General features: G+C 71.5%; 804 protein-coding genes, 22 tRNA genes, 3 rRNA genes, 1 other RNA gene, 5 pseudogenes and 5 riboswitches (1 of these 840 cut by a window edge). Of the genes and pseudogenes, 292 read left to right on the top strand and 543 right to left on the bottom strand.

The genetic code is table 11. The features are described from left to right. On the bottom strand, nt 1-463 hold the 5' portion of the coding sequence (locus DSM26151_RS07195; protein WP_234661716.1) for a DUF3043 domain-containing protein. It extends 122 nt beyond the left edge of the window; only the first 463 of its 585 coding nucleotides appear in the window; the start codon lies at nt 461-463; its stop codon lies beyond the left edge, outside the window. A 40-nt stretch (nt 464-503) separates the two neighbouring features. On the opposite strand from DSM26151_RS07195, the gene DSM26151_RS07200 reads away from it, so the two are divergent. The 5 genes from DSM26151_RS07200 to DSM26151_RS07220 all read left to right on the top strand — a co-directional run bounded on the left by DSM26151_RS07200 (nt 504) and on the right by DSM26151_RS07220 (nt 5,667). Then, complete coding sequence (locus tag DSM26151_RS07200; protein ID WP_234661717.1) at nt 504-1,973, top strand: dipeptidase; 1,470 nt, start codon at nt 504-506, stop codon at nt 1,971-1,973. Nucleotides 1,974-2,060: 87 nt separating this feature from the next. Next, nucleotides 2,061-2,411 carry an iron-sulfur cluster insertion protein ErpA gene (gene erpA, locus DSM26151_RS07205; protein ID WP_234661718.1) on the top strand — a complete coding sequence of 117 codons (351 nt, stop codon included), beginning with the start codon at nt 2,061-2,063 and terminating at the stop codon, nt 2,409-2,411. Between the two features lie 197 nt (nt 2,412-2,608). Next, a complete protein-coding gene (gene ctaC / locus DSM26151_RS07210; protein WP_234661719.1) occupies nt 2,609-3,511 on the top strand; it encodes an aa3-type cytochrome oxidase subunit II in 903 nt (300 codons plus the stop codon). Next, nucleotides 3,508-5,244 carry an aa3-type cytochrome oxidase subunit I gene (ctaD, locus tag DSM26151_RS07215; RefSeq protein WP_234661720.1) on the top strand — a complete coding sequence of 579 codons (1,737 nt, stop codon included), beginning with the start codon at nt 3,508-3,510 and terminating at the stop codon, nt 5,242-5,244. The genes ctaC and ctaD overlap by 4 nt, the downstream gene beginning before the upstream one ends. Continuing rightward, entirely contained in the window at nt 5,245-5,667 is a 423-nt protein-coding gene (locus tag DSM26151_RS07220) for a cytochrome c oxidase subunit 4 (protein WP_234661721.1), read from the top strand. A 53-nt stretch (nt 5,668-5,720) separates the two neighbouring features. On the opposite strand, the gene DSM26151_RS07225 is transcribed toward DSM26151_RS07220, so the two are convergent. The 6 genes from DSM26151_RS07225 to ctaE are packed head-to-tail and all read right to left on the bottom strand — an operon-like array spanning nt 5,721 to nt 11,483. Further along, nucleotides 5,721-6,374 (bottom strand): methyltransferase domain-containing protein, encoded by a 654-nt coding sequence (locus DSM26151_RS07225; RefSeq protein ID WP_234661722.1) that lies wholly within the window; start codon nt 6,372-6,374, stop codon nt 5,721-5,723. Between the two features lie 57 nt (nt 6,375-6,431). Continuing rightward, on the bottom strand, nt 6,432-7,280 hold the full coding sequence (locus DSM26151_RS07230; RefSeq protein WP_234661723.1) for a methyltransferase domain-containing protein: 849 nt from the start codon (nt 7,278-7,280) through the stop codon (nt 6,432-6,434). A gap of 32 nt (nt 7,281-7,312) precedes the next feature. Beyond that, on the bottom strand, nt 7,313-8,929 hold the full coding sequence (gene qcrB / locus DSM26151_RS07235; RefSeq protein WP_407651037.1) for a cytochrome bc1 complex cytochrome b subunit: 1,617 nt from the start codon (nt 8,927-8,929) through the stop codon (nt 7,313-7,315). Beyond that, nucleotides 8,914-9,993, bottom strand: a complete 1,080-nt coding sequence (gene qcrA, locus DSM26151_RS07240; protein ID WP_234661725.1) for a cytochrome bc1 complex Rieske iron-sulfur subunit — start codon at nt 9,991-9,993, stop codon at nt 8,914-8,916. The genes qcrB and qcrA overlap by 16 nt, the downstream gene beginning before the upstream one ends. A gap of 32 nt (nt 9,994-10,025) precedes the next feature. Beyond that, nucleotides 10,026-10,817: a cytochrome bc1 complex diheme cytochrome c subunit gene (gene qcrC, locus DSM26151_RS07245; RefSeq protein WP_234661726.1), complete on the bottom strand. Its 792-nt coding sequence runs from the start codon at nt 10,815-10,817 to the stop codon at nt 10,026-10,028. Between the two features lie 51 nt (nt 10,818-10,868). Further along, nucleotides 10,869-11,483 carry an aa3-type cytochrome oxidase subunit III gene (ctaE, locus tag DSM26151_RS07250; RefSeq protein ID WP_234661727.1) on the bottom strand — a complete coding sequence of 205 codons (615 nt, stop codon included), beginning with the start codon at nt 11,481-11,483 and terminating at the stop codon, nt 10,869-10,871. A gap of 154 nt (nt 11,484-11,637) precedes the next feature. On the opposite strand from ctaE, the gene trpD reads away from it, so the two are divergent. Beyond that, nucleotides 11,638-12,690 (top strand): anthranilate phosphoribosyltransferase, encoded by a 1,053-nt coding sequence (trpD, locus tag DSM26151_RS07255; protein ID WP_234661728.1) that lies wholly within the window; start codon nt 11,638-11,640, stop codon nt 12,688-12,690. 71 nt (nt 12,691-12,761) lie between these two features. Here trpD and glpK read toward each other — a convergent pair whose 3' ends face one another. Both glpK and DSM26151_RS07265 read right to left on the bottom strand, forming a co-directional pair. Continuing rightward, entirely contained in the window at nt 12,762-14,318 is a 1,557-nt protein-coding gene (glpK, locus tag DSM26151_RS07260; RefSeq protein ID WP_234661729.1) for a glycerol kinase GlpK, read from the bottom strand. Between the two features lie 117 nt (nt 14,319-14,435). Then, complete coding sequence (locus DSM26151_RS07265; RefSeq protein WP_234661791.1) at nt 14,436-15,161, bottom strand: MIP/aquaporin family protein; 726 nt, start codon at nt 15,159-15,161, stop codon at nt 14,436-14,438. 265 nt (nt 15,162-15,426) lie between these two features. Here DSM26151_RS07265 and dhaK point away from each other — a divergent pair, with 265 nt between their 5' ends. From dhaK to DSM26151_RS07290, 5 genes are all read left to right on the top strand, one after another. After that, entirely contained in the window at nt 15,427-16,428 is a 1,002-nt protein-coding gene (gene dhaK / locus DSM26151_RS07270) for a dihydroxyacetone kinase subunit DhaK (protein WP_234661730.1), read from the top strand. Nucleotides 16,429-16,437: 9 nt separating this feature from the next. After that, nucleotides 16,438-17,085, top strand: a complete 648-nt coding sequence (dhaL, locus tag DSM26151_RS07275; RefSeq protein WP_234661731.1) for a dihydroxyacetone kinase subunit DhaL — start codon at nt 16,438-16,440, stop codon at nt 17,083-17,085. Between the two features lies 1 nt (nt 17,086). Further along, nucleotides 17,087-17,806 carry a dihydroxyacetone kinase phosphoryl donor subunit DhaM gene (gene dhaM / locus DSM26151_RS07280; protein ID WP_234661829.1) on the top strand — a complete coding sequence of 240 codons (720 nt, stop codon included), beginning with the start codon at nt 17,087-17,089 and terminating at the stop codon, nt 17,804-17,806. Between the two features lie 66 nt (nt 17,807-17,872). Then, nucleotides 17,873-18,202 (top strand): hypothetical protein, encoded by a 330-nt coding sequence (locus tag DSM26151_RS07285; RefSeq protein WP_234661732.1) that lies wholly within the window; start codon nt 17,873-17,875, stop codon nt 18,200-18,202. Nucleotides 18,203-18,341: 139 nt separating this feature from the next. Further along, nucleotides 18,342-18,818, top strand: a complete 477-nt coding sequence (locus DSM26151_RS07290) for a GNAT family N-acetyltransferase (protein ID WP_234661733.1) — start codon at nt 18,342-18,344, stop codon at nt 18,816-18,818. A gap of 47 nt (nt 18,819-18,865) precedes the next feature. Here DSM26151_RS07290 and DSM26151_RS07295 read toward each other — a convergent pair whose 3' ends face one another. Continuing rightward, nucleotides 18,866-19,381 (bottom strand): hypothetical protein, encoded by a 516-nt coding sequence (locus DSM26151_RS07295; RefSeq protein WP_234661734.1) that lies wholly within the window; start codon nt 19,379-19,381, stop codon nt 18,866-18,868. 179 nt (nt 19,382-19,560) lie between these two features. On the opposite strand from DSM26151_RS07295, the gene DSM26151_RS15190 reads away from it, so the two are divergent. Then, entirely contained in the window at nt 19,561-20,043 is a 483-nt protein-coding gene (locus DSM26151_RS15190) for a DUF4262 domain-containing protein (RefSeq protein ID WP_407651025.1), read from the top strand. On the opposite strand, the gene DSM26151_RS07300 is transcribed toward DSM26151_RS15190, so the two are convergent. The 7 genes from DSM26151_RS07300 to DSM26151_RS07330 form a co-directional block, all read right to left on the bottom strand. After that, nucleotides 20,033-21,097 carry a hypothetical protein gene (locus tag DSM26151_RS07300; protein ID WP_234661735.1) on the bottom strand — a complete coding sequence of 355 codons (1,065 nt, stop codon included), beginning with the start codon at nt 21,095-21,097 and terminating at the stop codon, nt 20,033-20,035. The two genes, DSM26151_RS15190 and DSM26151_RS07300, sit on opposite strands and share 11 nt — an antisense overlap. A gap of 415 nt (nt 21,098-21,512) precedes the next feature. Next, complete coding sequence (locus DSM26151_RS07305) at nt 21,513-21,857, bottom strand: helix-turn-helix domain-containing protein (RefSeq protein ID WP_234661736.1); 345 nt, start codon at nt 21,855-21,857, stop codon at nt 21,513-21,515. Beyond that, a complete protein-coding gene (locus tag DSM26151_RS07310; RefSeq protein WP_234661737.1) occupies nt 21,854-22,978 on the bottom strand; it encodes a tyrosine-type recombinase/integrase in 1,125 nt (374 codons plus the stop codon). The genes DSM26151_RS07305 and DSM26151_RS07310 overlap by 4 nt, the downstream gene beginning before the upstream one ends. Nucleotides 22,979-23,314: 336 nt before the next feature. Continuing rightward, on the bottom strand, nt 23,315-23,752 hold the full coding sequence (locus DSM26151_RS07315) for an iron chaperone (protein ID WP_234661738.1): 438 nt from the start codon (nt 23,750-23,752) through the stop codon (nt 23,315-23,317). Between the two features lie 142 nt (nt 23,753-23,894). Further along, a complete protein-coding gene (locus DSM26151_RS07320) occupies nt 23,895-26,288 on the bottom strand; it encodes an ATP-binding cassette domain-containing protein (RefSeq protein ID WP_234661830.1) in 2,394 nt (797 codons plus the stop codon). An 84-nt stretch (nt 26,289-26,372) separates the two neighbouring features. Further along, on the bottom strand, nt 26,373-26,783 hold the full coding sequence (locus DSM26151_RS07325) for a VOC family protein (protein WP_234661739.1): 411 nt from the start codon (nt 26,781-26,783) through the stop codon (nt 26,373-26,375). Between the two features lie 10 nt (nt 26,784-26,793). Further along, nucleotides 26,794-27,237 (bottom strand): helix-turn-helix domain-containing protein, encoded by a 444-nt coding sequence (locus DSM26151_RS07330; RefSeq protein ID WP_234661740.1) that lies wholly within the window; start codon nt 27,235-27,237, stop codon nt 26,794-26,796. A gap of 159 nt (nt 27,238-27,396) precedes the next feature. On the opposite strand from DSM26151_RS07330, the gene DSM26151_RS07335 reads away from it, so the two are divergent. Further along, a complete protein-coding gene (locus tag DSM26151_RS07335) occupies nt 27,397-28,005 on the top strand; it encodes an HdeD family acid-resistance protein (protein ID WP_234661741.1) in 609 nt (202 codons plus the stop codon). A gap of 92 nt (nt 28,006-28,097) precedes the next feature. Here DSM26151_RS07335 and DSM26151_RS07340 read toward each other — a convergent pair whose 3' ends face one another. Next, nucleotides 28,098-28,865 carry an SDR family oxidoreductase gene (locus tag DSM26151_RS07340; protein WP_234661742.1) on the bottom strand — a complete coding sequence of 256 codons (768 nt, stop codon included), beginning with the start codon at nt 28,863-28,865 and terminating at the stop codon, nt 28,098-28,100. Between the two features lie 130 nt (nt 28,866-28,995). Here DSM26151_RS07340 and DSM26151_RS07345 point away from each other — a divergent pair, with 130 nt between their 5' ends. From DSM26151_RS07345 to DSM26151_RS07360, 4 genes are all read left to right on the top strand, one after another. Then, the gene (locus tag DSM26151_RS07345; protein WP_234661743.1) at nt 28,996-29,469 is read left to right on the top strand and encodes an NfeD family protein; all 474 of its coding nucleotides are present in this window, start codon (nt 28,996-28,998) and stop codon (nt 29,467-29,469) included. Then, on the top strand, nt 29,466-30,413 hold the full coding sequence (locus DSM26151_RS07350; RefSeq protein ID WP_234661744.1) for an SPFH domain-containing protein: 948 nt from the start codon (nt 29,466-29,468) through the stop codon (nt 30,411-30,413). Before DSM26151_RS07345 ends, DSM26151_RS07350 begins: the two co-directional genes overlap by 4 nt. A 4-nt stretch (nt 30,414-30,417) precedes the next feature. Beyond that, a complete protein-coding gene (locus DSM26151_RS07355; protein ID WP_234661745.1) occupies nt 30,418-31,170 on the top strand; it encodes a glycerophosphodiester phosphodiesterase in 753 nt (250 codons plus the stop codon). 85 nt (nt 31,171-31,255) lie between these two features. Beyond that, nucleotides 31,256-31,621 (top strand): RNA polymerase-binding protein RbpA, encoded by a 366-nt coding sequence (locus tag DSM26151_RS07360; RefSeq protein ID WP_234661746.1) that lies wholly within the window; start codon nt 31,256-31,258, stop codon nt 31,619-31,621. Here the strand turns inward: DSM26151_RS07360 and lnt are convergent. The 9 genes from lnt to DSM26151_RS07405 all read right to left on the bottom strand — a co-directional run bounded on the left by lnt (nt 31,618) and on the right by DSM26151_RS07405 (nt 41,563). Continuing rightward, a complete protein-coding gene (gene lnt, locus DSM26151_RS07365) occupies nt 31,618-33,237 on the bottom strand; it encodes an apolipoprotein N-acyltransferase (RefSeq protein ID WP_234661747.1) in 1,620 nt (539 codons plus the stop codon). The two genes, DSM26151_RS07360 and lnt, sit on opposite strands and share 4 nt — an antisense overlap. Continuing rightward, a complete protein-coding gene (locus tag DSM26151_RS07370) occupies nt 33,234-35,663 on the bottom strand; it encodes a DEAD/DEAH box helicase (protein WP_234661748.1) in 2,430 nt (809 codons plus the stop codon). Before DSM26151_RS07370 ends, lnt begins: the two co-directional genes overlap by 4 nt. Before the next feature lie 12 nt (nt 35,664-35,675). Further along, nucleotides 35,676-36,440 carry a twin-arginine translocase subunit TatC gene (gene tatC, locus DSM26151_RS07375; RefSeq protein WP_234661831.1) on the bottom strand — a complete coding sequence of 255 codons (765 nt, stop codon included), beginning with the start codon at nt 36,438-36,440 and terminating at the stop codon, nt 35,676-35,678. A gap of 50 nt (nt 36,441-36,490) precedes the next feature. Beyond that, nucleotides 36,491-36,772 carry a twin-arginine translocase TatA/TatE family subunit gene (gene tatA / locus DSM26151_RS07380; RefSeq protein WP_234661749.1) on the bottom strand — a complete coding sequence of 94 codons (282 nt, stop codon included), beginning with the start codon at nt 36,770-36,772 and terminating at the stop codon, nt 36,491-36,493. Nucleotides 36,773-36,836: 64 nt separating this feature from the next. Then, a complete protein-coding gene (locus DSM26151_RS07385) occupies nt 36,837-37,856 on the bottom strand; it encodes a helix-turn-helix transcriptional regulator (protein ID WP_234661750.1) in 1,020 nt (339 codons plus the stop codon). After that, complete coding sequence (locus DSM26151_RS07390) at nt 37,853-38,872, bottom strand: helix-turn-helix transcriptional regulator (protein WP_234661751.1); 1,020 nt, start codon at nt 38,870-38,872, stop codon at nt 37,853-37,855. The genes DSM26151_RS07385 and DSM26151_RS07390 overlap by 4 nt, the downstream gene beginning before the upstream one ends. Before the next feature lie 48 nt (nt 38,873-38,920). Continuing rightward, a complete protein-coding gene (locus DSM26151_RS07395) occupies nt 38,921-39,862 on the bottom strand; it encodes an FKBP-type peptidyl-prolyl cis-trans isomerase (RefSeq protein WP_234661752.1) in 942 nt (313 codons plus the stop codon). Nucleotides 39,863-39,902: 40 nt separating this feature from the next. Continuing rightward, nucleotides 39,903-40,928: a tRNA (adenine-N1)-methyltransferase gene (locus DSM26151_RS07400; RefSeq protein ID WP_234661753.1), complete on the bottom strand. Its 1,026-nt coding sequence runs from the start codon at nt 40,926-40,928 to the stop codon at nt 39,903-39,905. Continuing rightward, on the bottom strand, nt 40,925-41,563 hold the full coding sequence (locus tag DSM26151_RS07405) for an HAD family hydrolase (protein ID WP_234661832.1): 639 nt from the start codon (nt 41,561-41,563) through the stop codon (nt 40,925-40,927). Before DSM26151_RS07405 ends, DSM26151_RS07400 begins: the two co-directional genes overlap by 4 nt. Nucleotides 41,564-41,676: 113 nt before the next feature. On the opposite strand from DSM26151_RS07405, the gene DSM26151_RS07410 reads away from it, so the two are divergent. Next, the gene (locus tag DSM26151_RS07410) at nt 41,677-42,597 is read left to right on the top strand and encodes a PAC2 family protein (RefSeq protein ID WP_234661754.1); all 921 of its coding nucleotides are present in this window, start codon (nt 41,677-41,679) and stop codon (nt 42,595-42,597) included. 28 nt (nt 42,598-42,625) lie between these two features. On the opposite strand, the gene DSM26151_RS07415 is transcribed toward DSM26151_RS07410, so the two are convergent. Together DSM26151_RS07415 and DSM26151_RS07420 are read right to left on the bottom strand one after the other, a co-directional pair. After that, entirely contained in the window at nt 42,626-43,447 is an 822-nt protein-coding gene (locus DSM26151_RS07415; protein ID WP_234661755.1) for an undecaprenyl-diphosphate phosphatase, read from the bottom strand. Between the two features lie 59 nt (nt 43,448-43,506). Further along, nucleotides 43,507-44,856, bottom strand: a complete 1,350-nt coding sequence (locus DSM26151_RS07420) for a M20/M25/M40 family metallo-hydrolase (protein ID WP_234661756.1) — start codon at nt 44,854-44,856, stop codon at nt 43,507-43,509. Between the two features lie 203 nt (nt 44,857-45,059). Here DSM26151_RS07420 and DSM26151_RS07425 point away from each other — a divergent pair. The 6 genes from DSM26151_RS07425 (at nt 45,060) to DSM26151_RS07450 (ending at nt 53,328) form a co-directional block, all read left to right on the top strand. Next, nucleotides 45,060-45,143, top strand: a tRNA-Leu gene (locus DSM26151_RS07425). Nucleotides 45,144-45,330: 187 nt separating this feature from the next. Next, nucleotides 45,331-46,065: a hypothetical protein gene (locus DSM26151_RS07430; RefSeq protein ID WP_234661757.1), complete on the top strand. Its 735-nt coding sequence runs from the start codon at nt 45,331-45,333 to the stop codon at nt 46,063-46,065. Next, nucleotides 46,062-47,624, top strand: a complete 1,563-nt coding sequence (locus DSM26151_RS07435) for a DNA polymerase Y family protein (RefSeq protein WP_234661758.1) — start codon at nt 46,062-46,064, stop codon at nt 47,622-47,624. Before DSM26151_RS07430 ends, DSM26151_RS07435 begins: the two co-directional genes overlap by 4 nt. Before the next feature lie 29 nt (nt 47,625-47,653). Beyond that, nucleotides 47,654-51,145, top strand: coding sequence for an error-prone DNA polymerase (locus DSM26151_RS07440; RefSeq protein ID WP_234661759.1), 3,492 nt, complete (start codon nt 47,654-47,656; stop codon nt 51,143-51,145). A 90-nt stretch (nt 51,146-51,235) separates the two neighbouring features. Further along, complete coding sequence (locus DSM26151_RS07445; protein ID WP_234661760.1) at nt 51,236-52,402, top strand: MFS transporter; 1,167 nt, start codon at nt 51,236-51,238, stop codon at nt 52,400-52,402. Nucleotides 52,403-52,455: 53 nt separating this feature from the next. Next, a complete protein-coding gene (locus DSM26151_RS07450; RefSeq protein WP_234661761.1) occupies nt 52,456-53,328 on the top strand; it encodes a DUF3097 domain-containing protein in 873 nt (290 codons plus the stop codon). A gap of 35 nt (nt 53,329-53,363) precedes the next feature. Here the strand turns inward: DSM26151_RS07450 and DSM26151_RS07455 are convergent, their stop codons facing one another. Both DSM26151_RS07455 and DSM26151_RS07460 read right to left on the bottom strand, forming a co-directional pair. Then, nucleotides 53,364-54,458, bottom strand: a complete 1,095-nt coding sequence (locus tag DSM26151_RS07455; RefSeq protein ID WP_234661762.1) for a VIT1/CCC1 transporter family protein — start codon at nt 54,456-54,458, stop codon at nt 53,364-53,366. A gap of 181 nt (nt 54,459-54,639) precedes the next feature. Further along, the gene (locus tag DSM26151_RS07460; RefSeq protein WP_234661763.1) at nt 54,640-55,116 is read right to left on the bottom strand and encodes an Lrp/AsnC family transcriptional regulator; all 477 of its coding nucleotides are present in this window, start codon (nt 55,114-55,116) and stop codon (nt 54,640-54,642) included. Between the two features lie 108 nt (nt 55,117-55,224). On the opposite strand from DSM26151_RS07460, the gene DSM26151_RS07465 reads away from it, so the two are divergent. Then, entirely contained in the window at nt 55,225-56,463 is a 1,239-nt protein-coding gene (locus DSM26151_RS07465; RefSeq protein WP_234661764.1) for a trans-sulfuration enzyme family protein, read from the top strand. Nucleotides 56,464-56,518: 55 nt separating this feature from the next. On the opposite strand, the gene DSM26151_RS07470 is transcribed toward DSM26151_RS07465, so the two are convergent. Together DSM26151_RS07470 and DSM26151_RS07475 are read right to left on the bottom strand one after the other, a co-directional pair. After that, complete coding sequence (locus DSM26151_RS07470) at nt 56,519-58,345, bottom strand: DEAD/DEAH box helicase (protein ID WP_234661765.1); 1,827 nt, start codon at nt 58,343-58,345, stop codon at nt 56,519-56,521. Nucleotides 58,346-58,425: 80 nt separating this feature from the next. Then, the gene (locus tag DSM26151_RS07475; RefSeq protein ID WP_234661766.1) at nt 58,426-60,126 is read right to left on the bottom strand and encodes a DUF389 domain-containing protein; all 1,701 of its coding nucleotides are present in this window, start codon (nt 60,124-60,126) and stop codon (nt 58,426-58,428) included. Nucleotides 60,127-60,222: 96 nt separating this feature from the next. Here DSM26151_RS07475 and DSM26151_RS07480 point away from each other — a divergent pair, with 96 nt between their 5' ends. Beyond that, nucleotides 60,223-61,023, top strand: coding sequence for an SGNH/GDSL hydrolase family protein (locus tag DSM26151_RS07480; protein ID WP_234661767.1), 801 nt, complete (start codon nt 60,223-60,225; stop codon nt 61,021-61,023). A gap of 7 nt (nt 61,024-61,030) precedes the next feature. Here DSM26151_RS07480 and DSM26151_RS07485 read toward each other — a convergent pair whose 3' ends face one another. Both DSM26151_RS07485 and DSM26151_RS07490 read right to left on the bottom strand, forming a co-directional pair. Continuing rightward, the gene (locus tag DSM26151_RS07485) at nt 61,031-62,359 is read right to left on the bottom strand and encodes a D-alanyl-D-alanine carboxypeptidase family protein (protein WP_234661768.1); all 1,329 of its coding nucleotides are present in this window, start codon (nt 62,357-62,359) and stop codon (nt 61,031-61,033) included. 14 nt (nt 62,360-62,373) lie between these two features. Further along, complete coding sequence (locus DSM26151_RS07490; RefSeq protein WP_234661769.1) at nt 62,374-63,180, bottom strand: TrmH family RNA methyltransferase; 807 nt, start codon at nt 63,178-63,180, stop codon at nt 62,374-62,376. A gap of 187 nt (nt 63,181-63,367) precedes the next feature. Between DSM26151_RS07490 and DSM26151_RS07495 the strand changes: the two genes are divergently transcribed. Continuing rightward, a complete protein-coding gene (locus tag DSM26151_RS07495; protein ID WP_234661833.1) occupies nt 63,368-64,147 on the top strand; it encodes a Sir2 family NAD-dependent protein deacetylase in 780 nt (259 codons plus the stop codon). Next, nucleotides 64,144-64,743, top strand: coding sequence for a histidine phosphatase family protein (locus tag DSM26151_RS07500; RefSeq protein ID WP_234661770.1), 600 nt, complete (start codon nt 64,144-64,146; stop codon nt 64,741-64,743). The genes DSM26151_RS07495 and DSM26151_RS07500 overlap by 4 nt, the downstream gene beginning before the upstream one ends. 48 nt (nt 64,744-64,791) lie before the next feature. Here the strand turns inward: DSM26151_RS07500 and DSM26151_RS07505 are convergent, their stop codons facing one another. Together DSM26151_RS07505 and DSM26151_RS07510 are read right to left on the bottom strand one after the other, a co-directional pair. Continuing rightward, complete coding sequence (locus DSM26151_RS07505) at nt 64,792-65,889, bottom strand: glycosyltransferase family 4 protein (protein WP_234661771.1); 1,098 nt, start codon at nt 65,887-65,889, stop codon at nt 64,792-64,794. After that, entirely contained in the window at nt 65,886-66,794 is a 909-nt protein-coding gene (locus DSM26151_RS07510) for an alpha/beta fold hydrolase (RefSeq protein WP_234658968.1), read from the bottom strand. The genes DSM26151_RS07505 and DSM26151_RS07510 overlap by 4 nt, the downstream gene beginning before the upstream one ends. A 61-nt stretch (nt 66,795-66,855) precedes the next feature. Here DSM26151_RS07510 and DSM26151_RS07515 point away from each other — a divergent pair, with 61 nt between their 5' ends. Together DSM26151_RS07515 and DSM26151_RS07520 are read left to right on the top strand one after the other, a co-directional pair. Beyond that, complete coding sequence (locus DSM26151_RS07515) at nt 66,856-67,557, top strand: exonuclease domain-containing protein (RefSeq protein WP_234658969.1); 702 nt, start codon at nt 66,856-66,858, stop codon at nt 67,555-67,557. A gap of 83 nt (nt 67,558-67,640) precedes the next feature. Next, a complete protein-coding gene (locus tag DSM26151_RS07520; RefSeq protein WP_234658970.1) occupies nt 67,641-68,129 on the top strand; it encodes a hypothetical protein in 489 nt (162 codons plus the stop codon). Nucleotides 68,130-68,222: 93 nt separating this feature from the next. Here DSM26151_RS07520 and DSM26151_RS07525 read toward each other — a convergent pair whose 3' ends face one another. The 3 genes from DSM26151_RS07525 to glgA all read right to left on the bottom strand — a co-directional run bounded on the left by DSM26151_RS07525 (nt 68,223) and on the right by glgA (nt 70,610). Next, nucleotides 68,223-68,471: a type B 50S ribosomal protein L31 gene (locus DSM26151_RS07525; protein WP_234658971.1), complete on the bottom strand. Its 249-nt coding sequence runs from the start codon at nt 68,469-68,471 to the stop codon at nt 68,223-68,225. A gap of 108 nt (nt 68,472-68,579) precedes the next feature. Continuing rightward, a complete protein-coding gene (locus DSM26151_RS07530; protein WP_234658972.1) occupies nt 68,580-69,368 on the bottom strand; it encodes an ABC transporter ATP-binding protein in 789 nt (262 codons plus the stop codon). A gap of 51 nt (nt 69,369-69,419) precedes the next feature. Further along, nucleotides 69,420-70,610: a glycogen synthase gene (gene glgA / locus DSM26151_RS07535; RefSeq protein WP_234658973.1), complete on the bottom strand. Its 1,191-nt coding sequence runs from the start codon at nt 70,608-70,610 to the stop codon at nt 69,420-69,422. Between the two features lie 79 nt (nt 70,611-70,689). Here glgA and DSM26151_RS07540 point away from each other — a divergent pair, with 79 nt between their 5' ends. Together DSM26151_RS07540 and serB are read left to right on the top strand one after the other, a co-directional pair. Further along, nucleotides 70,690-71,937: a glucose-1-phosphate adenylyltransferase gene (locus DSM26151_RS07540; protein ID WP_234658974.1), complete on the top strand. Its 1,248-nt coding sequence runs from the start codon at nt 70,690-70,692 to the stop codon at nt 71,935-71,937. Then, entirely contained in the window at nt 71,934-72,596 is a 663-nt protein-coding gene (gene serB, locus DSM26151_RS07545) for a phosphoserine phosphatase SerB (RefSeq protein WP_234658975.1), read from the top strand. The genes DSM26151_RS07540 and serB overlap by 4 nt, the downstream gene beginning before the upstream one ends. A gap of 11 nt (nt 72,597-72,607) precedes the next feature. Here serB and DSM26151_RS07550 read toward each other — a convergent pair whose 3' ends face one another. Further along, nucleotides 72,608-73,318 (bottom strand): beta-ketoacyl-ACP reductase, encoded by a 711-nt coding sequence (locus tag DSM26151_RS07550; protein ID WP_234658976.1) that lies wholly within the window; start codon nt 73,316-73,318, stop codon nt 72,608-72,610. 159 nt (nt 73,319-73,477) lie between these two features. On the opposite strand from DSM26151_RS07550, the gene DSM26151_RS07555 reads away from it, so the two are divergent. From DSM26151_RS07555 to DSM26151_RS07565, 3 genes are read left to right on the top strand one after another with little or no spacing between them, the layout of a single operon-like run. After that, entirely contained in the window at nt 73,478-73,879 is a 402-nt protein-coding gene (locus tag DSM26151_RS07555; RefSeq protein ID WP_234658977.1) for a DUF3099 domain-containing protein, read from the top strand. Beyond that, nucleotides 73,876-74,115, top strand: a complete 240-nt coding sequence (locus tag DSM26151_RS07560; RefSeq protein WP_407650921.1) for a hypothetical protein — start codon at nt 73,876-73,878, stop codon at nt 74,113-74,115. Before DSM26151_RS07555 ends, DSM26151_RS07560 begins: the two co-directional genes overlap by 4 nt. Further along, the gene (locus DSM26151_RS07565; RefSeq protein WP_234658978.1) at nt 74,112-74,978 is read left to right on the top strand and encodes an SURF1 family cytochrome oxidase biogenesis protein; all 867 of its coding nucleotides are present in this window, start codon (nt 74,112-74,114) and stop codon (nt 74,976-74,978) included. Before DSM26151_RS07560 ends, DSM26151_RS07565 begins: the two co-directional genes overlap by 4 nt. 63 nt (nt 74,979-75,041) lie before the next feature. On the opposite strand, the gene DSM26151_RS07570 is transcribed toward DSM26151_RS07565, so the two are convergent. Then, nucleotides 75,042-75,410, bottom strand: a complete 369-nt coding sequence (locus tag DSM26151_RS07570) for a DUF2200 domain-containing protein (protein ID WP_234658979.1) — start codon at nt 75,408-75,410, stop codon at nt 75,042-75,044. A 90-nt stretch (nt 75,411-75,500) separates the two neighbouring features. On the opposite strand from DSM26151_RS07570, the gene DSM26151_RS07575 reads away from it, so the two are divergent. Next, nucleotides 75,501-76,208, top strand: a complete 708-nt coding sequence (locus tag DSM26151_RS07575) for a 4a-hydroxytetrahydrobiopterin dehydratase (protein WP_234658980.1) — start codon at nt 75,501-75,503, stop codon at nt 76,206-76,208. Nucleotides 76,209-76,249: 41 nt separating this feature from the next. Here DSM26151_RS07575 and DSM26151_RS07580 read toward each other — a convergent pair whose 3' ends face one another. Together DSM26151_RS07580 and DSM26151_RS07585 are read right to left on the bottom strand one after the other, a co-directional pair. Continuing rightward, nucleotides 76,250-76,822 (bottom strand): dihydrofolate reductase family protein, encoded by a 573-nt coding sequence (locus tag DSM26151_RS07580; RefSeq protein WP_234658981.1) that lies wholly within the window; start codon nt 76,820-76,822, stop codon nt 76,250-76,252. Between the two features lie 75 nt (nt 76,823-76,897). Beyond that, on the bottom strand, nt 76,898-78,496 hold the full coding sequence (locus DSM26151_RS07585; protein WP_234658982.1) for an ABC-F family ATP-binding cassette domain-containing protein: 1,599 nt from the start codon (nt 78,494-78,496) through the stop codon (nt 76,898-76,900). 112 nt (nt 78,497-78,608) lie between these two features. On the opposite strand from DSM26151_RS07585, the gene DSM26151_RS07590 reads away from it, so the two are divergent. Continuing rightward, nucleotides 78,609-79,733 (top strand): winged helix DNA-binding domain-containing protein, encoded by a 1,125-nt coding sequence (locus DSM26151_RS07590; protein WP_234658983.1) that lies wholly within the window; start codon nt 78,609-78,611, stop codon nt 79,731-79,733. A gap of 64 nt (nt 79,734-79,797) precedes the next feature. On the opposite strand, the gene DSM26151_RS07595 is transcribed toward DSM26151_RS07590, so the two are convergent. The 3 genes from DSM26151_RS07595 to DSM26151_RS07605 form a co-directional block, all read right to left on the bottom strand. Further along, nucleotides 79,798-80,364, bottom strand: a complete 567-nt coding sequence (locus DSM26151_RS07595; protein WP_234658984.1) for a YceI family protein — start codon at nt 80,362-80,364, stop codon at nt 79,798-79,800. A 74-nt stretch (nt 80,365-80,438) separates the two neighbouring features. Continuing rightward, on the bottom strand, nt 80,439-81,644 hold the full coding sequence (locus tag DSM26151_RS07600) for a glycoside hydrolase family 3 N-terminal domain-containing protein (protein WP_234658985.1): 1,206 nt from the start codon (nt 81,642-81,644) through the stop codon (nt 80,439-80,441). Nucleotides 81,645-81,685: 41 nt separating this feature from the next. After that, nucleotides 81,686-81,955, bottom strand: a complete 270-nt coding sequence (locus tag DSM26151_RS07605) for a hypothetical protein (RefSeq protein WP_234658986.1) — start codon at nt 81,953-81,955, stop codon at nt 81,686-81,688. Between the two features lie 62 nt (nt 81,956-82,017). Here DSM26151_RS07605 and DSM26151_RS07610 point away from each other — a divergent pair, with 62 nt between their 5' ends. From DSM26151_RS07610 to DSM26151_RS07630, 5 genes are all read left to right on the top strand, one after another. Then, complete coding sequence (locus tag DSM26151_RS07610) at nt 82,018-82,845, top strand: oxygenase MpaB family protein (protein ID WP_234658987.1); 828 nt, start codon at nt 82,018-82,020, stop codon at nt 82,843-82,845. Beyond that, nucleotides 82,842-83,336, top strand: a complete 495-nt coding sequence (locus DSM26151_RS07615; RefSeq protein WP_234658988.1) for an Lrp/AsnC family transcriptional regulator — start codon at nt 82,842-82,844, stop codon at nt 83,334-83,336. The genes DSM26151_RS07610 and DSM26151_RS07615 overlap by 4 nt, the downstream gene beginning before the upstream one ends. Before the next feature lie 109 nt (nt 83,337-83,445). Beyond that, the gene (gene pdhA / locus DSM26151_RS07620; protein ID WP_234658989.1) at nt 83,446-84,579 is read left to right on the top strand and encodes a pyruvate dehydrogenase (acetyl-transferring) E1 component subunit alpha; all 1,134 of its coding nucleotides are present in this window, start codon (nt 83,446-83,448) and stop codon (nt 84,577-84,579) included. After that, nucleotides 84,576-85,604 carry an alpha-ketoacid dehydrogenase subunit beta gene (locus DSM26151_RS07625; RefSeq protein WP_234658990.1) on the top strand — a complete coding sequence of 343 codons (1,029 nt, stop codon included), beginning with the start codon at nt 84,576-84,578 and terminating at the stop codon, nt 85,602-85,604. The genes pdhA and DSM26151_RS07625 overlap by 4 nt, the downstream gene beginning before the upstream one ends. Next, nucleotides 85,601-87,151 (top strand): dihydrolipoamide acetyltransferase family protein, encoded by a 1,551-nt coding sequence (locus DSM26151_RS07630; protein WP_234658991.1) that lies wholly within the window; start codon nt 85,601-85,603, stop codon nt 87,149-87,151. Before DSM26151_RS07625 ends, DSM26151_RS07630 begins: the two co-directional genes overlap by 4 nt. Before the next feature lie 114 nt (nt 87,152-87,265). Here the strand turns inward: DSM26151_RS07630 and DSM26151_RS07635 are convergent, their stop codons facing one another. Continuing rightward, nucleotides 87,266-87,805 carry a hypothetical protein gene (locus DSM26151_RS07635; RefSeq protein ID WP_234658992.1) on the bottom strand — a complete coding sequence of 180 codons (540 nt, stop codon included), beginning with the start codon at nt 87,803-87,805 and terminating at the stop codon, nt 87,266-87,268. 119 nt (nt 87,806-87,924) lie between these two features. On the opposite strand from DSM26151_RS07635, the gene DSM26151_RS07640 reads away from it, so the two are divergent. Together DSM26151_RS07640 and DSM26151_RS07645 are read left to right on the top strand one after the other, a co-directional pair. Then, nucleotides 87,925-88,140, top strand: a complete 216-nt coding sequence (locus DSM26151_RS07640; protein ID WP_234658993.1) for a hypothetical protein — start codon at nt 87,925-87,927, stop codon at nt 88,138-88,140. 191 nt (nt 88,141-88,331) lie between these two features. Continuing rightward, nucleotides 88,332-88,571: a hypothetical protein gene (locus DSM26151_RS07645; RefSeq protein WP_234658994.1), complete on the top strand. Its 240-nt coding sequence runs from the start codon at nt 88,332-88,334 to the stop codon at nt 88,569-88,571. A 52-nt stretch (nt 88,572-88,623) separates the two neighbouring features. On the opposite strand, the gene DSM26151_RS07650 is transcribed toward DSM26151_RS07645, so the two are convergent. From DSM26151_RS07650 to DSM26151_RS07660, 3 genes are all read right to left on the bottom strand, one after another. After that, the gene (locus DSM26151_RS07650) at nt 88,624-89,916 is read right to left on the bottom strand and encodes an IS256 family transposase (protein WP_407650922.1); all 1,293 of its coding nucleotides are present in this window, start codon (nt 89,914-89,916) and stop codon (nt 88,624-88,626) included. Nucleotides 89,917-89,969: 53 nt separating this feature from the next. Further along, nucleotides 89,970-90,338, bottom strand: a complete 369-nt coding sequence (locus DSM26151_RS07655) for a hypothetical protein (protein ID WP_234658996.1) — start codon at nt 90,336-90,338, stop codon at nt 89,970-89,972. A gap of 389 nt (nt 90,339-90,727) precedes the next feature. Continuing rightward, a complete protein-coding gene (locus DSM26151_RS07660; protein ID WP_234658997.1) occupies nt 90,728-91,396 on the bottom strand; it encodes a hypothetical protein in 669 nt (222 codons plus the stop codon). A 302-nt stretch (nt 91,397-91,698) separates the two neighbouring features. Here DSM26151_RS07660 and DSM26151_RS07665 point away from each other — a divergent pair. Further along, nucleotides 91,699-92,078: pseudogene (locus DSM26151_RS07665) on the top strand (transposase); the annotation flags it as partial. A 341-nt stretch (nt 92,079-92,419) separates the two neighbouring features. Next, the gene (locus tag DSM26151_RS07670) at nt 92,420-92,845 is read left to right on the top strand and encodes a hypothetical protein (protein ID WP_234658998.1); all 426 of its coding nucleotides are present in this window, start codon (nt 92,420-92,422) and stop codon (nt 92,843-92,845) included. 587 nt (nt 92,846-93,432) lie between these two features. On the opposite strand, the pseudogene DSM26151_RS07675 reads toward DSM26151_RS07670, so the two are convergent. Continuing rightward, nucleotides 93,433-93,786, bottom strand: a pseudogene (locus tag DSM26151_RS07675) (integrase core domain-containing protein); the annotation flags it as partial. A gap of 326 nt (nt 93,787-94,112) precedes the next feature. Next, entirely contained in the window at nt 94,113-94,676 is a 564-nt protein-coding gene (locus DSM26151_RS15195; RefSeq protein ID WP_350227263.1) for a suppressor of fused domain protein, read from the bottom strand. 581 nt (nt 94,677-95,257) lie between these two features. Here DSM26151_RS15195 and DSM26151_RS07680 point away from each other — a divergent pair. Further along, entirely contained in the window at nt 95,258-95,926 is a 669-nt protein-coding gene (locus tag DSM26151_RS07680) for an integrase core domain-containing protein (protein WP_234658999.1), read from the top strand. 217 nt (nt 95,927-96,143) lie between these two features. Here DSM26151_RS07680 and DSM26151_RS07685 read toward each other — a convergent pair whose 3' ends face one another. From DSM26151_RS07685 to DSM26151_RS07700, 4 genes are all read right to left on the bottom strand, one after another. Continuing rightward, nucleotides 96,144-102,602, bottom strand: a complete 6,459-nt coding sequence (locus DSM26151_RS07685) for an RHS repeat-associated core domain-containing protein (RefSeq protein ID WP_234659000.1) — start codon at nt 102,600-102,602, stop codon at nt 96,144-96,146. Between the two features lie 41 nt (nt 102,603-102,643). Next, on the bottom strand, nt 102,644-105,667 hold the full coding sequence (locus DSM26151_RS07690; protein ID WP_234659001.1) for a LamG domain-containing protein: 3,024 nt from the start codon (nt 105,665-105,667) through the stop codon (nt 102,644-102,646). Nucleotides 105,668-106,742: 1,075 nt separating this feature from the next. Continuing rightward, complete coding sequence (locus tag DSM26151_RS07695; RefSeq protein WP_234659002.1) at nt 106,743-107,054, bottom strand: hypothetical protein; 312 nt, start codon at nt 107,052-107,054, stop codon at nt 106,743-106,745. Between the two features lie 715 nt (nt 107,055-107,769). Then, nucleotides 107,770-109,017, bottom strand: coding sequence for an IS256 family transposase (locus DSM26151_RS07700; protein WP_234659003.1), 1,248 nt, complete (start codon nt 109,015-109,017; stop codon nt 107,770-107,772). 85 nt (nt 109,018-109,102) lie between these two features. Here DSM26151_RS07700 and istA point away from each other — a divergent pair, with 85 nt between their 5' ends. Together istA and istB are read left to right on the top strand one after the other, a co-directional pair. After that, nucleotides 109,103-110,317 (top strand): IS21 family transposase, encoded by a 1,215-nt coding sequence (istA, locus tag DSM26151_RS07705; protein WP_326491042.1) that lies wholly within the window; start codon nt 109,103-109,105, stop codon nt 110,315-110,317. After that, nucleotides 110,317-111,102 (top strand): IS21-like element helper ATPase IstB, encoded by a 786-nt coding sequence (gene istB, locus DSM26151_RS07710; RefSeq protein ID WP_234659004.1) that lies wholly within the window; start codon nt 110,317-110,319, stop codon nt 111,100-111,102. The genes istA and istB overlap by 1 nt, the downstream gene beginning before the upstream one ends. 249 nt (nt 111,103-111,351) lie before the next feature. On the opposite strand, the gene DSM26151_RS07715 is transcribed toward istB, so the two are convergent. The 3 genes from DSM26151_RS07715 to DSM26151_RS07725 form a co-directional block, all read right to left on the bottom strand. Next, complete coding sequence (locus tag DSM26151_RS07715) at nt 111,352-111,822, bottom strand: polymorphic toxin-type HINT domain-containing protein (RefSeq protein WP_234659005.1); 471 nt, start codon at nt 111,820-111,822, stop codon at nt 111,352-111,354. A 67-nt stretch (nt 111,823-111,889) separates the two neighbouring features. Continuing rightward, nucleotides 111,890-112,378 (bottom strand): hypothetical protein, encoded by a 489-nt coding sequence (locus tag DSM26151_RS07720; RefSeq protein WP_234659006.1) that lies wholly within the window; start codon nt 112,376-112,378, stop codon nt 111,890-111,892. After that, complete coding sequence (locus tag DSM26151_RS07725; protein WP_234659007.1) at nt 112,375-113,652, bottom strand: polymorphic toxin-type HINT domain-containing protein; 1,278 nt, start codon at nt 113,650-113,652, stop codon at nt 112,375-112,377. Before DSM26151_RS07725 ends, DSM26151_RS07720 begins: the two co-directional genes overlap by 4 nt. Before the next feature lie 101 nt (nt 113,653-113,753). On the opposite strand from DSM26151_RS07725, the gene DSM26151_RS07730 reads away from it, so the two are divergent. Beyond that, nucleotides 113,754-114,995 (top strand): IS256 family transposase, encoded by a 1,242-nt coding sequence (locus DSM26151_RS07730; protein WP_234661835.1) that lies wholly within the window; start codon nt 113,754-113,756, stop codon nt 114,993-114,995. A 275-nt stretch (nt 114,996-115,270) separates the two neighbouring features. Here the strand turns inward: DSM26151_RS07730 and DSM26151_RS07735 are convergent. The 6 genes from DSM26151_RS07735 to DSM26151_RS07760 form a co-directional block, all read right to left on the bottom strand. After that, nucleotides 115,271-115,346: transfer RNA gene (locus DSM26151_RS07735), tRNA-Ala, on the bottom strand. 79 nt (nt 115,347-115,425) lie between these two features. Next, on the bottom strand, nt 115,426-115,839 hold the full coding sequence (gene rsfS, locus DSM26151_RS07740) for a ribosome silencing factor (protein ID WP_234659008.1): 414 nt from the start codon (nt 115,837-115,839) through the stop codon (nt 115,426-115,428). Nucleotides 115,840-115,888: 49 nt separating this feature from the next. After that, the gene (locus DSM26151_RS07745) at nt 115,889-116,596 is read right to left on the bottom strand and encodes a hypothetical protein (protein ID WP_234659009.1); all 708 of its coding nucleotides are present in this window, start codon (nt 116,594-116,596) and stop codon (nt 115,889-115,891) included. Nucleotides 116,597-117,171: 575 nt separating this feature from the next. Further along, nucleotides 117,172-117,771, bottom strand: a complete 600-nt coding sequence (nadD, locus tag DSM26151_RS07750) for a nicotinate-nucleotide adenylyltransferase (RefSeq protein ID WP_407650923.1) — start codon at nt 117,769-117,771, stop codon at nt 117,172-117,174. Nucleotides 117,772-117,790: 19 nt separating this feature from the next. Beyond that, on the bottom strand, nt 117,791-118,012 hold the full coding sequence (locus DSM26151_RS07755; protein ID WP_234659010.1) for a hypothetical protein: 222 nt from the start codon (nt 118,010-118,012) through the stop codon (nt 117,791-117,793). A 66-nt stretch (nt 118,013-118,078) separates the two neighbouring features. Continuing rightward, nucleotides 118,079-119,359, bottom strand: coding sequence for a glutamate-5-semialdehyde dehydrogenase (locus tag DSM26151_RS07760; protein WP_234659011.1), 1,281 nt, complete (start codon nt 119,357-119,359; stop codon nt 118,079-118,081). Between the two features lie 107 nt (nt 119,360-119,466). Between DSM26151_RS07760 and DSM26151_RS07765 the strand changes: the two genes are divergently transcribed. From DSM26151_RS07765 to DSM26151_RS07780, 4 genes are all read left to right on the top strand, one after another. After that, nucleotides 119,467-120,729: a sensor histidine kinase gene (locus tag DSM26151_RS07765; protein ID WP_234659012.1), complete on the top strand. Its 1,263-nt coding sequence runs from the start codon at nt 119,467-119,469 to the stop codon at nt 120,727-120,729. Continuing rightward, nucleotides 120,726-121,499, top strand: a complete 774-nt coding sequence (locus tag DSM26151_RS07770; protein ID WP_234659013.1) for a response regulator — start codon at nt 120,726-120,728, stop codon at nt 121,497-121,499. Before DSM26151_RS07765 ends, DSM26151_RS07770 begins: the two co-directional genes overlap by 4 nt. A 99-nt stretch (nt 121,500-121,598) precedes the next feature. After that, nucleotides 121,599-122,483, top strand: coding sequence for an ABC transporter ATP-binding protein (locus DSM26151_RS07775; RefSeq protein WP_234659014.1), 885 nt, complete (start codon nt 121,599-121,601; stop codon nt 122,481-122,483). After that, the gene (locus DSM26151_RS07780; protein WP_234659015.1) at nt 122,480-123,619 is read left to right on the top strand and encodes an ABC transporter permease; all 1,140 of its coding nucleotides are present in this window, start codon (nt 122,480-122,482) and stop codon (nt 123,617-123,619) included. The genes DSM26151_RS07775 and DSM26151_RS07780 overlap by 4 nt, the downstream gene beginning before the upstream one ends. Before the next feature lie 39 nt (nt 123,620-123,658). Here DSM26151_RS07780 and proB read toward each other — a convergent pair whose 3' ends face one another. The 4 genes from proB to rplU all read right to left on the bottom strand — a co-directional run bounded on the left by proB (nt 123,659) and on the right by rplU (nt 126,644). After that, nucleotides 123,659-124,444, bottom strand: coding sequence for a glutamate 5-kinase (gene proB / locus DSM26151_RS07785; protein ID WP_234659016.1), 786 nt, complete (start codon nt 124,442-124,444; stop codon nt 123,659-123,661). After that, the gene (gene obgE, locus DSM26151_RS07790; RefSeq protein ID WP_234659017.1) at nt 124,441-125,985 is read right to left on the bottom strand and encodes a GTPase ObgE; all 1,545 of its coding nucleotides are present in this window, start codon (nt 125,983-125,985) and stop codon (nt 124,441-124,443) included. Before obgE ends, proB begins: the two co-directional genes overlap by 4 nt. Nucleotides 125,986-126,056: 71 nt before the next feature. Next, nucleotides 126,057-126,314: a 50S ribosomal protein L27 gene (rpmA, locus tag DSM26151_RS07795; protein WP_234659018.1), complete on the bottom strand. Its 258-nt coding sequence runs from the start codon at nt 126,312-126,314 to the stop codon at nt 126,057-126,059. Nucleotides 126,315-126,335: 21 nt separating this feature from the next. Beyond that, nucleotides 126,336-126,644, bottom strand: a complete 309-nt coding sequence (gene rplU / locus DSM26151_RS07800) for a 50S ribosomal protein L21 (protein WP_136706928.1) — start codon at nt 126,642-126,644, stop codon at nt 126,336-126,338. Nucleotides 126,645-126,884: 240 nt separating this feature from the next. On the opposite strand from rplU, the gene DSM26151_RS07805 reads away from it, so the two are divergent. After that, on the top strand, nt 126,885-127,163 hold the full coding sequence (locus tag DSM26151_RS07805) for a DUF4031 domain-containing protein (protein WP_234659019.1): 279 nt from the start codon (nt 126,885-126,887) through the stop codon (nt 127,161-127,163). On the opposite strand, the gene DSM26151_RS07810 is transcribed toward DSM26151_RS07805, so the two are convergent. After that, complete coding sequence (locus tag DSM26151_RS07810; RefSeq protein WP_234659020.1) at nt 127,152-129,896, bottom strand: Rne/Rng family ribonuclease; 2,745 nt, start codon at nt 129,894-129,896, stop codon at nt 127,152-127,154. The two genes, DSM26151_RS07805 and DSM26151_RS07810, sit on opposite strands and share 12 nt — an antisense overlap. Nucleotides 129,897-130,168: 272 nt before the next feature. Between DSM26151_RS07810 and DSM26151_RS07815 the strand changes: the two genes are divergently transcribed. After that, nucleotides 130,169-130,795, top strand: a complete 627-nt coding sequence (locus DSM26151_RS07815) for a vitamin K epoxide reductase family protein (RefSeq protein WP_234659021.1) — start codon at nt 130,169-130,171, stop codon at nt 130,793-130,795. 63 nt (nt 130,796-130,858) lie between these two features. Here the strand turns inward: DSM26151_RS07815 and ndk are convergent, their stop codons facing one another. The 5 genes from ndk to DSM26151_RS07840 form a co-directional block, all read right to left on the bottom strand. Then, complete coding sequence (gene ndk, locus DSM26151_RS07820; protein WP_234659022.1) at nt 130,859-131,281, bottom strand: nucleoside-diphosphate kinase; 423 nt, start codon at nt 131,279-131,281, stop codon at nt 130,859-130,861. Beyond that, complete coding sequence (locus DSM26151_RS07825) at nt 131,278-131,754, bottom strand: DUF4233 domain-containing protein (RefSeq protein WP_234659023.1); 477 nt, start codon at nt 131,752-131,754, stop codon at nt 131,278-131,280. Before DSM26151_RS07825 ends, ndk begins: the two co-directional genes overlap by 4 nt. Then, nucleotides 131,751-133,124, bottom strand: a complete 1,374-nt coding sequence (locus tag DSM26151_RS07830) for a bifunctional folylpolyglutamate synthase/dihydrofolate synthase (RefSeq protein ID WP_234659024.1) — start codon at nt 133,122-133,124, stop codon at nt 131,751-131,753. Before DSM26151_RS07830 ends, DSM26151_RS07825 begins: the two co-directional genes overlap by 4 nt. Next, entirely contained in the window at nt 133,121-136,462 is a 3,342-nt protein-coding gene (ileS, locus tag DSM26151_RS07835) for an isoleucine--tRNA ligase (RefSeq protein WP_234659025.1), read from the bottom strand. Before ileS ends, DSM26151_RS07830 begins: the two co-directional genes overlap by 4 nt. Nucleotides 136,463-136,759: 297 nt before the next feature. Then, nucleotides 136,760-137,110, bottom strand: a complete 351-nt coding sequence (locus DSM26151_RS07840) for a GntR family transcriptional regulator (protein ID WP_234659026.1) — start codon at nt 137,108-137,110, stop codon at nt 136,760-136,762. A 91-nt stretch (nt 137,111-137,201) separates the two neighbouring features. Between DSM26151_RS07840 and DSM26151_RS07845 the strand changes: the two genes are divergently transcribed. The 4 genes from DSM26151_RS07845 to DSM26151_RS07860 all read left to right on the top strand — a co-directional run bounded on the left by DSM26151_RS07845 (nt 137,202) and on the right by DSM26151_RS07860 (nt 141,975). Next, complete coding sequence (locus DSM26151_RS07845; protein ID WP_234659027.1) at nt 137,202-138,542, top strand: MFS transporter; 1,341 nt, start codon at nt 137,202-137,204, stop codon at nt 138,540-138,542. Between the two features lie 174 nt (nt 138,543-138,716). Beyond that, a complete protein-coding gene (gene valS / locus DSM26151_RS07850) occupies nt 138,717-141,311 on the top strand; it encodes a valine--tRNA ligase (protein ID WP_234659028.1) in 2,595 nt (864 codons plus the stop codon). Next, nucleotides 141,308-141,754: a GNAT family N-acetyltransferase gene (locus tag DSM26151_RS07855; RefSeq protein ID WP_234659029.1), complete on the top strand. Its 447-nt coding sequence runs from the start codon at nt 141,308-141,310 to the stop codon at nt 141,752-141,754. Before valS ends, DSM26151_RS07855 begins: the two co-directional genes overlap by 4 nt. Further along, nucleotides 141,754-141,975 (top strand): hypothetical protein, encoded by a 222-nt coding sequence (locus tag DSM26151_RS07860; protein WP_234659030.1) that lies wholly within the window; start codon nt 141,754-141,756, stop codon nt 141,973-141,975. Before DSM26151_RS07855 ends, DSM26151_RS07860 begins: the two co-directional genes overlap by 1 nt. A gap of 89 nt (nt 141,976-142,064) precedes the next feature. On the opposite strand, the gene DSM26151_RS07865 is transcribed toward DSM26151_RS07860, so the two are convergent. The 5 genes from DSM26151_RS07865 to sufB form a co-directional block, all read right to left on the bottom strand. Beyond that, nucleotides 142,065-142,394 carry a metal-sulfur cluster assembly factor gene (locus DSM26151_RS07865; protein ID WP_234659031.1) on the bottom strand — a complete coding sequence of 110 codons (330 nt, stop codon included), beginning with the start codon at nt 142,392-142,394 and terminating at the stop codon, nt 142,065-142,067. A 20-nt stretch (nt 142,395-142,414) separates the two neighbouring features. Next, the gene (gene sufC, locus DSM26151_RS07870; protein ID WP_234659032.1) at nt 142,415-143,182 is read right to left on the bottom strand and encodes a Fe-S cluster assembly ATPase SufC; all 768 of its coding nucleotides are present in this window, start codon (nt 143,180-143,182) and stop codon (nt 142,415-142,417) included. 66 nt (nt 143,183-143,248) lie between these two features. Beyond that, on the bottom strand, nt 143,249-143,575 hold the full coding sequence (locus DSM26151_RS07875; protein WP_234659033.1) for a non-heme iron oxygenase ferredoxin subunit: 327 nt from the start codon (nt 143,573-143,575) through the stop codon (nt 143,249-143,251). Nucleotide 143,576: 1 nt separating this feature from the next. Continuing rightward, nucleotides 143,577-144,746 carry a Fe-S cluster assembly protein SufD gene (sufD, locus tag DSM26151_RS07880; protein WP_234659034.1) on the bottom strand — a complete coding sequence of 390 codons (1,170 nt, stop codon included), beginning with the start codon at nt 144,744-144,746 and terminating at the stop codon, nt 143,577-143,579. Nucleotides 144,747-144,761: 15 nt separating this feature from the next. Next, nucleotides 144,762-146,180: a Fe-S cluster assembly protein SufB gene (sufB, locus tag DSM26151_RS07885; RefSeq protein WP_234659035.1), complete on the bottom strand. Its 1,419-nt coding sequence runs from the start codon at nt 146,178-146,180 to the stop codon at nt 144,762-144,764. 240 nt (nt 146,181-146,420) lie between these two features. On the opposite strand from sufB, the gene DSM26151_RS07890 reads away from it, so the two are divergent. Then, complete coding sequence (locus tag DSM26151_RS07890) at nt 146,421-147,359, top strand: COX15/CtaA family protein (RefSeq protein ID WP_234659036.1); 939 nt, start codon at nt 146,421-146,423, stop codon at nt 147,357-147,359. A 33-nt stretch (nt 147,360-147,392) separates the two neighbouring features. Here DSM26151_RS07890 and DSM26151_RS07895 read toward each other — a convergent pair whose 3' ends face one another. After that, nucleotides 147,393-148,313 carry a heme o synthase gene (locus DSM26151_RS07895; protein WP_234659037.1) on the bottom strand — a complete coding sequence of 307 codons (921 nt, stop codon included), beginning with the start codon at nt 148,311-148,313 and terminating at the stop codon, nt 147,393-147,395. 285 nt (nt 148,314-148,598) lie between these two features. Here DSM26151_RS07895 and tkt point away from each other — a divergent pair, with 285 nt between their 5' ends. The 5 genes from tkt to pgl all read left to right on the top strand — a co-directional run bounded on the left by tkt (nt 148,599) and on the right by pgl (nt 155,172). After that, nucleotides 148,599-150,695, top strand: a complete 2,097-nt coding sequence (gene tkt, locus DSM26151_RS07900; RefSeq protein ID WP_234659038.1) for a transketolase — start codon at nt 148,599-148,601, stop codon at nt 150,693-150,695. Nucleotides 150,696-150,717: 22 nt separating this feature from the next. Beyond that, nucleotides 150,718-151,827, top strand: a complete 1,110-nt coding sequence (gene tal / locus DSM26151_RS07905) for a transaldolase (protein WP_234659039.1) — start codon at nt 150,718-150,720, stop codon at nt 151,825-151,827. A 71-nt stretch (nt 151,828-151,898) separates the two neighbouring features. Further along, a complete protein-coding gene (gene zwf, locus DSM26151_RS07910) occupies nt 151,899-153,440 on the top strand; it encodes a glucose-6-phosphate dehydrogenase (protein WP_234659040.1) in 1,542 nt (513 codons plus the stop codon). Beyond that, nucleotides 153,437-154,405, top strand: a complete 969-nt coding sequence (locus DSM26151_RS07915; RefSeq protein WP_234659041.1) for a glucose-6-phosphate dehydrogenase assembly protein OpcA — start codon at nt 153,437-153,439, stop codon at nt 154,403-154,405. The genes zwf and DSM26151_RS07915 overlap by 4 nt, the downstream gene beginning before the upstream one ends. After that, nucleotides 154,402-155,172 carry a 6-phosphogluconolactonase gene (pgl, locus tag DSM26151_RS07920; RefSeq protein WP_234659042.1) on the top strand — a complete coding sequence of 257 codons (771 nt, stop codon included), beginning with the start codon at nt 154,402-154,404 and terminating at the stop codon, nt 155,170-155,172. Before DSM26151_RS07915 ends, pgl begins: the two co-directional genes overlap by 4 nt. A gap of 87 nt (nt 155,173-155,259) precedes the next feature. Here pgl and DSM26151_RS07925 read toward each other — a convergent pair whose 3' ends face one another. The 16 genes from DSM26151_RS07925 to DSM26151_RS08000 all read right to left on the bottom strand — a co-directional run bounded on the left by DSM26151_RS07925 (nt 155,260) and on the right by DSM26151_RS08000 (nt 176,425). Next, nucleotides 155,260-155,574, bottom strand: coding sequence for an RNA polymerase-binding protein RbpA (locus DSM26151_RS07925; protein WP_407651038.1), 315 nt, complete (start codon nt 155,572-155,574; stop codon nt 155,260-155,262). A gap of 67 nt (nt 155,575-155,641) precedes the next feature. Then, complete coding sequence (secG, locus tag DSM26151_RS07930) at nt 155,642-155,893, bottom strand: preprotein translocase subunit SecG (RefSeq protein WP_234659044.1); 252 nt, start codon at nt 155,891-155,893, stop codon at nt 155,642-155,644. Between the two features lie 123 nt (nt 155,894-156,016). Beyond that, the gene (tpiA, locus tag DSM26151_RS07935; protein ID WP_234659045.1) at nt 156,017-156,805 is read right to left on the bottom strand and encodes a triose-phosphate isomerase; all 789 of its coding nucleotides are present in this window, start codon (nt 156,803-156,805) and stop codon (nt 156,017-156,019) included. Then, a complete protein-coding gene (locus DSM26151_RS07940; protein WP_234659046.1) occupies nt 156,796-158,010 on the bottom strand; it encodes a phosphoglycerate kinase in 1,215 nt (404 codons plus the stop codon). Before DSM26151_RS07940 ends, tpiA begins: the two co-directional genes overlap by 10 nt. A 58-nt stretch (nt 158,011-158,068) precedes the next feature. Continuing rightward, entirely contained in the window at nt 158,069-159,073 is a 1,005-nt protein-coding gene (gene gap, locus DSM26151_RS07945; RefSeq protein WP_234659047.1) for a type I glyceraldehyde-3-phosphate dehydrogenase, read from the bottom strand. 93 nt (nt 159,074-159,166) lie between these two features. Continuing rightward, nucleotides 159,167-159,793 carry a superoxide dismutase gene (locus DSM26151_RS07950; RefSeq protein ID WP_234659048.1) on the bottom strand — a complete coding sequence of 209 codons (627 nt, stop codon included), beginning with the start codon at nt 159,791-159,793 and terminating at the stop codon, nt 159,167-159,169. 127 nt (nt 159,794-159,920) lie between these two features. Beyond that, on the bottom strand, nt 159,921-160,901 hold the full coding sequence (gene whiA / locus DSM26151_RS07955) for a DNA-binding protein WhiA (RefSeq protein ID WP_234659049.1): 981 nt from the start codon (nt 160,899-160,901) through the stop codon (nt 159,921-159,923). 43 nt (nt 160,902-160,944) lie between these two features. Next, nucleotides 160,945-161,817 (bottom strand): RNase adapter RapZ, encoded by an 873-nt coding sequence (gene rapZ / locus DSM26151_RS07960; RefSeq protein ID WP_234659050.1) that lies wholly within the window; start codon nt 161,815-161,817, stop codon nt 160,945-160,947. 40 nt (nt 161,818-161,857) lie between these two features. Continuing rightward, nucleotides 161,858-163,783 carry an excinuclease ABC subunit UvrC gene (uvrC, locus tag DSM26151_RS07965; RefSeq protein WP_234659051.1) on the bottom strand — a complete coding sequence of 642 codons (1,926 nt, stop codon included), beginning with the start codon at nt 163,781-163,783 and terminating at the stop codon, nt 161,858-161,860. 2 nt (nt 163,784-163,785) lie between these two features. Further along, entirely contained in the window at nt 163,786-166,677 is a 2,892-nt protein-coding gene (gene uvrA / locus DSM26151_RS07970) for an excinuclease ABC subunit UvrA (protein ID WP_234659052.1), read from the bottom strand. A gap of 102 nt (nt 166,678-166,779) precedes the next feature. Continuing rightward, nucleotides 166,780-168,840 carry an excinuclease ABC subunit UvrB gene (uvrB, locus tag DSM26151_RS07975; protein WP_234659053.1) on the bottom strand — a complete coding sequence of 687 codons (2,061 nt, stop codon included), beginning with the start codon at nt 168,838-168,840 and terminating at the stop codon, nt 166,780-166,782. Nucleotides 168,841-168,939: 99 nt separating this feature from the next. Further along, complete coding sequence (coaE, locus tag DSM26151_RS07980) at nt 168,940-169,569, bottom strand: dephospho-CoA kinase (RefSeq protein ID WP_234659054.1); 630 nt, start codon at nt 169,567-169,569, stop codon at nt 168,940-168,942. A 109-nt stretch (nt 169,570-169,678) separates the two neighbouring features. Beyond that, complete coding sequence (gene rpsA / locus DSM26151_RS07985) at nt 169,679-171,121, bottom strand: 30S ribosomal protein S1 (RefSeq protein WP_234659055.1); 1,443 nt, start codon at nt 171,119-171,121, stop codon at nt 169,679-169,681. A gap of 140 nt (nt 171,122-171,261) precedes the next feature. After that, nucleotides 171,262-172,926 (bottom strand): DUF885 domain-containing protein, encoded by a 1,665-nt coding sequence (locus DSM26151_RS07990; RefSeq protein WP_234659056.1) that lies wholly within the window; start codon nt 172,924-172,926, stop codon nt 171,262-171,264. Between the two features lie 60 nt (nt 172,927-172,986). Beyond that, a complete protein-coding gene (gene polA / locus DSM26151_RS07995; protein ID WP_234659057.1) occupies nt 172,987-175,674 on the bottom strand; it encodes a DNA polymerase I in 2,688 nt (895 codons plus the stop codon). A 142-nt stretch (nt 175,675-175,816) separates the two neighbouring features. Further along, the gene (locus tag DSM26151_RS08000) at nt 175,817-176,425 is read right to left on the bottom strand and encodes an ANTAR domain-containing response regulator (RefSeq protein ID WP_234659058.1); all 609 of its coding nucleotides are present in this window, start codon (nt 176,423-176,425) and stop codon (nt 175,817-175,819) included. Nucleotides 176,426-176,465: 40 nt separating this feature from the next. Between DSM26151_RS08000 and DSM26151_RS08005 the strand changes: the two genes are divergently transcribed. Further along, a tRNA-Leu gene (locus tag DSM26151_RS08005) sits at nt 176,466-176,548 on the top strand. A 103-nt stretch (nt 176,549-176,651) separates the two neighbouring features. Here the strand turns inward: DSM26151_RS08005 and pyk are convergent. The 29 genes from pyk to pyrR form a co-directional block, all read right to left on the bottom strand. Beyond that, a complete protein-coding gene (gene pyk / locus DSM26151_RS08010; protein ID WP_234659059.1) occupies nt 176,652-178,067 on the bottom strand; it encodes a pyruvate kinase in 1,416 nt (471 codons plus the stop codon). 69 nt (nt 178,068-178,136) lie between these two features. Next, nucleotides 178,137-179,594, bottom strand: a complete 1,458-nt coding sequence (locus DSM26151_RS08015) for a glutamate synthase subunit beta (protein ID WP_234659060.1) — start codon at nt 179,592-179,594, stop codon at nt 178,137-178,139. Then, on the bottom strand, nt 179,587-184,107 hold the full coding sequence (gltB, locus tag DSM26151_RS08020) for a glutamate synthase large subunit (RefSeq protein WP_234661837.1): 4,521 nt from the start codon (nt 184,105-184,107) through the stop codon (nt 179,587-179,589). Before gltB ends, DSM26151_RS08015 begins: the two co-directional genes overlap by 8 nt. Nucleotides 184,108-184,273: 166 nt before the next feature. After that, nucleotides 184,274-185,260, bottom strand: coding sequence for a prolipoprotein diacylglyceryl transferase (lgt, locus tag DSM26151_RS08025; protein WP_234659061.1), 987 nt, complete (start codon nt 185,258-185,260; stop codon nt 184,274-184,276). 65 nt (nt 185,261-185,325) lie between these two features. Then, nucleotides 185,326-186,111: a tryptophan synthase subunit alpha gene (gene trpA / locus DSM26151_RS08030; protein WP_234659062.1), complete on the bottom strand. Its 786-nt coding sequence runs from the start codon at nt 186,109-186,111 to the stop codon at nt 185,326-185,328. Beyond that, a complete protein-coding gene (trpB, locus tag DSM26151_RS08035; protein WP_234659063.1) occupies nt 186,108-187,313 on the bottom strand; it encodes a tryptophan synthase subunit beta in 1,206 nt (401 codons plus the stop codon). The genes trpA and trpB overlap by 4 nt, the downstream gene beginning before the upstream one ends. 1 nt (nt 187,314) lies before the next feature. After that, a complete protein-coding gene (gene trpC / locus DSM26151_RS08040; protein ID WP_234659064.1) occupies nt 187,315-188,085 on the bottom strand; it encodes an indole-3-glycerol phosphate synthase TrpC in 771 nt (256 codons plus the stop codon). Between the two features lie 3 nt (nt 188,086-188,088). Next, a complete protein-coding gene (locus DSM26151_RS08045) occupies nt 188,089-188,319 on the bottom strand; it encodes a DUF6704 family protein (RefSeq protein WP_234659065.1) in 231 nt (76 codons plus the stop codon). Nucleotides 188,320-188,364: 45 nt separating this feature from the next. Then, a complete protein-coding gene (locus tag DSM26151_RS08050; RefSeq protein WP_234661838.1) occupies nt 188,365-188,982 on the bottom strand; it encodes a Trp biosynthesis-associated membrane protein in 618 nt (205 codons plus the stop codon). A gap of 2 nt (nt 188,983-188,984) precedes the next feature. Continuing rightward, a complete protein-coding gene (locus DSM26151_RS08055; protein ID WP_234659066.1) occupies nt 188,985-190,526 on the bottom strand; it encodes an anthranilate synthase component I in 1,542 nt (513 codons plus the stop codon). Continuing rightward, nucleotides 190,523-190,936 (bottom strand): phosphoribosyl-AMP cyclohydrolase, encoded by a 414-nt coding sequence (gene hisI, locus DSM26151_RS08060; protein WP_234659067.1) that lies wholly within the window; start codon nt 190,934-190,936, stop codon nt 190,523-190,525. The genes DSM26151_RS08055 and hisI overlap by 4 nt, the downstream gene beginning before the upstream one ends. Beyond that, nucleotides 190,933-191,694, bottom strand: coding sequence for an imidazole glycerol phosphate synthase subunit HisF (hisF, locus tag DSM26151_RS08065; RefSeq protein ID WP_234659068.1), 762 nt, complete (start codon nt 191,692-191,694; stop codon nt 190,933-190,935). The genes hisI and hisF overlap by 4 nt, the downstream gene beginning before the upstream one ends. A gap of 11 nt (nt 191,695-191,705) precedes the next feature. Next, the gene (gene hisG, locus DSM26151_RS08070; protein WP_234661839.1) at nt 191,706-192,545 is read right to left on the bottom strand and encodes an ATP phosphoribosyltransferase; all 840 of its coding nucleotides are present in this window, start codon (nt 192,543-192,545) and stop codon (nt 191,706-191,708) included. 46 nt (nt 192,546-192,591) lie between these two features. After that, a complete protein-coding gene (locus DSM26151_RS08075; RefSeq protein ID WP_234659069.1) occupies nt 192,592-192,855 on the bottom strand; it encodes a phosphoribosyl-ATP diphosphatase in 264 nt (87 codons plus the stop codon). Continuing rightward, nucleotides 192,852-193,547, bottom strand: a complete 696-nt coding sequence (rpe, locus tag DSM26151_RS08080; RefSeq protein WP_234659070.1) for a ribulose-phosphate 3-epimerase — start codon at nt 193,545-193,547, stop codon at nt 192,852-192,854. The genes DSM26151_RS08075 and rpe overlap by 4 nt, the downstream gene beginning before the upstream one ends. A gap of 29 nt (nt 193,548-193,576) precedes the next feature. Continuing rightward, entirely contained in the window at nt 193,577-195,028 is a 1,452-nt protein-coding gene (locus DSM26151_RS08085) for an RsmB/NOP family class I SAM-dependent RNA methyltransferase (RefSeq protein WP_234659071.1), read from the bottom strand. After that, nucleotides 195,025-195,954, bottom strand: coding sequence for a methionyl-tRNA formyltransferase (gene fmt, locus DSM26151_RS08090; RefSeq protein WP_234659072.1), 930 nt, complete (start codon nt 195,952-195,954; stop codon nt 195,025-195,027). The genes DSM26151_RS08085 and fmt overlap by 4 nt, the downstream gene beginning before the upstream one ends. A gap of 17 nt (nt 195,955-195,971) precedes the next feature. After that, nucleotides 195,972-197,924 (bottom strand): primosomal protein N' family DNA-binding protein, encoded by a 1,953-nt coding sequence (locus tag DSM26151_RS08095; RefSeq protein ID WP_234659073.1) that lies wholly within the window; start codon nt 197,922-197,924, stop codon nt 195,972-195,974. Nucleotides 197,925-197,944: 20 nt separating this feature from the next. After that, nucleotides 197,945-199,138 carry a methionine adenosyltransferase gene (gene metK / locus DSM26151_RS08100; protein WP_234659074.1) on the bottom strand — a complete coding sequence of 398 codons (1,194 nt, stop codon included), beginning with the start codon at nt 199,136-199,138 and terminating at the stop codon, nt 197,945-197,947. Continuing rightward, nucleotides 199,135-200,418 (bottom strand): bifunctional phosphopantothenoylcysteine decarboxylase/phosphopantothenate--cysteine ligase CoaBC, encoded by a 1,284-nt coding sequence (coaBC, locus tag DSM26151_RS08105; protein ID WP_407650924.1) that lies wholly within the window; start codon nt 200,416-200,418, stop codon nt 199,135-199,137. Before coaBC ends, metK begins: the two co-directional genes overlap by 4 nt. Before the next feature lie 13 nt (nt 200,419-200,431). Next, entirely contained in the window at nt 200,432-200,689 is a 258-nt protein-coding gene (gene rpoZ / locus DSM26151_RS08110) for a DNA-directed RNA polymerase subunit omega (RefSeq protein ID WP_234659075.1), read from the bottom strand. Continuing rightward, the gene (gmk, locus tag DSM26151_RS08115) at nt 200,682-201,665 is read right to left on the bottom strand and encodes a guanylate kinase (RefSeq protein ID WP_234659076.1); all 984 of its coding nucleotides are present in this window, start codon (nt 201,663-201,665) and stop codon (nt 200,682-200,684) included. The genes rpoZ and gmk overlap by 8 nt, the downstream gene beginning before the upstream one ends. Next, on the bottom strand, nt 201,658-202,533 hold the full coding sequence (gene pyrF, locus DSM26151_RS08120; RefSeq protein ID WP_234659077.1) for an orotidine-5'-phosphate decarboxylase: 876 nt from the start codon (nt 202,531-202,533) through the stop codon (nt 201,658-201,660). Before pyrF ends, gmk begins: the two co-directional genes overlap by 8 nt. Further along, nucleotides 202,530-205,823, bottom strand: a complete 3,294-nt coding sequence (gene carB / locus DSM26151_RS08125) for a carbamoyl-phosphate synthase large subunit (protein ID WP_234659078.1) — start codon at nt 205,821-205,823, stop codon at nt 202,530-202,532. Before carB ends, pyrF begins: the two co-directional genes overlap by 4 nt. Next, nucleotides 205,823-207,028 carry a glutamine-hydrolyzing carbamoyl-phosphate synthase small subunit gene (gene carA, locus DSM26151_RS08130; RefSeq protein ID WP_234659079.1) on the bottom strand — a complete coding sequence of 402 codons (1,206 nt, stop codon included), beginning with the start codon at nt 207,026-207,028 and terminating at the stop codon, nt 205,823-205,825. Before carA ends, carB begins: the two co-directional genes overlap by 1 nt. Next, a complete protein-coding gene (locus DSM26151_RS08135; RefSeq protein ID WP_234659080.1) occupies nt 207,021-207,581 on the bottom strand; it encodes a PH-like domain-containing protein in 561 nt (186 codons plus the stop codon). The genes carA and DSM26151_RS08135 overlap by 8 nt, the downstream gene beginning before the upstream one ends. Then, nucleotides 207,574-208,917: a dihydroorotase gene (locus DSM26151_RS08140; protein WP_234659081.1), complete on the bottom strand. Its 1,344-nt coding sequence runs from the start codon at nt 208,915-208,917 to the stop codon at nt 207,574-207,576. The genes DSM26151_RS08135 and DSM26151_RS08140 overlap by 8 nt, the downstream gene beginning before the upstream one ends. Beyond that, the gene (locus DSM26151_RS08145) at nt 208,914-209,867 is read right to left on the bottom strand and encodes an aspartate carbamoyltransferase catalytic subunit (protein ID WP_234659082.1); all 954 of its coding nucleotides are present in this window, start codon (nt 209,865-209,867) and stop codon (nt 208,914-208,916) included. The genes DSM26151_RS08140 and DSM26151_RS08145 overlap by 4 nt, the downstream gene beginning before the upstream one ends. Then, nucleotides 209,864-210,403 (bottom strand): bifunctional pyr operon transcriptional regulator/uracil phosphoribosyltransferase PyrR, encoded by a 540-nt coding sequence (gene pyrR / locus DSM26151_RS08150; protein WP_234659083.1) that lies wholly within the window; start codon nt 210,401-210,403, stop codon nt 209,864-209,866. The genes DSM26151_RS08145 and pyrR overlap by 4 nt, the downstream gene beginning before the upstream one ends. A 951-nt stretch (nt 210,404-211,354) precedes the next feature. Here pyrR and DSM26151_RS08155 point away from each other — a divergent pair. Further along, the gene (locus DSM26151_RS08155) at nt 211,355-212,227 is read left to right on the top strand and encodes an SDR family oxidoreductase (protein WP_234659084.1); all 873 of its coding nucleotides are present in this window, start codon (nt 211,355-211,357) and stop codon (nt 212,225-212,227) included. Between the two features lie 67 nt (nt 212,228-212,294). Here the strand turns inward: DSM26151_RS08155 and DSM26151_RS08160 are convergent, their stop codons facing one another. Continuing rightward, nucleotides 212,295-212,822 carry a DoxX family protein gene (locus DSM26151_RS08160; RefSeq protein WP_234659085.1) on the bottom strand — a complete coding sequence of 176 codons (528 nt, stop codon included), beginning with the start codon at nt 212,820-212,822 and terminating at the stop codon, nt 212,295-212,297. A gap of 261 nt (nt 212,823-213,083) precedes the next feature. Between DSM26151_RS08160 and DSM26151_RS08165 the strand changes: the two genes are divergently transcribed. Continuing rightward, nucleotides 213,084-214,376, top strand: coding sequence for a glycosyltransferase (locus DSM26151_RS08165; RefSeq protein ID WP_234659086.1), 1,293 nt, complete (start codon nt 213,084-213,086; stop codon nt 214,374-214,376). Nucleotides 214,377-214,406: 30 nt separating this feature from the next. Here DSM26151_RS08165 and nusB read toward each other — a convergent pair whose 3' ends face one another. The 13 genes from nusB to DSM26151_RS08230 form a co-directional block, all read right to left on the bottom strand. Further along, nucleotides 214,407-214,820: a transcription antitermination factor NusB gene (nusB, locus tag DSM26151_RS08170; protein ID WP_234659087.1), complete on the bottom strand. Its 414-nt coding sequence runs from the start codon at nt 214,818-214,820 to the stop codon at nt 214,407-214,409. After that, nucleotides 214,820-215,383, bottom strand: coding sequence for an elongation factor P (gene efp, locus DSM26151_RS08175; RefSeq protein WP_234659088.1), 564 nt, complete (start codon nt 215,381-215,383; stop codon nt 214,820-214,822). The genes nusB and efp overlap by 1 nt, the downstream gene beginning before the upstream one ends. A gap of 76 nt (nt 215,384-215,459) precedes the next feature. Continuing rightward, nucleotides 215,460-215,900, bottom strand: coding sequence for a type II 3-dehydroquinate dehydratase (locus DSM26151_RS08180; protein ID WP_234659089.1), 441 nt, complete (start codon nt 215,898-215,900; stop codon nt 215,460-215,462). 16 nt (nt 215,901-215,916) lie between these two features. Then, on the bottom strand, nt 215,917-216,999 hold the full coding sequence (aroB, locus tag DSM26151_RS08185; RefSeq protein WP_234659090.1) for a 3-dehydroquinate synthase: 1,083 nt from the start codon (nt 216,997-216,999) through the stop codon (nt 215,917-215,919). Next, complete coding sequence (locus DSM26151_RS08190; protein WP_234659091.1) at nt 216,996-217,538, bottom strand: shikimate kinase; 543 nt, start codon at nt 217,536-217,538, stop codon at nt 216,996-216,998. The genes aroB and DSM26151_RS08190 overlap by 4 nt, the downstream gene beginning before the upstream one ends. Beyond that, the gene (gene aroC, locus DSM26151_RS08195; RefSeq protein WP_234659092.1) at nt 217,531-218,742 is read right to left on the bottom strand and encodes a chorismate synthase; all 1,212 of its coding nucleotides are present in this window, start codon (nt 218,740-218,742) and stop codon (nt 217,531-217,533) included. The genes DSM26151_RS08190 and aroC overlap by 8 nt, the downstream gene beginning before the upstream one ends. A gap of 24 nt (nt 218,743-218,766) precedes the next feature. Beyond that, entirely contained in the window at nt 218,767-219,657 is an 891-nt protein-coding gene (locus tag DSM26151_RS08200; protein ID WP_234659093.1) for a shikimate dehydrogenase, read from the bottom strand. Then, nucleotides 219,654-221,285 (bottom strand): endolytic transglycosylase MltG, encoded by a 1,632-nt coding sequence (mltG, locus tag DSM26151_RS08205; protein ID WP_234659094.1) that lies wholly within the window; start codon nt 221,283-221,285, stop codon nt 219,654-219,656. The genes DSM26151_RS08200 and mltG overlap by 4 nt, the downstream gene beginning before the upstream one ends. Next, nucleotides 221,282-221,761: a Holliday junction resolvase RuvX gene (gene ruvX, locus DSM26151_RS08210; RefSeq protein WP_234659095.1), complete on the bottom strand. Its 480-nt coding sequence runs from the start codon at nt 221,759-221,761 to the stop codon at nt 221,282-221,284. The genes mltG and ruvX overlap by 4 nt, the downstream gene beginning before the upstream one ends. 2 nt (nt 221,762-221,763) lie before the next feature. Beyond that, on the bottom strand, nt 221,764-224,421 hold the full coding sequence (gene alaS, locus DSM26151_RS08215; RefSeq protein ID WP_234659096.1) for an alanine--tRNA ligase: 2,658 nt from the start codon (nt 224,419-224,421) through the stop codon (nt 221,764-221,766). A 66-nt stretch (nt 224,422-224,487) separates the two neighbouring features. Beyond that, nucleotides 224,488-224,676 (bottom strand): hypothetical protein, encoded by a 189-nt coding sequence (locus tag DSM26151_RS08220; RefSeq protein ID WP_234659097.1) that lies wholly within the window; start codon nt 224,674-224,676, stop codon nt 224,488-224,490. Between the two features lie 139 nt (nt 224,677-224,815). Then, nucleotides 224,816-225,439 (bottom strand): 30S ribosomal protein S4, encoded by a 624-nt coding sequence (gene rpsD, locus DSM26151_RS08225; protein ID WP_234659098.1) that lies wholly within the window; start codon nt 225,437-225,439, stop codon nt 224,816-224,818. A gap of 184 nt (nt 225,440-225,623) precedes the next feature. Continuing rightward, nucleotides 225,624-226,982 carry a replication-associated recombination protein A gene (locus DSM26151_RS08230; RefSeq protein ID WP_234659099.1) on the bottom strand — a complete coding sequence of 453 codons (1,359 nt, stop codon included), beginning with the start codon at nt 226,980-226,982 and terminating at the stop codon, nt 225,624-225,626. 115 nt (nt 226,983-227,097) lie between these two features. On the opposite strand from DSM26151_RS08230, the gene DSM26151_RS08235 reads away from it, so the two are divergent. The 3 genes from DSM26151_RS08235 (at nt 227,098) to DSM26151_RS08245 (ending at nt 229,887) form a co-directional block, all read left to right on the top strand. Next, a complete protein-coding gene (locus tag DSM26151_RS08235; RefSeq protein ID WP_234659100.1) occupies nt 227,098-227,862 on the top strand; it encodes a peptidylprolyl isomerase in 765 nt (254 codons plus the stop codon). A gap of 109 nt (nt 227,863-227,971) precedes the next feature. Next, complete coding sequence (locus DSM26151_RS08240) at nt 227,972-229,204, top strand: DUF349 domain-containing protein (protein WP_234659101.1); 1,233 nt, start codon at nt 227,972-227,974, stop codon at nt 229,202-229,204. A gap of 125 nt (nt 229,205-229,329) precedes the next feature. Continuing rightward, entirely contained in the window at nt 229,330-229,887 is a 558-nt protein-coding gene (locus tag DSM26151_RS08245) for a hypothetical protein (RefSeq protein WP_234659102.1), read from the top strand. Here DSM26151_RS08245 and DSM26151_RS08250 read toward each other — a convergent pair. From DSM26151_RS08250 to pdxS, 11 genes are all read right to left on the bottom strand, one after another. After that, on the bottom strand, nt 229,874-232,129 hold the full coding sequence (locus DSM26151_RS08250) for a RelA/SpoT family protein (protein WP_234659103.1): 2,256 nt from the start codon (nt 232,127-232,129) through the stop codon (nt 229,874-229,876). The two genes, DSM26151_RS08245 and DSM26151_RS08250, sit on opposite strands and share 14 nt — an antisense overlap. A gap of 77 nt (nt 232,130-232,206) precedes the next feature. Then, nucleotides 232,207-233,220: a protein translocase subunit SecF gene (gene secF / locus DSM26151_RS08255; RefSeq protein WP_234659104.1), complete on the bottom strand. Its 1,014-nt coding sequence runs from the start codon at nt 233,218-233,220 to the stop codon at nt 232,207-232,209. Continuing rightward, nucleotides 233,220-234,956: a protein translocase subunit SecD gene (secD, locus tag DSM26151_RS08260; RefSeq protein WP_234659105.1), complete on the bottom strand. Its 1,737-nt coding sequence runs from the start codon at nt 234,954-234,956 to the stop codon at nt 233,220-233,222. Before secD ends, secF begins: the two co-directional genes overlap by 1 nt. Before the next feature lie 62 nt (nt 234,957-235,018). Beyond that, nucleotides 235,019-235,390 (bottom strand): preprotein translocase subunit YajC, encoded by a 372-nt coding sequence (gene yajC / locus DSM26151_RS08265; protein ID WP_234659106.1) that lies wholly within the window; start codon nt 235,388-235,390, stop codon nt 235,019-235,021. Between the two features lie 70 nt (nt 235,391-235,460). Beyond that, entirely contained in the window at nt 235,461-236,498 is a 1,038-nt protein-coding gene (gene ruvB, locus DSM26151_RS08270) for a Holliday junction branch migration DNA helicase RuvB (RefSeq protein ID WP_234659107.1), read from the bottom strand. Then, the gene (ruvA, locus tag DSM26151_RS08275; RefSeq protein WP_234659108.1) at nt 236,495-237,115 is read right to left on the bottom strand and encodes a Holliday junction branch migration protein RuvA; all 621 of its coding nucleotides are present in this window, start codon (nt 237,113-237,115) and stop codon (nt 236,495-236,497) included. Before ruvA ends, ruvB begins: the two co-directional genes overlap by 4 nt. Beyond that, nucleotides 237,112-237,735 (bottom strand): crossover junction endodeoxyribonuclease RuvC, encoded by a 624-nt coding sequence (gene ruvC, locus DSM26151_RS08280; protein ID WP_234659109.1) that lies wholly within the window; start codon nt 237,733-237,735, stop codon nt 237,112-237,114. Before ruvC ends, ruvA begins: the two co-directional genes overlap by 4 nt. A 5-nt stretch (nt 237,736-237,740) precedes the next feature. Continuing rightward, nucleotides 237,741-238,502: a YebC/PmpR family DNA-binding transcriptional regulator gene (locus DSM26151_RS08285; protein WP_234659110.1), complete on the bottom strand. Its 762-nt coding sequence runs from the start codon at nt 238,500-238,502 to the stop codon at nt 237,741-237,743. Nucleotides 238,503-238,616: 114 nt separating this feature from the next. Continuing rightward, nucleotides 238,617-239,330, bottom strand: coding sequence for a hemerythrin domain-containing protein (locus DSM26151_RS08290; protein WP_234659111.1), 714 nt, complete (start codon nt 239,328-239,330; stop codon nt 238,617-238,619). Between the two features lie 57 nt (nt 239,331-239,387). Next, nucleotides 239,388-240,023, bottom strand: coding sequence for a pyridoxal 5'-phosphate synthase glutaminase subunit PdxT (gene pdxT / locus DSM26151_RS08295; RefSeq protein WP_234659112.1), 636 nt, complete (start codon nt 240,021-240,023; stop codon nt 239,388-239,390). Next, the gene (pdxS, locus tag DSM26151_RS08300; protein WP_234659113.1) at nt 240,017-240,907 is read right to left on the bottom strand and encodes a pyridoxal 5'-phosphate synthase lyase subunit PdxS; all 891 of its coding nucleotides are present in this window, start codon (nt 240,905-240,907) and stop codon (nt 240,017-240,019) included. The genes pdxT and pdxS overlap by 7 nt, the downstream gene beginning before the upstream one ends. 123 nt (nt 240,908-241,030) lie before the next feature. Here pdxS and DSM26151_RS08305 point away from each other — a divergent pair, with 123 nt between their 5' ends. Next, nucleotides 241,031-242,383 carry an aminotransferase class I/II-fold pyridoxal phosphate-dependent enzyme gene (locus DSM26151_RS08305; RefSeq protein WP_234659114.1) on the top strand — a complete coding sequence of 451 codons (1,353 nt, stop codon included), beginning with the start codon at nt 241,031-241,033 and terminating at the stop codon, nt 242,381-242,383. Then, nucleotides 242,380-243,231: a pyridoxal kinase PdxY gene (gene pdxY, locus DSM26151_RS08310; RefSeq protein WP_234659115.1), complete on the top strand. Its 852-nt coding sequence runs from the start codon at nt 242,380-242,382 to the stop codon at nt 243,229-243,231. The genes DSM26151_RS08305 and pdxY overlap by 4 nt, the downstream gene beginning before the upstream one ends. Nucleotides 243,232-243,238: 7 nt before the next feature. Here pdxY and DSM26151_RS08315 read toward each other — a convergent pair whose 3' ends face one another. The 5 genes from DSM26151_RS08315 to DSM26151_RS08335 form a co-directional block, all read right to left on the bottom strand. After that, nucleotides 243,239-243,802, bottom strand: a complete 564-nt coding sequence (locus DSM26151_RS08315; protein WP_234659116.1) for an HIT family protein — start codon at nt 243,800-243,802, stop codon at nt 243,239-243,241. Further along, the gene (thrS, locus tag DSM26151_RS08320; protein ID WP_234661841.1) at nt 243,799-245,697 is read right to left on the bottom strand and encodes a threonine--tRNA ligase; all 1,899 of its coding nucleotides are present in this window, start codon (nt 245,695-245,697) and stop codon (nt 243,799-243,801) included. The genes DSM26151_RS08315 and thrS overlap by 4 nt, the downstream gene beginning before the upstream one ends. A gap of 186 nt (nt 245,698-245,883) precedes the next feature. Further along, nucleotides 245,884-245,958: transfer RNA gene (locus tag DSM26151_RS08325), tRNA-Val, on the bottom strand. A 32-nt stretch (nt 245,959-245,990) separates the two neighbouring features. After that, a tRNA-Cys gene (locus DSM26151_RS08330) sits at nt 245,991-246,061 on the bottom strand. A 51-nt stretch (nt 246,062-246,112) separates the two neighbouring features. After that, nucleotides 246,113-246,185: transfer RNA gene (locus DSM26151_RS08335), tRNA-Gly, on the bottom strand. A 207-nt stretch (nt 246,186-246,392) separates the two neighbouring features. On the opposite strand from DSM26151_RS08335, the gene DSM26151_RS08340 reads away from it, so the two are divergent. Beyond that, nucleotides 246,393-246,468: transfer RNA gene (locus DSM26151_RS08340), tRNA-Val, on the top strand. Between the two features lie 193 nt (nt 246,469-246,661). Here DSM26151_RS08340 and DSM26151_RS08345 read toward each other — a convergent pair. The 3 genes from DSM26151_RS08345 to zapE form a co-directional block, all read right to left on the bottom strand. Next, complete coding sequence (locus DSM26151_RS08345) at nt 246,662-247,231, bottom strand: type II toxin-antitoxin system PemK/MazF family toxin (protein WP_234659117.1); 570 nt, start codon at nt 247,229-247,231, stop codon at nt 246,662-246,664. A 43-nt stretch (nt 247,232-247,274) separates the two neighbouring features. Next, nucleotides 247,275-248,495, bottom strand: coding sequence for an ammonium transporter (locus tag DSM26151_RS08350; protein WP_234659118.1), 1,221 nt, complete (start codon nt 248,493-248,495; stop codon nt 247,275-247,277). A 262-nt stretch (nt 248,496-248,757) separates the two neighbouring features. After that, nucleotides 248,758-249,813, bottom strand: a complete 1,056-nt coding sequence (gene zapE, locus DSM26151_RS08355) for a cell division protein ZapE (RefSeq protein WP_234659119.1) — start codon at nt 249,811-249,813, stop codon at nt 248,758-248,760. 142 nt (nt 249,814-249,955) lie between these two features. On the opposite strand from zapE, the gene DSM26151_RS08360 reads away from it, so the two are divergent. Then, the gene (locus DSM26151_RS08360) at nt 249,956-250,855 is read left to right on the top strand and encodes a sulfurtransferase (protein ID WP_234659120.1); all 900 of its coding nucleotides are present in this window, start codon (nt 249,956-249,958) and stop codon (nt 250,853-250,855) included. A 41-nt stretch (nt 250,856-250,896) separates the two neighbouring features. Beyond that, complete coding sequence (locus DSM26151_RS08365; protein ID WP_234659121.1) at nt 250,897-251,337, top strand: SufE family protein; 441 nt, start codon at nt 250,897-250,899, stop codon at nt 251,335-251,337. 18 nt (nt 251,338-251,355) lie between these two features. Here DSM26151_RS08365 and DSM26151_RS08370 read toward each other — a convergent pair whose 3' ends face one another. Then, nucleotides 251,356-252,537 carry an alpha/beta hydrolase family protein gene (locus DSM26151_RS08370; protein ID WP_234659122.1) on the bottom strand — a complete coding sequence of 394 codons (1,182 nt, stop codon included), beginning with the start codon at nt 252,535-252,537 and terminating at the stop codon, nt 251,356-251,358. An 89-nt stretch (nt 252,538-252,626) separates the two neighbouring features. Between DSM26151_RS08370 and DSM26151_RS08375 the strand changes: the two genes are divergently transcribed. From DSM26151_RS08375 to DSM26151_RS08390, 4 genes are all read left to right on the top strand, one after another. Further along, on the top strand, nt 252,627-253,217 hold the full coding sequence (locus DSM26151_RS08375; RefSeq protein ID WP_234659123.1) for a DUF3000 domain-containing protein: 591 nt from the start codon (nt 252,627-252,629) through the stop codon (nt 253,215-253,217). Next, nucleotides 253,210-254,406: a ribonuclease D gene (locus tag DSM26151_RS08380; RefSeq protein WP_234659124.1), complete on the top strand. Its 1,197-nt coding sequence runs from the start codon at nt 253,210-253,212 to the stop codon at nt 254,404-254,406. Before DSM26151_RS08375 ends, DSM26151_RS08380 begins: the two co-directional genes overlap by 8 nt. A gap of 78 nt (nt 254,407-254,484) precedes the next feature. Continuing rightward, nucleotides 254,485-255,693 carry a thiolase family protein gene (locus tag DSM26151_RS08385; protein ID WP_234659125.1) on the top strand — a complete coding sequence of 403 codons (1,209 nt, stop codon included), beginning with the start codon at nt 254,485-254,487 and terminating at the stop codon, nt 255,691-255,693. A gap of 10 nt (nt 255,694-255,703) precedes the next feature. Beyond that, complete coding sequence (locus DSM26151_RS08390; RefSeq protein WP_234659126.1) at nt 255,704-257,842, top strand: 3-hydroxyacyl-CoA dehydrogenase NAD-binding domain-containing protein; 2,139 nt, start codon at nt 255,704-255,706, stop codon at nt 257,840-257,842. Between the two features lie 91 nt (nt 257,843-257,933). Here DSM26151_RS08390 and dxs read toward each other — a convergent pair whose 3' ends face one another. From dxs to dut, 5 genes are all read right to left on the bottom strand, one after another. Then, on the bottom strand, nt 257,934-259,877 hold the full coding sequence (gene dxs / locus DSM26151_RS08395; RefSeq protein WP_234659127.1) for a 1-deoxy-D-xylulose-5-phosphate synthase: 1,944 nt from the start codon (nt 259,875-259,877) through the stop codon (nt 257,934-257,936). A 135-nt stretch (nt 259,878-260,012) separates the two neighbouring features. Next, on the bottom strand, nt 260,013-262,841 hold the full coding sequence (locus tag DSM26151_RS08400; RefSeq protein ID WP_234659128.1) for an aconitate hydratase: 2,829 nt from the start codon (nt 262,839-262,841) through the stop codon (nt 260,013-260,015). 156 nt (nt 262,842-262,997) lie between these two features. Next, nucleotides 262,998-263,756 carry a DUF3159 domain-containing protein gene (locus DSM26151_RS08405; RefSeq protein WP_234659129.1) on the bottom strand — a complete coding sequence of 253 codons (759 nt, stop codon included), beginning with the start codon at nt 263,754-263,756 and terminating at the stop codon, nt 262,998-263,000. Further along, the gene (locus DSM26151_RS08410; protein WP_234659130.1) at nt 263,753-264,373 is read right to left on the bottom strand and encodes a DUF3710 domain-containing protein; all 621 of its coding nucleotides are present in this window, start codon (nt 264,371-264,373) and stop codon (nt 263,753-263,755) included. Before DSM26151_RS08410 ends, DSM26151_RS08405 begins: the two co-directional genes overlap by 4 nt. After that, entirely contained in the window at nt 264,370-264,828 is a 459-nt protein-coding gene (gene dut, locus DSM26151_RS08415; RefSeq protein ID WP_234659131.1) for a dUTP diphosphatase, read from the bottom strand. The genes DSM26151_RS08410 and dut overlap by 4 nt, the downstream gene beginning before the upstream one ends. Nucleotides 264,829-264,866: 38 nt before the next feature. On the opposite strand from dut, the gene DSM26151_RS08420 reads away from it, so the two are divergent. After that, entirely contained in the window at nt 264,867-265,331 is a 465-nt protein-coding gene (locus DSM26151_RS08420; RefSeq protein WP_234659132.1) for a DUF3093 domain-containing protein, read from the top strand. On the opposite strand, the gene DSM26151_RS08425 is transcribed toward DSM26151_RS08420, so the two are convergent. After that, nucleotides 265,328-265,621 (bottom strand): DUF4193 domain-containing protein, encoded by a 294-nt coding sequence (locus tag DSM26151_RS08425; RefSeq protein WP_234659133.1) that lies wholly within the window; start codon nt 265,619-265,621, stop codon nt 265,328-265,330. The two genes, DSM26151_RS08420 and DSM26151_RS08425, sit on opposite strands and share 4 nt — an antisense overlap. 195 nt (nt 265,622-265,816) lie before the next feature. Here DSM26151_RS08425 and sepH point away from each other — a divergent pair, with 195 nt between their 5' ends. Further along, nucleotides 265,817-266,917: a septation protein SepH gene (gene sepH / locus DSM26151_RS08430; protein WP_234659134.1), complete on the top strand. Its 1,101-nt coding sequence runs from the start codon at nt 265,817-265,819 to the stop codon at nt 266,915-266,917. An 82-nt stretch (nt 266,918-266,999) separates the two neighbouring features. Here the strand turns inward: sepH and clpX are convergent, their stop codons facing one another. The 6 genes from clpX to DSM26151_RS08460 form a co-directional block, all read right to left on the bottom strand. Continuing rightward, complete coding sequence (gene clpX / locus DSM26151_RS08435; RefSeq protein ID WP_234659135.1) at nt 267,000-268,277, bottom strand: ATP-dependent Clp protease ATP-binding subunit ClpX; 1,278 nt, start codon at nt 268,275-268,277, stop codon at nt 267,000-267,002. A 135-nt stretch (nt 268,278-268,412) separates the two neighbouring features. Continuing rightward, a complete protein-coding gene (locus tag DSM26151_RS08440; RefSeq protein ID WP_234659136.1) occupies nt 268,413-269,096 on the bottom strand; it encodes an ATP-dependent Clp protease proteolytic subunit in 684 nt (227 codons plus the stop codon). Between the two features lie 17 nt (nt 269,097-269,113). Further along, entirely contained in the window at nt 269,114-269,698 is a 585-nt protein-coding gene (locus DSM26151_RS08445; protein WP_234659137.1) for an ATP-dependent Clp protease proteolytic subunit, read from the bottom strand. A 105-nt stretch (nt 269,699-269,803) separates the two neighbouring features. Beyond that, nucleotides 269,804-270,316 carry a tetratricopeptide repeat protein gene (locus DSM26151_RS08450; protein ID WP_234659138.1) on the bottom strand — a complete coding sequence of 171 codons (513 nt, stop codon included), beginning with the start codon at nt 270,314-270,316 and terminating at the stop codon, nt 269,804-269,806. 96 nt (nt 270,317-270,412) lie between these two features. Further along, complete coding sequence (tig, locus tag DSM26151_RS08455) at nt 270,413-271,873, bottom strand: trigger factor (protein ID WP_234659139.1); 1,461 nt, start codon at nt 271,871-271,873, stop codon at nt 270,413-270,415. A gap of 52 nt (nt 271,874-271,925) precedes the next feature. Then, nucleotides 271,926-271,999: transfer RNA gene (locus tag DSM26151_RS08460), tRNA-Pro, on the bottom strand. Between the two features lie 209 nt (nt 272,000-272,208). On the opposite strand from DSM26151_RS08460, the gene DSM26151_RS08465 reads away from it, so the two are divergent. From DSM26151_RS08465 to DSM26151_RS08485, 5 genes are all read left to right on the top strand, one after another. After that, nucleotides 272,209-275,874, top strand: coding sequence for an SCO7613 C-terminal domain-containing membrane protein (locus DSM26151_RS08465; protein WP_234659140.1), 3,666 nt, complete (start codon nt 272,209-272,211; stop codon nt 275,872-275,874). Nucleotides 275,875-275,984: 110 nt separating this feature from the next. Next, nucleotides 275,985-276,058, top strand: a tRNA-Gly gene (locus DSM26151_RS08470). Between the two features lie 69 nt (nt 276,059-276,127). Continuing rightward, nucleotides 276,128-277,048 (top strand): alpha/beta fold hydrolase, encoded by a 921-nt coding sequence (locus tag DSM26151_RS08475; RefSeq protein ID WP_234659141.1) that lies wholly within the window; start codon nt 276,128-276,130, stop codon nt 277,046-277,048. Nucleotides 277,049-277,157: 109 nt separating this feature from the next. Beyond that, nucleotides 277,158-277,661, top strand: a complete 504-nt coding sequence (locus DSM26151_RS08480) for a Dps family protein (protein ID WP_234659142.1) — start codon at nt 277,158-277,160, stop codon at nt 277,659-277,661. 72 nt (nt 277,662-277,733) lie between these two features. Next, nucleotides 277,734-278,444 (top strand): hypothetical protein, encoded by a 711-nt coding sequence (locus tag DSM26151_RS08485; protein ID WP_234659143.1) that lies wholly within the window; start codon nt 277,734-277,736, stop codon nt 278,442-278,444. 25 nt (nt 278,445-278,469) lie between these two features. On the opposite strand, the gene DSM26151_RS08490 is transcribed toward DSM26151_RS08485, so the two are convergent. From DSM26151_RS08490 to DSM26151_RS08510, 5 genes are all read right to left on the bottom strand, one after another. Next, complete coding sequence (locus DSM26151_RS08490) at nt 278,470-279,081, bottom strand: LuxR C-terminal-related transcriptional regulator (protein WP_234661842.1); 612 nt, start codon at nt 279,079-279,081, stop codon at nt 278,470-278,472. 53 nt (nt 279,082-279,134) lie between these two features. Further along, nucleotides 279,135-280,550: a sensor histidine kinase gene (locus tag DSM26151_RS08495; protein WP_234659144.1), complete on the bottom strand. Its 1,416-nt coding sequence runs from the start codon at nt 280,548-280,550 to the stop codon at nt 279,135-279,137. A gap of 207 nt (nt 280,551-280,757) precedes the next feature. Beyond that, nucleotides 280,758-282,284 (bottom strand): amidohydrolase, encoded by a 1,527-nt coding sequence (locus DSM26151_RS08500; protein ID WP_234659145.1) that lies wholly within the window; start codon nt 282,282-282,284, stop codon nt 280,758-280,760. A 67-nt stretch (nt 282,285-282,351) separates the two neighbouring features. Beyond that, entirely contained in the window at nt 282,352-283,356 is a 1,005-nt protein-coding gene (locus DSM26151_RS08505; RefSeq protein WP_234659146.1) for an Fpg/Nei family DNA glycosylase, read from the bottom strand. 3 nt (nt 283,357-283,359) lie between these two features. Further along, nucleotides 283,360-283,887 carry a ribose-5-phosphate isomerase gene (locus DSM26151_RS08510; RefSeq protein ID WP_234659147.1) on the bottom strand — a complete coding sequence of 176 codons (528 nt, stop codon included), beginning with the start codon at nt 283,885-283,887 and terminating at the stop codon, nt 283,360-283,362. Between the two features lie 121 nt (nt 283,888-284,008). On the opposite strand from DSM26151_RS08510, the gene pepN (DSM26151_RS08515) reads away from it, so the two are divergent. The 5 genes from pepN (DSM26151_RS08515) to DSM26151_RS08535 are packed head-to-tail and all read left to right on the top strand — an operon-like array spanning nt 284,009 to nt 292,373. Further along, the gene (gene pepN / locus DSM26151_RS08515; RefSeq protein ID WP_234659148.1) at nt 284,009-286,561 is read left to right on the top strand and encodes an aminopeptidase N; all 2,553 of its coding nucleotides are present in this window, start codon (nt 284,009-284,011) and stop codon (nt 286,559-286,561) included. Then, nucleotides 286,561-289,134: an aminopeptidase N gene (pepN, locus tag DSM26151_RS08520; protein WP_234659149.1), complete on the top strand. Its 2,574-nt coding sequence runs from the start codon at nt 286,561-286,563 to the stop codon at nt 289,132-289,134. The genes pepN (DSM26151_RS08515) and pepN (DSM26151_RS08520) overlap by 1 nt, the downstream gene beginning before the upstream one ends. 13 nt (nt 289,135-289,147) lie before the next feature. Next, nucleotides 289,148-290,275, top strand: a complete 1,128-nt coding sequence (locus tag DSM26151_RS08525; RefSeq protein ID WP_234659150.1) for a mechanosensitive ion channel family protein — start codon at nt 289,148-289,150, stop codon at nt 290,273-290,275. Between the two features lie 14 nt (nt 290,276-290,289). After that, nucleotides 290,290-290,673: a globin gene (locus DSM26151_RS08530; protein ID WP_234661843.1), complete on the top strand. Its 384-nt coding sequence runs from the start codon at nt 290,290-290,292 to the stop codon at nt 290,671-290,673. A 26-nt stretch (nt 290,674-290,699) separates the two neighbouring features. After that, on the top strand, nt 290,700-292,373 hold the full coding sequence (locus tag DSM26151_RS08535) for an FAD-binding dehydrogenase (RefSeq protein WP_234659151.1): 1,674 nt from the start codon (nt 290,700-290,702) through the stop codon (nt 292,371-292,373). Between the two features lie 52 nt (nt 292,374-292,425). Here DSM26151_RS08535 and DSM26151_RS08540 read toward each other — a convergent pair whose 3' ends face one another. Continuing rightward, nucleotides 292,426-293,106 carry a hypothetical protein gene (locus tag DSM26151_RS08540; RefSeq protein WP_234659152.1) on the bottom strand — a complete coding sequence of 227 codons (681 nt, stop codon included), beginning with the start codon at nt 293,104-293,106 and terminating at the stop codon, nt 292,426-292,428. A gap of 93 nt (nt 293,107-293,199) precedes the next feature. Between DSM26151_RS08540 and DSM26151_RS08545 the strand changes: the two genes are divergently transcribed. The 3 genes from DSM26151_RS08545 (at nt 293,200) to DSM26151_RS08555 (ending at nt 295,162) form a co-directional block, all read left to right on the top strand. Then, on the top strand, nt 293,200-294,096 hold the full coding sequence (locus DSM26151_RS08545; RefSeq protein ID WP_234659153.1) for an acyl-CoA thioesterase: 897 nt from the start codon (nt 293,200-293,202) through the stop codon (nt 294,094-294,096). Between the two features lie 86 nt (nt 294,097-294,182). After that, nucleotides 294,183-294,653 (top strand): QcrA and Rieske domain-containing protein, encoded by a 471-nt coding sequence (locus DSM26151_RS08550; protein ID WP_234659154.1) that lies wholly within the window; start codon nt 294,183-294,185, stop codon nt 294,651-294,653. Then, a complete protein-coding gene (locus DSM26151_RS08555; protein WP_234659155.1) occupies nt 294,650-295,162 on the top strand; it encodes a hypothetical protein in 513 nt (170 codons plus the stop codon). The genes DSM26151_RS08550 and DSM26151_RS08555 overlap by 4 nt, the downstream gene beginning before the upstream one ends. Before the next feature lie 10 nt (nt 295,163-295,172). Here DSM26151_RS08555 and DSM26151_RS08560 read toward each other — a convergent pair whose 3' ends face one another. The 5 genes from DSM26151_RS08560 to msrA all read right to left on the bottom strand — a co-directional run bounded on the left by DSM26151_RS08560 (nt 295,173) and on the right by msrA (nt 299,383). Further along, nucleotides 295,173-295,652 (bottom strand): acyl-CoA thioesterase, encoded by a 480-nt coding sequence (locus DSM26151_RS08560; RefSeq protein ID WP_234659156.1) that lies wholly within the window; start codon nt 295,650-295,652, stop codon nt 295,173-295,175. A gap of 2 nt (nt 295,653-295,654) precedes the next feature. Continuing rightward, complete coding sequence (ettA, locus tag DSM26151_RS08565) at nt 295,655-297,337, bottom strand: energy-dependent translational throttle protein EttA (RefSeq protein ID WP_234659157.1); 1,683 nt, start codon at nt 297,335-297,337, stop codon at nt 295,655-295,657. Nucleotides 297,338-297,445: 108 nt separating this feature from the next. Further along, nucleotides 297,446-297,946, bottom strand: coding sequence for a DUF6993 domain-containing protein (locus DSM26151_RS08570; protein ID WP_234661844.1), 501 nt, complete (start codon nt 297,944-297,946; stop codon nt 297,446-297,448). A 73-nt stretch (nt 297,947-298,019) separates the two neighbouring features. Then, nucleotides 298,020-298,679, bottom strand: a complete 660-nt coding sequence (locus tag DSM26151_RS08575; RefSeq protein WP_234659158.1) for a single-stranded DNA-binding protein — start codon at nt 298,677-298,679, stop codon at nt 298,020-298,022. A 179-nt stretch (nt 298,680-298,858) separates the two neighbouring features. Then, nucleotides 298,859-299,383: a peptide-methionine (S)-S-oxide reductase MsrA gene (msrA, locus tag DSM26151_RS08580; RefSeq protein ID WP_234659159.1), complete on the bottom strand. Its 525-nt coding sequence runs from the start codon at nt 299,381-299,383 to the stop codon at nt 298,859-298,861. Nucleotides 299,384-299,401: 18 nt separating this feature from the next. On the opposite strand from msrA, the gene DSM26151_RS08585 reads away from it, so the two are divergent. Together DSM26151_RS08585 and DSM26151_RS08590 are read left to right on the top strand one after the other, a co-directional pair. Further along, entirely contained in the window at nt 299,402-300,409 is a 1,008-nt protein-coding gene (locus DSM26151_RS08585) for an aldo/keto reductase (protein WP_234659160.1), read from the top strand. Between the two features lie 123 nt (nt 300,410-300,532). Continuing rightward, complete coding sequence (locus DSM26151_RS08590) at nt 300,533-301,231, top strand: cation:proton antiporter (protein ID WP_234659161.1); 699 nt, start codon at nt 300,533-300,535, stop codon at nt 301,229-301,231. Nucleotides 301,232-301,240: 9 nt separating this feature from the next. On the opposite strand, the gene nadE is transcribed toward DSM26151_RS08590, so the two are convergent. Beyond that, the gene (gene nadE / locus DSM26151_RS08595; protein WP_234659162.1) at nt 301,241-302,065 is read right to left on the bottom strand and encodes an ammonia-dependent NAD(+) synthetase; all 825 of its coding nucleotides are present in this window, start codon (nt 302,063-302,065) and stop codon (nt 301,241-301,243) included. Between the two features lie 223 nt (nt 302,066-302,288). Between nadE and DSM26151_RS08600 the strand changes: the two genes are divergently transcribed. Continuing rightward, a complete protein-coding gene (locus DSM26151_RS08600) occupies nt 302,289-303,398 on the top strand; it encodes a cation:proton antiporter (RefSeq protein ID WP_234661845.1) in 1,110 nt (369 codons plus the stop codon). On the opposite strand, the gene DSM26151_RS08605 is transcribed toward DSM26151_RS08600, so the two are convergent. Then, nucleotides 303,360-303,432 (bottom strand) — tRNA-Arg (locus DSM26151_RS08605). The two genes, DSM26151_RS08600 and DSM26151_RS08605, sit on opposite strands and share 39 nt — an antisense overlap. A gap of 106 nt (nt 303,433-303,538) precedes the next feature. On the opposite strand from DSM26151_RS08605, the gene orn reads away from it, so the two are divergent. The 4 genes from orn (at nt 303,539) to DSM26151_RS08625 (ending at nt 305,983) form a co-directional block, all read left to right on the top strand. Further along, on the top strand, nt 303,539-304,189 hold the full coding sequence (orn, locus tag DSM26151_RS08610; RefSeq protein ID WP_234659163.1) for an oligoribonuclease: 651 nt from the start codon (nt 303,539-303,541) through the stop codon (nt 304,187-304,189). 40 nt (nt 304,190-304,229) lie between these two features. After that, a tRNA-His gene (locus DSM26151_RS08615) sits at nt 304,230-304,305 on the top strand. Nucleotides 304,306-304,329: 24 nt separating this feature from the next. Continuing rightward, the gene (locus DSM26151_RS08620) at nt 304,330-304,677 is read left to right on the top strand and encodes a metallopeptidase family protein (RefSeq protein ID WP_234659164.1); all 348 of its coding nucleotides are present in this window, start codon (nt 304,330-304,332) and stop codon (nt 304,675-304,677) included. A 61-nt stretch (nt 304,678-304,738) separates the two neighbouring features. Then, nucleotides 304,739-305,983: a class A beta-lactamase-related serine hydrolase gene (locus DSM26151_RS08625; protein WP_234659165.1), complete on the top strand. Its 1,245-nt coding sequence runs from the start codon at nt 304,739-304,741 to the stop codon at nt 305,981-305,983. Between the two features lie 13 nt (nt 305,984-305,996). Here the strand turns inward: DSM26151_RS08625 and DSM26151_RS08630 are convergent, their stop codons facing one another. From DSM26151_RS08630 to DSM26151_RS08690, 13 genes are all read right to left on the bottom strand, one after another. Then, entirely contained in the window at nt 305,997-306,245 is a 249-nt protein-coding gene (locus DSM26151_RS08630) for a hypothetical protein (protein ID WP_234659166.1), read from the bottom strand. A gap of 113 nt (nt 306,246-306,358) precedes the next feature. Beyond that, nucleotides 306,359-306,916 carry a nucleoside/nucleotide kinase family protein gene (locus DSM26151_RS08635; RefSeq protein WP_234659167.1) on the bottom strand — a complete coding sequence of 186 codons (558 nt, stop codon included), beginning with the start codon at nt 306,914-306,916 and terminating at the stop codon, nt 306,359-306,361. After that, nucleotides 306,913-307,710, bottom strand: a complete 798-nt coding sequence (locus DSM26151_RS08640) for an energy-coupling factor transporter transmembrane component T family protein (RefSeq protein ID WP_326491013.1) — start codon at nt 307,708-307,710, stop codon at nt 306,913-306,915. The genes DSM26151_RS08635 and DSM26151_RS08640 overlap by 4 nt, the downstream gene beginning before the upstream one ends. Further along, complete coding sequence (locus tag DSM26151_RS08645) at nt 307,707-309,215, bottom strand: ABC transporter ATP-binding protein (protein WP_234661847.1); 1,509 nt, start codon at nt 309,213-309,215, stop codon at nt 307,707-307,709. The genes DSM26151_RS08640 and DSM26151_RS08645 overlap by 4 nt, the downstream gene beginning before the upstream one ends. A gap of 15 nt (nt 309,216-309,230) precedes the next feature. Further along, nucleotides 309,231-309,881: an ECF transporter S component gene (locus tag DSM26151_RS08650; protein ID WP_234659168.1), complete on the bottom strand. Its 651-nt coding sequence runs from the start codon at nt 309,879-309,881 to the stop codon at nt 309,231-309,233. 38 nt (nt 309,882-309,919) lie between these two features. Beyond that, a riboswitch (TPP riboswitch) is annotated at nt 309,920-310,029 on the bottom strand. Nucleotides 310,030-310,088: 59 nt separating this feature from the next. Beyond that, on the bottom strand, nt 310,089-310,421 hold the full coding sequence (locus tag DSM26151_RS08655; protein ID WP_234659169.1) for a hypothetical protein: 333 nt from the start codon (nt 310,419-310,421) through the stop codon (nt 310,089-310,091). Between the two features lie 84 nt (nt 310,422-310,505). Further along, complete coding sequence (locus tag DSM26151_RS08660; RefSeq protein ID WP_234659170.1) at nt 310,506-311,810, bottom strand: DNA polymerase IV; 1,305 nt, start codon at nt 311,808-311,810, stop codon at nt 310,506-310,508. A gap of 40 nt (nt 311,811-311,850) precedes the next feature. Continuing rightward, nucleotides 311,851-312,504 (bottom strand): hypothetical protein, encoded by a 654-nt coding sequence (locus DSM26151_RS08665; RefSeq protein WP_234659171.1) that lies wholly within the window; start codon nt 312,502-312,504, stop codon nt 311,851-311,853. 118 nt (nt 312,505-312,622) lie between these two features. Continuing rightward, on the bottom strand, nt 312,623-314,140 hold the full coding sequence (gatB, locus tag DSM26151_RS08670) for an Asp-tRNA(Asn)/Glu-tRNA(Gln) amidotransferase subunit GatB (protein ID WP_234659172.1): 1,518 nt from the start codon (nt 314,138-314,140) through the stop codon (nt 312,623-312,625). After that, nucleotides 314,140-315,669, bottom strand: a complete 1,530-nt coding sequence (gene gatA, locus DSM26151_RS08675; protein WP_234659173.1) for an Asp-tRNA(Asn)/Glu-tRNA(Gln) amidotransferase subunit GatA — start codon at nt 315,667-315,669, stop codon at nt 314,140-314,142. The genes gatB and gatA overlap by 1 nt, the downstream gene beginning before the upstream one ends. Beyond that, a complete protein-coding gene (gene gatC / locus DSM26151_RS08680; RefSeq protein WP_234659174.1) occupies nt 315,666-315,965 on the bottom strand; it encodes an Asp-tRNA(Asn)/Glu-tRNA(Gln) amidotransferase subunit GatC in 300 nt (99 codons plus the stop codon). The genes gatA and gatC overlap by 4 nt, the downstream gene beginning before the upstream one ends. 72 nt (nt 315,966-316,037) lie before the next feature. Next, nucleotides 316,038-318,350 (bottom strand): NAD-dependent DNA ligase LigA, encoded by a 2,313-nt coding sequence (gene ligA / locus DSM26151_RS08685; protein WP_234661848.1) that lies wholly within the window; start codon nt 318,348-318,350, stop codon nt 316,038-316,040. Between the two features lie 389 nt (nt 318,351-318,739). Next, nucleotides 318,740-318,982: a restriction endonuclease gene (locus DSM26151_RS08690; RefSeq protein ID WP_234659175.1), complete on the bottom strand. Its 243-nt coding sequence runs from the start codon at nt 318,980-318,982 to the stop codon at nt 318,740-318,742. A gap of 52 nt (nt 318,983-319,034) precedes the next feature. Here DSM26151_RS08690 and DSM26151_RS08695 point away from each other — a divergent pair, with 52 nt between their 5' ends. Further along, entirely contained in the window at nt 319,035-319,355 is a 321-nt protein-coding gene (locus DSM26151_RS08695) for a nucleotidyltransferase family protein (protein ID WP_234659176.1), read from the top strand. After that, a complete protein-coding gene (locus tag DSM26151_RS08700; RefSeq protein ID WP_234659177.1) occupies nt 319,352-319,690 on the top strand; it encodes a HepT-like ribonuclease domain-containing protein in 339 nt (112 codons plus the stop codon). The genes DSM26151_RS08695 and DSM26151_RS08700 overlap by 4 nt, the downstream gene beginning before the upstream one ends. A 46-nt stretch (nt 319,691-319,736) precedes the next feature. Here the strand turns inward: DSM26151_RS08700 and DSM26151_RS08705 are convergent, their stop codons facing one another. The 3 genes from DSM26151_RS08705 to DSM26151_RS08715 all read right to left on the bottom strand — a co-directional run bounded on the left by DSM26151_RS08705 (nt 319,737) and on the right by DSM26151_RS08715 (nt 324,597). Continuing rightward, nucleotides 319,737-320,918 (bottom strand): Fic family protein, encoded by a 1,182-nt coding sequence (locus tag DSM26151_RS08705; RefSeq protein WP_234659178.1) that lies wholly within the window; start codon nt 320,916-320,918, stop codon nt 319,737-319,739. Nucleotides 320,919-321,193: 275 nt separating this feature from the next. Then, on the bottom strand, nt 321,194-322,333 hold the full coding sequence (gene mnmA, locus DSM26151_RS08710) for a tRNA 2-thiouridine(34) synthase MnmA (protein WP_234659179.1): 1,140 nt from the start codon (nt 322,331-322,333) through the stop codon (nt 321,194-321,196). A 1,028-nt stretch (nt 322,334-323,361) separates the two neighbouring features. Then, nucleotides 323,362-324,597 (bottom strand): cysteine desulfurase family protein, encoded by a 1,236-nt coding sequence (locus DSM26151_RS08715; RefSeq protein ID WP_234659180.1) that lies wholly within the window; start codon nt 324,595-324,597, stop codon nt 323,362-323,364. A 50-nt stretch (nt 324,598-324,647) separates the two neighbouring features. On the opposite strand from DSM26151_RS08715, the gene glgX reads away from it, so the two are divergent. From glgX to glgB, 5 genes are all read left to right on the top strand, one after another. After that, on the top strand, nt 324,648-326,789 hold the full coding sequence (gene glgX / locus DSM26151_RS08720) for a glycogen debranching protein GlgX (protein ID WP_234659181.1): 2,142 nt from the start codon (nt 324,648-324,650) through the stop codon (nt 326,787-326,789). Nucleotides 326,790-326,808: 19 nt separating this feature from the next. Then, nucleotides 326,809-327,306 (top strand): Cys-tRNA(Pro) deacylase, encoded by a 498-nt coding sequence (gene ybaK, locus DSM26151_RS08725; protein WP_234659182.1) that lies wholly within the window; start codon nt 326,809-326,811, stop codon nt 327,304-327,306. Nucleotides 327,307-327,524: 218 nt separating this feature from the next. Continuing rightward, nucleotides 327,525-327,929: an MmcQ/YjbR family DNA-binding protein gene (locus tag DSM26151_RS08730; protein ID WP_234659183.1), complete on the top strand. Its 405-nt coding sequence runs from the start codon at nt 327,525-327,527 to the stop codon at nt 327,927-327,929. Nucleotides 327,930-328,334: 405 nt separating this feature from the next. Then, complete coding sequence (locus DSM26151_RS08735) at nt 328,335-330,362, top strand: maltotransferase domain-containing protein (protein WP_407650925.1); 2,028 nt, start codon at nt 328,335-328,337, stop codon at nt 330,360-330,362. Continuing rightward, the gene (gene glgB / locus DSM26151_RS08740; protein WP_234659184.1) at nt 330,359-332,575 is read left to right on the top strand and encodes a 1,4-alpha-glucan branching protein GlgB; all 2,217 of its coding nucleotides are present in this window, start codon (nt 330,359-330,361) and stop codon (nt 332,573-332,575) included. The genes DSM26151_RS08735 and glgB overlap by 4 nt, the downstream gene beginning before the upstream one ends. A 73-nt stretch (nt 332,576-332,648) precedes the next feature. On the opposite strand, the gene DSM26151_RS08745 is transcribed toward glgB, so the two are convergent. Beyond that, nucleotides 332,649-333,602 carry a tetratricopeptide repeat protein gene (locus tag DSM26151_RS08745; RefSeq protein ID WP_234659185.1) on the bottom strand — a complete coding sequence of 318 codons (954 nt, stop codon included), beginning with the start codon at nt 333,600-333,602 and terminating at the stop codon, nt 332,649-332,651. Further along, entirely contained in the window at nt 333,599-335,470 is a 1,872-nt protein-coding gene (locus tag DSM26151_RS08750; RefSeq protein WP_234659186.1) for a hypothetical protein, read from the bottom strand. Before DSM26151_RS08750 ends, DSM26151_RS08745 begins: the two co-directional genes overlap by 4 nt. 197 nt (nt 335,471-335,667) lie before the next feature. Here DSM26151_RS08750 and DSM26151_RS08755 point away from each other — a divergent pair, with 197 nt between their 5' ends. Next, entirely contained in the window at nt 335,668-337,275 is a 1,608-nt protein-coding gene (locus DSM26151_RS08755) for a DivIVA domain-containing protein (protein ID WP_234659187.1), read from the top strand. 23 nt (nt 337,276-337,298) lie between these two features. Continuing rightward, on the top strand, nt 337,299-338,363 hold the full coding sequence (locus DSM26151_RS08760) for an AI-2E family transporter (RefSeq protein WP_234659188.1): 1,065 nt from the start codon (nt 337,299-337,301) through the stop codon (nt 338,361-338,363). Nucleotides 338,364-338,384: 21 nt separating this feature from the next. Here the strand turns inward: DSM26151_RS08760 and DSM26151_RS08765 are convergent, their stop codons facing one another. From DSM26151_RS08765 to rpsB, 9 genes are all read right to left on the bottom strand, one after another. Next, complete coding sequence (locus DSM26151_RS08765) at nt 338,385-339,116, bottom strand: alpha/beta hydrolase (RefSeq protein ID WP_234661850.1); 732 nt, start codon at nt 339,114-339,116, stop codon at nt 338,385-338,387. A gap of 11 nt (nt 339,117-339,127) precedes the next feature. Next, nucleotides 339,128-339,436, bottom strand: a complete 309-nt coding sequence (locus tag DSM26151_RS08770) for a hypothetical protein (RefSeq protein WP_234659189.1) — start codon at nt 339,434-339,436, stop codon at nt 339,128-339,130. Nucleotides 339,437-339,498: 62 nt separating this feature from the next. Further along, entirely contained in the window at nt 339,499-340,287 is a 789-nt protein-coding gene (locus DSM26151_RS08775) for an aggregation-promoting factor C-terminal-like domain-containing protein (RefSeq protein WP_326491014.1), read from the bottom strand. Beyond that, nucleotides 340,284-340,838, bottom strand: coding sequence for a DivIVA domain-containing protein (locus DSM26151_RS08780; protein WP_234659190.1), 555 nt, complete (start codon nt 340,836-340,838; stop codon nt 340,284-340,286). The genes DSM26151_RS08775 and DSM26151_RS08780 overlap by 4 nt, the downstream gene beginning before the upstream one ends. A 40-nt stretch (nt 340,839-340,878) precedes the next feature. After that, nucleotides 340,879-341,862, bottom strand: coding sequence for a phosphatidate cytidylyltransferase (locus tag DSM26151_RS08785; protein WP_234659191.1), 984 nt, complete (start codon nt 341,860-341,862; stop codon nt 340,879-340,881). An 8-nt stretch (nt 341,863-341,870) separates the two neighbouring features. Further along, nucleotides 341,871-342,425: a ribosome recycling factor gene (frr, locus tag DSM26151_RS08790; RefSeq protein ID WP_234659192.1), complete on the bottom strand. Its 555-nt coding sequence runs from the start codon at nt 342,423-342,425 to the stop codon at nt 341,871-341,873. A gap of 30 nt (nt 342,426-342,455) precedes the next feature. Then, on the bottom strand, nt 342,456-343,187 hold the full coding sequence (gene pyrH, locus DSM26151_RS08795; protein ID WP_234659193.1) for a UMP kinase: 732 nt from the start codon (nt 343,185-343,187) through the stop codon (nt 342,456-342,458). Nucleotides 343,188-343,342: 155 nt separating this feature from the next. Further along, complete coding sequence (gene tsf, locus DSM26151_RS08800; RefSeq protein ID WP_234659194.1) at nt 343,343-344,173, bottom strand: translation elongation factor Ts; 831 nt, start codon at nt 344,171-344,173, stop codon at nt 343,343-343,345. 48 nt (nt 344,174-344,221) lie between these two features. Next, nucleotides 344,222-345,109 (bottom strand): 30S ribosomal protein S2, encoded by an 888-nt coding sequence (gene rpsB, locus DSM26151_RS08805; RefSeq protein ID WP_234659195.1) that lies wholly within the window; start codon nt 345,107-345,109, stop codon nt 344,222-344,224. 281 nt (nt 345,110-345,390) lie between these two features. On the opposite strand from rpsB, the gene DSM26151_RS08810 reads away from it, so the two are divergent. After that, the gene (locus DSM26151_RS08810) at nt 345,391-345,984 is read left to right on the top strand and encodes a murein hydrolase activator EnvC family protein (RefSeq protein ID WP_234659196.1); all 594 of its coding nucleotides are present in this window, start codon (nt 345,391-345,393) and stop codon (nt 345,982-345,984) included. Between the two features lie 12 nt (nt 345,985-345,996). On the opposite strand, the gene DSM26151_RS08815 is transcribed toward DSM26151_RS08810, so the two are convergent. From DSM26151_RS08815 to DSM26151_RS08860, 10 genes are all read right to left on the bottom strand, one after another. Continuing rightward, on the bottom strand, nt 345,997-346,986 hold the full coding sequence (locus tag DSM26151_RS08815) for a tyrosine recombinase XerC (RefSeq protein WP_234659197.1): 990 nt from the start codon (nt 346,984-346,986) through the stop codon (nt 345,997-345,999). After that, a complete protein-coding gene (locus tag DSM26151_RS08820; protein WP_234659198.1) occupies nt 346,979-347,899 on the bottom strand; it encodes a phosphodiesterase in 921 nt (306 codons plus the stop codon). The genes DSM26151_RS08815 and DSM26151_RS08820 overlap by 8 nt, the downstream gene beginning before the upstream one ends. Nucleotides 347,900-347,948: 49 nt before the next feature. Next, nucleotides 347,949-349,205, bottom strand: coding sequence for a DNA-processing protein DprA (gene dprA / locus DSM26151_RS08825; protein ID WP_234659199.1), 1,257 nt, complete (start codon nt 349,203-349,205; stop codon nt 347,949-347,951). Further along, nucleotides 349,202-350,764 (bottom strand): YifB family Mg chelatase-like AAA ATPase, encoded by a 1,563-nt coding sequence (locus tag DSM26151_RS08830; RefSeq protein ID WP_234659200.1) that lies wholly within the window; start codon nt 350,762-350,764, stop codon nt 349,202-349,204. The genes dprA and DSM26151_RS08830 overlap by 4 nt, the downstream gene beginning before the upstream one ends. After that, nucleotides 350,764-351,120, bottom strand: a complete 357-nt coding sequence (locus DSM26151_RS08835) for a YraN family protein (protein WP_234659201.1) — start codon at nt 351,118-351,120, stop codon at nt 350,764-350,766. Before DSM26151_RS08835 ends, DSM26151_RS08830 begins: the two co-directional genes overlap by 1 nt. 136 nt (nt 351,121-351,256) lie before the next feature. Continuing rightward, complete coding sequence (locus DSM26151_RS08840) at nt 351,257-351,580, bottom strand: DUF2469 family protein (protein ID WP_155052215.1); 324 nt, start codon at nt 351,578-351,580, stop codon at nt 351,257-351,259. 6 nt (nt 351,581-351,586) lie between these two features. Then, nucleotides 351,587-352,273, bottom strand: a complete 687-nt coding sequence (locus DSM26151_RS08845; RefSeq protein ID WP_234659202.1) for a ribonuclease HII — start codon at nt 352,271-352,273, stop codon at nt 351,587-351,589. 1 nt (nt 352,274) lies between these two features. Continuing rightward, on the bottom strand, nt 352,275-353,021 hold the full coding sequence (gene lepB / locus DSM26151_RS08850; protein WP_234659203.1) for a signal peptidase I: 747 nt from the start codon (nt 353,019-353,021) through the stop codon (nt 352,275-352,277). 80 nt (nt 353,022-353,101) lie between these two features. Beyond that, the gene (rplS, locus tag DSM26151_RS08855) at nt 353,102-353,449 is read right to left on the bottom strand and encodes a 50S ribosomal protein L19 (RefSeq protein ID WP_234659204.1); all 348 of its coding nucleotides are present in this window, start codon (nt 353,447-353,449) and stop codon (nt 353,102-353,104) included. A gap of 202 nt (nt 353,450-353,651) precedes the next feature. Next, nucleotides 353,652-354,173: a hypothetical protein gene (locus DSM26151_RS08860; protein WP_234659205.1), complete on the bottom strand. Its 522-nt coding sequence runs from the start codon at nt 354,171-354,173 to the stop codon at nt 353,652-353,654. Nucleotides 354,174-354,247: 74 nt separating this feature from the next. Between DSM26151_RS08860 and map the strand changes: the two genes are divergently transcribed. Beyond that, on the top strand, nt 354,248-355,015 hold the full coding sequence (gene map / locus DSM26151_RS08865) for a type I methionyl aminopeptidase (RefSeq protein WP_234659206.1): 768 nt from the start codon (nt 354,248-354,250) through the stop codon (nt 355,013-355,015). 5 nt (nt 355,016-355,020) lie between these two features. On the opposite strand, the gene nirD is transcribed toward map, so the two are convergent. Next, nucleotides 355,021-355,371: a nitrite reductase small subunit NirD gene (gene nirD / locus DSM26151_RS08870; protein ID WP_234659207.1), complete on the bottom strand. Its 351-nt coding sequence runs from the start codon at nt 355,369-355,371 to the stop codon at nt 355,021-355,023. Between the two features lie 229 nt (nt 355,372-355,600). Here nirD and nirB point away from each other — a divergent pair, with 229 nt between their 5' ends. The 6 genes from nirB to DSM26151_RS08900 all read left to right on the top strand — a co-directional run bounded on the left by nirB (nt 355,601) and on the right by DSM26151_RS08900 (nt 365,619). Next, nucleotides 355,601-358,237 carry a nitrite reductase large subunit NirB gene (nirB, locus tag DSM26151_RS08875; RefSeq protein WP_234659208.1) on the top strand — a complete coding sequence of 879 codons (2,637 nt, stop codon included), beginning with the start codon at nt 355,601-355,603 and terminating at the stop codon, nt 358,235-358,237. Continuing rightward, nucleotides 358,234-359,028 carry a uroporphyrinogen-III C-methyltransferase gene (gene cobA, locus DSM26151_RS08880; protein WP_234659209.1) on the top strand — a complete coding sequence of 265 codons (795 nt, stop codon included), beginning with the start codon at nt 358,234-358,236 and terminating at the stop codon, nt 359,026-359,028. The genes nirB and cobA overlap by 4 nt, the downstream gene beginning before the upstream one ends. Next, nucleotides 359,025-360,155, top strand: a complete 1,131-nt coding sequence (locus DSM26151_RS08885; RefSeq protein WP_234659210.1) for a uroporphyrinogen-III synthase — start codon at nt 359,025-359,027, stop codon at nt 360,153-360,155. Before cobA ends, DSM26151_RS08885 begins: the two co-directional genes overlap by 4 nt. Nucleotides 360,156-360,294: 139 nt before the next feature. Further along, nucleotides 360,295-361,725, top strand: coding sequence for an MFS transporter (locus DSM26151_RS08890; protein ID WP_234659211.1), 1,431 nt, complete (start codon nt 360,295-360,297; stop codon nt 361,723-361,725). A gap of 94 nt (nt 361,726-361,819) precedes the next feature. Beyond that, nucleotides 361,820-363,943 (top strand): molybdopterin oxidoreductase family protein, encoded by a 2,124-nt coding sequence (locus DSM26151_RS08895; RefSeq protein WP_234659212.1) that lies wholly within the window; start codon nt 361,820-361,822, stop codon nt 363,941-363,943. Next, a complete protein-coding gene (locus DSM26151_RS08900; RefSeq protein WP_234659213.1) occupies nt 363,940-365,619 on the top strand; it encodes an NAD(P)/FAD-dependent oxidoreductase in 1,680 nt (559 codons plus the stop codon). The genes DSM26151_RS08895 and DSM26151_RS08900 overlap by 4 nt, the downstream gene beginning before the upstream one ends. Before the next feature lie 55 nt (nt 365,620-365,674). Here DSM26151_RS08900 and DSM26151_RS08905 read toward each other — a convergent pair whose 3' ends face one another. From DSM26151_RS08905 to DSM26151_RS08935, 7 genes are all read right to left on the bottom strand, one after another. Beyond that, nucleotides 365,675-366,367: a sirohydrochlorin chelatase gene (locus DSM26151_RS08905; protein WP_234659214.1), complete on the bottom strand. Its 693-nt coding sequence runs from the start codon at nt 366,365-366,367 to the stop codon at nt 365,675-365,677. 174 nt (nt 366,368-366,541) lie between these two features. Next, a complete protein-coding gene (trmD, locus tag DSM26151_RS08910; RefSeq protein ID WP_234659215.1) occupies nt 366,542-367,282 on the bottom strand; it encodes a tRNA (guanosine(37)-N1)-methyltransferase TrmD in 741 nt (246 codons plus the stop codon). 8 nt (nt 367,283-367,290) lie between these two features. Continuing rightward, entirely contained in the window at nt 367,291-367,833 is a 543-nt protein-coding gene (gene rimM / locus DSM26151_RS08915; protein ID WP_234659216.1) for a ribosome maturation factor RimM, read from the bottom strand. Nucleotide 367,834: 1 nt separating this feature from the next. Continuing rightward, entirely contained in the window at nt 367,835-368,071 is a 237-nt protein-coding gene (locus DSM26151_RS08920; RefSeq protein WP_234659217.1) for an RNA-binding protein, read from the bottom strand. A gap of 3 nt (nt 368,072-368,074) precedes the next feature. Beyond that, the gene (gene rpsP / locus DSM26151_RS08925) at nt 368,075-368,488 is read right to left on the bottom strand and encodes a 30S ribosomal protein S16 (protein WP_234659218.1); all 414 of its coding nucleotides are present in this window, start codon (nt 368,486-368,488) and stop codon (nt 368,075-368,077) included. Nucleotides 368,489-368,648: 160 nt separating this feature from the next. Continuing rightward, entirely contained in the window at nt 368,649-370,130 is a 1,482-nt protein-coding gene (locus tag DSM26151_RS08930; protein ID WP_234659219.1) for an aminopeptidase P family protein, read from the bottom strand. Then, nucleotides 370,127-370,327 carry a hypothetical protein gene (locus tag DSM26151_RS08935; RefSeq protein WP_234659220.1) on the bottom strand — a complete coding sequence of 67 codons (201 nt, stop codon included), beginning with the start codon at nt 370,325-370,327 and terminating at the stop codon, nt 370,127-370,129. The genes DSM26151_RS08930 and DSM26151_RS08935 overlap by 4 nt, the downstream gene beginning before the upstream one ends. Nucleotides 370,328-370,447: 120 nt before the next feature. Between DSM26151_RS08935 and DSM26151_RS08940 the strand changes: the two genes are divergently transcribed. Then, on the top strand, nt 370,448-371,386 hold the full coding sequence (locus tag DSM26151_RS08940; protein WP_234659221.1) for an ornithine cyclodeaminase family protein: 939 nt from the start codon (nt 370,448-370,450) through the stop codon (nt 371,384-371,386). Next, the gene (locus tag DSM26151_RS08945) at nt 371,386-372,369 is read left to right on the top strand and encodes a proline racemase family protein (RefSeq protein WP_234661852.1); all 984 of its coding nucleotides are present in this window, start codon (nt 371,386-371,388) and stop codon (nt 372,367-372,369) included. Before DSM26151_RS08940 ends, DSM26151_RS08945 begins: the two co-directional genes overlap by 1 nt. 78 nt (nt 372,370-372,447) lie before the next feature. On the opposite strand, the gene DSM26151_RS08950 is transcribed toward DSM26151_RS08945, so the two are convergent. The 7 genes from DSM26151_RS08950 to DSM26151_RS08980 all read right to left on the bottom strand — a co-directional run bounded on the left by DSM26151_RS08950 (nt 372,448) and on the right by DSM26151_RS08980 (nt 379,602). Then, complete coding sequence (locus DSM26151_RS08950) at nt 372,448-373,941, bottom strand: aldehyde dehydrogenase family protein (protein ID WP_234659222.1); 1,494 nt, start codon at nt 373,939-373,941, stop codon at nt 372,448-372,450. Between the two features lie 49 nt (nt 373,942-373,990). Beyond that, on the bottom strand, nt 373,991-374,992 hold the full coding sequence (locus DSM26151_RS08955) for a proline racemase family protein (protein ID WP_234659223.1): 1,002 nt from the start codon (nt 374,990-374,992) through the stop codon (nt 373,991-373,993). Next, nucleotides 374,992-375,924 (bottom strand): dihydrodipicolinate synthase family protein, encoded by a 933-nt coding sequence (locus DSM26151_RS08960; RefSeq protein ID WP_234659224.1) that lies wholly within the window; start codon nt 375,922-375,924, stop codon nt 374,992-374,994. Before DSM26151_RS08960 ends, DSM26151_RS08955 begins: the two co-directional genes overlap by 1 nt. A 108-nt stretch (nt 375,925-376,032) precedes the next feature. Further along, on the bottom strand, nt 376,033-377,412 hold the full coding sequence (locus DSM26151_RS08965) for an FAD-dependent oxidoreductase (RefSeq protein ID WP_234659225.1): 1,380 nt from the start codon (nt 377,410-377,412) through the stop codon (nt 376,033-376,035). Further along, nucleotides 377,409-377,666 carry a (2Fe-2S)-binding protein gene (locus DSM26151_RS08970; RefSeq protein ID WP_234659226.1) on the bottom strand — a complete coding sequence of 86 codons (258 nt, stop codon included), beginning with the start codon at nt 377,664-377,666 and terminating at the stop codon, nt 377,409-377,411. Before DSM26151_RS08970 ends, DSM26151_RS08965 begins: the two co-directional genes overlap by 4 nt. Continuing rightward, nucleotides 377,663-378,844, bottom strand: a complete 1,182-nt coding sequence (locus tag DSM26151_RS08975) for an NAD(P)/FAD-dependent oxidoreductase (RefSeq protein ID WP_234659227.1) — start codon at nt 378,842-378,844, stop codon at nt 377,663-377,665. Before DSM26151_RS08975 ends, DSM26151_RS08970 begins: the two co-directional genes overlap by 4 nt. Nucleotides 378,845-378,936: 92 nt before the next feature. Continuing rightward, a complete protein-coding gene (locus DSM26151_RS08980) occupies nt 378,937-379,602 on the bottom strand; it encodes a GntR family transcriptional regulator (protein ID WP_234659228.1) in 666 nt (221 codons plus the stop codon). A 149-nt stretch (nt 379,603-379,751) separates the two neighbouring features. Between DSM26151_RS08980 and DSM26151_RS08985 the strand changes: the two genes are divergently transcribed. Next, complete coding sequence (locus DSM26151_RS08985) at nt 379,752-380,897, top strand: glutamate--cysteine ligase (RefSeq protein ID WP_234659229.1); 1,146 nt, start codon at nt 379,752-379,754, stop codon at nt 380,895-380,897. A gap of 34 nt (nt 380,898-380,931) precedes the next feature. Here the strand turns inward: DSM26151_RS08985 and ffh are convergent, their stop codons facing one another. The 3 genes from ffh to ftsY are packed head-to-tail and all read right to left on the bottom strand — an operon-like array spanning nt 380,932 to nt 383,914. Then, nucleotides 380,932-382,506, bottom strand: coding sequence for a signal recognition particle protein (ffh, locus tag DSM26151_RS08990; RefSeq protein WP_234659230.1), 1,575 nt, complete (start codon nt 382,504-382,506; stop codon nt 380,932-380,934). Nucleotides 382,507-382,533: 27 nt separating this feature from the next. After that, complete coding sequence (locus DSM26151_RS08995) at nt 382,534-383,022, bottom strand: DUF2004 domain-containing protein (protein WP_234659231.1); 489 nt, start codon at nt 383,020-383,022, stop codon at nt 382,534-382,536. Between the two features lie 16 nt (nt 383,023-383,038). Continuing rightward, the gene (gene ftsY, locus DSM26151_RS09000) at nt 383,039-383,914 is read right to left on the bottom strand and encodes a signal recognition particle-docking protein FtsY (RefSeq protein WP_234659232.1); all 876 of its coding nucleotides are present in this window, start codon (nt 383,912-383,914) and stop codon (nt 383,039-383,041) included. 158 nt (nt 383,915-384,072) lie between these two features. Here ftsY and DSM26151_RS09005 point away from each other — a divergent pair, with 158 nt between their 5' ends. Both DSM26151_RS09005 and DSM26151_RS09010 read left to right on the top strand, forming a co-directional pair. Continuing rightward, nucleotides 384,073-385,059 (top strand): TIGR03885 family FMN-dependent LLM class oxidoreductase, encoded by a 987-nt coding sequence (locus DSM26151_RS09005; protein ID WP_234659233.1) that lies wholly within the window; start codon nt 384,073-384,075, stop codon nt 385,057-385,059. Between the two features lie 5 nt (nt 385,060-385,064). Next, entirely contained in the window at nt 385,065-386,729 is a 1,665-nt protein-coding gene (locus DSM26151_RS09010) for an alpha-amylase family protein (protein WP_234659234.1), read from the top strand. 30 nt (nt 386,730-386,759) lie between these two features. On the opposite strand, the gene smc is transcribed toward DSM26151_RS09010, so the two are convergent. Beyond that, nucleotides 386,760-390,281, bottom strand: coding sequence for a chromosome segregation protein SMC (smc, locus tag DSM26151_RS09015; protein ID WP_234659235.1), 3,522 nt, complete (start codon nt 390,279-390,281; stop codon nt 386,760-386,762). Between the two features lie 194 nt (nt 390,282-390,475). On the opposite strand from smc, the gene DSM26151_RS09020 reads away from it, so the two are divergent. Together DSM26151_RS09020 and DSM26151_RS09025 are read left to right on the top strand one after the other, a co-directional pair. Further along, nucleotides 390,476-391,546 carry a GNAT family N-acetyltransferase gene (locus DSM26151_RS09020; RefSeq protein WP_234659236.1) on the top strand — a complete coding sequence of 357 codons (1,071 nt, stop codon included), beginning with the start codon at nt 390,476-390,478 and terminating at the stop codon, nt 391,544-391,546. After that, a complete protein-coding gene (locus DSM26151_RS09025) occupies nt 391,543-392,646 on the top strand; it encodes a GNAT family N-acetyltransferase (protein ID WP_234659237.1) in 1,104 nt (367 codons plus the stop codon). Before DSM26151_RS09020 ends, DSM26151_RS09025 begins: the two co-directional genes overlap by 4 nt. Here the strand turns inward: DSM26151_RS09025 and mutM are convergent. Genes mutM through DSM26151_RS09075 form a run of 10 tightly spaced genes read right to left on the bottom strand, consistent with a single transcriptional unit; the run spans nt 392,588 to nt 403,417 of the window. Further along, nucleotides 392,588-393,586 (bottom strand): bifunctional DNA-formamidopyrimidine glycosylase/DNA-(apurinic or apyrimidinic site) lyase, encoded by a 999-nt coding sequence (gene mutM / locus DSM26151_RS09030; RefSeq protein ID WP_234659238.1) that lies wholly within the window; start codon nt 393,584-393,586, stop codon nt 392,588-392,590. The genes DSM26151_RS09025 and mutM overlap by 59 nt on opposite strands. Before the next feature lies 1 nt (nt 393,587). Further along, nucleotides 393,588-394,298, bottom strand: coding sequence for a ribonuclease III (gene rnc / locus DSM26151_RS09035; protein ID WP_234659239.1), 711 nt, complete (start codon nt 394,296-394,298; stop codon nt 393,588-393,590). A 28-nt stretch (nt 394,299-394,326) separates the two neighbouring features. Then, complete coding sequence (rpmF, locus tag DSM26151_RS09040) at nt 394,327-394,530, bottom strand: 50S ribosomal protein L32 (RefSeq protein WP_092669520.1); 204 nt, start codon at nt 394,528-394,530, stop codon at nt 394,327-394,329. A gap of 9 nt (nt 394,531-394,539) precedes the next feature. After that, nucleotides 394,540-395,106, bottom strand: coding sequence for a YceD family protein (locus DSM26151_RS09045; protein ID WP_234659240.1), 567 nt, complete (start codon nt 395,104-395,106; stop codon nt 394,540-394,542). Nucleotides 395,107-395,117: 11 nt separating this feature from the next. Next, a complete protein-coding gene (locus tag DSM26151_RS09050) occupies nt 395,118-397,502 on the bottom strand; it encodes a transglutaminase family protein (protein WP_234659241.1) in 2,385 nt (794 codons plus the stop codon). Then, entirely contained in the window at nt 397,495-398,865 is a 1,371-nt protein-coding gene (locus DSM26151_RS09055; RefSeq protein ID WP_234659242.1) for a DUF58 domain-containing protein, read from the bottom strand. Before DSM26151_RS09055 ends, DSM26151_RS09050 begins: the two co-directional genes overlap by 8 nt. A 6-nt stretch (nt 398,866-398,871) precedes the next feature. Next, nucleotides 398,872-399,846: an AAA family ATPase gene (locus tag DSM26151_RS09060; RefSeq protein WP_234661853.1), complete on the bottom strand. Its 975-nt coding sequence runs from the start codon at nt 399,844-399,846 to the stop codon at nt 398,872-398,874. A 32-nt stretch (nt 399,847-399,878) separates the two neighbouring features. Beyond that, nucleotides 399,879-400,370 (bottom strand): pantetheine-phosphate adenylyltransferase, encoded by a 492-nt coding sequence (coaD, locus tag DSM26151_RS09065; protein ID WP_234659243.1) that lies wholly within the window; start codon nt 400,368-400,370, stop codon nt 399,879-399,881. A gap of 51 nt (nt 400,371-400,421) precedes the next feature. After that, nucleotides 400,422-402,608: an ATP-dependent DNA helicase RecG gene (locus tag DSM26151_RS09070; protein WP_234659244.1), complete on the bottom strand. Its 2,187-nt coding sequence runs from the start codon at nt 402,606-402,608 to the stop codon at nt 400,422-400,424. Then, entirely contained in the window at nt 402,605-403,417 is an 813-nt protein-coding gene (locus tag DSM26151_RS09075; RefSeq protein ID WP_234659245.1) for a tetratricopeptide repeat protein, read from the bottom strand. The genes DSM26151_RS09070 and DSM26151_RS09075 overlap by 4 nt, the downstream gene beginning before the upstream one ends. Nucleotides 403,418-403,466: 49 nt before the next feature. On the opposite strand from DSM26151_RS09075, the gene rsmD reads away from it, so the two are divergent. Then, nucleotides 403,467-404,069 carry a 16S rRNA (guanine(966)-N(2))-methyltransferase RsmD gene (rsmD, locus tag DSM26151_RS09080; RefSeq protein ID WP_234659246.1) on the top strand — a complete coding sequence of 201 codons (603 nt, stop codon included), beginning with the start codon at nt 403,467-403,469 and terminating at the stop codon, nt 404,067-404,069. Here the strand turns inward: rsmD and thiL are convergent. Beyond that, the gene (gene thiL / locus DSM26151_RS09085; protein ID WP_234659247.1) at nt 404,039-405,058 is read right to left on the bottom strand and encodes a thiamine-phosphate kinase; all 1,020 of its coding nucleotides are present in this window, start codon (nt 405,056-405,058) and stop codon (nt 404,039-404,041) included. The genes rsmD and thiL overlap by 31 nt on opposite strands. 25 nt (nt 405,059-405,083) lie before the next feature. On the opposite strand from thiL, the gene DSM26151_RS09090 reads away from it, so the two are divergent. Next, nucleotides 405,084-405,596: a DUF3515 family protein gene (locus tag DSM26151_RS09090; RefSeq protein WP_234659248.1), complete on the top strand. Its 513-nt coding sequence runs from the start codon at nt 405,084-405,086 to the stop codon at nt 405,594-405,596. Nucleotides 405,597-405,647: 51 nt separating this feature from the next. Here the strand turns inward: DSM26151_RS09090 and DSM26151_RS09095 are convergent, their stop codons facing one another. From DSM26151_RS09095 to DSM26151_RS09180, 18 genes are all read right to left on the bottom strand, one after another. Further along, the gene (locus DSM26151_RS09095) at nt 405,648-406,748 is read right to left on the bottom strand and encodes a D-alanine--D-alanine ligase family protein (RefSeq protein WP_234659249.1); all 1,101 of its coding nucleotides are present in this window, start codon (nt 406,746-406,748) and stop codon (nt 405,648-405,650) included. Next, a complete protein-coding gene (locus tag DSM26151_RS09100) occupies nt 406,648-407,781 on the bottom strand; it encodes an NAD(P)H-dependent glycerol-3-phosphate dehydrogenase (protein ID WP_234659250.1) in 1,134 nt (377 codons plus the stop codon). The genes DSM26151_RS09095 and DSM26151_RS09100 overlap by 101 nt, the downstream gene beginning before the upstream one ends. Then, nucleotides 407,774-408,553: a lysophospholipid acyltransferase family protein gene (locus DSM26151_RS09105; protein WP_234659251.1), complete on the bottom strand. Its 780-nt coding sequence runs from the start codon at nt 408,551-408,553 to the stop codon at nt 407,774-407,776. The genes DSM26151_RS09100 and DSM26151_RS09105 overlap by 8 nt, the downstream gene beginning before the upstream one ends. A 7-nt stretch (nt 408,554-408,560) precedes the next feature. Continuing rightward, nucleotides 408,561-409,931, bottom strand: a complete 1,371-nt coding sequence (gene murA, locus DSM26151_RS09110; protein ID WP_234659252.1) for a UDP-N-acetylglucosamine 1-carboxyvinyltransferase — start codon at nt 409,929-409,931, stop codon at nt 408,561-408,563. Continuing rightward, entirely contained in the window at nt 409,932-410,549 is a 618-nt protein-coding gene (leuD, locus tag DSM26151_RS09115; protein WP_234659253.1) for a 3-isopropylmalate dehydratase small subunit, read from the bottom strand. Between the two features lie 2 nt (nt 410,550-410,551). Then, entirely contained in the window at nt 410,552-412,054 is a 1,503-nt protein-coding gene (gene leuC / locus DSM26151_RS09120; RefSeq protein WP_234659254.1) for a 3-isopropylmalate dehydratase large subunit, read from the bottom strand. 188 nt (nt 412,055-412,242) lie between these two features. Next, nucleotides 412,243-412,833 carry an FHA domain-containing protein gene (locus DSM26151_RS09125; RefSeq protein ID WP_234659255.1) on the bottom strand — a complete coding sequence of 197 codons (591 nt, stop codon included), beginning with the start codon at nt 412,831-412,833 and terminating at the stop codon, nt 412,243-412,245. A gap of 9 nt (nt 412,834-412,842) precedes the next feature. After that, nucleotides 412,843-415,134, bottom strand: coding sequence for a transglutaminase-like domain-containing protein (locus DSM26151_RS09130; RefSeq protein ID WP_234659256.1), 2,292 nt, complete (start codon nt 415,132-415,134; stop codon nt 412,843-412,845). Continuing rightward, nucleotides 415,131-416,282, bottom strand: a complete 1,152-nt coding sequence (locus tag DSM26151_RS09135; protein ID WP_234659257.1) for a DUF58 domain-containing protein — start codon at nt 416,280-416,282, stop codon at nt 415,131-415,133. The genes DSM26151_RS09130 and DSM26151_RS09135 overlap by 4 nt, the downstream gene beginning before the upstream one ends. A gap of 143 nt (nt 416,283-416,425) precedes the next feature. Then, nucleotides 416,426-417,394, bottom strand: coding sequence for an AAA family ATPase (locus tag DSM26151_RS09140; protein WP_234659258.1), 969 nt, complete (start codon nt 417,392-417,394; stop codon nt 416,426-416,428). A gap of 52 nt (nt 417,395-417,446) precedes the next feature. Beyond that, a complete protein-coding gene (locus DSM26151_RS09145; RefSeq protein WP_234659259.1) occupies nt 417,447-422,819 on the bottom strand; it encodes an Ig-like domain-containing protein in 5,373 nt (1,790 codons plus the stop codon). A gap of 141 nt (nt 422,820-422,960) precedes the next feature. After that, complete coding sequence (locus DSM26151_RS09150; protein ID WP_234659260.1) at nt 422,961-423,677, bottom strand: FHA domain-containing protein; 717 nt, start codon at nt 423,675-423,677, stop codon at nt 422,961-422,963. Continuing rightward, nucleotides 423,674-425,332: a serine/threonine-protein kinase gene (locus DSM26151_RS09155; protein WP_234659261.1), complete on the bottom strand. Its 1,659-nt coding sequence runs from the start codon at nt 425,330-425,332 to the stop codon at nt 423,674-423,676. Before DSM26151_RS09155 ends, DSM26151_RS09150 begins: the two co-directional genes overlap by 4 nt. Further along, on the bottom strand, nt 425,332-426,606 hold the full coding sequence (locus DSM26151_RS09160; protein WP_234659262.1) for an FHA domain-containing protein: 1,275 nt from the start codon (nt 426,604-426,606) through the stop codon (nt 425,332-425,334). Before DSM26151_RS09160 ends, DSM26151_RS09155 begins: the two co-directional genes overlap by 1 nt. Next, complete coding sequence (locus tag DSM26151_RS09165; RefSeq protein WP_234659263.1) at nt 426,587-427,477, bottom strand: PP2C family protein-serine/threonine phosphatase; 891 nt, start codon at nt 427,475-427,477, stop codon at nt 426,587-426,589. The genes DSM26151_RS09160 and DSM26151_RS09165 overlap by 20 nt, the downstream gene beginning before the upstream one ends. Before the next feature lie 114 nt (nt 427,478-427,591). After that, entirely contained in the window at nt 427,592-428,647 is a 1,056-nt protein-coding gene (locus DSM26151_RS09170) for a TerC family protein (protein WP_234659264.1), read from the bottom strand. Nucleotides 428,648-428,867: 220 nt separating this feature from the next. Further along, nucleotides 428,868-428,943, bottom strand: a tRNA-Glu gene (locus DSM26151_RS09175). A 78-nt stretch (nt 428,944-429,021) separates the two neighbouring features. Beyond that, entirely contained in the window at nt 429,022-429,924 is a 903-nt protein-coding gene (locus DSM26151_RS09180; RefSeq protein ID WP_234659265.1) for a diacylglycerol/lipid kinase family protein, read from the bottom strand. Nucleotides 429,925-429,985: 61 nt separating this feature from the next. Between DSM26151_RS09180 and DSM26151_RS09185 the strand changes: the two genes are divergently transcribed. Continuing rightward, a complete protein-coding gene (locus DSM26151_RS09185; RefSeq protein ID WP_234659266.1) occupies nt 429,986-430,630 on the top strand; it encodes an MBL fold metallo-hydrolase in 645 nt (214 codons plus the stop codon). A gap of 53 nt (nt 430,631-430,683) precedes the next feature. Here DSM26151_RS09185 and DSM26151_RS09190 read toward each other — a convergent pair whose 3' ends face one another. The 6 genes from DSM26151_RS09190 to DSM26151_RS09215 form a co-directional block, all read right to left on the bottom strand. Beyond that, nucleotides 430,684-433,026 (bottom strand): transglycosylase domain-containing protein, encoded by a 2,343-nt coding sequence (locus DSM26151_RS09190; RefSeq protein ID WP_234659267.1) that lies wholly within the window; start codon nt 433,024-433,026, stop codon nt 430,684-430,686. An 80-nt stretch (nt 433,027-433,106) separates the two neighbouring features. Beyond that, entirely contained in the window at nt 433,107-434,270 is a 1,164-nt protein-coding gene (locus DSM26151_RS09195; RefSeq protein WP_234659268.1) for a hypothetical protein, read from the bottom strand. Between the two features lie 222 nt (nt 434,271-434,492). Then, nucleotides 434,493-435,533, bottom strand: a complete 1,041-nt coding sequence (rhaS, locus tag DSM26151_RS09200; protein ID WP_234659269.1) for a rhamnose ABC transporter substrate-binding protein — start codon at nt 435,531-435,533, stop codon at nt 434,493-434,495. Between the two features lie 57 nt (nt 435,534-435,590). Next, nucleotides 435,591-436,664, bottom strand: coding sequence for an ABC transporter permease (locus tag DSM26151_RS09205; RefSeq protein ID WP_234659270.1), 1,074 nt, complete (start codon nt 436,662-436,664; stop codon nt 435,591-435,593). Continuing rightward, entirely contained in the window at nt 436,661-437,710 is a 1,050-nt protein-coding gene (locus DSM26151_RS09210) for an ABC transporter permease (protein ID WP_234659271.1), read from the bottom strand. Before DSM26151_RS09210 ends, DSM26151_RS09205 begins: the two co-directional genes overlap by 4 nt. After that, on the bottom strand, nt 437,707-439,290 hold the full coding sequence (locus DSM26151_RS09215; RefSeq protein ID WP_407650926.1) for a sugar ABC transporter ATP-binding protein: 1,584 nt from the start codon (nt 439,288-439,290) through the stop codon (nt 437,707-437,709). The genes DSM26151_RS09210 and DSM26151_RS09215 overlap by 4 nt, the downstream gene beginning before the upstream one ends. Before the next feature lie 76 nt (nt 439,291-439,366). On the opposite strand from DSM26151_RS09215, the gene DSM26151_RS09220 reads away from it, so the two are divergent. Continuing rightward, nucleotides 439,367-440,383, top strand: a complete 1,017-nt coding sequence (locus DSM26151_RS09220; protein WP_234659272.1) for a LacI family DNA-binding transcriptional regulator — start codon at nt 439,367-439,369, stop codon at nt 440,381-440,383. A 105-nt stretch (nt 440,384-440,488) separates the two neighbouring features. Here DSM26151_RS09220 and DSM26151_RS09225 read toward each other — a convergent pair whose 3' ends face one another. After that, entirely contained in the window at nt 440,489-441,529 is a 1,041-nt protein-coding gene (locus DSM26151_RS09225) for an alpha/beta hydrolase (protein ID WP_234659273.1), read from the bottom strand. A 155-nt stretch (nt 441,530-441,684) separates the two neighbouring features. Between DSM26151_RS09225 and DSM26151_RS09230 the strand changes: the two genes are divergently transcribed. Both DSM26151_RS09230 and DSM26151_RS09235 read left to right on the top strand, forming a co-directional pair. Continuing rightward, a complete protein-coding gene (locus DSM26151_RS09230) occupies nt 441,685-442,749 on the top strand; it encodes an AraC family transcriptional regulator (RefSeq protein ID WP_407650927.1) in 1,065 nt (354 codons plus the stop codon). A 422-nt stretch (nt 442,750-443,171) separates the two neighbouring features. Beyond that, nucleotides 443,172-444,421 (top strand): annotated as a pseudogene (locus DSM26151_RS09235) (IS256 family transposase). Here DSM26151_RS09235 and DSM26151_RS09240 read toward each other — a convergent pair. The 8 genes from DSM26151_RS09240 to DSM26151_RS09275 all read right to left on the bottom strand — a co-directional run bounded on the left by DSM26151_RS09240 (nt 444,418) and on the right by DSM26151_RS09275 (nt 450,668). After that, the gene (locus DSM26151_RS09240) at nt 444,418-445,002 is read right to left on the bottom strand and encodes a DUF6880 family protein (protein WP_234659275.1); all 585 of its coding nucleotides are present in this window, start codon (nt 445,000-445,002) and stop codon (nt 444,418-444,420) included. The pseudogene DSM26151_RS09235 and the gene DSM26151_RS09240 overlap by 4 nt on opposite strands. A 226-nt stretch (nt 445,003-445,228) precedes the next feature. After that, nucleotides 445,229-446,128, bottom strand: coding sequence for a Fic family protein (locus DSM26151_RS09245; RefSeq protein ID WP_234659276.1), 900 nt, complete (start codon nt 446,126-446,128; stop codon nt 445,229-445,231). A gap of 3 nt (nt 446,129-446,131) precedes the next feature. Continuing rightward, a complete protein-coding gene (locus DSM26151_RS09250) occupies nt 446,132-446,953 on the bottom strand; it encodes a helix-turn-helix domain-containing protein (protein ID WP_234659277.1) in 822 nt (273 codons plus the stop codon). 339 nt (nt 446,954-447,292) lie between these two features. Then, on the bottom strand, nt 447,293-447,541 hold the full coding sequence (locus tag DSM26151_RS09255) for a hypothetical protein (protein ID WP_234659278.1): 249 nt from the start codon (nt 447,539-447,541) through the stop codon (nt 447,293-447,295). Continuing rightward, entirely contained in the window at nt 447,534-447,731 is a 198-nt protein-coding gene (locus tag DSM26151_RS09260) for a helix-turn-helix transcriptional regulator (protein ID WP_234659279.1), read from the bottom strand. Before DSM26151_RS09260 ends, DSM26151_RS09255 begins: the two co-directional genes overlap by 8 nt. Before the next feature lie 195 nt (nt 447,732-447,926). After that, nucleotides 447,927-447,998: transfer RNA gene (locus DSM26151_RS09265), tRNA-Gln, on the bottom strand. Nucleotides 447,999-448,129: 131 nt separating this feature from the next. Beyond that, entirely contained in the window at nt 448,130-449,644 is a 1,515-nt protein-coding gene (gene gltX, locus DSM26151_RS09270) for a glutamate--tRNA ligase (RefSeq protein WP_234659280.1), read from the bottom strand. Next, nucleotides 449,637-450,668 carry a LysR family transcriptional regulator gene (locus tag DSM26151_RS09275; protein WP_234659281.1) on the bottom strand — a complete coding sequence of 344 codons (1,032 nt, stop codon included), beginning with the start codon at nt 450,666-450,668 and terminating at the stop codon, nt 449,637-449,639. Before DSM26151_RS09275 ends, gltX begins: the two co-directional genes overlap by 8 nt. 81 nt (nt 450,669-450,749) lie before the next feature. Between DSM26151_RS09275 and DSM26151_RS09280 the strand changes: the two genes are divergently transcribed. Beyond that, a complete protein-coding gene (locus tag DSM26151_RS09280) occupies nt 450,750-451,826 on the top strand; it encodes an aminotransferase class V-fold PLP-dependent enzyme (protein ID WP_234659282.1) in 1,077 nt (358 codons plus the stop codon). Nucleotides 451,827-451,854: 28 nt separating this feature from the next. Here the strand turns inward: DSM26151_RS09280 and DSM26151_RS09285 are convergent, their stop codons facing one another. Beyond that, a complete protein-coding gene (locus DSM26151_RS09285; RefSeq protein WP_234659283.1) occupies nt 451,855-452,541 on the bottom strand; it encodes a helix-turn-helix domain-containing protein in 687 nt (228 codons plus the stop codon). Next, the gene (locus DSM26151_RS09290) at nt 452,522-452,983 is read right to left on the bottom strand and encodes a group III truncated hemoglobin (protein ID WP_234659284.1); all 462 of its coding nucleotides are present in this window, start codon (nt 452,981-452,983) and stop codon (nt 452,522-452,524) included. Before DSM26151_RS09290 ends, DSM26151_RS09285 begins: the two co-directional genes overlap by 20 nt. A 61-nt stretch (nt 452,984-453,044) precedes the next feature. Here DSM26151_RS09290 and DSM26151_RS09295 point away from each other — a divergent pair, with 61 nt between their 5' ends. After that, entirely contained in the window at nt 453,045-453,383 is a 339-nt protein-coding gene (locus DSM26151_RS09295; protein ID WP_234659285.1) for a cupin domain-containing protein, read from the top strand. Nucleotides 453,384-453,499: 116 nt separating this feature from the next. On the opposite strand, the gene DSM26151_RS09300 is transcribed toward DSM26151_RS09295, so the two are convergent. From DSM26151_RS09300 to DSM26151_RS09310, 3 genes are read right to left on the bottom strand one after another with little or no spacing between them, the layout of a single operon-like run. Next, entirely contained in the window at nt 453,500-454,279 is a 780-nt protein-coding gene (locus tag DSM26151_RS09300) for a fumarylacetoacetate hydrolase family protein (RefSeq protein ID WP_234659286.1), read from the bottom strand. Further along, on the bottom strand, nt 454,276-455,394 hold the full coding sequence (locus DSM26151_RS09305) for a branched-chain amino acid aminotransferase (protein WP_234659287.1): 1,119 nt from the start codon (nt 455,392-455,394) through the stop codon (nt 454,276-454,278). Before DSM26151_RS09305 ends, DSM26151_RS09300 begins: the two co-directional genes overlap by 4 nt. Nucleotides 455,395-455,419: 25 nt before the next feature. Next, on the bottom strand, nt 455,420-456,490 hold the full coding sequence (locus DSM26151_RS09310; protein ID WP_234659288.1) for a 3-isopropylmalate dehydrogenase: 1,071 nt from the start codon (nt 456,488-456,490) through the stop codon (nt 455,420-455,422). A 136-nt stretch (nt 456,491-456,626) separates the two neighbouring features. On the opposite strand from DSM26151_RS09310, the gene DSM26151_RS09315 reads away from it, so the two are divergent. Further along, the gene (locus DSM26151_RS09315; RefSeq protein WP_234659289.1) at nt 456,627-456,890 is read left to right on the top strand and encodes a DUF6458 family protein; all 264 of its coding nucleotides are present in this window, start codon (nt 456,627-456,629) and stop codon (nt 456,888-456,890) included. A 45-nt stretch (nt 456,891-456,935) separates the two neighbouring features. Here DSM26151_RS09315 and DSM26151_RS09320 read toward each other — a convergent pair whose 3' ends face one another. Further along, nucleotides 456,936-458,543 (bottom strand): MFS transporter, encoded by a 1,608-nt coding sequence (locus DSM26151_RS09320; RefSeq protein ID WP_234659290.1) that lies wholly within the window; start codon nt 458,541-458,543, stop codon nt 456,936-456,938. 79 nt (nt 458,544-458,622) lie between these two features. Here DSM26151_RS09320 and DSM26151_RS09325 point away from each other — a divergent pair, with 79 nt between their 5' ends. Continuing rightward, nucleotides 458,623-459,186, top strand: coding sequence for a TetR/AcrR family transcriptional regulator (locus tag DSM26151_RS09325; RefSeq protein WP_234659291.1), 564 nt, complete (start codon nt 458,623-458,625; stop codon nt 459,184-459,186). 70 nt (nt 459,187-459,256) lie between these two features. On the opposite strand, the gene serA is transcribed toward DSM26151_RS09325, so the two are convergent. The 4 genes from serA to DSM26151_RS09345 all read right to left on the bottom strand — a co-directional run bounded on the left by serA (nt 459,257) and on the right by DSM26151_RS09345 (nt 462,189). After that, nucleotides 459,257-460,846, bottom strand: a complete 1,590-nt coding sequence (gene serA, locus DSM26151_RS09330) for a phosphoglycerate dehydrogenase (RefSeq protein ID WP_234659292.1) — start codon at nt 460,844-460,846, stop codon at nt 459,257-459,259. A gap of 155 nt (nt 460,847-461,001) precedes the next feature. Further along, on the bottom strand, nt 461,002-461,364 hold the full coding sequence (locus DSM26151_RS09335) for a bacitracin resistance protein (protein WP_234659293.1): 363 nt from the start codon (nt 461,362-461,364) through the stop codon (nt 461,002-461,004). After that, nucleotides 461,361-461,831: a hypothetical protein gene (locus DSM26151_RS09340; RefSeq protein ID WP_234659294.1), complete on the bottom strand. Its 471-nt coding sequence runs from the start codon at nt 461,829-461,831 to the stop codon at nt 461,361-461,363. Before DSM26151_RS09340 ends, DSM26151_RS09335 begins: the two co-directional genes overlap by 4 nt. 37 nt (nt 461,832-461,868) lie before the next feature. Then, nucleotides 461,869-462,189, bottom strand: a complete 321-nt coding sequence (locus tag DSM26151_RS09345) for a hypothetical protein (protein WP_234659295.1) — start codon at nt 462,187-462,189, stop codon at nt 461,869-461,871. Nucleotides 462,190-462,302: 113 nt separating this feature from the next. Between DSM26151_RS09345 and DSM26151_RS15200 the strand changes: the two are divergent. Together DSM26151_RS15200 and DSM26151_RS09355 are read left to right on the top strand one after the other, a co-directional pair. Then, nucleotides 462,303-464,033, top strand: a pseudogene (locus DSM26151_RS15200) (nSTAND1 domain-containing NTPase); the annotation flags it as partial. Between the two features lie 598 nt (nt 464,034-464,631). After that, on the top strand, nt 464,632-465,576 hold the full coding sequence (locus DSM26151_RS09355; protein ID WP_234659297.1) for a hypothetical protein: 945 nt from the start codon (nt 464,632-464,634) through the stop codon (nt 465,574-465,576). A gap of 6 nt (nt 465,577-465,582) precedes the next feature. On the opposite strand, the gene DSM26151_RS09360 is transcribed toward DSM26151_RS09355, so the two are convergent. From DSM26151_RS09360 to DSM26151_RS09390, 7 genes are all read right to left on the bottom strand, one after another. Next, nucleotides 465,583-465,819: a hypothetical protein gene (locus DSM26151_RS09360; RefSeq protein ID WP_234659298.1), complete on the bottom strand. Its 237-nt coding sequence runs from the start codon at nt 465,817-465,819 to the stop codon at nt 465,583-465,585. A 138-nt stretch (nt 465,820-465,957) separates the two neighbouring features. After that, nucleotides 465,958-466,695 carry a copper homeostasis protein CutC gene (locus DSM26151_RS09365; RefSeq protein ID WP_234659299.1) on the bottom strand — a complete coding sequence of 246 codons (738 nt, stop codon included), beginning with the start codon at nt 466,693-466,695 and terminating at the stop codon, nt 465,958-465,960. Between the two features lie 93 nt (nt 466,696-466,788). Next, nucleotides 466,789-467,817: a ketol-acid reductoisomerase gene (gene ilvC, locus DSM26151_RS09370; RefSeq protein WP_234659300.1), complete on the bottom strand. Its 1,029-nt coding sequence runs from the start codon at nt 467,815-467,817 to the stop codon at nt 466,789-466,791. Between the two features lie 69 nt (nt 467,818-467,886). Further along, nucleotides 467,887-468,396, bottom strand: a complete 510-nt coding sequence (ilvN, locus tag DSM26151_RS09375; protein ID WP_234659301.1) for an acetolactate synthase small subunit — start codon at nt 468,394-468,396, stop codon at nt 467,887-467,889. A 1-nt stretch (nt 468,397) separates the two neighbouring features. After that, complete coding sequence (locus DSM26151_RS09380) at nt 468,398-470,140, bottom strand: acetolactate synthase large subunit (protein WP_234661855.1); 1,743 nt, start codon at nt 470,138-470,140, stop codon at nt 468,398-468,400. Between the two features lie 113 nt (nt 470,141-470,253). After that, the gene (gene ilvD / locus DSM26151_RS09385) at nt 470,254-471,948 is read right to left on the bottom strand and encodes a dihydroxy-acid dehydratase (protein WP_234659302.1); all 1,695 of its coding nucleotides are present in this window, start codon (nt 471,946-471,948) and stop codon (nt 470,254-470,256) included. Between the two features lie 105 nt (nt 471,949-472,053). Beyond that, entirely contained in the window at nt 472,054-474,225 is a 2,172-nt protein-coding gene (locus DSM26151_RS09390; protein WP_234661856.1) for a bifunctional alpha,alpha-trehalose-phosphate synthase (UDP-forming)/trehalose-phosphatase, read from the bottom strand. Nucleotides 474,226-474,370: 145 nt separating this feature from the next. On the opposite strand from DSM26151_RS09390, the gene DSM26151_RS09395 reads away from it, so the two are divergent. Next, complete coding sequence (locus DSM26151_RS09395) at nt 474,371-475,225, top strand: sugar phosphate isomerase/epimerase family protein (protein WP_234659303.1); 855 nt, start codon at nt 474,371-474,373, stop codon at nt 475,223-475,225. A 58-nt stretch (nt 475,226-475,283) separates the two neighbouring features. On the opposite strand, the gene DSM26151_RS09400 is transcribed toward DSM26151_RS09395, so the two are convergent. From DSM26151_RS09400 to DSM26151_RS09410, 3 genes are read right to left on the bottom strand one after another with little or no spacing between them, the layout of a single operon-like run. Beyond that, complete coding sequence (locus DSM26151_RS09400) at nt 475,284-477,524, bottom strand: YhgE/Pip domain-containing protein (protein WP_234659304.1); 2,241 nt, start codon at nt 477,522-477,524, stop codon at nt 475,284-475,286. Beyond that, nucleotides 477,521-480,409: an MMPL family transporter gene (locus DSM26151_RS09405; RefSeq protein ID WP_234659305.1), complete on the bottom strand. Its 2,889-nt coding sequence runs from the start codon at nt 480,407-480,409 to the stop codon at nt 477,521-477,523. Before DSM26151_RS09405 ends, DSM26151_RS09400 begins: the two co-directional genes overlap by 4 nt. An 11-nt stretch (nt 480,410-480,420) precedes the next feature. After that, on the bottom strand, nt 480,421-481,014 hold the full coding sequence (locus tag DSM26151_RS09410; protein WP_234659306.1) for a TetR/AcrR family transcriptional regulator: 594 nt from the start codon (nt 481,012-481,014) through the stop codon (nt 480,421-480,423). Nucleotides 481,015-481,156: 142 nt separating this feature from the next. On the opposite strand from DSM26151_RS09410, the gene DSM26151_RS09415 reads away from it, so the two are divergent. From DSM26151_RS09415 to DSM26151_RS09445, 7 genes are all read left to right on the top strand, one after another. After that, complete coding sequence (locus DSM26151_RS09415) at nt 481,157-481,345, top strand: hypothetical protein (protein ID WP_234659307.1); 189 nt, start codon at nt 481,157-481,159, stop codon at nt 481,343-481,345. A 118-nt stretch (nt 481,346-481,463) separates the two neighbouring features. Then, the gene (locus DSM26151_RS09420) at nt 481,464-481,907 is read left to right on the top strand and encodes a hypothetical protein (RefSeq protein ID WP_234659308.1); all 444 of its coding nucleotides are present in this window, start codon (nt 481,464-481,466) and stop codon (nt 481,905-481,907) included. Between the two features lie 160 nt (nt 481,908-482,067). Continuing rightward, a complete protein-coding gene (locus DSM26151_RS09425) occupies nt 482,068-482,745 on the top strand; it encodes a biotin transporter BioY (protein ID WP_234659309.1) in 678 nt (225 codons plus the stop codon). After that, nucleotides 482,742-483,983, top strand: coding sequence for an AMP-binding enzyme (locus DSM26151_RS09430; RefSeq protein WP_234659310.1), 1,242 nt, complete (start codon nt 482,742-482,744; stop codon nt 483,981-483,983). The genes DSM26151_RS09425 and DSM26151_RS09430 overlap by 4 nt, the downstream gene beginning before the upstream one ends. Continuing rightward, nucleotides 483,980-485,152 carry a thiolase family protein gene (locus DSM26151_RS09435; RefSeq protein WP_234659311.1) on the top strand — a complete coding sequence of 391 codons (1,173 nt, stop codon included), beginning with the start codon at nt 483,980-483,982 and terminating at the stop codon, nt 485,150-485,152. The genes DSM26151_RS09430 and DSM26151_RS09435 overlap by 4 nt, the downstream gene beginning before the upstream one ends. Continuing rightward, nucleotides 485,149-485,829: an energy-coupling factor ABC transporter ATP-binding protein gene (locus tag DSM26151_RS09440; RefSeq protein ID WP_234659312.1), complete on the top strand. Its 681-nt coding sequence runs from the start codon at nt 485,149-485,151 to the stop codon at nt 485,827-485,829. The genes DSM26151_RS09435 and DSM26151_RS09440 overlap by 4 nt, the downstream gene beginning before the upstream one ends. Before the next feature lie 7 nt (nt 485,830-485,836). Then, nucleotides 485,837-486,430, top strand: coding sequence for an energy-coupling factor transporter transmembrane component T family protein (locus DSM26151_RS09445; protein WP_234659313.1), 594 nt, complete (start codon nt 485,837-485,839; stop codon nt 486,428-486,430). 263 nt (nt 486,431-486,693) lie between these two features. On the opposite strand, the gene DSM26151_RS09450 is transcribed toward DSM26151_RS09445, so the two are convergent. Together DSM26151_RS09450 and DSM26151_RS09455 are read right to left on the bottom strand one after the other, a co-directional pair. Next, entirely contained in the window at nt 486,694-487,041 is a 348-nt protein-coding gene (locus tag DSM26151_RS09450; protein ID WP_234659314.1) for a hypothetical protein, read from the bottom strand. Nucleotides 487,042-487,329: 288 nt separating this feature from the next. Continuing rightward, nucleotides 487,330-487,405 (bottom strand) — tRNA-Lys (locus DSM26151_RS09455). Between the two features lie 153 nt (nt 487,406-487,558). Between DSM26151_RS09455 and DSM26151_RS09460 the strand changes: the two genes are divergently transcribed. From DSM26151_RS09460 to DSM26151_RS09470, 3 genes are all read left to right on the top strand, one after another. Next, entirely contained in the window at nt 487,559-488,347 is a 789-nt protein-coding gene (locus tag DSM26151_RS09460; RefSeq protein WP_234659315.1) for an inositol monophosphatase family protein, read from the top strand. After that, complete coding sequence (locus tag DSM26151_RS09465) at nt 488,344-489,279, top strand: LLM class F420-dependent oxidoreductase (RefSeq protein ID WP_234659316.1); 936 nt, start codon at nt 488,344-488,346, stop codon at nt 489,277-489,279. Before DSM26151_RS09460 ends, DSM26151_RS09465 begins: the two co-directional genes overlap by 4 nt. Nucleotides 489,280-489,392: 113 nt before the next feature. After that, nucleotides 489,393-489,650 (top strand): hypothetical protein, encoded by a 258-nt coding sequence (locus DSM26151_RS09470; protein WP_234659317.1) that lies wholly within the window; start codon nt 489,393-489,395, stop codon nt 489,648-489,650. A gap of 70 nt (nt 489,651-489,720) precedes the next feature. On the opposite strand, the gene ssrA is transcribed toward DSM26151_RS09470, so the two are convergent. Then, nucleotides 489,721-490,089: a transfer-messenger RNA gene (gene ssrA, locus DSM26151_RS09475) on the bottom strand. Nucleotides 490,090-490,287: 198 nt separating this feature from the next. Here ssrA and DSM26151_RS09480 point away from each other — a divergent pair. After that, nucleotides 490,288-490,947, top strand: coding sequence for an SIMPL domain-containing protein (locus DSM26151_RS09480; protein ID WP_234659318.1), 660 nt, complete (start codon nt 490,288-490,290; stop codon nt 490,945-490,947). A gap of 11 nt (nt 490,948-490,958) precedes the next feature. Here the strand turns inward: DSM26151_RS09480 and DSM26151_RS09485 are convergent, their stop codons facing one another. The 5 genes from DSM26151_RS09485 to prfB form a co-directional block, all read right to left on the bottom strand. Then, complete coding sequence (locus tag DSM26151_RS09485; RefSeq protein ID WP_234659319.1) at nt 490,959-491,696, bottom strand: tyrosine-protein phosphatase; 738 nt, start codon at nt 491,694-491,696, stop codon at nt 490,959-490,961. A 41-nt stretch (nt 491,697-491,737) separates the two neighbouring features. Then, on the bottom strand, nt 491,738-492,214 hold the full coding sequence (smpB, locus tag DSM26151_RS09490; RefSeq protein WP_234659320.1) for an SsrA-binding protein SmpB: 477 nt from the start codon (nt 492,212-492,214) through the stop codon (nt 491,738-491,740). 114 nt (nt 492,215-492,328) lie between these two features. Further along, on the bottom strand, nt 492,329-493,240 hold the full coding sequence (gene ftsX, locus DSM26151_RS09495) for a permease-like cell division protein FtsX (RefSeq protein WP_234659321.1): 912 nt from the start codon (nt 493,238-493,240) through the stop codon (nt 492,329-492,331). Beyond that, nucleotides 493,237-494,508: a cell division ATP-binding protein FtsE gene (gene ftsE / locus DSM26151_RS09500; RefSeq protein ID WP_234659322.1), complete on the bottom strand. Its 1,272-nt coding sequence runs from the start codon at nt 494,506-494,508 to the stop codon at nt 493,237-493,239. Before ftsE ends, ftsX begins: the two co-directional genes overlap by 4 nt. A 64-nt stretch (nt 494,509-494,572) precedes the next feature. Further along, on the bottom strand, nt 494,573-495,682 hold the full coding sequence (gene prfB / locus DSM26151_RS09505; RefSeq protein ID WP_234659323.1) for a peptide chain release factor 2: 1,110 nt from the start codon (nt 495,680-495,682) through the stop codon (nt 494,573-494,575). A 48-nt stretch (nt 495,683-495,730) separates the two neighbouring features. Between prfB and DSM26151_RS09510 the strand changes: the two genes are divergently transcribed. After that, the gene (locus tag DSM26151_RS09510; RefSeq protein WP_234659324.1) at nt 495,731-497,074 is read left to right on the top strand and encodes an MFS transporter; all 1,344 of its coding nucleotides are present in this window, start codon (nt 495,731-495,733) and stop codon (nt 497,072-497,074) included. A 218-nt stretch (nt 497,075-497,292) separates the two neighbouring features. Then, nucleotides 497,293-500,394, top strand: coding sequence for a M14 family metallopeptidase (locus tag DSM26151_RS09515; RefSeq protein WP_234659325.1), 3,102 nt, complete (start codon nt 497,293-497,295; stop codon nt 500,392-500,394). 120 nt (nt 500,395-500,514) lie between these two features. Here the strand turns inward: DSM26151_RS09515 and DSM26151_RS09520 are convergent, their stop codons facing one another. The 10 genes from DSM26151_RS09520 to DSM26151_RS09565 all read right to left on the bottom strand — a co-directional run bounded on the left by DSM26151_RS09520 (nt 500,515) and on the right by DSM26151_RS09565 (nt 510,104). Then, nucleotides 500,515-500,994, bottom strand: a complete 480-nt coding sequence (locus DSM26151_RS09520; RefSeq protein ID WP_234659326.1) for a pilus assembly protein TadG-related protein — start codon at nt 500,992-500,994, stop codon at nt 500,515-500,517. Next, nucleotides 500,991-501,476, bottom strand: a complete 486-nt coding sequence (locus DSM26151_RS09525; protein WP_234659327.1) for a TadE family protein — start codon at nt 501,474-501,476, stop codon at nt 500,991-500,993. The genes DSM26151_RS09520 and DSM26151_RS09525 overlap by 4 nt, the downstream gene beginning before the upstream one ends. Next, a complete protein-coding gene (locus DSM26151_RS09530) occupies nt 501,451-501,780 on the bottom strand; it encodes a TadE/TadG family type IV pilus assembly protein (RefSeq protein WP_326491015.1) in 330 nt (109 codons plus the stop codon). The genes DSM26151_RS09525 and DSM26151_RS09530 overlap by 26 nt, the downstream gene beginning before the upstream one ends. 53 nt (nt 501,781-501,833) lie before the next feature. Further along, nucleotides 501,834-502,001, bottom strand: coding sequence for a hypothetical protein (locus DSM26151_RS09535; RefSeq protein WP_407650928.1), 168 nt, complete (start codon nt 501,999-502,001; stop codon nt 501,834-501,836). A gap of 84 nt (nt 502,002-502,085) precedes the next feature. Then, nucleotides 502,086-503,033, bottom strand: coding sequence for a type II secretion system F family protein (locus tag DSM26151_RS09540; RefSeq protein WP_234659329.1), 948 nt, complete (start codon nt 503,031-503,033; stop codon nt 502,086-502,088). Beyond that, a complete protein-coding gene (locus tag DSM26151_RS09545; protein WP_234659330.1) occupies nt 503,021-503,884 on the bottom strand; it encodes a type II secretion system F family protein in 864 nt (287 codons plus the stop codon). Before DSM26151_RS09545 ends, DSM26151_RS09540 begins: the two co-directional genes overlap by 13 nt. Then, on the bottom strand, nt 503,881-505,116 hold the full coding sequence (locus tag DSM26151_RS09550; RefSeq protein ID WP_234659331.1) for a CpaF family protein: 1,236 nt from the start codon (nt 505,114-505,116) through the stop codon (nt 503,881-503,883). The genes DSM26151_RS09545 and DSM26151_RS09550 overlap by 4 nt, the downstream gene beginning before the upstream one ends. 105 nt (nt 505,117-505,221) lie before the next feature. Then, on the bottom strand, nt 505,222-506,136 hold the full coding sequence (locus DSM26151_RS09555; RefSeq protein WP_234659332.1) for a transposase: 915 nt from the start codon (nt 506,134-506,136) through the stop codon (nt 505,222-505,224). Between the two features lie 63 nt (nt 506,137-506,199). Next, nucleotides 506,200-507,861, bottom strand: coding sequence for an FAD-dependent oxidoreductase (locus DSM26151_RS09560; protein ID WP_234659333.1), 1,662 nt, complete (start codon nt 507,859-507,861; stop codon nt 506,200-506,202). A 2-nt stretch (nt 507,862-507,863) separates the two neighbouring features. Beyond that, the gene (locus DSM26151_RS09565; RefSeq protein WP_234659334.1) at nt 507,864-510,104 is read right to left on the bottom strand and encodes a PAS domain S-box protein; all 2,241 of its coding nucleotides are present in this window, start codon (nt 510,102-510,104) and stop codon (nt 507,864-507,866) included. A gap of 204 nt (nt 510,105-510,308) precedes the next feature. Between DSM26151_RS09565 and DSM26151_RS09570 the strand changes: the two genes are divergently transcribed. From DSM26151_RS09570 to DSM26151_RS09580, 3 genes are all read left to right on the top strand, one after another. Then, a complete protein-coding gene (locus DSM26151_RS09570) occupies nt 510,309-510,950 on the top strand; it encodes a hypothetical protein (RefSeq protein WP_234659335.1) in 642 nt (213 codons plus the stop codon). 15 nt (nt 510,951-510,965) lie between these two features. Beyond that, a tRNA-Leu gene (locus DSM26151_RS09575) sits at nt 510,966-511,047 on the top strand. 139 nt (nt 511,048-511,186) lie between these two features. Continuing rightward, a complete protein-coding gene (locus tag DSM26151_RS09580; RefSeq protein WP_234661858.1) occupies nt 511,187-512,002 on the top strand; it encodes a DedA family protein in 816 nt (271 codons plus the stop codon). 36 nt (nt 512,003-512,038) lie between these two features. Here DSM26151_RS09580 and DSM26151_RS09585 read toward each other — a convergent pair whose 3' ends face one another. After that, nucleotides 512,039-513,169, bottom strand: coding sequence for a helix-turn-helix transcriptional regulator (locus DSM26151_RS09585; protein ID WP_234659336.1), 1,131 nt, complete (start codon nt 513,167-513,169; stop codon nt 512,039-512,041). Nucleotides 513,170-513,425: 256 nt separating this feature from the next. Between DSM26151_RS09585 and DSM26151_RS09590 the strand changes: the two genes are divergently transcribed. Further along, complete coding sequence (locus tag DSM26151_RS09590; RefSeq protein WP_234659337.1) at nt 513,426-514,799, top strand: FAD-binding oxidoreductase; 1,374 nt, start codon at nt 513,426-513,428, stop codon at nt 514,797-514,799. A gap of 120 nt (nt 514,800-514,919) precedes the next feature. On the opposite strand, the gene DSM26151_RS09595 is transcribed toward DSM26151_RS09590, so the two are convergent. The 4 genes from DSM26151_RS09595 to murI all read right to left on the bottom strand — a co-directional run bounded on the left by DSM26151_RS09595 (nt 514,920) and on the right by murI (nt 518,215). After that, on the bottom strand, nt 514,920-515,849 hold the full coding sequence (locus DSM26151_RS09595) for a cation diffusion facilitator family transporter (RefSeq protein ID WP_234659338.1): 930 nt from the start codon (nt 515,847-515,849) through the stop codon (nt 514,920-514,922). Between the two features lie 82 nt (nt 515,850-515,931). Beyond that, a complete protein-coding gene (locus DSM26151_RS09600) occupies nt 515,932-516,552 on the bottom strand; it encodes a non-canonical purine NTP pyrophosphatase (RefSeq protein WP_234659339.1) in 621 nt (206 codons plus the stop codon). Nucleotides 516,553-516,563: 11 nt separating this feature from the next. Further along, nucleotides 516,564-517,322: a ribonuclease PH gene (gene rph / locus DSM26151_RS09605; protein WP_326491016.1), complete on the bottom strand. Its 759-nt coding sequence runs from the start codon at nt 517,320-517,322 to the stop codon at nt 516,564-516,566. Beyond that, nucleotides 517,319-518,215 (bottom strand): glutamate racemase, encoded by an 897-nt coding sequence (gene murI / locus DSM26151_RS09610; RefSeq protein WP_234659340.1) that lies wholly within the window; start codon nt 518,213-518,215, stop codon nt 517,319-517,321. Before murI ends, rph begins: the two co-directional genes overlap by 4 nt. A gap of 89 nt (nt 518,216-518,304) precedes the next feature. On the opposite strand from murI, the gene DSM26151_RS09615 reads away from it, so the two are divergent. Continuing rightward, on the top strand, nt 518,305-519,624 hold the full coding sequence (locus DSM26151_RS09615; RefSeq protein ID WP_234659341.1) for a nicotinate phosphoribosyltransferase: 1,320 nt from the start codon (nt 518,305-518,307) through the stop codon (nt 519,622-519,624). A gap of 11 nt (nt 519,625-519,635) precedes the next feature. Here the strand turns inward: DSM26151_RS09615 and DSM26151_RS09620 are convergent, their stop codons facing one another. The 3 genes from DSM26151_RS09620 to DSM26151_RS09630 are packed head-to-tail and all read right to left on the bottom strand — an operon-like array spanning nt 519,636 to nt 523,489. After that, on the bottom strand, nt 519,636-519,923 hold the full coding sequence (locus DSM26151_RS09620; RefSeq protein ID WP_234659342.1) for a DUF3039 domain-containing protein: 288 nt from the start codon (nt 519,921-519,923) through the stop codon (nt 519,636-519,638). Between the two features lie 21 nt (nt 519,924-519,944). Then, nucleotides 519,945-521,519 (bottom strand): hypothetical protein, encoded by a 1,575-nt coding sequence (locus tag DSM26151_RS09625; RefSeq protein WP_234659343.1) that lies wholly within the window; start codon nt 521,517-521,519, stop codon nt 519,945-519,947. After that, nucleotides 521,495-523,489 (bottom strand): ABC transporter ATP-binding protein, encoded by a 1,995-nt coding sequence (locus DSM26151_RS09630; RefSeq protein ID WP_234659344.1) that lies wholly within the window; start codon nt 523,487-523,489, stop codon nt 521,495-521,497. Before DSM26151_RS09630 ends, DSM26151_RS09625 begins: the two co-directional genes overlap by 25 nt. Before the next feature lie 277 nt (nt 523,490-523,766). Between DSM26151_RS09630 and DSM26151_RS09635 the strand changes: the two genes are divergently transcribed. The 4 genes from DSM26151_RS09635 (at nt 523,767) to DSM26151_RS09650 (ending at nt 527,143) form a co-directional block, all read left to right on the top strand. Continuing rightward, on the top strand, nt 523,767-524,459 hold the full coding sequence (locus DSM26151_RS09635) for a phosphocholine cytidylyltransferase family protein (RefSeq protein WP_234659345.1): 693 nt from the start codon (nt 523,767-523,769) through the stop codon (nt 524,457-524,459). 115 nt (nt 524,460-524,574) lie between these two features. Then, complete coding sequence (locus DSM26151_RS09640; protein WP_234659346.1) at nt 524,575-525,372, top strand: ABC transporter permease; 798 nt, start codon at nt 524,575-524,577, stop codon at nt 525,370-525,372. After that, the gene (locus DSM26151_RS09645; RefSeq protein WP_234659347.1) at nt 525,372-526,109 is read left to right on the top strand and encodes an ABC transporter ATP-binding protein; all 738 of its coding nucleotides are present in this window, start codon (nt 525,372-525,374) and stop codon (nt 526,107-526,109) included. Before DSM26151_RS09640 ends, DSM26151_RS09645 begins: the two co-directional genes overlap by 1 nt. A gap of 65 nt (nt 526,110-526,174) precedes the next feature. Continuing rightward, nucleotides 526,175-527,143 carry a hypothetical protein gene (locus DSM26151_RS09650; protein WP_234659348.1) on the top strand — a complete coding sequence of 323 codons (969 nt, stop codon included), beginning with the start codon at nt 526,175-526,177 and terminating at the stop codon, nt 527,141-527,143. A 73-nt stretch (nt 527,144-527,216) separates the two neighbouring features. On the opposite strand, the gene DSM26151_RS09655 is transcribed toward DSM26151_RS09650, so the two are convergent. The 5 genes from DSM26151_RS09655 to DSM26151_RS09675 all read right to left on the bottom strand — a co-directional run bounded on the left by DSM26151_RS09655 (nt 527,217) and on the right by DSM26151_RS09675 (nt 533,182). Beyond that, complete coding sequence (locus tag DSM26151_RS09655; protein ID WP_234659349.1) at nt 527,217-528,521, bottom strand: CDP-glycerol glycerophosphotransferase family protein; 1,305 nt, start codon at nt 528,519-528,521, stop codon at nt 527,217-527,219. A 41-nt stretch (nt 528,522-528,562) separates the two neighbouring features. Then, entirely contained in the window at nt 528,563-529,408 is an 846-nt protein-coding gene (locus DSM26151_RS09660; RefSeq protein ID WP_234661860.1) for a glycosyltransferase family 2 protein, read from the bottom strand. Nucleotides 529,409-529,469: 61 nt separating this feature from the next. Further along, nucleotides 529,470-530,282 (bottom strand): CDP-alcohol phosphatidyltransferase family protein, encoded by an 813-nt coding sequence (locus tag DSM26151_RS09665; protein ID WP_234659350.1) that lies wholly within the window; start codon nt 530,280-530,282, stop codon nt 529,470-529,472. Between the two features lie 2 nt (nt 530,283-530,284). After that, the gene (locus tag DSM26151_RS09670; RefSeq protein ID WP_234659351.1) at nt 530,285-531,340 is read right to left on the bottom strand and encodes a glycosyltransferase family 2 protein; all 1,056 of its coding nucleotides are present in this window, start codon (nt 531,338-531,340) and stop codon (nt 530,285-530,287) included. Between the two features lie 162 nt (nt 531,341-531,502). Continuing rightward, complete coding sequence (locus tag DSM26151_RS09675; protein WP_234659352.1) at nt 531,503-533,182, bottom strand: S1C family serine protease; 1,680 nt, start codon at nt 533,180-533,182, stop codon at nt 531,503-531,505. A gap of 164 nt (nt 533,183-533,346) precedes the next feature. Between DSM26151_RS09675 and DSM26151_RS09680 the strand changes: the two genes are divergently transcribed. Next, on the top strand, nt 533,347-534,585 hold the full coding sequence (locus DSM26151_RS09680; RefSeq protein ID WP_234661861.1) for an aminotransferase class I/II-fold pyridoxal phosphate-dependent enzyme: 1,239 nt from the start codon (nt 533,347-533,349) through the stop codon (nt 534,583-534,585). Here the strand turns inward: DSM26151_RS09680 and DSM26151_RS09685 are convergent. Then, on the bottom strand, nt 534,566-535,396 hold the full coding sequence (locus DSM26151_RS09685) for a carbon-nitrogen hydrolase family protein (RefSeq protein ID WP_234659353.1): 831 nt from the start codon (nt 535,394-535,396) through the stop codon (nt 534,566-534,568). The two genes, DSM26151_RS09680 and DSM26151_RS09685, sit on opposite strands and share 20 nt — an antisense overlap. A gap of 33 nt (nt 535,397-535,429) precedes the next feature. Next, nucleotides 535,430-535,795 carry a DoxX family protein gene (locus DSM26151_RS09690; RefSeq protein ID WP_234659354.1) on the bottom strand — a complete coding sequence of 122 codons (366 nt, stop codon included), beginning with the start codon at nt 535,793-535,795 and terminating at the stop codon, nt 535,430-535,432. A 103-nt stretch (nt 535,796-535,898) separates the two neighbouring features. Here DSM26151_RS09690 and DSM26151_RS09695 point away from each other — a divergent pair, with 103 nt between their 5' ends. The 3 genes from DSM26151_RS09695 (at nt 535,899) to DSM26151_RS09705 (ending at nt 537,643) form a co-directional block, all read left to right on the top strand. After that, nucleotides 535,899-536,309, top strand: a complete 411-nt coding sequence (locus tag DSM26151_RS09695; protein ID WP_234659355.1) for a winged helix-turn-helix transcriptional regulator — start codon at nt 535,899-535,901, stop codon at nt 536,307-536,309. Nucleotides 536,310-536,370: 61 nt separating this feature from the next. Further along, on the top strand, nt 536,371-536,649 hold the full coding sequence (locus DSM26151_RS09700; protein ID WP_234659356.1) for a hypothetical protein: 279 nt from the start codon (nt 536,371-536,373) through the stop codon (nt 536,647-536,649). Nucleotides 536,650-536,842: 193 nt separating this feature from the next. After that, on the top strand, nt 536,843-537,643 hold the full coding sequence (locus DSM26151_RS09705; protein WP_234659357.1) for a hypothetical protein: 801 nt from the start codon (nt 536,843-536,845) through the stop codon (nt 537,641-537,643). An 89-nt stretch (nt 537,644-537,732) separates the two neighbouring features. On the opposite strand, the gene DSM26151_RS09710 is transcribed toward DSM26151_RS09705, so the two are convergent. The 3 genes from DSM26151_RS09710 to DSM26151_RS09720 form a co-directional block, all read right to left on the bottom strand. Beyond that, nucleotides 537,733-537,806 (bottom strand) — tRNA-Met (locus tag DSM26151_RS09710). A gap of 179 nt (nt 537,807-537,985) precedes the next feature. Beyond that, complete coding sequence (locus tag DSM26151_RS09715) at nt 537,986-540,940, bottom strand: UPF0182 family membrane protein (protein WP_407650929.1); 2,955 nt, start codon at nt 540,938-540,940, stop codon at nt 537,986-537,988. A gap of 98 nt (nt 540,941-541,038) precedes the next feature. Next, the gene (locus tag DSM26151_RS09720) at nt 541,039-542,166 is read right to left on the bottom strand and encodes a YlbL family protein (protein ID WP_234659359.1); all 1,128 of its coding nucleotides are present in this window, start codon (nt 542,164-542,166) and stop codon (nt 541,039-541,041) included. Nucleotides 542,167-542,328: 162 nt separating this feature from the next. Between DSM26151_RS09720 and DSM26151_RS09725 the strand changes: the two genes are divergently transcribed. Beyond that, the gene (locus DSM26151_RS09725) at nt 542,329-543,789 is read left to right on the top strand and encodes a zinc-dependent metalloprotease (protein WP_407650930.1); all 1,461 of its coding nucleotides are present in this window, start codon (nt 542,329-542,331) and stop codon (nt 543,787-543,789) included. An 836-nt stretch (nt 543,790-544,625) separates the two neighbouring features. On the opposite strand, the gene DSM26151_RS09730 is transcribed toward DSM26151_RS09725, so the two are convergent. Next, nucleotides 544,626-546,407, bottom strand: coding sequence for an ATP-dependent helicase (locus tag DSM26151_RS09730; protein WP_234659360.1), 1,782 nt, complete (start codon nt 546,405-546,407; stop codon nt 544,626-544,628). Beyond that, nucleotides 546,392-547,405: an NAD(+) diphosphatase gene (gene nudC / locus DSM26151_RS09735; protein ID WP_234659361.1), complete on the bottom strand. Its 1,014-nt coding sequence runs from the start codon at nt 547,403-547,405 to the stop codon at nt 546,392-546,394. Before nudC ends, DSM26151_RS09730 begins: the two co-directional genes overlap by 16 nt. A gap of 82 nt (nt 547,406-547,487) precedes the next feature. On the opposite strand from nudC, the gene DSM26151_RS09740 reads away from it, so the two are divergent. Beyond that, entirely contained in the window at nt 547,488-548,741 is a 1,254-nt protein-coding gene (locus DSM26151_RS09740) for a phosphotransferase (RefSeq protein WP_234659362.1), read from the top strand. A gap of 79 nt (nt 548,742-548,820) precedes the next feature. Here DSM26151_RS09740 and DSM26151_RS09745 read toward each other — a convergent pair whose 3' ends face one another. Beyond that, entirely contained in the window at nt 548,821-552,165 is a 3,345-nt protein-coding gene (locus tag DSM26151_RS09745) for an ATP-dependent DNA helicase (protein ID WP_234659363.1), read from the bottom strand. After that, nucleotides 552,162-555,281: a UrvD/REP family ATP-dependent DNA helicase gene (locus DSM26151_RS09750; RefSeq protein ID WP_234659364.1), complete on the bottom strand. Its 3,120-nt coding sequence runs from the start codon at nt 555,279-555,281 to the stop codon at nt 552,162-552,164. Before DSM26151_RS09750 ends, DSM26151_RS09745 begins: the two co-directional genes overlap by 4 nt. A gap of 94 nt (nt 555,282-555,375) precedes the next feature. Between DSM26151_RS09750 and DSM26151_RS09755 the strand changes: the two genes are divergently transcribed. Together DSM26151_RS09755 and DSM26151_RS09760 are read left to right on the top strand one after the other, a co-directional pair. Beyond that, nucleotides 555,376-555,600, top strand: coding sequence for a DUF3107 domain-containing protein (locus DSM26151_RS09755; protein WP_234659365.1), 225 nt, complete (start codon nt 555,376-555,378; stop codon nt 555,598-555,600). Then, on the top strand, nt 555,600-555,905 hold the full coding sequence (locus tag DSM26151_RS09760; RefSeq protein ID WP_234659366.1) for a hypothetical protein: 306 nt from the start codon (nt 555,600-555,602) through the stop codon (nt 555,903-555,905). Before DSM26151_RS09755 ends, DSM26151_RS09760 begins: the two co-directional genes overlap by 1 nt. 55 nt (nt 555,906-555,960) lie before the next feature. Here DSM26151_RS09760 and DSM26151_RS09765 read toward each other — a convergent pair whose 3' ends face one another. After that, nucleotides 555,961-556,671 carry a ferritin-like fold-containing protein gene (locus DSM26151_RS09765; protein WP_234659367.1) on the bottom strand — a complete coding sequence of 237 codons (711 nt, stop codon included), beginning with the start codon at nt 556,669-556,671 and terminating at the stop codon, nt 555,961-555,963. Between the two features lie 133 nt (nt 556,672-556,804). On the opposite strand from DSM26151_RS09765, the gene DSM26151_RS09770 reads away from it, so the two are divergent. After that, nucleotides 556,805-558,295, top strand: coding sequence for a DEAD/DEAH box helicase (locus DSM26151_RS09770; RefSeq protein ID WP_234659368.1), 1,491 nt, complete (start codon nt 556,805-556,807; stop codon nt 558,293-558,295). 6 nt (nt 558,296-558,301) lie between these two features. On the opposite strand, the gene DSM26151_RS09775 is transcribed toward DSM26151_RS09770, so the two are convergent. Then, nucleotides 558,302-559,168, bottom strand: coding sequence for a PHP domain-containing protein (locus DSM26151_RS09775; RefSeq protein ID WP_234659369.1), 867 nt, complete (start codon nt 559,166-559,168; stop codon nt 558,302-558,304). Nucleotides 559,169-559,297: 129 nt separating this feature from the next. Here DSM26151_RS09775 and DSM26151_RS09780 point away from each other — a divergent pair, with 129 nt between their 5' ends. After that, entirely contained in the window at nt 559,298-560,317 is a 1,020-nt protein-coding gene (locus DSM26151_RS09780) for an endonuclease/exonuclease/phosphatase family protein (protein WP_234659370.1), read from the top strand. A 52-nt stretch (nt 560,318-560,369) separates the two neighbouring features. Continuing rightward, complete coding sequence (locus tag DSM26151_RS09785; RefSeq protein WP_234659371.1) at nt 560,370-561,947, top strand: aminopeptidase P family protein; 1,578 nt, start codon at nt 560,370-560,372, stop codon at nt 561,945-561,947. Nucleotides 561,948-562,302: 355 nt separating this feature from the next. Here the strand turns inward: DSM26151_RS09785 and DSM26151_RS09790 are convergent, their stop codons facing one another. Beyond that, the gene (locus DSM26151_RS09790) at nt 562,303-562,632 is read right to left on the bottom strand and encodes a hypothetical protein (protein ID WP_234659372.1); all 330 of its coding nucleotides are present in this window, start codon (nt 562,630-562,632) and stop codon (nt 562,303-562,305) included. Between the two features lie 299 nt (nt 562,633-562,931). Beyond that, nucleotides 562,932-563,240: pseudogene (locus DSM26151_RS15155) on the bottom strand (general stress protein); the annotation flags it as partial. On the opposite strand from DSM26151_RS15155, the gene DSM26151_RS09795 reads away from it, so the two are divergent. The 4 genes from DSM26151_RS09795 to DSM26151_RS09810 are packed head-to-tail and all read left to right on the top strand — an operon-like array spanning nt 563,230 to nt 567,176. After that, nucleotides 563,230-564,561, top strand: a complete 1,332-nt coding sequence (locus DSM26151_RS09795; RefSeq protein ID WP_234659373.1) for a magnesium transporter MgtE N-terminal domain-containing protein — start codon at nt 563,230-563,232, stop codon at nt 564,559-564,561. The pseudogene DSM26151_RS15155 and the gene DSM26151_RS09795 sit on opposite strands and share 11 nt — an antisense overlap. Next, entirely contained in the window at nt 564,548-565,072 is a 525-nt protein-coding gene (locus DSM26151_RS09800) for a DUF1003 domain-containing protein (protein WP_234659374.1), read from the top strand. The genes DSM26151_RS09795 and DSM26151_RS09800 overlap by 14 nt, the downstream gene beginning before the upstream one ends. Then, nucleotides 565,059-566,225, top strand: coding sequence for an Mrp/NBP35 family ATP-binding protein (locus DSM26151_RS09805; protein WP_234659375.1), 1,167 nt, complete (start codon nt 565,059-565,061; stop codon nt 566,223-566,225). Before DSM26151_RS09800 ends, DSM26151_RS09805 begins: the two co-directional genes overlap by 14 nt. Nucleotides 566,226-566,270: 45 nt before the next feature. Continuing rightward, nucleotides 566,271-567,176: a hypothetical protein gene (locus DSM26151_RS09810; protein ID WP_234659376.1), complete on the top strand. Its 906-nt coding sequence runs from the start codon at nt 566,271-566,273 to the stop codon at nt 567,174-567,176. 19 nt (nt 567,177-567,195) lie between these two features. On the opposite strand, the gene DSM26151_RS09815 is transcribed toward DSM26151_RS09810, so the two are convergent. Together DSM26151_RS09815 and DSM26151_RS09820 are read right to left on the bottom strand one after the other, a co-directional pair. Further along, nucleotides 567,196-568,728, bottom strand: coding sequence for a pyridoxal phosphate-dependent decarboxylase family protein (locus DSM26151_RS09815; protein WP_234659377.1), 1,533 nt, complete (start codon nt 568,726-568,728; stop codon nt 567,196-567,198). After that, a complete protein-coding gene (locus DSM26151_RS09820) occupies nt 568,725-570,095 on the bottom strand; it encodes an MFS transporter (RefSeq protein WP_234659378.1) in 1,371 nt (456 codons plus the stop codon). Before DSM26151_RS09820 ends, DSM26151_RS09815 begins: the two co-directional genes overlap by 4 nt. Before the next feature lie 92 nt (nt 570,096-570,187). On the opposite strand from DSM26151_RS09820, the gene DSM26151_RS09825 reads away from it, so the two are divergent. Then, on the top strand, nt 570,188-571,753 hold the full coding sequence (locus DSM26151_RS09825) for a succinic semialdehyde dehydrogenase (RefSeq protein WP_234659379.1): 1,566 nt from the start codon (nt 570,188-570,190) through the stop codon (nt 571,751-571,753). 52 nt (nt 571,754-571,805) lie between these two features. On the opposite strand, the gene DSM26151_RS09830 is transcribed toward DSM26151_RS09825, so the two are convergent. Further along, nucleotides 571,806-572,195: a twin-arginine translocase TatA/TatE family subunit gene (locus DSM26151_RS09830; RefSeq protein WP_234659380.1), complete on the bottom strand. Its 390-nt coding sequence runs from the start codon at nt 572,193-572,195 to the stop codon at nt 571,806-571,808. A gap of 91 nt (nt 572,196-572,286) precedes the next feature. Between DSM26151_RS09830 and DSM26151_RS09835 the strand changes: the two genes are divergently transcribed. After that, nucleotides 572,287-572,919 carry an O-methyltransferase gene (locus tag DSM26151_RS09835; RefSeq protein ID WP_234659381.1) on the top strand — a complete coding sequence of 211 codons (633 nt, stop codon included), beginning with the start codon at nt 572,287-572,289 and terminating at the stop codon, nt 572,917-572,919. Here DSM26151_RS09835 and DSM26151_RS09840 read toward each other — a convergent pair whose 3' ends face one another. The 3 genes from DSM26151_RS09840 to dapE form a co-directional block, all read right to left on the bottom strand. After that, nucleotides 572,920-573,093, bottom strand: a complete 174-nt coding sequence (locus tag DSM26151_RS09840; protein ID WP_019179788.1) for a DUF3117 domain-containing protein — start codon at nt 573,091-573,093, stop codon at nt 572,920-572,922. It lies immediately after the preceding gene. A 114-nt stretch (nt 573,094-573,207) separates the two neighbouring features. Beyond that, nucleotides 573,208-574,458 carry a hypothetical protein gene (locus tag DSM26151_RS09845; RefSeq protein WP_234659382.1) on the bottom strand — a complete coding sequence of 417 codons (1,251 nt, stop codon included), beginning with the start codon at nt 574,456-574,458 and terminating at the stop codon, nt 573,208-573,210. Then, on the bottom strand, nt 574,413-575,516 hold the full coding sequence (gene dapE / locus DSM26151_RS09850; protein ID WP_234659383.1) for a succinyl-diaminopimelate desuccinylase: 1,104 nt from the start codon (nt 575,514-575,516) through the stop codon (nt 574,413-574,415). The genes DSM26151_RS09845 and dapE overlap by 46 nt, the downstream gene beginning before the upstream one ends. 307 nt (nt 575,517-575,823) lie before the next feature. Here dapE and dapD point away from each other — a divergent pair, with 307 nt between their 5' ends. Further along, on the top strand, nt 575,824-576,783 hold the full coding sequence (gene dapD / locus DSM26151_RS09855; RefSeq protein ID WP_234659384.1) for a 2,3,4,5-tetrahydropyridine-2,6-dicarboxylate N-succinyltransferase: 960 nt from the start codon (nt 575,824-575,826) through the stop codon (nt 576,781-576,783). Between the two features lie 113 nt (nt 576,784-576,896). After that, on the top strand, nt 576,897-579,575 hold the full coding sequence (locus tag DSM26151_RS09860; protein ID WP_234659385.1) for a penicillin acylase family protein: 2,679 nt from the start codon (nt 576,897-576,899) through the stop codon (nt 579,573-579,575). A 49-nt stretch (nt 579,576-579,624) separates the two neighbouring features. On the opposite strand, the gene DSM26151_RS09865 is transcribed toward DSM26151_RS09860, so the two are convergent. Beyond that, nucleotides 579,625-580,056, bottom strand: a complete 432-nt coding sequence (locus tag DSM26151_RS09865) for an Lrp/AsnC family transcriptional regulator (protein WP_234659386.1) — start codon at nt 580,054-580,056, stop codon at nt 579,625-579,627. 124 nt (nt 580,057-580,180) lie between these two features. On the opposite strand from DSM26151_RS09865, the gene DSM26151_RS09870 reads away from it, so the two are divergent. Both DSM26151_RS09870 and ctlX read left to right on the top strand, forming a co-directional pair. Further along, entirely contained in the window at nt 580,181-581,209 is a 1,029-nt protein-coding gene (locus DSM26151_RS09870; protein ID WP_286329150.1) for an ornithine cyclodeaminase, read from the top strand. A gap of 3 nt (nt 581,210-581,212) precedes the next feature. After that, complete coding sequence (gene ctlX / locus DSM26151_RS09875; protein ID WP_234659387.1) at nt 581,213-582,208, top strand: citrulline utilization hydrolase CtlX; 996 nt, start codon at nt 581,213-581,215, stop codon at nt 582,206-582,208. A gap of 66 nt (nt 582,209-582,274) precedes the next feature. Here ctlX and DSM26151_RS09880 read toward each other — a convergent pair whose 3' ends face one another. From DSM26151_RS09880 to DSM26151_RS09900, 5 genes are all read right to left on the bottom strand, one after another. Beyond that, on the bottom strand, nt 582,275-583,582 hold the full coding sequence (locus DSM26151_RS09880) for a citrate synthase (protein WP_234659388.1): 1,308 nt from the start codon (nt 583,580-583,582) through the stop codon (nt 582,275-582,277). A 166-nt stretch (nt 583,583-583,748) separates the two neighbouring features. Next, nucleotides 583,749-584,864 carry a succinyldiaminopimelate transaminase gene (dapC, locus tag DSM26151_RS09885; RefSeq protein WP_326491017.1) on the bottom strand — a complete coding sequence of 372 codons (1,116 nt, stop codon included), beginning with the start codon at nt 584,862-584,864 and terminating at the stop codon, nt 583,749-583,751. A gap of 2 nt (nt 584,865-584,866) precedes the next feature. Continuing rightward, on the bottom strand, nt 584,867-585,187 hold the full coding sequence (fdxA, locus tag DSM26151_RS09890) for a ferredoxin (RefSeq protein WP_129235541.1): 321 nt from the start codon (nt 585,185-585,187) through the stop codon (nt 584,867-584,869). Between the two features lie 39 nt (nt 585,188-585,226). Continuing rightward, nucleotides 585,227-585,628 (bottom strand): DUF6113 family protein, encoded by a 402-nt coding sequence (locus DSM26151_RS09895; RefSeq protein WP_234659389.1) that lies wholly within the window; start codon nt 585,626-585,628, stop codon nt 585,227-585,229. After that, nucleotides 585,625-586,071: a hypothetical protein gene (locus tag DSM26151_RS09900; protein ID WP_234659390.1), complete on the bottom strand. Its 447-nt coding sequence runs from the start codon at nt 586,069-586,071 to the stop codon at nt 585,625-585,627. The genes DSM26151_RS09895 and DSM26151_RS09900 overlap by 4 nt, the downstream gene beginning before the upstream one ends. A 151-nt stretch (nt 586,072-586,222) precedes the next feature. Here DSM26151_RS09900 and DSM26151_RS09905 point away from each other — a divergent pair, with 151 nt between their 5' ends. Continuing rightward, on the top strand, nt 586,223-587,035 hold the full coding sequence (locus DSM26151_RS09905; protein ID WP_234659391.1) for an enoyl-CoA hydratase/isomerase family protein: 813 nt from the start codon (nt 586,223-586,225) through the stop codon (nt 587,033-587,035). Nucleotides 587,036-587,041: 6 nt separating this feature from the next. Here the strand turns inward: DSM26151_RS09905 and DSM26151_RS09910 are convergent, their stop codons facing one another. The 6 genes from DSM26151_RS09910 to DSM26151_RS09935 form a co-directional block, all read right to left on the bottom strand. Next, on the bottom strand, nt 587,042-587,896 hold the full coding sequence (locus tag DSM26151_RS09910; RefSeq protein WP_234659392.1) for a M23 family metallopeptidase: 855 nt from the start codon (nt 587,894-587,896) through the stop codon (nt 587,042-587,044). Between the two features lie 190 nt (nt 587,897-588,086). After that, nucleotides 588,087-589,991, bottom strand: coding sequence for a translational GTPase TypA (typA, locus tag DSM26151_RS09915; protein ID WP_234659393.1), 1,905 nt, complete (start codon nt 589,989-589,991; stop codon nt 588,087-588,089). A gap of 250 nt (nt 589,992-590,241) precedes the next feature. Next, nucleotides 590,242-592,005: a dipeptide ABC transporter ATP-binding protein gene (locus tag DSM26151_RS09920; protein ID WP_234659394.1), complete on the bottom strand. Its 1,764-nt coding sequence runs from the start codon at nt 592,003-592,005 to the stop codon at nt 590,242-590,244. Continuing rightward, nucleotides 592,002-592,955, bottom strand: a complete 954-nt coding sequence (locus DSM26151_RS09925) for an ABC transporter permease (RefSeq protein WP_234659395.1) — start codon at nt 592,953-592,955, stop codon at nt 592,002-592,004. The genes DSM26151_RS09920 and DSM26151_RS09925 overlap by 4 nt, the downstream gene beginning before the upstream one ends. Next, the gene (locus tag DSM26151_RS09930; protein ID WP_234659396.1) at nt 592,945-593,874 is read right to left on the bottom strand and encodes an ABC transporter permease; all 930 of its coding nucleotides are present in this window, start codon (nt 593,872-593,874) and stop codon (nt 592,945-592,947) included. Before DSM26151_RS09930 ends, DSM26151_RS09925 begins: the two co-directional genes overlap by 11 nt. Before the next feature lie 183 nt (nt 593,875-594,057). Continuing rightward, the gene (locus DSM26151_RS09935) at nt 594,058-595,677 is read right to left on the bottom strand and encodes a peptide ABC transporter substrate-binding protein (protein WP_234659397.1); all 1,620 of its coding nucleotides are present in this window, start codon (nt 595,675-595,677) and stop codon (nt 594,058-594,060) included. 213 nt (nt 595,678-595,890) lie between these two features. On the opposite strand from DSM26151_RS09935, the gene DSM26151_RS09940 reads away from it, so the two are divergent. Then, complete coding sequence (locus tag DSM26151_RS09940; RefSeq protein ID WP_234659398.1) at nt 595,891-596,658, top strand: CPBP family intramembrane glutamic endopeptidase; 768 nt, start codon at nt 595,891-595,893, stop codon at nt 596,656-596,658. On the opposite strand, the gene DSM26151_RS09945 is transcribed toward DSM26151_RS09940, so the two are convergent. Beyond that, nucleotides 596,604-597,092 carry a hypothetical protein gene (locus DSM26151_RS09945; RefSeq protein ID WP_234659399.1) on the bottom strand — a complete coding sequence of 163 codons (489 nt, stop codon included), beginning with the start codon at nt 597,090-597,092 and terminating at the stop codon, nt 596,604-596,606. The two genes, DSM26151_RS09940 and DSM26151_RS09945, sit on opposite strands and share 55 nt — an antisense overlap. 138 nt (nt 597,093-597,230) lie before the next feature. Between DSM26151_RS09945 and DSM26151_RS09950 the strand changes: the two genes are divergently transcribed. Further along, on the top strand, nt 597,231-597,422 hold the full coding sequence (locus DSM26151_RS09950) for a hypothetical protein (RefSeq protein ID WP_234659400.1): 192 nt from the start codon (nt 597,231-597,233) through the stop codon (nt 597,420-597,422). A 35-nt stretch (nt 597,423-597,457) separates the two neighbouring features. Here the strand turns inward: DSM26151_RS09950 and gcvP are convergent, their stop codons facing one another. The 5 genes from gcvP to DSM26151_RS09975 all read right to left on the bottom strand — a co-directional run bounded on the left by gcvP (nt 597,458) and on the right by DSM26151_RS09975 (nt 604,673). Then, complete coding sequence (gcvP, locus tag DSM26151_RS09955) at nt 597,458-600,349, bottom strand: aminomethyl-transferring glycine dehydrogenase (RefSeq protein ID WP_286329145.1); 2,892 nt, start codon at nt 600,347-600,349, stop codon at nt 597,458-597,460. Nucleotides 600,350-600,368: 19 nt separating this feature from the next. Continuing rightward, the gene (gene gcvH / locus DSM26151_RS09960; RefSeq protein WP_234659401.1) at nt 600,369-600,740 is read right to left on the bottom strand and encodes a glycine cleavage system protein GcvH; all 372 of its coding nucleotides are present in this window, start codon (nt 600,738-600,740) and stop codon (nt 600,369-600,371) included. A gap of 42 nt (nt 600,741-600,782) precedes the next feature. Beyond that, on the bottom strand, nt 600,783-601,973 hold the full coding sequence (gene gcvT / locus DSM26151_RS09965) for a glycine cleavage system aminomethyltransferase GcvT (RefSeq protein WP_234659402.1): 1,191 nt from the start codon (nt 601,971-601,973) through the stop codon (nt 600,783-600,785). Nucleotides 601,974-602,020: 47 nt separating this feature from the next. Further along, nucleotides 602,021-602,122, bottom strand: a riboswitch (glycine riboswitch). Next, a riboswitch (glycine riboswitch) is annotated at nt 602,123-602,225 on the bottom strand. It lies immediately after the preceding riboswitch. 48 nt (nt 602,226-602,273) lie between these two features. Then, nucleotides 602,274-604,187: a multicopper oxidase family protein gene (locus DSM26151_RS09970; protein ID WP_234659403.1), complete on the bottom strand. Its 1,914-nt coding sequence runs from the start codon at nt 604,185-604,187 to the stop codon at nt 602,274-602,276. Between the two features lie 9 nt (nt 604,188-604,196). Then, nucleotides 604,197-604,673, bottom strand: coding sequence for a DUF6220 domain-containing protein (locus tag DSM26151_RS09975; protein ID WP_234659404.1), 477 nt, complete (start codon nt 604,671-604,673; stop codon nt 604,197-604,199). A gap of 200 nt (nt 604,674-604,873) precedes the next feature. On the opposite strand from DSM26151_RS09975, the gene DSM26151_RS09980 reads away from it, so the two are divergent. From DSM26151_RS09980 to DSM26151_RS10005, 6 genes are all read left to right on the top strand, one after another. After that, entirely contained in the window at nt 604,874-605,665 is a 792-nt protein-coding gene (locus DSM26151_RS09980) for an NUDIX hydrolase (protein ID WP_234659405.1), read from the top strand. Continuing rightward, the gene (nadA, locus tag DSM26151_RS09985; RefSeq protein ID WP_234659406.1) at nt 605,662-607,059 is read left to right on the top strand and encodes a quinolinate synthase NadA; all 1,398 of its coding nucleotides are present in this window, start codon (nt 605,662-605,664) and stop codon (nt 607,057-607,059) included. The genes DSM26151_RS09980 and nadA overlap by 4 nt, the downstream gene beginning before the upstream one ends. A gap of 1 nt (nt 607,060) precedes the next feature. Continuing rightward, a complete protein-coding gene (gene nadB / locus DSM26151_RS09990) occupies nt 607,061-608,569 on the top strand; it encodes an L-aspartate oxidase (protein WP_234659407.1) in 1,509 nt (502 codons plus the stop codon). Beyond that, on the top strand, nt 608,569-609,447 hold the full coding sequence (gene nadC / locus DSM26151_RS09995; RefSeq protein WP_234659408.1) for a carboxylating nicotinate-nucleotide diphosphorylase: 879 nt from the start codon (nt 608,569-608,571) through the stop codon (nt 609,445-609,447). The genes nadB and nadC overlap by 1 nt, the downstream gene beginning before the upstream one ends. Then, entirely contained in the window at nt 609,444-610,586 is a 1,143-nt protein-coding gene (locus DSM26151_RS10000; RefSeq protein ID WP_234659409.1) for a cysteine desulfurase family protein, read from the top strand. Before nadC ends, DSM26151_RS10000 begins: the two co-directional genes overlap by 4 nt. A 127-nt stretch (nt 610,587-610,713) precedes the next feature. After that, a complete protein-coding gene (locus DSM26151_RS10005; RefSeq protein ID WP_234659410.1) occupies nt 610,714-612,258 on the top strand; it encodes an MDR family MFS transporter in 1,545 nt (514 codons plus the stop codon). A 44-nt stretch (nt 612,259-612,302) separates the two neighbouring features. On the opposite strand, the gene DSM26151_RS10010 is transcribed toward DSM26151_RS10005, so the two are convergent. The 3 genes from DSM26151_RS10010 to DSM26151_RS10020 form a co-directional block, all read right to left on the bottom strand. Continuing rightward, nucleotides 612,303-613,961 carry a VWA domain-containing protein gene (locus DSM26151_RS10010; protein WP_234659411.1) on the bottom strand — a complete coding sequence of 553 codons (1,659 nt, stop codon included), beginning with the start codon at nt 613,959-613,961 and terminating at the stop codon, nt 612,303-612,305. A 132-nt stretch (nt 613,962-614,093) separates the two neighbouring features. Continuing rightward, a complete protein-coding gene (locus DSM26151_RS10015; protein ID WP_234659412.1) occupies nt 614,094-614,981 on the bottom strand; it encodes an Fpg/Nei family DNA glycosylase in 888 nt (295 codons plus the stop codon). Nucleotides 614,982-615,020: 39 nt separating this feature from the next. Then, entirely contained in the window at nt 615,021-615,455 is a 435-nt protein-coding gene (locus DSM26151_RS10020; protein ID WP_234659413.1) for a MarR family winged helix-turn-helix transcriptional regulator, read from the bottom strand. A 32-nt stretch (nt 615,456-615,487) separates the two neighbouring features. On the opposite strand from DSM26151_RS10020, the gene DSM26151_RS10025 reads away from it, so the two are divergent. Next, nucleotides 615,488-615,730, top strand: a complete 243-nt coding sequence (locus DSM26151_RS10025; protein ID WP_234659414.1) for a hypothetical protein — start codon at nt 615,488-615,490, stop codon at nt 615,728-615,730. 64 nt (nt 615,731-615,794) lie between these two features. Further along, a complete protein-coding gene (locus DSM26151_RS10030) occupies nt 615,795-616,364 on the top strand; it encodes a 1-acyl-sn-glycerol-3-phosphate acyltransferase (RefSeq protein WP_234659415.1) in 570 nt (189 codons plus the stop codon). 24 nt (nt 616,365-616,388) lie between these two features. Here the strand turns inward: DSM26151_RS10030 and DSM26151_RS10035 are convergent, their stop codons facing one another. The 4 genes from DSM26151_RS10035 to DSM26151_RS10050 form a co-directional block, all read right to left on the bottom strand. Further along, a complete protein-coding gene (locus DSM26151_RS10035) occupies nt 616,389-617,693 on the bottom strand; it encodes a hypothetical protein (protein ID WP_234659416.1) in 1,305 nt (434 codons plus the stop codon). A 65-nt stretch (nt 617,694-617,758) separates the two neighbouring features. After that, a complete protein-coding gene (locus tag DSM26151_RS10040) occupies nt 617,759-618,349 on the bottom strand; it encodes an RNA polymerase sigma factor (protein WP_234659417.1) in 591 nt (196 codons plus the stop codon). 257 nt (nt 618,350-618,606) lie between these two features. Next, complete coding sequence (locus DSM26151_RS10045; RefSeq protein ID WP_234659418.1) at nt 618,607-619,428, bottom strand: GNAT family N-acetyltransferase; 822 nt, start codon at nt 619,426-619,428, stop codon at nt 618,607-618,609. Further along, nucleotides 619,425-620,003 carry a dienelactone hydrolase family protein gene (locus DSM26151_RS10050; RefSeq protein ID WP_234659419.1) on the bottom strand — a complete coding sequence of 193 codons (579 nt, stop codon included), beginning with the start codon at nt 620,001-620,003 and terminating at the stop codon, nt 619,425-619,427. The genes DSM26151_RS10045 and DSM26151_RS10050 overlap by 4 nt, the downstream gene beginning before the upstream one ends. Nucleotides 620,004-620,131: 128 nt before the next feature. Here DSM26151_RS10050 and DSM26151_RS10055 point away from each other — a divergent pair, with 128 nt between their 5' ends. Beyond that, nucleotides 620,132-620,938: a patatin-like phospholipase family protein gene (locus tag DSM26151_RS10055; RefSeq protein WP_234659420.1), complete on the top strand. Its 807-nt coding sequence runs from the start codon at nt 620,132-620,134 to the stop codon at nt 620,936-620,938. Here the strand turns inward: DSM26151_RS10055 and ychF are convergent. After that, nucleotides 620,890-621,963, bottom strand: a complete 1,074-nt coding sequence (gene ychF, locus DSM26151_RS10060; RefSeq protein ID WP_234659421.1) for a redox-regulated ATPase YchF — start codon at nt 621,961-621,963, stop codon at nt 620,890-620,892. The two genes, DSM26151_RS10055 and ychF, sit on opposite strands and share 49 nt — an antisense overlap. 167 nt (nt 621,964-622,130) lie before the next feature. Between ychF and DSM26151_RS10065 the strand changes: the two genes are divergently transcribed. The 3 genes from DSM26151_RS10065 to DSM26151_RS10075 all read left to right on the top strand — a co-directional run bounded on the left by DSM26151_RS10065 (nt 622,131) and on the right by DSM26151_RS10075 (nt 627,982). Then, nucleotides 622,131-624,329 (top strand): DUF7363 domain-containing protein, encoded by a 2,199-nt coding sequence (locus DSM26151_RS10065; protein ID WP_234659422.1) that lies wholly within the window; start codon nt 622,131-622,133, stop codon nt 624,327-624,329. Nucleotides 624,330-624,371: 42 nt separating this feature from the next. Continuing rightward, entirely contained in the window at nt 624,372-626,606 is a 2,235-nt protein-coding gene (locus DSM26151_RS10070; protein ID WP_234659423.1) for a caspase family protein, read from the top strand. A gap of 140 nt (nt 626,607-626,746) precedes the next feature. After that, nucleotides 626,747-627,982, top strand: a complete 1,236-nt coding sequence (locus DSM26151_RS10075; protein WP_234659424.1) for a DUF7363 domain-containing protein — start codon at nt 626,747-626,749, stop codon at nt 627,980-627,982. A 48-nt stretch (nt 627,983-628,030) separates the two neighbouring features. Here DSM26151_RS10075 and DSM26151_RS10080 read toward each other — a convergent pair whose 3' ends face one another. Continuing rightward, the gene (locus DSM26151_RS10080; RefSeq protein WP_234659425.1) at nt 628,031-628,777 is read right to left on the bottom strand and encodes a class I SAM-dependent methyltransferase; all 747 of its coding nucleotides are present in this window, start codon (nt 628,775-628,777) and stop codon (nt 628,031-628,033) included. 73 nt (nt 628,778-628,850) lie between these two features. Here DSM26151_RS10080 and DSM26151_RS10085 point away from each other — a divergent pair, with 73 nt between their 5' ends. After that, a complete protein-coding gene (locus DSM26151_RS10085; RefSeq protein ID WP_234659426.1) occupies nt 628,851-629,468 on the top strand; it encodes an exonuclease domain-containing protein in 618 nt (205 codons plus the stop codon). A 66-nt stretch (nt 629,469-629,534) separates the two neighbouring features. Beyond that, entirely contained in the window at nt 629,535-631,010 is a 1,476-nt protein-coding gene (locus DSM26151_RS10090) for a DNA recombination protein RmuC (RefSeq protein ID WP_234659427.1), read from the top strand. Between the two features lie 23 nt (nt 631,011-631,033). Here the strand turns inward: DSM26151_RS10090 and DSM26151_RS10095 are convergent, their stop codons facing one another. The 3 genes from DSM26151_RS10095 to glpX form a co-directional block, all read right to left on the bottom strand. Then, a complete protein-coding gene (locus DSM26151_RS10095; protein WP_234659428.1) occupies nt 631,034-632,401 on the bottom strand; it encodes an MFS transporter in 1,368 nt (455 codons plus the stop codon). A 57-nt stretch (nt 632,402-632,458) separates the two neighbouring features. Next, nucleotides 632,459-633,523, bottom strand: a complete 1,065-nt coding sequence (locus DSM26151_RS10100; protein WP_234659429.1) for a DMT family transporter — start codon at nt 633,521-633,523, stop codon at nt 632,459-632,461. A gap of 104 nt (nt 633,524-633,627) precedes the next feature. Continuing rightward, complete coding sequence (gene glpX / locus DSM26151_RS10105; RefSeq protein ID WP_234659430.1) at nt 633,628-634,629, bottom strand: class II fructose-bisphosphatase; 1,002 nt, start codon at nt 634,627-634,629, stop codon at nt 633,628-633,630. Nucleotides 634,630-634,862: 233 nt separating this feature from the next. Between glpX and fbaA the strand changes: the two genes are divergently transcribed. After that, entirely contained in the window at nt 634,863-635,894 is a 1,032-nt protein-coding gene (gene fbaA, locus DSM26151_RS10110) for a class II fructose-bisphosphate aldolase (RefSeq protein ID WP_234659431.1), read from the top strand. Between the two features lie 8 nt (nt 635,895-635,902). Then, on the top strand, nt 635,903-636,526 hold the full coding sequence (locus DSM26151_RS10115) for a DUF6264 family protein (protein ID WP_234659432.1): 624 nt from the start codon (nt 635,903-635,905) through the stop codon (nt 636,524-636,526). A 70-nt stretch (nt 636,527-636,596) separates the two neighbouring features. On the opposite strand, the gene DSM26151_RS10120 is transcribed toward DSM26151_RS10115, so the two are convergent. Further along, entirely contained in the window at nt 636,597-637,628 is a 1,032-nt protein-coding gene (locus DSM26151_RS10120; protein ID WP_234661866.1) for a 4-hydroxy-3-methylbut-2-enyl diphosphate reductase, read from the bottom strand. An 85-nt stretch (nt 637,629-637,713) separates the two neighbouring features. Here DSM26151_RS10120 and xseA point away from each other — a divergent pair, with 85 nt between their 5' ends. The 5 genes from xseA to DSM26151_RS10145 all read left to right on the top strand — a co-directional run bounded on the left by xseA (nt 637,714) and on the right by DSM26151_RS10145 (nt 641,977). After that, a complete protein-coding gene (gene xseA / locus DSM26151_RS10125; protein WP_234659433.1) occupies nt 637,714-638,937 on the top strand; it encodes an exodeoxyribonuclease VII large subunit in 1,224 nt (407 codons plus the stop codon). Nucleotide 638,938: 1 nt separating this feature from the next. Then, complete coding sequence (locus DSM26151_RS10130; protein ID WP_234659434.1) at nt 638,939-639,202, top strand: exodeoxyribonuclease VII small subunit; 264 nt, start codon at nt 638,939-638,941, stop codon at nt 639,200-639,202. Beyond that, complete coding sequence (locus tag DSM26151_RS10135; RefSeq protein ID WP_234659435.1) at nt 639,202-639,843, top strand: DUF4245 domain-containing protein; 642 nt, start codon at nt 639,202-639,204, stop codon at nt 639,841-639,843. The genes DSM26151_RS10130 and DSM26151_RS10135 overlap by 1 nt, the downstream gene beginning before the upstream one ends. An 11-nt stretch (nt 639,844-639,854) precedes the next feature. Further along, on the top strand, nt 639,855-640,508 hold the full coding sequence (locus DSM26151_RS10140) for a carbonic anhydrase (protein WP_234659436.1): 654 nt from the start codon (nt 639,855-639,857) through the stop codon (nt 640,506-640,508). Between the two features lie 98 nt (nt 640,509-640,606). Continuing rightward, on the top strand, nt 640,607-641,977 hold the full coding sequence (locus DSM26151_RS10145) for a class II fumarate hydratase (protein WP_234661867.1): 1,371 nt from the start codon (nt 640,607-640,609) through the stop codon (nt 641,975-641,977). A 185-nt stretch (nt 641,978-642,162) separates the two neighbouring features. On the opposite strand, the gene DSM26151_RS10150 is transcribed toward DSM26151_RS10145, so the two are convergent. From DSM26151_RS10150 to DSM26151_RS10170, 5 genes are all read right to left on the bottom strand, one after another. Continuing rightward, a complete protein-coding gene (locus tag DSM26151_RS10150) occupies nt 642,163-643,095 on the bottom strand; it encodes a hypothetical protein (protein ID WP_234659437.1) in 933 nt (310 codons plus the stop codon). A 4-nt stretch (nt 643,096-643,099) separates the two neighbouring features. Further along, nucleotides 643,100-643,738, bottom strand: coding sequence for a class I SAM-dependent methyltransferase (locus tag DSM26151_RS10155; protein ID WP_234659438.1), 639 nt, complete (start codon nt 643,736-643,738; stop codon nt 643,100-643,102). 2 nt (nt 643,739-643,740) lie between these two features. Next, a complete protein-coding gene (locus DSM26151_RS10160) occupies nt 643,741-645,111 on the bottom strand; it encodes a PhoH family protein (protein WP_407651040.1) in 1,371 nt (456 codons plus the stop codon). A gap of 209 nt (nt 645,112-645,320) precedes the next feature. Then, nucleotides 645,321-646,433 (bottom strand): aminotransferase class V-fold PLP-dependent enzyme, encoded by a 1,113-nt coding sequence (locus DSM26151_RS10165; protein ID WP_234661868.1) that lies wholly within the window; start codon nt 646,431-646,433, stop codon nt 645,321-645,323. A gap of 68 nt (nt 646,434-646,501) precedes the next feature. After that, entirely contained in the window at nt 646,502-647,287 is a 786-nt protein-coding gene (locus DSM26151_RS10170) for an isoprenyl transferase (protein WP_234659440.1), read from the bottom strand. Between the two features lie 72 nt (nt 647,288-647,359). Between DSM26151_RS10170 and trhA the strand changes: the two genes are divergently transcribed. Next, nucleotides 647,360-648,157: a PAQR family membrane homeostasis protein TrhA gene (trhA, locus tag DSM26151_RS10175; protein ID WP_234659441.1), complete on the top strand. Its 798-nt coding sequence runs from the start codon at nt 647,360-647,362 to the stop codon at nt 648,155-648,157. 23 nt (nt 648,158-648,180) lie between these two features. Here trhA and DSM26151_RS10180 read toward each other — a convergent pair whose 3' ends face one another. Then, nucleotides 648,181-648,519, bottom strand: coding sequence for a hypothetical protein (locus tag DSM26151_RS10180; protein WP_234659442.1), 339 nt, complete (start codon nt 648,517-648,519; stop codon nt 648,181-648,183). A 111-nt stretch (nt 648,520-648,630) separates the two neighbouring features. Here DSM26151_RS10180 and DSM26151_RS10185 point away from each other — a divergent pair, with 111 nt between their 5' ends. Both DSM26151_RS10185 and greA read left to right on the top strand, forming a co-directional pair. After that, entirely contained in the window at nt 648,631-649,119 is a 489-nt protein-coding gene (locus tag DSM26151_RS10185) for a DUF4307 domain-containing protein (protein WP_234659443.1), read from the top strand. 60 nt (nt 649,120-649,179) lie between these two features. Continuing rightward, on the top strand, nt 649,180-649,671 hold the full coding sequence (gene greA, locus DSM26151_RS10190; protein ID WP_234659444.1) for a transcription elongation factor GreA: 492 nt from the start codon (nt 649,180-649,182) through the stop codon (nt 649,669-649,671). Between the two features lie 87 nt (nt 649,672-649,758). Here greA and ilvA read toward each other — a convergent pair whose 3' ends face one another. Beyond that, entirely contained in the window at nt 649,759-651,051 is a 1,293-nt protein-coding gene (ilvA, locus tag DSM26151_RS10195; protein ID WP_234659445.1) for a threonine ammonia-lyase, read from the bottom strand. Between the two features lies 1 nt (nt 651,052). Continuing rightward, nucleotides 651,053-652,270: an AI-2E family transporter gene (locus DSM26151_RS10200; RefSeq protein WP_234659446.1), complete on the bottom strand. Its 1,218-nt coding sequence runs from the start codon at nt 652,268-652,270 to the stop codon at nt 651,053-651,055. Between the two features lie 71 nt (nt 652,271-652,341). Between DSM26151_RS10200 and DSM26151_RS10205 the strand changes: the two genes are divergently transcribed. After that, a complete protein-coding gene (locus DSM26151_RS10205; protein WP_234659447.1) occupies nt 652,342-653,556 on the top strand; it encodes a winged helix-turn-helix domain-containing protein in 1,215 nt (404 codons plus the stop codon). Nucleotides 653,557-653,619: 63 nt separating this feature from the next. On the opposite strand, the gene DSM26151_RS10210 is transcribed toward DSM26151_RS10205, so the two are convergent. The 5 genes from DSM26151_RS10210 to DSM26151_RS10230 form a co-directional block, all read right to left on the bottom strand. Continuing rightward, complete coding sequence (locus DSM26151_RS10210) at nt 653,620-654,492, bottom strand: M48 family metalloprotease (protein ID WP_234659448.1); 873 nt, start codon at nt 654,490-654,492, stop codon at nt 653,620-653,622. 3 nt (nt 654,493-654,495) lie between these two features. Next, entirely contained in the window at nt 654,496-655,062 is a 567-nt protein-coding gene (locus tag DSM26151_RS10215) for a LemA family protein (RefSeq protein WP_234659449.1), read from the bottom strand. 120 nt (nt 655,063-655,182) lie between these two features. Continuing rightward, nucleotides 655,183-656,547 (bottom strand): D-arabinono-1,4-lactone oxidase, encoded by a 1,365-nt coding sequence (locus DSM26151_RS10220; protein WP_234659450.1) that lies wholly within the window; start codon nt 656,545-656,547, stop codon nt 655,183-655,185. Beyond that, complete coding sequence (locus DSM26151_RS10225) at nt 656,544-657,809, bottom strand: alanine racemase (RefSeq protein ID WP_234659451.1); 1,266 nt, start codon at nt 657,807-657,809, stop codon at nt 656,544-656,546. Before DSM26151_RS10225 ends, DSM26151_RS10220 begins: the two co-directional genes overlap by 4 nt. After that, nucleotides 657,806-658,402, bottom strand: coding sequence for a TetR/AcrR family transcriptional regulator (locus DSM26151_RS10230; protein ID WP_234659452.1), 597 nt, complete (start codon nt 658,400-658,402; stop codon nt 657,806-657,808). The genes DSM26151_RS10225 and DSM26151_RS10230 overlap by 4 nt, the downstream gene beginning before the upstream one ends. 112 nt (nt 658,403-658,514) lie before the next feature. Here DSM26151_RS10230 and DSM26151_RS10235 point away from each other — a divergent pair, with 112 nt between their 5' ends. Then, nucleotides 658,515-659,441 carry a Ppx/GppA phosphatase family protein gene (locus DSM26151_RS10235; RefSeq protein WP_234659453.1) on the top strand — a complete coding sequence of 309 codons (927 nt, stop codon included), beginning with the start codon at nt 658,515-658,517 and terminating at the stop codon, nt 659,439-659,441. A 23-nt stretch (nt 659,442-659,464) separates the two neighbouring features. On the opposite strand, the gene DSM26151_RS10240 is transcribed toward DSM26151_RS10235, so the two are convergent. From DSM26151_RS10240 to DSM26151_RS10280, 9 genes are all read right to left on the bottom strand, one after another. Beyond that, nucleotides 659,465-659,538 (bottom strand) — tRNA-Leu (locus DSM26151_RS10240). 45 nt (nt 659,539-659,583) lie between these two features. Next, a complete protein-coding gene (locus DSM26151_RS10245; protein WP_234659454.1) occupies nt 659,584-661,029 on the bottom strand; it encodes an NAD(P)/FAD-dependent oxidoreductase in 1,446 nt (481 codons plus the stop codon). Nucleotides 661,030-661,067: 38 nt separating this feature from the next. Continuing rightward, nucleotides 661,068-662,375, bottom strand: coding sequence for a S8 family serine peptidase (locus DSM26151_RS10250; protein ID WP_234659455.1), 1,308 nt, complete (start codon nt 662,373-662,375; stop codon nt 661,068-661,070). Beyond that, complete coding sequence (locus DSM26151_RS10255) at nt 662,372-662,905, bottom strand: DUF501 domain-containing protein (RefSeq protein ID WP_234659456.1); 534 nt, start codon at nt 662,903-662,905, stop codon at nt 662,372-662,374. Before DSM26151_RS10255 ends, DSM26151_RS10250 begins: the two co-directional genes overlap by 4 nt. Beyond that, complete coding sequence (locus tag DSM26151_RS10260; RefSeq protein ID WP_234659457.1) at nt 662,902-663,453, bottom strand: FtsB family cell division protein; 552 nt, start codon at nt 663,451-663,453, stop codon at nt 662,902-662,904. Before DSM26151_RS10260 ends, DSM26151_RS10255 begins: the two co-directional genes overlap by 4 nt. Before the next feature lie 90 nt (nt 663,454-663,543). Further along, on the bottom strand, nt 663,544-664,824 hold the full coding sequence (gene eno / locus DSM26151_RS10265; protein WP_234659458.1) for a phosphopyruvate hydratase: 1,281 nt from the start codon (nt 664,822-664,824) through the stop codon (nt 663,544-663,546). 118 nt (nt 664,825-664,942) lie between these two features. Next, on the bottom strand, nt 664,943-666,208 hold the full coding sequence (hisS, locus tag DSM26151_RS10270) for a histidine--tRNA ligase (protein ID WP_234659459.1): 1,266 nt from the start codon (nt 666,206-666,208) through the stop codon (nt 664,943-664,945). 307 nt (nt 666,209-666,515) lie between these two features. Then, the gene (locus tag DSM26151_RS10275) at nt 666,516-667,211 is read right to left on the bottom strand and encodes a MazG family protein (protein WP_234659460.1); all 696 of its coding nucleotides are present in this window, start codon (nt 667,209-667,211) and stop codon (nt 666,516-666,518) included. 47 nt (nt 667,212-667,258) lie between these two features. After that, nucleotides 667,259-667,909, bottom strand: coding sequence for a LysE family transporter (locus DSM26151_RS10280; protein WP_234659461.1), 651 nt, complete (start codon nt 667,907-667,909; stop codon nt 667,259-667,261). Between the two features lie 160 nt (nt 667,910-668,069). Here DSM26151_RS10280 and nhaA point away from each other — a divergent pair, with 160 nt between their 5' ends. Next, nucleotides 668,070-669,272: a Na+/H+ antiporter NhaA gene (nhaA, locus tag DSM26151_RS10285; protein WP_234659462.1), complete on the top strand. Its 1,203-nt coding sequence runs from the start codon at nt 668,070-668,072 to the stop codon at nt 669,270-669,272. A 28-nt stretch (nt 669,273-669,300) separates the two neighbouring features. On the opposite strand, the gene mfd is transcribed toward nhaA, so the two are convergent. Beyond that, nucleotides 669,301-672,957 (bottom strand): transcription-repair coupling factor, encoded by a 3,657-nt coding sequence (mfd, locus tag DSM26151_RS10290; protein ID WP_234659463.1) that lies wholly within the window; start codon nt 672,955-672,957, stop codon nt 669,301-669,303. Between the two features lie 158 nt (nt 672,958-673,115). On the opposite strand from mfd, the gene DSM26151_RS10295 reads away from it, so the two are divergent. Continuing rightward, nucleotides 673,116-673,814, top strand: a complete 699-nt coding sequence (locus DSM26151_RS10295) for a ribonuclease H family protein (protein ID WP_234659464.1) — start codon at nt 673,116-673,118, stop codon at nt 673,812-673,814. Here DSM26151_RS10295 and DSM26151_RS10300 read toward each other — a convergent pair. From DSM26151_RS10300 to DSM26151_RS10315, 4 genes are all read right to left on the bottom strand, one after another. After that, nucleotides 673,780-675,102, bottom strand: a complete 1,323-nt coding sequence (locus DSM26151_RS10300) for an MFS transporter (RefSeq protein WP_234659465.1) — start codon at nt 675,100-675,102, stop codon at nt 673,780-673,782. The genes DSM26151_RS10295 and DSM26151_RS10300 overlap by 35 nt on opposite strands. Further along, a complete protein-coding gene (locus DSM26151_RS10305) occupies nt 675,092-676,555 on the bottom strand; it encodes a DUF1254 domain-containing protein (RefSeq protein ID WP_234659466.1) in 1,464 nt (487 codons plus the stop codon). Before DSM26151_RS10305 ends, DSM26151_RS10300 begins: the two co-directional genes overlap by 11 nt. A gap of 127 nt (nt 676,556-676,682) precedes the next feature. Further along, nucleotides 676,683-677,312, bottom strand: coding sequence for an aminoacyl-tRNA hydrolase (gene pth / locus DSM26151_RS10310; RefSeq protein WP_407650931.1), 630 nt, complete (start codon nt 677,310-677,312; stop codon nt 676,683-676,685). A gap of 106 nt (nt 677,313-677,418) precedes the next feature. Further along, nucleotides 677,419-678,054, bottom strand: a complete 636-nt coding sequence (locus DSM26151_RS10315) for a 50S ribosomal protein L25/general stress protein Ctc (protein WP_234659467.1) — start codon at nt 678,052-678,054, stop codon at nt 677,419-677,421. 280 nt (nt 678,055-678,334) lie between these two features. On the opposite strand from DSM26151_RS10315, the gene DSM26151_RS10320 reads away from it, so the two are divergent. From DSM26151_RS10320 to DSM26151_RS10340, 5 genes are all read left to right on the top strand, one after another. Beyond that, complete coding sequence (locus tag DSM26151_RS10320; protein ID WP_234659468.1) at nt 678,335-679,069, top strand: FadR/GntR family transcriptional regulator; 735 nt, start codon at nt 678,335-678,337, stop codon at nt 679,067-679,069. 119 nt (nt 679,070-679,188) lie between these two features. After that, on the top strand, nt 679,189-680,661 hold the full coding sequence (gene gndA, locus DSM26151_RS10325) for an NADP-dependent phosphogluconate dehydrogenase (protein WP_234659469.1): 1,473 nt from the start codon (nt 679,189-679,191) through the stop codon (nt 680,659-680,661). A 36-nt stretch (nt 680,662-680,697) separates the two neighbouring features. Next, nucleotides 680,698-681,054, top strand: coding sequence for a YidH family protein (locus DSM26151_RS10330; RefSeq protein ID WP_234659470.1), 357 nt, complete (start codon nt 680,698-680,700; stop codon nt 681,052-681,054). Beyond that, the gene (locus DSM26151_RS10335; RefSeq protein WP_234659471.1) at nt 681,051-681,398 is read left to right on the top strand and encodes a DUF202 domain-containing protein; all 348 of its coding nucleotides are present in this window, start codon (nt 681,051-681,053) and stop codon (nt 681,396-681,398) included. Before DSM26151_RS10330 ends, DSM26151_RS10335 begins: the two co-directional genes overlap by 4 nt. Further along, the gene (locus tag DSM26151_RS10340) at nt 681,395-681,778 is read left to right on the top strand and encodes a hypothetical protein (protein ID WP_234659472.1); all 384 of its coding nucleotides are present in this window, start codon (nt 681,395-681,397) and stop codon (nt 681,776-681,778) included. The genes DSM26151_RS10335 and DSM26151_RS10340 overlap by 4 nt, the downstream gene beginning before the upstream one ends. A gap of 4 nt (nt 681,779-681,782) precedes the next feature. Here the strand turns inward: DSM26151_RS10340 and DSM26151_RS10345 are convergent, their stop codons facing one another. The 4 genes from DSM26151_RS10345 to DSM26151_RS10360 form a co-directional block, all read right to left on the bottom strand. Beyond that, nucleotides 681,783-683,483 carry a long-chain-fatty-acid--CoA ligase gene (locus tag DSM26151_RS10345; protein ID WP_234659473.1) on the bottom strand — a complete coding sequence of 567 codons (1,701 nt, stop codon included), beginning with the start codon at nt 683,481-683,483 and terminating at the stop codon, nt 681,783-681,785. Next, the gene (locus tag DSM26151_RS10350) at nt 683,483-684,460 is read right to left on the bottom strand and encodes a ribose-phosphate diphosphokinase (protein ID WP_234659474.1); all 978 of its coding nucleotides are present in this window, start codon (nt 684,458-684,460) and stop codon (nt 683,483-683,485) included. Before DSM26151_RS10350 ends, DSM26151_RS10345 begins: the two co-directional genes overlap by 1 nt. 32 nt (nt 684,461-684,492) lie before the next feature. After that, nucleotides 684,493-685,938, bottom strand: a complete 1,446-nt coding sequence (glmU, locus tag DSM26151_RS10355) for a bifunctional UDP-N-acetylglucosamine diphosphorylase/glucosamine-1-phosphate N-acetyltransferase GlmU (protein WP_234659475.1) — start codon at nt 685,936-685,938, stop codon at nt 684,493-684,495. A gap of 1 nt (nt 685,939) precedes the next feature. Then, a tRNA-Gln gene (locus tag DSM26151_RS10360) sits at nt 685,940-686,011 on the bottom strand. Between the two features lie 153 nt (nt 686,012-686,164). Between DSM26151_RS10360 and DSM26151_RS10365 the strand changes: the two genes are divergently transcribed. After that, nucleotides 686,165-686,659: a MarR family winged helix-turn-helix transcriptional regulator gene (locus DSM26151_RS10365; RefSeq protein ID WP_234659476.1), complete on the top strand. Its 495-nt coding sequence runs from the start codon at nt 686,165-686,167 to the stop codon at nt 686,657-686,659. Between the two features lie 15 nt (nt 686,660-686,674). On the opposite strand, the gene DSM26151_RS10370 is transcribed toward DSM26151_RS10365, so the two are convergent. The 11 genes from DSM26151_RS10370 to rsmI form a co-directional block, all read right to left on the bottom strand. Continuing rightward, nucleotides 686,675-687,334: a methionine ABC transporter permease gene (locus DSM26151_RS10370; RefSeq protein ID WP_234659477.1), complete on the bottom strand. Its 660-nt coding sequence runs from the start codon at nt 687,332-687,334 to the stop codon at nt 686,675-686,677. Then, nucleotides 687,334-688,362, bottom strand: coding sequence for a methionine ABC transporter ATP-binding protein (locus tag DSM26151_RS10375; RefSeq protein WP_234659478.1), 1,029 nt, complete (start codon nt 688,360-688,362; stop codon nt 687,334-687,336). Before DSM26151_RS10375 ends, DSM26151_RS10370 begins: the two co-directional genes overlap by 1 nt. Before the next feature lie 92 nt (nt 688,363-688,454). Further along, the gene (locus DSM26151_RS10380; protein ID WP_234659479.1) at nt 688,455-689,345 is read right to left on the bottom strand and encodes a MetQ/NlpA family ABC transporter substrate-binding protein; all 891 of its coding nucleotides are present in this window, start codon (nt 689,343-689,345) and stop codon (nt 688,455-688,457) included. Nucleotides 689,346-689,532: 187 nt separating this feature from the next. Next, entirely contained in the window at nt 689,533-691,410 is a 1,878-nt protein-coding gene (locus DSM26151_RS10385; protein ID WP_234659480.1) for an ABC-F family ATP-binding cassette domain-containing protein, read from the bottom strand. A gap of 178 nt (nt 691,411-691,588) precedes the next feature. Then, nucleotides 691,589-692,476: a hypothetical protein gene (locus tag DSM26151_RS10390; RefSeq protein WP_234659481.1), complete on the bottom strand. Its 888-nt coding sequence runs from the start codon at nt 692,474-692,476 to the stop codon at nt 691,589-691,591. 262 nt (nt 692,477-692,738) lie between these two features. Continuing rightward, nucleotides 692,739-693,698: a 4-(cytidine 5'-diphospho)-2-C-methyl-D-erythritol kinase gene (locus DSM26151_RS10395; RefSeq protein ID WP_234659482.1), complete on the bottom strand. Its 960-nt coding sequence runs from the start codon at nt 693,696-693,698 to the stop codon at nt 692,739-692,741. A 9-nt stretch (nt 693,699-693,707) separates the two neighbouring features. Further along, nucleotides 693,708-694,613, bottom strand: a complete 906-nt coding sequence (gene rsmA, locus DSM26151_RS10400; protein ID WP_407650932.1) for a 16S rRNA (adenine(1518)-N(6)/adenine(1519)-N(6))-dimethyltransferase RsmA — start codon at nt 694,611-694,613, stop codon at nt 693,708-693,710. Between the two features lie 67 nt (nt 694,614-694,680). Further along, entirely contained in the window at nt 694,681-695,583 is a 903-nt protein-coding gene (locus tag DSM26151_RS10405) for a TatD family hydrolase (RefSeq protein ID WP_234659483.1), read from the bottom strand. Beyond that, on the bottom strand, nt 695,580-697,145 hold the full coding sequence (gene metG / locus DSM26151_RS10410) for a methionine--tRNA ligase (protein ID WP_234659484.1): 1,566 nt from the start codon (nt 697,143-697,145) through the stop codon (nt 695,580-695,582). The genes DSM26151_RS10405 and metG overlap by 4 nt, the downstream gene beginning before the upstream one ends. Nucleotides 697,146-697,222: 77 nt before the next feature. Further along, nucleotides 697,223-698,374: an NADP-dependent oxidoreductase gene (locus DSM26151_RS10415; protein ID WP_234659485.1), complete on the bottom strand. Its 1,152-nt coding sequence runs from the start codon at nt 698,372-698,374 to the stop codon at nt 697,223-697,225. Nucleotides 698,375-698,534: 160 nt separating this feature from the next. Next, on the bottom strand, nt 698,535-699,362 hold the full coding sequence (gene rsmI / locus DSM26151_RS10420) for a 16S rRNA (cytidine(1402)-2'-O)-methyltransferase (RefSeq protein ID WP_234659486.1): 828 nt from the start codon (nt 699,360-699,362) through the stop codon (nt 698,535-698,537). 52 nt (nt 699,363-699,414) lie between these two features. Here rsmI and DSM26151_RS10425 point away from each other — a divergent pair, with 52 nt between their 5' ends. Continuing rightward, nucleotides 699,415-701,019 (top strand): dolichyl-phosphate-mannose--protein mannosyltransferase, encoded by a 1,605-nt coding sequence (locus tag DSM26151_RS10425; protein WP_234659487.1) that lies wholly within the window; start codon nt 699,415-699,417, stop codon nt 701,017-701,019. Beyond that, on the top strand, nt 701,016-702,011 hold the full coding sequence (locus tag DSM26151_RS10430) for a YeiH family protein (RefSeq protein ID WP_234659488.1): 996 nt from the start codon (nt 701,016-701,018) through the stop codon (nt 702,009-702,011). The genes DSM26151_RS10425 and DSM26151_RS10430 overlap by 4 nt, the downstream gene beginning before the upstream one ends. An 88-nt stretch (nt 702,012-702,099) precedes the next feature. Here DSM26151_RS10430 and DSM26151_RS10435 read toward each other — a convergent pair whose 3' ends face one another. From DSM26151_RS10435 to DSM26151_RS10450, 4 genes are read right to left on the bottom strand one after another with little or no spacing between them, the layout of a single operon-like run. Beyond that, on the bottom strand, nt 702,100-703,131 hold the full coding sequence (locus DSM26151_RS10435; RefSeq protein ID WP_234659489.1) for an NAD(P)-dependent alcohol dehydrogenase: 1,032 nt from the start codon (nt 703,129-703,131) through the stop codon (nt 702,100-702,102). Then, nucleotides 703,131-704,129, bottom strand: coding sequence for an NAD(P)-dependent alcohol dehydrogenase (locus DSM26151_RS10440; RefSeq protein ID WP_234659490.1), 999 nt, complete (start codon nt 704,127-704,129; stop codon nt 703,131-703,133). The genes DSM26151_RS10435 and DSM26151_RS10440 overlap by 1 nt, the downstream gene beginning before the upstream one ends. After that, nucleotides 704,126-704,359 (bottom strand): helix-turn-helix transcriptional regulator, encoded by a 234-nt coding sequence (locus tag DSM26151_RS10445; RefSeq protein ID WP_234659491.1) that lies wholly within the window; start codon nt 704,357-704,359, stop codon nt 704,126-704,128. The genes DSM26151_RS10440 and DSM26151_RS10445 overlap by 4 nt, the downstream gene beginning before the upstream one ends. Further along, complete coding sequence (locus DSM26151_RS10450; RefSeq protein WP_234659492.1) at nt 704,353-704,784, bottom strand: hypothetical protein; 432 nt, start codon at nt 704,782-704,784, stop codon at nt 704,353-704,355. Before DSM26151_RS10450 ends, DSM26151_RS10445 begins: the two co-directional genes overlap by 7 nt. 466 nt (nt 704,785-705,250) lie before the next feature. After that, nucleotides 705,251-705,316: riboswitch (guanidine-III (ykkC-III) riboswitch) on the top strand. 16 nt (nt 705,317-705,332) lie between these two features. Here DSM26151_RS10450 and DSM26151_RS10455 point away from each other — a divergent pair. Continuing rightward, nucleotides 705,333-705,662 carry a DMT family transporter gene (locus DSM26151_RS10455; RefSeq protein ID WP_234659493.1) on the top strand — a complete coding sequence of 110 codons (330 nt, stop codon included), beginning with the start codon at nt 705,333-705,335 and terminating at the stop codon, nt 705,660-705,662. An 11-nt stretch (nt 705,663-705,673) separates the two neighbouring features. On the opposite strand, the gene DSM26151_RS10460 is transcribed toward DSM26151_RS10455, so the two are convergent. Together DSM26151_RS10460 and DSM26151_RS10465 are read right to left on the bottom strand one after the other, a co-directional pair. Continuing rightward, nucleotides 705,674-706,849, bottom strand: a complete 1,176-nt coding sequence (locus DSM26151_RS10460) for an FAD-dependent oxidoreductase (protein ID WP_234659494.1) — start codon at nt 706,847-706,849, stop codon at nt 705,674-705,676. Next, nucleotides 706,846-707,163, bottom strand: coding sequence for an antibiotic biosynthesis monooxygenase family protein (locus DSM26151_RS10465; RefSeq protein WP_234659495.1), 318 nt, complete (start codon nt 707,161-707,163; stop codon nt 706,846-706,848). The genes DSM26151_RS10460 and DSM26151_RS10465 overlap by 4 nt, the downstream gene beginning before the upstream one ends. A gap of 97 nt (nt 707,164-707,260) precedes the next feature. Here DSM26151_RS10465 and DSM26151_RS10470 point away from each other — a divergent pair, with 97 nt between their 5' ends. The 3 genes from DSM26151_RS10470 (at nt 707,261) to DSM26151_RS10480 (ending at nt 709,899) form a co-directional block, all read left to right on the top strand. Continuing rightward, on the top strand, nt 707,261-707,833 hold the full coding sequence (locus tag DSM26151_RS10470) for a cysteine hydrolase family protein (RefSeq protein ID WP_234659496.1): 573 nt from the start codon (nt 707,261-707,263) through the stop codon (nt 707,831-707,833). A gap of 90 nt (nt 707,834-707,923) precedes the next feature. Then, nucleotides 707,924-709,243: an O-acetylhomoserine aminocarboxypropyltransferase/cysteine synthase family protein gene (locus DSM26151_RS10475; protein ID WP_234659497.1), complete on the top strand. Its 1,320-nt coding sequence runs from the start codon at nt 707,924-707,926 to the stop codon at nt 709,241-709,243. After that, a complete protein-coding gene (locus DSM26151_RS10480; RefSeq protein ID WP_407650933.1) occupies nt 709,240-709,899 on the top strand; it encodes a CoA-binding protein in 660 nt (219 codons plus the stop codon). Before DSM26151_RS10475 ends, DSM26151_RS10480 begins: the two co-directional genes overlap by 4 nt. Nucleotides 709,900-709,950: 51 nt before the next feature. Here the strand turns inward: DSM26151_RS10480 and DSM26151_RS10485 are convergent, their stop codons facing one another. Next, entirely contained in the window at nt 709,951-710,514 is a 564-nt protein-coding gene (locus DSM26151_RS10485) for a GNAT family N-acetyltransferase (protein WP_234659498.1), read from the bottom strand. Nucleotides 710,515-710,673: 159 nt separating this feature from the next. Between DSM26151_RS10485 and DSM26151_RS10490 the strand changes: the two genes are divergently transcribed. Both DSM26151_RS10490 and DSM26151_RS10495 read left to right on the top strand, forming a co-directional pair. Further along, nucleotides 710,674-712,047 (top strand): L-serine ammonia-lyase, encoded by a 1,374-nt coding sequence (locus DSM26151_RS10490; RefSeq protein WP_234659499.1) that lies wholly within the window; start codon nt 710,674-710,676, stop codon nt 712,045-712,047. A 74-nt stretch (nt 712,048-712,121) separates the two neighbouring features. Continuing rightward, nucleotides 712,122-712,313, top strand: a complete 192-nt coding sequence (locus DSM26151_RS10495) for a hypothetical protein (RefSeq protein WP_234659500.1) — start codon at nt 712,122-712,124, stop codon at nt 712,311-712,313. A 21-nt stretch (nt 712,314-712,334) separates the two neighbouring features. On the opposite strand, the gene DSM26151_RS10500 is transcribed toward DSM26151_RS10495, so the two are convergent. From DSM26151_RS10500 to DSM26151_RS10515, 4 genes are all read right to left on the bottom strand, one after another. Beyond that, nucleotides 712,335-712,820 (bottom strand): rhodanese-like domain-containing protein, encoded by a 486-nt coding sequence (locus tag DSM26151_RS10500; RefSeq protein ID WP_234659501.1) that lies wholly within the window; start codon nt 712,818-712,820, stop codon nt 712,335-712,337. Between the two features lie 85 nt (nt 712,821-712,905). Then, on the bottom strand, nt 712,906-714,189 hold the full coding sequence (locus DSM26151_RS10505; protein WP_234659502.1) for a M18 family aminopeptidase: 1,284 nt from the start codon (nt 714,187-714,189) through the stop codon (nt 712,906-712,908). 35 nt (nt 714,190-714,224) lie between these two features. Then, a complete protein-coding gene (locus DSM26151_RS10510; RefSeq protein WP_234659503.1) occupies nt 714,225-715,157 on the bottom strand; it encodes a J domain-containing protein in 933 nt (310 codons plus the stop codon). An 84-nt stretch (nt 715,158-715,241) separates the two neighbouring features. Further along, the gene (locus DSM26151_RS10515) at nt 715,242-716,837 is read right to left on the bottom strand and encodes a DUF7059 domain-containing protein (protein WP_234661872.1); all 1,596 of its coding nucleotides are present in this window, start codon (nt 716,835-716,837) and stop codon (nt 715,242-715,244) included. A 160-nt stretch (nt 716,838-716,997) separates the two neighbouring features. On the opposite strand from DSM26151_RS10515, the gene DSM26151_RS10520 reads away from it, so the two are divergent. Further along, a complete protein-coding gene (locus tag DSM26151_RS10520) occupies nt 716,998-717,330 on the top strand; it encodes a hypothetical protein (protein ID WP_234659504.1) in 333 nt (110 codons plus the stop codon). Nucleotides 717,331-717,337: 7 nt separating this feature from the next. On the opposite strand, the gene pnuC is transcribed toward DSM26151_RS10520, so the two are convergent. The 7 genes from pnuC to DSM26151_RS10555 all read right to left on the bottom strand — a co-directional run bounded on the left by pnuC (nt 717,338) and on the right by DSM26151_RS10555 (nt 727,361). After that, the gene (pnuC, locus tag DSM26151_RS10525; RefSeq protein WP_234659505.1) at nt 717,338-717,994 is read right to left on the bottom strand and encodes a nicotinamide riboside transporter PnuC; all 657 of its coding nucleotides are present in this window, start codon (nt 717,992-717,994) and stop codon (nt 717,338-717,340) included. Next, the gene (locus DSM26151_RS10530; protein WP_234659506.1) at nt 717,991-718,428 is read right to left on the bottom strand and encodes a DUF3054 domain-containing protein; all 438 of its coding nucleotides are present in this window, start codon (nt 718,426-718,428) and stop codon (nt 717,991-717,993) included. Before DSM26151_RS10530 ends, pnuC begins: the two co-directional genes overlap by 4 nt. 44 nt (nt 718,429-718,472) lie before the next feature. Further along, nucleotides 718,473-720,380, bottom strand: a complete 1,908-nt coding sequence (locus tag DSM26151_RS10535; protein ID WP_234659507.1) for a thioredoxin domain-containing protein — start codon at nt 720,378-720,380, stop codon at nt 718,473-718,475. A 121-nt stretch (nt 720,381-720,501) separates the two neighbouring features. Then, nucleotides 720,502-720,618, bottom strand: a 5S ribosomal RNA gene (gene rrf / locus DSM26151_RS10540). 232 nt (nt 720,619-720,850) lie between these two features. After that, nucleotides 720,851-723,955 (bottom strand): 23S ribosomal RNA (locus tag DSM26151_RS10545). Between the two features lie 450 nt (nt 723,956-724,405). Beyond that, a 16S ribosomal RNA gene (locus DSM26151_RS10550) occupies nt 724,406-725,932 on the bottom strand. Together the 16S, 23S and 5S rRNA genes form the textbook arrangement of a ribosomal RNA operon. 583 nt (nt 725,933-726,515) lie before the next feature. Then, nucleotides 726,516-727,361, bottom strand: coding sequence for an aldo/keto reductase (locus tag DSM26151_RS10555; protein WP_234659508.1), 846 nt, complete (start codon nt 727,359-727,361; stop codon nt 726,516-726,518). 141 nt (nt 727,362-727,502) lie between these two features. On the opposite strand from DSM26151_RS10555, the gene hrpA reads away from it, so the two are divergent. Next, nucleotides 727,503-731,498, top strand: coding sequence for an ATP-dependent RNA helicase HrpA (gene hrpA, locus DSM26151_RS10560; protein WP_234659509.1), 3,996 nt, complete (start codon nt 727,503-727,505; stop codon nt 731,496-731,498). 63 nt (nt 731,499-731,561) lie between these two features. Here the strand turns inward: hrpA and DSM26151_RS10565 are convergent, their stop codons facing one another. After that, nucleotides 731,562-732,125 (bottom strand): YbhB/YbcL family Raf kinase inhibitor-like protein, encoded by a 564-nt coding sequence (locus tag DSM26151_RS10565; RefSeq protein WP_234659510.1) that lies wholly within the window; start codon nt 732,123-732,125, stop codon nt 731,562-731,564. Nucleotides 732,126-732,170: 45 nt separating this feature from the next. Here DSM26151_RS10565 and DSM26151_RS10570 point away from each other — a divergent pair, with 45 nt between their 5' ends. From DSM26151_RS10570 to DSM26151_RS10610, 9 genes are all read left to right on the top strand, one after another. Next, the gene (locus DSM26151_RS10570; RefSeq protein WP_234659511.1) at nt 732,171-732,755 is read left to right on the top strand and encodes a TetR/AcrR family transcriptional regulator; all 585 of its coding nucleotides are present in this window, start codon (nt 732,171-732,173) and stop codon (nt 732,753-732,755) included. Nucleotides 732,756-732,806: 51 nt separating this feature from the next. Next, entirely contained in the window at nt 732,807-734,015 is a 1,209-nt protein-coding gene (locus tag DSM26151_RS10575) for an MFS transporter (protein ID WP_234659512.1), read from the top strand. Nucleotides 734,016-734,040: 25 nt separating this feature from the next. Beyond that, nucleotides 734,041-734,871 carry an aldo/keto reductase gene (locus DSM26151_RS10580; protein WP_234659513.1) on the top strand — a complete coding sequence of 277 codons (831 nt, stop codon included), beginning with the start codon at nt 734,041-734,043 and terminating at the stop codon, nt 734,869-734,871. 413 nt (nt 734,872-735,284) lie between these two features. Then, nucleotides 735,285-736,280, top strand: a complete 996-nt coding sequence (locus DSM26151_RS10585; protein WP_234659514.1) for a DUF4349 domain-containing protein — start codon at nt 735,285-735,287, stop codon at nt 736,278-736,280. 9 nt (nt 736,281-736,289) lie between these two features. Next, entirely contained in the window at nt 736,290-737,474 is a 1,185-nt protein-coding gene (locus DSM26151_RS10590) for an acyl-CoA dehydrogenase family protein (RefSeq protein WP_234659515.1), read from the top strand. A gap of 66 nt (nt 737,475-737,540) precedes the next feature. Beyond that, nucleotides 737,541-737,720 (top strand): hypothetical protein, encoded by a 180-nt coding sequence (locus DSM26151_RS10595; RefSeq protein WP_234659516.1) that lies wholly within the window; start codon nt 737,541-737,543, stop codon nt 737,718-737,720. Then, a complete protein-coding gene (locus DSM26151_RS10600; RefSeq protein WP_234659517.1) occupies nt 737,720-738,592 on the top strand; it encodes an alanyl-tRNA editing protein in 873 nt (290 codons plus the stop codon). Before DSM26151_RS10595 ends, DSM26151_RS10600 begins: the two co-directional genes overlap by 1 nt. Nucleotides 738,593-738,659: 67 nt before the next feature. Further along, on the top strand, nt 738,660-739,154 hold the full coding sequence (locus DSM26151_RS10605; protein ID WP_234659518.1) for a cation:proton antiporter regulatory subunit: 495 nt from the start codon (nt 738,660-738,662) through the stop codon (nt 739,152-739,154). 13 nt (nt 739,155-739,167) lie between these two features. Next, the gene (locus DSM26151_RS10610) at nt 739,168-740,367 is read left to right on the top strand and encodes a cation:proton antiporter (RefSeq protein ID WP_234659519.1); all 1,200 of its coding nucleotides are present in this window, start codon (nt 739,168-739,170) and stop codon (nt 740,365-740,367) included. A 41-nt stretch (nt 740,368-740,408) separates the two neighbouring features. Here DSM26151_RS10610 and DSM26151_RS10615 read toward each other — a convergent pair whose 3' ends face one another. The 18 genes from DSM26151_RS10615 to DSM26151_RS10700 form a co-directional block, all read right to left on the bottom strand. After that, the gene (locus DSM26151_RS10615) at nt 740,409-741,338 is read right to left on the bottom strand and encodes an aldose epimerase family protein (RefSeq protein WP_407650934.1); all 930 of its coding nucleotides are present in this window, start codon (nt 741,336-741,338) and stop codon (nt 740,409-740,411) included. Next, nucleotides 741,338-744,184, bottom strand: coding sequence for an alpha-mannosidase (locus DSM26151_RS10620; protein WP_326491018.1), 2,847 nt, complete (start codon nt 744,182-744,184; stop codon nt 741,338-741,340). The genes DSM26151_RS10615 and DSM26151_RS10620 overlap by 1 nt, the downstream gene beginning before the upstream one ends. Before the next feature lie 304 nt (nt 744,185-744,488). Then, nucleotides 744,489-745,973, bottom strand: coding sequence for an ABC transporter substrate-binding protein (locus tag DSM26151_RS10625; RefSeq protein WP_234661873.1), 1,485 nt, complete (start codon nt 745,971-745,973; stop codon nt 744,489-744,491). Nucleotides 745,974-746,102: 129 nt separating this feature from the next. After that, nucleotides 746,103-749,240 carry an alpha-mannosidase gene (locus DSM26151_RS10630; protein WP_234659522.1) on the bottom strand — a complete coding sequence of 1,046 codons (3,138 nt, stop codon included), beginning with the start codon at nt 749,238-749,240 and terminating at the stop codon, nt 746,103-746,105. 73 nt (nt 749,241-749,313) lie between these two features. Beyond that, nucleotides 749,314-750,522, bottom strand: a complete 1,209-nt coding sequence (manD, locus tag DSM26151_RS10635; RefSeq protein ID WP_234659523.1) for a D-mannonate dehydratase ManD — start codon at nt 750,520-750,522, stop codon at nt 749,314-749,316. Continuing rightward, complete coding sequence (locus DSM26151_RS10640) at nt 750,519-751,943, bottom strand: sulfatase family protein (RefSeq protein WP_234659524.1); 1,425 nt, start codon at nt 751,941-751,943, stop codon at nt 750,519-750,521. Before DSM26151_RS10640 ends, manD begins: the two co-directional genes overlap by 4 nt. After that, nucleotides 751,940-752,998 carry an SGNH/GDSL hydrolase family protein gene (locus DSM26151_RS10645; RefSeq protein ID WP_326491019.1) on the bottom strand — a complete coding sequence of 353 codons (1,059 nt, stop codon included), beginning with the start codon at nt 752,996-752,998 and terminating at the stop codon, nt 751,940-751,942. The genes DSM26151_RS10640 and DSM26151_RS10645 overlap by 4 nt, the downstream gene beginning before the upstream one ends. Nucleotides 752,999-753,016: 18 nt before the next feature. After that, entirely contained in the window at nt 753,017-754,969 is a 1,953-nt protein-coding gene (locus DSM26151_RS10650; RefSeq protein ID WP_234659526.1) for a glycosyl hydrolase, read from the bottom strand. A 60-nt stretch (nt 754,970-755,029) separates the two neighbouring features. Then, nucleotides 755,030-755,929: an NAD-dependent epimerase/dehydratase family protein gene (locus tag DSM26151_RS10655; RefSeq protein ID WP_234659527.1), complete on the bottom strand. Its 900-nt coding sequence runs from the start codon at nt 755,927-755,929 to the stop codon at nt 755,030-755,032. A gap of 2 nt (nt 755,930-755,931) precedes the next feature. Then, entirely contained in the window at nt 755,932-757,242 is a 1,311-nt protein-coding gene (locus DSM26151_RS10660) for a sulfatase family protein (protein ID WP_234659528.1), read from the bottom strand. Further along, nucleotides 757,239-758,495 (bottom strand): alpha,alpha-trehalase, encoded by a 1,257-nt coding sequence (locus DSM26151_RS10665; protein ID WP_234659529.1) that lies wholly within the window; start codon nt 758,493-758,495, stop codon nt 757,239-757,241. Before DSM26151_RS10665 ends, DSM26151_RS10660 begins: the two co-directional genes overlap by 4 nt. Before the next feature lie 2 nt (nt 758,496-758,497). Continuing rightward, the gene (locus DSM26151_RS10670; RefSeq protein ID WP_234659530.1) at nt 758,498-759,997 is read right to left on the bottom strand and encodes a sulfatase family protein; all 1,500 of its coding nucleotides are present in this window, start codon (nt 759,995-759,997) and stop codon (nt 758,498-758,500) included. A gap of 4 nt (nt 759,998-760,001) precedes the next feature. Continuing rightward, complete coding sequence (locus DSM26151_RS10675; RefSeq protein ID WP_234659531.1) at nt 760,002-760,805, bottom strand: carbohydrate ABC transporter permease; 804 nt, start codon at nt 760,803-760,805, stop codon at nt 760,002-760,004. A 98-nt stretch (nt 760,806-760,903) separates the two neighbouring features. Next, nucleotides 760,904-761,917 (bottom strand): carbohydrate ABC transporter permease, encoded by a 1,014-nt coding sequence (locus DSM26151_RS10680; RefSeq protein WP_234659532.1) that lies wholly within the window; start codon nt 761,915-761,917, stop codon nt 760,904-760,906. 230 nt (nt 761,918-762,147) lie between these two features. Further along, nucleotides 762,148-764,772 (bottom strand): alpha-L-rhamnosidase, encoded by a 2,625-nt coding sequence (locus tag DSM26151_RS10685; RefSeq protein ID WP_234659533.1) that lies wholly within the window; start codon nt 764,770-764,772, stop codon nt 762,148-762,150. 47 nt (nt 764,773-764,819) lie between these two features. Then, nucleotides 764,820-765,752, bottom strand: coding sequence for a LacI family DNA-binding transcriptional regulator (locus DSM26151_RS10690; protein WP_234659534.1), 933 nt, complete (start codon nt 765,750-765,752; stop codon nt 764,820-764,822). 145 nt (nt 765,753-765,897) lie between these two features. Beyond that, entirely contained in the window at nt 765,898-767,046 is a 1,149-nt protein-coding gene (locus tag DSM26151_RS10695; RefSeq protein ID WP_234659535.1) for a Gfo/Idh/MocA family protein, read from the bottom strand. Next, nucleotides 767,043-767,888, bottom strand: a complete 846-nt coding sequence (locus DSM26151_RS10700) for a class I fructose-bisphosphate aldolase (RefSeq protein WP_234659536.1) — start codon at nt 767,886-767,888, stop codon at nt 767,043-767,045. The genes DSM26151_RS10695 and DSM26151_RS10700 overlap by 4 nt, the downstream gene beginning before the upstream one ends. Before the next feature lie 131 nt (nt 767,889-768,019). On the opposite strand from DSM26151_RS10700, the gene DSM26151_RS10705 reads away from it, so the two are divergent. The 3 genes from DSM26151_RS10705 to DSM26151_RS10715 are packed head-to-tail and all read left to right on the top strand — an operon-like array spanning nt 768,020 to nt 772,925. After that, the gene (locus DSM26151_RS10705; RefSeq protein ID WP_234659537.1) at nt 768,020-769,096 is read left to right on the top strand and encodes a carbohydrate kinase family protein; all 1,077 of its coding nucleotides are present in this window, start codon (nt 768,020-768,022) and stop codon (nt 769,094-769,096) included. Then, complete coding sequence (locus DSM26151_RS10710) at nt 769,093-770,109, top strand: class I mannose-6-phosphate isomerase (RefSeq protein ID WP_234659538.1); 1,017 nt, start codon at nt 769,093-769,095, stop codon at nt 770,107-770,109. Before DSM26151_RS10705 ends, DSM26151_RS10710 begins: the two co-directional genes overlap by 4 nt. Next, nucleotides 770,106-772,925: an FAD-binding and (Fe-S)-binding domain-containing protein gene (locus tag DSM26151_RS10715; protein ID WP_234659539.1), complete on the top strand. Its 2,820-nt coding sequence runs from the start codon at nt 770,106-770,108 to the stop codon at nt 772,923-772,925. Before DSM26151_RS10710 ends, DSM26151_RS10715 begins: the two co-directional genes overlap by 4 nt. A 25-nt stretch (nt 772,926-772,950) precedes the next feature. Here DSM26151_RS10715 and DSM26151_RS10720 read toward each other — a convergent pair whose 3' ends face one another. After that, nucleotides 772,951-774,027, bottom strand: coding sequence for an LLM class flavin-dependent oxidoreductase (locus DSM26151_RS10720; protein ID WP_234659540.1), 1,077 nt, complete (start codon nt 774,025-774,027; stop codon nt 772,951-772,953). Between the two features lie 192 nt (nt 774,028-774,219). Here DSM26151_RS10720 and DSM26151_RS10725 point away from each other — a divergent pair, with 192 nt between their 5' ends. After that, nucleotides 774,220-774,873, top strand: coding sequence for an NADPH-dependent F420 reductase (locus DSM26151_RS10725; protein ID WP_234659541.1), 654 nt, complete (start codon nt 774,220-774,222; stop codon nt 774,871-774,873). 84 nt (nt 774,874-774,957) lie between these two features. Here the strand turns inward: DSM26151_RS10725 and DSM26151_RS10730 are convergent, their stop codons facing one another. The 6 genes from DSM26151_RS10730 to galU all read right to left on the bottom strand — a co-directional run bounded on the left by DSM26151_RS10730 (nt 774,958) and on the right by galU (nt 780,180). Further along, entirely contained in the window at nt 774,958-776,472 is a 1,515-nt protein-coding gene (locus DSM26151_RS10730) for an MFS transporter (protein ID WP_234659542.1), read from the bottom strand. A gap of 10 nt (nt 776,473-776,482) precedes the next feature. Next, nucleotides 776,483-777,178, bottom strand: coding sequence for a pyridoxamine 5'-phosphate oxidase (pdxH, locus tag DSM26151_RS10735; protein WP_234659543.1), 696 nt, complete (start codon nt 777,176-777,178; stop codon nt 776,483-776,485). Nucleotides 777,179-777,354: 176 nt separating this feature from the next. Further along, nucleotides 777,355-777,430 (bottom strand) — tRNA-Ala (locus tag DSM26151_RS10740). 51 nt (nt 777,431-777,481) lie between these two features. Continuing rightward, nucleotides 777,482-778,564, bottom strand: coding sequence for a hypothetical protein (locus DSM26151_RS10745; protein ID WP_234659544.1), 1,083 nt, complete (start codon nt 778,562-778,564; stop codon nt 777,482-777,484). Between the two features lie 52 nt (nt 778,565-778,616). After that, nucleotides 778,617-779,279 carry a GNAT family N-acetyltransferase gene (locus DSM26151_RS10750; protein WP_234659545.1) on the bottom strand — a complete coding sequence of 221 codons (663 nt, stop codon included), beginning with the start codon at nt 779,277-779,279 and terminating at the stop codon, nt 778,617-778,619. A gap of 1 nt (nt 779,280) precedes the next feature. Continuing rightward, nucleotides 779,281-780,180 (bottom strand): UTP--glucose-1-phosphate uridylyltransferase GalU, encoded by a 900-nt coding sequence (gene galU, locus DSM26151_RS10755; protein ID WP_234659546.1) that lies wholly within the window; start codon nt 780,178-780,180, stop codon nt 779,281-779,283. Nucleotides 780,181-780,241: 61 nt separating this feature from the next. On the opposite strand from galU, the gene DSM26151_RS10760 reads away from it, so the two are divergent. The 3 genes from DSM26151_RS10760 to mscL are packed head-to-tail and all read left to right on the top strand — an operon-like array spanning nt 780,242 to nt 781,724. Further along, nucleotides 780,242-780,820: a 5-formyltetrahydrofolate cyclo-ligase gene (locus tag DSM26151_RS10760; protein ID WP_234659547.1), complete on the top strand. Its 579-nt coding sequence runs from the start codon at nt 780,242-780,244 to the stop codon at nt 780,818-780,820. A gap of 43 nt (nt 780,821-780,863) precedes the next feature. Continuing rightward, nucleotides 780,864-781,223 carry an FmdB family zinc ribbon protein gene (locus tag DSM26151_RS10765; RefSeq protein ID WP_234659548.1) on the top strand — a complete coding sequence of 120 codons (360 nt, stop codon included), beginning with the start codon at nt 780,864-780,866 and terminating at the stop codon, nt 781,221-781,223. Nucleotides 781,224-781,259: 36 nt separating this feature from the next. Next, complete coding sequence (mscL, locus tag DSM26151_RS10770) at nt 781,260-781,724, top strand: large conductance mechanosensitive channel protein MscL (RefSeq protein ID WP_234659549.1); 465 nt, start codon at nt 781,260-781,262, stop codon at nt 781,722-781,724. 309 nt (nt 781,725-782,033) lie between these two features. Here the strand turns inward: mscL and DSM26151_RS10775 are convergent, their stop codons facing one another. After that, nucleotides 782,034-785,807, bottom strand: a complete 3,774-nt coding sequence (locus DSM26151_RS10775; RefSeq protein ID WP_234659550.1) for an AAA family ATPase — start codon at nt 785,805-785,807, stop codon at nt 782,034-782,036. A 129-nt stretch (nt 785,808-785,936) separates the two neighbouring features. Between DSM26151_RS10775 and DSM26151_RS10780 the strand changes: the two genes are divergently transcribed. Beyond that, nucleotides 785,937-786,245 carry a rhodanese-like domain-containing protein gene (locus DSM26151_RS10780; RefSeq protein ID WP_234659551.1) on the top strand — a complete coding sequence of 103 codons (309 nt, stop codon included), beginning with the start codon at nt 785,937-785,939 and terminating at the stop codon, nt 786,243-786,245. Next, the gene (locus DSM26151_RS10785) at nt 786,242-786,544 is read left to right on the top strand and encodes a metal-sensitive transcriptional regulator (RefSeq protein ID WP_234659552.1); all 303 of its coding nucleotides are present in this window, start codon (nt 786,242-786,244) and stop codon (nt 786,542-786,544) included. The genes DSM26151_RS10780 and DSM26151_RS10785 overlap by 4 nt, the downstream gene beginning before the upstream one ends. An 87-nt stretch (nt 786,545-786,631) precedes the next feature. Here the strand turns inward: DSM26151_RS10785 and ald are convergent, their stop codons facing one another. Beyond that, complete coding sequence (gene ald / locus DSM26151_RS10790) at nt 786,632-787,732, bottom strand: alanine dehydrogenase (protein WP_234659553.1); 1,101 nt, start codon at nt 787,730-787,732, stop codon at nt 786,632-786,634. Nucleotides 787,733-787,862: 130 nt separating this feature from the next. On the opposite strand from ald, the gene DSM26151_RS10795 reads away from it, so the two are divergent. Then, nucleotides 787,863-788,366 carry an Lrp/AsnC family transcriptional regulator gene (locus DSM26151_RS10795; protein ID WP_234659554.1) on the top strand — a complete coding sequence of 168 codons (504 nt, stop codon included), beginning with the start codon at nt 787,863-787,865 and terminating at the stop codon, nt 788,364-788,366. On the opposite strand, the gene DSM26151_RS10800 is transcribed toward DSM26151_RS10795, so the two are convergent. The 7 genes from DSM26151_RS10800 to DSM26151_RS10830 form a co-directional block, all read right to left on the bottom strand. Continuing rightward, complete coding sequence (locus tag DSM26151_RS10800) at nt 788,363-789,427, bottom strand: ATP-dependent DNA ligase (protein WP_234659555.1); 1,065 nt, start codon at nt 789,425-789,427, stop codon at nt 788,363-788,365. The genes DSM26151_RS10795 and DSM26151_RS10800 overlap by 4 nt on opposite strands. Before the next feature lie 15 nt (nt 789,428-789,442). After that, entirely contained in the window at nt 789,443-791,131 is a 1,689-nt protein-coding gene (gene pgi / locus DSM26151_RS10805; protein ID WP_234661874.1) for a glucose-6-phosphate isomerase, read from the bottom strand. 46 nt (nt 791,132-791,177) lie between these two features. Then, nucleotides 791,178-791,249 (bottom strand) — tRNA-Arg (locus DSM26151_RS10810). 313 nt (nt 791,250-791,562) lie between these two features. Beyond that, nucleotides 791,563-792,582 carry a CHAP domain-containing protein gene (locus DSM26151_RS10815; protein ID WP_234659556.1) on the bottom strand — a complete coding sequence of 340 codons (1,020 nt, stop codon included), beginning with the start codon at nt 792,580-792,582 and terminating at the stop codon, nt 791,563-791,565. Nucleotides 792,583-792,934: 352 nt separating this feature from the next. After that, entirely contained in the window at nt 792,935-793,432 is a 498-nt protein-coding gene (locus DSM26151_RS10820) for an HNH endonuclease (RefSeq protein ID WP_234659557.1), read from the bottom strand. Nucleotides 793,433-793,769: 337 nt separating this feature from the next. After that, nucleotides 793,770-794,639: a C40 family peptidase gene (locus DSM26151_RS10825; protein WP_234659558.1), complete on the bottom strand. Its 870-nt coding sequence runs from the start codon at nt 794,637-794,639 to the stop codon at nt 793,770-793,772. A 218-nt stretch (nt 794,640-794,857) separates the two neighbouring features. Then, on the bottom strand, nt 794,858-795,550 hold the full coding sequence (locus DSM26151_RS10830; RefSeq protein WP_234659559.1) for a metal-dependent transcriptional regulator: 693 nt from the start codon (nt 795,548-795,550) through the stop codon (nt 794,858-794,860). A 152-nt stretch (nt 795,551-795,702) separates the two neighbouring features. Between DSM26151_RS10830 and serC the strand changes: the two genes are divergently transcribed. Together serC and DSM26151_RS10840 are read left to right on the top strand one after the other, a co-directional pair. Then, a complete protein-coding gene (gene serC, locus DSM26151_RS10835) occupies nt 795,703-796,818 on the top strand; it encodes a phosphoserine transaminase (protein ID WP_234659560.1) in 1,116 nt (371 codons plus the stop codon). A gap of 10 nt (nt 796,819-796,828) precedes the next feature. After that, nucleotides 796,829-797,089: a DUF2530 domain-containing protein gene (locus DSM26151_RS10840; RefSeq protein ID WP_234659561.1), complete on the top strand. Its 261-nt coding sequence runs from the start codon at nt 796,829-796,831 to the stop codon at nt 797,087-797,089. Between the two features lie 7 nt (nt 797,090-797,096). On the opposite strand, the gene DSM26151_RS10845 is transcribed toward DSM26151_RS10840, so the two are convergent. Together DSM26151_RS10845 and DSM26151_RS10850 are read right to left on the bottom strand one after the other, a co-directional pair. Beyond that, on the bottom strand, nt 797,097-797,768 hold the full coding sequence (locus DSM26151_RS10845; protein ID WP_234659562.1) for a DUF3027 domain-containing protein: 672 nt from the start codon (nt 797,766-797,768) through the stop codon (nt 797,097-797,099). Further along, nucleotides 797,761-798,141, bottom strand: a complete 381-nt coding sequence (locus DSM26151_RS10850; RefSeq protein ID WP_234659563.1) for a cold-shock protein — start codon at nt 798,139-798,141, stop codon at nt 797,761-797,763. The genes DSM26151_RS10845 and DSM26151_RS10850 overlap by 8 nt, the downstream gene beginning before the upstream one ends. Before the next feature lie 105 nt (nt 798,142-798,246). On the opposite strand from DSM26151_RS10850, the gene DSM26151_RS10855 reads away from it, so the two are divergent. From DSM26151_RS10855 to DSM26151_RS10865, 3 genes are read left to right on the top strand one after another with little or no spacing between them, the layout of a single operon-like run. Then, nucleotides 798,247-798,525 carry a hypothetical protein gene (locus DSM26151_RS10855; RefSeq protein ID WP_234659564.1) on the top strand — a complete coding sequence of 93 codons (279 nt, stop codon included), beginning with the start codon at nt 798,247-798,249 and terminating at the stop codon, nt 798,523-798,525. Nucleotides 798,526-798,527: 2 nt separating this feature from the next. Then, entirely contained in the window at nt 798,528-800,399 is a 1,872-nt protein-coding gene (locus tag DSM26151_RS10860) for a helicase-associated domain-containing protein (RefSeq protein ID WP_234659565.1), read from the top strand. A 53-nt stretch (nt 800,400-800,452) separates the two neighbouring features. Then, the gene (locus tag DSM26151_RS10865; protein ID WP_234659566.1) at nt 800,453-802,096 is read left to right on the top strand and encodes a DNA repair helicase XPB; all 1,644 of its coding nucleotides are present in this window, start codon (nt 800,453-800,455) and stop codon (nt 802,094-802,096) included. Nucleotides 802,097-802,216: 120 nt separating this feature from the next. Here the strand turns inward: DSM26151_RS10865 and DSM26151_RS10870 are convergent, their stop codons facing one another. Continuing rightward, nucleotides 802,217-802,933, bottom strand: a complete 717-nt coding sequence (locus tag DSM26151_RS10870) for a pyrimidine reductase family protein (RefSeq protein WP_234659567.1) — start codon at nt 802,931-802,933, stop codon at nt 802,217-802,219. Further along, the gene (gene folP, locus DSM26151_RS10875) at nt 802,930-803,850 is read right to left on the bottom strand and encodes a dihydropteroate synthase (RefSeq protein ID WP_407650947.1); all 921 of its coding nucleotides are present in this window, start codon (nt 803,848-803,850) and stop codon (nt 802,930-802,932) included. The genes DSM26151_RS10870 and folP overlap by 4 nt, the downstream gene beginning before the upstream one ends. A gap of 209 nt (nt 803,851-804,059) precedes the next feature. On the opposite strand from folP, the gene DSM26151_RS10880 reads away from it, so the two are divergent. From DSM26151_RS10880 to DSM26151_RS10890, 3 genes are all read left to right on the top strand, one after another. Next, nucleotides 804,060-804,749: a response regulator transcription factor gene (locus DSM26151_RS10880; protein ID WP_155053295.1), complete on the top strand. Its 690-nt coding sequence runs from the start codon at nt 804,060-804,062 to the stop codon at nt 804,747-804,749. A gap of 41 nt (nt 804,750-804,790) precedes the next feature. Beyond that, nucleotides 804,791-806,674, top strand: a complete 1,884-nt coding sequence (locus DSM26151_RS10885) for a sensor histidine kinase (protein ID WP_234659568.1) — start codon at nt 804,791-804,793, stop codon at nt 806,672-806,674. Nucleotides 806,675-806,819: 145 nt separating this feature from the next. Beyond that, nucleotides 806,820-807,110, top strand: a complete 291-nt coding sequence (locus tag DSM26151_RS10890; protein ID WP_234659569.1) for a WXG100 family type VII secretion target — start codon at nt 806,820-806,822, stop codon at nt 807,108-807,110. 114 nt (nt 807,111-807,224) lie between these two features. Here the strand turns inward: DSM26151_RS10890 and groL are convergent, their stop codons facing one another. The 4 genes from groL to DSM26151_RS10910 form a co-directional block, all read right to left on the bottom strand. After that, the gene (groL, locus tag DSM26151_RS10895; protein ID WP_234659570.1) at nt 807,225-808,844 is read right to left on the bottom strand and encodes a chaperonin GroEL; all 1,620 of its coding nucleotides are present in this window, start codon (nt 808,842-808,844) and stop codon (nt 807,225-807,227) included. A gap of 186 nt (nt 808,845-809,030) precedes the next feature. Further along, nucleotides 809,031-809,234 carry a cold-shock protein gene (locus tag DSM26151_RS10900; RefSeq protein WP_234659571.1) on the bottom strand — a complete coding sequence of 68 codons (204 nt, stop codon included), beginning with the start codon at nt 809,232-809,234 and terminating at the stop codon, nt 809,031-809,033. A 208-nt stretch (nt 809,235-809,442) separates the two neighbouring features. Further along, on the bottom strand, nt 809,443-809,982 hold the full coding sequence (locus tag DSM26151_RS10905) for a LytR C-terminal domain-containing protein (protein ID WP_234659572.1): 540 nt from the start codon (nt 809,980-809,982) through the stop codon (nt 809,443-809,445). 27 nt (nt 809,983-810,009) lie between these two features. Then, nucleotides 810,010-810,279, bottom strand: a complete 270-nt coding sequence (locus DSM26151_RS10910) for a DUF3263 domain-containing protein (protein WP_234659573.1) — start codon at nt 810,277-810,279, stop codon at nt 810,010-810,012. Nucleotides 810,280-810,472: 193 nt separating this feature from the next. Here DSM26151_RS10910 and msrB point away from each other — a divergent pair, with 193 nt between their 5' ends. Next, entirely contained in the window at nt 810,473-810,874 is a 402-nt protein-coding gene (gene msrB, locus DSM26151_RS10915; protein ID WP_234659574.1) for a peptide-methionine (R)-S-oxide reductase MsrB, read from the top strand. Next, nucleotides 810,871-811,443, top strand: coding sequence for a nitroreductase family protein (locus DSM26151_RS10920; RefSeq protein ID WP_234659575.1), 573 nt, complete (start codon nt 810,871-810,873; stop codon nt 811,441-811,443). Before msrB ends, DSM26151_RS10920 begins: the two co-directional genes overlap by 4 nt. Nucleotides 811,444-811,449: 6 nt before the next feature. Here the strand turns inward: DSM26151_RS10920 and DSM26151_RS10925 are convergent, their stop codons facing one another. The 3 genes from DSM26151_RS10925 to DSM26151_RS10935 form a co-directional block, all read right to left on the bottom strand. Beyond that, complete coding sequence (locus tag DSM26151_RS10925; RefSeq protein WP_234659576.1) at nt 811,450-812,541, bottom strand: DMT family transporter; 1,092 nt, start codon at nt 812,539-812,541, stop codon at nt 811,450-811,452. Nucleotides 812,542-812,543: 2 nt separating this feature from the next. Next, nucleotides 812,544-812,616 (bottom strand) — tRNA-Thr (locus tag DSM26151_RS10930). Nucleotides 812,617-812,705: 89 nt separating this feature from the next. Beyond that, on the bottom strand, nt 812,706-813,629 hold the full coding sequence (locus DSM26151_RS10935; RefSeq protein ID WP_234659577.1) for a DsbA family protein: 924 nt from the start codon (nt 813,627-813,629) through the stop codon (nt 812,706-812,708). 188 nt (nt 813,630-813,817) lie between these two features. Here DSM26151_RS10935 and DSM26151_RS10940 point away from each other — a divergent pair, with 188 nt between their 5' ends. Both DSM26151_RS10940 and DSM26151_RS10945 read left to right on the top strand, forming a co-directional pair. After that, nucleotides 813,818-814,918, top strand: a complete 1,101-nt coding sequence (locus DSM26151_RS10940) for an ABC transporter ATP-binding protein (protein WP_234659578.1) — start codon at nt 813,818-813,820, stop codon at nt 814,916-814,918. Nucleotides 814,919-814,992: 74 nt separating this feature from the next. Further along, a complete protein-coding gene (locus DSM26151_RS10945) occupies nt 814,993-816,309 on the top strand; it encodes a DUF4032 domain-containing protein (protein ID WP_234659579.1) in 1,317 nt (438 codons plus the stop codon). Between the two features lie 21 nt (nt 816,310-816,330). On the opposite strand, the gene rlmB is transcribed toward DSM26151_RS10945, so the two are convergent. Continuing rightward, complete coding sequence (gene rlmB / locus DSM26151_RS10950; protein ID WP_234659580.1) at nt 816,331-817,347, bottom strand: 23S rRNA (guanosine(2251)-2'-O)-methyltransferase RlmB; 1,017 nt, start codon at nt 817,345-817,347, stop codon at nt 816,331-816,333. Further along, the gene (gene cysS / locus DSM26151_RS10955; protein WP_234659581.1) at nt 817,344-818,768 is read right to left on the bottom strand and encodes a cysteine--tRNA ligase; all 1,425 of its coding nucleotides are present in this window, start codon (nt 818,766-818,768) and stop codon (nt 817,344-817,346) included. Before cysS ends, rlmB begins: the two co-directional genes overlap by 4 nt. A gap of 138 nt (nt 818,769-818,906) precedes the next feature. Between cysS and DSM26151_RS10960 the strand changes: the two genes are divergently transcribed. Genes DSM26151_RS10960 through DSM26151_RS10970 form a run of 3 tightly spaced genes read left to right on the top strand, consistent with a single transcriptional unit; the run spans nt 818,907 to nt 822,228 of the window. Next, nucleotides 818,907-819,497 carry a hypothetical protein gene (locus DSM26151_RS10960; protein WP_234659582.1) on the top strand — a complete coding sequence of 197 codons (591 nt, stop codon included), beginning with the start codon at nt 818,907-818,909 and terminating at the stop codon, nt 819,495-819,497. 32 nt (nt 819,498-819,529) lie between these two features. Next, on the top strand, nt 819,530-821,578 hold the full coding sequence (locus DSM26151_RS10965; RefSeq protein ID WP_234659583.1) for a sensor histidine kinase: 2,049 nt from the start codon (nt 819,530-819,532) through the stop codon (nt 821,576-821,578). Further along, complete coding sequence (locus DSM26151_RS10970; RefSeq protein ID WP_234659584.1) at nt 821,575-822,228, top strand: response regulator; 654 nt, start codon at nt 821,575-821,577, stop codon at nt 822,226-822,228. The genes DSM26151_RS10965 and DSM26151_RS10970 overlap by 4 nt, the downstream gene beginning before the upstream one ends. A 29-nt stretch (nt 822,229-822,257) precedes the next feature. On the opposite strand, the gene ispD is transcribed toward DSM26151_RS10970, so the two are convergent. Both ispD and DSM26151_RS10980 read right to left on the bottom strand, forming a co-directional pair. Continuing rightward, on the bottom strand, nt 822,258-823,547 hold the full coding sequence (ispD, locus tag DSM26151_RS10975) for a 2-C-methyl-D-erythritol 4-phosphate cytidylyltransferase (RefSeq protein ID WP_407650954.1): 1,290 nt from the start codon (nt 823,545-823,547) through the stop codon (nt 822,258-822,260). Nucleotides 823,548-823,632: 85 nt separating this feature from the next. Further along, a complete protein-coding gene (locus DSM26151_RS10980; protein WP_067948714.1) occupies nt 823,633-824,115 on the bottom strand; it encodes a CarD family transcriptional regulator in 483 nt (160 codons plus the stop codon). Between the two features lie 161 nt (nt 824,116-824,276). Here DSM26151_RS10980 and DSM26151_RS10985 point away from each other — a divergent pair, with 161 nt between their 5' ends. Then, nucleotides 824,277-824,738 carry a DNA modification methylase gene (locus DSM26151_RS10985; protein ID WP_234659586.1) on the top strand — a complete coding sequence of 154 codons (462 nt, stop codon included), beginning with the start codon at nt 824,277-824,279 and terminating at the stop codon, nt 824,736-824,738. 73 nt (nt 824,739-824,811) lie between these two features. Here the strand turns inward: DSM26151_RS10985 and DSM26151_RS10990 are convergent, their stop codons facing one another. Together DSM26151_RS10990 and DSM26151_RS10995 are read right to left on the bottom strand one after the other, a co-directional pair. Then, on the bottom strand, nt 824,812-825,492 hold the full coding sequence (locus DSM26151_RS10990) for a response regulator transcription factor (protein WP_234659587.1): 681 nt from the start codon (nt 825,490-825,492) through the stop codon (nt 824,812-824,814). Continuing rightward, a complete protein-coding gene (locus tag DSM26151_RS10995) occupies nt 825,489-826,736 on the bottom strand; it encodes a sensor histidine kinase (protein ID WP_234659588.1) in 1,248 nt (415 codons plus the stop codon). Before DSM26151_RS10995 ends, DSM26151_RS10990 begins: the two co-directional genes overlap by 4 nt. A 189-nt stretch (nt 826,737-826,925) precedes the next feature. Between DSM26151_RS10995 and phoU the strand changes: the two genes are divergently transcribed. Next, nucleotides 826,926-827,579: a phosphate signaling complex protein PhoU gene (phoU, locus tag DSM26151_RS11000; RefSeq protein WP_234659589.1), complete on the top strand. Its 654-nt coding sequence runs from the start codon at nt 826,926-826,928 to the stop codon at nt 827,577-827,579. Between the two features lie 69 nt (nt 827,580-827,648). On the opposite strand, the gene DSM26151_RS11005 is transcribed toward phoU, so the two are convergent. After that, a complete protein-coding gene (locus DSM26151_RS11005) occupies nt 827,649-828,395 on the bottom strand; it encodes a phosphoglyceromutase (RefSeq protein WP_234659590.1) in 747 nt (248 codons plus the stop codon). 46 nt (nt 828,396-828,441) lie between these two features. On the opposite strand from DSM26151_RS11005, the gene DSM26151_RS11010 reads away from it, so the two are divergent. Continuing rightward, the gene (locus DSM26151_RS11010) at nt 828,442-829,260 is read left to right on the top strand and encodes a methyltransferase domain-containing protein (protein WP_234659591.1); all 819 of its coding nucleotides are present in this window, start codon (nt 828,442-828,444) and stop codon (nt 829,258-829,260) included. A gap of 23 nt (nt 829,261-829,283) precedes the next feature. Here DSM26151_RS11010 and ygfZ read toward each other — a convergent pair whose 3' ends face one another. The 3 genes from ygfZ to DSM26151_RS11025 form a co-directional block, all read right to left on the bottom strand. Next, nucleotides 829,284-830,432, bottom strand: coding sequence for a CAF17-like 4Fe-4S cluster assembly/insertion protein YgfZ (gene ygfZ / locus DSM26151_RS11015; protein WP_234659592.1), 1,149 nt, complete (start codon nt 830,430-830,432; stop codon nt 829,284-829,286). Next, the gene (locus DSM26151_RS11020) at nt 830,432-831,040 is read right to left on the bottom strand and encodes a nitrobindin family protein (RefSeq protein WP_234659593.1); all 609 of its coding nucleotides are present in this window, start codon (nt 831,038-831,040) and stop codon (nt 830,432-830,434) included. Before DSM26151_RS11020 ends, ygfZ begins: the two co-directional genes overlap by 1 nt. 140 nt (nt 831,041-831,180) lie before the next feature. Then, a complete protein-coding gene (locus tag DSM26151_RS11025) occupies nt 831,181-831,519 on the bottom strand; it encodes a hypothetical protein (protein ID WP_234659594.1) in 339 nt (112 codons plus the stop codon). A 63-nt stretch (nt 831,520-831,582) separates the two neighbouring features. Between DSM26151_RS11025 and DSM26151_RS11030 the strand changes: the two genes are divergently transcribed. From DSM26151_RS11030 to pstB, 7 genes are all read left to right on the top strand, one after another. Then, nucleotides 831,583-832,272, top strand: a complete 690-nt coding sequence (locus DSM26151_RS11030; RefSeq protein WP_234659595.1) for a response regulator transcription factor — start codon at nt 831,583-831,585, stop codon at nt 832,270-832,272. A 45-nt stretch (nt 832,273-832,317) separates the two neighbouring features. Next, nucleotides 832,318-834,516, top strand: coding sequence for an RNA degradosome polyphosphate kinase (locus DSM26151_RS11035; protein WP_234659596.1), 2,199 nt, complete (start codon nt 832,318-832,320; stop codon nt 834,514-834,516). Nucleotides 834,517-834,518: 2 nt separating this feature from the next. Beyond that, a complete protein-coding gene (locus DSM26151_RS11040; RefSeq protein ID WP_234661876.1) occupies nt 834,519-835,457 on the top strand; it encodes an NUDIX hydrolase in 939 nt (312 codons plus the stop codon). A 157-nt stretch (nt 835,458-835,614) separates the two neighbouring features. Further along, nucleotides 835,615-836,706: a phosphate ABC transporter substrate-binding protein PstS gene (locus tag DSM26151_RS11045; protein WP_407650959.1), complete on the top strand. Its 1,092-nt coding sequence runs from the start codon at nt 835,615-835,617 to the stop codon at nt 836,704-836,706. 84 nt (nt 836,707-836,790) lie between these two features. Next, on the top strand, nt 836,791-837,729 hold the full coding sequence (gene pstC, locus DSM26151_RS11050) for a phosphate ABC transporter permease subunit PstC (protein WP_234659597.1): 939 nt from the start codon (nt 836,791-836,793) through the stop codon (nt 837,727-837,729). Next, nucleotides 837,729-838,829: a phosphate ABC transporter permease PstA gene (gene pstA / locus DSM26151_RS11055; RefSeq protein ID WP_234659598.1), complete on the top strand. Its 1,101-nt coding sequence runs from the start codon at nt 837,729-837,731 to the stop codon at nt 838,827-838,829. Before pstC ends, pstA begins: the two co-directional genes overlap by 1 nt. Before the next feature lie 28 nt (nt 838,830-838,857). Beyond that, nucleotides 838,858-839,637, top strand: coding sequence for a phosphate ABC transporter ATP-binding protein PstB (pstB, locus tag DSM26151_RS11060; RefSeq protein ID WP_234659599.1), 780 nt, complete (start codon nt 838,858-838,860; stop codon nt 839,635-839,637). Between the two features lie 99 nt (nt 839,638-839,736). Here pstB and DSM26151_RS11065 read toward each other — a convergent pair whose 3' ends face one another. Together DSM26151_RS11065 and DSM26151_RS11070 are read right to left on the bottom strand one after the other, a co-directional pair. Continuing rightward, entirely contained in the window at nt 839,737-840,624 is an 888-nt protein-coding gene (locus DSM26151_RS11065; RefSeq protein ID WP_234659600.1) for an aminodeoxychorismate lyase, read from the bottom strand. Between the two features lie 153 nt (nt 840,625-840,777). Continuing rightward, the gene (locus DSM26151_RS11070) at nt 840,778-841,416 is read right to left on the bottom strand and encodes a DNA-directed RNA polymerase subunit beta (protein ID WP_234659601.1); all 639 of its coding nucleotides are present in this window, start codon (nt 841,414-841,416) and stop codon (nt 840,778-840,780) included. 102 nt (nt 841,417-841,518) lie between these two features. On the opposite strand from DSM26151_RS11070, the gene DSM26151_RS11075 reads away from it, so the two are divergent. Continuing rightward, nucleotides 841,519-841,591: transfer RNA gene (locus DSM26151_RS11075), tRNA-Lys, on the top strand. 12 nt (nt 841,592-841,603) lie between these two features. On the opposite strand, the gene DSM26151_RS11080 is transcribed toward DSM26151_RS11075, so the two are convergent. From DSM26151_RS11080 to DSM26151_RS11100, 5 genes are all read right to left on the bottom strand, one after another. Then, nucleotides 841,604-843,058 carry a phytoene desaturase family protein gene (locus tag DSM26151_RS11080; RefSeq protein ID WP_234659602.1) on the bottom strand — a complete coding sequence of 485 codons (1,455 nt, stop codon included), beginning with the start codon at nt 843,056-843,058 and terminating at the stop codon, nt 841,604-841,606. 286 nt (nt 843,059-843,344) lie between these two features. Then, complete coding sequence (locus tag DSM26151_RS11085) at nt 843,345-844,394, bottom strand: LLM class F420-dependent oxidoreductase (RefSeq protein ID WP_234659603.1); 1,050 nt, start codon at nt 844,392-844,394, stop codon at nt 843,345-843,347. A gap of 73 nt (nt 844,395-844,467) precedes the next feature. Then, a complete protein-coding gene (locus tag DSM26151_RS11090) occupies nt 844,468-845,289 on the bottom strand; it encodes an anti-sigma factor (protein ID WP_234659604.1) in 822 nt (273 codons plus the stop codon). After that, nucleotides 845,286-845,876 (bottom strand): ECF RNA polymerase sigma factor SigK, encoded by a 591-nt coding sequence (sigK, locus tag DSM26151_RS11095; RefSeq protein ID WP_407651041.1) that lies wholly within the window; start codon nt 845,874-845,876, stop codon nt 845,286-845,288. Before sigK ends, DSM26151_RS11090 begins: the two co-directional genes overlap by 4 nt. A 148-nt stretch (nt 845,877-846,024) precedes the next feature. Next, nucleotides 846,025-846,711 (bottom strand): DedA family protein, encoded by a 687-nt coding sequence (locus DSM26151_RS11100; protein WP_407650960.1) that lies wholly within the window; start codon nt 846,709-846,711, stop codon nt 846,025-846,027. 194 nt (nt 846,712-846,905) lie between these two features. Here DSM26151_RS11100 and DSM26151_RS11105 point away from each other — a divergent pair, with 194 nt between their 5' ends. Then, nucleotides 846,906-848,084, top strand: a complete 1,179-nt coding sequence (locus tag DSM26151_RS11105) for a MarP family serine protease (RefSeq protein ID WP_234659606.1) — start codon at nt 846,906-846,908, stop codon at nt 848,082-848,084. Between the two features lie 3 nt (nt 848,085-848,087). Here the strand turns inward: DSM26151_RS11105 and DSM26151_RS11110 are convergent, their stop codons facing one another. Both DSM26151_RS11110 and DSM26151_RS11115 read right to left on the bottom strand, forming a co-directional pair. Beyond that, nucleotides 848,088-849,014, bottom strand: a complete 927-nt coding sequence (locus tag DSM26151_RS11110) for an aldose 1-epimerase family protein (RefSeq protein ID WP_234659607.1) — start codon at nt 849,012-849,014, stop codon at nt 848,088-848,090. A 10-nt stretch (nt 849,015-849,024) separates the two neighbouring features. After that, entirely contained in the window at nt 849,025-849,918 is an 894-nt protein-coding gene (locus DSM26151_RS11115; protein ID WP_234659608.1) for a DeoR/GlpR family DNA-binding transcription regulator, read from the bottom strand. An 82-nt stretch (nt 849,919-850,000) separates the two neighbouring features. Here DSM26151_RS11115 and galT point away from each other — a divergent pair, with 82 nt between their 5' ends. Both galT and galK read left to right on the top strand, forming a co-directional pair. Then, complete coding sequence (galT, locus tag DSM26151_RS11120) at nt 850,001-851,152, top strand: galactose-1-phosphate uridylyltransferase (RefSeq protein ID WP_234659609.1); 1,152 nt, start codon at nt 850,001-850,003, stop codon at nt 851,150-851,152. Continuing rightward, complete coding sequence (gene galK / locus DSM26151_RS11125; protein WP_234659610.1) at nt 851,149-852,309, top strand: galactokinase; 1,161 nt, start codon at nt 851,149-851,151, stop codon at nt 852,307-852,309. Before galT ends, galK begins: the two co-directional genes overlap by 4 nt. A 63-nt stretch (nt 852,310-852,372) precedes the next feature. Here galK and DSM26151_RS11130 read toward each other — a convergent pair whose 3' ends face one another. Further along, nucleotides 852,373-852,900, bottom strand: a complete 528-nt coding sequence (locus tag DSM26151_RS11130; RefSeq protein WP_234659611.1) for a YbaK/EbsC family protein — start codon at nt 852,898-852,900, stop codon at nt 852,373-852,375. 70 nt (nt 852,901-852,970) lie between these two features. Here DSM26151_RS11130 and DSM26151_RS11135 point away from each other — a divergent pair, with 70 nt between their 5' ends. Further along, the gene (locus tag DSM26151_RS11135; RefSeq protein WP_234659612.1) at nt 852,971-854,296 is read left to right on the top strand and encodes an APC family permease; all 1,326 of its coding nucleotides are present in this window, start codon (nt 852,971-852,973) and stop codon (nt 854,294-854,296) included. 9 nt (nt 854,297-854,305) lie between these two features. Beyond that, nucleotides 854,306-854,842: a gamma carbonic anhydrase family protein gene (locus DSM26151_RS11140; protein WP_234659613.1), complete on the top strand. Its 537-nt coding sequence runs from the start codon at nt 854,306-854,308 to the stop codon at nt 854,840-854,842. 15 nt (nt 854,843-854,857) lie between these two features. Here DSM26151_RS11140 and DSM26151_RS11145 read toward each other — a convergent pair whose 3' ends face one another. From DSM26151_RS11145 to DSM26151_RS11155, 3 genes are read right to left on the bottom strand one after another with little or no spacing between them, the layout of a single operon-like run. Further along, entirely contained in the window at nt 854,858-856,180 is a 1,323-nt protein-coding gene (locus DSM26151_RS11145) for a DUF6716 putative glycosyltransferase (RefSeq protein ID WP_234659614.1), read from the bottom strand. After that, the gene (locus tag DSM26151_RS11150) at nt 856,177-857,049 is read right to left on the bottom strand and encodes an N-acetylneuraminate synthase family protein (protein ID WP_234659615.1); all 873 of its coding nucleotides are present in this window, start codon (nt 857,047-857,049) and stop codon (nt 856,177-856,179) included. The genes DSM26151_RS11145 and DSM26151_RS11150 overlap by 4 nt, the downstream gene beginning before the upstream one ends. Nucleotides 857,050-857,075: 26 nt before the next feature. Then, nucleotides 857,076-858,569 carry an acylneuraminate cytidylyltransferase gene (locus tag DSM26151_RS11155; protein WP_234659616.1) on the bottom strand — a complete coding sequence of 498 codons (1,494 nt, stop codon included), beginning with the start codon at nt 858,567-858,569 and terminating at the stop codon, nt 857,076-857,078. Between the two features lie 107 nt (nt 858,570-858,676). Here DSM26151_RS11155 and DSM26151_RS11160 point away from each other — a divergent pair, with 107 nt between their 5' ends. Then, nucleotides 858,677-859,342 (top strand): hypothetical protein, encoded by a 666-nt coding sequence (locus DSM26151_RS11160; protein WP_234659617.1) that lies wholly within the window; start codon nt 858,677-858,679, stop codon nt 859,340-859,342. Next, entirely contained in the window at nt 859,339-860,133 is a 795-nt protein-coding gene (locus DSM26151_RS11165) for a hypothetical protein (protein ID WP_234659618.1), read from the top strand. Before DSM26151_RS11160 ends, DSM26151_RS11165 begins: the two co-directional genes overlap by 4 nt. A 201-nt stretch (nt 860,134-860,334) precedes the next feature. Here DSM26151_RS11165 and DSM26151_RS11170 read toward each other — a convergent pair whose 3' ends face one another. Both DSM26151_RS11170 and glyA read right to left on the bottom strand, forming a co-directional pair. Then, on the bottom strand, nt 860,335-861,222 hold the full coding sequence (locus DSM26151_RS11170) for a bifunctional methylenetetrahydrofolate dehydrogenase/methenyltetrahydrofolate cyclohydrolase (RefSeq protein WP_234659619.1): 888 nt from the start codon (nt 861,220-861,222) through the stop codon (nt 860,335-860,337). Between the two features lie 149 nt (nt 861,223-861,371). Further along, nucleotides 861,372-862,646 (bottom strand): serine hydroxymethyltransferase, encoded by a 1,275-nt coding sequence (glyA, locus tag DSM26151_RS11175; RefSeq protein WP_234659620.1) that lies wholly within the window; start codon nt 862,644-862,646, stop codon nt 861,372-861,374. Between the two features lie 67 nt (nt 862,647-862,713). Then, nucleotides 862,714-862,794: riboswitch (ZMP/ZTP riboswitch) on the bottom strand. Between the two features lie 149 nt (nt 862,795-862,943). Here glyA and DSM26151_RS11180 point away from each other — a divergent pair. The 3 genes from DSM26151_RS11180 (at nt 862,944) to DSM26151_RS11190 (ending at nt 867,696) form a co-directional block, all read left to right on the top strand. Continuing rightward, the gene (locus DSM26151_RS11180) at nt 862,944-864,620 is read left to right on the top strand and encodes a family 20 glycosylhydrolase (RefSeq protein WP_234659621.1); all 1,677 of its coding nucleotides are present in this window, start codon (nt 862,944-862,946) and stop codon (nt 864,618-864,620) included. Between the two features lie 74 nt (nt 864,621-864,694). After that, a complete protein-coding gene (gene nagA / locus DSM26151_RS11185) occupies nt 864,695-865,864 on the top strand; it encodes an N-acetylglucosamine-6-phosphate deacetylase (protein WP_234659622.1) in 1,170 nt (389 codons plus the stop codon). A 326-nt stretch (nt 865,865-866,190) separates the two neighbouring features. Continuing rightward, nucleotides 866,191-867,696, top strand: coding sequence for a sigma-70 family RNA polymerase sigma factor (locus DSM26151_RS11190; protein WP_234659623.1), 1,506 nt, complete (start codon nt 866,191-866,193; stop codon nt 867,694-867,696). A gap of 27 nt (nt 867,697-867,723) precedes the next feature. Here the strand turns inward: DSM26151_RS11190 and DSM26151_RS11195 are convergent, their stop codons facing one another. Then, a complete protein-coding gene (locus tag DSM26151_RS11195) occupies nt 867,724-868,974 on the bottom strand; it encodes an MFS transporter (RefSeq protein WP_234659624.1) in 1,251 nt (416 codons plus the stop codon). Nucleotides 868,975-869,127: 153 nt separating this feature from the next. Between DSM26151_RS11195 and purU the strand changes: the two genes are divergently transcribed. Then, nucleotides 869,128-870,006: a formyltetrahydrofolate deformylase gene (gene purU / locus DSM26151_RS11200; protein ID WP_234659625.1), complete on the top strand. Its 879-nt coding sequence runs from the start codon at nt 869,128-869,130 to the stop codon at nt 870,004-870,006. 16 nt (nt 870,007-870,022) lie between these two features. On the opposite strand, the gene DSM26151_RS11205 is transcribed toward purU, so the two are convergent. Both DSM26151_RS11205 and DSM26151_RS11210 read right to left on the bottom strand, forming a co-directional pair. Continuing rightward, entirely contained in the window at nt 870,023-870,388 is a 366-nt protein-coding gene (locus DSM26151_RS11205) for a YrdB family protein (protein ID WP_234659626.1), read from the bottom strand. 93 nt (nt 870,389-870,481) lie between these two features. Next, nucleotides 870,482-871,702, bottom strand: coding sequence for an ABC transporter permease (locus DSM26151_RS11210; RefSeq protein WP_234659627.1), 1,221 nt, complete (start codon nt 871,700-871,702; stop codon nt 870,482-870,484). A gap of 83 nt (nt 871,703-871,785) precedes the next feature. On the opposite strand from DSM26151_RS11210, the gene DSM26151_RS11215 reads away from it, so the two are divergent. Then, the gene (locus DSM26151_RS11215; RefSeq protein WP_234659628.1) at nt 871,786-872,379 is read left to right on the top strand and encodes a TetR/AcrR family transcriptional regulator; all 594 of its coding nucleotides are present in this window, start codon (nt 871,786-871,788) and stop codon (nt 872,377-872,379) included. A 3-nt stretch (nt 872,380-872,382) separates the two neighbouring features. On the opposite strand, the gene nagB is transcribed toward DSM26151_RS11215, so the two are convergent. The 9 genes from nagB to DSM26151_RS11260 form a co-directional block, all read right to left on the bottom strand. Continuing rightward, nucleotides 872,383-873,168, bottom strand: coding sequence for a glucosamine-6-phosphate deaminase (nagB, locus tag DSM26151_RS11220; protein ID WP_234659629.1), 786 nt, complete (start codon nt 873,166-873,168; stop codon nt 872,383-872,385). Further along, nucleotides 873,153-874,091, bottom strand: a complete 939-nt coding sequence (locus tag DSM26151_RS11225) for an ROK family protein (RefSeq protein WP_234659630.1) — start codon at nt 874,089-874,091, stop codon at nt 873,153-873,155. Before DSM26151_RS11225 ends, nagB begins: the two co-directional genes overlap by 16 nt. Beyond that, the gene (locus DSM26151_RS11230; protein ID WP_234659631.1) at nt 874,088-875,632 is read right to left on the bottom strand and encodes a glycoside hydrolase family 3 protein; all 1,545 of its coding nucleotides are present in this window, start codon (nt 875,630-875,632) and stop codon (nt 874,088-874,090) included. Before DSM26151_RS11230 ends, DSM26151_RS11225 begins: the two co-directional genes overlap by 4 nt. Beyond that, nucleotides 875,629-876,534 (bottom strand): carbohydrate ABC transporter permease, encoded by a 906-nt coding sequence (locus DSM26151_RS11235; RefSeq protein WP_407650968.1) that lies wholly within the window; start codon nt 876,532-876,534, stop codon nt 875,629-875,631. Before DSM26151_RS11235 ends, DSM26151_RS11230 begins: the two co-directional genes overlap by 4 nt. Then, nucleotides 876,531-877,526 carry a carbohydrate ABC transporter permease gene (locus DSM26151_RS11240; protein WP_234659632.1) on the bottom strand — a complete coding sequence of 332 codons (996 nt, stop codon included), beginning with the start codon at nt 877,524-877,526 and terminating at the stop codon, nt 876,531-876,533. The genes DSM26151_RS11235 and DSM26151_RS11240 overlap by 4 nt, the downstream gene beginning before the upstream one ends. Nucleotides 877,527-877,686: 160 nt before the next feature. Next, on the bottom strand, nt 877,687-878,952 hold the full coding sequence (locus DSM26151_RS11245) for an extracellular solute-binding protein (RefSeq protein ID WP_234659633.1): 1,266 nt from the start codon (nt 878,950-878,952) through the stop codon (nt 877,687-877,689). A gap of 68 nt (nt 878,953-879,020) precedes the next feature. Next, complete coding sequence (locus DSM26151_RS11250) at nt 879,021-880,154, bottom strand: ROK family transcriptional regulator (protein WP_234661880.1); 1,134 nt, start codon at nt 880,152-880,154, stop codon at nt 879,021-879,023. A gap of 329 nt (nt 880,155-880,483) precedes the next feature. After that, complete coding sequence (locus DSM26151_RS11255) at nt 880,484-882,361, bottom strand: heavy metal translocating P-type ATPase (protein ID WP_234659634.1); 1,878 nt, start codon at nt 882,359-882,361, stop codon at nt 880,484-880,486. Between the two features lie 125 nt (nt 882,362-882,486). Next, nucleotides 882,487-883,704: an NADP-dependent isocitrate dehydrogenase gene (locus tag DSM26151_RS11260; RefSeq protein WP_234659635.1), complete on the bottom strand. Its 1,218-nt coding sequence runs from the start codon at nt 883,702-883,704 to the stop codon at nt 882,487-882,489. Nucleotides 883,705-883,905: 201 nt separating this feature from the next. Here DSM26151_RS11260 and DSM26151_RS11265 point away from each other — a divergent pair, with 201 nt between their 5' ends. Both DSM26151_RS11265 and DSM26151_RS11270 read left to right on the top strand, forming a co-directional pair. Continuing rightward, nucleotides 883,906-884,364: a GNAT family N-acetyltransferase gene (locus tag DSM26151_RS11265; protein ID WP_234659636.1), complete on the top strand. Its 459-nt coding sequence runs from the start codon at nt 883,906-883,908 to the stop codon at nt 884,362-884,364. Nucleotides 884,365-884,419: 55 nt separating this feature from the next. After that, nucleotides 884,420-884,734: an MGMT family protein gene (locus DSM26151_RS11270; RefSeq protein WP_234659637.1), complete on the top strand. Its 315-nt coding sequence runs from the start codon at nt 884,420-884,422 to the stop codon at nt 884,732-884,734. Here DSM26151_RS11270 and DSM26151_RS11275 read toward each other — a convergent pair. Together DSM26151_RS11275 and DSM26151_RS11280 are read right to left on the bottom strand one after the other, a co-directional pair. Continuing rightward, entirely contained in the window at nt 884,714-886,558 is a 1,845-nt protein-coding gene (locus DSM26151_RS11275) for a sensor histidine kinase (RefSeq protein WP_234661881.1), read from the bottom strand. The two genes, DSM26151_RS11270 and DSM26151_RS11275, sit on opposite strands and share 21 nt — an antisense overlap. 16 nt (nt 886,559-886,574) lie before the next feature. Next, complete coding sequence (locus DSM26151_RS11280; protein WP_234659638.1) at nt 886,575-887,246, bottom strand: response regulator; 672 nt, start codon at nt 887,244-887,246, stop codon at nt 886,575-886,577. Between the two features lie 219 nt (nt 887,247-887,465). On the opposite strand from DSM26151_RS11280, the gene DSM26151_RS11285 reads away from it, so the two are divergent. After that, nucleotides 887,466-891,173 carry a DUF3376 domain-containing protein gene (locus DSM26151_RS11285; RefSeq protein WP_234659639.1) on the top strand — a complete coding sequence of 1,236 codons (3,708 nt, stop codon included), beginning with the start codon at nt 887,466-887,468 and terminating at the stop codon, nt 891,171-891,173. A 167-nt stretch (nt 891,174-891,340) separates the two neighbouring features. Here the strand turns inward: DSM26151_RS11285 and DSM26151_RS11290 are convergent, their stop codons facing one another. Beyond that, nucleotides 891,341-893,149 (bottom strand): ABC transporter ATP-binding protein, encoded by a 1,809-nt coding sequence (locus tag DSM26151_RS11290; RefSeq protein ID WP_234659640.1) that lies wholly within the window; start codon nt 893,147-893,149, stop codon nt 891,341-891,343. Further along, nucleotides 893,146-894,951, bottom strand: a complete 1,806-nt coding sequence (locus tag DSM26151_RS11295; protein ID WP_234661882.1) for an ABC transporter ATP-binding protein — start codon at nt 894,949-894,951, stop codon at nt 893,146-893,148. The genes DSM26151_RS11290 and DSM26151_RS11295 overlap by 4 nt, the downstream gene beginning before the upstream one ends. A gap of 632 nt (nt 894,952-895,583) precedes the next feature. Between DSM26151_RS11295 and DSM26151_RS11300 the strand changes: the two genes are divergently transcribed. Further along, a complete protein-coding gene (locus DSM26151_RS11300) occupies nt 895,584-896,069 on the top strand; it encodes a hypothetical protein (protein ID WP_234659641.1) in 486 nt (161 codons plus the stop codon). 546 nt (nt 896,070-896,615) lie between these two features. Further along, complete coding sequence (locus DSM26151_RS11305) at nt 896,616-898,481, top strand: hypothetical protein (RefSeq protein ID WP_234659642.1); 1,866 nt, start codon at nt 896,616-896,618, stop codon at nt 898,479-898,481. Nucleotides 898,482-900,423: 1,942 nt separating this feature from the next. On the opposite strand, the gene DSM26151_RS11310 is transcribed toward DSM26151_RS11305, so the two are convergent. The 9 genes from DSM26151_RS11310 to DSM26151_RS11350 form a co-directional block, all read right to left on the bottom strand. After that, on the bottom strand, nt 900,424-902,559 hold the full coding sequence (locus tag DSM26151_RS11310; RefSeq protein ID WP_234659643.1) for a right-handed parallel beta-helix repeat-containing protein: 2,136 nt from the start codon (nt 902,557-902,559) through the stop codon (nt 900,424-900,426). Nucleotides 902,560-902,561: 2 nt separating this feature from the next. After that, complete coding sequence (locus DSM26151_RS11315; protein ID WP_234659644.1) at nt 902,562-903,389, bottom strand: carbohydrate ABC transporter permease; 828 nt, start codon at nt 903,387-903,389, stop codon at nt 902,562-902,564. After that, entirely contained in the window at nt 903,389-904,336 is a 948-nt protein-coding gene (locus DSM26151_RS11320) for a carbohydrate ABC transporter permease (RefSeq protein ID WP_234659645.1), read from the bottom strand. The genes DSM26151_RS11315 and DSM26151_RS11320 overlap by 1 nt, the downstream gene beginning before the upstream one ends. Before the next feature lies 1 nt (nt 904,337). Continuing rightward, nucleotides 904,338-905,591: an ABC transporter substrate-binding protein gene (locus tag DSM26151_RS11325; protein WP_234659646.1), complete on the bottom strand. Its 1,254-nt coding sequence runs from the start codon at nt 905,589-905,591 to the stop codon at nt 904,338-904,340. Nucleotides 905,592-905,827: 236 nt separating this feature from the next. Then, entirely contained in the window at nt 905,828-907,084 is a 1,257-nt protein-coding gene (gene ddaH / locus DSM26151_RS15160; RefSeq protein ID WP_286329068.1) for a dimethylargininase, read from the bottom strand. Between the two features lie 62 nt (nt 907,085-907,146). Then, on the bottom strand, nt 907,147-908,244 hold the full coding sequence (locus DSM26151_RS11335) for a Glu/Leu/Phe/Val dehydrogenase dimerization domain-containing protein (protein ID WP_234659647.1): 1,098 nt from the start codon (nt 908,242-908,244) through the stop codon (nt 907,147-907,149). Nucleotides 908,245-908,344: 100 nt separating this feature from the next. Then, complete coding sequence (gene purH, locus DSM26151_RS11340) at nt 908,345-909,955, bottom strand: bifunctional phosphoribosylaminoimidazolecarboxamide formyltransferase/IMP cyclohydrolase (protein ID WP_234659648.1); 1,611 nt, start codon at nt 909,953-909,955, stop codon at nt 908,345-908,347. After that, the gene (gene purN / locus DSM26151_RS11345; protein WP_234659649.1) at nt 909,952-910,545 is read right to left on the bottom strand and encodes a phosphoribosylglycinamide formyltransferase; all 594 of its coding nucleotides are present in this window, start codon (nt 910,543-910,545) and stop codon (nt 909,952-909,954) included. Before purN ends, purH begins: the two co-directional genes overlap by 4 nt. 25 nt (nt 910,546-910,570) lie before the next feature. After that, a complete protein-coding gene (locus tag DSM26151_RS11350; protein ID WP_234659650.1) occupies nt 910,571-912,133 on the bottom strand; it encodes an APC family permease in 1,563 nt (520 codons plus the stop codon). Between the last annotated feature and the right edge of the window lie 106 nt (nt 912,134-912,239).

Below are 912,239 nucleotides of genomic sequence, written 5' to 3' on the forward strand. Positions count from 1 at the left end.
CGAGCTTGCGCCGCAGGGTGATGCCGAGGATGATCACGTCGATCACCGCGATGAGGAAGAAGCCCCAGAGCGTGAAGATGCCGATCGTCTGGACCTCGTAGCTCGGAACGAAGGTGAGCACGATCACGGCGAACATCACGGGGATGAGGATCTCGCCGACGCTGAAGCGCGCGTCGACGTAGTCGCGCACGTACTTCTTCTGCGGGCCGCGGTCGCGCATCGGGAGGTAGCGTTCCTCGCCGGCGGCCATGCCGATGCGTGCGCGCTCACGAGCCTCGGCCGCCTTCGCGCGGGCCTGCTTCGCGGCCTCCTTGCGGTCGTTCGGCACGAGCGGGCGCCGGTTCGCGGCTTCGCGCTCGGCGCGGGTCGGCGTCGGTGCGCCCTTGCCGACCTTCGGCGTCGCGGCGACGTCGTCGGCCTCGGGGGCAGGGCTGGGGGAGTCGGTGCTGGGGTGCTTGGCCACGGGGAAGTCCTCGTCGATCGGTTCTCTTAAGATTACCCGCATGAGCGAGACCCGCCCCGACCCGTCTACCGTCCCGTACGCCTCCGACCCCTCGGTCGACCAGCACGACACCGTCGAACGACTGCGTGCGGCCGTCGAAGCCGGATTCCCGGAGACCGTCGCCGACCTCACCGACCTCGTCCGGATCCCGTCGGTCTCCTGGGCCGCATTCGACCCCGAGCACGTCGCCCGCAGCGCGGAGGCGGTCGCGGAGCTCGTGCGGGGCCTCGGCGTCTTCGACGTCGTCGACATCCGTCGGGCATCGATCGGATCGGACGGAGAGCTCGGCCAGCCGGCGGTGGTCGCCCGGCGCGAGTCCCGCAACGGCCGCCCGACGGTTCTGCTCTACGCACACCACGACGTCCAGCCGCCCGGCGACGACGCCGACTGGGATTCGGCCCCGTTCGAGCCGACCCTGCGCGGCGACCGCCTGTACGGCCGCGGCGCGGCCGACGACAAGGCCGGGGTCATGGCCCACGTCGCCGCCGTCCGCGCACTCGTCGACGTGCTGGGCGACGACCTCGATCTCGGCATCGCGCTCTTCATCGAGGGCGAGGAGGAGTTCGGCTCGCGCTCGTTCGCGAACTTCCTGCGCGAGCAGCGCGACCTGCTCGAGGCCGACGCGATCGTCGTCGCGGACTCGAACAACTGGGACGTGCACACGCCGGCGCTCACGGTCGCGCTGCGCGGGAACGTGACCTTCCGCCTGACCGTCTCCACCCTCGAGCACGCCTCGCACTCGGGCATGTTCGGGGGAGCGGTGCCCGACGCGATGCTCGCCGCCATCCGCCTGCTCGCGACCCTCCACGACGAGGACGGGGCCGTCGCGGTCGACGGGCTCACCTCGACCGACCTCGACACGCCCCCGTACGACGAGGAGCAGCTGCGTTCTGAGGCCGGGCTGATCGACGGGGTGTCGCCCATCGGGCGCGGGAGCATCCTCTCGCGGATCTGGGCGCAGCCCTCCATCACCGTCACCGGCATCGACGCGCCCAGCGTCGCGAACGCATCGAACACGCTGATCCCGCGGGTCTCGGTGCGCGTGAGCGCGCGGGTCGCGCCCGGGCAGGATGCCGCGGCCGCGCTCCAGGCACTCCGGGCCCACCTGCTCGCCCACGCGCCGTTCGGCGCCAGGATCGAGCTCGACGACATCGACACGGGCCAGCCGTTCCTCGTCGACACGAGCGGTTGGGCGGTGGCGGACGCCAAGCGCGCCATGGCCGATGCGTGGGGCAGTGAACCCGTCGACATCGGGGTGGGCGGGTCGATCCCGTTCATCGCGGAGCTCGTCGAGGAGTTCCCCTCGGCCCAGATCCTCGTCACGGGCGTGGAGGACCCCGACTCGCGGGCGCACAGCCCGAACGAGTCCCTGCACCTCGGCGTGTTCCGCCGGGCGATCCTCGCCGAGGCGGCGTTGCTCGCCCGCCTCCAGGCGCGCACGCGCGCGCCGCAGGGCGGCAGCGGTGCGTGACTCGACGCGTGGCGAACGGATGCCGCTTCCGGGCGAATCCCCATGCGAGGCGGGTATCATCGGGCTGACCGACCTTCGAGGAGTGAGATGAGCGACACGATCACCGACGCCACCCACGGCGTGAAGCTGAGCGATCCGGCGGCCGACAAGGTCCGCAACCTCCTCTCGCAGGAGGGTCGCGACGACCTGCGCCTGCGCGTGGCGGTGCAGCCCGGCGGGTGCTCGGGCCTGATCTACCAGCTGTACTTCGACGAGCGACTGCTCGACGGCGATGCCGTCGTCGACTTCGAGGGCGTCGAGGTCGTCGTCGACAAGATGAGCGTGCCCTACCTCGACGGGTCGACCATCGACTTCGAGGACTCCATCCAGAAGCAGGGCTTCACGATCGACAACCCCAACGCCCAGGGCAGCTGCGCGTGCGGTGATTCGTTCCACTGATCCGCCGTTCCACGCGAAGAGGGAGACCGCCGAGGCGGTCTCCCTCTTCGCGTTTTCGGCCGTCGGAGGCCGGATCGCGGGCGGATTCGGTCAAACGCACCCGCAGGGTGCACGAGACGGGTGCCGAGTCGGAGTAGGCTAGGTGCGATCAATGCGCTTCGCTGAGAAGCGTCTTCGAATCTCCCGAAAGGTCACCGGTGCGTCACAATCGCCGTCTCCGATGGGCTGCTGTTCCGATCGCAGCGACGCTCAGTCTCGTCCTCGCCGGATGCACGCAGGCTCAGCTGAACGGATTCCTTCCCGGCTTCATCGAGGGCGAGCCGCCCGCGACGAACCACACCGAGCGGATCTCGGGGCTGTGGGTCACGTCCTGGATCGTGCTGCTGGTCGTCGGCATCGTGACCTGGGGCCTGACCATCTGGGCCGTCATCGCGTACCGGCGTCGCAAGGGCCAGACCGGCCTTCCGGTGCAGCTGCGCTACAACATGCCGATCGAGGTGTTCTACACCGTCATCCCGCTGATCCTCGTGCTGGGCTTCTTCGCCTTCACCGCACGCGACCAGCAGGCGATCGAGGCGCGCTTCGCCGAGGACGACATCGACGTGAAGATCGAGGCGATCGCCAAGCAGTGGGCGTGGGACTTCAACTACGTGAATGAAGACGTCTACACGGCGGGCATCCAGGCCCAGCTCGACGAGGAGGGCCCTGCGGGCTCCGTCAAGCAGGACGAACTGCCCACGCTGGTGCTGCCCGTCGGCGCCAACGTCGAGGTCGCGCTCGAGTCGCGTGACGTCATCCACTCCTTCTGGGTCGTCGACTTCCTCTACAAGAAGGACATGTTCCCCGGCAAGACGAACTACATGTCCTTCGTCCCCGAGCGCGAAGGCACCTACGTGGGCAAGTGCGCCGAGCTCTGCGGCGAGTACCACTCGCTCATGCTCTTCAACGTCGAGGTCGTCTCGCAGGGCGAGTACGACGACTACATCGACTCGCTCCGCGTCGCGGGCAACGAGGGGCAGCTCTCGACCGAGTACGACCGGAACCAGAACCTGCCCGGAACGGGCGCGCCCGAACTGAAAGAGGAGCACGAAGGCGAATGACCACCACCACCGCACCGGCTCGCCCCGCGGGGTCCTCGCAGCCGTTCGGCGCCGCGAAGGTCGAACGCAAGGGCAACGTCCTCGTCAAGTGGCTCACGTCCACCGACCACAAGGTCATCGGGTACCTCTACCTGATCACCTCGTTCATCTACTTCTGCATCGGCGGCGTGATGGCCCTCATCATCCGCGCACAGCTCTTCGAGCCCGGCCTGGAGATCATCCAGACGCGTGAGCAGTACAACCAGCTGTTCACGATGCACGGCACGATCATGCTGCTCATGTTCGCGACGCCGCTGTTCGCCGGCTTCGCCAACGTGCTCATGCCCCTGCAGATCGGCGCCCCCGACGTCGCCTTCCCGCGCCTGAACGCGTTCGCCTACTGGGCCTTCAACTTCGGCTCGCTCATGGCGGTGGCCGGATTCTTCACCCCCCAGGGTGCGGCTTCGTTCGGGTGGTTCGCCTATCAGCCACTCGCCTCGACCACGTTCTCGCCGGGCGTCGGCGGCAACCTCTGGATGCTGGGCCTCGGCCTGTCCGGTTTCGGCACGATCCTCGGTGCGGTGAACTTCATCACCACGATCGTCACGATGCGCGCGCCCGGCATGACCATGTTCCGGATGCCCATCTTCACCTGGAACACGCTCGTCACCTCGATCCTCGTCCTGATGGCCTTCCCGGTCCTGGCCGCCGCGATCCTCGCCGCTGCTGCAGACCGCGTCTTCGGTGCGCATATCTACGACCCGGAGAACGGTGGCGTCATCCTGTGGCAGCACCTGTTCTGGTTCTTCGGCCATCCGGAGGTCTACATCATCGCGCTGCCGTTCTTCGGCATCGTCTCCGAGATCTTCCCCGTGTTCAGCCGGAAGCCGATCTTCGGGTACAAGACGCTCGTCTACGCGACGATCGCGATCGCAGCCCTGTCGGTGACCGTCTGGGCCCACCACATGTACGTCACCGGGTCGGTCCTCCTGCCATGGTTCGCGCTCATGACGATGCTCATCGCGGTCCCGACCGGAGTGAAGATCTTCAACTGGGTCGGCACGATGTGGCGAGGGTCGATCACGTTCGAGACGCCGCTGATCTGGTCGCTCGGCTTCCTCATCACGTTCGTCTTCGGTGGTCTGACCGGCGTGATCCTCGCGTCGCCGCCCCTCGACTTCCACGTCTCCGACACGTACTTCGTCGTGGCCCACTTCCACTACGTGGTCTTCGGCACGGTCGTCTTCGCGATGTTCGCCGGCTTCTACTTCTGGTGGCCGAAGTGGACGGGCAAGCTGCTCAACGAGACCCTCGGCAAGTGGCACTTCTGGCTGCTGTTCATCGGCTTCCACACGACCTTCCTGGTGCAGCACTGGCTCGGTGTCGTGGTCATGCCGCGCCGGTACTACTCGTACCTGCCCGAGGACAACATCACCTGGATGAACCAGCTCTCGACCATCGGCGCCTTCATCCTCGCCGTGTCGCTGATCCCGTTCTTCCTGAACGTGTACATCACGGCGCGCCGCGCGCCGAAGGTCACCGTGAACGACCCGTGGGGGTACGGAGGATCGCTCGAGTGGGCGACCAGCTGCCCGCCGCCGCGACACAACTTCACGTCGATCCCGCGCATCCGCTCCGAGCGGCCCGCGTTCGACCTGAACCACCCGGAGGCCGGCATCCCGGTCGGCATCGGCCCGGTGAAGGACGCCCCCAACGCACCCGTCATCGACGCCGAGACCAAGGAAGTCAAGTAGATGCGCGCGAATGTCATCCTGTTCTGGGTTCTGACCGGCTTCTTTGCCCTCTCGGCAGCGGTCTACATCTTCTGGACGGCGATCGACCAGAACGAGCCCGGGGTCGAGTGGGTGGGCCTGGTGGCCATCTCGCTCAGCGGCGTGCTGAGCGCGTTCATCGCCTTCTACCTCGGCCGCGTCCACAAGGAGCAGGGCGGCGAGCTCCCGGAGGACCGCCTCGACGCCAACATCGACGACGGTGATGCAGAGCTCGGGTTCTTCAGCCCGTGGAGCTGGTGGCCGATCATGCTCGCCGGTTCCGCCGCGCTCGTGTTCCTCGGCCTCGCCGTCGGGTTCTGGATCTCGTTCCTCGCGCTGGGGCCCGCGCTCATCAGCCTCGTCGGCTGGGTGTACGAGTACTACCGAGGCAACTTCGCCCGCTGATCTCCGACGATCGGTACGGTGCCCCGGCGCGATGCGCCGGGGCACCGCCGTCTTCACCCCCTGACGGCCGCGACCACGCGCCAGGGTCCGGCTCGCTCGACCGAGCGCATCTCGAGGCCCGACCGACGGAGCACGTCGTACATCCGATCCGGAGCGTGGATGAACCCGCGGTACTCCTGCCGCCGGAGGCGCATCATCAGGTTGACCGTCGCCGTCGACGCTCGTGCCGGCCAACTGTTCGGTGGATGGCTGAAGACGAGCGAGCGCCGCGCGTGCGCGGCGGAGGCGCGGAGCAGCGACTCTGCGTTCGGGTAGCAGCACACGACCCGGTGCAGGATCACGTGATCGGCCTCGTCGACTTCGGAGCCGTCCGAGGCCAGATCCACGCCGACGATGCGTCGCGTTCGCTCCGCGAGTCCCTCGGCGGCGGCCAGGTCGCGGGCGACCGCTTCGTACGCGCCGGAGAGTTCCAGGTTGGTCGTGCTCGTGCCGCCACGGCGGAGCAGCTCCAACTGGAGCTCGCCGATCCCGCCGCCGATCTCGAGCACGGTCGCCCCATCGATGCCCGCTTCGACGACGGCGTCGACGATTCGGCGCTCAGGCGAGGTGAGGCCGCGGCGCCGATACCGCTTGGCGAGAGCGCGTGCGAACCGGTCGCCGAACACCTGCTCGTAGCGCGTCTGACCGCGCGGGCAGCAGTCGTCCATGAACTCAAGTATGCGCGCGCCCCCACGTCGGCGACAGCATGACGCGGAAACGGAACCTCAACGGCTGGGGAGTACGAACGTCAGGACATCGACCGAGACGGTCACGACCAGGTGATCGCCCGCGCTCGAAGAGGAGCTCGCCCCGGTGAGCGCCGCGGCATGGTGCGCGGACGGTCCCATCGCCGCGAACTTCGTGCGGAGAGCGTCGTCGACCTCGCAGCGCGAGCGGACGTGGTCTGCCGATGCGGGCTCGAATCCGGCGACGCGAAGCTGATCAGTGACGGCGGCGGCCTTGTCCGGAGGGATGTCGAGCAGCGTGCCCTCGGACCGGAGCTCGCCGAGGTGGTCCGCTCGAGGAACGACGACGATCGCGCGGCCGCCCGGCCGGAGGATTCGCGCGAACTCGCCGGGATTGCGGGGCGCGAACACGTTCAGGATGACATCCGCCGACTCGTCACGCAGTGGGAGTGGTTGCCAGATGTCGAGCACGACAGGGCTGCCCGACGGCACGGCACGAGCCGCCGCGCGGACGGCGTCGGGTGAACGGTCGCCCAGGAGGAAGGCCGTGCCTGGCAGGGCCCTATCGAGTCGAGCCGCGTAGAAGCCCGTACCGCAACCGAGGTCGGCGACGCGGAGTGGGCGGTCGGCGTGCACACCGGAGGCGGCTGCGACGACGGCGTCCGCGATCCGGTCGAACACGCCCGACTGCAGCACCGTGTCCCTGGCGGCGAGCATGGCGCGATCGTCGCCGAGGGTGCGCGGTGCTCTCGGGGGCAACAACGTCAGGAAGCCGTACTTCGAGCGATCGAACCGGTGGCCGCTCGAACAGCCGTACACGCGGTCATCGACGCCGGCGAGGGCCGAGAAGCAGTTCGGGCACCGAAGCCAGGTCGAATCGATCGACATGGTCCGGTGCCCGAACTGAGGTGACGCGTGGATCAGTGGTGCTGCGAGTGGGAGGCCTCGAGCTCGCCCTTCGTGACCGGCGCGATGCGGTCCTCGAAGAACCAGCGCGACATGCCAGCTCGAAGCTTCTGGCCGACCGTGATCTTGCCGCGCGCGTTCGGGCGCAGCATGAGCGGTTCGTACGACTCGTAGCTGACCAGGTGCCAACGCTCGTACTCGTCGAGCGGCTGGTGCACCTCGATGAACTCGCCACCGGGGAGCTTGACGATGCGGCCGGACTCGTAGCCGTGCAGCACGATCTCGCGGTCCTTCTTCTGCAGCGCGATGCAGACGCGCTTGGCGACGAAGTAGGCGACGATCGGCCCGAAGATGAGCAGCGCCTGGAGGGAGTGGATCACGCCCTCCATCGTCAGCATGAAGTGCGTCGCGATGAGGTCCGAGCTCGCCGCGGCCCACAGGACCGCGTAGAAGGTGACCCCCGCAGCGCCGATCGCGGTACGGGTCGGAGCGTTGCGCGGACGGTCCGCGATGTGGTGCTCGCGCTTGTCGCCGGTGACCCACGCCTCGATGAACGGGTAGATGAAGACCAGCAGGATGAACCCGCCGAGCACCGCCATCGGGGCGAGGATGTTGAACGACCACGTGCGGTCGAACAGCACGAACTCCCAGCCCGGGGGCACGAGTCGCAGGGCACCGTCGGCGAAGCCGATGTACCAGTCGGGCTGCGTTCCTGCGGAGACGGGCGACGGGTCGTACGGGCCGTAGTTCCAGATCGGGTTGATCGTGAACAGCGCCGAGATGAGGGCGAGGACACCGAAGACCAGGAAGAAGAATCCGCCGGCCTTGGCCGCGTAGATCGGCAGGATGGGCGGGCCGACCGCGTTCTGCTGGGTCCGGCCGGGGGCCGCGTACTGCGTGTGCTTGTGCACGACCACGAACATGAGGTGGAGGGCGATGAGGGCGAGCAGGATCACGGGCAGCAGCAGGATGTGCAGCGTGTACAGGCGCCCCACGATCGCGGTGCCCGGGAACTCGCCACCGAAGAGCAGGAACGAGGTCCACGTTCCGATCAGCGGCAGGCCCTTGATCATGCCGTCGATGATGCGCAGGCCGTTGCCCGAGAGCAGGTCGTCGGGAAGCGAGTAGCCGGTGAAGCCCTCACCCATCGCGAGGATGAACATCACGAAGCCGATGACCCAGTTCAGCTCACGAGGCTTGCGGAACGCGCCCGTGAAGAAGATGCGCAGCATGTGCAGGCCGATCGCGGCGACGAACATGAGCGCGGCCCAGTGGTGCATCTGCCGGACGAAGAGTCCGCCACGGAGGTCGAACGAGATGTCGAGCGTCGACGCCATGGCGGCGGACATCTCGACGCCCTTGAGGGGCACGTACGACCCCTCGTACTCGATCTCGACCATCGACGCCTGGAAGAAGAACGTCAGGAACGTGCCGGTGATCAGGATGACGAGGAAGCTGAACAGCGCGACCTCGCCGAGCAGGAACGACCAGTGGTCGGGGAAGGCCTTGCGGCCGAGTTCCTTGACGAACGTCGAGACGCTCGTGCGCTCATCGATGTAGTTCGACGCTGCCGCGGTGAATGTTCTGCGCTGCGGCGTGCGCGTGGCTGCGGTGCTCAATGACGCTCCCAGAAGCTCGGACCCACGGGTTCGGTGAAGTCGCTCTGCGCGACGAGGTAACCCTCGTCATCGACGGCGATCGGCAGCTGCGGCAGCGGCCGGGCGGCCGGTCCGAAGATGACCTCGCAGTGGTTGGCCACGTCGAACTGCGACTGGTGGCACGGGCAGAGCAGGTGGTGCGTGTGCTGCTCGTAGAGGGCGACCGGGCAGCCGACGTGGGTGCAGATCTTGGAGTACGCGACGATGCCGTCGTACGACCAGGATTCGCGATCCGGGAGCTCGTTGAGCTCGTCGGGGTTGAGGCGCATGAGGAGCACGGCGGCCTTGGCCTTCTCTTCGAGGCGCCCGTGGTGCATCTCGCTCAGGCCCTCGGGGATGACGTGGAAGGCGCTGCCGATCGTGACGTCGGAGGCCTTGATGGGCACGCCGGACGGGTCGATCGTGAGTCGCGTGCCCTTCTTCCACATGGTGTGGCTGAGCAGTTCGACCGGGTTGATGTCCTGCGGCGCGAGTCCGCGGAACAGCACGACCGCGGGAATCGGGAAGACGAGCAGCGCACCGATGAGGCTGTTGCGGATCGCGGAGCGCCGGGTGAAGCCCGACTCGCGGTCGGCATCCTGGAAGACCTTGACGGCGCCCTCACGCGACGCGACGTTGCCGCCGACCTTGTGGCGCTCGTCCGCGATCTCGACGTCGGTCATGACGGCCTTCGCCCAGTGCACCGCGCCGAAGCCGATACCGAGCAGCGCCAGCGCCGACCCGAGGCCGATGAACAGGTTGTTCAGGCGGACATCGCCGACGTTGTTCGACTCCATCGGGAAGAGCATGTACGCAGCGATCGCCCAGATGCTGCCGAGGATCGACAGGTAGAAGAGCGTGTACACCGTACGCTGCGCACGCTTCTCCTTCTTCGGGTCCTCGTCCGTGACCCGCGGACGGTGCGGCGGGAAGCCGGGGTTCTCGAACGCGTCCGCCTGGATCAGGGCGGTGCCCGTCTCGAGGGCGGGAACGGTCTCGGCGTGCGACGAGTCGGCAGCGGCGAGTTCCGTGCTGCCGCTGTGGTCGTCCTGTGCCATGGTTCTCCTTCTTCGCTTCTTCGGTGCGGGCCCTAGTTGGACTTCGCCGTGATCCACACGGTGATCGCGACGATGGCGCCGAGACCGAAGATCCAGATGAACAGGCCTTCCGAGACCGGTCCGAGCGAGCCGAGCTCGAACCCGCCGGGCGAGCGGTTGTCCTGGACGTACTGCAGGTAGGTGATGATGTCGCGCTTGTCTTCCGGCGAGATGTTCAGGTCGTTGAAGACCGGCATGTTCTGCGGGCCGGTGACCATGGCCTCGTAGATATGCACGCCCGAGACGTCGGACAGCGGGGGAGCGTACTTGCCCTCGGTGAGGGCGCCGCCGGCACCCGCGACGTTGTGGCACATCGCGCAGTTGATGCGGAAGAGCTCGGCGCCGTTCGCGGCATCGCCGCCGCCGTTGACGAGGCTGTCGGCGGGGATGTCGGGGCCGGGGCCGAGGGAGGCGACGTAGTAGGCAAGCTGCTTGATCTGCTCATCCGTGAACTGCACGGGCTTCTGCTCCGCCTGGGGCCCCTGCATCTGCATGGGCATGCGCCCCGTGCCGACCTGGAAGTCGACGGATGCGGCGCCGACGCCGATCAGGCTCGGCCCCTCTGCGGTGCCCGAGGCGTCGAGCCCGTGGCAGGTGGCGCAGTTCGCCTGGAAGAGCTTCTTGCCCTCCTCGATGGTCGCCTGCGAAGTGGGGGCGGCCTCGGCCTGGGCGGTCGTGGTGCTGAAGGCGGCGTAGGCGCCTCCGGTGAAGACGAGGCCGAGCGCGAGCAGCGCGGCGGTGGCGAGCGGATGCCGGCGGCCGGAGCGTCGCTTCGAGCGGTTCATTGATCTCTTCCTGTTCACGGGCATGGCAGTTCGGGTGGCTCCTGACTCGGTCTACTTGAGCACGTAGATGACGAGGAAGAGGCCGATCCAGACCACGTCGACGAAGTGCCAGTAGTAGGACACGACGATCGCGCTGGTGGCTTCCTTGTGACCGAAGTTCTTGACGGCGTAGACGCGGCCGATGACGAGGAGGAACGCGATGAGGCCGCCGGTGACGTGCAGCGCGTGGAAGCCGGTCGTCAGGTAGAACGCGGAACCGTACGCGTTCGAGTCGAGCGCGATGCCCTCGGAGACGAGGGCGGCGTACTCGTACGCCTGGCCGGCGACGAAGATCGCACCCATGACGAAGGTCACGAAGAACCACTCGACCATGCCCCAGTCACGCAGCTTCCAGCTCGTGCGGTAGGGCTGCATGCGTTCGGCCGCGAACACGCCGAACTGGCAGGTGAACGACGACGCCACGAGGATCAGGGTGTTGCCGAGTGCGAACGGGACGTTGAGCCGGCCGGCTTCGAACTCCCACAATTCGGGGGACGTCGACCGAAGCGTGAAGTAGATCGCGAAGAGGCCGGCGAAGAACATGACCTCGCTGCCAAGCCACACGATGGTACCGACCGCGACGGTGTTCGGCCGCTTGATCGCAGGCGCGCCCGTCTGAAACGTCATTGAGGTGCTCGTCACGCTCCCATTATGGCTGATTCGGCGGCGCGGTTTCGCCCGCCACGGGTCGATCCGATGGAGATTCCCACAATCGAGCCTGCGACGAGCCTGTCGGGCACCCGTGAATCCGCCGCGAATCCGCGCGGATAGGATCGATCGCATGCCCACCGAGCACACCTGGCCCGATCTCCTGAACACGCTCCTCGCGGGCGACGACCTCAGCGTGTCGGATGCCGCGTGGTGCATGGAACAGGTCATGACGGGCTCGGCGACCGACGCGCAGCTCGCCGCCTTCCTCATCGCGCTGCGCCTGAAGGGCGAGACCGTCGACGAGATCGTCGGCTTCCGGGATGCCATCCTCGAGCACGCCGTCGACCTCCCGGTCGACTCGATGGCGCTCGACATCGTCGGCACCGGCGGCGACCGCTTCGGGACCGTGAACGTCTCGACGATGGCATCCGTCGTCGCGGCTGCGGCCGGCGTTCCGGTCGTCAAGCACGGCAATCGCGCGGCGAGTTCGTCATCCGGTTCCTCGGACGTGCTCGGCGCCCTCGGCATCGATCTCGGACTGCCCGCCCGTCGCGTGGCCGAAGTGCTCGACGAGACCGGCATCACGTTCGCCTTCGCCGGGGCCTTCCACCCGGGGTTCAGACACGCCGGTCCCATCCGCGCCCAGCTCGGCGTCCCGACCGTCTTCAACTTCCTCGGGCCGCTGTGCAACCCGGCCCGGCCCGAGGCATCCGCTGTCGGCGTCGCCCAGCTCGATCGCGTTCCGCTCATCGTCGGCGTGTTCCAGACCCGCGGTGCCACGGCGCTCGTGTTCCGGGGCGATGACGGACTCGACGAACTCACCACGACCGGTCACAGCCACATCTGGGAGGTCTCGCGAGGCACGGTCAAGGAACACGACCTCGACCCGCGCGACCTCGGGATCCCGCGCGCGGCGATCGAGCAACTGCGGGGCGGCGACTCGGCATACAACGCCGCCATCGTGCGCGAGGTGCTCGGCGGCGCCCGCGGGGCCGTCCGCGACATCGTCGTGCTGAACGCGGCGGCCGGCCTCGTCTCCTATGAGCTGGCGGGCGATCCGAGCCAGTTCCAGCGCACGATCCTGGAACGGTTCCACGAGAAGATGGCGATCGCCGAGGGGGCGATCGACAGCGGCGCGGCCGCCCGCAAGCTCGAGGACTGGGTGAGCGCGACCCGGCGTTGAAGCGCCGGGTCGCGGCATCCGCTCATGACGATGGGGCCCCGCGGTGCGGAGCCCCATCGCCTGAGGAGTGATCACTTCACGTCGTCGTCGACCCAGTCGAGCGTCTTCGTGACCGCCTTCTTCCAGAGGCGGAGCTGACGCTCGCGCTCGTCGGCATCCATCGACGGTTCCCAGCGCCGGTCCTCCTGCCAGTTGGCGCGCAGGTCGTCGAGGCTCGACCAGAACCCGACGGCGAGACCCGCCGCGTAGGCCGCGCCGAGCGCGGTCGTCTCGGCGACGACCGGGCGCACGACCGGCACGCCGAGGATGTCGGCCTGGAACTGCATGAGCGTGTTGTTGGCGATCATCCCGCCGTCGACCTTCAGCTCGGTGAGCTCGACGCCCGAGTCGGCATTGACGGCATCGAGCACCTCGCGCGTCTGGAACGCCGTCGCCTCGAGCGCCGCTCGCGCGATGTGCCCCTTGTTCACGTATCGGGTCAGGCCCACGAGGGCACCGCGTGCGTCCGGACGCCAGTACGGGGCGAAGAGCCCCGAGAACGCCGGCACGAAGTACGCGCCGCCGTTGTCCTCGACGGACTTCGCGAGCTCCTCGATCTCGGGTGCGCTCGAGATGAGGCCGAGGTTGTCGCGGAGCCACTGGATGAGCGACCCGGTGACCGCGATGGATCCCTCGAGCGCGTAGTGCGCCGGCTGGTCGCCGAGCTTGTACCCGAGCGTGGTGAGCAGCCCGTTCTTCGAGTGGACGATCTCGGTGTCCGTGTTGAAGATCAGGAAGTTGCCCGTGCCGTAGGTGTTCTTCGACTCGCCGCTGTCGAACGCGGCCTGGCCGAACGTGGCCGCCTGCTGGTCGCCGAGGATGCCGGCGACCGGAACCTCGCGGAGCAGGCTCGAGGATTCGACCGTTCCGTACACCTCGGAGGACGACTTGATCTCCGGCATCATCGAGCGCGGCACCCCGAACTCCTCGAGGATGTCGTCGCGCCAGGACAGGGTCTCGAGGTCCATGAAGAGGGTGCGGCTGGCGTTGGTGACATCCGTCGCGTGCACGCCGCCGTCGACGCCGCCCGTGAGGTTCCACAGCACCCAGCAGTCGGTGGTGCCGAAGATGAGGTCGCCGGCCTCGGCCTTCTCGCGCGCGCCCTCGACGTTCTCGAGGATCCAGACGATCTTCGTGCCCGAGAAGTAGGTCGCGAGGGGAAGCCCGACGATGTGCTTGAAGCGGTCGACACCGACCGGCACGTCGAGGTTCTCGCGCGCGAAGCGCTCGACCCCTCCCTCGTCGGCGAGGCGGTCGACGATCGGCTGCGTGCGGGTGTCCTGCCAGACGATCGCGTTGTAGACCGGCTCGCCGGTCGTGCGATCCCAGACCACGGCGGTCTCGCGCTGGTTCGTGATGCCGACCGCGGCGATGTCGTGGCGGGTGAGGTCGGCCTTGCCGAGTGCCTGGCCGATCACCTCGCGGGTGTTGTGCCAGATCTCCATCGGGTCGTGTTCGACCCAGCCGGCCTTGGGGAAGATCTGCTCGTGTTCGAGCTGCCCGGTCGAGACGATCGTCCCGTGCTTGTCGAAGATGATCGCGCGGGTGCTGGTGGTTCCCTGGTCGATCGCCAGGATGTAGTCGGCCATGGCCGGTCCGTCCTCTCTGTTGCACTGGTGGAACGAGTCCGCCCGCTCGCGTCGGCGCGCTGAGCGCGGCGCCGCGGACGATCGAGGGGCCGGTCGCGGGACCGGCCCCTCGGTTGATCAGCCCAGGACGGGCAGCGCGGCGAGGGCCGCCCATCCGGCGAGCACGCCGCCGATGAGCGGGCCGACGACCGGGACCCACGAGTAGGACCAGTCGCTGGAGCCCTTGCCCTGGATGGGCAGGATGGCGTGCGCGATGCGCGGGCCGAGGTCGCGGGCCGGGTTGATCGCGTACCCGGTCGGACCACCCAGGGACGCGCCGATACCGATGACCAGCAGCGCCACGGGCAGCGCGCCGAGTGCGGCAAGGCCCGACGCGTCGCCGTTGCGGCCGAACCCGATCACGACGAAGACCAGCACGAACGTGCCGATGATCTCGGTCACGAGGTTCCAGCCGTAGGAGCGGATGGCGGGGCCGGTCGAGAACACGCCGAGCTTGTTGGCGGGCTCGGGCTCGCCGTCGAAGTGCTGCTTGTAGCCGAGCCAGACGATGATCGCGCCGAGGAAGGCGCCGATCATCTGCGCGCCGATGAAGGTGAGCACCGAGACCGCGTCCACCGGGACGGTCGTCCCGAACGCCGGGTTGCCGAACTCGGTGGCACCGTTGGCGACGAGGCCGACCGTGACGGCCGGGTTGATGTGCGCGCCCGACGCGTAGGCCACGACGACACCGGAGAAGACCGCGAGGCCCCAGCCGATGTTGACCATGAGGAAGCCGCCGTTGAAGCCCTTCGTCTTGGCCAGGGCGACGTTCGCCACGACTCCGCAACCCAGGAGCACCAGCATCGCGGTGCCCACGAGTTCGGAGAGGAACAGCACTCCGAGATTGTCCACGTTGACTTCCATCCTTTCGCCGTGCCCGGGGGCCGCGCCCCAGGGCGGATCAGCGCCCACCCTACTCGGGCCGCGAAGCGGTACGGAAGGGCGCGCGGCAAATCGTCGATGGCCCTTTCATCCCCGTGCTCGGCGGGGGTAGCTTGGCGGGAGTGCCGCGCTCCCGTCGACGGCGACGGGGCCGAGGGTGGCGGCCGAGGGGAAGGGACGTTCTGTCGTGAAGAAGATCATCAACGATCCGAAGCGCGTGGTCGACGAGTCGGTTGCGGGGTTCGGACTCGCGCACGCCGACCTGGTCCGGGTCGAGACCGATCCCATCCACGTGGTGCGCGGCGACGCGCCCGTCGCGGGCAAGGTCGGGCTGGTGTCGGGCGGCGGGAGCGGGCACGAGCCCCTGCACGCCGGTTTCGTCGGGCCGGGCATGCTCGACGCGGCGGTCCCGGGCGCGGTCTTCACCTCGCCCACGCCAGACCCGATCCTCGCGGCGACGAAAGCCGTGGACGGCGGCAAGGGCGTGCTCCACATCGTGAAGAACTACACCGGCGACGTCCTGAACTTCGAGACCGCTGCGGACCTCGCAGCGGCCGACGGCATCGAGGTCCGCGCCGTGGTGACCAACGACGACGTCGCCGTCAAGGACTCGCTCTACACCGCAGGACGGCGAGGCGTGGGCGGGACGGTGCTGGTCGAGAAGATCGCCGGCGCCGCGGCCGAGCGGGGCGACTCGTTGGAGCAGGTCGCCGAGGTCGCCGAACGCGTGAATGCGAACGTGCGTTCGATGGGCATGGCGTTGACGCCGTGCACGGTTCCCCACGCCGGCGAGCCGAGCTTCACGCTCGCGGAGGACGAGGTCGAGATCGGCATCGGCATCCACGGCGAGCCGGGGCGCGAGCGGATCAAGCTCGAGCCGGCCGACGCGATCGTCGACCGGTTGCTCGAGCCGATCGTGGAGGACCTCCCGTTCTCGTCGGGCGACCGGGTGCTGCTGTTCGTCAACGGCATGGGGGGCACCCCGCAGATCGAGCTGTACATCGCCTACCGACGCGCGGCCGAGTCGCTCGCCGAGCAGGGCATCCGCGTCGAGCGCTCCCTCGTGGGCAACTACATCACCTCCCTCGAGATGCAGGGGTTCTCGATCACGCTGCTGAAGCTGGACGACGACATGCTCGAACTGTGGGACGCACCCGTGCACACCGCCGCCCTGCGGTGGGGACGGTAGGCGATCGCGGTGGGACTGGACATCACCTGGGCGGTGGACTGGGTCAGACGCGGCGCCGAGACGCTCGCCGAGCACCGGGTCGAGCTCATCACGCTCGACCGTGAGATCGGCGACGGCGACCATGGAGAGAACATGGACCGCGGCTTCCAGGCCGTGCTCCCGAAGCTCGACGACCTGCCTGCGGGCTCGGCGCCCTCGGACGTGCTGAAGCTCGTCGCGACGACGCTGATCTCCACGGTCGGCGGCGCCGCCGGGCCACTGTACGGGACGGCGTTCCTGAAGGGATCCATGGCGGTCGCCGGCGAGTCGTCCCTGGACGCGGCCGGCGTGGCGGCGATGCTCGAGGCGGCGCGCGACGGCATCGTCTCGCGCGGCAAGGCCGAGAGCGGCGACAAGACGATGGTCGACGCGTGGACTCCGGCGGTCGATGCCGCGAGGTCCGCGGCCGATGGCGGCGCGAGCGCCGCCGAGACTCTGCGTGCCGCAGCGGATGCCGCCGCGACCGGTGCAGCTGCGACGGAACCGCTCGTCGCGCGCAAGGGTCGTGCCAGCTACCTGGGGGAGCGGTCGGCCGGCCATCGCGACCCCGGTGCGCAGTCGACCGTGTACCTGCTCGAGGCCGCGGCCGTAGCAGCGGCGAACGGGACCAGTGCCTGAGATGGGTGCGGGTGCGCTCGTCGGTGTCGTCGTCGTCTCGCACTCGGACCTGATCGCACGCGGCGTCGTCGAGCTCGCACGGCAGATGGCGGCGAACGTGCGGATCGAGGCTGCCGGGGGTACGGACGACGGGCGCATCGGCACGAGCTTCGATCGGGTCTCCGCGGCGATCGTCGCCGCAGAGACCGGCGCGGGCGCGGTCGTGTTGTGCGACCTCGGCTCGGCGATCCTGACCGCGGAGACCGCACTGGACTTCCTCGACGACGACCGGAGGCCGCGAGTGCGGATCGCGGACGCACCGCTCGTCGAGGGCGCGGTTGCGGCATCCGTCGCCGCGGAGTCGGGCGGTGACCTGGACACGGTCGTCCGGGCGGCGCAGAGCGCAGGCGGCGGCGCGGACGACTCCGGTGAGCCGGTCCCGGTCGAGGAGGCGGCATCCGCTCCTCTCGGTGCCGGCGGGGGATCCTCGCCGAAGCGCAGCGTGACGCTCGTGAACGCGGACGGCCTGCACGCCAGGCCGGCTGCGGCGTTCGTGAAGCTCGCGAGCACCTTCCCGCAGCGGGTCACGGTCAACGGGATCGACGCGAAGAGCCTGCTCTCGATCATGGCGCTCGGCGTGGTCGCGGGTGACACGATCGAGATCGCATCGGACGACCCTTCGGGCGCCGAGGCGGTGGATGCGCTCGCGGAGCTCGCGGAATCGGGCTTCGGCGAGCACTGACCGGCGCCGGCCTGACCCGGAGCTCCTGCTCGCGCGCGCGAGCGACCGAGGAGTACCATCGGCGGCATGGCACGCGATGAGGCGGGTCACGACGACGGGAACGCATTCACCCGGTTCTTCGACCGGGTGGACCGGGCGCTGACGCCCGCGTTCGAGTCGCCGCGGATGGCCCCGGAAGAGCCCGACGACCGCAGTCAGTCGGGGGAGAAGCCGTGTCCGCTCTGCGGGCACCCGATGTTCGAGCACCGGATCGACGAGTCGACCTCGAATGTGCTGCTCGAATGCCCGACCGATGAACGATTGCCCGAACCGGCCGCGACGGCGCCGCTGAACGAATTCGGCATGCCGGCGAGCGAGGAGCGTCTGGCGAAGCTCAAGCGCAACGACCACGCCTGACGACGACTCCCGACGGGTCGTCGGCGACGCCCGGGAACCGGGTGCACCGTGAAGCTGCTTCTCGAGGCATCCGCTTCATGATGCGGGGGAGTGGTCGCGGTGCTCGCCGTGCTCACTGAGGGCGTGCGAGCATGGCAGCATGCAGCGGGTGGACGTGCGGCCGATGACGGCGGGCGAGTTCGAGGAATGGCAGACGGAGATCGCCGAGGCGTATGCCGTCGAGCAGGTCGAAGCAGGTCGCTGGGGCCCGGACGGCGCGGTCGAGCGTGCTCGCGATGAGAATGCGAGGCTGCTTCCGGACGGGCCGCTCACCGAGCGCATGCTCGTCCTGCGGGGCGTCGACGTCGACGGCGCGCCGATCGGGCGCGCGTGGGTGGGCCTGGACCACCCACGGGGCGCACCGGGCATCGCCTTCCTGTACGACATCGAGGTCATCGCGTCGCGGCGGGGGCGCGGGCTCGGCCGAGCGCTGCTGAACGCGGTCGAGGAGGCGGCGCGACGAGCCGGCGCCTCGGCCCTCGAGCTGAACGTCTTCGGCAGGAACACCGCCGCGGTCGGCCTGTACGAGAGCGCCGGGTACGTCGTGGTCACGCAGCAGATGCGGAAGTCGCTGTGATCGCCGCTCCGGCGCTCACTCGCTTCCGGGTGACCTCCGAAGACGAGCTACACGTACATCGAGGGATGCGCTCGGAAGTCGACGCGGCTCGCGGCCTCGAGCACGATCGCGGCGCGTGCGGCCTCGTCGCGAGCGCGCTCGGTCGATTCGGCGTCGCGTTCGCGTTGCTGTCGGTCGGCCTCCGCGCCCACCTCGAGGAGGATCTCGCCGATCAGGGCCGCCAGGCCGGCGGTGAGTTCGGCGAGGTTGGTGTGTCCGATGACGAGGCGTCGGTCGACTGCCTCGAGCGTCGCCTGCGCATACCCTGAATCGTGGAGCCGCGACGCCACGGCGGGGGCCGCCAGCAGGCGCAGCTCGGCCGACGACGGGCGGCGCGTGAAGACCGCGGAGACGTCGTAGCGCTCAGGCTCCTCCATGGTGCCGATCGTCGGCGGGAGTTCGCCCACCAGCACATGCGTGACACCGAGGTCGGTGCGAGCGGGCTGCGGAACCTCGTCCATCGGCGCTCGTGTGCGGGAGGCGCTGAGGTCGCCTTCCGCCTGGCTTTCCTGAGTGTGCTTCATCTCCGGAGTATGGTCGCCGAACATGTGCGCACTCACAGGTGGGGAGGGGGCGTGAACGGGGCATCCCGGTCACCGACTGGATACGGCGCTTATCAAGTCGGGGTCTATTCGAGCTCGAGGAGCCGCCGTTCTCCGTTGTTGCCGTCCGCGGATCCAAGACCTCGGGTAGCTTTAGCCCCGTGCAATCTCAGGACCCCGTCGACCGGCCATATCAGCAGCTGCTCGGATTGATCACTCAGTACGGTTGGGCCATTCGGCACGTCGGTAGTGCTGGCACGGCGCCAGGGTTCTCGTACACGGTCGGTCTGACTGCGATGGGGCACCCCGAATTCGTGATGACTGGAATGCCGTTTGAGGCTTCGCAGGGATTCTTGAACCTGCTGGGCGCCGATGTACGTGACGGGAAGCGTTACGCGGCCGGCACTGTCGTCTGGGATCTCACCGAGCCTCCGGCGCCGATCGCCATCATTGCAGTGAGTGAAACGACCGGGTTGACAGCGATCGATGAGGTCTATGGTCGCGTAGACGCTCTCCAGGCGATCTGGTCTGATTCGACGGGACACCTTCCGTGGGATGAGGGATACCGAAACCCGCCCGATACGCAGCCGCTGCTTGGACCACTTCCTGTGTGGCGGCTCGGGCGCCCGGGCCCTAGTTCCTAGGAGTCGTGCGGCTGATGAGCGGATACGTTGCCATCTGAGTGCCGGCTCGAGCTGCGTGTGCAGCCATCGTGTTGAGGCCGTAGCCAAGCATTGAGGAAAGCGTGCTGATGTCGAGCTCCTTCGTGAGGTCGTTCAACGTTGCGTTTCTGCTGGCTTGGGGTCGGATGCCGAAGATCGTGAAGCGGTTCCAGAGCGAGTTGGCCTGGATGTGCCGGCCTGGCTGCGTGGACGGAAACAGCCAGACCGACGCGTCGGTTGACGATCGGGTTCCTTGATGATTCGCGGCGAGGTACTCGCTGAAGAGAGGGAGAAGCGGCTCAGGGACCGGGGCAAGTAGGGGGCCAAGCTCGATGGTCATGCCGTTCGGTGTATGAGCAATGGCGTCGCGCTTCAGAGTGGCGATGCGCCCGATCTCGGTGCCGTAGAGCAGGAAGATCAGAGCGGCGACCCGAGTGGAAAGCTTGACGGTGTCGGCTTCGATCACGGTGCGCAGTGCGTTCATTCGCTCGGTTGGGGTCGACAGGGGAGTGGTCATGGCTTCACGCTTTGGGGCGTGCAGCGGCTTTCGACGCCCGATCAATTTACGGTTGAGCAGGAAGTTCCGGACGACGGTGCGTGTCGTGGGGCCTTCTGACCAGTAGAGGTCGATGTGTTCCTGAGTGAGGTATTCGATCTGCGCGTGCTGAGACTCCTCAAGCCAGACCATGAACTTCCCGGCCTCGGTGATCTCCTGCTTCGCCGTGCGTGTGGCGTAATCCATGTTGGGTGGAGGGTCGTTTCGAAGTCGACGAAGGTGATGCCATCGGCCGAACTGTTCGAGGGGTTGCTGGATATGTGGCCTGCCTGCGAACGACTCGAGTCTTCGGTCGAGCCAGATCTCGAAGCGAGCGAGGTACTGATCACCGCGACCAGGCATGATGCGGTGGTGAACCAAAAGCTCGCGCAGGTGTTCGACCGCCCGCGAGTCCGGGATCGCGTCAAAGGCGGCGTGATCGAGTGAGAGGGAACGAGTGCCGATGGCTTCAAGGAGTTCCCTAGCCTGCTTGCCGCCCATCCACGTGACAATGCTCTGCGGTCGCTGGACCGATGAGAGTTCACGGATGAGTCGATGTAGCCGCAGGTCGGGTGGATCGTTGGGGCGAAGCACTGTGGTTAGATCCTCGACGACGACGCATCGCGCGCATGCGCCCTTCCGGATGCGTTCACCTTCGCGTCCACACCGATCACAGAGCAGGTTGGTGGTGATGCCGGCGCAGTCGCGGCAGATGAGTTCCTGGGAAGGAGACCTGCCGGGCAGGAGCCGTTGGTCTCCGCAATGGGCGCAGGTCCCGTAGGCGTTCGCCGCGCGAACGAAACAGGCGCCACAGACCGTCCCGTCTGGCCAGCGCACGCGGATCTTGCGGACGTCTTGGCCGCAACGGTCGCAGTGTGCCTCGCCCGATGTTCGGGGCCGACCGCGGCCGCGAAGCTCAGGCATCGTTGTCGGGGCGGATTCGCGCTCTCACTGGCCTGTAGGCCTCGATGAGCGGCACTTCAGCGGCACTGCCGACGGCCTTCCGAGGGTATTGTGCGCGTACATCAGTCGCCGTGTAAGTGACCAGCTCGTTGACCTCGACGCGGAAGATATCCGCGAGCGCAACGAGCACCTTGAAAGCGATCCGTTCTGGATCCTGGGCAACGATGCGGTAGATCTGTGATTCCGACAGAGTGATGCCACGCTCTCGGAGTGGTTCGACGAGGTCGCGACTGTTGCGCATCCCCATCCGAGCCATCAGCTCCCGGGTGTGCCACTCGTAGTGAATCTGACGCTTCATCGTGAACTCTCCTTTGGATCCGCTCGGGGGAGTCGCGCCCCACTTCGTTCGACCGTCTCCGTGAGCACCCTGTTCATCTCTCTGGTGCGATAGTCGGGGGAGAGCCGCGTGTAGATACCCGTGGTCGACGCATGCTCGTGGCCGAGTTGCAGTTGCACGAAGCTCGTATCGAATCCGTGCTCTCCCTGAAGATCCGTGGCGTATGACCGTCTGAGTGAGTGGATGTCGAGCCCCGGTGGGAACCCGAGCTCGTCAACGAGGGAACGGAATCGCTTCCGGAGGTAGCCCTTGTCGACCATGCGCCCGGTGTCCGTTGGGAACAGGGGAGCGGCTCTGCCAACGCCAAAGCGCGGCAGTCCCACCCGTATCCAGTGGTCGAGAAGCTCGACCGACCAGTCGAAAATCGTAAGCACGGTGCGCTGCTTCGGTGGCGCTCCCTTCATCGCTTTCCCGACCCGTACTCGTAGGACGCCCCAATCGCCATAGGCCGGCATCCGCGCATTGCGTGAGAAATCCGGGAGGATGAGGTTCCTTGCCTCGTTGTGTCGCAGCCCCCACGCATAGAGCGTCTTGAACATCACGGCGTCGCGCCAAGCTGCGAGAGCCCCTTTCCTGCCCGCGGAAAGAATGCGCTCCGGTTCGAGATCCGCAAGGTCGAAGAACTCCTGCAGCTCGAGCGGGCTGAATGGCCGCTTCTCGCCATCGGGGGACTCGTCGGAGTGCTTCGCCTTGTTGAACTCGGTTACCACCTGAGTGAAGACCGTCCCGAACCATTGGCCGCAACGCTCGTTCCAGTCATAGTTCGGGTCGCCAGCGAACTCCAGGAACAGCTTGACGTCCGACTGGTAGGCACGCACGGTGTTGTGAGCACGATTCTCGACACCGCGCAGGTGCCCGAAGAAGTCGTCAGCATCCGAGGGAAGCCACTCCCATGGGTGGCTGCCAGCGAACGACGCCATCCGTTCGACCGATCGGATTCGGCGTTGGATCGTCACCAACCCGAAGTTGCGAGCAAGCTGTTGACGCTTCCACGCAGTCAGAATCTCGTTCAGGAACGTGTCAGCGTCCATCGCAGGGCGAGCGCTGGGAAGCCAACTGACGTTGCCGATCTGATCGCGCACGGACGCTCCTTTCGTCTGCAAATCTTGCAGACAAAGCGCAAATTCTGCAAGAGCCGGTGAGATATCCGCAGATCAAACGGCGAATTCACCCTTCAACCCGGCACCACGACGCAGCCACGGCCTTCGAGCGAAGCGCTGCTGCAAAATCCCTGATCAACCCCGCGAAGGGTGCGGGATGGCGGTCGCGTATCACGGGAGGGCTATTGGCAGAATCCGCGAATAGTCACCCTACGTTCGGACATAATGTGCATTATCGGCGTGCGGTGGAAGCCGGGGCCGGACCGCTGCCGACGCCTCGGCGAACGGTCCGACCGATCGCCGAGGCGCGCAGGGTCGTCACCCGACGGCGCGGGTGACGAGCTCCACGATCCGCTGCTCGGTCGCTGCAGACAGCCCGGTGATGGCATACGAGGTCGCCCACATCTCGCCGTCGTCGAGCTGAGCCGTGTCCTGGAATCCGAGCGTGGCGTACCGTCCGTTGAACTTCTCCGCGGACTGGAAGAACAGCAGCACCTTGCCGCCCTTGGCGTAGGCGGGCATGCCGTACCAGGTCTTCGGCTCGAGCTCGGGTGCGTGCTCGTTCACGAGCGCGTGGACGCGTTCGGCGATCTCGCGATCCGAGTCCTGCATCTCTGCGACCTTCTCGAGCAGATCGTCGAGCCCGTTCTTCTTCTTGCCGCGCCGCACCTCCTTCGCGCGCTCCTTCATCGCGGCGCGCTCATCTGCGGTGAAGCCCTCGCCGTCCTGTTCGCGTGAACGCGTGCGCTCAGCCATGGTGTTGTTCCTCTCGTTCGTTCTGTTCGGAGTGCGTGGTCGTGTCCGGCGTGACGGGCAGGTCGCGCAAGTACACGACTCCCCCGGACTCGTATGCGGAATGCAGGCACATGACCTCTCCCTTCGATACCGGTGGGGGGTATCAGGCGCCGACGTACTCGGCGAGGTGCTCCCCCGTGAGCGTCGCTCGGCTCGCGACGAGATCGGCCGGCGTGCCCTCGAACACGATCCGACCGCCGTCGTGGCCGGCTCCCGGGCCGAGGTCGATGATCCAGTCGGCGTGCGCCATGACCGCCTGGTGGTGTTCGATGACGATGACCGTCTTCCCCGAATCGACGAGCCCGTCGAGCAGTCTCAGGAGGTTGTCGACGTCCGCCAGGTGCAGGCCCGTCGTCGGCTCGTCGAGCACGTACACGTCGCCGGCCTCGCCCATCGCGATCGCCAGTTTGACGCGTTGCCGCTCGCCGCCCGACAGTGTCGACAGAGGTTGCCCGAGGCTCAGGTAGCCGAGCCCGACGTCTTCGAGCCGGCCGAGGATCTTCGCTGCCGCGGGGATCCTCGCCTCGCCCGACGAGAAGAACTCGCGAGCCCGTGAGACGGGAAGGTCGAGCACCTCGGTGATGTCCAGTCCCCCGAGCGTGTACTGCAGCACCCCGGACTGGAAGCGCTTGCCGCCGCAGTCCTCGCACGGGGTCTCGATCGTGTCCATGAAGCCCAGCTCGGTGATGATGACCCCGGAGCCCTTGCAGGTCGGGCACGCCCCCTCGGAGTTCGCGCTGAAGAACGCGGGCTTGACCCCGTTCGCCTTCGCGAACGCCTTCCGGATCGGGTCGAGCAGGCCGGTGTAGGTCGCCGGACTGCTGCGCCGCGAGCCCTTGATCGCGCCCTGGTCGATCGACACGATCCCCTCGCGCGGCGAGACCGACCCGTGGATCAGGGAACTCTTGCCCGATCCCGCGACGCCCGTCACGACCGTGAGCACCCCGAGCGGGACGTCGACGTCCACGCCCTGCAGGTTGTTCTCCTCGGCGCCGCGCACCTCGATCGCTCCGGTCGCGCGCCGCACCGACGACTTGATCGCCGCGCGGTCCTCGAGGTGCCGCCCGGTGACCGTGCCGCTCGCCTTGAGTCCGTCGACGGTTCCCTCGAAGCCGATCTCTCCCCCGCCGACGCCCGCGCCCGGGCCGAGGTCGACGACGTGGTCGGCGATGGCGATGGTCTCCGGCTTGTGCTCGACGACCAGTACGGTGTTGCCCTTGTCGCGCAGCTGCAGCAGCAGCGTGTTCATGCGCTGGATGTCGTGCGGGTGGAGGCCGATCGTGGGCTCGTCGAAGACATAGGTGACATCCGTCAGCGACGACCCGAGGTGGCGGAGCATCTTGATGCGCTGGGCCTCGCCGCCCGACAGGGTTCCCGACGGCCGCTCGAGGCTCAGGTACCCGAGTCCGAGCGTGACGAACGCGTCGAGGTTGGCGCTCAGCGCCTCGAGGAGCGGCCCCGCATCCGGCAGGTCGAGCCCCCGCACCCACTCGGCGAGGTCGGTGACCTGCATGCGGCACGCGTCGGCGATGCTGACCCCCGCGATCTTCGACGAGCGCGCGGCCTCGGTCAGCCGCGTGCCGTCGCACTCGGGGCAGCGGGCGAAGGTCGCGACTCGCTCGACGAACGCGCGGATGTGGGGCTGGAGCGCGTCGAGGTCCTTCGAGAGCATCGACTTCGTGATCTTGGGGATCAGGCCCTCGTAGGTCAGGTTGATGCCCTTGACCTTGACCTTCGTCGGCTCGTTGTAGAGCAGCGCGTGCCGTTCCTTCTCGGTGAACTCGGCGACGGGCTTGTCGGGGTCGTAGAACCCGGATTCGGCGAAGCCGCGCACCATCCACCCGTCGGCCGTGTAGCCGGGCACCATGATCGCACCGGCGTTCAGCGACCTGCTCTCGTCGACGATCTGCGACAGGTCGAGCTCGGACACCGAACCGCGCCCCTCGCATCGCGGGCACATGCCGCCGAGGTAGACGGCGTTGCGGACGATCGTCTTGTCGCCGGTCGCCGAGGTCATGACGCCGCTCGCCTGCTGCGTGGGGATGTTGAACGAGAACGCCGTCGGGCCGCCGATGTGCGGCTCGCCGAGCTTGCTGAAGAGGATCCGCAGCATCGCGTTCGCATCGGTGACCGTGCCGACGGTCGAGCGCGGGTTCGCGCCGAGGCGCTCCTGGTCGACGAGGATCGCGGTCGTGAGCCCCTCGAGCACGTCGACGTCGGGGCGCGGCACCGACGGCATGAACCCCTGCACGAACGCGCTGTAGGTCTCGTCGATGAGCCGACGCGACTCGGCGGCGATCGTGTCGAACACGAGCGAGCTCTTGCCGGAACCGGACACGCCCGTGAACACGGTCAGCCGGCGCTTCGGCAGGTCGACCGAGACGTCCTTGAGGTTGTTCTCCCGGGCGCCGCGCACCCGGATCAGGTCGTGGGCGTCGGCGGCCGGCGCGGCCGCGACGGGTCGAGCGGATGCCGCGGACACGGCGTTTCCTGTCATGGTCATGGTGCCTCCAAGGCGGTCGAATTCGATCCAATCACCACGACGCGCGCACCGCACCACGACGCTGCGCGCGTGCGGGGATCAGCCCGCCTGCTGAATCCGGATCAGGTTGCCCGCCGGGTCGCGGAAGGCGCAGTCCCTGAGTCCGTACGGCTGGTCGACCGGCTCCTGCACGACCTCGGCGCCCTTCGCCTCGAGGTCCGCGAACGTCGCGTCGAGGTCGCTCGAGGCCAGGTTGACCCCGAAGTAGCTGCCCTTGGCGATGATCTCGAGCAGTGCCGCACGATCCTCGTCGGTGATGCCCGGGCCCACCCCCGGCGGGTGGAGGACGACGGCGGTATCCGGTTGCCCGGCCGGGCCGACCGTGATCCAGCGCATGCCCTCGTACCCGACGTCGTTGCGGACCTCGAAGCCGAGCAGGTCGCGGTAGAAGGCGAGGGATGCCTCGGGGTCGAGGTGCGGAAGGAAGCTGGAGTGGATGGTGATGGTCATGCCGGCAACGCTATTGGCGGCCGCCGACCTGCGCTTCTCGATTCCTGATCGGTTTGGTGACCTGCTTGGCCACGCAGGGGATCATGCCGATCGTGGCACCGGCGAACCGTTCCCGGTACACGCTCGGCGGGACGCCGACGAGTTCGGTGAAGCGCGTGCTGAAGGTGCCGAGCGAGGAGGACCCGACGTCGAAGCACACGTCGGTGACGCTCAGGTCGCCACGCCGGAGCAGCGCCATCGCGCGTTCGATCCGACGCGTCATGAGGTACGAGTAGGGCGACTCGCCGAACGCCTCGCGAAACCGCCGGCTCAGGTGCCCGGAGGACATGCCCGCGCCGCGTGCGAGTGCCTCGACGTCGAGCGGCTGCGCGAACTCGCGGTCGATCCGGTCCCGCACCCGCCGCAGGATCGCGAGGTCGCGCAGGCGTTGCTCGTCGGGTGAGTGGCGTTCCACCTGCGCATGCTCGCACGCGCGGCACGCCGACGTCCAGCGCGCCCGACCCGGTCCCGGAGGCTGGGGCGACACGCGGGAGCCACGGGCGGCGCGCGAAGGTCACCCGGGAATAGCCTGAGCGTGACGCGCGCCGCCCCGTGCGCGCCGGAAGGAGCCGGTATGTCCACCCCTCAACCGAACCGGATGATGGCGATGTTCGCGTTCGATTCGTCCCAGCTGACGAAGTCCGCGGTCAACTCGATCCGCATCGCCCTCGGCGTGACCGGGTTCATCGCCCTCATCGTCGGGGTGTTCATGACGTTCTGGGCTCGCGAGTCCGCGGTCGTCCTGACGTTCATGCTGGCGATCTACTTCGTCATCGCGGGCCTGGCGTACCTCGGCATCGGCCTGTTCTCGAAGGGCCTGTCGGGCGGCGCGAGGGCGCTGGACATCGTCCTCGGCGTCGTCTTCGTGGTCGGCTCGATCATCATGTTCGCCAACCCGACCGAGAGCGCGGTCGTGCTCGGCATCTTCCTCGGCGTGCTGGTCGGCATCCTGTGGATCATCGAGGGCGTGGTGGCGCTCGCGCAGTCGGGCAACTCGTCGTCCAAGGGCTGGAGCATCTTCTTCGGCATCCTGAGCCTCGTCGCCGGCGTCGTGCTGTTGTTCTCCCCGCTGTGGGGCGCGGTGATCCTGTTCATCGTGACCGGCATCTCGCTCATCATCCTCGGCATCGTCCAGATCGTGCGCGCCTTCACCTTCGGCCGCGGCATGGTGCTCTCCGACTGAGAACGGATGCCTCGGCATCCGTCGCAGGCGAACGCGAGGAGGGCGGGACCGGTGATCCGGTCCCGCCCTCCTCGTTCGTTCGGGTGGCGGCCTCAGGCCTCGGGTGCGAATCCCGAGGTGTCGCCCACGTAGCGCGTGTGGTCGGCGGGCACCGGGTCCACGGCCGCCCGGGCGACCTCGGCGGCGAACTCGGAGACGTTGTAGAGCCGCCCGGCGTCCTCCTTGCGGGCTGCGATCGCGCCGGGGTTCGCGCGCTCGAGCAGCGTCGCGGTGATCGTGCCCTCGATCATGTCGCCCGACACGACGACGAACTCGACGCCCCGCTCCCCCAGCTCGGGGAGCTTCGCACGCAGCGCATCCTCGCCGGCGCGCTTGGAGAGCGCGACGGGCTCGTACTCGGGCATGGTCGGCGTCGTCCGGATGAAGTGCGCCTGGTGGCTCGTCACGAAGACGATGCGCGCCCCCTCGGCGAGGTGCGGCAGGGCGTTGTCGACGACGTTGACCTGCGCGTCGCGGTTCAGGCGCATCGCGTAGTCCTCGCCCATGCCGGTCTCCATGCCGCCTGAGGCGTTCAGCACCAGCAGGTCGACCGGACCGAACTCGGCGACGGCGCGCTCGAACATGGCCTGCACGTCGGAGGCATCCGTCAGGTCCGCACCGGCGGCGATCGCCCGCCCGCCGCCCGCGACGATCTCGTTCACGATCTTCTCGGCGCGCGGCGCCTTGCTGCGGTAGTTCACGACGGCGGCGGCGCCGGCCTCTGCCAGGTAGCGCACGGTGTCGGCGCCGATGCCCCGTGACGACCCGGTCACGAGGGCGACGCGGCCTGCGAGGGATCCGGGTGCGAGCGGGTTGGTCACGATCAGGGCTCCTCGGTACGCGGGTGTGTGCGCGCACACGCCGGGCGCGCCGCACCGAGACTACCAAGTCCCCCGCGGGTCGGCCGTCGCTGCTAGGTTGACTGCGGGGAACGGCACTGAAGGAGACGATGTGGATGTCTTGACCCAGTACGCGTGGATCGCCTGGCTGGTCCTCATCCTCGTGTTCGCCACGATCGAGGTGTTCACCCTCGAGATGACCTTCCTGATGCTCGCGCTCGGCAGCGTGGCCGGACTCCTGTCGGGCCTCACCGGGATCCCCTGGTGGGCGCAGTTCATCATCGCCGCGGTCGTCGCGCTCCTGCTGATCCTGACCCTCCGCCCACCGCTGCTCAGGCGGTTGCAGCGCGGAGCCGACCCCACGAAGAGCAACATCGACGCGCTGATCGGCGCGTCGGGTACCGTCGTCCGCACGGTCGGGCACGCGGGCGGTCAGGTGCGCCTGCAGAACGGCGACGTCTGGACTGCACGACTGTCGCCCGTGACCGAGCAGGCGGATGTCGCCGTGGGCGAGCCCGTGCTCGTCACCGGCATCGACGGGGCGACGGCGGTCGTCGTCCCGATGGAGAGGAGCACGCAGGAGTGAACGAGATCGGGCCCATCATCGCCGTGATCGTCGTCGTCGCGATCGCGATCTTCGCGATCGTGGTCATCGCGAAGTCGATTCGGATCGTGCCGCAGGCGTACTCGGGCGTCGTCGAGCGCCTCGGCAAGTACCACAAGACCCTCACGCCCGGCCTGAACATCCTCGTGCCGTTCATCGATCGGCTGCTCCCGCTCGTCGACATGCGCGAGCAGGTCGTCTCGTTCCCGCCGCAGCCGGTGATCACCGAGGACAACCTGGTCGTCTCGATCGACACGGTCGTCTACTTCCAGGTCACGGATGCGCGTGCCGCGACCTACGAGATCAACAACTACCTCGGAGCGGTCGAGCAGTTGACCACGACCACCCTCCGAAACGTCGTCGGCGGACTGAACCTCGAAGAGGCGCTCACGAGCCGCGACAACATCAACGGCCAGCTCCGGATCGTCCTCGACGAGGCGACCGGCAAGTGGGGCATCCGCGTCTCCCGAGTCGAACTGAAGGCGATCGACCCGCCCCTCTCGATCCAGGACTCGATGGAGAAGCAGATGCGCGCCGAGCGCGACCGCCGCGCCGCGATCCTCACGGCGGAGGGCACCAAGCAGTCCGCGATCCTCGAGGCCGAGGGGTCCCGCCAGGCCGAGATCCTGCGCGCCGAGGGTGACGCGAAGGCCGCGGTGCTCAGGGCCCAGGGCGAGGCCGAGGCGATCCTCACGGTGTTCGACGCGATCCACAAGGGCGACCCCGACCCGAAGCTGCTCGGCTACCAGTACCTGCAGATGCTCCCCCAGCTCGCCGAGGGCGCGTCGAACAAGCTGTGGATCATCCCGAGCGAACTCACCGAGGCACTCAAGGGCATCGGCCGCGCCTTCACGCCCGACGCGGGCGCCGCGCCGCAGGCGCCCGGGGCGGCGTCACCGGGGTCCCGCCCCGGCCCGCTCGGCTGAACGAGTGGGCGCCGGCTGGTTCGAGCCGCCCGCGCCGCGCGTCCTCGCACACCGAGGGCTGGCGCTCGAGGCACCCGAGAACACGCTCGCCGCGTTCGAGGCCGCGATTCGCGCCGGCGCCCGCTACCTCGAGACCGACATCCACGCCAGCGCCGACGGCGCCGCGGTGCTCGCGCACGACCCGACCCTGCGCCGGGTCGCGCACCGGCCCGAGGCGGTCGGCGAGCTCGACCTGGCCGAGCTCAGGCGCGTCGACCTCGGCGGCGGGCACGGCTTCGGCACGCTCGACGAACTGCTCCACGCCTTCCCCGGGTCGCGCCTGAACATCGACGTGAAGTCCGATGCCGCGATCAGCGCGACCGTCCGGGCCGTGCGCCGGGCGGATGCCGTCGATCGCGTGCTGCTCACCGCCTTCTCCGACCGGCGTCGCCGGGCGCTCGCGTCGGCGCTGCCCGGGGTCGCGACCTCGGCCGGGCGGGCATCCGTGCTGCGCGCGAGCGCGGCATCCGTCGCCCGGAGCTCCGCCGGCCTGCGCCGCGGCGTCGCCGGCGCCTCCGCGCTGCAGATCCCCGAACGCGTCGGACGAGCGCGCCTGCTCTCCCGCGGGCTGCTCGACACCGCGCACCGTGCGGGTCTCGAGGTGCACGTGTGGACGGTCAACGACCCGGACGACATGCGCCGACTGCTCGGCCTCGGCGTCGACGGCATCGTGACCGATCGCGCCGACCTCGCGATGCGGGTCGTCTCGGAAAGCTGAGAGTTCCCCGGCGAAACATCAGCCCACGGAAAGGTGGCGCCCAGCTTGATCGTCTATACCTGATGAGGATCGAGAGGAGTACGCCATGGCGGACCGGAGCCTACGAGGCATGCGAATCGGCGCACAGAGCCTGCAGAGTGAGGATGGCGTCGTCTTCGCTGATCGAGCCGAGTACACCTACCAGTGCGAGACGTGCGGCCGCGAGACGGTCATGACGTTCTCGACCGAGGCCGAGCTTCCCGAGACCTGGGAGTGCCGCCACTGCGGCAACTCCGCGGTGCTGCTCGTCGACTCCAAGCCGGTCGAGGTGGACCGTTCGGGTGAGAAGGTCGCCCGGACGCATTGGGACATGCTGCTCGAGCGCCGGACGCGCGCCGAGCTCGAGGAGATCCTCGAGGAGCGGCTGCAGATCCTGCGCGCCCGTCGCGGCCAGCAGAAGATCGGCGCCTAGCCGGCAGACCGAACCCCTTCAGCGCGCCCGGTCGCGGACTCCGTCCGCCGCCGGGCGTTCCGCTGCGCCAGCAGGCCCGCGAGCGCGAGTCCGCCGAGCGATCCGATCACGAGGACGAGCGGCACGGCGGCGCCCAGCACGACGGAGGGCGTCAGTCCCGAACGGAGTTCGACGTCGGTGACCATCGAGCCGGGCTCGTAGGCGGGCAGCGAATCGATCGTGCGCCCCGTCGGATCGATGACCTGGCTCGTTCCGACCGTCGAGATGTTCACGACCGAGCGCCCCGTCTCGATTGCGCGCAGGCGCGCGATCGCGAGCTGCTGCTCGTTCTCGTCGGTGCCGCGGAAGTCGGCGTTGTTCGTCTGGAACATGTACACCTCGGCCCCGTCGCGGGCGCCCTCCCAGATCAGGCCGTCGTAGATCACGTCGAAGCAGATCGCGAGACCGGTCACCGCGTCGCCGAGATCGAACACCGGCGCCTGCGTTCCCGGCGAGTACTCGCGCTGCACGAGGCCGATCAGGTCGGGCACGATCAGGTTGTAGAACCAGCGGTCGGGGATGTACTCGCCGAACGGCACCGGGTTGCGCTTGGCGTAGGCCTGGGTCGCGCCCTCCCCCGCCTCCCAGACGAGGGAGGCGTTGTAGAAGCGGTCGCCGTCGACCGTGACGGTGTTCAGGACGACGGGAGCGTCCAGCTGCTCGGAGAGCCCGTCGAAGATCCGCGCGACCTCGGGGCTGCGCGTCGGGTCGATGTCGGACCCGCCCTCGGGCCACAGCAGGACGTCGACGTCCGACTCGTCGAGCACGGGTGCGGTCGCCTCGAGTTGGGCGCGCAGCACGTCGCCCTGCGCCCGTTCGTCGAAGTAGCCCGAGGGCCCGTCGCCCTGCACGCTCGCGACCCGCAGATCGCCGGACGGCGTGGTCGGGAACGCCGGGAGGACGACGGCGAGCACGACGAGCGAGGCGACGGGCACGGCGGTGCGCAGGTCGCGCCATCCGCTCGCCCGCACCCATTCGACGGCCCCGGCCGTGATCGCGACCATGATGAACCCGAGGCCGGTCGAACCGACCCATGAGACGACCTGCGCGAACGGGCTCTCGGACTGGCTGAGCGCCGCACGCCCCCACGGGAAGCCGCCGTAGGGCAGCGAACCCGTGACGCTCTCGCGCACGATCCAGAGGCCGGCGACCAGCAGCGGCACCACCAGCAGGTTCATCCACCGGCCGCTTCCGGCCGCGGCCGTCCAGCGGTAGGCGAGCGTGATGAGCATCGCACCGCCTGCGACGAACAGGGCCTGCAGGATCGACAGCGCCAACCACGGGATCGGGCCCAGGTAGAGCGCGGTCCATGACACGTGCGAGAGGTAGAAGGCCAGGCCGAACGCGAGTCCGACGTGGAAGGAGGAGAGCATCGACCTGCCGACGAGCGGCACGATCGCCATCGCGATGCCGACGAACGCGAGCGGCCAGGCGCTCGCACCCGGGAAGCCGAGGTCGTAGACGAACCCGCCGAGCGCCGAGACGATGAGCGCCGCCCAGAGCGGCAGGAGCGGCCTCGAGGCGGCCCGAGCGGATGCCGCGGCCGGCGTGGTGCCGACCGTCGCCGAGCCGCTCATGCGGCCGCTCCGTACGCGACGACGCCGCGACGCACCGCATCGATCGCCGCCCGTGCGGTCGCGCCGAGTTCGGCGTCGGCCACGATCGAGATCTGGTCGAGCAGGTCGATCACCTGCTTCGAGAGGCGCACGAAGTCGCCGGCCGCGAGCTCGGTGTCGGCCAGCACCTGCCCCAGCCCGACCCCCCGAGCCCACGCGTGCATCGCGTTCGCGAGCGCCGGCGACGGCTGCTCGGTTCCGGGGAGCCGATGGTCGCGCTCGACGTCGTCGAGTTCACTCCACGCATCGGTCGTGCGCTCGAACGCGGTGCGGAACCCGCCCTTCGGCATGCGGAACTCGATGCCCCGGTCGTCGCGCCGCGGCTCGTACACGAGGGCTGCGGCCATCGCCGCGATCGACGGGACGTCCAGTCCGTCCCAGAGCCCGCGGCGGAGGGATTCGGCGACGAGCAGGTCGCGGTCGCCGTAGATCCGCTTGAGGGTGCGTCCGGCCGCGGTCGGCACGAGCTCGCCGTCCTCGCGGCGCTCGAGGTAGCCGAGCTGCGACAGGACGTCGGCGACCCGGTCGAAGCGCTTCGCCACCTGGCCGGTGCGGGTGCGGATCTGCCTGGAGAGGTCGTCGTGCTCGCGCTTCAGGCGCCACCAGCGTTCGGCCCAGCGCGCGTGCTGCTCGCGTTCGGCGCAGCCGTGGCAGGCGTGGGCGCGGAGGCGCTTGCGTTCGGCGACGAGGTCGCGCTGCATCCGCTCGCGTTGCGCGTGAGTGGGGTTGCCCTTGGCGCCCTGGCGTTCCAGGTCGCCGATGCGCCGACGGATGGCGGCGTACTCGGCGAAGTCGCCGAGGTGGCAGCGCATGGCCTCCTCGAAGCCCGCCATCGAACCCTCCTGCTTGCGCAGGGTCCGGGCGAGGTCCACGACGGCGCGGTCCGCCTGGAACTGCGCGAACGAGAGCTCGAGCACCTGGCGGGTGCGGTCGCGGCCGAACTGGTCGACGAGGTTGACGGCCATGTTGTAGGTCGGCGTGAAGCTCGAGTTCAGCGGGTAGCTGCGCCGGGACGCGAGCGAGGCCACCGCCTCGGGGTCGAGCCCGTCGACCCATTGGATGACCGAGTGCCCCTCGACGTCGATCCCGCGTCGCCCGGCACGTCCGGTGAGCTGCGTGTACTCCCCCGGCGTGATGGGCACGCGCGCCTCGCCGTTGAACTTCTCGAGCTTCTCGAGCACGACCGAGCGCGCAGGCATGTTCACGCCGAGCGCGAGCGTCTCCGTCGCGAAGACGACCTTGAGGAGCCTGCGCTGGAAGAGCTCCTCCACGATCTCCTTGAACGCCGGCAGCATCCCCGCGTGGTGCGCGGCGACGCCGCGCTGCAGTCCCTCGACCCACTCCCAGTAGCCGAGCACCGCGAGGTCGTCGTCGCGGAGCATCCGGGACCGTTCCTCCACGATCGCCCGGATCTCGGCGCGCTCGTCGGTGTCGGTGAGACGGATGCCGCTGCGCAGCACCTGACGGACGGCCTGGTCGCAGCCGGCCCGCGAGAAGATGAAGAAGATCGCCGGCAGCAGGTGCTTGCCGCTGAGCAGTTCGACGACCGCGGAGCGCTCCATGCGCCCCTCGCCGGGAGCGGGCCGGTGGTACCTGCCGCGGTCGCCGCCCCTCCGACCGCGCTGGGAACGCGCCCGGATCGACCGGCCGCCGGTTCGCGCGAGCCGCTGGAGCTCGGGGTTCACCCGATGCGTCGCCGCCTGGCCCGACGAGTCGAACAGGTCGAGCAGCTTCGTCCCGACCAGCACGTGCTGTTCGAGCGGCACCGGTCGCTGCTCGGACACGACGACGTCGGTGTCGCCCCGCACGGCCTGGAGCCAGTCGCCGAACTCCTCGGCGTTCGAGACCGTCGCGCTCAGCGAGACGAGCCGAACGTGCTCGGGGAGGTGGATGATGACCTCTTCCCAGACGGCCCCGCGGAACCGGTCGGCGAGGTAGTGCACCTCGTCCATGACCACGTAGGCGAGGCGGTCGAGCAGCGGCGACTCGGCGTACAGCATGTTCCGCAGCACCTCGGTCGTCATGACGACGATGCGTGCGCCCGAGTTGATGTTGGTGTCGCCCGTGAGCAGGCCCACCTGGTCGGCGCCCCACGTGTCGGCGAACTCCTGGAACTTCTGGTTCGACAGCGCCTTGATCGGCGTCGTGTAGAAGACCTTCGCGCCGGACGAGTGCATCGCCAGGTGCACGGCGAACTCGGCGACCGCCGTCTTCCCCGCTCCGGTCGGAGCCGCGACGAGCACGCTGCGGCCGTCGTCGAGCGCAGCACAGGCCGCGCGCTGGAACGGGTCGAGGTCGAAGGAGAGCGTCGCCGCGAACTCCTGCAGCCTGGGCTGGCGTCGCTGCTGCCGGGACTGCGCGTAGCGCTCGGCCGGCGAGGGGCTCATCACCCCTCCAGCCTAGACAGGCTCGCCGAACTCCAGCTGCGCGCGCTTGGCCACCCGGCGGTCGTGCAGGGCGGCGATCCCGTAGGCCGCGAAGTACAGGCCGATCATCGGGATCGCGAGCATGAACATCGACACCACGTCGGCTGACGGCGTCGCGAACGCCGTGAACAGCACGATCACGAGGATCGCGATGCGCCAGGACTTGATGATCGCCGCCGCGCTCAGGATGCCGGCGAAGTTGAGCAGCACGATGAACACCGGCACGACGAACGCGATGCCGATCGCGACGACCAGCTTCAGCACGAAGTCGATGTACTCCTTCGCCGTGAGCAGGGTCTCAGCCCCCTCGGGCACGAAGCTCGTCATGAGCTTGACGATGTTCGGCAGCACGAACCACCCGGCGGCGCACCCGGCGAAGAACAGCGGGATCGCCGTCGCGAAGAACGCGAAGGTGTACTTGCGCTCCTTCGTGTTCAGCCCGGGCACGAGGAACGCGAAGATCTGGTACAGCCACACGGGCGCCGAGATCACGATGCCGAGCGTGAACGCGATCTGCAGGCGGAGGTCGAATGCGCTCGAGATGGTCGGGAAGATGATGCCCGCGCTCACGGCATCCTCGCCCTGCTGGGCCTCGACCACGCGGTTGACCGGCTCCTGGATCGCATCCCAGACGAACAGGTCCGTCAGGATCCAGCCGCCGACCATGCCGACGACGATCGCGATCGCCGAGATGAACAGGCGCTTCCGCAGTTCGACCAGATGCGCGCCGAGCGACATCCGCCTCTCGCGGTTCTTCTCCCCGCGATCCTTCACCGCGGTCATGCGGCTCAGGCGCTCGGGCCGGAGTCCGCGCGCTTCGGCTGATCGACCTGGGCGGGCGCCGGCGTCGCCGCCTGCGGGTTCGAGGCGGCCGGGGCCTCAGGGGTGGTGCCGGCCGTGGCGTCCTTGGCATCCGCGTCGTCGCCGTCGGAACGGACCTCGCTCTTGAGGATCTTCATCGACTGGCCCAGGCTCCGCGCGAGTGCGGGAAGCTTCGGCGCACCGAAGAGCAGCAGGATCACCAGGAGGATGATCAGTGCGTGCCAACCGGAGAAGGCGTTTCCAAACATAGGTTCTCGTCCAATTCTGGCGGGATGGTCCGGTCAGTCTACCGGGTCGGTCGACCGGGAGTCCTCACGCCTCGGAATCGATCGGATCACGATCGTCGGAGGTGCCGGGATACGCCGCCAGGCCCGCCGTCGCCCAGGCCGCCACCGCCTCCCGCGCGATGTCGGGCGCGATCACGGTTACCAGGCCTGGCAGGCCCGCGACCAACCGCTTGAGGCCGTGCACGTGCGCGAGACGGAGCGTGACCCGAAGTCGACCGCCGACCTCGGTCGCGGTCGAGTCGGCGAGGTAGTCGGCCAGGAGCGGCAGGCTCTCCGGCGCGACATCCACCACGACCTCGAGGTCGTCCGGCGACGCCTGGAACAGGGTCTCCGGGATCGTCCTGCCGGAGTGGTCGGCGACCGCACCGTCGGTCACGCGCAGACCGCTCATGCGGTCGATGCGGAAGTTGCGCACGTCGTCGCGCAGGTGGTCGTACGCCTGCATGTACCAGTCGGCCCCGAGCGAGGTGATCCGCAACGGGTCGACGAGCCGGCGCCGGTGCTCGCCCCGCGCGTTCAGGTAGTCGAACTCGAGCTGCCGACCGGATGCCACGGCCCGCCGCACCTCGGCCAGGGTCGCGTCGGCGGCCTCCTCGGCGATCGCGAGCCGGCTCGGCTCGGCCGACGCACCGGCCCGCAGCTTCGCCGTCAGCGCCGCCAGAGCCGTGCTCCCCGCGTTCTCGGGCAGTGCCGAGAGGTACTGCAACCCCGCGATGAGCGCCGCCGCCTCGCGTGCCGAGAGCCGCGGGGCGTCGTCGATCGCGACGTGATGGACGATGACGATGACGTCGTCGTCCTCGAAGGAGTCCCAGTCGATGTCGAACAGGTCGTTCGGCTGGTAGGTCCCCGTCGCGCCCGGAAGCCCCGACGTCGCGATGAGCTTCACCGCGTCGCGGATCTCGGTCGCTCCGACCCCGAAGTGCGCCGCGGCCTCCGAGACCTCGACGACGCGCTGGTCGAGCAGGTACGGCACCAGCGAGAGCAGGAAGACGAGCCGGTCCGGGGCCCGGAGCGCCGGCGTACGCCTGGCGGGCTTCGGACTCATGCCGCTCCCCCCGCCCGGTGCGCCGCCGCGACGGCGGCGAGACGGACCCGCACCGCGCCGCGCAGGGAATCCGGTGCGAGCACGCGCACCTCCGGACCGTACGAGGCGAGCTCGTCCGCGAACACCGCCTCGTCGGTGTAGTGCAGCCGGATCACCCCGGCATCCTCGTCGGCCTGCACGGCGCGCTTGCCCAGGCGCACCTCGGCGTCCGAGCCGGCGCTCACGGCCAGATCGGCCGCATTCGAGAGCCGCAGCGCCTGCAGGTCGGCGAGCGCGCGGTCCTGGACGTCGGCGGGCGGCGCATCGAACGAGGGTCCCGCGAGCAGGCGGACGTCGCCGACGATGCGCGAGAGCAGGAAGGTCCGCGGCGCGTCGGCGTCGACGTCGCGGCCGTGCAGATGCCAGCGCCCCTCGTGCAGGACGACCGCGTGCGGCTCGACCGTGCGCGATCGGGGCGCGTGCTCGCCGGGCTTGAGGTAGTGGAAGCGGACGCGCTGGCGCCGGTCGAGCGCCTGCCGCATCGGTTCGAAGGCGGCATCCCGCACTCGCAGGCGCGGCGCGTAGCCGATCACGGGCTCCCTCGGTTCGATGCCGAGCGAGCGGAGCTTGGTGAGGGCGCGCTGCGAATCGGCCGAGAGCGACGCCTCGCGCCAGACCTCGGCCGCCAGGCCGAGCAGCGCCAGTTCGTCGGGCGTGAAGCGCACATCCACCGGCAGGTCGTACTGGCCCTTGGGGATGCGGTACCGCAGCGCCTGGTTGTCACCCGGGCGATCCGGGGACTCGACCGTCTCGAGCGGGATGCCGAGGTCGCGGATCTCGTCCTTGTCGCGCTCGAACTGCCGCTCGAGGTTCGCGTTGCCGCCGTGCGGGTCGTACCGTTCGGCGTACCCGCGCACGGTCGAGAGGATCTCCGCCTTCAACAGGCCGTGCTCGGTCGCGAGCAACGCGAGCACGAGGCTGAACAGTCGATCCTCGACCGGGATCCGAGTCTCCCCCGAGGGCTTGGATGACGCCACGTCAGCGATCATACTGAAGCGCCGAGCGGCGACGCCGCAGCGGTCGGGTCACGCGACGCCGAGGATGTCGATCACGAAGAACAGCGTCGAGCCGGCGGGAATGCTGCCCTGGGCGGTGTCGCCGTAGCCGTCCTCGGGCGTCACCACGACGCCCACCTGGGAGCCGACCTGCTGGCCGATGAGCGCCTTCGAGAAGCCCGGGATCACCTGGGAACCCTCGCCCTCGCTCACGACGAACGAGGCCGGCGCACCGCTCTCCCAACTCGAGTCGAACACGGAGTTGTCGTCCCACAGCACACCCGTGTAGTGGACGACGACGTTGTCGCCGTCCTCGACGGTCTGCCCGTTGCCCTGCTTGATGACCTCGACCTGCGTGGTCTCGAACGGCGGGTTGTCCGGAACCGTGATGCCGGGGCGACCGTCGGGCGCGGTCACGACCGCCGGGAAGCCGTCGCGCGTGATGCGCGGCGACCCGTTCGCCTTCGGCAGGAACGCCTGGTGCACGTCGAAGATCACGACGATCCCGTCCTCGCCGCCCAGCCCGATCGCCGCGTTGCCCTCTTCGCCCCACAGGTCGGCGGGCGGCACGGCCACGGCCACGCGCGAGCCCTCGCTCGCGCAGCTCAGGCCCTTGACCAGGCCGGGCAGCGTGCCGTCGTTCAGCACGACCGGGACGGCCGGCTCGTCGCCGAAACCGGTCGACTGCAACTGCTCCCCCGTGGTCGCGTTGTACACCGCGAGCCCGACGAGCGCCTGCTGGCCCTCGCCCAGGGTCTCGCCGTCACCCTCGACGATCTCGGTGCACTGCGTCTCCTGGGGGCGCAGCGGCGTCGGGAACTCCGCGCGGGGCGCGTCGCCGAAGTCGCCCCTGACCTCGATGAGGTCGGAGGACGCGCCCGGCTCGGCCTGCGGTTCCGGCGTCGCGGTGCAGCCCGTCAGGGCGAGTGCGACGAGCGTCGCGGTGGCGGTGAGTGCGATCGGGAGGCGCACGGATCCTCGTTTCGTCTCGTGTGGAACGGGCGGGGACAGCCTAGTCGGCGTCGGCGGGGTCGGCGTCGCGATCACTGCCGGGGTCGGCGTCGTCGGCCCGCGAACGGCGGGCCGCGGCATCCGCTGCCCGAGCGCGCTTGCGCAGGACCTTGTCGCTGACGTTGCGCTCACCGAGCGCCCCGGGCGTCCAGGCCTCGACATCCTCGTCGCTGAACTCGGTCTTCGCCGGGCGCCGCTTGAGTTCGGGGAGCTCGGTGTCCGGCGCGAGCCTGCGCGCCGTGATCAGGAAGCCCGTGTGCGCGATCATCCGGTGGTCTGGCCGGACCGCGAGACCCTGCACGTGCCATCCGCGCACCATCGTCTCGTTCGCGACCGGGTCGGTGTACCACCCGGTCGCCCGGATCGCCTCGGCGACGCGGGAGAGCTGCGTCGCGGTCGCGACGTAGCAGAGCACCACGCCGCCGGGCTTCAGCGCGGTCGAGACCGCGTCGATGCACTCCCAGGGCGCCAGCATGTCGAGGACGACGCGGTCGACGGATGCCGCCTCGGCCCGCTCGGGCAGGGTGTCGGCGAGGTCGCCGAGCGTGATCGACCAGTTCGCCGGGTCGGAGCCGTGGAAGGTCGCGACGTTGCCGCGGGCGACGTCGGCGAACTCCTCGCGCCGCTCGAACGACATGAGCCGGCCCTCGGGGCCGATCGCCCGCAGCAGCCACAACGACAGGGCGCCCGACCCGACGCCGGCCTCGACGACCGTCGCGCCCGGGAAGACATCGGCCTGCGCGAGGATCTGCGCGGCGTCCTTCGGGTAGACGATCGCCGCGCCCCGCGGCATCGACATCACGAAGTCGGCGAGCAGCGGTCGCAGCGCGAGGTACTCGATGCCGACCGCGTTCGCCACGACCGAGCCGTCGGGAAGGCCGATCAGGTCGTCGTGCGCGATCGTGCCCTTGTGCGAGTGGAAGACCTTGCCCGATTCGAGCGTGATCGTGTGCATCCGGCCCTTCGGGCCGGTCAGCTGCACGCGGTCGCCGACCCGGAAGAGCCCGCTCGCCTCGCCGCGGCTCACGCGCCGACCCGCTTGCCGTCGAGGAGCGCGACGAGGTCGTCGAGGGTTCGACCCTCGAGGGTCGGCCAGACCGCATCCGCACGATCCGCGGGGATCGGGATCATGTGCGGCACCCCGATCGCGACCGCGCCGGCGCTCGTGGCCGAGGCCAGGCCCGTCGGGGAGTCCTCGATCGCGATGCACTCGGCGATGTCGACCCCGAGCCGCCCGGCGGCGGCGAGGTACGGCTCGGGATGGGGCTTGGGAGCGGCGACCTCGTCGCCCGTCACGAGTTCGTCGAACGCGGCGAACGCGATCGCGCCGACGACGTCCTCGGCCATCGAGCGGATCGACATCGTCACGAGCGCCGTCGGGACGCCCGCGTCGCGGACCTGACGCAGCAGCTCCTGCGCGCCGGGCTGCCATGGCACCCCGTGCTGCGCGAGTTGCTCGCGCACGCGCTCGGTCAGTCGATGGACGATCGCGTCGGCCGGGAGGTCGACCCCGGCGCCCCGGAACACCTCGGCGGCGTCCCAGAGGCCCATGCCGACCATCCGGAGGGCGTCCTCGTGGGTCCAGGTTCCGCCGAACTCGTTGACGAGCTCGATCTCGGCCTGCATCCAGTAGGGCTCGGTGTCGACGATGGTGCCGTCCATGTCCCAGAGGACGGCGGCGGGGAGGCGCTTGGTCACAACCGGAGATTCTACGGGCACGGCCTATTGTTGAGGTGAGTCCGGACCTCCCGGGCTCGGGAAGCGGGGCGGACCGAGTGCAGCAGCCGACCGGGTTCGAGGGCGGGCGACTCCTCGTCGTGGCGTTCGAAGGGTGGAACGACGCCGGCGAAGCCGCCACCGGGGCCGCGAGACTGCTCGTCGAACGGCTCGGACTCGTCGAGATCGCCGCGGTCGACCCCGAGCTCTACTTCGACTACCAGTTCACCCGCCCCACCGTCGAGGCCGGACCGGACGGGATCCGCAGCATCTCCTGGCCCGGCGCGGCGATCCTCGGCCCCGGCGCAGGCGGACGAGCCGCGCCCGACGAGGACGAGGTGGTGACCGGCCCAGGCGCCGACACGCTCCACGTTCTGCTCGGCGCGGAACCCGCCCGGACCTGGAAGGGGTTCGCAGCCGAACTCGTCGATGCCGCGCTCGCAGCCGACATCGAGGGCGTCGTGCTGCTCGGCGCCATGCTCGCCGATGCGCCGCACACCCGGCCCCTGGCCGTGTTCGCCTCGAGCGAGAACCCCGAGGTGCGCGCCGCACTCGGGGTCGAGCGCTCCACCTACGAGGGCCCCGTCGGCATCCTCAGCATCATCGCCGACCAGGCCGAACGCGCCGGCATCCCGACCGTCTCGCTCTGGGCCTCGGTCCCCCACTACGTCCACAACGCGCCCTCGCCGAAGGCCGTGCTCGCGCTGCTCGGCAAGGTCGAGGAGCTCACCGGGCTGAGCATCCCCCGCGGCACGCTCGAGGCCGAGGCGAACGCGTGGGAGGCCAACGTCGACGCGCTCGCGGCCGACGACGACGAGATGGCCGGGTACATCGCCCAGCTCGAACAGGCACGCGACGCGGCCGACTCGCCCGAGGCATCCGGCGAGGCGATCGCGCAGGAGTTCGAACGCTACCTCCGTCGTCGGGGCGACCAGCCGGGCGGCGGGGGCGGCACGTGGCGGCCCCGCGACGGCGCCTGACGCGGCATCCGCTGTCGCCTGCTCGACGTCAGAGCGGCTCGATCACCCCGGCGCCGAGCAGCACGAACACCGCCACGCCGAGCGCGATGCGGTAGATCACGAACGGCAGGAAGCTGTGGCGTGAGATCCATTTCATGAAGAACGCGATGACCAGGATCGCGACGCCGAACGCGACCGCCGTCGCGACGGCGGTCTCCAGGCCGTTGTACACGCTCGGCTCGCCCCAGCTCTTGAACAGCTGGTAGAAGCCCGAACCGAACACGGCCGGAATCGCGAGCAGGAACGCATATCGAGCGGCGGCGGCGCGTTCGTACCCGAGCAGCAGCCCCATGGTGATCGTGCCGCCCGAGCGCGAGACCCCGGGGACGAGCGAGAGCGACTGCGCGAGGCCGAACCAGATGCCGTGCGGGTAGGTCAGGTCGCCGAGCTTGCGGCGCTTCGCGCCGGCCCAGTCAGCCAGCCCCAGCACGATGCCGAACAGGATGAGCATCGTCGCCGTGATGTACAGCGAACGGAACACGGTCTCGATGTACTCCTGGAGCAGCAGTCCGAGCACCACGATCGGGATCGAACCGATGATGATCAGCCACCCCATGCGCGCGTCGGGGTCGTTGCGTGGCACACGGCCGAAGAGCGACCCGAACCAGTGCGAGATGATCCGCACGATGTCCCGCCAGAAGAAGACGACCACCGCGGCCTCGGTCCCGATCTGCGTGATCGCGGTGAACGCCGCGCCGGGGTCGGCCGCGGTGGGCAGGAACTCCCCGAGGATGCGCAGGTGCGCGCTCGAAGAGATCGGCAGGAACTCGGTGAGTCCCTGCACGAGGCCGAGGATGATGGCTTCGAACACGGGTGGGTCGCCTTACCGCCCCCACGGATGAGGGCATCGGAGCGTCGTCGGGAAGGGCGTCAGTACGACAGGAGGAGGTCCTTCAGAACCTGCCTCCCGAAGACTAGCCCGTCCAGCGGGACCCGTTCGTCGACGCCGTGGAACATCGCCGGGAAGTCGAGGGTGTCCGGAAGGCGGAGCGGCGCGAACCCGTAGCCCGAGATCCCGAGTCGCGACAGCGCCTTGTTGTCGGTGCCGCCGCTCAGCAGGTACGGGAAGACCGCGGCGTCCGGGTCGTGGGTGCGCAGCGCGCCCGTGACCGCGTCGACCAGCGGACCGTGCGTCGGGGCCTCGAGGCCGACATCCCGATGCACGACCTCGATCTCGACGTCCGGGCCCGCCATCTCGGCGATCTCGGCGAGGACCGCGTCCTCCTCGCCCGGGAGGGTCCGGATGTCGATGAGGGCCTCCGCACGGTCGGGGATGACGTTGTGCTTGTACCCGCCGAGCAGCTGGGTCGGGTTCGACGTCGTGCGCAGCGTCGCCGTGATGAACCCGGAGGCCGAACCGGTCGCGAGCGCGAGCTCGTCGGGTGAGACCTGCTCCGGATCGACCCCGAGTGCGCCCGCCACCGCGGCGAGCAGCTCGCGCGTCGTGTCGGTCAGCCGCACGGGCCACTCCCTGCGACCGATGCGCGCGACCGCCTCGGCGAGCTTGGTCACCGCGTTGTCGTGGATGAGCCGCGATCCGTGCGCGGCCGTGCCGCGCGCGATCAGGCGCACCCACAGCAGCGCCTTCTCGCCGGTCTGCAGCAGGTAGGCGCGCTTGCCGCCGACCGTCACCGAGTATCCGCCGACCTCGCTGATCGCCTCGGTCGCGCCCGCGAACAGCTCCGGATGCTCGTCGACGAGCCAGCTCGCGCCGAAGAGGCCCCCGGCCTCCTCGTCGGCGAAGAAGCCGAGCACGAGTTCGCGCTCGGGCAGGCGCCCCTCGGCGAGGATGTCGCCGACCGCGGTGAGGATCATGGCGTCCATGTCCTTCATGTCGACCGCTCCGCGCCCCCACAGCATGCCGTCGCGGATCTCACCCGCGAACGGGTCGACGCTCCAGTTGCGCGGATCCGCCGGAACGACGTCGAGGTGACCGTGCAGGACCAGCGCCGGCTTGTCGGGGTTTGCACCGGGCACGCGGGCGACGACGTTGGCGCGCGTGGGGGCGGACTCGAGCACGACCGGGTCGAGCCCCATGCGGCGCAGGTGCGCCTCGACGTACTCCGCGGCCTCGCGCTCGCCGTTCGAGCGGCCCTCGCCGTGGTTCGTCGTGTCGAAGCGGATCAGGTCGCGCGCGATGGCGACGGTCTCGTCGAGGGCTTCGGTCGCGCGGTGCTCGCCGGTCGCGTGGGCGTCGCGGGCAGGGGTGGTCTCGGACATGCGCTCCACGCTAGCGCCCGGCGGCTCGGGTCGTCGTGCGGATCGTCCGTGACCGCCGTCGAGATCGTGCGGAATCCACTTTCCGGGGTGTGACCTGCGGCTGCGTCCCGGCGGGCATCCGCACGGTCTCCCCGTGGTCTGGAGGCCCCGGAAACCGTGCTAATGTCTTCTACGGCCGCTGAGCGATCAGAGGCCGAGACAACGCGCGGGTGGCGGAAATGGCAGACGCGCTAGCTTGAGGTGCTAGTGCCCTAACGGGCGTGGGGGTTCAAGTCCCCCCTCGCGCACGCGTTGTGAGAAAGGCCGGATCTTCGGATCCGGCCTTTCGTCGTTTCCGGAGGGTGCTGTTCCGGGCCGTGCCGCGGGAGCCCGCATCGTCATCCGGTCGACGACCGAGTGCGCCTGCCCTGCTGAGCGGCGGACGCGTGGCATCCGCCGCTTGCGGGATTCGAACATATCTTCGAATATTGAGAGGTGAAGACCGCACCTGCCCCGACCGCTCCCGCGGCGCACCTCGAGCGGGTCGAGCAGTTGCAGGCCCGCATCCGCGGGATGCAGGCCACCCGGCTCGACAGCCGGGCCGTGCCCACGCACCCGGCGCTCGCCTCGGTGCTGCCGGGCGGTGCCTTGCGCGAGGGTGCGGTCGTGCGGGTCGAGGGGTCGGCGTCGCTGCTCATGGCCGCGCTCGCGGGGCCGTCGCAGAGCGGGCGCTGGGTCGCGGTGGCCGGCTTCCCCGAGTTCGGCGTCGAAGCGGCGGCCCGGTTCGGCATCGACCTGGAACGGCTCGTGCTGGTGCCCCATCCGGGCCGGCAGTGGCTGAGCGTCGCCGCGGCGCTCGCCGATGTGATCCCCGTGGTCGCGGTGCGCCCAGCGGGCGCGCTCGCACCCGCCGAGGCGGCCCGGTTCGCGGCCCGGTTGCGTCAGCGCGGCACCCTGCTCCTCGTCGACGGGCCGTGGCCGGGCAGCGATGCGCGGCTCGGACTCGAGCGCAGCGACTGGACCGGGCTCGAGCGCGGCCACGGGCACCTCGTCGAGCGCGAGGTCGTCGTGCGGGTGACCGGTCGCGGCGAGGTCGGGCGGGGAAGCCTGCGCCGGCTCCGCCTGCCCGCGCGCGATGCGCAGGTCGCGGTCGCGGACGCCGTGGCATCCACCGGCGCGGATGCCACGGGCATCGTGCACCGGCCCGACTTCACCGCGAGGGCCTCATGAGCGGGGCCGTTCGCAGCATCGTGCTCTGGTGCCCGGACTGGCCCGTGCTCGCCGCGTGCCGCGACGCCGGGCTCGACCCGGGTGCGCCGGTCGCCCTGACCGAGGCCGGGCAGGTGCATTCGTGCTCGGCGGCGGCTCGGCGCGACGGGGTCGCACGCGGGCTGAGGCTGCGCGAGGCGCAGTACCGCTCCCCCGCGCTCGAGGTCCTGCCGTACGACGCCGCGCTCGATCACCGCGCGTTCGAGCCGGTCGTGCGCGGCATCGAGGCGATCGTGCCCGGCGTGCAGGTCGTGCGGCCGGGCACGCTCGCGATGCGGGCGCGCGGGCCGGCGCGGTACTACGGCGACGAGGATGCCGCGGCGCGCGCGCTGCTCGCGGCGGTCGCCGAGCACGGCATCGCGGGGGCCTGCGTGGGCGTCGCCGACGGGCCGTTCGCCGCGGAGCAGGCGGCGCGCGCGGCGGGCGCGCATCCGGATTCGGCCGGGCGACGGGTGCTGGCGGTGCCACCGGAGGGGTCGGCGGGGTTCCTGGCCCCGTTGCCGGTCTCGCTCGTCGTCGACGCGCGCACGACGACGTTGCTGCATCGGCTGGGCGTGCGCACGCTCGGCGGGTTCGCGGCGCTCCCGGAGGAGGACGTCCGGCGGAGGTTCGGGGCGGCCGGCGCGTTCGCGCACGACCGCGCCGCGGGTCGCGAACGCTCCCGGGTGGCTCCGCGCACCCCGCCGCCCGACTTCGAGGTCGAGCAGCACTTCGAGCCTCCGCTCGAGCGGATCGACCAGCTCGCGTTCGCGTTCCGGGTGCGCGCCGAGGAGTTCATCGAGCGGATGCGGGCGAAGCGACTCGTGTGCACCGGCATCCGGGTCGAGCTCGACGACGACCGCGGGGGCCATTCGAGTCGCAGTTGGCTGCACCCGCACTGGTTCACGCCGGCCGATGTCGTCGATCGGGTCCGTTGGCAGTTGCAGGGTGCGGGGCCGGCCGATGCCGGGCTCGAGGCGCCCATCGTGCGGCTGCGGATCGTGCCCGAGCGGGTGGATTCCACGGGCAACCACGAGGAGGGGCTGTGGGGCGGCGGCCCCGACGAGCGCGTGCACCACGGGCTCACGCGCGTGCAGAGCATGCTCGGGCACGAGGGCGTGCTCACGGCCGCGGTCGGCGGCGGGCGCATGCTCGCAGACCGCCAGGTGCTCGTGCCGTGGGGCGACCGCCCGCCCGAGGGCGCCGCGGCCGAGGCTCCCTGGCCGGGAAGCCTGCCCGCGCTCGCTCCGGCGAGCGTGTTCCGGGAACGGCCCGCGGTGGCGTTGACGGATGCCGCGGGCGCCTCGGTCGCGGTCGATGCGCGCGGCACGATCTCGTCGCCGCCCGCGTCGTTCGCGGTCGCCGGTGCGGTGCCCGCGCCGGTGCGAGCGTGGGCGGGTCCGTGGCCGGTCGTGGAGCGGTGGTGGGATCCGGTGCGCGCCCGACGGGTGCACCGGTTCCAGGTGGTCGATCACGAGGGGTGCGCGTGGCTGCTGGTCCGCGATGCCGAGGGCTGGTGGGCCGAGGCGAGGTACGACTGATGCGCGGGGCGAACAGGGGGTGATGCGCGGTGGGGTGGAACAATCCCGAGATCCCGTGGAGCGAGCTCGAGCGGCGGCTCTCCGATCGGCAGCGGCCGGGCGGGTCGGGCGGCGGGGCGGACGCGCCGCGCAGCCCGGGCGGCGGGCGCGGTGACGGCGGCGACGCCCCGGGGTGGAGTCGGAAGCGGCATCCGTATCGCCCTCCAGAGGGCGAGGACGGGCGGGACGGGCCGGCGCGACCGCTCGGTCCGGCCGTCCCGTACGCCGAACTGCACGCGCACTCGACGTTCAGCTTCCTCGACGGCGCGTCGGGGCCCGAGCGCCTCGTCGAGGAGGCGCACCGCCTGGGGCTCACCGGGCTGGCGATCACCGACCACGACGGGTTCTACGGCATCGTGCGGTTCGCCGAGGCGGCCGAGGCGTACCCCGAGCTCGAGACGGTGTACGGCGCCGAGCTCTCGTTCGGCCTCAGCCGGCCGCAGATGGGTGCGGCCGACCCCGAGGGCGATCACCTGCTCGTCCTCGCGGCGCGCGAGGAGGGCTACCACCGACTCGCTGCGGCGATCACCGCGGGCCAGCTCGCCGGCGGTGAGAAGGGGCGCCCGGTTTACGACCTCGACGACCTCGGCGCGCGCGCGGGCGGCCAGTGGGTGGTCTCGACCGGGTGCCGCAAGGGTGCGGTGCGCCGGGCGCTCGCGGGCGAGGGCGGGGCGGATGCCGCGTGGCGCGAGCTCGACCGGCTCGTCGCGGTGTTCGGCCGAGACCAGATCGTCGTCGAACTCACCGACCACGGCGACCCGCACGACCAGGTGCGCAACGACGTGCTCGCCGAGCTCGCGGCCCGCGCGCGCGTGCCCGCGCTCGCGACGAACGCGGTGCACTACGCGACGCCCGACGAGCATCGTCTCGCGGCGGCGCTCGCCGCCGTGCGGGCGCGGCGCAGCCTCGACGAACTCGACGGCTGGCTGCCCGCGTCCGACGGGCGGCACCTGCGTTCGGGTGCGGAGATGCTGGCGCGGTTCGCGCGCCATCCGGGTGCCGTCGCCCAGTCGGCGACGCTCGCCCGCGACCTGTCCTTCCGGCTCCGGAGCGCCCGGCCGAGGCTGCCGAAGCTCGACGTGCCCGATGGGCACACGCCCATGTCGTGGCTGCGCGAACTGGTGCGACGTGGTGCCGAGCTGCGCTACCCGGGGGTTCCGGGTCACGTGCGCGACCGGCTCGCGAAGGAGCTCGACGTGATCGAGCAGAAGGACTTCCCCGGCTACTTCCTCATCGTGCACGATCTCGTGCAGGAGGCGCGCCGTCGCGGCATCCTCTGCCAGGGTCGCGGATCGGCGGCGAACTCGGCGGTCTGCTACGTGCTGGAGATCACCGGGGTCGACTCGATCTTCTACGGGCTGCCGTTCGAGCGCTTCCTGTCGTCGCTGCGCGACGAGGAGCCCGACATCGACGTCGACTTCGACTCCGATCGGCGTGAGGAGATCATCCAGTACGTCTACGGCAAGTACGGGCGGATGAACGCCGCGCAGGTCGCGAACGTCATCAGCTACCGCCCGAAGGGCGCGGTGCGCGACATGGCGAAGGCGCTCGGCTACTCGACCGGGCAGCAGGATGCGTGGTCGCGGCAGGTCGAGCGCTGGGGTTCGGTGGTCGAATCCGACGAGCACGACATCCCGGGGCCGGTGGTCGAGCTGGCCGAGCAGCTGCTGACGTTCCCGCGGCACCTCGGCATCCACTCGGGCGGCATGGTGCTCACCGATCGGCCGGTCGGCGAGGTGTGCCCCATCGAGCACGCGCGCATGGAGCAGCGCACGGTGCTGCAGTGGGACAAGGACGACTGCGCCTGGATGGGCCTGGTCAAGTTCGACCTGCTCGGGCTCGGCATGCTCGCGGCGCTGCAGTACACGTTCGACCTCGTGCGCGAGCACACCGGCGAGCAGTGGGAACTCGCGACGATCCCGAAGGAGGAGGGGGCCGTCTACGACATGCTGTGCCGGGCGGATTCGATCGGGGTGTTCCAGGTCGAGTCGCGCGCGCAGATGGGCACGCTCCCCCGCCTGCAGCCCCGGTGCTTCTACGACCTCGTGGTCGAGATCGCGCTCATCCGTCCGGGCCCCGTGCAGGGCGGAGCCGTGCACCCCTACATCCGGCGCCGCACGGGCGAGGAACAGGTGACCTACCTGCACCCCAAGCTCGAACCGGTGCTGCGGCGCACGCTCGGGGTTCCGCTGTTCCAGGAGCAGCTCATGCAGATGGCCGTCGCGGTCGGCGACTGCGACGCGGCCGACGCCGACCTGCTGCGCCGGGCGATGGGCTCCAAGCGGGGCGTGGAGAAGATCGAGCGGCTGCGCGCGAAGCTGTTCGACGGTATGGCACGCAACGGCATCGAAGCGGATGTCGCCGAGTCGATCTACGCCAAGATCGAGGCGTTCGCGAACTTCGGGTTCGCCGAGAGCCACGCGATCAGCTTCGGACTGCTGGTCTATGCGAGTTCGTGGTTGAAGCTGCACTACCCGGCGGCGTTCCTCGCGGCGCTGTTGCGAGCGCAGCCGATGGGGTTCTACTCGCCGCACACGCTCACCGCCGACGCGCGCCGGCACGGCGTCGAACTGCGCCGCCCCGACCTGGCGCGCTCGGGTGTGCACGCGGGGCTCGAGGCGTCGGAGCCCGCCGACACGGCAGCGGATGCCGCGACCGGCGCCCGTGGCATCCGCTCGCCCACCGGCATGCCCGGCTGCGCCGGCCCGCAACCGCCCGTCGGCCGGTTCGATCGCGACGCGCCCGACCGCTCGGCGGAGCACCGCCGCGACGGCGCGTTCGCGGTGCGCCTGGGCCTGGCCGACGTGACCTCGATCGGTACCGCGGTCGCCGAGCGCATCGTCGCCGAACGCGACGCGCACGGCCCGTACCGCGACATGGCCGACCTGTCCCGGCGGGCCGACCTCGATGCGACGCAGCTCGAGGCGCTCGCCGCGGCCGGGGCGTTCGAGTGCTTCGAACTGCGCCCGCGGCAGGCGCTGTGGCTCGCGGGCGAGGCCGCGCAGGATCGCGCCGACTACCTTCCCGGTTCGGTCGTCGTCGTGCAGCCGCCGTTGCTGCCGATGCTCAACGACGCCGAGCAGGTCGTGTACGACCTCTGGGCAACGGGCATCTCGCCCGACGACCACCCGATCCGGCATGTGCGGGGCCGGCTCGACGCGCGCGGGGTGGTGCGCATCGACCGATTGCCCGGCACGGAGTCGGGCCGTCGCATCGAGGTCGGCGGGGTCGTCACGCACCGGCAACGGCCGGCGACCGCGAGCGGGATCACGTTCATGAACCTCGAGGACGAGTCGGGAACGCTCAACGTGATCGCGAGCGTCGGGGTCTGGACGAGGTACCGTCGCATCGCTCGCGAGGCCCCGGCGATGGTCGTCCGCGGCATCCTCGAACGTTCGCGCGAGGGCGTCGTGAACCTCGTCGCGGACCGGTTCGAACCGCTCACCGTGTCGACCTCGAACCGGTCACGGGACTTCCGCTGAGGGGCCCGGCGCCCTGCGGATCCGCCCGTCGGGGCGTACGCTGGACTCGCCCGGACGTGCGGAGCGCTGCGCCGCAAGGGGGTGTGCATCGTGACCGGAGACGCGCGCGAACCGCTCTTCACGCGCGCGTTCATCGCACTCGGCGTCGCGGAGCTGGCCTATTTCTCGGCGGCCGGGCTCGCGCTGTTCGCGCTGCCGCTCTACGTGACCGGCCCGGTCGGCGGGAACGAAGCGGCCGCGGGACTCTCAGTGGGCGTGTTCGCCGTCTCGGCGCTCGTGCTGCGCCCGTTCGCGGGGCGCGCGACCGACCGGTACGGGCGGCGCCCGTTGCTGCTCGGCGGGGCGATCGTCGCCGCGCTCTGCCTGCTCCTGCTGGCGGTGACCGACGACCTGTGGGTGATCATCGCGCTGCGGCTGGGCGCGGGGGTCGCCGAGGCGGCGTTCTTCGTCGCCGGGTTCGCTGCCCTCGCGGATCTCGCTCCGCCGTCGCGGATGGGCGAGGCGCTGTCGTACAACTCGCTCGGACTGTACCTGGGGATCGCGCTCGGCCCCGTGCTCGGTCAGGTGCTGTACGACCTCGCGGGGTTCCGTGCGGCCTGGTTGGGCGGTGCCGTGCTCGCAACGGTCGCCGCCGGCCTGTCGGTGATCGTCGGCGAGACCCGGACGACGCGCCCGATCCGTGGCGCTCCGTTGCGCATCGTGCACCGGCCGGCGATCGCCCCGTCCATCGGGTTCCTCACGTCGCTGGTCGCCGTCGGCGGATTCGTGGCGTTCGCGACGCTGTACGCCGATCGGGTCGGGTTCGCCGCCCCGAGCACCGCCCTGGTCACGTACGGCGTGATCGTCGTCGTGTGCCGTGTCGCGTTCGCACGGGTGGTGGACCGCGTGCGCCCGCTGCCGCTCGCGGTCGGCGCGCTCGTCACGATCGGCGCGGGCCTCCTCGTCGCGGCGGCCTGGCAGGACCGGTGGGGGCTCATCGCCGGCGTCGCGGTCATGGCCGTCGGCATCACGTTCAGCACGCCGGCGTTCTTCGCCGCCGTCTTCGCGACGGCGGCGCCCGAGGAGCGCGGCATCGCCTCGGGGACCGCGAGCGCTGCGGTCGACCTCGGCCTCGGGATCGGTCCGATCCTGCTCGGGTTCGTCGCGGCGCCGTTCGGCATCCCGTGGGCGTTCGCGCTCGCCGCGGGGATCGCGTTCGCGGGTGCGGCATGGACCGGCGGCCTCGTGCGCCGGTCGGCTCGGGCGGCGCCCGCGTAGCGCGTCGGCCGTGTCGTGCCGGATCGGGCGGCGCGGTTCGCTAGCCTCGTCCGGTGCCTGCTGCGAACCGCGACCCGTTCGGACCCGACCGCTACGGCGAGGATGTCCTCGCCGGCGACTGGCGAGCGGTGGGCCGGCGCGCGACCCCGGAGGTCCCGGCGATTCGGGACCTCGTCGTCGAACTCGCCGACGACGGGTACTGCGGCGCCGTGGTCCGGGTCGAGAAGCAGTTGGTGACCCTCGAGGATCGGCACGGCCGGACGCGCGTGTTCCCGCTCGGCCACGGGTTCCTCGTCGACGGCGAGCCGGTGCGGCTCGTGGCGCCGGTGGCCGCCGCGCCGCAGGGTCGTGTGCGCACCGCGTCGGGCTCGTTCGCGGTGGAGCCGGGGCGCCCGGCGAGGGTCGCGCTGCCGAGCCGCATCTTCGTCGAGGGCCGGCACGATGCCGAGCTCGTCGAGAAGGTCTGGGGCGCCGACCTGCGCGTCGAGGGGGTCGTCGTCGAGTACCTCGAGGGCGTCGACGATCTGGCCGCGATCCTCGACGGGTTCGGGCCGGGGCCGGGCCGCCGCGTGGGGGTGCTGGTCGATCACCTGGTCGCGGGCTCGAAGGAGCAGCGCATCGCGGAGGCCGTCATGCGCGGGCGCCACCGCGGGCACGTCCTCGTCGTGGGTCATCCGTACGTCGACGTGTGGCAGGCGGTGAAGCCTGCCCGGCTCGGTCGTGAGGCGTGGCCCGTGGTCCCGCGCGGGACTTCATGGAAGCACGGGGTGTGCGCCGCGTTCGGGTGGCCGCACGCCGACCAGGCCGACATCGCGCGTGCGTGGCAGCGCATCCTCGGCCGCGTCCGCGGGTACGGCGATCTCGAGCCCGCACTGCTCGGGCGGGTCGAGGAGCTGATCGACTTCGTGACCACCCCGGCGGGCTGAACGGCGCCGCGGCCGACCCCGTCGCGCTGCGCGCGTCAGCCGATCGTCGTTCCGAACGCGAGCCCGAGCCCGTAGGTCACGGCGGCCGCGCCCAGCCCGATCGCGAGTTGGCGCAGCGCCCGCTTCAGGGGCGAGGCGCCGGAGAGGATGCCGACGGTCGCGCCCGTGAGCAGCAGTGCCAGGCTCACGAGGACGGTCGCGGTCGCGATCGCTGCGATGCCGGTCATACCGAGGATCCAGGGCAGCACCGGGATGAGTGCGCCGGAGGCGAAGAACAGGAAGCTCGACACGGCGGCGCTCATGCCCGTGCCGACGGCTTCGTCGTCGTGCTCGACCGTGCCCATCGCGTCGGTCGGCGACTGGACGCGTTCAGCGGCCTGGACGCGAGCGAGCACGAGGGCGGCATGCTCGACGGCGTCCTGTTCGCCCATGCCCCGAGCCCGGTAGACCAGCGCGAGTTCGTTGGCATCGAGGTCGAGGTCGCCGAGCGCCTCGCGGGCGGTCGGGTCGGGGGCGGACGCCTCGAGCAGTTCGCGTTGCGATCGCACCGAGACGTACTCGCCCGCGCCCATCGACAGGGCTCCGGCGAGCAGGCCCGCGATGCCGGTGAACAGGACGACCGGTGCGGGGACGCCCGTGGCGCCGATGCCGAGCACGAGGGCGAGGTTGGAGACGAGTCCGTCGTTGGCACCGAACACCGCGGCGCGGAAGGTCCCGGCGAGCCGGCGTCGCCCGCGTGCCGCGAGACCGCGGACGACCTCGCCGTGGATGCGTTCGTCGGCGGCCATCGCGGGTGTGGCGTCGGGATCGGTCGAGTAGGGCGATCGCGCCTCGGCGCGCTGCGCGAGCGCGAGGACGAAGATCGAACCGAAGGTGCGGGCGAGGCCGGCGAGCATGCGGGTGCGGAGGTCGGCCCGTGGGATGCGGTGCTCGTCGTCGCCGAGCAGTCGCAACCAGTGCGCCTCATGGCGGCCTTCGGCAGCGGCCAGGGCGAGCAGGATCTCGCGCTCCTCGCCGTCGCGGCGTGCCGCGAGTTCGCGGTACACGGCGGCTTCGGCGCGTTCGTCGGCGAGGTAGCGACGCCACCTTGCGCGGTCGGCGGGGCTCGCCTGGGGGTCAGGGGCGGTCATGCTGGGTGCTCCGTCCGGTCGCGGGTGCCGCGGCGCGGACGGCGCACGACACCCGCCTCATCACGATCGGGCCCGATCGGGCCGTGCGAAAGGCTAGCGGTGCCCGGCCGACCTCGCCCTGCGACGTGACCGGATTGGCAGCATTTCGGAATCCCGAACGGGCCCGAGACGGATCCCCCGCTCAGCCGACGAGCTTCTGCCAGCCGTCGCCCTCGGCGTGCTCGAAGATGAGGTTGGTCTCGGTGTGCGAGACGGCAGGGTGGCCGGTGAGGTGGGCCAGCACGAACTGCCGCAGCTCCTCCGAGTCGCGGGCGGCCACGTGCAGCAGGTAGTCCTCGGCTCCGGCCATGTGGAACACGCTGAGCACGCCGGGCAGGTGCGGGACGGCGTTGCGGAACGCGTCGATCTCCTTGCGGTCGTGCTTGACGAGCCGGACCGCGATGAGGGCCTGGAGCGAGACGCCGACGGAGGAGAGGTCGACGTCGACCCGATAGCCGCGGACGGTGCCGAGACTCTGAAGCCGGCGCAGCCGCAACGAGACCGTGGATTCTGCGACGCCGACTTCCGCCGCGAGCGCGGCGCCCGATGCGCGGGCGTTGGCCGAGAGCGCGGTGAGCAGCGCGCGGTCGACCCGGTCGAGTTCGGGCTTCTGCGCCATGGTGGGGTTCCCTTCGCCGTACTTCGCAGTTTCTCCGAGGATTCTCTCGACAGGTGAACAACCTGCGCAAGATCCCCGAACAGCTTGCAGATTCTGTAGCCTGCTCGCATGTTGACACCGTCGTCCAACCTCGAGACCCGCGCCGTCCACTCAGGGATGACGGGGGTGCGCGAGCAGGGCTCCCATGTGCCTGCCATCGATCTTTCCACGACGAATCCGCTCGGCGACGTCGAGAACGGGGGGCTCTCCTACGAAGAGCTCGCAACCGGCGGGCGCCTCACCGAGGGTCGGTCGGCCGTCTACCAGCGACTCTGGCAGCCGGGCGTCGCCCGCTTCGAGACCGCCCTGGCCGATCTGGAGGGCGCATCGGACGCCGTCGCGTTCGCGAGCGGCATGGCGGCCCTGTCGGCGGTGCTCATCGCGGCGACGACCGCTGGCACGCCGCACGTCGTCGCGGTCCGCCCGCTCTACGGCGGCACCGACCACGTCCTGGAGAGCGGGCTGCTCGGAACGAGCGTGACCTGGACCGACGTCGCCGGCGTCGCCGCGGCGATCCGGCCCGACACCGGGCTCGTCGTCGTCGAGACCCCGGCGAACCCGACCCTCGAGCTCGTCGACATCCGCTCGGTGGCCGATGCGGCGGGGCGGGTGCCGCTGCTCGTCGACAACACCTTCGCGACGCCGGTCCTGCAGCGGCCGATCGAGCACGGCGCGACCCTCGTGCTCCACAGCGCGACGAAGTACCTCGGCGGTCACGGCGACGCGATGGGCGGCGTCGTGGCCGGACCGGCCGAGTGGGTCGAACGGCTGCGTCGGGTGCGCGCGCTGACGGGGGGCCTGCTGCACCCCATGGGGGCCTACCTGCTCCACCGCGGCATCCGCACCCTGCCGATCCGGGTGCGTGCGCAGCAGCAGACCGCCGCCGAGCTCGCGACGCGGCTTCAGGCGCACCCCGCGGTCGAGCGCGTGCGCTACCCGGGGCTTCCGGGCCAGGACCCGCAGGGCCTGCTCGGCCGGCAGCTCGAGGGCCCCGGATCGATCATCGCGCTCGAACTCGGCGGCGGCTTCGACGCCGCCTGCCGGTTCACCGAGGCGTGCTCGCTCGTGACCCACGCGGTCTCGCTCGGCGGGGTGGACTCGCTCGTGCAGCACCCCGCGTCGCTCACGCACCGACCCGTGGCTGCAGAGGCGAAGCCCGACGGCAACCTCGTGCGCCTCTCGATCGGGCTCGAGCACGTCGACGACCTCGCCGCCGACCTCCTCGCAGCCCTCGACGCGGCGTGGGAGACCGACGCTGCGGCCGGTGCCTACGCGACGAGCCGGACGCCCGGCCCCATGGGTTCGTAGCGGATGCCGGCGGACGCCACGCCGGCGTCCGCCGCCCGCGACCGGATCGAGCGCATCAACGACCCGAGAGCCGCCGGCGAAGCCGTTCGATGCGCGCCTGCAACTGCGTGACCGTCGCCTGGGCGACCTCAGGTCCCCCGCACGCGCGCCGCAGCTCGGCGTGCACCATCGAGTGCGCCTGACCGTTCTGGCGCGCGTAGAGCCCGACGAGGCTGTTCAGCAGTGCACGCTGCTCCTTCAGCGTCCGGTAGAGCGCGACCGGCTCCGCGGCATCCGCCTCGGACTCGCCCTCCCCGCCGCCCGCGGCCGCGTGCTTCCGGCGGTCGGCCGCGCGCCGAGCCTGACGCGCCTGCCTGTGGCGCAGCAGCTCGGAGACCTGCTCGGGCTCGAGCAGCCCCGGGATGCCGATGAAGTCGAGCTCCTCGTCGCTGCCCGGCTCGGCGAAGGTGCCGAATTCGGCGCCGTCGAAGACGACGCGGTCGAAGTTCGCATCCGATCCGAGCGCCTGCCAGGTGAACTCGTCCTGCAGTTCGTCCGAGGCCGAGTCCTCCCGGTTGGCCGACTCGAGCAGGCCGTCCTCGAGGCCGGGGTCGTCGACGTCGCCCGAGCGGCGGTCGAGCGCGTGGTCGCGCTGCTTCTCGAGCTCGCCCGCGAGCGCCATCAGCACGGGCACGTTCGGCAGGAACACCGACGCGATCTCACCGCGCCTGCGGGCTCGCACGAAACGCCCGATCGCCTGGGCGAAGAACAGCGGCGTCGAGGAACTCGTCGCGTACACGCCGACCGCCAGGCGCGGCACGTCGACGCCCTCGGACACCATCCGGACCGCGACCATCCACCGGCTCGTGCCGTTCGAGAACTCCTCGATCCGGCCCGACGCCTCCTTCTCGTCGGAGAGCACGACCGTGACCTTCTCACCGCAGATGGCCTCGAGGATCTCGGCGTAGGCGCGCGCCACCGACTGGTCGGTCGCGATCACGAGCCCACCGGCATCCGGGATCGCGTGCCGCACCTCGCTCAGGCGCCGGTCCGCGGCCTGGAGGACCGCGGGGATCCACTCCCCCGACGGCTCCAGCGCCGTGCGCCACGCGGCCGAGTGGATGTCCTTCGTCGCGTCCTCGCCGAGCCGGGCCTCCATCTCGTCGCCGGCCTTGGTGCGCCAGCGCATGCTGCCCGCGTAGACCATGAACAGCACCGGGCGCACCACGCCGTCCCGGAGGGCACGGCCGTACCCGTAGTCGTAGTCGGTGCGCGACACGCGCACGCCCTCGGCGTCGGGGGCGTAGTCGACGAACGGGATCGGCGCGGTGTCGCTGCGGAACGGGGTCCCGGTCAACGACAGGCGCCGCGTCGCGGGTTCGAACGCCTCGCGGATCGCCTCGCCCCACGAGAGGGCGTCGCCGCCGTGGTGCACCTCGTCGAGGATCACGAGGCTGCGCCCCGAGACGGTCAGCTCGCGGTGCAGCGCGGGTCGCACGGCGACCTGCGCGTAGGTCACGGCGACGCCGTGGTAGTGCCTGGCCGCGCGGCCGTGCGCGTTGCGGAAACCCGGGTCCAGACGGATGCCGACGCGAGCCGCGGCATCCGCCCACTGGCGCTTCAGGTGATCCGTCGGCGCGACCACCGTGACCCGATCGATGCTGCGCCGGGCGAACAGCTCGGCAGCGAGCCGAAGTGCGAACGTCGTCTTGCCTGCACCCGGGGTCGCCGCGGCCAGGAAGTCGCGCGGCTCGTTCACGAAGTACTGCTCGAGCGCTTCGGCCTGCCACGCACGCAGCTTCGACGCCGTACCCCACGCAGCACGTTCGGGGAACGAGGGTGAGAGGTGCTCGGCGGCCGAGGTGCCCGGCAGATGGGTGCCGGAGGGGGTCGCTGTACTCACTCTGCAGCACTGTAGTCGAGGCCGCCGACGCCGGGTCGCGCCACGGCCCGTGCTCTACCGGCTCGACCGGGGCACGCCCGTCATCCGCCCGACGGGATGACGACGACCTCGACGGGCACCACCGTGAGCGCCAGGCGGACCTGGTCCTCCAGCTCGTCCTGGAGCGCCTCGTGGAGGACGCTCGGCCGGGGCGGGTCGCCAGGGCCGGTTATCGTCACCCGCACTTCGGTGCCGTCGACCTTCACCGACGTGACGGTGAAGTCGCTGTCCTCGCCGAGCCAGTCCTCGACCGTCTGCTGCGCGTCGCGCTCGCGCGTCTCTGCGAGCAGGAGCCCTTCCGAGGTCAGCGTGAGCGGAAGCAGGATGATGCCGGCGAGCGCGACGAACGGGGCGACGGTCTGGAGGATCTGTCGCGGGCGGTTCCGCAGCGCATAGGGACGTGCGAAGCCGGTGAGGACGAACGTCCCGGCCGCCGCGAGCACGATCGCGACGAAGTTCGTGAGGAACAACAGGGACGCACCCCCGGCCTCATCGAACCGGCCGGCGTCGAGGCTCACCCCGACGACGGCGAGCGGGGGAACCAGCGCGACCGCGATCGCGACGCCGGCGATGCCGCTCGCCACACGCGCATTGACCGTGGCGAAGGCACCCGCCGCTCCGGCCGCGAGGGCGATGAGCAGGTCGATGGTGTTGGGCGAGACGCGCGAGACGATCTGCGAGTTGGTCGCGAAGGAGACGGCGACCGGCGACCAGGCGGCGATGCCCATGGCGAGCGTGATCGAGACCGCGGCACCGGCCGCGACGAGGACCCCTGATTCGAGGGCCCGCCGGCCCCAGCCGTTGACGAGCGCCGCGGACAGGCCGAGGATCGGCGTCATGAGGGGCGCGACGAGCATCGCCCCGATGACGACGGCCGTCGAGTCGGCCAGCACCGCGAACGTCGCGATCGCGACCGACAGCACGAGCATGACCCACCACGTCCCGAGCTTCGTGAGCCGCTGAGGTCGTTCGAAGTAGAGCCCGTTCGCCTGTTCGGCGCGGACCTTGCGCCCGATGTCGGAGCCTTCGATCCAGTCCCACAGCACGGCCGAGATGGATGCCGTCGCCGGGTCGAGGCCGGTCCGAACCGGACCGCCGGCACCGTCCGCCGCGCGCGCGTCGCGCGCGGCGTGCGCGCTGCGGCGAAGGCACCACGAGATGAGGATGAGGCCCACGATCAATGCGGCGATGGCCGCCGTGACGATGACCGTCGAGGCGATGGATGCCGGCACCGCGAACGCCAGGACGCCCGCGACGACCGCGAGCGCGCCACCGGCGATCGCGGGAAGCGGGTCGTGCTCGCGCCTCCTGAGGACCGCGGACACGATCGCGACGATGCCGCGGATGCCGACGTAGATCCCGATGAGTCCGGTCGCGAGCGTCAGGGTGAGCTCGCCGGAACCGGCGTAGGCGAGCAATCCCGCCGCCACCGCGAGCCCGAGGACCGCGAGCCCGCGGAGCCCCGCGAGCACCCGGTTGATGCGGCGACCGAACCACCGCCTGCCCGACGCGGTGTAGACGAGATCGAGCAGCCCGCTGCCGGCGAGGAACGCGATGAGCGTTCCGACCACGAGCGTCGTCGTCGCGTCCGGGAGGAGCAGGACGACCGTTCCACCCACGATGCACGCCAGCCCACGCAGCCCGACGGCGTTCGACACGGCCGCGACGGCCGCACGGAACTGGCCCCTCAGACGGATGTTCGCGTCGGGATCGACCACCTCGGTCGCGTCGTCCGGTTCCACTTCGCCTCCGCTCGCTGTCGGCTCAGCATATTGCCGCACAGGTGCGCGCGGACGCGGCGGGGCCGCGGCGGCCCCGGGCGTGTGCAGAATGGTGGGATGGTCACCCAGCAGCACCCATGGTCGCGGTTCGTCGCCATCGGCGACTCGTTCACGGAGGGCATCGGCGACCCCGAGCCCGGCGTGCCGGGCGGGCACCGCGGCTGGGCGGACCGCGTCGCCGAGGTGCTCTCGCGCGGCAGCGACGACTTCGCCTACGCCAACCTCGCGATCCGGGGCAGGCTCATCCAGCAGATCATCGACGAGCAGATCGAGCCGGCGGTCGAACTCCGGCCCGACCTGATCACGATCTCCGCGGGCGGGAACGACGTCATCCGTCCGCGGACCGACCCGGACGAGATCTCCGCGCGATTCGAGTACGCGATCGAACGGCTCGCCCGCGACCGCGCCACGATCGTGATCTTCACCGGCGTCGACGTCGGCTTCTCCCCCGTGTTCCGCGGCATCCGCGGCAAGGTCGCGGTGTACAACGAGAACCTCCGCGCGATCGCGCAGAAGCACGACTGCATCGTGGCCGACCAGTGGGCGCTCACCGAGATCCAGGACCAGCGGTTCTGGGCTGCCGATCGCCTGCACCTGAACGCGCTCGGCCACCACGAGGTCGCGCGGATGGTCCTCCGCGCGCTCAACGTCGAGAACGATCTCGAGCCCATGAAGCCCGAACCCCTGCCGGAACGCTCCTGGCGCACGGCGCGCACGGAGGACCTCTCGTGGGCGCGCGAGTACCTCGTCCCGTGGGTGATCCGCCGGATCCGCCATCAGTCGTCGGGCGACTTCGTCACGGCCAAGCGACCGGATGCCGGACCCTACGACGCACCGCGGGCGACGCCGGCGGACTGACCGGTGCTCAGCCGGACGGCGTCGGCCTCGGGCTCGGCTGCACCGCCGCCGCACCCTCGTCGAGCCCTCCCGGATTCGTCAGTCGCCACCACGTGCCCGGATCATCGAGCGAGGCATCCAGTTCGAGCGGAACCGTGACGACCTCGCCGCCGGCCGTGACCGTCGCCGTGCCGACCTCGTCGCCGGCATCGGCCAGGTGGAGCGGGTCCGCCTCGACCGCGACGTCGACCGCGGTGTCCGACCAGACGAGCACGCTCACGCCCTCCGTCGCGCGCGCGGTCGCGGTCTGCCCCCACGGCGTGGCGTAGGCGGCGAGCGGACGGCCGGACTCGAGTGCGTCCACCGTCCGGAACCCGGGGCCGATCGAGTCGACGAGCGCGGCGACGGCGCCGCGCACCGCGGCGTGGGTCTCACCGCCCAGGACGACGCCGACGAGCGTGACCTGCTCGTCGTCGACGGCGACGTCTGCCGAGAACAGCAGGTTCGCGGCGTCATCCGTGGTTCCGGTCTTGATGCCGTCCACGCCGTGCGTGCCGAGCAGGCCGTTGGTGTTCTCGATCGTCCCGAGCTCGGGGATCTCCACGGACTGCGTCGCGACGATGTCGGCGAGCACCGGATCCCGGAGCGCGATTCCGCCGAGCCGCACGAGGTCGGCCGCGGTGCTGACGTTCGCGAGCGACAGCCCGCTGGAGTCGGCGATGCGGGTCTGCGCGAGCCCCTGCTCGGCGAGCCACGCGTTCGCCCGATCGACGTACGCGTCGACGGAGCCGAACGCCCAGTTCGCCAGCGAGATGCTGTAGTTGTTGCCGGAGGGCAGCATCATCGCCTCGAGGCTCTCCACGAGCGAGAGCGACGAGCCCGCGACGACCGGGGCCACCGAGCCGTTCTGCGCGACCATGTCCCAGTAGATGTCGACGTCGGCACCGGTGTACGCGATCTCGGGGCCCGCCTCGCCCTCCCCCACCGGATGCTCCTGCAGCACCAGCAGCGCCGTGACGACCTTCGCGATGCTCGCCATCGGCATGGGCGTGTCCTCGCCCCCCGCCGCCATGAAGCCGTCGAATCCGGTCGCCCCGACCGCCCACGTGCCGAACCCGGGCTCGACGACGACCGTCGCCTCGGCGGCGATCGGCTCCGGATCGTCGATGGCGGGCACCGCGAACGGGACGGGCGCGCCGAGTGCGCGATCGGCGTACACGCCGGCTCCGACGAGCAGCCCGAGCACGACCGCGAGGGCGCCGAACACGACGATCCGGCGTCGCCGGTACACGGCCTTCGAGGGGCGATGCGAGGGTGCGGGCGGCGCGTTCGGTGCCGGTTCCGTGGTGCGTGACATCCGTTGCAGGATACTCACCCGGCCTCGGCCAGCGCGTACAGCGCCACGGCTGCGGCTGCCGCCACGTTGAGGGAGTCGACGCCGTGCGCCATCGGGATGGTCACGGTCGCGTCGGCGGCCTCGAGCGCCTGGCGCGAGAGCCCGTCGCCCTCGGCGCCGAGCACGAACGCGAGCCGCTCGGGCGGGGCTGCGGCCAGGTCGCGCAACGCAACGGCGTCGTCGGCGAGCGCGAGGGCGGCGACGTGGAATCCGTGCCGGGTGAGCAGGTCTCGGGCGGACCGCCACTCGGGAAGGCGGGTCCAGGGCACCTGGAACACGGTCCCCATGCTCACGCGCACGCTGCGGCGGTAGAGGGGGTCGGCGCAGCGCGGCGTGACGAGCACGGCGTCCGCCCCGAGCGCGGCGACGGACCGGATGATCGCGCCGACGTTGGTGTGGTCGACGATGTCCTCGAGGATGATGACCCGGCGGGCGCTCGCCAGCAGCACCCCGGGGTCGGGCAGCTCGGGGCGTTCGAAGGCGGCGAGCGCCCCGCGGTGCACGCGGTAGCCCGTGATCGCCTCGAGGCCGGCGGCGTCGGCGAGGTGCACGGGGATGTCGAACGGAGCCAGGTGCGGTTCGAGGTCGGTGAGCCACTTCGCCTCCATGAGCACCGACCGGGGCGTGTACCCGGCCGCGATGGCGCGCCGGATGACCTTCGCGGACTCGGCGATGAAGATGCCGCGTTCGGGTTCGCTGATGCTGCGCAGGGCGACGTCGGTGAGGCGGGCGTAGTCCGCGACGGCGTCGGATGCCGCGTCGGTGACGTGTTCGATGCGCATGTGGCCTTCCGGTCGATGCGGGCGGTCGTGGAAACACGACGGAAAACCCGCACGTCTAGAATCGCACCACCGTCGGAGGGAGACGTACGTGGTCACGGGGATCGAGGTGCCGGCGAGGCCGGATGCGGCGTCGGGCGGGCAGCCCGACGACCGCCCGCACGTGCTGCTCGACGCGGCGCTCGACCTGATGCGCGGCGCCCGCGTCGCCGTCCTGACCGGCGCCGGGGTGAGCACCGACTCGGGGATCCCCGACTATCGCGGCGAGGGTGCGCCGGCACGGACCCCGATGACGGTGCAGACGTTCCTCGCGTCCGAGGGGGCGCGCCGCCGGTACTGGGCGGGCAGCCACCTGGGGTGGCGCAGCTTCGGCGCAGCGCGGCCGAACGACGGGCATCGGGCGCTTGCCGGCCTCGAGGCGGCCGGGGTCGTCTCGGGCGTGGTGACGCAGAACGTCGACGGCCTGCACCGCCGGGCCGGCAGCACGCACGTGGTCGAACTGCACGGCGCCTCCGACCGGGTCGTGTGCCTGTCGTGCGGCCAGGTGTTCGCACGGCAGTCGGTCGCGGACCGGCTCGCGGAACTGAACCCGCAGGTCGACCTCGACGTCGCGATCCGGCTGGCACCCGACGGCGACGTGGCGGTCGAGGACGTCGACGCCATGGTCATCCCGTCGTGCACCGTGTGCGGGGGGATCCTGAAGCCCGACGTCGTGTTCTTCGGCGAGTTCGTGCCGACGCCGGTGTACCGGCAGGCTGCGGCGCTCGTGCAGGGAGCGGACGTGCTGCTCGTCGCGGGGTCGTCGCTCGCGGTGAACTCCGGGATCCGGCTGCTCGAGATCGCGCGACGTCGCCGCACGCCGATCGTGATCGTGAACCGCGGCGTGACGAAGGGCGACGCGCGCGCGACCCTGAAGCTCGATGCGGGGGCGACTCCGACGCTCGTCGCGATGGCGAGGGCGCTCGCGTGAGCACGGCCACGACGGTCGTGCTCGTGCGCCACGGAGAGACCGACTGGAATCGCGAGGGGCGCATCCAGGGTTCGACCGACATCCCGATGAACGACGTCGGCCGCGTGCAGGCGCACGAGGCCGCGCTGCGGCTGGCCGGCGCGGGCCCGTGGGGCGCGGTCGTGACGAGCCCGCTCGCGCGGGCGTCGGAGACGGCGGCGATCATCGCCAGCGCGCTGGAGCTGCCCGGGCCCGACGTGCTCGAGGGCATCCAGGAGCGCCGGCACGGCGTCCTCGAGGGCCTCACGGTCGCCGAACGCCGGCGGATGCAGTCCGAGGCCGTTCCCGTCGCCGGGCTCGAGCCGCGCGCCGCGGTCATCGGGCGGGCCGTCCCCGCCATGCAGCGCCTCTCGGTCGCGCATCGCGGCGGTGCGGTGGTCGCGGTCACGCACGGCGGGGTGATCCAGTCCGTGCTGCTGCACGTGCTCGGCAGGGGTGCGCTGCCGAGCGGGTCGGTCGCGAACGGGTCGTTGCACCGGTTCCGGGTGGCCGAGGGGTTGCTCGATCTCGAGGACTCGGACGCGCTGCCGTTCGCGGAGCCCACGGCGTCGGCGTGACCGGCGCCCGACTCGACGGGCGCGCCGGAGCGCGGCGCCGACCGCCGCTCAGTGGCGTCGAGCGTGCGCGGCTCGCCCGCCGGTCCCGCCGACCTCGAGCAGGAGCTCGAGCAGCTTCTCGGCCGAGGCCGACCACGTGAACCGTTCGGCTGCGGCGACGGATGCCGCGGAGCGGCGCTCCCACTCCCCCGGGGCGTCGAGGCCCGTGATCGCCCGTGCCGCGGCATCCGCTTCACCCGCCGGGAAGTACACGGCGGCGTCGCCGCCGATCTCCCGGAAGATGGGGATGTCGGTGACCACCACGGGGGTGCCCAGTCGCATCGCCTCGACGAGCGGGATGCCGAAGCCCTCCGCCCGGGACGCGGTCACGAGCGCCGTCGCCCCCTCGAGGATCGCGGCGTACTCATCGTCGGTCGCGCCGTCGTGGAACACCAGGCGCGCCTCGGGGGCGAGCCGGGTCAGGCGCTGCCGTTCCTCGTCGCCGATGCGGCTCATGAGGTGCAGTTCGTGGTCGGGCAGGCTCGCGACGGCGCGCACGAGCGTGTCGACGCCCTTGTACGGCATGAACGAGCCCATGTAGACGAGGCGGCCGCCGGTCGGGCGCTGCCGTGGCAGGTCGGGCGTGCCGAGTGCGTCGGCAGCGTTCGGCACGACCGTGAGCGGCCGCTTCGTGAGGTGGTGCCGGCGGATCAGGCCCGCGGTGGTCTCGGAGACGGTCACGACCGCATCGGCGCGGTTCAGCAGCATCCGCTGCGGCCACCAGGCGAGGTGGTAGAGCCGCCAGAGCCCGCGCACGAACGCCGGCAGGTCGCGCGGCGGAGTGCGGTTCTCGTAGTAGATGAGGTCGTGCAGGGTGAGGACGAGACCGTACGTGCGGCCCCACGAGCCCATGGTCTGCATGGGCGAGAACACCACGTCGGGCGCGAGCTTGCGGACCTGCCTGGCGACCCACGGTTCCCGGACGCTCGTGGGCGGGCTCACGAGCTCCCAGGGCAGGGCGGGCAGGTTCGCCAACTGGCGGTGGTCGCTGATCAGCATCGTGAGCGGATGCCGCTTCGCGAGTTCGTCGACCAGGCCCGCGGTGAACCGGCTGATGCCGTCGTGCTGGCCGACCCGGACGTACCGGCAGTCGACGAGGATCCTCACGCCCGCTCCCCCTCGACGAACACGCGGATGGCCGCGGCCGCCTGCCCGGGGGTCTCGTAGTGGATGAGGTGGCCGACGCCCGGGATCACAGCCAGGGTCGCGTCGGCGAACATGGGCTGGAGCCGGCGCTGGGCTGCGAGCGGCGTGACGTCGTCCTGTTCGGCGACGACGAGGAGCACGGGCGCGGTGATCGCGGGCGCGTACTCGCGCACGTCATGCGAGACGGATGCCTCGAACGCCTCGAGCACCGCATCGCGGTCGTCGAACGCGGAGAAGTACCGGTCGTGCTGGTCGTGGATGAACCTGCGCAGCTCCCGGTCGCGGGTCTTGGCCATCGTGACCGACATGAGCCGGACGATCGCGCTGTTGCGCAGGAGGCCGAAGCCGGCCCGCTCGGGCAGGGCCGCAGCGGCGCGGTAGTACCAGATCGCGAGCCGGGTCATGATCGCCCGCGGGCCCTCGAGCGCCGGCGCACCGATCGGGTTGACGAGGATCAGCCGATCGGGTGCGAGACCGGATGCCACGGCGGCGCTGGCCACGATCGAGCCGAACGAGTGCCCGAGCAGGCTCCAGCCGCGGCCGCCGCCCGTCTGCCCCGTCGCGCCGCAGGCCTGCACGAACTCGGCGAGCCAGGCCGCGTACGCCTCGATGCCGTGTGCCGCATCGGCGAAGGTCGACGATGCGCCGAAGCCGGGCAGGTCGGGGATGACGACCCGGTACCCGGGCAGTTTCGCGACGATCGGCTCGAGGCCGTGGTGGTCGCCGCGGAAGCCGTGCACGGCCACGACGAGCTCGCCGTCGGCCGGGCCGTACTCCCACCAGGAGGTCTCGGCGCCGTGCACCCGGGCGCGATGCTCGCGGACTGGGATCCGCGCGAGGTCGAGGGCGTACGGCGAGGCGATCATCGCTGCAATCCTACGGCGCGGCGGCCGAGCGCTGTCGTCGGCCGCCGATACCGTGACCGGCATGGAGCACTCCCCCGACGCATCCTGGGCCGACACCCTCGCGGTCTTCGACCTCGAGACCACCGGCATCGACATCGACACGTGCCGCATCGTCACCGCGCACGTCGGCGTCATCGGCGTCGATGGCGCCGTGCTCGAGCAACGCGAGTGGATCGTCGACCCCGGCGTCGAGATCCCCACGGCTGCGACGCTCATCCACGGCGTGACCACCGAGCGGGCCCGGCTCGAGGGCGCACCCGCCGCACAGGCGGTCGCCGAGATCATCGCCGCACTGCGCGCGGCCGCCGACCGCGGGCTGCCGATCGTGGCGTACAACGCCGCGTACGACCTGTCGGTGCTGCACCGTGAGGCCGAACGGTACGGCCACGAGGCGTTCCGCGGTCCGGCGCACGTCGTCGACCCCTACGTGATCGACCGCGCCGTCGACCGGTACCGGCGCGGCAAGCGCACCCTGACCGCCGCATGCGAGCACTACGGGGTCGAGTTGACGGATGCGCACGACGCCGGAGCCGACGCGATCGCCGCGGGCCGGGTGGCGCAGGCGATCGTCCGCGCGAATCCCGATCTCGCCGGCATCGCCGTCGGCGACCTGCACCGACGCCAGGTCGGGTGGTCGCGCGAGCAGGCCGAGAGCTACCAGGAGTGGCGGCGCGGCAACGGCGAACCCGAGTTCACCGCGTCGGGCGCCTGGCCCCTGCGCTGACCGCGCCCGCAGGTCGAGCCGCGCGCCCAGGGTCGGGCCGGAAGACCATCGCGGCGCGGCGCGGTCCGTGCGATCCTGTGCGCATGGCCGCGCACGGGACGGAACGCACTCCGACCGACGCACTCGTCGAGGCGAGCGCGCTGTGGATCCTCGGGGATGCGCCGCCCGGGTTCCTCATCGACGCGGCCGTCGAGGCGAGCGTCGCGGGACTCGACGTGCCGTCGCTGCACGAGCTCGCCGGCATGTCGGACGCCGATTCGCCCTGGGTGCTGCGCGAAGCGCTGGGCCGCGCGTTCGACGAGCTCGGCGTCGCGATGCCCGAGGTGACCTCGCCGGTGACGGTCGCACTCGCACTGCGCGAACTCGCGACCCAGTTCCTCCACGAGCGGATCTCGGTGCGCGAGCTCGTCGACCGTGCGAGGTCGGTCCTCGACGAGGGGCCGGGCGACGGCGAGGCCGCTCGCCGGCTGCTCGAGGTCGCCGACGACCTCGACGCCGGCCGGGTCAGCGCGCACGACGCGCAGACGGCGGCACTCGATTGGGCCGTGGGGCTCACCCGATCGCGGTCGTGACGACGCGGGGGCGATGGGCGCGGGAGACGACGGACGCGGGGACGACGACGGGGCGGCCGACCGTGGTCGACCGCCCCGAAGGCAACGCGTGGGTCAGGCGCCGAAGCCCTTGAAGCGCTTGTTGAACTTCTCGACGCGGCCGGCGGAGTCCATGATGCGCTGCTTGCCCGTGTAGAACGGGTGCGACGCCGACGAGATCTCGACGTCGATGACCGGGTAGGTCGCACCGTCGAGCTCGATGGTCTTGTCGCTGGTGACCGTCGAGCGGGTGAGGAACGTCTCGCCCGAGGCGAGGTCGCGGAAGACGACTGCGTTGTACTCGGGGTGGATGTCGGTCTTCATGAGAATCCTTGCTTGATCGGATGTTGGGGTCGCCCCGCCGCGAGGGCAGGGAAGCGTGTCGGCCTTTGGCCAAAACACGATTTTAGCAGAGACGCGTGTCTCGGTGGGTCACCGGGCGGCGCGTGCCGTGAAGCGGCCGTCGCGCTCCGCGAGCTCGATCGGCATGCCGAACGTCTCGCTCAGCGTCTCCGACGTCAGCGCCTCGGCGATCGGGCCGGCGGAACGGATCCCGCCGTCGGCCAGCAGCATCGCGTGGGTGAAGCCCGGCGGGATCTCCTCAACGTGGTGGGTCACCATCACGATGGCCGGCGAGGCCGGCGACGACGCGTACCCGCCGAGCAGCGCGACCAGTTCCTCGCGCGCCCCGAGGTCGAGGCTCGCGGCCGGCTCGTCGAGCAGCAGCAACTCCGGGTCGGTCATGACCGAGCGCGCGATCTGCACCCGCTTCTGCTCGCCGTCCGAGAGACTGCCGAAGCGGCGCTCGGCGAATCCGTCGAGTCCCCACTCCTTCAGCACGCGCTGCGCACGACGGTCGTCGATGGTCTCGTACTCCTCGTTCCATCGACCGGTCACCGAGTAGGCCGCGGTGATGACCGTGTCGAGGACCGACTCGTTGCGCGGGATCTGCCGGGCCATCGCGGTCGACGCGAACCCGATCATCGGGCGCAGCTCGAAGACGTCGACCTTGCCGAGCGGCTCCTGGAGCACCTCGGCCGTGCCGCGAGTGGGGTGCATGGCCGCGGCCGCGATCTGCAGCAGCGTCGTCTTGCCCGCACCGTTCGGTCCGAGGATCACCCAGCGCTGGTCGGCGTCGACGCTCCAGTCGATCCCGTCGAGGATCGTGTTGCCGTCGCGAACGACCGACACAGACTGGAACCGCAGAACCGTAGACGCCATGCAAACCATGCTAGTGGGACGGATGGCGCGCTCCCGCGCAGCCCCGAGCCGTCACGCTTCGGACAGAACTCGGGCGTACAGGTCGCGTGTGCGCTGGGCGATCGCCCCCCACGCGAAGTGCTGCTCGGCGCGGATCCTGCCCGCGGCTCCCATCGCCCGGGCCCGGTCGGGGTCGGCGACCACGCGCGCGAGCGCGTCGGCGAGGTCGGCGACGAACCGGTCGGGATCCAGCGGCGTCCCGGTGCCGTCGTCGCGCTGCTCGATCGGGACGAGCACGCCCGTGACGCCGTCCTCCACGACCTCGGGGATCCCGCCGGTCTCCGTGCCGACGACGGCGGCGCCGCACGCCATGGCCTCGAGGTTCACGATGCCGAGCGGTTCGTACACCGAGGGGCAGACGAAGCACGTCGCCGCCGTCAGCAGGGCCGTCAGCTCGACGCGCGGCAGGTGGCGGTCGATCCAGACGACGCCGCGACGGGTCCCGGCGAGTTCGGCGACGAGCCCCGAGACCTCCGCCATGATCTCGGGCGTGTCGGGCGCCCCCGCGCACAGCACGAGCTGGACCCCGTCCGGCAGGGAGCGCGCCGCGCGCAACAGGAATGGCAGCCCCTTCTGCCGGGTGATGCGGCCGACGAACACGATCGACGGCAGGTCGGGGTCCACGCCGAGCGATCGCACCAGGTCGGCGTCGCTGCTCGGCCGCCACGATTCGAGGTCGATGCCGTTGTGGACGACCTCGACCCGGCTCGGGTCGAGCGCCGGGTAGGACCGCAGGATGTCGCGGCGCATGCCCTCGCTCACCGCGACGACCGCATCGGCGTCCTCGAACGCGGTCCGCTCGACCCAGCTCGAGACCCGGTATCCGCCCCCGAGCTGCTCGGCCTTCCACGGCCGCAACGGTTCGAGGCTGTGCGCGGTCAGCACGTGCGGCATCCCGTGCAGGCGCTTCGCGGTGAACCCCGCGAAGTTGGCGTACCACGTGTGCGAGTGCACCAGGTCGGCGCCCTCGGCGTCCTGTGCCATGAGCAGGTCGACGCCCATGGTCGACAGCGCCGCGTTCGCGCCCGTGAAATCGGCCGGGGTCGCGTACGCGCGGGTGCCCGGCTCGTCGCGCGGAGCACCGAAGCAGCGCACCCGCACGTCCAGGTCGTCGCGGAGCGCCCGGACCAGTTCGGCGACGTGGACGCCGGCGCCGCCGTAGATCTCGGGCGGGTACTCGCGGGTGAGCAGGTCGACGCGCATGCGGGCAACGTTAGCCCGTTGCGGGGATCCGCCGTCAATCGTCCGCCCTCCGCGGCATCCGTCTGGCTACGCTGGTCGCATGGCCTCTCGGAAGATCTTCGGCATCGTGCTCGCCGGCGGCGAGGGCAAGCGCCTCATGCCCCTCACCGAGGACCGGGCCAAGCCCGCGGTCCCGTTCGGCGGACAGTACCGACTCGTCGACTTCGCCATCTCGAACCTGGTGAACTCCGGTCTTCGCCAGATCGTCGTCCTCACCCAGTACAAGTCCCACAGCCTCGACCGGCACGTGTCCCAGACGTGGCGGCTCGACGGCCTCCTCGGCTCGTACGTGGCATCCGTTCCCGCCCAGCAGCGGCTCGGCAAGCGCTGGTTCTCCGGGTCCGCCGACGCGATCCTGCAGAGCCTCAACCTCATCTACGACGAGCAGCCCGACATCATCGTCGTCGTCGGCGCCGACCACGTGTACCGCATGGACTTCAGCCAGATGATCCAGGCGCACATCGACTCGGGCGCCGAGGCCACGGTCGCGGCGATCCGTCAGCCGATCGGCCTCGCCGACCAGTTCGGCGTCATCGAGGTCGACCCTGCCTCACCCGAGCGCATCCACCGCTTCCTCGAGAAGCCGAGCGACCCGGTCGGCCTTCCCGACTCGCCCGGCGAGGTGCTCGCCTCGATGGGCAACTACGTCTTCAACGCCGATGCCCTCATCGACGCCGTGCTCCGCGACGGCGAGCGCACCGATTCCAGCCACGACATGGGCGGCGACATCATCCCCGCCTTCGTCGCGCAGGGCGCCGCCGGCGTCTACGACCTCAAGGGCAACGACGTGCCCGGCTCCACCGACCGCGACCGGTACTACTGGCGCGACGTGGGAACCATCGACTCCTTCTTCGAAGCCCACCAGGATCTGATCTCGGTCATGCCGATCTTCAACCTCTACAACCGGGAGTGGCCGATCTTCAGCCAGCAGGTGAACTCTCCGCCCGCGAAGTTCACGCGCGACGCGCGCGGATCCCTCGGCACCGTCATCGACTCGATCGTCTCGCTCGGGTCGGTGATCTCGGGCGCGCACGTGGAGCGCAGCGTGCTCGGACCGTGGGCGGCCGTCGGCTCGGGCGCGAACGTGTCCGACTCGATCCTGTTCGACCGGGCGCGCATCGAGGCGGGCGCGACCGTGCGGCGTTCCATCCTCGACAAGGAGGTCGTCGTCGAGCCGGGCGCGCGCATCGGGGTCGACCGCGCGGAGGACCTCGCGCGCGGCTTCGTCGTGACCGACAGCGGCATCACGGTCGTCGGCAAGGGCTCCACCGTCCGGAAGAACGCGTGAGCGCCGCCGCCCCGGGCCGCCGCGGCGGCCCGCTCGTGGTGCTCGACGCGGACTCGACGCTGATCCGCGAGGAGGCGATCGAACTGCTCGCCGAGGCCGCGGGCAGCCTCGAGCACGTCGCTGCGGTGACCGAGCGCGCGATGCGCGGCGAACTCGACTTCGCCGCGAGCCTGCGTGAACGCGTCGCGACGCTGGCCGGCCTGCCGGTCGCCGAGGTGCTCGCCGCCCGCGACCGGCTCACACCGACGCCCGGCGTCCACGAACTCATCGACGGGGTGCACGCCGCCGGCGGGTTCGTCGGCGTCGTCAGCGGCGGATTCCACGAGCTGCTCGACCCGCTCGCCGATCGGCTCGGGCTCGACTTCTGCCGTGCGAACCGGCTCGAGGTCGCCGGCGACCGGCTCACCGGTCGCGTGCTCGGCGACATCGTCGACGCGGAGACCAAGCGTCGGAGCCTCGAGGAGTGGGCGGCGGCATCCGGCACGCCGCTGTCGCGCACGATCGCGGTCGGCGACGGCGCGAACGACCTGCGGATGCTCGAGCGCGCCGCGATCGGCGTCGCGTTCTGCGCGAAGCCAGTCGTCCGCGCGCAGGCGGATGTCGCGATCGACCGGGTCGACCTCAGCGGCGTGCTCGCGCTCGCCGGGCTGCGCGGCTGACCCGCTCGGGGTCAGTGCCCCATGCCGAGGCCGCCGTCGACGGGGATGACCGCGCCGGCGATGTACCCGGCATCCTCGCCGGCGAGCCAGGTGACCACGCGCGCCACCTCGGTGGGGGTGGCGAAGCGGCCCGCGGGGATGCTCTTCCTGTACTCGGCCTGCTGCGCCTCGGGCAGGGCGTCGGTCATGTCGGTCTCGATGAACCCGGGCGCGACGACGTTCGCGGTGATGTTCCGGGCGCCGAGTTCGCGCGTGAGCGAGCGGGCCATGCCGACCAGCCCCGCCTTGGACGCCGAGTAGTTGACCTGACCGGCCGAGCCGTACAGGCCGACGACGCTCGAGATGAGCACGACCCGGCCGAAGCGGGCCTTCAGCATGCCCTTCGACGCGCGCTTGACGACCCGGAACGCACCCGTGAGGTTCGTGTCGACGACGCTCGTGAACTCGTCCTCGCTCATGCGCAGGAGGAGCGTGTCGCGCGTGATGCCCGCGTTGGCGACGACGACCTCGACGGGGCCGAGCTGGGCCTCGATCTCGGTGAACGCACGATCGACCGACTCGGAGTCGGTGACGTCGGCACGGACGGTGAGCGTTCCTGCGGGGCCCTCGCCCGACCGGGCGGTCACGGCGACGCGGTGTCCCTGCCGGGCGAACTCCTCGGCGATCGCGTAGCCGATCCCGCGGTTGCCTCCGGTCACCAGCACGGTGCGGCTCGTCGTCATGGCGGGGCTCCATCTCGTTCGGGGAAGGTCGGGAGAGGTCGAGGATGCTCGTCGGCCGGAAGGCCCGTAACAGCATAGAGGTTGACGGTTCCCGGCATCCGTCGGCACCGGACGGACGTACTCTTGATATGAGGAGCGTCGACGTCCACGACGGCCACCATGAAGCACCAGCACCCGCAGTCGATCACGTCGCTGCCGCCGTCGCCCGAGGCGGAGCGGCACGCGCGCATGGTCAAGTACACGGTCATGATGTCGATCCGCGTCGCGTGCATCGTCGCGCTGCTGTTCGTGCAGGGCTGGTGGCTGCTCGTCTTCGCACTCGGCGCCGTGTTCCTCCCGTACTTCGCGGTCGTGGTCGCGAACGTCGCGACCTCCCGCGGCGGAGCGGCGCCCGAGCGACCCGGCGGCCTCGTGCCGCTGCCGCGCGCCGACGGCGGCACGGACTGGGTCGAGGCCGACGCGGCCGAACCCGGTCGGCCGGAGGCATCCGCTGCACCCGACGAGGCGAACGGCGCCGACGCGCACGACGAGCGCACGGACGATCGGGAGGAACGCCGGTGATCGGCCTGTCCTCCGCCGCCCCGCAGGGCGGCTGCTCACGAGCGGGGTGCCGCGAGGCCGCGACCTGGCGCGTCGACTGGCGCAATCCGCGCATCCACGCCGAGGACCGCGTGAAGACCTGGCTCGCGTGCGACGAGCACGTCGAGTTCCTGCGCGACTTCCTGTCGTCGCGCTCGTTCCCCGTGCGTGTCACGGCGTTCGAGCAGGCGGATGCCGCGGGCGGGGGTCCCTCGTGAACCGGTGGCGCTTCCTGGCCTCGCCTCGCTGGGCGGGGTACCTCGTGCTGGTGATCGTCTTCGCGATCGTGTGCTCGGCACTCGGGACCTGGCAGTTGAACCGGCGCGCCGAGGCGCGCGCCGAGGTCGCGAGGATCGACGCGAACTACGACGCAGCGCCCGTCCCCCTCGATGAGGCGCTGCCCGATCCGGGCGCCTTCGACATCGACCAGCGTTGGAAGGTCGTGGAGGCCACGGGCGAGTACCTGCCCGGCGAGGAGGTCGTCGTCCGCAACCGCCCGAACCAGGGCACCACGGGTTTCGAGGTCATCACCCCGCTTCGGCTCGAGGACGGCACGGTCTTCATGGTCGATCGCGGATGGATCCCGCAGGACCAGGAGGGTCGGCCGTCGCAGTTCGCGGCGCCGCCGTCCGGTGCGGTCGAGATCACCGCGCGGTTGAAGGCGGGCGAGGTGACGATCGCGGGCCGCACCACGTCGGGCTCCGAGATGGCGACGGTCGACCTCGGCGAGCTGGCCGATCGCGTGGGCGAGCCCGCCTACACGGGCGCGTACGGCATCCTCATCCAGGAGGGGGCCGCGGCGAGCGAGCCGCCGGTCGCCCTGCCCAGACCGGTCCGCGACGAGGGCCCGCACCTGTCGTACGCCCTGCAGTGGTTCGTGTTCGCGCTGCTCGCCTTCATCGCGCTCGGCTGGTTCGCCAACCAGGAACGCAAGGTGCTCGAAGCGGATGCCGCGGAGCGAAGCGCGGCGGGCGCGGGCGCCGATCCGCCCGGCCGGGCTGCGAAGCGCCCGCCCGGGCGGGCGCGCAGCCGCACCGATGCGGACGCCGATGTCGAGGACGAGATCCTCGACCGGCGGTAGACGCGCGGCGTGATTCCTGTGCACGCATCATCGTGATGAAGGTTCATCATGCGGCGACCGGCGCTAGGCGGTCGCCACCTGGGACCCGCGGAGGATCGAGGTCATCTTCTTCCCACGTGCGACCTCGTCGACGAGCTTGTCCATGTAGCGGATCTGCTGCATGAGCGGGTCCTCGATCTCCTCGACCCGCAGACCGCAGATCACTCCCGTGATGAGCGAGGCGTTCGGGTTGATCGCGGGGGCGTCGGCGAAGAACGCCTCGAGGGTGCGCCCGTCGGCGATCGCCTCGGCGAGGCCGGCCTCGTCGTAGCCGGTGAGCCAGGTGATGACCTGGTCGAGCTCGGCCCGGGTGTGGTCCTTCCGCTCGAGCTTGGTCAGGTACAGCGGATAGATGCTGCCGAAGCTCATTCCGTAGATCCGGTGGCCGGCCATGTGCTCCTCCTCGGCTGGACGCTGGTCGTTCCCGAGTCCAGACTACGTGGCACGCGACGGCCGCGCGCTTCGCGAGTAGGGTCTGCGAGCATGGACATGCTGAAGGGCGCCGAGATCGCCCGGGCCGACCTGACCGACTGGCGCAAGCTCGCCCAGGGACTGCATGCCCGCTACCGGGTCGACGACTTCGGCAGCGCCGTGCGGTTCGTCGCTGCGGTGGGTGCAGCGGGCGACGAGTGCGGACATCACCCCAGCGTGTCGATCGGGCGAGACCACGTCGACCTCGAGCTGGTCAGCGACGACGCCGTCTACCGCGCCGCCGATGGCACCGAGCACATCGTCGAGTGGGTCACCCGGCAGGATGTCGACCTTGCACGGCGGATCACCGCGATCGCAGCGGACCACCGCCTCGTCCCCGACCCATCCGCGGTCAGCGTCATCGAACTGGGCCTCGACACCGCCCGTTCGGCGACCATCGCGCCGGTGTGGGCCGCGTTGATGACGGGGAACGCCGAGTCCCAGGGGCACGGCTCCCCCAGCGACGAGATCCGGGACGCGACCGGGCGGGTACCGAACCTCTGGTTCGGCGATGCGGACGAGCATGCGCTCCCGCGGCAGCGGTTCCACGTCGAGGTCTACGTGGCGCCCGAGGCGGCCGAGCAGCGGATCGCCGCCGCCGTCGCCGCCGGCGGGACGATCGTCGACGACAGCGAGGCGCCGTCGCTCACGGTGATCGCCGACCAGGACGGCAACACGGGGGTGATCTGCGTCGACGCATCGGCCGCTCCCGAGCGCTGACGCGCCTCGCGAGCCGCGAGCCGCGAGCCGCGAGGACGTCGCTACCTCGCGTCCTCCCCCGCGGGCCGGAGGCGCAGCGCGACCGCTCCCGATCGGAACTCCCGGCGATCCACGAGTTCGAGTCGGATGCGCTCGCGCAGCCCGGCGAGCAACGTGGGCCCGTGCCCGGCGAGCACCGGCTGCACGACGAACAGGTACTCGTCGATCAATCCGAGATCCGCCAACGCGAGGGGCAACGTCACGCCGCCCACGAACAGCTGCTCCCCCGATTCCTGCTTGAGCCGCCGGACCGCCGGACCCAGGTCGCCTCGCACCGGCTCGGCGTTCCAATCGACCGCGTTCAGCGTGTTCGACACGACGTACTTCTTCGTGCGGTCGATGGTCTCGGCGAACGGGATCTCCCACTCCCGCATCCAGTCCGGCCAAATGCCCGAGGCAGGCCGCCGCCACGCTTCCTGCATCATCTCGTAGGTCGTCCGCCCGAACAGCAGGGCGTCGGCGCGTTCCATCTCAGCGGTCCAGAAGCGCATCGACTCCTCGTCGGGCGGAAGTCCCGCCTCGTGATGGACGCAGCCGTCGAGCGTGACGTTGATCGAGTATCGAAGCGGCTTCATCTCATCGCCTCCCCCGGTGGCTGCCGCGCGTGCGGGCTGTGATCTGCACAGCCTACGGTCGGGCGCGCCCGCTCGCTACGCGAGCTCGATGAGCTCCTGGTACTCGCGGCTCCAGTGGTCTTCCACGCCGTCGGGCATGATGAGCACGCGCTCGGGGTTCAGCGACTCGACCGCGCCGGGGTCGTGGGAGACGAGCACGACGGCGCCCTCGTAGTGCGCGAGCGCGTCGAGGATCTCGGCGCGGCTGGCCGGGTCGAGGTTGTTCGTCGGTTCGTCGAGGAGCAGCACGTTCGCGCCCGACACGACGATCGTCGCGAGCGCGAGTCGCGTCTTCTCACCGCCGGAGAGCACGCCGGCGGGCTTGTGCACGTCGTCGCCGGTGAACAGGAACGACCCGAGCACCTTGCGCGCCTCGGTCTCGGTGAGGTTCGGCGAGGCGCTGACCATGTTCTGCAGAACCGTGCGCGACACGTCGAGCGTCTCGTGCTCCTGCGCGTAGTAGCCGATGCGCAGGCCGTGTCCGGCGTCGACGACGCCCGTGTCGGGCCGGTCCACCCCCGCGAGGATGCGGAGCAGCGTGGTCTTGCCGGCGCCGTTCAGGCCGATGATGACGACCTTCGAGCCGCGGTCGATCGCGAGGTCGACGGCCGTGAAGATCTCGAGCGAGCCGTAGCTCTTGGACAGGTCGGCCGCGGTCAGCGGGGTGCGGCCGCAGGGCGCGGGCGTCGGGAAGCGGAGCTTGGCGACGCGGTCGACGGCCCGCACCTCCTCGAGCCCGGCGAGCAGCTTCTCGGCGCGTGCGACCATCTGGTGCGCCGCGGCGGCCTTGGATGCCTTCGCGCCGAACTTCGCGGCCTGCGCCTGGAGCACGCTCGCCTTCTTCTCGGCGTTCGCGCGCTCCTTCTTGCGGCGCTCCTCGTCGGCGGCGCGCTGGCGCAGGTAGTGCTTCCAGCCCATGTTGTAGATGTCGATGGCCGACCGGTTCGCGTCGAGGTAGAAGACGCGGTTGACGACCTCGCCGACGAGTTCGACGTCGTGGCTGATCACGATGACCCCGCCGCGGTAGCCCTTGAGGAACTCGCGCAACCACACGACCGAGTCGGCGTCGAGGTGGTTCGTGGGCTCGTCGAGGATCATCGTGTCGGCGTCGGAGAACAGGATGCGCGCGAGTTCGATGCGGCGTCGCTGGCCGCCGGAGAGGGTCTTGAGCGGCTGGTCGAGGATCCGATCCGGCAGGTTGAGGTTCGACGCGATCGACGCGGCCTCGGCCTCGGCGGCGTACCCGCCGAGCGCGGTGAACCGGTCGGTGAGCGTGCCGAACCGCTTCATGGCCTTCTCGGCGACGGCGGGGTCGGCGGATCCCATCTGTTCGGACGCCTCGCGCATGCCGACCACGATCGAGCCGAGCCCGCGGGCGTCGAGGATCCGGGTGCGCGCGAGCATGTCGGGGTCGCCCGAGCGGGGGTCCTGCGGCAGGTAGCCGATCTCGCCCGTGCGGTCGATGCGACCGTCGGTGGGCTGGGTCTCGCCCGCGAGCGTCTTGGTGAGCGTGGTCTTGCCGGCGCCGTTGCGGCCGACGAGGCCGATCTTGTCGCCCGCGGTGACGCGGAACTCGACGCCCTCCATGAGCAGGCGCGCGCCGACGCGGATCTCCAGGTCTTTGACGGCGAGCACGATGACCTCCGGGTCTGCGGGGTGCGGGGATGCGTGCCGAGCGGCACAGCCTGCCAGTCTACCGAAGGCAGAGCGGATGCCGCGTGTCGGCGGTCCACGCCAGACTGAGGCCATGGCATCCGCTTCGATCGCATCGCCCGCGCGCGCTCGCGCGGTGCGCCTGCAGTCGCACGGCCTCCGCACGCTCGCCGACGATGCCGCCGCCGTCGTCGAGCGTCTCGGCGCCGTCCAGGCGCAGGATCTCGGTGCGGCCAAGTGGGCGATCGGCTCGCGCATGTCGGCGCCGAGCCCCGAGGCGGTCGACGCCGCGCTCGCGGGGCGGCGCGTCATCCGCTCCTGGCCCATGCGGGGCACCCTGCACATCCTGCCGACGCGGCTGCTGCGCTCGACCCTGGTGCTCACGTCGACGCGGGTCCACGCGTCTGCGCGGCGGCGGCGCGACCAGCTCGGGCTCGGCGAGGCCGAGTACCGCGCCGCGCGGCGCACCATCGAGGGTGCGCTCGCCGGCGGCCGCTCGGCGACGCGAGAAGAGCTGGCAGAGGGGTGGGCGGCCGCGGGCATCGAGCAGACCGCGGGTCGCACCTACCACCTCATCTGGTGGCTCGCGCTCGACGGGGTGCTCTGCGGCGGCCCGGTCGACGGTCGCGTGCAGCACTTCGCGCTGCTCGACGAGTGGGCACCTTCGGGGCCCGACGAGCCCGTTTCCGCCGAGGCGTCGCTCGCCGAGCTCGTCACGGCCTACGTGAGGGGCCACGGCCCGGCGTCGCTCGCCGACTTCGCGTGGTGGTCGGGCCTGACGATGCGTGACGCGCGCACCGCACGTGCGGCTGCCGGCGCGCGTCTCGAGCTCTTCGACGGCGGCCGCGACACCCCGGAGCGGTTCATCGCTGCCGGAACGCTCGACGCCGGCTCCGCCCGACCGTCGGGCGCGTTCGCGCTCGCCGGGTTCGACGAGTACTTCCTCGGCTACGCCGACCGGTCGCTCGTCTGCGAGCCGCGATTCGCCGAGCGGGTCGTCCCCGGCCGCAACGGCGTGTTCCAGCCCGTGCTCGTGCTCGACGGGCGCGTCGTCGGAACCTGGGCGCGCGCCGGCACCGCGGCCAGGCCGCGGGCCGAGCTGCGCTGGTTCGAACCGGCGAGTGCGACCGCGGCCGGGCGGTTCACGCGCCCGATCGAGTCATGGGCGCGGTTCCATGGACTGGGCCTCCAGGGGATCGACTCGGTGCTCCCCGACTAGCCGGAACCCCGCGTGCCGGTCGAACGGCCGCTCGCGGCTTGCTCGACCGGCCGGGGCGACGGGCTCAGTCCTGGACGAGCTGCGCCTGCAGTTCGAGCGTGATCGTGACCTTCTCGCCGACGAGCAGGCCGCCGGTCTCGAGCGCGACGTTCCACACGAGGCCGAAGTCCTCGCGGTCGATGACGGTCTTCGCGGTCGCGCCGCCCTTGACGTTGCCGTACGGGTCGGTGCCGAATCCGCCGAACTCGAAGTCGAACGTCACGGGCTTGGTGACCCCGCGGATGGTCAGGTCGCCGTCGACCTTGAAGTCGCCGTCCTCGACGCGGACGCCGGTCGATGCGAAGTCGATGGTGGGGTACTCCTCGGCGAGGAAGAAGTCGTTCGTGCGCAGGTGCGCGTCGCGGTTCGGCTCGTTCGTGTTGATCGAGGCGACCTCGGCGGTCGCGGTCACCTTCGAGTCGAGCGGGTCCTCACCGGTGACGAACGTGGCGTCGAACCGCTCGAAGGTGCCCTTGACCTTGCTGATCATGAGGTGGCGGACGCTGAATCCGACCTCGCTGTGGGTGGGGTCGATCGTCCAGGTTCCGGCGCGGTAGCCGGGGATCTCGATGGCGGTCGCAGTGGTGGTCATTCGGTCGTACTCCTGATCGTTGCGTTCGCGGCCGGCACGGCCACGTTCTATGCGAACGCATCGAGGATGGGGTTCTATTCCCCGCCGTCGCCTTCCCCGGCGACCTCGGCGAGTTCGCGACGCAGCTCCAGCACCCGCGTCGCCGCGTCATCGAGCCGCGCGGCCGGGATCCGCCCGGACTCGACGGCGCCCGCGATCGAGGCCGCCAGGCCGTCCACGCTGATGCCGAACTCAGACGGATCGGCCGGGAGCACGTACAGCAGCAGGTCGCCGCCCGCCGCGACCGCTCGGATCGCGTTCTCCCCGGGATCGCGGTACTCGGCGAGCCCGTTGTGCTGCAGCATGAGCATGTCGTCGGTCACGACGACGCCGTCGAACCCGAGCTCGTCGCGCAGGATGCGATGCCACTCCGCAGACAGCGACGCGGGCGCGGCATCCACCGCCGGGTAGGCCAGGTGCCCGGTCATCACGAGTTCGACCTCCGCCTCGGCCGCCGCTCGGAACGGCGCCGCTGGGCCCGCCCGCCAGTCGTCGATCCCGAGCGGCGCCGACGGCACCGATACGTGCGAATCGCCGGGAGCCGCGCCGTGGCCGGGGAAGTGCTTCACGGTGCTCGCGACGAGTCCGCGCTCGCCCTCGACCGCCGCCGCGACCCGCTCGGCGGCGGACACGGGCTCGGTGCCGAGCACGCGGTCGTAGATGAACGACCCGGGATCGTCCGTGACGTCGGCCACGATCCCGAAGTTGACGTTGACCCCGGATGCCGCGAGGACGCCGGCGCGCGAGGCGAACGCCTCGCGGGTCGCAGCCGGCGGCTGCCCCACGAGGTCCCACGGCGCGGGCGCCGGGTCCCAGTCGATGCGGCTGACGATGCCGCCCTCCTGGTCGATGCCGATGAGCGTCGCGGCCTCCGGGTCGGCCTGCAGCGCAGCGGTGAGCTCGCCGAGCGCCGCGGCATCCGCTGGAATGTTGTCGCCCATGAGGATGACCCCGGCCACGCCCTGGTCGATGAGCTCGCGCATCGCACCGGGATCGGTTCCCGGCGCGTGGAGCATGAGCAGCGACGCCGCCTTCTGCTCGACGCTCATCTCGGCGACCCGTTCGGCGGCCCACTCCGCCGGGGTCGAGGCCGTCGGAGACGGTGCGGGCGACGGGCTCGGGGCGCGCTGCGTCGTCTCGGTCGGCGCGACCGCGCTGCCCGGCGAACCGCAGCCGGCCAGGAGCGCCGACGTGCCGACGAGCGCGAGCACGGTCACAGCCGTACGGAGGATGCGACGCATCCGGCGAGTCTACGCGGCCCGGCTTCGGCAGGCCCCTCGGCCTACCAGATGACGCCCCCGCCGATCGAGATGCCGCCCCAGGTGAGCGCGATGAAGATCGCGGCGAACACGACCGGTGCGATGCCCTTGCCGCTGCGCGCGAGCCCCTTCAGCAGGGCGATCACCGCGAGCACGGCGGCGATGATCGACAGGCCGCCGCCGACGATGAGCCCGATGAACAGCGGGATGGGCATGAGCAGGAGCCCGGCCAGCGCGACCCAGAATGCGGCCCAGGCGGTCGGATTGGAGCGGCTCTCGGCGGAAGAAGTCATCCTCTATTATCCCGCGCGCCGCCCGCCTTCGGCCGACGGCCCGCAGCGTGGAGACTGGTGTGGTGACCATTGCCGACGCCGGAGCCGACCACGCGACCCTGCGGGCCCACGCCGCGGATGCCACCCTCATGGCCGGTGGGGCCGCCGCGATCCTCCTGCAACTGGCCGACCCTCGTGTGGCGGCCGGCGTGGGCAGGCACAGCCGATTCCGCGAGCGGCCCCTGGACCGACTGGTCGCGACGCACGCCTACCTCACCGCGCTCGTGTTCGGCGACGAGCGCGACATCCGTCACGTCACGCGCGTGGTCGACGCGCGCCACGCGAACGTCCGCTCGGATGGCGAACCCGCCTACGACGCGATGGATCCCGATGCGCAGCGCTGGGTGGCGGCGACCCTGCTCGCGGTCGCCCTCGAGCTCGAGGAGCGTCTGAGCGGAGCTCCCCTCGACGGATCGACGGCCGACGCGCTCGTGCGCGGGTACGCACCGATCGCGGCGCGACTGCAGGGCGGACCCGCCGGCTGGCCCGGGACCCGCGACGCGTTCGACGCGTGGTGGGCCGAACGCGTCGCGGGTCTCGTCGTCGGAGACGAGGCCCGGGCGATCGCTCGCGACCTCCTCGCCGGGACCGGCCTGCCCCGGGCCCTCGTGCCGCTCATGGCGCCCGTCCGACTCATCACGGCGGCGCTGCTGCCACCCGGGCTGCGTGCGGCGTACGGGTTCCGATGGACGCCCCGCGCCGAACGCACCGCGCATGCCTGGCTGGGCGCACTCCGGGTCCTGCGGGTCGTCCTCCCGGCACGCGTTCGCGCGATCCCGACGCGGATCTCCCTTCGTCGGCTGCGGCGGCCCAGCCGCTACTCTGGGAGGGACCCGCGAGGACGAGGATGACCCAGAACGCACCGCATCACGGCGAACCGCTCGATGCCATCGACCGGCGCATCGTCGCCGAGCTCAGCCGCGACGGCCGTCTCTCGGTGCGCACCCTCGCCGAGCGCGTGCACGTCTCGCGGACCGCGGCGCACAATCGCGTCATCTCGCTGCAGCAGCGCGGGGTCATCACCGGGTTCGGGGCGCAGATCGACCGGAAGTCGATCGGACTGAATATCTCCGCCCTCGTGGTGGTCCGGATCGGCGACGTCTCGTGGGAGGCGATCGCGGCCAAGCTCGCCACCCTCCCCTTCGTCGAGAAGGTCCAGGCAGTCTCGGGCGACATCGACATCATCCTCACCGTGAGCGCACCCGACCACGAGCAGCTCAGCCAGGCGATCCTGCGCGACATCCACGACATGCCCGGCGTCGTCTCCACTCGATCGCACCTGATCCTCGAAGAACTCGACGGCCGGCCCCCCGCGCAGTCGCTGGACATCTGGCGCGCCTGACCCCGCCTTCGCGGGACGAACGGTTCGACTTTCCGCCGCCGCGAGCCGTTCGTTCACGGTTGACTCGGACTCCCAGCGGGGTGCCGTCAGACTGACGCACCATGGCCACATGAGCCTCAATGTCGAGCATCACGACACCCGCGTCCTACCCTCCGAGAAACCCCTCCGGTTGCTCGACAACGCCGGGCACGCCCTGCACGGGCGCGAGACCGGCGGCTTCGAGCTGCCGCCCATCGACACGCTGCTCGAGCTGTACCGGCGCATGGTCGTCGCCCGCCGCTTCGACGTCCAGGTCACCGCACTGACCAAGCAGGGCCGGCTCGCGACGTATCCGTCCGCGTACGGACAGGAGGCGTGCGAGATCGGCGTCGTCTCGGCGATCACGCCCGACGACTGGTTCTTCCCGACCTACCGCGACAGCATCGCGCTGCTCACCCGCGGGCTCGCGCCGGGCGAGATCCTCCAGTCCTTCCGCGGCGACTGGCACAACGGCTGGGACCAGCACGAGCACCGCACCGCCGCGATGGCGACCCCGCTCGCGACCCAGGCCCTGCACGCCGTGGGGCTCGCCCACGCAGCCCGCCTCCGGCAGGACCCGATCGTGACCCTCACCTTCCTCGGCGACGGCGCGACGAGCGAGGGCGACGCGCACGAGGCGTTCAACTTCGCCGCCGTGTGGCAGACCCCGACCGTGTTCCTCGTGCAGAACAACCAGTTCGCGATCAGCACGCCGCTCGCGCGTCAGACGCACGCGACGACGCTGGCAGACAAGGGCGTCGGGTACGGCATGCCCGGCTACCACGTCGACGGCAACGACATCGCCGCGATGCACGCCGTCGCGACCGCAGCCGTCGAACGTGCCCGCGTGGGCGGCGGACCCACGCTCATCGAGGGCGTGACGTACCGGATCGAACCGCACACGAACTCCGACGACCCCACGCGCTACCGGCAGTCGCGCGACGTCGAGCACTGGAAGCGGCGCGACCCGATCGAGCGCCTCGAGAAGTACCTCGTCTCCGAGGGGGCCCTCACCGACGACATCCGCGCCGAGATCACCGAGACCGGCGAGGAGCTCGCCGCGCGCACCCGCGACGCGATGAGCGAGGCGCCCGAGCTCGACCCGCTCGAACTCTTCGATCACGTCTACGCCCGCCCGCGCACGGCGCTCGTCGAGCAGCGCGCCGCCCTCGAGACCGAGCTCGCGACGCACGCCGCTGCCGCGACGGAGGTGGCCGCCCGATGAGCACGACCGCCACCGAACGTGCCGCGCAGGACGCGGCATCCGCCCCCACGCCCCTGACCATGGCGGGCGCGCTCAACGCCGCGCTCGCCGACGCGATGGCCGAAGACGACCGCGTCGTCGTCTACGGCGAGGACGTCGGCCCCCTCGGCGGCGTGTTCCGCGTGACCGACGGGCTGCAGGCCCGCTTCGGCGAGGATCGCGTCTGGGACTCCCCCCTCGCGGAGGCCGGCATCGTCGGCACCGCGGTGGGCATGGCCATGTACGGCCTGCGGCCCGTCGTCGAGATGCAGTTCGACGCGTTCAGCTACCCCGCGTTCGAGCAGATCGTCTCGCACGTGGCGAAGATGCGGAACCGCACGAAGGGCCGCGTGAGCCTGCCGATGGTGATCCGCATCCCCTGCGCGGGGGCGATCGGCGGCGTCGAGCACCACTCCGACTCGTCGGAGGCGTACTGGGCTTCGACGCCGGGCCTGACGGTCGTGATGCCGTCGAACCCCGCCGATGCGTACTCGATGCTGCGCGAGGCGATCGACAGCGACGACCCGGTCGTGTTCATGGAGCCCAAGAGCCGGTACTGGTCGAAGGCCGATCTGGCCCTGCCGGTGCAGACGGCGCCCATGGATCGCGCCCAGGTCGTGCGCGAGGGAACGGATGTCACCCTCATCGGGTACGGCCCGACCGTCCGGACGGCGTTGGATGCCGCCGCTGCCGCGGAGGCCGAGGGCCTCTCGATCGAGGTCGTCGACCTGCGGAGCCTGTCGCCGTTCGACGACGAGACCGTCGGCGCGTCGCTGCGCAAGACCTCGCGCGCCGCCGTGATCCACGAGGCCGCCCAGTTCGGCGGATACGGCGCCGAGGTCGCCGCACGCCTGACCGAGCGCAACTTCTTCCACCTCGCCGCGCCGATCCTGCGGATCACGGGATACGACATCCCGTACCCGTCGCCGAAACTCGAGGAGCACTACCTGCCGACGCCGGACCGCGTGCTCGAAGCGCTCGCGTCGTGGGAATGGGACCTCGCATGAGCGCGCGCGAGTTCATCCTGCCCGACCTCGGCGAGGGCCTCACCGAGGCCGAGGTCGTCGCCTGGCTCGTCGCCCCCGGCGATGAGGTCGCCGTCGACCAGCCCGTCGTCGAACTCGAGTCGGCCAAGTCGGTCGTGCAGTTGCCGACGCCGTTCGCGGGCGTCGTCGAGTCGCTCGGCGGCGAGGTGGGCCAGACCCTGCACGCCGGCCAGGTGCTCATGCGCCTGACCCCGGTCGGTGCGGCAGCGGATGCCACGGCTCCCGCGAGCTCTTCCGAGGCCGCTGCTGCGGCCGCTGCGCACCCCGCGACCGAGTCCGCATCCAAGCCCGTGGCCGCCGAGCCGGGCATCGCCGTGCCGACGGAGGCCGCCGGCGAGGAGTCCGGCGCCGTCCTGATCGGATACGGCACCCGGGCGAGTTCGGCGACGGCGCGTGCGGCGTCGGCGCCGTCGCGTTTCGGCGCTCGACGCTCGTCGGGGTCCGACGCGTCGGGCGGGTCGGCGCCGCGCACGGCCGAGAGTGCAGCTCCCGAGCCCGCGGGCGGTGCCGAACCGTCGCGCCCGGCCGGGGCCGCAGAGGATCCGGCGGTTGCTGAGGCCCACGCCGCGCACACCCTCGAGGAAGGCCGGCACTCCCCCGTGATCTCGCCGATCGTGCGCCGGCTCGCTCGCGAGCACGGGTTCGACGCGAGCGAACTCCTCGGATCGGGGCCCGACGGCCTGGTCACCCGAGCCGACGTCGAGGCGTTCATCGGCGAGCTCGAAGACGCACGCGCCGGGCGGACCGCGCCGTCAGCGGCACTCGCGGGCGCGGCACCGTCGACACCCGCCGCGCCGGCGACACCGGCGAGTCGGGCCGGCGAGCACCGGGTGGCGCTCGACCGCATCCAGCGCGCCGCAGCCGCCCACTTCACGCGGTCGCGGCGCGAGATCCCCGAGGCGACGGTGTGGATGGACGTCGACGCGACCGCGCTCCTCGCGGCGCGCCGGGAGCTGAACTCGGCCACGGGGGAACGGTTCGGGGTCACCGCGCTCGTCGCCCGGTTCGTGGTCGCCGGGCTCCGGAGGCATCCGTCGCTCAATGCCAGTTTCGACGCCGACCGGAACGAACTCGTGTTCCACGACGGCATCACCCTCGGCCTGGCCGCGCAGACCCCGAGGGGCCTGCTGGTCCCGGTCGTGCACGGGGCCGAGCGGATGTCGCTGCGCGAGCTGCGCGACGCCGTGCAGGCCCGCACCGAGCAGGCCGCCACCGGTGCGTTCCCTCCGGACGCGTTGTCGGGGGGCACCTTCACGCTGAACAACTACGGCACGCTCGGCGTCGACGGTTCGGCGGCGATCATCAACCACCCGGAGGCGGCGATGCTCGGCATCGGGCGCCTCGTCGAGCGACCGTGGGTGGTCGACGGCGCCCTCGCGGTGCGGACGGTGACCGAGCTGACGATCTCGTTCGACCATCGCGTGTGCGACGGGGCGGAGGCTGCCGCGTTCCTCACCTTCGTCGCCGGCTGCATCGAGCGGCCGATCTCACTGCTCGCCGATCTCTGACCGGGATCGGCGCCGGGGGCCCGGCTCCGGAACCGGCGAAGGCGCATCCGCAACGGATGCGCCTTCGTTGTTCCGGGTTCGGACCGGTATCGAGGTGGTCCGAGGTGGTTCGGCCTAGAAGTAGTCGTCGGGGGTTCCGGCGGCGCGCTCGACGTCACGGGTCGCGACGCCCGCCGCGGCGAGCTTCGCAACGGCCACGCGCAAGCCCGATTCCATCTGCGCTGCCCACGCGTCGGATTCGCGGGCGTTCATCTCCGCCGCGCGGGCGCGGGCGTCGGCGGCCTCCGCGGCGCGACGGGCATCGGCGACCTGCCGCAGCGCCAGCGAGATGCCGTAGTAGGCGGCGACCATCGTCGCGATCGGTGCGGAGACGATCGCGAGCGCCGCGATCCCGGACGCGTCCGGGCTGAACGCGACGACGAGTGCGAACGCGAGGAACAGCGCCACGATCGCGGCGAGCACCACGAGCATGAACCGCAGGTCGCGACCCCAGCCCGCTCGCTTGCCTCCGGCCGCCGTCGGCTCGGAGTCCGCGGTCGTGCCGACCGCGCGTTCCTCCGGAGCGCCGAAGGAGGCTTGGCCGAATCCGGCCGCCCCGGCCGACGGGTCGTCGCTGATCAGCGGTTCGGCAGTTCGTACGTTGGAATCGCTCATGCGCGGTGCCCCCAGAAGTCGCGTGTCCCCCAATTGTGGGCCGCACGCGGTGGGCGGTCAAGCGTGCCGGCGGCCTGTCCCCCGGTGTCGATGTCGGTGGGTCATGAGACTCTCTCGACATGGGAATCGTCGAACTGCTCCAGGCACGAGAGCTCGCCGCCGGCGACACGCTCGTCAGCGCGAGCGGCGGCTCCTACGAGGTTACGAAGGTCTCCCGCGTCGGCCGCGGCATCCGCGTGCAGTACCTGACCGAGGCCGGCCGTGCCGGCCGCTTCACGGCCGCACCCGAGTCGGTGATCCGTGCGCGACGTGCACCTGGCGCGCACGCCGCGTGAACTGAAGCGACGGGTACCGGAGCGACCCGCTCGTGCTCGTGCTCGCTCCCGCGCAGTGCGGCACGCCCGGCCCCCAGCAAGTCGCTGAGTCGCACGCTCCGTGGGAAGGCAGCGCCGCGGCCACCACCCCTCGCATCTGACTCCCACCCGGGTGCCTGAGCCGCTCAGGACGCTCGGGTCCACCTGTCGGCGTGTCGCACCCCGACACGCCGCCGGCGCGCGAAGTCGTCCTGATTCGCGATGTCGTGCAGACGACCTTCAAGCGGGACGATCCGCCCGCGCTCAAGGGGAATGGACGTCACTCGGTGATGCCGACCGTCAGTGGGAACCGGATGTGGATGCCTGTGGAAAGCCGTCCGCCGAAACGGGAAGAGCCCGAAAAAGGCCTCAAAGGCCTTACACAGGCCCCTCAGCAACGAGAAAACCCCTGAGAATCTTGGGGTCTGTCCGCGTTTTTGTGTAAATGGTCATCGGCTCGGTTGTTTAGTTGAGTCCTAGGCGGTCGCCGTAGGTCATGGCCAGCACGTTCAGGATGCCTTTCCAGCCGGCGGTTTCGCCAGTCGGGTTCGCACGGTTGTGCTGTCGTTGCCTTGCGGCGAGGTAGAGCACTTTGAGCGCGGCCTGCTCGTTCGGGAAGTGCCCGCGCCGACGCACGGCCTGCCGGAACCTGGCGTTGAGCGACTCGATCGCGTTGGTCGTGTACACGATCCGGCGCAGCTCGAGCGGGAACTCCAGGAACGGGGTGAACTCGCCCCAGGAGCGCCGCCACATCTCGACCATCGCCGGGTACTGCCCGGTCCACTCGTCGGCGAACTCGTCGAACCGGGCCTCGGCCGCCGCGATCGTGGGGGCGTGGTAGATCTCCTTGATCTCGGCCGCGAGCCGTTTCCAGTGCTTCTTCGACGCGAACCGCAGACTGTTGCGGACCAAATGCACCACGCAGGTCTGCACCGCCGCTTGCGGCCAGGTCGCCCGAATCGATTCCGGCAGCCCTTTCAGGCCGTCGCAGCAGACGATGATCACGTCCTGGATGCCGCGGTTGCGCAGCTCGGTGAGCATGTTCATCCACTGCTTCGCACCCTCCCCGCCGGACGGGCCGACCCACATGCCCAGCACGTCCCGGTGCCCGTCCAGGTCGATGCCCATCGCGACGTACACCGGCCGGTTCCCGACCGTGCCGGAGCGGATCTTCAGCATGATCGCGTCGATCAGCACCACCGGGTACACCGGCTCGAGCGGGCGTGCCTGCCACTCCGCCATCTCGTCCACGATCCGGTCCGTGACCGTGGACACCAGATCCCGCGACACGTCATCGCCGTACAGGTCGGCCAGGTGCGCGGCGATATCGCCGGTGGTCATGCCCTTGGCGTAGAGCGAGAGCACGTTCTGATCGAACCCGTCCAGACGCCGCTGATGCTTCGGCACGATCCGTGGCTCGAACGTGCCGCCCCGATCCCGCGGCACCTGCACCGTGACCTCGCCGATCTCGGTCCGCACCGTCTTCGGACTCGACCCGTTCCGGCTGTTCCCGCTGCCGCGCCCGTCGACGGCGTACCGGTCGTAGCCGAGATGATCGGCCAGCTCAGCCTCCAACGCGGACTGCAGCACCTGCCGGGTCAACCCGGTCAGCAGCCCATTCGGACCGGTCAGCTCGATGCCCTGATTCGTCGCCGTCGCGACCAACTGCTCCGCCAGAGCCGACAGATCGACATCAGCCTCGACGAGCTCACCGGTCCGCGGATTCACCTGCGTGATCCGCTGCAACTCCTTACCCATGCGCGATTCTCCTCACGCCGCAGCCTCACACCGCGGCCATCACGCCGAGCCATTTACACAAAGTTCCCGACAGACCCGCCCGCGGAATCCTTGCTCTTGACATACAAGGTGACCGCGTTCGATGTTGATGGGTCGAACGACACCTCATAGGTCGCGCCCTTGGCCACGGAGACCGTCGTCATCGTTGCGGGATCGCCGAACGAGTAGCTGTACTGCACCACATCCGACGACCCGGCCGGGCCCAGGATGAACCTCCCCATCAACCCGACACCGCCGGCTAGGACATCCTGCGGGTAGACGGCCTCTATGCCCGTCCCCGACGTGACCGGCGTCACCGTCGGCGCCGCAGGAATGCTCGTGTCCACCGTGAACTCGCACGACGAACCCCAACCCGACCAGTACTGCCCGTCGGTGGAGGTCACACGCCAGAAATACGACTTCCCGTTGGACAGCTTTCCCGATGACGGGATGCACCCTGGTGCGCGCGCACGTGTTTGGTTGTGGATGCCAGCAATTGTAAGGCGGGGCGGGCCGATCGGGGGGAGCCGTCGTGGCCGCTCGTTGCCGTCAGATGCAGGTGTTTGTGGACGAAAAGAGCCCCAAAATGGCCGCAGGGGCGGCGACCCCTGGCCGGGAAACCGGTAGGAACGAAACCCAGACCGAATTAGTCGTTCCCGATCTGGCGAACGACGACTCCCGGCGCCGGGCGATCGCCGCAACGTCCTCACAGAACGTCATGTACGGCTTCGACACTACGGCCGTCCCCCCAGCAGCGACCCAAGCCGCCGAAGATCTGGAGTCACCTAAACCTTCAGCAGTCCCCATCGGCAGAGGGAGTCCGCCGACGCTGCGTGTCCCAACCGGCCGGCTCAACGAGTTCGGGTGACAGTTGCGTAACCGTAATCCGCGCGTCGTAGCAGTCATCGGCTGTCAAGTGCCGGACGTCGAACGTCCGTTGGGGATAGGACGCTCGAAGCCGTGCAACCCAAGTTTGAACCAAGACGTCGGCAAGTGCCGCCTCGGCTCTCCTTTCAAGCTCACGATCATCCCCGGCTCCGCCAAAGAGGTAGGGGAGCTCGAATACATTGAAGCTGTCGACGCTCTCTTTCCACGAACGAACAAACGGACTCGAATCACTCGACGGCGAAGTAAGCCTTTCGATCGTGTCACGTCGGTCATTGCCCCACACGGAGACGAACACTGCTCCGCCAAACTCGAAAAGGTCAGGCCAATACAGGGATCCGTACAGCAACGCGTGCACGGGCGTTCCAATATTCCAGCGGTAGTCCGCGGGGACCGCTCCATCGACCCACGGAAATGCCACGCGCAGGATCTCGTCTCGCTCGTCGTCTGAAACCATGTCAGTCGAGCCCTTCAAGATATCCTCGTGGGATCTCCATAGGCACTTCGTGCCCTGGAAGTGCTTTTCCTCGACCCGTCGGATACCAGAGTGGCGGATGCATCCCAGAGTGAGGTCCACCGGTGCCACGGAATCGCGGCCCCTTCTGCCATCCCGTCGGGTTGAGTTCATTCATCAGGAACGTTTGATATCGAGTCACAACACCTTCCGCACTCATTTCGAACACGGTGTGATCCCCGGTGGCCGTCACGTCGCGCGCCAAATCCTGGGCGCGACCACGTGGCGGAGTCGGTCCTGCGGAGCAGTTGTGGACCAGCACCGGCGTTTCACCAGCGATTACATAGTAGGTGTGGGTGGCGCTTGACCCCTGATCTTGGACACGCTGATTCCAGCACGGCGCTGGGGAAGCGAGAATACAAGGGATGGCAAGGAAGAACTACACGGACGAGTTCCGGCAGCGGGCGGTGGATCTGTACGAGTCCACGCCCGGTGCGACGTTGAAGGGCATCGCGGCGGACCTGGGGATCTCCCGCGGCGCGTTGCGGGAGTGGGTCGAGAAGCACGGCTCCGGGACGACGACCGCCAGCGTGGCGACTTCGCCCGCGGCGGGTCGGGTGGAGTCGCAGGCGGCGAAGATCATCCGGCTGGAGGCCGAGAACGTGAGGCTGGAAGCGGAGCGGGTCAAGCTCGAGACGGAGCGGGACATCCTCCGTCAGGCGGCGAAGTATTTCGCCGGGGAGACGAACTGGTGAACCGCTTCCAGTTCGTCGAGGACCACAAGGACGCCTACGGCGTGAAGCGAACGACGGCCACGTGCAGGACGAGGCGAATCCGTCTGGCTGACTGTGTTCGATACGACCAGCGCGCGAGAGACGTGGACCGACGACTTCGGTCCGGCCTATGACGACTCCGGCACCGCTCTGATCGGCCCCGGCCGTTGGGTCCTCGCCGGGAACGACTTCGATCACGTTAAGGAACTCGCCAAGGGGCTGAGCGCTCCACTGGCGTCGACCTGAGGCAAGCGCTGGCATCCGTGCCTCGACCGATCCCTGTCTGCGACGGAGGCGTGCCGCTCACTAGCATGAGCTGCACGTCGGTAACCACATGTCGTCGACGTGCCGGACGAGGACGCGGGGGTCAGCGATGCAGGTCAACGAAGTCTCCGAGACTTCCAGCCGTCACGCGAGCAGTCGCGCTGGCTTGGCCGTCGATGCCGTCGTCGGCCTGGCGTCCGGCGTGATCCTGCTCGTGCTCGTTTCGCTCCTCGCGTCATTGAGTCTGGGCGCCGCCGTGCCCCAGGTTGAGCTGAGGATGTCGGTTGGGGTCGCTCTCTCGGTCGTGACTGTCGCGGCATGTGCAGCTGGATGGGCTCGGCCGCGTGCGTCGATCTCGGCCGGCGCGACGCTGATCTTCGTCGGGCTGTTCGGTCAACTCCTCGGCACGTCCGCCATGGGGGCTGACGGCGGCCTGTGGCCGATACTGCAGTTCGGGTTGCAGACCTTCTTGGTACCCGTCTTGGGCGCGGCGCTGGTGACTCTGGGAGGCATCAGTCTCCGCCACCACCGCTGACCCAGATCACCGGAGCCAGTCCAGCCCAACGGATGCCGCACCCCGACGCCCCAACGATCCTTCAGCGCGGCGGGAACGAAGCGAGTTCCTCAGCCCATTCCCGAGCGGCAGCGTGGAGTTCCTGTCGACTGACGGGAATGGGCAGCACAAACTGATTCTCGCCGGCCCACTGTTCCCACGGCTCCCACGGCGGTCGCGCCTGTGATGTATCAAGACATCGGTGACGGTTCTGCGTCAGGACATCGGTGACAGTTCGTGTGTCAGGACATCGGTGACACTGGGATGCTCTTCGGTCGTCGGCCGCGGGGTCTGCCGTTGCCGACGTACTTGACGCCGGGCGCCGGCCTGGTGTGCTCGATGAGGATCGTGCCGTCGAGATCGGCGACGATGATCGCGTCGCCGTCTTCGATGACGATCACGTCGTCGCCGGCGCGTTGCCCGTCGATCATGTACGTCACCCTGTGGAGTCGGATGCTGCCGTTCTCGCGGAGCTTGATGACGCGCAGAGTGTCCTCGGTCGGCACGGTGCGGACGGGTGCCTCGGCCGGCAACGTCCGCGATCTGGGCCGGTCGGGCTTGGGGCGTGGCGGGTCGGCCTTCGGTGTCGCCAGCCACGCGGCTTCCGGAGTCACTCGGCCGGGCAGTCCCTGGTGCGGGCGTTCGGTGTTGTAGATCAGGTCGAACGCGTCGACCTGCGACTGCAGCTGCTCGAGCGAGTCCGCCAACGGCTGCTTGTCGAGGTACCGGAACAGGGTCTGGTGGAAGCGTTCGTTCTTGCCCTGCGTGGTCGGCTTGTACGGCTTGCCGGTGATCGCCTCGACCCCGAGCCGGGACACATGCGCGACGAGCTGCCCGACGTACCCGCGACGGCCGGGGTTGAGCGCGGACCCGTTGTCGCTGAGCAGCCGCTGCGGGACCCCGTGCGCGGCGATGCCCTTATCGAGCAGCCGGATGGCGAGACGGACACGAGGATCGACGGGCGCAGACGGCGGCATCCACCAATCTGGGCCACCGAAGTGTCACCACCAAGACCCCCGGAACCGTCACCGATGTCCTGATGCGGAAACGTCACCGAAGTCCTGAGACATCACAGACCGGCCGACCGCTGGGCCGCCAAGCCGGTAGGAACGAAAGTCCGGGGAAATCAAGGACGAAACCCAGGCGAAATCACCGCCTCCTCGATGCCGATGCCGATGCCGGCGTCGAGCACCCTCGCCCATCATTCCGCTACTGTTCCGTTTTCAACGGTCGACGACACCGGAGTCCTCTACAGCGCGGGTTCAGATCTACGGTCCGGGTCCCAGAACGGAGTCTCGGCTCCTTCCCAACGCCGCATCAGCGCCTCCGCACCGTGCGCGACCTTGAATCTGCGCTCTGATTCGAAGATAGGAATCGCCTGAAGAAACTCTACGTGCACGCCGCCGGGTAGCTCCAACGCCGGCAGAATCTCTCCAGTCTGGCGCAGAACTAGGAACGAGCTCATGTTGGCCCCCGGCCATAGTGGGCGGTCGGACGCGACCGTGTGACCATGATCGACCAGCTCGTTCTCTGAGCTGGCGAAAAGGCCGAGAGCTGCTAGGGGTGACCCGACGTCATCTCTACCGGGTCGCAGACCAACGAAGTATTCGACTCTGTGCCCGGGGTTGGCCTGCGGCATATCTTCAGCGCTTGCCCCGAGAGTTGCATATAGCACGACACCTAGGCCGTTCGACGCGGCATCCCACTTCAGGATCGCGATCTGGGGTCTGCTGCCATTGTCAAAGTCGGCCCGCCGCGACGGCTCACCCCATCGGGCAAGATACGCATCGTAGACGAGGTCAACAGTATTCATCTACGGTCCTCCATTTGGCCCCCAAACGCCTGACGGCCAGGTAGGAGGCCACCACTGACCTTCCGCGGAGCCGATTTCTCGAGCGCCCTTGGTGACATTGCACCGCTGGCAAGCTCCGATCTTCCTGTTCATCGAGTTCCATCCATACTTGAACAGCGGAACGAAAGTCAGGCCGATTCAATTCGAAGGCCGAATCAACTAATGCGCCAGACCAGATCCACCGTTAATCTGACAGACCCACGGGCAACTGCCGCTATGTCCAGACGTCAACATCGGCGCACCACACACGGGCGCAGTCGCGATCACCACGGCACGAGCGCAGGTCAGCGAGAATCGGATGTGGATGCCTGTGGCATCCTCCAGCACGGCACGAAAAAGGCCCCAAAAGAGCCGCAGGAAAGCGCTCCCCAACACGAAAACCCCTGAGAATCATCGATTCATCAGGGGTTTTGTGGATCTGAGGGGACTCGAACCCCTGACCCCCTGACGGTGTGCACCGTGGCGGGCGCGCACGTATTTGGTTGTGGATGCCAGCAAGTATAAGGAAGAGCGGGGCGAGCGGCTGGGGTCGTGGTAAGCCGATGGATGCCGTCGTTCGCAGTTGTTTGGGAACGAAAAGAGCCGCAAAAAGGCCGCAGGGCCGGTCGACTGCGCCGCAATCGCCGCGACGCTCGACGGGCTGCGACGACCCCTCTGAACCTGGGGTCTACACGTCGATCGCGTTCACCGACCGGCTCGTCGACGAGGGCATCGACCCGTCCGTCGGGTCCGTCGGCGACGCGTACGACAACTCCCTCGCGGAGTCCCAGATCGGGCTCTACAAGTCCGAGCTCATCCATCACGAGGGCCCGTGGAGCGACGTTGACCAGGTCGAAGCCGCGACCGCGGGATTGGTGCAGTGGCTCAACACCGACCGCACCCATGGCTCGATCGACGACCTCACGCCGCTCGAGCTCGAACAGCTCGACTACGCTCGCACCGAACCCTCGAACGAGCGGGCTGACACCAGCAAACCCCTCTCCGGACACGCCGGGGACTCAGAACGCTTTCAGGGCGTTCAGCTGGGCCAACCGAGTTCCCGGCGTAACCGCTGGAGCAGATCGGCCTCGTCGCCGCCTTCGTCAAGCTTCTCCGTCGTGACGGCTGAACCGTCGGCCGCGAACGTACGGCGAAGGATCCGAATTCCGTACTCGTACCGGGATTCTTCGGCCAACATCCCGTCGGGGCGAAATTCCCTTACAACGCCGTGAAGTGCGCCCTGGACGAACTCTGACTCGCCCTTTAAGGTACCCGAGGGGTACCAGTCGCGCGCCACACCCTCCTGGACCCCGTCTCGATACGTGATCTCGGATCGTCCGAGGACAGGTGACTCTTCGAAGGCAGTACCTGTAAACGGCAAGCCATCGAGAGTACACACCAGGTCCGCGTCGAAATCGAGGTCTGAGTCCGGCACGAGTGGCCCGTTGTTCATTGGATCAGATCCTCCGCACCATTCAGGATGCCCGAGCAGTTCGGACACATCATTATCTGGCTGCCCTGCTGAGCGCCTCGGAGACGCACACTATAAAGCACAAAGTCAGAGATCGTTGATCCGGGCCGTGCGTATAGGCCTTGATTGATCGCGTTGATCTCGCTGTGTGTACCTGGGATGCCCTTGCCCGCCGCCGGCGGGCCTGGGAATGCGTCGAGCGCAGCCTTCAACTCCCCGTGCAGTGGCGATGGAACGCCTGTGTTCTGACCGAAGAATATCGCGCCGGATGTACGATCCATAGCCCCCGAAAGAACTGGGCCGCGCTGGCGGATCGACTGGGAAGCGACAACACGAGCAGCTTCATTGTCCACGGCCGAGACCAAGCGTGCAGCATCCGCTGCCTTCGCTCCCTTGCCGATCATTGCACCCCACCCGAGGAATGGCACCATGCCGCCGAAGCTGAGGCCTGCGGAGACATAGTCACCTTCGGCGAGATACCAGAGGCCATTCAGGCCGTCTGCGACTTCGCCGGCGCCGGGGACGAGCCCTGCCACGTCCAGGGCGCCATGCGCCATCTCCCTCAAGTTGCTGAGGTCGGGGGTGTACTTGCATGTGCCGCTGCTGACGCAGGGGTTCGGTGGGGTGACTGCCGGTACGACCTCCTTCTTGAGGCCTCGCATGGATTTGTAGGCGTTGGTGACCCGCGCCTGATCGGCAGCGTTCGCTTCCTTCTGCCGCTCCCGCTCGATCCAGTACGTAGGACGGTGGTAGCCAGAGCTAGACCCGACATCCGTGACTCGCAAGCCCGACGGATCCGCGCGACTGACCGGGCTGCCGTTGGCGTACCCGTACGCGTTCCGCTGCTGCGGGTCATTCAGGTCGATAATCGGGTCGACACTGATGAACGCCCCGGTCGCCTCGTCGTAGAAGCGGGCGCCGATCTGGGTGAGCCCGGTCGTCGCGTCGCGCGTCTTGCCGAGGAATTGGCTGTCGCCTGGGATGGCACCGGCGGTCGGGTTGCCACGGGTGGCGCCGAAGGGGTCGGTGTAGAGCCGGTTGATCGCAGTGCGGGCGGGGTGGCCTCCATTGGGGATTGCGGCGATGGGAGTGCCGTGGTGGTCGGTGATGATCGAGGCGACGCCATCGCCGAGGCCGCGGTCGGTGCGGATCGCGACGAGTTTCCCGGCGAAGGAGTAGTACCGGGTCGCGGACACGTCCCCATCGGTGTCGATGTGGATTTCCTGGCCGCTGGCGTAGATGGTGGTGCCGTTGGCGTCGGTGCGGATGATCCGGTTCCCGTCGGCGTCGTACAGGTTGGACGTGTCCCCCGCGGTGACGAGTTCGCCTTCAGCGTCCCACGTGTATCCGGTCGTGACCCCGCCGGCCTGAACGCTGGCCCGGTTCCCTGCGGCGTCGTAGGTGTAGGTGGTGGGGACGCCGGCGGTGGTGGCGGTGGTGACCGCGTGCGGTCCGGCGTTCCCGGCGCCGTGCCCGTAGGTGGTGGTGGTCTGGGTGCCGTCAGCGGTGGTGGTGGTCTGTTTGGTGCGGTTGCCGAGGACGTCGTAGCTGTAGTTCGTCCAGTACGGTGCCGCCCCACCCATCGCCCCAGCGGTCGGGGCCTGGTCGCAGTCGCCATTGCCGGCGGTCCACGCGGATTGCATCCGGGCCAGGCCGTCGTAGCTGAAGCACTGGTTGTCCTGGAACTCCGCCCCGGACAGTGCAGTGTTCGTGGGGGTGTCGGTGATGCTGGTGACGTTCCCGGACGGGTCGTACCCGTAGGTGAGCTCGAGGTCGGTGCCGTTGATGCGTTCACGGTCCAGCCGGATGCTCGAGAGTCGTTTCGTGCCATCCTCGTACCCGTACGACGCGACCGCGCCGTAGGTGTTGCCGAGATCGGTCAGCAACGGGCGGCCGTCCGCGGCGAATCGGGAAGCCGCGACGTAGACACCCCACCCGAACCCGCCACTCATCCATGACGGCATCGAAGACGCGGCGTCATAGGTGGTGGTCACGGTCTCCGCGCCGAGGATCGCCTTCCCGCTGCTGTCGGTCACGGCCGGGTAGCTGATCCTGGTCGCCTGACCGTCGACGGTGTAGTCGATCGTGCTGCTCAGGGTGCGGGTCTGCAGGTTGGTGAAGGCCCCGGTGTCGGGCAGTTCGAGCGAGGTCTGGGTGGGTCGGTACGCGGCATCCCAGTCATCGGTGCGGGTGACGTACGCCTGCCCGTCCACGTACCGGGTCGCCGAGGTGAGGACGCCCTGGTAGACGGTGTCGTATTCCCATTCGGCGCGGATGGTGCCGGTGGGTGAGCTGTCGCGGACGGTCGTGGTGCGGCCGAGCGCGTCGTAGGTGTACCCCAGGGTCTGGTCGTTGCCGTTAGTGCGGGTGAGCACCCGGCCGAGCACGTCATAGGTGGTGGACGAGGTGCCCGCGTCGGGGTCGGTCGCGGTGACCTGCCGGCCAGCCCAGTCGTACCCGTACGACCATGTGTTGCCTTCGTGGTCGGTCATCCCGGTCAACCGGCCGGCCGCGTCGTACGCGTAGCTCGTGGTCGTGGCCGGCAGCGCGGTCACGAGCTCCGGGGTGGTCGCGGTGGTGTCGGTGTCGGGGTCGCGGGCGTACTGGGTGAGCGTGGTGGTACGGCCGCGGGCGTCGACCGTGGTCGAGGTCGGGGTTGCACCCATGGGCGGGATCTGCAGGGTGGTCGCACCGTCGTAGACGGTGCTGGTGCGCCATTGCTCGTTGGCAGGGTCGGAATCGGTGTGGATCCAGAAGATCTGCGCGGTCTGCCGTCCTGCAGCGTCGTAGGTGAATGTGGTGTGCCCGGAGGTGTCGGCCGGCGGGGTTTCCGGGGCCTGGGTGGATGCGCCCTGTACCCACCAGGGTTCGGTCTGCTTCTCGACACGGCCGGCGGAGTCGTACCAGGTGTGCGCGACCATCCGGCCCTGCCCGCCGGCCTGGTCCCCGGTGCCACGGCCGTCCTGCTGGGTCTGGAACGGGCGCAGCAGTGCGTCGTAGAGCACCGCGCTGGCGTGCTGGCGTTTCCCGTCGGCGCTGATCGTCTTGGTGACGACCGCGTTCAGCCCGTTCGGTTGCACCGTGTACTCGTACGCAACGGATGGGAACTGGGCGTTCAGGTGCTGCGGGTACACGACCGCGGTGAGTCGGCCGAGCGCGTCGTAGGTGCCGGTTGTGGTGCGATCGTTCGCGTCGGTCGCCGCGACCGGGACACCCAGGATCGGGTCGAGCCGGGTGGTCGTGGCGTGCCCGAGCGGGTTCGTCGTGGTCGTCTGCTCGAGCAACCCGCCGGTGGAGTGATCGTAGCCGGTGGTCGTGGTCTGGCCGGCGGCATCCGTGGCGTCGATCGCGCGACCGCGGGTGTCGTACGTGACCGTCGACGCCTGAATGTATCCGTCGCCGTCCTCGGGGTCGAGGGTCTCGACCGTGACCGGCCGACCGGCCGTGTCGTAGCTCAGCTTGGACGCGGACACGACGTCCGCGGGCCGGTTCGGTTGTTCGTCGCACGCCGTCGCTACCGTCTCGACGGCGGCGGGCAGGGCGACCAGGTGCTTGCCGGCCAGCCCGCTGTCGGTCTCGTGCGCGTACGTGGTTCTGGTGCAGAGGTTGTCGGACGCCGTGGCGGTGTCGCCGCGGTCGTCGACCGTAGTGGGTTGGTTGAACGTGTTGAACGTCGTCGTCGACCGGGTTCGATGCGCCCGCGTGCCGGCTGCGTCGTAGGTCGCGGCGTTGACGGTCTGCGACGGGATGCGGGTGGCGGTGAACCCGTTGCTGGTCGCGCTGGTCGCGACCGTGACAGGGTCGCCGAACGTGGTCACCGTCTCGGACACCTTCGTGGCGCCGTTCATCACGGTGCTGGCGAACACCTCACCGGCGAACCGGTTGTGGTCCGTGACGGTCCCGACCTCGGGGATCGGGGCGGTCAGGGTGCCGCCTGCGCCACGGTAGTAGGTGGTGACCGTGCGGGTCTGCTCGGTGTCGACGGCGCCGCTGATGGTGGTGATCTGCTTCGCGCCGCGGAACTCGGAGAACGTCTTGTCCTCGTCCTTGATCAGCGGGCTGTCGGGCTTGACCCACTTCCACGCCGCCTGGCTGTAGTCGTACGTCGTCGTCACCGGGGCGGAACCGGTGATCAGTTCCGGGGTGGACGGGTCGAGGTCGGTGTGACCTTCGACGACGCTGTCGATGACGTACTTGTAGAAGTAGTCCGTGCGGGGATCCGATGCCGGGGGCGTCCATTTCACCGGGTAGCACAGGTCGGTGTTGGTCGCCGGGTCCGCGGTCAGCCCGTCCACGCAGCGGGTGGTGTAGTTCACGGTGATCCGGCCGCCGGACTCGGTGCGCACCGAGGACACCCGCTGCCGCCACAGCTCGTCCACGAGCGTGCCGGTGGGTTGGACCCGGTTCTTCAGCGCGGTGTAGTCGAACCGCACCGCCGGGAGGGTGACATCGGTGCGGGAGCCGCCGTTGCCGGTGTGCGTGACGGTGTCCAGGCGCAGCATGATGCCCACCGAGTTCACCAGGTCGTCGCCGTCGCCCTGCGGCACGAACCGCTGCCCGAACGCCCACGAGTCCACCGGCTGGTACCCGGACCCGGTGCTGGCGTAGGTGGTGATCTTCGCCAGCCGGGTGCGGTTGAAGAAGGTCGGCGCGTACGTCGTGCACCCGGTGCCGGCCTGGCAGATCAGGTCGATCGGGGTGTCTGGCCAATGGTTGACGGTGGTCGAGGACTGAGTCGTGGTGCACCACGAGTTCGGCACCGTGAGGTCGGTGATGCACCTCGGCAGATTCGTGAACTGCACTTTCGCGGGCGCGTCCGTGACGCCGTCGTCGGCGTGGATGCCGTACTCGATGCGGTCCAGGTATCCGCCGGACACGTACGACACGGCCGTGTCGCCGTAGAACGGCCGGTACTGGTTGGTCTCCTTCACGTAGAAGTAGGAGGCCGTGTTCCCGGACGGGTCGATGACCCGGTCAAGGTTCCACCGCCACACCTGCGCCCGGGACGAGTCTTTGAACGCGGCGGCGTGGCCGGGTTCCCCGGAGTGGTTGCCGTAGACCGGCACCGTCCACGCCGAGTTGGTGTCGGCGTGCCGGCCGAAGAAGTACTGGGTGCCATCCGTGGTGGTGACCTTCCAGTACTCCCCCGCAGCCCCGCCGCTGCCGACCAGGTCCACCCTGGTGCCGTCATCCCGGCGCGGATGCCACGTCTTCGTGGTCTTGTCCTTGACCAGTTCGGTGCCGGTCCCGTTCAAGGACAGCGTCGCGTTCTCCACACCCCAGCACAGGTCCGGTGCGGACAGGTCGATATTGTTCGCCCCCGAGGTTTCATCGTCCGCGCAGGACGTGTAGGTGCGTTCGATGAAACTCGCGCCGATATCGAAGCCCTCACCCAGCAGTCCGGACTGGTTATTCGTCGACGGGATCCGACCATCCGACACGGCCGAGGAATACGACACCCCGAGCTCAGGGGCAGGGCCCGCCGGAACCTGCGGCACCCGCATCGGATACGACCACGTGAACGCCCCGGTCGCCCCCGACGCACCCCACGTCGATGAGGCCGCCAACCCGGTCGCCGACCAATCCCCCACCGGGCCGGCCACACCCGCGGTCAGCGCCAACGACCCGCCCGAAGAACCGGTCGAACCGGTGCTGGTCGCGACGGTCGTGGCGACCATCGCTGAGGTCAGCATCGCGGGCGCCGCGCCGCCTTCCGTGCTGGCCGGGTTGACCGGGACCGTCACGGACACGGTCTCCGCGGCCTCGTCATGCGAGCTCGGCACCGGGACCGGACGGCACTCCGGTTCGGCCTGCTGCGCCGCATCACAGTTCGGGATCCACACGGCTTGCACCCGCGACGCCCAGTCACCGCCGGCGATGCCGGCGAACGCGTCATAGGACACCTGCACCTGCACGGACTGCTCGACCGGTGCCGGGACTTCGGACGCGTCGGACACCTCGAGCAGCACCCCGGTGATGCCTTCCGCTGCGGCGGTGGCGGGGTCGAGCACGCTCACCGTCGCCCGGTCAGGCGACGCGGAACCCTCGACCGGGGCGATCGTCAACGACAGCCCGCCAACCTCGACCGGAACCCCCGGTTCGGCGGGCGCGCTCTGCCCGGCCGCGGGCAGGTCAACGGTCGTCGATGCCGGCGAGGGCAGATCAGCCGGCATCGACAGCGGCACCAACGCCTCCTCCGCCGTCTCGGCCGCACCGGTCAAGGGGACCGACTCGGCCGGAGCGTCACCCGGCAGGGCGGCGGCCGCGGCCGCGAGGTTCTCCGCGCGTGATTCATCGATCACGCCGCTCTCGGCCGCCCGCGCCACCCCCGACCAGGCGACACCGAGCATGCCCGGATCGACACCGAGCAGCACCACCAGCCCAGCACCGACCGTCAACATCACCCGCTCACGCACGCGCACCCCGTTCGAGCTCATCCACCCACTCCTGACACGCCCCGACCGGCGCTGGCCCGGCATCACTGCTCACTCACCGTCGGGTCGACCGCGTTGAACGCCGCCGCACCCTGCCCGAAGTCCTCAGCCTCCGCGCCCTGGCACAACCTGCGCACCTTCGACGCATCGACGATCTGACCAGAGAACAGGCGCACATTATCGACCTGCCCCGGCCACCAATCAGTCCCGGCACCCGCGGACTGGCCGCGACCAACGGCGAACCCGCCCGGCGCCTGCCACGCCGACCCACCCCGCGTCACCGCGGCACCCGGGAACGGTTCACCAGTCGCCATCCGGTCCGGTGTACCGACCTCGCACACCCACAACCGCAGAGTCTTCGCCGTCGCGTCGTGCTCACCGACCAGGTGCACCCACTCCCCGGCCCGCACCGCGACGCCGGACGTCGCATAACGCACCGTCGAACTGCTGGTCGTGTCCGGCATCCCGAACGCCCAACACTCCGCCCCGTTGCCGTCGCAGTCAGCCCGGTACCCCAGACCGAACCCGGACTGGGCTAGACCGTCCTGCGACAACGCCGTGTAGTCGCCCTGCCCGGCCTTCGTCTCATCGAGCAGGACATGCGCGGACACCGTGAACGACTCCCGGGTATCCAGCACCGGGCCCTCGCTGAGCGCGGCATCCCCGGCCCCGTCGAACGCGAGCGCCCAGTCATCCTCCCGCGACCCGAACAGCTGGTGGGGGCCCTCCACCCAGCCGGGGTCACCAGCAAGCGTCAACGAACCGGCCCCCTTCGGACCCGTATCCGCCGCGGACTGCCCCGCCCCTTCGTCGAGCTTCCAGATCACATCCTCCACTGGGGACGCAACCTTGATCCGGTACTCACGCTGCGGCGAACTGTTGCCCGCGGAATCCTTGCTCTTGGCATACAAGGTGACCGCGTTCGATGTTGATGGGTCGAACGACACCTCATAGGTCGCGCCCTTGGCCACGGAGACCGTCGTCATCGTTGCGGGATCGCCGAACGAGTAGCTGTACTGCACCACATCCGACGACCCGGCCGGGCCCAGGATGAACCTCCCCATCAACCCGACACCGCCGGCCAGGACATCCTGCGGGTAGACCGCCTCTATGCCCGTCCCCGACGTCCCCGACGTGACCGGCGTCACCGTCGGCGCCGCAGGAATGCTCGTGTCCACCGTGAACTCGCACGACGAACCCCAACCCGACCAGTACTGCCCGTCGGTGGAGGTCACACGCCAGAAATACGACTTCCCGTTGGACAGCTTCCCCGATGCCACCCGTGCGTAGGCTCGGGTTCCCGAGGTCTGCCCGGCCATGGTGGTGCTGTTCCACACCTCGGTCTCGGTGGTGCCCGACTTCGTATACACCTGGAAATGCGGTTGCACGCTGCCACCATCAGGATCACTCACGATCGCGGACAACCGCGGCGTGACCGTGTTGACCAACGCCTTGGACGACCCGGTCCCGCAGGTCGTGATCGCCGGGTCCGCATACTGCATCGAGGACGGCTTGTTCGGCGGCCGGTTGTACACGATCGTCAACGTCGCGTCATGCCGGAACCGCTTCCACCCGGCCATCGTCGACTCATCCCGCGCCTTCAACGCCAACACCAGGCTCGACCAGTCGTTGTCCGCCACACTCCGCGCCGCCTTCAGCGCATCGAACGTGCGGAACCCGCGATTCAGACACGTCGCGTTGTGGGCCTCGGTCCTCGAGCTGATCAGGTTCGAACTGCCCATCCCCCACGTCGACCACGTCGTCGACGCCGAGATCCCGCCCACCATATGCAGGTCCGTCGTCGTGGCCGTGCACGAGTACGAATGCACCCCGTTGACGTTGAACCCCGCACTGATCACGTTCGAGCCCACCAACGGCGTGATCGCCGACAGCCCGGTGAACTCCCAGATCAACCGCTGCGTGAACTGGGTGTTGCACGAGGACACCGAGCTGCAGTACCCGTCGCCCTCGCCCTGCATCGTGGAGGAGATATCGCCCCACTTGTACAACGTGCCCGTGTACCCGCCCGTACGGACTGCGACCCACTCCGACGCACCCTTGCCCGAGATCGACGGGTCGACATACACCGGCCACACCGTGTCCGGACTGGTCAGCATCGCCTGATCCGGGGTGATCACGATCCGCGACCCCACCACGGTCGTGTCCATCATCCGGATCCGGTCACCATCCACCGGCGCGGCGACCCGATTCCCGGCACTGACCTCGGTCACCGTGTCCGGCAACACCGTCGAACCACCCGCCGAATCCCACATCACCGGCGGCGCCGCCACGAAATGCACCTCGTCGGCGTCATCCAGCACCAGCACGCTGCCCTGCTCCTCAGGAACCAACCGCAACCCGTCGGACACCTCGGTCGAGAACACCAGATCACCCGGACCGCCCGGGAACCCGTCCGGGCGGGCCCCGTCGACCAACGCCTGGAACCGGGCCGCAGCCGCCGGATCGGCAAGCTCGACCACCGGCAGAAATCCCGTGCCATCCACGTTCACCGACACCACCAGGCGGACCCCGTCGGCCAACCGGTAGCTCACCTGCGTGCCATCGACCTCCGGGACCGGCAGCTCGGTCGGGAACCACACATCGATCCGCTTCCCATCACGCTCGATCGAGCCCAACGGGGCACCCTGACCGGCCGTGCCGCCGGCATTCAACTCGATCGGATACACCGGCGCCGCAACCTGCAGCGTGCCCTCCCCCGGCGTCCCCACGATCGAGGTATCCACATCCGACCACTCGCCGGACGCGTTCGTCCGCGACGGCATGCTCGAGATCTCCAGCCGCGTATTGCCATCCGGCAACGCCCACGACGTCTCCCACGGGGTTCGCACCCCGGTCACCTCGACCTCGACATCACACGCGCGCGCCTTCGCGCCGGCGCCATCGAAGGACGCCTCCTCCAGCTCCGTGCAATCGAACTGCTCCGCAGCCGACTCACCCGAACCCGTCAACCCCGGCACGACGAGGGCGATCGTCGCAACCAAGGCGATCACCACGACGGCCGCCACCGGAACGAGAACGCGCCACCGCGCGACCAGCCACGAACCCACCAGCACCCTCCGAACGCACCACAATGTGCGCCTGCGCGACGCAGACGCGGAACCACGCGCAGCGTCATGAACACGACCAAAAAGGGCGGCCGCGGAATGTTCGGGTCGATGACACGTGACTGTCGAGACAGAAGCTATCGGTCAGCCGCTGCCCAGTGCCTGCCCCCCAAACAGGGCACATGAATAACTCGGCTAGAGAGCCGCCGACGGCAAGAACCTCAACCTGAGCAGGCCATTTCGCGCGGCCAACGACCACTCCGACGGCGCGAAAACGCTGGCCTCGCGCGTAACGAACTGATCACGACGCGCAGACCGCAACATGAGCCACTGCCATCCGCTCGACCCTCGGCAAGGATGGCGAGCGTCCCGCCGACCGGCGGCCTCCCCCCACGAGAGCACGTCTCAGAGCGAAGCGGGTCAACCCCGGATGACGCCCGGACGCCTCGCGCCGATCAACTGACGGACGCCCCACGAGACCGGGACACCACCACTTCCTCCGCCGCCGCCGGAAGGCCTGCGTGGCCGCCACCCTCACGCCGGCCGCGAGTGCGACCTGGATGTGGATGGCTGCGGCATCCCGCCGCCGGACGTCGAAAAGAGCCCCAAAAGAGCCACAGGAAAGCGCTCACCAAACACAAGAGCCCTGAGAATCATCGATTCATCAGGGGTTTTGTGGATCTGAGGGGACTCGAACCCCTGACCCCCTGACGGTGTGCACCGTGGCGGGCGCGCACGTGTTTGGTTGTGGATCCCAGCAAGTATAAGGAAGAGCGGGGCGAGCGGTCGGGGTGGTGGTGGCCGATGGATGCCGTCGTTCGCGGTTGCTTGGGGACGAAAAGAGCCGCAAAAAGGCCGCACCGCCGGGCGACCGCTGGACCGACAAACCAGTAGGAACGAAACCCCGGCCGAATCAGTAGGCGGCCGAGCCGGATGCGGAGGCGGGCGGCGCTGCCGACGCAGGTACAGCCGCCGCTCCGATGAAGGCCGCGACGGCCCAGCGACGGCCACGTGCAGGACGAGGCGAATCCGCCAGCCGACAGTGGCGGCCATCGACGATCGCCCGACAGCGGCATCCTCAGGCACCGGTAGGTCCGCCTGGTTCGGTGATTTCGCCGACGCCGATGCAGAGGGGCCCGCGCACCACCAAGAACTGTGTTCCCGACCTGACGTAGTCCCCGAGGGGTTGAGGGAGCAGCGCCTCGACCTCGCAGAGCTCGGGCCGAGCGGCCTCATGGGGACTGATCCGCGCTGTGGCCGTACCGGAGGCGCTGAAGAGCTCATGGCGAGCAACGTCGGCAAACACGATCGACGCTTTGAGGATCGGGAACGTGTCCCAATCCGGCGGCGAGAGCTGCCCGACGGAAATCCACTCGATCTGGGCCGTCATGCGCCTTTGCGTCAATGCGTTCATCGCACCACCGAGATCCCGTTCATCGCCTGGTTAAGGCGTCCAAGTTGGGCGGAGTCCAAGATCCAGGCGGGTCCGATGCCGTCCCAGCGAGACTCGAACATCGCGCCGTCGAGTGCGGAGGTCGGTACCCCAAAAGAGCCGCAGGAAAGCGTTCCCCAACGCAAAAACCCCTGAGAATCATCGATTCATCAGGGGTTTTGTGGATCTGAGGGGACTCGAACCCCTGACCCCCTGACGGGATGCACCCTGGCGGGCGCGCACGTGTTTGGTTGTGGATGCCAGTAGGTATAAGGAAGAGCGGGGCGAGCGGTCGGTGTGGTGGTGGCCGATGGATGCCGTCGTTCGTGGATGCCTGGGGACGAAAAGAGCCGCAAAAAGGCCGCACGGCAGGTCGACCGCGCCGCCGTCCCCGCGACGCTCAACGGGCTTCGACGACCCTTGAACCTGGGGTATACACGTCGATCGCTTTCACCGACCGGCTTGTCGACGAGGGCTGTCGACGACGCGTGAATACTGACCCTGTGGCGACGGGTGAATGTTGACCCCTCCGAACATCCTTGGAGGGTGATTTCAGTGGAAGATTGGGCGGAGATCCGCCGACTGCATAGGGCCGAGAAGATGCCGATCAAGGCGATCAGCCGGGGTCAAGTCCCTGGTAGTGGTGTAGCGCGGTCTCCTTCGATGTGGATGGTTAGGCGCTGAGTTCGAGGACGGTGTCGGGGTTCACCTCGCTTCCGGTGTCGGGGACGAGGGTGAGGCGGCTTCTGGCGAGGATGTCCAAGCCGAGGTAGCGGCGGCCTTCGGCCCATTCGTCGGTCTGCTCGGCGAGGACGGCTCCGACGAGGCGGATGATCGCGTCGCGGTTCGGGAAGATTCCGACGCTGTCGGTGCGGCGGCGGATCTCACGGTTGAGCCGCTCGTTGGGATTGTTTGACCAGATCTGCGCCCAGAGCCCTTCGGGGAACCCGGTGAAGGCGAGGATGTCGGCGCGTGCGGCATCGAGGTGCTCGAACGCGTCGGGGAGCTTGCCGTCGACGTAGTCCAGGAGCCGATCGAACTGGGCGTGCACGGCATCGGCGTCGGGTTGGTCGTAGACCGAGTGCAGCATCGCCTTGACCGCCGGCCACATGCTCTTCGGGGTCGCGGACATCAGGTTCGCGGCGTAGTGGGTGCGACACCTCTGCCAGGTCGCGCCGGGCAGGTTCGCCGCGATCGCTTCGACCAGGCCGGCGTGCGCGTCGGAGGTGACCAGTCGCACGCCCGTCAGGCCGCGCGCGACGAGGTCGGCGAAGAAGCTGTTCCACGCCGCACCGGTCTCACTGGTCGCGACGCGGAGCCCGAGGACCTCACGCCGCCCATCGGCGTTCACGCCGGTCGCGACCATGACGACGGCGTTGATCACCCGGCCGCCTTCACGGACCTTCATCGTCAGCGCGTCCGCGGCGACGAACGTGAACGGGCCCGCCTGATCGAGCGGGCGGTGCCGGAACTGCTCGACATGCTCGTCGAGCTCCGCCGCCATCCGGGACACCTGCGACTTGGACAGCGAGTGGATCCCGAGGGTCTTGACGAGCTTGTCCATCCGGCGGGTGCTGACGCCGGCGAGGTAGCAATCCGCGACGACGGTGATCATCGCCGACTCGGCCCGCTTGCGCCGCTCGAGCAACCACTCCGGGAAGTACGTGCCCGCCCGAAGCTTCGGGATCTGCACGTCGATCGTGCCGACCCGGGTGTCCAGGTCGCGGTGCCGGTACCCGTTGCGCTGCGTCGTGCGGGTGGGGCTGGGTTTGCCCCACTCAGCGCCGACCACGGCATCCGCGTCGGCGGACAGGAGCGCGTTGATCATCGTCTGCAGCAGTTGCCGCATCAGATCCGGTGAGGCATCGGCCAGGGCTTCACCGAGCAGGCCGGCAGGGTCGAGAATGTGAGGTGCGGTCATCGTGTTGATTCCGTTCGAGTGGGTTGTAGGAGATTCCTCGAAGGATCACACGGTGACCGCGCTCACGTCAGTAGCGACGAGCCCGATCACCGCGCTACACCACTATGCGGGACTCAACTTCAGCCGGCATCTCGGTGTGGCGCGGAATACGGTGCGGGCGGCGTTGGCGTCGGACGGCCCGCCGGTGTATCGACGGGCGCCTCGTGGTTCGCTGGTCGACGCGGTCGAGCCGGAGGTTCGGAAGCTGCTGCGGCTGGACGCGAGGATGCCGGCGACGGTGATCGCGGAACGGATTGGGTGGGAGCACTCGATCACGATCCTGAAGGACCGGCTCAGGATGATTCGGCCCGAGTACGTCGGGGTGGATCCGGCGGACCGGATCGTGCACGAGCCGGGGCAGGCGGCGCAGATGGACTTGTGGTTCCCGGAGCCGCGGATCCCGGTCGGGTTCGGGCAGGCGGCGATGCTGCCGGTGCTGGTGATGACGTTGACGTTCTCGAGGTTCCTGTCCGCGGTGATGCTTCCGTCGCGTCAGGCGGGCGACTTGCTGGCGGGCATGTGGCAGCTGATCTCGCAGGTCGGGGCGGTGTCCAAGACGCTGGTCTGGGACCGTGAGTCCGCGATCGGTGGGAAGGGGAAGGTGACCGCCGCGGCGGCCTCGTTCGCCGGGACCCTCGCGACCCGGGTGGTGTTGGCACCTCCTCGGGATCCGGAGTTCAAGGGGATGACCGAACGCAACAACGGCTACCTTGAGACCTCGTTCCTGCCCGGCCGGTCCTTCACCTCCCCGGCGGACTTCAACGCGCAGCTTCAGGGTTGGCTGCCGCGCGCGAACGTGCGGACGGTGCGCTCCCTCGGCGGCCGTCCGGTCGATGCGCTCGAGCGGGACGTCGCGGCGATGACCGGGTTGCCGCCGCATCCGCCGATGACGGGCCTGCACACCCGGGTCAGGCTCGGCCGGGACTACTACCTCCGCGTCGATGGGAACGACTACTCCGTCGACCCGAGAGTGATCGGCAGGCTCGTGGATGTCACCGCGACCCTGACCCAGGTGATCGTGGTCTGCGACGGCGCGACAGTCGCCGATCACGAACGGGCCTGGGCGACCGGTTCGGTCGTGACCGATCCCGGCCATGTGCAGATCGCGAAGGGGCTGCGGTCGCAGTTCGCGGCCACGAAACGCGACCGGGAACGCGCGGCGCTGGTATCGCCGGAGCGGCGGGTGATGTTCCGTGACACTGCTGATTACGACGTGCTGTTCGGAGTCGACTTCGACCCGAGCACCGGGGAGGTGCGCTGATGGGCGCCGCGACGGACACGGCCGCGACGATGGGGTACCTGGCCCGGGCGTTGAAGGCACCCACGATCGGGCGGGTCTGGGAACCACTGGCCGCCACAGCACGCGACGAGGGCTGGTCGCACGAGCAGTACCTCGCCGCGGTGTTGTCCCGCCAGGTCGCCGACCGGGAAGCCAACGGCACCAGCCTGCGGATCAGCGGAGCCCACTTCCCGGCCGTCAAGACACTCGAGGACTTCAACGTCGACCACCAGCCATCGCTACGCCGGGACGTGCTCGCGCACCTGGCGACCACGACCTGGATCCCCAAGGCCGAGAACGTGGTCCTGCTCGGCCCGCCCGGCGTCGGCAAGACCCACCTCGGCATCGCGCTCGGGATCAAGGCCTGCCACGCCGGCTACCCGGTCGCGTTCGACACCGCGACCGGATGGGCATCCCGGCTGCAGGCCGCGCACCGTGAGAACCGGCTCGAGCATGAACTGAAACGACTCCGCCGGTACCGACTGCTGATCATCGACGAGGTCGGCTACCTGCCCTTCGACGCGGACGCGGCGAACCTGTTCTTCCAACTCGTCGCGGCCCGCTACGAGCAGGGCTCGATCCTGGTCACCAGCAACATGCCCTTCGGCCGGTGGGGTGAGATCTTCAGCGATGACATCGTCGCGGCCGCGATGATCGACCGTCTCGTGCACCACGCCGAGGTCCTCACCCTCGCCGGCGACTCCTACCGCACCCGCTCACGACGCGAGCTCCTCAAGACCCCGCCCACCACAGGCGCGGACCAGTAACACCAACCCCGAGGGGTCAACTTTCAAACGACGAAAAGGGGTCAAAGTTCAGCCGACGTTGACAAGGGCATCGATCCGTCCATCGGGTCCGTCGGCGACGCGTACGACAACTCCCTCGCGGAGTCCCAGATCGGGCTGTACAAGTCCGAGCTGATCGATCACGAGGGCTCGTAGCGCGACGTCGACCGGGTCGATGCCGGCACCGCCGGGTGGGTGCAGTGATTCAACGCTGACCGCCCGCACCAGCAATCACTCTCCGGACACGCCGGGGGGATTCACTGCGCAGTTGTGGACAAGGACGGCGTCCGCCCCAATGGCGACGTAGTAGGTGTGGGTGTCGGCGACCGTGAGGTTGTGGACGGTTTGTTCGCGGTGGTCGTGCTGGACGGCGGTGACTTGGACGAGGATGCCGGCCGAGGTGGACAGCCAGTCACCGGGTAGGAGGTCGCCTGCGTCGACCCATTCGCCGACTTCGGGTACCCAGAACGGGTGTCCGTCGGTCGCGACGATCGTACCGGCGTCGTGCCCTTCGTGGTCGGCGATGGTGATCGTGGTGAGGTCCTCCTCGCCTTCCCCCGAGGCTCGTCGCGCGGGATGGCGGATGAGCCGCCGGACGGCGTGGAAGCTGTGCTCGCAGGCCGGGATCCTCTCGTGAGGCCAGGACGCACTCGGCGGGTTGACGCCGATCGAGTTCGAGACGAAGCTAACCGAGCCGCACACCCTCGCGGCCTAAACCCAACCTGTCACCGATCCGTTCCTCACGCCCCCGCAATGTCTCAATTAGCGACTATGAACCGATGATGCGGCAGACAGTCAACTCGTCATCGAATGTGCATTCGAACAGTGTCGCGTCTTCAACCGCAAGCACCTTGAATTCAGGAAAGGAATCCAAAATCTCGGCAAGATGCCCGATCGCTAGAGCCTTATCAATGCTCACGGTTGGAACGACCCGACTATCCCAGAAGATCACCAGGCGTCCAGACACGTTCGCATGGCTCGCAATGGCAGCCGTGAGAGATTCGCGATCGACCTGACCGCGCTCCAATATCAGAGCAGCATTCACTTCCTCCCAAACGATTTCCCCACGCGAACTTCGCGGGAACTTGCGCACGGTCGCGGACTCAATTTCATTGCTTTCCGCTTCGCTCAGGAGGGTGATTGCGTCGTTGGCGCTCCCCCAGCCAATGGGTCGGTCTGAACCAGCGGGATTCACTGTCGATCGAACCATGAACCGGGGCAGCAGGTCTGGGCGGCTGCCGTAAGACGCGCTGCTCAAGAGTTGCCCCCCAATATTCGAACGAAGTCAGCTTCGGATCCTTCCCATGGAACGGCCCACTTTTGCGCAGCGGCACCCTTCCCTACCTGCACATTAATGTGCGGGCCCTTCGCGGGATCGAAATCAAGCCGGAAGGATTTCCAGACACCATCGACCCTAGTCGTGAATCCAGTCACACGACCAAAAGTGGAGGTCGCCGACTCAAGGCTACCGACGTGTGGGTGGCGCGTTGCTGGGTTGATCTCACCGAGCAAGTCAAGAGCCGTATTCCTCGCAGCCTCGAAGGACTTGGACGGAACGAGCACGGCTTCCCCGCAGTTGTGGACGAGGACCGCATCCGCCCCAATGGCGACGTAGTAGGTGTGGGTGTCGGCGACGGTGAGGTTGTGGACGGTTTGTTCGCGGTGGTCGTGCTGGACGGCGGTGACTTGGACGAGCGTGCCGGCCGCGGTTTGCATCCAGTCACCTGATAGCAGGTCGCTTGCGTCGACCCATGCACCGGCCGCGGGCACCCAGAACGGGTGGCCGTCGGTCGCGACAAGGGAGCCCGTTTCGTGCCCATCGTGGTCGGCGATGGTGATCGTGGTGAGGTCCTTCTCCCCTTCGCCGGTGATCAGCGCGGTGACGGCTCGCGGCCCGGTTTCCCGGGTTTCGGGGTCGGTCGCGAGGACTTCGTCGCCGAGTTGCACGTCTTCGATCGGTTGCGTGGTGCCGTCCGCCATGAGCACGGCAGTGCCGGGTACGAAGCTGTTCACCACGCACGAGACCGCCTTTGCCGCTGCACGCGCTGCGGGGCTCGCGGCGGAGGCCGCGAGCCTTGACGCTGCCACACCCACGCCTGCACCGGCGAATCCGCCGACCGCGCCGAAGACGCCGCCCATGAGCGTGTCTGCACCGAGTGCACCCCAGCTGAATTGCTGAGTGCGGGTGACTTGGGTCTTCCACAGGTTCGTGATCGCACCGCCCACGGCGCCACCTGCGGCGCCGCCCGCGACGACGCAGCCAACGCTGCCGACACCACCGGTGGCTGCGAGACATCCGGCCGTCACGCCAATCCCGACGATCGTGCCGGCGACGAATCCCGCAATCTCGGCCTGGTTCTCATCGACCCACCGCATCGCACCAGACCACCAGTCCGTCACGGCCGGTTTCACGGTCTTCGGCGGTGACGCCTGAACGGTCCCGTTCGCCGTGGAAGTGAACGATTTGCCCTTCACATCGGCGTAATCGGTGGCGCCAAGCGCGAGGAGCCCGGACGGGTCGGACGACGTCACCGGGCTGTTCCCGGCATAGGCGTACGCGGGGACTGTCAGAGAAACGGTGGATCTGGGTTCTGGCCTGACCGAAAGGTGAGGCAGTGAGTCAGACAGTCGAGATGATCGATCCCGTGACGGGAGAGATCATCGATCAGCAGGAAATCGCGGAGCAGTTGCTCGCGCAGGCGAGGGAGCAGGGCGTGAGCCTGGTCGGCCCGGACGGGCTGTTGGCCGGGTTGACGAAGACAGTGCTGGAGACCGCGCTCGAGGCGGAGATGACCGAGCACCTCGGGTACGAGAAGCACGGATCCGGGTCTGGCGAGAACGCACGCAACGGCACGAGGTCGAAGACGGTGCTGACCGAGGTCGGCCCGGTCCAGATCGAAGTGCCCAGGGACCGGGACGGGTCGTTCACGCCGGCGATCGTGCGTAAGCGTCAGCGCCGGCTGGACGGGATCGATGAGATCGTGCTCTCGTTGACCGCACGCGGTCTGACGACGGGTGAGGTCGCCGCGCACTTCGCCGACGTGTACGGCGCGTCGGTGGCGAAGGACACGATCTCGAAGATCACGGACAAGGTGATCGAGGAGATGACGGAGTGGTCCAACCGGCCGCTGGATCGGTTCTACCCGGTGGTCTTCATCGATGCGCTGGTCGTGAAGGTCCGGGACGGGCAGGTGCGGAACAAGCCGTTCTACATCGCGATCGGCGTCAGTGTGAACGGGGAGCGTGACATCCTCGGGATCTGGGCCGGCGCTGACGGCGGCGGCGAGGGCGCGAAGTTCTGGCTCGGTGTGCTGACCGAGATCAAGAACCGGGGTGCCGAGGACGTCGGCATCGTGGTGTGCGACGGGCTGAAGGGCCTGCCGGAATCGATCACGACGTGCTGGACCGAAGCGACCGTGCAGACGTGCGTGATCCATCTGATCCGCAACACGTTCCGGTACGCGTCGCGGGCGCACTGGGAGGAGCTCGCCCGCGACCTGCGTCCGGTGTACACCGCGTCGACAGTGGACGCGGCGTGGGCGAGGTTCGAGGAGTTCGAGCAGAAGTGGGACCGGTACCCCGCGATCGGCAAGCTCTGGCGCAACGCGTGGACCGAGTTCATCCCGTTCCTGGACTGGGACCTCGAGATCCGCAAGGTGATCTGCACGACGAACGCGATCGAGTCGCTCAACGCCCGCTACCGGCGAGCCGTCCGAGCGCGCGGGCACTTCCCGAACGACGCCGCCGCGCTGAAGTGTCTCTACCTCGTCACCCGGTCGCTTGACCCGACGGGCAAGGGCAGGGCACGCTGGATCACCAGGTGGAAGCCCGCACTGAACGCCTTCGCGATCGCATTCGAAGGCCGAATCAACTAATGCGCCAGACCAGATCCACCGTTAATCTGACAGACCCGGACGCCTCGCGCCGATCAACTGACGGACGCCCCACGAGACCGGGACACCACCACTTCCTCCGCCGCCGCCGCCGGAAGGCCTGCGTGGCCGCCACCCTCACGCCGGCCGCGAGTGCGACCTGGATGTGGATGGCTGCGGCATCCCGCCGCCGGACGTCGAAAAGAGCCCCAAAAGAGCCACAGGAAAGCGCTCCCCAACACGAGAACCCCTGAGAATCATCGATTCATCAGGGGTTTTGGTGGATCTGAGGGGACTCGAACCCCTGACCCCCTGCATGCCATGCAGGTGCGCTACCAGCTGCGCCACAGACCCATTCGGTGTGATCTGCCCCCTTCGGGGCAACGAGATCAGCTTACAACAGCCCGCTGGCCGAAGCGAAATCGAGGTGAACTCACCGGTCCGAGGGCAGTCCGGCACTGCCTGTGGCGCTCGACCCGTCGCGCTCGACTAGGGGCGCCACCGGAATCGCGGGGCAATCCCGCCAAAGGCGCTCCAAGCCGTAGTACATGCGCTCCTCGGTGTGGAACACGTGCACCACGAGGTCGCCGAAGTCGAGGAGCGCCCACCGGCCACCGTCGCGGCCCTCTCGACGCAGGACTTCCTGGCCCTCCTCCCGGACGGCCTCTACGACCGCGTCGGCGATCGCGACCACGTTCCGTTCGGCCGAACCGCTCACGAGCAGGAACACGTCGGCGAACGGGAGCGGCTCGGACACGTCGATCGCGACGAGGTCCTCTCCGGCCTTCGCGTCGGCCGCGCGTGCGGCGACGGCCAGCAGACGTCGTGCGTTCTCGGATGCGGTCATGGCCTCGACTTCCCGGAGGTACGCCTGAACGCCCCTCGCATCTCCACGTTCAGAACAGTCCCGCCATCGCGCCCACGATGAGCGTCGCGACGACGCCGAGCGCCAGCACGCCCGCGGTGACCGCGAGGACGAGCGGCACGTTCATGCCCTCCTTCGACGGCGGCGCCATCATCGCCTTGCTCGGCTGTTGCGTGCTGATCGCACGCGTCGCGGAGACCGGCGCCACGCCGGGGCCCGCGACATCCTCGACCGATGAGTCGAACAGCCGATCCACGTCGCTCGAGTCGATCTGGCTCGGGTGCACGCCGGTCGCCCCGTAGCTTCGCGGCAACTCGATCGAGCCTGTGCTGATGATTTCGCCGGTCCCGGGGAAGGACTGCCCGAGGGCACCGTGATCCGGAAGGGCGGGCAGGATCAACGCGTTGGTCGTCGTCGGCACACCGCGGGGCGAACCGCCTCGGGAGAGCAATTGGTCGTACGGCTCGGACCGGTCGTCGGGCAGGTCGAGCTGCGTCGTCCAGTGGCCGACGGGCTTGGATGCCGCCACCGGCTCATCGAGCCCGGCGTCGACCGTCGTGTGCGGCGCGGCAGCGCGGACGGGCGCCGACTGGTGCGGCGCACGCGGTTGAGGCGTCGAAGGTGGCCGCGATGCGTCGGGCCGACCCGGCCGGCCGGCCGCCGAGTCCGGCACGCCCGCTCGGGTGTCGGCATCGGCACCGCCGGCCTCGAGGCCGTCGCCGGCGTGTGCTTCGAGCATCGCGCGCAGCTCACGGCGCGTCAGGGTCCGCTCGGGAGTGGTCTGAGGTGCGGGCGCGCTGCGCGGCGGGCCCTGGGGTGGACGCGCGGGGGCCATCGGCTGGGCCGGACGCGGGGCGACCTGCTGCGGGGGCTGAGGGCGCGACGCCCCCGGAGCTCCGCCGGGGTGAGGGGGCGCGCCGGCAGGGCGCTGCTGCGGGTGCCCGGCCGCCGGTGCGGGGCGGCCGCCGACCGGCGCGCTGCGGGGCGGCGAAGGACGCACGTCCGGTGCTCCGGGCTGCTGCCCCCATTCCTGGGGACGCGGCGCCTGCGGCGCGCCGCCGGGTGCCGGGCGCGCACCCTGGACCGGATGCGCCGGTCGTGCGCCCGCGGCGCGCGGATCCGGCGCGGGGGGTGCCTGCGGCATCCGCTGCTGCTGCGGAACTGCGGGAGGACGCTGCGGGCCGGGGCCGGGGCCGGCGGGCGGCGCCTGGCCGCCCTGCCCGGGTGCCGCCGAACCGGCCGCACGCTCCTGCTCACGGAGTCGCTCGCGCTCGCGCAGCTCACGACGCGTGAGCTGCGGTTCGTTCGACGACGTCATTCGACACTCCGATACAGGTGGTGCTTGGAGATGTGCTGCACGACCCCATCAGGCACCAAGTACCACACCGGTGATCCCCGGTGCACGCGATCCCGGCAATCCGTCGATGAGATCGCGAGCGCCGGGACCTCCAGCAAGCTTACGTCCTGCTCGGGAAGACCCGAAACGGACAGCACATGTCCCGGACGACTCACAGCGACGAAGTGGGCGAGCGCCCAGAGCTCCTCGACGTCCTTCCACGAGAGGATCTGCGCGATCGCGTCGGCCCCGGAGATGAAGAAGAGGTCCGCATCCGGGCGCTCCCGACGGATGTCGCGGAGCGTGTCGATCGTGTACGTCGGCTTGCGCCGATCGATGTCGACCCGGCTCACCGTGAACCTCGGATTCGACGCCGTCGCGATCACGGTCATCAGGTATCGATGCTCGGCGGGCGTCACGACGTCTTTGTAGTACGGCGTCCCCGTCGGCACGAAGACGACCTCGTCGAGGTCGAACTCGTTCGCGACCTCGCTCGCCGCGACGAGGTGCCCGTGGTGGATGGGATCGAACGTGCCGCCCATCACGCCCAACCGGGGGCGTCGCGATTCCGAAGCCATGATCGGATCGGTCGTCGGGTCAGTGACCGCCGTGCTCGCCCCCGGCGTGACGGGCCGCGTACGCCTCGGCCTTCGCGCGGTGCCGGTTCGCGACGTCGCGGTACGAGAAGGTCACGAAGCCGAGCACCGCGAAGACGCCCAGGGTGATGACGCCGAACCAGATCGGGTCGAACGCGAGTTCCCTCGCATGCACGGTCTCGGTCAGGACCAGGCTCGTCTGCACTGCGGTCGCGAGGCTCATCGGCCGTTCCTCCAGGTTGTTTCGGTGACGCTCAGGACAGTGTATCGGTCGGGCGGAGCCGGGGCGTCAGGCACGCACGTGGCCCGCGCCGCGCACGATCCACTTCGTGCTCGTGAGCTCCGGCAGGCCCATCGGGCCGCGCGCGTGCAGCTTCTGCGTCGAGATGCCGACCTCCGCGCCGAAGCCGAACTCCGCGCCGTCGGTGAAACGCGTCGACGCGTTGACCATGACCGCGGCGGCATCCACCTCGGCGAGGAACCGCTCCGCGTTGGCGAGGTCGTTGGTCACGATGGATTCGGTGTGCTTCGTCGAGTAGCGCCGGATGTGCACGAGCGCGTCGTCGAACGAGTCGACGACGGCGACGTTCAGGTCGAGGCTCATGTGCTCGATCCCCCAGTCCTCCTCGGTCGTCGGAAGCGCGGTCGGGTGCAGCGCCCGGACCCGCTCGTCGCCGTGGAGGGTCACCCCGGATGCCTCGAGCCTCGCGAGCACCGGCGGGAGCAACCGATCCGCGGCCTCGGCGTGCACGAGCAGGGTCTCGAGCGCGTTGCAGACGCTCGGCCGCTGGACCTTCGCGTTGTGCGCGATCTCGACCGCCCAGTCCTCTCGCGCACTCGCATCGAGGAACAGGTGCACCACTCCCGCGCCGGTCTCGATCACGGGCACCGTGGCCTCGTCGACGACCGCCCGGATGAGCGCGGCGCTGCCGCGCGGGATCAGGACGTCCACGTGATCGCGGGCCCGCATGAGGTGGCGCGCGCCGTCGCGGCCGAAGTCGTCGACCGTCTGCACGGCGTCGCCCGGGAGGCCGGTGCTCCCGATCGCCTCGCGCAGCACGTCGACGAGCACCGCGTTGGTGTGCTCGGCCGCGGTGCCGCCGCGCAGCGCGACCGCGTTGCCGCTCTTCAGCGCGAGCGCCGCGATGTCGACCGTCACGTTCGGACGCGCCTCGTAGATGGCGCCGACCACGCCGAGGGGCACGCGAACCTGCTCGATGCGCACCCCGTTCGGCAGGGTCCGTCCGCTCACCGTTCCGCCGACCGGGTCGTCGAGCTGCACGACGTCGAGCACGGCATCGGCGATCGCGTCGATCCGGGCGGCGTCCAGCTTCAAGCGGTCGAGAAGGCCGGTGCCCAGGCCCGAGACGCGGCCGGCCTCGAGGTCGAGCGCGTTCGCCGCGACGATCTCACCGGTACGCGCGCGCAGCAGGCGGGCGATGGCCGCGAGCGCGGCGTCCTTCTCGGCCGTCGTCGCACGCGCGAGACGCCGCGAGGCCTCCTTCGCGGCGGCCAGGCGCGCGTCGAGCACCTCGGAGAGATCGGCGGGAGCGGTGCGGACGTCGGTCATGGATCCAGCCTACCGAGGCGGTGCAGGGCGGATGCCGCGTGTGACGAGGGTTCGGCATCCCCCGCTGGGTGGATGCCGGGCCGGCCGCAGCGCCCTACCGTGGAGGGATGTCCGAAACCTCCGCAGCCTCCCAGCGGCGGCCCGCGGTGACGCGCGGCGAGCTGCTCGCCGACGCCTGGCTCGCCGCGGGGCTGCTCGTCGCGGCGCTGCTCAGCGCGGCCCTCGGCGCGATCGCCGGAGTCTACGACGACGAGTCGCCCGCGCTCGCGTGGTCGATGCTCTACGCCGCGGGAGTCACGCTGCCGCTCGCGGTGCGCCGCCGATCCCCGGAATGGGTGGCGGTCACCGTCGCCGTCGTGTACTTCGCGGGCGTGACCGCGCGCATCCCCGACATGTACGTCGGCAGCATCGCGGTGTTCATCGGGCTGTACACCGTCGGCGCCTGGGTGAGCCGGCGGCACCGGGCGATGCTCGTGCGGGTCGGCATCATCCTCGGGATGTTCGCCTGGCTCACCGTCACGACCTTCCAGGCTGCGATCGACCCCGACCTCGAAGGCGTCTCCCGCGAGGGCGCGTTCTCCCCGTTCGTCGCCCTCATGCTCATGCAGTTCCTCTTCAACATCGCCTACTTCGGCGGCGCCTACTACCTCGGCGATCGCGCCTACGCCGCGGCACTCGAACGCTCGGCCCTCGAGCAGCGCACCGCCGAACTCGAGCGCGAACGCGAACTGACCGCTGCGCAGGCCGTCGCGCTCGATCGGGTGCGGATCGCGCGCGAGCTGCACGACGTGGTGGCACACCACGTCTCGGCGATGGGAGTCCAGGCCGGGGCCGCACGCGCGGTCCTGGACCGCGACCCCGACTCCGCACGATCCGCACTGCACGCGGTCGAATCCGAGGCGCGCACCGCGCTCGCCGAACTCCGCAACCTGCTCGAGACGCTCCGCACTCCCGGCGGCGACACGGGCGAGGCCTCGACCCTGACGCTCGACGGGCTCGGCGACCTCGCAGCACACGCCCGCACCAACGGACTTCCGACCACGCTCCACGTGTTCGGGGAGCCCGTGCCCGTGCCCGAGACCGTTCAGGTGAACCTCTATCGGATCGCCCAGGAGGCGCTCACCAACGCACGACGTCACGGCGGCCCCGATGCGGCCGCCGACGTCCGCCTCCGATACGGCGATGACGAGATCGAACTCGAGATCTCCAACGCCGGGCGCGTGACCCCGTCGGTCCGTCCGGGTCTCGGGCTCGTCGGCATGCGCGAACGCGCCATCGCGTCCGGCGGCTCCCTCGAGGCCGGTCCACGCGCACGGGGCGGCTACCTGGTCCGCGCCCGCGTCCCCGTCGCATCGGAGGTCCTCGCATGACGCCGCTCGGCACACCCGGGTCCACGCATTCGAACAGAGCCGACCGCCCCGACATCCGCGTCCTGCTCGTCGACGACCACGCCGTCATGCGCGCCGGGTTCCGGATGATCCTCGAGTCCGCCGACGGAGTCACGGTGGCCGGCGAGGCAGCCACCGGAGCGGAGGCGATCGCAGCGGCATCCGCTCTGCACCCCGACGTGATCTGCATGGACGTGCAGATGCCGGGCATGGACGGCATCGAGGCGACCCGCCGGATCGTGTCCGACCCCTCCCTCGACCCGGCGGTGGTCATCGTGACGACCTTCGACCGGGACGACTACCTGTTCGAAGCGCTCTCCGCCGGCGCCACCGGCTTCCTGCTGAAGAACGCCGGACCCGAGGAACTGGTCAACGCGGTTCGGGTGGCCGCCGCGGGCGACGCCCTGCTCGCACCGGAGGTCACCAGGCGGGTGATCGAGCGGTTCGCCGCGACCGCCGCGCCCGGCCCGGGGCCGGGCGAGCCCGCCTCCGCGCCCGGACGCGCCCCGGCGGCGGACGCGCCCCCCGGCCCGCGCGAGGTGAAGCCGACCCCGGTGCATCCCGAGTTGACCGAGCGCGAGAGCGAGGTGCTGCGGCTGGTCGCGCAAGCGCTCAGCAACGCCGAGATCGCCCGCCGGCTCTTCATCGGCGAGGCGACCGTCAAGACGCACGTGTCGAACATCCTGCAGAAGCTCGGCGCACGCGACCGCGTCGCCGCCGTCGTGTACGCGCATCGGCACGGACTGGCCTGAGCCGCCGGGATCACCGTCGCTCCCCCGGCGGGCGGACACCGCCCGATACCCCCCTCAGGGCGGATGCCGCGGCCGCGCGGCATCCGTAGCGTTGCCCGCATGCTGCAACTCGACTCGATCACCAAGACGTACGGGGACCGCCGCGCACTCGACGAGGTCACCTTCGACGTCCGGCCCGGACGCCTGACGGGCTTCGTCGGCGGCAACGGCGCCGGGAAGACCACGACGATGCGCATCATCCTCGGCGTGCTCGCCAGGGACTCCGGGACGGTCGTGCTCGACGGCGCCGAGCCGACGTCCGCCGACCGCCGCCTCTTCGGGTACATGCCCGAGGAACGCGGGCTCTACCCGAAGATGAACGTGCTCGACCACATCGTCTACCTGGCGCGCCTCCACGGGTTCTCCAAAGCGGATGCCACGGCCCGGGCCCGCACCCTGCTCGACCAGCTCGGACTCGGCGAGCGGCTCGGCGACCGGGTCGAGACGCTGTCGCTCGGCAATCAGCAGCGCGCGCAGATCGCCGCAGCACTCGTGCACGACCCGCAGGTGCTGATCCTCGACGAACCCTTCTCGGGGTTGGACCCGATCGCCGTCGAGGTGGTCGCGGGGGTCCTGCAGCAGCGGGCGGCGAGCGGAGTGTCCGTGCTGTTCTCCTCGCACCAGCTCGACGTCGTCGAACGGCTCTGCGACGACCTCGTCATCATCGCGGGCGGCCGGATCCGCGCGGCCGGGTCCCGCCCCGCCCTCCAGGCCCAGTACACGGGCCGCCGCTACGAACTGGTCTCGGCGAGCGATGCGGGCTGGCTGCGCGCCGAACCGGGCGTCGACGTCGTCGAGTTCGACGGCGGCTACGCCGTGTTCGACGTCGACGACGACCCGACCGCGCAGCGCGTACTCCGCCGTGCCGTCGAACTGGGCGATGTCGCGAGCTTCGCCCCGCAGCATCCATCGCTCGCACAGATCTTCACGGAGGTCATCCGATGAACGCCGTCTCGACCGGACCCGCACCCGCTCGCACGGTCCGCTCCGGCCCGACTCCCCCGTCGACCGCGCAGAGCGTCTGGCTCGTCGCAGAGCGCGAGATCGAGTCGAAGCTGCGCAGCAAGAGCTTCGTGGTCTCGACCGTGATCCTCTTCCTCGGCGCGCTCGCGCTCGTCATCTGGGGCGGCGTGAGCGCCGAGGACGAGTCGTTCGGCGCCCCGTCCGTCGCGGTCGCGGCAGACGCGGCCGACCTCGTCCCGGCGGTCCCGGGCGTCGAGCCCGAATCGGCGGCCGATGCGGCCGCAGCCGAGGAGCTCGTCCGCACCGGCGCGGTCGACGCCGCGATCATCGTGGACGGGTCCTCACCCACGGGCTTCGCGGTGCTCGCGAAGTCGGACGTGTCGAGCCGGCTGCTCGTCGAGCTCTCGGCGTCGCCGACCGTGGTGCTGCTCGATCCCGACGGGGCCGACGACGACCTGCGCATGCTCATCGCCCTCGGCTTCGGGATCGTGTTCCTCATGGCCGCGTCGCTCTTCGGCGGCACGATCGCGCAGAGCGTCGTCGAGGAGAAGCAGACACGGGTCGTCGAACTGCTCATCTCGGCGATCCCGGTCCGGGCGCTCCTGGCCGGCAAGGTCGTGGGCAACACCGTCCTCGCGATGGGTCAGATACTGGTGCTCGCCTCGATCGCGGTCGTCGGGCTCGCGGCGACCGGCCAGACCGGCCTCCTTCAGGGCCTCGGATCGCCGATCGCGTGGTTCGCGGTGTTCTTCCTGTTCGGGTTCGTCCTGCTCGCAGCGCTGTTCGCCGCGGCCGCCGCGATGGTCTCGCGCCAGGAGGACATCGGTGCGACCACGACGCCGCTGACGATGCTGGTCATGGCGCCGTACTTCCTCGTGATCTTCTTCAACGACGACCCGATCGTGCTGGGCGTGATGTCGTACGTTCCGTTCTCGGCGCCGGTCGGGATGCCGATGCGGATGTTCCTCGGCGAGGCGCAGTGGTGGGAGCCGCTGATCTCGCTCGCGATCCTCATCGCGACCTGCGTCGCGGCGATCCTCGTCGGAGCACGGATCTACGAGAACTCGCTGCTGCGGATGGGTGCGCGCGTGCGGCTCCGCGAGGCGCTCGGCGGCTGAAGCCGCGACGGCGCGGCGGCGCGCCGCCGCTCGGGCGGCTCAGCGGGCGGCCGGCTGGAACCAGGTTCCGACCGGTTCGCCCGCGAGCGCCTCGGCCACGAGCGACGTGGCGGTCACGAGCACGCCGGTGCCGGATGCCGCGGCGATCCGTGCAGCGGAGACCTTGGTCTCGGCGCCGCCCGTGCCGACGCCCGCGCGGCCGATCGAGCCGATCTCGACCCCGGCCAGTTCGTCGCCGAACGGCACGTGCCCGATCCGTTCGGCACCCTCGAGGTGCGGCGGCTTCGTGTAGAGCGCGTCGACGTCGGAGAGGAGCACGAGCAGGTCGGCGTCCGTGAGCTCGGCGACCATCGCCGCGAGGCGGTCGTTGTCGCCGAACCGGATCTCGTGGGTCGCGACCGTGTCGTTCTCGTTCACGATGGGCAGGATGCGCAGGCCCAGGAGTCGCTCCATCGCACGCTGGGCGTTCAGGCGGTGGGTGTCGTTCTCGAGGTCGCCCGCGGTCAGGAGCACCTGCCCTGCGACGATGCCGAAACGCCGGAGCGATTCCTGGTAGCGGTAGATCAGGATGTTCTGGCCGACGGATGCCGCCGCCTGCTGCGTCGCGAGGTCGTCGGGTCGCGCGTCGAGCCGGAGGTAGGGCATGCCGGTCGCGATCGCGCCGGAGGAGACGAGGACGACCTCGGCGCCGCGAGCGTGCGCGCCGGCGAGGGCGTCGACGAGCGGGGCGATCTGGCCGACGTTCTCACCCGAGATGGACGAGGAGCCGACCTTGACGACGATCCGGCGCGCCGAGGCGACACCTGCCCGGGTCAACCCGGTCATGCCCGATCCTCGTCCTCGCCCTTGCCTTCGGTCTCGTCCTCGCCGCCGCCAGTCCAGATCCCGGCTTCGCGTTCGCGTTCGAGCTCGGCCCGCGCCTCGGCCTTGGCGTCCATGCGGTCGTGGTAGTCGCTGCGCCGCTCGGCACGCGTCGCCCGGCGGCGCTCGTCGAGGCGATCGTCGAGACCGCGGGGCGACGAGATCAGCTCGGCCGTCGAGGTGAGCGTCGGTTCCCAGTCGAAGACGACGCCGGCGCCCGGCCCGATGACGACGGTCGACCCCGCGACGGCTCCCGCGCGCACGAGCTGGTCCTCGACGCCGAGGCGCGCGAGCCGGTCGGCGAGGTAGCCGACGGCCTCGTCGTTCTGGAAGTCGGTCTGCGCGACCCAGCGCTCCGGCTTGGCGCCGAGCACGCGGTAGATGGTGCCGTAGCTGCCGCCCTCGGGGCGGACGGTGAAGTCGGCGCCCCTCGCGGCCTTGGGCCGCAGCACGATCCGCGGTGCGGCGGGGGCGACGGCCGCCTCGGCGCGGGCCCGGTCGACGACCTCGCCGAGCGCGAATCCGAGCGAGCGCAGACCCTCGTGGCTGACGGTCGAGATCTCGAACACGCGGTAGCCGCGCGACTCGAGCTCGGGCCGGACGAACTCGGCCAGCTCGCGCGCTTCGGGCACGTCGACCTTGTTCAGGGCGACGAGCTGGGGTCGCTCGAGCAGCGGCGTCTGGCCCTCGGGCACCTCGTAGGCGCGGAGCTCGGCGAGGATCACCTCGAGGTCGCTGATCGGGTCGCGGCCGGGTTCGAGCGTCGCGCAGTCGAGCACGTGCAGCAGCGCCGAGCAGCGCTCGACGTGACGGAGGAACTCCAGGCCGAGGCCCTTGCCCTCGCTGGCGCCCTCGATGAGGCCGGGGACGTCGGCGACGGTGTACCGGTGGTCGCCGGACTGGACGACGCCGAGGTTCGGGTGCAGCGTGGTGAACGGGTAGTCGGCGATCTTGGGTCGGGCGGCCGACATCGCGGCGATGAGGCTCGACTTGCCCGCCGAGGGGAAGCCGACGAGCGCCACGTCGGCGATCGTCTTGATCTCGAGGGAGACCTCGCCCTCGAAGCCCGGCGTGCCGAGCAGTGCGAAGCCGGGGGCCTTCCGCTTCGGCGAGGACAGTGCCGCATTGCCCAGTCCGCCGTGACCGCCCTCGGCGACGACGAACCGCATGCCCGGCTCGGTGAGGTCGGCCAGTTCCGTGCCGTCCTCGTCCTTCACGACGGTCCCGACGGGCACCGGCAGCTCGAGCACCGCGCCCGCGGCGCCCGAACGGTTGTCGCCCTGGCCGGGCTGGCCGTTCTCGGAGGTGCGGTGCGGTCGCCCGTGGTAGGACAGCAGCGTGGTGACCTGCGGGTCTGCGACGAGGACGATGTCGCCGCCGTCGCCGCCGTTGCCGCCGTCCGGCCCCGCGAGCGGCTTGAACTTCTCGCGCCGGACCGACACGCAGCCGTGGCCGCCGTGGCCAGCACGGACGAACAGCCGCACCTGGTCGACGAAACTCACCATCGCCGCATCACTCCTTCTTGGAAAACACGTGAGGGCGAGCCGAAGCCCGCCCTCACGAAACCGATCGATGCTTACGCGTCGACCGTGACGATGTTCACGACCTTGCGGCCGCCCTTGTTGCCGAACTCGACCGCGCCCGCCTCGAGGGCGAACAGCGTGTCGTCGCCGCCACGACCCACACCCGCACCGGGGTGGAAGTGCGTGCCGCGCTGGCGGACGAGGATCTCGCCCGCCGAGACGACCTGGCCACCGAAGCGCTTCACGCCGAGGCGCTTCGCGTTCGAGTCACGACCGTTGCGAGTGGAGCTCGCACCCTTCTTGTGTGCCATTCTGCCTGTCTCCTCTGGCCGTTACTTGATGCCGGTGACCTTGACGCGCGTGAGCTCCTGACGGTGGCCCTGGCGCTTCTTGTAGCCGGTCTTGTTCTTGAACTTCTGGATCACGATCTTCGGACCGCGCAGGTCGTTCAGGACCTCGGCCGTGACCGTGACCTTGGCGAGCGACTTCGCGTCGGAGGTGATCTTGTCGCCGTCCACGAGGAGGACGGGCGTGAGCTGGACGTTGCCGTCCTTGTCGGCCTTGATCCGATCCATCGTGACGATGGTGCCGACCTCGACCTTCTCCTGCCGGCCACCGGCGCGCACTACTGCGTAAACCACTTCTCGTACCTATCTCCGGGGAGCCTCGCGGCTCCGTCAACTTGATGGGATGTCACTGCGCGGAAGACCCCAGCGGGAGAGAGGGTCGTCACTGCCAGAAAACTGTGCGTGCCGTCCGGGATAAGCGGTGGCACCAACGGTCGAGTTTACCGGATGCCCAGAACTCGGTCAAACGCGCGGCGCCCGCGTGTCGGCCGGCGCCGAACGGATGCCGCCGCGGCGTCGACGTACACTCGGCGCATGGCCGTCCTCATCGACCCGCCGCTGTGGCCAAGGCACGGCACCGTGTGGTCGCACCTGGTCAGCGACACCTCGATCGAGGAGCTCGTCGCGTTCGCCGACCGGGAGGGCATCCCCCGGCGCGGCTTCGACCTCGACCACTACGACGTGCCCGCCGAACGCTACGACGAACTCGTCGCGGCCGGCGCCCAACCCGTCCCGGCGCGCGACCTCGTCCGACGCCTCGCGGCGAGCGGTCTGCGGGTCACGCCCCGGGAGCGGCGACGCCTACGAGGCTGAGTCCGAGCCGTCCTCGTCGGGACGGGTGATGACCGGGGGTTCGCCGGCCGGGCTGAGCGCCGCCGTCGACACGCGACGGCTCCGCGAACGCGAGCGCCCCTCGCCGGGGGCCTTCGGCGCGGGGAGCGCGTCGAGCACCGAGCCGAGCAGCGCCTCGGGGTCCTCCTGCACGCGCACCCGGGACTCCGGACGTGCCGGCGGCTCGGGGAGCTCGATGAGCGGAGCCTGCGTCGGCGACTCGCCCCGGGCCGGGGCGGTCGTGGAGGCCTCGGTCGCGGCGGACGGCTCGGCGGACGTCGCCGGCTCGGGCTGGGCACCGCGCTCGCCTTCGGCGTTCGCCGAGGATCCGGACCCCCGTGACGCACGGCGACGACCGCGACGCCCCGACCGGGGCTGGTCGCCGTCGCGACGCGGAGCTGCGGCATCCGCCGCCTGCCCCTCGCCCGCTGCGCCGGCCGCGGCCTCGGCAGCGCCCTCGGCACCGGCCTCGGCCGCAGGGCGCGCCTCGGTGTGCGAGACCGTCGACGCCGCGATCTGGGCGAGGGCGTTCTTGACGTCCTCGGTGATCGCGTGCGTGCCCTGGTGCGCCTTGTCGGTCGCCGGCTGCTGCGGCTGGCCGCCGCCGTTGCCGCCACCACCGCGATTGCGTCGGCGCTCGACCTGCTGCTGGGGTGCGCGGTGCTTCGCGACGGGCTCGTGGTGCACGATGATGCCGCGACCCGCGCAGACCTCGCACGGCTCGCTGAACGTCTCGAGCAGCCCGAGGCCGAGCTTCTTCCGGGTCATCTGCACGAGGCCGAGCGAGGTGACCTCGGCCACCTGGTGCTTCGTGCGGTCACGGGAGAGGCACTCGACCAGACGCCGCAGGACGAGGTCGCGGTTGGACTCCAGCACCATGTCGATGAAGTCGACGACGATGATGCCGCCGATGTCGCGCAGACGCAGCTGGCGCACGATCTCTTCCGCCGCCTCGAGGTTGTTCTTGGTGACGGTCTCCTCCAGGTTGCCGCCGGATCCGACGAACTTGCCCGTGTTGACGTCGACGACGGTCATCGCCTCGGTGCGATCGATGATGAGCGAACCGCCCGACGGCAGCCAGACCTTGCGCTCGAGGGCCTTGTCGATCTGCTCGGTGATCCGGAACTCGTCGAACGCGTCGCGCTCGCCCGCGTACGCCTCGACGCGCTCGAGGAGGTCGGGCGCGACCTGGCCGAGGTACTTCTCGATCGTGCGGCGCGCGTCGTCGCCGGCGATGATCATCTTCTGGAAGTCCTCGTTGAAGACGTCGCGGACGATCTTGATGAGCAGGTCGGGCTCGGAGTGCAGCAGGGCGGGCGCCTGGACCTTCTCGACGGTCTCCGAGATGTCCTTCCACTGGGAGATGAGGCGGGTGACGTCGCGCGTGAGCTGCTCCTCGGTGGCGCCCTCGGCCGCGGTCCGGACGATGACGCCCTGGTTCTCGGGGAGCACCTCCTTCAGGATCTTCTTCAGCCGCGCGCGCTCGGTGTCGGGGAGCTTGCGGCTGATGCCGTTCATCGACCCGTTCGGCACGTACACGAGGTATCGCCCCGGGAGCGAGATCTGGCTCGTCAGGCGCGCGCCCTTGTGGCCGACCGGATCCTTCGTGACCTGCACCAGCACGCGGTCGCCGGGCTTCAGCGCCAGCTCGATGCGACGCGGCTGGTTCTTCTCGCCGTTCTCGGCCGCCGCCTCCCAGTCGACCTCGCCCGAGTAGAGCACCGCGTTGCGGCCGCGGCCGATGTCGACGAACGCGGCCTCCATCGACGGCAGCACGTTCTGCACGCGACCGAGGTAGACGTTGCCGATGAGCGACGCGTCCTGGTTGCGGGCGACGTAGTGCTCGACGAGCACGTCGTCTTCCAGCACGCCGATCTGGATGCGGCCGCCCTTCTGGCGGACGACCATCTGCCGGTCGACCGACTCGCGGCGGGCGAGGAACTCGGCCTCGGTGATCACCGCACGACGACGGCCGGCGTCGCGACCGTCGCGACGGCGCTGCTTCTTGGCCTCGAGCCGGGTCGAGCCCTTGACCTTCTGCGGCTCGGTGATGAGCTCGGGTTCACGGGGCTTGCGGACCTTGACCACGGTGTTCGCCGGGTCGTCGCCCTGCGAGCGCGACTCCTCGCCGCTGCGGCGACGGGACCGGCGACGCACGCTCGACGCGTCGCGCTCGTCCTGTTCGCGATCGGACCGGTCGCGATCGGACCGGTCGCGGTCGGACCGGTCGCCCGACCGCTCGCCGCGTTCGGATCGCTCCGGCCGGTCGGGCTGCTCGAACACCGGCGGCGCGTGGAAGATCAACGACGTCGTCGAGAGGGCCGACGGGATCGGCGAGGCCGTCGCGGTGGGCTCGGCCGCGTCGGCCTGCCCGCCTTCCGAGGGCTCGGAGCCGGCCTGCGGCTCGGCGCCCTCCTCGGGCGGCGATGCGAGAGCGGATGCCGCTTCGCCGGCCTGCTCGGATGTGCTGCCCGCACCGGCGGCATCGACCGCCGCCGCAGTCGTCGGCGCCGTCACCTCCGCATCGACGGGACGTTCCCCGGTCGACGACACGTTCGGCGCGGCATCCGTCACGTCAGGGGTCTCTGGGGCGGCCTGCTCCACCTGGGGCACGACCTGTGCTCGGCGCGTCCTGCGTGCGCCGAAGAGCCCGCCTCGACGGCGGGGGGCCTCTGCATCGGGTGCGTTCGGCGGTGTTCCGTTCTCTTCCACCATCTCTGGTGCACTCCTACACCGGGATCGGCGGCCGCGCCACCATCCCCGTACTCCTCGGAGTGGCCCTGCGCGTCTCGCGCCTGACCACCAATCCTTCTCCACTGCGCCCGGCGGGTGCCGGTGACGCCAAATCTCGCGGTTCCCCCGCGGGTGGGATGCGGTGCATCCTCGAAGCCTTCGTCGGCGTCGCACCGGGCGCGGCCCGGGCGACTGCCTTCGATTATCGCACGGTCTCCGCGCCTGCCGGTGACCCGCCGTGCCAGAATCGGGACATGCCCGACTCCCCTCGCGCGGCGCGCCCCGTCGCGTTCGCCGTGTTCCTCGTCGTCGCGGGCGGCCTGGGCCTGCTCGCCGCGTTCGAACTGTCGGTCGAGAAGGTGCTCACACTGGCCGATCCCGCGCACGTGCCGAACTGCAACGTCGGCGTGCTGGTCGGATGCAGCACGAACCTCGCATCGTGGCAGGGCAGCGTCTTCGGATTCCCGAACCCGTTCGTCGGGCTGATGGCCTGGCCGGTCGTCATCACCATCGGGGTGGCCCTGCTCGCCGGTGCACGATTCCCGCGCTGGTTCTGGATCGGGCTGAACGCGGGAGTCCTCGGCGCGATCGTGTTCGTCGGCTGGCTGATCTTCCAGAGCATCTACGTGCTCGACGTGCTCTGCCCCTGGTGCATGATGACCTGGGCCGTCACGATCCCGACGTTCTTCGCCGTCACCTTCCGCAACCTCCGCGAGGGCGTGTACGGCGCGAACCCCGGAGCGCGACGAGTCGGCACGATCGGCATGGACTGGATCATCGTGGTGAGCGCCGTCGCCTACGCGATCGTCATCGTGCTGGCCCAGGCCCAGATGAACGCGATCCCCCGAGTCCTGATCGATCTCCGGAACCTGGTCGGCTGACCGCCGGGTCGAGCAGCCGCGGCGCGGCTGCTCGACCGACGGGAAGCCCGCGCGCCGTCTCGTTCAGGCGAACCAGAGGGCGAGCTCTCGCTCGGCCGATTCCACGGAGTCGGAGCCGTGCACGAGGTTCTGCTGGACCTTCAGCCCCCAGTCGCGCCCGAAGTCGCCGCGGATCGTGCCGGGCAGCGCGGTCGTCGGGTCGGTCGCACCCGCGAGCACGCGGAAGCCCTCGATCACCCGGTTGCCCGCGACGCGCATGGCGACCACGGGGCCCGACTCCATGAACTCGAGCAGCGGCTCGTAGAAGGGCTTGCCCTCGTGCTCGGCGTAGTGCTCCGCGAGCAGGTCGCGGCTCGGCTGCAGCATGCGGATGTCGACGAGGGAGTACCCCTTCGCCTCGATGCGCCTCAGGATCTCGCCGCTGAGGTTGCGTGCGACCCCGTCGGGCTTGACGAGGACGAGGGTCTCTTCGATGGCGGTGGTCATGCGGATTCCTTTCCAGGTTCGGTCGGGCCGGCGGCAGCCGCCCGGTCACGGTCGATTCGGCCGCCGACGATCATGCAGTACGCCCACATTCCGCCGAACAGCGCCGCGACGACGAACATCGCGGGATTGAGCAGGCCCGAGGCGAGGAGCAGCACCTGCACGGCCCAGCCCAGCACGAACGCCCACTCGAAGCGCAGCAGCGGAATGGTGACGATGAGCGCCAGGATCACCACGCCGCCCGCGGCGAGGGGCGCCCATGTCGGCAGGCCGAACACCGTGCCGTCCTCGCGCGAGAGCCCCCAGATGACGAGGGCGGCGAGGAAGACGACGATGATCTCGAAGGTGAGCACGATCGAACCGAGGCTCTCGCGCGTGGAGCGCGGTCGGCGGTGCCGGCTCACGGGCGCGGCATCCGCTTCGGCTTCGCGGGCGTCGCCCGCATCGGGGCCGTCGGGCATCGGCGCGTCGGTCATCGTTCGGTCCACTCCCGGTCGGTCGCGATCGCGAGCGCGTCGGCGACGAGCGTGATCGACCCCGTGACGACGACCCCGCGTCGGTCAGCCCGCGACGCCCACTCCCGCGCGTCGTCGAGCGCGTCGTCGAGCCGGGATGCGATGTCGACGCGGTCGGCTCCGACGACGGCGGCGACCCGGGGCGCGAGCTGGTCCGCCTCGATCGCGCGGTCCGACTCGGACCGGGTGACCAGGAACCGGGCGCCCGTGGGCTCGAGGGCCCGGACGATGCCCTCGACGTCCTTGTCGGCGAGGACGCCGAGCACGACCACGAGTTCGTCGAAGTCGAACACCTCGCCGAGCGCCTGCGCGAGCGCGCCGGCGCCGTGCGGGTTGTGCGCCGCATCGACCAGCACGGTCGGGTCGGTCGAGACCAGCTGCAGGCGGCCGGGCGAGCTGACCGCGGCGAATCCCGACTCGAGGACGTCGTCGGCCAGCCGCACCTGCCGCCCGAGGAATGCCTCGACCGCGGCGATGGCGACGGCCGCGTTCTCGGCCTGATGGCGCCCGTGCAGCGGCACGGGGAGGTCGCGGTACTCCCCCGCGAGTCCGCGGACCGACACGAGCTGGCCGCCGACGGCGACGCGCGAGTCGAGCACGGCGAACGCGCCGCCCTCGACGGCTAGGCTCGCCTCGTTGCGCTCGGCGGCCTCGCTCAGCACGGTCAGCGCGGCCGGGTCCTGGAAGGCGGTCACGACTTCGGCGCCGGGCTTGATGATGCCCGACTTCGTCCGGGCGATCTCGGCGACCGTGCGCCCCAGGCGCTGCTCGTGATCGATCGCGATGGGGGTGATCACCGCGACCTGGCCGTCGGCGACGTTCGTCGAGTCCCACTCGCCGCCCATGCCGACCTCGAGGACGACGACGTCGACGGGCGCGTCGGCGAACGCCGCGAACGCGAGCACCGTGAGCGCCTCGAAGTACGTGAGCGCCTCCTCGTCGGCGCTGCGCAGCTCGTCGTCGACGATGGACACGACGGGTGCGATCTCCTCCCAGATCCGGGCGACGGCCTCGTCGGCGATCGGCTCGCCGTCGATGCGGATCCGCTCGGTGAACCGCACGAGGTGCGGGCTCGTGAGCAGTCCCGTGCGGAGCCCCTGTGCGCGGAGGATCGACTCGATCATCCGGCTCGTCGAGGTCTTGCCGTTGGTTCCGGTGAGGTGGATGACGGGTGCCGCGCGATGCGGGTCGCCGAGCAGTTCCACGGCCCGCCGGGTCGCGTCGAGCCGCGGCTGCGGCGCCGACTCGCCGACGCGCGCGAGCAGGTCGGCGTACACGGCGTCGGCCGCGTCGCGCTCCTCCGGGGTCGAGTCGGGGATCACGTCGGTCATCGTGCCTCCTCCGCGAGTTTCGCGACGGAGACGAGGAGCTTCGACCCGTCGCCGACCTTGTGGGCGCCGTCGCCGTCGACCTCGCCGACCGTCACCAGCAGCTCGGGCGCGAGCGTCTCGCGGCCGATGAGGTCGCGGTGCGCCTCGGCGGCCGCTGCGCCGGCGGCGTCGAGCGTGAGGTCGAGGCGGATGCGATCGCCGACCTCCAGCCCGGCCGCCTTGCGCGACTCCTGCACGGCGCGCACGATGTCTCGCGCGAGGCCCTCGGCCTCGAGTTCGGGGGTCGTGCGCACGTCGAGGATCGCGAATCCGCCGTCGGCGAGGAGGCCGAGCGCACTGCCGCCCTCGGCGCCGCCGCTCGCCTCGAGCACGAGGTCGTACTCGCCCGGCTCGAGCGCGATGCCGCCGGCCACGACCGTCTCGCCGTCGAGCGACCAGTCGCCGCCGCGCGCGGCCTGGATGGCCTGCTGCACCTGCTTGCCGAGTCGCGGCCCGGCGGCGCGGGCGTTGACCGTGAGTCGCTTGGTCACGCCGTAGGACGCGGCGCTCGAGTCGTCGAGCTCGACCAGGTCGACGCGCTTGACGTTGAGCTCGTCGCGCAGGATCGCCTCGAACGGCGCGAGGCTCGCGGCATCCGTCGTGACGACCGTGAGCGACGCGAGCGGCAGGCGCACGCGGCGACCCGCCTGCTTGCGGAGCGCGAGCACCGCCCCGGTCACCTCGCGCACGGCGTCCATCGCGGCGACGAGCTCGGGATCGGCCGGGAACTCGTCGGCGACCGGCCAGTCGGCCAGGTGCACGCTCCGACCGCCGGTGAGTCCGCGCCAGACCTTCTCGGTCACGAGCGGCAGCATCGGGGCGGCCAGGCGCGTGAGGGTCTCGAGCACCGTGTACAGCGTGTCGAACGCCTCGGTGCCGGTCGAGGACGCGCCCGAACCGCCTTCGCCCACGCCCTGCCAGAACCGGTCGCGCGAGCGGCGCACGTACCAGTTCGTGAGCACGTCGCCGAAGTCGCGGAGCTTCTGCGACGCGAGCGTCGTGTCGAAGTCCTCGTAGTCGTCCGTGACGGCCTCGACGAGGTCGCGGAGCTTGGCCAGCAGGTACCGGTCGAGCACGTCGGTCGACGCGGTCGAGCGGGATGCCTCGTAGCCGCCCTCGCGTGCCGTGTTCGCGTACAGCGAGAAGAAGTACCAGGTGCTCCAGAGCGGCAGCATGAGCTGGCGCACGCCCTCGCGGATGCCCTCCTCGGTCACCACGAGGTTGCCGCCGCGCAGCACCGGGCTCGACATGAGGAACCAGCGCATCGCGTCGGAGCCGTCGCGCTCGAACACCTCGGAGACGTCCGGGTAGTTGCGCAGCGACTTCGACATCTTCTGCCCGTCGCTGCCGAGCACGATGCCGTGGCTCACGACGTTCTCGAACGCCGGCCGGTCGAAGAGCGCGGTCGCGAGCACGTGCATGACGTAGAACCAGCCGCGGGTCTGCCCGATGTACTCGACGATGAAGTCGGCCGGGTTGTGGGTGTCGAACCAGTCCTGGTTCTCGAACGGGTAGTGCACCTGCGCGAACGGCATCGACCCGGAGTCGAACCAGACGTCGAACACGTCGCTGATCCGGCGCATGGTCGACTTCCCGGTCGGGTCGTCGGGGTTCGGCCGGGTGAGCTCGTCGATGTACGGGCGGTGCAGGTCGGGCTCGCCCTCGGGGTTGGTCGGCACGCGGCCGAAGTCGCGCTCGAGCTCTTCGAAGGAGCCGTACACGTCGACGCGCGGGTACTCGGGGTCGTCGCTCTTCCACACCGGGATCGGCGAGCCGAAGTAGCGGTTGCGGCTGATCGACCAGTCCCGGGCGTTGCCGACCCACTTGCCGAACTGCCCGTACTTGACGTTCTCCGGCACCCAGGTGATGTCGTCGTTGAGCTCGCTCATGCGGTCCCGGAACTCGGGAACGCGCACGAACCAGCTCGAGACCGCCTTGTAGATGAGCGGGTTCCGGCAGCGCCAGCAGTGCGGGTACGAGTGCTCGTAGCTCGCCTGGCGGAGCAGGCGCCCCTCGGCCTTCAGCAGCTGCGTGAGCGGCTTGTTCGCGTCGGACCACAGCAACCCCGCGACATCCGTCACCTCGGGGAGGAATCGGCCGGAGTCGTCGACCGAGATCACGACAGGGATGCCGTTCGCCTCGCCGATCCGCTGGTCCTCCTCGCCGTAGGCGGGCGCCTGGTGGACGATGCCCGTGCCGTCCTCGGTAGTGACGTAGTCGGCGACGAGCACGCGCCAGGCCCGCTCGAGGCCGTACTTCTCGACGTCGGCGTAGTAGTCGAAGAGGCGGTCGTACGTCACGCCGTCGAGCTCTGCGCCCTGCACCGTTCGCGAGACCGCGGCCCGCGCCTCGTCGGCCGATTCGTAGCCGAGCTCCTTGGCGTAGTCGCCCACGAGGTCGAGCGCGAGCAGGTACTCGGCGCCGAGCACCTCGGTGTCGTCGGTGCCGCCGGGTGCGTGCTCGCGGAGCACCGTGGCATCCGGCGTGCCGTTCGGACCGGCGGGCACGACCGCGTAGGTGATCTCGGGGCCGACCGCGAGCGCGAAGTTCGTCGGCAGGGTCCAGGGCGTGGTCGTCCAGGCGAGTGCCCGCACCGCGGTGAGGCCGAGCGCCTCGGCCTTCGCGCCGGTCAAGGGGAAGGTGACCGTGACGGTCTGGTCCTGACGCGGCTTGTAGACGTCGTCGTCCATGCGGAGCTCGTGGTTCGACAGCGGCGTCTGGTCGCGCCAGCAGTAGGGCAGCACGCGGTGGCCCTCGTACGCGAGGCCCTTCTCGTGCAGGGTCTTGAACGCCCAGAGCACCGACTCCATGAACGTCGCGTCGAGCGTCTTGTAGTCGTTCTCGAAGTCGACCCAGCGCGCCTGCCTCGTGACGTAGTCCTGCCACTCCTCGGTGTAGCGGAGCACGGCGTCGCGCGCGGCGCGGTTGAACGCCGCAATGCCCATCTCCTCGATCTGCACCTTGTCGGTGATGCCGAGCTGGCGCTCGGCCTCGAGCTCGGCGGGCAGGCCGTGCGTGTCCCAGCCGAACCGGCGGTGCACCTGCTTGCCGCGCATCGTCTGGAACCGCGGGAAGACGTCCTTCGCGTAGCCGGTGAGGAGGTGCCCGTAGTGCGGCAGGCCGTTCGCGAACGGCGGGCCGTCGTAGAACACCCACTCCTCGGCGCCCTCGCGCTGGTCGATCGACGCCTGGAACGTGCCGTCGGCCTTCCAGTGCGCGAGCATCTCCTGCTCGATCGCCGGGAAGGACGGCGACGGCGTGACGGACTGCTGCTCGGGGTCCTGGCCCTTGGGGTACAACGCTCGCTCCTGCTGGATCTCGCCGGTTCACGAGGACGGCCGGCTCGTCGAGCCCCACCGCGGTACCACCCCGCTTGCCCCGGCGATGCCGGAACCTCTCGTTCGTCAGCTGTGACGGGCTGGACCCGTTCGGTTCTAGTGACGGGCGGATGCCGGGGCACCCGTTCCGCGTTCTTCCGAAGACTCCCCGGTGATGGCCGGTTCGATGTCGTTGCCGTCAATGCTACCGCGCGGTCCGGCCGCGGCGCGCGCCCGCCGCGGCCACCCGCGGCGCCGCGGTCGGCGCACCCCGCCGTGCTACCGCCACGCCTCGCGGACGAGCGCGAGCAGCGCCTCGCGATCGACGCCGTTCAGCCGGGCCTCGTCGACGAGGTCGTGGATGGCGCCGGCGAGCGCCGTGTGGTGGCCGAGCCGCTTCGCGACCGTCGCGCCCCGGCCCGGGTGCAGTTCGATGAACCCCTCGTCGCGGAGCAGTCGGTACGCGCGGAGGGCGGTGTTGACGTTCACCCCGAGCTGATCGGCGAGCCGGCGGGCGGGCGGCAGGCGCTCGCCGAACCCGATCCGCCCGTCGACGACCGCGGCGCGCACGGCGTCGGCGAGACGTTCGAAGATCGGGCCCGGTGCGGTGGGGTCGAGACGGATGCGCACCCGCATCAGGGTAGCAGTTGCGATAGATCTGCTAGTTCAATCGTCGGAACTCGCTTGTCGCGGCATCCGCCCGCTGTCAGGATGTCTCCCCGTGACCACCGAAGCCCCATCCCCCGCTTCCCTGCCCCCCGCCTCGTCGCCGGTCCGGCGCGTCGCCTGGGCGTCGATGATCGGCACCTCGCTCGAGTCATTCGACTTCTACGTCTTCGCCTACTTCAGCGCGTACTTCATCGGCCCGCTGTTCTTCGACCCGCTCGGGCAGTTCGGCGGCACGCTCGCCGCGTTCGCCACCATCGGCGTCGCCTTCGTGGTCCGCCCGCTCGGCGCCGTGATCTTCGGCCACATGGGCGACCGCCTCGGCCGCCGCGCGACGCTCCTCTGGACGATCGGCATCATGGGCGTCGCGACGGGTCTCATCGGCCTGCTGCCGACCTACGCGCAGGCCGGATGGCTCGGCGCCGTGCTGCTCGTGCTGCTCCGCGTCGCACAGGGCCTGTCGCTCGGCGGCGAATGGGGCGGCTCGATCCTGCTCGCGACCGAGCACTCGAGCCCGGTCAAGCGCGCGTTCTACGCCGCCGTGCCGCAGCTCGGCTCCCCCGTCGGGTCGATCCTCTCCGCGGTCGTCTTCATCGTGATGACCCTCGCGCTGCCCGCCGAGGAACTCGCGGCGTGGGGCTGGCGCATCCCGTTCCTCCTCGCGATCCCGCTGCTCGCGGTCTCGCTCTACCTGCGCCTCACGATCGACGAGACGCCCGTCTTCAAGGCCGTCGTCGCGGAGCAGCGACGCGACCGCGTGCCGTTCGCGACCATGTTCCGTGCGCAGCCCACCGCGCTGGTCATCGCGTTCGGCGCGGCCCTCCTCGGCATCGGCTCGTACTCGCTGATGAACACCTACACGATCAACTACGGCGTCGGGACGCTCGGGTTCAGCTTCCAGGACCTGCTCGTGGCGACCACGATCGGAGGGCTGCTGCAGCTGATCACGATCCCCCTGTTCGGCTGGTGGGCGACGCGCATCGGCTCGGCGAGGGTCGTCGCGTACGGCGCACTCGGCACGCTGCTCATCACCTTCCCGATGTACTGGCTGCTGCAGTTCTCGAGCTTCCCGGTGCTCGTCGGCACGATGATCGTGGGCGGCATCCTGCCGACCATGTCGTGGGCGGCGCTCGGCGGACTCATGAACGACCTGTTCGCCGACCACTACCGCTACTCGGCACTCTCGGTCGCCTACGCGGTGGCGGCTGCCGTCAGCGGCTTCATCCCGCTCGTCACCGCGCTCATCGGCGAGGCGACCGCCTACGTGTGGTGGCACCCCGGCGTCGTGCTCGCGCTGCTGTCGGCGATCACGCTCGCCGCCGCCTGGGCGGCGGCACGCATGCGACCTGCGCCGATCTCCGAGGACGGCCGCGAGGTCGAGCCGGCGCGCGTCTGAGCACGAGCGGATGCCGCGGCTCGCGCCGTGGCATCCGCTCTCGGGCATCGGGGCCGCCGCAGCGGTCACGATCCGGCCGGTGAGGATGGAATCCGCGGTCTGGCGGTACGCTGGACTGTCTCATATTCAGGCACCCCAACGGACTCGGTGCCGCACATACCGAACCGGAGCATCATGACCGACACCGCGCGCATTCCCGACAAGCCGGCACTCGAGGGCCTCGAGACCAAGTGGGGCGGCGTCTGGGAGACCGAGGGCACCTACCGGTTCCAGCGCGAGGGCGCGACCCGCGAGGCGATCTACTCGATCGACACCCCGCCGCCGACCGCCTCCGGTTCCCTCCACATCGGCCACGTCTTCTCGTACACGCACACCGACGTCGTCGCGCGCTTCCAGCGCATGCGGGGCAAGTGCGTCTTCTACCCGATGGGCTGGGACGACAACGGGCTGCCCACCGAGCGTCGCGTGCAGAACTACTACGGCGTGCGCTGCGACCCGACCCTGCCCTACGAGCCCGACTTCACCCCGCCGTTCGAGGGCGGCGAGGGCAAGAGCATCAAGGCCGCCGACCAGAAGCCGATCAGCCGCCGCAACTTCATCGAACTGTGCGAGCGCCTCACCGTCGAGGACGAGCAGCAGTTCGAGGCGCTCTGGCGCCAGCTCGGCCTGTCGGTCGACTGGACGCAGACCTACCGCACGATCGCCGACGAGGCGCTGTTCACCTCGCAGCTCGCATTCGTGCGCAACGTGGAGCGGGGCGAGGCGTACCAGGCGCTCGCACCGACCCTGTGGGACGTCACCTTCCGCACCGCGGTCGCGCAGGCCGAGCTCGAGGACCGCGAGCAGCCCGGCCACTACCACCGGATCGCGTTCGCGCGCCCCGACGGCGGCCACGTCGAGATCGAGACGAGCCGGCCCGAGCTGATTCCGGCGTGCGTGGCACTCGTGGCGCACCCCGACGACGAGCGCTACCAGCCGCTCTTCGGCACGACCGTGACCACTCCCGTGTTCGGCGTCGAGGTGCCCGTCGTGGCGCACCACCTCGCGCAGAAGGACAAGGGCACCGGCATCGCGATGATCTGCACCTTCGGCGACGTGACCGACGTCGTCTGGTGGCGCGAACTCGACCTGCCCAACCGCGCGATCATCGGCTTCGACGGCCGCGTCATCGCCGACGCGCCCGACGCGATCAGCTCCGAGGCCGGCCGCGAGGCGTACGCGAAGCTCGCCGGCAAGACGGCCTTCTCGGCCAAGCAGGCGGTGGTCGAGCTCCTCCGCGAGTCCGGCGACCTCCTCGCCGACCCGAAGGCGATCACGCACCCCGTGAAGTTCTTCGAGAAGGGCGACCGCCCGCTCGAGATCGTCTCGACCCGCCAGTGGTACATCGTGAACGGTGCGCGCGACGCGGCGCTCAAGGAGCGCCTGCTCGAGCGCGGCCGCCAGATCGGCTGGCACCCCGACTTCATGCGCGTGCGCTACGAGAACTGGGTCGGCGGGCTGTCGGGCGACTGGCTCGTCTCGCGCCAGCGGTTCTTCGGCGTGCCGATCCCGGTCTGGTACCCGATCGACGCCGCCGGCGATCCGGTCTTTGACGAGCCCATCGTCGCCACGCTCGACATGCTGCCCGTCGACCCATCCTCGACCGCGGCACCCGGGTACGACGAGTCGCAGCGCGGGCAGGCGGGCGGCTTCGTCGGCGAGCACGACGTGATGGACACCTGGGCGACCTCGTCGCTCACGCCGCAGCTCGCGGGCGGCTGGGAGCGCGACCCCGAGCTGTACGACCTCGTCTTCCCGTACTCGCTGCGCCCGCAGGGCCAGGACATCATCCGCACGTGGCTGTTCTCCACGGCGCTCCGCGCCGAGCTCGAGCACGGCGTCGCCCCATGGTCGAACGCGGCCATCTCGGGCTTCATCGTCGACCCCGACCGCAAGAAGATGTCGAAGTCGAAGGGCAACGTCGTGACGCCCGCCGGGCTCCTCGACCAGCACGGCGCCGACGCCGTACGCTACTGGGCGGCATCCTCGCGCCTCGGCACCGACGCGGCCTTCGACCCGCAGAACCCGACCCAGGTCAAGATCGGCCGTCGTCTCGCGATCAAGGTCCTGAACGCCGCGAAGTTCATCCTCGGCTTCGAGGGTGCGGCGGATGCCCCGGTGACCGTGCCCGTCGATCGCAGCATGCTGGCCGGGCTCGCGACCGTCGTCGAGCAGGCGACGCGCGCGCTCGAGTCGTACGACCACGCGCGGGCCCTCGAGGTGTCCGAGACGTTCTTCTGGACGTTCTGCGACGACTACCTCGAGCTGGTCAAGGAGCGCGCCTACGGCAAGGCGAGCCCCGAACAGGCCTCGGCCGTCGCCGCGCTGAAGACCGCGCTCAGCGTCATCCTGCGCCTCTTCGCGCCCGTGATCCCGTACGCCGCCGAGGAGGCGTGGAGCTGGTCGAACGACGCATCGGTGCACGTGGCCGCATGGCCCGCCGTCGACGAGCTCGCCGCACGCGGCGAGGCCGGCGTCGAACTGCTCGAGCTCGCGAGCCTCGCGCTCACCGGCATCCGTCGCGCGAAGACCGATGCGAAGGCCTCGCAGAAGACGCCGGTCGCCAGCGCCGTGATCGCGGCGCCCGAAGCCGCGGCGAACCTCCTCGCATCAGCAGAGGCGGACCTGCGCGCGGTCGGGCGGATCGCGGACCTCCGGTTCGAGCCCGGCGACGAGCTTGCGGTGCGCGACGTCGTGCTGGAGAGTGTGCCCGAGGAGGCCCGATCGTGAACGTGACCGTGCGCGAGGCCGCAGAGGGCGACTTCTTCGGCTGGCTCCCCCTGTTCGAGACGCACTGCGCGAACCGCGGCGGACGACTCGACGACGCCAAGGCGCTGATCGTGTGGAGCTGGGCTCAGGATCCGGCGCACGCACTGCGCGCCGGACTCGCGGTCGACGGGGCCGGTGCGCCGGTCGGACTGGTGCACTTCCATGTCGAGCCGCGCACCATCGACGCGAGCATCGCGCTCGTGATCGACGACCTGTACGTGCAGGAGGGCGCGCAGGGCACCGGTGTCGAAGACCTCCTGCTCGCCTACGTGCGCGAGTCCGCGACGGGCGCGCACGCGACGCGCATCGTGTGGTCGCACGCGCCCGACGAGGCGGACGCGCTCAGCAGCGCCGAGGCGGGGGCACGGCGACGTGACGCGGTCGTCTTCGAGGCGGACCTCTGATGCAACTCGGCACGAGATGGCCCTTCGGCACGCAGCCGCCCCGTTCGGTGCCGATGCAGATCAGGCCGGGCATCGCCGCGGCCGAGGCCGACACGGTCGACGGCGCAGGCCGCACCTGGACGCTCACCTGGCTCGAAGGCCGCCCGATCGCGGAGCTGGACGACGGCACGACCGTGACGGTCGAACCCTCACCCGGCGCCGACGCGGACGACGACTGGTGAGCCCGGCGTCGCACTCGGACTGAGCACCGCACCCGGATGCGCCGATGGGAGGCTCCGGCGGAGCCTCCCATCGTGCGTTCGTCAGGGGATCAGATCGCGAAGCCGAGCGCGCGCATCATGTCGCGCCCGTCGTCGGTGATCCGTTCGGGACCCCACGGCGGCATCCAGACCCAGTTGATGCGGAACCGCTCGACGGTGCCGTCGAGTGCCTCGGCGGTCTGCTCTTCGATCACGTCGGTGAGCGGGCAGCCGGCGCTCGTGAGGGTCATGTTGACCACCAGCGCATCGTTCTCGTCGTCCCAGTTCAGGTCATAGATGAGTCCGAGGTCGACGATGTTGACCCCGAGCTCGGGGTCGACGACGTCCTTCAGCGCTTCGCTGATCTCGTCGAAGCGCTCGGGTGCGAGGGAGCTGACCATGTCTACCAGCCTACGCCCGTCTACTGCGTCGCCGACTCGGCGACGTGGTAGCGGTCGTAGCCCTCCTCCTCGAGGCGATCCGCGAGCTCGGGCCCGCCCTGCTCGGCGATCTTGCCCGCGACGAACACGTGCACGAAGTCGGGCTTGATGTAGCGGAGGATGCGCGTGTAGTGGGTGATCAGCAGGATGCCGAGGTCGGTGTTGGCGTGCGCGCGGTTGACCCCCTCCGAGACCACCTTGAGCGCGTCGACGTCGAGGCCGGAGTCGGTCTCGTCGAGCACGGCGAACTTGGGCTTGAGCAGCTCGAGCTGGAGGATCTCGTTGCGCTTCTTCTCGCCGCCCGAGAAGCCCTCGTTGACGTTGCGCTCCGCGAACGCCGAGTCCATGCGCAGGTTCGACATCGACTCGCGGACGTCCTTCACCCAGCCCCGGATCGAGGGCGCCTCGCCGTCGATCGCGGTCTTCGCGGTGCGGAGGAAGTTCGTGACCGTCACGCCGGGGATCTCGACCGGGTACTGCATGGCGAGGAACATGCCGGCGCGGGCACGCTCGTCGACCGACATCTCGAGGACGTTCTCGCCGTCGAGGAGGATCTCGCCCTCGACGACGGTGTACTTCGGGTGGCCGGCGATCGTATAGGCGAGCGTGGACTTGCCGGAGCCGTTCGGCCCCATGATGGCGTGGATCTCGCCCTTGCGGATGGTCAGGTCGACGCCGCGGAGGATCTCGCGGGTGCCCTGGTCGGTCTCGACGTTGACGTGCAGGTTCTTGATCTCGAGCACGGACATGGTGATCAGGTGGTCTCTTTCGTCGTTCGGCCCGCAGGCGGGCCTGAGGTCAGGTGAAATCGGGGGTCAGACGGCGATCGTCACGGCGGGGTCGATGAACACTCCCCCGTCGACGATCTCGATCGCGTAGACCGGGACTGGTTCGTAGGCGGGAAGCGTGAGCGGCTTGCCCGTCGTCAGGGAGAACTTGGACCCGTGGGCCCAGCACTCGAGCGTGTCGTCCTCGACGAATCCCTCGGAGAGGGAGATGTCGCCGTGCGTGCAGGTGTCGCCGATCGCGAAGATCTCTCCGGCCGCGTCCTTGACGACGGCGATGGGCACGCCGTCGAGCACGACCTTGCGGGCCTCGTTGACGGCGAGGTCGTCGACCCCGAACACGCGCGTGGATGCCACGTCAGCTCCCCTGGAGTTCTGCTTCGAGCGCCAGCGCGAGGCGCCCCTCGAGTTCGGCGTCGCCGATCTGCTGGACGATCTCCGCGAGGAAGCCGTGGACGACGAGCCGTCGGGCCTCGTCCTCCGGGATGCCGCGGGCCTGGAGGTAGAACAGCTGCTCGTCGTCGAAGCGGCCCGTCGCCGAGGCGTGGCCAGCTCCCTCGATGTCGCCGGTCTCGATCTCGAGGTTCGGGACCGAGTCCGCTCGCGTCCCGTCGGTGAGGACGAGGTTCCGGTTCTGCTCGTAGCTGTCGGTGCCGGTCGCCGCGTTGCCGATGAGCACGTCGCCGATCCAGACGCTGCGCGCACCCTCGCCCTGGAGCGCGCCCTTGTAGGTCACGCGGGAGCGGGTGTGCGGGGCGTCGTGGTGCACGAAGACCTGCTGCTCGAGGTGCTGCCCGGCGTCGGAGAAGTACATGCCGTACGCCTCGATGTCGCCGCCCTGCTCGGCCAGGTGCGTCGACGGGTTGACCCGGACGACCTTCCCGCCGAGCGAGACGACGATGTGCTTGAGCTTGGCGTCGCGGCCGATGCGCGCGAAGTGGCTCGCGAGGTGGACCGACTCGTCGGACCACTCCTGCAGCGAGACGACGGTGAGGTTTGCGCCCTCGCCGACGACGATCTCGACGTTCTCGGTCAGCCGGGCGTCGCCCGTGCCGCGCAGGACGACCATTCCGCGGCTGTTCGGGGCGGCCTCGATGACGGTGTGTGCGCCACGGGGCGCGACGCCGACCGCGGGCCGGGTGATCGTGACGGTCTTGGCCTCCTCGCCGGCGACCTCGACGAGCAGCGCCTCGTCGAATGCCGACCAGGCCGCTGCCGACGCGCGATCCTCCGGCGTGCCGGCGCGCCCGATGCGGGCGTCGTCGCGCGGGATCCAGGTGGTGGCGACGCCGTCGGCCGAGGTCTGCTCGACCGCGACGCGCGAGCCGTCGAGCTCACCCGAGGTGAGGTCGGCGAACGCCGCGACCGGGGAGTACTTCCACTCGTGCTCGCGGCCCGTGATCGGCGCGAACTCGGAGACATCCGTCGAACGGAATCGCTCGGAGCGCGTCTGGACCGGGACGACGGAGCCGTCGGAGTGGGGGCGGAATCCGTGCTGGTCCGCGGTGGGCATGGCGGTGCTCTGCATCGTCGTGCTCATAGGTCAGCCGACCGATCCTTCCATGCCCATCTCGATGAGCTTGTTGAGTTCCATGGCGTACTCCATCGGGAGTTCGCGCGCGATCGGCTCGATGAAGCCGCGCACGATCATCGCCATCGCCTCGTCCTCCTCGATGCCGCGCGACATGAGGTAGAAGAGCTGCTCCTCGCTGACCTTCGAGACGGTCGCCTCGTGACCGAGGTGCACGTCGTCGACCCGGATGTCGATCGCCGGGTACGTGTCGGAACGGGAGATCGTGTCTACCAGCAACGCGTCGCAGCGGACGGTGTTGGCCGAGTGGTGCGCGTTCGCGTCGACGCGGATCTCGCCGCGGTACCCGGCTCGGCCGCCGCCTCGGGCGATCGACTTCGAGACGATCGACGACTGCGTGTACGGCGCCATGTGGATCATCTTCGCGCCGGCGTCCTGGTGCTGGCCGGGGCCTGCGAAGGCGACGGAGAGGGTCTCGCCCTTGGCGTGCTCGCCCATGAGGAAGATGGACGGGTACTTCATCGTGACCTTGGACCCGATGTTGCCGTCGATCCACTCCATGGTGGCGCCCTCGTGGGCGACGGCGCGCTTGGTGACGAGGTTGTAGACGTTGTTCGACCAGTTCTGGATCGTCGTGTACCGCACGCGGGCGTTCTTCTTCACGATGATCTCGACGACGGCCGAGTGCAGCGAGTCGGACTTGTAGATCGGGGCGGTGCAGCCCTCGATGTAGTGCACGTAGCTGTCTTCGTCGGCGATGATCAGGGTCCGCTCGAACTGGCCCATGTTCTCGGTGTTGATCCGGAAGTACGCCTGCAGCGGGATCTCGACGTGCACGCCCTTCGGGACGTAGACGAACGATCCGCCCGACCAGACGGCCGTGTTGAGCGCGGCGAACTTGTTGTCGCCGGCCGGGATGACGGTGCCGAAGTACTCCTCGAAGATCTCGGGGTGCTCCTTGAGCGCCGTGTCGGTGTCGAGGAAGATGACGCCCTGCTCCTCCAGGTCCTCGCGGATCTGGTGGTACACGACTTCGGACTCGTACTGCGCGGCGACCCCGGCGACGAGGCGCTGGCGCTCGGCCTCGGGGATGCCGAGGCGCTCGTAGGTGTTGCGGATGTCCTCGGGGAGGTCCTCCCAGGTCTGCGCCTGCTTCTCGGTGGACCGGACGAAGTACTTGATGTTCTCGAAGTCGATCTCCGACAGGTCGGCGCCCCACGAGGGCATCGGCTTGCGGTCGAACAGCTGGAGCGCGCGAAGGCGACGCTGCAGCATCCACTCGGGTTCGCTCTTCAGCTGCGAGATGTCCGCCACCACTTGGGGTGACAGGCCGCGGCGAGCGGATGCTCCGGCCACGTCGGAGTCGGCCCAGCCGAACTCGTACGTGCCGAGCCCTTCCAACTCGGGGCGGTCGATCAGTACGTCCGTCATGCTCTCCCTCTTCTCCTCCCGGCACCGGCTATCAGGCCGGCCCACCCCCGCCGCCCGGTCGAGGTGCCGCTCGGGAAGGGTGATGTGCGGGTGGCTACGTCGCGAACCTACAATGTCTGATGCGCCGCCGCAGACTGCGCGCGGAACCGCATCAACCCATCAAGTCTACAGGGTCGACCGGCGCGAGGGCCCGGACTCCCAGTGCCCTCCCACCGGCGATCCGGATCAGGAACGACGAGCGTGAACCGCCTCATCGCGTGGCTGCCCGACCGAATCGACCGCCGGGTGCGCATCGCCGCCTGGGTGTCCTTCGTCCTCAACGTCGTCATCATCGGCACGGGCGGGGCCGTCCGCCTCACCGGCTCCGGACTCGGCTGCAGCGACTGGCCGGTCTGCGTGCCGGGATCGCTCGTCCCGACGCCCGAGATGGGCATCCACGGCGTGATCGAGTTCGGCAATCGCACGATCAGCGGCCCCGTGCTGCTGGCCGCGATCGCGGTGGTGCTGTTCGTGTGGCGCATCCGGCGCGAGCGCCGGGACCTGTTCGTGCCCGCCGTCCTCGTACTGGTGCTGGTGATCGTCCAGGCGCTCGTCGGGGCGTTCGTCGTGTGGCAGGAGCTCGCGGCGACCCTGGTCGGCTTCCACTACACCGTGTCGGTCGTGATCGTCTGCATCACGGCCGCGTTCCTCGCGCGCATGGTCGAACCCGCCGGAGCCCGCGAGCTCGCGGTTCCGAGGGCGTTCGCGGTCCTGACCCGGATCACCGGAGTCGTCCTGGCCGTCACCGTCGTCGTCGGCGTCATGACGACGGCGTCCGGTCCGCACTCCGGCGACGCGAACGTGGTCCGGACCGGGGTCGACGCGGAACTGCTCGCGCACGTCCACGCATGGCCCGGGTACGTGCTCGCGGCCCTGCTCGCGACGCTCGTGGGCTGGGCCGCCCTGAAGCGACTGCGTCCGCTGCGCTGGCTGCTCGCGCTGCTCGCGGTGACGCTCGTGCAGGTCGCCGTGGGCGTCTACCAGGCCCGCAGCGGCCTCCCGCCGCTCGCGGTCGGCGTGCACATGATCCTCGCGGCCCTCGCGGCCGCGACCATGACCGTCGTCGTCCTGCGAATCAAGCGGCCCGTGACGACGGATGCCGCGCCCGACGCCGCGGCAGCGGCGGCATCCGCTCGCTGACGCCCGACCCGCCGGAACGTCGGCGGGCGCCGGTCAGAACGGCAGCAGCGGGTCGATGCCGACGGCGAGGAAGACCAGCGACAGGTACACGATCGAGCCGTGGAACACGCGCATGGGCGAGACCTCGACGCCCCGGACGGCCAGCGCGTACAGCTTGTGGCATTCGATGATGAACCAGGCGCCCGAGACGAGCGCGACGCTCGAGTACAGCAGCCCCATGTTCGCGATCGGAATGAGCAGGAGGGTCGCCGCGACCGTCGCCCACGCGTAGAGGATGACCTGCAGGCCGACCTGGGCACGACCCTGCACGACCGCGAGCATCGGCACTCCGGCGGCCGCGTAGTCCTCGCGGTACTTCATCGAAAGCGGCCAGTAGTGGGGCGGCGTCCAGAGGAAGATGATCAGGAACAGGATGAACGGGGCCCAGTCGAGGCTCTCCGTGACCGCGGCCCAGCCGATGAGGACGGGCATGCAGCCGGCGATGCCGCCCCAGACGATGTTCTGGGCGGTGCGGCGCTTGAGGATCAGGCTGTAGAAGACGACGTAGAGCAGGATCGCGGCCAGCGAGAGCAGTGCGGCGAGCCAGTTCGTGAACACCCAGAGCCAGGCGATGGATGCCGCGCCGAGCGCCCATGCGAACACGAGCGCCTCGCGGTCGGTGAGTTCGCCGGTCACGAGCGGGCGACCCTTCGTGCGCTGCATGACCCGGTCGATGTCGCGATCGATGTAGCAGTTGAACGCGCCCGCGGAGCCCGCGCTCATCGCCCCGCCGACGAGCGTCGCGACGATCAGCCAGAGGCTCGGCAGCCCGTCGGCGGCGAGGATCATCGTGGGCGCGGTGACCACGAGCAGCAACTCGATCACCCGGGGCTTGGTGAGGGCGATGTACGCCGAGAGCTTCCGGCGTACGCCGGTCGTCGCTCGAGCGTCACGGATGGTCGGCGCGGCCTGCATTCTTCCCTCTTCCGGGCGCACGCCGACGGTGCGGTGGCGCGCGCATCCGCATCGATTCTAGGGCATCGACCGAGCGATCCCGGTTCGCGTCAAGGCCCGTCACGGACTCCGCCCCACTCCATATACTGAGGTCAGCGCGCCCGGTGCGCTGATTCGACGTGCAACTCCACCTGACGCATGTTCGGAGCGGTCCCGGGCTCCACCGCGCCGTCGCGTTTCCCGGCGGGTCGGAGGGCCGAATGGAGTGGCCCCGGACGCCGTCACTACCGGAAGGAACAGCAACCCGTGGCATCTCTGCACTGGGACCCCATCGACGACCGCGCGGTCGACACCGCGCGCGTGCTCGCCGCCGACGCCGTGGAGAAGGTCGGCAACGGCCACCCCGGCACCGCGATGAGCCTCGCGCCCGTCGCCTATCTCCTGTACCAGAAGGTCATGCGCCGCGACCCCGCGGACCACGACTGGCTCGGCCGGGACCGATTCATCCTCTCGGCGGGCCACAGCTCGCTCACCCAGTACGTCCAGCTCTACCTGGCCGGCGACGGGCTCGAGCTCGACGACCTGAAGTCGCTGCGCACGTGGGGTTCGAAGACCCCCGGGCACCCCGAGTACGGGCACACCGCCGGCGTCGAGATCACGACCGGACCGCTCGGCCAGGGCCTCGCCTCGGCCGTGGGATTCGCCTACGCGGCACGATACGAGCGCGGGCTCTTCGACCCCGAGGCCCCGGCGGGCGAGAGCCCCTTCGATCACTTCGTGTACGTCATCGCGAGCGACGGCGACCTTCAGGAGGGCGTCACGAGCGAGGCCTCCTCGCTCGCGGGCCACCAGCAGCTCGGCAACCTCGTCGTCATCTACGACTCGAACCAGATCTCGATCGAGGACGACACCGACATCGCCTTCACCGAGGACGTCGCCGCGCGCTACGAGGCCTACGGATGGCACGTGCAGACGGTCGACTGGAAGAAGTCCGGCGAGTACGTGGAAGACGTCGCCGAGCTGAACGACGCCGTCGTCGCCGCGAAGGCGGAGACCGGCAAGCCGTCGATCATCATCCTCAGGACGATCATCGGCTGGCCGGCGCCCAAGAAGCAGAACACGGGCAAGATCCACGGTTCCGCACTCGGCGCAGACGAACTCGCCGCCACGAAGGAGGTGCTCGGCTTCGACCCCGAGCAGCACTTCGTCGTCGCGGATGACGTGATCTCGCACACCCGCGACAACGCACGCGGACGCGCCGGCGAGGCGCGCCGCGCCTGGGATGCCGCGTACGACGCATGGGCGAGCGCGAACCCGGAGCGCAAGGCGCTGCTGGACCGGCTCGAGGCGGGCGAACTGCCCGAGGGGATCGAGTCCGCACTCCCGGTGTTCGACGCCGGCACCGACCTGTCCACGCGAGCGGCGTCCGGCAAGGTCATCAACGCCCTCGCGGCGCACCTGCCCGAGCTCTGGGGCGGATCGGCCGACCTGGCGGAGTCGAACCTCACCACGATCAACGGCGCTGCGTCCTTCATCCCGTCCGAGTGGTCGACGCACGAGTTCTCGGGCGACCGGTACGGACGAGTGCTGCACTTCGGCATCCGCGAGCACGCCATGGGGTCGATCCTCAACGGCATCGTGCTGCACGGCCCGACGCGCGCCTTCGGCGGGACCTTCCTGATCTTCAGCGACTACATGCGCCCGGCCGTCCGACTCGCCGCGCTCATGGAGATCCCGTCGATCTTCGTCTGGACCCACGACTCCGTCGCGCTCGGCGAGGACGGGCCGACCCACCAGCCGATCGAGCAGCTGAGCTCGCTGCGTGCGATCCCCAACCTCTCGGTCGTGCGCCCCGGTGACGCGAACGAGACCGCCTACGCGTGGCTCGAGATCCTGAAGCGACGCGGCGGACCGGCGGGCATCGCCCTGACCCGTCAGAACATCCCGGTGTTCGAACGCGGCGACGGCGAGGCAGCCGGCGACACCCTCGCATCCGCGAGCAACGTCGCGAAGGGCGCCTACGTGCTGGCCGAAGCGCCTTCGGGTGCACCCGAGGTGATCCTCATCGCCACGGGCTCCGAGGTGCAGGTCGCCCTCGCCGCACGCGAGCAGCTCGCGACCGAGGGCATCGGAGCGCGCGTCGTCTCGGCGCCCAGCCTGGAGTGGTTCGAGGAGCAGGATGCCGCGTACCGCGAGTCGGTGCTTCCGGCCTCCGTCACCGCGCGCGTCAGCGTCGAGGCCGGCCTCGCACTGAGCTGGCACCGCTACCTCGGCACCCGCGGCCGCGCCGTGTCGATCGAGCACTTCGGCGCTTCCGCCGACTACAAGACCCTCTTCCGCGAGTTCGGCATCACCCACGAGCACGTCGTCGCCGCCGCGAAGGAATCGCTCGCGTCGAACTGACCGGGCAGAAGGAGACCACATCATGAGCACCTCCCCCACCACCGCCCTCTCCGAAGCGGGCGTCAGCATCTGGCTCGACGACCTCTCGCGCGGACGCATCGTCTCGGGCGACCTGGAGCGCCTCATCGCCGAACGCGATGTCGTGGGCGTCACGACCAACCCGACGATCTTCGCGGGCGCCCTCAGCAACGGCGACGTCTACCGCGAGCAGGTCGCGACGCTCGCCGCCGACGGCGCGGACGTCGACCGCGCGGTCTTCGAGATCACCACCGACGACGTGCGCGACGCGGCCGACCACTTCCGGCCCGTGTTCGACCGGAGCGGCGGGTACGACGGCCGGGTCTCGATCGAGGTCTCCCCCGACCTCGCCCACGACACCGAGGCCACGATCGCCGAGGCGCACCGGCTCTGGGATCGCGTCGACCGTCCGAACGTGATGATCAAGATCCCCGCCACGCGCGAGGGCCTGCCCGCCATCACCGCGGCGATCGCGGCGGGGATCAGCGTCAACGTCACGCTCATCTTCAGCCTCGACCGCTACCGCGAGGTCATCGACGCGTACCTCGCCGGACTCGAGCAGGCGCGCGCCGCCGGCATCGACCTGGCCACGATCCACTCGGTCGCGTCGTTCTTCGTCTCGCGCGTCGACACCGAGATCGACAAGCGGCTCGAGGCGATCGGCACGGCCGAGGCACTCGCGCTGAAGAGCCGCGCCGGCGTCGCGAACGCGCGACTGGCGTACGAGCTCTACCTCCAGGAGTTCGGCGGGGAGCGCGCGAGCGCGCTGCTCGACGCCGGCGCGAACCGCCAGCGCCCGCTGTGGGCCTCGACCGGCGTCAAGGACCCCGCGCTGCCCGACACGCTGTACGTGACCGAACTCGTGGCGAAGGGCGTCGTGAACACGATGCCCGAGAAGACGCTCGAGGCGACCTACGACCACGGCGTCGTCGAGGGCGACACCGTGTCCGGCGCGTTCGCCGAGGCCGGCCGCGTGCTCGACGCGCTCGACGGCGTCGGCGTCGACTACGACGACGTCACGGCGCTCCTCGAGCGCGAGGGCGTGGACAAGTTCGTGGTCTCGTGGGGCGAACTGCTCGAGACCGTGCGCGGCGCGCTCGAGGCGGCCCGGTGAGGATCCGCATCCGCGTGAGCGGCCGATCGGGTGCTGCGGTCCGCCGCGTCATCGACTGATCTGGAGTCCACATGCATCCGGTAGAGATCACCGCGACGCACAACCCGTTGCGGTCGCCGAAGGACTACCGTCTCAACCGCATCGCCGGCCCGTCGAGCCTCATCATCTTCGGCGTGACCGGGGACCTGTCGCGCAAGAAGCTGATGCCCGCCGTGTACGACCTCGCGAACCGCGGGCTCCTGCCGCCGGGGTTCGCGCTCGTCGGCTTCGCGCGCCGCGACTGGGAGGACGAGGACTTCGCCCAGATCGTCCACGACTCGGTCCGGGAGCACGCCCGGACCGAGTTCCGGGAGGACGTCTGGGAGCAGCTCTCGCGCGGCATCCGCTTCATCCAGGGGACCTTCGACGACGACGACGCGTTCGCGCGCCTGCGCGACACGGTCGACACGCTCGACCGCGAGCGCGGGACGATGGGCAACCACGCGTTCTACCTCTCGATCCCGCCGAAGTCCTTCCCTCAGGTGACCGAGCAGCTCAAGCGTTCGGGGCTGACCGAGCAGAAGCCGGGACAGTGGCGACGCGTCGTCATCGAGAAGCCGTTCGGGTCCGACCTGCAGTCGGCGATCGAGCTCAACGACGTGGTCGCGTCGGTCTTCCCACCGGACTCGGTGTTCCGGATCGACCACTACCTCGGCAAGGAGACCGTCCAGAACATCCTGGCGCTCCGGTTCGCGAACCAGCTGTACGAGCCGATCTGGAACGCCAACCACGTCGACCACGTGCAGATCACCATGGCCGAGGACATCGGCGTCGGCGGACGCGCGGGGTACTACGACGGCATCGGCGCGGCGCGCGACGTCATCCAGAACCACCTGCTGCAGTTGTTGGCGCTCACCGCGATGGAGGAACCCATCTCGTTCGACGCGGCCGACCTCCGCGCCGAGAAGGAGAAGATCCTGCGCGCGGTGGAGCTGCCCGACGACCTGTCGACCGCGACGGCCCGCGGGCAGTACTCGGGCGGATGGCAGGGGGGCGAGAAGGTCGTCGGCTTCCTCGACGAGGACGGCATGAACCCCTCGTCGACGACCGAGACGTTCGCCGCGATGAAACTGCTCATCGGCACGCGCAGGTGGGCGGGTGTCCCGTTCTACCTCCGGGCGGGCAAGCGGCTGGGCCGTCGGGTGACGGAGATCGCCGTCGTCTTCAAGCGCGCGCCGCAGCAGGTCTTCGCCGACAGCCAGACCGCCCAGCTCGGGCAGAACGCGCTGGTCATCCGCGTCCAGCCCGACGAGGGCGTGACGATCCGCTTCGGCTCGAAGGTCCCGGGCGCGGGCATGCAGGTGCGCGACGTGACGATGGACTTCGGGTACGGCCACGCCTTCACCGAGGCCAGCCCCGAGGCCTACGAGCGGCTGATCCTCGACGTGCTCCTCGGCGACCCCCCGCTCTTCCCGCGCCAGGAGGAGGTCGAGCTGTCCTGGAAGATCCTCGACCCGATCGAGCGGTACTGGTCGACGCAGGGTCGGCCCGAGCAGTACAAGCCCGGTTCGTGGGGGCCCGCGTGCGCCGACGAACTGCTCGCCCGCGACGGCCGCACCTGGAGGCGCCCATGATCGTCGAACTTCCCGACACGACGACCAGCCACATCTCGAAGTCGCTCGTCAAGATCCGCGAGGAGGGCGGCGCCGTCGCCCTCGGACGCGTGCTGACGCTCATCATCGCCACCTCGCGCGACGGCGAGGAGGAGGCGATCGAGGCCGCCAACGACGCCTCCCGCGAGCACCCCATGCGCGTCATCGTGCTCTCGACCGAGACCGATGAAGCGGATGCCGGTGCGAGCCGTCTCGACGCCGAGATCCGTGTCGGCGGCGACGCGGGCGCGAGCGAGGTCATCATCCTCCGCGCGCGCGGCGATGCCGCCGAAGACGAGCAGAGCCTCGTGATGGGCCTGCTGCTGCCCGATGCCCCGGTGGTCGTCTGGTGGCCGGGGCTCGCCCCGGAGGTGCCCGGCGACTCGCCGCTCGGACGCATCGCGCAGCGCCGGATCACGGACGCCTCCACGCAGCCCGACCCGCAGGCCGCCCTCGACCACCTCGCGGCGAGCTACCGGCCGGGCGACGCGGACTTCGCCTGGACGAGGCTCACGCTCTGGCGCGCGCAGCTCGCGGCCGTGCTCGACCAGCCGCCGTACGAACCCGTCACGGCCGTGCAGGTCACCGGCGCGATCGACTCGCCGTCGACCACGCTGCTCGCCGCGTGGCTGACGATGCAGCTCGGAGCGGCGACCGTGTGCACGCTGACGGGGCTCGAGCAGGGTTCGCACGGCATCCACGGGGTGCATCTCAGCCGAGCACCCGGCACGATCGAGCTCGTCCGCGACGTGCCGGGCGTCGCGACCCTCAGGCAGCCCGAGCAGCCCATCCACGACGTGGCGCTCCCCCGCCGCAGCCTCCGCGACTGCCTCGCCGACGAGCTGCGCCGACTCGACCCCGACGAGCTGTACGGCGAGGTCATCACCCGAGGGCTCCGCCTGTTGGCGGATCAGCGTTCGCACCACCACGAAGGAGCAACCGAATGACCAACGATCGCCGTGTGCTCGTGCACCCCGACAAGGGCGCGCTCGCAGGTTCCGTCGCCGCGAGGTTCATGACGAAGCTGCTCGACCTGCTCGACGCCCAGGAGACGGTGCACGTCGTGCTGACCGGCGGCTCGATGGGGGGCGCGGTGCTCTCCTCCGTCCGCGACTCGCCGGCGCACGCGAGCATCGACTGGTCGCGGGTCCACTTCTGGTGGGGCGACGAGCGGTGGGTTCCCGAGGGGCACGAGGAGCGCAACGACCGTCAGTCGCGCGAGGCGCTCCTGGACTCGCTCGGCCTCGACGCCGGCAACATCCATCCCTTCCCGGCATCCGACTCGGGCCTCACGCTCGACGCTGCGGCCGACGCCTACACCGCGGAGCTCGCACGATACGGCAGCGACGGGCTGCCGTACCCTGTCTTCGACATCGTCTTCCTCGGAGTCGGCCCGGACGGACACATCGCCTCCCTGTTCCCGCACCGTTCGGGGATCCAGGTGGTCGACCGACCCGTCATCGCGGTGCGCGACTCGCCCAAGCCCCCGGCGGAGCGGCTGAGCCTGACGCGGCCCGTCATCAATGCGGCTCAGCGCGTCTGGATGGTGCTCGCGGGTTCCGACAAGGCTTCGGCGCTCGGCCTCGCGCTCGCCGGCGCGAGTCGCGACGAGGTGCCCGTCGCGGGGATCAAGGGCCGTCGGCGCACGGTCTTCTTCGTCGACCGGGATGCCGCGGCAGAGGTGCCCGAGGCGCTCATCGCCCGTGACTACTGAACCACGGGGCAGACGGCCCCGATGCACGACGAAGCGGGCCGCCCCGGAGGGCGGCCCGTTTCATCGTTCGGTGCTCGTCGGGAGCGTTCAGTCCTCGGTCGCCGTGCCCCGACGCGCGCGCAGCTGCTGCAGCGCCTCGTCGAGCAGGGCCTCCGCCTCCTCCTCGGTACGCCGTTCCTTCACGTACGCGAGGTGCGTCTTGTAGGGCTCGGCCTTCGCGACCGCGGGCGGATTCTCCCGATCCCGACCGGCGGGCAGGCCCGTCGACGGGCTGTCGATGACGTCGGGGATCTCCTCGTCCGGGAGACTCGCGGCGAAGTACCGGACCGTCTCGTTCCCCTGGGCGTCCCAGTAGCTCACCGCGACGCGGTCGGCGTGGAAGCCCCGGTCCTGCTCGCCCATCGGGCCCGAACCGACCCGCGATCCGCGGATCGCACTGTTGCCTGAAACCACGTTGCCTTCGCCTCCGTCAGATGCCGGCGTCGAACTTGGTGATGAGCCCGAGCACGACGATGCACGAGACCCACACGAGTCCGAGGATGATCGTGATGCGGTTGAGGTTGCGCTCGGCCACACCCGACGCACCGAGGCTGGAGGTCATGCCGCCGCCGAACATGTCGGACAGACCGCCGCCGCGGCCCTTGTGCAACAGGATCAGGAGGGTGAGCAGGATGCTCGTGAGGCCGAGCAGCACCTGCAGGACGACCTGGAGAATCTCCACGGTGAAACCTTTCCGGGCACGACCGGGGATGTCGTTGCCGCTGAACGAGTATAGCCGTCGCGCCCTCCGGCCCGTGGCGGTGAGGGCCCCGGGCCGGTGGCGCGACGCGCTCGGGCCTGGCGGTCAGGCCCCCACGTGCTTCTTGAACCGGACGATGCTCGAGAACTCGTCGAGGTCGAGGCTCGCGCCGCCGACGAGCGCGCCGTCGACGTCGGGCTCTCGCATGAACGCGGCGATGTTCGCCGCCTTCACGGAGCCGCCGTACAGGATCCGAGTGGCCGCGGCGAGGTCGTCGCCCGCGATCTCGCGGAGCACCTCGCGCAGGGCGCCCGCGACCTGCTGGGCCTGCTCGGGCGTCGCCGCCTGCCCGGAGCCGATCGCCCAGACCGGCTCGTAGGCGACGACGAGCCCCTTGGAGACATCCGCCCCCTCGAGCGCAGCCCGCAGCTGGGCGACCGGGACGGCGCTCGCGCCGTGCTGCTCGAGGTCTTCAGCGGTCTCGCCGACGCAGAGCACCGGCACGAGGCCGTGCCGGTGGGCGGCCGCGACCTTGTCGCGAACGACCTCGTCGGTCTCGGCGTGCATGGTGCGACGTTCCGAGTGGCCGATGATGACGTACGCGCAGTCGAGCCGGGCCAGGAACGCCCCCGAGACCTCCCCCGTGTACGCGCCCGAGTCCTTCGCCGAGAGGTCCTGTGCGCCGTACCTCACGGGCAGGTCGTCGGCGGAGACCAGCGTCTGCACCGACCGCAGGTCGGTGAAGGGCGGGAAGACCGCGACCTCGGCGTCCGCGAAGTCGTGCTTCGCGTCGGAGAGGCTCCACGCGAGCTTCTGCACGAACGCGATCGCCTGCAGGTGGTCGAGGTTCATCTTCCAGTTGCCGGCGATGAACGGGGTGCGGGTCACTGCCATCCGAGGACCTCCAGTCCGGGGAGTTTCTTGCCTTCGAGGAATTCCAGGCTCGCCCCGCCGCCGGTCGAGATGTGACCGAAGGCGGCTTCGTCGAACCCGAGCTGTCGGACCGCGGCCGCCGAGTCGCCGCCGCCGACGACGCTCAGGCCGTCGACGTCGATGAGCGCGGATGCCACGGTGCGGGTCCCGTCGGCGAAGGGTGCGAGCTCGAACACGCCCATGGGCCCGTTCCAGAACACGGTCTTCGCATCGCGGATGCGTGCGGCGAACGCCGCGGCGGTGTCGGGGCCGATGTCGAGGCCCAGGCCGGAGGCTCCGAACGGGGTCTGCTCGATCGCATCCGCCGCGGCGACCACGTGTTCGGCATCGGCCGAGAAGGACGCCGCGACCACGACGTCGGTGGGCAGCACGATGTCGACGCCGCGCTCGGCGGCATCAGCGAGGTAGCGCTCGACGGTGCCGATCTGATCGGCCTCGAGGAGGCTCGATCCGACGGCGTGCCCCTGCGCAGCGAGGAAGGTGAACAGCATCCCGCCCCCGATGAGCAGCGCGTCGACCCGCGGGAGCAGGTGCTCGATGACGCCGAGCTTGTCGGACACCTTCGATCCGCCGAGCACGACCACGTACGGCCGCTCGGGCTTCTCGGTGAGCCGGTCGAGCACCTCGAGCTCGTCGGCGATGAGCAGGCCCGCGGCGCTCGGACGCAGCTGCGCGAGCTCGTAGACGCTCGCCTGCTTCCGGTGGACCACCCCGAAGCCGTCGGAGACGACCGAGTCGGTGAACTCGGCGAGCTGCCCCGCGAACGCTGTGCGCTCGGCCTCGTTCTTGCTCGTCTCCCCCGGGTTGAAGCGGAGGTTCTCGAGGACGAGGATCTCGCCGTCGTCGAGCGCGGCGACCTTGGCGGCGGCATCCGCCCCCACGGTGTCGGTCGCGAACGCGACCGGCACGTCGACGAGCTCGCCCAGCCGCGTCGCGGCCGGCTCGAGGCTGTACTTCGGGTCCGGGGCGCCCTCGGGGCGGCCCAGGTGCGAGATCACGATGACCTTCGCACCCTCGCGGACGAGCCGGGTGAGCGTCGGCACCGACGCGCGCACGCGCCCGTCGTCGGTGATCTCGCCGTCCTTCAGCGGAACGTTCAGGTCGCATCGGACGATGACACGGGTACCGGCGAGCGGGCCCAGGGAATCGATGGTTCTGAGGGTCACGTGGTCTCTCTCACAGGCGTGCGGATTCCCGCACGAGCGGTTGCGTGGCGGTGCGGTTCTAGAGTCGCTCGGCGACGTACGCGGTCAGGTCGACGAGTCGGTTCGAGTAGCCCCACTCGTTGTCGTACCAGGCGGACAGCTTCACCTGGTTTCCGATGACCCGGACGAGGCCCGCGTCGAAGATCGACGAGTGCGGGTCGGTCACGATGTCGCTCGAGACGATCGGGTCCTCGGTGTACTTGAGGATGCCGCGCAGGGGGCCCTCGGCGGCCCGCCGATAGGCGGCCTTGACCTCGTCGACGGTGACCGTGCGCGATGCGGTGACCGTGAGGTCGGTGATGGAGCCCGTGGGGACGGGGACGCGCAGGGCGAAGCCGTCGAGCTTTCCGACGAGCCCGGGGAGCACGAGGCCGATGGCCTTCGCCGCACCCGTCGAGGTCGGCACGATGTTGATCGCCGCGGCCCGCGCACGGCGGAGGTCGCGATGCGGGCCGTCCTGGAGGTTCTGGTCGGCGGTGTACGCGTGGACGGTCGTCATGAGGCCGTGCTCGATGCCGAACTCGTCGTCGAAGACCTTGGCGAGGGGTGCGAGGCAGTTCGTCGTGCACGACGCGTTCGAGATGATGTGGTGGCGCGCGGGATCGTAGGAGTCCTCGTTCACGCCCATCACGAAGGTCGCGTCCTCATCGGTGGCGGGTGCGGAGATGAGCACCTTCTTCGCGCCGGCCTCGAGGTGCTTGCGGGCGTCGGCCGCCTTGGTGAAGAACCCGGTGGACTCGATGACGATGTCGACGCCGAGCTCGCCCCAGGGCAGGTTCGCCGGGTCGCGTTCCGAGAACGCGCGGATCGCACGGCCGTCGACGATGAGGTGCTCGTCGTCGTGCTCCACGCTCGCGTCGAGCCGGCCGGTGACCGAGTCGTAGGTGAGCAGGTGGGCGAGGGTCCTGTTGTCGGTGAGGTCGTTGACGGCGACGATCTCGAGGTCGGCGCCCTGCGCGAGTGCGGCACGGAGGTAGTTGCGGCCGATTCGGCCGAAGCCGTTGATGCCGATCTTGACGGACACTGGATTCTCCCTGTCGTCATGGCGCGAGCGCGCCAACGGGGTGGTGGTGACCGGACGGCGATGTCCCCGGGCGGTGCCCGGGGACACCATCCGCTATGACAGTAGCAGCAGGCCCGAAGTGCGCTCCGTGGCCGCCTGGAAGCGCTGCTGGACGTTCGCCCAGTCGACGATGTTCCAGAACGCCTTGACGTAGTCGGCGCGCACATTGCGGTAGTCGAGGTAGTAGGCGTGCTCCCACACGTCGAGCATGAGCAGCGGCACGACGCCCGCAGGCATGTTGGCCTGCTGGTCGAAGAACTGCAGGACGATCAGGCGCTGCCCGATCGAGTCCCACGCGAGCACGGACCAACCGGAACCCTGCACGCCGAGCGCGGTCGCGGTGAAGTGCGCCTGGAACTTCTCGAACGAGCCGAAGTGGTCGGCGATCGCCGCCGCGAGCTCACCGGTGGGCGCGTCGCCGCCGTCCGGAGACATGTTCGTCCAGAAGATCGAGTGGTTGACGTGGCCGCCAAGGTTGAACGCGAGGTCCTTCTCGAGCTTGTTCACGTTCGCCAGGTCGCCGGAGTCGCGCGCCTCGGCGAGCTGCGCGAGCGCCGTGTTCGCACCCGTCACGTAGGCCTGGTGGTGCTTCGAGTGATGCAGCTCCATGATCGTGCCGCTGATCGACGGTTCGAGCGCCGAGTAGTCGTACGGCAGGTCGGGGAGGGTGTAGTCAGCCATTGCTTCTCCTTCTCAGCGGCCGGGTCGACCGGACGTCTGCCCGGCGGACCGCGGCCTGTTCGATCCTATGCCCGTGCGAGGGGCGGATGTCGGGGCTGCATCGGGATCGCCCGGCAGCCCTCGAGGCTCAGACGTCGTCGAGGTCCGCGGGCAGGTTCGCCTCGGTGCCCGGGATCCCGAGCTCCGCGGCCCGTTTGTCGGCCATCGCGAGCAGACGCCGGATGCGCCCCGCCACGGCATCCTTGGTCAGCGGCGGGTCCGCGTGGTGGCCGAGCTCGTCGAGGCTCGCGTCACGGTGCGCGAGCCGCAGGTCGCCGGCGTAGCGGAGGTGATCGGGGATCTCCTCCCCGAGGATCTCCATCGCGCGCTCGACCCTCGCGCACGCCGCGACCGCGGCCTGCGCCGACCGGCGGAGGTTGGCGTCGTCGAAGTTGACGAGGCGGTTCGCCGTCGCGCGGACCTCGCGCCGCTGACGCATCTCCTCCCAGTTGCGCACGGTGTCGCTCGCACCCATGAGCGCGAGCATGGCGCTGATCGCCTCGCCGTCGCGGACGACGACGCGGTGCACGCCCCGCACCTCGCGGGCCTTGGCCGCGACGCCGAGCCGACCGGCGGCGCCGACGAGCGCCATGGCCGTCTCACCGCCGGGGCACGTGATCTCGAGGGCCGCGGAGCGCCCCGGGTCGGTGAGGCTTCCGCGCGCCAGGAACGCGCCGCGCCAGACGGCGGCGACCTCGTCGCGCGACCCGGTCGTGAGCTTGTTCGGGAGCCCGCGGACCGGTCGACGGCGGGCGTCGAGCAGGCCCGTCTGGCGGGCGAGCGTCTCGCCGCCGTCGAGCACGCGCACGAGGTACTGGTTCGTGCGGCGGAGTCCGGACGCACCGATCACCGAGACGTCCGGGCGCACCCCGTACAGTTCGCCGAGGTCGCGGGTCACGCGGCGCGCGATGCCCGGGGCGTCGAGTTCGGCCTCGATCGCGATGCGGCCCGAGATGATGTGGAGTCCACCGGCGAATCGGAGCACGGACGCCAGTTCCGCGGCGCGCACCGAGGTCCTCGTGACCTCGATCTTCGCCAGCTCCTCTTTCACCTCAGCCGTCAGGGCCACGTGGTCGTCCTCTCTGTCGTGCGGTGGCGCTCGACGCGCCGGTTCATTCCCTGCCCAGGTCGCGGTGCTTCACGCTGACCGCGAGGCCGGGGATCGTTCCGAGTCTCGCCGCGAGTTCGCGGACGAGTGCGACCGATCGGTGCTTGCCCCCGGTGCAGCCGATCGCGATCGTCGCGTGTCGCTTGCTCTCGCGCTGGTAGCCGTCGAGCACGGGCCGCAGCGCCGCCAGGTAGGCGTCGAGGAACTCGCCGGCGCCGAGCTGTTCGAGCACGTAGTCGCTCACCCGGGCGTCCTCGCCCGTGAGCGCACGGAGGTCGGGATCCCAGAACGGGTTGGGCAGGAAGCGCGCGTCGGCGACGAGGTCGGCGTCGGGCGGGAGACCGTACTTGAAGCCGAAGCTCTGGACCGTCACCCGGATGCCGGCGCGCCCCTGCTCGGCGAAGGTCTCGGTGACGAGGTTCGCGAGCTGGTGGATGTTCAGGCCGGAGGTGTCGACGAGGATGTCGCTCGACTCGCGGACCGCGGCCAACCGGTTCCGCTCGGCGGCGATGCCGTCGAGCAGGGTGCCGTCCCCCTGCAGCGGATGGGGGCGCCGGACCGAGTCGAAGCGGCGCACGAGCACGGCGTCGTCCGCGTCGAGGAAGACGACGCGCACGTCGACCTTGTCCCTCAGGGACTCGACCATCTGCTGGAGCTCGGAGAAGAACTCGCCGCCGCGGATGTCGACCACGGCCGCGATGCGCGGCAGCGACTCCCCCGCGTGCTGGGCGAGCTCGACGAGTGGCCGGAGCATCTGCGGCGGCAGGTTGTCGACGACGTACCAGCCCAGGTCTTCGAGCGCGTCGGCCGCGGTCGATCGTCCGGCCCCCGACATCCCCGTGACGATGAGCATCTCCTGACGGTCGCCGTCGGTCATGCGTTCGGCGCTCCTTCCTGCAGTCCCCCGAGCGTCCAGCCTAGTCGTCGACCGGTCGGCCCGTTCCCTCCAGGTGCCGCCTGATGGCCGCCGCGAGGGTCGGCCCGACGCCGGGGACCTCGCCGATGGCCGCTTCGTCGGCCTGGCGCAGGCGCGCGACCGATCCGAAGTGCTTGAGCAGGGCCTTCACGCGCGCGGGCCCGAGGCCCGGCACCTCGGAGAGGACCGTGGCGATGTCGCGCTTCCGACGTTGCCGTTGGTGGGTGATGGCGAATCGGTGCGCCTCGTCGCGGATCCGCTGGAACAGGAAGAGGGCATCGCTGTTGCGCGGCAGGATGACCGGGAAGTCGGAGTCCGGGGTCCAGATCTCCTCCAGCCGCTTCGCGATGCCGCAGAGGTACACGCCCTGCACGCCCGCCTCGCGCAGTGCGCGCTCGGCGGCCGCGACCTGCGGTCGTCCGCCGTCGACGACGAGGAGGTTCGGGCGATAGGCGAACTTCGAGCGGCGGGCGGATGACACGACCTCGCCCTCCGCCGTGACGTCGAGGTCCGACGCGGCATCCGCCTCGGCCGGATGCCCGGCCGCCTCGCCCAGGTGGGCGAGACGACGGGTCAGGACCTGGTGGATCGAATCGGTGTCGTCGCTCGAGCTCGGAATCGTGAAGCGCCGGTACTCGTCCTTCCGAGGGAGGCCGTCTTCGAAGACCACCATCGAGGCGACGATGTTCGTGCCGCTGAGGTGCGACACGTCGAAGCACTCGATGCGCAGGGGCGCGTCGGCCATGCCGAGCGACTCCTGGATGTCTTCCAGCGCGCGCGATCGCGCGGTGAAGTCGGCGCTCCGGCGCGTCTTGTACAGCATGAGCGTCTGCCGTGCGTTCTGGGTGGCGGTCTCGAGCAGCGCGGCCTTGTCGCCGCGCCTGGCCGCTCGGAGGCGCACCTTCCGGCCTCCGCGGTCGGCGAGCCACCCCTCGAGCGCCTCCGCGTCGTCCGGCAGCGCCGGGACGACGACCTCGGCCGGCGGGCGGAGGTCTGCACCGTACGCGTGCTGGACGACCGAGTCGACGAGGTCGCCGAGGGTCATGTCGAGCTCGGTGTCGACGGTCCAGGAGTGCACGCCGCGGACCCGCCCGCCGCGGACCGTGAACAGGTGCACGGCGGCCGCCAGTTCGTCGTGGTCGATGCCGAACACGTCGACGTCGACATGCTCGCGCAGCACGACCGCGCTCTTCTCGAAGAAGGACTCGGCGGCCTGGAGTTCGTCGCGGCGGCGAGCTGCGGTCTCGTAGTCCTGCACGGCGGCGGCCGCGCGCATCTGCTGCTCGAGGACGGTCACGATCCGTCGGTCCTGGTTCTGCATGAACGCGACGAACCGCGCCACGTTCGCACGGTGCTCCTCGACCGTGACGGCGCCGGAGCAGGGACCGAAGCAGCGGCCGATCTGGCCTGCGAAGCAGGGCTTGCCGGACTGCATGGCGCGCTTGTAGTCGGAATCCTTGCAGGTGCGGATGGGGAACAGCTTCAACAGCAGGTCGAGCGTCTCGTTGACCGCCCAGACCTTCGGATACGGACCGAAGTACTTGGCCCCGGGGATCCCGCGCCGCCGGGTGACGATGGCGCGCGGGGCCTCGTCGGCGAGGGTGACCGCCAGGTACGGGTAGGACTTGTCGTCGCGGTACTTGACGTTGAACGGCGGGTCGAACTCCTTGATCCAGGTGTACTCGAGCTGGAGGGCCTCGATGTCGTTGCCGACGACGGTCCATTCGACGGATGCGGCGGTCGTGACCATCCGCCGTGTGCGCTCGTGCAGGGTGTGCAGCGGTGCGAAGTAGTTCGACAGGCGCGCCCGGAGGCTCTTCGCCTTGCCGACGTACAGCACCCGATGGTCCGCATCGCGGAACCGGTAGACGCCGGGATCCGTCGGGATCTCGCCCGGGCGCGGCCGATAGGCAACCGTCGCCGCCATGCTCACCCGGCCGCGGCGGCCGGCAGCGCGGCCGCGTCGAAGATCTCGCGCAGGAACGTGCCCGTGTGGCTCTCGTGGATGCGGGCCACCTCTTCGGGAGTGCCCGTGGCGACGACCTGCCCGCCCCCGGAGCCGCCCTCGGGGCCGAGGTCGACGATCCAGTCGGCGGACTTGATCACGTCGAGGCTGTGTTCGATCACGATGACCGTGTTGCCCTTGTCGACGAGCTTGCCGAGCACCTTGAGGAGCTTCCGGACGTCCTCGAAGTGGAGTCCGGTGGTCGGTTCGTCGAGCACGTAGATGCTGCGCCCGTTCGATCGACGCTGGAGTTCGGTCGCGAGCTTGACCCGCTGCGCCTCGCCGCCCGAGAGGGTCGTCGCGCTCTGGCCGAGCTGGACGTACCCCAGGCCGACGTCGACCAGTGTCTTCAGGTACCGGTGGATCGCCGAGATGGGTTCGAAGAACTCGGCCGCCTCGCTGATCGGCATCTCGAGCACCTCGGCGATGTTCTTGCCCTTGTAGTGCACCTGAAGCGTCTCGCGGTTGTACCGCTGACCGCCGCAGACCTCGCACGCCACGTAGACGTCGGGGAGGAAGTTCATCTCGATCTTGATCGTGCCGTCACCGGAGCAGGCCTCGCAGCGGCCGCCCTTGACGTTGAAGCTGAATCGACCGGGGAGGTAGCCGCGGGCCTTCGCCTCGGCCGTCTCGGAGAAGAGCGTTCGGATCCGGTCGAACACCCCGGTGTAGGTCGCCGGGTTGGAGCGCGGTGTGCGCCCGATGGGCGCCTGGTCGACGTGGACCACCTTGTCGAGGTGGTCGAGGCCCGTCACGCGGCGGTGCTTGCCCGGCACCTTGCGCGCCCCGTTGAGCTTGTTCGCGAGCACCCGGTAGAGGATGTCGTTGACGAGCGAGGACTTGCCCGACCCGCTCACGCCGGTCACCGCGGTCAACGTGCCGAGCGGGAAGGCGACGTCGACGCCCCGCAGGTTGTTGGCCTGCGCGCCTTCGACGCGGACCATGCGATCGGGGTCGATCGGTCGGCGCGACGTCGGGATCGCGATCTCCTTGCGACCCGCGAGGTAGTCGCCGGTCAGCGACGCGGTGTTGTTCATGAGGTCGACGTAGCTGCCGCTGTGCACGACGGTGCCGCCGTGGACGCCCGCACCTGGGCCGATGTCGACGATCCAGTCGGCGGTCCGGATCGTGTCCTCGTCGTGTTCGACGACGATGAGCGTGTTGCCGAGGTCGCGCAGCGCGACGAGCGTGTCGATGAGACGCCGGTTGTCGCGCTGGTGGAGTCCGATGCTCGGCTCGTCGAGGACGTAGAGGACGCCCGTGAGCCCCGACCCGATCTGCGTCGCGAGGCGGATCCGCTGCGCCTCGCCCCCGGAGAGGGTCCCGGCCGCGCGCGCCAGGTCGAGGTAGCTGAGGCCGACCCGGATCAGGAAGTCCAGCCGCAGCTTGATCTCGCGCAGGACCTGCGCGCCGATCGCCTGCTCGCGGTCGGTCAGCTCGAGGCGGTCCATGAAGGCGCGGGCATCGTGCAGGCTCAGCCGGCAGACGTCGGCGATCGACGCGTCGTGGACGAGCACCGCGAGCACCTCGGGCTTGAGCCGGTCGCCGCGGCACACCGGGCACGGGACCTCGCGGAGGTACTCCGCCCAGCGGGCCCGCTGGACGTCGGTCTCGGCCTGCAGGTACTGCCGCTCGATGTACGGCACGACGCCCTCGAAGCCCGACGTGTAGCTCATCTCGCGCCCGTACCGGTTGCGCCAGCGCACCCGGACCTCGAAGTTGTCGCCGCGCAGCACCGCGCTGCGGACGGACTCGTCGAGGTCTTCCCACGCCGTGTCGAGCGAGAACCCGAGGTCGCGCGCGAGGCCGTCGAGCAGTTTCTCGTAGTAGTTGTAGAGGCTCTTGCCCTGGGAGGTCCACGGCAGGATGACGCCCTCGGCGATGCTGAGCGAGGGGTCCCCGAGCAGCAGGTCCTCGTCGACCGACATCCGCGTTCCGAGACCCGAGCACTGCGGGCACGCCCCGAACGGCGCGTTGAACGAGAAGGTGCGCGGCTCGACCTCGGTCAGCGCGATGGGGTGCTGGTTCGGGCAGCTGAGCTTCTCGGAGAAGGTCTGCCACGCCGCGTCGCCCTCGAGGTCGACGTAGTTGATCTGGGCGAGACCGTCGGTGAGCCTGAGCGCGGTCTCGAGCGAGTCCGTGAGCCGCCCGAGGATGTCATCGGATGCCACGAGCCGGTCGATCACCACCGAGATGTCGTGCTTGACCTGCTTCTTGAGCTTCGGCGGCTCGTCGAGCCGGATCAGTTCGCCGTCGACGACCGCTCGCGAGTACCCCTGACCCGAGAGCTCGCGGAACAGGTCGACGAACTCGCCCTTCTTCTTCGACACGACCGGGCTCAGCACCTGGAAGCGGGTGCCGGCCTCGAGCTCCATGAGCCGGTCGGCGATCTGCTGCACGGTCTGGCGCTGGATCTTCTCACCGCACTCGGGGCAGTGCGGCACGCCGATGCGAGCCCAGAGGAGCCGCATGTAGTCGTAGATCTCGGTGATCGTGCCGACGGTCGAGCGCGGGTTGCGGTTGGTCGACTTCTGGTCGATCGACACGGCCGGGCTCAACCCCTCGATGAAGTCGACGTCGGGGCGATCGACCTGGCCGAGGAACTGCCGCGCGTAGGCCGACAGCGACTCGACGTACCGACGCTGCCCCTCGGCGAAGATCGTGTCGAACGCGAGCGAGGACTTGCCCGAGCCGGACAGGCCGGTGAAGACCACCATGGCGTCGCGAGGGATCTCGACGTCGACGTTGCGCAGGTTGTGGACGCGTGCCCCGCGGACACTCAGGCGCGAATGGGCATCGAGACGTGAAACTGGCACCCTCCGAGTCTACGAACCACCTCCGACACTGCCGGCTCGCACACGAGCGCTCTCAGCGAACACACGTTCGAAGACCGGCCGGATCGCAGGTGCGGGCTCCGCTCAGCCGAGGTGACCGGCCTTCTCCATCTGGCGTAGTTCGCGCTTGAGCTCGGAAACCTCGTCGCGCAGTCGTGCCGCGAGCTCGAACTTCAGCTCGCCCGCAGCCTCGAGCATCTGCTCGTTGAGGTCGCGGATCAGCTCCTCGAGGTCGTTCGCACCGGATGCCGCGATGCCCTCGCGCCGCGGGACCGGAGAACCGGCCTTGACGTCGCGGCCGGCGAGGAGGGCGGCCGTATCGGCCTCCTCGCGCGCCAGGACCTCGGTGATGTCGGCGATCCGCTTGCGCAACGGGGCCGGGTCGATGCCGTTCACACGGTTGTACTCGACCTGCTTCTCGCGCCGTCGCGTCGTCTCGTCGATCGCCGACCGCATGGAGTCGGTCATGACGTCGGCGTACATGTGCACCTGACCCGAGACGTTGCGCGCGGCACGGCCGATCGTCTGGATGAGCGAGGTCGACGAGCGCAGGAACCCCTCCTTGTCGGCGTCGAGGATGGCGACGAGCGAGACCTCGGGGAGGTCGAGCCCCTCGCGCAGCAGGTTGATGCCGACCAGGACGTCGTAGACACCGGCACGCAGCTCGGTCAGCAGTTCGACGCGGCGGAGCGTGTCGACGTCGGAGTGGAGGTACCGCACCCGGACCCCGGCCTCGGTGAGGAAGTCGGTGAGCTCCTCCGCCATCCGCTTGGTCAGGGTCGTCACGAGCACGCGCTCGTCGCGCTCCGCGCGCAGTCGGATCTCCTCGAGCAGGTCGTCGATCTGGCCCTTCGTCGGCTTGACCACGATCTCGGGGTCGACGAGACCGGTCGGGCGGATGATCTGCTCGACGATGCCGTCGGCGATGCCGAGTTCGTACTTGCCGGGCGTCGCCGACAGGTACACGGTCTGCCCGACGCGATCCTTGAACTCGTCGAACTTCAGGGGCCGGTTGTCGAGCGCGCTGGGCAACCGGAACCCGTGGTCGACGAGCGTGCGCTTGCGGGACGCGTCGCCCTCGTACATGGCGCCGATCTGCGGCACCGTGACGTGGGACTCGTCGATCACGACGAGGAAGTCGTCCGGGAAGTAGTCGAGCAGGCAGTGCGGCGCCTCGCCCGCTGCGCGACCGTCGATGTGTCGCGAGTAGTTCTCGATGCCCGAGCAGAACCCGATCTGCTCCATCATCTCGAGGTCGAACGTCGTCCGCATCCGCAGTCGCTGCGCCTCGAGCAGCTTGCCCTCGCGCTCGAGTTCCTGAAGCCGTTCGTCGAGCTCGTCGCGGATCGTGCCGATCGCGCGCTGCATGACATCGACGCTCGCGACATAGTGCGACGCCGGGAACACCGGGACCGCGTCGAGCTTCGCGATCACCGAACCGGTCAGGGGGTGGAGGCTGTGCAGCGACTCGATCTCGTCGCCGAACATCTCGATGCGGATCGCGTGCTCCTCGTAGACCGGGATGATCTCGATCGTGTCGCCGCGAACCCGGAACGTGCCTCGCGAGAACGCCACGTCGTTGCGGGAGTACTGCATCGACACGAACTTCCGGATCAGCCAGTCGCGGTCCACGCGCTGGCCGACCTGGAGCGGCATCATCGCATTCAGGTACTCCTCGGGAGTGCCGAGGCCGTAGATGCACGACACCGTCGAGACCACGACGACGTCTCGCCTGCTGAGGAGCGAGTTGGTCGTCGAATGCCGGAGCCGCTCGACCTCGGCGTTGATCGACGAGTCTTTCTCGATGAAGGTGTCGGTCTGCGGGACGTACGCCTCGGGCTGGTAGTAGTCGTAGTACGAGACGAAGTACTCGACCGCGTTGTGCGGCATGAGCTCGCGGAACTCGTTCGCGAGCTGCGCCGCGAGGGTCTTGTTGTGGGCGAGCACGAGCGTCGGACGCTGCACCTGCTCGACGAGCCACGCCGTCGTCGCCGACTTGCCCGTCCCGGTCGCACCGAGCAGCACCACGTCGGTCTCACCCGCGTTGATGCGCGCGGCGAGGTCGGCGATCGCCTGCGGCTGATCGCCGCTCGGCGAGTACTCGCTGACGACCTCGAACGGGCGCACGGAACGCGTCGACTGCATGCACGCAAGTCTAGGTTCCACCGCCGACACCGCGGCCGGGTGCGATGTCGACGCCGGGTCCGGCGCAGGCGGTACCGGGGTGCGCGCGCCGCGGCCGCGTCATCCGCTCGGCTGCGCCCGCTTCGCCCGCCGCGCGCGATCGACGTCCACCCACAGCGCGTCCGCCTGGCTCATGGTGTGGGCGATGGTCCCGCCCGTGTCGATGACCACGTCCGCGACCGCGCGCCGCTCCTCGTCGCCGATCTGCGCGTCGACGCGCGCCTCGGCGTGGATGGGGTCGAGGCCGCGCTCCTCGACGAGGCGCGAGACCTGGGCGCGCTTGGGCGCGCTCGTGACGACAACGAGGTCGAACGGATGGTCCACCTGCGCCTCGACGAGCAGCGGAACGTCGTACACCACGACGGCGTCGGGGTCCTCGGCATCCGCTTCGGCGATCAGGCGACCCGAGAGTTCGCGGACCGCCGGGTGCACGATGGCGTTCAGCCGTGCGCGCGCATCCTCGTCGTGGAAGACGAGGTCGCCGAGGCGCTGTCGGTCGAGCGTGCCGTCGGCACGGAGCATGCCTTCGCCGAACTCGGCGGCGATCGCCCGCAGGCACGCGCTTCCCGGTTCGACGACGCGACGCGCGAGCTGGTCGGCGTCGAGATGGATGGCGCCGTGCTCGACGAGCCTGCGCGCGACGGTGGACTTGCCCGACGCGATGCCGCCGGTGAGGCCGATCAGATACACATCGACAGCCTATTGCGTCGCCGGGCGCCGATGCCGCCCGGAACGCCGGAAGGCCGGCCCCAGCGGGACCGGCCTTCCGTTGTTCGAGCAGCCTGCGGCTGCTCGGCGATCAGTTGCTCGAGAGCTTCTCGCGCAGCGCCGCGAGCGACGCGTCGTCGGCGAGGGTGCCGGACCCGGCCGAGTCGCTCGAGAACGACGAACCCGTGAACGAGTCGTCTTCCGCCTGGGCCGCGATCGTGGCCGCGACCTGCTTCTTGTGCGCCTCCCAGCGAGCCTGCGCGGCAGCGTACTCCTGCTCCCACGCCTCGCGCGCGGACTCGAAGCCCTCGCGCCACTCGTTGGTCTCCGGGTCGAAGCCCTCCGGGTACTTGTAGTTGCCCTGCTCGTCGTACTCGGTGAGCATGCCGTAGAGCGCCGGGTCGAACTCGGTGCCCTCGGGGTCGACGCCGTCGTTCGCCTGCTTGAGCGACAGCGAGATGCGACGACGCTCGAGGTCGATGTCGATGACCTTGACGAAGACCTCTTCGCCCACCGAGACGACCTGCTCGGCCAGCTCGACGTGGCGACCCGACAGCTCCGAGATGTGCACGAGGCCCTCGATGCCGTCTGCGACGCGGACGAACGCACCGAACGGCACCAGCTTGGTGACCTTGCCCGGGGTGACCTGGCCGATCGCGTGCGTGCGCGCGAAGACCTGCCACGGGTCCTCCTGCGTCGCCTTGAGCGACAGCGAGACGCGCTCGCGGTCGAGCTCGACGGAGAGCACCTCGACGGTGACCTCCTGGCCGACCTCGACGACCTCGGACGCGTGCTCGATGTGCTTCCAGGAGAGCTCCGAGACGTGGACGAGACCGTCGACGCCACCGAGGTCGACGAACGCACCGAAGTTGACGATCGACGAGATGACGCCCTTGCGGATCTGGCCCGGGTGGAGGTTCTGGAGGAAGGTCGAACGCGACTCCGACTGGGTCTGCTCGAGGAGGGCACGGCGCGACAGGACCACGTTGTTGCGGTTCTTGTCGAGTTCGAGGATCTTGGCCTCGAGCTCCTGGCCGAGGTACGGCGTGAGGTCGCGGACGCGGCGGAGCTCGATGAGCGATGCGGGCAGGAAGCCGCGCAGGCCGATGTCGACGATGAGGCCGCCCTTGACGACCTCGATGACCTGGCCGGTGACGACGCCGTCGTTCTCCTTGATCTTCTCCACGTCGCCCCAAGCGCGCTCGTACTGCGCGCGCTTCTTGGACAGGATCAGACGGCCTTCCTTGTCCTCCTTCTGGAGAACGAGGGCCTCGACGGTGTCGCCGACCTCGACGACCTCGCTGGGGTCGACGTCGTGCTTGATGGAGAGTTCGCGCGAGGGGATGACGCCCTCGGTCTTGTAGCCGACGTCGAGGAGGACCTCGTCGCGGTCGATCTTCACGACGGTGCCCTCGATGAGGTCGCCGTCGTTGAAGAACTTGAGGGTCTTCTCGACCGCGGCGAGGAAGTCGTCAGCAGAACCGATGTCGTTGATCGCGACCTGCTTGGGTGCCTTGGTCGTTACGGTGGTCATGTAGTGGATGCTCCGAATGGACAATATCGGGCCCGACGCGGTGAGTGTTTCTTGGATTGGTCCGCGACGGGCAGGCGGACAGGATTGTCACACGAGTGACGCTCCATCGTAGCGGGATGCGGGAGCCCCCGGCAACCCGGTCAGCAACCCATCGCCGAGCGCAGCGTGTCGAGCCCCACCCCGCCCAGCCCGAGCGCCCGCGAGTGGAACGAGCGGATGTCGAAGCCGGCGCCCTCGCGCCGGCGCACCTCGTCGCGCAGCTGCTCCCAGATCCGCTGGCCCACCTTGTACGACGGCGCCTGCCCCGGCCAGCCGAGGTAGCGGTGCACCTCGAACCGCACGAACTCCGCGGGCATGTTCACGTTCCGGCCGAGGAACTCGAACGCGTACTCCCCCGTCCAGGTGCCCGCGCCGTCGGGGCGCGGCTTGCCCAGGTGCACGCCGAGGTCGAGCACGACGCGCGCCGCGCGCAGGCGCTGGCCGTCGAGCATCCCGAGCCGGTCGGCGGGGTCGTCGAGGTAGCCGAGTTCCTCCATGAGCCGCTCGGCGTAGAGGGCCCAGCCTTCGGCGTGGCCCGACGTGCCGGCGAGCTGTCGTCGCCACGTGTTGAGCGTGCCGCGGTTCACGACCGCCTGCCCGATCTGCAGGTGGTGCCCCGGAACGCCCTCGTGGTACACCGTCGTCTTCTCGCGCCACGTGTCGAACTCGGTGACCCCCTCCGGCACCGACCACCACATCCGGCCCGGCCGCGAGAAGTCGTCGCTCGGACCCGTGTAGTAGATCCCGCCCTCCTGGGTCGGCGCGATGAGGCATTCGAGCGTGCGGATCTCCTCCGGGATGTCGAACTGGGTGGCGCCCAACTCGGCCACCGCCAGGTCACTGGTCTCCTGCATCCATGCGCGAAGGGCGTCCGTGCCACGGAGCTTGCGCGACGGGTCGCGTTCGAGGTGCGCGACCGCCTCCTCCACGCTCGCTCCCGGAAGGATCTCGTTCGCGATCGACTGCTGCTCGGCGACCATGCGCGCGAGTTCCTCGAGTCCCCACTCGTACGTCTCGTCGAGGTCGACGACCGCGCCCAGGAAGCGCCTGGAGGCCAGCGCGTAGCGCTCCCGTCCGACCGCGTCCTCCGGGCCCGCCGCAGGCGCGAGCTCGCCGTCGAGGAACTCCGCGAGCCGTGCGTACGCGGATGCCGCGGCCGCCGCGCCGTCGTCGAGGTCACGTCGGAGCGCGTCTCCAGCCGTGCCCTCGGCACCAGCTGCGAACGAGGCGAAGAAGCCGTCCGCTCGAGCCTGGCGGCGCGCCTGCTCGGCGACCTCGCGGACCTGCCGGATCGCGGGAACGGTGCCGGCACGGATGCCCGCGCGGAGCGTGGCGAGGTAGCCGTCGATCGCGTCCGGGACGCCCCGGAGGCGCGTCGCGATGCGAGCCCACGCCTCCTCGTCGCCCGTCGGCATGAGATCGAACACCTCCCGGATCTCCTGCGGCGGGCTCGCGATGACGTTGAGGTCGCGCAGGTGGAGATCCGCAGCATCCGATTCGAGCGCCAGCTCCAGCTCGCTCCCGAGGTCGTCGACCGTGATCTCGTCGACGTCGTCGGCGGCCACCGCACTGCGGAGCTCCGCGAGCGTCGCCCGCGTCGCCGCGACGCGGGCCGCATGGCCCTCGGGTGAGAAGTCCGGAAGCCGGTGGTCCTGGTCCGTTCGCCCGAGATGCGTGCCGAGCGTCGGCTGCAGTTCGACGATGGTGTCGACCCAGGCTTCGGCGATGCGGTCGACGTCGGTCGGGGTGCGATCTGCGATGGTCATGCGTTCCTCTTCCATTCCCGGACGAGCGGATGCCGCGGCAGCACGCCACGGCATCGTCGCTCAGTGCGCGGCATCCTCCCAGTCACGACCACGCCCGACCTGGACGTCGAGCGGGACGAGCAGCTCTGCGGCATGCGACATCCGGTCGTGGACGACGGCCTCGAGCTCGTCGCCCTCGTCGCCCGCGACCTCGAAGATGAGCTCGTCGTGCACCTGCATGAGCATGCGCGAGCGCAGGCCGCGCTCCCGCAGTTCGCGCTCCACTCCGATCATCGCGAACTTCATGATGTCGGCGGCCGATCCCTGGATCGGCGCGTTGAGCGCCGCGCGCTCGGCGTTCTCGCGCAGCACGCGGTTCGGGCTGTTCAGGTCGGGGAACGGCCGGCGGCGGCCGAAGATCGTCTCCGTGTACCCGTCGAGCTTGGCCTGCGCGACGACCCCGCGGAGGTAGTCGCGGACCGCGCCGAACCGCTCGAAGTAGTCCTTCATGAGCTTGGTCGCCTCGGCCCGGTCGATGCGCAACTGCTTGGACAGGCCGAACGCGCTGAGTCCGTAGGCCAGGCCGTACGACATGGCCTTGACCTTGGTCCGCATGAGGGGCGTGACCTCCCCCGGATCGACGTCGAAGATGCGCGCACCGACGAACCGGTGCAGGTCTTCGCCGGAGTGGAACGCCTCGATGAGGCCGGGGTCCTCGGACAGGTGCGCCATGATGCGCATCTCGATCTGCGAGTAGTCGGCCGTCAGCAGCTCGCCGAACTCGGCGCCGTGGGTGAACGCGGCACGGATGCGCCGCCCCTCCTCGGTCCGGACCGGGATGTTCTGCAGGTTCGGGTCCGTCGAGGAGATGCGTCCCGTCGTCGTGCCGACTTGGACGTAGCTCGTGTGCACTCGCCCGTCGGATTGGATCGACTTGTCGAGCGTCTCGACGATCTGACGGAGCTTCGTCGCATCGCGGTGCTCGAGCAGGAGTCCGAGGAACGGGTGGGGATTGGTCTCCTGGAGGTCGGCGAGGGCGCCCGCATCGGTCGAGTAGCCGGTCTTCGTGGCGCGCGTCTTCGGCATGCCGAGCTGGTCGAAGAGCACCTCCTGGAGCTGCTTGGGCGAGCCGAGGTTCACCTCTCGCCCGATCTCGGCGTACGCCGACGCGGCGAGCCCTGCGGCCCGCTCCCCCAGTTGGGCAGAGAGGGCTGCGAGTCGCTCATGATCGACCGTGACCCCGCGCAGTTCCATCTCGGCGAGCACGCCGACGATCGGGATCTCGATGTCCGCGAGCACGCGACGCGACCCCTCCGACAGCGCGGCGAGCAGCACCGGCGCGACGCGGAGCGAGTACCAGGCGAACTCCGGCGCGCCGGCCGTGCCGTCAGCGTCCGGGACGAGCTGCGACGGATCGGCCATCGGGACATCCTCGCCGAGGTATCGCGAGACGAGGTCGACCAGGTCCTTCTCCTGGAGGCTCGGCCGCACGAGCCACCCGGCGATGAGCGTATCGACCTCGAGGCCGGAGAAGTCGAGGCCGGATCGACGCATCGCCTTGAGCTGGGGCTTCGCGTCGGTCATGACCTTGGGCGCCTCGCTCGCGAGCCAGGCCTCGAACGGCGCGAGGGCCTCGTCGCCGGCCGCCCACTCGAGTCGCACGCTCTCGGTCGTGCTCGCGACCCCGGCGCCGATGACCCGCCCGTCGAGGACCTCGATGCTGAGCCCGAGTCCGGCCGGCTCCGCGGCGGTCGCGCGGGCGAGCCATTCCGCGAGCGCCTCGCCGCGCAGCGACTGCGGCACCGGCGCGACCACGGTCGGCTCGGTCTCGGCCGACAGGGCCGCCGTGCCGTCCGAGGTCAGCCCGTTCGCCTCGGTGGCCATCTTGGTGACCCGCTCGAGCAGGGTCTTGAACTCGAGCCGGTCGAAGATCTCGCGCACGGCCGCCTCATCCATGGGCTGCGCGGCCAGGTCGGGAAGCTCGACCTCGAGCTCAAGATCGCGGACGAGCCGATTGAGCCGTCGGTTGCGGACCGCGTTCTCGCGCTCGCGACGCAGGTTCTCGCCCACGACGCCCTTGATCTCGTCGATGTGCTCGAGGATGCCGTCCAGGCTGCCGTACAGGCCCAGCCACTTCACCGCGGTCTTCTCGCCGACCTTCGTGATGCCGGGCAGGTTGTCGCTCGTCTCGCCGACGAGGGCCGCGATCTCGGGGTACTGCTCGGGGCGGACGCCGTACTTCTCGATGACGGCGTCCGTGTCGTAGCGCTTGAGCTGCGACACGCCCTGCACGTTCGGGTACAGCAGCGTGATGTCGTCGTCGACGAGCTGGATCGTGTCGCGATCGCCCGAGACCACCAGCACGTCGAACCCGTCGGCGGCGCCGCGGGTCGCGAGCGTCGCGAGGATGTCATCGGCCTCGAAGTCGGGCTTGGTCAGCACCGTGATGCGCATCGCCCGCAGCGCCTCCTGCAGGAGCGGGATCTGGCCCTTGAACTCGGGCGGGGTCGCGCTGCGGTTCGCCTTGTACTCGGCGTACTCGCGGGTCCGGAAGGACTCGCGCGACGTGTCGAACGCGACGGCGAGGTGCGTCGGGCGCTCGTTCCGCAGCAGCATCAGCAGCATCGACAGGAAGCCGTGGATGGCGTTCGTGTGCTGGCCGTCGCGGGTGCTGAAGCTGTCGACCGGGAGCGCATAGAAGGCGCGGTAGGCCAGCGAGTGGCCGTCGACGACGAGCAGGGTGGGCTTCACGGGGGTGGGGTCCGGCACCCGACAAGACTACAAGCGGGCACCGACACCGCCCGTCGCGCCCGGGGCCGCCATCGCTCGCCCCCGAAGACGACGGATGCCGCGACGAACCGGGTCGTCGCGGCATCCGTCATCGGGCTCGTCGCCCGGCGGGAACAGGGGGTCAGGACTTCTTCGGAGCGAGCTGCTCGATGATCGCCTGGGAGACGTCGCGCATCGTCAGCCGACGGTCCATCGAGGCCTTCTGGATCCAGCGGAACGCATCGGGCTCGGACAGCCCCATCTTCTCGTTCAGCAGGCCCTTCGCACGGTCCACGAGCTTGCGGGTCTCGAAGCGCTCGACGAGGTCGCCGACCTCGGCCTCGAGCGCGATGATCTGCGCGTGGCGGGCGAGCGCGATCTCGATCGCGGGGAGCAGGTCGTTGGGGGTGAACGGCTTGACCACGTAGGCGAGCGCGCCGGCTTCGCTGGCGCGCTCGACGAGTTCCTTCTGGCTGAACGCGGTCAGGAGCACGACCGGGGCGATGTGCCCCTTGGAGAGTCGCTCCGCTGCCGAGATGCCGTCGAGCTGGGGCATCTTCACGTCCATGATGACCAGGTCGGGGCGCAGCTCGGTCGCGAGCTGCACCGCCGTCTCGCCGTCGCCGGCCTCGCCGACCACCTCGAAGCCGTTGTCGCGCAGGGTCTCGACGATGTCGAGGCGGATGAGCGACTCGTCCTCCGCGACGACGACGCGTCGCGGTGCCGGCTGGGTGTCTTCGGTGTCTGTCACGCAGAAGAGCCTACGGTATTCTTCTGCCTTGGGCCGTCAGGCCGGTGTGGCGGAATGGCAGACGCGGAGCACTCAAAATGCTTTGCCCGAAAGGGCGTGTGGGTTCGACCCCCACCACCGGCACCGAGGGGAACGGGCGCAGCGGCATCCGCCCCGCACGCCGAAATCCCACGATGCGGACGCCGAAGGGCCCGGCCGCCGCAGCGACCGGGCCCTTCGTGTCGGATCAGAGCACCTCGCCCACGATGTGCACGCGCACGTCGTTGGTGGTGCCGGGGATGCCGGGAGGCGAACCCGAGATGATGACGACCTTCTCGCCCGGAGCGGCCTTGCCCGTCTTCTCGAGCACGTCGTCGACCTGGCCGACCATCTGGTCGGTGTGGGTCACCCGCTCCACGACGAACGACTCGACGCCCCAGTAGAGCGCCATACGGCGCCGGATCGCCGGGTCCGGCGTGAACGCCAGGATCGGGATGACGCTGCGGATGCGCGCCATCCGTCGCACCGACTCGCCCGTCTCGGTGAACACGCACAGGTACTTCGCCTCGACGAAGTCCGCGACCTCGACCGCGGCGAGCGTGATCGCGCCCGACTGCGTGCGCGGCTTGGTGCCGAGCGGGTCGATGCGGTCCAGGCCGTGCTTCTCGGTCGACTCGACGATCCGCGCCATCGTCTGGACGGTCTGCACCGGGTACTCGCCCACGCTCGTCTCGCCCGAGAGCATGACCGCGTCCGCGCCGTCGAGGATCGCGTTCGCGACATCCGAGGTCTCGGCGCGCGTCGGCACCGGCGCGTGCGTCATCGACTCGAGCATCTGCGTCGCGACGATGACCGGCTTGGCGAGTCGCCGTGCGATCTCGACCGCGCGCTTCTGCACGATCGGCACCGCCTCGAGGGGGAGCTCGACGCCGAGGTCGCCGCGGGCGACCATGATGCCGTCGAAGGCCTCGATGATCTCCTCGAGCGCATCGACCGCCTGCGGCTTCTCGATCTTCGCGATGACGGGGAGCCTGCGTCCCTCCTCGGCCATGATCTCGTGCACGCGCTCGATGTCGGAGGCGTTGCGCACGAACGAGAGTGCGATGACATCCGCTCCGAGCTGGATCGCCCAGCGCAGGTCGGCCTCGTCCTTCTCGGAGAGTGCCGGAACGTTGACCGCGACACCGGGAAGGTTGATGCCCTTGTTGTTCGACACCGGGCCCGCGACGACGACCCTGGTCGTGACCACGGTGCCATCGGACTCGACGACCTCGACGCGGACCTTGCCGTCGTCGATGAGGAGGAAGTCGCCGGGCCGGACGTCCTGCGGCAGGCCCTTGAACGTCGTGCCGACGAGCTCCTTCGTGCCGGCCACGTCCTCGGTGGTGATCTTGAAGACGTCGCCCTCGGCGAGTTCGTGCGGGCCGTCGGCGAACTTGCCGAGGCGGATCTTCGGCCCCTGCAGGTCGACGAGCACCGCCACGGCCTTGCCGGAGTCGTTCGCGGCCTTCCGCACGTTCTGATAGACGCCCTCGTGGACGTCGTAGCTGCCGTGGCTGAGGTTCATCCGCGCCACGTTCACGCCCGCATCGACGATCGCGCGGATCTGCTCATAGCTCGATGTCGCCGGCCCGAGGGTGGCGACGATCTTCGCTCTTCTCATGTGTTCTGTGCTCCAGGGGTTACGCGCCGAGGCGCTGGATCAGATTCGACGGGCGCCGACCGGCGCCGGTCACACGGCGAAGGCTCGCGCCGTCGCAGGGATCGGGCTCGGCAGCTGCGTCGCACCTTCAAGGTACCGGTCGACGGATGCCGCCGCAGCGCGCCCTTCGGCGATCGCCCACACGATGAGCGACTGCCCGCGACCGGCGTCGCCGGCGATGAACACGCCCGGCTCCTCGGTCGCGTAGTCGGCGCCGCGCGCGAGATTGCCGCGCTCGGTCGCCACGAGTCCGAGCTGCTCCGAGGCAGCCTCGGTCTCGGGCCCGGTGAAGCCGAGCGCGAGCAGCACGAGATCCGCGGGGATCTCGCGCTCCGTTCCCGCCTTCGGAACCCGGCGTCCGTCGAGGTACTCGGTCTCCGCGACGCGGATCGCCCGGACCTCGCCCGCGTCGTTCGAGAGGAACTCGACCGTCGAGGCGAGGTACTGCCGCTGACCGCCCTCCTCGTGGGCGCTCTGCACCTCGAACAGCGTCGGGTGCATCGGCCACGGCTGATCGGACGAACGCGCGGTGCCCGGCTGCTTGCCGATCGCGAGGTTCGTCACCGACAGGGCTCCCTGCCGGTGCGCGGTGCCGATGCAGTCCGCACCCGTGTCACCACCGCCGAGGACGACGACGTGCTTGCCCTCCGCGCTGATCTGGTCGAACACGTCGTCGCCGGCGACCGCCCGGTTCGACTGCACCAGGTAGTCCATCGCGAAGTGCACGCCGGGGAGGTCGCGACCCGGGATCGGCAGGTCCCGCGGCACGATCGCGCCGGTCGCCACGACGACCGCGTCGAATCGGCGACGCAGTTCGTCCCACGACAGGTCGACGCCGATCTCGACCCCGGCACGGAACCTCGTGCCCTCGGCGGTCATCTGCGCCAGGCGCTGCTCGAGGTGGCGCTTCTCCATCTTGAAGTCCGGGATCCCGTACCGGAGCAGGCCGCCGATGCGGTCGTCGCGCTCGTAGACCGCGACCGTGTGGCCGGCGCGCGTGAGCTGCTGCGCCGCCGCGAGACCCGCGGGGCCCGACCCGACGACCGCGACCGTCTTGCCCGTGAGGCGCCCGGGAGGCTGGGGCTGGACCCAGCCGCTCCCGAACGCCTGGTCGATGATCGAGACCTCGACCTGCTTGATCGTCACCGCCGGCTGGTTGATGCCGAGCACGCACGAGGACTCGCACGGCGCGGGGCACAGGCGACCGGTGAACTCCGGGAAGTTGTTCGTGGCGTGCAGCCGCTCGATCGCGGCACGGCCCTCGCCCCGCCACATCAGGTCGTTCCACTCGGGGATCAGGTTGCCCAGCGGGCACCCCTGGTGGCAGAACGGCACGCCGCAGTCCATGCAGCGCCCCGCCTGGCGCCGCAGCTGAGCGGAATCGCCCGGCTCGTACACCTCTTTCCAGTCCATGATCCGCACCGGCACGGGGCGACGCTTCGGAAGCTCCCGCTCGGTGACCTTCAGAAAGCCCTTCGGGTCAGCCACCCGTCACCTCCAGAATTCTCGACCACACCACGTCGCCGTCGGGGTCGAGGCCCTCGTCGACGGCGGACTGGCGGGTGCGGAGCACCGCGGCGTAGTCGCGCGGAAGCACCTTGGTGAAGCGGGCGAACGCGGCATCCCCGTCGACGAGGAGGGCCGCGGCGACCGCGGAATCGGTGTGCTCGACATGCTGTTCGAGCAGGTCGCGGACGATCTCGTGATCGGCGCTGCCGAGCTCGTGGAGCTCGATCTCGCCGGACGCGAGCGCCTCGCGATTGACCTTCGCCTCGGCGAGGTCGAGCACGTACGCCGTCCCGCCGGACATCCCGGCGCCGAGGTTGCGCCCGGTCGCGCCGAGGATGAGTGCGAGCCCGCCGGTCATGTACTCGAGCGCGTGGTCGCCGACGCCCTCCACGACCGCGGTCGCGCCCGAGTTCCGGACGAGGAAGCGCTCACCGACGATGCCGCGGATGAACATGCTCCCCTGCGTCGCGCCGTACCCGATGACGTTGCCGGCGATGACGTTGCGCTCGGCGGCGAAGCCGGCCTCCCGCGAGGGCCGGACGATGATCTGGCCCCCCGAGAGCCCCTTGCCGACGTAGTCGTTGGAGTCGCCCTCGAGGCGCAGGCGGATGCCGCTCGGCAGGAACGCACCGAACGACTGCCCCGCGCTGCCGGTCAGCGTCACGTCGATCGACCCCGCGGGCAGTCCCTGGGCGCCGTGGCGAAGGGTCACGTGGTGGCCGAGCATCGTGCCGACGGCGCGCTCGGTGTTCTTCACCGGCAGCTCGACCTCGACCCGGCCGCCGTCCGCGAGGACCTCCGACGCGCGGCGGATCAGTTCGTTGTCGAAGTGCGACTCGAGCTCGTGGTCCTGGGCGCGCGAGTTGCGGCGCGCCTCCGACTCGGAGAAGTCGGGGCCGACGAGCACGGGCGTGAGGTCGAGGCCGGAGGCCTTCCAGTGCTGGAGCGCCCGATCGACATCGAGCAGCTCGCGTCGGCCGATGATCTCGTCGAGCGTGCGGTACCCGAGCTCGGCGAGGTACTCGCGGACCTCCTGGGCGATGAACTCGAAGAAGTTCACGACGAACTCCGGCTTGCCCGTGAACCGCTTGCGCAGTTCCGGGTTCTGGGTCGCCACGCCGACCGGGCACGTGTCGAGGTGGCAGACGCGCATCATGACGCAGCCCTCGACGACGAGCGGTGCCGTCGCGAAGCCGAACTCCTCGGCACCGAGCAGCGCCCCGATGACGACGTCCCGTCCGGTCTTGAGCTGGCCGTCGACCTGCACCACGACCCGGTCGCGCATGCCGTTCAGCATGAGGGTCTGCTGCGTCTCGGCGAGACCGAGCTCCCACGGCGTTCCGGCGTGCTTGAGCGAGTTGAGCGGGCTTGCGCCCGTGCCGCCGTCGTGTCCCGAGACGAGGATCACGTCGGCGAGGGCCTTCGCGGTGCCGGCCGCGACCGCGCCGATGCCCGACTGGCTCACCAGCTTGACGTGGATCCGCGCACCCGGGTTGGCGCGCTTGAGGTCGAAGATGAGCTGCTTGAGGTCTTCGATCGAGTAGATGTCGTGGTGCGGGGGCGGCGAGATCAGCCCGACGCCGGCCGTCGCGTGACGGGTCCGCGCGACCCAGGGGTAGACCTTCGTCGGCGGCAGCTGGCCGCCCTCACCGGGCTTGGCGCCCTGCGCGAGCTTGATCTGGATGTCGTCGGCGTGCGTGAGGTACATGCTCGTCACGCCGAACCGTCCGGACGCGACCTGCTTGATCGCGCTGCGCCGCTCCGGGTCGAGCAGGCGGTCGAGGTCTTCGCCGCCCTCACCGGTGTTCGACTTCGCTCCGAGGCGGTTCATCGCGATCGCGAGGGTCTCGTGCGCCTCCTTCGAGATCGAGCCGTAGCTCATCGCGCCCGTCGAGAACCGCTTCACGATCGACTCGACCGACTCGACCTCCTCGATCGGGACCGGCCTCCGCATGCCCGTGCGGAGCGCGAACATGCCGCGCAGCGTCATGAGCTCCTCGGCCTGCGAGTCCACGAGCGAGGTGTACTCGCGGAACACGTCGTAGCGACGGTTGCGCGTGGAGTGCTGGAGCCGGAAGACCGTCTCGGGGTTGAACAGGTGCGGCGAGCCGTCGCGACGCCACTGGTACTCGCCGCCGGTCTGCAGCCGTTCATGCGCCCGCACCGCGGCATCCGCCGGGTAGGCCACCTCGTGCCGCGAGCGGTTCTCGTCGGCGATCACCTCGAGCCCGACGCCGCCGAGCTTCGAGGTCGTCCCGGTGAAGTACTCGTCGATGAACCCCTGCGCGAGCCCGACCGCCTCGAACGCCTGCGCGCCGGCGTAGGACGCGATCGTCGAGATGCCCATCTTCGACATGATCTTCAGCACGCCCTTGCCGAGCGCGGAGATGACGTTGCGCACCGCCGACTCGGGCGTCACGCCCGTGAGGACGCCGGAGCGCACGAGATCCTCGCACGTCTCCATCGCCAGGTAGGGGTTGACGGCCGACGCGCCGTACCCGACCAGGAGCGCCACGTGGTGCACCTCGCGGACGTCGCCGGCCTCGACGACCAGGCCGACCTTCATGCGCGTCTCGGAGCGGATCAGGTGGTGGTGCACCGCCGAGAGCATCAGCAGCGACGGGATCGGAGCGAGGTCCTTGGTGGTGTCGCGGTCGCTCAGCACGATGAAGGACGCGCCCTCGGCGATCGCCTCGTCGACCTCGCCGCAGAGCTCCTCGATGCGTGCCCTCAGACCCTCGGAGCCCTCGTCGACGCGGTACAGCCCCCGCAGCGTGCGGGTTGCCCGGTCGCCGTTCGGCGCGGTCATGTGCACGATCTTCGCGAGCTGGTCGTTGTCGATCACCGGGAAGTCGAGCGAGACCTGGCGGGCGTGCTCGGGGCCGGCCGCGAGCAGGTTCCGCTCGGGGCCGAGGGAGGTCGCCAGCGACGTGACGACCTGTTCTCGGATCGAGTCGAGCGGCGGGTTGGTGACCTGCGCGAACTGCTGCGTGAAGTAGTCGAAGAGCAGGCGTGGGCGCTGCGAGAGCACCGCGACCGGCGTGTCGGAGCCCATCGCCCCGAGGGGCTCCTGCCCGGTGCGCGCCATCGGCGCGAGGAGGATCTTGACCTCCTCCTCGGTGTAGCCGAAGGTCCGCTGCCGGCGGTTGACGGATGCCGGCGGGTGCACGATGTGCTCGCGCTCCGGCAGGTCCGAGAGCCTGATCCGGCTCTCGTCGAGCCAGTCGCCCCAGGGCGCGGATGCCGCGAGCTCGGACTTGATCTCGTCGTCCTCGATGAGCCGGCCCGCCTCGGTGTCGACGAGGAACATGCGCCCGGGCTGCAGGCGGCCCTTGCGCACGACCCGGCGCTGCGGCAGGTCGATGACGCCGATCTCGCTCGCGAGGACGACCAGGCCGTCATCGGTCACGAGGTACCGGCCCGGGCGCAGCCCGTTGCGGTCGAGCGTCGCGCCGACGAGCGAGCCGTCGGTGAAGGTGATCGCCGCGGGGCCGTCCCAGGGCTCCATGAGCATCGAGTGGTAGTCGTAGAAGGCGCGGCGCGCGGGGTCGATCTCGGCCTGCTTCTCCCACGCCTCGGGGACCATCATCATGACGGCGTGCGGCAGGCTGCGGCCCGCGAGCGTGAGCAGTTCCACGACCTCGTCGAAGGATGCCGAGTCGCTCGCGCCGGGCGTGACGACCGGCATGAGCGGGTCGAGGTCGCCGAGCAGCTCCGACTCGAGCTGCGACTGCCGGGCGCGCATCCAGTTGCGATTGCCCTGCACCGTGTTGATCTCGCCGTTGTGGGCGATCATGCGGAACGGCTGCGCGAGCGGCCACGACGGGAACGTGTTGGTGGAGTACCGCGAGTGCACGATGGCGAGCTTGGATGCGAACCGCTCGTCCGAGAGGTCGGGGTAGAACGGCTCGAGCTGGAGCGTCGTGACCATTCCCTTGTAGACGAGGGTTCGAGCCGAGAGCGACGCGAAGTACAGCTCGAGCTCGCGCTCGGCGCGCTTGCGCAGGCGGAAGGTGAGCCGGTCGAGCGCGATGCCCGAGATCGGCGCCCCCTCGGGCTCCGCGCTCGCGCGGACGAAGAGCTGCTGGATGGCGGGCATCGCCGCGCGGGCGAGCGTGCCGAGTTCGCCGGGGCGGACCGGAACCTCGCGCCAGCCGATGACGTCCAGGCCCTCCTGGCTCGCGATGCGCTGCAGGTCCTGCTTGACCCGGCTCCGCGCGGTCGGATCGACCGGGAGGAACGCGTTGCCGACGGCGTAGGCGCCGGCCTGCGGGAGCGGGAAGTCGACGACCGCGCGCAGGAACGCGTCGGGGACCTGCGTGTTGATGCCCGCACCGTCGCCCGTGCCGGCGTCGGAGCCGACCGCGCCGCGGTGCTCGAGGTTGCGCAGCGCGTCGAGCGCGGCCGTGATGATGTCGTGGCCTGCGGTTCCGCGGAGGGTGGCGACCATCGCGAGGCCGCATGCGTCCTTCTCGTCGGCGGGGTCGTACATGCCCTGGGCGGGCGGTACGAGTCCAAACCTGGCGTGGGGTGGGGGAAGCGACACGTTGGACCGTCCTCGGTATCTCGATGGCAACGGGGACGACGTCGGCCCACGATGGAGGATTCGCGGCGCGAGGTGCGGCGCAGCGGCGGAGAACTCGGAAGTGGCGTGGCCCCTACTGGGCTGAACGGCTCGAGCTTGTGGCAGCCGGCTCGCCGGGGTCGTTCTCACCCTCGACGCGTTCGTCGAGAGAGTCGGAGTCGGACTCGGTGTGGTCCGAGTCTACCTCAGCATCGGCGGGCGACCATTCACGGCCCGGGCGATACACGCTCGTCTCCTGGCCGGTGTGCCGGCGCGACTGGACGACGATGACGATGATGCCGATCAGGATCGCGAGGAACGAGGCCCAGACGTTGGATCGGATGCCGAGGAACATCTCGCTCGGGTCGACGCGGATGGTCTCGAACACGGCGCGTCCGGCTCCGTACCAGATCAGGTAGACGCCGAACAGCTTGCCCCAACGCAGGCGGAAGGCGCGCTCGAGGGCGAGCAGCACGACGACGCCGAGCAGGTTCCACACGATCTCGTAGAGGAACGTCGGGTGGAAGAGGGTGCCCGGCTCGAGCCCGGCGGGGAACGCCGGGTTGTCGGACTCGATCTCGAGCCCCCAGGGCAGGTCGGTCGGCCAGCCGAAGAGCTCGTGGTTGAACCAGTTGCCGAGACGCCCGATCGCCTGTGCGGCGAGCAGTCCCGGCGCGAGCGCGTCCGCGAACGACCAGAACCGCAGCCCCGTGAGGCGGCAGGCGATGATGACGCCGATCGCACCGCCGATGAGCGAGCCGTAGATGGCGTTGCCGCCCTCCCAGATCGCGAAGACCCGCCACCACTCCTGGCCGGCGAAGTAGTCGTCCGGGTGCGTGACCACGTGGTAGAGCCGAGCGCCGATGATGCCCAGCGGGACCGCCCAGAGCACGACGTCCAGCACGATCCCCGGCTCCGCGCCACGCTTGGTGAGCCGGCGCGAGGTCATGATCGTCGCGACGATGATGCCGACCAGGATGCACAGCGCGTACATCTGGATGTTCAGCGTCAGGCCGAACAGGGGGATCTCGAGCGTACGCCACGCCGGGTCGGGACTCGGGATGCTGAGCGGTGCGATCACGCCGGGCTCTGCCTTTCGTCGATGCTGCGGGACACGCCGTGAGCGGCGGCCTCGTCGAGACTACTTCACACTCGGGCGGTGCCGCGCGCGAGTTGCGCCGCGAGCGCGCCGACGGCGTCGACGCCGCCCTCCGAGAGCGCCTTCACGAGCGCCGAGCCGACGATCGCGCCCTCGGCGTACTCGAGCACCTCGGCCACCTGCTCGGGCGTCGAGATGCCGACGCCGACGCAACCGGCCTCGGCCCCGGCCTCGTGCAGCCGGTCGATGACCGTCCGGGCGGCGCGATCGACGTCGCTGCGCGCACCGGTGATGCCCATCGTCGAGACCGCGTAGACGAAGCCACGGCTGGCCTCGGCGGCCTGCCGCATCCGAGCGTCGGACGAGGTCGGCGCCGCGAGGAACACACGGTCGAGGCCCGTGCGCTCGGATGCCGCGAGCCAGTCGGCAGCCTCGTCGGGGATCAGGTCGGGCGTGATGAGCCCGGCTCCCCCGGCAGCTGCGAGGTCGTCGGCGAATCGGTCGACGCCGTACTGCACGACCGGGTTCCAGTAGGTCATGAGCAGCACCGGGGCATCGACGCGCTCCGTGACGCGTCGGACCGCCTCGAACGCATGCGCGATGCGGAATCCGCCCGCGAGCGCCTGCTGGGTCGCGGCCTGGATGACCGCGCCGTCCATCACGGGGTCGGAATAGGGCAGCCCGAGTTCGAGGACGTCGACGCCGTTCTCCACGAGGGCCACGGCCGCATCGACGCTCTCGTCGAGCGTCGGGAATCCGACCGGCAGGTAGCCGATGAGCGCGCCCGCGGCATCCTGGTTGCGACGACGGATGACGGGACCGACGTTCCTCACTGCTCGCCTCCGTCGTAGAGCCCGAAGTACCGGGCTGCGGTGTCCATGTCCTTGTCGCCGCGGCCCGAGAGGTTCACGAGGATCGTGGCGTCGGATCCGAGTTCGTTGCCCAGCTCGACCGCACCCGCGAGGGCGTGGGCGGACTCGATCGCGGGGATGATCCCCTCAGTGCGCGTGAGCAGGCGCAGGGCCTGCATGGCGGCGTCGTCGGTCACCGGCCGGTACTGCGCGCGGCCGATCGCCGCGAGCCACGAGTGCTCGGGGCCGACGCCCGGGTAGTCGAGCCCGGCCGAGATCGAGTGCGACTCGATCGTCTGGCCGTCCTCGTCCTGGAGCAGGTAGCTGCGCGCGCCGTGCAGCACGCCGGGCCGGCCCTTGGTGATCGTCGCCGCGTGACGGGGCGTGTCGACGCCCTCGCCGCCGGCCTCGAAGCCGAACAGCGCCACGTCGGTGTCGTCGAGGAACGCGTGGAAGATACCGATCGCATTCGACCCGCCGCCGACGCACGCCGCGACCGCGGTCGGGAGCGCCCCGGTGAGTTCGAGGACCTGCTCCCGAGCCTCCTCGCCGATGATCTTCTGGAAGTCGCGCACCATCTCGGGGAACGGGTGCGGACCGGCCACGGTCCCGAAGATGTAGTTGGTCGTCTCGACGTTCGTGACCCAGTCGCGCATCGCGTCGTTGATGGCGTCCTTGAGGGTGCGCGAGCCGGTCTTGACCGCGATGACCTCGGCGCCGAGCAGTCGCATGCGCGCGACGTTCAGCGCCTGCCGCTCGGTGTCGACCTCGCCCATGTAGATCGTGCATTCGAGTCCGAACAGGGCTGCCGCGGTCGCGGTCGCGACCCCGTGCTGACCGGCGCCGGTCTCCGCGATGACGCGGCGCTTGCCGATGCGCCGGGTCAGCAGCGCCTGCCCGAGCACGTTGTTGATCTTGTGCGAGCCGGTGTGGTTCAGGTCCTCCCGCTTGAGCAGGATCCGCGCCCCGCCCGCGTGGGCGCCGAACCTGGGCGCCTCGGTGAGGATCGAGGGCCGCCCGGTGTAGGTGCGCCCGAGCTCGCGCAATTCGTCGCCGAACGCACGATCGAGCTTCGCGAGGTCGTACGCCTCGGAGAGCTCGTCGAGCGCGGCGACGAGCGACTCGGGCACGAACCGCCCGCCGAACTCGCCGAAGTAGGGACCGGTCCGGGCACGAAGCGCCATGTCACACCGCCAGGAATGCAGAGAGATTCGAGATGGGGTCGCCCGTGACGAGCGCCTCTCCCACGAGCACCGCGTCGGCTCCGGCCGAGCGGTAGTGAGCGACATCCGCCGCTGAGAGCACGGCCGACTCGGCGACCCTGATCGCGCCCTCGGGGAAGCGATCGGCGATCCGGCCGAACAGGTCGCGGTCGAGTTCGAACGTCGTGAGGTCGCGCGCGTTCACGCCGATGAGCTTCGCGCCGAGCTGCGCGGCGCGGTCGAGCTCGTCGGCCGAGTGCGTCTCGACGAGTGCCGTCATGCCGAGTTCGGTGATGAGCCCGTGCAGTTCGGCGAGCGTGGCGTCGTCGAGCGCCGCGACGATGAGGAGCACGAGATCCGCGCCGGCCGCGCGCGCCTCGAAGACCTGGTAGGCGCTCGCGATGAAGTCCTTGCGGAGCACCGGCACCGAGACCGCCTGGCGCACGGACTCGAGGTCCTCGAGCGATCCGCCGAACTTCCGGCCCTCGGTCAGCACGCTGATCGCGCTCGCACCGCCGAGTTCGTAGGTGCGCGCGAGCGCCGCCGGGTCCGAGATCGCCGCGAGCGATCCGCGCGACGGGCTCGACCGCTTGATCTCGGCGATGACCTTGATCCGGTCCGCGGGCGCGAGCGCGCGCAGCGCGTCGAGCGCGGCGGGGCGAGCGAGCGCGGCGGCCTCGACGTCGGCCATCGAGCGGACGGCTCGACGTGCCTCGGCGTCGGCGACGGCGTTCGCGGTGAGCTCAGCCAGCACGCGTCAGTGCGCCTTGGGCGCGACCTTGTCGCCGTCCACGCCGTAGCCCGCCTTCGCGAGGGCCCAACCGACGAGGAGGCCGACCACGAGCAGCCCGGCCGAGCCCCACACCAGCCACTGCACGTCGAAGAAGAACGCGACGGTGCCGATGGCGACCGCGATGAGCATGATCACCACGGCCGTCCATGCCGCGGGCGAGTGTCCGTGGCCGGGGTCAACGTGCTCAGTGCTCATGGTGCTCCTTCTGTGCGGGGTCGGGGAAGAGTCTAGCGGGTGGGATCAGGCCGGGTCGTGCGTCGGGTCGTCGCCGCGACTGAGGTCGTCCCAGTCGTCCACGGCACGGTCCGACACGCCCGCCGCGCCGCCCCGACCGTCGGCCGCGAGCCGGACGCCGCCGTGGCGGCGGGAGGCGGGCCACGAGCGCGCGGTGACCAGGGCCCAGACGGCGGCGAGCACCACGATCGCGCCGCCCGCCACGGCCACGGCCGGCCACGCGCTCGCATTCGCCTGCGCGACGAGCTCCGCCGTGGGGTCGCCGCCGGCGACCCCGGTCGCCTCGGCGACCGATGCCGAGACCGCAGCGATCGGATCGGCGATCGCGACTGACGCCGCGAGCACGATGCATCCGCCGAGGACCGCCCCGAGCAGTCCCAGGACCACCCGGATCAACGGTCCGGCGATCGTCAGTGCGCCGCCGAGCGCGAGGCCCGCGAGCGCGAGCGCCGACAGGGCGGGCGCCGCGACCTGGCCGGTCACCGACAGGCTGGTGCCGGCCGCGCTCGTCGCGCCGGATGCGAGCACCACCTCGAACCACGGCTGGCTCCAGGCGAGCAGTGCGAGGCCCGAACCCAGCAGGATGCCGACGATCGAGGCGAGCTTCACGCGCCCGGCCCGCATGCTCACGCCGACCCCACGCGGCGCATCGCGTTGGCGACCGCGACGGCGCGCAGCGGCGCGGCCGCCTTGTTCACCGACTCCTGGAACTCCGACTCCGGGTCGGAGTCCGCGACGAGCCCGCCGCCGGCCTGCACGCGTGCGATCCCGCCGACGATGGTCGCGGTGCGGATCGCGATGGCGAGGTCGGCGTCGCCGCCGAATCCGAAGTAGCCGACCACTCCCCCGTACACGCCACGCTGGGCCGGCTCGAGTTCGTCGATGATCTCGAGGGCGCGCGGCTTCGGCGCGCCCGAGAGCGTGCCGGCCGGGAAGGTGGCCCGGAACACGTCGACCGCGTTCGCCCCCGCCGCGAGGTCGCCCTCGACGGATGACACGAGGTGCATGATGTGGCTGAACCGTTCGACGCGCATGAACTCGGTCACCTCGACGCTGCCGGCCGTGCAGACCTTCGCGAGGTCGTTGCGGGCGAGGTCGACGAGCATCAGGTGCTCGGCCTGCTCCTTCGGATCGGCGACGAGCTCCGCCTCGAGGTCGGCGTCGTCCTCGGGCGTCTCGCCGCGCGGCTTCGAACCGGCGATCGGGTGCGTGTACACGCGACCGTCCTCGACCTTGACGAGCGCCTCCGGCGAGGAGCCGACGATCCAGTACGGTTCGCCGGCGAGGTCCTCGAGGTGCAGCAGGTACATGTACGGGCTCGGGTTGAGGCTGCGGAGCACCCGGTACACGTCGATCGGGTGGGCCGTGGCATCCTGCTCGAACCGCTGCGAGACCACGACCTGGAAGATGTCGCCCTCGCGGATGTACGCCTTCGACCGCTCGACCGCCGCGAGGAAGTCGGCCTTCTCGGTGCGGTGGCGCGGCTCCGGCGCGCGCGCGAGGTCGATCTCGGCGAGGTGCGCCTCGGCCGGTCCGGCGAGGGCGGCCTGCAGGCGGTCCAGACGCGACTGCGCGTCGGCCCAGAGCTCCTCGGCGGGCTCGCCGAGGTCGTTCAGCACGGATGCCACGAGCTGCACGGTGCCCGTGCGGTGATCGATCACGACGAGCTCGGACACGAAGGCGAACGCCTGCCCGGGCACGTCGAAGTCCGCCGGCGGCCGGTTCGGCAGGCGTTCGATCTGCCGGATCGCCTCCCAGCCGATGAACCCGACCAGGCCGCCGGTCAGCGGCGGTGCGCCGGGCACGTCCTCGGTCGCCCACCGGCGGTACATCGCCTCGAGCGCCGCGAGCGGCGCGAGGCCCTCCGAGGCGTCGCCGAGTGCGCGCTCGCGCGGCATGCCGTAGTCGAGCCACTCGACCCGGCCGTCGCGGTCGGTGAGGACGCCGTAGGATCCTGCGCCGACGAACGAGTAGCGCGACCAGATCCCGCCCTGCTCGGCGGATTCGAGCAGGAACGTGCCGGGCCGACCGCCCGCGAGCTTGCGGTAGATGCCCACGGGCGTCTCGCCGTCGGCGAAGAGCTCGCGGACGACGGGGACCACGCGGCGGTCGGCGAGCAGGTCGCCGAACTCGTCGAACCGGGTCGTCGCGCCTCGGGCTGCCGTCATCGTGCTCCTCCGTCCGGGGCGTCTGCGTTCGTCGACCCGTCCTCGGGCTCGCCGGCCACGACGTCGAGCGGGTCGCCGTCGAAGCAGGTCCGGGTGCCGGTGTGGCAGGCGACGCCGACCTGCTCGACGCGCACCAGCAGGGTGTCGGCGTCGCAGTCGAGCGCCGCGGAACGGACGTACTGCGCGTGCCCCGAGGTGTCGCCCTTGCGCCAGTACTCCTGCCGAGAACGCGACCAGAACGTCACGCGTCCCTCGGTGAGGGTCCGGCGCATCGCCTCCCGGTCCATCCAGCCGAGCATGAGCACGTCGCCCGTGTCCCACTGCTGGATGACCGCCGGCAGCAACCCGTTCGCGTCGAACCGGGCGCGTGCGAGCGCGCCCTCGGTCCGTTCGTGGCCGTTCCCCGTCATCGGACGGTCCTCCCGTCGGAGGCGAGCGCCTGCTTGACCTCGCCGATGGTCAGTTCGCCGTTGTGGAAGACGGATGCCGCGAGCACGGCGTCCGCACCGGCTGCGACGGCGGGCGCGAAGTGATCGAGCGCGCCCGCTCCGCCGGACGCGACGACCGGCACGCTCGAGAGTTCGTGCATGAGCGCGACCAGCTCGAGGTCGAACCCGGCCTTGGTGCCGTCGGCGTCGATGGAGTTGACGAGCAGTTCGCCGGCGCCAAGTTCGATGGCCCGGCGCGCCCATGCGAGCGCGTCGAGGTCGGTCTCGGTGCGGCCGCCGTGGGTCGTGACGACGAAGCCGGACTCGGTGCGACCGGACCGCTTGACGTCGAGCGAGAGCACGCACACCTGAGCGCCGAACCGGTCCGCGATCTCGCCGATGAGCGCGGGCCGGGCGATCGCCGCGCTGTTCACGCCGATCTTGTCGGCGCCGTGCCCGAGCAGGCGTGCGACGTCGTCGGTCGAGCGGATGCCGCCCCCGACGGTCAGCGGGATGAAGACCTGTTCGGCGACCCGACGCACCATGTCGTAGGTGGTGGACCGGTCGTCGACGGTGGCCGTGACGTCGAGGAAGGTCAGTTCGTCGGCGCCCTGCGCCGCGTAGCGCCCGGCGAGTTCGACGGGGTCGCCGGCGTCGCGCAGGTTCAGGAAGTTGACGCCCTTGACGACGCGGCCTGCTGCGACGTCGAGGCACGGGATGACGCGGACCGCGAGGGACATGCGCGTTCCCCTCAGAGCCGCGCGGCGTGGATCGCGCTGACCAGGATCGCGCGTGCGCCGAGCGCGTAGAGCTCGTCCATGACGTGGTTCATGTCGGTGCGGCGGATCATGACCCGCACGGCCGCCCAGTCCTTGTCGTGCAGCGGTGACACGGTCGGGGACTCGAACCCGGGCGCCGCGGCGGTCGCCGCCTCGAGCGCGCTCACGGGCACGTCGTAGTCGAGCATGACGTACTGGCGCGCGACGAGGACCCCGCTCAGGCGGCGCACGAGCGTCGCGGTACCGGTTCGCTCGTTGCCCGAGCCGATCAGGACTGCCTCGGACTCGAGGATGACGGGCCCGAAGATCTCGAGCCCGGCGGTGCGCAGCGTCGAGCCCGTCGAGACGACGTCGGCGACCGCGTCGGCGACGCCCAGCCGCACCGCGGATTCGACGGCGCCGTCGAGCTTGACGAGCTTCGCGGTGACGCCGTGGCCCGCGAGGAAGTCGCCCACGAGGCCGGGGTAGCTCGTCGCGACGCGCACGCCCTCGAGGTCGGCGAGGTCGCCGTGCTCGCCGGGCGGACCGGCGAAGCGGAACGTCGAGCCGCCGAATCCGAGGGGTGCGATCTCGCCCGCGTCGCTGCCGGAGTCGAGCAGCAGGTCGCGCCCGGTGATGCCGACGTCGAGCGCGCCCGAGCCGACGTAGGTCGCGATGTCGCGGGGGCGGAGGTAGAAGAACTCGACCCCGTTGCGGGGGTCGGCGACGACGAGCTCGCGCGAGTCGCGACGGCCGGTGTACCCGGCCTCGAAGAGCATCTGCGCGGCGGTCTCGGAGAGCGAGCCCTTGTTGGGCACGGCGATTCGGAGCATTCCCTGGCTTTCGTGTCGACGGAACTGATCTGCGGTCATGGCGCGATCAGAGATGTCGGTACACGTCGGCCGGTGCGAGGCCCTTCGCGAGCATCAGCACCTGCAGGTGGTAGAGCAGCTGCGAGATCTCCTCGGCGGTCGCCTCTTCGCTCTGGTACTCGGCGGCCATCCAGACCTCGGCGGCCTCCTCGACGATCTTCTTCCCGATGGCGTGCACGCCCGCGTCGAGCTGCCGGACCGTGCCGCTGCCCTCGGGGCGGGTGCGGGCTTTGTCCTCGAGCTCGACGAAGAGTTCGTCGAAGGTCTTCACGCGTCCAGACTACCGGTGCCGCCGACGTGGCCATGCCGGTGTGACAGCACCGCGGCCCGGAGCTCCTCGATGCGATCCGCGGGGTCGCCGCCGTTGTACACGGCCGACCCGGCGACGAACGTGTCGGCGCCCGCCTCGGCGGCGATGCCGATCGTTTCGGCGGTGATCCCGCCGTCGACCTGCAACCACACGTCCAGTCCGGCGGCCTCGACGGCATCGGCCACCCGACGCAGCTTCGGCATCGTCTCGTGGATGAAGCTCTGCCCGCCGAAGCCGGGCTCGACCGTCATGATGAGGACCTGGTCGAACTCGGGCAGCAGGTCGAGGTAGGGCGTGGCATCCGTTCCCGGCTTCAGCGCGATGCCCGCGCGCGCGCCGATCTCGCGGAGCCGGCGCGCCAACGCGACCGGCTCGTTCGCAGCCTCGGCGTGGAAGGTGACCGAGGCCGCCCCGGCCTCGGCGTAGCCGGGCGCCCAGCGGTCGGGGTCGTCGATCATGAGGTGCACGTCGAGCGGGATCGGGGACACCTGCTGCAGACGCTGCACCATCGGCAGGCCGAAGGTGAGGTTCGGGACGAAGTGGTTGTCCATGATGTCGACGTGCACGAGGTCGGCCGTGCCGATGCGTGCGAGCTCGCGCTCGAGGTTCGCGAAATCGGCCGAGAGGATGCTCGGGTTGATGCGGGTCGCCATGCGGCCAACCCTATCGGCGGCGCGCGGGCTCACCCCTTGCGGACGAGCGCGATGAACATCGCATCCGTGCCGTGACGGTGCGGCCAGAGCTGCACCGTCCGGTCGTCGCCGGCGAGATCGAGCGGATGCCGCGCCACGCGCTGCACGACCGATGCGGTGTCGAGCACCTCGGCGGCGTCGCCCCAGCGTTCGAGCGCCCGGCCGAGGACCGCGTGCGTCTCGGCGGTGTGCGGCGAACAGGTGACGTAGGCGAGCACGCCTCCCGGGGCGAGCGCCGCGAACGCGGCGTCCGCCAGTTCGCCCTGCAGGCGGGCGAGTTCGGCGACGTCCGACGGAGACTTGCGCCAGCGCGACTCGGGGCGACGGCGGAGCGCGCCGAGCCCGGTGCACGGGGCGTCGAGCAGGATCCGGTCGAATCCGCCCTCGGCGTCCATCGCCGCGGGATCGAGGTCGCGGCCGTCGCCGACGTGGACGGGGACCTCCATCGGCACCGGGGCCACCGCGCGTCGGACCAGGTCGGCGCGTGCGGGCACCGCCTCGTTCGCCACGAGCTGCGCACCGCCCTCGAGCGCCTCGGCGGCGAGCAGGGCGGTCTTGCCTCCGGGACCCGAGCACAGATCGAGCCACCGCTCACCCGGCCGGACCGGAAGCACCCGGCTGAGCGCGAGCGCCGCCAGTTGCGAGCCCTCGTCCTGGACGCGCACCCGGCCGTCCATGCGGCCGACGAGCCCGATCGGGTCCTCGGCGGTGAACCCGGTCGGCGAGTACGCGTCGGCATCGCCCAGCGTTCCGGGATCGGGCGCGAGGGACGGCAGTGCGACCAGGTTGACCCGCGGCGAGGCGTTGTCCGCCTCGAGCAGGGCGGCCAGCTCGTCGCCGCGGCCCTCGCGCTCGAGCGCCGAGCGCAGCGCTCGGACGATCCAGACCGGGTGGGCGTGCACGAGCGCGAGCGCCTCGTCGGGCGACCCGGCGCCGGCGGCGATCTCGTCGAGCCAGTCCGCGAGCTCGCGGCGCGACACCGCCCGGAGCACCGCGTTGACGAACCCCGCCGCCGCGGGTGCGACGCGTCGCGCGAGCGCGACCTGTTCGTTGACGGCCGCATGCGTCGGGACGCGCGTGCCGAGCAGTTGGTGGGCTCCCAGACGCAGGACGTCGAGCACGGGCGGGTCGATCGCCTCGACCGGGCGCCCCGACGCTCGCGCGATGATCGCGTCGTACCGGCCGAGCAGTCGAAGCGTGCCGTAGGCGAGCTCGGTCGCGAGCCCGGCGTCGGCCGGCGAGAGGCGCGCCCGTTCGATGCGCGCAGGAAGCAGCAGGTTCGCGTACGCGTCGGACTCGCGCACCGCGGTCAGCACGTCGTACGCGACGGTGCGCGCGGCCGACACGCGGTCCTGCCGGGCGCGGGTCTCGGCCCCTCCTCGACGCGCACCGCCGGGCCGACGGGCGTCGCGCCGGTGGGGGCCGTTGCGCTCGCCGCTCATCGCGCCTCCGCCCGGTCCACGCCGAGGCCCCGCCACCAGTCGGCGGCGCCCATGGCGGTGCGGCCCGAGGGCTGCACCCGCCGAAGCTCCATCGCGCCGTCGGCCGTGCCCGCGAACACGCGCCGGCGATCCATGCGCAGCTCGCCCGGTTCGAGCGTCGGCGCCCCCGGGTCGGCCGGCACCGCGGCGAGGACCTTCAGCCGGACGCCGTCGACCTCGGTGTGCGCGCCCGGCTCGGGCGTCACGCCGCGCAGGCGCGCGTCGACCTCGGCGGTGGTCCGGCTCCAGTCGAGGCGCCCGTCCTCGATCCCGAGCTTGGGCGCGAAGCTCGGCTCGCCGAGCTGGGGGGTCGCCGTCGCGGTGCCCGACGCGATCGCATCGACGACGCCGAGCACGAGGTCCGCCTCGCTCGCGGCCAGGGAGTCGAGCGCCGCGCCGGCGGTCTCGCCCGGCGCGACGGGCCGCGACCGCAGGGCGTACACGTCGCCGGCGTCGAGTTCCGGCACCAGCCGGAACACGCTCGCACCCAGCTCGGCATCGCCCGCGATGAGCGCACGCTGCACCGGCGCCGCGCCTCGCCACGCGGGCAGGGCCGAGAAGTGCAGGTTGATCCAGCCGTGCTCCGGCAGCGAGAGCAACGGCTCGCGCACGAGACCGCCGTACGCCACGACCACCCCGAGGTCCGGCCGGAGGGCCGAGATCCGCGCGGTCGCGTCGGCATCGAGCCGCGCAGCCTCGACCACCGGGATGCCGAGTCGCTCCGCCGCGTCCGCGACCGGCGACGGGGTGAGCACGCGCTTGCGCCCCATCGGCGCGGGCGGTCGCGTGACCGCGGCGACGACCTCGTGGCCGGAAGCCGCGAGGGCGTCGAGGGTGGGCACGGCGACGGCGGGGGTTCCCGCGAACACGATCCGGAGTTGGGGCACGCTCCATTCTCCCAAGGTCACGGCAGTTCCGGGTCGTCCATGCGCACGCGCACGACCGCGCGCCCGGCCCGACGCCCGCCGACCGGCCGCCGGCGTTCCGTCGCGGCGCGGATCGCCTCGGCCTTCAGCCGCTGCGCGACCTCGGCCCCGACCGAATAGCCGAACCTGACGACCGCGCGGTCGAGACCCTCCCCCGCCGGGGTCGGTCCGAGCACGTCGACGCCCGGCGCCTCCCGGATGCGCTCGAGCGCGGCCCCGAGCCGCTCCGGGGTCGACACCACCGAGGCCATCCGCACCGCAGGAGGGAAGCGCAGCGCGCGACGCGTCTCGAGTTCCTCAGCCGCCCAGTCCGCCTGCCGCCAGGTGGCGAGCGCACCCCCGACCGCGCCGCCCACGCCGACGAGGAACACCGGGGCTCCCGGCGCGGCGAGGGCCGCGGCGTTCGACCACCACCGCAGGCAGTCCTCGGCGACGCGCAGGCTCTCGCGCAGCAGCATCCGCTCGCCGTCGAGCAACAGCACCGCACGGTACCCGCCGTCGGCGACCGGCTCCGCACCTCGCGTCGCGACGACGAGCCCGGACTCCGGGCCGACCCGCTGGATCGGCCGCTCGCCGTCGGACACGACGACCCGCGTGCGCGGGAACGCCCGGCCGAGCTCCTCGGCCGTGCGGCTCGCCCCGACGACCGCGGCGCGCATGGCCGTCGCCTCGCAGACCGGACACCGCCACCCGGCCGCCGACGTGCCGCACAGTGCGCACGATGCCGGCCCTCCGCTCCGCGGCACCACCAGCGCACCGCCGCACGCCGCGCAGCGCGCCGGCTCCCGGCATCGATCGCAGACGAGCATCGGGGTGTGACCCGGGCGTGCCACCTGCACGAGCACCGGGCCCGCGGACACCGCCTCCTGGGCCTCGCGCCACGCCGCCGACGGGATGCGGGCGCCGCCGCTGTCGGGCGCGGCCTGCTGCTCGGTGAGCACGACCCGCGGTCGCGACCCGCGCCGCAGCGGCACCTCGTGCACCCAGCCCAGCCCGACCAGGCGCTGGACCTCGACGCTGCGGCTGTGCCCGAGGAACACCATCGCGGCACCCGACTGCTCCTGGCGGATGAGCGCCGCGTCGCGGCTGTGGACGCCCGGCGCCAGGGGCTCGGCGTGCGAACCGTCGCCGTCGTCGACGACCACGATGAGGCCCAGGCGCGCAGCCGGCGCGTAGACCGTCGAACGACTGCCGATCACGATGCGGGCATGGTCGCCCATCGCCTCGAGGAAGGCCCGGAATCGTGCCGGACCGGTCTGCCTCGCGTCGGTGCGGAGGATCCGGCGGGCGTCGACGACCTCGGCCAGGGCGGCCTCGAGCTGCTCCTGGTCGCGGTAGTCGGGCACGGCGACGATGCTCGACCGGTCGTGCGCGAGCGCGTGCGCGGCCGCCTGCGCGACCGTGCGCGCCCAGGCGCCGACCCACGTGCCCGAACCGAGCTGCACCGGTCGCGCGTCGGCGGCGAGCACCATCCGCTCGCCCGCCGCGATGCCGCGTTCGACGCGCCCGGGCTCGTACCCCTCGACCGCGGGCGCCGCGGCGGGCAGCGGACCGGGATCGGCCTCGGCGTTCCGCCACGCCTGCTCGGCCCGGACGTAGCGTGACGGGATCGCCAGGCGAAGGATGTCGCTCGCATTGCCCGCCGCGCGATCGGCCGCGGCCCGCGCGAGCCGCCACACGTCGGGCGCGAGCACCGGCACGTCGGAGACCACGTCGACGACGTCGCTGAGATCGCCCCGGAACTCCGACCGTTCGACGCGCTCGATCACCCAGCCGGTCGCGATCCGCCCGCCCGCACGCAGCGGCACGCGAACCCGCACACCGGGCGCGGCGGCTGCGTCGAGCGCCTCCGGCACCCGGTAGTCGAAGTGCTGGTCGAGTTGCGGCAGCGGTGAATCGACGAGGATCCGCGCGACGGGCAGCCCGCTCACCTCAGCGCCCGCACGCCACGTCAGAGCCCGGCGGCCGCGCGGAGGTCGTCGACGCGGTCGAGCCGCTCCCAGGTGAAGTCGGGCTCCTCACGGCCGAAGTGCCCGTAGGCGGCCGTCTTGGCGTAGATCGGGCGCAGCAGGTCGAGGTCGCGGATGATCGCGGCCGGACGCAGGTCGAACACCTCGCGGATCGCCTCGGTGATGCGCTCCTCCGGCAGGTGACCGGTGCCGAACGTCTCGACGTACAGGCCCACCGGCGCCGCCGCGCCGATCGCGTACGCGACCTGCAGCTCGAGCCGGTCGGCCAGCCCCGCTGCGACGGCGTTCTTCGCGACCCAGCGCATGGCGTACGCCGCCGAGCGGTCGACCTTCGAGGGGTCCTTGCCGCTGAACGCGCCACCGCCGTGGCGGCTCGCGCCGCCGTAGGTGTCGATGATGACCTTCCGGCCCGTGAGGCCGGCATCGCCCTGCGGGCCGCCGATCTCGAACCGGCCGGTGGGGTTGATGAGCACGTTCAGCTCGGGCCGGACGAGCTCGACCCGATCGAGCACGGGGCGGATCACGAGTTCCTCGACCTCGGCGCGCAGCTGCTCGGTCGAGACGCTCGGCGCATGCTGCGTCGAGAGCACGACCGTCTCGATCGTGCGGGCGGTCTGGCCCTCGTAGCCCACGGTGACCTGCGTCTTGCCGTCGGGACGGAGGTAGTCGAGCTCGCCCGTCTTGCGCACCTCGGTGAGTCGTTCGGCGAGCCGGTGCGCGACCCAGATCGGCACGGGCATGAGCTCGGGCGTCTCGCGGACCGCGTAGCCGAACATGATGCCCTGGTCGCCGGCGCCCTGCCGGTCGAGCTCGTCGTGGCTCGAGCCCTCGCGGGTCTCGAACGCGTCGTCGACGCCCTGCGCGATGTCGGGCGACTGCCCGCCGATCGAGACCGAGACGCCGCACGACCGGCCGTCGAACCACACGTCGGACGAGTCGTAGCCGATCGAGGTGATGCGCTCGCGCACGATCGCCGGGATCTCGACGTACGCCTCGGTCGAGACCTCGCCTGCGACGTGGACGAGCCCCGTCGTCACGAGCGTCTCGACGGCGACCCGCGATCGCGGGTCCTCCGCGAGCAGCGCGTCGAGGATCGAATCGGAGATCTGGTCGCAGATCTTGTCGGGGTGCCCCTCGGTGACGGACTCGGAGGTGAACTGGCGCAGTGCGCTCATGCGGTTGGCGTGTCCTTCGTGGTGGGTCCGGTACCGGGCGCGAGCCGCTCGGCGATGAGATCGAGGATGACACGGGCCACCGACGTCTTCGCACCGGCGGCCTCGGCCGCGACCCGATCGTGCGCGTCGATGACCGTGACCGTGTTGTCGTCGGCCGTGAACCCGTGGCTCCAGCCGACGCGGTTGACGACGAGCAGGTCGGCGCCCTTCGCGCGGCGCTTGGCCCGTCCGAGCTCGAGCAGCCGCTCCGGGTCGGACTCGGTCTCCGCCGCGAAGCCCACGAGCAGGGTGCCGTCGTGCTCCGAGGCACCGAGCTCGGCGAGGATGTCGGGGTTGCGCACGAGGTCGATCGACATCCGCTCCTGGCCGTCGACCTTCTTGATCTTCGCGTCGCTCACGTCGGCGGGGCGGAAGTCGGCGACCGCCGCGGCCATCACGACCGCGTCGGCCTGCTCGGCCGCCGCGAGCACGGCGGCCCGCAGTTCGAGGGCCGTCGAGACCCGCTCGACGCGGCATCCGCCCGGTGCGTCGACCTCGAGGTTCGCGGCGATGAGCGTGACCTCGGCCCCGCGCGCGGCTGCGGCCTCGGCGATCGCGACGCCCTGCTTTCCGCTGGAGCGGTTGCCGAGGAAGCGGACCGGGTCGAGCGGCTCGCGCGTACCGCCGGCGGTCACGACGATGCGCACCCCGTCGAGATCCGAAGCGGATGCCGCGGCGCGCGCCTCAGGCGCACCGACGTCGAGCCCGTGGCGGGCCGCGACCTCGAGCGCGGCGCGCACGATGACCTCGGGCTCCTCGAGTCGTCCGGGCCCGGAATCGGAACCCGTCAACTGACCGACCGCGGGCCCGACGACCGTCACCCCGCGCTCGCGGAGCGTCGCGATGTTCGCCTGCGTGGCCGGGTGGCGCCACATCTCGGTGTGCATGGCCGGGGCGACGACGACGGGCGCCTCGCTCGCGAGGAGCGTGTTGCCGAGCAGGTCGTCAGCGAGCCCGGTGGCGAGCTTCGCGATCGAGTTCGCGGTGGCCGGTGCGATGACGATGAGATCCGCGGCCTGGCCGATCGCCACGTGGCGGACCTCAGCGACGCCCTCGAACAGGTCGACGTGAACCGGGTTGCGCGAGATCGCCTCGAGGGTCGGGCGCCCGACGAACCGCAGGGCCGACTCGGTGGGCACGACGTGCACGTCGTGCCCGGCGAGCACGAGGGATCGCACCACCGACACGGCCTTGTACGCCGCGATGCCGCCGGTGATGCCGACGACGATGTTCAGCGGCATCCGCGCCTGCCGGCTACTCGCCGATCGGGCGGAGGCGCAGCTTGTCCTCGTTGATCTCGTGGAGCGCGACCGAGAGCGGCTTGTCGTCGATCGACGAGTCGACGAGCGGTCCGACGTTGTCGAACAGGCTGCCCTCGTGGAGGTCTGCGTAGTAGTCGTTGATCTGGCGCGCGCGCTTGGACGCGAAGATGACCAACTGGTACTTCGAGTCGACCTTCGACAGCAGGTCGTCGATGGGCGGGTCGATGATGCCGGACTGCTTCTCAGCCATGGGACTCCTTCGGGACGGGCGCACCCTCGGTGCGCGGAAGATCGTGGCGCGGGGCAGGCTGACGCCGACCCCGTCGCGGCCGCATCAAGTCTACGACCTTTTGCGCAGCGTCGCGGACCTCGTGGTTCACGACCTGGTGATCGAACTCGTCCACCGCGGCCAACTCGACCTTCGCGGTCTCGAGCCGGCGCTGCTGCTCAGCGGGACTCTCGGTGCCGCGGCCGACGAGGCGCCGCACGAGTTCCTCCCAGGTCGGCGGCAGCAGGAAGACCAGCGTCGCCTCGGGCATCGCACGGCGCACCGAGCGCGCGCCCTGGATGTCGATCTCGAGCAGCACGCCGTTGCCCGCGGCGATCGCCTCCTCGACGGGTCCACGCGGCGTCCCGTAGCGATGGGCGTTGTGCACGGTCGCCCACTCGAGCAACTGGCCGCCCTCGACCATCCGGTCGAACTCCTCGTCGGAGACGAAGTAGTAGTGCTCGCCGTCGACCTCGCCGGGGCGCGGGGCGCGGGTCGTCGCCGAGACCGAGAGCTTCACGTCGGGGTGGTGCTCGCGGATGTAGCCCGCGACCGTGCCCTTGCCGACGGCCGTCGGCCCGGCGAGGACCACGAGCCGATCCCCCACCCCGCCGTGGTCTGCGATCCACTCGGCCGTGAACTCGCGCAGCCGACGGCGTTGCAGCCGGCCGAGTCCGCCCAGCCGCTTCGATGCCGCGATCTGCAGGTCGGCCATGATCCGCGAGCACTTGGTCTGCCCGATCGCGGGGATCGAGGTCAGGAACTCCGTGACGCGCAGGCGCCCCTCGACGCCCTCGGGCTCGTCGTACGCGACCCGGAGCACGTCGAGCGGGCTGCGCAGGCCGGTCGCCACCTCGTGCTTGACCGCCGCGCGGGCACGCCGGGCGGCGACGGCCGCGCGCGACGCGGCGACGCGGTCGACCTCGGGCGGGGCGGATGCCGCGGAGCGATCAGACATCGAGCGCTCCCACCTCGTCGGCCCGCCGCGCGATCGCGTCGGCGATGCCGTCGGGACCGGCGGCGAGCAGACCCCGGCTGTCGGTCAGGATCGCGCCCGGAGCCAGCGACCCGAGCCTGGCCGGGACGTCGCGGAGCTCACCGCCCTGGAAGCCGATCCCGGGCACCAGCACGGGCACGCGCGGACGCGAATCGGAGGAGACGTCGATGCCGAACTCCTCGGGCACGATCGTCGCGCCGAGCACCACGCCCACCGAGCCGAACGCGCGCTCGTCGGCGCCGTCGCGTCCCCGGTTCCACGCGTCGACACCCGACACGATCGCGCCGGCGACCGAGGCGCCCTCGCGGCTCGAGCCCTGCAGCACCGCCTGCTGGATGGCCGCCGCCTCGGGGTTCGACGTCGCCGCGACGACGAACAGGCCCGCACCCGCGGACTCCGCCTGGCGCATGACGCCCTCGATCGAGCCGAGCCCCTGGTAGGCGTAGATCGTCATCGCGTCGGCCGCGAGCGGCGAGGACGGCGAGAGCCACGCCTGGCCGTACGCCTCGACCGTCGAGCCGATGTCGCCTCGCTTGACGTCGGCGATCACGAGCAGCCCGGCCTCGCGCGCGAGTCCCAGCACGCGCTCGAGCGCGGCATACCCGGCCGAACCGTGGCGTTCGAAGAACGACACCTGGGGCTTGACGATCCCGACCCGGCCGGCCGCGGCATCCACGACCCGCAGGCCGAACTCGCGCACGCCCGCGCCCGAGTCGGGAAGGCGCCACTCGTCGAGCAGCCACGCATGCGGGTCGATGCCCACGCACAGCCGCCCGCGGGCGGCGAACGCCGCCTCGAGCCGGTCGCCGAACGCGGTGACGGTCGTCACGCGACCACCTCTCCGGCACGGCGACGGGCGTACTCCTGCAGGCTCGTCACCTCGAAGCCGCCGTCGTTCACGTCGAGCGACGCGACCGCGGCCGACAGCTCGGCGATCGTCGTGAACAGCGGGATGTCGGCCGCGACCGCCGCGGCCCGGATCTCGTAGCCGTCGGCGCGCGCCGAACGGCCGCTCGGCGTGTTCACGACGACGTCGATCTCGCCGCGGTGGATGAGCTCGACGACCGAGGTCGCGTCCTCGCCCTCCTTCTCGCTGAACTTCAGCACGACGTCGGCCGCGATGCCGTTGCGCCGCAGCACCTCGGCCGTGCCCTCGGTCGCCACGAGGTCGTAGCCGAGCTGCTGCATGCGGAGCACCGGGAGGATGATCGCGCGCTTGTCGCGGTCGGAGACCGACACGAACACGCGGCCCGAGAGCGGCATGCCGCCGTACGCGGCGAGCTGGCTCTTGGCGAAGGCGCGCGGGAAGTCGCGATCGATGCCCATGACCTCGCCGGTCGAGCGCATCTCCGGGCCGAGCACGGAGTCGACCATGATGCCCTCGCGCGTGCGGAAGCGGTGGAACGGCAGCACGGCCTCCTTGACGGCGACCGGCGCGTCGAGCGGCACCTTCGAGCCGTCGACCTCGGGCAGCATCCCCTCGGCGACGAGGTCGCGGATCGCGTCGCCGACCATGATGCGCGACGCGGCCTTGGCGAGCGGGATGCCGAGCGCCTTCGACACGAACGGCACCGTGCGGCTCGCGCGCGGGTTGGCCTCGAGCACGTAGAGCACGCCCGCGCCGATCGCGAACTGCACGTTCAGCAGGCCCTTCACGCCGACGCCCTCGGCGATCGCGCGCGTGGCCTCGCGCACCCGATCGACCTCGGCACGACCGAGCGTGACCGGCGGGAGCGTGCAGCTCGAGTCGCCGGAGTGGATGCCGGCCTCCTCGATGTGCTCCATGACGCCGCCGACGTAGAGCTCGGTGCCGTCGTAGAGTGCGTCGACGTCGATCTCGATCGCGTCGTCGAGGAAGCGGTCGACGAGCAGCGGATGGGTCGGACCGACGATGCCCTGGTCGGCGATGCGCGCGAAGTAGTCGACGAGCGACGGCGTGTCGTACACGATCTCCATGCCGCGGCCGCCGAGCACGAAGCTGGGGCGCACGAGCACCGGGTAGCCGATCTCCTCGGCGATCTGGACGGCGCCCGCGAGCTCGGTCGCGGTGCCGTTGCGCGGAGCGAGCAGCCCAGCGGCGTCGAGGATGGCCGCGAACCGGCCGCGCTCCTCGGCGAGGTCGATCGCCTCGGGCGTGGTGCCGAGGATCGGCACCCCCGCGGCCTCGAGGCCCTTCGCGAGCCCGAGCGCGGTCTGGCCGCCGAGCTGCACCACGACGCCGACGAGTTCGCCCGACTGCGACTCGGCGTGGATCACCTCGAGCACGTCCTCGAGCGTGAGCGGCTCGAAGTAGAGCCGGTCGCTCGTGTCGTAGTCGGTCGAGACCGTCTCGGGGTTGCAGTTGATCATGATCGTCTCGTAGCCGGCGTCCGACAGCGCGAACGACGCGTGCACGCACGAGTAGTCGAACTCGACGCCCTGGCCGATGCGGTTCGGGCCCGAGCCGAGGATGACGACCTTGCGGCGGTCGCTCGGCGCGACCTCGGTCTCGAAGTCGTAGCTCGAGTAGTGGTAGGGCGTGAGTGCGGGGAACTCGCCGGCGCACGTGTCGACCGTCTTGAAGACCGGGCGGATGCCGAGGATGTGCCGGACCTCACGCGCGTCGGCTTCGCCGAAGCCGCGCAGCTGGCCGATCTGCGCGTCGGAGAACCCGTGGTCCTTCGCGAGGAGGATCGTGTCGGTGTCGAGCGCCTCGGCACCCGCGATCCGCTCGGCGACCTCGTTGATCAGGACGATCTGGTCGAGGAACCACGGGTCGATCTTCGTCGCCTCGAAGGCCTGCTCGATCGTCGCGCCCTTCCGGAGCGCCTGCTGGACGAGCACGATACGGCCGTCGGTGGGCACGGAGGCCGCCTCGAGCAGGTCGTCGACCGTGCGCGCCTCGTCGCCCCAGTGGAAGCTCGATCCGCGCTTCTCGAGCGAACGCAGCGCCTTCTGCAGCGCGGTCGAGAAGTTGCGGCCGATGGCCATGGCCTCGCCGACCGACTTCATGGTGGTCGTCAGCGTCGGGTCGGCGGCCGGGAACTTCTCGAACGCGAACCGCGGGACCTTGACCACGACGTAGTCGAGGGTCGGCTCGAAGCTCGCGGGCGTCACCTTGGTGATGTCGTTCGGGATCTCGTCGAGGCGGTAGCCGATGGCGAGCTTCGCGGCGATCTTCGCGATCGGGAAGCCCGTGGCCTTCGACGCGAGCGCCGACGAGCGAGAGACGCGCGGGTTCATCTCGATGACGATGATGCGGCCGTCCGCCGGGTCGACGGCGAACTGGATGTTGCAGCCGCCCGTGTCCACGCCCACGGCGCGGATGATGTCGATGCCGATGTCGCGGAGCTTCTGGTACTCGCGGTCGGTGAGCGTCAGCGCGGGCGCGACCGTGATCGAGTCGCCCGTGTGCACGCCGACCGGGTCGACGTTCTCGATCGAGCAGACCACGACGGTGTTGTCGTGCGTGTCGCGCATGAGCTCGAGCTCGTACTCCTTCCAGCCGAGGATGGACTCCTCGAGGAGCACCTCGGTGGTCGGCGAATCGTGCAGGCCCTGGGTCACGATGCGGACCAGGTCCTCCTCGGTGTAGGCGAAACCCGAACCGAGTCCGCCCATGGTGAAGGACGGGCGGACCACGAGCGGGTAGCCGAGGTCGAGGGCGAACTCCTTGGCCTGCTCGAGGGTCGTCGCGACATGCGAGCGCGCGACATCCGCCCCGGCCTCGATGACGAGGTCCTTGAAGAGCTGACGGTCCTCGCCCTTTCGGATCGCATCGACCTTCGCCCCGATGAGCTCGACGCCGTGCTTGTCGAGGATCCCCGCGTCGTGCAGGGCGATGGCCGCGTTCAGCGCGGTCTGGCCGCCGAGCGTCGGCAGCACGGCATCCGGCTTCTCCTTGACGATGATCGACTCGATCACCTCGGGGGTGATCGGCTCGACGTAGGTCGCGTCGGCGAAGTCGGGGTCGGTCATGATCGTCGCCGGGTTGGGGTTCACGAGGATGACCCGGACGCCCTCCGCCCGGAGGACCCGGCACGCCTGGGTGCCGGAGTAGTCGAACTCGGCGGCCTGTCCGATGACGATCGGGCCCGACCCGATGACCAGGACGCTGTTGATGTCGTCGCGCTTGGGCATTACTCGCCGGCCTCCTGGGTGCGGTCGTTCTGCTTCGCGGCGATGACCATGTCGCGGAAGCGGTCGAAGAGGTAGTTCGCGTCGTGCGGGCCGGCCGCCGATTCGGGGTGGTACTGCACGGAGAACGCGGGGATGTCGAGGCAGTTCAGGCCCTCGACGACGTCGTCGTTGAGTCCGACGTGGCTGACCTCGACGCGGCCGAAGCCCACGCTGGACTCGCTGATCGCGTCGGTCGGAGCCGCGACCGCGAAACCGTGGTTGTGCGCCGTGATCTCGACGCGGCCGGTCGCGCGGTCGAGCACCGGCTGGTTGATGCCGCGGTGGCCGAACGGAAGCTTGTAGGTGTCGAAGCCGAGCGCTCGACCGAGCAGCTGGTTGCCGAAGCAGATGCCGAAGTACGGCACGCCGGCGCGCAGCGCCGAGCGGAGCAGTTCGACATGGCGGTCGGAGGCGCTCGGGTCGCCGGGCCCGTTGGAGAAGAACAGGGCGTCGGGCTCGAGTGCGAGCACGTCCTCGGCCGTCACGGTCTGCGGGAGCACGTGCACGTCGAACCCCCGGTCGGCGAGGTAGCCCAGCGTCGACGTCTTCACGCCGAGGTCGAGCACCGCGACCGAGCCGACGCGCTCGGCGGTCGCCGGGAGCGTGTACGGCTCGGCGGTCGAGACCGCACCCGAGAGGTTCCGGCCGGCCATCTGCTCGCCCTCGCGCACGAGGTCGAGCTGTTCGCCGGGCGAGAGGAACGCGTCCTCGCCGGAGAACACCCCCGACCGCATCGCACCTGAGGAGCGGATGCGCCGCGTCACCGCGCGCGTGTCGATGCCGCTGATGCCCACGATGCCTGCGGCCGCGAGGTCGTCGTCGAGGCTGCGCTGCGAACGGAAGTTCGACACGACCCTCGAGGGGTCGCGCACGACGAAGCCCGCGACCCAGATCCGCGCGGACTCCATGTCGTCGTCGTTCATGCCGGTGTTGCCGATGTGCGGCGCGGTCATGAGCACGATCTGGCCCGCGTAGGACGGGTCGGTCAGGGTCTCCTGGTATCCGGTCATGCCGGTGGCGAAGACGGCTTCGCCGAGCGTGCGCCCGCGGGCGCCGTAGGCGCGCCCCTCGTACCGCGTGCCGTCCTCGAGGACGAGCACGGCTCGATCGAGGTCGATGGTCGCCACTGCGGCCTGCTCATCGACCGTGTTCGGGGTCTCAGTCATCCGAGGCCTCGCTTCCTGCTTCTGCGTTCGGGTGCGGCGCCTCGGGCGCCGCGGCGATCTCGTTCAGGGCGGTGATGAGCCGGGCGGAATCGCCCGGGTATCGGCACCGCAGGTAGCTGTCGACGCGGGTCGGGGTCTCGGGCTCCGACCGGTCGTCGACGTTCCAGGTGAGGGCGACGAGGCCCTCGGGCTCGACCCCGCGATCGATCGCGTAGGTCGCCGTCCCGGCTCCCACGATCTCCTCAGCGGGGATGTAGCTCGACCGCTCCCCCGCGATGCGCAGGAGCACGCCGGATGCGTGCACCTCGACGCGGGCGGCGCCGCGGAAGGCGAGCCCCTCGACCGCGAGCCGCTCGAGCGGCTCGCCCTCGGGGGTCGTCGCCACGTAGAGGGTCTCGACCTCGAGCACCGCGGGCGCGAGGACCGACGGCGCCGGGTAGGCGGCCAGCGTCTCGTCTCGGACGGTGCGCCGACGCCACGAGCGCAGCATGAGCCAGATCGCCCCGCCGACGAGCGCGACGGCGACGACGATCCCGATCCACCGGTTATCCACGGGCGACCTCCTCGGTACGAGCGGATGCCGCCGCCACCTCGTCCGCGGGCCGGACCGCGCCGTCGAGCACGGTGGGCACGCCCCGGTGGAACGTCGCGACGACTCGGCCGGGCAGCGTGCGGCCGAGGTAGGGCGAGTTCACACTGCGGCCCGCGAGCCGCTCGACGCCGAACGCCGACGAGGCGGCCGGGTCGACGAGCGTCAGCTCGGCCGCCGAGCCCGCCGCGACGGGCTCGCCGTGGCCGGCGATGCGACCGATGCGCGCGGGCGTCGTCGAGAGCACCCGCGCGATGCCGGCCCAGTCCATCCGGCCGGGGTCGACCATCGTCTGCTGGACGACGGAGAGCGCCGACTCGAGGCCGACCATGCCGTTCGCCGCGGCATCCCACTCGCCCTCCTTCGCCTCGACGGGGTGCGGCGCATGGTCGGTCGCGACGATGTCGATGGTGCCGTCGGCGAGCGCGTCGCGCAGCGCGCGGACGTCCTCCTCGCGGCGCAGCGGCGGGTTGACCTTGAACCGGGGGTCGTAGCCCGAGATGAGGTCCTCGGTGAGCAGCAGGTGGTGCGGCGTGACCTCGGCGGTCACGTCGATGCCGCGCGCCTTGGCCCAGCGGATGACCTCGACCGAGCCGGCGGTCGAGACGTGGCACACGTGCAGCCGCGATCCGACGTGCTCGGCCAGGAGCACGTCGCGCGCGATGATCGACTCCTCGGCCACCGCGGGCCACCCGGCCAGGCCGAGCTCGCCCGACAGCGCGCCCTCGTTCATCTGCGCGCCCTGCGTGAGCCGCGGCTCCTGGGCGTGCTGGGCGATGACGCCGTCGAACGCCTTCACGTACTCGAGCGCACGGCGCATGAGCAGCGGGTCGTGGACGCAGAACCCGTCGTCGCTGAAGACGCGCACGCGAGCGCGGGACGCCGCCATCGCACCGAGCTCGGCGAGTCGCTCGCCCGCGAGGCCGACGGTCACGGCGCCGATCGGCTGCACGGTCGCGTAGCCCGCGGCCTCGCCGAGCGCGAGTTCCTGCTCGACCACCCCGGCGGTGTCGGCCACGGGGAACGTGTTCGCCATCGCGAAGACCGCCGTGAACCCGCCGGCCGCTGCGGCCTGCGTGCCCGTGAGCACCGTCTCGCTCTGCTCGTAGCCGGGCTCGCGCAGGTGGGTGTGCAGGTCGACCAGGCCGGGCAGGGCGACGAGCCCGTCGGCGTCGATCACGGTCGCGCCCGAGGCATCCGCCGCAGCGCCGACCTCGGCGATGCGCCCGTCGGCGAGGAGGATGTCGGCGCGCTCGCCCGAGGGCAGGGTCGCACCTCGGATCAGGTGGCGATCGCTCATCGGGCCTCACCCCGCTCGCCGGACAGCAACAGGTAGAGGGCGGCCATTCTCACAGATACTCCGTTCGCAACCTGCTCGCGCACCGTGGACTGCGGGGAGTCGGCGGCGCGAGCGGCGATCTCGAGCCCGCGATTCATGGGGCCCGGATGCATCACCATCGTACTTGCGGGCAGCTGGGCGAACCTCGCGTCGTCCAGCCCCCAGGTGCGCGCGTACTCCCGACTGTTCGGGAAGAACGCGCCGTGCATGCGCTCCGCCTGGATGCGGAGCATCATGACCACGTCCGGTGCGCCCGCGAGCGCACGGTCGAGGTCGTACTCGAGGTTCGCCGGCCAGCCGGTCACGTCGACCGGGACCAGCGTCGGCGGCGCGACGAGGGTCACCTCGGCGCCGAGCGTCTCGAGCAGCCAGACGTTCGAGCGGGCGACGCGCGAGTGCAGGATGTCGCCGACGATGACGACCGAGACTCCGTCGAGGTCGCGCCCGCGGGATGCGGTGCCGTGCAGGCGGCGCCGCATCGTGAACGCATCCAGCAGCGCCTGCGTGGGGTGCTCGTGCGTGCCGTCGCCGGCGTTGAGGACGCCGGCGTCGATCCATCCGCTCGTCGCGAGCGTGAAGGGCGCGCCCGATGCGTGATGGCGGATGACGACGCCGTCGGCGCCCATCGCGTGGAGGGTCTGCGCGGTGTCCTTCAGGCTCTCGCCCTTCGAGACGCTCGACCCCTTGGCGCTGAAGTTGATGACGTCGGCCGAGAGCCGCTTCGCGGCGGCCTCGAACGAGATGCGCGTGCGCGTCGAGTCCTCGAAGAAGAGGTTGACCACGGTCTTGCCGCGCAGCGTCGGCAGCTTCTTGACCTCGCGGTCCTGGACGGCCGCCATGTCCTCGGCCACGTCGAGCAGGCCGATGGCGTCCTCGCGCGAGAGGTCGCGGGTGCTGAGCAGGTGAATCACGCGTCGCCGCCCTCGATCGTGACGGCGTCTTCGCCGTCGGTCTCGACGAGTCGCACGTTGATGCGCTCGCGCGTCGAGCTGGGCAGGTTCTTGCCGACGTAGTCGGCCCGGATCGGGAACTCGCGGTGGCCGCGGTCGACGAGCACCGCGAGGCGCACGGCCCGAGCACGGCCGAGGTCGGCGAGGGCATCGAACGCGGCGCGGATGGTGCGGCCCGAGTAGAGCACGTCGTCGACGAGCACCACGACGCGGCCGTCGACGACGTCGCCCGGCACCTCGGTCGGGTGGGTCGCGCGCACCGGGTTCCGGCCCAGGTCGTCGCGGTACATGGTCACGTCGAGCGCGCCGGCGGGCACGTCGGTGCCGGCGATCCGGGAGACGGTCCGGGCGAGTCGTTCGGCCAGCGCCACGCCGCGCGTGGGGATGCCGAGGAGGATGAGGTCGTCGGCGCCGCGATTGGCTTCGAGGATCTCGTGTGCGATGCGGGTCAGCGCCCGCTCGAGGTCAGCTTGCTGCAGCACTGTGCGCACAGCCATGCGGACTCCCTTCTCCGCCTCACGGGACGGGCTTCAAGGATGTCGGTCGATCGATCCTACCAGCCGCTCTCGTGGGCACGCGGCACCATCGGGCTGCATGCGTTGCCGAGCCCGGCGGATGCCGCGGGCGGCACGTTGCCGCGGCATCCGCTCGTACGGGTGGGTGGGTCCGTGCTCCTGCCGACGCCGCAGCGCTCGTCAGCGCCATCAGGGGCCGACCGCCTGGCGAATCGATCTGGGACGACGACTCGGTGAACGCGTGACGGCGCCACCTGTCAGGTACGGCGAGCGTAGTGTTCGCGCATGGCGGGGTAGTACTGCTCGAGGGTTCGCCTTCCCAGCGCCCGATCCATCGCTCGAGTCGTTCGGATTCGGTCATCGCGGCCCAGACCGCGTCGATCGGAGCTCGGAAGCGGCGCACGAGGCGAACTTCCGGGCCGAGCGGACCCTGCGTGGTGGACCCGGTGGGCGTCGGCGACGTCTGCTCGGTCATGCGATCTCCTGTCCTCGGTGCGGTTGTGCTGCCGTGTCGCGGGTGGTTCGCCGAACCTCGAGGTCGAGAGCGGCGAACGCCTCGCTGGGAATCGGGGGCTGCTCGAGCACGTCGAGGAACCGCCTCACCGCTTAGTTGCGCTTTGTGAAGCCCGCGTGACCCTACCGAGTGATACCGTCCGCGCCTGGTGATACCGGTGCATCGGCATCACTCGGCGCGACCGGTATCACTCGACGGAGGGTCTGCTCGGAGCGCGATCGCCGAGTTCAGGAGCAGGATGACGAGGAACAGGACGAGTCCGAACGCCCCGCACGTGGCCCGGCCCACCAGATGAGACCGGCGGCAGGCGTGCCCGCAGCTGTGCACGGCGCCGAGCGGATATCATCTTCGCCATGCAATGCAGTTGAGCCGCGACATCACATTCCCCCGCCGCCTCGGCATCGAAGAAGGGCTCACTCTTGCACCCCGGATCTCCCCTCCATGGCCAGACCGCGCTTGTCACCGGCGTCTCCCGACGCCGAGGCATCGGATATGCGGTCGCCACCAAGCTCGCCTCCCTCGGCGCCCACGTCGTGGTGCACCACTACCGACCACACGATCTCGACCAGCCGTGGGGCGGCGACGACCTCGATGCGGTGCGTGACGGCATCCGGCGACACCTCGTCGACGGTGCGACCATGGCTGACGAGAGCGCGGACCTGGCCGACCCCGACGCCGTCCCCCGGATCATCGATGCCGCGACCGGGGTCACCGGGAAGCTCGACATCCTCGTCTGCAACCACGCACGGAGCGGTGGCGACGGAAGCATCCTGGACATGACGCCAGATCGCCTCGACGGGCACTGGGATGTGAATGCGCGCGCGACGCTCCTCCTGACTGCGGAGTTCGCGCGGCGCAAGGCGCACGGTGGATCCGCGAACGAGAGGCGGCCCGGCGAGCGGATCGACGGCGGCAAGCCCCACCCGCAGCCCCGGGGACGTGTGTTCTGGATGACCTCCGGTCAGGTGAACGGCCCCATGCGCGGTGAGGTCGCCTACGCGGCGAGCAAGGCGGCTCTGGCCGGCATCACCGCCACCGTCGCCGCGGAGCTGATCGAGCTCGGCATCATCCTCAACACGATCAACCCGGGGCCCGTGAACACCGGCTACATGGATCCCGACAGCACCGACCGGCCGCTCGGCGAACTCGAGGCGCATCTGGCCGCAACGCCGTTCGGACGCTACGGTGCGCCCGACGACCCGGCCGAACTGATCGGCTGGCTCGCGACAGCCGAGGGCGCCTGGATCGTCGGCCAGGTACTCACGAGCGACGGTGGATTCAGCCTCGGCTGATCGGCGGGTGCTGCGCACAGGGGCGGGATCCGGCCGAAGCCGGATCCCGCCCCTGTGCGCGCGGCGATCAGCGCGCTGCGCGCGAGCCGCGCAGCACCTTCGATGCCACGACGAGCGCCGCGGCGATGAGCACGACGTTCTTCGCGACGTACTGTCCGAGCAGCGTCGGCCCCGCGTCGGCGAGCAGTTCCCCGGGGAAGAACACCACGGGCGAGAGGATGCCGACGAAGGCGACGGCGAGCATCACGAGCCCGAGCCGGGCGAAGACGCCGGAGATGAGCGCCAGGCCGGCGACGGTCTCGATCACCGCCGTCAGGATCATCGCGAACTGGCCGCCGACGAGTCCGAACGTCAGCGCACCCCACGTGGCCTGCACGAGCGGTTCGAGCGGGCTCGCCCCGGGGAAGAACTTCAGCACGCCGAACACGACGAAGACCGCGCCCAGCGCGATGCGCAGCGCGGGGATGCTCCAGCGCTCGAGCAGGGCCTTGAGCGCCGCCTCGGCGCTCGCGAATCGATCGGCGAGCGCGATGCGGCGGCTCGCCGCAGGTCGGGGTCCGGCGTGCGGGAGGCCGTGCGCGGAGATCGTGGACATGTCGGGTGCTCCTTCCAGAGCGGTGAGATTTCGGTGCGGATGCCGCGGGGTGCGGCACCGTCCCGAGTGAACGCCCGCCGCAGCGCGGCCGGATCAGGGCGTGCGCGGGAACCCACGGAGGGTTCTCCCCGCTTCCTCGCGCGGGTGCGCACCGGCCCCGACTCGGTGCACACCCGAGCGTCACCCCCGTCCGGGGGACGCGTCCGGCCTTTCCGTCGTCCGGCGCTGGCGGCCCGACCGCGCTCCGTGCTGGAATGCCGCATGGCCGATGTGATGATCGCCGTGATGCCCTTCGTCGGGCACGTCGCACCGCTCGCCGCCGTCGCCGCGGCGTTCCGCGACGACGGGCACTCGGTGCGCGTCTACACCGGGAGCGCGCACGCGGACCGGTTCGCCGCGCTCGGCGCCGACGTCGTCCCGTGGACCCGCGCACCCGACTTCGACGAGAACGACCTCGCCGCGACCTTCCCCGAACTGCGCGGCCGCAAGGGGCCGCGGCAGATGCTCGCCAACGTCCGGGAGCTCTTCATCGGCACGGGCGCCGCGCAGGGCGACGACCTCGTCGCCGCCCACCGCGAACGGCCATGGGACGTCATCGTGGCCGACGGCCTGAGCCTCGGCGCGCACCTGGCCGCCGAGCGGACCGGCACGCCGTGGGTCACCGTGAGCATCGTGCCGCTCGCGATCCGCACCCCCGAACTGCCACCGCCGTCACTCGGCCTGCGTCCCGCGCGCGGACCGCTCGGCCGCGCGCGGGATCGCACGCTGCACGCCGTCCTCGGCATCGCCACACGGAGCATGCAGCAGACGTACGACGCGCAGCGCGCGGCATCCGGTCTCGGGGTCGGGACGCCGTTCGAGAACGCCTTCTACTCCCCCGACCTCGTCTGCGCGTCCGGCGTGCCGGAACTGGAGTACCCGCGGACCAGCTGGCCCATGCCCCTCGAATTCGTGGGAGCGCTCACGCCGTCGGGCGGGATCCGCCCCGGCCACCCGCCCGTCTGGTGGCCCGACCTGCCCGCGGATCGCCCGATCGTGCACGTCACGCAGGGCACCCTGAACGTCGACCCCGACGACCTGCTCCGACCGGCGCTCGCCGCGCTCGGTCGACAGCCCGTCTCGATCGTCGCGGCGACCGGTCGAGCCGACGCACCGGAACTGCCGTTCCCCGTCCCCCCGAACGCCTACGTCGCAGGCCTGCTCGACTACCGGGAGCTCCTCCCCCGGGTCGGGGCGATGATCACCAACGGCGGGTGGGGCGGCGTGCTCGCCGCGCTCACCCACGGCGTCCCGCTCATCGTTGCGGGCGGCGACCTCGACAAACCGGAGATCGCCGCGCGCATCGACTGGGCCGGTGCGGGCATCGACCTCCGGACGGGAACACCGAAGCCGCGGGCGATCCTGGAGGCGTGGCGGCGACTCGACGCCGACCCGTCCTACGCGGAGCGGGCGGCGGAGATCGGCCGGAGCCTGCGCGGGCACGACGGCCCGCGCGAAGTCGTCGCGCACACCCTCGACCTCGTCGCCCGGCGGGGCGGTGCCCGCACGGCCTGAACCCCGTCCGCGGGCGGACCGGCCCGGAGGTCAGCCCCGCGCGTGCGAGACGGCCGCGAGCAGACCGTTCACGAATCCGGCCGAATCATCCGTCGAGAGTACGGTCGCGGCCTCCACGGCCTCCGAGATCGCGACCGGGTCGGGCACCTCGTCGTTGTAGACGATCTCCCAGACGCCGATGCGCAGCAGTGCACGGTCGACCGCGGGCATCCGCTCGATCGTCCATCCCCGCGAGTGCGTCGTGATGAGCTCGTCGATCTCCTCGAGGTGATCGACGATGCCGTCGACGATCTCGCGGGCGTACAACCACGAGGCCTGGCGCTCGGGCTCGTTGACCGCCCGCTCGGCCTCGGCCGCGAGCAGACGCTCGACGGGGACCTGCCGCATGTCGGCCGCGTAGAGCAGGTCGAGGGCGCGCTTGCGCGCCTTCGTACGGGCGCTCACTAGTCGTTCACGCGGCCCAGGTACTCGCCCGAGCGCGTGTCGACCTTGACCTTGGTACCCGTCTCGAGGAAGAGCGGCACCTGGATCTCGTACCCGGTCTCGACGGTCGCGGCCTTCGTGCCACCCGTGGAGCGGTCGCCCTGGAGGCCCGGCTCGGTGTACGTGATCTCGAGCACGACCGAGGCGGGCAGGTCGACGTAGAGGGGGTTGCCGTTGTTCAGCGCGATCGTGACCGACTGGTTCTCGAGCATGAAGTGCTTGGCGTCGCCGACGACCGCAGCCTGGACCGTGATCTGGTCGTAGTCGGTGGTGTCCATGAACACGAAGCCGTCGCCGTCGCTGTACAGGTAGGTGAAGTCGCGGCGGTCGACGTTCTCGATGTCGATCTTCGTCCCGGCGTTGTAGGTCTTGTCGACGACCTTGCCCGAGACGACGTTCTTCAGCTTCGTGCGCACGAAGGCTCCGCCCTTGCCGGGCTTGACGTGCTGGAACTCGACGACGCTCCAGAGCTGGCCGTCGATGTTCAGGACGACGCCGTTCTTGATGTCAGCGGTGGATGCCATGGAAGTGCTTTCCGTTCGATTCGGGGAAGTCGGCGGGCACGCCCGAGCAGCGTGCGACTGATCGAGTGTAGTCGACTCAGCCGTGCGATCGCAGGAGCCAGTCGATCGCGAGCCGGTACGAGTCGGACCCGAATCCCGCGATGACCCCCGTCGCGACACCCGAGATGACGCTGGTGTGCCGGAAGGCCTCCCGCGTGTGCGGGTTCGACAGGTGGACCTCGACGAGCGGCACGCCCGCGGTCTTCAACTGCGCGGCCGCGTCGCGCAGCGCGTAGCTGTAGTGCGTGAACGCCGCCGGATTCAGCACCACCGGCATCCGCCGGTCGACGGCCTCGTGGATCCACCCGATCAGCTCGGCCTCGTCATCGGTCTGCCGCAGGTCGACCTCGACGCCGTCCGGAACGGATGCCGCGAGGCTCGCGCCGATGTCGGGGAGCGTCTCCGAGCCGTAGACCTCCGGCTCGCGGGTGCCGAGTCGGCCCAGGTTCGGTCCGTTCAGGACGAGGATCGTGGTCATGACCGAAGCCTAACGATCAGGACGCGATCTCCTGGTACGCGGCGAACAGCAGCGACTGGTCCGGGGCGAGCATGACGGTCGGCTTGGCGAGATCGTCGAGCACGATGAACCTCAGCTGCCCGGCTCGCGACTTCTTGTCGCGCTGCATGGTCGCGAGCAGCGTGTTCCAGCGACCGGCCGGGTACGACGTCGGCAGGCTGAGCAGGTCGAGGACGCGCTTGTGCCGGTCGGCGACCTCGTCGGAGAGCCGGCCGGAGAGCCGTCCGAGTTCGGCCGCGAAGGCCATGCCGACCGCGACGGCCGCGCCGTGCCGCCACTGGTAGCGCTCGGCGTGCTCGACCGCGTGCCCGAGCGTGTGCCCGTAGTTCAGGATCTCGCGCAGCCCGGCCTCGCGGAAGTCCTTGCTCACGACCTCGGCCTTCATCCGGATCGCGAGTTCGACCACACGCCGGAACTCGGGCGCGGACGGGTCGGTCGCGGCATCCGGATCGGCCTCGATGACGTCGAGGATCTCGGGGTAGCGGATGAACCCGGCCTTCACGATCTCGGCGAACCCGGCGAGGATCTCGTTCTTCGGCAGGGTCGCCAGGAGGTCGAGGTCGCACAGCACTTCGGCGGGCGCGTGGAAGACGCCGACGAGGTTCTTGCCCTCGTTGGTGTTGATGCCCGTCTTGCCGCCGATCGCGGCGTCGACCATCCCGAGCACCGTCGTCGGGATGGTGACCAGGCGCACGCCCCGCAACCAGGTCGCCGCGACGAACCCCGCCAGGTCGGTGATCGCGCCGCCGCCGAACCCGACCACGACGTCGGTGCGCGTGAAATCGGCCTGGCCGAGGATCTGCCAGCAGAACGCGGCGACCTCGACCCGCTTGGCCTGTTCGGCGTCGGGCACCTCCGCGAGGAGCACCTCGAAGCGATCCGCGAGCGACTCGCGCAGCTCGGCCGCACGCGCACCCATCGTCGGCGGGTGCACCACGAGCACCTTCCGCGCCGCCGAACCGATCGCGTCGGCGAGCCCGTCCACGACGCCGCGCCCGATGCGCACGTCGTACCCGTCCTCGTCGCCGACCCGGATCACGGTCGCCTCGTGCTCGCTCATGCGCGTCCTCCAGCCCACTCGGTGATCTGGGCGACGATCCGCGCGACCGAGCGACGCGAGGTGTCGATGGTGAGGTCGGCGACCTCGTCGTACAGGGGGCGACGTTCGTCGCGGATGCGGGTCCAGCGCTCGAGCCCGCCGGCCGCGAGCAACGGCCGCGACCCGCCCACGAGCCGCGGTGCGACCGCCTCGGGCGTGACGTCGAGTCGGACCACCGCGAGCCGGCCGAGGTCGGCGCGCGTGGCGGCGTCGAGGATCGCGCCGCCGCCCAGTGAGATCACGGCCTCCTCGCGGAGCGCCTCCGCGACGACCTCGCGCTCGGCGACGCGGAAGTACGCCTCGCCCTCGCGCTCGAAGATCTCGTCGATGGGCCCATGGCGTCGCGCGATCCGCTGGTCGGTGTCGATGAACGGCACCCCGAGGGATGCCGCCAGCCGGGCCCCCACGCGCGACTTGCCCGCGCCCATCGGGCCGACGAGCACGATCGGCAGCGGCACGGGCCGGGCCGGGCCGTCGGCCCCAGCCGGGAGGTCAGACACGGGCGCGGCCGTCGGCGACCTCGCTCGCGAGCGCGTCGGGGATCGCCGCCAGGTACGCCTCGAGGTTGCGGCGCGTCTCGGCGACCGAGTCGCCGCCGAACTTCTCGAGCACGGCGTTGGCGAGCACGAGCGCGACCATGGCCTCGGCGACGACGCCCGCGGCGGGCACCGCGCACACGTCGGAACGCTGGTGGTGCGCCGGCGCGGGCTCGCCCGTCGCGACGTCGATCGTCGGCAGCGCGTGCGGCACGGTCGCGATCGGCTTCATGCCCGCGCGGACCCGGAGCACCGTTCCCGTCGACATGCCGCCCTCGGTGCCGCCCGCGCGGTCGCTCGCACGCACGATGCGCCCGTCGGCGAGGTGCAGTTCGTCGTGGGCGGCCGAGCCGCGGCGGCGGGTCGTCTCGAACCCGTCGCCGACCTCGACGCCCTTGATGGCCTGGATGCCCATGAGCGCCGCGGCCAGCTGCGCGTCGAGTCGGCGGTCCCAGTGCACGTGCGATCCGAGCCCCGGCGGCAGGCCGTAGGCGAGCACCTCGACGATGCCGCCGACCGTGTCGCCCTCCTTGTGCGTCGCATCGACCTCGGCCACCATGCGGGCGCTCGTGTCGGCGTCGAAGCAGCGCAACGGGTCGGCGTCGAGCCGGTCGACATCCGACGGCAGCGGGAGTTCGGCCCCCTCGGGAACCCTGACGGGACCGATCGCGACCGTGTGCGAGACGAGCCGGATGCCGAGTTCGGCGAGGAACGACCGGGCGACCGCGCCGAGCGCGACGCGGGCCGCCGTCTCGCGCGCGCTCGCGCGCTCGAGCACGGGCCGCGCCTCGTCGAAGCCGTACTTCTGCATGCCGACCAGGTCGGCGTGCCCGGGGCGGGGCCGCGTGAGCGGCGCGCCCCGCCCGCGGCCGAGATCCTCGCCCTCGACGGGCTCGACGCTCATCACCTGCTGCCACTTCGGCCATTCGGTGTTCCCGATGCGCAGTGCGACGGGGCCGCCGAGGGTGAGCCCGTGGCGCACGCCCCCGGAGACGGCCAGTTCGTCCTGTTCGAACTTCATGCGGGCGCCGCGGCCGTAGCCGAGCTTCCGGCGCGCCAGATCGGCACGGAGGTCGTCGAGCGAGACGGGGATGCCTGCGGGGAGGCCTTCGAGGATCGCGACGAGTTCGGGACCGTGCGATTCCCCGGCGGTGAGCCATCGGAGCATGACCACCATCCTCCCACAGCGCGCTCAGACGCTTCGGCGCATGACGCCGAGCACGCCCCCCTCGTCGGGCAGCGGCGCGAAGGGATCGCCCGCGACGAAGATCCGCACCTGCAGCAGCGCCTGGTGCAACAGCATGCCGAGGCCGTGCACGGCCCGCCCGCCCGCGGCCGACCATCCGGCGCCGAGCGCCGTCGGCCACGGATCGTAGGCGACGTCGAAGAGCAGCGCGTCGCGCACGAGGGCCGCCGACGGCGCGACTCCGAGGTCGGCTCCGCCGGGCACCGTGCTGATCACGAGCGGGGCGGATGCCGCGTCCGCGAGTTCCGCGATCGTGCGCACCCGCACGACGAGTCCGATGCGCGACCCGAGATCGGCGACCGCTGCAGCCCGAGCGGGCTCGCGGACGTGCACGTCGACCTCCGCCGCGCCGAGCTCGGCCATCGCGACGATCGCAGACCCCGCCGTGGCACCGCCGCCGACGAGAACTCCGCGATGGATCCGGTCGATCCCCTCCTCGCCGAGCGCGCGCACGATGCCCTCGACGTCGGTGTTGAACCCGTGCAGGGCGCCGTCCGCGGTCAATCGCACGGTGTTCGCGGCGCCCGTGAGGGCGGCCAGCCGGTCGACGTGATCGAGTCGGCCGAGCACCTCCTGCTTCAACGGCATCGTGAGCGAGAGTCCGCGCCACGCGGCATCCGGGTCGACCCGCACCCGGTCGAGGAACCCGCCGAGCTCGCCCGACGCGACCTCGATCGCGTCGTAGCGCCAGTCGAGTCCGAGCCGCGCGTACGCGGCGCGGTGCAGGGCCGGGCTCTTGGAGTGCGCGATGGGCGATCCGAGCACGGCCAGCCGCACGGGAGGCCCTCCCGCTCGCCGCTCGGCGGTCGCGTTCGGCTCGGCGCCGGGCATCGTCATCCGTTCTCGTCGAGGTACCGCAGGAACTGCTCCACCGCGGCCTCGTGTTCCTCGAGCGTCGCGGAGAACACGGTCTCACCGGTCTCGAGGTTCACGGTCACGAAGTACAGCCAGGGCCCGTCCGCGGGGTTCATCGCCGCGGCGATGGTCACATCGCCGGGGTTGCCGATCGGCCCCGGGGGCAGGCCCGGGTGCACGTAGGTGTTGTAGCGGTTGCCGGCATCCGCTCGTTCGGCATCCGTCGTGGTCACGACGGTGTCGTCGCCGGTGCCGTAGTGCACGGTCGAGTCGAACTGGAGCAGCTGCGACGGGAACTGCTCGGGGTCGAGTCGATTGCGGATGACGCGCGAGACCTTGTACGCGTCGGCCTCGGAACCCGCCTCCCGCTCGATGAGCGAGGCGACGACGACCGTCTCCCAGCGGTTCTCGGGGGCGACGCCGGCCGCGTCGAGCGCCTGGAACGAGCGGTCGACGAGGGTCTGGACCACCTCCTGCGCGGTGACGTCGGGGCCGAAGGTGTAGGTCGCCGGGAAGAGGAATCCCTCGACGGTGGTCGCCTGCTCGGGGAGGCCGAGCGCCTGCGGGTCGGCAGCCGCCGCCTGCAGCTCCTCGAGCGGGATGCCGGTGGCCGTCGACGCGGCCGCGAGCGCGTCCCGCGCCCACAGTCCCTCCTGGATCACGAACGTGTTCTCGAGCTTGTTCTCGGGGTCGAGCAGGGCGTCGAGCGCGGCCTCCGAGCTCATCTGGTTGGCCATCCGGTAGGCGCCGGGGTAGAACGTCGGTTGGGGCGAGCGACCGGTGACCTCGTCGATGAAGGCCTCGGCCGAGGCGACCACGTCCTGTTCCTCGAGGTTGGCGGCGATGGTCTCGCCCCCGTCGCCGTCCTCGATCATGAAGACGACCTCGCCGGTGCCCGAACCCGAGTAGTCCTCCGGGGGCTGGAAGCGCTCGACGAGCGAGGTGATCGGTCCCTGCAGGAAGAACGCGGCGCCGGCGATCAGGCCGCCGAGCACGAGCAGGGCGATGAGGCACCCCCAGGCGCCGCGTCGACGCCGGCCGGGCTCGCGCTCGCGCTCCTCGAGTTCCCACGAGGACGTCGCCCGACGGTCGGCGCGCGACGGCCGCGCGTCGTCGGACTCCAACCCCGCGAAGGGGTCTGCGGCGAGCGGATCGGTGGCAGCGACGATCCCGGTGCGGGCCGGGAGCGGGGCGGACTCCGGTGCAGGCCGGCGGCCGGCGGCATCCGCTGCATCGTACGGCGATCCTGCAGCGGCGTGCTGGCCGTGCGGCCGGTCGGCCGCATCGGCATGCGGCGGAGTCGGCCGGGTCGTCGAGCCGGCCGGGTGATGACGCGGGTGGGCGTGGTCGGGCTCGTCCACCGGGCGGGGCGGATGCTCCCCCGCGCGCCCGGCCCGCTCCTCCGCGGCCCGGCGCTGCTCGAGTTCCCTGAGCTCGCGTCGGGTGCGCGGGGCGCGCTGCGCCTCCGGGAGGCCGGTGTCGGTCGACGGCCGGGGCGGCGGCACGGGGGCGCCGGGAGGCGCGCTCCCGCTGAGCAGGTCGTCCCAGTGCTGCTCGGATGCGGGGGGCTGACCGTGGCCGCGCTGCCGGTCGGGGGGAGGTTGGGTCACGAGGGTCGGGGGCCTTCCTCGGTGGGTATCGTGCGTCCGGGGGCGATGCCCGATGCCCGTTCGGCATCGATGGCGTGTTGCAGAATGATAACGGCTGCGGCCTGATCGATCACGGGCCGCTGCTTGCGGGCCGACTTCCCGGCCGCCCGCAGGGCATGTTGCGCACTCACCGTCGAAAGCCGTTCGTCGACGAGGCGCACCGCGACGCCGTGGCCGGCGATTCGTCCGGCGAACTCCACCGCATCGGCCGTCGAGGCCGTCGCGGTCCCCGACAACGACAGCGGATGCCCGACGACCAGTTCGGTCGCCTCGTACTCGGCGGCGAGCTCGAGCAGACGACGGATGTCGGCATCCTCGCCGTCGACGCTGCGCCGCACGGTCTCGACGGGCACGGCGAGGATCGCCGACGGGTCGCATCGCGCGACGCCGATCCGGGCGCGGCCCACGTCGATGCCCAGTCGCGCACCGGGCCGCACGATCAGGCTCCCGTTGCGGCGCGGGCCGCCTGCAGGGCGGCCGGGATCGCCGACAGGTCGGTCCCGCCGCCCTGCGCGAGGTCGGGCTTGCCGCCGCCTCCGCCGCCGAGTGCCGAAGCCATCGCCTTGGCGATCGTGCCCGCGTTCGCGCCCGCTTCCCTGGCCGCCGGCGAGGTCGCCGCGATCGCGAGCGGCTTGCCGCCGACCTCGCCGACGAGCGCGACGACGGATGCCGCGTCGCCGAGCCGTGCCCTGATCGCGCTCGCGAGCGAACGGAGTTCGTCGCCGGATCCGAGCACGCCGGTCGCCTCTGCGACCACGAGCAGGTCGCCGACGCGCTCGGCCCTGCCGGCCAGGTCGGGCACCCGGTCGTTCAGCGCCTTCGCCTCGTAGGCCGCGATCTTCTTCTCGGCCGCCTTGAGGCTCGACACGAGGTCGCCGATCCGATCGACGAGCAGTTCGGGTCGCGTCTTGAGCGTGCCGGTGAGTTCCTGCACGAGGGCGCGCTCCGCGGCGAACCGGCGGAACGCATCCTGCCCGACGAGCGACTCCACGCGCCGGTTCGACGCACCCACCGAGGACTCGCCGACGATGTTGATCATCCCCACCTCGGCGCTGCGTGCGACGTGGGTGCCCGCGCACAGCTCGCGCGACCAGGGGCCGCCGATGTCGACGACGCGCACGACGTCGCCGTACTTCTCGCCGAACAACGCCATCGCGCCGAGCGCCTTGGCCTCGTCGATCGGCATCTCGCGGGTGACGACCTCGAGGTTCTCGCGCACGGCACCGTTCGCCACGTCCTCGATCTCGCTCCGGGTCTCGGGCGAGAGGGGCTGGTTCCAGCCGTAGTCGAGACGCAGGTACCCGGCCTTGTTGAACGAACCGGACTGGTGCGCCTGCGGGCCGAGCACCTGGCGGAGCGCGGCGTGCACGAGGTGGGTTCCCGAGTGGGCCTGGGTCGCCCCGCGCCGGTAGTCCTCGTCGACGATGCTCGTCGCGGGCATGCCGACCCCGACCTCGCCGCTGGTGACCTTGACCGTGTGGCTGATCAGGCCCTTGACCGGCTTCTGCACGTCGAGGACCTCGAGTTCGAAGCCGTCGCCGACGATGCGCCCCCGGTCCGGAGCCTGCCCGCCGGACTCGGCGTACAGCGACGTCTCGGCGAGGATCACCTCGGCGGTCCGGCCCGCGATGGCCGACGCGGCGGGCCGGCCGTCGACGAGGATGCCGAGCACGCGCGAGTCGGTCAGGAGGTCGGTGTAGCCGGTGAAGACGGTCTCGCCGTGCGCTCGGAACTCGGAGTACACCGACAGGTCGGCGAGGACCTTCTTCTTCGACTTCGCGTCGGCCTTCGCCCGCGACCGCTGGTCGGCCATGAGGGCGTCGAAGGCCTTCCGGTCGACCGCGAGCCCGGCCTCGTCGGCCATCTCGAGCGTGAGTTCGATCGGGAACCCGTAGGTGTCGTGGAGCAGGAACGCCGTGTCGCCCGCGAGACGGTCGGAGCCGTCGGCCCTGGTCTTCGCGACCGCGCTGTCGAGGATGCCGGTGCCCGCCTCGAGCGTGCGCAGGAAGGTCGCCTCCTCGCCGAGCGCGAGCTGCTCGATCTGGGCGTATCCGGCCTCGACCTCGGGGTACGCGGCCTTCATCGCGTCGCGCGACGCGGCGAACAGCTCGCGGAACGTGGGGCCCTCGACGCCCAGCAGGCGCATCGCCCGGATGGAGCGTCGGAGCAGGCGTCGGAGGATGTAGCCGCGGCCCTCGTTCGACGGGGTCACGCCGTCGCTCATGAGCATGAGCGAGGATCGGATGTGGTCGGCGATGACGCGCATCCGCACGTCGTCCTCGTGGTCGGCGCCGTAGCGTCGCCCGGACAGCCGCGCTGCGGCGTCGAGCACCGGCCGCACCTGGTCGATCTCGTACATGTTGTCGACGCCCTGCTTGAGGAACGCCACCCGCTCGAGGCCCATGCCGGTGTCGATGTTCTTCTTCGGCAGTTCCTTCACGATCGTGAAGTCGACCTTCGACCTCACATCGGCGATGAGGTACTGCATGAACACGAGGTTCCAGATCTCGACGTAGCGGTCGTCATCGGTCGCGGGACCGCCGTCGATCCCGTACTCGGGACCCCGGTCGAAGAAGATCTCGGAGCACGGACCGGCCGGACCGGGCTGGCCGGTGTGCCAGAAATTCGTGTCCTTGCCGAGCCCCTGGATGCGCTCGTCGGGCAGGCCCGCGACGCGGCGCCAGATCTCGCGTGCCTCGTCGTCGTCCTCGTAGACGGTGACCCAGAGGTCGTCGGGATCGAATCCGTAGCCGCCCTCGGCCTCGGGCGTCGTCAGGAGCTCCCACGCGAACGCGATCGCACCGTCCTTGAAGTAGTCGCCGAAGGAGAAGTTGCCGTTCATCTGGAAGAACGTGCCGTGGCGAGGGGTCTTGCCGACCTCTTCGATGTCGTTGGTCCGGATGCACTTCTGCACGCTCGTCGCGCGCGAGTACGGAGCGGGGACCACGCCGGTCAGGTACGGAACGAACGGCACCATGCCCGCGACCGTGAACAGCAGCGACGGGTCGTCGGACACGAGCGAGGCCGACGGCACGACCGTGTGGCCGCGAGCGGCGAAGTAGTCGAGCCAACGCTGGCGGATCTCGGCAGTCTGCATGGTTCCGTTCTGGTTCTCGGGAATGGTGGAGCGCCGCCGAGGCGGCGGACATCGCGTTCTGGACGGTTACCGGTCTTCGGAGGCGCGCAGTTCGGCCTCTCGGGCGTGGTAGCCGTCGGCCACGGCACGGCCGAAGGCTCGCGCCTTGGCATCGACGCCGGCGAAGAACTCGCGGCCCTGCGTCGTGCGGTTGACCTGGTGCGCGACCGCGAACCCGGCTGCGACGCCGACGGTGAACCACAGGATGCTCTTCACGTCTCACTCCTCGATGGGTCGTGCTCGCGCGGTGCGGTGCGCACGCGTCCACTCAGTCTAGGGCGTGAGACGGATGCCGCGACGAGACGACGAACGGGGCCGCGGCGAACCGCGACCCCGTTCGGGAGAGCCCGTGCTGCTAGCGAGCCGCGTAGTACTCGACGACGAGCTGCACGTCACAGGTGACGGGCACCTCGGCGCGCTTCGGACGACGCACGAGCGTGGCGTGGAGCTTGTCGAGCTCGACCTCGAGGTAGCCCGGGGTCTTGGGGAGCACGTCGACGTGGCCGCCGGCCGCAGCGACCTGGAAGGGCTCGGTGCCCTCGGAGCGCTGCTTGACGCCGATGACCTGGCCGGCCTTCACGCGGAACGACGGACGGTCGACGAGCTTGCCGTCGACGGTGATGTGGCGGTGCACGACGAACTGGCGGGCCTGCGAGATGGTGCGGGCGAAGCCGGCGCGGAGCACGAGCGCGTCGAGGCGCATCTCGAGCAGCTCGACCAGGTTCTCACCGGTCAGGCCGTCGGTGCGGCGGGCCTCGTTGAACGCGATGCGCAGCTGCTTCTCGCGGATGCCGTACTGCGCGCGCAGGCGCTGCTTCTCGCGGAGACGGACCGCGTAGTCGGAGTCCTGCTTGCGCTTGGTGCGGCCGTGCTCGCCGGGAGCGTACGGACGCTTCTCCATGTACTTGGCGGCCTTCGGGGTGAGGGCGACGCCGAGCGCGCGGGAGAGGCGGGTCTTGCTTCGAGACTGGTTGGTCACGATGTCCTTTCGGAGGATTCTCAAACGGTGTGGTTCCGGGCGCGTGCAGCGCCGGAAAGACGATGTTCAGAGGGGTTCGCCACGGGGCGACCGGCTACAGGTCGCATCCCTTCGCCGTGGAGACCGCGCAGCCGCACGCGAGAATCCAGCTTCAGGCCAGCGACAATCCTAGCATGTGGCGCGGTCAGCCCCGTTCGCCGCGCACGATCCTGCGGAGCTTCGCGAGCCGCGAGCCGACGTCGCGTTCGTTGCCGTGCTCGGTGGGCGTGTAGTAGACGGCGCCGCGCAGCGGATCCGGCAGGTACTGCTGGCCCACGACGCCGATCGGATCGTCGTGGGGATAGACGTACCCCTTGCCGTGGCCGAGTCGCTTCGCGCCGGGATAGTGGGCATCGCGCAGGTGCTTCGGCACGCGCCCCGCCCGCCCGGCACGGACATCCGCCAGCGCCGCGTCGATGCCGAGGTAGGCGGCGTTCGACTTCGGCGCCGTCGCCAGGTGCACGACCGCCTGCGCGAGCGGGATCCGGCCCTCGGGCATGCCGATGAACTGCACCGCATCCGCGGCCGCGACGGCGACGCCGAGCGCGGTCGGGTCCGCCATCCCGATGTCCTCCGAGGCGAGGACGATGATCCGCCGGGCGATGAACCGCGGATCCTCCCCCGCCTCGATCATGCGTGCGAGGTAGTGCAGCGCCGCATCGACGTCGCTGCCGCGGACCGACTTGATGAACGCCGAGATCACGTCGTAGTGCTCGTCGCCGTCGCGGTCGTATCGCAGGAGCGCCCGGTCGACCGCGCGGGCGACGACCTCCGGCGTGACGACCGGCGCGGGCGCGGCATCCGCCCCACCGGCATCTGCCGCCTCGCTCAGCGCGGAGGTCGACGCCGCTTCGAGCGCCGTGAGCGCCCGCCTGGCGTCGCCCGAGGCGAGGCGCACGATGGCAGCCCGGGCCTCGGGGGCCAGCTCGACGCGGCCGCCGAGGCCGCGCGGGTCGTCGACCGCGCGGTCGACGAGCATCGCGAGGTCGTCGTCGTCGAGCGTCTCGAGCGTCAGCAGGAGCGAGCGCGACAGCAGCGGCGAGATGACCGAGAACGACGGGTTCTCGGTCGTCGCGGCCACGAGGATCACCCAGCCGTTCTCGACGCCCGGGAGCAGCGCATCCTGTTGGGCCTTCGTGAAGCGGTGGATCTCGTCGAGGAAGAGGACCGTCGAGACGCCGTAGAGGTCGCGATCGGCCCGCGCCGCCTCCATGACCTGGCGGACGTCGCGAACGCCGGCGGTCACGGCCGAGAGCTCGACGAACCTGCGGCCGGAGGATCGGGCGATCGCCTGGGCGAGCGTCGTCTTGCCCGTGCCCGGCGGCCCCCACAGGATGACCGAGACCGCACCCGACTCACCCGTGCGATCGGCGGCGAGTGCGACCAGCGGCGACCCCGGCCCGAGGAGGTGCCGCTGCCCCGCGACCTCGTCGAGGCTCCGCGGACGCATCCGGACCGCAAGCGGGGTCGCGCCGGCGCGCAGTCCCGCAGCCGTGTCCACCATGACGACCAGCGTAATCGGGCCGGCCGACACGCCCGCCGCCGGCAGTCGGGCAGGATTGGCTCGGGCGGTCCCGGGTTGCGTAGGCTCTCCCAGCAGGATCCCCCGAAGGAGCAGCGTGGCATCGAACGACCGTCAGGCGCGCGAGGAGCGCTCGCGCCTGCGCACCTACCAGGCCCGACAGGAAGTGCACCGCCGCGCCGAGCGCCGCCGCACTCGCGACAACATCGTCGCCGGCGTCGTGCTCGTCGTCGTCCTCGCGCTCGCCACCGGCGCCCAGCTCGTCTACTTCGACGGCGGGCCGGGCACTCCCGAGCCCGTCCCGACCGCGACCCCGACGCCGACCCCGGAGGCAGAGGCACCCTCACCCGAGCTTGCGGAGGACCGCGCCTGGGTCGGCGCCCTGACGCTGAACGACACGGTGCTCTCGCTCGAGCTCGACGGGCAGGCCGCACCGCAGGCCGTGGCCAGCACGGTCACGCTCGCGCAGGAGGGCTTCTACGACGGCGTCGCATGCCACCGCCTGACCACCGAGGGGATCTTCGTCCTGCAGTGCGGCGATCCGAACGGGGACGGCAGCGGCGGGCCCGGATACTCGTACGGCCCGATCGAGAACGCGCCGGCCGACGACGTCTACCCGGCGGGCACCATCGCCATGGCCCGGCAGCTCGGTGCCCCCGAGAGCCAGGGCAGCCAGTTCTTCATCGTCTACGAGGACTCGACCATCCCGTCGGATGCCGCCGGGGGCTACACCGTCATCGGTCGGGTCACCTCCGGCCTGGAGGACCTGCGCTCGACGATCACCGACCAGGGCGCCGCCGACGGCGCCCCCGACGGCGCTCCCGTGCGCCCCGTGAGCATCACGGAGTTCATCGTCGAGTGAGGCCGTGCGCCCCGGATCCGGCGCACGCGTCGGCGACACGCGGGTGCAATAGGCTTGATGCCGTCCAACCGCCGCGCCTGCGGCAGCCGATCGATGACAGGGTGATTCCGTGACCGATTCAGCACAGCAACCGTGGGGCCGCGTCGACGAGACGGGCACCGTCTTCGTGCGGACCAGCGAGGGCGAGCGCGAAGTCGGGCAGTACCCCGACGCGACGCCTGAAGAGGCCCTGGCCTACTTCGAGCGCAAGTACGCCGACCTCGCCGGTGCGGTCGGCCTGCTCGAGCAGCGAGTTCGGCGAGGCGCTCCCGCAGCGGATGTCGCGAAGGCGGTCTCCACGCTGCAGGCGACGGTTGCCGATGCCCATGCCGTCGGCGACCTCGAGTCGCTCTCCCGCCGCCTCGAGGCGCTGTCGGGCACGACGCAGGAGCTGACCGCCCAGCAGCAGGCCGAGGCGAAGGAGGCGCTCGCGGGCGCCATCGCCGAGCGCACGCGCATCGTCGAAGAGGCCGAGGCCCTGGCGGCCCAGGACCCGGCGAAGACGCAGTGGAAGCAGACCTCAGCCGCGCTCGACGCCCTGTTCGCTGCGTGGCAGAAGCACCAGCAGGAGGGCCCCCGCCTGCCGAAGGGCGAGGCGAACGAACTCTGGAAGCGGTTCCGCGCCGCCCGTTCCACGATCGAACAGCACCGCAAGGCGTTCTTCGCCGACCTCGACGCGCAGCACCGCGACGTGCGTCAGCGCAAGCAGCGCCTCATCGAGCGCGCCGAGGCGCTGGCGCCCCGCGGCGGCGACGGCGTGCACGAGTACCGGGCGCTCCTCGACGAGTGGAAGCAGGCCGGCCGCGCCGGCAAGAAGCTCGACGACGCGCTGTGGGCGAAGTTCAAGGCCGCGGGCGACGTGCTGTTCCAGGCCAAGGCCGAGATCGACGCGAAGGACGACGAGGAGTACCGCGCGAACCTCGAGCAGAAGCTCGCGTTGCTCGACGAGGCCGACGTGCTCCTGAAGGAGAAGGACTCGCGCACCGCTCGCGGCGCCCTCAACGGCATCCAGCGACGGTGGGATGAGATCGGCCGGGTCCCCCGCGACCAGGTGCGCACGGTCGAGGACCGGCTGCGCAAGGTCGAGAACCACGTGCGGGCCCTCGAAGACGAGCGGTGGGAACGGGACGACCCCGAGAAGAAGGCCCGGTCCGAGGGCATGCTCGGCCAGCTCCAGGATGCGATCGCGAAGCTCGAGTCCGAACTGGCCGATGCCGAGGCCTCGGGCGATGCGAAGGCCGCAGCGACTGCGCGCGAAGCCCTCGAGGCACGGCGTGCCTGGCTCAAGGCCGTCGGCGGCTGACGCCGCCGGAGCGCACGGATTCGAGCTCCGGCCGACTCCCCCTCGTCGAGAGCGGTCGGCCGGATCCATCCACAGGTCTGCGGGTGCCGGCGCGCGCACGCGAGCGGATGCCGCAGCATGGGCACGTGACCCGACTGCGTTCCGTCCTCGACACCGATGACCTGCCCCTCGCCGAACTCTGCGCAGCGCGCATCGACGGCGAGGTGATGCGACTGGGCGAGGCGTGGTGCCCCGTGGACGAACCCGACCTGCCCTCGCTCCGCGCGGCAGCCGTCGCGACGAACGTCCCGGCCACGGCGATCCTCGAGCGCCGCAGCGCCGCCTGGGTGCACGGTGCGCTGCCCTCCCCGCCCGTGGTCTCGGAGTGTTGCGTCCCCCACAGCGAACGCGTGTCGGTGCGTGCCCTCCGGCAGTCCGTCCACCTTCGCGAGGTCGCGATCGAGCCCGACGAGGTCGTCATCGTCGGGCCGATCCGCTGCACGACCGTCGAGCGGACCATCCACGACCTCGTCCGCGACCCGATTTCGGGCTCCGACGCCATCGCGATCGTGGCGGCACTGATCGAGCTCGACCCGGCTGCCGGGCACCGCGCACGCTCCCGAATCGAGGGCGCGCACCGGATGCCGCACAAGGGCGCGGCGCTCGAACGCCTCGACGCGGCTGCCGGGCTCAGCCGTCGCTGACGCGGTAGACGTCGTAGACGGCGTCGATGCGACGAACGGCGTTGAGCACCCGATCCAGGTGGGTGGTGTCCCCCATCTCGAAGACGAACCGGCTGATCGCGAGCCGATCGGTCGAGGTCGAGACATTGGCGGAGAGGATGTTCACGTGGTGCTCGCTGAGCACCCGGGTCACGTCCGAGAGCAGCCCGGAGCGGTCGAGTGCCTCGATCTGGATCTGGACGAGGAACACGCTCTTCGAGCTCGGCGCCCACTCCACGTCGATCATGCGGTCGGGCTCACGCAGCAGCGACTGCACGTTGTGACACGACGCCTGGTGCACCGAGACGCCGGAGCCTCGCGTCACGAACCCGATGATGTCGTCGCCCGGAACGGGGGTGCAGCAGCGGGCGATCTTCACGAGGATGTCGGGTGCGCCGCGCACGAGGACGCCTGAATCGCTCGTCCGCGGCAGCGGGCGCGACCGGACCGGGATCGCCGGAAGGTCGGGCTCGTCATCGTCGTCGTCGTCGCGGACGAGGGCGACGACCTTCTCGATGACCGACTGCGTCGAGACGTGGCCTTCGCCGACCGCGGCGTACAGCGCGGAGACGTCCTCGTACCGCAGCTGCGCCGCCACCTCGGCGAACGACTCCTGGCTCATGAGCTTCTGCAGCGGCAGGTTCTGCTTGCGCATCGCCCGCGCGATCGCGTCCCGGCCGTGCTCGATGGCCTCGTCGCGTCGTTCCTTGGTGAACCACTGCCGGATCTTGCTGCGCGCTCGCGGACTCTTGACGAAGTTCAGCCAGTCCTGGCTGGGGCCGGAATCCGGGTTCTTCGACGTGAAGACCTCGACGACGTCTCCGCTGGTGAGCTCCGTCTCGAGCGGGACGAGCCGACCGTTGACCTTCGAGCCCATGGTGCGGTGCCCCACCTCGGTGTGCACCGCGTACGCGAAGTCGACGGGAGTCGCTCCGGCGGGAAGCCCGATCACCCGGCCCTTCGGGGTGAAGACGTAGACCTCCTTGGCTCCGATCTCGAACCGGAGCGAATCGAGGAACTCGCCGGGGTCGGTGGTCTCGGCCTGCCAGTCAGAGATGTGCGCGAGCCACGCCATGTCGGCGTCGCTGCGGCCGCCGGTGGGATCCGCCCGGCCGGAGGCCACGCGCTCCTTGTACTTCCAGTGTGCTGCGACACCGTACTCGGCACGTTGGTGCATGTCATGGGTGCGGATCTGGATCTCGACCGGGCGGCCCTTCGGGCCGATCACGGTCGTGTGCAACGACTGGTAGAGGTTGAACTTCGGGGTCGCGATGTAGTCCTTGAACCGCCCGGGCACCGGCGTCCACCTCGCGTGGATCGAACCGAGCACGGCGTAGCAGTCGCGCACCGAGTTGACGAGGACGCGGATGCCGACGAGATCGTGGATGTCGTCGAAGTCGCGCCCGCGCACGATCATCTTCTGGTAGATCGAGTAGAACTGCTTCGGCCGGCCGACGACCTTGCCGCGGATCCTGCTCGCCTTCAGGTCGTCGGCGACCAGGTCGATCACCGACTGCACGTACTCCTCGCGTTGCGGGGTGCGCTGCTTGACGAGGCTCTCGATCTCGGCGTAGAGCTTCGGGTACAGCACCGCGAACGAGAGGTCCTCGAGTTCCCACTTGATGGTCTGGATACCCAGTCGGTGCGCGAGCGGGGCGTAGATCTCGAGCGTCTCGGTGGCCTTCCGGGCCGCGGACTCGGCGGGCACGAACCCCCAGGTCCGGGCGTTGTGCAGCCGGTCGGCGAGCTTGATGATGAGCACGCGGATGTCCTTGGACATCGCGACGATCATCTTGCGAACGGTCTCGGCCTGCGTCGAGTCGCCGTACTTGACCTTGTCGAGCTTGGTGACCCCGTCGACGAGCATCGCGATCTCGTCGCCGAAGTCGCCGCGCAACTGGTCGAGCGTGTACGAGGTGTCTTCGACCGTGTCGTGCAGGAGGGCTGCCGCGACCGCCTTCGAGCCGATGCCGAGGTCGGCGAGGATCTGGGCGACGGCGATCGGGTGGGTGATGTACGGCTCGCCGCTGCGGCGCTTCTGGCCCTCATGCGCGCGTTCGGCGACCGTGTACGCGCGTTCGATGACCGTCAGGTCGGCCTTCGGGTGGTGCATGCGCACGGTGCGCATGACGCCGTCGACGGCGCCGGCGGGCAGCGCCTTGGAGAAGATCCGAGGCACGAGGCGCCGCAATGACGCCGTCGAGTTGATCCCGGTATCGGTCATGACCCCCGCACCTCCAGACCTCAATTATCACCGCTCGCGGAGCGCTCCGATGACGACGAGACCTGGAGGTGCACCGATCAGCCGACCGTGACGGCTTCGGCGGCGGACCCGCCGGCCCGCTCGCGCTCCTTGAGCACCTTCTGATCGTGCCGCTTGATCGCCGGTTCGCCCTCGCGGAGCTGCGAGTAGAGCGGCGCGGCGATGAACACCGTCGACCAGGTTCCCACGATGATGCCGATGAGCAGCGCGAGCGAGATGTCGCGCAACGTGTCGGCGCCGAGGACACCCGCACCGATGAAGAGGATCGCAGCGACCGGGAGCGCAGCCACCACGCTCGTGTTGATCGAACGCACGAGCGTCTGGTTCACGGCGAGGTTGACCGCCTCCGGGAAGGTGCGCCTCGACTCCTCGCCCTCCTCGGAGGTGTTCTCGCGGATCTTGTCGAAGACCACGACGGTGTCGTAGAGCGAATAGCTGAGGATCGTGAGGATGCCGATCATCGCCGCGGGCGTCACCTCGAACCCGACGGCGGCATAGACGCCCGCCGTGACGATGAGGTCGCCGAGCAGCGACAGGATCGCGGCGAGCGACATCTTCCAGGTCCTGAAGTACAGGGCCATCACGATGGCGGCGAGCAGGAGGAACACGAGCAGGCCGAGCAATGCCTGCCTGGTGACATCCGCGCCCCAGGTCGCTCCGATGAAGGACGAGGTGACCTCGCTCTCGGGGACCCCGTACGCGTCGGCCAGGGCGGTCGTGAGCTCGCGCGACTCGGCCTGCTCCAGCTGATCGGTCTGGACCCGGACGCCGTCCTCGCCCACGATGGTCACGCGCGCGACGGCGTCGGGAGCGACCTCGGCCACGGCGTCGACGGCCGGCTGCTGGATCGCGTTCTCCACGCCCGAGATCTGGAACTGCGACCCGCCGCGGAACTCGATGCCGAAGTTGAACCCTCGGGCGAAGGGCATCAGCAGCGACAGGATGATCAGCACGGCGGCGATCGTGTACCACTTGCGGCGGCCGCCGACGAAGTTGAACGAGCGCTTGCCCGTGTAGAGGTCGTTGCCGAACGTCGTCAGTCGGTTGGCCATCAGGACTCCTTGCCTTCGCCGGCGCCCACGGTGGCTTCGGCCTGCGCTGCCTTGCGTTCCGCGATCGTCTGGCGCTTCTGCGCCTCACGCGAGCTCGAGGCGATCTTCTTCGAGGACGCCGCGACGGGCTTGCGGAACTCCGCACGTCCGCGGTAGACGGCGCCCAGCGCCTGCGGGTCGAGGCCCGACCAGGGGTGACCGCTGGAGTAGAAGCGCGTCTGCGCGAGCAGCTGCAGCATCGGGTGGGTGAAGAGGATCACGACGATGACGTCGATCACGGTCGTGAGACCGAGCGTGAACGCGAAGCCCCGGACGCTGCCGACCGCGAGGATGAACAGCACCACCGCCGCGAGCAGGTTCATGCCCTTCGAGGACAGGATGGTGCGCAGTGCGCGCTTCCAGCCGGCCTCGACGGCCCCCACGAGCGCGCGTCCGTCGCGCAGTTCGTCGCGGACGCGTTCGAAGTAGACGATGAACGAGTCCGCGGTGAAGCCGATCGCGACGATCAGACCGGCGATGCCCGCGAGCGAGAGGCGGTAGCCCTCGCGCCACGACAGGATCGTGATCGTCAGGTAGGTGACGATGCCCACGATCACGAGCGACGCGATCGTCACCGATCCGAGCGCCCGGTATTGGAACAGCGTGTAGATGACCACGAGGATCAGGCCGATGAGGCCGGCGATGAGGCCGGACTGCAGCTGCGAGGTACCGAGCGTGGCCGAGATCGTCTCTGACGACTGCACCTCGAAGCTGATCGGCAGCGCGCCGAACTTGAGCTGGTCCGCGAGCGCCTTCGAGCTCTCCTGGTCGAACCCGCCGGAGATCTGGGGCCGGCCGTCGGTGATGACGGCGTTCATCTGCGGCGCGGAGAGCACCGCGCCGTCGAGGACGAAGGCGAACTGGTCGCGCGGTGTCTGGCCGTTCATCGCGAACAGCCGCTGGCTGACCTCGGAGAACGCCTCGGTGCCGCGGTCGTTGAAGACGATGTTCACGACCCACTGGCCGGTGACGCCGCCGGTCTGGGTCTGGACCATGCCGTTGGTCGCGTCGACGATGTCCTCGCCGCTGACCTCGACCGGCCCGAGCAGGTACTTGATCGTCCGGGAGCTGTCGCACGTGACGAGCGGCTCGTCGGACGGCGCGACGTTCGCCTCGGTGTCGTCGAGGGTGGAGCAGTCGAAGGTGTCGAACTCCTCCTGCAGCGCCGGGGTCACCCAGTTCGGATCGCTCGCGTCCGTCGGCTCGACCGTCGGCGTCGCAGCGGGCTCGTCGGCCTCGCCGTCGACGGGCTCGTCGCTCGGCGTGATCGCCTGGTTCGTCGCGGCGTCGGCCAGGAGGACCGGGCGCAGTTCGAGCTTCGCCGACGACTCGATGCGGTTGCGCGTCTGCTCGTCGAGCTCGCCCGGGATCGCGACGACGATGTTCTCACCGCCCTGCGTGTTGATCTCGGCCTCGGAGACGCCCGACGCGTCGACGCGCTGGCGGATGATGGACACCGCCTGGGTGAGCTGCTCCTGGGTGACCGTCTCACCCTCCGCGAGCTGCGGCGCGAGGATGATCTGCGTGCCGCCCTCGAGGTCGAGGGCGAGCTTGGGAGTCCAGGATCCGTCACCCCAGATCACGCCTGCGGCGTTGATGCCGAACAGCGCGACGATGAGCACGCCGAGCCAGGTGAGGGATCGCACGGCCTTCCGGACGGGCGTCGGTCGCGAGGACCGCTTCGTTGGTGCAGCCACGGATTGTGCCTTCTCTGCAGGGAGCCCGGGCGTCATCGCCCGGGCAGAGCGTGTGGGGGCTTCTAGTCGTCCGACTTCTTGGCGTCGGGCTTCTCGTCGCTCGGAACGTCGTCGACTCGCTCGCCGAACTCCGGCTCGCCCTCAGTCGTCTCGGCTGCGACCTCGTCGGAGACGACCGGGTCGACGACACGGGCGATCGTCTGGCGGTGCAGGCTGAGCACCGTGCCCGGGTTCGCCTCGAGCTCCACCTGGTTCTCGTCTTCGTCGATCGAGAGGATGGTGCCGTAGAGGCCGAAGTTCGTCATGACCTTCGCTCCGGGCACGACCTTCGACTGGAGGTCCCGCATCTCCGCCTGGCGCTTGCGCGAGTTGCGGAACATGAAGAAGATCAGCACCGCCAGGACGGCGAGCATGATGAGAGTCAGCGGATCCATGAAATGGGAAACCTTCCGGTGTGCGCGCAGCGCACGAGATCAGGGGTGGGGTGGCCGGAGCCTCCAAGGATTATAGGTCATCCAGCGGCAACGCCGCCGCGACCTCCTCGGACTCGCGGGTCAGGCCGAAGTGCCGCCATGCGGTCTGGGTCGCCATCCGCCCGCGGGGCGTCCGCGTGATCAGCCCGATGCGCACCAGGAACGGCTCGACGACCGCCTCGATCGTCTCGGCCTCTTCACCGACCGAAACGGCCAGGGTGTTCAGCCCGACCGGCCCGCCCCCGAACCTCGTGAGGATCGTCATCATGACCGCGCGGTCGAGCCGGTCGAGCCCCAACGGGTCGACGTCGTAGAGCTCGAGCGCCGCTCGGACCGCCTCGATGTCGGCGCGATCGGTGTGCACGAGTGCGTAGTCGCGGACGCGTCGCAGCAGGCGGTTCGCGATGCGCGGGGTGCCGCGGCAGCGACCCGCGATCTCGGCGATCGCCGGCCGGTCGATGTCGAGCCCGAGCATCACCGCGGCGCGCCCGAGCACCTGCTCGAGCTCGCGCTCGTCGTAGAACTCGAGGTGGGCGGTGAACCCGAACCGGTCGCGCAGGGGGTTCGGCAGCAGCCCGGCGCGCGTCGTCGCGCCGACGAGCGTGAACGGGGCGAGGTCGAGCGGCACCGAGGTCGCCCCGGCGCCCTTGCCGACCATGATGTCGATCCGGAAGTCCTCCATCGCGAGGTACAGCATCTCCTCCGCGGAGCGGGCCATGCGGTGGATCTCGTCGATGAACAGCACCTCGCCCGGGACCAGCGACGAGAGGATGGCCGCCAGGTCGCCCGCGTGCTGGACCGCCGGGCCGCTCGACATGCGCAGCGGCCGACCGCCCTCGTGGGCGACGATCATCGCGAGCGTGGTCTTGCCGAGGCCGGGCGGGCCTGCGAGGAGGATGTGGTCCGGGGTCCGCTGCTGCATGGCGGCAGCCGCCAGCAGCAGCTGCAGCTGACCGCGCACCCGGGTCTGACCGACGAACTCGTCGAGACTTCGGGGGCGGAGGGCGCCCTCGAACGCGAGCTCGGCCTCCGAGGCGAGTTCGGGATCGGTGAGGTCGCGCTCGCTCATCGGACGCGCGCCCCCTGCTGGGCGGGACCGAGCCGGGCGAGCGTGAGCCGCAGCAGCACCGGAACACTGGACGACGCAGCCTCGCCTGAGGCCTCGAGCGTCTGCGCGATCGCCTCGCCCGCGAGCCTCTCGGACCACCCGAGCCCGGTCAACGCCGCGAGCACGTCGTCTGCGACGCCACCGGTCGCCACGCCCGCGCCCGGAGCGCTGGCGACGGGCGCGACCACCTTGCCCGCGAGCGACACCGTGATGAGCTTCGCCGTCTTCGGCCCGATGCCGCTCACACGCCGGAAGGCGGCGTCGTCGTCGGCCTCGACCGCACGCGCGACATCGGTGGGCGACATCGCGGAGAGCACGCCGAGTGCGGATTTCGGCCCCACGCCGGTCACCCCGATGAGCAGGGCGAAGACCTCGAGCTCGTCGCGCGAGGCGAACCCGAACAGGGTCAGCGAGTCTTCACGCACGACCAGGTTCGTGTGCACGTGCACCTCGTCGCCCTCGCGGCACGCGAGCACGAACGCCGGCGTCGCGTTGACGAGGTAGCCGATGCCGGAGACCTCGACGACGAGGGAACTGCCGGAGGCGTTGAGCACGCGACCGCGGAGGGAGGAGATCACTCCCTCACCCTACGGGCCGCCCCCGACACCGAAGCCGCACGTTCCGCGGCGAGCCATGCACGCTGCGCGGGCGTCATGCCCGCGGCATCCGCGCCGCGACCGGCCGCACCCGCGCCCGACGCGTCGGCGATCGCTGCCCCGGCCGCTCCCCCGGTCCGCCAGGCGTGGCAGATCGCGAGGGCGAGCGCGTCCGCGGCATCCGCCGGCTTCGGCACCACCTCGAGTCCGAGGATGCGGGCGACCATCGCTCCGACCTGCTTCTTGTCGGCGCGCCCGTAACCCGTGATCGCGGCCTTGACCTCGCTGGGGGTGTGCAGCGCGACGGGCAGCGCGCGCCGCGCGGCGATCAGCATCGCCACACCCGAGATCTGCGCGGTGCCCATGATCGTCGAGACGTCGCTGCGCGCGAACACCCGCTCGAGCGCGACCGCGTTCGGCCGGTGTTCCTCGAGGATCGCCTCCAGGCCGTCCGCGATGCGAGCCAGTCGCGACGGCGTGTCGAGGTCGGCGGGCGAGCGCAGGACGACGACGTCGACGAGCTTCGCAGAGCGGTCGGATGCGACGTCGACGACGCCGACGCCGCAGCGGGTCAGCCCGGGGTCGATGCCGAGGACCCGCACGGCCGCTACTCCGAGTCCGCCTCGAGCTCGGCCTGCACCTCGGCGGTGAGGTCGAAGTTGCTGTAGACGTTCTGCACGTCGTCGCTGTCCTCCAGCGCGTCGATGAGGCGGAACACCTTCTTCGCCGTGTCGGCGTCGATCTCGACCTTGAGGTTCGGCACGAACTCGATGTCGGCGGACTCGTAGTCGAGCCCGGCCTCCTGCAGCGCCTTCCGGACCTCGACGAGCGCCGAGGCGTCGGTGACGACCTCGAAGCCCTGCGCGTGCGGTTCGACCTCTTCGGCTCCGGCCTCGAGGGCGGCCATCATGACGTCGTCCTCGGTCGTGCCGTCGCCCGTGACGACGATGACGCCCTTGCGCGTGAAGTTGTAGGCGACCGAACCCGGGTCGGCGAGCGTGCCGCCGTTGCGGCTGAGACCGGTGCGCACCTCGGCGGCCGCGCGGTTCTTGTTGTCGGTGAGCACCTCGATCATGAGTGCGACGCCGTTCGGGCCGTACGCCTCGTAGGTGATGTTCTGGTACTCGACGGCCTCGCCGCCGATGCCCGCCCCGCGCTTGATCGCCCGGTCGATGTTGTCGTTCGGGACGGAGGTCTTCTTGGCCTTCTGCACGGCGTCGTACAGCGTGGGGTTGCCGTTCAGGTCGGCGCCGCCGAGCTTGGCCGCGACCTCGATGTTCTTGATGAGCTTGGCGAACGACTTCGCGCGCCGCGCGTCGATGACGGCCTTCTTGTGCTTGGTCGTCGCCCACTTGGAATGCCCGGACATGCTGCTCCCGAATCGGTTCACCTCGGCGGGTGCGCCCGCCGACACGACATTCTAGAACAGCCCCGCCGACGGGCCGGGGACCGGCGGGCCCGAGCGGATGCCGGGGCGCGCGGTTCACACGAGCGCCGGCATCCCCTCGGGGAACACCGCGTGCTGCCACGCGACGTACTTGCGACGCATGAGCAGCGCCCAGAGCAACCGGATCGGCGCGGGAAAGCTCCGCTTGAACCATGCGGCGCGTTCGGCCTCGGGCACCGCCTCGATCATGAGGCCGAGCTGGATCGGCATCTCCTCCTTGGGGAAGTCCTCGCGGCCGTGCTCGCCGAGCGCATCCCACTCGCGCTGGCTCATCACCTCGGCCGCGACCGGGACGATGTCCGACTCCTCGCGCCCGAGGTGCACGCCGAGCGTGTGCCCGATCTCGTCGAGTGCCGCGGCCAGGTTCGCCGCGGCATCCGTCGTCGCACCCTCGCGCCACTCGGCGGCCAGACCCGGCACCCGGTCGAGCATCGTCGCGATGCGGGCGTGCTGCTCGCGCATGAGTTCGACGGTGACCGCGCACGCGGGCCTGCGGGCCTCGATCGGGTCCCAGAGCAGGGCGTCCTCGCCCTCGTGGTGGACGTGCAGCCCGAGCGTGAGCAGTTCCACCGCCCCCGACACGGTCGCGGCGCGCTCGACGTCGCCGTCGTCGACGCCGCGGACGATCGTCGGGAACTCGCGGAACCCCCACCGGAAGATCCGATGGACGAGGTAGATGTCCGAGACGTCGCAGCCCGGGGTCTCTCCCTCGGGCAGCGCGCCCGACGTGCTCGGCAGTCGTGTGGTCATGACGCGAGGCAACCGCGCACGCGGCCACGCGGCATCCGTGCCAGCACTGAGGAATGCTCAGGCGATGCGGGCCCGGACCTTCCCGAGGAAGTACTCGTGGAACCGGTGGTCCCCGAGGATCTCCGGGTGGAAGCTCGTTCCGATGAGGCCGTCCTGCTCGACCGCGACGACGCGCCCGTCGGCCAGCGCCGCGAGCGGTCTCGCACGCGGACCCACGGACTCGACGACGGGGCCGCGGATGAAGGCCGCTCGCACCGGGGGCTCCCCCAGCACGGGAACGTCGAGGTCGACCTCGAACGACTGGTTCTGCGATCCGAACGCGTTGCGGCGCACGACGATGTCGAGGCCGCCGAAGGTCTGCTGCCCGTCGATCGCGTCGTGCAGCGTGTCGGCGAGCATGATCAGGCCCGCGCACGTCCCGTAGACGGGAAGCCCCTCCGCGATGCGGCGCCGCAGCGGGTCGGCGACGCCGAACGCGCGCGAGAGCTTGTCCATGACGGTCGACTCCCCGCCGGGGATCACGAGGCCGTCGATGGCGTCGACCTCCTCGGGTCGTCGCACGAGCACGATGCGCGCCCCGAGTCCGGCGAGCACGCGCGCGTGCTCACGGAAGTCGCCCTGCAGGGCGAGGACGCCGACGGTGGGCCCGGCAGCGTCGCTCGCCCCCAACGACTCGGTGCGGAGGGTCACCATCCGCGCTCGGCGAGGCGGTGCGGCGCGGGCAGGTCGCCGACGTTGATGCCGACCATGGCCTCGCCGAGCCCGCGCGAGACCTCGGCGACGACCTTCGGGTCGTCGTGGAAGGTGGTGGCCTTGACGATCGCGGCCGCGCGCTGCTCGGGGTTGCCCGACTTGAAGATGCCCGATCCGACGAAGACGCCGTCGGCTCCGAGCTGCATCATCATCGCGGCATCCGCCGGGGTGGCCACGCCGCCGGCCGTGAAGAGCACGACGGGGAGCTTGCCGGTCTCTGCGACCTCGAGCACGAGGTCGTAGGGCGCCTGGAGTTCCTTCGCGGCGACGTAGAGCTCGTCGCGCGTCATCGACTTCAGCTGGTTGATCTCGGAGGTGATCTTGCGGATGTGCTTTGTCGCCTCGGAGACGTCGCCCGTGCCGGCCTCGCCCTTGGAGCGGATCATCGCGGCACCCTCGTTGATGCGACGCAGCGCCTCGCCGAGGTCGGTCGCACCGCAGACGAAGGGCGTCGTGAAGCCCCACTTGTCGATGTGGTTGACGTAGTCGGCCGGCGAGAGCACCTCGGACTCGTCGATGTAGTCGACCTCGAGCGCCTGGAGCACCTGGGCCTCGACGAAGTGGCCGATGCGGGCCTTGGCCATGACCGGGATCGAGACCTCGGCGATGATCGCCTCGATCAGGTCGGGGTCGCTCATGCGCGCGACGCCGCCCTGGGCGCGGATGTCGGCGGGGACGCGCTCGAGCGCCATGACGGCGACCGCGCCGGCGTCCTCGGCGATGCGGGCCTGCTCGGGCGTGACGACGTCCATGATGACGCCGCCCTTCAGCATTTCGGCGAGGCCGCGCTTGACGCGGCTGGAACCGATCTCGGCAGAGCTCATCGGGTGTTCCCTTCAACGGATGACGCGGTCTCGCGCAGCACGGCAAGTCAAGACGTTTGCTTGACCTAGGCCAAAAGATAGCATGGTCCGGAACCTAGACTCGTCCCTGCGATGGAACATGACATGACCCTCCAGATCACCGGCCGATCGGCGTCCGACATCGCCGCAAGCGTGCGCGCGCTCATCGAGCGCGGCGCGCTCGGCCCCGGCGACCCGCTCCCCTCGGTGCGCGCGCTCGCCGACGACCTCGGCGTCAACCGCAACACGGCCGTCGCCGCCTACGGGCAACTCACCGCGGCGGGCATCGTCGTCACGAAGGGCCGGGGCGGCACCCACGTCGCCGACCGGGCCGCCGTCGCCCAGGAGGGGTTCGCCGCCGACAGCGTGCTCCGCGACGTCGCGACCGGGAACCCCGACCCCGACCGCATCCCGGACCCCGTCGCAGCGCTCGCCCGCATGGCCGGCCGGCCCGTGCTCTACGGCGAACCCGTGATCGACCCCGGACTCGAGCGGTGGGCCCGGGCGTGGATGTCCGAGGGACTCGCCCCCCGCGACATCCGCCTCACCATCACCAGCGGGGCCGGCGACGCCGTCGAACGGCTGCTCGCCCAGGCGCTCGTGCGCGACGACGCCGTCGCGCTCGAGGACCCGTGCTTCCTCACGAGCATCCACACGGTGCGCGTGGGCGGGTATCGGGCCGTCCCCGTCCCGGTCGACGACGAGGGCATGACCGTCGAGGGCCTCCGCACCGCGCTCGAACAGGGCGTGCGCGCAGTGGTGTGCACCCCGCGCGCGCAGAACCCGACCGGCGCGAGCCTGACCGAGCAGCGCGCGGCCGAGCTGCGCGAGGTGCTCCGCGCACACCCCTACGTGCTCGTCATCGAGGACGACCACTTCTCGATGCTCTCTCGCAGCCCGTTCCGCTCGATCATCGGCCCCGACCACCGGCGCTGGGCGCTCGTGCGTTCGGTGTCGAAGTTCCTCGGGCCCGACATGTGCCTGGCCGTCACCGCATCCGACCCCGACACGGCCGACCGGCTCGCGATGCGCCTCACGCCCGGCACGACCTGGGTGAGCCACCTCCTGCAGCGGCTCACGCTCGCGCTCGTGACCGACCCCGAGGTCGCGTCGCGCATCGAGGCCGCGGGCGCACACTACGCCGCCCGCAACGACGCGTTCGCCGCGCGCCTGACCGCGCTCGGCGTGCCGGCCGCAGCCGGCGACGGGCTCAACCTCTGGGTCGCGCTGCCCGTGCCCGCCCGCGACGTCTCGGAGCAGCTCATGCGACGCGGCTGGCTCGCCCGTGCCGGCGACGAGTTCGCGCTCGCCGACGCACCGGCCGCACGGCGACTGCGGCTCACCGTCCACGACCTCGCCGACGCCGACGCAGATCGGCTCGCGGCCGACATCGCGTCGGCCGTGCGCGCCGCGGGTGGACGGCTCGTCCCGGCCGGGAATGGCATGATCGACGGGTGAAGGTCCTCTCGATCCAGTCCGCCGTCGCGTACGGCCACGTCGGCAACTCCGCGGCCGTGTTCCCCCTCCAGCGCATCGGCGTCGAGGTCATGCCGGTGTACACGGTGAACTTCTCCAACCACACCGGGTACGGCGCGTGGCGCGGCCCGCTCATCGCGCCCGCCGACGTCGCCGAGGTGATCTCCGGCATCGAGGATCGCGGCGCGTTCCCGACGATCGACGTGATCCTCTCCGGCTACCAGGGCAGCGAGGGCATCGCCGACGTCATCCTCGACGCGGTCGCCCGAATCAAGGCCGCGAACCCCGCCGCGATCTACTCGTGCGACCCGGTCATGGGCAATGCGAAGAGCGGATGCTTCGTGGCGCCGGCCATCCCGGTCCTCCTCCGCGACCGCGTGGTCCCGGCCGCCGACCTCATCACGCCGAACCAGTTCGAGCTCGGCTACCTCACTGGCACCGAGCCGGCCTCGCTCGAGTCGACGCTCGAGTCGGTCGACCTCGCCCGCGCCTCCGGGCCGCGGACGGTACTCGTCACGAGCGTCGAGCGCCCCGACCGCGAGGAGGGCACGATCGAGATGCTCGCCGTCGACGACCGCGGCGCCTGGATCGTGCAGACTCCCCTGCTGCCGATGAAGGCGAACGGCTCAGGGGATGTCACGGCCGCCCTGTTCACGGCCCACTACCGCCGAACCGGCGACGCGGCCGGCGCGCTTGCGAAGACGGCGTCGAGCGTGTTCGACCTGCTGACGAACACCCACGAGTCGGGCGAACGCGAACTGCGGCTCGTCGAGTCGCAGGAGTCGTACGCGAACCCCGCGATGCAGTTCGAGGTCCGTCAGGTCCGCTGAGCGCGCCTCAGCGCGGCCAGGCCCCAGCGATCTCGTCCCGCACCTCGCCGAGCAGGCGCGGCAGCGCCTTCGTGCCGGCGATGATCGGGAAGAAGTTCGAGTCGAGCGCCCACCGCGGCACGATGTGCTGGTGCAGGTGCTCGGCGATGCCGGCACCGGCGATCCGGCCCTGGTTCATGCCGATGTTGAACCCGTCGCAGCGCGAGACCTGCTTGACGGTGCGCATCGCGATCTGCGTGAGCTCGCCGATCTCGGCGACCTCCTCTGCGCTCGCCTCGTCGTAGGTCGCGATGTGCCGGTACGGGCACACGAGCAGGTGACCGCTGTTGTACGGGTACAGGTTCAGCAGCACGTACGCGTGCTCGCCGCGAGCGACGATGAGCGACTGCTCGTCGTCGAGTTCGGGCGCACGACAGAACGGGCACGAGTGCTCGTCGGGCTGCTGCCCGTGCTGGATGTAGACCAGGCGGTGCGGGGTCCAGAGCCGCTGGAAGGCGTCCGGGACTCCGGCGAGGTCGGCCGCGGCATCCGTCTGCACGCCGTCGAACTCGTCGGGCTGGTACGCGGTCATGCGAAGAGGTCGTCCCGGGTGGTGATCTGGCGACGGTCGCCGATCGCCTCGAGGATCCGCTGCTCGGCATCGGCGATCGGCACGCCGTTCTCCTGCGTGCCGTCGCGGAAGCGGAAGCTCACGGTCTCGCCCGCGCGGTCGTTCTCACCCGCGATGAGCTGGATCGGCACCTTCTGCGTGGTGTGGGTGCGGATCTTCTTCTGCATGCGGTCGTCGCTCGTGTCGAGCTCGGTGCGAACCCCGGCACCGGAGAGCTGGGTGAGGATGCCGCCGAGGTAGGGCGCGTACTCGTCGGCGACGGGGATGCCGACGACCTGCACGGGCGCGAGCCACAGCGGGAACGCCCCGGCGTAGTGCTCGGTGAGCACGCCGAAGAACCGTTCGATCGACCCGAACTTCGCCGAGTGGATCATGACCGGCCGCTGGTGCGTGCCGTCGGCCGCCGTGTACTCGAGCCCGAACCCCTCGGGCTGGTTGAAGTCGTACTGGATGGTCGACATCTGCCAGGTGCGGCCGATCGCGTCGCGCGCCTGCACCGAGATCTTCGGGCCGTAGAACGCCGCCCCGCCCGGGTCCATCACGAGCTCGAGCCCGGAGGCCTCGGCGACCTCGCGCAGCACGTTCGTCGCGGCCTCCCACTGCTCGTCGGTGCCCTTGAACTTCTCGGAGTCGGCGTCACGCGTCGACAGCTCGAGGTAGTAGTCGTCGAGACCGAAGTCGCGCAGGAGTCCGAGCACGAAGTTCAGGAGGTGCTCGATCTCGGCGGGCGCCTGCTCGGGCGTGACGTAGCTGTGCGAGTCGTCCTGGGTCAGGCCCCGCACGCGGGTGAGGCCCTGCACCACACCGGACTTCTCGTAGCGGTACACGGTGCCGAACTCGAAGAACCGCAACGGCAGCTCGCGGTATGAACGCCCGCGGGAACGGTAGATGAGGTTCTGCATCGGGCAGTTCATCGCCTTGAGGTAGTACTCGCTGTTCTCGAGCTCCATCGGCGGGAACATGGTGTCCTTGTAGTACGGCAGGTGGCCGGACAGCTCGAAGACGTGCGCCTTCGTGATGTGCGGCGTGGAGACGTACTGGAAGCCCTCTTCGATGTGGCGCCGGCGGACGTAGTCCTCCATCTCGCGCTTGATCACACCGCCCTTGGGGTGGAACACCGGGAGGCCAGAGCCGATCTCGTCGGGGAAGCTGAACAGGTCGAGCTCGGCGCCGAGCTTGCGGTGGTCGCGGCGCTGCGCCTCCTCGAGGCGGTGCTGGTAGGCGCGAAGTTCGTCTTTGGTGGGCCACGCGGTGCCGTAGATGCGCTGCAGCTGCGGGTTCTTCTCGGAGCCGCGCCAGTACGCCGCGGCGACGCGCATGAGCGCCCAGCCGTTGCCGATCATGCGGGTGCTGGGCAGGTGCGGGCCGCGGCAGAGGTCCTTCCAGGCGACCTCGCCGGTCTTGGGGTCGACGTTGTCGTAGATCGTCAGTTCGCCGCCGCCGACCTCGACGTTCTCGTTGTCGTCGCCGGACGCCGCCGAGCCCTTGAGCCCGATGAGCTCGAGCTTGTACGGCTCGTCGGCCAGTTCGACGCGGGCCTCGTCGTCGCTCGTGACCCGGCGCACGAATCGCTGGCCCGAACGGATGATGCGGGCCATCTCCTTGTCGAGGACCTTGAGGTCTTCGGGGGTGAACGGTTCGGCCACGTCGAAGTCGTAGTAGAACCCGTCCGTCACGGGCGGGCCGATGCCGAGCCTGGCCTCGGGGTTGATCTTCTGCACGGCCTGGGCGAGCACGTGGGCAGTCGAGTGGCGCAGGATCGCAAGCCCGTCGGGCGAGTCGATCGTGACCGGCTCGACGACGTCGGTGCCCGTCACCGTCGTCGCGAGGTCTTTCAGCTCGCCGTTGACGCGCATCGCGACAACGGAACGATCGGTGAAGAGCTCGAAGCCGTCGGCCAAGTGGATCCACTCCCATGCAGTCTCAGGTGCAACCCCTCAACTGTAGTCGCGAGCGGATGCCGCGGCGCGCGCGGGAGTCCACGCCCTGGCCCGTGCGCACGGAGACGACGAAGGCCCCGGCTGCTGCCGGGGCCTTCGTGCTGGTGGGCGATACTGGGATCGAACCAGTGACCTCTTCCGTGTCAGGGAAGCGCGCTACCGCTGCGCCAATCGCCCGGGTTGTGAGTCGAGCCCTGGGGCTCTGCTCGAGGTGGATACGGGATTCGAACCCGTGTATACGGCTTTGCAGGCCGCTGCCTCGCCTCTCGGCCAATCCACCGTTGCTTGGGTTCACCACCAAAGACAAACCGGCTTGCGCCGGCTTGGTCTGAGCGGATGACGAGACTCGAACTCGCGACCCTCACCTTGGCAAGGTGATGCGCTACCAACTGCGCCACATCCGCGTTGCTCGCATTTCTGCGTGCAGGAAGACAATAACCGATCCGGTGAACGAATGACAAACCGAGCGGACCGCCCGCACCGTTCGGGCCGATCACGCTGGCAATCCGGGCATGCACGCCGGGCGTGTCGACGCCGGTCGATGTGCATTCGCCCTCCCGCGTGGGCTACTATCGATCCGCGGCCGTCACGCGGTCGCGAAACCCGCACGCGGGCGATTGGCGCAGCTGGTAGCGCGCTTCCTTCACACGGAAGAGGTCGTCGGTTCGAGCCCGGCATCGCCCACCATCACGAACGCCCCCGGAACGATCCCGGGGGCGTTCGTCGTTCCCGGGCGGCCGGCGCGCTGCGCCATCCCATCGCATCGGAATCCGCTTCCGGCATCCGAACCCGCCCGGAGCGGGATTCGAACGCCGGAAGCGGATTCCGAGCGACGAGCAGGCTCCAGATCGACGAGCGGATGCCGCTGGCGAACGGAGCGTCAGCCCCAGCCGTAGCGCTCGGCGAGGGCCTCGACGAGCCGACGGTACCGCGCGGCATCCAGGGTCGCCGCCTCGCGACGCATCCCGTCGGCGTGCACCTTGAAGACCCGGTCGATCTTCGCCCAGCTCGGCCTGCCCTGTCCGTCCCATGCGCCGGTGCCGAGCTCGACCGCGTCGCGGCCCTGCGGCCTGCTCGTGAGCTGCACGGCGAGGAAGCTCTCCCGCTCCCCCGCTGCGACGATCACGACGGGGCGGTCCTTGCCCCGCCCGTCGCGCTCCTCGTAGGGCACCCAGGTCCAGACGACCTCGCCCGGGTCCGGCTCGCCGTCTCGCTCGGGCGCGTACGAGAAGCGCACGGCGCGGATCCGCGAAGGCTCGAGCTCGACCGTCGCGGTCGGCCCCGATCGGCCCGGCGATTCCCCACCGGCGTCCGTGCGCGGCCCGGTCGCGGCATCCGCCGATGAAGTGGATGGGCGCCCCGTGCGGGTGGAGGCCTCCCGCCGACCGGGCCGCGCGAGCGAACGGATGGCACGCCCGAGGGCGGTGAGGAAGCGGCTGGCGTCAGGCACACCGGCACACTACCCTCACCGCCCTCGCGGTGATCGAAGCGGATCAGACGACCTCGAGCTTGTAGCCCTCCTCGCCGTGCACGACGGTGTCGATGCCCGCGAGCTCGTCCTCGTTCTTGACGCGGAAGCCGATGGTCTTCTCGATCGCGAGGCCCAGCACGAACGCGACCACGAAGGAGTACACGAGCACGCCGACCGCGGCGATGGTCTGGACCGCCAGCTGGCCGAGGTCGCCGCCGGTGAACAGGCCCGTGCCGATCGCGAAGAAGCCGAGGTACAGCGTGCCGATCAGGCCGCCGACGAGGTGGATGCCGACGACGTCGAGCGAGTCGTCGAAGCCGAGCTTGAACTTCAGCTCGATCGCGAGGGCGCAGACGGCGCCGGCGACCGCACCCAGCAGGAGCGCCCAGCCGGGCTCGAGGTTGGCGCACGCCGGGGTGATCGCGACCAGGCCCGCGACGGCGCCCGATGCCGCGCCGACCGACGTCGGCTTGCCGTCCTTGAACTTCTCCACGACGAGCCAGCCGAGGATCGCCGCAGCGGTCGCGCCGAGCGTGTTGAGGACGATGAGGCCCGCACCCTCGAGTCCGTTGAGGAACTCCGCGCCGGCGTTGAAGCCGAACCAGCCGAACCACAGCACCGCGGCGCCGAGCAGCGTGAGGGGCACGTTGTGGGGCTTGTCCATGCCCTTCTGGAACCCGACGCGCTTGCCGAGCACGAGCGCCAGGGCGAGGGCCGCCGCGCCGGCGTTGATGTGGACGGCGGTGCCGCCCGCGTAGTCGATGACGCCCGGAAGCCCGAGCGACTCACCGAGGCCCAGGATCCATCCTCCGCCCCAGACCCACGCCGCGACCGGGAAGTACACCAGCGTCGCCCAGACGCCGGCGAAGATCATCCACGCGCCGAACTTGGCGCGGTCGGCGATCGCGCCCGAGATCAGCGCGACCGTGATGATCGCGAACGTCGCGCCGAAGGCGACGCCGATCAGGTCGGTGTTCGCGGTCTCGCCGGTCGCGAGCGAACCGAGCGCGAAGTCCGAGAACGGGTTGCCTGCGAAGTCCCAGGTGCCGCCGACGGCGCTCATGTTGAAGCCGTACAGCACCCAGAGGACGCTGATCAGCCCCATCGCGCCGAAGCTCATCATCATCATGCTGACGACGCTCTTGGCCTTCACCAGACCGCCGTAGAAGAACGCCACGCCCGGCGTCATGAACAGCACGAGCGCGGTCGCCGTGATGGCCCACGCAATGCTTCCCGTATCCATAGTCTTTCCTCACACGTCGTGATCTGCAGGGGGCGTACCTGGATGGATCGGCGACGGGCGTCGGTCTCGGGGTACGCAGGATCAGACTGGTGCGGCCACGTTTCGACGACGGGGGCTGCCGCGTTTCCGGACGGTTACGGAAACGGCGTGCGTGTAACGAGCATGTTTCGGGGCGCCGAGACGAACCGGCGAATCCGCTTCGAGGGCGATGCACGCCGGCACGGGCCTCGGTCGCGGGCGCGGCCGCGCCGGGGCGGTGCGCTCAGTCGTGCGGCGGCAGCTCGCCGGTCGTGAGCGCGATCATTCGCGACATCGAGCGCTGGTACTTCTTGCGGTAGCCGCCCGAGAGCATGTCGCCGCCGAACACCCGGTCGAGCGGCACGCCGCCGGCGAGGATCGGCACCTCCGCGTCGTAGACCCGGTCGATGAAGGCGACCAGGCGCAGCGCGGCGTTCTGGTCGGTCAGTTCGCGCACGCCCGTGAGCGCGATGAACTCGATGCCGTCGATGAGCTTGATGTACTTCGACGGGTGCACGGTCGACAGGTGCGCCATGAGGGCGTCGAACGAGTCGATCGAGACGCGATGACCGCGCGATGCCAGAGCGGATGCCGCGTGCGCGACCGCCTCGTCGTCGGTGAGCGCCTCGGCGTGCCCCTCGGTGTCGCGGCGGCGGTAGTCGAGCCCGTCGATGCGCAGGGTCTCGAAGTTCGACGACAGCGCGTGGATCTCCCGGAGGAAGTCGGCCGCCGCGAACCGGCCCTCGCCGAGTGCGTTCGGCGGGGTGTTGCTCGTGGCGGCGACGCGCGTGCCGCCTGCCATGAGCTCGCCGAGGAAGCGCGTCATCAGCATCGTGTCGCCCGGGTCGTCGAGTTCGAATTCGTCGATGCAGACGAGCCGCGCGCCGCGCAGCAGTTCGACGGCCGGCCGGTACCCGAGCGCACCGACGAGCGCGGTGTACTCGATGAACGTCCCGAAGTACTTGGGTCCGTGCGCGACGTGCCAGAGCGAGGCGAGCAGGTGGGTCTTGCCGACGCCGAACCCGCCGTCGAGGTAGACGCCGGGCAGTTCGATGCGTGCGGGCCGCTTGCGCGAGAAGAACCCGCCGGGGCGCTGGGCGGCGCGCCACGCGCCCGCGAAGGTCTTGAGACGATCGAGCGCGGCCTGCTGCGACGGGAAGTCGGGGTCGGGGCGATAGGACTCGAACGACGCCGCGGCGAACTGCGGCGGCGGCACGAGCTCCGAGGCGATCTCCGCGCCCGTGATGCTCGGGTCGCGGTCGACGAGATGCTCGAGAGCGGATGCCGCGGCAGAGGTCATGGGCGTTGGGCTCCTGTTGCACCTGGTGACGCGCGCGGTGACTCCGACCGCACCGACGCGTAGATTCGTTGGTGGACGGGTCACCAGCCTAGTCCGCCGACCGAACCCGCTTCGCCCGCCCGGGCGACCACAGGAGGCCCGCATGTCCGTCGAGTTCGATCCCGCCGCAGAGTTCGCCGACTACGCCCATCCGGAGCGCCTCGTCACGACGCAGTGGCTCGCCGATCGGCTCGGAACCCCCGGGCTCGTCGTCGTCGAGTCCGACGAGGACGTCCTGCTCTACGAGACCGGCCACATCCCCGGTGCCGTCAAGGTCGACTGGCACACCGAGCTGAACGACCCCGTCGTGCGCGACTACCTCAGCGGCGAGCAGTTCGCCGCGCTCCTCGGCGGCAAGGGCATCGCGCGCGAGGACACCGTCGTGATCTACGGCGACAAGAACAACTGGTGGGCGGCGTACGCCCTCTGGGTGTTCGCGCTGTTCGGCCACGAGGACGTGCGCCTGCTCGACGGCGGGCGCGACAAGTGGATCGCCGAAGGCCGGCCGATCACGACCGACCCGGCCGACCGGGAGCCCGTCGAGTACCCGGTCGTCGAACGCGAGGACGGCGGCATCCGTGCCTTCAAGGAGGACGTCCTCGCCCACTTCGGCAACCCGCTCATCGACGTCCGCTCGCCCGAGGAGTACACGGGCGAGCGCACCCACATGCCCGCCTACCCCGATGAGGGCGCCCTCCGCGGCGGCCACATCCCGACCGCGGCATCCGTTCCCTGGGCGCGCGCCGCCGCGGAGGACGGCACGTTCCGGCGCCGGGCCGAACTCGAGGCCATCTACCTCGACGAGGTCGGGCTCGCCGCGGGCGACGACATCATCGCGTACTGCCGCATCGGCGAGCGTTCGAGCCACACCTGGTTCGTGCTGACGCACCTGCTCGGCTTCGAGGGCGTGCGCAACTACGACGGGTCGTGGACGGAGTGGGGCAGCGCGGTGCGCGTTCCCATCGCCACGGGCCCCGAGCGGGGCGAGGCGCCCGGGCGGTAGGACGCCGCCGGACGCCCGGCGGCGGGTGGGAGAATGGACCGATGGATGCCACGACCCTCCCCCCGGCGCTCGCGGAGACGCGCGCGGACTTCCTCGCGCTCGGCGTGAAGGATCGCCTGACGCTCCTGCTCGACTTCTCGAACGAGCTCCCGGAACTGCCGGAGCGGTACCGGGACCACCCGGACCTGCTCGAACGGGTCGTGGAGTGCCAGTCGCCGGTGTACATCTTCATCGAGGTCGACGACTCCGGCCTCGTGCACCTGCACGCGACCGCGCCGGCCGAATCGCCCACGACGCGCGGATTCGCCTCGATCCTCGCGCAGGGCCTCGACGGGCTCGCGCCCGACGAGGTCATGGCGATCCCCGACGACTACCCGCAGTCGCTCGGCCTGGGCGAGGCCGTCTCGCCGCTGCGGGTGCGCGGCATGTCGGGCATGCTCGCCCGTGCGAAGCGACAGCTGGCCGAGCGGATGGCGGCCTGACGCCGGTGACGCGGCGCGTCAGCGCTCGGCGAGCCAGTCGCGGATGAGGCGCGTCCAGCGCTCGGGGTCCTGATTCCACTGCTTCGTGTGGCTGGCACGCTCGAACACCTCGAACCTGACGAGGTCGGGCCGCACCTCTGCGAGGCGACGCGACCCGTCGATCGGGACGAAGCCGTCGTCCTCGCTGTGCATGAGCAGGATCGGCACCTCGAGCTCGTCGGCCCGCGCGACCGCGTCCAGCGACTCCAGGTCGATCGGCGCGGCGAGCCCCGTGAGCGATCCGGCGATCGGCGCGCTGAGCACGCGTGCGACGGCTCCGCCGAGCTCGGCGGGCAGGCCGAGCGCTCGGCCCTGGAAGCGCAGGATGTCGGGCCAGTCGACCGCGGGCGACTCGAGGATGACGCCGGCGAGCCGCTCGCGGACCTCCGCGGCGCGCAGCACCGCCTGCAGCACGATCGCACCGCCCATCGACCAGCCCATGAGCACGATCCGACGCGCACCGCGCTCGCGCGCGAAACGGACGGCGGCGACCACGTCCTCCCACTCGGTGCCGCCGAGTCCGTAGCGTCGATCCTCGCTGTGGGGTGCGTCGCCGTCGTTCCGGTACGACACGACGAGGCTCGACCAGCCCGCATCCCGTGCCGGGGCGACCGCCCGCAGCGCCTCGGCCCGGCGCGCGCCCCTGCCGTGGACGCCGATCACCCAGTCGGCAGACGGCGAGCCCGAGGCATCCGCACCCGGCACGAACCAGGCCGGGGCCGGCCCGAGCGGCGTCGGGACGGCGACGTTCTCGTAGTCGCCCGCGACCTCCCACGGCCCCAGGTGGAACCATCCGCTGATGCGACCGCGATGCGCCCGCTCGAGCCGGCCGAAGTCCACGCCCTCGAGCACGCGACGGACCCGGTGGCCGTCGTCGTCCAGCACGTCGCCGATCCGCGCGTACCCCGAATCCCGCTCGAACCACAGCCCGTACCGGCCCGGCATCCGGATCTCATCGGTGCCCGAGAGCACGACCTCGCCCGCGACCAGGTCGACGCGCTCGATGCGGACGTCGTCTTCGCGTGGCGGCTCGGGCGTCACCACCCGCCGCGCGAACACGACCGCGGTCGCCGCCGCCGCCGCGAGGAACGCGAACCCGACGACCGCGATCCCCCCGAGCACCGCGCCGACCGGTCCGACCGCTCGTTCGAGCCGTGACATCCTGCCTCCTGGTTCCCTCGTCGCGTCGAGGGCGCCCTCGTGCGGCGCGCCGCCGCCGGCCCCCGTGACCGAGACTCTAGTCTGCGAACGTGTCCGACTCGGCGCCCCCTCCTCCCCCAGAGTTCGCCGCAGCACTCGAGTCGCTGCGAGCCGCGACCCCGCGCTCCGAACTGCGCGTGTCGGAGATCAGCGCGCCCGCTTCACTGGCGCCCTGGTCCGTCGCGCTCGCGGCCGATCTCGCGCCCGGCCGCCATGCCGAGGACTCCGACCTCGGGACCGGGCGATTCATCCTCCTCTACGACCCCGACGAGCCCGAGCCCTGGGGCGGGCGGTTCCGCGTCGTCTGCTTCGCCCAGGCGCCGCTCGAGACCGACATCGGCATCGACCCGTTCCTCGCGGACGTGGCGTGGTCCTGGCTCACCGATGCGCTCGACTCCCACGGCGCCGCGTACGTGGCGGCGTCGGGAACGGTGACCAAGATCCTCTCGACGGGATACGGCGAACTCGCGCGGCAGGGCGACGGGGCCGAGCTCGAGCTCCGCGCATCATGGACCCCGCTCGACGCCGCGATCGCACCGCATGTGGAAGGGTGGAGTGAACTGCTGTGCATGCTGGCCGGCCTGCCTCCTGGCTCGGAGGGGGTGACGGCCCTTCCCACTCGGAGGAGGAGACGTGGCTGACGTTTTCCACGTGATCGACTCCCGCAACGCCTACGACGATGCCGTCGCGGCGCTCGCGGGCGGCGTCGGCCCGGTCGCCGTCGACGCGGAGCGGGCGAGCGGGTTCCGGTACTCGCAGCGCGCCTACCTGATCCAGGTGTTCCGGCGCGAGGCCGGCACGTTCCTGTTCGACCCCACCGGAATCGACGACTTCACGAGCCTCCACGACGCGATCCGCGACGAGGAATGGGTCCTGCACGCGGCGAGCCAGGACCTCGCGTGCCTGCGCGAGGTCGGGCTCGACCCGGTCGGGATCTTCGACACGGAACTCGCGGCTCGCCTGCTCGGGATGCCGCGCGTCGGGCTCGCGACCGTGGTCGAGGAACTGCTCGGCATCCGCCTGGCGAAGGAGCACTCCGCGGCCGACTGGTCGACGCGGCCACTGCCCCAGTCGTGGTTGAAGTACGCCGCACTCGACGTCGAGCTCCTCGTCGACGTGCGCGACCGGCTTGCGGAACGCCTCGACGAGGCGGGCAAGGCCGAGATCGCCCGACAGGAGTTCGAGGCGACCGTGCACCGTGAGGCCAAGCCTCCCGCGGCAGAGCCGTGGCGGCGCCTGAGCGGCATCCACGCCCTGCGTTCGCCCCGCAACCTCTCCGTCGCGCGTGCGCTCTGGCAGGCGCGCGACGCCCTGGCGGCCGAGACGGATGTCGCGCCCGGACGCCTCGTGCCCGATGCGTCGCTGCTCGCGGTCGCGAAGGCGCTGCCCGAGTCCAAGCGCGCACTCGCGGACCTCAAGGCGTTCAACGGCCGCGCGAGCCGCACCGAACTCGATCGCTGGTGGGCGGCCATCGAAGCCGCGCGGACGGCCGATCCGCCCGCGACGCGGGTGCCGAGCGATGCTCCTCCGCCGCCACGCGCGTGGGCTGCGCGCAATCCGGAGGCCGACGCGCGACTGCGCCTCGCGAAGGCCTCGGTCGTCGAGGCGGCCGAGGCGTTGGGCATGCCGGTCGAGAACCTGCTCACGCCCGACCACCTGCGCCGGCTCGCGTGGACTCCGCCGGAGGAGGACGGGCCCGACGCGATCGGGCAGGCGCTCCTCGATCTCGGGGCACGGGCGTGGCAGGTTGAGGCAACCTCACAGAGAATCGCCGTGGCGTTTGTACAGGCGACACAATCGCTCGAAGACGCCGCGCACGAGCATTCGTAGGAACCGGCAACCGATTCCGGGGGTCGCGAGCGGCGTTCCTAGGATCGGGGAATCCTCCATTCGAAAGGGAGCTGCAGCGTGGCTGAACGAGCTGACGTCGTGTTCGTCGATGGGGTCCGTACCCCCTTCGGCAAGGCCGGCGACAAGGGAATGTACTGGAACACCCGGGCCGACGACCTGGTGGTGAAGGCGATCGTCGGACTCCTCGAGCGCAACCCGAACGCGCCGAAGGACCAGATCGACGACGTGGCCATCGCGGCCACGACGCAGACGGGCGACCAGGGACTCACGATCGGCCGGAGCGCCGCGATCCTCGCGGGCCTGCCGAAATCGGTCCCCGGGTTCGCGATCGACCGCATGTGCGCGGGCGCCATGACCTCCGTTGCGATGCTCGCCGGATCCATCGGGTACGGCCAGTACCGCCTCGCGATCGGCGGCGGCGTCGAGCACATGGGCCACCACCCGATGGGCTCGGGCGTCGACCCCAACCCGCGCTTCGTGGCCGAGAAGATGGTCTCCGAGGACGCCCTCGTCATGGGTGCGACCGCCGAGCGCATCCACGACCGCTTCCCGCACCTGACCAAGGAGCGCGCCGACCGGTACGCCCTCGGCAGCCAGCAGAAGACGGCTGCCGCATACGAGGCGGGCAAGATCCAGCAGGACCTGGTCCCGGTCGCGATCCGCAGCGGTGAGGGCTGGGGGCTCGCGACCCGCGACGAGGTCATGCGCCCCGAGACGACGATGGAGGGCCTCGCAGGCCTCAAGACCCCGTTCCGTCCGCACGGCCGCGTGACCGCGGGCAACGCCTCGGGCCTGAACGACGGCGCGACCGCGGCGCTCCTCGCCAGCGGCGACGCCGCGAAGGAGTTCGGCCTGAACGTGAAGATGAAGCTCGTCAGCTACGCCTTCGCGGGCGTCGACCCGGCCATCATGGGCATCGGCCCGGTGCCGGCGACCGAGAAGTCGCTGCGCATCGCCGGCCTGACGATGGACGACATCGGCCTGCTCGAGGTCAACGAGGCGTTCGCCGTTCAGGTGCTGTCGCTCCTCGACCACTACGGCATCGAAGACGACGACCCCCGCGTGAACCCGTGGGGCGGGGCGATCGCGGTCGGCCACCCGCTGGCCTCGTCGGGCGTGCGACTGATGAACCAGCTCGCGAGCCAGTTCGCCGAGCGCCCCGACGTGCGCTACGGCCTCACGACCATGTGCGTCGGCCTCGGCCAGGGCGGCACGATGATCTGGGAGAACCCGAACTACTCGCGCAAGGCTGCGAAGAAGGCCTGAGGAAGCGACGATGACCGACTACACGAAGATCGATTTCACCGAACTCGCGGGCATGTTCGACGACGAGGTCGTCACGCACTCCTACGTGCGCGACGTCCCGCTCTCCGACGGCCGCACGCTCGCGCTCGTCACGCTCGACAACGGGCGCGACCACACGCGACCGAACACCCTCGGCCCCAACACGCTGCTCGAGTACGCCGCGACGCTCGACGCGCTCACGGCGAGGGCCGCCGCGGGCGAGATCCACGCGGTGGCGGTGACGGGCAAGCCCTTCATCCTCGCCGCGGGCGCCGATCTCTCGAAGGTGTCGCTGCTGCCCAGCCGCGAAGCCGCCCTGCGCATCGCCCAGCTCGGCCACCACGCACTCGGCAAGCTCGCGAGCGTGGGCGTGCCGTCGTTCGCGTTCATCAACGGACTCGCCCTCGGCGGCGGCGTCGAGATCGGCCTGCACGCCGACTACCGCACGGTCGACGCGTCGCTGCCGGCACTCGCGCTGCCCGAGGTCTTCCTCGGCATGATCCCCGGCTGGGGCGGCGCGACCCTCCTGCCGAACCTCATCGGCATCGAGAACGCGCTGAAGATCGTCGTCGAGAACCCGCTCAAGCAGAACCGGACCATCAAGGCGCCCGACGTGCTCGAGCTCGGCATCGCCGACGTGATGTTCCCGTCGGTGAACTACCTCGAGGACTCGATCCGCTGGGCCGACGACGTGATCTCCGGTCGTGTGAAGGTCAAGCGCCCGAACGAGCCCGGCAAGGTCGAGCGCCTCGTCAAGTGGGATGCCGCGATCGGCATCGCGAAGAAGATGCTGCAGAGCCGCATCGGCACCGTGCCGAAGTCGCCGTACGCGGCCCTCGACCTGCTCAAGGCCGCCAAGTCGGGAACACGCGAGGAGGGCTTCGCGCGCGAGGACGAGATGCTCGCCGACCTCGTCTCGGGCGACCAGTTCCATGCCTCGATGTACTCGTTCAACCTCGTGCAGAAACGCGCCAAGCGCCCGGCCGGTGCGCCCGACAAGGCGCTCGCGAAGAAGGTCACCAAGGTCGGCGTCCTCGGTGCCGGGTACATGGCCAGTCAGTTCGCACTGCTCTTCGTGCGCCGGCTGCAGGTCCCGGTGATCATCACCGACCTCGACCAGGAACGCGTCGACAAGGGCGTGGCGTACATCGCCGGCGAGATCGACGCGCTGCACGGCAAGGGCCGCATCTCGTCCGACGAGGCCAACCGGCTCAAGGCACTCGTGCGCGGCACGACCGACAAGGCCGAGTTCGCCGACTGCGACTGGGTCATCGAGGCCGTCTTCGAGGAGCTCGCCATCAAGCAGGACGTCTTCGCCGAGATCGAGAAGATCGTCTCGCCCGAGGCCGTCCTCGCGACGAACACCTCTTCGCTCTCGGTCGAGCAGATCGGCGCGAAGCTCGCGAACCCCGAGCGCGTGGTGGGCTTCCACTTCTTCACGCCCGTCGCGGTCATGCCGCTCATCGAGGTCGTGAAGACCACGAAGACGGATGACGCGACGCTCTCGACCGCCATGGTGACGGCCGCGAAGCTGAAGAAGAACGCGGTGATCACGGCCGACACCCCCGGCTTCGTGGTCAACCGCCTGCTCGCGGTGCTCCTGGGCGAGGCGATGCGCGCGGTCGACGAGGGCACCTCGTTCGAGACCGTCGACCAGGCCATGGCGCCGCTCGGCCTCCCGATGTCGCCGTCGGCGCTGCTCGACCTCGTCGGGCTCAAGGTCGGCGCGCACGTGCTGGACACCCACCACGCGGCGTTCCCCGACCGCTTCTACCGTTCGGAGAACCTGCACGCGCTGGCCGACCACGGCACGCTGCTCGAGAAGGACGACAAGGGCAAGGTCAAGGGCTTCGACAAGGGCGCCCTGAAGATCGTGGCCGGCGGCACGAACCCGTCGAGCCCCGACGAGATCCTCACCCGCCTCCAGGACGGGCTGGCGCGCGAGACCAGGCTCATGCTCGACGGCGAGGTCGTCGCCGCAGCCGAGGACATCGACCTCTGCATGATCCTCGGCGCGGGCTTCCCGTTCCAGATGGGCGGGCTGACGCCGTACCTCGACCGAGTCGGTGCCTCGGAGCGCGTCTTCGGCGCCACCTTCCACGACCCGCGGGTCGAGGGCGTCGAGGGCTGATCCCCCGCTGCACGCCGAACGGCCCCCGACGCGATGTCGGGGGCCGTTCGTCTGTCCCGGGAAGCGGGGCGCTCGCGCGAAGCGCTCCTCGTCAGACGCGGGGGTGCGCGCCGGTGTCGGTCGAGAGGGGTGCGCCGGCGTTCCGAGCATGCGGCAGCTTGCTTCCGAGCACCATCGCCGTGACGTCCCGCGCGATGTGCTGCGGGGTCATGCCGACCCGCTCGAGGATGTCGCCGCGCGATCCGTGGTCGAGGAACTCGTCGGGCAGGCCGATCTCGGTCACCGCGGTGTCGACCCCGGCCTCCCGGAGGTCCTGGCGGATCCGCGTCCCGATGCCGCCGACGCGGACGCCGTCCTCGATGCTCACCACGATGCGGTAGTCGCCGGCGAGCGACACGAGGCTCTCCGGCACGGGAACGACCCAGCGGGGGTCCACCACGGTGGCACCGATCCCCTGTGCCTCGAGCCGGCGAGCGACCTCGAGCCCGATCCCCGCCATCGGGCCGACCGTGACGAGCAGGACGTCGCGGCGCTCGGACTCGACGAGCACGTCGACCCCGTCGTCGAGTCGGCGAACCGCGTCGTACTCGGTCCCGACGGCGCCCTTGGGGAAGCGGAGCACGGTCGGGCCGTCGGAGATCGCGACCGCCTCCCCGAGCTCCTCCGCCAGGCGGACGGAGTCGCGAGGAGCAGCGATGCGGATCCCGGGGACGACCTGCAGGATGGAGAGGTCCCAGACGCCGTGGTGGCTCGGACCGTCCGGTCCGGTCACGCCCGCCCGGTCGAGCACGAAGGTGACGCCCGCATCGTGCAGGGCGACGTCCATGAGCAACTGGTCGAACGCGCGGTTCATGAAGGTCGCATAGACCGCGACCACCGGGTGGAGTCCGCCGAACGCGAGTCCGGCCGCGCTCGTCACCGCGTGCTGCTCGGCGATGCCGACGTCGAACACCCGCTCGGGGAACCGCTCCGCCATGCGGTGCAGCCCCGTCGGCCTGAGCATCGCCGCAGTGATGCCCACGATCCGCTCGTCGCGCTCCGCCAGGCTCACCAGTTCGTCGGCGAAGACGCCCGTCCACGACGGGGCCGATGCGATCTCGAGCGATTCGCCCGTCTCCGGGTCGATCTGGCCGACGGCGTGGAACTGGTCGGCGGCATCACGACGTGCCGGCTCGTACCCCCGGCCCTTCTCGGTGATCGTGTGCACGATGACCGGGGCGCCGTAGTCCTTCGCCTGACGGAGCGCCTCCTCGAGCGCTCGCTCGTCGTGGCCGTCGATCGGGCCGATGTACTTGATGTCGAGGTTCGAGTAGAGCGCCTCGTTCCCGGAGACCCGGCTGAGGAACCCGTGCAGACCCCCGCGCACGCCGCGGTAGATCGCACGTCCGGGCGAGCCGAGCCGATCGAACGCGCTCCGGCTCTTCAGGTGCAGCGAACGGTACGACTGCTTGGTGCGCACGGAGTTGAGGAATCGAGCCATGCCGCCGATCGTCGGGGCGTACGACCTGCCGTTGTCGTTGACGACCACCACGAGGTTGCGGGTGTTGTCGTCGGAGATGTTGTTCAGCGCCTCCCACGTCATGCCGCCCGTCAACGCCCCGTCTCCGACGACGGCCACGACGTGCCGGTCGCCCTGCCCCGTCATCTCGAACGCCTTCGAGATCCCGTCCGCCCAGGAGAGCGAGCTCGACGCATGAGAACTCTCGACCACGTCGTGCTCGGACTCGGATCGCTGCGGATAGCCTGCGAGTCCGCCGGTCTGGCGAAGGGTGGAGAAGTCCTGGCGCCCCGTCAGGAGCTTGTGGACGTAGGACTGGTGACCCGTGTCGAAGATGATCGGGTCGCGCGGCGAGTCGAACACCCGGTGGATGGCGATGGTCAGTTCGACGACACCGAGGTTCGGCCCGAGGTGCCCGCCGGTCTTGGACACGTCCGCGACGAGGAACTCGCGGATCTCCCGGGCCAGCTCCACGACCTGCTCCTCCGAGAGCCTGTCGAGGTCCCGCGGTCCGCGGATCGTGTCGAGCAGCGTCATCCGTCGTGCCTCCGGGTGTCGGGCGCCATGCGCCCATCGTGAACGTTTCGAGTGTACGCCGGGCGGGCTGGGAACCCCCGGCAGGCCGAGGGGGCGGCGAGCCGAAGCCCGCCGCCCCCACCGTGTGCGCTGCGGTCAGACCAGGCTGCGCAGCACGTACTGCAGGATTCCGCCGTTGCGGTAGTAGTCGGCCTCACCAGGCGTGTCGATGCGGACGACCGCGTCGAACTCGACCGTCTGCTTGCCCTCCGCCGAGAACTCGCTGGGCTCGGCGACGACCCGGACGGTCTTCGGCGTGACGCCCTCGTTGAGCTGCTCGAGACCCGTGATCGACACGATCTCGGTGCCGTCGAGTCCCATGGACTTCCAGCTCTCGCCGGCCGGGAACTGCAGGGGCACGACGCCCATGCCGATGAGGTTCGAACGGTGGATCCGCTCGAAGCTCTCGGTGATGACCGCCCTGACGCCGAGCAGGCTGGTGCCCTTCGCCGCCCAGTCGCGCGACGAACCGGAACCGTACTCCTTGCCGCCGAAGACGACGAGCGGGGTGCCCTGGGCCTGGTAGTTCGTGCACGCGTCGTAGATGAACGACTGCGGGCCGCCGTCCTGCGTGAAGTCGCGCGTGAACCCGCCCTCGATGATCTGGCCGTCGTTGACCGCGGCGACGAGCTCGTTCTTGAGCCGGATGTTCGCGAACGTGCCGCGGATCATGACCTCGTGGTTGCCGCGCCGCGAGCCGTAGGAGTTGAAGTCGCGCTGCCCGACGCCGTGCTCGGTGAGGTACTGGGCCGCGGGCGTGCCGGCCTTGATGTTGCCGGCGGGGCTGATGTGGTCGGTCGTGACCGAGTCGCCGAGCGTCGCCATGACCCGCGCGCCGCTGATGTCGGAGACCGGGGTGAGCTCCATCGACATGCCGTCGAAGTACGGGGCCTTGCGCACGTAGGTCGAGGCGTCGTCCCACTCGAAGATCGGGCCGGTCGGCGTCGGCAGGTTCTTCCAGCGCTCGTCGCCGTCGAAGACGGTCGCGTACTGCTTGATGAACTGCTCGCGCGAGATCGAGGAGTCGATGATCTCCTGGACCTCTTCGGGCGCGGGCCAGATGTCGTGCAGGAACACCTCGGCGCCGTCCGATCCCGTGCCCAGCGGGTCCTTCTCGAAGTCGAAGTTCATCGAGCCGGCGAGGGCGTACGCCACCACGAGGGGCGGCGATGCCAGGTAGTTCATCTTCACATCGGGGCTGATCCGGCCCTCGAAGTTGCGGTTGCCCGAGAGCACCGCCGTGACGGCGAGGTCGTTCTCGTTGATGGCGGCGGAGACCTCTTCGATGAGCGGCCCGGAGTTGCCGATGCAGATCGTGCAGCCGTACCCGACGGTGAAGAAGCCGAGGCCCTCGAGCGCCTTGTCGAGACCGGACTTCTCGTAGTAGTCGGTGACGACCTTCGAGCCCGGGCCGAGGGTGGTCTTGACCCAGGGCTTGGACGTCAGGCCCTTGTCGAGCGCCTTCTTGGCGAGCAGGCCCGCTGCGATCATGACCGAGGGGTTCGACGTGTTCGTGCACGAGGTGATGGCCGCGAGCGCGACCGAGCCGTGGTTCAGCGTGTACGAGGCCCCGTCGGCCGTGGTCACCGCGGTCGGCCTGGAGACCGAGTGCGGCGCGTGCGAGTGGTGGTGGTGCTCGTGGTGGTTGTGCTCGTCCTCGGGCGTGAACCCGGGCGGGTCGGATGCCGGGAACGACTCGGAGATCGTCAGGTCGACCAGGTCGTGGTCGGCGTCGGCGTAGTTGGTGAGGTCGGCGTTGAACTGCTCCTTGGCCTCGGACAGCAGGATGCGGTCCTGAGGACGCTTCGGGCCGGCGATCGAGGGCACGACCGTGGACAGGTCGAGTTCGAGGTACTCGCTGTACTCGGGCTCGCTGGCAGCGTCGTGCCAGAGCGACTGCGCCTTGGCGTACTGCTCGACGAGGGCGACGGCCTGCTCGTCGCGACCGGTCAGGCGCAGGTAGTCGAGCGTGACGTCGTCGATGGGGAAGATCGCGGCGGTCGAGCCGAACTCGGGGCTCATGTTGCCGATGGTCGCGCGGTTCGCGAGCGGCACCGATGCGACGCCGGCGCCGTAGAACTCGACGAACTTGCCGACGACTCCGTGCTTGCGCAGCATGTCGGTGATCGTGAGGACGACGTCGGTCGCGGTGACGCCTGCGGGGATCTCGCCGCTCAGCTTGAAGCCGACGACACGCGGGATGAGCATCGAGACGGGCTGGCCGAGCATCGCGGCCTCGGCCTCGATGCCGCCGACGCCCCAGCCGAGGACGCCGAGCCCGTTGACCATCGTGGTGTGGGAGTCGGTTCCCACGCACGTGTCGGGGTAGGCGCGAAGGACGCCGTCGACCTGGCGGTCGTAGATGACCTTGGCCAGGTGCTCGATGTTGACCTGGTGGACGATGCCCGTGCCGGGCGGGACGACCTTGAAGTCGTCGAACGCGGTCTGACCCCAGCGGAGGAACTGGTAGCGCTCGCCGTTGCGCTCGTACTCGATCTCGACGTTGCGCTCGAGCGCGTTCTCGGTGCCGAACAGGTCGGCGATGACCGAGTGGTCGATGACCATCTCGGCGGGCGAGAGCGGGTTGATCCGCTTCGGGTCGCCGCCGAGGGCCGTGACGGCCTCGCGCATGGTGGCCAGGTCGACGATGCAGGGCACGCCGGTGAAGTCCTGCATGACCACGCGCGCAGGGGTGAACTGGATCTCGGTGTCGGGCTCGGCCGCCGGGTTCCACGAGCCGAGCGCCTCGATCTGCTCCTTGGTGACGTTCGCGCCATCCTCGGTGCGGAGCAGGTTCTCGAGGAGGACCTTCAGGCTGAACGGGAGCTTCTCGGAGCCGGCGACCGTGTCGATCCGGTAGATCTCGTAGGCCTGCTCTCCGACCTGGAGCGTGTCCTTCGCCCCGAAACTGTTCACTGCAGACACGGTGTCCTCTCCTTCACGGATGCCTCGCGCAGAGCGCGCGAGCTTCCAACTTCTCTGTCGAGCAGGGGGCGATTCCAGCAAGGGTAACCTAAGCGCCTCGCCTGCCGACATGCTCCGCCGGGACGCGGAATTTATCTTGATGTCGAGATAACTGTATCACTCGGCGGCAGGCTTCGCCGGGTACACGACGCGCACGACGAGCCACGAGAACACGAGCAGCAGCGCATACAGCGGAACGCCCATGAGCAACCGGGTCGCGCCGAGCGCCTCGACGTTGCCCGCGAAGTAGAACGGCACCTGCACCGCGAGGCGTGCGACGAACATGCCGAGCCACACGAACGTGAGCAGCTGCATCGCGCGATACTTGCGCCGCTCGCCGCGCCAGGCGGTGCCGTCTCCCATCAGGAAGCCGACGATCAGTCCGACCAGCGGCCACCGCACCAGCAGCGAGACGACGATGGCGACGGCGTACACGGCGTTCGTGTAGAAGCCGATGACGTAGTTGTCCTCGGCGCGTCCCGTCCAGAGCGACAGGGCGGCGGACGCCCCGACGCCGATGAGCCCCGCGATCGCCTGGGTCGGCTGGCTTCGCGCGACGAGCCTGGCGACCGTGAACAGCACGGCGAGCCCGACGGATGCGCCGAGCGCCCAGACCAGTTCGCGCGTGAACGTGAACCCGACCAGGAAGACCAGGCCGGGCAGGATCGCCTCGGCGAGTCCGCGGATGCCGCCGAGCGCGCCGATCAGGTCGGATGGCGTCAGCGTCTCGTCGCGTGCGATCCGGCCGAGGCCGGACTTCTCCGCGGCGGCCGCCATCTGTCGGCCGAACTCGCCCGCGGCGGCATCCGCTTCGGGTTCGTCGCCCGCTTCGGTGCCCGCCGCCGGATCCAGGTCCGCGGAATCGTCCCGGCTCACGCGGGCTGACCACCCGTCGACGAGGCCGGCATGCGCAGCGGGATCAGGTCGCGCGGCGGCATGGGGGTGTTTCCGCGCACGACGACGATCGAGCGGAAGAGGTCCTCGACCTTGGCGGCGGCGACCGGGTCTGCCGCAGCCTCGCCGGCGATCACGCCACGGAGGAACCAGCGCGGGCCGTCGACGCCGATGAACCGGGCCAGGCGCATCTGGCCCGCCTGCCCCTCGGCCGTGGTCACCGGGATCTGCGCGAGCAGTTCGGGACCGAACGTTCCCTCACGGACCTGGGTCGTGCCGCCCTGTCGCGCGATCTGGTCGGCGATCTGGTCGCGGATCTCGTGCCACAGGCCGCTGGATCGCGGGGCCGCGAAAGGCTGGACCTGCAGCGTCGACTTGGCGTAGTCGAGGCCCACCGCCACGACCCGCTTCGTGTTCTCCTCGACCTCGAGGCGCAGGTGGAGCCCGTCGCGCGGCAGCACCTTGACGCCGCCGAGGTCGACGTATGGGCGGACCGGGTTGGCCTCCGACTCGTCGAGCGGGCCGTTGGTGGCCCGGTCCTCGGGCGCGGACTTGGGGTGGTCGATCGGCACGTCGCCGACGTTCTCGATGTCGCTCACGCGTGTGCTCCTTGGTGGTTCGCCCCGAACCCGGTCGATCCGAATCCGCCTTCTCCGCGAAGGCTGCCGGGCAGCTTCTCGACTTCGACGAACCGCGCGCGAGAGACCGGCATCACGACGAGCTGGGCGATCCGGTCGCCCTCCTCGACGCGATACGCCTCGCGGGCGTCCGTGTTCAGCAGTGCGACCTTGATCTCGCCGCGGTAGCCCGCGTCGACCGTCCCCGGGGCGTTGACGATCGTCAGGCCGTGCCTGAACGCCAGACCGGAACGCGGGACGACGAAGGCGACGAACCCGTCGGGCAGCGCGATGGCGACGCCCGTGCCCACGGTCGCCCGTTCACCGGGCTCGAGGAGGACGGACTCGGAGGCGTGGAGGTCGGCACCCGCGTCGCCCGGATGGGCGTACGCCGGGATGCGCTCGGCCGTGATCAGCACATCGACGGAATCGGTCACCGTTCGAGGGTAGTGCAGAAGTCTGGTCTGATAGTCCCATGCCCGACTACCGCGAACGGCTCTGGCCGACGCCCTGGATCTACCTCTCCAGCCTCCTGCTCGTTCCCGCCAGCATCCTGGTGCTGGCCCCGGTCTCGCTGCCCGCGGGCATCGCGACCGGGGTGCTGCTGTATCTCGCGGTGGCCGGCACGCTCACCCTGACCGCGCCGGTCATCGAGGTGCGCGACGGGCGATTCCGGGCTGGTCGCGCCGAGATCCCGCTCGACGTGACCGGCGAGGCGGTGCCCGCCGAGGGCGAGGCCGCGCGCGCCGAGCGCGGCACGCGACTGGACGCCCGCGCGTTCCTGGTGATCAGGGGCTGGATCGCCGACGTCGTGCGCGTGCCGGTGGCGGATGCCGCCGACCCGGCGCCGTACTGGCTCGTGTCGACGCGGCATCCACGAGAACTGGCCGCCGCGATCAATCGATCGCGACGGCCACATACGGGGAGCGGGCCGGCCTAGGCGGCGCACTCCAGGCAGATCGGACCGAGCTTGGACTCGTGGTCGATCTGCGAGCGGTGCTTCACGAGGAAGCAGTTCGCGCAGGTGAACTCGTCAGCCTGCGGCGGGAGGACGACGACGTCGAGTTCGACGTCGGACAGGTCGGCGCCCGCGAGATCGAAGCTGCCCGGGTTGTCGGCGTCCTCGGCGTCGACATTGCCCGACATCTTGTCGGGCACGCGCTCCTTGATGGCCTCGATCGACTCCGAGTCGTCGTCGGTCTTCCGCGGCGCGTCGTAATCCGTTGCCATTCCCATCCTTTATTTCCGTGGCCGTGGTTTCGGCGGGCATAGTCTGCACGAAATCACGTGCGTAAGCAAACCACTCCCCGCGGGTCGAAACCGGTGGAATGCACAACTGACGGCGCGCCCGGGGTATTCCCAGCCGGCGCACGCCGGGCGTGGCATCCTAGGGCGGAGATCAAGGGCAGGGAAGGGCGTCTCGCCATGCAGGAACTCAAGGTGATCGGTGTCGAGAGCGGCGCCCTCATCGCGGCCTCCGACGACGGCGCGCGATTCCGGATCGAGATCGACGAGGTGCTGCAGTCCCGCATCCGGCAGGCGACCCCCGAGGCGCAGACCGGGCCGAAGCTGTCGCCGCGCGAGGTGCAGACGCACATCCGGTCGGGCCTGTCCGCCGAGGAGGTCGCCGAACTGACCGGCGCATCGGTCGAGTACATCCGTCGCTTCGAAGGTCCCGTGATCGCCGAGCGCGAACACATGGTCACCTCGGCACTCGCCGTCCCGGTGAACGCGGCGGAGCACACCGAGGGCGACGAACCCGCGTCGTTCGGCACGGTCCTGCGCGAGCGACTGGCCAAGCTGGGCGCCCAGGGCGAACGCTGGGCGAGTTGGAAGGACGACGAGCGCGGCTGGATGGTCAAGCTCGAGTTCACCGCCGACGGCATCGACCACGACGCACGCTGGTCCTTCGAGCCGCGCAAGCAGGCGCTCCACCCGCAGAACACGGATGCCACGACGCTCTCCTCGCACGGTGAGGTCCGCGGCGGCATGATCCCGCGCCTCCGGGCCGTCTCCCCCTCGGAGGAGGACGGCACGCGCTTCGACAGCGGAGCGTTCACGTTCGAACCCTCGGACTCCGCCGACCAGGACACGGCACCGCAGCCCGATCTCGCCGCAGCGCGCCAGCCCGCGCAGGCGCCGACGTCGAGTCCGGCCGTCGCGCGTGCGGCGATCAAGCGCGCCGACGAGCCCGCACCGCCGACCGGCGAGACCGCCGACCTGCTCGAGGCGCTTCGCCGCCGGCGCGGCGAACGCGAGATCGGTCCGGTGAACCCGACGATCTCCGTGCCCTCCCCGCTCGCGCCCGGCGCACCTGACGCGGCGGCACCCACCGAACGCACCGAGCGTCCCGAGGCGGATGCCGCGGCCGACGACGAGCACGAGCGTTCGGGCGCTGCGGCACGCGCGCTCTGGGGCGGCGGACGGTCCGCATCGCAGGCCGGCAAGTCGAAGAAGGGCCGCGCTGCGATGCCCAGCTGGGACGAGATCGTGTTCGGCGCTCGCAGCGACGACGACCTGGCGTAGCCGAACGGCGCGGTGAGCTCCGGGCGCCGGGCTCAGGAGTCCGACGAGCGCTGCGGTCGGGTCGCGGACGGCGGCGGCGCGGTCAGGCGGACTTCTCGGTGCGGCGCGGCTTGGCCGGAACGATGGTGGGCGCGGCGTTGTCGACGACCGTCTCCTTCGTGACCACGACCCGAGCGACGCCCGTGCTCGACGGAACCTCGAACATGATGGGCCCGAGGACCTCTTCCATGATCGCGCGGAGTCCGCGCGCGCCGGTCTGACGCAGCACCGCGAGGTCGGCGATCGCCTCGAGCGCCGCGTGATCGAAGTCGAGTTGCACGCCGTCGAGCTCGAACATGCGCTGGTACTGCTTGACCAGGGCGTTCTTCGGCACGGTGAGGATCTCCATGAGCGCCTCCTGGTCGAGCGGCGTGACCGTCGCGACGACCGGCAGTCGACCGATGAATTCGGGGATCAGGCCGAACTTGTGCAGGTCTTCGGGGAGCACCTCGCTGAACAGTTCCGCTTCGTCCTGCTTGGAGTGCAGGGGTGCCCCGAAGCCGATGCCGCGCTTGCCCGCGCGCGAGGAGATGATGTCCTCCAGGCCGGCGAAGGCGCCGGCGACGATGAACAGCACGTTCGTCGTGTCGATCTGGATGAACTCCTGGTGCGGATGCTTCCGGCCGCCCTGCGGCGGGACCGACGCGACGGTGCCCTCGAGGATCTTCAGCAGCGCCTGCTGCACGCCCTCGCCGGAGACGTCGCGAGTGATCGAGGGGTTCTCGGCCTTGCGCGCGATCTTGTCGACCTCGTCGATGTAGATGATGCCCGTCTCGGCGCGCTTGACGTCGTAGTCGGCGGCCTGGATGAGCTTGAGGAGGATGTTCTCGACGTCTTCGCCCACGTAGCCGGCCTCGGTGAGCGCCGTGGCATCCGCCACCGCGAACGGCACGTTCAGCTGCTTCGCCAGGGTCTGGGCGAGGTAGGTCTTGCCGCAGCCGGTCGGACCGATGAGCAGGATGTTGGACTTCGCGATCTCGATGTCGTCGTGTGCGCGATCGGCGGGGGTGATCTCGGTCCGGGCCCGCACGCGCTTGTAGTGGTTGTAGACCGCGACCGCGAGCGCACGCTTGGCGGCCTCCTGGCCGATGACGTACTCCTCGAGGAACGAGAAGATCTCCTTCGGCTTGGGCAGTTCGAACTCGCCGGCCTCGGATTCGCCCGCCTCGGCGAGACGCTCCTCGATGATCTCGTTGCAGAGCTCGACGCACTCGTCGCAGATGTACACGCCGGGTCCGGCGATGAGCTGCTGCACCTGCTTCTGACTCTTTCCGCAGAAGGAGCACTTCAACAGGTCAGCACTCTCCCCGATGCGCGCCATCGCTTCCTCCCTCGTACCGAGTGTTCTCCGAGCCTAGCCCGATGGGGCCGCCGCGTGGCCGCCCGCCACGGGTTTGGCGGAAACGGAACGAACGAGGGGCGGATGCCGTCATCCGCCCCTCGCCCGCTCGCCTATCTAGCGGTTGACCGCCGGCAGCGTCTTGCGCGACGAGAGCACCTGGTCGATGAGGCCGTATGCGAGCGCCTCGTCGGCGGACAGGATCTTGTCGCGGTCGATGTCGGTGTGGACCTGCTCCTGGGTCCGGGTGGAGTGCTTGGACAGCGTCTCCTCCAGCCAGGTCCGCATGCGCAGGATCTCGGCCGCCTGGATCTCGATGTCGGAGGCCTGGCCGTGGCCGGCCTCGCCCATCGCCGGCTGGTGGATGAGCACGCGCGCGTTCGGCAGCGCGAGACGTCGACCCGGGGTCCCGGCCGCGGCGATCACGGCGGCCGCCGAGGCCGCCTGGCCGAGGACGACGGTCTGGATCTGCGGACGGATGTACTGCATCGTGTCGTAGATCGCGGTCATCGCCGTGAAGGAGCCGCCGGGCGAGTTGATGTACATCATGATGTCGCGGTCGGGGTCCATCGACTCGAGCACGAGCAGCTGCGCCATGATGTCGTCGGCCGACGCGTCGTCGACCTGCACGCCGAGGAAGATGATGCGGTCCTCGAAGAGCTTCGCGTACGGGTCCTGTCGCTTGTAGCCGTACGCCGTGCGCTCTTCGAAGCTCGGCAGGATGTACCGCGAGCCGGGGGCCTGCCGGCCCGAGAAGGCGGTGCCGCCGAAGGAGGGGCCACCGAGGGCAGGTACTGTCATTCGCTCGTTCTCTCTTCCTACGCGTTGGTCCCGCCGCCGCCGGCGACGTCGAGCGCCGACTCGCGGATGTGGTCGACGAAGCCGTACTCGAGCGCCTCCTGCGCCGTGAACCAGCGGTCGCGGTCGCCGTCGGCGTTGATCTGCTCGACGGTCTTGCCGGTCTGCGCCGCGGTGATCTCGGCGAGGCGCTTCTTCATGTCGAGGATGAGCTGCGCCTGGGTCTGGATGTCGCTCGCGGTGCCGCCGAAGCCGCCGTGGGGCTGGTGCAGCAGCACACGCGCGTTCGGCGTGATGTACCGCTTGCCCTTCGTGCCGGCCGTGAGCAGGAGCTGCCCCATCGAGGCCGCCATGCCGATGCCGACCGTGACGATGTCGTTCGGGACGAACTGCATGGTGTCGTAGATCGCCATGCCCGCCGTGATCGAGCCACCGGGCGAGTTGATGTAGAGGTAGATGTCCTTCTTCGGGTCCTCGGCGGCGAGGAGCAGCAGCTTCGCGGCGATCTCGTTCGCGTTGTCGTCACGCACCTCGGAGCCGAGCCAGATGATGCGGTCCTTCAGCAGTCGATCGAACACACTGGGCTGCAGTGTCGGTTCGGCCATGGATTTCGCTCCGTTCCGTTGCTTCGTTGTGTCGAATCTATCCGGTGCGACCGACGTGAATCGGGCTGTTCGCCGTCGGCGGATGCCGCGCCGTGACGAGGGCCTTCAGACGCCGGCGTCCGGCTCCTCGCCGGCCTTCGGCCGAGCGGGCAGTTCGCGTGCGTAGGCGTCGACCGAGCGGCGGTACTGCGTCAGGTGCGGTGCGAGCGCGACGAGGGCGACGGATGCCGCGGCATCCGCTCTCCCCGCCGACGCCAATGCGAGCGCGCGGAACGCCGCGATCGCATCCACGAGGTCGCCGGGCTCGTCGGACACCGCGTCGAGGAGGGCCAGCGCCTCCTCCGGCCGTCCGAGGTTGCGAACGGTCGAGGCGAGCTGGATGTGCGCCTCGATGCGTGCCCGCCCGTCGAGCCCGAGGTCGAGGGCGCGCCGGTATCGCGGCTCCGCGTCCGATTCGAGCCCGGCGGAGTCCCGCGCACCGGCCGCCTCGAACCATCCACGCGGGTCGTCAGGGGGCAGCTCGGAGACCAGCGCGTCGATGCCGGCGAGGACCTGCTCCTCCCCCAGCTCGGATGCCGCAGCCCAGACCGCGTCGATGCGCTCCTGCCAGTCGATCATGACTTCCTCTCGTTCCTGGGTCGCGGGCCCGGCCCGCAGACGACGGACGGGGCCGGGCATGCGCCCGGCCCCGTCCGCTGCGGTGTGCTCGACGACCTACTCGGCGTCGGCCTTCTTCGCGGCGCGCTTGCGCGCGGGCTTCTTCTCCTCGACCGGCGCCTCCGCGTCGGCCTCGGCCGGTGCGTCGGCGGCGGCCTTCTTCGCGGCGCGCTTGCGCGCCGGCTTCTGCTCGGCGGGCTCCTCGGCGGCGGGGTCCTCGTCGGCCTCCGACGACTCGTCGGCGACCGCGGTGAACTCAGACAGGTCGACGGCGCCGCCGGCGGCATCCTTCACCGTGACCTTGCCGAGCGCGATCGCCAGCGCCTTGTTGCGCGCGACCTCGCCGACCATCGCGGGGATCTGGCCGTTCTGGCTCAGGACCTGCACGAACTCGTTCGGGTCCATGCCGTACTGCGCAGCGCCCTGGACGAGGTACTGCGTGAGCTCCTCCTGGCCGACCTGGACCTTCTCCGCCTCGGCGATCGCGTCGAGCACGATCTGCGTCTTGAAGGCCTTGGTGCTCGCCTCGGTGACCTCGGCGCGGTGCTCGTCGTCCTCGAGGCGACCCTCGGAGTCGAGGTGGCGGTGCACCTCGTCCTCGATGACGCTGTCGGCGACGGGGACCTCGACGAGCTCGAGGAGCCTGTCCACGAGCAGGTCGCGGGCCTGGCTGCCCTGGCCGAACGACTTGTTCTTCGCGATCTGGTCCTTCAGGCTCGCGGTGAGTTCGTCGAGCGTGTCGAACTCGCTCGCGATCTGCGCGAAGTCGTCGTTCGCCTCGGGGAGTTCGCGCTCCTTGACCGCGGTGACGGTCACGGTGATCTCCGCGGTCTCGCCCTCGTGCTCGCCGCCGAGCAGCTTCGACGCGAACGTCGTGGTCTCGCCAGCGGTGAGGGAATCGAGCGCGTCGTCGATGCCCTCGAGCAGCTCGCCGGAGCCGAGCTCGTAGGACACGCCGCTGGCGGTGTCGACCTCTGCGCCGTCGATCGTCGCCACGAGGTCGATCGTGGCGAAGTCACCCGACGTGGCCGGGCGGTCGACCGTGACGAGCGTGCCGAAACGCGTGCGCAGACGCTCGAGCTCTTCGGTGATCTCGTCGTCGGAGACCTCGACCGCGTCGACCGTCAGCTCGAGGCCCGCGTACTCGGGCAGCTCGATCTCGGGACGCACGTCGACCTCGATCGAGAGCAGCAGGTCGCCCGAGAAGTCCTTCTCGTTCGGCCACTCCACGATGTCGGCCGCCGGGCGGCCGAGCGGGCGCAGTTCGTGCTCGGTCACCGCGGCGCGGTAGAAGCCGTCGAGCCCCTCGTTGACCGCATGCTCCAGGACGGCGGCCTTGCCGACCCGCTGGTCGATGACCGGCGCGGGGACCTTGCCCTTGCGGAAGCCGGGAACGTTGATCTGCTCGGCGATGTGCTCGTAGGCGTGGGCGATACTGGGCTTGAGCTCGTCCGGCGTCACCGAGATGGTGAGCTTGGCGCGAGTCGGGCTCAGCTTCTCAACCGAAGTGGTCGGCATGGGGAAGACTCTCCTGTTTGGTGGAAGTACGTGGTCGAGCCGATGCGACTCGTCGGGGCGACAGGATTCGAACCTGCGACTTCCCGCTCCCAAAGCGGGCGCTCTACCAAGCTGAGCTACGCCCCGAGTCGCCGGCTTGACTCGCCGGTCCGACGCGTCGGCACGCCGAAGCAGGCCGAAGCGCGGAATGGACCCGGGAAAGTCTACTGCACGCGCCGTCGTACGCCCGATGCCGCCTCGACCGCGTCGGCGCGACCCGTCCGCACGCGGTGTGGAGAGCGGGGCCGGTGCGAATGCAGGGCGCTCGGCCGTCGCGTGCGTGCCAGAGTGTGCGCATGACCGACTCGACGCGCTCCCCCGCGCCCGATCTGCGTCGCTGGCCGAGCGACCCCGCCCAGCTCGCCGACACGACGCTCTGCCCCTCCTGCTTCGCAGGCCTGCGCGGCGCGCGATGCGACGTGTGCGGGCTCCGACTCGACGTCGCGGCCGCTGCGGAACTGCTCGGTGCGGGCCTGCGCGTGCGGGATGCCGAGATCGAGCGGCAGACGATCATCACGAGGATGCGTGCGGAGCAGGTCGCACGCGCGGCGGCGGGCGGCACCGCGGCGGGCGGCCCGGCGGGCGGCCCGGCCCTTCCGTCCCCGGTCCCCGCCCCGACCGCTGCCGCCCCCGACCGGGCCGCAGCTGCCGCCCCGGCGGAGACCGCGACCTCGCCGGTCGCAGCCCCTCGACGGTCCGGGGTGCAGGTGCTGCTGCTCACCCTCGGCGTCGTGCTGCTCTCGGTCGCGGCGATGGTGTTCCTCTTCTTCGCCTTCGTCGTCGCAGACCTCGAGGTGCGCTCCCTCATCGTCGCCGCGGCCAGCGTCGTCGTCCTCGGCGTCGCCTGGTTGCTCCGCGCTCGCCGTCTCCCGGGAACGGCCGAGGGCGTGTCGGCGGTCGGCGCGGTGCTCCTCGTGCTCGACGCCTGGATCATCAGGGCGAACGGCCTGTTCGGTGCCGATCACATCGACGGTGCCGCGTATTGGGGCGGCGCATTGCTCGTGGTCGCCGCCGTGCTCGCCGCCGCGGGTGTCGTGGGCCGCCTGCGGGTCCCGCGCGTCGCTGCGGCGGCACTGGCCCCGGCGGGGGTGTTCGTCGGCGGATTCGGACTCGTGCCCGATGGTGGGACCGCGACGGGGCTGTGGCTCGGCGGGATGGCGACGGCGCTCCTCGCCGCGGCCTCGCGTGTGATCCGCCTCCCGGCCGAGCAGGCGATCGTGCGGTCCCTCGGGTTCGCGGGCGGAGGGCTCGCCGTGATCGGCGCGGCCTGGGCCCTGCCCGACGTCGACGGCGGCACGCTCTGGTCGTTCCTCGCGGTCACCGCCGTGTGGACGATCGTGCTCGTCGCGATGCCGGACTCGGCTGCCGGTCCGCGCGGCTGGCGCACGGCGGCCTCGGTCGTGGTCGGTCTCAGCCTTCCGCTCGCACTCGTCCTCGGCATCGCCGTGGATGCGGGGCCCGTGACGTCCGTGTGGCTGGCGCCCGGGCTGGCGGCGCTCGTCGCCGTCGGGGCGGCCGCGCTCACGCGGGTCGGGGCCGCCCGGCGCGACGCGGCGCCGGCCCTCCTCGCCGCATCGATGGTCGCCGGCATCTCGACCCTGCCGGCACTCGTGAGCACGCTGGTCGGGCTCGGCGACCTCTTCTCCGACGTGGCGGGGCCGTGGTCGCGCCCCGCGAACGCGACCGTGGCCCGCGGCGTCCCCGGCGAGCCCGCGGCCGCCGTGCTGGCGCTCGCGATCACCGCCACGGCCGTGTTCGCCGTGCTCGCGCTGACCCGCCGACTGCGGCGCTTCGCGGCATCCGTCGTCGCCCTGGTCGTGGCGACCGCGTTCGCCGCCGCCGTGCTGATGCCGACGCTCCTCACCGCGATGATCGGCCTGATCGTCGTCGCCGCCGCGTCGCTCGGAGCGGCCGCGGCCGGTCTCGCGCGGCGGCTCCGGGGCGCAGGCGCAGTGCTGGCCGCGGGCGGGATCCCCGCAGCGGCGCTCGCCTGGCTGTTCGCACATGCATCTACCGGGCTGTGGTGGTGGGTCGTGCCGTCCGTCCTCGTCCTGGCGATCGCAGGGCGCGTCGTCGCGAACCGGATCTGGCGGACGGCGGCGGCAGCGCGCATGCTCCACCTGATCGCCGCGTCCCTCATCGCGCTGCTCGCGGCGCTCGCGTTCCCCGGCTGGGCGCGGGCCGTGGGCCTTCCCTCGGTCGCGCCGTGGAACGATCCCGCATTCCTCGTCGCACTCCTGGCGGCCATGGCGCTCGGCGTGCTCGCGCTCGCGCGCCAGCTGCCGGTGGACGACCGGCTCGCCCTCGGCGCCACGCTGTTCGCAGGCGCGATGCTCGGGTCGACCTGGCTCGTGCTCTCCCCGCCCCCCGCCTGGGGCTGGGTGCCTGCGGCCGCCCTCGCCCTCGTCGGACTCGTGTGGGCGAGATCCGGCAACCGAGCCGTGAGTTCGCTGTTCGCCGCGGGAACGCCGCTCGCGACCGTCTTCGCGGGAGCCGGGGTGGCGGCCGGACTCGAGGGCGGGAGCATCGCGATCGGCATGGCTGCTGCGTCGCTCGTCGCCGCCGTGGTCGCCCACGTGGCGCTGCCGCGGGATCAGATCGTCCGACGCGTCTGGTGCTCGGCCACGGCGATCCTCGTCACCGTCACCACCGTCATCGCACTCGCCGGTCCCGTGCCCTCCGAAGCGGTGTGGCTCGTGCTGCTCCTGCTCGCACCCGCTCCGCTGATCCTCGCTGCGCTGTTCGGGGATCCGATCGGTGGGCCGTCCGTCGTGGCCAACGGCTCCTGGGGCTCGCTCGTGCTCGGCGTCGGGAGCATGTGGGCGTGGTTCGGCGACCGCGGTGCGTCCGACGTCGAGGCCTACACCCTCCCGCTCGCGATCGGACTGTGGGTCGCGGCCGGCCTCGTCCTCTGGCGGCGCCCGGCGACCGACACCACGGCCGCCGGGCGGACGACCCTCCTGGCCGCCGGCGCCGCGGTGGCCGTGCTACCGAGCCTGGCCACCGCGGGCGACTCGGAGCTGCGCACGCTCGTCCTCGTCGCGATCGGAGCCGTGCTCGTGATCGCGGGAAGCTTCGTGCCCGAGCTCGTACGCGGGATTCCCGTCAGGATGCTCGTCGTGGCGACCGGCTGGGTCGCCGCCACCGGCGCCGCCCTCCTCCGCGGGTCGACGATCGCGACGGGCGGCACGAGCGGGCTTCCGATCGAGTTCTGGCCCGTCCTGGCTCTCGCGGTCGGGGTGGTCGCGACCGTGCTCTGGGCACGTGACCGGGCGGTGCCCGAGCGTGCGGCCGAGATTACGCTCGCCGTCTCGGTCACGCTGGCCGCCGTCCCGACGGCGCTCGCGATCGCCGACGGTCGGAACGCCGGGCTTCGCGCGGCCGTGCTCCTCGGGTGCCTCGCCGTCGTGCACGTCGTCGGCACGGCGACCCGGACGCGGCCCTTCTCGGGCCCTGCGCTCACCTGGACGAGCCTCGCCGCAGCCGTCGTCGCCGGCGGCTTCGCGCTCGTCTCGGGTGCGGTCGACCCCTTCGACCTCGTCACCGTTCCGATCGGCGCGGCGCTCGTCGCCGCCGGGGCCGTTCACCTGCACCGATCGCCCGGCGCGAGGAGCTGGCCCACGCTCGGCCCGGGACTCGCGGTGCTGCTGCTGCCCGCGCTGCTGGCCGACTGGACCGACCCGGTCCTGTGGCGACTGGTCGCGCTCGGGGTCGCGGCGGTCGCGGCGGTCGTCACCGGAGCGGTGCTCCGGCTCCAGGCGCCGCTTCTGCTCGGCGGCGCCGTGCTGTTCGTGCACGCCATCGCCCAGCTCTGGCCGTGGATCACGCTGCTCTACGAGGCCGTGTGGTGGTGGCTGTGGCTCGGGATCGCCGGTGCCCTGCTCATCGCGATCGCCGCGACCTACGAGCGCCAGGTCAGGCTCGCCCGCGGACTGGGTCGGACGATCGCATCGCTGCGATGAGTGGTGCAGCCGGCGTTTCAACCGGCCCTCCCGGACTCACCGGCTTCGACCGTGCGCGGAGACGTGCCCGGCGCCGTGTACGATGATCGGGTGCCCGCTCGCGGGCGCTCGGGGATGTAGCTCAATGGTAGAGCCTCAGTCTTCCAAACTGATGGTGCGGGTTCGATTCCCGTCATCCCCTCCAAAGAACGCCGCGAGAGTATCGTCATCGTCAGGCCGTCATCCCCGGGCGACGGTGACGAAGGAGAGCGTCATGGCGTCGCACCCATCACCGCACGTCGCAGATCAGAGCGCCAAGCACCGAGCCAGGATGCACCCGCGGCGCCCCCAGTCGTGGCTCGCCGAACGGTGGACGAGCGTCGACGGGATCGACGTGTTCTATCGCGAGTCCGAGCAACCTCCCGACGCCCCCGTCATGATGCACGTCCACGGCTTCGGACTCTCCGGGCGCTATCTCCTGCCGACGGCGGAACGCCTCGGCGCCGACTTCCACACGCTCGTCCCCGACCTGCCCGGATTCGGGCGGAGCGGTCGCGCGCGCAACGCGCTGGACGTGCCCGACCTCGCCCACGCGGCCGCACGGTTCCTCGACGATCGCGGGATCGAGAAGGTCACGCTCGTCGGCAACTCGATGGGGTGCCCGGTCATCTGCGAGTTCGCCCACCATTTCCCCGAGCGACTCGAACGCGCGGTGCTGGTCTCCCCCGCCGGCGGCCGGCACAACCAACCGCTGGCGAGAGCGGTCGGGCAGCTCAGTCGCGACGGGACGCGCGAACCCGCCCGCATGATCGGGGTCGCGGCACCCGACTATGTGCGGTTCGGCGTGCCGAGCACGTTCCGGATGTTCCGTGCCCTCACCGGGTATCCATCACTCGAGCGACTCCTGGCGCTGCGGATACCGACGCTCGTGGTCGTGGGCGACCGTGACCCGCTGCTGCCGCCGCCCGAGCGGGTCCGTCGAGTCGCGGCGATGACCGACAACCACGTGCTCCTCGTCAAGATCGAGGGCGCAGCCCACGCGATCAACTTCAGCCACCCGGGTGAACTCGCGCACGTGATCCGCTCGTTCATGGCCGACCGCGCGATCGTCGACGATCCCGACTCGCCCGGTCGGGCAGCGGTCACGGAGATCCATCGCGGCACGAGGCATCCCCGGCCGTCGGCAGACCTGTGAGTGCCGGTCCGGGGGACGAACCCCCTGCGAGTCCGCGGGGAATCCGGCGACACCGGGACGCGTTGGCCCTACCGTGGCATCCGTAAGGGAACGAGTGGAAGGGGACCACATGACCGACTCGAAGACCGCACCGAAGCCCAAGGCGCCGATGAGCGGGGCCGACCCCGAGGTCGCCTCGGGCGTCTCCCAGTTCTTCACGCCGCTCGTGCACGAGCTCACCGTGCTGGCGATCAACGGCAAGCAGGCGCACTGGAACGTGCGAGGCCGCGACTTCCTCGAGGTGCACGAGTTCCTCGACACCGTCGTCGACCACGCGCAGGAGTGGGCCGACCTCGCCGCGGAGCGTGTCGTCGCGCTCGGACTTCCGATCGACGCACGCCTCGCGACGATCGCGTCGAAGTCCGAAGCGGCGAACCCGAAGGCGGGATTCAAGCAGTCCGAAGACACGATCGCCGACGTGGTCGCGCAGATCGACGTCGTCACCGCGCGCGTCAACGCCGCGATCGAGGGGCTCGAGGAACTCGACCCGGCGAGCCAGGACGTGGCGATCGCGATCCGCCAGGGCCTCGACAAGGACCGCTGGTTCCTCGCCGCGCACGTCAGCGTGAGCTGACGCCGATGGGCTGAGCTCCGAAACGCCCCGCAGGCGGCTGCGGCGGCGCGGGCCCGGGTGCAGAATACCGACATGGCGGATGCATCCGGGCCCGGGCCGTCCCCGACGCCCGGGGACGACGGCCATCCGGCCGCCGGACTGACCGACGCGCAGAAGTCGCTGCGCGCGCAGATGCTCGCCACCGAGCACTGGAGCCTCCTGGCCTCGCGGAGCACGACGCAGAGCGAGGTGCTGACGCGCATCGCGATCTTCCTGACGCTCGTCTCGGCAGGACTCGTGACGCTCGGCGTGCTCGGCAACGCCACCCAGTTCCGGGGATGGTTCGGCGTCGCGGCGCTTGGGGTCCTGCTGCTGCTCGTGCTCCTCGGGCTGATCACCCAGCAGCGCACCACGAACGCGTCCCTCGACGACCTGATGTACGTCGTCGCGATGAACCGCCTGCGGGGCGCGTACCTCGATCTCGATCCCGGGCTGGCGCCGTACCTCATCTCATCGGCGGACGACGACCAGGCGGGCAGTGAGCGCACCTACTACGCGTTCGGTGCGCGCCGCGGCCAGATCCTCGCGAGTTCCGCGATGATCATCTCCGTGGTCGAGGGCGCGGTGGTGGGGCTCTTCGCCGGGGGCGTCGTCCTGGCCGTCGGTGGGGCGATCTGGTTGGCGATCACCGTCGGCGCAGCGGCCTGCGTGGGATCGATCGTCGCGTCGATGTTCATCGGCTACCGCGGCTACCGGAACCTGTTCGAGCTGCACGAACCGCTGCGGACCACGAGACGCGGGTGACCGCTCGCCGCCGGTGCTCGACGCGCTAACGCCGCATCCAGGCCAGCACGGCCAGCACGCGGCGGTGATCGGTACCGGAGCCTTCGAGCCCGAGCTTCTGGAAGATCGACGTCACGTTCTTCTCGACCGCGCCCACGCCGATGAAGAGCTGCGCGGCGATGCCCGCGTTGGTGCGCCCCTCCGCCATGAGCTCGAGCACCTCGCGCTCGCGCGGCGTGAGCGACGCGAGCGGGTCGCCGCGGCGGGCGAGCAGCTCGCGCACCACCTGCGGGTCGAGCACCGTGCCACCGTCGCGGATGCGCAGCACCGCATCCTGCAGGTCGTCGAGCGACGCGACCCGGTCCTTGAGCAGGTAGCCCATCCCGCCGTCGGCCGACGACAGCAGTTCCTGGGCGTAGGTCCCCTCGACGTACTGGCTGAGCAGGAGCACCCCGGTGCCCGGGCGCCGTCGTCGCAGTTCGATCGCGGCACGCACGCCCTCGTCGCGGAACGTCGGCGGCATGCGCACGTCGAGCACCGCGACATCCGGTGCCGTCGACCCGAGGTCGCCGAGGAGGGCCTCGGCGTCGCCGTACGCGCCGACGGTCTCGAAGCCCGCCTCGTCGAAGAGGCGCACGAGTCCCTCGCGGAGGAGCATCGAGTCCTCGGCGAGGACGACGCGGATCGGCCGGTCGGGCGCTGGGATCTGGCTCACGCGCCCACCCTATCGACGGGCGCGGCCGGGAAGTGCGCGCCGATCACGGTCGGCCCGCCGGCGGGGCTGTCCACGAGCAGCACCCCGCCGAGTCCCCGGACGCGCTCGTCGAGACCCGACAGCCCGTGGCCTGGCACGCTCACCGCGCCGCCGTGCCCGTTGTCGGTCACCCAGAGGTCGAGCCAGTGCCCGGTCGCCCCGGTGTCGCGGTCGGCGAGCCGGAGTCGGATGGCGCTCGCACCCGAGTGCTTGGCTGCGTTGGTCAGCAGTTCGGCGGCGATGAAGTACGCGTTGCGTTCGATCGCGGCCGGCAGCGCGGCATCCGCGGGGAGCAGCCATTCGAGCTCGACCGGAACCGGGCTCCGCGCGGCGAGGGACTCGAGGGCGCTGGCGAGCCCTCGGTCCTGCAGCAGCGGCGGCGCGAAGCCGCGGGAGAGCGCCCGGAGCTCGTCGAGGGTGTCGCGGGCCTGGTCGCGGGCCTCGGCGAGCAGGTCCTTCGCCGCCGCGGGGTCGGCGTCGAGCCTGCGTTCGATGGCGGCGAGGTCCATCTGCAGGCGCACGAGGCGCTGCTGAGGGCCGTCGTGGATGTCGCGCTCGAGGCGCCGCAGGGCGGCGTCCTCGGCCTGCACCGCGGCGCCGCGCGACGCGGACAGGTGCCGCACCTGGCGTTCGAGCGCCTCGGACCGCCACGCGCCGAGCATCCCGCGCCCGATGCCGTCGTGCATCCGGGTCAGTCCCGCGGTGATGAGCGGGAGCGTGAGCGCGAACACGGCGCCGAGGGCGAACTGCGCGATGACCTCGATCGCGAGGGGGTCGAGGCCGACGGCAGCGGACCCGCCCGGCCAGACTCCGTCGAGGACCCGGTCGGCCGGCCAGACGTCGCGCGAACCCTGCGGGAGGAAGATCGCCCAGATCCAGTAGGTGAGCCCGCCGAGCGCGATCGAGAGCCAGACCACGGTGACCGTCCAGCTGAACAGGGCGACGATCGGCGCGACCACCATGCCGTGCAGGAGGTACAGCCAGTAGTGGCCGTCCACGAACGGGGCGAAGAAGGCGCGCCACGGTCCGTCGCCGCCGGGCGCCGCGGCATCCCATCGCGGCCGGCGGATGCCGGGTCGGCCCGTCCAGCCCAGGCGCACGAGCTCGAAGGTTCCGAAGCCGCGCGCAGTGTAGAGCGACGCCACGATGATGACGAGGCCGACGACCACGACGAGCAGGCTCACGCCCGTCGAGAAGAGCGTCACGAGCGTGACGAAGGCGACGAGCGCGACGGGGAATCCGAGCAGCAGGTACCCGAGTTCGCGGGGCACGCCGGCCCAGAGGCGACCGTAGCCGCGGCGGCGCGGCCCGGCATCCGTCGTCGATGCCGGCGCGCCCGCCTCGGGCGCCGCGGGGTCGGTGAGCGTGGTCATGGTCGTTCGTCTCCTCGGTCATCGTCGCACGCCGAGCGGGGCGACGACGGCGGGCGGGCCCGGCCGGGTCGACCGGGCGGCCCGGTGCATCATGCTTCGAGCCTCGCCCGCGACGCGTGGTTCCCCCAGCCGACCGCCACCCGGATCGCCACGGGGGTTCACCCCCGTGGCGCGGGCGCGGACCGACGACGCGTGCCAGCGCCGGCCTCAGAGGGCGTCGTGCGTCACGCGTCCGCCGAGCAGCGTGAGCGCGACCGGCATCCGCCTGAGGTCGTCGGCGGATGCCGCGAGCGGATCACGTCCGACGACGGCCAGGTCGGCGACCATGCCCGGCCGCACCCGGGCGCCAGCCCCGTCGGTCGAGGCGGCGAGCGCGATGCGCGCGTCGATGGACTGCTCGGGATGCCACGGCTCGCGGCCCTCGCGGGAGCGCCCGACGGCCGCGGCGATGGCGATCCACGGGTCGAGCGGCGCGACGGGCGCGTCGGAGCCGAGGGCGAGCTCGACGCCGGCGGCGGCGAGGTCGCGGAGCATGAAGGCGCGATCGGTGCGTCCGGCCCAGTAGAGGTCGGCGACGTCGCGGTCGTCCATGGCGTGCTCGGGCTGGACGCTCGCGACGATACCGAGCGCGGCGAACCGGGCGAGGTCGTCGCGGCGGAGCAGTTGCGCGTGCTCGATCGACGCTCGGCCGTGCCATCCGCCGGGTTGCACCGCCTCCATGGCGTCGAGCGCGCGCTCGTTCGCCCGATCGCCGATCGCGTGCACGGCGGGGGCGAGGCCGATCCGATCGGCGTGCCGCAGATGCGGGACGAGCTCGTCGAAGGGCACGTTCACGAGGCCGTGCGGGTGCTCGTCGGCCGCGAGTCCGGGGTACGGGTCCACGCACCAGGCCGTGCGGGTGTTGAGTGAGCCGTCGGTGATGACCTTGTACGGTCCGACGCGGACGAGACCGCCCGTGCCCGCCACCTCGTCGCCCGTACGGAGGCCCTCGGCCTCGGCACGGGCGAGGTCGCGCGTGTAGACGCCGAAGCGGACGCGGAGCGCGTCGGCCCCGCCCGCCGCCCGCCGCGCCCAGTCGTCGCGGTTCCAGCGCATCTCGAGGTCGACGACGCCGACGACGCCGCGCGCGGCGGCCGCTCGCGACGCCTCGTCGACCCAGGCGTCGAGCACGCCATCGGCGAGGTCGTCGAGTTCGCGGACGAGACGGAAGCAGTCGTCCTCGCGCAGGATGCCGCTCTCCCCCGCGGCCTCGGCGAGTCCGTGCCGTCGCGCTGCCGCGCGGTTCACCCAGCAGGAGTGCAGGTCGGCCGAGACGAGCACGACCGGCACGTCGCCCGAGACCGCGTCGAGCGTCGCGATCGTCGGCGCATCGGGCCACAGTCCGTCGCGGTACCCGAAGCCGACGACCTCGTCGGCTCCCCCGGTGACGGATGCCGCGACCAGCGTCGCAGCCTCGGCCGCCGACCCGGCCGCACCGAGGTCGAGCCGGCGCGACACCATCGCCCACTGCGACAGGTGCACGTGGCGGTCCCAGAGGCCCGGGACGACCCAGCCTCCGTCGAGCTCGACCCGGCGGGCGCCGGTCGCGGGCGCGACCGACCCCGTCGGCACGACGGCGCGCACGGCTCCGCCGTCGAGGTGGAGGTCGACCGGGAATGACTGCCCGGGAAGGCGCCCGCCGGCGAGCACGAGCGCGTCCGCCGAGCGGTGCGCCGAGGCCTCCGCCCCGATCATGCGCGTTCCCTCGATCCGGGCAGGCTCGCACGCGGCCCGCATGCCGGGTTCAGACTCATCTCCGCTCCTATGCCTGGCAGTTCGGGCACCAGTACAGCTTCCGGGCACCCATCTCCTCGAGGGCGATGTTCGTGCCGCACACGCGGCATGGAAGCCCCTCGCGCTTGTACACCCAGTGCCGATCGTCGCGGTTCGCCATGGCGGCCCGCCAGGCCTCGCCCGCGAGGCCGTCCATCGTCATCATCTGCCCGGTCTCGACACCGACGCGAAGCAGGCGCGCCCAGTCGTGCCACAGCTCCCGGACGGTCTCCTCGGGCACGAGCCGGCCCGGGGTGTGCGGGTTCAGGCGGGCACGGAAGAGCAGTTCCGCGCGGTACACGTTGCCGATGCCGGCGACCACGTTCTGGTCCATGAGCAGCAGCCCGATCGGCGTCGGCTTCCGTCGGACGACGCTCGTGAAGCGCTCCTCGGCATCGGGCCCGTCGTCGAGGAGCGGGTCGGGACCGAGCCGGCCGACCACCCGCTCGACCTGCGCCGGGTCGAGCACCTCGCACGCGGTCGGTCCGCGGAGGTCGGCGACGACCGTGTCGGTGAGCAGGCGCACCCGCACCTGCCCGATCGGCTCGGGCGGGAACGTCTCGAGCGCAGCGCCCTCCTTCTCGGACTCGGACATGCGCAGCCTCGTGCGCCGGGGCGCGCCGATCGACGCGACGGAGTTCTCGCCCGCGGCGTCGAACACGACCGCGTCGGGGTTCGGGCCGTCGAGGAACGTGCCCCGCTGGTTCGTCTGCCCCATGCGCCCGTTGGCCGATGCGATCGTCGCGTCGAGTCGGATGTCGCCCGCGAAGTCCCACGCGCCGTACATCCCCAGGTGCACGCGCAGCCACCGCCCGCCCTCGAAGCCGAGGAACATCTGCTTGCCGACGGCACGGGCATCGACCATCCGCCTGCCGTCGAGGTCGGCCGCGCCCTCGGCGAACCGGCCCTGCGGGCTCGACGCCCGCACGAGGCGGCCGACGAAGTTGCGTTCGAACTGGCGCGTGATGCGGTGGACGGAGTGGCCCTCGGGCACCGGCTACTCCGCGGGCGAGCCGACGATGCGACCGGTCGAGGCGTCGACGTCGACGGCCTTGCCCGCGATGTCGCCCGTGGTCTCGTACTCGGCGAGCTGGCCGATGCGGCGGACGTGCCGCTCGTCGCCGGAGAACGGCTCGGCGATGAACGCGTCGATGTAGCGGATCGCCTCTTCGACGGTGTGCTGGCGCGCGCCGATCGAGATGACGTTGGCGTCGTTGTGCTGCCGGGCGAGGATCGCGGTGTCCATGCTCCACACGAGCGCGGCGCGGATGCCGGCGACCTTGTTCGCGGCGATCTGCTCGCCGTTGCCCGACCCGCCGAAGACGATGCCGAGCGTCTTCACGCCCGCGGCCCGGTCGCGCGCCACGGCGAGCGCGGCGTTGATGCAGAAGGCCGGGTAGTCGTCGAGGGCGTCGTACTCGACGGGACCGTGGTCGACGACCTCGTGCCCGCCGTTGGCGAGGTGCGCCTGGAGCGTGCGGCTGAACTCGAGGCCGGCGTGGTCGGTCGCGATGTGGATGCGCATGCGCCAAGTCTAGGGAGCCGCGCGACCCTGCCGGGCCGGGGTCGGCGCGACTAGGCTGTTCGGGTTGCTCCGCGCCACGAACGCCGGGGCGACGCATCCGTTCGACGCAGATGGAGACCTAGTGACTGGAGAGAACCTCACCCGCATCGAGGCCGAGGAGCGCGCAGCGCTCGTCACGGTGCACGATTACGACGTCCGGCTGGATGTCACGACCGGCCCGGAGGTGTTCCGCTCCGAGACGACGGTCCGCTTCGCGGCGCGTGCGGGCGCGTCGACGTTCATCGACGCCATCACCGCAGCCGTGCACTCGGTGACGCTGAACGGCGTGGAGCTCGATCCGGCCGTCGTGAGCGACGGCGTGCGGATCCAGCTGCCGGATCTCGCCGAGGAGAACGAGCTCACGGTCGTCGCCGACGGCCGCTACATGAACACGGGCGAGGGCCTGCATCGCTTCGTCGACCCCGTCGACGACGAGGTGTACCTGTACACCCAGTTCGAGGTCCCGGATTCGCGCCGCATGTTCGCGGTGTTCGAGCAGCCCGACCTGAAGGCGGCGTTCCGGTTCACGGTCACGGCGCCCGCGCACTGGCAGGTGGTGTCGAACCAGCCGACGCCGGAGCCGGCCGATGCGGGCGAGGGCTCGATGACGTGGGCGTTCGAGCCGACGCCGCGCATCTCGAGCTACATCACGGCACTCATCGCCGGCCCGTACGACGTCGTGCGCGACGAGCTCACGAGCGCCGACGGCCGGGTCGTCCCGCTCGGCGTGTTCGCCCGGAAGAGCCTCGCGCAGCACCTCGACGCCGACTACATCTTCGAGAAGACCAAGCAGGGATTCGAGTACTTCGAGGCCCGGTTCGGCGTTCCGTACCCGTTCGAGAAGTACGACCAGCTGTTCGTCCCCGAGTACAACGCCGGTGCTATGGAGAACGCGGGCGCGGTCACCTTCACCGAGGTGTACGTGTTCCGGTCGAAGGTGACCGATGCGGTGCGCGAGCGCCGGGTGGTCACGATCCTCCACGAGCTGGCGCACATGTGGTTCGGCGACCTCGTGACCATGAAGTGGTGGAACGACCTGTGGCTGAACGAGTCGTTCGCCGAGTGGGCGTCGACGATCGCCACCGCCGAGGCCACCGAGTGGAAGAACGCATGGACGACGTTCAACTCGATGGAGAAGGCGTGGGCGTACCGCCAGGACCAGCTGCCCTCGACGCACCCGATCGTGGCCGAGATCCGCGACCTGGAGGACGTCCTGGTCAACTTCGACGGCATCACCTATGCCAAGGGCGGGTCGGTCCTGAAGCAGTTGGCCGCGTGGGTGGGGGTCGACGCGTTCTTCGCGGGCGTCTCGGCGTACTTCCGCAAGCACGCGTGGGGCAACACGACGCTGGCCGACCTGCTGGTCGAGCTCGAGGCCGCGAGCGGCCGCGACCTGTCCGGCTGGGGCGGGCTCTGGCTCGAGACCGCGGGGGTGAACACGCTGCGCCCCGAGATCGAGACGGATGACGCGGGGCTGATCACGTCGTTCGCGGTGCTGCAGTCCGCGAAGCCGGAGTACCCGACGCTGCGCCCGCACCGGCTCGCGATCGGGTTCTACAACCTGGTCGGCGGCAAGCTCGTGCGCGAGCACCGCGTCGAGCTCGACGTCGACGGCGAGCGCACCGAGGTCGCCGACCTGGTGGGGCTCGCGCGCCCCGACCTGGTGCTGCTCAACGACGACGACCTCGCGTACGCGAAGATCCGGCTCGACCCGGCATCGCACGGCGTCGCCCTGGCGAACCTCTCGGAGATCGACGACTCGCTCGCGCGGGCCCTCGTCTGGAGCTCGGTGTGGGATGCCACTCGCGACGCGGAGACGCGCGCGACGGACTACCTCGCGCTCGTGCTCGGCAACATCGCGAGCGAGACCGAGTCGACGACGCTGCGCATCGTGCTCGCGAACGCGATTCTCGCCGCGAGCGCCTACACCGAGCCGAGCCGTCGTGCCGACGCGCTGCGCCTGGTCGCCGACGGCTTCCGCGACCTCGCGTTCGAGGCGGCGGCCGGCAGCGATGCGCAGTTCCAGTTCGTGAAGGCGTTCGCCGCGATCGCCGAGCACGGCTCGCACCTGGACGACCTGCAGGGCCTCCTCGGCGGCACGGTCTCGCTCGAGGGGCTCGAGGTCGACACCGACCTCGGCTGGGAGCTGCTCATCGCGCTCGCGGCCGCCGGTCGCGCCGGCGACGCCGAGATCGATGCGCGTCTCGCGGAGGACGACACGGTCACGGGGCGCGAGGCCGCCGCGAAGGCGCGCGCCGCGATCCCGACGACGGAGGCCAAGCAGCGCGCGTGGGCGTCGATCGTCGAGTCGGATGCCGCGTCGAATTCGGTCGTGCGCGACACCGCCGCCGGGTTCCTCCGCGCGGTCGACCCGGCGCTGCTCGAGGCGTTCGTCGACCGGTACTTCGGCATGCTCGAGGGCATCTGGGAGGCGCGGAGCTACGCGATCGCCGAGAAGCTCGTCGACGGCCTCTACCCGTCGCCGCTCGCCAGCGCGAACCTCGCCGAGGCGAGCCGCACCTGGCTCGACACCCACCCCGAGGCTCCCGCGGCGCTGCGCCGCCTCGTCGTGGAGAACCTCGCGGGCGTCGACCGGGCGCTCGCGGCGCAGGCGCGCGACGCCGAGGCGGCGTGATGTCGGCTCGCCCCGACCTCACCCGGGCGGAGGCCGAGGAGCGCGCCGCGCTCCTCGGCGCCCCCGCGTACGAGGTCACGCTCGACCTCACGGGCGATGACGGCCGGTTCCGCTCGGACACGCTCGTGCACTTCACCGCACGGCCGGGCGCGTCGACGTTCATCGAGGCCACCACGGCCGAGCTGCACGAGATCGTGCTCAACGGCCGGGCGCTCGACGTGGCATCCGTCTCGGACGGCTGCCGCATCCGGCTCGACGACCTGGCGGCCGAGAACGAGCTGCTCGTGGTCTCGACCAGGGAGTACACCAACACGGGCGAAGGGCTGCACCGCTTCGTCGACCCCGTCGACGAAGAGGCGTACCTGTACACCGAGTTCGCCGTCGCCGAGGCGAACCGCGTCTACGCGGTGTTCGACCAGCCCGACCTGAAGGCGTCCGTCAGGTTCACGATCACGGCGCCCGCGCACTGGAACGTGCTGAGCAACGCGCCGTCGCCCGAGCCTCGGCCCGCGGCATCCGGTGCCGCGGTGTGGGCGTTCGAGACCGGGCCGGTCATCTCGAGCTACATCGTCGCGATCGTCGCCGGTCCGTACGCGGTGTGGCGTTCGTCGGCGGCGAGCCGCGACGGGCGCGAGATCCCGCTGGGGGTCTTCACGCGGGCCTCGCTCGCCCGTCACGCCGAGCCGGACGTGATGTTCGAGCTCGTGCGCGACGGCCTGGAGTTCTACGAGGACGCGTTCGGCGTGCCGTACCCGTACGGCAAGTACGACCAGATCTTCGTGCCCGAGTACAACTGGGGTGCGATGGAGAACGTCGGCGCGGTGACCTTCAACGAGGGCTACCTGTTCCGCTCGCGCGTGTCCGATGCACGTCGCGAGCAGCGCGCGATCGTCGTGCTGCACGAGCTCAGCCACATGTGGTTCGGCAACTCGGTCACGATGCGCTGGTGGAACGACCTGTGGCTCAACGAGTCGTTCGCGACGTGGGCGTCGACGCTCGCGACCTCGCGCGTGACCGAGTTCGCCGACGTGTGGGCGAGCTTCGCCTCCGACGAGAAGACGCACGCTGCCGAGCAGGACCAGCTCCCCTCGACGCATCCGATCGTCGCGGTGATCGATGACATCGCCGACGTCGAGGTCAACTTCGACGCGATCACCTACGACAAGGGCGCTTCGGTGCTCAAGCAGCTGGTCGCCTGGGTGGGCCTCGAGGCGTTCCAGCGCGGCGTGGGCGCCTACCTCACCCGCAACTCGGGCGGCAACGCGACGCTCGCAGACCTGCTGGCCGAGCTCGAGGCCGCGAGCGGGCGCGAGCTCGCGGACTGGTCGGCGAAGTGGCTCGAGACCGCGGGCGTGAACACCCTCAGGCTCTCGATCCAGACGGATGCCGCTGCCGGCGGCGGTGCTCACGGCGCCGTCATCACGGCTGCGCGCATCGAGCAGACCGCGTCGGACTCGCACCCGACGCTGCGACCGCACCGGCTCGCGATCGGCTGCTACGACGACGTCGACGGCCGGCTCGAACGCGTCCGGCGCATCGAGCTCGACATCGATGGAGCATCGACCGAGGTGCCCGAGCTCGTCGGCCTTCCGCGGCCCGCGCTGCTCCTCGTGAACGACGACGACCTCACGTACGCGAAGGTCCGACTCGACGAGCAGAGCTTCGCCGTCGCGCGCGACCGCCTCTCGGAGATCGCCGACCCGGTTGCCCGCGCGGTGATCCTCGGGTCCGCGTGGGACGGCGTCCGCGATGCCGAGCTGCCCGCGGGCGACTTCGTGCGGCTCGTCGTCGCGAACGTCGGCCACGAGACGCAGTCCGCGGCGCGCGGGCTCGCGCTCGGCCGCCTCGAGCTCGCGGTGAACCGGTATCTCGCGGACGGGCATCGCGAGTCGCTCGCGGAAGAGGCAGCAGACGCGGTGTGGGCGCTCGCCGAGCTCGCCGAGGCCGGGTCCGACGCGCAGCTCCAGTCCGCCAAGGCGTTCACCCGGCTCGCGTGCGTGCCCGCGCACGCGGACGTGCTCGGGTCCCTCGCATCGGGGCAGACCCGCCTCGACGGGCTCGAGATCGACCTCGACCTCCGCTGGGAGATCACGATCGCGCGTGCCGCGCTCGGGGCCGCGGACGACGCCGAGATCGACGCGGCGCTCGCCGCGGACGACACCGCGAAGGGCCGACAGCTCGCGGAGACCGCGCGCGCCGCACGGCCGGACCAGGCGTCGAAGGACGCCGCGTGGCAGCGGGTGGCGAGCGATTCGTCGTTGTCGAACGACCTGGCCCGTGCGATCGCGGACGGCTGGCAGCGCACGACCGACCCGGCACTGCTCGCGGAACGGTCCGAGGACTACCTCGCGATGCTCGAGCGGGTCTGGGAGGAGCGCAGCTTCACGATGGCCTCGCTCATCGTCAAGCGGCTCTTCCCCGCGCCGGTCGTCGACGAAGTCCTCGCGGAGCGGGTCCGCACCTGGCTGGACGCGCACCCGGAGCCCGCGCCGCTGCACCGTCTCATCGCGGAGCAGTCGAGCGAGCTCGACCGCGCGCTCGCTGCGCGGGCGCGGGACTCGGCATCCCTCTAGGCTTCCGATCACCATGCGCTTCCTCGAACCCGACCCCGAGCAGGTCGACGTGACCGAGCAGCTCGACGTGTTCTGGCAGACCTGGTACGGCCAGGTGCTGCAGGACGCCATCCGGATCGCGATCATCGTCGCGGTCGCGCTCGTGATCCGGTGGATCCTGCACCTGGTGATCCGACGGACCGTCAACCAGGTCGTCACGGGCGTCAAGCGCAAGCAGGACGTGACCGACACGCAGGCGTTGAACGCGGCGTCTCCGCTCGCGTCGGTGCGGATCGTGCAGCGCACGCGAACCCTCGGGTCGGTGCTCACGAACATCGTCAACGTCACCGTCGGCGTGCTCGTGCTGATCCTCGTCGTCGGCACGCTCTGGCCGGACATCCTCGGCTCGTTCACGCTGCTGTCGGCAGCGATCGGCGCGGGACTGGGGTTCGGCGCCCAGAACATCGTGAAGGATTCCCTGAACGGCATGTTCATGGTCGTGGAGGACCAGCTCGGGGTCGGTGACATCGTCGACCTCGGGCATGCGACCGGCATCGTCGAGGAGGTCCGAATCCGGGTGACCGTGATCCGCGACGTCAACGGCACGCTCTGGTTCGTGCGCAACGGCGAGATCACGCGCATCGGGAACATGTCGCAGGGCTGGTCACGCGTCATCATCGACGTGTCGGTGCCGCACGACGCCGACATCATCGAGGTCGAGAAGCACGTCCTGGCGACCGCGAACGAGCTCGCCGGCACCGGCAAGTGGCGTTCTCGCATCCTCGACAAGCCCGAGGTGTGGGGACTCGAGTCGGTCACGGCCGACGCGATGATCACTCGCGTGGTCATGAAGGTCCGGACCTCGGCGAAGGACGACGTCGCGCACGAACTGCGGGTGAGGCTCAAGCGCACCCTCGACGACCTCGGCATCGCCGTCCCGGGCCTGGCGAGCGTCGTGCTGGCCGGGTTCGACGGCGTGACCCGCATCAAGGGCGCCAAGCCGCCAACGACCGAGCCGAACCCGGTCCTGGACCGCCCCGCGCAGAACAAGCGTCTGCTGCGCGCGATGCGTGCGGCGAAGACGGTGACCGGCACGGGCAGCGTCCCGACCGTCGCCCCGCCGGATGCCTCCCCCACTGAGCCACCGAAGGACACCGAGTGAGCCTGCAAGACAACCTGCCCTCGCCGAGCTTCTACGACCAGGTCGGCGGTCACGAGACCTTCCGCAAGCTCGTGCACGAGTTCTACCGGGGCGTCGCCGATGACCCCGTTCTGAAGCCCATGTACCCCGAAGCGGACCTCGGCCCGGCCGAGGAGCGCCTGCTGATGTTCCTCGAGCAGTATTGGGGCGGGCCGACCACGTACGGCGAGCAGCGCGGCCACCCCCGGCTCAGACTCCGGCATCAGCCGTTCAAGGTCAATCCCGACGCGCGCGACCGGTGGCTCGCGCACATGCGCGCCGCAGTCGACACGCTCGAGCTTCCGCCGGTGCTCGAGACCACGCTGTGGGATTATCTCCACCGGGCCGCCTACGCGATGGTGAACACCTTCGAGGAGTGAGGCCGCCCCGAGACGAAGGAGTCCCCGTGGCCGACCCGACGACCGCCCCCGCCCCAGCCGAGTTCGACGCCGTCATCGTCGGGGCCGGCCTGTCCGGTCTCGTGGCCGCCGCGGAACTCGTCGATGCCGGCAGGCGCGTCGCGATCCTCGACCAGGAGCCCGAGGCGAGCCTGGGCGGCCAGGCCGTCTGGTCGTTCGGGGGCCTGTTCCTGGTCGACTCGCCCGAGCAGCGCCGCCTGGGCGTGCGCGACTCGCTCGACCTGGCCAGGCAGGACTGGCTCGGCACGGCCGGGTTCGATCGCGACGACGACGAGTGGGGCCGCAGGTGGGCCGAGGCGTACCTCGAGTTCGCGGCCGGTGAGAAGCGTGCGTGGTTGCGCGGGAAGGGCCTGAGGTTCTTCCCCGTGGTCGGCTGGGCCGAACGCGGGCAGGGCCGGGCGATCGGCCACGGCAACTCCGTCCCGCGGTTCCACATCACGTGGGGCACCGGACCGGGCGTGCTCGAACCCTTCGTCGCGCGAGTCCGCGCGGGCGAGGCCGCGGGGCTGGTCTCGCTGCGGTTCAGGCACCGGGTCGACGAGCTCATCGTCGACGGCGGGGCGGTCGTCGGCGTGCGCGGTTCACGGCTCGCCGAGGACGAGGCAGTGCGGGGCGCCCCGTCCAATCGCGACGTGGTCGGCGATTTCGAGGTCCGGGCGCCGGCCGTGATCGTCGCGTCCGGCGGGATCGGCGGCAACCACGACCTCGTCCGCTCAGCCTGGCCGGAGCGGCTCGGCACGCCGCCCGCGCACATGCTCTCCGGCGTTCCGGCGCACGTGGACGGCCGCATGCTCGGCATCGCCGAGGCATCCGGTGCCCGGCTCGTCAACGGCGACCGCATGTGGCACTACACGGAGGGCATCGCGAACTGGGACCCGGTCTGGCCGGCGCACGGCATCCGCATCCTCCCCGGGCCGTCCTCCATGTGGTTCGACGCCGCCGGCCAGCGGCTTCCCGCGCCGCTCTTCCCGGGCTTCGACACGCTCGGCACGCTCGAGCACCTGATGCGCGCCGGCCACGACCACTCGTGGTTCGTCCTCACGCAGCGCATCATCGAGAAGGAGTTCGCGCTGTCGGGCAGCGAGCAGAACCCGGACCTGACGAACAAGGACCTGAGGCTGCTCGCGGACCGCATCGGATCGGGCGCGCCCGGCCCCGTCGAGGCGTTCAAGCAGCACGGCGCCGACTTCGTCGTCGCCGACACCCTGCCGGAACTGCTCGACGGGATGCGCAGGCTCTCCCCCGACGGCATGCTCGACACGAGCGTCATCGAGCGCGAGATCGTGGCGCGCGACCGGGAGGCCCTGCACGAGTTCTCCAAGGACCTGCAGCTGACCGCGGTCCGGGGCGCCAGGAACTACCGCGGCGACAAGCTCATCCGGGTCGCCGCCCCGCACCGCCTGCTCGACCCGAAGGCGGGTCCGCTCATCGCGGTCAAGCTGCACATCCTCACCCGGAAGAGCCTCGGCGGCATCCAGACCGACCTCTCCTCGCGTGCGCTGGGGGCCGACGGCGCTCCCGTGCCCGGCCTGTTCGCGGTCGGCGAGGCGGCCGGGTTCGGCGGCGGCGGCGTGCACGGCTACCGGGCGCTCGAGGGGACCTTCCTCGGCGGGTGCCTGTTCACCGGCCGCACGGCCGGCCGAGCGGTCGCAGCCGGCTGAGCCGTGCTGCCGGGTGCGGCCGGCGCGGCCGCGTCGATGACGGATGCCGCGACTACGCCTTGAGCGTCCACGCCTTCCGCCGGACGAGCACGTGCCCGCGGCGCGAGCTCAGCCGGGTCCACGGCCCCGTCTCGAACAGCGAGATCGGGTCGTCGCCGAGGAAGCCCAGGCTGAACGCCGCGAAGCCGGCACCGGCCGGGACGAACTCGAGCCCGTCGACCCCGCGCCCCCACACCTCGGCGCGCACGCGCTGCACGAGCTGCTCGCCGGTTCCGTCGGGGATGGCCGCGGCGACCTCGTCGATCCCCGCCCTGGCCGCACGCTCGAGCGTCGCGGCATCCGCTTCGCCGAGTGGGCGCCACCCGCCGCGGGGAGGTGAGATGCCCGCCCAGGTGACCGTGTTCACCTCGGGCGGACGGGTCATCGTGACCGGGCGCGACTCGTCGTCCTCTGCGAGTGCGCCGCGGGCGCGGACGATGCGCTCGATCACCGATCGCATCGGCACGACGATGTCGAAGTCGTCGGTCTCGAAGAGCTGGAACGTCCGCAGGCCGAGCACGGTCGGGCTCTCGTCGAGGATGCCGCGCGGGTACAGGATCGCCGTGTACACGGCGAGGATGCCGTTCGCGGCGACCAATCGCACGGAACCGTCCTCCACGCGCGAGGCGCGCTGGAGGTAGGTGTGCAGATCGCCGAGCGACAGGCTGTCGGCAAGCGTGAATTGCTGGACCATGGCCTGTCTAGACTACCGAGGGAGCGCCGCGGGCCTGGCCCACCGCGCCCCCGCCGAGGCGGGCGACGCGGGCGATGACCAGACGGAGGAACGATGAGCGGTTCGATCGACGGCCTGCTGAGCACGCTGCGGCTGACCGACACGGGTGCGCGCACCGACGAGGACATCTTCACCGGGCCGTCGCAGTGGATGCCGCTCGGCCGCGTGTTCGGCGGACAGGTGCTCGCGCAGTCGGTCATCGCAGCGACCAACACGGTTCCCGACGACCGGCCCATCCACTCGATGCACGGGTACTTCCTGCGGCCGGGCGACGTCGCCCACCCGATCACGTTCGCCGTCGATCGGATCCACGACGGGCGTTCGTTCTCGACCAGGCGCACCCAGGCGTTCCAGAACAGCCTCCCGATCCTCTCCCTCATCGCGTCGTTCCAGACGCGCGACGAGGGCCTCGAGCACCGGCTCGAGATGCCCGGCGACCTGCCCGATCCCGAGACGCTGCCCTCGACGGCAGACGTGCTCGGCCACCTCGACCACGACGTCGCCCGCTACTGGTCCAGCGAACGCGCGTTCGACGTCCGGCACGTCCCGTCGCCGATCTACCTCTCGGTGGACGGCGAGCCCGAGCCCCGTCAGGCGGTGTGGATGAAGGCCTACGGGCGACTGCCGGACGACCTCCGCCTGCATCGCGCCGCGCTGGCGTACGCGAGCGACTACTCGATCCTCGAACCCGTGCTGCGCGGTCACGGCATCGCCTGGGCGACGCCGGGCCTCAAGGTCGCGAGCCTCGATCACGCCATGTGGTGGCACCGCGACGCGCGGGTGGACGACTGGCTGCTGTTCACGATGGACTCGCCGTCGGCGAGCGGCGGCCGCGGGCTCTCGATGGGCCGCATCTTCACCCGCGACGGCCTCCTCGTGGCGAGCGTCGCGCAGGAGGGGATGGTGCGCGTCCGGGCCGAGGCCCGGCGGTCGAGCTCTCCGAGTTCCTGAGCGCTTGCGGCGAAATCCCGCGGCCGAGCATGGGCGTGACCCAGAATGGCACCAGACCGCGCTGCGGACCGCCGACGGAGGTTGCCATGGATGACGCCCGTGAACTCTCGCGCCGGACGGCGCTCGCGCTGGGTGGCGGAGGTGTCGCGGCGGGCATGCTGGCGCTGTCCGGCTGTGCACCGTCGACACCCGATGAGTCGGACTCGCAGGGGCCGACCGGCGATGGTGGCGACGGCGCCGGCTCGGCAGTGCCCTCGGAAGCCGCCGGCGAGGAGATCGCGGCGCTCGCCGACATCCCGGTGGGCGGGAGCATCTCGGCGATGATCGCCGGAGCGCCCGTCCTGCTCGCGCAGCCGATCGCGGGCGAGGTCGTGGCGTTCAGTGCGGTCTGCACCCACCAGCAGTGCACGGTCGCTGCGGCCGGCGCCTCGTTCGAATGCCCGTGCCACGGATCGACGTTCGACGCAGCCACCGGGGAGGTCACGGTGGGGCCGGCCCTCGAACCGCTCCCGTCGGTTCCGGTGACCGTCGACGGCGACCGGGTGCTCGCGGGATGAGCGACCTGCTCGACTTCCAGGTCGCCGGTCTCCCGGCGCACGTGCTGCTCGTGCACGCCGTGGTGATCGGCGTTCCGGTGTTCGCGCTGCTGCTGATCCTGATCGCCGCGTGGCCGGCAGCCCGACGGGTGCTCTGGCTGCCCGCCCTCATCGGGTCGATCCTGCTGCTGGGGCTCGTCCTGGTGACGGTCTCGGCCGGAGAATGGCTCGCGGATCGCGTGCCCGAGACGCCGCTGATCGAGGCGCACACCGACCAGGGCGACGACCTGACCCCGTGGATCGTCGGCATGGTGGCCGTCGCGGCGTTCATCGGCGTGGTTGCACTGCTGGCGCGACGGCAGGGTCCGGGGCGCCGTCGGCCGGCCGTGGCGGTGCTCGCGGCGCTCTCGATCGTCGCGGCCGTCGTCGTCGGCGTCGGCTCGGTCTGGACGGTGGTCCTCATCGGCGAGGCGGGCAGCCGAGCGGTGTGGGAGGGCTCGTTCAGCGAGGACCCGCTCGAGGAGCGCTGAGGGTCGCGACTCAGCTCCGGCGGAACTCCGCGGGCTCGCCGAGGAACGGCTCCCAGGCGCCGCGCTCGGTCTCGGTCATGCGGCGCGGTCGGCCGGTGGCGGCGTCGACGAGCACGATCGTGGTGGTCGCCCGCGTGTAGAGGGTGCGCGGCTCGACCCCCGCCGGTGAGTGCACCTCGTAGCAGACGTCGAGGCTCGCACCGCCCATCCGGCCGATCCACAGCTCGATGTCGAGCGGGAGCCGCTGATACGGGATCGGGGCGAGGTACTCGACCTCCTGCCTGGCGATGAGGGTGAGCGTCGCCGATCCCGGCGTCGCGTCGAGCACGGCCGTGGACGCGCCGACGGCGTGCTCGGCAGTGCCGTCCTCATTCACCCAGAACGCCTGGATGCGAGCCTCCTCGAGCAGGCTCAGCATCCGGGCGTTGTTCACGTGCCCGTACGCGTCGAGGTCGCTCCACCGCAGCGGCGTGGGCACGTGCAGGCGCATGGTCAGTCCCTGGTGAGCTTGCGGTACGTCGAACGGTGCGGCTTGGCCGCCTCCGGGCCGAGTCGCTCGACCTTGTTCGCCTCGTACGACTCGAAGTTGCCCTCGAACCAGTACCAGTCGGCGGGGTTCTCGTCGGTGCCCTCGTAGGCGAGGATGTGGGTCGCGATGCGGTCGAGGAACCACCGGTCGTGCGTGATGACCACGGCGCAGCCGGGGAACTCGAGCAGCGCGTTCTCGAGGCTCGAGAGCGTCTCGACGTCGAGGTCGTTCGTCGGCTCGTCGAGCAGCAGGAGGTTGCCGCCCTGCTTGAGGGTGAGCGCCAGGTTCAGTCGGTTGCGCTCACCGCCCGAGAGCACGCCCGCCTTCTTCTGCTGGTCGGGTCCCTTGAAGCCGAACGTCGAGACGTAGGCGCGACTGGGGACCTCGGTCTTGCCGACCTGGATGTAGTCGAGCCCGTCGGAGACGACCTCCCACAGGGTCTTGTTCGGGTCGATGCCGGTGCGCGACTGGTCGACGTACGAGATCTGCACCGTCTCGCCCACCTTGAGCTTGCCGTCGTCGAGCGGTTCGAGACCGACGATGGTCTTGAACAGCGTGGTCTTGCCGACGCCGTTCGGTCCGATGATGCCGACGATGCCGTTGCGCGGGAGGGTGAAGCTCAGCCCGTCGATGAGGGTGCGGTCGCCGAAGCCCTTCTCGAGGTTCTTCGCCTCGATGACGACGTCGCCCAGGCGCGGCCCCGGCGGGATCTGGATCTCCTCGAAGTCGAGCTTGCGGGTGCGCTCGGCCTCGGCAGCCATCTCCTCGTACCTGGCCAGACGCGCCTTCGACTTCGCCTGACGGCCCTTGGCGTTCGAGCGGACCCACTCGAGTTCGTCCTTCAGTCGCTTCTGGAGCTTCTGGTCCTTCTTGCCCTGGACCTGGAGGCGCTCGGCCTTCTTCTCGAGGTAGGTCGAGTAGTTGCCCTCGTACGGGTAGAGGCGGCCGCGGTCGACCTCGCAGATCCACTCGGCGACGTGGTCGAGGAAGTACCGGTCGTGCGTCACGGCGAGGACTGCGCCGGGGTACTTGGCGAGGTGCTGCTCGAGCCAGAGCACGCTCTCGGCGTCCAGGTGGTTGGTGGGCTCGTCGAGCAGCAGCAGGTCGGGCTTCTGCAGCAACAGCTTGCAGAGCGCGACGCGGCGCTTCTCACCGCCCGAGAGCACCGAGACCGGGGAGTCGCTCGGCGGGCAGCGCAGCGCATCCATCGCCTGGTCCAGCTGGGAGTCGAGGTCCCACGCGTCAGCGGCGTCGATCTCCTCCTGAAGGGTGCCCATCTCGGCGAGGAGCGTGTCGAAGTCGGCATCGGGGTCGGCCATGAGGGCTGAGATCTCGTTGAACCGGTCGATCTTGGCCTTGATCGGGCCGACGCCCTCCTGCACGTTCTCGAGGACGGTCTTCGTCTCGTCGAGCACGGGCTCCTGCATGAGGATGCCGACGGTGTAGCCCGGCGTGAGGCGCGCCTCGCCGTTGGAGGGCTGGTCGAGTCCGGCCATGATCTTGAGGATGGTCGACTTCCCGGCGCCGTTCGGACCGACGACGCCGATCTTGGCGCCGGGAAGGAACGCCATCGTCACGTCGTCGAGGATCACCTTGTCGCCGACCGCCTTGCGGGCGCGGACCATCGAGTAAATGTAGTCAGCCAAGTGGGAGTCCTCACGTCGAAAGGTCGCGGTTCAGCGTTCCAGCCTACCGGTCCGGTCGGATCGGTCGCTCCAGCGCTCGCCCACCCGCCGGGCCGCCCTCACCCACCGCTACCCGGGGATCGACCCCGTCGCACCGACCAGGCAGCCGCCGGCCCCCAGACCCGGTTGCACCGCGCCGAGGTAGCCGTCCGACTTCGGGCCGTACTGGCCGACGAGGCAGTCCTCGCCGATCCGGACGGCGAACTGGATCGAGTCGGCCCGGTCGCCGAGGGTGGTCGTGTCGGAGGTGACCTGTATCGCCGCGGGGTCGAAGCCCGCGGCGACGAGGGCGGCGACGAAGTCGGCACCGGATGCCGCGGGCTCGGCCGCGATGACCGCCCGGGCGGTCTCGTCGAATCGAGTCAGGGCTTCGGCGATCGCGTCGCCCCCGGCATCGACGTCGGCCGGATCAGCCGGCGCCGGCGAGGACGACGGCGTCGGCCGCAGACCCGGGTCCTCCCCGCCGGGCCACCACGACAGCCCGCATCCGGCGAGCGCGACGACGACGACGGCTGCGAGGGCGAACGCGTACACGCCCGATCGTCGCCCGGCGCTGCTCGAACCGACCATGCTCACGATGCCCGAGTCTACGGCCGGGGCGAGAACCCGGGAATGCGTTCGTGCGACGCCGTCGAGGCGTCCGTCACGCGTCGACGCGCAGGGTCATCCCCTCCTCGAGCACGGAGCCCCGGCGTGCGACGTCGTCGAGCTCCGTGTCGGCGTCGGCCGGGTCGTCCCGATCGGGCTCATCGCCGTCGCCCGAGGCGTCACCGTCGAAGGGGTCGAGGTCGGCGGCATCCGTGCCGCTCCAGGCCGTGCTCGACTCCGACGCGTCGCCGGTGATCCACGACGAGCCTCCCGCGTCGATCCCGGCTCCGTTCGAGTGCGCGTCGCCGTCGGCTCCCGCGGCGGCGGTCGTCGAGGCGGACGCCGGCTCTGCGGGCCGACCCGTGGTCTTGGCGTACGCGCTCACGCCCCACGCCAGGTCGTGTCCGATCGAGTCGGCATCGATCTCGATCGCGGTGCCCGAGCGTTCCCCGGTGTCCCACGAGCGCACCTTCAGGCGCCCGTGCACGATGACGCGGTGCCCCTTCCGCAGCGACTGGGACGCGTTCAGGGCGAGCTGGCGGAAGGTGGCGACGGTGAACCAGTTGGTCTCGCCGTCGGCCCACGCGCCGCGCTCGCGGTCGAAGTACCTGCGGGTCGATGCGAGGCGGAAGTTCGTGATGGACAGTCCCGTCGAGGTGACGGTGTGGCGCGGGTCGCTGCCGACGACTCCGACGACGGTCACGTGATCGGTCATGGTGTGCTCCTTGCGGGCTCGTCGCCGCCGCGGATCGGCGGCTCGCGGCATCCGGGGCCCTCGTGCCGGAACGACCCCGGATGCCGCTGGTGCCAAGCGTGGCCGCGGATGGACGGCCGCCGTCCGGCGGGCTCGGGACCGGGGTCGCCCGCCGCCCGCGGAGCACTGGGGAGGACGGGTCAGGAGACGATCCACTCCGCGTACGACCGGCGGATCTTGTTGACCTTGGGCAGTGCGACCGCGACGCAGTACCCCTGGCCGGGGTTCTTGGCGAAGAAGTCCTGGTGGTACTCCTCGGCACGGAAGAACTCGCCGAGCGGTTCGATCGTGGTGACGATCCTGCCCGGCCACCAGTCGGCCGCCCGCGCGCGCGCAGCCTCGAACCGGTCGCGCTGGTCCTCGCCGCCGAAGAACATCGCCGAACGGTACTGCGTGCCGACATCCGCTCCCTGGCGGTTGAGCTGGGTCGGGTCGTGCAGGGTGAAGAACACGTCGAGGACGACCTCGCGCGGGATCACGTCGGGATCGAACTCGACGCGTACGGCCTCGGCGTGCCCGGTCGTGCCGGTGCAGACGAGCTCGTAGCTCGGGTCGGGCACAGCACCCCCGGTGTACCCCGAGACGACATCGTGCACGCCGCGCAGGGTGCGGTACACGGCATCCAGGCACCAGAAGCACCCACCGGCCAGGACGAAGCTCTCCATCGACCTAGGCTATCGGGCATGACCTACGCCGCAGCCGCCGACCGGTACGCCCGCATGTCCTACCCCCGGATCGGCCGGAGCGGCCTGCGCCTGCCGGCACTCTCCCTGGGCCTCTGGCACAACTTCGGCCACGAGCGGCCCTTCGACGTGCAGCAGCGGATCGTGCGGCGCGCGTTCGACCTCGGCATCACGCACTTCGACCTCGCGAACAACTACGGGCCGCCCCCGGGCAGCGCCGAGGAGAACTTCGGCCGCCTGCTCGCGGGCGATCTGAAGCCGTACCGCGACGAGATCATCGTGTCCTCCAAGGCCGGCTACCTGATGTGGGACGGCCCGTACGGCGAGTGGGGGTCGCGCAAGAGCCTGCTCGCATCGCTCGACCAGAGCCTCGACCGGCTCGGCCTCGACTACGTCGACGTCTTCTACTCGCACCGTCCCGACCCCGAAACGCCCATCGAGGAGACCATGGGGGCGCTCGCGCACGCCGTCCGGCAGGGCAAGGCGCTCTACGTCGGCGTGTCGAACTACTCCCCCGACCAGACGCGCGCGGCCGCCGCGGCGCTCGCCGCCGAAGGGGTTCCGCTGACCATCCACCAGCCCCGGTACTCGATGTTCGACCGGCACATCGAGGAGGGCCTGTTCCCGGCGCTCGACGAGGTCGGCGCGTCCGCGATCGTCTTCTCGCCGCTCGCGCAGGGCCTGCTCACCGATCGCTACCTCTCCGGCGGGGTCCCGGAGGGGTCGCGCGCGGCGACCAGTCACTTCCTGCCGGCCGAGCGCATCAGCGACGAGTACCTCGAGCGCGCGCGAGCCCTCGACTCCCTCGCGGCAGAACGCGGGCAGACGCTCGCGCAGCTCGCGCTGTCGTGGGTGCTCCGGGTTCCGCAGGTCGCGAGCGCGCTCATCGGCGCGTCGAGCGTCGCCCAACTCGAGCAGAACGTCGCAGCCCTCGATGCCGATCCCCTCACCGAGGCCGAGATCGCCGCGATCGAGCCGTACGCGGCGGACGGCACCGCGCTCGGCTGAGCGCGGCGTGATGGGCTGAGCGCCTCGTGACGTGCCGAGCGGATGCCACGGCGCGCCGGCCCGCCCCATGGCGCGCCGCGCGCGCTGCCGCCCGCTCGAGCACGCCGGGGCTAGCCTGCGCACATGCAGTGGTGGAATGACTTCGTCGACTGGCTCTTCGCGGACGGGACCCGCCCCGTGCTGTTCACGGCGGCGGTGGTGTTCGTCTCCGTCCTCGTCGCCGGGCTGCTCGCGGCCTGGATCTCGCGCTCGGCGGTGCGCGGACTCATCCGGCAGCGCGATCGCGAGCTTCGCCGTGCCGCGATCGCGACGCTCATCGATGCCGCGACCGAGGCGTCGGTGTGGAACTCGCTGACACCCCAGGAGCAGGTCCTCGCGGATCGGGCCGTGGGGCAGGCCGACATCCAAGTCCGCCTGCTTCCGGTGCGCGGCTCGGACGTCGCCGCGGACTGGGCGACCCATCAGCTGCACGAGCTCAAGCGCGCGTCGGCGACCTTCGGCTACCAGCTCGACCCGGCCGTCGTGGAGTTCCGCGACCGCATGCTCGAGTGGCAGCGGCATCCCTCCCGCACGCGGCGCGACTTCCGCAACGATCTCGACCGGTGGCGAGCGCAGCGCGAGGAACCGAGGCAGTCGCTCGCGGCCGAGCAGGACTCGTGGGTCGCGGAGCAGCACCACGAGCGCTACGCGCAATCGCCGCTGCTCGAGGACGAGTCCGCGCCGTCGCAGACGCAGCCGATCGCGCCGATCGCCCCTGCCGCCGATGTCGACGCCAGTGCGGACGCGGACACGGATCGCCGTCCGGTCGCGCAGCGCGACTGAACTGCGCGCCTACCCCGGCCACCAGGAATCGAACATGGTGACCGGCTCGGCGCGCTTGTGGCGGGTCTGCAGGAACCGCGTCTCGATCTGCTCGGCGACGCCGGCGTCGATCGCCCGACCCTCGAGGTAGTCGTCGATGTCGCGGTAGGTGATCCCGAGGTTCGCCTCGTCTGCCTGGCCCGGGTCGTGGTCGAGCAGATCGGCGGTCGGCGTCTTCAGGTACAGCCGCTCGGGTGCGCCGAGGTGCTCGAGCAGCGCCCGCCCCTGCCGCTTGGTCAGGCCCGACAGAGGCAGCAGGTCGGCGCCGCCGTCGCCGAACTTCGTGAAGAACCCCGTCACCGCCTCAGCCGCATGGTCGGTGCCGACGACGAGCAGGCCGGCGTCGCCCGCGATCGCGTACTGGGCGACCATGCGCATGCGCGCCTTGACGTTGCCCTTGGAGAAGTCGGTGAGCGGTTCGCCGATCGCACGGCCGAACTCCTCGGTGAGCCCGTCGACGCCGTGACGGATGTCGAACCCGATCGTCTCGGCGGGCCGGATGAACTCGAGCGCGAGTTCCGCGTCGGCGGCGTCGCGCTGCACCCCGTACGGCAGCCGGACCGCGATGAACCGCGCCGGTCGGCCTTCGGCCGCGAGTTCGTCGACCGCCAGCTGGCAGAGCCTGCCGGCGAGGCTGGAGTCCTGGCCGCCGCTGATGCCGAGCACGAGCCCCTTCGCGCGGGACGCGGCCAGGTAGTCCTTGAGGAACCCCACGCGGCGGCGAACCTGCTCTGCCGCGTCGATCACGGGTTCGACGTGGAGTTCTTCGATGATCCGGGCCTGGAGGTCGCGCATGCCATGACGATACGGCACGCGTGTGACGGGCGGATGTCGCATCCGCCGCCCTCGGCACCGTCCCCTGCGCGCGCGTCACGGTCCGACCGGTCTCGGTTAGCATTCGACCAACGAAGGGGGCACGCGCGTGCACATCGACGTTCCCACACTGGTGCTCGTCCCGCTGGTCATCGCACTCGCGCCGCTCGCGACGCGGGCCATCGGAGCTTGGATCGCGGTCCCGGTGCTCGTCTTCGAGCTCGTGTTCGGCATCGTCATCGGACCGGATGTGCTCGGCTGGGCGAGACCGAGCGACATGTTCGAACTGCTGGCCGACTTCGGCCTCGCGATGCTGTTCTTCCTCGCCGGGCATGAGATCGACTTCGCGACGGTCCGGGGCAGGCCGCTCGCGCGCGCGAGCCTCGGCTGGGTCGTCTCGCTCGCGATCGGGCTGGCCGTCGGTTGGCTCCTCGACCCGGATGCCGGCGCCGTGTTCATCGGCATCGCCCTGACGTCGACGGCGCTCGGGGCGCTCCTGCCGATCCTCCGCGACGCCGGGTTGCTGCGCTCGAAGATCGGGGTCGGCGTGCTCGCCATCGGCGCTGCCGGGGAGTTCCTGCCGCTCATCGCGATCTCACTGTTCCTGTCGGGCCGGTCGCCGCTGCACGCCGCGCTCGTCCTGCTCGGGTTCGCGGTGATCACCGGGTTCGCGATCCGGCGCGCGTCGCGGGGAGACAACCGGGGCCTCCACGAGGTCATCGCGGCGACGCTGCACACCAGCGGCCAGTTCGCGATCCGCCTCGTCCTGTTCCTGCTGCTCGCCCTGGTCGGACTCTCCGTCGTCGTGGACCTCGACATGCTCCTCGGCGCGTTCGCGGCCGGCATCATCATGCGGATCCTGCTGTCAGGGGCGCCCGAGGCGGACCGGCACACCATCGAGGTCAAGCTCGACGCGATCGGGTTCGGGCTGCTCGTGCCGCTGTTCTTCGTCTACACGGGGATCACCTTCGACCTGGAGGCGCTCGTCTCGGACCCCGCGACCCTCGCCCTGCTGCCGGTGTTCACGCTCCTGCTGCTGGTCGCGCGCGGGATCCCGTCGGCACTCCTGGCCGACCCGGGGTCGAGCCTTCGCGATCGCACCGCGACCGGGCTGTTCGCGGCGACCGCGCTGCCGATCATCGTCGCGGTCACCGCGATCGGCGTGGGCGCGGGCGATCTCGACTCGGGCACGGCGGCGGCGCTCGTCGGTGCGGGGCTGCTCTCGATGCTGCTGTTCCCGCTCATCGCGCTCTCGGTCGAGCGCGGCGGCTCTCGGCGCCCTCGGCAGGAATCGAACCTGCGACCAAGAGATTAGAAGGCTCCTGCTCTATCCGCTGAGCTACGAGGGCCGATCGCCACCACGATACCGCAGGGGTCCGGGTGCCCCCGGTCGAGAGCGGATGCCTCCTGCCCGCGGCATCCGCCCGTGTCGGTGTGCGCGGTTAGACTCGCGGCATGGCATCCCCGAGCGACCGACTCGTCTGGATCGACTGCGAGATGACCGGGCTCGACCTCGAGGTCGACGAACTGGTCGAGATCGCGGTCGTCATCACCGACTACGACCTGCAACCGGTCGACGAAGGGCTCGACATCGTGATCAAGCCCGACGCGAGCGCGCTCGAGTCGATGAGCGAGTTCGTCCGCGACATGCACACGCGTTCCGGCCTGATCGACGAGATCCCGAACGGGGTCTCGGTCGCCGATGCCGAGTACCAGGTGCTCGAGTACGTCCTGAAGCACGTGCCCGACGAGCAGAAGGCCCCGCTCGCCGGCAACTCGATCGGCACCGACCGGGCATTCCTCACGCGGTACATGCCCCGGCTCGATGCCCACCTGCACTACCGCAACGTCGACGTCTCGTCGATCAAGGAGCTGGCGAAGCGCTGGTTCCCGCGTGCCTACTTCAACGCCCCCGCGAAAGACGGCGGGCACCGCGCCCTGGCCGACATCCTCGAGTCGATCCGCGAACTCCGGTACTACCGGCGCGCGGTGTTCGTGGCCGACCCCGGACCGACGAGCCAGGAGCTCCAGGCCATCGCCGCAGAGGTCGCTGCCGACGCCGCCGAGGCGGGCGAGGTGTCATCAGAGGCCTCGAACGTGGTGTAATCTCGTAGGGTTGCCGCACGCGCGAGCGGGCCGGCACATGGTGGGTATAGCTCAGTCGGTAGAGCGCCTGGTTGTGGTCCAGGAGGTCGCGGGTTCAAGCCCCGTTACTCACCCCAATCGTCGCCCGGACGGAGCCGCACGTGGAACTCGACGCCGAGGCCTTCGAGCAGCTCGTCGTCGATGAACTCGACGCTCTCCCCGACGACATGGTCGAGGGGCTCGAGAACCTCGTGTTCGTCGTCGAGGATCGCCCGGAGGACGGCTCGCTCGACCTGCTCGGCCTCTACGAGGGCGTGTCGCTGACCGAGCGCGATCGGTACGGCTTCGGCGAGATGCCCGACCGCATCGTCCTGTACCGCGAGCCGCTGCTCTCCGTCGCCGAGACCGAGGACGAGCTCCGCGACGAGATCCACGTGACGCTGGTCCATGAGATCGCGCACTTCTACGGCATCGACGACGATCGGCTGCACGAGCTCGGCTGGGCGTGACGGCGCGTCGGGCGCCGTGGCTCGCGCTGAACCTGCGTGGGAAGCCGTTAGCCTGTTCGGCATGAGTCCCTCCCCCGGACGCGTCGTCGGCATCGCCGTCGGCGCGCTCGCGATCCTCGGCATCGGCGTCTACGGCCCGGCGATGCTGCTCGGCCCGCTGCCCGACGTGACGATCACCGCCGACGCCGAGCGCGCCGCCGCGCCCGCCTCCGTCGCGGTGACCCTCCCCGCAGACGACGCGTCCGCCGTCGCGCTGCTCGGCGACGACGGCGAGATCACGCCGGTCGCGGCATCCGCCGACGACGAGCCGAGCCCGATCGGCGGGGCCGCGAAGCTCGTGACCGTGCTCACCGTCCTCGACGCGCTGCCGCTCGGACCGGACGACGACGGTCCGGCGATCCGGATCGGACCCGAGGACTTCACCGACTTCCTGACGTACTCCGACGAGGGTTCGCGCGCGCTGCGGGTCTCCCCCGGCGACACCTGGAGCGAACGCGACACCGTTCGCGCCGTGCTCCTGGCCTCGAGCAACAACCACGCGGACACCCTCGCGCGCTGGGCGTTCGGCAGCGTCGACGCGTACGTCGACCGGGCGAACGGCTGGCTCGAGGACGAGGGGTTCGCGGCGACCCGGGTGGTCGACGCCACCGGCCTGTCGGGCGGCAACGTCGGCACGGCGAGCGAGCTCGCGCGCCTCGCAGCACTCGTCGTCGCCGACCCCGCACTCGCCGGAATGCTGGAGGGCACGTCGACGTCGACGCCGACCGATGATCGGCGGGTCCCCGACGCGATCGCGCACCTGGAGGACGACGGCATCCGCGCCCTCAGCCGCAGCTACACCGACGAGGCCGCGATCAGCTTCGTCTGGACGGCCGACATCCGCTCAGGCGAGACCGACCGCCGGATGGTCGGCGCGATGACGGGTGTGGACGACTACGACACGCTCGACCCAGCGGTGCTCGCCGCGGTGGAGGGCATGGCCGCGGCATCCGCGCCGATCGAGGTCATCACCGGCGGGGCGGCCTACGGCACGGTCGCTTCGGCCTGGGGCGATCGGGCGAACCTCGTGGCGACGAGCGGACGGACGGATGCCGCATTCGGCGCGGCCGCGGACGATGCCGTGATCGAGGTCGAGCCGTTCGCGACCGCACCCGCCGGTCGCGCCGTCGGGTCGGTCGGCGTGCGCATCGGAGATCGCGAGGTCACGTCCGCGCTCGAACTCGACGCGCCCATCGAGGACCCGGGACTGTTCTGGCGGCTGACCCACCCGGCCGAACTCATCGGGGCGTTCCTCGACGGCGACTGAACGCCGTCGCGGTTCAGTCGTTCTCCTCGTCGGACTCGACGGGGTCCGATCCGGCCGGATCGAATCGGAACCTCACGCGCAGCTGGCCGCCGACGTCACGGCGGTCGACCGCGTCGTACCAGAACAGCGATTCGAGTCCGTCGACGGCGGCGACCATGCCGACCCGTTCCTCGTGCGATCCGCCCACGAGCGCCCGCTGCTCGAAGTCGCCCTCGAGCGGGCCGTCGATGAACTCCGCCACGTACGTCGTCGCGTCTTCCATGACCCGAGCGTAGTCCCGCTCGGCCTCGAGCGGCAGTCCCCGGCGCAGCGCGTCCCGGTCCCGCAGCCGGTCACGCCGCCGCGACCTGCCGCCGCATCCCGCCGCCGCGGCGATCAGATCCTGACGCGGATCGCGTCGGAAGCGCGCTCGCCCGACCGGCCGAGATACCGGCGCCAGTCGGATTCCCACGCATCCCAGAAGTCGTCGAAGCCGCCGTCGTCGCGAGCGAGCGCACGCACTCGGCGGGTGTCGTCGGGGGCGGTGAGCCACACCCGGATCGCGCCGGGCGCGGGCTCGCCGGCCAGGAACGCGCCGCACCCCTCGATGATGAGCGGCGCACCGGGCCGGAGGTGCGCGAGGCCGTTCCAGCGGCTCGCATGCCAATCCCATCGCCGGAGCACGCCGATCCGGCCGGACTGTCGCGGGGTGACGAGCCGCGGGCCGAGCGCTTCCGCGCCCCGGCGCAGGCCGTGCCATCCGGGGATCGCCTCGTCGACTCGGACCACCGCGGGCGGGCGGCCCGGCCAGGCTTCGACGAGCGCCGCCGCGAAGGTGGTCTTGCCCGAGCCGCTCGGTCCGTCGATGAGCACGAGCGGATGCCGGCGGGCTCGCGCCGCCGTCCGGACCGCGTCGAGCGCGGGCCGGAGCGCGAGCGCGCCGCCCCGGGTCACGACCACACCGGGTGGAAGGTCCCGGCCCAGACGGCGCCCGCGAGCGAGACCGCCGCGATGAGCACGGCGAGGACGATCAGCAGCACGTCACGGGGGCCGACGGTCGACACGCGCGCCCAGGTGCGGGTCGTTTCGGAACCGAAGCCGCGCGCCTCCATGGCGGTCGCGAGCTTCGATCCACGACGGATCGCGAGGACGAGCAGGGCGAAGGCCATGGTCGCACCGCGCCGGAGGGCACCGTGGTCGCCGATGCCCCGGGCGCGGCGCGACAGGGCCATGGCCCGCCAGTCCTCGACGAAGAGCCCGACCAGTCGGGTCGCTGCGAGCGCGCCCAGCACGAACCTGGCGGGCAGCCGCCAGATCTGCGCCAGTCCGTCCGCGAGATCGGTCGGGTCGACCCGCATGAACAGCAGCGCCGCGGGGATGCCGATCGCGAGCACGCGAAGCGTGACGGCGACCGCGAGCTCGATCGAGCCGTCGGTGATCTTCGCGACCCAGAACTCCCAGTAGACCGTGCCCGACGGCTTGCCGTAGAGCAGCATGCTCAGGCCCGCCAGGGGCGCCGCGATCAGGATCGGCCAGGTGCGGCGGAGCAGCAGGCGCGGCGTCACCCCCGCGATGGCGAACAGCACGAGCTGGATTCCGGCCGCGATCGCGGCGCTGACCCAGTCGACCGTGATGATCAGCGGCGTCGTGAGCGCCATGGCGGCGGCGAGGCGCATCGCGGGGTTCACGTCGTCGATGTACCGCAGCCGAACCCGGGGCACGGCCGGCTCGACGTCGACCGCGGTCACGAGACCTCTCCTGCGAGCCGCGCCCCGATGGCGTTCGTGAGGACCGGGCCGCCCGGGGTCAACGCGATGCACCGCCCGCCGAGCGAGGCGGTGAACGCGGCGTCGTGGGTGACCGAGAGCAGCGACGCCCCGTCGGCGACGAGTTCGTGCAGGAGCCGGACGAGCTCGATCCACCCCAGTCGGTCCTGGCCGAAGGTCGGCTCGTCGAGGATCACGACGCGGGGCCGGGTCGCGAGCACCGCGCCCACCGACAGCCGTCGTGCCTCGCCGCCGGAGAGCGTGAAGGGGTTCGCGCCGGCGAGGTGGTCGAGGCGGAGCCGCTGCAGCACCTCGTCGACGCGGGCGTCGACGTCGGCGGGCGCGAGGCCGAGCGCGCGCGGCGCGACGGCGATCTCGTCGCGCACGTTCGATGCGACGAACTGGTGCTCGGGTTCCTGGAACACGGTGCCGATCCGGGTGAGCAGCTCGCGTGAGCGCCACCGGTGGGGCTCCTCACCGATGCCGCGCGCGATGCCCGGCGCCGCGACCACGCGCCCGTCCCGGGGTGGGAGCAACCCGCCGAGGGTCAGCGCGAGCGTCGACTTGCCGACGCCGTTCGGCCCGGTGAGCACGGTGGATGCCGCTTCGGGCACGTCGAAGGCGAGGCCCTCGTGCAGCACGGCACCGCGCGGGCGCCCGATCGCGAGCCCCGCGGCTTCGAGTGCCGACGGCGCATCCGCCCGAGTCGCGTCGGCGGCCCCGGGCACGTCGAGCGGGATGCCGGGAACCCAGACCCCCTTCGCCGCGAGCGACCGGCCCTGTTCGGCGAGAACGGATGCCGGGGTGCCGTCGGCGAGCACGCCGCCGTCGGCGTCGAGCACGATGACCCGATCCACGAGGTCGACCCAGACGTCGACGCGGTGCTCGACGACGACCATCGTCGCGCCCGTGCGTTCGACGACCCGCGCCACCGCCCGACGGACCTCGGCGACACCCTCCGGGTCGAGGTTCGCGGTGGGCTCGTCGAGCAGCAGGAGCCCCGGCCGCATCGCGAGGGCGCCGGCGAGGGCGAGCCGTTGCTTCTGCCCGCCGGAGAGGCGTGAGGTCGGGTGATCGAGCGGCAGGTCGAGCGCGACGGCGTGAACCGCCTCGCGCACCCGCGACCAGATCTCATCGCGCGCAACCCCGAGGTTCTCGCAGCCGAAGGCGACGTCGTCGCCGACCCGGGCGAGGATCACCTGCGAGTCGGGGTCCTGCAGGACGAGTCCCGCTCGTCCGCGGGCGGCGACCGGGGAGACTCCGTCGAGCCGGAGCGTGCCGTGCTGCTCACCCTCGTCTTCGCCGCCGAGCACGCCGGCGAACGCATGCAGCAGGGTCGACTTCCCCGACCCGGACGCACCGAGGAGCAGGACCCGCTCCCCCGGTTCGATCACGAGGTCGAGCCCGTGGAGGGCCGCCCGGCGCCGGCCGGCATGCCGCCACCCCCAGCCCTCCGCGACGAGTCGCGCAGGGCGGACGGCGGGCATCGCGTCGCCCACGCCTCAGACCCGTTCGGAGACGTCTCGCCCGGCCCCGAACCGGCTCAGGGCTCCTGTCGCGGCGAGCCCGCGGACGACGAACCAACCGAGCAGGCCCGCGAGCACCGCTCCCGAGACGACGACCGCGCCGAAGTAGATCGCGAGGAACTCGGCCGACTTCTGCAGGTTGCCGGCGAGGAAGAGCTCGAGGAGCCAGGCTCCGACGGCGGCGCCGGCACCGGCCAGCATCGCGGTGGGGATGCCGAACCGGCGGTACCGGGTCGCGAGGAAGACGAGTTCTGCGCCGAGTCCCTGGGCGATGCCCGAGTAGATCACCTCGATGCCCCACTGGTTGCCGACGAGTGCGGAGACCGTCGCGGCGAGCAGTTCGACGTAGAGCGCGGCGCCGGGCTTGCGGATGATCAGCCCGCCGAGCACGCCGCCGATGAGCCAGATGCCGATCGCGAAGCCGCCGAGCCCGGGGGTGACGGCGTCGGCGGCGCCGTACCAGGCGGCGCCGACGTTGTTCCAGATGAGGAACACGACGCCGGTGGCGACGCCGATGACGCTCGCGACGACGATGTCGACGACGCGCCAGCGGGTGCTGCGCGCGGCCGCAGTCCGGTGCTCGTCGCTGTGCGTGGTGGACGTGCCGGTGGTGGATGTCTCGTGCACTGTTCGTGCCCTTCCATGTCGGGGAAAGAGGCACGGGATATGAGATGTGCTGCCCTCCCTGCGCTGGCATGACCCAGATCAGGTTCGACGGTCGAAGGTTGAGAACCTTCCTCTCAGCCCGGCTCACCGGACTCCCGTGTTCGAGCACGAGTATACGCCCGCCGTCGCCGACCCTTTCGGCCGGCGGCGTCGGGCGACGCGGACCGGCTATCGCTTGAGCGCGCGGATCACCATGCGCAGCGCCTTGCCCGTGACCGCGATGAGCGGGATCGCGACGATGACCAGGCCGAGCACGTTCGGCTCGAACCTGACGTCGCCGCCGCGCCCGACGTATGCGCCCAGCGGCACCGACCAGCCGCCGCCACCGCCGCCCGAGCCCTCGCCCTGCGTGTCATCGGTGCCCGCGCCGCCGCCGAATCCGTATGCGCCGAGCGCGACCGGGACGACCTCGGTGCCGCCGACCTCGACCTTCTCTGCGTAGGACGTGCGCACGCCGATGCCGGCGACCTTGTCTGCGAGTTCGAGTACGAAATCAGCCATACCGCCACGCTACCGGGGCGGCGGCGGGGTCGAAAGGGCGAGCGGATGCCGCGCGTCGCGCCATTCGTCCGCGCCGATGTGCGCTCACCAGAACGTGCGAAGCCCGGGCGGCGGGTCGTCGTCTGGTCCGTGTCCGTCCGGGGCATCGCCGTCGCGGACGGTCGGCGCCGCGGATTCGGCGGCCGGTCGGACGAGGGTCGCCGGCTTGACGGCGCCCCGACCGAAGCGGCGGACGACCTCGTCGATCGTGCGTTCGGCGTCGCGCCAGTCCTCATCCGGATCCCACAGCGGCGCGCCGTCGCCGGCCGCCCGCAGGTGCTCGGCACGCACGCCGATGAGCCGCACCCGACGCCCGTCGCCCACGAGGTCGGCGAGCGGGACGAGCGCCTCCTCGTATATCCGGCGGGCCACGTCGGTCGGCTCGGCGAGCGTGCGCGAGCGGGTCAGGGTCGTGAAGTCGGCGTACCTGACCTTCAGGGTCACGGTCCTCGCGAGGAGGTCGGCCCGCCGCAGTCGCACGCCGACGTCGGTCGCGAGCCGGAGCAGCTCGCGCGCGATCTCCTCGGGCTCGACGAGGTCGTGGTGGAACGTCGACTCGTGGCCGATGCTCTTCTCGACCCGGCGCGTCTCGACGTCGCGTGGATCGATGCCCGCGGCCAGGCGCGCGAGCCGCCCCGCGAGCGCCGGCCCGACCGCGCGTTCGAGCGCGTCGGCGGGCATGCCGGCGACGTCGCCGACCGTGCGCAGGCCGAGCTTGAGCAACGACTGCTCGGTGACGCGCCCGACGCCCCAGAGCACGGAGACGGGCAGGGGATGCAGGAACGCGACCGTGTCGGCGGCCGGCACCACGAGCATGCCATCGGGCTTCGCGCGCGAGGAGGCGACCTTGGCGACGTACTTGCTCGCGGCGGCGCCGACCGAGCAGGTGAGCCCCGTTTCGTCGAGCACACGCCGCCGGATCGTCCATGCGATCTCGGCGGGGCTGCCGTGCAGCCGCCGCGCGCCGGACACGTCGAGGAACGCCTCGTCGATCGAGAGCGGTTCGACGAGCGGTGTCAGCGACCGGAAGATCTCCATGACCCTGCCCGAGTACTCGGTGTATCGACGGTAGTCGCCACGGAGCACGACGGCGTTCGGGCAGCGTCGGAGCGCGATCGACATGGGCATGGCGGAGTTCACGCCGTACCTGCGTGCCTCGTAGCTCGCAGCCGCGACGACGCCCCGGCCGGCGGTGCCGCCGACGAGCACCGGCTTGCCCCGAAGGTCGGGCCGACGCAGCAGCTCGACGGAGACGAAGAACGCGTCCATGTCGACGTGCAGGATCGGGGTGCCCGAGTCGTCGACCGGGCCGGTCGTGACCTGGCGCGACGAGCCGTCCTGCTTGCTCACGCGGGAACTCTAGCGCCGACCGCCGACACCGACCGGCGCGTCAGAAGCCGAAGTCGCCGAAGTCGCCGCCGAAGTCGCCGCCGAAGTCGCCACCGCCGAATCCGCCCCAGTCGCCGCCGGCATCCGCGCCGGCTGCATCGACGGAACCGGCATCCGCCGCACCGGCATCCGCACCCGCACCGGCATCCGCACCCGCACCCTCTGCACCGGCCGCGTCGAACGCGCCCGGGCCCGGCAGGAACGCCTGCGCGATCGCCGATCCGATCACGACGCCCGCGATGGTGCCGAGCATCGAGCTGCCGACCATCGACCCGAACGACGGCGCGCCCGGGCGGCCTCCCGCGAACGCGCGTTCCATCGAACCGGGCTGGCGCAGCTCCTGGCGGGTCGCGGCACGCGCGAGCGCGGCCGGGTCGTCGGAAGCGACGGGCTCGCCCGCGGGCGCCTGCTCGGCGAGCGAACGGTAGACCTGCTGCCGCTGCTCTGGGGTGAGCTTCGCGAACGCCTCGGCGTGCACGGCCTCGACCTGCTCGGGCGGGGCTGTGCGCAGCAGGTAGCGGTAGCGCTCGATCGCGAGTTCGTCCTCGCTCAGCGGACGCTGCTGCGGCGCGCCGGGCGCCTGACGGACAGGCGTCGGAACGGGGCGTGCAGCGCGGTCATCGCCGCCGCCGAAGAGTCGGTCCAGGAATCCCATGGTGTCCTCGCAGTGTTCGGGGTGATCCAGCGTAGGGTCGCCTGCCATGAGCGGGCTGTGAGCAGCGGATGCCGCGCGCGCGAGTCGCACGCCGCGGTATCCGCTGCTCGGCCTCGGGCTACGCGTCGCTTCCGGCGCGTTCGAGCACGAGCTCGCGTACGCGTGCGGCGTCGGCCTTGCCCTGCATGGCCTTCATGACCGCGCCGATGACGGCGCCTGCGGCCTGCACCTTGCCGTCGCGGATCTTGGCGAGCACGTCGGGCTGGGCGGCGAGCGCCTCGTCGATCGCGGCGACGAGCGCGCCGTCGTCGGAGACGACCGCGAGACCGCGGGCGTCGACGACCTCGCGCGGCGATCCCTCGCCCGCGATGACGCCCTCGAGCACCTGGCGCGCGAGGCGGTCGGTGAGGGTGCCCTCGTCGACGAGCACGGCGAGCTCGGCGACGTGCGCCGGAGTGACCAGGCCCGCGGCATCCGTACCCTGTGCGTTGGCGACGCGTGCGATCTCGCCCGTCCACCACTTGCGGGCCGCCGCGGGACTCGCGCCCGCGTCGACCGTCTCGGCGAGCTCGTTCAGGAGGCCGCTGTTCGCGACGTCCTGGAACTCGAGGTCGGTGAAGCCCCACTCGGCCTTGAGGCGACGACGGCGCGCGGCGGGCGGCTCGGGCAGCGCCGCACGGAGCTCCTCGATCACGGCCGGGTCGGGCACGACCGGCAGCAGGTCGGGCTCGGGGAAGTAGCGGTAGTCGTCGGCGTCTGACTTCGGCCGGCCGGGGCTGGTCTTGCCCGTGTCTTCATGCCAGTGACGCGTCTCCTGCGTGATCGTGCCGCCGGCGGCGAGGATGGCCGCCTGGCGCTGGATCTCGTAGCGGATGGCGCGCTCGACCGAACGCATCGAGTTGACGTTCTTCGTCTCGGTGCGCGTGCCGAACTGCTCCTGACCGCGCGGGCGCAGCGAGACGTTCGCGTCGCAGCGGAGGTTGCCGCGCTCCATGCGCGCCTCGGAGATGCCGAGCGCGAGCACGATGTCGCGGATCGCGGCGACGTATGCGCGAGCGAGGGCGGGGGCATCCGCTTCGGCGCCCACGATGGGCTTCGTGACGATCTCGACGAGCGGCACGCCGGCGCGGTTGTAGTCGACGAGGGAGTACTCGGCGCCGTGGATGCGGCCGGTCGAACCGATGTGCGTGAGCTTGCCGGCGTCCTCTTCCATGTGGGCGCGCTCGATCGCGATCTGGAAGGTGCGGCCGCCGTCGATCTCGACCTCGACGGAGCCCTCGAACGCGATCGGCTCGTCGTACTGCGAGATCTGGTAGTTCTTGCCGAGGTCGGGGTAGAAGTAGTTCTTCCGCGCGAACCGGCTCGACGGCGCGATCGAGCAGCCGAGCGCGAGCCCGAGCGCGATCGACGAACGCACCGCGGTCGCGTTGACGACCGGGAGGGCGCCCGGCAGGCCCATGTCGACCGGCGCGACGAGCGTGTTCGGCTCGGCACCGTGGTACCGCTCGTTGGCGGGGTTCGGTGCCGGCGAGAACATCTTCGTCTCGGTGTTCAGCTCGACGTGCACCTCGAGGCCGATGACGGGTTCGAAGCGCAGCAGCGCGTCGTCGAAGTCCATGAGTTCTACGTGGGCCATCAGAGCACGCCCTCCTCGGTCGCCGTGAGTTCATGGGTGGACAGGTCGGGCGCCTGCGCGAGCAGCGGGCCGCCCCAGCGGTCGACGAGCAGCGCCTCGAGCGCGCCGCCGACGTTGTAGAGGCGGGCGTCCTCGCGCGCGGGCGCGAGGAACTGGATGCCGACGGGCAGGCCGTCCTCCGGCGCGAGCCCGGACGGCACGGAGATGCCGGGAACGCCCGCGAGGTTCGCGGGGATCGTCGCGACGTCGTTGAGGTACATCGCGAGCGGGTCGGCGAGCTTCTCGCCGAACTTGAACGCGGTCGTCGGCGCCGTCGGCGTGGCGAGCACGTCGACCTCGGCGAACGCGTTCGCGAAGTCCTGCTGCACGAGCGTGCGCACCTTCTGCGCGCTGCCGTAGTAGGCGTCGTAGTAGCCGGCCGAGAGTGCGTAGGTGCCGAGGATGATGCGGCGCTTGACCTCTGGCCCGAAGCCCGCTTCGCGCGTGGCCGCCATGACCTCTTCGACTGTCCCGCCGCCGTCGGGCGTGACGCGCAGGCCGAAGCGGACGGAGTCGAACTTCGCGAGGTTCGAGGACGCCTCGGCGGGCAGGATCAGGTAGTACGCGGCGATCGAGTACTCGAAGTTCGGTGCGCTGACCTCGACGATCTCGGCGCCGTTCGCGGCGAGCAGGTCGAGCGCTTCGTGGAAGCGCTGGCGGACGCCGGCCTGGAACCCGTCGGAGTCGAGCTCCTTCACGACGCCGATGCGCAGCCCCGAGACATCCGCTCGCCGCACCGCGTCGGCCATCGACGGCCACGGGTCGGGGATGGAGGTCTGGTCGTGCGGGTCGTGCCCGGCGATGACGTCGTGCAGGAGTGCCGCGTCGAGCACGGTGCGGCTGACGGGGCCGACCTGGTCGAGGCTCGATGCGAGCGCGATCGAACCGTACCGGCTGACGCCGCCGTAGGTTGGCTTGATGCCAACCGTGCCGGTGACGTGCGCGGGCTGGCGGATCGACCCGCCTGTGTCGCTGCCGAGGGCGAGCGGCGCTTCGAACGCGGCGACCGCTGCGGCGGACCCGCCGCCGGACCCGCCGGGGATGCGCTCGAGGTCCCACGGGTTGTGCGTCGGACCGTACGCGGAGTGCTCGGTGGAGGAGCCCATCGCGAACTCGTCCATGTTGGTCTTGCCGAGCGGGATCATGCCGGCCTCGCGGACCTTGCGGACCGGGGTCGCGTCGTACGGCGGGATCCAGCCCTCGAGGATCCGCGAGCCGGAGGTCGAGGGCATGCCCTCGGTCACGAGCACGTCCTTGACGGCGATGGGCACGCCCGCGAGCGGGCCGAGCTCGTCGCCAGCAGCGCGGCGGCGGTCGATCTCGGCGGCGGTCTCGAGCGCCTGCTCGTTGACGTGGAGGAACGCGTGCACGGCGCCGTCGACCGCGCTGATGCGGTCGAGGTGCGCCTTGGTGGCCTCGACGGCGGAGACCTCGCCGGAGGCGAGCTTGTCGGCGAGGTCGGCGGCGGTCAGCCGGATGATCTCGCTCACTGCTCCTCCCCCAGGATCGCGGAGACGACGAAGCGCGTGCCGTCGTGCTCGGGCGCGCCCGAGAGCACCTGCTCGACGGTGAGCACGTCGGAGGGGACGTCTGCTCGCAGCGGGTTGTGCAGCGGGATCGGGTGGCTGGTGGGCACCACGTCGGGCGTGGCCACCTCGCTCACCTTCTCGACCGCGTGCATGATCTGGCCGAGCTCGGTCGTGAGGTGGCCGATCTCTTCTTCCGTGAGCGCGATGCGGGCGAGGTTCGCGAGGTGCGCGACCTGCTCGGCGCTGATTTCAGACATGCTGCTCCGTCGTGTGGGGATGGGATCGTTCGATTCTATCGGGGCGGATGCCGCGGGCCCGGGGCCTCCGGGTCACCCGAGCGCGTCGGGGCCCTCGGTCACGAGCACCCGGAACTGCGCGGCGTCGAGCACGCGGATGCCGAGGGCTTCGGCCTTGGCGAGCTTGGATCCGGCGCCGGGGCCGGCCGCGACGTAGTCGGTCTTCTTCGACACGCTCGAGGCGGCCTTGCCGCCCGCGGCGATGATGGCCTCCTGGGCGCCGTCGCGCGTATAGCCCTCGAGGGATCCGGTCGCGACGATCGTGAGCCCGGCGAGCACGCCGTCGGCGGCTGCAGCCCTGCCCGGCCCGGGGTGTCTCGGGGTCGCCCACTGCACGCCCGCGTTCTGCCACCGGTCCACGATCTCCTGGTGCCAGTCGACCTCGAACCAGTCGATGAGCGAGTCGGCGATGATGCCGCCGACGCCGTCGACCTCGGCGAGTTCGTCCCGGGTCGCCGCACGGATCGCGTCGAGCGAGCCGAAGTGGTCGGCGAGTGCGCGTGCCGCGACGGGCCCGACGTGCCGGATGTTGAGGGAGACGATGAGGCGCCACAGCGGCTTGGTCTTGGCCTTGTCGAGTTCGGCGAGGAGCTTGTTCGCCGCGGCCGACGGGTGCACGACGACGAAGTCCTTCTTGAAGCCGGCCTTGCGGCGCTCGGCCGCGTCGAGCCCGGCGGCCTCGGGCGGGTACTCCTTGGTGACGCGCTGGAACGGCGCGCGTACGCGCACGGTTCCGTCGTCTTCGAGCTTCTCGAGCCCGGTCTCCATGTCGCGCACGACGACTTCGATGGGCAGCAGGTCGTCGAGGCGGAGGTCGAATAGGCCGGCCTCCGTGACGAGCGGTGGGGTCTCTGGCCGGAGGGGGTGGGTGAGCGCGGCGGCCGAGACCTCGCCGAGCGCTTCGATGTCGAGCCCGCCGCGCGAGCCGATGTGTTCGACGCGGCCGCGCACCTGCGCCGGGCAGGACCGCGCGTTGGGGCAGCGCAGGTCGATGTCGCCCTCTTTCATGGCGCGCAAGGGGGTGCCGCACTCGGGGCAAGTCTCGGGCATGCGCCATTCGGTCTGGGTGCCGTCGCGGGCGGACTCGACCGCGCCGAGGATCTCGGGAATCACGTCGCCGGCCTTGCGGAGAACGACCGTGTCGCCGATGAGCACGCCCTTGGCCTTCACGACCTGCTGATTGTGCAGGGTCGCCTGCCGCACGGTGGAGCCGGCGACCTTGACCGGTTCCATGACGGCGTAGGGGGTGGCCCGCCCGGTCCGGCCGACGCCGACGACGATGTCGAGCAGCTTCGTGTGCACCTCTTCGGGCGGGTACTTGTAGGCGATCGCCCAGCGCGGTGCGCGGCTGGTCGCGCCGAGTTCGTCGTGCAGGGCGAGGTCGTCGACCTTGATGACGATGCCGTCGATCTCGTGCTCGATGTCGTGCCGGTGCTCGCCCCAGTGCGCGATGAACGCGGCGACGTCGTCGACCGAGTCGAACACGTGCGAGTGCGGCGAGACGGGCAGGCCCCACCCGGCGATGAGGTCGTAGATCTCGGACTGCGCCGCCACGGGCGGCTCATTCCAGGCGCCGATGCCGTGCAGGTATACGGCGAGGCGGCCGAGCCGGTCTCGCATGAGTTCGAGGTCGAGGGCGCTCTTGTTCTCACGTCGCTGGCGAAGGCTTCCGGCGGCGGTGTTGCGGGCGTTGGCGAACTCGGGGTACCGGGTCGTGATCTTCTCGGGGTCTCTGCCCTTGGCGAGTTCGGCCGCCTCGTGGTCGGCCTGGAGTTCGCGCTGGCGCGCGTTGAGCGCGGCGAAGTCGGCGGTACTGAGGAAGACTTCGCCCCGGACCTCGAAGAACGGAGGGAACCCTTCTCCGCTGAGTCGGGTCGGGATGGCGGGGATGAACTCGAGGTTCTCGGTGATGTTCTCGCCGACCCGCCCGTCGCCTCGGGTCGTCGCGGTCTCGAGCACGCCGTCGCGGTACGCGAGGCTGATCGCGAGCCCGTCGATCTTCAGTTCCGTGAGCCAGCGCACCGGCCGGCCGGCCGATGCCTCGGCCTTCGCAGCCCACTCGCGGAACTCCGCTTCGGAGAAGACATTGTCGAGGCTCAGCATCCGCTCGGCATGCTCGTGCTCGGGGAACCCGGCGGATGCCACCTCGGCACCCACCTGCTGGGTCGGGCTGTCTTGCCCGGCGAGCTCTGGGAACGCGCGCTCGAGCGCCTCGAGGCGGTGGAACGCCTCGTCGTACTCCGCGTCGGAGAGCGGCGAATCGCCATCGCCGTAGTACGCCCGCCGAGCGGCGTCGATGCGTTCGGCCAGCCGGTCGGCCTCGGCTCGCGCGGACTCGAAGTCCATCGATTCGAGATCGGTGGGGATGCCGCTCGCAGCAGTCGTCTCGCTCACGCACCAATCCTAGGGATGCCCTCGGACACGCGATCGGCGGCGGCGGTCACATTCGGCGGTCGCCAGCAGTCGGTGCCGAGGGTGGCGCCGGCGCGGCCCCAAGCAGCTCATCGACGCGCCCGGCGATGGGTTCGCGCCCGGCGAAGAGCGCACCCCTCGGCCGCGGTCGTGCAGCGGGCAGCAGAGTCCGGCGAACCGCCCGTCGGATGACTTCGGCCCGTGACATGCCCAGCCGCGCCGCCTCGACGGCGATCGCGCTCGAGGTCATCAGGCAAGAACAACGTCGTCCTCATCCACCCATCGTACGAACGACCGTACGGCGGCCGACCTCCGGTGGGGACTCACAGGGTGTCGAAGTAGTCCTCGTCGACCTTGTAGAGCGTCACGGTCTGGTCGGGCTGTACGCCGACGCCGTGCCTGAGCATGAGCTCGGCGAGCCGCTTTCCGTCGATGAGTTCGATGCGCTTGTTGACCCGCTCCGCCTCGTCGCGTTCGAAGTACTCCACTACGCGTTGCCAGTCCAGAAACTGGGCCGCGTGCCGTGTCCACGTCGTGCGCGTCGACGGATGCTGCTCGGTTAGCATGCACAGCCACTCCACCCCAAGACTTGAGACAATCGCCGCTATCCTGAGTCGCATGGCCACCGTATCGCCAGCGGCCGCGACCAAACGGGCCGCGCTCGTCGCCCACCGCGAGGAACTCGATGCAGTGCTTCGCCGATACGGCGCGCTCAACGCACGGTTGTTCGGATCGGTGGCCCGCGGTGATGCGGACGACGCGAGCGACGTCGACATCCTGGTCGACCTGGATCCCGATGGCGGGAACCCATTGCTCCGCGTGGCCGGCATCGGCGAGGAGTTCAGCCGCATCCTCGGGGCCCGAGTCGATGTGGTGACACCGCCGCTCTTGCGCGACCCGGTCTCAGCGACCGCGATGGCGGACGCGGTCGCCCTGTGAGCCGTTCAGCCGACGAACGCATCGCCGACATCCTCGCTGCGATCGATCGATGCTTGACCTACCGGCAGTTCCTCGATCAGACGAACGACACCCAGGCCGCAATGGCGTACGACGCCGTCCTCCGCAACCTTGCGGTGATCGGTGAGGCAGTGCGCACGTTGCCCGCCGAGTTCACCGCTTCGATGCCGAACGTTCCATGGGCCGCGATCGCGGGACTCCGGAACGTCGTGATCCACGAGTACTTCCGCGTTGATTCGTCGCTCATCATCGATATCGTCGATAGCCAACTCGCGCCACTTGCCGCACAGCTGCGGCGTGTCCCGCTCAGCGACTGACTACCGCCTCGAACACCTCGGCAGCGAAACGACGGGCGCGCCGGAGCTATCCGTGCCGACGCCGCGCCCGCGCACCGAACGCGTCGAGCGCGTCGAGCACGTCGGTCGCCTGCCAGATGCGGTTGCGGTTGCCCGCGCTGATCTGGGTGAGCACGCCCACGTCGACGAGTCGATCGATCGCGGCCTGAGCGGCGACCGCCGACACGTCGAGGCTCGCGGCGAGTGTTCTCGTGTTCACGACCGGCTGCTGGAGCAGGAATCGCATCGCGCGGTGCACCGACGAGTGGCTGCGGGCGGTGACCTTCGTATCCCATCCTTCCGCGATGGCCCGCAGCTCCTCGACCAGGGTCCTTCCGTTGCGGACGGCGGCGAACGACGCCTCGGCGACCGCGATGACGATCGCGTCCGGTCGGCCGCGACGGTACTCGGTGAGGGCCCGGAAGTATGCGTCGGTGTCGGCGAGCAGCCCCGCGGAGACCGGCACTGTGACGTTCCTCGTCAGCCGGTGGTGCCGGAGCATGCTGTGCAGCAGCGCCCGCCCCGTCCTGCCGTTGCCGTCGGGGAAGGGGTGGATCGTCTCGAATTGGGCGTGCGCGATCGCCGCGTGCGCGAGCACCGGGATGTCGGTGCGCCGGGCGAACTCGACCAGGTCGGCCATGAGCGCCGGCACCCGATCGTGGTGGGGTGGGACGAAGGATGCCGCGTGCGGCGAGATCCCTCCCCCACCGACCCAGACCTGCTCGCTGCGCCAGGCGCCGACGTATCCGGGTGCGCTCTCACGCAGCAGCGCGTCCTGCATGGCGAGGATCGAGGCTTCGTCGATGCGGTCGGCGAGGTCGAGCGCGGCCTGCATCGCGGTGACGTTCGCGACGACCAGCCGCGCGTTCGGGGAGCGTGATCTGCCGAGCTCGGCGAGGGCGAGTTGCTTCGCACTCGCGGTGACATGCTCGATCTCGGAACTGGATGCCGACTCGGTCCGCAGCAGGATCGACGCGAACGGCGCGGCGATCACCCCCGACTCGGCGTCGAACCGGGCCAGTTCCGCACTGGCATCGTCGGCGATCGCGAGCGTTTCCGCGGCGAGCTCGACCGCCGCGTCGGCGATCAGTGGAGGGACGGCAGCCTCGTAGTCGCCGTGGGCCGCCCTGAGCGCGCGCCGCGAGGCAACCTCGTCGCCCGATCGTTGCCAGGGGCGAGGCTCGTACGCAACCGCAGGCCACGTTGGCATGCGCACATCATAACAAAGCTAAAGGGAGAAAGCTTTGGTATGGCTGGCCGAGGTGGTTCGCAGCCCTGCCTGCGGGCAACGCCTCAACCCGTGGTGGATGCGGTGCTGGGAGTCGACACCGATCGTCGGGTGCGCGGATTCGCGTCAGGTGCGCGAATGCGGGCCCGCGCACCGGTCGCGAAATCGCGCACTCGGCGGTACCGGCGGCGCGGTGCCGACCGCACGCGCCGGCGAACGGCGCGCCGCATCGACCAGGCCCGGGTCGGGCGCGAAGCTCAGGCGTCGACCGGCACCGCGCTGACCGTGCGGTCGATCGTGCACTGACCGAGCACGCGCGTGCCGACGTACACGACCGCGGTCTGCCCGGGAGCGACGCCGGTGAGCGGCGCGTCGGGGGTGATGACGAGTTCGGCGGAGCCGGCGGCATCCGTTTCGATCTTCGCGACCGCGGGCACCGGGTCGGCATGCGCGCGGATCTGCACCTCGCAGGCGAACTCGTCGCCGTCGGCGGCGACGTAGCCGGATGCCACGGGGTCGGCGCCCGCCCACGAGAAGCGGGATCCGGCGATGAGGCCCACCGCGAGGGCCTCCTTCGGGCCGACGACGACGGTGCGTTCCTTCGGGCGCACCTCGAGCACGAAGCGGGGCTTGCCGTCGGGCGCGGGCGTGCCGAGCCTCAGGCCACGGCGCTGCCCGACGGTGTAGGCATGCGCGCCCTCGTGCTCGCCGACGACGGCTCCGGTGCGGTCGACGATCTCGCCCGGCGCGGTGCCGACCTTCTCGGCGAGCCAGCCCTTCGTGTCGCCGTCCGAGATGAAGCAGATGTCGTACGAGTCGGGCTTGTTCGCGACCGACAGGCCGCGGCGCGCGGCCTCTTCGCGCACGAGCGCCTTCGACGGGGTGTCGCCGAGGGGGAACATCGCGTGCGCGAGCTGCTCGGTCGTGAGCACGCCCAGAACGTACGACTGGTCCTTCGCCTCGGCGGACGCGCGGTGCAGTTCGCGGTTGCCCGCGGCATCCGTCACGATCTTCGCGTAGTGGCCGGTGACGACCGCGTCGAACCCGAGCGCGAGCGCCTTCTCGAGCAGCGCCGCGAACTTGATGCGCTCGTTGCAGCGCATGCACGGGTTCGGGGTGCGCCCCGCGGAGTACTCGGCGATGAAGTCGTCGACGACGTCGGCCTTGAACCGCTCGGAGAAGTCCCACACGTAGTACGGGATGCCGAGCAGGTTCGCGGCGCGCTGCGCATCCATCGAGTCCTCGATCGTGCAACAGCCGCGGCTGCCCGTGCGCAGCGTGCCCGGCATGCGGCTGAGCGCGAGGTGCACACCGACGACATCGTGGCCGGCCTCGACGGCGCGCGCCGCCGCGACGGCGCTGTCGACGCCGCCGCTCATCGCTGCCAGAACCCGCATGGGTTCCAGTCTACGAGCCGGGTCCTGAGCGCGGGCCGAGCGGATGCCGCGGGCGGGCCCCTTCACGGTCGTAGCCGAGGCCCAGCCAACCCATCATCCGAAGAGCTCCTTTGCACGCCGCAGCTTGAGCTTGGGTCTGCCCCGGTCCCCACGTTGCTACGACGACTTGACACTGCCGTCACCCTGTTCGCTCAAGTGCTTCGCAAGGTGTCTCGCGGATTTCGTCAAGTGGCGTGAGCCAACTACCAGGAGCAAGTCCGTCGTCCGGAATCTCGAACACAGCTGACAGGGCTGCATCTGAGAGATCGTTGAAACCGAGCACGAAGAGCACACCTGGCTCCGGATACGCGTCATCTAGTACGACCTCATTCCTGAGCCCAGGATTCGTGCCTCCGACGATGAGTCGATCACCTTCGCGTGCTTGGGCGTCGCCAGATGCCTCCCACACGGACACTGTATCCCCACGCGCTTGCGAGCCCGGTGGGGTGGCACTGAGACGTACGTGGTGAACCTGCAGGTTCGTGCAGATTCCAACCAGAAGGTGCTGCCCGTCGTAACCGAGGCTATAGGGGCCGAGGATCTCATAGTTTCGATTGCACGCCGCCAGCGAGAGCGTGAGCCCAAGGATCGACGCCGCGGCGACGAACCGTTTCCATCGATTCACCATCAGCACCTCTCGTAGCCGCCGCCTGGCGCTGCGGTCAATTCGATCGGACTGAGGCAACCGCCACCGCCGTAGGGCGCGTTCCCGGTCACATAGGAGGCGGCCGCGCCGACTGCCCAAACGACAACGTACACGTCGTTCCCGAGCGTCGCGGACTGAGTCGAATGTGAAATCTCGTGCGCGACTAGCCCAGGGCGATCTGCGAACTCATCATGCGGAAGACGCGTGAGAATCGTATTCCCGATTGTCATGGTCCCATCAACCGGAAGGCCAGAGCAGAGCACGAGACCTTGTTCGAATTGCTCACAGTCTCCCTGAACTGCGGCGAGTCCGCCTCCTGCCAAGAATCCGCGCGGCCGCGCGGTCACCGGTCGAAGCTCGTGACCCGCGATGCCATGCCCGCGCGCGCAGCGCGCTCGACGGCGGCGGGCAGAGCACCGAGGAACGCGTCGACATCCGCTTCGGTGCTCGACCACCCGAGCGTGACCCGCAGCGCACCGCGCGCCTCGGCCTCGGTGCGGCCCATCGCGAGCAGCACGTGCGAGGGCTCCGGCACGCCCGCCTGGCACGCCGAGCCCGTCGAGACGGCGACGCCCGCGGCATCCAGCAGGAACAGCAGCGAGTCGCCCTCGCACCCGGGGAACGCGAAGTGCGCCGTGCCGGGCAGACGCCCGGCAGCCTCGGCGTCGCCCGAGAGCACGGCCGACGGCACGGATGCCGCGACCCCCGCCACGAGTCGGTCGCGCAGGCGCGACATCCGCTCGTTCTCGACCTCGCGCGAGGCCTGCGCGGCGAGCGCGGCCGCGGCGAACCCGACCGCCGCCGCGACGTCCTGCGTGCCCGAGCGGATTCGGCGCTGCTGGCCGCCGCCGTGCAGAAGCGGTTCGATGCGCGTCGACCGGTCGAGCACGAGCGCGCCGATGCCGACCGGCCCGCCGATCTTGTGCGCGGAGACGCTGAGCGCGACGAGGCCCGCGCCCGGCGGCGCCGAGGTCTCGCGGCGGAGCGCCCGCAGATCGATCGGCAGGTGCCCGTAGGCGGCGACCGCGTCGACGTGCAGCGGCACGCCCGCGCGGGCGCACAGTTCCGCGACCTCGCGCACGGGCTGGATGGTGCCGACCTCGTTGTTCGCCCACAGCATCGTGACGAGGGCGACGGATGCCGCATCCCCCGCGAGCACCTCGGCGAGCGCGTCGACCCGCACCCGCCCGACCGCGTCGAGCGGAACCTCGACGACCTCGGCGCCCTCGGCCGCGACGAGCCAGTCGACGGAATCGATCGTGGCGTGGTGCTCGCCCGCGGGCACGACGATGCGGCGCGCGCCGGTCTCGGCGCGGCGCCGCCAGTACAGCCCCTTGAGAGCGAGGTTGACCGCTTCGGTGCCGGTTCCGGTGAACACGACCTCGATGCCGTCGGCGCCCAGCGTCGCGCCGATCTGCTCGCGGGCCTCCTCGAGTCGGCGCTTGGCATCCTGCCCGATGCTGTGGATCGACGCGGGGTTGCCGACGAGGCGCAGCGCTTCGGTGACGGCGTCGATCGCCTCGGGCCGGAGCGGCGTCGTGGCGGCGTGGTCGAGGTAGACGGGGTCGCGGCCGAGCACCTGCACCTCCTGCCGGGAAGACGAAACCCTACCGAACTACTGTAGTTCGCATGTGTCCGGCCGACTCCCTGCGCGAAGCCGTCCCCGTCCGTGAAGCGGATGCCGCTTCCGCGCGCCCGCACACGGAAGATCCGTTGCGCGACCTCGGGGTCCGCACGCACGCGAACGGCGGCACGATCCGGGTGTGGTCGGCGAACGCGGCATCCGTCGAACTCGTCGTCTTCGACCCGGCCGATCTCGAGCGCCCGATCGCACGGTCGCCGCTCGCGCGCGACGCGCACGGCGTGTGGGAGGCGCACTCCCCCGCGCTCGTCGCGGGCGCCGTGTACGGCCTGCGCGTCGACGGGCCCGATGGCCCGCCGCACGCGTTCGACCCGGGCCGTGCCCTCCTCGACCCGTGGGCGCGCGGGCTGCACCCTGCGGCCGACGGCACCTTCCGCGGGGTCGTGCTCGACCCGCTTGCCGAGGAGGGGTTCGACTGGGGCGGCGTCGGCAAGCCGCGCGTGCCGCTCGACCGCACGGTCGTGTACGAGACGCACCTCACCGGGTTCAGCAGGCTGAACGAACGCATCCCCGAGCCGCTGCGCGGCACCTACGCGGGGCTCGCGCACGACGCATCCCTCGAGTACCTCACCGGTCTCGGCGTGACGACCATCGAACTCCTGCCCGTGCACGCGTTCGCGACCGAGGAATGGCTTCGCCGCAAGGGCCGCGCCAACTACTGGGGCTACAACACGGTCGGCTACTTCGCCCCGCACGCCCCGTACGCGAGCGCCGAGGCGCGGGCCGGCGGTGCGGCCGCGGTGCGGCACGAGTTCGCCGGGATGGTGCGCCGCCTGCACGAGGCCGGCCTCGAGGTCGTGCTCGACGTCGTCTACAACCACACCGCCGAAGAGGGGCAGGGTGGCCCGACGCTGAGCCTGCGCGGCATCGACCAGGCCTCGTACTACCGGCACGACGCGCACGGCCGCCCCGTCGACACGACCGGGTGCGGCAACACGATCGACTTCGGAACGGATGCCGCGGTGCGGCTCGTGCTCGACTCGATGCGGTACTGGGCGGGCGAACTCCAGGTCGACGGGTTCCGGCTCGACCTCGCCGCCACGCTCGGCCGCGACGCGCACGGAACCTTCACCCCGGAGCATCCGCTCTTGCAGGGCATGCTCGACGACCCCGTCATCGGGGCGGGCAAGCTCATCGCGGAACCCTGGGACGTCGGCCCGTTCGGCTGGCAGACCGGCGGGTTCCCGCCCGGGTTCACCGAGTGGAACGACCGCTACCGCGACCGCATGCGCGACTTCTGGCTCGGCGACCTGCGCCGCGAACGGCACGGCGAACCGGGCAGCGGCATCGGCCGCTTCGCGACCCGGCTGGCCGGGTCGTCGAACACGTTCGCCGCCGACCGGGGCCCGCTCGCGAGCCTGAACTTCATCACCGCGCACGACGGGTTCACCCTCGCCGACCTCACCGCGTACGACGTCAAGCACAACGAGGCCAACGGCGAGCAGAACCGCGACGGCACCGACCACAACAACTCCTACAACCACGGCGTCGAGGGCCCCACCGACGACGAGGGGGTGCGTGCGGCGCGTCGGCGCAGCATCCGCAACCTGCTCGGAACCCTGCTGCTCTCGGCGGGCGTGCCGATGCTCACGGCCGGCGACGAGTACGGGCGCAGCCAGCACGGCAACAACAACGCGTACTGCCACGACTCCGAACTCACCTGGCTCACGTGGGACGCCGCCGAACGCGACGCCGCCCTCGAGGCGACCACCCGGCACCTGCTGCGGCTGCGCCGCGAGAACCCGGCCCTGCGGCCGGAAGACTACGGGCGGCTCGGCGAGCACGTGCCGACCGCGTCGCAGATGGACTGGTACACGCCCGACGGCGACACCATGACGATCGACGAATGGCACGACCCCTCCCGCCGCACCCTGCTGTTCCTGGCTGCGTCGACGCCCCGCACCGGAGGGTTCAACCGGGTGCTGCTCGTCGTGCACGCCTCCGAGACGCCCGCCGACGTGCTGCTGCCGACCCACCCGGGCGTCGACGCGTACGAACTGCTGTGGGATTCCGGCGACGAGGCGCCGGGCGACGGGCTCGGCACCCGCGAGGCGCCTGGGGCTCGCGTCGCCGTGGCGCCGCAGTCGATGCGGCTCTACCGTGCCCACGGCGGATTGCGAGCCGCCTGATGAGCGGGCTGGTGCGCTGATGGCCGGGCGAGCGGATGCCGCGGCCGGTACCCCCGCGACGCTCGCGCTCACCCGGGCCGGGGTGCCGTTCACGGCCCACCCCTACGAGCACGACCCGCGCGCGGCGGCCTACGGGCTCGAGGCCGCGGAGAAGCTCGGCGTCGAACCCGACCGCGTCTTCAAGACCCTGCTCGCGAACGTCGACGGCGCGCTCGCGGTCGGTATCGTCCCGGTCGCCGACCAGCTCGACCTGAAGGCGCTCGCCGCGGCGCTCGGCGGCAAGCGCGCCGAGATGGCCGACCCGTCGCTCGCCGAGCGCAAGACGGGCTACGTCGTCGGCGGCATCAGCCCGATCGGGCAGAAGACGGCGCTGCCGACCGTGCTCGACGAGTCCGCGATCCTGTTCGAGACCATCCTCGTCTCCGGCGGGCGCCGCGGCCTCGACCTCGAACTCGCCCCCGACGACCTGATCGCGGTCACCTCCGCCCGCTACGCTCCCATCGCCCGCGCCCGCTGACGCCGTGCCGGGGGCTCTCGCGTCGGGCAGCGCGCGCTATTGGGCAACCTCACGCGCTGGTCTGCGCCAGTTCCCGCGTGCTGCGCCACGTGTGGTGGCGCGACCGCCGCGAAGTGGCGCAATCGGGGCCGCCCCGGGTGGGAACCCGCCCGCCGCAACCCGCATCCGACACGATCGCCGCGTCGACCCCGCCGTCGCCGCGGAGTAGCGTGGTGCGCATGCTCGCGCTCGACGACGTGGCACGCATCGCACTCGCGCTTCCGCAGACCGAGGAGGTCGTGGAAGGGCACCGGGGCGGTCGGGCGTGGCGCACGAAGAACGGCATGTTCGTGTGGGAGCGCGGCCCGACGGGTGCAGATCTCACCGCGCTGGATGCCGCGGGCCGCGAGTGGCCGGACGGCGCGGTCGTCGGCATCCGCACCGACGGGCTCCACACCAAGGAGGCGCTGCTCGAGGCGAACCCGGACTGCCTCTTCACGATCCCGCACTTCGACGGCTACCCGGCGGTGCTCGTGCGACTCGACCGGGTCGATCCGGCCCTGCTGCGCGAACTCATCGTCGACGCCTGGCTGGACCGGGCCCCGAAGCGCGTCGCGCGCGAGTACCTCGCCGCCGAACGCTGACGCGCGCGCTTGCGGCCCGGCGCACTGCGCCACTTCGCGCGCGCTGCGCCACCTCCCGGTACGGCTCCGCCGCACCTCCCGCGCCCGGGTATGCGCCACCTCTCGTGCGCTGCGTCACCTCGCGCTCGGGTCTGCGCCAGCTCCCGCACGCTGAGCCACCTCGCGCTCGGGTCTGCGCCACTTTCCGCGCACTGCACCACGTGAACTGGCGCGACGTGCACGAAGTGGCGCAACGGCGACGCGCACGAAGTGGCGCAAGGCGACGTGCACGAGGTGGCGCAAAGGCGACGCGCGCGAGGTGGCGCAAAGGCGACGCACACGAGGCGGCGCAATCGGGCCGCGCGGATCGGCAGGGACCGCGCCCACGACCTGCCGCTCGCGCCGCATCCCCGCTACGGTCGGAACGTGACACGTCGCCCCGCACCTGCCGGCCGTATCCCCGTGACCCGGCTCACGCCCGCCACGCCCGATCCGCGCTGGAACGCGAAGGCGTTCGCCGGGGAGGTCGTGCCGTTCGGTGCGACCGTATTCCGTGAGGGGCATGATCGGGTCGGCGCGATGCTCGTGCTCACGGGCCCGGGCGGTACGACGCAGCGGCACCGCATGCTCGCCGGTGCGCCGGGCACCGACCGGTGGGAGGCTCAGGTGCGCCTCGACGAGGTCGGCGTGTGGCGCTGGCACGTGACCGGGTTCGGCGACGAGATCGCCACGTGGGCGCACGACGCCGCGGTCAAGGTCGATGCGGGCGTCGACGTCGACCTCATGTACGAGATCGGCGCACGCCTCGCCGAACGCGCCGCCGCCGAGACCGACCGGACCGCCGCCGTCCGGAAACGGCTGGCCGCGTGGGCGGCGGCACTGAGGGAGACGGATGCCGCGGCATCCGCTCGACGGGCCTTGATCGACGATCCCGTCCTGGCCGAATTCGATGCGCGCCCGCTCGCGCGCCTCACGACCGATTCCGATGAGCACGAGTTCGTCGTCGAGCGCCGCCGCGCGGGCGTCGGCTCCTGGTACGAGTTCTTCCCCCGCTCCGAGGGCGCCAGAAAGCTCAAGGACGGCTCGTGGAAGTCGGGCACATTCCGCACCGCGCAGAAGCGGCTCGACGGCATCGCCGCGATGGGCTTCGACGTGGTCTACCTGCCGCCGATCCACCCCATCGGCCGCACCCACCGCAAGGGGCCGAACAACACCCTGAACGCCGGGCCGGGCGACCCCGGCTCGCCGTGGGCGATCGGCGGCGCCCTCGCCGACGGCACGGCCGGTGGCCACGACGCCGTGCACCCCGACCTCGGCACGCTCGCCGACTTCCGTGCGTTCGTTCGCCGCGCGACCGCGCTCGGCATCGAGGTCGCCCTCGACCTCGCCCTGCAGGCCTCTCCCGACCACCCGTGGGTGACCGAGCACCCCGAATGGTTCACGACCCTGCCCGACGGCACGATCGCCTACGCCGAGAACCCGCCGAAGAAGTACCAGGACATCTACCCGATCGACTTCGACCAGGACTTCGAGGGGCTTCTCGCCGAGGTGACCCGCATCGTGCGCCACTGGATGAAGCAGGGCGTGCGCATCTTCCGCGTCGACAACCCGCACACCAAGCCGCTCATGTTCTGGGAACGACTCATCGGCGACATCAACGCCACCGACCCCGACGTGGTGTTCCTCGCCGAGGCGTTCACCCGCCCTGCGATGATGCAGGCACTCGCGATGGTCGGCTTCCAGCAGTCGTACTCGTACTTCACCTGGCGCAACACGAAGGCCGAGCTCGAGGAGTTCCTCACGAGCGTCACGCGCGAGACCGCGGACTTCATGCGGCCCAACCTGTTCGTGAACACCCCCGACATCCTCACCGAGTACCTCCAGTTCGGCGGGCCGGCCGCGTTCACCGTGCGCGCCACGATCGCCGCGACCGCGGGCGCCACCTGGGGCGTCTACTCGGGCTTCGAACTCTTCGAGTCCGTCGCCCGACCCGGCGCCGAAGAGGCGATCGACAACGAGAAGTACGAGGTCAAGCCGCGCGACTTCGCGAAGGCCGAAGCGGATGGCGCGTCGCTCGCGCTCTACCTCGGCATCCTGAACCGCATCCGCGCCGAGCATCCCGCACTGGGGCAGCTGCGCAACCTCGCGTTCCACTGGAGCGACGACGACTCCGTGCTGGTCTACTCCAAGCACCTCGAGAGCCGGTTCATCGACGGGCGCGCCGACGACGAGCACGACACGATCCTCGTCGTCGCGAACGTCGACTCCCACTCCGTGCGCGAGACGACCGTGCACCTCGACCTCGCCGCGATCGACCTGCCCGAGGGCGCTTCCTTCGAGGTCGAGGACCTCGTGACCGGCGAGCGTTGGACGTGGGGCGAGCACAACTACGTGCGCCTCGACGCGTTCACCCAGCCGGTGCACGTCCTCCGCGTGATCCGAGGTGCGCGATGACCGCCGAAGTGACCCCCGCGACCCCGCCGGCCGTCCCCGACGACGTGCTCCGCGCGGTCGCGGAGGGCCGCCACCACGACCCGCACGCTGTGCTCGGCCAGCACGGATTCGACGTCGCCGGCGAAGCCGGCACGCACACCGTCATCCGCGTGCGACGGCCGCTCGCGGCATCCGTCTTCACCCTGCTCGACGACGGAACCGAGCTGCCCCTCGGGCACGTCGCGCACGGCATCTGGGCGGGCGCCGGCAGGTTCGGCCCCACCGGGTACCGGGTGCTCGCGAGGTACCCCGACGGCACGGAGTGGACGGCCGACGACCCGTACCGGTTCGCGCCGACCATCGGCGACCTCGACCTGCACCTCATCGACGAGGGCCGCCACGAGGAGCTCTGGCGCGTGCTCGGCGCCCACCGCCGCGAGCACGACTCCCCCGCCGGACGCATCCACGGCGTCGCCTTCACGGTGTGGGCGCCGCGCGCCCGGGCCGTGCGCGTCGTCGGCGACTTCAACCGCTGGGACGGCGCCGGGCATGCGATGCGCTCGATGGGCGCGAGCGGCGTGTGGGAGCTGTTCGTGCCGGGCGTCGAGGCCGGCACGGCGTACAAGTTCGAGATCCACACCGCCACCGGCGACTGGCTCGTCAAGGCCGACCCCATGGCGCGCCGGGCCGAGATCGCCCCCGCGACGGCGTCGATCGTCGAGTCGAGCACGTACGAGTGGGGCGACGGCGAGTGGATGTCGCGGCGAGCCGCCGCGAACCCGCACGAGTTGCCGATGAGCGTCTACGAACTCCACGTCGGCTCGTGGCGACCCGGCAAGGGCTACCGCGACATCGCCGACGAACTCATCGAGTACGTGCAGTGGCTCGGATACACGCACGTCGAGTTCCTGCCCCTCGCCGAGCACCCGTTCGGCGGGTCGTGGGGGTACCAGGTCACCGGCTACTACGCCGCGACCAGCCGCTTCGGCTCACCCGACGACCTCAGGCACCTCATCGACCGCCTCCACCGGGCGGGCATCGGCGTCATCATGGACTGGGTGCCCGGCCACTTCCCGAAGGACGACTGGGCCCTCGCCCGCTTCGACGGCGAACCGCTCTACGAGCACGCCGACCCGCGGCGCGGCGAACAGCAGGACTGGGGCACGCTCGTCTTCGACTACGGCAACCCGCGCGTGCGGAACTTCCTCGTCGCGAACGCCCTGTTCTGGCTGGAGGAGATGCACGTCGACGGACTGCGGGTCGACGCCGTGGCATCCATGCTCTACCTCGACTACTCGCGCGAGGACGGCGAGTGGGCGCCCAACGTGCACGGCGGCCGCGAGCACCTCGAGGCGATCGCATTCCTGCAGGAGACGACCGCGACCGCGTACAAGCGCAACCCCGGCATCGTCGTCATCGCCGAGGAGTCGACCTCGTGGCCCGGCGTCACCGCCCCGACCGAGTCGGGCGGCCTCGGGTTCGGCTACAAGTGGAACATGGGGTGGATGCACGACACCCTGCAGTACGTCCAGCGCGACCCCGTGCACCGTGCGCACCACCACGGCGAACTCACGTTCTCGTTCCAGTACGCGTTCAGCGAGCACTTCATCCTGCCGATCAGCCACGACGAGGTCGTGCACGGCAAGGGGTCGCTCGTGCGCAAGATGCCCGGCGACCACTGGCAGCAACTCGCGACCACGCGCGCCTACCTCGCGTTCATGTGGGCGCACCCCGGCAAGCAACTGCTGTTCATGGGGCAGGAGTTCGGGCAGCTCTCCGAATGGAGCGAAGAGCGCGGCCTCGACTGGTGGATCCTCGACCAGCCGAGCCACCGGCAGCTCGCCGAACTCGTCGGAACGCTGAACCGCACCTACCGTGCGATGCCGGCGCTGTGGCAGCTCGACGACGACTCCGACGGGTTCGACTGGGTCGAGGGCGGCGCCGCCGACCGGAACGTCATCGCCTTCCTCCGCTACGACCGCGAGCGGCGGCCCCTGCTGTGCGTCGTGAACTTCGCCGGGCGCCCGCACGAAGGCGTGCGGCTCGGCCTGCCGTTCGCGGGGCGCTGGCGCGAGGTGCTCAACACGGATGCCGCGGAGTTCGGCGGCTCGGGCGTGGGCAACCTCGGCGGGGTGGATGCAACGGGCGAGCCGTGGTCGGGCAAGCCCGCGTCGGCGGTGTTCACCCTGCCGCCGCTCGGCGCGCTGTGGTTCGCACCGGACGCAGCGGGCTGAGCGGACCGCTCAGGTCACCGGCGACTCGGTACGGCAGCAACGCGGTACGGCAGCAACGCGGTACGGCAGCGACTCAGTACAGCAGCGACGCCAGGCGTCCGCGCGCCGCACCGACGCGAGCGTCATCGACGCCCACGACCAGGAACAGCTCGAGCAGGCGCTCGCGCACGAGGTTCTTCCCGTCGGCGTCGAGCGTGGGGAACAGGTCGAGCAGGCGTTCGAACGCGTCCTCGACATGACCGCCGGACAGATCGAGATCGGCGACGTCGAGCTGCGCGGCGAGCACGCCCGGCTCCGACGCCGCACGATTCCGGATCTCGTCGAGGGTCTTGCCCTGCAGCCGTCCGAGCAGGTTGGCCTGCGCGAGACCGGCCACCGCGAGCTCGTCGCGGGGGTCCTGCGCGATCGCGGTCCGGTACGCGGATGCCGCGGCCTCGTAGTCGCCACGGCTGATCGCGTCGAACGCCTCCTGGTGCAACGGCGGCAACGGCTCCTCCGCCGGCGCCTCGTCGGCGGCGTCGCCGCCGGACTCCCCCTCGGGCGCGGGCACACGGCCCGTCACCCCGTTGCGCTCGGCGACCTCGAGGAGCTGGTCGAAGACCTGGTCGATGACCTCGTCGGGCTGCACGCCCTGGAAGAGCGGCACGGGCTGGCCGGCGACGAGCGCGACGACGGTCGGGATGGCCTGCGCCTGCAGCGCCTGGACGAGCTGCGGGCTGCGGTCGGCGTCGGCCGGGGCGAGCACGAGTCGTCCTTCGCGGGCGTTCACGAGCTTCTCGAGCGATGCGACCAGCTGGGCCGACTGCTCGCTCCACGACGCCCACAGCGCGACCACGACGGGCACCGTGCGGGACAGCTCGACCACCTGCCCGAAGCTCTGATCGTCGACCTCGGCGACGTAGCCGCCGCCCCCGGGCGCCGCGCCCGCGGCATCCGTCGGTCGACGCTCGTCGCGGTGGACGAGCGAAGACAGGTCGATGGCACCGCGCAGGTTCGCGGGCTCGTTGGGCGGGAACGCGTTCGTCACTTGACCTCCGATGCGCCGACGAGCGACTCCGACCAGCCGAGCAGACGGATCTGCTCGTCGGACCCGACCGCGGGGACGTAGAACATGAGCTGGATTCCGATGATGCGCTGCACGCCCTTCGCGCTCTTCTCATCGAATCCCGAGAGCGCGGCGCCGGGCTGGCCCGCCTCGAAGCCGATCGTGCCGCCGTCGTTCGGCGTGACCTTCTCGGTCTGGTTGATCGACACCGTCACGAGCGCGCCCGAGTCGTTCGTCGCGAGCGCCACCGTCGGGCTGTCGCCGACGGCGTTCGAGAACGCGATGTCGGCCGTCTCAGGCAGCGCATCGGCCGTGGCCTGCTGCCCCTCGACGCCGAGCTCCTGCCGGATCACATCCCCCTCGGGGTCGAAGAACTGCGCGAACTCCGACTCGTCGCCCTTGAGGAGCACGTCGGCGTAGGCCGGTGCGACCTGCCCGGTCGGCATGACGAGCCCCTTGAACTCGGGGTTGATCGGCGGAGCGCCGATGGATGCCGGTGCGACCTCGGGCACGTCCGCGTTCGGGACGAGCGCCGTCGCGTACAACACCTTGTAGTTCTCGCGCGGAGATTCCTGCCGCATCACGAGCGCGGTGGGCGCGATCGTCTCGTCTTCGCTGTTCTTCGCGATCGTGAGCACCGTGCGCGGCCACCCGCTCGCCTGCTGCGGGAGGGTGAGGGTGAGCGGGGCTGCGGGAATCGCAGGGAGGGACGCCTGGTCGGGCAGCGACTTGCGGATCGCGTAGTTGGCCTTGCGTGCCTCGAACGCCGGACCCGTGAAGCGCTCCGCGAGGCGCTGCGCGTCCGCCGCCTGGTCGACCTCGGTCGTGAACACCGCGACCCGGCGCATGATGCGCTCCATCTGGGGCACGCTCACGGCCGGCACGACCTGGGGTGCCTCGGGCTCCGCCGTCGGCGCCGGCTCCTCGCCGGCCGGAGCCGTCTGCACGGGCGTCGCAGGCGCGGTCGTCTCGGGCGCCGAGGACAGGTCGGGCCAGTAGTCGGACGAGCATGCCGAGAGCGCGATCGCCGGCACCAGGACGACCGGCAGCAGCGCCATCCGCTTCGCCCGACCCGAACCGGACAGCGCGGACCGCTCCGAGCGCGGCGCGCGCGGGGCACGCATCAGCTTGCCCTTCGGGCCCTTCGGAAGGTTCCGGCGCGGGCCGCGCGAGCGACGATGCGCCAGGATCCCGGAGATCAGCAGGCCGACACCGACGAGGAAGAACAGCCCGCCGCCCGCCATGAGCGGGCCCGCCCACGGCGTCGCATTCTCGAGCGGCCATGCGAGGACGATGCGCCCGGGTGCCGGCTGGGTGCCATCCGAGGCGATCAGCACGGAGATGCCCTCGGGAACGTCGATGGTCGTCGTCAGGGTCCGGTCGCCGGTGAACTCGTCGAGCCAGAGGTCGCTCCCCGCGGGCGAAGCCGCGGGGTCGGGCTCCGCCTCCTCGTCGGTCGCCGGTTCATCGCTGACCGCGGGCTCCTCCGTCTGAGGCGCGGTCGGCGTGGTGTCGTCGACCGGGTTCGCCACGACGACCTCGCTCGTGAGCTCGCCCGTCTCGGCGTCGTACCCGACCGCCGTGTAGAGGTCGTCGCCGATCCACGCGGCCACATCGCCGGTGCGCCCGTAGGAGAGGTACACCGGTCCGCCCCCGGACACCGTGATCGTCTGCTTGCCGGGTTGCGCCGCCAGCACCTCCGGCGTGAGCACGGTGTAGCTCGCCTGGTTCTCGACGACCGTCCCGAGCGACACGCTGTCGGGTTCGAGGAAGACGGTCCGCTGGGCGATGCCGAAACCGACCAGGACGGCGGCAGCGGCGAACGCCAGAATGGCGAAGACGAAACGCACTCGGGGCACCTCCAGGCCGCACCATGCGGCATCCGACAAAGACACCCAACACTACCCACCGTGTCTGGGAGTCTCCTAACGGATGACTGAGCGTGCCCGCCCGCCCCGCGCGGTGCCCGCGCGCCGTATGATCGGATGCGACCCGCGCGCCCCCACACAATCCCCCAGAACGCGGGACACGGACCCCGGAGGAAGAATTGGCCGTCGAAGAGACCGAGTTCACGCAGGTGTTCCGCGGATACGACAAGGACGAGGTCGACAAGAGCATCAACCAGCTCCGTCGCGAGATCATCGCGGCGAACACCTCGACCGGCGAAGTGCAGAAGGAGAACAAGCGTCTCCTCGCACGCATCGAAGAGCTCACCGCCGAGCTCGAAGAGGTCGGCAGCCCCACCTTCTCCGGCCTCGGCACGAAGCTCGAGAACACGCTCCGCGTCGCCGAAGAGCAGTCCACCCGCCTCATCGCGCAGGCCGACATCGACGCCGAGAAGCTGCGCCGCGCCGCAGAGGACGAGTCGCACCTCATGCGGTCCGACGCGCACGAGCTCGCCGAGCGCACCCTGAGCGAAGCGCGCGCGCAGGCCAACCGCCTCCTCGAGAACGCGCGCGCCGAGGCCGACGACATGGTCGCCCGCGCGCACGAGGCCAGCGAACAGGCACGCGAGGACGCCAAGCGCGACGCAGCCTCCATCCGGGGCACCGCAGCGACCGAGGCCGCCGAGGCGCGCGCGACCGCGAAGCGCGAGTCCGCCGCGGTCGTCTCCGAAGCCGAGCGCAAGGCCGCCGAAATGCTGGTCTCGGCCAACACCGAGGCCAACGAGGCGCGCGCTGCCGCCGCCGGCCTGCAGGAGGAGACCGAGCAGACCCGCGCCGAGGTCGCGATCGAGCTCGACCAGAAGCGGGCCGAGCTCGCGAAGGAGACCGAGCAGGCACGCATCGACCTCGCTCGCGAGACCGAGCAATCCCGCCTCGACCTCGAGCGCGAGAACCGCGAGGCCCGTGCAGCCATCGAGGCCGAGATCACCGAGCGCCGCGCCACGCTCGAGCACGAACTCGAGCAGGCCCGCACCGACCTCGAGCGCGAACTCGAGGCCGAGCGCGTGAAGCTCGCCCAGGAGCGCGAGCAGGCCGTCGTCGACCTCGAGCGCGAGGCCGAGACCGCCGGCCTCAAGCTCCAGCACGAACTCGACCGCGTCCGCACCAAGCACGCCGCCGAGCTCGAGCAGATGCGCGCCGACCTGGCCCTCGAGCAGGAGCAGGCCCGCGCCGACTTCGAAGCCGAGGCGGAGCAGGCCCGCATCGACCTCGACAACCAGCTCACGTCGATGAAGAAGAAGACCACGCACGAGGTCGACCGCATGCGCCGCGAGGTCGAGCGGGCCCGGATGGACCTCGAAGCCGAGATCGCGACCAAGCGCGACGAGGCCGAGCAGGAGCTGCTCACGGCGCAACAGGACGCAGCCGAGCAGACCAAGAAGTTCCTCGACGACGCCAACACCGAACTCGCCGCCGCGGTCGCACGCGCCGACGCTGCCCGCGCCGAAGCCGAGCGCCTCGAGACCGAGGCCCGCTCCGAGATCGCCGACATCCGCGACAAGGCCGACGAGGAAGCGCGCGAGCGGATCGCCGCCGCGCACGCGCAGGCGCGCAAGCTCATCGCCGACGCCGAGGAGCGGACACGCGCACTCGTCGCCGACGCCGAGGACCGCCTCGCCCAGATTAGGATCGAGCGAGACGCCGTTGCCGGCTACTTCGAGAGCCTCCGCAGCGTGCTGACCCAGGCGGAGCAGGTGGCTGGCAAGTAGCCCGAGACGAGGGAGCGCGGTCGGTGAAGATCCAGAACGCGTTCACCCTCGCCCTCGTCGGCACGCTCGGCGTCGGAGTCGGCCTGGTCATCCTGACCGCGGTCTCCAGCCTGTCGACGATCCTCACCTACATCGGAGCAGCACTCTTCCTGGCCCTCGGCCTCGAGCCCGCCGTGAGCGGACTCGAGCGCCGGGGGCTTCCGCGTTGGGCGGCGATCCTCCTGGTCATCGTGGGCGTCGCGGCGGTCGTCGCCGCGTTGCTGCTCGCGGTCATCCCGATCATCGTCGACCAGGTCGCGCAGCTCGTCGTGCAGATCCCGCTGATCGTCCTGCAGGTCAACCGCATCGACTGGATCACCTGGTTGCAGGAGCAGTTCCCCCTGCTGAAGATCGACGAGATCAGCGAGCAGGCCGGCGCGGCGCTCACCGACTTCTTCACCAACCCCGACAAGCTGAGCGAGCTCCTCGGCGGCGTCTGGGCGGTCGCGATCGCGATCGGCAGCGGCGCGTTCGCGGTCGTCATCGTCGCCGTGCTGACCATCTACTTCACGGCGTCGCTCGATTCGATGAAGCGCGCGACCTACCAGCTCATCCCCGCCTCGCGCCGGGCTCGATTCGCCGACCTGACCGAGCAGATCACCCAGTCCGTCGGCCGCTACGTCATGGGGCAGGTCTCGCTCGCGGCCGTGAACGGATTCCTGAGCTTCACCTACCTCTCGATCATCGGCGCACCGTTCCCGGCGGTCCTCGCATTCATCGCGTTCCTGTTCTCGCTCGTCCCCCTCGTCGGAACCCTCACGGGCTCGGTCATCATCGTCCTGCTCTGCCTCATTCCCGGGCTCGGGTCACCGCTGACCGCACTCGCCGCCGGGATCTACTACCTGATCTACATGCAGGTCGAGGCATACGTGCTCTCCCCGCGCATCATGAGCCGGGCGGTCAAGGTGCCCGGTGCGCTCGTCGTCGTCGCCGCACTCGCCGGCGGCGCGCTGCTCGGCATCCTCGGCGCACTCATCGCGATCCCGGTCGCTGCGGCGACCCTGCTCATCATCAAGCAGGTCGTGATCCCACGGCAGAACGAGCGCTGACGGCAGAACGCGTGCTGAGCCTCAGGAATCCGAGACGGATGCCGCCGGCCACTCGGCCGGCATCGGCAGCGCGGAGGGGTTCACGGCCCGCACGATCTCGGTGAGCACCCGACGCGTCTGCGACTCCCCGACCCACAGGTGCCGCCCGCCCTCGACATCGATCCGCGTGAGGTTCGGCAGCCCGGCGAACCGCTCCGCAGCCTCGGCCGGCTTCAGGTAGTCGTCGTGCTCCGGGATGAGCGCCACGACCGGCACGCTCGCCGAACGCCACCGCAGCAGCTCGTCCTCGCTCGTCCGGTGCAGCGGCGGCGAGAGCAGGATCGCGCCGGCGATGCCGTGCTCGAGACCGTACTTCAGGGCGAGCTCGGTGCCGAACGACCACCCGACCAGCCACGGGGCGGGCAGGCCCCGTTCGGCGACGAACCGCATCGCAGCAGCGACATCCGCTCGTTCGCTCACCCCCTCGCCGAACCGGCCGTCGCTCGTGCCCCGCGGAGACGCCGTGCCCCGCGTGTTGAACCGCACCACCGCGAGGTCTGCGAGCGCGGGCAGCCGCGCGGCGGCCTTCCGGAGGATGTGCGAGTCCATGAATCCACCGGCGGTCGGCAGCGGATGCAGCGTCACGAGCGTCGCGACCGGCGCCCGCGTCTCGGGCACGGCCAGTTCGCCGACGAGCCGCAGCCCGTCGTCGGTTCGCAGTTCGATCTCCTCGCGGCGGGCGGGAAGGACGACGCCCGCGCGGATCTCGGTCATGGTCTCGTCGGTCACGTCGGTCCGATCCTCCAGCAGTACGTGTGCCAATGCCTGCGCGACGCCAGGTCGGCCGCTTCGCCGAGCACGCCGTCAGCCCGCCACGCCACGAGGTGTGCGACACCCGGGTCGATCTCGAGACCGCATCCCGGGCACAGGTACGCCTTGACCGCCTGCGCCTCGGACACGGGCTGGACGTTCCATTCGCGCCCTCCGCGCACCTCGGTGCGGCGCCACGCGGCCGTCAGGCGATCGACATCGAGTTCGGGATGCGGCTCGCGTGCCCGCGCGGCACGGCCACGGGAGCGGTGGGAGCGGGGCATCGCACCAGTCTACGACTCGCGGGGAACGCGGCGACGGGTGCCGAACGCGAGGGCCGTCCGGATCAGTACCAGCCGACGCTCTGCGAATGCGCCCAGGCTCCGCACGGCGCCCCGTACCGACCCTGGATGTAGCCGAGACCCCACTCGATCTGCGTGGCGGGGTTCGTCGCCCAGTCGGCGCCCGCACTGGCCATCTTGTCGCCGGGCAACGACTGCGGGATCCCGTAGGCCCCGCTCGAGGCGTTGTACGCGTTCACGCGCCATCCGCTCTCCTTGTTCCACAGGGCGACCAGGCAATCGAACTCGGTGGTCGGCCACCCGCGCGCCGCGACCGCCTGGGCGCCGTACGCCTGCGCCGAGCCCGGATCGGGCACCACCGCGGGCGGAGCCCACCCGGCAGCCGACGCGGGCTCGGGTTCCTCGGGCTTCGCCTCGACGACGTAGTCCTCGGAGGCGACCGCGACCGACGCGTAGCCGTCCGACACCTCGAGTTCCTGGGTGGCATGGCCGCCGAAGCGGTCGACCGGCGTGTACGTCGCGGTGGCGGTCGCACCCGCGTACGGGTCGACCACGTTCACCAGCAGGAAGCCGACCGATGCCGCGAACGCGAACACCACGCTCGCGGCCTGCCGCACCGGCCCGTGGACGCTCCTGCGCTGCGGAACCTGGCGCGGCGTCGCGGCGAGCGGCGTCGCGGGAAACTGGGCGACGTGCGGCTGCGGAACGGGCCGCTCCGGCGCGGTCCGCGGCACCTCGTGCCCGCCCGTTGCGCGGAGTCGGGCCTCCCGCCTCGTCATCGGCGCTTCACCGTCGCGCGCACCGAACCGGTCGCCGCCCGTGCCCCCGTTCATCGCACCGCCAGCATCACGTCGACGACCGCGTCGAGCACCAGGTCGACCTGGGCCTCGCGGTATCCGCCCCGCTGCGCCGAGAAGACGACGGTGCGCACATCGTCGATCGCGATCGGCCAACCGTCGCGGAAGTACTGGGTGAGACGGTCGGCGAAGGCGTCGACCTCGCCGACGTCGTACCCCTTCGCGAGCTTGCTGACCCGCTCGAAGCGGGCGCCCTCGGGCCGCGCGAGCCGGTTCGCGACGACCTGTGCCGTCGACCGCGCCTCGGACAGCCATGCCTCGTCACCGTGCAGGCGCGAGGCGATCTGGCGCTCGCGGAACGCGAACGCATCCTCGAGCCGCTCGAGCGCGGAATCCACGTGCGAGGTGGAGTAGCCGCCCTTCTGCATCGAGAACGCGGTCAACCGGATCCGCTCGGCGTCGAGGGGGTCGTCGTCGGGTGCCGGCCGGCCGTCGTAGGCGCGGCGGGCACGCCGGAGGAACTCCTCGACCTCGACGGTCTTGTAGCCCAGCTGATTCCTGCGGGCCCGGGGGAACGTGGCATCCACCGCACCAGTATCGCGCACGCTCACCTGATCTCGTACACCCTCAGCCGAAGAGATGGAACGCGGCGAACGCGACCGCCGCCGACGGAAGGATCGAGTCGAGCCGGTCGAGGAACCCGCCGTGGCCCGGCAGCCACGAACTCATGTCCTTGATCCCGAGGTCGCGCTTGACCAGCGACTCGGCCAGGTCGCCGAGCGTCGCCGAGAGCAGGATGGCGGCGCCGAACGCGAGCCCGAACCACCATGGCTGGCCGAGCATGAACAGGGCGGCCAGCACGCCCACGACGAGCGCCGCCGCAGCGCCGCCCGCGAAGCCCTCCCACGTCTTCTTCGGGCTGATGACCGGCGCCATCGGATGCTTGCCGAACGCGAGGCCCGAGGCGTACGCGCCGGTGTCGGCGGCCACGGCGACGAGCACGAACGCCAGCGTCCACCACTGGCCGCCGTCGGCGGCCACGAGCACGACGGCGAACGTCGCGAGGAACGTGACGTACGCCTGCACGAAGATGCCGGCGCCGAGATCGCGCGCGAGGGCGCGGCCGTCGCTGCGCGAACCTGCGGGCACCTGCTCGACGAGCCGCCAGCAGACCACGAGGGCCATGCCTGCGAGCACCGCGACGAGTTGCCCGGCCGCGCCGCCGTAGTAGGCGACCGGTACGGCGATGATCGCCACCGCCACGGTCGGGATCCTGGGGACCCGGTAGCCGCCGTGCCGGAGCGCCGACGCCAGCTCGGAACTGGAGAAGGCGGCCACGACGACCGCGAACACCATGAACAGTTCCTTGAACACGAGCAGGCTGAGCAGCAGGGCGCCGCCGAAGACCAGCCCGATCAGCACCGCCCCGAGCAGGTTCCGCCCGGTGCGCGCGTTGATCCGCTCCTGGGCCTCGTCGAAATGCGCACGGGAGACCTCGAACTGCCGCTCGAGGTCGACCCGCTTCGCGTGCAACTGCGCTCGGAGATCGTCCCGCCCCGGATGCCGCTGGTCGTCGGCGTCCGACCGGTCTCCCTCAGGGACGCCCGTCATCGTGTACCTCAGACCTCGAGGAGTTCGGCTTCCTTGCGCTTGAGCGCGTCGTCGATCTGGTCGACGTGGGACTTCGTGATCTGCTCGAGCTCCTTCTCGCCGCGAGCCACCTCGTCGTCGCCGACCTCGCCCTTGAGGGACTCGAGGTCGTCCTTGGCCTTCCGGCGGACGTTCCGGATCGAGACCCGGCCGTCCTCGGCCTTCGACTTGACGAGCTTCACGAACTCCTTGCGCCGCTCCTCGGTGAGTTCGGGCAGGGTCACTCGGATGATGTTGCCGTCGTTCGACGGGTTCGCACCCAGGTTGGGCGTGTCGCGGATCGCCTGCTCGATGTCCCTCATCGCGCCCTTGTCGTACGGGGTCACGACGAGGGTGCGGGCCTCGGGGTTCGACAGCGACGCGAGCTGCGCGAGCGGCGTCGGGGTGCCGTAGTAGCTCACCATGATCTTCTGGAACAGCTGCGGGTTCGCCCGCCCCGTCCGGACCGACGCGAAGTCGTCCTTGGCGACCTCGACGGCCTTCTGCATGCGTTCACTTGCTTCGGACAGCACATCCGCGATCACGGCGACTCCTTCTCTCGGGCTCGGGACAGTCTATCGATCGGCGGGCGTCTCGCCGTTGCTGACCACGGTGCCGATCCGCTCGCCGAGGATCGCCTTCGTCACGTTGCCCGCGGGCTCCATGCCGAACACGGTCATCGGCATGCCGTTGTCCATGCAGAGGCTGAACGCCGTCGAGTCCACGACCTTGAGTCCGCGCTGGAGCGCCTCCAGGTAGCTGATCCGGTCGATCTTGTGCGCATCGGGGTTGGTGCGCGGGTCGTCGGAGTAGACGCCGTCGACCCCGTTCTTGGCGACGAGCACCTCGTCGGCGCCGATCTCGAGCGCGCGCTGCGCGGCGACCGTGTCGGTCGAGAAGTACGGAAGACCGGCCCCGGCGCCGAAGATGACGACACGGTTCTTCTCGAGATGACGTTCGGCTCGACGCGGGATGTACGGCTCGGCGACCTGGGTCATCGAGATCGCCGACTGCACGCGCGTCTCGGCGCCGGCCTGCTCGAGGAAGTCCTGGAGGGCGAGCGCGTTCATCACGGTGCCGAGCATGCCCATGTAGTCGGCACGACCGCGGTCCATGCCGCGCTGGCTGAGTTCGGCGCCGCGGAAGAAGTTGCCCCCGCCGACCACGATCGCCACCTCGACGGTGCGTGCCGCATCGGCGATCTCGCGGGCCAGCGAGCCGACCACGTCGGGGTTGACCCCGAGCGCGCCGCCGCCGAACGCCTCACCGGAAAGCTTGAGCAGCACCCTGCGCGTGTGTTCCGTCATCCCCGACCGATCCTTCCCCTCTGGGAGTAAAGCTAGTGGTTCCGGTACGTCGGCGCAGTGCCGAACGTCCGGGCCGTGCACGGGACGCCGCGGCATCCGCACACAGCAAAGGAGCCCGGACCGCACGATCGCGGTCCGGACTCCCCTGGCACGTGTTACGCGCCGACCTTGAAGCGGGCGAAGTCGCTGACGGTCACGCCGGCGTCCTGCACGACCTTGCCGACGGACAGCTTGTTGTCCTTGGCGTAGTCCTGCTCGAGCAGTGCGACCTGCTTGAAGAACGCGCCGAGTCGACCCTCGACGATCTTCGGGAGGGCGGCCTCGGGCTTGCCCTCCTCGCGCGTGATCTGCTCGACGAGCGCACGCTCCTTCTCGACCGCCTCGGCCGGGACGTCCTCACGCGTGAGGTACTCCGGCGCCGCGAACGAGATGTGCTGCGCGATCGAACGCGCGGTCTCCGCGTCGTCACCCGCGTAGCCGAGGACCACGCCGACCTGCGGGGGCAGGTCCTTGGAGGTCTTGTGCAGGTAGATCGAGAAGTGCTCGCCCTTCACGAGGCGGACACGACGGAGCTCGACCTTCTCGCCGAGGATCGCGGCCTCGCCGTCGATGAGCTCGGCGACGGTCCCGCCCTCGGCCGGCGCGGCCAGTGCGGCCTCGACGGTCTCGGCGCGGCCCGCGGCGACGGCCGCGAGGACGCGGTCCGCCAGCCCGACGAACTTGTCGCCCTTGGCGACGAAGTCGGTCTCGCAGGCGAGCTCGATGAGGGTCGCGGTGCCGTCGCCGTTCTCGGCGGCGGCGACGAGCCCCTCGGAGGTCGAGCGGTCGGCGCGCTTCGCGTTGCCCTTGGCACCCTTGAGGCGAAGGATCTCCGTCGCCTTCTCGATGTCACCGTCGGCCTCGACGAGCGCGTTCTTGGTGTCGGTCATGCCGGTCCCGAGCTGCTCGCGGAGCGCCTTGATGTCGGCGATGCTGACGTTGGCCATGTGGAATGGACTCCCTGTCGATTCGGAGTGGGTGAGTTGGGGTGCCGATTACTCGGCGGCTGCCTCGGCGGCGGCCTCGGCGACCTCGGCCTGGACCTCGGCGCCCTCGGCCTTGGCCTCGGCCTCGGTCTCGGCGACCTTCTCGGTCTCGGCGGACGCCTGCTCCGGAGTGGTCTCGCTGCCGGCCTTGAGGAGCTCCTGCTCCCACTCGGCGAGCGGCTCGGCCTCTTCGCCCTCTTCGGGCTTCTGGTGGCGCTGGATGAGGCCTTCGGCTGCAGCGTCGGCCACGATGCGGGTGAGCAGGCTCACCGAGCGGATCGCGTCGTCGTTGCCCGGAATCGGGTACTGGACCTCGTCGGGGTCGCAGTTGGTGTCGAGGATCGCGATCACCGGGATGCCGAGCTTCTTCGCCTCGTCGATCGCGAGGTGCTCCTTCTTGGTGTCGACGACCCAGAGCGCCGAGGGCGTCTTCGAGAGGTTGCGGATGCCGCCGAGCGACTTGTGGAGCTTGTCGAGCTCGCGCTTCTTGAGGAGGAGCTCCTTCTTGGTGAAGCCCGAGGTGGTGCCCTCGAAGTCGAGCTCCTCGAGCTCCTTCATGCGAGCGAGTCGCTTGGACACGGTCTGGAAGTTGGTGAGGAGACCGCCGAGCCAACGCTGGTTGACGTAGGGCTGGCCGACGCGCGTGGCCTGCTCGGCGATGGACTCCTGCGCCTGCTTCTTGGTGCCGACGAAGAGGATGGTGCCGCCGTGGGCGACCGTCTCCTTGACGAAGTCGTACGCCTTGTCGATGTAGGCCAGCGACTGCTGCAGGTCGATGATGTAGATGCCCGAGCGCTCGGTGAAGATGAAGCGCTTCATCTTCGGGTTCCAGCGGCGGGTCTGGTGCCCGAAGTGGACGCCGCTGTCGAGCAGCTGGCGAATGGTGACGACGGCCATGGCCGTTCTCCTTCTGTTCTCAGTTCTCGCTCCGGCCGGCGGCCGGAAGCCCTGGTGCCCGGCACGGCTCCGCCGGCTCGCGATCGGATCGCGAGCGGGACTGAGTGGAGTCGGTGGCCGAATGGGCACGCGTAGTCGCCCCGACAGGCGGGACGCTGTCGGCCATGCTATCACGGCGCCGCGTGGCGACCCGTCCTCCCCCGGCCCGCAGCGGCCGTGCCGCCACCCCGGGTCATCACGAGACCGTCGAGAGCGGATGCCGCGGCGGGCACGCTCGTCGCATGTCGGACTCGTCTCGCCCCCGCCCCTCGCAGCGGCCCATCGCGGTGCGGTGCGCGGCGCCCGTCGCCGTGGTCGCCGCCGTCGCACTCGGGCCGGCGGCCGCGGCCCTCCCTGCTGCAGCCGCCCCTCCGCCGCCGCCCGCGACGGCAGCCGGATCGTTCGAACCCGCCCCGGCCGCCGAGTCGGGGTGGATCTGGCCCGTCGGGCCGCCTGTGCTCCTCGTCGAGCCGTTCCGCGCACCCGCGACGCCCTACTCGAGCGGGCACCGCGGCATCGACCTCCTCGCCCCGCAGGCGGCCGCGGTCGTGAGCCCCGCGGACGGCGTGGTCTCCTTCGCCGGGCCGGTGGCCGGGCGCGAGGTGCTCTCGATCGACCACGGCGGAGGTGTCGTCAGCGCGATCGAACCGGTCGAGAGCGGCCTCGCGGCGGGCACCGTCGTCCGCGCGGGCGAGCCGGTGGGCGTCGTCTCGAGCGGCGGGCACTGCGAGTCGCGATGCGTCCACTTCGGCGTGCGCGTGCACGGCGAGTACGTCTCGCCCCTGAACTGGCTCGGCGGCGTCCCGCGGGCGGTCCTCCTCCCCCGCGGCGGGTGAATCGCTCCCGACTCAGGCCCTCGGGTGCGCCTGACGGTAGGACTGCTTGAGCCGCTCCGCCGACACGTGCGTGTAGATCTGCGTCGTGCCGAGGCTCGCGTGACCGAGGAATTCCTGGACGGCGCGCAGGTCGGCGCCACCGTCGAGCAGGTGCGTGGCAGCGCTGTGCCGGAACGCGTGCGGACCCGCCGGTCCGGATCCCGGGAGGTCGGCGAGCAAGCCGGCGACGAGGCGGTGCACGCTCCGAACGCCGAGCCGTGCACCGCGGGCTCCCACGAACACCGCGCGCGGCGCCGGTCGCGGCGCCGCTTTCCGCTCGCCCTCCCCCGACGCCGCGGCGAGGATCGCCGGCCGCGCCCGACCGAGGTAGGCATCGAGCGCGGCGGCCGCAGGTGCACCGAACGGCACGACGCGCTCCTTGGCCCCCTTGCCGGTGACCCGCACGGTGCGGTTCCCGCGGTCGACGTCGTCCAGGTCGAGCCCGACGAGCTCGGACACGCGGAGGCCGCACGCGTAGAGCAGTTCGACGATCGCGTGGTCGCGCGACGCGATCGGGTCGCCGGAGTCCGTCCTGGCCTGCATCCGCTCCAGCAGGTCGGAGACCGCGGGTGCGGCCACGACCCGCGGGAGCGTGCGCTTCGCCCGCGGGGCGCGCAGCCGCGCGCCGGCGTCGGACGGGGTGGCCCCGGTGCGTTCGAGCCACGCGCAGAAGCCGCGTGCCGTCGCGGCCCTGCGAGCCACCGTCGCCCGGGCGAGACCGCGTTCGGTCGCCTCCCACAGCCAGTCGCGCAGCAGGTCGAGGTGGAGTCCGCCCGCTTCGACGACACCCGCGCGCTCGGCGAATCGGACCAGGTCCGCGAGGTCTCCGGCGTACGCGGCCGCGGTGTGCTCGGAGTACCCGCGCTCGATCCGCACGTGGGCCAGGTACCGATCGACCTGCGCGTCGAGGCGCCCGGCCCGCGTCGACCCGCGGGCGATCGCCTCGGAGCGCGGGTCAGCCATCCGTGATCCACTCGCGCTTGCGCGACCAGCGATCGAGTCGGCCCTCCTCGTCGAGGGCCTCGACCTCGGCGAGGAACTGCTCGCCGAAGCTCGTGATCTCAGCGAACCCGCCGACCGGGACGACCGAGGTCACGATCTCGTCGTCGAAGCAGTGCACGAGCGAGAACGAACGGCCGCCGTCGATTCCGACGAGGCAGCGCGGGGGCGCGGACAGGTCCATCGTGTAGGCCAGCGCCCCGGCGACCGAGACGGGAACCCCGGCGAACATGCCCTGCGTCGGGTAGTGCAGATGCCCGCCGAGGATCGCGCGGATGTCGCGTCCCCGGAGCACCTCGGCCAGGTCGTCCTGGCGGCGCAGCTCGAGGATGTCCATGAGGGCCAGCGGCGTGGCGATGGGCGCGTGGTGCATGGCGAGCATCGTGCCGTACCGGGCAGGCTCCGCCAGGACCTCGTCGAGCCAGTCGAGCGTTTCGGGCGGCAGGGTTCCGTGATGGTAGCCGGGCACGCTGGAGTCGACCACGACGATGCGCAGGCCCGCGATGTCGACGACGTGGTTGACGGGCCCGTCCGATCCGCCCTCCTCGCCGAGCAGGATGGTGCGGAACGGCTCGCGTTCGTCGTGGTTGCCCATGACCCAGACGATCGTGGCCCCGGTCGCCTCGGCGACGGGATCGAGGATGCCGCGGACGCGGCGGTAGGCGTCGGGCTCGCCGAGGTCGGCGATGTCGCCCGAGACGAGGATGGCGTCGAGCGCGCCGCGCATGCGCAGCAGCTGTTCGGCCGCCTGTTCGAGCTGCGCGACCGTGTCGGCACGGCCGCCGAGTGGCGCGTCGCCCGCGAGCAGGTGCGTGTCGCTCAGGTGCGCGATCACGTGGCGTGCCGCGGGATACCTGCCGAGTCGAGGGTGTTCCATGTCCACCTCCGGGGCCAGCCTAGGACCACCCTCGCCCGGTGCGACAGGGTCACCCGGTTCGTCGTCGAACCCAACCGCCCGCCGCCCGGGTCGCGAGGCCCGTCGCATCCAGCGCTCCGAGCGCGCCCCGGACCGCGCCCGAGGCCATCCCGGTCGAGCGCACGAGCTCCTCGATCGACCTGACGCGACGCATCGCCAGCGCATCGAGGACGCGCCGTTCGTCGGAGGTCAGGATCGCCAACGCCCGGTCGGTCGGGTCCGCGGACGCACTGGTCCGGACGTCGCCGTCGCCGGCGTCGCCGCCATCCGGGACGCCGACGAGCTCGGCCATCTGCGCGGCATCCGTCACGCAGACCGCGGCGTACTCGCGAAGCAGCCGATGGCATCCCGCGGAGGCCGGGCTCGTGACCGGACCGGGGACCGCTCCGAGCGCACGACCGAGGGTCGCCGCGTGCCCGGCGGTGTTGAGCGACCCCGACCGGAGCCCCGCCTCGATCACGACGGTCGCGGTCGCGACCGCAGCGATCATCCGGTTCCGCTGGAGGAACCTCCACCGGGTCGGCGCGGCACCGCACGGCAGCTCCGAGACGACCGCGCCGGTTTCGGCGATGCGGCCGAGCAGCCCCTCGTGGCCCGCCGGGTAGAAGCGGTCGATGCCGCCCGCGAGGTACGCGACCGTGGTGCCGCCGGACGCGAGCGTCGACCGGTGCGCCGCACCGTCGATGCCGTACGCCCCGCCCGACACGACCGTGAAGCCCCGGTCGGCGAGCCCTGCTGCCGCATCGACGGCGACGTGCTCGCCGTACCCGGTCGCGGCCCTCGCACCAACGAGGGCGATCGAGGCTCGCGCGGCGAGCGCCGCGGGCCTGCCTCGAACCCACAGCCCGTGCGGCGCGTGGGCGCCGAGGTCGTCGAGGCCGACGGGCCAGGCCTGGTCCCCTGGCAGCACGAGTCGCGCACCCACGCGCGCCGCCTGCGCGACCGAGCGGGCGATCGCGTCGAGGTCGAGCCGCGGCATCCACCGGCCGAGCCCGGCCGCGAGCTCGCGCGCACTCGGCGCACCCTCGCCCGATGCTCCGACCCGGTCGGCGAGTTCGCCGGCAGACGTTCCGGCGAGGAGCGCCGCGGCGGCCGCCTCCGCACCCAGGATCTCCGCAACGCGACCGAGCACCCCGTCACCGGGCTCGGAGACGAAGCCGAGAACGACGGCCGCCGTCGCCTGCGTGCCGGGCTGCGGTCGTACTCGACCGAGATCGGCCCCGATGCGCGCCGCCAGCGCGGCCGTCGACGTCATCGGCCCGGTCATGCGGCCACCGTCCCGGTGCGCAGGGCGAGGGCCTGCCCGACGTGCTGCGACGTCGGCCTCGACGCGCCCTCGAGGTCGGCGACGGTCCACGCGACCTTGAGCACGCGGTCGTAGCCGCGCATCGTGACGCGTCCGCGCTCGAGCGCGTGATCCAGGCTCGCGGTCGCCCTGGAGCCCGGATGCAACCCGCCCTCCCCGCGCAGCCACGGACCGGGCATCTCGGCATTGGTCCGCCACGGCGTGCCCTCGAGTCGCCGGGCCGCGCGCTCGCGGGCCTCGACGACCCGGAGCCGGGCGCTCGCGGTGCTCGGCGCCGGAACGAAGTCCGGCTGGTGCTGCATGCGCAGTTGCGCGGGCGTCACCCGGGGCACCCAGAGCCTGAGATCGACCCGGTCCAGCAGCGGCCCGGATATCCGCGCGAAGTACCGCCGTTTCGTCGCAGGCGGGCAGGCGCACGGCTCGTGGGGGTCGTCGCTGCCGCCGCACGGGCACGGGTTCGCGGCCAGGGCGAGCTGGAACCGCGCCGGGAACGCCGCGACGGCGTGCGCCCGATGGATGCTGATCTCGCCCGACTCGAGCGGTTGCCGGAGCGCGTCGAGCACCGCCGACGGGAACTCCGGCGCCTCGTCGAGGAACAGCACGCCGTGCGAGGCACGGGCCGCGGCGCCGGGGCGGATGACCCGGCTGCCGCCCCCGACCATCGCCGCCGCGCTCGTCGTGTGGTGCGGCGCCTCGAAGGGCGGCCGCACGGGGAGCGACCGCTCGACGACGTGACCGCTGAGCGAGCGGAGCGAGGCGACCTCGAGCGCCGCGTCCGGCGCGAGGTCCGGCAGGAGTCCGGGCAGGCGCGAGGCGAGCATCGTCTTGCCCGCTCCCGGCGGGCCGACGAACAACACGTGGTGCCCGCCCGCGGCGGCGATCATGAGCGCCTCGACCGCGTCGTCGTTGCCGACGACGTCGGACAGGTCGCCGGCGGGCGCCGTGGATCCCTCGGCCGAAGCGGATGCCCGCGCGATCGGCTCGACCGCCTCGGGCGCGTCGTCGACCTCGCCGCCGTGCCAGCGGACGGCGTCGCGGAGCGATGCGACGGCGACCACCTCGATCCCGGGCACGAGCGCGGCCTCGGCGCCGTTCGCGGCCGGCACCATGACCCGCTCCCACCCGGCGCGGGCCGCGGCGAGGACGGCGGGCAGCACGCCGTGCGTCGGCCGGAGCCGCCCGTCGAGCCCGAGTTCGCCGAGGTGGACGCAGCCCGCCACCGATTCCGGGTCGACGCTCCCGGCCGCCGCCAGGCAGGCGAGCCCGATCGCGAGGTCGAACGCCGATCCGTGCTTGGGCAGCGCGGCCGGCGAGAGGTTCACGGTGAGGCGTCGGGCCGGCAGCGGGCATCCGGCGTTGGTCGCCGCCGAGCGCACGCGTTCGCGCGACTCGCCGAGCGCGGCATCCGGCAGGCCGATGATCGCGAACGCCGGCAGTCCGCTCGAGAGGTCTGCCTCGACGTGCACCATCGAACCGGCGAGCCCGACGAGCGCGACCGACGCGGTGCGTGCGACGGGCATCAGCCGATCCCCTCGAGGTGCTCGACGATCGCGGGCGCGTCGGCGGGTGCGTGCACGGCGACGGCGTCGATGCGGATGCGACCGGCCGGCGACCCGTTCGCCTCGCACCACGCGAGGGCGAGCCGTCGCAGCCGAGCGAGCTTGCGCGGGGTGATCGCCTCGAACGGGTGCCCGAAACCGGACCCCGCGCGGGTCTTCACCTCGACGAACACGAGGGTGGGGCCGTCGCGCAGCACGAGGTCGAGCTCACCGTGTCTGCAGCGCCAGTTCCGGTCGAGCACGCGCATGCCGCGGGCCTCGAGGTGATCGGCCGCGAGCTGTTCGCCTCGCCGACCGAGGTCGATGTGGTGTGCCATGCGCACAGGCTTCCGGGCGACCGCGCACCGGGATCGGCGCACCACGGCATCCGTTCACGCGACGGCGACCCGCTGCCCTGTTGAGGACGGGTGGGCCGGCTCGCGGGCGGCCCGGGCGCACGGGCCGAGGCGGGTGCTACTCCTCGAGTGCGAGGTCCTTGGGCAGTTCGAACTCGCGCGTGGCGAGCTCCTCGACGTTCACGTCCTTGAAGGTCAGCACCCGGACCGACTTCACGAAGCGGTCGGCGCGGTAGACGTCCCAGACCCAGACGTCCTTCATCGAGAGCTCGAAGTAGAAGTCGTGCTCGGTGTCGCGACGCACGAGTTCCACCTCGTTCGCGAGGTAGAACCGGCGCTCGGTCTCGACCACGTACTTGAACTGCGACACGATGTCGCGGTACTCGCGGTAGAGCGCGAGTTCCACTTCGCGGTCATAGTCGTCGAACTCGTCTTCATCCATCGTGGTTCATCCTACTTCGAGGTCGAACAGCGACGGCGCCGGTTCGGGGGCGCGGTCGTGCAGCCAGGTGCGCCGATGCAGGTCGCTCGGGCCGTGCTCGGCGAGCGCGGCGAAGTGGGCGCGGCTGGAGTAGCCCTTGTTCTCGTCCCAGTGGTAGAGGGGGGTCGCCTCATGCGCGCGGCGCATGGCCCGGTCGCGGTGGACCTTGGCGATGACGGATGCCGCGGAGACCGACGCGCAGTCGCGGTCGGCCTTGATCCGGGTGATCACCCGGGCGCGATGCTCGATGCGTGCGCTCAGCCAATCGTGGTTGCCGTCGAGCAGGAGCGGGGCGCCGGACACGAGGCCGGAATCGATCCCGAGCGCGGCGAAGGCCCGGGCACCGGCCATGCCGAGGCAGGCCATGATGCCGTGGCGGTCGATCTCCTCGGCGGTGGCCTCGCCGACCGCTGAGGCGAGCACCCAGGCCGACGCGCGCGGCGCGAGCAGTTCGCGCTTGGGTTCGGGCAGCAGCTTGGAGTCGCGCAGGCCCGCCGGCATCCGCTTCACGCTCGCATCGATGACGACCATGCCGACCGCGACCGGTCCGGCGAGCGCCCCTCGTCCGACCTCGTCGCACGCGAGCACGACCGGTGCGCCCCCCGCGAGCAGGTCTCGTTCGAGCTTGAGCGTCGGCACGCCGGCCGGGCTCACCTCAGCCGGTCCCCTCGTCGACGCCGGCGAACACCTGCGGGTAGTTGTCGAGCCACGCCCAGTTCGAGATCGGCCAGCTCACGACGACCGCGCGGCCGACGACGTTCTCGATCGGCACGAAGCCCTCGAGCGGCGTTCCGGTGTTGTAGCGGGAGTCCTTCGAGTTGTACCGGTTGTCGCCCATGACCCACAGCGAGTCCTCCGGCACGGTGACCTCGAAATCGTCGCGGGAGACCTTGGTGTCGCCGGGCGGCAGCACGACGTAGGGCTCGTCGAGCGGGATGCCGTTGACGCTCATCTGGCCGAGGGCGTTGCAGCACTCGACGTGATCGCCGGGCAGGCCGACCACCCGCTTGACGAGGTGGTCGTTGGAGTCGGACGCGGACAGCCCGACGAAGGTCAGGAACCCGTCGATGACCGCGATGAGCGGCGGCTTGGCCTCGTCGGCGCGCGCGGGCAGCCACCCGCCCGGGTCGCGGAACACGACGACGTCGCCGTGCTCGATCGATGCGACCTCGGGCACCAGCTGGTTGACGATGATGCGGTCGTCGCGCATCAGCGTCTGCTCCATCGAGGCGGACGGGATGAAGAACGACCGGATCAGGAACGTCTTGATGAGGAACGAGACGAGCACGGCGACCAGGAAGATCACCACCAGGTCGCGCAGGAACAGCAGCGCGCTCTTGCGGCGCGACGCTGCTCCGGATTCGGCGCGATCCTCGCGCTCGGTACGTGTGTCTTCTGTCATTGAAATGGCTCGAGCTCCCCGCCCCAGTCTAGGGGTGGGGAGCTCGAGCGGATGACGCGTGCGGAGCGGCGCGGGGCCGATCAGTTGTCGCGCTTCTCCTTGATCTTCGCCTTCTTGCCGCGCAGTTCGCGCAGGTAGTAGAGCTTCGCGCGGCGGACGTCGCCGCGGGTGACGACCTCGATGCGGTCGATGACCGGCGAGTGCACCGGGAACTTGCGCTCGACGCCGACCTGGAAGCTGATCTTGCGGACCGTGAAGGTCTCGCGGACGCCCTCGCCCGAACGGCCGATGACGACGCCCTGGAAGATCTGGACACGCGAACGCGTGCCCTCGATGATGTTCACGTGCACCTTGACGGTGTCGCCGGGACGGAAGTCCGGGATGTCCGAACGCAGGCTCGCGGCGTCGACGTGGTCGAGGATGTGCATGATGGTTCGCTCTCTGCGCCCGCAACCGGTCGAACGCGGATCAGTGATGAAGTGAGGAATCGGTGCCGTTCGCGCGATGACTCGCGACGTGCGGGCTCCCCGGAGGCAGAGCCGTGCGACGGCACGAAGGTCTATTCTGCCAGATCGGCGGCGTGCGTCAAAAAGCGGATGCCGCGGTGCCCGCGCCACGACCGTGGCGGGTTCAGCCGCGCTGCTCCCAGCGCCGCTCCTCGTGGATGACGATGACCTCGCCGGCGTCATCTGCCGCGGTCGCCCGCGGCGACGGACCACCCGGTGCCGCGGCGGGCCGGCCCTGGGCCGCGAGGCGCTCGTACTCGTCCATGGTGGCGCGCATGCGCTTGGCGCCGTCGCGGACGAGCCGCCACACCGCGTACCAGAAGGCGGCGATCGCGCCGACCATCGCGAGGATCGCGAACGTGATGCCCGAGGGGCCGTAGAACCCCGCGCCGACGATGAGCAGGTGCCACGCGCCGATCACCGCGACATCCGCCCATTCGACGGCCTTGGCCTGGCGCACGCCCGGCCGGGCTGCGATCAACAGCGCGATCACGCCGAGCGCGACGAACGCGATCGGCGCGGCGAACATCAGCCCGAGGACGCCCCAGCCGCTGTCGCCGAAGATCGCGTAGCCGAGCAGCAACCAGAGCGGCAGCACGAACGCCGCGGCGAACTGCCACCGGTAGAACCCCCGTCGGAGAAGCATGCGGCAAGCGTACTTCGCGCCGACTGCGCGTCGGCCGGGTGTTCACTCAGGGCGGAGCCGACAGAATGGGACACGTGATCGAACTGAGGACCCCCGCGGAGATCGAAGAGATGCGACCGGCCGGCCGCTTCGTGGCCGGCGTGATCGAGGCGACGTCGAAGGCCGCGGCCGTCGGCGTGAACCTGCTGGAACTCGATGCGCTCGCGCACGAGATGATCCGCAAGGCCGGCGCCGAGAGCTGCTACATCGACTACCACCCGTCGTTCGGCGCGAGCCCGTTCGGCAAGGTCATCTGCACCTCGGTCAACGACGCGGTCCTGCACGGCCTGCCGCGCGACTACACGCTGAAGGACGGCGACCTGCTCACGGTCGACTTCGCGGCGTCGGTCGACGGCTGGGTGGCGGACTCGGCGATCTCGGTCGTCGTGGGCACCCCGCGCGAGGAGGACCTCCGGCTCATCGACACGACCCGTCGCGCACTCGACGCCGGGATCTCCGCGGCCCGACCGGGCAACCGCATCGGCGACATCTCGCGCGCGATCGCCGACGTCGCGAAGGCCGAGGGGCTCTCGATCAACACCGACTTCGGCGGCCACGGCGTCGGACGGACGATGCACGGCGAACCGCACGTGCCCAACAACGGCCGGCCGGGCCGCGGGCTCCCGCTCAAGCCGGGCCTCGTGATCGCGATCGAGCCGTGGTTCCTGCACACGACGGACCGCATCTTCACCGACCCCGACGGGTGGACCCTTCGCAGCGTCGACGGGTCGCGGGGAGCGCACTCAGAGCACACGATCGCCATCACCGACGGCGACCCGATCGTGCTCACCGCGCGAGGCTGAGTCGCTCACGCCTCGAGTTCCACCTCGATCATCCCGCCGACGACGCGCGTGCGGAACGTTCGCAACCCGAGCGACGGGTCGCTGAAGCACTCGCCCGTGCCGAGGTCGTAGACCTCCTTGTGCAGCGGCGAGGCGATCGTCGGGCGATCGCCGCGGGAGCCCACGATCCCCCGCGCCATCACCGGCGCCCCCGTGTGCGGGTCGTGGTGGTCGACCGCGTAGACCTCGTCGGCGCCGACCCGGACCAGGGCCACCGGGCGAGCGCCCAGGAGGGCCACCTCGCCCCAGCCGGATTCGAGCTCGGCCAGCCCGCAGGCGCGCATCCAACGGGTCGTCAGTTCGATCGTCGACGTCATCCAGTCCTCCTCCGCGTCGTGCTCGACGCTACGAGCGGCATGTTTCGCACGCCTCGTCCGCGGTGTTTCGCCCGGGTGAAAGCCGGCTCACACCGGCATGCAGCCGATGCGAGGTGCACGACGCCCCGCGTCACAGCCCGGAAACAGGGCGGAAACCACTCCGCCGTACGCTCGCCGTCACCCGGGGCGCCGCGCCGCCGGGTCCGACCGGACGAGCGATGGAGGAGCCATGCACGAGACCGCGGACAGGACCGGCGACTCGCGCGGCCCGCGCGACATCCTGGTCGTCGGCGGCGGCCCGGCCGCCCACCGACTCGTCGACAGCCTGCATGCCCGCGACGGCGGCCGCACGCTGCGCGTCACGATCGTCGGCGAGGAGCGGCACGCGCCCTACGACCGGGTCGCACTGAGCACGCGCCTGGCCGACCCCGCGGCAGGGTTGTCGCTGCCGGCGGCGCCGTGGACCGAGGGCGCCGCGCACCTCGTCTCGGGCGAGCGGGTCGTCGCGATCGACGCGGTCGACCGGATCGCGCGGACCGACGTCGGCCGGGAACTGCGGTTCGACGACGTCGTCCTCGCCACCGGCTCGAGCGCGCCGGTCCCGCAGATCCCCGGCGCAGAGGCCGTCCGGGTCTACCGCACGATCGACGACGTCGACGCACTCGTCGCCGAGACGGCCCAGCTCGCGGCGACGCTCGGCCGCGCCCCGCGCGCACTGATCGCGGGCGGCGGCCTGCTGGGCCTCGAGGCGGCCGGCGGACTGGCGAAGCTCGGCGCGGAGGCCGCGATCGTGCACTCCGGGAACTGGCTCATGTCCGCCCAGCTCGACGAGGGTGCCGGGCGTGCGCTCGGACGCATCATCGCCGGCCAGGGCATCGAACTGCACCTCGGGGTCCGCCCCGTCCAGGTGCTCACCGGCAGCGGCGGCGTCGTGGGGGTGGAGCTCACCGACGGCCGCCGCGTCGACGCGGATCTCGTCGTGTTCGCGATCGGGATCACCCCGCGCGACGAGCTGGCTCGGGCGATGGGGCTCGAGCTGGGGCCGCGCGGCGGGATCGCGATCGACACCCGCTGCGCGGCATCCGCCCCGAACGTCTGGGCGATCGGCGAGGTCGCGAGCTTCGAGGGGCGCTGCACCGGTCTCGTCGCTCCCGCGAACGCGATGGCCGAGGTCGTCGCCGACCGCCTGCTCGGCGGTGCGGCCGAGTTCACGACCGTCGACGACGCGACCAAGCTGAAGCTCTCCGGCGTCGACGTCGCGAGCTTCGGCGACGCGCTCGCCCGGACCGACCGGGCGCTCGAGATCGTCTACGCCGACCCGGCGCGCGGCCTGTACCAGAAGCTCGTGATGACGGACGACGCCAAGACCCTGCTCGGCGGCGTCTTCGTCGGCGACGCCTCGCCGTACGCGTCGCTGCGGCCGCTCCTCGGCACCGAGCTGTCCGGCGAGCCGGCCGCGTACCTCTCGGCGTCGGGCATGGAGGCGCCCACGGGCGACGAGCTTCCGGCATCCGCCCTGGTGTGCGCGTGCAACAACGTCGCGGCCGGGACGATCCGCGATGCGGTGAACGGACCGCACGGCGGGCACGAGGTCGGCTGCGCCGAGCTCGGCCCCCTGAAGGCCTGCACGCGGGCCGGGACCCAGTGCGGGTCGTGCGTGCCGCTCGTGAAGAAGCTCCTCGAGGCCGAGCTGGAGAAGTCGGGCAAGACGGTCTCGCGCGCGCTGTGCGAGCACTTCCCGATCTCGCGGCAGGAGATCTTCGAGTCCGTGCGCGTGCTGGAGCTGACCTCGTTCGAGGAGATCATCGGCCGGCTCGGCACCGGCCGCGGCTGCGACGTCTGCAAGCCCGTGGTCGCGTCGGTGCTCGCCGCGCAGCACGGCTCGTACATCCTCGACGGCGGCCGCGGCGGCCTCCAGGACACCAACGACCGCGCCATGGCGAACATGCAGAAGGACGGCACGTACTCCGTCGTCCCGCGCATCCCGGCCGGTGAGATCACGCCGCGCAAGCTCGCGGTCATCGCGCAGGTCGCGACCGACTTCGGCCTGTACACGAAGATCACGGGAGGCCAGCGCATCGACCTCTTCGGTGCGCGCCTCGACCAGCTCCCGGAGATCTGGAAGCGGCTCATCGACGCCGGCTTCGAGTCGGGCCAGGCGTACGGCAAGGCCCTCCGGAACGTGAAGAGCTGCGTCGGCTCGACCTGGTGCCGGTACGGCGTGCAGGACTCGGTCGCGATGGCGATCCGCCTCGAGCTCCGTTACCGCGGGCTCCGCTCGCCGCACAAGCTGAAGTTCGGCGTCTCGGGCTGCGCGCGCGAGTGCGCCGAGGCGCGCGGAAAGGACGTCGGCGTGATCGCGACGGACCAGGGCTGGAACCTCTACGTCGGCGGCAACGGCGGCTTCCAGCCCGCGCACGCGCAGCTGCTCGCGAGCGACCTCGACGACGAGACGCTGATCCGCTACATCGACCGCTACATGATGTACTACATCCGCACCGCCGATCGGCTGCAGCGCACCGCCCGATGGATCGAGGACCTCGACGGCGGCGTCGACCACGTGCGCGACGTCGTGGTGCACGACTCGCTCGGCCTCGCCGACGAGCTCGAAGCGGCGATGGCGAAGCACGTCGACACGTACGAGGACGAGTGGGCGGCGACGCTCGCCGACCCCGAGCGGCTGCGCCGGTTCCGCCCGTTCGTGAACGCGCCCGAGGCCGACCATCCGGATGCCGCGATCGCGACCGCGCACGCGCGCGTCGAGGAGCGCGGACAGCTGCGACCCGCACGACCGGACGAGATCGCGCGCGGGGAGGCCGTGCTCGTCGCCGGGCCCACGCTGCCGGTGCGGGGAGCGGGCGCATGAGCGGCCGCGTGACCCTCGTCGGCGGCGGTCCGGGCGACGCGGACCTGCTCACCATCGCCGCCGTGCGCGCGCTCGCCACCGCCGACGTCGTGCTGTACGACCGGCTCGCGCCGCACGAGGCCCTCGCCGACCTCGCACCGGGAGCGGACCTCGTGGACGTCGGCAAGCGGCCCGGCCACCACGCGCTCCCCCAGTCGGGGATCGAGGCCCTCCTCGTGGAGCACGCGCGGGCCGGACGCCACGCGGTCCGGCTGAAGGGCGGCGATCCGTACGTCCTCGGCCGCGGCGGCGAGGAGGTCCTCGCCTGCCGTCGCGCCGGGGTGCCGGTCGCGGTGGTCCCGGGCATCACGAGCGCCATCGCGGTGCCGGCGGCCGCCGGCATCCCGCTGACCCACCGCGGCGTGAGCCACCTGTTCACCGTCGTCTCGGGGCACGCGCCCCTCACCGAGGACGAGCTGCGCCACCTCGCGCAGCTCGGCGGGACGCTCGTCGTGCTCATGGGAGTGGGCACCCTGCCCATGCTCGCGTCGGGGCTCGCACGCCACGGCCTGGTGCCGTCGACGCCCGTCGCGATCATCGAGCGCGGGCACCGACCCGACCAGCGCACGACGATCGCCGACCTCGGCGGCATCGTGACGGCAGCGGGCGTCGTCGGCGTCGCCTCCCCCGCGGTCGTCGTGGTCGGCGAGGTCGTCCGCCTCGCGCACGACGGCGATCGATCGGCCGCCGGGACGATGGCCCGCGCCGCCGCCCTGGCCGAGGCCGCCGTCCTGGCCGAGGCCGGCGCGTGACCGACCGGGCCGACTCGGCGATCGGCTTCCGCCCCGATCAGCTCGAGGGCTTCCGGATCGGCGTGACGAGCGACCGGCGCTCGTCCGACCTCATCGACGCGTTCGCACGGCGCGGAGCGCAGGTCGTGCACGCCCCGACGATCCGCATGGCGAACGCGACCTCCGACGAGCCGGTCATCGCGGACACCCGTGCGATCATCGAGGCCCGGCCCGACGTGCTCCTCGCGACGACGGCCTACGGCGTGCGCCGGTGGTTCGAGGTCGCGGACGCCGCGGGCCTCGGCGACGACCTCATGGGTGCGCTCGCGCGCACGGCGATCCTCGTCCGCGGGCCGAAGGCGCGCGGCGGCATCCGCGCTGCCGGCCTCGACGACGTCGGCATGAGCGCCGAGGAGACCACCGAGTCGCTCATCGACGAGGTGCTCGCGACGCATCCGCCCGGCCTCACGGTGGCGGTGCAGCTGCACGGCTACCTGCCGTCCGAAGCCCTCGACCGCCTGCGGGACGCGCACGCTCGCGTGCTCACCGTGGAGCCGTACCGCTGGATCGATCCCGACCTCACGGACGAGCGCGTGGACCGCCTGATCGAGGCCGCCTGCACGGGCGGCCTCGACTGCATCACGTTCACGAGCGCACCGGCCGTGCACGCGCTGCTCATGGCGGCCGAGGCGCGCGGATGCCACGACGACCTGGTCGACGCGATGCGCGGGCCCGTGGTCGCCGCGACCGTCGGCCCGGTCACCTCCGCGCCACTGGTCGCGGCCGGGATCCCGCCCGTCCAGCCCGAACGGTTCCGCATGGGTGCGATGGTGCGCCTGGTCTGCGAGCACCTGGAGTCCGAGCGGGTGGTCCGGCTCGACACCGCCCACGGTCCGTTGTCGCTGCGCGGCTCGGTCGTCGAGCTCGACGGGCGACGGATCCCCCTCGCGCCCGTCGCGCTCTCCCTGCTGCGGCCGCTCGCGCACGCGCGCGGCGCGGTCGTGCCCCGCGGGCGACTCGTCGCCGGGATGCCGGGCGACTCGGACGAGCGGGCGCTCGAGGTCGCGCTCAGCCGCCTGCGGCAGAGCCTCGGGGTGCCGGGCCTCATCTCGACCGTCGTCAAGCGCGGGTACCGGATCGATGTGTGACGCCGACCTCACATCGGCCCCGTCGTGCGGTGAGCAGGCGGGAACAGGGTGTTCACCCCTCACGCCATCACGGGAAACACGCCGCGGATAGCGTCGCCTCACCAGCTCGACCCGTGACCGACTCCGACCGGAGGCACCGATGACCGAGACCCTCTCCGCTTCGCCGCCCGCGGCCCCCGCCGCCGTCGCCGCGCCCGCCGCGCCGCCCGTCTCGACGGGCCCCCTGACCGTCCGACCCGGCCGCTGGATCGACGGCTGGGACCCGGAGAACCCCGTCCAGTGGGAGCGCGAGGGCCGCCGGATCGCCGCGCGCAACCTGCGCTGGTCGATCTTCGCCGAGTTCCTCGGATTCGTCGTCTGGCAGCTGTGGTCGATCGTGGTCGTCTCGCTGCCCGCCGCGGGCTTCGCCTTCGAGACGGGCCAGATCTTCTGGCTCATCTCGATCCCCGCGCTCGTCGGCGCGACGCTGCGGATCCCGTACACCTTCATGGTCCCCCGCTTCGGCGGGCGCAACTGGACGATCGTGTCGGCGGCGCTCCTGCTCATCCCGGCGACCGGCCTCGCGGTCGCGGTCGGCAACCCGGAGACGCCGTTCGGCGTCATGCTCGCGATCGCGGCCCTCGCCGGCTTCGGGGGCGGCAACTTCGCCAGCTCGATGTCGAACATCACCTACTTCTTCCCCCAGCGCGAGAAGGGCTGGGCGCTCGGCCTGAACGCCGCGGGCGGCAACCTGGGCGCGTCGGTCGCGCAGTTCGTGGTGCCGATCGCGATCACGATCGGGGCGGCCGTGACGCTGAACCTGCCGCTCGCCGGCTGGATCTGGGTGCCGTTCATCCTCGTCGCGATGGCCGGCGCCGCGCTCCGCATGGACAACCTCTCGAACGCGAAGGCGGATGTCGCGGCGTCCCTCGCCGCGCTGAAGGAGCCGCACCTCTGGATCCTCGCCGTGCTCTACATCGGCACGTTCGGCTCGTTCATCGGGTTCGCGGGTGTCTTCCCGAAGCTCATCGCCGACCAGTTCCCCGACTTCTCCACGTTCCAGGTCGGCTCGGCGAGCCTGCAGCTGGCCTTCCTGGGTGCGCTCGTCGGCTCGCTCGCCCGACCCTACGGCGGCCGCCTCGCCGACCGGTTCGGCGGCACGCAGATCACCATGGCCGCGTTCGCGGTCATGGCGGCCGGCGCGCTGGCCGTGGTCTGGACGCTCCCGCTCGGGAACTTCTGGCTCTTCCTGGGTCTCTTCCTGGTGCTCTTCACCGCGTCGGGCGTCGGCAACGGCTCGACCTACCGAATGATCCCGACGGTGTTCGCGCTCCGCGCGGGCGCGCACAACGCGCACGAGTCGGCCGGCGACGTGAGCTCGCAGCGGAAGGCCGCGGCGGCGCTCGGCATCATCTCAGCGGTCGGCGCGTACGGCGGCTTCGTGATCCCGCAGCTGCTCGGCTTCTCGAAGACGACGTTCGGCGACTACACGACCGGACTCAGCTGGTTCGTGTGGGCGTACGCGGTGATGCTCGCCATCACCGGGGGCGTCTACCTGACGCTCGCGAAGCGCTCCGGGCACCGGATCTGATCGGCGGGCCGGGCGACCTCACCGCCCGGCCCGCTCCCATCGACAGGCACCCCCCCCCCCCCCCCCCCCCCCCCCCCCCCCCCGGGAGGACGACATGGCAGCAGACACCCACTGCCCCTACTGCGCCCTCCAGTGCGCGATGACGCTGACGGCGACGGATGCCTCGGCTCCTGCGAGCACGACGGATGCCACGTCCCCGCCGGTCGCCGTCGCCGGGCGCGACTTCCCGACCAATCGCGGCGGGCTCTGCAAGAAGGGCTGGACCTCCGCGGAACTGCTCGCCTCGCCCTCCCGCCTGACCGCGCCGCTCGTGCGGGGCGCCGACGGCGCCCTGAACGAGACCACGTGGGACGCGGCCCTGGGCCTCGTGGCCGACCGGCTCCGCGGCATCCGCTCGGAGCACGGCGCCGACGCCGTCGGCGTCTTCGGCGGCGGCGGACTGACGAACGAGAAGGCCTACCTGCTCGGCAAGTTCGCGCGGCTCGCGCTCGGTACGAGCCGCATCGACTACAACGGCCGGTACTGCATGTCGTCGGCCGCCGCCGCGGGCAACCGCGCGTTCGGCATCGATCGCGGCCTGCCGTTCCCGCTCACCGACCTCGACGACGCCGACACGATCCTCCTGCTCGGAACCAACGTCGCCGAGACCATGCCGCCGTTCATCGGGCACCTGGCCGGGGCGCAGGAGGCGGGCGGGCTCGTCGTCGTCGACCCGCGGCGCACCGCGACCGCACGGCTCACCGATGACGGGCGGGGCCTGCACGTGCAGCCGGCGCCCGGGACCGACCTCGTGCTGCTGCTGGGCGTCGCGCACGTCGTGATCGCGGAGCGGCTCGTCGACGAGGCGTACGTTTCGGCGCGAACGACGGGGCTCGCCCGGCTGCGACGCGGAGTCGCCCAGTGGTGGCCCGAGCGCGTGCAATCGGCGACGGGCGTTCCCGCTGCGACGGTCCGGGCGATCGCGCGCCGTCTCGCGGCGAGCGATCGCGCCTACATCCTCACCGGTCGCGGCGTCGAGCAGCACGTCGACGGCACCGACACCGCGACCGCCGCGATCAACCTCGCACTGCTGCTCGGGCTGCCCGGCCGCCCGGGCAGCGGCTACGGCACCCTGACCGGCCAGGGCAACGGCCAGGGCGGCCGCGAGCACGGCCAGAAGTGCGACCAACTGCCCGGATACCGCAAGATCACCGACCCAGTGGCGCGTGCCCACGTCGCGCGCGTGTGGGGGGTCGACGCCTCCGCGATCCCGGGGCCCGGGGTGCCCGCGATCGAGCTGCTGGGCTCGCTCGGTCGACCGGGCGGAGTCCGGGCCCTCCTGGTGCACGGCTCGAACCTCGTCGTGTCCTCGCCGAACGTCGCCGACGTGCGACGCGGCATCGAGCGCCTCGACCTGCTCGTCGTGTGCGACTTCGTGCTGTCCGAGACTGCGGCCCTCGCCGACGTCGTCCTGCCGGTGCTGCAGTGGGCCGAGGAGGAGGGCACGATGACGAACCTCGAGGGACGCGTCATCCGTCGTCGCCGCGCGCTCGCGCCGCCGGCCGGCGCGCGCGACGAGCTCTGGATCCTCCACGAGCTCGCCCGGCGGCTCGGCTCGACCGCGAGGTTCGACACCGACCCCGAGGCGGTGTTCGAGGAACTCCGGCTGGCCTCCGAGGGCGGCATCGCGGACTACTCGGGCATCGACTACGCGCTGCTCGACTCGGGCGCCGAGGCGTTCTGGCCCTACCCGCGCGGCGGCGACGGAACCCCGCGCCTGTTCGCCGAGCGGTTCCACCACGACGACGGGCTCGCGCGGCTCGTCGCCGTCGCGCCGCGCACGGGCGCCCGGCCGGCGCCGTCGCCCGACGAGCTGACGCTCGTGACCGGCCGACTGCTCGAGCACTACCAGAGCGGGGCGCAGACCCGCAGGGTGGCCGAACTCCTCGACGCGCAGCCCGAGGCGCGCGCCGCACTGCACCCGGCGACGGCCGCGAGGCTCGGCATCGCCGACGACGAGCCCGTCGAGGTCGGCAACGAGCGCGGCACGGTGCGCTGCCGCGCTCGGCTGACCACCGACATCCGCACCGACACGGTGTTCCTGCCCTTCCACTACGGCGAGGAGCAGGCCGCGAACCTGCTCACCTCCGACGCGGTCGACCCGATCTCGTCGATGCCCGAGTTCAAGGCCAACCTCGTGCGCGTGACGCGCCTCGTCGAAGCGGGAGCCGCGTCATGAGCCCGATCCGGGTCGTCCTCGTCGGCTACGGACCGGTCGGTGCGCGCTTCGTCGAGGGGCTGCTGCCCGCCGTGCGGGCGGGCGCGATCGCGCTCACCGTCGTCGCCGGCGAGCCGGTCGAGGCCTACAACCGGGTCCTCGTCGCCGAGTACGCCGTCGGCAACGCCGACCTCGAGACGATGCTCGTCGGCGACCGGGACGCGGCGGAGGAGGCCGGCGCCGCCGTGCTGCTCGGCGTGCGCGCGACGCGGATCGACCGCGACGCGCACCTCGTGCACCTCTCGACGGGCGAGTCGCTCCCCTACGACCGGCTCGTGCTCGCCACCGGTTCGCGCGCCAATGTGCCGACGCTCGACGGCGTCGAGCGCCACCGCCGCGACCTCGCCGACCTCGAGCGTCACCCGTCGACGCTCGTCGCACGCGACGACGACCTGCCCGCGGGCGTCACCGCGCTCCGCGACCTCGACGACGCCGAACGCGTGCTCGAGGCCGTGCGCGGCCGTCGCCGGATCGTCGTGCTCGGGGCGGGCGTGCTCGGCCTCGAACTCGCGCTCGCCGCCGCCCACGCGGGCGCACAGGTGTGCGTCGTGCACCACGGACCGCACCCGATGCCGCGCAACCTCGATCGCGGAGCCGGGCACGTGCTGCGCTCGGCGCTCCGACGAACCGGCATCACCGTCATCGCGAACAGTCGTGCCGAGGCGATCGGATTCCGCACCGACCGCGACGGCACCCGGCGCTTCGACATGCTCGTCACCGCCGACGGCAAGCAGGTCCGCGGCGACCTGCTCGTGCTCTCGTGCGGCGTGAGCCCCCGGACCGAGCTCGCCACGCTCGCCGGGCTCCGCACCGCCGTGGGCATCGTCGTCGGACGGGACCTCGCGAGCTGGAGCGACCCGGACGTGTTCGCCATCGGCGACTGCGCCCACGTCGTCGAGCGCACCGAGCAGACCGTCGGCCGGCGCATCCTGCCCGGCGCTCCCTCGGGCCTGATCGGACCCGGCTGGCGCCAGGCGGAGCACCTCGCCGGCCGCTTCGCCGAGGCGGCTGCGTTCGGCACCGCGGCGGCCGGCGCCGCGCCGGCGCTCGCACCCGGGCTCGCGCCCGACGTCCACGCCCCGGAACCGCTCGCGCCCGAGCGCGACGCGATCGTGATGCTCAAGGCCGAGCACGTCGACGTCGTCGCCGTCGGGGACGTGACCGCCGACCCGTGGGACGACGACGCGGTCGCACCGCGCCGACGGGTCGCGCAGTGGGCCGACCCCGAGCACCTGCGATACGTGAAGATGGTCACCGAGAACGGCATCCTGACCGGGTTCGCGAGCGTCGGGATGCCGCGCACGGCGGCCGAACTCACCCTGCTCTTCGAGCGGGCCGCCGAACTGCCCGCCGACCGTTCGCTCCTGCTGCGCTTCGACGGCCCCGACGACGACCCGTCGACGCGCGCCGACGCGTTCGCGCCGGACGCGACGGTGTGCTGGTGCAACGGCGTCACCGTCGGACGCATCCTGGAGTCGGCCGCGTGCGGCAGCGCGACCCTCGAGTGCGTCGGTCGCGACACCCGTGCGGGGACGGGGTGCGGCGGATGCCGCGGGCGGATCGCCGAGGTCCTGGCACGTTCGGCGGCCGACGCGCAGGTTCCGGACCGCGACGGAGCAGCGGGCATGCCCGCCTGAGTCGCGACCGCCCCGCGCCCGTCGCCACGGCCGCGGGGTTCGCGTCGGGCCGACGTCAGACGCGCCCGCGGCGTTCCGCCGACGCGGCGGAGTACCGGTCGATCACGAGTTCGACCAGCGGCGCCGCCGCGGGCTCGTCCGGGCCGAGCAGCGGTTCGGCGATCACGTCCGCCCCGGCCGCGATCGCCTGGTCGTGGAACGCGCCGGGCGCGAGCAGGTAGGGAGCGAGAACGACCCTCGCGGCCGGGTGCACCTCGCGGATCATCTCGATCGCGTCGGGCAACCGGGGGATGCCGGCCGCGATGAAGCCGACGGTCGCGGACCGGCCGAGGCGCTGGCCGAGCCGGCGGGCGACCTCGAAGCACTCGCGGACCGCACGCGGGTCGTTCGAACCCGCAGCGGCCAGCAGCACGGCGTCGCCGTCGCCGAGTCCGGCCGCGCGCAACCGGTCCGCCAGCACGTCCACGATGCGTTCGTCGGGGCCGAGCTCCGACGCCAGTCGGGCCGATCCCGGAAGCCGGTCCAGTCCGAGTGCGAGCCCCGTCCGGACGTGGAAGCCGGCCGAGAGCACGAGCGGCACGATCACGGCATCCGGTTCCGATGCGGTCCGGAGGACCCGGTCGAGATCGTCGGCGCGGGCATCGAGGAAGACGATCGACACGTCGAGCTCAGGTCGGGCGGAGGCCACCCCGTCGACCAGGCGCATGATCGCCCGGCGGTTCGCGGCGGATGCGGCTCCGTGGGTCACCGCGACCAGCCGAAGCGGTGCCCGGCCGGGGCCCGAGGCGGGTTCCGGGTCAGTCGTCCGCCTCATCCGCCGCCCCGCCTCTCCGGCGGAATCCGTTCCCACCCGCCGATCCGACGGTAGGCACGGCATGTTTCACGGAATCGGCCCGAGTGTTTCCGATCCGTGAAGAGTGCCTCACGCGAGGCCGGCGGGCGGCTCCGCTTCGTCGCCGGGGCTCGGTGCCCCCGGGCTCGCGAGCAGTTCCGGCCGAACCCGGCGGGTGCGTTCGACCTGCTGCTGCCTGCGCCACTCGGCGACCCGGCCGTGGTGACCCGAGAGCAGCACCGGCGGCACTGGGAGACCGCGCCACTCTGCGGGCTTGGTGTAGCTCGGATACTCCAGCAGGCCGTCCTCGTGCGACTCCTCGACGAGGCTCTCGGGGTTGCCGACCACACCGGGCACGAGGCGGCCGGCGGCCTCGATCATCGCCATGACCGCGACCTCGCCGCCGTTGAGCACGTAGTCGCCGAGGCTGATCAGCCGCACGCGGAGTCGCGTGGCGTAGTGGTCGACGACCCGCTGGTCGATGCCCTCGTACCGCCCGCAGGCGAACACGAGGTGCTCCTCGGCGGCGAGCTCGCGCGCCGCGGCCTGCGTGAAGGGCTCGCCCGCGGGCGACGGCACGACCAGCAGCGCGTCCGAGGGACCCGTGCCGACGATGGCGTCGAGCGCCTCGCCCCACGGCTCGGGCTTCATGACCATGCCCGCGCCGCCGCCGTACGGGGTGTCGTCGACGGTGCGGTGTCGATCGTGCGTGAAGTCGCGCAGGTCGTGCGTGCGCACGTCGATGAGGCCGGACTGGCGCGCCTTGCCCAGCAGCGACAGGTCGAGCACGTCGAAGAACGACGGGAAGATCGTGACGACGTCGATGCGCATGTCGCGGCCTACTCGAGATCCTCGAACAGTCCGGGCGGGGGCGTGACCGTGACGGTTCCCGCCTCCACGTCGACCTCGGGGACGATCGCGGCGACGAACGGCACCATGACCTCGCCGCCGGGAGTCCTGACGACGAGCAGGTCCTGCGCCGGAAGGTGGTCGACGTGCAGGATCTCGCCGACCTTCTCGCCGTCGCGGACGACGGCGAGGCCGACGAGCTGGTGGTCGTACCAGGCGTCGGGTTCGGGCTCCTCGTCGGCCGGCTGCTCGACCCAGAGGATCGCCTTCACGAGCCCCTCCGCCGCAGTGCGGTCGTCGACGCCCTCGAAGAACCCGACGGGCTGGCTGTTGTACCAGCGGAGCTCGCGGAAGACGAGGTCCTTGCCGTGCCACGGCGAGGAGTCCGGGACCTGGAGCGAGAAGACGGCCCCCGGCACGAATCGCCGTTCGGGGTCGTCGGTGTAGAGCTCGAGCTTGATGGCGCCCTTCAGGCCGTGCGCCTTGGTCAGCCGACCGATGCGCAGCTGCTGGGGGCGGTTCGCCGCGGCCACGTCAGGCGTCGGTGTCGACGACGTCGACACGGACTCGGCGACCGTCGGCGAGGGCTGCGACGATGGTGCGCAGCGCCTTGGCGGTGCGACCGGACCGCCCGATGACACGGCCGAGGTCCTCGGGGTGCACGTGCACCTCGAGGACCTCGCCGCGCGCGCTCGACGCGGAGACGACCTTCACCTCGGCCGGGTGATCGACGATCCCCTTGACGAGGTGCTCGAGCGCGGAAGAGAGCAAGGCCTACGCCTCGTTCGACTCGGTCTCGGGCGCCTGCTCGGCCTCGGCGGGCTTCTCGGCGGCCTTCTCGACCTTCGGCTTCACGACGGACTTCTTGGCCTCGTCGACCTTGAACTCGGCCTTGGGCTCAGCGGTCTGGACGGTGGACTTCGCGTCCTTGTCGCCCTTGAACGCGCCCCAGTCGCCGGTCAGCTTGAGGATCGCACGGACCTGCTCGGTCGGCTGCGCGCCGACGCCCAGCCAGTACTGCGCGCGCTCCGAGTCGACCTCGATGAACGAGGGGTTCTCGGTCGGGTGGTACTTGCCGATCTCCTCGATCACGCGACCGTCGCGCTTGGTGCGCGAGTCGGCCACGACGATGCGGTAGTACGGGGCACGGATCTTGCCGAGCCGCTTGAGACGGATCTTGACAGCCACAATTCTCCTGAATGTGTAGAAAACGGTGAACCGATCGCCTGGAGCGTGGGGTGCACACCCGGCGGAAGCTCGAAAGGGCGGACCACGGCCGGATAGAGGGTCGGGCGGCGATCCAACCCCCTATTCTGCCAGATTCCGCCGGATGCCGCGAACCGGCGGATCACCCGAGTCGTGCCATCCACGATTCGATGCCGGCCGCGTCGATCGGCAGCGCCGCCGACAGCACCTCGCTCCCGCCCTCGGTCACCACGAGGTCGTCCTCGAGCCGGACGCCGACCCCTCGCAGTTCGGGCGGAAGGGTCTCGTCGAACGCGTGGAAGTAGAGCCCCGGCTCGACCGTCAGGGCCATCCCCGGGCGCATCTTCGCCCCCTGGTATGCGCCGTGGCTCGCCGCCGAGCAGTCGTGCACGTCGATGCCGAGATGATGCCCCACCCCGCACACGATGTACCGCCGGTGCTGCTGGCCGCCGGGCGAGAGCGCCTCGTCGACCGAGACCGGCAGGAGGCCCCAATCGGCCAGTCCCCGTGCGAGCACGTCCATGCACGCGGTGTGGAAGTCGGACCAGTCGCGGCCGGGGCCGACCGCTGCGAGCCCCGCGCGGTGCGACCGCTCGACGAGGTCGTGGACCTCGCGCTGTGCCGTGGTGAACCGACCCGACGCGGGCAGGGTTCGGGTGATGTCCGCGGTGTAGCCCGATCGGCGCTCGACGCCGAGGTCGAGCAGCAGCAGGGATCCGGGGTCGACGTCGCCGTCCGCGCGCACCCAGTGCAGGACCGGCGCGTGCGCACCGGAGCCGACGATCGACGCATACCCCACGCCGTTCCCGAAGGTGCGCGCGTGGCGGTCGAACGTGCCCTGGAGCCAGCGCTCGCCGCCCCGGCGCACGGACTCGGGGATCTCGAGCGCGGTCGCGGCGAATCCGTCGACGGTCGTGTCGACGGCCGCGCGCAGCTCGGCGAGCTCCCACTCGTCCTTGATCATGCGCAACTCGGCGAGCACGCGTGCGAGCTCTCCCGACCTGGGCCGAGCGGCGAGCGCCGAGGAGGGCCCCTCGGTCGCCACGGTGCCCGCGACGAGCGCGTCGGCCGGCAGCTCGAGCTGCTCGACGCTCCTGGTGCGGATTCCGAGCGCGTCGGCGTACTCCTCGAGCCCGGGCATCGGCCCGACCCAGAGCTCGCCCCGCAGCGGATCCGCGAAGAAGCCGTCGTCGCCCGGACGGAACGGAGCGGGGAGGTAGAGGGTCGCATCGTGCCCGCCGGCGACCGGTTCGAGTACGAGCACGGCATCCTCGATCGCGGCCCCGACGAGCCAGAGGAAGTCGCTGTCGGCCCGGAACTCGTGCGCGTTGTCGTTCACGCGCCTGGGCGCCCGCCCCGCCGCCACCGCGAGCACGCGGCCGGGCAGCGCCTCCCCCAGCTGGACCCGGTGCCGAGCACCCGCATCCGCGCCCCCCGGCGGGACCACGGGCGTGCGATCGGCCCCGCCCCAGCCCTCGCGCATCCACTGTCGGAAGCCCGGGACCTCGGTCAGCCGCGGCATCCGAGGATCGGGCTCTGCCGGTTGCGGCATGGATCGCGCGGGTGCCGCCGCGTCGGGCACGGCGCGCTCGGCGACGGCATCCAGTGCGTCGTTCGTGGTCATCGGTTCTCCTCCCGGCCGACTGGTTCGCGGCCCTCGATCGTTCCTGGTGCCATGCCGAGGCGAACCTCGAGGGCGGTGAACAGTCGCTCGGCGACGTCGCCCCGGTGCAGGCCGTCGTGTTCGAACTCGTTGGTGATCCACGCCTCGACGGCGCCGACCCGGGCGGCCGTCTCGAGCGAGAGGAGCTTCCGGGACATCGGTCACCTTCGGGTTCATCCGTGCCGCGAGGCCGTTCAGCACCGCGGATCGTCGGAAGTGCTTCGTCGAACAATCCGCGATGTGTGCCACATTACACGTCACATAGTAAGATTGTCGACATGCCCGATGTCATCGCCGCCATGCAGGTCCTCGATGCGGCGGCCCTCCGCGCCCGCATCGACCTCCCCCGCGCGGCCCGCGCGCTCCGGGACGCACTTCGGGCAGGATTCGATCCCGACGACGATCCGCCCCGGTCGATCGTCGACGTGCGGAGCGGGCAGCTCCTCCTGATGCCCGCGGACTTCGGCCGGTACGCCGGCCAGAAGCTCGCGACGGTCGCACCCGCGAACCCCGAACGCGGACTCGATCGCATCCAGGCCGTGTACATCGTGCTCGACGCAGAGACCCTCGCGCCCGTCGCCCTGCTCGACGGCACCGAACTGACGAACCTGCGCACCCCGGCGATGTCGGCCGCGATGCTCGACCTCGTCGCCGAACCCGAGGCCGCGAGCCTCGTCGTGTTCGGCACCGGCCCGCAGGGCCTTCGCCACGTCGAGGCGATGCGCTCCATCCGGCCGATCGAGCGGGTCCGCCTGGTCGGCCGCGATCGGGGGCGGGCCGAACGCGCGGTGGCGGCGCTCGCGACCACCGGGCTGGACGTGGCCGTCGGCACCGCCGGCGACGTCGCCGACGCCGACCTCGTGGTCTGCGCGACGACCGCGCGCGAACCGCTCTTCGATGCGACCCTCGTGCGCGAGGGCGCCGCGCTCGTCGCGGTCGGCTCGCACGAGCGCGACGCGCGCGAACTGCCGGGCGCGCTCCTCGCGCGAGCCCAGGTGATCGTGGAGTCCGAACGGGTCGCGCGCACCGAGGCCGGGGACGTGATCATGGCCGTCGAAGAGGGGCACCTCCGCCTCGACGACCTCGTGCCGATGGCGCGGATCGCCACCGGCGACGTCGCGGTGGCATGGGATCGCCCGCGAGTCGTGAAGACGTGCGGCATGGGCTGGCAGGACCTCGCGGTCGCCCAGGCCGCGATCGAAGGAGGGCGGGCGTGATGCGTTGGAGCACCGAGGACTGGCACACCGCCGGCGAGCCCTTCAGGATCGTCGACGGCGTCGCGACCGAGGGGCGGACCGTCGCGGAGCGGCGGGTGAACGCGATGACCGGCGAACCCGACGTCGTACGGCGCTTCCTCTGCCTGGAGCCCCGCGGGCACGACGACATGTACGGCGGCTTCATCACGCCGCCCGACGACGACGGCGCCGACTTCGGCGTGCTGTTCTGGCACAAGGACGGCTTCTCCACCGCGTGCGGTCACGGCACGATGGCGCTCGGCGCCTGGGCGGTCGCGAGCGGTCGCATCGCCGCGCCCGACGACGGGGAGGCGGTCGTCACGATCGACGTGCCGAGCGGTCGGGTCCAGGCGCGCGTGCTGCGCGAGGCCGGACGCACGACGGCGGTCGTGTTCCGCAACGTCGCCTCGCGCGTGCTCGCGCGGACGATCCCGCTGTCGACGAGCCGCGGCGACGTGCTCGTCGACCTCGTCTTCGGCGGTGCCGTCTACGCGACGCTGCCGGCCGCGTCACTCGGGCTCGAGGTCGCCCCGGCGCACACGCCCGAACTGATCCGCCTCGGTCGTGAGATCAAGTGGGCCCTGAACGACCACCCTGCGGCGCGACTCGACGACGAGCGGCTCTCCGGCGTGTACGGCACGATCCTCTTCGACGGGCTCGGGCGCACCGAGTCGGGCCCGTGGCAGCGCAACGTGACCGTCTTCGCCGACGGCGAGGTCGACCGCAGCCCGTGCGGTTCGGGCACCGCCTCGCGGGTCGCGCTCCTCGACCGGAGCGGCGAGCTCGCCGACGGCGAGACGCTGACGCACGACTCGATCATCGGCACCCGGTTCCTCGCACGCGTCGCCGAGCGCACCGCCGACGGGGTGATCCCCGAGGTGACCGGGCAGGCGTACCGGGTCGGCCGCTGCGAGTTCGAGCTCGACCCGGCCGACCCGCTCGCCGACGGGTTCAGCCTGCGCTGACGGCCGCTGACCGCACGAACGACGGGGGCGGATGCCGCGGGGCCCGGGCCCCGCGGCATCCGCCCCCGCCCGACGTGCTCAATGCTCCCCGGTCAGGCTCCCCCAGCCGGCCGAGCGGCCCGCTGCGCTGCGCCGCTGCGGCACGCCCCACGGGTTGTCGTCGCGCAGCGGCGGCGGCAGGAGCGCCTGCGGTGCGTTCTGGTACGCGACGGCGCGCAGGAACCGGGTGATCGCCGCGGTCCCGACGCTCGTCGAGTCGTTCGTGGTCGCCGGGTAGGGACCGCCGTGCTGCATCGCGCTCGTGACCGACACGCCGGTCGGCCAGCCGCCGAACAGCACGCGGCCGCTCGTCTCGGCGAGCGCCTCGACGAGATCGGCGAATCCGCCGTCGGCGAGCTCGGCGTCGCTCGCGTGCAGCGTCGAGGTGAGGTTGCCGGGGAACAGCTCGCGCTGCACCTCGGGCAGCCGGCTCGCGTCGTCGTAGCGGACGATGATCGAGAGCGGCCCGAACGACTCCTCGAGGAGCTCGTCGCGATGCTCGCGCAGCGTCGCGAGGTCGACCTCGACGACGGTCGGCGTCGCGAACCGCTGCTCGGCGTCGTCGACGCGCACGCCGCCCTCCGCGAGCACGGTGACGCCGGGGGCGCCCAGCACGGCGGCCCGACGCTCCTCGAACGCGCGTCCGATGCCGGGGTTCAGCAGGCGGTGCTCCGCGATCGACGCCGCGGTCTCACCGACCGGGCCGAGCGCAACCTCGCGCGGCACGAACAGGAAGCCCGGCTTGGTGCACAGCTGCCCCGCCGAGCCCGCAACCGACGCGAGGAAGCCCCGCAGCAGCTCGGGGTCCTCCGACACGGCGGCCGCCGTCGCGTACACCGGGTTGACGCTGCCCAGCTCGCCGAAGAACGGGATCGGGCGCGGGCGTGCCGCTGCGATGTCGGCGAGGAGCCGGCCCACGTGCGTGGACCCGGTGAAGGCGCCAGCGCGGATGCGCTCGTCCTTCAGGAGCGCGACCCCCGCCTCCTGGCCGGCGACGACCTGGAACGTGCCCTCGGGCATGCCCGCTCCGGCGAGCGCGGCGGCGACGACCTCGCCGGTGCGGTGCGAGAGGTCGGGGTGCCCCGAGTGCGCCTTCACGATGAGGGGACACCCGGCGGCGAGCGCCGCGGCCGAGTCGCCGCCGGCGACCGAGAACGCGAAGGGGAAGTTCGAGGCGGCGAAGTTCAGCACGGGGCCCACGGGTTCGAGCACGCGCCGCACATCGGGTCGCGGGCCGATCACGTAGCCGGGGTCGGCGTCGTCGATGCGCGCGTCGAGGTACGCGCCGTCGACGATCGCCTCGGCGAACAGGCGGAGCTGGTTCGTGGTCCGGCGCACCTCGCCGGTGAGGCGCGCCTCGCCGAGACCGGTCTCGCGCATCGCGATCGCGATGAGTTCGGCGGCTGCGGCGTCGAGCGCGTCGGCGACGGCGACGAGTGCCGCGGCACGGTCCCGGGGGCGGGTGCCGGCGAAGGGTCGGGCGGCGCTCGCGGCGCGGCCCGCGACCTCGTCGATGTCGGTTCCGGTCTGCATGGGTGGGTCTCCAGGTGGTCGGGTCGGGGTCCGCGCGGGGCGGGAACGGTCAGAAGACGAAGCCCTCGGGGAACGGGTCGTCGTCCTCGAGCAGGTACTGGCCGTGGCCGGTCACCCACGCGCGGCCCGTGATCGTGGGCACGACGGCGGGGATGCCGCCGACCTCGGTCTCGCGGACGAGCCGCCCGGTGAAGGCGGTGCCGATGAACGACTCGTTGACGAACTCGGTGTCGAGCGCGAGCTCGCCGCGGGCGTGCAGCTCGGCCATGCGGGCGCTCGTGCCCGTACCGCACGGCGAGCGGTCGAACCAGCCGGGATGGATCGCCATCGCGTGCCTGGACCGGACCGCGTCGGAGCCGGGCGCGATGAACTCGACGTGGTGCACGTGGTTCGCTCCGGCGATGAGCGGATGGCGCGGCGGGTGCTGGTCGTTGACGGCGTCCATGATCGCGAGGCCGGCGCGGATGATGTCGTCCTTGCGGGAGCGGTCGAAGGGCAGCCCCACGTCGTCGAGCTCGACGAGGGCGTAGAAGTTGCCGCCGAACGCGATCGAGTACGGGATGTCGCCGTAGCCGGGCACCTCGATCCGCGCGTCCAGCCGTTCGACGAAGCTCTCGACGTTCTCGATCGTGACGTTCACGGCTCGGCCGTCCTCGACCGCGACCCGTGCGATCACGAGGCCGGCGGGAACGTCGAGCCGGATCTCGGTGACGGGCTCGGTCACCTCGACCATGCCGGTCTCGACGAGCACGGTCGCGACGCCGATGGTGCCATGCCCGCACATCGGCAGGAAGCCGCTCGCCTCGATGAACACGACCCCCCAGTCGGCGTCGTCGCGTGCGGGCGGCTGCAGGAGCGCTCCGGACATCGACGCGTGGCCGCGGGGCTCGTTCATGAGCAGGCCCCGCAGGCCGTCGAGGTGCTCGATGGCGTGCAGCCGGCGTTCGTTCATGGTCGCGCCGGGGATCCGGCCGACGCCACCCGTGACGACGCGGGTCGGCATGCCCTCGGTGTGGGAGTCGACGGCCGTGATCACCCGGCGCGCGCGCATCAGGCGAGCACCGCCTTCCGGGCCGCGAGCGCGGCGAGCGCGCGTTCGGTGTCGGCCGTGACCTGCGCGTGCTGCTCGGGCGAGAGCGGTCCGCGGGGCGGGCGGGTCGGGCCGCCGTAGGAGTTGCCGCAGATGTCCATCGAGAGCTTGATGGCCTGCACGAACTCGGTGCGCGAGTCCCAGCGGAAGACCGCGACGAGCTGCTCGTAGAGCGCCTTCGCCTCGTGCCATTCGCCCCGCACGCAGAGGTCGTAGAGCTCGACCGCTTCGCGCGGGAAGGCGTTCGGGTAGCCGGCGAACCAGCCGACGGCGCCGTTGACCAGGAGTTCGAAGAGCACGTCGTCGGCACCGGCGATGATGTCGATGTCGCAGAGCTCCTTGATCTCGTAGACGCGGCGGACGTCGCCGGAGAATTCCTTGATCGCGACGACCTCGGGGATCTCGGCGAGCTTCGCGACGAGCGAGGGCACGAGGTCGACCTTCGTGTCGAAGGGGTTGTTGTAGGCCATGATCGGCAGTCCGACCTTCGCGACCTCCTGGTAGTGCGCGATGACCTCGGCCTCGTTGGCGCGGTAGAGCGTCGGCGGCAGCAGGAGCACGCCGTCGGCGCCGTCCTCCTGGGAGATCTCGGCCCACGTGCGTGCCTGGTGGCTTCCGACGCCGTGCACGCCGGCGACGACGATCCCGCGCCCGGCGACGGCGTCGACGGCGACCTGGGTCACCTTGCGGCGCTCGTCGTCGGTGAGCGAGGAGTACTCGCCGAGCGAGCCGTTGGGGCCGACGCCGCGGCATCCGTTCGACATGAGGAAGTCGACGTGCTCGCCGAACCTGTCGTAGTCGACGGCGAGCCCGGCGGGGGCCGAGTCGTCTTCGCGGAAGGCCAGGGTGGTGGCGACGACGACACCGCCGAGGTCCATGGTCTGGGTGGTCATCTGCTGTCCATTCTGTCGTTCGCCGTTCGGTGTGCGAAGTGCGGATGTCTCGGGCGGGCGGTGTCGGCGACCGCCGACGTGCACCGGTTCCGAGTAATATATCACGCACTACATCGGTGGAGAAGTCTCGCACGCAGCGAGCTCGCCGATGCGCAGCGACGAGAGCACGGGGCGGCGGTCGAGCCCGAGGGGCCGCCCCACGAGGTCCTCGACGCTCCGGCCGCACGTGCGGCCCTGGCACGCCCCCAGTCCCGCCCGGGTCGCGAGGCGGAAGCCGCGGCTCGAGCTCGTGTCCACCGCGGCGACGCCGCGCTCCGAGAACGCCTCGATCCGGGCGCGCGTCACCGATTCGCAGCGGCAGACGATCGTGTCGTCGTCGAGCCACGCGGTCCAGCCGGGTCGGATCTCGTGCGTCGCCAGTCGCTCGGCGAAGGCGTGCATGCGGCGACGTGCCCGGAGCGGGCCGCGCATCCGTTCGTCGTCGAGGGCGCCGCCGGCCGCGACGAAGCCCGCGACCGCGCCTTCCGCGAGCGCGGCATCGGCGCCCGCGATCCCGGTGACCTCGCCGGCCGCGAAGACGCCGTCGGTGCTCGTCGCCTGCCGCTCGTCGACCGTGACGAAGCGCGCCGCGCTGATCGCGCAGCCCGCCTGGATCGCAGCTTCGAGCCTGGGCGTGAACCCGTGCCCCAGGGCGACCGCGTCGCACTCGACCGTGCGCTCGGTGCCCTGGATCGGGCGCCAGTCGCGGTCGATGCGCTGCACGGTGACGGCCTCGACGGCGCGGTCGCCGTGGATGCGGGTGACGGCCTGCCCAAAGCGGTACGGGGTGCGGTGGCGGGCGAGCGAGGCGAGGTACTCCCCCAGTTCGCTCGCCTTGCCTGCGGCGCCGGCGAGCTGCCACGGCGCCCGGCCCCAGCCGCGGGCGAGCGCCCCGGCCGCGCAGGCCTCGACGACCTCGGCGACCTCGCCGCCCACGTGGGCGAGGCTCGCCGCGACGGGAAGCAGGAACGGACCGGCACCCGCGACGACGGTGCGCCGCCCGAGCGCGATGCCGTCGCGCTTCGCGAGCGCCTGGGCCGCCCCGGCCGTGGTCACGCCCGGCAGGGTCCACCCGGGCACCGGAAGCGCCCGGTCGTGCGCCCCGGTCGCGATGACGAGCGCATCGGCATCGATCGTGAGCGCGGTACGCGCTGCGGCGTCGGCGGGCCCCGCGAGCGCGTGCACGCGCAACCCGCCCTCGGTCTCGATGCGCCAGACGCTCGTGCTGCGGTGCACCCTCGCCCGCTCGAGCACGGCCCTCAGCCGCTCGAACCGCGACCACTGGTGCTGCAGTCGAGGATCGGTCAGCGCGTCGTGGTGCCGCCAGAACTGGCCGCCCGGGCGCTCCCCCTCGTCGAGCACGCAGACCTCGGCCCCGTGCGCGAGCGCCGCCTGGGCGGCCGCGAGCCCGGCGGGCCCTGCCCCGATGACGACGACGCGGCGGCTCATCGCGCTTCCCGGGCGATCTCGTCGCCGTCGACGGCCGTGCGCTGACAGGCACGCACGCTCTCGACGCCGTTGACCGTGACGACGCAGTCCTGGCAGACGCCGATGCCGCAGAACACGCCGCGCTCGGCGCCGTCGGCCGTGCGCCAGCTGCGGTGCCCTGCGGCGATGAGCACGCCGGCGATGGTCTGCCCCTCGCGGCCGGAGAGCTCCTCGCCCTCGAAGCTGATGCGGACGTCGTCGATGGGGGCGCTCACGCGGCCTCCTCTCGCAGGGCCGCACGGGTCGGCAGGAACGGGGTGGGGTCGAGCGGCGCAGGCGTGCCGAGCACCGCGTGCGCGACGAGTTCGCCGGTCGTCGGGGCGAGCCCGATTCCGGCGCCCTCGTGGCCGGCCGCGTGGAAGAGCCCGTCGATCCCGCCGTCGGCGCCGATCGCGGGCAGGTGGTCGGGCGCGTACGGGCGGAACCCGTGGTAGCTGCGCAGGACCATGGTGTCGGCGAGGAACGGGAAGAGCCGGGTGGCCTTCGCGGCGATCCCGGCGAGCGCGGGCAGGGCGAGCGCGTCGGAGAACCCGACCCGTTCACGACTCGAACCGATGAGCACGGTGCCCGCGGGCGTCGACTCGACGACGGTCGACGTCTGCAGCGCGGCATCCGCGGAACCCACGGCACCGACGTAGTCGGCGTCGTAGACCTTGTGGAACACGCGCTGCGGCATCGGCACCGTGACGAGGATCATGCCACGGCGGGGCCGGATGTCGAGGCGGGTACCGAGCAGGGCGGCGACCTCGCCGGCCCAGGGGCCCGCGCAGTTCACGACCGCGTCGGCCTCGATCGGCCCGGCGTTCGTCTCGATGCCGACGATGCGGCCCGAGGCGCCGCCCGAGCGGCCCCGCGCGTACCGCGCCCCCGTCACCTCGGCGATGCGCAGCTGCGCCCCGAGGCGCACCGCCCGCGCGAGCATCGCCTGCGTCGCGAGGCTCGGCTGCACCTGCGCGTCGTCGGGGTAGTGGATGCCGCTGCCGATCTCGTGCGACAGGTGCGGCTCGAGGGAGCGCAGCTCCGGGGCATCCAGCTCGACGGCGCGGATGCCGATGCCGCGCTGGGTTCCGGCGAAGTCGGCGAGCGCACCCTCGCCGCCGGGGAAGGCGACGACGATGCCGCCCTTCGCCTCGAACTCGGTGGCCGGCCGGCCCGGCCCGCGCTCGTCGTCGAGGCGTTCGGCGAGCGACCGCCAGGCGCGGTTGGCGACGATCGCGAGCTCGGCCTCGGCGCCCGGCCCCTTGTCGGAGACGAGGATGTTGCCCTCGCAGCGGCTCGACGTCTCGCCGGCGACGCCGACCCGGTCGACGACGACGACCTCGGCTCCCGCCTCGGCGAGCGCGAGGGCGCTGGCCGCCCCGACGGCGCCCGCGCCGATCACGATGACGCGCACGGCGCCTCCACTTCGTCGTGTTCCAGTGGTCTGCCGTGCAGAACCAAAGCACATGTCACGTGTGACATTTTACTCTACGACGACGAACGGGGTCAGCCCTCGTCCTGGCCGCTCCAGATCCCGGCCACATGGCCGACGTGCCGCCGCATCAGCGCCTCGGCGGCCGGGCCGTCACCCTCGACGAGCAGGCGCACGAGCTCGGCGTGCTCCAGCGACGAGGCGACGAGCGCGTCGCTCTCGGCCAGGTTCACGAGCCCGACGAGCCGCGTCTGCTGCCGCAGCTCGCTCACCAGTCGCACGAGATGCCGGTTGCCGGTGAGCTCGAGCAGGGTCAGGTGGAACGCCGTGTCGGCCTCGAGGTACGCCTCGAAGCGGCCCTCGCGACCGGCGGCGACGATCTCGGCAGCGAGCTCGTCGAGGCGGGCCACGGTCTCGGCCGGGACATGGCCGGCGAGCCTGCGCAGCGGCGGCGCCTCGAGCAGGGCGCGGACCTCGCCGAGCTCGCGCAGTTCGTCGAGCGAGATCTCGGTCACCCGGAATCCGCGGTTCCGGATCGGGCTCAGGAACCCCCGACGAGCGAGGTTCAGCATCGCCTCGCGCACGGGCGTCGCGCTCACGCCGAACTCGCTCGCCAGGGTCGGCACCGTGAGCACGGTGCCCGGCGCGAACTCGCCGGCCACGATCCGCGACGAGAGCGTGCGTTCGACCTGTTCGCGCAGGCTCTGCACCTCGGGCAGGCGCATGGGCTCGAGCGTCACGGAGTGCCGGCCTTTCGAGGTGTCATGCGGCACATCGTACTCGGTCGTCCCGACCCGTCGGGTGCGGCGCGCACGAGACGCTCCCCCGTGCTCGTGGGAGGATTTGCTCACACGCCGCACGCGCGGCGAACGGGGACGGGGGGTCGCCAATGGAGATCGAGTTCGCGAGGTCCGCGCGTTCCAGCGTCGGCATCGAATGGGAGCTCGCCATCGTCGATCGGGCGACCGGCGAGCTCGCATCGGTCGGCGACGTCGTCCTCACCGAACTCGGCGGCCCCGACGGGTCGCCGCACCCGTGGATCACGTCGGAGCTCCTGACGAACACCGTCGAGCTGGTCAGCGGAGTCCACGATCGTGTCGCCGGCGCCGTCGAAGACCTCACCGGCCAGGTCGCCGAGGTGCGTGCCGTGCTCGACCGACTCGGCGAGTACGAGCTCATCTGCAGCGGCTCGCACCCGTTCAGCCGATGGTACGACCAGCGACTCAGCGACAAGCCCCGGTACCACAAGCTCGTCGAGCGGACCCGCTGGTGGGGTCGGAACATGATGATCTGGGGCATCCACGTCCACGTCGGCATCGAGGAGCGCGACAAGGCGCTTCCGATCCTCGACGCGATGCTCGCGTACGTGCCGCACCTCCAGGCGCTCTCCGCGTCGAGCCCGTTCTGGGCGGGCGTCGAGACCGGGTACGCGTCCAATCGAGCGCTGATGTTCCAGCAGTTGCCCACCGCCGGGCTGCCCTACCAGTTCCCGGACTGGGCGTCCTACGAGCGGTACGTGGACGACCTCGTGCGCACCGGCGTCATCGAGGATCACACCGAGGTCCGCTGGGACATCCGGCCCTCGCCCCGCTGGGGCACCATCGAGGTGCGCGTCTGCGACGGCGTGTCCTCAGCGGACGAGATCGGTGCGATCGCCGCCCTCGTGCACTGCCTCGTGGAGTGGCTGTCGACGAGGCTCGACGAGGGCGAGACCCTCCCGACGATGCAGCCCTGGTACGTGCGCGAGAACAAGTGGCGTGCCGCCCGATACGGCATGCAGGCCGAGATCATCACGGACACCGCGGGCACCGAGCGCCTCGTTGCCGACGAGGTCGCCGACCTGCTCACGACGCTGGCGCCCGTCGCGGAGCGCCTCGGGTGCCCGGTCGAGCTCCAGCGCATCCGGGCGATGCTCGAGCACGGCGCAGGCTACGAGCGTCAGCTTCGCGTCGCTGCCGAGCACGGCGGCGACCTGACCGCGGTCGTCGCGCACCTCGCCCGCGAGCTGCGCGAGGGGACGACGCGCGCGCAGTGAGCGCCCGCCGGCGAGCTCGGCGAGCTCGGCGAGGTCAGCGACCGAGCATCTTCTGCAGGCTGGCCAGCTCCTCTTCGGTCGGCCCGCCCTTCGCACCGCCGCCGCCGAGCCCGAAGCCCGATCCGACGGGCGCGTCCGACGCGCCCGCGGGCGCGGCACCGGACGCGATGGCCGCGTTCTCGGCTGCGCGCTTGGCGGGATTGCCCGAACGCGATCCCTGCGACTTCTTCTTGCCCTTGGCCTTGCGCGCTCCCCCGCCGTGACCGCCGGGGATCGGCCCCATGCCGGGGATCTGCGGGACGCCGCCGCGCGCGACCGTCTTCATCATCTTCGCGGCCTGCTCGAACCGCTGCACGAGCTGGTTCACGTCGGTCACGGTCATGCCCGAGCCCTTGGCGATGCGCAGGCGACGCGATCCGTTCAGCAGCTTCGGGTTGCGCCGCTCGGCGGGCGTCATCGACTGGATGATCGCCTCGGTGCGCACGATCTCGCGCTCGTCGAAGTTCTCGAGCTGCTGCTTCATGCCGCCGGCGCCGGGAAGCATGCCCAGCATCTTCTTGATCGAACCGGCGCCGCGGAGCTGCTGCATCTGCTTGAGGAAGTCCTCGAGCGTGAACTGCTCCGACGCGATCTTCTCGGCGACCTTGAGGGCCTCCTCTTCGTCGAAGGCCTGCTGGGCCTGCTCGATGAGGGTGAGGATGTCGCCGAGGTCGAGGATGCGGCTCGCCATGCGGTCGGGGTGGAAGGGCTCGAAGTCGTCCAGGCCCTCGCCCGTGGAGGCGAAGATGATGGGCCGGCCGGTGACGGATGCCACGGACAGCGCGGCACCGCCCTTCGCGTCGCCGTCGAGCTTGGAGAGCACGACTCCCGTGAAGTCGACGCCGTCCTGGAAGGCCTTCGCGGTCGTGACCGCATCCTGGCCGATCATGGCGTCGATGACGAAGAGGACCTCGTCGGGGTTCGTGGCCTTGCGGATGCTCGCGGCCTGCTTCATCAGCTCGGCGTCGACGCCGAGACGGCCGGCGGTGTCGATGATGACGACGTCGTGCTGGGCGCGGGACGCCTGCGCGACCGCATCCTTCGCGACGCGGACCGGGTCGCCCACGCCGTTGCCGGGCTCGGGCGCGAAGACGGTCACGCCGGCCTGCTCGCCGACGACCTGCAGCTGGTTCACCGCGTTCGGGCGTTGGAGGTCGGCGGCCACGAGCATGGGCGTGTGGCCGTCCTTCTTCAGCCACTTCGCGAGCTTGCCCGCGAGCGTGGTCTTGCCGGCGCCCTGGAGGCCCGCGAGCATGATGACGGTCGGCGGGTTCTTCGCGAACTGCAGCCGCCGCTGCTGGCCGCCGAGGATGCCGACGAGCTCCTCGTTCACGATCTGCACGACCTGCTGCGCGGGGTTCAGCGCCCGGTTCACCTCGTCGCCGAGGGCACGCTCGCGCACCGTCGCGGTGAAGGTCTTCACGACGTCGAGCGAGACGTCGGCGTCGAGCAGCGCGCGCCGGATCTCGCGGACGGTGCCGTCGACGTCGGACGCGGAGAGCTTGCCCTTGGTGCGGAGGTTCTTGAACGTCTCGGTCAGACGGTCAGAGAGGGTGCCGAACGTAGCCATAGTGCCGCCCAGTCTACTGGCGCGGACCTACCCCTCGAAGCGCACGTCGACGATCTCGCGCTCGACGTCGATCGTGGCGACGAGCCGCTCATCGGTGTCCTCGGGCGCGAGACCGTACTCGAACTCGGCGAACACGTCGCCGGGGCCGTCGGCATCGGGGCGGAGGTCGACGCGCACCAGCGACATCGACCTGAGCGCGTCGATCTGGCGGTCGCCCGAGTCGCGGCCGATCGCGGCATCCACCTCGTCGGCCTCGTCGAGATCGGCGTCGAGCATCGCGCCGAGGAACTGCGCCACGGGCGAGGAAGCGGAGTCGAGTTGGGTGACGAACAGCGACCGCAGCTCGTCGTCGACGAGTTCGAGCTCCCCGATGAGGGTCGCGGCCGTATCGAGCGCCGCGAGCGAGACGGCGTCGGCGTCGGCGTCGAGGACGACCTCGACGCGCTGGTCGGCGTACTCGACGTCCTCCGACCAGTAGTCGCCGACGAGTCCGAAGTAGTCGTGCTCCATGGACATGCGTGCCCTCCCCTCCTCAGCCGACGAGCTGCTGCGCGAACACGTGCGGCGTGAAACCCGTGAGATCGCCGATGCCCTCGCCCTGGCCGATGAGCTTGATGGGCAGGCCGGTCTTCTCCTGGACTGCGATGACGAACCCGCCCTTGGCCGAGCCGTCGAGCTTGGTGAGCACGAGGCCCGTGACGCCGCCGTGCCGGATGAACGCCTCGGCCTGCGCGAGCCCGTTCTGCCCGGTGGTCGCGTCGAGCACGAGCAGCACCTCGCTGATCGGCGCCTGCTTCTCGACGACGCGCCGGATCTTGCCGAGCTCGTCCATGAGCCCGCCCTTGGTGTGCAGGCGACCGGCCGTGTCGATGATGACCATCTCGGTGCCCGTGCGCTTGGCGTGCTCGACGGTCTGGAACGCCACGGACGCCGGGTCCTGCCCCTCGCGTTCGGGCCGCACGACCTCGGCGCCTGCGCGTTCGGCCCAGGTCGCGAGCTGGTCGACCGCGGCGGCCCGGAAGGTGTCGGCGGCGCCGACGACCACGGTGCGGCCGTAGTTGCGGAGGAACTTCGCGAACTTGCCGATCGTGGTGGTCTTGCCCACCCCGTTGACGCCGACCACGAGCACGACCGCGGGCCGTTCGGTGAGCTTGAGCGTGGGGTCGTACTTCGCGAGCCGTTCCTCGACGAGTTCGCGAAGCATCCGCTGGACGTCCTTCGGGTCGGTCGTGCGGTACCGCTCGACCTGCGCCTTGATCGACTCGACGATCTCCTCGGTCACCGCAGGCCCGAAGTCGGCGCGGATCAGCGCGGACTCGAGGTCGTCCCACGTGTCCTCGTCGATCGTCCGCGCGCCGAACACGTTGCGGAGGGCCGATCCGAGCGACCACGATGCGCGTTCCACCATGCCTCCCAGCCTACGGGGGCGGATGCCTCGTGCCCGCCCCGCACTCATCGGCCGCACCTCGCCCGCGCCCGCGCATACCCGGCGGGCGCGAGGGCCGCAAGGCCTTGTCGCGGCCGAACCGTCCCGGAAGCATCGCCACGGACGGAAGGAGACCCCCCATGCCCCTCGTCGGATTCCACGCGTCGCACGAGCAGCTCCCGCCGAGCGCGCTCCTCGACGCCGTCGTGCAGGCCGAGCGGGCCGGCTTCGACGCAGCCATGTGCAGCGACCACTGGGCGCCCTGGAGCGTGCGCCAGGGCCACTCGGGCTACGCCTGGTCGTGGCTCGGCGCCGCGCTGCAGGCGACCTCGTTCTCGCTCGGCGTCGTGACCGCGCCGGGCCAGCGGTACCATCCGGCCGTCGCGGCGCAGAAGATCGCGACGCTCGGCGAGATGTTCCCCGGCCGGTTCTGGGCGGCGATCGGCAGCGGCGAGGCCGTCAACGAGCACATCACCGGCGAGCCATGGCCCGACAAGGACGCCCGGGACCGCCGGCTCGCCGAGACCGTCGACGTCATGCGGCGCCTCCTCGCGGGCGAGACGGTGACCCACGAGGGCGAGGTCAGCGTGCACGAGGCCCGGCTCTGGACGCGCCCCGACGAGACCCCGCCGCTCATCGCGGCCGCGGTCAGCACCGAGACCGCGGCCGAGACCGCGGCGTGGGCCGACGGGGTCATCACGGTCGACCAGGGCCGCGACGCGCTCGGGGACTTCATCGACGCGTACCGCGGAGCCGGTGGTCGTGGCCCGATCTGCGTGCAGGTGCATCTCAGCTGGGCCCCGACCGACGACGAGGCCGTCGCGATCGCGCACGACCAGTGGCGGCAGAGTCTCGTGTCGCCGCACCTCGCGTGGGAACTCGCGAGCCCCGAGGCCTTCGACGAGCGCACGGCCGACGCCGAGCCGTCCGAGGTGGCCGACACCCTGCTCGCCTCATCCGACACCCGGCGTCACCTCGACGCCCTGCTCGGGATCGCCGACCTCGGCGTCGACCGCATCTACCTCCATCACGTCGGCCGGCAGCAGCGCGGGTTCATCGACGCGTTCGGAGCGCACGTGCTGCCCGCCCTGCGAGCCGCGGGAGCGTCGACGGGAAGCGAAGGCTGAGCCCGATGCGCGCGACCGACCGCGGCGACCTGTGGTGGAAGACCGCGGTCGTCTACTGCCTCGACGTCGAGACCTACATGGACTGGAATGACGACGGCTCCGGCGACTTCGAAGGGCTCGCGAACCGGCTCGACCATCTCGCCGAGCTCGGCGTCACGTGCATCTGGCTCATGCCGTTCCAGCCCTCGCCCGACCAGGACGACGGCTACGACATCGTCGACTTCCTCGGGGTCGACCCGCGGCTCGGCTCGCTCGGCGACGTGGTCGCGTTCACGCGCGCGGCGCGGGACCGCGGCATCCGCGTGATCATGGACCTGGTCATGAACCACACGTCCGACCGGCATCCGTGGTTCGTCTCGGCCAAGCGCGGGCGCAACGCGCCCTACCGCGACTTCTACGTCTGGCGCGACGAGATCCCGCCGAACCCGCCCGAGAGCGTCTTCCCCGGCGAGGAGGAGGGCGTGTGGGAGTGGCACGAGGGCACGGGCCAGTACTACCTGCACTCGTTCTACCGGCACCAGCCCGACCTGAACATCGCCAACCCCGAGGTGCGCGACGAGGTCGCCAAGACCGTCGGGTTCTGGCTCGAGCTCGGGTTCTCTGGCTTCCGCGTCGACGCCGTGCCGTTCCTCATCGAACCGCCCGCCGGCGTGGACGTCGGCGACCCGCACGAGCTCCTGCGCGACCTGCGGCGCTACCTCCAGCGCCGGGCGAGCGAGGCGATCCTCCTCGGCGAGGTCAACCTGCCGTACGAGCAGCAGATCGCCTACTTCGGCGCCGACGGCGACCCGGCCGAGCTGACCCTGCAGTTCGACTTCGAGGCCATGCAGCGGCTCTACCTGTCGCTCGCGAGACAGGATGCCACGGCCCTGCGCGACACCCTCGCGAAGCGCCCTCGACTCGAACCCGAGAAGCAGTGGGCGAACTTCGTGCGCAACCACGACGAACTGACGCTCGACAAGCTGTCCGACGCCGAGCGCGAGGAGGTGTTCGACGCGTTCGCCCCCGAGGAGTGGATGCGCGTCTACGGTCGCGGGATCGTGCGGCGGCTCCCGCCGATGCTCGAGGGCGACCCGCGCCGGGTGCGCATGGTCTACAGCCTGCTGTTCGCGCTGCCCGGCACGCCGGTGCTCTTCTACGGCGAGGAGATCGGCATGGGCGAGAACGGCGAGCAGGAGAAGCGCCAGGCGGTGCGCACGCCCATGCAGTGGACCGGCGGGCGCAACGGCGGCTTCTCGCGGGCCGCTCCGAGCCGCCTCGCGGCCACGCCGCCCGCCGACGGGTACGCACCCGAGCACGTCAGCGTCGAGGCGCAGATGCACGACCCCGACTCGCTGCTCGCGGCGATACGCGGGTTCGTCGCCCGGTACCGCAGCTCGCCCGAGATCGGCTGGGGCGCGTTCGAGCTGCTCGAGGTCGGCGAGCCCGCGGTGCTCGCGCACCGCATCACCGAGGACCACCTGCGCTTCGTCGCGCTGCACAACTTCGCGCCGCGCCCCGTGCGGGTGACCCTCGAGCTCGGCGACGTTCCCGACGGGGCCGTGCTCTCCGACCTGTTCGCCGTCGACGCCGATCCGATCGATGATCGCGGGCGGGTCGACGTCGAGCTCGACGCCTACGGGTACCGCTGGTTCCGGGTGCTCGCGCCGGGCGACCGGCGGCTCACCTGAGCGGATGCCGCGGCCCCGGCATCCGTCTGCTCAGCTGGCCTTCGCGTCGAGCTCCTGGCGCACGCGCTGGCCGACCACGGCGGACACCCCGTCCTGTCGCATCGACACGCCGTAGAGGGCGTCCGCGATCTCCATCGTGCGCTTCTGGTGCGTGATGACGATGAGCTGGCTCTCCTCGCGCAGGCTCTCGAACGTCGTGAGCAGCCGGCCGAGGTTGGCGTCGTCGAGCGCGGCCTCGACCTCGTCCATGATGTAGAACGGGCTCGGTCGGGCCTTGAAGATCGCCATGAGCAGCGCGACGGCCGCGAGGGAGCGCTCGCCGCCCGAGAGCAGCGAGAGCCGCTCGATCTTCTTGCCCGCGGGCTTGACGCTCACCTCGATGCCCGTCGTGAGCAGGTCGTCGGGGTTCGTGAGCGCGATGCGGCCCTCGCCGCCGGGGAACAGGATCGGGAACACCTCGGCGAACGCCTCGCGCGTGTCCTCGAACGCGGACCGGAAGATCGACTCCATGCGCCCGTCGATCTCCTCGATGATCGTGAGGAGGTCCTTGCGGGTGTTCGCGAGGTCGGTGAGCTGCTCGGTGAGGAACTGGTGGCGCTGCTCGAGGGCGGCGAACTCCTCGAGCGCGAGTGGGTTGACCCGGCCGAGCTGGCCGAGCTTGCGCTCGGCGGCCTGCAGGCGCCTCTGCTGCTCCGTGCGGTCGTAGGGGCGCGGTTCGGCGTCCGGGTCGGCCTCGTCGGGAATGGGCTGATCGGGTCCGTACTCGGCGACGAGGACGGCCTCGTCGAGGCCGAGCTCGCTCGCGGCGCGCTCGACGAGCGAGCCCACGTGCAGCTTCTTCTCGTAGATGCGCAGTTCGAGCCCGTGGACGTCCTCGGTGACGGCGTGCAGGCGTTCGCGAACGGATGCCTCGGCGCGGCGCGCCGTCTGCACCTCCTCGTTCCGGCTCGCGCGTTCGGCCTCCGCCGCGGCGAGCGCGACGCGGGCCTCGGCGACCGACCGGCCCGCGGCCGACAGCACGGCGGGCAGGGCGTCGGCGACGCGTTGCGCCGACTCGAGCTGGGCGCGCCGGATGACGGTGCGCCGTGCGGCCTCCTCGGCGGCGCGGCGCTCCGCCTCGTGCTGGCGTTCCATGCCCGCGATGCGGGTCTCCTCCGAGCGCACGCGCTCGCGAGCGGTCTCGAGGCGGAGCCTCGCTTCGACCTCGCCCTCGCGGGCGCGTTCGAGCTCGGCCAGCGCCCCGTCGCGGCGGTCGGCCTCGAGCACGGGGCGCGTCTCGGCGCGGGCGGCCTCGAGCTCGGCGCCGGCGTCGGCCGCCGCGGTCTCGGCCTCGACGATGCGTTCCTCGGCGGTGGCGAGCGCCTCGTGGAGCCGGCCGGTCTCGGCGAGCGCCGCCTCGGCCCGGACCCGGGCGCGGTTCAGCGCCTCGGTGCGCTGGGCGAGCTGCGCGTCGAACTCGCGGAGCGCGGTGAGTGCCGCCTTGGAGCGCTCGCGCGCGTGCTGGGCAGCCCCCCGCTGCTCGTCGAGGTCGGACGTCGCGTGTTCGATCTCGGCGCGGACCTCGTCGAGGCGGGCCTTCGCACGGTCGCGTTCGGCGAGCAGTTCGATGCGGCTCTGCGTGCGACCCGATCCGCCGTGGACGACGTACCGGCCGATGACCGTGCCGTCCTTCGTGATGACGGTGGCGGGCCGGTCGAGGGCGGCGAGCGCGGGCTCTGCGGCGCGGACGGCGTCGAGGTCGTCGGCGATGAGCACCTCGGCGAGCAGGGCGCGCACCCCGTCGGGGGCGTCCGCGACGGATGCCGCGGGGACCAGCCCCGGGACGTCGAGGCCGTCGGGCGGGGCGCCGCCGGGGTCGGCGATCGTGAGTGCCACGCGACCGAGGTCGTCGGCGGCGGCCGCCGCGAGCGCGCCGAGCGCGGCGGCGCGGTCGTCGACGAGCACCGACTCGGCGAGCGGTCCGAGCGCTGCGGCGACCGCGACCTCGTAGCCGGGCTCGACGCGCAGGTGCTCGGCGAGGAGCCCGCGGACGCCCGGGGCGCCGGATGCGGCGAGCGCCGCGGAACCGTCCTTCTGGTCGAGCGCGAGCGAGAGTGCGCCGACGCGCGCGCCGAGGGCGTCGCGTTCGCGTTCGCGTTCGTGCAGCGCCTCCCGGAGCCGGTCGATCTCGCCCTCGGCCTCGAATACGGCCGCCTGCGCGAGCTCGTACGCCTCGTCGAGGTCGGTCGAGGCTCCCGGGTCGGCGTCGGATTCGGCTTCGATGCGCGCGAGCTCGGCGGCCGCGGCGTCGCGCCGCAGTTCGGCCGACTCGAGTGCGGTGCGGTGGCGCAGCACCTCGCCGCGGACGGCGGCGAGGTTCGAGGCCGCGGCATCCGCTCGACCGGCCAGTTGCGAGGCCCGCAGGTCGTACGCGCTGACCCGTGCGGCCTGCGCCGCGATCTGCTCGTCGACGGCGTCGAGCGCGGCGCGCGCGTCGCGCGTGACCTGCCCGGCGCGTTCGAGCGCGGCACCGGCCTCGCCCACCCCGCCCCGGATGGATTCGAGTTCGGCCCGCGCGGCGTCGATGTCGGCCAGGGTCACGGTCGGCGCGGCATCCGCACCGTCGTCCGGGCTCGACAGCAGCGCGATCCGCTGGCGTGCGAGCGAGTCGAGCGAGCGTAGTCGGGCCTCCGACTGCTCGAGCGCGAAGCTCGCGGCGCGAGCGCGGTCGACGGCGTCGCCGCCCTGCGCCTGTTCGAGCCGTTCGATGCGCGCCTGGTGCTGTTCGAGTTCCTGCTGCAGCACGAGGCGTTCGGCGTGCCGTTCGTGCTCGGCTCGCCCCGCGTCCGCGAGGACGCGCCGGAGTTCGACGACCTCGTCGGCCACGAGCCTGGCCTTGGCGTCGCGCACGACCGCGGCGATGCCGGCGGCCTCGCGTGCGACCTCGGCCTGGCGGCCGAGCGGCTTGAGCTGGCGGCGCAGCTCGGCGGCGAGGTCGGTCAGGCGCGTGAGGTTGGCCTGCATTGCGTCGAGCTTGCGGAGCGTCTTCTCCTTGCGGCGGCGGTGCTTCAGGATGCCGGCGGCCTCCTCGATGAACCCGCGGCGGTCCTCGGGGCTCGCGTGCAGCACCTGGTCGAGCTGGCCCTGACCGACGATGACGTGCATCTCGCGACCGAGGCCGGAGTCGCTGAGCAACTCCTGCACGTCGAGGAGGCGGCACTGCTCGCCGTTGATGGCGTACTCGCTGCCGCCGTTGCGGAACAGCGTGCGCGAGATCGTGACCTCGGTGTACTCGATCGGCAGCGCGCCGTCGGAGTTGTCGATCGTCAGGCTCACCTCGGCACGGCCGAGCGGCCCGCGGGTCGAGGTGCCCGCGAAGATGACGTCCTCCATCTTGCCGCCGCGCAGCGTCTTGGCGCCCTGTTCGCCCATGACCCAGGCGAGCGCGTCGACGACGTTCGACTTGCCGGAGCCGTTGGGGCCGACGATGCAGGTCACGCCCGGTTCGAACGCGAACGTGGTCGGCTGCGCGAAGGACTTGAAGCCCTTGAGCGTGAGGCTCTTGAGGTACATGTCCCCCCGGTGTCGCGGCGTGATGGTGCTGGATGCCTCGCACGAGCGTACCCGAGCGGATGCCGCCGGCCGGGTTCGCTCGCCGGGTTCGCGCGGATCCGGACGCTCCGACGGCCGTCGACGCCGCGGGAGGCGCTTCCGGCGGGCGCACCCGCGGGCTAGGCTGGCAGGCTGCTCGGAGTCGAGGAGGACGCATGGGCATCGAGATCCGACCCGTCCGGGTCCCCCACCAGGCGGATGCCGAGGCATCCGCCGAGCTCGACGCGTACGCCGCGCTGATCCGCCGGCTCGACCTCGAGCGGCTGGGCACCGACGAGCTCGCGCGGCCCGTGACCGAGCTGGTGCGCCAGTTCGCCGACGACCCGTACCGTGCGCACGTGCCGCTCGGCGCCTTCGACGGCGACGCCCTCGTCGGCATCGCCGAGCTCGAGTGGGAGCGGGACGACCAGGCGCGGACCGCGTACCTCGAGATGCTCGGCGTCGTCCCCGAGCGACGACGCGAGGGCATCGGCTCGGCGCTGCTCGAGCGCGCCGAGCGGATCGCCCGGGACGCGGGGCGCCCGACGCTCGTGCTCGCCGCAGACCACCCGGCCGACGCCGGGTCCGACGGCGACGAGGTGCTGCACGCGCCGCAGGGCGACGCGACGATCCCCGCCGGCGACCCGCCCGCCCGCTTCGCCGTGGCCCGCGGCTACGCCCTCGGCCAGCTCGACCGGGTCAGCGTGCTCGACGCCGCGGCACGTGCCGACGAGTTCCGGTCGCGACTCGACGGGCTCGCGGCATCCGCCCGGTACCGGGTGCGCACCTGGGTCGATCACGCCCCCGACGACCTGCTCGACTCGCTCGCGGTCGCGCACGAGCGCATGTCGGTCGACGCGCCGTCGGGCGCGATCGACTACGAGCTCGAGCGCTGGGACGCCGACCGGGTCCGCGACGACGAGCGGCGCACCGCCGCGATGGGGCGCACGACCCTGACCGCGGCCGCCGTCGCACCCGACGACACGGTCGCCGGATTCACCGTGCTCTCGCTGCCGGCCGGTTCCCCCGCCGTCGAGCAGTGGGACACGATCGTGCTCGCCGCCCACCGCGGCCACCGGCTCGGCATGCGCCTGAAGCTGGAGAACCTCGTCCTGCTCGAGGCGACGGATGCCACCCGCGAGCGCGTCTACACGTGGAACGCCGACGAGAATGAGCACATGCTCGCCATCAACATCGACCTCGGCTTCCGGCCGTTCGCGCTCGAGTCGGTCTGGCAGCGACCGTGAGCGCGGCGCCGCGGCCCGGCGGAGCCGCGCCGGCGGACGGGCCGGGAGCGCTCCGCGCCATCCGCTCACCCGACCGCATCGGCATCCCCGAGTCGGCCGACCTCGAGGCCTACGCCGAGTTCGCGCGCCGCATCCAGCTCGAGACCACCGGCACCGACGAGTTCAGCTACTCGGCCGCCGAGCTCGCCGTCCTCGGCGGCGACCCCTACCTCGAGCGCCGCCGGTTCGGGGTCTTCGAGGGCGGGCGGCTCATCGCCGCGGCAGCGGCATGGTGGGAACGCGAGCAGGCCGACGGCGCACCCATGATCACGATGGTCGGCGTCGACCCCGGCCACCGGCGGCGCGGACTCGGCGGTGCCGTGCTCGAGGCCGTCGAGGCATCCGCTCGCGACGCCGGCCGCGAGACGACCCTCCTCATCTCGGAGCACCGCACCGACGACGGATCGGGCGAGCGGATCCGCCCACCGCAGGGCGAGGCGTCGCTGCCAGCAGACGCGCCCGCGGTGCGGTTCGCACGCTCGCGCGGGTACCGCCTCGGCCAGCTCCTCGTCGCGAGCGCCCTGCCGGTCGCGGGCCGCGCGGCGCACTTCCGCGGCCTCGCCCGGCACGCCGCGCGCGACGACGGCTACCGCCTCGAGGCGTGGCGCGAGCGCACGCCCGACGAGCACCTCGACGCGTTCGCCGCCGCCCGCTCGCAGATGGTCGCCGAAGCGCCGAGCGGCGGGGTGGACTTCGCCGACGAGCACTGGGACGCGGCGCGCATCCGCGACGACGAGGCGCGCGCGACGAAGGCGGGGCGCACGCACCTCACAGTCGCAGCGATCGCCGCCGACGGGGAGGTCGCGGGATTCACGATCCTGACCCTCGCGCCGGGCAAGCACGGCGCCTACCAGGACGACACCCTCGTCCTCGGGCCGCATCGCGGCCACGGCCTCGGCATGCGGATGAAGCTCGCGAACCTCGTCGCACTGACGGAGACCGCACCGGAACGCACCTCGGTGTACACCTGGAACGCGGACGAGAACGGGCCGATGCTCGCCATCAACCGCGGGCTGGGGTTCCGCCCGCACTCGATCCAGGCGACGTGGCAGCGCGGATGACGCCGGCGCCGCCGCCGGGGGACCGTCGCCCCGCGCGCATCCGCTGGCAGCGCGGGCACCGGTGCGAGGAGCGGTTCATGAACGCCTCGCGCACGATCGGCGTCCCGCACCTCGGGCACGGCGATCCCGTGCGGCCGTAGGCGTTCAGCGAGTGCGCGAAGTACCCGGATGCGCCGTTGACGTTGACGTACTGCGCGTCGAAGCTCGTGCCGCCCTCGGCGAGCGCCTTCCGGAGCACCTCGCGCACCGCGGCCTGCAGCTCGCGCACCCGCCGTCGGCCGAGGCTCGACGCGGGCTGCTCGCCGTGCATGCGCACGGCCCACAGGGCTTCGTCGGCGTAGATGTTGCCGATGCCCGACATAACGCCCTGGTCGAGGAGCACGCGCTTGATGCCGGTCGCCCGGCGGGCGAGCGCCGCGGCGAACGTGTCGTCGTCGAACGCCGGGTCGAGCGGGTCGCGCGCGATGTGCGCCACCTGCGAGGGGATGCTGCGCGCCCACCGGCCGGTGACGTCGGCCGAGTAGCCGGCGACCCTGCCGTCGGCGGTCGGCACGAGGCGATCGATCGCCATCGAGCCGAAGATGCGCTGGTCGACGAAGTCGACCCGGAGCTCGCCATGCTCGGGGTGCTCGAGGTGCAGCCGGATCCGCGCATGGCGGTCGTCGCCCGGGTGGTCGCTCGTGCGCAGCAGCAGCTGCCCGCTCATGCCGAGGTGGCCGACCAGTGCGGCGCCTCCGGTCAGCGGCATCCACAGGAACTTGCCGCGCCGCACCGCGGCCTCGATGCGCTCGCCGGTCAGCAGCGCCTCGAAATCGCCGGATGCCGCGTCGTGCCGCTTCAACGACCGGGCGTCGAGCACCTCGACCCCGGCGACGTGCGCGCCCGTGACCGCCGGCGCGAGCCCCGCACGGACGACCTCGACCTCGGGAAGCTCGGGCACGTCAGCGGTCGCTGAGCAGGGTCCACGCGCGCAGCGCGGCGGCCATCTCGGCCTGCTTCTTGCTCGATCCCTCGCCGGACGCCTCGACGAGGTCGCCGACGACGACCGTCGCCACGAAGTGCTTGTTGTGGTCGGGCCCGCTCTCGCTGACCGAGTACGCCGGGGCAGCCGACCCGCGGCGCGCCGCGATCTCCTGCAGGCTCGTCTTCGGGTCCATCGCGGCGCCGAAGCGCGCGGGATCGTCCATGAGCGGCGCCACGAGGCTCAGCACGAACTCGGTCGCGACCTCGCCGCCGCGCGAGAGGAACACCGCGCCGATGATGGCCTCGACGGTGTCGGCGAGGATCGACGGCTTGTCGGCGCCGCCGGTCATCGTCTCGCCACGGCCGAGCCGGATGAACCGGCCGATGCCGATCGTGCGCGCGACCTCGGCCAGCGCGGCGCTCGAGACCAGGCTCGCGCGCCGCTTGGCCAGCTCGCCCTCGTCGAGTTCGGGATGGTCGGTGAACAGCCGCACCGTGACGGCCTGCCCGAGGATCGAGTCGCCCAGGAACTCGAGGCGCTCGTTGGTCGGGATGCCGCCGTTCTCATACGCGAACGACCGGTGCGTGAGCGCGAGGAGCAGGAGATCGGGGTCGAGCTCGACGCCCAGCGTGCGCTGCAGCTGGGCGAGCTCGTCAGCCCCGGTGTCCGTACGCTCCGCGCGCCTCACGACCGGTCGTTCGTCGTCTCTGGGCCGACTAGACGTCGGCGACCTTGCGGCCCTTGTACTCGAGGAAGAGCGGGGTGCCCGCCGAGTCCTCGACCACGCGGGCGCGGTGCGGCAGGCTGTAGGTGACCTTGCCGTTCTCGACGGTCTTGACGAGCGTGGGGGCCTCGGCCTTCCACTGCGAACGGCGCGCGTGGGTGTTGGCGCGTGACTTCTTCCGCTTGGGAACAGCCATGACTCTCTCTCAATCTCTCTGCTGGTCGGCCTCGGATGCCTGATCCGTGCCGTCGTCCTCGGAAGCCTGGAACCCGGCGAGCGCAGCCCAACGCGGGTCGGACGGTGCCTCAGGGGTGTCGAGCTCCGGATGCTCGGCCAGACGCAGACCGGTCTCTGGATCGAGACCGGGACAGTCGGGCCGGCACACCGGCTGGAAGGGCAGTGCCAGCACTACCGCATCTCTGATGAGCGGTTCAAGATCCACGTGGTCGTCTTGAACCTCATACTCGAAAGCTTCCCCAGAATGATACGCGAAAAGCTCCTGGAACTCGACTCGGACCGGCAGGGCGATCTCGGTGAGGCACCGCCCGCACTCCCCCTCGGCGGTCGCATCGACCTCGGCGGTCACGAGCACGCCCTCGTGGACGGACTCCAGGCGGACGTCGACGCCGAGGTCGGAACCCTCGCGCACGCCGACCAGCCCCTCACCCAGCGTTTCGGGTGCGGGGACGTCGAACTGCTGCTCGCGCATCTCGCCGGGACGGTTGACGAGGTCGCGGACGTTGACGCGGAACGGGGAGTGCTGATCGGCCACGGTCGAGCATTCTACGCGCCGGGCGTCGTGGTTCTGCCGACCACGGGGCCGATGGCGGGTCGCAGCGACGCCGGAAGCAGGATCGCGGCCGCCCGACGCCAGGGCGGCGCGTCCCTCCTGAGCGCGGCGCAGACGGCATCCACGTCCCGGGCGATCCGCGCACGTCGGCCCTGCTCGGCCTCGGCCCCCTCGCTCGTCGGGGCGTTCCGGGCGTCCACGTGCGCCGGGGACGCCACGGAGCGGACCCGCCCGTACCGCTCGCGCTCCACGTCGTCCCGGATCCGGTCGAGGGCGGCTCGCGCCCCCGGATCGGCGAACGCGGCCCCGGCCGCGAGGCCCGCCACGACGGTTCGGACCGTGCTGCGCTCGTCGACCGGGAGCCCGAGGTCGCCGGCCGTCGCGACGACCTCCCGCCACGCGGCATCCGCCGGCTGCACGCCCGACCGGATGCGCGATCGGCGACCCGCGCGCACGACCGCGCGCGAGCCGGCCGGCACCAGCAGGAGCAGGACCACGACGAGGCCGATCACCGTCACGGGAACCCACGCCGGGCCGGCCTGCGCCGCCGCCGCGTCGGAACCCAGCGCGCGATCCGGGTCGCCCTCGGGACGCCCCGTCGCGCCAGGCGACGTCGACGGCGCGGTCGGGATGATCCCCGGCGTCAGGTCGCCCGCATTCGGCCGCGTGTAGTCGGGCACGCTCCCCCGGCCCGGAGTCGGCTCGAACGGAACCCAGCCCACCCCCTCGAAGTAGAGCTCGGGCCAGGCGTGCAGGTCGTGCGAGTCGACCTCGATGACCACGTCGCCGTCGATCCGACGGTCGCCGGGGTTCCCCGAGGTGTAGCCGATCGAGATCCGCGACGGAATGCCGACCTCCCGCGCGAGCACGGCCATCGTCGAGGCGAAGTGCACGCAGTAGCCCGCTCGCTGCTCGAGGAACGCGCCGATCGCCTCGAACCCCGCACCGTCGTACCCGGACGCGGCCGGAGCGGTCTCGGAGTACTCGAACGCCGACGAGCGCAGGTACCGCTGGATGGCGACCGCCGCGTCGTACCTCGTCAGGGCGCCCGCGGTGACCTCGGCCGCGGTCTCGCCGATGATCGGCGGCAGGTCCTCCGGCAGGCTCCGCGTCTCCTCCGCGACCGCGCCGCCCGGAGCGGCCGGGGCGCCGCGCAGCTGCGCGACGGTCGGGTCCACGTCGAGGTGCGAGAGCCGGTACTCCTGGCCGAGCGTCGTCGCGTCGACGCTGCGCACGTTGAGCGTGCCCCGATCCCAGAACCACGACCCCTCGACGCCCTCGACCTGCACGGACGGGTACGGCAACGGCAGCCACGCCGTCCGCACCTGCTCGACCCGGACGGCGACCTGCTTGGACTCGGCGGGAACCGCGTCCGCCAGGCCGTCCGGCCCCGGCATGGTCGCGAGCGTGTTGGCGCCGTCGACCGCGCGTTCGGTCGCCGACCACACCTGCCCCTCGAGACGTTCGACCGTCAGCAGCGTGAAGTACGGCCGGGCGCCCTCGGGCGAGACGTAGCTGAACGCCGGTACCGGGTCGGGTCGGCGCAGGTCCCTCCCGAGGTCGACGTACGGGCTCACGCCCCGCGCGAACAGCGTGCCCGGCCCGCCCGAGCCGACCAGGAAGCTCGTCGAGACGCTCGGCGTCGCGGCCGCGATGACGGATGCCGCGACGACCCCGACCGCGGCCAGGGCGATCGACCCGCCGAACGTCGAGACCAGCGGGGCCCGCTTCGGTGCCCGCACGACGGGGGCGTCCTCGCCCTCGGACTCGTGCAGCAGCTCCGACGCGCGGCGCACCCGGACGTCGATGCGCAGCAGCAACAGGTACGCCAGCGCCGTGAAGACGATCGCGGTGGTGTCGGCGCCGTCCTTCAGGAAGAGTCCGGGCACGAGCACGGGCACGAGCGCCGGGGCCGCCGCGAGGGCCGGGACCCGCACGGTCTGGACGAGGAAGTCCGTCAGCGCGGCGACGAGTCCGACGCCCACCGCGATCGCGAACACCAGCGCCGGAACCGGCAGCGCGGGAACCGACTGCTGCTCGATCGTGCGCTGGGCCCCCTCGGCGAGCGCGCCGAACGCCGCGAGCGTGTCCGGGGTCGGGACGATGAACGCGAGCGCGGTGCCGCCGCCGAACAGGAGCGTGAGCGCGAGCAGGGCCGCGACGAGCTCGAGCGGGGGCACGAGCGACGGCGGCGTTCGGATGCTGCGCAGCGCGGCGCCGCCGCCGATGACCGCGACGGCGACCACGGCACCGGCCCACCACCACGCGCTGCCCGAGATGAGCGGACCGAGGGCGGTCGTCGCGACGAGGACGAGCAGCAGGCTCACCGCCGACAACGCGAGCGACTGCGCGCGGCTCAGCGGGAGACGATCAGGCACCACCGCGGCCTCCCGTGCGGGCGGCCTCGCGTGCGGTTCGCCACGCCTCCTGCCAGGCGGCGGGCAGGTCGGCCGGACGGCGCACGCGGATGACGCGCCAGTCCGCGTCCTCGAGGTGCACGACGTGGGCGTGCGGGACGGACTCGGCCGCGAACGCGATCGCGGGCTCGACCGAGCTCCGCAGCGCGACGAGGCCGTCGACGGCCGCCGCCGACGGGTCGACGATCACCGCGACCGCGGGCATCCGCGCGTCGCGGCGTGCGGAGGTCGGGGTCGCGCCGCGCATGCCCCGATCGCCGGCACCGGCGCGCCGTGCCGGTGCAGGCCCCGGCGACTCCAGGCGCGCCAGGTCTTCCAGGAGCGCGGCCTCGCCGCCGCCGGACCGGTAGCCGCCGCCCTCGGGCGCGATCGCCGCGACGTCCGCGTCGGGGTCGTCGACGGGATCGACCCGGACCCGGAACCCCTGGCCGATCAGGTGCACCCCGATCGAGGCCGCGATCTCGACGCCGAGCTCGAACGCGGGATCGAGCGGGTCCGCCCCCTCGCGCAGGCCTCCCGACCCCGGCGGATGCGCTCGAGCGCCGAGCACGGTGTCGAGCAGGATGCGGAGTTCCGGGTCGCCGCGCTGCTCCTCGTCGCGGACCATGAGCTCGCCGCGGCGCGCCGTCGCGGCCCAGTGCACCCGGCGCATCGGGTCGCCGTAGCGGTACTCGCGTGCGATGAGCTCGTCGCTGTTGGGGTGCGTCCGGCGCTGGAGTGCGTGCACCGTGCCGTCGACGCTGGCGACGAGTCCGACGGCCGAGTCCAGCGGCGTGATCCGAGGGGTCACCACGAGTTCCCTCGCGCCGCCCGCGACCCGGTCGAGGCGCGCGAGCCCGAACGGGTCGGTCACCGAGACGCGCAGCGGGCCGACCTCGAAGACGCCGCGGCGCGGTGTGCGCACCCGGTACTCCACCCCGACCTCGTCGTCGCCCGAGCGCAGGTACGGCTCGGTCCGCCCGATCGCCGGCAGGATGGCCTCGGGCGGGGTGCGCAATGCGGGCGACGCCAGGTCGCGCCAGTGCGCGCCGTCGAACGGCCGCCTGCTGCGATTGCGCACGCGCAACCGCACCGTCGAGGAGCGCCCGGCGCCCACGATGCCCGGCTCGAACGTGCGGTGCACCGTGAGCGCCGGCGGCCGGATGGCGAGGTACCCGAGCGCGGCGACCGGCATCGCGAGGCCGACCGCGGCGAGCAGCAGGAGGTCGCGCAGGTCGAACCACAGCGCGACCGCGAACAGGATGCCGCCGAGCACGAGCAGTGCGATCCCGCGCCGGGTGAGGCGCGGACGCGCCGGATGGCGTGCACGGCGGGGCCACGGCATCGGCGGTCACTCCCTCCGGGCGCTGCCCACCGGGACCGGCGTCTCGGCGAGGATCCGGCGCACGATCTGGTCGATGAGCGGCCCGCCGTCGTGGTCGTGGCCGCCGACCGCTCGGCTCGTCGGCACGAGCCGGTGCGCGAGCACGGGCACGGCGAGCGCGTCGACGTCGTCCGGGAGCACGAAGTCGCGGCCGTGCATGGCCGCGTGCGCCTTCGCGGCCCTGACGAGCTGGAGCGTCGCGCGGGGGCTCGCACCGAGCCGGAGCTGGCGGTCGTCGCGGGTCGCGCGGGCGAGTTCGACCGCGTACTGCTTCACGGGCTCGGAGGTGAACACGTGCTGCACGGTCACGACCATCGCCCGGAGCTCGGCGAGCGTGACGACGGGCTCGAGCGAGTCGAGCGGGCTCGCGGTCTCGCGGTGCGCGAGCATCGAGAGCTCGTCGGCGGTGGCGGGGTACCCCATCGAGATGCGGGCCATGAACCGGTCGCGTTGCGCTTCGGGCAGCGGGTAGGTGCCCTCCATCTCGACGGGGTTCTGCGTCGCGACGACCGTGAACGGCTGCTCGAGACGGTAGGTGGTGCCGTCGGCGGTGACCTGCCGTTCCTCCATGCACTCGAGGAGCGCCGACTGCGTCTTCGGGCTCGCGCGGTTGATCTCGTCGCCGATCACGAGGTTGGCGAACACGGGTCCGGGCTTGAACTCGAAGCGGCGCGAGACCTGGTCGAACACCGAGACGCCCGTGACGTCCGACGGCAGCAGGTCGGGGGTGAACTGGATGCGACTGACCGTGCAGTCCACCGAGCGCGCGAGCGCCTTCGCGAGCATCGTCTTGCCGACCCCGGGGACGTCCTCGATGAGCAGGTGCCCCTCGGCCAGGAGCACGGTCAGCGCCGCGGTGACCGCGTCGCGCTTGCCGCTGATGACCGCCTCGACGTTGCGGACGATGTCGGCCGAACGCGTTCCCACCTCGTCGATGCCCATCGTGGGAGTCCCGACGGCCGTCTCGGTCCCGCTCACGGCTGCATCGCCCCCTGCAGGTAGGTCGCGACCGGGTTCGGCACGTACGGTGCGACATCGCCGCCGAGCGCGGAGACCTGGCGCACGAGGGAGCTCGACACGTGCGCGTTGGCCGGATCAGGCAGCAGGAAGACCGTCTCGACGCCGGCGAGGTGCCGGTTCACGATCGCCATGGGCGTCTCGTAGGCCACGTCGAGCTGCGAGCGGATGCCCTTGACGAGCACGCTCGCACCGACGTCCGTGCAGTAGTCGACGAGGAGGCCCATGCTCCACGCCGCGACGACGATGTCGCCGTCGATGCCGGCCTCGGCGATCGACTCCTCGATGAGGGCGACGCGCTGCGCGATCGGCAGCAGCGCGGACTTGTCCGGGTTGTGCACGACCACCACGTGGAGCTGGTCGTAGAGCCCCGCCGCCCGCCCGATCACGTCGAGGTGCCCCCGCGTGACGGGGTCGAATGATCCGGGAACGACGGCGATCCGCTGCATACGTGCCAGCGTAGTGCGCTGCGCGGGTCTCGGGCCCGTCGCGTCGCAGTCTCAGCCCCTGCTCAGGAACTCGCTCGTCTCGTCGTCGAGGCGGCGGCGCACCGCGTCGGCGAGCGCGGGGTGCGCGGCGAGCTTCGGGTCGTCGGCCAGGAGCCCGGCGGCGGCCTCGCGCGCGTCGGCGATGACCTCGCCGTCGCGCGCGACGCGGAGCAGTTTCAGCGAGGACCGCCCGCCGGACTGCATGGCCCCGAGCACGTCGCCCTCCTGGCGCAGTTCGAGGTCGACGCGCGCGAGCTCGAATCCGTCGCCGGTCGCCGCGACGGCCTCGAGCCGCTCGCGGGCGACCGTGCCGGGCTCGGCCGCCGAGACGAGCAGGCACAGCCCCGGGACGCTGCCCCGGCCGACGCGGCCGCGGAGCTGGTGCAGCTGCGAGACGCCGAACCGATCCGCGTCGACGACGACCATGGTGCTCGCGTTGGGGACGTCGACGCCGACCTCGATGACGGTCGTGGCGACCAGCACGTCGAGGTCGCCCGCGGCGAACGCGCGCATGACCTCGTCCTTCTCGTCGGCCGCCATGCGGCCGTGCAACGGTGCGATGCGCGCGCCCGAGAGGGCCGGGAGCGCGGTGAGCTCGGCGAGCACCGAGGCGACGGATGCCACGGGGCCGCCCGCGTCGGGCGCCGCGTCGGCTCCACCGTCGTCCTCGACGAGCTTCGCCTCGATGGCCGGGCACACGACGAAGCCCTGCCGCCCCTGGGCGAGTTCCTCCGCGAGCCGCTCCCAGACGCGGGCGCGCCACGTCGGGCGCTCGGCCAGCGGCACGAGGTGGGTCTCGATGCCTGCGCGGCCGGCGGGCAGCTGCCGGATGGTGCTCACGTCGAGGTCGCCGAACACGGTCATCGCGACGGTGCGCGGGATCGGCGTGGCCGTGAGCACGAGCACGTGCGGGTGCCGCCCCTTCAGCCGCAGCGCCTCGCGCTGTTCGACGCCGAAGCGGTGCTGCTCGTCGACGACGACGAGGCCGAGGTCGGCGAAGCTGGTGGTGTCGCCGAGCAGCGCGTGCGTGCCCACGACGATGCGCGCCTGGCCCGCCGCGACCCGGAGCGCCGCCCTCCGGCGGTCTGCCGCAGGCATCTGCCCGGTCACGAGCGTCGGCATGACCTCGGCCGCGAGTCCGGGGCCCAGCATGCGCGCGATGGAACGCAGGTGCTGCGCGGCGAGCACCTCGGTCGGGGCGAGCAGCGCGGCCTGGCCGCCGGACTCGGCGACGGCGAGCATAGCGCGCAGCGCCACGACGGTCTTGCCCGAGCCGACCTCGCCCTGTACGAGCCGGTTCATCGGCACGGCCGCCGCGATGTCGGCGAGGATCTCGCCGCCGACCTCGCGCTGGTCGTCGGTCAGCTCGAACGGCAGCGACGCCTCGAACCGGTCGAGCAGGCCGCCGGGGCGGGGGATCCGCGCCACGGCCTCGTGCGCACGCGCGGCGGCCCGGCGCTCGAGGAGCGCGGTCTGCAGCACGAACGCCTCGGTGAACCGCAGGGTGCGGCGCGCGGCCTTCCAGTCGTCGTCGCGCTCCGGCCGGTGCACGCGTTCGAGCGCGTCGGCGTGGGCGAGCAGGCCGTGCGCCCGGCGCACGCCCTCGGGAAGCGGGTCGGGCACGCCGCCCACCCCGTCGAGGACCAGCCCGACGGCGGTCTGCAGCTGCCAGCTCGAGAGCGACCCGGTGGCCGGGTAGATCGGGATCGGCGCCGTCGCCCACCGCACGGCCGCGGCATCCGCTCCCGTGGTCGCGGGCGCGGACTCGTCGAAGACCTGGTAGTCGGGGTGGGCGAGCTGGCGCGCCCCCCGGTAGTCGGAGACCTTCCCCGCGAACATGCCGCGCACCCCGGGCTTGAGCTCTCGCGCCCGCCACGCCTGGTTGAAGAACGTGAGGGTGAGCACGCCCGTGCCGTCCGAGATCTTCGCCTCGAGGATCGAGCCCCGGCGCGACCGCATCGTGCGCTCGCGCACCTCGAGCACCTCGGCGACGATCGTCACGTTCTCCTCCAGCGGGAGCGACGCGAGGGCCGTCAGCTCGCCGCGGGCGGCGTACCGGCGCGGGTAGTGCGCGAGCAGGTCGCCGACGACGGAGTACCCGAACGCGCGCTGGAGCGCCTGCGCGGTGCGCCCGCCCAGGACGCCCGAGAGCTTGCTGTCGAGGTTCGGCCCGCCCTCGGCCACACGGTCGACGGTCATGCCTCGATCGTAGGCTCGGCCTCCGTCGTCGGCGAGGCGAGCGCGTCGAGTTCGGCGCGCACGTACGGGTCGTCGGGGCGCGCCAGTGCGAGTTCGCGCTGCAGCTCCAGCGCCTCGTCGGTGCGGCCGAGCGTGCGCAGCGCGCGGCCGACGGCCCAGCGCGCGACGTGCTGCTGCCCCGCGGTGCCGTAGGCATCGGCGGCCTCGACGGCCTTGCGGAAGTGGTGCAGCGCGGCGAGCGCGTCGCCGCCGTCGTGCTTGGTCCAGCCGAGGTTGTTGTGCAGCGCCACGCCCCACCGCCGCAGCCGCGGATCGCGCACCCCGTCGAGGATGTCGAAGCCCTCCGCTGCCCACTCCTCCTCATGGCCGGCGTCGTTGAGCGCGAGCATGTGCAGGGCGTCGAGCACGAGGAACGTCGAGCCGGAGACCGCCGCTTCGCGCACCGCCCGGGTCAGTTCCGGGACCGCCTCGTCGGCCCGTTCGGCGGACGCCGCGATGCGGCCCCGCTCGAGTGCGATGCGCGCCCGCAGTTCGGCGGCGTCCTGTGCCCCGGACTCGTGCCGCTCGGCCTCGAGCGCGTCGAGCGCGGCGTGCGCCTCGTCCACTCGGCCCTGGATCGCGATCGCCCGGGCGAGCTGGGTCGCCATCACCGCCCGTGCGTGGGCGTCGAGGGCCTCGTCGGCCGCGGCGGCGCGGAATCGCGCCTCGCTCGCCATCGGATCGCCGAAGTCCCACATGCGGTCGATGGCCCGTTGCTCCGAGTCCCGGTGGGACGGATCGGCGTGCAGGGCGTCGGTCGAGTCTTCCACACCACCAATCATGGCAGCGGCCCGGAGGCGGCCGTTATGCTCCCGAGACATGACGCGCATCATCGCCGGCTTCGCCGGGTCCCTCACGCTCGCGGTGCCGAGATCCGGCACCCGCCCCACGAGCGACCGGGTGCGCGAGGCGATCTTCTCCGCGCTCGACGCGCGCGACGCGATCGAGGGCGCGGTCGTCCTCGACCTCTACGCCGGATCGGGGGCACTCGGCCTCGAGGCCGGGAGCCGCGGCGCCGCCGAGGTCGTCCTCGTGGAGCGGGCCAGGCCCGCCGCGGAGGTGTGCCGGCGCAACGCCGCAGCGCTCGCGAAGGCGGCCCGCGGGGGCACGACGCCCCGCGTGCGGGTCGAGCCGCGGAGCGTCGCCGCCTACCTCGAGGCCGCCGCGCCCGGCGTCGACCTCGCCTTCGTCGACCCGCCCTACGACCTCGGCGAAGCCGACCTCGCGCGCGACCTCGCGCTGCTCGCCCCCCTCCTCCGACCCGACGCGATCGTCGTCGTCGAACGCAGCAGCCGCTCCCCCGAACCGGAGTGGCCCGCGGGCATCGTCCCCGAACGTCGACGCGACTACGGCGAGACGACGCTGTGGTGGGCCGCGGCCGACCCGACGGATCAGCCGGCGATGCCGTCCCAGCCCGAATAGGGGTCCCACCCGCCGGTGTCGACCGGCTCGCCGTCGAGCGTGAGCAGGCCCGCGCGCACGGCAGCGCCGCCGCCTCCCGCGACGACGGAGCCGACCACCTGGAACGGCTCCGGCGGCACCGCCCCTGCGGGGAAGGTCGCGAGCAGCCCGTGGTCCTCGGCTCCGGCGAGCGCGGTCATCGGGTCGTCGCCGAACGCCGACCCGTGGAAGTCGAGCGCGACTCCGCTCGCCTCGGCGAGTCGTCGCGCGTCCCGCGCGAGCCCGTCGCTGACATCCAGCATCGCCGTCGCGCCCGCCCTCGCCGCGAGCACCCCCGCCGCAACCGGCGGACTCGGCGCCAACTGCGCCCCGACCAGGTGGGGGTGCCGCGCGCGCAGCGCCTCCGCCAGCTCGGGGTCGGGCTCGCCCGCGGCATCCCTCGCCTGCGCGAACAGCAGCGCGAGACCGCGCGCGGCATCGCCGCGCGCCCCCGCGTGCGCGAGCACGTCGCCCGGGCGCGCACCCGACCGGAGCACGGGTGCCCGCCCCTCCAGGTCGCCGAATGCGGTCACCGCGATCGTCAGCACGCTCGACGCCGACAGGTCGCCGCCGACGACGCCCGCGCCCGGTGCGAGCGCGGCGAGCCCGTCCCGGAGCCCGTCCGCGATGCCCTCGAGCACCGAAACCGGCATCGACGGCGGGGCCGCGATCGCGACGACGAGCGCCGTCGGGCGGGCGCCCATCGCGGCGACGTCGGTCAGGTTCGTCGCCGCGGCCTTCCAACCGAGGTCGTGCGGGCTCGACCACGCGAGCCGGAAGTCGGGCCCGTGCACCATCAGGTCGGTCGTGACGACGAACCGGCCGTCGGCAGCCGCCACGACCGCAGCATCGTCCCCGGCTCCCACGAGCGCCGCCCGGCCGTCTTCGAGCCGCGGCAGGATCCGCCCCAGCACGGCCGTCTCGCCGAGGTCGCCGATCGTCGGGGACGACTCGCGTGCAGGCTGATCCATGGCACCCACGGTAGCCTGATCGACGATGTCCGCTCCCCGCTCCGGTCGCCCCCCGCGCCGCCTCGCCCGACTGGGCTCGGCGGTCGCCGTCCTCGCCGCCCTCCCGCTGCTCGCCGCCTGCAGCCAGCCCGTGCCGTTCGATCCGGCACCGGATGCCGCCGACCCCGACTGCGCCGCCGTCGTCGTGCGCCTGCCGGACCAAGCCGCCGGCCTCGACGCCCGCGCCACGAGTGCGCAGGGCACCGGCGCATGGGGGTCCCCCGCGAGCGTGCTGCTGCGTTGCGGGGTCGAGCCGCCCGGCCCGACGACGCTGCGCTGCGTGAGCGTCGACGAGGTCGACTGGATCATCGACGAGTCCGACGCGCCCACCTACCGGTTCACGACCTACGGGCGCACGCCCGCAGTCGAGGTCGTCGTCGACAACGACGTCGTGTCGGGGTCGAGCGCCATCACCGACCTGTCGGCCGCGGTCGCGGCGATCCCCGCAGAGGGCGGGTGCACCGACCTGACCGACCTCGGCGGACTCGACGAGGGCTGAGCCGGCGCGCTCCGCCTCGGGCGGCCCCGCCCGAGCGTTCCGCGGGCCTCGTCACCCGACCCGGACGCCGCGCGCGAGCCCGACCCGGATGAGTTCGTCGATCAGCTCGGGGTACGACAGCCCAGACTCCTGCCAGCACCTGGGGAACATCGAGATCGGCGTGAACCCCGGCATCGTGTTGAGTTCGTTCACCACGAACCCGCCATCGGTCAGGAAGAAGTCGGCTCGGGCGAGGCCCTCCGCGCCGATCGCCTCGAACGCGCGGATCGCGAGCTCGCGCATCTCCTCCAGCCGGCCGTCGCCGAGCTCGGCCGGACACACCAGGTCGACCCCGGGGGCGTCGAGGTACTTCGCCGCGAAGTCGTAGAAGCCGTCGCCCGCGAGCACGATCTCGCCCGCGACCGACGCACGCGGACGCTCGCCCGGCGCGCCGCCGAGGACCGCGATCTCGACCTCGCGGCCGACCACGGCCGACTCGATGAGCACGGTGTCGTCCTCGGCGAACGCGATCTCGAGTGCGGCGTCGAGCCCCGCGGCATCCGTCACCTTGCTCACGCCGACCGATGAACCGGCCCGCGCGGGCTTGACGAACTGCGGAAGGCCGAGCGAGGCGGCCGCCTCGCGGACCCGGGCGGGGTCGTCCGCCCACTCGCGCACGGTCACCGTGCGCCACGGTGCGACGGGGATCCCCGCGGCGGCCAGCGCGGTCTTGGCGAAGTGCTTGTGCATGCCGAGGGCGCTCGCGAGCACGCCCGACCCGACGTACGGCAGGCCCACGAGCTCGAGCAGCCCCTGGACCGTGCCGTCCTCGCCGAACGGCCCGTGCAGGATCGGGAAGACGAGGTCGACCTCGCCGAGCGAGGCCGTGCCGCCGTCGGCCGTCACGACCCGCAGCTCGCGCGAGGCCGACGAGTCGGGCCACAGCACGCGCGTGCCGTTGTCGTGCACCTCGGGCAGGCGCTCCGGGTCGAGGGCGAACCGGTCGGCGTCGTCGGCCTCGAGGACGAACGCCCCCTCGCGCGTGATGCCGACGGGGATCAGCTCGTAGCGCTCACGGTCGATCGCCCGGAGCACTCCCCCCGCCGTGGCGCAGCTGATCGAATGCTCGCTTGAACGCCCGCCGAAGAGCAGAACCACCCTGAGCTTGTCCATCTGAAGTCCTTTCGCCCTGCGGCTCGTCGTCGGTCGTGAGGTGCGGTGCGATGTCCTTCGGGTCGAGCGATCCGGCCAGCACCTGGCGGACCTGCTCGACGATGGGCATCTCGACGCCCTTCGCGCGCGCGAGCTCCAGGATCGGGCCCACGGATGCGAGCCCCTCGGTGGTCTGCTGCATCTGGTTGACGACCTCGGGCAGCTTGTAGCCCTGGCCGAGCAGCCGCCCGGCCGTGTTGTTCCGCGAGAGCGGCGACTGGCAGGTCGCGATGAGGTCGCCGAGGCCGGCCAGCCCCGACAGCGTGTCGGGGTGCGCGCCGTAGGCGACGGCGAAGTCGGTCATCTCGACCAGGCCGCGGGTGATGATCGACGCCTTCGTGTTCTCGCCGTAGCCGGCACCGTCGACGATGCCGATCGCCACGGCGATGAGGTTCTTCAGCACCCCGCCGAACTCGGTGCCGATCACGTCGGTGTTCACGAACGAGTGGAAGTAGGTGTTCCGGGCGACGGATGCCACGGCCTGCGCCGTCTCGAGGCTCGTCGAGGACACGACGGCCGCCGTCGGCTGCTCCCGCGCGATCTCGAGCGCGAGGTTGGGACCGGAGATGACCGCGATCTGCGACTCGGCGATGGGCAGGATCTCGGCGATGACCTCGCTCATGCGGTGGCCGGTGGCCTTCTCGACGCCCTTCATGAGCGAGACGACGGTCGCCTGGGCGTGCAGGTGCGGCTCCGCGGCGATCAGGTTGTCGCGCAGTGACTGGCTGGGCACGCACACGAACACCTGCTCGGCACCCGCCAGTGCGAGATCGAGCCGGCTCGTCGCGCGGAGCCCGATGGGCAGGTTGATGCCGGGCAGGTAGTCGCTGTTGCGCTTGGCCTCCTGGATCTCGCGCGCCAGTTCCGGACGGCGGGCCCACAGCACGACGTCGGCGCCGCCGTCGGCGAGGATCTTCGCGAACGTCGTGCCCCAGCTGCCGGCGCCGAGGACCGCGACGCGCCTGCCCGGGGCCCGGCGCCCGGCCCTAGCCATCGAGTCGCCCCGTCTCGCGCTGGCCGTGCGCGGTCGGGTCCCAGCGCTCGGGCGGCGGCGTCTCGCCCCGCAGTTCGCCGACGAGTGCCGCGATCGCGTCCATGAGGTCGTCGGTCGCGGCCGCCATGGTCGCCTGGTCGAGCGGCCGGCCCTCGTACGCCGACAGGTCGACGGGTTCGCCGACGATGACGTCGACCGTCTTGCGCGGGAAGAAGCTGAGCTTCTTCGCGTAGCGGGGCATGATCGCCTGCGTTCCCCAGTGGGCTGCGGGAACGAGCGGGATGCCGCGCTCGAGCGCGATGCGCACGGCGCCGGTCTTGCCGCGCATCGGCCACAGGTCCGGGTCGCGGGTGAGCGAGCCCTCCGGGTAGACGATGACCATCCGGCCCTTCTCGACGAGGTCCTCCGCGGCGCGGAGCGCCGCGTGGCTGCGGCTGCCCGCACGCTCGACGGGGATCTGCCCCGAGGTGCGCAGGAACCAGCCGAGCACGGGGTTCTTGAACAGCGAGGCCTTGGCCATGAACCGCGGCAGGCGCCCGAGGTGCCATGCCGCGGCCCCCATGACGATCGGGTCGATCTCGCTGTAGTGGTTGGGCGCGAGCACGAGCGGTCCGGACTGCGGCATCCGCTCGGCGTGGTGGAACCGGTACTTCACGCCGAGACTCCACAGCGGGAGGACGAGGGCGGCGAGCACCCAGAAGAACGAGGGACGCCGCTTCTCGGCGCCGCGCTTCACGGGCGCCGCCGAGGCGGTCGGGTCTTGGTGTGGCACTGACCCATTATCCTTCGAGCGCGAAGTCCGCCCCGAGCAGCTCGAGCTTGCCGATGAAGTTCTCGTAGCCGCGCGCGATGATGCCGACGTTCGACACGGTCGAACGCCCCTCGGCGGTCAGCGCCGCGATGAGGTGGCTGAAGCCGCCGCGCAGGTCGGGCACCACGATGTCGGCGCCGTGGAGCTTCGCCGGACCGGAGATGACGGCGGAGTGCTGGAAGTTGCGCTGGCCGAACCGGCACGGCCGGCCGCCGAGGCACTCCTTGTGCACGTCGATGGATGCGCCCATCTCGACGAGCGCCTCGACGAAGCCGAACCGCTGCTCGTAGACGGTCTCGTGCACGATCGACACGCCCTTGGCCTTGGACAGCGCGACCACGAGCGGCTGCTGCCAGTCCGTCATGAACCCGGGGTGCACGTCGGTCTCGATGATGACGGGCTTGAGCTCACCGCCGGGGTGGAAGAAGCGGATGCCGTCGTCCTCGATCTCGAACGCGCCGCCGACCTTGCGGAAGATGTTGAGGAAGGTGAGCATCTCGGCCTGGCGTGCGCCGCCGACGAAGATGTCGCCGTCGGTCGCGAGGGCCGCTGCGGCCCAGCTCGCGGCCTCGTTCCGGTCGAACAGGGCGCGGTGGGTGTAGCCGGTGAGCCGCTCGACACCCTCGATGCGGATCACCCGGTCGGTGTCGACCGTGATGATGGCCCCCATCTTCTGGAGGATGTTGATGAGGTCCATGATCTCGGGCTCGATCGCGGCCCCGGTCAGTTCGGTGATGCCCTCCGCGCGGACCGCGGTCAGCAGCACCTGCTCGGTCGCGCCGACGCTCGGGTAGGGCAGGGAGACCTTGGCGCCCTTGAGCCCGTTCGGGGCCGACATGCGGATGCCGCTCGGCAGCTTCTCGACGATCGCGCCGAAGTTGCGCAGCACCTCGAGGTGGTAGTCGATCGGCCGGTCGCCGATGCGGCAGCCGCCGAGGTCGGGGATGAACGCCTCGCCGAGCCGGTGCAGCAGCGGGCCGCAGAACAGGATCGGAATGCGGCTCGAGCCCGCGTGGGCGTCGATGTCGGCCATGTGCGCCGACTCCACGGCTGCCGGGTCGAGGACGAGTTCGCCCTCCGCCGAGCCCTCGGTCACGGTCACGCCGTGCACCTCGAGCAGGCCCCGCACGATGCGGACGTCGCTGATGTTCGGGACGTCCTTCAGGACGCTCGGGGTGTCGCCGAGGATCGCCGCGACCATCGCCTTGGTGACGAGGTTCTTCGCACCCTTCAGTTCGATCCGACCGCGGAGCGGCTTGCCGCCGTTGATCGTGATCCGGTCGACCTGGAGGCCGACCGCCGTGCCGTGCTGCTTCGCGTCATCCACGAGTGTGCTCACTCAGATCCCTGTCTCTGCCGGCTCCCTGATGGGAAGCGTCTTCGGGCGCCACGCCTCCCGACGCGACTCGAACTCGGCGATGGCCGGCTCGTCCCGGAGGGTCAGCCCGATGTCGTCGAGGCCTTCCAGGAGCCGCCACCGAGTGTAGTCGTCGATGTCGAACTCGACTGAGAGATCGCCGACCGAGACGGTGCGCGCGACGAGGTCGACGGTCGCGGAGACCCCGGGCTGCGCCTCGATCGCCGCCCACAGCCGCTCGACGTCCTCGTAGGCGACGAGCGCCGCCAGCAGCCCCTGCTTGCCCGCGTTCCCGCGGAAGATGTCGCCGAACCGGCTCGAGACGACGACCTGGAAGCCGAAGTCGCGCAGCGCCCACACGGCGTGCTCGCGGCTCGAGCCGGTGCCGAAGTCGGGTCCGGCGATGAGGACCTTCGCGCCCGCGTACTCGGGGCGGTTGAGCACGAACTCCGGATCCTGCCGCCAACCGTGGAACAGCGCGTCGTCGAACCCGGTCTTGGTCACGCGCTTGAGGAACACGGCGGGGATGATCTGGTCGGTGTCGACGTTCGAACGACGCAGGGGCGCTGCGACGCCGGTCACGGTGCTGAACTTCTCCATGGTCAGTGCCCCTTCCCTGCGACGGCGCCGGCAGCGGTCGCCGCGTCGGTCGCGGCATCCCGTTCGAGATCCCACGGGCTCGAGAGCGTGCCGCGGACCGCGGTCGCGGCTGCGACCAGCGGCGAGACCAGGTGCGTCCGGCCGCCCTTGCCCTGCCTGCCCTCGAAGTTGCGGTTCGAGGTCGACGCGCAGCGCTCGCCCGGCGCGAGCTGGTCGGGGTTCATGCCGAGGCACATCGAGCATCCGGCGAAGCGCCACTCGGCGCCGAACTCCTCGAAGACCTTGTCGAGCCCCTCGGCCTCGGCCTCGAGTCGCACGCGGGCCGAGCCCGGGACGACCATGACGCGGACCCCGTCGGCCTTGCGCCGACCCTGCACGATGGACGCGAACGCGCGGAGGTCTTCGATGCGGCTGTTGGTGCACGAGCCCATGAACACGGCGTCGACCCTGACCTCCTTCAGCGGCGTGCCCGCCGCGAGGTCCATGTACTCCAGTGCGCGCTCGGCGGCCGCGCGCTCGTGCTGGTCCTCGATGTCGGCCGGGTCGGGCACGTTCTGGCTGAGCGACACGCCCTGGCCCGGGTTGGTGCCCCACGTCACGAACGGCTCGAGCTCGTCGGCGTCGATGACGACCTCGGCGTCGAACTCGGCGCCCTCGTCGGTCGGCAGCGTCTTCCAGTACTCGACCGCGGCATCCCAGTCGGCACCCTCGGGCGCGTGCGCTCGGCCCTTCAGGTACTCGAACGTGGTCTCGTCGGGTGCGACCATGCCGGCCCGGGCGCCCGCCTCGATCGACATGTTGCAGATCGTCATGCGGCCGTCCATCGACAGCGAGCGGATGGCGCTGCCACGGTACTCGAGCACGTAGCCCTGACCGCCTCCCGTGCCGATCCTGGCGATCACGGCGAGGATGATGTCCTTCGCGGTGACGCCGGGGCGCAGCGTGCCGTCGACCGTGATCGCCATGGTCTTGAACGGCTTCAGCGGCAGCGTCTGGGTGGCCAGCACGTGCTCGACCTCGCTCGTGCCGATACCGAACGCCATGGCGCCGAACGCGCCGTGCGTCGAGGTGTGGCTGTCGCCGCACACCACGGTGATGCCCGGCTGGGTGAGTCCGAGCTGCGGGCCGACGACGTGGACGATGCCCTGCTCCTTGTCGCCGAGCGAGTGGATGCGCACCCCGAACTCCGCGGCGTTGCGACGCAGCGTCTCGATCTGGATGCGGCTCGTCGGGTCGGCGATGGGCTTGTCGATCTCGAGCGTCGGGGTGTTGTGGTCCTCGGTCGCGATCGTCAGGTCGGGCCGGCGCACCGGCCGCCCGGCCATGCGCAGGCCGTCGAAGGCCTGCGGGCTCGTGACCTCGTGCACGAGGTGCAGGTCGATGTAGATGAGGTCGGGCGTGCCGCCCTCGCCCTTCTTCACCAGGTGCGCATCCCAGACCTTCTCGGCCAGGGTGCGCGGGCGGGCGGGCTCGTTCGGGTGTCGCTCAGTCGCTTCCGCGGGCATTGATGTGTTCTTCCTCGTGACGGGTGTGGCAGCCGACGACGAACTCCGCGACGGGGACGGCCGTCAGAACGAGGCCCCGTCGCGGCGGAGAAGAAGAAGCCGGCCGCTGAGCACGTCGCAAGGCTACCATCCCGTCCGCCCGCCCCCGGCCGGGTGACGCGGGGCCTCGATGGTGTCGCTGCGGTGCATCACGCCCCGTCGTCCGGCATCCGCTCGGCCAGGAACGCCACGTCGCCGAGCAGCAGCACCGCGTCGTGCGGAACCTCGGTCGGGACTCCGGGTTCGAGATCCAGCGGGTCCCCGCCGTCCGGCCAGACGCGGACGCCGTTCGTGGAATCCAGGTCGGTCGCGCGCAGTCGACCGCCCGAGACCTCGATGAGCGCGTGGGTCTTCGACATCGAGCGCGACGGGTCCTCGACCACGAACGGGACCGCCCCGGCCATCCAGGCCGGCGGCTTCGGGTCGCGGCCCGCGACCACGCGGTCGTCGATCCGCATCTCGACGCCGTCGGCGCTGCGCAGGCGCCACCGCGGCTGCGACTGCGACTGCGACTGCGCCTGCGCCTGCGCCTGCGCCTGCGCCGACGCTGCCTGCGCCGGCGCAGACGGCGCGGCCGGCAGCGAGGACGGCGTGCGGATGCCGGGCGGCGGCTGGAACGACGGCAGGGAGCGATCCGCTCGCACGGTGCCCTCGATCGCCGTCTCGGGCGCCTGGGGCTTGGCCACGGGCGCACCCGGGACGAGCCCCGGCGGGGGCACGATGAAGTCGGGCTCGCTCACGCCCCCACCCTAACCCCGGCGGCGCAACCGGTACCGGGCGAGGATCCGCCGCAGGCGCCCGGCGGCACCCGCGACCGCCGCGGCCGCGGCATCCGCTTCGGTCCACCTGCGCTCGACCGCCCGCTCGGCGACCTCGCCGCCGCCGAACACGTCGCGATCGACCGTGGCCGCGAGCACGGAGAGCGATGCCCCGCCCTCGGCGCGAAGCGCACCGAGCCCCTGCTCGTCGAGCTGGCGTTCGAGGGCGCGGGCCGTCTGCAGGCGCGACGCGCGGTCCGGCGGCTCGAACCCGAGCTCGGCGTACCGGTCGACGAGCTCGTCCCACGCGCCGGCGACCTGCCGGTCGCGCGCGCCCCGACGGCGACGGCTGCGACGGCGGCGCTTGGCGAGCGCGACGACCAGCAACGGCACGAACGCGACCAGCGCAGGAACCGCGACCGACCCCATGGCCACCCACGCCCACATGGGCAGCTTGAACGGCCGCTCGCGGTCCTCGTCGTCGGTGTCGTCGACCTCGGTCGTCGTGAGCAGTTCGTCCTCGACCTGTTCCGCCCGCGGGGGCTGGCGCACCTGCGGCTGCGGCTCGGACTTCGGCTTCGGGGTCTGCTCCTGGGGCACGTCGACGTTCTCGGGCGTCGGCCGGAAGGCGATCCATCCGACGCCCTCGAAGGGCACCTCGACCCATGCGGTCACATCGGCACCGACGACCTCGACCGAGTCGGCATCCTCCGCGATCTCGGGCGCGTAGCCCATCACGACGCGCGACGGGTATCCGAGGTGCCTGGCCATGAGCGCCATCGCCGCCGCGTACTGCTCCTCGTCGCCGACCATCTCCGACCGCGTGAACATCTCGATGAGGCGGTCCGCGCCGTGCCCGGCTCGCGACGACGCGGCGTCGCTGGCCAGTCCGTGGCTGAGGAAGCCCTGGGTCTTCATCGCGCGCTCGATGCCCCGGAGCTGCTCGACCGGGCTGGTCGCGTCTCCGGCGAACTCCTCGGCCTTCGCCGCGACGACGTCGGGCAGGTTCTCGACGATCGGCATCTCGAGTCGTGCGACGGGCGTGTTCGCGAGGTCGGTGTCGTCGGGCTGGCGCTGCACGCGGGCCTCGAGGCGGTACCGGGTCCCATCCCCCGCGCCGCTCGTGAGCACCGCGGTGCCCGCCGCCGGGTTGTACCGGACGTCGCCCGCACGCGCGACCGAGCCTCGGTCGAGCAGCACGAGCTGGGACCCGTAGCCGACGGTGGGGAGCCAGACGTCCGAGTAGCCGGAGATGTCGACCTCGATCGTCCGCCGGCTGCCGAGGTCCGCGAGGTCGGGCGCCGGGAGCGTCTCGCCCACGATCGAGTACCCGCCGTCGGCCGCGGCCTCCTCGGGCCCGGCGACGTTCCAGAGCCGGCCCGTGTAGGAATCCATCGAGGCCAGGCGCAGCGTGTCACCGGGCTCGAGTCCGGTCACGGCGAACAGCGGCGTCTCCGCGAGGTCCTTGGTGTACTCGCGGTACCCGCCGAGCGGGCTCGGGAACTCGAGCGGGTCGAACGGCGGCACGACCTCCTCCCGCAGCACGAACCGGTCGGGCGCGACCGGTGCGAGCGCGAGACCCGCGACGGCGCCGACCGTCACCGCACCCGCGATGACGAGCGTCGACCCGGCGAGCTTGCGGCGGCGCAGGCGCGCCGCGCCGTCGCCGCGGGACTCGACGCCGGCGCCGCGCCGCCACGCGATCCACACCAGGGCGATCGCCGCGAACGCGACGCCGCGCACCGCGGCGAGGTAGGCCTGGTCGGTGCCGAGCAGGATGCCGGCCAGCAGCAGCAGCACCGGCCCGACGACGACGACCGCGGCCCGCAGCGGCGTGCGACGCCGCGGCAGCCAGCGCAGCACGAGCATCCCGCCGACGAGCGAGACGAGCCACGCGGCCACGTACGGCACGGCCGCGACATGGTCCGGCGCCTCGACGGGTGCCGCGATCGTGAGGATGTCGGCCCAGCCGTGCACCGCCCCGACGGCGAGGCCCGCGAGCGACGGGAGCGTCGGGAGCACGACGGCGAACGCCTCGCCCGGCATCGCGAACGGGGTGCCGGCCAGGTAGTACAGCACGATGCCGAGGAGCACCGTGACGAGCACGTCGAGCTTCAACAGGGTGCCGAGCACGGCGGCGAGCGTTCCGACCACGAGGCCCGCGAGCGCGGCCGTGAGGAAGTCGAGGCCGCCGAAGCTCGTCTCGAAGCCGGCGATCGCGAGCAGGGAGAGCACGCAGAGCACGCCGAGGTCGACGAGCGATGCGTTGGGGATGCGCGTCACGGGCGGACCCTCCTCACGAGACGGGAGAGCTCGTCGAGCGCACCGACCGTGACGACGGTCGACTCGCCGACGCGCGTGATGCGCGACGGCGCGCCGAGCTCGGCGCGGAACGCCAGGATCTGCGTGTCCGAGCCGAAGACGGTCTCGACCGCCCGGAACTCCGCGAGCGGCGCGAGTGAACCGCCGATGACGATCACGACGCTCGGCGCCGCGGCCCGTCGTGCGGCCTCGCGGACGACGTCGCGGATCCGCCCCGGTCCCTGTTCGCGCGGTGCGATCCGGCAGGTGTCGTCGAGCAGGGCCGTCGGCGTGGCCGTTCCCAGCCGCAGGCGGTCCGTCGCAGCCTCGAGCTGCGTGGCGTCGCGGATCACCTGAACGCCGAGGGATGCGAGCATCGACACGGCGAGCTCGAACTCGTCGTCCGAGGCGTAGTGCTCGGCCGTGGTCGCCTGGACGAGCAGCAGCTGCGATCGACGGGTCTCCTCGTACTGGCGGACCATGAGCTGCCCGGTTCGCGCCGAGGTGCGCCAGTGGACGTTGCGGAGCGCGTCGCCGGGCTCGTACGCGCGGAGCGCGTGGAACGAGATGTCGTTGTCGGTGATGGTCTTGGTGACCTCGCCCTCGAGGTCGCGGACCAGCCCCGCCGCCGAGGGCTTCAGGCGAGCGGTGACGGGGTGCACGAACAGGTCGACGGGCTCGGTCCAGCGCACCTCGCGGCGCAGCAGTCCGAGCTGGTCGCCGCGCACCGACGTCGCCGGTCCGGCGACGATCACGGCGCGGCGCTGCGTCGGGACCGCGAACAGCTCCTCGTGCTCTGCGCCGGCCGCGATCGTCGGGATGACGAACTCCGCGAGGCCCTGACCCACCGGCAGTTCGAGCTGCGAGGGCACGGATGCCGCGTCGCCGGCGTTGTGCACGACGAGCCGGCCGAGCGCGCGCTCGCCCGCGATGACGCGCCGCGGCTGGAGCTCGATGCCGACCCGGTAGCGCAGTGGGCCGAACACGAACGGGATCGCGATGAGCATGGCCGCCGCGAGCGTCGCTCCGACGAACGCGAGCTCGATCCATCCGAGCGCCCAGGCCAGCGCGAACGAGACGCCGCTCGCGGCGAGCACGAGCCATCCGACCGGTGAGATCAGTGAGGTCACGGGCGCAGCGAACGAGCGCACCGCGCCGCCGGCGCGGCGCGCCGCGCGGGCGGCGGAGCGCCCGGACGCCGCGAGGGACCGAGCCGCCGAGCGCAGCGCGATCCGGTTCTGGGACGGCGGAGCGGGCGCCGACACGCCCCGGCTCATGCCGCGCGGTACGCCGGGGGCGCGATCTCGGAGAGGACCTTGCCGACGATCTCCTCGGCCCTCACGCCGGCGAACTCCGACTCGGGGTCGACGATGATGCGGTGTGCGAGCACCGGAACCGCGAGTTCCCGGATGTCGTCCGGCGTGACGTAGGTTCGTCCGCGCGAGATCGCCCGGGTCTTGGTGGCACGCGCGAGTGCGAGCGCCCCGCGCATGCTGACGCCGAGCGCGGAGTCGCGGTGGTCGCGGGTCGCGGAGACGATCTGGTTCAGGTAGCCGAGCACCGCGGCATCCACGTGCACCTGGGCCGCGAGCTGCGCCATGGTCGTGACCGAGCTGGCGGCGATGATCGGCGAGACCTTCGATGCGCGAGCGCGGTTGGCCGAGTCGAGCAGGAGGGTGACCGCCGTGTCGTGGTCGGGGTAGCCGAGCGAGGTCTTGATGAGGAAGCGGTCGAGCTGCGCCTCGGGCAGCGAGTAGGTGCCCGCCTGCTCGACGGGGTTCTGGGTCGCGATGACCATGAACGGACTGCCGACCTCGTAGCCGACGCCGTCGACCGTGACCCGCCCCTCCTCCATGACCTCGAGCAGCGCCGACTGGGTCTTCGGGCTCGCGCGGTTGATCTCGTCTGCCAGGACCACGGAGGCGAAGATCGGGCCGCGGTGGAACTCGAACTGCCCCTTCGCCTGGTCGTAGATCGTGACGCCCGTGACGTCGGAGGGCAGCAGGTCGGGCGTGAACTGGATGCGCGAGTGCGTGCCGTCGAGCGTGTTCGCGAGCGCCTTCGCGAGCACCGTCTTGCCCGTGCCCGGGAAGTCCTCGAGCAGCACGTGACCCTCGGAGAGCATCGCCGTCACGACGAGCTCGATGATCTCGCGCTTGCCGAGGATGGCCCGGTCGACGTTGTCGACGAGCTTGGAGAAGGCGTCCTGGAACCAGAGGGCCTGGTCTTGGGTCACGGTCATGGTGGTTCGATCCTCGTGATGGTGGGTGGTCAGAGCTGGCCCCAGTGGGCGGTCAGAGTTGGCCCCAGTGGGACGTCTGGCTGTAGATGGTCTCGCCGCCTCGCACGAAGCGGACGCGGACGGCGACGAACTCGTTCGGATTCACGGTGCCGAGACCGCTCGAGGTCTGCACGCTGCCGTTCCTCGACAGGCTGTGCGTCGACGTCGACAGGTTCTCCCACGGGTTGCTCGTGCTCCACCGCTTGTACTGGACGGTGAGCGAGTAGCTGCCGGGAGTGAAGTCCTGGTAGTTGGCGACGACATACCGGCATCCGTTGCAGTAGGGCGCAGCGCCCCCCTTGCTCACCGTGGCGCTCGGGCTCGGCGGGGGCGGGTTCGACACGCTGAAGGTCCTCGACGTGGCGGTGCCGGCGTTCCCGCTGCCCAGGTTCACCGCGCGCACCGCGACGGTGTGCGAGCCGGCACCGACTCCCGTGAACCGGTGGCTGCGGTCCTGCCCGGAGTTCTGCCATCCGCCGCCGTCGATCCGCACCTCGTACCTGACGGCTCCGCCGCCGGTGTTCGAGGGCGCGTTCCACGACACGTCGACGCTCGTGGTCGCGTACCCGTTGACCTGCGTCGTCAGTCCGCCGGGCGCGCCGGGCGTGCCGTAGGGTGTCCGCGACGCGGACAGCGGCGACCACTGGCCCCATCCGATCGTGTTCTTCGCGCGCACCCGGAACGTGTAGGCGGTGCCGTTGGTCAGGCCGGCGAACGCCTGGTTGACGCCGGCAGCGCCCGCGCCGAAGTCCCTGATCGTGCCGTTGTAGTCGACCTGGTACCCCGTGATCGGCGAGTTGTTGTTCGCCGGCGCGGCCCACCGGATCGTCACGGACTGGTTCCCGGAGTTCTGGATCGACGGTGCGGCCGGGCGGTCCGGCACGTCGCGGACGACGACGTTCACGCGCCCCTGCACCTCGCGCGCGGGGTCGCGGGTGCCGTCCTGGATCCGGTAGATCACGCTGAGCGTTCCCGTGAAGCTCGCGCCGGTGCGGACGGTGATCCCGCTCGCCGTGTGCGACACCGAGGCCGCCGTGCCGACGCTCGACTGGTCGATCGCGGCCGACACGATGCGCAGGGGCGCGTCGGGGGCGAACGGGTTGAAGTCGTTCGCGAGCACGTCGATCGCCCTCGACTCGCTGACCTTCATGTCGATCGGCCCGTCGTCCTTCGCATCGGGCAGCGCGCGTGTCGAGGAGACGACCTTCACGTCGACGTACCCGGGCACCGTGAACTCGTTGAACACGACGTCGAACCCGATGCGCGCCTGCGTGCCCGGCTGCACGCCGAGCGGGGCCGACAGCCTGAGGATCGAGCCCTCGACGACCTCGGCCACGATCTGGGCGCTCGCGCCGGTCAGGTTGCGGTACTCGACGCGCTCGATGTTCTCGGGGTTGGGCTGGTACGTGGACGAGCGCAGGTCGACCTCGAGCGGCTGCTCGCCGGCCTGGACGGTCTCGCTGCGCGGCGTGAACGTCGGCGGCGTGTCGTTGAAGTTCGGGTCGCCGACCGTGATCGGGATCGTCAGGATGGCGGTGCGCCCGACCGGGTCGGACGCGCTCTCGCCGTCGGTCACCTCGAACGTCACCGAGGCCTGGCCGCGGTAGTCGCGTTCGGGAACGTACTGCAGCGAGGTTCCGTCGATGAAGGACTCCTCGGCCACGTTCGTCCCCGAAGCCGACAGGATCAGTGCGGGTTCCCCGGACGGCACCTCGACGAGGTCGTCGACGTTCCAGCTGATCCGGCCGTTCATCGGCACGATGACCTCGCCGAGTTCCTTCAGGTAGGGGGCCGGGAACTTCGCCTTCTCCTCGGCGATGAGCTCCTCCGGGGTCTTCGGCCGCTCGGTCTCCTCGGGCTTCTGCTCCTCCAGGGCCCGCTCGTCCTCCTGCTCGGGGTCGGGCACGGGCGGGACGATCACGAAGGCCATCGCGGAGAGGTCGTCGAGCTCGTTCGTGAGCCGGTACGCGACCGCGAAGCGTTCGTTCCCCGGCTCGACCGTGATCGTCCCGTCGCCGGCGACATCCGCTCGATCGGCGTTCGGCCCCTCGACCGCGACCGCGAGGTCCTCGACGAGGCCGCCCGGGTTCGTGGCGTCCGCCAACGGGTCGACCGTGATCGGGGTGTCGTCGACGACCTCCTCGGGCTCGATGACCTGGTCCTCGGCGGTCGGCGGCTCGATGACCGCATCCTCGGTGACCGCGATCTGCAGGAAGGCGCTGTCGGCCCCGCCGCGGCCGTTGGAGATCTCGTACCGGACCGTGTACGCGGCCTCCTGCTCGGGGGCGGTCACGACGATGCGCCGGCGGTCGCGGATCTCGGCCTCGAGGTCCTCGTCGATCTCGGGCAGGTCGGCGATGTGCAGCTCGTAGCCGCTCGGATCCGAGTCGTTCAGGAGCACCTCGATCGACGCCGTGCGGCCGGGCTTCATCTCGATCGCGTCATCGACGGCCTTCGGCGGCAGTTGGACCACCGGCCGCGGGATGACGCCGATCCGGATCGTGCCCTCCGCCGATGCGCCGAGCGTGTCGCGCACCTCGTAGGTGAACGTGTCGGTGCCCGCCGAGCCCGGGAGCGCCTCGTAGGTGAACGACGTGCTCGTGCGCTCGACGATGCGGCCCAGGCTCGGGGTCGAGGCGATGCCGGTCAGGGTGACCGAGTCGCCGTCGGGGTCGAGCTGGTCGAGCGGCACGTCGACCTTGACACCCGAACCCGCGAACGTGCGCGAGGTCAGCGGCGTGGGCAGCGGGGCGCGGTTCTCACCGGCATCGCGCGGGACCACCGTGAAGCGCACGGTCGCGCGCGCCGACTGGTCGAAGTCGTCGCCGACCGTGTAGACCGCGCTGTACACGCCGGGCTCCTCGGGAGCCTGGAACCGCACGGTGTCGCCGTCGACGAAGGCGAGCCCGTCCGGTGCCTCGACCTCGACGAGTTCGGGCAGCACGTGCATCGCCTCGGCGTCCGGGTGGGTGTCGTTCTCGAGCACGTCGACCGTGACGATGTCGCCGGCGCGCACGATCGCCCCGTCGTCGACCGCGACCGGGGGCTGGTGCTTGACGAGCGGCGGGACGGGAACGATCGTGACGCTCGCGGTCGAGGACTCCACGCCGTCGGAGATCGTGTAGGCGACCTGGAGCTGCTGGTCGAGGGCCTGCGACGCCGTGATCCGGAGCACGGTGTTGGTCAGGATCTCGACCGAGGCGAGGCCGTCGGCCTCGGAGTCGTCGATCGACTGGATCGCGAGCACCCGGCCCGAGGGCGAAACGTCGTTGGCGAGCACCGGGATGCTGAGCGGCTCCCCCGCCCGGAGGTACGCGGTGTCCTTCACCGCGATGGGCGGCTGCGCCTCAGCGGGCTCGTCGACGACCTGCACGCGGATGAGCCCGTTGCTCGTGGCCGCGCCCGCGCCGAGCGTGTAGAGGAAGACGTACTCCCCCGGCTCGGAGCTCGAGAAGGCGATCGTCCCCCGCTCGGGGTTCGGAACCACCGAGGCGCCATCGGGCGGGTCCTCGACGCCGAGCAGTTCGAGCCCGGCGCCCGACGGCGACAGGTCGTTCACGAGGGGCTCGATGAGCTCGGTCTCGCCGACGAACACGCGCGCGAAGTCGGGCGTGCCGACCGGGTTCAGGGTGCCGGTCGGCTTGACCTCGACCGTGAGCGTTCCGGCGGCCGTGGTCTGCCCGTCGGAGACCGCGTACTGCACCTCCTTCGTGCCGAGCTCGGAGGACTTGTGCTCGAAAGTGATCGTGCCGTCGGGGCTGAAGCGCACCTGGTCGCCGCCGGTCGGCGACGCGTTCACGAGGTAGAGGTCGTCCCCGTCGGGGTCGTTCCAGTCCGCGAGCAGGTTGTAGCCGATCTGCCTGCCCTGCTCGACGCTGATCGCCCCCTGGCGCAGGGCGACGGGTGCGGCGTTCTCGGAATCGGGAACGATGCGAACGTCGACGGATGCCTCGGCGACGCCGCCGCGACCGTCGTCGACGCCGTAGCGGAACGACACGCTGCCTGCGGCGCCCTCCGCGGGAGTGAACTGCAGCGCGCGGCCGCCGTCGATGAGTTCGAGGCGGCCCGCGGCCTCGGTGACCTCCGAGGTCGACGAGATGGTCAGCACGTCGCCGTCGGGGTCGGTGTCGTTCTCGAGGACCTCGAGGATGGTCGTGCGTGCGGGGCGCACCCCGTACTCGTCCGGGCGGGCGACCGGGGGTCGGTTCACGTCGGTGCGTTCGGCGAGCGTGTCCTCGAAGGTCTGCTGGGCCGACTTCTCGTCGCCCTCGAGTTCGTCGCTCTCTTCCGGAGGCGTGACCTCTTCCCAGTTGTCGACGAGGCGCAGGTCGGAGTCGACGAGCCAGGCGTTGCCGTTCGCGAGGTCGTTCAGGACGATCACGTCGCGGTTGACGCGGAACTCCAGGCGCGCACCCGCGGTCGGCTGGTCGATGACGACCGGTGCCGGCTCCTCGCCGTCGCACGCGAGCAGGTAGCGGCCCGAACCGCCCGCCCAGGCGCCGTGGGCGCACTCGCCCAGCCGCACGGGGGCCGCGACCTCGTCGGCCCCGGCCGCGGCGACCTCGCCGCCGTTCGGGATCGACAGGACGGCGCCTCCGCCGAGCGGGACCTCGAGCAGGCCGGTCGCGGTCGCCAGGAGCACCGAGTCGTGCTCGGGCCCGGACTGCTGGATCCGCAGCGCGGCCTCGGGCAGGTCGATCTCTCGATCGCCCACGACGACGGCGCCGCGCTCGGTGTCGAGCACGACGGCACGTTCGCCGACCGCGGCGAGCTGGTGCTCGCCGAACGCCGCCAGCTTCGAGGTGGTCGGTTCGGCCTGCGAGACCTCGAGGGTCACGAGCTCGTCGTCGGAGGGCGAGGTCGCGATGATCGTGCCCGCCTCCGACACCGCGACTCGGGCATCGGCTCCGAGCTCGGCGATCGGGTCGGTGCCCCGGAAGTCGAACGCGAGGTCGCCGTCGGCGGGCACCCGCCACAGCTCGCCGTCCGGTGAGAGGACGGCGAAGACGTCGCCGCCGTAGGCCACCGTCGACGACGGCGGCACGTCGATGCGCTGGACCAGCGTGGTGAACGAGGGATCGATGCGCTCGATCGTTCCGACGGCCGGGTCGAAGAGGAAGGCATCCTCGCCGTGCTGGAACACGTCGACCTCGTTCGAGGCCGCCGCGACCGCGGCATCCAGTTCCTCGATCTGCCGGTTCAGCCGGCCTGCGAGCAGCTCCTCGCCGTTGGTGACCCACACCTCGCGGACCCGGAGATCGGGGTCGGTCACCGGGAAGCCCTCGTACGCCGCGGCGAACCCGACGGGCACGGCGACGAGCACGGCGAGGGTCGCGGCCGTGACGACGTTGCGGCGCGAGCTCGCCCAGGACCTCAAGCTGACCACAGTTCGTCTCCCCCGGTACGTTCCGTCGGTAGGGCGTCGGATGTCGCTGCCGGAGGACCGGCGGACGCGGATCAACCTAACATGCGGAGGAAATCCTCAGAAATGGGGAGTGCTCCCCACCGTGCGCGACGTCACCCGGCGTCATCCGGGTGCGCCGCGCGCCTCGCTCGCAGGCGGACGATCGAGCAGGTCGAGGTCGTCGGCGCTCACGAGCCGGGTCGCGACGGCGTACTCGACGAGCCTCGCGCGACGGTTCACCGCGAGCCTGCCCCGGCCGCCGCGCAACCCGTCGACGCCGACCTTGTCGAGCTTCTCGCACACGTTGTCGAGCTTGCGGTTGAAGGTGGTCATGCTCCAGCCGAGCCGCGCCGCGGCCTCGGCCGAGGACGGCACTGTCGCACGGCCCGCGGTCGGCTGCGAGAGCACGTGTTCGGCGAGCGCGACGATGAGCTGCCGCTGGCTCGTCGTGAGCGTCACGGGCATGATCGTCGTCCCGTGCTCGGCGGGCGACGCGGTGAGCGAGGTGTTGTAGAAGTCCTCTTCGGCGTGGACGGTGAAGTCGTAGGTGGTCGCCCCCGCGCTGAACATGACGTGCACCGACTTGAACACGAGCGGGAGCTTCGCGCCCGGCGCGACCCAGGACTGCACGCTCCCGGTGGCGTCGGAGACCGTCGCGGAGAGCAGTTGCCCGACGTTCGAGAGCCACCACAGCCCGAACTCGCTCGAGAGCGTGAGGAACGTGCGGTGCAGGTACGGGTTGTCGTCGATCGTCAGGTCGGACTCGCGGCCGATGGTGAACGTCGACCCCGGTTCGACGGTGTGCCACTCACCGCAGTACTCCACGCGGAGCGGCCTCACGACGTGCACTCCGTCACGGGCTCGGAGGTCTTGCTCCCGCGCTGCACCTGGACCTCGATGCACACCGTCTGCCCGGCCTCGACACCGTCGACGACGATCTCCGGGCCCTCGGCGACCGCGAGCGATCCGGCTCCGTCTGCCCGCTGCCAGCGATAGCGATCGCCCTCCTCGGCGCCTTCGTGCTGCACGGCGAACACCGCTCGCCCGCCGGCGATCGTGCCCGGGGCGACCTCCGGGGTCGGCACGGTCGCGGCGACCACGGCGTTCTCGGGGGCCGACGGGGCGGCGAGGTCGTCATCGCCGTCGCGATCCGATCCGCCGCCGAGCACGACGGCCGCACCGACCGCGGCGACGACGGCGAGCCCGGCGGCGACCGTGATCGCGGCGGCGACCGCGCGCCTGCGCCGAGACGGTGCGGCCGCTTCGGCCCGCTGGGCGGATGCCTCGGCCGAGCCTCGCCGGGGCGCCGCGAGGGTCGCTCCCTCGACCTGGTCGCCGACCCGATCGCCCGCCGCAGCCGCACGCGGTGCCGGGCGCATCACGGTGCCGTCGTCGACCTGGGCGACGGAGGCGATGGGCGCGGCGGACGCCACCGGCTGCGCCGAGACCTGCCGCACACCGCGCACCTGCGTCGCGTCCGAGCCCGGCCCCGCGTGCCCCCGCGTCGGTTCCGCCGGCCGGACCGGCGCCCTCGGGGCCGGCGCGGGATCGCGGGTCGCCGCGCCGAGGTTCGGGACCTCGATGCCGGTGACCGTGTACCCGAGTTCGAGCTCGATGCGCTGGAGCGCGCGGCCGAGTTCGACGGCGCTCTGGTAGCGCTCCGCGCGATCCACGGCCATGCCCGTGGCGAGCACGGCCTCGAGGCTCGCCGGGACGTCGTCGCGCCCGATCGGGGTGACCCGCCCGCGCTCGATGCGCCCGATGAGGTCGAGCGGGCCGTTCGGCCGCCCGGGGACCTCGAACGGCGTGCGCCCGGCCAGCAGCGTGTGCACGGTCGCCGCGAGCGCGAACACGTCGCTGCTCGGGTCGGGTCGCGGGTCGTCCTCGAACATCTCGGGCGGCGACCACGGCACGCTCATGCCCACCGCGGCGCGGTCCGAGCCGGACGCGGACCCGGTCGCCGATGCATCCCCGGCGAAGCTCATGGTGTGCACGGGGAGCTCGCCCTCGAGGTCGCTCGAGATGCCGAAGTCGCTCAGCGCCGGCCAGCCGTAGTCGTTGGTGAGCACGTTCGCGGGCTTGATGTCCCGGTGCAGGATGCCGGCGGCGTGCGCGGTCGCGACCGCGCCGGAGAGGCGGATGCCGGTGCGCAACGCGTCCTCGACGGTGAGCGGCTGCCGCTTGTACCGTTCCGACAGGCTCGGCCCCGAGCAGTACTCCATGACGAAGTACGGCCTGCCGTCGGCCGAGACGTCGGCGTGGAAGATCGTGACGATGAACGGGTGGGCCGACAGGCGCGCCATGAGGTTCGCCTCGGCGACGAACTGCGCGCGACTGGCCTGGTCGATGTCGTCGGCGAGCAGCACCTTGACGGCGACCTTCCGGCGCGGAAGTCGCTGCTCGTAGAGGAAGACGTCGGCGAATCCCCCCGAACCGAGCAGCCCGAGGTGCGTGTAGCCGGGCAGCTCCGGCGGTACGGACGGCGTGCGGCGCATCAGCGGTTCACCACCTGGACGCTCCAGCCGCCGCCGAGGTCGATGACGGTGTCGGCGAGCACTGGCGTGGGCTCGGTCGGGCGCAGCCGCACGGGCGACTGGCCGGGGGCGACCACGTGGGTGCCGTTGCGCGACTCGAGGTCGGTGACGACGACCGTGCCGCCCTCGACGGCCACGCGGAGGTGCGTCCGGGAGATGTCGGGGTCGCCGGCGCCGATCACCACCGGTCGGGGGATGCTCGTCCCGGTGACCCGACCGATCGCGGGCGCTCGTCCGAGCACGAGTTCGCCGACGATCGGTTCGATCGACCCGTCGGGCAGGCGCAGTGCGAGCCCCTGCGCGGCCGGCCGCTGGGGGCTCGCGCCGACCCCGGCCGGCACCGGTGCGGAGTCGTCCGGGCGCTCGCGCTCGGTGCGCATGCGACGGATGTCGGCTCCGATCACCGTGAGGCCGTCGTGGTCTCCGAGCCCGCCGTGCGCGGCGTGCCCGGCGGGGCCGTCCGGTGCGGGGACGCGAGCGGGCTGCGCGGCCGCCCCGCCCACGGGCCCGAAGTCGGGGGGAACGATGACGGGCACGGACGCCGACGCGGGCGCGGACGCGGGCGCGGCGGGCGGCGCCGCGGGCGGCGCGGGATCCGCGCGATCGAACCGCGGTCGCTCGCGGCGCGAGATGCCGACGACCGTGTCTTCGGGAACCATCGTCGCCTCGGTCGGCTCGTCGTCGCCCGCGGACCTCGCCGGATCGACGTCGGCGCGATCCGCGGATCCTGCCGGAACCGCCGCAGCCGCGGCATCCGCTGATCCTGCAGCAGCCGCGGACTCGACCCGCGGCGCGGAGGCGGCCGGGGCGTCGTCGGCGCTCCACTCGATCACGCGGGCCGCCACGACGCCCGCCGTGATCGGCAACGGCTCGTCTGAGCCCGACGCGCCGGTGTCGACGCGGACGTCGGGTGAACCTTCGACGACCGACTCCTGCCACGTCGACACTCCGGCGCCCGACACCTCGACGTCGCCGACGCGGACCCGCACCGGACCGCGGACGAGCGTGCGCACGCTGCCGCTGCCCCGCTCCCGGGTGACGAGTGCGAAGCTCGGCGCTGCGGTCACCCCGCCGGCGGCGAGTCGATCGATGACGCGCGCCGCGGCATCCGTCGCCCCCAGGCCCGGCCAGAGCGCCCGGAGGTCCTCGATCCGGTCGGCCGGCAGCACGAGCAGCGCGTCATCGCGCACCGCGGCGAGCCAACGGCCGCCGGCGTCAGGCAGGTAGTCCGGCACCGCTCTCCCCCTTCCGCGGGCGGGTCTCCTCGACGCCCGCGACCAGCTCTCCGTCGCGATCGCGCGTCGTGCCGTCGTCGTCGGCCTCGCCGCCGAGGTCGCTCTCGACGACGACTGCGCTGACGTTGTCGCGCGCCCCGGCCGCGAGGGCCGCATCGACCAGGTCGCCGGCCAGCCCCGCGTCGTGCGTCGAACCGCCCGCGAGGACCCGCGCGATCTCGTCGTCGGGGACCTCCTTCGACAGGCCGTCCGAGCAGACGAGGAACACCTGGCGACCGACCGCGGGGACCAGCCACACGTCGGGTTCGACATGCTCGTCGGCGCCGATCGCGCGCGTGATCACGTTCCGATCCGGGTGCCGCTCGGCATCCTCCGCACGGAGCACCCCGGCGTCGACCATCTCCTGCACCGCGGAATGATCGACGGTCACCTGGTCGAGCCTGCGGCCGTCCCACGCGTACACGCGCGAGTCGCCGACGTTGAAGACCATCCAGTGGATGCCGCGGCCGTCGCCGGCATCGACGAGCACGAGGCCCGCGAGGGTCGTGCCGGCCACCGCCGTGCCCTCGTCGCCCTCCTCCGAGAGCGCCCGGACCACGTCGTTGGAGCTGTGGATCGCGTCGAGCACCTGGGCCGGAGTCGACGGCACGCCGGCGTCGAGGTGGCGGCGGAACGTGTCGACGACGGCGCGGCTCGCGGCGTCGCCGCGCGCGTGCCCGCCCATGCCGTCGGCCACGAGGTAGATCGGAGGCTGCGCGAGCACGGAGTCCTCGTTCACCGCGCGCACGTTGCCGACATGGGTGCGGGCACTGTGCGCGATCCGCGCGGACCCGCTCGGAATGGGCACGACGCCGCCGACGTCACTCGTCACGAGGTTCGGGTCCTCTCTGGCCAGGGCAGAAGTCGTCTGCGCCGGGCGCAGTCGATCCACGCTAGCAAGCGATGCGCCTCGCCCGCGCCATGCGACGCCGCGCGGGCGCTCCGATCAGCGGGACGCCTGGGACTCGTCCACGTCGCGCTCGGGCTCCTCGGTGAAGTGCGGGATCTCCTCGCCGAGCGTGTGACCGCGCCGGCGGGCGTCGAGGTTGGCCTTCACGACGCTCGCGACGGTCGCGACGACCATCGCCCCGACGATCACCGCGAGCGAGGTCCACGTGGAGATCACCGGAACCCACTCGATGTGCTCGCCGCCGTTGATGAACGGCAGTTCGTTCTCGTGCATCGCGTGGAAGACGAGCTTCACGCCGATGAACGCGAGGATGAACGCGATGCCGTACTTGAGGTACTCGAGCCGCTCGAGCAGGCCGCCGAGCAGGAAGTAGAGCTGGCGCAGGCCCATGAGCGCGAACACGTTCGCGGTGAAGACGATGAACGGGCTCTGGGTGATCCCGAAGATCGCCGGGATCGAGTCGAGCGCGAAGATGAGGTCGGTCGTGCCGATCGCCACGAACACGATGAGCATCGGGGTGAAGAACCGGCGACCGTCGATCATCGTGCGCAGCCTGATGCCGTCGTAGTCGTTCGTGATCGGCAGCCGGCGGCGCAGCATGCGGATGAGCGCCGTGTCGCCGCCCTCGTCCTCGTGGTCGCCGAACGCCTGCTGCACCGCGGTGTAGACCAGGAACGCGCCGAAGATGTAGAAGATCCAGCTGAAGTTCGCGATGAGCTGCGCGCCGAGCAGGATGAAGATGCCGCGCAGGATGAGCGCCAGGATGATGCCCACCATGAGCACCTCCTGCTGGTACTTCCTCGGCACCGCGAACCTGGACATGATGATCACGAACACGAACAGGTTGTCGATCGACAGGCTGTACTCGGTGAGCCAGCCCGCGAGGAACTGCGCGCCCTGCTCGGCGTCGCCGATGACGAACATGAGGCCGGCGAAGATCAGCGCGAGCGTGATGTAGAACACGACCCACAGCGTGGATTCGCGGAACGAGGGCACGTGCGGGCGCTTGATCACGAGCAGCAGGTCGGCGATCAGGATCACCGTCAGCACGACGAGGGAGCCGACTTCGAACCAGAGAGGGAGGGCGGTCACGCAGTGGCCTTTCGGAAGGAGACGTTCAGGACCGAAAGTCTCTCCCCGCGCAGGCACTGCGCCGCCACGACCGGAGCGACGTCTGCGGCGCTCGTATTGACGATCGTGGTCTCGAGGCGGCATGCCTCGACGGGATACTCCCCTTCGCTCGGACGAGTCTAGGGCACGCCCCGGGAAACGACGAACGCCCCCGCATGATGCGGGGGCGTTCGCCTGTCATTGGTGACCCCAGCGGGATTTGAACCCGCGCTACCGCCGTGAGAGGGCGGCGTCCTAGGCCGCTAAACGATGGGGCCTCGCTGCGACGTGTACGAGTATGGCATACGACTCGCACGCGTTCCAAATCGAGGCGGCCCGCGCCCCGCCCCTCCCCCTCACGCGAAGACGGACAGCGCGCCGGGCACGATCTCGACGTCGATCGGCAGCGTTCCGACCCGCTCCCCGTCCGCATACGCGACGATGTCGTCGGCCTCGAGGCGCACGCGCTCGGCCCGCACGATCTCGACCGCGGGATGGTCCACGTGCGCGCCGGCGAACACGCGCGGGAACACGCCGAGCAGCCCGAGACGCGAGATCGGATGCACGATGAACACGTCGAACCGCCCGTCGGCGACATCCGCTTCGGGAACGATCCGCATGCCGCCGCCGAGCGACGGGGTGTTCGCCACCGAGACGAGCATCGCCGCCTGCTCGCGGCGAACGCCGTCGAGGGTGATCGCATAGCGTCGCGGCCGGAACGTCGCGAGTTCGCGCAGCAGGGCGAGCGTGTACCTGCTCGGCCCGCGCGGACGCGACATCCGGTTCGCCCGCTCGTTCACGACCGCATCGAACCCGGCCGAGAGCACGCACGCGAACCACGTGTGCAGGCCGCCGTGGCGCATGAGCCCCAGGTCGATCGGCTGCGGCGGGCGCCGCAGCGCTTCGACGAGCGCGTCGATCGCGACCTCCGGGTCGTCGTGCGGCAGCCCGAGCGCCCGGGCCAGGTCATTGCCGGTCCCCGCCGCGATGACGCCCAACGGGACCGCGCTGCGGGCGAGCACGTTCACGCCGAGCGAGACCATCCCGTCGCCGCCGACGACGACCAGCCCGTCGGTTCCCAGCGCGAACGCCGCCTGAACCTCCTGCCGGAGCAGCTCGAAGTTCGCCGCCTCGAGCACCGTCACCTCATAGCCCGCCGCCTCGAGCCGCAGGGCGGCCTGCGGCCCGATGGTGCGATGACGGCCGAACGACGCGGTCGGGTTCACCGCGAGCAGGAGGCGGCGGGGCTTGGGCGGCATGGAGCGATCATGGCAGGCGCCGACGGTTGCGCGCGCGCCGCCGGACGTGTTGGCTCGGAGCATGCGCGTCACGAAGCTCGAGCACGCCGCCCTCGTGGTGGAGCATTCCGGCGATCGACTGTTCATCGACCCCGGCAAGTTCACGACGCCCATCACCGAGGCCTCCGGAGCGCTCGCGGTCGTCATCACGCACCTGCACGACGACCACTGGACCCCCGAGCAGCTGGCGCGCATCGGCGAACGCAATCCCGACGTTCGCGTGTTCGGGCCGAAGGGAGTCGTCGAGGCCGCCGCCGACACCGGCATCGCCGTCGAACGCGTCGAGCCGGGTGACGCGGTCGAGGTCGGTCCGTTCCGGCTGCGGTTCTTCGGCGGCAGCCACGCCGTCATCCACCCCTCGATCCCCGTGATCGACAACGTCGGGGTCCTCGTCGACGACGCGCTGTACTACGCCGGGGACTCGTTCGCGGTGCCGGAGGGCGTCGAGGTCGACGTCCTCGCGGCTCCCGCGGGTGCACCGTGGATGAAGATCTCCGAGGCCATGGACTACGTCATGGCCGTGCGCCCGAAGCGCGCGTTCCCGACGCACGAGATGGTCCTCTCGCGGGCGGGGAAGGAGCTCTCCAACGCCCGCCTGGCCTGGGCGACCGAGCAGGTCGGCGGAGAGTACCTGGCGCTCGAACCCGGCGATTCGTTCGACCTGTAGCGAGCGGATGCCACGGCTGCGACGCCGTCGGCGGTGGTGGCACGCCGAGCCCGTCAGTCGTCGCCGTTCCCGTTGCCGTTGCCGTTGCCGTTCCCGTTGCCGTTGCCGTTGCCAGGGCCGCCGTTGCCCGGGCCGCCGTTCGCGCCCGCCGGGCCGCCACTCGCGGGCTCGTCGTCGTTCGACGGCGCGGGCGGATCCGGCTTGACGATCCGGCCGTCCGGGAACGATCCCGGCCCCGCGACCGGCCCGAGGCCGGCCATCGTGAACTCCCCGCCGCCGTACTTCGCAGCGGCGACGGACATGACCTCGGGCCACATGCGGTGCCGTGCCTCGGCGGCCCGTCCGGTCTCGAAGTAGATCCCGCGCTGGTTCGCGTCGCCGTTGACGCTGACGACGGCCGCCGCGGTGGCGACCTTCGTGCTCGCGCCGACCATCCAGGTGTCCTTCGATCCGTCGGTCGTTCCCGTCTTGCCGATCAGCGGCACGCTCGGCACGGTCCCGGCGTTCGAGGCCTGGCCGGTTCCGCTCGTCATGACCGCGCTCATCGCGGTGTGCATGGCCGCGGCGACCGGCCCCGGTACCGCCTGGGTGCACGTCGTCTTCGGCGGTTCGATCTCCGCACCATCGCGTCCGACGATGCGGTCGATCGCGATGGGCGAGCACGACCTGCCGTTGTTCGCGATGCCGGCGAACGCGACGGCCATCGACAGCGGCGCGACCTCGTTGACGCCGATGACGGAGGTCGGCCCCTGCCAGAGTGGATCCCCGTCGGCGCGGTGCACGCCGAACGCCTCGGCCGACTTGCGGATGCCGCACAGGTCGAGTTCCTTCGCCATCCCGACGAAACCGGAGTTGATGGATCCGACCGTCGACTCGAGGGCGCTGTAGTTCGCACCCGACTCGTTGGCGTCGTTCCGCGGGTTCCAGGTGCCCGCGGACCACGGTCCGAGACAGCTGTCCTGGAAGGTGCCCCAGTTGCTCTTGACGCGCGAGTCGACGCGTTCGGCGAGACCGCGCCCCGCTTTCAGCCACTCGGCGAGCGTGAACACCTTGTAGGTCGATCCCGGCTGGAATCCGCGCGAACCGCCGTAGTCGAAGTCGGTGTTGTAGTTGATGCTCGTGAACTGCGGCCCGCGCTCGAGGACCTTCGGATCCTGGCTGTAGGCGCGGTTCTGCGCCATCGCGAGCACCCGCCCGGTGCCGACCTCGACGCTCGAGACGACCCCGCCGACGTCCCATCCCGGATAGGTGGCGGGCACGTGGGTCGTCACGGCCCGCTCGGCCGCCGCCTGCAGGTCGAGGTCGAGCGAGGTGTAGACCTCGTAGCCGCCGCGCCGGAAGTTCAGCAGTCGCGATGCCTCGTCGTCGCCGAAGACCGGGTCGTTCTGGAGGATGTGCTTGACGTAGTCGCAGAAGTACGCCGCACCGCGCGCCGTCTGGCATCCGGTGCTCGGCTCGGTGATCTTCGGCTCGACCGGGCTGGTGATGGCCGTGACGTACTCGTCGTAGGTGACCTTCCGCTCGGCGAGCATCGCCCGGAGGATGTAGTCGCGCCGCGCGTGGTTCGTCGCGTAGCCGTCGGCAGCGCCGTTGACCTCGTTGTCGGGGCGGTCGAGCCGGAACTTGGCCGGGTTGTTGACGATGGCCACGAGCGACGCCGCCTGCGCGAGCGTCAGCTTCGCTGCGGTCGTGCCGTAGTAGTAGTTCGCCGCGGCCTCGATCCCGTAGACGGTGCCGCCGAAGCCCGCGATGTTCAGGTACCCGAGGAGGATCTCGCTCTTCGAGTAGCGCTTCTCCACCCCGATCGCGAGCCGCATCTCCTTGAGCTTGCGGTCGATCGAGGTCTCGGTGACCGCGGCGTAGCATCCGTCGCGAGCGGTCTCGTCGACGGCGTCCCGCTCGCACTCCTGGACGCGGACGTTCTTCACGTACTGCTGGGCGATCGACGAACCGCCCTGGGTGTCGCGCCCGGCGGCGGTCGTGACGGCAGCACGCATCGTGCCCTGCAGGTCGATGCCGTTGTGCCCGTAGAACCGGGGGTCCTCCCCCGCGACCGCGGCATCCTTGACGTACTGGCTGACCTCGTCCCACTCGACCTCGACCCGGTTCTGGTCGTAGAACGAGGCGAGCAACTGCGGCTTCCCGTCGCTCGTCGTCGCGTAGATGTTGCTCTTGACCGAGAGTTCGCCGATCTCGAGATAGCTCGGCAGGTGCTCGAAGAGGTCGATGGTGTCGGATGCCGCGTTGCCGACGGTCGCGATCGCCGGGGTCACCGCGGCCGCGACGAGGACGGCCGCCGCCGCGCTGCCCGCGAGCAGGCCCGCGAGCCCGCCGAGCACGCCGCCGAAGGAGCGCCGACGCGTCACCGCCCGCTCGTGCGTCTCGCCGTACTCCATCGCGTCTCCCGGCCTCGCGCCGTCTCGGGGAGTTCCGGAGCAGGGTGCCGGCCCGTCACGGCGTCACTCTCAATCGAACCTCAGCGCACGCCGGATGTAAAGGCGCCCCGCGGCGCAGTCGTGCCGCGCGTCGCGTCCGCGACCGCCCGGACCGCATCCTCGAGCGCGCGCCGGTCGCGGATCGGACTCGAGCGCGGGTAGCTGGTGGTCAGGAAGTGCTGCGCGTACGGGAAGCACGCCACCGAGAACGGGTGCTCCTCGAGGAAGTCGGCGCCGAACGTGTTCCGTTCGACCGTCACCGACCCCAGCGGGAGCTCGAGTGCCCGGGCCATCTCGCCCGGATCGAAGATCAGGCCGAACGGCACCGAATCCGCGTGCTCGAGCCGACCGCCGTAGTCGACGGACAGGTTGCCGTCGACCCACAGGCGCTGGTCGAGCGGTCGTATCGTGCCGTCCGGCAGTGCGGCCGTCGCCGCGAGCGCGTTCGCCCGGCGGTCGCTGCGGACGTCGATGATCACCTCGCCTGCGTGGGACGTGGTGATCACCGCACGGCTGGTGGTCGCACCCGAGAATCCGCCGCCCGGGTCGTAGTTGATCGTGTCGGATTCGTAGTCGCAGATGACCCAGGTCAGCATGCCCGTGCTCGTGTGCTCGGCGATCAGGTACAGCTCCACCCGAGCACCCGTGAACACCGATGCGCGCACGTTGAACGCCCCGAGGATCGCGCACACGCGCGGCGCCTCGTCGGCGAACATGGCGGTCGGCACGAGACGATAGCCCGGCGGCAGCAGTCGCTCCGCCGCGGGCAGGTCACGGATCCCGTACGCCAGGAACGTGCAGTACGGGTCCACGACGAAGCCCATGTACGGTTCGCCGCGAGCCTTCGACACGATCCACCGCTGCAATCCGATCGGCAGTCTGGCCAGCATCTCGGCGCGCCCGTAGAGGGCGGCGACGCCCCTGGGCGAGATCCGGTCCTCGGCGCCCGTGATGAAGTCCCGCAACTGCGTCGGGTCGATCCGCGATTCCATGCGGGCAAGCGTAGGGAGCGCGGATGCCCCGCGAATCCTACGGAAGATTGACGATGCGACGCGCCGCGCGCCGCGGGCGGCGCGGGCGAACCCGGGCCGCGCCGGGAACTCGATGATCGTCTGGTTCACCTCGGCGACGAAGGCGCGTGCCGGGATGAACAGGAGGACATCGCGGGAGAGCGTCACGTACCCCGTGTCGTCGACGAACGCCATGTACTGAGGAACTCCGCAACCGCGCGATCGTGCACCGGCCGCTCATCGGGGTGGAACTCCTCCGACCGCATCCGGAACGTGCCGCCGGGGATGAGCACCGAGTGGCGCGCCCACCAGTCATCACCCGTCCACGGTAGCCCGGGCGCAGTCGGACGACGTCGAAGGCGCCGCCCGGAGACCCGGACGGCGCCCACGTGCTCGTCGAGCGGACGTGATGATCGATCAGAAGTCGAAGTCGCCGATGTTCTCGGCGTCGAAGACGTAGGGGTCGCCGAGCAGCACGGTGCCGTCGGCGCCCACCTCGTACGAACCGAGCTTGCCGGCCTCGAACGTGTCGCCTTCCTCACCGGTGACCTCGCCCGTGATCAGGGCCTGCGCCGCGAACGCGGCCAGGTAGCCCAGGTCGGCCGGGTTCCACAGCGCGAACGCGGTGACGGTGCCGTCCTCGACGTACTCGCGCATCTGGTTCGGGGTGCCCAGTCCGGTCAGCGCGACCTGGCCCTGGTACTCCGAGGTCGAGAGGTAGCGGGCCGCGGCCGCGATGCCGACCGTGGTGGGCGAGATGATGCCCTTGAGTTCCGGGTAGGTCTGCAGCAGCGCCGCCGTCTTGTCGAACGAGGTCTGGTCGTCGTCGTCACCGTAGACGACCTCGACGAGCTCGATGTCGGGGTGGCTGGCGGCCAGCTCCTCCTCCATCATCTCGATCCACGCGTTCTGGTTCGTCGCATTCGCCGACGCCGACAGCACCGCGATCTGGCCTGCATCGCCGATCTGCTCCGCGATCAGGTCGACCTGGACCTTCGCGATGCCCTCGGCGGTGGCCTGGTTGATGAACAGGTCGCGGCACTCCGGGTTGGTGTCCGAGTCGAACGTGACGACCTTGACCCCGGCGCTGGATGCCTCGTCCAGCGCGTCGCAGATCGCCTCCGGGTCGTTCGCCGAGACGACCAGGGCGCCGACGCCCTGCTGCGCCGCGGTCTGGATGAACGAGACCTGCGAGGTGGGCGACGCCTCGGTCGGGCCGACCTCGGCGAACTCGCCGCCGAACTCCTCGACCGCCTCCTGGCCACCCGCCGACGAGGTGTCGAAGTACGGGTTGCCCAGGTTCTTCGGCAGGAACGTGACCGACAGGTTCGCGTCGTCCCCGCCCCCGTCACCCCCGCCGTCCCCGCTCGAGGCGCAGCCCGTGAGGGCCAGGACCGTCGCGGCAGCCGCCGCGGTGATCGCCACGCCGAATCGGCGCGAACGCTGCTTGGTGAACATCGTTGTTTCCTTCCTTGGTGCCGGTGAGGCGACTGTGTGCGATTCCAGGTGGAGCGATCAGGACGACGATGCCGCCAGTTCGCGCTCCTTCTTCTTCCCGATCGCCGAGATCCGCCGACGGCGGAGCCAGGCGAGGAGGCTTGCCGACACCACCGAGAGCACGAGCAGCACGCCCGTGATGACGTTGATGATGTCCGAGGTGACCCCGGCGAGCCGGAGGGCGCTGCCGAGGACGCCGATGAGCAGGACGCCGGCGATCACCCCGTGGAGTGCGCCGCGGCCGCCGAAGATCGAGACGCCGCCGAGCAGCACCGCAGCGATGACCTGCAGTTCGAGCCCGGTCGCGTTGTCGCCGCGGGCGTTGTTGTACAGCAGCGTGAAGTAGACGCCGGCGAAGCCGGAGATCGTGCCGCTCATGACGAACAGCCAGAACTTCGTGCGCCCGACGTCGATGCCAGAGAACGACGCGGCATCCTTGTTCAGGCCGATCGCGTAGAGCGAGCGTCCGAAGGGCGTGAAGTGCAACAGGATCGCGAATGCGATCGCGAGCACGACGAACGGGATCATGATTCCCGGGATCGGGGTCCCCGGGATGTTGTCCTTCGCCAGGTCCGACCAGAACTCGGGGAACTCCGTGACCGCGGTGGTGCCGAGCAGCCCGACGGCGATGCCGCGGATCAGCGCGAGCGTGCCGATGGTGACGGCGAGCGAGGGCAGGCCGACGACAGTGACGAGGAAGCCGTTGACCACGCCGGCGATGGCACCGACGAGGATCGCGGTGATCGCCGCGAGGGCGAAGGGCCAGCCCGCCTGCGTGAGGATGCCGGTCATGACGCTGGAGAGGCCGACGATGCTCGCGACCGACAGGTCGATCTCCTCGGTGATGATGATGAGCGTCATCGGGAGGGCGATCAGCAGGATCGGAGCGATGTCGCGCAGCAGGTACGTCACCGTGAGCGGGCTGTCGAAGTTCGGGACGACCGCGAGCGACACCGCGATGACCACGACGAGCAGCCCGATGATCGCGGACTCGCGCGTGAGGAGCACGCGGCGCCAGAGCGGCCGCGAGTATGCCGCGTAGGTGCGGGCGGGGCGGGTGTTCGGAACGGGTGCCGGTGCCGTGGCGGTCATCGCACGTCCTCCCTGGCCTCGATGAGCTTGCGGTGTTGTCGGATCGCGAGCACCCGGTCGAGCACGATCGCGCCGATGATGAGCGCACCGACGACTGCGCGCTGCCAGAAGTCCTGGATGCCGAGGATCGGGAGCGCCCGATTGATCGTGAGCAGCAGGTACGCGCCGATCGCTGCGCCCCAGACGGTGCCGACGCCGCCCGAGATCGCGACGCCGCCGATGACGGCGGCGCCGATCGCCTGGAGTTCGAGGCCGGTGCCGGCAGCCGAGCTCACCGTGCCGTAGCGCGCGGCGTAGAGCACTCCGGACAGGCCGGCGAGCGCGCCGCTGAGGACGAACGCGGTGAGGATGCGACGGGTCACGCGGAGCCCGTAGAGGTGCGCGGCGTCGGGGTCGGAGCCGATCGCGTAGAACTCGCGGCCGCTGCGCAGGTTGCGCAGGACCCACGCGGCGATGACGAGCACGATCACGGCGATGATCGTGAGGATCGGGATGAACAGGATCTGGCCGGTGCCGAGCCCGCGGAATGCCGCGGGGAGGTCGGACGCGTTGATCCGGTCGCTCCCGGTCCACGCGACGTTGATGCCGCGGTAGATGTAGAGCGTGCCCAGCGTGATCACGAGTGCGGGCACCCTGGCGAACGCCACGAGCGCGCCGTTGATCAGGCCGAGGATCGCACCGAAGGCGATGCCGGCGAGGAACACCGCGATGACCGGGATGCCGGGGATGTCGATGAACAGCCGACCCGTGAGGTAGGCGGTGAGCCCGAGCACCGAGCCGACCGAGAGGTCGACGTTGCGCGTGATGATCACGATCGCCTGGCCGACGGCGACGAGCAGCAGCAGCGAGGGCGTGAGCAGGAGGTCGCGGAATCCGTCGGAGGAGAACAGGAAGTTCGGGTTGACGGTGGTCGCGACGACGATCACGGCGAGCAGTGCGATGAGGATGCCGGTCTCGCGGGCCTTGAAGACGTGCGAGACGATGCGCGTCGCAGCTGACGATCCCGGCTGCGCGGGCTTGGCGGGCGGGGCGGTGGTCGCGGTCACTTCGCGTCCTCCTTGTCGGCGGTGGCGGCGAACATGACGGCCTCGGGGGTGGCCTCGGATCGGGGGAACTCGCCGGTGAGGGCACCCTCGCGCATCACGAGCACGCGATCGGCCATCCCGAGCACCTCGGGCAGTTCGGAGCTGATCATGAGGATCGCGATGCCCTGCTGGGCGAGTTCGGAGAGGAGGCGGTGCACCTCGGACTTGGTGCCGACGTCGATGCCTCGCGTCGGCTCGTCGACGATGAGCACCCTGGGCTCGGTGGCGAGCCACTTGCCGAGCACGACCTTCTGCTGGTTGCCGCCCGAGAGCGTGCCCGTCTCGGCGTCGAGTGCCGCCGTCTTCACCTCGAGCCGGCTCGCCCACAGAGCGGCCGCGGTGTTCTGCGCCCGGTCGGTGAGGAGCCCGCCCTTGGTGAGGGTCGAGCGGATGGCGAGGGTGATGTTGCGGGAGACGGACTCGTCGAGCACGAGGCCCTGCTTGCGCCGGTCCTCGGGGACGAGCGCGAGGCCCCGCGTCATCGCGGCATTCGGGTTGCCCTTCGGCAGCGCGGTTCCGGCGACCCGGACCGACCCGGAGGAGTACGGGTCGACGCCGAAGATCGCGCGGGCGACCTCGCTGCGGCCCGCGCCGACGAGGCCGGCCAGGCCGACGATCTCACCGGCCCGGACGGTGAAGCTGATGTCATGGAAGACGCCGGGCCGGGTGAGCCCGTTTACGACGAGCACGTCGTCGCCGATCTCAGCGGGCAGCTTCGGGAAGAGCTCGGCGACGTCGCGGCCCACCATCTGGCGGACGAGTTCGTCGACGCTCGTCTCGGCGATCGGCTCGGTGGCGATGTAGCTGCCGTCGCGCATGACCGTGACGGTGTCGCACAGTGCGAACACCTCGTCGAACCGGTGCGAGATGAACATTAGCGCGCGTCCCTCGTCGCGGAGGCTCCGCGCGACGGCGAACAGGCGCTCGACCTCGACGCCCGAGAGCGCGGCGGTCGGCTCATCCATGATGAGGACGCGCGCGTCGAGCGAGATCGCCTTGGCGATCTCGATGATCTGCTGGTCGGCGATCGACAGGCCGTCGGTGATCCGGTCGGGGTCGATCGAGACACCGAGCCGCGCGAAGATCTCCTGTGCTTCGGCCCGCATCGCCTTCCGATCGATCCGGCCGATCCGATTGACGGGTTGGCGGCCCATGAAGATGTTCTCGGTGACCGACAGGTCGGGGAAGAGCGTCGGCTCCTGGTAGATGACGGCGATGCCCGCGGCCTTGGACTGGGCGGTCGAGTGGAAGTCGACCTCCTCGCCACGCAGCCGGATCGTGCCGGCGTCGCGCCGGTAGAGGCCGGCGATGATCTTGACGAGGGTCGACTTGCCCGCGCCGTTCTCGCCGATCAGCGCGTGGATCGATCCCTGCTCGAGGGTGATGGTGCCCGATCGGAGGGCGACGACGGCGCCGAACGACTTCACGACCCTGGCGAGTTCGAGCGCGGGGGGCGCGGGGGTCGTGGTGGTCTGGTCCACGGTCACGTCCTCCTCCTTGAGGTGAAAACTTATGAATCGATTCAGGTTCGATTCAGGCATACTCTATGGAGGACATCGGCGAGGGTCAAGTCCGGCCCGGACGGATGACCTCGAAGTTCGATTGCGAAGGAGCAGGATGGCCGCGGTCAGTATTCGCGACGTCGCCCAGCATGCGGGCGTCTCGGTGGGCACGGTCTCCAACGTCCTCAACCGACCGGGCGAAGTGTCCGCCGAGTCGGTTCGCCGCGTGCAGGAGGCCATCGAGGCCCTCGGGTACGTGCGCAACGACGCTGCCCGCAAGCTTCGGAACGGAGTGAGCACCACGGTCGGATTCGTGGTGCTCGACGGGCAGAACCCGTTCTTCAACGACGTGGTCCGCGGCGCGGAGGACGAGGGCTCCAAGTCGGGCATCGCGATCCTCTACGGCAACACCGACGAGGATCCGAAGCGCGAGCGCACCTACCTCGATCTCTTCGAGGAGCAGCAGGTCCGCGGCGTGCTCATCTCCCCGTACGGCGACATCAACCCGCGCCTCGAGCGGCTCCGCGCGCGCGGGATCGCGGCGGTGCTCGTCGACCGGTTCAGCGGCGACGGCCGGTTCAGCTCCGTCTCGGTCGACAGCGTCGCGGGCGGGCGGATGGCCGTCGAACACCTGATCGCGACGGGTCGCCGCCGCATCGCCTTCGTGGGCGGGCCCTTCGACATGCGACAGGTCACCGACCGCCTCGCCGGCGCGCGGGCGGCCGCCGAGAACGCCGGCGAGCACGTCGACCTCGAGGTCGTCGCCACCGACGCCCTCGCCGTAGCGGACGGCGCCGCCGCGGGCGCGCGGATCCTCGCTCGCCCCCGGTCGGCGTGGCCCGACGCGATCTTCGCGGCGAACGACCTGCTCGCCCTCGGGCTCCTCCAGGCCCTCATCGTCGACGGCCGCATGCTCGTCCCGCACGACATCGCCCTCATCGGCTTCGACGACATCTCGTTCGCCGCCGCGGCGGCCGTGCCCCTGTCGTCAATGCGGCAGCCGAGCCGCATCATCGGCCGAACCGCGCTCCGCATCCTGCTCGAGGAGACGGCCGACCCGCAGCTCATCCCACGCCAGACGGTCTTCCTGCCGGAACTGGTGGTGCGAACGAGCACGCGGCCGAAGGCCTGACCGCCGCTCCGTCAGAGGATGATGATTCGCCGACTACGAGCGTCTACGAGGTGCACCGACCAGCCGAGACGTGCGCCGAACGGGTCGGATCAGACCGCACCCGTCTCAATCACGACCGAGGCCGCGGACGAGGTGACCGGTCGCCTCGGCGAGCGCCTGCGAGCTCAGACGGCCGACGCCGGTCGCGTTCACGAAGGCGTGGATGTGTCCTTCGACGACCTGCAGGGTCGTAGGGACCCCGGCATCCTTCAGCCGTTCGGCGTAGGCGATGCCCTCGTCGCGCAGGACATCGAAGCCGGAGACGGCGACATGTGCCGGAGGCAGCCCCGCGAGCGCCGTTGCTTCGGCGTGCAGGGGCGATACGAAGGGGTCCAGCGCGTCCGCCGGTCGCGCGAGGTAGTGCTCGCGATACCAGTCCATCTGCTTCTCGGTGAGGAAGTAGCCGTCGGAGAACAGGCGATACGATCCGCGCTTGTCGGCCAGGTCGGTCACCGGGAAGAAGAGCAGCTGGAAGTCGGGGGCGCCGGCCGGGTCGCCGACGGTCGCAAGGCTCACGACCGCGCTCAGGTTGCCTCCGGCGCTGTCCCCTGCCACAGCGACCTTGCTGTTCGGTCGGTTCTCCCGCACCCAGTGGTAGCTGTCGATCGCATCCTCCACCGCGGCGGGGAACGGATGCTCCGGAGCGAGGCGGTAGTCGACCGAGATCACCTCGAGGCCGCTGGTGGCGGCGATGAAGCGGCACACCGAGTCGGCGGAGTCGAGGCTGCCGAGCACCCACCCGCCGCCGTGGAAGTAGACGACGGTACCCTCGGCCTCGCGGGCGTTGAGGTATCGACGGCCCGCGACGGCCCCGGCACGCGTGGGGATCTCGATGTCCTCGACCGTGGCGACGGACATCGAGCCGCCGAAGATGCGCGCCTCGGAATCGATCTGGGCCCGGGCGCGCTCGAGTGAATGGTCTGAGAAGTCGGAGCCCGGAAGCGCGTTGAGCAGCCGCAGCGCCATCTGCACCTCGGTGTACAGGCGTTGGCCGTCAACGACGACGGGCCGGCCCGCGATGACGCGCTGGACGGGTTCGGGAAGTGCGCCCAGCGTGCGGATGACACCGCGGATCAGGCGTTCGGAGGCGACGAAAGAGGCGGGCATGGCGGTTCCTCGAGCTCAGCGTCATCGACGCTTGGGGTGACGGCCCAGGGCGGCCGCTGGGGACGGGTTGCCGATGATGCTAGCGACGGGCTCCGTTCGGCCACGGTCCGTCCCCGCCAAACAGCGGACACGAACGGCCAAGTACGATGACCTCCGTGTCCGAACCCGTCGCCGTCACCCCCTCATCGGCGGTGATCACTCCGAACATCATCCGCTACCTGCTGCAGGTGGCGGACGAGCACGGCGTGTCGTTGGACCGGGCGCTGCGCGCGGCATCCCTCACCCGCGCCGCGATCGACTCCCCGGCGCTCCGCGTCTCGTACCGTCAGGGGCGGGCGATCATCGAACAGGCCGTCATGCTGGTCCCGGTGCCGGCCCTCGGACTCGAGGTCGGTCGCCGCCAACCGATCACCGCCTCGGGACTGCTCGGACTCGCGATGATGTCGAGTGCCACCCTGCGCGAGGCCGTGAACGTCGGACTGCGGTTTCAGAACCTCGCCGGTTCGATGGTGCGCTTCAGCTCGGCAGAGGAAGTCGGTGCCCTCGTGGTGACCGCCGCACTCCGGGAGTCGGTGTCGGCCGTGGGCACGTTCCTGGTGGAGGAGGCGTTCGCCAACTTCACCAGGATGGCCCACGAGATCACGGTATCGGCGCGGCCCGGAATGGTCGAACTGACCCACCCCGCAGGCACCGATGCCGAGGTCTACCGCGAACTCTTCGGCAGCGCGGTGCGGTTCTCCGCGCCGCGCAATGCCTGGCACGTCCCGCTCGCAGCCGCGCACGCGCCCCTGCCGAGCGCCGACGCATGGACGCATCGCGACACCGTCGCCATGCTCGAGGCGCAGACCGAGAACCTCGTCGAGCGCCAGGAGCTCGTCGCCGTGCTCGCCGTCCAGATCGAACAGGCCCTGCCGGAGGTGTTGCCGCTGGCGGCGCACGCGCGTGCGCTCGCGACCAGCGAGCGCACCCTGCGGCGGAGGTTGCTCGAGGTGGGCGCGAGCTACTCCGGTGTACTCGACGACGTGCGCAAGCGGCTCGCCGCCGAGCTGTTCACCTCCCCGACGCTGACGACCGCGGAGATCGCATTCCGCTTGGGCTACCGAGACGACCGCTCACTGCGCCGAAGCACCCTGCGGTGGTTCGGCTCGTCGCCCGCGGCGCTGCACGCCACGGCCGGGCGAGGCTCGAACCTGCCGCGGAAACACGAAACCCCCGCCTGAGCGGGGGTTTTCACTGCTGGGGTACCTGGACTCGAACCAAGAACAACTGAGAGCTCCCGGAGCGTTGCCGCCAGCCGCCGAAATCAGCGAAAATCCGCGTGTTTCTGCGGATCTCATGGGGTCGAGTCTACCGAACGATCCTCGTGTCGGCGGGGGGTTTTCTGGTTCTTCTGAGGGGTTCTTGGTGTTGTTTTTGGTAACGGCAGCGTGGCTGATACACCCCACGCGACCCCGCGTCATCGAATGGGAAATTAGGGTTGGCTCGTGACACTCGTGCCAACACTGCCGGAGCGATGGGAGTAGTGCCCCTTAACGTGGTGTAGTTCGCGGTGGCCGCCCCGCCCTCGTCGTAGACGTGGGTGCGGTCACCGTGTAGTCCCTTCGAGGAAACTCTCACATCCCACTCGAAAGGCATCTTCACGATGACCGCACCTCATATTCTCGACCCGCTGGCCTGCTCGAGGAAGCGCTGGGCGATGCGTCGCCCGATCTGATGCGCGGCCTGCTGCAGACCATGATCAACGCGCTGCTGTCCGCGGACGCGGACGCCGTCGTCGGCGCGGAGTGGGGCCAACGCTCCAGCGACCGGACGGCGCAGCGCAACGGCTACCGGCACCGCGACCTGGACACCCGGGTCGGGACGATCGACGTTCAGATCCCGAAGCTGCGTTCGGGGACGTACTTCCCGGAATGGCTGCTCGAGCGCCGCAAGCGCGCCGAGACCGCGTTGATCACCGTCGTCGCGGACTGCTACCTCGCCGGCGTGTCCACCCGTCGGATGGACAAGCTGGTCAAGCAGCTCGGGATCCACTCGCTGTCGAAGTCGCAGGTGTCCAGGATGGCCGCGGAGCTCGACGAGCACGTCGACCAGTTCCGGCACCGTCCCCTGGGGGACGCAGGGCCGTTCACGTTCGTCGCGGCCGACGCGCTCACGATGAAGGTCCGTGAAGGTGGCCGCGTGATCAACGCGGTCGTGCTCGTCGCGACCGGCGTCAACGCCGACGGACGCCGCGAAGTCCTCGGCCTGCGGGTCGCGACCAGTGAAACCGGGGCGGCCTGGAACAGCTTCTTCGCCGACCTCGTCGCCCGCGGCCTCGGCGGGGTCCGCTTGGTCACCTCCGACGCGCACGCCGGGCTGGTGGAAGCGATCGCGGCGAACCTGCCCGGAGCTGTCTGGCAACGATGCCGCACCCACTACGCGGCCAACCTGATGTCCGTCACACCGAAGAGCATGTGGCCCGCGGTCAAGGCCATGCTGCACTCGGTCTACGACCAGCCCGACGCGAAGTCGGTACACGCCCAGTTCGACCGCCTCCTGGACTACGTCGACGGGAAGCTTCCCGACGCGCACGAGCACCTCGACACCGCCCGGGCGGACATCCTCGCGTTCACGGGGTTTCCCGAAGGGCTCTGGCAGCAGATCTGGTCCAACAACCCGAACGAACGCTTGAACCGCGAGATCCGCCGCCGCACCGATTCGGTCGGCATCTTCCCGAACCGGGACGCGATCATCCGCCTCGTCGGCGCCGTCCTCGCCGAGATCACCGACGAATGGGCCGAAGGCCGCCGCTACCTCGGGCTCGAGATCCTCGCGAAGTCCCGACTCACCCTGGTCACCGACACCGAACCCGAGGAGGTGAACACCGACACCACCCTCGAACTCACCGCCTAATCCATCAATAGACCGAAGGAACCCGAACTACACCACTTCCTGGGGCTTGACCGGTCGAGCACCGCGAGACGCCGATCGTTCCACTCGAGCACCCAGCGCTCGTGGCTGTGTGGGTCGCGCCAGTCATCGGTGTTCTTCGCCGGAATGGATGTCCGAACCTCCTCGAGTCGCTCGCGATACGTGCGCAGACCTTGCTCGCCGAGCGCTGGTGCATAGGCGACCGGGTCGAGCTCGAAGTAGTCGACGTCACCGTCGAGCTGAAACGCGAACATCCACTTCACGAGCTTCGAAGGCGGAACGGATGCCGCGGCAGCGAGTCTCGGGTGAAGGTTGAGCAGGCGCCGGCACGCGTCGCCGATGATGCCGCTCGAGTCGTCGGCACGCGCGATGACCTTGAGCGAACTCGCGAGTGCCTTGTGGGTCACGGCGTACGCATCGGCGGGGTCGGCCGCGTCCAGGTGCGATTCGAGGATGTCGATCGCCTCATGCATCTCGCGGCCGTGGGCGTTCGACGCGCTCCACCGGTACAGATCGCCGCGGGTGCGGATGAGCGGGAGCACGGCGTCGGCGAGTTCGGTCACTGAGCCATTCTCGACGACAACTCAGCAGCGCCTGCGACAAGTCGACTGCGCTGGGTGAGCGCGTGCCTGCCGGCACGAACAGTCGAGTCGTCGAGAGACCCAGACTTGGGGACGCCCCGCCCATAGCGGGCGTTGGTCGGCTCGATCGCGTTGGTCATGCAGATCACGTTGCGGATCTCAACGTCGTAGCCGACTCAGCTGTCCGAGGCTGGCCTCGCCGGTGCAATCAGCGCGCGCAGTCCGCCATCAGCCGCATCAGGCTCGTCGCGTCGTCAGTCTGGAACAGCTCGTCCAGGGCGACGTTCTGTTCGTAGAGCCTCGTGTACGGGATCGAGATGGCGTCATAGCCGTGCATCATGAGCTCGCCGCTCGCCATGAGCTTCGCGGTGCGCTTGTTGGCGTCGAAGTACAGCTGGTGACGGATGACCGCGGCAGCGTAGACCAACGCGCGGACGCGCGGGTCCGTCTCGCCGATGAGGTAGTCCAGGAGGTCGGCGTACGCCGCGATGAGGAGCGATCCGCCCTCACCGTGCTCGCGCCCGGCGATGACACCACCGGTGGAGAGGATGACGTCGCCGCCGCCGTTCACGCTGCCCTCGCCGCGGAAGTTGCCCGCCTCGATCGCCTCGTGGACGGCGACCTTCGCGTGGATTCTGTCCGAGACCGGCTTCGACAGCGAGAACTTCCCGACGCCGATCAGCAAATCGATGTCGTTGAAGCCCTCGTTCAGGGCGAGAATTTGGTCCTGGTCTTCCAGACGCTTGCCTTCGACAGTGACGCCTTCGAGGAGAGTCCGTACTTCGGGGAGGGTGAAGGTGTTCCCCTCGAGTCGGGCGGCGTCCCAGATGAAGTCGGGCTTGCGTTCGCGGAAGCGGTGACGAGCGCGTTCGAACTCCCCGGGGCCGCCTCCGATCAGGTTGAGGTCGACCTCCGACAGGTCCCAGGTAATGCCGGTCAGCGCGAGTTGTTCGCGCCGCTCTGCCGCAGCAGCGTTCCGGTGTTGGCCGGCCCGTGATCCGGCGCTCGTCGCCTGCCTTGGAAGGGATGGCCGCTGGTAGCCCTCGGCGCCGACTCCCCAGCGTCGCCCGCTCGGGCTGCTCGTGCCGCTCTGGTCGCTTGTCACCATCGTTCACCACTCCCGCGCGAGGTCGTGGGCTGCGGTCGAGAGCGGGCCGCCAACACCGAGACTGTCGATGACGCACTGGACCGGGGCGACGTAGGGGGCACCGTCCACATCGCCCGCCCCGGCGAGATGCACGGCTGCCAGCGGGGCGATGATGACGTTCGCCGCGCGGACGGTCTTCACTCTGCGGTGCGTCTCGCCGAGGAACGTGCTGAACTGCTGCGGCAGCGTCGTCCAGACCACGGTCGGCGCCACTTGGTCGGTGGTGTCGATCTCGGCGCCGAGCGCCTCGAGCGCTGGCCGGCCGGAGAACACCCACTCGTGCCCGAATCGCTCGCTGGTGTCGGCAGCCCTCCGGAACAGGTCTGACGTTGCGGTCGCCGCTGACATCAGCCGTTCGATGTCACCCCGACCGGCGAGCATGACGGCACCTGGCGCCACCTGCGGAGAGGCGAACTCCGAAGCCTCGACGGCGACCGCCAGCGGGTCATCGATGCCGACTGAGCGGACCAGTTGGTCCTGTCCGGAGAGCACGAAACGCTCCAGGCGGTCGACCCACTCGGCGGTCTCGGCCCACTCAGGGTTGCCGCCGAGCAGGTTCGACTCGACTCGCTGGATCTCCTCCGGGGCGAGGTCACCGACCAGTTGCCGCGCGGCTGCGACCGCGACCGGTTCGTAAGTGCGGGAGATGGTCACGTCGATGTCGTACCCGCAGGCGAGGGCGATTTCCCGAAGGGTGGACAGCCGCGCGCGACGGTAGTCGTTGCGGAGGTTCCATTCGGTGTTGCGGGAGATCCCGGCACGCTGAGCGAGCTCGGACCTCGGCACAGTCGGACTGCTCAAGAGATCGGAGATGTCCACAATCACGCCCTTTCCATCGGACACCCTAGCACGGGGTACGATAAACAGGACATATGCACACTATGTCCTCTTTGCTGAACATCAGGATCGAGGAGCGGCATTCAACCGCCTTCACTCACGCGCCCGACGGATCGGGCCAGGGAAGGCGTGCGCACCTACCGGGTATGGAGGGCGTTCGATCCGAAGATGTGAGGCGCCGCGGCAGGCGCGGCACCGCTCGCAGTACGGCGAGATTCCCGGTGGTCTCGTACGACTCGAGCGTCGAGTACGACGGGCTGCCCGTCTTCGCGCGCGAGCGGATCTGGGTCAGCCAGAGGTCGACGGCCTCGGCGACCGTGCTCGCTTCGTGAGCGTGACCGCGACGCCGCTTCCCACCGACATCGCGCGCCGCTTGAGTTCCTCGCGCGCGGCGTGCTCGGTCGGCGCGGTGACCGCGAGCCGGATCGGGACGCCGCCGCCGTCGCGGGTGTTCCCCCGCGCGCGCCACATCCCGGTCGACAGGCGGGTGACGTTCACGGTGCCCAGCTCGCCCACCGGGATTCTCGGTCTAGGCATGCCGGTGCTCCCCCAGCCAGGCGAGCACGTCGGTGAATTCGTAGCGCACGTGCCGGCCGATCTTGAGGAACGCCGGGCCGGAGCTGCGCAGGCGCCAGTCCTCGAGCGTGCGCTCGGGCATCTGCAGCAGCTCGGCGAGTTCGTGCTGCGTGAGCAGCACCGGAGCGGTGGTGGTCGTCGTCTCGTTCATCCCGTGAGGTACGCGAGGCCGACCCGGCACACCACGACGCGGTCAGGAAGAACCGCGATCGTTCGGTGGCACCGTGTGCAGAACGCCTCGTTCGAGAGGGTTTCTGGTAACGAATCTGGTGATTCGGCCCTTCGGGCTACCAGAGGGCGGTTGGGCAATACTGGAGTTTGCCGCGGAATTCCGCCGATTTCACTGCTGGGGTACCTGGACTCGAACCAAGAACAACTGAACCAGAATCAGCCGTGTTGCCAATTACACCATACCCCAATGGCCCTGAACCGGAGTTCCCGGGCCGACATGTAACTGTAGCCGATCCGGGGGGTCCGGCCAAATCGAACGAGCCCGTGAGCGGATGCCGCAGCGCCTCCGTGAGCGCCGGCTGCGGCATCCGCTTCGGCTCACCCGATGAGCGCTGCGAGCCGGTCGATGCGCTCGATGGACTCGACGCGACCGAGGATCTGCATGGACTCGAAGAGCGGCGGCGAGACGCGGCGACCGGAGACCGCGACGCGGATCGGGCCGAACGCCACGCGGGGCTTGAGGCCGAGGCCGTCGATGATCGCCGAGCGGAGGGCCTCCTCGATCTCGGTGTGCGTCCATGCCTCGCCGGGGATGCGTTCGAGCGCCTCGCGGGCGGCGGCGAGCACCGCGGGTGCGTCCGCGGACAGCGACCCGACGGCGGCCTCGTCGAACTCGAGGCCGGCGGCATCCGTGAAGAGGAAGCCCAGCAGCGCCGGGACCTCGCCGAGCACCGTGATGCGCTCCTGCACGAGCGGGGCGGCCTCGACGAGGAGTGCCTCCTCGCCAGGCGTGATCGGCGTCGAGACGACGCCGGCGGTCTGCAGGTAGGGAACGGTGCGCGAGGTGAAGTCGGCGAGGTCGAGCAGGCGGATGTGGTCGCCGTTGATCGCGTCGGCCTTCTTCTGGTCGAAGCGGGCGGGGTTCGGGTTGACCTGCTCGACGTCGAACGCGCCGATGAGCTCGTCGCGGCTGAACACGTCGCGGTCGGCCGAGAAGCCCCAGCCGAGCAGGGCCAGGTAGTTGACGAGGCCCTCTGGGATGAATCCGCGGTCGCGGTGGTGGAACAGGTTCGACTCGGGGTCGCGCTTGGAGAGCTTCTTGTTGCCCTCGCCCATGACGTAGGGCAGGTGGCCGAAGCGCGGCACGAAGCTCGTCACGCCGATCTCGATGAGCGCGTGGTAGAGCGCGATCTGGCGCGGGGTCGAGCTCAGCAGGTCCTCCCCGCGGAGCACGTGGGTGATCCCCATGAGCGCGTCGTCGACGGGGTTCACGAGCGTGTAGAGCGGCGCGCCGTTGGGGCGCACGACGACGAAGTCGGTCGTCGAGCCGGCCGCGAAGTCGATGCGGCCGCGCACGAGGTCGTCGAAGCCGAGGTCGACGTCGGGCACGCGGAGGCGCAGCGCCGGCTGGCGCCCCTCGGCGCGGAACGCGGCGCGCTGCTCGTCGGTCAGGTCGCGGTCGAAGTTGTCGTAGCCGAACTGCTTCGGGCGGCCGGCCGCCTGGTTGCGCGCGTCGATCTCGTCGGCGGTCGAGTAGCTCTCGTAGACGTGGCCTGCGGCCTTCAGCTTCGCGATGACCTCGGTGTAGATCTCGCCGCGCTGCGACTGTCGGTACGGGCCGTGCGGGCCGCCGACGTCGATGCCCTCGTCCCAGTGCAGGCCGAGCCAGTTCAGCGCGTCGAGGATCTGGCCGTAGCTCTCCTCGCTGTCGCGGGCGGCGTCGGTGTCCTCGATGCGGAACACGAACGTGCCGCCGGTGTGGCGTGCGTACGCCCAGTTGAACAGGGCCGTGCGCACGAGGCCGACGTGCGGGGTTCCGGTGGGCGAGGGGCAGAACCGCACGCGGATGTCGGATCCGATGGCGGTCGTCGTGGGGTGCGTCGTGTCAGGCATCGCCCTCAATGCTACGTCCAGAGGCCGGCTCGGCACCGGGTCCGCCGCGGCGGACGAGCAGCCGGGCGAGCGCCTCGGCGGCCACCGCGACGGCGGGAACGCCCCGGCCGCCGCGTGCGGTGACCAGGTGCAGGGTCCGCCGGTCGCCGTGCGTGGTCGCGCGGACGGCGACGCCCTCGCGCTCGCCCGCGGATTCGATCGCGAGCGCCGGGAGCACGGCGACGCCGAGCCCGCCGGCGACGAGTTCCTCGACGGCGACGAAGTTGTCGGTCTCGACGGCGATGCGCGGGGCGAAGCCGGCGGCGTCGCAGAGTTCGAGCAGGTGGCCGCGGCAGCGCGGGCATCCGGCGATCCAGCGTTCGCCCGCCAGGCCGGCGAGGTCGACGCGCTCCCCCGCGGCGAGCGGATGTCGCGCGGGCAGCACCACGTGCATCGGGTCGATGCCGATCGTGCTCACCTCGAGTCCTCGTGCGCTCTCGCGGTGGGGGTCGTTGCGGTCGCCCGGGTAGCTGAACGTGAGCGCGAGGTCGGCGCGGTCCTCGCGGACGGCGGCGACGGCCTCGGGCGGTTCGGCCTCGACGAAGCTGACCTGCACGCCCGGGTGGCGCCGGGCGAGCTCGACCATGAGTTCGGGCACGATCTTGGGCGACGCCGACGGGAACGCCATGAGCCGGACCCGGCCGGCGCGGAGCCCGCGGAGTTCGGCGAGTTCGCCGCGGGCCGCTTCGAGCGCGGTCGCGACGGCGCCGCCGTGCCGTGCGAGCACCCCCCCTGCGGGGGTGAGGCGGATGCCGCGGCCGGTGCGTTCCACGAGTGCGACGCCCGCGCGGGCCTCGGCACGACGCAGCTGCTGGCTGAGTGCGGGCTGGCTGTACCCGAGCGCTTTCGCGGCGGCGGTGATCGCCCCGTGTTCGGCGATCTCGCGGAGCACGAGCAGGCTGGTCGCGTCGAGGTCGGCGAGGCCGAGGGTGTCGGCGACCGGCGACACGTCCGGCGACACGTCCGGCGGTGTCGTGGCATCCATGCCCTGAGCATAAGGGATGCTTATGCATTTCATCGCAGAGCGGCACTTCCGTGATCGAATGCCGCGCCGCAGGCTGGATGCATGCCCCTCACGACCTCGCGTCCGACCGTCGCACCCGACACCGCACCCCGCTTCGAAGCGGGCCGCGGCTACCTCGCCGCGTGCACCATGGGCCTTCCCGCGACCGCGACCGTCGACGCCCTCCGCTCCGACCTCGACCGCTGGAGCGCGGGCCGCGCCTCGGCGGCCGAGTACTCGGGCATCGTCGAGCGCTCGCGCGCCCACGCCGCGACCCTGCTCGGCACGACCACCGAGCGCATCGCGCTCGGCTCGCAGGTCTCGGTGTTCACCGGACTCGCCGCGGCATCCGCCCCGGCGGGCGCCGAGGTGCTGTGCGTCGACGGCGACTTCAGCTCGGTCGTGGCCCCGTTCCTCGCGCGCGGCGACCTGCGCGTGCGCCACGTGCCGCTCGCGAGCCTCGCCGACGAGATCCGGCCGACCACGTGGCTGGTCGCGTTCTCACTGGTGCAGTCCGCGACGGGCGAGGTCGCCGACGCGGCATCCGTTCTCACCGCCGCCCGCGATGCGGGCGCGCTCACGCTCGTCGACACGACCCAGGCGACCGGATGGATGCCCACCGACGACCTCGACGCCGACCTCGTCGTATGCCACGCCTACAAGTGGCTCTCGGCGCCGCGCGGCGCGGCGTTCATGGGCGCGAGCGACCGCGCGCTCGCCGAGATCGCGCCGCTGACCGCGGGCTGGTACTCGGGCGAGGACCCGTGGGCGTCGTGCTACGGCCCCGACCTGTACCTGGCCGCGGGCGCCAGGCGGTTCGACGTCTCCCCCGCCTGGCAGGCGTGGGCGGGCGCCGAGGTCGCGCTCGGCCTCGCAGCGGGCATGGACCTGGCCTCGGTACGCGACCGCGACGTCGCGCTCGCGAACGCCTTCCGCGAGCGCATCGGGCTCGGCCCGTCCGACAGCGCGATCGTCAGCTGGCCCGACCCCGACGGATGCCACCTCGCCGCCCTCACCAAGGACGGCCTCGTGGCGTCGGGGCGCGCGGGCCGGGCGCGCGTCGCGTTCCACCTGTGGAACGACGAGGAGGATGTGGAGCGCGCGGCGCGAGCGGTCACCGCGCGACGCGGCGCCCGCTGAGATCGGATGCCTCGGCTCGCGACTCCGGTCAGCGGTCCGTCGGCTCGGGCAGGCGCACGAGGCAACGTTCCGGCGCCACGAACGGCAGGAGTGTCGGCGGTTCGCCTGCCCCGGCCGCATCCGCCCAGACGCCCTCGATGAGCCCGCGATGCACCGAGCACACGACCGACGGGTCGCGTCGGGCGGCGTCGCGGAACGGGCACGCGGTGAGCGCGAATCCGTCGGCGTCGCGCTCGGGTGCGAACCCGATCTCGGTGAGCACGGAGTCGAGCCGGGCGACGGCGGCTGCCGCGTCGGTCTGGTCGGCAGCGAGGGCGGCACGCCCGGTGAGCTCCTGCGCCCATCGAAGCCCCGCGAGCCGCGCGAGTTCCGCAGGCCCGCCCGAAGTATCCCCGCCCGCGACTCCGGCATCCGCCGCGAGCGCTCCAGCGAGCGCCCCGATCAGCCGATCGCGGGCGCGATCATCGCGCGCGCGATCGTCGACGAGCCGGTAGCGCAGGCGCGGCCGCCCACGCCGACCGTCGGCGACGGGCTCCGCGCGCACGAACCCCGCCTCGACCAGCCGGTCGAGGTGGAACCTCGCGGTCGTCAGGTGCACGCCGAGCGCCTCGGCGACCCGGTCCGCGCCCAGCGGTTCGCCCGCCGTGGCGAGCACGTCGAGCACCCGGCGCCGGGGCGCGGAGACCCGGCCCGGGTCAGCCTGCGGGGAGGTCATCGATCCCGCCACTGGCTGTGAGTCGTTCGCGGGTGTCGAGGCGCTCATACGCGCTGCCCGAGCCGCCCGCGAGTCGGCGCTGCATCGATCCGGCGATGCGACCGGCCTGGAGCTTCGCCCGCTCGGCGGCCGGCCCCGTATAGAGGGCATCGGTGGTCGCCGTCCACAGCTCGAGCCAACGCCGGAACTCCGGTTCGCCGAGGGGCGCGCGGTCGTTGAGTGCGACATGCACCGCGAGCGCGTTGCGCCGATAGCCGCCGGTGCGGAAGATCACGGTCTCCCAGAAGTCGCACATGATGGGCAGGTGGCGATCGAGGTCGAGCTTCGCGATGTCGGTGAAGATCGGGCCGATGAGGGGGTCGGCGAACGCGCGTGCATAGAACGCGGTGACGAGCGTGGCGACGTCGTCGCGGCCGCGGAGATCTTCGAGCCCGGTGTCCACCCCACCACCCTACCCGATTAAAACGCATTCTGATACGTTCAATACCTGCGGAAGGAGCAGAATGCCAGAGTCTCACCGAATCATCGCCGCGAACGACGACCGCCTGCGCGAGCACAGCACCCCCGAAGCGGGTGTGGTCCGCACCGCGCGGGTCTTCGCGCACGACGGCATCTCGATGATGCTCATCACCCTCGGCGAGGGCGCCGTGATGCGCGAACACACCGCGACCGCACCGATCCTCCTGCGCGGGCTCACCGGCCGCACGAGCATCGCGGTCGCAGGCGAAGAGGTGCAACTCGACGTCGGCACGCTCCTCCACATCGAGACCGGCGTCCCGCACGCGCTCAGCGCCGACGGCGGCGCGAGCCAGGTCGTGCTCACGGTCTTCCGCGGCGCCTGACTCGGCGAGTCGGCACGCCGAGTGCGCGGATTCGCGACCGGTGCGCGGGCGCGCTCCCGCGCACCTGGCGCGAATCCGCGCACCCGGCGCTCGCGGCGGCGCCTGGGCCGCCGGTCTCAGCGCGCCGGCGCCGAGCGCACCGGATTCACGAGCGACCCGAGCCCCGAGACCGTCACGTCGACCGAGTCGCCGTCGACGATCCGGCCGACGCCCGCCGGCGTGCCCGTGAGGATCACGTCGCCCGGCAGCAGCGTGAACACGTTCGACGCGTACGCGATGACCTTCGAAACCGGGTGCACCATGTCGGCGAGCCGGCCGTGCTGACGCCTCGTGCCGTTGACGCTCGTCGTGAGCTCGCCGCCCTCGAGGTCGACGTCGGTCTCGATGACCGGCCCGAGCGGGCAGAACGTGTCGAATCCCTTCGCCCGCGTCCACTGCCCGTCGCTGCGCTGGAGGTCGCGCGCCGTCACGTCGTTCGCGATGGTGTAGCCGAAGACGACGGATGCCGCCTCCGCTTCGCTCACCCGGCGGGCGACCCGCCCGATGACGATCGCGAGCTCGCCCTCGAACTCGACCTGGTCGCTCTCGGGCGGCAGCACGATGGGATCCCCCGGACCGATGACCGACGTGTTCGGCTTCAGGAACAGCAGCGGCTCGGGCGGCGCATGGCCGCCCATCTCCTCCGCGTGCTCGTGGTAGTTCCTGCCCACCGCGACGACCTTCGAGCGCGGGATGACCGGCGCGAGCAGCTTCGCCTCGGCGAGCGGTACACGCTCCCCCGTCGGCTCGTAGCCGGCGAACATCGGGTCGGCCTTCAGGACGACGAGCTCGTGCTCCTCTTCGTCGACGATGCCGAACGAGATGGTCTCGTCGTGGGAGAACCGTGCGATCTTCATGCGTCGAGCCGAACCATCCAGCCGTGGCGGTCCTCGACGCGCCCGTACTGGATGCCGGTGAGCTCCTCGCGCAGCGACAGGGCGAGTTCGGACGCGGCGGGGCCGTTGTGCACGATCTCGAAGTCCTCGGCGAGCAAGCGGCCGATGGGCACGACGACGGCTGCGGTGCCGCAGGCGAACGCGCCGACGATCTCTCCGGATGCCGCGCCCTCGCGCCACTCCTCGAGGGTCACGGGCCGCTGCTCGACCTGGTGGCCGCGGTCGGCGGCGAGCTGCAGGATCGAGTCGCGCGTGATGCCCTCGAGGATCGAGTCGGACTGCGGCGTGAGGAGCGTGCCGTCCTTCTTCACGAGCACCACGTTCATGCCGCCGAGCTCCTCGAGGTACTCGCCCTCGTCGAGGAACAGCACCTGCTGGCATCCGTGCTCGGCCGCCTCGGCCTGCGGCAGCAGGCTCGAAGCGTAGTTCCCGCCGGTCTTCGCGGCGCCGGTCCCGCCCTTGCCGGCCCGCGCGTAGCGGGTCGACAGCCAGATGTTCACGGGCTGCACGCCGCCGGGGAAGTAGGCGGCGGCCGGGCTCGCGATCAGGTAGTACGAGACCTTCTTCGCCGGTCGCACGCCGAGGAACGCCTCCTTGGCGAACATGAACGGCCGCAGGTACAGGCTCGTCTCGGGCTCGCTCGGAACCCAGTCGGCGTCGACCGCGACGAGCTGCTTCAGCGTGTCGATGAAGAGGTCCACGGGCAGTTCGGGCAGCGCCATGCGCCGGGCCGAACGCTGCATGCGCGCCGCGTTCTCGAAGGGCCGGAAGGTGCGGATCGAGCCGTCCGCGTGACGGTAGGCCTTGAGGCCCTCGAAGATCTCCTGTGCGTAGTGGAGCACGGCCGCAGCCGGGTCGAGCTGGATCGGGCCGTACGGCGAGACGCGCGGACGGTGCCACCCGCCCTTCTCCGACCAGCACAGGTCGACCATGTGGTCGGTGAAGTGGTTGCCGAACCCGGGGTCGGCGAGGACGGCCGCGCGTTCCTCGGCCGACTTCGCGGCCTCGTTGCGCGTGATCCGCCAGATGAGCCCCGCGGGCGACGGTGCCTGCAGCGTGAGGTTCGATGTGGACATGTGCTCCTCCTTCGGAAGGTGCGGTTCAGTGGGCGCCGACGACGGCGCCGATGCGTGCGGCGATGGCGTCGCCGATCTCGGAGGTCGACCGCACGGCGTCGCCGCGTTCGGCGACGTCTGCGGCGACCGCTTCGCGCACCCTGGCTGCGGCGGCCGGGTGACCGAGGTGGTCCAGCAGCAGCGCGACCGAGAGGATCGCGGCGGTCGGGTCGGCGATGCCCTTCCCTGCGATGTCCGGAGCCGAACCGTGCACGGGCTCGAACATGCTCGGGAACCGGCCGTCGGGGTTGATGTTGCCCGAGGCCGCGAGTCCGATTCCGCCGCTGATCGCGCCGGCCAGGTCGGTGAGGATGTCGCCGAAGAGGTTGTCCGTGACGATGACGTCGAATCTAGCAGGATCCGTGACGAGGAAGATGGTCGCCGCGTCGACGTGCAGGTAGTCGACGGCGACCTCGGGGTAGTCGGTCGCGACGGCGTCGACCGTGCGCTTCCAGAGGGAGCCGGCGAAGACGAGCACGTTCGTCTTGTGGACGAGCGTGAGCCTCTTCCTCGGTCGAGCGGATGCCGCGGCGAACGCGTAGCTCACGACGCGCTCGACGCCGTAGGCGGTGTTCACCGAGACCTCGTTGGCGACCTCGGCGGGCGTGCCGACGCGGATCGCGCCGCCGTTGCCGACGTACGGCCCCTCCGTGCCCTCGCGCACGACGACGAAGTCGACGTCGCCCGGGTCTGCGAGCGGGCTCGCGACGCCCGGGTACAGCACGCTCGGGCGGAGGTTGACGTAGTGGTCGAGTTCGAAGCGCAGCTTCAGCAGCAGGCCGCGCTCGATGTTCGCCCCCGCGAGACGCGGGTCGCCGGGAACGCCCCCGACCGCGCCGAGGAGGATCGCGTCGTGGCCCTTGACGGCCTCGAGGTCGTCATCGGTCAGGGTGTCGCCGGTCGCGAGGTAGCGCGCGGCACCGAGCGAGAAGTGCGTCTGCTCGAACACCACGTCGGCGCCGGCGGTCGCGGCCTCGAGCGCCTTGAGCGCCTCGCCCACCACCTCGGGACCGATGCCGTCGCCCGGGATGACCGCGAGCCTGACCGTCGTTACCATGAACACTCCTTCGTACGCCAGCCCTCCCAGCGTACTGTCCGCCGCGGGCGCTGATCACTACACTCGGGCGCATCGGGGCGGCATCCCGCCCCGGCCCCGCGGCTGCGTGCCGCCCGAGTGAAAGCAGGCAACCCACATGAGTCTCGGCCTCGGAATCGTCCTCTTCGTCATCGGCGCGATCCTCGCGTTCGCGCTGAACCTCTCGGTGGAGTGGATCAACCTGGAACTGGTCGGATACATCCTTATGGCGGCCGGAGCGGTCGTCATCATCCTCGGCATCATCCTGCTCGCGCGTCGCCGGAACTCGGTCGCGACCTCGCGCACCACCGTCGACCCGGCGACGGGCGACCGCGTCACGCGCAACGAGACGTCGCGCCCGGACGACACCACGGCGATCTGACCCGGATCAGCCGGATCAACCGGATCGCCCGCGAGGGGCGTCGCCTCACTCCGAGGCGTCGCCCCTCGCGTCGTTGAGCGTGAGCGCCGCGACGACGCCGGCCGCGACCATGAGCACCACGCCGAGGATCGAGGTCACGACCACGCCCCCGTCGAACGCGTGCGCGGCGGACGAGAGCAGCGCGGCCGACGCCTCGGCGGGCACCGTCTCCGCGACGTTCACGGCGCCCGCGAGCGTCTCGCGTGCGGCATCCGCCTGGGCGACCGACAACGCCTCGGGAACCTCGAGGTTGGTGCGGTACCAGGCCGCGAGGATGCTGCCGAGCAGCGCGGTGCCGAGCACCGCGCCGAGTTCGTACGCGGTCTCGGACACCGCCGAGGCCGCGCCGGCCTTGGCCGGCGGGGCGGTCGAGAGGATCATCTCGTTGGAGACGGTCTCGGCCATGCCGATGCCGAGGCCGAGCAGGACGAACGCGATCGCCACGCCGGCGATGCCGCCGCCCGCGGTGAGCGCCACCACGACGTAGCCCGCGGCGGAGACCGCGAGCGCCGCCGGGACGAGGATGCGCGCGCGGATGCGCCGCGAGAGCGGCACCACGGCGAGCCCCGCCGCGATCATCGTGACCAGCCCGGGGACGAGCGCGAGCCCGGCCATCACCGGGGAGAGCCCGACGACCAGCTGCAGGTGCTGCGACACGAAGTACAGGAAGCCCACGAGTGCCACGACGCTGAGCAGGTTGACGATCACGCCGCCGCCGAACGCGCCGATGCGGAAGAGTCGCATGTCGAGCATCGGCACGCGCGCACGCAGCTGCCGGCGCACGAACCAGACGCCCGCCGCGGCGCCGACGAGGATGCAGGCCACGCCGAGCAGGTCGAGCCCCTCGGTCGCGAGGTGCTTGATGCCGAAGACGACGGCGCCCATGGCGGCGAACGAGAGGAGGATGCTCACGAGATCGATCGGGCCGGGGGCCGGGTCGCGGCTCTCGGGGATGAGCAGCGGCAGCAGCACGACGAGCGGGATGAGCACGGGCACGGCGAGCAGGAACACCGAGCCCCACGCGAAGTGCTCGAGCAGCACGCCGCCGACGATCGGGCCGAGCGCGGCCCCGGCGGCGAAGCCGGAGGCCCAGATCGCGATCGCGAGGCGCCGCTCCTCGCGGTCGGTGAAGACCGAGCGCAGGAGCGAGAGCGTGGACGGCATGAGCATCGCACCGAAGAACCCGAGTCCCGCGCGGGCGGCGATGAGCAGTTCGGCGGTGGGCGCGAACGCCGCGGCGATCGAGACGAGCGCGAAGCCGACCGATCCGATCAGCAGCATGCGTCGGCGCCCCCAGCGGTCGCCTGCGCTGCCCATCGAGACGAGCAGTGCGGCGAGCACGAGCGGGTAGGCGTCGATGATCCAGAGCTGCTGCGCGGCGGTGGGCGCGAGGTCGCGCGCGATCGCGGGAAGGGCGAAGCTGAGCACGGTGTTGTCGACGGCGACGAGGAGCACGGGCAGCATGAGCACCGCGAGCGCGAGCCAGCGTCGCGCTCGCCCGGCGCCCTGCGGGGCACCCCGGCCGGGGTCGGGGCGCAGGCGAGCGGATGCCGCGGGCGCGCCCGATTCGGGCGTGGTGACGGGGAGCGTCGTGGTGTTGGTGTGGTCGTGCATGTCGATTCCTATAACTGTACCGGCTAGACGGTAGAGTATCAGATGTCGCCGACCACCCGCCATCGATACCATCGGAGCCATGAGCAGACCCCCCGCCGCACGCGACGCCGTGCTCGACGCCTTCGAGCGGCTCATCATCGCCGACGGCGAACGTGCCGCGACCCTCGACGCCACCGCGAAGGCGGCCGGCGTCTCGAAGGGCGGCCTGCTCTACCACTTCGGCTCGCGCCAGGCCCTCATCGCCGGCCTGATCGAACGCCTGCACCGCCTCGTCGACGACGACGTCGCACGCATCCACGACGCGCCCGACGGCCCGATCTCGTACTTCGTGCGCTCCTCACTCGTCATCGAGACGCCGCTCGACCGCAGCTTCATCGCGACCGTGCGCCTCGCACAGGGCGGCGACCGGCAGGCCGGGCAGGCCATCGAAGAGGTCCGCGAACGCTGGCTCGCCGAACTCGGCCGCCACGTCGACGATCCCGCGCTCGCGATCGCCATAACCCTCATCGGCGACGGGCTGTACTACCACTCCGCGCTCCGCGCGGAAGCCGTCGACGACGTCGGCACCGGAGGCGACATGAGCCCCGATCAGATGGACGCGCTCGTCGCACTGCTCGAACGACTCGCCGCCGACGGGCACTGACGGAGACGGGCACTGACGCGAACGGCGGCGGTTCGCACGCGCGAACCGCCGCCGCGCGGCATCCGCTCGACTACTCGGTGATCTCGACCTCGACGAGCACGTCCGCTTCGATCGCCACCCGCACGCGCTCGAGCACCTCGGCGGGCACCGGCGAGTCGACCGTCAGCACCGACAGGGCCTGGCCGCCCGCCTCGCGGCGCGCGATCTGCATGCCCGCGATGTTGATGCCGGCGTCGCCGAACTCGCTGCCGTAGACCGCGACGATGCCCGGGCGGTCGGTGTAGAGCATGACGATGTGGTGGTCGGCGATCGGCACCTCGACGTCGTAGCCGTTGACGCCCACGAGCTTCTCGATCTGCTTCGTGCCGGTCAGCGTGCCCGAGACCGAGACCTGCGTGCCGTCGGCCAGCGCTCCGCGCAGCGTGATGACATTGCGGTACTCGGGGCTGTCTGCGTCGGCGATGAGTCGCACGGCCACACCGCGCTGCTCGGCGAGCAGCGGCGCGTTCACGTACGACACGGTCTCGCTGACCACGTTGGTGAAGACGCCCTTGAGCGCGGCGAGCTTGAGCACGCTCACGTCGTAGTCGACGAGCTCGCCGTGCACCTCGACGTCGAGGCTCTCGAGCGGGCCCTGCGCAAGCCCGGCGAACAGCTGGCCGAGCTTCTCGACGAGCGGGATGCCCGGGCGCACGTACGGGTCGATGACGCCGCCGGCGACGTTGACCGCGTCGGGCACGAGTTCGCCGGCGAGCGCGAGGCGAACCGACTTCGCGACCGAGATGCCCGCCTTCTCCTGGGCCTCGTCGGTCGAGGCGCCGAGGTGCGGCGTGACGACGACGTTCGGGAGGGCGAGCAGCGGCGACTCCTTCGGCGGCTCCTGCACGAACACGTCGAGGCCGGCCCCCGCGATGGTCTTCGCGACCAGCGCGTCGTGCAGCGCGTCCTCGTCGATCAGCCCGCCGCGCGCGACGTTGACGACGTAGGCGGTCGGCTTCATCTTCGCGAGCTGCTCGGCGCCGATCATGCCGGTGGTCTCGGGCGTCTTCGGCATGTGGATGGTGATGAAGTCGCTGCGCTCGAGCAGGTCGTCGAGGCTCACCGTCTGCACGCCGAGCTGCTGCGCGCGTGCGGCCGTGATGTATGGGTCGTATGCGATGACCTCGACGCCGAACGCCTGCAGGCGCGCGGCGATGAGCGCGCCGATGCGGCCCAGGCCGATGATGCCGACGGTCTTCTCGTAGAGCTCGGTGCCCGTGTAGGCCGAGCGCTTCCACTCCCCCTGCGCGAGCGCTGCGTGCGCGGCCGGGATGTGGCGGGCGAGGCTCAGGATGTGCCCGACCGTGAGCTCGGCGGCCGAGATGATGTTCGACGTCGGAGCGTTCACGACCATGACGCCGGCGGTCGTGGCCGACTTGATGTCGACGTTGTCGAGGCCGACGCCCGCCCGCGCGACGACCTTCAGCTTCGGCGCGGCGGCGATCGCCTCGGCGTCGACCTTCGTGGCCGACCGCACGAGGATGGCGTTCGCATCGGCGAGCGCTGCCAGCAGCGCCGGACGGTCGGTGCCGTCGACGTTGCGGACGTCGAAGTCGGGCCCCAGGGCGTCGACGGTGGCGGGCGAGAGTTCTTCGGCGATCAGCACGACGGGCTTCGTCACGGGCGGATCCTCACTGCATCGAGACGTGGTGCGAGCGCACCGGGGAGTCGCGCCGGCGTCGTCGGGGCGCGGATGACGCGGACAGCCTACTTCACGCCGTCGGCGGCGCCCGAATCGTGTGACGCGCGCGGACCGGCCCCGATCGCGCGGGCAGCTCAGACGAGCAGCGCGCCGAGCCCGAAGAGCTGGACGACGTCGAGGTACAGCACGGCCGAGACCGCGAGCCCCGCGAGGTACAGCGCCGACTGCAGGAACGCGGAGCGACGGCGCCCGAGCAGGAACGCGACGCCGAAGATCGCGACCGGCAGCAGCACGGCGATGATCAGGACGACCCACCCCGTGGCGCTCAGGGTCGTCCCGAGATCCGCCGCGATGCCGCCGACGCCGACCAGGTTGCCGACCGCCTCCCACGCGTCGTACGCGTAGAACAACCCGAACCCGATCGCGAGCACGAGTTCGAGCCAGAACGGGGTGCGACGCGCGGGCGCGGCATCCGTCGACGACACGTCGGCACTCACGATCCCACCCCCGCCACGAACGCGACCGGCAGCAGGACGACCGCGCCGACCGCCAACCAGACGAACCTGCGCACCGTGCGACCCTGCGTGAGCGCGAAGGTCACCCCGAACCACAGCGCGGGCGCGAGCACCGCGAGCCAGAGGCCGAGCGCGAACATGAACTGTGCGAGCGCATCGGCGCCGGGATTCGTCACCCGGAACACGGTCAGGATCCAGCCCAGCGTGTACAGCAGGTAGGCGCCGGCGAAGATGCCGAGCAGCACGAGCTCGGTCGAGCCGACCTGGGTCGGGGCTTCGTCGCGGGCCTCCGGGCCAGGTGCAGCGGATGCCGCGGCATCCGTACCGTCGACGGTGCCGCCGACCGGGGCGGCCGGCGATGCCCCGCCGCGCTTCCAGCCCTCCGCGAGCGCGGCCTCGTCATCGCCCTCCCACTGGAGGGCTTCCTCGTCGTCGCCGTCGCGCGCCATGCGGTCCAGCCTATCCGCGCGCCGGGGATCGGATCGGTCAGCGCCCGCCGAGCGGGCTCAGGTCGTCGTCGATCGCGGGGACCTCGGCCGGCGAAGGGGTCGGAGACGGCGAAGTCCCCGACTTCGGAGCGGCCGGGCTCAGATCGTCGTCGACGGTCGATTCCGGCAGCTGGAAGGTCTCGGCCGTCAGACCGGAGTGCAGCGGGCTGAGGTCGTCACGGAGGACGGAGGATGCCGACGTCTGCGCCGACTCGGACGAGTCGTCGGAACGGGTGCCCTGGCACCCGGCGAGCGCCACGCCGAACGCGACGGCGGACGCGGCAGCGGTGATGCGAATGAGTGCGGTTGCGGTGTTCATGCTTCGACGGTGCGCCCGCAAGGTATGCGGTCGCGGCGCGACCGGTATGCGGATGGTATGCGTCGCCCTCCGCACACGTTGACGCCCCCTCCGGCCGGGAGCACACTTCGGGTATGGGCATCGGGGTCTTCGGCCCGCTTCGCCTCGACGGCGTCGCACTCAGCCCGCGCGAACGGGTCGTCCTCGCGGCGCTGATCCTCCACGCCGACCGGCCGGTGTCGACGGATGAACTCGCCGACGCCCTCTGGCACGACGAACCTCCGGGCACGTGGCCGAAGCAGCTCCAGGCATCGATCGGCAGGGTCCGCGCGGCGATCGGGCGGGACCCCATCGAGACCAGCCCCGGCGGATACGGCATCCGGCTCGACCTCGACACGGTCGACGCCGTGCGATTCGAGCGCTTGGCGTCATCCGCCCGGGACCACCTCGCGGACGGCGACCCCGCACGCGCGATCGATGCCGCCGACCGGGCGCTCGTGCTGTGGCGCGGCACGCCGTACGCCGACCTGGCCGACTGGCCCGCGGCCGTCGTCGAGGCCGAGCGGCTCGCTGAGGTGAGGATGGGCCTCGAGGAGGTGCGGCTGGAGGCCCGGCTCGGGCTCGGGGAGCACGCCGCAGCCGTCGGCGACGCGGAGCGACTCGTCGGCGATGCGCCGCTGCGCGAACGCCGCTGGACCCTGCTCGCGACCGCGCTGTATCGCAGCGGACGGCAGGCGGACGCCCTGTCGGCGATCCGTGCGGCCAAGCAGCGGCTCGACGCCGAGCTCGGCGCCGAGCCGGGTGATGAGCTGAGGGCGATCGAGGTCGCCATCCTCCGGCACGACCCGTCGCTCGCCCCCGGAGCGGTGCCGTCGGCTCCGAGCGACACGTGCCCGTACCGCGGGCTCTCGCCGTTCGGCGTCGACGACGAGGACGACTTCTTCGGTCGCACCGCCGAGATCGGCGCGACGCTCGCTCGTCTCGCGCGCTCGCGAACCCTCGCGGTGACGGGAGCCTCGGGCAGCGGCAAGTCGTCGCTCGTGCGCGCGGGGGTCGTCCCGACGCTGCGACGGCGCGGCGACCGGGTCGCCCTCTTGATCCCGGGGCGCGACCTGGCTGTGCGCGTGCGCGACTCCGTCCGCGGTCGAGGCCGCGCCGATGTCGTCGTGATCGATCAGTTCGAGGAGGTCTTCCACGCCGGTGAGGCCGACATCGACGACGCCGCGTCGGCGATCGCCGAGGCGGCCGAGACCCGGACCGTCGTGGTCGTCATCCGCTCGGACTTCCTGGATGCGTGCGCCGCGCACCCGGACCTCGCGCCGCTCGTGACCGATGAGGTCCAGGTCGTGGGCCCGATGTCGCCGGGTGCGCTTCGCGAGGCGATCGAGCAACCGGCCGCTCGTGCGGGGCTGCGCCTCGAGCCCGGGCTGGTCGAACTGCTGCTGCGGGATGCGGCAGACGAGCCGGGCGCCCTCCCCCATCTGTCGCACGCCCTGGTGGAGACCTGGCTGCGTCGCGAGGGGGCGACGCTCACGGTCGCCGGCTACGAGGCCTCCGGGGGCATCTCGGGTGCCATCGCCCAGTCGGCGGACCGGCTCTACCAGTCGCTCGACGACGACCAGCGTGCGATGTGCCGCTCGGTCCTCCTGCGTCTGGTCGCCCTGGGACCGGACGGCAGCCCCGTGCGGCGCCGGATCCCGTCCAAACCCCTCCGGACGGATGCCGCCCGCGACGACGTGCTCGCCCGGCTGGCCGGCGCACGGCTGGTCAGCGCGGAGGCCGACTCGATCGAGGTCGCCCACGAGTCGCTGGCGCGCGCATGGCCGCGACTGCACGCGTGGCTCGAGGAGTACGAGGAGAGCACGCGATCGCTCACGGCCGTCGCGGCCGCGGCCGACTCGTGGGATGCGGCCGGGCGGCCCGACGACGACCTGTACCGCGGGGCACGCCTGCAGTCGGCGATCGAGTGGCGGGATGCCGCGCCGCGCGACCTGACCGAGATGGAGGCCTCGTTCCTCGACCGCTCGGCCGCCCTCGCCACGGCGGAACGGGACGAGCTCGCCGCGCGAGCGCATCGGGAGCGAAGGCAGAATCGTCGGCTTCGGGGGCTGCTCGGGGCCGCAGCCGGTCTCATCGTGCTGCTCGTCGGGGCGGGCTCGATCGCCGTCGTCGCCACCGGGGAGGCCGACCGGCAGCGCGACAGCGCGATGATCGAGGCCCTCGTCGGGACCGCACTGTCCGTGCGGTCCTCGGAGCGGGACGTGTCCGCGCTCCTGGCGGCGGAGGCGTACCGGCGCTGGCCCGAGGACCCGCGGACGCGCTCCGCGCTCATGGGCGTCCTCCAGGGTGCGGAAGGCTTCCTCGGGAACGCGTTCATCGACGGTCCGCAGCACTCGTGGGGCGCTGCCGTCCCCGGCACCGGGAACGGCCATCGCCGGATACTCCTACGAGGGCTCCTCGATCGTGACCGCCACGAGACGGAGCGCCTCGATCTTCGCGGACGGCTGGGCCGACGCGGCCGTCACCGACACCGCGTCGGGCGCGAAGTCCGTCTCGTTCCCCGAGCCGATCGGCGACGCGGCGTGGATCGCGGGCGGACGCGTGCTCGCGCGCCACGACTCCGACGGACTGTTCCACGCCCTCGAAGCCGAGACGGGGATGGTCGGGACCGAGGGCCTGGAACTGTCTCGCCTCTGGGTGACGGATGCCGGGACCCGCGTCCAGGCGATGGACCCGCACGGCGTGATCACGCCGCTCGATGCTGCCGACCTCCGGCCGGCAGGAATGCCGCTCGAACGCGACGGATGGCCCATCTGGTTCGCCAAGTCCCCGGACGGCGAACGCGTCAGCGTCTCGTACTTCGTCGAGCCCGTGCGAACCGCCGACGGAACCCTGACCCGGATCCGCGTCGACGTGCTGGACCCCGACGACCACCGTGTGATCTCGAGCGAGCCTCTCCCGGCCGGCGGAACGGTGATCCTCGACACCGGCGATCTCATCGGCCTCGAGGACAACCGGATCGGTCGATACGAGTCGGACGGCTTGAGCCGGGTGGGGAGCCTCACCGGAACCGCGGGCGGCCTCGGCATCCCGAAGCTCAGCGTCGACGGTCGAACCCTGCTCATCACGGCCGCCGACGGCAGCGGCATGCTGTTCGACCTCCCGAGCGGCATCCGGATCGGTGAACCCTTCCGCATGGACCCGGGCACGCTCGGCGCCGGACACCTTCGCCCGGACGGGCTCGAGATGGCCCTCAGCATGCCCGAGGGCGTCGTCGTCTGGGACCTCGACCCGACCCACCAGTTCGACGCGGTCTGCCGCATCGCCGGGCGCGAACTCAGCGCCGACGAGTGGCGCACGTACCTGTCCGACCTCGGCGAGCAGGTGAGCACGTGCGGGTTCGACTGACCGTGCTCAGCATCCCGCGAGCGGGCTCAGGTCGTCGGCCTCCGGCTCCGGGAGCCGGAACGGCTCGACCAGCGGCCGTGACCGCAGCGGGCTGAGGTCGTCTGGGACGACGGCGGATGCCGGCGGCTTCGCCGACCCGCCGGAATCGTCGGAACGGGTGCCCTGGCACCCGGCGAGCGCCGCGCCGAGAACGACGGCGGACGCGGCAGCGGTGATGCGAGCGAGTGCGGTTGCGGTGTTCATGTCTCCGACGTTGCCCCTGCCGGGTATGCGACGCCGCCCCGCCGGGTATGCGGACGGTATGCGGCGGCGCACCGAAGGTCGGCGCTGCACGGCACGCACCGCGTCGTCCAGCTCGAGGCACGATCGCCCCTGGGGGGTTCAGCCCTGCGCCGCCGCCGCGATCGCGTCGACCACCGTCGCGGCATCCGTCGCATCGAACGCGTCGATGCCGCCGCCGGGGCCGCCCGCACCGCGGGTGACGCTGCGCCGCGCCGACAGGTGGACCGCATCGACCCCGGCGCTCGCGAGTTCGGGGATGTCGGCGACGCGCACGCCGCCGCCCGCCATGACCTCGACCGTGTCCCCGACCGCGGCGTGCATCGCGGCGAGCCCCGGCAGGCCCGCACGGCAGTCGGGCGCGCCGCCCGAGGTGAGCACACGGCGCACGCCGAGCGCGGGCAGCGACGCGACCGCGGCGACCGGGTCGGCCGCGGCATCCACGACCCGGTGCACGGTCACATCGGCCGCCCCTGCGGCCTCGATCCAGCGCGCGATCGCGTCGGCGTCGAGCGTGCCGTCCTCGCGCATCGCGCCGACGACGACGCCGTCGGCGCCCGCGCGCACGGCCGCGCGGATGTCGCGCTCGACGCCCGCGACCTCGTCGGCGTCGTAGACGAACCCGCCGCCGCGCGGGCGCACGAGCACGTGCACGAACCCCGTGACGGATGCCGCGGCCGCGGCCTCCACGGCCGCCTCGACGAGCCCGGCCGACGGCGTCAGCCCGCCGAGCGCGAGCGCCTGGCAGAGCTCGACCCGGGCGGCGCCCGCTTCGAGGGCGATGCGCACGCCCGCGGCATCCTGGACGGCGATCTCGACGGGGAGGTTCTGCTTCGGCACGACGGACACGCTACCGCTCACGCGGCCGGATGACGCCGATGGCGGGGCCGGCCGGAGCCGGCCCCGCCATGCGGAGCGTGCAGGACGCGAGCGTCAGCGAGCGACCTCGCCGTCGACGTAGTCGTCGCCGTCGACCTGTGCCCAGGCGAAGAGCTTGCGCAGGTCGCGACCGGTCGTCTCGATCGGGTGGCCCTGGCCCTTCTCGCGGAGCTCGAGGAACTCCTTGGCGCCGTTGTCCTGGTCGTCGATGAAGCGCTTGGCGAACGCGCCGTTCTGCACGTCGGCGAGCACGGCCTGCATGTTCTCCTTGACGCGCTCGTCGATGACGCGCGGGCCCGAGACGTAGTCGCCGTACTCGGCGGTGTCGGAGACCGACCAGCGCTGCTTCGAGATGCCGCCCTCCCACATGAGGTCGACGATGAGCTTGAGCTCGTGGAGGACCTCGAAGTAGGCGATCTCGGGCTGGTAGCCGGCCTCGGTCAGGGTCTCGAACCCGTACTGGACGAGCTGCGAGACGCCGCCGCAGAGCACGGCCTGCTCGCCGAACAGGTCGGTCTCGGTCTCTTCGGTGAAGGTCGTCTTGATGACGCCGGCGCGGGTGCCGCCGATGGCCTTCGCGTACGACTTCGCGAGGTCCCACGCGGAGCCGGAGGCGTCCTGCTCGACCGCGATGATGTCGGGGATGCCGCGACCGGCGACGAACTCGCGGCGCACCGTGTGTCCGGGCGCCTTCGGCGCGACGAGGATCACGTCGACGCCCTCGGGCGCCTCGATGTAGCCGAAGCGCACGTTGAAGCCGTGGCCGAAGACGAGCGTGTCGCCGGTCTTCAGGTTGTCCTTGACGGACTCGGCGTAGATGTGGCGCTGGAACTGGTCCGGGGCGAGGATGACGACGACGTCGGCCCACGCGGCGGCATCCGCGACGGACTTGACCTCGAAGCCCTGCTCCTCGGCCTTGGGGGCCGACTTCGAGCCCTCCTTGAGGCCGATGACGACCTCGACGCCCGAGTCGCGGAGGTTCTGCGCGTGCGCGTGGCCCTGCGAGCCGTAGCCGATGACGGCGACCTTCTTGCCCTGGATGAGCGAGAGGTCGGCGTCCTTGTCGTAGTAGATCTCAGCCATTGCTGTTCTTTCTCCTTGGGTGGGGTTCAGGTGACGGATGCCGCGGCACGGCGCTGCGGCATCCGCTGGTCAGTTCTTGAAGACGCGTTCGGTGATGGACTTGCCGCCGCGCCCGATGGCGAGCAGGCCCGACTGGGCGATCTCCTTGATGCCGTACGGTTCGAGGACCTTCAGCAGCGCGTTGGTCTTGCCGGAGTCGCCGGTGACCTCGATCACGAGCGCGTCGGTCGACACGTCGACGACGCGCGCACGGAAGAGGTTGACCGCTTCGAGCACCTGGGAGCGCGTGGTGTTGTCGACGCGCACCTTGATGAGCAGGTGCTCGCGCTGCACCGACTGCGCCGGGTCGAGCTCGACGATCTTGATCACGTTGACGAGCTTGTTCAACTGCTTGGTGACCTGCTCGAGCGGCAGGTCCTCGACGTCGACCACCACGGTGATGCGGCTGAGGCCGTCGATCTCGGAGTGGCCGACCGCGAGCGACTCGATGTTGAAGCCGCGACGCGCGAAGAGCCCGGCGACGCGGGTCAGCAGGCCCGGCTTGTCCTCGACGAGGAGGGAGAGCACGTGGGTCGACATGTCAGTCCCCTTCTTCGAATGCCGGCGCGTGGTCTCGCGCGTACTGGATGTAGGAGTTCGACACGCCCTGCGGCACCATCGGCCACACCATGGCGTCGGCCGAGACGACGAAGTCGATCACGACGGGGCGGTCGTTCGTCTCGAGCGCGAGCTTGATCGCGGCGTCGACCTCCTCCTCCTTCGTCACGCGGATGCCGAGCGCGCCGTACGCCTCCGCCATCTTCACGAAGTCGGGGACGCGGACCGTGTCGTGCCCCGTGTTGAGGTCGGTGTTGGAGTACCGGCCGTCGTAGAACAGGGTCTGCCACTGGCGCACCATGCCGAGCGAGGAGTTGTTGATGACCGCGACCTTGATCGGGATCTCGTTCAGGGTGCAGGTCGCGAGTTCCTGGTTGGTCATCTGGAAGCAGCCGTCGCCGTCGATCGCCCACACGTGGCGGTGCGGTTCGGCGACCTTCGCGCCCATGGCCGCGGGAACCGAGTAGCCCATGGTGCCCGCGCCGCCCGAGTTCAGCCACGAGTTCGGCCGCTCGTACTTGATGAACTGCGCCGCCCACATCTGGTGCTGGCCGACGCCCGCGGCGTAGACGCCCTCGGGGCCCGTGAGCTCGCCGATGCGCTGGATCACGTACTGCGGTGCGAGCAGGCCGTCGGAGGTCGGTGAGAACCCGAGCGGGTACTCGGCGCGGAGGCCGTCGAGCGTGGCCCACCACTCCGTCAGGTCGGGGGTGGTGGTCGCGGCGACCTCGCGGTACGAGGCGAGCAGGTCGACGAGCACCTCCTTCGCGTCGCCGACGATCGGCACGTCGGCCGACCGGATCTTGCCGATCTCCGCCGGGTCGATGTCGACGTGCACGACCTTGGCGTCCGGCGCGAAGAGCGCGGCCTTGCCGGTCACGCGGTCGTCGAACCGGGCGCCGAGCACGACGAGGAGGTCGGATTCCTGGAGCGCGAGCACCGCGGGAACGGTGCCGTGCATGCCCGGCATGCCGAGGTGCTGCCGGTGCGAGTCCGGGAAGGCGCCGCGCGCCATGAGCGTGGTCACGACCGGTGCATCGGTCGCCTCCGCGAACGCGACGAGTTCGTCGCTGGCTCCGGCGCGGATGACGCCGCCGCCGACGTAGAGCACGGGGCGCTGGGCCTCGGCGATGAGCTGCGCCGCGGCGAGCACCTGCTTGCCGTGTGCCTTCGTGGTGGGGCGGTACCCGGGCAGGTCGAGCTTGGGCGGCCACGAGAACGCGAACTTCGCCTGCTGGGCGTCCTTGGTGATGTCGACGAGCACCGGGCCGGGGCGACCGGTGGTCGCGATATGCACGGCCGCCGCGATCGTCGCCGGGATCTCCTCGGCGGTCTTCACGAGGAAGGAGTGCTTCGTGATCGGCATCGTGATGCCGACGATGTCGGCCTCCTGGAAGGCGTCGGTGCCCATCAGGTTCGAGAACACCTGGCCGGTGATCGCGAGCAGCGGCACCGAATCCATGTGCGCGTCGGCGATCGCGGTGACGAGGTTCGTCGCTCCCGGCCCCGAGGTCGCGATCGCGACGCCGAGCTTTCCGCTCGAGGAGGCGTACCCCTCGGCGGCGTGCCCGGCGCCCTGCTCGTGGCGCACGAGGATGTGGCGCAGCTTGCGGCTGTCGAGCAGCGGGTCGTACACCGGGAGGATGGCGCCGCCGGGGAGCCCGAACACGTCGGTGATGCCGATGAGTTCGAGCGAGCGGACGACCGCCTCGGCTCCGGTGAGCATCTCGGGCGCACCCTGGGACTGGGACAGGGTGGCGGGCGATGGCACGGGACTGGATTCCGTGGGCATTCGATTCCTGTTCATGGAGATGGTGGGTTCGGGACGGCGAAGCCGGCTCAGCCCGTGGTCGCGCCTTCGGCTGCGGAACGGGCGAGCTTGGAGTACTTCGCGAGGACGCCTCGGGTGTAGCGCGGGGGAAGCGGCGCCCAGCCTTCGCGGCGGGCAGCCAGCTCGGTCTCGTCGACCAGTAGGTCGATGGAACGAGCCGCGATATCGACCCGAATGAGATCACCATCGCGCACGAGGGCGATCGGACCTGCGTCCACCGCCTCGGGTGCCAGATGGCCGATGCACAGGCCGGTTGTGCCGCCTGAGAATCGACCGTCCGTCAAGAGTAGTACATCTTTTCCGAGCCCGGCGCCCTTGATGGCGGCGGTGATCGCCAGCATCTCGCGCATGCCCGGGCCGCCCTTGGGACCCTCGTAGCGGATGACGACGACGTCGCCGTGCGTGATCTCGCCGTTCGTGAGCGCGTCCATCGCGCTGCGCTCGCGTTCGAACACGCGCGCGGGGCCCTCGAAGACGGCCGCGTCGAACCCGGCGGTCTTCACGACCGCGCCCTCGGGCGCGAGCGACCCGTGCAGGATCGTCAGCCCGCCCGTCTCGTGGATGGGGTCGTCGAGCGTGTGCAGGACCTCGCCGTCGAGACCCGGAAGGTCCATCTCCTCGAGGTTCTCGCGCATGGTGCGGCCCGTCACGGTGAGCACGTCGCCGTGCAGGAGGCCCGCGTCGAGGAGGGCCTTCATGAGCACGGGCACTCCGCCGCGGCGGTCGACGTCGTTCATGACGTACTTGCCGAAGGGCTTGAGGTCGCCGATGTGCGGCACCTTCGAGCCGATGCGGTTGAAGTCGTCGAGCGTGAGGTCGACCTCGGCCTCGCGTGCGATCGCGAGCAGGTGCAGCACGATGTTCGTCGAGCCGCCGAGGGCCATGCCGACCGCGATGGCGTTCTCGAACGCCTCCTTGGTGAGGATCTGCCGTGCCGTGATGCCCTGCTTCAGGAGGTTCACGACCGCCTCGCCCGAGCGGTGGGCGTAGTAGTCGCGACGACGGTCGGCCGAGGCCGGCGAGGCCGAACCCGGCAGCGAGAGGCCGAGCGCCTCGGCGACCGAGGCCATGGTGTTCGCGGTGTACATGCCGCCGCAGGCACCCTCGCCGGGCGCGAACGCGCACTCGATGCGCTTGGCGTCCTCTTCGCTCATCTTGCCGGCCTTGACCGCGCCGACGGCCTCGAACGAGTCGATGATCGTGATGTCCTTCTCGGTGCCGTCCGAGAGCCGCACCCAGCCGGGTGCGATCGAGCCCGCGTAGAGGAACACCGACGCCAGGTCGAGTCGCGCGGCGGCCATGAGCATGCCGGGGATCGACTTGTCGCAGCCCGCGAGCAGCACCGACCCGTCGAGCCGCTCGGCCTGCATGACGACCTCGACCGAGTCGGCGATGACCTCGCGCGAGACGAGCGAGAAGTGCATGCCCTCGTGGCCCATCGAGATGCCGTCGGAGACGGACACCGTGCCGAACTGCAGCGGGTACCCGCCGCCGCTGTGCACGCCCTCCTTCGCGGCCTGCGCGAGGCGGCCGAGCGAGAGGTTGCAGGGCGTGATCTCGTTCCACGACGACGCGATGCCGACCTGGGGCTTGTCCCAGTCCGCGTCACCCATGCCGACCGCGCGGAGCATGCCCCGGCTGGTGGTGGCCTCGATGCCATCCGTGACGACGCGACTGCGGGGCTTGGGATCGATCTCCGACATGGGGTCGAGTCTACGGGCCGCGCGGAGCCGGTTTCGTCGCGGCGACGGCGACGCCGGAGGCATCCGCTCGCCGCCGCGTCAGGTCGACCGTACCGGTCGCGACGCTCAACGGGAGGCGTCGCGGGCGTCGGCGAGCAGTTCGAGGAGCTCGGCCACGTCGTCGGGCCCGTTCAGCCGGTACGCGGCGAGGGACTTGCCCTGCCCGACCTTCACCCCGACGTCCGGGCCCTCGAGGATCGCGAAGGCATCCTCGTCGGTGACGTCGTCGCCGATGTAGAGGACGACGTCGGCGCCCGCGTGCTGGCGGAGGCGGATGAGCGCCTCGCCCTTGTCGCTGGCCCGCACGGCGAACTCGAGCACGTTCTTGCCCGTCCGCGTCGCGAGACCCGGCAGCGCCTGCTCGACCTGATCGCGCGCGCTGCGCTGCAGCGCGGCGCCGGCGCTCGCACCGAGCTTGCGCGTGTGCAGGGCGATCCCGGCCGGCTTGCGCTCGACCCAGGCGCCGTCCGAAGCGGATGCCGCGGACTCGACGATCTCGATGAGCTCACCCAGCCGGGCCAGCTCGCCCTCGCGCAGGTCGATGGTCACTCCCCCGGCGTCCAGCTGCAGCTCGACCCCGTGGGATCCGCTCAGCAGCGCGGCGACGGGGGGCGACGCGACCTCCTTCAGGCTGTCGAGGGCCCGGCCGGACACGAGCGCGACGCGCGTGTCCTCGTGTTCGGACATGCGCTCGATCGCGGCGCGCGCCCGGTCGGTGGCCCGCGCGTCCTCTGGGCGGTCCACGAGCGGTGCGAGGGTCCCGTCGAAGTCGAGCGCGACCAGCAGGCGCGGGGTCTGCGCGAGTCGCGACACCGCGCCCCGCAGCGCGTCGGAGACGCCGCCGGGGATCTTCCCCACGCCCGTGAGGGTCTCGAGGAACGTCGCGGACCAGTTCGCGACGTCGTTCTCGATCACGCGCCGGCGCAGCGCGCGCATGCGGCGCGCCCGCTCGCGCGGGGGCATGTTCACGGCCTCGACCATCGCGTCCTTCAGGCCCTCGATGTCGTGGGGGTTGACGAGCACCGCCTGCCGGAGTTCGTCGGACGCCCCCGTGAACTCGCTGAGCAGGAGCACCCCGTCGTCGTCGTACCGGCTCGCGACGTACTCCTTCGCGACGAGGTTCATGCCGTCGCGCAGTGCCGTCACGAGCATGACGTCGGCCGCGAGGTAGAGCGCCGCCATCTCCTGGCGCGGGTACCCGTGGTGCAGGTAGGTGATCGCCGGGTGCCCGAGCGCGGCATGGTCGCCGTTCAGCCGCCCGACCATGAGCTCGATCTCGTCGCGGAGCTGCCGGTAGGTCTCGACGCGTTCGCGCGAAGGGCTGGCGACCTGCACGAGCGTGGCCTGCTGGACCGACAGCCGCTCGTCGCGGAGCAGCTCGCCGAACGCCTTCATGCGGTGCCGGATGCCCTTGGTGTAGTCGAGCCGATCGACGCCGAGCATCACGACCTCGGGGTCGCCGAGGCTGCGTCGGATCTCGCGGGCGCGCTGCTGGACCTCGGGCGTGCGGGCGAGCTCCTCGAACGCGGCCGCGTCGATCGAGATCGGGAAGTGGCGGGCGACGACGTGTCGCATCTCGCCGTCGGCCCCGGGCACCTCGAGCACGGTGCCCCGGGTCTTGTACCCGAACAGCCGCCGGACCGCGCGCGAGAAGTTGCCGGCGTCGGCCGCGCGCTGGAACCCGATGACGTCGGCGCCGAGCAGCCCGTCGATCACCTGCCTGCGCCACGGCAGCTGCGAGTAGATCCCGTAGGCGGGGAACGGGATGTGGTTGAAGAAGCCGATGACCAGGTCGGGCCGGCTCTCGCGCAGCATGCGCGGGACGAGCTGCAACTGGTAGTCCTGCACCCACACGACCGCGCCGGGCGCTGCGACGCGCGCGGCCGTCTCGGCGAACCGTCGGTTGACGCGCACGTAGGCGTCCCACCACTCGCGGTGGAAGCTCGGCGGCGCGATCACGTCGTGGTAGAGCGGCCAGAGCGTGTCGTTGGAGAACCCCTCGTAGTACTCCTCGAGTTCGTCCTCCGACAGCGGGACCGGCACGATCGAGATGCCGTCGTGCTCGAACGGGTCGAACTCGCGGTCGGCGACGCCGGCCCAGCCGACCCACGCGCCCTCGTTCGCGCGCATCACGGGTTCGAGTGCGGTGACGAGGCCACCGGGCGAGACCTTCCAGCGGGTGTCGGCGCCGTCGCCGCCGACGTAGTCGACGGGGAGCCGGTTCGAGACGACGACCATGTCGTACGTCGTGTCGAAGATCGGGTCCGCCTCGGAGTCGGTTTCGGGCTTCACGGCGTCGGATCCTCCTCGCGGGGTGGATTTCAGGCTAACAGTCACGTGGTCCCATCCGTTCCCCAGCCGTCGGGGATAGACTTCGAGCCTCATGATCCGCATCGGTATGAGCACCACCTGCGTCTACCCGCTCGAGCCCGAGCACGCGTTCCGCATCGCCCGGGAGGCCGGCTTCGACGGGGTCGAGGTCATGGTCACCCAGGAGGCCTCGACGCAGTCCCCCGACGTGCTCCTCGAACTCTCCGAACGCTTCGAGCTGCCGATCCTGTCGATCCATGCGCCGGTGCTGCTGCTCACCCACTTCGTCTGGGGTCGCGATCCGCGCGTGAAGCTCGCGCGGACCGCGGAGTTGGCGAAGGCGGTGGGTGCCGGCAGCGTCGTCGTGCACCCGCCGTTCCGCTGGCAGGCGAGCTACGCGCTGGAGTTCCTGCCGATCGTGCGGGAGCTCTCCGAGGAGCACGGCGTCGAGATCGCGGTCGAGAACATGTTCCCGTGGCGCGCCGCCGGGCGGAACGTGAAGGCGTACGCGCCCGGGTGGGATCCGCGGCAGATGGACTGCGACGCGGTGACCCTCGACTTCTCGCACGCGGCGCTGTCGGGCACCGACAGCATGCAGCTCGCGACCGACCTCGGCGACCGGCTGCGCCACGTGCACCTGTGCGACGGGTCCGGGGCGATCGGCGAGGGCCAGATCTTCGACGAGCACCTGCTGCCCGGGCGCGGCCGCGAGCCGGTCGCCGAGGTGCTTCGCATGCTCGCCGATCAGGGCTGGGGCGGCTCGATCGTCGCCGAGGTCAACACGCGCAAGGCGAAGACCGAGTCCGAACGCCTCGACCTGCTGCGCGAGACGGCGCTGTTCGCGCGCGAGCACACCGCGATCGCGCCTGCGCACGCCTCGCCGTTCCGCCGCGTGATCGACGCGATCGTGCCGGGCCGGCACGCCTGACGCGACGTCGCGACCGTGTCCGGCGACGCCGGGCTCGCGGCCCGGCGTCGCCGTGCGGTCAGGCCGTCGCCGGTGCGGCGGCGGCCACCGAGCGGATGCCGCGGCGGCGCGCGATCACGATCGCGGTGCCCGCGACGCCGACGACCCCGAAGACCACGAGTGCGCCGGCCGCGGCCCAGACGCCCGACCCGCCGACCCCGGCGACGATGAGCTGCATCCCCTGCACCGCCCAGGTGAGGGGCAGGAACGGGCTGATCGCCTGGTACGGACCACTGACGACCTCGAGCGGGTAGACACCGCCGGATGCCGCGAGCTGGAGCACGACGAGCACGAGCGAGACGACCGTCCCGATCCGCCCGAGCCAGGCGGACAGGAACGCGTGCAGCGCGGTGAACGCGACCGCGAGGAGCGCCGAGAACGCGAGGGTCTGCGGGAGCATCGCCCACGAGACCCCGAGCACGGTGTGCATGAGGGCGACGACGGCGAGCGCCTGCGCGAGGCCGATGAGGGCGCCCCGGAACAGGGTGCGCGCGACGAGCGTGCCCGTGGACGCGGTGCTGGCGAGCGCTTCGCGCGTGAAGGGCCGGAACACGAGGAAGAGGGTCATCGCCCCGAGCCAGAGGCCGATGGGGCCGATGAGCATCGCGACGACCTGGCCGAACGAGGTGATCTCGTTGTCGCGGGTCGCCTCGGCGACGACGGGGTCGGCCACGACGCTCGCGGTGGCCGAGGGGTCGAGGTCGTCGAGCGACGCGGTGCCCTCGGCGCCCAGGGCGAGCCCCTCGGCGAGTTCGTCGGTGCCCGCGGCGAGCTCGGTGGCGCCGTCGGCGGACTTCGCTGCGCCGTCGCCGAGCTGCCCGAGGCCGGTCGCGATCCCGCTCACACCCGAGGCGAGCCCGTTCGCGCCGTAACGGAGCGCGGGCGAGCCCGCTGCCGCCTGCGAGGCACCGCCGGAGAGCTGCGAGATGCCCGACTGGAGGTCGTTCACGCCCGAACCGGTTCCGGCCACGAGCGCTGCGCCGCCGGCGGCGAGTTCGTCGAACCCGGCCGCCGTTCCGGCGCGAAGCGCGTCGCCGCCCGATCCGAGCTGCGCGAATCCGCCCGCGGTCTCGGTGCGGAGCTTCGCGCCGCCGGTTGCGAGCACCCCGAACGCGTCGTCGATGCCCGTGACGAGGGCGTCGGCGCCATCCGCTGCACCGCGCACCTGGGTGACGTAGTCGGCGAGCGCCGCCTGCGCTGCCGCACCGCTCGGGTCCGCCGCGATCAGGCTCGGGAGAGCCGCGACGAGGTCGTCGCCGCCGCCCGCGAGCTGGTCGAGTCCGTCGGCGAACTGCCCGGTCGACCCCGAGAGTCCGGCGCCGGTCGCCGCGACGCCGTCGAGGTAGGCGCCGATGCCGGTGTCGATGCCGGTTCCCGCGGCGCGCACGCCGCCGACGTACTGACCGATTCCCGTGTCGACGCCGTCGCCGGCCTGCGCGACGCCGTCGACGTACTGCGCGATCCCGGAGGTGATGCCGTCGAGCCCGCCGGCCTGCGCGTCGAGGGTCGCGACGCCGCCCGCGAGCTGCTCGACACCCGCGGTGTACTGCCCGACGCCCGAGGCGTACGCGGCGGCCCCGTCCGCGGCCTCGGCGCTGCCGTCGGCTGCCGATCCGAGTCCCGTGGCGAGCTGCCCGAGCCCGGTCGCGAGCGAGTCCGCGCCGTCGGCGAGCTGCCCGGCGCCGTCGGCGGCGTCGCCGAACGACCCGCCGACCTGCACGAGCTGGCCGTAGAGCCCCTCGAGGTACTGCGTGGTCAGCTGGTGCCCGAACGTGGTCGCGACCGCGTCGCCGACCGCGGCGCCGACACTCCCCGCGAGGTAGCTGTGCGCGTCGTCGGTGCGGATGTCGAGGGCCGCGGTCGTGGGTGCGTCGCCCGCGAGCGAGGTGACCGAGGCCGAGAAGTCGGCCGGGATCGTCAGCACCGCGTAGGCCTCGCCGTCGGCGAGCCGCGCTGCGGCGTCCTCGTCGTTCGAGATGCTCCAGTCGAACCCGGTGTCGCCGTCGCCGGTGAGCTCGGTGACGAGCAGCCGCCCGGCGAGCACGGGCTGCTCCTGGCCGTCGGGCGTCGTGGTCGTGACCATCTCGTCGTTGTTGACCACGATCGCGGGGATCGTGTCGAGGCGTTCGTCGGCGCCGCCGATCGCGCCGGCGACGAGGCCCGCGACGGCGAGCGGGACGGCGATCACGGCCGCGACGAGCGCTGCACGCCGGAACCGGCGGCGACCTGGCGATGCCGTGAGCGTTTCGGTGCGGGTCATCGGAGTGCCTCCTGGGGGCGGGCGACGAGGTCGAGCGAGCGGATGCCGCGGCCCTCGAACGCCGTCGCGGCGTGCTCGAGGTCCGCATCGGGCGCGGTGGTGGCGATGAGCAGGACGTCGGACGGCACGAGGCGCGCGAGCGCCGGCCACAACCGGTCCGGGATGCGGGATGCGCCATCGAGGTCGACGACCACCGCGCGCGGCTTCTCGGCGAGGGCTGCGGCGACGCACACGAGCACCCGGTCGAGCGTGTCGAGCGCGTCGAAGGGCGTGTCGGGATCGATGGGGCGCACGAGCGGGTCGCCCACGGCGGTCCGCGCCTCTCCGGCGCGGCGCACGGCGGTCCGGACGGCCGGTCGGCCGGAGTCGAGGCGGTACCACGCCCGGGTCGCGTCGACGCGTGCGGCGACGAGTTCGCCCGCGGTGGCGCCGGCTGCGGCATCCGTCACGGTGTCGGCCAGGGCGACGCGGCGCATGACCGCACCCGCGTCGGTGGGCAGCGGCGACCCGAGCACCGCCAGCCGGCCGCCGGCGGGTGCGACGCGACCGGCGAGCACGGCGCCGAGGAGGCGACGTTCGGCGGGCGCGCGGCGCACGACGAGGACGGCGCCGTTCGGGACGGCGATCGAGAGCGGCCCGACCGGATCGTCGGGGTCGCCGATGCGGAGGTCCTCGGCGAGCACGTCGGCGCCGCGTGCCGCGGCCCACTCCGACTCGGCGAGGTGGGCGCGCAGCCCCTCCCCCTCGATGTCCACGTCGGGCAGCACGCGGCCGAGCCACTTCGGCAGCCACCACGCGCCGCGTCCGGCGAGCGCCATCGCCGCGGGCACGAGCGTCATGCGCACGAGGAACGCGTCGAACACCACGCCGATCGCGAGGGCGAACGCGATGCCCTTGATCACCCCGGTGCCCTCGGGCACGAAGGCGAAGAAGACGAAGAACATGATCAGGGCCGCCGCGGTGACCACGCGCGCGGCGTGCTGGTAGCCGTGCACGATCGAGGTGCGCGGGTTCCGGGTCTTCACGAACTCCTCGCGCATGCCCGAGACGAGGAACACCTCGTAGTCCATCGCGAGGCCGAACAGGATCGCCATGAGCAGGATCGGCAGGAAGCTCAGGATCGGTCCCGGCTCGATGTGCATGAGGTCGGCGAACCACCCCCACTGGAACACGGCGACCGTGACCCCGATCGCGCCGAACGCCGACAGCAGGAATCCGAGCGCCGCCTTCACGGGGACGAACACCGACCTGAACACGATGAGCAGCAGGATCACCGAGAGCCCGACCACGATGAGCGCGAACGGGAGCAGCGCGTCGTCGAGGCGCTGCGAGATGTCGATGCCGACGGCCGTGTAGCCGGTGACCGCGATGGGCGTTCCGTAGTCGTCGGCGATGCCGTCGGCGAGGTCGCGGATGTCCTGCACGACCTGCTTGGTGGCCGCGTCGGTCGGGGCCGATTCGGGCACGACCTGGATGATCGCGGTGTCGACGGTCTCGTTGGGCAGGCCCTCGCCGACGTAGGCGACGCCCTCGACCTCGGCGAGCCGGTCGCCGATGGCGTCGAGGTCGCCGAAGATGTCGGTGGTCTGCGTGATGTCGACCGTGACGATGAGCGGTCCGTTGTAGCCGGGGCCGAAGCCCTCGGCGACCATGTCGTACGCCTCGCGCTGGCTGGAGCCCGGGTCGCCCTCGCCGCCGGGCAGGTTGAGGTCGAGGCTCGCGGCGGGCACGGCTGCGGCGCCGAGCAGGCCCACGACGAGCAGCACGAACACGACCGGAGCCTTGAGCACCGTGTCGACCCAGCGTCGGCCGAGCGTGCGGCGCGTGGCGTCGTCGGATGCCACGGCGCGACGGTGCGCGCGACCACCCGGCTTCGGGACGAGCCGTCGCTTCGCGAGGCCGAACAGCGCGGGCAGGAGCGTGGTGGCCCCGAGCACCGCGAGGAGGACGGCGAACGCGGCGGCGACGCCCATGACGCTGAGGAAGGGGATGCCGACCACGAGCAGGCCGAGCAGCGCGATGATGACCGTGAGCCCCGCGAACACGACGGCGCTGCCCGCGGTCGCGACGGCTTCGGCCGCGCTCTCCTCCGGGTCCGCACCTCGCGCGAGCTGGGTCCGGTGCCTCGACAGGATGAACAGGGCGTAGTCGATGCCGACCGCGAGGCCGATCATCACCGCGAGCATGGGCGCGGTGCTCGAGACGGGTGCGAACGCGGCCACGAGCGCGATCCCGCCGAAGGTCGCGCCGACCCCGACGATCGCGGTGAGCAGCGGCATCCCCGCGGCCAGCAGCGACCCGAACGTGATGACGAGCACGACGCCCGCGAACACGACGCCGAACACCTCGGTGATCGTGAGCCCGAACGTGGTCTCGGTGAACACGTCGCCGCCGAACGCGACCTCGAGCCCGGCGTCCTCGCCGATCGCGCCCGTCGCGATGACGGCGTCGAGCTGCTCGTCGGTGACCTCGGTGACCTGGCCCTCGAACTGGATCTGGATGTAGGCGGTGCGGTCGTCGCCGGAGACCTGGTCGCCGGCGAACTCGTCGAACGGACCGAGCACGTTGTCGACGCCGTCGACGTCTTCGAGCGCGGTCTCGAGGTCGGTGATCGCGCTACGGTACGGCTCGTTCTCGACCGAGTCGCCGTCCGGGGCCTCGAGGACCGCCTTCGCCGATGCGCCCGCGGTCTGCGGGAACACCGCCGCGAGGTGGTCGATGGCGTCCTGCGACTCGGTGCCGGGGATGGAGTAGGACTCCTCGAGCTGGCCACCGAGGCCGAGTCCGGCGCCGAGGAGGCCGCCGAGGGCGAGGGCCCAGGCGAGGATCACGATCCAGGCGCGACGGAATGCGAATCGTCCGATTCGGTGGAGCAGCAGGGCCAATGGTTCGCCTTTCAGCTTTCGGCGTGACGGACGGGGGCGAGGATGTCGGGGATGATCCGGTGCAGCGCGGCGCGCAGGTCGTCGTCGCCCGGGAGCGCGGCCTCGTCGGTGAACCCGCGTCCCGCGGTGAGCAGGAAGGCCGCGCCGCCGAGCGCGATGCCGAACCGGACCTGGTCCTCGACGCTCTCGCCCTGCCCGCACAGGGCGGCGTCGAGCCGCCGGATGGCGAGGTCGGCGCGGGCGATGATGGGCAGTTCGGACAGGCTCGGGCCCTGGATCAGGAACACGTGGACGGCCTGCCGGTGCGCGATCAGGAGGTCGACGATGTCTCGGACGAGCTCGGCCCTCGGGTCGGTGCCGCTCCCGGCGAGGAAGCGTTCGAGCGCGGCCTCGACGGCCTCGACGGCCGGCTCGATGGCGGCCTCGAGCAGGGCCTCCTTCGACCCGTAGTGGTACAGCACGCTCGACTTCGCGTAGCCGGCCGCGTCGGCGATCTGCTGGAGCGAGGTCGCGGCGAATCCGCTCGCGGCGAACTGCTCGAGGGCGGCGTGCTTGAGTTCGTCGGCCGCGCGCACGCGCGACGCCGGCGTGACATCCGTGGGCATGGCGTCGACGCTAGTTGACCGATCGGTCAGATCCTGCCCGATCGGTCAGACTCGGGGTGTTCTCCCAGTCTCGCCCCGACCATCGCGCCACGCCCGCGGGCGATCACTCGCGCGCACCCCGCCGACGCGCTAGCGTGGCGGGATGCGCAAGTACCTCTTCAGTGGAGCGGTCCTCAGTTCGCTGTTCGGTGCGATCAGCGTGATCCGCACCACCAAGGACGGTCCGCGCGACTGGCGGCTCGTGCTCATGTGGGTCTCCTGGGCCGCGAGCCTCGCCATCGCGATCGGCACGGTCGCCGACGACGAGAAGCGCCGCGAACTGACGCAGTAGCACGACCCGACCCCACCTCCCCGTCCGCGCTGACGGCTCGGCGCCCCTGCGGCGTGTCCGAGCCCCGGGGGTCCTCGCGTGACGGACACTTGAACCACCGACGACCGAGAGGACCCCGATGTTCCGCCGCTGGCGTCGCGCACGGCTCGCCGCACAGACCGCCGCCCACACCGCACCCGCCCCGTCGCCCCGCGCGACCGCGGCCGATCTCCGCGGCGAGCACATCTTCGAGCTCGTCAACGCGCGCCTTTCGAAGTTCATCGGCCCCGACGGCCAGTGGTCCCTCGTCCGCCGCGAGTCCGGCGACTCGGACCGCATCTTCCAGGCCATGCTGACCCACCAGATCGCCGCCGAGGTCACCCGGGTCATCCTCGAGGAGCGCGAGCAGGTCGCCGTCATCGTCCCCGCCGACGAGGCCTCCCTCGCCCTGTCGTGGACGCCCGCCCCGCTCGTCGTCTGGGCCGACCCGGTCGAGGTCGACGAAGCGGATGCCGCGCACCCCGCCGCGTCCGACGCCGACGCGCCGCACGACGAACCGGTCGAGGCCGCGCGCGCCGCCTGACCGACGAACCCGGGCCCGCGGCATCCGCCGATGACGGAGATGACGTTCCAAAATCGGCGGGGCTTTCTTGTACGGCCGCCTCGCGCGGCCCCCGCGCGGCCGTTCGTAGCGTGATCACACGGGTCCACCCGGCCCGAACCGCTCGAACGACAGGAGCAGCATGACCTCCGCGCCGCCCTCCCCGACCGCGTCCTCCGCCGGCTCGACGGCACCCGCCGCCGAGCGGCGCCGCGGCCGAACCCCCGCACGCGACCTCGCCCAGATCGCCGTCTTCGCCGCGCTCATCGCCGCTCTCGGCCTGCCCGGTGCACTCTACATCGGCGGCGGCGCGGTGCCGATCACGTTCCAGACGCTCGGCGTCATGCTCGCCGGCGCCATCCTCGGCGCACGCAAGGGGGCGCTCTCCGTGCTCCTGCTCCTCGCGCTCGTGGCGGCAGGGCTCCCCCTGCTCTCCGGCGGTCGCGGCGGCCTCGGGGTCTTCGTCGGCCCGTCCGTCGGCTACCTCATCGGCTGGGTCCTGGGAGCGCTCGTGATCGGATGGTGCACCGCCCGCCTCCTGCCCCGCTACCGCGTGCTCCCCGCCCTCGGCGCTACCGCGCTCGGCGGGATCGTCGCGGTCTACCTCGTCGGCGTGCCCGTGTTCGCCGCGATCACCGCCACCCCGATCGGCGCCGCCCTGGCCGGTTCGGCGCTCTTCCTGCCGGGCGACATCCTCAAGGTGGTCGTCACCGTCCTCGTCGCCAAGGGCGTCCACCGCGCATGGCCCGGCCTCATCGAGCCGCAGCCGTGGCCCTGGGCCCGCGCCGCGGCCCGCCCCGCTGGGGCGTCCGCGGAATGACCGACGGGCTCGGCGGAACCGGCGACCGCGTCGCGCTCGAGTTCGGCGAGCGGCGCGTCCGCTACGACGAACTCGCGCGCGCGGTCGCCGCCGCCGGGTCCGCGCCCGCCGACGGCCCCATCGGATGCCGCGGCGACGGCGACCCGATCGACACCGCCATCGCGGTGCTCGCCGCACTCGCGGCGCATCGACCGGTCCTCATCGGCGGCGGGACGGACGACGCCGCACGACTGGCACCGAGCCTGCCCCCGGGAACCGGGCTCGCCGTCATGACCTCGGGCTCGAGTTCGCGCGACGGTCGGCCCCGCGTCATCGCCCGCACGGCCGCCTCCTGGACCGACTCGTTCGTCCCGTTCGCGAGGGTCGCCGGACTCGACGCGGGCGACCGGGTCGCGATCACCGGACCCCTCGTCGCGTCGATGCACCTCTTCGCCGTGCTCCAGTCGCTCGCGATCGGTGCGACCGCGACCGACCGCGTGCACGACGCCACCGCGGTGCACGCCACCCCGACCCGGCTCGCCCGCCTGCTCCACGCCGACGCCCTCGCGCCCGGCACGCGTGCGATCGTCGCGGGAGCCTCACTGCCGGACGCCGTCCGCGCGTCGGCGCTGCACCGCGGCATCCGGCTGGTCGAGTACTACGGCGCGGCCGAGCTCTCCCTCGTCCTCGCCGCGCGCGACGACGGCGTCACGGGCGGACTGCATCCCTTCCCCGGCGTCGAGGTCGACCTCCGGCCGACCGCCGACGGACTCCTGCTCTGGGCGCGCTCGCCGTTCCTCGCACTCGACGTCGTCGGGGGCGGCCTGCGCCGCGACGCCGACGGCTTCGCCACCGTGGGCGACCTCGCCGAACGCACCCTCGACGGCGGGATCCGCGTGCTCGGACGCGGGGATTCGGCGATCACCACGGCCGGTGCGACCGTGCTCGCCGAGGACGTCGAGGCGCGCCTCGCGACGCTCGCCGGCGTGCACGACGCCGCCGTCGTCGGCACCCCGCACCGCGTACTCGGGCAGCGCATCGCCGCGCTCGTCGAACTGGCCCCCGGCACCGACCTCGCCGAGGTCGCCGCGGCCGCCCGCACGCGGCTCGGACCGGCCGAGCTGCCCCGCCGGTGGTACGCGGGGACCCTGCCGCGCACCGCCACGGGCAAGCCCGCCCGCGGGCTCCTGCGCGAGCAGATCGCCTCGGGGGCGTTCGGCCCCGGACATCCGCCCGCCGCCGAGGGAGCACGCCCATGACCCGCACCGACCCCCGTCCGATCCTCGTCGCGACGCGGCGCACCGCGATCGCGACCGCCGCGCGCGGATTCGCACGCCACACGGTCGACGCGCTCGCCGCACCCGTGCTCGCCGACGTCGCCCGCACCGTGGCCCCGGCCGGAGCCCCGATCGACGACGTGATCCTCGGCAACTGCATGGGGCCGGGCGGCGACCTCGCCCGGGTCGCGGCGCTGCGCGCCGGGCTCGGCACGCACGTGCCCGGCGTGACCGTCGACCGGCAGTGCGGTTCGGGACTCGACGCGGTCGTCCAGGCCGCTTCGCGCGTTCGCGCGGGCGACGCGTCGCTCGTGCTCGCGGGCGGCGCCGAGTCGGCGTCCACCGCACCCCACCGGCACTGGCCCGACGGCGGCGCACGCTACACGCGCGCGCCGTTCGCCCCGACCGGCTTCCCCGACCCCGACATGGGCCCGGCCGCCGAACACCTCGCACGGGCTCGGGGCATCGGCCGCGATCGACAGGACGCCTGGGCCGCGCGTTCCCATGCACTCGCCGCCGCCGCCCGCGACGCGGGCCGCTTCGCCGCCGAGATCGTGCCCGTCGACGGCGTCGACCGCGACGACCGGCCGCGCGCCTCGATCGATGCGGCGGTGCTGGCCAGGTTCGAGCCGGCGTTCCCGACCGCCGGCCGAGCGGATGCCGCGTCCGGACGGCACGACCGCGGAACCGTGACCGGGGGCAACTCGTGCGGCTTCTCCGACGGGGCCGCGGCCATGGCCGTGACCACGGCCGCCGTCGCACGCGCGACCGGGCTCCCCGCCCTCCGGGTGCGTTCGGTCGCGATCGCCGCGGGCGACCCGGCGCTGCCCGGGCTCGGGGCGGCATGGGCCGGCCGGCGTGCCCTCGAGCGCGCCGGGATGACCCCGCACGACCTCGGATTCGTCGAGATCACCGAGGCGTTCGCCGCCCAGGTGCTGGCCGTGAGCGACGAACTCGGCCTCGACGAGGCCACCATCTCGGGCGACGGCGGCGCGATCGCGCTGGGCCACCCGTGGGGCGCCTCCGGCGCCGTGCTGCTCGTCCGCCTCGCCGCCCGCATGGCGGCCGCAGACGACGCGCGCGCGGGCCTGGCCGCCTGCTCGATCGGCGGAGGGCAGGGCGTCGCCATGATCGTGGAGCGCGTGGCATGAGCGTCATCCGCTTCGACGGGGTCGGTCACCGCTACGGCGACGAGACCGTCCTCGATGGCGTCGACCTCGAACTCGCCGAGCGCCGCGTCGGCATCGTCGGCGCGAACGGCTCAGGCAAGTCGACGCTCGCCCGCATGATCAACGGCCTCGTGACGCCGACCAGCGGCACCGTGACCGTCGACGGCCTCGACGTCGCCCGCCACGGCCGCGAGGTGCGGCGCCGGGTCGGTTTCGTCTTCACCGACGCCGACACGCAGATCGTCATGCCGACCGTGCGTGAAGACGTCGCGTTCACCCTGCGACGGCACCGGCTCGACCCCGGCACCGCCGCCGCCCGCGTCGACGCCGTGCTCGAGCGCTTCGGGCTCGCGGACCTCGCGGATCGGCCGGCGCACCGCCTGTCGGGCGGGCAGAAGCAGCTGCTCGCGCTGGCATCCGTCCTCGTCGGGGAGCCCGCGATCGTCGTCGCCGACGAACCCACGACCCTCCTCGACGCGCGCAACGCACGCCGGATCGCCGAGCACTTCGCAACGCTCGACCAGCAGCTCGTCGTCGTCAGCCACCACCTCGAACTGCTCGAGTCGTTCGATCGGGTGGTCGTCGTCGAGGGCGGTCGCATCGTGGCCGACGACGTTCCCGACCGCGCGCTCGACGCGTACCGCGCCCTGATCGGGTGAGCCGCGCATGATCGGCGTCCACCACCCCGGCGACTCGGTGCTCCACCGACTGCCCGCACCGGCCAAGCTCGGCCTGCTCGCGCTCGCGCTGACCGTCACGGCGGTCGCCGGGACCCCCGCGGTGCTCGGCGTCGCCGGCGCCGTCACCGTCGGCCTGTTCGCGCTCGCGGGCATCCCCGTGCGCGTCGCCTGGCGGCAGGTCTCCCCCATCCTCTGGGTACTCGCGTTCGCGGTTCCCGTCCAGTGGTTCTTCGCCGGATGGGAGGCCGCCGCGACGATGGCCGGGCGGCTCGTGATCGCCGTCGCGCTCGCGGCCGTGTACACGCTGACGACCACGGTCACCGCGACCCTCGACGCCGTGCAGCTGCTCCTGCGGCCCTTCGCACGCTGGGTCGACCCAGACCGGATCGGGCTCGCCCTCGCCCTCGCCATCCGCTGCGTCCCGCTGCTCGCCGACCTCGTCCGCGAGGTCCTCGACGCGCGCCGCGCGCGCGGCGCCGAGGGCTCGCCGACCGCGTTCGCCGTGCCCGTGATGGTGCGCACCCTCCGGACCGCGGACCGCCTCGGCGAGGCGCTCATGGCGCGCGGCGTGGACGACTGAGGTCGTCCCCGCCCCCGCCCCCGCCACCCGTCGCCCGCCACCCGTCGCCCGTCGCCCGCCCCCCGCCGCCCGTCGCCCCCGCCGCCCGTCGCCCGTCGCCCGTCGCCCCCGCCGCCGCCGCCGCCCCCCCGCCGCCCCCTCCGTTCAGGATGAACGGATGCAGCGACGGCGTGTCGCGCCGCGACACGCCGCCTGCGGCCGAGTTCGTCCTGAACGGCACGATCGCGACTGCCGCACTGATCAGGACGTACCTGGCGCACTGATCAGGAAGCACCTCCCGGCGCGGGCGATGCGAGCCGGAAGCGGTCGACCCCACCGACCACGAACAGGCCGTCGAGCACCTCGGGGGCGAGCGTCGCCGCGATCGGGTCGTCGAATCGCACCGTCGCCTCGTCGACGAGCTGCCCGTACACGGCGGCGACGCTTGCCGAATGGAACCGGGTGTCCACCCCGGCTGGAGCCTCGGAGCCGGCCGCCGCGGTTCCCGCGCTGTACTCGCGGAGCGTCCCGTCGCGATCGGAGTACGTCGCGAACAGCACCACCGACACGCCGGTCAGCGGCGCTCCCGGCGCCGCACCCACCCCGATCGCGATCTTCCCACCGGTTCGCATGGCATGTCTCCGTCTCGTCGTTCGGCGTCCTTCGACCGTGGGAATCGAGGAGGGCTCGCGGAAACCGCGCGAGGCCGAGCGGTCGGCATCCGTCGCCAGCCGCGATCGCCGTTCAGGACAAAGAGATGTCGCTGCGGCGTGTCGCGCTGCGACACACCGCCGCCGGCCGAATCCGTCCTGAACGGCGAGTCCGGGCGGTCACGGTCGGATGTGCGACGGTGAAGTGCCCGGGAACGACGAAGACCCCGGGAACGACGAAGACCCCGGCGATCGCTCGCCGGGGCCTGCTGGTGCACCCCCAGGGACTTGAACCCTGAACCCACTGATTAAGAGTCAGTTGCTCTGCCGATTGAGCTAGAGGTGCGTCTCGGTCGGACTTCGTGAACCCCGAACCGAGAGACCACGGTATCAGTTCGCGTGACGATCATGAAATCGGCGCGTGTCGGGTGCCGGTCGAGCGCGGATCGGGTGCGGCCGCACCCGCGGCCGCCCCGCCGTGCGTCGATAGTCTGTCCCGGTGACGGATGCCACCTACGCCGACGATCTCGCCCTGGCCCTCGAACTGGCCGACCTCGCCGATGCGGCCGCGATGGCCCGCTTCCGCGCGGTCGACCTCAGGATCGACACGAAACCCGACCGCACGTTCGTGACCGAGGCCGACCTGGCCGTCGAGCGCGCGGTCCGCGAGGTGCTCTCCGAACGGCGCCCCGGCGACGGCATCCTGGGCGAGGAGTACGGCACCGAGGGCAGCGGTTCGCGGCGGTGGATCATCGACCCGATCGACGGCACCTCGAACTTCCTCCGCGGCGTGCCCGTCTGGGGTGCGCTCATCGCGCTCACCGTCGACGGCGTGCCGGTCGTCGGCGTCGCCTCGATGCCCGCGCTCGGGCGGCGCTGGTGGGGCGCGACCGGTCTCGGCGCGCAGACGACGGATGCCCCGGGCGCGACGCCCCGCGACATCCGCGTGTCGAGCGTCGCCGACCTCGGCGACGCATCGCTCAGCTTCCAGAGCATCGCGCAGTGGCGCGACGCGGGCTACCTCGAGCGCCTGCTGGCGCTCGGCGAACGGGTGTGGCGCGACCGGGCGTACGGAGACCTGTGGTCGTACTGCCTGCTCGCCGAGGGCCTGGTCGACATCGTCGGCGAGTTCGACGTGAAGGCGTGGGACCTGACCGCGCTGATCCCGATCGTCGAGGGCGCCGGCGGGCGATTCACGTCCGTCACGGGCGAGGCGGGCGCCGGCAACGGCAGTGCGCTCGCGACGAACGGGCTGCTGCACGACGCCGTGCTCGAGGCCCTGACGTGAGCCGGGCGCTCGAGGTCTGCATCTTCACCGAGCCCCAGCAGGGCGCGAGCTACGACGAGCAGCTCGCACAGGCGCAGGCGACCGAGCGGCTCGGGTTCGACGGCTGGTTCCGCAGCGACCACATCCTGCGCATGGGCGCGGGCGACCCGATGCCCGGACCATCGGACGCCTGGACGACCCTCGCCGGCATCGCGCGAGAGACCGATCGGATCCGGCTCGGAACGCTCGTCTCCCCCGTGACGTTCCGGCACCCGGGCCTGCTCGCGATCCAGGTCGCCCAGGTCGACGACATGTCGGGCGGCCGGGTCGAGCTCGGGCTCGGCGCGGGATGGTTCGGCTCCGAGCACGCGGCCTACGGCATCCCGTTCCCCCGCCGGCGGTTCGACCTCCTCGAGGAGCAGCTGCAGGTCGTCACCGGGCTCTGGCAGACCGCCGTCGGCGGGCGGTTCTCGTTCGCGGGCGAGCACTACGACCTCGCCGACGCGCCCGCGCTGCCGAAGCCCGTGCAGTCGCCGGTTCCGCTGATCATGGGCGGCGGCGGTCGCACGCGACTGCCCGCGCTCGCGGCGCGATTCGCGACGGAATTCAACCGCGGCTTCTCCGACGAGGACGAGATCGCCGCATCCTTCGCGCGCGTGCGCGCCGCGTGCGAGGCGATCGGCCGCGATCCCGGCACCATGCGGCTGAGCGTCGCGCTGCCGACGGTCGTGGCGTCGGATGACTCGACCTACCTCGCACGACTGGCCGCGATCCGCGCCGATCCCGACACGTTCGCGGCGGTCAACCTGGCCGGCACCCCCGAGGTCGCGGTCGAGAAGATCCGGCGGCTCGCCGATCTCGGCGCCGATCGGGTGTACCTCCAGCTCGTCGACCAGCGCGACCTCGACCACGTCGAGCTCATCGCGACCGAGGTCCTCCCCCACGTCCGCTGACCCGCCGTCGTCCTGCGCGGCCCGCACCGGCGTCATCGTGTCGGGAACGTCTGCGCAGTCGCGTACCCTTGGAACCGAGGGCCGGGGGGCCTCGGGGGGAAGACATGCGGGCGATGACACGCCGACGACACGAGGTCGTCGAACAGGAACCGCGCGTTCCGGGGGATGACCCGTACGCCGACTACCTGGCCTGGAAGGCCGAGCGCGACGCCGAAGCGGCCGCACTCGCGGCAACCGAGGGCGGTGCGGATGCCGGTGACGGCACCGTGTCCGCCGATGCGAGCGGCGACTCCGACGACGCCGCGGTCCGGGGCGGGTGGCTCCGAAGGATCACCGCGCTCGGACACGTCAACGCGGCCCGGGGCCGCTGAGCCGACATGCACGAACGCGGCGCGCTCGATGCACGCCGCGTTCGGTGGCACAGCGTGCGATGACGGCCGGTGGTGGAGATGGGGGGAATCGAACCCCCGTCCATCGCTGGGATTCCACGGTTTCTCCGGGCGCATCCTGTGAAGCGTTCTGCTCGGCCCCGACCCTTGCCACAGGCAGCCAGGTCGACGGGCCCAGCCTGAAGAAAGTCCCGTACGACGCTCAGGCGACGTCGTACAGCGAGTTCCCTTGATGACGCCAGCGACCGGGGCGGGAACGAACCCGGGCTGACGGACTAACGGACTCGCTTAGGCAGCGAGGGCGTAGTCGTTCTGCGACTTATTGGCAGTTATTGGTTCGCAGGGAGCGTTCACGAGATAACCCTGCATCCTCGGCCCGCTTCTCGTGGTCTCGCAGGCGATGTCGAAACCGATCATCCCCATGAGACGCGCTCCGACATGGTCGGAGGCGGGTCGTCATCGCACGCTGTGGAGTTGCCAACTCCGCGGACCCCGAGGGGAACGCGGCCTTTCAGGATACACCAGTCGTGCACACGGGATCCAGTGCGGCATAGGCTGGGCACGGCCGCAGGGCGGCCGACGGATGCCGCGCCCGCGGCCGTCTCCGGGGAGGAAGCGCATGTCGACCACCATCTCGGTCACCGGTCGCGCCGATGAGCACGTCGAGCCCGAACTCGGCGTGCTCCGCCTGACCGTCGCCGCGAGCGGCCAGGACCGCGAGCACGTGCTCGCGCAGGTCGGGTCGGCCCATGAGCAGGTCCTGTCCGACCTCCGCGGGCTCGACGCCGCGGGCTCGCTGGAGTCGTGGTCTGCGGGGTCGCTGCGCGTCTGGTCGCATCGACCGTGGAACGCCGAGGGGCGGCGACTCCCGCTCGTGCACGAGGCCGCAGCCGAGGTCGAGGCCTCGTTCCGGGACCTCGATGCGCTCGGGGCGTGGGCGGGGCCGGCGGCATGGGCCGAGTCCGTCACGCTCGAGGGCATCGAATGGCGCCTGACCGAGGCGACGCGTTCGCGCGTGCACGAGTCCGCGCAGCGTCGGGCCGTGGCCGACGCGGTGCGGAAGGCGGGCGTCTACGCCGAGGCGCTGGGGCTCGCCGCGCCCGTCCCGGTCGAGATCGCCGACCACGGCATGCCAGGCGAGCGGCCGGTCCAGCGGAACCACCGGCAGGCGCCGGTGCGAGCGATGGCGATGGCGGATGCCGCGGCGCCCGCCGCGGAGTTCGCGCCGGCGAAGCTCGTCGTCGAGGCCGCCGTCGACGCGCGGTTCAGCACGCAGTGAGCCGGGCGCGCTCAGTCGCGCTCGACGAGCCAGGACTCCAACGCCCGCAGCTCGGCGTCGTCGAGGCCCGATGCGACGAGGAACTCGCGCACCGAGCCGTGCCGCCGCTCGACCTCGTCGAGCGCGGACTCGATCGCCGCACGCGGGCTTCCGCCCATGAGGGTGCGCAGCTCGGGAGTGTCGGGGATGCCGTACCGGCCGATGAGCGTGACCATCTCCTCGAGCCACTCCCCCGCGAGCAGCGACTCGGTCACCACGTAGTCGGCGATGACCGACTCCCGATCGACGCCGGCCGCGAGCAGTGCGAGCGCGACCACGATGCCCGTGCGGTCCTTGCCCGCCGTGCAGTGCACGACCACGGCCCGGTCCCCGGCGGACGAGATCTCTCGGAGCACCTGGACGACGACACCCGCGTGCCGCGTGAGGATGCGATGGTACAGCTCGTCGAGCGAGATGCCGCGCTCGCCCTGCGAGGCGCCTGAGCCCTCGAACACGGGCAGCTGGAGCACCTCGATCTCGAGCCCCGAGATGTCGTCGGGCATCAGGCGCGACTCGTTCTCGTCGCGCAGGTCGACGACCACGCCGACCTCGAGCCTGCGGAGGGCGTCGCGCCCCTCCTCGCCGAGCCGGTGCAGTCCGTCGGAACGGAACAGGCGGCCGTAGCGGACGCTGCCGCCACGTGCCGGAAGCCCGCCGACGTCGCGGAAGTTGTAGGTGCCCGGCACCGGGATGCGCGTCGAGATCTCCACGACGCGGAGTCTAACCCGACCCGCCGACCGGAGCCGGGGAACTACTCGCCGAGATGACGCCGGGAGGCCATCGCGCGATCGGCCTCGCGCTTGTCCTGTCGCTCGCGCAGCGCCTGGCGCTTGTCGTACTCCTTCTTGCCCTTGGCGACCGCGAGTTCGACCTTCGCGCGCCCGTCCTTGAAGTACAGCGACAACGGGATGAGCGTGTAGCCGCCGTCCTTGGTCTTGTGGCTGATCTTCACGATCTCCTGCTTGTGCATCAGGAGCTTGCGCTTGCGTCGCGGGGCGTGGTTGTTCCACGTGCCCTGCGTGTACTCGGGGATGTGCACCGCGTCGAGCCAGATCTCGCCGCCGTCGATGAAGGCGTACCCGTCGACGAGCGACGCCCGGCCCTGGCGGAGCGACTTCACCTCGGTGCCCGAGAGCACGATGCCGGCCTCGTAGGTGTCCTCGATCAGGTAGTCGTGGCGCGCCTTGCGGTTGGTCGCCACGACCTTCTCACCGCGTTCCTTGGGCACGGTCCACTCCTCGCTTCGATGACGGATGCCGGCGGCGGTCGCCGGCGAGCCATTCAGTCTAGCGGCGGCCGCGGCATCCGCTGCCCGCCCGGCGGGGCTCGGCCGCGCCACGCGTCAGACCCGCAGGTACCTCCGGATCGCGATCGCGGCGGACGCCGCCGCGAGCAGCACGCCGACGACGATCAGCAACGGCACGACGAGCAACGCGTCGCCGAGGTCCACGAAGGTGAACGACAGCGAGTCGACCAGGTAGCCCTGGACGAAGAAGTGCACGATCGCGACCACCGCGCCGCCCGCGAGCAGCGACCCGATGAGGCCGGCGAAGATCCCCTCGAGCACGAACGGGGTCTGGATGAACCGGTTCGACGCGCCGACGAGCCGCATGATGCCGAGCTCCTTGCGGCGCGAGAACGCCGACAGGCGGATCGTCGTGGCGATCAGCAGCGCCGCGGCCACGAGCATGATCGCGGCGACCGTGATCGCCGAGTAGCTCGCGGCGTTCAGCACGTCGAAGATCTGGTCGAGGTAGCGGCGCTGGTCGACCACCTGCTCGACCCCGGCCGTGCCCGACAGGCTCTCGACGAGCACGTCGGCCTGCGACGGGTCGACGAGGTTCACCCAGAACGTCTCGTTGAGCACGTCGGGCGTGACGTACTCGGCGGCCGGGGTCCCCTCGAACTGGGCCTGGAAGTTCTCGTACGCCTGGTCGCGGTTCTCGAAGTAGAACTCGCCGATGAAGGGCGCGAGCGTGTCGCCGCGCAGTTGCGCCTCGACGGCGTCCTTCTGCTCGAGCGTCGCCTCGCCGTCGATGCATCCCTCCGCGGTCGAAACCGCGGTGCACAGGTACACCGCGACCTGGGCGCGGTCGTACCAGTAGCCGCGCATCTGCGCGATCTGCAGCTGCATGAGCGCGGCCGCCCCGACGAACGTCAGCGACACGAACGTGACGAGCACGACCGAGATGACCATGGTGGCGTTGCGCCTGAGGCCGTTCGCCGCCTCGGCGAGCACGAGTCCGAACCTCACTTGACCGGCCCCACTTCCTGCTCGTCATCGCCCGCGCGCGGGCCGGCGGGGCTGCGCAGCCCGAGCCGCTCCGCGAGGGTCAGGTGCGCCGACTTCGCCCCGGCGGGCGATGCGGGCCGACCGGGCGGCCCTGCGTCGGGTTCCGCGTCGGGTTCGCCGGCTTCGGCGCCCGGCAGCGGCTCGATCGGCATGGTCGCGGCCGCCGTGATCTCGGCGGCCTCGTCGGTCACGTCGTCGCGCTCCTCGGGCTCGGTGTACAGCGGCGGCGCGTCGCGCATGACGTCGGCCGAGACCTTCGGCGCCGCCGACTGCACCGTCGCCTCCGGTGCCGACTCGGCGGCCGCCACGGCGGAAGCCTCCTCGGCGCGCGAATCTCCGTCGGCGCGCGCATCTCCGTCGGCGCGCACATCTCCGTCGGCGCGCACATCGCCGTCGGCACCGGTTTCGCCGTCGGCGTCGGGCTCCGCATCCGGTTGCTCGTCGGCCGCGGCATCCGTCCCGATCGCCGCGAGCGCCGCGGCCGCACGATCCGCGGGCACCGCGCCCTCGTCGACCGACTCGGCATCGCCGCCGAGTCCGTCACCGGCGACCGCGTACCCGGCGCTGCGCTCGTCGCGCACCACCTCGCCCGCGCTGAGTTCGATCACCCGGCGCTGCATCTGGTCGACGATGCCCGCCTCGTGCGTGGCCATGACGACGGTCGTCCCGGAGGCGTTGATGCGTTCGAGCAGCGTCATGATGCCCGCGCTCGTCACCGGGTCGAGGTTGCCCGTCGGCTCGTCGGCCAGGAGGATCTGCGGCTTGTTCACGATCGCGCGCGCGATGGCGACGCGCTGCTGCTCGCCGCCCGAGAGCTCGTGCGGCATCCGCTTGCCCTTGCCGTCGAGACCGACCAGCTTCAGGGTCTCGGGAACCGCCGACTGGATGTAGCCGCGCGACTTGCCGATCACGCGCAGCGCGAACGCCACGTTGTCGAACACGGTCTTGTTCGGCAGCAGCCGGAAGTCCTGGAAGACGACGCCGAGACTGCGCCGGAAGTAGGGGATCTTGCGCGTCGAGATCGTGCGCAGCTCCTGGCCGAGGACGTGGATGCGACCCGCGCTGGGCTTCTCCTCCTTGAGGATCAAGCGCAGGAAGCTCGACTTGCCCGAGCCCGAGGCGCCGACGAGGAAGACGAACTCACCGCGCAGGATCTCGACCGTGACGCCGTCGAGGGCGGGTCGGGTCTGCCCGGGGTAGGACTTGGTGACGGAGTCGAAGCGGATCATCGGGTTCGAGCGTAGGCGGTGGTTCGACGATTCGGGCCAGCGACACCGGGAATCGGGGCGGCGCTCAGTCGTCGTGCTTCTGCTTGCGCCACTTGATGCCGGCCGCGATCAACCCGTCGAGGTCGCCGTCGAACACGGTCGCCGGGTTGCCGACCTCGTAGCCCGTGCGGAGGTCCTTGACGAGCTGCTGGCCGTAGAGGAAGTAGGAGCGCATCTGGTCGCCCCAGCTCGCCGTGATGACGCCCGCGAGCTCCTTCTTCTTCGCCGCCTCCTCCTCCTTCTTGAGCAGGAGCAGACGGGTCTGGAGGACCCGCATGGCCGCGGCGCGGTTCTGGATCTGCGACTTCTCGTTCTGCATCGACACGACGATGCCGGTCGGGATGTGCGTGAGGCGCACGGCCGAGTCGGTCGTGTTGACCGACTGCCCGCCGGGGCCCGAGGAGCGGAACACGTCGACGCGGATGTCGTTCTCGGGGATGTCGACCTCGACGGCCTCCTCCATCACCGGGATGACCTCGACCGCGGCGAAGCTCGTCTGCCGCTTGTCGGCGGAGCCGAACGGGCTGATGCGCGCGAGGCGGTGCGTGCCCGCCTCGACCGAGAGCGTGCCGTAGGCGTACGGCACGTCGATCTCGAACGTGGCCGACTTGATGCCCGCGCCCTCGGCGTAGGAGGTGTCCATGACCTTGACCGGGTACTTGTGGCGCTCCGCCCAGCGCAGGTACATGCGCATGAGCATCTCGGCGAAGTCGGTCGCGTCGTCGCCGCCGGCGCCCGAGCGGATGGTGACGACCGCGCCGCGGCCGTCGTACTCGCCGTCGAGCAGGGTCTGCACCTCGAGCTGGCCGACGACCTCGGTGAGCGCCGCGAGCTCCTGCCGGGCCTCCTCTGCCGAGTCGGCGTCGTCCATCTCGAGGGCGAGCTCGACGAGCACATCGAGGTCGTCGAGGCGTTGCTCGAGGTCGGTGACGCGCTTGAGCTCGGTCTGCCGGTGGCTGAGCGCCGACGTGACCTTCTGCGCGTGGTCCACGTCGTCCCAGAGGTCGGGTGCTCCGGCCTCCTCGGAGAGGCGGGCGATGTCGGCCCGGAGGGCATCGACGTCGACGACGGCACGGATGTCGCTGAAGGTGGATCGCAGCGCGGCGATCTCCTGCGAGAGGTCAAGATCCAACATGGCCCACTCAGCCTAGTGGCCTCGGCCGGGAGCGTAACATCGTGCCCGATGCCTTCCGTCGCCGCGCACCACCCGTTCTCGTGGCGCTCGATCATCCTCCCCGCGTACCTGCCGACGCTGCTGTTCTCGCTCGGCGAGGGCGCCCTCGTGCCCGTCATCCCGGTCGTCGCGACCGACCGCGGCGCATCGCTCGCACTCGCCGGGCTCATCGCGGCGATGCTCATGGTCGGCAACCTCGTCGGCGACCTCCCCGCCGGATGGCTCGTGGCGCGCATCGGCGAACGCGCGGCGATGATCGCGGCGTCGGCACTCGCCTCGGCGGGAACGCTGCTCGCCCTGGTCGTCCCGACGACGACCGCGCTCGCGATCGGGGTGTTCCTGCTCGGCCTGGCCACCGCCGTGTTCGGCCTGGCGCGGCACGCGTTCCTCACGAGCTACGTGCCGCCGCGGGTGCGCGCCCGCGCACTGTCGACCCTCGCCGGGGTGTTCCGCGGCGGGTGGGCGATCGGGCCCTTCGCCGCGGCCGCCATCATCGCCTGGACCGGCTCCGCGACCGCGGTGTTCTGGGTCCTGGTCGCCGCGTGCGCCGCCGTCGTGGCGGTCCTGCTCGTCCTGCCCGACCCCGAGCGCGTGTTCGGTGCTGCCGCGCGGGCGCGCGCCGAGGTCGCGGCCGGACCGGCCGCCGGCACCGACGGATCGGTCGCCGACCGGGCCCGAGCGGATGCCGCCGGCGGCATCCGCCACACCATCGTCGCGTACCGCGCGGTGCTCGCCCGCGTCGGCACCGGAGTGGGCCTGCTGGCCGCGCTCCGCGCGAGCCGGACCGTGATCATCCCGCTGTGGGCGGTCTCGCTCGGCATGCGGCCGGATGCCGCGGCGCTCGTGATCGGCATCGCCGCCGCGGTCGACTTCACCCTGTTCTACGTCAGCGGGCACGTCATGGACCGCCACGGCCGGCTCTGGAGCGCCATCCCCGGACTCGTGGGGCTCTCGGTCGGCCACCTCGTGCTCGCGGTCACGCACGACGTCCCCGGTGCGATCGCGTGGTTCACGGGCATCACCATGCTCCTCGGGGTGGCGAACGGCCTCTCCTCGGGCGTCATCCTCACGCTCGGCGCCGACCTCGCGCCCTCCGCGCATCCCGCCCCGTTCCTCGGGGCGTTCCGCACCATCGCCGACGCCGGCGGCGCGGCCGCGCCGCTCGCGATCGCGGGCCTCACCTCGGCCCTCTCGCTCATGGCGGCTGCCGCCGCGATGGGCGTCGTCGGCCTCATCGGCGCGGGCATGCTGTGGCGCTGGATCCCGCGGTACGTGCCGCGCTCGCCGCGGCATCCGTCGCCCGAACCGCCGCCCGAACCCGACGCCGCCTGGACCCCCACCGCCGACACCTGACCCACCGCCGTCGTGCCGCCGACGTGGCGCCCGGTGGCCCTGCGCGAGCGTCCGCGTGCGGAATCGATGAATCCTCGACTCGGCTCTTGACAGCAGGCGACGCGCACGGCCAAGGTGGCCCGTAGGGTCCGCAGGCGCCAGAAGCGTGGCGAGCTTGGTACGCACAACGTCGTCGTCACCAATCCCCTCTGGCCGGAAGACGGACCGGAGGGGTCGTCATGACTGGAAACCGTTCCACCCGAACCCGGATCGCCCTCGGAACCGCTGCGGCCGCGGTCGTCGCAGCGATGCTGAGTCCCATCGGCGCCAATGCCGCCGAGGACGACGTCGGAGCGCTCGACATGTACACGGCGGAGGTCAGCGCCGACCAGGCCGCCGACCTGGCGAACTCCGGACTCGACATCGCCGCCACGCGGGCCTCGGGCAAGGGTGTGGCGCTGGATCTCATCCTCACCGAGAGCGAGGCCGAGGGACTCGCCGAGCGCGGTGTCGCCGTGAAGGTCAAGAAGAACAAGGACGGCAAGTCCGCCAAGCAGATGGCGCAGGAGCAGTCGGCCCACGGGTTCGACGTCTGGCGCTCGTTCGACGAGCCGGGCGGCATCCGCGACGAACTCTACCGACTCGCGAAGCAGAACCCGCAACTCGTCAAGCTCGTCGTGCTCGGCCACACCTACGAAGGCCGCGAGATCATCGCGCTCAAGCTCACGCAGGGCGCGAGGGGCCAGCAGGACGGGTCGCGGCCGGCGGTGCTCTACAGCTCGACCCAGCACGCGCGCGAATGGATCTCGACCGAGACCAACCGGCGGCTGCTGAACTGGTACATCGACGCGTGGCGCGCGAACGACAAGGAGGTCAAGAACCTCCTGAAGTCGACCGAGCTCTGGTTCCTCGTGGTGGCCAACCCCGACGGCTACCAGTACACGTTCGATGAGGAACGGCTCTGGCGGAAGAACCTCAGGGACAACGACGGCGACGGCGTCATCACCGGCGCCGACGGCGTCGACCCGAACCGCAACTATCCCGAGCACTTCGCCTACGACGAGGAGGGGTCGTCGTCGCAGATCTCGAGCGCCACCTACCGCGGCCCGTCCGGGGGGTCGGAGCCCGAGACGCAGGCGATGATGGCGCTCCTCGAACGGGCGAATCCGGAGTTCCAGGTCAACTGGCACTCGTTCGGCGAGTACCTCCTCTACCCCGAGGGGTGGCAGGTCGGAACACCCAGCGCGGACGACCCGATCTACTACGCCCTGTCGGGCAACCTCGACACCCCCGCGATCGACGGCTACGAGCCGGGCCTGTCCTCCGACGTGCTGTACGTGACGAACGGTGAGACGACCGACTACGCGCACGTGGAGCACGGAACGCTCGCGTGGACGCCCGAGCTGAGCGACGGCGACAGCGGAGGCGGATTCGTCTTCCCCGACGACGAGGCGCTCGTGCAGGCCGAGTTCGAGCGCGTCCTGCCGTTCTCGACGGATGTCGCGAAGTCGGCGGTCGACCCGGACGACCCGGTGTCGCACCTCGGCATCGAGACCGAGCCGTTCTACCTGCAGAGCGACGACGACTACAAGACCGGGCTGCCGCAGGCGAACTTCACGTTCGAGCACTCCTACGGCGACCCGCAGGAGGTGCGCGTGCTCGCCAAGCGCAGTCTCGGCGACGTCACCGTGAAGTACTCGATCAACAGCGGTCCGGCGCAGAGCGCGCCCACGGCGGAGTGGGACGGCGGCGACCGCTACGGCGGCTCGACCGACGTCTACTACCGGGTCATGAGCGGCACGGTGACGGGCACCGACCCCGGCGACAGCGTCGAGGTCTGGTTCGAGGGCGGCGGCGAGACGAGCGATTCGTTCACCTACGAAGCCGTCTCGGAGTCGGGCGCCGACGTGCTCGTGCTCGCGGCCGAGGACTACACGGGCGCGTCACCGGTGCAGGCCGCCGGGCCGCACCACCTCTCGTACTACACCGACGCGCTCGACGCGGACGGAACGAGCTACGACGTCTACGACGTCGACGCCCGGGGCCGGATCGCGGCGGATGCGCTCGGCGTGCTCTCGCACTTCGACGCCGTCGTCTGGTACACCGGCGACGACATCGTGACCCGCGAGCCCGGCTGGGGCGGCGGCAACGCCTCGCGCCTGGCGATGGACGAGATCCTGAACGTCCGCGACTTCATGAACGAGGGCGGGAGGGTGCTCTACACGGGCGACTGGGCGGGCAGCCAGTACACGCCGAACGTCGGCACGCAGTACTTCGACCCGACGTCGGCCAACGAGCAGTGCCGCATCGCCGGCGGACCGCCGCCGGCCAAGTGCAAGCCGCTCGGTGGAGCCGGTGACCTCACGAACGACGTGCTGCAGTACTGGCTCGGCGCCTACCTCGCCGTCGACTCGGCCGGACTTGACGACCAGGGCGACGTGTTCGACGCGCTCGGCGTGGACGTTCCGCTCGACGGTCTCGGCTGGGGATTCAACGGCGCCGACAGCGCCCAGAACCAGTTCCACACGAACTCGTTCATCACGACGAGCGGCATCCTGGACCCGGCCGACTACCCGCAGTTCGACAGTTGGGTCGCGGCCCGCTGGGATCGCGCGGGTGGACCGTACGAGCCGCGCACCGGCGACTACTACGTCTACTCGCAACTCGGCGATGTGTCGTACAAGCAGGTCATGCGCACCATCGACGTTCCGGCCGGCGGCGCCACGCTGTCGTTCTGGACGTCCTACGACACCGAGGCCCACTGGGACTTCCTCGCGGTCGAAGCGCACACGCCGGGCCAGGACGACTGGACGACCCTGCCCGACCTGAACGGCCACACCTCCCAGGACACCGGCGACAGCTGCCTGTCCGGGTGGAACGTGCTGCACCCGCAGGTCGACCACTACCAGACGCCCGGCTCCTGCGAGCCGACCGGGTCGACCGGCGCGTGGAACGCCGCGTCCGGCAACTCCGGCGGCTGGCAGCAGTGGGAGGTCGACCTCGGCGCCTATGCGGGCGGCCAGGTCGAGATCTCGCTGTCGTACATCAGCGACTGGGCGACCCAGGGTCTCGGCGTCTTCTTCGACGACATCGAGGTCTCGACCGGTGAGGGCACGACCTCGTTCGAGGCCGGGCTCGACGGCTGGGAGCTGACCGGTCCGCCCGAGGGCAGCGCGCCCAACCCGAACACCTTCATCCGCGCGGATGCGGGCGGGTTCCCGGAGGCTGCGGTCGTGGCCACCCCCGGCTCGCTGTTCGCCGGATTCGGGTTCGAGGGCATCACCGATGCCGCGGTTCGCGCCGAGTGGATGGGGCGTGCCCTGGACCACCTGCTCGACTGACCTCTCCGACTGATCGGGGTGGGTCCCGATCGCGAACGGCCGGCGACCTCCGGGTCACCGGTCGTTCGTGTGCGCGGGCGCTCGCCGTCGCATCCGCGGCAGCGCCGCGAGCGGTCCTCGTCAGTGGAACACCGAACGCGCGTCGGCGGTGACCTCGATGGGAACGGCGACCGGGATGAACTCGGTCGAGAGCGGGGCCCGCCAGATCGCGCGCAAGGTCACGGTCGCGCCGCGACGGTCGTCGGTACGGGCGTGCACGAGTTCGAGCCCGTGCAGGTCGGAACCGGCGTCGGCGAGGTATGCGGATGCCGCGGCACCGACGGACGCGTCGTCGAGCCCGAGCAGGAGCCGGTCGCCGTCGACCCGGACGTCGTCGATGCGCCACGCCTCGGCCGCCGCCAGCGCGGCGCCGTCGGCGAGCGTGTACAGGCGCTTGCGCTCGAGGTAGAGCGAGGTCGCGGATGCCGCGACGAGGACGAGCGCGAGCGCGATGACCCCGAACACGATCGTCAACAGCAGGGTCGAGCCCGCCTCATCGGGTGCGCGGCCGGCCCGCCGGTTCGCCGAGGTGGGCCCGGGTCGCCGCCGGGTCGGGGTCACGGTGCGCTCCGGGCCACGCGCGAGACCGTCTGCGTCGCCTCGGCCCCGACCCGGACCGACCCGATGCCGTTCGAGACGAGCACGGCGGGAACGACCGGGAGGGCGACCGCCGCGTCGACCCGGACCCGGATCCTGCTGCCGGGCGCATCGCAGGCGCCGTCGCACTCGAAGCCGACGGATGTCGCGCCCGCGTCGATCCCGTAGTCGGCGAGGCTCACGCGGACCGCGCGGTCCACGACTCCGGCCGGGTTCGCACCTCCGCCTGCGGCGTGCAGGGCTGCCACGCGCGCCGCGTGGCGCGCCGCGCCCTCGACGCCGAGCGCGGCCGACTGGACGGCGCCGATCGCGAGCACGAGGTAGACCAGCGGCACGAGCAGGATCATGCCGACCGTCAGGAACTCCAGCGATGCCGACCCGCGCTCCTCGTGCAGGGCGCGCCGCGGCATCCGCTGCGATTCACCCGAACGTCTCGATCGCGGCATGCCCGGTCACCTCCAGCCCGCGCTCGGGGCCGACGAGTCCCACCACGGGAAGCCGCGTTCGCACCGTGACGGCGATCGCCGGCGCCCCCGCGATCGTCGTCGTGGTCGCACTGACCTCGTCGGCGAACCCCTCGGCGAGGGCCGCATCGATGAGCGCTCGTGTGCGCGAGACGCCGGCGTCGGCCGAGGACCCCATGAGGGCGGCGTAGCGTGCGCCCTCGGCCGCCGCGTCGAGCACGGTGTTGCGCACGTGCAGCGCGAGCGCGAGCTGGATGACCGCGACGAGCAGCGCCGTGATGAGCACGCTGACGAGCGAGAACTCCGCGACGGCGGAGCCCCGCTCGTCGCCGATCGGGGTCAGAAGCCGACGACGCGATCCATGGCCTGGTCGAACACCCCCGAGAGCGCCGGGCCCGCGAGCCCCCACAGCACGGCCACGAGTCCGGCGGTCATGAGCGTGATGAGCACCCAGCCGGGCACATCCCCGCGTTCCTCGGCGAGTCGTCGGGTGATCCAGCGGGCCATGCGGGTTCCTTCCATCGGTCCGGTCGTGTGCCGGGTGGGTCTGGTCGTCGGCGTGCATGTCGTCGGGCCGCGCCGCGGTGGGCATCAGAACCCCGCCTGGAGGACGAGGTAGCCCGGGAACAGGGCGAACGCGATCGTCACGGGAAGGATCAGGAACACGAGGGGGACGAGCATCGCGATCTCCTTCCGGCCCGCGAGTTCGATGAGGTGCCGTTTCGCGTCGGCACGGGCGTCGCCCGCCTGCGCGCGGAGGACCCCGGCGAGCGGCGCACCGCGCTCGAGCGCCGCGAGGGCCTGGTCGAGCGCGCGCGTCAGCGCGGCATGGTCGAGCCCGTCGCGGACCTCGGCCAGCGCGACGCCGAGCGGTACGCCCGTGCCCACCGCGGCAACGACCCCGCCGAACTCGCGGGCGAGCTCCCCCGAGCCGGTGCGGGCGACGCGGCGGATCGCGTCGAGCAGCCCCTCCCCTGCGGTGAGGCTCAACGTCAGGAACTCCAGCACCGTCGGCAGCTCGCTCGTGATGCGTGCCATCCGTCGTCGCGCCGCGCGCTGCAGCATCCAATCGCAGAGCACGGCACCGCACGCCGCACCCAGGAACGGGATGGCCGCGCGCACGGGGACCGGAGCGGACTGGACGGTGGGCGCGGCGATCGCGAACGCCGCGCCGAGCGCGAACCCGATCGCCGACCACACGAGCTGCCGGCCGCGGAAGCGCTCGACCGTGGCATCCGCCCCTGCCTGCCGCAGGCGCCGCGCGACCGTGTCGTTGCCGCCGAGCACCGAGGCCATCAGGTCGCGGGCGCGTCGCGCGGCGGGCAGGACCAGCATCGCGAGCACCGACCCGGGATCGGCCGGCACCGGTGCGCGCATCGCGCGCGCCTCGGCGGAGAAGTCGGTGATGTACGGCGCCACGCGGTCGACGAGCCTCGCGCGGCCGATGCGCGGAACGGATGCCGCGACGAGCCACAGTCCGAGCCCGAGCAGCGCACCGAGCGCGATCGCCGCGAGCGGGGTCGCGCTCAGGTGAACCATCGACGCTCCTCGGGCAGTCGGCCGAGGCCGAGCATCAGTCGGTAGGCGACGAACGTCACCGCGGCACCGGCGAGGATCAGGGCGGTGCCCGCGGGCGAGTCGTAGGCCGCGAGCGTCTCGGGACGGGTCGCGAGCACGCACAGGACGAGCCACGGCGCGGCCACGCCGAGCATCGCGGCACTGCGGATCCACGACTGGCGGGCGACGACCTCCGCGCGCAGCGCGGCGTCCTCCCTGAGGTACGCGGCGAGCCCGCGCAGCACGGACGTGAGGTCGGTCCCGCCGACCTCACGCGCCATCCGGAGCGTCTCGAGGATCCGGTCGGCCACCGGGTCGGCCAGGCGCGCCTTCAGCGCGTCGATCGCCGACCCGAAGTCGCCGGTGCGGCGGAACTCGTCGTCGAACCCGGCGAACGAGCCCCGTGTCGCGGATGGGCCGAGTTCGCCGAGCGCGGCGATCGCGTCGGGCAGGTTCATGCCCGCACGCACGCTCGAGACGAGGTGGTCGACCACGTCCGGCCAGATCGCGCGGTTGGCCGCGCGCCGGCGGTTCGCCCTGGCCCTGACGAGCATCGGCACGATCGCAGCGCCGAGCACCGCTGCGACGAGCGCGATCACGGGGACGCCGAACACGGCCTGCGCGGCCGCGGCGGCGACCACCGCGAGCACGATGCCCACGGCGACGGCGGCCGCGATCGGGGAGCCCGGGAGGCCGGCCAGCGCGAACTCGTCGCGGACGGCATCGGCGAGCCCGCGCCCGCGCGGCGCGACCTCGACGCCCCGCGGCCAGAGGAACGGGGAGGCCACGAGCAGCAGGCCGACGCCGAGCATCGCGCCGAGGACGAGGCTCACGCGGCATCCCCCAGCACGATCTCGGGATCGAGCCCGGCGGCCTCGAACTTGGTCGCGCGCGCGGGTCGGAGCCCGGTCGGCGCGAGCCGCCCGGTGGCCCGATCGACCCGGAACAGCGTGTCGGCCCCGACCCTGGATCCGCTCGTCACGCCCGTGGTCGCCGCGATCTCGACGGCTCGGCGGTGCCCGTCGCGGTCGATGGCCAGGTGCACGACGAGATCGATGCAGGTCGCGACGGTCGGCACGACGAACGCGGAGTCGATGTTGCGCCCGGCGAGCAACGGCAGCGTGCACAGCTTCGCGAGCGCGTCGGCGGCCGAGTTGGCGTGCAGCGTGCACATGCCCGGCACGCCCGAGTTCATCGCGAGCAGCAGGTCGAGGCTCTCGGCCTCGCGCACCTCGCCGACGACGAGCCGGTCGGGGCGCATCCGCAGCGCCTCCTTCACGAGCCGCCGCAGCGTGATCTCGCCCGTGCCCTCGAGGTTCGGCTGACGGCACTGCATCGCGACGACGTCGCGCGCGTCGACGTCGAGTTCGAAGGTCTCCTCGACCGTGATGATGCGCTCGCCCGTGCGGGTCGCGGCGAGCAGGGCGTTCAGCATCGTGGTCTTGCCGGTGTGCGTCGCCCCGGAGACGAGGATGTTCGCGCCGGCGAGCACGCCCATCCGCAGGAACTCCGCCGCCGGGCGGGTGAGCGATCCGAGCTCCACGAGCCTCGGCAGCGACCGGATCCGCTGCTGGAACTTGCGGATGTTCACGGCCCAGTGCGCCCGCGTGACGTCGGGGATCGCGACGTGCAGGCGCGATCCGTCCGGGAGCGACGCGTCGACGAACGGTGAGGACAGGTCGACCCGTCGACCGGAGTGCTGCAGCATCCGCTCGACCAGGTCGCGCACCTCGCGATCCGAGAGCACGAGCGTGGTCAGTTCGGCGACGCCGGCCCGCGCGACGAAGACGCGCGTCGGCGCGTTGATCCAGATCTCCTCGACGCCCGGATCGTCGAGGAAGGGCTGCAACGGCCCATAGCCGGTGAGGGATGCCACGACCTCGCGCGCCGCACCCGCCTCGTCGGCGAGCGTGGCATGCGTGCCCGCGAGGGCCCGCTCGGCGTACCGGCGCACCTCTTCGGCCGCGAGCCGGGCGGCGAGCGCCTCGTCACGGCCGAGGTCGATGCCGTCGCGCAGGACACGACTGCGGACGCGGTCGGCGATCGTGCGGACGGCTTCGGACATGGCCACCATCATGGACAGGCTCGCGCCGACGCCCCGGAACTTATCCACACCCGCGGCCCGGGCGCCGGGGCCGCCGGTCGAGCGCATGCCTCGCCCGCCCGCCCGCTACGGGCCCGCGCGGTCCGGGGGCTCGGCGGCCGACGCTGCGGCGAGCGCCGCCGCCGATCGCCCGGCTTCGAGCGCCGCCGCCTCCAGGGCGCGTCTGGCGATGCGAACCTCGCGTTCGGCGGGGCGGAGTCGGGTGCGGACCTCCGAGATACGACGCTCGAGCGCGTCGCGCTCGGCCTCGAGGTCGTCGACGAGGGCGGCTGCGGCGTCGACGCGGGCGGATGCCTCGGCGAGGCCCCGTTCGTCGGTCGCGGCGCGTTCGCGCAGGCGCTGCAGCTCCTGCTCGGCGCGGTCGCTCGCGCGGCGTGCAGCGGCGTCCGGAGTCGCGGCGGCTCCGTCATCCGCTCGCTCACGGGTCGATCGGCCGCGGATCCTGCCCGGCCGCCCCGACCGCCCGGGCTCGCCGCCGCCGACCGCACCGCCGAGGTCGACCTCGGTGCCGACCGCCCGAAGCGAGCGCACGAGTCGCCCGCTCGCGACGGCGGCCGCGGCATCCGCCGACACGCTCGCGGCGACGAGGGTCTGCTCGACCTCGTCGAGCACGGCGCGCGAAGCAGCACGGCCCGCGGCATCCGCGACGCTCGACCCGAGGGCCACGAGGTCGGCCACGATCTCGCGTCGCTCGGCGGCGAGCGCCGTCAGGGCGCGACCGTCGCCAGCGGCCTGGGCCTCGGCGAGCTCACCGCCGAGGCCGATGAGGTCGCCGAGGCGGTCGGGCTCGTCGCGTGCGATGCGGTTGACGATCCAGGCGGCCGGTGACGGGCGTCGCAGCGCTCCGATCCCCTTCGCGAGCGCGGGATCGCCCGCGGCCTTCGCCGCGGCCGTGCGCGCGTTGCGCGCCGCCGTGAACTCCTCCGGGACGAGCGCGTACAGCGCGTCCGCCGCCTCGCCGAGCGCGTCTCCAGCCGCCACGCCCCCATCATGCCGCGCGCGGGCGCGCGCCGCATGCGCTCGAGCCCGCTCGAACGCGTGCGCTCAGACGGTCTCGAGGTACTTGTGGACGACGTTGACGGCGACGGCGCCCTGGCCGACGGCGGATGCCACGCGCCGCATGACGTCGTGACGCACGTCGCCCGCGGCGAACACGCCGGGGATGCTCGCCTCGAGCGGGAACGGGTCGCGATTGGGCGTCCAGCCGTGCGGCCGCCGCCCCTCGTGGACGAGGTCGGTCCCGGTGAGCACGAATCCGTGTTCGTCCAGTTCGACGAGCCCGCGCACGAGGTCGGTGCCCGGCACCGCCCCGATGAACACGAACATCGCGTCGGCGGCGAGCTCGAACTCGGTTCCCTCGCGCGTGTCGGCGACGGTCATCGACTCGAGGCGATCGTCGCCTGCGAGTGCGACGACGCGGCTGTGCGCGCGGACCGTGACGTTGGGCGCGGCCTCGATCTGGTCGATCAGGTAGCGCGACATCGACGACTCGAGGCCGTCCTTCCTCACCAGGATCACCACCTCGGCCGCGTAGCGCGACAGGAACATCGCGCCCTGGCCGGCCGAGTTCGCGCCGCCGACGACGACCACCCGCCGCCCCGAATAGGCCATCGCCTCGGAGGCGGCCGCGCCGTAGTAGACGGATGCCCCGAGCAGGCGTTCCTCGCCCGGGATGCCGAGCACGCGCGCCTCGACGCCCGTCGCGAGCACGAGCGCCCGGGAGCGCAGTTCGCTGCCGTCGTCGAGTTCGACGATCTTGTAGGAGTCCTCGACCCGGATCGCGGTGACCGACAGGGGACTCAGGATCTCCGCTCCGAGCCGGCGCGCCTGCGTGACCGCCCGCCTGGCGAGGTCGGCACCGCTGATGCCGTGCGGGAACCCGAGGTAGTTCTCGATGCGGGAGCTCGTGCCGGCCTGCCCGCCCGGGACCTCGCGTTCGACGACCGCGGTCCGAAGACCCTCCGACGCGCCGTACACGGCGGCCGCGAGCCCGGCCGGGCCGGCGCCGATGACGATCAGGTCGTAGAACGGTTGCTGCGCCGGGGCGCGCAGGCCGATGCGTTCAGCGAGTTCGTGCAGGCTCGGGCAGAACAGCGTCGTGCCGTCGGGCAGGAACACCACCGGAAGGCGGTGCATCCCGTCGCTCGACGCCTCGACGAGCGCACGGGCGCCGTCGTTCTTCTCGATGTCGAGCCACTGGTATGGGATCTGGCTGCGCGCGAGGAAGTCCTTGACCACGTGCGTCGTCGGCGACCACAGCGTCCCGGCGACCCGGATGCCCTCGTACAGCGGGGGCGTGTTCGCCCGCCAGTCGTCGACGAGCTCGTCGATGACCGGGTAGAGCCGTTCCTCCGGCGGGTCCCAGGGCTTGAGCAGGTAGTAGTCGAGGTCGAGCGAGTTGATGCTCGTGATCGCGGCGCTCGTGTCGGCGTACGCGGTCAGCAGGACGCGCTTGGCGTCGGGGTACAGGGTGAGCGCCTCGGCCAGGAACTCGGTGCCGGTCATGCCCGGCATCCGCTGGTCGACCAGGAACAGCGCGACCCGATCACCGCGCCGCTTGAAGCCCTGCACCGCGTCCAGCGCGTCGGCGCCGGACCCGGCGCGCACGATCCGGTAGTCGTCCCGGTAGCGAGCCGACAGGTCGCGGGCGATCGCGCTGAGCACCTGCGGTTCGTCGTCCACGGTCATGATCACCGGCTTGGCCATGATCAGTCCTCCTCGCCGTCGTCGGACGGAGCCACGCCCACGGGAAGGCGGGCCGTGAACCGCGTGAACGCGGGCCCGGAGTCGACCTCGAGGTCGCCGTGGTGCTTCTTGACGATGATGTTCCGCGAGATCGGCAGGCCGAGCCCGGTGCCCTCGCCGAGCGGCTTGGTGGTGAAGAAGGGATCGAACACCCGCGAACGCGCCTCGGGCGACATGCCCGGGCCGTCGTCCTCGACCTCGACGACGATGCGATCGCCCTCGCCGCGAGCCCGGACCGTGAGGGTGCCCTCGCCGCCCATGGCGTCGATGGCGTTGTCGATCAGGTTGGTCCAGACCTGGTTCAGTTCGCTCGCGTGCGCCTGGATCGTGGGCAGGTCGGCGTCGTACTCCTTCACGACGCGCACCCCGCGCTTGAGCTTGTTGTGCAGCATCACGAGCGTGTTGTCGAGCCCGTGCCGGACGTCGACGTCCTGGACGGGGGCCTGGTCCATGTAGGTGTACGTCTTCAGCGCCTTCACGAGTTCGACCATGCGCGTCGTGCCGACGGCGACCTCGGCCAGCAGCGAGTACACGAGGTACTTCTGGCTCAACCAGACGACGATGACGCGCCGTTCCTCCTCGGGGAAGACCTCTTCGAGCCGTTCGAGGTCGTCGATCCCGATGCCGAGGCTGACCAGGCTCGGCGCGAGTTCGCCCGCCTCGGCGACCCCGTGCTCGTCGAGCCAGGACTCCACAGCGGCCTCACGGTCGCTGCGCTCGAGCGCACCGTACTCGGCGGGGCGGTCCGCGCGCTCGGCCGCGAGGGCGTCGAGTTCGCGCAACCGTTCGAGTCGCGACCCGTACAGGCCGAGCCTGCCGAGCTCGAGCTGGGTGACCTGCAGTTTCGCGAACGCGGCCTGCGCCTGGCTCGAGCCCCGCTGCGCCGCCGAAGCGGGATTGTTCAGCTCGTGCGCCATCCCGGCGCTCAGCCGCCCGAGCGAGGCCATCTTCTCCTGGAGGATCAGCTGGTCCTGCATCCGGCTCAACTGGTCGAGGGTGCCCTCGAGGGCCGCGTTCTTCTCCCGCAGTTCGGCCGAACGCGCCCGCAGGTCGCGTTCGCTGCGGCGGATCGCCGCCTCGGCGGCGCGGCGCTCGCCGATGTCGCGGATGATGCCCGTGTAGAACCGTTCGCCCCGGATCATCCACGTCGACAGCGACAGCTCGATCGGGATGCGTTCGCCCGCCTTCGTCCTGGCGGACAGCTCGACGGTGCGGCCGATGACCTTCGCCTCGCCGGTCTCGGCGTACCGCCGCATGCCGGCGTGGTGCGCGTCGTGGAACTCGGGCGGGACGATCAGGTCGAGCAGTCGCCCGACGGCCTCCTCCTCCTCGTACCCGAGCACGCGGGTCGCCGCCGAGTTCCACGCGACGATGCGCCCGTCGCGATCGGCCGAGACGATGGCGTCGATGGACGCCTCCGGAACCGACCCGAACGCGTCGGCATCGACGGCGCGGTCCTCGAGTTCCCGGACGATCCCGGTGAAGTACCGGCGACCGCCGAACACCCAGGTGGCGTACGAGAGTCCGGCGAGGAACTCGGTGCCGTCGCGCCGTGCGACCGAGAGGTCGATCGAAGCGCCGATGATGTGCCGGTCGTCGCCGACCCGCACCCGGTCCAGGCTGGCCCGGAACCGGTGCCGCTCGCGCAACGGCACGAGCATGCCCACCGGCTGCCCGAGGGCCTGCGCCTCGGTGTGCCCGAGGAGGGCCGTCGCGGCGTCGTTCCAGCCCCGGATCACGCCGCGTTCGTCGGCCGTGACGACCGCTTCCCGCTCGGATGCCGCGGCCTCGCGGAACCCCGCCTGCGACTCCCGCAGCGCGCGCCGGAGCCGCGAGACGACGACCAGCCGTTCGACGCGGTCGAGCACGTCCTGCGGGTCGAACGGGGTCGACATGAGGTCGTCTCCCGCGGCGAGCGCCCGGACGCGGATGCCCACGTCGTCGGCCGGGGCGACGAACGCGACGGGCACGTCGTCGGTTCCGACGTCGGCGTGGAGTGCTGCGGCGAGCGCGATCGCGTCGCCGTTGCGCAGGCCCGCGTCGATCACGACCAGGTCGGGATGCACCCGGAGCGAGCCGAGCACGCGATCCGGCAAGGGCGGGCTCGTGAGCGCGGTGTACCGCTCGGGTTCGAGGATGCCGGTGAGCTCGCGCAGCACGCCCTCGGATTCGGCCACGAGCAGGATCGTCCCGCGCTCACTCATCGCTGCCCCCTCTCTCGAGGTGCCGGCGCGCCCCGTGGGCGGCCTCGGGGCAAGGCTAGCGAGCACCGCGTGCGGTTCCTCCCCCTCGTTCGGGTGCCACGCGCGCGACACGCCATGCGACCGGTCGGCGCTCCGGCGTCCCGCATCACTAGCCTCGGGCTCACGGCACGTGGCCGGCATCGACGCAGGACGGAGCGCATGCGCATGACCGCACCCGAAGCAGCAGGCCGGGCCCGAGGCACGGAAGACCCCGTGGCGAGGATCGTCGCACAGGAGGTCGCGAGCCTGCGCGAAGGGTTCGGCAGGGGCGCCGAGTTCGCGGTCACCCGCTCGACCGCGCGAGAGCGGATGCTGCACCGCCTCGAGTGCGCCTCGATCGCGTCGCACCTCGACCCGTCCTCGCGGTGGACCACCCCGCACCGCCGGAGGCTGGACGCCGATCCGTCGTACCGGATCCCGATGCCGGTCCTCGTGACGCGCCAGGCGGCGCGCGAACTGACCGGCGTGCGGTCGTGCCGCGTGTGCTGGCCGAACGTGTCGGGCGAGGAGCCGCGGCCGCTCCGGCACGTCTCGGCACAGCGCCTCGGGCCGCAGCACGTCGGTCGCGTGCTCGCCCGCCCCGACGGCGAGCCGCTCGGCACGATCGTGCGCTGGCGTGCCCGCATCGGTGCGGACCTCTTCGGCGTCGAGCACGACGAGATCGAGATCACGACCTCGGCCGGGGTCGTGACCGTCGCACGCGACGGGCGGGTCACGATCTGGGACCTCCCGACCGATGAGGAGGCGATCCGGCGCAAGACCGAGCTCGTCCACCGGTTCGCGAGCGGCGACCCGCGCCCCGCCTAGACTGGTCGGGCGTTCGCGGGAGTGGTGAAACTGGCAGACACGCAGGATTTAGGTTCCTGTGCCTCCGGGCGTGCGGGTTCGAGTCCCGCCTTCCGCACGACACGACACGACGGTCATCCGCTCGTTCCCCTCGGGGGAAACCCCGATGGTGCGGAGGCGCGCGCTCGGTAGACTTCTGGGGTCCCGGCGATTCGAGCCGGTCGCCGAAACCACGACAGGGAGCACCGACGCCCGTGATCCACGCCGCGCTCATCCCCTGGCTCGACCCGGAGACGATCATCCAGTCGGCCGGTCCATGGGCCCTGCTCGTCGTGTGCTTCATCGTGTTCGCCGAGACGGGCCTGCTCGTCGGCTTCCTCCTGCCGGGCGACACCCTGCTCGTCATCTCGGGTCTGCTCTCGAACCCCGACGTCGTGCCACCGAACGGCGTGTTCGGCGTCTCCGTGTGGCTCGTCGCGCTGCTCATCGGCGTCTCGGCGTTCGTCGGCGGTGAAGTGGGCTACGAGATCGGCCACCGCGGCGGCCCGAAGGTGTTCGAACGCAAGGAGAGCGGCGTCTTCAGCGTCCGGAACGTGGAGCGGACCAATGCGTTCTTCGTCCGCTTCGGCGGGATCACGATCATCCTCGCCCGGTTCGTGCCGATCGTGCGCACGTTCGCGCCCGTCGCAGCCGGCGTCGGGCACATGCGGCGCAGCCGGTACACCCTGTACAACTTCATCGGCGCGGTGCTGTGGGGCATCGGGCTGACGATGCTCGGCTACGCGGTCAGCTTCATCCCGCCGGTCGCGTACCTCGTGCGCGAGTACATCGACCTGATCCTCCTGGTCGCGGTGGGCGGCACCGCCCTGGTCACCGCTTGGCACTACTTCCGCGAGCGGGCGAAGGCCAGGCGCGCGGCGGCCGCGGGCGACGACGTCGTCACCGACGAAGACGAGGCCGAGGAGCTCGTGCTCGACCCCGACGTGTTCGACCGGCCGTCGCATCACGACGGCGACCACCCTCGCCGCGGCGACCAGCACGGCGACGGACGCCCGCCGCACGAGGGCGGCTGACCCGGAGCGGATGCCGCGACACGACGTCGCACGCGATCAGCCCGCGAACCACCCCGTCGCGCCGACGGTCTCGCCCATTCGGGGCACGTACTGGTCGAAGTAGACGCGCGAGACGAGTTCCCGGCGGCTGCGGACGCCGGCCTTGTCGAACACCGACTTCAGGTGGTCCTGCACGGTGTAGGCCGACACGTGCAGCGTCGAGGCGATCTCCTTCGTCTCGACGCCCTGGAGCACGAGGCGCGTGACATCGCGCTCGCGCGAGGTGAGCCCGAACGCGGCGACCACGAGCGAGACGATCTCGGGCGGCCTCGCCTCCTCGATGGTCACGACGACGTCGCCGGTCGCGCCGGCGGCGCCGCGCAGCGGCGACGCGTGGAGGAGCAGCCAGGTGCCGGACGCGGTCCGGACCCGGGCGCGCGCCGGGGGTGAAGCGGGGTCGGCGAGCGTGCGGCGTGCGGCCCCGACGAGCGAGGTGACGAGGCTGAGCGGGTCGCCGCCATGCGCGTTGCCGCGCAGCGCCGCGAGTCGCTCCTCGGCGCCGAGGCTGATCTGCGCCACCTCGTCGTGCGCGTCGACGATGACGACGGCGGGGCCGCCGGTCTCGTCGCCCGCATCCTCGTGGGCGAGTCGGGTGAGGATGCCCGAGCGCACGCCTCGCGCGAAGGACTCCGACAGCGAACCCAGGAAGTCGACCTCGTCCGAGGTGAAGGAGGGGTCCTCCGGCCCACGGAAGATCGCGAGGCACCCCCAGACGGCGGTGCCGTCGCGGAACAGCAGACGGGCCTCGTCGGCGAATCCGTAGACGGGCGTCATGAGCCGCGTCATCCGCTGCGACCGGTCGAGCTCGTCGCCGGCGGTCGCGTGCATGCCGATCGCGCGGTGATCGCCGGCCGCGAGCGATCGGAACGACGTCGGCTCCTCCGAGCCGTACTCGATGATGCCGAAGAGCCGATCGTGCTCGTTGTGCGCCTTCAGCGCGCCGTACTTGCGGGCACTCGTGAGCATCATCGTCGCGGGGTCGTGGGTGCCGACGCACGCGCCCACCCAGGGGACGGCGCGGAGCACCGAGTCCGTCGCCTCGCCGATGAACTCGTCGAGATCGAGCCCGGCGCGCGAGAGCACGTCGAGGTCGCCCCGCACGCGGGCCCCGGTCAGCTGGGGAATCACGCGTTCAGTATGCGCCTCGCCCGGCCCGACCGGTATCCCAGATCACTGGGAATCGCCCTGTCCGGCCGCGTGGATTCCGGATTCCCCGGGCGCTCGGGATGTCGCCCGGGCCGCCGCGCCGCGCACGATGGCTGCACGCCGACGACGCGACCGCGCAGCTCTGCATGTCGCTCGTGCGGCTCGAGGTCCCGGGATGCTCGTGCGACTCGCGGCAGAGGTGGACACATCACCCGTACTCCTGAATCGAAGGACTGACATGAACCTCTCACTCACCGACACCTCGACGCTTCGCGGGGCCGGAACGGTGCTCCTGCCCGGCGATCCCGGCTACGAGGCGGCGACCGTCCCGTGGAACCTCGCGGTCGTGCAGCGCCCAGCCGCCGTCGCCGTCCCCCGCTCGACCGACGAGGTCGCGCGCGTCGTCCGGGCTGCGACCGGGCTCGGCATGCGCGTCGCGCCGCAGAGCACCGGCCACGGCGCCGCGATGCTCGCGAACCGGTCGCTCGCCGACGCCGTGCTGGTCCGGATGCACGAGCTGACCGGCGTCACGATCGATCCCGCCGCGCGAACGGCCCGCGTGGTCGGCGGCACGCTGTGGCGCGATGTCGTCACGGCTGCTGCCGCACACGGGCTCGCCGCGCTGCACGGAAGTGCCGGCGACGTCGCCGTGGCCGGCTACGCCCTGGGCGGCGGCCTCTCGTTCTACGGCCGCGCGCACGGGCTGGCCTCGTCGCACGTCCGCGCGGTCGAACTCGTGACGGCCGACGGCGGGCTCATTCGCGCGAGCGCCGAAGAGCATTCCGACCTGTTCTGGGCCCTCCGCGGCGGGGGCGGGGGCAACTTCGGCGTCGTCGTCGCGGTCGAGATCGACCTGATCCCGGTTGCCGACGTCGTCGGCGGCATGCTGCTCTGGGACCTCTCCCGAGCACGCGAGGTGACGCGAGCCTGGGCGCGGTGGACGGCCGATCTCCCCGAGTCGGCCACCACCTCGCTGCGCTACCTGCGCTTCCCGCCCGATCCGGCGATGCCGCCGTTCCTCAGCGGCCGCAGCCTCGTGGTGATCGACGGTGCGATCCTCGAGGACGACGAGCGGGCGGCCGAGCTGCTCGCACCGCTGCGCTCGCTCGACCCCGAGATCGACACGTTCGCCCGCATCCCGGCCGCCGGACTCGTGGACGTGCACATGGACCCGCCGGGACCGGTTCCTGCGGTCAGCGATCACGCGATGCTCGCCGATCTGCCGGATGCCGCGATCGAGGCGCTGCTGGCGGTCGCCGGGCCGGATGTCGACATCCCCCTCATGGCGGCCGAGCTCCGCCACCTGGGCGGCGCGCTCGCGCGCCCGAACCGCGGGGCGCTCACGCTGCTCGACGGCGCGTTCGCGCTGTTCGCGGTATCCGCCACGCCGACGCCCGAACTGGCGGCGGCCGGCGAGGCGGTCACCCGGTCGATCGCCTCCGCACTGGCGCCCTGGACCTCGGGTTCGACGTTCCTGAACTTCGCCGAGCGCGAGATCGACCCCCGAACCGCGTTCGACGACGCCGACTGGGCGCGCCTGGTGGAGGTGCGTCGCAGCGTCGACCCGACCGGCGTCTTCGCCGCCGCCCACGCGATCGACCCGCGCCGCTGAGCACCGCACGCCGCGGTTCGACGCACCACTGAGCGGATGCCGCCCGTCGGCCGGGTCCCGGAGGGCCCGGCCGACGCGCCGCCATGCCCCGCGAACGCCGAGCGCTGACGCGCCGTGGCCTCAGGCGTGCGTCGCCGGCTCCCGCCGCCCACGCCCTGACGGCTCGAGCTGGAACGTCGAGTGCTCGACGTCGAAGTGCTCGTCGAGGCATCCGCCCAGTTCGTCGAGCAGCGCGTCGACTCGGTGCTCGGCGAACACCGCCGGCTCGACCTCGACATGGGCGCTGAACACGTGCGCGCCGGTCGTGATCGCCCACACGTGGACGTCGTGCACGGCGACCACGCCGTCGGTTCGGAGGATGTGCTCGCGGATCTCCGCGACATCCGTCTCGGCGGGAACCGACTGGCTGAGCACGTGCACGACGTCGCGCAGCAGCACGATCGCGCGCGGGACGATCAGGGCCGCGATCAGGAGCGACGCGATCGGGTCGGCGGCGCTCCACCCGGTCGTGAGGATGACGATCGCCGCCGCGATGACCATGACCGACCCGACGGTGTCGCCGAACACCTCGAGGTAGGCGCCGCGGAGGTTGATCGAGGTGCCCGCCCCGCCGCGCAGCACGAGCAGCGCCGCGACGTTCGCGACGAGGCCGGCGACCGCGACGACGAGCATCGGCCCGCCCCCGACCTCGTGCGCCTCACCCGCGGCGCCGGACACGAGCCGGCCGACGGCGCCGATCGTGACGGTCGCGGCGACGACGATGAGCACGACCCCGTTGATGAGCGCGCCGAGCACCTCGAACCTGCGGAAGCCGTACGTCTGGCGGTCGGTCGCCGGCCGGGCGGCGACGAGCGCGGCGCCGAGCGCGACGACGAGTCCGAACAGGTCGCTGACCATGTGCCCGGCGTCGGCGAGGAGGGCGAGCGAGCCGCTGAGGAACCCGCCGACCACCTGGACGATGACGAACGAGCCGATGATCGCGATCGCGATCAGCAGGCGGGTTCGTCCGGCGGCGTGCGCGTCGGCGGCGTGGTCGTGCGTGTGTCCCATCCCCTCAAGCGTAGGCACGGATGCCGCCGCTCGCCGGTGATGGGAATGAGTCCCGTTCTCGCGGCCGCTCGGCCGGTGGCGATCAGCCGGACCGCGCGACGCGCTCGAGCTCGGGCAGCAGCGCCCGGAACGCGCGCGCCCGGTGGCTGTGCGCGTTCTTGACCTCGGGCGCGAGCTCGGCGGCCGACACGTCGAACCCGTCGGGCAGGAAGATCGGGTCGTACCCGAACCCGTTGACGCCCGCGCGCCCGGTCGCGATGCGGCCGGGCCATGTGCCGACGGCGGCGAATTCGTGCGGCTCGCCGCCCGCGGCATCCGGCACGACCAGGGCGATGGTGCAGTGGAAGTGCGCCGAGCGGTGCGGGTCGCGGATGTCGCCGAGCTGCGCGAGCAGCAGTTCGAGGTTCGCTTCGGCGCCGCGCCCGGGCCCGGCCCAGCGGGCCGAGAAGATGCCCGGCGAGCCGCCCATGACCTCGACCGCGATGCCCGAGTCGTCGGCGAGCGCGATGCACCCGGTGTGGGATGCCGCGGCGCGCGCCTTGATGAAGGCGTTCTCGTCGAAGGACGTGCCGTCCTCGACGGGCTCGGGCCCGTCGTAGGGCAGCACCGTGATGCCCGGGAACTCGGCGCCGAGGATCTGCTGGAACTCGGCGACCTTGTGGGCGTTGTGCGTGGCGAGGACGACCTCGAGCGGCTGCGGCATCCGCTCACCCATCACTCGCCGCCGGCCTGCGCCGCGAGCGCGGCGCGCTGGATCGCGGTGAGCTCGGTCGTCCCGGCGAGCGCGAGGTCGAGCAGGGCGTCGAGCTCGCGCCGGTCGAACGGCGCGCCCTCGGCGGTGCCCTGCACCTCGACGAAGAGTCCGCGGCCGGTCGCGACGACGTTCATGTCGGTCTCGGCGCGCACGTCCTCGACGTACGCGAGGTCGAGCATCGGCGTGCCGTCGATGATGCCGACCGACACCGCCGAGACGGTGTCGATGAGCGGCGTCGCCTTCTGGGCGATGAACTTCCGCCCGCGCGCCCACTCGATCGCGTCGGCGAGCGCGACGTACGCGCCCGTGATGGCCGCGGTGCGCGTGCCGCCGTCGGCCTGGAGCACGTCGCAGTCGATCTGGATCGTGTTCTCGCCGAGCGACTTCATGTCGACCACGGCGCGGAGGCTCCGTCCGATGAGCCGGCTGATCTCGTGCGTCCGCCCGCCGATGCGGCCCTTGACCGACTCGCGGTCGTTGCGGGTGTTCGTCGAGCGCGGCAGCATCGCGTACTCGGCGGTGACCCAGCCCTTGCCCTTGCCGGTCATCCACCGCGGCACGCCGTTGGTGAAGCTCGCGGTGCAGAGCACCTTCGTGTTCCCGAACGAGATCAGCGCGCTGCCCTCGGCGTGCGCGGACCAGCCGCGCTCGATGACGACGTCGCGCAGCTCGTCGGGGGTGCGGCCGTCGGCGCGCACGAGGTCGGGGGTCTCGGTCACTGGGTTCTCCTGTCGGTGGCGGATGCCGCGGGCGCGGCGGTTCCGGATGAGGCGGTGCGCGCAGCGGATGCCGCGGCTGCGGGCAGGGTGAGCACGCCGGTCTGCACGAGCTCGACCTGCGAGATCTCGGGACCGATGAGGCGGTGCGCGAGGTCGAGGAACGCGGCGCTCGAGCCGCCGGTGGCCTCGAAGCGGTGCACGGGCGGTTCGGGCGCGCGGCGTTCGAGCCCGCCGGAGACGAGCACCCGGTAGACGTCGTTCGCGGTCTCGACGTCGCTGCCGACGAGGCTCACGCCCTCCCCCATGACGTACGAGATGACGCCCTTGAGGAACGGGTAGTGGGTGCAGCCGAGCACGAGCGTGTCGACGCCGGCGGCGCGCAGCGGCGCGAGGTACTCCTCGGCGACGGCGAGCACCTCGGGCCCGGTCGTGACGCCCGACTCGACGAACTCCACGAACCGCGGGCACGCGGCCGAGGCGAGTTCGAGGTGCGGGGCGGCGGCGAACGCGTCGTCGTAGGCGCGCGACTGCACGGTGCCCGCGGTGCCGATGACGCCGACGCGGCCGCTGCGGGTCGCCGCGACCGCACGCCGCACCGCGGGCTGGATGACCTCGACGACGGGCACGTCGTAGCGTTCGCGCGCGTCGCGCAGCATCGCCGCGGATGCGGTGTTGCACGCGATGACGAGCATCTTCACGCCCTGCGCGACGAGGTCGTCGAGCACGGCGAGCGCGTAGCGGCGCACGTCGGCGATGGGCTTGGGCCCGTAGGGCGAGTGCTCGAGGTCGCCGAAGTAGAGGATCTGCTCGTTCGGGAGCTGGTCGCGCACCGCGCGCGCGACGGTGAGCCCGCCGACGCCGGAGTCGAAGATCCCGATCGGTGCATCACTCACGAGGATCCAGCCTAGATCAGCGGATGCCGCGGCCGCCCGTTCCGCGCCCGCGGCGCGACCGCGACCCGTGCAGTGGCTAGGCTGACCGCGTGACCGGGTCTGCTGCGCTCTTCACCGACCGCTACGAGCTGACGATGGTGGATGCCGCCCTCCTGGACGGCACCGCGCACCGCGAGAGCCTGTTCGAGGCGTTCGCGCGGCGCCTGCCGGACGGGCGCAGGTACGGCGTGGTCGCGGGCACGGGCCGCCTGCTCGAACTCGTCGAGCGGTTCCGCTTCGGCGACGACGAGCTCGAGTTCCTGCGCGCGGAGCGCGTGGTGCGCGACGAGACGCTCGACTGGCTGGCCGACTACCGGTTCCGCGGCGAGATCTGGGGCTATCGCGAGGGCGAGGCGTACTTCCCGGGGTCGCCGCTCGTGACGGTGCAGGGGTCGTTCGCCGAGGCGGTCATCCTGGAGACCCTCGTGCTGTCGGTGCTGAACTACGACTCCGCGGTCGCGGGTGCGGCGGCGCGCATGGTGTCGGTCGCGCTCGGCAGGCCGATCGCCGAGATGGGCTCGCGCCGTGCGAACGAGCGGTCGGCGGTCGCCGCGGCACGCGCGGCGTACATCGCCGGGTTCGATGCGACCAGCAACCTCGAGGCCGGCCGGCGGTGGGGCATCCCGACCATGGGGACCGCTGCGCATTCGTTCACGCTCCTGCACGACTCCGAGGAGGATGCGTTCCGCGCGCAGGTCGAGGCGATGGGTCCGGGCACGACGCTGCTGGTGGACACGTACGACATCCGCGCGGGCGTCGAGACGGCGGTGCGCGTGGCCGGCACGGGTCTCGGCGCGGTGCGCATCGACTCGGGCGACCTGCCGACGGTCGCGGCGGCGGTGCGGGAGCACCTCGACGAGCTGGGTGCGGTGAACACGCGCATCACGGTCACGAGCGATCTCGACGAGCACGCGATCGCGTCGCTCGCGAGTGCTCCGGTCGACGCGTACGGCGTGGGCACGTCGGTCGTGACCGGGTCGGGGTTCCCGGCCGCGGGCATGGTCTACAAGCTCGTCGCGCGTCGGGGCGAGGACGGCGCGTGGGTGGGCGTCGCGAAGGCGTCGACGAGCAAGACGAGCGTCGGCGGGCGCAAGAACGCCGCTCGGCGCATCGATGCCACGCGCACGGCACGGGAGGAGCTCGTGTACGTCGGCGACGGGCCCGGGGGCGAGGATGAGTTCGCGGCGGACGACCGCCTGCGGCCGCTCATGGTGCACCTCATGCACGAGGGCGAAGCGGATGCCGCCCATGTCGGCCCGGCAGGCGTGAGGGCCGCACGGGCGCATCGCGCCGAGGTCATGCAGGAGCTGCCGATCGAGGCGTTCCGGCTGGGTCGCGGCGAGCCGGTGATCCCGACCACGTATCGCTGAGCGGCGGGCGGTCAGCCCTTCTTCATGCGTTCGTAGATCTCTTTGCAGCTCGGGCAGACGGGGAACTTCTCCGGGTCGCGGCCCGGGGTCCACTTCTTGCCGCACAGCGCGCGCACTGGCTTGCCGGTGACGGCCGACTCGAGGATCTGCTCCTTCTTCACGTAGTGCGAGAACCGCTCGTGGTCGCCCGGTTCGATGGTCTCCTCTTCGAGGAGCTTCTCGAGCTCGCGGTCGAGCACCGTGGTGCCGCCACCGGGCGCGTCGGGGTCGGCGATGCTCGCCTGTGCGGGACGGATCATGGGCTCGATTCTACGCCGGGCTCACGCCCGCACGGCGGCCGCGACGATCTCCGGGCCGCGCCGGTCGAAGACCCGCCCGCCGGACCAGACGCCGACGGCGACGGCGATCAGGCCGAGCCCGACTCCGGCCGCGAGCGATGCGGTGTGCCAGGCGGGGTCGTCGATGATCCCGAGCGTCGCGAACCCGATCGCGGGGGCCGCGATGAGCAGCGAGCCGAACATCGTCACGGACTGCACGAGCGCGGTCAGCGCCCCGGTCGACTGGGGCTGCTGGAACGGGCTGTCGCCGGGCTTGACGACGGGGTACGGCATTGCCGCCGAGGTGATCGAGCCGATGCCGAGCCCACCGAGCAGCAGGGCGGTGCTCACGCCGAGCAGCGACGGGAGCAGCCGCCAGTCGCCCTGCACGAAGACGGTGACGGCGCTGCCGATCCCGATGACGAGGATGCCGGCGACGAGCACGGGGACGAGCCGGCCGAACCGGTCGGCGGCGCCGCGCACGCCCGTGGCGACGTGCAGCCAGACGGCCGTGTTGTCGTAGGCGGTGTCGTTGTGGAGGATCCAGCCGAGCAGGAGGCAGATCACCGGGACGGGGATGAGCGCGAGGTACATCTGCGGGACCCCGGCGATCCCGAGGGGGAGCATCACGAGCACGGGCGTGACGGGCACCATGAGCAGCGAGACCCAGTACCGCGCGTCGCGGAACCAGTAGGTGGTGCTGCGCGCGGCGATCGCGCCGGTCGGCCCCGACGGGGTGCGGCCGAACCAGCCGAGCCCGTGGTAGCTGCGCGAGCTCGCCTCGCGCCCGGGCGTGATGAGCATCCTGGACACGAGCGCCCGCCATGCGAGCCACGCGAGCCAGACGGTCGCGCCGGCGATCAGCAGCTTCAGCACCGCTGGGCCCCACGCGCCGCTCGCGGCGTCGCCGGGCACGGCGAACGCGGCGCCGAGCGGGGTCCACGAGAGCGTCTGCGCGATCGTGCCGAGCACGCGTCGTCCGGAGGCCGCCCAGTCGACGGTCGTGAGCGCGACGATGAGCGGCGCGAGCATGACCAGCAGGAGCACGCCGAGGACGGTGCCGACGTCCCGTGCGCGGCGGGTCTCGAGCAGCAGCCCGGCGACTCCCGCGGCGAGCCGGGCGGCGAGGATGCACGTGACGAATCCGAGTGCCGCGGCGAGGATCGCGATGAGGGCGATGCCGAACCCGCGCGACCAGGTGACGACGGTTCCGGTCATGACGATCGCGAGCGCGACCGCCGGAACCCCGAGGGTCGCCGCGACGGCGAGTCCGAGGGCGATGCTGCGGTCCGGGATGCCGAAGAGGGCGAACCGGCGCGGGTCCATGGTGTCGTCGACGCCGAAGACGAGCGGGACGACGATGAAGCCGACGACGGTCGCCGCACCGGCGACGGTGAGGACGTCGCGCACGAGCGCGACGTCGTCGGCCCCGCGCAGCCCGACGAGCACGAGGAAGAGCAGCACCGACATCCCGAGGCCGTACACGATCGCGAGACTGAGCCCGACGACCTGCCAGGGGCTGCGCCGGAAGACGTTCCCGAGCAGCCGGAGCTTCAGTCGGAGAAGCTGTGCAACCATTCCATGCCCTCCGCTGCCTTGCGCCCGCCCGCGAGCTCGACGAACCGGTCCTCGAGCGTGTCGCCCTGCCGGACCTCGTCGAGCGTGCCGGATGCCAGGACCCGGCCGCCCACGATGATCGCCGCCGAATCGCAGACGCGTTCGATGAGGTCCATGCCGTGGCTGGAGAGGAGCACGGTGCCGCCGCCCCCGACGTAGCGCTCGAGGATGTCGGTGAGGTTCGCCGCCGACACAGGGTCGACGGATTCGAACGGTTCGTCCAGGACGAGCACGCGCGGCGAGTGGATCATGGCGCAGGCGAGCGCGATCTTCTTGGTCATGCCGGCCGAGTAGTCGGCGACGAGCCGGTCGAGGGCGTCGTCGAGGCCGAAGGCGTCGGCCAGGTCGGCACTGCGCTCGAGCACCGTCCGGTGGTCGAGCCCGCGGAGCGAACCCGAGTAGTAGAGCATCTCGGACCCGGTGAGCCGGTCGAACAGGCGCAGGCGGTCCGGGAGCACGCCCGTGATGCGCTTCGCGCCGCGCGGGTCCTTCCACACGTCGATGCCGTGCACGTGCACCGACCCGCCGTCGGGTCGGAGCAGGCCCGTGATCATCGAGAGGGTCGTCGTCTTGCCTGCGCCGTTCGGTCCGACGATGCCGTAGAACGAGCCGGCGCGGATGTCGAGGCTGATCGCGTCGACGGCGGTCGTGTCGCCGTAGCGCTTGACGAGCCCGTCGATCGCGAGCACGACCGGGGCGTCGGCGGCCGGTGCGTCGCGGGCGACCCTGAGGGTGCGCTTCTTGCGGGGCGTGGCCTTGGCGGCCGTGGCGGGCGCAGTGGTGAGCGGGATGACGGCCACGCCGCGCTCGCCGTCGGGCGACGACTCGGGCGTTCCAGGGGTGGGGGCAGGCTCGTCGGAAGGGTCGCCGGGCGCGGGCTCGTCGAGCGCCGGCTCGTCCACCGGCTCGAACTCATCGACCACGGGCTCGTCCGCGTCGCCCTCCTCCGGCCCGCCGGGATGCCAGGTGCGGGTGGCCTCGGCGGCCGCGAGCCCCGATGCATCGATCGGCGCCTGGGCGGTTCCGGACGTGCCCTCGGCGTCGCTCGCCGAGGCGTCGCTCGAGGCGTCATTCGCCGAGGCGTCGTCGATCCCGGCCGAGCCGTCGGCCTCGGCGACCTCCGGCGCGGTCGGGCGGCGCGGGGTTCGCTCGGCCTCGGTCGTGTCGGTCGTCACCGACGCGGCCACCCTGGCACGCGCGGAGGCCGACTCGCGGCGCGCCTCGGTGGCACGCGCACGTGCCGCGGCCGCCGCGGAGGCGCGGGCCGACTTCGCGGTGCCGCTCCGGGCCGCCGATGTCTCGGCTGCGGAACCCCGCGCGGACGCCGCCCGCTTCGACGGGGTCGACGCCGGCTGCTCCAGGGCCTCCGGACCGACGTCGGCCGGTGCTGCGTCCGATGACGTCGGACGCGGCGCGCCGGCGGGCTTCGATGCGGGCTTCGCGGCGGCCTTGGCCGAGGTCCGCTTGGCCGCGGCGGTCGCGGCCGGGCGCTTGGCCGCGGGGCGCGCACCCGTGCCCGACTTCTTCGAGGTCGACGACGCGGCCCGGGGCGCTGGGCGCTCGGTCGCGGCATCCGTCGCCGTCTCGTCGGTGGCCGGACCCGCGGTCGCCTCAGCGGGCGCCTTCGCCGCCGACCTGCGCTCGGCCGCCTTCGCCGCGGTGCTCGCACCGGAGGCCCGCTTCGCCGCGCCCGAACCGGACGCGGCCCGAGTGGCCGAGGTCTTCTTCGCCGAGGCCGAGGCGGCCCTCGACCTGCTCGACGAGGCGGTGGTCGATGCCGCCTTCCCCGTGGAGCGGGCGCCGGGACGCGCGGTGCTCCGGCCGGAACCGGACTTCGCGGGCGCTGCGGACTCCCCCGAGTCGGCGGACACCCCCGTGCCGGTGCCTTCGGGAGTCTCGTCGTCAGCGGCTGATCGCGAAACAGAAGTCACCACGACAACCTACCAACCCCCTGGCGCCGGGACCCTCGATCGCGCTGGGAAGTCGGCCGTCCGGTCGCCGGGAGTGCGGCGGGCGACCGGAACGGAACCCCGGACGACAGGTCACGATCGCACTACGTTGGCCGGAAGTCCCGGTGATCGGGCTGATCGCTCGGGTATCCTGACAGGCGGCATAACGGCGTGTCCAGCAATGAACGTACGGATGAACAGGGGCCGAACTCGTCTCGACGGCGAAGCTTCGCGACATCCGGATGATGAAGGAGATGCAGTGACCACCCAGATCGTGATCCTCGCAGCCGGCATGGGGAGCCGGCTCGGGCGTTCCCTCCCCAAACCGCTCACCGAGCTCAGCGACGGCCGCACCATCATGCGCCAGCAGTTCGACAACATCGAGCACTCGTTCGGCCGCAACGCCGCGGTGACGATCGTGGTCGGCTACAAGCTCGAGCACATCATCGAGGCCTTCCCGCAGGCGTCCTTCGTCTACAACGAGGAGTACGACCAGACGAACACCTCGAAGTCGCTCATGCGCGCCCTGCAGGCGTCGCAGCAGGGCGGGGTGCTGTGGATGAACGGCGACGTCGTCTTCGACCCGTGCATCCTCGACCGCGCACTGCCGTTCATCGCCCGCGACCAGTCGTTCGTGACCGTCAACACGGCGAAGGTGTCCGACGAAGAGGTGAAGTACACCACGAGCGCCGAGGGCTACATCAAGGAGCTCTCCAAGACCGTCAAGGGCGGCCTGGGCGAGGCGGTCGGCATCAACTACATCGCCGCCCGCGACAAGTCCGTGTTCCTCGCGCACCTGCAGCGCGTCGGCGCGCAGGACTACTTCGAGCGCGGCCTCGAGCTCGCGATCGAGCAGAACGGCCTGCTCGTCGAGCCGATGGACGTCTCCGACCTCTACGCGGTCGAGATCGACTTCGCCGAAGACCTGGAGCGCGCCAACCACTTCGTGTGACCCTGCGCACCACAGCGTGAAGAGCGGATGCCGTGACGGCATCCGCTCTTCGCATTCGGCGGCCGGACGCGCGCGGCACGGGACGCCCCTGCGCTCCCCCTACGATGAGAACGTGATGAGCTACGCCGACTCGCATCCGTTCTCGCGGACGCGGTGGGCCGGATACCGGCACTCCCTGTGGTTGCTCACCACGCGCGACCTGAAGGTGCGCTACTCGACCTCGGCCCTCGGGTACCTCTGGTCGGTGCTCGACCCGCTCGTCATGGCGGGCATCTACTGGTTCGTCTTCACGCAGATCTTCGAGCGGCTCGTCGGAACCGAGCCGTACATCGTGTTCCTGCTCACGGCCCTGCTGCCGTGGATGTGGTTCAACGGCGCCGTCTCGGACTCGACGCGCGCCTACCTCAAGGACGCCAAGCTCGTCAGGTCCACCAAGCTCCCCCGGACGATCTGGGTCAACCGCATCGTCCTCTCGAAGGGGATCGAGTTCGTGCTGGCCCTGCCCGTGCTCGCGCTGTTCGCCCTCGTGTTCGCGGCCGAGGTCACCTGGGGCATCCTCTGGTTCCCGCTCGCGGTCGCGCTGCAGGCCGCGCTCACGGCGGGGATCGGGATGATCGTCGCACCCCTCGTGGTGTTCTTCCGCGACCTGGAACGGGCGACCAAGCTCATCCTTCGCTTCCTGTTCTACGCGTCGCCGATCGTCTACGGCACCGCGAACCTGCCCGAGGAACTGCACTTCTGGGCGGCGTTCAACCCGCTCACGGGCATCTTCGGGCTCTACCGGGCCACGTTCTTCCCCGGCGAGCTCGACCCGTTCGCGGTCGGCATCGCCGCCGCGATGTCGCTGGCATTCCTCGCGCTGGGCCTCTGGGTGTTCCGGCGCACCGAACGCCAGGTGCTGAAGGAGATCTGATGCCCGAGGCCGCCATCCGCACCGACGACCTCGGCATCCGCTTCCGCCGCAACCGGCGCGCTCGCCGCTCGTTCAAGGACCTGTTCTCCACCGCCCGCAGGCGGAACCGACCCGGCGAGTTCTGGGCGCTGCGCGGGCTCAGCATCGACGTCCGCCCGGGTGAGGCGATCGGCGTGGTCGGCCGCAACGGCCAGGGCAAGTCCACGCTGCTGAAGCTCGTCGCGGGCGTGCTCATCCCCGACGAGGGCTCGGTGACGGTCAGCGGCGGGGTCGCGCCGCTCATCGAGATCACCGGCGGGTTCGTCGACGACCTGACCGTTCGCGACAACGTGTACCTCACCGCGGGACTGCACGGAATGACGCGTGCCCAGGTCGACGCGAAGTTCGAGGAGATCATCGGGTTCGCCGACATCGGCGACTTCCTCGACACGCCCTACAAGCATCTCTCCAGCGGCATGAAGGTGCGCATCGCCTTCGCGGTGATCGCCCAACTCGACGAACCGATCCTCCTCGTGGACGAGGTGCTCGCGGTGGGCGACAAGGCGTTCCGCGAGAAGTGCTACCGCCGGATCGAGGAGCTCCTCGCGGGCGGGCGCACGCTGTTCTTCGTCTCCCACAACGAACGCGACCTGCGCCGGTTCTGCACGCGCGGCCTCTACCTCGACAAGGGCGCCCTCGTGCTCGACGCCGGCATCGACGAGGTGCTCGACCGGTACAACGCCGACTACGGGATCTGACCGGGTGCCCCCGAACCCCGTGGGTTCGGCGCGTCCTCGCAGGCGGTCGTCCTAGGATCGTCGGCATGGCCGAGCGCGTCCACCGGATCCACTCACTGGGCCCCGGCGCGCCCGAGGAGGGGCCGACCGCCGAGGAAGCGCCCAGGGCGCCCGGCGCGGCGCCCGGCGCGGCGCCCGGTGCACCTGGCCACGAGCCGCCGCCGACCGACCCGGCCGATCGCGCCGCGGGCCTCGAGCGCATGCTCGACCGGGTGCTGTCGATCCAGCGGCCCATCGTGCTCGCGCACCTGCGCGGCATCCGCCGGTCGCACCCGAACGCCTCACCCGACGAACTCGTGCGCGTGCTCGAGCGCCGCTACCTCGCCGCGGTGACCACCGGCGGCGCCGCGGTCGGTGCGACCGCCGTCGTGCCAGGCATCGGCACGGGCGTGACCCTCGCCCTGTCGGGGCTCGAGACCGCCGGCTTCCTCGAGGCGACCGCGCTGTTCACCCAGTCCGTCGCCGAGGTGCACGGGCTGCACGTCGAGAACCCCGACCGTGCGCGGGCGCTCGTCATGACGCTCATGCTCGGTCGCGAAGGAGTCGACCTCGTCCGCCAGTTCGCCGCGCAGGCGACCGGCGGCGGAAGCCGGAACGCCTACTGGGGCGAGATCATCACGACCGGGCTCCCCCGCGCCGTGATGTCGACCGTCGCCGACCGGCTCCGCCACGTCTTCGTCCGCCAGTTCGCCGTGCGCGGCAGCGCGAGCATGCTCAGCCGGGCGATCCCGTTCGGCATCGGCGCCGCGATCGGCGGCACGGGCAACCACATCCTCGGTCGTCGGGTGATGAACCAGGCGCGGTCGGCGTTCGGACCGGCACCCGTGGTCCTTCCCGTCGAGCTCGAACCGCTCGGCCCCGGTGATCCGGCGATCGTCCGCGGCGCGCGGCGCGGCGCGGCGGTCGGCGTCGCCATCGCGTCGGCGACGAGCCGCGGCATCCGCACCGCCGGCCGGGCGCTCACCCGGCGGCGCAGCGACGGAACGGACGGCTGATCCCCGGGTCGACGGAAGCGTCGACCCGCGAAGCCCGACCCAGACCCCGACCCCGACCCCGACCGACCCCGACTCAGTCCACCTCGATGTCGTCGGACTGCTCGGCCGCCTCGCCCTCCGCGTCGTGCTCGTCGATGTCGGGGTCCGTCGCGTGGAGCGCGGCGAACCGCTCCCACTCCGCCATCAGGTGGTCGACCGCCGCATGGAACCGTTCGGTCGTCACCCCCGGCGACGTGTCGCCGAAGTAGCGCTCCACCCAGTAGCCCAGCCGCTCGAGCGCCTGCGGGTCGTGCGCGACCTCGTCCACCCGGGCGAGCATCGACGACCCGTCCGCCGCATCGAGCCACTCGCACGCCGACAGGTACCCGCCCGTGTCGACCTGCGCCTGCGGGCTCACCGGGCGCGTGATGAGCAGCGGCCTGCCCGCCGCCAGGCGGTCGTAGACCATCGCCGAGATGTCGACGATCGCGACATCGGCCGCGGCGAGCTGCCAGCCGAGGTCCTTGCCCTGGTCGAAGACGTGCACGGCCGACGGGTCGCCCGCGTTGGCCTGCTCGATGAGCCGCACGATCTCGCGGTTCGCAGCGCCGTACGCCTCGTCGACGACACCGGAACGCGGATGGGGCCGGTAGATGACCCGGTGCCGCCCGGTCGCGAGGAGCGCCCGCACCAGGTCGACGCCGTGCGAGGCGATCGACCCGTACGCGGCGGCGCCCCGGTCGCCCTCCCACGTCGGCGCGTACAGCACGACCTCGCGGCCGTCCGCCGGATACGGCAACGCTCGCCCGTCGAGGTAGTGATCGGCCTGGGGCCGCCCGATCGGGATCGCCCGCTTGTCGAAGTCGTAGTCCCACAGCACCTTGTCGAGGCGCGCCCGCGCGGCATCCCCCGCGATCAGGGCGTAGTCGTACGCCTTGAACTGGTTGGTGGTCATGTACATCTTGTCGGACTCGCCGTGGTTGATGAACACGTGCCACCGGCGCCCGTAGCGCATCATCTGGAAGTTCTTGGAGTTCTGGTTGACGTAGAACACCACGTGCAGGTCCTGCTCGTGGATGACCCGCTCGAGATCGGCCACGCGCCGGACGTACGCCACGGGAAGCGGCGCCTCGTCGAGCAGCGCGAGCGCGGCACCCGACGCGCGGCTGAGGACCAGGACCGGATGCCGCTCGGCGAGCCGGGCGAGCGGCTTGTACCACTGGCGGAGCTGGTACAGGTTGACCTTGCCGTCGGCGAAGTACACGCCGACCCGGTACCGATGCGGCTCGAGCGGCCCCTGCTTCGCGAGTTCCTCGACCAGGCGCGCCTGGGCGCGACGCGATCGCACGACGTTCTGCACGAGCTTCACGGCGCGACGCGCGTCTTTCCTCAAACCCACCGTCCAAGGGTAGCCGTCGGCGCCGGCCGCGCGTGACGCGGCTAGACGACCGGAGGACGCCCGGCGCGAGTCATCCGCCACACCGTGCGCCACCGCATCGGGCGCCGCTCGCCCGGGTTCTCGCGCCAGCCGGCACGCCAACCGGCGAACCACGCGCGCAGCGCCGCGGGCCGCCGGAACCAGCGCAGGACCTGGATCGCCGTCCACGACCCCACGTAGCACGGCACGAGCACGAGCGGCAGGTTGCGCCGCGCGAGCCACACCCGGTTGCGGGCGTTCAGCCGGTAGTAGTACTCGTGGCGGGCCGGGTCGATCACGGGGTGCGCGGCCTCGAGCTCACCCGCGTACCAGGCGCGGTAGCCGGCATCCCACACCCGCCAGGCCAGCTCGATGCCCTCGTGCGCGTAGAAGAACGGGTCGGCCCAGCCGCCGGTCGCCTCGAACACGGCGCGCGGCATGAGCACCGCGCCCTCCCAGCACGAGAACACGTCGCTCGAGTGCGCCGGGTCGCCCTTGCGGATGCGCGGGATCCACCGCCGCGGCGACACCAGGCCCGTCGGGTCGACCACGCGGGGCTGCACGAGCCCGAGGTCCGGGTGCACCGCGAGCAGGCGGCATCCGTCGGCGAGGAAGTCCGGACTCGGCAGGAACGCGTCGTCGTCGAGGAAGAAGAGGACCTCGCCACCGACCTCGGGCACGCCGCGGTTGCGGCCCGCGGGGATGCCGAGGTTCTCGGGGAGGTGCAGCGTGCGCACCGCCGTCGGCAGCGGCGGCTCGGCCGTCGCCGGGTCCCAGCCGTTGCCGACGCAGACGACGTCGACCTCGACGCCGCGCTGGTCGAGCACGCTGCGGATGCCGCGCGCGAGCTCGTCCGGGCGCCGGCCCATCGTGAGCACGACGACCCCGACCCGCGGCGCGGTGGGTGCCGAGGCGGATGCCGCGAGCTCGTCAGGCACGGACACGGCGGGACGCCATGATCGCGACGAAGTGCCCGGCCAGGGCGAGCAGCGCGAGCGGGAGCAGGGCCGCGAGCACCACGCGATCGACGATCGGCTGCCCGACGAACAGGCCGACGACCGCCGCCGCGAGCGCGATGAGCGTGAGCTCGACCGAGTGGTACAGCCGGTGGAACGGCAGGAAGCGCGCCGCCCTGCGGAGCTTCGCGACGAGGCCCGGCCGCGGGGCCGACTCGCCGTGCGTGTCTGCGAGCCTGGGCAGGCCCGCGTTCGCGCGGGCGACGTGCACCATGTCGTTCAGCGCCTTGTTCAGCACGATCACGAGCGCGAGCAGCGCCGCGATCGTGGTCCACAGGAAGTCGGCGGGGAACTCGAGCGGGTAGGCCGCCGCGCGGATGCCGAGCGCGATCGGGATCAGCGCCTCGGTCGTGTAGTGGCCGACCTTGTCGAGGAACACGCCTGCCGGGCTCGACGTGCGCCGCCAGCGCGCGACCTCGCCGTCGCAGCAGTCGACCAGCATCTGCAGCTGGCCGAGCAGGACGGCGAGCAGCGCGCCCCAGACCCCCGGGATGAGCAGCGCCGCGGCCGTCGACCAGCCGACGAGGATCATGATCGCGGTGACGCCGTTCGCCGAGATCCTCGTGTGCAGGAACGCCCACGTGAGGTACGGCGACAGGTTGCGCAGGTACAGCGACGCCGTCCAGTGCTCGGCGTTGCGGCGGCCCCGGACCTCGGGCGGCTGGGTCACGGCGCGCTGTTCGGCGAGGCTCGCGGGGATGCCGCGCTCCGGCATGGCTTCGGTCATGCTCACCTTCCCGTGTGTCCGGCGATGTTGCGCGTCAGCGACAACGACCCGAGGACGAATCCGGTGCCCCACGCGACGTGGATGATCGGCAGGACCGCGACGAACCAGGTCGCCGTCGCGGCACCCGATCTCCGCGCGAACACGAGGGTGGCCAGGAGCACGAAGAGCAGGTACACGGCGGGCACCGCGAATCCGACGAGCATCCAGGGCGCCGCCCCGAGGGCGGCCTGCACGATGCCGCCGATGCCGAGCAGGAGGCCGAGCGCGACGCCGACCACCATCGCGGGCGGCACGAAGTAGCGGATGCCGTTGGCCGCCGGGAACCGTCGTGCGAGTTCGCCGCGCCAGAGCCCGGTGGAGAGCATCTGCCGCGCGAGGCGTTCGACGCTCGAGCGCGGACGGTAGGTCACGGCGAGTTCCGGTGTGAACCAGACCGTGCCGCCCGTGGCGCGCAGCCTGCGGTTCAGCTCCCAGTCCTGACCCCGCTTGACGGTCTCGTCGAACAGGCCCACGCGTTCGAGCGCGTCCTTGCGGAACACGCCGAGGTACACGGTCTCGGCCGGACCCTCCTGGCCGCCGACGTGGAACGCCGAACCGCCGAGCCCGACGGGCGTGGTGTAGGCGAGTGCGACCGCGCGTTCGAACGCGGTCTCGCCCCGGGCATCCATGATGCCGCCGACGTTGTCGGCCCCGGTGCGCACGAGCGTCTCGACGGCCACGCGCGTGTACTCGGGCGCGAGCATCGAGTGCGAGTCGACGCGCACGACGACCGGGAAGCGGGCGGCCCGGATCCCGAGGTTCAGTCCCGCTGGGGTCGAACCCGCCTCGTTCTCGAGCACGGTGATCCGGTCGTCGCGCGACGCGAGGTCGGCGACCAGGGCGTCGGTCCCGTCGATCGAGGGCCCCAGCGCGATGAGCACCTCGACGGGGCCGTCGTACACCTGCGCGAGGATCGACTCGACGGCGGCCCGGACGTGCGTCGCGTCGTTCAACACGGGCATGACGTAGGACACGCCGATCGGCGGCGACAGGTCCGCCGGTTGGTGCTGCTCGGGCATGGTCCTCACTCGTGCACAGGGTCGATCGAGCCTAGCAGTCGGGTTCCGAGCGGGAACGGGTCCGGCACGCCGCGTTCCCGGCGTGTCCGACGGCGTGCGAACGGGGTCGGACCGACCGGTCCGACCCCGTTCGGGAGGGGTGCGCCGGGCGCACCCGGGGTCTCAGCCCTCGTACGTCCCGAGCGTCACCGAGACCGTGGCGGTCTCGCCGTCTCGCACGTAGCTCACCTCGGCCTCGGCACCGCCGGCGAGAGCCCGGATCTGCGCCGTGAGGTCGGTCTGGTCGGTGATCGGGATGCCGTTCAGGCCCGTCACCACGTCGCCCGACTGGAGCCCGGCCGCCTCGGCGGCACCGCCTGGGCTCACCTCGGAGATGAGGGCGCCGACCACGTCGCTCTCGCCGCTGGCCTGTGCCGAGGTCACCGTCGCACCGAGCAGGCCGTGCGTCGCCGAGCCGTTCTCGATGATCTCGTCGGCGATGCGCTGGGCCAGGTTCGACGGCACCGCGAAGCCGACGCCGATGTTGCCGGCCTCGCCCGAGGCTCCGCCCGCGGACAGGATCGCGACGTTGATGCCGATCAGGCGACCCTGGCCGTCGACGAGCGCGCCGCCGGAGTTGCCCGGGTTGATCGCGGCATCCGTCTGGATCACCGGGATCGAGATGAGCCCGCCGCTCGCCTGGCCGCCCTGGCCTCCGCCACCGCCCTCGCCGGGGATGTCGAAGTTCCAGAAGTCGAACGGGCTCTGCCCGTCGCCCCGGTCGCCCTGGTCGCCCTCCGGGGCGTCGGGGGTCGTCTCGGGAGCGGCCGACGAGGCGACGTCGATGCTTCGGTTCAGCGCGCTGACGATGCCGTTCGTCACAGTCCCGGACAGTCCGAGCGGCGCACCGATCGCGATCGCGGTGTCGCCGACGTTGAGCTCGCCCGAATCGGCGAACTCGATGGGAGTGAGGCCCGACGCGTCGACGAGCTTGATGACCGCGAGGTCGCTGAGCGGGTCCGTGCCGATGAGCTCGGCCTCGTAGAGACGCCCGTCGTCGGCCTTGACCTGGATCGCGGGGTCGCCCGTCGCACCGTCGAGGGTCACGACGTGCGTGTTGGTGAGCACGTAGCCGTCCTCGGACAGGATGACGCCCGAGCCGGTACCCGCCGACGATCCGCCGGCGACCTCGATCGTGACGACGCTCGGGCTCGCGGCGGCCGCGACCGCCGCGACTCGGTTCACCGAACCGTCCTCGTCGACGACGATTCGCGAGGTTCCCGACGAGGTCTCCCGGACGGAGGCTCCGTCGCCGGTGTTCGAGGTGAGCGCGAAGATGCCCGCACCCGACGCGCCGCCGATGAGCGCGGCGGCCACGACGGCCGCGGCGACGCCGAACCCGACCCGGCGCTGCTTGGCCGGCTCGGGTCGTTCGGGAGCGACGGTGCCGCCGAAGGCGGGGGGAATCGAGCCCGAGCCTGTGGCCGATGCCGCGGGCGCGGCCAGCGGGGTCGTCGGGGCGGTCTGGTTCGGCGCAATCGGCGCCGCCTGCGCCGGTGCGGGCTGGGCCGGTGCGGGTGCGGGCTCGTGGCGGTACTGGCCCGCGAGGTAGGGCTGCGGGGCCTGGCCGGGCGCGTACACCGTTCCGGTCGGGCGCGCGGGCGCCGCCTCGGGCTGCGCAGGCGCCGCCTCGGGCGCGGGGGCGACCTCGGGCTGCGCGGGGGCGGCCGTGGGCTGCGCCGGCGCTGCCTCGGGCTGCGCGGCATCCGCTGCCTCGGGCTGCGCCGCAGGCGCGGTGCGGGTCGCCTCGTCGACGCCGGCGTCGGGGGCCTCAGGGGTCCCGCCGGTGTTGGTCTCGGTCATGTTCGCTCCTTCCAGCGGATGCCAGCTTCCCGCCCCAAGCTGTGTCGCGGATCGGCGGACTCTATGACGAACCTATGTCGTCCCCGGGAACCGCCCGGATGTCGCGGGCGTGCCCGAGACAGCGTAGCCGCCGAGCCGTGGCATACGGTGTGAACGTGGACCGCATGCAGACCCGGACCCAGGCCCCCTGGCAGCGCACCGCCGCCGGTGCCGGGCTGCTCGCCGTCGACGGCAGCGTCGCGCCGACCGTGTTCGCCGAGATGAGCGCGCTCGCGCTCGCGACCGGCGCGATCAACCTCGGGCAGGGCTTCCCCGACGAGGACGGCCCGCGCGAGGTGCTCGACGCGGCGCGCGACGCGATCGCCTCGGGCGTCAACCAGTACCCGCCGGGGCCGGGGCTCCCGGTCCTCCGCGATGCGATCGCCCGGCACCAGCAGCGCTGGTACGGGCTCGAGCTCGACCCGGCGCGCGAGGTCCTCGTGACCGCGGGGGCGACCGAGGCGCTCGCGGCGACGCTCCTGGCGTTCGTCGACGTCGGCGACGAGGTCGTCACCTTCGAGCCGTCGTACGACGCGTACGGCGCCGTGATCGCGCGAGCCGGCGGCATCCACCGCACCGTGCCGTTGCGCTTCCCCGACTGGCGCCCCGGCGCCGACGAGCTGCGCGCCGCGGTCACCGACCGCACGCGCGTCATCCTCGTCAACTCGCCGCACAACCCGACCGGCGCCATCCTCGACGACGCGACGCTCGACCTCATCGTCGAACTCGCGCACCGCCACGATGCGCTGATCGTCACCGACGAGGTCTACGAGCACCTCGTCTTCGACGGCGCGCACACGCCGATCGCGACCCGCCCGGGCGCCTGGGAGCGCACGATCTCGATCTCCTCCGGCGGCAAGACGTTCAACACGACCGGCTGGAAGATCGGCTGGCTCACCGGCCCAGCCGACCTCGTCACCGCGGTGCTGGCCGTCAAGCAGTACCTGACGTTCGTCAACGGCGCGCCGTTCCAGCCGGCGATCGCGGCCGGACTCGACCTCCCGGACGGCTTCTTCGCCGGGGCGGCGGCCGAACTGGCCGCCCGCCGCGACCTGCTCGTCGGGGGCCTGCGCCGGGCCGGGTTCGACCCGTCGGTCCCGGCCTCGGGGTACTTCGTCGTGGCGGATGCCGCTCCGCTCGGCGTCGACGACGGAGCGGCGCTCTGCCGCGAACTGCCGCACCGGGCCGGGGTCGTCGGCGTGCCCGTGACGGCCTTCGTCCACCCGTCGCGGCGGGACGGCGTGCGGAGCCTCGTCAGGTTCGCCTTCTGCAAGCGCAGGGACGTGCTCGAGACCGCGGTCGAACGCCTGTCCGGACTCGGCGACGTCGACCGGGCGGCGGCGCCTACTCCCCCGGCTCCCTGACGGTCACCGCGAACCGCCGCAGTTCCAGCGCCGGGTTGCGTCGGCGCACCTCGGCGATCCGGTCGCGGGAGAGCCACGCGACCGCGACATCCGTCTGCTCGCCGATGGTGGCCGCCTCGACGCCCATCGGGTCGACGATCATGCTGTTGCCCGCGCCGACCGGCGGCGCATGGTCGGCGGCGAGCACGTAGGCGGTGTTCTCGATCGCACGCGCCGTCGTGAGCGTGCGCCAGTGCGCCTCCTTGAGCGGGCCGCGCACCCACTCGGCCGGCATGCAGATCGCGTCGGCGCCCGCGTCGACGATCCGCCGCGTGACCTCGGGGAAGCGGGCGTCGTAGCAGGTCTGCAGGCCGAAGCGGATGCCGCCGACGGCGAACGTCTCGGGGTCGGCGATCTCGCCCGGGGCGACCCAGTCGCTCTCGCGCTGCCCGAACGCGTCGTAGAGGTGGAGCTTGCGGTACCGCGCGACGACCCCCTCGCCGGGTGCGATCGCCACGACGGTGTTCGCGACGCGGCGGGCCTCACCCGCCGGACGCTCGATCATGCCGGCGACCAGGTGCACGCCGAGTCGGTCGGCGAGCGCGCCCAGCGCGGCCGTGAAGGGGCCGACGACCGGCTGCGCGGCCTCGGCCCAGGCCGGGCCCGGCTCGGGTGTGAAGAAGCTCGAGTACTCGGGGAAGACGACCAGCCGCGCTCCTCGTGCCGCTGCGACGCCCGCGAGGCGTCCGATCTCGGCGAGGTTGGCGTCGGTGTCGTCGCCGGGCGCGAACTGCGCGACCGCGGCACCGAGGGGTGCGGCATCCGTCTGCATGCAGCCAGCCTAGGCGCGGCGCCCCGCCCGGCGTCAGCTGAGGACGATGAGGCCGAGCACGGTGCTCACCGCTGAGAGTCCCGCCAGCACGATGGCGGGAACCGCCGACTCGCCGCGGCGGACGTGCACGACGGCCGCCGCGATCATGACGACGGTGAGGGCGGCCGCCGCGATCGGGCTGAGGATCGGTGCGATCCCGGTCGCCAGCGGCAGGATGAGCCCGAACGCCCCGACGACCTCGGCGGCGCCGATCAGCTTCACGCTCGGCGACGAGAAGTCCTCCGTCCAGGCCATTCCAGCACCGGCGAGCGCCTCCTTCGGGCGGATCGCCTTCATTGCGCCGGCGGCGAGGAAGGCGAGTGCGAGCAGCGCGTTGAGGATCCAGAGGGCGATCAGCATGGGTACTCCTGAGGGGGGTCTGTTACGTTCGGTAAGCAACCCCATGATGGGTGCTCGACGAGGCGCGTGCAAAAGGCACACGCAGGTAAGCAGGTGACATCCGATGTCGACACGAACCGACCCCGACGCCGAACCCCTCACGTCCTACGAGGGTTCGTGCCAGGCGTCGACCGGCGGGACCGGTGGGCGAGCGATCCGCGAGGTCCTCGACCGCGTGGGCGACAAGTGGTCGCTGCTCGTCGTCGCGACGCTGCGCCACCGTCGTCTCAGGTTCACCGAGCTCCAGCGCCACATCCCCGGCATCTCGCAGCGGATGCTGACGCTCACGCTCCGACAGCTCGAGCGCGACGGGCTGATCACCCGCACGGTGCACGCCGAGGTGCCCCCGCGCGTCGAGTACGAACTCACGCGCCTCGGCACCGGCCTCATCGAGATCGCGACCGCGCTCGGGGAATGGGCGATCGAGAACCACCCGCGCATCGAGGCCGCCCGGGCCGAATACGACGCGCGCTGAGGCTTCGTCCCCCTCGGACCGGGGCCTGCCGGCTCGACGGTGCATCTGGGAAGGTGGGGCCATGGACACCATCGAGGTCAAGGGCGCCAACGGCGAACGACTCCTGTACGACGGCGCCACGGTCGCCAAGTTCCGGCACAACGGCCTCGACGAGGCGGCGCGGAACCCGGTGTCGACGTATCGCGAGATCCGCGTCACCCACAAGCCGGCCAAGCGCGGTCGCCCGGGCCGCTACGAGGTGCTGCTCGCCATGGCCTCCTTCATGTCCCTGACCGTCGAGGAGACCGAGAAGCCGCAACTGGACGCCCTCGCCGCGGCACTCGAACGCTCGAAGGTCTGAGCGCGGATCCCGGGCCGGAGCCGACCGACTGCTCGCGGACTCGCCTGCGGGCATCGGACCAGCGGGGAGCCCCGTTCTGGGGGCCATCGGTGCCTTGTCGGCAGTGCAACGGCGGCGTACGGTGCTGCGCGAAGGCACGTCAACGCGGACGCGGCCGCATCGCGCGGCCGTCAAGAGAATCGGGGAAACCGTCATGAACCGTCCGGCGTCACTGAAGATCCTCGCCATGATCGCCACGGCGGGGGCGCTGGCCCTCGTCGGCAGCCCCGCACTCGCGGCACCCGGGGGCGGTTCGTACACCTGCGCCGGCGGCGACATCCCCTCCGGCCACTACTCGTCGGTCACGGTCACGGGAGACTGCGGAATCGAGGTGGGTGCGACCATCGACATCGCCCGCAACCTCGAGGTGGCCGACGGCGCCGCGCTGCGCGGGGACCTCGTCGCTTCGACGATCACGATCGGTCGGAACGTCACGGCAGGCGAGGGCTCGTATCTCGCGCTCGGATGCCAGCCGAGCTCGCTCGTCGGGAACACCGGCCACGCGTGTTGGGGCATGGCGACCTCGCCCGAGGAGGAGCCGCAGGACGTCTCCGAGGTCCGAATCGGCGGCAACGTGAGCGCGACCGGGGCCGAGTCCGTCGCACTGAACGGCGTGGAGGTCGCCCGCAACGTGACCCTGCGGGGAGGCGGCGGCGCGTTCACCTACTGGCCCATCAAGAACAACTCGATCGGCGGCAACGTCACGATCGACGGCGTGACCGCGGAGTGGATCGGGGTCATGTTCAACGTCGTCGACGGCAATGTCACCCTCACCGACATCACGAGCGTCGACTCGCACCCCTTCGCCGACCCCGTGGTCTACATCGTGAAGAACCAGATCGGCCGAAACCTCACGTGTTCGAACCTCGTGCACGGCGTCTCCGGAGGCTTCGATCCGACGGGAGTGAACGTCGTCGGCCGCAACGCGAACGGTCAGTGCGCCGGTCTCGTGTGATCGGTTCCGGCCTCTCAGCCGCGAACCCGCAGCTCGTGCAGCGGGCATGCGAAAGGCCCCGGTCCGAATGGACCGGGGCCTTCCTCTTGTTGCGGGGGCAGGATTTGAACCTACGACCTCTGGGTTATGAGCCCAGCGAGCTACCGAACTGCTCCACCCCGCGGCACAAGAGGAAACACTAGCACGGGAATCAGGCGCGGTCGAATCGGGGCCGGATCCCGGGCGAGTCGCGGGTCTCGCCGCCCGGGGAGCGCTCGCTGCGATCGAGGGGGAACAGCGGAGCGCGCCTTCCGACCCGCATCGGGTCGGAAGGCGCGCTCTGCGAAACGGCCTGCGCCGGCGTCACTCGCCCGAGGGCGCCTCCTCGGCGGTCGACCCCTCGTCGGCGAGGACGATGAGCTCGGAGATGATCTCGGCGAGCTCGGCGTCGGCCTGACCGTACGCGGCCCAGTCGCCGTCCTGCAGGGCCTGCTGCTTGTCGTCCATGGCCTGGCGGGCACGGTTCAGCAGCGACTGCAGCTCGGTGTCCTCGGTGGTGGGCGTGTCGCCGCCCTCGCCGTCGGGCGCGGGCTCGCCGTCGGGTGCGGGTTCGCCGTCGGGCGTCGTGGGCTCGACCTCGACGTCGCCGGCCGCCGCACCGGAGTCGCCGCCGAAGAGCACGTTGAGCGCTTCGTCGAGCGTGTCCTGGAAGGCGATCTCGTCACCGAACGCGACGAGCACCTTCTGCAGCAGCGGGTAGCTGGTCTCACCGGTCGATCGCACGTAGACGGGCTGCACGTAGAGCAGGCCGCCGCCGACGGGGAGCGTGAGCAGGTTGCCGTTGATCACGTCGGACTGGCCCTGCTTGAGCAGGTTCAGCGACTGCGACACCGTGGGGTCGGAGTTGAACGTGTTCTGCACCTGGCCGGGGCCGGGCACGTTGTCGTCCTCGGGCAGCGAAAGCAGCCTCAGCTTGCCGTAGCCATCGGACCGCTCGCCGTCTTCGGAGCCCGCATCGGAATCGACCGCGAGGTACCCGCGCAGCACGTTCCGGCTCGCGGAGCCGCGCGCCTCGGGGATGAACGTCGAGTAGATCGAGTAGGTCGGCTGCTCCTGGCCGGGCATCTGCATGGTCAGGTAGTACGGCGGCTGCAGGAAGGACGTCGCCGTGCCCTGGGTCGGGTCGAGCGGTGTCGTCCAGGCGTCCTCTCGCGAGTAGAACGTGACCGGGTCGGTGACGTGGTACCGGCCGAGCACGGCGCGCTGCATCTTGAACAGGTCCGACGGGTAGCGCACGTGGCTCATGAGCTCGCCCGACATCTCGCTCATCGGCTCGATCGCCTCGGGGAAGACCTTGGACCAGGTCTTCAGGATCGGGTCCTCCGTGTCCCATGCGTAGAGGGTGACGCTTCCGTCGTAGGCGTCGACCGTCGCCTTGACCGAGTTGCGGATGTAGTTGACCTCGTCGAACGCGAGGGGCGCCTGCACGGACTCGCTGTCCGAGATCGCCTCCGAGTAGCTGACCTTGTTCGAGTACGGGTACTGGTCGGACAGCGTGTACCCGTCGACGATCCAGACCAGACGCTCGTCGACGACCGACGGGTACGTGTCGGTGTCGAGCGTCAGGAACGGGGCGACCTTCTGCACCCGCTCGATGGGGCTGCGGTCGTAGAGGATCTGCGACTGCTCGTTCACCTGGTCGGAGAGGAAGATCTGCTCGGACTGGAACTTCAGCGCGTACACGAGCTTGGTGAACAGGTTGTCGAGCACGGGCCCGCCGTCGCCGTCGAACGTGGTCTGCTGCGGCTCGCCCTCACCGCCGGCTGGGAAGTCCAGCTCGATGGGGTCCGTGCCCTCGGGGGCGCCCACGATCGAGTAGTCGGGCGAGTTCTCGCCGAAGTAGACCCGCGGTTCGAACTCCGGCAGGGTGCCCGTCGACGGGATGCCCGACTGCAGGAACACCGGCTGCCCGTCGCTGGAGCGCTGGTTGCCGGCGGCGGCGACCAGGCCGTAGCCGTGCGTGTAGACCAGGTGCGAGTTGAACCAGGTCTGGGCGTCGTTCAGCCCCTCGAGGTTCAGGTCGCGCACCGCGACGACCGTGTCCTGCGACTCGCCGTCGATCTCGTAGCGGTCGACGTCGAGCATCTCGGGGAACTGGTAGTACTGGCGGAACTGCTCGAGCTGGCGGAACGCGGGGCTGATGACCGCGGGGTCCATGAGGCGGATGCTCGCGGTGGTGCCGGCGTCGGCGCGGAGCGCGCCCGGCTCGGCATCCGTCTTCGCCTCGTACTGGATCTCCTCGATGTCGGCGACGCCGAACGCGTCGCGCGTGAGGTCGATGTTGCGGGCGATGTACGGCGCCTCGAGCGCGCGCGCGCTCGGGTCGACCTGGAAGCGCTGGACCACCCACGGGTAGAGCGAGCCGATGAGCAGGCTCGAGACGATGAGCAGCACGGTTCCGATGAGCGGGAGGCGCCAACGGCCGAGGATCGCGGTGACCAGGAAGAGGATCGCGACGACCGCGGCGATGACCGCGAGGATCTGTCGCCCGGGGATGGTCGCGTAGACGTCGGTGTAGGAGGCGCCCGTCATGAGCGAGCCGGTCTCGGTGACGGTGGCGTACTGGTCGAGCCAGATGCTCACGGCCTGCAGCAGCAGGTAGAGGCCGGCGGTGATCGCGATCTGGATGCGCGCGGCCTTGGAGATGACGACCTCGCGGCCGCTGACGCGGATCGCGCCGTAGAGGTAGTTCGTGGCGATGACCAGCAGTGCGGAGAGCAGCACGACGGCCGAGGCGAAGGCCACGATCGAGCGGTAGAACGGCAGTTCGAAGACGTAGAAGCCGATGTCGAGGCCGAACTGGGGGTCGGTCGAGCCGAACGGCTCGCGGTTGAACCACACGAGCACCGAGTCCCACCGGCTTGCGGTGGAGACGCCCGCGAAGATGCCGAGCACGGCCGGGATGCCGTACATCGCGAGTCGGCGCAGCGGCTCGAAGATCTCCTGATAACGATCGAGTTGCGAATTGAGCTTCGCGTACACCGGACGGGTCCGATAGGCGATCTGGATCGATGCCCAGACCGGAATCGCCATCGCCAGGAAGCCGATCACGAACAGGGTCAGTCGGGCGACCCACTGCGTCGCGAACACCTCGAGGAATCCGATCTGGTCGTACCAGAGGATGTCGGCGTAGATGCCCGCGAACACGAAGAAGGCGATGACCAGAGCACCGACGATCCCGATCGTGATCGCGATCGGCGCGCGGCGTCGCTGCGTCGTCGGTTCCTGCGGCTGGGCTGTGGACACTCTCGGCCTCATTCGGGGTCGGGACGGGTTCGAACTTCCATCCTACGGTCGCCGGAGAGCGTGATGCCCGGGAGCCTCGCAGGTGGCCCCCTGTGCGGGGCGGATGCCGCTCAGCCGGCCTCGCACCGCGGCAGGGCCGACGTGTCGCCGCCCTCGCCCACGGTCTCGACGACCTCGCGCGCCTGCTCGAGCGTGTCGACGGCGAACACCTCGAGTCCGTCGGGCACGTTGCCGACGACCTCGTCGCAGTTGCTCTCGGGTGCGAGGAACCATTCGGCGCCCGCGTCGAGGGCGCCCCACAGCTTCTGGCGGATGCCGCCGATGCCGCCGACGTTCCCGTCGGGGTCGATGGTGCCGGTGCCGGCGACGTTCTCGCCGCCGGTCATCGCACCCGGCGTGAGCTTGTCGACGATGCCCAGGGCGAACATCATTCCGGCGCTCGGCCCGCCGACGTCGTCGAGCTGGATGACGACCTCGATCGGGAACTCGTACCGCATGCGGACGCCGATTCCGAGCACCGCCTGGTCGCCGACGGCCTCGGGCGTGGCCTCGACGGCGAGCTCCTCCTCGTCGCGGACGACGCCGATCATCGCGGGCGTCTCGGTGCCGTGCTCGGCGAGCGCGGCGCGCAGTTCGTCGACCGAGTGCACCTCGACGCCGTCGACCGAGCGGATGACGTCGCCCTCCTCGAGCGCGCCGTCCGCCGGCGCCCCCGGCGCGATGCCCTGGACGACGACGTCGCGGGGGAAGTCGTAGCCGAGCTCGACGAGTGCGGCGGCGATCGCGTCCTGCTGGGAGTCGACCATCTGCGCCTCGTTCGCGGCGTCGCGGTCCTCGGTGCTGATCCCCGGCGGGTAGAGGACCTCCACGGGGACCACGGCCCGCTGCGGGTCGAACCATGCGGACGCGACATCCAGCCAGCCGGGCGTCTGCCCCGGCCTGCCGATGCCGAGGACGGTCAGGAGGTCGAGTGAGCCTTCGGTGGGGTAGGTCTGCTCGTCGGGGATCTCGATGAGCGGGATCTCCTCGCCATCGACCTCGGTCGTGCCGAGCGTGTCGTAGACGGGTCCCGGCCTCTGGATGACGTACGGCGTGGGCAGCAGCGCGAGGCCGAGCCCGATGACGGCGGCGACGGCGACGGCGCCCCAGCCGAGGCGCTCGCGTCGCGTGCGCCGCCGGGGAGGAGCGGATGCCGCGGCCGGCGCGGGGGCCTCGTCGTGGCTGCCGAAGAGCGTCATCCGCTGCGGTTCCTTCCCGAGCGCCCGCGGAGGCGGCCCGTCGGATCGGGCCGGCGCTGTTCGCGACGGGCGGACACCCGATCGGTCAGCCTAGGCCATTTCCCGGGAAGGTTGCAGAACCGCGGCGGTAGCGTGGGATCCGCGAGCGAGGAGGTGGCCCGGGTGGCCGAACGCGACGAGGACCGCAACCCCGAAGACGAGTTCCGCGACATGCTGCGCGACCTGTTGTCCGGATCGGGCGGCATCGATCCGTCCAAGCTCGCGGATGCCGCGGGGCTGCCGAACGACCCCGCGAGCCTCGCGGCGATCTTCGGGCAGCTGCAGCAGGCGATGCAGCGCTCCGAAGGCGAGGGCATCGACTGGTCCCTCGCGCTGCGCCAGGCCGAGCAGCGCGCGGCGGCGGGGCAGCTGCAGGTCGAGTCGGCCGACGCCGAGCGCCTCGAGCGCACGCTCGACCTCGCCCGGCTCTGGCTCGACGAGGCGGCCGACCTGTCCGGGCTGCCCGGCACGCCCGAGCTGCTCACGCGCCGGTCGTGGGCGGCCGCGAGCATGCCGATCTGGATCCAGCTCGCCGAACCGGTCGCCACCAGCATCGCCGACGCCCTCACGCGGGTCATGAGCGAGCAGGCTCCGGAGGAGATGCGCGAGATGGTGCAGGGCGCGAGCCGCATGATGCGCGGCATCGGCGGGGCCATGTTCGCGATGCAGCTCGGGCAGGTCGTGGGCCAGCTCTCGACCGAGGTCGTCTCGGGCGGCGACGTCGGGTTCCCGGTGCTCGAGGACGGCCGGGCGGCGCTGGTGCCGCAGAACGTGGCGGAGTTCGGCCGCGACCTCGACATCCCCACCGACCAGGTCGAGCTGTACCTCGCGGTGCGCGAGATCGCGCATGCGCGCCTCTTCCGGCACGCGCGCTGGCTCCGCCTGCACCTGATCACGGCCATCACGGCGTTCGCGAAGGGCATCGACATCGACCTCGAGCGCCTCGAGCGCCTCGCCGAGGGCTTCGACCCGTCGAACACCGACGAGCTGCGCGACGCGGTCGCGAACGGCGCGCTGATCCGGCCGAAGAGCCCCGACCAGGAGGCCGCGCTCGGTCGCCTCGAGACGATGCTCGCCCTCGTCGAGGGCTGGGTCGACGTCGTGACGGCGGATGCCACGAGCCGCCTGCCGAAGGCCGACGCGGTCGCCGAGATGATCCGTCGCCGCCGCGCGACGGGCGGGCCGGCCGAGTCGGCGCTCGCGACGCTCGTCGGCCTCGAGCTGCGTCCGCGCCGCCTGCGGGAGGCGGCGGCGATGTGGCGCGCGGTGACCGACGCCGTGGGCGTCGCCCGCCGCGATGCCCTGTGGGCGCACCCCGACCTGCTGCCGGTCTCGGCCGACCTCGACGACCCGTCGGCCCTCGCGGCGCGGCTCGCCGCGGGCGGCGAGGCGTCGGGCGAGGTCGACGTCGAGTTCGACGAGGCCCTCGAGGCGTTGCTTCGCGGCGACCTCCCCCCTGCGTCCGACGGCGAAGCGGATGCCGGCGCGGCACCGGATGCCGACGGCGACGCGCCCGACGGCCACGCGCCCGACGGCGATGACCGGCCGGGCGGCGAACCCGGCGACGACCCCCGGCAGGGCTGACCGGCTCGGAAGGCCCGCCCCGGCCCCGCCAGCTCGCCCGTCTGCGCGCCTGTGGACGGCGCCGACGGCGGCGGCATCCGCTCGGGCATGCTTGGCGCCCATGAGCCCTCGCCTGGATCCCGCGCTCCCGATCGTCTGGCGCTCGCCCGACGCGCTGCAGCTCGGCGGCACGCGCCCCGTCGCCGTCCTCGACGACCCGGGTCCGCTCGAGACCGCGCTGCTCGAGGTCCTGCGCGCGGGCGCATCGCGCACGACGCTGCACACGATCGGACGGGCGTTCGGCGGCGACCCGGAGCGGATCGACCACCTGATCGACCGACTCTCCCCCGCGTTCGTGCACGCCGACGACCCGGATCGCGACGCCGTGGCGCCGGATGCCGGGCGAGGCGGCGTCGTGGCCCTCGCCGGGCCGGCCGAGATCGTCGACGACCTCGGCACCGCGCTGCTGCGCCTCGGCCACCGGCCGCGCGCCGAGGCCGACGCCGACCCCGCGACGACGGACGCCGCCGTGCTCGTCGGCGCACGTGTCATCCCGCCGGCCCTGCACCTGCCGTGGCTCTCGGCCGACGTGGCGCACCTGCCGATCGTGTTCGACGAGCGCGGCGTCGAGATCGGCCCGTTCGTGCGGCCCGGTCGCGGGCCGTGCCTGCGATGCGTGCACCTGACCCGGCGCGATGCGGATGCCGCGTGGCCGGCCGTCGCCGCGCAGCTCGCGATCGCGCCGGCGCCGCACGTGCCCGCGCGGGCGCGTCACGACGCGGTCGCGCTCGCGGCATCCGCTCTCGACGACCTGCTGCGCACGGGGCGCACGCGCCTGGACGGCTCGGTGCTGCTGGTCAGCGGCCCGCGCGGCCGGCTCGGCCCGCTCGGGCCGCGGCCGGTCGCGGTGCCGGTGCATCCGGAGTGCGGATGTCGAGCTCTCGGAGGAACCGCGACGGCTCCCGCTCGTTCCGGTGCCCGGCGGAGCGCGCCCAGCTCAGGCTCAGCCGTCGCCGTGCCCGCGTGATGCCGACGTAGAGCAGGCGCCGTTCCTCGTCGATCGCCTCGGGGCCATCCGCGTACGCGATCGGCAGCATGCCCTCGACGAGTCCCGGGAGGTGCACCTCCTCCCATTCGAGGCCCTTCGCCGAGTGCAGGGTCGCGATCGTCACCGCCTGGACGGGGGGCTCGTGGTGCGACTCGGCGCGCGAGCGCAGGTCGTCGGCGAACACGCGGAACGTGGTGCCCGGCGGCTGGTCGTCGACGAGGCGGGCGATCGCGTTGAGCGACTCCCACCGATCGCGCACGGCCCCCGGACCCGCGGGCGGCTCGAGGCTCCAGCCGAGCGAACGGAGCACGTCGCTGACCGACTTCACGAGCGGTTCGTCGGTGATCGCGAGCGCGGCCGCGCGGATCGCGTGCACCGCCTCGCGGACCTCCGGGCGGTCGAAGAACCGCCGGGCGCCGCGCACGCGGGCCGGCACCCCGGCCTCGCCGAGGGCCTGCTCGTACACGGCCGACTGCGAGTTCACCCGCAGCAGCACGGCGATCGACTCGGCGGGCGCACCGGCGTCGATGCGGTTGCGGATGCGCGTCGCGACGTCGCGGGCCTCGGCGAGCTCGTCGGGGTAGACGCGCACGTCGGGTGCCGGCGCGGCGCGCGTGCCGTCGCCGTCCGGTGCCGCCGCCGTCAGTCGCAGCGCTCCGGCGCGCCCGCGCATGAGCCGGTTCGCGACGTCGACGATCTCGGGGCTCGACCGGTAGTTGCGCTCGAGCCGCACGACGGTGGCGTCCGGGTGCGCCCGCTCGAACCCGAGCAGGTACCCCGCGCTCGCCCCGGCGAACGAGTAGATGGTCTGACTGGCGTCGCCGACCACGCAGACGTCGTGCCGACCGCCGAGCCACAGCTCGAGCAGGTGCTGCTGCGCCGGCGAGACGTCCTGGTACTCGTCGACGACGAAGTGCCGGTAGGCCTCGCGCACCTGCATCGCGACCGCGGGTTCGGCCTCGATCATGCCCGCGGTGGCGAGCAGGACGTCCTCGAAGTCCATCGCACGACGCTCGTCCTTGAGCGCTTCGTACGCCTCGACGAGGTCGAGCGTCTGCTGCACCGAGAGCGCGCCGGGCGCGCCGCGCGAGGCGAGACGCACGCGGAGGTCGTCGAGGCCGACGAGGCTCACCTTGCGCCACTCGATCGCCGCTGCGACGTCGCGCAGGGTCGGCGTGTCGATCTTCACGCCCGCGCGTTCGGCCGCGAGCCCGAGCAGTCGACCCTTGAAATCGAGCACTCGCGGGGCCGGCCCGCCGGCGACGATGGGCCAGAAGTGGTTCAGCTGCGCGAGCGCCGCGGAGTGGAAGGTCCGTGCCGCGACCGCGCCGGCGCCGAGCACGCGCAGGCGCGCGCGCAGCTCGGCCGCGGCGCGCGCCGTGAACGTGAGCGCCATGACGCGGGCCGGGTCGTAGGAACCGGATGCCACGCCGAACGCGATGCGGTGCGTGATCGCGCGGGTCTTGCCCGTGCCTGCGCCCGCGAGCACGCACACGGGCCCGTTCAGCGCCTCGGCCGCGACTCGCTGTTCGTCGTCGAGGGCGGCGAGCAGCGGGTCGGCGACCCGGTCGTCGGTCACGACGTCGACCACGGCAGCGAGGACTCGAGCGGCGCGCCGTACCAGCGCTCGAGCATCCACCGCGCGATCGAGGTCGGGCCGGGAAGCGCGACGCTCCCCGATGCCTCGGCGATGCCGTCACGGTCGAACCAGCGCAGTTCGAGGATCTCCTCGCCGTCGGGCACCGCGGCCGTCGCGGCGCCGGGCGCGACCCGCGCCGCGAACGCGCACATCAGGCTCGCGGGGAACGGCCAGGGCTGCGACCCGAGGTACTCGACGCGATCGACCGCGAGGCCCGCCTCCTCGGCGATCTCGCGCACGACGGCGGCCTCGAGCGACTCCCCCGGCTCGACGAACCCGGCGAGCACCGAGAACCGGTTCTGCTCCCACATCGCGTTCGAGCCGAGCAGCACCCGGTCGTCGTCGTCGGTCACGAGCACGATCACGGCCGGGTCGGTGCGCGGGAACAGCAGGCGGTCCTCGGCGGGGCACCGCCGCACCCACCCGGACTGGACGACCTCGGTCGAGCCGCCGCACGCCGGGCAGAACCGGTTCACCGCGTGCCAGTTCGCGAGTGCGACCGCCTCGACCGCGAGCCCCGCATCGCGGTCGCCGAACGCGGCGGCCACGGATCGGAGCCCGGCCCAGCGCGTGCCGGGTGCGATCGCGGCCGATGCGTCGGCGTCGTACACCCACGCTTCGATCGGCGCGCCCGGCCCCGAGGCTCCCGGGTCGGTCAGCGTCCGCCCGAGGAAGCAGCGCAGGCCCGGTGCGGGCAGGGTCGACGGATGCCGCAGCTCGAGTCCGTCGACGCCCTCGCGCACCAGCACGCGGCCGTCGTGGAGGGCGAGGACGAGCGCCTCGGGGTCGGCATCGAACGCGGCCTCGCGGCCCGGTGCGGTGCGTGCCGACGCGTCGCGGTCGAGGTGCTCGCGGGCGAGCGGCGGGGCCGGGGCCGGGGTCGGCTGCGCCGCCGGCGCCGTGCCCTCCCGCGTCGCACCCGCCGGGGTGGGCACGTCGGGTTCGAGCACGGTGCACCTCTCGTCGGGCCGGAAGCGTCGGGAACGCGTGGCGGTCGTCGGGTCCGCCGAACGCCTGCGTAGGCTGTCCCCCATGGCCAGACCCCCACTCACTCTAGCCGCGTTGGCCACGGCCGCGGTGGCCGGACTCGAGGTGCGGGCGGCTCGCGCCCACAGCCGCGGAAGCGACGGCTCGTTCGACGCGGTCGAGCTCCACGCGACCGACGGACGGCGGCTGCTGATCCGCGCCCCGCGCTCGCAGACGGCCGAATCCGAGCAGTCCGCAGACCTCGTCGCACTGCGCGCGCTGACCCCCGGCATCCGCTCTCGCCTGCCCTTCGCCGTGCCCCGGTTCGTCGGCCAGGCCCCGATCGGTCCGACGCGGGCCGTCGTCACCGAGTTCATCCCCGGCGCCGCTCGCACCGCCGATGAGCTGACGTCGAACGCGCACCTCGCAGGCGAGGTCGGCCGTGCGATCGCCGCCATCCATTCGCTCCCCGCCGGGTTCATCGGCGACTCGGGCCTTCCGCGGCGCACCGCCGGCGAAGCACGCGAGGCGGCCGTCGCGCTGATCGACCGCGCCGCGGACACGGGACGACTGCCGGCCGCGCTGTTGCGCCGATGGGAGGAGGCCACCGACGACGACACCCTGTGGCGTTTCGCCCCGACGGTCGTCAACGGCGCGCTCGACGCCGCCTCGTTCCTCGTCGACGGCGATGGCGTCTCGGGTGTGCTCGGCTGGTCCGCGCTCGCGTTCGACGACCCCGCTCGCGACCTGCACTGGGTGCTCACCGCGACCGGCGACGCCGCCGAGACGACCCTGACCGCCTACATCGCGGCGCGCTCGGGCGGTGCCGATGCCGAACTCGCCCGCCGCGCGCTGCTGTACGGCGAGCTCGAGCTCGCCCGCTGGCTGCTGCACGGCATCGACACGCACGACGACACGATCATCGACGACGCGGTCGGCCTGCTCGACAGCCTCGTCGCGAGCGTGCACGACCGGTCGTCGGAGTCGCTCACGACCGACACCGGCCCCGCGTTGGCGGTCGCCGACGTCGAACGACTGCTCGACGAGACCCCGCGCGACGGGCTCCCGCGGGAGCAGGCGTCGACGATGCTCACCGACAGCTACGACGTGTCCGAGCTCCGCAGTCACCTCGAAGGCGGCGACGGCGACGACCCCGCCGGCGGGCGGCGCGACGGGCGCCGCGACGTCGGCCCGGATGACGCGCACGATCCGTCGCAGACCGCGCCGATGCCGCTCGACCTCAGCGACTGGGGCGACGCCGCGCCGCCGTCGGGGGCCTCCGAGACGACGGCGCCCGCCGCGGGCGACGCGCGAGGCTAGCGCTGCCGCCGCACGACCCGCCTCGGCTCGCCGAGCCGCCGCGCCGGCCCGCCACGGCCCGGGGTGGTCGCCGACCGCCTCAGCTCGCCGCGATCGCCGACCGCACCTCGCGCGGAACGGGTGCGCCCTCACCCGTGTCGGTCTCGTGCGTCTCGTTCCGGCCCGCTCCGGTGCGCCCGCGCACGCCCGCCCAGGCGCGCCGCAGTTCGGCCTCGTCGTACAGCGCGTCGGGCCGCAGCACGACGTCGTCCTCGACGTAGTAGAACACCGCATCGATCACCTCGGGGTCGAGTCCGGACCAGCGCGCGTAGGCGAGCCGGTACAGCGCGAGCTGCGTCTGCCGGAGCTCGAGCTCGCGTGCGTCGCGCGGGGCCGCTCCGGTCTTCCAGTCGACGACCTGGGCCCGGATGCCGCGACGACCGTCGGGACTCCCCGGGTCGACGTCGTACACCGCGTCGAGCTTGCTGACGAACACCTGGCCGTCGAGCGGGAGGTGCAGTTCGAGCTCGACCGCGGTCGGGCGGCGATCGCCCCACTCCGAGGCCGCGAAGGTCTCGCGCAGGCGCCGCAGGCGCGCCTCGACGGGATCGGCCAGCACCTCGTCGGCCCCCGCACCGTCGACGTCGACATCGAATGCGTCGAGGTCGAGCGGAGTGTCGGCGCCCGCCGGACCGGCAGGACGCGCCGTCGAGCCGCCCGAACGCGCTTCGACCCACGCGTGGAACAGGGTGCCGATCCGGGTCGCTCGGTAGGGCCGTTGCGGCATCGGTCGCGCCAGGTCTGCCGCGACGGCCTCGGGGTCGTCGACGTAGTCCTTGAACCGGGATGCCGGGATGCGCGTCGGCACGCCGGCTCCGCCGCGCGAACGCCCGCGGCGTCGGCGCTCCTCGAGGAGCATCCGCAGTTCGTCGGCGAGGGTCGGACCGATGCCGAACCCGGTCGGCAGGCTCGCCGCCTCGCGGACGGCGTCCGCCGCGCGGACGACCGCCGGCCTGCGCGCGCCCAGCGGGTCGAGCGGCCAGCTCACCCGGGCCGCGGCCGACGATCGCGGGTTCTCGGGTTCGGCGGGCCCGGCCGGTAGCGCGGCTGCGTCGACGATTCCGGCGACCGCGAGCTCGCGCAGGAACGGGCTCGGCGATCTCGGCGACCGCTGCGTGGCCCACCAGGATCCGGTGAGCAGCAGTTCGCGGCGCGCCCGGGTGATCCCGACGTACGCGAGTCTGCGTTCCTCGTCGGCGTGCCGTTCCCGGTTCTCCTCGGCGTAGGCCTTCACGGCCTCGTCGAACTCGGCCTGGCTCTGCACGCCGCGCCACATGAGCTGCGGGATCTCGTCGCGGTCGCCGCGGAACTCGCCCGGGAGCGACCCGAACGAGAGCCAGCCGCGGTTGCTCCGCGGCTTCGAGGGCAGCTCGTCGTCGACCATCCGCGGGATGGCCACCACATCCCATTCGAGCCCCTTCGACCCGTGGATCGAGAGCACCTGGACGGCTCCCGGCTCGGGGTCGTCCTGTCGGGGGCTCAACCGGTCGCGCTGCTCGGCTTCGAGCAGCCACCCGAGGAAGGCCCCGAGGGTCGGAAGCTCGGCGGAGTCCGCGAAGCCCGAGACGAGGTCGTCGAACGCTTCGAGGCTGGCCGCACCGAGCGGCTGACCGGGGTTCGCGGCGACCTCGATGTCGAGCAGCAGCTCGTGCTCGACGAGGGTCACGAAGTCCACCAGTCCGAGCCCGGCACGACGGCGCAGGGACTGCAGCTGCGCCCCGGCCCGACGCATGCGGGCGAGGCCCTCGGCGCTCAGGGCTGCGAGGGCGCGATGGTCGTCGGGTGCGGTGAGGACGAAGTCGAGCGCGTCGACGATCGACGGCGACTCGTCGGGCGCGATCGACCCGCGGATGCCACGGCGAACCTCGTCGGCGAGGCGCCGGGTCGCGAGGTCGCGCTCGGCGAGCCATCGCGCGACCGAGCCGAGCGCGGCCAGGTCCGCCGGCCCGATCCGCCACCTGGCACCGCCGAGCAGCCGCAGGAGCTCGGACCCCGCGGTCGGGTCGTGCACCACGCGCAGCGCGCACACGAGGTCGGCGACGACGGGCTGGTCGAGGAGCCCGGCGACCCCGAGCACGTGGACCGGGACGCCGCGGTCGCGCAGCGCGGTCGCGAACAGGTCGACGTGCGCGAAGGTCCGGCACAGCAGTGCGCCGGTGCGCTGCGCGCCGCGCATCCGCTCGGCGAGCCAGTCGGCGACCGCGGCCGCCTCCTCGTCGATGGTCTCGGACCAGCGGATCTCGAGCGCGCCGGCCTCGGCGAACGGCGAGGGCCGCAGCGGCGCCTTCGGGATGCCGCCGTCGAGCGGCGCGATGAGCGTGTTCGCCGCGTCGAGCACGATGGTGGGGTTGCGCCAGCTCGTGGAGAGGTCGTAGGCGGCCGCGTCGCCCGCCGAGGAGAAGTCGCCGTCGAACCGGGCGAGGTTCGCGGCGCTGGCGCCCCGCCACCCGTAGATGGACTGGTCGGGGTCGCCGACCGCCATGACCGGGTGGTCGCGGAAGAGCGTGGCGAGCAGTCTCGTCTGCACCACGCTGGTGTCCTGGTACTCGTCGAGGAGCACCGTCGCGTAGCGCTCGCGGTGCTCCGCCGCGACCTCCGGGTGCGCGGTGCAGATCTGCAGCGCGAGGGCCACCTGGTCGGAGAACTCCACGACGCCGCGGCGCTGCTTCTCGGCCGCGTACGCGTCGGCGAGTTCGAGCAGGGGCGGCAGCGCCTCGACGACGCCGAGCGCCGAGGTGAACGAGTCGAACGGGGTGCGCTTGCGCGGCGCCTCGATGGGCAGGTCGTGCATGGCGAGGAAGTCCCGCGCGAACGCGCGCACGTCGCGGCTGTCGGTCACGTTCTCGGCGAGCGCGCGGCTGAGCGAGAGCACTGCGCCCGTCACCCGGTCGAGCGATGCATCGAGCTCGACGAGCCTCGGGTCGGCCGCGTCCGAGACGATGCTCCGCGCGAGCTGCCACGCCGCGGCCTCGCCGAGGATCGTCGCGTCGGGTTCCCGGCCGATGCGCATCGCGTGCTCGCGGTGGATCGCGCCGGCGAACGCGTTGTAGGTGAACACCGCAGCGGATTCGAGCGGATCGAGTCGCACCTCGGCGATGCCCTCGGCGACGAGCTGCGCCACGCGTTCCCGGACCCGCTCGGCGAGTTCGCCCGCCGCCTTCCTGGTGAAGGTGAGTCCGAGCACCTCGGGCACGTCGACCGCGCCGTTCGCGAGCAGCCAGACGACGCGGTTGGCCATCGTCTCGGTCTTGCCGCTGCCCGCGCCCGCCACGACGATGCTCCGCCCGGTGGGGTCGGCCTCGATGACGGCACGCTGTTCCGGGGTGGGCGGGTGCAGGCCGAGTCGTGCGGCGATCTCGTCGGCGCCGATGCGTGCCGGGCTCATGCGGACACCGCCGGGACGAGGTGCACCCGGTACTGCCAGTCGCCGAGCCGCGAGCCGTGCGCGAACTCGACGGGCGAGTCGAACCGCGCCCCGGCCATGACGTGCGCGACCGCGTCGAGTCGTTCGCGGAACGCGGCCTCGGCCTCGTCGTCGAACGGCTGCTGGGCGCGCTCGGTGTAGAGCCTGCCCCCGACCGGGCGCGCGACGTAGACGAGCTTCGCACCGCCGGCCCGCCCACCGCTGGGCAGCACCCCGGCGCGCGCGGCGAGTTGGTAGGCGGCGAGCTGCGGATGCGCGGCGGTCTTCGCCGCCGTGGGCGGGGTCCGGCCGGTCTTGAGGTCGACGATCACGGTCGTGCCGTCGGGCGAGGCCTCGACCCGGTCGATCGTCCCGGTGATGCGCACCCGGCCGCTCACGAGTGTGAACCGCCCCTCGGCACCGAGCACGACCACCCCGTCGTCGGCGGCGTCGGCCAGGTAGTCGGCGGCGCCCTCGGTCATCCGGCGAGCGCCGCGACGCTCGCGTTCGGCGACCCAGCCGGCCTCGAAGCGGAGGTCGCGCCATCGCCGCTCGACGTCGGCCCAGAGCGTCTCGACGTCGACCTCGCCCGGCCGCTTCGCGGCCTCCTCGACGACGGCGTGCACGATCGTGCCGATCGACGCGGCCAGCCCCGACGGCGGCTGTGCGACGTGATCGACGAACCAGCCGAGCGGGCTCTCCTCCACGCGGTCGATCTGCGACGGCGAGACCGGCACGAGCGCCTCGGGGTCGCGTTCGAGGTCGACGAGCGGCGCCGTGGTCGACGGCTCGGCCGTGCCGTACCACTCCTCCGGGTGCGCGCCGGGCACCCCCTGCTCGGCGAGCATCGCGAGGGCCGACGCCGCCTCGCGGTCACCGGCCGCCGCGTCGCGGCGCAGCGCGCCGACCATGCCCCGGAGGTGCAACGGCCGACGCCGCCGTGCCGGCGGCCGGACCGGCGCGAACCCCATGAGGACCGACGGCTGCTCGTCGTCGTTCGAGGTGCACGACAGCACGATCTGCCGGACGGCGCGCGATGCGGCGAGCGCGAACAGCCGCAGTTCGTCGCCGCGTACGGACGCGCGGACGGCCGACGCCGGCTCGGCCTCGGGCTCGGGCATGCCCGCCCGGGCCGCCTCGACGGCCCGCGACAGGGATGCCGCGTGCAGCAGCGTGCCGCGCGGGCGGAGGTTCGGCCACACCCCGTCCTGGAGGCCCGCGATCACGACCACGTCGAACTCGCGGCCGATGAGCGCCGGAGGAGTGGCCAGGACCACGGCGCCGGCGCCGCCCTCGGGGGCGAGCGAGTCCTCGGGGAGCGCGTTCTGCAGCACGTCGCCGACGAACCGCCGGGCGGGTGCCCCGGGTTCGCGCTCGACGAAACGCCGCGCCGCGGCGAACAGGGCGACGACGGCGTCGAGCGACCGGTTGGCCTCGTCGGCGAGCACGCCGCTCCCGTCGGCCTGCCCGGCCCACTCGGATTCGAGCCCGCTGTCGTGCCAGAGCAGCCAGAGGAGCTCTTCGACGGTCGCACCGCGCGCCGCCGCCCGTCGGGCCGAGTCGAGCAACCCGGCGAGGCGATTCGCCCGGCGACCGGCCGGCGCGTCGATCGTCGCGAAGCCGCCCGCGACGGACAGCGCCTCGACCAGCAGTTCGTCGGCGCTGCGGACCCCGCCCGCGGCGAGCTCTTCATGTCTGAGCGCGAGCCTGAGCCTGCGCAGTCCGACGCGATCGAGCCGACCGAGCGGCCCGGTGAGCAGCGTCGTCGCCGCCTCGGCGTCGAGCGGCCAGAGCTCGAGGACGACCGCGGCGGCCGCGAGGAGCGAGGCCGAGCCCGGCGCGTCGCGGAGCGCGACCCGTGCCGAGCCGCCCGAGACCGGGACCTCGGCCGCGGCGAGTGCACGCGCGAACCCCGGCAGCTCGGCACCCGAGCGGGTCACGATCGCCATCGACGACCAGGGCACGCCGTCGAGCAGGTGGCGTTCCCGCAGCAGCCCGGCGATCCAGGCGCCCTCGGCCGCCGGGGACGGCGCCTCGATGCCGAGCACGGGCTCGAGGGGGTCGGCGTCGCGTGCAGGGGCATCGCTCGGCGCGACGAGCCGGGCGGCGCGATGCGCGCCCCCGAGCGCCGTGCCGATGTGCGCCGTGACCGACGAGAGCAGTTCGCGGTGCGCCGGGCGCCCGCGGTGCACGACCGGGAGGTCGACGCGCTCGACCGACACGCCGCCGAGCACCGACCCGAGCGAGCCCAGCAGGTCGGCCCGGCCGCCGCGGAAGCCGTTGCTCGCGACATCCGGATCGCCGAGGGCGACCACGTCGACGCCGCGCGCGGCGAACGCCCCCAGCAGCGCCGCGGTCGCCTCGGTCGCCTCCTGCGCGTCGTCGACGACGAGGAGCCGCAGGTCGCCGAGGGCACCGAGCGCGCGCGCGTCGTCGGGGTCGTGCACGCTCCGGCGCACGATCGCGGCGGCGTACGCGCCGAGCTCGGCTGAGTCGAACTGCGTCGGCCGCAGCTGTTCCTTGACCTCGCGGTACTCCGCGAGGAAGCTCGCAGCGGCGACCCACTCCGCGCGGCCCGCGCGGCGACCGAGCATCGCGAGATCGCCCGGCTCGACGCCCTGCTCGACCGCCCGCATCATGAGGTCGCGCAGCTCGGAGCGGAACCCCCGGAGTCCGCGCACCTCCGGCCCGAGCGCGTCGGGCCACTCCGGGCCGCCGCCGTCGAGCGACTGCGCCTCGAGCAGTTCGCCGATGACCTGGTCGTGCTCGGCGCCCGTGAGCAGGGTGACCGCACGGCCGGTCCTCGCCCGCACGAGGTCGTACGCGACCGCGCTCGCGGTGCGCGCGAGCGCGCCGCGCGTGGTCATCCCGAGGCGCAGCGCGAGCGCGTCGCGCATGACGGTCGCCGTGCGCCGCGTCGCCGAGAGCACGAGGACCTCGGTCGGCGCGATGCCCAGCCCGACGCGGTGCGCGACGACCTCGACCGCGAGCGAGGTCTTGCCCGACCCCGGCCCGCCGAACACGGCCGCGTGCCTCGCCGAGGCGAGCCGCTCGACGAGGCTCGTGTCGGCCGGGGCGAGGGTCGCTCGGGGGTGCATGCCGCCAACGGTATCCGTGTCCGCCGACAGTGAACGCGAGGCGCCCCGAGCGGCGCGGGTCGGTAGGGTGAGGGCAACGACAGAAAGGCGTGCAGTGGACCTTCGCATCGGCATCCAGAACTCCCCCCGCGAGATCGCGTTCGAGACCTCGCACACGGCGGCGGAGGTCGAGCAGGCCGTCTCGGCAGCAGTGTCCGGGCAGTCGCCCGTGCTGCGCCTGGCCGACGCGAAGGGCACCGTGTACGTCGTGCCCGCCGCGGCGCTCGCGTACGTCGAGATCGGCACCGAGGAGTCGCGCAAGATCGGCTTCGTCGGCTGATGGAACTGCTGTTCGTCGCGCTCGGCGGCGCGATCCTCGGGCTCGGCGCGAGGTACGCCGTGCCCCGGCGTCGGTTCCACGGCGTCGTGCTCGTGCCGGCCGTGGGCACCGGCGTCGCGGCCGTCGTCTGGGTCGCGCTGACCTGGCTCGGCATGCCGTGGGACGGCGGCTGGATCTGGGTCGTCTCGCTCGTGGCATCCGCTGCGGCCGCCGTCGGGGTGGCCTACCTCGTCGGCCGTCGACGCGAAGACGACGACGCGCGCACCTTCGAGCGCCTCGCGCGCTTCGGGCTCGCCCGCGGCTGAGCGCGGGCGCCCCGCGCCCGCCGGGCCTTCGAGCCGGGCCCGCCGCGTCAGGCCGTCAGGCCGTCAGGCCGAGCGCGTCCATGCGCCGCGTGTGCTCCGCGATGAGCTCGGTGAAGACCGGCTCGACGTCGGCGGCGTGGCCGCCCGAGCCCGACCGGATGGCCGACCGCGCGATCAGGAGCGTGTCGCCCACGAGGCTCCGACCCCAGAGCGCCAGCCGGTCGTCGAGCGTGTGATCGGCCTCGACGGCGCGGACGAGCTCCTGTTCGATGACCTCCGACGAGCGCGGTCCGCCGAGGATCGCCCGGATGCGCCCGCGCAGCTCGTGCGGGAGCCCCTCGGCCAGCCGGACGAAGTAGTCGTCGAGCATGCCCGAGGTGATGTGGATGCCGAGCAGCAGCTCGTACCAGTCGGCGCCCGAGGTCGCCTGGCGGAACCGGTCGAGCGCGGGAGCGAACGGCGCCATGACCTTCGCGGGCTCGGCGCCGAGCCGCCGTAACTCTGCGATGAGCTCGTGGTGACGCCGGAGGGCCACGCCCGCCGTGGCGCTGAGCCCCTCCTTCGCCCCGAGCTCGGGTGCGGTCGAGACCGCACGGGCGAGGTTCTCGAAGATCTCGAGCTGCACGTACGCCGCCTGGCCGAGGAACGCGACCGGCTCGGGCGTGAACTCGGTGAAGTCGATGCGGCTGAGTTCGGTCGGAGCGACCCGCGGGCGCAGCCTCGGGGCCTCTGGACGGGGTCGCCTGGACGTCGGCCAATTCACCACGTACCACAGCATATCCGGGGGGCTCCCGGACGACTCCGTTAGGCTGGTCCCCGCACGCGGGCGACGGAACCGCGGCCGTGCGCCTGTCGATCGAAGCAGGGCGCACCCGTTCTTCACCGACAGGTAGACATACGTGACCACGTTCACCGAACTCGGCATCGCGCCCGACATCGTCGAGGCACTCGCCTCCAAGGGCATCAGCGACGCCTTCCCCATCCAGGAGCAGACCATCCCCCTGGCCCTGTCCGGCCAGGACATCATCGGCCAGGCCAAGACCGGAACGGGCAAGACGTTCGGCTTCGGCCTGCCGATCATCCAGCGCCTCGGCGACGACCCCGAGCCCGGAGTCAAGGTCCTCGTGGTGGTCCCCACGCGCGAACTGTGCGTGCAGGTGACCGAGGACCTCGAGCTCGCCACCTCGAACCGCCCGACGAAGGTCGTCTCGATCTACGGCGGCAAGGCGTACGAGGGCCAGATCGAGCAGATCAAGGCCGGCGCGCAGATCGTCGTCGGCACGCCCGGCCGTCTGCTCGACCTCGCCTCGCAGCGCGTGCTGTCGCTGAAGAACGTCACCGAGATGGTGCTCGACGAGGCCGACAAGATGCTCGACCTCGGCTTCCTCGCCGACATCGAGAAGCTGTTCGCGCAGACCCCCGCGACCCGCCACACCATGCTGTTCTCGGCGACCATGCCGGGCCCGATCGTCGCCCTCGCGCGCCGGTTCATGACCCGGCCCATCCACATCCGGGCGAACGACCCCGACGAGGGGCTCACGCAGGCCAACATCAAGCACCTCGTCTACCGCGCGCACTCGCTCGACAAGGACGAGGTGATCTCGCGCATCCTCCAGGCCGAGGGTCGCGGCAAGACCGTCATCTTCACGCGCACGAAGCGCGCCGCGGCGAAGCTCGTCGAAGAACTGAACGATCGCGGCTTCAACGCCGCCGCCGTGCACGGCGACCTCAACCAGGACCAGCGCGAGCGAGCGATGGCCGCCTTCAAGGCCGGCCGGAAGGACGTGCTGATCGCGACGGATGTCGCAGCGCGCGGCATCGACGTCGACGACGTGACGCACGTCATCAACCACACGATCCCCGACGACGACAAGGCGTACCTGCACCGCGCGGGCCGGACGGGCCGTGCCGGCAAGACCGGCATCGCGGTGACGTTCGTCGACTGGGACGACCTGCACAAGTGGGCGCTCATCAACCGCGCGCTCGAGTTCGGCCAGCCGGAGCCCACCGAGACCTACTCGTCGAGCCCGCACCTCTACTCCGACCTCGGCATCCCCGAGGGCACGAAGGGGCGGCTCAAGCCGCCGACCGCGGCCACCCCGCCGCGATCGAGCACCGCGGGTCGCCGCGAGGGCGACGGCCAGGCGGATGCCGCGGGCTCGAGCTCCACGCGCGCTCGCCGCCGCACGCGCGGCGGCCGGCCGGTGGCCGAGGGCGCTGCGGCCGAGCAGGGCGAGTCCGCGCAGAAGGAGCCCGGCGCGGGCACCCACGACGGCAAGGGCAAGGAGCACCACGACGGCAACGCCGCCCCGCGCCGTCGCCGTCGTCGCCGCGGCGGCCGTTCGGGCGGCAACGCGGCCGGCGCCGCGTCGCCGTCGCCGACCGCCTGACGCTCGCTACGGAAGCACGGGCGCGCTGCCGCGCCCCTCGGCGAGGATCCGCTCGACGACCTCCGGGGCCGTCGTGTGCTCGCCGAGGCGGTTCGCCTTCCCGATGCCGTGGTAGTCGCTCGAGCCCGTGATCGCGAGCCCGTGCCGGCGCGCCATCTCGCGAAGTCGCGGCTTGGCGGCATCCGTGTTCTCGGGGTGGTCGACCTCGAGGCCGAACAGACCGCCCGCGACGAGTCGGCGCAGCCGTGAGTCGGGGATGACCTCCTCCGCACCGCGGGTGCCCGGGTGCGCGAGCACGGGGACGCCGCCGGCGGCTCGGATGAGGCGGATGCCCGTCAGCGGGTCGGGCGCGTAGTGCGGCTGGGCGTACCCCGAGCGCCAGTGCAGGATGCCGGCGAACGCGTCCGATCGGGTCTCGGCGTGGCCGCGCGCGACGAGTGCGTCGGCGATGTGCGGGCGACCGATCGTCGACCCCACCGTGGTCTGCGCGAGCACGTCGTCCCAGGTGAGCTCGTAGTCGGCCGCGATGCGGCGCACGATCTCCTCGGCGCGCGTGAGCCGCGACTCGCGGATGCGTCGCGTCTCGGCGACCAGTCCCGGGTCGGTGGGATCGACGAGGTAGCCGAGCACGTGCACGCTCGCGAACTGCACGCGCGTGGACAGTTCCAGGCCCGGGATCAGCGCGATCCCGTGCGCGCGGGCGGCATCCGCTGCTTCGCTCCACCCGGCGGTCGAATCGTGGTCGGTGATCGCGAGCGCCTCGAGCCCGGCGAGCGCCGCCGCCGCGACCAGCTCGGCAGGCGTGTCGGTGCCGTCCGACACCGTCGAATGCGCGTGCAGGTCCGCCGGCGTGGCGAACGTGGCGTCGGGCATGGAACCCATCGTAGGTCGCGGGCCGTCCCGCCCGCGGTCGGCCGGGCAGGCACGGTTCACCGCCGACTCTCAGCCGACGGGCTGTGGACAGGCCGATTCCGCCGGGTGCGCTGGCCTACGCTGGAGGCAATGCTCCCCCGCATCATCGGTTGGGCCGTCGCGATCGGCACCGCCGCACTCGCAGCCGTCCTGCTCTGGCCCCAGGCCCTCGGCCTGCAGGACCAGTGGGTCGCGGCGCACGTCGTCGCGCTCCGCGGTTCGGCGGCCCTCGCCGCGGGCGTCGTGGCGGCCGTCCTCGCACTCGCGATGCTGCTCGGGTCCGGCCGACGCCTCCTCGGCGCGCTGACGGCGATCCTCATCGTCTTCGCCCTCGGCAACCTCGGCGTGCTCGCGGCCCGGGGCCTCGGCGGCGAAGCCGCCCCCGAGGCATCCGGGCAGGTCACCGTCCTGTCGTGGAACACGCTCGGCGAGGTGCCCGACGCGGTCACGATCGCCGACCTGGCCCTCGCCCAGGGGGCCGACGTCGTCGTGCTGCCCGAGACCACCGAACCGCTCGGCGAGGAGGTCGCGATCGCGATGCGCGAGGGCGGCCGGCCGATGTGGGTGCACACGCAGGCGTTCGACGACATCGCGAAGGCCCGATCGACGACCATCCTCATCACCCCCGACCTCGGCGACTACCGGGTCGTCAACGATCCGTGGCCGGGGCCGCCCGGCAACACGAACACGTTGCCGAGCGTCGTCGCCGAGCCCGCCGACGGTGCGGGCCCGCGCATCGTCGCCGTGCACGCGGTCGCTCCGATCCGCTGGGAACTGCGCAACTGGCGCAGCGACCTCGACTGGCTCGCCGAGCAGTGCGCCGGTGAGAACGTGATCATGGCCGGGGACTTCAACGCGACGCTCGACCACTTCGCCGGGCGCGGCATCGATGGCGGCGACCTGGGTCGATGCGAGGATGCCGCGAAGGCCGGCGGTGCCGGCGGGCTCGGCACCTGGCCCACGAGCGTGCCCGAACTGCTGGGCAGCCCGATCGATCACGTGCTCGCGACGCCGACCTGGCGGGTCGACGGCTTCCGCGTGCTCGACGGGCTCGACGGTGCGGGCAGCGATCACCGCCCGATCGTCGCGACCCTCTCGCCCGCCGGCTGACCCGGCGCCGCCCGGGCACGGGACGCTCAGGGCGCGGTGGGAGAATGGGGGCATGACGAACACCGGCGACGCCACCGCGACGGCCCACGAGGCCCCCACCGACGAGACCACCGCCGAGGAGACCGGCCGGAACGCGAACCGTTCGACCACTCCGGAATCCGAGGGCTTCCGCTCCTTCATCGGCGGGAACTGGGCCGAGCGCGACGAGACGCCGCCGTCCGCCCGCCCGCAGGCCGCCTACGCCGCGGCGCGCCGCGCGAAGGTCTCCGCCGAGTTCCCCGGGCAGCGCCTCGTGATCCCCGCGGGCGAGATGAAGCAGCGCGCGAACGACACCGAGTACCCGTACCGCGCGCATTCCGCGTTCGCCCACCTCACCGGGTGGGGGTCCGACTCCGAGCCGGGCGCGGTGCTCGTGCTCGAGCCGACGGGTGAGGCCGGGCACGAGGCCACGGTGTACTTCCGCGAGCGCGCGGGCCGCGACAGCGAGGAGTTCTACGCCAACCCCGCGATCGGCGAGTTCTGGATCGGCCCGCGCCCGTCGCTCGAGCACGTCGCCGCCGATCTCCAGGTCGCGACGCGCGGGATCGCCGACTTCGACGCGGTGGTCGCCGCGGTCGACACCGCGACGCTCGTGCTGCGCGAGGCGGACCCGGCGATCACCGAGCGCGTCGACCACGGGCGCCTGCGCTTCGCGGCCGAGGCGGCGTTGTCCACCAACGCCTCGGACGCCCCGTTCAGCATCGAGGTGAACGCCGAGCACGAGCCCGACGCCGACCTGGCGCGCGTGCTCTCCGAGCTGCGCCTGGTCAAGGACGAGTTCGAGGTCGCCGAACTGCGCGCCGCGGTCGACGCGACCGAACGCGGCTTCGCCGAGGTGCTGGCCGAGCTGCCGCGCATCACGAGCGAGGTCCGCGGCGAGCGCGTGATCGAGGGCGTCTTCGCGACCCGCGCCAGGCTCGACGGCAACGACGTCGGATACGGCTCGATCGCCGCGGCGGGCCCGCACGCGACGATCCTGCACTGGACCCGCAACGACGGCCCGGTCGTCCCGGGCGACCTGGTGCTGCTCGACGCGGGCGTCGAGATGGACAGCTACTACACGGCCGACATCACGCGCACGTTCCCCGTGAACGGCGAGTTCTCGGCTGTGCAGCGTCAGGTGTACGAGGCCGTCCTCGAGGCGGCGGATGCCGCGCTCAGCATCGTTCGCCCCGGCATCGTGTTCCGTGAGATCCACGCCGCCGCGATGGAGGTCATCGCGAAGTACACCGCCGAGTGGGGCTTCCTGCCCGTCTCGGCCGAGGAGTCGCTCAAGCCCGAGAACCAGTTCCACCGCCGCTACATGGTGCACGGCACGAGCCACCACCTCGGCCTCGACGTGCACGACTGCGCGCAGGCGCGCCGGGCGATGTACATGGACGGCGTGCTCGAACCGGGCATGGTCTTCACGATCGAGCCGGGGCTGTACTTCCAGGCGGACGACCTGAGCGTGCCCGAGGAGTTCCGCGGCATCGGCGTGCGCATCGAGGACGACATCCTCGTGACCGCCGACGGCGCCGAGAACCTCTCGGCCCGCATTCCCCGTACGATCGCGGAGGTCGAGGCGTGGGTGCGCGGGGCGCAGGCCTGACCCGCGGGCGCCCGTCTGAACGTCCCACCTTTCCATCGAGTGTTGCCGCTCCCGCCCAGTGATTCCGCTGGAGCGGTAACACTCGACGCGACGAGCAACACTCGGCGGGCTGACGAGCGGGATCGCGGTCGGTCCGACGACGGTTGGCACGGAACGCCGCGCACCAACGACCCGCCGCCGCACGCCGTCGCTCACGCACGGAGGACCCTCCACCACCCTCCATGCTCCGCCGAGTGATACCACTCCCGCCGACTGATGCCGCTCGAGCGGCAACACTCGACGCGACGAGCAACACTCGGCGGGGCGGGCGGCGGGGGCGGGGGCTACGCCGCGACGCGGGGAGGGTGAGGAGAGGCTAGGCGTCGCCGCGCTCGCGCGCGGCGCGGCGCGCGGCGTCCTGCGCCTCGCCGTAGGTGAGGGGGCGGTCGGGGTCGATCGCGGGGCGTGCGGGGTCGGCATCGGCTTCCGGCTCGGCGTCGGGGCCGGCTTCTGCGGATGCCTCGTCGGTGCGCTTGTCGCCTGCCTCGGGCTCGTCCGGCGACGGGCCGACGCCCGAACCGGTCGCTGCACCCGAGGCCCTGGTACCGGCACCCGGCGCATCCGCGCCGCCGACAGCCGATGCCCCGGCACCACCCGACGCCCCGACGCCCGGGGCACCACCGTTCCCGGCACCGCCCGCCCCCAAGCGCCCCCGACGGGGGCAGCAGGCGACGGCGGCGCCGCGGCATCCGTCACGCCCAGGACCTGCCTGGCACGGCTGACGTGCTCGGAACTGCCGACGATCGCGTACCGCGTCGCGAGCACCTGCATGACCGAGGTGAAGTCGCGGCGGCGGCGGTTGACCGAGTAGGTCACGACGGAGAAGATCATGCCGAAGCCGGCGCCGAAGAGCACGGCGGCGGCGAGCACGCCGAGCGAGGTGCCCTGCGGGGAGAAGATGAAGAAGAGCAGACCGAGGAACGTGCCGAGCCAGGCGCCCGAGAGCGCGCCGGCACCGGCGGTACGGCCCCAGCTGAGCTTGCCGGTGATGCGTTCGACGGTCTTCAGGTCGTGGCCGACGATCGCGAGTTCGCGGACGGGGAACTCGGCCTTCGCGAGCGCGTCGACGGCGGCCTGCGCCTCGAGGTAGGTCTCGTAGCTGGCGACGGTCTCCCCCGTGGGCAGCGTCGGATAGGTGCGGCCGAGACGACCGCCGAACGGCGACTGGTTGCTCACCCGCCCATTCTCCCATGCACGCGCGGTCGCCGGTCGATCCGGCGCCCTGCGCGGTAGGTTGGGAGGCGTGAGCGCCACGAGAGTCTTCGTCGCCCGACTCGCCGGGTGCGCCGTCTTCGACCCCGCCGGGGATCGCGTCGGCAAGGTCCGCGACGTGCTCGTCGTGTACCGGAAGGATGACCCTCCGCGGGTCGTCGGCCTCATCGTCGAGATCCCGGGCAAGCGCCGCGTGTTCGTCTCGATCGGGCGGGTCACCTCGATCGGCGGCGGTCAGATCATCACGACCGGGCTGATCAACATGCGGCGCTTCGAGCAGCGCGGCGGCGAGGTGCGGGTGATCGCGGAGATGCTCGGCCGCAAGGTCACCTTCGACGACGGCTCGGGCACGGCCACGATCGAGGATGTCGCGATCGAGGAGCGCGATGCCGGCGAGTGGGAGGTCGACCAGCTGTTCGTGAGGCGCCCGAAGACGAGTGCGTCGCCGTTCGCGAAGGGCCCGTCCGCGTACGTGACGTGGCGCGAGGTGCATGAGACCACGGCCGTCGGCGAGGCGCAGTCGGCCGAGCAGCTCATCGCGACGTACTCCGAGCTGAAGCCGGCCGACCTCGCGAACACGCTCCTCGACCTGACGCCGCAGCGACGGCAGGAGGTCGCGGCCGAGCTCCCCGACGACCGGTTGGCCGATGTGCTGGAGGAGATGCCCGAGGTCGACCAGGTCGAGATCCTCGCCAAGCTGGGCGACGACCGCGCCGCCGACGTGCTCGACCACATGCAGCCCGACGATGCGGCCGACCTCATCGCGCAGCTGCCCGAGGAGCGCGGTGAGCACCTGCTCGAGCTCATGGAGCCCGAGGAGGCCGAGGACGTCCGGTTCCTGCTCTCGTACGGCCCCGACACCGCGGGCGGCCTGATGACGACCGAGCCGATCATCGTCTCGGCGGATGCCACGGTCGCCGAGGGCCTCGCCCTGATCCGGCGGCACGACCTGCCGCCCGCGCTCGGCGCGGCGGTGTGCGTGACGCTGCCGCCGTACGAGCCGCCGACGGGCCGGTTCCTGGGCATCGTGCACTTCCAGCGGATGCTCCGCTACCCGCCGCACGAGCGGCTCGGGTCGCTCATCGACCAGGGGCTGGAGCCCGTCAAGGCCGACACGTCCGCCGCCGAGGTGAGCCGCATCCTCGCCAGCTACGACCTCGTGTCGGTGCCCGTGGTCGACGAGAAGCACCGGCTCGTGGGCGTGGTCACGATCGACGACGTGCTCGACTACCTGCTGCCGGACGACTGGCGCAGCCACGACGACCACGACGACGAGCTGCACCGGCGCGCCACGGCGCGCGCGCAGCTGAACACCGGGAGCATTCCGGTCGCGGGAAGGGGGGCGCCGGATGGCACGCGCTGACGCGGACGACCGCCGCTTCGACACCCCGAAGGGCGCACGGCGCGGGTCGGCGCCGTCGCGCAGGTCGGGCGACCGCGACCGGTTCGGCCGGTTCACCGAGTGGGTCGCTCGCGGCATGGGCACGCCGTGGTTCCTGCTCGGGCTCAGCCTGTTCGTGGCGTTCTGGATCCTGTGGAACACCCTCGCCCCGCCCGCGTGGCGGTTCGACTCGGTCGAACTCGGGTTCATCGCCCTGACCCTCGTGCTCAGCCTGCAGGCGTCGTACGCCGCACCGCTCATCCTGCTCGCCCAGAACCGACAGGACGATCGCGACCGCGTGCAGATCGAGCAGGACCGGCAGCGCGCCGAGCGCAACCTCGCCGACACCGAGTACCTGGCGCGCGAGGTGGTCGCGCTTCGGCTCGCGGTCCGCGACCTCGCGTCGAAGGAGTTCATCCGGCAGGAGCTGCGGCAGATCCTCGACGACCTCGACAAGCGCGATGCGGAGGATGCCACGCATGCCGGATCCTGACGTCGAGGCCGCCGTCCGCACGGCCCTCGCCGGGGTCGTCGACCCGGAGATCCGCCGCCCGATCACCGAGCTCGACATGGTCGACCGGGTCGTGGCGACCGCGACGGGCGTCGAGGTCGGCATCCGCCTGACGATCGTCGGCTGCCCGGCGTCGGACCGCATCGAACGCGACGTCCGCGCCGCGGCCGAGGGCGTCGTCGGCGCGGGCAACGCGGTCGTCGAGCTCGGGGTGATGACCCCCGAGCAGCGGCACGCCCTCACCGAGCGGCTCCGCGGCGGGCGCGCGGCGCGCGGCAACCCGTTCGGCCCGGGCACGCTGACGCGCGTGATCGCGGTCACGAGCGGCAAGGGCGGGGTCGGCAAGTCGACGCTGACCGCGAACCTGGCGGTGGCGCTCGCGGCACGTGGCCTGTCGGTGGGTCTCGTCGATGCCGACGTGCACGGGTTCTCGGTGCCGGCGCTGCTGGGGCTCGTCGACGAGCACGGCACCGCGGCGCGGCCGACCCGGGTCGACGACATGATCCTGCCCCCGGTCGCCCACGGCGTGAAGGTCATCTCGATCGGCATGTTCGTCGAGCCGACCGAGCCGGGCGGGCGCGGGTCGTCGGTCGCGGTCGCCTGGCGCGGGCCGATGCTGCACCGAACGCTGCAGCAGTTCCTGACCGACGTGTACTTCGGCGACCTCGACGTGCTGCTCGTCGACCTGCCTCCGGGCACGGGCGACGTGGCGATCTCGCTCGGGCAGTTGCTGCCGAACGCCGAGGTGCTGGTCGTCACGACCCCGCAACCGGCCGCGGCCGACGTCGCCGAGCGTTCGGGGCTCGTGGCCCGCCAGACGGGGCAGACCGTCATCGGCGTGGTCGAGAACATGGCGGGGCTCGCGCAGCCCGACGGGTCGCTGCTCGACCTGTTCGGTTCCGGCGGCGGCGACGAGGTCGCCCGGCGCCTGTCGGAGGGCGTGGACGAGCCCGTCCCGGTCGTGGCGAGCGTGCCGCTGAGCGTCGCGCTGCGGCGCGGCGGCGACGACGGGATGCCGGTCGTGCTGGCCGAGCCCGACGATCCGGCCGCGCGCGCGATCGAGCAGGCGGCGGCGTTCCTCGCGGGTCGGCCGCGTTCGCTCGCCGGCCGGCACCTGGACGTCTCGGTGCGATGACGGGTGAGACGGATGCCGCGTGCCGCTCGCTCGACTGCACCGCCCGTGGGTGCGCGGGTCGCGGCAGCGCCGCTCGCCGCCCTGATGGTGCTCGCGTCGGCGGCGTGCTCGCCGCCGGCGCCTGAGCCCGGCGAGCCCGAGGGCCTCCCCGACGGCCTCACCCTGGAGGTCCGGCAGGGCCGCCTCGACGTGCCGCAGGGCCTGCTCGTGCTGCACTTCGCCAACTCGGGCGACCCGCTCGAGGTCTCGGGCTTCGAGGTCCACTCCCCCGCGCTGCGCCCCGGCATGACCCGTGACGACCCGTTCGAGCTGGGTCGCGACGACGCGATCGACATCCGCCTGCCGCTGCCCGGGACCGTGTGCGACGGCGATCCGACCGAGGTCGGCGTCGAGGTGCGCGTGGTCGCCGCGGACGGCGGGGAGCGCACCGGAACCCTCGTGCCCGACGACCCGTTCGACACGATGGCCCGGATCGCCGCGACCGACTGCCTGGCCGAGTCCGTCGCGGCGGTCGCCGCGATCGAGCTGCCCGATCGGCTGCGCACGACCGGGGCGGATGCCGCGATGCGGGCGTGGATCGACGTGCGAGTGGTGCCCGTGGCATCCGCTTCGACCGGAGGCGGGTCGGGCGACGGAGCCGTCGACCACACGCTCTCGATCGCCGGGGTGGCCGCGACGACCCTCATCGGCGACGAGGACGGCGGGGACTGGGCGCTCGACCTGGAGGTCGCGGCGGGCGACGAGCCGGTCGATGTGCCGCTCGCGGTCCGCCCCGCACGCTGCGATGCGCACGGGATCGCCGACGACAAGCGCGGCACGATCCTGCCGTTCGACGTCGCGACCGGCGACGGGCGCGAGGGCCGGCTCGAGTTCGCGTCGGGCGACGCGCTCAAGGCGGACCTGTACGCCTACTACACCGAGCGGTGCGGGCTCGACCGGCCCGCCGGGTGACGCCCGCCCGGCGGCGCGCCTAGCCTCGCGGTTCGACGACGCGCGCCAGCAGTTCGACGAGCAGCCGCTCGGTGAGGCGCCCCGGCAGCGCCTCGACGAGCGCGAGCACGGGAGCCAGCCGGTCGGGCAGTGCCCCGCCCGCGCCCTCGCCGCCGAGCAGGCCGAACGCGCCGAGGAGTCCCGCCGCGGTGTCGGAGTCGAGCCCTGCGGATGCCGCGGCGAGCCCCGCCGTACCGCCCGGGAGGGACGCCGCGAGCCCCGAGACGAGCTCCGCACCGTCGACCGCGGGCACGCCGCGCACGGCGTCGGCGGCCGCGACGAGCGCCGGCACGAGTTCGCCGACGACCGAGTCGGTCACGGGCGTCACCGTCAGGTGCGCCGTCCGCGCCAGGACCCGGCCGTCGGCCTGCACCATTCCGGGCTGCAGTTGCAGGTGCCATCCGCTCGCACGCGCCGCATCCGCCCAGTGGTGGGGGTCGACGCGACGCTCCGCGGGAACACGCTCGTCGGCGCGCACCGCGAACAGCGGGCCGACCGGGTCGCCCACGACCCGCAGGCCCTCGATCGCGTCGACGGCCTCGCGCACTGCGCGCGTCGCCTCGGTCGCGCGTGCGGTGAGCCGCACGAACCCGGGCTCGCCGAGCACCTGCACGATGGCCCAGGCCGCGGCGAGGGGGCCGGCGGGCTTGGATCCGGCGAGCGTGGGGTTGACCACGGGGTAGCCGGGCCAGCCGGTGGTGGCGAAGTACTGGCGGCGCTGCCGGTCGCGTCCGCGCTGCAGGAGCACGGAGACGCCCTTCGGCGCGTAACCGTACTTGTGCAGGTCGGCCGACAGGCTCGTGACGCCGGGCACCGCGAGATCCCAGTCGGGCAGGCCCTCCTGGAAGGCCAGTGCGAACCCGCCGATGCAGGCGTCGACGTGCAGGGCGATGCCGTGCCGGGAGGTGATCGCGGCGACCTCGGCGACCGGGTCGAGCGTCGCGAACGGGTACGACGGGGCGCTCAGCACGACCAGCGCGACATCCGCGTCGAGGCGTGCCGCGACGTCCGCGACGGCCGGCGCGCCGGTCTCGGGGTCGACCGGCACCAGGTCGAGGCCGAGGCCGAACGCCTGTGCTGCCTTGTGGAATGCGGCGTGCACCGTCGTCGGGGCGAGCAGCCGCGGCATCCGCTCGTCGTCGGGGTTCGCCGCACGCCACACGTCGCGTGCGGTCTTGACCGCGAGCATGCAGCTCTCCGTGCCACCGCTCGTGACGGAGCCGACGACCTCGTCGGCGGGCGCGACGGCGCCGGACGCATCGCCGTGGAAGATGCGCCGGGCGAAGCCGACGACGTCGGACTCCATCGCGGCGACCGAGGTGAACGTGGTGGGGTCGAGCCCGTTCACCGGCTGCACGAGGCGCGCGGCGCGCGCGGCGAGGTCGTCGAGTTCGGCGAGCCCCGAGTCGTACACGTACGAGAGCACCCGCCCGCCGTGCGTCGGCGCGTCGGCCTCGCGCAGTGCGACGAGCTCGGCGAGCACGTCGTCGGGCTGTCGTTCGAAGTCGGTCATGGGGCGACCTCCCGGGTCTGGGCGGGGGCGTCGATGTCGGCTCGGCGCAACGGGTAGCGGAGGATCGGGATGATGCTGAGTGCGACGATCACGGCGGGCAGCACGCTGAAGCTGAGCGCGATCCCGGCGACCGCGGCGTCGGGCTGGACGACCTCGGCGGCGCCGACGGATTCGAGGTAGCCGGTCGCCGCGAGCACGATGGTCAGCAACGTCGCGCCGAACGCCATGCCCGTGGTCTCGCCGGCCGTCCACACGCCGCCGAAGCTGCCCGCGAGGCCCGGCCCCGACACGCGGGCGTCGTGCGCGATGACGTCGGGAAGCATCGCCATGGGCAGCGACTGCATGCCCGCGTACGCCGCGCCCGCGAGGGCCACGGGGCCGTAGACCCACGCGCCCGGCGCCCACAGCATGCCGACGAGCGCCGCCGCGGCGACGGCGAACACCGCGCTCGCGAGCACGAACGAGCGTTCCTTGCCGATGCGCTGGGCGAGTCGCCCCCAGAGGGGCGCGCACAGGATGGCGGGGCCGATCAGGGCGACGAACAGGAAGGTGAGCGCGTCGTCGGAGCGCATCACCCACACGGCGACGTAGTTCGCGCCCGCGAGCATCGCGCCCGTCGCGAGCCCCTGCAGGAGGAAGGCCGCGAGCAGCAGGCGGAACGGTCGGCTGCGCCGCAGCGCGGCGAGGCCCTCGGCGTACCCCGCCGCGATGCTGCGCCGCGCACGCTCGGCGCGCGGCACGCCGGCGGGCGCGATCGTCGTGGCGACGAGCATGCCGAGGCCGATGACCAGGCCTGCGACGATCGCCATGACGAGGTAGCCGAGCGCTTCGTCGTCGCCGCCCGTGCGTCGCAGCATCGGCCCGCCCGCGCCGAACAGCAGGATGGCGACGCTGAGCACGACCACGCGCCACGTCAGCAGCCGGGTGCGTGCGTCGTAGTCGTCGGTGAGTTCGGCGGGCAGTGCGATGTAGGGCACCTGGAAGAGGCTGAACGCCGTCGCCGTGGCGAGGAACGCCACGAGCACCCAAACCCCGGCCGCGACCGGCCCGGCCCCCGCCGGCGCGGCGAACGTGACCACGAACGCGATCGGGAGGGCGATGGCGCCGACGCGCATCCAGGTGCGGCGCGTCCCCGTCCGCGCGAGCGCGGCGTCGCTGCGCTCGCCGATCCACGGGTCGATGATCACGTCCCAGACCTTCGCGGCGGTCACGACGAGCCCGGCGAGGAGTGCGGTGACGCCGAGGGTGTCGGTCAGGTAGAAGACGAGGACGAGTCCGGGCAGCGTCGCGAACCCGCCGGTGCCGATCGAGCCGATCGCATACCTGGAGACGACGCTGCGCGAGAGACGTCGCTCCGGTGCAGTCATGCGTGGAAGCATACCCAGACCGGACGACCCCGTCCGCACGCGAAGACGCGCGGACCCGGCGGGATCTGGGACGCCCGTCCTAGACTGGCCGCGTGACCGATGCCGACACCCTCCCCCAGGTCCCGTCCGTCCGCGCCGCCGAAGCCCTGCTCGGCGATCTCGTCGCGACCACGGGCCGCACGTTCGCGGTGCCGACCCCCTCGACGGGCGAGACGCTCGTCGACCTGCCCCGTTCGAGCGCGGACGACGTCCGCGACGCGGTCTCCCGCGCGCGCCTCGCGCAGGTCGCGTGGGCTCGCGTCGGATTCGCCGAACGCCGGCGCGTGCTGCTGCGCGCGTTCGACCTGATCCTGGAGCGCCGCGAGGACCTGCTCGACCTCACGCAGCTCGAGAGCGGCAAGACCCGCGGGCAGGCGTTCGAGGAGGTCTTCCAGGCGCTCTCGGTGACGCGTTGGAACGCGCTCAAGGCCCGGTCGGTGCTGCGCGGCGGCGTGCGACGCTCGGGCATCCCGGTCGCGCTCTCGACGCGCGTGAAGTACAAGTCGAAGGGCGTGGTCGGGGTCGTCACGCCCTGGAACTACGCGATCAGCCTGGCCGCCATGGATGTCGTGCCGGCCCTCGCCGCGGGCTGCGCGGTCGTGCAGAAGGCCGACGACCAGGGCGCGCTCTCGGTGCTCGCGCTGCGCCGCGCGTTCATCGACGCAGGCGTGCCCGAGGCGCTGTGGGCGGTCGTCGCCGGCGAGCCCGGCGAGGTCGGCGAAGCGCTCACCGACGAGGTCGACTACATCTGCTTCACCGGTTCGACCGCGACCGGCCGCCGCATCGCCGAGAAGGCGGGGCGGCGCCTGGTCGGCGCGTCGCTGGAACTCGGCGGCAAGAACGCGCTCATCGTGCTCGACGACGTCGACGTCGAGCAGGCGGCAGCGGATGCCGCGCACGCGTGCTTCTCGTCGATGGGCCAGCTGTGCGTGTCGATCGAGCGCATCTACGTGCACCGCACCGTCGCCGAGGCGTTCACGGCTGCGCTCGTCGCACGCCTGACCGATCCGCGGATCGGGTCGGGCCTCGACCACGAGGCCGACTACGGAAGCCTCGCGAGCGCGGCGCAGCTCGCTCGGATCACCGGGCACCTCGACGACGCGCTCGCGCAGGGCGCGGAGGTGCTCGTCGGCGGCAGGCCCCGACCGGACGTGGGGCCGTGGGCGTTCGAACCCACGATCCTCGCGGGCGTGACGCCCGGGATGCGGGTGCTCGACGAGGAGACGTTCGGGGCGATCGCCTCGCTGCAGGTGTTCGACGACGAGCTCGAGGCGGTCTTCGCCGCGAACGACTCGGAGTACGGGTTGAACGCGTCGGTGCTGTCGGGGTCGACCCGGCACGCGCTGCGCGTGGCGGACCTGCTCGAGGCCGGCAGCGTGAACGTGAACGAGGGCTACCGGGGCAGCTTCAGCTCGGTGGATGCCCCGATGGGCGGCGTGAAGTCCTCGGGCCTCGGGCGGCGCAACGGCCGCGAGGGCCTGCTGCGGTTCGCCGACCCGGTCACGGTCTCGGTGAACACCCGCATCATCCCGCTCCCGCACACGGGGCGCGAGTACCGCACGATGATCCCGCTCATGGCGCTGTTGCAGCGCGTGTTCCGCGGCATCCGCCGCGCGTAGGCGCGCCGCCGAGCGGAGGCGGCCTCAGGTCGCTTCGCTCAGGTCGCTTGGCTCAGGTCGCTTCGGAGTCGAACGGCGCGGGCTCGCCGGCCGCTACCGTCTGCAGCTTGCGCTTGCGCTGCAGGTACGCCGAGTTCTCGTTGACCGCGGCGCGGGCGACGACGGGCTTGGCGGGTTCGGCGAACGGGTCGACCTCGGTCAGCGCCTCGCGGATGATCCGGCGCGGGTCGTACTGGCGCGGGTCGAGCTTGCGCCAGTCGACGTCGTCGAAGTCGGAGCCCATCTCCTCGCGCACGCGGTCCTTCGCGCCGTTGGCCATGTCGCGCATGTTGCGGACGAAGCGGCCGAGTTGCGCGGCGTAGTGGGGCAGGCGCTCGGGCCCGAGCAGGAAGACGGCGATCACCCCGATGATGAGGAGTTTGTCGAAGGTCAGGCCGCCCATGCGCACAAGGATAGTCGGCGGCGAGCCGCGCGCCGACCACGTGATCGCCCCCTAGGCTTCAGGGGTTGACAGATTCACCGGGAGCCGCCACGTGTCCGAGCACGACCTGAACTGGAAGTACGTCGATGAAGCCGTCGTCGAGTCCGAGTCGATCGCCCGGGCTCGTCTGCAGTCGCTCGAGCTCGGGATCGAGCCGATCTCGCCCGCGGTCGGGGCGCAGCTCGCGGTGGTCGCGGCAGCGTGCGACGCTCGCGCGATCATCGAGGTCGGCACTGGCGTCGGCGTCTCGGGGCTGTGGATGCTCCAGGCTGCGCGGTCGGCGCACCTGACCTCGATCGACACCGAGACCGAGTACCAGCAGCACGCGCGCGAGCACTTCGCGGATGCGGGCATCGCCGCGGCGCGCGTGCGCCTGATCGCGGGCAGGGCGGGCGAGGTGCTGCCGCGCATGAACGAGCGCTCGTACGACGTGGTGGTCGTCGATGCGGATGCCGCGTCGGTCATCGAGTACGTCGAGCACGGCCTCCGGCTCGCCAAGCCCGGCGGGAGCGTGCTGGTGGCGCGTGCTCTGTGGAAGGGGCGGGTGGCCGACCCGGCACGGCGAGACGACGTTGCGTCGGCGTTCCGCGGGCTCATCTCGGAACTCGCGGGTTCGTCGGCGGTGGTCACCGCCATCTCGCCGGCCGGGGACGGGCTGCTGCAGATCGTGAAGCTGGGCGCCTGACTAGGCCGCGTTGACGACGCCGCCGAGGACGTCGTAGAGCTCCTTGGCCTCGGCGTCGTTCACCGAGACGACGAGTCGACCGCCACCCTCGAGGGGTACGCGCACGATGATGAGCCGCCCCTCCTTCACAGCCTCCATCGGTCCGTCTCCAGTGCGTGGCTTCATAGCCGCCATTGAGCTACCCCTTTCGTGGCTGAATCTCCATTATCCCGCATCGGGGGCTCGTACCGGACACCCGAGCCCTCGTTGTGGAGGATCGTCTACGGATCGTGGAGGCTCGTCTGCGGATCACGGCGGTGTCCAGTCGTATCCGTCGATGCGCCAGCCGATGAGCAACCACCCGACCTGCAGCGCGAGCGAGGCGACCACGAGACCGCCCCGCCACCACGGCGAGCGCGGAACGGCCAGGGCGCCCGCGAGCGGGAACAGGGGCGCCAGCAGCCGGAACGTGCTCGACTGCGGGAAGAACACGGCGAACAGGTAGAGCGCGTAGCTCGCGCACCAGAGGCGCAGGTCGACCCCGAGCCGCTTGACCCACGGTGTGAAGAGGAAGACTGCGAACCCGACGACGAGCGCGATGGGTGCGATGGTCCCCATCGGCTGGCCGAGCCACCAGTCGCCGGACTGGAACCAGGGCGTGAGCGGGGCGAGTTCGACGTAGCCGATGTAGGGCGCGCGCCAGGCCAGTTCGGTGTCGAGGTATGCGGTCGGGCTTCCGGTCACGGCCCAGGCGACGACGGGCCAGGCGAGGCCGACGAGGCCGGCGAAGACGGCGACGGATGCCACGACGACCTGCTCACGAGCGGGGAACGGATCGCGTTCACGCGTGAACCACCGCACGATCCAGTGCAACCCGAGCGTGAGGGCGAACGCGAGCGCGCCGGGGCGGGTGAACGCCCAGACGGCGAGGACGGGCAGGAGCCACACGTAGCGCCGGTCGACGAGTAGGAGCAGCGCGATCGCGAGCCAGAGGAAGCCGAGCGATTCGGCGTACCCGAACTGCATGATGGGCGCGACGGGTGCGACGCAGAACAGCACGACGGCGAACATCGCCTGGTCGGGTTCGAGGAACCTCGTCATGAGGCGGTGGAACACGAGTGCCGCGCCGAGCCCTGCTGCGAGTGCGACGAGCACCGACGCGACATCCCAGGGCAGCCCCGCGGTCGTGAAGACGCGCACGATCGCGGGGAACGCGGGCAGGAACGCCCATGCGTTCTCGGCGACGTGCCCGTTGTCGTCGATCGGCAGATCGCTCGGGTAGCCGCCGACGGCGATCCACGCGTACCACCTGGCATCCCACAGGTTGGCATATGCGAAGTAGCCGGGCTTCGCGCCGGTCCACGCGTTCGCCGCCTGCCCCTGCGCCATGACCAGCACGAACACGGTGGTGATCGCGCGCGCCGCGGCGTAGATCAGGGTGACGCGCGCCCACCACGGCAGCACGCGCCAGCGCACGCGCGGCGACCAGCGCGACCGGCGCGTCGGGCGCCCGGTCAGTGCGAGCCGCCCGTGAGCCACGAGCGCAGCGCGCGTTCGCACGCGAGGATCTCGTCGCAGGCGACGCGTTCGTCGTCGGCATGGGCGAGCAGCGGGTCGCCGGGCCCGAAGTTCACGGCGGGGATGCCGAGCGCGCTGAAGCGCGCGACATCGGTCCACCCGTACTTCGGTCGCGCCTCGGCGCCGACCGCGCGAACGAACTCCTGCGCGAGCGGGTCGTCGAGCCCTGGACGCGCGCCTTCAGAGGCATCCGTCACGGTCAGTTCGTACTCGGGGAACAGCGCCCGCACGTACTCGGTCGCCTCGGCGACCGACCGGCTGGGCGCGAAGCGGTAGTTGAGGGTGAGCACGGCGTCGTCGGGGATGACGTTGCCGGCGACGCCGCCGTGCACGAACACGGCGTTGAGCCCCTCGCGGTAGTCGAGCCCGTCGACGCGCACGGTCTCGGCCTCGAACGCGGCGAGCCGTTCGAGCGCGGGCGCGAGCTTGTGGATCGCGTTCTCGCCCACCCAGCTGCGCGCGGAGTGCGCGCGGCGACCGGTCGCGCGCAGTTCGACCCGGAGGGTGCCGTTGCATCCCCCCTCGACCTGGCCGTTCGACGGTTCGCCGAGGATCGCGAAGTCGCCCGCGAACAGGTCGGGGCGCGTGCGCAGCACGCGGCCGAGCCCGTTCAGGTCGGCCGCGACCTCTTCGTGGTCGTACCACATCCAGGTCACGTCGACGACGGGTTCGGCGAGTTCGCGCGCGAGTTTGAGCTGCACGGCGACGCCGGCCTTCATGTCGACCGTGCCGCGCCCCCACAGCACGCGGCGGCCGTCTTCTTCGATGAACCGCGTCGGCACGTTGCCGTTGATCGGCACGGTGTCGAGATGCCCGGCGATCACGACCCGCCGGTCGCGCCCGAGGTTCGTGCGCGCGATCACCGTGTCGCCGTCGCGCACGATCTCGAGGTGCGCCGCGCCCGCGAGCGACTCGACGACGAGGTCGGCGAGCGCCCGCTCCTCCCCCGACACGCTCGGAACATCGCAGATCGCCTGCGTGATCGCGACCGCGTCGGCGGACAGGTCGAGGGCGGGCACGGGCCGGTCGGGTTCAGCCATGCCCTGAAGTCTACGAGGGGCGGATGCCACGCCCTCCCTCCCTCCCTCCCTCCCTCCCCCTCCCTCCCACCCTCCCCTCCTCCCGCGATTCAGGACGTTCGTGCTCGCTGCCGGCGTGTCGACACGCGACACGCCGACCACACAGGAGATCGTCCTGAATCGCGAAGCCGGTCGGCACGGGTCGGCACCGGTCGGCACCGGTCGAAGCCGGTCGGCACCGGTCGGAACCGGTCGGCACCGGTCGGCATGTATCGGAACGGGTCGGGGTCGGTGCGGGCGGCATCCCGCGCCTCGGTACCCTTGAACCATGCCCGCTGACTCGCCGAACACGACCGCGCCCGCAACCGCCTGGGGCGACGGCCTCGCCACGATCGCCGCCGACGGCACGGTCCTCGACACCTGGTTCCCGTCGCCGCGGCTCGGCGAGCCCGCCGCCGACGAGCCCGCGTGGGAGCCGCCGACCGGCGCGGTCGGCCCCGACGAGCGCCGCGGCGTGCGCGTCGAGGTCGTGCGCGTCGCGATCCGGCTCGACGAGGCACCCGCGAGCACGTCGGATGCGTACCTGCGCCTGCACCTGCTCTCGCACCTGCTCGTCGCGCCGAACGGCATCAACCTCGACGGCGTGTTCGGTCATCTGCCGAATGTCGCCTGGACCAACGCGGGCCCCGTGCACCCCGACGACCTCGACCGGTTGCGGCCCACGCTGTTGCGCGCCGGCATCCACGTCACCGGGCTCGACAAGTTCCCGCGCCTGCTCGACTACGTGATCCCCGAGCGGGTGCGCATCGCCGACGCGTCGCGCGTGCGCCTCGGCGCGCACCTCGCGCCGGGCACGACGGTCATGCACGAGGGGTTCGTGAACTTCAACGCCGGAACGCTCGGCGCCTCCATGGTCGAGGGCCGCATCTCGCAGGGCGTCGTCGTCGGCGAGGGCAGCGACATCGGCGGCGGCGCATCGATCATGGGCACCCTCTCGGGCGGCGGCACGCAACGCGTGTCGATCGGTGAGCGCGCACTGCTCGGCGCGAACGCCGGCATCGGCATCTCGATCGGCGACGACTCCATCGTCGAGGCCGGGCTCTACGTCACGGCGGGCACCAAGGTCGTCGTCCGCGGCGCCGCCGGCGAACGCGACCGCGTGCTGAAGGCCGTCGAACTCTCCGGCGTTCCGAACCTGCTGTTCCGACGCAACTCCCTCGACGGCCGCGTCGAGGTGCTCTCGCGTTCGGGCGAGGGCGTCGCCCTGAACACCGCACTGCACGCCTGATCCGTCCTGCCCCTGCCCCGTGGCATCCGTTCAGAGCGGATGCCGCGGGGTAGGGTGTTCTCCCGGGGCCGCGGGAGCGCGGCCCGACGCATGCGCCGACACGAAGGAGTGACGTGGGAACCGACGCGCCGAGGACCCGACGACGCGGCTGGGCCAAGGTGCTCGTCGTCCTGCTCGCGAGCGTGCTCGTGCTCGGCGCGGCAGCCGTCGGCTACGGCTGGTGGACGATCCAGCGCTCCTTCCCCACCGAATCGGGCCGCATCGCGGTGCCCGGGCTCCAGGCGAGCGTGACCGTGTACCGCGACGACGCCGGCATCCCGCAGCTCGTCGCCGAAACCGACCACGACCTGCTGTTCGCGCAGGGCTACGTGCACGCGCAGGACCGCTTCTGGGAGATGGACTTCCGCCGGCACGTGACCGCCGGCCGCGTCGCGGAGCTCTTCGGCGAGTCGCAGGTCGCGACCGACGCGTTCATCCGCACCCTGAACTGGCGCGGCATCGCCGAGCAGGAGTACGAGGCGCTCGACGCCGACGCGCGCACCCTGTACGACGCGTACGCCGACGGCGTCAACGCCTACCTCGCCGAGCGCAGCGGCGCCGAGCTCTCCCTCGAGTACGCGGTGCTCGCGCTCCAGAACCCCGGGTACGAGCCCGAGCCGTGGTCGCCGGTCGACTCGATCGCGTGGCTCAAGGCGATGGCGTGGGACCTCAGGTCGAACCTCGGCGACGAGCTCGACCGCGCCGTGCTGCTCGGGTCCGGGCTGTCGGACGAACAGGTCGCCGCCCTGCACCCCGACTTCCCGTGGTCGTCGAAGCCGACCATCGTCGGCGGCCCGCCGCCTGCGGCGCCCGCGGCCCTCGACATCCGCACTCTCGACGGCGGCGCGCAGAGCGAGCGAGCGGGTGAAGCGGATGCCGCGGCGGCATCCGACACGGACGCCTCGACCGGCGATCCGGCCGATCTGAACGCCGGAGTCGACACGACCGCCGCGGCCGACGCCGCCGACCTGCTCGGCGACCTCGCCGCGCGCATCGACGCGATCCCCGAACTCATGGGCCCCGAGGGCGGCGACCTCGGGTCGAACTCGTGGGTCGTCTCGGGCGCCCTCACCGAGACCGGCCTGCCGCTGCTCGCCAACGACCCGCACCTCGGGCCCGCCATGCCCTCCATCTGGGTGCAGATGGGCCTGCACTGCACGCAGCCGTCGGCGGCGTGCACGTTCGACGTGGCCGGCTACGGCTTCGCGGGCCTGCCCGGCATCGTCATCGGCCACAACGACCGCATCGCCTGGGGCTTCACGAACCTCGGGCCCGACGTGGCCGATCTCTACGTCGAACGCGTCGCCGGCGACGCCTACGAACTCGACGGCGCGGCCGTGCCGCTGACCCTCCGCGAGGAGGTCATCGAGGTCGCGGGCGGCGAGCCGGTCACGATCACGGTCCGCTCGACCGAGCGCGGCCCGATCGTCTCCGACGTCGGCGCAGGATTCGCCGATGTCGCCGACGGCTACGGCCGCGCCGAGTCCGAGGCCGCCGAAACCGCCGCCGACGCCGGCGTCGGCCCCGACGCCGAGCTCGCCGTCTCGCTGCAGTGGACCGCCCTGCAACCCGGCCGCACCGCGCAGGCGATCTTCGACCTCGACCGTGCGAGCGACTGGGAGGAGTTCCGCGCAGCGGCCGAGCGGTTCGACGTGCCCGCGCAGAACCTCGTCTACGCCGACGTCGACGGCAACATCGGCTACCAGGCGCCGGGGCTCATCCCGGTGCGCGCGACCGGCGACGGCACGGTGCCGCTGCCCGGCTGGACGAGCGCGAACGGCTGGACGGGCTGGGTGCCGTTCGCCGACCTGCCGTCGGTGCAGAACCCCGAACGCGGCTACCTCGTGACCGCGAACAACGCCGTCTCGCAGAACGGCCCGATGCTGACCCAGGACTGGGACCTCGGCTACCGCGCGGAGGGCATCGAGCGGCGCCTCGCCGAACTCGTCGCCGCGGGCGAGCCGATCACCGCGGCCGAGATGGCCGACGTGCAACTCGACACGCGCGACGCGAACGCCGAGACGTTCCTCCCCGTCATCGCCGGGCTCGAGCTCGACGGCGACGCCGGGCGCGGCGCGGCCCTCCTCGCCGAATGGGATGCCGCGGCCGACGCCGACAGCGCCGAGGCCGCGTACTTCGCCGTGTTCTGGAAGACCCTGCTCGACCGCATGTTCGACGGCCTCCCCGACGAAGCTCAGCCCGTCGGCGGCGACCGGTGGTTCTCGGTCGTCGGAACCCTCCTCGGCACCCCCGGGGACCCGTGGTGGTCCGATGCCGAGTCGGGCGCGACCGGGCGCGACGCCGTGCTCGCCGCCTCGCTCGAGGCGGCGTGGGCCGAGGCATCCGCGCTCATGGGCGACGACCCGGCCGACTGGCGCTGGGGTCGTCTGCACACGTTGACCCTCACGAACCAGACCTTCGGCACGTCGGGCATCGGTCCGATCGAGTGGCTGTTCAACCGGGGCCCCTACGAGACCGGCGGCGGATCGGCGATCGTGAACGCCAACGGCTGGGATGCCACGGAGGGCTACGGGGTGAACTGGGTGCCGTCGATGCGCATGGTCGTCGACCTCGCGGACTTCGACGACTCGACGTGGGTCAACCTGACCGGGGCGTCGGGGCACGCGTTCCACCCGCACTACGACGACCAGGCGCCGCTGTGGCAGCGGGGCGAGGCGCTGCCGTGGGCGTTCACCCGCGAGGCCGTCCAGGATGCGGCGGTCGACGCGCTCGTGCTCACGCCGGGCGACTGAGCCGCGGCGGGCGCGCCCGCGCGCGGCGCCCGCGCGGCGCCGGCCGCACCTAGCGCAGCACCGAACTCAGCAGCAGGCTCGTCTCGCTGTTGACGACGCCGTCGATCGAGCGGATGCGACCGAGCACGCCGTCGAACTCCCCCAGCGTCGCCGTGCGCAGTTCGGCGACGAGGTCCCAACCGCCGTTCGTGGTGTGCAGCGCGATGATCTCGGGGAAGCCGCGCAGGCGCCGGATCACGTCGTCGGTCGTGCGCCCCTCGACCTCGATGAACGACACGGCGTGGATCGCGAGCGGGTCGAGTTCGTCGCGCACGCGCACCGAGAACCCGATGATGATGCCGGATGCCACGAGCCGGTCGATGCGGCCCGTGACGGTCGCCCGGGCCACGCCCAGCCGGCGCGCGAGCTCGGCGACGGGCGCCCGCCCGTCCCCGCGAAGCAGGGCGAGCAGTCGCCGATCGAGTTCATCGAGCTGGTCCATGCGCACATCGTAATCCGGATGTGCGCAATCTGCGTACTCAGCCGACGATCCGTGAGCAGGACGGTCGTTGCTGTTGCATATCGACGGATCGTACTCTCGAATCACCGAACAGAAGGGACCTTCGATGACGAGTTTCGTAGACGTACGCAACATGGTCGGCTGGGTCGCCGCCACCGGCCCCGAGGCGATCATCGCCGGGATCATCGACTACCTCGAGCATGACTTCGCGCGCTGGGAGCAGTTCGACAAGACCCCGCGCGTGGCCAGCCACACGCCCTTCGGCGTGATCGAGCTCATGCCGACGAGCGACCACGAGTCCTACGCGTTCAAGTACGTCAACGGCCACCCGTCGAACCCCGCACGCGGCTTCCAGACCGTGACCGCCTTCGGCGTGCTCGCCGACGTGCACAACGGCTACCCCACCTTCCTCGCCGAGATGACCGTGCTCACGGCGCTGCGCACCGCCGCGACCTCCGCGTTCGCGGCGAAGCTCCTCGCGCGCCCCGACTCCGAGGTCATGGCCATGATCGGCACCGGCAGCCAGGCCGAGTTCCAGGCGCTCGCGTTCCGGCACGCCCTCGGCATCCGCTCGCTGCGCGTCTACGACGTCGACCCCGACGCGATCGCCAAGTTCGTGCGGAACATGCTCCCGCTCGGCTTCGAGATCGAGGTCGCCGGAAGCGCGGCCGAAGCCCTCGCGGGCGCCGACATCGTCACGACCTGCACGGCCGACAAGGCGCGCGCCACGGTCGTCGCCGACGAGTGGGTGACGCCCGGTATGCACCTGAACGCGATCGGCGGCGACTGCCCCGGCAAGACCGAGCTCGACGCAGCCATCCTCGACCGCGCCGAGGTGTTCGTCGAGTACACCCCGCAGACCCGCATCGAGGGCGAGATCCAGGCCAAGCCCGACGACTTCGCCGTCACGGAACTCTGGGAGGTCCTGGCCGGGCGCCGCCCCGGCCGCTCGGGCGCCGACGCGATCACGCTCTTCGACTCGGTCGGGTTCGCGATCGAGGACTTCTCGGCGCTGCGCTACGTGCGCGACCAGGTCGCCGGCACCCGGTACGAGCAGCGGATCGACCTCGTCGCCGACCCCGACGACCCGAAGGACCTGTTCGGCCTCATGGGCGCGTTCTCCCCGGTGGGCTGAGGCGTGTCCGTCCAGTCCCCCGCCGCGGTCGTCATGGTGCGCCCGCACGCCTTCGCCCCCAACCCCGAGACGCTCGCCGACAACGGCTTCCAGCGCGGCGCCGGCAGCGCAGGCAGAGCGGATGCCGCGCGCATCGCGGCATCCGCCCACGACGAGGTGACCCGCGCCGCCGCCGCACTCGAGGCCGCGGGCGTGACCGTGCACCTCTTCGAGGACGAGACCGCGCACCGACCCGACAGCGTGTTCCCCAACAACTGGATCTCGACGCATTCGGGCGGGCACATCGCGCTGTTCCCGATGTTCACGCCGAACCGTCGCACCGAGCGGCGCGGCGACATCGTCGAACTGCTGAAGACGACCTACCGCGTGCAGGACGTCATCGACTACTCGGGGCTCGAGTACGACGACGTGTTCCTCGAGGGCACGGGCGCGATGGTGCTCGACCACGAGTCGCGCATCGCCTACGCCGCCCGCTCGAACCGCGCCGACCCGATCGCGCTCGAACGCTTCTGCACGAACTTCGGGTACGAGCCGATGGTGTTCGACGCCGTCGACGGGCGCGGCATCGCGGTGTACCACACCAACGTGATCCTCAGCATCGCGACCGAGTTCGCGCTCATCGCCGCCGACATGCTCGTCTCCCCCGCGCGGCGCGAGCAGGTCATGGACCGCCTCGCCGCCCGCGGCCGCCGCGACGTCATCGCGCTCACGAACGCGCAGGTCGACGCGTTCGCGGGCAACGCCCTCGAACTGTGGGGCGCCGACGGGCGCGTGCTCGCGCTCTCGCGCACCGCGTTCGACGCACTCACCACCGATCAGCGCGCGCGGATCGAGCGATCTGCGCGGCTGCTGCCGCTCGACGTGCCCACGATCGAGCTCGCCGGCGGGTCCGTGCGGTGCATGCTCGCGGGCGTGCACCTCGACCCACGGCCCGGGCTCGTCGAGCATCGGGCGAGCCCGGTCGACGACGCCTCGGCCGACGAGATCGCGGCGCTCTGAGCGCAGGCGGCAGGGCGCATGAGGAGAGCGGATGCCGTGGCATCCGCTCTCTTCGAAGACCTGGGTTCAGCGCGCCGGGTAGTGCCGTTCGAGGGACCCCGTGTACAGCTGCTGCGGGCGACCGATCTTGGTCTGCGGGTCGAGGTTCATCTCGCGCCAGTGCGCGATCCAGCCCGGAAGCCGGCCGATCGCGAACAGCACGGTGAACATGCGCGTCGGGAAGCCCATCGCCTTGTAGATGACGCCCGTGTAGAAGTCGACGTTCGGGTACAGGCGGCGCTGCTGGAAGTAGTCGTCCTCGAGGGCGAACTGCTCGAGCTCCTTCGCGATGTCGAGCAGCGGGTCGTTGATGCCGAGCCCCTCGAGCACCGCATCGGCGCTCTCCTTGACGATCTTCGCGCGCGGGTCGTAGTTCTTGTAGACCCGGTGGCCGAAGCCCATGAGCTTGACGCCGTCCTCCTTGCGCTTGACGCGCTCGACGAACTTGCCGACGCCCTCGCCCGAGTCCCGGATGCGGGCGAGCATCTGCAGGACCGCCTCGTTCGCGCCGCCGTGGAGCGGACCCGACAGGGCCTGGATGCCGGCCGAGATCGACGAGTACAGGTTCGCCCCCGTCGAGCCGACGAGCCGCACGGTCGAGGTCGACGCGTTCTGCTCGTGGTCCTCGTGCAGGATCAGGAGCCGGTCGAGGGCCTGCACGAGCGTCGGGTCGAGCGAGTACGGCTCGGCCATGTTGCCGAAGTTCAGGCGCAGGAAGTTCTCGACGAAGCCGAGCGAGTTGTCGGGGTAGAGGAAGGCCTGCCCGATGCTCTTCTTGTGCGCGTATGCGGCGATGACCGGCATCTTCGCGAGCAGGCGGATGGTCGTGAGCTCGACGTGGTCGGGATCGTGCGGGTCCGACGAGTCCTCGTAGTAGGTCGAGAGGGCTGCGACCGCGCTCGAGAGCACCGACATCGGGTGCGCCGTGTGCGGCAGCGCGGAGAAGAACCGCTTGAGGTCCTCGTGCAGGAGCGTGTGCCGACGGATCTTGTCGTCGAACTCCGCGAGCTGGTCGGGAGTGGGCAGTTCGCCGTACATGAGCAGCCACGCGACCTCGAGGTAGGTCGAGTTCTCGGCCAGCTCCTCGATCGGGAACCCGCGGTAGCGCAGGATTCCCTGCTCGCCGTCGATGTAGGTGATCGCCGAACGCGTCGAAGCGGTGTTGACGAAACCGTAGTCGAGCGCGGTCAACCCCGTCTGACGGGTGAGCGTCGACAGGTCGATGCTGGAGTTTCCCTGCGCTGCGGCATGGATGGGGAACTCGGCCGTTCCGCCCGGGAAGGTCAGCGTCGCGGTCGGATCGATTCCGGCCGCTTCATGCTGGACGTTGGTCACGGTGTCTCCTGTGATCGTCACTGTTTCGCGTTCCCTGCTCTCCAGCCGGGCACCGTTCGGCGCTCGCGGCCCGACCTACAGCCTAGACGTGCCACGACGGCACTGTCGCATCCGCCAAGAGATGGCGCGATTCGCGTGCGGAAAGCTACAGTCGGTTGCCCGGCGGTCACCGGATCGCCACGGCGCCCAGCCGGGCCGCCGCCTCACCGATGCGCTCGTCGGTCGCGGTCAGCGACAACCGGACGTGCTCGGGGAAGTGGACTCCGTAGAAGTGACCGGGGCCGGCGAGGATCCCGAGATCGGCGAGACGACCGATCGATTCCCACGCATCGCGCCCCTCGGTCGCCCAGAGGTAGAGCCCGGCTTCGCTCCGGTCGATGCGGAACCCGGCGGCCTCGAGCGCGGGCTTCACCCGATCACGACGTGCACGGTAGCGCTCCTTCTGCTCGGCGACGTGCACGTCGTCGGCGAGCGCCGCGACCATCGCGTGCTGGAGCGGCTGCGGCAGCATGAGCCCGGCGTGCTTGCGGACGTTCGTGATCCGGGCGACGAGCGTCCGGCAGCCCGCGAGGAAGGCCGCACGGTACCCCGCCATGTTCGACTGCTTCGACAGCGAGTAGATCACGAGGATGTCGCTGCGGTCGCCGTCGGTCACCGCCGGGTCGAGCAGGCTCGGGGCGGGCCGGTCGGCCCACTCGCCCTCCCACCCGAGTTCGGCGTAGCATTCGTCGCCGACGATGATCGCCCCGAGCTCGCGAGCGCGAGCGCGCGCGGCGCGGAGCTCGTCGACCGTGAGCACCCGGCCGTCCGGGTTGCCCGGGCTGTTCACCCAGACCAGGCGCGTGCCCTCGGGCCACTCGGCCGGGTCGTCGGCCGCGACGGACCGGGCGCCGACCAGCACGGCACCCATCTCGTAGCTCGGGTAGGCGGCGCGCGGATGCACGACGATGTCGCCCTCGCCGAGACCGAGCAGGAACGGCAGGAGCGCGACGACCTCCTTCGACCCGATCGTCGGCAGCACGTTCGCCTCCGTCAGGCCCGTCACGCCGCGGCGGCGCTCGAACCAGCGCACGATCTCCGCGCGCAGCTTCGGCGTGCCGACCGTCGTCGGATACGCGTGCGCATTGGTCGCAGCGGCGAGCGCCTCGCGCACGACGCCGGGCGTCGGGTCGACCGGAGAGCCGATCGACAGGTCGACGATGCCGCCGTGGTGCGATGCCGCCCGGTCCCGGTACGGGGCCATGAGGTCCCACGGGTAGTCGGGCAGCTCGCCGCGTGCCACGCTCAGTGACCCTGCGGGGGCAGCGCGGCGATGAGCGGGTGGTCCTTCGGGATCACGCCGACCTTCGCGGCACCGCCGGGCGAGCCGACCTCGTCGAAGAACTCGACGTTGGCCTTGTAGTAGTCGGCCCACTCGTCCGGCAGGTCGTCTTCGTAGTAGATCGCCTCGACCGGGCACACGGGCTCGCAGGCGCCGCAGTCGACGCACTCGTCGGGGTGGATGTACAGCGACCGTTCGCCCTCGTAGATGCAGTCGACGGGACACTCGTCGATGCACGCGCGGTCTTTCACATCGACGCACGGCAGGGCGATGACGTAGGTCATTGTGGGTCGCTGTCCCTTCGGTGGAGCTGGAATGCCAGTCTATGCGCGCGACGAGCCGCGCGTCGGCAGCGAAGGAAACGCAACGACCACGACCGCGATGAGCGCGGGTGCGACCGCCCAGATCGTGCCGACGAGCCCGTCGACGACGAGGATCGAGCCGCCCGGTCCGGGCAGGGTCAGCAGCCCGACCGACGCGATGACACCGGCCGCGGCCGCGATCGACGCACCCCGGCCGCCCGCCACCGTGCGGATGCCGATGAGCAGCGCGGCGACCCCGACGAGCGCGGCCACGAGCCCCCAGGGGATCTCGACCTCGCCGATCCGCCACGAGTGACGGTGCCCGATCGTGCCGATCGTGCCGTACAGCGCGCCGACGAGGAACGCGACCGCCAGGGTCCCGATGCGTGCGCCGACCGAGCGCTCGTGCCCGCGGTCGCTCACGGTGCCGGAGTGACGGTGTACGTCACCGTCGATCCGTCGCCGACGAGGATCACGAGGTGCTGCCCGTCGGAGTAGACGGCGCCCCCGGCGTTCTCGCCGCTGACCGACCGGTCCTCGGAGAACCCGGCCGCTTCGAGTTCGGACCGGGCGTCGCCCAGCGCGTCCGGTGCGGTGGAGCTCAGCACGACCATCCATCCCTCACCGCCCGCGGAGCCGCCTGCCAGCTCGATGGTCCCGTCGATGACCGGGACGGATGCCGGGAAGTCGGCGGTCAGCTCACCGCTGAGTTCGACCTGGCCTCCGGTCGCATCCTCGACCGCGCCGCGGACTCCGTCCTCGACGAGTTCCTGGACGGGACCGGCGCATCCGGCGAGCAGGAGGACGGCGGTGATGCCGCCCACGAGTGCGGGCGCGACGCGGCCGCGCGAACGGAGAACGGGCATGGCGGGAGTCTAGACCGCCACGCTGTGCGGTGGCCCCGTCGATCGTTCGCCCGCCGTCCGCGCCGTCCTCGCCGGGCGGGCCGAACAGCCGACGCGATGCCGTAGCGTGGGCGACGGCGCGGTGCGGATGCCGCGGGAAGGACGATCGCCGATGACCGAACAGCCCGGAACCGACGAGCGCGCGCCGCTGGTGCGCGTCGAGCGCGACGGCGTCGTCGCCACCGTCGTCATCGACCGCCCCAAGGCGCTGAATGCCCTCTCCCCCGACGTGCTGCGCGCGGTCGCCGAGGCGTTCGATGCGCTCGCCGCCGAGGGCGACGCCGTGCGCGGCGTACTGGTCGTCGGCGAGGGGGGTCGTGCGTTCGTCGCGGGTGCCGACATCCGCTCGCTCTCGACGCTGACGCCCGAGGAGGGCGCCGAGGCGGCACGGCTCGGCCACCGCGTCGCGGCGACGATCGAGGCCTTCCCGGCGCCCGTGATCGCGTGCGTCGACGGATTCGCGCTCGGCGGCGGGCTCGAGCTCGCGCTCGCGTGCGACGAGATCTACGCGACCGACGCGTCGTGGTTCGGTCAGCCCGAGGTGCGGCTGGGACTCATCCCCGGGTTCGGGGGCACCGTGCGACTGCCGCGCGCGGTCGGCCTGCCGCTCGCGAAGGAGCTCATCTTCACCGGGCGCCGCATCGACGCCGCCGAGGCCGAGTCCGCGGGGCTCGTGACCCGACGGTTCGCCGACCGCGACGCGCTGCTCGCCGGCGCACGGGCGACCATCGCCGAGGTCGCCGAGAACGCGTGGACCGCCGTCGCCCTGGCCAAGCGCGTGCTCGTGCAGGCGGCGGGGACCCCGACCGCCGTGGCGACCGAGGCCGAGGTGACCGGGTTCGGCGACGCGTTCCGCACCGACGACATGCGCGAGGGCGTCGCGGCGTTCCTCGAGAAGCGCGAACCGCGCTTCACGGGGCGCTGACGCCGATCAGCCCGTCACGTTCGACTGGAGCCAGGCCATGCCGTCGAAGCGGACCCCGTCGGTGCCGTACATCTCGAGGTGCAGGTGGGGGCCGGTCGACTGGCCGGTCGTTCCCACCGTGCCCAGCGCCTGACCGGCGCTGACTCGCTGCCCGACGGAGACCGCGAGGGATCCGTACTGCATGTGCGCGTACAGCGACGTGATCACGCGACCGTTGATGTTGTGCTGGACCTCGACGTACACGCCGAGTCCGCCGCCCGCCTCGGTTGCGGTGATGACGACGCCGTCGGCGATCGACCCGATGATCGCACCGTTGCCGGGATTGAAGTCGATGCCGTCGTGCATCGTCGAGCAGCCGCCGCACGGCGCGATCCGCGGGCCGAAGCCCGAGGCGCTGCGCGACGGGTCGACCGGCCACACGATGCGATCGCCCTGGATGAGCGAGACGCTGCCGAGGCCCGCCACGCTGGACTGGATGGGCGGGGGTGCCGCCTCGACGTCGAATGCGCCGGGATCGATCGGCTGCAGCGCGACCTCGGCCCCGACCTCGAGCGTCTGCGACGGCTCGGAGGCGGACCCCTCGGCCGGTGCGTACACCGAGGCGCTGAGGTCGGGATCGGTCGCTGCGACCGCGAGCGCGGGCAGGCTCGTCGAGAGCAGCATGCCGCCCGCGAAGGTCATGGCGCCGACGGTCATGGCCGGCCGCAGGAGGGAGGGCTTCCGGGAACGCGTCGTCTTCGGCGACGACGCGCCCTGCTCGGGCAGGCTCGTGGTTTCTGGGGCGGCGGCGACCACGGGGGCGGCGGCGCGGCGGTACCGGGGGCGTCCGGCCGCGCGACGGCCGTGCTGGGGGTGAGTCATAGGTGGGGGAGGCTTCAGAGATCAGGTTACGTTTGGGTAACGAATCCTCGGGATTCGAAGATCCCGACAACCGTACGAGGTGGTTTCTGTGAGGAACCTCAATTCCCGCGAGAACGTGTGACCTCACACCAAGAAGGGAGGATGCCGCGGCGAGCCGCCACATCCTCCCCTCGAAGCTTCGGCGACCCGATCAGCCCTGCTTCTTCAGCCGCGACGTGGCCCGCGCACGCGTGGTCGCGTCGAGCTCGACCTTGCGGATGCGCACCTTCTCGGGCGTGACCTCGACGCACTCGTCCTCGCGCGCGAACTCGAGGCACTCCTCGAGCGTCAGCTGGCGCGACGGCGTCATCGACTCGAAGGTGTCGGCCGTCGACGAACGCATGTTCGTCAGCTTCTTCTCCTTCGTGATGTTCACGTCCATGTCGTCGTTGCGGGAGTTCTCGCCGATGACCATGCCCTCGTAGACCTCTTCGGTCGGGTTCACGAAGAAGGTCATGCGCTCCTGCAGCGCGATGATCGCGAACGGCGTCACGACACCCGAACGGTCCGCGACGATCGAGCCGTTGTTGCGCGTCGTGATCGTGCCCGCCCACTCGTCGTAGCCGTGCGAGATCGCGTTGGCGATGCCCGTTCCGCGCGTGATCGTGAGGAACTCGGTGCGGAAGCCGATGAGCCCGCGGCTCGGCACGATGAACTCCATCCGCACCCAGCCGGTGCCGTGGTTCGACATGCCGTCCATGCGGCCCTTGCGGGCGGCGAGGAGCTGCGTGATCGCGCCGAGGTACTCCTCGGGTGCGTCGATCGTGAGGTGCTCGTAGGGCTCCTGGAGCTTGCCGTCGACGGTCCGCGTGACCACCTGCGGCTTGCCGACCGTGAGCTCGAAGCCCTCGCGGCGCATCTGCTCGACGAGGATCGCCAGTGCCAGCTCGCCGCGGCCCTGGACCTCCCACGCGTCGGGCTTGCCGATGTCGAGGACCTTCAGCGAGACGTTGCCGATGAGCTCGCGGTCGAGACGGTCCTTGACCATGCGCGCCGTGAGCTTGTGGCCCTTCACCTTGCCCACGAGCGGCGACGTGTTCGTGCCGATCGTCATCGAGATCGCCGGGTCGTCGACCGTGATGGCCGGGAGCGGACGCACGTCCTCCGGATCGGCGAGCGTCTCGCCGATCGTGATCTCGTCGATGCCCGCGACGGCGATGATGTCGCCGGGCCCGGCGTGCTCGGCCGGGTGGCGCTCGAGCGCCTTGGTCTTCAGCAGCTCGGTGATGCGGACGTTCGAGTGCGAACCGTCGTGCCGCACCCAGGCGACCGTCTGGCCCTTGCGGATCGTGCCGTTGAAGACGCGCAGGAGGGCGAGGCGGCCGAGGAACGGCGACGCGTCGAGGTTCGTGACCCACGCCTGGAGCGGCGCCTCGTCGTCGTACGTCGGCGCGGGGATGTGCGTCAGGATCGCGTCGAACAGTGGCTCGAGGTCTTCGCTGTCGGGCAGCGAACCGTCCGCGGGCTTCGTGCCCGAGGCGCGTCCGGCCTTGCCCGAGGCGTAGACCACCGGGACGTCGAGGATCGCATCGAGGTCGAGGTCGGGCACGTCGTCGGCGAGGTCGGACGCGAGGCCCAGCAGCAGGTCCTGGCTCTCGGCGACGACCTCGTCGATCCGGGCGTCGGGCCGGTCGGTCTTGTTCACGAGCAGGATGACGGGCAGGCGCCCCTCGAGTGCCTTGCGCAGGACGAACCGCGTCTGCGGCAGCGGGCCCTCCGAGGCGTCCACGAGCAGCACGACGCCGTCGACCATCGACAGGCCGCGCTCGACCTCGCCGCCGAAGTCGGCGTGGCCGGGCGTGTCGATGACGTTGATCGTGATCGGGCCGTCGGTCGCGTGCACGCCGTCGTACTCCACCGCCGTGTTCTTGGCGAGGATCGTGATGCCCTTCTCGCGCTCCAACTCGTTCGAGTCCATCGCGCGCTCGTCGACGTGGGCGTGGTCGGCGAAGGAGTGGGTCTGCTTGAGCATCGCGTCGACGAGCGTCGTCTTGCCGTGGTCGACGTGGGCGACGATCGCGACGTTGCGCAGGTCGTTGCGGGTGGCCTTGGCCATGGTTGGGTCCTCGCGTGGGCCGCCGGGATCGGGAGGATTCCGGGGCGCAGATCGGCAGCGCGCTGCGCTGGATGGGAGTCGGTGGGAGCGCGGAGAAGCGGATGACACGGCTCGCGCCCGTCCAGAATACCGTGTCTGGTCACGCCCTCCCGACGCACACCCGCTCCCGACGGACGCGCGTCCTCGTCGAAACGCCGAACGCCCGGCCTCCTCGCGGGGGCCGGGCGTTCGGCGTACGGTGTGCCGTCGGCTACGCGCCGAGCTTCAGGTTCGCTCCGGGGATGGCCGCGAGCAGGTCCTTCGTGTACTGCTCCTTGGGGTTCTCGAACACCTCGTCCGTGGTCGCGGCCTCGACGATGCGCCCCTTCTGCATCACGCAGACGTTGTCGGCGATGACGCGCACGACCGCGAGGTCGTGGGTGATGAAGAGGTACGTCAGGTCGAGTTCGCCCTGCAGGTCGGCGAGCAGGCGCAGGATCTGGGCCTGCACGAGCACGTCGAGCGCCGACACGGCCTCGTCGAGGATGACGATCTCGGGCTTCAGCGCCAGGGCGCGCGCGATCGCGATGCGCTGGCGCTGACCGCCCGAGAGCTCGTTCGGGTAGCGGCCGACGAGCGTCCGCGGCAGCGAGACCTGGTCGAGCAGCTCGAACACGCGGTCGCGACGCGATGCCCGGTCGCCGACCTTGTGCGTGGAGAGCGGCTCGGCGATGGTGTTGCCGATGTTGCGGAGCGGGTTCAGCGACCCGTACGGGTCCTGGAACACGGGCTGCATGCGGCCGCGGAGTTCGAAGAGCTCCTTGCCGCTCAGCGTCGCCAGGTTCTTCCCGCCGACCAGGATCTTGCCGCTCGTCACGTCCTCGAGCTTGAGCAGCATCTTCGCGACGGTCGACTTGCCCGATCCGGACTCGCCGACGAGCGCCGTCGTGGTGCCCTTCGGGATCTGGAACGACACGTTGTCGACCGCGGTGAACGCCCCCGAGCCGCGGATCTTGAAGACCTTCGTGAGGTCTTCGACCACGATCGCGGGCGCGTGGGTCAGCGCCTCCTCGTGCGCCTCGTGGCGTGCCTCCGCCGTCGCGATCAGGTCGATCGCGTCGTCGGCGGCCGCATCCGCGGCCGCGGCCGACTCGGCGGCCGTGGGGCTGCCCGTCGCCTGGATGCGGCGCGAGGCGAGGCTCGGTGCCGCCGCGACGAGTCGCTGCGTATACGGGTGCTGCGGGTTCTGGAGGATCTCGAGCGACGGGCCCGACTCGACGACCTTGCCCTTGTACATGACCACGAGCTGCTCGGCGCGCTCCGCGGCGAGGCCGAGGTCGTGCGTGATGAACAGCAGGGTCGTGCCGAGCTCGCGGGTCAGCGACTCGAGGTGGTCGAGGATGACCCGCTGCACGGTCACGTCGAGCGCCGAGGTGGGCTCGTCGGCGATCAGCAGCTGCGGGTCGGCCGAGAGGCCCATGCCGATCAGCACGCGCTGGCGCATTCCGCCGGAGAACTGGTGCGGGAACTGCTTCAGGCGCCGATCGGCGTCCTGGAGGCCCGCCTGCTTGAGGACCTCGATCGCTCGCGCGCGCACCTCTTTCCGGCCCGTCGCGATGCCGTTGGCCCTGATGCCCTCTTCCACCTGGAAGCCGATCGACCAGACCGGGTTGAGGTTGGACATCGGGTCCTGCGGCACGAAGCCGATCTTGCGACCGCGGATCTGCTCCATGTCCTTCTGGGACGTCTTGGCGAGGTCCTGTCCGTCGAGCAGGATCTGGCCGCCGGCGATGTGACCCGAACCGGGGAGCAGGTTGATGATCGCGTGCGCGGTCGTCGACTTGCCCGAGCCGGACTCGCCCACGATGGCGAGGCTCTGCCCGCGGTAGAGGGTGATGTTGACGCCGTCGACCGCGGTGACCTTGCCGGTCTGGGTGGTGAAGGCGACCTCGAGGTCCTTGATCTCGAGGAGCGGACGCTCCTGGCCGTCGGGTGTGGTGTGCTGCACGTCGGTTCCGTTCGCGGTGTTCGTCATCGCTGCGCCCTCGCCTTCGGGTCGAGCGCATCGCGGACGACCTCGCCGAGCATGATGAAGCTCAGCACGGTCACCGACAGCGCGATGGAGGGCAGGATCAGGGTCTGCGGGTTGGTCCGCAGGTCGACCTGGGCCTGGCTGATGTCATTGCCCCACGACATGGTCGACGAGGGCAGCCCGACACCGAGGAACGACAGGGTCGCCTCGGCGACGATCGCACCGGCGAGCGAGATGGTCGTGATGACCAGGACCGGTGCGATCGAGTTGGGCAGCACGTGCCGCAGCATGATCCGGAAGCGCGTGACGCCCACCGCGGTGGCCGCCATCACGAAGTCGGCGTTCTTGACGCGCAGGATCTCGGCCCTGAGCACACGGGCCGTCGCGGGCCACGCGAAGATGCCGATCGCGAGGGAGATGACCCACACGTTGGCGTACTGCGAGAACACCGACATGATCACGACCGCCGCCAGGATGTAGGGGATCGAGAAGAAGATGTCGCCCAGGCGCGAGAGGACCGAGTCGATCCAGCCGCCGTAGAAGCCCGCGAGGGAACCGAAGATGATGCCGATGATCGCGACGAGCGCGGTCACGATGAGACCGACCGACAGCGAGGTCGAGGTCCCGTAGATGATCCGCGAGTAGATGTCGCAGCCCTGGCGGTTGTAGCCGAGCACGCTGCCGTCGCCCGGACCCTGGTTGCTCAGCGAGAGCTGGCAGAACCGCGGGTCGACGCTCGTGAACAGCATCGGGAACAGCGCGACGACCACGATCAGCAGGATCAGGGCCGACGAGATCCAGAACATGGGCCGCTTGCGCACGTCGTTCCAGGCGTCGCGCCAGAGGTTCGACGGCTTGCCCTCGGCCTTGACCGAGTCGATGGCGACGAGCGGGGTCTCTTCGAGGGGCGCGACGAAGTGCGCCTGCGTGGGTCGTGTGGTGTTACTTGGCATAGCGGATCCTCGGGTCGAGCACGGCGTACAGCAGATCCACCAGCAGGTTGATGACGAGGTAGATCAGCACCATGACGGTCACGAACGAGACGACGGTCGGTCCCTCGCCGCGGATGATGGCCTGGTAGAGCGTCCGGCCGACGCCGGGCACGTTGAAGATGCCCTCGGTGACCGTGGCGCCGACCATGAGCACGCCGAAGTCGACCGCGATGAAGGTGACGACCGGGATCAGCGAGTTGCGCAGGATGTGCACGGGGACGATGCGGCGGCGCGACAGGCCCTTGCTCGCGGCGGTGCGAACGAAGTCCTGGCCGTCGGTCTCGATGACCGACGCCCTCGTCAGTCGGACGATCTGCGCATAGCTTCCGGCCGCGAGCACGATCGCGGGGAGCACGAGGTCCGCCCAGGGGGCGCCGGGACCGACGGTGGTCCGGAACCAGCCGAGCTGGATCGCGAAGATGAACTGCGCGACGAAGCCGATGACGAAGATCGGCAGCGAGATCAGGATGAGGCTCACGACGAGCGCGCTGGCGTCGAAGATCCCGCCCTTGCGCAGGCCGGAGATGAGACCGGTGAGGATGCCGCCGACCATGAGGAAGAGCGTCGAGAGCAGCGCGAGACGGAGCGTGACGGGGAACGTGTCGGCGAGGATCTCGGAGACCGGCTGACCGGAGAACGAGACGCCGAGGTCGCCCTGGAAGATGCCGCCGAGGAAGAGCAGGTACTGCACGATGAACGGCTTGTCGAGGTTGTACCGCTCACGGACGGCCTCGAGCACTGCGGGCGGAGGGGTCTTGTCGCCGAAGAGGGCGACGACCGGGTCGCCCGGCATGGCGAAGACCATGAAGTAGATCAGGAACGTGGTGCCGAGCAGCACAGGGATCGCCTGGAGCAGTCGGCGCGCGATGTAGCCGGCCATGGATCAGGCCCCGCGATCTGCGTGTGTTGACATGTTGGAATGAACCTCACCGATATGGGAGTGCGCACGCACGATGTTACGCGCCTCGGCACACCCCGGAAACGTGGGAATGGGGCGGCGATCCACCGGACCGCCGCCCCACGGCGTCAGAGAGTCTAACCCCCTGACGACCCTGACCGAGAATTACTCGCTCTTGGTCACCTGGTAGTACAGGGGCACCGAGTTCCAGCCGTACTCGACGTTCTCCACCTGCTCACCCCACGCGCCGTTCACGGTCGAGTACCACAGCGGGATCGCGGGGAGGTCCTCGAAGAGGATCTCCTGCGCCTGCTGGAACTTCTCGATGCCCGCCTCGACCTCGGTCTCAGCGAGACCCTCCGAGATGAGGGAGTCGAACTCGGGGTTCGAGTAGTCGCCGTCGTTCGAGCCCGCGCCGGTCACGTAGATCGGTCCGAGGAAGTTCGACATCGACGGGTAGTCCGCCTGCCAGCCGGTCCGGAAGCCGGTCTGGATGGCCCGGTCGGTGATCGAGGTGCGGAACTCGGCGAACGTCGGGTACGGAGCACCCGAAGCGTCGATGCCGAGCTCGTTCTTGATCTGGTTGGTGACCGCGTCGACCCAGCCCTGGTGTCCGCCATCGGCGTTGTAGCCGATCTGGAAGGAGCCCGACCAGGGGCTGATCGCGTCGGCCTCGGCCCACAGTTCCTTGGCCAGCTCGGGGTCGTACTCGAGGACCTCGCTGCCCGGGATGTCCTCCGAGTAGCCGTCGACGACGGGCGACGTGAAGTCGTGCGCCGGGGTGCGGGTGCCCGAGAAGATCACGTCGGTGACCTCTTCGCGGTTGATCGCGTGCGAGATCGCGGCGCGACGGAGCTTGCCCTCTTCGCCGCCGAAGTGCTCGAGGCGGTCCGGCACGACGAACGACTGGAAGATCGCGGCACCCTGCGTGACGGAACGGTCGCCGAACTCGTCCTGGAAGGTCGAGAGCGCGCTGTCCGGGATGGCGTCGAGCACGTCGAGGTTGCCACCCTGCAGGTCGGCGTAGGCCGCATCCTGCGTCGCGTAGAAGATGATCGAGAGCCCGCCGTTGACGGCCGCGCGGCCACCCTCGTAGCCCTCGTTCTTCACGAGGTCGATGCGCTCGTTGTGCTTCCAGGCGCCCTCGCCGTCGAGCATGTAGGGGCCGTTGCCGATCGGGTTCTCACCGAAGGCCTCGAGGTCCTCCCACGCCGCCTCGGGCAGCGGGAAGAACGCCGAGTAGCCCAGGCGCAGCGGGAAGTCGGACTCCGGCTGCTTGAGGGTCACGGTGAAGGTCGTGTCGTCGACGACCTCGAGGCCCGACAGCTCGTCGACGTTCTCGTCGTAGCTGAAGCCCTCGATCGAGTCGAAGAAGTAGCTCGAGAGCTGCGCGTTGTCGAGCGCGGCACCGTAGTTCCAGGCCTTCACGAACGACTCGGCGGTCACCGGCTCGTCGTTGGTGAAGGTCTGGCCTTCCTTGATCTTGATCGTGTAGGTCTGCGAGTCCTCGGTCTCGATCGACTCGGCCATGTCGTTGACCGCGGAGCCCGAGCCGTCGTAGTACACCAGGCCGGCGAAGATCGAGTCGAGGATCTTGCCGCCACCGGTCTCGTTGGTGTTGGTGGGGATGAGCGGGTTCTGGGGCTCGGAGCCGTTCGTCGTGATGACGGCGGTCGCGTCGCCCTCGGGCGCTGCGGGCTCGTTGCTGGACGAGCAGCCCGCGAGCGTGAGCGCCCCGGCAGCCGCAAGAGCAATGGCGCCGACGCCGATTCTCTTGATCTTCAATGTTCCTCCTGTGAGATGAGCGCGCGACTGCACGACTCGTGGTCGAGCAGGGGGCGCTGGTAGGTGGAATCGAGACTAATCCTGGGCTGGTGCCGAACAAACTTCACGGGCGAACCGTTACCGAGGCGCAATCTTGCGAGGAGCGTGTGCGCAGATGCGCACCCCGCGACGCAGGTTTCTTGCGCCCGACGCACGCGTGCGAGGATCGGATGCATGCCCACGGCACCGCGCAGGCTGCGGATCGAGATCGCGATCGTGCTCGCGCTCTCGCTCGGCGCGTCCGCCGTGTACTCGATCGTGGCGATCATCGCGCGCCTGACCGACGAGCGCCCGCTCGGGCAGCAGTCGGCCGCGCTCAACCAGTCCCGCTCATCGCGCGAATGGCTCGACCTGACCTACCAGCTCCTGGACGTCGTGTTCGGCGTGGCCGTCGTCGCACTCGTCCTGTACCTGCTCTGGCAGCCCGGGAGGAGTCCGTTCCGTCGGATCGGGCTCGACCTGACCAGGCCCGGACGGGACGCGGCATCCGGACTGCTGCTCGCGGCCGCCATCGGCATCCCCGGCCTCGCGCTCTACGCGGTCGGCCGCACGCTCGGGTTCACGGTCGCGATCGTGCCGCAGTCGCTCGACGCGTTCTGGTGGACCGTGCCCCTGCTCGTGCTCGCGGCGCTGAAGGCCGCGCTCGTCGAGGAGGTCATCGCGGTGGGCTACCTGTTCACGCGACTCCGCGAGCTCGGGGTGGGTCCGTGGGCGACGATCGTCTCGAGCGCGCTGCTGCGCGGCAGCTACCACCTCTACCAGGGGTTCGGCGGCTTCATCGGCAACGCGGTGATGGGCGTGGTGTTCGGCTGGGCCTACACGCGCTGGGGGCGCACGATGCCGCTGGTCATCGCGCACTGGCTGCTCGACATCGTCTCGTTCGTGGGCTACCCGCTCGCGCTCGGCTGGTGGCCCGAGCTGTTCGCTCCCCCGGCCGACTGAGCCTGCCCCGCGGGCGCCGGTCGCGCGACCGGCTGCGAGGCCGGCGACGGATGCCGCGGGCGCACCGCCTGCGGCGTGTGACGCGAACCTGCGAGCGCCGTGACCGTCGCGGGCATGGGCGGCAGGGCCTCCTCCGGCGGTTCGACGCGCAGGTCGGAGTCGGCCGCGCGCACGAGTGCGCCGTCGATCCAGCTGCGTCTGCCCGGGGTGCACACGGTCGAGAAGGTGTCTGCGCCGCCGTAGTAGCCGCCGCGGGACAGGTCGCTGAACGACTCCGCGCGGCGGAGCGCGTCGGCCAGTTCCGGGTTGCGCCGCTGGAGCATTCCGGCGCGTTGCTCGAGCCCCGACATCCGGGAGGCGCCGAGCGTGCAGCCGACCATGACGCCCGCGAACGCGATCGTCGCGAGCAGGCCGAGCAGGTCGTTCGAGATCATGCGGCCCCCCTGGCATGCGAGAGATCCTCAGTGTACTCCCGGGCCGATCAAGCGGGACCCCCCGGATGCCGCGGCATCCGCTCGCCCGCACCATGGCCATGGTCGCCGCTGGGCGACCGAGAGGAAGCAGGGAGAACCATGGACCTCGCACACGCCGTCAACGCCGGGGGGCTCGCCGCCCGCCGCACCGATCACCGCTTCACCGCCGACGAGGCGGAGATCCGCGCGGCCGAGGAGCGGGCGCTGCGTCGCCGAGCGGCCGCGGTCGAGGCGCGCCCCGCACTCCCATATGCGCAGCGCGGGCGCCACGCGGCGCCGCGGACGGCCTGACGGCCGCCCGCGACGAACCGACGGGCGACGCCGCCCTACGCGAACGCCTCGATCGGCGGGCAGGCGCACACCAGGTTGCGGTCGCCGTACGCCTGGTCGATGCGGCGCACGGGCGCCCAGTACTTGTTCCGCACGAGCGAGTGCACGGGGTACACCGCCTGCTCGCGCGTGTAGGGGTGCGTCCACTCGCCCGCGATGACCGACTCCGCGGTGTGCGGGGCGCCCCGCAGCGGGTTGTCCTCGGCCGGCCACTCGCCGCGGCCGACGGCGTCGGCCTCGGCCCTGATCTGGATCATGGCCTCGACGAACCGGTCGAGTTCGGCCAGGTCCTCCGACTCGGTCGGTTCGACCATGAGCGTGCCCGCGACCGGGAACGACATGGTCGGAGCGTGGAAGCCGTAGTCGATGAGGCGCTTGGCGACGTCGTCGACCGTGACGCCGGTCTCGGCGGTCAGCGGGCGCAGGTCGAGGATGCACTCGTGCGCGACGAGCCCGTTCTCGCCCGTGTAGAGCACCGGGAAGTGATCGCGCAGGCGCGTCGCGACGTAGTTCGCGGCGAGCACCGCGGTCGCGGTCGCCTGCTTCAGCCCCTCGGCGCCCATCATGCGCACGTACGCCCACGAGATCGGCAGGATCGAGGGGCTCCCGTACGGCGCCGCCGACACCGGCCCTCCGCCGTGCTCGACGCCGCCGGCGTGGCTGGTGCGCTGCGCCATCGGGTGGCCCGGGAGGAACGGCGCGAGGTGCGCCTTCGCCGCGACCGGTCCGACGCCCGGGCCGCCGCCGCCGTGCGGGATGCAGAACGTCTTGTGCAGGTTCAGGTGCGAGACGTCGCCGCCGACGTCGCCGAAGCGCGCGAAGCCGAGCAGGGCGTTGAGGTTGGCACCGTCGATGTACACCTGGCCGCCCGCGTCGTGCACGGCGCGGGTGATGTCCTTCACGTCGTGCTCGTACACGCCGTGCGTGGACGGGTAGGTGATCATGAGCGCGGCGATGTGCTCGGCGTTCGCGGCGATCTTCGCGCGCAGGTCGTCGAGGTCGACGTTGCCGAGTTCGTCGCACGCCACGACGACCACGCGCATGCCCGCGAGCACCGCCGACGCGGCGTTCGTGCCGTGCGCGCTCGACGGGATCAGGCACACGTCGCGCTCGATGTCGCCGTTCGCGAGGTGGTAGCCGCGGATCGCGAGCAGTCCCGCGAGTTCGCCCTGCGAGCCCGCGTTGGGCTGCAGCGACACGGTGTCGTAGCCGGTGACCTCGGCGAGCCAGCTCTCGAGCTGTTCGACCAGGCCGAGCGAGCCGACGACGTCGGCCTCGGGCGCGAACGGGTGCAGGTTCGCGAATTCGGGCCACGTGACGGCCTGCATCTCGGTCGCCGCGTTGAGCTTCATGGTGCACGAGCCGAGCGGGATCATGCCGCGGTCGAGCGCGTAGTCGCGGTCGGCGAGCGTCTTGAGGTACCGCATCATCTGCGTCTCGGACTGGTGGGTGTTGAACACGGGGTGCTCGAGGTACGGGGTCGTGCGGCGCAGCGTCTCGGGGAGCGCGGTCGGCAGCGGCGCCACCCAGCCGAAGTCGCGCGAGTCGGGTCCGCCGAAGGCGCGCGCGACCGTGTGCAGGTCGGATGCCGTCGTGGTCTCGTCGACCGCGACCTGCACGGTCGAGTCGTCCGCCTGCCACAGGTGGATGCCGAGCTCGCGGGCGCGGTCGACGACCTCGGCCGCGGTCCCGGGCACGCGCACCCGGATCGTGTCGAAGTAGGCGTCGTGCACGAGTTCGAGACCGGCGTCCTCGAGCCAGCCCGCGAGGAGCCTGGCGTGGCCGGCGGCCCGGGTGGCGATGTGACGGATGCCGCGCGGCCCGTGGTACACGGCGTACATCGACGCCATGACGGCCAGCAGCACCTGCGCCGTGCAGATGTTCGACGTCGCCTTCTCGCGGCGGATGTGCTGTTCACGGGCCTGGAGGCTGAGCCGGTACGCGGCATGTCCCGCGGCATCCTGCGAGACGCCGACGAGGCGCCCCGGGAGCTGACGCTCGAGGCCCTTCCGGACGGCCATGTAGCCGGCGTGGGGTCCGCCGAAGCCCATGGGCACGCCGAAGCGCTGCGAGGTGCCGACCGCGACATCCGCCCCCAGTTCGCCGGGGCTCGTGATGAGCGCCAGCGCGAGCAGGTCGGCCGCGACGACCGCGAGCGCGCCCTGCGCCTTCGAGGCGGCGATGACGGATGCCGGGTCCCAGACCCGGCCGGACGCGCCCGGGTACTGCACGAAGAGCCCGAAGTGGTCGCCGAGCTCGGCGACATCCGTCGTCTCATCGAGGTCGGCGACGACGAGTTCGACGCCGACGGCCTCGGCCCGCGAGACGAGCAGCGCGTGCGTCTGGGGCAGCGCGTCGGCGTCGACGACGAACCGGTTGGTCTTCGCCTTCGAGGCGCGGCGCGCGAGCAGCATGCCCTCGACCACGGCCGTGCCCTCGTCGAGCATCGACGCGTTCGCGGTGTCGAGCCCGGTCAGGTCGGTCACCATCGTCTGGAAGTTGATGAGCGCCTCGAGGCGGCCCTGGCTGATCTCGGGCTGGTACGGGGTGTAGGCCGTGTACCAGCTCGGGTTCTCGAGCACGTTGCGCTGGATCACCGCGGGCGTGATCGTGCCCGAGTAGCCGAGGCCGATCATCGAGGTGCGAACCGTGTTCGCGTCGGCGAGCGCGCGCAGTTCGGCGAGCGCCTCGCGCTCGGTCGCCGCGTCGGGGATCGCCGAGTCGAGCACCTCGTGCATGCGGATCGCGCTCGGCACCGCCGCATCCATGAGTGCGTCGAGCGTGTCGTAGCCGAGCGCGGCGAGCATCCACTCGTGGTCGCGCGGGGTCGTGCCGATGTGGCGGCGCCCGAAGGCGTCGACGTCGAAGGCCGTGGAGGTGCTGGTCATCGTCTTCCTTCGGGTGGGACTACTCGCCCGTGAGGGCGCGGTACTCGTCGTGGCTGAGCATGGCCGGCAGCGACGCGGTCGTCACCTTGATGAGCCAGCCCTGCCCGAACGGGTCGCTGTTGACGAGCTCGGGCTGGTCGATGACGGCCTGGTTCGACTCGACGACCTCGCCGTCGACGGGCGCGAACAGTTCGCCGACCGACTTGGTCGACTCGATCTCGCCGACGACCGTTCCGGCGACGACGCTGCTACCGGCGTCGGGCAGGTCGACGTAGACGACGTCGCCGAGCTTCTCGGCGGCGTAGTCGGTGATGCCGATGGTGACGGTGTCGCCGTCGACCTTCACCCACTCGTGCTCTTCGGTGTACTGCAGTTCGCTGCGGTCGGTCATGGGTGCTCCTCGTGCTCGGTGGTTCGGTGGCTGGGGCGGCGTTCAGCCGCGCTTGTAGAAGGGAAGTGCGGTGACGGATGCCGGGACGCGCGTTCCGCGGACGTCGACGTGCAGCGTGGTGCCCGGTTCGGCCGCGTCGGGCGCGACGAACGCCATCGCGACCGGGTGGCCGAGCGTGGGCGAGAGCGCGCCGGAGGTGATCTCGCCGACTCGGCGGGCGTCGGCGCCGTCGCCGTCGTAGACCTCGTATCCCGCACGCGGTGCCCTGCGGCCCTCGGCGGTCAGGCCGACCAGGACCGGGGCGCCCTCGGGCGGGCCCTGCTCGATCGCAGCGCGCCCGACGAAGTCGCCCTCCTTCGACAGCGCGACGACGCGGCCGAGGCCGGCCTGGACGGGGAAGGTCTCGCGGCCGAGCTCGTGCCCGTACAGCGGCATGCCCGCTTCGAGCCGGAGCGTGTCGCGGCTCGCGAGCCCGCACGGCACGACGCGCGGTCCGCCGGTCTCGCGGAGGGCCTCCCACAGCGCGGTCGCCCGGTCGGGCGCGACGTAGAGCTCGAAGCCGTCCTCGCCGGTGTAGCCGGTGCGGGCGACGAGCACGGGCACGCCCTGGAAGGTCGCAGCCGCTGCGCGGTAGTACTTCAGCGCCGCGACCGCGGCGACGAAGTCCTCTTCATCGTTGCCGGGACCCTCGATGCCGAACCCGGGCGTCTGCTGGAGCACCTCGAGCGCGTCGGGGCCCTGGATGGCGACGAGCGCGATGTCGTCGGACTCGTCGAACACCTCGGTCTGGAACGGCGCGGTGCGCGCACGGAGCTCCTCGGCGACGACCTGCCGGTTCGCGGCGTTCGCGACGACCATGTAGCGGTCCTCGCCCGTGCGGTAGACGACGAGGTCGTCGATGACGCCGCCGTCGCGCGCGAGCAGCAGGGAGTACTTCGCCTGCCCCTCCACGATCGCGGAGAGCTTTCCGGCGAGCGCGTAGTCGAGTGCCGCGGCGGATTCGGGGCCGACCACGACGATCTCGCCCATGTGCGAGAGGTCGAACAGTCCGGCGTTGCGCCGGACGGCGTGGTGCTCGGCGAGGTCGCTGGAGTAGCGGACGGGCATCTGCCAGCCGGCGAAGTCGGTGAAGGAGGCGCCCTCGGCGCGGTGCACGGCGTCGAGCGGGCTGCGGCGTTCGGTCGCGGCTGCGGCCGTGGTGCCGGGTTCGGTGGTTCCGGGTGCGTCGGTCACGAGTTCTCCTGGATCGCGCGGATCTCACGGCGGTCGCCGATGAAAAGAACTCCCCCTCTGTCATCGGCCTGAGAGCTTCGCGACGCCCCGAGGGGGGTGCTTTCACCTTCGGCGGCTCGCGCGGAACGCGGAGCGCTTTTCAGAGTGGCCTGGTCATCGCGGTGATGCGACCTGAGAGATTGGCGGGGAGGCTTGCTCCTTCGGTGACGGCGACCCGATGCTGCCGGGTGCCGGCTCTCCCGCGATGCGTGGACGGCCCGATGTGCGGTTGTAGGGCCGATCCTAGCCGATGCCGGCCATTCACTCGGGGCGATTGCCGTGCGCGGTCGGATCGAACGGGGTCGTCACGCCCCGGTAGGCGAGGGTCATCATCATCCCGGCCGAGGCGTGGGCGAGGTCGTGGCAGTGGTCCATCCAGATGCCCGGGTTGTCCGCGACGAGGGCGAGCTCCCAGACCTCGCCCGGATCGACGTCGACCGTGTCGAGCCACAGCGGGGCGCCGCTCGCGGGCACGCCGTCGCGCGAGAGCACGAGCACGTGGTGGCCGTGCACGTGCATCGGGTGCACGTCGAAGCCGCGGTTGACGACGGTGATGCGCGCGAGGTCGCCCTCGGCGACCTCGATCGGCTCGATGTGCGGGAACACCGCCCCGTTCACGGTGTAGGCGTACGCCGGGGCGCCGCCGACGAATCGCGGCATCCGGTCGAGCACGAGTTCGGCCCGCACCTGCGGCGCGCCGAGGTCGGGCTTGCCGCCGGTGCCGTACGAGAGCAGGTCGAGTTCGGGGTCGTCGTCGACCCCGCGGGGCGCGTCGGGTGCGGCGGTCCCTGCCGGGGCGACGACGACGACGGATGTCTCGGACAGCCCGGTCTCGAACCGGAACCCGGCCGGGGGCACGGTCGCCACGAGGTCGACCCGGGCCCCGGCGCCGAGCCGGACCGCTTCGCCCTCGACGTCGCGACCCCCCGCGAGGTCGCGTCCGTCGACCGCGACCACCCGGAAGGGCGCGCCCGCGACCGCGACCCTGACCGGGCTCTGCTCGGTGTTCGCGACGCGGAGCCGCACGGACTCGCCGACGGCCGCGTCGACGCGCTGGGGTCCGTCGGTCGTGCCGATGACCACCTCGCCGCCGATGCGGTGGATCGGCAGCGCGAGGTCCGAGGTCTCGGGGATGCCGCCTCGGGGTTCGACCACGAACATCCCGTACAGGCCGCGCCGGACGCCCTCGGACGAGACCTGGTGCGTGTGGTACCAGTAGGTGCCCGGCTGGTCGGCGACGAATCGCGACGTGAAGCCCTCGCCGGGCGCGACCGCGTCCTGGGTCACGCCCGCGACGCCGTCCTCGCCGTTGGGCACGTCGTAGCCGTGCCAGTGCAGCGTCACGCCGTCCTCGATGTCGCGATTGGCCAGGTGCGCCTCGACCAGGTCGCCCTCCTGCACGCGCAGTTCGGGGCCGGCCAGGCCGGTTCCGCCGAATCCCCAGGCCTCGACGGTCTCGCCGGAGGCGAGTTCGACCTCGTGCGTTCCGGCGGTCAGGTCGAACCGGCGCACGGTGCCGGTGGCCTCGGCGGGCGTGCGCAGGTCGGTGACGGAGACCGCGTCGGCCGTCGGCGGAGCCGGCGAGCCGTGACCGTGCGACGCGCCGGCCTCGAGCCGTGGCGCAGCCGTGTCCGAGAGCCACGACCAGCCGACTCCCGCGACGAGCAGGAGCGCGAGCATGCCGGCGAAGCCGGCGACCGGGCGGGTGCCGCGCGCGGTGAGCACCGCCCACGCGAGTCCCGTCGCGAGCACGACGGCGGCCGCGAGCACGAGCGTCGCGACGGGTTGCGGCGGGAAGCCCACGAGCCAGCTCGACGCGGCCGCCGCGAGCATCGCGGAGCCGCCGCCGATGAGCAGCGTCCGGGCCAGCGGCACGGCGGCGGATCGGAGCCACAGCACGAGCCCGCTCGCGGCGGCTGCCACGCCGACGGCCTGGAGCGGGAGTCCGACGAGCAGCTTCTCGCCCGCGAACCACCAGCCCCGGCCGGCGAGCGCGGCCGCCGCGAGTGCGGCGAGCGCCGCGGCGAGCGCGCCCCCTGCGGCGAGCGCGAGCACCGGCATCCGCTGCCGACCGCGCCCGCCGTCGGGGCCGGCGGTGAAGCCGGCCCCGAGCGTGAGCCCGGCGGCCGCGAACGCGGCCGCGGCCCAGGCGAGCAGCAGTGCGGGCGTTCCCATGCGATCCGATCAGGCCGCGGGGACGGCGGGCTGCTCGTCGTCCGCGGTTCGCGCGGCGTCAGCCCCCGGGGTGCCTTCGCGGTCGAGCCTGCGGGCCTTGACGATCATGAGCACGCCGAGGAGGAGGATCGCCGTGCCGTTGACGGCGTGCAGCGAGATGAACAGCGTCGCGCCGAGCGGCGGGCTGGCGTGGTCCGCCTCCTCGAGGCCGAAGATCACGCCTCCGAGGATGAACAGCACGGTCTGGAACAGGATGAGCACGAGCGGCAGGACGCTCAGCCAGATCGTGCGCTTGCCGGCCCGCGCGAGCGCGGCGCTGACGATGAGCAGGATCGCGAGGATCGGCAGGACGATCCGCCCGTTGGTGCCGTGCCAGGCGAAGAGCTCGTCCTCGGGGTTCGAGAACACGCCGACCGCGGCGAGGTAGAGCTGGACGACGACGGATGCGGTGAACAGGACGGAGATGACGAGGAACAGCTTGCGCATGTAAGGGCTCGCTTTCGGGAAGGGTCGGGCTGGCGATGAGGTTCCTCTCCGGCTCGGATCGCGGCATCCGGGCGGTCCCTGATTTCCATCGGAGTCCCAGCCGTGTCACGCGATTCGCGTTCGTGTCATCGTGACTGTAAGCTGGCGCCGATCGACTTCGCGTCACGATGACTCGAAGCAGTGCGGAAGGGGGCGAGCGGATGCCGCAGCACGACGCGCACGCGCGACTGGCCGTCTCCACGGTCATCTTCGCGCTCTCCCCCGACGACGCAGGCGCCGCCGGCGGCACCGCCGGCGACCTCGCCCCCGGCCGGCCCGCGAGCCTGCGCATCCCGCTCGTTCGGCGACTGCGCGAACCCGGGCTCGGCCGCTGGGCGCTGCCCGGCGGATGGCTGCCCGTCGACGAGGCGCTCGACGCCGCCGCGGCGCGCACGCTCCACGAGACCACGGGCCTCGCACCGGCCTACCTCGAGCAGCTCTACACGTTCGGCGAACCCGACCGCTCCCCCGGCGAACGCGTCGTCTCGGTCGTCTACTGGGCGCTCGTGCACTCCGACGAGGTCCTCCGGGCGGTCTCCGACGAGAACGTCCGCTGGTTCGACGAGGACGCCCTGCCCGACCTCGCGTTCGACCACGCCGCCGTCATCGGCTATGCCCTCGCGCGCCTGCGCACCAAGCTCGAGTACTCGCGCATCGCGCACGCCCTGCTCGGCGAGACGTTCACGATGGCCGAGCTCCGCCAGGTGCACGAGGCCGTCCTCCGACGCCGCCTCGACCCGGCGAACTTCCGGCGCACCATGGAATCCTCCGGAACCCTCGTCGACACCGGCGAGCGCCTCGCCGGAACCCGGCACCGGCCACCCGCGCTGTACCGGTTCGACCCCGCCCGCACGCCCGTGACGTCGCCGACGTCCGCGGGGCCGCCGCACGCGGCATCCGTCACCGCTCCCGCACCACCCGCCACCGGCACGCACAGCAAGGACACGCCATGAGCACCACCCTTCCCGCACCCACGCCCGCCGAGCGTCGCGTCCGCGAACAGGCGTCCGTCGATCGCACGATCCGGCTCATCACGACCGGGAAGGCCGCGGGCGAGGCCTGCGCGCCCGACCTCGCAAAGGGCCCCTGGGAGTTCGACGCCGGCCCCGCGGGGTACGGGCCCGGCTCGTCGATGGGCGACGTGATCCCGACCGGGTCGCCCCGCCAGGGCGCGCTGCCCGAGTCGTACCGGACCGCGTCCGACGCCGAACTGCACGACCGGATCCGGGCTGCGAAGGCGACGCTCGGCGAGAAGGTCGTGGTCCTCGGCCACTTCTACCAGCGCGACGAGGTCGTGCAGCACGCCGACTTCACGGGCGACTCGTTCCAGCTCGCGAACGCCGCGATGTCGCGCCCCGAGGCCGAGGCGATCGTGTTCTGCGGCGTGCACTTCATGGCCGAGACCGCCGACATGCTCTCCCGGCCCGACCAGGCGGTGATCCTGCCGAACCTCGCGGCCGGCTGCTCCATGGCCGATATGGCCGACGAGTCGGGCGTCGAGGAGTGCTGGGAGCAGCTCGAGGAGGTCTACGGCGACCTCACGGCGACCGACGAGTCCGGCCGCGTGCCCGTCATCCCCGTCACGTACATGAACTCGTCGGCCGCACTGAAGGGCTTCGTCGGCCGGAACGGCGGCATCGTGTGCACCTCCTCGAACGCGAAGGTCGTGCTCGAGCAGGCGTTCGAGCGCGGGCAGCGCGTGCTGTTCTTCCCCGACCAGCACCTCGGCCGCAACACCGCCAAGGCCATGGGTGTGCCCCTCGAGCAGATGCCGATGTGGAACCCGCGCAGGCCGCTCGGCGGCAACGCGGCATCCGACCTCGACGCCGCCCGGGTCATCCTCTGGCACGGGTTCTGCTCGGTGCACAAGCGCTTCACGGTCGAGCAGATCGAGCGCGCCCGCGCCGAGCACCCCGGCGTGCAGGTCATCGTGCACCCCGAGTGCCCCATGCCCGTCGTCGACGCAGCGGATGCCGCGGGCTCGACCGACTTCATCGTCAAGGCGATCCAGGCCGCGCCCGCCGGCTCGACGTTCGCGATCGGCACCGAGATCAACCTCGTGCAGCGCCTGGCCGCCGAGCACCCCGAGCACGAGATCTTCTGCCTCGACCCCGTGGTGTGCCCGTGCTCGACGATGTACCGCATCCACCCCGGCTACCTCGCGTGGGTGCTCGAGGAGCTCGTCGCCGGGCGCGTCGTGAACCGCATCTCGGTCGGCGACGAGGTCGCCGAGCCCGCCCGGCTCGCGCTCGAGCGCATGCTCGCGGCCAAGCCCCCGGCCTCGGTGCCGGTGCCTGCCGGGTCGACCATCGCGGCGGCCACGGATGCCGCGACGACCGGGGCCTGACATGACCGACCTGCTCGTCGTCGGGTCCGGCATCGCCGGGCTGTGGACGGCGATCCGCGCCGCCGAAGCCGGGCTCGAGGTGACCGTCGTCACCAAGTCCGGCATCGGCGAGGGCTCCACGAGGTGGGCGCAGGGCGGCATCGCCGCGGCGATCCTCCCCGGCGACGCACCCGAGCGGCACGCGGCCGACACACTGGCCGCGGGTGCCGGCCTCGGCGAAGCCGAGGCCGTGCGCACCCTCGTCGAGGACGGCCCGGCCCGCATCCGCGACCTCATCCGGTTCGGGGTCGCGTTCGACGGCGACGAGTCCGGGCTCGCCCGCGGGCTCGAAGCGGCGCACTCGCGCGCCCGCATCCTGCACGCGGGCGGCGACGCGACCGGCGCCGAGATCGAGCGGGCCCTCGTCGACACCGTGCGCCGTCGCGGCATCCGCGTGCTCGAGCACACGACGTTCGTCGACCTCGTCGTCGAGGCCGGCCGCGTCGTCGGCATCACCGTGCTCGGCGCGCCCGGCGAACTGCGCGCCCGCGCGGTCGCCCTCGCGACCGGCGGTGCCGGAATGCTCTACCCCCACACCACGAACCCCGACGTCGCCACCGGCGACGGCGTCGCCGCCGCGGCGCGCGCGGGGGCCGCCGTCGCCGACCTCGAGTTCGTGCAGTTCCACCCGACGGCACTCGCCGTTCCGGGGACCCCGCTCGTGTCGGAGGCCGTGCGCGGCGAGGGCGCGGTGCTCGTGGATGCCGCGGGGCGGCGCTTCCTCGCCGACCTCGACCCGCGCGCCGAGCTCGCGCCGCGCGACGTCGTCGCCCGCGCGGTCTGGCGTCGTATGGCCGAGCAGGGCGGCGAACCGGTCCGGCTCGACGCGACCGCGCTCGGCGCGCACTTCCTCGCCCGGCGCTTCCCGACCATCGACGCGGCGTGCCGTGCCGCCGGGTTCGACTGGGCACGCGAACCCGTGCCCGTCGTGCCCGCCGCGCACTACGCCATGGGCGGCGTCGTGACCGACCTCGACGGGCGCACGAGCCTGCCCGGACTGTGGGCCGTCGGCGAGACCGCGCGCACGGGCGTGCACGGCGCGAACCGGCTCGCGTCGAACTCGCTGCTCGAGGGCGCCGTGTTCGGCGAGCGTGCCGCCGCGTCGGTCGCGGCATCCGTTCGGTCGGCGCCGGCAACGGCGCTGCCGGTCGTCGGAGGAACGCTCCGACACGCCGCACCCCCGCCCCGCGTGTCGCGCGGATCGTCCGACATCCGGCCGACCGAGCGGGTCGACCGCGGCGAGCTCCGGCAGCTCATGTGGAGCCACGTCGGGCTCGAACGCGACGCGCACGGGCTCGCCGAGGCATCCGCTCGCCTGAACGGATGGCACGCCGACCCGACCGACCGCGCCGGCGTCGAGGACCGCAACCTCCTCGACCTCGCGCGGCTCACCGTCGCCGCGGCACTCGCCCGCACGCGGAGCGTCGGCGCCCACACCCGCACCGACGAACACGAGAGGCAGGCCGCCTGATGACCGAACCCCGCGAGATCGAACGGATCGTGACCCTCGCCCTCGACGAGGACGCCCCGTGGGGCGACCTCACGGGCGAGACCCTCATCCCGGGGGGCGCGACGGCCACGGCCGAACTCGTCGCCCGTGAGGCGGGCGTGTTCAGCGGCGCGCGCGTGCTCGAGACGACCTTCCGGCTCGTCGACGCGCGCATCGCGGTCGAGACCCTCACCGCCGACGGCGCGCCGTTCGCCGCGGGCGACGTGCTCGCGCGCGTGCAGGGCTCCGCCCGCGGCATCCTCCGCGCCGAGCGCGTCGCGCTCAACCTCGTGCAGCGGATGTCGGGCGTCGCGACGCTCACGGCGCGCTACGTCGCCGCGGTCGACGGCACGCGCGCGCGCATCGTCGACACGCGCAAGACCACCCCCGGCCTGCGCAGCCTCGAACGCCAGGCCGTGCGCGACGGCGGCGGCCGCAACCACCGCCGCTCGCTCTCCGACGCGATCATGGCCAAGGACAACCACCTCGCCGTGCTCACCGCGGGCGGCGCCGACCTCGCCGGGGCGCTGCGCGCCGCGCGCGAACGGATGCCGCACACCGCCCACCTCGAGGTCGAGGTCGACCGGGTCGACCAGATCCCCGCGGTGCTCGCGGGCGGCGCCGACACGATCATGCTCGACAACTTCGACCTCGACGCGCTGCGCGAGGGCGTCGCCCTGATCGACGGCCGCGCGATCGTGGAAGCCTCCGGCGGCGTGACCCTCGACACGGTTGCGGGCATCGCCGCGACGGGCGTCGACGTGATCTCGGTCGGCGCGCTCACCCATTCGGCGCGCGCGCTCGACCTCGGCCTCGACGTCGTCATCGAGACCGGGCCGGCGCCCGGGGGGCCGGCATGATCTTCGCCGACCACGCCGCGACCACCCCGGTGCGCCGCGAGGCGCTCGAGGCGATGTGGCCGTACCTGACCGGGGCGTTCGGCAACCCGTCGAGCACGCACGGCGTCGGCGACGAGGCCGCCCGCGCGCTCGCGGATGCCCGCCGACGGGTCGCGACGGTGATCGGATGCCGCCCGGGCGACGTCGTCTTCACCTCGGGCGGAACCGAGGCCGACAACCTCGCGATCCTCGGCCTCGCACTCGCGAACCCGCGCGGACGGCACGTCGTGACCTCCCGCGTCGAACACGAGGCGGTGCTCGGCGCGGCCGACGCGCTCGCACGCCTGCACGGCTTCGAGGTCGGCTTCGCGGAGGTCGACGCGTTCGGCGCGGTGCGGCCCGAGGCGCTCGCTCGGGTCATCCGCCCCGACACGGCGCTCGTGTCGATCCAGCTCGCGAACAACGAGGTCGGCACGGTCAACGACGTCGCGGCCCTCGCGCGCATCGCGCGCGAGGCCGGCGCGCTCGTGCACACCGACGCGGTGCAGGCCGCGGGCTGGCTGCCGCTCTCGCTCGACGCGCTCGGCGTCGACGCGCTCTCGCTCGCCGGGCACAAGGTCGGCGCCCCGAAGGGCACCGGTGCCCTCGTCGTGCGCGGCCGCCTCCCGCTCGAACCCGTGCTGCACGGCGGCGGGCAGGAACGCGGGCGGCGCTCGGGCACCGAGAACGTCGCCGGCGCCGTCGCCTTCGCGACCGCGCTCGAACTCGCCGAGGCCGAGCGGGCGGATGCCGCGGCGCGCGTCGGCGCGGCATCCGCCCGGTTCCGCGACCTCGTCGCGACCGCCGTGCCGGGCGCGGTGCCGACCGGCGATCCCGACCGGCGACTGCCGGGAACCGTCGCGTACGTCTTCCCCGGCCTCTCGGGCGAGGCGCTGCTGCTCGAGCTCGAACGCCGGGGCGTGGTGGTCTCGAGCGGGTCCGCGTGCGCCGCCGGCAGCGACGACCCCTCGCACGTGCTCACCGCGATGGGGTTCGCGCCCGAGGTCGCGCAGACCGCGGTGCGGTTCTCCTTCGGCCCCGGCTCCGATGAAGCGGATGCCGCGGCCGCCGCCGAGCACCTCGCCGAAGCGGTGTCGGCGGTCGGGCGTATCGTCGGCTGAATTCACCCGTATGCATCGACGCGATCGGGAATAGCCGAACCGCCACCGGCGGTTGCACCCCCCGTTCGCCTTCGGCACCGGGCTCCGCCCGGTCCGGCGGACACGACGACGCGACGACAGGACGACCGTGACCGAACGCCCATCATCCGACACCGACTCGATCGCCATTCCAGACACCGACGCCATCCAGGCCGCCGAGGCCGCCGACCGCGCCATCGACCAGCACGTCCGCGCCGCGCAGCCCGAGCACGGGGCGCGCAACACGCGCGTGATCTGGCTCCTGCTCGCCGCCACGTTCACCGTCTTCCTCAACGAGACGATCATGAGCGTCGCCATCCCCGAGCTGGCCCGCGACCTCGACGTCACCCTGAACGCGGCGCAGTGGCTGACGACGGCGTTCATGCTCACGATGGCCGTCGTCATCCCGATCACGGGGTACCTGCTGCAGCGCTTCCCGACGCGGCCGATCTTCGGCGCCGCGATGGGGCTGTTCAGCGCAGGAACCCTCCTCGCCGCCCTCGCACCGGGCTTCGAGGTCCTCCTCGGTGCGCGCATCATCCAGGCCACCGGGACCGCGATCATGATGCCGCTGCTCATGACGACCCTCATGACCCTCGTGGCCCCCGCCGACCGCGGGCGATTCATGGGGCGCGTGTCGATCGTCATGTCGGTCGCGCCCGCCCTCGGCCCGGCGATCTCCGGACTCATCCTCGATTCGCTCGGCTGGCGCTACATGTTCTGGCTCGTGCTTCCGCTTGCGGTCGCCATGCTCGTCATCGGGCTGCGCCGCGTCGAGAACGTCAGCGAGACCCGCGCCTTCCCGATCGACGTCGTCTCGGTCGTGCTCTCGGCCGTCGGCTTCGGCGGGCTCGTGTACGGCCTGAGCCTCGTGGGCGGCGTGGTCAGCGGGCGCGCCCCGCAGGACGCGGCGCCCATGTGGATCGCGCTGGCCGCGGGAGGCCTGGGAATCCTCGCGTTCATCCTCCGGCAGCTCATCCTGCAGCGCTCGGACCGGGCGCTGCTCGACCTGCGGACGTTCCGCTCGCGGAACTTCGCGGTGTCGATCGCCCTCATGACCGTCATGATGGCGGCCCTGTTCGGCACGCTCATCCTCCTGCCGATCTACCTGCAGGACGTGCTCGGACTCGAGCCGTCCGCGAGCGGGCTGCTCGTGCTCCCCGGCGGGCTCGTGATGGGCCTGCTCGGACCGACCGTGGGCCGCCTGTACGACCGCGTGGGCCCGACTCCGCTGCTCGTGCCGGCCAGCGTCGGCGTGAGCGCGGTGCTGTGGTCGCTGACGCTCGTGACCGAGACGACCCCGGTCTGGGCCGTGCTGATCGCGCACATCGTGCTCTCGATCTCGCTGGCATTCATGTTCACGCCGCTCTTCACGAGCGCCCTGGGCTCGATCGAACCGCACCTGTACTCGCACGGATCGGCCACGCTCGGCACGCTGCAGCAGGTCGGCGGCGCCGCCGGCACCGCACTCTTCATGACCGTGATGACGGCGACGGCGGCCGCTGCGGCGACCGACGGGGTGGGCGATCTCGCAGCCCAGGCCGCTGGGGTGCGCAGCGCGTTCATGGTCGGCGGCATCGTCTCGCTCGTCGCGATCGTCGGCGCGACGCTCGTGCGGCGGCCGGCCGACATGGCGCAGCACCCCGGGCACTAGGCCGGGCGAGCCCGCGGCCCGTCAGCCGCGGGCTTTCCGCGGCGTCAGCCGCAGTTCGGCCGGCAGGTGCGCTGCGAGAGCGCGTCGACGAGCACGGTTCCGAGGTCTTCGGGCTTGTTCGCGGAGTACGCCCCGCCCTTGGTCGCCTGCGCGATCTGCTTCATCGCGTCGAGGTCGGTGTCGGGTCCGAAGCCGACCATGATGATGGCGACCGGCCGGGCCGGGTCCTGGAGCTTCTCGATCTCGGCGAGCAGCTGCTCGAGGCTGATGCCGTTCTCGTCCTCGTTCTTGCCGTCGGTGATGACCAGGACCGAGTTGACCTTGTCGGGGTCGTAGGTCTCCTGCACGCGCTGGTAGGCCGCGAGCGTGGTGTCGTAGAGGCCGGTCGCCCCGCCGAGGCGTGCGGGCAGGGTCGCGATGATCTGCTGGATCTGCTGCGTGTGCCCGGCGTCGGCCAGCGGCGCGATCGGCGCGAGGTCCTCGTAGTCGAGGTCGCCGTTGCGCGCGGTCGAGAACGCCCACACGCCGAGTTCGACCTCGCCCGAGAACTTCGACATCGCGCCGCCCGCGGCCTGCTGGAAGATGTCGATGCGGCGCAGCCCGTTCTCCGCGGGCTCCTCCATCGAGCCCGACACGTCGATCGCCGCGAGCATGCGCGAGCGGAGGGTGAGCACGCCCCACGAGCGGAGCAGTTCGATCTGCGCGGCGCTGTCGAGTTCGGTCTGCGCGGGGGGCGCGGTCGGCGTGATGCCGGGCGCGTCGACCTCGCCGGTGCCGTCCGGTGCACGGAACCCGGCCTCGAGGAACAGGTCGGCGGCCCGGCCGAGCGCCGCTTCGAGGTCGTCGAGGTTGGCCGAGTCGACGTCGCCGATCCGGACGAACGGGTAGTCGAGGGCCACCGTGCCCTCGGCGGGGTACGCGGCGACGAGCGGTTCCGCCGTCGCGTCGGAGTTGTGGGCGGCGACCTTCGCCTCGCTCGTGAGCACCACGGTCGGCGTGCTCGTCGAGAAGACGCTCGTCATGGCGGCATCCGCACTCGCGGGGATCGACTTGCTCAGGGCGATCATCGCGCCGGCGAACTGACGCGGGTCCTCGGGCGAGGACTGGCCCTTCAGCGCGGTGAGCCCGGCGAGGCTCGCAGCGGATGCCTCGGGGTCGGGCAGCATCGCCGGAAGCGTGCCGTTCAGGATCCGGGCCCAGCTGACCGGCTCGGCGGCGACCGCCTGGGCGTCGGTGGCCGGGACGGCGAACACGACGGGCGAGGTCGCGATCGAGGCGCCGGCGGTCGCGTTCGGCGCGCCGAGGCCGAGCGAGGCCGCGGTCGCCGCCGTGCGGTCGAGCCACACGCTCGAGTCGGGCACCCATGCATCGGCCGCGATCGTTCCGGCCGCGATCTCCGCGGCGGTGTCGGCCGAGTCCTGCGCGCGCACCTCGGTCTCGACGCACCGGTCCGGGTCGGCGTCGAAGTCGGCGGCGAGCTCGGCGACCGGTTCGGCGATCGAGGTGTCGGCGACGATCTCGAGTGCCTCGATCTCGTCGCACACGGGCATCTCGGCCGCCGCGAGAATCGGGTTCAGGTGGCCGCCGACCCAGAGGTAGACGCCGGACCCGACCACTCCGACGACCGCGACGGCCGCGATGATGGACAGGATGAACCGGCGGCTCGGCGTCTTCGCCGGAGTCGCAACGCTGTGTCGTCCCACGGAATCTCCAAGCGGATCTGCATCTCCGCGGGATGCCGATCCCAGTCTGAACGGGTTCCCCCGTTCAGGGGGAGGGGTCGTGCCAGTGTAAGTGAAGCTGAGCGTTCTGCGAACTTCTCGGCGACGAGTCGCTCATTTGACCAGGCGGGACCGCACCCGATCCGCGAGCGGGGTGCCGCCGGTCTGGCAGGTGGGGCAGTACTGGAACGTCGAGTCGTGGAACTCGACCTGGCGGATGGTGTCGCCGCACACGGGGCACGGCTGCCCGGTGCGCCCGTGCACGTTCAGGTGGCGGCGCTTGGCGTCTTTCAACTCAGCCGCGGGCTTGCCGGATGCCACGGCGAGCGCCTCGGCGAGCGTGGTGCGCATCGCGTCGTAGAGGCGTTCGACCTCCGGCCGGTCGAGGGTCGCCGCGATCTTGTACGGCGACATCTTCGCGGCGTGCAGGATCTCGTCCGAGTACGCGTTGCCGATGCCGGCGAGCAGGTTCTGGTCGCGCAGCACGCCCTTGATGCGGGTCCTGCGACCGTCGAGGAGTTCCGCGAACCGGTCGAGCGTGAACGCCGGCCCCATTGGGTCGGGGCCGAGCCGGGCGACGCCGGGCACGTCGCCCGGTTCGCGGACCAGCGAGACGGCGAGCGACTTCTTCGTGCCGGCCTCGGTGAGGTCGAAACCCGACCCGTCGTCGAGCGCGACCCGCAGCGCGATCGGCGATCGACCGGGGCGGACGACGCTCGTGGGCAGCACGTCGTACCAGCGCAGCCAGCCGGCCCGCGCGAGGTGGAACACGAGGTGCAGCTCGGCGTCGGCGGCTGTTGGAGCCGCCGACCCGAGGGTCAGGTCGAGGAACTTGCCATGCCGCGTCACGCCCGTGACGACGCGCCCCTCCACCTCGTGGAGCGGCGGGTCGAACGTCTTCAGTGCGGCGATCGCCGCGACGCGCGCCGACCTGATCGCATGCCCGGTGGTGCGCTCGGCGAGGAACCCCGCCAGCGCCTCGACCTCCGGCATCTCGGGCACGCGTCCATGCTCGCACCGCCGGCCGACATCCGCGAGGGATCAGCTCGCGCGGTGCGCGGCCACGAGCAGTGCGGTCAGTTCGTCGCGGAGTCGTTCGAGGCGTGCGACGGGGTGGCCGAGGCGTGCGACGACCTCTCCCGGGACCGCGGTCGCGCGCTCGCGCAGCGCCGCGCCCTCGTCGGTGAGCGCGATGTCGACCGCCCGTTCGTCGCTGGAGCTGCGCCGCCGGGTCACGAGGCCCGAGGCTTCGAGGCGGCCGATGAGCGGGCTCGCCGTCGCGGGCTCGAGGTGGAGCCGGTCGGCGAGTTCGCGCAGCCTGAGCGGGCTCTGCTCCCAGAGCGCGAGCATCACGAGGTACTGGGGGTGGGTCAGGCCGAGCGGGTCGAGCGACGGGCGGTAGATGCGGATGACCTCGCGGCTCGTCGCGGCGAGCGCGAAGCACAGCTGTCGATCGAGTTCGAGCGGGTCGTCCATGGCATCCAGAATAGTCTGTACACTAACTGTTCGTGCACGAACAGAACCTGCCGAACCCGTGGAAGGGCGTCCCCGGCTTCTGGGCGCGCGTCAACCGCATCGTCTACCCGATCGTCGGCCCCGCGCAGGTCGGCATCGGTCGCCCCGAGGCACCGTACGAACCGCCCGCGAACCCGGCATGCCCCCTGTGCGGCGGGCTCATGGCCGACCATCGCATCGAACGCGGCGACGCGAACACCCGGACGATGCTGCACTGCCCCGGCCCGACCGCCTGAGTCGCCCGGGCGGCCGACACGATGCATGCCCGGACGGGCATGGACCGTGGCATACGGTTGCCGGATGCTCCGACGTCTCGTCGCCCGAACCTACTGGGCCTGCAGCAGGTGGACCCTCTCGGGCGAACGGGCACCCGATCGCCCGTCGGTGCTCATCGGCGCCCCGCACACCTCGAACTGGGACTTCGTGCTCATGCTCGCCATCTCCTGGTGGTACGGCATCGACATCCGCTGGCTCGGCAAGAAGAGCCTGTTCAGCGGATGGCGCGGGCCACTCATGCGCAAGCTCGGCGGCATCCCCGTCGACCGTGCCGACCCGAGTCGCGTCGTCGGCGAGGTCGTCGAGCGCATCCGCGCGGGCGAGGTCTTCGGCCTCGTCGTCACACCCGACGGCACGCGCGGCGGGAACGAGTACTGGAAGTCCGGCTTCTACCGCATCGCCCGCGAGACCGGGATGCCGGTCACCCTCGGGTTCGTCGACCGCACGACCATGACCACGGGCCTCGGCCCGACGTTCGAGCTCACGGGCGACGTGCCCGCCGACATGGACCGCATCCGCGCCTTCTACGCCGACAAGTCCGGCCTCCGACCCGAGCTGCGCACCGAACCGCGACTGCGAGACGAGCGCGCCTGACCCGGACGCCGGAACCGGGTCGGCTCAGGCGTCGAGATCGAGCTGGGACTCCGCGACCGCGATGACCGACCACGTGCCGCCCGCGGCATCGGTGAACTCGTAGGTCGGCACGACCAGGACGCCTCCGTCCGGCTGCCAGTGCGTGGCGAGCCCCAGTCGTGCCCCGACCAGCTCGACCTCGACGACCGGCCACGAGACATCCGTTCCCGGCTCAGGTGCCGGCGGCGGCTCGGTCGGCGGGACCCACTCGGTCGAGACGCCCGCGTCGCCCTCCTCCGCCATGAACGGCATCACGACGCCCTGAACACCGAACCTCGGATCCGACAGCCGCTCGAACGCCTCCTGCTCGCTCACGATCGCGTACTCCCCGAGCGGCACGAGCTCGGCCAGCGTGCCGTACGCGCTGTACACGCCGTCCTCGGTGAGTTCGAGCGTCCACGGCTGGTCGAGCCGCTGCCCGTCGACGACGGGCCACGCCTGCGCCGCCCGGGTGGGCGAACCCTCCCAGGTCTCCGACGTGTACTCGTACGCCTCCGGGTCCCGGCCGCTGTCCGACAGGATGCCGCGGAGCGCGTCGATCGCCGCCTGCTCCCCCGGCACCCCGCCGGACGGCTCGCACTCGCCGCCCTCGACGCACACCCACGGATCCTTCGCCGGATCGTTGTACCAGAACCCCAGCGCCCCGTCGAGCGAGACCGAGAGCGACGGCGCCGAACCGTCCTGCGGGCCGACGGTCCACGAGCCGTCGGCGAGCACCGGATCGCCCGCCATCCCGAGCGCCGCGGCGAGCGCCGCGACCGACTCGGCGGTCGATGCCGATCGCGCGTCGTAGGCGTAGGCCTGCGCCGAGCCGGCATCGGTCGACAGGCCGGTCGCGGTGAAGTGGTTGCGGCCGCCGCCGAAGGGCATCGAGAGGTCTGCCGCGCCCGACTCCGCCATCCGCCCGGAGCCCGCGGTCGGCCCCTCCTCGACCGCGATCTCCCCCGACGCGCCCGACGCGTCCTGCAGCGAGATGGGCGGCGCCGCGACCTGCGTCGGCCCGCCGACCGCCGCAGCGCCCAGGCCGTACCCGGCGGCCCCGACGAGCAGGACCGCGGCTGCGGCCGCCGCGATGGTGGCGGCCCGGCGGCGGCGCACGCGCTCCGCCCCGAGATCGACCGGCGCGACGCCGGCGCCGCCGGTCGTGGCGGCGACGACCTCGTCGGCGAACCCGTCGCGCGCCTCCACGCCCGCGGCGGGGTCGGCGGCGCGAAGCCGCTCGAGCGGTTCCTGCTGGCCCTGCGGGTCCTGCGGGTCCTGCGGGTCGTGGTCGTCGTGTTCGCGGGTCATGTCGTTCGCCTCCGTGGCATCCGTTCTCACCAGTGCATGTGTGCCGGGCCCGCGGGAACTTGCAGCTAGAACGTCATCCGCTCGCCCCACGCGGAGCGCAGTCGCGAACGGGCGCGCGAGAGCGCGGCATCCGCCCCCGAACGGGATATGCCGAGCACCTGCGCGAGTTCCCCTCCATCGAGGCCCTCCCACGCGTGCAGGAGCAGGATGCGACGATCCCGCTCGCCCACCGCGGCGAGCGCGCCGCGCAGCTCCTCGTCGAACAGGGCGCTGAGCTCCGGATCCTGGTCGACCCGGCCGCGCCCGTGCTCGGGGACCACCTCCACGGGAAGGTCGACGAGCTTGCGGCGATGGTTGGCGAGCACGAAGCCCGCGGTGCGGTACAGCCACGGCAGCACGGCCTCGCGCGGCACGTCGTCGCGACGCCGCCACGCGGTCGCGAACACGTCGGCGGCGAGGTCCTCGGCGTCCTGGCGCGGTCCGCGGCGCGCGAAGTACTTCACGAGCGCGGTCGCGTGCGAGCGCACGACGGCATCGAACCAGGCGGCGTCGGCGGCGGGCGCGGGCCTCGGGGCGTCGGCATCCTCGGGCTCGGGCATCGCGACCTCCGGGCGCGTCGGGTCGTCCTCGGCGGCGGCGGTGCTGGCGGTCGTCACACCATGCATGTGTCGCCTCGAGCACGAGTCTTGCACGCGGCCGCGTCCGGGACGCCGCACCCCTCCGTTCCGGCCCGACCCGGCCCGGCGCGGCCGGACCCGGACCCCGGCCCGGCCCGGCACCGTAGGATCCCCCCGTCGTCTTCGGCAACGACGCCTACGAGTTCGGCTGGGTCGATGACGTCAGGTGCGCGGATGCCGGCTCGAGCGCAGCGCCCACGACGAACGCGAGCGCCACCGGCACGCCGTGACCGATGTCACGGCCGTTCGCCGCTCCGATGCCGGACGTACGGGGTCGTGGTCGAGACCCTGACGAGGCCGGATCGTTCCAGGATAGGACGCGAGAACTCCGTCGAGTCGCTGTGGATGAACCGCGTGCCGCGGGCCAGGGCCGATCGCGCACGGGCCGCCGTCAGCGCACGGTAGATCCCCCGGCCCCGCCACGGCGCACGCGTGGCGCCGCCCCAGATGCCCGCGAACTCGGTTCCCGCGACGGGGTCGAGGCGCCCCGCGCTGACGATCTCGCCCTCGGCGGTCTCGGCGACCCACAGCTCCATGCCGTCATCGAGCTCCAGCCGCTGCATGAGGGGGCCGACCATCGACTCCGAGACGGGGTCTCCGAAGACCTCGTCCTGCATGGCGCACATCGCGCGCACGTCGCGCTCCTCCGTGACCCTGCGCAGCGCGATGCCGTCGGGCAGTGCGATGTCGACGGCGAGGAGGGCGGCCTCCCCGATCATGATCGACTCCGGCTCGCCCGGCGCGAATCCGTGCGAGACGAGCGCGGCGTGCAGCCCGGGCGCGACGTCGTGGCCGCGCGTCTTCCACTCGAAGCTCGCGACCTCCGGACGTGCCGCGTAGTACGCCACGGCATCCGCGACGAGCTGCTCGATGCGAGCGGCATCCGCCCCGCCGAGGTCGGCGTACGTGACGAATCCGCGCCCGCCGGCGAAGGTCACGAGCAGGAGCGGCCCCAGGTGGTCGACGACGAGTGCGCCCGTCGTCTCGGCGTCGGCCCGGAGCTGGTCGTCGTACGCCTGCAGCAGGCTCGACCCGATTGCTCGGCGGTCGGCGCTCATCGCGGCGCCGGGGATGCCAGGAACGCCGTCACCCGCTCCATCAGCAGCGCGGCCGCCTCGGGGTCGTACGCGTCGAGCGAGGAGTCGGCGAAGAGGTGCTGGTCTCCGGGGTAGACGAACAGCTCCGCGCCTGCAACGGTCCGGACGAGTTCTCGCGCGGCGGGCAGGTCCTCGTCGAAGAACTCGTCGCCCTCCTTGCCGTGAACCTGCACGGGCACGCCATCCGGCCACGCGTCCCCGAACTCCTCGACGGGGATGCAGGCCGACATGAGCAGGGCGCCACGCGCACCCGGCCGCGTCTGGGCGAGCCGCTGCGCGATCATCACGCCGAACGAGAACCCTGCGTAGACGAGTCCCTGGTCGAGTTCGGCCGCCGCGGCGGCGCCCCGCTCGCGGACCGCGTCGAACCCGGCATCGCGCACGAACGCGAGCCCCTCGTCGATGCTGCCGAAGGTACGACCGTCGAACAGGTCGGGCGTGTGCACGGTGTGGCCGCCCCGTCGCAGCTCGTCGGCGAAGGCGTGGACCCCGTCGGTCAACCCCTGGATGTGGTGGTACAGCAGCACGTCGGCCATGAGCAGTCCTCCCGGTGGTGGTGGAATCATCTCGAACGACCCATGAGGTCGGCAATGCCTCCGCACGTTTCAGCGTCCTCACAGTCCGCGCACAACATCACCGAATCCGGCGGCGATAGCGTCGCACCATGCAGACTCCCGGCGCGGCCACGATGAACGACGACCGCACGCTGGGACTCGCACTGAGCGGCGGCGCCGCATTCGGGGCGGCGCACGCGGGGGTGCTGCTCGAACTCGAGGCCCGCGGCATCCGCCCCGGACTCGCGGTCGGAACCAGCTCGGGCGCGATCGTCGCCGCGGCCTACGCCGCCGGGTTCGGCGCGGAGGAGATCGAGCGCGCGGCGCGCGCCTTCCGCTGGCGCGACCTCGCCCGCTGGTCGTTTTCCCCGCGCATCGGCCTGCTCGACACGGGCGCGATCAGCGACGGCGTGCGTCGTGTGCTCGGCTTCGACCCACTCATCGAGGAACTCCCGCGCGGGTTCGGCGCCGTCGCCACCGACCTCGGCGCGCGTCGGGCGGTGACGATCGACCGCGGCCCGTTGAGCGACGCCCTCCGCGCGACGATCGCCGTGCCGGGGCTCCTTCCTCCCGTGCGCCGGGACGGCGCGTGGCTCGCCGACGGCGGCATGGTCGACAATGTGCCCGTCGACGCCGCGCGCGGACTCGGCGCCGAGCGCGTCATCGTCGTGCGCCTGCACGCCAAGTGGGAGAGCGTGCGGATGATGCGCACCGTGCGCCGCACCGCCGACCTCGTCGACGACCCGTCGGTCGTGCTGATCCAGCCCGAGATGGAGCGGATGGCGCAGTGGCGCATGGTCGACGCACCGCGCCTCATCGCCGAGGGCCGCCGCGCCGCGGCCGCGGCGCTCGACGCCGCCGATGCACGTCAGACGTTGAAGCGGAACTCCACCACGTCGCCGTCCTGCATGACGTAGTCCTTGCCCTCCATGCGCGCCTTGCCCTTGGCTCGCGCCTCGGCGACCGAGCCCGTCTCGACGAGGTCGTCGAACGAGATGACCTCGGCCTTGATGAAGCCCTTCTCGAAGTCGGTGTGGATGACCCCGGCCGCCTGCGGGGCCTTCGAGCCCTTGCGGATGGTCCAGGCGCGCGACTCCTTGGGGCCCGCGGTCAGGTAGGTCTGCAGGCCGAGCGTGTCGAAGCCGATGCGCGCGAGCTGGTCGAGGCCGGACTCGTCCTGTCCCGTCGAGGCGAGCAGCTCCGCGGCGTCCTCCGGGTCGAGGTCGATGAGCTCCGACTCGATCTTGGCGTCGAGGAAGACCGCTTCGGCGGGTGCGACCAGGGCGGCGAGCTCGGCCTTCTTCGCGGCATCCGTCAGCACCGCCTCGTCGACGTTGAAGACGTAGATGAAGGGCTTCGCGGTCAGCAGTCCGAGCTCGGCGATGGGCGCGATGTCGACCTTCGAGGCCGACAGCGGGGTGCCCTTCTGCAGCTCCTCCTGCGCCTCCTTCGCGGCGGCGAGCACCGACGGGTCGAGCTTCCTGCCCTTGACCTCCTTCTCGTAGCGCGTGATGGCGCGCTCGAGCGTCTCGAGGTCGGCGAGGATCAGCTCGGCGTTGATCGTCTCCATGTCGTTCTTCGGGTCGACCCGGCCGTCGACGTGCACGACGTCGGAGTCCTCGAAGCCGCGCACGACCTGCGCGATCGCGTCGGCCTCGCGGATGTTGGCGAGGAACTTGTTGCCGAGCCCTTCGCCCTCGGAGGCGCCCTTGACGATGCCGGCGATGTCGACGAACGACACGGCCGCGGGCAGGATGCGCTCCGAACCGAAGATTCCGGCGAGCGTCGCGAGCCGCGGGTCGGGCAGGTTCACCACGCCGACGTTCGGCTCGATCGTCGCGAACGGGTAGTTCGCGGCGAGCACGGTGTTCTTGGTCAGCGCGTTGAAGAGGGTCGACTTGCCGACGTTGGGGAGGCCGACGATTCCGATGGTGAGTGCCACGGGCGTCCATCGTACAAGGCGCTTCCTGAGTGGCGGATGCCGCGCTCAGTGCCGGCCCTGAAATCCGCTCGGATCGCTGGCCGCCCGGGTACCGCGACCGTATGCTCCGAACCAGAGCATCACTCAGGTATCGCGTCTGGAGTTCTGCGTCGGGGGAAGGACCGGACATGGACGTCACGGTGGTCGATGCGGGGGCCGGTCCGGCGACGCGGGTGCCCGCAGGCGAAGCGGATGCCGCGGCCGCGGCCTCGATCGACGGCGCCGGGTTCCTCGGCTGCTGGCGCTTCGCCACGGCCCCGCCCGACGCGCCGACGCGCGTGGTCGAGATCCGGTTCGGGGCGACCGTGGACCTCGACCTCGGGCTCGTCGGGGTGTGGCTGCTCGGCACGGCCGGGCCGGGCATCGTCCCGGTGCTCGAGATCGCCCGCACCGACGACGCCGGACGGCTCGGTCGCACGGTGCGGCTGCACCTGCCCGCAGAGATCGAGGTGCTCGCGCTCCTGCGCTTCGACTCGGCGCGAGCGCTCGAACGCGCGTGGGAACGACTGCCGGGCAGCCTCGGACTCGGAGCTGCACCGGAAGCGGCACCGGAACCGCCCGCTCCGCCGGTCGTCCCCCCTGCGGGCACGCCTCCCGTGATGCGCGGCGCCGAACGCGCCCGGCGAGCCGGGCCCGTCTTCGGGATCGACGAACCCGAGCCCGACGCCGCCGCGGCGCCCCCCGCTGACGGCGCGGACCACGAGGAGGCCGAACGCGCCGAACGCGCCGAACCGGCCGAACCGGCCGCCGAGCCCCGCCGGGTGCGCGCGCACCTGCACGGCGAGATGCCCGAGACCGTCATCGTCGACGAGCCGTTCCCCGTGCGGTTCTCGCTCTCGCTCGGGCCCATCGCCACCGCACCGGGCTTCACCCACGCGACCACCACCGCCGTCGTCGACCGCTCCCGGCAGGTGAGCGTCACCATCGTGCCGCGCGAGTTCCGCATGGACCCGGGCCGGCCGCGCACGGTCCGCCTCGACCTGCCCGAGTCCGACGACGACGTCGAGCGGCACGAGTTCACGCTCGTCGCGCCGGCGCCCGGCACGGGCGAGGTCGTGCTCATCGTGCGGCAGGGGGCCGACCTGCCGCTCGCGACGCTCCGACTGACCGCCGAGGCGATCGCCCCGCCGGTCGGCGGCGCGGAGCGGGACGCGAACGCCGAACGCGGCGCGTCGGCGCGTCGCGTCGCCGCCGCGGTGACCGACCCCGACCCCGACCTGCTCGCGCTGCCGACCATCCGCATCGATGAGGAGTTCGTCGACGGCGACTCGCTGCTCTCGATCCGTGCGACCGTCGGCGGGGCATCCGCTTCGGGCACCTCGCCCCTGACGGGCAAGGCCGCCTACATCGCGCGCCTCTACCGCAGGATCGACGGCATCCGCGCGAACATCCGCGGCATCCAGGACACCGGGCGACGGGCCGCGACCGCCGAGCGCGAACTCGGCCGGCTCGGCCGATCCGTCGCGACCGACCTCCTCCCGGCCGACGTGCTCGACCTGCTCTGGCGGCACCGCGACGAGCTCGACGGGCTCATGGTGCAGACGACGGGCGAGGTCGACATCCCCTGGGAGATCGTCCAACTCGTGCCTCCCCTCGGCCATGTCGCCGAGGACGGCGAAGGCCGGTTCCTCAGCCGCTTCGGCCTGACCCGCTGGGTGTACGGCACCGCGCACCCGACCGACCTGCCCGTCCGCACGGCGCACGCGCACGTCATCTGCCCCGCCTACAAGGTCGAGAAGTTCCGGCTCCAGGCGACCGCCGAGGAACGCGACCTGCTCGAGTCCCGGCTCCAGGCGAGCCTGATCAGCCCGGACGACGCGACCGCGGTCCGCACGCTCCTGACGAACGAGTACGACCTGCTCCACTTCGCCGGGCACGGGCACTGGGCGCAGAGCGATCCGCCCACCCAGGAACTCGTGCTCTCGGAGTTCGACGACGAGCACCCGGGGCCCGACTGGCGCTACTCCGACGGCGACCTCCGCACCGACGTGCCCGACCGCGGCACGATCCCCGAGGACGCGGGCGGGCCGATCGTGTTCCTGAACGCCTGCGACCTCGGGCGGCTGCCGTCCGGCGAACGCTCGCTCGGCGGGTTCCCCGAGGCGTTCCTGCGGCGCGGCGCCGCCGCGTTCATCGGCTGCTCGTGGTCCGTCGGCGACGACGCCGCCGGCAGCTTCGTCCGCGCGTTCTACGTCGCCCTCGTGAAGGGCGCGACCCTCGCCGAGGCCACGAGGGGCGCACGGCGCGCCGCGGCATCCGCCGCCGACCTCTCCGACCTCGCCTTCGCCGTCTACGCGCACCCGCGCGCTCGAATGCACCTGATCTGAACCGCCACCGGCCCCAGCGGCCCACGAGGAAGGAACCACGCCATGGTCACGACGAGGCCGCCCGGCCCGAGCACCGAACTGCTCTCGAGCACCGCCCGCGCCGCGGGCCACACCTTCACGACCGCGGAACTGGCAGCCCTGCGGCCGCACGTCGTCCTGCTGACCGACGGAGCGCTCTCCACCGACCAGGTCGACGCGCCGGCGACCCTCGACGCGTTCACCTCGACCGCGGCCGACGTCGAGGCGATCTTCAGCACCCACCTGCCCGCGTTCATCGAGCAGCACCGGCCCGGCCCGGTGCCGATCATGGTCTACGCGCACGGCGGGCTGGTCGATCGCGCCGCCGGATTCGAGATCGCACTGCAGCAGGTTGACTGGTGGAAGGCCAACGGCGTCTACCCGATCCACGTCGTCTGGCAGACCGCGTTCGGCACGGCGCTGTGGGATGCGCTCGCCCGATGGTCGTCCGGACGGCGCGGCTGGGTCGACGAGGCGTGGGACGGCTTCCTCGAGACCGCCGCGAGGCTCTTCGGCGGCGGGGCGATCTGGAACGACATGAAACTCGACGCCGCCGCGGCATCCGTCGACGGCGGCGGCGGGGCGAAGCTCGCCGACGAACTGGCCGCGTTCACGACCGCGCCCGCGAACCGCGATCGGGTCACGGTCAGCGCCGTCGGGCACAGCGCGGGATCGATCTTCCACGCCCACTTCGTTCCGCGCGCGCTCGCCGCGGGCGTGCCCGCGTTCGAGCACGTCGACCTGCTCGCGCCTGCCGTGCGCATCGACACCTTCCGGAAGCTGCTCGTGCCGAAGGTCGAGGACGGCACCGTCCGCAACCTCGCGGTGTTCCAGATGGACGACCGGACCGAGCGCGACGACGACTGCAAGGTCTACCGCAAGTCGCTGCTGTACCTGGTCTCGGCATCGTTCGAACCGCGCAGGGACACGCCGATCCTCGGCATGGAGAAGCACCTGCGCGCCGACCCCGCCTGCGGGCGGCTGTTCACCGCGGCCGGCGCGACCTGCGACCTCGTGATCGCCCCGCGCGACACGCGGCGGCCGAAGGCGAGCGGATCGAGAACGCACGGCGGCTTCGACGACGACGCCGCGACGATGGAGAGCGTGGCGATGCGCATCGCGGGGCTCGCCGAACGCGACCTGACGCGCTTCCCGTCGGGCGCCCGCGAACGCTCGCTCGCACCGTGGTCCGTCGAGATCCCCGCGGCCACGGCCGCGGAGGCCGCCTCGCGCGACGCGACGACCGGCGTCGGCACGAACCGCCGCCTCGCCCTCTGCATCGGCATCGACGCGTACCCGGGCGACGACCGGCTCGCCGGGTGCGTGGCCGACGCGAACGCGTGGGCTGCCGCGTTCCGCGAGCAGGGCTTCGACGTCCGGCAGTTGACGGATGCCGCGGCCACGCGCGACGCGATGCTGGCGGCCATGCTCGACCTCGTGGCCGGATCGTCGCCGGGCGACGTGCTCGCGGTGCAGTACTCGGGGCACGGCACGTTCGTGGACGACCTCGACGGAGACGAGGACGACGGCGACTCGGCCAAGGACGAGGCGCTCTGCCCGGTCGACTTCCGCGGCACGGGCCGGCTCGTGATCGACGACGACCTCGCCCGGATCTGGGACGTCATCCCCGAGGGCGTGAGCCTCACCGCGATATTCGACAGCTGCCACTCGGGTTCGGCGAACCGGGCGCCCGACGCCTCGCCCCCGCCGACCCCCGGCAGCCGTGCGCGCTGGCGTCGCCTGACGGAGCGGGACGAGCGCGCGTACCGCGCCGACCGGGGCGCGCCCGAGGCGGACGAGGCCGAGCCGGTGCGCTCGGGTGCCGCCGCCGCGGTGGCGGCATCCGAATCCGAACCGGTGCAGGGCGGGCGCCCGGAGGGCCCGCGCCGCGAGGTGCTGCTGAGCGCGTGCCGTGCCGGCGAGGTCGCGTGGGAGACGAACGGGCAGGGCGACTTCACGAGCCGCGCGATCCCGCTGTTCGCGTCGAGCGTGGGCGCGGTGTCGAACCGGGCGTTCGTCGACGAGGTGGTGCGGGTGTTCGGCCCGAACCGGCGCCAGACGCCCGAGTTCCACGGCGACGAGGTGCTCGGCGGCCGGGCACTGCTCTCGCCGGCGAACGGGCCGACGCCGCCTCCGCCGCCAGACGCCCCGGACGGGCCGGACGGCTCGTCGCCCGCGCGCGGCGCGGACCGTCGCGCGGCCGCGATCGTGTCGATCCTGCGCGCGACCGCCGACCTGCTCGAGGAGCGCGGGGACTGACCCTCCGTCGCGGCCGCATCGGGGTCCACCCTGAGGCGGCCGCGACCTCGTCGCACTAGCGTCGGTGCGGGCGCACCCGTCGAGGTCGCCCGTTCCCGGCCGCCCCACGCGAGCGGCCAGCGTCGTCGAGAGGGGTTCGGATGCTGCAGGACGGACGCGTCGCGGTCGACGTGCCCCCGGCGGCGCACCTGCAGGCGGAGCTCAAGCCGATCGTCCCGGTCGGGTCGACCACGACCCTCACGGTCCGGCTCGTCCGCCCGGAGTCCAAGCGCGACGACTCGACCGCACCGCCCGGGTTCGCCGGCCGACCGGTCACGGTCACCGTGGTGCCGAGGGGGCTGCGCCTGCTCGTCGGCGCCCGCCGCACGCGCCGCGTGCGGTTCCCCGCGAGAGGGTCCGCGGTGCTCCGGTTCCCGCTGCTCGCACTCGATCGGGGCGCGGCCGAGGTCACGGTGCTCGTGCGCGGCGAGGACGAGTTCCCGCTCGCCTCCGTCCGGCTGCGGAGCGAGATCGTGGCGGCCGACGACCACGACCAGGCCGGGCTCGCCCGGACGACCGCGCCCGTCCTCGAGCCGGACCCCGGGCTCGTCGACCGCCCGACGCTCGCCATCGACGAGGAGGTCGCCCGGGGCCGTTCCACCCTGCACGGCGTCCTCACGGTGAGCGGCCACCGCCATCGCTTCCGCACCGCGGTCCGCGACACCGAGGCCTTCCTCGGCGACCTGCGCGCATCCCTCGCCGAGGCTCGGGAGGCCGGCGTCGACCTCCCGCGGCCGGAGCGCGGACGGGCGGTCGAGGCGCGACTGCGTGAGATCGGAGCCGACCTGGCCGACCGCCTGCTCGACCGCCGCACGATCGACCTGCTGTGGGCCCACCGCGACGAACTCGACGGACTCGTGCTGCAGACGACCGGAGAGACCGGCATCCCGTGGGAGCTGCTCGTCGTTCGGCGACCGGGCGTCGCACCGGCGGACGGCGCCCGGTTCCTCGGCGAGACCGGCATGGTGCGCTGGATCGCCGATGTCGCGCCGCCTTCGACGCTCCGGCCGACCTCGGCCGACCGCACGGTGTCGGCGCCGCGCTCCGCGACCGAGATCGCCTCGGCATCCGTCGTCGCGCTCGGCGTCGAGGGCGGTGCGCCGGGCGGAGCCGCGTCGGCGATGCGCAACGGCGCGGGCGTCGTGATCGAGTGCGGCGGGCGCAGCGGGGGCGTCGGCTCGGACCGTTTCCTCGCCGCGTTCGCGGCCGAGCTCGCCTCGGGCGCCCCGGTGGATCGCGCCTCGCGCCGGGCGCGGGAGGCCGCCCGCGAGGCCGGCGAGTCGTGCGCGCTCGCCTACGCCGTCTACGGACACCCCGGCGCGCGCCTGGCGACCTGACCGGTGGGCGCCCGCGACCGGGTGAGCCCTCGCCGGCGGGGGCGCGAGTCAGCGCAGCACGGCGCGGAAGCAGTGGGTGACGTACGGGACCTCGAGGTCCTCGGCTCCGACGAGGTCGGGGTGGGCGGCCAGCAGCTCCTCGATCGCCGCGACGACCGCGCCCTGCTCCGCGGGCGGCGAGGTGAGCCAGTGGCTGCGCGAGCGCACCAGGTCGAGGAACCTCGCTCGCGACATCCGCATCGTCCACTCGACCCGGTGCGATTCGACCGCGCCGAACGGTCGGCCCGGCCCGACCACGGAGTCGACGGACGCCGACGCGTCGTGCCGCTCGTGCATGAGCTCGCCCGCTTCGCGGAGCCAGTCGGCGGATGCCGTGTCCCGCGCGTTCCACGCGAGCCCGAGCACGCCGCCCGGTCGGAGCACGCGCGCGATCTCGGGCACGGCGCGTTCGGGCATGAACCAGTGCCACGCCTGGCCGACGACGACCGCGTCGAACGCGGCATCCTCGATCGGGAGGTCCTCGGCGGTGCCGAGGATGCGCGGCACGCCGGGAACCCTCAGCTCGAGCTCCTCGAGCATCTCCTCGACGGGGTCGACCGCGACGACGTCGAGGTCGAGCGCAACGAGCGCTTCGGTCAGCCGGCCCGTCCCCGCGCCCAGGTCGAGCACGCGACGCGAGTCGCCGACGAGCCAGCCGACCGCCTCGGTCGGGTAGCCGGGCCGGGCTGCGCCGTAGACGGATGCCGCGGCGCCGAAGGATCGCGCGGCGCTGAGCGTGTCGGAGTGCGGGTCCACGCCGACATTCCACGCCCTGCGCGCCGCCGCGTCAATGCCGGGCGGCGTGGGCGGGCCGTGCGAGGATGCCCGCGTGCCCCTGAGCTTCACCGCGATCGACTTCGAGACCGCCAACTCCTCGCCGGCATCGGCGTGTTCGATCGGCCTCGTGAAGGTCGCCGACGGGCGCGTGGTGCGGCGCGAGCACCGGCTCATCAGGCCGCCGTTCCGGCACGGCGAGTTCTCGCCGTGGAACGTGCGCATCCACGGCATCACGGCCGACCGGGTCGAGGGCGCCGACGGGTGGGAGGTGCACCTGCCGTTCCTCCGGGAGTTCGCTGGCGACGACTGGCTGGTCGCGCACAATGCCGGGTTCGACACCGGGGTGATCCGCGCGACGAGCGAGGCGCTCGGGCTCGAGGTGCCCGACTTCAGGTACGTGTGCAGCCTCCAGGTCGCACGTCGCACGTACCACCTGGACTCGTATCGCCTGCCGTCCGCTGCGGGCGCGGCCGGATTCGAGGGCTTCGCGCACCATGACGCGCTCGCGGATGCGGAGGCGTGCGCGGCGATCATCGTGCACGCGGCGGGTCGGCACGAGGCCGACGACCTGGAGCGCCTCGCGCACGTCACGCGTGTGCGCGTCGGGGCGATCGGGCCGGTCGCCTCGCAGGAGCGGGCGTCCCTGCACGGCCCGATGGCCCTGCAGTAGTCCGCGATCGGCGGGTGGCCGCCGTGGCTCGCAGCGGATGTCGGAAGCCGCTGTCACACTTGCGGCATGGACCTCCTCCCCCTGCTCATCGGTCTGGTCGTCGGCGGAGCGCTCGGTGCGCTTGCGATGCACGTGGTCTCGCTGCGCTCGCGGCCGGCCGAGTCCGCCGCGGCGGAGGATCCGGCACTCGTCGAGGCCCGGCACGAGCGCGCGATGCTCGAGCAGCGCGCCGCGGCCGACGCCGAGCGTGCGGCACTGCTCGCAGAGCAGCAGTCCGTGCAGGCGGCGCTGCGCGCCGAGCTCGCTGCGGCCGAGGCTGCGGTGTCCGGGCTCCGCGACCGCCTCGAGCAGCAGGCGGCCCAGCAGCGCGAGTTCGTCGAGCAGCAGCGTCTCGACCAGTCCGAGCGCGCCGAGCGCGAGCGTCGCGAGAGCCAGGTGATGCAGGCGCTGAGCCCGGTTCGCGAGACGCTCGCGAACATGCAGCGCAAGGTCTCCGAGCTCGAGCAGCAGCGCAGCGAGCAGTACGGCTCGATCGCCGAGCAGTTGAAGGCCGCCCAGCTCTCGGATGCCGAGCTCCGCGCGACGACCGAGTCGCTCGCGAGCGCGCTGCGCAGCAACAGCACGCGCGGGGTGTGGGGCGAGACCCAGCTGCGTCGCGTGGTCGAGGCCGCAGGTCTGCTCAAGCACGTCGACTTCGGCGAGCAGCACCAGGTGACCACCGATCAGGGGCGCGGGCGGCCCGACCTCGTGGTCTACCTGCCGGGCGGCAAGTACATCCCGCTCGACTCGAAGGTGCCCCTCGAGCACTACCTCGAGGCGTCGGCCATCCCCGAGACCGCGACGGGCGACGAGGGCGCGCGCCGCAAGTCGCTCATCGACCGCCACGTCAAGGCCATGCGCTCGCACATCGACGCGCTGGGCAAGAAGGGGTACTGGCAGGGGCTGGAGTCGCCCGAGTTCGTGATCGCGTTCATCCCGAACGAATCGCTGCTCTCGGCCGCGCTCGAGGCCGACGCGGGCCTGCTCAACCACGCGTTCGAACGTCGGGTCGCCCTCGCGTCGCCGGTGAACCTCTTCGCGGTCCTGAAGACGATCGACTACGCGTGGCAGCAGCAGGCCGTGTCCGACGAGGCGAAGAAGCTCTTCGACCTCGGCAACACGCTCTACCAGCGCATCGGGGTCCTCGCCGGCCACGCCGACGCCATGCGCAAGGCCATCGAACGCACGGTCGACAGCTACAACAAGTTCGCCAGCTCGCTCGAGTCGCGCGTGCTCGTCACGGCGAGGCAGTTCCCCGGGATCAACGAGACGAAGCTGTCGCTCGTGGCCGAGCCGGCTCCGATCCACGAGGGGCCGCGCAGGCTGTCCGCCCCCGAGCTGACCGACGCGCTCGACGGAACCGACGCGCTCGAGGGCACGCCGACGCTCGAGGGCGAGCCCACGACCGAGGACTCGCCCGAGCTCGGCGATGAGCCCGACCTCGGCGACGCGTTCGAGGGCGCCGACCTCGACGAGCACATCCGGCAGTCCGCAGCGGACTGACGCTCGGGCTCGACCGGCGCGATTCAGGAGTCGCCGTGATCGCGGGCCGCGGGCCGGTGCGGCTCGTCGACGGGTGACGCGAGTCCAGCCGCGGCCTCCGCGCCGGTGGTCGGGCCGGCGTCCATGGTGCGGTCGTCGAGCGGATGCTCGAGCTCATCCCGGCCGAGACGCGCGAACGCGAGCGTGAGCACCGCGAGCACCGGGGGCACGAGCCCGGCGATGAGGAACGCCGGCGCGAGCCCGAGCCACTCGCCGACCGGGCCGGCGAGGGCCATCGACAGCGGCATGAGCGCGAGCGAGACGAAGAAGTCCAGGCTCGACACACGGCCGAGCATCGCGCGCGGCACTCGCCGCTGCAGCAGCGTGCCCCACACGACCTGCGCCGCGTCGAACATGAAGCCCACGATGAAGGTCGCCACGATCATGACCCACAGCTGCGAGGTCAGCCCGATCACCGCGAACGGGATGCACCCGAACCCCCACGCGAGGATCATGAGCGTCAGGTAGCGCCGCGGCAGCCGGAACGACGCGACCAGCAGCGAGCCGGCCGCACCGCCGAGACCGAACGCGGCGAGCACCAGCGCGAACTCCCCAGCCCCGCCGCCGGCCTGGTCGCGCACCGCGAACGGGATGAGCACCTCGAGCGGCCCGACGACGACGAGCACGAGCACGATCGAGAACGCGAGCGTCGCGATCAGCCAGCGCGTGCGCAGCAGGTAGCCGAAGCCGTCCCTCAGGTCGGAGACCATCTGCCGGATCGGGTGGTCCGCGTCGAGGTCGCGCTGCAGCGGCGTGGTGCGCATGACCCCGAGCCCCACCAGGGCGACCACCTGGAGACCGGCCACGACGAGGAACGCCAGCCACGGCGCCTGCGCGGCGATGAGCAGGCTCGCGAGGGCCGGACCCGCCGCGTTCGCCGCGGCCGGCCTGAGCATGCCCTCGACGCCGTTGGCCGCGAGCAGTTGATCCTCGGGGAGCAACGCGGGCAGCCACGCCGAGTAGGCCGGGTAGAAGAACCCGTCGGCGACGCCGAGCCCGAACGAGAGCACCGCGAGGTGCCACACCTCGATCATCCCGGTGAGGGCGAGCACCCCGGCGATCGTGAACACCGCCGCGCGCGTCGCCTCGACGGCCAGCAGGATCCGCCGCTGGGGCACGCGGTCGGCGACCACTCCGCCGATCAGCACGGCGAGTACGAGGCCGACGCTCGCCCCGACGGCGACGATCGACAGGTCGACGGGCGTGCCGCCGAGCTCGATCACCTGCCAGGCGACCGCGACGATCCACGCCCCCGCCGAGAGCAGGGACGCGGTCAGCGCCAGCACGAGCAGGCGGTACTGGCCCGAGGCGAACGGGCGCAGTGCGCGCGGCGTCGGCCGCTTCGAACCCACGCGCACAGTCTGCGGCATCCCGCCGACATCCGGCAGGGGCGAGGTCGGCCGCCGTGCCTACCGGGCGGGGACCTGCTCGACCGGCGCTGCCGTGTCCGGGCGCAGGATCGGCCCGGTCAACGCATCGGCGAGCGTCCCGATCACGACCGGTCCGGTCAGCGCCGGCGGCGTGGCGATCACGTGCACCGGTGCGTCCGCGGCATCCGCCACCGGCAGCGACCTCGTCGCAGCCGCGACCTCGGGCATCGCCTCGCGCGACCTCCTCGTCCACAGCGTGAGCACGACGCCCGCGACGACGACCGAACCGCCGACGATCGCGGCCGGCTCGAGTGCCTGGCCGAACGCGACCGCGATCAGCACGGTGAACAGCGGCAGCAGGTTCAGGTGGATTCCGGCCTTCGCGGTGCCCACGCGCGCCGCACCGATGTTCCAGAGGGCGTACCCCGCGACCGAGGGGAGCAGCACGATGTACGCGAGGGCGAACACGCCCGCGGCATCCGTCGGCGGGGTCAGGCCGGTGATCGCGACGAGTGGCAGCAGGGTCGCGGTCGCGAACACGGCCTGGATCGCGGTCGCGGTCACCGGCGGGGTGCTCACCCGACGGGAGACGATCGCGTACGCGGTCCATGCGAGCACGGCCGCGACGACCAGCAGGTCGCCCACGCCGAACCCGTCCGCGAGGATCGTGCGCGGATCGCCCCCGGTGAGCACGATCGTCACGCCGGCGAACGCGACCCCGATGCCGACCCCCTGGATCCGGGTCAGCCGCTCGCGCAGCACCAGCGCCGCGGCGAGCGCGATCGCGGCCGGGTTGATCGCGCTCACGACCGACGCCGTCACCGCACCCGTCGTGCCGAGCGCGCTGTACAGCAGCAGCGCGTACCCGCTCAGGCCGAGCACCGACTGCAGGAGGTGCCACCGCCACTCGCGTGCGGCGGCCCGCCAGTCGGGCCGCTCGATCGCCCACGCGAGCAGCACGAGCGGCAGCGCCGCGAGCGCCCAGCGGAAGAACGACAGCGACACCGGCTCGACCTGCGAGGACAGAGTCGCTCCGAATGCGAAATTGCCCGCCCAGAGCAGGTTCGCGAGGGCGAGGTAGAGATGGGATCGGGCGCGCAGCACGCGTGGATTCTAGGCACGCCGATGCTGTGAGGACGCTTCGACCGGAACCTCGCCCGCGGACCCTTCCGCGCCGGGCCCGCGGGCCCGCCGAACGGGCCCCCGGATCAGCGGTCGGCGGCGTCGAGCCACTTCTCGACGAGGTGGTCCGCACGCACCCTGCGGATGGTGCCCGAACGACCGCGGAGCACGATCGACTCGGTGCGGATGATCGGCCCCTTCTTGCGCACCCCGTCGACCAGTTCGCCGTCGGTCACCCCGGTCGCGACGAAGAACGTGTTGTCGCCGCGCACGAGGTCGTCGAGTTCGTACACCTGGTCGCAGTCGAGCCCGGCGGCTTCGCCGCGCTCGCGCTCGGCCGCGTCGCCGGGTGCGAGCCGGCCCTGCATGAACCCGCCGAGCGCCTTGATGGCGCACGCGGTCGTGATGCCCTCGGGGCTGCCGCCGATGCCGACGCACATGTCGATGCGCGACTCGTAGCGCGCCGCGTTGATGCCGCCCGCGACGTCGCCGTCGGAGATCAGGCGCGTTCCGGCGCCCGCCTCTCGGATGTCGGCGATGAGCTGCTCGTGGCGGGGACGGTTGAGCACCGCGACGCGCAGGTCCGAGACCTCGCGTCCCTTGGCCTTCGCGAGCGCCCGCAGGTTCTCGCCGATGGGCTTGCGGATGTCGACGACGCCGCGGCCCGAGGCATCCGTCACGATCTTGTCCATGTAGAAGACGGATGACGCGTCGAGCATCGTTCCGCGATCGGCCACGGCGATGACCGACAGCGCGTTCTGCCGCCCGGCAGCGGTCAGCGAGGTGCCGTCGATGGGGTCGACGGCGATGTCGCACGCGGGACCGCGGCCGTTGCCGACGTGCTCGCCGTTGAAGAGCATGGGCGCCTCGTCCTTCTCGCCCTCGCCGATCACGACGACGCCGTCGAAGTCGACGGTGCTGAGGAACGCGCGCATCGCGTCGACCGCCGCGCGGTCGGCGCCGATCTTGTCGCCGCGGCCGATCCAGGGGTAGGAGCGGATGGCGGCGGCCTCCGTCGCACGCACGAGCTCGAGCGCGATGTTGCGATCGGGGTGCTCGTGCATCAGGTCGCTGTCCGTGCTCGCCATCGAGGGCCTCCTGGTGTGGGTCGTGTCCGCGCGGCTCTGCTGCCACCGCACGTTCGAGCCTACTGAGGCGAGCTCGCCGACGACGGGCCGGGGGCCTCCCGACGGGTGAAAGTTCGTGCGTTCTTATCGCCGGCGTCGAGTCCTCCGCGGCGGCATCCGTCACGTACCTGAGCCGTCCTCGACGCGTCGCTAGACTCGTGGGCGTTCCCACTTTCTTCCCGAAGGAGCAGGTCATGCCCATCGCAACACCCGAGCAGTACGCCGAGATGCTCGACACCGCCAAGGCCAAGGGGTTCGCCTACCCGGCCTTCAACGTCTCGAGCTCGCAGACGCTCAACGCGGTGCTGCAGGGCCTGACCGAGGCCGGCTCCGACGGCATCATCCAGGTGACCACGGGCGGGGCCGACTACTTCGCGGGGCACACCGTGAAGGCCCGCGCGGCCGGTGCGCTCGCGTTCGCGAAGTTCGCGCACGAGGTCGCCAAGGCGTACCCGGTGACCGTTGCCCTGCACACCGACCACTGCCCGAAGAACGCGCTCGACGACTTCGTGTTCCCGCTCATCGCCGCATCCGAGGAAGAGGTCAAGGCCGGCCGCAATCCCATCTTCCAGTCGCACATGTGGGACGGCTCGGCGGTTCCGCTCGATGAGAACCTGCGGATCGCGCAGGAGATCCTGCCGCGCATGAAGGCGATCCACGCGATCCTCGAGGTCGAGATCGGCGTCGTCGGCGGCGAGGAAGACGGCGTCAAGCACGAGGGCTCGAACGAGGCGCTCTACACGACCCTCGACGACGCGATCTCGACGGTCGAGGCGATCGGTCTCGGCGAGCAGGGCCGATACATGGCCGCGCTGACGTTCGGCAACGTGCACGGCGTGTACGCGCCCGGCAACGTCAAGCTCCGCCCCGCGCTCCTGAAGGAGATCCAGGACGGCCTGGCTGCCAAGTACGGCACCGGCCCGAAGCCGCTCGACCTCGTGTTCCACGGCGGTTCGGGCTCGACCGACGCCGAGATCGCCGAGGCCGTCGCGAACGGCGTCATCAAGATGAACATCGACACCGACACCCAGTACGCGTTCACGCGCTCGGTCGCCGGCTACATGCTCGCCAACTACGAGGGCGTGCTCAAGGTCGACGGTTCCGTCGGCAACAAGAAGCAGTACGACCCGCGCGCGTGGGGCAAGGTCGCCGAGTCGGCGATGGCCGTGCGCGTCGGCGAGTCGACCCGCCAGCTCGGCTCGGTCGGCAACTCGATCTCGGCGTAGGGCAGCGGATGACACAGGACGAGGCCGCACGGAACGACGCGCAGGGGCAGCCGGCCGAGGGCGCCGCTCCCCCGCCGCGCGATGAGCGGCCTCGTCCGCGCTACGGCGAGTACGCGCCGGAGGGCTGGTCGTGGACGCCGCCGGGTGACGAGCGGGCGGATGCCGCGGCATCCGCCCCGCCCCCACCGCCCGCACCGGCACCGGGCACCGCTCCCGGCCGACCGGCGACGCCGGACCCGGCGACGGCGACCGACCGGCCGCGGCGCCCGGTGGACCGCTTCATCACGATGGCACTGCTCGTGTTCGGCGCCTTCGGCGCGTGGAACACGTCGGTGAGCCTGCAGCAGCTGCCCGCCGCGATCCAGAACGTCTACACGCAGCAGGGCATCGGCACCTATGCGCCGCAGGCGTGGCTGCCGACGCTCGCGATCATCGGCACGGTGTTCATGCTCGCGCTCTACGCGGCGGTGCTGGGGTGGTCGATCGCACGGCTCCGGGCGCGCAAGGTGGCGTTCTGGGTGCCGCTCGCCGGCGGCGCGGTCGCGTTCCTCGCCACGATGGTGCTGACCTCGATCGTCTTCATGACCGACCCGACGTTCCAGGCGTACATCGCGGGCATGGCCGGCGGCTGACGCGGCCGCGCGGGCGCACCGGGCGCGCGCAGCGCCCGCTCGGGCGCACCGGCGCGGGCGCGGCCTCGCCTCAGCGGGTCCGTCCGCCGAGCGCCCGCGCATCGCGGTTGCCCTGGAGGTCCTTGCGCAGTTCCTTCGGGAGCGAGAACATCAGGTCCTCCTCGGCCGTCTTGACGACCTCCACGTCGGCGAAGCCGGCGTCGGCGAGGTCGATGAGCACTTCCTGGACGAGGCCCTCGGGCACCGACGCACCGCTCGTGACGCCGATCGTGCGCACGCCGTCGAGCCACTCCTGGCGGATCTCGGTCGAGTAGTCGACCCGGTACGCCGCTTTCGCCCCGTACTCGAGCGCGACCTCGACGAGTCGGACGCTGTTGGAGGAGTTCGCCGAACCGACGACGATCACGAGATCGGCGTCCTGTGCGACCTTCTTGATCGCGACCTGGCGGTTCTGCGTGGCGTAGCAGATGTCGTCGGACGGCGGGTCCTGGAGGTTCGGGAACCGCTCGCGGAGCCGTCGCACGGTCTCCATCGTCTCGTCGACGCTGAGCGTCGTCTGCGAGAGCCACACGACCTTGTCGGGGTCGCGGACCTCGATGTTCGGCACGTCGTCCGGGCTGTTCACGAGCGTCACGTGGTCCGGAGCCTCGCCGGCGGTGCCCTCGACCTCCTCGTGGCCCTCGTGGCCGATGAGCAGGATCTCGTAGTCGTCGCGCGCGAAGCGCACGGCCTCGCGGTGCACCTTGGTCACGAGCGGGCAGGTCGCGTCGATCGCGTGCAGGCCGCGCTCGGACGCCTCGTTCACGACCGCGGGCGAGACGCCGTGGGCGCTGAAGACGACGTGCGCCCCCTCGGGGACCTCGTCGACCTCCTCGACGAAGATCGCGCCGCGCTTCTCGAGTTCGGTCACGACGTGGATGTTGTGCACGATCTGCTTGCGCACGTAGACGGGCGCGCCGTAGTGGTCGAGCGCCTTCTCGACCGCGATGACCGCACGGTCGACGCCCGCGCAGTACCCTCGGGGCGCCGCGAGGAGCACCCGCTTGCCCCCGTCCACGGGGATATCCTTGAGCCGGCCGCGCACGCTCGGGATCCGAGGCATGCCGAGGTCGATTCGCGGTGCATCCGTCAAGCTCGTCACGGATGCCATCCTACGCGGGCGGTGATGACGAGCCGCTGGGAGGCGCATGGCCGAGGGACCCACGACCCGCGAGACCCCCTGGGCCGTCGCCACGCTGTCGGGCAAGCTCAAGGAGTACCTCGACCGGCTCGGCACCGTCTGGGTCGAGGGCGAGATCACCCAGTGGGGCGTCTCGGCCGGCAACGTCTACGGCAAGCTCAAGGACCTCGAAGCGGATGCCACGGTGTCCTTCACCGTCTGGTCGTCGACGCGTGCCAAGCTCACCGAGCAGTTCAAGGCCGGCGACCACGTCGTGGCCCTGTTCAAGCCGAACTGGTGGGTCAAGGGCGGCTCACTCACGATGCAGGTCTTCGACCTCCGGCACGTCGGCATCGGCGACCTCCTCGAGCGGCTCGAACGACTTCGTGCGACGCTCGCGGCCGAGGGGCTCTTCGCGCCCGAACGCAAGCGACGGCTGCCGTTCCTTCCCGGCGTCGTGGGGCTCGTGACGGCCCAGGGCAGCGACGCCGAACAGGACGTGCTGCGCAACGCGCGCCTGCGCTGGCCCGCCGTGGAGTTCCGCACCGCGTACGCCGCCGTCCAGGGTGACCGGTGCCCGCCCGAGGTGGTCGCGGCCATCCGGCGGCTCGACGCCGACCCCGAGGTCGAGGTCATCATCGTCGCGCGCGGCGGCGGCGACTTCCAGAACCTGCTGGGCTTCAGCGACGAGCGCGTCGTGCGGGCGGCGTCCGCGGCATCCACCCCGATCGTCAGCGCGATCGGCCACGAGGCCGATCGGCCGCTGCTCGACGAGGTCGCCGACCTGCGTGCGTCGACGCCGACGGATGCCGCCAAGCGCGTCGTGCCGGACGTCGCCGAGGAACTGGTCCGCGTCGGGCAGGCGCGCACGCGACTGCGCATGCGCGTGACGACGCTGATCGGCCATGAGATCGATCGGCTGGGCCACCTGCGATCGCGGCCCGCACTCGCGGACCCGGCGTGGATGGTCGAGCGACGCTCGGAGGAGATCACGCGGTGGGTGGCGCGGGGTGCGGAGCTCGCCGACCGGGCGATCGAGCGGGCGCACGTGCGCACCGTCGAACTGCGGTCGCAGCTGCGCGCGCTCTCGCCGCTCGCGACCCTGCAGCGCGGGTACGCGATCGTCCAGCGCGAGCACGACGGCGTCCTGACCGACCCGGAGCAGGCGCCCGAGGGCACCGCGCTGCGCATCACGCTCGCGGGCGGCCGACTGTCGGCCAGCTCGCGGGGAACGGTCGGCGACGGCGAATAGAATGCCAGCCATGCCCTCCCCCTCCACGGATGTCGCCGAGCTCAGCTACGAGCAGGCCCGCGACGAGCTCGTCCACGTCGTCGCCGAGCTCGAGCAGGGCTCCGCGACGCTCGAGCAGTCCCTCGCGCTGTGGGAGCGCGGCGAAGCGCTCGCGCAGCGTTGCGAGGAATGGCTCGTGGGCGCGAAGGCGCGCCTCGATGCGGCTCGCGCCGGCGCGGTCGGGGCGGATGCCGCGGGCGCGTCGGCCGGAACGGACGACGCCTGATGGCCGCACGCGCCCCGCGGGTCGTCGCCGAGCTCGGCCGCCCGGAGACCCCTGAGGAGACGGCGGCGCGCCGGGCCGACGCCTCGCGCAAGCACCGCCAGCGCCAGACCCTGCGCAACCTCCTCGGCTCGCTCGTGGCGACCGTCGCGGGCGTCGCCCTCATCGTGCTGCTCGTGCCGCGCAGCGATACGCCGATCGAGCGCGACGTCGACGTCGCGGCCGTCGCCGAGCAGGCCCAGGCCGGCATCGAACCCGAGCTGGCCGTCCCCGACCTGCCCGACAGCTGGCGCTCGAACGCCGCCGAACTGCGCCAGCGGGAGTCCGACGGGATCACCGCGTGGTACGCGGGGTACCTCACGCCGGGCGACGAGTACGCGGGCTTCTACCAGGGCCTGGGGGCGAACCCGACCTGGACGGCCGACCTGCTCAAGAACACCATCGCCACGGGCGTCGTCACGATCGACGGCGTCGAGTGGACCGTGTACGACAACCGCGAGACCGACGCCGATGTCGGAAATGCGCGCTACGGCCTCGTCACCGAGGCGGGCGAGAGCACGTTCGTGCTGCTCGGCACCGCCTCCCCCGAGGAGTTCGAGACCCTGGCCGGCGCGATCGCGCCGACCGTCGCCGCGCAGCGATGAGAGGAGCGGCCGTGAGCCGACCCGAGACCCCCCGCCCGAGCACCCCCGCCGAAGCCTGGAGCGCACTCCGGGCCGGCAACGAGCGCTTCATCACCGGTGCGCCGCAGCATCCGCGACAGGACGTCGAGCGCCGGCACGAACTCGCCGACCACCAGAAGCCGCTCGTCGCGGTCTTCGGCTGCAGCGACTCGCGCCTCGCGGCCGAGATCATCTTCGACATCGGTCTCGGCGACGCGTTCGTCGTGCGCAACGCCGGCCAGGTCGCGTCGGACTCGGCGATCGGCTCGCTCGAGTACGCGGTCGGCGTGCTCGAGGTCCCGCTGATCCTCGTCCTCGGGCACGACAGCTGCGGGGCCGTGCGCGCGGCGATCGATTCGCAGGGCGACGAGGCCGCACCGCTTCCCGCGCACATCCAGGGACTCGTCGACGGGATCGTCCCGGCCGTGCGCAAGGTCTGGGGTTCGCCGGACGGCCCGATCGACACCGCCGGCATCGACGCGGGCTTCGTCGGCCGCGAGCACCTCCGGAACACCGTGGGCGAGCTGCTCGAGCGTTCCGAGCTCATCAGCGACGCGATCGCAGCGGGTACGCTGGCTGTCGTCGGCGCGAACTACCGGCTGGCCGAGGGCCGCGCCGAGACCGATATCGTCGTCGGTCGCATCTGACGCCTCAGGCGACGCCGCCTCCGGCGTGCCGCAGTTCCAATCGAAGGGGAGCAACCGTGGTGGACAACGCCGCCGAGTACCGGATCGAACACGACACGATGGGCGAGGTGCGCGTTCCCGCGGCCGCGCTCTACCGTGCGCAGACGCAACGGGCGGTCGAGAACTTCCCGATCTCCGGCACCGGACTCGAGCCCGCGCAGATCTCGGCGCTCGCCCGGATCAAGAAGTCCGCGGCGCTCGCGAACGCCCGGCTCGGCGTGCTCGACGCGCAGCTCGCGCAAGCGATCGCCGACGCGGCCGACGAGGTCATCGCGGGAACCCACGGATTCGCCGAGCACTTCCCGGTCGACGTGTTCCAGACCGGCTCGGGCACCTCGTCGAACATGAACATGAACGAGGTCCTCGCGACCATCGCGACGCAGAAGCTCGGCAGCGCGGTGCACCCGAACGACCACGTGAACGCGTCGCAGTCCTCGAACGACGTCTTCCCGACATCCGTGCACATCGCCGTCACCGCCGCCCTCATCGACGACCTCGTCCCCGCACTCGACCACCTCGCGGTCGCGCTCGAGGCGAAGGCCGAGGCATGGGCGGGCGTGGTCAAGGCCGGCCGGACCCACCTCATGGACGCCACCCCGGTGACCCTCGGCCAGGAGTTCGGCGGCTACGCCCGCCAGGTCCGCCTCGGCATCGAGCGGGTCCGCAGCGCGCTGCCCCGCGTGGCGGAGGTTCCGCTCGGCGGCACCGCCGTCGGCACGGGCATCAACACGCCGGCCGGGTTCCCGCAGCTGGTCATCGAGCTCCTCCAGCAGGAGACCGAGCTGCCCATCACCGAGGCGGCCGACCACTTCGAGGCGCAGGCCAACCGCGACGGCCTCGTCGACGCGTCGGGCGCGCTGCGCACCATCGCCGTGAGCATCACGAAGATCTGCAACGACCTGCGGTGGATGGGGTCGGGCCCGAACACGGGTCTCGGCGAACTGCTCATCCCCGACCTGCAGCCGGGCTCGTCGATCATGCCCGGCAAGGTCAACCCCGTCGTGCCCGAGGCGGTCCTCATGGTCGCCTCGCGGGTCATCGGCAACGACGCGACGGTCGCCTGGGCGGGCGCGTCGGGCTCGTTCGAGCTCAACGTGCAGATCCCGGTGATGGGCACGGCCCTGCTCGAGTCGATCCGCCTGCTGTCGAACTCGGTGCGCGTGCTCGCCGACAAGACCGTCGACGGGCTCGAGGCCAACCTCGAGCGCACGACCGCCCTCGCGGGCATGTCGCCCTCGATCGTGACGCCGCTGAACAAGCTCATCGGCTACGAGGCCGCGGCGAAGATCGCGAAGCACTCGGTCGCCAAGGGCATCACGGTCCGCGAGGCCGTCATCGACCTCGGCTACGTCGAGCGGGGCGAGCTCACCGAGGCGCAGCTCGACGCCGCACTCGACCTGCTCTCGATGACCCGCCCGACCCAGGCGTAGCCCCCGCGCGGCGCGCCCGCGCGCCGCGCCCCACGCGCTGCGCCCACCTGCCCGCCCGCCCGCTCCCGCGCGCGCCGCACCCTGCGCCGATCTGCGCCACTTCGCCGCCCTGCGCACACGTGAAGTGGCGCAGCCGGCGCCGAAGTGGCGCGAACCGCGGGCGCGGGCGGGGCGTGGACCTCTGTTCAGGCGGACGACGCGCCCGAACGGCGCGGAGGCGCGGGGATCAGCCGAACGGCGGCGGCGATCCCCGCGGCGACCCAGACGACGGCGAGCAGCGCCCCGGTGCCCGCGGCATCCCCGCCGGAGGTCATGAAGGCATCGGCGATCGAAATCCCCATGCCGAATCCGGCGACCCAGACGCTCAGTCCGACTCCCGCGACGGCCACGAGCGCAGTGCGGGCGATGCGCCGGGCGTCCAGCCGGACGAGCACCCCGCGCCGTCCGGCGAGCGCGACCGCGACGAACACGAGGGCGAGCATCACCCACCCCGACGCCCACACCGCGACCAGCGTCGCGGGCCACGCCGGCGACTCCCCCCGTGCGACCATCGTGGCGTACAGGTCGGCGAGCGGCACGCCCGGCACCTTCGCGAGCGGGTTCCACACGAGCACGTGGAGCACTCCCGCGGCCGTCGCGCCGAGGACGGCGAGCGCCGAGAGCAGTGCCGTGAGACGGAGACCGACCCGGCCCGGGATCCCGGGCCGGGTCGCCCGCGCCGCAGGATCAGGGTCGGTCGGCCAACCCGCGGCGACGACGAGCACGATCCACCCGAGGACGAGCCCGGCCGCGAGCACGGTGACGAACCCGGCGAACAGCACCGCCCCTGCCGCCACCGGCACCCCGAGTGCGATCGCGCAGATCACGACACCGCGCACCACGGGAGGTCGGGATCGCGCCGAGCGGGCGGCTACGATGCAGCACCCGGCGACACCGACCGCGCCGAGCGTCGCGGCGAGCGCGATCGCCACGACCCGTATGGCGGAGCCGACCGAGGAATCGAATCCCGCGGTCAGGAACACCCCGACCAGCAGCAGCGCCGCGGTCGCGAGCGCGGTCAGCGCCCACCGCCCTCCGCCGCCCACGCCGAACCTGCCGGCCGCGGGTGCGCTGTTCATGAGATCACCGTACCGAGGTGGCGCCCGGAACGAGCCGGAACAGGTAGGCGAACGCCGGGCGCGTGTACGCGATCCCTCGTCCGCTCCTGCGGATGAGTTCCGGATCCGCAGCCGACGGGTTCACCGGCACGAGATAGCGATCCAGCTCGCGGCGAACCACTCGGTACCTGCCGTCCCGCTGATCGACGGCGGCGACGATCTCGAGGTCGGGATCGAGTGCGGCGATGCTCGCGTCGCCGTGGCTGGAGTTCGCCAGGAGCAGGCCGCCGGGCGAGAGATGGCGGCGGCAGTGCTCCCACACCGGCCCCGCGTACAGCGAGATCAGCAGATCGTACGCGGCGTCGGCGAGCGGAAGCGGATCCGTGTAGTCCGCGTGGAGGAACCTCACCTCCCGCCGATGCGACGGGTCGGAGTCGAGCTCCGCCGCCACGCGATCCGCGTCGGCGAAGTAGCGCGCCGCTCGCCGATCGATGTCGACGTACGTGACCGAGTCGATGGCGGTCGACGGCGACAGATCGAGGTACGAACCGGGATACAGCGCGTGCCGGATCGGCCAGGTCTCGGCGATCGCTGCGAACAGCTGGGATCGATCGCCGATCGACTCGCGGTACGAGGTCCACGACGGTGCGGGCCGTCCGGGCATCCCTACGCGAGCTCGGCCCCGTCGAGCATCTCGCTCACGAGCGCCGCGATCGCCGAGCGCTCGCTCCGCGTGAGCGTGATGTGCGCGAAGAGCGGATGCCCCTTGAGCGTCTCGATCACGCTCGCGACCCCGTCGTGCCGGCCGACGCGAAGGTTGTCGCGCTGCGCGACGTCGTGGGTGAGCACGACGCGCGAGTTCTGGCCGACGCGGCTGAGCACCGTGAGCAGCACGTTCCGCTCGAGCGACTGCGCCTCGTCGACGATCACGTAGGCGTCGTGGAGCGACCGCCCGCGGATGTGGGTCAGCGGCAGCACCTCGAGGATGCCGCGGTCGACGACCTCGTCGAGCACGTTGTCGGACACGAGCGCGCCGAGCGTGTCGAACACCGCCTGCGCCCACGGGTTCATCTTCTCGCCCTGGTCGCCCGGGAGGTACCCGAGCTCCTGCCCGCCGACGGCGTACAGCGGGCGGAACACCATGATCTTCTTGTGCTGACGCCGCTCGAGCACGGCCTCGAGTCCGGCGCACAGCGCGAGCGCCGACTTGCCGGTGCCCGCGCGCCCGCCGAGCGAGACGATGCCGACCTCCTGGTCGAGCAGGAGGTCGATCGCGAGGCGCTGCTCGGCCGAGCGCCCGTGCACGCCGAACGCGTCGCGGTCGCCGCGCACGAGCCGCACCTCGTCGCGTCCGACGACGCGCGCGAGCGCGGAGCCGCGATCGGAGTGGATGACCAGGCCCGTGTTCACCGGCATCCCCTCGACCTCGGCGGTCGTGAGTCGTTCGTGCTCGTAGAGGTCGGCCATCTCGTTCGAGCCGAGCGTGAGCTCGGCCATGCCCGTCCAGCCAGAGTCCACCGCGAGTTCGGCCCGGTACTCCTGCGCGTCGAGGCCGATCGACGCGGCCTTGATGCGCAGCGGCAGGTCCTTGGAGACGACCGTCACCGCGAGCCCGTCGTTGGCGAGGTTCAACGCGCACGCCAGGATGCGGGAGTCGTTGTCGTTGATCTGCAGTCCGCTCGGCAGCACCGACATGCTCGAGTGGTTCAGCTCGACCCGCAGCGAACCACCGTCGCCGACCGGGATCGGGAAGTCGAGTCGTTCGTGCTGCACGCGCAGGTCGTCGAGCAGCCGCAGCGCGGCGCGCGCGAAGTAGCCGATCTCCGAGTCGTTCCGCTTGGCCTCGAGCTCGGTGATGACGACCACCGGCAGCACGACGGCGTGCTCGGCGAATCGGAACAGGGCGCGCGGGTCCGACAGCAGCACCGACGTGTCGAGCACGTAGGTGCGTTCGGCCTGCGCGGCGCCCCCGGGGGCCGACTCGTCGGGATGCCGCGCGTGCGACGTCTCCGACTCGAGGGGACCGAGGGGCTTGATGGGATCGACAGAGGTCACGACCGCTCCTGCCCCGAGCTCTCGCTCGGCTCACGCGCCGGCCGGCGATCCTCCCACGAGCGGTTCACGAGCCGACTCGATCAGGCGACTTGCCCGATGCCCTGACGGTACGTCCGCCCGGCGACATCCGTCGGCGCGACACGCGGCGCGACATCCGCTGTTCACCGGAGAACCCGGCCCGCCCCGGCGCCTCAGTACGTCGCGGCGGTGCTGAACGACACCAGCGCGCCGCGCAGCATCTCGAGCGTGTGATCCTCGAGCGCCGCGTGCACGCTGAGGCGGACCGTGCTCAGGCGCGTCGTCGCGGTCACGCCGTGGTTGTGCAGCGACGCCGAGAGGACGGTCACGTGCTCGGGTTCGGGCTCGAGCACGACGATCCCGGCGCGCTCGCGCTCGTCGCGCGAGCTCGCAACGGGCACCGCGAATTCGTCGGCGAGGTCGATGACGCGGCTGACGTTCTCGGCCACGCGCGCATTGACCGCCGGGACGCCGACCTCGGCGAGTTCCTCGAGCGACGCGGCGAACCGGGCCGCGGCGATCGGGTCGGGGTTCGACACGCGGAACGCCCGCGCCCCCGCGGCCGGCGGCGGCACCTCGTCCCACACCTCGTCGTCGGCGGTGCCGGTGAACCCGGAGAACACCGGGGTGAGCTGCTCCGCGGCGCGTTCCGAGAGCACCATGACACCCGTCCCCCACCCGGCGCGGCACCACTTCTGCCCGCCGGTGACGACGACGTCGGCGAGCTCCCACGGCGCGTCGACGACCCCGAAGCCCTGGATGGCGTCGACGATGAGCATGCGATCGCCGATCACCTGCCGGATGCCCTCGAGGTCGCAGAGGTAGCCGGTGCGGCTGTCGACGAGGCTCACCGCGACCGCGGCGACGTTCGCCTCGAGTTGGCGCTTGATGCTGCCGGGCGTGACCTTGCCGTGGTCGGTCTCGAGCCAGGCGGGCTGCACGGAGTGCAGCGCCTCCTGCGCGCGGACCGCTGCGATCGGCACGCTCGGGAACTCGTGCGGCGAGAGCAGCACCGTGCCGGTCAGGCCGAACATCGCGTGCATGAGCCCGGTCGTGGTGTTGGGGATCGCGACGATGCGCTCGTCGGGCGTGCCCGTGAGCGCGGATGCCGCGGCGCGCAGGCGCGCGTCCTGTTCGCCGAACACGTCGACGCTGGAGTGCCGGGCGCGCTCGAGCACTTGCGTGAGTGCGAGCGTCTCCTCGGCCGCGACCCGCGAGAGCGGGCCGACGCGGGCGTAGTCGAGGTAGCCGGGCTCCTCGGTGAATCCGGCGAGGTAGTCGTCCATGCTCACGTGATGTCGCCCCCTTCTGACGAGGCTCAATAGTGGCAGATCCGCACCGCCGAGCGGTGCGGTCAGCTGCCGAAGCGGCGATTGCGTCTGGTGTAGTCGCGGATGGCGCGGAGGAAGTCGACCTCGCGGAGGTCGGGTCCGAGCGCCTCGACGAAGTAGAACTCGCTGTGCGCGGCCTGCCACAGCATGAAGTCGCTGAGTCGCTGTTCGCCCGAGGTGCGGATGACGAGGTCGGGGTCGGGCTGGCCGCCGGTGTAGAGGTGCTCGCCGATGAGTTCGGGGGTGAGCGATTCGGCCAGGTCCTCGAGGCTGCGCCCCTCGGCGTGGTGGGATGCCACGATCGAGCGCATCGCGTCCGTGATCTCGCGGCGCCCGCCGTAGCCGACGGCGAGGTTGACGTGCAGCCCGCGCTTGCCGACGGTGCGGTGCTCGGCCGCGTCGAGCGCGGCGACGAGCGGCTCGGGCAGGCCCGCGTCGGAGCCGACGTGCTGCACGCGCCAGTCGCGGTAGTGGCTGAGCTCCTCCGCGAGTTCGGCGATGATCTCGATGAGGTCGGCGAGTTCGGCGGAGGTGCGGCTCGTGAGGTTGTCGCTCGAGAGCAGGTAGAGCGTGACGACCGAGATGCCGAGGTCGTCGCACCACTCGAGGAACTCGCGCATCTTCGCCGCGCCCGCACGGTGGCCGTGCGCCGCGGAGTCGAATCCGAGTTGCTTCGCCCAACGCCGGTTGCCGTCGATGATCATCGCGACGTGTCGTGGAAGTTCCGCCTGGTCGAGTTCCCGGCGGAGCCGGTTCTGGTAGAGCCGATAGAGGAGGCTGCGACCCAGGCGCTGATCGCTCGTCTGCACCCGACCACGCTACTCCCCCGCGCGGGCGATGGCTCACAGCCGCCCGTGATCGGCCGGACCTACAGTGTGAGCATGACCCAGCGCGAACCCGAGGACGTCGCAGAGCACCTGCACCGTCCGGTCTCAGAACTCGATCGCGCCGACGCCGCGGTCGCCGCCGACGAACGGCGCGACCCGGGGCTGCCGAACCTGCCCCTCATCGATGCGTCTCCCGAGCATCCCGGAGACCTGAAGCCCACCTGGCGCGGCTGGATCCACGCGGGCACGTTCCCGGTCACGATCGTCGCCGGGATCGTGCTCATCGTCCTGGCCGACGGCGCCGCCGCGAAGTGGGCGTCGGCGGTTTTCACCCTGACCTCGATGCTCCTGTTCGGCAACTCCGCGCTGTACCACCGCTTCGACTGGAAGCCGCGGACCAAGGTCGTCCTCAAGCGGATCGACCACGCGAACATCTTCCTGCTGATCGCGGGTACGTACACGCCGCTGTCGATCCTCGCGCTGCCGCCCGAGAAGGGCCTGGTCCTGCTCGCGATCGTGTGGGGCGGCGCCCTGCTCGGCATCGCGTTCCGCGTGTTCTGGATCACCGCGCCGCGATGGCTGTACGTCCCGATCTACCTGCTGCTCGGCTGGGCGGCCGTGATGTACCTCGGCGACCTGCTCGCGGCGAGCGTGGCCATGATGGTGCTCGTGATCGTCGGCGGGCTGCTGTACACGGTCGGAGCGATCGTCTACGGGCTGAAGAGGCCCAACCCGTGGCCGGGCCACTTCGGCTTCCACGAGATCTTCCACGTGTGCACCGTGCTGGCGTTCATGTGCCACTGGAGCGCGACGTTGATCATCGCGATGAACCCCGCCTTCCACGGCGGCTGACCCGCCGCCGAGGTGGGCGAGCCTCAGCCCGCGCGATCCTCCCGCGGCCCGGAGCCGTCATCGGGCGTCCCGGCGGGCTCGGCCCGCCCGGCGTCCTCGGCCCGCCCGGCGGGACCGGTGTCCTCGGCCCGATCGGCGTCCTCGACCCGCTCGGCATCCTCCGCGGCCAGGCGCTCCTGCGCCTCGGCCCGGTAGTTGACCCGGCGGATGCGACGGACCATGTCGAGCACGAGCAGCAGCACTCCGCCCATGACGAGGATCGTGACGAGGAAGCCGATGACGCCCGGAGTCACGTCGTTCGGGTCGAACTCCTCCTCGGCGGCGGCGACGAAGGTCAGGACCGACGCGAGCGCGGGGGTCATCGGCGGTCTCCGCGAAGGATGACGGCGGGCGCGACGAGCATCGGATTCCCTTCAGGGAGACGGGGTTAGGCTTGGGGTCAAGCCTAGACGATCGAACCGGGAGGAGCCGGGGTGCGCCCACGCGAGCACGCCGATGCAGCGGCGGAGGACGCCGCGCTCGACGGGACCCCGCCGACCGGTGGCCGGGCCCACGACGCCCGCCCCGAGGCATCCGCCCTCGAGGGCCGGTACGGCCGCACTCCCGCACGCCGCCGCCGCGAGCGGTTCATCCTCTTCGGCGGGGCGATCGCGTTCGCGATCGTGCTCGTCTCGTGGGTGGTCTGGGCCGGCCTCGACGGAAGCCGGCCGCAGGTGCAGGCGACCGACCTCGGCCATCGCCTGCTCGACACCCGCGCCGTCGAGGTCACCTGGCGCCTGTCGGTTCCGGCAGGCACCGGGACGGCGTGCGCGGTGCAGGCCCTCAACGAGGACTTCACCGTAGTGGGCTGGAAGGTCGTGGAGATCCCGGCATCCGAGCGCCCGCTCCGCACCTTCACCGAGACGGTGCGCACCGCGCAGGAGGCCAACACGGGTTTGGTCTCGAACTGCTGGGTCGACTAGAATGAGTGATTCGCCCTGGCAGCCGCCGGGGCGACACGTCTATCCACCGGAGTGTGCACCATGGCGCAGGACGCCACCGTCACCTGGCTCACCCAGGAGGCCTACGATCGGCTGAACGCCGAGCTCGAGCACCTCTCCACCACCGGCCGTGACGAGATCGCGAAGCGCATCGAGGCCGCGCGTGAAGAGGGCGACCTCAAGGAGAACGGCGGTTACCACGCCGCGAAGGACGAGCAGGGCAAGCAGGAGGCCCGCATCCGCCAGCTCACCGACCTGCTGCGGCACGCCGAGGTCGGCGCCGCGCCCGCCTCGAGCGGCGTCGTCGAGCCCGGCACCGTCATCACCGCGATCGTCGCGGGCGACGAGGAGCGCTTCCTCATCGGCAGCCGCGAGATCGCCGGCGACTCCGAGCTCGACGTCTTCAGCGAGCAGTCGCCCCTCGGCGCGGCCATCATCGGCCTGAAGGTCGGCGACCGCGCGAGCTACACCGCCCCGAACGGCCGCGAGATCGCCGTCGAGGTCACGGGCGTCGAGACCTGGTCCGGTCAGTGACCGGTCGAGACCGAACGCGAACGGCCCCCTGAGCGGGGCCGTTCCGCGTTTCGGGGCGGCGGGGGCGTAGCGGATGCCGCGACCGCGTCACTCCTCGATGATCTGGGGTTCGTAGCCCGCGCGGCGCAGGACCTCGACGACCTCGGCCCGGTGGGCGGGCCCCCGGGTCTCGACCGACAGCTCGAGTGCGACCTCGGAGATCTGCATGCCCGCGCCGTGGCGCGTGTGCAGGACCTCGACGACGTTCGCCTTCGCCTCGGCGAGCAGTTCGGAGATGCGCGCGAGCTGGCCCGGCCGGTCGGGCAGGCCGATGCGGAGCGTCAGGTACCGGTCGGATGCCGCGAGGCCGTGCGCGATGACGCGCTGCATGAGCAGCGGGTCGATGTTGCCGCCCGACAGCACGACGACGACCGGGCCGTCGGCTTCGACCTTGCCGGTCATGAGTGCGGCGACGCCGACCGCGCCCGCGGGCTCGACGACGAGCTTCGCACGCTCGAGCAGGACGAGCAGCGCCCTGGCGATGTCATCCTCGGTCACGGTGACGACCTCGTCGACGCTCTCGCGGATGATCTCGAGGTTGAGCTCGCCCGGCCGGTACACGGCGATGCCGTCGGCGATCGTGGGCACGACCGGCACCGTGACGGCCTCGCCGAGCGCGAGCGAGGGCACGTAGGGCGCGGCGTTCTCGGCCTGCACGCCGATCACGCGGATCGACCTGCCGAGGGCCGCGGCCTTCTGCTTCATGGCGCTGGCCACGCCCGATGCGAGGCCGCCGCCGCCGATGGGCACGACGACGGTCGTGGCATCCGGTGCCTGCTCGAGGATCTCGAGGCCCAGTGTGCCCTGCCCGGCGACGACGTCGGCGTGGTCGAACGGCGGGATGATGGTCGCGCCCGTCTCGTCGGCGAACCGCGCGGCGGCCTCGAGCGTCTCGCCGATGGTCTCGCCGCTGAGCACGACGTCGGCTCCGTAGTCGCGGGTGGCCTCGAGCTTGGGCAGCGCGACGCCGACGGGCATGAAAATGGTCGCGCGGATGCCGAGTTCGCGGGCCGCGTAGGCGACGCCCTGGGCGTGGTTGCCGGCGGATGCCGCGACGACCCCGCGTGCGCGTTCGCCGGCCGAGAGCGCGGAGAGCCGGTTGAACGCGCCGCGCAGCTTGTACGACCCCGTGCGCTGGAGGTTCTCGCACTTGAGGTGGACGGGCGCGCCGATGAGCCGCCCGAGGTGGCGGGAGGTCTCCATCGGGGTGCGTCTGGCGACGGGGGCGACGGTGCGCTGGGCGTGCTCGAAGTCCGCGAGCGTCGGGCCGGGGATGACGGCGGCCTCAGGTGGCGCGGGCTGTGCGATCGGCTGCGCGGTCGTCTCGGGGGCGTGGTTCATGTCACCGTCCGTATCCGGGTTTCTGCGGCACCGTCCGCCAGAGCGGCGACCGGGTGAGTTCGGGTGGGTCGTCGCCCTTCCACCTGCCGCTGGCGATGTAGAGGATGATGACGTTGCCGACCGCTGCGACGGGGACGGCGAACAGGGCTCCGGGGATGCCAGCCAGCAGCGACCCGGTCGCGACGGCGATGACGACGCCGAGCGGGTGCACCTTGACCGCCGTGCCCATCACGAGCGGCTGCAGCACGTGGCCCTCGACCTGCTGGACGAGCAGCACGACGCCGAGCATCGCGAGTGCGATGCCCCAGCCCTCGTAGACGAGCGCGACGAAGACGGCGAGCGCGCCCGTGACGACGGCGCCGACGATCGGGATGAACGAGCCGAGGAAGACGAGCACCGCGATCGGGATCGCGAGCGGAACCCCGAGCAGCAGTGCGCCCGCGCCGATGCCGATGGCGTCGATCGCCGCGACGAAGATCTGCACCCGGACGAAGTTCTCGAGGGTCGCCCAGCCGGCCCGGCCCGCACCGTCGACCGCGGCGCGGGCACGGCGCGGGAAGATGCCGACGACCCAGGCCCAGATGCCGCGGCCGTCGATGAGGATGAAGAGCGTCGCGAACAGCGCGAGCAGCAGGCCCGCGAGGAAGTGCCCGATCGTGGAGCTGACCGAGAGCGCGCCCGAGAGCAGCACGTCGCTCTCGCTCTGCACGACCTGGACGATCTGCGCGACGAACGCGTCGATCTGGTCCGACGTGACGTGCAGCGGACCCTCGAGCAGCCACTCGCGGAAACCGTCCCAGGCGATGACGGACTGCTCGGCGAGGTCGGCCGAACCGCGAACGATCTGCGAGATCCCGAGGGTGAGCAGGCCCCCGACCACGGCGAGCGTCGCGACCATGGCGGCGGTGACCGCGAGCCACCTCGGCCAGCCGTGACGCTGGAGCCAGCGCGAGAACGGCACGAGCAGGGCCGACAGGAGCACCGCGACGAGGACGGGGATGATGACGAGCCGGAGCTGGATGACGAGGAACACGACGACAGCGAGCACGCCGCCGACCAGCAGGATCCGCCACGACCATGCCGCGGCCAGGCGCATGCCGTAGGGCACGGACTCCGCGGCATCCCGCACCGGCTCGGCCGGTCGTTCGGGCCGTTCGGACGCGTCCGATCTGCGCGCGCGTCTCCGGAACGCCCGCGAGGTCCCCTTCGCCTCCGTCACCGTCTCAGTCTAGGTCTGCGGGCATTCCCGCCCGGCCATGCGTGTCGGCCGTGCGGAGTACGCTCCGCATCATGGTCGATCAGGTCTCCCCCGCCCTCGCGCGCCGCATCGCGCTCGCCGCGCAGGGCTTCGGGCGCGCGGCCCCCGCCGCGCCGGGCACGCGCGCGCTCACGGGCGTCGTCGACCGGCTCGGGCTGCTCCAGATCGACTCGGTCAACGTGTTCGAGCGCAGCCACTACATTCCGGCGTTCAGCCGGATCGGCGCCTACGACCGTGCGCTGCTCGACCGGGTGGCGTGGGGCCGGCGCGGGCGGCTGGTCGAGTACTGGGCGCATCAGGCCGCGTTCATCCCCCGCGAGCTGTGGCCCCTGTTCGAGTTCCGTCGCGCCGCGTACCGCGCCGAGGGCGCCTCCGAGTGGGGCGGTTGGCTGGCAGAGAACCGCTCGCTCGCCGAGTGGCTGCGAGCCGAGCTGTCGACGAACGGCCCGATGCGTGCGAGCGAGATCGAGCACGATGCGAACGAACGGCGGGGGCCGTGGTGGGGGTGGTCGGCCGTCAAGCGGACCCTCGAGTGGATGTTCCGCACAGGCGAGGTCGTGTGCGTCGATCGCCGCCGCTTCGAGCGCGTCTACGCCCTCCCGGAACAGGGGCTCGAACCGCACCTGCTCGAGCACGGCCCGGCCGAAGCCGACTCGATCCGAGCCCTCGTCGAGCGGGCCGCAGCGGCGCTCGGCATCGCGACCGCTCCCGACCTGGCCGACTACTGGCGGATGACGCAGGCGCAGGTGCGTCCGGCGATCGCCGACCTCGTCGATGCCGGCACGCTCGTGCCCGTCGAGGTTCCCGGGTGGCGGACGGGCTCGCGGCCGAGCGCGGCGTGGGTGCACCGCGACGCGCGGCGTCCGAGGCGCGTCGAGGGCGTCTCACTGCTGTCCCCGTTCGACCCGGTGGTGTGGTTCCGGCCGCGCGCCGAGCGGCTGTTCGACTTCCACTACCGGATCGAGATCTACACGCCCGAGCCGCAGCGGCGGTACGGCTACTACTCGCTTCCGGTCCTCGTCGACGACCGCGTCGTCGCGCGCGTCGACCTCAAGAGCGACCGCTCGGCCCGCGTGCTGCGCGTGCAGTCCGCGTGGGCCGAGCCGGCGGCTCCGGCCGAGACCGCCGAACGCCTGGTCCCCGTGCTGCGCGAGGCGGCGGCGTGGCAGGGCCTCGACGAGATCACGGTCACGGGTCGGGGCGACCTGTCGGGCAGCATCGAGGGGGCGCTCCGGGCGGTCGCCTGAGCCTCCTGCGCATGCGCCGGTGCCGAGCGCCGGCCGCGCGAGCGGCGCCGTGCGCGCCGCGGCCTAGAAGCTGCGCCCCATCTCGTGCAGCCGCTTCACCCGCTCGGGGATCGGCGGGTGCGTGGCGAAGAGCCGGTCGATCACACCGGGCTTCAGCGGGTCGGCGATCCACAGGTGCGCCATCGACGAGTTCTGCCGCTGCATCGGCCGGCCGTACTGCTCGAGCTTCAGCAGCGCCCGGGCGAGGGCCTCGGGATGCCGCGTGGTCATCGCGCCCGTGGCATCCGCCAGGTACTCGCGCTGGCGCGAGACCGCCAACTGCACCATGCTCGCCACGAGCGGCGCGACCAGCATGGCGACGAGGCCGAAGATCATCACGACGGGGTTGCCGTTGTTGTTCCTCCCGAAGAAGGCCATGCGCACGAACAGGTCGGAGATGAACCCGACCGCGACGACGAGCCCGAACACGATCATCGACAGGCGGATGTCGTAGTTGCGCACGTGCCCGAGCTCATGGGCCATGACGCCCTCGAGTTCGGAGTCGTCCATGATCTCGAGCAACCCGGTCGTCGCGGCGACGACCGCACGCGAGGGGTCGCGGCCGGTCGCGAACGCGTTCGGCGCCGGATCGGAGACGACGAACACGCGCGGCATCGGGGTTCCGGTCGTGATCGAGAGGTTCTCGACCGTGCGCCACAGCCGCGGGTGGTCGGACACGCCGCGGATCTCGACCGCGCCCGACATCGCCAACGCCTGCCGGTCGGCCGTGAAGTACTGGAACAGGGCGTACCCGATCGCGATCACGAGGGTCACGACCACGATCGTCAGGTCGCCGTAGATCACGGCGGCGAGGTAGCCGAGCCCGCCGACGATGGCGAGGAACAGCAGGATCGTGAAGACGGTGTTGCGCTTGTTCCGGGCGATCGCGCGATACATCGGCTAGAACTGCACGCGCGGCGGTTCCGCGATCGCCGCCGCCTCGGTGACCTCGAAGAACTCACGCTCGTGGAAGCCGAGCCCGCGCACGAACAGCGTGTTCGGGAACACCTTGATCTTCGTGTTCAGCTCGCGCACCCCGCCGTTGTAGAAGCGGCGCGCGGCCTGGATCTTGTCTTCGGTGTCGACCAGCTCCGACTGCAGCTGCAGGAAGTTCTGGCTCGCCTGGAGCTGCGGGTACGCCTCGGCGACCGCGAAGATCGACTTCAGCGCCTGCTGCATGTGGTTCTCGGCGGCGGATGCCTCGGCCGGGCCGCCTGCCGAGAGGGTCTCGGCGCGCGCCTTCGTGACGTTCTCGAACACGGCCTTCTCGTGCGCGGCGTACCCCTTGACGGCCTCGATGAGGTTCGGGATGAGGTCGGCCCGGCGCTTGAGCTGCACCGTGATGTCGCTCCACGCCTCGTCGACGCGCACGTTGAGCGTCACGAGGGAGTTGTAGGTCACCCAGAGGTAGATGCCGATCGCCAGGGCGAGCACGACGACGATGATGAGCGGGATCAGCCATTCCATGGCGGGGACTCCTGATGCTTGGCACGACCAGCGGACGTTCCATGCTATCCGCGCGTGCTGGGGGCGGCCTGAACTCCCATCAGACTCCGAGGGTGCGGAGAGGCTCCTCCGCCTTCGCGCTCAGGCCGCGCCGTTGCGCTCCGCGACGCCGGTGCGGCCGTTGCGCCCGCCGACGGCACCGAGCACGCGGTCGAGATAGGGGTTGGCGAAGCGACCGTCGGGGTCGAGCCGGTCGCGAACCGCGAGGAAGTCGTCGAATCGCGGGTAGGCCACGCGGAGCGAGTCGGCGCTCTGCGTGTGCATCTTCCCCCAGTGCGGGCGCCCGCCGAGGTCGCGCATGATCGCCTCGACCCCGCCGAAGTACTCGGTCGGGTCCTCGCGGAAGTACCGGTGCACGGCGATGTACCCGCTGTCGCGGCCGTGCGCCGTCGAGAGCCAGTTGTCGTCGGCCGCTGCGGCGCGCACCTCGATCGGGAAGCTGATGCGCCATCCGTTGCGGTCGATGAGCGAGCGGATGGCGCGGAACGCCTCGGGCACCGCTTCGAGCGGGATCGCGTACTCCATCTCCGCGAAGCGGACCGTCCGGTTCGTGACGAACACCTTCGACGAGAGGTCGGTGAAGTCCCGTCCGCCGGTGAACCGCTCGGCCAGCCTCGAGAACCCCGGGGTGAGCGCGGGGATCGCCGCACCCGTCGCGCACATCGCGCGGTACACGCCGTTGGCGAGCAGTTCGTCGTCGACCCAGCGGCCGACCCGGCCGAGGGGTGCGAGCGGCGTGCCCGCCGGAAGGCGCGTGTTGGTCTTGGTCAGCGCGGTCGTGGTGTGCGGGAACCAGTAGAACTCGAAGTGGTCGGCGGCGCGGACGCGCGGCATCCACTCGTCGACCACCGCGTCGACCGGCTCGGTGGTCTCGACGGCCCGCATGACGTAGGCCGGGACGAGCTGGAGCGTCAGCTCGGTGAGGACTCCGAGCGCGCCGAGCCCCAGCCTCACTGCCGGCAGCAGGTCGGCGTGCTCGCGCTCGTCGACCGACAGGAACTCGCCGGTGCCGGTCACGAGCCGCGCGCCGACGACCTGCGTCGCGAGCCCGCCGAAGCCGAGCCCGGTGCCGTGGGTGCCGGTCGAGGTCGCGCCCGAGATCGTCTGCCGGTCGATGTCGCCCATGTTCGGCAGGGCCAGGCCGTACGGCTCGAGCAGGGCCGGAAGCTGATGGAGCCGGGTGCCTGCTCCGAGCGTGACCCGCCCGGTCGCGGCATCCGCTTCGACGACGCCCGACAGGTCGGTCAGGTCGAGCTGGATGTCGGGTGCGACGGCGATGCCCGTGAAGCTGTGGCCGGATCCGACGGGCTTGACGCGGCGTCCGCCCCTCGCGGCGGCCTGCACCGCTCGCTGGACCGCACCCGCGTCCGCGGGCCGCTCGATCCGGTTCGGCCGCACCGACTCGGTGCGACCCCAGTTGCGCCAGAGCGCTCCACTCGCCGTCACAGGAACGCCTTTCCCTCTCCTCGGTAGGTCGGCAGCGTGCCGACCACCTCGCCGCCGTCGACGACGGCGTACTCGTTCAGGTGCTCGGCGAGCTCGCCGGACTTCGTGTGCCGCAACCACACGCGGTCGCCCGCACGCAGGCGCGCGACCGCGGCGCCCGTGACGGGGGTCTGCACCTCGCCCGCGGCCTCGCGCGGCAGCATCCGCAGGCCCTCGGGCCAGACGATCCGGGGCAGCCGGTCACTGCCGTGCGGGCCGGAGGCGATCCATCCGCCGCCGAGGATCGTCGCGTGCCGTGCGCTCGGCGAGCGCACCACGTCGAGCGCGAATGCCGCCGCCGGTGCCGGGGAGAAGTGCGCGTACCCGTCGAAGAGGTGTCCGGCGAGGATGCCGCTGCCCGCGCCGAGCTCGGTGACGGACGGGTCGGCGGCGGTCGCCTCGAGCGAGCCCGTTCCGCCGCCGTTGACGAACTCGAGCTCGGCGTGGCGGCGGACCGCGGCGACCGCGCGGGCGCGTCGTTCGCGGAGTTCGGGCATCGAGCGCGACTGCATCCAGCGGTTCACGGCACCGCCGACCGGTCGGCCCGGCGGGTCGGTCGCCACGCCCGCGATCTGCGCCTCGTAGGCCATCATGCCGACGAGGCGGAAGCCCGGCCGGGCCGCGACGTAGGCCGCGAACAGGCCCGCATCCTCCGGCTCGTGCAACGGCGAGCGCCGGACCCCGAGGTGCCCGAGCACCGGGGCGTGCCACGACGCGTCGAGTTCGAGGCACACGCGCACCTCCTCGCGCGAACCCGGGCCGCGCACGGCGTCGACCAGGTCGAGCTGCGCCGGGGAGTCGACCATGAGCGTGATCCGGCGGGCGAGGTCGGGGTCGGTCGCGAGGCGACGGATGGCGCCCGCTTCGGCCGTCGGGTAGCCGACCACGAGGTCGTCGAGGCCGGGGATGCGCTCGGCGAGCCAGATCGCCTCGGCGAGCGTGTAGGCGAGCACGCCGCGGTACCCCGGCATCGCGAGCAGGGCCTCGACGACGCCGCGCACCCGGATCGACTTCGTGGCGACGCGGATCGGGACGCCGCCGGCCCGACGGAGCATCTCGTGCGCGTTGCGTCGCAGCGCGCCGAGGTGGATCGCCCCGACCGGTGCGTCGAGGTGCCGCGTCGCCTCGGTCATCGCGGGCCAGTGCCGCGCGGGGTCGAGGTGCGACGGGTCGGTCGCGGCATCCGTCGCCTGCGGCGTGAGGTCGAGCGTCGAGGTCGTCATCGGGGGTCCGCCATCCTCGCGAGGGCGTCGGCGGCCGCCCGCGCGGTCGCGACGGCCACTGCGTCGTCGCGGTGCACGAGCCAGGTCATCGTGATGCCGTCGGTGAACGCCACGAGCACGGCCGCGGCCTGGGCGACGGGCGTGCGCCAGGTCGTTCCGGTGCGCTCGGCCGCGATCTCGAGGGCCTGCTCGGCGAGTTCGGCGTAGCGCGCGTACTGGGCGACGGCGAGCGGATGCCGGTCGGGCGCGCGCAGCGCGTACTGCGTGAGTTCGAGCATGGCCTGCTCGTGCTGCGGGTCCGCACGCAGGTGGTCGACGTAGCGCAGGAGTCCCGCCTCGAGCACCGAGCGCAGGTCGCCCTCGACCTCGTCGACGGGGAGCACCGCCGAGGCCTCGCGCGCGACGACCGTGGCGATGAGTTCGTCGAGGAACGCGTCGCGTGACTCGAAGGCGTAGTGGAAGCTCGCGAGCTTCATTCCCGCCTCGGCGACGATCGCGCGGGTCGACGCGCCGGCGATGCCCTCGCGTGCGATCACGCGCAGGCCCGCCTCGATCAGTGCCGGGCGTCGCTCTGCCGCGGACATGCGGGCCATGACGCTCCTCTCGACCTCGTTGCCGGGGATTCCAAGAGTGGGACACTCGTCCCACTCGATCAAGTATGCCTGCCGACGTCATCATGCGCCACCCGGGCGGTACGCTCGCAGCATGCGCCTCGGGGTTCTCGACGTCGGATCGAACACCGTCCACCTGCTCGTCGTCGACGCGCATCCGGGCGCACGCCCGATCCCCGCAGCATCCCACAAATCGGTGCTGCGACTCATGCGCTACCTCGACGACGACGGTGCGATCAGCGCCGCAGGCGTCGAAGCGATCCTCACCGCGGTCCGCGACGCCGCCGAGGTGGCACGCCGGTCCGGGCTCGACGAACTGCTCGCCTTCGCCACATCGGCGATCCGCGAGGCCGCCAACGGCGCCGAGGTGCTCGCACGCATCGAGGAGGTCGCCGGCATCCGCCTCGACGTGCTCAGCGGGGCCGACGAGGCCCGCCTCACGTTCCTCGCCGTCCGCCGCTGGTACGGCTGGTCCGCCGGACGCATCCTCCTCTTCGACATCGGCGGCGGATCGCTCGAGATCGCCCACGGCGACGACGAGACGCCCGACGTCGCCCGATCCGTCCCCCTCGGCGCCGGACGGTCGACGATCCGGTACCTCCCCACCGATCCGCCGACCGACGAGCAGGTCGACACGCTCCGCGCCCACGCGCGCGCGGTGCTGCGGACCGCCGTCGACGAGATCGGCGGGATCCCCGAGTCCGACCACGTCGTCGGATCGTCCAAGACCATCCGGTCCCTCGCCAAGCTCGCCGGGAGCACCGAGGACGGCGTCGGAGCCGAGGAACGCAGCATCCTCAAGCTCTCACGCCTCGACGACTGGATCCCCCGGCTCGCCCGGATCCCGGCCGACGCCCGACCCAACCTGCCGGGCATCACGGCCGACCGCACATTCCAGATCGTCGCCGGCGCGGTCGTGCTCTCCGAGACCATGCGCGCCTTCAGGGCGAAGACCCTCGAGGTCTCGCCCTGGGCCCTGCGCGAAGGACTCATCCTGCGCCGCATCGACCGGCTCGCCTGAGGACCGCGGAGTCGGCCGCCCGGTGCTCCCGCTGGGATTCGAACCCAGACTGAAGCGGGTTTAAGCCGCCTGCCTCTGCCGGTTGGGCTACGGGAGCGCGGCGCCGACCCGGAGGCCGACGCCGCGTCACAGCATAGGGCGCCTACTTCGCGGCGACTGTCTTCTCGGCCTTCGCCGCTGCTGCCTTCGTCGCGGCGGGCTTCGTCGCAGCGGACTTCTCGGTCGCCGCCGGCTTCGCCGGTGCAGCGGGCGCCACGGCATCCGCCGCAGGCTTCGGCCGCGCCGCGAACCGCTCGAACTCCGCACGCGGGGTCTGCAGCGCGCTCAGCGAGACGATGTCGCGCCCGAGCCAGAAGTTGTTCCACCAGCCCCAGAACACGCGGAACTTGCGCTCCCACGTCGGCATCGCCAGGCCGTGGTAGCCACGGTGCGCGAACCAGGCGATGAGGCCCGTGAGCGCGAGCTTGCCCGACTGGAACGCGCCCGATCCGAGGCCGAGGCCAGCGACCGCGCCGAGGTTCTTGTGCAGGTACTCCTCGGGCTCCTCGCCACGGAGAACCGCGACGATGTTCTTCGCCATGAGCTTGCCCTGACGGACCGCGTGCTGCGCGTTCGGAACGCAGTAGCCGCCGACGCCGCCACCCGAAAGGTCGGGCACGGCCGCGATGTCGCCGGCCGCCCAGGCATCGGCGACGATGTCGTCTTCGTCGCCCACGCGGAGGTCGGGGCGCGCCTTGATGCGGCCGCGCTCCTCGACGGGCAGGTCGCTCGTGCGGACGATCGCCGGGTTCGCCATGACGCCCGCGGTCCACACGATGAGGTCGGACTCGAACGATTCGCCGGTCGACAGCTCGATGCGGCCGTCGAGCGCGCTCGTGAGCTGGGTGTCGAGGTGGATCTCGGCGCCCCGCTGCGCGAGGTGCTTGATGACCCAGTGGCTCGTCGGCAGCGAGACCTCGGGCATGATGCGGCCCATCGCCTCGATGAGGTGGAACCTCGTGTCGTCGAACGTCAGCTGCGGGTAGAACTCGAGCAGCGAGCTCGCGAACGAGCGGAGCTCGGCGAACACCTCGATGCCGGCGAAGCCGCCGCCGACCACCACGACGGTGAGCAGGCGGTCGCGCTCCGGCCCGGCGGGCAGGCTCGCCGCCTTGTCGAAGTTGGTGAGCAGGCGGTCGCGGATCGCGACGGCCTCTTCGATCGTCTTCAGCCCGAACGCCTGGTCGGCGATGCCCGGGATCGGGAACGTGCGCGACACCGCGCCGCCCGTGACCACGATCACGTCGTAGTCGAACTGCCAGGGCTCGCCCGCCTCGGGCGTGATCGTCGCCGACTTCGACGCGTGGTCGATTCCCGTGACCTTCGCCGTGACGACGTTCGTCTTCTTGAGGTGACGACGCAGCGACACCACCGAGTGGCGGGCCTCGATCGAGCCCGCAGCGACCTCGGGGAGGAACGGCTGGTACGTCATGTAGGGCAGCGGGTCGACCACCGTGACCTCGGCCTCGCCGGGCCGAAGCCACTTCTCGAGCTTCCAGGCCGTGTAGAACCCCGCGTACCCGCCGCCGACGATGAGAATCTTGGGCACGGTGATTGGACTCCTTGATGTGTGATGTCTGCGTTGGCCTACGCGTCGGTACGCGTGGCACGCCTGATATGCCGAGTGGCGCCGATGCCCAACAGCGCTGCAAGCGTACCAAATCCAGCTGCGAGTGAGAGTGGCACCGTGATATAGGCGACCGTCCAGGGCGTCGGCAGGAGGGTCTGCGTGCTGTCGGCACGCGGCGGCGGCGGGTCCGCGATCGGCACGATCTCCTGCTCGTCGACCGAATCCGAATCGCCCGGCGCGGGCGCATCCGCGCGGCGATGCACGCGGATCCACTCCTCCAGGCTTCCGAGCGGGTTCTGCTCGACGAGCTCGACGTCGGCCGTGAGCGCCGCGACCGGGTCGATGATGCCGTATCCGTAGAGCGGCCCCGGCACCTCCTCGCCCTTCGGATCGGCCGTCCGGATCACGCGGTTGACGACGTTCGCGGCATCCAGGTCGGGGAACTCCGCGCGCACCAGCGCGACGAGGCCCGAGACGAGCGGCGCAGCGCCGCTCGTGCCGTCCCACACCACGTGACCGCCGTCGGGCAGCACGCCCACGAGCTTCTCGCTCGGTGCCGCGACCGCGATCGTGATGCCCTGGGAACTGGCATCGAAGCTCGCGTTCTGCTCCTTGTCGACGCCGGCGACCGCGAGCACGCCCGGGATCGTCGCGGGCGCGCCGACCTGCGTGGTCCCCGAACCCCGGTTGCCCGCGGCCGCCACGACGACGACGTCGTTCTCGAACGCGTACAGGAACGCGTCGTCCCAGCTCTCGGGCCAGTCCGGGGTGTTCCGGGTCAACGACATGTTGATGACATCCGCACCGTTGTCGACGGCCCAGCGCACGGCCTCGGCGATCTGCTCGTCGTTGGTCTTCTCCGACCCGGTGTCGAGCCCGAAGGCGACGGATGCCGTGAGCAGGTCGGCATCGGGAGCGACCCCGATCACGCCGTTGCCCTCGCCGGTGCCCCGGCCGGCCAGCAGCGACGCGACGAGGGTGCCGTGCTCGTCTTCCTCGCCGATCGGGGTCTGGCCGTCGGGCGAGCCGATGCCCGAGACATCCGTGCCGCCGACGACCACGCCGCGCAGCTCCGCGACCTCGCCGTTCACGCCCGTGTCGATGATGGCGACCTTCACGCCGTCGCCGCGCGAGGTGGTCCAGGCCTGCGTGAACCCGTAGTCGGTGAGCCAGTACTGCAGGTCGCGCACGGTGTCGGCATGCGCCGGCGCCGAACCCGACAGGGCGAGCACGCCCGCCACGAGCGCGCCCGTCGCGAGCTTCCACGCCGAACGGCGCCGAACCGCTCGGGCAGGTCGGGTCGGGCGCGGGGCGGCGGACCTCACGCCGGCTCCTCGTCGGCGTCGATGCCGTAGTCGGGGCACCGGCACACGTCGGGCGACCAGGTCGAGCGCTCGAGCGCGAGATCGCCGATGGGATTCACGCCGGGACCTGCGGCGAGCGCGTGCCCCGCGAGCGCGTGCAGGCACTTCACGCGCGTGGGCATGCCGCCGGCCGAGACGCCCGCGATCTCCTCCACCGTGCCGTACTGCTCGCGGTCGGCGAGGTACTGGGCGTGGGCCCGCGCGTACTGCTCGCGCACATCGGCATCCGCTGCGAGCAGTTCGGTGCACTCGACCATGACCTGCGCCGCCTCGAGGAAGGACATGGCCGCGGTCGCGGCCGGGTGCGTCAGGTAGTAGAAGGTGGGGAACGGGGTGCCGTCGGCCAGCCGCGGCCGTGTCGAGACCACGGTCGGGGCGCCGCACGCGCAGCGCGCCGCGATGCCGACGACGTCGCGCGCGGGGCGGCCGAGCTGGGCCGAGACGATGCGCAGGTCGCGGTCGGTGACGGGGTCGAACGGCGGGCGGGTCATCGGTTCCCCTCGTCGGCGGGCGGTTCGGTCGGCTCTGCGGGCGGCTCGGTGGGCGCGGGGTCGTCGGCACCGGCCGGGGCGGCATCCGTCACGCTCGGCGCCAGACCCGCGGTCATGACCGAGTCGAGCATGGTCCGCATCCAGTCGCCCCGATCCTCGGTGACCTTCGCCGACACCGCACGGTCGGCGTTCGTCACCGCCGCCGGATCCCGGTCGTCGATCACGAGATAGCTGATCTCGCCGGGCAGCACGTAGTAGAGGCGGTTGCGCGCCTGGGTGACGATGAAGGTCTCGTCGTTCCACCGCTCGCGCTCGTCGATGAGACGCGCGACCTCGGCCTCCATGCGCGCGACCTCGGCCTCGGCCTCGGCGATCTGCTGACGCTGCGCCGCATAGGCGGCGATGCTCGGTGCGAGCACGACCACCGCGAGCACGAGGACGCCCATCATGATGATCGAGAACCCCGAGAAGCGGATGCCGGCGAGCCAGGTCTCCGCGACGCGGCGCACCGACTGGCGCTCGCGCGAAGGACGACGTGCAGCGTTCATCGTCCTCCTCACCTCGCTGGAAACGACCGACGGGGGCGGCCACCGGCCACCCCCGCCATGCGTCTCAGCGGCGCGTCGCGCCGCTGCGCGTCACGCCGTGAACCGCGGGAATGCCGAGCGGCCCGCGTACTCCGCGGCCTCGCCGAGCTCTTCTTCGATCCTCAGCAGCTGATTGTACTTGGCCACGCGCTCGGACCGGGCGGGCGCGCCCGTCTTGATCTGACCGCAGTCGGTCGCGACCGCGAGGTCGGCGATGGTCGTGTCCTCGGTCTCACCCGACCGGTGCGAGAGCACGGCGGTGTAGCCGGCGCGCTGCGCGAGCTTGACCGCGTCGAGGGTCTCGGTGAGCGTGCCGATCTGGTTGACCTTCACCAGGATCGAGTTGCCGGCGCGCTTCGCGATGCCGTCGGCGAGGCGGGCCGGGTTGGTGACGAACAGGTCGTCGCCGACGAGCTGCAGCTTCGAGCCGAGCTGCTCGGTCAGCGTCGCCCAGCCCTCCCAGTCGTCCTCGGCCAGCGGGTCCTCGATCGAGACCAGCGGGTAGGCGGCGGCGAGCTCACCGTAGTACGCGCTCATCTCGGCGGCCGTGCGGTCCTGGCCCTCGAAGCGGTACACGCCGTTGTCGAAGAACTCGGTCGAGGCGACGTCGAGGCCGAGCGCGATGTCGGTGCCGAGCGTGAAGCCGGCCTTGCCGATCGCCTCGGCGATCAGGTCGAGCGCCGCGCGGTTGCTCGCGAGGTCGGGCGCGAAGCCGCCCTCGTCGCCGAGGCCCGTCGAGAGTCCCTTCGACTTCAGCAGGCTCTTCAGCGCGTGGTAGGTCTCGACGCCCCAGCGCAGGCCCTCGGAGTAGGTCGGCGCGCCGACGGGCAGGACCATGAACTCCTGGATGTCGACGCCGGTGTCGGCGTGCGCGCCGCCGTTGATGATGTTCATCATCGGCACGGGCAGCACGTGGGCGTTCGGGCCGCCGAGGTAGCGGAAGAGCGGCAGGTCGGCGGAGTCTGCGGCGGCCTTCGCGACCGCGAGGCTCACGCCGAGGATCGCGTTCGCGCCGAGGCGGCTCTTGTTGTCGGTGCCGTCGGCCTCGATGAGGGCGGCGTCGATGACGCGCTGGTCGGCGGCATCCAGGTCTTCGATTGCGGGGCCGAGCTCGTCGAGCACGGCGTCGACGGCCTTCTGGACGCCCTTGCCGAGGTAGCGGTCGGCCTCGCCGTCGCGCAGCTCGTACGCCTCGAACGCGCCCGTCGACGCCCCGGAGGGCACTGCGGCCCGCGAGACGGTGCCGTCGTCGAGGAGGACCTCGACCTCGACGGTGGGGTTGCCGCGCGAATCCAGGATCTCCCGCGCGCCGACAGCTTCGATGAATGCCACAGTGAACTCCTCTGTGATGGGGGTGTGCTGGACGACTCCGTCGTGGCCCGGAGGACAGTCTAGGACCCCGGTTCCGAGGCCCGCTCGCGTATGTCGCCGCGTGCGCGCGAGCCCCGACCTACGCGCCGAGGTCGCGGAACTCGAGCGACGCGGCATCCGTCGTCTCGGCCGTGACCGCGGCGAACGCGTCGAAGCCGTCGGCGCTCACCCGGTCGAGCAGGCCGCGGAAGTTCTTCGTGCGCTTCTCGAGGCGCACGCGCGCACCGGATGCCACGAGCTCGCCCTTGAGCGCGAGAAGCCGCTCGGCGGGCACGTCGCGGTCGTGCACGAGCACCACGGCGCGCGGCCGCGCGTCGTCGGCGACCGCGAGCAGGTCGACGATCCGTTCGAACCCGATCGAGAACCCGCACGCGGGCACCTCCTGGCCGAGGAAGCGGCCGATCATGTGGTCGTATCGTCCGCCGCCGCCGAGCGAGTAGCCGAAGTCGGGGTGCGCGATCTCGAAGATCGTGCCCGTGTAGTAGCCCATGCCGCGCACGAGCGTCGGGTCGAAGTCGATCGCGGTGCCCGGCACCGCGTCGCGCAGCGCGACGAGGTCGCCGAACGCCTCGACGTCGAGCCACGGGGGCGCGGCGGCCCCGTCGGCATCCGCGAGCGACCAGTCGGCCGCTGCGAGGTCGCGCAGCTCGTCGGCGATGCCCGCGCGGTCGACGCCGAGTTCGGCGAGTTCGGCGGCGACGCCGTCGGGCCCGACCTTGTCGAGCTTGTCGATCGTGATGAGGGCGCGTTCGCGCAGCCCGTCGGGCACGCCCCACGATCCGAGGATGCCCGCGAGGATGCGCCGGTCGTTCAGGCGGATCCGGCACCCGTCGAGCCCGAGCGCCTCGAGGGTCGCCACCGTCGCGGTGAGCAGTTCGAGCTCGGCCAGGGGCCCGGCCTCGCCGATGATGTCGATGTCGCACTGCACGAACTGGCGGTACCGCCCCTTCTGCGGACGCTCGGCACGCCAGACCGGTGCGATCTGGATCGACCGGAACACGGGCGGAAGCGCCGCGCGGTGCGTGGCGTAGAAGCGCGCGAGCGGCACGGTCAGGTCGTAGCGCAGGCCGAGGTCGGCGAGTGCGAGCGCGTCGCCGGACTCGGCGGCGGCGGCCAGCGCGTCGGGGGTGAGCGCGCGCTTCATGACGGCGAACGCGAGCTTCTCGTTGTCGCCGCCGAGGCCCGCGTGCAGGCGCGCGGAGTCTTCCATGACGGGCGTCTCGATCTCGTCGAAGCCGTGCGCCGCGTACACCCCGCGGATGACCGAGAGCGCGTGCTCGCGGCGGGCCTTCTCGGCGGGCAGGAAGTCGCGCATGCCGCGCGGGGGGGTCACGGTCTTCGGCATGCCCCCATTCTTCCAGCAGCGGATGCCGCAGGCCTTCCGGCCACGCATGCCGCCCGCCTTCCGGCCACGGATGCCGCCCACTCATCCCCAGACCCTGCTCACCGCAGCTCGCGATTCAGGACAACCGGCTGCGCCTGCGGCGTGTCGCGCCGCGACACGCCGGGCGCCGGCGCAAACGTCCTGAACGGACGGGAGGGGACGGGAAGGGAGGTGGGCGGGAAGGGGGTGGGGTGGGGTGGGTGGGGTGGGGTGGGTGGGGTGGGGTGGGTGGGGTGGGTGGGGTGGGTGGGAAGGGTGGGGGCGGCGGCTACTCGGCGGGGGCAGCGGATGCCTCGGCCGCGCGCACCGAGTCCCCGAACCGGCGCACGGCGCCCCGAAGCGCCCGCTCGGCGTCGAGCCCGCGGGCCCGTGCCTCGGCGACCACGCCGAGCAGCATCTCGCCGAGGGCATGCTCGTCCGCGTCGGATGCCGACGCCCCCGCGGCATCCGCCAGCGCCACCGCGGCGGGCTCGATCGACGGCACGACGCCCGCCCGCTCGGCCTTGCCGAGCACCTTCTGCGCGAGCGCGAGTGCGGGCATGCCCTGCGGCACGCCGTCGAGCACGCTCGTGCGGTGCGGCTTCTCGTCGGCCTTGAGGTCGTCCCAGAACGCGACGACGTCGGCTGCGGTCTCGGCCTCGCGGTCGCCGAAGACGTGCGGATGCCGCGAGACCATCTTCGCCGTCATGTGCCGTGCGACGTCGTCGATGTCGAACTCCTCGCCTGGGGTGTGCGCGGCGATGTCGGCGTGGAAGAGCACCTGGTAGAGCACGTCCCCGAGCTCCTCGATCATCTCCTCACGACCGCCCGACTCGATCGCGTCGATGAGCTCCCAGCACTCCTCGACGAGGTACTGCACGAGCGATTCGTGGGTCTGGTCGGCATCCCACGGGCACCCGCCGGGTGCGCGCAGGCGCGCGACCATGTCGACGAGTCCAGCGAGTCCGGGGTGCTGCGCGTCCATGACGGCAGCCTATGCCGCGGCATCCGCTCCCGGTGGGCGCGGCCTGCTCAGTGGACGACCGCGAGCATGACGCCCACGCCGATGAACAGCCCGCCGAACACGGTGTTCACGGTTCGCTGGCCGCGCACCGACCGCGTGAAGCGCCGCATGCCGTGCGCGGCGAGCGCGAAGAACCCCCACATGACGGCGACGTCGACGACCACGACGGTCGCGGCGACGACGAGGTACTGCTGCAGGAGCGGCTCACCGGGCCGGATGAACTGGGGCAGGAACGCGAGGAAGAACACGATCGCCTTGGGGTTCAGCAGGTTCACCCACAGTCCGCGGCGGAACATCGACCAGCGCGACTCGGTCCGCGGCGGCGGCGCTGCTGCTGCGTCGTCGCCGTCGTCGATCCCGTCGCCGGTCCGCGTGGGCTTGGTGAGGAGTTGACGGATGCCGAGGTAGACGAGGTAGGCCGCGCCCGCGTACCGGATCGCCTCGAACAGCACGGGCGAGGAGGCCACGAGCACGCCGACGCCGAGCGCGACGATCGCGATGTGGATGATCAGGGCGGCCTGCTGGCCGAGGATGCCCCACACCGCGCGTCGGAAGCCGAACGCGAGCGAGTTGCCCATGGTGTTGATCGCTCCCGCACCGGGCGTGAGGCTGATCACCAGGCAGGCCACCAGCAGGGTGGCCCAGAGCGAGATTGACACCGCAACAGCGTACGGCCCGAATCGGCGTTTCCCGTGCCCGGGTAGACTTGTCGACCAGGGGTGCCGGGAAGTCTGGTCGGCCGACGCGTTCGCGTCGAGTCCGTCACGTGCGTCCGCGTCACCGCGACCCGCCCGTCAAGCCCCGACCCAGAGGTGTCCATTGAACGTCCTCCGATCCGAGCGCGTCGCCGCGTTCCTCCTGCTCGCCGCCGCGATCCTCGGCCTCGTCCTCGCGAACTCGCCCATCGGGCATTCGCTCATCGAACTCAAGCACGTCCATCTCGCCGTTCCGTTCACCGATGTCGACCTGTCGCTCGGGCACTGGGTCAGCGACGGCCTGCTCGCGGTGTTCTTCTTCATCGTCGCGGTCGAGCTGCGGCGCGAGCTCGTCGTGGGCGAGCTCAACAGCTTCTCGAAGGCGGCCCTGCCCGCGATCGCGGCGATCGGCGGCGTGGTCGCTCCCGCCCTGGTCTTCCTCGCCTTCGCCGGCGGCGGCCCGACGGCCGACGGGTGGCCGATCCCGACGGCCACCGACATCGCGTTCGCGCTCGGCGTGCTGGCGATGTTCGGCCGGTTCATCCCGACGCGCGTGCGCGTGTTCCTGCTCGCCCTCGCGGTGCTCGACGACCTCATCGCGATCCTGCTCATCGCGTTCTTCTTCACCGCCGACGCCGACCTCGCCTACATCGGCTTCGCGGCGATCACGGTGACCGTGTTCGGCATGATGAGCCGCCTGCTCCGCCCGCGTTCGCCCTACATCCTGGCGCGTCGACCCCAGTGGCCGATCATCGCGGCGCTGTGCGTGCTCGCCGTCCTGACGTGGAGCTTCGTCTACCTCTCGGGCGTGCACGCGACGATCGCGGGCGTCATGCTCGGCCTGGTGATGTCGCGTCGTCCGGCCGGTCGCGCGGTGCACGGCCTCGAGCCGTGGTCCAACGGCGTGATCCTGCCGCTGTTCGCCTTCTCGGCAGCGCTGGTCGCGATCCCGCAGGTGCGGCCGAGCGAGCTCGACCCGGCGTTCTGGGGCATCCTCGTGGGCCTGCCCGTCGGCAAGCTCGTGGGCATCACGCTCATCGGCGGGCTCGCGACGCTGTTCGTGCACCGCCGGACGGGCGTCAAGCCGCTCACGTGGTCCGATATCGCGGTCGTGGCGCTGCTGGGCGGCATCGGGTTCACGGTCTCGCTGCTCATGAACGAGCTCGCGTTCCGCGCCTACCCGGAGGTCGCCGACCAGGGCGTGGTCGCCGTGCTGCTCGGGTCGGCCGTCGCGATCGTCGCCGGCGCGATCGCCGTCGCGATGAAGTCGAGGTCGTACCGTCGCCAGGGCGAGCAGGAGGGTGTCGGCGGCGCGATGTCGCGCTGATCGGGGCGGATGCCGCGGCGCGGCGGGTTCAGCCGGTGACGGCCTCCGCGGGCTGCTCGGCGGGGAAGATCGCACCGATGAGGTTCGACACCCACGCGATGAGGTCGCCGTCGCCGGGCGCCTCGCCGCCGGGCGTCGGGAACGGCACGAGTGCGACGTCGTTCTGCGGGAACAGCTTCGCGCCCGGGTACATCCGCTCGAGCCGCACGCGGCGCGAATCGGGCAGCTTCGCGGGCGCGATGCGCAGTTTCGACCCGGTCGCGATGACGTCGGAGAGCCCGGCGAGCTGCGCCTTCCGCCGCAGGCGCGAGACCGCGACGAGATGCTCGACGGGTTCGGGCAGGTCGCCGTACCGGTCGACGAGTTCCTCGACGACCAGGTCGATCGCGCCGTCCTTCGCGGCGGGGCCGCTCGCGGCGGAGAGCTTCTGGTACGCCTCGAGTCGCAGCCGCTCGCTGTCGACGTAGTCGTCGGGGATGTGCGCGTCGACGGGCAGTTCGAGCCGGAGCTCGGTCTGCCCCTCGGCGACGTCGCCGCGGAACGCGTTCACCGCCTCGCCGATCATGCGCAGGTAGAGGTCGAATCCGACGCCGGCGATGTGCCCGGCCTGCTCTGCGCCGAGCAGGTTGCCGGCGCCGCGGATCTCGAGGTCCTTCAGGGCGATCTGCATGCCGCCGCCGAGCTCGTTGTTCGCGGCGATGGTCGAGAGCCGGTCGTGCGCGGTCTCGGAGAGCGGCTTCGCGGGGTCGTAGAGGAAGTACGCGTACGCGCGCTCGCGCCCGCGCCCGACCCGCCCGCGCAGCTGGTGCAGCTGGCTGAGCCCGTACTTGTCGGCGCGGTCGATGATGATCGTGTTCGCGTTCGAGATGTCGAGGCCGGTCTCGATGATGGTGGTCGAGACGAGCACGTCGAACCTGCGCTCCCAGAAGTCGACGACGATCTGCTCCAGCATGTGCTCGTTGAGCTGGCCGTGTGCGACGGCGATGCGCGCCTCGGGCACGAGTTCAGCCAGGTGCGCCGCGACCCGGTTGATCGAGGAGACCCGGTTGTGCACGAAGAACACCTGGCCCTCGCGCAGCATCTCGCGGCGGATCGCTGCGGCGACCTGCTGGTCGGAGTGGGGCCCGACGAAGGTGAGGATGGGGTGCCGGTCCTCCGGCGGCGTCGCGAGCGTGGACATCTCGCGGATGCCGGTGACGGCCATCTCGAGCGAGCGCGGGATCGGGGTCGCGCTCATCGCGAGGATGTCGACGTTGGTCTTGAGCTTCTTCAGCGCATCCTTGTGCTCGACGCCGAACCGCTGCTCCTCGTCGATGACCATGAGCCCCAGGTCCTTGAAGGAGACCTTCTCGGTGAGGATCCGGTGGGTGCCGATGACCATGTCGACGGTGCCGTCGGCGAGACCGGCGATGGTCTCGCGCGCCTCGCGGTCGGTCTGGAACCGGCTGAGCGCCCGCACGTGGACGGGGAAGCCCGCGAACCGCTCCGAGAACGTCTCGAAGTGCTGCTTGACGAGCAGGGTCGTGGGCACGAGCATCGCGACCTGCTTGCCGTCCTGGATGGCCTTGAACGCGGCGCGGACGGCGACCTCGGTCTTGCCGAATCCGACGTCGCCCGCGAGCAGGCGGTCCATGGGGATCGGGCGTTCCATGTCGGCCTTGACCTCGTCAATGGTCTGCACCTGGTCGGGGGTCTCGACGTAGGGGAAGGCCTCCTCGAGCTCGTGCTGCCACGGCGAGTCGGGCCCGAAGGCATGCCCCTTGGCCGACATCCGCGCCGAGTAGAGCTTGACGAGCTCGACCGCGATGTCGCGCACGGCCTTGCGCGCCTTCGACTTCGCCTGCGCCCAGTCGCTGCCGCCCATCTTGGACAGGCTCGGCGACTCGCCCCCGACGTACCGGCTGAGCAGGTCGAGCTGGTCCATGGGCACGTAGAGCCGGTCGCCGGCCTGCCCGCGCTTGGACGCGGCGTACTCGAGCACGACGTACTCGCGCACCGTCTTGGGGGCCGGCTTGATCCCGGCCGTGCGGCTGGGCCCGGTCGGGCGCGCGCCGGCGACCTCGCGCTGCACGAGCTCGACGAAGCGGCCGATGCCGTGCGTGGCGTGCACGACGTGGTCGCCGGCCTTGAGCTGGAGCGGGTCGACGACGTTGCGGCGGCGGCTCGCGAGCTTCTTGACCTGACGCGAGTCGTACCCGGCGGATCGACCGTAGAACTCGGCCTCGGCGATGAGCCCGAGCCTGGCGTCGGGCACCTCGAAGCCCGCTGCGGCCTGCGCCTGCACGAGGTAGGCGACGCCCGGCTCGAGCTCGTCGGGAACGGTCTCGACGAGGCGGCCCGCGAGTCCGTGCTCGGCGAGCACGTCGCGCGCGCGTTCGACGAGGCCGTGGCCGGCGGCCGCGACGACGAGGCTCCAGCCCTCGCGCAGTCGTTCGCCGACGTGGGCGACCGCGCCCTCGACGTTGCCCTGGAAGCTCGGCACGCTCGTCGCGGCGACGCGCACGTAGGCGGCATCCGCCCCGCCCGCGGTCTCGCCCACGGCCTCGGCCGCATCGCCCTGGTCGAAGCTGGAGAAGGTCCACCACACCCGGTCGGTCCCGGGCGAACCGGGCGCGCTGAACAGCACCGACTCCCGCAGTGCCCGAAGGGTGAGGAAGTCGCCCGCGGCCAGGTCGATGGGCGCTGCGGCACCGACGGTCGCCGCACCCCATGCGGCCGCGAGGAACTCGCGGTTGGTCTCGGCGAGGCTCACGGCTCGGCCCGCGACCCGTTCCGGCCCGACGACCGCGACCGCGGCCCCCTCGGGGAGGTAGTCCGTGACGGGCACGAGGCGCTCGAGCAGTGCGGGTGCGAGCGATTCCATGCCCTCGACGGGGATTCCCTCGGAGACCTTCTCGAGCATGCCCGACAGGTTCGGGAACTCGTGCACCATCTCGCGGGCGCGCTGGCGCACCGGCTCGGTGAGCAGCAGTTCGCGGCTCGGTGCGAGGAGCACGCGTTCGACCTTCTCGGGGAGCGAGCGCTGGTCGGCGACCGAGAACGCGCGGAGCTCTTCGACCTCGTCGCCGAAGAAGTCGACGCGGACGGGGTGGTCGGCCGTGGGCGGGAACACATCGAGGATGCCGCCGCGCACCGCGAACTCGCCCCGGCGCGAGACCATGTCGACGCGCGCGTAGGCGAGGTCGACGAGGCGCAGTGCGATCGCCGAGAGGTCGTGCCCGCGGCCGCCCACGGCCAGTTCGACGGGCTCGAGGTCGGCGAGGTTGTCGGCGACGGGCTGGAGCGCGGCCCGCACCGATGCGACGACGACCAGCGGATGCCTCGGGCCGTCGGCCTTCCACGCGGCCATCCGCCGGATCGCGTGCATGCGGCGCCCGACGGTCTCGGCACTCGGGCTGAGTCGTTCGTGCGGCAGCGTCTCCCATGCGGGGAACTCGAGGATCTCGGCGCCGTCGAGGTACGGCGCCAGCGACGTGCGCAGCGACTCGCCCTCGCGGCTGGTCGCCGTGACGACGAAGAGCACCGACGGACGGCCGTTCGCGATGCGGCGTTCGAGCAGGGCTGCGAGCAGCGGCGCGTCGAGTCCGGTCGGCGCCGAGAAGTCGGCGCTGCGCTCGGCCTCGGCGAGGGCTCGGTCGATCGTGGAGGCGCGCGAGAGCGCCGTGTTCAAGCCCTGCAGGATCACCGGAGCAGTCTACGCGCGCCCGCCGACACGGCGGGCGGCGGCGGTCGGCACGAGCGGCGGCGGCGGGTCGGCACGGCCCTCGCCCGGCCCGCCGGAGACGCTCCGTCGGCGGCCGCCGATAGCATGGTCGCCGCCCGCCCCCACCGGAAGGATCCCGAATGATCATCGCCGCCGCCGACGGCTCGGCCCTCGGCAACCCAGGCCCGGCCGGCTGGGCCTGGTACGTCTCCGACGACTGCTGGGCCGCGGGCGGGTGGCCGCACGCGACGAACAACCAGGGCGAGCTGACCGCGGTGCTCGAGCTGTTCCGGGCGACGGCGCACCTCGACGACGAACTGCTCGTGCAGTGCGACAGCCAGTACGTGATCAACTCCGTGACGAAGTGGATGGCCGGCTGGAAGCGCAAGGGCTGGCGCAAGGCCGACGGCTCCCCCGTGATGAACCGCGAGCTCCTCGAAGAGCTCGACGCGGCGCTCGCCGGGCGTCGCTACCGGTTCGAGTGGGTGCGCGGGCACGTCGGCCACCCCATGAACGAGGCCGCCGACGCGCGCGCGCGGGCCGTCGCCGAAGCGTACCGACGCGGCGGCGACGTCCCGGTCGGCCCCGGATGGGCGGGCGGCTGCGACCAGCCGGCCGCCGATGCGCCCGATGCGCCGCCCGCCGTGGCCGCCGTTCCCGCGGCGTCCGTGATCGCCGACCGCGAGTCCGAGGATGCGGCACTCTTCGACTTCGACGAGCCCGAGGCCGACTGGCGCACACTCCCCCTCGAACTGACCACCGAGGAGCACACCCGCCTGGTCGAACGCGCTCGCGCCGCCGGGCTCACCCCCGAGGAGTTCCTGCGCGGGTTGATCTGAACCCGGCCCCGCGCCGTCGGGCCACAGGGCCGAGCCATCCCACCGCGAGCCCGGCCGCGACGATCCCGGCGGCCCCGGCGATCCAGAGCACCGCCTGATACCCGCCTCCGGCCGCGATGCCCGCCGCGATGCACCCGACCGTCGAGCCGATCGCCGATGCGGCGAAGTAGAACCCGTTCGCACGCGTCGCCGAGCCCGTCGCCAGCCGCGCGGCGACGTCCGGGGCCGCCAGCCTCGGCACGGGGATCCCCTGGTAGGTGATGAGCATGGCCAGCGCCGCGAGGATCAGCACGGGTGAGGTGGCCAGGCCGATCAGCGCCATCGCGCACGCGCCGAGACCGCGGACGAGGGTTCCCGCGGTGAAGACGCCCAGCGAGGTGGTGCGCGCCATGACCCGGCCGGCGACCAGCAGGGTCGCGATGTTCAGCAGGCCCGCGAGTCCGACGAGGAGCGAGGTGGCGACGTCGGTGAACCCGTACACGGCGGGCATGAGGTTCGCCAGCTGGCTGACCAGGCCGTTGCTGCCGAGGGACGAGACGAACACGACGACGAGGAACGCGGTGAAGGCCGCACCCAGTCCGCCCGTGCCCGCAGCGCCGCCCGGGCGCGCCGCGCCGGCCGGGTCTGGAGGGACCGCCTCGGCGGCGCCGGACCTGCGATGGGCGAGTGGGGCGGCGACCTCCGCCGTCGTCAGCCAGGCGAGCACCGCGAACAGGCCGAGGACGATCGCGCAGACGACGAAGACGGAACCCGCGGGCATCCCGACCGAGAGCGTTGCCGCGACGAGCAGCGCGCCGGCGAGCACGCCCGCGGGGTAGGCGAGGTTGAACACGGTCAGCCGGCCCGCCGTGACCTCGCGGTCGCGCGCCGCGCCCACGATGAACGCCGGCCCGATCGTGCCCTGCGCGGCCCACGCCGCCCCGAGCACGATCCCGAAGAGCGGCGAGTACCACGCGACCGCGGCATCGATGGCGAGCAGCGCGTACGCCGCGGCCATCGCCGCGATCGACGTCGTGTAGACGACCCGGTGCCGGCCCGTGCGGTCGACGAAGGCGCCGACCGCCGGGCCGACCGCCGCCGCGAGGCTGAGGACCGCGAACACGATCCCGACCCGCCACGGCGCACCGGTGACCTCGGTCACGAACGGCGGCACGAGCAGGGTCAGGAACGAGCCGGTCGCCGCGCCCACCGCGACGTTCGAGAGCATCCACCACTGGAACGACGCGCCCGCGGGGCGGTTCGCCGGCCCGCCCCGCCGTGGTCCGGGGATCGAGCCGTCACTCGACACGGATGAAGTCGCCCACCGTGTACTCGCGGTCGAAGAACTCCTGCTTCGGTCCGTAGAACCGGTAGAGGCTGAACCATCCCCGGCCGGGAACGGTCTTCAGCCAGTTCGTCGCACCCTCGGGCGGGTTCGGTCCCACGAACAGGCTGATCGATCCGTCCTCGTTCAGCGGGACGTCGTTCATGCCGTTGAGCGAGGGGTACTCCTGCCCGTCGGCGTCGACGCCCGACGCCGTCTCGGCGTCGTACACGGTGATCGACCAGAACAGGTTCGCGGGCGGGTCGGGCGGCAGGTCGATGCGGTACGTCCGCTCGCCTCGGAGGAACTGCCCGTCCGCGTCCTTGTAGGCGTTGCCGTACTTCGCTCCCATGCCCACGACCGAGGTCATCATGCCCGTGCTGATCGAGTAGTGGTTGACGAACATGTGCGCCTTCGCGACGACATCGGTGTGCCCGGTCGTGCGGTCCCGCCACTGCTCGTCGAGCAGCGTGTGCATGAAGTCGTCGGGGTGCGTGAGGACGTGCGCGACCCAGTGCCGGTCCTCCCACCACCGCGCCGAGGGGTGCTCGTCGAAGCTCGCGGCATCCGTCTTCGCGATCTTCCAGGCCGTCGTCGCAGCCTGATCGAGCAGTTCGCGCTGGCGGGCCGTGGGCGCGAACGTCCCGCCCTTGCGGATGCCGATCGCAGCGAGCATCCCGTGCATGTACGGGTCGACGGAGTCGACCGTCTCGCCCTGGATGAACTCGTCCAGCAGGTCGAAGGAGCTCGCGTCGTGAGCGAAGAGCGCGTCCGCGGCGACGTCTGACACGTGCTCGAACCGCATCGGCTCGGCCTCCCCGTTCAGCGGGCGGATGGTGATGCCCTCGATCGCGGCGACACCCGGGGCGAGGTCGTCGACCGACGAGAAGAACCCGCGGACGAAGATGAACACCCCGTTGGTCGGACTCGTGAACACGAACGCCCCATCGGGCACCTCGCCCGTGTAGCCCTCGGGCACGATTAGGTAGGTTCCCCCCTTGCCGTGGTCGGGTCCGGGGATGCCGACGTCGCCGAGGTAGCGGCGCCCGTCGATCTCGGGCCCGGTGAGCGGCCGGTGCCAGAAGTCGTCCATGAGCGCCTGCAGCTTCGGCGGCGCATCGATGATCAGCGGCCCGGACACCGCCAGGTCGGCGAAGGTGAGCCCGTAGATGACATCCGAGTTCGGGGTCGTGATGACCGTGTTCGGCTTCAGCCGCTTCTCGTAGACCGCCATGACGTTGTGGCCGACCCCCGAGGTCCGCTCGTGGCCCTTCTTCATCGCGACCATGTTCAGCGCCGGCAGTGACCACAGCCAGGTCTGCACGGCGCGCTGGAAGTACGCCTCCTCCTGCAGGGTGCGTGCTGCCTCCGGCGTCGGATACCCGCCCTCGAGCGGTGCCTGCGCCAGCTCCCGGTACCGGTCGGTCGATTCGGTCACGTCGTGTTCCCCTCCCCCGGCGACGACCGTCGTCGCCGGGGTCGAGTCTGCCGGTCGGGGTCGGCACGGTCAACGAGGCGCGCGAGCGGCGGCATCACGCTCGCACGGTGTCGCGCCGAGCGGCGCGCTACGCCGGCGAGTGGAAACGCTGCTGCGCCGCGACGAGGCCGTGCTCGGCGATGGCCTCGACCGCGTCCGCGGCATCCGCCAGGAGGCTCGGCACGGCGTCGCGCTCGGTGCCGGCGAAGTCGCGCAGCACGTAGTCGGCGGCTTCCATTCGCCCGGGCGGGCGGCCGATGCCGACGCGCACGCGCGTGAAGTCGGGCGAGCCCGCGGCCTTCTGGATGTCGCGGAGCCCGTTGTGCCCGCCGTGCCCGCCGCCGCGCTTCAGCCGCACGGTGTCGAACGGGATGTCGAGCTCGTCGTGCACCACGATGAGCCGGTCGACGTCGAGGGAGTAGAACTTCAGCAGTGCCGAGACCGGTCCGCCGGAGGTGTTCATGTAGCTGTTGGGCTTGGCGAGCACGAGCTTCGGCCGGCCCGGGCCGAGGAACCCCTCGGCGACGCGCGAGGGCGTCTTGTGGCTCTTGAAGGTCGCGCCGATGCGCGAGGCGAGCTCGTCGGCGACCATCTGGCCGACGTTGTGGCGGTTGCCGGCGTACTGCGCGCCGGGGTTGCCGAGGCCGATCACGAGCCAGGTGTTCTCGGGCACGACCTCGTCCTTCCGGCGGTGGAGGAGGCGGTCGAAGAAGTTCACGGATGCCTCCGGGCGGGTGTCAGGGGAACGGCGGAGGGCCCACGGCCCCGCGTTCCGAGCGTACCCGGATGCGGTGCCGCGGACCCTCGCGACGAAGCGGGATCGACTACTCGGCCGACTCGCCCTCTGCGGCCTCGTCGGCGGAAGCGGCCTCTGCGGCCTCCTCGCCCTCGGCGGCCTCGGGCTCCTCGCCGAGGTCGACCTTCTGCGGCACGTGCACGTTGATGACGAGCGCCTCGGCGTCGCTGATGAGCGTCGCGCCCTTGGGCAGCTCGACGGCGCCGGCCAGGATCTGGGTGCCCTCCTCGAGGCCCTCGACACTGACGACGACGTTCTCGGGGATGTGGGTCGCCTCGACCTCGAGCAGCAGCGTGTGCGCGTCGAGGTCGGCGATGGTGCCCGCAGCCGACTCGCCCTCGACGTGCACGGGCACCTCGACCTGGACCTTCTCGCCGCGCTTGACGACGATGAGGTCCATGTGCTCGATGATCTGGTGCACCGGGTCCTTCTGCACGTCCTTGACGAGCGCGAGCTGGCTCTTGCCCGCGATCTGCAGGTCGAGCACGGCGTTCGCCTTGCGGATGAGCAGCGCGGTCTCGTGGCCGGGCAGCGTGACGTGCTTCGGCTCGGTGCCGTGGCCGTAGATCACGGCGGGGATCTTGCCCGCGGCGCGGATCTTGCGGGCAGCGCCCTTGCCGAAGGATTCGCGCAGTTCTGCGACGACCTGGTTGTCTTCGTCCATGGTGATGGCTCCTTGCGGGCTCGCGGCCCAGAGTGGGTTCTGTTGTGTCGACTCGAACGCCCGGGGCCGCGTGCGCGGCCAGCGTGAGGAACAGCCGTAAGCCTGATTCCACCGCGTCGATAACGGATGCCGCACCGGGTCGGGCCCGGCTCCGGCGGCATCCCTCGCCGAAGTTCAATGGGTCAGTCTACCGGATGTCGCGGCCGACCGTTTCGCGCACCCCGTCGGAGCCGACGGGTCGGGGCGCGTCGGCGGCGGAGCCCGCCGATATGCTCGCCGCATGGGTTCCCGCCTGCACGACCTGGCCGTCGAGCACCTCGGCTCGCGGATCGTCTCGGGCGAACTCGAGGCGGGTGCCGTGCTGCGCACCGAGGTGCTCGAGGCCGAACTCCGGGTGTCGCGGTCGGTCGTGCGCGAGGCGGTCCGCGTCGCGCAGTCGCTGGGGCTCGTCGAGTCGGTCCGCCGGGTCGGGATCCGGGTGCTCCCGATCACCGCGTGGAACCTGTTCGACCCGTCCGTCATCCGCTGGCGACTCGAGTCCGGGCGCAAGGGCGCGCAGCTGCGCTCGCTCACCGAGTTGCGCACCGCGGTCGAACCGGTCGCGGCCGAGCTCGCTGCGCGCTTCGCTCCGCCCGAGCTGGGCGCCGGCCTGATGGGCGTCGCGGCGGCGATGCGGGCCGCGGGGCGAGCGGGCGATGCCGCGGGGTTCCTGGAACTCGACGTCGAGTTCCACCGATCGGTGCTGCGCGCGTCGGGCAACGAGATGTTCGCGGCGCTCGGCGACGCGGTCGGCGAGGTGCTTCGCGGGCGTTCCTCGAGCGGGCTGATGCCGGCGCATCCGAGCGAGGAGGCGATGCAGTGGCACGTCGACGTCGCCGACGCGATCCTCGCGGGCAGGGCGGATGCCGCGCGCGCGGCGATGCTCCGAGTGCTGGGCCGCACGGCCGACGACGTGGAGCGCACCTGGCGCGACATCCCGCGCGCCGGGTGGAGCGGCACCGAACCGACGGCGTGAGCCGAGGCATCCGTTTCAAATCATACGTAATGCCTGCGATACTGATTGGCGTCTGATTCTTGCCGAGCATCCACCTTGCTAGCGTTGATGCCGGAACCCGCACGAGCAGGAGCACGCGCATGCCCGAGAGCACCACCGCAACCGCAACCGCCAACATCGGAGTCGTCGGCCTCGCCGTCATGGGCTCCAACCTGGCCCGCAACCTCGCCAGCCGCGAGGGCAACACCGTCGCGGTATTCAACCGCTCCCCCGAGCGCACCCGCACGCTCACGACCGAGCACCCCGAGGCCGGCTTCGTCGCCGCCGAGAGCTACGACGACTTCGTCGCCTCGCTCGCCAAGCCCCGCACCGCCATCATCATGGTGCAGGCCGGGAAGGGCACCGACGCCGTCATCTCCGAGCTCGTCTCGCGCTTCGAGCCGGGTGACATCATCGTCGACGGCGGCAACGCGAACTTCCACGACACCATCCGCCGCGAGGCCGAGATCAAGCCGACCGGCATCCACTTCGTCGGCGCCGGCATCTCCGGCGGCGAGGAGGGCGCGCTCAACGGCCCGTCGATCATGCCCGGCGGATCGGTCGAGTCGTACGAGACGCTCGGCCCGATCCTCGCCTCGATCGCCGCGGTCGCCGAGGGCGAGCCGTGCGTGACCCACATCGGCACCGACGGCGCGGGCCACTTCGTCAAGATGGTGCACAACGGCATCGAGTACGCCGACATGCAGCTCATCGCCGAGGCGTACGACCTCATCCGCCGCGGCACGGGCAAGAGCCCGTCCGAGATCGCCGACGTCTTCGCCGAGTGGAACACCGGAGACCTCGAGAGCTACCTCATCGAGATCACCGCCGAGGTCCTCAGGCAGACGGATGCCGCGACCGGGCAGCCCCTCGTCGACGTCATCCTCGACGAGGCCGGCGCCAAGGGCACCGGCGCGTGGACCGTGCAGAACGCGCTCGACCTGGGCGTGCCCGTCTCCGGCATCGCCGAGGCCGTGTTCGCCCGGTCGCTGAGCTCCAAGCGCGCCCAGCGCGAGGCCGCCGCCGACCTGCCCGGACCGGACGAGGCCTGGACGGTCGCACCCGAGGACACCGACGCGTTCATCGAGGACGTGCGCCAGGCACTGTACGCATCGAAGATCATCGCCTACTCGCAGGGATTCGACGAGATCATCGCGGGCGCCGAGCAGTACGGCTGGAACGTGCACAAGGGCGAGGTCGCGAAGATCTGGCGCGCCGGCTGCATCATCCGCGCACGCTTCCTGAACCGCATCGCCGAGGCCTACGCCGACGACCCGTCGCTCGTCGCACTCGCGGTCGCACCGTACTTCCGCGACGCGATCGCCGGCGGCCAGTCCGCCTGGCGGCGCGTCGTCGCGACCGCCGCACAGGCCGGCATCCCGACGCCCGCGTTCTCGTCGTCGCTGGCCTACTACGACGGCCTGCGGGCCGACCGGCTCCCCGCCGCACTCGTGCAGGGCCAGCGCGACTTCTTCGGCGCGCACACCTACCGGCGCGTCGACCGCGACGGCGTGTTCCACACGCTGTGGTCGGGCGACCGCAGCGAGATCGAGACGACGCCGTCGTCGCACTGACACACCCGGCGCATCCGCGCGAGGAAGGAGGCCGACGTGCGCGAGCCGTCGTGGCGCCGTGAGGGCACCGATCCCGACTACCGGTTCACGCTCGCCAACGAGCGCACCTTCCTCGCGTGGATCCGCACCGCGCTCGCCCTCCTCGCGGGCGGCGTGCTCCTCGACCAGTTCGCCATCGGGCTCGAGCCGCGCATCGTCGTCCTGATCCTCGCGATCGTGCTCGCCGTCTCCGCCGCCGTCCTCAGCATCGGCGCCTACACGCGCTGGCGCGCGAACGAGGTCGCGATGCGGCACGGCGGCGCCCTGCCGTTCAGCTGGGTCCTCCCCCTGCTCTCGGCCGTCGGGCTCATCGCCGCGGCGGGCCTCGCCGTGCTGTTCGTGGTGACCGCGTGAGCGATGCCGCTGCGATCCCCCGCGACCCCGGCCTCCAACCCGAGCGCACCGCGCTGTCGTGGACGCGGACCTCGTTCGCGGTCGCGGTGAACGCGCTCCTGCTGCTGCGTGAAGGACTGGTGGCCGATCGCACCTCGCTCGTCGCGGCATCCGTCGTGCTCTTCGCCGGGGCCTGCGTCATCCTCGCCGTCGGGCGGCGGCGCCGTCGTGCGCTGTCCTCCCCCGGCGAGCCGCTCGCGATGCCGCTGCCGTACGCGTGGCTCGTCGTCGGCGCGACCCTCCTGGCCGGCGTGACGGCGATCGCGTCGATGCTCGCCGGCGACCTCGCGGGCATCGCGACATGACCGGCGAACCGCCGCGCGGCGACCCCTGGCCCGAGGAACTCGGTGGGCACGACGATGGCACCGATCACGGGCCCGTCGTCGGCCACCGCCGCCGTCGCGTCATCCGCATCGCCGTCATGCTCGCGCTCGGCGCGATGCTGCTGCCCGTCGTGCTCTCCGCCGTCGGCGTCGCCCGCGGCGCCGCAGCGCGCGCGTGCACGGTCTACGTGGCCGACCTCACCGTGCTCGACGACTCGCGCGTGGAATTCGACGCGTTCGCGCGTGGCGGTCCCGGATGGCTCTGCATCGCCGTCAGCCCGTCGGGCACGTCGACCGTGATCGGCAACCTCGGGCTCATGCCCGCCGCACCGAAGCCGGCGGTGCCCGGCAGGGAGACCTGAGCGCTCAGTCGTCGAGCAGCTGCTCGCGAACCTGCCGCCGGATGACCTTGCCGATGAGCGAGCGCGGCAGGTCGTCGACGGCGACCACGCGCCGAGGCACCTTGTACGGCGTCAGCCGATCGCGCACCGCGGTGCGGATCGCCTCGGCATCGAGCTCGGCGCCGGGCTGCAGCACGACCGCCGCGACGACCTGCTCGCCCGAGTGCTCGTCGGGCAGGCCGACGACCGCGCAGTCCGCGACATCCGGAAGCTGCCGGATCACGTCCTCCACCTCGCTCGGCGCGACGTTGAAGCCGCCCGTGATGATGAGCTCCTTGATGCGGTCGACGATGCGCACGAACCCGTCGTCGTCGATCGTGACGATGTCACCCGTCCGGAACCACGGCGTGCCGCCGTCCGGGTCGGCCGCGAAGACCGCGGCGGTCTCCTCCGGCTTGTTCCAGTAGCCGCCGAAGACCTGCGGACCGCGCACGACCAGTTCGCCGCGATCGCCCGCGGGCACGTCGCGCGTCGGATCGTCGGGGTCGACGACCCGGCACTCGGTGTCCGGCAACGGCAGGCCGACCGTGCCCGCCTTGCGCGTCGGCGCGACCGGGTTCGCCATGAGCACCGGCGAGCACTCCGACAGGCCGTACCCCTCGACGAGGTACCCGCCCGTGCGCTCCTCCCACGGCTCGACGACCGACGCCGACAGCGGCATGGCCCCGGAGATCGCGATCGAGATGCCCTCGAGCGACACGCCCCGCTCGGCCGCGGCCGCGGTCAGGCGCTCGTAGATGGGCGGGACGGCCGGCAGGAACGTCGGCGGGTGCTTCCGCACGACCTTGAGCACGAGCTCGGGGTCGAACTTCGGGAACAGCACGAGCCGTGAGCCCATGCTCATCGCGAAGGTCAGGCACAGCGTCAGCCCGTACGCGTGGAACATCGGCAGCACCGCGTACACGACCGAGGTGCCGCGCTCGATGTCGGGCACCCACGCGCGCGCCTGCGCGGCGTTCGCGAGCAGGTTGGCATGCGTGAGCGTCGCGCCCTTGGGGCTGCCGGTCGTGCCGCTCGTGTACTGGATCAGTGCGACGTCGCTCGAGCGCGGCGCGCGGATGTGCGCCGGGATCGGATCGGATGCCACGAGCCCCTGCCACGGCACCGTGCCCTGCACGCTCGTGGTGAGCGCCGCCCGCGACTCGCGCGCCTTGGCGATCGGCAGGCGCAGGGCGAAGCGGGTCGTGAACGGCATCGCACGGGTCAGGTCGACCGAGACGATGTGACGCATCGCGAGATCGTCGGGGAAGTCCTGGATCGAGCCCACGACCTTGTCCCACGCGATCACGACGCGCGCACCGTGATCCTCGAACTGGTGCCGCAGCTCGCGCGGCGTGTACAGGGGGTTGTGCTCGACGACGATCGCGCCCAGCCGCAGGACCGCGTAGAACGCGACGATGTGCTGCGGGCAGTTCGGCAGCACGATCGCGACCGGGTCGCCCGCCTGCACGCCGAGGCGCCGCAGGCCCTCGGCGGCACGGTCGATCTGCTCGCCGAGGTCGGCGTACGAGGTCTCGCGCCCGAAGAACTCGAGCGCGGGCCGGTCCGGATACTGCCGGACCGTGTCGTGGATCAGGTCGACGAGCGATCCCTCGGGCGCCGGCAGCTCATGCGGGACGCCCGGGGCGTAGCTCTTCAGCCAGGGCTTCGCCGTGGCATCCGCCATCAGGCCGCCCCGTCGAACATGCTCGTGACCGAGCCGTCCTCGAAGATCTCGTGGATCGCACGCGCGAGCAGCGGCGCGATCGGCAGGACCGTCAGTCGGTCCCAGCGCTTCTCCTCCGGGATGGGGAGCGTGTCGGTCACGACCACGCGATCGATGAAGTCGGACTGCAGGATCTCGACCGCGGGGTTGGAGAACACCGCGTGGGTCGCCGCCACGACGACGCCGACGGCGCCGTTGGCCTTGAGCGCCTCCGCGGCCTTGACGATCGTGCGGCCCGTGTCGATCAGGTCGTCGACGAGCAGGCACACCCGACCCTCGACCTCGCCGACGATCTCGTGCACCGAGACCTGGTTCGGCACGAGCGGGTCGCGGCGCTTGTGGATGATCGCGAGCGGAACGCCGAGCTTGTCGGACCAGATGTCGGCCACGCGGACACGCCCCATGTCGGGCGAGACGACCGTGAGCGTCTCCGGGTCGAGCGAGTTCTTGAACTCCTCGAGCAGCACCGGCATCGCGAACAGGTGGTCGACCGGGCCGTCGAAGAAGCCCTGGATCTGCGCGGCGTGCAGGTCGATCGACATGATGCGGTCGGCGCCGGCCGCCTTGTAGAGGTCGGCCACGAGGCGCGCCGAGATCGGCTCTCGGCCGCGGCCCTTCTTGTCTTGGCGGGCGTACGGGTAGAACGGCGAGACGACGGTGATGCGCTTGGCCGACGCGCGCTTGAGCGCGTCGATCATGATGAGCTGCTCCATGAGCCACTCGTTGATCGGCGCCGCGTGCGACTGGATCACGAACGCGTCGCAGCCGCGCACGCTCTCGTCGTACCGCGCGTACAGCTCGCCGTTGGCGAAGGTGCGCGCATCGGTCGGGACCAGCTCGCTGCCGAGCTCGCGGGCGATCTGCTCGGCCAACGCCGGATGCGCGCGCCCCGACACGAGCACGAGGCGCTTGGATCCGGTGGTCTCGATTCCCGACATGCTGACTGTCCTTCCCACCGGCGGTGCCGGGTCTATTCGGCGTCCGACCCGGCGGCCTCGAGTGCGGCACCCGCCGCCTGAGCGGCAGCGGTACCGGCCCGGTGCTGCTGGACCCATCCGTCGATGTTGCGTTGCGGTGCGACGTTCACGGCGAGCGCGCCGGCCGGCACGTCCTTGCGGACCACTGTGCCCGCCCCCGTGTACGCCCCGTCCCCAATCGTAACGGGCGCGACGAACACGCCGTGCGAGCCGGTGCGCACGTGCGAACCGATGACCGTGCGGTGCTTGTTCACGCCGTCGTAGTTCGCGGTGATCGATCCGGCGCCCACGTTCGAGCCCTCGCCGATCTCGGTGTCGCCCACGTACGACAGGTGCGGCACCTTGCTCGCCCGGCCGATGGTCGCGTTCTTCGTCTCGACGAACGCGCCGATCTTGCCGTCGGCTCCGAGCACCGTTCCTGGGCGGAGGAACGAGAACGGGCCCACGCTCGCACCCTCGCCGATGACCGACAGCGTGGCATCCGTTCGCTTCACCTCGGCGCGCGCGCCGACCTCGGTGTCGACCAGGGTCGTGTCGGGGCCGACGACCGCACCGGTCTCGATGACCGTGGCGCCCTTGAGCTGGGTGCCCGGGCGGATGGTGACGTCCGGTTCGATGCGCACGGTCAGGTCGATCCAGGTCGTGGCCGGGTCCTCGACGGTCACGCCGTTCAGCTGCCAGCCGCGCACGATGAGCGCGTTCAGCCGGGCCGCCGTCTCGGAGAGCTGTGCGCGGTCGTTGATGCCCGCGACGAGCCACGGCTCCGACACCGGGACCGCCTCGACCTCGCTGCCGGCGCTGCGCAGCAGCTCGATCACGTCAGTCAGGTACTTCTCGCCCTGGGCGTTGTCGGTCGTGAGGTTCGCGAGCTGGTCGCGCAGCGCCGCGGCGCCGAACGCGTAGATGCCCGCGTTGATCTCGGCGATGCCGCGCTCGGTCTCGTCGGCGTCCTTCTGCTCGACGATGCGGTCGAACGCGCCGGACTCGCTGCGCACGATGCGCCCGTACCCGTGCGGGTCGTCGTAGATCGCCGAGAGCACCGACGCCGCCGAGCGGGTCGCGCGATGCTGGGCGAGGAACGCCGCGAGGCTGTCGGCGTCGAGCAGGGGCACGTCGCCGTTCAGGACCAGCACCTCGCCGTCGAAGTCGGCCGGGAGCGCCGCGAGCGCCTGCTCGACCGCGCGCCCGGTGCCCGGGATCTCGTCCTGGTCGACGATGACGACCCCGGGAAGCTGCGCTTCGACGGTCGCTGCGACGAGGTCGCGCTCGTGCCGCACGACCGTGAGCACGTGCGCGGCGTCGAGCGCGCGTGCGGTGGCCAGCACGTGACCGACGACGGGTGCGCCGGCCAGCGGGTGCAGCAGTTTCGGCGTCGCCGACTTCATGCGGGTGCCCTGGCCTGCGGCGAGGACGATGATCGCGAGGTTCCTGTCGCTCATGCTCCGCCACCAGGATTCGAACCTGGGCCTCACAGCTCCAAAGGCTGTCGTGCTGCCGTTACACCATGGCGGACCGCCGCCGGGCGCGCGGACGCGCGTCGGGCGACACTCAAGTCTGCCAGACGTCGCGCGGGCGGCATGCCGGTGCGGACGCCGCCCATTGCCCGAGCGGATGCCGCGGCATCCGCTCGCCGCTCGCGCGCCGCCCCGCGCGATACTGGAACGCATGACGACGGACTCAGACGAGGTCGACCGGATCGTCGAGGACTGGGATCGCGAACGCCCGGACCTCGACTTCGCGCCCCTGCAGGTCTTCTCGCGCGTCGCCCGGCTGTCCAAGCTCCTCGACCGGGCACGCCGCCAGGCGTTCGAGCGCTCGGAGCTCGAGTCGTGGGAGTTCGACGTGCTCTCGGCGCTGCGCCGCGCCGGGTCGCCGTTCCGGCTGCCGCCGAAGGCGCTGCTCGCGCAGACGCTCGTCTCGAGCGGCACCATGACGAACCGCATCGACCGGCTCGTCTCGCGCGGGCTCGTGACCCGCCAGACCGACCCGCACGACGGGCGCGGCATCCTCGTCGAGATGACCCAGGCGGGTCTCACGCGAGTGGATGCCGCGATCACGCGTCTCGTCGACGCGGAGGCCGAACTGCTCGCCGGGCTGCCCCCGGTCGAGCAGCGGAGGCTCGCCGCGCTCCTGCGGAAGCTCTCGCTCGGCTTCGTGTGAGGCGGCCGCCGCGGCCTACCGCCGCATGATCCTCCGCGCCAGCCAGTTGCCGAGGAACTGCACGCCCTGCACGATCACGACGATGAGCAGCACCGCCGCCCACGTGATCACCGGTTCGAACTGCCGGTAGCCGTACACGAGGGCGAAGTTGCCCAGGCCCCCGCCGCCGATGTAGCCCGCGACCGCGGTCATGTCGACGATCGCCACGAGCACGAACGTGTATCCGAGGACGAGCGGGCCGAGCGCCTCCGGGATCACGACCGTGAACAGGATCCGCATCGGGGAGGCGCCCATCGAACGGGCCGCCTCGATCACGCCCGGCGAGACCGTGAGCAGGTTCTGCTCGACGATGCGGGCGATCGCGAACGACGCCGCGAGCGAGAGCGCGAACACGATCGCGTTGTTGCCGATGCCGGTGCCGACGACGAGCCGCGAGAGCGGCTGCACCGCCGCGATGAAGATGATGAACGGGATCGGCCGGAAGAAGTTGATGACGACGTTCAGCGCGACGTTCACGACGCGGTTGGCCAGCAGGCCGCCCGCCCGCGTCGTGTACAGCGTCGTTCCGAGCACGAGCCCGGCGAGGCCGCCGAAGAGGAGCGTGAACCCCACCATGTAGAGCGTCTCGACGGCGGCGACCCAGAAGTCGCCCTGCAGTTCGAACAGGCGATCCATCAGGCGGCCTCCGTCACTTCCACGCGGCTCGCGATCGAGGCGAGCACGCGGTCGATCGCGTCATCCGCTCCCCTGACCGCGAGTGTCAGGTGCCCGAACGCCCGGCCGCGGATGTCGTTGATGCCGCCGTAGACCAGCTCGAACTCCAGGCCCGCCGCGCCGAGTTCGACGAAGACGGACGCCTGCGACGCATCCCCGTCGCGGAAGGAGAACGTCACGATGCGCCCCTCGTGCCGTTCGCGCAGCATCGCCAGCTCGGAAGGCGAGGGCACGCCCTTGACCACGGTCGAGACGAAGCGCGCCGACGAGGCGTTCCGCGGGTTCGAGAACACGTCGAACACGTCGCCCGACTCGATGACCCGGCCCCCGTCCATGACGGCGACCTTGGTCGCGATCGACTGGATGACGTCCATCTCGTGGGTGATCACGATGATGGTCACCCCGAACTCGCGGTTGACGCGCCGCAGCAGTTCGAGGACCTCATGCGTCGTCTCGGGGTCGAGCGCGCTCGTCGCCTCGTCGGCGAGGAGGATCCGCGGGCTCGTCGCGAGCGCGCGGGCGATGCCCACGCGCTGCTTCTGCCCGCCCGAGAGCTGGTCCGGGTGGTTCTTCGCCTTCGCGCTCAGGCCGACGAAGTCGAGCAGCTCGGCGACCCGTGCCCGCACCTCGGCGCGGGACGCCCCCGCGACCTCGAGCGGGTAGGCGACGTTCTTGGCCACGGTCTTCTGCTCGAACAGGTTGAACTGCTGGAAGATCATGCCGATCCCACGACGGATGCCGCGCAGCTCGCGCTCGGACATCTGCGTGAGGTCGCGCCCGTCGAGCAGGATCGATCCCGCGGTCGCGGGTTCGAGCGCGTTGACGAGCCGCACGAGCGTGGACTTGCCTGCGCCCGAGTAGCCGATGATGCCGTACACGTCGCCCGACTCGATGTCGAGGCTGACGTCGTCGACGGCGACGACCCGGTCGCCGCCGCGCTCGGCCGACGGGTAGGACTTGGTGACGTTCCTGAGGCTCACGAGGGCCATCGGATGCTCCTTCCGCACGCCGCGGCGGGCGACGGGGCCTGTCCGGCTCCATCGCCCGCTCGCGGGTGGCGATCGATCGATCGCGGGTTGGGTCAGCCCTTGGCGGCCTCGGTGTCGGCCTCGACCTTGGCGAGCGAGTCCTCCAGGTCGGCGACCGGCGTGGTCAGCGGTGCGGCCGTGCCGCCCGAGGACTCGAGCAGGCCGGCCTGCACCTCGGGGTCGGTCTGGTAGATCTCGACGAGCTTCGCGAACCTCGCGTCGTCCTTGTCTGCGGCGCGGGTCGCGAAGATGTTCACGTACGGCAGCGCGTTGGGGTCGGTCGGGTCGTCCTTCGCGATGGCGTCGTCGAAGCTCAGCCCGGCGTCGGCGACGAAGTCGTTGTTGATGATCGCGGCGGCGAGGTCGGGCAGCGAGGTCGGGGTGAGGGATGCCTCGAGGGCGGTCACCTTCACCTTGGAGTTCGCCTCGTCGATGTCGGCGAGGTCGGAGAAGATCGTGCCGCCGCTCGTGAGCTCGATGAGGCCGGCCGACTGCAGCACGAGCAGGGCGCGCGCCTGGTTCGAGGCGTCGTTCGGGACCGCGACGGTCTCGCCCGCGGGGATGGCGTCGACGTCGTCGTACTTGGTCGAGTACAGGCCGAGCGGGTAGATCGCGGTCGAGCCGATCGGGGTGAGGTCCTCGCCCGCCGAGACGTTGTAGTCGGCGAGGTACACGATGTGCTGGAACTGGTTGAGGTCGAGCTCGCCCTCGGTCGTCGCGGGGTTCGGCTGGGTGTAGTCGGCGAAGTCGACGAGCTCGATGGCGATGCCGGCCTCCTCGGCCGCCTCCTCGAACGCCGGCCACTGCGCGTCGCCCTTGCCGACGACGCCGATGCGGATGACGTCGTCGCCTTCGGTCGCGCCCGCGGGCGAGCAGGCGGCGAGGCCGAGGACGAGCGGTGCGGCCGCGAGCGCGGCGATGGCCTTCACGGTGGTGCTGGGCATGATGGGGTTCCTCTTCGTGTCGACGCGCGCGATCGGATGCTGGTGGCGGTGGTGCCTCGACATGACGAACCCCACCGCTGGTGGCGGTGGGGCCTCGATGCCGCGATCGCGGGCGCACTCCCACGCTAGGCGAAGGATCTCCGACTTGTTGACCAGCTGGTCATCAAGCGTCACAGAAGCTTCGACGTCACCCCTCGAGCTGCTCGGATACTTCGAGCCAGCGCGTCTCGAGCTCCGCCACCTCGCCCTCCAGGGCGCGCAGGTGCTCGCCCAGCTCGGCCAACCCGACGTAGTCCGACTGGTCGTGCAGCGCCAGCCGCTCATGCTGGCGCGCGATCTCGACCTGGAGCTTCTCGAGCTTCCGGTCGATCGAGGACAGCTCCTTCTCCGCCGTGCGACGCTCCGAGCCGGAGAGCGCGACCCCGGATCCGACGGCGCCGCCCCCCGCGGGTCGAGCAGCGCCCGCACCTGTGCCGGCGCCTCCGCCGGCACCCGCCGCGAGGCCCTCGCGTCGCAACTCCAGGTACTGCTCGACCCCGCGCGGCAGGTCGCGCAGGTGCCCGTCGAGGATCGCGACCTGCCGGTCCGTGACCCGCTCGATGAGGTACCGGTCGTGGCTGACCACGAGCAGCGTGCCCGGCCACGCGTCGAGCAGGTCCTCGATCGCGGCGAGCATGTCGGTGTCGAGGTCGTTCGTGGGTTCGTCGAGGATCAGCACGTTGGGCTCCTGCAGCAGGATCAGCAGCAGTTGCAGCCGCCGCTTCTGCCCACCCGACAGGTCGCGCACGGGCGTCGCGAGCTGCGCGCTCGAGAACCCGAGCCGCTCGAGGAGCTGCCCCGGGGTCAGCTCGACCGCCTTCGACCCGCTTCCGAGCGTGTAGCTCGCGCGCTGCGCGGCCACGACCGCGCTGACCCGCTCGTCGGCCCACTCGGCGAGCTCGGCGAGTTCCTGGCTGAGGACCGCGATCCTCACCGTCTTGCCGCGCTTGACCCGACCCGTCGTCGGCTCCACCGAACCCGTCACCAGGCCCAGGAGCGTCGACTTGCCCGCGCCGTTGACTCCGAGGATCCCGGTGCGCTCGCCCGGGGCGATGCGCCACTCGAGCTCGTGCAGCACGGTCCGGGTCGCGGGCGCGCCGGACGCGGCATCCGTCGCCTGCATGCCCGCCCGCACCGGGTACGCGACCGAGACGTCGAGCAGGTCGACCACGTCCTTGCCGAGGCGCGACACCGCGAGCCGGTTCAGCTCGACGCGGTCGCGCACGGGCGGCTCGTTCTCGATGAGCTGGTTCGCCGCCTCGATGCGGAACTTCGGCTTCGACGTGCGCGCCGGCGCGCCGCGGCGCAGCCAGGCGAGCTCCTTGCGCATGAGGTTCTGGCGCTTGGCCTCGGATGCCGCCGCCATCCGGTCGCGCTCGACCCGCTGCAGCACGTACGCCGCATACCCGCCCTCGAACGGCTCGACGATGCCGTCGTGCACCTCCCACGTCGCGGTGCACACCTCGTCGAGGAACCACCGGTCGTGCGTGACCACCACGAGCGCGCCGTCGTTGCCCGCCCATCGCGACCGCACATGCCGGGCCAGCCATGCGATGCCCTCGACGTCGAGGTGGTTCGTCGGCTCGTCGAGGAAGAGCACGTCCCACTCGCCCACGAGCAGCGCCGCGAGTCCGACGCGCCGCCGCTGACCGCCCGAGAGGTCGCCCACTCGACCCTGCCAGGGCACGTCGGCGAGCAGGCCCGCGATCACATCGCGCACCTTCGCGTCGCCGGCCCACACGTGCTCCTCGATGCCGCCCACGACCGCGTGCGCGACCGTCTCGTCGGGGTCCCCGACGTCGGCCTGGTCGAGCATGCCGATGCGGATGCCGCGGCGCACCGTCACCCGGCCGGCATCCGGTTCGAGCCGACCCGCGAGCAGCTTCAGCAGCGTGGACTTGCCGTCGCCGTTGCGCCCCACGATGCCGATCCGATCGCCCGCGTCGATGCCGACGGTGACCTCGTCGAAGACGGTGCGGGTGGGGTATTCGAGGTGCAGGCGCTCGGCGCCGAGAAGGTGAGCCATGTCGCGCTCAACCCTACTGCGCAGCCTGCGGCCCGCCGCCCCGATCGATGGCCGCCCCGCCGCCCCGATCGATGGCGAGTAGGTGCCATATGCACCGCTGCACCAGCTCGACCGGTGCACATGGCACCCACTCGCGGAGCGGCGCGAGCGCGGCGCAGCGCGAGCGCGGTCGGCGCGCTCACCCCGGCCACCCGCGGGAGCGCAGCCGCGCGCGCACCCGCTCCGCGAACGCCGTGGACCCCCGCAGCCGGCCATCGCCGCTGACATCGTCGGCCGTCGCCTGCACGATGGTCCACCCGGCATCGGCCAGCATCTCGAGCCGACGGATGTCGCGCCGCCACGCAGCCGGGGAGCGGTGCAGGTCGCTCTGGTACTCGATGCCGACCCGGTACTCCGGGTACGCGAGGTCGATCATGCGTTCCGTGCCGTCGGCGAGCGCCACCCGGTGGTTCAGCGCCGGCTCCGGCAGTCCGGCGGCGACCAGGTCGAGCCGCGCGAAGGTCTCGCGTCGTGAGAGCGAGCCGTATCGAGCGGCCGCGAGCGCCAGACGCAGACGGGCCGCCCCTCGACGCCCGGTGTGCCTCGCGACCGCGTCCTCGAGGTCGGCGCGCGTGCACCACGGCGGGCACCGGTCGTACGGCTCGGTTCCCGTCAGCAGGAAGTCGGCCGCGGCGACGAGGTCCTCGAACCCGAGGTTCGCACCGAGCTGCACCCAGGCAGACGCGGCATCGACCACCCGCAGACCGTTGAGCTCCATCACCGCGACGCGATCCAGGTCGATGACGTGCCCGCGGATGCCTCGTGCAGCGGGCCGGGCCGATCCGCGCGGCACCGACACGTCGAGCAGCGGACGGGCGGCACGCCCTTCGCCCCACCTCTCGAGGGGCGGCAGTGGGACACCCCAGAGCGCTGCGGCCGTCGCGTGGCTGAAGACCTGCCGCCGCGGCATCCGCTTGGCATACGCGTCGGCGAGTTCGCGCACGCTCGGCGCGGACTCCGTGACCTGACGGCGCACCCCGTGGAAGGCGCGCTCGAGGTCGGGTGCGCGCAGACGGCGCCACCGCACGCCGCGCCGATTCGCCTCGGCGCGCGTGAACGCGGCGATACCGCGCAGGTGCCAGGGAAGTTCTCGGGATGACTCACGACCCCAGCGTCGGGGTTCGGGGCCGAGCGGATGCCGGGTTCTCCACAGGCAGGCTCGCGCCGCTTGCTCGCGCTCGCGCGAGAAGGTGCCGAATGCACCGCTCCGTCCCGTGAACGGTGCACATGGCACCCACTCGCGTGGGTGCGTGGGCGCGCGGGCGAGCGCACGAATGCGCGCGCCCGGCTCAGTACGCGAGTACGCGGGCGCCGTGCACCGGGCCGTGCACGTGCAGGGCGTGGCGCCCGGAGGCGGACAGCGCGACCTGCAGTTCGATCGCCGCATTCGCATCGTCGACGAGCATCGCGACGGTCGGCCCCGACCCGGACACGAGACCCGCGAGCGCACCCTGCTGCTCGCCGAGCGCGAGCACGTCCGCGAGACCTGGGTCGAGGGCGAGCGAGGCGGACTGCAGGTCGTTGTGCAGGGCCGGGGCGAGCTGCCGCGGGTCGCCCGCGCGAAGCGCCTGGAGCACTGCGGCGTCGACCGTGGGCGAGTCGAGCCCCGCGCGCACGCCGTGCCGCCCGTCGCGCCAGTCCGGTTCGAGCCCCGCTTCGCGGCGGTGGTCGAGTTCGCCGTACACGGCGGGAGTCGACAGGCCGTGGTCGGCGACGACGAGCACCCAGTGGAACGATCCGGTCGCGAGCGCGGGGCTCAACCGGTCGCCGCGCCCCGTGCCGATGGCGGTGCCGCCGGTCAGGGCGAAGGGCACGTCCGCGCCGAGCGACGCCGCGAGCGCGTGCAGCTCCTCCTTGGGCAGCGCGGTGCCCCAGAGCGCGTCGCACGCGACGAGCGTCGCCGCGGCATCCGCCGACCCGCCGCCCATGCCGCCCGCGATGGGCACGTGCTTCTCGATCTCGAGGCGAACGCCGCCGGGCACCCCGGCGTGGCGCGCGAGCAGCTTCGCTGCGCGGATGGCGAGGTTCGACGCATCCGTCGGGAGGTGCGCGGTGTCGACGCTTCCGCTGAACGCGACCGAGAACTCGTCGTCGCTCCATGCCCGGACGTCCTCGTAGAGCGACACGGCCTGGTAGGCCGTCGCGACGTCGTGGTAGCCGTCGTCGCCGGCGGCGCCGACGCGCATGAACAGGTTGATCTTCCCGGGAGCCCGGACGTGCACTGCCGCGTCGGTCGCCGGGAACGTCATGCGACCACGCTAGTGGACCTGCGGGGCGGATGCCGCGGCGCGCGCGATCGCGAGGAAGTCCTGCACCGTGAGCTGTTCGCCGCGGGTCTGCGGGTCGACGCCCGCACGTTCGAGCACACCGCTCGCAGCGGCCGCCGAGCCGCCGAGCACGCCCGAGAGTGCCTGGCGGAGCATCTTCCGGCGCTGCTGGAACGCGGCGTCGACGAGCGCGAACACCGCCCGCCGTTCGGCCTCGGTCCCGGGCGGTTCGCCGGGCGGGGTTCCGCGTTCGAATCCGACGAGCACCGAGTCGACGTTCGGCACGGGCCAGAAGACCATGCGCGAGACCTGCCCCGCGATGCGCCAGTCGCCGTACCAGGCAGCCTTGACGCTCGGCGAGCCGTACACCTTGGAACCGGGGGCCGCCGCGAGCCGGTGGCCGACCTCGGCCTGCACCATGACGATGCCCGAGGTCAGCGACGGCACGTGTTCGAGCAGGTGCAGCAGCACCGGAACCGACACGTTGTACGGCAGGTTCGCGACGAGGCGGACCGGTTCGCCGGGCACGTCGGTCACGCGCAGGGCGTCGTCGCGGATCACGGTGAGCTTCGTGTGCGGCTGCATGACGCTCACGGTGTGCGGCAGCTGGGCTGCGAGGCGCTGGTCGATCTCGACCGCGACGACCTCCGCGCCCGCCTCGAGCAGGCCGAGGGTGAGCGATCCGAGCCCCGGGCCGATCTCGAGCACGGTCTCGCCGCGCGTGACGCCGGCGGTCTGCACGATGCGACGCACGGTGTTGGCGTCGTGCACGAAGTTCTGGCCGAGCTTCTTGGTCGGCGTGACGTCGAGCAGCTCGGCGAGGTCGCGGATCTCGGCCGGCCCCAGCAGGCGCGGCGCGATCGCTCCGCCCTCGGCTTCGTGGCGGTGCGCGTTCACGCCGTGCTCCCCCGCATCTTCCCGATGCTCCGGCAGGCCGCCGCTCGCGCGTGCGCGGCGCGCCGTGTCATGCCGATCCCGTTCCGAGGTCGTCGCCCCACGACCCGTACGCGCGCACGGTGTTCGCCGCGATCTCGGCGCACAGCTCGTCGAGGTCGGCGCCGAGCACCTCGGCGAGGAACCGCAGCGTGTGCGGCACGAGGTACGGCGCGTTGGGTCGCCCGCGCAGCGGCGCGGGCGTGAGGTAGGGCGCGTCGGTCTCGACGAGGAGCCGGTCGCGCGGGACGACGCGGAGCGCCTCGCGGAGGCCCTCGGCGCTCTTGAACGTCACGTTGCCCGCGAACGAGCAGTACCACCCGGCGTCGCCGGCGAGCCGGGCGAGCTCCTCGCCGCCCGAGAAGCAGTGGAAGACGGTCGTCTCGGGGGCGCCCACGCGGCGAAGGGTCGCGACGACCTCGTCGTGCGCGTCGCGGTCGTGGATCTGCAGCGCGAGTCCGTGGCTCTTGGCGATGTCGATGTGCGCCTCGAAGGAGCGGAACTGGGCGTCGCGGCCGTCCGCTCCGGTGCGGTAGAAGTCGAGGCCGGTCTCGCCGACGGCGCGCACGCGCGGTCGCGCGGCGAGTTCGTCGATGACGGCGAGCGCGTCGTCGAGTTCGCCGCGGGCGTCGAGCTCGGGCGCCTCGTTCGGGTGCAGGGCGACCGCGGCGAGCAGGCGCGGCTCGCGCGCGGCGATCTCGGCCGACCAGCGGCTCGTTGCGACATCCGTGCCGACCTGCACGGCCCCGGCGATGCCGACGGATGCCGCCCGCTCGAGGTGTTCGTGCGCGGTCAGCGGCAGTGCGCCGTCGGCGATCTCGAGGTGGGTGTGGTTGTCGTAGACGGGCACCGCGAGCGGCTCGGGCAGCGGCGGGTACTCGACGGCGCGACCGCCGTCGGACCTGGTGCGCAGGTGGTCGGCGCCGTCGGTCACTCGGTGGCCTCGACGCGCGGGAACAAGGGCTCGAGGGCGCCGACCCGTTCGCCGCTCGTCCACTCGTGGGCCCGGTCGATGCGCTGCTCCTGCACGGTTCCGGGGGCGCCGAGCGCGCTCCACAGCTTGGCCGTCGCCGTCGGGAGCACGGGCGAGAGCAGCACGGCGAGCGTGCCGAGGCCGCGGTAGGCGGTCGCGAGCACGGATTCGAGGCGGTCGCGGTTCGCGTCGTCCTTCGCGAGCGCCCACGGCTCCTGCTCGGTGAGGTAGCCGTTGAGCGCGTCGACCAGGCGCCAGGCCTGGGCGATGGCCTCGTGGATGGCGAGCCGGTCGATCGCCTGCCACGCGGCATCCGTCACCTCGGCCTCGAGCGCGGCGATCGCGGCATCCGCTTCGGTGCTCGCCGCGGGGACGCCCGCGGGCACCTCGCCGCCGCAGTAGCGGCCGATCATGGCGATCACGCGCGAGGCGAGGTTGCCGAAGCCGTTGGCGAGTTCGGCCTGGTAGCGCGCGGCGAGGTCCTCCCACGAGAACGAGCCGTCCTGGCCGAACGAGATCGCCGAGAGGAAGTAGTAGCGGAACGCGTCGGAGCCGAACGTGTCGGTGATCTGCGAGGGCGCGATGCCGGTGAGCTTCGACTTCGACATCTTCTCGCCGCCGACGAGCAGCCAGCCGTGTCCGAACACACCGCGCGGCACGTCGAGGCCCGCGGCCATGAGCATGGCCGGCCAGATGACGGCGTGGAACCGGAGGATGTCCTTGCCGACGAGGTGCTGCGCGGGCCAGCGGCGCGCGAACTCGGCGTCGTCCTGGCCGTAGCCGACGGCGGTGATGTAGTTCAGGAGCGCGTCGAACCACACGTAGACGACGTGCGTCTCGTCCCACGGGACCTTGACGCCCCAGTCGAACGTCGACCGGGAGATCGACAGGTCGTCGAGGCCGCGGCGCACGAAGCTCACGACCTCGTTGCGCGCCGATTCGGGCTGCACGAAGTCGGGTCGCTCCTCGTAGAGCGCGAGGAGCCTGTCGGCGAAGGCCGACATGCGGAAGAAGTAGTTCTTCTCGTGCAGCAGCTCGACCGGCTTGGAGTGGATGGCGCACACCTGCTGACCCTCGTACTCGCCCGTGCCGTCGACGAGGTCGGAGGGCTGCTTGTACTCCTCGCAGCCGACGCAGTAGGCGCCCTCGTACTCGCCCGTGTAGATGTGCCCCTCGTCGTAGAGGTGCTGGAGGAACTTCTGCACGTTGCGCTCGTGGCGTTCGTCGGTGGTGCGGATGAAGTCGTCGTTGGCGACGGCGACGGTGTCGAGCAGCGGCTTCCACGCCTCGGCGACGAGCTTGTCGGCCCACTCCTGCGGGCTCACGCCGTTCGCGGTCGCGGTGCGCAGGATCTTCTGGCCGTGCTCGTCGGTGCCGGTGAGCATCCACGTGTCGCGCCCCGCCTGGCGGTTCCACCGCGCGAGCACGTCGGCGGCCACCTCGGTGTAGGCGTGCCCGATGTGGGGCACGTCGTTGACGTAGAAGATGGGGGTCGTGATGTAGAACGAGGAGGCGTCGGCCATGCGGACAATCCTACGGGCGCGCACGCGCCCGTAACGTCCGGGGCGGATGCCTCCGGCCCCGGGCGCCGTCGTCGGTGTCAGGTGTGCTCGGGGCCGCCCTCCCGGTCGTGGTCGCCGTCGCGCTCGCGCCTGCGGGCTTCGCTCGCCTGCTCGCGCTCGTCGTGCGCGTGCTCGCGGCGCTGCTTCGCGCGCCCGTCTCCGAACACGGGCGGCACCTGCTCCTCGACGTTCATGCGTTCGTGCGGCGTGGGAACGCCGATCGTGAGGTCCTGCTGCCGCAGCCTGCCGGCGGCGTGCACCTTCTGGCCCGGGTAGTCCACGACCTTCATGCCCAGCACGATCTTGCCGGCCGAGTCGCGGTGGTCGAGTTGCCGGTAGGCGTCCGCGACCTCGGCGAGGGGGAACACGTCGGCGATCGGCAGGCGCACCTGGCGGTCCGCGACGAGCCGGGCGATCCGCCCCAGCGCGAGGGTGTCCCCCGCGTAGAGCTTCACGGTGCCCTGGTCCTCGACCGCCGACCAGTCGGTGGTGGTGAACACGCGCGACGCGGGGACGGCGAGTGCGAGCGCCTCCGCGGCCTGCCCGCCCAGGAAGTCGAGGAAGGCCGTCACGGGGCGCGGGTCGATCTCGCGGACTCGGGCGGCGAGGTCCGGTCCGTAGGCGACCGGTTCGATCCCGAACTGGCGGACGAAGTCGAAGCGGGCCTCGGTCGTCGTGCCGATGACGTCGGCGCCGCGCGCGCGTGCGAGCTGGGCCGCGAGGCATCCGATGCCGCCGGCGGCGGCGGTCACGACCACGAGGTCCTTCGGGCCGAGGTTCAGCCCGTCGACCGCGCCGAGTGCCGTCGTGCCCGCGACGTACAGCGATCCGGCGACCTCCCAGGAGAGCGAGACCGGCTTGGGCAGCAACTGCGCCTCGGGAACGACGACGAAGGCGGCCTGCGCCCCGCGGGCGACCCAGCCCATGACTTCGTCGCCGCGACGGAACCGGGTCACGCCCTCACCGACGGCGTCGATCACGCCCGCGAGGTCCCGGCCCTGACCCGAGGGGAACTCGACCGGCCAGCGGTCCACGTCGTCCCCGCGCCGGACGGCCGCCTCGACGGGCGAGATCCCGCTCGCGAACACCTCGACGAGCACCTCGCCGGGCCCGGGACGTGGAACCTCGATGTCGACGATCTCGAGCACTTCCGGCCCGCCGAACCGATCGAACACGACTGCCTTGCCCATCGTTCCCACCCCCGTGGTGCGGCCGGCCCCCCGTTGGTGCGGCCGCTGGCCTCATCGTGCTCCCGGTCGGTGGGAGCCGGATGGGAACGGGCTGTGACTTTGATGCATGCGAACGCATCGAAGTCGGTTCGGCTCGCCCGACCGCGCCGATCCGGATCGTTCAGCCGCGCGCCCGGACCTGCAGCGCGGCCTCGTAGAGGTCGCGCTTGGACAGCCCCGTCTCGCCCGCGACGAGCGCCGCGGCATCCTTCAACCTGGTACCGGATGCCGCGAGCGACGCGACCCGCGCGACCGCGTCGCCGACATCGGCGGCCGGCGCCTCGGGCGCACCGCCGACCACGATGCAGATCTCGCCGCGCACGCCCGCGGCGGCCCACTCGGCGAGTTCGCCCAGCGGCCCCCGGCGGACCTCCTCGTGCAGCTTCGTGAGTTCGCGGCACACCGCCGCCGGACGGTCGGCGCCGAACGCGTCGGCGAGTGCGCCGAGGCTCGCGGCGAGCCGCGACGGCGCCTCGAAGAAGACGAGCGTGCGGCGATCGCCCGCCACCTCGGCGAGGCGCCTGGCCCGCTCCCCCGCCTTGCGCGGCAGGAACCCCTCGAACGCGAACCGGTCGGTCGGCAGGCCCGACACGGCGAGCGCGGTCACGACCGCGCTCGGCCCCGGGATCGCGGTGACCTCGACCCCGGCCGCGGCAGCCGCCTGGACGAGCGGGAACCCCGGGTCGGACACGGTCGGCATGCCGGCGTCGCTGAGCACCAGCAGGTCCGCCCCGGCCGCGAGTTCGACCAGGTCGGCGGCGCGGGCCCGCTCGTTGTGCTCGTGCAGGGCGATGAGCTTCGGCCGGTTCGCGATGCCGAGCGCCGCGAGGAGCCGCTGCGTGACGCGCGTGTCCTCGGACGCGACGACCTCGGCGTCCTCGAGCGCCTGCCGGAGGCGGGTCGACGCGTCGCCGAGGTTGCCGATGGGCGTTGCGGCGAGGATGATCACCGTCCCAGTCTGACGCACGAGCCCTGGGCGGCACGCGGTTAGGGTTGAGCGCATGGTTCAGGAGGTCGCCGCCGGGAGCGCTCCGACCCGCGAACCCGTCGGCAGCCGCGTCGACACCTGGTGGTCCGGGCTCATGTCCACGCCGCGTCGTCGTGCGCTCTGGACGTGGGGCGGGCCGATCGCGGTGACGCTGCTCGCCGCGGTCCTGCGCTTCTGGAACCTCGGCCACCCGCAGGCCCTCGTCTTCGACGAGACCTACTACGTCAAGGACGCGTGGACGCTGCTCGCGAACGGGTACGAGTCGACCTGGCCCGAGGGCGCGAACGAGGACTTCGCCCGCGGCGACCCCGACGTGTTCTCCGACGACCCGTCGTACGTGGTGCATCCGCCGCTCGGCAAGTGGATGATCGGGCTCGGCATGGCGCTGTTCGGCGCCGACAGCGCGTTCTGGTGGCGCGCGTCGACCGCGCTCGCGGGCACGATCGCCGTGTTCGTGCTGACGATGACCGGTCGCCTGCTGTTCCGTTCGACGCTCGTCGCGGTCATCGCCGGGTTCCTGTTCGCGATCGAGGGCAACGCGATCGTCATGAGCCGCGTCGCGCTGCTCGACACGTGGCTCATGCTGTTCTGCCTGCTCGGGTTCTGGTTCGTGCTGCTCGACCGAGCGGACGCCGAGTCGCGCCTGCGCGAACGCCTCGGCGCACTCCGCGACGCGGGCGCCGATCCCCACTGGGGTCCGGTCGTGTGGCTGCGGCCCTGGGTGATCGCGGCGGGCGTCGCGTTCGGAGCCGCGATCGCGGTGAAGTGGTCGGGCCTGTACTTCCTGGCCGCGTTCGGCGTCTACCTCGTCCTCGTCGACGCGATGGCCCGCCGTCGGGCCGGCCTGCCGTTCTGGCTCTCGGGCGCACTGCTCAAGCAGGGCCCGGTCACGTTCGCGCTGCTCGTGCCGGTCGCGTTCGTGGTCTACCTGTCGTCGTGGACGGGGTGGCTCACCACCGACGGCGGGTACTACCGGCACTGGGCGGACGATGCCGGCAACGCCGCGACCGGGTTCTGGTCGTGGGTCCCGCATTCGCTGCAGAGCCTGTGGCACTACCACCAGGCGGCCTACGGGTACCACGTGGGGGTGTCCTCGCCGCACCCGTGGCAGGCCAACCCCCTCGGCTGGCCGCTCGCGTTGCGCCCGACGAACATGTACTTCGCCTCGACCACGGACGGCTCGGGAGGATGCGGGCAGGCCGAGTGCTGGGCGTCGATCATGGGCATCCCGAACCCGATCATCTGGTGGGCGGCCACGCTCGCGGCGCTCTACCTCGTGTACCGCTTCGCGAGGTACCGCGAGTGGACGTCGGGCGTCATCCTCGTCGGCGTGGCCGCCGGGTACCTGCCGTGGCTGCTCTACCTCGGCCGCACGGTGTTCCAGTTCTACACGATCGCCTACGAGCCGTACGTGCTGCTCGCGCTCGCCGCGGTCATCGGACTCGTGCTGGGCAGACCTTCCGACGCCCGCTGGAAACGCGTCCAGGGCCTCGCGACGGTCGGCGTGTTCCTCGGCGTGGCGACGCTCGTCTCGGCGTTCTTCCTGCCGCTCTGGGTCGGGATGCCGGTGACCCCCGAGTTCCGCGGCCTGCACTTCTGGCTGCCGGGGTGGCGATGAGACTCGCATCGTGGCGCGAGCGGATGCCGGGCCTGGCGGTCGCGGCGGGCGCGGCCGCGTTCGCGTGGCTCGTGCACCTCGGCGTCCCGGCGCTGCCGCTGCTCACGATCGCGGTCGCGGCGGGCATCGTCACGGGGCAGGTCCCCGGCCTCCGGCCCGCGCTCGACGGCCCGCTCCGCCCGGGGCTGGCGTTCTCGGCCCGCACGCTCCTGCGGGCGGGCATCGTCCTGCTCGGCCTGAAGCTGAGCCTGTCCGACATCGTCGGGCTCGGCTGGGTCACGATCGCCTCGACGGTCGCGGTCGTGGTGCTCACGTTCGTCGGCACGCTCGGCCTCGGGCGTGCGCTGCGCCTGCCCGGGCACGAGCCGCTGCTGATCGCGAGCGGGTTCGCGATCTGCGGCGCGTCGGCGATCGGCGCGATGGCCGCGACCGTGCGGGCCCGCGACGAGGAGCAGGCCCGCCCGGTCGCGCTCGTGACGCTGTGCGGCACGCTCGCGATCGCGGTCCTGCCCGCCCTGTGGCATCCGCTCGGCCTGACCGCCGTGCAGTTCGGCCACTGGGTGGGCGCGGGCGTGCACGATGTCGGCCAGGTCGTCGCGACCGCGCAGATCGCCGGCCAGGCGGCACTCGCGGTCGCGGTCGTCGTCAAGCTGACGCGCGTGCTGATGCTCGCGCCGATGGTCGCGATCACCGCGGGCGTCGTGCGACGCCGGCAGACGGATGCCGCGGGCCCGCGCCCGGCGATCGTGCCGCTGTTCATCGTGGGCTTCCTCGTCGCGGTGCTCGTGCGCACGTTCGTCCCGGTGCCGGAGGCCGTGCTGGAGGCCGCCGACCTCGTGCAGACGACGCTGCTCGCGATGGCGCTCTTCGCGCTCGGGTCCTCCATCCGCGTCGCCGCGCTGCTGCACACCGGGTGGCGTGCACTCGTGACGGGCCTGGCGTCGTGGGCGCTCGTCGCCGTGCTCGCGTACGGGGCGGTGCTGCTGGGCTGAGCCGGGGCGGGGCGCCGGGCCGAGTCCGACGTTGCGCCGCGGGCCCGGCGGTGCGCCGGGCCGAGTCCGAGCACCGCCGGGCGCGCGGTCAGGCCGGTTCGGCGCCGGCGTCCGCGTCGGCGCGAGCCGCGGCATCCGCCTCGCCGTCGCCGCGCACGCGGATCGCGACCTTGCCGGTCACCCGCCCCGCCGCGAGTCGGGCGAACGCCTCCGGCGCCCGGTCGAGTGGGAACACCGCGTCGACGCGGGGTCGCAGGCGCCCGGCCTCCGCGTGCGCGCGGAGTTCGTCGAGGTCGTCGCCGCTGCGGCGCGCCACGAGCGGCTTCAGCCGGCGGCGCGTGAACGGCGACCTGAGGACCGCCGCGGCCAGGCGCGGGAGCGGGCCGAACGTGCGCGAGCCGGTCCCGGCCGAGAGCACGAGCGTGCCGCGCGGAGCGAGCAGGCCGATGAGGGCGCCCAGCGGCTGCGCCGCGACCAGGTCGACGATGACGTCGTACCTCGCGCCGTCGGCGCCGAGCTCTTCGGTCCGACGGTCGATGACCCGACCGGCGCCCGCCGCCCGGACGTGATCGGCCTTCGCCGCGCTCGCGACCCCGGTGACCGTCGCCCCGAGCGCGACCGCGAGTTGCACGACGTACGTGCCGACCCCGCCGGACGCGCCGATCACGAGGACCCGGTCGCCGGGCCCGACGGCCGCGAGCCGCACGGCCTGCAGCGCCGTCGTCCCCGAGACCGGGATCACGGCGGCGTGCGCGTCGTCGAGGTTCGCCGGGGCGGGCCGCACGAACCGCGCGTCGACGAGCGCGGTCTCGGCGAACCCGCCCTGATCGGACTCGGCGAACACGCGGTCGCCCACGGCGAGGGTCGTCACTCCCTCACCGACGGCGGTGACGACGCCCGTGATGTCGCGACCGACCACGGGCTGCTTCGGGCGCGTGCGCCCGAACGCGGCGCGGATCATCAGCGGTTCGCCGCGCATGATCCACACGTCGCCCGCGTGCAAGCCTGCCGCGTGCACCGCGACGGCGACGAGCCCCGGGCCGGGCGGCCCCGGCTCGGGCAGGTCGGCGGCGGCGAGCACCTCGGGTCCGCCGTACCCGTTCTGGATGAGTGCGCGCATCATGCCTCCTGGAGTTCGGGCACGGGCGTGATGACGACCGTGCCGGTCTTGTGTCCGGTGTCGACGACCGCGTGCGCCCGCGCGATCGCATCGAGCGGCAGGACCCGGTCGACGACCGGCGCGAACCCGCCGGTCGCGGCGAGCGCGGCGAGCAGGTCGAGGTCGGGGCGCTTCGCCTCGTCGGAGCGCAGGCCCGTGAACATGATGACCGCGCGGCGCCGCCCGAGCCTCGAGGTCAGGTGCTGGAACATGATCGGCCAGGTCGGGACGGTCGTCAGGTACCTGCCGTGACGACGGAGCACCGCCCGCGCGCGCCGGAAGCTCGACGTGCCGACGGCGTCGAACACGACGTCGAACGGCGCGCCGGGCGCGCCCGCCCGCATCGGGTCCTCGCGCGTGTAGTCGATCACCCTCGACGCGCCGAGGCCCGCCACGAGTTCGACGTGCGCCGGGCCGCACACCGCGGTCACCTCAGCACCCAGGTGCACGGCGAGCCGCACCGCGGCCGAGCCGACCGCGCCCGATGCGCCGTTGACGAGCACGCGGCTTCCGCGGCGCACGAGGCCGCCGTCGCGGAGGAACGGCAGCGCCGTCATCGCGCCGTCGCAGATCGCGACCGCCGCCGCGACCGAGACGCCGTCGGGCAGGAGCACGACGGCACCGTCCTGACTCACGACCACGGCCTCGGCGTGGGCGCCGCCGTCGACGCCCGTCGCGCCGAACACGCGGTCGCCGACGGCGAACCGCGTCACGCCCGTGCCCACGGCATCGACGACGCCCGCGAAGTCCGAGCCGAGCACGGCGTTGCGCGGCCGGCGCAGGCCGAAGGCGAGACGCGCGAACCACGGCGAACCGGCCCGCCCCGCGGCATCCGCTGCCCCGACCGAGGCCGCGTGCACGCGCACGCGGAACTCGCCCGGGCCGGGCTCGGGAAGCTCGCGTTGCTCGACCCCGACGACCTCGGGGGCACCGTACCGGTGATATGCGGCGATCCTCATGATGCCGACACCTCCTCATGGGGGTACTGGAAGACGTCGTCGAGCGGCACCCCGAACACCCGAGCGATCTGGAAGGCCATCTCGAGCGAGGGCGAATAGCGGCCCTGCTCGATCGCGATGACGGTCTGGCGGGTGACGCCCAGGCGTTGCGCGAGCTCGGCCTGCGTCATCTCGCCGTGCCGGAAGCGGAGGGAACGGATGTCGTTCGTGACGCGAGTGGGCTTCACCACGACGGCACCCCCCGGCGATAGGCGACCAGGCGCGTGATGCTCTCGAGCACCGCGCCGAGGAGGAAGCCGAGGTAGATCACGTTCGCGATCCAGAACCAGTCGGCCTCGAGCATCGACAGCACGAGCGCGCCGAGCGCGCCGATCACGATGAACGAGCTGCCGACCCGGGTGCCGAGGCGGTCGATCTCGCGGTCGCGCACGTCGCCCTTGGTGCTCTCGCTCGGGAAGACGATCTCGACCAGGATCCGGCCGACGATGGATGCCACGATCGCCCCGCCGATCGTCCAGAGCATGGGTGCGACGTAGTCGACGTCGCCGACGGGGCCTCCCTCGGCGAGCCGCGGGAGCACGAGGGAGAGGTAGACCCCGTACGCCACGACGGACACGACGAGGTAGACCCAGGTGCCCTTCTCCTCGTATGACATGCGCTCACCTTCCGGTGTAAAGAATGCTTGACACACCCAGTGTCAACCTTTCCAGACACCATGTCAAGGATTCTTTACCTGACTGGGGCGTCGCCCGCGCCCGGCGCCCCCGGGCGCGCCCCGGCCGCGCGAGTGGGTGCCATGTGCACCGCTCGCGGCTCTCACCGGTGCACATGGCACCCACTCGCCTGCGGCCACGTCTGGTCCCCCTTCCTGCCACGACCTGCACGGCGCCCACCGTACGGATCTCCACCGCGCGCAGCCAGTCACGCGCGAGTGGGTGCCGTATGCACCGCTCGCAGCCTCCACCGGTGCATTCGGCATACGCTCGCGGGCGAGATGCGCGCGTGCGCGAGCATGGGCGAGCACAGCCGCAGGCGAGCACCCGCCGGTGCCCGCACGCGAGCACGCGCGAGCGCGGACCCGCCTGCACAGCCCGTGATCAGGCCCGGTTGCTAGCCTTGGCAGCGGTCGTCGAACGGCGGCCCCGGACGAGGGAACCCAGTACCCGGAACGCGACAAGACTGGCACTCAGGGAGTGAACCGTCATGTCGTGGATCGTGCTCATCCTGTCCGGAATCCTCGAGGCCGTCTGGGCCACCGCCCTCGGCAAGTCCGAGGGCTTCACGAAGCTCTGGCCGTCGGTCGTGTTCATCGGCGCGCTCGCGTTGTCGATGGTCGGGCTCGCCTGGGCGATGCGCGAAATCCCGATCGGCACGGCCTACGCCGTGTGGGTCGGCATCGGGGCGGCCCTCACGGTCGTGTGGGCGATGATCACCGGCGAAACGGATGTCTCGTGGGCGCGCCTCGCGCTCATCGCCGGGCTCGTGGGCTGCGTCGTCGGGCTGAAGCTCATCGACGGCGACGCCGGGCACTGACCGCGGGTCCGTCAGCCGCGGCCCAGCCCGGTCGGCGACCCGGCGTCGCGCGCGATGACCCGGTCGGCGCGGAAGCGGTCCGGGCCCGGGCCCGATCCGTCGGCGAGGTCGGCGAGGATGCGCCCCACGACGGGCGTGAACTTGAATCCGTGGCCGGAGAATCCCGCGCCGACGACGATGGGCCCGATGCGGCCGAGCACGAAGTTCTCGTCCGGCGTGGTCGTGTAGGTGCAGCTGATCGGCTGGGCTGCGTCGGCGTCGACGCCCGGCAGCCACTCGCGCGCGAAGCGCTGCAGGTCGGCAAGCTGGTCGGGCACCGGCAGGAAGTCGCGCGCGTCGGGGTCGACGACGGGGCCGACGCCGTGCCATCCGGCCTTCACGCCTTCACCGGGCGTCAGCATGCCGTACACGGGCGAACGCCAGTAGCCGTATCCATCGCGAGCCGCGCCCGGGTGGTGGTTGTAGCTCGGCCACTGCATCGCCTCGTCGCGCACCGCGAAGTGGGCGGGCTGCTCCTGCGTGACGACGAGCCGCGGCAGGGCGAGCCCGCCGATGAGCTTCGTCGTCCAGGCGCCGAGGGTCACGACGGCGGTGCGGGCCTCGAAGACCTCTTCCACGCCGGCATCGGTGACGGATGCCACGCGGACGCGCGCGTCGCCGAGCGGCTCGATGCGCGTGGCGCGGGTGCGGTGCCGGACATCGGCGTCGGCCGCGGCCGCGGCCCGGTGCAGCGCCGCGATGGTGGCATCCGCATTCACCCGCCCGGCACGGGCGTTGAAGAGCACGCGCGTGTCCCAGCGGATGCCGGGCCATCGGGCCGCGGCTTCGTCGAGGGGGAGGAACTCGGCGGGGATGCCGGCGTGGGTGAGCGCCGCGTGCACGTCGTCGAAGTCCGCCGCGGGCCCGTGATTGGCGACTCCGACGAGTTCGAGCAGCCCCGCGCCCGATTCGACTTCGAGTTCGCGCCAGAGCGGAAGGGCGTCGACGAGCATCGCGACGTAGGCGGGGTCGCTGTAGGCGACGTTGAAGTTCCGCGAGGCACCGTGCGACGCGCCGATGCGGTGGCCCGGCTCGTAGCGTTCGAGCAGCGCCACGTCGCGGCCGCGGCGAGCGAGCTGCCACGCCGTCGCGGCGCCCATCGCGCCGCCGCCGACGACGACGGTCTCGACCTGCGTGATGCCGCTCATCGGTCCGAACCTTCAGGCCCGACCGCCGCGACCTCGCGGAAGTGCTCGACGACCGGGAACGGATCGTAGAACCCGTGCAGCAGCTCGCGCCAGCGGGCGTACTCGGGCGACCCGCGGAAGCCGGGGTCGTGGTCCTCGGGCCGCTGCCAGTGCACGAGCAGCAGATACTCGTTCGGGGTCTCGATCGAGCGTGAGAGCGCGAGGTCGACGAAACCGGGCATCGACGCGATGATGGGCCGCGCCTCGGCGAACGCGGCTTCGAAGGCGGCCTCGCGGCCGGGGACGACGGGCAGGATCGCGTGCTCGAGGATCATCCGTCCAACGCTACCCGCGGGCGGGATGGCAGGCGTTCGCGCAAGTTCGGCAGCCGCCGAGCGCGGGCGCGAGCGCGCCCGGCGGCACGATGGGTGCATGGAACGCATGGACTCCGACGACACCGCCGCTCTCATCGTGATCGACGTGCAGCAGGGCTTCGACGATGCCGCCTACTGGGGCGAGCGCGACAACCCCGACGCCGAGGCGAACATCGGCCGGTTGCTCGCGGCGTGGGCGGATGCCTCGCGGCCGATCGTGCTCGTCCGCCACGACTCGCGCGAATCCGGGTCGCCGCTGGCCGCGGGAAGCCCCGGCAACGCCCTGAAGCCCGTCGTCGCCGACGCCCCGCACGACCTGTTCGTGACCAAGCACGTGAACTCGGCGTTCTACGGCGACCCCGACCTGGACGCATGGCTCGGCGAGCGCGGCATCCGCCGGCTCGTGGTGTGCGGCATCCAGACGAACCAGTGCGTCGAGACGACCGCCCGCATGGCCGGCAACCTCGGCTACGACGTCGTGCTGCCCCTCGATGCGACGCACACGTTCGAGATGGCGGGCCCCGGCGGCATCCGCCTCACCGCGGCCGAGCTCTCGCGCGCGACGGCGGTCAACCTCGACGGCGGCGGCTTCGCCCGGGTCGTCTCGACCGACGAGGTGCTCGGCGCCTGAGTCGGGGCCGGGGCGCCTGCGGCGCGGCATCCGTTGCCCCGCGTTACGGGTGGGGGCGGATGCCGCGGCCGACCCGACTAGCGTGTCCCCATGGCAGACCGCGAATACGGCTTCAAGACCCGCGCCATCCACGCGGGCAACATCCCCGACGCCGAGGCGGGCGCCCGCGCGCTCCCGATCTACCAGTCGAGCGCGTTCGTCTTCGACGACACGGCGGATGCCGCTGCGCGTTTCGCGCTGCAGAAGTACGGCAACATCTACTCGCGCCTGGCCAACCCCACGGTCGCCGCGTTCGAGGAGCGCGTCGCGAGCCTTGAAGGCGGTCTCGGCGCGGTCGCGACGGCGAGCGGGCTGTCGGCGCAGTACATCACGTTCGCGAGCCTCGCGGGCACGGGCGACCACATCGTGGCATCCGCCAACCTCTACGGCGGCTCGATCACGCAGTTGGATGTCACGCTCCGCCGCTTCGGCGTCGAGACGACCTTCGTGCGCTCCTCCGACCCCGCCGACTACGCCGCCGCGATCACCGAGCGCACGAAGGCGCTGTTCGTCGAGACCGTCGCGAACCCGTCGGGCGAGATCGCCGATCTCGAGGGCCTCGCCGACGTCGCGCACGCGCACGGCATCCCGTTCATCGTCGACTCGACGATCGCGACCCCGTACCTCAACCGTCCGATCGAGTGGGGCGCCGACCTCGTCACCCACTCGGCGACGAAGTTCCTCGGCGGCCACGGCACCACGCTCGGCGGCGTCGTCGTCGAGTCCGGCCGGTTCGACTGGCACTCCGAGAAGTTCCCGCTGTTCGGCGAGCCGGTGCCGAGCTACGGCGGCCTGCAGTGGTCGGGCAACTTCGGCGAGTACGCGTTCCTCACGCGCCTGCGGGCCGAGCAACTGCGCGACATCGGCCCGGCGCTCGCGCCGCACTCGGCCTTCCTGCTCGCGCAGGGCGTCGAGACCCTGCCGTACCGCATCCAGGCGCACGTCGACAACGCGCGCACGGTCGCCGAGTGGCTCGACGCCGACCCGCGCATCGAGCGCGTGTTCTGGGCGGGCCTGCCCGATCACCCGCACTTCGAGCGCGCGGCGAAGTACCTGCCGAAGGGCCCGGGGTCGGTGTTCAGCTTCGAGGTCAAGGGCGGCCGCGAGGTCGGCCAGAAGCTCATCGAGTCGGTGGACCTGGCGAGCCACCTCGCGAACATCGGCGACGCGAAGACGCTCATCATCCACCCGGCGTCGACCACGCACGCTCAGCTGACCGACCAGCAGCTGGTCGACGCCGGCGTGCTGCCGGGCGTCGTGCGACTCTCGGTCGGCATCGAGGACGTCGAGGACATCATCGCCGACCTCGACCAGGCCCTGACCGCCGCGACGCGCGACCGCGCGCTGACCACCGTGGGAGGCGCACGATGAGCATCGCGACCGACACCGCTGCGACCGTCAGCGCCGGCGCCGTCAGCGCCGGCACGACCGGCACGCCCTCGACCGAGACGGATGCCGCGGCATCCGAGGTCGAGACGGTCCGCCTGGTCAACGGGCTCTCGTGCGAGCTGCCCGCGACCTCGCCGCTCGCGAAGCTGCTGAAGTCGCAGCGCACGTGGATCGGGCCCGACGCGAAGCAGCGCCGGCGCATCCTGAGTGCCGCGAAGTCCATCGCGATCGTCGGCGCGTCGCCGAAGCCGCAGCGCTCGAGCTACTTCGTGGGAACCTACCTGCAGCAGTCGAGCGACTTCCGCGTGTACTTCGTGAACCCGAACGAGACCGAGATCCTCGGCCAGCCCGCCTACGCGAGGCTGGCGGACCTGCCCGAGGTGCCCGACATCGTCGTGGTGTTCCGTCGCGGCAGCGACATCCCGCAGGTCGTCGACGAGGTCCTCGCGGCGGGGGCGAAGACCATCTGGGTTCAGCTCGGCATCTGGAACGAGCAGGCCGCCTACGCCGCCGAGGAGCAGGGCCTCACCGTCGTCATGGACCGCTGCATCAAGGTCGAGCACGCGCGCTTCCACGGCGGGCTGCACCTGCTCGGCTTCGACACCGGCCAGATCACGAGCCGTCGCGGCGGCAGGTAGCGCCCGGGCTGCGGCGCGCCCGAGCTGCAGCGCGCTCAGGCTGCGGCACGCTCAGGCTGCGGCGCCGCCCGCCGCCGGCGCCGCCGGAACGTCGATTCCGTACGCGAGGATGCGCACGAGCGTGCCGTCCTCGCGCGCGAAGCTGAACTCGCGGTCGTCGAGCGGTTGGAAGCCGAGACGCTCGTAGAGCCTCTGCGCGGGCACCATCTGCGCGCCCGTGTTCAGCACGACGCGACGGATGCCGCGGCTCGCGGCCAACCCGAAGACGTGCCGCACCATCGCCTCGCCGACCCGTCGCCCGCGGGCGGCCGGCGACACGGCGAGGAAGCGGAAGTCCAGCTCGTCCTCGTGCCTGGCGACCGAGGAGAGCCGTTCGGCGGGCCGCGGGGTCGTGACGGTTCCGAGCAGCTCGCCGGTCACGGCATCCGCTGCGACCCAGACCTCCTGGCTGCGCGCGCGGTCGCCGACGGCCTCGATGTCGTCGAGGTAGGCGTCGGGAAGCTCGTAGGCGCGCGCATAGGCGTCGCGCGCGAGTCGACCGACCGCGGCAGCCTCGTCGGCGCGCATGAGGCGCAGGACGAGGCCGGGGTCGTTCGTGGAGTCGGGGGCGGGCATCGGGCAGATTCTACGCGGCGGCGTCTGGGTGCGCACCGAACATCGCCGTGGCCCGCGGGCGCCGCCGGCTGCGCGGATCCCCGCCGAATCACCCGGACGCGCAAAGATCCTGCGGTGCGATCAGGAATCCGCCCACGGATCCCCACGTACCCTTGGAGGGTGACAGCGTTCGTCTCAGCCCTCGACCTGTTCTCGATCGGCATCGGCCCCTCGAGTTCGCACACGGTCGGCCCCATGCGCGCAGCGCGCGTCTTCGCCGACGGGTTGGCGGCCGACGGCCGGCTCGACCGGGTGCGACGCGTCACCTGTTCGCTCTACGGGTCGCTCGGCGCGACCGGCCTGGGGCACGGCACGCCCGACGCGGTCGTCGCGGGGCTCGCCGGCCTCGCGCCGCACGACTGCGACCCGGACGACGTCCGGGATGCGTGGGCGCGGCTTGCCGACGGCGCACCGGTGCGCCTCGCGGGCCGTCACGAGATCCGGATGGCGCAGGCGGATGTCTCGCTCGAACCGCGCACGCGCCTGCCCGGCCACCCGAACGCGCTCACCCTCCAGGCGTGGGGCGACGACGACGCGCTCCCCATCGCCGAAGAGACCTACTACTCCGTCGGCGGCGGGTTCATCCGCCGCGACGGCGAGGCGCCCGAGCAGGCCGAGGCGCTGCGGCATCCGCTGCCGTATTCCACCGCCGCCGAACTGCTGGCGCTGTGCGACGAGCACGGCGTGAGCCTGTGCGACGTGGCCCGTCGGAACGAGGTCGCGGTGCACGGCGACGCCGGCATCGATGCGGGCCTCGACGCGATCTGGGATGCGATGGCCGAGTGCGTCTCGCACGGCCTGGCAACCGAGGGCACGCTGCCGGGCGGGCTCAAGGTCAAGCGTCGCGCCTCCGAGGTCCGCCGTCGCCTCGAGGCGTACGACCGCGACGAGCACCTCCGAGACACGTCCACCGAGTGGCTGCACGCGTTCGCGCTGGCCGTCAACGAGGAGAACGCCTCCGGCGGCCGTGTCGTGACCGCCCCCACGAACGGCGCGGCGGGCATCCTCCCAGCGGTCGGGCACTACTACCTGAAGTACGTTCCGGGCGCCGACCGCGCCGGCATCCGTCGCTACCTGCTGACGGCGTCGGCGATCGCGAGCCTCGTGAAGAAGAACGCATCGATCTCAGGTGCAGAGGGCGGATGCCAGGCCGAGGTCGGTTCGGCGTGCGCGATGGCCGCGGGCGGCCTGTGCGCGGTGCTGGGCGGTACGCCGCAGCAGATCGAGAACGCGGCGGAGATCGCGATGGAGCACCACCTCGGTCTCACGTGCGACCCCGTCGCGGGCCTCGTGCAGGTGCCGTGCATCGAACGCAACGCGATCGCCGCCTCGACCGCGGTGTCGGCGGCCCGCCTGGCCCTGCACGGCGACGGCACCCACATCGTCTCGCTCGACACGGTCATCGAGACCATGCGCCAGACCGGGATCGACATGATGACCAAGTACAAGGAGACGAGCGAGGGCGGTCTCGCGGTCAACGTCATCGAGTGCTGACGCCGAGCGTTCTGCCGCGTGTCCCCCGGATGGGTCGCTTTCCGAGAGGGCGCTGATTCTGCGAGGGTTGCCGGGTGGACCCCTACATCGACCCCGGCGTGATCGGCGGCATGGGCATCGCGACCCTGCTGATCGGCGCGCTCATCTACCTCGCCTTCCTCGCCCTCGCCCTCTGGATCGGCTACCTGATCATCAAGGCGGCGGTGCGCAACGGGCTGCGCGAGCACACGATCTGGCTCGAGCAGCGCCGGGGCCCGCTGCGCTGAGCACCCCCGCGGGCCGTTCGGTCAGCAGGCGCAGGCGGTCGCGGGTCCGGTGCCCTCGACGTTCGTGAGCGGGTCGACCGGGCGGTGCGCGCGTCCGCCGTCGTGCTCGAAGGCGAACCCCTCGCGGACCCAGTACTCGAATCCGCCGATCATCTCCTTGACGGGGTGGCCCGACTCGGCGAACGCGAGCGCCGCGCGCGTCGCGCCGTTGCATCCCGGACCCCAGCAGTACACGACGACCGGGGTCCCCGGTTCGATGCGCGCGCCCGCCTCTGCGGCGATGCGGCGCCCGGGAAGGTGGATCGCGCCCGGGATCCGGCCCGCCGCCCAGGCCGCATCGCTGCGGGTGTCGACCAGCACGAAGCCGGGCCGCTCGGCGGCGAGCGCCGCCGCGACGTCGGCGACGTCCGTCTCGTAGGCGAGCCGCCCGCGGAAGTGTCGCACGGCGTCGGCACTCGTGGCGACGTGGTCGAAGAGTGCGGGTGCCGTGGCGGTCGTGTTCGTCATGCCCCGATACTCGCAGCCGACCCGCCCGGCGCGGCGCGGGTGCGGCGGACAACGATGCGCGACTTCCCGCCAAAGCGGGCGGGCGTCAGTCGCCCCGCAGGAACGCCCCGACCGCTGCACCGAGCGCGACGAGGTCCTCGACGTGCGCGAGTTCGCGCGCGGAGTGCATCGACAGCAGCGGCGGGCCGACGTCGACGGTCCGGATCCCGAGTCGCGTCGCGGTCAGCGGTCCGATCGTCGATCCGCACGGGATCGTGTTGTTCGACACGAACTCCTGCGTCGGCACCCCGGCCGCACGGCACGCCGCCGCCCACAACGCCGCACCGGCGGCATCCGTCGCGTACCGCTGGTTCGCGTTGATCTTCAGCAGCGGGCCGCCGCCCAGCACCGGACGGTTCACGGGGTCGTGCCGCTCCGGGTAGTTGGGATGCACCGCGTGGCCGGCGTCGCTCGAGACGTGCCACGACCGGGCGAAGGCGCGCCGCGCATCTTCGACGCCGGCGCCGAGGCCGGACCCGATGCGCGCCAGCACGTCCTCGAGGAACGGCCCGCTCGCACCCGATCGCGACTCCGAACCGAGTTCCTCGTGGTCGAACGCGGCGAGGACGCTGATGTGCTCGGCCGTGCCGTCGACGCTGAGGATGCCGGTCAGCCCGGCGTGCACCGAGGTGAGGTTGTCCATCCGGCCCGACGCGAGGAACGCGTCGTCGCGCCCGAAGCGGGCGGGCGGTGCGGCGTCGACGACGTGCACGTCGTGGCCGACGACGTGCTCGGGGTCGAGGCCGGCGGTCGCGGCGAGGTGGGCGAGGATGTCGGCGGGGTCGCCCGCGGCCTCGACGCCCCAGATCGGCTGGACGTGTCGCTGCTTGTCGAGCGTCAGCCCGTCGTTGTTGACGCCCCGATCGAGGTGGATCGCGAGCTGCGGGATGCGCAGCAGCGCACCGGTCGCCACGAGGTGCGTCGCACCGTCGCGCGTGGCCAGGCGGCCCGCGAGCCGGAGCTCCCGGTCGAGCCAGGAGTTCAGCAGCGGCCCGCCGTAGACCTCGACGTTGGCCTGCGAGAGGCCCGCGGCGCTCGAGGACGGGTTGGGCTTGAGCTTGAACGAGGGCGAGTCGGTGTGCGCGCCGAGGATCCGGAACGGCGTGGTCGGTCCGGCGCCCGCGGGCTGCACCCACGCGATGACGGCCCCGTCGCGGACGACGACCCGGCGGCCGGGCCCGGCCGGCCAGGCGTCGGCCTCCTCGAGGCGTTCGAATCCGGCCTCCTCGAGCCGCCGCGCCGTTTCGGCGGCGGCGTGGTACGACGACGGCGCTGCCGTGACGAATGCGGAGAAGTCCTGGATGGTCGAGTCGACGTCGGGGAGGGCCATCCCCCCATCTTCGCAAACCCGGGCGGGCCGCCGGTTCAGGCGAAGTCCACGACCGCCTGCAGTCGGGCGCGGATCTCCATGACGTCGGCGCCGCCGAGTTGCGGCGAGCCCGGGATGCCCTCGCGGATCGCGCTCGCCAGTCGCGAGCGGCGCACGAGCACGAGCGCGGCACCGCGCGTCGAGCCGCCGACCTCGAGCGGGACCGCGGCGTCGGCGTCGGGGACGACCACGACGAGCGCCGTGGGCTTGACCCGTGCCGGCCGGGTCACCGCCTTCGCGCGCGCGGCGAGCGCACGCATCGGCCGCTCGCCGGCGAGCGGTTCCCCGATGAGTTCCCCGCGCTTGAAGGCGACCGGACCGCCCCAGTCCTCCGACTGGATCGCGATCAGCCCGGTCGGCCCGAGCACGAGATGGTCGAGCTTGGGCGGAAGACCCGCGCCCGCGGCATCCGTCGCGAGGTCGTGCCAGACCGTGTAGGCGATGCCGAGCGTCGAGAGGGTTCGCGCGGTCTCCTCCTCGGCGAGCGCGTCGGCGAGGAGGTGCCGCAGGTCGCGGGGCGCCCGACGCACGAGCGCCGGGTCGTAGGGGTCCTCGAGCGTGACGCCGCGCCCGGCCCATTCGCGGATGAGCTCGAGGTAGCGCTGCCTGGTCCAGCCGCCCGGGTGCCCGTAGGTGCGCGCCAGCGGGCGCGAGTCGCGCCTGGCCCGTGGAGCGGATGGCGCCCACGGCGCGTGCTCGGGCTCGGCCATGCCCGGTCCGCGTCCGCGATCGAACGCCGCGCGGGCCTCGGGCGTGCCGACGAGTTCCCAGGCCCGCTGCACCGCGTGGAAGCGGGCGGCGTCGCCGCCGGTGTCGGGGTGGGCGTGCCGCAAAGCGCGCCGGTAGGCGGTGCGCAGGGTCGCGGCGTCCGCGTCGGCGGCCACGCCGAGGACCTCGTACGGCGAATCGGAGAGCGGGGAGTCGGGCATGTACTCGCTTTCGGTGGGCGTGCACGAGGATACCGCCGTGCGCCGGGATGTCGTTGTGCGCCGGGATGCCGCCGGACGCGCGCGTCAGTCGGCGACGGGCCGCAGCAGGCCGCCCGCGACGAGTTCGCGGGTCGCTGCGGCGAGTTCGGTCCAGAGGTCGCCGGCGTCGACCTCCAGCAGGTGGGCGATCGCGTCGACGAGGACGCCGAGCGGGAGGTCGCCGTCCGCGGCGCCGACGAGCGCGGCGAGCCCGGTCCCCGCGTCCACGACCCGGCCGAACCCGCCGCCCTGCCGCAGCAGGATCACGGTCGGCGCCTCCGCGCCGGGCCAGTGGTGGCGTTCCTCGGTGACGTCCTCGGCGACGGCGACGCGCAGGTCGCGGAGTTCGTCGTCGTCGAGTGCCGCGACCAGGTCGGATGCCGCGAGGCACGCCTCGAGGTGTGCGGCGAGTCCGCCCGTGGTGTCGCCGAGCGGGCCGTGCAGGCGCTCGGTGCGTGCGAGGGATGGGGCGGCGCCGTCGGCAGGGCGCCGCAGCAGCACGTAGCCGAAGCCGACGGCGTCCACGCCGCGATCGGCGAAGTCGTCGAGCCAGGCCGAGTGGAGGGCTTCGAAGGCGGGCGTGCCGGGCCTGGTGCCACCGTCGCGGATCCAGGTCTCGGCGTACTCGCCCGGGTCCTGGCGTTCGCGTTCGACGATCCAGTACTCCAGGCCCGCCCGGGAGGCCCAGTCCGCGATGCGTTCGAGCCCGTCGAGCGGCGCGCCCGCGCGACGGTACTCCCAGTTGCCGAGCAGTTGCGCGATCCCGCCCGCGGCGAGCCGTTCTGCGGCGCCGCGGACGACGGCCTCGACGATGCCGTCGCCGACCATCCCCCCGTCGCGGTACTCGTATTCGGGCACGCCGTGCGCTCGGGGCGTGATGACGAACGGCGGGTTCGACACGATCCGGTCGACCCGGTCGGCGCCGAGCGGTTCGTAGAGGCTTCCGAGCCGGAACTCGATGCCGTCGACCGCGTTGAGCCGCGCGTTCAGGCGGGCGTACCGCAGGGCCCGTTCCGAGATGTCGCTCGCGATCACCCGGTCGCTGAAGCGGGCCGCGTGCATCGCCTGGATGCCGCATCCGGTTCCGAGGTCGAAGCTCGTCCCGACCGGCCGCTGCAGCATGAGCCCGCTGAGCGTCGTCGATGCGCCGCCGACGCCGAGCACGTACCGCTCGGGCAGCGGCCCGCCGGTCGCGAGCTCGCCGGGATCGGACGCGATCCACCAGTTCCCGGTGCCGAGGCGGTCGGTGAAGGCGTAGGGCCTGAGGTCGGCCGTCGGGACCAGCCGGTCCGCGCTCGCGCGGACCAGTCCCAGCCGGACGGCGCGTTCGATCCCGGTCCGCGGCAGCGCGGCGGCGAGGTCGGCGGATGCCACGGGCATGCCGAGCACGAATGCGCGCACGAGCACGGCGAGCCGGCGACGGTCCGCGTGGTCCGCGTGGTCCGCGCCGATCGCGTCGAGGACCCGCAGGGCCGGCACCCGGTGGCCGCGTCGGAGGGCCGCGCCGGGGTGCGTCGCGGCGCCTGCCGTGCCGGACTCCCAGAGCGCTTCGACGCCCTCGACGGTGAAGCCCGCGTCGCCGAGGTCGGCCGCGAGCGCGTCGACCGCTGCGAGGTCGAGGGGCTCATCGGGGGTGGTCATGCGTGTGCCGGTCACGTTCACATTCAACCAGTGGCGGCTCGGGACGATCCGTCACGCGCACGTCACCCGGCGTCCATGCCCGCTGTCGCGGCGTAACCCGCACGACACACGCACCGCGTAGGTTCGGGTTACGATCGGGACCAGCGAGGGGAGGTCGCACATGGCGGAGCAGCGTACGCTCGAGCACCTGCGACAGGATGCGCGCGACGAACTCGCTGCGCTCATCGAACTGCGATGCCGTCTCGGCGAGGACCCGTGGGCGTTCCTGCCGGAGATGCCGTCGGTCGACGAGCAGGTCGTCGCGACGCTCCGCGAGGAGCTCCTGCACACCGACCGGTGGGCTCCGGCGCGGTCCCGCGCGTACCACCCGACGGCGCGGCGCGGGGCTGCCGAGCGCTTCGAGTACGACCTGCTGCGCACGATCGCGCTGGATCACCCGGAGTTGAGCGCCGCGGTGTGGAGCATGATCGACCGGGTGCCCTCGACCTGGTGACGTCCGGTCAGGCGGGCTGCGCGCGCCGTTGGACGCGCATCCAGACGAGGAAACCGGCGATCGTGAACACGCCGTAGAAGAGGTAGAGCAGCGCCGAGGCGTAGTAGCCGGCGCTGACGAGCAGCGGCACGCCGACCACGTCCACCGCGACCCAGATCAGCCAGAACTCGGTCCATCCGCGCGCCATGCCCCAGGTCGCGAGCAGGGACCCGACGAAGATCCACGCGTCGGCCCAGACCGGCTCGAACGAGCCGAGGGCGCGGAAGACGGGCGTGAGCAGGGCGGTCCCGCCGACGAGCAGCACGACGAGCAGGGCCCGCTCGCGCCCGCTCGCCCACCGCGGCCGCACCGCGGGCGCGTCCCGGTCGCCGTGCCGGGTGTGCGACCACCGCAGCCATCCGTACACCGAGACCACGATGAACATGACCTGCCGCGCGGCCTGGCCGAGCAGGTTCACGGGGTTGGGCGTGCCGAACACGGCTCCCAGGAACACCGTGAACAGGAGGACGTTCCCGACGATGCCGACCGGCCACGCCCACACCCTGCGGCGCATGCCGCCGACGGCGGAGGCGAGCCCGAACGCGTTGCCCACGATCTCCCGCCAGAGGACGACCTGTCCGCCGATGACCAGTTGCGCGTCGAACAGCCACTCGATGGGGTTCATCGGGCGTGCGGCGCGCCCGCGCGCGCCCGGAGTCGGCGGACGAGCGCCGCGGCGCCGCGCCACCCGACGAGGAGGACCCCGAGGGTGAGGGTCGCCACGATGACGAACGCGAGCGCGGTCCCCGCCCCGGTCGCGAGGCGGAGCAGCATGCCGAGGGCGAGCGTCGCGACCCACACCACGACACCGGTGGGGAGGACGGCCAGCGGATGGCGCCACCCGCGGATCACGACCCACCCGGCGGCGAGCCCGACCAGGAACGGCCATGCGGTGGCCCAGATACCGGATGCGTCGAGCGTCTCGCTGTGGCTGCCGCGCCCGAGCGCGGCGAAGACGACGACGAGCACGGCGTCGACCGCGATCGCCGCGAGGACCGTGCCGGTCGACGTGCGCTGCGGTCCGGTCGGCGTGCGGTGCGTGGGGGCGGTGCCGCTCATCCGACCATCGTAGGTCGCGTCGGGGCCGGCGCCGCGCGGCGCGTTCACACCTGCTCGGCCACCTCGCGCAGGGCGTCCGCGTCGGTCACCGGCAGGGCGCAGACGAACGAGCGGCACAGGTACGCCGCAGCCGCCCCGTCGCGCAGCCCGCGGCCGGCGAAGAGCTCGAAACCGGCGTCGGCGAACCGCTCGGCCTGCGTTGGGGTGACGATGGCGGTGACGGATGTCGCGAGCCGATGCGCCGCGGTCGCGAGGCCGTCGTCCGCCGACCGGTCCGGGACGACCACGACGAGCTGCGTCAGCGGCGCCTCGAGCCTGGCCATGACCGCGAGCGCACCGCCGAACGCGATGGGCCGAGCGGGAGCGATGCCCGCGACCTGTCGCAGCGTCGCGCCGGCGAGCTCGCGGTAGCGGTCGCCCGCGCCGAGGGCCGCGAGCAGGCGTGCGGCGTCGGCGCACGCGGTGGCGCCCGACGGGGTCGCGCCTTCGGAGGGGTCGTCGGCGAAGCCGAGTCCTCGCGCCGCGAGCACGGGGTCTGCGCCGCCCGGGGCGGCGAACGGAACGCCCGCGGCGTTCGCGTCCTCCGGGTCGCCGCCGATGTCCTGCCGCGCGTTGGCGGCGGCGGATGCCGCGTCGACGAGGTCGCGTGCGGCGATCGCGTACCGCACCTCGCCGGTCGCGAGCGCGAGCCGCACGAGCCCGCCGGCGAGCATGCCGGTGTCTTCGAGTGTGGCGGGCGCGGTGGATGGCACGCCGTCGAGGGAGGCGCGCACGAGCGTCCCGTCGGATCCGACGTGGTCGGCGAGCATGCGGTCGGCCGCGCGGCGCGCGGCGTCCAGCACGGCCGGCTGGTCGAAGACGACGGCCGCGCGGGCGAGCGCGCCGATCGCGAGCCCGTTCCACCCGGTGAGCAGCTTCGCATCGATCGCCGGGGGTTCGAGTTCCGCGCGCCCCGCGGCGTCGCGTCGGTAGTAGCCGCCCTCGTCGCGGCGACCGTCGATCGTGCTCTCGGAGTCCTGGGCGCTCGCGAATCCGCCGCCGGGCACCTGCAGGCGTTCGGTGACGAATCCCACGATGCCGTGGGCGAGCGGTTCGAGGAACGCGGGTGCGTCCTCGCTGCTCGCGAGTTCGGCTGCCACGCCCAGCAGGAGCGCGTTGTCGGTGAGCATCCGTTCGTAGTGCGGTTCGCTCCAGTCGGCGCGCGTCGCGTAGCGGAAGAAGCCCCCTTCGACGGGGTCCCGCAGTGGCGATGCGCCCATGCGGTGCAGGGTGCGCGTCGCGAGCGCACGCCCGTCGGGTCCGGATGCCGCCAGGAAGTCGAGCACGGGTGCGACGGGGAACTTGGGTGCCCCGCCGAACCCGCCGTGGACGGCGTCCTCGTCGGCGGCGAGGAGCTCGACCGCGCGGTCGAGCTCGGTGCGTGCCGGCAGGTCGCCCGTGAGTCGGGCAGCGGATGCCGCGCCGAGCGCGTCGGCGACGGCCGCCGCGGTCCGGTCGAGGTCGCTGCGCCGCTCGCGCCAGGCTTCGTCGACCGCGTCGAGGACGTCGGTGAACGCGGGCATGCCCTGCACGGCGCGCGGCGGGAAGTAGGTGCCGGCGTAGAAGGGCCGGCCGTCGGGCCGTGCGAACACGGTCAGCGGCCAGCCGAGCTGCCGGGTGAAGGCGGATGCCGCGGCGAGGTAGCTCGCGTCGACTTCCGGATGCTCCTCGCGGTCGACCTTGATCGCGACGAACCGCGAGTTGACTGCGGCGCCGACCGCGGGGTCGCTGAAGCTCTCGCGAGCCATGACGTGGCACCAGTGGCAGGTGGCGTAGCCGATCGAGATCAGCACGGGGACCTCGCGGCGGAGGGCCTCGTCGAAGGCCTCCTCGCCCCACGGGTACCAGTCGACGGGATTGTCGGCGTGGGCTCGGAGGTACGGGCTGAGGGCGTGCGCGAGTCGGTTCCCCATCGACCCAGCGTACGCAGTCGAGGCGGTCGCCGCCCGTGCTCGTGCGGGTGGGTGGAACGACAGAAGAGCCACCCTCCGGCGTTCGTTGTTGAACGTGGTGGGTGGCTCTTCTGGATGTTGTGTCCGGCGGTGTCCTACTCTCCCACAGGGTCGCCCCTGCAGTACCATCGGCGCTGCGAGTCTTAGCTTCCGGGTTCGGAATGTGTCCGGGCGTTTCCCTCGCGCTATGGCCGCCGAAACTCTAGAACCAACATGCTCCCCGACCCGTCACCCCCGGCTGTGTGCGGGGTGGGTGGGGTGTTGGTGGTCTCGGTCCCCCCTGGTGTCCCGCCGCGCGCCTGTCCGGGCGGTTGGTGGGGTGGGGGTGTCGCTGTGTTGTTATGTGTGTGTTTCCGTCTGAAGGGAACCACAGAGTGGACGCGAGTCACCTTGGCCACACACCACCGCCTTGAAACGTGGTGTGTGTAGTGATTATCAAGTTATCGGCATATTAGTACCAGTCAGCTGCACACCTTGCGGTGCTTCCACATCTGGCCTATCAACCCAGTCGTCTGGCTGGGAGCCTCTCCCCCCGAAGGGGATGGAAATCTCATCTCGAGGCCGGCTTCCCGCTTAGATGCTTTCAGCGGTTATCCATCCCGAACGTAGCTAACCAGCGGTGCTCCTGGCGGAACAACTGGCACACCAGAGGTTCGTCCAACCCGGTCCTCTCGTACTAGGGTCAGATCCTCTCAAATTTCCTGCGCGCGCAGAGGATAGGGACCGAACTGTCTCACGACGTTCTAAACCCAGCTCGCGTACCGCTTTAATGGGCGAACAGCCCAACCCTTGGGACCTACTCCAGCCCCAGGATGCGACGAGCCGACATCGAGGTGCCAAACCATGCCGTCGATATGGACTCTTGGGCAAGATCAGCCTGTTATCCCCGAGGTACCTTTTATCCGTTGAGCGACAGCGCTTCCACAAGCCACTGCCGGATCACTAGTCCCGACTTTCGTCCCTGCTCGACCTGTCAGTCTCACAGTCAAGCTCCCTTGTGCACTTACACTCGCCACCTGATTGCCAACCAGGTTGAGGGAACCTTTGGGCGCCTCCGTTACTCTTTGGGAGGCAACCGCCCCAGTTAAACTACCCACCAGGCACTGTCCCTGAACCGGATCACGGTTCGAAGTTAGATATCCAGAGTGACCAGAGTGGTATTTCAACAATGACTCCACGAACACTGGCGTGCCCGCTTCACAGTCTCCCACCTATCCTACACAAGCCACACCGAACACCAATACCAAGCTGTAGTAAAGGTCACGGGGTCTTTCCGTCCTTCTGCGCGTAACGAGCATCTTTACTCGTAATGCAATTTCGCCGAGTTCGCGGTTGAGACAGCTGGGAAGTCGTTACGCCATTCGTGCAGGTCGGAACTTACCCGACAAGGAATTTCGCTACCTTAGGATGGTTATAGTTACCACCGCCGTTTACTGGGGCTTAACTTCTCAGCTTCGCACCGAAGTGCTAACCGTTCCGCTTAACCTTCCAGCACCGGGCAGGCGTCAGTCCGTATACATCGTCTTGCGACTTGGCACGGACCTGTGTTTTTAGTAAACAGTCGCTTCCCACTGGTCTCTGCGGCCTTCAACGCTTCCCCCAGCAAGTGGGTTCACGTATCCGGCCCCCCTTCTCCCGAAGTTACGGGGGCATTTTGCCGAGTTCCTTAACCACGATTCTCTCGATCTCCTCGGTATTCTCTACCTGACCACCTGAGTCGGTTTGGGGTACGGGCGGCTGGAACCTCGCGTCGATGCTTTTCTCGGCAGCATAGGATCACCCACTTTTCATCCGCATCACGTCTCAGCCTTGTGTGACTCCCGGATTTGCCTAGGAGTCGGCCTACACGCTTGCCCCGGGACAACCATCGCCCGGGCTGGGCTACCTTCCTGCGTCACACCTGTTATCACGCTCACTCCACCAGACGGGGTCGCATGCCGCCACACGATCGCCCCCGAAGGGGTCCACGTGTCTTGGGATGCTTAGCACTCCTGGTCTCGTGTGGGCGGTTCTTCGCCGGTACGGGAATATCAACCCGTTGTCCATCGACTACGCCTGTCGGCCTCGCCTTAGGTCCCGACTTACCCAGGGCAGATTAGCTTGACCCTGGAACCCTTGGTCTTCCGGAGGACGGGTTTCTCACCCGTCTTTCGCTACTCATGCCTGCATTCTCACTCGTGTGCCGTCCACGGCTGGTTTCCACCGCCGCTTCACTCGGCACACGACGCTCTCCTACCCATCACCACGACTGGACCACGAAGGCCTATCGATATGCGGTAATGCCACGACTTCGGTGGCGTGCTTGAGCCCCGTTACATTGTCGGCGCGGAATCACTTGACCAGTGAGCTATTACGCACTCTTTCAAGGGTGGCTGCTTCTAAGCCAACCTCCTGGTTGTCTGTGCAACTCCACATCCTTTCCCACTTAGCACGCGCTTAGGGACCTTAGTCGGTGGTCTGGGTTGTTTCCCTCTCGACGATGAAGCTTATCCCCCACCGTCTCACTGCTGCGCTCTCACTTACCGGCATTCGGAGTTTGGCTGACGTCAGTAACCTGTTGAGGCCCATCGGCCATCCAGTAGCTCTACCTCCGGCAAGAAACACGCAACGCTGCACCTAAATGCATTTCGGAGAGAACCAGCTATCACGAAGTTTGATTGGCCTTTCACCCCTATCCACAGCTCATCCCCTCAGTTTTCAACCTAAGTGGGTTCGGTCCTCCACGACGTCTTACCGTCGCTTCAACCTGGCCATGGATAGATCACTTCGCTTCGGGTCTAGAACCTGCGACTCAAACGCCCTATTCAGACTCGCTTTCGCTACGGCTACCCCACACGGGTTAACCTCGCCACAGATCACTAACTCGCAGGCTCATTCTTCAAAAGGCACGCCGTCACCCCAACAAAGGAGGCTCCGACGGTTTGTAAGCAAACGGTTTCAGGTACTCTTTCACTCCCCTCCCGGGGTACTTTTCACCTTTCCCTCACGGTACTTGTCCGCTATCGGTCATCTGGGAGTATTTAGGCTTATCAGGTGGTCCTGACAGATTCACACGGGATTTCTCGGGCCCCGTGCTACTTGGGATCCCTCTCCGGCCGGCCGGGCATTTCAGCTACGGGACTCACACCCACTCTGGTCCGGCATTCAAACCGGTTCGCCTATACCCGACGCGTCACCGTGGTCGACCGGCAGATCGACCCGAAAGGTCCCACAACCCCGACCATGCAACCCCTGCCGGGTATCACACATGACCGGTTTAGCCTCATCCGCTTTCGCTCGCCACTACTCACGGAATCACGGTTGTTTTCTCTTCCTGTGGGTACTGAGATGTTTCACTTCCCCACGTTCCCTCTACCCGCCCTATACATTCAGGCGGGAGTCACCAGGTCACCCGAAGGGCCTGGCGGGGTTTCCCCATTCGGAAATCCTCGGATCACGGCTCGTTTATCAACTCCCCGAGGCTTATCGCAGATTACGACGTCCTTCTTCGGCTCCAGATGCCAAGGCATCCACCGTTTGCTCTTAGAAACTTGAAAATCACATGAGTTCGATCAAAATTGACCAGTGAATACGCCAAACAGCCACCCCGAAAGGCAGCCACCTGACGACTCACCTTTGTGACCCAACATCCCGAAGGACATTGAATCTAAGATGCTCGCGTCCACTATGTAGTTCTCAACAGACGGACAGAACCCCCACCCCCACCAGCAACCGCCGGCTTCGATGAAGGCCTGAACAGGGAAACCATCCCCGACCACAGGGCACCCGAAGACACCCAAGGCCATGTCCGGTCCCTCAGGACCCAACAGCGTGCACGCACCCAACCCGACAACCCCGGTCGTTCCAACCACCCCGAAGAGCGGCGTACTGAACCAGAACCATCAGCCTGGACGCCTATGTCAATGTTCCACCCACGAGCACCCAGCAGACACGTTCGGTCTGATCTGGGACTCCTGGAACCAGAAACCTGGTCCAGTGCTCCTTAGAAAGGAGGTGATCCAGCCGCACCTTCCGGTACGGCTACCTTGTTACGACTTAGTCCTAATCACCGATCCCACCTTCGACGGCTCCCTCCACAAGGGTTAGGCCACCGGCTTCGGGTGTTACCGACTTTCATGACTTGACGGGCGGTGTGTACAAGGCCCGGGAACGTATTCACCGCAGCGTTGCTGATCTGCGATTACTAGCGACTCCGACTTCATGAGGTCGAGTTGCAGACCTCAATCCGAACTGAGACCGGCTTTTTGGGATTCGCTCCGCCTTACGACATCGCAGCCCTTTGTACCGGCCATTGTAGCATGCGTGAAGCCCAAGACATAAGGGGCATGATGATTTGACGTCATCCCCACCTTCCTCCGAGTTGACCCCGGCAGTCTCACATGAGTCCCCACCATAACGTGCTGGCAACATGCGACGAGGGTTGCGCTCGTTGCGGGACTTAACCCAACATCTCACGACACGAGCTGACGACAACCATGCACCACCTGTAACCGAGTGTCCAAAGAGTTCCACATTTCTGCGGCGTTCTCGGTCATGTCAAGCCTTGGTAAGGTTCTTCGCGTTGCATCGAATTAATCCGCATGCTCCGCCGCTTGTGCGGGCCCCCGTCAATTCCTTTGAGTTTTAGCCTTGCGGCCGTACTCCCCAGGCGGGGCGCTTAATGCGTTAGCTACGACACGGAAACCGTGGAAAGGTCCCCACATCTAGCGCCCAACGTTTACGGCGTGGACTACCAGGGTATCTAATCCTGTTCGCTCCCCACGCTTTCGCTCCTCAGCGTCAGTAAGTGCCCAGAGACCTGCCTTCGCCATCGGTGTTCCTCCTGATATCTGCGCATTCCACCGCTACACCAGGAATTCCAGTCTCCCCTACACCACTCAAGTTTGCCCGTACCCACTGCAGGCCCGAGGTTGAGCCTCGGGATTTCACAGCAGACGCGACAAACCGCCTACGAGCTCTTTACGCCCAATAATTCCGGACAACGCTCGGACCCTACGTATTACCGCGGCTGCTGGCACGTAGTTAGCCGGTCCTTTTTCTCCAGGTACCGTCAAGCCCGAAGGCCCTTCTTCCCTGACAAAAGCGGTTTACAACCCGAAGGCCGTCATCCCGCACGCGGCGTTGCTGCATCAGGCTTGCGCCCATTGTGCAATATTCCCCACTGCTGCCTCCCGTAGGAGTCTGGGCCGTGTCTCAGTCCCAGTGTGGCCGGTCACCCTCTCAGGCCGGCTACCCGTCGACGCCTTGGTGAGCCATTACCTCACCAACAAGCTGATAGGCCGCGAGTCCATCCCCAACCGAAAAACTTTCCACCAAACCCCATGCGGGGAAAGGTCATATCCGGTATTAGACGTCGTTTCCAACGCTTATCCCAGAGTCAGGGGCAGGTTACTCACGTGTTACTCACCCGTTCGCCACTAATCCACCCAGCAAGCTGGGCCTCATCGTTCGACTTGCATGTGTTAAGCACGCCGCCAGCGTTCGTCCTGAGCCAGGATCAAACTCTCCAAAAAAAATGGTTCCCAACACCCCGAAAGGCGTCAGGGAGTTCAAATCACTGACAGAGAAACAACTGACTTACAAAAATCAAATTGTCCATCAATCAAAGGAAACCCATCCCCTCCCGAAAGAGGAAACACGGGATTCAAAAAATTGGCATTGAACATAGTGCACGCTGTTGAGTTCTCAAGGAACGGACGCACCCGACAGGCCTTCTCGAATCCGAGGCGACCCCGTCAGGGCAACTTCCCTACTGTACCACGCCCACCTGCGGATCCGATCCGCCCCGGCGAAGCCGGCACGAGGTCGAGGCCACGAAGCGAACGCCCTGGGGCTTCGCCTTCGAGGAGGTGTGGAATCGTCATCTTAGGCTTGAAGCAACCGAGTCGCAATGGAGCGCCTTCGAGGCTGTTTGGCTAAGAGCTTTCCGCTTCGCCCGGGGCTCTCGCTCCCGGCCGCCGCGGCGACGGGTTCAACCATACGCAGCGCCGCGGCGCCGCCACAAATCGGCCTCGGATCCCGCGCGTGTCGCGGCATCCGCCCGCCAGGACCCAGGGCCTGGCCGCCGGGCCGAACCCCCGATCAGGGGCCGATCGCTCAGCCGAAGTGCTGGGGGTCGGGTCCGAGGCGACCGGCGCGCTCGATGGCCGTGATCCGGTCCATCTCGTCCTCGGAGAGCGCGAAGTCGAGCACGTCGAAGTTCTCGGCCATGCGCTCGCGGCGGTTCGACTTCGGGAAGACGATGAACCCCCGCTGCAGGTGCCAACGGATGACGACCTGGGCCGGCGTCCTGCCGTGGGCCTCCGCCGGCTCCGTGACCTCGGGCATCTCGAGCAGCGGGTACTTGCCCTGGCCGAGCGGACCCCACGACTGGACGGCGATGCCGTGCTCGGCGGCGTACTCGACCACCTCCGGCTGCTGGTGCGCGGGGTGCAGTTCGATCTGGTCGACCGCCGGCACGACGTCGGTCTCGTCCCGGAGCCGCTCGAGGTGCGGGACCATGAAGTTCGAGACGCCGATCGATCGTGCACGCCCCGATTCCCGGATCCGCTCGAGTGCACGCCACGACTCGACGTACCTGTCCTGCGCGGGCACCGGCCAGTGGATCAGGTAGAGGTCGACGTGCTCGAGGCCGAGCCGGTCCAGGCTTGCCTCGAACGCGTCGAACGCCGACTGCGTTCCCTGGTCGTCGTTCCACAGCTTGGTCGTGATGAACAGCTCCTCGCGGGGCAGGCCCGAGGCGGCCACGGCACGCCCGACCCCCTCCTCGTTGCCGTAGATGCGGGCGGTGTCGAGGTGTCGGTAGCCGATCTCGAGGGCGTCGGCGACGATGCGCTCGGTCTCGGTCGGCTCCACCTTGAAGACGCCGAAGCCGAGCTGCGGGATCGAGTGGCCGTCGTCGAGCTGGATGCGCGGCACGCGGTTCGCGGAGTTCTGGGTCATGCCGACATGCAACACGCTTCGGCTCCGAGTTCCATCCCCTGTTCGCCCGACGCGAACGGGTGGACGCGGCATCCGATCACCGCCGCACGGGACGGCGAACGCGAGGAGGGTTGCGGCCGCCCGCCGCTAGCATGGAGGGCTATGCCCGCGCCCGTCCCCGCCACGATCACGTACCCGGCCGACCTGCCGGTCAGCGGTCGACGCGACGACATCGCGCGCGCCATCCGCGACCACCAGGTCGTCATCGTCGCGGGCGCGACCGGCTCGGGCAAGACCACGCAGCTGCCGAAGATCTGCCTCGAGCTCGGGCGCGAGTCGATCGCGCACACGCAGCCCCGCCGCATCGCGGCGCGGACCATCGCCGAGCGGGTCTCCCACGAACTCGGCGTCGAGCTCGGCGACCTCGTCGGCTACCAGGTGCGGTTCACCGACCGAGCGAGCGAGGCGACGCGCATCAAGGTCATGACCGACGGCATCCTCCTCAACGAGATCCACCGCGACCGCGACCTGCGCCGCTACGACACGATCATCATCGACGAGGCGCACGAGCGCAGCCTCAACATCGACTTCCTGCTCGGCTACCTCAAGCGGCTCCTCCCCCGCCGCCCCGACCTGCGCGTGATCATCACGAGCGCGACGATCGACCCTGAGAGCTTCGCCGCGCACTTCGCCGGCGGCTCGGGCGAGCCTGCCCCGATCATCGAGGTGTCCGGGCGCACCTACCCGGTCGAGGTGCGGTACCGCCCGCTCGTCGCCGAGTCCGCCGGGTCGGGCTCGGGCGAGGGCGACGACGACGAGGGCGCCGCCGCTGAGGACCGCGACGTGCAGCGGGGCATCCTCGACGCACTCGACGAACTCGGGCGCGAAGCGCCCGGCGACGTGCTCGTGTTCCTCTCGGGCGAGAGCGAGATCCGCGACGCCGAGGCCGCGGTGCGGGCGCACGCGCAGCGGCGCGGCGCAGCCGACGTGACCGAGGTGCTGCCCCTCTACGGGCGGCTCTCCTCGGCCGACCAGCACCGCGTGTTCGAACCGTCGAAGATCCCGGGGCTCCGGCGCAGGGTCGTCCTCGCGACGAACGTCGCCGAGACCAGCCTCACGGTGCCCGGCATCCGCTACGTCATCGACGCGGGCACCGCGCGCATCAGCCGGTACTCGGCGCGCTCGAAGGTGCAGCGGCTCCCGATCGAGCCGATCTCGCAGGCCTCGGCGAACCAGCGCTCGGGCCGTTCGGGGCGTACGAGCGACGGCATCGCCATCCGCCTGTACTCCGAGGACGACTTCGACGGCCGCCCCGAATTCACCGACCCCGAGGTCCTGCGCACCAACCTCGCCGCCGTCATCCTGCAGATGGCCTCGCTCGGGCTCGGCGCGGTCGAGGACTTTCCGTTCCTCACCCCGCCGGATGCCCGCGGCATTCGCGACGGCATCGACCTCCTGCGCGAGCTCGGGGCGATCGACGAAGCGGATGCCGCGGCCGGCCCGCAACTGACCCGTGTCGGCCGCCAGCTCGCCCGCCTGCCGATCGAACCCCGGTTCGCGCGCATGGTGCTCGAGTCGAAGGCGCAGGGCGTGAGCCGCGACGTGCTCGCGATCGTCGCGGGCCTGACGATCCAGGACCCGCGCGAGCGCCCGCTCGAACGCCGCGAGCAGGCCGACGAGCTGCATCGCCGGTTCGTCGACCCGACGAGCGACTTCCTGACGCTCCTGAACCTCTGGAACCACCTCGAGCAGCAGCAGCGCGAGCTCTCGGGCAGCGCGTTCCGGCGCATGTGCCGGAACGAGTTCCTCAACTACCTCCGCGTGCGCGAATGGCAGGACCTGTACCGTCAGCTCGTGCGCCTGGCGAAGCCGCTCGGGCTGCACGTCGCGAGCGAGGCGGGCCCACCGAACCCCGACGGCATCCACCGCGCACTGCTCGCGGGCCTGCTCTCGCACATCGGCATCCGCGACGACAGCCGCACCGGGAGCGGCCGCGGCGGCGCCGGCGGCCAGCGCGACGGGGAACGCCGCGGGCGCCGCCCTCAGGCCGAGTTCCTCGGCGCGCGCAACGCGCGCTTCGTGGCGTTCCCGGGATCGGCACTGGCGAAGAAGCCGCCGGCCGCGATCATGGCCGCCGAACTCGTCGAGACGAGCCGCCTGTTCGCCCGCACCGCCGCCGCGATCGATCCGGCGTGGGCCGAGCAGCTCGCCGGCCCGCTCGCGAAGCGCTCGTTCTCGGCCCCGCGCTGGGAGCGACGCCAGGGGTCCGCGGTCGCCGACGAGAAGGTGCTGCTGTTCGGCGTGCCGATCATCCCGAAGCGCCGCATCCAGCTCGCACGCGTCGACGCCCCGCTCGCGCGGGAGCTGTTCATCCGGCACGCGCTCGTCGAGGAGGACTGGGACTTCAGCCGGCTGGACAAGCGGGTGTTCGCCTTCGTCCGCCGCAACCGCGAGCTGCGCCGGGAGCTCGGCGAACTCGAGGAGCGGACGCGCCGTCGCGACGTGCTCGCGGGCGACGCGGCGGTCGTCGCGTTCTACGAGCTGCGGGTCCCGGCGGATGCCACCGACGCGCGGGCGTTCGAACGCTGGTGGCGCGCCGAGCACCGGCGCAGCCCCGACCTGCTCACGATGAGCGCGCGCGACCTCGTCGGCGAGGACGACGTGCACGCCGACGACGGGTTCCCCGACCGGTGGCGCCAGGGCGACCAGACGCTGACCCTGAAGTACCGGTTCGAGCCGGGCGCCGAGGACGACGGCGTGAGCGTGGTCGTCCCGCTCGTGCTGCTGCCGCGACTCGAGCCGTCCGGATTCGACTGGCAGGTGCCGGGGCTGCGCGACGAGCTCGTCACCGCGATGCTCCGGACCCTGCCGAAGGTGCTGCGCCGCCAGGTCGTGCCCGCTGCGGAGTGGGCGGCGAAGATCGGGGCGGAGCTTCCCGAGGGTCCGGAGTCGGGTGCGGCGCGCGACGCGTTCGCCGACACCGTCGCGGCCGTCGTCAAGCGGCTCACGTACGCCCCAGTCACGGCGGAGGACTTCGACCTGGATCGGCTTCCGCCGCACCTGCGCGTGACGTTCCGGGCGGTCGACGAACGCGGGCGCACGGTCGGCGCGGGCAAGGACCTCGGCGAGCTGCAGTCGCGGCTCGCCGACCGGGCCGGCCGCGCAGTGGCGATCGCAGCGGGCGGGCTCGAGCCGCGGGCCGATCCAGCGCCGGGCGCGGATGCCGACGGCGCGGAGCGCCGGGATCGATCGCCCCGGCCACGGGGTGCGGGCGCACGCGACGCGGGCCCCGAGGCGCGGTCCGGTCTCACGGCCTGGGAGTGGGACGAGCTGCCCGAGCACGTCGACACCCGCCAGGCCGGCAACCTGATCCGGGCGTACCCCGCCCTGGTCGACGAGGGCGGCTCGGTCGCGCTCCGGCTCGTCGCGACGGAGGACGAACGCGATCGCGCGTCCCGCCGCGGCATCCGTCGTCTGCTGATCCTCGCCACGCCGTCCCCGGTCGCGTATGTGCAGGAGCACCTCTCGAACCAGGAGAAGCTCGCGCTCGCCTCGAGCGCGTACGCCGGGCCACGGGCCCTGCTCGACGACTGCCTCGCGGCGGTCGTCGACGCCGAACTCCGCGAACGGCACCCCGACGGGCTGCTGTGGACCCGCACCGAGTTCGAGGCCGCCCGGGACGCCGTCGCCGGCCGGGTGATGGACCGCATGTTCGAGACCGTCGCGCTCGTGTCGAAGGTCCTCGTCGCAGCCCGCGAGGCCGATCGCGCGATCGCGAAGGCGTCGAGCCTGCACCTCATGGCAGCGCTCGCCGACGCCCGCACGGGCCTCGAGGGCTTGGTGCCCTCGGGTTTCGTGTCGGCCACCGGGCTCGACCGGCTCCGGCACCTGCCGCGCTACCTCGAGGCCGTCACGGTGCGGGTGCGGCGGCTCCAGGAGAACCCCGGCCGCGACCGCCAGCTCATGACCGAGTTCGACCAGGCCCGGACGGCCTTCGAGAAGGCCGGCGGCACGATCCCGATCGACCCCGAGGCATCCGCCCGGCTCGTCCGGGTCCGCTGGCTGCTCGAGGAACTGCGCGTGGGGCTGTTCGCGCAGGAGCTGCGCACCTCCGAGACGGTCTCGGTCAAGCGGATCGCGAGGGCCCTGACCGAGTGATCGCGAGGGCGTCTCGGCCCGGGCCGGCGTCGTCGCGGTCGGGCTCGCGGTCGCCGTCGGGCCTCACTCCCGGTCGGCCGGCATGGCCGACAGCGTCGCCTCGGCGAGCACGTGGCCGTCGATGAGCTCGAGCAGGTCGCCGTACGTGGTCGAGGCATCGCCCTCGATCGGTTCGTCGAGCGCGTAGAGGGTGTAGAGGTACGGGTTGTCGTCGACGCAGACCCCCGCGTACCGGCCCGGGCCCTGCCAGTTGCTCCCGGTGATGCCGACTCCGATTGCGCCGTCCTCGGCCGACGCGAGGCCCGTCGCGTCGGCCGGGATGGCGGTGACGATCCAGTGGCGGTAGGCGGAGTTCGCCGGATCGGTCATGGCGAGCGCGAAGGACTCGGTCCCTTCCGGGGCTCCGGTCCAGGCCAGGTCGGGCGAGCGGTTCTCGCCGGTGCAGTAGCCCGCGACGGAGTTCGTCGCCCAGTCGGGCAGGCGCCCGTCGGCGTCGAGGTCGGGGCTGGTCAACGCGAGGTCCTCGGCGGGCTCCGGCGACGCGGTTGCGGCGCAGCCGGTGAGGGTGGCGAGCGACGCGGCCGACGCGAGGACGACGGCCGTTCGGAGCGCGGACGAGAGCTTCATGGAGCACCTTTCGATAACAGCGTTATGCTGGCATAACATTGATATGTGCGCACCGATCTGTCAAGCGGGACCCGCGACCGGATCCTGCAGGCCGCGATCCGACTCGTGCGCGACGGCCGCGCACACGAACTGACGGTGCGCAGGGTCGCCGCCGACGCCCAGTGCTCGACGATCGGCGTCTACACCCACTTCGGCGACAAGGCCGGCCTGCTCGAAGCCGTGATCGTCGACGCCTTCGACGACTTCGCCACCGCGCTCGCCGCAACCGACGACCTCGGCGATCCCGGCACGCGACTGCGCGAGAGCGCCGGCGCGTACCGGGCCTGGGCGCTCGCCCACCCGCGCCGGTACCTCTTCATGTTCACGCCCTCGAGCGAGGACTTCGCCGTCTCGCCATCCGTCGCCGAGCGCACCCACCGCGTCTTCCTCGCCCACCGGCGCCGCGTCGCCGACGCCATGGCCTCGCGCGCGATCGCACCCGGCGACGCCGACGAGATCGCCCATTACCTCTGGGCCGTCGTCCACGGCCACGTCATGCTCGAGATCCTCGGGGCCGCGTCGGCCGCGCGCACCCACCCCGACCAGACGTTCGGACGCGCCGTCGACCGAGCGCTCGGGTACCCGGGCTGACCCGGGCCGCGTCATCAGGGCGTCGCCGGTCGCCGCTAGGATCGATCCACCGTGGCCGGCTACTCAGATCTCCTCCGAACCAAGGGCGTCGCGCGCATCATCGCCGCCCAGCTGACCGCACGGTTCCCCTCGGGCATGCTCTCGCTCGCGTTCCTGCTGCACGTCGAGCAGCAGACGGGCTCGTACGGCGCCGCCGGCCTCGTGCTCGCCGCGACCTCCATCGGGCAGGCCGTCGCCGGACCGATGACCAGCCGGCTCATGGGCCGGCTCGGCATGCGACCCGTGCTCATCGTGACCCTCATCGTGTGCGTGGCATCCGTCATCGCCATCGGCGTGCTCACGCTGACCGTGCCCATGTACATGGCCATAGGCCTCGTCTGCGGACTGTCGACCCCGCCAGTGCAGCCCGCGGTGCGCACGATCTACCCGAAGATGGTCAACTCCCGGCAGTTGACGCCGCTGTTCTCGCTCGACGCATCGGCGCAGGAGATCATCTGGGTGCTCGGCCCGGTCGTCACCACGTTCGTGTCGACGCAGATCGGAACCGCCTGGGGCATCCTCGTCGCCGCCGCGATCCTCGTCGTCGGCGGCATCTGGTTCATCTCCTCGCCCGAACTCGGCCGCGTACGCATCCCCCGGTCCAAGCGCGCGTTCGGCCGAGTGCTCATGCGCCCGCCCGTCATGCTCGCGACGATCGTCGGGTTCCTGCTCATCGGCGCGTGCGCGGCGATCGAGGCCGGCGTGGTCGCGGCGTTCGGCCACGACGGCGCCGAGGCCGGCATCGTGCTCGCGATCTTCTCGATCGGCAGCCTCGCCGGCGGGCTCGGCTTCGGGCACGCACCCATCGGCCCGTGGTCGACCGCACGGCGCATGTTCATCGTCTTCGCGGGCACCGCACTCGCGGCGTTCTCGATGGACTTCTGGTGGCTCGCGGTCACGCTCTTCATCGCCGGCATCGGCATCGCCCCGGCCCTCGCGGTGCTGTTCGCGATGGTCTCGTCGAGCGTGAAGTTCTCCGACACCGCCGAGGCGTACGGGTGGGTCGGCACGGGCCAGCTCATCGGCGCCGCGCTGGGCTCCGCGCTCGCGGGCTTCCTCATCGACGGCTTCGACGCGGTCGGCGCGTTCTGGGCCGCGACCGTGCTCGCGTTCCTCGGGTTCGTCGTGCCGGCGCTCGCCCGACGCTGGCATCCCGACCTCCGAGGTCGCGACGCGAGCCCCATCCCCGACACCGAGCCGGTCACGATCACCCCGAGCTGACGCCGGGCGACGAGAGGAGAGACGGATGCCGCATCCGCTCCACGCACTCCTGATCGCGCTCCACGACGGCCGCGGCATCCCGCAGGTCGGCTACGGCATGTACAAGGTGCCGGCAGCGGATGCCGCTCGGCTCGCGCGCACCGCGATCGACCTCGGCTACCGGCACCTGGACACCGCCGCGCTCTACGGCAACGAGGCCGAGGCCGGACTGGCCGTGCGCGAATCCGGGCTCCCTCGCGAGGAGCTCTTCGTCACGAGCAAGCTGTGGAACGACGACCACGGCTACGACGAGGCGCTGCGCGCGTTCGACGCGTCGATGGCGCGGTTCGGGCTCGACCGGCTCGACCTGTTCCTCATCCACTGGCCGGTGCCGTCGCAGGATCGCTACGTCGACACGTGGCGAGCGCTCGTGCGGCTCCGCGACGAGGGCCGGGTGGCTTCGATCGGGGTGTCGAACTTCCACGCGCACCACCTGCGACGCATCATCGACGCGACCGGCGTCGCGCCCGTGGTCAACCAGGTCGAACTGCACCCGTGGCTGCCGCAGCGCGAGCTCCGCGTGTTCCATAAGGCCGCAGGCATCCGCACCGAGGCCTGGTCGCCGCTCGCGCGGGGGCGCCTGCTCGACGACCCGGTGCTCGAGCCGATCGCGGCGAAGCACGGCCGGTCGGTCGCGCAGGTCGTGCTCGCCTGGCACGTCGCGCAGGGCACGATCGTGATCCCGAAGGCCTCGAGCGCGGAGCGGATCGCGCAGAACCTCGACGTGTTCTCGTTCGAGCTCGACGAAGCGGATGTCGCGGCGATCGCGTCGCTCGAAACCGGCGAGCGCACGGGCCGCGACCCGGACGGCGACTGACCGGCGCGCGGGCGCTCGCCCGTTCACGTCCGCGCGCACCGGTCTCCTGCTCGCGCTCCGCGCGCACCGGTCCTCTGCTCGCGTTCCGCGAGCACCCGCGCGCAGCTCGCGCTCCGCGAGTGTGTGCCAAGTGCACCGCTCGGGCCACGCAGCGGTGCACATGGCATACGCTCGCCGCACGAACGCGCCCGGCGCATGGAGGGCACGGGGCACCGCGACCGCGAGAAGGTGCGATCTGCACCGCCCGGGGCCCCGAGCGGTGCACTTGGCACACACTCGCGCAGGATGTGGGGCGCGGCGGGGCGGGGGCGGGGCGCAGAGCGCGCGACCGCGCGGGCACCGCGACCGGATCGTGACCCGACTCGCAGCGTGCGCCCAGACATCGAACGCGCTCGCGCCGGTACGGTGACCGCATGATCAGCCGACGCGTCACGTTCGCGGCCGTCGCCGCGCTGGCCGCACTGCTCCTCGCGGGGTGCAGCATGGGGTCGCAGTCCGCATCCGACTCCGGCGGCGACCCGGCCCGCCAGCCCGAGATCGGCGTCCCGGTCGCTCCCGGAGCCCCCGGCCTCGAGGAGGTCGAGGGCGCCGACGGCGGGGCGGTCGCGCCGCGCGACCAGCAGCCGTTCACCGAGGGCGAGGAACTCGTCCGGCCCGACCAGGACCGCAGCGTCATCACGACCGGGTGGGTCTCGATCACGGTCGACGACCCCATCGCGAGCGCGGCCGAGGTCTCCGCCATCGTCGAGCGCGCCGGCGGGCGCATCGACAGCCGCAGCGAGGTTCCGGGCACGCCGAGCCAGCAGGCGCAGGCCACCCTCGTCGTGCGCGTGCCGTCCGGTGAGGTCGACGCCGTGATCGACGGACTCCGCAAGCTCGGCGACGTCGATTCCATCGAGCTCGACGCGACCGATGTCACCCAGCAGCGGCAGGACCTCGACGCGCGAATCGAGTCCCTCCAGACCTCGGTCGATCGGCTCCGCACCCTGCTCGCGCAGGCCGACGACGTGAGCGACCTCATCGCCATCGAGTCCGAGCTGACCACCAGGCAGTCCGAACTCGATTCGCTGACCACCTGGCGCGATTCCCTGGTCGACCAGGTCGACTACTCCACGATCACCGTCGGGCTGCTCTCCGAGGGCATCGTGGCCGAGCCGCGCCCGGACGACTTCTGGGGCGGCATCGCCGTGGGATGGACGGCCCTCGTCGGGTTCGTCCAGGGCCTGCTCGTCGCGATCGGCGTGCTGCTGCCGTGGATCGGCCTGCTGCTGGTCCTCGGCGCGATCGTGGTCGGCATCGTCGTGCTGGCGACGCGCGGGCGACGGAGAGCGGATGCCGCGGCACAGCCGGCCCGCGGCGACGCGCCGCCGACCCCGGGCGAGGACCCGCAACGCCGGCCCCCGGCGTAGGCTGACGCCGTGCCGACCGAGACGACGCCGCCGACCGCCCCGACACCGGAAGCCCTGCTCGACGACGACCTGCTCGCGCGCATCCGCGAGCGCGCCGACCGCTACGACCGCGAGAACGCCTTCTTCACCGAGGACCTCGCCGAACTCGCGGATCGCGGGTACCTGCGTGCACTCGTGCCGACGGCGATGGGCGGTCTCGGCTGGAGCCATGCCGACGTGATCCGTGCACAGTCGCGGCTCGCGACCGCCGCGCCGGCGACGGCACTCGGCGTCAACATGCACCTCGTCTGGACGGGCGTCGCACGCCACCTGCACGACCGGGGCGACGACACCCTCGATTTCGTCCTCGCCGAGGCCGCGGCCGGCGAGGTGTTCGCGTTCGGCATCAGCGAGGCCGGCAACGACCTCATGCTGTTCGGCTCGGGGACGGTCGCCGACCCCCAGCCCGACGGCGGCATCCGCTACACCGGCCGGAAGATCTTCACCTCGCTCTCCCCCGCGTGGACGCGCCTGGGCGTTCATGGGCTGGATTCCGCATCGGAGGACGCGCCGAAGCTCGTCTACGGGTTCATCGACCGCGAGGATCCCGACGTGCACACCCTCGCCGACTGGGACACGCTCGGCATGCGCGCGACGCAGAGCTGCACGACCGTGCTCGACGGCGCGGTCGCCGCGCCCGACCGGGTCGTCCGGCGGCTCGACCCGGGCCCGAACGCCGACCCGTTCGTGTCCGCGATCTTCGCGTGCTTCGAGCTCTTCCTGAGCGCGGTGTACGCGGGGATCGCGGAGCGCGCGCTCGAGGTCGCGATCGACGCGGCGACGGCGCGGACGTCGGCCCGCACCGGTCGGCCGCGCTCGGAGGATCCGGGCGTGCGCCGCCGGATCGCCGAGGCAGCGCTCGCACTCGACGGCGTCGCCCCGCAGCTGGTCGGCCTCGCACGCGACCTGGCGGACGGCACCGACCACGGCGAGTACTGGTTCGCACTGCTCTCGGGCGCGAAGGTCCGCACCGTGCAGACCGCGCGGGAGGTCGTCGACGCGGCCGTCCGCGTCGTGGGCGGCGCGACGTACTTCGCCGGGAACGAACTCGGCCGGCTCCAGCGCGACGTGCTCGCCGGCGTGTTCCACCCGTCGAGCGACGACGGCGCGCTCGCGACGATCGCGAACGCTCGCCTGGGTCCCCTACCGGACTGAACCCGGCCCGGCCGATCGGTAGACTGGCGCCGCGGCGGATCGCCGCGCTCGAAGGAGGTCTCCCCCGTGAACGTGTTCCCGTTCCTCATCGCCATGGCGCTGTTCGTGCTCGGGCTGTGGCTGTTCGGCATCGCCGACGCCGTCGCCGGGTTCGAAGCCGCGGTCTTCTTCGGCGGCATCGTCTCGGTGTCGCTCGCCCTCGCGATCCCGATGAACGTGATCGGGCGCCGCGAATCCGGCAACTGATGACGCTGCCGGGGCGCGACACGATCGTCACCTACCCCGCGGGCGAGCTGACGACCTCCGCACGCGTGGTCGCGGTCGCCCCGCACGACGGCGGCCTCGCGGTGGTCGCCGATCGCACGAGCATCCACCCGGTCGCGGCCGCCTGGCCCGACCAGCCCGCCGATGCCGGCGTGCTCCGCACGGGCGACGGCGAGTATGCGATCCGCGATGCCGTCGTCGCCGCGACCGACGGCGAGACGCTGCACATCGGCACCCTGCCCGTGCGGCCGGGCACCGACGGGTGGGCGTTCGTCGTCGCGCACCTCGTCGATGCCGACGCCGCCGTCGGCGAGGGCGACGAGGTCGAGTTCGAAGCGGATGCCGCGACCAGGCGGGCACTCTCGATCGGTCACACGGCCTGCCATGCGGCCTCGCTCGCGCTCAACCGTGCGCTCGCCGGCCGCTGGTCGAAGTCCGCCCGCCAGGACGCGCTCGGGGCGCCCGACTTCGACGGGATCGCGATCGCGACCTCCCGGATCGAGCCGATGGGCTCGGTCGACCGCTACCGGCTCAACAAGTCGCTGCGCAGGGCCGGGTTCGATGCGAGCGGGCTGGCCGACAGCCTCGGCGAGCTCGCGGCATCCGTCGACGCAACGCTCGAGGGCTGGGTCGCAGCGGATGCCGCGGTGCGCATCGAGCGCGACGGCGACGGTCTGGGCGACCGGCGAACGTGGGTGTGCGACCTGCCGGACGCCCCGGCGCGAATCCCCTGCGGGGGAACGCACGCGGCGTCGCTCGGCGAGCTCGGCCGGGTCCGCGTCTCGTTCGAGATGGAGGACGACGCCGGCACGCCGGTCCTGCGGATGACGACGCGGGCGAACCCGCCGTCGTGACCGCGCGTCCCGACGCTCCCGAACGCCGCACTCGCCCGGGCGCGCCCGACGGGTCTAGCATGACGGCGTGGGCATTCGCATCGAGAAGGTCGACCTGCCGGGTATCGGCTTCCGTCATGATCTCGTCACCGAGGGCGGGAGACGCGTCAGCGTGGTCTCGTACCGGGACGGCGAGCGCGACCTCGGCATCTTCGACGAGGACGATCCCGACCAGTGCCGCGACACCATTCCGCTGAGCGAGGACGAGGCCGCGGCGCTCGCGGACGTCCTGGGCGCCTCGGTCATGGTGTCCCGGCTGACGAGCCTGTCCGACGACACGACGGGCCTGTTCACCGAGCAGATCGCGCTGCCGACGGATTCGCCCTACCTGAACCACCCGCTCGGCGACACGAAGGCGCGCACGCGCACGCACTCATCCGTCGTCGCGATCATGCGGGACGGGCAGATCATCCCGTCGCCGACGCCGTCCGACGTGCTCCGGGCCGGTGACGTGATCATCGCGGTCGGCACGCGGGCCGGCCTCGACGCGGTGGCCCGCCTGCTCGCCAACGGTCCCGACTGACCCTGGGGGCCGGATGCACGAGACCACGCTGCTCCTCATCGAAGTCGGCGCGCTGCTCCTCGGCATGAGCATCCTCGGGCGCCTCGCCATCCGCATCGGCCTCTCGCCCATCCCCTTCTACCTGCTGCTCGGGCTCGCGTTCGGCAACGGCGGGCTCCTCCCGCTCGCGGCCAGCGAGGAGTTCTTCGCGACGGGCGCCGAGATCGGCGTCATCCTCCTGCTGGCGCTGCTCGGGCTCGAGTACACCGCGGAGGAACTGCTGATCGGCCTGAAGTCGTCGCGGCGCGCGGCGCTGCTCGACGGGCTCATGAACGCGCTGCCCGGCGCGGCGTTCGCGCTGCTGCTCGGCTGGGGGCCGATCGCCGCGGTCGCGCTCGCGGGGGTGACGTGGATCTCGTCTTCGGGCGTCGTCGCCAAGCTCCTGCGCGACCTCGGCCGGCTCGCGAACCGCGAGACGCCCTCGGTGCTGTCGATCCTCGTGGTCGAGGACCTGGCGATGGCGTTCTACCTGCCGGTGCTCTCCGCCCTCGTCGTGGGCATGAGCATCTGGCAGGGGGCGATCGGCGTCGCGGTCGCGGTGACGGTCGTCGTCGTGATCCTGCTCATCGCGCTCAAGGCCGGTCACGTGATCTCACGGTTCTTCTCGGCCGACCACGCCGAACCGCTGCTGCTCGGCGTGCTCGGGCTCGTGATGCTCGTCGCCGGCCTCGCTGCCGAAGTGAGCGTCTCGGCGGCCGTCGGCGCGTTCCTCGTCGGCATCGCGCTCTCCGGCCGCGTCGCCGAGAACGCCAGCGCCGTGCTCACACCACTGCGCGACCTGTTCGCCGCGATCTTCTTCGTCTTCTTCGGCCTCTCCACCGATTCGACCCAGATCGTGGGGATGCTGCTGCCCGCGACGGCGCTCGCGTTCCTGACGATCCTCACGAAGGCCGTGTCCGGCGCCTACGCCGCCCGCCGGGCGGGCGTCGGAACGCTCGGCCAGTGGCGCGCCGGGCTCGTGCTCGCCCCCCGCGGCGAGTTCTCGATCGTCATCGCGGGGCTCGCGGTCGCGTCGGGCCTGGAACCCGCGATCGCGCCGTTCGCGACCGGATACGTACTCGTGACGATCCTCGCCGGAACGTTCCTCGCCCGATTGCCCGACACGGAGTGGTTCCGCGCGGCCGTGCGTCGCCGAGCGGCACGGGCAAAGCGGGTGTCACCCGCGAAACCGTGACGCGACGGCGGCGGCCCCCGCATCGCCCCGGCGCGCGCCCATCACGATCGGCTCGGCTCGACTCGAAGCTCGACCGGCACCGTCACCGAGGCACGCGAAGCGATCCTCAGCGTTTCCCCGCGCCCGGGCCCCGACGTCGTGGTGCTCGCCGGTTCGATCGCCATCATGCGGGCCCGGCCGAACCACGGGAAGTGCTCGGTTCCGTTGAGCTCCTGCCACCACCATGCCTGCGGGAGGATCGAGGCATCCCATTCGAGCCTTACACCGAGCCGTCGGTCGTGATTGGTGATCGAGTACCACCCCGCTTCGAAGTCGGAGAGCCATCCGAACAGCGCCCTGCGCTGATCGGGCTCAGGAAGGGCGCGCAGGTCCAGCCGCGCACCGTCGGCATCGACGTGCGGCCAGGCCGAGGTGACCACCCGGCCTCCACTCGACTCGGGATCGACGGTGAAGGTGCGCGCCCCCGTTTCGATGGTGCAGGACCCGTCGAGGAACGCCCCGCCGAACGCAGGATGGCTCGAGTAGTCCAGCTCGAGCGGCAGATCGCTGAGGTTCGTCAACGTGTCGTCCTGCCGCAACGACGTGCCGTCGAGGGTCAGCGTGCGCTCGATGACGACCGGCACCGAGAACATCTCGAGCCTCAGCGTCATGGACGTCGCCGAGTGATCCGTGACGTCCCACGCGGCCACCGAAGCTTCACCGTGGAATCCGACGCTGGCACCTCCGACGAGCCGCGGCGGGCCGGCGTTCGGGCACAGCGTCTGCCAACCGCCTCGGTACTGCTCCATCCATCGGCCGACCGGGTCGATGGCGCTCGGCCGCATCGCCCCCGACCTGATCCGGTCCGCACGCCCACGCCACGGCGACGACGCCAGCAGGCCCACCGCCGTGCGCACGTCGGTCACCTGCAAGATGTCCGCGCCCCGTCCCGGATCCACCGCGACTCTGAGAGCCCGGTTCTCCAGGATCATCACCGCGGCTCCTCGCGCTCCCCCACGGCGCGTGCGGGTCGCAGCCGAACGGTCGCCAGCTCGAACGGGCGCAGGTGCAGCGTCCACGGATCGTCGGGCTGCTGTTCCAGATCACGTTCGAGCAGGTCCGTCCGTGTCGGCGACTGACACGGAACGCTGCAACTCAGCGATGCGGTCGCGCGAGCACCCTGCGATTCGTACATCCGCACGACGAGGTCCCCCGAGCCGTCTTCGGCGAGTTTCACCGCTTCCACCAGAACACCGGGGCTATCGACGGCCACGATGGGTCGGACCGCCGCCGTCGCTCCACGCAGAGGGAGGTTCAACCGGTACCCCTCGGCGATCCCGCGTTGGAGGTCGCCGGCGACGACCGAGTGACGGAAGACATGCTCGCCCTGGTCTGCATCGGGGTCCGGGAACCGCGGGGCGCGCAGGAGCGATTCGCGCACGAGCGAGTACGTACCACCGCCGAGACGGGGGTGGCGCGTGATGTCACGCCCGTACGTTCGGTCGTTGGCGATGGTCACGCCGAAGTCTCGCTCCTCGAGCCGCACCCACCGGTGCGCGAACGTCTCGAAGCGAGCGTCGTCCCAGGAGGTGTTCGTGTGCGTCGGACGGTGCACGTGCCCGAACTGCACTTCGGAGGCCGCGTGGTCGGTGTGGACATCGATCGGGAACCCGAGCTTGAGGAGCCGCTGCGATTCGCGCCACTGCACCGTCGTCTCGATCTCGAGCGCGTGCTCGACGAGCGCGATGCGTTGGGAGACGTGAGAGCGACCGACCTCGCGCTCGACGACGACGCCACCTCCCTCGACCCGGACGGAACGCGGTCCGCCGAGCTCGACGGGGGTGTTGCGGTAGGACTTGTCGATATCCCACGCGTCCCACTGGTTGGGCGTGTCGCGGAAGAGCTCGAAGACGTTCCCGGATGTCCCTGGCGGAATGATCTCGCGCCCCGACTCGCGGTCGACGAGTGAGCTCAGCGTGCCGTCGGCACTGATCCGAGCAGACAGATGGGAGTTCGCGAGATCGACTGAGCCGTCCTCCCGAGTGGTCGCCTGCACGGGCGCGGGCGCGACCGGGGTCCCCACCGACATCGGCGGAATGCCGGCCAGGCTGACCGGCGCAGCGTTCGCCAGCACGGATTCCGAGTGGCCGGTGGTCGCGCCGAGCGCGTTCAGCGCATCAGTGACGACGCTCTCGAGCTGCGCCTGCACGAGCGCATAGTTGCGCTCGGCTTCCTCATGGACCCAGGCGATCGAACTGCCGGGCAGGATGTCGTGGAACTGCTGGAGCAGCACGGTCTCCCACGCCCGGCGCAGCGCGTCCGCCGGGTACTCGTAGCCCTTTCGAAGGGCCGCCGTCGTCGCCCAGAGCTCGGCCTCGCGGAGCAGGTGCTCGCAGCGCCGATTCCCGAGCTTCGTGCGGGCCTGCGACGTGTAGGTGCCGCGATGGAACTCGAGGTACATCTCGCCCCGCCAGACCGGGGGATCGACGAGCGTGTGCTCCACCTCGTCGTAGAACTCCTCCGGATGCCCCATCCGCACCCGGGCTGACCCGTCGAGGTCACGCTTCCGTCGGGCGGTGGCGAGCATCTCCCGAGTCGGTCCGCCTCCCCCGTTGCCGTAGCCGAACGGCACGAGCGACTGGTCCGAGATCCCCTTCTCCGCATGCTGCCTGGCCGCGCGATCGAGTTCGGCCGCGGACAGGTCCGAGTTGTAGGTGTCCACCGGGGGGAAGTGCGTCAGCACCCGCGATCCGTCGAGGCCCTCCCAGAGGAAGGTGTGGTGCGGCATCCGGTTGACTTCGTTCCAGGACGGCTTCTGGGTGAGGAACCGATCGCACCCTGCCGCCATGACGATCTGCGGCAACGCCGGAGAGTACCCGAATGAGTCCGGCAGCCAGGCGATGCGCGACTCGTAGCCGAACTGCTCCATGAAGAATCGCTTCCCGAGCAGGAACTGCCGGACGAGGGCTTCGCCGCCCGGGAGGTTCACGTCCGACTCGACCCACATCCCGCCCACGGGCACGAAGCGGCCCTCCGCGACCCGCGACCTCACGCGATCGAACAGCGCCGGCTGCGTCTCGCGCAGCCAGTCGTACTGCTGGGCTGACGACGCGGCGAAGACGAAGTCCGGGTCTTCCTCCATGAGGGCCAGGACGTTGGAGAACGTCCGAGCGACCTTCCTTTTCGTCTCTCGAACCGGCCACAACCAGGCCGAGTCGATGTGAGCGTGCCCCACGGCGACCACCTCGTGGTTCGCCCGGGCCCCCGTCGCGGAGAGCACGGCTTCGAGTTCACCGCGCGCCTCCGTCGCGGAACCGGAGATGTCGTCGAAGTCGAGCATGTCCAGGAATCGGTCGAGTGCGCGGAGGATGCCTGCGCGCCGTGCCGACGAGCGATCGAGTGCCAGTGCGGTGTCGAGCAGCACGTCGACATCCCGTTCGAGGGCGAAGACCGTTTCGTCGCGCTCGCAGATTCGAACTGCTCCGAGGCGGTAGAGGGGCTCCTCTCCTGCCGTCCGCAGGCTGCCCAACGCGGTCGGCGCGAACGACCATCCGGCTCCGATGTCCGGATTCGACGCCGCTTCGACGTAGATCCGCTCCGGTCCACCGGCGCCGGCCCGGAGCGGGACGTACATGTTCCGCGACTCGAGGGCCTTCACGACGTTCCCGGCCTCGTCGTACGCGAGCCCTTCGCATTGGAATCCCGGCTGGGTCGGAATGAAACCCAGGTCGACGACCAACTCGGGCGCCCCACTCCACCCCTCGGGCACGGCCGCATCGATCGCGAACCAGGTCGTCCCCCACGGCCGGCCCCATGCAGTGCCCTCGGTGATCGGCACGAACTCATTCGCAACCGCGGCAGGGAAGCTCACGGGCTCGCCTGGCGCATCCCAGGCTGCCACGGTGGCCGGAACAGACCTACGGTAGATCGCCGGACGGAGGCGATCACGCAGGGCGCGAGCGACCCGCGCCTCGATCCGTGCAGAGTTGTCGTGCATATCTCCTTCTCCGAGCGTTCATCGTGGTCCGGCCGCGGCAGTCGCCGGGGGGTGCCTGCATGCTCACACGCCATCCTCGAAACACCGAATGCGGCACCGCACGTTCAGCGCGGTGCCGCACCCGGCATTCGTTCTCAGAGCGCGATCAGCCCTCGTAGTCTTCGAGCGGATCCCACTTCGGGAACACGAGGTCGCTCCGCTCGACGTCGAGTCCGTCGGCCTGCAGCTTGGTGACGGTCTGGTCGATCACGGCGTTGAACTTCTCATCGAAGGCCGCCGCCGGCCCGGCGTAGTCGCCACCCTCGGTGATCACCTTGGTGTAGAGCTCCATGACGTTCGGAGAGGGCGCCGATGCGGTCGCCGCCGACAGGAGCTGGTCGGCATCCGGGCCGTTCATGATCACCTGCGGCGAGACCCGCTGGGTCTCCTCCATGATCTCCAGGATCCGTGCGGTGTCCTCGGTCACGTTGTCCTCGTACGCGGCATCGAGGACGGGGATCAGCCCGAGGGCCTCGTAGGCCGCCGACTGGAACTGCACGGTGCTCATGTAGTCGAGCAGCGCCCACGCCGCTTCGGGCGACTCGGCGGTCTTGCTCATGCCCCAGTACGGCTGGTTGAGCCCGCCGACGGGGCTGTAGCCTCCCCTGCCCGAGTCGGGCACCGGGATCGCCGCCATCTCGAAGTTCAGTCCGGGGTTCAGTTCGCGGATCTGCTTCGCGTGGAAGTTCGCCCCGACGTACATGCCGAGCGTTCCGAGCGCGAACTCCTGGATCGGTCGGCGTGCGTCCCACGACTCCCAGCCGGGGGTGAACACTCCGTCGGCGTTCGCGTCACGCAGCATCTCGACCGTCTGCACGTAGCTCTCGTTTCCGGCCCCGGAGGTGCCGTCCGTGAGGTTGATCGGCGCGCCACCGCTCATCGGCGGCCCGTAGGTGGCGGCGAGAGCGTCGACCGTGACGACGGCGTTCTGCCCCGGCATCGCGAACCCGTACGCTCCGTCGCCCTGCTCGGAGATCTTGGTCGCGACGTCGATCATGTCGTCCCAGGTCTCGGGCGGTTCGCTCACGCCGACGCTCTCGAGGAGGTCCATGTTCGTGTACAGGATGCGAACCTGCGTGTAGGGCAGACTCTCGAGCGGAAGACCGTAGATGTCGTCGCCGACGTAGAGCCCGCTCAGCTCCTTGTTGTCGAATGTGCCCTCCGGGAATCCCCGGTCCTCGAACTCGTCCGTGATGAACGGCGTGAGCGGCTGCAGCCAATCGTTCCGGAACGAGTTGATCATGTTCGTCGCCGGGCTCGGGCCGGTCAGCCGGTAGACGTCGGGCGCGTCGCCGGAGGTGAACGAGAGGTTGATCGCGTTCGCGTACTGCGCCGGCGGGAAGATCTGCAGCTCGACATCGACGTTCGGGTAGAGCTCGTTGAACGCTTGGATCTGGCTCTCCATGAACGGTTCGTACTCGGGCGTGGCGGACACCATGGCGATGCTCACGCTCCCCTCGAGATCCGACGCCTCGACGTCAGCCGCCGGCGCCGGTTCGGGATCGCTCGCGCAACCGGCGAGCAGCACTGCCGCGGCGGCGAAGCCGAGCACCCCGAGGGTGCCGCGGCGAGGTGGTGATCCAATCTTCATGGACAAGGGATTCTCCTTTGAACTGCACGGTCGGGATGGACTCGTTGTGCCCTCGAATCGAGGCTAACACGAGTGAGATAACGTTGTCTAGCTCGGCGCCGCATTTTCTGGATCGCACTCTCGGTGCATCTATCCTGCGGCGCGAACCGCGAGCGTCTTCACTTCGAACGCGCGGAACGGCAGCCGGATCCGCCCGCTCTCGTCGGCGATGTACGAAGCCACCTCAGCGCCCGAGAGCGTGACCTCCCGCACCGCCTCGCGAGGCGTGAATCCGCCGAGCAGCGCTTCATGCGCCCTCCCGACCGACTCGTAGCACCGCACCGAGAACTCCCCGTCGACGCGCCCGAGTCCGCTGATGACGATCGAGCCGGTCGCGAGTGGTCGCCGCGACTCAGGCACGGCTGCGGGCGCCGCGGCGCCCGTGGGCGTCGCGACGATGAGTGGTGCATTGAGCCCTCCGGCCAGCTCGACCACGGCTGCGTCTCGCCAGGAGCCCTCGTGCGGGAGCACGCGGAACCGGCTTCGGTCGACCCGCCCGGCATCGCTCACGGGGTCGGGCTCGTAGGCACTGCGCAGCAGCTGGATCCGCAGTCGAGGACCCAGGGCGTCCACGCCGTGCTTCGAGTCGTTCGCGACTGCGAGCCCACCTTCATCCGAGCCGACGTCGGCCCACCGCAGCATCGGCCCGCGGTAGCCGTCGGTCTCGCGGCGCACGGCAGCGAACGGCGTCTCGACCCAGAGGTCGGGTGCACGCAGGCGCGTGCCGAAGGTGACGGCGAGTCCCGGAACACCGACATCAGGGCTCCCCTCCGCCTTCCAGGTCACCTCGAACTCGATGTCGAAGTGCGGCGAGTGGTGGGTGAAGGTGAAGAAGACGGTTGCATCGAAGTCGTCGCGACGGTGGTCCGCGCGCACGACGGTTCGTACCGGACCGTTCTCCACGACTCGCAGTTCGGCGCCGGCCAGGATCGACTCCTCGAGCCAGGTGTAGTCCTCGACCCACGAGGTCATGGGGTGCGGCAACTCGTGTGTGCGCACCAGCACGCCGAGTCCGAGATCCGGCCGCGTCTGCCGTGCGGTCTCCGGGCTCAGGGATCCCCTGCCGACGTGCCGTGTTCCGGTACCCCGATCGACCAACGAGGTGATCGCGCCCGCGGACTCGAGGAACTCGACATCCCAGCGGTCGGTCCGCAGCCGGAGCGTGCGACTCGCATCCGGCGAGAGCCCATCGCGAACCACCACGTCGCAGGGCACCTCAGGTGGCACGGGGACGAGCGTGAACACTCGGGTCTCGTAGGCGTCGAAGCTCGCGCGGAACGCCAACTCCCCCCTCCGGGTGATCTGTGCCGGCAGCGGCGCTCCCCCGGCATCGGCCACTCCGCGATTCGTCCCGCGCAGCTCGGCCGGCACGAGCACGACCTCATCCCGTGTGTGACCGAGCGGGTTGGTCACCGAGACCGCCCCGGGCCCGAGCTCACCAGCGAGCACACGCAGGGCCGCGCCGGAGACGCGGGCTGCGACGTCGAGCGCGGCAGCGGTGTCGCGCGCCTGATCGGCGAAGGCGCCGGCCACGGCGGATCCCCCGATGATGTCGTGGAACTGGTGGTGAAGCGTCGCACGCCAACTGTCGGACAGCGATGACGACGCATCCTGTCCCGCCAGCGCCGCGAGCGTCTCCGCGACCACGAGCGCGCTCTCCGCCTCGCGATTCATCCGCTTCGAGTCGGCATGGGTCGTGTAGCACCCCTCGAAGACCCGCTCGGATTCCCCGGTGAACTCCGGGAGGGACGGCTCGGAGGCCAGGAGCGCCGACGCGTACTCGCCGAGGGTGGAGCATCCCACGGCGGGGAACCCCCACGCGGCGTCGAGCGACCGGATCGCATCCAGGTCAGCGCGTGTCGGGCCGCCGCCGTGGTCGCCGACGCCGTAGAAGTAGCAGATCTCGGAAACGCCGTTGGCCTTCCCGAGCGAGATGAGGTCACGAGCCAACCGCGATGCCGTCACCGGACCGAGGTAGACCGGCGTGCCGATCGCGAGGATGCGTGTTCCGTCCGCACCGACCCACCAGTACGCCTGCCACGGATCGCGGGAGCCCTCGCCGACGAATCCCGGATTCGCGCGGTGGTGATAGTAGACCTTGGCGCCGGCCTGCACCGCGAGCTGGGGGATGTTGCCCGCGTGTCCGAACGTGTCCGGGGCGAGGAGCACGTCGGGTCGGATTCCCAGCGAATCGCGCGAGTAGTTCAGCCCCTCGATGAGCTGACGTGCCTGCGACTCGCCGCTCGGGATGTTGGAATCGGCCTCGACCCACTGCACGGTCGCCGGTTCGAGCCGACCCTCATCGATGCGTTCGCGAAGTCGAGCGAAGAGGTCCGGACGTGACGCTTCGACTTCGGCGTACCCCCTGGCCTGGGAGTGCGTGAACCGGAACTCCGGGTACTCGTCGAACAGGCCGAGCACGCTCTCCATGTCCCTGAAGATGACTTCACGGGTGTCCTCGTACGTCCACAGCCACGCGAGGTCGATGTGCGAATGCCCGATGCAGTGGATGCGGTAGTCCTCGAGCCTGGATGTCAGCCAATCGAGCTCGGCGATCGCCTCCCGAAGTTCCACCTCAAGGTCCGGACCTCGGCTGAGGTCGAGGCACTCGACGATTCGACCTGCCACCGCCGCAATCCGTGCCCGCTCCTCGTCCGAAGACGCGAATTCCCGCGCGAGGAGCAGGCGCGCGTGGGCGAGATCGAGTTCCCGCCATCGTGTTCGCAGTCGTGGCGTCGTGAACTGCACGGTCAGTCCGGTGCGGCCCCACTCGCCCCCCAACGGAACCGGGGTCTCGAGGACCTTCAGGGTCAGCGTTCCGTTGGCGCCGACCTCGATGGCGTCGAGCACGGTGATCAGCGCCGGGCCGGAGGCGACCGTGGGGAGTTCATCGAGGAAGACGCGCTCACCGTCCCTCGAGATGTCGATGGGGCGGAACGAGTTGATGGTGAGCTCGAGCACGTCTCCCTCGACGTCGACGCCGTGGATGACGGCCGGAAGGTCGAGGGCGACGCGGAGTTCCATCCCGGTGTCGGCCTCCACTGCGAACTCCGAGAACACTCCGACCTGACGGAAGTGGACGTTCTCCGCGTCCATCCGCATGGGGATGTCGCCGCTCGGGTCGGTGCGCACCCAATCGCGCGGAACCCAGCCGGCCTCGACCTCGCTCGCAGCCGTGGCGAGGAGGTCCAGCGCCCCATCGACCGCATCGGGCATGGACTTCTTCATCTCCGAACCGTTTCCATTCCTTCGTACTCGACAGCCTCGTACCCGCACACCCCCATGGCCGAGCCGGTCCGCGTCACCAGTTGGTCAGCGTTCCGTCCCGGAGACGCACGACCGGAAGGTACCCGCGTCGATACTCGTAGCGTTCGGCCAGGGCCTCGTCGATGTCGACGCCGAGCCCGGGGGCCTCACCCGGGTCGAGGTACCCGTCGGAGAACGTGTACGCGTGCGGGAAGACGTCGTCTGCTTCCTCCGGATGCAACGCCCGCTCCTGGATCCCCACGTTGTGGGTCGACACCCCGAAGTGCAGCGCTGCGGCCATAGTGATCGGCGACATGTCCGCCGCGCCATGGCAGCCCGTCTTGACCTGGTAGGGCTCGGCGAAGGCAGCGATCTTGCGCAATCCCGTGAGCCCCCCGGCATGGACGGCCGACGCTCGGACGTAGTCGATCAGCTGTTCGCGAATGAGCTGCTCGCAATCGACCAGGCTCGTGAACACCTCGCCGACCGCGAGCGGCGTCGTGGTGTGCTGGCGAACGAGCCGGTACGCGGACTGGTAGTCCGAGGCGAGCGCGTCCTCCAGCCAGAAGAGTCGATGATCCTCGAGTCGCTTCCCGAGCCATCCGGCCTCCGAAGGCGTGAGTCGATGATGCACGTCGTGCAGCAGGTGGGTGCCGAACCCGACAGCCTCGCGTGCCGCCTCGAAGAGCTTCGGAACGACGCCCAGGTAGGCCGAGGTGTCCCACCCCTCGACGTACGGGCGCTCGGTGCCTGCTCCGGGTTGCGTGCTCGTGTCCCGATCCACTCCGTAGACGTCCGGGACGCCGGGCACACCGCACTGGAGTCGGACGGCGTGATAGCCCTGTTCGATGAACATCTGGAGGTCGTCGATGGTCTCGGAGATCTCCGCAGCGCCGGCGTGGGTGTAGGCCATCACACCCGTACGACAACGGCCGCCGAGGAGTTGGTAGACGGGGACCCCGAGCGCCTTGCCCTTGATGTCCCACAACGCCATGTCGATGGCGGATTGGGCAGCGGTCTGAACGGGGCCGCGCCGCCAGTACGAAGCACGCGACATCAACTGCCATGTGTCCTCGATCGCGAAGGCGTCGCGCCCGATCAACATCGGCGCCACGTGCTCGGAGAGGTAGGTGGCGACCGCGAGTTCGCGTCCGTTCAGGGTTGCATCGCCGACGCCGGAGATCCCCTCGCTGGTCTCGATCTTCGCGGTGACGAAGTTGCGCCCGGGGTTGGTGACGATGACCTTCACCTGCGTGATGTTCATGCCGATGCACCTTCGTAGGCCTCATCGCCGAGCTCCTGCATCAGGCGCACGAGTTCGCGATGCATGTCTTCCTGAATCACGCGATACTCGGGATCGTCGTAGCGGTTGAGCAGTTCATCGGGGTCGGTCTCCAGATCGAAGAGCTCCCACTCGGGAGCATGGGTGAGCGGGGACGTGCCATCGAGGCCGAGCCCATCAGCGTAGTAGTAGATCAGCTTGTACCGTTCGGTGCGAACGCCGTAGTGGGCCCAGACTCCATGGGCGGGATCGCCGTGCTCCCAGTATCGGTAGTACAGGGACTTCCGCCACTCCTGCGGGGAGTCGCCTGCGAGAAGCGGCACGAGGCTGGCGCCCTGCATCCGCTCGGGGATCGGCAGCCCGGCGAGCTCGAGCAGCGTCGGCGCGAAGTCCACGTTGGAGACCATCTCCGGCCGACTCGACCCGGGCGCGACCCGCTGCGGGTAGCGCACGAGCAGCGGCATCCGCAGCGACTGCTCGTACATGAACCGCTTGTCGTACCATCCGTGGTCTCCGAGGAAGAAGCCCTGATCCGAGGTGTAGACCACGATCGTGTTCTCCGTCAGGCCGTGCTCATCGAGATAGTCGAGGACGCGTCCGACGTTGTCGTCGATCGAGGCCACGCACCGGAGGTAGTCCTTGATGTATCTCTGGTACTTCCAGGACCGGACCTCGTCGTCATCGAGACCCTCGGGCACGTCGGCCTTCAGGTCTCTGGGGCGGAGGTCGCGATCGACCCGCATCCGGGCAGCCCGCGCGGCATCCGCGCGCGTTGCGTAGTCGTCCCGGAACGTGGACGGCTCCGGGATGTCCTCGTCCTCGAACAGGTGCATGTGCGCTTCATCCGGTTCGAAGTGACGGTGCGGCGCCTTGTGGTGCAACAGCAGGCAGAACGGCCGATCGGGGTCCCTGGCTTCGAGCCACTCGATGCCGAGGTCCGTGATGACATCCGTCACATATCCGGGGATCTTCTCCGCTCCGGCCGGACCGAAGAAGTCGGGATCGAAGTACAGCCCCTGCCCATCGAGCACCTTCCAATCGTCGAACCCGTGGGGGTCGTGGGCCGGACCATGGCCGAGGTGCCACTTGCCGTAGATCGCGGTCTGGTACCCCGCGGCCTGGAGCAGCGGCGGGAACGACACCTGCGCCGCATCGAGATTCTCGCTCAGCGTCCGCACGCCGTTGACGTGGTTGTAGGTCCCGGTGAGGATCGCCGCGCGGCTCGGCGCGCAGAGCGCATTGGTGCAGAAGCAGTTCTCGAACCTCATGCCCTCGTCGGCCAACCGATCGATGAAGTCGGTCGTGTTGATCCTGCTGCCGTACGCGCCGATGGCGTGCGAGGCATGGTCGTCGGCCATGATGTACAGCACGTTCGGGCGGGGGTCCGGGGACGCGTCGCTCATGTGTCCTGCTCCTGATCTCTCGTCGATTCGGCATCGCCACGTGGTCGAGCCAGATGGTCCATCATCCGCTCGGCGATCTGTCGGTATCCGCGGCCGTTCGGATGGACGTTGTCTGCGAGCAGGTCCGTGTCGTCCGCCCCGAGCAGGCTGACGCCGTGCACGAGGTGCAGGCCCCGGTCACCCCGGTCTCGGAGGATCTGCACCGCCTGCGCGATCGCGTGCCGGATGAACTCCAGCGTCAGCCCGTGCGAGTTCGGCTCGTCAGCCGGGAACGCGGTCGAAATCGGGGTGATCACGTGGATCGGCACGCCCGGATGGCCGTCGCGAACGGTCGAGATGAACCCGAGGATCGCGGGAAGGAGGCTCCGCTCATTGTGCGTGGCCTGCCCATGGACGTTGATCCCGAGGCAGAGCGTCACGAGGTCGGCGCGCTCATCACGGATCAGTCGGGCGATCGACGGGTCCAGGAGACACTGCCCTCCGAAGCCGAGGTTCAGGTGGTCGAAGCCCAGGCGGGTTGCGCAGATCGCAGACCAGGTCTCCGTCGGCCCCGGCGCCGAACGGCACTGCGTGATCGAACTCCCGTGCACGATCCACCGCGGGCGCGACTCCTCGACCGGTTCGCACCGGGCGCCCTCCTCGACCAGCAGCCGGTTGACGAGCACGCGACCGTACTGGGGGAGCCACACCTCCACGAGCCCCGGTGGAACCGCGAACTCGACCGGCGACCGGCCGATCTCGGCTCGGAGGACACCGTCACCCGTGACGACATCGACGGGCGAGCAGTCGGCGTCGGACCGGAGGTCGAGCACGAGACGACGCGAGTCGGTGCGGAAGCGCAGGCGCACCCCCGCGGGCATCGCCGCTCGTTCGATGAGATCCCCGCCCGGGTACAACGCGTGGTCTTGATGGGGAAGGCGCCATGGTTGCACGCCGTGGCCCGTATCCTCGAGCGACGCCACTCCGTGCCAGGACACGTCCGTGTGCAGATCCGCTGTTCGCATCCGCTCCTCCTGTTCGGAGCCGGCGGTGGACACGATTGAACGTTTCATCATGTCCACCGCCGGCTCGGGTCACTCGACTGCGCTGGTCGTCGAGAGCCAGCCGTTGAGGCTCGACCCGACACGCACCTCGACGAGGACCGTGCGCGAGCGTTCCTCAGGTTGTCCGGCGAACGGCGTGGTGACGATCCCGTCCCCCGCGTCGACGGTCGTCGTGGCAGTACGTTCCTGACGCGGCGGAGCGACCACCTGAAGCGAGTTCCGCTCGACCTCCGCGAAGGCGGGAACCGCTCGACTCAGGTCGCTTGCGTCAACCGACACCGCAACCTCGAAGACGCCTCCAGCCGGCACCGACTCCGGGGCCGTCGCCGAGAGGAAGGATCCGCTCCGGATCGACTCGACCTCTCCCTCGACGTACACCGGAGAGCCGTCGAGCGTCACCGCGACACCGCCGGCGAAGGGAGTGAGGGTGCGACTCGCACCGTCCATGCGTGTCACCTCGACGTCGCTTCCGGACATCAGGGTCACGTCTCGGGGGCCGTCGGTGGACCACATGACCTTGGCGGGCGTGCCATCGGCGCGGCGGAACTCATAGCTCCGAATCTCCGGGTCCGTCTCATCGCGGTGATCGAACTCCGCGCCGGAGAGCACTCGCGTCAGCGTCGCGTAGGCGTTGAACGCCATCTTCGGCGTGTACGCACCCGCAGGATCAGCAGCGCTGCGGACCATGCCCCAGTTCTGGCCCGGAGCGGCGCGGTTGACGCCGGTGTTCTCGAGCGAGTACCAGTACACGCGCTCGACGCCGGACGCGAGCGCGATGACCTGCGATCGGACCGTGTAGTCGGCCTGCGTCGCCTCGCTGACGCCCCGAGCGCTGATGTTGGACTGCCAGCCGACCTCGGTGAACCAGATCGGCTTGGCCTCGCCGTCGTTGTACTCCCGGATCAGCTCGTCGAGCTGCTGGATGCGCGCCTCCAGGCCCACGCCCGGAAGGCTCGGCGCGGTGTAGCCGGCCTCCGGCGACTGCGGGAATCCGTAGGGATGGACCGTGACGGCGTCCAGGTACTCCAGCGCGCCGTGGGAGAAGAGCTCCTCGAGCCACGCGTACGGCAGCGTCACGGCGGCGGGTCCGACGATCTTCGCGTCGGGGTGCGCTTCATGCACGACCTCGGCGGTCACCTTGAGCATCTCGTAGTAGCACTTCGGATCCGCCTTGCACGGCCCGCGGTTCCACGGAGCCTCCGCGCCGTTGTACTCGTTCCAGACCTCGACGGTGTCCACGACACCCTCGTGCCGGTCGAGGACCGCCCGGGCGTACTCGGCGTACGCCTGGATGCCGCGTTCCGTGAAGGGCGCAGCGCCGAAGCCCTCGTCGTCCTGGTCGTACAGCTTGTTCCCGTAGGAGAGGATCACGAGCGGCTCGGCACCCAGCTCCGACGCCGTGTTGATGTAGTCGTCGTAGAACGCGGGACCGCCGGCGTACAGCCCCTCCTCCGGCTCGAACTGCCCCCAACCGAGCGTGTCGCGGATTCCCGCCACACCGGTCTGCGCGAGGATCGGCGCGATGTCGAGGCTCTGCGACCCGGTTCCGCCGACGTACGTCTTCGTGTCGGGGTCCCACATCGGTGCGCCGCCCCTGGCGGGAAGCCCGAACTTGGTGTTGATCGCGAACCGCTCGTCGCGTTCCCCCGACCACGGTGCGATCAGGGCGAACGTCGTCGTGAACGGCGTCTCCCCCTCGACGGTCAGTGTGTAGTGGCCGGGCTCGTCGATGTCTGGTGCGATCGTCGAGCTGTCGTGTCCGATCTCACCGGTGAGCACCGTCCGGCCCTGATCGTCGACGATCGTCCAACCGGCCCCCGGGGCCTGGACCGCGAACTCGATGTCATCCGCGTTCGTGAAGATGTTCCCGAGCGAGTCGGACTCGATCGTCGTGTTCTCGTTCGATTGCGCCGGCGCTGCGAGCAGCAACGTCGCTGCAAGCGCAGCGGCCGTTGCGACGGCAGCCTTTCTCACTACTGTCACGGGCGTTCCTTTCCTGTCTTCTGTGCGTCGAAACTTCGTCGGTTCGTGCTCCCGTTCGCCCTACATGCCCATCGCCTCCTCGTGCCCGGTTCGCCAGGTCCTCGCCGGGCGTGCACCCAGGAGACGCTCGAGACGACCGAGGTCGAGCGGGACCTCGTGCCCCACGAACGTTCGTCCTCTCGCGACCTCGGGGAGGAATCGGCCGATCAGATCCGCGGTCGGGACCTCGCTGAGGGTGTCCGGCGCCGCGATGTTCACGATCTGGAATCCCTGCAGATCTGCGTCGGCGAGCCGAACCAGGTACTCGGCCGCGTCCTCGGTGTGCAGATACGACCACACCTCCGCGCGCAGCGACTCCGGCGCGCTTCGCGCCTCGCTCAACCGCTTCGCCAGCCGCTCTCCCGCGGCGACGAACGGGAAGCGCACGGCGCAGACCGCGGTCCCCCAGCGACGGTGCATCGACTCGGCCACGGTCTCGGTGACCGCTTTCGAGAGCCCGTAGGAGTCGGCCACGAGCGTCGGGTGATCCTCATCGATCGGGAGGTAGTGCGGCCTGAGTTCAGGTGGACCGAACGCGAGCCCGACCGCCGCCATGCTCGAAGCCACGACCGCACGGTCCACCCCGAGTTCCCCGGCCGCGTCGAGGATGTTGAAGGCGGCAGCGGTGTTGTTCGCGAACCCACGTACCGGAGGGTTCGTCGGGTGCGGGATCGCAGCCAGGTGGATGATGGCGGTGGGCCGCCCGTCGGCGCGCGCGACCAGGGCCTCGACCGCACGACGTGCCGTTCCCGGCTCCAGGAGGTCACCGCGCACGACGTGCCCCCGGCCGGGATCGGCATCCTCGGACCCGATCAACGCGACGACGTCTCGGTCGATCGACTCGAGCGATGCGATCACCCGACGACCGATGGTTCCGGCAGCGCCCGTCACGAGGATCGCGGCGCCGGCCCCCGGATCCATCGTCACTGGGGGTCGGGCGAGATCGCGCCCGGGTCGACGTAGGGATATCCCGCGGGCTGCGGAATGGGCCCCGCCAACAGCGGGTCCGCGGTCGCGCTCATCCACTCCTCGAGCGTCGTCCGCAACCGTGCGAGCACCTCGGCGTGGCGCGGGTCTCCAGCGAGATTCTGCCGCTCCATGGGGTCGAACAGCAGGTCGTAGAGCTCCTCGCCCGCGACGGGTTGCTCCGACCATCCGCCATCGACCCAGTAGTCCTTGCTCGGGCTGTCGTCCACGTTCGGGAGCACGGGTCGATCCCGATCGGCGAACCGCTTGATGTACTTCCAGCGGTTGCTGCGAACGGCGCGCTGCGGTTCATAGGCCACGTGGAAGGTCACCTCGGAGAAGACGACCTCGTTGATCTCCGATTCTCCATCGAGCACGGGCAGCATCGACCGGCCCTGCACCCACTCCGGCACGTCAGCCCCCGCGATCTCGCACAACGTCGGGAAGATGTCGATCTGGGAGACCAGCGCATCGCTGACGATCCCACCGCGGAACCCACCTGGACCCCTGAGGATCAGCATGACGCCCGTCCCGTTGTCGGAGAGGGTGCACTTCATCCCGGGCAGGGCGACACCGTGGTCGGTCGTCATCAGGACGAGCGTGTTCTCGGCGAGGCCCTGCGCCTCCAGCTCATCGAGGATGTCGCCGACCGCGGAGTCCATGACCCGCGCGGATGCGTGGAAGCTCGCCATGTCTGCCCGGGTCACCTCGTTGTCGGGCATCGTCGGCGGAGGCGCGACGTATCGTGCGTCGCTCGGCGGGTACCCGAACGTCGAGCCGTCCGTCGGCAGAGTGTGGGTCTCGACGAACCCCACCGAGAGGAAGAACGGCTGACGATGCTCCCGACGGAGGTATTCGAGCGTGGCCGGAACGATCGCCGCCGCCCGCGCGTTCGGCACCTCGAGGTGCTCGTCGTAGCCGATGATCTCGCCTTCACGGGGGCCCGGGGCGACGTGTTGCACCCCGACCATGGCGGACGTGTAGCCGCGAGCGCCGAGGGTGTGGATGATGTGCTGCGAATAGTCGGCGATGCCGAAGCCCATGTGGGCGAGCCCGAGCATGCCGGCGCTGTGCGGAGCCTGGCCGGTGAGGAGCGCAGCGCGGCTCGGCGAACACGTGGGTGCGGCGGAGAACGCATTGCGGAAGACGACGCCTTCCTCGGCCAGCCGCTGCAGCCTCGGCGTGGGCACCGCGTGCCCGTAGGGCTGGATCATCCGCCCGGTGTCGTGGGTGTGGAGGTAGAGGATGTTGGGGAGTTGGTCGCTCATGCGCCGAACAGCTCGCTTTCGATGTCGTCGGAGGTGGTCGCGGGCCTGCCGTAGGCGACAGCGCCGAGTACGGCGATACTCGCCGCCGACCACCCTCGCATCGGAACCGACGGGTACCGTTCGAGTGGGAGGTCGGTCCCGCCGTCGATGACGTTGTACTTCTCCCACAGTGCGCCCGTGCGATGGAATTCATCGATCTGCAGGCCGACGAAGTCCGCAGAGATCGCGCGCGCGAGTTCGTCGAAGCCGTATCGGAGCAGCGCCGAGACGACGATGATCTGCATGGGCGGCCAGCCGACCGGCCAGTCCCATTGGCAGTGGCTGAACTCCGCATGCGGGCTCGGGTGCGGCCGGGGCGTGAATGCGAGCCCGTGGGCTCCCCGGAACTCGGCCAGGCGCTGCACCATTCCCGCCGCCTGAGTCTCGGTGGCGACGCCGGCCCACATGGTCCAGAAGGCGCTCAGCGAGTCCACATCGAGTTGCGCGCCGCGCTCCACATCGAGCTCACGGAAGAAGGAGTCGCGCGGACTCCAGCACAGGGAACGGATGATGGCGGCCCGCCGCTCGGATTCCGCAGCCCAGTACGCCGAGCGTTCGGCGTCGCCGCATCTCGAGTGGAGTTCCGAGAGCGCTTCCGCGACACGCACCAGGCATGAGTTCGTCAGCAATGGTGCGCACCGCCGCACGTCGCCGTTGAAGATCGGGGTGAAGTCGAGACCGGTCTCGGCTTCCGCTGCGAGTTCCGCCCGGAGTCCCGGGTCACCCAGATCACGGTTCGTCGCGAGCCCGACATCCGTCGAGTGGTGCGCGGCGCACCAGTACTCGTCGTACTCCTTCTCGAGAAGCCGAAGCGATTCCCGGGCGAACTCCAGATCGCCGGTCGCGTCCAGGTAGCGCACGAGGCTGTCGGCCGTCAGCGGCGGCTGAGACCGAGTGAGGTAGTACGAGCGGTTCCCGTTGAGGACCATCCCGAAGCGATCGATCATCGAGAGCTGGTTGACCAGGTGATCGCGCACGAGATCCGCGCGCCCGTGTTCGAGCATTCCCAGACTGATGAAATAGGTGTCCCACCCGTACATCTCCGGGAATGCCCCTTCGCCGCCACCGGCCGTGCTGTACGGTCGGGGCAACTCGATCAGCGTCCCGCGTTCGTCGTTCGCGACATCCTCGGGGGTCGCGGTGGCCAGGTTCTGGTCCCACCAGGTCTCGACCAGGGCATCGAGCCCTCGCCACTCATCCGCACGATCCGCCATGATCAGGTCCGCCCCACCACGGCAGGTGCCGCCATGGCGGCGACCAGTTCCTCCGTCAGCCGCAGGCGCAGGCCCATGTGGTCGGGGTCGTCGTAGAGGTTGGTCTGTTCGTCCGGATCGACCTTCAGGTTGAAGAGCTCGCCGTACGCCTGGTCGCAGAACACGGTGAGCCGCCAGCCGTCGGCGGTGATGATCGTTCGTACCTGGTCGGCGGGTGCGACGTAGCTCGTATTCGTCTCGATTGCAACGCGTTCGTGGCCACGCTCGGTGTCCAGGGTGGACTCGCGGATCGGCAGTGCCCGACCCTCACTGTCGCCGGCGTCGACGCCGGCGAGTTCGAGCACCAGCGGCCGAACATCCAGGTGGCTGGTGAGCCCGTCGAACCGTCTTCCCTGTGCGACCCCTGGCCCTGCAACGATCATCGGGCAGCGCACGGTCTTGTCATAGTGCCACGGCCCCTTCATGAGCAGACCGTGATCACCGATGACGTCCCCGTGGTCGGTCGTGAAGATGACGACCGTGTCTTCGACGAGGCCTCGCTCCGACAGCGCCTCGCGAATCCGACCGATCTGGTGGTCGACGAAGGCGCAGGACGCGAAGTAGGCAGCGCGAAGACGCAACCATGTCTCCCGATCGAAGGTCGAGAGTTCGAACTTCTCGTCTTGGAAGGCCGCATACTGCCATGGCCCGGTCGCCCGGTCCCACTCCTGGGGAATCGGGTCCGGGATGCTCCGCCAGTCGAACCGTTCAGCCCACTCGGCTGGCGGGTCGTAGGGGTCGTGCGGGTCGACGAAGGACACGTAGAGCAGGAACGGGTCCTCCGACTCGCGGAGCTCGTCGAGCTGCGCGATCGCTCGGTCGGCGATCCACGTGCTCTGCTGCAACTCGGCGGGGAGGGGGGACGGTCGGAAGATCCTTCGGTTGGGGGCCTGCATCAAGGGCTTCACGTGAGCATCGTGCGCGCGCTGCCATTCGTTCGTGAGATCGCGCCCATCCGGTGGGACCTCGCTGAGGTACGGCATGGGCCACGCCGTCGCGAGCGCGCGATCGTAGTACTCGGGATGCTCGGATTCGATCCAGTCCAGCCACGGACCGTGCCTCGTGTCCTCGGTCACCTCGACATGGTCGAACCCGAGATGGTCCAGGTCGGTCGGTGGATAGTTCGTGTGGGGCGTGAAGTGGAACTTCCCGATGCCGGTCGTGCGATATCCGGCCTTCCGGAGTTCATGGGTGAAGAACGGCATGTCCGGCCGCGGCTCGACGTCGTTCGCGACCATGCCGCTCACGATCGGAGATCGGCCGTTCATGATCGCGTTGCGGCTCGGCCCGCAGATCGGAATCGGCGTGTAGTGCCGCAGGTACGTCACCCCATCCTCCGCAAGCGAATCGAGGCTCGGTGAGACGCCCGGGACGTCGCACCCGTAGGCACCGACCGATCCGGCGGCCCACTGGTCCGCAAGGATGACGACGATGTTCGGTCTCTTGCCGGCTTGCTCGCTCACGCTCTCATCCCTTGATCGAACCGGCGATGCCGTCCACGAAGTACTTCTGCAGCCAGAGGAAGACGACGATGACGGGAAGGACCGCGATCACCGCCGCAGCTGCGAGCCCGCCCCAATCGATCGTGTTCTCGCCGAAGAACGCATAGATGCCGACGCCGAGTGTTCGCAGCTCGGGCGCGTTCAGCGTGAACACCAGGGGAGTGAGGAAGCCATTCCACGCCCCGATGAAACTGAAGATCGCAACGGTCGCCGTCACGGGCATGGCCATGGGGAACATGACCGACCAGAAGGTACGGAAGTAGCCGGCGCCATCGACCTTCGCCGCTTCTTCCATCTCTGCGGGGATGGTCGCGAAGAACCCCATGTACAGCAGGATCGGCATGACGTGGGCCGAGCCCGCTTCGGCGAGGATGATCGCCATCAGCGAGTTGTTGAGCCCCATCGCGTCGATCAGCAGGTAGACGGGGATGATGGTGAATCCCTTGGGGAGGAACATCGACCCGACCAACGCGATGAGGATGATCGACTTGCCCGGCATACGGCCGCGCGCGAGCGCGTAGCCGGCGAGTGACGAGATCGCGATCGTCAGGAAGACCACGCTGATCGTGACGATCACGGTGTTGAGCGTGTACGCGTCGAACTGGGCCTGGTTCCAGGCACGTTCGAAGTTCTCGGTGGTGAACTCCTGCGGGATGAGGTTCGCCCCGCCCAGGATCGTCTCCGACTGGGGGCGGATGCTGGAGACGACCGACCAGGCGTACGGGTAGAACCACAGGAACACCAGGGGCAGCATGATCAGGTGCGTCACCAGGCGGCCGGCTCGCCCCATCCGACTCCCTGCGGAGATCGACCGGAACCCGGTCGTGTGTCGGCGCCCGCTCACGCGCGGACGCGTCGCTGTCGAAGTCACTTCGATCCCTCCAGACCGGCCGCTCGCCGACGTACTCGACGGACGATGATGAGTTGAACCAGCGAGAGCGCCATGATCACGACTCCGAAGAGCAGCGCTGCGGCTGAGGCGTACCCGAATCGGGGGATGAACTGCTCGGGGCTGAAGGCATAGCGGTAGATGTACGTGGCCACGATGTCCGTCGCGCCGTTGGGCCCGCCTGCGGTCATCGTCTGAACGATGTCGAAGGCGTTGAAGCTCGTGATGAAGGTCAGGAGGAGGATGATGATCGCGAACGGCATGAGCAGCGGAATCGTGATCGACCGGAAACTCGCGAACCGCCCCGCGCCGTCGATCTTCGCTGCGTCGTACAGCTCCACGGGGATCGTCTGGAGAGCCGCGAGCCAGTAGATCATCGTGATCCCGAGGCCGCGCCAGGTCTCCACCGCGATGACCGTTGCGAGCGCGGTGGACGACGATCCGAGGAAGTTGACCGGATCCAGCCCGATGGCCTCCAGCGCGACGTTGATCGGCCCCCGGTTCGTGTCGAGCAGGACTGCGAAGACCAGCCCGACCACTGCCGTCGTGCTGACCACGGGGATGAAGATCAGCACACGGTAGACGTTCCGGCCGAAGAGCTTGGGGTTGTTCAGGACGAGCGCGAAGAGCAGGGCGAGCGGCGCCTGGATGAAGACCGACGCGAACGCGAACCAGAAGGTATTGCCGAACGAGTTCCAGTAGGCAGGGTCTGTGGCGGCTTCGATGAAGTTGTCGAGCCCGACCCAGTCCTCGAGGGGGCCGAATCCGTTCCAGTCGAAGAAGCCGTAGCCCCAGCTGGCGACGATCGGCCAGAGGGTGAAGAGGAGCAGCGTGATGACCATCGGGGCCACGAACAGGTAGTGCCACCGATGCGCCTTCATGCGCGACCAGAGGTCGTCGTTCTTCTTCCGTTCCGGTGGTCCCGGCGGTTCGTGCCCTTCGCTCAGCGCGTTGTCTGCTTCTGCGAGGTCGATCTTCTCGATCGCGGTCATGAGCGCCTACCGCACTCGCGCGACCTGAGGCGCGTCGTCGCGCAGCTCTCGTCGTGAACCTGCACCGAACTCTCCTTTGAATCTCGACACCCCGCGGGTGACGTCAGCGACCCGCTCTCGACACGGAATCGAGATCTGCCACTACCGACCGGAGCTAGGCTAGCACTGAAAGATAACGTTGTCTAGGCTCGAGCACGGCAGGCTCCCGCCCTCACACGTGCAGTGCGGACCTACTCCGAATCCACGGTGAAAAGGTACTCCCCCGCCCCCGCCTCGAAGGCGGCGACGCCGTCGCTCCACTGCACCGCCGCCACGCCGGCGACACCTGAGATCGGCACTCCACCCTCCGAAACGACGCTCGACGCAGTCGCGGGGATGCGCACAAGCGCGGTCGTCCCGACCGGAACGCGCAGTCTCAGGCTGAACTCCGCATCGCCGTCGCGCCACCACTCCACCGCGGCGACCCCGAACGGCGTTCGCAACTGCGCGCCTGCCGAGCTGAGCTGCTCGGTGGCCCTGGGGTCGACGCGGAATGTCCGGAATCCCTCGCTGGCAGGACGGATCCCGGCCACGTAGTGATAGAACCAGTCGTCGACGGTCCCGAGGAAGTAGTGCCCCCTCGAACGCGACTCGATCTTCCAGTGCTCCCAGAGGGATGTCGCGCCGTTGTCCAGCCAATACCCCCAGCTGGGGAACCGGGTCTGCTCGGCAAGAGCCACGGCCACGTCGACGTGCCCGTGCTCGGTGAGCACCGGAAGCAGGTACTTCGTCCCGAGAGCGCCGGTGTTGAGGGTCATGCCTCGCTGCCGCACGTCCCGGGCGATGGCGTCGGCCACCCTCTGCTCGGCACCGGACGGCACCAGGCCGAAGGCCAGGGCGAGGACGTTGTGCGTCTGTCGGAACCCCTCGTCGCCCTCGCCTCGAACGATGCCCTCGCGCTCGTCGTAGAAGGTCCCGATGAATGCCTCGCGCACCGCGGCGGCGGCATCCGCGAAGAATCGGCCGTCCGAGGGGCGCCCCAACCTCTCGGCGATGGCGTTCATCGACTTCGACATCACGTACAGGAATGCGGTGGCCGGCACTCGGCGGTCATCCGGGGGGTTCTCCCCGCGCGGGTCCGTCTCCGGGCTCACCCAGTCCCCGAGACTCGACGTTGCGATCCCACCCGGAGAGCGCGCCAGCTCGAAACGCACGTACTCGCACATTCCTTCGTAATGACGCTCGAGAGCGCGCGAATCCCCCGCATACCGGGCGAGCCAATCCGGGACGAGCACGTACGCCGAGTGCCACGTCGGCGCGGGCCCCCAATCACCCCAGGAATCCGACGACGGGGCGATGACCTTCGGCGCGCCCCCATCGGAGCGTGTCGCTGCGATGTCGTCGGTCCACTTCGCGAACAACGCTGCGCAGTCGAAGTTCATCAGGAACATCTCGGCTCCGAGCATGCCGTCCCCGGTCCACCCGTTCTTCTCGAACATCGGGGTGTCGGTGGGGAGCCCCTGGAGGTTGTTGAGCATCGTGTCCCGAGCGATCCCGTGGATCCGATTCATGAGCGTGCTCGAACTCGCGAACCGGCCGGTCGTCTCGACGTCGGTGTGCACGACCTGCGCAATGACCGCGTCCTCGTCGAGGGAGGTTCCCGACGGCCATCCGTCGATCTGAACGAACTGGAAGCCCTTGTACGAGAAGGACGGCGCCCAGGTCTCCCTGTCTCCGGTGCCGGCGAGAACGAACCTGTCCGTCTGGAAGCCGTCACCGAAGCGACCGTTGTTGCGCAGATCCACTCCACCGTCCGAGTCGAGCCGCTCACCGTAGGCGACCGTGACGGTCTCGCCTTCGGAACCCGAAACGCTCAGACTGACCCATCCCGCGACGACTCGCGGGAACTCCACGATCCAGCTTCCCGATCGCGAGCGGGTGATGCGGTGCGGCCGCAGCTCCTCCACGACACGACTCGGTTGGCACGACTGGCGGACGAGGGCGCCCTTCGGCCCATCGCGGAGCGCGACCCTCGCCCACTCGCCGTCCAGGCACTCGGGATGCGCGAACTCCGGTACAGCGCGACGCGCGTCGTAGGTCTCGCCGCCGTAGACGTCGTCGCGCAGCGTCGGCCCGGGGGTCCACTTCCAGGTCTCGTCGGACACGACCCGGTCGACGCGGCCATCGCCATAGGTGATGACGAGCAGAACCCGGGCAACCGGTTCCGCGTTCCACGGTGCGGTGTGCCAGTCCCAGACGTTCGGGTTGCGCATGCCGTAGAAGCCGCGCCCCAGCTCGATGCCGATCGCGTTCCCGTTCGAGCGGATGGCCCCCCGAACGTCGTACGCAACGTACTCCACAGTGTGGTCGTAGTCCGTGAACCCGGGAGCGAGCACAGCATCCGTCACCGGAACGCCGTTGAGCAGGACGTTGGCGTACCCGCCCGCGGCGACGAACAACGTCGCCGAGTGAATGGTCGCGCCGGGCTCGACGTCGAAGCGTCTGCGCAGCAGGGGGGCTGGGCAGACGCCTTCGCTGCGCGCCGGCCCGCCGATCCACTTCGAGTCCATCCAATCCGCTTCGCCGAACAGCCCGGTCGTGAAGACCGCCGTCGCAGCCGCGCTGCCCATGGACGTCACCACGTCCAGAGACCACCGGTACTGCGATGCCGCGCGAAGCGGCGGCATGGGGCCGGGATCGGTGAACGGATTCGCCGAGAGAACGGTGCCGCTGTCCCAATCGGTCGAAGACTCGCCCTCCGGACCGATCCTGTCGACGGTGATCCGGTACGAGACCTGGACGAGTCCGCGGGCATCGGAGACGATCTCCCACGAGAACCGCGGACATCCGACGTCGATCCCGACGGGATCGCTCATGCCCTCGACCCGAAGCCGCCGGAGTTCGAATCCCTTCGCAGCGCCGCTCATGCGGCCTCTGAACCGCGAAGGATCAACCGCGTCGGGAGCACCACGGTACGAGCCGGCGATGCGTCGCCAGCCAGGCGCGCCAGCAGCGTGTCGGCTGCAAGCGTTCCCATCGCCGCAATGTCCTGGGTGACGACCGAGGTCGCCGGTGTGCTGAGCACCGCGGCCTCGAAGTCGTCGAAGCCGATCATCGGGAGGCGTCTCCCAAGGCTTCGGAACGCCATGAGCGCGCCGACCGCCGCTCGGTTGTTGGCCGCGAAGATCGCGTCGGCCGACTCGGTCTCGACCACTCGTCGCACGATGTCCGCTGCCTGTTCGCTCGTGTGTGCACTGGTGAACACCGACTCGAGGTCCGGTTCGACGCCGGCGGCGCGGTGCGCCGAGAGATAACCCTTGTGTCGCTCGCGGATCGTGAAGATGTCGAGGCCGTCACCCACGAATGCGATCCTGCGCGTCCCCTTCTCCAGCAGGAACGAGACCGCCTCCGCGGCGCCGCCGTCGTTGTCTGCCAGGATGCAGTCGGCGCTCGGGAACGCGCCCGGGCGGTCGACGAAGACCACGGGCGGCACCGGTGGTGGGATGGTGTCCCAATCGCGGGTCTGCGCCCGTGGCGGAACGATGATCATGCCGTCGATCCGCTGCTCCATGAGCCGATCGACGAGCTGGTCGTGGCGCGCACCGTCCTCGTCCGAGCTCACGGTGGTGAGCAGGTACCCCTCGCTTCGAACCCGCTCCTCGACCGCCCGAGCGATCGAGGAGTAGTACGGGTTCGCCAGGTCGCCGATCACCAGAGCGAGCATCTTGCTCGTCCACCCGGGTCGGATGCTCGCCGCGGCGAGATTCCTCCGATACCCGAGCGAGGTGATCGCGTCACGGATGCGCTCGACCAGGGTTGGATCGATGTTCGTCTCGCCGTTGACATAGCGGGACACCGTTCGCAACGCGACACCAGCTTCGCGCGCAACGTCGTTCATCGTGGGGTTGCGCCGCTTCGCGTTCGCTGGGCTCTCCGACTCACTCATCGCGTCTCCCCTCGGGGTCGGGGCGACCGGCTCCGCCCAAGTCGATTGCGTGCCATCACACGTCCACGGCTCGCCCGGCCTCGTGTGAATCGATGGCCGCCCGGAAGATCCTATGAGTGAGCACCGCTTCACCGGGCGTCGCCGCGCCGAACCGCATCTGGAGCGCCCCGTCCCGCTCGGCGAGGTACACGGCCCACATCTGCAGGATCGAGTCGGAGAAGCCGAACTCGAAGTTCGCGCCGGTCACCGTGGGCCACACCGACTGGCTGCCGGAGTCGATGCGCTGCCAGACCTGCTCGACGCCGGTTCCCGGAACGTCGACGGTCGCGAAGATCTCGACCTGCTTGGGGTTCTTGCTGCTGAATCGAACACCGCCATCGAGGCCGATCGCCTCGAACACCCACGTGTTCTTCTCGCCCGGGGCGATGCGCTTCGTCTCGGTCGTGAGCGGGAATTCGACCCCGTCGTGAACAGCGGTGCAATGCAGTACGGCGTTGTCCCAGGTGTCGCACACCGCCGGAGCACCGTGAGCGTCCGGGCGAGTCGAAACGATGTCCTGCAGCACGCCGTAGACGCTGCGCGGTTCCCAACCGAGGCGGAGCGGAACGTGCCAGGCGTGCATGCCGAGATCGTTCATGACGCCGGCCTCGCCGCAGTATGCGCGCTGGCGCTTCCATCCGATCGGCTTCCGGACGTCGACATCGCTCGAATGCAGGAAGCTCGAGCGCGCTTCGACGATCCTGCCGAGCGCTCCGCTGCGCACATAGTCGATGGCCATCTGCGCGCCGGGGAAGAACGGCATCTCACTCGAGCACCGAACGAACGACTCCGGGTGTTCATCCATCGCGTCCACGATCGCCTCAGCGGCGACGACGTCGATGCCGAACGGCTTCTCGGCGAGGAGGCCCTTGCCCGCCCTGATCACATCCGTGTAGATGCGCTCATGAAGGTCGTGCCGAACCGCCACGTAGACGACATCGACTGCTGGGTCGGCGAGGAGATCCGCGTAGTCGGTCGTCTTGGTGGTCACCGACTCGATCCGATCGAACCAGTCCATCGCGCGGACATCGATGTCGCACACCGCCGTGAGCCGCGGGCGCACCGGGTGGTCGACGAGGGCCGGCCAGCGCTGGATGGCAGCTGCGACCTCTCTGCCCATCAGGCCCGCGCCGATGATGGCGACGTTGACCTCGCGCACCGTCACCGGTCACCCCCATCGATCAGTGCGAGCGCTTCGTCCACGGTCGCGCCGCGGTGGAGGACCGCCATCAGCGCGGCCGTCATGCCCGCGGGGTTCGCATGCTGGACGATGTTCCGCCCGTACACGATGCCCCGAGCCCCCTGGTCGAGCACTGCGACCGTCCGCTCGAGCAGCGTGCGGTCGTCGACGCGTCCGCCACCCCGGACCAGGACGGGCACATCGCCGGCGACCTGGACGACCTTGCGGTACTCGCTCAGGTCGTCGGTCGGGTCGGCCTTGATCAGGTCCGCGCCGAGTTCCCGCGCCTGGCGAACGAGCGCGATGATCCGCGCCGAGTCTCCGTCGGTCATGTACCCGCCACCGGCGATTCGCGCGTCCTGCATCACGAGCGGCTCGATCATCAAGGGCATTCCGAACCTCGTCGCGTCGGCACGCAGCTGCAGGATCGAGCGGATGTTCGCCTCGCGGATGGCGGGGTGATCGGGCAGGTGCATGAGGTTCACGCAGATCGCTGCAGCGTCGAGCCTCACGGCGGCTTCAACGGCGTTGGGGATGTGGTGACTGAAGACATGGCGATCGATCGGGTTCCCGTAGACATTCGCCACGTCGGCGCGCAGGACCAGCGCCGGACGCTGCTTCCCTCGCACCGATTGCAGCAGTCCCGCATGTCCGATGGACAGCTGGATCGCATCCGGCGCGGCATCCACCAGGGTCTGCACCACCTGCGACATGTCCTCGATCCCGGCGATGAAGCTCGGTTCACCGAAGAGCCCATGATCCACGGCCACGTCGAGCAGCCTCCCGGATGCTGCATCGAACAGCCGATTCAAACGAACGTGATCCACGATGTGCGTCCTCCGCATCTCTGCTTCCGCCTGTCCGAGAAGCCTCTCGCCAAAGGCTAGCGAGATGGGATAACGTTGTCTAGCGCAGACGGAGAGCGATCTGCTCGCCTCGACGAAGGGAAAGGAGCGGAATGCACCCGATCACCGTCGCCGGTCACATCTGCCTCGACGTGGCACCATCGATGCTCGGCCACCGGGGCGACGCGCACGCCGTGTCGAGCACCCCCGAGTTCTGGCTCCACCCCGGGGCCCTCCGCGAAGTCGGCGCAGCACGGGTCACCCTCGGAGGCGCGGTCGCGAACACCGGACGGGCCCTCCACGATCTCGGCGCCCCGGTCTCGGTGAGCACCACAATCGGCGACGACATCCTCGGACGAGTCACACGCGACCTCATCGATCAGAGCGGATTCGCAGCGACATCGGTGCAGGTCACGAGCGACTGGTCCACGTCGTACAGCGTCGTCGTCGAGCCACCCGAGGCGGATCGCACGTTCTGGCACCATGTCGGTGCGAACGCAGCCTTCGATGGAACAGCCCTCGAACCGCGCACGGGGATCCTCCACGTCGGCTACCCGACACTGCTCCCACGACTCCTCGAGGACTCCGGTCACGGGCTCGAGACGCTCCTGCGCCGGGCGAAGAAGGGCGGCGTCACGAGCTCAGTGGATCTGGCCGTGTACGACCGGGACTCGGGCGGCGCCCTCGTGGACTGGGAGCGGGTGTTCACGTCCACGGCGCCGTGGACCGACCTCCTGACGCCGAGCCTCGATGACCTGACTTCCGCACTCGGCATCGCGGAGTCGTACTCCGAATCCCTCGTCGAGGAGCTGGCGCAGAGGTTCATCGACGCGGGAGTCGCCGTCGTCGCGATCTCCTCCGGGCGCCACGGGCTCCATGTGCGAACAGGATCTCCAGACCGGCTCCGGCGTGGCGGCGCGGCCCTGGCCGCCGTCGCCGACACGTGGGCGCAGCACTCGATCACGCGAAGCGCGATCCAGGTACGCGCCCACGCGACGACGAACGGGGCCGGCGATGCCAGCACGGCCGGATTCCTCTTCGGCCTGGCGCGGGGCCGCAGTCTCGACGAGAGCACGCGCCTGGCCATCGCCAGCGCCGCAGCCGTCGTCGGAGGGCAGCGGCCCACGCCGACGATACTCACGGACCTGGACTCCTCCCTCTCCTCCTGTTTCGAAGGACATGTGAAATGACGATTGAGAACGCCTCGCCGATCGACCTGGCCGCGGCCGGGATCCAGTTGGACGCGAACCAGATCCCAGCGCGGTTCTATCGCGGAGGCGACCGTATCGCCGCCTTCCGGCGAACCGGGCGAGCCGAGCCCTACACGCCTGAAGACTGGGTGGCGTCGACGACCTCGGCGTTCGGCTCTGCAGACCTCGGGCTCTCGCGGCTTCCGGGTGGAGAGTTCCTCATCGATGCGATTCGTCGAGACCCCGAGTTCTGGCTCGGAGCCGCCCACCGGGCGAGCTTCGACTCCGACTCGATGCTCCTGGTAAAGCTGCTCGATGCGGGGGAACGCCTGCCGATCCATGTGCATCCCGACGGAGCGTTCGCCAGCGAGCACCTCCGGGCACCACACGGGAAAGCCGAGGCCTGGTACATCCTCACGCCTGGCGTCATCCGGCTCGGGCTGAAGCGAGACATCTCCAGGATCGAACTCGAACGTGCTGTCGCGGAGCACGATGGGCGAACACTGCTCGAACTGACCCATGAGCGCGAAGTGGCAGCCGGTGACACGGTGTTCGTTCCGCCCGGCACGCTGCACGCGATCGGCGGGGGGATCCTCCTCGTCGAGGTGCAGGAGCCGTCCGACTTCTCGATCCTCCTCGAGTGGAAGGGATTCGCGATCGACGGAGATCGTCACGGCCACCTCGGGTTGGGATTCGACGTGGCACTCGACGCGGTGGACACGGGCGGGCGGTCCTCCGATGAGATCGATGCGCTGATCCGACGGACTCCGGGGCCGGGATCGGTGCTGCCACCCTCCGCGCTCGACTACTTCCGACTCGACCGCACCTCGGGCCTCGCCACGTTCGACGCCGGCTTCTCCGTCGTGATCACCCTCGACGGCACCGCGACACTGTCGACCGATCGGTCGGAGCAGCGGCTCGAGCCCGGAAGCACCACCCTCATTCCGCACGCGGCCGGCCGATTCGAGGTCACGGGCGAGTGCCTCATCGCGCGGCCCCCTCTCCCCCGATGAGCGATGCCCCGGCGTTCACGACGCTTCCCGAGCCCCGAACCGACGTACTGGAAGCCCTCCAGCAGGTCGCCCCGGGTCGTGTCCACTCCCGCCCGTCGGACAGGCTCGCCTACGCGCATGACGCGTCGCACTACCGATTGCCTCCCGCCGCCGTGGTGGTGCCTCGCACCGCCGCCGAGGTCGCGGCGCTGCTGCAACGCTGCACTGCGCTCGGCGCACCGGTGACCTTCCGCTCGGCCGGCACCAGCCTCAGCGGCCAGGCGAGCAGCAGCGGGATCGTGCTCGACACCCGACGCTCCTTCCGAAGCATCCGCATCTCCGAGGACGGATCCTCGGTGACCTGCGGTCCGGGCGCAACCATTCGTGCGGTGAACTCGCGGTTGGCGCCGACCCGCAGGAAGCTCGGACCCGACCCCGCGAGCGAGGCGGCCTGCACGATCGGCGGGGTCGTCGCGAACAACTCGAGCGGGATGGCGTGCGGAACGGACGCGAACACGTACCGCACCCTGGAATCGTGCGTGCTGGTGCTGCCCAGCGGCACGACGATCGACACCGCCGCACCCGACGCAGACGCACAGCTCCGTCGGTCGGAGCCGTCGCTGCATGCCGGACTGGTCGAGTTGCGGGACCTCGTGCGCGCGAGCGAGAGCGCCACGACGAGGATCAGCGAGCTGTTCTCGATCAAGAACACCATGGGGTACGCCGTCAACGCGTTCGTCGATTTCGACCGTCCCGTCGACATCCTCCAGCATCTCGTCGTCGGCAGCGAGGGAACGCTCGCCTTCGTCGCTTCGGCGACCCTGCGCACCGTGCCCGTCAACCCCTTCGTGTCGACCGGAATCCTCGTGTTCCCCTCGCTCGAGGCGGCCACACGATCGCTGCCCGTCCTGGTCGACGCAGGATTCGCGACGATCGAACTCCTGGATTCCACCAGCCTGAAGGTCGCGCAGAGCGACCCCGACGCGAGCAGCGAACTCCGGTCCATCTCGGTCGACACGCATGCCGCGTTCCTCGTCGAGTTCCAGGATCCCGACCAAGCGTCGCTCGACGCCCACCTCGCGTCGGTCGAGGCGCTCTTCGACGAGCTTCCGCTGTCGCAATCGGCCACCCTCACGACGGATCCCGGCATTCGGGCGGGGCTCTGGCGCATCCGCAAGGGCCTCTATGCCCTCGTGGCCGGCAACCGGCCCCCGGGAACCACCGCGCTCCTCGAGGACGTCGCCGTCCCGGTCGGGAACATGCTGGCGCTCTGCAATGGGCTCACGAGCCTCTTCGACCGGCACGGATACGAGGCGAGCGTCATCTTCGGGCATGCCAAGGACGGCAATATCCATTTCATGCTGAACGAGTCGTTCGACGATCCGGAACACGTCGCCCGCTACGAGGCGTTCACGGAGGATCTGGTCGAGCTCGTCCTCTCGCAGCACGGCACGCTCAAGGCCGAGCACGGCACGGGTCGGATCATGGCGCCGTTCGTTCGACGCCAGTACGGCCAGGAACTCTACGACGTCATGGTTGCGGTGAAGAGGCTCCTCGACCCGGCCGGGATCCTCAATCCCGGGGTGCTCCTCGTCGAGGACCCGAACGTCCACATCCAGAACCTGAAGCCGGTCGTCCGGGTGGAGGACGAGGTGGACCGGTGCGTGGAGTGCGGGTACTGCGAGCCCATCTGCCCGAGCCGGGACCTGACGACCACACCGAGGCAGCGGATCGTACTCCGTCGCGAGATCGCTATCGCAGAGGACGCCGGCGACCGCACACTCGCCGACGCCCTCCGCGAGGAGTACCAGTACGACGCGATCGACACATGCGCCGTCGACGGCATGTGCCAGACGGCCTGCCCGGTCGACATCAACACCGGGGATCTCGTGCGCCGACTCCGGTCGGAGCAGAGCAGCAGCTTCGAGCAAGCGGCATGGAGGACTGCAGCGCGACAGTGGGCGGCCGCGGCACGAGCCGGCAGCGCTGCGCTGTCCCTCGCCGATGCCCTTCCGGCAGCGGTGCCGACGCACACCACCGCGGCTGCACGGGGCCTGCTGGGCGCGGGTGCGGTGCCGCTCTACACCGCGGACCTTCCTTCCGGCGGCACGGTGCGAACGGCGATCGCCGAGGCCGATCCGGAGATCGTCTACTTCTCCTCCTGTGTCAACACGATGTTCGGCCCGGCGCCGGGCGGAGACGGTGTCAGTGCCGCCTTCCTTCGGCTCTGCGAGCGTGCACGCGTTCGCATCCGCACGCCTGACCGCATCGCCGGCCTCTGCTGCGGGACCCCGTGGAAGTCGAAGGGGATGTCGAAGGGCCTGAGCGTCATGCGAGAACAGGTACGGGACGCGCTGCTCGAGGCGACCGAGGGGGGTCGGATCCCCGTCGTGTCCGACGCAGCGTCGTGCACCGAGGGTCTCCTCTCGCTGCTCGAAGACGAGCCCGCACTCACGGTCGTCGACGCCCTCGAGTTCATCGAACGTCGCGTGCTGCCGCGACTGCCGGCCGGACGCAAGCTGCAGTCCGTCGTCATCCACCCGACGTGCTCCTCGAACCGCCTGGGGATCGATCGGTCCCTCGAATCGATCGCCGGTGCGGTCGCCGAGAGCGTCATCACGCCCGACGACTGGGGGTGCTGCGCCTTCGCCGGTGATCGGGGAATGCTGCATCCGGAATTGACCGCCTCCGCGACCGCTCCCGAAGCGGCGTCGGTACGTGGCGTCGATGCCTCCGCGTACGCATCGGCGAACCGCACGTGCGAACTGGGCATGAGCCGTGCGACCGGCCGCAGCTACCGGCACGTCCTCGAGATTCTCGACGAGAGTCTGGCCTGATGCCCTGAGCAGGCGGCGAGGGCGTTCAGGATGCCGCGGCGGCATCCGCTCGATCGGCCCCGCCGGACTCGGCGAGCAGTTCCCGCACGCGCGGGACGACGCGAGTGGCGTACAGCTCGATCGTGCGCAGCATCGCCTCGTGCGGGAGCGTGCCGTTGGAGTACTTCAGGTCGAACCGCTCGGCGCCGATCGCGCGCACGGCCGAGGCGATCTTGCGGGCGACGGTCTCGGGCGAGCCCGCGTACAGCGCCCCGTTCGGGCCCGCCTCACCCTCGAAGTGCGCTCGCGTGACGGCCCCCCAACCGCGCTCGCGGCCGATCCGGTTCATGATGACCTCGTAATGCGGCCAGAGCGTCTCGAGCGCCTCCTCGTCGGTCTCGGCGATGATGCCGGGCGAGTGCACCGCGACGGGTTGCGGGTCGTGGCCGAACTGCGCGAGGGCCTTCCGGTAGAGCTCGGCGAGCGGGGCGAACCGGGCGGGGCTCCCGCCGATGATCGCGAGGACGAGCGGGAGTCCGTACTGCGCGGCGCGCACGACCGATTCGGGGCTTCCGCCCACCCCGATCCAGGTGCGCAGCGGCCCGTGCTCGACCTTCGGGAACACCTCCTGGCCGGCGAGCGGCGGTCGGAGGGCCCCCTCCCAGGTCACGGGCTCCTGCGGCAGCAGCGCCGAGAACAGGGCGAGCTTCTCGTCGAACAGCTCCTGGTACTGATCGAGGCGGTACCCGAACAGCGGGAACGACTCGATGAACGACCCGCGTCCGAGGATGACCTCCGCGCGACCGCCGGAGAGGCCGTCGAGGGTCGCGAACCGCTGGTGGACCCGCACGGGGTCGTCCGAGCTCAGCACGGTGACGGCCGAGCCGAGGTGGATGCGCTCGGTGCGACCCGCGATCGCGGCGAGCACGACCTCGGGCGCCGAGATCGCGAACTCGTGCCGGTGGTGCTCGCCGACGCCGAAGAAATCCAGACCGAGCCGGTCGGCCAGTTCCGCCTCCGCGACGACGTCGCGCAGCACCTGCGCCTGCGAGAGCGGTTCGCCGTCCGCGCCGAGGGTCACGTCGCCGAACGTGTCCAGTCCGAACTCGAGTCCGCGCGCCATCCGCCGCCCCCTTCGATCCGATCGATGCGTCCGCATCCACGGTGCTGGAACCGCACCCTCACCGAGACTATTCCGCCGGGCGCCGCCCGGCGAGGGGAATGCCCCGAGCGGTGCGCGCGTTCGTGACTGGTGAGGCGCCGCGAGTCGGCGCGCGAGCGGGAGCGCGCCCGACGGGCGGACGAGGAGGAGCACGTGGCGGATCGGCCGAGGATCGGCATCTTCGGGGCCGGCAAGGTCGGTACCGCGCTCGCGCGGCTCCTGCTCGACGCCGGGTACGAGGTCGCCCTCACCGGATCGCCCCGGCAGACGGCGCTCGACCTGCTCGTGGCCGTCGTCGCCCCCGGGGCGCGCGTCGCGACCGCCGACGACCTCGTCGCCGGGGCTGACGTCATCGTCGTCGCCGTGCCCTTCGGCAAGGCGCCGAGCGTGCCCTGGGACGCGTTCGACGGCAGGATCGTCGTCGACGCCACGAACTACTGGCCGCCCGTCGACGGGCACATCGCGGAGATCGACGACGACCCGCGCACGACGAGCGAGGTGCACGCCGGCTGGAACCCCGCGGCCCGGCTCGTGAAGTCGCTGAACCACCTCGGCTACCACGACATGGAGGACGACGCGCTTCCCGCCGGATCGCCGCTCCGCCGCGCCCTGGCGGTGGTCGGCGACGACGCGGAGGCGCGCGCCGTGGTCGCCGCGATCATCGACGACATCGGCTTCGACCCGGTCGACGGAGGGGCGCTCGTGAACGGGTGCGCACTCGAACCGGGTCACCCGGCGTTCGGCCGCGAGCTGTCGGCGACCGAACTCGAGGGCCTGCTGGAGGCCGAGCGCGTCGTGGCGGCCTGACGCGCCCGGAAAGGCCGGGCGCACGCCGGAGGTTCGGGGCACGCCCAGGCCGGTCGGGGCGCGCCCAGGCCGGTCGGGGCGCGCTCAGGCCGGGACCGGCCCGTCGGGCTCGGGACCGATCCCGGGCCCGTCGGGCTCTGCGCGCCGTCCGGCGGAACGCTGCCGGAGATCGACGAGGCCCACGGCGAGCGCCACGACCAGCAGTCCGCACACCGCCGCCATGCCGATCGCGTACGCGTCGTGGAACACGTCGATCCGGCGCTCGAACGCCTGCTCGCGGTACACGGTCGAGTAGAACAGCGACAGCGCGATCGCCGTGCCGATCGCGGTGCCGACGCGCTGTCCGAGTTGGCCGACGGATCCGGCGAGCCCGCCTTCCCGGACCGGGACGTCGGCGAGCGCCAGCACCTGGTTCGGTGCGATCACGAACCCGCCGCCGGCACCGCCGACGAGCATGACCGCGGCCATGACCCAGGGGGTCAGCTCCGGCGGGGTGGCGACCGCGACGAGCACGAGCAGGCCGAATCCGACGAGCAGCAGCAGGATGCCGCCGACGACGAGCGGTCGCCCGACACGACCGACGAGCCGCCCGCCGACCCAGGACGTGACCGCGCTCGCGAGCGCGAACCCGATGGTGACCATGCCCGCGTAGACCGGCTCGAGCCCGAGGCCCTGCTGCAGGAAGAGGGTCGTGAGCAGGAACGACGCCGGCATCGCGGCGAAGTACGCGGCGGCGAGCAGCGTGCCGTTGCGGAACGACCCGAGCGAGAACAGGGCCAGCGGAACGAGCGGCGCCCTGCCGGATGCCTCGTACCTCCGTTCCCACCACAGGAAGGCCGCGGCGGCGACGGCGAACGCGATGAGGGTCCACCACCTCGCGGGGTCGTCGTCCGGCGACCCGGTCGTGAGCAGGAACGGCCACATGAGCGCCGCGACGGCGACGCCGAAGAGGCTCACGCCGACCGGGTCGAGCGAGATGCGTGCGCGCGGGCCCGGCGGTCGCGGCGGCAGCAGCCGGGCGGCGAACACGATCGCGACGAGCGCCAGCGGGACGTTCATCCAGAAGATGCCGCGCCATCCGTCCTCAGGGCCGCCGACGGCGATGGCGAGCCCGCCGAGGGTCGGGCCGAACGCCGTCGCGATGCCGATCGTGGCCCCGAACAGCCCGAAGGCGGCACCGCGCTCCCGCCCCTGGAAGAGCTGCTGCACCATCCCGATGACCTGCGGCATCTGGATGCCGGCGGCCACGCCCTGCAGCAGCCGTGCCGCGAGCAGCACCTCCCCGGTGGGCGCGATCGCGCAGGCGAGGCTCGTGGCCGCGAACAGGCCGAGCCCCACGATGAACATGACCTTGCGGGAGCCCTGGTCGCCGAGCCGACCGGCGGGCACGAGCGTGAGTCCGAAGGCGAGGACGAACCCCGACACGAGCAGGCTCAGCTGGGTGGGTCCGGCGTCCAGTGCCGACTCGATCGACGGCAGTGCGACGTTGACCTTGGTGAGGTCCATGATCGTCAGCGCCGCGACCCCGACGCACACCCAGTAGGCGCGCCAGCGGTGATCGTGCGCGTCTGGCACGCGAGGCTCGGGCTGTTGCGGCATCCGGTTCAGCCTAGGGCTGCAATCGCTGGATGCCCCACGCGCCGACAGCGCCGCCGTCACGGCTGCGCGTGTACACGAGCCGGTCGTGCAGCCGCGACGTGCGCCCCTGCCAGAACTCGACGCGCTCGGGCCCGACCCGGTATCCGCCCCAGGTCTCGGGGCGACGCACCTCCCCCGCCTCGGGGTACGCCTGCTCGAGCTCCGCGACCCGCGATTCGAGCTCTGCGCGCGACGCGATCGGCTGCGACTGCCGGCTCGCGGTCGCGGCGATCCGCGACCCGTACGGGCGGGTCGCCCAGTACGCGTCGGACTCGGCGTCGTCGACCTCGACGGCGCGGCCGGTGACGATCACCTGGCGGTGGATCGCGTACCAGGGGAACAGCAGCGTCGCCGTCGGGTGCACGGCGAGCGCGACGCCCTTGCGCGAGCGCCGATCGGTGTAGAACACGAACCCCCGCTCGTCGAAGCCGCGCAGCAGGACCGTCCGGCTCGACGGCACCCCGTCGCCGTCGACGGTGCCGAGCACCATCGCGTTCGGCTCGTACACGCCGCGCGCGTCGGCGTCGGCGAGCCATCGGTCGAACTGCGCGAACGGATCGGCCGCGGCATCCGATTCGTTCAGGATCTCGGAGCCGTAGTCCTTGCGTCGGCTCAACGCGTGACGGGCCCCAGCCCCGCTGCGGTCCGGGTCGATCGCATCGCTCATGGCTCAAGCGTAGGAGGCGCCCGGCGCCCGGCGCGCTCGAAGCACGGTGCGGCCGCCGAAGCCCTCCCGGCAGTGGTTCGGTCGCCGGGAACGGCTTCCGGGATGCCGGGCTCCGCGCCGGGCTCCGCGGACGACGAAGCCCCCGGTCTCGGCGAGGAGAACGGGGGCTTCGGCGATGGTGGACCCAGGGGGATTCGAACCCCCGACCTTCTCATTGCGAACGAGACGCGCTACCAACTGCGCCATGGGCCCGAGCCGTGAACGACTCTATCATCCCGCGGAGCGTGGTCCGGACCGAGCCGATCACACCGCGGTGCGACGACGCCTCAGCACCTGGTCGAGGTCGCCGATGGCCGACTCCCCCGGGTCGACGATGCCCATCCGCGCATAGGGATTGGCCGCGTCGGACGCAGAAGCGGCCGGGCGCCGCGCCGCCGCGCCGCCGGCCGCCTGGGTCTGGCCCGGGTCGACGGATGCCGCTGGCGGCCGCAGCACGGGCAGCTGCGGTTCCATCCGCCCCGCGCGCTCGGCGAGCTCTGCGTCGACGGCCGCGCGTTCGAGACGCTCGGCCTCGGCGATCGAGGCCATGACGCTCGCGGCGATCGTGCCCCGCGAGAGGTGCAGGGGCCTGGGCAACGGCTGCGGGACCCACCCGGGTTCGGCCTCGACGACGGGCTCGCCGAGGTCGATCGGTTCGAAGGGCTGCGCTGCGGCGGGTTCGGCGACCGGGCGAGACGCGACCGGCACCGGGCGCCGGCGCGCGAGCACGACGAGCGCGGACACGGCGACCACGCCGCCGGCGGCCCCGGCGAGCACCACCGACGCACCACCGCCTGCCGCGACCACCACGATGCCGGTGAGCGCGGTCAGGAGCGAGACGAGCAGGACCAGTGAGGCGAGCGCACGGCGCCGACGCAGCGCCCGGTTCGCGGCGCGTGCCACGTCGCGGGCGGCATCCGTTCGCGACGACGCGGCGGTGCGCTCGGCGGACGCACGCTCGGCGGCGGCATGCTCGGCCGCGCGGCGCTCGGCGGCGGCGCGCGCCGTCTGCTCGGCGACCTCGCGCTCCGCGGCCGCGGCCGCCTCTTCAGCGGCGAGTCGCTCGGCGATGGCACGGTTCTCGGCCGCCTGCGCCTCGAGGCGCGCGGCGAGTTCGTGTTCGTGGAGGATCCGCTCCTGCGCGGCGACCTCGCGAGCGGTCACCCCGGTGCGCACCTCCTCGGGCGCTTCTGCCGTCTCGGCGAGGATGCGCAGCGTCTGCTGCAGTCGCACCGCGTTGCGCTCGGTGTTCAGGTACTGGCGGCGCCGGAGCCAGCTCGGGAGCAGGTACGCGATCCACAGCGTCGCGGCAACCGCCACGAGTACGCCACCGCCGATCGGGTCCATGGGATTACGGTAGGTCACCCGGAGTCTCGACTCCTATTCGGCTCGGGGCGTGTCAGCGATCCCCCACTCGAAGTGGGGTACGGGCGGCCATCCGGTCGGCCTCGGGGATCGCCGCGGCCGCCGCGGGTGCGCGACCGTCGCGCCAGCGCCGGAGCACGCCGCCCGAGACCTCCTCCGCGACGAGCGCGAACGCGAAGTGGTCGCGCCAGTCGCCGTCGATGTGGATGAACCGCCGCCGGAGGCCCTCGTAGCGGAACCCGAGTTTCTCGACGACGCGCAGCGACGGAGCGTTCTCGGGGCGGATGCAGATCTCAACCCGGTGCAACCGGAGCGCGCGGAAGCAGTGGTCGGTCGCCATGGCGACCCCGGCCGGGGTGATGCCCCGACCGGCGACCTCCTGCGCCACCCAGTACCCGATCGACGCGGAGGCGAGCGATCCGTGCGTGATCGAGGCGACGTTGAGCTGGCCCACGAGCTCGCCGTCCCACTCCATCACGAACGGCAGCGCGGTGCCCGCCCGCGCGTGGGCGTTCAGGTTCCGGATGCTCGCACGCGCGTCGATCGCGGTGCCACCGCCGGGGTAGGTCGCCTCCCACCGGCGGAGCCACGCGCGGTTGTCGAGCAGCACCCGTTCGAGCTGCCGCGCGTCGCGCACGCGGATGGGGCGGAGCGTGAGCGACCCGTCGACGAGTGTGGGAACGGATGCCGCGGCCACATCAGTCCCGTTCGATGCCGGCTGCGAACTCGACGATCCACGCGCGCAGGTCGGCGCCGAGGTCGTCGCGATCCGAGGCGAGCTGGATGACGGCCTTGATGTAGTCGAGCTTGTCGCCCGTGTCGTAGCGGCGGCCGCGGAACACGACGCCGTAGACGCCGCCCGTGCCCTCGACGTCGCCCGCCATCTCCATGAGCGCGTCGGTCAGCTGGATCTCGCCGCCCTTGCCGGGTTCGGTGCGGTGCAGCACCTCGAAGACCTGCGGCTTGATGACGTACCGTCCGATGACGGCGTAGTTCGACGGCGCGACCTCCTTGGCTGGCTTCTCGACGAGGCCGGTGATCCGCACGACGTCGGGGTCGTCGGTCGGCTCGACCTCGGCGGCGCCGTACAGGTGGATGCTGTCGGGGTCGACCTCGAGCAGCGCGACGATGGTCGCGTCGCGCGCGATCTGCTCGTCGAGCATGCGGGTCAGGAGCACGTCCCGGGCGTCGATGATGTCGTCGCCGAGGAGGACGGCGAACGGTTCGTCGCCGACGTGCATCTCGGCCCGGAGCACGGCGTGGCCGAGGCCCTTCGGGTCGCCCTGGCGGACGTAGTGCATCTGCGCGAGTTCGGTCGACTCGTTGACCTTCTGCAGCTTCGCCGTGTCGCCCTTGGCCTCGAGGGTGTACTCGAGTTCGGCGACGCGGTCGAAGTGGTTCTCGAGCGCGTTCTTGTTGCGGCCCGTGATCATGAGCACGTCGGTGAGCCCGGCGTCGACGGCCTCCTCGACGACGTACTGGATGGCCGGCTTGTCGACGACCGGCAGCATCTCCTTCGGCATGGCCTTGGTCGCGGGCAGGAAGCGGGTTCCCAGGCCGGCAGCGGGGATGACGGCCTTCGTGATCCGTTCAGTCATGCGCATCAGCGTAGTCGTCCGCGCCCCCACGGGCCCGAGGCATCCGCCTAGGATGGCTGCCATGCCCGACGATCCCACCGTGGTCAAGCGCATCCTCCGTGCCGAGCTCCGCGAGCGGCGCCGGAACATGCCCGCCCACGAACGCGAGCAGGCGACCGAGGGGCTGACGGCGCGACTGCGCGAGCTCGTCGCCGCGGCGGGCGCGCAGTCGATCTCGTGCTACCTCTCGATGCCCTCCGAGCCCGACACCCGTCCGTTCGTGGACTGGGCTGAGACGGGCGGCATCCGCGTGCTCTTCCCGATCGCCCGTGAGGACGGGCTGCTCGACTGGACGGTCGGCGAGGAGGAGTCCGAGGTCACGGGCCTGCACGGCACGCCCGAAGCCGTGGGCGACCTGCTCGGTCCGATGGCGATCAACGACGTAGACCTGATCCTCGTGCCGGCGGCCGCGGTGGATGCCACGGGCATGCGCCTCGGCTGGGGTCGCGGCTATTTCGACAGGACCCTCGGGTCGATGGGAGAATGTCCACCGGTGTACGCGGTGGTCTTCGACGGCGAGTTCGTCGAGGAGGTGCCGCGTGAGGTGCACGACCAACCGGTGAACGGCGTCGTGACCCCCACGCGGATCGTGGCGTTCTGACCCGGTCGGCGGACACCTCCACCTGACATCCCGGAGTCCCACCATGCCCACCTACTCGTATCGCTGCACCGAGTGCGACGACGCCTTCGACATCCAGCAGGCCTTCACCGACGACGCCCTCACCGAGTGCCCCGCGTGCTCGGGGCGCCTGCGCAAGCTCTACGGCACGGTCGGCGTGACCTTCAACGGGTCCGGCTTCTACCGCACCGACTCGCGCGCGGCCGCGAAGGGCGACTCGTCCGGCTCGGGTTCCGGCTCCGGTTCGTCGGAGTCCGGCTCGGGTTCGTCGGGCTCGGGCTCATCCGGCTCCGGCTCGTCCGGGTCCGGCTCCGGCTCGTCCGGCTCCGGCTCATCCGGCTCCGGCTCGTCCGGCTCGACCTCGAAGACCCCGTCGGCAGCGTAGACCGACCCACCGCACACGCACACGAAGGGGGCCCGCGTGCTCAAGGGATTCCGGGAGTTCATCCTCAGGGGGAACGTCATCGACCTGGCGGTCGCCGTCGTCATCGGCGCGGCGTTCACCGCGGTCGTGAACTCGATCGTCGCGAACGTCTTCAACCCCCTGATCGGTGCACTCTTCCGCGCCGACAGCCTCGACACGGCGTTCATCCTCGAGCTGCCGACGACCGAGGGCGGCGTCGCCGAGGTGAAGTTCGGCGCCGTCATCGGCGCCGTCCTCACCTTCCTCATCGTCGCGGCGGTCGTCTACTTCGTCTTCGTGCTGCCCGTGAACCTCGCCAAGGAGCACGCCGAGGAGCGCAGGAAGGCGGGCGAGCCCGCTCCGGAGGATCCCGAGACCGAGCTCACGGTGCTCGCCGAGATCCGCGACCTGCTCGCCGCGCAGCGGACCGCGGGAAGCGGCGACGGCGACGGTGACGCCCGCGAGGCTCGCCGGCCCGAGTAGCCGTCGGCGCGGGGCGCGGTCACCAGTGCGGCGGCCGCTCCCGCGTGATGCGGTCGTCCTCGGGCGGAGCCTTCGAGGCACCCCGCTCCCGATCGTCGTGCGCACCCGGCACCGCCGTCTCCGGTTCGGGATCCGTCCCCGGCGCGGGCGTCAGCCGCGCGCGCCGCGCGCCGCGCGCGCGTTCGACGCGCTGCCTCGGTGCGGGTGTCTCCTCAGAGGCATCCGCCCGCTGCACCTCGGCCGGCCGGTCGGCCCGGCCGTCACCGGCCCCCGCCGGCGGGGCCCCGGCAGATCCGTCGCGTCGTCCGTTCACGCGATGCGAGGCTCCTCCTCGGGAGCGCCCGACGCCTTCCCGAGCAGCGACGCCACCCGCTCGGCGACCGACTCGGGGTCGCTGAACAGTTCGAAGCTGTGCACGCGGAGGTAGTGCCAGCCGAGGCGTCGCAGCACGTCCGGTCGAAGCCGCAGGGACTCCCGCAGGCTCTGGTCGGCCAGGGCGGCATCCGTCTCGACGACGACCGCGCGCCCCGCGTGGGCTGCGGCCAGCGAGAGCGTGCCGCGATGGCCGACGCTGACCCGGATGCCGCGACGCTCGAGTCGCGACGCGAGATCCATGAGCATGGGATCGGCACGCCCCCGGTCGCGCAGGACGTCCTTGGCCTCCTCGGTGTGCGAGAGCACGCTGGCGAGCGCGATGACGCCGTGACGCTGCCGGCTCTCGTCGATGTCCTCGGGACGGAACGCCGAGACGATGTCCATCGAACGGCGGGCGCGGGTCATCGCGACCGCGAGCAGGCGCTCGCCGCCCGGCTCGCCGAGCGCGCCGAAGTTCGACAGCAGCCTGCCGTGCGGGGTGCGACCGTACCCGATCGAGAAGACGACCCGGTCGCGGCTCTGCGCGACCGCCTGCTCGAGCGTGAGCACCGTGAAGGGCTCGGCCCGGTCGCGGAGGATGAAGTCCGACAGGTCGCTGCGCTTGGCGAACGCTGCGAGCACCGCCTGGTGCACGCGCGCCGCGTGCCTGGTGCTCGCGGTGATGACCATGAGCGACTCGCGGGGGCGCTTGACCGCATGCTCCATCACGAGCTCGACGACCTTCGCGACCTCGGCGTCGAGGCTCTCGACCGTGCCCGTCACCGGGTCGGGGAGGCCGTTGTCGCGAACGTAGTGCAGACCGAGGCTCCCGTGGCCGAGGAAGCTCCCCGCCCAGGGCATCGACACGATCCGGCCGCCGTAGAAGCGCCGGTTGACCAGCTCGGCGAGGTCCTCGCCGCCCGCGCGGTAGCTGCGGGTCAGCGTCATCGTGGGCAGCAGGTCGGCCAGGCGCGCCAGCGCCGAGTCGGCGTGCAGGGCGTCGACGCCGGCCTCCGGCTCCGCCAGGGCGGGTTGCGCGCCCTCGTCGCCGCCGTCGTGGATCGCGATCTCGAATCGGGTCGGCGTCTGGGTCACGGGGTCGCCGAAGGCGACGACCTGGTTCGCGCGGCGGATCGCCCCGAGGTTCTCCGCGATCGTCGTCGCACCCGCGTCCACGAGCACCACCGCGTCGAAGCGGATGGCGTCGTCGATCGCCGGCACCTCGTACGGCGACGCGAGCCAGACCGGCGCGAGCAGCCGGAACAGGTGCGGCGCCTCGCGGTGCACGCGCTCCGGGCGCACCCGGTCGCCGCGCAGCATCCGCTTCAGTCGCTCGGCCTCCTCGGGGTGGTCGACCAGCGCGACGCGCCACGCCTCCGCCAGACGCCACGCGAGCAGCGGCCCGGCGGCCGACGCGTGGGCGTCGTCCACGAGCCGGAAATCGGATTCGAGCCGGTCGAGCACGTTGGTGTTGGCGCCGAGCAGCGCGGTGTCGGCCGCGAGCATCGTCTCGAACACGGACTGCCACCAGGCCAGGTCGAGTTCGGATGCCACCTGCTGCTCGGGCACGTGCCGGCGCGCGAGGTCGACGAGCAGCGGGTCCAGGCCCAGCTCGCGCAGCCGCTGCAGGAGGGCCGTGCGCTCCTGCAGGTTGTGCAGCACGTCGGACTCGGCGGCGAGCCCCACGAGCGTGGCCTCGAGGTCGCGCAGGGGCCGCGCGGCGAGTCGCTTCGGCGTGCCCTCGAAGCCGAGGGGGCGGTCGAGTTCCTGGAGGTCGGCGGCGACGGTGTGGTAGGCGACGTGCACGTCGTCGAGTCCGACCGGCGCGCTCGGCACCGCCCCCGCCTCCGAGTACCGGTGCCACAGGGTGCGCTGCTGCTGGATGGCGCGCAGCGCGGCGTTCAGGTCGCCGACGTGCACGCCCGGCCGGACGTACTCGAGCGCGAGCCGCTTCAGGCGTCGACGGTTCGCGCCCGACATCCCGGTCTCGCGACGCGGCGCGGTCGCGGCGATCAGCTCTCCGAGCGGTCGGTCGTAGACCGACGGCTGGAAGCGTTCGAGCGTGTCGCGGATGTCGTGCAGCAGCCGGAGGAACACGCCGAGTTCGGCGATCGACTCGAACTGGCGCAACCGGGTCTGGGCGATGAGGGCTCGTGCGCGCTCGAGCAGTCGGGGGACGTCCGTGCCGCTCAGCCGGCGGGCGAGGGCGTGCGCGGCCGTCGCGGCCTCCGAGGTCGAGAAGTCGGCACCGTACCAGGGCGAGTCGCCAGGACCGAACCGGAACTCGCCGAGCGCCGCGGCACGCACGAGGTCGGCGGCCACGGCCTCCCTGCCGGTGGCGAGCGCGACGAGCGATGACCGGTCGAGCCGGGCGGTCGTGTCCGGCGGGGTCGGCATCGACGCGAGGCCCGCGAGCGCCGTGAGCGCGTCGAGCACCGACACGCCGAGTTCGGGGTCCTTGCGGGTGAGGGCGTGACGGTAGTCGAGCAGGACCCGCCGCAGGCGAACGAGCGCGTCGTCGACGTCGGCGATCCGGGGCTGCTCGACCTTCTCGTTGCGGGTGATCGAGGCGATGAGGTCGCGGCGCAGGCGCTCGGTGCCGACGGCGAGCCCGCCGAGGCGGACCTGCTCGAGCCGGTGGGCGATGCCGTCGAGGCTCGCGCGGCGGGCGCCGACGACGAGCACGCGGCGATCGTTCGCGACGAGCGCGCCGATCGCGTTGACGATGGTCTGCGTGCCGCCCGTGCCGGGCAGGGTCTTCACCACGACGGAGTCGCCCCGCTCGATCCGGGCGATGACCTCCTCCTGCTCGGCGTCGGCGTCGAGCAGGAGCCGGTCGGTCGAAGGCGGCCGTTCGTCCTGCGGGACGATCACGGGCGGGTCGCTCCGCCGCGTGAGCAGCGCGCGCGCGTTCGGGTTGCCCGCGATCGCGTCGATGACGGGGTGCTCGAGCCGCGAGGCATCCGCCCCCATCGCCGGCCCGACCTCGGCGAACGAGGACACGACCAGCCGCGGGGCGACGTGGAAGCCCGAGAGGTGGGAGGTCAGGCCGCGGAGCCGGTCGATGACCGGCTGCGGCTTGAAGACGCCGTTGGTGATCGCGAGGGCGACGAACGCATCGGCGTCGAGCGTGATCTGGAACTGCTCGTGGAGCTCGCGCGCGAGGGCGGGGTTGAGGTAGGGCTGCCCCTTGAGCTTGAGCTCGAAGTCGCGGCCGTAGCGGCGGATGGCGAGCGGGCGCAGCAGCACGGGCGCGAGGAAGTCGTCGTCGCCGCGCCGCCAGGACGCGAGCCCGATGGCCAGGTGGACGGAGTCGATGCCGCGCACGGACCGCAGTTCGACGCCCTTCTGGGTGATCTCGGCAGCGGCCAGGCGCGCGTTGCGCAGTGCCAGCTCGTCGCGGATGAGGCTCGAGAGCAGGGTCGACTTGCCGGAGATGAACTGGGGCAGGCCGCCGGGATGGGTCGTGGACAGCTCGATGCGGGTGCGCGGCGCGTCATCGAAGCGGATGAGGGGCGAGCGCCCGCCGAGCCCGCGCAGTTCGGCGTGCCACCGGCGCCAGCTCGGTTCGGCGATGTTCACGGCGACCACGCTGGGGTCGCCGACCGTGACCGCGTGCGGGGTCGCGGGGTCTGCGTGCGGTCCCGTCGCCCCCGCCCGAGCTGCGGCAGGGGTCGCGGGCCCGTCATCGAGGAGGTCGTCCTCGTCGTCGCGTTCGAGCCGATGCACACCGCCACCATACGGCGCACGCGGGCGATCGCCCGGAGCATCGCCGCGAAGCTGTCGATTCAGATACCCCGAGGGTATTGATAGGATCGTGGCGCATCGCCCGCACGACCAGTTGCACGAGGAGCCCACATGAAGTCGATCGCCCCCGCCGACGCGCACGCCGACGCCGACGCGTTCATCCTCGACGTCCGCGAGGACGACGAACTCGCGCGGGCCCGCCTCGAGGACGCCCGCCACATCCCGCTCGGCGAGCTCGTCGAGCGCCTCGACGAGGTGCCCCGCGACCGCACCGTGTACGTGCTGTGCCATGTCGGCGGGCGCAGCGCGCAGGCCGCGCAGTACCTCGAGGCGCAGGGCGTCGACGCGGTCAACATCACGGGCGGGATCGTCGAGTGGCACCGGGCAGGCCTGCCCGTCACCATGGGAGGCGCCGGATGAGCTCCGAGACCACGACCGGCGCGGCGCCGAGCGCAGACGCGCAGCGCCGCATCGCGAACCGGCTCAAGCGCGCACGCGGCCAGCTGAATGCCGTCATCGACGCCGTCGAGTCGGGTGCGGACTGCCGCACGGTCGTGAACCAACTGGCGGCGGTCTCGAGCGCGCTGGACCGCGCGGGCTTCGCGGTCATCTCGACCGCGATGCGCGACTGCGCAGCCGACCCCGAGGGCAAGGCGGATGCCGCGGGCGACCGCATCGACCTCGACGAGCTCGAGAAGCTCTTCCTCTCCCTTTCCTAGCGCTCGCCCGAGACGCCCGACGGCCGCCGTCCTTCGCGGACGGCGGCCGTCGTGTGCTCGCGGAGCGCCTGGTCGGGCACCCCGGCATCAGACGAGGGAGGACAGCTCCAGGCCGTGGGCCGTCGCGACCCCCTCGTTGGTCAGCTTGCCCGCCGTGGCGTTCAGGCCCTTGGCGAGCGCGGGGTCTGCGGCGAGCGCCGCCTCCCAGCCGAGGTCGGCGATCCTCAGCGCGTACGGCAGGGTCGCGTTGGTGAGGGCGGGCGTCGAGGTCGCGGGGACCGCGCCGGGCATGTTCGCCACGCAGTAGTAGATCGCATCGTGCACGGCGTACGTCGGGTCCGCGTGGGTGGTCGCGCGCGAGCCGTCGAAGCATCCGCCCTGGTCGATCGCGATGTCCACGAGCACGGCGCCGCGCTTCATCGTGGCGACCATCTCGTCGGTGACCACCTTCGGCGCCGCCGCGCCCGGCACGAGGACCGCGCCGATGACGAGGTCCGCGTCGCGGACCTGGCGGGCGGCCTCGTACGGCGAGGATGCGAGCGTCTTGATGCGGTGGTCGTAGCGCGCGTCGATCTCGCGGAGCTTGGGCAGCGAGATGTCCATGACGGTCACGTCGGCGCCCATGCCCAGGGCGGTCGCCGCGGCCTGCTCGCCGGCGACGCCGCCGCCGATGACGAGCACCTTGGCGGGCGCGGTTCCCGGAACGCCCGCGAGCAGCACGCCGCGGCCGCCCTTCGACGCGTGCAGCGACGCGGCGCCGACCTGGGGTGCGAGCCGGCCCGCGACCTCGCTCATCGGGGTCAGCAGGGGCAGCGAGCGATCGGGCAGCTGCACGGTCTCGTAGGCGATCGCGGTCACGCCCGAGTCGAGGATGGCGCGAGTCAGCGGCAGGTCGGCCGCGAGGTGCAGGTAGGTGAACAGCGTCAGGTCGGCGCGCAGGAAGCCGTACTCCTGCGCGATCGGCTCCTTGACCTTGAGCACGAGCTCGGCGGCCCACGCCTCGGCGGCGGTCGCGACGATGTTCGCGCCGACGGCGCGGTACTCGTCGTCGTGGTAGCCCGCACCCTCGCCGGCGCCGGCCTGGATGTCGACGCGGTGGCCGCGCTGCGCGAGCGCGTGCACGCCGGCAGGCGTCATCGCGACGCGGAATTCGTTGTTCTTGACTTCAGCGGGCACGCCGACGTGCATGGTTCGCTCCGAATGCTGTGTGGATGGGTCACTCCATGGTCGCCGCATATTCGCTGGATGTGAAGCGCGACCGCACAGAATTCGGTACGATCGAGGCATCCGTTTCGATTGTTCGTCAGGAAGCCCCGCCGTGATCGATCTGCCGCAGTTCAGCGAACCCGCCCGCATCGCCCTCGACGAGATCGACCGGCAGCTCATCGGGCTCCTGCACGAGAACGCCCGCATCCCCAACGTCGACCTCGCCAGGCGAGTGGGCGTCTCACCGTCGACCTGCCTCGCGCGCGTTCGCTCGCTCCGCGAACGCGGCATCATCACGCGATACACCGCCGAGATCAACCACGCGGCACTCGGCTACTCGCTCCAGGCGCTCGTCTCGGTCCGCATCCGCCCCGGCGCACGACACCTCATGGAGCAGATCTCCGACGACCTGCGCCGCGAACCCGAGGTCGCCCAGCTCTTCTTCCTCGGGGGCAGCGAGGACTTCCTGATCCACGTGCGCGTGCGCGACAGCGAGCACGTGCGCCAGTTCGTGCTCAAGAACCTCTCCGCCAACCCCGCCGTCGCGCTCACCGAGACCAACCTCGTCTTCGAGCACCACACCGCCGGTTCGGCCGGAGTGCGCACGGTCGTCTAGCCGAGCGGCAGGATCTCCGCGAGGTCGAAGCGCTCCGGCTGCTCGAGCTGCCCGTAGGTGCAGCCCGCCGCCTCGCGGTCGGCGCGCCACCGACGGAACTGCGCCGTGTGGCGGAACCGGTCGCCCTCCATGTGGTCGTAGGCGACCTCGACGACGAGCTCGGGCCGGAGCGGCACGAACGAGAGGTCCTTGCCGGCGCTCCACCGGCTCACCGCGCCCGGCATGCGGCCGGACGCGTGCGCCTCCTGATCGGCCCACTCGCCCCACGGATGCCCGGACAGGTCGTCCTCGAGGTACGGAGCGAGCGTGTCGACGAGTTCGCGCCGCTTGGCCATCGGGAACGACGCGGCCACGCCCACGTGGCGCAGTCGACCGTCGTCGCCGTACAGGCCGAGCAGCAGCGAACCGACGATGCCGCCGGACTTGTGCCACCGGTACCCGGCGACGACGCAGTCGGCGGTGCGTTCGTGCTTGACCTTGAACATGGTGCGCTTGTCGGGCTGGTAGAGCCCGTCGAGGGGCTTTGCGACGACCCCGTCGAGACCCGCGCCCTCGAAGCGCGCGAACCAGTCGGCCGCCAGGCCCGGGTCGGCGGTCGCCGGCGTGACGAAGACCGGGGCGGATGCCGCGGCGAGCGCGGCCACGAGCCGTTCGCGTCGTTCGGCGAACGGCCGCCCGGTGAGGTCGTCGTCGCCCTCGGCGAGCAGGTCGAACGCGACGAACGACACCGGCGTCTGCTCGGAGAGCAGCTTCACGCGGCTCGCGGCGGGGTGGATGCGCTGCTGCAGCGCCTCGAAGTCGAGCCTGCCGCCCTGCATCAGCACGATCTCGCCGTCGACGACGCAGCGCTCGGGCAGGTTCGCGCGCAGCGCCTCGACGAGCTCGGGGAAGTACCTGGTCATGGGCCGCTCGTTGCGACTGCCGAGTTCGACCTCGTCGCCGTCGCGGAACACGATCGTGCGGAACCCGTCCCACTTGGGTTCGACATGCCCGATGTCGGGGACCTGCTTCACCGACTTCGCGAGCATCGGCTTGACGGGCGGCATCACCGGCAGGTCCATGCCGCCCATCATGCCTCAGGGTCGCCGGTGCGCGCGGTAGTAGTCGAGGAGTGCCCGCGTCGAGGGGTCCTGCGCGGCGAGAGCGGACTCGTCGCCCTCGATCGCCGGGGCGATCTCGAGCGCGAGCTGCTTGCCGAGCTCGACCCCCCACTGGTCGAAGGAGTTGATGCCCCACACGACGCCCTGCGTGAACGTGATGTGCTCGTACAGCGCGATGAGCTGACCGAGCACCGACGGGGTGAGCGCGGGCGCGAAGATCGAGGTCGTCGGCCGGTTGCCCGTGAACGTGCGCGCGGCCACGAGCGGGCCGGTCGTGCCCTCGGCCTCGACCTCGGCCTCGGTCTTGCCGAACGCGAGCGCCTTGGTCTGCGCGAGGAAGTTCGCCAGGAACAGCCCGTGCACGTCGCGACCGTCGTCGGCGAGCGGATAGGCGGGGTTCGCGAACGCGATGAAGTCGGCGGGGATCAGCCGCGTGCCCTGGTGCAGGAGCTGGTAGAACGCATGCTGCCCGTTCGTCCCGGGCTCGCCCCAGAACACCTCGCCGGTCCCGGTCGTCACGGGCGTGCCGTCCCACCGCACCGACTTGCCGTTCGATTCCATGGTGAGCTGCTGCAGGTAGGCGGCGAACCGGTGCAGCTGCTGCGCGTACGGGAGCACGGCGTGCGACTGCGCACCGAGGAAGTTGACGTACCAGACGTTCAGCATCCCCATGAGCACCGGGACGTTGCGCTCGAGCGGGGTCGTGCGGACGTGCTCGTCGACCGCGTGGAACCCGGCGAGCAGGTCGCGGAACACGTCCGGGCCGAGCTCGATCGCGAGCGAGAGGCCGATCGCCGAGTCGACCGAGTAGCGACCGCCGACCCAGTCCCAGAACCCGAACGCGTTGTCGGGGTCGATGCCGAAGGCAGCGACCTTGTCGAGCGCCGTCGACACCGCGACGAAGTGGTGCGCGACGGCGTCGGTGCGGGACCCCTCGTCGGCGCCGATCGCGCCGGCCGATTCGAGCCCCGCCCACAGCCAGTCGCGCGCGAGGCGCGCGTTGGTGAGCGTCTCGAGCGTCGTGAACGTCTTCGACGCGACGATGAACAGCGTCGTCTCGGCATCCAGGCCGGCCGTCTTCTGCGCCAGGTCGGTCGGGTCGATGTTCGAGACGAAGTGCGCGCGGATGCCGGCATCGGCGTACGGCTTCAACGCCTCGGACACCATCACGGGGCCCAGGTCGGAACCGCCGATGCCGATGTTCACGACGTCGGTGACGCGCTTGCCCGTGACGCCGAGCCAGTCGCCCGAACGGACGCGGTCGGCGAAGGCCGCGACCCGGTCGAGCACCTCGTGCACGTCGGCGTCGATGTCCTGTCCGTCGACGACGAGCGCCGGGCTCGCCCCTCGCGGGCGACGCAGCGCGGTGTGCAGCACCGCGCGGTCCTCGGTGGTGTTGATGTGCTCGCCGGCGAGCATCGCCTGGTACCGGTCGGCGACGCCGACCTGGTCGGCCAGGCGCACGAGCGCCTCGAGCACCTCGTCGGTCACGAGGTTCTTCGACAGGTCGACGTGCAGGTCGGCGAGCTGCAGGCTCAGCCGCGCCGCCCGGTCTGGATCGGCGGCGAACCAGCCGCGCAGGTCGGGCTCGAACGAATCCCCGAGGTCGTCCAGATCGGACCAGGCGGGAGTGGTGGTGGGATCGATGGGCGTGCTCACCCGCATCACGCTACCGAGCCGAGGCCGATGCGCGAACTCGTGCGACGAAATGTGCCCCTGGAGGGACTCGAACCCCCAACCCTCTCCTTAGGACGGAGCTGCTCTTCCATTGAGCTACAGAGGCTGACCGGTCGAGTCTACCGGGCGCGGACGACCGGCCCGATCGCGCCGGGCGCGGCGAGCCCACCCGCGGCCTGGGGCGGGCACTGCCGCGGTCAGTTGTACCCGAGCACCACGATCGCGGAGGTCGACGGGGCGAGCTCGTCGACGAACCCGTTCTCGTCGAACCGGTTGTCGTCGGAGGGCTGCGTCATCGCGGTCACCTGTTTCTCTGGGTCGGGGAGATCACAGGCTATCCGGGACCATGCGGCCCGGTCATTGTCCGGAACGTCCAAGTTCGCCGACGGATTTCGCCACGTCGTCGTGCACGGGCGGATTCAGGCAGGCGGGTACAGGTAGAGCGCGTCCCCGATCGGGATGGTTCGCACGTGGTACGAGTGATCGGAGTTCCAGTTGTACTCCTCGATCGTGACCGTGCCGTCGCCGTTGACCGACTGCACGTACGCGACGTGGTTGTACGGGAACCAGGCCACCGCGCCCACGACGGGGTCGTTGCTCGTGGGCCAGCCCTTGGCGGCCCACTCGTCGGCCCACACCCACGCGCTTCCGGAGGCGAGGTTGCCCCAGTCCCAGCGCCACGGCGCGCCGGTGCTGCCGGCGTCGCGGTTCAGCCGCCAGGCCACGAAGTCGACGCACTCGCGGTAGTAGTAGCGCAGCGGCGAGAGCCCCCCGCCGTAGTCGTCCGGGGTCTCGTTCCACCAGGGGTAGTCGTCGCCCTCGGCCTGCTGCGCGACGATCGCGTACTCGCCCGTTCCGCGCGAGGCGAGCTCGGCCTCCCAGGCCGCGCGCTCGGCCTCGGCGGCTTCGGCCGCGGCGGCGTCGATCTCCGCCTTCGTCGTGACCGAGAACGTGTCGCTCGAGACGGGCGCACCGCTCGCGAGCTCGGAGACGTCGAGATCCTGCGCCTCGGCGACCGACAGGCTGAACTTCGTGGGCACGCCGCCCGGGAGGTGGCCCCCGGGCAGGAACGCGTAGGCCGGAAGCGCCACGGTGCCCACGAGCGCCGGGACGAGCAGGACGGTCGCCGCGACCCGGGCCGGGCCGTTGCGGCGGGCGACCGGACCGGTCGCCGCGCGACCGCCCGGCGGAGTCTGTTCGGCGCGCGCACGACGCGCGCGCGGCAGGGGCGTGCGGGTGGGCGCAGCGACCGCGCCGGCGCCGCCGTCGACGGCCTGATCCACGACGGATGCCGCGGGTGCGGCGGAGGCCACGGGAAGGCTCGCCGCGCGCGCAACGACGGGCGTCGGGACCGCGACCGGATCGGCCGGCGCCGCCGCGGGGACCGCGACCGCCTCGGGGAACGGCGCACGTCGGGCGATCTGCTGGCTCGTCGGCATGCTGCGCTGCGCCGGCCGCGGAGCCTCGGGACGGGGCGGCCGTGCCGGAGCCGGCGGATCCTGTCGGGTCACCGGGGCGGGAGCCGTGGCATCCGCTGCCCCGGCCTGCGCGCGGAGCGCAGCCCGATCCCGCCGAAGCGGCGCGTCGGCGTGGCTCGGCCGCGGACCGGGGGGCCGGCCGAAATCGTCACCGTGCAAGGGTCGTGTACCTCCGGGGAGCCGTGCCGCCTCCGAAGGCGGCGGCACGCGAGGGGTGGTGCGGGCATCCGGAGCCGGGGGTCGGGCCGGACCCGATCCACCCTAGGGCACCACCGGAGCCGTTGTCACGATCGCCCGCCCGGCGGGTCGGCCCTCACGCCGCGCGCTCGAGGAAGTCGCTCCACTGCGGAAGCGGCCGCTCGAATCCCCGCACGACCCATCCGCGACCACGCGGCATCCGCGGCGTGATCCGCAGCGACCAGCCCATCTCGGCCGGCGTGTGGTCGCCCTTGGTGTTGTTGCAGCGCAGGCAGCACGCGACCAGGTTCTCCCACGTGTCGCGCCCGCCACGGGACCGGGGCAGCACGTGGTCGATCGTGGCGGCCGACTTGCCGCAGTACGCGCACCGGTGCTCGTCGCGCCGGAGCACGCCGCGGCGGCTCACCGGCACGTGGTGCACGCGCGGCGTTCGGACGTACCTGGTGAGCAGGATGACGCTCGGTCTCACCCAATCGCCGTTCGCACCGTGGACCGGATTCTCCTGGTCGTGCAGGACGACCGTCGCCTTGTCGTTCATGACGAGCAGGAGCGCTCTCTTGAACGAGACGACGGCGAGGGGTTCATATCCGGCGTTCAGCACGAGTGTGCGCATGGGGTGCCTTTCGATCCGTGCTGGATGGCTTCCAGCCGCGTGAAGGGAAGGACGAAGCGGATGCCACGGGCAGGGCTCGCACGCCCCGGAGACGCGAAACGGGCACCGTCGTCATGACAGTGCCCGTCGGCATCCCGGTGCAGTCCAGACTCGGCTGACTGCGGCGACCATGGTCGTAGCGCGCGCGCACACCCGCGGAATGGGTGCTCTTGCGCGGCACGGCCATGGGACTCCCCTACCCGGTATTCGGATCGTCAGGGACAAGGCTACGACACGAATGGCGTGCCGGGTCCTCCCGGCACGCCATTCGAGGCTCGCTTCATGCCCTGTTCACACGTCATATCCGCACGATCCAGTAGTCGCTGGTCCAGATCGGCTGGGTCCGCACGACGGTGCCCTCGTAGGGGGCGTGGAGGATCATGCCGTTGCCGGCGTAGAAGCCGATGTGGCCGCTCATCACGACCAGGTCGCCGGGAACCGCCTCCGAGACCGGGATCTGGGTGCCGGCGGCGCCCTGCCCCGACGACGAGTGCGGGAGGCTGATCCCGAACTGGGCGTAGACGTACTGCACGAGTCCCGAGCAGTCGAATCCGGCGGGGGTCGCGCCGCCGTAGACGTACGGCACGCCGAGGTACTGCTGCGCGACCGAGAACACGCTGGCCGGGTCGGCGGAGCCGTACACGGCGGCGGGGGTGTACTCGCTCGCGGCGGCCGCGTACGAGGTCATCTCCGCGGCGGCGGCCTGTCGTGCGGCTTCGGCGGCGGCCTCGGCCGCGCGCTCGGCCTCCTCGGCGGCGCGGATCTCCTCCGCGGTGACCGCGGCGTAGGAGTCCTCCGAGATCGGGGCCGCGATGACCTCGTCTGCGACCACGACGTCCTGCGCGGCGGCGCGCGTGAGCTGCGTCTCGGCGGTCGCGCCGTACTGGATGCCGTCGGTGCCCGGCGCGAACGCGTAGGCGGGGATCGCGAGCGTGCCGACGATGCCGGCGGCGACCGACATGACCATGACGTTCTTCGCTCCGCCGCGCCGCAGGCGCCGGCCGAGGGAGTCTCGCCCGGCGCGCGAGACGGCCCGGTCGTGCCCGGCGTCGGCCGCGGCACGCGCGACCTCGGGCGCGGCCGCGACGTCGCGCCGGACGACGGCGGTGCGGTTCTTGGGCTTGGGGGCGGTGAGTGCGCCGGAACGGCGGTGGGGGAATCGAGCCAAAACGTGTCCTCCGCCACACGATGCGGGGGCATCGCCTCACCTGTGCGCCGTTCGGCGCGTCACGGTTTCGAGGGCCGAGCGGTGAGCTGAGGTAGCGTCCCGACCCTGTTCCCCCGGCGGGCTTGTCACCGGAAGACTCGACCGACAATACGCGAGCAGTCGTCGATTGTCACATTTCGATCACGGCGGGGCGTCGATCCGCCGGATCGGCCGCCGGATCAGTCGCCGATGAACAGGTGCCCGGCCAGCTCCGCGGGCAGCTCCAGCGCGTCCTCGCGGCCCTCGACGGCCACCGTCACCGTGCGGCCGTCCCGGCGGAGCGAGACGCGTGCGCCGGGCAGCACACCGGCCTCCTTGAAGCGCGCGAGCAGCTCCGGGTCGAACTGCGCCGGCTCCGCGAGGCGACGGATGACGCCATCGGCCACCCCATCGCCGTCGTCGAGCGCGGCGAGCACGTTGCGCACGCCCTGCATGAACGGCGCGGCCGGCTCGACGCCGAGCTCCTCCAGGCCGGGGATCGGGTTGCCGTAGGGCGAGTGCGTCGGGTGCCCGAGGATCTCGATGAGGCGGCGCTCGACGTGCTCGCTCATCACATGCTCCCACCGGCACGCCTCGTCGTGGACGTACTCCCAGTCGAGCCCGATCACGTCGGAGAGCAGCCGCTCGGCGAGACGGTGCTTGCGCATGACGTGCACGGCCTTCGACCGGCCGTCGGCCGTGAGCTCGAGGTGCCGGTCGTCGGAGACGACCACGAGGCCGTCGCGCTCCATCCGCGCGACGGTCTGGGAGACCGTGGGCCCGGAGTGCCCGATGCGCTCGGAGATGCGGGCACGCAGCGGGATGATGCCCTCCTCCTCGAGGTCGAGGATCGTGCGCAGGTACATCTCGGTCGTGTCGATGAGGTCCGTCAACGCTCTCCTCCTCGGCCGTGCGGCGCGTCGTGCATCCGATCAGCCTACTGGCCCCCGGCGACATCCGACCCGACGGTTCGGATGGACACGGTGAACCCCCGAGCCCGCGTCATCCGCCGCCACGGCGAACCGGCCGCGCCTAAGATCGGACCATGCCTGAGCTCGTGATCCCCCCGTCGCTCCTGCCCGCAGACGGACGCTTCGGGTGCGGCCCGTCGAAGGTCCGTCCCGAGCAGCTCGCCCACCTGGCCGAGGTCGGTCCCCGGCTGCTCGGAACCTCGCACCGGCAGGCGCCCGTGAAGCAGCTCGTCGGTCGCGTTCGGCGCGGCATCGCCGACCTGTACGCGCTCCCCGAGGGCTACGAGGTCGTGGTCGGCAACGGCGGCTCCACCGCCTTCTGGGACGCCGCTGCCTTCGGGCTCATCGAGACCCGCGCCCAGCTCGGCTCGTTCGGCGAGTTCGGCGCGAAGTTCGCCAAGGCGGCCGCGGCCCCCTGGCTCCAGGCCCCCGACGTGCGCCGGGCCGAGCCGGGCAGCCGCGTCGACGCCGAGCCCGTCGAGGGAGTCGACGTCTACGGATGGCCCCAGAACGAGACCTCAACGGGCGTGCAGGCTCCCGTGCGCCGCGTGCACGGCGACGCGGGCGCGCTCACCGTGATCGACGCCACGAGCGCCGCCGGCGGCGCCCCCGCCGACCCGGCCGAGTTCGACGTGCTCTACTTCGCACCGCAGAAGAACTTCGCCTCCGACGGCGGCCTCTGGTTCGCGATCATGTCTCCCGCCGCGATCGAACGCGTCGAGCGCATCGCCGCATCGGGGCGCTACATCCCCGACTTCCTCTCGCTGAAGAACGCGCTCGACAACTCGCGCCTCGACCAGACCCTGAACACCCCGGCCCTGTCGACCCTGCTGCTGCTCGAGAGCCAGCTCGACTGGATCAACGCCTCCGGCGGGTCGGCCTGGGGCGATGCGCGCACGCGCGAGTCCTCCGGCATCCTCTACGACTGGGCCGCGCGCACCGCCGTCGCGACGCCGTTCGTCGCAGCCCCGGAGCACCGTTCGCAGGTCGTCGTCACGATCGACTTCGACGAGACGACGGATGCCGCGGCGCTCGCCAGGACGCTCCGTGCCAACGGCGTCGTCGACACCGAGCCCTACCGCAAGCTCGGGCGCAACCAGCTCCGCGTCGCGACGTTCACCGCGATCGAGCCCGACGACGTGCGCGCACTCACCGCGTCACTGGACTGGGTGCTCGAGCACGCGGGATAGGGTGACGGCCATGCGGCTGTGGCTCTCCGAGTCCGAGCGCCGGCCCGACCCTGAGCCGGTGCGGGCCGACGCGCGCAAGGCGCTGCTCGCGGGGACGATCGCCTGGGCGATCGCGCTCGGGTTCGCGCTCGGGTTCGCCGACCCGCTGCGCGAGGCCGGCCTGGGCTGGTTCGCGACCGCCGCCGCGATCGGCGTCGGACTCGGCGTCGTCGGTCTCGTCGTCGTGCAGGCGCGCAGGCGGCGCGACCGCGCGCCCGCCGCCGACGGCTGACCCGGGTTCAGCGGGAGCCGGCGTCGGCCTCGGAATCGTCGGCGGCGGAATCGTCGTCGCCGGCGGAGGCGGAATCGTCGTCCGCGTCCTCGTCGAGCGCATCGATGTCGATGCCGTCGAATGCGTCGCCGACGTCATCGTCTTCGTCTTCATCGTCGTCGAAGTCGCCGGCGTCGTCGTCCGCGTCGGGGTCCGCCGCGCCGCTGGACGCATCGGCACCCGAGTCGTCGTCGTCACCTGCGGCCGACCCGTCCGCCTCCTCAGCCGCGGCGGCCGCGGCCTGCACGGCGCGGTACTCGGCGAGACGCTCCGACCACGGAACCCATTCGGGCGCGAGCAGCGCGCGCTCGCCGGGAAGCAGCTCGGTCTCGAGCACGGTCGGCTCGGCATCGTCGACGCGGGCGATGGTGACGGACCAGTGCCATCCGGGATACCCGGGGAGGTCCGCCGCGAAGTGCAGCGAGAGCACTCGCTCGCCGTCCACCGCGTGCCCGATCATCGAGCCGACGGTCTGGGGCGCGGTCACCTCGAGCAGTGCCCCGCGCGCGAGGTCGACCGCCGCGAGCAGCACGCGGTCGGCGACCGGAGCTGCGACGGGTGCGGCCGACTCGGCCGACTCGGCCGCTTCCGCCGATCGGGCCCGGTCCACGGCCTCCGCGGGCTGGTCGGTGTCAGGCATCCAGTTCGTCCGCGACCCGGCGCAGCAGCGCCGCGATCTTCCTGCTGTGCGCGGAATCCGGGTACCGGCCCCGCTTGAGGTTCGCGCCGATGCCGTCGAGGACCTTGACGAGGTCCTCCACGATGACCGCCATGTCGTCGGCGGGCTTGCGGTTCATGCGGACCAGGCTCGGCGGCGCGTCGAGGACGCGCACCGACAGCGCCTGGGCGCCGCGCTTGCCCTGCGCGATGCCGTACTCGAGCCTGGCTCCGGACCGGATGCTCGTGCCCGCGGGAAGCGCGGAGGCGTGGAGGAAGACCTCTTCGCCGTCATCGCCGCTGATGAAGCCGAACCCCTTCTCCTCGTCGTAGAACTTGACCTTGCCGGTGGGCATCGTTTGGATCTCCCGCGTTCGTGATGGGCGCGCCGACCGAGGCGCGTCGGCTCCAAGTCTACGGTCCGCGCGTCACCGGGTCGGTCGCTGGCCTATTGTTGGAGCGTGAGCAAACAGGCCCCCGTCACGGACCATCGCGTCGAGCGCATCCTCGCCTTCATGGTCGCCGCCACGGTCGGGCTCTCGATCGCCTCGTTCCTCGCGGTCATGATCGCGACGCTGTCCGGTGTCGGCGCAGACGACGGGTTCAGCAACGGCATCTGGCCGCTCGTGATCATGCTGCCGCTGATCGGGCTGCCGATCGGCTTCGTGCTGCTCGTGACGCTGCTCATCGTCAACGGCGTCCGCAGGTCCCGCGAATCCAAGCAGGGCACGGAACGGTAGCCATGCTGGTGCTCGCCGCGAGGCTCCGCTCGATACCGCGCGAGCGACTCGCGGCCGCGCTGGCGACGCGTGAACTCGACCACGCGGGCGTCGACGACCTCTTCGACCTCGCCGAGGCCCTCACCGCGCCCGATTCCATCGACCACGCCGTCGGGCGCCTCGAGCGTCCCGCACTGGCCGTCCTCGCCGCCGCGGCCGAGTCCGCGGACGACGCCGGCTGGGTCCAGCTCGACGTCCTGCAGGGCGAACTGCGTCGACTGGGCGCCGACGGGCTCGCCGACGATTCCCGGTCGAACGTCGAACGGCTCGAGGCGTGCCTGCTCGCCCTGTGCGACGGCGATCGCGTGCACGTGCCCCTCGAGGTCGCGACCCGGCTCCACGCGCGCATCGGCGACGACCTCCCGGAACTCGAGGCGCTCGCGGCGCCGGCCCCGCCGCTGGCGCTCGCGGGCGAACGCGCCGACCACGGGCTGCTCGAACGTCGCGCCGCCGAGACGGCCTACGCGACCGTGGCCGCGACCGCCGAACTGCTCGCAGGACTGGCCGTGCAGCCGGCCCGCGAACTCGCCAAGGGCGGGTTCGCGCTCCCCGACGCGAAGCGGCTCGCCGAGGCGACCGGCGTCGACCTCGACGACTTCCCGCGTCTGGTCCGCCGCGCGGTCGAGTGCGGGCTCATCGTGCGCGACGGTCCGGTCTGGCTCGAGTCCGACGACGGCGCCGACTGGATCATGCTCGGCACCGCCGACCGGTGGACCCGGCTCGCCGATGCCTGGCGCGAGCGCATCCCCGCCCCGTTGCGCGACCTCGTCATCCGGCGCAGCGAAGCCCTGACCGCATCCTCCATCCGGGACGACGTCGCGTGGTACTACCCCGGCGGCGGCACCTGGCTGACCGACGGCATGACCCGCCTGCTCGAAGACGCGGAGGCGCTCGGACTCGCCGTCGCGGGCGAGCCCCTCGAGACGGCCGCGCTCGTGCTCGGCGGCGATCTGTCCGCCGCGGCGGAACGGCTGTCCCGCCACTTCCCGCCGCAGGTCGACAAGGTCTACCTCCAGCACGACCTCACGGTCGTCTCCCCCGGCCCGCTCGAGCCCTCGCTCGACGCGAGGCTCCGCACGTTCGCCGACGTCGAGGGGCGCGACCTCGCGTCGAGCTACCGGGTGACCGCGGCATCCGTCAACCGCGCACTCGCCGCCGGCGAGGACGTCGACGACATCCGCTCGTTCCTCGAGGGCGTCTCGCTGACCGGCATCCCGCAGCCGCTCGCCTACCTGCTGACCGAGTCGGCGGCGCGCTTCGGCGCGGTCCGCGTCGGCGAAGCGGATGCCACGGCCGCGCCCGCGCGGACCTACGTCCGCTCGGATGACCCGCAGGTGATCTCGACCCTGCTGGTCGACCAGAGCCTGTCGTCCCTCGGCCTGCGACAGAACGGGTCCGGGCTGCTGCTGTCGCGGTTCGCGCCGGAGGTCGTCTTCTGGGGCCTGAGCGACGCGCGCTACCCCGTCGCGGCTGAGGATGCCGGCGGTCGGATCATCCGGCTCCGTCGCCACCACGTCGGCCACGCGCCGACGGCCACCCCTCGTCCCGACCCGCTCGCGGCGATGCTCGACCGGCTCGACGAGGCCGACGCGGAGGGGGGCACCGAGCAGGCCTGGCTCTCCCGCCAGCTCGAGGCGGCCGCACGCGCGAAGGAGACGCTGACCGTCACCGTGCGCATGCCGAACGGTGAGACCGCCGACTACCTGCTCGCGCCCGCGAGCGTCGCGAACGGGCGCCTGCGGGCCCGCGACCGCAAGTCCGACATCGAACGCACGCTCCCCGTGTCGGCGATCGCCGCGGTCGCACCCGCTCCCGCGGACGCCCTCGGCGACTGATCGGCGCCACCCTCCGGGCGGGCTCCGGGCAACCGGGGCTAGACTGGTCCGCTATGTCGGATGGCCCCCTGATCGTGCAGAGCGATCGCACCGTGCTCCTCGAGGTCGCGAACCCGCTCGCCGAGGATGCGCGGCACGACCTCGCCATCTTCGCCGAGCTCGAGCGCGCGCCGGAGCACATCCACACCTACCGCATCACACGGCTCGGCCTGTGGAACGCCCGCGCGGCGGGGCATACGGCCGAGGACATGCTGGGCACGCTCGAGCGGTACGCGAAGTTCCCGGTGCCGCAGACCGTCGCCGTCGACATGCGCGAGACCGTCGGCCGGTACGGGCGGCTCGTGGTCGACCGGACCGACGAGGGCGAGCTCAGGCTGCACAGCGACGACCTCGCGGTGCTCACCGAGGTCGCCGGCGCCAAGCGCGTCGCACCGCTGCTCACGGAGCGCCTCGACGACACGAGCTTCCTCGTCGAGCCGTGGGCGCGCGGCGCGCTGAAGCAGGAGCTCGTGAAGCTCGGCTGGCCGGCCGAGGACCTCGCGGGCTACACGCCGGGCACGCCGCACGAGATCGGCCTCGAACAGGACGGATGGCACCTGCGCGACTACCAGCAGAAGGCGGTCGACAACTTCTTCGAGGGCGGGTCGGGGGTCGTCGTGCTGCCGTGCGGTGCGGGCAAGACCCTCGTGGGCGCGGGCGCGATGGCGACGGCGAAGACGACGACGCTCATCCTCGTCACGAACACCGTCTCCGCGCGCCAGTGGCGCGACGAACTGCTCCGACGAACGAGCCTCACGGCCGAGGAGATCGGCGAGTACTCCGGCCACGTCAAGGAGGTCAAGCCGGTCACGATCGCGACGTACCAGATCCTCACCGCGAAGCGGAAGGGCGAGTACGCCCACCTGGCGCTCCTCGACGCGCTCGACTGGGGGCTCGTCGTGTACGACGAGGTGCACCTCCTGCCCGCGCCCGTGTTCAAGCTGACCGCCGAACTGCAGGCACGCCGGCGCCTCGGACTGACCGCGACCCTCGTCCGCGAGGACGGCCGCGAGGGCGACGTGTTCTCGCTCATCGGCCCGAAGCGGTTCGATGCCCCGTGGAAGGAGATCGAGGCCCAGGGCTTCATCTCGCCCGCCGCCTGCTACGAGGTGCGGATCGACCTGCCGCAGTCCGAGCGGCTCGCGTACGCGGCATCCGCCGACGACGAGCGCTACCGCCTCGCCGCGACCGCGCCCGCGAAGCTCGGCGTCGTCAAGGAGCTCGTCGCCAAGCACGCCGGCGAGCGCATCCTCGTCATCGGCCAGTACCTCGACCAGATCGACGAGCTCGCCGAGACGCTCGGCGCACCGCAGCTGACCGGCGCCACGCCGGTCGACGAGCGCGAGCGGCTGTTCCAGGAGTTCCGCGACGGCCGGACGCCCGTGCTGGTCGTGTCGAAGGTCGCGAACTTCTCGGTCGACCTGCCCGAGGCGACCGTGGCCATCCAGGTGTCGGGCTCGTTCGGTTCGCGCCAGGAGGAGGCGCAGCGCCTCGGGCGCCTGCTGCGGCCGAAGGAGTCGGGGCTCTCGGCGAACTTCTACACGCTCGTCGCGCGCGACACGGTCGACCAGGATTTCGCGTTGAACCGCCAGCGCTTCCTCGCCGAGCAGGGCTACAGCTACACGATCCTCGACGCGCACGCGCTCGAGGCGGCGTAGCGGTCGCGCTCTGCGCCACTTCCGGCGCGCCGCGCCACGTGACGTGGCGCAGCGCGCCGGAAGTGGCGCAGTCGGCCCGGGAAGCCGCGCGATGGGCCGCGGCGCGCCCCGCGCGGCGCCTCAGCGCGAGACGGAGCGATACCGGAGCAGCAGCAGGTCGCCGGCGGGCAGCGCGTGCACGAGCGCCATCGGGCGGGCGCCCTCGGGCGCGCCTGCGACGATACGGCCCGCCCGGCCCCCGACGAGCAGCGGACTGAGGCTCAGGCACAGCTCGTCGACGACGCCCGCCGCGAGCAGCGCGCCGAACAGGTGCGGTCCGCCCTCGCAGAGCACCTGCCTGAGTCCGCGCGCCGTGAGCGCGCCGAGCATCCGCTCGGACTCGACCTCGTCCCCGCCGCACTCGACCACGTCGGCGACCTCGGCGAGCGCCGCCATCCGCTCGCCCGGGGCGCCCGAGCGGGTCAGCACGAGCGGCCTGGTCACGGCCTTCGCGAACACCGGATGCCGCGGGTCGAGGCCGAGCCCGCCCGACACGATCGCGAGCCGCGGCTGGGGCGCCAGCCCGTGCGCCTCGCGCCATGCGACAGCGTCGTCGTCGACCCGCACGCCGCCGTACCCCTCGGCGCGGACCGTGCCCGCGCCGACGAGCACGACGTCGGCCAGGGTCCGCATGACCTGCATCGCGAGCCGGTCGGCCGCGTCGCCGAGCCCGCCGCTGCGGCCGTCGACGGTGACGGCGCCGTCGAGGCTCGCGACGAAGTTCATGCGCACGCGCGGGCCGGTGCGATCCTCGATCGCGTAGGCGTCGAGGAGGTCGCGGCGGGCGGGGGTGCTCATGGCTCGGGGTTGGGTCCGTCGACCATGTTGTGCGCCAGGTGCGCGGGTTCGCGCCATCCCATGATCGCCTCGACCATGCGAGCCGCGTCGACCGACTCGGCCACGTTGTGCATGCGCAGGACGCGCGCACCCTGCGCGACGCAGAAGACCGCGGCGGCGATCGAGCCCGCGAGCCGCGCGTCGCGCGGCCGATCGAGGCTCTCGCCGATGAAGTCCTTGTTCGACACGGCGGCGACCAGCGGGAATCCGAGCCGGGTCAACTCGCCGAACCGACGCGTGAGCTCGAGGCTGTGCCGGGTGTTCTTGTTCAGGTCGTGGCCGGGGTCGAGCACGATCCGCTCCTCGGGCACGCCGTGCGCCACGGCGAGGGCCGTGCGCCGCTCGAGGAAGGCGGCGATCTCGCCGACGACGTCGTCGTACTGCGGCCGCGGGAACCACTGCCGCGGCTCGGCCCGGCTGTGCGTGATCACGAGGGTCGCGTCAGAATCCGCCACGACCTCGGCGAGCGCCGGGTCGTGCACGCCCGTCGTGTCGTTGATCACGTCGGCACCTGCGGCGATCGCGGCGGCGGCGACCTCGGCGTGGAACGTGTCGACCGAGAGCGCTGCGCCCGCGCCGGCGAGCGCGGCCACGACGGGAACGACGCGGTCGATCTCCTCGGCGACGGGGATGGCGGGGCCGGGCCCGAACTTCGCCCCGCCCACGTCGATCCAGGCGGCGCCCTGCTCGATCGCGCGACGGCCCGCGGCGACGGCGGCGTCGAGCCCGAAGGTGGCGCCGCGGTCGTAGAACGAGTCCGGTGTGCGGTTGACCACGGCCATGACGGCGATGCTGCGCCGGAAGTCCACGTCGCGGCCGGCGATGCGACGGACGGGGTGGGCGAACTCGGGCGTGACCCAGCCGAGCGCGTCGTTCACGCGCCGGCTCCGACGGCCGCCGCGCCGACCGGGACGGCCGCGTCCGCCATCCGGACGCCTCGCCCGAGGACGGGTTCGACCCCCGCCATGAGCGGGGCGCAGCCCGAGTACTCCATGCCCAGATCGTACTGGTCCGTGGCATCCGCTCGACCCGATCGCACCCAACCGACTCACAGCCAGATCACAGCGAACTTCAAAAGAATGGGCGCATGAGTGACGGACCTCGCATTCTCATCGTCGACGACGAACCCAACATCCGCGACCTGCTCACCACGAGCCTCCGATTCGCCGGGTTCGCGGTGCGCGCCGTGGCCAACGGCGCGCAGACCATCTCGGCCGTGCTCGAGGAGGAGCCCGACCTGATCATCCTCGACGTCATGCTGCCCGACATGAACGGCTTCGGCGTCACCAAGCGGCTGCGCTCGGCGGGCTACACGGCGCCGATCCTCTTCCTCACCGCGAAGGACGACACGGAGGACAAAATCACGGGCCTCACGGTCGGCGGCGACGACTACGTCACCAAGCCGTTCAGCCTCGACGAGATCGTCGCGCGCATCCGCGCCATCCTGCGCCGCACGATGCACGCCGAGGAGGACGCGGTCATCCGCACCGGCGAGCTCACCATGGACCAGGACACGCACGAGGTGCTCGTCGGCGACGTGCCCGTCGAGCTCTCCCCCACCGAGTTCAAGCTGCTGCGCTACCTCATGCTGAATCCCAACCGGGTGCTCTCGAAGGCGCAGATCCTCGACCACGTGTGGGAGTACGACTTCAACGGCGACGCCGGCATCGTCGAGAGCTACATCTCGTACCTGCGCCGCAAGCTCGACCAGCACTCCTCCGAGCCCCTCATCCAGACCAAGCGCGGCTTCGGGTACATGCTCAAGTCGAAGTCCTAGCCCAGCGCCGGCACAGGGAGGATCCGTAGACTCGGCCCGCCATGCATCACACCCTCGCCGACCGGTGGAACCGGATCTCGCTCCGGACCAAGATCACCGGAGTGACCGTGCTGATGCTCACCCTCGGACTCCTGGTCTCGGGCATCGGCACCGCGGCGATGCTGCGCTCCTACGTCGAGTCCCAGCTCGAGACCAAGCTCCAGTCGATCGCCTCCAGCCGGATCTCCGAGTACCTCACGCGCGACGACACCGGTTCGACCGGTTCGGACGAGGTCGGCGGACCGTTCGACTTCACGACCTCCGACGACGTGTTCGTCGCCGTCTACGACGCCCGCACGGGTGGGTTCCTCGTGCACAACTGGGGCACGCGCGACCCGGCCGCCTATCCGCTGATCCCGAAGCAGCTCACCCAGGCCGACGTCGTCGAGCAGAACGGGAACGGCGGCTACCAGGTGTTCTCCCTGCCGGATTCGAACGGCGAGCTCACCTTCCGGGGCGTGTACGCCATCATGACCGCCGACGATCGCGGCGGCTACGCGCCCATCCTCATCGCGATCTCCTCGCAGGAGACCGAGCGGCTGCTCGCGGCGTACCTGACGATCTTCCTCGGCTTCGGCATCGGGGTGGTGCTCGTCGGCGCGCTCCTCACGCGGATGCTCGTCACGACGACCTTCACCCCGCTCCGGCAGGTCGAGGCGACCGCCGCCGCCATCGCGGACGGCGACTTCAGCCAGCGACTCGGCGGCGCGACGCCGAACACCGAGGTCGGGCGCCTCAACAGGTCGCTCAACACGATGCTGAACCGCATCGACCGCGCCTTCCGCGACCGGGCGCGGACCATCGACCAGATGCGCCGCTTCGTCGGCGACGCCTCGCACGAACTGCGGACGCCGCTGGTCTCGGTGCGCGGATACGCCGAGCTGTACCGCATGGGCGCCCTGCAGAGCCCCGAGGACGTCGGCCAGGCGATGGACCGCATCGAGAAGGAGGCCATCCGCATGGGCGGCCTCGTGGAGGACCTGCTCGCGCTCGCGAGGCTCGACGAGGCCAAGCCGCTCGACCTCGCCCGGGTCGACCTGGTGCCGCTCGCGCGCGATGCCGCGCTCGACGCGATGGCCGCGAACCCCGCCCGGACCGTCTCGGTCATCGCACCCGCCGCGAGCGCGACCGGTTCCACCCCGGTCGTTCCCGGCGATGTCGAGGTCGACCTCGAGGCGGCTCCCGCCCGTGCGTCGGGACCGATCGCCTTCGCCGGGGCGACGCTGGCGCGCCTGCGGGGCCGGCGCACCGACCAGGGTGAGGAATCGCCTCAGCCGGCGCCGAACGCCCGCGGGTCGCGGCGCACCCGGAGCGGCGGCGGCCGCGGCGCGAAGGGCGCCCGGGGCGCCGGGGCGGATGCCGCGGCTCGCGCGCAGGCGTCGGCATCGGGCGCCGAGCCGGCGTCCGCACCCGCATCCTCGTCCGCGGCGTCCGCATCCGTCGAGCCGGCGGCGTCTCGCACCGACGCCCCGGCGACCGTTCCCGTCCGCCGGGCCGTCGTGCAGGCCGAGGAGAACAAGATCCGACAGGTGATCACCAACCTCATGGGCAACGCCATGCGGTTCACCCCGGACGACAGCCCGATCGAGATCCGCGTGAGCGTCGACGACGACGCCGAGCGCGCGATGCTCGAGATCGTCGACCACGGCGAGGGCATCCCGCCGCAGATCCGCGACAAGATCTTCCAGCGGTTCTGGCGCGCGGACACCTCCCGCACGCGGGAGACCGGAGGCTCCGGGCTCGGCCTCGCGATCGTGTCCTCGATCGTCGCCGCCCACAACGGCAACGTCGACGTCACCGAGACGCCCGGCGGCGGTGCGACCTTCCGTGTCGCGCTCCCCCTCGCCGACTCCGCGTCGGCACCGCAGCCCGTCGCGACCGGCTGAGTCGGCGACGGTTCGAGCCGTCCTGCACACCCGGCGTGCTGCGCGGCGCGCTGCACTCGTCGCCGCACCCGGGCTCCGGCCCGGGCCCCGAGCCGTACCGTCGCCCCGACGCAGATGCGTCGTGAACGGAAAGGACGGATGCCCGATGACGAGGTACCAGGTCGACAGCGAACAGGTGCAGGCGGCGACCCAGGGCGTGCAGGCGACGATCGGCAGGATCCAGTCGGAGGTGTCGGCACTGCTCGCCCAGCTCACGGGCCTGCAGGGCTCGTGGACGGGGCAGGCGGCGACCGCCTTCCAGGCCGCGGTCTCCGACTGGCGGGTCACGCAGCAGCACGTCGAGCAGAGCCTGTCCGGGCTGAACCAGGCGCTCGGTGCCGCTGCCGCGCACTACGCCGACGCGGAGGCCGCGAACGCGCGACTGTTCGTGCGCTGAACGGCGCGGGCTCTGGACCGCGCGCCGCAGGCACGACGAAGGGCGTCTCCCGTGGGAGACGCCCTTCGCGTGGTGTGCGGCTTCAGCCGCGGGACGGATCGCTCCGCCGAGGACTCAGAAGTCCATGCCGCCGGTCGGGTCGGCGGGCGCAGCCGCGACCTTCTCGGGCTTGTCGGCGACGACGGCCTCGGTCGTGAGGAACAGGCCGGCGATCGACGCGGCGTTCTGCAGCGCCGAGCGCGTGACCTTCGCCGGGTCGATGATGCCCTGCGCGAGCAGGTCGCCGTACTCGCCGGTCGCGGCGTTCAGGCCGTGACCCGCGGGCAGCTCGGAGACCTTGTTCGCGACGACGCCCGGCTCGAGGCCCGCGTTGAGCGCGATCTGCTTGAGCGGAGCCTCGATGGCCACCTTGACGATGTTCGCCCCGGTCGCCTCGTCGCCCGTGAGCTCGAGCTTCGCGAACGCCGCCTTGCCGGCCTGGATGAGGGCCACGCCACCACCGGCGACGATGCCCTCCTCGACGGCGGCCTTCGCGTTGCGGACGGCGTCCTCGATGCGGTGCTTGCGCTCCTTGAGCTCGACCTCGGTGGCCGCGCCCGCCTTGATGACGGCGACGCCGCCGGCGAGCTTCGCGAGGCGCTCCTGGAGCTTCTCGCGGTCGTAGTCCGAGTCGGTGTTCTCGATCTCCGAGCGGATCTGGGCGACGCGGCCCGCGATCAGGTCGGCGTCGCCCGCACCCTCGACGATCGTGGTCTCGTCCTTGGTGATGACGACCTTGCGCGCCTGGCCGAGCAGGTCGAGCGTGGCGTTCTCGAGCTTGAGGCCGACCTCTTCGGAGATGACCTGGCCGCCGGTGAGGATCGCGATGTCCTGGAGCTGGGCCTTGCGGCGATCGCCGAAGCCCGGCGCCTTGACGGCGACCGACTTGAAGATGCCGCGGATCTTGTTCACGACGAGCGTGGCCAGGGCCTCGCCGTCGACGTCCTCGGCGATGATCAGGAGCTGCTTGCCCGACTGGATCACCTTGTCGACGATCGGCAGGAGGTCCTTGATGTTCGAGATCTTCTGGTTGGCGATGAGGATGTACGGGTCCTCGAAGACCGCCTCCTGGCGCTCCGGGTCCGTGACGAAGTACGCCGACAGGTAGCCCTTGTCGAAGCGCATGCCCTCGGTCAGCTCGAGCTCGGTGCCGAACGTGTTCGACTCCTCGACCGTGACGACGCCCTCCTTGCCGACCTTGTCGATCGCCTCGGCGATGATCTCGCCGATCTGCGCGTCAGCGGCCGAGATCGACGCGGTCGCGGCGATCTCGTCCTTGGTCTCGATCTCCTTCGCCGCGGCGAGGAGCTCCTCCGAGACGGCCCCGACGGCCTTCTCGATGCCGCGCTTGAGCGAGATGGGGTCGGCGCCGGCCGCGACGTTGCGCAGGCCCTCGCGCACGAGCGCCTGAGCGAGCACGACCGAGGTGGTGGTGCCGTCGCCCGCGACGTCGTCGGTCTTCTTCGCGACCTCCTTGACGAGCTCCGCGCCGATCTTCTCGTACGGGTCGTCGAGCTCGATCTCCTTGGCGATCGACACGCCGTCGTTCGTGATCGTGGGGGCGCCCCACTTCTTCTCGAGCACGACGTTGCGGCCGCGCGGGCCGAGGGTCACCTTGACCGCGTCGGCGAGCGTGTTCAGGCCGCGCTCGAGGCCGCGGCGGGCCTCCTCGTCGAAAGCAATGATCTTTGCCATGTGTGTCTCTCGTCCCTTCCGGACGTCATGAAAGATTCCAAGGGGGTTAGCACTCAGAACGTGCGAGTGCCAGTTCGATTCTGGCACTCTCCCGCGACGAGTGCAAGCGAGCGCACCTGTGAATCCGGCGAGCGGACATGCGGAAGCGCCGCCGGAGGGACCCGGCGGCGCTTCCGACGTCTCGGACTAGGCGGGCCGAACCGCCTCGGCCTGCGGGCCCTTCGAGCCAGAACCGACCTCGAAGGTCACCTGCTGGCCTTCCTCGAGGACCTTGTAGCCGGCCATGTCGATCGCGGAGTAGTGGACGAACACGTCCTGGCCCCCATCGTCGACGGTGATGAATCCGTATCCCTTTTCAGCGTTGAACCACTTGACGGTTCCGTTCGCCATGCGTTGCTCCCATGTTGCCGTGTTTCGAGTCAGCACGTGCCTTCGGCGGTACCGGGCGCTCGTCGTGCCGACGTCGACGTCGGGGTCCGGCGCCGGGTGCTCACACTGCTGTTCGAGCCGCCGTTTCTAGATAGGCATGCCGCGCGGCCCGAGCACAAGGGATCCGACGCGACGAATGGTCGCAGAATGGCAACGATTGGCGCCGGTCTCAGCCGGCGACCGCCTCCGCGTAGTCCGCCCCCAGCACGACGACGAGCTGCATGCCCTCCTGCCCGAACTGCTCCGAGAGCCGCACCTCGGACTCGGGCAGCAACTGGGCGATCCCCCGCGCCGCACCCTCCAGGTCGGCCGACGCGTAGTACACGACGGTCTGCTCGATGTCCGAGGTGTCGGCGTTCGAGGTCACCCCGACCGTCACGCCCTGGGCGGCGAGCTGCTCGCCCGCGCTCGACGCGAGCCCGCTCGTCGACGTGCCGTTCAGGACCGCCACGCTCACGTCGGGTGCGAGGGTGGGCTCGGCGGTCGGGCCGGGGGTCGCGCTCGCCGACGGCACGACGTCCTCGAACTGGAGGCGCTGGTTGTACACGGAGACCGCGGCGATGCCCGCCCCCGCGATGACGACGGTCGCCAGTGCCGCCCAGCCGATCATCATCCACCTGCGCCCTCGACGCTCGGGCGCGCGGTGCGCGCCGACCCGGTCCATGCCGTGCGGGATCGAGTCGAACCGGTCGCGGGGGAAGTTCTGCACCTGGGTTCCAGTCGGTCGGGGCGCGCTCTAGGGAAGCGGCCGGGCGGTCGGGATGCTGCGGCGTTCGCGCGCCGCGACGCGCGCCGCCCGCTGACGCTGCAGCCGGCCGATGAGCATCGGGTCGTGCCGCAGCGCGGCGGGCGAGTCGACGAGTGTTCCGAGGAGCCGATAGTAGCGGGCCGCAGACCAACCGAGCTCCGCCCGGATCGCGTCGGCCTTGCGGGCCGGGTCCGGGAAGGCGCGGGACTCGAAGGCGAGGACGGCGCGCTGCGCATCGTCGAGGCCGTCGCCGTCCATGCCGTCGTCTCCTGTCCATGCGCCGCCGAGTCCTGCCGGGCTTGCCGTCGAGCACATCCTAGGGAGGGCTTCCCGTGAGGCCGCCGCACTCGGCGGCGCGGCCCGGGAACAGCCGCGGCATCCGTCACGTTGCACCCGTCAGGCCGAACAACTGCGACGATGGAAGGCGCACCGACCCTCGAGGAGAGCAACCATGGCATACCAGGTCGACAAGTCCGACGACGAGTGGCGCGATCAGCTCGGCGCCGATCGGTTCGCCGTCCTGCGGCAGGCCGCGACGGAGCGCGCGTGGACGGGCGAGCTGCTCGACGAGGAGCGGGCCGGGATCTACGCGTGCGCCGCATGCGGCAACGAACTGTTCAAGTCCGGGACGAAGTTCGACTCCGGGTGCGGATGGCCGAGCTTCTACGAGTCCGTCCGCCCCGATGCCGTCGAGCTGCTCGAGGACAGCTCGCTCGGCATGACCCGGACCGAGGTCCGGTGCGCCCGCTGCGGGTCGCACCTCGGTCACGTCTTCCCCGACGGCTTCGGCACGCCGACCGGCGACCGCTACTGCATGAACTCGATCGCGCTCGACTTCACGCCCGAATCGTGACGGCCGCGGTGCCGGCGGGCGCGCCCGTCCGCGATGCCGTGCTGTCCCGGCGTTCCCGCCCGAAGGTGACGGATGCCTCCCCGGCCGATGCCGAGCTCGAGATGCTGCTGCAGGCCGCCTCCCGGGTGGCCGATCACGCCGCGCTCGCACCCTGGCGGGTGATCGCGCTGCGCGGGCGCGCACGGGCCCGGCTGGGCGATGCGTTCGTCGCGGCATCCGGGTTCGACGGACCCGCCGCGCTGGCCCTCGCGGCCAAGCCGCTCCGGGCACCGCTGCTGCTGGCCGTCGTCGCCGCTCCCCGGCCGCACCCGAAGGTGCCCGCCTGGGAGCAGGAGGCCTGCGCGGCGGGCGTCGGGCACACGCTCGAACTGCTCCTCGACGAGGCGGGGTGGGGCGTCATGTGGCGCACCGGACCGTTCACGCGGCATCCCGAGGTCGCCCGGATGCACGCGCTCGCCGAGCACGAGCACCTCATGGGCTGGCTGTACGTCGGCGGCCGGCTCGAGTCGGAGCGACCGCCGCGACGCGCTTCGGACCCCGCCCGAGGCCGCTTCAGCGTCCTCGGCTGAGCGGCCCTACGGCCGCCCCGGGCCGTCTGCCCCGGAATCAGCCGCGAGCGGGTCGACCGGCGCGACGTGCCGCGCGGCACGCGGCCTGAGGCTCGCGAACACGACCGCGACGAGCGCGAGGACCGTGCCCGCGATCGTCGCGAAGCCGACCGGCCGCCCGGGCGTCGGGAGCAGCAGGTCGATCGCGAGTGCGGCCGAGAGCTGACCGGCGACGAGCCCGAGCGAGAGCACGAGGACCCCGACGCGACGCACCAGCACGGCCTGGGCGGCGATGAAGACGCAGCCGATGGCGCCACCGGCGTACAGCCACGGCTCCGAGGGGAACTCGGTCGGCCAGCCGACGGATGCCGCGTGCACGAGCATCACGGCGACGAGCACGCTCGTGCCGAGGGCGAAGTTCGTCAGGGTCGCCGCGAAGGCGCTCGACGACGCCGTGCGGACGCGACCGTTCATCGCCTGCTGCCAGGCTGCGCCGATGCCCGCCGTGAACGGCAGCACGAGCAGCCACAGCGGGACCTCGCCCGCGACCTGGGCCGAGAGCGCCCAGACCACGGCCGCGAGCGCGAGCACCGCGCCCGCGACGCGGTTGGCGCTCAGCGGACGCCGGCCGCCCGGGCCGAGGCCGAGCGCGTCGAACACGACGCCGCCGAGCGTCTGCCCCGCGACGATGCCGACCGTGAACAGCGCGACGCCGAGGACCCCGACCGCGATGCCCTGCGTGGCGACGAACCACGCTCCCGCGGCACCGCCGAGCAGCATCCACCAGGCGAGGCGACCCGTGCGCACCGCGTCGCGCATGCGGCCCACGCCGCGGCGCCCCTCGGGCCACAGTGCGAGTCCGACGAGGAGGATCGCGAGGCCAGAGCCGAACGACACGACCGCCGCGACCGAGAAGTCGTCGAGCCGGCGCGAGAGCTCCCCGTTGATGCGGGACTGCACCGCGATGAGCGCACCGGACACGACGACGAGCGCGATCGCCGCCCACATGGGCGGGCGCGACGGCTCGGCGTGCGCGTGGTGGTGCTCGGCGTCGCGTTCGTGCTGGTCGGCCGCGCCGGGCGTCTCGGGCGGAACCGGACGCTCCGTGGATCTCGACATCGAGCCGGCTACGGGACTCGAACCCGTAACCACCGCTTTACAAGAGCGGTGCGCTACCAATTGCGCCAAGCCGGCAGGGGATGCAGGACATCCTACCGGCGCCCGGGCGGGAAGCGCGAAGGGCCCGGCCGAGGCCGGACCCTTCGCGCTGGTGGCTGGTGCGCTCAGCCCGCTTCGGGCGTGGGCGTCGGAGTCGGCGTCGCCTCGGACTCGCTGTAGCTCTCGCCCGTGGCCTGGAGCACGAACGCCTGGAACTCGGCCGGGTCCTCGAGCGAACCGACGTACTGCTTGCCGTTCACGAGCACGGTCGGGGTGCCGGTGATCGAGGGCAGGTCGGAGTTCGGGATCGGCTGGGTCAGCGCCCGCTCGGTGGCATCCTGCACCCAGTCCTTGAACCGCACGTCCTCGATGCAGTTCTCGACGGAGGCTGCGGCACCCGCCTCGGAGGCGATCGCGAAGATCTCGTCGTCGGTCAGGCCCGCGCTGAGCTCCTCGGGCTGGTTCTCGAACATGAGGGCGTTGAAGTCGAAGAACGCCTCGGGCGACTTCTCGGCCACGCAGGCCGCGGCGTTCGCCGCGCGCAGCGAGTACTGGGTCCCTGCGGACTTGTTGGTCAGGATCGCGATCGGGTGGACCTCGAGCGTCGCCGCGCCCTGCTCGACCATGGTTCGCATGGTCTCGCCGTTGGTCTGCTCGAACAGGCCGCAGAACGGGCACAGGTAGTCGACGAACACCACGATGTTCGCGACGGTGCCGCTCTCGTCGGGCACGGTCGGCGTCGGCTCGCCGTCGGCGGGGATCGCGGGCGTCTGGACCGCGTCGATGCCCTCGGTCTCGCCTGCGACGAGCAGGATGCCGTCGCTGGCCATGTTCAGCGGGCCGGGACCGGCGGGTCGGATGCTGTTGAAGATGAGTCCGCCGATGAGCGCCGCGACGGCGATCACCGCGACGACGACGCCGCCCTGGATCAGGAGTCGATTGCGGCGCTCCTTCTTCTTCTGCTCCTCGCGAAGCGCGCGTGCCTTCTCGCGAGCGGCTTCACGTCGCTCGTTCCTGCTGGGGCGTGGCTCTGATCCGCCAGTGCTCATCGATGGTCTCCGGGTCGCTGTGGGGCGCGTGCGAGTGCGGGCGCACGCTCGGTCAGTGTAGGAGCGATCACTGTGAATCGTCCAAACGAACCCATGGCATACTGTCAGGGCGTCGACGTCGATGTCGACGCTCCCCATTCACAACGGATCGTCCGGCACGTACCTGCCGGTGAAGGAGAAGCAGAACCATGGCGTCAGTCACGTTCGACAAGGCCACCCGCCTCTACGCCGGCGGCACCCGCCCGGCCGTCGACCAGCTCGACCTCGAGATCGCAGACGGCGAGTTCCTCGTCCTCGTCGGCCCCTCCGGCTGCGGCAAGTCCACCTCGCTGCGCATGCTCGCAGGCCTCGAAGAGGTCAACGAGGGCAACATCTTCATCGGCGACCGGAACGTCACCGACGTGCCGCCGAAGGACCGCGACATCGCGATGGTCTTCCAGAACTACGCGCTGTACCCGCACATGACCGTCGCCGAGAACATGGGCTTCGCGCTCAAGATCGCCGGCGTCGGCAAGGACGAGCGCGCCGCACGGGTCCTCGAGGCGGCCAAGCTCCTCGACCTGGAGCCCTACCTGAGCCGCAAGCCGAAGGCGCTCTCGGGCGGTCAGCGCCAGCGCGTCGCCATGGGCCGCGCGATCGTGCGCCAGCCCCAGGTGTTCCTCATGGACGAGCCGCTGTCGAACCTCGACGCCAAGCTCCGCGTGCAGACCCGCACCCAGATCGCCTCGCTCCAGCGCCGACTCGGCGTCACCACGGTCTACGTCACCCACGACCAGACCGAGGCGCTCACGATGGGCGACCGCATCGCCGTCCTCAAGGACGGCCTGCTCCAGCAGGTCGGCACCCCGCGCGAGCTGTACGAGCGGCCCGCCAACGTCTTCGTCGCGGGCTTCATCGGTTCGCCCGCGATGAACCTGTTCCACGCCGACGTCACCGACGGCGGCGTCCTCTTCGGCAAGGCCGTCGTGCCGGTCGAGCGCGAGGCGATCACGCACGCGTCGGGTTCGACTGTCACGGTCGGCGTCCGCCCGGAGGACATCACGGTCTCGACGACGCCCGGCGAGGGCATCGAGGTCGTGGTCGACATCGTCGAGGAGCTCGGCGCTGACGGCTACCTGTACGGCCACACCGAGATCGAGGGCAAGCGCACCGACATCGTCGCGCGCGTCGACGGCCGCAACCACCCGTTCTCGGGCGAGACCGTCTACCTCCTCCCGACCCCGAAGCACGTGCACGTGTTCGACGTGGAGTCGGGCGAGCGCCTGAGCACCCAGGCCGTCGTGAGCTGACCTCGGTCGCCTGCGAAGCCGGTCGGGCCCTCGGCCCGTCCGGCTTCGTCGTCTCCGGCACTACGCTGGTCCCGATGAGTCGAACCCTCTCGATCACGTCGGCGATGACCGACCCCGCCCTGCTCGACCTGCCGTGGGAGCTCCCCCTCGAGGCGTGGCCGAATGAGACCATCGCCGCCCTGCCGAAGGGCATCTCCCGACACCTGGTGCGGTTCGCGCACCTCGGCGGTCACGTGGTCGCCATCAAGGAGACCACGTCCGAGATGGCCGCACGCGAGTACGAGATGCTCCGCGCGCTGCAGCGACTCGAGGTTCCGTGCGTCGAGCCGGCGGCGGTCATCACGAACCGGTCGGATGCCGACGGGGAGCCGCTCCGTTCGGTGCTGGTCACACGGCACCTGCGGTTCTCGCTGCCGTACCGTGCGCTGTTCTCGCAGACGCTGCGCCCCGACACGGCGACGCGCCTCGTCGACGCGCTCGCGGTGCTGCTCGTGCGCCTGCACATCATCGGCTTCTTCTGGGGCGACGTCTCGCTCTCCAACACGCTGTTCCGGCGCGACGCCGGCGCGTTCGCGGCGTACCTGGTGGATGCCGAGACCGGCAGGCTCCACGAGGGCGGGTTGTCGAACGGGCAGCGCGAGCACGACCTCGAGATCGCCAGGGTGAACATCGCCGGCGAACTGCTCGACCTCGAGGCGGGCGGCCGCGTGGCGGACGGGCTCGACCCGGTCCGGATCTCGGACGGCATCCTCGACGCGTACCGCAGCCTCTGGTCGGAGCTCACGGGCAGCGAGTCCTTCGGGATGGCCGAACGATGGCGGATCAACGAGCGAGTCACGCGCCTGAACGAGCTCGGGTTCGACATCGAGGAGCTCGCGATCCGGACGGACGAGTCGGGAACGACGCTGCGGATCCAGCCGAAGGTCGTCGACGCCGGGCACCACCAGCGACGCCTGCTGCGCCTGACCGGCCTCGACGCCGGCGAGAACCAGGCACGGCGCCTGCTCAACGACCTCGACTCGTACCGCGCGGCGTACCGTCGGGACGACGACGAGGAGATGGTCGCGCACGAGTGGCTCATGCGCGTGTTCGAGCCCGTCGTGCGTGCGGTCCCGCACGAGCTGCGCGGCAAGCTCGAGCCCGCCGAGGTGTTCCACCAGTTGCTCGAGCACCGCTGGTACCTCGCGCAGCGCGAGGGCCGGGACATCCCGCTCGCCGAGGCGCTGACGTCGTACCTCAACGAGGTGCTCCGGCACCGCCGGGACGAGGCGACCGTCATCGGCCCGCCGACGGAGGCGATGACGGCCGCGCTGCCGGCGATCGCCCCCGACACCTCGGCCGTCCCGGTGCACGACCCGGACGACGACGAGGACTGGCGCCTCAAGGTCTGACGCCGGACCGGGCGGGCCCGGTCAGGCGGGCCGGGACGCTCGCAGCCGGGCGACCTCGTAGAGCGTGACGGATGCCGCGATGCCGGCGTTCAGCGACTCGGTCGCCGCCGAGATCGGGATCGACACGACCGCGTCGCACGTCTCGGTCACGAGCCTCGACAGGCCCTTGCCCTCGGATCCGACGACGATCACGATCGGCCGGTCGGCGAAGTCGAGGCCGGGAAGGCTCACGTCGCCGTCGCCGTCGAGGCCGAGCACGAAGACCCCGCGCTGCTTGAGCGCCTTGAGCGTCTGCGTCAGGTTCGACGCCATCGCGACCGGTACCCGGGCCGCGGCGCCCGCGGAGGTCTTCCACGCGGCGGCCGTGACGCCCACGGAGCGCCGCTGCGGCACGATCACGCCCTGCCCGCCGAATGCGGCGGTCGAGCGGATGATCGCACCGAGGTTGCGCGGGTCGGTCACGCCGTCGAGCGCGACGAACAGCGGGGTCAGGCCGGAGTCGATCACCTGGTCGAGCAGGTCCTCGGCGTGCGCGTACTCGTACGGCGGCACCTTGAGCGCGAGGCCCTGGTGCACTCCGCCCTCGCCGGCGAGCCGGTCGAGCTCGGGGCGCATGACCTCGAGGATCGGGATGCCGCGACCGGTCGCGACCTTGACGGCCTCCTTCACGCGGTCGTCCATCTCGATCCGGGACGCGAGGTAGAGCGTCGTCGCGGGGACCCGCGTGCGCAGCGCCTCGACGACCGCGTTGCGACCCGTGACGATCTCGGACTCGTCGCCCGACTTCGCGCGCCGGGCAGCACCCGACGCGCCGCGCGGCGCGGCCTGGCGCTGGCCCCCGCGGCCGCCTGACTTCGCGGCCGCGCGTTCGGCGGCCGCCTTCTTCTTGTGGGCCTGGTGGTATGGGCGGTCCTCGGCCTTGGGCGTGGGCCCCTTGCCTTCGAGCGCCTTGCGGCTGTGCCCGCCGGTGCCGACCTTCTGGCCCTTGCCCTTCTTGCGCACCGCTCCGGCGCGAGGCTTTCCGCTGCTGCCCTTCATGAGGTGAGGCTCCAATGCGTTCCGGTCTGACTGTCTTCGATGGTGATTCCGGCGTCCGCGAGCTCTGCGCGGATCCGGTCGGCGGCCGCCCAGTCCTTCGACTCGCGGGCCGCCCGGCGATCGGCGATGAGGCGCTCGACGAGCGCGTCGAGTGCGGTCGCGGCCGGCCCGGCATCCGTCGCCCAGGCCGGGTCGGTGGGGTCGATGCCGAGCACGCGGACCATGGCGAGCGCCTGGCCGCGCAGGCGGGCCGCCGCGCCGAGGTCCTCGCCGTCGAGCGCGAGGTTGCCCGCGCGCACGGTCTCGTGCAGGACGCCGAGCGCCTGCGGAACCCCGAGGTCGTCGTCCATCGCCTCGGCGAAGGCGTCGGGCCACGCGGCATCCGCCCCGTCGTCCTGGTACCGGGTGCCGGCGAGCCGGCGCTGCACGCGGTTGAGGAAGGTCCGGATGCGGTCGACCGCGGCCTCGGCCTCGGCGAGCGAGTCGGGCGAGTAGTCGAGGGTCGAACGGTAGTGCGCCTGGCCGAGGAGGTAGCGCACGGCGAGCGGCGAGGCGAGCGCGGTGAGTTCGTGCGCGTACACCGAGTTGCCGAGCGACTTCGACATCTTCTGGCCGCCGATGTTCACGAGGCCGTTGTGCACCCAGTAGCGCGCGAAGCCGTCACCGGCGGCCGTGGACTGCGCGAGCTCGTTCTCGTGGTGCGGGAAGCGCAGGTCGAGCCCGCCGCCGTGGATGTCGAACCGTGCGCCGAGGTAGCGGGCGGCCATCGCCGAGCACTCGATGTGCCAACCGGGCCTGCCCGGACCCCACGGCGACTCCCAGCCCGCCGAACGCGGCTCGGTCGGCTTGTGGCCCTTCCACAGCGCGAAGTCGCGGGGGTCGCGCTTGCCGCGCGGGTCGGAGTCGGCCGCGGCCTCCATGTTCTCGCGCGCCTGGCGGGTCAGCTCGCCGTAGGCGGCCCAGCTGCCGGTGTCGAAGTACACGTCGCCCGACCCGTCGGCGGCCGGGTAGGCGTGCCCGCGGTCGATGAGGCGCTGGATCATCCGCTGCATCTGCGTGACGCTCGCGGTGGCCCGCGGCTCGTAGGTCGGCGGCAGGATGCCGAGCGCGTTGTACGCGGCGGTGAACTCGAGCTCGACCCGGTAGGCGAGCGACCACCACTGCTCGCCGATCCCCTCCTCGGCTGCGGCATTCAGGATCTTGTCGTCGATGTCGGTGACGTTGCGCACGAAGGTCACCGCGAACCCGCGCGCCGTGAACCAGCGGCGCATGATGTCGTAGACGAGGGCGCTGCGCAGGTGCCCGATGTGCGGGCTCGACTGCACCGTCGGTCCGCAGACGTACATGCCTACGCGCCCCTCCTCGAGGGGCGCGAAGTCACGCAGGGCCTGGGCCTTCGAGTCGTGGAGTCGCAGCGTCACCCGTCAAGCGTACCGGCGCGCCCGCGATCCGGGCTCGGCGCCCGGTCGCGCGGGACACCGGCGGCGCGAGACTCGGCGCACCGGGTCGATCCCGGCCGACCACCGCGGCCCGGAGCCCGCCGACGAGAGGATCCCCTGATGACCATCCGACCCACCGCATCGATCCGCGCTCGCGCCGACGTCTCCGAGACGGATGCCGCCGGCAGCGCCGCCACCGCCCGACGGCGAAGGATCGCCCGAGCCGCCGCGTGGACGGCCGTCGCATTCCTCGTCGGCCAGTTCGGGGTCGGCGCGGCCGGCGTGCTCTCGGGGGCCGACGTCGCAGATCACGCGAGCCCCCTCGGTCGCGCGTCGGAGGCGCTCAGCGGGCTCGCCTTCCTCGCCGGTGCGGTCGCGCTCGCCGCACTCGCCCCCACCGGTGCGCGGCTCGCCGCCTGGATTCCCGGGGTCGCCGGGCTCGCGGCATCCGGCGCGACGATGCTCTGGGTCGTCGCGACGGGCGTCGAACCGGCCGTGGAGGTCTTCCTGGCCGAGGTGGCGCTCACCGCGGTCGGCCTCGTGATCATCGGCGTGCTGGGATCGATGCGCCGACGGGTCTGGCCGTGGTGGGTGGGCGTCGCGGTCGCGCTCCTCATCCCGATCATGTTCCTCGTTCCCCTGAACTCGATCCCCCTCGGCCTGATCTGGGCGGCAGTCGCGCTCACGGCGCGCCCCGACGCTCGATCCTGAGCGGCGTGCACTCCCGCCGCTACACTGCCGCCATGGCGCCTGGCCCGGAGCGACCCGGCCGGACCGCGGCGAGCCGGCTCGCCGCCCGGCTCGTCGCGGCCTGCGCCGTGGCATCCGGAATCGTGATCCTCGTGTCGGTCCCGTCGGCATGGCGGATCCGGACCGAGGTCTGCACCGGCGAGTGCCCGCCCGGCGCGATCGACGCCGAGGCCGCCGCGCGTCTCGACGAGACCGGGCTCGGGGTCGCGGGGTACGTCGCGATCGGGCTCGTCCTCTCGCTCGTCCTGGCCGGGGCCTGCCTCGCGGTCTCGGCCCTCCTGCTCCGCGGCGCGAGCGCGAGCGAGACGACGGCGCGGGGAGCGATCACGGCCGCGGCCGCGCTCGTCGCGATCGCGGTCGGGTTCCCGCAGCTCGTGCCCGCGCTGGTCGCCGAGTACCCGGCCGCGGCGTGGCTCGGGACCCTCGCGGACGCCTCCGTCCTGCTCCTGGTGTGGTGGATCGCCGCGTTCCCGGACGGGGTCGTGCGCGGATGGTGGGCGCGGCTGCTCATCGTCGTCGCCGTTGCGTGGATCGCGCTGTCGATCGCGCCCGCGGGGACGGGAGCCGGCTCCGTCGCCGTCGCGGTCGGGACCGTCGTCGTCGCGGCGCTCGCGCTCGTGACCGTGATCGTGCGGCTGAGCCGACGCGACGACGCGGACCACCGGCTCGTCATCGGGACATCCGCGACGATCGGCGGGGCCCTCGCAGCGCTCGCCGCAGCCGCCGTCGTCCAGGGCGCGGGCCTCGCGCCGGTCGGCGGCCTCGTCGACCTGGCCCTGCAGGCCCTCCTCGTCGCGGCCTTCCTCGCGATCCCGATCGCCGTCGCGTCCGCGGTGCTCCGGCGCGGTCTCTGGGGCCAGGCCGCCTCCATCGCGCGCATCGTCGCGGCTTCGGCCGTCGCGATCGCGGCGGTCGCCGGGTTCGCGATCGCCGCCGCATCCCTCCACCTCGCCGGCGCCGAGCCGGCGGTCGCGCTCGCGGTGCCGGCCGCGGTGCTCGCCGTCGCGATCCCACCCCTCGATCGCCTCGCGGTCCGAGGAGCCCGGAGAGTGCTCACGGGAAGCGCCACCGACCGGCGCCGCGCGCTCGGCGACCTCGACGGACGGCTCGCGCTCGCCGCGACCTCGGGGCCGGAACCCGGTCTGATCGAGGATGCACTCGCCCGTGCCCTCGGCGTCCGCGCCGCGCGGATCGAACTCGGCGCCGACGCCGTGAGCGAGGCCGACGACCCCGCTCCGACGCTCCGTCTCCCCGTGGTCCACGCCGGGCGGAGCGAGGGAGCCGTCGTCCTCGACCCCGGTCGGGCGGGTGCCGTGCTCGATCCGGCGCAGCGCGAGGCGCTCGAGCCCGTGCTGGCGCATCTCGCGGCCGTCCTGCACGCCCGTCGGCTGGCTCGGGAGCTCGAGGCATCCCGTCGCGCACTCCTGGCGGCCCGAGAGGACGAACGCCGCAGGGTGCGCGACGACCTGCACGACGAGCTCGGACCGACCCTCGCTGCCGCGGCGCTGACGCTCGGCGCCGCGGAACGGGAGGCGACGCGCCATCCGCCGGACGCCGTGCGCCTCGTCGCCGATGCGCGGGCGCAGCTCGCCGCGGCGGTCGACGATGTGCGCAGGATCGTTCGCGGGCTCCGACCGCCCGTGCTCGACGACGTCGGCCTGGCCGAGGCGGTGCGCGCGTACGCCGCCGCGGTCGACGGCGCGGTCCGCGTCGAGGTCGTCGGCGGCGCTCCGGAGCCGCTGCCCGCCGCGGTGGAGGCGGCCGCGTACGCGATCGCACTCGAGGCGATCGCCAATGCGATCCGGCACTCCGGCGGCTCGCGATGCCGCGTCTCGTTCGGTCGCGACGGCGACCGCCTCGTGCTGGAGGTCGTGGACGACGGAACGGGCATCGCCGACGGCGCGCCGGGCATCGGATCGGCCTCGATGGAACGACGCGCTCGGGAGCAGGGCGGTCGGGTCGACATCGTCAGCGACGCCGCCGGGACGACGGTGCGAGCATCGCTTCCCCTGGCCGAGCCGGCCGCGGCGGAGGCGCCGTGACCCCGCCCGTCCGCGTCGCGATCGCCGACGACCATGCGCTGTTCCGGCAGGGTGTGCGGGCGATGTTCGCCACCGTGGACGACGTCGAGCTCGTCGACGAGGCCGAGGACGGCGACGACGCGATCCGCGTCGCGGTCACGAGCGCGCCGGACGTGCTGCTCCTCGACGTGCGGATGCCGCGGCGCAGCGGCGTCGACGCGATCCGCGCCATCCGCTCCCGTGCTCCCGGCGTCCGCATCGTGATGCTGACCATGGTCGAGGCCGACGAGGCACTGGCCGTCGCACTGCGCGACGGCGCCGTCGGCTACGTGCTGAAGGGTGCCGATCCCGACGAGCTCATCCGCGTGGTCCACGCGGCGGCGCGCGGAGAACTGCTCTTCGGCGCGAGCGTCGCCCATCGCGCCGCCGCACTGCTGCACCCGGCCGCCGGCCCGTGGCATCCGCCGCTGCCCGAACTCCGGGACCGGGAACGCGAGGTGCTCGACCTGCTCGCTGCGGGCCATGAGCCGGCCGAGATCGCCCGCCGCCTGCACGTGAGCGTCAAGACCGTGCGGAACGTGCTCGCGGGCATCCCCGCACGCCTCGGCGTCGCGACGCGCGGCGAGGCCGTCGACCTCGCGCGACGCGCCGGACTCGGCAGGGGCGCCTGAACGCGGCGGGCCGTCAGCCCGTCGGCCCGTCAGCCCTGCTCGCCGGCGGGGACGACGAGCGCGGTCGCGATCGCGGTGACGCCCTCGCCGCGACCGGTGAAGCCGAGTCCGTCGGTCGTGGTCGCCGCGACGCTCACCGGCGCGCCGACGATTCCGGCCAGCACGGCCTCCGCCTCGGCGCGGCGGGGCGCCAGCTTGGGCCGGTTGCCGACGACCTGGACCGACACGTTGCCGACGCGCCATCCGGCAGCCTCGAGTCGCCGCACGGTCTCGGCGAGGAAGACCTCGCCGTGCGCGCCCGAGAACCGCGGATCGGCGGTGCCGAACATGCCGCCGATGTCGCCGAGACCGGCCGCGGCCAGCAGCGCGTCGCAGATCGCGTGCGCGACCGCGTCGCCGTCGCTGTGCCCCGAGAGCGCGCGCTCCCCCGGCCAGTGCAGGCCGGCGAGCCACAGCGGGGCGTCGCCGTCGTCGGCGAACGCGTGGACGTCGATGCCGGTGCCGACCCTCGGGACGGCGGCGTGCGCGGGATGCGCTCGGTGCGCCGCGGGATCCGGAGCGGCGGACGCGACGCGCTCGGCGAGCAGGTGCTCGGCGCGGTGCAGGTCGGACGGCACCGTGATCTTGAACGCCCGTGCATCGCCGGGCACGACGTCGACCGCGACGCCCGCCGACGCGACGAGGGCGGCGTCGTCGGTGAAGTCCGCTCCGGCGCCCTGGTAGGCCGACTCGAGCACCTCGCGCGGGAAGCCCTGCGGCGTCTGCATCGCGGCGAGCTCCGAACGGTCGACCGTCTCGAGGACGTGTCCCTCGCCGTCGACGCGCTTGACGGTGTCGACGACCGGCAGACCCGGCACGATCCCGCGGCCGCGCGCCGCGACCGCCGCGGCGACCTCGTCGAACACCGCGGCGGGAGCGAGCGGACGGGCCGCGTCGTGCACGAGCACGACCTCGATCGCGCGCGGCAGTTCGGCGAGCCCGCGGGACACGGACTCCTGCCGGGTCGAGCCGCCGGCGACGACCACCAGGTCGACGGACGCCGCGGCCGCGCGCGCCGCGCTTCGGGCCCGCACGTCCTCGAGACGGTCGGTCGGGGCGACCACCACCACGAACGGCGCTTCGCGCATGCCGAGTACGGCATCCAGGGCGACCCCGAGAACGGTGTCGTCGCCGAGCGGGACGAGCGCCTTCGGTTCGGGGTGGCCCAGACGGGTGCCGGATCCGGCTGCCACGACGATGACGGCGACGGTGGTGTCGTTCACGTGTCCACCGTACGCCGCAGCGGCGGTCGGCGGAGCAGCGGAGGACCGGCGGAGCATCTCCGGGTCGCACGACCGGCCCGCCTGCCGACGACGAACGCCGCCGTGCGCATCAGCGCCGGCGGCGTTCGATCGAGGGTGCTCGCTAGGAGGCGAGCACCTCGTCGAGGACGGTCGAAGCCTGCTCCTCGTCGGTCTTCTCGGCGAGCGCGAGCTCGGAGATCAGGATCTGGCGGGCCTTCGCGAGCATGCGCTTCTCACCGGCCGACAGGCCGCGGTCCTGGTCGCGGCGCCACAGGTCGCGCACGACCTCGGACACCTTGATGACATCACCCGAAGCGAGCTTCTCGAGGTTCGCCTTGTAGCGGCGCGACCAGTTGGTCGGCTCTTCGGTGAAGGGAGCGCGGAGCACCTCGAAGACCTTGTCGAGGCCTTCCTTCCCGATCACGTCGCGAACGCCGACGAGGTCGACGTTCTCGGCGGGAACCTCGATCACGAGGTCGCCCTGCGTGACGTTCAGCTTGAGGTAGAGCTTCTCTTCGCCCTTGATGATGCGTTTCTTGACTTCGACGATCGTTGCGGCGCCGTGGTGCGGGTAAACGACGGTCTCGCCAACCTCAAAAAGCATGAATAGACGTCCTTTCGGCAACTTTCAGGATATCACACCGAGGTAGTGCTAAGGTTCCGCCCCCTCCCCCCGGAAGCGCCGCCGCCGTAGGCTACACTCGACACGATCCCAACCGCGCGCGGGTCCATACCGCCGCGCGCACGCTCGTCCTTGGAGGTTCTGTGAAGGCGCGTCTCGCGGCATCCGTCGCCCTGGCTCTCGGCATCGCCCTCGGCGGCAGCGGCTGCGCCATGATCACCTACCAGGCCACCACCGAGGCCTACGACCCGAGCGACGGCGTCTCGGCCGACGTCGGTGCGCTCGACGTCCGCAACATCCTCGTGATCAGCGAGGACGGCGAAGAGGGCAACCTCATCCTCGCCGTCGTCAACACGGGCGACGACGACGCGACCCTCGAGATCGAGTTCGTCGACTCGGGCGACTCCTACGAGATCGACGTCGAGGCCGGGCAGACCATCTCGCTCGGCACCGAGGACGAAGAGCCGCTCCTCATCGAGGGCCTCGACGCCGAGGTCGGCGGCAACGTCGACGTGTACCTGCAGTCCGGCAGCGCCGAGGGCGTCCAGGTCAGCGTCCCCGTCCTCGACGGGGGCCTCCCCGAGTACGCGGACCTCGTCCCGTAGACGCGAGCTCCGAACCACCGAGGGCGGATGCCGCCGGCTCGGGCCGCGGCATCCGCCCTCGTCGTCCCGGCCGCTACCCCTCGAAGCGGTAGCCGAGCCCGCGCACGGTCACGAGCTGCACCGGCTCCGACGGGGTGAGCTCGATCTTGGAGCGGATCCGCTTGATGTGCACGTCGAGCGTCTTGGTGTCGCCGAAGTAGTCGCTGCCCCACACCCGGTCGATGAGCTGCCCGCGGGTCAGCACCCGACCGGCGTTGCGCATGAGCAGTTCCAGGAGTTCGAATTCCTTGAGCGGCATGGCGACGGGGTCGCCGTCGACCTCGACCGTGTGGCGGTCGACGTCCATCCGCACCCGGCCGGCCTGGATGACCGATTCGTCGAGGTCGTCCGGTTCGCTGCGACGGCGGAGCACGGCGCGGATGCGAGCGAGCAGTTCTCGTGTCGAGTACGGCTTGGTGACGTAGTCGTCGGCCCCCAGCTCGAGCCCGACGACGATGTCGACCTCGGAGTCCTTCGCGGTGAGCATGATGATCGGCACGCCGGATCGCTGGCGCAGTTCGCGGCACACCTCGGTTCCGGGCAGGCCCGGCAGCATCAGGTCGAGCAGCACGAGGTCGGCGCCCTCCCGATCGAACGCGGCCACGGCCGCGAGCCCGTCGTCCGCCACCTCCACCTCGTAGCCCTCGCGCTCGAGCAGGAAGCTCAGCGGGTCGCTCAGGGCGATCTCGTCCTCGACGAGCAGGATGCGGGTCACTCTCGGTCTCCTCGGGAAGGGGCGGCCGGAAGGGCCGCTGCGATGCGGGATGTGGGCGTCGCGCCAGCGGGCTTCGCCGCCTCGGGCTCGGGGTCGGCATCGGCGGGCTCGCCGAGGATCGGGCGCTCGGCGAGCGGCAGGCGCACGGTGAAGGTCGAACCGCGCCCGGGCGTGGACCACACCCGCACGTCGCCGCCGTGGTTCTGCACGGTGTGCTTGACGATGCTCAGCCCCAGGCCCGAGCCGCCCGTGTTCCGCGCCCGCGCCTGGTCGACCCGGTAGAACCGCTCGAAGACGCGGTCGAGGTCTTCGGAGGCGATGCCGACGCCCTGGTCGGCGATCGCGATCTCGACCGCCTCGTCGTCCGCGGTCACGCCGATGCCGACGCGCCCGCCCTCGCTCGAGTACGCGATCGCATTGGCGATGAGGTTGTGCAGGGCGACGACCAGCAGCGCCTCGTCGCCGTACACCTCGGCACGCGACTTCGCACGGACGGCGACATCGACGCCCTTCGCGGCCGCGACCACCCGGTTCTGGTCGACCGCCGCGGCGACGACGCGGTCGACGGCGACGAGCTCGTCGCGCTGGAGCGCATCGCGGGCCTGGAGCCGGGAGAGCTCGATGACCTCGCCCGTGATGCGCGCGAGGCGCGCGGACTCGATGCCGAGCCGGTCGGCGAACCGGCGAACCTGCTCGGGCTCGTCGGCGGCCTGGTCGAGCGCCTCGGCGAGCAGGCTGACCGACGCGATCGGCGTCTTCAGTTCGTGGCTGATGTTGGCGATGAAGTCGCGCCGCACCTCGTCGAGGCGGTCGGCCTCGGTGCGGTCGTCGGCGAGCAGCAGCACGAAGCGCGTGCCGAGTCGCGCCACCCGGACGGTCAGCCGCATGGTCGCCTCGCCGAACGGGCCGCGCGCGAGCTCGACCTCGGCCTCGACGGGCTCGCCCGTGCCCCGGACGTCTCGGACGAGATCGAGCAGCTCCCGGTGGATGAGCATCTGGTTGCGCACGAGTCCGAGCGCGACCGCGCCCGGCGAGGCGCGCAGGACGTTGTTCGACGGGTCGAGCACGACCCCGGCCGACTCGAGCACGTCGAGCACCTGGTCGACGCCGTCCGGGATCGTCGGCGCGACCACGCGTGCAGCGCTCTGGCCGCGGCGTTCGGCCATGTGCAGCATGACGGTGAACCCGGCTCCGAGGAGGATGCCGAAGGTCAGCGCGACCAGCACCGACCAGGTGGACTCCATGGCTCCACCATAGCCACGGCGGTCACCCCCGGAGCGACGGAGCGGGCGTCGGATCGGGGTAGGTTGGAGAGTGTTCAGCAGCACGGCACCTGCCGTTCACCTTCGACGGCCATGATGTCGCAGGCCGGTATCGCACCGGTCGTCCCGCGTGCCCGCGCGGGTGCCCGAGACCACCGGAGGGTCATTCGCATGCGTGAGGTGTTCCAACAGGAACTGCGCGAGGTCCAGGACGGCCTCGTCGAGATCGCGACGCTCGTCGCCGGAGCCATCGAGAAGGCGACGCGCGCGTTCAACGAGTCGAACGTCAGCCTGGCCGAGGAGGTCATCGCCGACGACCACCTGATCGACACCAGGGCGCAGGCGCTCGACGAACTCGCGATCACGATCCTCGCGCGCCAGCAGCCGGTCGCCCGCGACCTGCGCATCGTCGTCAGCGCGCTGCGGATCTCGGCATCGCTCGAACGCATGGGCGACATGGCCACGCACATCTCGCAGCTCGCGCGGTACCGCTTCCCCGACAAGGTCGTCCCCAAGACCCTGCGCCCCACGTTCGGCGAGATGGGCGCACTCGACGTCGAGATCGCGAAGCAGCTCGTCGAGCTCCTCCGCACGGAGGACGTCGCGCTCGCCGACCAGATCCGCAACGAAGACGACAAGGTCGACGCCCTGCACCTCTCGGTGTTCGACAAGGTGCTCGGCGAGACGTGGAAGGGCGAGGCCGTCGACACGGTCGACGCCACCCTCGCGAGCCGGTACCACGAGCGGTTCGCCGACCACGCCGTGTCGATCGCGAAGAAGGTCCAGTACCTCGCGACCGGCGACTGGGTCCCCGAGCCCGCCTGATCGCGAGGCGCACAGGCGAGGGCCGGGCGGATGCTGCATCCGCCCGGCCCTCGCGTCGTGAGGCCTCGGCTACTTCCTGCCCTGCGCCGCCACCGCCGCCGCACCGGCAGCCGCCGCCTCGGGGTCGAGGTAGCGCCCCGGGGCGATCGGCATGAAGTCCTCGCCGAGCTCGTAGACGAGCGGGATGCCAGTGGGGATGTTCAGCTCGGCGATGTCGTCGTCGCCGATGCCGTCGAGGTGCTTGACGAGCGCGCGAAGCGAGTTGCCGTGGGCGGCGACCACGACCGTGCGCCCCGAGCGCAGGTCGGGGACGATCGCCGACTCCCAGTACGGCAGCATGCGCGCGATGACGTCCTTCAGGCACTCGGTGCGCGGCAGCTCGCCGTCGGCGAGGCCCGCGTAGCGCGGGTCGCCGACCTGCGACCACTCGGCGTCGTCGGCGAGCACGGGCGGCGGGGTGTCGAACGAACGGCGCCACAGCATGAACTGCTCGGGCCCGTACTTCTCGAGCGTCTCGGCCTTGTCGAGACCCTGGAGCGCACCGTAGTGGCGCTCGTTGAGGCGCCACGAGCGACGCACGTCGATCCACGCGCGGTCGGCATGCTCGAGCGCGATGTTGGCGGTCTGGATGGCGCGGGTGAGCACCGACGTGTGCAGCACGTCGGGGAGGACCCCGTGCTCGACGAGCAGCTCGCCGGCGCGCTTCGCCTCGGCGCGGCCCTGCTCGCTCAATCGCACGTCCACCCAGCCGGTGAACAGGTTCTTCTGGTTCCAGTCGCTCTGGCCGTGGCGCAGCAGCACGAGGGTGTAGACCATGCCGCCAAGCCTAACGGCGCGACGATCGCCTGCGAGACTTGGTGACATGCCGGTGGGATCGATCACGCGGGGCACGACGAACACGAACCGGCTGCGCCGCGTGGACCGCTGGATCGCCGCGCAGCCGGAGTTCCTGCGCGCCCCCGACCCGCTCGTCGTCGACCTCGGCTACGGGGCGAGCGGCGTCACCGCGTTCGAACTCGCGACCCGCCTGCGCCGCGCCCGCGCGGACACGCGCATCCTCGGCATCGAGATCGAGCCCGGCCGGGTGCGCACCGCCACGCAGCAGCTGGACGAGGTCCGTGCCGGGCGCACCGGCTTCGCGCCCGACCTCCCGGTGGGCTTCGCGCTCGGCGGCTTCGAGGTCGCGGTACCCGGCGGCGCCTCGCCCGCCGTGATCCGCGCCTTCAACGTGCTGCGCCAGTACGACGAGGCGGACGTCGCCGCGGCGTGGGCGCGCATGACCGCCCGGCTCGCGCCGGGCGGCCTGCTCGTCGAGGGGACCTGCGACGAGGTCGGCCGGGTCGCGAGCTGGGTCGGCGTGACGGATGCCGGGCCGGCCACGTTCACGGTGAGCCTGCGCCTGGCCGGGCTCGACGCGCCATCCGTCCTGGCCGAGCGCCTGCCGAAGGCGCTCATCCACCGCAACGTCCCGGGGGAACGCATCCACGACCTGCTCGGCGCACTCGACCGCGCCTGGCGCGTGCACGCGCCGCTGTCGGTGTACGGGCCCTCCCAGCGGTGGATCGCGCTCGCGCGCGACCTGCGCGACGACGGCTGGCCGGTCCGCGGCGACGTGCGCCGGTGGCGGCTCGGCGAACTCACCGTCGACTGGGCGTCGGTCGCGCCGCGCCGGACGCCCTGACGAGGACGGGCCCGGACTCGAGGTCAGTGCCGGATGCCGAGCCGCGGCAGGCGCGGCACCTCGACGGCAGGCCCCGCACCGGCGGGCACGATCTCGACCTGGGAGGCCGCGACATCCGTGCCGTGGCTCTCGACGATGAGCTCGAGCTCCGCGGGGACGGCGCGCTTGACCACGGCGAGCGCGATCGGGCCGAGCTCGTGGTGCATGGCCGCCGAGGTGATCGCGCCGACCGCGCGACGTTCGGGATCCTCGCCGGGCGCGGGCTCCGGCCGCTGCTTCACCCCGATGACGACGTCACCGGGAACGGGCAGGATCGTGTCGCTGCCGTCGAGGTGCAGCATGACCAGCCGCCGCGGCGGGCGGCCGAGGTTCACGACCTTCGCCACCGTCTCCTGGCCGCGGTAGCAGCCCTTGTTGAGGTCGACCGCGCTGCGCAGCCAGTCGAGCTCGTGCGGCAGCGTCCGCTCGTCGACCTCGGTCGCGAAGCGCGGCCGCCACGCCGCGATGCGCAGCGCCTCGAGGGCGAGCACGCCCGCCGCCTGCAGCGTGCCCGCGCGCACCTGCGCGGCGAGCCCCGCGAGCGCCGGGCGCGGCACGATCGCCTCGACCAGGCGCCAGGTCGCGCCGGCGTGACCGGACTCGGGCGCGTAGGCGTACCCGTCGGCGATGACGCGCCGCCACGGGTCGTCCCAGGCGAGCGCCCCCTCGGGGAGTTCGAACGGCAGGTCGTCGCCGCGCGGCACGGCCGCGACGACGGCGTGGGCGTCGGAGGCATCCGCCACCTCGACCCGCAGCATGAACCGCATGCGGTCCAGCCAGCCCGCGAGCGCCCGAGCGGCATCGCCGCCCTCGACGACGAGCCAGGTGCGCTCGCCGTCGTCGAGGGCGTGCACCGCGTGCTCGACGTGGCCCGACGCGTCGAGGAAGAGCGCCTCGACGCTCTCGCCGGGTGCCAGCCGGTCGAGGGCGCGGCTGGCCATCGAGTTCAACCACGAGAGGCGATCGGGGCCGGAGACCGTCACCACGCCACGATGCGAGAGGTCGACGATCGCTCGGCCCTGCTCGAGGCGTCGCTGCTCGACGAGCGGATTGCCGTAGTGCGCGGCGACGCCCTCGTCGGGCGCCTCGGCGGGAACGGCGCCCGGGAGCGTGAGGAACGGCGACCCGGTCATCAGTCGACCTTCGCGAGTCGGCCGGAGGCGTGGGTGCGCAGGTCCTGCCCGAGCGCCGCGATGTCCCACGCCCAGAGCAGGTGGTTCTCGACGAGGCCGTACAGCCGGGTCGCTGCCGCGTACTCCTTCGCCCCGGCCGTGCGCATGACGGCGTCGGTGGCGAGGTCGATGCGCGGTCCCTTGACCTGGCCGAGGTACAGCTCGCTGACCCCACCCGGGTGCACGAGCGCGACCTCGAGGTCGAAGCCGCCGGCGTCGTTGCGCAGCGTCTCGACCGACTCGGCGTCCGGGTAGCGGCGGGAGCCGACGGCTGGCAGCATGCCCGGACCCGGATCGCCCTCGCCGAGCGGGCGCGCCAGGCGCCAGTACCCGGTCTCGGAGGCGATCGCGACGGGCTCGCCGTCGGGCTCGGTCGGGAACAGCCAGGTCGAGGAGGTGTAGTTCAGGTAGGGCAGGCCGTCATGGCTGAAGCTCACGCGCTGGCCGAACTCGTGGGTGACCGAGTCGTCGCCGACGGCGTAGTCGATGACGCCCGACCCCTCCCAGACCCCGATGAGCCAGGAGAGCGGAACGAGTTCCGCGGGAAGGTCGACCGGCAGTTCGATCACGGTCTAGCGCTGGCCCTTGAAGAGCTTGAAGACGACGACCCCGCTGATCCATGCGATCGTGAGGCCCGCGAGACCGAGCAGGCCGAGGAAGAAGAGTTCGAGCGCGAGCAGGGAGGACATGCGGCGAGTCTACCGGGTGCTCAGAGGAGGACCGGCAGCAGCGCGAGGGTGCCGACCGCGACCACGACGACCGCACCCGCGATCGATGCGCTCACCCGCCCGACGTACCCGCGCGGCTGACGCGAGGCCAGCTGGAGCAGCAGCCCGGCGATGACGGATGCCGCGAGCACGATGCCGAGCATCGCGAGCGCGGCGTACGGCCCGGCGTCGCCGAACCACACGTGCCGACCGTCCCAGGCGAGCCCCACGACGAGCGCCGTGCCGAGGAGCGCGAGCGCCCAGGTGATCGGCGCGCCCCAGCGCACCAGCCCACCGCTCGCGCCCGACGTCTCATCGCGGGCCGTACCGTCTGTCGCCATTTCCGTCTCGCACCGTTCGTCGTGGGGCTAGTATGGTCCGCACCTTACTACTGGAGGGTGTGCGTGGCGCAGCTGCTGATCCTGACGCCGGCAGCAGACGAAGACGTCCTCCCGGCCCTGACACTCCTGACCCATCGGGTGCGCGTGATCCCCGCGTCGCCCGAGCAGCTCGTCCGCGCGCCCGATTCCGACCTCGTCCTCCTCGATGCACGGACCAACCTCGCCGGTGCCAAGGCACTGTGCCAGATCCTCCGGACGACCGGGCTCTCGGTGCCGCTCGTCCTGATCGTGACCGAGGGCGGCCTCACCGCCGTCACCCCCGACTGGGGCGTCGACGACGTCGTGCTCGACCAGGCGGGTCCCGCAGAGGTCGACGCCCGTATCCGGCTCGCGATCGGTCGCGCGCAGGCCACTCAGCCCGCCGAACGCATCCAGACCTCCGGTGTCGTCATCGACGAGGCGAGCTACTCGGCGAAGGTGCGCGGGCGCCCGCTCGACCTGACCTACAAGGAGTTCGAGCTGCTGCGGTTCCTCGCGGCGCACCCGTCGCGCGTGTTCACGCGCGAGCAGCTGCTGAGCGAGGTCTGGGGCTACGACTACTTCGGCGGGACGCGCACGGTCGACGTGCACGTGCGGCGACTGCGCGCCAAGCTCGGCGACCTCGACAGCCTGATCGGCACGGTCCGCAACGTGGGCTACCGGTTCAACGTCCACGAGGAGGACGACGAGGACGCGAACCTCACCGCCCGGTGACCTCCGCTCCACCACGGCGTCACAGCCCGGTGGCATGATGTGTGGATGACCGCCGAGAGCACCCTCGACGACCGGACCGCGAGCGACTTCGACGACGACTTCGAACCGCTCGACATCGACGGCGCACCCGAACTCCTCGCCGAGCGCTACCTCGATCGCGAGCTGAGCTGGCTCGCCTTCAACCAGCGCGTGCTCGAGCTCGCCGAGGACCCTCGGCTGCCCGTGCTCGAGCGCGCCAACTTCCTCGCGATCTTCGCGTCGAACCTCGACGAGTTCTTCATGGTCCGGGTCGCGGGCCTGAAGCGTCGCATCAACACCGGGCTCGCCGTCCCGACGAACGTCGGCCGCACGCCGCACGAGGTGCTGGCCGACATTTCGCGCATCGCCCACGACCTCCAGTCCCGGCACGCCACCGCCTACCAGGAGCTCGTCAAGCCGGTGCTGGCCGAGTCCGGCATCCGCATCGTGTCGTGGGCCGAACTCGACGCCGACCGTCGCGCCCACCTGCACGACTACTTCAGCGGGCAGATCTTCCCCGTGCTCATGCCGCTCGCGGTCGACCCGGCGCATCCCTTCCCCTACATCTCGGGTCTCTCGCTGAACCTGTCGGTGCGGGTGCGCAACAGCCGCACGGGCCGGCAGGAGTTCGCGCGCGTCAAGGTCCCCCAGATGCTGCCGCGATTCGTCCGCGTCGACCCGGCCGAGCCGATCGAGGATGCGCGCTACGTCGCGCTCGAGGAGCTCATCGCCAACCACCTCGGCGATCTCTTCCCCGGCATGGAGGTCCTCGACCACCACGTGTTCCGCGTCACCCGCAACGAGGACGTCGAGATCGAGGAGGACGAGACCGAGAACCTCATCAAGGCGCTCGAGAAGGAGCTGCTGCGACGCCGGTTCGGTCCGCCCATCCGCCTCGAGATCTCCGACGACATGGACGAGGTCACGCTGGGCCTGCTCGTGCGCGAGCTCGACGTCACCGACCAGGACGTCTACCGGCTGCCCTCCCCGCTCGACCTCGGGGGCCTGTTCGACCTCGCGAAGATCGACCGGCCCGAACTGCACTTCCCGACCCACGTGCCGACCACGAACCTGCAGCTGCAGCCGTCGGAGCCGAACCGTCGCGCGGACGTCTTCCAGGCCGTCGCCGCCAAGGACGTGCTGCTGCACCACCCCTACGAGTCGTTCGCGACGAGCATCCAGGCCTTCCTCGAGCAGGCGGCCGAGGACCCGGACGTCCTCGCGATCAAGCAGACGCTCTACCGCACGTCGGGCGACAGCCCGATCGTCGAGGCGCTCATCGACGCGGCCGAGGCGGGCAAGCAGGTGCTCGCGCTCGTCGAGATCAAGGCACGGTTCGACGAGGCCGCCAACATCACGTGGGCCCGCAAGCTCGAGAAGGCGGGCGTGCACGTCGTGTACGGGCTCGTCGGACTGAAGACCCACTGCAAGCTCGCCCTGGTCATCCGCCAGGAGAAGGACGGCCTGAAGCACTACAGCCACATCGGCACCGGGAACTACAACCCGAAGACCAGCCGGATCTACGAGGATCTGGGGCTGCTCACCGCCGACGACCAGGTCGGCAAGGACCTCACGCGGCTGTTCAACGAGCTGTCCGGGTACGCGATCGAGAAGAAGTTCAAGCGCCTGCTCGTCGCACCGCTCCACCTGCGCAAGGGCCTGCTCAAGCTCATCGCGGAGGAGACCCGCAACGCGCAGGAGGGCAGGCCCGCCGGCATCCGCATCAAGGTCAACTCGATGGTCGACGAGGCGATCATCGACGGGCTCTACCGCGCATCGAACGCGGGCGTGCCCGTCGAGATCTGGGTGCGCGGCATCTGCAGCCTCCGCCCCGGGATCCCCGGACTCAGCGAGAACATCCGGGTGCGTTCGATCCTCGGTCGCTACCTCGAGCACTCGCGCATCTTCTCGTTCGTCGGCGACGGCGACCCCGTGGTCTACATCGGCTCGGCCGACATGATGCACCGCAACCTCGACCGCAGGGTCGAAGCGCTCGTGCGCCTGACCGACGCCGAGCACATCGCCGAGATCGGCGACATGTTCGATGCGGCCATGGACGAACGGACGAGCTCCTGGTGGCTCGACGGCGACGGGACCTGGACCAGGCGGACGACGGACGACGAGGGTCGCCCCCTCGACGACCTGCAGCAGTCGCGCATCCAGCGGGCAGCGCAGCGCAGCACCCGGGCCGCGCACCGGGCCAGCCGGTCGGGGAAGCGCCGATGAGCGTGCCCGCCACCGCCGTCTACGCGGCCGGCGCGGTCTGCTGGCGCCTCATCGACGGCCGGATCCACGTGCTCGTGGTGCACCGCACGGTCTACGGCGACGTGACGATCCCCAAGGGCAAGGTCGACCCGGGCGAGACCCTGCCCCAGACCGCGGTTCGCGAGATCGCCGAGGAGACCGGACTGGCGGTCGCGCTCGGCGTTCCGGTCGGCGTCTCGCGCTACCAGCTCCCGAGCGGCCGCGAGAAGATCGTGCACTACTGGGCTGCGCACGTCACCGACAAGGCGGTCCTCGCCTCGACCTTCCGCCCCAACGCCGAGATCGCGGCACTCGAGTGGGTCACGCCCAAGCGCGCCCGCTCGTACCTGACGTACGAGCCGGACCGCGACATCCTCGACCACTTCATCGCGTTGGTCGACCAGGGCGTGACCGAGACCTTCGCGCTCATCGTGCTCAGGCATGCGAAGGCGCGCTCGCGCTCGGCGTGGGAGGGCGAGGATGCGACGCGTCCGCTGGTCGAACGCGGCGTGCAGCAGGCGGCCGAACTCGTCGGCACCCTGTCGGCCTGGCGGCCCCGGCGCATCGTGTCGAGCCCGGCCGTGCGATGCGCGACGACGGTCACCCCGTTCGGGGCCGCGACGGGCATCGCGATCAAGCGCGACGACGGCATCAGCCAGGACGCCTGGGACGCCGGCCGCGACGAGGTTCGACGCGTCATCGGCAAGCGGGTCCGCGTCGGCAGGTCCGCGGTGGTCTGCAGCCACCGGCCGGTCCTGCCCGAGATCATGCGCGAGATCGCGCTCGCCACCGGCACGCCGCTCGGATCCTACGTCTCGGACGCCGCCGACCTCGACTTCGGCGGATTCAGCGTCGTGCATCTGTCGCGCTCGAACCCGTCGTCGGGCATCATCGCGATCGAGACGCACGCGCCGACCGCCTAGCTCTGTGCGGACTCCCAGTCGGGGAAGCCGCACCGAAAGCCGTCGTTCACCTCCCGTTCACCATCGTGGGGGACGCTCGTCATGCACGCTGATTAGCGTCGCAGGCGGATCGGGCACCCGGTCCGAACCCTGCAATCAACCCCCGGAAGGGAATCACGTGAACCTCAAGCGTTTCGGCGCGCCCGCCGTCATCGCCATGACCGCGGCACTCGCGCTCAGCTCCTGCGCCGCGAACGAGGGTGGGGCCGCTCCCGCCGAATCCGAATCCACGCTCGCCGGCAACCTCGTCGGTGCAGGCGCCTCGTCGCAGGACTCCGCACAGCAGGCGTGGATCGCGGGCTTCCAGACCGCGAACCCCGACGTCACGATCGACTACGACCCCTCGGGCTCGGGCGCCGGTCGCGACACCTTCCTCGAGGGTGCGAGCGACTTCGCCGGTTCCGACCGCGCGTTCAACGACGAGGAGCTCGCCACGGGCGGGTTCGCCAAGTGCGCCCCCGACACCGGCATCGTGGAGCTCCCGCTCTACATCTCGCCGATCGCGGTCATCTTCAACCTCGAGGGCATCGACAGCCTGAACCTCGACGCGGCCACCGTCGCGGGCATCTTCGCCGGCACGATCACGAACTGGAACGACCCGGCGATCGCCGCGACCAACGAGGGCGTCGACCTGCCCGACCTCGCGATCACCGCGGTGCACCGCTCCGACGACTCGGGCACGACCGAGAACTTCACCGACTACCTCGGCGCAGCCGCGGGCGACGTGTGGACGTGGGAGGCCGACGGCGTGTGGCCGTTCGAGGGCGGCGAGGCCGCACAGGGCACCTCGGGCGTCGTGGATGCCGTCACCAACGGCACGGGCACGATCGGCTACGCCGACGCGTCGCGCGCGGGTGACCTCGGCACCGTGGCGATCGGCGGCGGCGGCGAGTTCGTCGAGTACTCGCCCGAGGCCGCTGCCGCGATCGTCGACGCATCGCCGCTGGCCGAGGGCCGCGACGAGCAGGACCTCGCGATCGAGCTCGACCGCACCTCGACCGAGGCCGGCGTGTACCCGATCGTCCTCGTCAGCTACCTGATCGCCTGCCAGGAGTACGCCGAGCCCGAGAACGTCGAGCTCGTCAAGGCGTACCTCTCGTACATGGCCAGCGCCGAGGGCCAGGACGCTGCGGCCGAGTCCGCCGGCTCCGCCCCGATCTCCGACTCGCTCCGCGAGCAGGTCACGGCGGCCATCGACTCCATCCAGTAGTCGCACGTGCCCGGCCCCGGCACTTCGGTCCCGGGGCCGGGCACACCCCTGTTCCACACCCGAAACCCGGAGGATCACCCCCCGATGACCACCGCACGAGCGCCGATCCGGGCGAAGCAACGACCCGGCGACAGCGTCTTCTCCAAGTCGGCGGTGTTCGCCGGCTCGATGATCCTCGTGACGCTCGCCGCGGTCGCGACGTTCCTCATCGTCCAGTCGATCCCCGCGCTCGTCGCCACGAGCGAAGACGCCTCGATCCTCGACACGAACTTCTGGGCCTACGTCGGCCCGCTCGTGTTCGGCACCATCTGGGCCGCCGCACTGGCGCTCATCATCGCCCTCCCGATCTCGATCGGCATCGCGCTCTTCATCTCGCACTACGCTCCGCGTCGCCTCGCCTCCGTGCTCGGATACGTCGTCGACCTGCTCGCAGCGGTTCCGTCGGTCGTGTTCGGTCTCTGGGGAATCGGGGTCCTCGCACCCGCCATCCAGCCCGCGTACGCCTGGCTCGTCGAGAACATGGGCTGGTTCCCGCTGTTCTCCGGCCCGGTGTCCGGAACGGGGCGCACGATCCTCACGGCGGGCGTCGTGCTGGCCGTCATGATCATCCCGATCATCACCGCGATCTCGCGCGAGGTCTTCCTGCAGACTCCGGTCCTGCACGAGGAGGCCGCGCTCGCGCTCGGCGCGACGCGCTGGGAGATGATCCGGATGGCCGTCCTGCCGTTCGGTCGCCCGGGCATCATCTCCGCGGCCGTGCTCGGCCTCGGCCGCGCGCTCGGCGAGACGATGGCCGTCGCGATGGTCCTCTCGGCCACGGGCGCGGTCACGTTCGACCTGCTGACCTCGGTGAACCCGTCGACCATCGCGGCGAACATCGCGCTGAGCTTCCCCGAGGCGTACGGCATCAACGTCAACGTCCTCATCGCGACCGGCCTCATCCTCTTCATCGTCACCTTCGCGGTGAACGCGATCGCACGCTGGATCGTCGCCCGCCGCGCCGAGTTCTCGGGAGCGAACTGATGACCACGACGATCACCCCTCCCGAAACCGGCCGCCGCGCCGCCGCCCCCGTGAGCAACTCGCTGACCGCGGGCAAGCTGCCGAACGGCGCCTCGTGGATGATCCTCGGCGCGAGCCTGCTCGTCTCGGCCGGGCTCTTCGCGGTCCTCGCGTTCGCGAGCGGCTCGTTCGACTGGGTCGCCTGGATCGTGGTCGGCGCCGTGCTCTACGTCGTCACGATCACGCTCGTCTCCCGCCTGATCGAGGGCACGCGCCGGGCGACCGACCGCCTCGTCACCGCCCTCGTGACCGGCGCGTTCCTGATCGCGATGATCCCGCTCGTCTCCGTCGCGATGACGGTCGTGACGTTCGGCATGAACCGGTTCGACGCCGAGTTCTTCACCTACTCGATGCGCAACGTCGTCGGCGAGGGCGGCGGCGCGCTGCACGCGATCGTGGGCACGCTGCTCATGACCGGGACCGCGGCGCTCATCTCGATCCCGATCGGGCTGATGACCTCGATCTACCTCGTCGAGTACGGCCGCGGCCGCCTCGCACGCGGCATCACCTTCCTGGTCGACGTCATGACCGGCATCCCCTCGATCGTGGCGGGCCTCTTCGCCTACGCGCTGTTCGCGATCTTCTGGGGCCCGGGCACCCGCACGGGCATCGCCGGTGCGGTCGCCCTCGCGGTGCTCATGATCCCGGTCGTCGTGCGCTCGAGCGAGGAGATGCTGCGGCTCGTGCCGAACGAGCTCCGCGAGGCCGCGTTCGCGCTCGGCGTCCCGAAGTGGCTGACCATCGTCAAGGTCGTGCTGCCGACCTCGATCGCGGGCATCACGACGGGCATCATGCTCTCCATCGCCCGCGTCATCGGCGAGACCGCGCCGCTGCTCATCGCGGCCGGATTCACCAACAGCATGAACTACGACCTCACCGAGGGCCGCATGCAGTCCCTGCCCGTGTTCGTGTACACGCAGTACGCCAACCAGGGCAACCCCGCATTCGCCTACCTCGACCGCGCGTGGGCCGCAGCCCTCACGCTCATCCTCATCGTCATGGTGCTGAACCTGCTCGCCCGACTCGTCGCGCGGTTCTTCGCCCCCAAGTACGGCCGCTGACCCCCGGCCCGCCCAGTTAGGAAACGTCGTGTCCAAGCGCATCGAGGTCAAGGACCTCAACGTCTACTACTCCAAGTTCCTCGCCGTCGAGGGCGTCTCCCTCGAGATCGAGCCCCGCAGCGTGACCGCGTTCATCGGACCCTCGGGCTGCGGCAAGTCCACGTTCCTGCGGACCCTGAACCGGATGCACGAGGTCATCCCCGGCGCCCGCGTCGAGGGCGAGGTGCTCATCGACGGCAACAACCTCTACGACCCCGAGGTCGACCCGGTGCTCGTGCGCCGTCAGGTGGGCATGGTCTTCCAGCGCCCGAACCCGTTCCCGACCATGTCGATCAGGGAGAACGTGATCGCCGGGGTCAAGCTGAACAACCGGCGCATCTCGAAGTCGGACGCCGACGACCTCGTCGAGCAGTCGCTGCGCGGCGCGAACCTCTGGAACGAGGTCAAGGACCGTCTCGACCGCCCCGGCTCGGGCCTGTCGGGCGGCCAGCAGCAGCGCCTCTGCATCGCCCGCGCGATCGCCGTCTCGCCCGAGGTGATCCTCATGGACGAGCCGTGCTCGGCGCTCGACCCGATCTCGACGCTCGCGATCGAGGACCTCATCGAGGACCTCAAGCAGGAGTACACGATCGTGATCGTGACCCACAACATGCAGCAGGCGTCGCGCGTGAGCGACAAGACCGCGTTCTTCAACATCGCCGGCACCGGCAAGCCCGGCAAGCTCATCGAGTACGACGAGACGACCACGATCTTCTCCAACCCCGCCGAGAAGGCGACGGAGGACTACGTGTCCGGTCGATTCGGCTGATCCGCGGGAAGCGGAAGACAGCGGATGCCCCGTGGCCGACCGACCACGGGGCATCCGTCGTTCCCGCCTGCGGCGGTCGGTCGTTCGCGCCTGCGGCGGTCAGTCGTTCGCGCCGAGCAGGTGGTCGTTGATCTCGGCCGTCATGGCGGCATCCGCACCGAGCGGATGACCGTCGACCTCGATCACGGGAGCCGCCATCCTGACGCTCGAGACGAGCCACGCGGCATCCGCCCCGCGGAGCTCGTCGAGCGTCAGGTCGCGGTACGCGACCCGACGACCGAGCGATTCGAGGAACGCGAAGACCCGACGCTGGGTCGTGCCGTGCAGGATGCCCGCCGCCGGCGGCGGCGTGACGACCACGTCGCCGAGCCGCACGAGCACGTTCGAGGTCGGACCCTCGAGCACGAAGCCGTCGGATGAGACGAACACGGCGTCATCGACCCCCCGCCGCTTCGCCTCGCGGATCGCGGCCATGTTCGGCGCGTAGCTGAGGGTCTTCGCGCCGAGCAGCAGCCACGGCGCCCGCTCGCCCGCTCCGCGGTCGATCCCCCGGTCGAGCGTGACGACGCGGATCCCGTGCGAGCGCTCCCTGCTGAAGTCGGGAACGGATGCCACGTGCGCCCACCCGGTCGGCACCGTGCCGGGATCGACGCCCCGGCTGACGACGATCTTGACCGAGAACTGCCCGTCGGCGGGGGCTCGTTCGGCGGCCCGGCGGATCACGAGCCGCCACTGGTCGAGGTTCGGCTCGGGCAGGTCCGTCAGCCGCGCCGAGTTCGCCAGTCGCGCGAGGTGCGGTTCGAGGTCGTTCACCCGGCCGTCGACGATCGCGAGCGTCTCGAACACGCCGTCGCCCCGGTGCGGCGCGAGGTCGTTGACGGCGAGTGCGGGAGAACCGGGCTCGATCTCGCGGAACGACGACTCGAGGAACTCGGCGGACGTGCCGACCGGAAGGGGGTCGACGAGGAACGAGACGGTCTCGGGCATCCCTCGATGGTAGCCGTGGAAGCATGGAGGCCGGTCGCAGAACGCCTCTCGGCGCGAGGCCGCTCGAAGCGGCGAGATTTGGAGCCCGGGGTTACTGCGACCGGCCACGACGATTCTAAACGCAGGGGCGGCCCTCGCCTATTCCCGCCGCAGTCAGTCCAGGCCGTCGTGACGCCAGAGGCGTGCGCACGCGCCGAACTCGTCGGCGAGCTCGGTCAGTCGCAGGGCGCGCGTGGTGAGCACGCCCGGGCGGTCGTGGTGCACCGCGTCCGAGGCATCCGCGTCGTCGGCGAGGCTGGCGAACCCGGCCGAGGCCACCCGGCAGAACGCGGCCGCGCGATCGAGCGCTGCGGCGAAGTCGCCGGCGAACACGCCGCGCAGGATGGTGTCGGCCAGGTCGCGCACCTCGGCCGGTCCGGCCGGCGTCGGTGCTCCGGCGACGACCTGGTCGATCGTGCGCGAGACCTCGGTGCCGCGTTGGAACGCGAGGCTCACGCCCTCGGCGTCCTGCCGGATCATCGTGCGGAGGAGGTAGATGCGCCACAGCACACCCGGCAGGCTCTTCGGCGACGCCTGCGACCAGAGTTCCGCGATCGCGTCGATGCCGTGCTCATCGGTGTAGGTCACGAGCCGCGCGACGATCTCGGGGTCGGGATCGGCGCGAACCCGAGAGAGCACCGCCGCAGCGGTGTCGTGCGCGAGCCGGCTCACGTGCGCCGGATCCTCGGCGCCGAGGAACCCCTCGAACATGTTCGGGGGAAACCTCGTCGGGCGGTGGAAGTCTGCGGCCATCGCGGACACGATACCGTCCGCGCCTGCGCGCGGGGTGGGTGGGGCCCAGCCGCGGCCACGACGTGAATTCGGCGCACGCCCTGCAGGTACGCTGGATACCCGGGGCCTCTAGCTCAGTCGGTAGAGCAGCGGACTTTTAATCCGTAGGTCGTGGGTTCGAGCCCCACGGGGCCCACGACAGTCGTCGTCACGGCGCGAGGTCCGGCAACCCGAGGCCGAATTCGTGCCGCAGCGCGCTCGCGGCCGAGTGCCAGCCGGCCAGGCCGTGCACGCCGGGCCCGGGCGGAGTCGACGCCGACGCGAGGTAGACGCCCGCGATCGGCGTGCGCCACGGGTCCCGGGCGACGACGGGGCGGCGCACGAGCTGCGTGAGCGAGGTCGCGCCCGCCGCGATGTCGCCGTCGACGTGGTTCGGGTTCTCGGCGGCGAGGCGCGTCGCGGGGCGTGCGGCGGACGCGAGCACGAGGTCGCGGAATCCCGGGGCGAACCGCTCGATCTGACGCGTGACCGCCTCGGTGGGGTCGACCCCGGATCCCGCTGGAACGTGCGTGTACGCCCACAGGGCGTGGTGCCCGGCCGGCGCACGCGACCCGTCGAACGCCGACGGCTGCGACACCAGCACGTACGGTGACGACGGATGCCGCCCGCGCGCCACGTCGCGCTCGCCGGCGGCGATCTCCTCGCGCGGGCCGCCCAGGTGGAGCGTGCCCGCCCGCGCGAGGTCCGGGTGCGCCCACGGAACCGGCCCCGAGAGGGCGAAGTCGACCTTCGCGGCCGCGTCGCCGTGGCGGAAGCGCCGGAGCGCACGCCGGTATCCGCCCGGCAGCCGGTCGCCCGCGATCGCATCGAGCGCGCGCGGCGTCACGTCGAGCAGCACCGCGCGAGACGGCGGGAGGTCGCGGAGGTGCTCGACCGCGGCATCCGTCACGATCTCGCCGCCGTGCCGGACCAGGTCGTCGACGAGGGCCGCCGTGATCGCGCCGCTGCCGCCGATCGGGATCGGCCACCCGCGCGCGTGCGCGTGCGCGGCCAGCACGAGTCCCGCGCCGGCCGGGGCGACGCCCGGAAGCGGCCGGATCGCGTGCGCCGCGACGCCGGTCAGCAGTGCGGGCGCGACCTCGCCGCGGAAGCCGACGTTCCAGGCCGGGCCGCCCTGCGCGAGCGCGCGGAGCCCGAATCGGGCGGCGACGAGCGGATGCCGCGGCATCCGCACGAGCGAGGAAGCCGTGAACTCGGTCAGCGCCGCCTCGTGCGCCACGAGGGGTCCGAGCAGTCGCCGCCAGGCCCGTCCGTCGCGGCCGAGCCCGTCGACGGTCCGGTCGAGGTCGTGCCAGGCGATCCCGGCGCGACCGCCATCGAGCGGATGCGCGTAGGAGATCTCGGGCACGCGCAGGTCGATGCGATCCGCGAGCCCGAACGCGCGGAAGAACGGCGAGGCGAGCGCCATCGGGTGCACGGCCGAGCACACGTCGTGCCGGAACCCGGGGAGGGTCAGCGGCTCGGTGCGCGCGCCGCCGCCGGGCGTCGCCGCGGCCTCGTGCACCCGGACCGACAGCCCGGCCCGCGCGAGGGTCACCGCGGCCGCGAGCCCGTTCGGCCCCGACCCGACGACGATCGCGTCGACGTCACCAGTCCGGGTCACGCGCCCTCCCCGATCGGCGGCGCGTGCGCGCTCGCCGGCATCATGATGTCACGAGGACGGGCGTCGGCGCCCGCGTCGAACCGGACATCATTCGCCGGTGCGGCGGCTGGGCCAAGACGGGGACCGGGGCACCGCCGCGGGGCTCGAGGAGGTTCCCGAGCCTCGATGCCCTCGGTGCGGCGGCTCCTCCCCAGGTGTCCCCTTGCCGCACTGCGAGGTGCGGTTCACCGAGCGTACGTCCGCGAACCGGACACGGCAAGCCCCCGAGAACGGGGGCTTGCACCGATCAGCCGACGATGCGACGCAGCCCCGACATGAGCGCGAGCCGTTCGCCCGCATCGCGCCCGAGGGGGGTCGCGTTCAGCGTCGTCACGCCGGCGCGGGCGAACTCCTCGACCCGACCCGCGACCTCCGAGGGCGAACCGATGAGCGAGATCGCGCGCACGAGGTCGTCGGGTACGGCGGCGACCGCCTCCTCGCGCCGGCCGTCGAGGTAGAGGTCCTGGATGCGTTCGGCCTCGGCGGCGAACCCGTACCCGGCGATGAGGTCGTTGTAGAAGTTCTTCCCGCGCGCCCCCATCCCGCCCACGTAGAGCGCGAGGTTCGGCTTGACCGCCGCGAGCGCGGCCTCGACGAGCTCGGGCCGATCGGAGATCGCGAGCGCCGGGCTCGCGAACACGTCGAGCTCGCCCAGTTCGGGCGCTCGCCGCGCGCGGCCCGCGGCGAGCGCGACCCCCCACACCTGCTCTGCCCGCTCGGGGTGGAAGAACATCGGCAGCCAGCCCTCGGCGATCTCGGCCGTCTGCTCCACGGACTTCGGGCCGAGGGAGGCGATCGTGATCGGGATGCGCTCGCGGACCGGTTCGTTGATGAGCTTCAACGGCTTGCCGAGCCCGGTGCCCTGGTCGGCGGGCAGCGGGATCCGGTAGCGGCGTCCGTCGTGCACGAGACGTTCCCGTCTCCACACGGAGCGGCAGATGTCGACGATCTCGCGCGTGCGCTGCAGCGGCGCGTCGTAGGGCACGCCATGGAAGCCCTCGATGACCTGCGGCCCGGACGCGCCGATGCCGAGCTCGAACCGCCCGTCCGAGACGAAGTCGAGCCCTGCCGCGGTCATGGCGGTGAGCGAGGGCGTGCGCGTGTAGAGCTGCAGGATGCCGCTCATGAGCGTCATCGTCGTCGTGCGCGCCGCCAGGAACCCGAGCTGGCTGACGGCGTCGAACGTGTACACCTCGGGGACGACGACGAGGTCGACCCCCGCGCGTTCGAGGTCGACGACCTCGTCCGCGGCCTCGCGGAATCCTCCGGCGTAGCTCAGGAACATGCCGATGCGCATGCGGTCGCTCCTCGTCGTCGTGGGTGCTTTCGGGGGCCGCGCGCGGCCCCCGGTCGACCCTAGCCGACACGGGTCAGGTCTCGAAGACCACGATCGGTTCGGTCGTCGGCGCCTCGGAACCCCCGGCCGGTTCGACCGTGATGCCCACGAGGACGCCGGGCCTGAGGGCCCCGTCGAGCACGACGAACGCGGCTCCGTCCTCCGGGTCGAACGTTCCCGCCGAGACCGCGCCCGAGTCGTCGATGTACCAGAGCTCGTAGGTCGAGTCGGCGCCGACGGCCGGGAGGTCGCTCGTGCGCACGGCCGCTCGCGCGAGGTCCTCGGACCAGACGAGGGTGACGTCGCCGCCGTCGGCGGACGCCGCGGTCGTCTCGTTCGCATCGGATGCCGAGGCGATCGCCTGCACGTCGCGCTGCGCGCCCCACCCCGCGGGCCCGAACCAGTTCAGGCCGACGACGGCACCGGCGATGAGCACGAGCGACGCGGCGACCGCGGCGAGGATCGGCGCGGGGCGGCGGAACCAGGCGGCGTGGGCCGCCCGCTCTGCGGGCCCGGGCCCGGGCGCGGCAGGGGCCTCGGCCTGCGGCATCCGCTCACCCGATGCGCCGACCTGCTCGTCGCGCGCGATCGGCTCCGCCGAGACCTGCTCGACCTCGTCGAGGCGGCCCATGACGGAGGAGCGCAGCCCGGGCGACGGGTCGACGGGCTCGACGCTCGCCGCGAGCGCCGCCGCGGCCGCGCGATGGTCGCGGACGCGGGCTCGGAGCGCCGGGTCCTCGGCCAGGGCCGCCTCGACGACCGCGCGCTCGTCGTCGGACACCGCGTCGAGGGCGTACGCCGCGAGCAGGGCGTCGAGGTCGTCCGGCATCGCCGCTGCGTCCTCGGATCCGGTCATGTGCTCACCCCCATCGCCCGGCGCAGACGGATCATGCCGTCGCGCATCCTGGTCTTCACGGTCCCGAGCGGGACGTGCAGTCGATCGGCGATCTCGGTCTGGGTGAGCCCGCCGTAGTAGGCGAGCACCACGCACTCGCGCTGGGGTTCGCTGAGCTCTGCGAGCGCGTCCTTGGCCCGGGCGTGTTCGATCCGGACCTCGGCGGTCTCGGCGACGGTGTCGGCGGGCACCTCGAGGTCGCGGGCGCCGATGCGTGCGTCGCGGTCGCGCGCCGACTGCGAGGATCGCACCCGGTCGACCGCACGACGGTGGGCGAGGGTGAACATCCACGCGATCGCGGAGCCGCGATCTCGCTCGAAGCGCGGGGCGGTCCGCCAGATCTCGAGGTAGACCTCCTGGGCGACCTCCTCCGCCTGGCCGGCATCGATGACGACCCTTCGGATGAGCCCGAGCACGCGCGCGACGGTTCGGTCGTAGAGCGCGCCGAACGCGACCCGGTCGCCCGCGCCGGTCGCGACCAGCAGGTCGTCCAGGCCGGGGCCGGATGCCTCGGCCTCGCCGTGCACCTCCACCACGCGCTCAAGCATGGCAGACCGGCGCGCCGGCCCGGCGCTCGTACGCGCCGGAGCGGCGCGCCGGGTCTCGGCGCGCGGCGGCGATGCGATGCTCATGTCGGCTCCCGTCGTGCGTCGAGGGTGATTCGGCGCGGGAGGCCATTCGGATCGGTTCGGCCGATCACATCCCGCCGGGCGTCGCCTCGCCTCGGGCGATCGCGCGGCGGTGCTCGCGGATGCGGATGACGCGCTTGACGACGAACCATGCGACGGCCGCCACGACCGCGGCGATGACGACGTACTGCAGGATGTCGGCCCACGGCTCGACCAGGTGCCAGTTCTCGCCGAGCAGGTAGCCGGCCAGGACGAAGACGGTGTTCCAGATGATGCTGCCGGCCGTCGTGAGCGCGAGGAACCACGAGATGCGCATCCGGGTGATGCCTGCTGGGACCGAGATGAGGCTTCGGAAGATGGGGATCATGCGTCCGAAGAACACGGCCTTCCGACCGTGCTTGAGGAACCAGGCCTCGGTCCGGTCGGCGTCGGCGACGTCGACCAACGGGACGGCCTTGATGATCGCGCGCGTGCGCTCGCGGCCGAGCAGCGCACCGACGAGGTAGAGCGCGAGTGCGCCGACGACGGAGCCCGCGGTCGTCCACGCGAGCACCTCGGGCAGGGTGAACGACCCCCGGCTCGCCGTGAACCCGGCGAGCGGGAGGATGAGTTCGCTGGGGAGGGGCGGGAAGAGGTTCTCGAGCGCGATCGCGAGCCCGGCACCCGGGGCGCCGAGGGTCTCCATGAGGTCGACCGCCCACCCGGCGATGCCGGTGAGTTCGGGTTCGGCGGCGGTCCGGATGGCGATGCTCACCCGCTCGACCTTACGGGACGGCACCTGAGCGGCGGGTGGGACGAGCACCGGGGTCCGCGCCGGGCCCCTGGTCGCGCGGTCCGTGCGGTCCGTGCGGTCCGCGCGGTCCGCGCGGTCCGCGCGGTCCGTGCTCAGCATGCTCCGAGCCGGGTGCGGGAGGGTTGAGGTCCCGTCGGAATCGGAGCGGACCTCGGATGACCTGGAGCCTGCTGCTCGACATCGCCCTCGCGGTGGTGCTCATCGGCGCGCTCGTGCGCGGCTGGCGCAGCGGCCTGCTGCGCACCCTGGGCGGGCTCCTCGGCCTGGTCGCGGGCGGGATCGCCGCGTACTTCGCGATGCCGTGGGTCGTCTCGCTCATCCCCGTCTCGCAGTTGCGGGCCCCGCTCGCGATCGCCACGGCCGTCGCCCTGCTCATCGCGGGGGCGTCGATCGGGGGCGCCGTCGGGCGCGCCCTCGGCCGCGGAGCCGAAGCGGTCAAGCTCGGCATCCTCGACCGCATCCTCGGCGCCGTCGTCAACGCGATGGTCACCGCGTTCGTCGTCGCACTCGTCGCGGCCGGCGTCGGGTCCATGGGCGTGCCGGTCGTCTCACCCGCGGTGGCGGGTTCCTGGGTCGTGCGCAGCATCGACGGGGTCACGCCCTCGCCCGCGCGCACCCTCATGGCCGAACTCCGATCGGCGGCCGTCGGCGGCGCGATCCCGTGGCTGACCGACGTCCTCGGCGGCCCGACCGTCGCGCCGGAGCTGCCCGCGGGCGGCGTCGACGACCCGGAGGTGCGCGCGGCCGCGGCATCCGTGGTCAGGGTCACCGGGCTCGCGTTCGAGTGCGGCGGCAACCTCACCGGGACCGGGTTCGTCGTCGCGCCCGACCGGATCGTCACCAATGCGCACGTCGTCGCGGGCGTCGTCGAACCCATCGTCGAGGCGCCCGGACACGGCCCCGTGTCGGGCCGTGTCGTCGCGTTCGACCCCGATGTCGATCTCGCGGTGATCGCGGCCGACGGGCTGGACGTCGAGCCGCTCGCCGTCTCGGACGCGCCCGGCGCGGGCACCGACGTGGCCGTGGCGGGCTACCCGTTCGGCGGGCCGCTCGAACTCCGGCCAGCCGAGGTGATGGCGAACGGGCCGCTCACCATCTCGATCGACGGGGCGTCGAGCTCGCGCGACGTGGTCACGCTGGCGGCCGACATCGACCACGGCAACTCGGGCGGTCCCGTCCTCACGGGCGACGGCGAGGTCGGCGGCGTCGTGTTCGCGAAGTCGCAGACGGTGGACAACGTCGGATTCGCGGTGCCGGTCGGCACGCTCCGCCCGTTGGCGGAGGCCGCACCCACGCTCGGCGACGCGGTCGACTCGGGCAGGTGCTCGTTCTGATCGCTACTCGGCGGCGAACCCGGCGAAGCGGATGCCCCAGCTGACCTCCCACTGCTCGCCCGGGTCGAGCCAGCGCAGCCCCTTGCCCGAGTTGAACGCATCAGCGGGAGCGGTCATCGGCTCGACGGCGATCGCCGCGCTCTCGCCCGGGAACGCGGCGGTCGTGTACACCTGCACGTAGGCGAACTCGTCGTCGGCCCAGACGGAGACGGAGCGCCCGTCGGGTGCGGTGAGCGTGTGCTCGACGGTGCCGTCGACCGATTCGAGTTCGCCGAAGGCGTCGTCGAGCGAGAGGTCGCCGACCCGTCGGCCGTCGCGGAGGTCCCACTCGGTGCCGTCGACCGGCACCTCGCCGACGGGCAGCAGCCGATCGTCGACCTCGATGTGGCTCGCCGCGTCGAGGCGGAGCGTGAGCTCCTCGGTGGGGACGCCGCCGATCTTCAGGTACGGGTGGGTGCCGACCGCGACCGGGGCCGGATCGGCCCCGAGGTTCTCGAGGAAGTGGGTGACCTTCATCCCGTCGGACACGAGCTCGTAGCGCACGGCGGTGCGCACGAGGAACGGGTAGCCGAGCTGCGGGTGGATGGTCGCGGCGAGCGTGACCGAGTCGCGGTCGCGGTCGACGGGGGTGTACTCGGTGTAGCGCAGCAACCCGTGGATCGCGGTGTTCCTCGGCGGCTCGGTGATCGCGAGCTGGTGGGTCGTCTCGCCGTGGGTCCAGACGCCGTCGCGGATGCGGTTGGGCCAGGGCACGAGCACGATGCCGGCACCCGATGGCGGCGTGCGCTCCTCGCCGAACGGCGGCACCAGGTCGATGCCGTTGATGGTCAGCGTCCGCAGCCCTGCGGCGACGGCGGTGACGGTGGCGCGGACGTCGCCCGTGGAAGTGGTCGTCTCGAGTTCGAACTGCTCGCCCGTCGGGTGGGTCATGGAGACCACCCTACGACCGCCCGGCGTCGTGGGCGACGAGGACGTCGAGGCCGGCGTCGCGGAGTTCGTCGACGAGGACCGCGGGTGCCGCGGCATCCGTCACGAGCAGGTCGAACGCGTCGACGGGGGCGATGCGACCGAGGTGGACCTCTCCGAGCTTGGACGCGTCGGCGACGACGACCGAGCGCGCGGCGCGCGCGAGCATGAGCGACTTGACGCCGGCCTCGGGCAGGTTGGCGTTGGTCACGCCGTGCCGCGCATCGACACCGTTGCAGCCGATGACGGCGAGGTCGGCGTGCACCTCGTCGAGGACGGACCCGGCGAGGGGGTGCACGAGCGAGTGCTGGCGCGGTCGCAGTGTTCCGCCCGTGACGACCACGGTGAAGCGGGGGATCTCGGGCTCGAGCTCGAGCGCGAGCGAGAGCCCGTTGGTGAAGATCGTGACGTCGTCGAGGTCGTCGCGCGCCCGCAGCGCGCGGGCGACCTGGAGGGTCGTCGTGCCCACGTCGAGGATGATGCTCTGGCCGCTCCGGACGGTGGCCGCCACGCGTTCGCCGATGAGCTGCTTGGGGACGACGGATGCCGCGAGCGCCTCCTCGAAGCTCGGTTCCCGCTCCGGCCGGGAGCCGGCGGCGCCGGCGCCCGCGGGGACGGCGCCGCCGTGCACGCGCCGCACGAGCCCCGACCGCTCGAGCGCGTCGAGGTCGGCTCGCGCGGTCACCGGCGTCACTCCGAACGCCTCGCCCAGCTCGACCACGCGCACGAACCCGCGCTCGACCACGAGGTCGGCCGTGAGCGCGCGACGGTGCGTCGCGTCGCGCGCGGCGGGCGACGCCGCGGCGAGCGCGCGCTCGGCAGGGCTGTCGGGATGCGCGAGGACGGCGTCGGCGGATTCGGCGGGCATGCGGCCAGTCTCGCGCGCCGGCCCGGACTTTGCAATACGAAACCCGCTTGTTTCCGAAACGAAGATCGCGTAGCGTGTCGCCGTGCCCCAGACCGACCCCGGAATCCTCGACCCGCGCATCGCCGTTCGTCGCTCGACGCTCGCCGACGGGCGCGAGCTCATCTACTTCGACGACGCCGACTCGGCCCTCCCCGCCGACCGCGCGATCGACGAGCGGAGCCTCGACCCGCGGCCGGCCGTCGCCGAGATGCGGCAGGATCCGCTGACCGGCGACTGGGTTTCCATCGCGGCGGCACGGCAGAACCGCGCCTTCCTCCCGCCGGCCGATGCCGACCCGCTCTCACCGCAGACCGCCGCCAACCCGTCCGAGATCCCGAGCACCTACGACGTCGCGGTCTTCGAGAACCGCTCGCCGTCGTTCGGCCCGGCACTGCCGGAGTGGCCGGGCGGGGCGGATGCCGCGGCATCCGCCCTCGCCGGCGTCCGCGCCGTCGGCCTCGAGCGGCGCCTGCCCTCCCACGGGCGGTGCGAGGTCGTGTGCTTCAGCCCCGAGCACGAGGGCTCGTTCGGCACCCAGTCCGTCTCTCGCGCGCGAACCGTGATCGAGGCGTGGGCGCACCGCACCGCCGCACTGTCGGCCCTGCCCGGCGTCCAGCAGGTGTTCCCGTTCGAGAACCGCGGCCGCGAGATCGGCGTGACCCTCCCCCACCCGCACGGCCAGATCTACGCCTACCCGTACGTGACCCCCCGCACCGAGCGGCTGCTCGCCGCGATCGACGCGTACGGGCCGACGCTGCAGGCCGACCTGCTCGAACGCGAACGATCGGGTGAGCGCGTGCTCGTCGCGGGCGAGCACTGGACCGCCTACGTGCCGTTCGCCGCACGCTGGCCGATCGAGATCCACCTCGTCCCGAACCGGCACGTGCCCGACCTCGCGGCGACGAACGCCGAGGAGCGAGGCGAGTTGGCCCGCGTGTACCTGAGGCTGCTCCGCGGCGTCGACCGCCTCTACGACACGCCGACGCCGTACATCGCTGCCTGGCACCAGGCCCCGGTGCACGAGCGCCGCGACGAGGTCCGACTCGCGATGCAACTGACGAGCCCCCGGCGCGCGGCCGAACGACTCAAGTACCTCGCGGGCTCCGAGGCCGCCATGGGTGCGTGGATCGGCGACGTCCCGCCCGAGGCGCAGGCGACCGCCCTGCGCACCGCGATCGAAGGAGTCGACCTGTGACCGACACCGCAGCCTCCGCCGAGCACGGCTTCGCCGAGCAGTTCGGCCGTCGTCCGGCCGGCGTCTGGTCCGCCCCCGGGCGGGTGAACCTCATCGGCGAGCACACCGACTACAACGACGGCTTCGTGTTCCCGTTCGCGATCGACCGACGCACCGCCGTCGCCCTCGCAGACCGCGACGACCGTGTGGTCCGCGTCGCCTCGACGTTCTCGCCCGAGACCGTCGAGGTCCACCTCGACGGCCTCGTGCCCGATGCGGTGAGCGGCTGGGCCGCCTACCCGCTCGGCGTCGTCTGGGCGCTCGGCGAGTTCGGCGCCGACCTGCGGCACGTGCGCGGCGTCGACCTCCACATCGGGTCCGACGTGCCGATCGGCGCCGGGCTGTCCTCCTCGGCCGCGATCGAGTGCGCCGTCGCGCTGGCGCTCGACGAGCACTGGGGACTCGGCTTCGACCGGGCGACGCTGGCGAAGGTCGGCCGGCTGGCCGAGAACCGCGTCGTCGGCGCCCCGACGGGAATCATGGACCAGTCGGCGTCACTGCTCGGCGAGACCGACGCGGGCGTGTTCCTCGACTGCCGAAGCCTCGACGCCGACGTGATCCCGCTCGGGTTCGCCGAGGCCGGCCTGTCCCTGCTCGTCATCGACACGCGCGTCAGCCACGCGCACGCGACCGGCGGCTACGCCGCCCGGCGAGCGTCGTGCGAGGCCGGGGCACGGGCGCTCGAGGTCGAATCGCTGCGCGAGGTGCGGGTCGACGACCTCGACCGGGCCCGCGACCTGCTCGACGACGAGACGTTCCGGCGCGTGCGGCACGTCGTCACCGAGAACCAGCGGGTGCTCGACACCGTCCGCACGCTGCGCGAACACGGCCCCGGCGCGATCGGTCCCCTCCTGGACGCCTCGCACGCGTCGATGCGCGACGACTTCGAGATCTCGGTGCCCGAACTCGACCTGGCCGTCGAGACCGCCCAGGCGCACGGCGCCATCGGCGCCCGCATGACGGGTGGCGGGTTCGGCGGTTCCGCGATCGCGCTCGTGATCGACGACCTCGTCCCGGTGATCACGCGAGCGGTCCGCGAGGCGTTCGCCGACCACGGCCACCGCGAGCCGGCGATCTTCCCCGTGCACGCCGCCCAGGGCGCCCGGCGCGACGCCTGACCGATCGCTCGCGCCCGGGGTCGGTCGCCGTGCCCGGGGCAGCCCAGGAACGACGGACTGCGCTCACGCGCCCCCGGTCGCGCCCGCCCCGGGTTCCACGGCGGTCGGCGTCCCGCCCGTGATCCGCACCAGTTCGGTGAACGTCGTCGGGAAGACGGTCCTGGCATGCCCTGCGGCGGCCCAGACCTCGTCGAAGCCCGCGAGGTCGACGTCGACGAACGTGCGCACCGGCGCAGGATGCCCGACGGGTGCGACCCCGCCGATCACCTGACCGGTGGCGGCCCTCACGGTCTCCTTCGACGCACGGCCGATGGTGCCGCCGAGCCGTGCACCGAGCCAGTCCGTGTCGACCCGGTGCGCACCCGACGTGAGCACGAGCACCGGTTCGTCGTCGAGGGTGAACACGAGCGAGTTGGCGATCTGGCCGACCTCGACGCCGAGGGCGTCGGCGGCCAGCTGCGCGGTCGTGACGGCATCGTCGAACCACACGATCCCGGGCTCGACGCCCTGCGCGACGAGGGCCGCGGCGACGCGATCGACGGCGGCGTGCGATCGAGCGCCAGTGGATGCGGGGGCGTGGTCGGAACTCATGGCTTCGATCCTAGGAGCGGATGCCGGGACGGAGCCCCTGCCGTTCACCGTCGTACCGTATCGTGCGATCGTGACTGCAACGCCCTCCCCGCACGGCCGTCTCACGCGGCGCCTCGGCGTGCGCGACGCGGTCGCGATCGGCCTGGCCGCGATGATCGGCGCCGGCGTGTTCGCCGTGTGGGCTCCCGCGGCGGGCGCCGCGGGCGACTGGCTCCTCGCCGGGCTCGCGATCGCCGCCGTCATCGCGTTCGCGAACGCCGGGTCGACCGCGCAGCTCGCCGTCAGGTATCCCGAGTCCGGCGGCGCCTACCGGTACGGCCGCGAGCGTCTCGGCGCCTGGCCCGGGTTCCTCGCGGGGTGGGGATTCGTGATCGGCAAGACCGCGAGCTGCGCGGCGATGGCGCTCACGGCCGCCGCCTACCTCGTTCCGGGGACCTGGCAGAAGCCCGTCGCGATCATCGCGGTGGTCGTGCTCGTCGCGGTGAACCTGCTCGGCGTGACGCGGACCGCGGGGGTCGCCTCGATCATCGTGAGCGCCGTGGTCGCCGTCCTCGTCGTGGTGGTCGCGGCCGGCGTCGCGGTGATCGCGGCGGACGGGTGGGGCGGCGCGGCATCCGTCGACGGCCTGACCGCCGCCGACGGCCCGGTTCCTCCGGTCGCCGGTGCCTACGGGGTGCTCCAGGCTGCGGCGCTGCTGTTCTTCGCGTTCGCCGGCTACGCCCGCATCGCGACGCTCGGCGAGGAGGTCCGCGACCCTGCCCGCACGATCCCCCGCGCGATCGGCATCGCGTTCGCCGTCGTGGTGACGGTGTACGCGGCGGTCGGCGCCGCCGCGCTGGGCGCGCTCGGGGCGAACGGGCTCGTCGAGTCATCCGCCCCGCTCGTCGACGTCGTCGCCGCCGCCGGCTGGGTGCAGGCCGAGCCGGTCGTCCGGGTGGCTGCCGGGGTGGCCGCGCTCGGCTCGCTGCTCGCCCTCATCGCGGGCATCGGCCGCACCGGGCTGGCGATGGCGCGCGACGGCGAACTGCCCCGTCGGCTCACCGCCGTGCATCCCCGTTTCGGCGTGCCGCACGTGGCCGAGATCGCGACGGGCATCGCCGTCGTCGTGCTGGTGCTCGCCGCCGACCTGCGCGGCGCGATCGGCTTCTCGTCGTTCGGGGTCCTGCTGTACTACCTCGTCGCGAACGCGTCGGCGCTGACCCAGCCCGCGACGGAACGGATCGTGCCCCGCTGGCTGTCCTGGCTCGGCGCGATCGGCTGCGTGGTCCTCGTCGTCACGCTCCCGCCCCTGTCGATCGCGGCCGGCGTCGCCGTCTTCGTCGTGGGCGCCGCGGTTCGCGGCATCCGCCTGGCACGCGCGACGCGCGCAGGGGACGACACGCGCGACGCGGCATAGGCTTGCCGCATGAGCGCCGATCCGTCCGCCCGCATCCTCACGATCGCCGGGACCCCGGCGCCCGAGCTCGACCCGACCGCGTTCGTCGCCCTCGGCGCGGTCGTGGTGGGCGAGGTCCGACTGGCCGCGGGTTCCAGCGTCTGGTACAACGCGGTGCTGCGCGCCGAAGCCGAGCCGATCTCGCTCGGCGAGGGCTCGAACCTGCAGGACGGCGTCGTCTGCCACGTCGACGCGGGGTTCCCGGTGACGGTGGGGGCCGGCGTGTCCGTCGGCCATCGGGCGGTGCTGCACGGCTGCACGGTCGAAGACGACTGCCTGATCGGAATGGGCGCGACGATCCTCAACGGCGCGGTCATCGGTCGCGGCTCGCTGGTCGCGGCGGGAGCGGTCGTGCTCGAGGGCACGATCGTGCCGCCGGGTTCGCTCGTCGCCGGTGTGCCGGCGAAGGTGCGTCGCGAGCTCTCGGCCGACGAGCAGGCCGGCATCCGCCGCAACGCGCAGGCCTACCTGGCGCACGTCGAACGCCACACCGCGCCCGTGGACTGACGTGCGGCCCGTGCGTCAGTCGCCGATCACGGCGGCGGACGCGCCCGCGGTCCACGCCCGGATCCGCCTGGTCAGCCTGCGACCGCGACGGACCACGGCCCGCGCGGGCACGCCGACCCCCCAGGCGACGCGGCCCGAGAGGGTGCGATCGTGGGTGCCGAGCATGCGGCGCCGTTCGAACGCCGCCCGGAGCGCGCCGCCGGCGAGGTCGTGCCTGCGTTCGATCGGCGGCAGCGGAGCGATCTCACGGGCCGCGACGAGCGACTCGAGCCGCGCCGCCCAGTCGTCCGCGTCGGCACCGTGGAAGTAGTTGTCGGCGAGCCAGTCCGGATCGGCGATCCGGAACCGCCCGTCGACGAGCGCCTCGGTGGACCCGAAGAGCCCGGCGCGCTCGAACACAGTGTTGATCATCGCGGGCGAGACGCCGAAGTCGTCGAGGAGCAGCACCGGGATGCCACGCGCGATCGCCTCGAGGGCGGCGGTCGAGCCGACGGTGACGAGCGCCGCGGCACGTGCGAGGTGGTCGGCCATCGGGCCGTCCTCGACGATCAGGTTCGGCGGCGGCCTGTCGAGGTCGGCCATGAGGCCGGCGTAGTCGTGTGCTTCGGCGTGGGTCTGCGCCTCGCCGCTGCGGGCACGGACCTTGACGACGACGCGCACCCCCGGGCGGCGGCGGGCGAGTTCGGCGAGCGCGACGAGGACCCTGAGCCGGTCCTCGCGCGACGCCGGCACCTTGGCCTGCGCCGCGAACACGATGTCGCCGTCGGCTCCACCGGGCGCGGGCCCGGCCGTGGCCGCGAGGAACGGCAGCGTCGCCAGCCCGAAGCGAGGATGGGTGCCGAGCGCCGCCGCGTTCGCGGCGAACTCGCGCACCTCGCGGTGGCTGTGCAGCACGATGAGGTCGCTCTGCTCCCGGTAGACCACCGCCTTCGGCACGGCGGGGATCGTCAGCCCGGGGAACCCGGTGAGGATCGCCGGCCGGTCGCGCCGGCGCAGCAGTCGCGGCGCGACGACCCGGACGAAGGGTCCGCGCAGGGCGAGCAGCACCGCGTGCGGGTCGAACGCGTCGAGCTCCCCGTCGAGCCCGCCGGGCCCGTCGAGTGCGACCACGCGAACCTCACCCGGGTCGATCCCCGTGCCGACCAGGGCGTGGCCGAGCTGCCGGGCGCTCGGTTGCACGGGCGAGGCGATCAGCACCACGCGCACGCGCCACGGCGCCGGCAGGGTCGCGGCGAGCGCCGCGCCCCATTTCACGTACGAGTCGGAGTCGCCCACGACGAGCAGGCGCCGGCCAGCGGCATCCGCTCGGTTCGCATGCGGCTCGGCCGCTGCGCTCACGCGAGCACCCGCCGGAGCTTGGCCCTCGGCGCCTCCTCGCCGGGGTAGACGCGCTTGACGCCGTCGCCGAGCGCATCGGTGATGATCCGGATGTCGCGCACGAGGTGGTCGAGCCCCTGCGGCTCGAGCGAGGCCGAGTGGTCGGAGCCCCACATGGTGCGGTCGAGCGTGATGTGCCGTTCGACGGCGACCGCGCCGAGCGCGACGGCGGCGAGCGAGATCTGCAGGCCGCGCTCGTGGCCGGAGTAGCCGACCGGTACGCCCGGGAAGCGCCGCTTGAGCGCGGGGACCATGAGCAGGTTCGCCTCGTCGGGCGGCATCGGGTAGCTCGACGTGGCGTGCAGGATCACGAGCCGCTCGGTGCCGAGCACGGTCACGGCGCGGTCGATCTCGTCCATGGTCGACATGCCGGTCGAGAGGATGACGGGCTTGCCGGTCTCGCGGACCGCCTCGAGGAGTTCCAGGTCGGTGACCGACGCCGAGGCGATCTTGTGGGCGACGGCGCCGTACGACTCGAGGTCGGCGACGGCCGGCGCGTCCCACGGCGACGCGAACCAGTCGAGCCCGTGCAGCGCCGCGTGCCGGGCGACCTCGGCGTACTCGTCGCGGCCGAACTCGACGCGGTGACGGTACTCGAGGTAGGTCATCGTGCCCCACGGCGTCTCGCGCGGGGTGAGCTTCATGTGCTCGGGCGTCGAGATGTCGGGCGTGCGCTTCTGGAACTTCACGGCCTGCACGCCGGCGCGCGCCGCGACCTCGATGAGGCGCTTGGCGATCTCGACGTCGCCGTTGTGGTTCAGGCCGATCTCGGCGATGACGTAGACGGGCTCGTAGTCGCCGATGGCGGCGTGGCCGATGCGCACGGACATGGTGGCTCGCTTTCGAAGGTGGTGGGTCAGGTCGTGACGGATGCCGCGGCGATCGCCCCGCGCTGCTCGCGCGTGGGGTGGGCGGGGTCGAGTTCGCGCGATTCGCCCTCGCGCGGCGCCCCGCCCGCTGCGGCGTTCGTCGCCGCTCGCGCGGCGAGCACGAGGTCGGCCAGTTCGCGCACGGCACCGTGCCCGCCGTGCCGTTCGAGCACGTGTCGCGCCCGCTCGAGCGCGTCGGGCGCCGCATCGGGCACCGCGATCGGCCAGCCCGCGAGGTCGAGGGCGGGGATGTCGCCCCGGTCGTTGCCGACGTACGCGACGCGATCGAGACGGATGCCGCGCGCCGCCGCCCACTCGCGCAGCGCCGCACCCTTGTCGTCGACGCCCTGCAGGCAGTCCACCCCGAGCTTCTCCGCGCGACGCGACACGACCGGGTTCGCCTCCGCGCTGAGGATGAGCACGGGCACGCCGGCGTCGCGCAGCCGCGCGATCCCGGCACCGTCGGCGCGACTGACGCGCACCGACTCCCGGCCGAGCTCGTCGACCGTGGCCGTGTCGTCGGTGTGCACGCCGTCGAAGTCGGTCGCGACCGCGTCGACGTCGATGAATGGATGCCGCGGGTCGGCGACCCAGGCCGCGCCGGAGCGTCGGGCGAGCATGGCGGCGACCGTTCCCGCCAGGCGTCGGTCGACGCGCGGGGCGAGCGCGCGGGCGCGCGCGAGGTCGGCCGCGTCGTCGATCTCGACGGCCGTGTCGGGGTGCACGCGCTGGATGCCGATGCGCCCGAAGAAGCGGTGCCTCGCGAGCAGGAACCCGTCGGTGCGCAGGGCGTAGAAGGCGCCCGTCTCGAGGTACTCGGGCTCGCGGTCCTGCCTGCGCGGACGGTCGGTCGGGTCGTGGTTGACCCCGGTCGCGCTCGCCCCGTCCGCGTCATCCGCTCGCTCACGCCAGAGGAAGCCGTGCGTCGGCGTCGCGGCGAACACGACGTCGCGCTCTCCCTGCTCGACGCGCAGGACCGCGGCGTCGAGGTCCGCGGGGTCGATGAACGGCGACGTCGCCTGGATGAAGACGGTAACGGCCGGCCCGCTGGCGGCATCGAACCCCGACTCCCCCAGCGCGTGCAGGACCGCGGATTCGCTCGAGGCCGTCGCCCCGGACAGTTCCGCCGGACGATCGACGATCTCCGCGCCGGCCCTGCGCGCGACCTCGGCGATCTCGGCATCGTCGGTCGTGACGACGACGCGGCCGATCCGCTCGGCGGCACGCGCGGCGTGCACCGCCCGTGCGACGAGCGGTGCGCCGCCGACCCGGGCCAGGTTCTTGCCCGGCAGGCCCTGCGACCCGCCCCTGGCCGGGATGATCGCGATCGCGACGGCCGCACGCGCGACCCGACCGCCGCCGAGCGCGACGCCCTCGCCCGGTGCGCGCGCGGCGCGTTCCCCGTGCGCGCCGGCGCCGTCCTGGGCGGGTCTCGTCGTCGCGTCGGCGGCGGTGGCCTCGGTGAGCTCGCTGCTGCTCATGTCGCGAACGTATTCGCGGCATCCGTCCGCACGGTGCACGCCGGGTGAACTCCCGGCGACGCTCGCGCGGCCGATGCCGCGCACTCCCTGTGGATGACGCGCCTCGGGTGCGCGCCCGGTCATCTACGTTTGAGCGCATGCCCGCGTCATCCGCCCCCACCAGCAGACCCGGGCGGATGCCGCAGCGCGCCGCCCTCGCCGCCCTCGCGTGCGCTCTGCTCATCGGCACGACCGCGTGCGCGGTCGCGGACGAGCCGGGTGGCGAACCGCGCAGCGCGCCGCCCGCCGAGACGGCCGACGGGTCGACCGCCGAGCCGACCGCCGAGCCGATCTTCGCGTCGGACGAGGAGGCGCTCGCGGCGGCGGTGGAAGCGTACGAGGCGTACAGCGCGGCATCCAATCGCGTGGCGAACGCCGGCGGAGAGGGTTCGGGCGGCATTGCCCGGCTGGTGAGCCCTGAATTCGACGAGGTAGTTCAAGAGGAATTCGCGGCGCTCCGAGATTCCGGGCTGAGGATGTCAGGTGACGCCATCCACTTCGCGCCAGTTCTGGACTCGCACGAGGAACGGAATCGTGTCGCGACCGTCACCGTCACGTTCTGTCGCGACGTCTCCGGAACACGCCTCCTTCGCCCCGACGGTTCGGATGCCACGCCGGCGGACCGCGATCTCATCCAGGCGACGAACGTCGTACTCACGTCCGTTGAACGCGACTCAGCCACGCTCATCGTCAGTAGCGCAAGGCGCGTGCAAGACGAGTCGAACTGCCAGTGAAGTCCGTCGCAACGGCACTCCTGATCGCCGCGTTGTCGATCGGCACCACGAATCCGGGTGACCAGGACACTGTGTTCGGCGGCACGCTGTCCGCGCACATCGGCGAGAGCACCGCTCAAATCATCGCGGAAGCCACCCGTCCGGGGACGAACACGAACCCCGCCGACGGCTTCACCCCCGACACCATCACCCACACCACCGAACCACCCCGACGCCCCACCGCACCCCCACGCGACATCTGCAACCCCGAGAACCCCACTCCCTGCCGATTCACCGGAGCAGAACCCGAACCCCCACCACCCGGCGAACCCGCCCTCACCCTCCAGGACATCGCCGCCTTCCACCCCGAACCCGGCCAGCACCGCGCCGAACCCGACGGCTGGGCCATCCTGAACCTCCCAGCCAACGCCCTCGCCCACACCACCACCCAGACCAGGCCAGGCACCCTCTTCGACCGACCCGTACACGTCCGCTTCCACCCCGTCGGCTACCACCGCACCTACTCCGACGGCACCACCCACACCACCACCGACCCCGGCACGACCTGGGAACACCTCGACCAACCCGAGTTCACCACCACCCCAACCAGCCACATCTACACCACCCCCGGCGAACACACCGCCCGACTCGACATCACCTACATCGCCGAATACCGCTACACCGGATCCACCTGGCGCTGGATCGACGGCACCCTCACCATCCCCGGAACCCCCACCCGCATCCTCGTCGGCGAACTCGACACCGTCCTCGTCACCGGCCCATGCACCACCCACCCAGGACCCGGCTGCTGAAGCCACCCACCCTCAGGGTCCCGAGACGCTCCGCACCTCGACCCGCGGACACGCGCCACCCCGCCGCTCAGGAGATCTGACCGACACCCCGAGCGAACCGATGCCGCAGAGCGGCGTGTCGCCGGAAACATCCTGAATCGCTCCCGACGACGGCCCCGACGGGCGGCCCGGCTGCTGAACCGACGGGACTGTCAGAGACGCTCAGCGACCGTGCAGCTTGATCTCCGCGGCCTTCACGACGTTCGCGAGCAGCATCGCCCGCGTCATCGGGCCCACGCCGCCCGGGTTCGGGGAGAGGTGCCCGGCGACCTCGGCGACGGCCGGGTCCACGTCGCCCGTGAGCCTGCCCTTGCCCGTCTCCTCGTCGGCGACGCGCGTGATGCCCACGTCGAGCACGGCGGCGCCGGGCTTGATCCACTCGGGCTTGACCATGTGCGGCACGCCGACGGCGGCGACCACGATGTCGGCGCGACGCACCTCCTCGGCGACGTCGACCGTGCGCGAGTGCGTGAGCGTGACGGTCGCGTCGAGGCCCTTCCGCGTGAACAGCAGGCCGAGCGGCCGGCCGACGGTGAGTCCGCGGCCGATGACCGCGACGTGCTTGCCGCGGATCGGCACCTGGTAGCGCTGCAGCATCTCGACGATGCCCGCGGGGGTGCACGGCAGCGGCGAGGAGAGCTCGCCCTCGATGCCCAGCACGAGTCGACCGAGGTTGGTGGGGTGCAGCCCGTCGGCGTCCTTGTCGGGGTCGATGAGCTCGAGCATGGCGTTCTCGTCGTGCCCGGTGGGCAGGGGCAGCTGCACGATGTACCCGGTGACCTCGCGAGCCGTGTTCAGGTCGCGGATCGCGGCGCGCACATCGGCGGTGGTCGCCGAGGCGGGCAGGTCGACGCGGATCGACTCGATGCCGACCTCGGCGCAGTCGCGGTGCTTGCCGGCGACGTACGAGCGCGACGCGGGGTCGTCTCCGACGAGCAGCGTGCCGAGGCCCGGCACGACGCCGTTCGCGCGCAGGTCGGTGATGCGCGACGCGAGTTCCGACTTGACGGCCGCCGCGGTGGCGACGCCGTCGAGGGTGATGGCGGTCATCCTTGCATCCTTCGAATCCTTGTCATTCAGGATGAACCGGCCGACACGCCGGTACCGGATGTCTCCGGACCGGCGTGTCGCGCCGATCGTCCTGAATCGCGCGAACGGGGGTGGGTGGCGGGGGCGTGATGGGGTGGGAGTGCGGGCAGCTACTGCTGCAGGCCGGGGTAGAGCGGGAACGCGGCGGTGAGGGCTTCGACGCGCGAGCGGAGCGCCGCGACATCCGGGTTCGCCTGCAGCGCGAGCGCGATGACGTCGGCCACCTCGGTGAACTCGGCGTCGCCGAAGCCGCGCGTCGCGAGCGCGGGCGTGCCGATGCGCAGGCCCGAGGTGACCATCGGCGGGCGCGGGTCGAACGGCACCGCGTTGCGGTTCACGGTGATGCCGACCTCGTGCAGGCGGTCTTCTGCCTGCTGGCCGTCGAGCTCGGAGGTGCGGAGGTCGGCGAGCACGAGGTGCACGTCGGTGCCGCCCGTGAGCACGTCGACGCCGGCCGCGCGCGAGTCGTCGGCGACGAGGCGCGACGCCAGGATGCGCGCACCGCTCAGCGTGCGCTCCTGGCGGTCGCGGAACTCCTCGGAGGCGGCGATCTTGAACGCGGTCGCCTTCGCGGCGATCACGTGCATGAGCGGGCCGCCCTGCTGGCCGGGGAACACGTTCGAGTTGAGCTTCTTGGCCAGCTCCATGTCGCGCGAGAGGATGAAGCCCGAGCGCGGGCCGCCGATCGTCTTGTGCACGGTCGAGGAGACGACGTCGGCGTGCGGCACGGGGTTCGGGTGCAGGCCCGCGGCGACGAGGCCGGCGAAGTGCGCCATGTCGACCCAGAGCTTCGCGCCGACCTCGTCGGCGATCTCGCGGAAGGCGGCGAAGTCGAGCTGGCGCGGGTAGGCCGACCAGCCGGCGATGATGACCTGCGGCTTGTGCTCGAGCGCCTTGTCGCGGACCACGTTCATGTCGACCTGGAAGGTCTCGGGGTCGACGCCGTAGGCGACGGCGTTGTAGAGCTTGCCGGAGAAGTTCAGCCGCATGCCGTGCGTGAGGTGGCCGCCGTGGGCGAGCTCGAGGCCGAGGATCGTGTCGCCGGGCGTGGCGATCGCCGAGAGCACGGCCGCGTTCGCGGTCGCGCCCGAGTGGGGCTGCACGTTGGCGTACTCGGCGCCGAACAGGCTCTTCGCGCGAGCGATGGCGAGGTTCTCGGCGACGTCGACGAACTCGCAGCCGCCGTAGTAGCGGCGGCCCGGGTAGCCCTCGGCGTACTTGTTCGTGAGCACCGAACCCTGCGACTGCAGGACCGAGACGGGCACGAAGTTCTCGCTCGCGATCATCTCGAGCGTCGCGCGCTGCCGGTTCAGCTCCTGCTCGAGGACCTCGGCGATCTCGGGATCGACCTCGGCGAGGGGCTGGTTGAAGACGGACTCGGCCAAGACTGGCTCCTTCTGGACACGGAACATTGGATTTGGGGTGCAGCCTGACGCGACAACGCCGAAGCCGGCGGGCGACCCAGGCGTGCGGTCGATCCGTGCCAGTCGCTCCCCGATGGTGACCATCTCAACGCCAGTCGCGACCCGGCCAGCATAGCAACGGATGCCGCGGCGCCCGCGTGGCGCGACCTGCCGCGGGAGCCCACCGCGCGTCGGCCCGAACGGCCGGGCATGGGAGGATTGACCTCGCGAGTTTGTTCAGAGTCCTTCCAAATTCCCGGACGAGGAGCCACCGAGCCCATGCACCGTCGCATCGTCGCGATCCTCTGCGTCGCCGCCGTCACCCTTCCGCTCGCGGGCTGCGCGCCCGGCGCCGAGTCACCGCCGGGAGGCGCCCGCGCCGTCACCCCCGCACCGGCCGCACTCACGTGGGCCGACGCCGGCCCCTACGAGCTCACTGAGGGCACCCGCATCATCGTCGACGGCGACGCGGGCACCGCTCCCGACCTGCTCGCCGACCTGCTGCGCGAGGCCACGGGCCACCCCGTCCCGGTCGTCGACGCGAGCACCGACGGCACGGTCGCTGCTGCCGACGCCGACGACATCGCGATCACCGTCGACCCCGAGGCATCCGCCCCGGTGCCCGAGCCGGCCCCCGCGGCCGGGACGGGCCGCGACGAGGCCTACGCGCTCGAGACCGGCGCCGACGGCGTCGAGCTCACCGCACGGTCGGCGGCCGGCGCCTTCCTCGGCACCCAGTCCCTTCGCCAGTTGCTGCCCGCGGCGATCGAACGCCCCGGCGCGGACGCGCCCGACGGCGGATGGACCGTGCCCGCCGCGTCCGTCGCCGATCGACCGCGATTCGCGTACCGCGGTGCGATGCTCGACGTCGCCCGCCACTTCTTCCCCGTCGAGGGCGTCGAGCGCTACCTCGACGCCCTCGCCCTGCTGAAGGTCAACGTGCTCCACCTGCACCTCACCGACGACCAGGGCTGGCGCATCGCGATCGACGGATGGCCCGAGCTCACCGGCATCGGGGCGTCGACCTCGGTCGGCGGCGACGGCGGCGGGTCGTACAGCGCCGAGGACTACCGCCGGATCGTGGCGTACGCCGCTGCGCGGCACATCACGATCGTGCCCGAGATCGACCTGCCCGGGCACACCAACGCGGCACTCAGCGCGTACCCCGAGCTCAACCCCGGCGGCGTCGCGCCGCCCCCGTACGAGGGGTTCGAGGTCGGGTTCTCCTCCCTCAGCGCGGCGCCCGAGGAGGCCGAGGCGACGAACCGGTTCCTCGCCGACGTCCTCACGCAGGTCGCCGCGCTGACACCCGGCCCCTGGCTGCACGTCGGCGGCGACGAGTCGCATGCGACGAGCGAGGAGGACTACCTCGACCTCGTCGGCCGGATCACCGCCACCGCGGCCGCGACGGGCAAGACGGTCATGGGATGGCACGAGCTCGGCGCCTCGGGCGACCTGCCCGAGGGAACGATCGGCCAGTACTGGAACTTCGTCGAACCCGAGGCCGAACCCGAGGAACTCGCGCACTCGATCGTCGACCAGGGCGGGAGGCTCGTGCTCTCGCCCGCCGACGTGGCCTACCTCGACATGAAGTACGTCGACGACCCGCCATCGCCTCAGGGCCGACGCGTCGGCCTCGAGTGGGCGAAGGGCGCCACGACGCTCGACGAGGCCTACTCGTGGGAGCCGACCGAGATCCTCCCCGGAGTCGACGAGGCGGCGATCCTCGGCATCGAGGCGCCGCTCTGGACCGAGACCCTGCGGGACATCGACGAGGTCGAGTTCATGGCGTTCCCCCGCATCGTCGCGATCGCCGAGATCGCCTGGTCTCCGCGGCCCGCCGGCGGCGAACGCGATCACGACGGGTTCTTCGATCGCGTCGCGCTGCTCGGGCAGCGCTGGGACGAGACCGGCACCGCCTACCACCCGGTGGGCGGGGTGCCATGGGTCGGATGAGGGGCTTCTCGCGGCCGACGCGACGACCGGCCGACGGACGGTCTTGGATGCGCGCGCCGCGTATCGTTGGCCGGGTGACCGAAGCCACCACCGTCATCCATTCGGCCCGCCTCGTCTCGGGAGCCGACACCGTCTCGGACGCCTGGGTCCGCTTCGAGGGCGACCGCATCGCCGCACGCGGCCTCGGCGAATCCTGGCGTGAGACGCCCGGACTCGAACGCGGCGACGACGTCGAGGTGACGGATGCCGCCGGCCGCTGGCTCGCCCCCGGATTCATCGACATCCACTGCCACGGCGCGGGCGGCGGCGCCTTCGACGCCGGCGACGACGCCATCGCACGCGGCCTCGCGGTGCATCGCGCCCACGGCACGACCCGCACCGTCCTCTCGCTCGTCACGGCCCCCGTCGACGCGCTCGCCGAGCGCGTCGCCACCATCGCGCGGATCGCGTCAGCCGACCCGCTGGTCCTCGGAGCCCACCTCGAGGGACCCTTCCTCGACCACGAGTTCCGGGGCGCGCACGACCCGGGGCTGCTCCGCCAGGCCGACCGCGCCGCGGTCGACCGCCTCCTCGACGCCGCCGACGGCACGCTGCGCCAGATCACGATCGCACCCGAGCACGATGGCGCCGCCGACGCGATCGCACGCTTCATCGACGCCGGGGTCGCCGTCGCCGTCGGGCACACGGGCGCCGACTACGAGACCGCCCTTCGGGCATTCGACGCCGGAGCGAGCATCCTCACCCACGCGTTCAACGGGATGCGCGGCATCCACCACCGCGCGCCCGGCCCCGTGGTGGCCGCAATGCACGCCGATCACGTGACGCTCGAGATCGTGAACGACGGCGTGCACGTGCATCCGGACGTGGTGAGGCTCGCCTTCTCGGGCGCACCGGGGCGCGTCGCGCTCGTCACCGACGCGATGGCCGCCGCCGGCGCCTCCGACGGCGACTACATCCTCGGCGCGCTCACCGTCCATGTGCGCGACGGCGTCGCCCGACTGGCCGACACCGGATCCATTGCCGGGTCGACCCTCACCCAGGACCGCGCGCTGCGCCGTGCCGTGCTCGACAGCGGCATCCCGCTCCACGCCGCGATCGAGGCGCTCACCGTGACCCCGGCAGCGGCGATCGGTCGTGCGAGCGACCTCGGCCGGCTTGAGCCCGGCTACGCGGCCGACGCGGTCCTGCTGGACGACGACCTCGCGGTGACGGCGGTCTGGGGGGCGGGCACCCGCCTCGCATGACCCCCACGGGCGGGCGGGAGACCTGTTCCCCTTCGTCTGCCCGCCCTGCCCGTTCCATCGGTCCGCGACGACCCCCGCGCGAACCGGCTCGGCCGCTCGCGATCCGGGCCGCCGGGGCGCCCACTCGACCCCCTTCGTCGATCACGGTCGCCCACCTGAGAGATGCGGACCCGGGCGGATCATGACGCGACTTCCGCGTCGGATTTCCTCGAACTGGGCGAGGGACCCTCGACCGGGTTGAATGGTCTCGACCCATCCCCCACCGCGCCACCTCTCCCCGAAGGCGCGCGAACCGGCGCCCGAGAGCGCACAGTGAGGAGCACGACGTGGGATCCCCACCCACCCGCCCAGCGGACTCCGACCTGCTCGCCGCGACCCGACGGGGCGACCGCGAGGCCTACGCCGAGCTGTGGCGGCGGCACGAGGCATCCGCTCGCACGGTCGCGCGATCGCACTCGAGCTTCGACGCCGACGACCTCGTCGCCGAGGCGTTCACCCGCGTCTACGAGGCGATCCGGGCGGGCAACGGCCCGACCGCGGCGTTCCGGCCCTACCTGTTCACGACGCTCCGCAACACCGCGGCGGCCTGGGGCCGCGCGGGTCGGGAGCACCCGCTCGACACGCTCGACGAACTGGCCGATCCCGCCACGGACGACGCGGCCCGGCTGATGGCACTCGACCGATCCGACACCGCGGCGGCCTTCCGCGCGCTTCCGGCCCGCTGGCAGGAGGTGCTCTGGTACGCGGAGGTCGAGCGCATGACGCCCGCGCAGTTCGCTCCGCTGCTCGGCATGTCCTCGAACGCGGCAGCAGCGCTCGCCTACCGGGCGCGCGAAGGGCTGCGCCAGGAGTGGCTCCGCGCGCACCTCGCACAGTCCCCGCGCGACCGCGAATGCGGCTGGGCGCTCGACCGCCTTCCCGCCTTCCAGCGCGGGCGGCTGCGCAGGCGCGACACCGCCAGGCTCGAGTCGCACCTCGACGGCTGCGACGACTGCACGGCGGCCGCCCTCGAGGTCCGCGAGGTCGGCTCGCGGCTCGCAGTCGTGCTGCTGCCGTTGGCAGCCGGAACCGCGGCCGCGACCGCCTACTCGGCGTCGCTGGAGGTGGGCGCGCCGGTTGCGCTGGCCGCGGGCGCCGGGGCGGGCGCCGGAGCCGGGTCGGGCGCCGGGGCGGGTGCCGGAGCCGGGTCGGGTTCCGCGACCTCCCTGGCCGGTGCCGGCACGAGCAGCGCCGCCGCCTCGCCGGCCGTCCTCGTCGGCGCCGGCGTCGGCGGCGCACTGCTCGTCGCGGCGACGGCGGCTGCGCTCCTGCTGCCGGGGCTGACGGCGACGGCCCCGGAGTCCCGGCCCGCGGTCGCCGCCGAACGGGCGGCTCCCGCACCGGCCACCGAATCCGAGACCCTCGCCTCGGCCCGACCCGATCCGTCGCCCGAGCAGGTCCCGATCGGCGAGGGTTCCCCGCGCCACGAGGCCCCCTCCGCGCCCGCCGAGCCCGCTCCCGCTCCCGCGCCCGCGCCCGCGCCCGAACCGACGCCCGAACCCGAGCCCGAACCGACGCCGGAACCGACGCCGGAACCCGAACCCGAGCCCGAGCCGGAACCCGAGCCCGAGCCCGAGCCGGAGCCCGAACCCGCCGACGCCCCAGCGCTGGTCGTGGCGGCGCACGGCTCGCGCCTCACCCTCACCCTCACCGGGATCCCCGGTGCGGAGGTCGAACTGCTCGCCGACGGCGTCCCGTTCCTCACGGTCACGCTCGACGCGTCGGGCACCCGCGTCGTCGAGCTGCACGCGCCCGGAAACCACCGGTGGACCGCCGGGGCACGCTACGCCTGACGCGCGGCACCGCACGACGCCGCGCCCCTACGCCCGCGCGACCGCACCCGCCCGTCCGCGCGCCGCGCGCGCGGAGGCGACCACCACGACCGCGGCGACGACCAGCAGCGCCGCATACGCGACCGGCACCGACGCAGCGCCGAACGCGCCGAAGAGCAGGCCGCCCACGAGCGCGCCGCCGCCGATGCCGATGTTGAACGCGGTCGTGTAGAGCGCGCTCGCGGCATCCCGGCGATCGGGCGGCGCGGCCTGCAGCAGCCGGGTCTGCAGCAGCGGCGGGATCGCCCCGAACGCGAAGCCCCACACCGTGTAGGCGATGATGCCCGGCCAGAGCCCGGGCTCGGCCGCGATGGCGACGAGGGCGATGGCGAGCACCGTGATCGCCACGACGAGCGCGCGCACGCTGTCGCGCGCGATCGCGCTGCCGGCGACGATGAGACCGGCGGCGCCCGCGAGCCCTGAGGCGAACAGCAGCGGCGCGACCGCGGCCGGCGACGCACCGACGACGTCGGTGAGCAGCGGGGCGACGTAGGTGAGCGCCGCGTACTGGCCGATCATCACGATCGCGGTCACCAGGCAGACGGCGAGGACGCCGCGCATCGACGCGCGATCCGGAGGCGCGGCCGTACGAGCGGATGCCTCCGCGGCATCCGCTTCGCTCGCACCGGCCGGGACCGTGCGTGCCGGACCGTCGGCGGGCAGGACGGCGCGGACCACCGCCGCACCGGCCAGGGTCGCGATCGCGACGACGCCGAACGCCCACCGCCAGCCGACCGCCTGGCCGAGCGCCGTCGAGAGCGGCACGCCGGCGATGAGCGCGATGGTGCCGCCGCCGAGCACGACCGACACGGCCCTGCCGAGGTGCTCGGGGCCGACCAGCCGCGCGGGGTAGGCGCCCACGAGCGCCCAGAACAGGCCGTGCGCGATGCCGCCCACCACGCGGATCGCGACGAGGCTGCCGTAGTCGGGCGCGACCGCGGACGCCGCGGTCGAGAGGGCGAGCACGACGAGCACGACGGTGATGAGCGTGCGACGCGGTACGCGGCGGAGCAGTGCGGTCAGGGGGCTCGAGGTCACGACCACGGCGAACGCGAACACCGAGACGAGCAGCCCGACGAGCGGGGCGCCGACGCCGAGGTCGCGGCTCATCTCGGGCAGCAGCCCGGTCGGGAGCATCTCGATCGTGATGGAGAGGAACACGGCCGAGGCGAGGGCGACGAGCGCCCGCCACGGCACGGCGGTGGTCGCGCGGGAGCGCGACGAGGCAGGAATCGGCATGAGGAAGGTCATCCGACGGCGTTCCCCGCGCGGCGTGGCCTGCAGCGGGTCGACTACGCGCCCTCGTGCGCGCCCGGGGCCACCGGTGCCCGGTGACCGTGGCCCACTCTACCGGTGCCATCCTGAGCGGATGCCGGGCGGTACGCTGAGCGGATGACCACGGACGCCGAGCCGCACCGTCCCCACCGATATCACTGGGTCCTCACGCTGAGCTGCACCGACGGGCCGGGCATCGTCCACGCCGTGAGCGGCGCGATCGTCGCAGCCCGCGGCAACATCACGGAGAGCCAGCAGTTCGCCAGCCACGATACGGGCAGGTTCTTCATGCGCGTGCAGGTCGAGTCCCCCGCCGATCGCGGCGAGCTCGAGGCGGCCCTCGCCCCGGTCATCGAACGCTGGAGCATGGAACTGCACCTCGACGAGGTGGGCCGACCGCTCCGGACCCTCGTGCTCGCCTCGACCGCCGGGCACTGCGTCAACGACCTGCTGTTCCGGCAGCGTGCCGGTCAGCTCGCGGTCGACATCCCGCTCGTGCTCTCCAACCACGGAACGCTGCGCGACCTCGTCGACTTCTACGGGGTGCCGTTCGAGTCCGCGCCGGTGACCTCGCCCGAGACGAAGGCCGAGTTCGAGCGCCGCGTGCTCGAGGCCGTCGATGCGCACGACATCGAACTGGTCGTCCTCGCGAGGTACATGCAGATCCTCTCCCCCGAGCTGTGCGATGCGCTCGCGGGCCGCTGCATCAACATCCACCACTCGTTCCTCCCGGGGTTCAAGGGGGCGAACCCCTACCGGCAGGCGCACGGGCGCGGGGTCAAGCTCATCGGCGCCACGGCGCACTTCGTCACGAGCGACCTCGACGAGGGGCCGATCATCGAGCAGAACGTGGTCCGCGTCGATCACTCGCGCTCGGTCGCCGAGCTCGTCGCGATCGGACAGGACGAGGAGAGCCGCACGCTCTCGCAGGCCGTCAAGTGGTTCGCCGAGCGTCGGGTGCTGCTCGACGGCCAGCGCACGGTCATCTTCCGCTGAGCGCGGGCGCGGCCCGTCAGTCGCGGAACTCGCGACGGCCGTTGATCACGCCGCTCACGGCGGCGACGATCGCGAAGAGGACGGCGACGACGGGCTGGCCCATGATCCACCACGCGATCGCCGCGGTCGAGAACACGGCGATCTCGACGAGCGCCTTGACGAACGGGTCGACGTGGAAGACCGCCTTCGGCGAGCGGAACAGCCCCCACAGCAGGATCGCCAGGAGCGGCAGCCCGATGCCGAGCAGCACGCCCGGCAAGGGCAGGGGGAACGCCGCGAACCCGAAGATGCCGAGCGTCACGATCGCGAAGATCTCGAGCAGGAAGCGCAGCAGGTCGTTGGCGCCGACCTTCGGAGTGGGTTCGGGGGTGGCATCGTTCACGAGGTTCAAGCCTAACCGCGACGGCCGGGCCCCGACGCCGCGGCATCCATGAGGCGGATGCCGCGGCGCGACGGTGCGACGGTGATCCCGGTGTCAGCCGACCGGTGCCGCATCGCGTCCATCGGACGTCGCCGACCCGGCATCGACGCTCGCCCCGGCCGCAGCGAGCTCCTCGTCGGCGTGCGCCGCCTCGGCGTCGGACTCGGCGCCGCCGGCGGTGCGGAAGTGACCGACGAGCGAGAGCAGGATCCCGACCGCTGCCCACGTCGCGAGCACGAGCCACGGGAAGGCCATGGGCGCGTCGGGGAAGTAGCTCAGGTCGCGTAGGAGCGTCCCGGCGGCGCCCGGAGGCATCCACTGGCCGATCGCACCCCACGGCGTCGCCAGGAACTCGACGGGGACGGTCGCGGCCGAGATCGGGTTGCCGACGAGCACGAAGAGCACGGCGCCGACGGCGATGCCGGCCCGGCCGATGAGCGCGACGAGGCCCGTGATCGGGGCGGCGATCGCCGCGACCGCGAGTGCGATCGCGGAGGCGTTCAGCCAGTAGTCGCCCTGGAGCGCCCCGAACCAGCCCTGCAGGATGCCCGCGAGCACGAGCCCGCCTCCGACCGAGTAGGCGGCGACCGCGACGACGCGGCGCATGGCGCCGATCACCGTGAGCGAGATCGCGATGCCGCCGAGCATGCCGCCGAGCACGAGCGGGAACATCGCGGCGGCGAGACCCGTTCCGCGCGGGTCGGAGTCCGCCAGCGGCACGACATCGGTGACGGTCACGGTGGCCTGCGGGAGCTCGGGGAGGGATGGCGCCGCCGAGGCGTCGCCGGGCTGACCGGACGCCGCCGCCTGCATCGCCGCCTGCAGGGCGGACTGCACGACCTGCTGCAGCTGCGCCGGGAGCGCAGCCCGGACCTGCTCGTCGATACCGGTCTGGAGCTGCGCGGCGAGGCCGTTCAGCAGTTGCGCGACGGCAGGGCTCGCGGCGGTCGCCGTGAGCACCTCGGGTGCGTCGGTCGATGCGTCACCGAGGACGATCGCACCGTAGGCCTCGCGCTGTTCGATCGCGGCGACGGCGGCGTCGCGGTCGTCGTACCGCTCGAGCGCGACCGCGCCGTCGGCCTCGTCGGCGATGCGCTCCTCGACCTGCGAGACGGATGCATCGGGCCCGACGATGCCGACCGGGAGGTCCTTTGGCTCGGAGGTGACCGAGGGCCATGCGAAGGCGAGCAGGATGACGCCGACGACGAGCGAGAGGGCGGCGCCGATGCCGAGGGCGCGGCCGATCGGCGTCCGCTGGGTGGTGTGGGATGGCATGAGCGGCTCCTTCATAAAAAACGAATGCTCGTTCTTTATACTGGACCCGGGTCGTAGGATCGTCAAGCGACGGAAGGATGACCATGCCGAAGGTGAGCGAGGAGTACAAGACCGCACGGCGCGAGGAGATCCTCGACGTCGCCCTCCGCTGCTTCGCCGCGCGCGGGTACGCGAAGACCTCGATCGCCGACCTCGTCGCAGCGTCGGGCCTCTCGGCCGGGGCGATCTACGGCAACTTCCCCGACGGCAAGAAGGAGCTGTTCGCGGCAGCGGCCTCACGAGTGCTCGAGTCGCGACGCAACGAACTCGACGCACGCCGCCGCGGGGAGGGCCCGCTCGCACCTGGCCAGATCATCGCGACGCTGATCAGCGGGATCCGCACGGAGCCGTTCAGCGACGTCCTCCCCCAGCTCTGGGCGGAGGCGACCGTCGACCCCGAGATCCGCGAACTCGTGCGTGCCGTCTTCCTGCGGCTGCGCACGGCGATCGGCGCCCAGCTCGCCGAATGGGCGCGCACGCATCCCGACCGGGTCGAGGGCGACGCAGCGGCCTGGGCCGAGCGCGTCACCCCTGTCGTGCTCAGCGCGGCGCCGGGCTTCATCCTCCAGCGCGCGCTCCTCGACGACTTCGACGAGGAGGCGTACCTCGCCGCGCTCGGCGAGGGCCTCGCCCACTGAGGCTCAGATGCCCTGCCAGGCGGGCTTGTTGGCGAACACGTACCGGTAGTAGTCCGCGTGCTCCAGCTTCGCGGCCGCGCCCTCGTCGACGATCACCGTCGCGTGCGGGTGCAACTGCACCGCCGAGCCGGGCTGCGAAGCCGACACCGGCCCCTCGACCGCTGCGGCCACCGCGTCGGCCTTGCCCTCGCCGAACGCGAGCAGCACCAGGTGGCGAGCCTGCAGGATCGTGCCGATCCCCTGCGTGACGCAGTGCATCGGCACGTCGTCCGGGGAGTCGAAGAACCGCGCGTTGTCGGCGCGCGTCTGCTCGGTGAGCGTCTTCACGCGCGTGCGCGACGCGAGAGAGGAGCCCGGCTCGTTGAACCCGATGTGGCCGGTCCGGCCGATGCCGAGGATCTGCAGGTCGACGCCGCCGGCGGCCGTGATCGCGTCGTCGTACGCCTCGGCCGCGGTCCGGATCGTCTCCGGGTCGCCGTTGGGCACGTGCACGAGCGACGGGGTGAGTCCGAGCGGCTCGACGACCTCGCGCGTGATCACCTGCCGGTAGCTCTCCGGATGGCCGGCCGGAAGCCCGACGTACTCGTCGAGCGCGAACCCTCGCACCCGCGAGACATCCAGCCCGTCCTCGCCGATCCGACGCGCCAGGGCGCGATAGGTGGAGAGCGGCGTCGAGCCCGTCGCGAGGCCCAGCACGGTGTCCGGACGCCTCCGGATGAGCTCGAGCATCGCACCGGCGGCGAGCTCGCCGGCCTCGTCCTCGCTCCCGACGATCACGACCTCAGCCATGCGGGCGCCTCCAGTTCCTCACCGATCAGTGCGGCGCCGACGGCGGCCGCGGGGAATCCGCGCGGGATGATCTGGACCCGCCGGGGCAGGTCGAGCGAGGCCAGGAACGCGGAGTCCTCCGCCCACTCGGCGAGCACGCGTCGCGTCCCGTCGAGCAGGCGATCGCCGAGGCCGGCGAGGCCGCCGCCGATCACGATAGCGTCGATGTCGGTCGTGAGCGAAAGCAGCCGAACGGATGCCGCGACGCCCGTCAGGAACCGGTCCCGCACGGCGATCGCCTCGGCCTCGCCCGCATCCGCCCGATCGAACAGGTCGACCGCGGGGTACGGGTTCGCGCTCGGCCACATCGAGGCCAGTGCCGAACCCGACGCGAGCGTCTCGAGGCACCCGCGCTGGCCGCACGCGCACCGCGCGCCGGCCGGGTCGACCGGGATGTGCCCGATCTCGCCCGCGACCCCGCGCCCCCCGCGCAGCAGGCTGCCGCCGAGCACGATCCCCGCCGCGAGGCCCGTGCCGAAGTTCACGTAGGCCATCGCCTGCGGGCGGACGCCGCCGTCGGCTCCGAGCAGGTGGTGCGCACCGAGCGCCGCGGCGTTCACGTCGTTCTCGACGCGCACGCCGACGCCCAGGATGTCGGCGAGCCGCGCGCCCAGGTCCAGGCCCTCCAGCCCCAGGTTGACCGCGTGCGTCACGCGACCCGTCGAGCTGTCCACCGAGCCCGGGATGCCGATGCCGATCGACGAGAACGACGAGGTCTCGACGCCCGTGATCCGGGCCATGCGCTCGACGGTCTCGAGCGCGGTCGCGACCACCTGCTCGGCCCCGAACCCGGTCGGCATGCGCACCTGCTCTGAGAGGCCGCCGTCGGCGTGCACGGCGACCGCGGCGGTCTTGGTCCCGCCGATGTCGATACCGAGCCTCACGAGGTCACCGGTGCGGCATCCACAGCATCCTGGATGAGGTGCGCGAACGTCTCGGCGACGCCGCGGGAGGCGCCGAAGGTGGCGATGTCGGCGACGGCGAGATCCTCGCTCGGCCAGCCCATGTCGACCGTGACCACGTCCGCGCGCGCCGCGCGCAGACGGGCGATCGCGTCGACCGCGAAGTCGTGCCGGTGCAGGTCCTTGCCGATGAGCACCACCGGCCCGGCAAGCGTCGACGCATCGGGCAACGGCGACGAGGCGTCGACGACGACCTGCGTCGCGCCGGTCAGCCACGACGGAGCGGGACGCGCCGACTCCGGCGCCTCGATGAGGGCGCACGGGCCCCACGGAACCGGGCCGACCGCGATGTTCGCGACCGTCTCGATCCGGACGATGGTGCCGACCGACCCGGTGGAGGCGAGTCGATCGGCGGCGCCGTCCGCGACGTGGAACGACGCGGCGACGCGATCCGAGAGCCCGTCGGGCAGGGCGACGGAGAACCCGGAGGCGAGATCCGCGGCGGCGGCGGGCGCGGTCTCCGTCGCGAGCGCACGGACGCGAGCGGCGGCATCCGCCACCCGCTCGGCAGGCAGGCGACCGGCGGCGACGGCGTCGGCGATCGTCTGCACGACCTCCTCCATCTGCTCGCCGGTGTTGTTCGTGCCGATGCACAGCAGGTCGCAGCCGGCGGCGAGGGCGAGCACGGCAGCCTCGGGGATGCCGTGCACGCCGCTCGCCCCGGCCATGTCGAGGGCGTCGGACACGATGACGCCCTCGAACCCCAGCTCCCCGCGGAGCAGGCCTTGCAGAATGCGGGGCGACAGGGTTGCAGGGTGCTCCGCGTCGAGCTGCGGGAGCAGGATGTGCGAGGTCATGATCGACCGCGTGCCGGCCGCGATCGCGGCGCGGAACGGCGCGAGCTCGCGCTCGTGCAGGTCGGCGAGCGGAAGGTCGACGACCGGGAGCGCGAGGTGCGAGTCGGTCGCCGTGTCGCCGTGACCCGGGAAGTGCTTCGCGCTGGCGTCGACGCCGGCCGCCTGGACCCCCTCGACCCAGGCCGCGGTGTGCCGCGACACGAGCGCGGGTTCGGCACCGAAGCTGCGGACGCCGATCACCGGGTTCTTCGCGTTGGAGTTGATGTCCGCATCGGGTGCGAAGGTCATCGTGCAGCCGACCGCGGCGATCGCCTCGCCGACGGCGCGCCCGACCTCGCGGGTCAGCTCGAGGTCGTCGATCCGACCGAGGATCGCGTTGCCCGGGAACGGCGCACCGCGGTCGAAGAACAGCCGCGTGACGTCGCCGCCCTCCTCGTCGATCGCGATGACCGCGAGCGGGTTGGCCGCACGCAGGTCGGCCGTGAGCGCTGCGACCTGGGCGGGCGAGACGATGTTCGAGCCGAACAGGCACACGCCGCCGAGTCCCTCGCGGAGCATGCCGAGCACCCACTCCGGCGCGTCGGACTCGAAGAACCCGGGAAGCAGGGTCGTGAGGATGTCGCGGCGCAGGTCCTGGCCTGCGCCGCCGTGGATCTCGGTGCTCATCCCTTGACGGCTCCGCTCACGAGACCGCTCGTCATCCTGCCCTGCACGATGAGGAAGAAGACGATGACCGGGATGGCCATGAGCGTCGAGCCGGCCATGATGGCGGCCCAGTTCGTCGTGCCGTTGGCCACGAGGAACGTGCGCAGCCAGACCGGCAGCGTCATCATCTCGGGCCGTGCGTTCAGCACGAGCGCGATCACGAACTCGTTCCACGCCTGGATGAAGGCGAACACGCCGGTCGCGATGAGGCCCGGCGCCAGCAGCGGGAACGTCACCCGCCAGAACGCACCCGAGCGCGAGCACCCGTCGATCATCGCGGCTTCCTCGAGCTCCACGGGGACGCCGTTGACGAATCCGCGCAGGGTCCAGATCGTGAACGGCAGCACGGTGGCCACGTACACGATCGTGAGTCCGATGAGCGTGTTCAGCAGGTGCCATCCGTCGATGACGCGGAAGATCGAGATCATCATCGCCTCGCCCGGGATCATCTGGATCACGAGGATCGTGATGATGAAGGCGCGGCGGCTCTTGAACCGGAAGCGCGTGACCGCGATCGCCGCGAGGAACGCGAAGATCAGGGCGACCGCGACGGTCGTGAGGGTCACGATGAGCGAGTTCACCGCGGCCGGCGCGAACGGCGTGCGACCCGGATCGAACAGCACGGTCGCGTAGTTGCGCAGCGTGAAGTTGTCGGGCCAGAAGTGGATGTCGGACCCGCGGATCTCGTTGTTCGGCTGGAGCGACGTGTTCACCATCCAGTAGACGGGGAAGGTGAAGAAGGCGAAGAGCGCGATGGACAGCACGCTCCACAGGGCGGTCGAGATCCGCTTGCGGCTTCCACGACGCGACGTGGCGGCGCGCCCGGTGGCTCCGCGGGTGACGATGGCGGTGGTGGCGCTCACAGTCCCTCCTCCTTGATGACCTGGCGGACGTAGTAGAGCGAGACGGTCATGAGGATCAGCGCGGTGATCACGGCGATGGCACCGCCCGTTCCGAAGTCACCGCCCGCGATCGAGACCTGGTAGATGTACACGCCGAGCGTGTTCGTGAGGGCGCGGATGCCGCCGATGTCCTGGAGGGCGAAGATCTGCGTGAAGACCTTGAGGTCCCAGATGATCTGGAGGATCGTCGTGATCAGGAAGATCGGCTTGAGGTAGGGGAACGTGATCAGGCGGAAGCGGCTGAACGCGCCGGCGCCGTCGAGCTGGGCGGCCTCGAGCGCCTCCTCGGGGACCTGCGTGAGGCCCGCGTAGATCGTGAAGGCGACGAACGGGATCGCACCCCAGACGATGATCAGGCCCGCGACGAAGAAGAAGCTCAGCGGGTCGATGAGCCACGGGTGCTGGTTGAACTGCTCGAGTCCGAACGCGTTCACGAGCACGTGGTTGATGACGCCGTAGCTGCTGTCGAACATCCAGCCCCAGACGACGGTCGCCGACAGGGGCGGCATCGCCCAGGCCAGGAGGAGGCCGACGGTCAACAGGAGCCGGAAGCCCTTGGGCAGGCGCTGGAGCAGCAGCGAGATGAGCGTGCCGACCACCATGGTGACGATGACGCAGACCGCGGCGAAGACGACGCTTCGGATCAGCACCTCGTAGAAGGTGGGGTCGGTCATCACGGATGCGTAGTTCTGGAACCACACCCAGGACGGCGGTGCGCCGAAGACCTGGGCGCGCCCGAACTCCTGCATCGACATGATGAGCAGCTGGAGCACGGGCCAACCCGTGAGCGCCAGGAGCATGACCGACGCGGGGATGAGCAGGTAGTAGGGGGTGAGGCCGCCGGCGCGGCGGCTGAATCGCCGCTTGCGCGGCTGATCGGGCTGCGGCGCGACGATGCGCTCGCCTTCGACCGCGCTCACGGCCGGGGAGGGGCCGGATTCGGTGGTGGTCATGCTGGGGCTCCTGCGTCTGACGGCGAGGTACGGATGCCGCGGGCGGTGCCCGCTCATGGTTCCGGGCCGGCAGCGTGTGTGGGGCGCTGCCGGCCCGGGGCCTGGAGGGTGGTGCCGCCGCACTCTCAGTGTGCGCGCGGCGGCACCGCAGGGGAAGGGACTAGCCGTTGAGGATGTCCTCGATCTGCTGGTCGGCTGCCTCGGCGAGCTGCTTCACGTCGCCGCCCTGGGCGATGTTGACGAAGAGGTCCTGCAGGATGCCCGCAGCCTCGACGTCGGCCCACTTCGGCGAAGCCGGGGTCAGCTTGGCGTTGCCCGCTGCGGCCGAGATCGCCTGTGCGACCTCGTCGGTGCCGACGGTGTCGGCGAGCGAGAGCTTGGCCGGCACGAGGCCGTTCTGGCCGTAGATCGTCTGGTACTCGTCCGAGAGGATGATCTTCAGCGCGTCGATCGCGAGCTCCGGGTGCTTCGAGTTCGCCGAGACGGCGATGTTCGAGCCGCCGGCGAAGACCTGAGCAGCGCCGCCGTCCTTGCCGGGCAGGGCGTAGACGCCGAGGTTCTCCTCCTGGTCGGGGCAGCCGGGGGTCTCGGCGTCCTCGGGGGCGAGGATCGACCACTTGACCCAGCTCGGGGCGGCGAGCTGCAGCGAGGTGCCGTCGCAGAAGCCGACCTGCGGGTTCGACTCGTTCGCGTCCTTGGGCGCGAGCGATGCCTCGGTCATGACCTTCTGGACCTCGGCCAGACCCGCGAGCGACTCGTCGCTCGAGAGCTGCGCGTCCCAGCCTTCGCCGTCCGGAACCGCGACCTCGCCGCCGTTCTCCCAGATGTAGGGCAGGGCCGCGTACCAGTTCTGGCCGGGCCACCAGATGCCCGACTTGCCGGGGTTGTCGTCGGCGAGCTGGATCGCCTGGTCGACGTACTGGTCGAGCGTGGTCGGGATCTCGATGCCCGACGCGGCGAACGCGTCCTTCTTGTAGAACACGAGCGACGAGCCCGAGTACAGGGGGGCCGCGTAGAACTTGTCCTCGTACGAGCCGACCTCGACGAAGCCGGGCAGCAGGTCGTCGCCGCCGAGCTCCTCGTACTGCTCGGTCAGGTCGAGGAACGCACCGGCCGACGTGAACGCCGGGGCCTGGGTGTTGCCGACCTCGACGACGTCGGGGCTGTCCGAGCCGGAGAGGCTCGTGGTGAGGCGGTCGACCAGACCGTCCCACGCCTGCTCTTCGATGACCAGGGTGGAGCCGGGGTGCTGCTCCTCGAAGGTCTCCTTCAGCAGCTCGCGAGCCTCGTCCGGAGTGTCGGTGCCGACGAGCCACACGCGGATCTCCGCGTTCTCGTCGGAGGCGGCGTCGCCTCCGCTGGTGGCGCAACCGGCGAGGGTCAGCGCAGCAACGGCGCCGAGCGCCGCGATGCCGAGTTTCCTCATTGCGGGGTTCCTTTCGTAGGGAGAAGGTGGAAGCAGGGGCGCCGCCACCCATGGTGCGGGGTGTGGGGTCAGGAGACCCCGAGTTGTCCGGAGAGGACCATGACGGCGGCACCGCGCAGGACGATGTCCTGGCCGTGCGCAGTCATCCGGAGCCTCAGATCTCGGTGGTGTTCCGCCATCGTCCGGTTCCGGACCGTCTCGACGGCCGCCTCGAGCAGCGGTCCGTCAAGCAGTTCCGTCGGGCCGCTGAGCACGACCTCGGAGAGGTTCAGCGCACCGACGACGGGGGCGAGCACGATGCCGAGGCGTCGGCCTGCCTCCCGCAGGGTCTCTTCGCGAGCGGATGCCGCGGCATCCGTGCCGCCGAGCGACTCGAGCTCGGCGGTCAGCCTGGGCACGGCGAGCCATGCCTCGAGGCATCCGTCCTTGCCGCATGCGCAGCGCGGCCCGCCGTCGGTTCCGACGACGACGTGGCCGATCTCGCCCGCCGCGCTGCCGGCGCCGCGGACGGGGCGGCCGCCGACGATGAGCCCGGCGCCGACGCCGTGGCCGACCTTGACGAGCACGAGGTCGCCGGGGGCCCCCGCATGCTCGGCGAGGGCGGCGACGTCGGCGTCGTTCGCGACGTGGACGGGGAGGTGGAACGCGGACTGGAGCCGGCTCTGGAGGGGGAGGTCGACCCAGCCGAGGTTCGGCGCGGCGCGCACGATGCCGGTCGGCTCGACGATGCCGGGGGAACCGACTCCGATGCCGAGCACGTGCTCGGTGGTCAGCGCCAGCAGGCCGTCGAGCAACTCGGCGACGAGCTCGAACGCACGCTCGCCGGTCGCGCCGTCGAGGGCGACCTCGGCCCGGGCGATGACCCCGCCGTCGAGGTCGAGGACCGCGCCGCGGAACCGGGTGTGCTCGGAGAGGTCGAGGGCGACGACGTGGTGCCCGGCGCGGTCGACGTCGATGAGCGTGGCGGGCTTGCCCGGGCGGGCGTCTTCGCGCTGGCCGAGCTCGACGACCAGTCCGTCGCCGATCAGTTCGGCGACCAGGTCGGAGATCGTGACCCGCGTGAGCCCGGTCTCGCGGGCGACGTCGGCGCGGCTCTGGGGGCCGAGCGAGTAGAGCGTCTGGAGGACCAGCGCTCGGTTGTGGCTCCGGGCGTGCTCGGGAAGGACCTTGCCCGAGGTGCGGAGCGCGCGACCCGCGAACAGGGGGCCGGTGGACGGGCGGGCGCCGGTCGCGGTGACGACGGGGCCCGATGCGGAATCGCCGTTGCCGGGCGCGACCGCGCGGCTCTCGCCGTTCGCGGTGGGCGCCTGCGCCTGTGCTGCTTCCGTTGCCGTCACGTTTGTTAGTAAAGCTTACGAACAAACACCGCGCAACCCCCGCGACCACATTCGTTCATGTTCTTTACAAACTCGTGACCTTCGTCGCTCGCGAACCCTCCACCCCTCCCCGTCCCCCTCGTCCGAGGGGGACGGGCAGGGCGTAGAGGCGCGGCGGGCAGGGCGAGGGGAGGGACGCGCGGTGCGCCGAGCCGTCAGACGCGGGCGGGAGCGCGACCACGGATCGCCGCGGCATCCGCTCTCGAATCTCGTCGCCCGCCGATCGCCCGCAGCGCCGCGAGGATCGCCAGGAGATCCACGACCTCCTGCAGGAGCGCTCCGACGGTCGCCGGGATGTGGCCGAACGCCGCCACGACCATGAGCCCCACGCTCACCGCGATGCCGAGCCAGATCGACTGCAACGCGATGCGCACCGTGTCGCGCCCGATCTCGACGACCTTCGCGGTGCGCGAGACGTCGTCGACGAGGATCACCGCGCCGGCGGACTCGCTCGCGGCGGTCGCGCCTCGCGCACCCATCGCGATGCCCACGTCGGCCGCGGCGAGCACGGGTGCGTCGTTCACGCCGTCGCCGACCATGATCACCGGGCGCTCGGTGATCGCCCGGACCTCGCGCACCTTGTCGGCCGGCAGGCACTCGGCGCGCACGCGCTCGACGCCGAGCTCGGCGGCGACGTGGTCGGCCGTCTCCTGCGCGTCGCCGGTGAGGATCATCGTGTGCCGCACGCCGAGCGAGTGCAGGCGCTCGAGCGTCCCGGCCGCCTCGGGCCGGAGGCCGTCGCGGGCGAGCAGCGCCCCCGCGAACGCGCCGTCCACCGCGACGTAGATCGCGAGCTCGCCGGCGCCGATCGCCGTTCGCCGCGCGTCGGGCGCATGCTCGGCGACGTACGCGAACTTGCCCACGACGACGCTGCGCCCGGCAAGCTCGGCGACGACGCCGTTGGTCGCGACCTCGCGCGCCTCTGCGGCTTCCTCGAGGCGGATGCCGCGTCGCGCCGCCGCGTCGATGACGGATGCCGCGAGCACGTGCGACGAGTACTGCTCCGCGGATGCCACGAGGCCGAGCAGTTCGTCCTCGCCGAACCCGGGCTCGGCACGTACCGCGACGAGCTCGGGCGTCCCGCGGGTGAGCGTGCCGGTCTTGTCGAACACGGCGGTCCTCGCCCGGGCGAGTTGCTCGAGCACTCCCCCGCCCTTGACGATGACGCCGTTCCGGGCCGATCGGCTCATGCCCCCGATGAACGCGACGGGCGCGGCGATGAGCAGCGGGCAGGGCGTCGCGAGCACGAGCACCTCGGCGAATCGCACCGGGTCCCCCGAACTCCACCACGCGGCACCGGCGAGCAGGAGCGAGAAGACCGTGAACGGTACGGCGTACCGGTCGGCCAGTCGCACCACGGGGGCGCGACTCTCGGCGGCGCCGGCGACGAGCGCGACGATCTGCTGGTACTGGCTGTCGGCGGCGCGCGCGGTCGCGGTGATCTCGATCGCCGCGGATCCGTTGACCGAGCCGCTCAGCAGGTCGTCTCCGGGGTGCTTGTCGACGGGCACGCTCTCCCCCGTGATCGACGACTCGTCGACCGAAGCCTCGGCCGAGCGCAACCGCCCGTCGACCGGAACGATCTCACTCGGGCGCACGAGCAGCACGTCGCCGGGGCGCACCTCGTCGACGGGCACATCCACGAATCCCGCGCCGTCGACGCGATGCGCGTGCTGGGGTGCACGTTCGAGCAGGGCGTCGAGTTCGCGCTTCGCCCGACGTCCGGCGTAGTCCTCGAGGGCCTCGCCGCCGGTCAGCATGAGCACGACGATGAGGGCCGCGACGTACTCGCCGACGAGCACGGTCGCGATGATCGCGGTGACGGCCAGGACGTCGAGTCCCCAATGGCCGCGGAGCAGGTCGCGGATCATGCCGACGCCCTGCCAGGCGGCGACGGCGAGTGCGTAGCCGCTGAAGATCCAGGCGACGAGCCAGCCCGCACCGGCGAGCGCGAGCACGATGCCGAGGAGACCGACGGCGAGGGTGAGGGCGACGGCGGGGTACCGGCGAACCAGGCGGAGCATGCCACCCATCCTCGCCCACCCGCCCCGGCGAGTCCCACGTTCAAGGGGCGTTTCCGGGGTGGGGGCGGGCGTGCACGGCGAAGGGCCGGATGCACGTGGCATCCGGCCCTTCGACACCGTTCGAGCGCGGCGGCTCAGGCGCCCAGGCGCGCCTTCAGGTTCGCGTCGATCGAGTCGAGGAACTGCTCGGTCGTCTGGTACTCCTGCTCGGGACCGACCAGGAGCGCGAGGTCCTTGGTCATGGCGCCCGACTCGACCGTCTTGATGACGACGTCTTCCAGGGTGTGCGAGAAGTCGATCAGCTCCTGGTTGCCGTCGAGCTTGCCACGGTGCGCGAGGCCGCGCGTCCAGGCGAAGATCGAGGCGATCGGGTTGGTCGAGGTGGGCTTGCCCTGCTGGTGCTGGCGGTAGTGCCGCGTGACCGTGCCGTGCGCGGCCTCGGCCTCGACGATGCGCCCGTCGGGCGTGGTGAGCACCGAGGTCATGAGGCCGAGCGAGCCGAAGCCCTGCGCGACGGTGTCGGACTGCACGTCGCCGTCGTAGTTCTTGCAGGCCCAGACGTAGCCGCCCTCCCACTTGAGCGACGCCGCGACCATGTCGTCGATGAGGCGGTGCTCGTAGGTGATGCCCGCGGCCTCGAACTTCTCCTTGAACTCGGTGTCGAACACCTCCTGGAACAGGTCCTTGAAGCGGCCGTCGTAGGCCTTCAGGATCGTGTTCTTGGTCGAGAGGTAGACCGGGTAGTTCCGGGCGAGACCGTAGTTCAGCGACGCGCGCGCGAAGTCCCGGATGGACTCGTCGAGGTTGTACATGCCCATCGCGATGCCCGACCCGGGCGCCTGGAAGACCTCGAACTGCTGCGGCTCGGAGCCGTCCTGCGGGGTGAAGGTCATGGTGAGCGTGCCGGGGCCGTCGAACTTGAAGTCGGTGGCGCGGTACTGGTCGCCGAACGCGTGGCGGCCCACGATGATCGGCTTGTTCCAGCCCGGGACGAGCCGCGGGATGTTCGAGATGATGATCGGCTCGCGGAAGATGACGCCGCCGAGGATGTTGCGGATGGTGCCGTTGGGCGAGCGCCACATCTTCTTCAGGCCGAACTCCTCGACGCGCGCCTCGTCGGGCGTGATCGTCGCGCACTTGACGCCGACGCCGTGCTGCTTGATGGCGTTGGCGGCGTCGACCGTGATCTGGTCGTCGGTCTCGTCGCGCTTCTGGATGGAGAGGTCGTAGTACTCGAGGTTGAGGTCGAGGTACGGGTGGATGAGCTGGTCCTTGATGGCCTGCCAGATGATGCGGGTCATCTCGTCGCCGTCGAGTTCGACGACGGTGCCTTCGACCTTGATCTTCGACAAGGGGCGGTCTCCTTGGGATCTCGTGCGGATTGGGAAGCGAGGAAGTCTCGGGGGTGTCCGGACACGCCGTCGAACAGCCTACCCGTCGTCGCCTGATATCTCGACATCGAGAGATTCGGGATGCCTCGGCAGACGCTCGCCCCGCGGCATCCGTCGCTCGGGGGTACCTCCGGAACAGCGCATCCGATTAGGCTCTGGTGCATGGCTGATCTGCGACTGGAAGAACTGAACGCGACGAACATCGTCGCCGCGAACACGTTGTCGCTGAAGCCCGGGCAGGAGCAGTTCATCGCTCCCATCACGTACGCGGCCGAGGCCTCGGTCGTCAATCCCGCGACCGCCTGGCAGCGCGTCGCGCTGAACGACGACCGCGTGGTCGGCTTCATCCACGGCAATTTCGACCCCGAGAACGTCCACGAGGAGTTCCGGGCCTGCATCTGGCGCATCAACGTCGACGCCGAGGCGCAGGGCAAGGGCGTCGGCCGGTTCCTCGCGCACGCGCTGGCGGAAGAGGCCAAGCGTCGCGGCTTCGACCGCATCACCGTGCTGTGGGAGTCCGGCGAGGGCGGCCCGGGCGAGTTCTTCCACCGGATCGGGTTCAAGGACGTGGGCGAGACCCAGTACGGCGACATCATCGGTGCGCTCGAACTGGCCGGCTGAGCCGGACCGGCCGGACGGGCCGCACCGGCCGGACGGGCCGGCCGAGGCGGTGCGGATGCCGCGCGGCGGCGGGTTCGTCGACGCCGTGCTCGCCGTGGTGTCGGAGATCCCGCCGGGCAGGGCGACGACGTACGGCGACGTCGCGGCGATGCTCGGCTCGCGCGGCGCGCGCGCCGTCGGCGGCGTCATGGCGCGGTACGGGCACACCGTGGCGTGGTGGCGGGTGATCCGCGCGGACGGCAGGCCGCCGGCGGGGCACGCCGAGGCCGCGCTCGCGCACTACGACGCCGAGGGGACCCCGATCAGGCTCGTCGCCGAAGATACCGACGGCTACCGCGTCGACCTGGCCTCATGCCGGTGGCGCGGCTGAACCGGGCGTCTCGGCGCCTGCCGGCGTCGCGTCGACCTCGGCGCGCGGTTCCTCGAGGCCGGCCGGCATCCGGATCGTGACGGTGGTGCCCGCGCTGCGCGGGCTGTCGAGGGCGACCCGGCCGTCCACGGCCTCGACCCGGTCCACGATGCCGAGCATGCCCGTGCCGTGGTCGAGCGCGGCACCGCCCACGCCGTTGTCGCGGATCACGAGGACGAGTTCACCGTCGTCGACGTATGCGCGCACCCATGCCCGGCTCGCGCGCGAGTGCTTCGCGACGTTCGCGAGCGATTCGGCGACGGCGAAGTACGCGGTCGACTCGATGAGTTCGGGCAGTCGCCCCTCGGGTTGCACGGCGACCTCGACCGGCACCGGGCACCGGCCCGCGAGTTCGGGCAGCGCGAGCACGAGTCCGCCCTGCGAGAGCAGGCTGGGGTGGATGCCCTGGGCGAGTTCGCGCAGTTCCTTCAGGCCCGAGTTGAGGGTCGCGATGGCCGCGTCGAGGTCGGCGGCGATCGCCTCCTGGCCGGCCTCGCGGGCCCGGTTCGCGGTGAACCTGAGGTTCATGCCGAGCGAGACCAGCTGCTGCTGCGCGCCGTCGTGGAGGTCGCGCTCGAGGTGGCGGCGCGCCTCGTCGCCCGCCTCGACGATGCGCTGGCGGGACTGGCGGACCTGGTCGAGCGTGCGCTCGATCTCGGAGCGCAGCCTGCCGTTGTCGACCGAGAGCCTGAGCGCGCTGGAGACCCCGTCGAGCAGTCGCATGTTGTCGGTGAGCACGCGGTCGTGCCGGATGAGCGCGATGGGCTTGCCAGACGGCGAGGCGACCGGCAGGATGCTGTGCCCGCGACCGGCCTCGGTCGAGTCGATCGGGCGCCCCGCGGCGTCGACGTAGCGCCCGCGTTCCTCCTCCCACCAGTACACGCGGACGGAGTCGTCGCGGAGGGCGCGCGCGAGCGACTGCGCCCAGATCCCGCGATCGGCGCCCTCGCGCGTGATCCGCATGAGGTCGGCGACCCGGGAGCGCATGTTGCGCGCGTGCGAGATGCCCGCGACGAAGCACACGGGCACGGAGGCCATCGCCACGAGCGAGACGGTCTCGACGGCGAGGTTCGGGGTCATCCCGGTCGCGTACCGGATGGTCTGGGTCGAGAGGGTGATCACCCAGGCCAGCAGCGCGATCGGCATGAGGAATGCGACGGTCCGCGCGGGGACGCTGCCGCGGACCCAGCGCAGCAGCAGCCGGATGGCGATCGCGATGGCGAGGCCGACGCCGACGACCCGGTAGCCGATGTCGACGACGGCGAACACCAGCGGCGCCTCGGCGATGCGGTACGGGTTGGGCACGCAGTCGCAGGGAACCGAGTCGGGACCGGCGAGCGCGAGCACGGTGAAGAAGTTCACCACGGTCGCGGTGAGCGCCGTCCCGGCGATGATGCGGTCGAATCTGCTGCCGAGCCCGCCGCGCGGATAGACCAGCACGAGGATCCCGGCGACGACCGCCCAGCCGAGGTCGACGCCGCGCAGGATCGGCCACAGCCAGCCGAGCTGTTCGATGACCGGGTAGAACGCCTGCGGGATCCAGAACAGCACGAAGAGGATCATGAGCCGGGCGGGCACCCGGCCCGGTCCGAGCGCCCAGGCCACGCCCGCGCACGCGGCGAAGACGAGCGGAACCATGGCGTGCACCGTCGTCCAGGCCAGTTCGGGGCGGAGGTCGACCGGGGTCGCCAGGTAGCCGGAGACCTCCATGAACAGGCTCAGCGCGACGACGGTCGCGATGACCGCGCTGCGACGTGCGATCCGTCCGCGGCGGCCGGGGGCCATCACTGCGCCGGACTCCTCATCGTTGGCCGAGGAGGGTCAGGACCGCGAGCACGCGGCGGTGGTGCTCGGGCGACTCCTCGAGGTCGAGCTTCTGCAGGATGCTGCGCACGTGGGTCTCGACGGTCTTGAGCCCGAGGAACAGGGTCTGCGCGATGCCGCCGTTCGAGTAGCCCTGCGCCATCAGCTCGAGCACGGATCGCTCGCGCTCGGTGAGCCGTGCGAGCGGGTCGTCGGCGCGCGTGCGCTGCACGAGTTGCTCGACGACCTCGGGGTCGACGACCGAGCCGCCGGATGCCACGGTCTGGACCGCGCGCACGAGGGTCTGCGGTTCCGAGACGCGTTCCTTCAGCAGGTACCCCGTGCCGCTGCCCGCGCCCATGACGCGCAGTGCGTACTCGGGGGTCGCGTACATCGACAGCAGCAGCACACCGAGCTCGTCGCCGTTCTGCCGGATGCGTTCGAGCGCGACGATGCCCTCGTCGCGATGCGTGGGGGGCATGCGGATGTCGAGGACCGCGACATCCGGTCGGAGGTCGGGGATCGCGGCGAGCAGTTCGTCGGCGGTGCCGACGGAGGCCACGACCTCGACGCCGCCCTCTTCGAGGACCTTCGCGATGCCCTCGCGGAGGAGCATCGCGTCATCCGCGATCGCCACCCGGAGCGCACGTTCCTCCGTGGCCTCGGTCATGATGACACCTCCGATCGAAGGCGTGCGACACCCCCGGACGTCCATGCGCCGCCTACCCGCGAGGATAGCGCGCATGCCGCCTGCGCCGGGGGTCCCCGTTGGGGGGACAGGGCCGTGCAGCGGATGGCGGGTCCGTGCCACGCTGTACCCCGGGGCCGGGCACCGCGAACCGCCCGGCCGGCCGAGGCGCGAGGTCCGCGCCGCCACCCGAGGAGCGACATGGCCCGCACGGAACCGCCCGCGTCATCCGCTGCCGCGACGACCACCGGGCGCCGCGTCCGCCTCGTCGTCGTCGGCGCCGACGAACGCGTCGACGAGGTCGTCGCACGCCATCCCGGCGCGAGCGAGTCCTTCAACCGGACCCTCCGCGTCGCGCTCGCGATGCGCGGCGGCGTGAGCCTGGCGGTGTGGATCGGCGGGGCGGTCGCCGAACTCGACCTGCTCCGTCGCATCCGCCTGTTCGACCTCGGTGACGAGACGCTCGCACTGGTGCCGGAGACGGCGGAGCGGCCGCTGTCCGAGCCCGTCCGGGCGCGGCTGCAGGCGTACGCGGAACTGCTCGACGCGGCGGGCTACGACCGCGTCGAGTTCGACCTGCTCGCGGGCGCGAGCGCCGGCGGCCTGAACGCGGTCGTCTACGCGGTCGCGCAGCGCGCGGGGACGGGCCTCGAGCGATTGCTCCGCACGTGGGGCCGGGTGGGCGGATTCTGGGGCCTGCTGCACCCGCCCGGACAACGGCGGATCCTCGGGCTCATGCAGGGCGAGGACTACTTCCGGGCCCAGACCTTCTTGGCGCTGCAGGAGATCTACGAGACCGAGGACCGGCACCCCGACCTCGTCGCGGAGTTCACCTCCGTCGACCTGTCGGCGACCGTCATCGACGGGGCCGACGAGTTCGAGGAGGGCGCGAACGAGGGCCGAGGGCACTTCCGTTTCGTCGGTAGCGACGACCACCCGCTCGACAACCGCGTGCCGGCTCGGGGCGCCCGCGGCACATCCGATGACGACGGCCGGCGCGAGGACGACCTCGTGAGCCTGTCCCGGATGGCGCTCGCCGCGCGGTCGACCTCGTCGCTGCCCGGGGGCTTCGAGCCCGCCCACGTGGACTCGTTCGGCGGCCGCGCCGGCACCGGCGACGAGGCTGAGGTGGCGGGCGGCCCGGGCATGCGGTTCGCGTTCGCCGCGCACCGCGAGCAGGCCGAGACGCCGTATCGCATCGTCGACGGCGCGGTCTTCGACAACGTGCCGATCGAGCGGGCGCTGCGTGCGGCGCGTTCGAGGGTCTCCGACCGGCGCGCGGACCGGGTCATGATGTTCCTCGACCCCGAGCCCGACCCGCCCGTCGGAGGACCGACGCGATGGGACCCGGACGCGTCGCGGTTCTTCCGCGCGGTCGCCTCCATGTTCCAGCGGCAGATGCGACGCGAGTCCGTCGCGGGCGAGGTCGCCGAACTCGAGCGGTTCAACGCGGCGCAGCAGATCGCGTCGGCGCGATTCGACAGCGCCGCGCCGCTCGTCGCGACCGCTCCGTGGACCGCCGAGGCCATCGGGCTGCGCCGCGACGCCTACCTGCGCGCCCTCGCGGCCGAACTCGCCGATCACCTCGCGGAGACCGTCTCGGCGCCGAGCCTGTGGCAGCTGCACTCGTCGCTGCCCTCCCGGCGCAGGTACCGGCCCATCCCCCTCGTTCGACTCGCCGGGCTCGCGGATGCCGCGGGGAAACGGTTCCGCGACGCGACGACGTCGGAGCGGGCGGCCCTGCTCCAGTCGCCGCTCGCGCTCGCCGACGCCGCGAACTGCGTGCTCGGCCTCGCTCGGGCGCTCGAGGCGATCCCCGCGGCGGCGGGGTCGCGACAGGGGTTCGCGTTCCGCGACGAGCGGAGGGCCGCGTACGCCGCCCTCACCGCCGCGATCGGTCGCCGCGACGAGCTCACCTCCGGCGTGCTCGAGGCGACCGATGCGTTCGCGCACGGGTCGCTCGCCGACCCGTCCGCCGCGGACCCGTCCGCCACGGACCTCGCCGCGTGGGTCGAACGTTGGGTCGCGGCATCCGTTCGGGTGCGCAACCGGGAGCACTGGGATGCGCTCGACCGCGCGGTGGCGCGGCTGCGCGTGGTCGCGCAGGGCGTCGAGCGCGACGTGGCTGCGGGCCGTCGGCCCCTCGACGAGGGGTGGGCGGGTTCGGCCTGGCGTCCGCTGGCGCAGGCGCCCCAGATGGCGGCGACCGACCTTCCGCCGCTCTACCACGCGGCCGGGATCCCGCCGGCGCTGTCGAACGTGCGGTACTGGCCGATCACGGTCGACGAGACGCCGGCCGTGCCCGAGCAGTTCAGCTCGCTCGTGGAGGACCGCAGGTTCTCGATCCTCGGACGCGTGGTGCGCCGTCCCGGCCTCAGCCCGGCGGAGGCCGCGACCGCCCTGGAGTCCGAGGCCGAGCCGCCGGCCCTGGACCGACAGTCCAAGCTCGCGGGGTACGGGTTCGGCAACTTCCTCGGCTTCCTCGCGCGCGACTGGCGCGTGAACGACTGGTGGTGGGGGCGCCTGGACGGCGCCGCGGGCATCGCCCGATTCTTCGCGTCGCTCGCGCCCGAGCAGGCACGGTCGACGGATGCCGCGGTGCGCCTGCTGCAGGACGCGGTGCTCGCCGAGGCCGACGACCCGCGGCTCGCGCACGAGCACCTCTCGCTGCTGGAGGCCGTACCGACGGGCACCGCGAGCCGGCCGGGCGAGGGGGGCGCCGAGGGGGTCGGCGAGGGCGTCGGCGAGGGCACCTCGGCCGTCCGGGACCCCGCGGCCGACCGGGACCCCGCGGCCGACCCGGATCCCGCGGCGGCGCGCCGAGCGCGCGTGCGCGCCGGCACGGACACGCTCGTGAACCTCGAGCCGTCCTACCGGTTCGCGATCGCGTCGCGCACGGCGCGCCTGCTCGACCGGGTCGTCGTGCAGCCCGTCAACCCGCTGACCCGCGTGTTCGCGCACGCGATCCTCGCCGTGCTGCGGCCCGTGCTCGTGGTCGTGCCCACGCTGTTCGACCCGCCGCGACTCGCGCTCGTCTCCGGGTTCGTCGCGGCGGTCGCATGGCTGCTCACGTGGGACGAGGTCCCGATCGAGTCGTGGTGGTGGTTCGCGGTCGCGGTCGCCTCCGCCGCGGTGGCGATCGCCGCGGTGGTCATCGGCGTCGCGAGTCGATTGCACCACTGGGCCGCCGTCGCGAAGGCCTCGGAGGAGCCGTGGCGCTCCCGGGCGACCGGTGCGCTGGGGCGAGCACGCGGGCCGGCGTGGTTCATGGGCGGCGTCGCGGTCGCGAGCGCGGTTCCGTTCTTCATCGCGATCGTCAGCGGCAACTTCCTGCTGATGGTCCTCTGCCTCGGCGTCATCGTCGTCCTGGGCGCGATCGCCGCCAGGCTGGCGACCACCGCTGCGCGTGCCCCCATCCCCGGGCGGCCCCGCCGCACCGTCGCGATGATCGCCGTGTTCGCGGTGTCCGGCGGGCTGCTGCCCGCGACCCAGCTCGCGTGGTCGTGGATCTCCGAGGATCCGCTGCCGAACGTGCTCGCGGTCCCCGAGGAGGCGAACTGGATCGTGCTCGCGGGCGGTGCGAGCGCGGTCGCGATCGCGTTGACGTTCGACTGGCTCGGCATCCGCTACCGGGCTCCGCTCGTCGGTCGCACGCGTCCGAAGCTCGCGTGGTACCGCCGGATCACCCTCGTGAACTGGCTGACCGTGACGTTCGCGTCGACCGGCGCCGGGCTGGCGGCCCTGTGGCTCGCCGCGGCGCTCACGACCGGGATCCAGCCGCTGCTGGCGGACACGATCGGCGCGACGGTGTTCGTGCTCGCCTGGGCGAACACGCTGTGGTGGATGCCGGAGGCGCTGCGGCGCCTGCCCGCGATGGACGACCGCGTCGATCGCGCACCGCTCGGCTGATGCGCCGGTGGGCCGCCGCACGCGATTCAGGACGATCGCGGGCTCTGTCGGCGTGTCGGCGGCCGACACGCCGACGGAACTCGAGATCGTCCTGAGCGGGCGGGGCGAGCGGATGCCGCAGTGCAGCGGATGCCGCGGGCTCGCGCCCGCGGCATCCGCTCGCTCGATCAGACCAGCGAGTCCCGCCAGGCCGCGTGCAGCGCCGCGAACCGGCCCGTACCCGAGATGAGCTCCTCGGGCGAGCCGTCCTCGACGATGCGGCCGTGCTCCATCACGAGCACGCGGTCCGCGATCGCGACGGTCGACAGGCGGTGCGCGATGATGACCGCGGTCCGGTCGGCGAGCAGCGTCTGCAGGCCCTCCTGCACGGCGCGTTCGCTCGGGATGTCGAGCGAACTGGTCGCCTCGTCGAGGATGAGCACGGCCGGGTCGGCGAGGAACGCGCGCGCGAACGAGATCAACTGCCGCTGGCCGGCCGAGACCCGCCCGCCGCGCTTGTTGACGTCGGTGTCGTAGCCGTTCGGCAGGCCCTCGATGAACTCGTGCGCACCGACCGCCTTCGCCGCCGCCACGATCTCGTCGAAGGATGCATCGGGCTTCCCGAGCGCGATGTTGTCGGCGACCGAGCCCGAGAACAGGTACGCCTCCTGTGTCACCATGACGATCGCCCGGCGCAGGTCCTTCGGGTGCAGCCGTCGCAGGTCGACGCCGTCGAGTTCGACGACCCCGTCGCTCGGGTCGTAGAAGCGCGAGATGAGCTTCGCGAGCGTCGACTTGCCCGCCCCGGTGGAGCCGACGAGCGCGACCGTCTGGCCGGCGGGGATGTCGAGGTCGAACCGCGGCAGCACGACGCGGTCGGCGGTGTAGGCGAACTCGACCGAGTCGAACCGCACCCGGCCGTCGGCGTTCCACAGGTCGACCGGCTTCGCCGGGTCGGGCACGCTCGGCTCCTCCTCGAGCACGCCCGAGATCTTCTCCAGGGCCGACGCAGCCGACTGGTAGGAGTTGTAGAACATCGACAGCTCCTCCATCGGGTCGAAGAAGCGCTTCGTGTAGAGCACCGCGGCCAGCAGCACGCCGACCTCGAGCGCGCCGTCGGCGACGCGGAACCCACCGACGAGCAGCACGGCAGCCACCGCGACGTACCCGAGGAAGGCGAGCGACGGGTTGTAGACCGCGAAGAGGCCCAGGGCGCGCGCGTTGACGTCGCGGTAGTCCTCGACGAGCTCGCCGAACACGCGCTCCCCGCGCCGCTCGGTGCGGAACGCCTGGACCGCACGGATGCCGGTCATGGTCTCGACGAACTGCACGATCAGCTTGGCGCTGGCGACCCGCGACCTGCGGAACAGCCGCTGCGAGCGCACCTGGAACCACCGCGTGAGCAGTGCGAGCGGCAGGATCGTGCCGAGCAGCAGCAGGCCCGAGTACCAGTCGAGCCAGACGAGCGCGATCGCGGTGAAGAGCATGTAGAGCACACCCTGCACGAGCTGGTTGATGCCCTCGTCCATGAGTTCCCGGATCGAGTCGAGGTCGCTCGTCTGGCGCGAGATGATGCGCCCGGACGTGTACGACTCGTGGAACTCGAGCGAGAGCTTCTGCGTGTGCAGGAACACCCGCGTCCGCAGGTCGATGAGCACGGCCTGGCTGGTGCGGGCGACGAGCCTGATGTACCACGCCATGAGGAAGGCCGCGACCGTGCCGGTGACCAGGTACGCCAGGCCGGCGAGCCCGATCGGCATCCAGTCCTGCGCGATCAGGGCCGGCAGGCCCTGGTCGATCCCGTAGGCGATGATCGCGGGCCCGGCGACCTGGGCGCCCGTCGAGACGACCACGACCGCCATCGTGAGCAGCAGCTGCGGGCGCAGCGGGCGCAGCAGCGAGCCGAGCAGGCGGCTGCTGCGTCGGCGGATCCAACGCGACTCGGCCTTGGTGTACTCGTCGCGTTCCTCGCCGCGGACTCCGGTCACGGTGTTCATCGGACCGCCTCCTCTCCCTGGGGTGCGGGCAGTTCGTCGTCGATGAGACCGCGCGTCTCCGTCCGCGCACGGCGCTCCTCGTCCTCGAGGCTCGAGAGCACGAACCGGTAGTGCTCGGATTCGCGCAGCAGCTCGGAGTGGGTGCCGACGGCGGTGATCCGCCCGCCCTCGAGCAGCGCGACGCGGTCGGCGAGCATGACGGTCGAGGGCCGGTGCGCGACGATGAGCGCGGTCGTGGATGCCAGCACGCTGCGCAGCTCAGCCTCGACCTTCGCCTCGGTCGCGACGTCGAGTGCCGACAGCGGGTCGTCGAGCACGAGCACCGCCGGGGCGGCGGCGACCGCGCGGGCGAGCGCCAATCGTTGCCGCTGCCCGCCCGAGAGGCTCATGCCCTCTTCGCCGACGGTCGTGTCGACGCCGTCGGGCAACCCGTAGGCGAACCCCGCCTGCGCGATGCGCAGCGCCTCGTCGAGTACGCGGGTCGCCTCGGCTGCGACGGCGGGGTCGGATGCCGCGTCGCCTGTGAGCTCCGGGCGCCCGAGCAGCACGTTCTCGCGGACCGACGCCGAGAACAGCGTCGCGTCCTCGAACGCCATCGCGATGTGGCGACGCAGTTCCTCGCGATCGAGCGCGCGGACGTCGACGCCGTCGAGTTCGACCGAGCCCGAGGTCACGTCGTAGAGCCGCGTGGTCAGGGCGGTCATCGTCGTCTTGCCGCACCCGGTGAGGCCGACCAGCGCCATCGTCTCGCCGGGCTCGAGCACGAGGTCGACGCCGTCGAGCAGGTCGCCGAATCGCTCGGGCGAGTCCTGGTAGCGGAAGTGGACGCCGCGGAAGGCGAGCTCGCCGCGCGGCCGTTCGAGGGAGACCGGGTGCTCCGGGTCGGTGATCTCGTTCTCGGAGTCCATGATGTCGAAGTACCGGTCGGTGGCGGTGCGCGCGTCGAGCGAGAACGCGAGCAGGAAGCCGATGGACTCGATCGGCCAGGCGAGCACGGCCGCCGTGGCGAAGAACGCGACGAGCTGGCCGACGCTCATCTGCCCCTGGGCCGCGAGTGCGACGCCGAGCACGAGGCAGATCGCGAGCGCGACCGCAGGGACGATGAGGATCCAGGCCCAGATGCCGGAGTCGAGCCGGGCCTTCTCGATCTCGGTCGAGCGCAGCTGCTCGGCGCGCGCGCGGAACGAGCTGAGCGCATGCGCGCCGCGCCCGAAGGCCTTGAGCACGCGGATGCCGTGCACCGACTCCTCGACGGCGGTCGCCAGGTCTCCGGACTGGTCCTGGCTGCGGCGGGACACCTCGGAGTATCGCCCTTCGAAGCGGTAGCCGACGATCCAGAGCGGGATGGAGCAGACGAGGAACACGAGGCCGAGCATCCAGTTCATCGAGATGAGGATGACGGCGCCGATGATGCTCACGAGCAGGTTGCCGATGAGCAGGACGAGGCCGAAGGCGAGCCAGCGTCGGATGAGCCCGAGGTCGCTGACGGCTCGCGAGAGCAGTTGGCCGCTCGGCCACCGGTCGTGGAAGCTGACCGGCAGGTCCTGCAGCTTGGCGTAGAGCGCGTCGCGCATGCGCGCCTCGACCCGCGTGGTCGGGCCGATCACGAGCCAGCGGCGCAGGGCGAACATGGCGGCCTCGGCCGTACCGAGCGCGAGGACGAGCAAGGAGAGCGGGAGGACCGCGGCCCGGTCGCCGCTCGCGAGCGGGCCGTCGACGATGGCTTCGAAGACGCGCGGGATGGTGAGCGCGATCGACTGCGCCACGAGGTACGCGAACATGCTCGCGATGATCATGGGCATCGCGGGCCCGACGTAGGCGCGCAGGCGCAGCAGCGCGCGCACGGTTCCGCGCCGGGGTCGAGGCGGGTGGAGCGTGGGATCGGTGGCGGTCACGCCGTGGTTCCTTCCGGGAGTGCGCGACGGGGCGCAGGACTGCGGACCGTCGTCGGGAGAACGCGAGGGGCGCGCTCGTCGGCGCGCGGAGCGCGGAGCGTGGGGCTCCGCGGAGAGATGCCGGATCGAGCCGGCGGACGGGACTTCGGCGCTAGTGCCGGGTCGCCGTGGCGGGCGCGTACGGCGGGACGAGCGCACCGAACGCCGCGACCGAATCGGCGGTGATACCGGTGTTCTGCATGTCGTCCTCCTACGTCGCGATCACAACCCGAGGCCGGCGGATCGTGTCCGCGCGGCCAGCCCTACAGCTTATTCCTGCGAGGACGCGTCTCGCAAGCCCGACACCACGGAGTACGCTGTCCGGATTCCGGCTCGCGCGGACGCGATCGCTTCACCGCGGGCCCGGCCCGGACACCCCGAGGAGGTCGCGTGGATGCGGCGCGCGCACTGGCGACGCGCTCGCGCGCGCGTGCGGGCGTGCTCGGGGGAATGCCGTCGTCGTCCTCCTGCTGACCGGCTTCCTCGGTACCGTGCTGGGCGTGCTGTCGTCGGCGCCCGCCTCGGGCGCTCGCAGCGCCATCGCCGCGGCCGGCGGCGCCGACGGCGCACTGCGCTGGCAGACCCCGCTCTCCGACGACGCCGGTGCCCAAGCGGATGCCGCGACGTCGGTGCTCGACCGATTCGTCGCGTCGCACGGCGCGACGTGGACCCGCACGGTCGTCACCCGCCCGGTGGATCGACACGTCGGACCGGACGCCGAACCCGCCGACCCCGTCGTTCTCATGGCCAACCCCGCTGCGCCCGCTCGATCGATCCTGGTCGACGGCACGTGGCCCGATGTCCCGGCCGCCGCGGGGGACGCTGCGGCGGTCGGCGCCGTTCCCGGAGCACTGCACGCGGACGCCGCGGCCGGGGCCGGGGTCGGGCCGGGAGACGTGCTCGAGCTCGACGGCATCCGGTGGTCGTCGTCGGAACCTGGGAAGCCACGGACCCGCGCGATCCCGCCTGGGCCGGTGACGCGATGATCGCCACGGGCACCGCGGACGGCGCGATCGGTCCGCTTCTGGTCGACGAGCCCGCACTGGTCGGAGCCGGCGCCCCGGCCACCGCTCGCTGGACCGCGACGGCGGGCTCCGCGGACGCCGACCCGGCGGAACTCTCCGCGCTGCGCGCGGACCTCCCGAGGGTCTCCCCCGCGCTCCGGAACGATCCCGCGTTCGACGCGCAGGGCCTCGTCGAGTCCGGTGGCCTGCCCGGCACGCTCGACCGCGTGGTCGGGGGCTCGAGGCGGCGGTCTCGCTCGCTCCGATGCCGATCCTGCTGCTCGGCGCCGCAGGACTCCTCGCACTCGTCCGCCTGGCCTCGCTGCTCGCCGTGCAGCGGCGTCGCGAGCACGTCCTGATGCTCGCGCGCGGCGCATCGGCGACGTCGCTCGCCCGCTCGGCCGCGATCGAGGGGTTCGCGGTCGCCGTTCCGGCGGCACTGGTCGGAGGCGGACTCGCGTTCCCGGCGCTCGCGACGCTCGCCCCGTCCACGCCGGCGGCAGTTCCTCGGCATCAGCGGCGGCCGCCGTGCTCGCGACCGTCCTGGCGCTCGCCGGCACGACGTGGGCCGACGCCCGGAGGCCGGTGGTGCGCGGCGCCGCCGACGAGACCGGGCGCGCGCGCCGGACCGTCGGTGCGGGCGTGCTCGTGGTGCTGGTCGTGCTCGCAGGTATCTCGCTTCAGCAGTTCCGACTCGCCGCCGCGTCGGCCTCGCCGTCATCCGGAGTCGGCCTGGACCCGATCGCGGCGCTCTCCCCCGTGCTCACCCTGCTCGCACTCGCGGTCGCCGGCGTGGCCCTGACCGGACCCGTCATGCGGGTCCTCGAACGTCGCACGTCCGCCGGCGCCGGCCTCGTCCCGTCCCGCCCGTCACGGCAGCTCGCGCGCAGGGCCCCCGTCTACGCCTCGGCGCTGCTGGTGCTCGCGTTCGCCACCGGCGGGCTCGTGCTCGCCGCATCGGTCGACGGCTCCTGGCGAGCGATCGACGGCGCAGCGGCCGCCGCCGCGGTCGGCGGCGACGCGCGCGTCGCCGTCGACGGCCCCGCGGTCACGGACGACCGTGCGGTCGGAACGGCCTCGGCGTCCACGACCGCGGATCCCGACGGCGCAGCGGCCGCCGCCCGTGTTCCGCGGCGAGGCGCGCATCGGTTCCGAGCCCGTCGACGTGCTGGCCATCCCGGTGGGCGATCTCCCGGCGGCCGCGCCCGGAGCGGGATCCGTGCTCAGCGCGGCGGTCCTCGATGCGCTCGGCGACGGCCCTCGCGGTGCGGCGCTCGAGGCGGGCCACCCGGTGCGCCTCGAGGTGTCGGTGACCGACCCGTCCGGTCCACGGCCCGGGCCGGCCCCGGCACGGCTGCACCCGCCGCGTCGCTGACGGTCTGGGTGCAGGGACCCGACGGTGTCGCGGTGCGGCACTCCGCGGGCGAGGTCGCACCCGGCGCGCCCACGACGGTCGAGACCTCGGCCATCCCGACCCCGGGCACGACGTTGCTCGGCGTCGAGGCGCAGCTGATCGGCACCGGCACCCTCGGGGTCGACGTCTCGATCGTCGGCACCGGTCTCGCTGGGACGGTCGAGGTGACCAGCCGCGAGCCGTCGGCGCGGGTGCCCGCGGTCGCCGCGGGCACTCCGCTGCCCGTGCTCGTCGACCGGCGACTTTCCGATCGCATCGCCGCCGTCCCGGGCGACGAGTTCGAGGTGCGCCTGCGGACCGGCGGCGCCGAGGCGACCGCACGGGTCGTCGTCGTCGTCGACGTCGTCCCGGCCGTGGAGCCCGGGGTCCTCATCGACCTCGGCGCGCTGACCGCGGCCGCGTTCGCAGACGGCGCCGGCGTGCCGGAGCCCACCGAGGTGTGGCTGTCGGGCGAGCGCGCCTCCGACGCCGCGAACGCGCTCGCCGGCACGCCCGGGTTCGGGACCGCGGTGCAGTCGCGCGACGCGGCATCCGGTTCCGACATCGTGCAGTCGGCCGTCACTGCGGTGTGGCTCGGGGCGATCGGCGCGGCGTTGTTCGCGCTCGTGGCGCTCGCCGGACTGGCGTCGGCTTCGGCGAGCACCCGTTCCGGCGAGGTCGCGGTCCTCCGGGCACTCGGTGCGACCGCCCGCATGCAGTCGCACGCTCGCAGGGACGAGCTCGTCGGACTCTCGGCGACCGCCGTCGTACTCGGCACGGCGATCGGCCTGCTCGTCGCGTGGCTCACCTCTGCCGACCTCGCACTCGCCGCGACACCCGACGCCGCGGCCGGGCTCGACGCCGTGCTCTCGCCGGCGTGGGTTCCGCTCGCCGTCGCGCTCGCCGGCCTCGCCGCCGGGTGTCTCATCATCGCGAGCGACGCCGCGCGCTCGGCCGCCGCACGCGCGTCGACCGCATTGCCCGGACAGGACGACGACTGACCCGATCGCGCACCGGCTCGGCTGGACTCCTGCTGCGACAGGTCGCCGCAGCGCCTCTGCCGTCGGTCCTGCTCGCCGCGCTCGTCTGCGTGGCCGCGCTGCTCGCGGTCGCAGCACCGCGTGCCGTCGCCGCCGTCCACACGCAGGCCCTGGCCGAACGCCTCGCCGAGCATCCGGCGTCGGAGCTCGACCTGACCACGACGACCCGCTTCGGCCCGGACCCCGGCCCGTCGACCCGCGGAACGACACTCCCAGACGACGTCGAGGCCGTCTGGGGCGGGCAGGAGGAGCGGATGGCCGACATCCGGGCCCTGCTCCCCGAGCCGCTTCGCGGTGCCACCGGCGACCCGATCTCGGTCGCCGTCGCCGGCCCGGTGAAGGCGAGCATCCCGAGTGCCGGGCCGGGCTCGCCGGTGTACCGCATCCAGCCCGGGTTCGATCCGCGCATGCGCGACCACCTCGAGCTCGTGGAGGGCGCCTGGCCGGCGCCGCTTCCCGGCCCGGTCCAGCAGTCGTTCGACGGGCCGATCGAGATCGTGCTCGCCGAATCCGCGGCGGGGTCGCTCGACTGGAGGCCCGGTGAGGTGCGCGTCGCGGAGTACCCGAACGGGGCACTCGACGTCCGGCTCTCGGGCACGGTGCGCGCCGCCGACGCGGACGACGGATTCTGGACGCACCTGCCCACCGCCCTGCGCGCGTCGGTCGTCGACAACGGCATCTCGCCGCCCGAGTACACCGCCGTCGCCTGGTTCGATCCGGCGTCCTGGCCGGCGTTCGCGCCGCAGGCGCTCGCGCTCGAGATGAGCGCATGGATCCCGATCGACACCCGGGCCGTGACCGCTGAGGACGCACCCGAGCTCGCGACGCAGCTCGGCGAGGTCGCGAGCGCCTCGTTCGCGCTCGGGCGCGGACAGTGGATCGAGGTCGAGCTGCCGGACGCGCCGCCCGGCTCCTTCCAGCCGTACGCGGCGATCGCGACCGTCGGCCAGGTCGCGTTCTCGAGCGGCATGCGCGACACCCTCGATGCTGCGGTCGCATCCGCGGCCGCGGTCGACGCCGTGCTCGCCATGATCGCGTCGGGTCCGATCGGCGTTGCGATCGCGGTCGTCGTCCTCGGCGCACGGGTCGTCTTCGAACGTCGGCGCGGAGGCCTCGAGCTGGCGGCCGCCCGCGGCGCCTCGCCCGCCAGGCTGCGCGGCGGCCTGCTCGCGGAGGGGCTCGCGGTCGGTATCCCCGCGTCAGGGATCGGGGCACTGCTCGCGGTGTCGGCCACCCCCGGCGCCTCGGGGGAGCACGGGTGGTGGATCGCCGTGCTGTTCGCCCTCGCACCGGCCGCGCTCCTCGTCGCTCGCGCGTCAGAACTCAGCCCGCTCCGGCGAGCGCGGGCCGACCTCGACGCTTCGGGCGGGCGGATCCGGGTCGTCGTCGAGGCGATCGTCATCCTGGTGGCGGCCGCCTCGTGCGCCCTCCTCCTGCAGCGTGCGGCGTCGGGCGCGGCGCCCACCGGCATCGATCCGCTGACCGCGGCCGCGCCCCTGCTGCTCGCCCTCGCGGCATGCGTGCTCGTGCTGCGGGCCTACCCGATCCCGCTGACGTTCCTCGTCGGGCGCATGGCGCGGCGCACCGGCCTCGTGCCGTTCCTCGGCGCGGCGCGAGCGCTGCGCGATCCGGCAGCGGGACTCGTGCCGGTGCTCGCCGTCGTGGTTGGCACGTCGGTCGCGGTCGCATCGACCGTGGTGCTCTCCACGCTCGACCACGGGATCCGGGCCACGAGCGAGCATCGCATCGGCGCCGATGTCGTGATCGCCGGCGGGCCGCTCACCGGCGATCAACTCGAGGCGATGTCCGCAACCGACGGCGTGGCGGCGCTCGCGCCGGTCTACGCCACGACCCCCCGTCGTCGAACTCCACGACGGTCGCGCGCAGGTCGGCGCTCCCGCCGTCAGCCCTGCGGGCGGGGGAACTGGTCCTGGAGGGTCGGGGCGACGAGCGGATGGCGTCGCAGTTCGCCGGGTCGCGGGCCCGCCCCGGAAACATCCGGCGGGGTGATGCCGAGTTCGAAGGCGGGCGAGTCAGCGAGTACGCGCAGGTCGCGGGATCCAGCGTCCACAAACCGCGGGTCGGCGGTGACCGAGTGCCGGTCGTGTCCGCGCTCGTGCCACGCGTCGTCGAGCGGCTGGGTCAGCTCGTACCGGACCGCGCCGTCGACGTCCGTCGTCTTCACGCCGTTCGCGGCGCGCACCGCCCCCGTGACGGGCCGCCCGTCCCAGAACAGGTTCAGGTCGCTCAGGATCGTGTAGTTGCGCACGTCGCGGTCGCCCTCGGTGCCCATGAAGCCAGGCGAGCCGTCGCCCACGACGATGTTGCGTTCGAACGTGAAGGAGACGTGGCTCTCGGGCCGCGTGATCGAGACCTGCCCGTGGCCGCCGTAGGCCCATACGTTGTTCCGGATCGTGACTTCGCGGCCGTAGTGGTGGTGGTACGCCTGGCTCGACACGTCGTGCACGACGTTGCCCTCGATCACGACGTAGGAGGATCCCTCGTCGAGGTAGATGCCCCAGCCGCCGTAGTTCGCGCACTGCACGTCGTGGATATGGTTGCCGAGCACGACCGTGCCGGGCGCGATCCCGAGCAGGTACACGCCGCCCATGTCGTTGAGCAGGCCCTGCCCGAGGTCGAAGACGTGGTTGCCCTCGATGCGGTTGCCCTGCGACGGGCTGTCGAGATAGTCCCACATCCAGCCGACCGAGATGCCGGTGTAGAAGAAGTCGCTGATTCGGTTGTGGGCGATGACGTTGTGCGAGCCGTGCTGGAAGAGCACGGCCACGCAGCTCGGATAGACCCGGCCGCCGCGGGTGATCTCGCAGTCGCTGACCTCGTTGGCGGAGTTGAACGCCTCCGAGGATGCGTCGACCGACCCGCCCGAGCGGATGGCGCCCGCACCGAGGTCGTCGAATCGCACGCCGCTGACGAGATTGCCGCGGCATCCGTCGCCGAACGAGACCCCGTAGCCGCCGACGCGCTCGACGGCGCCGCCGATGATCGCGCACGAGCGGGCGTAGGTGAACTGCACGGCGGCGGGGACCGTGCTCGCGGCCTGAACGTCGGCCGCGAATCGGCCGTCGGCCGGCAGCATCGGGTCCTCTCGGACCCCGAACGGCGGCACGGCCGCGGGCACCTCGTCGAAGTCGGCCTCGAGGAAGCGCACGCCCTCGAAGCGGATCCCCCGCACGGGCTTCTCGGGCGTGCCGGTCGCCCGGACGAACACGTCGAGCACCGGCATCCGCACCTCGAGGGTTGCGACATCTTCGCCGTCCCTCGGCGCGTACCTGATCACGGACCCGCCCTCGGCGCCGGCGTCGAGGTACCACTCGCCCGCGACCTGCCCGAACGCCTCGCCGACGTTGTCGAGGTAGTAGCGGGCGAAGTCGTTCGCAGCGTCATCGCGCAGCGCGAAGATGCTGCGCAGGCTGCTGACGATCTCGCGGCGCTCGGGGTCGATCGAGCGGATCGGCATCCGTTCCTGCACCCAGTAGTGCGGGACCACGACTTCGACCGCGGTCTCGTCGACCAGGTCGGGGAGGTCGCCCTCTCGGTAGCGGAACCGGTCCGCGCCGTCGAACAGGGTGCCGACGAAGCTTCCGTTCGGGTCGAGGCCCTCCTGCTCCTCGATCCGCAGGAACCCGTCGCGCGGGTGGCGCGGGCGGGGCGCGCGGCGGCCGTCGACGTACAGGCACCGGCCCTGCGCGCGCGGAGCGGGTGCGGCGAAGGCCGGCACGGTGTCGGCGCCGGCGGACTCGGTCCATCCGTCGATGCGGACCGACCCGCGCAACACCGGTGGCTCAGAGGGGTCGAGAGCTGCGAATGTCGTGAACGAATCGCCGGGTCCGAGTTCGAGGGTCTCCCGTACCGGGTACTCGCCCCCGGACATCCACACGACCGCCAGCTGGCCCGGCGCGCGGCGGCCGCGGACGAGTCGCATCGCCGTCTCGAGGTCGCGCGCCGGGTATCCGTGGGAGCCGTCGGCGAACGGGGATCCGTCGGGGCTGACATACACCTCGATACGGTCGGTCGACACGGCTATCCCTTCGTCGCGCCCGCCGTCACACCCGCGGTGATCTGGCGCTGGAAGATGATGTAGACCACCACGAGCGGCAGCACCACGAGCAGGATCCCGGCCAGGTAGGTCGGAATGTTGTCCGGGTACTGGCCGCGCAGGGCACTCACGCCGACCATGACCGTGCGGTTCTCGGGCGACTGCATGATCAGCAGCGCGATCAGGATGTCGTTCCAGCAGAACAGTGCGTTGAGGATGCCCATCGACAGCAGCGCCGGTCGGCCGAGCGGCAGCATGATCCGTCGCCACACGCCGAACAAGCCGTTGCCGTCGACGCGCGCGGCCTCGGTGATCTCCTTCGGGATCCCCGAATAGAAGGCGGTCATGAAGAACACCGTGAACGGCAGGAACTGCGAGACGTACGCCGCGATGAGTCCCGCGTAGGAGTCCATGATCCCGATGTCGCTGAGCACCTTGATGACCGGCACCATGATGACCTGGAAGGGGATCATCATGGTCGCGAGGATGATGAGGAACGTCACCCGGCTGCCGCGGAAGGTCAGGTGGCTGAGCGAGTACCCCGCCATCGAGGCCAGGAGCAGGATGAGCGCGACCGATATCACCGTGACGATGATCGAGTTGAGGTAGTACCGGCCCATGTCGGCCTGCACCCACGCGTCGACGTAGTTCGAGAACATCAACTCAGTCGTCGGGCCGAGTCGGTCGAGCACGTACTCGCGCCGGGACTTGAGCGAGATGTTGACCGCGTACACCATCGGATAGATGGTCGCGACGGCCAGGAGCATCATCGGGATCGCGAGGATCCAGCGCCCGAGCTTCTCCTTGCGCATCATGCCTCCTTGGTGGCGTGGCGCAGCACGCGGATCTGGATGAGGCCGATCACGAGGACCAGCAGGAGCAGGAAGACGGATGCCGCCGACGCGAGCGCCGGCCGGGCCTCGCCATTGAGCTTCCAGATGAGGAACTCCGGCAGGTAGGACGCCGTTCCGGGGCCGCCCGCGGTCATGGTGTACAGCAGGCCGAACAGCCCGGTGAGCATGCCGATCGTCGTGGTGACGAAGACAAAGGTGATCGTCTGCGAGAGCCCGGGAATGATCACGTGGACGATCGTCTGGCGCAGGTTCGCGCCGTCGATCCGGGCCGCCTCGAGGAGTTGGGTGTCGAGCGTGGAAAGTCCCGCGAGGAAGATCACCATGGCCATGCCGAAGGTGGCCCAGACGTGGACGCCGAGCACGCTCGGCAGGGCCGTGAGCGTCTGCCCGAGCCAATCGACCGTGGGCAGGCCGATGCTCGACGCTACGCCGTTGAGCGGGCCGTTGGCAGCGAGCACGATGTTGAAGATCGCACCGATGATGATCGGCGAGAGGACGACCGGGAGGAAGTAGACGCTGCGGTAGAACCGGTGACCGGGAACCTTGAGGAAGATGAAGGTCGCCAGCAGGCCAGCGACGAGGACCTCGATGGGCACGAACAAGAGCACCACCAGCACGTTCCGGGCGGATGCCAGGAAGCGCTCGTCCTCGAGGAGCGTGAGGTAGTTCTGGAAGCCGACGAAGACTCCGTTGAGCTCACGATCGCCCGTGAACGAGAAGTTGATGCCGAGCAGGAGCGGGTAGATCCGGAAGACGCCGAGGATCGCGAGGACCGGGAGGACCATCAGGAACGGAACGATGCGCTCGAGGGTCCAGCGCCGTCTCGGGGCGCGGTCGATACGGGTTCGGCCCGGAGCCCGATCCGCGAGGACCAGGCTCCGGGTCGAGGAGGTGTCGAGGGACATGTCAGCCTTCGCTTGCCGCCAGCTGACCGGCTGCGTCGTCGACCGTGACCTCGTTGATCAGCAGCTCCTGTCCGAGGCGGTGGAGCAGGTCGAGCGTCTCGCCCGACAGTGCCGTATGGAGGAGCGGCTTCGATCCGGGCAGCTCGCTCACGATGTCCTGGGCTGACTGAATGTCGGTGTCGAGCTCGATCGTCGTGTCGGAGGTGATCTGGCCACCTGCGAGGGAGTAGGCCGAGAGCGCGTCATGGTCGACGGTCGCACGGATCCAGTCCACGCCGAGGTCGAACTTGTCCTCGTTCAGGATGCCGTATCCGATGCCGCCCTCGGCGGGGAGCGCCAGGGTCGTGCCGTCGTTGACGGTGACGGGCATCATGAAGCCGAGGTCCTCGCCGAGGAACTCGTCGAACTGCTTCCAGTGCGCGATCCCGCTCGTGAGGCCGATGACCATGGCGGCCTGGCCGCCCGAGAAGAGGTCGAACGAGTCGTTGAACATGGCGGTCGAGTTCGCGCCGGCGTTGTACCAGCCGTCCTCGGAGGTCTGCTGCCAGAGCTCGAGGACCTGGCGGGCGTGCTCGCCCTCCCAATCGCGCTCTCCGTCGATCCAGGCGTCGTACTCCTCTGGCGTGAAGACGCCCGACGCGAATCCGGAGAGGAAGAACTCGATGCCGAGGCCCTCCTTGTTGCCGAGCGCGAAGCACGACACGTCGGTCTCGGCGAGGATCGACTCGCACGCCGTCGTGAGCTCGTCCCAGGTCGTCGGCGGGTTCTCGGCGTCGAGGCCGGCCTGCTCGAAGATGGCCTTGTTGTAGTAGATCGGGAAGCCCTGGAGGAACATCGGGGCGGAGTAGGTCTCGCCGCCGGCTTGGAACGCCGGCCAGCCCGCGAGGGTCTCCTCGAGGTCGGCGAGTTCCTCGGTGACGGGGAAAAGCATGTCGGCCCGCGATGCGAGCTGCGTGCCACCGTTGAACAGCGCCAGGTCGGGCGCTGTGCCCGCCTCGATCGCACTGCCGAGCAGCGTGTAGTACTGATCGAACGGCTGAGCGACGATCTCGACCTCGACATCGGGGTGCTTCTCGTTGAACGCCGCGATGACGTCGGTCTGGAAGGACTCGGCCGCCTCGTCGGAGTTGCCCCAGTTCCAAATGACGAGTTCGCCCGACTCCGCGCCACCGGAACTGCTGCCCGTGGTCGGCGCGGCACCGCCGCAACCCGTAAGTGCCAGCGCCGCGACCGCGCCGACGGCGACCGTGGTCATGATCCGCTTCATTGCGTTACCTCTCGTCCGTGATGGGAATGCCGGGCCCGCTGCAGGGGTCTGATGCTCGGCGTACTCTTGGTGGAGTAAATGTACTACGTATCATGTCGTACCGCAATTGAACCGGTTGACCTGAACGCCACGTCGCTCGGGGCGCGTCCAGGCACGGTGACGGGCGGGCCGTGGTTGCCCACGACCCTCGCCCGCGACGAAACGGTGCGGGCGCGCCTGCCGCGTCAGCGCACGCGCACCGACAGGCAGGTGACGCAGCCCTCGAGCTTCTCGAACTCGCTGACATCGACCGTGACGACCCGGTATCCGAGTCCGGAGACGAGCTCTGCGGACTTCGGGGCGGATGCCGACATGAGCAGCGTCTCGTCCGAGAGGACGACGACGGCGACGCCCTCGGGCTCCGGCACCTCGAGGAAGCGGGGGAACAGGCTCGTGGAGCCGACCAGGTCGGGGTGGCCGATCACCGTGCCGTCGGGGAGCGCCGTGACCGTGCTCTTCAGGTGCAGGGCCTTCGTGACGGGAACGGCCACGACGGTGTAGCCGAGCGGTGAGAGGATGCCGCGGAGCTGGCGGATCGCCTCGGCGTTGGTCCGACCGGACGCGCCGACGTACACGGTCTCGCCGACCTTCAGGACGTCGCCGCCGTCGAGCGTTCCGGGCGCGGCGATGCGTGCGACCGAGATGCCGGGCAGTGCCCGCACGGTCCGTTCGACGGCCTCCACCTCTGCCGCGCGCGATTCGGCGCCCGGGTTCGCGATGACCGCCGTGTCGCCGAAGAAGACGACCGTGTCCTCGATGAACACCGAATCGGGAAGGCCGGGGGCCGCATCGACCTCGAGCGTCTCCCACCCCTCGGCGACGAGCGCCGCGCAGTAGTCGTCCCACTGCTCGTCGGCCTTCGCCTGGTCGATCGGACGGCGTTCGACGTGGGTGAGCACGGCTTCGTCGAGGTTCGAGGCAGGGATCCGCACGAGCGCGACGCGACGCGCTCGGCGCCGGGGTCGCCGCTCCAGGACCCGCGCGTAGACGCGCGGGGCGACGAACACCTCGGCGAGCACCGCCGCCACGATGAAGGCCAGGTTGATCCCGAGCACGCTGGAGAGCACGAGCGAGTACACCTGACCGGTCATCGGCACGGCGCTCAGCGCGACGTTCACGCTCGCCGCGAGCAGCGTGGCGAGCACCGCGGAGGTGAGCCCGACGGGCAGCGCGAGGAACCAGGCGCGCAGGGCGCCCACCGCGTGGCCGATGGAGAGCAGCCCGAGCAGCACGAGGGCGGCGAGCGCGAAGAACGGCACCGCCTGCCCGAGCACGACCGGGTTCTGCTCGCGGGCGACGAAGTTCGCGAGCACGCCGGCCGCGAACGCGATGAGCGCGACCGCCCCGGCCGAGACCAGCGCCGCACCCGAACGGCGTGCCACCGTGGCCTGCGCGGGGTGGTGTGCCGACGGGGCGGGAGGCTGGGTCGCAGGGGGCGTCATGCGCACGAGCCTATCGGCCGTGCGGGTCGGTCCCCGCCCTCGGCCGCCCCGTCGGCACGGCCTCAGCGGGCCGCGTCGAGGCGTGCAGCGGCGAGCCGCTCGGCCGCGTCGAGGGTCGTCATGCCTGCCCGGTCGGCCTCCCGGTGCACGGCCGCGACGACATCGCCGATGCCCGCGATCCTGCGGTCGAGTTCGTCCTGTCCGATGCCCGGCGTCGAGGCGAGGTCGAGGTAGACCACGCCGCCCGCGTTCACCACGAAGTCCGGGGCCCAGGCGATGCCGCGGCCGCGGAGCAGCCGAGCGACCTCCCGCTCGGCGAGCTGGTTGTTCGCGGCTCCGACGACGGCCCGCACGCGCAGCTCGTCGACGACCTCGGGGGTCAGCACGCCGCCCAGCCCGCACGGCACGAAGACGTCGGCGTCGACCCGGTGCACCTCATCCGGGTCGACCCAGTCCGCCCCGAGTTCATCGGCGAGGGCGCGCTTGGACTCCTGCACGTCGGCGACGGTGAGTCGTGCGCCGCCCGCCGCCAGTGCGCGCGCGAGGCGCCCGCCGACCTGCCCGAGGCCCGAGATCGCGAAGTGGCGGCCGGCGACGTCGCTCGAGCCGAAGACGTGCTCGAGGGTCGCGAGGATCCCGGCGTGCACGCCGGCGGCCGTGGCATCCGCCGGCTCGCCCACGCCGCCCTGGTCGGCGGGCAGGCCGCACACGTGCTCGGTCCGCTCGTGGACCGCGGCCATGAGCTCGGCGCTCGTGCCCACGTCTTCCGCCGTCATGTAGGCGCCGCCGAGCGACTCGACGGCGTCGCCGAGGTCGAGCATCGCGTCGCGGCGGCGCGCTTCGTCGAGCGTCTCGCCGGCCGGGATGCAGACCACCGACTTCCCGCCGCCGCGGGCGAGGCCGGCGGCGGCGTTCTTCAGCGTCATCGCCTGCGAGAGCCGCAGGGCGTCGGCGAGCGCGTCGGTCCAGTGCTCGTACTGCCACACGCGCGCGCCGCCGAGCGCCTGGCCGAGCACGGTCGAGTGCACGGCGACGATGATGGTGAGCCCGGAACGGGGGCCGCGCGTGATGAGCACGCGCTCGTGGTCGGGGGCGTCGAGGGGAAGTGCGGCGTGGACCCCGGGGGTCGGTGCAGGGGCCGGGGCGTGGGTGATCGACATCGATCGGTTCTCCTTGTTCATCGCCTTGTGGGCGTGGCTGTGCGAGCGCTTCGTGGGCGCCCTCAGCACAAGGGTACCGCCGGGGCGATGCCCTCCGGCATCAGTGGAAGAAGTGCCGCTCCCCCGTGAAGTACATCGTGACGCCCGCGGCCTTCGCGGCCGCGACGACCTCTTCGTCGCGGACGGAACCGCCGGGCTGGACCACCGCTCGCACGCCCGCGTCGAGGAGGATCTGCAGGCCGTCGGCGAAGGGGAAGAACGCGTCGGATGCCGCGACCGAGCCGTTCGCGCGGTCGCCCGCTCGCTCCACCGCGAGCCGGCACGAGTCCACGCGGTTGACCTGGCCCATGCCGACCCCGACCGAGGCGCCGTCGGCCGCGAGCAGGATGCCGTTGGACTTCACGGCGCGGCACGCGCGCCAGGCGAACTCGAGGTCGGCGAGCGTCGCCTGGTCGACGGCGTCGCCTGCGGCGAGTGTCCAGGCGGATGCCGGCGCGAACGCGCGGTCGGCCTGCTGCATGAGCAGCCCGCCCGAGACCTGCCGGATCTCGACGGTCGGGGGCTCGAAGCCCTCGGGGAGCTCGAGCAGGCGGAGGTTCTTCTTCTGCGTGAGGATCTCGACGGCGTCGGGCTCGAAGCCGGGCGCGACGAGCACCTCGGTGAAGATGCCGGCGACCGTCTCGGCCATCGCGCGGGTGACGGTGCGGTTGGCGGCGATGACGCCGCCGAAGGCGGAGACGGGGTCGCACTCGTGCGCGCGGCGGTGCGCGTCGGCGATCGGGTCGGCCGCAGCGGATGCCGCGACGGCGATGCCGCACGGATTGGCGTGCTTGATGATCGCCACGGCCGGCGCGGCGAAGTCGTACGCGGCCCGCACGGCGGCATCCGCGTCGACGTAGTTGTTGTACGACATCTCCTTGCCGTGCAGCTGCCGCGCCTGGGCGATGCCGGGCCGGCCGCCGAGGCTCGAGTAGCGGGCCGCCTTCTGGTGCGAGTTCTCGCCGTAGCGCAGGTCGGCGTCCTTGCTCCACGCGGCGCCGGCCCAGGCGGGGAACGGCGACTCGTCGACGGGCTGGTCGGGTGCGATGCTGCTGCCGATCCACGAGGCGACCGCGATGTCGTAGGTCGCCGTGTGGCGGAACGCCTCGCGCGCGAGTTCGCGGCGCTGCGCGAGGGTGGTCCCTCCGCCGCGCACGGCCGCGACGAGTTCGTCGTAGCGGGCGGGCGACACGACGACCGCGACGTTCGCGTGGTTCTTCGCCGACGCGCGCACCATGGCGGGCCCGCCGATGTCGATCTGCTCGACGATCTGCTCGGGCGCCGCGCCCGAGGCGACGGTCTCGACGAACGGGTAGAGGTTCACGACGACGAGCTCGAAGGGGTCGATCGCGAGGCCGGCGAGCTCGCGCTCGTGGTGCTCGAGCCTGAGGTCGGCGAGCAGGCCCGAGTGCACGGCCGGGTGCAGCGTGCGCACGCGCCCGTCGAGGTGCTCCGGGTAACCGGTGACGTCGGCGATCTGGGTGACGGGCAGCCCGGCGGCGGCGATGGCCTTCGACGTGCCGCCCGTCGAGACGATCTCGACGCCGCTTTCGACGAGCGCGGCCGCCAGGTCGACGAGTCCGGTCTTGTCGCTCACGGCGATGAGCGCGCGACGCACGGGGACGAGGTCGCGTTCGCGGTAGAGGCTCGGGTCGATTGCGGCGCCGCTCATGATCGGCTGAGCTCCTTCAGGTCGAGGTGGGAGTTGGCGATGTCGAGGACGGCCTGGATGAGCAGGCGCCGCTCGACGGGCTTGATGCGGTCGTGCAGCGTCGACTCGGTGTCGCCCGGCAGCACGGGCACGCGCTCCTGCGCGATGATCGGCCCGCCGTCGACGGAGTTGTCGACGACGATGAGGCTCGCACCGGTCTCGGTGACGCCTGCGGCGAGCGCGTCGCGCACGCCGTGCGCGCCGGGGAACTCGGGCAGGTAGGCGGGGTGCGTGTTGATGAGGTGCGGGCTGAACGCGTCGACGACGGCCGGTGGAACGAGCCGCATGAGTCCGGAGAGGACCACGAGGTCGGGTTCCCAGGCGCGCACGTGCTCGATGAGGGCGTCGCCCCATGCCTCGCGCGAGTCGTACGCGGTGAAGGGGACGGTGAACGCCGGGACCCCGAACTCCTCGCCGAGCGCCAGTCCCTCGCAGTCGCGGTCGGCGCCGATGGCGACGACGCGGGCGGGGAACTCGGCGTCCTCCGACGCCTCGAGCAGCGCACGGAGGTTCGATCCCGTGCCGGAGATCAGCACGACGAGCTTCTGCACCCTACGAGGGTACCCGCATGCGCGCCTACGGATGACGCACGACGAGTTCGTCCTCGTCCGGCACGAGCACCTCGGTCTGCTCGTTCAGCGTCTCGCCCCGGAAGAAGCCCCGCGAGGCCGGGAACACGGCCCAGACGACCATGAGGACGGCGCCGAGTGCGAGCGAGCCGACTCCGACGACGAACACGCCGCCGATGCCGAACAGCACGGTGTAGCCGTAGTCGGGATCGAGCATGTCGATGACCGAGAAGACGAACGCCGCTGCGAGCAGCAGCGCGCCGATGAAGGGCAGGATGCCGCGGAACCACAGGTTGCGGGCGCTCTCGCGCAGGGTCTTCCGGAACAGCCACACGCACGCGAAGCCGGTGATCGCGTAGTAGAACGCGATCGCGAGTCCGAGCGAGAGGATGGTGTCCTGCATGAGGTTGTCGCTGATGAGCGACATGCCGACGAAGAAGAGGATCGCCACGGCACCCATGAGCAGGGTCGAGAACGACGGGGTCTTGAATCGCGGGTGAACGCTCGCGAAGCGCGCGGGCAGGGCCCGGTACACCGCCATCGCGAGCGTGCCGCGCGCGGTCGGCAGGATGGTCGTCTGCGTCGACGAGACGGCCGAGATCATGACGGCGACGACGAGCAGCCAGGACCAGGGCCCGAACACGGCGTCCTTGAGCGCGAAGAACACGTCGTCGGCGTTCGCCTCGTTGCCGAGGCCGAACCCTTCGGCGCCGAGGCCGGCGTACGCCATGGCCGCGACGGTCACGCCGACGTAGGTCACGAGCAGGATCACGGTGGTGAGCACCGCGGCGCGGCCGGGGGTGCGCTTGGGGTCCTTGGTCTCCTCGTTCAGCGCGAGGCACGTGTCCCAGCCCCAGTAGATGAACAGCGCCAGCAGGATCGCCTCGACGAAGCCCGAGAAGTCGGTGAAGCCGAACGGGTTGAACCACTCCAGGCTCGGCGGGGTCGCGGTCGCCGGCGCGGTGCCCGTGGCGAACTGCACGACGACGAGCACGACGAACGCGACGAGCGCGAGGTACTGGATGGCGAGCAGCACGTTCTGCATCCGCTCGCCGATCTCGAGTCCGCGCCAGCTGATCCAGGTCATGGCCGCGATGAACACCACGCCCGTGATCGTGACGACGACCGGGTTCGCGGCGAGCGATTCGTCGATGAGCAGCCAGAAGTAGATGCCCCCGATCTGGGCGAGGTTGGCGAGCACGACGACGCCCGCGACGGCGACGCCCCAGCCGCCCATCCAGCCGACCCACGGACCGAAGGCCTTGGTCGCCCAGGTGAACGTGGTGCCGCAGTCGGGGATCTCGCGGTTGAGTTCGCGGTAGGCGAACGCGATGAGCAGCATCGGCGCGAACGCGATGATGAAGGCGATGGGGGCCTGGGCGCCGACTGCGAGGACGACCCAGCCGAGGGTCGCGGCGAGCGAGTAGACGGGCGCGGTCGAGGCGAGGCCGATGACGGTCGAGCCCCAGAGTCCGAGGGTTCCGGTGGCGAGGCCCTTGCCGGTGCCGGGCGCGTTCGCATGGGTGGGTTCGGGGGCGGCGGGCCGCGATGGCGCTGCGGTCTGGGACATGGGACTCCTCGTCGAGTGGGGTGGAACCACCTCCGGGACGCCGGGGCGCGTCAGGGGATCCGGAGACTTATTGTCCGCGAGGATAACACGAGAGCGGATGCCGCCC

Origin of the sequence: Agromyces marinus (assembly GCF_021442325.1) — a bacterium.
Lineage (GTDB): Bacteria > Actinomycetota > Actinomycetes > Actinomycetales > Microbacteriaceae > Agromyces > Agromyces marinus.

What these genes read in the sequence shown, in the direction of transcription:
- DSM26151_RS09295 (WP_234659285.1), top strand. Translation starts at nt 453,045, where the DNA reads ATGCCAGAGTCTCACCGAATCATCGCCGCGAACGACGACCGCCTGCGC.
- DSM26151_RS09525 (WP_234659327.1), bottom strand. Translation starts at nt 501,476, where the DNA reads ATGCCGCGATCGAGACGTTCGGGTGAATCGCAGCGGATGCCGCGGCGC.
- DSM26151_RS10610 (WP_234659519.1), top strand. Translation starts at nt 739,168, where the DNA reads ATGCACGAGACCACGCTGCTCCTCATCGAAGTCGGCGCGCTGCTCCTC.
- DSM26151_RS07525 (WP_234658971.1), bottom strand. Translation starts at nt 68,471, where the DNA reads ATGAAGACCGACATCCACCCCGAGTACAACGCAGTCGTCTTCCGCGAC.
- fdxA (WP_129235541.1), bottom strand. Translation starts at nt 585,187, where the DNA reads ATGACCTACGTCATCGCCCTGCCGTGCGTCGATGTGAAAGACCGCGCG.
- ilvA (WP_234659445.1), bottom strand. Translation starts at nt 651,051, where the DNA reads ATGAACCACGCCCCCGAGACGACCGCGCAGCCGATCGCACAGCCCGCG.
- DSM26151_RS09940 (WP_234659398.1), top strand. Translation starts at nt 595,891, where the DNA reads ATGCCCACGGCACCGCGCAGGCTGCGGATCGAGATCGCGATCGTGCTC.
- DSM26151_RS11150 (WP_234659615.1), bottom strand. Translation starts at nt 857,049, where the DNA reads ATGTCCGTGCGCATCGGCCACGCCGCCATCGGCGACTACGAGCCCGTC.
- nadD (WP_407650923.1), bottom strand. Translation starts at nt 117,771, where the DNA reads ATGGCTTCGGAATCGCGACGCCCCCGGTTGGGCGTGATGGGCGGCACG.
- DSM26151_RS11275 (WP_234661881.1), bottom strand. Translation starts at nt 886,558, where the DNA reads ATGGCCCCCGGCCGCCGCGGACGGATCGCACGTCGCAGCGCGGTCATC.
- DSM26151_RS08550 (WP_234659154.1), top strand. Translation starts at nt 294,183, where the DNA reads ATGGATGACGCCCGTGAACTCTCGCGCCGGACGGCGCTCGCGCTGGGT.
- DSM26151_RS07540 (WP_234658974.1), top strand. Translation starts at nt 70,690, where the DNA reads ATGGCCTCTCGGAAGATCTTCGGCATCGTGCTCGCCGGCGGCGAGGGC.
- DSM26151_RS07595 (WP_234658984.1), bottom strand. Translation starts at nt 80,364, where the DNA reads ATGACCACCACTGCGACCGCCATCGAGATCCCCGGCTACCGCGCCGGA.
- DSM26151_RS10890 (WP_234659569.1), top strand. Translation starts at nt 806,820, where the DNA reads ATGACGAGGTACCAGGTCGACAGCGAACAGGTGCAGGCGGCGACCCAG.
- DSM26151_RS10320 (WP_234659468.1), top strand. Translation starts at nt 678,335, where the DNA reads ATGGGTTCCCGCCTGCACGACCTGGCCGTCGAGCACCTCGGCTCGCGG.
- DSM26151_RS09705 (WP_234659357.1), top strand. Translation starts at nt 536,843, where the DNA reads ATGAACCGTCCGGCGTCACTGAAGATCCTCGCCATGATCGCCACGGCG.
- DSM26151_RS10630 (WP_234659522.1), bottom strand. Translation starts at nt 749,240, where the DNA reads ATGAAGAAGTCCATGCCCGATGCGGTCGATGGGGCGCTGGACCTCCTC.
- nadB (WP_234659407.1), top strand. Translation starts at nt 607,061, where the DNA reads ATGACCGACCTGCTCGTCGTCGGGTCCGGCATCGCCGGGCTGTGGACG.
- DSM26151_RS08285 (WP_234659110.1), bottom strand. Translation starts at nt 238,502, where the DNA reads ATGTCCGGGCATTCCAAGTGGGCGACGACCAAGCACAAGAAGGCCGTC.
- nadE (WP_234659162.1), bottom strand. Translation starts at nt 302,065, where the DNA reads ATGCGCGACCTCCAGGCCCGGATCATCGAAGAACTCCACGTCGAACCC.
- DSM26151_RS10070 (WP_234659423.1), top strand. Translation starts at nt 624,372, where the DNA reads ATGGTCACGACGAGGCCGCCCGGCCCGAGCACCGAACTGCTCTCGAGC.
- DSM26151_RS09055 (WP_234659242.1), bottom strand. Translation starts at nt 398,865, where the DNA reads ATGCCGTGGCCCCGCCGTGCACGCCATCCGGCGCGTCCGCGCCTCACC.
- DSM26151_RS11335 (WP_234659647.1), bottom strand. Translation starts at nt 908,244, where the DNA reads ATGTCGATCACCCACGCCCCGGCCCCTGCACCGACCCCCGGGGTCCAC.
- DSM26151_RS10615 (WP_407650934.1), bottom strand. Translation starts at nt 741,338, where the DNA reads ATGATCCTGGAGAACCGGGCTCTCAGAGTCGCGGTGGATCCGGGACGG.
- ald (WP_234659553.1), bottom strand. Translation starts at nt 787,732, where the DNA reads ATGCACGTCGGCGTGCCCGCTGAAGTCAAGAACAACGAATTCCGCGTC.
- DSM26151_RS08500 (WP_234659145.1), bottom strand. Translation starts at nt 282,284, where the DNA reads ATGATCGGGGCGGAGGCCTCGGCGCACCGCTCGGCGGACGCGCTCGTG.
- DSM26151_RS08775 (WP_326491014.1), bottom strand. Translation starts at nt 340,287, where the DNA reads ATGAACGGGGGCACGGGCGGCGACCGGTTCGGTGCGCGCGACGGTGAA.
- DSM26151_RS09180 (WP_234659265.1), bottom strand. Translation starts at nt 429,924, where the DNA reads ATGCCGCCCAAGCCCCGCCGCCTCCTGCTCGCGGTGAACCCGACCGCG.
- DSM26151_RS09925 (WP_234659395.1), bottom strand. Translation starts at nt 592,955, where the DNA reads ATGCCAAGTAACACCACACGACCCACGCAGGCGCACTTCGTCGCGCCC.
- DSM26151_RS08540 (WP_234659152.1), bottom strand. Translation starts at nt 293,106, where the DNA reads ATGGTCCAGCAATTCACGCTTGCCGACAGCCTGTCGCTCGGCGATCTG.
- ftsY (WP_234659232.1), bottom strand. Translation starts at nt 383,914, where the DNA reads ATGGTGGAACGCGCATCGTGGTCGCTCGGATCGGCCCTCCGCAACGTG.
- DSM26151_RS09970 (WP_234659403.1), bottom strand. Translation starts at nt 604,187, where the DNA reads ATGGGAACGCCCGCACTGCTGCTCGCCTGGGCCGCGGCCGCGTTCGCG.
- DSM26151_RS10555 (WP_234659508.1), bottom strand. Translation starts at nt 727,361, where the DNA reads ATGACCCAGAACTCCGCGAACCGCGTGCCGCGCATCCAGCTCGACGAC.
- metG (WP_234659484.1), bottom strand. Translation starts at nt 697,145, where the DNA reads ATGGCCGACGCCTCCTCGTTCTACATCACGACCCCCATCTTCTACGTC.
- DSM26151_RS08585 (WP_234659160.1), top strand. Translation starts at nt 299,402, where the DNA reads ATGACCTACGCCGCAGCCGCCGACCGGTACGCCCGCATGTCCTACCCC.
- DSM26151_RS10960 (WP_234659582.1), top strand. Translation starts at nt 818,907, where the DNA reads ATGACCATCCGACCCACCGCATCGATCCGCGCTCGCGCCGACGTCTCC.
- DSM26151_RS09255 (WP_234659278.1), bottom strand. Translation starts at nt 447,541, where the DNA reads ATGCCTAGACCGAGAATCCCGGTGGGCGAGCTGGGCACCGTGAACGTC.
- pdxT (WP_234659112.1), bottom strand. Translation starts at nt 240,023, where the DNA reads ATGGTGACCCTCCGCACCGAGTCGTTGGGGGCGAGCGACGCTGCCGGG.
- DSM26151_RS09430 (WP_234659310.1), top strand. Translation starts at nt 482,742, where the DNA reads ATGACCGACGGGCTCGGCGGAACCGGCGACCGCGTCGCGCTCGAGTTC.
- DSM26151_RS10785 (WP_234659552.1), top strand. Translation starts at nt 786,242, where the DNA reads ATGAGCTCCGAGACCACGACCGGCGCGGCGCCGAGCGCAGACGCGCAG.
- DSM26151_RS07290 (WP_234661733.1), top strand. Translation starts at nt 18,342, where the DNA reads ATGCAGCGGGTGGACGTGCGGCCGATGACGGCGGGCGAGTTCGAGGAA.
- DSM26151_RS09440 (WP_234659312.1), top strand. Translation starts at nt 485,149, where the DNA reads ATGAGCGTCATCCGCTTCGACGGGGTCGGTCACCGCTACGGCGACGAG.
- groL (WP_234659570.1), bottom strand. Translation starts at nt 808,844, where the DNA reads ATGGCAAAGATCATTGCTTTCGACGAGGAGGCCCGCCGCGGCCTCGAG.
- hisF (WP_234659068.1), bottom strand. Translation starts at nt 191,694, where the DNA reads ATGTCCCTCGCGGTCCGCGTCATCCCGTGCCTCGACGTCGCAGCAGGC.
- DSM26151_RS07220 (WP_234661721.1), top strand. Translation starts at nt 5,245, where the DNA reads ATGCGCGCGAATGTCATCCTGTTCTGGGTTCTGACCGGCTTCTTTGCC.
- DSM26151_RS07760 (WP_234659011.1), bottom strand. Translation starts at nt 119,359, where the DNA reads ATGACCGACGTCCGCACCGCTCCCGCCGATCTCTCCGAGGTGCTCGAC.
- DSM26151_RS07685 (WP_234659000.1), bottom strand. Translation starts at nt 102,602, where the DNA reads ATGAGCTCGAACGGGGTGCGCGTGCGTGAGCGGGTGATGTTGACGGTC.
- DSM26151_RS07640 (WP_234658993.1), top strand. Translation starts at nt 87,925, where the DNA reads ATGGGAATCGTCGAACTGCTCCAGGCACGAGAGCTCGCCGCCGGCGAC.
- DSM26151_RS09900 (WP_234659390.1), bottom strand. Translation starts at nt 586,071, where the DNA reads ATGCCCGTTCTCCGTTCGCGCGGCCGCGTCGCGCCCGCACTCGTGGGC.
- DSM26151_RS09620 (WP_234659342.1), bottom strand. Translation starts at nt 519,923, where the DNA reads ATGATCCGTCCCGCACAGGCGAGCATCGCCGACCCCGACGCGCCCGGT.
- DSM26151_RS09750 (WP_234659364.1), bottom strand. Translation starts at nt 555,281, where the DNA reads ATGCACCCCCGAGCGACCCTCGCCCCGGCCGACACGAGCCTCGTCGAG.
- DSM26151_RS10505 (WP_234659502.1), bottom strand. Translation starts at nt 714,189, where the DNA reads ATGGCCCTCCCCGACGTCGACTCGACCATCCAGGACTTCTCCGCATTC.
- pepN (WP_234659149.1), top strand. Translation starts at nt 286,561, where the DNA reads ATGTCGGCTCGCCCCGACCTCACCCGGGCGGAGGCCGAGGAGCGCGCC.
- ruvB (WP_234659107.1), bottom strand. Translation starts at nt 236,498, where the DNA reads ATGAGCGAGCGCGACCTCACCGATCCCGAACTCGCCTCGGAGGCCGAG.
- DSM26151_RS07915 (WP_234659041.1), top strand. Translation starts at nt 153,437, where the DNA reads ATGATCGTCGAACTTCCCGACACGACGACCAGCCACATCTCGAAGTCG.
- DSM26151_RS09005 (WP_234659233.1), top strand. Translation starts at nt 384,073, where the DNA reads ATGCCCCTCGTCGGATTCCACGCGTCGCACGAGCAGCTCCCGCCGAGC.
- ligA (WP_234661848.1), bottom strand. Translation starts at nt 318,350, where the DNA reads ATGGACTTCGAGTCCGCGCGAGCCGAGGCCGACCGGCTGGCCGAACGC.
- ilvC (WP_234659300.1), bottom strand. Translation starts at nt 467,817, where the DNA reads ATGGCTGAGATCTACTACGACAAGGACGCCGACCTCTCGCTCATCCAG.
- DSM26151_RS07555 (WP_234658977.1), top strand. Translation starts at nt 73,478, where the DNA reads ATGAAGCACCAGCACCCGCAGTCGATCACGTCGCTGCCGCCGTCGCCC.
- DSM26151_RS07510 (WP_234658968.1), bottom strand. Translation starts at nt 66,794, where the DNA reads ATGATCGCCTCGCCGTACGCCCTCGACCTCGCGCGGATCCCAGTCCGC.
- DSM26151_RS11320 (WP_234659645.1), bottom strand. Translation starts at nt 904,336, where the DNA reads ATGTCCCTCGACACCTCCTCGACCCGGAGCCTGGTCCTCGCGGATCGG.
- DSM26151_RS10260 (WP_234659457.1), bottom strand. Translation starts at nt 663,453, where the DNA reads ATGAACGCTGCACGTCGTCCTTCGCGCGAGCGCCAGTCGGTGCGCCGC.
- DSM26151_RS09595 (WP_234659338.1), bottom strand. Translation starts at nt 515,849, where the DNA reads ATGGGACACACGCACGACCACGCCGCCGACGCGCACGCCGCCGGACGA.
- DSM26151_RS11245 (WP_234659633.1), bottom strand. Translation starts at nt 878,952, where the DNA reads ATGAGGAAACTCGGCATCGCGGCGCTCGGCGCCGTTGCTGCGCTGACC.
- DSM26151_RS09325 (WP_234659291.1), top strand. Translation starts at nt 458,623, where the DNA reads ATGAGCAGACCCCCCGCCGCACGCGACGCCGTGCTCGACGCCTTCGAG.
- DSM26151_RS08490 (WP_234661842.1), bottom strand. Translation starts at nt 279,081, where the DNA reads ATGCTCCTCCGCGAGGGACTCGTGCGCCTCTTCGACGAGGCGGGCTTC.
- DSM26151_RS10760 (WP_234659547.1), top strand. Translation starts at nt 780,242, where the DNA reads ATGCCCGACGATCCCACCGTGGTCAAGCGCATCCTCCGTGCCGAGCTC.
- DSM26151_RS07605 (WP_234658986.1), bottom strand. Translation starts at nt 81,955, where the DNA reads ATGACTTCTTCCGCCGAGAGCCGCTCCAATCCGACCGCCTGGGCCGCA.
- pdxH (WP_234659543.1), bottom strand. Translation starts at nt 777,178, where the DNA reads ATGAGCGATGCGATCGACCCGGACCGCAGCGGGGCTGGGGCCCGTCAC.
- msrA (WP_234659159.1), bottom strand. Translation starts at nt 299,383, where the DNA reads ATGGAGAGCTTCGTCCTGGCCGGTGGGTGCTTCTGGTGCCTGGATGCC.
- DSM26151_RS10155 (WP_234659438.1), bottom strand. Translation starts at nt 643,738, where the DNA reads ATGCCCGGACGGCCCGCACCGTCGTGGACCTCGTACCGCGAGTCGATC.
- gatC (WP_234659174.1), bottom strand. Translation starts at nt 315,965, where the DNA reads ATGTCTGAAATCAGCGCCGAGCAGGTCGCGCACCTCGCGAACCTCGCC.
- DSM26151_RS07755 (WP_234659010.1), bottom strand. Translation starts at nt 118,012, where the DNA reads ATGAGCCTCGCGACCGCAGTGCAGACGAGCCTGGTCCTGACCGAGACC.
- DSM26151_RS10815 (WP_234659556.1), bottom strand. Translation starts at nt 792,582, where the DNA reads ATGCCGACGAGCCAGCAGATCGCCCGACGTGCGCCGTTCCCCGAGGCG.
- thrS (WP_234661841.1), bottom strand. Translation starts at nt 245,697, where the DNA reads ATGCGCGTCAACGGCGAGCTGAAAGACCTCGCGACGACGGTGACGGGC.
- DSM26151_RS09215 (WP_407650926.1), bottom strand. Translation starts at nt 439,290, where the DNA reads ATGCCTGAATCGAACCTGAATCGATTCATAAGTTTTCACCTCAAGGAG.
- DSM26151_RS08930 (WP_234659219.1), bottom strand. Translation starts at nt 370,130, where the DNA reads ATGACCACGAACGACGCACTGGATGCCGTCGCCGAGCGCGCCGTGCCC.
- DSM26151_RS10535 (WP_234659507.1), bottom strand. Translation starts at nt 720,380, where the DNA reads ATGGGGAACCGACTCGCGCACGCCCTCAGCCCGTACCTCCGAGCCCAC.
- DSM26151_RS11035 (WP_234659596.1), top strand. Translation starts at nt 832,318, where the DNA reads ATGACCGCCGAGAGCACCCTCGACGACCGGACCGCGAGCGACTTCGAC.
- DSM26151_RS11025 (WP_234659594.1), bottom strand. Translation starts at nt 831,519, where the DNA reads ATGGCGACAGACGGTACGGCCCGCGATGAGACGTCGGGCGCGAGCGGT.
- secF (WP_234659104.1), bottom strand. Translation starts at nt 233,220, where the DNA reads ATGGCCAACCGACTGACGACGTTCGGCAACGACCTCTACACGGGCAAG.
- DSM26151_RS10205 (WP_234659447.1), top strand. Translation starts at nt 652,342, where the DNA reads ATGGTCGATCAGGTCTCCCCCGCCCTCGCGCGCCGCATCGCGCTCGCC.
- DSM26151_RS09090 (WP_234659248.1), top strand. Translation starts at nt 405,084, where the DNA reads ATGTCCGCTCCCCGCTCCGGTCGCCCCCCGCGCCGCCTCGCCCGACTG.
- DSM26151_RS09785 (WP_234659371.1), top strand. Translation starts at nt 560,370, where the DNA reads ATGACGAACACCGGCGACGCCACCGCGACGGCCCACGAGGCCCCCACC.
- DSM26151_RS08160 (WP_234659085.1), bottom strand. Translation starts at nt 212,822, where the DNA reads ATGTCCACGATCTCCGCGCACGGCCTCCCGCACGCCGGACCCCGACCT.
- leuD (WP_234659253.1), bottom strand. Translation starts at nt 410,549, where the DNA reads ATGGAGAAGTTCAGCACCGTGACCGGCGTCGCAGCGCCCCTGCGTCGT.
- DSM26151_RS08935 (WP_234659220.1), bottom strand. Translation starts at nt 370,327, where the DNA reads ATGTCCCGGAAGCTCCTCTCGCTCGAGACGGCCGCCCGGGTCGGCGCC.
- DSM26151_RS09510 (WP_234659324.1), top strand. Translation starts at nt 495,731, where the DNA reads ATGCCTTCCGTCGCCGCGCACCACCCGTTCTCGTGGCGCTCGATCATC.
- DSM26151_RS09020 (WP_234659236.1), top strand. Translation starts at nt 390,476, where the DNA reads ATGGGCATCGAGATCCGACCCGTCCGGGTCCCCCACCAGGCGGATGCC.
- DSM26151_RS10865 (WP_234659566.1), top strand. Translation starts at nt 800,453, where the DNA reads ATGTCGGATGGCCCCCTGATCGTGCAGAGCGATCGCACCGTGCTCCTC.
- DSM26151_RS08305 (WP_234659114.1), top strand. Translation starts at nt 241,031, where the DNA reads ATGACCCTCCAGATCACCGGCCGATCGGCGTCCGACATCGCCGCAAGC.
- DSM26151_RS09675 (WP_234659352.1), bottom strand. Translation starts at nt 533,182, where the DNA reads ATGACCGAGACCAACACCGGCGGGACCCCTGAGGCCCCCGACGCCGGC.
- galU (WP_234659546.1), bottom strand. Translation starts at nt 780,180, where the DNA reads ATGACTGAACGGATCACGAAGGCCGTCATCCCCGCTGCCGGCCTGGGA.
- DSM26151_RS08480 (WP_234659142.1), top strand. Translation starts at nt 277,158, where the DNA reads ATGACCGACTCGAAGACCGCACCGAAGCCCAAGGCGCCGATGAGCGGG.
- DSM26151_RS10710 (WP_234659538.1), top strand. Translation starts at nt 769,093, where the DNA reads ATGACGATTGAGAACGCCTCGCCGATCGACCTGGCCGCGGCCGGGATC.
- DSM26151_RS07805 (WP_234659019.1), top strand. Translation starts at nt 126,885, where the DNA reads ATGGCCGTCCTCATCGACCCGCCGCTGTGGCCAAGGCACGGCACCGTG.
- zwf (WP_234659040.1), top strand. Translation starts at nt 151,899, where the DNA reads ATGCATCCGGTAGAGATCACCGCGACGCACAACCCGTTGCGGTCGCCG.
- DSM26151_RS10130 (WP_234659434.1), top strand. Translation starts at nt 638,939, where the DNA reads ATGCCAGCCATGCCCTCCCCCTCCACGGATGTCGCCGAGCTCAGCTAC.
- DSM26151_RS11215 (WP_234659628.1), top strand. Translation starts at nt 871,786, where the DNA reads ATGCCGAAGGTGAGCGAGGAGTACAAGACCGCACGGCGCGAGGAGATC.
- ybaK (WP_234659182.1), top strand. Translation starts at nt 326,809, where the DNA reads ATGGCCGGGCGAGCGGATGCCGCGGCCGGTACCCCCGCGACGCTCGCG.
- DSM26151_RS08625 (WP_234659165.1), top strand. Translation starts at nt 304,739, where the DNA reads ATGAGTCCCTCCCCCGGACGCGTCGTCGGCATCGCCGTCGGCGCGCTC.
- DSM26151_RS07630 (WP_234658991.1), top strand. Translation starts at nt 85,601, where the DNA reads ATGAGCGCGCGCGAGTTCATCCTGCCCGACCTCGGCGAGGGCCTCACC.
- trmD (WP_234659215.1), bottom strand. Translation starts at nt 367,282, where the DNA reads ATGCGCATCGACGTCGTCACGATCTTCCCGTCGTTCTTCGACGTGCTC.
- DSM26151_RS09345 (WP_234659295.1), bottom strand. Translation starts at nt 462,189, where the DNA reads ATGAACACCGCAACCGCACTCATTCGCATCACCGCTGCCGCGTCCGCC.
- uvrB (WP_234659053.1), bottom strand. Translation starts at nt 168,840, where the DNA reads ATGCAGTCGACGCGTTCCGTGCGCCCGTTCGAGGTCGTCAGCGAGTAC.
- DSM26151_RS10800 (WP_234659555.1), bottom strand. Translation starts at nt 789,427, where the DNA reads ATGGACCTGCCGGTGATGCCGCCCGTCAAGCCGATGCTCGCGAAGTCG.
- DSM26151_RS07360 (WP_234661746.1), top strand. Translation starts at nt 31,256, where the DNA reads ATGGCGGACCGGAGCCTACGAGGCATGCGAATCGGCGCACAGAGCCTG.
- tatC (WP_234661831.1), bottom strand. Translation starts at nt 36,440, where the DNA reads ATGTCGCTCGGCGCGCATCTGGTCGAACTGCGGAAGCGCCTGTTCATC.
- DSM26151_RS08785 (WP_234659191.1), bottom strand. Translation starts at nt 341,862, where the DNA reads ATGACGGGCGTCCCTGAGGGAGACCGGTCGGACGCCGACGACCAGCGG.
- DSM26151_RS07320 (WP_234661830.1), bottom strand. Translation starts at nt 26,288, where the DNA reads ATGACAGGAAACGCCGTGTCCGCGGCATCCGCTCGACCCGTCGCGGCC.
- DSM26151_RS10765 (WP_234659548.1), top strand. Translation starts at nt 780,864, where the DNA reads ATGCCCACCTACTCGTATCGCTGCACCGAGTGCGACGACGCCTTCGAC.
- DSM26151_RS09285 (WP_234659283.1), bottom strand. Translation starts at nt 452,541, where the DNA reads ATGACCTCCCCGCAGGCTGACCCGGGCCGGGTCTCCGCGCCCCGGCGC.
- DSM26151_RS09070 (WP_234659244.1), bottom strand. Translation starts at nt 402,608, where the DNA reads ATGACCGTCGACCGTGTGGCCGAGGGCGGGCCGAACCTCGACAGCAAG.
- dprA (WP_234659199.1), bottom strand. Translation starts at nt 349,205, where the DNA reads ATGACCGGGCCGATGACGTCGACGGCCGCGCTGGCGGCGCGCATCGGG.
- DSM26151_RS10255 (WP_234659456.1), bottom strand. Translation starts at nt 662,905, where the DNA reads ATGACCCGCCCGCCGTTCGACCCCGTCACCGACCGCGACCTGCGCATC.
- DSM26151_RS07370 (WP_234661748.1), bottom strand. Translation starts at nt 35,663, where the DNA reads ATGAGCCCCTCGCCGGCCGAGCGCTACGCGCAGTCCCGGCAGCAGCGA.
- DSM26151_RS07550 (WP_234658976.1), bottom strand. Translation starts at nt 73,318, where the DNA reads ATGACGACGAGCCGCACCGTGCTGGTGACCGGAGGCAACCGCGGGATC.
- DSM26151_RS10520 (WP_234659504.1), top strand. Translation starts at nt 716,998, where the DNA reads ATGGCGGAGCAGCGTACGCTCGAGCACCTGCGACAGGATGCGCGCGAC.
- DSM26151_RS10180 (WP_234659442.1), bottom strand. Translation starts at nt 648,519, where the DNA reads ATGACCCCCGCGCTCGCGTCGGTCCTGACCTTCGTCGCCGCCGCCGAG.
- DSM26151_RS10475 (WP_234659497.1), top strand. Translation starts at nt 707,924, where the DNA reads ATGGCAGACCGCGAATACGGCTTCAAGACCCGCGCCATCCACGCGGGC.
- DSM26151_RS09420 (WP_234659308.1), top strand. Translation starts at nt 481,464, where the DNA reads ATGTTCCGCCGCTGGCGTCGCGCACGGCTCGCCGCACAGACCGCCGCC.
- DSM26151_RS10965 (WP_234659583.1), top strand. Translation starts at nt 819,530, where the DNA reads ATGGCGCCTGGCCCGGAGCGACCCGGCCGGACCGCGGCGAGCCGGCTC.
- hisI (WP_234659067.1), bottom strand. Translation starts at nt 190,936, where the DNA reads ATGACGGGGAACGGCCACGAACGGACCGAGGGCGCGCTCGCACGCGCC.
- DSM26151_RS08860 (WP_234659205.1), bottom strand. Translation starts at nt 354,173, where the DNA reads ATGCTTCTCCGACGGGGGTTCTACCGGTGGCAGTTCGCCGCGGCGTTC.
- DSM26151_RS08445 (WP_234659137.1), bottom strand. Translation starts at nt 269,698, where the DNA reads ATGGCCGAACCGACACTGCAGCCCAGTGTGTTCGATCGACTGCTGAAG.
- DSM26151_RS10090 (WP_234659427.1), top strand. Translation starts at nt 629,535, where the DNA reads ATGGACCTCCTCCCCCTGCTCATCGGTCTGGTCGTCGGCGGAGCGCTC.
- DSM26151_RS09260 (WP_234659279.1), bottom strand. Translation starts at nt 447,731, where the DNA reads ATGAACGAGACGACGACCACCACCGCTCCGGTGCTGCTCACGCAGCAC.
- glgX (WP_234659181.1), top strand. Translation starts at nt 324,648, where the DNA reads ATGTGTCCGGCCGACTCCCTGCGCGAAGCCGTCCCCGTCCGTGAAGCG.
- DSM26151_RS09640 (WP_234659346.1), top strand. Translation starts at nt 524,575, where the DNA reads ATGAGCTACGCCGACTCGCATCCGTTCTCGCGGACGCGGTGGGCCGGA.
- DSM26151_RS09665 (WP_234659350.1), bottom strand. Translation starts at nt 530,282, where the DNA reads ATGACCGAAGCCATGCCGGAGCGCGGCATCCCCGCGAGCCTCGCCGAA.
- DSM26151_RS09315 (WP_234659289.1), top strand. Translation starts at nt 456,627, where the DNA reads ATGAGTCTCGGCCTCGGAATCGTCCTCTTCGTCATCGGCGCGATCCTC.
- dapE (WP_234659383.1), bottom strand. Translation starts at nt 575,516, where the DNA reads ATGGCTGAACCCGACCGGCCCGTGCCCGCCCTCGACCTGTCCGCCGAC.
- DSM26151_RS08590 (WP_234659161.1), top strand. Translation starts at nt 300,533, where the DNA reads ATGCAGTGGTGGAATGACTTCGTCGACTGGCTCTTCGCGGACGGGACC.
- DSM26151_RS07265 (WP_234661791.1), bottom strand. Translation starts at nt 15,161, where the DNA reads ATGCTGGTGCTCCTGGGTTGCGGAGTCGTGGCGAACGTCGCCCTGGCC.
- DSM26151_RS09300 (WP_234659286.1), bottom strand. Translation starts at nt 454,279, where the DNA reads ATGAAGATCGCACGGTTCTCCCACGACGAGACCATCTCGTTCGGCATC.
- DSM26151_RS10350 (WP_234659474.1), bottom strand. Translation starts at nt 684,460, where the DNA reads ATGTCGGGAATCGAGACCACCGGATCCAAGCGCCTCGTGCTCGTGTCG.
- DSM26151_RS07285 (WP_234661732.1), top strand. Translation starts at nt 17,873, where the DNA reads ATGGCACGCGATGAGGCGGGTCACGACGACGGGAACGCATTCACCCGG.
- msrB (WP_234659574.1), top strand. Translation starts at nt 810,473, where the DNA reads ATGGCATACCAGGTCGACAAGTCCGACGACGAGTGGCGCGATCAGCTC.
- DSM26151_RS09930 (WP_234659396.1), bottom strand. Translation starts at nt 593,874, where the DNA reads ATGGCCGGCTACATCGCGCGCCGACTGCTCCAGGCGATCCCTGTGCTG.
- DSM26151_RS07600 (WP_234658985.1), bottom strand. Translation starts at nt 81,644, where the DNA reads ATGCGTCGCATCCTCCGTACGGCTGTGACCGTGCTCGCGCTCGTCGGC.
- DSM26151_RS09400 (WP_234659304.1), bottom strand. Translation starts at nt 477,524, where the DNA reads ATGACCCGCACCGAAACGCTCACGGCATCGCCAGGTCGCCGCCGGTTC.
- aroB (WP_234659090.1), bottom strand. Translation starts at nt 216,999, where the DNA reads ATGAGCGAGCACGAGGCGACCGTGATCCGGGTCGGCGACGAGGACGGG.
- DSM26151_RS09645 (WP_234659347.1), top strand. Translation starts at nt 525,372, where the DNA reads ATGCCCGAGGCCGCCATCCGCACCGACGACCTCGGCATCCGCTTCCGC.
- gatB (WP_234659172.1), bottom strand. Translation starts at nt 314,140, where the DNA reads ATGGCCCACGTAGAACTCATGGACTTCGACGACGCGCTGCTGCGCTTC.
- DSM26151_RS10375 (WP_234659478.1), bottom strand. Translation starts at nt 688,362, where the DNA reads ATGGCCCTCGTGAGCCTCAGGAACGTCACCAAGTCCTACCCGTCGGCC.
- DSM26151_RS07465 (WP_234661764.1), top strand. Translation starts at nt 55,225, where the DNA reads ATGTTGACACCGTCGTCCAACCTCGAGACCCGCGCCGTCCACTCAGGG.
- DSM26151_RS07615 (WP_234658988.1), top strand. Translation starts at nt 82,842, where the DNA reads ATGACCCAGAACGCACCGCATCACGGCGAACCGCTCGATGCCATCGAC.
- DSM26151_RS11315 (WP_234659644.1), bottom strand. Translation starts at nt 903,389, where the DNA reads ATGCGCAAGGAGAAGCTCGGGCGCTGGATCCTCGCGATCCCGATGATG.
- DSM26151_RS10050 (WP_234659419.1), bottom strand. Translation starts at nt 620,003, where the DNA reads ATGGCCGACGTGCTGCTGTACCACCACATCCAGGGGTTGACCGACGGG.
- DSM26151_RS10645 (WP_326491019.1), bottom strand. Translation starts at nt 752,998, where the DNA reads ATGATGAAACGTTCAATCGTGTCCACCGCCGGCTCCGAACAGGAGGAG.
- DSM26151_RS11270 (WP_234659637.1), top strand. Translation starts at nt 884,420, where the DNA reads ATGCCGCGCGGCGGCGGGTTCGTCGACGCCGTGCTCGCCGTGGTGTCG.
- DSM26151_RS10075 (WP_234659424.1), top strand. Translation starts at nt 626,747, where the DNA reads ATGCTGCAGGACGGACGCGTCGCGGTCGACGTGCCCCCGGCGGCGCAC.
- DSM26151_RS11210 (WP_234659627.1), bottom strand. Translation starts at nt 871,702, where the DNA reads ATGCCATCCCACACCACCCAGCGGACGCCGATCGGCCGCGCCCTCGGC.
- gltX (WP_234659280.1), bottom strand. Translation starts at nt 449,644, where the DNA reads ATGCCTGACACGACGCACCCCACGACGACCGCCATCGGATCCGACATC.
- DSM26151_RS08085 (WP_234659071.1), bottom strand. Translation starts at nt 195,028, where the DNA reads ATGAGCGGCGAGCGCAACGGCCCCCACCGGCGCGACGCCCGTCGGCCC.
- nagB (WP_234659629.1), bottom strand. Translation starts at nt 873,168, where the DNA reads ATGGCTGAGGTCGTGATCGTCGGGAGCGAGGACGAGGCCGGCGAGCTC.
- DSM26151_RS09480 (WP_234659318.1), top strand. Translation starts at nt 490,288, where the DNA reads ATGTCGACCACCATCTCGGTCACCGGTCGCGCCGATGAGCACGTCGAG.
- DSM26151_RS10515 (WP_234661872.1), bottom strand. Translation starts at nt 716,837, where the DNA reads ATGACCACCCCCGATGAGCCCCTCGACCTCGCAGCGGTCGACGCGCTC.
- DSM26151_RS08645 (WP_234661847.1), bottom strand. Translation starts at nt 309,215, where the DNA reads ATGCCCGCCGTCCGCCCTGCGCGACTCGTCGCGGAGGGCTGGGGGTGG.
- DSM26151_RS10365 (WP_234659476.1), top strand. Translation starts at nt 686,165, where the DNA reads ATGACGACGGACTCAGACGAGGTCGACCGGATCGTCGAGGACTGGGAT.
- DSM26151_RS10065 (WP_234659422.1), top strand. Translation starts at nt 622,131, where the DNA reads ATGGACGTCACGGTGGTCGATGCGGGGGCCGGTCCGGCGACGCGGGTG.
- glpK (WP_234661729.1), bottom strand. Translation starts at nt 14,318, where the DNA reads ATGGCCGACTACATCCTGGCGATCGACCAGGGAACCACCAGCACCCGC.
- DSM26151_RS07635 (WP_234658992.1), bottom strand. Translation starts at nt 87,805, where the DNA reads ATGAGCGATTCCAACGTACGAACTGCCGAACCGCTGATCAGCGACGAC.
- DSM26151_RS10415 (WP_234659485.1), bottom strand. Translation starts at nt 698,374, where the DNA reads ATGGGCAAGGCAGTCGTGTTCGATCGGTTCGGCGGGCCGGAAGTGCTC.
- DSM26151_RS10235 (WP_234659453.1), top strand. Translation starts at nt 658,515, where the DNA reads ATGCGCCTCGGGGTTCTCGACGTCGGATCGAACACCGTCCACCTGCTC.
- DSM26151_RS10470 (WP_234659496.1), top strand. Translation starts at nt 707,261, where the DNA reads ATGGAACGCATGGACTCCGACGACACCGCCGCTCTCATCGTGATCGAC.
- DSM26151_RS10885 (WP_234659568.1), top strand. Translation starts at nt 804,791, where the DNA reads ATGCATCACACCCTCGCCGACCGGTGGAACCGGATCTCGCTCCGGACC.
- yajC (WP_234659106.1), bottom strand. Translation starts at nt 235,390, where the DNA reads ATGGATCCGCTGACTCTCATCATGCTCGCCGTCCTGGCGGTGCTGATC.
- DSM26151_RS10510 (WP_234659503.1), bottom strand. Translation starts at nt 715,157, where the DNA reads ATGCCCGACTCCCCGCTCTCCGATTCGCCGTACGAGGTCCTCGGCGTG.
- DSM26151_RS09010 (WP_234659234.1), top strand. Translation starts at nt 385,065, where the DNA reads ATGCGCGCGACCGACCGCGGCGACCTGTGGTGGAAGACCGCGGTCGTC.
- rapZ (WP_234659050.1), bottom strand. Translation starts at nt 161,817, where the DNA reads ATGACCGACGGCGACCGTCAGGAGATGCTCATCGTCACGGGGATGTCG.
- istB (WP_234659004.1), top strand. Translation starts at nt 110,317, where the DNA reads ATGGGCGCCGCGACGGACACGGCCGCGACGATGGGGTACCTGGCCCGG.
- DSM26151_RS10035 (WP_234659416.1), bottom strand. Translation starts at nt 617,693, where the DNA reads ATGACCCGCGAACACGACGACCACGACCCGCAGGACCCGCAGGACCCG.
- DSM26151_RS09470 (WP_234659317.1), top strand. Translation starts at nt 489,393, where the DNA reads ATGACACGCCGACGACACGAGGTCGTCGAACAGGAACCGCGCGTTCCG.
- DSM26151_RS10745 (WP_234659544.1), bottom strand. Translation starts at nt 778,564, where the DNA reads ATGGACCCGATCGGCGGTGGCGTACTCGTGGCGGTTGCCGCGACGCTG.
- DSM26151_RS11295 (WP_234661882.1), bottom strand. Translation starts at nt 894,951, where the DNA reads ATGCCCATGATCATCGCGAGCATGTTCGCGTACCTCGTGGCGCAGTCG.
- DSM26151_RS08950 (WP_234659222.1), bottom strand. Translation starts at nt 373,941, where the DNA reads ATGCAGACCGGAACCGACATCGACGAGGTCGCGGGCCGCGCCGCGAGC.
- DSM26151_RS08200 (WP_234659093.1), bottom strand. Translation starts at nt 219,657, where the DNA reads ATGACGATGCCCGGCGCCGAGCCGAACGCGACCGCCGAGCGGCGAGCG.
- ffh (WP_234659230.1), bottom strand. Translation starts at nt 382,506, where the DNA reads ATGGCTACGTTCGGCACCCTCTCTGACCGTCTGACCGAGACGTTCAAG.
- DSM26151_RS09380 (WP_234661855.1), bottom strand. Translation starts at nt 470,140, where the DNA reads ATGCTCACCGGAGCCGAGGCGGTCGTCCGCTCGCTCGAACTCATCGGC.
- DSM26151_RS10370 (WP_234659477.1), bottom strand. Translation starts at nt 687,334, where the DNA reads ATGGATCGCCTGTTCGAACTGCAGGGCGACTTCTGGGTCGCCGCCGTC.
- DSM26151_RS10680 (WP_234659532.1), bottom strand. Translation starts at nt 761,917, where the DNA reads ATGACCGCGATCGAGAAGATCGACCTCGCAGAAGCAGACAACGCGCTG.
- DSM26151_RS10225 (WP_234659451.1), bottom strand. Translation starts at nt 657,809, where the DNA reads ATGACGACCTCGACGCTCGACCTCACGCCGCAGGCGACGGATGCCGCG.
- DSM26151_RS08575 (WP_234659158.1), bottom strand. Translation starts at nt 298,679, where the DNA reads ATGACCGATCACGTGACCGTCGTCGGAGTCGTCGGCAGCGACCCGCGC.
- DSM26151_RS08965 (WP_234659225.1), bottom strand. Translation starts at nt 377,412, where the DNA reads ATGAGCCGCCGCGTCGTCGTCATCGGGGCAGGGCCCGCCGGGCTCGCG.
- sufC (WP_234659032.1), bottom strand. Translation starts at nt 143,182, where the DNA reads ATGTCCGTGCTCGAGATCAAGAACCTGCACGTCAACGTCGAGACCGAC.
- DSM26151_RS10055 (WP_234659420.1), top strand. Translation starts at nt 620,132, where the DNA reads ATGCAGACTCCCGGCGCGGCCACGATGAACGACGACCGCACGCTGGGA.
- DSM26151_RS09815 (WP_234659377.1), bottom strand. Translation starts at nt 568,728, where the DNA reads ATGACCGACTTCGAACGACAGCCCGACGACGTGCTCGCCGAGCTCGTC.
- DSM26151_RS07530 (WP_234658972.1), bottom strand. Translation starts at nt 69,368, where the DNA reads ATGGCGTCTACGGTTCTGCGGTTCCAGTCTGTGTCGGTCGTTCGCGAC.
- DSM26151_RS08370 (WP_234659122.1), bottom strand. Translation starts at nt 252,537, where the DNA reads ATGTCACGGCTCGAACGAGCGGTCGGACCGGTCGGCGCGGTGCTCGGG.
- DSM26151_RS10425 (WP_234659487.1), top strand. Translation starts at nt 699,415, where the DNA reads ATGGTTCAGGAGGTCGCCGCCGGGAGCGCTCCGACCCGCGAACCCGTC.
- DSM26151_RS09820 (WP_234659378.1), bottom strand. Translation starts at nt 570,095, where the DNA reads ATGACTGCACCGGAGCGACGTCTCTCGCGCAGCGTCGTCTCCAGGTAT.
- DSM26151_RS10880 (WP_155053295.1), top strand. Translation starts at nt 804,060, where the DNA reads ATGAGTGACGGACCTCGCATTCTCATCGTCGACGACGAACCCAACATC.
- DSM26151_RS07780 (WP_234659015.1), top strand. Translation starts at nt 122,480, where the DNA reads ATGAACGCCGTCTCGACCGGACCCGCACCCGCTCGCACGGTCCGCTCC.
- DSM26151_RS08820 (WP_234659198.1), bottom strand. Translation starts at nt 347,899, where the DNA reads ATGGAACACCCTCGACTCGGCAGGTATCCCGCGGCACGCCACGTGATC.
- DSM26151_RS09100 (WP_234659250.1), bottom strand. Translation starts at nt 407,781, where the DNA reads ATGGCTAGGGCCGGGCGCCGGGCCCCGGGCAGGCGCGTCGCGGTCCTC.
- DSM26151_RS08765 (WP_234661850.1), bottom strand. Translation starts at nt 339,116, where the DNA reads ATGACCGAGATCCGCGCGGGCGTCGTCCTTCCCGCCCGCCGCGAGGAG.
- DSM26151_RS08955 (WP_234659223.1), bottom strand. Translation starts at nt 374,992, where the DNA reads ATGCGCGCGCGCCGGGTGATCACGGCCGTCGACTCCCACACCGAGGGC.
- dxs (WP_234659127.1), bottom strand. Translation starts at nt 259,877, where the DNA reads ATGACGCTGCTCGACACGATCCGCGGACCGCGGGACCTCGACAGGCTC.
- DSM26151_RS09715 (WP_407650929.1), bottom strand. Translation starts at nt 540,940, where the DNA reads ATGAGGCCGAGAGTGTCCACAGCCCAGCCGCAGGAACCGACGACGCAG.
- pdxS (WP_234659113.1), bottom strand. Translation starts at nt 240,907, where the DNA reads ATGAGCTCTGCCGAGATCGGTTCCAGCCGCGTCAAGCGCGGCCTCGCC.
- DSM26151_RS10720 (WP_234659540.1), bottom strand. Translation starts at nt 774,027, where the DNA reads ATGGCGCGCGGACTCGAGTTCGGACTGGACACGTTCGGCGACGTGACC.
- DSM26151_RS09535 (WP_407650928.1), bottom strand. Translation starts at nt 502,001, where the DNA reads ATGGCCCGCTGGATCACCCGACGACTCGCCGAGGAACGCGGGGATGTG.
- DSM26151_RS08655 (WP_234659169.1), bottom strand. Translation starts at nt 310,421, where the DNA reads ATGGCTGATTTCGTACTCGAACTCGCAGACAAGGTCGCCGGCATCGGC.
- DSM26151_RS09275 (WP_234659281.1), bottom strand. Translation starts at nt 450,668, where the DNA reads ATGGATGCCACGACACCGCCGGACGTGTCGCCGGACGTGTCGCCGGTC.
- DSM26151_RS08420 (WP_234659132.1), top strand. Translation starts at nt 264,867, where the DNA reads ATGCCCGACTACCGCGAACGGCTCTGGCCGACGCCCTGGATCTACCTC.
- DSM26151_RS08045 (WP_234659065.1), bottom strand. Translation starts at nt 188,319, where the DNA reads ATGAGCACTGAGCACGTTGACCCCGGCCACGGACACTCGCCCGCGGCA.
- DSM26151_RS08050 (WP_234661838.1), bottom strand. Translation starts at nt 188,982, where the DNA reads ATGCGGGCCGGGCGCGTGAAGCTCGCCTCGATCGTCGGCATCCTGCTG.
- pyrR (WP_234659083.1), bottom strand. Translation starts at nt 210,403, where the DNA reads ATGGCTGTGCGCACAGTGCTGCAGCAAGCTGACCTCGAGCGGGCGCTG.
- DSM26151_RS09740 (WP_234659362.1), top strand. Translation starts at nt 547,488, where the DNA reads ATGGCCAGACCCCCACTCACTCTAGCCGCGTTGGCCACGGCCGCGGTG.
- DSM26151_RS10485 (WP_234659498.1), bottom strand. Translation starts at nt 710,514, where the DNA reads ATGCCCGCCCCCGACTCCACGAACGACCCCGGCCTCGTCCTGCGCCTC.
- DSM26151_RS09340 (WP_234659294.1), bottom strand. Translation starts at nt 461,831, where the DNA reads ATGGCGCGCGACGGCGACGACGAGGAAGCCCTCCAGTGGGAGGGCGAT.
- DSM26151_RS10315 (WP_234659467.1), bottom strand. Translation starts at nt 678,054, where the DNA reads ATGGACGAAGACAACCAGGTCGTCGCAGAACTGCGCGAATCCTTCGGC.
- DSM26151_RS08570 (WP_234661844.1), bottom strand. Translation starts at nt 297,946, where the DNA reads ATGGTCGGTTCGAGCAGCGCCGGGCGACGATCGGGCGTGTACGCGTTC.
- coaBC (WP_407650924.1), bottom strand. Translation starts at nt 200,418, where the DNA reads ATGCCGCTGAACATCGTCGTCGGCATCACCGGCGGCATCGCGGCGTAC.
- DSM26151_RS07325 (WP_234661739.1), bottom strand. Translation starts at nt 26,783, where the DNA reads ATGACCATCACCATCCACTCCAGCTTCCTTCCGCACCTCGACCCCGAG.
- tatA (WP_234661749.1), bottom strand. Translation starts at nt 36,772, where the DNA reads ATGTTTGGAAACGCCTTCTCCGGTTGGCACGCACTGATCATCCTCCTG.
- DSM26151_RS07950 (WP_234659048.1), bottom strand. Translation starts at nt 159,793, where the DNA reads ATGGCTGACTACACCCTCCCCGACCTGCCGTACGACTACTCGGCGCTC.
- DSM26151_RS09680 (WP_234661861.1), top strand. Translation starts at nt 533,347, where the DNA reads ATGCAGACCCGGACCCAGGCCCCCTGGCAGCGCACCGCCGCCGGTGCC.
- DSM26151_RS07315 (WP_234661738.1), bottom strand. Translation starts at nt 23,752, where the DNA reads ATGGCTGAGCGCACGCGTTCACGCGAACAGGACGGCGAGGGCTTCACC.
- gmk (WP_234659076.1), bottom strand. Translation starts at nt 201,665, where the DNA reads ATGTCTGATCGCTCCGCGGCATCCGCCCCGCCCGAGGTCGACCGCGTC.
- DSM26151_RS08835 (WP_234659201.1), bottom strand. Translation starts at nt 351,120, where the DNA reads ATGGCACACCACATCGACCTCGGTCGGCGAGGCGAACAGCTCGCGGCC.
- DSM26151_RS09685 (WP_234659353.1), bottom strand. Translation starts at nt 535,396, where the DNA reads ATGCAGACGGATGCCGCACCCCTCGGTGCCGCGGTCGCGCAGTTCGCG.
- DSM26151_RS10935 (WP_234659577.1), bottom strand. Translation starts at nt 813,629, where the DNA reads ATGAGCACTGGCGGATCAGAGCCACGCCCCAGCAGGAACGAGCGACGT.
- typA (WP_234659393.1), bottom strand. Translation starts at nt 589,991, where the DNA reads ATGGCCAAGGCCACCCGCAACGACCTGCGCAACGTCGCGATCGTCGCC.
- DSM26151_RS11085 (WP_234659603.1), bottom strand. Translation starts at nt 844,394, where the DNA reads ATGCGCATCGGCATGTTCCTGAGCTACGCCGGAGGATTCCGCGAGGCC.
- DSM26151_RS08495 (WP_234659144.1), bottom strand. Translation starts at nt 280,550, where the DNA reads ATGACCACGCTCACCGACCCCGCGGCGCCCGAGGCGGGCGCGCCGGCA.
- DSM26151_RS07865 (WP_234659031.1), bottom strand. Translation starts at nt 142,394, where the DNA reads ATGGTCAGCTCCCTCGCACCCGAGCGCTTCGACGAGATCAGCGAAGCG.
- DSM26151_RS10275 (WP_234659460.1), bottom strand. Translation starts at nt 667,211, where the DNA reads ATGGACGCGCAGCACCCCGGACTCGCTGGACTCGTCGACATGGTCGCG.
- DSM26151_RS10165 (WP_234661868.1), bottom strand. Translation starts at nt 646,433, where the DNA reads ATGGACGACTACCTCGCCGGATTCACCGAGGAGCCCGGCTACCTCGAC.
- DSM26151_RS07520 (WP_234658970.1), top strand. Translation starts at nt 67,641, where the DNA reads ATGGCCGCGCACGGGACGGAACGCACTCCGACCGACGCACTCGTCGAG.
- DSM26151_RS07895 (WP_234659037.1), bottom strand. Translation starts at nt 148,313, where the DNA reads ATGCAGGCCGCGCCGACCATCCGTGACGCTCGAGCGACGACCGGCGTA.
- DSM26151_RS08960 (WP_234659224.1), bottom strand. Translation starts at nt 375,924, where the DNA reads ATGACCACCCAGACCATGGACCTCGGCGGTGTCGTCGTCGCCACCACC.
- DSM26151_RS11240 (WP_234659632.1), bottom strand. Translation starts at nt 877,526, where the DNA reads ATGACCACCACCGAATCCGGCCCCTCCCCGGCCGTGAGCGCGGTCGAA.
- DSM26151_RS09690 (WP_234659354.1), bottom strand. Translation starts at nt 535,795, where the DNA reads ATGCTGATCGCCCTCTGGATCCTCAACGCGCTGCTCGCACTCGCCTTC.
- nadA (WP_234659406.1), top strand. Translation starts at nt 605,662, where the DNA reads ATGAGCACCACCCTTCCCGCACCCACGCCCGCCGAGCGTCGCGTCCGC.
- DSM26151_RS09570 (WP_234659335.1), top strand. Translation starts at nt 510,309, where the DNA reads ATGACCGCACCCGAAGCAGCAGGCCGGGCCCGAGGCACGGAAGACCCC.
- DSM26151_RS09155 (WP_234659261.1), bottom strand. Translation starts at nt 425,332, where the DNA reads ATGCGCCGCACGCCGTCCGTACCGCCGGAGCTGCCCGGCTACACGCAC.
- DSM26151_RS08630 (WP_234659166.1), bottom strand. Translation starts at nt 306,245, where the DNA reads ATGGAAGACGCGACGACGTACGTGGCGGAGTTCATCGACGGCCCGCTC.
- DSM26151_RS07460 (WP_234661763.1), bottom strand. Translation starts at nt 55,116, where the DNA reads ATGGCGCAGAAGCCCGAACTCGACCGGGTCGACCGCGCGCTGCTCACC.
- fbaA (WP_234659431.1), top strand. Translation starts at nt 634,863, where the DNA reads ATGCCCATCGCAACACCCGAGCAGTACGCCGAGATGCTCGACACCGCC.
- ilvN (WP_234659301.1), bottom strand. Translation starts at nt 468,396, where the DNA reads ATGTCGACCCACGTGCTCTCCCTCCTCGTCGAGGACAAGCCGGGCCTG.
- DSM26151_RS09660 (WP_234661860.1), bottom strand. Translation starts at nt 529,408, where the DNA reads ATGGGCCGGCGCCCGGACGAGCTCGCGCGCGGCATCCGCAGCGTGCTC.
- DSM26151_RS09190 (WP_234659267.1), bottom strand. Translation starts at nt 433,026, where the DNA reads ATGGAGTACGGCGAGACGCACGAGCGGGCGGTGACGCGTCGGCGCTCC.
- zapE (WP_234659119.1), bottom strand. Translation starts at nt 249,813, where the DNA reads ATGACCTCTGCCGCGGCATCCGCTCTCGAGCATCTCGTCGACCGCGAC.
- DSM26151_RS10640 (WP_234659524.1), bottom strand. Translation starts at nt 751,943, where the DNA reads ATGAGCGACGCGTCCCCGGACCCCCGCCCGAACGTGCTGTACATCATG.
- DSM26151_RS09515 (WP_234659325.1), top strand. Translation starts at nt 497,293, where the DNA reads ATGACTGGAAACCGTTCCACCCGAACCCGGATCGCCCTCGGAACCGCT.
- DSM26151_RS10715 (WP_234659539.1), top strand. Translation starts at nt 770,106, where the DNA reads ATGAGCGATGCCCCGGCGTTCACGACGCTTCCCGAGCCCCGAACCGAC.
- mnmA (WP_234659179.1), bottom strand. Translation starts at nt 322,333, where the DNA reads ATGCGGGTTCTGGCAGCGATGAGCGGCGGCGTCGACAGCGCCGTCGCG.
- DSM26151_RS10660 (WP_234659528.1), bottom strand. Translation starts at nt 757,242, where the DNA reads ATGAGCGACCAACTCCCCAACATCCTCTACCTCCACACCCACGACACC.
- leuC (WP_234659254.1), bottom strand. Translation starts at nt 412,054, where the DNA reads ATGCCCGCGGAAGCGACTGAGCGACACCCGAACGAGCCCGCCCGCCCG.
- DSM26151_RS07860 (WP_234659030.1), top strand. Translation starts at nt 141,754, where the DNA reads ATGCAACTCGGCACGAGATGGCCCTTCGGCACGCAGCCGCCCCGTTCG.
- DSM26151_RS10345 (WP_234659473.1), bottom strand. Translation starts at nt 683,483, where the DNA reads ATGGCGGATGCCACGGCGAAGCCCTGGCTGAAGAGCTACGCCCCGGGC.
- DSM26151_RS09950 (WP_234659400.1), top strand. Translation starts at nt 597,231, where the DNA reads ATGGACCTCGCACACGCCGTCAACGCCGGGGGGCTCGCCGCCCGCCGC.
- DSM26151_RS10480 (WP_407650933.1), top strand. Translation starts at nt 709,240, where the DNA reads ATGAGCATCGCGACCGACACCGCTGCGACCGTCAGCGCCGGCGCCGTC.
- DSM26151_RS08165 (WP_234659086.1), top strand. Translation starts at nt 213,084, where the DNA reads ATGGCCGATGTGATGATCGCCGTGATGCCCTTCGTCGGGCACGTCGCA.
- DSM26151_RS11350 (WP_234659650.1), bottom strand. Translation starts at nt 912,133, where the DNA reads ATGTCCCAGACCGCAGCGCCATCGCGGCCCGCCGCCCCCGAACCCACC.
- DSM26151_RS11115 (WP_234659608.1), bottom strand. Translation starts at nt 849,918, where the DNA reads ATGCCCGCCGAATCCGCCGACGCCGTCCTCGCGCATCCCGACAGCCCT.
- DSM26151_RS10115 (WP_234659432.1), top strand. Translation starts at nt 635,903, where the DNA reads ATGACACAGGACGAGGCCGCACGGAACGACGCGCAGGGGCAGCCGGCC.
- DSM26151_RS07730 (WP_234661835.1), top strand. Translation starts at nt 113,754, where the DNA reads ATGATCGATCCCGTGACGGGAGAGATCATCGATCAGCAGGAAATCGCG.
- DSM26151_RS08690 (WP_234659175.1), bottom strand. Translation starts at nt 318,982, where the DNA reads ATGCTAACCGAGCAGCATCCGTCGACGCGCACGACGTGGACACGGCAC.
- DSM26151_RS10440 (WP_234659490.1), bottom strand. Translation starts at nt 704,129, where the DNA reads ATGAGGATCGCCGCATATCACCGGTACGGTGCCCCCGAGGTCGTCGGG.
- DSM26151_RS09780 (WP_234659370.1), top strand. Translation starts at nt 559,298, where the DNA reads ATGCTCCCCCGCATCATCGGTTGGGCCGTCGCGATCGGCACCGCCGCA.
- DSM26151_RS09775 (WP_234659369.1), bottom strand. Translation starts at nt 559,168, where the DNA reads ATGCCCGACGCCACGTTCGCCACGCCGGCGGACCTGCACGCGCATTCG.
- qcrA (WP_234661725.1), bottom strand. Translation starts at nt 9,993, where the DNA reads ATGGCACAGGACGACCACAGCGGCAGCACGGAACTCGCCGCTGCCGAC.
- DSM26151_RS08810 (WP_234659196.1), top strand. Translation starts at nt 345,391, where the DNA reads ATGTCGGACTCGTCTCGCCCCCGCCCCTCGCAGCGGCCCATCGCGGTG.
- DSM26151_RS10120 (WP_234661866.1), bottom strand. Translation starts at nt 637,628, where the DNA reads ATGCCTCGGATCCCGAGCGTGCGCGGCCGGCTCAAGGATATCCCCGTG.
- DSM26151_RS07590 (WP_234658983.1), top strand. Translation starts at nt 78,609, where the DNA reads ATGGCATCCGCTTCGATCGCATCGCCCGCGCGCGCTCGCGCGGTGCGC.
- pyk (WP_234659059.1), bottom strand. Translation starts at nt 178,067, where the DNA reads ATGAGAAGAGCGAAGATCGTCGCCACCCTCGGGCCGGCGACATCGAGC.
- DSM26151_RS09910 (WP_234659392.1), bottom strand. Translation starts at nt 587,896, where the DNA reads ATGACTCACCCCCAGCACGGCCGTCGCGCGGCCGGACGCCCCCGGTAC.
- DSM26151_RS07570 (WP_234658979.1), bottom strand. Translation starts at nt 75,410, where the DNA reads ATGGCCGGCCACCGGATCTACGGAATGAGCTTCGGCAGCATCTATCCG.
- DSM26151_RS11105 (WP_234659606.1), top strand. Translation starts at nt 846,906, where the DNA reads ATGACCTGGAGCCTGCTGCTCGACATCGCCCTCGCGGTGGTGCTCATC.
- phoU (WP_234659589.1), top strand. Translation starts at nt 826,926, where the DNA reads ATGCGTGAGGTGTTCCAACAGGAACTGCGCGAGGTCCAGGACGGCCTC.
- DSM26151_RS09830 (WP_234659380.1), bottom strand. Translation starts at nt 572,195, where the DNA reads ATGGGCGGCCTGACCTTCGACAAACTCCTCATCATCGGGGTGATCGCC.
- DSM26151_RS10215 (WP_234659449.1), bottom strand. Translation starts at nt 655,062, where the DNA reads ATGGAATGGCTGATCCCGCTCATCATCGTCGTCGTGCTCGCCCTGGCG.
- DSM26151_RS08995 (WP_234659231.1), bottom strand. Translation starts at nt 383,022, where the DNA reads ATGTCCATGGAGCACGACTACTTCGGACTCGTCGGCGACTACTGGTCG.
- DSM26151_RS09220 (WP_234659272.1), top strand. Translation starts at nt 439,367, where the DNA reads ATGGCCGCGGTCAGTATTCGCGACGTCGCCCAGCATGCGGGCGTCTCG.
- DSM26151_RS10655 (WP_234659527.1), bottom strand. Translation starts at nt 755,929, where the DNA reads ATGGATCCGGGGGCCGGCGCCGCGATCCTCGTGACGGGCGCTGCCGGA.
- DSM26151_RS11230 (WP_234659631.1), bottom strand. Translation starts at nt 875,632, where the DNA reads ATGAGCACCGAGATCCACGGCGGCGCAGGCCAGGACCTGCGCCGCGAC.
- DSM26151_RS08465 (WP_234659140.1), top strand. Translation starts at nt 272,209, where the DNA reads ATGACCGACTCGACGCGCTCCCCCGCGCCCGATCTGCGTCGCTGGCCG.
- DSM26151_RS09700 (WP_234659356.1), top strand. Translation starts at nt 536,371, where the DNA reads ATGGACACCATCGAGGTCAAGGGCGCCAACGGCGAACGACTCCTGTAC.
- ilvD (WP_234659302.1), bottom strand. Translation starts at nt 471,948, where the DNA reads ATGTCGGAGATCGATCCCAAGCCCCGCAGTCGCGTCGTCACGGATGGC.
- DSM26151_RS08665 (WP_234659171.1), bottom strand. Translation starts at nt 312,504, where the DNA reads ATGGGATTCCTGGACCGACTCTTCGGCGGCGGCGATGACCGCGCTGCA.
- ygfZ (WP_234659592.1), bottom strand. Translation starts at nt 830,432, where the DNA reads ATGACCGGGTCGCCGTTCCTCACGCTCCCGGGCGCCGTTCCCGCCGAG.
- rpmA (WP_234659018.1), bottom strand. Translation starts at nt 126,314, where the DNA reads ATGGCACACAAGAAGGGTGCGAGCTCCACTCGCAACGGTCGTGACTCG.
- ftsE (WP_234659322.1), bottom strand. Translation starts at nt 494,508, where the DNA reads ATGATCCGCTTCGACTCCGTCACCAAGTCCTACCCCGGGCAGACCCGA.
- DSM26151_RS10380 (WP_234659479.1), bottom strand. Translation starts at nt 689,345, where the DNA reads ATGCCCAGCACCACCGTGAAGGCCATCGCCGCGCTCGCGGCCGCACCG.
- DSM26151_RS08900 (WP_234659213.1), top strand. Translation starts at nt 363,940, where the DNA reads ATGAGCCCGATCCGGGTCGTCCTCGTCGGCTACGGACCGGTCGGTGCG.
- DSM26151_RS10625 (WP_234661873.1), bottom strand. Translation starts at nt 745,973, where the DNA reads ATGAAGATTGGATCACCACCTCGCCGCGGCACCCTCGGGGTGCTCGGC.
- DSM26151_RS10230 (WP_234659452.1), bottom strand. Translation starts at nt 658,402, where the DNA reads ATGGCCCGCATGTCCGCGGCAGAGCGACGCCCGGCACTGATCGAGGCG.
- xseA (WP_234659433.1), top strand. Translation starts at nt 637,714, where the DNA reads ATGGCCGAGGGACCCACGACCCGCGAGACCCCCTGGGCCGTCGCCACG.
- DSM26151_RS09590 (WP_234659337.1), top strand. Translation starts at nt 513,426, where the DNA reads ATGAACCTCTCACTCACCGACACCTCGACGCTTCGCGGGGCCGGAACG.
- gcvP (WP_286329145.1), bottom strand. Translation starts at nt 600,349, where the DNA reads ATGACCAGCACCTCCACGGCCTTCGACGTCGACGCCTTCGGGCGCCGC.
- DSM26151_RS09540 (WP_234659329.1), bottom strand. Translation starts at nt 503,033, where the DNA reads ATGGTTCACCTGAGCGCGACCCCGCTCGCGGCGATCGCGCTCGGTGCG.
- rplS (WP_234659204.1), bottom strand. Translation starts at nt 353,449, where the DNA reads ATGCACATCCTCGACCACGTCGACGCCGCGAGCCTGCGTTCGGACATC.
- DSM26151_RS08230 (WP_234659099.1), bottom strand. Translation starts at nt 226,982, where the DNA reads ATGGTGGACACGGCTGCGGGACTGCGCGCCGGCGCGACCCCGCTTGCG.
- DSM26151_RS09195 (WP_234659268.1), bottom strand. Translation starts at nt 434,270, where the DNA reads ATGGCGTTCGTCGACGACACGGGGTACGTGACGCTCTCCCGCGATGTC.
- glmU (WP_234659475.1), bottom strand. Translation starts at nt 685,938, where the DNA reads ATGAGCGACAGGAACCTCGCGATCATCGTCCTCGCCGCAGGCCAGGGC.
- DSM26151_RS09760 (WP_234659366.1), top strand. Translation starts at nt 555,600, where the DNA reads ATGGAACTGCTGTTCGTCGCGCTCGGCGGCGCGATCCTCGGGCTCGGC.
- DSM26151_RS10465 (WP_234659495.1), bottom strand. Translation starts at nt 707,163, where the DNA reads ATGATCCTCGAGCACGCGATCCTGCCCGTCGTCCCCGGCCGCGAGGCC.
- pstA (WP_234659598.1), top strand. Translation starts at nt 837,729, where the DNA reads ATGACCACGACGATCACCCCTCCCGAAACCGGCCGCCGCGCCGCCGCC.
- DSM26151_RS08365 (WP_234659121.1), top strand. Translation starts at nt 250,897, where the DNA reads ATGGATGCCACGACCCTCCCCCCGGCGCTCGCGGAGACGCGCGCGGAC.
- DSM26151_RS07700 (WP_234659003.1), bottom strand. Translation starts at nt 109,017, where the DNA reads ATGACCGCACCTCACATTCTCGACCCTGCCGGCCTGCTCGGTGAAGCC.
- DSM26151_RS09745 (WP_234659363.1), bottom strand. Translation starts at nt 552,165, where the DNA reads ATGAGCCCGGCACGCATCGGCGCCGACGAGATCGCCGCACGACTCGGC.
- DSM26151_RS10840 (WP_234659561.1), top strand. Translation starts at nt 796,829, where the DNA reads ATGCGGCTGTGGCTCTCCGAGTCCGAGCGCCGGCCCGACCCTGAGCCG.
- DSM26151_RS07230 (WP_234661723.1), bottom strand. Translation starts at nt 7,280, where the DNA reads ATGTCGATCGATTCGACCTGGCTTCGGTGCCCGAACTGCTTCTCGGCC.
- DSM26151_RS11140 (WP_234659613.1), top strand. Translation starts at nt 854,306, where the DNA reads ATGAGCGCCGATCCGTCCGCCCGCATCCTCACGATCGCCGGGACCCCG.
- DSM26151_RS10600 (WP_234659517.1), top strand. Translation starts at nt 737,720, where the DNA reads ATGACGCTGCCGGGGCGCGACACGATCGTCACCTACCCCGCGGGCGAG.
- DSM26151_RS08440 (WP_234659136.1), bottom strand. Translation starts at nt 269,096, where the DNA reads ATGACAGTACCTGCCCTCGGTGGCCCCTCCTTCGGCGGCACCGCCTTC.
- DSM26151_RS07580 (WP_234658981.1), bottom strand. Translation starts at nt 76,822, where the DNA reads ATGAAGCCGCTTCGATACTCGATCAACGTCACGCTCGACGGCTGCGTC.
- DSM26151_RS11255 (WP_234659634.1), bottom strand. Translation starts at nt 882,361, where the DNA reads ATGGGTGGCATGCTCCGCCTGGTTCGCCGGTACCCCGCCGTCGCCCTC.
- DSM26151_RS11070 (WP_234659601.1), bottom strand. Translation starts at nt 841,416, where the DNA reads ATGGCCGCAGACTTCCACCGCCCGACGAGGTTTCCCCCGAACATGTTC.
- DSM26151_RS09245 (WP_234659276.1), bottom strand. Translation starts at nt 446,128, where the DNA reads ATGGTGACAAGCGACCAGAGCGGCACGAGCAGCCCGAGCGGGCGACGC.
- DSM26151_RS08560 (WP_234659156.1), bottom strand. Translation starts at nt 295,652, where the DNA reads ATGCGCCTGCACGTGCCCACGCCGCTGCGGTGGAGCGACCTCGACGCG.
- gcvH (WP_234659401.1), bottom strand. Translation starts at nt 600,740, where the DNA reads ATGACCGACCGCAGCGAACTGCAGTACACCGAAGAGCACGAGTGGGTG.
- DSM26151_RS09360 (WP_234659298.1), bottom strand. Translation starts at nt 465,819, where the DNA reads ATGAACACCGCAACCGCACTCGCTCGCATCACCGCTGCCGCGTCCGCC.
- DSM26151_RS09980 (WP_234659405.1), top strand. Translation starts at nt 604,874, where the DNA reads ATGCCGCAGCACGACGCGCACGCGCGACTGGCCGTCTCCACGGTCATC.
- DSM26151_RS08055 (WP_234659066.1), bottom strand. Translation starts at nt 190,526, where the DNA reads ATGACGGCAGCCCGAGGCGCGACGACCCGGTTCGACGAGTTCGGCGAC.
- DSM26151_RS10295 (WP_234659464.1), top strand. Translation starts at nt 673,116, where the DNA reads ATGATCATCGCCGCCGCCGACGGCTCGGCCCTCGGCAACCCAGGCCCG.
- DSM26151_RS09800 (WP_234659374.1), top strand. Translation starts at nt 564,548, where the DNA reads ATGGCACGCGCTGACGCGGACGACCGCCGCTTCGACACCCCGAAGGGC.
- DSM26151_RS11285 (WP_234659639.1), top strand. Translation starts at nt 887,466, where the DNA reads ATGGCCCGCACGGAACCGCCCGCGTCATCCGCTGCCGCGACGACCACC.
- dhaM (WP_234661829.1), top strand. Translation starts at nt 17,087, where the DNA reads ATGGGTGCGGGTGCGCTCGTCGGTGTCGTCGTCGTCTCGCACTCGGAC.
- DSM26151_RS11010 (WP_234659591.1), top strand. Translation starts at nt 828,442, where the DNA reads ATGCCGGTGGGATCGATCACGCGGGGCACGACGAACACGAACCGGCTG.
- DSM26151_RS07670 (WP_234658998.1), top strand. Translation starts at nt 92,420, where the DNA reads ATGCAGGTCAACGAAGTCTCCGAGACTTCCAGCCGTCACGCGAGCAGT.
- DSM26151_RS10030 (WP_234659415.1), top strand. Translation starts at nt 615,795, where the DNA reads ATGCTCCGACGTCTCGTCGCCCGAACCTACTGGGCCTGCAGCAGGTGG.
- DSM26151_RS10995 (WP_234659588.1), bottom strand. Translation starts at nt 826,736, where the DNA reads ATGGAGTCCACCTGGTCGGTGCTGGTCGCGCTGACCTTCGGCATCCTC.
- valS (WP_234659028.1), top strand. Translation starts at nt 138,717, where the DNA reads ATGACCGACACCGCGCGCATTCCCGACAAGCCGGCACTCGAGGGCCTC.
- DSM26151_RS08250 (WP_234659103.1), bottom strand. Translation starts at nt 232,129, where the DNA reads ATGACCGATACCGGGATCAACTCGACGGCGTCATTGCGGCGCCTCGTG.
- obgE (WP_234659017.1), bottom strand. Translation starts at nt 125,985, where the DNA reads ATGGTGAGTTTCGTCGACCAGGTGCGGCTGTTCGTCCGTGCTGGCCAC.
- purU (WP_234659625.1), top strand. Translation starts at nt 869,128, where the DNA reads ATGACCACGGACGCCGAGCCGCACCGTCCCCACCGATATCACTGGGTC.
- DSM26151_RS11065 (WP_234659600.1), bottom strand. Translation starts at nt 840,624, where the DNA reads ATGCCCGAGACCGTCTCGTTCCTCGTCGACCCCCTTCCGGTCGGCACG.
- DSM26151_RS10135 (WP_234659435.1), top strand. Translation starts at nt 639,202, where the DNA reads ATGGCCGCACGCGCCCCGCGGGTCGTCGCCGAGCTCGGCCGCCCGGAG.
- DSM26151_RS08890 (WP_234659211.1), top strand. Translation starts at nt 360,295, where the DNA reads ATGACCGAGACCCTCTCCGCTTCGCCGCCCGCGGCCCCCGCCGCCGTC.
- DSM26151_RS07305 (WP_234661736.1), bottom strand. Translation starts at nt 21,857, where the DNA reads ATGAAGCGTCAGATTCACTACGAGTGGCACACCCGGGAGCTGATGGCT.
- DSM26151_RS10045 (WP_234659418.1), bottom strand. Translation starts at nt 619,428, where the DNA reads ATGAGCGCCGACCGCCGAGCAATCGGGTCGAGCCTGCTGCAGGCGTAC.
- DSM26151_RS11280 (WP_234659638.1), bottom strand. Translation starts at nt 887,246, where the DNA reads ATGACCGAGGCCACGGAGGAACGTGCGCTCCGGGTGGCGATCGCGGAT.
- DSM26151_RS08770 (WP_234659189.1), bottom strand. Translation starts at nt 339,436, where the DNA reads ATGCCCCGCTCCCACCGCTCCCGTGGCCGTGCCGCGCGGGCACGCGAG.
- DSM26151_RS11290 (WP_234659640.1), bottom strand. Translation starts at nt 893,149, where the DNA reads ATGAACACCGTGACCGGAGTCCGCGGCGAGGAACGCGACGAGTACACC.
- DSM26151_RS09560 (WP_234659333.1), bottom strand. Translation starts at nt 507,861, where the DNA reads ATGGCCAAGCCGGTGATCATGACCGTGGACGACGAACCGCAGGTGCTC.
- DSM26151_RS07775 (WP_234659014.1), top strand. Translation starts at nt 121,599, where the DNA reads ATGCTGCAACTCGACTCGATCACCAAGACGTACGGGGACCGCCGCGCA.
- DSM26151_RS09140 (WP_234659258.1), bottom strand. Translation starts at nt 417,394, where the DNA reads ATGACCGTGACCCAAGACCAGGCCCTCTGGTTCCAGGACGCCTTCTCC.
- DSM26151_RS09565 (WP_234659334.1), bottom strand. Translation starts at nt 510,104, where the DNA reads ATGAGTGAGCGCGGGACGATCCTGCTCGTGGCCGAATCCGAGGGCGTG.
- DSM26151_RS09205 (WP_234659270.1), bottom strand. Translation starts at nt 436,664, where the DNA reads ATGACCGCCACGGCACCGGCACCCGTTCCGAACACCCGCCCCGCCCGC.
- tsf (WP_234659194.1), bottom strand. Translation starts at nt 344,173, where the DNA reads ATGGCCAACGTCAGCATCGCCGACATCAAGGCGCTCCGCGAGCAGCTC.
- hrpA (WP_234659509.1), top strand. Translation starts at nt 727,503, where the DNA reads ATGCCCGCGCCCGTCCCCGCCACGATCACGTACCCGGCCGACCTGCCG.
- DSM26151_RS08705 (WP_234659178.1), bottom strand. Translation starts at nt 320,918, where the DNA reads ATGCCAACGTGGCCTGCGGTTGCGTACGAGCCTCGCCCCTGGCAACGA.
- DSM26151_RS10705 (WP_234659537.1), top strand. Translation starts at nt 768,020, where the DNA reads ATGCACCCGATCACCGTCGCCGGTCACATCTGCCTCGACGTGGCACCA.
- DSM26151_RS10940 (WP_234659578.1), top strand. Translation starts at nt 813,818, where the DNA reads ATGGCGTCAGTCACGTTCGACAAGGCCACCCGCCTCTACGCCGGCGGC.
- DSM26151_RS10945 (WP_234659579.1), top strand. Translation starts at nt 814,993, where the DNA reads ATGAGTCGAACCCTCTCGATCACGTCGGCGATGACCGACCCCGCCCTG.
- ctaE (WP_234661727.1), bottom strand. Translation starts at nt 11,483, where the DNA reads ATGACGTTTCAGACGGGCGCGCCTGCGATCAAGCGGCCGAACACCGTC.
- DSM26151_RS10530 (WP_234659506.1), bottom strand. Translation starts at nt 718,428, where the DNA reads ATGAGCGGCACCGCCCCCACGCACCGCACGCCGACCGGACCGCAGCGC.
- alaS (WP_234659096.1), bottom strand. Translation starts at nt 224,421, where the DNA reads ATGCAGACTGCCGAGATCCGCCAGCGTTGGCTCGACTACTTCGCCGCT.
- DSM26151_RS10860 (WP_234659565.1), top strand. Translation starts at nt 798,528, where the DNA reads ATGCTGGTGCTCGCCGCGAGGCTCCGCTCGATACCGCGCGAGCGACTC.
- gltB (WP_234661837.1), bottom strand. Translation starts at nt 184,107, where the DNA reads ATGTACGACCCCGCCGACGAGAAGGACGCATGCGGCCTCGCGATGGTC.
- carB (WP_234659078.1), bottom strand. Translation starts at nt 205,823, where the DNA reads ATGCCCAAGCGCGACGACATCAACAGCGTCCTGGTCATCGGGTCGGGC.
- DSM26151_RS09695 (WP_234659355.1), top strand. Translation starts at nt 535,899, where the DNA reads ATGTCGACACGAACCGACCCCGACGCCGAACCCCTCACGTCCTACGAG.
- orn (WP_234659163.1), top strand. Translation starts at nt 303,539, where the DNA reads ATGGCATCCCCGAGCGACCGACTCGTCTGGATCGACTGCGAGATGACC.
- DSM26151_RS10385 (WP_234659480.1), bottom strand. Translation starts at nt 691,410, where the DNA reads ATGGCTCACCTTCTCGGCGCCGAGCGCCTGCACCTCGAATACCCCACC.
- pdhA (WP_234658989.1), top strand. Translation starts at nt 83,446, where the DNA reads ATGAGCCTCAATGTCGAGCATCACGACACCCGCGTCCTACCCTCCGAG.
- dapD (WP_234659384.1), top strand. Translation starts at nt 575,824, where the DNA reads ATGCCCGCTGACTCGCCGAACACGACCGCGCCCGCAACCGCCTGGGGC.
- DSM26151_RS08985 (WP_234659229.1), top strand. Translation starts at nt 379,752, where the DNA reads ATGGAGATCGAGTTCGCGAGGTCCGCGCGTTCCAGCGTCGGCATCGAA.
- coaD (WP_234659243.1), bottom strand. Translation starts at nt 400,370, where the DNA reads ATGCAGCGGATCGCCGTCGTTCCCGGATCATTCGACCCCGTCACGCGG.
- prfB (WP_234659323.1), bottom strand. Translation starts at nt 495,682, where the DNA reads ATGTTGGATCTTGACCTCTCGCAGGAGATCGCCGCGCTGCGATCCACC.
- DSM26151_RS07300 (WP_234661735.1), bottom strand. Translation starts at nt 21,097, where the DNA reads ATGGGCGGCAAGCAGGCTAGGGAACTCCTTGAAGCCATCGGCACTCGT.
- DSM26151_RS11265 (WP_234659636.1), top strand. Translation starts at nt 883,906, where the DNA reads ATGGCTGATCTGCGACTGGAAGAACTGAACGCGACGAACATCGTCGCC.
- DSM26151_RS10020 (WP_234659413.1), bottom strand. Translation starts at nt 615,455, where the DNA reads ATGGACGACCCGCTCGAACTCGATCGACAGCTGTGCTTCGCGCTCGCC.
- rpmF (WP_092669520.1), bottom strand. Translation starts at nt 394,530, where the DNA reads ATGGCTGTTCCCAAGCGGAAGAAGTCACGCGCCAACACCCACGCGCGC.
- DSM26151_RS10565 (WP_234659510.1), bottom strand. Translation starts at nt 732,125, where the DNA reads ATGAAGCTCTCGTCCGCGCTCCGAACGGCCGTCGTCCTCGCGTCGGCC.
- carA (WP_234659079.1), bottom strand. Translation starts at nt 207,028, where the DNA reads ATGACTGAGACCCCGAACACGGTCGATGAGCAGGCCGCAGTGGCGACC.
- DSM26151_RS07925 (WP_407651038.1), bottom strand. Translation starts at nt 155,574, where the DNA reads ATGGGCGAGCAGGACCGGGGCTTCCACGCCGACCGCGTCGCGGTGAGC.
- ndk (WP_234659022.1), bottom strand. Translation starts at nt 131,281, where the DNA reads ATGACCACCGCCATCGAAGAGACCCTCGTCCTCGTCAAGCCCGACGGG.
- DSM26151_RS11180 (WP_234659621.1), top strand. Translation starts at nt 862,944, where the DNA reads ATGCACCGTCGCATCGTCGCGATCCTCTGCGTCGCCGCCGTCACCCTT.
- DSM26151_RS09425 (WP_234659309.1), top strand. Translation starts at nt 482,068, where the DNA reads ATGACCTCCGCGCCGCCCTCCCCGACCGCGTCCTCCGCCGGCTCGACG.
- DSM26151_RS11155 (WP_234659616.1), bottom strand. Translation starts at nt 858,569, where the DNA reads ATGAGCAGCAGCGAGCTCACCGAGGCCACCGCCGCCGACGCGACGACG.
- DSM26151_RS07765 (WP_234659012.1), top strand. Translation starts at nt 119,467, where the DNA reads ATGTCCGAAACCTCCGCAGCCTCCCAGCGGCGGCCCGCGGTGACGCGC.
- serC (WP_234659560.1), top strand. Translation starts at nt 795,703, where the DNA reads ATGCCTGAGCTCGTGATCCCCCCGTCGCTCCTGCCCGCAGACGGACGC.
- DSM26151_RS07745 (WP_234659009.1), bottom strand. Translation starts at nt 116,596, where the DNA reads ATGCTCGAAGCACACGCCGGCGACGGCCTCGAGGCCGGCGGTGCCGAT.
- pgi (WP_234661874.1), bottom strand. Translation starts at nt 791,131, where the DNA reads ATGCGGGTGAGCACGCCCATCGATCCCACCACCACTCCCGCCTGGTCC.
- DSM26151_RS08545 (WP_234659153.1), top strand. Translation starts at nt 293,200, where the DNA reads ATGAGCGGTTCGATCGACGGCCTGCTGAGCACGCTGCGGCTGACCGAC.
- DSM26151_RS07455 (WP_234661762.1), bottom strand. Translation starts at nt 54,458, where the DNA reads ATGACCGCCCCTGACCCCCAGGCGAGCCCCGCCGACCGCGCAAGGTGG.
- DSM26151_RS07200 (WP_234661717.1), top strand. Translation starts at nt 504, where the DNA reads ATGAGCGAGACCCGCCCCGACCCGTCTACCGTCCCGTACGCCTCCGAC.
- DSM26151_RS08815 (WP_234659197.1), bottom strand. Translation starts at nt 346,986, where the DNA reads ATGGCTGACCCGCGCTCCGAGGCGATCGCCCGCGGGTCGACGCGGGCC.
- pgl (WP_234659042.1), top strand. Translation starts at nt 154,402, where the DNA reads ATGACCAACGATCGCCGTGTGCTCGTGCACCCCGACAAGGGCGCGCTC.
- DSM26151_RS08390 (WP_234659126.1), top strand. Translation starts at nt 255,704, where the DNA reads ATGACCGACTACACGAAGATCGATTTCACCGAACTCGCGGGCATGTTC.
- sufD (WP_234659034.1), bottom strand. Translation starts at nt 144,746, where the DNA reads ATGCAGAGCACCGCCATGCCCACCGCGGACCAGCACGGATTCCGCCCC.
- DSM26151_RS08315 (WP_234659116.1), bottom strand. Translation starts at nt 243,802, where the DNA reads ATGACCGCGTACCAGCCCGACGAGTTCGACGGCGTGCAGACGGATGCC.
- clpX (WP_234659135.1), bottom strand. Translation starts at nt 268,277, where the DNA reads ATGGCGCGCATCGGGGAGAGTGCTGACCTGTTGAAGTGCTCCTTCTGC.
- DSM26151_RS07295 (WP_234661734.1), bottom strand. Translation starts at nt 19,381, where the DNA reads ATGAAGCACACTCAGGAAAGCCAGGCGGAAGGCGACCTCAGCGCCTCC.
- DSM26151_RS09870 (WP_286329150.1), top strand. Translation starts at nt 580,181, where the DNA reads ATGACGAGTTTCGTAGACGTACGCAACATGGTCGGCTGGGTCGCCGCC.
- trpD (WP_234661728.1), top strand. Translation starts at nt 11,638, where the DNA reads ATGCCCACCGAGCACACCTGGCCCGATCTCCTGAACACGCTCCTCGCG.
- DSM26151_RS10455 (WP_234659493.1), top strand. Translation starts at nt 705,333, where the DNA reads ATGTCGTGGATCGTGCTCATCCTGTCCGGAATCCTCGAGGCCGTCTGG.
- DSM26151_RS09415 (WP_234659307.1), top strand. Translation starts at nt 481,157, where the DNA reads ATGCGCAAGTACCTCTTCAGTGGAGCGGTCCTCAGTTCGCTGTTCGGT.
- glgA (WP_234658973.1), bottom strand. Translation starts at nt 70,610, where the DNA reads ATGCGCGTCGACCTGCTCACCCGCGAGTACCCGCCCGAGATCTACGGC.
- DSM26151_RS08510 (WP_234659147.1), bottom strand. Translation starts at nt 283,887, where the DNA reads ATGCGCATCCACATCGCGACCGACCACGCCGGCCTCGAGTTCAGCCGC.
- DSM26151_RS10585 (WP_234659514.1), top strand. Translation starts at nt 735,285, where the DNA reads ATGATCAGCCGACGCGTCACGTTCGCGGCCGTCGCCGCGCTGGCCGCA.
- lepB (WP_234659203.1), bottom strand. Translation starts at nt 353,021, where the DNA reads ATGACAGAAGACACACGTACCGAGCGCGAGGATCGCGCCGAATCCGGA.
- gndA (WP_234659469.1), top strand. Translation starts at nt 679,189, where the DNA reads ATGCCCGAGAGCACCACCGCAACCGCAACCGCCAACATCGGAGTCGTC.
- DSM26151_RS07770 (WP_234659013.1), top strand. Translation starts at nt 120,726, where the DNA reads ATGACGCCGCTCGGCACACCCGGGTCCACGCATTCGAACAGAGCCGAC.
- DSM26151_RS08895 (WP_234659212.1), top strand. Translation starts at nt 361,820, where the DNA reads ATGGCAGCAGACACCCACTGCCCCTACTGCGCCCTCCAGTGCGCGATG.
- pstC (WP_234659597.1), top strand. Translation starts at nt 836,791, where the DNA reads ATGACCACCGCACGAGCGCCGATCCGGGCGAAGCAACGACCCGGCGAC.
- DSM26151_RS09905 (WP_234659391.1), top strand. Translation starts at nt 586,223, where the DNA reads ATGACCGAACAGCCCGGAACCGACGAGCGCGCGCCGCTGGTGCGCGTC.
- lnt (WP_234661747.1), bottom strand. Translation starts at nt 33,237, where the DNA reads ATGAGCGGCTCGGCGACGGTCGGCACCACGCCGGCCGCGGCATCCGCT.
- DSM26151_RS09395 (WP_234659303.1), top strand. Translation starts at nt 474,371, where the DNA reads ATGATCCGCATCGGTATGAGCACCACCTGCGTCTACCCGCTCGAGCCC.
- DSM26151_RS09625 (WP_234659343.1), bottom strand. Translation starts at nt 521,519, where the DNA reads ATGGTTGCACAGCTTCTCCGACTGAAGCTCCGGCTGCTCGGGAACGTC.
- DSM26151_RS09390 (WP_234661856.1), bottom strand. Translation starts at nt 474,225, where the DNA reads ATGGTCGTCGTCTCGAACCGGCTCCCCGTCGACTACGTCGGCGGCGAC.
- DSM26151_RS08350 (WP_234659118.1), bottom strand. Translation starts at nt 248,495, where the DNA reads ATGGATACGGGAAGCATTGCGTGGGCCATCACGGCGACCGCGCTCGTG.
- greA (WP_234659444.1), top strand. Translation starts at nt 649,180, where the DNA reads ATGGCGCAGGACGCCACCGTCACCTGGCTCACCCAGGAGGCCTACGAT.
- DSM26151_RS08485 (WP_234659143.1), top strand. Translation starts at nt 277,734, where the DNA reads ATGGCGGATGCATCCGGGCCCGGGCCGTCCCCGACGCCCGGGGACGAC.
- DSM26151_RS09600 (WP_234659339.1), bottom strand. Translation starts at nt 516,552, where the DNA reads ATGCCGCAGCCGCTCGAGGTCGTCCTCGCCACGCACAACGCCCACAAG.
- DSM26151_RS07625 (WP_234658990.1), top strand. Translation starts at nt 84,576, where the DNA reads ATGAGCACGACCGCCACCGAACGTGCCGCGCAGGACGCGGCATCCGCC.
- sufB (WP_234659035.1), bottom strand. Translation starts at nt 146,180, where the DNA reads ATGACGGACGTACTGATCGACCGCCCCGAGTTGGAAGGGCTCGGCACG.
- DSM26151_RS07485 (WP_234661768.1), bottom strand. Translation starts at nt 62,359, where the DNA reads ATGTCACGCACCACGGAACCGGCACCGAACGCGCCGCCCGCACCCTCG.
- DSM26151_RS09060 (WP_234661853.1), bottom strand. Translation starts at nt 399,846, where the DNA reads ATGGGCATCGACGAGGTGGGAACGCGTTCGGCCGACATCGTCCGCAAC.
- DSM26151_RS09225 (WP_234659273.1), bottom strand. Translation starts at nt 441,529, where the DNA reads ATGCCCGCCTCTTTCGTCGCCTCCGAACGCCTGATCCGCGGTGTCATC.
- DSM26151_RS10000 (WP_234659409.1), top strand. Translation starts at nt 609,444, where the DNA reads ATGATCTTCGCCGACCACGCCGCGACCACCCCGGTGCGCCGCGAGGCG.
- DSM26151_RS07830 (WP_234659024.1), bottom strand. Translation starts at nt 133,124, where the DNA reads ATGACCGACGTGATCCCCGACTCGACCCCGGAGGAGCGCGACGCGGCC.
- DSM26151_RS09840 (WP_019179788.1), bottom strand. Translation starts at nt 573,093, where the DNA reads ATGGCGGCTATGAAGCCACGCACTGGAGACGGACCGATGGAGGCTGTG.
- DSM26151_RS09320 (WP_234659290.1), bottom strand. Translation starts at nt 458,543, where the DNA reads ATGCACGACCACACCAACACCACGACGCTCCCCGTCACCACGCCCGAA.
- DSM26151_RS07515 (WP_234658969.1), top strand. Translation starts at nt 66,856, where the DNA reads ATGGAGCACTCCCCCGACGCATCCTGGGCCGACACCCTCGCGGTCTTC.
- rsfS (WP_234659008.1), bottom strand. Translation starts at nt 115,839, where the DNA reads ATGACCGCATCCGAGAACGCACGACGTCTGCTGGCCGTCGCCGCACGC.
- DSM26151_RS08425 (WP_234659133.1), bottom strand. Translation starts at nt 265,621, where the DNA reads ATGGCAACGGATTACGACGCGCCGCGGAAGACCGACGACGACTCGGAG.
- hisS (WP_234659459.1), bottom strand. Translation starts at nt 666,208, where the DNA reads ATGCCGAAGACCGTGACCCCCCCGCGCGGCATGCGCGACTTCCTGCCC.
- DSM26151_RS11195 (WP_234659624.1), bottom strand. Translation starts at nt 868,974, where the DNA reads ATGCCGATTCCTGCCTCGTCGCGCTCCCGCGCGACCACCGCCGTGCCG.
- cobA (WP_234659209.1), top strand. Translation starts at nt 358,234, where the DNA reads ATGAGCGGCCGCGTGACCCTCGTCGGCGGCGGTCCGGGCGACGCGGAC.
- DSM26151_RS09185 (WP_234659266.1), top strand. Translation starts at nt 429,986, where the DNA reads ATGCGCGTCACGAAGCTCGAGCACGCCGCCCTCGTGGTGGAGCATTCC.
- purH (WP_234659648.1), bottom strand. Translation starts at nt 909,955, where the DNA reads ATGAGCGGCGCCGCAATCGACCCGAGCCTCTACCGCGAACGCGACCTC.
- rlmB (WP_234659580.1), bottom strand. Translation starts at nt 817,347, where the DNA reads ATGAAGGGCAGCAGCGGAAAGCCTCGCGCCGGAGCGGTGCGCAAGAAG.
- trpB (WP_234659063.1), bottom strand. Translation starts at nt 187,313, where the DNA reads ATGGCGCTTCGTGCCCGGACCGGTCCCTACTTCGGCGAGTTCGGCGGG.
- DSM26151_RS08945 (WP_234661852.1), top strand. Translation starts at nt 371,386, where the DNA reads ATGCGTTGGAGCACCGAGGACTGGCACACCGCCGGCGAGCCCTTCAGG.
- DSM26151_RS09305 (WP_234659287.1), bottom strand. Translation starts at nt 455,394, where the DNA reads ATGTCCACATCGAACCTCACGCTGCAGGCACCGTCGCCCGCGGGGCTC.
- DSM26151_RS10395 (WP_234659482.1), bottom strand. Translation starts at nt 693,698, where the DNA reads ATGACGTTCCCGGCGACCGACGCGGCAGTGCACGTCCGGGCTCCCGGG.
- DSM26151_RS11090 (WP_234659604.1), bottom strand. Translation starts at nt 845,289, where the DNA reads ATGACCGGATCCGAGGACGCAGCGGCGATGCCGGACGACCTCGACGCC.
- DSM26151_RS10150 (WP_234659437.1), bottom strand. Translation starts at nt 643,095, where the DNA reads ATGAACAGCGCACCCGCGGCCGGCAGGTTCGGCGTGGGCGGCGGAGGG.
- DSM26151_RS10730 (WP_234659542.1), bottom strand. Translation starts at nt 776,472, where the DNA reads ATGCCGCAACAGCCCGAGCCTCGCGTGCCAGACGCGCACGATCACCGC.
- DSM26151_RS07490 (WP_234661769.1), bottom strand. Translation starts at nt 63,180, where the DNA reads ATGCGCATCGAACACGTCACCGACGCGGCATCCGACGCCGTCGCGGAC.
- DSM26151_RS09410 (WP_234659306.1), bottom strand. Translation starts at nt 481,014, where the DNA reads ATGCCCACGGATGTCACGCCGGCGTCGCGCGTGCGCGCGGCCGACGAA.
- DSM26151_RS09280 (WP_234659282.1), top strand. Translation starts at nt 450,750, where the DNA reads ATGCCCCTCACGACCTCGCGTCCGACCGTCGCACCCGACACCGCACCC.
- DSM26151_RS07680 (WP_234658999.1), top strand. Translation starts at nt 95,258, where the DNA reads ATGGATGCCGTCGTTCGCAGTTGTTTGGGAACGAAAAGAGCCGCAAAA.
- rpsA (WP_234659055.1), bottom strand. Translation starts at nt 171,121, where the DNA reads ATGACCACCGTAACGACCAAGGCACCCAAGCAGGTCGCGATCAACGAC.
- ddaH (WP_286329068.1), bottom strand. Translation starts at nt 907,084, where the DNA reads ATGACGCCCCCTGCGACCCAGCCTCCCGCCCCGTCGGCACACCACCCC.
- DSM26151_RS10500 (WP_234659501.1), bottom strand. Translation starts at nt 712,820, where the DNA reads ATGACGAACACGACCGCCACGGCACCCGCACTCTTCGACCACGTCGCC.
- sepH (WP_234659134.1), top strand. Translation starts at nt 265,817, where the DNA reads ATGCAGGAACTCAAGGTGATCGGTGTCGAGAGCGGCGCCCTCATCGCG.
- DSM26151_RS07480 (WP_234661767.1), top strand. Translation starts at nt 60,223, where the DNA reads ATGGTCACCCAGCAGCACCCATGGTCGCGGTTCGTCGCCATCGGCGAC.
- glgB (WP_234659184.1), top strand. Translation starts at nt 330,359, where the DNA reads ATGACCGCCGAAGTGACCCCCGCGACCCCGCCGGCCGTCCCCGACGAC.
- DSM26151_RS10580 (WP_234659513.1), top strand. Translation starts at nt 734,041, where the DNA reads ATGCCGCATCCGCTCCACGCACTCCTGATCGCGCTCCACGACGGCCGC.
- DSM26151_RS10845 (WP_234659562.1), bottom strand. Translation starts at nt 797,768, where the DNA reads ATGCCTGACACCGACCAGCCCGCGGAGGCCGTGGACCGGGCCCGATCG.
- ispD (WP_407650954.1), bottom strand. Translation starts at nt 823,547, where the DNA reads ATGCTCCGCCGGTCCTCCGCTGCTCCGCCGACCGCCGCTGCGGCGTAC.
- DSM26151_RS10780 (WP_234659551.1), top strand. Translation starts at nt 785,937, where the DNA reads ATGAAGTCGATCGCCCCCGCCGACGCGCACGCCGACGCCGACGCGTTC.
- DSM26151_RS08360 (WP_234659120.1), top strand. Translation starts at nt 249,956, where the DNA reads ATGTCCGTCGAGTTCGATCCCGCCGCAGAGTTCGCCGACTACGCCCAT.
- DSM26151_RS09435 (WP_234659311.1), top strand. Translation starts at nt 483,980, where the DNA reads ATGACCCGCACCGACCCCCGTCCGATCCTCGTCGCGACGCGGCGCACC.
- DSM26151_RS07650 (WP_407650922.1), bottom strand. Translation starts at nt 89,916, where the DNA reads ATGGGTAAGGAGTTGCAGCGGATCACGCAGGTGAATCCGCGGACCGGT.
- DSM26151_RS08555 (WP_234659155.1), top strand. Translation starts at nt 294,650, where the DNA reads ATGAGCGACCTGCTCGACTTCCAGGTCGCCGGTCTCCCGGCGCACGTG.
- DSM26151_RS07495 (WP_234661833.1), top strand. Translation starts at nt 63,368, where the DNA reads ATGCGCGGCGCCCGCGTCGCCGTCCTGACCGGCGCCGGGGTGAGCACC.
- rpsB (WP_234659195.1), bottom strand. Translation starts at nt 345,109, where the DNA reads ATGGCCGTCGTCACCATTCGCCAGCTGCTCGACAGCGGCGTCCACTTC.
- rhaS (WP_234659269.1), bottom strand. Translation starts at nt 435,533, where the DNA reads ATGTTCACCAAGCAGCGTTCGCGCCGATTCGGCGTGGCGATCACCGCG.
- DSM26151_RS08830 (WP_234659200.1), bottom strand. Translation starts at nt 350,764, where the DNA reads ATGCCCGTCGCACGCACCGCGTCGGTCGCGCTCGTCGGGCTCGCCGGT.
- DSM26151_RS10685 (WP_234659533.1), bottom strand. Translation starts at nt 764,772, where the DNA reads ATGAGCGATCCCGTCGGGATCGACGTCGGATGTCCGCGGTTCTCGTGG.
- sigK (WP_407651041.1), bottom strand. Translation starts at nt 845,876, where the DNA reads ATGCTTGAGCGCGTGGTGGAGGTGCACGGCGAGGCCGAGGCATCCGGC.
- glpX (WP_234659430.1), bottom strand. Translation starts at nt 634,629, where the DNA reads ATGGCGAGCACGGACAGCGACCTGATGCACGAGCACCCCGATCGCAAC.
- DSM26151_RS10925 (WP_234659576.1), bottom strand. Translation starts at nt 812,541, where the DNA reads ATGTCGAGATCCACGGAGCGTCCGGTTCCGCCCGAGACGCCCGGCGCG.
- DSM26151_RS11130 (WP_234659611.1), bottom strand. Translation starts at nt 852,900, where the DNA reads ATGAGTTCCGACCACGCCCCCGCATCCACTGGCGCTCGATCGCACGCC.
- efp (WP_234659088.1), bottom strand. Translation starts at nt 215,383, where the DNA reads ATGGCATCCACCGCTGACATCAAGAACGGCGTCGTCCTGAACATCGAC.
- erpA (WP_234661718.1), top strand. Translation starts at nt 2,061, where the DNA reads ATGAGCGACACGATCACCGACGCCACCCACGGCGTGAAGCTGAGCGAT.
- DSM26151_RS10820 (WP_234659557.1), bottom strand. Translation starts at nt 793,432, where the DNA reads ATGCGCACACTCGTGCTGAACGCCGGATATGAACCCCTCGCCGTCGTC.
- pnuC (WP_234659505.1), bottom strand. Translation starts at nt 717,994, where the DNA reads ATGAACCCCATCGAGTGGCTGTTCGACGCGCAACTGGTCATCGGCGGA.
- DSM26151_RS07225 (WP_234661722.1), bottom strand. Translation starts at nt 6,374, where the DNA reads ATGGACGACTGCTGCCCGCGCGGTCAGACGCGCTACGAGCAGGTGTTC.
- tal (WP_234659039.1), top strand. Translation starts at nt 150,718, where the DNA reads ATGAGCACCTCCCCCACCACCGCCCTCTCCGAAGCGGGCGTCAGCATC.
- DSM26151_RS10870 (WP_234659567.1), bottom strand. Translation starts at nt 802,933, where the DNA reads ATGAGCACCCCCGCCCGCCGCGACCTCCTCGACGCCTACGCGATCGAG.
- DSM26151_RS07695 (WP_234659002.1), bottom strand. Translation starts at nt 107,054, where the DNA reads ATGACGGCCCAGATCGAGTGGATTTCCGTCGGGCAGCTCTCGCCGCCG.
- DSM26151_RS07385 (WP_234661750.1), bottom strand. Translation starts at nt 37,856, where the DNA reads ATGAGTCCGAAGCCCGCCAGGCGTACGCCGGCGCTCCGGGCCCCGGAC.
- proB (WP_234659016.1), bottom strand. Translation starts at nt 124,444, where the DNA reads ATGACCGGGTTGACCCGGGCAGGTGTCGCCTCGGCGCGCCGGATCGTC.
- DSM26151_RS07815 (WP_234659021.1), top strand. Translation starts at nt 130,169, where the DNA reads ATGCCCGACTCCCCTCGCGCGGCGCGCCCCGTCGCGTTCGCCGTGTTC.
- pyrH (WP_234659193.1), bottom strand. Translation starts at nt 343,187, where the DNA reads ATGACGGAACACACGCGCAGGGTGCTGCTCAAGCTTTCCGGTGAGGCG.
- DSM26151_RS09720 (WP_234659359.1), bottom strand. Translation starts at nt 542,166, where the DNA reads ATGACGCTCTTCGGCAGCCACGACGAGGCCCCCGCGCCGGCCGCGGCA.
- DSM26151_RS09445 (WP_234659313.1), top strand. Translation starts at nt 485,837, where the DNA reads ATGATCGGCGTCCACCACCCCGGCGACTCGGTGCTCCACCGACTGCCC.
- smc (WP_234659235.1), bottom strand. Translation starts at nt 390,281, where the DNA reads ATGTACCTCAAGAGCCTCACGCTCAAGGGCTTCAAGTCCTTCGCGCAG.
- DSM26151_RS10460 (WP_234659494.1), bottom strand. Translation starts at nt 706,849, where the DNA reads ATGAGCGGCATCACGCAGGTCGAGACCGTCGTCGTCGGCGGCGGCGCG.
- DSM26151_RS07435 (WP_234661758.1), top strand. Translation starts at nt 46,062, where the DNA reads ATGAGCGGGGCCGTTCGCAGCATCGTGCTCTGGTGCCCGGACTGGCCC.
- DSM26151_RS08290 (WP_234659111.1), bottom strand. Translation starts at nt 239,330, where the DNA reads ATGACCACACGACTGCCGAGCACGTCGGGCGCGCTGCCCGAGGGAGAG.
- aroC (WP_234659092.1), bottom strand. Translation starts at nt 218,742, where the DNA reads ATGCTCCGATGGCTCACCGCCGGGGAATCGCACGGTCCCGAACTCGTC.
- DSM26151_RS08840 (WP_155052215.1), bottom strand. Translation starts at nt 351,580, where the DNA reads ATGGATGAAGACGAGTTCGACGACTATGACCGCGAAGTGGAACTCGCG.
- DSM26151_RS08180 (WP_234659089.1), bottom strand. Translation starts at nt 215,900, where the DNA reads ATGACCACGATCCTCGTCCTGAACGGACCGAACCTGGGCCGACTCGGC.
- DSM26151_RS09865 (WP_234659386.1), bottom strand. Translation starts at nt 580,056, where the DNA reads ATGGACCAGCTCGATGAACTCGATCGGCGACTGCTCGCCCTGCTTCGC.
- DSM26151_RS09945 (WP_234659399.1), bottom strand. Translation starts at nt 597,092, where the DNA reads ATGATCTCGAACGACCTGCTCGGCCTGCTCGCGACGATCGCGTTCGCG.
- manD (WP_234659523.1), bottom strand. Translation starts at nt 750,522, where the DNA reads ATGAACATCACGCAGGTGAAGGTCATCGTCACCAACCCCGGGCGCAAC.
- DSM26151_RS10665 (WP_234659529.1), bottom strand. Translation starts at nt 758,495, where the DNA reads ATGGCGGATCGTGCGGATGAGTGGCGAGGGCTCGATGCCCTGGTCGAG.
- tpiA (WP_234659045.1), bottom strand. Translation starts at nt 156,805, where the DNA reads ATGGCAGTGACCCGCACCCCGTTCATCGCCGGCAACTGGAAGATGAAC.
- DSM26151_RS09450 (WP_234659314.1), bottom strand. Translation starts at nt 487,041, where the DNA reads ATGCGAACCGGTGGGAAGATCGCGATCGGGGTGGGTGCGGCGCCGGGA.
- DSM26151_RS15195 (WP_350227263.1), bottom strand. Translation starts at nt 94,676, where the DNA reads ATGAATACTGTTGACCTCGTCTACGATGCGTATCTTGCCCGATGGGGT.
- rsmD (WP_234659246.1), top strand. Translation starts at nt 403,467, where the DNA reads ATGACGCGCATCATCGCCGGCTTCGCCGGGTCCCTCACGCTCGCGGTG.
- DSM26151_RS10850 (WP_234659563.1), bottom strand. Translation starts at nt 798,141, where the DNA reads ATGCCCACCGGCAAGGTCAAGTTCTACGACGAGGAGAAGGGGTTCGGC.
- DSM26151_RS09650 (WP_234659348.1), top strand. Translation starts at nt 526,175, where the DNA reads ATGGCCGAGCGCGTCCACCGGATCCACTCACTGGGCCCCGGCGCGCCC.
- tig (WP_234659139.1), bottom strand. Translation starts at nt 271,873, where the DNA reads ATGCCGACCACTTCGGTTGAGAAGCTGAGCCCGACTCGCGCCAAGCTC.
- DSM26151_RS08450 (WP_234659138.1), bottom strand. Translation starts at nt 270,316, where the DNA reads ATGATCGACTGGCAGGAGCGCATCGACGCGGTCTGGGCTGCGGCATCC.
- DSM26151_RS11325 (WP_234659646.1), bottom strand. Translation starts at nt 905,591, where the DNA reads ATGACCACGGTCGCCGTCGGCGCGGTCGCGGCGCTGGCACTTACGGGT.
- DSM26151_RS10435 (WP_234659489.1), bottom strand. Translation starts at nt 703,131, where the DNA reads ATGCGCGCACTCATCCAGAACGGGTACGGCGGACCCGAGGTGCTCGCC.
- rpe (WP_234659070.1), bottom strand. Translation starts at nt 193,547, where the DNA reads ATGGCGACCCGCATCAACCCGAGCATCCTCTCGGCCGATTTCGCGAAC.
- DSM26151_RS10450 (WP_234659492.1), bottom strand. Translation starts at nt 704,784, where the DNA reads ATGTCATACGAGGAGAAGGGCACCTGGGTCTACCTCGTCGTGTCCGTC.
- DSM26151_RS10900 (WP_234659571.1), bottom strand. Translation starts at nt 809,234, where the DNA reads ATGGCGAACGGAACCGTCAAGTGGTTCAACGCTGAAAAGGGATACGGA.
- DSM26151_RS08940 (WP_234659221.1), top strand. Translation starts at nt 370,448, where the DNA reads ATGCCCGATGTCATCGCCGCCATGCAGGTCCTCGATGCGGCGGCCCTC.
- DSM26151_RS08525 (WP_234659150.1), top strand. Translation starts at nt 289,148, where the DNA reads ATGCGCTTCCTCGAACCCGACCCCGAGCAGGTCGACGTGACCGAGCAG.
- DSM26151_RS08695 (WP_234659176.1), top strand. Translation starts at nt 319,035, where the DNA reads ATGGCCACCGTATCGCCAGCGGCCGCGACCAAACGGGCCGCGCTCGTC.
- DSM26151_RS07335 (WP_234661741.1), top strand. Translation starts at nt 27,397, where the DNA reads ATGTCCACCCCTCAACCGAACCGGATGATGGCGATGTTCGCGTTCGAT.
- DSM26151_RS08140 (WP_234659081.1), bottom strand. Translation starts at nt 208,917, where the DNA reads ATGAGCGATCGCCACCTGATCCGAGGTGCGACCCTGCCCTCGGGCGAG.
- ctaD (WP_234661720.1), top strand. Translation starts at nt 3,508, where the DNA reads ATGACCACCACCACCGCACCGGCTCGCCCCGCGGGGTCCTCGCAGCCG.
- DSM26151_RS09975 (WP_234659404.1), bottom strand. Translation starts at nt 604,673, where the DNA reads ATGCGCAAGCTGTTCCTCGTCATCTCCGTCCTGTTCACCGCATCCGTC.
- DSM26151_RS09920 (WP_234659394.1), bottom strand. Translation starts at nt 592,005, where the DNA reads ATGACGAACACCGCGAACGGAACCGACGTGCAGCACACCACACCCGAC.
- DSM26151_RS07810 (WP_234659020.1), bottom strand. Translation starts at nt 129,896, where the DNA reads ATGGTGGAAGAGAACGGAACACCGCCGAACGCACCCGATGCAGAGGCC.
- DSM26151_RS10145 (WP_234661867.1), top strand. Translation starts at nt 640,607, where the DNA reads ATGGGCGAGGTGCGCGTTCCCGCGGCCGCGCTCTACCGTGCGCAGACG.
- DSM26151_RS09670 (WP_234659351.1), bottom strand. Translation starts at nt 531,340, where the DNA reads ATGCCCGAGCAGCACCAACCGGCGGACCTGTCGCCGCCGATCGGCGTG.
- nirD (WP_234659207.1), bottom strand. Translation starts at nt 355,371, where the DNA reads ATGACGTCGACGATCGAACTGACGACCCGTTGGATGCGCGCCTGCGGG.
- DSM26151_RS11005 (WP_234659590.1), bottom strand. Translation starts at nt 828,395, where the DNA reads ATGGTCTACACCCTCGTGCTGCTGCGCCACGGCCAGAGCGACTGGAAC.
- trhA (WP_234659441.1), top strand. Translation starts at nt 647,360, where the DNA reads ATGACCCAGCGCGAACCCGAGGACGTCGCAGAGCACCTGCACCGTCCG.
- thiL (WP_234659247.1), bottom strand. Translation starts at nt 405,058, where the DNA reads ATGGATCAGCCTGCACGCGAGTCGTCCCCGACGATCGGCGACCTCGGC.
- DSM26151_RS10430 (WP_234659488.1), top strand. Translation starts at nt 701,016, where the DNA reads ATGAGACTCGCATCGTGGCGCGAGCGGATGCCGGGCCTGGCGGTCGCG.
- DSM26151_RS07575 (WP_234658980.1), top strand. Translation starts at nt 75,501, where the DNA reads ATGGACATGCTGAAGGGCGCCGAGATCGCCCGGGCCGACCTGACCGAC.
- DSM26151_RS10340 (WP_234659472.1), top strand. Translation starts at nt 681,395, where the DNA reads ATGACCGGCGAACCGCCGCGCGGCGACCCCTGGCCCGAGGAACTCGGT.
- DSM26151_RS10980 (WP_067948714.1), bottom strand. Translation starts at nt 824,115, where the DNA reads ATGCTTTTTGAGGTTGGCGAGACCGTCGTTTACCCGCACCACGGCGCC.
- DSM26151_RS10210 (WP_234659448.1), bottom strand. Translation starts at nt 654,492, where the DNA reads ATGTATCGCGCGATCGCCCGGAACAAGCGCAACACCGTCTTCACGATC.
- DSM26151_RS10910 (WP_234659573.1), bottom strand. Translation starts at nt 810,279, where the DNA reads ATGGACGGCGACGGCCTCGACGATGCGCAGCGCGCCGTCCTCGCCTTC.
- nadC (WP_234659408.1), top strand. Translation starts at nt 608,569, where the DNA reads ATGACCGAACCCCGCGAGATCGAACGGATCGTGACCCTCGCCCTCGAC.
- nirB (WP_234659208.1), top strand. Translation starts at nt 355,601, where the DNA reads ATGCACGAGACCGCGGACAGGACCGGCGACTCGCGCGGCCCGCGCGAC.
- DSM26151_RS07405 (WP_234661832.1), bottom strand. Translation starts at nt 41,563, where the DNA reads ATGGACGGCACCATCGTCGACACCGAGCCCTACTGGATGCAGGCCGAG.
- DSM26151_RS07420 (WP_234661756.1), bottom strand. Translation starts at nt 44,856, where the DNA reads ATGTCCGAGACCACCCCTGCCCGCGACGCCCACGCGACCGGCGAGCAC.
- DSM26151_RS07990 (WP_234659056.1), bottom strand. Translation starts at nt 172,926, where the DNA reads ATGACCATCGCAGATCGCACCCCGACCGACGTCGACCGCATCGCCGAA.
- DSM26151_RS07825 (WP_234659023.1), bottom strand. Translation starts at nt 131,754, where the DNA reads ATGACCGACGCGCCGATGCCCGACGGCCCCGATGCGGGCGACGCCCGC.
- DSM26151_RS09805 (WP_234659375.1), top strand. Translation starts at nt 565,059, where the DNA reads ATGCCGGATCCTGACGTCGAGGCCGCCGTCCGCACGGCCCTCGCCGGG.
- metK (WP_234659074.1), bottom strand. Translation starts at nt 199,138, where the DNA reads ATGAGCGCACTGCGCCAGTTCACCTCCGAGTCCGTCACCGAGGGGCAC.
- qcrC (WP_234661726.1), bottom strand. Translation starts at nt 10,817, where the DNA reads ATGAACCGCTCGAAGCGACGCTCCGGCCGCCGGCATCCGCTCGCCACC.
- DSM26151_RS08475 (WP_234659141.1), top strand. Translation starts at nt 276,128, where the DNA reads ATGGCGTCGCACCCATCACCGCACGTCGCAGATCAGAGCGCCAAGCAC.
- DSM26151_RS09310 (WP_234659288.1), bottom strand. Translation starts at nt 456,490, where the DNA reads ATGGTAACGACGGTCAGGCTCGCGGTCATCCCGGGCGACGGCATCGGT.
- hisG (WP_234661839.1), bottom strand. Translation starts at nt 192,545, where the DNA reads ATGCTCCGAATCGCCGTGCCCAACAAGGGCTCGCTCTCCGAGACCGCC.
- rpoZ (WP_234659075.1), bottom strand. Translation starts at nt 200,689, where the DNA reads ATGGCTGAGAAGCAGTCCGGCATCATCGACCCGCCCATCGACGACCTG.
- DSM26151_RS09550 (WP_234659331.1), bottom strand. Translation starts at nt 505,116, where the DNA reads ATGTCCGAAGCCGTCCGCACGATCGCCGACCGCGTCCGCAGTCGTGTC.
- DSM26151_RS09095 (WP_234659249.1), bottom strand. Translation starts at nt 406,748, where the DNA reads ATGGACAAGCTCAGGGTGGTTCTGCTCTTCGGCGGGCGTTCAAGCGAG.
- uvrC (WP_234659051.1), bottom strand. Translation starts at nt 163,783, where the DNA reads ATGGCGGCGACGGTTGCCTATCGGCCGCGCCCGGGCGAGATCCCGACG.
- DSM26151_RS08730 (WP_234659183.1), top strand. Translation starts at nt 327,525, where the DNA reads ATGCTCGCGCTCGACGACGTGGCACGCATCGCACTCGCGCTTCCGCAG.
- DSM26151_RS11110 (WP_234659607.1), bottom strand. Translation starts at nt 849,014, where the DNA reads ATGACCCACCCGACGGGCGAGCAGTTCGAACTCGAGACGACCACTTCC.
- DSM26151_RS11170 (WP_234659619.1), bottom strand. Translation starts at nt 861,222, where the DNA reads ATGACCGCCATCACCCTCGACGGCGTCGCCACCGCGGCGGCCGTCAAG.